The organism is Longitalea arenae (assembly GCF_016924755.1).
Taxonomy (GTDB): domain Bacteria; phylum Bacteroidota; class Bacteroidia; order Chitinophagales; family Chitinophagaceae; genus Niastella; species Niastella arenae.
Window position 1 is genome coordinate 1 of the sequence record NZ_JAFFJX010000001.1, and the last position, 922,746, is coordinate 922,746.

Genomic DNA, 922,746 nt, shown 5'->3' on the forward strand with positions numbered 1-922,746 from the left:
TAAAGAATGCCTATGATATGTATATGAAGCTCGCCGACATCTTCCGTTACTGCACCTGTAAAGAGCAGGCGTTTAAACGATTGGCCTTATGGTTCAATGAGGTTGAAGATGCAGGAATTGAATCTTTTAGAGCCGTGTACCGCTCCATTGAAACTCACTACGAAAGTATATTGAATTACTTTAATAACAGAAGTACCAACGCTTCTGCCGAATCCTTCAATGCAAAAATTAAAGCCTTTAGATCTTCTGCACGGGGAGTTCGGGACATTAATTTCTTCCTATTCAGACTCCAGAAAATCTATGCTTAACTACCTCATCCCCCAAAAATTTGACTTGACCCATAAAAAATCAATTCTCCTCAATTTTTGTGATCTAAATAATATAAAAAGGCAAAAATTGCCGATTTCAGGCCGGAAAATATGACTTTCCACATGCCGGTTTTAAAAAAACTGACAATTACACGTAGGAAACAGATATTTTAAAAATGATTATTTGTTGCCCTTTAAGGAACTTGCTTTATATCATAAAATCATTGTCCTTCTTCCTTCATTACTTATCTTGCCGCAAAGAGGTGTTATGGCTTTTTCTACCGATACATCCAATGTACTTTTTCAACTGGCTGTTCGGTTTGTGAATCAAACAAACCGCCACCTTTTCCTGACCGGAAAAGCGGGCACCGGCAAAACCACTTTTTTAAAATATATCCGCGATAATACCTTTAAAAAACTGGCCGTAGTGGCGCCTACCGGCGTGGCGGCCATCAATGCCGGCGGTGTCACCTTACACTCTTTTTTTCAGCTCCCTCATGGCTCTTTTATTCCCGTTCATCAAAGCGGCTGGAACAGCAACAGTTCCTTTAACACCCCGCATACCCTGTTGACCAACCTGCGGCTGAACAACGACAAAAAACGGCTGCTGCAGGAACTGGAACTACTCATCATCGACGAGGTGAGTATGTTGCGGGCCGATATTCTCGACGAGATCGATTGCATCCTGCGCCATGTAAGAAGAAAGCAGTGGGAGCCTTTCGGCGGCGTGCAGATGCTTTATATCGGCGACCTGTTTCAATTGCCTCCGGTAACTAAAAGCGAAGAATGGGATGTTTTACGGCAATATTACCGCAGTCCCTTCTTTTTTGAAGCGCAGGCCCTGCAGCAAAAACCACCCTTGTACCTGGAACTGAAAAAGATCTACCGCCAGCATGAACAGGAGTTTATCAGTGTGTTGAATAATATCCGGAACAATACAACGACCGACGAAGACCTGAACCTGCTGCATAAACACTACCTGCCCGGTTACGAAAGGGCAGAAAATGAAAATTACATCACCCTTACCACCCATAACGCGAGGGCGGATACGATCAACCAGCAACAGCTGAACAGGCTGCCTGGTGAATTGATCGAATTTCGCGCCGAAGTGAGCGGTGATTTCAATGAGCGGGCTTTTCCCGCCGACCAGCTATTGCCATTGAAAGCAGGCGCCCAGATCATGTTCATAAAGAATGATAAGGGTGAATCAAGAAGATTTTTCAATGGCAAAATTGCCACCGTGTCCCGTATTGCCGGTGAAGAAATATATGTCAGGCTGGAGGGCGATGAACATGAGATGCTGCTGGAAAAAGAAACCTGGCAGAACATCCGCTACCAGTATAATAATGAAGAAGATAAAATAGAAGAGGAGGAGGTGGGTTCTTTTAAACAGTATCCCATCCGGCTGGCCTGGGCCATCACCATTCACAAAAGCCAGGGCCTTACATTTGAAAAAGCGATCATCGATGCCGGGGCATCCTTTGCGCCCGGACAGGTATATGTTGCGCTTAGCCGCCTGACCTCCCTGAGCGGACTGGTACTTTATTCCCGCATTCATCCCGGCAGTATCAATACCGATGAACGGGTGCTTGCGTTCACCCGGCTTGAAAGAGAAGAAGACCAGTTGGCACAGGAATTACAGCGTGAGCAGGAAATATTCTTAACCCGCTCCCTGGTGTTAACTTTTGACTGGCTAAAGCTGGCCGAAGGAATGCAAATGCATTTTGAAGGGTACGAAAGCAGGCAAATCCCCGATAAAAACACCTGCGTGTTATGGGCCAAAGAGCTATTGGACGCCGTGTTAAAACAGCAGGAAATGGCCGATAAATTCACGCGGCAACTGGAGCAGTTGTTGCCCAGGGCCCCGGAGGACGGCTATCAGTTCCTTCAGCAACGGGTTATGGCAGGAAGCGCTTACTTTTTACAGGCTATGGATGTCATGGAAACTTCCATCAAAGACCATATAGCCGCTATTAAAGTAAAACCCAAGGCAAAAAAATATGTTTCTACCCTGCAGCAGCTGCTGCTGTTGCCACAGCGAAAAAAACAGCAATTACAACAGGCCCTGCAAATCATTGATGGATTGGTAAAAGGGGTTAAAGCAGCGGATCTGTTAGCGCAGGTAGAAGAAAATAAAAGATCGGAAAACATACAAACAATAGCAGAGGCGGAATCAAAACCTGTCAAAGCCCAAAGAGGCGAATCGAACCGCATAAGTCTGCAATTGTTTAAGGAAGGTAAGGATCTGAGGGAAATAGCAGCCATCCGGAATCTGGCCCCATCTACGATCGAAGGTCACCTGATACCGTTTATAAGCACCGGAGAGATTGATATTAAGGATATGGTGGCAGCCGATAAATTAGCTGTTATACTTCAGGCCGTAGAAGCATTGAATGGTGAGAACATTACGTTGACACCGCTCAAGGAAAAACTGGGTGATGCTTTTTCTTATACTGAAATAAAAGCGGCTTTATCGTACCGCGATTGGTTACAGGTGAGTAAAGCCGCAGATTAACGGTAATAATAATTTAGCTATGGCACAAACGGATCTGTCGCCCCAGGAAAAAAAAGTAGCCGATAAAGTGGTCATTCTTTCTAAAGAACTGATCATCCTGCTCATTGTTTTTACCGTTAGCCTCCTGCTGTTTTTGTTTATTGCTTACCGGGTTTTTTATCTCGATAAAACCGGCGCCGATGAAAGGGCCTTTGCTTTTGCTCATTCCCTGGTCAATGATAATATGACCCGGTTAATGGAGTTCATAACTTTCTTTGGTTCCCATTACTTTTTGATACCTGCCAATCTTCTTTTATGCTTTTATTTCCTGATCCGGAAAAGAGGACGGTACTCTATCAAGGTGAGCGCTATTGCGCTCAGCAGTGTGCTCATCATGCTGGGACTGAAATTATTATTTAACCGCCATCGCCCCCTGATCCCCTTACTGGAACCAGCGCGCGGACTGAGTTTTCCCAGCGGCCATGCTTTCATGAGCGTATGTTTTTATGGCTTGCTGATGATCATCATCTGGCGGGAAGAAAGGCCCAAACCGGTATTGAAATGGACACTATTAATCTTGGTGATCGCATTGCTCCTGGGCATAGGTTTTAGCCGCATCTATTTGCGGGTACACTATTTTACAGACGTGATCGCCGGCTTTTGCATTGGTTCAACCTGGTTATTTCTCAGCTCTTTCCTCATTGATCAGATCAGACCCACGGGTTTGAAAAAAGCATGAACAAGGCCGGGGATCAGGTTTTATTGATCACCGGTTTCGGAGCTACCTTGCGCGTCCAGCGGGAGATCTCGGTTTGATTGAATAAAAGGATCAGGATGCCATTCTGCAATCTGTAGCTGTTTGTACGCAACAGGTTTTCCAGGAATGCTTTTTCATTATAGCCAATGCAGGCCATTTTAGTAGTAACGATCCGCTGATTGAATTGCAGGGTAGAATCGGTAAAGTCAAAACTCCCGTTCATATTGTTGCAACCGGTATTACCGGTAAACCGCTTGGTTTCCAGGTTAAATTCCAGCCGGGGAATTTTACCGGTAGCTGTATCGGATGCCAGCACGGGTTGCAGAAACCACAATCCGCCCAGTTTGGTAGTATCCGGTTGCGACTGTGGCGCTTGTGCAATAGCAGTATCTTTTTTTTCGGCTTTTGTACTGTCGTAGGTGGGTAAATTATTGCCAGGGGAGCCATTACAAGACAGTACCCAAATGCTTAATAGTAAGGTAAACGGTCTCATATAACAGTTACCTTAAAAAATAATGCCACCCGGGATTGCTGATTTCGGGATTTTGAGATTTTGAGATTTGTTATGATGCAGCCTCAACTAAAATCTCAAAATCCAGAAATCCCAAAATCTCGAAATCAATTCAGTGAAGGATCTCTAAAAGTATTGCCCTGGCTCAGGTCGCCGGTTTCAAACCCTTTTTTAAACCAGTACATCCGCTGGGCAGAAGTGCCGTGGGTAAACGATTCAGGTACAACCCTTCCCTGGGCCTGTTTTTGCAGGCGATCGTCGCCAATGGCATTGGCCGCATTCAGGGCTTCCTCGATATCATTTTCTTCAAGAATGTTCTTCATACGCTGCGCATGATGCGCCCATACCCCGGCCAGGAAATCGGCCTGCAATTCCAGCTTTACGGAATATTTATTGTATTCTTCCTCACTTAACTGCTGCCTTAACCGATGCATTTTATCGCTGGTGCCATTCAGTTTTTGAATATGGTGGCCCACTTCATGCGCAACCACATAGGCCATGGCAAAATCGCCGGGTGCATGTAAATGGTTTTGCATATCTTCAAAGAAGGACAGGTCGATATATACTTTTTGATCGCCGGGGCAATAGAAAGGTCCGGTGGCTGATCCTGCCATTCCGCAGGCGCTTTGTACCGATTGTCTGAAAAGGACCAGGGTAGGTTCCACATATGATTCGCCCGATGCTGAGAATAATTTGTTCCACACATCTTCCGTATCCGCCAGCACTACTTTTATAAAGCTCGCTCTTTCATCATCCAGTTTCTGTTCTTCCGCACTCATTTCCTGGGCCGGCCCCTGTTGTGGCAGTGCCTGGGGAATTTCAGCAGCGTCTCCACCCAGAAACAGCTTCACTAAAAGGACAATAACGCCGATAATACCACCGCCTACAGCCAGACCGCCGCCTGAAAAGCCCCTGCGGTCTTCAACATTTGAGCTTTCGCGCCGTCCGATCCATTTCATAATAACTATTTTAAGATGCAAAAATAGGTAGCTGGCCTATCACAAAAAATTTTGTGCCTTCCTGCTTTGGGCGCTTATTTGAGGTGTTTCAATAACACGCGGAAGAGCTCATCGGGGTTGAATGGCTTTACGACAATATCGGTGAGTCCGGCACTTGCTACATCCTTTTCTACTTCGGCAGGCAAACTGGCGGTCAATGCAATGACCGGTAAGCTAAGGCCGCGGGCACGTAAGCGGCGGGTAGCCTCGAAGCCATCCATAACAGGCATGTTCAGGTCCATTAAAACAATGCGGTATTTGCCCGGCAGGATCTTCTCCAGTGCTTCTTCTCCATTCGTGGCTACTTCTACCACAGCGCCGCTGCGTTCAAGCAATGACTGCGCTACCATGATATTAAAAGGATTGTCTTCCACCACTAAAATGGAAACATCCTGTAATTGTTTTTCGGGAACAACCGTTTTATGGTCAGCTATATCAACACCTGCCGGTTCATCGCTGAGCGCAAAGGTCTGGGTAAAATAAAAAACAGACCCTTTTCCCGGCTCACTGCTCAGGTTCAATGTAACGCCCTGTAGCTCCAGGATGCGTTTGGTAATGGCCAATCCGAGGCCGGTTCCTCCATAACTACGGGAGGTGGATGAATCGGCCTGGGTAAACCGGTCAAAGATCAACTGCTGCTTTTCCGGTGCGATGCCAATACCGGTATCAGCAACCATAAAAGTCAGCGTTATCTTGTCTTCGGTTATTTTCTCTGCATGGATCGATAAATGCACAGAACCCACTTCGGTGAACTTGATGGCGTTTTGTACCAGGTTAAAGATCACCTGCGAGGTACGGGTAGGGTCGCCAATAATTTTCCGGGTGATCTGGCTATCGACCGCTGCATTTAAAGTGATCTTTTTTTCAACGGCCTTGCTGCCAAGGCCACCTGTAATATGCTGCGCAATACTGCCGATATCCATGGGGATCATTTCAAAATTCACCTTGCCGGCTTCAATCTTATTATAATCGAGAATATCGTTTACGATCGACAGCAGATTATTGGCAGAAAACAACAATACATTCAGGTTCTTTTCCTGGTCTTTGCGGGGTGTATTCCGCAACAAGATGTGCGCCATACCGATCACCACGTTCAATGGCGTTCGTATCTCGTGCGACATGGTGCTAAGGAATTCCGTTTTGGCGTTCAAGCCCTGCTTTGCTTCATTGGCCGCTTTGCGAAGCGCATAGGCAAAGCGGTGGGAGAGTACCAGCGATTGTAAAAAGAAGAATAAGACGTAGCCGGTAAATACGATCCACTTTTCAGTATGGAGCATCTGAAAATAATGCAGATTGATGATCAGGAACACCAACAACATAACACCACAGCTCATGAGTGCAAACACTGCGCCCACCCTTTTGTACTTAACAGCCCTGATGCAGGAATAAAATGCGAAGCCGATATACAGGAACATCACGACGAGGAATGGCACTATGCCTTTGGTAAAGATCCAGGGGGGCGTTACCAGGATAACCAATGCATAGAACAGGCAGATATACACCACCGCATCCACGATGAAGCGGTTTGCATCTTTCGGGTATACACTTTGAAAATAACGGGAGAACAGGGCTACACCGAGAATAAGACTTAAATATTCGAGACGAATGGTCAGAAACCAGCTCAGGTTGGGAAAAACGGAATGTAAGACATACAGGCTTGTACCAACCATACGGTAACTGTACACTATACAGAAAAGCGAAAAATAAAGAATGGCTTTATCGCGGCTGCCAAATGCATAAAACCCGAAAAAGAACAAGCCGCCCATGAGCAAACAGCCGGCCAGCAGCAGGTCATAGGCTTTGTCGCGCTGCAGGCTTAAAAAAAGTTTCCTGCTTTCGCCGATAACCGGTTGTTTGTAGGTACCGCCTTTCGTATGCCAGAAATTGGCAACCTGTAACAGCACATGCAATGTATCAGCAGCAGCAGGAAGATTGACAGTTTGCGTACTCCAGAAAGGAATGGCGTTTCGCGCAGATGTATCCGGCCGGCCATTGAATAACAGCAGTGAATCGTTAATGAACATCCTGTAGGAACAGTAAACATCCGGCATCAGCAATGCCAGTTGGGGCCGCTTTTCAGGCAATAGAATGGTGAGCGCATAGGTGGCATAGCCTTCCACGGGTAAGTGTTGGCCATGCAGCTGAACGGTATTCCAAAGCGAAGGATAGTTTATAAGATCTGGCGCCGTGGACAATGGATCACCCGGCTGCAATAAGCGATGCCAGTAAAACTGCCATTCACCGACTAAAGAGATCTGCTGGTCCTGTAAATTCACCGCACGAAGATCGAGCACACCGTTGCGGGCAGCTACTCTGCTCAATGGTTTATCCTTTGCCAGGCAAACAGGCAAACAGCCGTAGACAAGAAGGGCAGTCAACAAAAGCCATCTGACGTGTTTCATACAACCGGTTCGGGCATTTTCTACAGGGTGAGTTTACACAAACGCATCCTACCTGGAAAAATGATCGACAGGCAGACAAATTATCACATTCATGGGGATTAGAGAAATTATGGCCGGCTTTGTTGATTAAAATTAAATATGATCGAATATTTCTTAGGTAAAATCACTTAAAACGATAACCGCAGGACATATTCATAAATGCAAAAGAAAAGGGCTGCCTGCGGTGAGGACAGCCCTGAACTATTCTGATAAGAACTTTTATGATTTTTTAGGCTCCAGCAGTTTGAAGAACTGATCGAGCTGAGGCAGGATCACGATCCTTGTTCTGCGGTTAGCGGCACGGCCGGCAGGCGTATCGTTTGGCGCTACCGGTAAATATTCACCGCGGCCTGCAGCTGCGATATGCGCGGGGTTCAACCCGTATTGGTTTTGCAATACACGTACGACAGCAGTGGCGCGGTGCACGCTCAGATCCCAGTTGTCGAGCAGAACGCCTTTGGCAAATTTTACGTTATCGGTGTGGCCTTCCACCATGAATTCGATATCGGGTTGGTTCTGTAATACCTTGGCTACTTTACCGAGCACTTCAGTTGCTTTGGGTGTTATTACATAACTACCGCTGTTGAATAACAGTTTATCGGAGATGTCGATATATACCACACCTTTGTCAACTTTGATATTGATATCTTCATCGGCCAGGTTACCTATGGCGCCTTTCAGGTTCATCACCAGGGCCATATTTAAAGAATCCTTACGCGCCATAGAAGCTTGCAGGTCCTGGATATAGGCGTCTTTTGCACCAATGTTCTCCAGTGATTTCTTAATGCTTTCGGCCTGTGAAGATGAAATAACTGACAGGTCCTGCAGTTGTTTCAAAGCCTGCGTATTGTTCTCTTTTAAGAATTCGTTTTGTTTTTTGAGGCTGGCGATCTCATTTTCCAGGGCTGATTTGTTACGGGCGTATTCAGCTTTTGCGTCTTCGCAGCTTTTCAGGTCACCCTGCAGTTTCGTATAATTACCACTCAGCTCATTGTACTTTGCTACTTCACCTTTATATTTTTTTGAGCTGACACAGGAAAAAAGCAACAGCGAAGAAAGCCCTGTAAATAACACCTGTTTACATTTCATATTGTATGTTGTTTTAATTGTTACCCAGACCCTCACTATCCATTCACTTTCCGGCCACCCATAAGCAAGGATTGTGCCTGGCAGCCGCAAAGGTATTGATCAAAACAATTATCCCCCTTTCTTATTTAAATAAAGGCCGAATTTAAGATCGTTTTAATAAATTTTTTTACCTGACGCCGCTATTGCAGTCTGCGTTATAAGTATTTTTTTGGCCTCTGCAACCTTTGGGCGTGCAATACCAGTCATGTAAAGCTGCTTTAATAACTTCTGATGGCCGGTTAAACCGCGGCTCGAACAGCAAAAACGCGCAATACTAACGGAAGCTTATAGGCGTATATATCCTATCGTTCAACGCATTCATTCCGGAGGCGGATGACAAAATTGCCATTGAGGCCAGCTTTCATCCGAAAGCGCCGGTAAGCCTTTCAATATGCCTGACAGATGCGGAATGGTGAGCGCTCTAATGATCAGATTGTCATGCCATTGACCCTGAGCCGGGATATAAATGTAATTAATGATTATATAAGCCAAGCGGCACAAAAAATACCACTAAGTGGTATTGATTTGAATCAGGAATTATTGTCACTTTGTTAGCCCACATGGTTTCAGCCATTGCCTTTTCCTGAAGTAGTTTTCTTTAGAAATTTCATGTGGGTAACCCTGCTACGTCGCGCTGGCAGGGTTTTTTGTTGTTACCAGTTACCGGCGCCCGTTGCCAGGCGCCCGCTGAAATGTAAAAGTCTCCTATAAAAATCAGTGGTTTACAATTACGATGCTGCGTCAGCAATGATAACGTCTCCGATAATGAATGATTCCGAATTATAGGACGGGGCAACCGGAAACGGTAACCAAAATAATTAGTCCACAAATACTAAAATAATTAGTGTTGATAATATAATTTTCTCTACATTTGGCAATCGGTAAATTTGAAAGACTAAAAAAACAACCCATTATGGCAGATAATGAAAAAGCCAAAGCGCTAAAGCTTACTATAGATAAAATCGAGAAAGATTTTGGTAAGGGAAGTGTGATGATGATGAATGAGAAGTCGCAGGATCCCATTGAAGTGATCTCATCCGGCTCTATTGGCCTGGATACAGCCCTCGGAGTGGGCGGTTTACCAAAAGGCCGTATTGTTGAGATCTATGGACCTGAATCTTCCGGTAAAACAACCATCGCAATACATGTTATTGCGGAAGCACAGAAAAAAGGCGGCATGTGCGCCATCATCGATGCGGAACATGCTTTTGACAGCCTCTATGCTAAAAAACTCGGTGTAGACGTAGATAACCTGCTCATTTCGCAACCCGACTACGGTGAGCAAGCCCTTGAAATAGCCGACCGGCTGATCTTATCAGGCGCGCTCGATGTAGTAGTGATCGACTCGGTGGCTGCCCTGGTTCCAAAAGGCGAGCTGGAAGGTGAAATGGGTGACAGCAAAATGGGTTTACAAGCCCGTTTGATGTCACAAGCGCTGCGTAAGCTCACGGCCACTATTAATAAAACAAATACCATTTGCATTTTCATCAACCAGCTGCGCGAAAAGATCGGCGTTATGTTCGGTAACCCCGAAACCACTACTGGTGGTAACGCCCTGAAGTTCTACGCTTCGGTTCGACTGGATATTCGCCGTACCGCACAGATCAAGGACGGTGATGAAGCCATCGGGAACCGGGTTAAAGTAAAAGTGGTAAAAAATAAAGTAGCTCCTCCATTCCGCGCCGCAGAGTTTGATATCGTGTTCGGCGAAGGCATTTCAAAGACCGGTGAAATTCTCGATATGGGCGTGGAACTGGGTATCGTAAATAAAAGCGGAAGCTGGTTCAGCTATAACTCTGATAAACTCGGCCAGGGACGTGATGCGGTGAAGCAATTACTGATCGACAATCCTGAATTATCAAATGAAATTGAAACGAGGATCAGAGAAAAGATCAAAGAAATGCAACAATCGGCCTAATGTGAAAACCGGCTAAGAGGCTTTTCACATTTGCCCATTCAATTTGTTTCCAGGTTCAGTTGAATTTATATGGGTTAGTAAGTAGATCGTCCCGGCTTCACCGGGACGATTTTTTTTGCAAGAAACTATTAGGCTGAAATCTGATTTTCAACCCAGATCATTTCAAATTCGAAGGCCTAACAGATTTGAAACACCCCGTTTGCAATTGCAAACCATACCGTACAAATTTGAAACACCCCATTTGCAATTGCAAACCATACCGTACAAATTCAAAACACCCCGTTTGCAATTGCAAACCATACCGTACAAATTTGAAACACCCCGTTTGCAATTGCAAACCATACTGTACAAATTTGAAACACCCCGTTTGCAATTGCAAACCATACGGTACAAATTCAAAACACCCCATTTGCAATTGCAAACCATACCGTACAAATTCAAAACACCCTATTTGCAATTGCAAACAGCTCTACCCGGGAGATTTACCGGGTCTGTTCAATAAACGGTGTCAGTGCGATTTACGGTTGATTGATCCTGACTTCCAGGATAATAGCTAATGGTGCATAAACTTGTTTCTATCCATGTAGGGGCAGCCCAGGGCTCCATCACTCAGGGACGAAGGTGGTCGCATAGTGAAAGGCGTGTGTAATCTGGTGATATGGTCAGGACTGAGGAAAAGCGTTGGCCAAAACTGCAGTATTATGCTTCCCAGATATCGGGAAAGTACTTTTCCGGCGGGTAGATTTATGCGGAAGGTCCATAAAATAAAAAAGGGGTCTGAATAGAAATTCAACCCCGCTTTTAAAATCCAATATCCTATGAAAAACCGAGGTAAAAATAGTGGGGAATTCTGATATCTGCAATACCATTTTGTGGTAATAGTAAAAATACCAAGGTATTTGGGAGATTTAGTAGCTGTTTTTGCGTATAAATACAGACTTTATTTATGACTATAAAAGAAAGAAAATCAATAAAATACACAGGGTCATCTGCCTTACCGGCGATCCGCAGCCATACCGGTCAGGAAAGTTATTGACATTTTTGAAAATATGGGCGCAAAAGCTGCTAGCATCGGTTGAGCATAACCTGTATGATGCTTATGGCCTAGTTCTTCAACAGTTTTTCCTGGGTGATCAGGCCCGTCGTATGATTATTTATGCGTAGAAAATAAATGCCCTTTTCAAGTGTAGAAACATTAATGGTTTGTAATCCCTGCAAATTATTCATCCCGATCCTTTGTTTGCCGGTTGCGTCAAGCACCTGTACATCGAGCAGGGCTTCAGACCGTACTATTAATATATTATCTACCGGATTAGGATAAAAACGAAAAGAAATATCACCCGCTATCAATGCCTCTACCGCTTTCGAGAAAGCCAATTGCAAACCACTCTTACCCGAAAACCGAACCCTGTACAAACTGCGTCCCTTAGCCGGTGCATCATCTATCCATTCATTTTCGGGCTTAATGTCGCTTTGCTTCAATACCGCTACCACCTCATAACTGCGACCACCACTGCTTCTTTCGATAGTGGCAAACGTAAAGGTGGTATCTTCCGGCTGCTTCCAGTTTAAAACGACTTTAGCATTTTCACGAATGCTTACAGTAAGATCGGCAATATACGTGGAGGTATCAACAGGAAAATGATTGGCCAACGGTGATACCGTTGGTTCTTCCTGCGCTGTACATACGTGCACAAGCAGGCATAATAAATATACCAATACGCCTTTCTTCATGAACTTAATGGGTCAACTTTCAAGAACTTCACTATTAACAATTACTGTGCCCGAATGTGGAAAACGAAATTGCATGTAATAAAATTCAAGCAGAGCAGTTAAAGTTTTTCAAAAGTCAATTACCTTGTTCCCGATACATAAAACACAATCAAGAACACCAGTTTATGCTTAAAGTCAGAAAACTAAACGCCCGTAAACGAATTGCTTTGGTAGCACATGACAACAAGAAGAAAGACCTGATTGAATGGGCAGAGTTTAATAAGACTGTGTTGGCCCGGCACGAATTGATTGCTACCGGAACTACCGGTAAACTGCTTGAGAATGCCCTTGACCGTCCGGTAAAAGCCTTGCTCAGCGGGCCTTTGGGCGGCGATCAGCAGATAGGCGCCCTCATTGCCGGTGGCGATATAGACGTACTCATATTTTTTTGGGATCCCATGGAAGCACAACCCCACGATAGCGATGTAAAAGCTTTATTACGGGTAGCCATCGCCTGGAATTGTATTGTTGCCAACGACCGGGCTACAGCAGATTTTATTCTTACCTCACCGCTGATGATGGAAGAATATATGGTCAATATTCCCGATTACACAACCTACCTCAACCGGAAAATTTAACCTTGCTTTGGCGATCAGCCAACAACGCAACATTTATCCGATAAGTAAGATGACGTTTTGAGACAACGAAATATTGGTATTTGAGATTCAGTGATCCTGAGATTTTTTGTAACCCTGAATGTTGCCTAAATCCCAAAATGCCCAAATCTCAAAATCCCGAAATCAATTCAGGCCTGAACATTTAAAAGACGAAATCGTTTAATATAAATCCTGCTCTTTCCAAAGTACAACTTTAGAGAGGGCAAGGTGGTAAATTTGTACAGTTGGTTTTGTAGCTTTCCCTCAAAGCACGAAATTTACCAGTTCCTTACCTACATTATATTATGGCTTTTAAATTACATGCTCCATATCAACCAGCCGGCGACCAGCCGGAAGCTATCCGGCAGCTGGTGGCCGGACTGCAGGATGGTGAAAAGTATCAGACCCTGCTGGGGGTAACCGGCTCTGGTAAAACTTTTACCATCGCCAATGTTATTCAACAGGTGCAAAAACCCACCCTGGTGCTTACCCATAATAAAACCCTGGTGGCCCAGTTGTATGGGGAGTTCAAACAGTTCTTCCCGGAAAATGCAGTGGGCTATTTTGTTAGCTATTATGATTATTACCAGCCCGAGGCTTACATGCCCGTAAGCGATACCTATATTGAAAAGGACCTGAGTATCAACGAAGAATTGGACAAACTGCGCCTGCAGGCTACCACGGAACTGCTCAGTGGCCGCAGGGATATCATCGTAGTAGCGTCGGTAAGCTGTATCTATGGTATCGGTAACCCCGCCGAGTTTGAGAACGGCATTATCCGCATTCACCAGGGACAGGTCATTTCCCGCCAGGGTTTCCTGCATGCCCTCGTCAATTCACTGTACATGCGCAGCCAGGTGGATTTTAACCGCGGTAATTTCCGGGTGCAAGGCGATACCGTGGATATTAACCTGCCCTATGTTGATTTCGGGTACCGCATCACCTTCTTTGGCGATGAAATAGAAACCATCGAAAGCATTGATATAAAGACCAATAAGCGCATTGGGATGGTTGAGAATGCCGCCATTTTCCCGGCTAACCTCTACCTGGCGCCCAAGGATATGATACAGCAGATCCTGGCCGAGATCCAGGATGAATGCGCCGCCCAGGTGGCTTATTTTAAAAGTGTGGGCAAATTCATAGAAGCGCAGCGCCTTAGCGAACGGGTGAATTATGATGTGGAAATGATCCGCGAGCTGGGCTATTGTAATGGGGTAGAGAACTATTCCCGTTTCTTTGACCGCCGCTATCCCGGCACCCGGCCCTTCTGTTTGCTGGATTATTTCCCGAAAGATTTTCTATGCGTAATAGATGAAAGCCATCAAACGGTTCCACAGGTAAGTGGCATGTACGGTGGCGACAGAAGCCGTAAACTGGTACTGGTTGATTATGGTTTCCGCCTGCCATCAGCACTCGATAACCGGCCGCTGAACTTTCATGAATTTGAGTCTATGCTCAACCAAACCATCTTTGTTTCCGCCACTCCCGGCGATTACGAGCTGGAAAAGACCGATGGTATAGTCGTAGAACAGGTAGTAAGGCCTACCGGATTGCTGGATCCGCCCATCGAGATCCGCCCCAGCGTGAACCAGATCGATGACCTGCTCGACGAAATTGACAAACGCGTTAAAAAGGGCGACCGGGTACTGGTTACCACCCTCACCAAACGCATGGCGGAGGAAATGGACAAATACCTGCACCGCATCAATATAAAATCAAAATACATTCACAGTGAAGTAGATACGCTGGAACGTGTAGAGATATTACGTCAGCTGCGCCTGGGCGAAATTGATGTACTGGTAGGCGTAAACCTCCTGCGGGAAGGACTCGATCTGCCGGAAGTATCACTGGTAGCCATCCTCGATGCCGATAAAGAAGGTTTTCTGCGGAATGAGAAATCGCTGACCCAGACTGCCGGCCGCGCCGCCCGTAATGTTGACGGCCTCGTGATCTTTTATGCAGACAACATGACGGAAAGCATGCAGCGCACAATTGATGAAACCAACCGCCGCCGCGAAAAGCAGATCGCCCATAATACCCTGCATGGTATTGTGCCAAAGACAGTTAAAAAATCGCGTGACCAGGTGTTTGCCCAAACATCGGTGCTGGATATTAAAGGATATGATCCCGCGAATCCATATGCGATCGCGCCCAGTGAAGATCTGGTAACAACCGCAGCGGAAGAACAGGTCGTATATAAAACCATTCCACAAATGGAAAAAGCCATTGCCAAAACCAAAAAGGAAATGGAAAAAGCAGCGCGCGATCTCGATTTCATGGAAGCAGCCCGCTTACGCGATGAAATGTTCTCGCTGCAAAAACAATTGCAGGAAATGAAGGGCTAATATGCCGGTCAAAAAAAGAATGTATATAACACACTATTATCCACATTGCCCCGTTTTTATGACGTTCAAAACGAACCCCTAAACCCAATGTCTTTTTCAATGAAAAGCCGACGCATACAACGCCGTCTGTTTAACCTTTTCGCATTTGCCTGCCTGGCATTTGCCCTGTACCTGGTAGCTTTCGTAAAAGAGGAACCCCTGCAACAGGCAGATGCCGGTACTTCCCATATATCGCAGGTTGCCCATAAAGCACAGGCAGCTGCTTCTCATTGATCCAACAAAGACCATTAGGATATATAATAATTCTTCATAACCTTCCGGGGTGAAGAAGATTCCAATATTAGGTTAATTAGCCATCGGGATTATACCGGTATAACTATCGGGCCGATGGGCTAATTAACCAATTTTTTTAGCATCATAGTTCCTAACTTCGGGCATCGTGAAAATTAATCGGAGGAACTAATATGGAGAATCAATCACCTGATAAGAAAGTTTTTTTGCTCGATGCCATGGCACTTATTTTCCGTGCCTATTATGCACTTATCCGCAACCCGCGTATTACCTCAAAAGGGAAGAATACCAACGCCCAGTTTGGCTTTATCAATACCCTGCTCGACCTCATCAATAACCAGAAGCCTACCCATATGGCCGTTTGTTTTGATACGCAGGCGCCCACTGAACGGCATACCGAATTTACCGATTATAAAGCCAACCGCCAGGATGCGCCTGAAGACCTGCTGGCAGCCATTCCCGATATAAAAAAACTCATTCGCGGTTTCAACATCCCCGTGCTGGAAGTAGATGGTTACGAAGCAGACGATGTTATTGGCACCCTCAGCAAAAAAGGTGCAGCTGCCGGTTACCTCGTATATATGGTTACGCCTGACAAAGATTATGGCCAGCTCGTAGATGGCAATATTAAGATCTACAAACCCGGTTACCAGGGCAGCGAGGCCGAGATCCTCGGCGCAAAGGAAGTTTGTGAAAAGTGGAATATCAAAGAAGTGCACCAGGTAGTTGATATCCTGGGCTTAATGGGTGATGCCGTGGATAATATTCCCGGTATTGCAGGCGTAGGTGAAAAAACAGCAGCCAAACTGTTGAATGAATACGGCACGCTGGAGAATGTGCTGGAAAATGCCGATAAAATTAAAGGGGCTTTGGGCGAGAAAGTACGCAATGGAAAGAACGCTGCCATCCTTTCAAAAAAACTCGCTACCATCATCACCGATGTACCCATAGAATTTCATGAAGAAGATTTCCGGTTAAAAGAATGGAACCGCGACCTGCTGAAAGAGATCTTTATTGAACTGGAATTCAAGACCGTTGCCAAACGGGTGCTGGGCGAAGAACTTTCTATCGTTCCCGGCGCAGTGCCCCAGGGCGTTCAAACTGATCTGTTTGGCAATGCGGTAGAATCAGGAAAAACAAAGGCGGAAACCAAAGCATTAAAAACGGAAGAAGCGGCTACAGACGAAGAGCGCGCCATAGATGGCGAAATAATGCCTGCAGGCAGGAACATTCGCAATACCGCCCACCAGTACCGCACCTTGCAGGAAGAAGAGGCCATCACAAGCCTGGTAAAAGAATTGCTCGAAGAAAAAGAGATCTGTTTCGATACCGAAACAACCGGCATGGATGCCAACGATGTAGAGCTGGTAGGTATGAGTTTTTCGTTCAAACCCGGCGAAGCATATTATATTCCCTGTCCGCCCGACCAGGTTGCCACCCAAAAGATCTTGAAGCATTTTGAACCCGTCTTTAACAGGAAAGACGTACTGTGGATCGGACAGAACCTGAAATACGATATGCTGGTCTTGAAATGGTACGGTTATGAATTAAAGGGTGAAACCTTCGATACCATGCTCGCGCATTATGTTATTGAGCCCGATGGCAAGCGCAGTATGGATATGCTCAGCGCCCGCTTTCTCGGTTATGAGCCCGTGCATATAGAAGAACTGATCGGCAAAAAAGGCAAGAACCAGTTGAACATGCGCGATGTGCCGATTGAAAAGATCAGCGACTATGCCGCAGAAGACGCCGATATTACCTTACAGCTGAAACAGGTATTGACACCACTGCTGAAAAGCCGCGAAGTAGAAAAAGTATTTTACGAAGTAGAAAATCCATTGGCAAAAGTGTTGATGGACATGGAATATGAAGGTGTAAAAGTAGATGTGGATTTTCTGCGCGACTATTCAAAAGAGCTGGAGCGGGAAGCCGCCCTGGCGGAAGACCGTGTGTACGAACAGGCAGGCATAAAGTTCAATCTCGCTTCTCCCCGCCAGTTAGGCGAAGTGCTTTTTGAAAAGCTGAAGCTCGACCCGAAAGCCAGGAAAACCAAAACCGGTCAGTATGCCACCGGCGAGGATGTCTTGATGAAACTCGCGCATCAGAACAAGATCGTGGAAGATATTTTGGTGTTCCGCGAACTGACGAAACTTAAATCAACCTATGTAGATAGCCTGCCGGAGCTGATCAATCGAAAGACGGGCCGAGTGCACACCTCCTATGCACAGTCCGTTGCCGTAACAGGCCGCCTGGCCAGTAATAACCCGAATCTGCAGAACATCCCTATTCGTACAGAAAGGGGCCGCGAGATCCGTAAGGCCTTTATTCCCCGGGATAGTAACCGGGTGCTCATCTCTGCCGACTATTCGCAAATCGAATTACGCATTGTGGCCGGTATCAGCGGTGATCCCGCCATGTGCGAGGCCTTTAAAAAAGGAGTGGATATTCACACGGCCACTGCCGCCAAAGTATATGGTGTTGAAGAATCAGCCGTGACCAAGGAACAACGTTACAAGGCCAAGAGCGTGAACTTCGGTATCATATACGGCCAGGGCGCTTTTGGCCTGGCCGATAACCTGGGAATCAGCAGGACCGAAGCCAAGGAGATCATCGACAATTATAAAAAGCAGTTCTTCGGCATTCAGAAGTACATGGATGATACCATCAACTTCGCCCGGGAAAATGGCTTTGTACAAACCATCATGGGCCGTAAACGCTGGCTGCGGGATATTAATTCCAGCAATTTTACGGTTCGTGGTTTTGCCGAGCGAAATGCCATCAATTCGCCCATCCAGGGAACCGCAGCAGATATGATCAAACTGGCCATGGTCAGCATCTATCATGAATTCCGCAAACATAAATTTGAATCAAAAATGATCCTGCAGGTGCATGACGAGTTGGTTTTTGATGCAGTGAAAGAAGAAGTGGAGACCATCAAACCGATCATACTTGATTGTATGCGTAAGGCCCTGCCCCTGCCAAACGAAGTTCCTGTTGAAGCAGAAGTAGGCTCAGGCATCAACTGGCTCGAAGCGCATTAGATCTCTTAGGTGTGTACGTGTGCCATCAACCAGCTGGCGATGGCACACTTCTAAAAACGATACATTATGCAACTGCCCATCTTATCTTATGGCCATTCCGTTTTGAGAGAAAAATGCCAGGCGATTGAAGCCGGCTATCCCGGGCTTCAAAGCCTTATCGACAATATATGGGAAACCATGTACGGCGCCAATGGCTGCGGACTGGCAGCGCCACAGGTAAATGTTCCCGTACGTTTATTCCTGGTTGACAGTAAAACAACTTTCGATAAAATGACAGACGATGAAAGAAAAGAATTCTTTCATCCCGACGATACCGGCATCGTAGAAACATTTATAAATGCCACCATAGTTGACGAATCGGAAGAAACCTGGATCGATGAAGAGGGTTGCCTGAGTATACCGGCTCTTTCAGGCCGCGTAAATCGCGCCTGGAGCATTACCATGGAATATGTGAACCGGGCCTTTGAACCGCAAAAAAAGACCTTTTATGGCGCCACAGCCCGTATGATCCAACACGAATACGATCATACCGAAGGCATCCTATACCTTGACTACCTGAAACCGCTCACCCGCAAACTATTTCAGGGAAAACTGGAGAAAATAGCCAAAGGGCAGATCAGGGCAAAATACCCCATGAAGTTTGCCAGATGATTTACCGGTCTGCCAGCTGTTATGACTTCAGCATCGACGCCACTTTATTCCAGATATCTCCGGCAATGAGATCAGGCCTGCGATTGCCATCAACGATAAAAATATTTTCAACAGCGCTTAATTTCTCGAACGCTTCCATATACTTGGCCCGCACCAGCTGCAGGTTTTCGAGGGTTTCGAACAGCTCGATATTATCGCGGTTGCTATGCAGGCGCTGCATACTTATTTCGGGAGAAACATCGATAAAAATATTGACATCGGGCCGAAGGATCCCGGCGCTCATGGCGTTGGCCTGGATTACCCAGTCCATATTCATGTGTGCGCCCTGGTATGCATAGGAAGAAAAACAATAGCGGTCACAGATCACGGTGTATCCTTCTTCAAGTTTTTTGACGATACCATATGTCTCATTTAATAAATGATCCAGGCGGTCTGCTACGAACAATCCGGCAATAACGCGGTGATCCGCTTTGGCATTTCCTTTCAGAATATCTCTGATGAGTTTACCAATGGTATTATCCGTAGGCTCAAAAGTGCTGTATACTTTATGGCCCTGCCCGGCCAATTGTTCCATCAATAACTTCGTCTGGGTGCTTTTTCCGCTGCCATCGATCCCCTCCAGGGCAATAAAAAGGTTGTTCCGTTTTTTCATAACGCGCTCAAAAATACACGTAAAAGCCTATATGACAGTGGCGGAATAAGCGCCTTGTTAAAAAGTCATTAATTTATTATGGCAGAACCGTCCCTTTAACAGTTGTTTTGTCTAATATTTTGTCAAAGTGAAGATATTTCCCAAACCTTACCGAAAACTGCCGTCTAATGGTAGTAACTTAATAAAAGATTTCCCCGTTCTAAACTTTACTCAAACAATAAACTTCCCTATATGAAGATCTTTACACTGGTGGCGGTATTGCTGGGTAGCATGATCACGCACCTGGTGATGGCGCAGGAGAGCTGGCCCAAAACAGCTACGACTTCAGATGGAGCCATCATTAAACTGTATCAATGGCAACCCGATTCATTTGCCAATAATAATTTGAAGGCGCATGCTGCCATCTCGGTATTGGAAAGTGGTAAATCGGAGCCTGTTTTTGGCGTAGCCTGGTTAAAAGCCACTACTGCAACCACAGGTGCCCAGGTACAGGTTCAATCGATGTATATCACTAACATCAAACTCCCCGGGGAAAACAGTGACGATAAACTGGAAGAAATAGCCAATACCATGGAAGAAAAAGTTTCTTCCTGGAACATTTCATTCCCGCTCAGCGATCTGCAACAGTCCCTTGAGCTGAACAAACAGCAAACTGCCCTGGCCAGTCAGATCAACAACACACCACCAAAAGTCATTTACACCAATGTTCCATCCATTTTGGTTTCTATTGATGGCACGCCAAAACTTCAAACCAATAAGGAATGGGGCGTTGAAGCAGTGGTGAATACCCCTTTTGTGCTGGTGAAGAATCGCGACGACCGTTTTTACCTGTATGGCGGTAAACACTGGTATACGGCGCCTGCTGCTACAGGTCCTTATAAACTGATCACAAACATTCCTTCCAACCTCGGGAAGATCGAATCTGCGATCAAGGAAGCCGATAAAAAAAATCCGGCTGAAGGCAAAGAAACCGACGACAATACGATCTACAATATTGTGGTGACCACTGAACCCGCAGAATTGATCCAGTCGAAAGGGGAAGCTAATTTTGCGCCCCTGCCCCAAACCGGCTTGTTGTATGTGTCCAATTCGGAGAACGACATTTTTATGGACATCAACTCGCAACAGTATTATGTGTTGCTTTCGGGCCGCTGGTACCGTTCAAAAACCCTCAGCGGCAACTGGGAGTATGTTGCAGCCGACCAGCTACCGGCCGATTTTGCAAAGATCCCGAAAGGATCGCCTAAAGATAATGTGCTGGCCAGTGTAGCCGGAACAGAAGAAGCCAATGACGCCATTGCCGATGCGCAGGTGCCGCAGACCGCAAAAGTAGAACGCAATAAAGTAAGGGCCGATGTGGAATACGATGGCGACCCTGCCTGGGAAGCGATAGAAGGAACTGACATGTATTATGCCACCAATTCACCGGTGTCGGTGATCCGCTGGAGAGGCAGGTACTATTCTGTTGATAACGGGATCTGGTTCGAATCGGGCAATGCAGTTGGCCCCTGGACGGTTTGTATAAACCGCCCTTATGCGGTAGCACTTATTCCGCCCCGTTACCCGGTGTACTATATGAAATATGTTTACATCTATGATGTAACGCCCGACTATGTATACATGGGTTATACACCCGGTTATCTGAATGCTTATGTTTACGGACCAACCGTTGTATATGGAACCGGTTATTATTACCGCCCCTGGTATGGTCATTATTATTATCCGCGTCCCTACACCTGGGGATTCGGCATCCGTTACAATCCCTGGTTTGGCTGGGGCTTCGGCGTTGGATTCGGTTATGACTGGTTCAATGTTAGCATAGGTTTTGGCAATCCCTGGGGTTATTGGGGTTATGGCGGCTGGTGGGGACCACGGGTGTATCGCCCCTGCTATTATGGGCCTTCTTACCATTACCGCGGCGGATATTATGGCTATAACAGCTACCGATCGTACCGCCAATACAACAATGTAACTGTGGTAAACAACTATTATGTTAACAACAATATTTATCGCAACAGAAGCGGCATAGTAACCAGGAACAACCCGCGCAGCTACGAGCCATATCGCAATAGCCGCTATGGGGGCAACCGTTCAGATTTTGCCAATAACCGGCGCTTTGGCAATGATAACCGCGGAGGCGATAGAGATCAACGCTTTGATTTCAATAGAAGAAGCACCGATCAACAACGGAATGGCGCATTTGACCGCGACCGGTTCTCGAACCCCGAAAATCGTGTGAACAGGAACTGGAGCCGTACAGACGATAACAACAGAACCTGGAACCGGCCGGATAATAATAGCAGGACCACTACTCAGCCTCAACAAAATATCCGGGAACGGTTTAATTCACAATCATTTGGTACCAGAGACAGGGACAACGATAATGTTCGGCCCCGCCAATATAACCGGGCTGAGCAACTGGAAAACCGGCAACCAAGAAGTTTCGAACCAAGAAACTTCGACCAGAACCGGTCAATGCCCCAACGCAGTTATGAACCTTCTTCCGGCAACCGGGGTAATTTCGGCGGCAACAGGGGTTTTGAACCGCGCAGCCGCCCCAGTATGCCGCAAGGGAATATGTCGATGCCACGTGGCAACGGCGGCGGTGAAAGAGGGGCCGGCCCAAGATCTTTCAGCGGTGGTAACAGCGGTGGTGGCGAAAGGGGTGCCGGACCTAGATCCTTTAGCGGAGGCAACAACGGCGGTGGCCGCGGTTCATTTGGCGGCGGACGTCCGGAAAGAGGTAACTGACAGAACTTTATTTTTTTATATCGAGATCCTCCCGATGCCCGGGAGGATCTTTTTATTTACCAGCTAAAGTTGCAACGCTTGATAATTTCCTATAATACGGGTAGAATGATCTCATCTGCCTGCGGGAGGCATTGATTAGTAAATGATTGCTAAAGGTTTTTACCTAAACATTTCACTTTTACAGAAATATTTTTGATCTTTCGGCGTTCTTTTTACAGAAACTCGTTTCTGTAATTATACCCTTAATCTTATACTATGAAACGAATTTTGGCATGCTGCATCATTTGCTTTTTATTTATCGTCACCCTGTACGCGCAATACGACACTTCTCAATTTACGGGTGTGTGGATACTCCAGTCCGTTAAATTCAAAAGACCCGTTGATCTCAATAAAGATGGCTATCGTTCTTCAGATGCTTTCTGGGAATTTGATGAATGCAGAAAAGACCAGCAAATGGAATTGCTTCCTGATTACAATGCTAAAACCTATTACGGTAGCAACAGAACCGGCTGCACCAATGAAATAAAACAATACAAATGGAATCTCAAGGAAGAACTGGTTAAAGAAGTGAAATATGAATTGGGCAAAAGAGTGGTGGACGAAAGAAGGCCAACCGTGCTTAAGTTAAATGAAGCCACCGGCAACGATGCAAAAGTATTCGTGGTGATCGGCGTTGATGAAAATAACCTTACGCTGAAAGGACTGGTTAACACCGGAAAGAATTCAACCGAAGAAGCGATCATGATCTACCGCAAACGAAAAAAATAAGCAGAGTTACTGATATAAGGACCGCTATTGTAAACGGCTATCTGTGATGTACATAGATGGCCGTTTTTATTTGATATTGAAAGTATGCTGTAATTTCACAGTATTATGAAGCCTGTGATCATATACTGTTATGACGCTTATTGCAACTGGTGTTACGGATTCAGTCCGGTTATGGAACAAATTGCCAAAGACTTTACTGACAAGGCAGATTTCGAAGTGCTCTCGGGTGGTATGATCCTTCCTGAAACACCCAAACCCATCAGTGTGATGGCTGAGTATTTCCTGAATAATTGTAAAACAGTTTCATCGCTTACAGGTGCCGCATTTGGGGATGATTTTCTATGGCATATAAAGAACCCCGGGTTGAGCGACTGGTTTCCAAACTCTGAAAAGCCGGCCATTGCGTTGTGTATATTTAAAGAATTTCATCCCGGCCGGCAGGTCGCATTTGCAGCCGATCTGCAATATGCCTTACAATACGAAGGGCGAGACCTGTGCGACAACGAAGCCTACAGGCATTTACTGCAGAAATATGCAATACCAGCTGATGAATTTTATAGCCTGCTAAAAGATCCGGCATATAAGGAAAAAGCCTATCATGAATTCAGTGTGTGCCGGCAATTGCAGGTAACCGGTTACCCGGCAGTATTATTGCAGGTAAATGAATCGAAGTATATGATGCTGGCATCTGGTTATACAACGTATGATGTATTGCGGGAACGGATCCTGACTGCATTGCAGGGTTTACAGGCTTAACTACAAAAACAATCATATGATCGTTACAATAACAATGAATCCGGCGGTTGACAAAAGTACGGTTGTTGATAAACTGGTGCCGGAGAAAAAAATGCGTTGCGGCGAACTCATTGCAGAAGCGGGTGGTGGCGGTATTAACATCAGTAAAGCTATAAAAGAACTGGGAGGCACATCGCTGGCGGTGTTTCCTTCCGGCGGCATGAATGGCAAACTCATTGAAAACTATCTTACCGCGCGGCAGATCAATTTTAAAAGTATCCCTGTAAAACACGAGACCCGCGAGAACATTGTAGTACGCGAAACAACTACCAATTCACAATACCGTTTTGTTATGCCCGGCGCTTCGCTTTCAGAGGAAGAAGCCGAATCCTGCTTCGAGTTACTGCAGCAGTTGGAACCCCGGCCAAGTTGTATTGTGGCCAGCGGCAGCCTGCCTCCGGGTTTACCAGAAAACTTTTTCGGACAGTTGGCCAAAGTGGTGAAAAAGCTGAATGCCCGCTATATCATAGATACCTCTGGCCAACCTTTACAGCTGGCAGCCAAAGAAGGCGCGTACCTGTTAAAACCCAATTTAACCGAGTTATGTGCGCTGGTGGGTAAAGAACACCTGGAAGTAAATGAAGTGGATGATGCGGCCATGGAGGTCATTAAAGCGGGCCGTTGCGAGGTAATGGTGGTTTCCATGGGCCCTTCGGGCGCCCTGATGGTTAGCCGCGATGGCTGTGAACATGTTCCCACCCCCACTGTAAAAAAACAAAGCACCGTAGGAGCCGGCGATAGTATGGTGGCAGGGATGATATGGATGCTCGAACAAGGGAAATCCTTGTCAGAAGTGGTGCGCTTTGGCGTAGCCTGCGGAACCGCAGCAACCATGAACCCCGGCACGCAATTGTTCAGAAAAGAAGATGTGTTCCGCCTCTACGACTGGATAAATAAATATGCCGACAAATACAAAATGAAGCTGGATTGAATCGAATGGCAATAGGCAACCAGCCCTTAATAAGGGATTGTTAAGCCGAGACCGGCAAACAAAAAACTGTGAACTGTGAACTTTGAACTGTTTTTTGTTACCACCGGTTTTTCATTTTTGCCAAATGCTTCTAATTTGGCAAAAATTCCTTGCATGAAGAAGCTGACAGTTCTGGCCAGCGCCATTTTGAGCCTCTCCGCGGCCATTGCGCAAACGGCGCATATGGATTTTGAAAAATATTCACCCACCTCTACGCTGGTAGTGCCGGAGCATAAAGTAAGCCGCTCCCGTTTTCCGTTTATCGATGTGCACAACCACCAGCGCAGTATGTCAGCAGGCGATCTCAGGAACCTGGAAAAAGAAATGGATAAGCTGAATATGGCAGTGATGGTAAACCTCAGCGGCGATAATGGAAGCAGGCTTCAAAACAAGATCGACAATATCCGCTCAACCAGTCCAAAACGATTTATTGTTTTTGCGAATGTAAATTTTAATGGCGTCGGTGAACCGGGCTGGACGGAAAAAGCCGTAAAGCAACTGGAAGAAGATGTGAAGTATGGCGCCAATGGATTGAAAGTCTTTAAAAACCTCGGGCTTTCCGTAAAAGACAATACGGGCAAACGGGTATCTGTAGATGATCCGCGGCTCGATCCCATTTGGGCGAAATGTGGTGAATTAAAGATCCCGGTACTTATACATACTGCCGATCCCAAACCTTTCTGGGATCCGGAAGATGAGCACAACGAACGCTGGCTCGAGATCACGTCGCATCCCGCGCGCAAAAGAAGCGATACCGATCCGGCTCCCTGGGAAGTATTGATCGAAGAACAACACCGCATGTTTAAAAAACACCGGCGCACTACTTTTATCGCGGCCCATTTTGGCTGGTACCCCAATAACCTGCCGAAGCTGGGAAAATTGTTGGATGAAATGCCAAACGTAGTAGTAGAATTCGGCGCTGTGATCGCAGAGCTTGGCCGCCAGCCCCGGATGGCTCGTCAGTTCTTTGAGAAATACCAGGATCGCATCCTATTCGGGAAAGACAGCTGGGTGCCGGAAGAATATGCGACCTATTTCAGGGTGCTGGAAACAGAAGACGAGTATTTCCCTTACCATAAAAAATACCACGCTTTCTGGGCCATGTATGGCATGGGGCTTCCTGACGCCATTCTGAAGAAAATATATTATAAGAACGCCCTGCGGATCATTCCGAATATCGATAGTTCGCAGTTCCCTGATTAAAAGAAAGTAGACAATAGCAAGTGGCTGGCAGGAAATTATTCGTTCAATGTTCACTTCACTCGACTATAAACAAAATCCGACCCCATTTCCCTGCCATTTTTACTACCCTCTATGCGTGCGCGTAAAATGGATGCTGAGACCAGCTCATAAATTACCCGCTGCGGATAAACGTGTGCGGCATTCTCAAATACATAGCGGTTATTATTGTACGATATCAGCTTAAAAACAACGGGCTGATGATCATTCTGATCATGTACAACCGGCGTGTAAAAAATGGCATTGTCCTGGAAAGAAATGGTCACCTGTTCAAGTACCATGGTATCGCTGCCTTTGACCCGGAAGCTGCGGCCGGAAAGCAGGCTATCGTTCATTGTGTCCCATGCTTCGTATAAGGCGCCGCGTGGGGTATCCATTTTCCATAAACCGGATAAACCAAAGAGCGGTTTGAATTCTTTTCCCGACCAGGCGGCTTGTTGTGCAAATGACACATGCATACATGTTAGCAGCAGCCCGATAAAACAAATTGTTCTTCCCATAAATGCAGGGTTTTGAATGGTGTATTGAAGGTACAAAGGTTTGAACTATGGAGGCTTTTCATCCTGCCGCAATCCGGCTTCGTCCTGCTATTAGTTGATATTGATCAGTTTTCACATTGGCGCTTTTTTTGATAATGTATTTTTATAAAAACTAACAGTTATGAAAAAACTTGCCGTCACGGCTTCCGCCGTACTATTTGTCATCAATAGTTTTACTGCCAGTGCCCAATCACAGGATCAACAGAAGGCCTGGGCCGATTACATGACGCCTGGCGAGGTGCATAAGATGATGGCCAAATGGGATGGAAAATGGAAAGAAGATGTTACCTTCTGGATGCAGCCTGGTGCAGCACCCTCTAAAAGTACCGCAACCTGTGTAAATAAAATGGTGATGGGCGGCCGCTACCAGCAAAGCACCCACACCGGTAATATGATGGGCCAGCCGTTTGAGGGATTGGGCACACTGGGCTGGGACAATGCCCGGAAAATGCTCGTCAGCACCTGGATAGACAATATGGGAACCGGCATTATGTATATGGAAGGGCCCTGGGATAATGCTACCAAAACAGCCACGCTCAAAGGCAAAACTACCGACCCCATGACAGGCAAGGAAATGGATGTTAAACAAACTTTTTCGGTAGTGAACGACAACACCCAAAAAATGGAAATGTTTATGATGCAGGACGGCCAGGAATTCAAGACCATGGAGATCACCTTTACGCGGACCAAATAATTAGTTGAACATCGATCAACAAAACGTCCCGCCCTGTAAGGAGCGGGACGTTTTGTTGATGGTATATCTTTCCAGCCGGTCATGGTTCCGCGACTAACTATTCAACATCTCCTTCAGTTGCAGGTTCTTATTCCGCAGATCAATGCCCCCTTCTACGATCGACTTCAAATTGGCCAGGTAAAAGGTCCAGCCGGTTTTGCAGCCCACATGGAAATTTTGTTTTCCTGCATCATCGGTGGGTATGTCTTCCTGTACCAGCTCGACGATATGTTCGCCCTCTTCGTTCTTGATTCGAACGGTACAATTGCCCGCTTTGCCGAAGCTGAACTTAAAAAGGTCTTTGTTATTCGCCTCCAGCACCTGCCCGTATTCAACAGATGTGTCAGGATAACCATGCCATAGCCATTTATAGGTATCGCCTACAGTCACCTGCTCATCCCTGTCTTTTTCTTCGCCATTTTTCTGCTTATACTCACTCAGGCGAACAAACCAGCTTTCCATACCATTGCGGGTCGTCCACGCCCGGTATAAAGTTTCAACCGGTGCACTTACATTAATGCGTACAACAAACCGGCTCCAATCGATAGTTGACATATGAATTTGTTTTAATTTCTTTGCATCCGACTAACGCCACGCTCCAATAATTGCCCCCATCAAGACCAGTGCCACAACACTATAAAACCCATTAATAAATATCAACCGCCACGACTTGAATTCGAAAAGGCTATGGATCGCAATTGCGCAGAAGGTCCAGATGCCGGCCAGGAAACCCGCTGTGGCGCCCCAGGCAATATCGGCTTTGGGAGCACATTGGGCCGGACAATCTGCCGGCGTAGCCAGGAACATGGCAAGGTTAGCAGCCATCAATAAGGAGAAGATGAGGGTATACCCAAAGATCTTTCCCTTATTACCACCTTTCCTGATCTGTTCTTCCGTAAAATTATTGTCCTTCATCCATGCCTTCCCAAATAAACCCGGCGAATACCATATGCCCCCAACAACAAATGAAGAGATCCCGGCAACCAGAACAGCCCACCAGTTAATTACAGGCATTATCATAAGCATATCATTTTTGAAAAACACTGTTAGCGGCTAAGCAGGGATTGATCGTATAACCTTTTTCTCATGGCTGATAAATACTTAGCCCTAACAGGTTTTTAAGGTTATTTCAAATCTATTTGCTAATTTTTACGCCCGCAACTAAAAAGGAATCAGGCTGGAAAAGCAGGCGATAAATAGTACTAATAAGCCGATCAAAAAAACAACAGGCGCCGACCGGTTAAACGATATCGGTTTCAGGGTGATCCTTATCCCTGCCTTTGGTGTGGTTATTCCTTTGGTCACCGGCATGATCAATCAACAGGAATTCTCGCCATGGAAAGTTAAACTCAGTATTCTTTTTACGATCGGTATTGCCTTTCTGATCTGGGAAGGGAACCGCTTTTTGCTTTTCACTTTACGCAGTTATTTCGACTGGTTCAATAAACCGGTCCGTAAAATTGCCGTGCTTGTGCTATCGGTGTCGTTCTATACGATACCCATCAGCGCTTTGCTGCTGGTGATCTGGTATCAGATCTTTAATGATGGAAAAGTGAATTGGGATACCATCACCACCACCACCCTTGTTATCATGATCTGCGTGCTGTTCATCACGCATATTTATGAAACCGTTTTTTTGGTGCGTGAAGCGGAAACTGAAAAACTAAAAAAAGAACAGCTGGAAAGGGCCCGGGCAGAAGCGGAATTGGAAGCGCTCAAAAACCAGATAGACCCGCATTTCATCTTCAATTCGCTCAACGCCTTGTCGCACCTTATTGAAAAAGATCCGCCGAAAGCACGGCGCTTCAATGATAACCTGGCCGATGTTTATCGTTATATACTTCAAAACAAAGCCCGTGAATTGGTGCTGCTTCATGAAGAAATGCTATTTTTAAACGACTATTTTTCTTTGCTGAAGATCCGCTTTGAACAGGCGGTGCAATTACAGGTGAATATCAACCCGGCACTGTTTGAACAATACCTTATCCCACCCATTTCGTTGCAGATTTTGGTAGAGAATGCCATTAAGCACAATGAATTCTCAGATGCCATTCCTTTGGTAATTACCATCGACATGCAAAACGATGAATTGATCATCCACAACCAGGTGCGGAAAAAAATATTAAGAAAAACGTCTTCGCGTATTGGTTTATATAACCTGGGCGAACGTTATAAACTAACCACCAGCAAAGAGATCAGTGTGATGGAGTCAGGGAGTGATTTCACCGTATCGCTACCGGTGCTAAAAATTGCATAATCCTGAAACCTGAGTTCCGGCCAGCCTGGCCAGCGGCCAACTGGCTGAACACAATAAATAATTTTCAAATGAAATGTGTCATTATTGAAGATGAGAAACCGGCAGCGGAAAAACTGCTGAGTTTACTGGCCTTAACAGATCAACCGGTAACGGTTGAGGTGGTGCTGGGCAGTGTGCAGGAAGCTATTGAGTGGTTGCGGGAACATGCCAGCCCGGAATTGATCTTTATGGATATTGAGCTCAGTGATGGCCTGTCGTTTAAGATCTTTGAACACATAAATATTGAATGTCCCGTTATTTTTATCACAGCTTATGACGAATACTGGCAGGAAGCGTTTGAGTATAACAGTATCGATTATCTGCTGAAGCCGGTAAAACCAGAAAAGCTGGAAGCGGCCCTTAACAAGTACCAAAAGCTGAAACAGCATTTTACGGCCAACTACCAGGCGCTGGCCAACTGGCCGCTGGCACAGCCCCAGGGCGGTTATAAAAAGCGGTTCCTGGTAAAACGGGGAACCGATTATATCAGTATTAAAACGGAAGAGATAGCTTACTTCTATGCCACGCATAAGCTGGTTTGCATGGTTGATAGCGCCGGACAGAAATTTATCATGGATCAATCGCTGGCCGATATTGAGACCCAGGTGGATCCAGCCGTTTTTTACCGGGTTAACCGAAAATACCTGGTGAATATGAGCGCCATCAAACGGATCAAGACCTATCCCAAAAGCAAGCTCTTGCTGGAAGTAACGCCGCTGGTGACGGAAGATATTATTATCAGCCAGGAAAATGCCGCCGCCTTTAAGCAATGGATGGGGCAGTGAGGCAATGTGCTGATTTGCTGATGTGCTAATGTGCTAATGTGCTAATGTGCTGATTTGCTAATGTGCTGATGAAATACAGGGAATACAAAGGGTTAGCCAGTTAAAATAGTGAGAGGCCCATTGACGATTGACCATTCACCAATAAAAAACCCCGATAATATGAAACTACCGGGGTACATCCTATAACGTGTGCATCAAAGCCATTAATTATTGCTACCGCCGCCGCGGTTGCCGCCACCACCCCCACCGCGTTGCGGACGGGTTGTGGGCTCTATTTCATCTTTCCACTTCTTGTATTGATCTTCGGTAAAGATTTTTTTGAGCTTTTCATCGCGTTCACCGGCCAGTTTCATCATTTTCTCGCGGATCGCTTCCCGGTCAGGGGCGCCACCGCCTGCCCGCATTTCTTCAAATACCTTTTGCTGAGCTCTGAAATAGTCTATAAAGGCGCTGTCGCTTTTAGTGGTCTGCTCTGAGTTTAGTTTGAGATCGGTCAGTTTTTCTTTGACCATCTTTAATCTTTCTTCAGGAGTACGGCGGAAACCGCCCCCGCCGCCCTGGGCATGTACGGCTAAAACACCGGTTATGGCAATCGCCAGCAATAAGGTCGCTTTTTTCATGCTATGAGATTTAGTTTAATGTAATCGTATAATTGATTGGATGCCGCTTCGGGTAAAAACCTGCGCAGTTGAAAAAATTATTGGCCTGAATGCAAAAAAGCAGGAAAAGTGCCCAATTGGCCAAAATGCCGCCCCATGCGGCTGTTCAGGCCGGCTATTGCCCTAAAATAATCGCCCGGCGGCCGGAATCCCGGGTCTGTCAGGCCCACCGCCTATCTTTCAGCGTATTTTGGAACAGCGTTTGCCAAATTCAGATTATCTTGCAACTCCTTAAAAAATTTGTATTGATATGGAATACGCTAAAATTGTTGCTGTAACGGGTTTACCAGGATTATTCGAATTGGTGAGCAGTAAATCTGATGGCGCTATTGTACGGTCACTGGAAGACAAAAGCACAAAATTTGTTTCAAGCAGGGTGCATAACTTTTCTCATCTTGAAAGCATTGAAGTATATACAGTTCGGGACAATGTAAACCTGGTAGATATTTTCACTGCCATGGATCAGAGCGGTGAAAAAACACCTGATGAAAAAGACAATGCAGCTGTTAAAAAGTATTTCGAGAAAGTATATCCCGACCTCGATTTCGACCGCGTATACTCCAGCGATATGAAGAAAATGGTGAAGTGGTTTGGCGTACTGAAATCTAATAATATTGAGATCAAACTAAGAGAAGCGGCTCCTGAGGAAGAACAGGTAGAAGAAGCAGTTGTAGTGGAAGAAACTGCGGCTGCCGCAAAAGATGAAAAGCCTAAAGCTGCTAAAAAGGAAAAAGAGGCAGCAGGCGAAGAAGAAAAGAAAGAAGCGGCTCCCAAGAAAAAAGCAGCGCCCAAAGCCAAAAAAGAGGAAGGCGAAAGCGACGGTGAAGAAAAGAAAGAAGCTGCTGCCAAGAAAAAAGCAGCCCCTAAAGCCAAAAAGGAAGAGGGTGATGCTCCTGAAGAAGCACCAGCTAAAAAGAAAGCGGCTCCTAAAAAAGACGCCAAAAAGTAATTTAGCAAACTTTAATAAACTAAAGCTACAGGCTGCTGGTTTTATTACCTGAAGTTTGTAGCTTTCTTATTTTAAAAAAGTGATCCAATGAATTATACTGCAGACATAAAAAAATTGCCCCGGCACTTTTTACCGGCAGATTTTACCGTAACTACCTGGGACAATCTTGAACCTTATTTTAAAAATTTACTCGACAGGCCCATTCAGTCAAAAGCTGACCTGGAAAAATGGCTGCACGATATGAGTGAGCTGGAAGCGGTGGTAAGCGAAGACGCCTGCTGGCGCCAGATCAAAATGACCTGCGATACCGAGAACAAGGCGCTGGAAGAGGCATTTGTATTTTTTGTAACAGAAATACAACCCAAAATTCAGCCCTATGCTGATAAACTGAATAAAAAACTGGTTGAAAGCCCCTTTGTAACGGAGCTTGATCAGAAAAAATATTTTACCTACCTGCGCAGTGTTCGAAAAAGCATCGAGCTGTTCCGGGAAGAAAATATTCCCCTGCAATCTGAACTGGCTGTACTGGCGCAGCAGTTTGGGACCATTGCCGGTAAAATGACGGTTGAAGTAAACGGTAAGGAATACACCTTGCAACAGGCTTCCAAATTCCTTGAAAGCCATGACCGCAACTTGCGCGAAAGCGTTTACCGTAAAATAAACGAACGCAGACTGCAGGATAAAGAAGCACTCAACGACCTGTATACGCAGTTGATCCGCAAAAGACACCAGGTAGCGATCAATGCCGGCTTTGAAAACTATCGTGATTATAAATTCAAAGAGCTGGGCCGCTTCGATTATACAAAAGAAGACTGCTTCCAGTTTCATGAAGCGGTTAAACAACATATTCTGCCGCTGGTAAATGTGATCAACGAACGGAAAAAGAAAAAACTGAACCTGCCTACTTTACGCCCCTGGGATTCGGAAGCAGAGCCGGAAGGCGTTCAGCCACTCAACCCGTTCAGTTCAGGCAATGAATTATTGGAAAAAAGCATTCAGTGTTTTGACCGGGTGCATCCCTTCTTTGCCAATTGCCTGCGCAAAATGGGTGAAATGAAACACCTCGACCTCGATAGCCGGAAGGGTAAAGCACCAGGCGGCTATAATTGCCCGCTGGCTGAAACAGGCGCCCCGTTTATTTTTATGAATGCGGCCGGACAAATGAGCGATGTTACTACCATGGTGCACGAAGGCGGCCACGCGGTACATTCGTTTCTCGCCCATCCATTGGAGTTAACCTCTTTTAAAGAATACCCTATGGAGATTGCCGAGGTGGCCAGCATGACGATGGAATTATTCAGCATGGATGCCTGGGATGTTTTCTTCGATAAAGAAGAGGATCTCATCCGGGCAAAAGAGCACCAGCTGGAAAGAGTGATCACCATCTTCCCATGGATTGCCACCATTGATAAATTCCAACACTGGGTATATGAGAATCCCAACCATACCGTGGAAGAAAGAGCAGCAAAATGGATGGAGATCCTGAATGAATTCTCAAGCCCTGTAATTGACTTTGACGGGCTTTCGGAATACCGAACTTATGCGTGGCAGCGACAGCTACACCTGTTTGAAGTTCCCTTGTACTATATTGAATATGGAATTGCCCAATTAGGCGCCATTGGTTTGTGGATGCAATTCAGGAAAGACAAAACAGCTGCCATAAACAACTATGTAAATGCCTTGCAACTGGGAGGTACCCGAACATTGCCGGAACTGTACAGTGCAGCCGGACTTGTATTTAATTTTTCGCCGGATTACATTAAGCAGTTAATGCAATTTGTAAAGGCCGAGATGGACAAACTAAACGTTCATCCCTAGCCGGAAAAAAAATACCCAGTTCATGGTATGCGAAATATTAATTCATTCTATTATATTTGTAACACTAAATGTATATTGATAAGGTAGTTACGCTACCCGACATCATAAAATAGCTACTAATCAGAGCCTTAACCAAAAGTCCCGGTGTTTCTACATCGGGGCTTTGTTTTTTGAGGCATTTAACGATTTGTTAAAACTGTCTATCCCGCCACAATTAAACCGCCCCAACGTTTCGTTTCATCTAAGCAAAATTGATTAAGCTTTGATATTTAGTAAATGCTTTTGATTGTCCTGTAATCAGCCGGGTTAGTTGTTGCAAAAATTTATTAAGTCCGGTTAGGTAATACCGCGATACACGCTGATCAGCCGATACACCGTTACCGGACAACCGGAGATCTGAACTTAATGACGGCGGTCAATTTTTTAACGGCATTCCTTACACAGACCCGTTACCACCATCTGGTATTCATGTGGCAAAAAGCCAACGGGCAATTTAACTTCAGGAACCGTTACATCGGCGAGGCAAATGGTTTTGCCGCATATGGAGCAAATAAAGTGCACATGATTATCGTGGTGATGGCCTTCGCTGCAATCATCTTTGCAAAGCGCGTATAATACCGAATTATCAGGAGTGGGTATAGAGTGGATGATGCCTTTTTCCAGAAAGGTTTGCAGGGTACGATAGACTGTAACGCGGTCGAATTTTTCACCGGTCTTCTTCTCAATATCGCCATGCGCAAGCGCCCCGTTGCTCATTAGGAACAGTTCCAGGATCCGCTTACGGCTACCGGTCACACTCAATTGATTTTTGCGAAGTATTTCGTCTATCTGCGCTTCCATCATTAAAAACATTAAACATCGCAGTATTTAACTGCCGAACATATTGTTAGAAAATCGTTCCTGCGTATTTCTTTCCTTCAACAACCGCTTTATATCTGTTTTCAATTCTTCTATTTCGTCTTTTTTTAACCCGTCATATATTTTCCGCACGCGCCCGGTACGGTCGACCAGTGCAAAAAACTGCGTATGCAGGAACTGGTCATTGAGGTTTTGCAGGTTGTTCTTTGGATCATCGAGCAAATAGCTGTTGCGGGCGGCCTGGTACAGGCTGTCTTTTCTGCCTGTTACAAAAACCCATTTTTGTGTATTCACTTTCATACTGTCGGCATACCATTTTAACCGCGCCGGATTATCGGTATCAGGGTCTACGGTGTGCGACAGGATCATGAAACCGGGCTCGTCTTTATAGGCATCGTAGACCTTTTTCATATTAGTGTTCAGCATGGGGCAAATACTGGGACAGGTGGTAAAAAAATACTCTGCCACATACACCTTGCCTTCCATATGGCGCTCGGTCACCAACTGCCCATCCTGATTGGTAAAGCTGAAAGGTTGAACCCGATTCACCACCGGCAACTTCACTTCGCCATAACCCGGTATTACCTGGGTAAGAGCCACATAAAAAGCGATTACCAAAACCACAAAAAAGCCAATATAAAAGATCAGTTTCCGGCGCATATCATCTATAATTTTTCAGGCAACAAAGGTACGGCTACCCGTTTCGCTGTCAATGAATTTATTTTATAACGAATCTTTTTGCAACAAAGTTGCATGTGATTCGATTTACTTCTTATCTTCGGGCCATGAATTTTAGAGTAAACTGGGATGCGATGGGTGTGGCGGCTTCTCTGGCCTGCGCTATCCATTGTGCTATCTTGCCCCTTGTGTTAACCAGTTTGCCTGTTTTAGGCATAAACATCATTGAAAATGAAGCTTTTGAATATTTTATGATCCTGCTGGCCATGGGCATCGGCATCTATTCCCTGCGCCATGGTTATAAAAAGCATCATCACAGCACCGTTCCCATCATCATTTTCGCCCTGGGTATTACCGGCCTGATCGCCAAGCAAATATGGCATCAATACCAGTTGTGGATCCTGCCCTTTGCCGTATTGATGATCGTAACCGCTCATTTAATGAACTTCAGGGCCTGCCGGGTGCATAACCACGCCCATGAGGACGATTGCGATCACTAAAGGTCCGGCTCCTCCTCATTTGATCCCTTCGGCCCCTTTTCTGCCTGCTGGCTTCCGTTGCCCGTTCACCGGGTTTATCCTTCACGGTCTAAAGATTTTCAAAATAAGAAACAATTGCAGCAGGCATTTGTTATTTTTGTAATCAACTTAAAAGAAGGAAGTATCATGATCAAAACAGGAAATCCTGTCATTAGTATTTATACTGAAATGACGCCTAACCCGGAAACCATGAAGTTTGTGGCCAATAAGTTATTGTACCCGGGCAAAAGCATCGATTTTCCGGATGTGGAAAATGCCAAGCCTTCGCCGCTGGCTACCGAACTCTTTGGTTTCCCCTTTATAAAAGCAGTATTTATTGCCAGCAACTTTGTAACGCTTACAAAAACGGCTGAAACCGAATGGAATGATGTCATTCCTACCATTCGTCAGTTCTTAAAAGAATACCTGGAAGAAAATAAAGTGGTGATCAATGAAGAAGAGATCGCTACCATTAAACAGGAAAGCACCAATATAGTGGCTGCTGATGACGATGATGTGGTTAAGCGGATCAAAGAATTGCTGGAGAACTATGTAAAACCGGCTGTAGAAATGGATGGCGGCGCCATTCAGTTCAAAAGCTATAGCGACGGTGTTGTAAACCTCATGTTGCAGGGTTCCTGCAGTGGTTGCCCATCATCGATGATCACTTTAAAAGCAGGTATCGAAGGCATGATGAAGCGGATGATCCCTGAAGTTAAAGAGGTAGTGGCAGAAGCAGAATAATTTATTCTGTTAACATATTTAACGTGTATTTTAAACCTTCCCCAAAAGGGAAGGTCTTTTTTTGTACATAGGTGAAGTCAGAGATTGTGATTGAGAAGGACCTTTGATCGGGGTTGACCGTTTTTCGATTAAACCATTATCCGCTGAAATCGTCAAACAAGAACTACAGCAGTACTAATCGTACCGCCCCGGGTTTTACCCCCTTATCTGAACAGCTAAAATTTTAATGGCATTGATTTGTTTTAACCAGCAGCGTTTTTTCGATGCCGCCGGTTGAAAGGGCAAGTTATGTCATAACCCAAAAACAACTATTTATTTAACTAAAATCAAGATTTATGAAAGTACAGATCCTGTTTATTACTACTGCAGCAGCGGCTATGATCACCACCGTTTCAAAAGCACAGCTTGGCCTGGGCGCTAGCACTTCAGCCACCCTGCGGTCTGCTACCAGTATTAATACCAGTGGTGCGGGCGCAGCCCTTCACCAAACCCGTACCGCTGTTCAAAGCAGTTCGCAACAAACAGTGAACACAACAAGATCAGTGACAGCGAATACAGTGGCTGCAACCAAAAAAGGCGTAGCCAATACTACTCAGAATAACGCCGTGCACGTAAATGCCGGCGCTACTGTACAAGGCAATTCAGGCACATCAGCAGCTGCCCTAACGAGTGATAATGCCGTAGGTGTAGCTGCAGGCACTGATAAAGCCGTTTCAGTAAACGCCGCAGCCAATAGCCAGGCAACAGAAACCGTGAGTAGTGCTGCCGTTGAAAAAGTTCAACATACAAAAGAGAGCGCCCTTACAAAAACCCGGCAAACCGCCGGTAAAGTAAGATCAACTACCGCCAACACAGCGAGTGTTGTAAAAGAAACAGCTTCCAATACCTCAGTATCATCTTCTACAGCAGTGAGCAATGAGACTTCGGTAAATACCAGCAAGCAATAATTGCCCTATTGATAACGAAACCTTCCCGGTACGGTACCGGGAGGGTTTATTACCTCCGCACTTGAATTCGTGTTATGAAAAAACTAACTACCCTTCTTTTGCTGGCGCTTCTTACTATAACACTACAGGCGCAGCAGGCAGATTCGATTACGACCAAAAAGAAAATAACACTTACAACCGGGGTTTCTTTTAATTCAGGCCTTAATTATTATGGCCGAACCGACAGCCTGAAAAGCCGGGGTATTTATCCGTTTGTTGGCATTACTTTTCGCAGTGGATTGTACCTTTTCTCCAATTTCATTTTTGTTAATAATGCAGCAGCCACCACTTATGCGGCCACCACGGTTGAAGCCGGCTATAAATTCAAAAACAAAAAAGAAAATTTCAGGGGGAATATCTTCGGATCCCGCTTTTTTTATAATTCCGATATAAGTCTGGTGCAATCGGTGCTAAAGGGACAAGCGGGCTTTAACCTGATCCAAACCAATAAAATTCTTGGTATATACGGCGGCGCCGATGCAAAATTCAGTGATAAAACTGATCTTGGCCTGTATGCCGGGATCGATCATTCCTTCCGCATCGACTCTGTTGGCAAGAGAGGCGTGATCGTGATCGCTCCTGCTGCCTACAGCTATTTTGGTACCCAGCGGTTTACCAAAACATGGCTGCAACAAAAAAGATTCCTGTTCTTACCGGTTGGCGAACAAACAGTAACTGCCAGCAGCAGCCGTTTCAGCCTTTTGTCGTATGAGCTAAGCTGTCCGGTCATTTATGGCATCGGCAACATGAACATCATTATAACACCTGCATATGTTCTTCCGCAAAATGTAATTGCAGCCAATGGCCAGTCTGTGCAGGAAGCCGGTAACCTGTTTTACACTACTGCAACGGTTCGCTTCGATCTTTAAACATGCCTTTTTATAAGCCCAACTTGGCGGTGTAGCAGGAATGCAGTAAATTCAATAAAACAGCGGGTTTATGACCGTACTGTATATTTTGGGCGCATTGGTGGTAGTGACGGTGCTACTGTTGATCATCGCCCTGTTTTTACCAAACGGGTACTTTATAGAGAAATCAGCCATCATAAAAAAGCCATGTGATTTTGTAATGGATAAAGTGGCTGACTTCCAAAATCATATTCTGTGGAACTCATGGCATCCAAAGGGTGCCGGCAAAGACAACTCCATTACGGGACTTGCGAAAAGACCCGGGCACAAATATTCATGGAAAGGAACTAAGATCGGCACAGGCAGCCTCACCCTGCGCGATATTGATGACAGGCATATTCACTTTGATCTTGAATTTATAAAACCGGTAAGAACCATCGCCCGTGATAACTGGCTTTTTGAAGAATGGGGCTCCGATGAAACCAAAGTAACCTGGCAGAATTTCGGAGCGCTGCCATACCCCGTAGGCCGTTTAATAGGGTATATGCTGCATAAAAACCTAGACGCCCAGATCAGCGAAGGATTGAAGAACCTTAAAAAGTTTTGTGAACTGTACGACGGCACTATTGCGGTACGGCATTTTTAAAGATCTTTATGGCCATCGTTGGGAATAACCGCATCAGATGTAAGGCCATCCATTCCTGTGATAATGGCCGCCCCACAAATTTTTCAAATTTTCCCTTTTGAACAGCGCGTATTATTTGTTGAGCCGTTTTATCAGCCGGAAATCCATGTCCAATATTCTTACCCAGCTCATTCAACTTCCCGCCCGTAGCAGTAACCGCATTTAAAGAAACCTGGGTACGGATATAACCCGGCAGGATCAGGGTGACCTTGATATTATCCTTCCATACCTCGGCCCGTAAACAATCAAAAAAGCCATGCAGGGCATGTTTGGCAGCGGCATATGCCGAACGCATGGGCGTTCCTATTTTTCCCATTACACTGCTGATCACCACAAACTGGCCGGTTTTGCGCTGCTGCATGTGCGGCAATAATAACCTGGTGAGTTCTATATAGCTGAAATAATCCACTTCCATTACCTTCCGCTGCACGGCAGGCAGGGTGTCTTTTACCGTAGACCGCTGGCTGATGCCGCCGTTATGGATCATAATATCGATCTGTGAAAATGCGGCAATGGCTTCTTCTACCTTTGGGGGGAAAGAAGCTGCAGCTTCCAGATCGAGCGGCAGCACATAGATATTGGCTGTGCCAGCCTGTTGCTGCACCCGTTTCAATTCCTCGGCACGCCGGGCCGAAATAATGATCCTGGCCCCCTGTTTCGCCAGTTCATAGGTAAGCGCTTCGCCAATGCCCGAAGAGGCGCCGGTGATCCAAACGGTCTTATTGGTAAAATAACTCAATGGATAAAATTTTAATGGCCAAAGATCGGAAACCGCCATCAAAGTGCAGAAAATGCCCGCTGGTAATTATAGGGCAATAGAACTATCTTGCGCTTTTTTACAGCATGACATACGAAGAAATTGTAAAGCAATTTGTCGACGGTATGCGCAATACCACGCTGCCCGAATACATCGCTGTATTTGCAGGAATAGCAAGCGTATGGTTCTCCCGCATTGAGAACATCTGGGTATATCCCGTGGGACTCATCAGTACCGTCATTTATATATTTCTGAGTGTGGAGGGCAGCCTGTATGGCGAAGCGAGCGTTAACCTCTACTACACCATCATGAGCATTTACGGCTGGATCCTGTGGCTGAAAAAAGACAAGCAGCATCATTACGTGGTAACTGTACAATTTTCAACCCGCCGTGAATGGATGCAACAGCTGCTGTTCTTTGCCTTTTTTTATATTGCCATCTTCAGCGCACTGACCTGGCTTAAGCATGCATTTTATTCGGCCACCATTCCCTGGGCCGATGCCTTCGCTTCCGCAACCGCATTCACGGGCATGTGGCTTATGGCCAAAAAGAAGGTTGAAAGCTGGTACTGGTGGATCGCGACCAATATCGCCTCCATTCCATTATATTTTGTGAAGCAATATGTGTTTACCAGTGTCTTTTATTTTGTTCTGTTTATAATGGCCGTATTCGGATTGCTGGAATGGAAAAAACGCGCCAGGAATTTGAAGTTAAAATAGGGGGAATGAAAAAGATAGTTGTCATAGGTCCGGAATCAACGGGGAAAAGTACCTTGAGTGAACAGCTGGCCGCATATTATAAGACCAGTTGGGTGCCTGAATATGCCCGGGAATATCTGCTGCAGTATGGGACTAACTATACCTATGATGACCTGCTCACCATTGCCAAAGGCCAGTTGGCACTGGAAGAAAGCTATATCGAAAAAGCGAAAGCGTCAAAACTGCTTTTTATTGACACAGATCAGTATGTAATGAAAGTATGGTGTGAATTTGTATTTGGCAAGTGCCATCCCTGGATACTTGATCAGATTACAAAAAGGAAATATGATTTATACCTTTTATGCAATATTGATCTGCCCTGGACAAAGGATGCTTTACGCGAGTATCCCGACCTTGAACCGCGCAAACAGTTATATAGTATTTACAAGACTATTCTCTCGAATCAATCTGTACCCTGGGTGGAGATCTCAGGGAATTATGATGAACGGTTACAAAAAGGCATTCAGGCGGTGAATGATTTATTTCTGAAGTAGAACAGTTTTTATAGTTGCTATGTTGTTGTAGTAGGCAAAACGCGCTGCAATGGATCATCGATTGTTATTTTACATCGGGTGGTTTATAATAAGTATTGTACAAGCTGTCAATACTGAACTATTCGATGATGAAGCTTATTACTGGGTGTATAGTCGTTTTTTAGATTGGGGCTATTTCGATCATCCACCAATGATCGCAGCATTGGTTAAAGCAGGATATGCTATTTTTCCCAATGAACTGGGTGTTCGCATCTTTATCATATTGCTGAACACCGCCACCATTTTTTTCGTTCAGCAACTTACTTACAAAAAAGACGATCGCCTTTTTTATGCGATCGCCTTATCCATTGCCGCTGCCCAGATCGGCGGCATGCTGGCGGTTCCTGATACGCCTTTATTATTTTTTGTGGTATTGTTTTTCTGGCTCTACCAGCAATTTTTGCAAAAGACCAACCTGGCAAATGCGCTGCTCCTGGGCTTTTGCATGGCCTGTATGTTATACAGCAAGTATCATGGTGTGCTGGTGATCGCACTGGTTCTTCTGTCGAACCTGAAATTATTTGCCAATAAATATACCTGGCTGGCCGGGGCCATTTCCCTGCTGTTGTTTGCGCCGCATTTGTACTGGCAGTACCAGCATGATTTTCCGTCGGTACAATATCATCTTTTCGAAAGAAATGCATCCAGTTACCGGTTCGCTTTTACCACGGAATATATAGTGGCACAAATTGCTTTTGCCGGACCGGTCATCGGCTGGTTCCTGCTTTGGGCGGCATTCCGCTACCGGCCCCTTACTTATCTTGAAAAGGCCATGCAGTATTCGCTGATCGGGATCTATATAATATTTCTTATAAGTACCTATAAAGGGCGGGTAGAAGCCAACTGGACCGTAGCAGCCTTCATCCCCTTAATGGTCTTAAGCCACCGGTACCTGGTGCAGCATTACCAATGGCAGAAATGGTTGTACCGAAGCCTTCCGATTACCTTATTATTAGTTCTGTTTATACGTCTCTATTTAATGTGGTGGTTCCCGCCTGTTTCCTGGATAAAGCGGAACGAGTTCCATGGAAACCGTACATGGACAAACGAAATACGTCAACAGGCCGGCAGCTTACCGGTTGTATTTATTGATACGTATCAGCGTGCTTCCAAGTACTGGTTTTACACAGGCTTGCCTGCTTTTTCGTTGAACTCCGCCTATTACCGCCGGAATAATTTTAATATGTGGGCCGTGGAAGATTCACTGATCGGCAGGGAAGTGTATATGGATGTGCCGGATGATAATGATTATTTCCGCAGGCTCTTCAAACCACATGGATGGCCTTTTCCGAAGGATGGTGTACAAACACATTTCTATTCTTTTTCGCGGGTATTGTTCACCGACATGAAATGCACCAATCTCGAAAAACGCCTTATCGAGATCAGTACAAAACTGAGTGTTCCGGAACATTACAAGGCTTATTTCCAACAAGCCGCTTATTGTGAAACGCCTATCTGGCTGGTGCTTTACGAAAACGGCGACGTGAAAACGATTATTAATACCGGCACTACAGTAAAAAACCTGCAGAGCAGCGCCCATACACTTCAGGTTAAGGTTCCCTCAGACATTGGGAATGCGGAATATACAGCCCGGCTCTGCATCGGATCGGTTTTGCCCGGTTTCCCCACCATCAACAGCACTGAATTTGAATTGTGCGTGTTATGATCATTGCAATATCCGTTGAATATCGGGGTCGTTCTGCAGAAAAGCCATTTGCTTCATTACCCAGGGATAGCGGTTGGCAACATAGCGGGATAATGGTTTTACCGTGTACTTTTTGGGATTGGGCATACACGAGGCGATCATGGCGGCCTCCTGGCGAGTGAGCTTTTTTGCCGGCTTCTTAAAATATTTTTGAGCGGCGGCTTCAATGCCAAATATACCCGGACCCATTTCTGAAACGTTGAGGTACATTTCCATGATTCGGTTCTTCCCCCACATCAGTTCTATCATAAAGGTGAAATATACTTCCATGCCTTTGCGAAACCAGCTGCGGCCCTGCCACAAAAACACATTTTTAGCTACCTGCTGGCTGATGGTGGAAGCACCTTTAATGCGGTTCGGTTTCTTTTTATTGTACTCCATCGCCTTGTTAATACTTTTCCAGTCGAAACCATTGTGATCGGGGAAGAGCTGGTCTTCAGCAGCAATAAAAGACAAACGTGCATAAGATGAAACTTCTTTCATCTGCACATAATCCCTTTTCAAACCATTTCCGGAAAATAAGCTACCCAACTGGGTTAGGGTAAAAGGCGGGTCGACCCACTTTAAGAGAAGAATATAAAATAACTGTAATAGAAAAAGAAAGAGCAAAGTCCTCTTGATGATGCGCCAGATGCGAAGGGCTTTTTCTTTCGTTTTAGTTGACATGAGTAGGGAACAGCTTTGGCCTGCAAGATACAATTTTGATTATTGATCCCTAACGTCATTACCCGGTGGGATATTTTCTCATGGGGAATTTTTCACATATACCACTTTATATTTTCCACCCGCTTTATCGGCCCTGTTCTGAAAGTAGGTGATGGCAAAGCCGGTAGCTGCCACTCCGGCGGCAATGGTCAACGGAACTACTTTATTATTGGCAGAAACGGATTCTTTGCGGTATGCAGTATTCACGAGTTCCAGGAAGATAAACCCCAGTCCACCCACTTTCATGAGTGCAGGCAATGTCACCTGGGCAAAACCCTTTTTCCGGCCCCAGGTATATTGACGGGTAAATTGAAACTTTTTAATCTCCCGGTAATCTAGCCCGATCGTATAAGCCATGGTATCGAGCGTAGTACCAAAATCGGTCGCTTTCAATTGCCGCTCCTGTTGTTGAATAATGATGGAATCGTGCCGGATCTCTTTTATATAACCATTTATGGTAAAGCCGTTGTGGGTTACGGCGGAAATGAAAGCGCCGGGATAGTAGGTCTTTAAAGTGCGGTTATTATGTTTTTTGAGAACGATAAAATCCGAGGGCTGCGATAAGGTCACTTCTGCTAATGATACCAGTAGTATTAAAAGTAAAGCTTGTTTCATTCGGTAACAAGTTACAGAGGGCCTTTTTGTTATTTCACTAATGATTTGTTAAACCGCGCCAGCGCTTTAATTGATCTTATCAGAAAGGAAATAGGTTCCATAAAAAAGGGCTATTCCGAATCCCGCGAGAATGACCCCAGAAATTTTATTGATCAGGGAAATGTTATGAAGCGTTAGCTTGTTGCGTAATTTACCTGCCAGCATTACTTTTAATATATCAGCGGCAATATTAACGGCAAGGCAAACGGAAAATATAAGCAGTCGCTGGTTAAAGGTATATTTTGAAAAAGCGGTTGCGGTACCCAGCCAGAAAATAAACACGCTGGGATTTAAGGTATTTAAAAAAAAGCCGCTGGAAAGGATCTTGAGGATTTCAAACTTTCCAAATTTCAGGGCATTGCCATCGGCATCGGTGCGAAGGGTCACTTTTTTAAAGAAAAGATAATAGATCCCTACAGCTACGAGGAAGCCGCTGCCGATATAACCGATCACGTTTTTATACTCCAGCAGTTCTGATACAAAGGCCGAAAAGGCATTACTTATTACGACCAGAATGATATCACTCAACCATACTCCCGCTACAAAACATAACCCGCCGGTATGGCCATTATTTAAACTTTGCTTTATGATGGTAAATATTACAGGCCCAACAGAGAGAGCAAGAATACATCCCAGCGTTAACCCACTTATTATGGCTTGCCACATGCTTAGATCCTTATAAATATTCCGGTTTATATACGTGAACGCAAGGTAGGAAAACAAATTGCATATAAAGAGAGGATTGTTGATTCAGGGACCTGGATCATACCATTAGCCATGACCATATGGATCATCAAATAGTACCCGTTTCAACGAACCTGCTCCAGTCTTCGAACATCTTGCCTTTCATTACGCGTGGAAATTTATGTTGACCACCGATCTTTCCTTTGAGGTGCATAAACTCCATAAATTTTGAAACAGGTAATACGTTCAGGTATACTTCCTTCAGTGCACTGTTCCTTTCTACTGCGTAATCGTCGTTCAGTACCTTCAGGCAGTTGTCTATTTTCTGGCGAAGTAATTCTTTATCTACGGCATCATCGCAGGCGATCCACCATTCATGTGCAAAGAACAAACCATGAGGTACACCAGCTACGGTGTATTCGGGAATATTCAAATTCATTTCCTCACTGGCCAGCTTAATGGCTTTGTTCATGTTATCAACACTCAGGTGTTCGCCAACCAGACTTAAAAAGTGTTTGGTGCGGCCTGTAATGATTATTTCACAACGTTCTTTATCAACAAACCGGACCGTGTCGCCAATCAAATAGCGCCAGGCGCCGGCGGTAGTGCTAAGGAGGATCGCATAGTCTTTCCCTTCTTCAACCTGGTGGATCATCAGCGCTTCGGGATTTGCTACCAGGTTACCATCTGCGTCGAAATTGTCGTTATTGAAAGGTACAAACTCGAAGAAGATATGATCGTTCAGGGCCAGCCGCATGCCTTTGGAGGTTTGGCGGTCCTGGTAAGCGATAAACCCTTCCGAAGCGAGATAGGTCTCAATAAATGTAAGCGGTTTGGCCACCAGTTTATTGAATCCTTTTTTATATGGTTCAAATGAAACGCCGCCGTGAACGAAAAATGCCAGGTTTGGCCACATATCGTGAATGGAATTGAGCTGGTACCGCTCAATGATCTTTTCCATACACATTTGTATCCAGGCCGGTACTCCTACCACAAAACCAATGTCCCAGTTGGGCGCTTCTTCAACAATGGCTTCAATCTTACTGTTCCAGTCGCGGGTACGGGCAATTTTTTTACCTGGCTTATAGAAGGGAGAAAACCAGAAAGGCACTTTTTTGGCGGTAATGCCGCTGAGGTCGCCGGCATAGTAACCGGGGCCTTTTTGCAGGTCGGTGCTGCCGCCCAGCATTAACCAGCCTTTACCAATACTTTTAACAGGAATATCGTGATAGGTGCGTAGAGAAAGTAATTGCTTGATCATCACGATGCGGTTGCCACGCATCAGGTCATTGGTGATGGGTATATATTTACTGGCAGATTCGGAAGTTCCCGAACTGAGGGCGAAATATTTGATCTTTCCAGGCCAGCAGATGTCCCTTTTCCCTTCCAGTGTTTTATGCCACCATTCAGTATAAATCTTGTTATAATCATAGGTAGGGACCAGCTGCTGGAATTTTTTCCCAGCGTGTTTACTCAATAGGATCTCGTCGAACCGGTATTTTTGACCGAATTCGGTAAACCGGGCTTTCTTCAGCAATTTCTTTAGCACCTTGATCTGCTGCCGCCTTGGTGACTTCTCAGGCAAACGCAACGCTCTGGCAACGGACCTGGGTAAAGAGATATCAATTAGGGCCATTAATTAGTTGCCCGTTTGGTCAGGCATAACCAAAATTAAAGGTTTTTAGCATGATATATTGCACATTTTGCAAAGATTAGGCTGTACGGTAAACGGAAAATTAAAAAACAGCCGCTCAGACTGACATTACTCCATCACAATCACATAACCCCGTTGATCTTTTGAATGACTTCCAACAATGGTATATGTTCCACCGGCATGGATAAACGGTTTCAACCAGCTGGGGCAGGACTTCAATTGCTCTATGATCTGCCGGAAAGAACAGGAAGCGCCTTCACAAAAGATCCATTCCCGCGCCTCTTCGGGCTTAGCGGTGATCGAATAATCCGGGAAAGAGGAAAGTACTGAACGAACTTCCTTGGCGCTTTTTTCATCTCCTGCCAGGAAAAAACGCGGTTTGCCCTCATATTTGACCGACCGTTCCTGGTGCTCCCTGCTCACAAAGGTTAGGGCTGCGCGTAACCAGATCACCGCCTCCAGCAAGCCGGTATAGAACCAGGCCAGTTCGCCATGAAAATGTTTCTGTACGAATTGCACCATAGCCTTATAAAAAAGCCGCACGTATTTATTGTCTTTTCGGGTGCTTTCTCCTTTGAAATGTATAATGGTACAATCGGGCAAATAGTAATTATGATAACCGGTTTGCTGTAGGCGGTAACTGAGGTCAATATCTTCGCCATACATAAAGAACTGCTCATCAAAGCCCCCGGTTTTGTGGAGCAGCGATTGTTTCACCATTAAAAATGCACCGGACAAAATATCCACCTTGTTTACCTGCTGGTTACTCAGGTGTCCCATGTAATAGCGCGCAAAAATTTTAGAACCAGGGAACCAGCGCGTTAAGCCGCTCATTTTGCAAAAAGACACCCATAAAGAAGGAAAGCCCCGCTTGGATTCTTTCAGGAACTGCCCCATACCATCGATCATCTGAACGCCGAGGGCGCCGGCATCCGTTGTAGTTTCCATAAATGTGATGCATTTCGTAAAAGCGTCTTCCGGCAAAATGGTATCAGGGTTCAGGAAGAGAATATATTTTCCAGTGGCTTTTTGCAGCGCCTGGTTATTGGCCTTTGAAAAACCCAAATTCACTGAATTCTTTATGAACTGTACAAAGGGAAAGCGGTGTTGGAGGTATTCGATGCTTCCGTCTGTTGAATTATTGTCTACAACCAAAACCTCCACATTGCGCTCGCCGGTGGCTACCCGCATTTCGCCGATAGCTTTCCGCACCGAGCATAGGCACTGTTCGAGAAAGTATTTCACATTATAGTTAACTATAATAACAGACAGCAGCATACTGCAAAATAGGATAGAAATCATTAAGAGTTGCAGGTTCCAGGATTCAGGTTTCAAGTTACTGCCTGGCGGTTACCCGGTAACAACCTGCTACTTGTAACCTGCACCCGGTATCCCTATCTTTGCGCCATGTTAAAAGAAACTTTAATAAACGCCACAGAAGCGGGCGCCAAGGTGCTGCAGCATTATTTTAATTCTACCACCTTGCTGATCAGCAATAAAGAAGGTGTAAACAACCTGGTGACCGAAGCTGACCATGCTTCCGAGAAAGCCATTCTCGAAACGATCAAACAGCAGTTCCCCGATCATTATATTATGAGTGAGGAAGCGGGCGAGATCATTATGGACAGCGAGTACAAATGGATCATCGACCCCATTGATGGCACGGTGAACTTTGCCCATGGTATTCCCATTTGCTGCGTTTCTATTGGCCTCGAGCACAATGGCACCATGATCATGGGCGCTGTGCTGAACCCGTTTATAAAAGAATATTATTTTGCCGAGAAGGGAAAAGGTGCTTCGCTGAACGGCGAACCCATTCATGTTAGCGTTCAGAGCGATCTCATGAAATCCTGCCTCGTGACCGGTTTCCCCTATACATATATCAATCAGCCCAATGGTCCGCTGGAAGCATTTTCCCGCTTCATCCGCGCCGGCATTCCTGTACGCCGCCTGGGTTCAGCGGCTATGGACCTTTGCTGGGTGGCCGCCGGCCGTTTCGACGGTTTTTATGAACATAAGCTACAGGCATGGGACAGCGCTGCAGGTTTCCTGATCGTGGAAGAAGCCGGTGGTAAAGTGACCGATTTCGAAGGCAAGTATTATTCGCCTTATCAACCGCATATCGCCGCTTCCAATGGAAAAATACATGACGATATGTTAAAATGGGTGAACGATAAAGCGTAATCAGGCGCTTTCGGCCTGCCGAATAATTCAATAACTTTATTGGTCTTAATACCTGCCTGCCCCGTTACAGGAAGTTTCTGATCAGCGTGGCAGGTATTGCTATTTATTTCAATAGATAATTTCATATCAGCACCATGAGCGAAAGCAGAACAGAAGTAAGTTCACTGGGTGAATTCGGGTTAATTCAACATTTGACCAGAAATATAGAACTTCAGAACGCTTCTTCCATTGTTGGCGTGGGCGACGATGCCGCCATCATCGATCATTTTGGAAAACAAACCGTTATCACCACCGACCTCCTGATCGAAGGCATTCATTTCGACCTGATGTACACCCCCCTGAAACACCTGGGCTATAAAAGTGTGGTGGTTAACATAAGTGATATCTATGCCATGAACGCCACGCCTACCCAGATCACGGTAAGCATCGGGTTCAGCAACCGCTTCAGCGTGGAGGCGATCAGTGAGTTCTATGAGGGCATTTATGCCGCCTGTGAAAAATATGGAGTCGACCTGATCGGCGGCGACACCAGTTCTTCCCAAAAGGGCTTTGTGATCTCTGTGACTGCCATTGGTGAAGTAACACCGGGGAAATATGTAAGAAGGAATACTGCCCAGAAAGGCGATCTGATCTGCTGCAGCGGTGACCTGGGTGCCGCCTATGTGGGTTTACTGTTCCTGGAACGCGAAAAACAGATCTACCTCGAACATCCGCAGGTACAACCCGACCTGGAAGGGGAAAGTTATGTCATTGGCCGCTTGTTAAAGCCAGAAGCCCGGAAAGACATTATCGAGTTCCTGGAAACCCAGAATATTGTGCCCACGGCCATGATGGACGTCAGCGACGGCCTCAGTTCTGAAATCCTGCACATTTGTGAACAAAGTCAGCTTGGTTGCGTATTGTATGAGGAAAAATTGCCCATTGCAGAAGAAATGCGCAAGGCAGCCTTTAAATTTGAAATAGACCCCACCGCCTGTGCATTGAGCGGGGGCGAAGACTATGAATTACTGTTCACGATGTCACAATCAGATTATGAAAAGATCGTTTTAAATGAACAGATCAGTGTGATCGGTTACATGACCGATGCAGCTGATGGCTTGAAAATCAATACCAAAGGCGGTCAAACGCATTCCATTACTGCGCAGGGATGGAACGCCTTCAAAAAATAAACCGGTGATAGCATGATGCAGAAGATCTCGTATGTAGGCTTTATTGTAGCAATTACCTGCCTTATTGGTTGTTCTGCATCCCGGCAATCCTATAATCCCCAGCGCACCTTTACCAAAAAACAATTAGAAAAGGATTACAAGGTCTTTCGTGGTGTGCTGGAAGAGTCACACCCCAGCCTGTACTGGTTTACTTCGAAAGACAGCATGGATCGTTATTTCGATGAAGGCTTTCACCGCCTCACCGATTCCATGACCGAATTGCAATTCCGCAATGTGCTTTCCTATGTGGTAAGCAAGATCCATTGCGGGCATACGGCGGTCAGATATTCGAAACAATATGGCAGGTACATCGATACAGCCAAATTAAAGATGTTCCCGCTGAGCTTTAAGGTATGGGGCGATTCAATGGCCATAACGGCAAATATCAACAGAAAAGACTCCATCCTGAAATACGGTACCCTGGTTACCGCCATCGATGGCTATAGTGTGCGCAAGCTTACCGATACTTTCCTGAATTATATTTCGGGCGATGGCAACAGCATCAATGGCAAATACCAAAGCCTTAGCAATAGCGGTGCTTTTGGAAGCCTGTACCGGAATTTAATTGGCTTAAAAGACCAGATACAGGTTACCTATCTCGATAGCACCGGCACTGAACAGACTGTTAGCGTGCCGGTATTCGATCCGTCGGTAAAAGATGACGATACATCGGCGAAGCTTGATAAATCGGGTCAGGCACTCAAAGCTTCCAAAGAGAACCCGCGCCATTTTACCTGGAAGGCGCGGTACGTACAGATCGATACCACGCTGTCGAGCGCATACATGACGGTTCATACCTTTGCCCGGGGAAATAAATTAAGGTCATTTTTCCGCCAGGCTTTCCGGGAGCTGGACCGGCGTAAGATCCAGCACCTGGTGGTAGACGTTCGTACGAACGGTGGCGGCGATGCAGGTATTTCTACCTTGTTGACCCGCTACCTGGCCGATAAGAAATTCAAGCTGGCCGATTCCTTATATGCGATTCGCAGAAGCAGTAAATATCGTAAATACATTTCCTGGCAGCCCTTTTACTGGTCGCTCATGCAGTTTGTAACGCATAAGGAGAAAGACGGGCGCTATCATTTCGGGTACTTTGAGCGCCATTATTTCCGCCCCAAAAAGCGGCATCATTTCAATGGCAATATTTACCTGGTTACCGGTGGCAACTCTTTTTCGGCCACCACGCTGTTTGTGAAAGCGCTGCAAGGCCAGCAGAATGTGAAAGTGATCGGGGAAGAAACGGGTGGAGGCGCTTATGGCAATTCAGCCTGGATGATCCCCGATGTAACCCTGCCTAATACGAAAGTGCGTTTCCGGCTCCCTAAGTTCAGACTGGTGATGGATAAAAACCTTGTGCAGGAGGGCCGTGGTATCATCCCCGATATCCAGGTGTCGCCGACGCGCGAGACCATTCTCCGGGGCATCGACCCCAAAGCGGCTGTCATTCGCCGGATGATCATGCACAAGAACAAGATCGGGATCGTTCAGCAATAAACCCGTTGCAATTCGAGGTCATTATCAAACACTACAAAATCAGTGCGATAGCCCTTTTCTATCTTACCCAACTTTTTACCGGCAAGCAATTGGGCCGGATAAGCAGCTGCCATCCGCAAGGCTTCTTCCAGTTCAATACCGGCATGAGCAACCGCATTTTTTACACACTGCAGCATGGTAAGCGCCGAACCTGATAAAGTACCATCGGGCAATGCATACCGGTCGCCCCGGAACAGGTGCTGGTATTCACCGGTGGTGGTTTCCGCAACAGCATCGGTAATAAAGAACAGGCGTTGGTTCAGCATCTTTTTTGCGATCTGCACAGCTGCATAATCCACATGTACGCCATCGCATACAATACTGCTCATTACCTGCGGGTGATTCATAATAGCACCCACCATACCCGGTTCCCGGTGTTGTAATGGGCTCATGGCGTTATATAAGTGTGTGGCTGCTGGTATGCCTTTATTAAATGCATCCATCGCCTGCTGATAGGTAGCATTGCTATGCCCGGCTGATACAATGATGTTGTGTTTCATCAACAGCTCAATAACAGCGGCATCGCACTGTTCCGGCGCCAGGGTCATCATTTTAAAGATGCCTTCGCCTTTTTGCAATAACATGTTCACCTCTTCAATGGAAGGCTTTTTTACACAGGCTTCGAGGTGCGCACCTCTTTTTACCGGATTGATGTATGGACCCTCGAGGTGCAGGCCAAGCAGGCCCTTGCCCCCCTCGTTCCAATAAGCCCGAACCACTTCAAAACCCTGCAGGAATTTTTCAATGCGGTTGGTGGCCATGGTGATCATAAAATGGGTACAGCCGCCAAAGAGACAATACTCATAAGTTGCCTTCAGTGATTCTACGCTTAATTCCTGGGAGAAGAGTTTTCCATGGCCGCCGTAGATCTGCAGATCAACGAAGGCCGGCGCCAGGGTAAACCCTTTCAGGTCTTCTATACGGTAGTGGGAAGGAATCTCATCTGCGTTCACCAGTGCCAGGATCACATCATTATCCGTTAATACCGCTTTGTTTTCTTCTATGAGATGGCCTGTGAAAATTTTTCCATTCGTGTATGCTGTAGACATGCTTTGCTTTGTTCAGTTTGGTTGGTGAAACATATAACTGTGCCGCACTTTTAAATTGCCGCATACCTCGTTATTATGCTATGATAAACCGGTCGGCATCTTTCAGGAAGGGCAGTTTATTCCTTACCTCTTCCAGTGCTGCTTTTTCCAGGGTGATGGTGAAAACATCTTCGGCTTCGGCTTTGGTATACAACACGGTTCCCAGGGCATCTACGATCATGCTATCCCCGCTGTAATAGATGCCATTGCCATCGTTGCCTACGCGGTTCACGCCAATCACGTAACACTGGTTTTCGATGGCCCTTGCCTGCAATAATGTTTTCCAGGCATGATTCCGTTTTTCGGGCCAGTTGGCCACATAGATCAATACGTCATATTCGGGCATACTTTCTGTAACTGATGAACCCGCTTCCTGTGGGGGCGCTACCGGGAAATCATGCGCTTCCATTTCCGAAGCTACCAGGTCGGCCAGGGAGGAGGCCGCCGGTTTTTGCCTGCTCCATACCGGGAAACGCAGGTCATAACATATAAGCAGGTTGATCTTCCAGCCTTTTACGGAAGCGATCAATCGTTTATTGCCCGGCGAATAAAACTGGTCTTCCTGAGCATAGCCAAACAAATGGCGTTTGTCATAAAAGCCATATTGCCCGTTAGGCAACATCCATATAAGCCGGTTATAGTAATTGCCTGCATCTTCAATGATCAAACTACCGGTGAGGATGATCTTTTTTTCGGCTGCCAGTTTTTTCATCCAGGTCACCGTAGGACCATCCATTGTCTCGGCCAGCTTTTCCGGCTGCATACTAAAGCCGGTGCTGAACATTTCCGGCAGTATCACCACTTCTGTGCGCTGTTGCAACTGTTTTATTTTTTCTTCGAACATTTGCAGATTGGCGGTCTTGTCTTCCCAATGCAAATCGCTTTGTATAGTTGTAATGGTAAGCGTTGACATGATATTAAATTAGTGGATCAAAGGTAATCATTGTGCCTATCGCCAACAGGGTTATTTTTGTGTTTATGAGAAGCGCATCTGTTCATGAATTAAAGCAGGAGTTAGTGACCCTGCCGGTGGAAGCACTGACTGACCTTTGCCTGCGGCTGGCAAAATATAAAAAGGAAAATAAGGAGCTGTTGACCTACCTGCTCTTCGAAGCGCACGATGAGGCTGGTTATGTAGAATCGGTTAAGAAGGAAGTAGATGAACAATTTGCCCAGGTCAACTACAGCAATTTGTATTTTGTAAAGAAGACGCTGCGAAAGATCCTAAAGAATATTAATACGCATATCCGGTACACAGGATCTTCACAGGTCACCATCGATCTGCTGATCTATTTTTGTCAATCCATTAAAGCCTCCGGCATTCCCATTGAAAAGAATCCCATCATTGCCAATTTGTATAAGGGGCAGCTGCAGAAGATCAATAAAACGCTGTCGAACCTGCATGAAGACCTGCAATATGATTATTCAAAGGCAGTGGCTGCGCTCGAGCTATGACCCCTGCCGTATTTCACAATTCGTTATGATCTATAGAAGGTTTCCTCCCGTATATAATAGGTGCATTCACGCGGCATTAACAAAATCTTCGATTTTGATATACAACTAAGCGATCTCTTTCGTTATCTTATTTAATAGCAATCGGAGTTGTTGGTTATTGACCGCCTGATGTGGTGCGTAATTTGTATAATAACTTATGTAATGCTAATACAATGAATATTTCAATCCGGCCTGAGCAACCGGCCGACATAGATGAAATTCATGAGCTCAATACATTGGTGTTTGGGCAGGAAAATGAAGCCAGATTGGTTGATCAGGTTCGCCAGAGTCCCCACTTCATTCCTGAATTATCATTGGTTGCATATTCAGATAATGAATTAATCGGATATATTTTATTTTCCCAGATAACGATCACAAATGGCGACTACCGGCATCAAAGTCTGGGTTTAACCTCTATGGTAGTGCATCCTGCCTGGCAAAAAAGAGGTATCGGCTCAAAGATGATCGCTGCTGGTTTGCAAAAAGCTACAGCGCTGGATTATACCGACGTTTTTGTTTTCGGGCATGAACATTATTTTCCAAAATTTGGATTTGTTCCCGCTGCCCGTTGGGGTATCAGACCTCCTTTTGATGCACCTGCCGAAGTGTTTATGGCATTAGAATTAATCCCCAACGCATTATGCAATGTGTCGGGGATCGTTGAATTTCCAATAGAGTTTTCTGTAATGTAATTTCCTCTCTTGCTGCAACAGGTATGACACACTTTGTTTGCCTGTTTGCCGAAAGTGTGCCACACCTTTGTTTCTTTATTATTGCAGCTTATATCTTACCGACAATCCATGCGATAACCCGGTGAACGGAGTGATCGAGAGATTCGGATTTTTGATCAATTTGGTTTTGTGCAGCTTTGGTACCAGTATGCCGGTCAAGGTACCCTGGGTTAAACCCAGCAGGATATCTGACGGAAAGTGTAAGCCACCGCGGTGACGCCACCAGGCTGTTGCGCCGGTAGCTGCACCTGCCAGTCCATACCATACCCATTTTGCTTTGGAGTGTGGATGGTAGTCGGCCCATACCTGGGCGAAGAAGAAGGTAGATGTGGCCACCAGAGCTACGTGCCCTGCATAAAATGAATTTTTGCCACCGCCTCTTGTACGATAATCCAATGGCGTTTCTTCATGGTAAACATAAGGCCGGTACCTGTTGGTGAAGTAGGTTGACCCGGTATACAATAAGCCGGTTATCGACATGGCTTCGAGGTACAGGAATGATAGCTTTGCAATATCTTTTCTCATTGCTTTATCGAATAAGAAAAATACAGGCACAGGCATCGATCCGTAGAAGGGGAGATAGCTGATATCATCCACTTTCTTATTGTATGGCCGTATACCTCTGCGGTCAAAACGATTTACATCTGACCTGTTCAGGGCAAGAACAGTTTCTTCATCTGTTGGATCTTTGCTATAGATCTTGGTGAATGCATATAACGACCATAAAGTTCCGGTGGCGGTCACCGGTATATCGGCGGCCCAGTTCATTTTGTAAACCTCTTTCGGTTTCTCATTTACGTTTATTTCCGGCTGTTGTAAGGGAACTGTATCGACACGTAGGCTTGCAGAATCGTTCTGGGCACATACTGATGCGAATACAAAAAGGAAAGCCGGAACTACTGCATATACTTTCTTCATAGCTATCCCTTTTGTGTTTGTATATTGTTTACTATTACATTTTTGCAATGTTTATGCCATGGGGAATAGTGGGGAACGGCGCTGTCCTTGCTCCGGCACCGGTTATAAAAAGCGAAGAAAACCAATTAATTGAAAAAGCCCGGATGATCCTGCTATGCTAGCAGATCATCCGGGCATCTATTTTTTATTGGATAAAAGTTAGGTTGGGTGCAGGCAATGCAGCTGTGCCTTACTGCTTATCAGCAGGCGCCGGTTCTTCGGTGAAGTATTGCTTCTCTGATAATGAATGCACCAGCTCCGCTACCAGTGCGGTCCAACCGGTTTGATGGCTGGCGCCCAGTCCGGCCCCGGTTTCACCATGAAAATACTCATAGAACAATACCAGGTCTGCATTTTCGGAACGTTGATAGAACCAACTGTAGGCGCCATGTGCCGGCCGCTTGCCATGCTGGTTGGGCTGGAACAGTGTGATCAGCCTGCGCGTCAACTCTTCGGCCACCTGTATCAAATTCATTTTATTGCCTGAACCGATCGGACATTCGACCTCCAGCTCATTGCCATAAAATTCTCCAAAGTGGCGGATAGATTGAATGATGATATAATTGATGGGCATCCACAACGGGCCGCGCCAGTTTGAATTTCCACCAAACATATCCGAAGTAGAATCCCCGGGTTCATATTGGATCTTGTATTCTATGCCGCGGATATTGACAGAGAATGGATTCTTCTCGTGGTATTTCGACAAAGCGCGTATGCCCCAGGGTGATAGGAACTGCGTTTCATCCAATAACCGTTGCAAGAGGAATACCAGCCGTTCTTTGGGTACCAGCGATAACAAAATGGTTTTGCCGTCACTTCGTTCTTCGTTTGGCCAGAACCGGTTGTTCTTCTTCCGGTAATTTTCAAACCAGGTGATCCGTTTTCTGAAATCATCCAGTTTATCGAGCATTCTTTTTTCGATGGTCGACACTGCAAACAAGGAGGTCAAACCTACTATGGAAAAGATGCGTAAATGCAGGGGTTCAGAACCGGCTATGGATAATGTATCATAAAAGAATTTATCTTCCTGGTTCCACATGCCCTGTTCATTCAACGCCTCGGCAATCATCACAAAATGCTCAAAGAATTTGGTGGCTGTGTCTTCGAATGAGATATCGTGCATGGCGATCTCCAGCGCCATGTCCATCATATTCAGCGCATACATGCCCATCCAGCTCGTTCCATCTGCCTGCTCCAGTTCCATATCGTTATGCACAAGATGGCTGCGATTGAATACACCGATGTTATCCAGGCCAAGGAATCCGCCCTGGAACATGTTGTTTCCATTCGAATCCTTGCGGTTTATCCACCAGGTAAAGTTGATGATAAGCTTTTGGAAAATGCGTTTCAGGAAAGGAATGTCGCCTTTGCCGGTCTGCAATTTTTCAATGCGATAGACTTCCATGGCCGCCCATGCCTGCACGGGCGGGTTCACATCACTGAAGTTCCATTCATAGGCCGGTAACTGCCCGTCGGGTTTCATATACCATTCGCGCATGATGAGCGTGAGCTGGTGTTTGGCAAATACGGGGTCAACCATGGCCATGGGAATACACTGAAAAGCCAGGTCCCAGGCCGCATACCAGGGATATTCCCATTTGTCGGGCATGCAAATGATATCCTGGTTCTTGAGGTGTTTCCAGTCGTGGTTCCTGCCATGTAAGCGGGATGTGCTTGGCGGCGTTATTCCGTCGCTGGTAGTGAGCCAGCGTTCCACATCAAAATGATAGTATTGTTTGCTCCACAATAAACCGGCCAGCGCCCGCCGTTGGATCTTTGCGAGGCCGGGCACTTTTGTATTGGCCAGCACCCTGGCATAGAAATCATCGGCTTCCTGCTTACGCAATTTAAAGATGTCTTCAAAGCCGGGCGCAAAAGGATTCTCTATTGGCTTATGGCTTAAGCGGAGGTAAACGGTTTCGGAGCGGCCGCCGTGAATGCGTAATTTATAAACAGGCGCAAACTTGGTTCCCGATTTCTTTTGACGCAGGGCGCTTATATTTTCGCCTTTGATGATGGCATCATGAAACGCATCTTTAGTGAATGGCGACAAATTGGGTTTGCCGTTCACTTTTTCAAAATTCGTTTCATTTTCGGTGAAGAGAATATCATTCGGCTGTTGAAAATATAAATAGTAAGTTCCGAGCCGGTGATGATTTGCCTTTACCACATTTTTATTGCGCCAGGTAATGGAAGGTTTTTTCTTGGATGTATCATGGCTCCAGCGGTTGTAAAACCAGAGGGTAGGCAAAAGCGTTATTTCCGCCGATTTGGTATGATGGTTATGAATATTGATCCTGATGCTGATATCCCGCGAATTGTGTTTCGCATAGGTTACGTGTACATCAAAATATTCATTGTTATTAAAAATACCTGTATCGAGAATTTCATATTCGGGCTCGGTGCGGGAGCGTTGCCTGTTCACCGACAACAGATCGTCGTATGGAAATTTCTGTTGTGGATATTTGTACAAATACTCCATGTAATAATGGGTTGGCAAATTGTCGAGGTAGTAATAGAGCTCTTTTACATCCTCGCCATGATTGCCTTCGTAGTTGCCCAGTCCAAACAGGCGTTCTTTCAAAATAGGATCTTTTCCATTCCAGACGGTAATGGCAAAACACAGGTTTTGAAAGAAATCGGAAATCCCTGCTATCCCATCTTCACCCCATCTATATGCACGAAAGCGCGCCTGGTCATGGGTAAAATAATTCCAGGCATCGTTATTCTGACTAAAATCTTCGCGAACAGTTCCCCACTGTCTTTCACTTAAATACGGTCCCCATTGCTCCAAAGGAATCTTCCTCGTGGAATTAACCGCAAGTCGTTGATGTTCTGCACTCATGATCCGGTTTTGTGCTTTATTAGTTAATACGCTGGCAAGCGACCGGCGGTAAGCATCAATTATTTAATAATGGTCGAAAATACCATTATGAAGTTAGTGTATAGGGGTCATTAAATAAAAGATTAGGCCCCTGTTTATGGCAGGAAATTAATAAATTTTATATAGGATATGGGGTTATTAAATATAGGTTAATAATAAGAATCCATTAATTAATCCTTTCCTTTCTCAAGATTTAAAAAGGGCTTAACCAGATCGATAGGCACCGGGAATATGGTGGTTGAATTATTTTCAGTAGCGATCTCCCGCAGGGTTTGCAGGTATCTCAGCGTAAGGGCGCTGGGCTGATCGCTCAAAATGCGGGCCGCATCTGCCAGCCGTTGCGATGCCTGGAACTCACCTTCTGCTGCAATGACCTTCGATCGGCGTTCGCGTTCCGCTTCTGCCTGCCTGGCCATGGCACGCTGCATTTCCTGGGGCAGGTCAATTTGTTTTACTTCCACATTCGACACTTTAATGCCCCAGGGTTCGGTATGGGTATCGATGATCTGCTGTAGTTTCTGGTTTATTTTTTCCCGCTGCGACAAAAGATCATCCAGTTCTGATTGTCCCAACACACTGCGCAGCGTAGTTTGAGAGAATTGGGAAGTGGCCACCAGGTAATTCTCTACTTCAACAATGGCCTTTTGGGGTTGCAGTACCCGGAAGTACACCACGGCATTTACTTTTATGGAAACATTGTCTTCTGTAATGATATCCTGTGGCGGAACATCCATTACGACCGTGCGCAGGCTTACTTTCACCATTTTATCAATCACCGGTATTAATAGAATGAGCCCCGGCCCGCGTACCGAAACGAGGCGGCCCAATCTGAAGACAACGCCCCGCTCGTATTCACGCAGAATGCGAATGGCGCTGGATAACACAAAGATCAGGAACAGCACTAAAACAATGGCCGAAGCGGAGAAAGGTAATGTGTTCATATTATAACGCGTTTATACTGATGATTCATTATAGGGTTCTACCTGCAGGGTCCAATTCAACATGCCGGTCACGATCACCTTTTTTCCTTCAGGGATAAAACCACTTGCTGAGATCGCTTTCCAGATCTCACCATGCATGCGTACGGTGCCGGCAGGATTCAATTCACTTAATGACTGACCTACTTCACCTATCATAGCTTCCAGGCCCATGGCTGGTTTTGCACGCTGGGCCTTTAATCCCATACCTATGACAAAGAGAAAAAAGAGTGCACTTACCCCAACCGCCGTTAGAATCACGCTCCACGACAGATCAGCCACGGCCCAGGTTTCATCGGTTCGAATGAGCATCATGGAGCCGAGCAGTAGCGATATCACGCCACCTATGCCTAAGAGGCCATGACTCACGATTTTTATTTCGAGCAGAAAAAGGATAACGCCAAAAACGATCAGCGCCAGGCCGGCATAATTCACGGGCAAGGTATGCATGGTGTAGAGCGCGAGGATGATAGAAATGCCGCCAATGATACCAGGGAAAATAGCACCCGGACTGTATAATTCAAAAATGAGCCCGTACAACCCGAGCAGGAATAAGATATAAGCTACATTGGGATCACTGAGTATGTTCAGCATCTTTTCGCCCCAGCCCATTTCGAGTGAACGGGTAGTTGCATTTTTTGTATGAAGTGTAACAGTACCGGAACTAACGGTAATGGTTCGGCCATCAATATTGCTCAGCAACTCCTGCTCGCTGGAAGCGATCAGATTAATGACATTATATTCCAACGCTTCCGACTCTGTTAGTGATACGCTGTTCTTAACGGCCTCTGCAGCCCAGGCTGCATTGCGCGCCCGTTTGGCGGCAATGGATTTGATAAAAGCGATAGCATCGTTGGTAGCTTTGGCGCTCATGATCGTATCCATTTCACCATGGCTGCTTACCGGGTGAGCAGCGCCAATATTGGTACCGGGCGCCATGGCGGCAATATGAGCCGCCATTGTGATAAACACACCAGCCGATCCTGCATGGGCACCGCCGGGTGATACATATACAACAATGGGTACCGGCGATTGCAGGATGTCGCTTACAATGGCCCGCGTACTTTTCAATAATCCACCCGGCGTATTTAAATGAATGAGCAAACAGCTGGCCTGTTCTTTCTGCGCCACGTCGATGGCGCGATGGATAAAATCTGCCGAAGCCGGGTTAATGGTAGCATCGATTTTTATGGAAAGTACTTTTTGCGCATACAATGGCCATGGACTTAAAATAAGCAACAGATAATATAGTAATATGCGCCTCATAAACTCATTGCTTTTGTTGCACGTGAAGCTACAGCTTGGAAGCATCAGTTCTTATAACTGCTCAGTATTGTATAAAGTGCGGATAAAATGGGGGAGCCAGTCTATCGTAATTTACTAAAAATGGGCGGGAATAGCAATTTTAAAGTCGGGACCTGAAATTACATAAAACCAAATATGAAAAGCTGAATGCTTCATGTTTGCGTTCTGCCATTATCCTATCTGGAACGCCCATCCGAGCAGTAAGCAGATCAATACAATGATGGGGGAGGGAATGCGGGTGAAATTCAGCAGCAGCCAGGTTCCCAGGATGACGCCAAGGTTTATGATACTAACGGTTCGGAAACCGATCACTGAAATATCGCGCATCATATAAATGGTACCAGCCACCATAATACCAACGACCACGGCATTGATGCCTTCCAATGCCCGGTATACGATTACGTAGCGCTGCAGGTTATGCCAGATGGGAAAAAAGAATAAGACCAGCAGGGCGCTTGGCAAAAAGATCGCAATGGAGCCAATTAAACAACCAAGTAGCTGCCAGAGGGTGCCTTTATCTTTCATGGCCATGCCGCCCATAAAAGAAGAAATGGAAAATACAGGTCCGGGTATGGCACGGACGATACCCGCGCCAGTGTAAAAATCATCACGCTCGATGCTGATCACATTGCCTTTCTTATTCAGGTTCTTTCGGATAACGACTGGCGACTTGGGACGTTCAACATATTGTTCGTACATCATGGGAATGAGTACCTGTCCGCCACCGAAGACCAGGCTCCCGAAGCGGTAGGTATTTTCAAACAGGTTCAGGGGGCGACGATTGGGCCAGTCATTTTTTCTGGCTAATTCACTCACCACCCCGGCCAGTAAAAAGATGATGGCGAATAACCAGATATTCCCCCATTTTATTTTTTTTACCGGTTGCGCTTTTTCGGGAATACGTTTATCACTCAGATTGGTAACAAAGCCCCCGGCTATTAACAAGATGGGAAAGATCCACGGCGATTTGAACAGAAAGTAGGTGGTGATAGTACTTATCACCATAATAATACGGGTTATATTATTATGTATGGCCAGTTTGAAAGAGCGGGTGGCGGCAAAAGCGAGAAAACCGACCGCCATGGGTTGAATAAATTTAAAGATGCCATTGCTCATGGACTTACTGTCGAAAAATTCGAGCAGAAAGGAAAACGCGCCCATCAGGATACAGGCAGGTGAGATCCAGATAAGCAATGTCAGGATGGCCAGTGGAATGCCGCCCCTTTTATAACCGATGAGGGTTAGCACTTGTGTAGAAGAAGCGCCGGGCAGCAGCTGACAAAAAGAATTATATTCCAGCAGTTCCTGTTCCGTCACATCATGCCGGCGATGAACGAAGGTCTTCATCACCATACCAAAATGACCTTGTGGTCCGCCAAAGGCAGAAACACTATGGATAAAGACCGCTTTCAAAAAAGGTATATGGCGAAGAAGGATCATTCAGTTGTATTCAAATCCCGGAAATTTCACAATTTAGGCAAACTGCCTCATTCGACGAGTTATAAGGATGGTTTCCAGCGCGATCGCGGCTCAAAATAATTCCAGCAGAGAGCCGAAAGCCGGCGCGTCAGCACCCAGGCTTCATTGGTGTTATCCCAGCTCTGGTCTTTCAGGTTTTTCGTTTCCACTGAGAATATATATGGACCATGCGGCGCCATCACCAATAATATTTCACTGCGCGATGCATTTACACAACCATTTTTGGAAGCCACAAATATGTACGGTGGAATCTCCGCAATGGCTTGTTCATCATTATAATTTCTGCCCAGCAGGCGGATCATTTTTTCGCTGGCTTGTTTGCTGATCACTTCACCGCGGTAGATCTTTTCCATCAGGGTACCCATTTCACGCGGCGTTGTTTGTCCCCACCCGTATTGTTGCCGGTTGGTTTCGCGGCCGGGCGTTCTTGAGTTTACTCTGGTGTATTTCATTCCCAGGGAATCGAGTATTTCATTGATACGCGTACCGGTGCCGGCCAGGCTTTGCAGCCACAGGCTGGCGGTATTGTCGCTGGTGGTAAGCATCAGCATAAGCACTTTATGCAATCCTATTTTCTCACCGTTCTTAAATGAACCCAGAATATCTTCACCAGCATAGTAGAGTGAATCTTTGTATTCAAGTTGCTGGTGATAGTCGAGCTGACCTTTGGCTATTTTATCCTGAATACCTATTAAGATAGGCACCTTCACCATGCTGGCAGTCGGAAATAACGTATCGGCGTTGAACTGGGCAATTTTTCCGGTACGCAAGTTTTTTACATATACGCCAATGTCGCCGTGAAGATCCTTCACCAGGTGCCGGATCTTTTGCTGCAATTTGTGATCGATCGGTTGGGCTGATAAGGAAATAAAAATCACCAGGAGCCATGAAGATATAATAATTTTTTTCATAATATAAACAGGTTCAAAATTTTTCTCATGCGTTCGTTTTCAGGGTATGCAGTTCAAGACCGGCAGGATCTCAAAATTGTAAACGGACAAGTGCCTTAGTGGATTTCTAATCGATAGAACCGTCTATAAACCAACTACGTTTATATGTTATCGATAGTAGTTATTTCTTTCTATTTCTTCGAGCACTTTATCAGGTACGAGGTAGCGGATTGATTTTCCCTGCCGGATATTATTGCGGATATGGGTGGCTGATATCTGCAACAGGGGCGCATCGAGAATCGTAATATTTCCTGCTGCAAAATTATTGATGACTTCATGACCTGGCCGCCGGTAGACAAAGATCGGGCAGTGCTGCAGGATGAATTCATAGTTTTTCCATTTGGAAAGGTTTTCAAAGCTGTCGCTGCCCATTATGATGGCGAACTGGTGGGTGGGATATTTTTCCTGTAAGTACGCCAGTGTATTTACTGTATAGGAAGGTTGCGGCAGGCGGAATTCGATATCGCTGGCTTTCAATTTCGGTTCTGGTTCTATGGCCAGTTGAACGAGGTTAAGACGGTTGTAGGAATTGAGTAAACTGGACGATTGTTTAAATGGATTTTGGGGAGAAACCACCAGCCAGATCTGATCGAGATCGGTATGTTGCAACATGTAATTCGCAATGATCAAATGACCATGATGAATAGGATTGAATGAGCCGAAATAGAGTCCAACTTTCATAGTGCTAATAATTCCCCGCTTTTAAAGTTCCTGAATTAATTGGGCGTTGCGATAATAATTTCTGCAAAGAAACAGATTCATTGCCTTAGAAAACGGGATTCGTTTTTATGAAGTCGGGATTATGAACGGGATTATTTCTTATGAAAGGAGGGAGGCTTTCGATGGAATCAAGGCGGTGGCCATGACAGGGAAAATTGCTTGTAGCCAGCGGCAAAAGAGAGAAGGAAAAATTGGAATATACAAGTCGTCTGGCGAATGAACACCGGCAGTATTGCTGATTGAACGGAGGGCTGATAATCAGCTGGAAGGTAAACAGAGAAGCTTTAAAGGAACAGGATTGGTTTAGGGTCATCCCAGTTCTTCTACAAAAATATTATCGGCCTCATTTAATCGCAAGCTCAGGTTATAACCAGCTACAATAATTGAGATGGGATCGCCGAGCGGAGCAACCTGTTCTACCTTAACCAATTCCCCCGGTACACAACCCATTTCCATGAGTTTTAAAAAGAGGTCATTATTCTCAAAAGAAAGTATCCGGGCAACGGTTCCTGTTTCTATTTCTGATAATCGTTTCATAATTCTATAGACAACAAATGTAGCTTTGTATTAATTAATGACAGTTACGAATTTCGAAAAATGCATAATCTTAACATTCCTCCCATTCAATTTCATTTCTTAGCGACTGTATCTTTTTCTCAACGTACCCTTGTTAAGGAAGTTATCCGCGATCTCTTCAGGAAGGAGAAGACCAAACTGGAACAACTGCGATACATATTCTGTTCAGATGAATACCTATTAGAGATCAATAAACAGCACCTGCAGCACAACTATTTTACCGACATCATCACGTTTGATCTATCCGAAAAACCAAATGCTGTTATCGGCGAAATATATATAAGTGTTGATAGGGTTAAGGATAATGCTCAAACGTATAAGGTCCCTGTCAAGCAGGAACTTTTAAGAGTGATCTTTCATGGCGCCCTGCATTTATGTGGTTATAAGGACAAAACCAAAAAGGAAGAAGAGCTCATGCGGAAGGCGGAGGACAAATATCTACAGTACTACAGCTCGAAAGCAAATAATTGATAAGCCAGATAACAGGGACTTGAGTGAGGCTGGCCGTTCCGGCCGGATTAATTGAAACACAAAAATCAGCACACCACTCGAAACGTGTTAGCTCATCATTTGGCATGTAAGCAGTCCGCATTCCACTAGCTACCAGGCTGTTGGTAAAGGGTTTAAGTTGCTGGTTCAACATCTTGCCTGTCTGACCGGTCGAGCCTCCCCGGCTTATTATTTATTTTGATTTTTTCGGACAGCGAGGGGTCACCCATCAATGGTTGCAATATGGAAATTGAACAGTATGAACGCTTACAAGATGTTTAATACGAACGGCGGACAAGCGACCAATGTTCAACCGTTGCAGGCAGGAACCACGTTGAATGCCTCTGTCCTCTCCATTTCCAGCCAACTTCCTTATCGTAGCTTATGCGACTTCCCCAGCTTGCCCTACAAAATGATCTAATCTACCGGTGCAAGGCCAGAAGCTGCGGTGCGCCAGACCGCATGATACATCTCCCTGCGTCTCATGGATACTGGCCGCTTTCGGATAGCAAATAATACAGGAATACCTTTCCCCTATTGATTGATCTGCCCAATGCACCGGGTTACTTTCCGTGTATTTATACATAAAATTGTACAGTTGTAGCTATCTGTAGGCCGCCATTTCCACAGTATGTTCCACGTGGAACGATGGACTCAACACGATTAGGTAAACGGCTTTACTGAATTTCGATGATCCTATGGCTTGAATAGTACTCTAATAAAAATACCCTCATAAATCCCCGATTAGCGAATTGAACCGAAAGCGCCTCCTCAGCCCAAGTGAAACAAAGAAGTCAGTGCACTTTAAGGTAACTGCACATGAGATTAAGTCTCTTCCGTTGGCCGGAAGCAGTATAGATAGCCGGTACTCGCTGGACTCACTAGCCTTCCAGGGAATGTTAATGCTTACTCCCTAAGCGAAATAACCTTTGACTATGAGTCTTGGCTGCGCTACGTGCATGGGGATATCAAGATAGAGATTAACGGGAGGTAGGCAAACCGGGGAAGATATTCCGAGAAGTTGGCTCCATGTAAATGGATATGGTGAATTGGGGAACTTAGGAAGATAGGTGAACCCTCGTGAAAAGGCATACCGCAGCTTAGCCCCAGTGCGGCAATATGAGTTGGAAACCTGAAAGGTGCCTAATCCTTAGGAAAAGTATACTCCTAACCAGCCCCGCTATAGAGATTAGGTGATTCGGGAACAGGGGAAAGTAGGTTAAAATCCCCTGGTAAAGGGGTTAGCCTCCAGTGCGTAAATATGACGGAAATCTGGAAGGGTAGCTTAACCCTCGTGAAAGGTATACACTAATCAGCCCTGCCCGAGGGACTTGGTGATTTTAAACTTGGTAAGGTGGGTTTGACCTCTGAAAAAGCATACTGTAGGTTACACCCAGTGCGGGAATATGACTTGGAAACCTGGAAAGGTGCTCAATCCGTGGGAAAGGTATACTCCTAACCAGCTTCGCTAAAGAGATAAGGAGATTCGGGAACATGGGAAAGTAGGTTAAATCTCTGGGAAAGGGGGGTTAGCCTCCAGAGCGTGAATATTGATGGAAACCTGGAAAGGTTGCTTAACCCTCGTGAAAGGTATACACCAATCAGCCCCGCTAAAAGGAATGGTGATTTGGTACCTGAGAAGGCAGGTTAAACCTCTCGAAAAGGTATACCGTAGATTAGCCTCAAGTGAAGGAAGATGATTGGAACCTGCGAGAGCCAGCCTTAACCCTCTCGAAAAGGTATACTCCTAACAGCGCGGCTGAAGGGATATGGTGACTTGGTACCTGAGAAGGCAGATTAAAACTCTGGAAAAGGCATAACGATTAGCCTCTAGTGAGAGAAGATGATTTGAACACCTGGAAAGGTAGGCTTAACCGTCAGGGAAAAGTATACTCCAAATCAGCTTCCGCAAAATGGTCAAAGTGTTTTAGAAAGTTATTGAGCCAGCCCAAACGCGCTGAGAAAGGTTCATACCAGGTTTACCCCTGCTACAGGCTTTAAGTGGATGGAAAACTTGAATTCTGGACGTCTGTTGTAAAGTGAGTTCAATCTTTTTCAAAAGCATTCTGACTGTATCCGCCCCAGGCTCCTTTCTCTTTCAACTCCAAGAATAGGAAGAAGCCTCTATCCCTTGGTCCACTTAAAGAACTCGATCCCTGCCAGGAAACCAAAACCTTTGGCTAACAGCCTTTACGGGGCTTTGTGCACCAGGATAACCGCTGAACAGTCAAGTTGTAGGAGGTAAATTAAAGAATAATTACTCCAAGGCAGTCCCCGGTTAAGAGAAAGCGATTGGAGACACATGGACTTAGAGTATCCTCGAGGAAAGAGATAGCCAGGAATCAAAGTGATTTGGAAGCTCAGGCAGATAGGGCAATCCGTCCTGGCAGAACCTGCAGGAAAGGCCTATCTGAGGGTTTAGATAATTTATAAGCTAGCCAGATAGCTAAACCCGATTGAAAGGTATATCCCAAGCTCACCCGGGCTAAAAGGTTGAAGTGTTTACAACTTTAGGGCGCCAGGCCACGTTATGGAGTATGAGGTAGGTAAGCCAAACCAGCCACAATTGAATAAGCACACAGTTTACCCCTGATCCTTAGAATTTTGCCACCGCCAAAACAACGTTGGATATTAGAAAAGCTTTGAAGGGGAGTAGAGAAGGGCACAATTCCCGCAAAGAATGACAAAATATCTATCAAACACATAACTAGCAAACTGAGCAGTACAATATCCCTTAATCTTACTGAACCAAACGCCACCCATAAGGTTCAGTTCATTTAACCGCATAACGCTAACACGAAATCTTCTTATTTACCATAAACCGAGATTGCCACGAATGATCGTAGCTCCTTAATAAAGACGTCTCTTTAATCAAGTGCATCATACTCCTACAATCTCGCGAAGTGAACACATATAGGGCAAATACCTGGTAAAAGAGATTCAACATCGCGGCACGCTTAAGCAGATTGGAACACTCATGGTTCCACGTGGAACATTCAGTTTCCAGAGATGCGGGTCTCACAACCGGGTCAGATCAAACAGATGAGACAATAACGGTAAGAAGGATTATTCCATTAAAGATCTGATTCGGCTAAGCAAATTATTCGGGTGTTGCTTTATAACATCAAAATAAAGGGGAAAGGCATTAAACTAGCCAGGTTCAAACGTTGTAAATAAACACAAGTCGTCTCACATTCTCCCAATATGCAACCGGATTTGTTCGATTTGCCCACCGGACATTCCTAAACCCGAAAACATCTGATTCTTGAAAGGTGGATAGACTGCCTATAGTTTAATGACTCAACAACCTCGACCATTGGATTAACACAATTATTAAATCAACTTGCCTACCAGGATCCGACAAAAACCCATCCATTTGAGCTCTGCACCTGGAAGGAACTTATACGACACACCGGTCCGAAGTTTCCACTCATCAGGAAGCTGCCAACATTCAATTCCTTCGCTCAACCTTCAACAAATTCACAACTGTTTGAAGCCTTCATTCACCAATTGAACCCAGCCACTCAGCTTAACGACAAAATAGACCTGGTCCATGGGACAACAAATAATTTTAATGAGGTACACCTATTTTCATGACGCACCGACAGTTCGATGCAGTAACCCATGTGTTTGATGGTGGGTACCGCCAGATTCATGAGCTAACCAATCGATCTGGTAATGTAAACCATCAGGATTATACCCTATGTGATTAGGTTAATGACAACCCACTGAGGTAATTACAACTTCAATAAGATTTATGACAGCTCCCATCAAACCGATGACCAACCTGAACGGTTAGGAACCTCCGTCATTGGGTTGGTCAGACGCCCCGGTTAAAGTAAATCACAAGTCCACTCACATTACTGACAGCACCGGCCAAAGAAAAGCCTCCGCCTTCCGAAGCATAATATTTCCCCCGCCCGGACGAATGACTTTCCAAAAGGCAACCCATTTCTATCAGCAGAACGATCTTCCAGCTGTCATGCTTACTTTCACTCCTTATTTACCCTTACCATAACTTTTCTCTTTTTACCCCTTCCCGTCCTTCCTTTAATTTTGCACCATGTTTCCAGAATACGATATTATAGTTGTAGGGGCAGGTCATGCGGGTTGCGAAGCAGCCGCAGCAGCCGCCAACCTTGGTTCAAAGGTTCTGCTAGTAACCATGAATATGCAAACCATCGCCCAAATGAGTTGTAACCCGGCCATGGGTGGTATTGCTAAAGGACAGATCGTGCGTGAGATCGATGCCATGGGCGGATACTCCGGCATCGTCACTGACACAAGCATGATCCAGTTTCGCATGCTCAACCTTTCCAAAGGCCCGGCCATGTGGAGCCCCCGCGCACAAAATGACCGTATGTTATTTGCCGCCACCTGGAGAGAATTATTAGAACGGACTCCTAATGTTGACTTCTATCAGGATATGGTTCGCTCCCTGATCATTAAAGATGGCCGTGCCTGTGGTGTCGTTACCGGCCTCGGTCATGAAATAAGATCCAAAGCAGTTGTTCTTACTAACGGTACCTTCCTGAATGGTATCATTCACATCGGCGAAAAGCAATTCGGCGGCGGCCGCGTAGCTGAAAAAGCAGCCACCGGTATCACCGAACAACTGGTTGAACTCGGCTTTGAAAGTGACCGCCTTAAAACCGGTACACCTCCCCGCATCGATGGTCGCAGCCTCGACTATTCAAAAATGGAAGAACAAAAAGGCGACGATGAGATCGTAGGTTTCTCTTTCACCGATACTAAAAAACCGGTCGAACAAAGAAGCTGCTGGATCACTTATACCAGCCAGAAAGTACATGATATTTTAAAAACTGGTTTCGACAGGAGTCCTATGTATGCCGGTAGAATTGAAGGAACCGGTCCAAGATATTGCCCCAGCATTGAAGACAAGATCAACCGCTTTGCTGAACGCGAAAGACACCAGCTTTTTGTGGAACCCGAGGGCTGGAACACGGTTGAGATCTATGTCAATGGCTTTTCCACTTCCCTTCCCGAAGAAGTACAGATCGCTGCATTGCGGCAGGTAGCGGGATTTGAAAACGTTCGCGTCTTTCGCCCCGGTTATGCCATCGAATACGACTATTTTCCACCAACACAATTAACTCACTCGCTGGAAACAAAACTGATCCAAAATCTATTTTTCGCCGGACAGATCAACGGTACCACCGGCTACGAAGAAGCCGCCTGCCAGGGTTTGATGGCAGGCATCAATGCGCATCAAAAAGCCAAGGAATTAGACGCGGTGGTTTTGAAAAGAAGTGATGCCTATATCGGGGTGCTTATCGATGATCTTATCAGCAAAGGAACCGAAGAACCTTACCGCATGTTCACCAGCCGCGCCGAATTCAGAACCATCCTTCGCCAGGATAACGCGGATCTTCGGCTGACCGAATTAAGCTACCGGCTTGGCCTCGCCTCCCAGGAGAGAATGGACAAAGTGATCAGCAAAAAAGAAGGTGTTGAAAAAATAAAAGATATTCTTAAAGATATTTCGCTGGAGCCAGGTGAAGCAGATTCCTTCCTGGCTGAAAATAATTCTGCTCCATTACCCCAAAAACAAAAAGCCCTCCAGGTTTTGTTGCGTCCGAATATCACCCTCGAAGCCATGATCAAGGGTCTGCCAAAAATCAAACAGGCGCTCACCGGTTTTACTGAAGAGGTCATTGAACAAGCCGACATCCAGATCAAATACAATGTATATATAGAAAAAGAAAAAGAACTCGTAAAACGAATGAATCAACTGGAAGATCTGTTGATCCCGGATAATTTCGATTACGATCGCATCAATTCTCTATCGGCTGAAGCTATGCAGAAATTCAAAAAGATCAAACCGCGTACGCTGGGTCAGGCCAGCCGGATCAGTGGAGTAAATCCAAGCGATGTGCAAATATTAATGGTATATATGGGAAGATAATTTTCCACGTTATGTGGCGGAAATCTTTCTCTGCCTCCGGCTCTTAAAGATTTCCGCTACACTTTGCGTTTCGCCAGATGTATTCTGTAAGATCCTCTTTCTATTAGCAACAAAAAATATATTAACGATAAAATGAATAAGTTCGAGGAATAACATAGCTTCTATTTACACTAAATAATTAAAATATACCTGCTTCTTTCTTCTCACACCTTCATGTAATATACTTTTTTTCCAGCGCTTACTGAAAACAGGAATTGCCAATAAAAAGTAAAGATTATACTAAACCTGTGAATAGGGGAGTGGTTCTAAAAACACCCTTCGGATATTCGAAACCGTGTTTGCGTATTGCGGATCCGATGAAACCCGCTTCCAATCTGCATCTGCCCCAAATGCCGCCCAGTTCTTATCCCGCTCTTCCATATTCCTGAAGGTGATCATATACGTTAGGCATGGAAGATTGGGCCCCGCAATAGCTTCACCAAAAAATACTGGCGTTAGCTTTGTTTTATAAAAGATAGGGAACTCTTCATCGTTAAACATCTTGATCTTTCTTTTAACGGCATCTTCATTGTAACCTTCATAAGTTCTCAATTCGAAAATGCGTTGTTCTTTGGCGGGAACTTTCATGACAGGCAATCCATCAAATGCAATCAATAAAGAAGTATTGAAACGATTGTAAACCGGCTTGTCTGCCGGCATCTTATCCCAGCTGGCGCTGTTCTGCCGGTAGTCATTATCTGCCTTTACTTTCTCATTGATGCTAGTGTAATCCTCAAACGAAGGATAAGCAATAAGCACATATACTTTTGGCGGCTCGGTTTTACCGGTTTCCTTAAAAACGCCTACGTGCTTTACGCCGAATTTATTAAAAGCAGGGATCAGTGCTTTTTCCAGGTAAGTATGTAAAGCACTCTGACTTCCACCAAAATGGATCTCATACTCACGCCACTCATATAATTCCTTTTTAGCTGCCTTACCAGGGAAGCCGAAAGCGAGGTTGCCGGCAGCTAATGCTGAAGTAGTCGTGGCTGCCAGTTGGATAAAGTTTCTACGTTTCATAAATGCGAAGCAATTGTTGACTTATTCAAAAATGATGAGATTCACGATCTCTTCCAGGAAATGTTTATCAGCCTCATCAAATGCGCCTAACTCTGCACTGTCTACATCCAACACTCCCATCACTTTGTTATCACGAATGATCGGTACCACAATCTCTGACCGTGACCTGCTGCTGCAGGCAATATGACCCGGGAACTTTTCTACATCGGGCACAATGATCGTTTGGGCTTTTTCCCAACTTGTTCCGCAAACCCCTCTGCCTTTCCTGATGCGGGTACAGGCTACCGGTCCCTGGAATGGCGCCAACACCAACTGGTTTTCTTTCACCAGGTAAAAACCAACCCATAGCCAGCCGAACTGTTCCATCAGCGCTGCTACGATATTGGCCAGGTTCGCCACCAGGTCGGGCTCGCCTTCGATCAATGCTTTTATTTGGGGGATTACCGACTGGTATTTTTCTTCTTTTGTGCCCTGCACAATGCTCAAATCTTCTGCCATGCCGCAAATATCGTTTTTTTGCTATTTCATAAAAACCTTTCCGGTCAAAAACACCGAACCTAACAGCCGTTGTTACGAAATAGCCGGTTATTCATAGGTTATTCACATGATAATTCACAGATTTCCGAACTATTTGCCTCACTATCAATAGCAATCCCTCCAGATACAAGCTGGCAGTAGGTATTTTGCAATCGCCAACTGCCCGTTGCAAACTGAAACAAGGGAGTGTAAGAATCCGTTAAGATGATGCTTTATAAACCATACTGCGCGCTGATTTCCAGCATTCTATCAATTGGCTTCTTGGCCGCAATGCGCAAATCCTCATTCATCAGGATCTCCGGTGTCTCATATTCCATGCACAGGTACAACTTTTCCAAGGTGTTGAGTTTCATGTGTGGACAGTCATTGCAGGCACAGCTGTTATTGGGCGGCGCCGGAATGAAGGTCTTATCCGGTGAAGCCTTTTGCATCTGGTGCAGAATACCGGTTTCAGTGGCAACAATGAATTCCTTAGCGTCGCTTTGCTGGGTGTATTTCAGCAAACCGGTGGTGGAACCGATATAATCGGCCAGCCGTAAAACCGCTTCTTCACATTCCGGGTGGGCAATGAATTTGGCGTTCGGGTGGCGGGTTTTCAGTTTGGTGATCTTTTCCAGGCTGAAGATCTCATGTACCATACAGGCCCCATTCCACAAAACCATATCGCGGCCCGTTTTTTTCACCAGGTATGAACCCAGGTTTTTGTCGGGCGCAAAAATGATCTTTTGATCGCGGGGCACACTTTCAACGATCTTTTCCGCATTGCTGGAAGTCACAATGATATCGCTCAGGGCCTTGATCTCGGCCGTACAATTGATGTAAGAGATCACGATATGGTCGGGGTGCTGCTCTTTGAACTTTCTGAACAGGTCGGCCGGGGCACTGTCGGCCAGTGAACAACCCGCATTCAGGTCGGGCAGCAGGACTTTTTTACTGGGATTCAGGATCTTCGCCGTTTCGGCCATGAAATGCACACCGGCAAAAACAATGATATCAGCATCGGTTTTTTCTGCTTTCTGCGCCAAACCCAAACTATCCCCGATATAATCAGCCACATCCTGAATATCGGGCTCCTGGTAATAGTGCGCGAGCAGGATGGCATTTTTTTCTTTTTTCAAACGTTCAATTTCATGAAACAAATCCAGGGTGGGATCAATGTCAATGTCGAGGAACCCGGCCTTCGCCACATTTTTTCTCGCATTAGCTACGTGGATATCTTCCATAGTATTTATATTAATTCTATTTTTTTATAAATAACCTATTATTATTACGGCTGTGGATTCGTGGATAAAATGAAAGCCGCGAAATTTGGTAAAGTTACAACAACCTGGTTATCCACGTTTTTCCACTTTCTATCAACATTAAACAATTGTTACGGGGCAAGGGTTCTACGCAGTTTTCCACTCTGGTGGAATAAAAAGCGCCGGGAAAAATAGAACGGTGTCGGAACATAAAAAGTCTGTGAATGGAGGTCTAATAACTAAGGGTTTGTATACAGCGGGGTCTAGGGAAAACTATTCACCGAAACTTATAGGCCAAGTATCCACTAAAATCGATGTGCAAAAACCGGGGTTACCCACATAATTTCCGGGTTATGCCCTTTTGATGTTAGCACTGTTTTCACGACACTGTTCCACGGAAAGATTGCCAGCAGTACGCAGCTGTAATATCTGAAGTGTCGTTCACCTTAATTCAGTGGTTGTTCACATCCCTGTGAACTGTTAAAACCTTTACTCGATGCTGGTTTTGAGTGGTTTTCCACAGTTTGTTCATAAACTTTTTTCTCCTATTTTTGCCATCCTTATAAAAAGAGGTATACCTATAATATGTCAGTTATTCAAACCATCCGCGACAAAGCTGCGTGGATCATTATCGCAGCGATTGCGTTAGCCCTTATCGCCTTTATCGTACAGGATGCCCTGCAAGGAGGAGGCGGAGGTTTGTTCCGCGGTAACAATACGACCCTTGGAAAAGTAAATGGTACCAGTATCGACGTGCGCGACTTTGAGCAACGCTACAAAATGGCCGAAGAAAACTACCGTGCGCAGAACTACCCCGTAAATGACCAGCTGCGTAACCAGATCCGTGAAAGCCTGTGGAACGAATTCGTTGAGGACGCGTTGATGGCCGACGAATACAAAAAGCTGGGCATTACCGTATCTGACAAAGAAGTGGGTGATCTATTATATGGTGCTAACCCACCCCAAATGTTAAGACAACAATTTACCGATTCAACCGGTGTATATAATGCACAAATGGCTTACCAGGCCATCCGCTCGCTGAAAAAAAATACGCCCCAGTACAACAGCTTTTGGGGTGAATTTGTTCCGGCCCTCGAAAAGAGCCGTCAGCGCGAAAAATTTACTTCCCTGCTCGGAAAAAGCATGTACGTTCCCAAGTGGCTGCTCGAAAAGAACAATGCTGAAAACAGCCAGCGTGCTTCTATCTCCTATGTAAATGTTCCGTATTCTTCTATTCCTGATTCCACCATCAAGTTAACTGACGAGGACATCAAAGAATATGTTGAAAAACATAAAGAGCTGTATAAACAGGAAAATGAACGCAGCCTGATGTATGTGACTTTCGATGCTGCTCCCAGCAGTGCCGACAGCCAGGCTGTATATAATAATGTAGCCGCACAAAAAGATGCACTGGCTGCAGCCGCCACACCGGCCGACATTCAAAATGTACTGGCCACCAACTCCAGCGAAACGCCGTTCTTCGATGGGTATGTATTGAGCAGCCGCATGCAAATGTCAAATGCCGATACCCTTCGCCGGTTGGCCGATGGCCAGGTGTTTGGTCCTTACCTCGACGGCCCTAACTATACCCTGGCTAAAATGGTTGGCCGCCGCAATATGCCCGACAGCGTTAAATGCCGTCATATATTGATAAAGATCGCCGATCAGCAGGGTCAAACAAGAACCGACAGTGCTGCAAAAAAACTGATCGACAGCATTGAAACTGCTATCAAAGGCGGCGCCAGCTTCGACAGCATGGTAGTTAAATACAGTGATGATGCCGGAAGTAAAGACAAACAGGGTGAATATGAATTCACTTCCATGCAGTTCTCTAACCTGAGCAAGGAATTTGCTGAAGTGATCTTCTATGGCAATCCCGGCGATAAAAAAGTTGTAAAAGTAGAAAACGCTTCCTATAGCGGTTACCATTATATAGAAGTACTGAGCCAGAAGAAATTTGAAACTGCCTATAAGATTGCTTACCTGAGCCGCCCGGTTGTTCCAAGCGATGAAACCGTAAACAGCGCAAGCGGCATGGCAGCACAGTTTGCAGCGGAAAGCCGTTCACTGAAAGCATTTGATGAAAATGCTACCAAAAGAAAACTGAATAAATTCCCGAGCGACGTTAAAGAAAGTGATTTCATGATCATGGGATTGGGTGAATCACGCGAACTGATCCGCTGGGCATTTAACGATGCTAAAAAAGGCGATGTGGCCGAGCATCCATTCCTGGTAGGTGATAAATATGTAGTACCGGCCGTTACAGCTGTTTCGGAAAAAGGAACTATGTCTGTTGAAAAAGCCCGTCCATTGGTTGAGTATAAAGTCCGTAATATTAAGAAAGCAGAAAACATTATCAAAAAGATCGGCAATGCTTCAACCCTGGAAGCTGTAGCACAAGCTACCGGCCAGCAGGTAATGAAAGCCGATAGTATTGTTTTCAACAGCAGCTTTATACCAAATGTTGGTAACGAGTTGAAAGTGTTGGGTGCCGCCTTTAATAAAGAATACCAGACAAAAGTTTCTCCGCCCATCAAAGGTGAAATTGGTGTATTCGTGATCAAAGTAGACAATGTTTCTGCTGTTCCTAATCCGAACTTCGATGCCAAAGCACAACAAGCCGCAATGCAACAGCAAATGGGTACGATGATCGGTTACAGAGCGATTGAAATAATGAAGAAATCGGCCAATATCAAGGATAACAGGATCAAGTTTTTTTAGTTAATAACTTGACTTTCTAAGTTAAAAATTAATAATGTCGATGGGGTTGATAAGGAAACTTATCAGCCCCATTTGCTTTTTTACGCAGAAAAATCCTCTATCTTATTGATATGTAATATAGTCAGGGCTATTTTATCAACGAATAATCCGCGATTTTATCGGGGCAGGCGCTGCCCAGTTTTCAACTTTCCGTATTAACTTTGCTCCTGTTCAGTGAAAACGGAGTATTATGAGTGAAGAAATTGTAAATAAGGTCGCACAAAGCCAATTGGTCACCGTTGACCTTGAAACTTATTATCCTACCGAAGATTTCGCGGTCTTCGACCTGAAACCGCATTTGTTCATGGAACTGATCCTGAAGGAGAAAGAGTTTCGTACCGCCTTACAAAATTTCGATTGGAGTATTTACCAGAATAAAGTAGTAGCAGTTACCTGTACAGCAGATGCCATCATTCCCATGTGGGCTTACATGCTGGTTGGTTCATACCTGCAGCCGGTTGCCACAAACATTATTTTTGGCGATGAAAATACAGCCCGGCAACAACTTTTTGTGCAACGCATAGAAGCCATTGATACCGCACCATTCGTTGATAAAAGAATTGTTGTAAAAGGATGTGGCGATATCCCCATTGGTGAGTTTGCCTACCTGGCCATCACCAAAAAATTGATGCCGGTAGCCAAAAGCATAATGTATGGCGAGCCCTGCAGTACTGTTCCTATCTTTAAAAGAAAATAATTAACGAAGCCGTCTTGATCATATCGGGGCGGCTTTTTTTAATCTGACTTATTGCCTGCCTGCTTGCCGGGGTGTGCCACACTTATCCCGCACATCTTAAACACCGGTATTTGTGCCAGATTTACTCAGGCCACGATCATTCTGACTCTGGCACACTTGATTCTACTAAAGAAACTAAAACCGTCAACATGGACGTAGAAATATTAGCGCGTATACAATTCGCCTTTACCATTGCCTTTCACTATATCTATCCGCCTTTAAGTATTGGTCTTGGTTTATTGCTCGTGATCTTTGAAGGTCTCTATCTTAAAACGGGTAATAAAATGTATGAGCAGATCACCCGTTTCTGGATCAGAATCTTTGCGCTCATCTTCGGTATTGGAGTTGCTACCGGCATTATAATGGAATTTGAATTCGGCACCAACTGGGCTACCTATTCAAAATACGTGGGGGATATCTTTGGCAGCGCCCTGGCAGCCGAAGGTATTTTTGCTTTTGCGCTGGAATCGGGCTTTTTGGGAATACTTATTTTCGGCTGGAACCGCGTAAGCTCCAAAGTACATTTCTTTTCAACCCTGATGGTGTTCCTCGGTTCCATGTTCTCGGCCATCTGGATCGTGGTGGCCAACTCCTGGCAACAAACGCCCGCAGGTTATCATATTGTGGGAAAAGACCTGGAGGCGCGCGCCGAGATCACCGATTTCTGGGCCATGGTATTCAATCCATCCAGCGTGGATAGGCTCATACATGTATGGATAGCGGCTTTTCTGGCCGGTATTTTCCTCGTGCTGAGTGTTAATGCCTGGTATATTTTGAAGAACAAACACCTCGAAATTGCCAAACCCTCTTTTAAAATAGCACTGGTTGCAGGAACTGTATTTTCACTGCTGCAGCTCTTTGCAGGTCACCGCAGCGCCGATGTAGTGTATAAACACCAGCCGGCCAAACTCGCTGCGCTTGAAGGACATTATGATTCCATGGCGGTGGCCGATATGTTCTTACTGGGCTATGTTAATAACAAAACACAAGAAGTAACCGGGATAAAGATACCCGGCGGACTATCGTTTTTGACGCAGGGTGATTTTAATAAACCGGTGAAAGGCCTGAATGCTTTCAAACCTGATGAAAGACCTACCCAGGTAAATGCTATATTCCAGTTCTATCACATCATGGTGGCCATCGGCATGTTCCTGATCGCCCTCACCGTATATGCATCGTGGTTGAGCTATAGAAAAAAATTATTCGAAAAGCGATGGCTGATGTGGGTTTTTGTATGGGCGGTGCTGGCGCCGCAGATCGCCAATCAAACCGGCTGGTTTGCCGCTGAAATGGGCCGCCAGCCTTGGGTGGTGTATGGATTGCTGAGAACTTCCGATGCCCTGTCGAAAACCGTGACGGCCAACCAGATCATATTTTCCCTTGTATTGTTCACGGTCGTGTATATGTTATTATTTGTGCTGTTCCTTTATTTATTGAACAAGAAAATTGTGCATGGACCGGTTGATCATGGTACAAAAGAAGATATTGAGGAAGGCAGAAAAAGAGATAACCCCATCATGGACCACCATCAGTAAATTTCTGATTTTTCGATGGCGCGATTTCGTGATTTAAACGCAAAATCTTAAACCCAAAATCTCAAAATCAATTGTACACGCTGCATAAACTATAACAATGGAAACATTCTTAGGTATCGATTATAACGTTTGGTGGTATCTGGTTTTTGGCGCGGTGATCAGTGGTTATGCTATTCTCGACGGCTTCGACCTGGGCGCCGGCGCTTTACACCTCCTGTTAAATAAAGAACTCAGCCGGCGGATTGCATTGAATGCGATCGGTCCTGTATGGGATGGCAACGAAGTGTGGCTGGTGATCGGCGGGGGCGCTTTGTTTGCCGGTTTCCCCGTGGCCTATGCCGCTATTTTCTCCGCTTTTTATGTTCCCTTCATGATCTTTCTCGTGGGTCTCATCTTTCGCGGTGTGGCTATCGAATTCAGAAGTAAGGAACCCGGTAAATTATGGCGTAAGACCTGGGATGTAGTGTATTGCGTAGCTTCTATCACTATATCGTTATCGCTCGGACTGATGCTGGGGAATGTAGCCCTGGGCATTTCTTTGAATGAACAAAAGGAATTCAATGGCGACTGGTTATCGTTCTTCAATTTCTTTTCTATCATGGTGGCCATTACAACCCTGGCCCTGTTCATGATGCATGGCGCTATTTACCTGGTGATGAAAACAGAGAACAGGTTATATACCAAATTGTATATCCTGGCCCGCCAGTTCATCATCTTTTTTGTATTAAGTTTTGTGATCACTACTTTATACACCTTATTATATATTCCACATCTGGGTGATTTTTTCAGAGCGCATCCATCTTCATTTATTATTCCTGTATTGATGGTACTGGCGATTGCCAATATTCCCCGGCAATTGAAAATTGGTAAATACCGTTTTGCCTTTATAAGTTCAGCCGTTACCATTGCCTTACTGTTGATAATGGTGGCCCTGGAAGTATTTCCTTATTTGTTGTATTCGAGAGATAATCCGGCTAACAGTATTACCGTGCACAATGCGGCGGCATCGGCTAAGACCATGAAGATCTTATTGATCATTGCTTTAATAGGCACGCCGTTAGTGGCTACCTATACCTCCTTTGTATTCTGGACCTTTAAGGGCAAAGTAAAGCTGGACGAAACAAGCTACTGATCGGTTGCTGATTTCTGATTTTGAGATTTTATTTAATCGCAGGCTTCGCGATCATCTTCGATCCTCGTATTTTACCGATATCTCAAATGCATTATAGCGATTTCTGATTTCTTGATTTCGGGATTTTATTTAATCGCAGGCTTCGCGATCATCTTCGATCCTCGTATTTTACCAACATCTCAAATGCATTATAGCGATTGCTGATTTCTGATTTTGAGATTTAGAGATTTAAAATCCCAAAATCTCTAAATCCCAAAATCGCAAATCTCGAAATCAGAAATCTCTAAATTCTTCTTCCTACCCGTTCGAGCAGGGCTTTTGTTTTTTTGATGCCTTCTTCTTCACTTAATTTTTCGCCTTCATATTCAATGCCCATATAACCTTTGAAGCCGGCGTCTTTTACCACTTTCAGCATTTTCACATAGTCTGTTTCAATGCAGTTGCCCTGTTCATCAAAATCATGGGCTTTGGCGCTTACGCCTTTGGCAAAGGGCATCATCTCGGCAACTCCTTTATAGCGGTCGTATTCTTCTATACATTTCGCGCCCCATAACGCGCCGCCTTCCCGTTTGATACAGAAATTACCAAAATCGGGCAGCGTGCCTACGTTTTTCCGGTTAACGCCTTTCATTACATTGGCCAGCCACTCACCATTGGAGGTATAACCACCATGATTTTCTACAATGACATTGATGCCGGTTTTGGCGGCATATTCGCCCAATTGGCTTAAGCCTTCAATCGCGGCTTTTTGTACCTCTTCGGCGCTGCCTTGTCCGTACGCATTTACCCGGATGGTGGTACAGCCCAGGAATTTGGCAGCATCCACCCACTTGTAATGATTTTCCACGGCCTGCTTTCTTTTGGCAGCATCCAGGTCGCCCAGGTCACCTTCACCATCGCACATGATCAGGTGATTTTTAACCCCATTGTCTTTACAGCGTTTCAATAGCTCTGCCAGGTATTTTTCATCTTTTGCCTTGTCTTTGAAAAACTGGTTCACATATTCCACCACGCTGATGCCAAAAGTATTTTTGGCCATTCCTGGAAAATCGAGGTTGTCCATTTCTTTTGCCCATAACTTTTTATGCAACGACCATTGGGCAAGGGAAATCGTAAAAAATAATGGTTTGGTAGCTGGTTCAATATCCTCCTGGTCAGGAGAAATAAAAGATAAACCTGCGGAAGCAGCGCCATAACTGGCTGCCAGTCCGCCAATTTGTTTTAAGAAATGTCGGCGATTCGAGGGCATGTATACAAATTTTGCTGTTAAGTGGCTGAATTTACAACTTGCCAGTAATATATGGAGGGTCTAATTGTTAAAACCAACCTCTTTTTCGGAAAAAATACAACATCCAGAGGGGGATCAGCAGCATTAAGCCCACGGCAATAAAAAATCCCCAACGGTTATGGATGTAGGGAATGATATCGAAGTTCATTCCGAAGATACCGCCGATCACGGTTGCAGGCGCCAGTAAACAGGTCACAATGGCCATTACCTTCATGACCTCATTCATGCGCAGGTTCACATTATTTAAATAGAGATCCTGCATACTCATAATTATATCGCGGTAGTTCTCACTGAGATCATAGGCTTGTACAATATGATCATATACGTCTTTATAATACTTGGTATGGCGGTCTTCGAGTAATTCACTTTCACTGCGGATAATGCCATTCAGCAGATCGCGTACCGGCGCAAAATTCCTTTTTAATACGATCAGTTCTTTGCGCAGCTGGTTAATGCGGGCCAGCGAGCGGGTATTGCTGCTGCGGACCACTTCCTCTTCCACGATCTCAATTTGCTCCCCGACCTTCTCCATGACGATAAAATAGTTGTCTACGATCATATCGAGCAGCGAATAACACAGGTAATCGGCACCGCGTTGCCTTATTTTGGCATTGTTGATCTTGAGCCTTGTTCTGATAGGCGGGAAAACATCGCGGCTGGCATCTTCCTGGAAGGAAAGCACAAAATTTTTACCCAGGATTATACTGATCTGTTCCGTTTCTACTGATTTTTTCTGCTCGTTGAAATATAACATGTTTAACAGGCAGAAGAGAATATTATCCACTTCATCCATCTTCGGACGTTGGTTAATACTCAGGATATCCTCTATCACCAGCGGGTGAATGCCATAACCATTGCAAATGGTTTCCACATCATTTTTGCGGAGGCCGTCAATATTGATCCAACTCACGTAATCATTATCCTGGCAATGCAAACACTCCAATGCGCTTTCCACCCCATATTCCTGGATGGAGCTGGCATTGTATTCATGTACAAATATTTTTACCTCCTTTGCTTCTTCGCGCTGGGGAATGACGGTAGGATTCACCTGCAAAATTTCTTTGGTTCGGTCGGTACCGAACAAAGAAGGTAACATCAGATAACGCAGGTACTTCTGTGGACTCATAAAACAAAAATGACTAAAAAAACTGAAAAACAATAGCGGCAGCCAGGTAAGTGGCTGAAAATACCTTGTTTAACTGTCAATAATCCTGCCAGTGAAAAGCAGTCAAAACAGTCAAAAGAGTCAAATCAGTCAAATTAGTAAAACGCGTCACAAGAGTATGCCTGATCTGGCTTATTCTACGGAACTGATAGCGAGGTCGGCGCCGAGGGTATTGCCTTCTATTTTTAATAATACCGGTGATGCCGCATTGTTGAGAATCCAGAGTTTGGTAGAACCATTGGGGTTTTCGAGATAGTATGCATCTACCAATTTGCCATCGAGTTTTAGTTGCTGCTGTTCTCCGGGTTTTTTAACCGTAAATGTTTGCTGATCGAATGTTATTTTGTTTTCCTTTTGCAGGCTTTGCCATTGTGCTTTTGAGAACAGCAATACAGTTTGATCGTCTGCCATGTCCTCGGTAGCGCCCGGTGAAGGCTGGCCCCAATAACCACGGGTACCGCTTTCCAGTGATTTATTCCGCATGACCCAGGTACCGCTGCCATAACCATCCACATTCCAACCCAGTTTTACATAATCTGCCGTCATTGAATCGATGGAGAAAGACACGGTAAAGTTCTGGCCATTTATCCCGGCCGAGTAACCGAGTTTGGTACCCTGTTTAATGGCCGGTACATATTTTTCCTGCGCCTGTGATGAGATCACTGCTACGAGCAAGCTAAGGCCCAATACGATTTTTTTCATATAAAAAGGTTTTGAGTGAATTTACGGAAAAACGTGAAACGCTCAACGCCCAACGCTGAATGCTTAACGCCAAAACGCTCAACACGCACGGCCCAACGCTCAACACCACTCGCCGAACGCCTGACGCCAAAAACGCCCAACGCTATTTCAGGGCCTGGCTCCGCTCGTGATAATTCAACGTGACAGGTTTTGAACGTATAAAGCGGAATGTGGCAGGGACATAGCCCCCTTTAGGAAGCCGGGATGCTAATAAAAAAAACGGAGTGCAAGATGCAGCTCCGTTCTTTTGCTGCCATTGGCAGCCAGGTTATATTATTATTAATAAAAACGTGTGGCCTATTTTTTTTGTCGCGCGGTACCTGTCAAACACCTGATACTTACAGCTTCTCGTACAATGCGCGCAGTTTTTCACGGGTCATGATCTTTTCCCAATCTTTACCCAGTGCATTTTCCCAGAGGGGTTTCATGCCCAGCGACACATTGATCATGGTATCGAACTGTTCGTCGGTTAAGCCTTTACAAATTCCAACGGGAATATCGATCTTATTCTTTTCAACCATTCTTTTGAATTCAGCTACACCTTCGGGATAGTAAGGTTCCAGGTGGTTCATCACGATACAATTGCCAACACCATGTTTGGTACCCAGTAAATAGCTTAATCCATAACTCACTGCATGGGCAACGCCTACCTGTGAATAAGCGATGCTCATACCGCCGGCATAGGAAGCCATCATCAGTTTATCGTCGCATTCTTCGTCCCACTTGTCTTTATCGAGGAATATATACTGGCAAAGATTCAATGCTTTTTCACCATATGATTTGCTGAACTCATTCAGGTAAGTGCCCTGCAAACTTTCTATGCAATGGATATAACAATCCATACCCGTATAAAAACGCTGGTTAACGGGTGCATTGGCTATTAATTCAGGATCCAGAACGATCTGGTCGAAAGGGGTGAAGTCAGAATTCATACCCAGTTTGCGGGTAGGGCCGGTTAATACCGTTGTTCGCGAAACTTCGGCTCCGGTTCCACTGAGGGTAGGAATGCCGGCTTTATATACGCCGGGGAATTTTACCAGGTCCCAGCCCTGGTAATCGGCTGAAGAACCGGGGTTATTCATCATCAAAGAAACGGCCTTGGCCAGGTCGAGGGTAGAACCGCCGCCAATACCAATAATACCGCTCACCGTTCCAAACTCATCTTTTAATTGTTTAGCGAGTTTATCTACCTGGGTGGTTTTTGGTTCGTAGGTAACATCGGCAAAAATGATCTTGTCTTTACCGCGCAGGGGAATACGGTTCACCAACGGTTTGCCGTCGCCGGTAGCGGCGCCTTTTTCAAAAAAATGATCTACTAAAAAGATCATCGGCGCATCGCCTTTTCTATGTGGAGCTAAAATTTCATCGAGCTGGTTAAAACTGCCTCGGCCATAAATAACAAAGCTGACCATTTTAAAGTTTCTGAACTTCATATGCTTACGCTAAACGATTTTTAAAAGATACTGTGATTTAGCCGTGCGAAGGTCGGAATCAATTGGCAATAGGCAATTGACAATTACCAAAATTTTCCCGCCGGAACGGCTAATGGCCGGTAGCAGGTAGCTAACAGGCCGTTATTATGGAACGCCCGGTATAAGCAGAATATTGCCGGTGACAGCCAGCGACCTGGCGAATTCGCTTTCTTCACTCGGCACAAACCACTCGCTATTTCCAGGCCGAACGCAATGGCCAGCATTTCGCCGTAGTAACCAGGGCGCCACCTTTTTCGCTGAAAAATTGGATCCCGTTTGCGGCGGGATCAGGAAACAGCTGGGCTGTTAACACCGTGGCGCCTTCATTGGCAAATACCTCTACAATACTTTTGTCGAAAAGTATGTGTAAGCGCAATCTGCCATCTTGCAAGGGCACCCGGGCCGCCGCGTAATGTACGGCAGCAAACTGCTTATTGAACGAGGTGTCGCCAGCTTTTGACCGGTCAATGTAGAGTCTTTGCAGGTCCACATCGTAGCCAATCACCAGTGATCTTCCGCCATCGGCAGCCAGCCGGATGCCACAAATGTCGTTTTTGGCAGGCACCAGTTCTGCCTCCAGTTCAATCACCTGGCCTTTGGCGGGAAAAACCATCTGCCCCGAAAGGGGCTGATTTTTCCATTCAATGAGCTGTCCGCGTAAGGCCTGCAATTTTCTCACCGGTTCCTGCAGCAGCGACCAGGTATTGCCGGTTTTTTTTAGTTGCAAAGAGCGGGGCAGTGAAAAAGCGCTTCGCCAGGGAGAAGTAGGGATCGATTCGCCGTATTTCCAGCTGTTTGCCCAGCCTATGAGAACCGGATCATGACCGGCAGGTAAATTATTATAAGTGATACCGGCATAAAAATCGGGTCCATAATCAGGGCGCAGGATAGTGTCGGCTGGGGTTTCGTTGAGAAAACGGGTGCCGTCGAATTCACCCACGAAGTATTGCATGGTGTACTGTTGCGAATTGATGAGCACCCATTTGCTTTTGCCGGCTTGCCCGGCAATGGGTACCTGTAAGAGATCGGGGCATTCCCAAATGCCATTGGTATCGCCGGCCGGACCGAAATCGCTCAAATGCGACCAGGACTTCAGGTCGGCAGAACTATGGAACTGAACTATATGTTCTTGCGGCAAAACAGTGGCCATGATCCATTTTTTAGTAGGTACATGCCAGAACACTTTGGGGTCGCGAAAATCTTTTTTATTCAGGTCGAGCACCGGATTGCCTTCATATTTTGTCCAGCTATGGCCATCATCCAGGCTATAGGCCAGATGCTGGTTTTGCAGGTAGTCGTCGCGTTTTGACGTATCGCGAATGATATGGGCTGTATAAATGGCAACCAGGGGAATTTGACCCGCTTTTTTCCGGAAGCCGCTGGTATTGTTCTTATCCACTACACAACTGCCGGAAAAGATCATGTTTTTATCATCTTCCGCAATGGCAACTGGAAGATGTTGCCAGTGCACCAGGTCTGAACTAACGGCATGTCCCCAACTCATATGTCCCCAGGTATTTCCCATCGGATTATATTGATAGAACAAATGGTATTCGCCTTTGTGATATACAAGGCCATTGGGATCGTTCATCCAGTTTTGCCGGGGTGTAAAATGAAATTGCGGCCTGTAGGGTTCTTTGTAACCTGGCTGCTGCGCCAGCAGGGTAAAAGGCATTAAGCCGGTCAACAGTACCATTAAGGGTTTCATAAGCAATCGTGTTTTGGTATATATGTGTTGGGCTTCTTTAAATCTAATTATTTTTTTTTCGATATACAGGAAAGAAAGGCCTTTTGTAACTTAAGTTTGAAAAAGTAAAACTTATCAATGAAAATAGCGTTAGCCCAAACAAGACCGGCCCGCGGCGATATGCCATATAATATCACCCGGCATACACAGTTTATTGAACAGGCCGCGGCAAATGGGGCCGGGCTGATTGTTTTCCCCGAATTATCGCTGACGGGGTATGAACCTTCATTATGCAAACAACTGGCAACGGATGCAACAGATAGCCGCCTTGCCATTTTTCAACAACTCAGCAATGAGAAGCAGTTGATCATTGGTGCCGGACTGCCCACGAAAGGTGAGCAAGGGATTCACATTAGTATGGTATTATTTCAACCAGGCCATCCGCCGCAGGTAAATTCAAAAATGTATTTGCATGCTGATGAAGATCCCTTCTTTATTCCCGGCATTAATTTGCCCGGTTTAATTATCAACAATACTCATATTGCTTTGGCCATTTGTTATGAGATATCTGTTCCCGAACATGCAGAAAAAGCCGGCAATACCGGCGCAGATCTTTACCTCGCCAGTGTGGCTAAAACCGCTAAAGGTGTTGAAAAGGCAGCAGCGCGATTAAGCGAAGTGGCGCATACTTACGGGATGACGGTTTTAATGGTGAATAGTGTGGGTATATGCGAAGATGGTGAATGCGCTGGTAATTCAGCGGTATGGGACGAAAAGGGCTCTCAAATTGCCCGGTTAGAAAACGACAGCGAAGGCATTTTGCTATATGATACGGTTACACAAGCGGCGACGACAGTGACCGTAATGAATCAGCAAAGCTGACACTTCACCTACATAGATAAAATCTATCACTTTATAGAATAATCCTATAAAAATCTATAAGATTTTTTCGGCAATTTCGCGGTCCAAACCAACGCCCCCTTGCGGGCATCGATTGCTTCCCAGCCAAATAAAACTTAATGCAGAACGCTTAGTGCGGAATGCAAACCCACGTTATAGCGGTGGTATACATTTTTATTGAGCCCGGTGGGCGGTTGCCCCTGGTAGTTGAGGATTAATCAAAAATTGTAAAAAATCAATTCAAAATATGAGTAATAAAGTGTTGTCAATTGGAACCCAGTTCCCAGCATTTAAGAAGAAAGCGGTAGTATCTATTGAGAAAGGCAAAGAGTTTATCGATATCACCAATGAGTACGCTACTGCAAAAGGTAAATGGACAGTAATGTTCTGGTGGCCCAAAGATTTCACTTTCGTGTGTCCTACGGAGATTGCAGAATTCAACAAAAAACACAGTGAGTTCACCGACAGGGATGCTATTTTGATCGGTGCTTCAACCGATTCAGAATTTGTGCATGCTGCCTGGAGAAGGGATCACGCTGACCTGCGCGATCTGAAATTCCCCATGCTGGCCGATACTTCAAAATCACTGGCAGAAGAACTGGGTATTTTAGATAACGACGAGAAGATCGCTTACCGCGCTACCTTCATCATCGACCCACAGGGCATTGTGCGTTGGGTAAGTGTGTATGACCTGAATGTAGGCCGTAATGTACAGGAAGTGGTTCGGGTGCTGGATGCTTTGCAAACAGACGAACTTTGCCCCTGTAACTGGCAGAAAGGTCAGGAAACCCTGACTACGCAATTAAGCATGAACTGATTTTTCAGCGTATTTGCTAAACGCAATGGGGCCGGCTAAACGGATGCGATGTTTGGCCGGTCCCTTACTTTAAAACAAAAGGAAAAATATGAGCCAGGTAGTAATACAGAATGAGACCTTCACCAATATGTTGAATGATCTGCAAATACCCGACTATAGTCCTTCTGCTACTGCGCAACAACTGTTGCAGGTAGAATCGAAATATATCAAGGATCTGAAGATCAATGTGAGCAATGTGCTGAACAATACGCAATACCTGAACAAAAAGGAAGCGTTGTTGCTGGCATATTCCGTAGCCGTGAATGAAAAGTTTGATCTGCTGAAAGAAGCATTCCGTGCACAGGCCCAGGAAGCAGGTGCTACAGAAGCTGAACTGGCCGAGATCGTTTCGTGCACATCCCTGATGAACGCAAACAATATTTTCTACCGGTTCCGTCACTTCACGAAGAAAGATTATTATACCAATACCCCGGCTGGTATCAAAATGAGCATCATGATGAACCCGGTGCTGGGCAAAGAATTCTTTGAACTGGTAAGCCTGGTGATCTCATCGATCAATGGGTGTGAAATGTGCATTACTTCCCATGAGCAGTCAATCTTACAACATGGAGGTTCTGAAAGCCGCATCCTCGAAGGGGTAAAGCTCGGCGCCATTATCAAGTCGTTGATCACGGTGTTGGCTTAAAGAGAGGGATAGAGGCATAAAGGCAATAGGCAGCAGGGAAAGGCAAAGAGGGAATATCGATCATTCAGGAAATGAGTTTATAAAAAAAGCGCCCGGATCATCCGGGCGCTTTATAATTTAGGCTAGGCTACCAATGCCGCGGCGCCAAATACGCCGGCGCTGTCGCCCAGGCTCGGTTTTAAAATTTGCACATCGATGCGGTTATTGAAGATGAATTTTTTCAGCGCTTCCACCCCGGATGTGTAAATGCTGTCGATATTTCCGACCCCGCCACCTACTACAATGACATCGGGATCGAGCATATTGGTAATAACGGAAACGGCCTTTCCAAAAAAATGGTTCAGCCGGTCGATCGTCTTAACAGCAGCCGCATCATTACCCTGCAGGGCATGCGCCAGGATATCCTTTAAGGAAAGCATCGACCCGGTAATACTTTTATAATACCGCTGCAGACCTGGGCCCGACAATACCGTTTCCACGCAACCGGTCTTGCCGCAATAACAGGCACCGCCGGATTCATCGAGAAAATTATGGCCCCATTCACCACCAATGCCGTGTTTACCATTCCAAACCTGTCCATTCATCACAATACCACCGCCAACACCGGTTCCCATAATGATGCCGAATACCATCCGGGCATCGGGTGCTTTTTCTTTTACCACCCCCCAATGCGTTTCAGCGAGGGCAAAACAATTGGCGTCATTGGCCAGCACACAGGGAAGTCCCAGTTTTGCTTCCAGGTCTTTTTGCAGGGGCTGACCGTTCAGGGCCGTGCTGTTGCAATTTTTCATGGTTTGCAGGATCGGGTCCAGCACACCGGGTGTGCCCAGCCCGATCCGGGTTGGTTCCAAACCCGATTGCTGCTTCATCATTTGAACCAGTTTATCTATCTGGCCAACGATGTGATCGTATCCTTTATGGCCTTCTGTATCGATGCGGGTCCTGAGAATAGGCTTGGGATTATCCAGGGAAGGAACGATCGCGCCTTCAATCTTGGTTCCGCCCAGGTCAATGCCCCATAATGGTTGCGTCATGTTGTAGGTTAAATTTAGTTAGAAGGTGTGGCACACTTTCTCTTGCTTAATATGCGAAGTGCCAGACCTCTATAATCATTTTAGCAGCCTTGCCGCTCTTTCGAGGTCTTCCGGGGTGTCTATTTCAACACCCATATATTCCGTTACTACCATTTTCAATGGTATGCCATTTTCAAGGTAGCGGAGGCATTCGATTTTTTCAGCGGCTTCCAGCGGGGTCATCGGCCAGGTAGTAAAGCTCATCAGCGCTTCTTTACGGAAAGCATATACACCAATATGTTCATAATAGGTGATCACCGCTTCATTATTGCGGGGATAAGGAATGATACTTCTGCTGAAGAAGAGGGAGTTCATGTTTTTATCAACCGCCACTTTCACATAATTGGGATCGGCAATGAATTGTGGTTCTTTCAATACCTGCATCAATGATGCCACCTGAACCTTTTGGCCGGCCTCCCCTTCAAATACCTTTAATAGTTTTTGCAGCGGTTCTTTTTTTACAAATGGCTCATCGCCCTGTACATTCACCACGATATCTGTTTCGATATCAGCGACTGCTTCGGCTATGCGGTCACTGCCGCTTTCATGCTGCTGACGGCTCATGCAGGCCTTGCCGCCGTTAGAAACGATTTCATTATAAATAATTTCACTATCAGTGACCACCCATACTTCATCAAACAAACCGGTGGCTACCGTATTGTCATAGGTGTGCCGGATAACTGTCTTATTCCCGAGTAACTGCATCAATTTGGCAGGAAACCGGGTTGCCGCATAGCGGGCCGGGATCATTGCAATTTTTTTCATCGGAATAAAGATAATTAGTTTATGGTTTATGGTCTATGGTTTGTTGTTTGTGATTCTTTTATTGCAGGGGGGTGCCTATAAATAATGAGTTTGTGGTTTATGGGTTGTGGTTTGTGGTTCTTTTATTGCAGCAGCCCGCCATTACTCGGGCGGTCCGAATCTTAAGCAACCACAAACGACAAACTACAAACCACAAACCCGTTCAATAGTCTGTTTTCACATTCTTATTGAAGGGTAACTTAAGTTGATAGGAAAGACTTTCATCTGTTTTGTCATCTAAGACATCGAGCCCGTACTTTAGTTGTTTCGGGTCGGTATAGGCAAAAGTGCCAAAGAGGCGGTCCCATAAGGAAAAGATATTCGCGTAGTTGGTATCTGTGTAGGGACGTTTATAATGGTGGTGCACCTTGTGCATATTGGGCGATACAAAGATCCAGCTGATGGGTTTATCGAGCCAGAGAGGCACCCGGATATTGGCGTGGTTGAAATGTGTAAAAATGGCCGACATACTCCGGTACAGGAAATACATGCCGATGGAAAGCCCGATCAAATACACCCCAATGATCGTAAAACATTCCCGGAAGATCCATTCGCCAGGATGATGCCGCGTGCCGGTGGTAACATCTACCTTGGTATCGCTGTGATGGATCATATGGAACTTCCACATGAATTTGACCTTATGCATCATATAGTGCGGTGCATACTGCGCAAAGAAGTCCATAAACAGCAGCGCCAAAATAATATCGACCCATAGCGGCAGCTCGATGATATTCAATAAGCCAAAATCATGGTCGGTAACCCATTTACAGGCTACGATCGTAATAGCCCCTAAAATGATATTGAGTATAACGGTGGTTGCCAGAAAGACGAGGTTTACCGCGGCATGTTTATATCGTTTCCAGGAAAATGTAAAGAGGGGATAGTAGCCTTCGATCAGCCAGAAAAAGATCATTCCGCCCATCAGGATGGCCATCCGTTGCCAGGGGGCAATATTCTCCCAAAATTGCATGAAAGCGTCCATGGCAGACATCGTTTTGTACCATCAATTTACATAGAAAATCCCGCTTGCGGCGCCGGTGAAATTTTTCAACAGCCTGTTTTAACGCTTCCCGCGCATATATAAATTTTAGCCATCGTATAACTAATTAAATACTTGGAAAAATGAATGGATCAGCCCTTTTTGTTTTTTTCAGAAGTATTTTATCCATTTTTTCGGACCGAAAGCTTTCTGCAGGTACCCGTCAACATTTTTCAGGACCATTTTACTTTTTTTCATATCATCTAATTCTTAAAATGGCTCAGCTAAAAAGTTTTCAGGCCATGGAAAATTTAGATCGTCACAAAAAACACTTTGTTACCGGGTTAATTTTTTTCCGGCTCAGAAAATCCTTTTTTGATCATGTGACCGCATTAAATGGGTCACAAAAAAATTTTTGCCGTCAAAAACCTATAAATTGGGCCAGAAAAAATGTTTTGAGGCCTGTAGTGAAATTAAATGGCTGGCAAAAAACTTTTAAGGCAACGCTACTTTTTCGCCGACCGGTTTAATTATTAATCGATCCAGAAAAAAAGTTTTAGGGTAGCGCGGTCTTTTAAATGATGCATTAATTTTTTGCCATGCTAAAAAGAAAAACCCGGCCATTCGCCGGGTTCTTGCTGTATGTAATAATAACAATATATAAAAATAGCGATCAGGTGTTCAACATTAATGGCATCACCAACATAAGTAATTCTTCATTCTCCTCCTGGTCTCCTGGTCTTATGATACCAGCTTTGGTAGAAGTGGATAACTCGACGGTTACATCTTCTGTATCGGTAGCACCCAGCATTTCGATCAGGAATTTGGCATTAAAGGCGATCTGCAGATCTTCTCCATTGTACTGACATTTCATGCGCTCATTACCCTCAAATGAAAAGTCAATATCCTGGGCCGTTAACTGCAACTGGCTGCCGCTAATGCTCAATACCACCTGGTTGGTACTTTTATTACTGAAGATACCCACCCGGCGTAAAGCACCCTGAAAATCGGTGCGGTTAACCGTTAATTTATAAGGATTATCAGAAGGAATAACTACTTTATAATCGGGGAAGCGAGCATCGATGAGCCGGCAGCTTAACTGTGTTGTACCATGGGTTACAAACAGGTGATTGCTGTTATAACTGATGGTAAGCTCATCTTCATTTACCGGCATGGCCGCCTTTAACAAGGTAAGCGGTTTTTTCGGAACGATCAGTGAATCGGTTTTCGGACAGCTAACATCTACGCGTTTATACCGCACCAGCCGGTGGGCATCGGTGGCAACGAATTGAAGTCCTTTTTTATCCATTTCAAAAAATACCCCGGTCATCGCGGGACGCAGGTCATCGTTACTAACGGCAAAAAGCGTTTTGTTGATAGCGGTTACCAGAGCAGCCGAGGTAATAGTAAACGAATTCGTATCATCGGCTACCGGATCTTTCGGGAAGTTATCGGGGTTTTCACCCATTACTTTATACTTACCGTTATCGCTGGTTATTTCAACCGCATAATTCTTGTCGATATTAAAAGTAAGTGGTTGCTCGGGAATGTTCTTTAAAGAATCCATCAGTATTTTAGCGGGAATACAAACACGGCCGCTTTCTTTCGCCTCTACTTCCAGTTGAATTTTCATTACCGTTTCCAGATCGGTGGCTACAACCGACAGTTGATTTTTTTGTACATCAAACAAAAAATCTTCCAGGATCGGCAGCACCGTATTGGCATTGATCACCCCACTAATCTGTTGTAATTGTTTCAATAAAGCCGAAGATGAAACGATAAACTTCATATAACTGATTAAGATTTGAGCAAATATAGGGTTCTGACTGAATAAATTACCCGCTTTTTTTAAAACACGAAATCCACAAATATCCTAACTTGCCTGCCAACGGTATCGAAAAACCGGTCCCTGAAATGTGTATCTGGTGCTGGTTTCAATGGTACCGCTTTTCAAACCGTAGAGAATTATCAGGCAGGCTGCTGCGACCGTTTTGCCACAAAACGGGAAATGTCAGGAGGAATGTAACAGCCGTGTGGTTAAGGCAGTTTTCCCATATAATACTTATACTTATAATGGTGATGCTTTCGTTAAAGCAGAACGCCCTATGCAAAACGCTGAAGGCTAAAGGCGGAAGGTAAGGCCACAGCGAAAAACGCCTTCCTTCGGGTGGCCGCCGTAAAATGCGGAATGCCGCATTAAGCCTTAAACCTTAAGCTTTTAGCGTTATACAGTAACCTTAAAAACAATAAAACCTTATATGTTCGACAAGCTTTTCGGACGTGGTAGAAAGAAACCGGAGAACCCGGATATCTCTTTTGGCCGCTATTCCGATAATAACAAAACGGTAGAAAAAGTGCGCCGTTGGACCGATGCCGACAACCTCTTTAAACAACAGTCCTATTCAGATAGTATTGCGGCATTTTTTGATTACCTGGCCGACGATAAAAAGGGCAATGTGATCCTGAACCGAAATAATGACGGCGGCACCTTCCAGCTTTACCAGGGATCCAAGATCGTTCGCGGCGAATTTGACAGGGAAAGTTTAAAGGCTGAAATAACCCTGGCCAGGATGCCGCAACCCAGCGTGCCCGTTATGCGCCGGCTCCTCGAAATGAATTTTACCCTTTACTACAGCCGCTATGCCCTCGACAACGACCGCTTGTGTATGCGTTTCGACAGTGACATAAAAGCCGCCAATCCCAATAAACTCTATTATGGGCTGAAAGAACTGGCCATCAAAGCGGATAAACTCGACGACCTGCTGGTACAGGAATTTGCCGCCCTGCAAACCGTAGATACGGAACATATTATTCCCCTTCCTGAAGCAGAGAAAGAAGTGAAATACAATTTCATGATGAACTGGATCAGGGAAACACTTGATTATATTGTCACTTTAGACGCCGATAAGTTCTCAGGCGGCATTGCGTACCTGCTCTTATCACTGGCATTCCGCATCGATTACCTGATCTGTCCGGATGGTAAACTGCTGAACGAACTGGAAAAGATCGTAGAGATCTATTACCGCAAAGATGAAAAGCAAACCACTGAGCGTAACCTGGGCATGATCGAAGGCTTTAAGAAACTGGCCGCCAAGACCAAAGAGGAAGTATATCCCTTCCTGTTCCGCTCCAAACATACATTCGCGATCGTTGTTCCGCAGCACCACCAAACGGTAGTAGATGCCATCAACGGCGCGGCGCAGAATGTGGTCTGGTACCGCGATAATAATTATCCGAACATTGCCAATAATGTAATGGAGTACGCGCTTTCTTTCAGCCAGTATTCCTACAGTTTACCCAAACCGCTGAGCGACCTGATCTTATTATATATGCAGATCAACTATCGGGCATATTTCGAAGCGCTTGGGTTTAGCGTACCGTATTACGATGCACAGCAGAATCAATTTAACCCCGAAGCTATTCGCGAAAGGATTGAAGAGATCATAAGCGCCTGGCAACCCAAATATCCCAAGCTGTTGTTCAGGATGGATACCCTGAAATTCAACAGCCTGGTAAGCTTCAACAGCAGCTTTAGTACGGAGATCACTTTCCTAAATTTCGATTCAAACTAATTCTACTTTAGGTGTGCCTCACTTTCGCTGGCCTCAGGCCGACATATGACAGACCTAAGGGTATAAAAAATATACAATGGTTCAGGATATAATAGGGCAGTTTCATCCCGCCATCATTCAAATAGCTACACAAACCGGTACCGGAACCGGCTTTTATGTAAAGGAATATGATGTGATCGTAACCAATGATCACGTGGTGCAGGACAATGCCGAAGTAACAATCGCCGGAAAATCATTCGACAAGACATTATCTCGTGTATGGTATACCGACCGCAAACACGACCTGGCTTTTTTACAAAGTCCGGCCAATGTCGACATCCCCGCCATCCGCCTCGGCACTTATGAAGCGCTGAAAGACGGTGATGAGGTGGTTGCCATCGGTCACCCTTATGGGTTTAATTACTCTGCTACGCAGGGGGTGATCTCGAAAGTTGACCGCATTCGCGACGGCCTTAAATTCATTCAGATAGATGCTGCTATCAATCCCGGTAACAGCGGTGGCCCGCTGGTAAATACGAGTGGCGAGGTCATTGGTGTAAACTCCTTCAAGGTACAGGGTGGCGATAACCTGGGTTTCGCCTTACCGGTAAATTACCTGCGCCAGGCCCTGCAGTTATATGCACCGCATAAAGGGGTGAGCAGCACCCGCTGCCATAGTTGCGACTACCTGGTCTTACCTGAGAATATTGATTCAGAAAAATACTGTCCAGCCTGTGGCACCGAGGTTAAATTGCCTCAAATGCCCGAGCAGGAAGTAGTGCCTACTGGCGCTGCCAAGACCATTGAAGATATTTTAAAGGAGCTGGGAAAAGACATTAAGCTGGCCCGCGATGGCGTGAACCGTTGGGAAGTGCGGGAAGGCAGTGCCAAGATCAAGATCAGTTACAATGCCGAAAACTTCTTTGTGGTAGGCGATGCTTATTTATGCCAGCTGCCACAGGATGCGCTGAAAATAAAACCGCTTTACCAGTTCCTGTTGCAGGAAAACTATCGTACGAACAGCCTGGTGTTGAGCTGCCAGAACCAGAACATTGTGCTGTCGTGCATTATGTATGACCTGGATATTACCCGGGAAGGAGGCGTAAAGGTATTCGACAACCTGTTCAAAAAGGCAGATTTTTACGATGATCTGCTGAAGAATGAGTATGGGTGTTTAGATAGGATAGAAGAATGATCTTATAGATCACAAACTAAGTGTTACAGGTTACCAGTTACCAGTTACCAGTACCGGTTACCGTTTACCAGTTACCAGGCAATACAAGTTGAAGTTAGCATACAATAATAAAACCCGGCAACTGGAAACTGGCAACCGGTAACTTTTGAATTGCCGGCTGACCATTGACCATTCACCATTGACCATTCACCATGCTCCAGCGAAAGCAACAATTAACTAAAGAACAAGCATTACAAAAGCTCCGGCATTATTGTGCCTACCAGGAGCGCTGTCATGCGGAGGCGAAAGAAAAGCTGTATTCATTTGGCTTACGCAAGCAAATGGTAGAAGAATCGCTCGCGCAGTTGATCGAAGAAGATTATCTGAACGAAGAGCGGTTTGCCATTCAATTTGCCGGCGGAAAGTTTCGCATGAAGCAATGGGGCCGCGTAAAGATCATTCATGCCCTGAAGCAAAAGCAGGTAAGTACTTATTGTATAAATAGGGCCATGAAAGAAATAGATGCGGCAGACTATGAGAAAACCCTGCACAAGCTGGCCGAACAAAAATGGAAATCGGTGACCGGCCAAGGTGTGAACCTGTTCGTAAAAATGGCCAAAACCACCGACTTCCTCTTGCAGAAAGGCTATGAACCGGAACTTATTAAACAGGTAATTGCCCGATTAAAGGAATAACAAAAGAGAAAGACAGTGATGAAAGTATGCAATAGTGCGTAGCGGGCACAGATTCTCCCCTGGTTATTTAGTACCGCCTGCTGCTTTATCCCAGCTGTCTGTACTTCTTTTCTTAATGGTAAAATAAAAGCTGCTTCCCTCACCAGGCGTCGACTCAACCCAGATACGGCCATTATGCAATTCAGCTATCTTTTTACAATGCGCCAGGCCAATGCCGGTGCCCTCATATTCATTTTTCGTGTGTAGGCGCTGGAAGATAATGAAAATGCGGTCCCAGTACTTTTCATCAATACCAATCCCATTGTCACTCACCATGAACTGCCAGTGATCTTCTTTAGGTGTTGCGGCTATCCTGATAAGGGCTGGTTCGCCCGGTTTTCTGAATTTAATAGAGTTGCTGATCAGGTTTTGAAAAAGTTGTTTCATTTCGGTGGCATAACCCGAAATAACGGGAAGCGGATCAACATGAATTACCGCCTGGCTTTCCTGGATAGCAATAGTAAGGTCGCTCAACACTTCCTGCACTACCTGGTTGCAGTTGATCGGTTCCAAAATGCGTTCACGGCCCAGGCGGGAATAATCCAGCAGGTCCTGCACCAGGCGCCGCATCCGGTCAGAAGCATCTGTGATGTAGTTAATATACTTTGCTACATTTTCATCGGTATGATCTTTATAGTGCCGCTTCAGCAGCTCTACAAAACCTGAAACGGTGCGCAGCGGTTCCTGCAGGTCGTGAGATGCCACATAGGCAAATTGTTCCAGCTCAATGTTCTTGCGTTTAAGGTCCTCCGCATATTCTTTTTGCCTTTGTTCCGCCTCCTTTCGTTCGGTAATGTCGCGGATGAACGCACAAAAGAAATCCTTGTCCTGCTGGCGCATTGGGATTATTGTTAGTTCAACAGGAAATTCTTTGCCCTGGCGGTTCAGCGCTGTTACTTCTATAAGTTGGTTCAAGACCTTATGCTGGCCGGTGGATAAATACCGTTTCATTCCGGCTTCGTGTAAAGCACGGTATTGAATTGGAATAATGGTCTCAGACAAACGGCTGCCTTTTACCTCGCTTTCCTTCCAGCCAAATGTTTTTTCAGCCTGCGGATTCCATACGGTGATGCAGCCCTCCGTGTCAATACATACAATGGCATCGAGGGCAGAGTTCATAATGAGCCGCGTGGTTTCTTCGCTCGATCGCAGGATGGCTTCCGCTTTTTTTCTTTCCGTTACATCGGTGATAAAGGCAACAGCCATTTTTTTATCGCCCAGTTTATAATAACCTAAACTGATCTCTACCTGGAAGGTGCGGCCGTTCTTATCGCGGGCGAAAAGGTCTTTTCCCAGCCCCATGGGCCGGGCTTTGGGCGCTTTGAAGTACTGCTGGCGGTATTGCCGGTGAATATCTTTTAAGGGTTCGGGAATGAGTATTTCAATGGACTGGCCGCTCAGTTCTTCCTTGCTATACCCAAATAATTTTTCGGCATTGGGATTTACCAGGATAATATCGCCGTTTTCATCGGTTACAAGAATACTGATAGTAGCATGTTCAAATAGAGATTTGAAAGCTTTTTCGTTTTCCAGCAATATTTCATTGGGATCTTTCATAGCAACGATCGAACTGCGGTTAAGCATTTTCCGGAAAATACCGGCTTAATATTTTTTGGATCATCTCCGGTTGTAATGGTTTATTTTCAAAGCCGGCGATCTCAATGTTCTCCTGGGCTGCTTTTTCATCGTCAGGGTTTAAAGAGGTGGTAAGCATGACCATCACGATATTCGCCTTTTGATGAGAAGGCAGTTTTTCATAATGTTGCAGGAACTCCCAGCCATCCATACCGGGCATGTTGATATCCAGGAAGATCAGGTCGGGCCGGGGATGTTCTTTGCCATTGCCGAAGGAACCTGTACCGGTTAAGTATTCCAAAGCTTCAGTTCCACTGGAGACAACCTCTACGTGATGGGCGCAATTCATTTCTTCAACCAGTAATTTGTTTAAGAAATTGGTGGGTTCATCATCATCGATGAACAGAATGCACATTAGCTTTTGTTTCATGTAATAGTTAGCTGTTGATTCAATTAAAGCGAAACAAACTGACGGGTACTTCTCAGCATATTCAGAACCTAACCAATACATTACATTGTTGCGCGGGAAAATCTCCACTGCATGGGGTTTAGGACTGGTTCCCAACCCTCATGTATAAGTAAAAATAAGCATATTTCGGCTAAGAAACACGGTTTTGTGCGCTCGCAGGTAAAAAAGAAAACCCCGCAAAATGCAATGGTCAATGGTGAATGGTCAATGGCTCGCGGCATTTAAGTATCACATGACCGGCACCTGCTAACGCAAGACCGGTGGTGGACGAGCATTCGCCGCACAGCCATTTTTGTTTTGACTACACACCTTGCCATTTTGTCTATTTTATGCGGTTATTAGCACCTTATCAAGATAGGAAGTTGGCGCCGGCCTGCATTAGCTGGTGGCTTCTTTTAATTGCAGACTCGATTTTTTGATATCGGCTGTAACGTCGTGAATGATCCTGAATTCATCGGTAAGCGATTTCACTTCCAGCAGCAATCTGCGGGTGTCGGTATCTGTTAATCCCTGTTGTAATTCTTTCTGGCGATTCAACATGAGCGTGGTCACCCGCTTATCGATCTGCTGCCAGTTCGCGGGCCTCGCCGATTCACCGGAAATTTCTTCCCCACTTATAAGCGCTTTGGCAGCGTTCAATTCCGTTTCAATATAATTGATCACCGGTATAAAATCTTTGGTGGCATTGATGGCTGCGAACTGCTGACCGAAATGCGAAAGCGTGGCTATATGGGAAGTAAGCAGGTGGTTAAACACCACAAACTGATGAACCAGGGTCATATTCTTTTGTTGCCATTTTGGCTCGGCCAGCATGCGGGTAAAAGCATCTGATAAATTACCCAGGGCAACAAATGCTTCTTTACGGCTTACGCGGTATTCTGTAGGTAATACCGGTTTGCCCATAAAATTGGCGACTACGGTCTTAAACCAGGCGGTGTTCTTCTCAATAGCGGTGGCAATATAACCGGAGATCTGTTCGTGCTCCCAAACCGGCACCAGCAGTAAATTGGCAATAAAGGCAATGGCCGAGCCAATACTGGTATCGAGCAGGCGGTCGGTAAGCACATTCTTGATGGGGGTATTATAAAGCAACTGAAAGATGAGCAGCACATAAGGCGTCATAAATATAACGCTAAGCATATAATTGGTTCGCAACAGGCTATAGGTTCCCAGCGCCAGCAGCAGCATGATCACGAATAGCACCGTTTTATCTTTTATAAAGTAGAGAATGATCAATCCGGCCACGGCCCCGGCGATGGTCCCGAACAACCTTTCGAAATTCCGTTTTTTAGTGAGGCTGTAGTTGGGTTTTAAGATTACAATGATGGTAAGTAATATCCAGTAGTTGTGCCCCACCTGCAGGTATTGTGAAATAATATAGCCGGCCAGCGTGGCCAGGCTTACCCGCAGAGAATGCCTGAAATAGTTTGATTGAAGGCTCAGGTTATCGGTAAGCACTTTGAAGCTGAAGTCCTGCCGCTGTACAAACTTATCGTAGTCATCGGGTTCAGTAACCGTAGCAGCCTTATGGCGGTAGGAAGTATATAAATGCAGACTGTGAATGCGGTTGGCTATATCTTCTATATTGCTCAGGATATTCCGCAGGGCAATAAAGTATTCCAGGGTCTCGGGCGTTCTTTTTTTATTCCGCATTTCAATATAATAGCGGCGCGTTTCTTTGATGGCATTGGCCAGGGTACTGGTCTCGCGAGACCGGCGGCCGCTTTTTACGGCAATACTGATGTCGTCGAGTTCGGCAGCCAGGAGCATTATAAGTTCCCGGTAGCGGCTCAAGATCTCGGTATCGGCAAATTTTTCGTGCAGTTCCTTGTAGTCGTCGTGGTAGGTGGTTATTATCTTTTCGAACAGATCTACCAGGCTTCTGAAAAGGATCAGCAGGGTGCGGCCGGTATTGGTAGATTCCTTTACGATATAACGGCTTTTAAATAATAGTTCGCGCACCAGTTCCTGTTCCTGGTGAACGATTACCTGCTGCTCGATCATTTGCCGGTAGGCTTTATCGAAGTCGGATGTATTGTCATAAAAGAGCGCGCGAATGCGAACGTAATTGGCGGTAGCCGCTATACATTCGCCCAGGGCTTGCTGCGCCAGGCGATAAGGGGCGAACCGGTGAAGCAATAAACTTAAACCCGTATACCATAAGCCGCCCAGTAAAATGTAGGCTGCCTGAATAAGCACATCCCTGCCCTGGCCAGGATGCCCGATCTGCAATACCATGATCAGCAGGGCCGACACTCCGATGGAAATAGCACGGCTGCCATATACCCCGATCATAGAAAAAACAAAACAAAAAACGGTGATGAGAATACCCAGCATAACAGGGTAGGAGGCGGCCAAACTGGTCAAAGAAGCTACTACCACCAGAAACAACAGGCAAATGAGCATTCCATTGCGGCGGTGGTGAATGGGGCCGGGATTGTCAGTGCCGCTTACACACATGGCACCAAGCGATACTGCCACACCATGGGCCAGCATATCGAAAAAACTGAAAACGACCGCAGGCAGGATCACCCCTGCGGTAATACGTACCCCGGAACTTAAATAGTAACTGTACAGAAAGCTTTTATACTTCTTCAGATAGTCCATGGTTGATTAAAGTACGTATTTTTTAACGGGTGTAATGGGCAAAAAGTTGAAATTAAACGATCTGGTAATGGCAATAGTATACGCTTCTCTTTTAAACACATAGCCGCCCGAATTGATTTTTGATAAATTCTTGGGTCCCTTTTAAAAGTTAGTACAGGCCTGATGCTTTTTTAAACTGCAAAGTTGTAACTTTAAAACGCCAGGATCATCCGCATGACGCGGACACTGCTCTCCCCAACAATTTTTTATCAGTATATACCTGCTATAATTTTTAAAGCAAATCCGTACGCTTCCATATATACATTGCTGCAAACGTATGTTCGTATGTTACCCACCTTATTCGCTAAATCCTTTCCCTTATATGTACAACATATGCCACGTTTTTGCATGTGTGCGAAAAAATTGGTGCATTTTTTTATGGTTTTAGACGGTAGCAAACTGGCATTATTATTTTAGCCAATTTAAAAACGTAAGCGTACATCATTTTTTAAGACCCTTCCCAGACCTGCCCAGATAACAACCTAACCACTCCCTCCTGACCGTGCAAGCCAGATTCGGATATTGATGACATATATAACGGTAATGTAGCAGGCCCTCACCAACTATGAAAATGAAAATCATTTGGTCATGTTTAAAATTCAAAACTATGGAGCTGGAAGAACCTGTTTTAAAAATTCTACGCAAGAAGTACCAACCCTCTTCATTCATTGAAACGCATTGCAATCACTACGACCTGGCATTTAAAACCGACAGAGAGGGGGATGCCATTGTATTGCTGCTTGGCCGGAAGGATAATACCGGCCAGATCAAAGGCGAACGCTTTACAAGGCGGCTCCGGCAAATGTCAGATGGCAGGATTGTGAAAGAGTATTGGGAACACAAGGGCAAAGCAAGCTGAGCAGGATGGGCCTTATTTTAGAAAGGCAAATTCTACACGATCCGTACCCTTCCTTTTATTTAAAAGCCATGATGTTTTAATTGTAGGATCCACATCTCATTTTATTTCAACCACTCATAAAAACTACCACCAGTTAGTTTTCTTTTATTCAACAACGGCCCATTCTTTGTACGGATAGTGACAACATGTTATCCGTATAAACGCATTCTGCTATATAAGCCAGGGGCGTTCCTTTTGAAAAATAATATACAATGAAATTCTGTTTTGGCCTGTTTATGCTGGTTATTGTAGCCTGCAAAGTTCCTGCACCAGCACCCTTACCCGAAACAACCGATAGTGGTTTTTCCCGCGATACCCCATTTACAACAACTGTTATTGAAAGCGAGGAACAGGACACGCCTACGTCCTTTGTTCCGGGTTATTATACCGGAATAATACCCTGTGCCGATTGCCGTAATATCAGTCGCAGGGCGCTTTTTTTAGCGGATTTTAGCTTTCATTTGAAAGATGAATTCCTTGGAAAAGAGGCCGCTCCAGTGGAGATCGAAGGTCGCTGGTTAACCACTAACGATCAGTTGCAATTGCTGGTGAACAATGTGGTTATGAAGCGATTTGCGGTGACCAGTAAAGGCTTACATGAATTAAGTAATAGCGGCGCCCCGCTGGCGTTGTACCAAAACAGTTATCTTAACCGGAAGATGATCGGCGCTGATAATATAGCCTGGATGGAAAAGAAGGCGGAAGGCATTGATTTTTTTGCCCTGGGGAATGAACCCTTCTGGTTAATGGAGATGGATAAAGAAAAAGACATCAGCTTTTTACAGGTAGATAGTAGTCAACCTGCCGTATTTCCCTATGTGGAGGCGCAGCAACAAAACGGGCAATATATTATCAACACTTTACGCGGTACCGATTCCCTGGAAATAGCTATTACTCCACAATTCTGCAGCGACGGCATGAGCGATAACTGGTATGAATACAAGGTGGCGTTGAAGTATAATGGCAAAGCTTACAGTGGCTGTGGCGTGAGGTTGAATGGGTTGCCAGGCCCCAAGGCCCCTTAGTGACTTATAAACTGCATATGTAGTTGTTACAACGGCCGGCTTTCGCCGGGGTCTTCCCGTTCATGCAAATGCGCCACATCTTTAAGAATGGTCATTTCATCTTCAGGCGTTGGATCACCCCCACGTAAGGAACGGTAATATGCCTGGCCGGCTGCTATGGCCGCTTCGCGGTCATCGCCTGCCAGGGCTGCATCATATTTATCTCTTAGCAGTTTTAATGCATCGCTTTTATTTAAATAGCCAACGGAGATGAAAATAATAAGCAGCAATCCAAACGACAGAAACAATATTTTCTCTGTAAGGCTCATCCGTGCGGGTTGTTTTGATAAAGGTACTGGGTAAAAAGAAAGGGCCGACTAAAAATCGTTAGTCGGCCCTCACACACTTTTTATTAGCTGTTAATATTCACTTGCTTTAGAAGCATCCACCTGTTCAACACTGTCTTCGGCATTGGCCGGCCGCATTTTGGTCCAGTCGGGTAATGAATCGGTGACCACACCGTCTGGTTTCACAAAGGCCATCCTGCTATCGAGCCCGAGGGTTTTGTCTTTTACACAACTTGCATAAAATAATGCCCAAACGGGTAAGGCCAACGAAGAACCCTGGCCCACTGCCGTGCTGCTGAAGCGAATGAAACGGTCATCGCATCCCGTCCATACCCCACACAATAATTGGGGTGTATAACCCATAAACCAGGCATCACTGTTATCGTTGGTGGTACCTGTTTTACCGGCAACATTCGAAATGTTTATGCCGTAGCTGGCAGCGCGCCGGCCGGTACCGAATTTCATAACGCCCTGCATCATGTTAATAACGTTATAAGAGGTCACTGCGCTGATCACTTCTTTGCGTTCGGCCGTAAATGATTGCAAAATGTTACCATTCTTATCTTCAATACGGGTGATATACATTGGTTTTACCGAAAAACCGCCGGAGGGGAACATGCTGTATGCATGCATCATTTCATACAGCGAAGTTTCACCACTACCCAGGCAAATGGCTGGTACCGGTTCAATATTTGTTTGCACGCCAACATTCTTCAGGAATTCAACAAAGCGTACGGCTGCATCATTGCCCTTATTGCCTAATTGCTTCATGATATAGGCGGTAGCACAGTTGCGCGATTGGGCCAGGGCCTCTGCCATGGGCACGGTTTGATTAGAGCAGGAAGCGGTTGTGGCGGGTACATTCCCAAATCCTTCAAAATGCTGCTGTACATCTTCCACCGGCGTGTTGGGGGTAAAGCCACCGTTCTCAATGGCCAGTCCATACAATAAGGGTTTGATCGTACTGCCTACCTGGCGTTTGGTATTGAGGTTTACGTGATCGAATTTAAATGTCTTGAAATCGATACCGCCCACCCATGCTTTAATGGCGCCGGTTTGCGGATCCATGGCCATGAAACCGGCCTGCAAGATGGCGCGGCTATATTTAATACTGTCATAAGGCGTCATTACCGTATCAATCTCCCGCTTTTCGTTCCACGCAAAAACGCTCATGTCGGTTTTTACAAAAAATGATTTGCGGATCTCATCATCACTGATGCCTTCTTTTTTCATGTTCTTCCAGCGATCGCTTTGTTTCATCGCTGCTTCCAGCACATTTTCATGTTCCTTCCATACGGCGCCGCTCTTAACGTTCTTTTGCGCCACCAGTATCTTCTGCATCTTGCTGATGTGTTTGGCCACGGCTTCTTCAGCATACTGTTGCATGCGGGGATTGATGGTGGTATAAATTTTCAATCCATCTTTATATAAATTATAAGGCTTGCCTGTAGCGGGGTTCTCATGCTCTTTGCACCATTTCTTTAATTCTTCGCCCAAAACGCCGCGGAAATAAGGCGCCAGGCCGGTATTTTCGTTCAGTTTTCTATAATTCAATTTAATCGGCTCTTTACCCAATGCAGCGGCTTCTGCAGGAGTGAGGTAGCCATTGCGAACCATTTGCTGCAGCACCACATTCCTTCTTTCTTTTGATCTTTCAGGGTGCTTACGCGGATTGTATATCTGGTTGCCTTTTAACATACCCACAAGTACAGCTGCTTCTGAAGTAGAAAGCTCACCTGGCGCTTTTTGAAAAAATGTATAGGCTGCATTCCTGATGCCATACACATTATCGCTGAAGGCAACGGTATTTAAATACAGGGTTATGATCTCTTCCTTTGAAAAATTGCGTTCGAGTTTAACCGCAATGATAGCTTCCTTCAGCTTTTGCGTCATGCGGGTGAAAATACTGCTCGTACTCCAGTCTTCGGTAAAGAGGTTCTTGGCCGTTTGCATCGTGATGGTACTGGCGCCACCGCTGGTTCCAAATGATGCCAGCGACCGCATCAGCGACCGTCCGTCGATGCCATTGTGTTTAAAAAAACGTTCATCCTCGGTGGCCACGAGGGCATTCATCACCTGTGGACTGATCTCCTTATATTCAACATTAATACGGTCTTCGATCAGGTATTTACCAATGAGGCTGCCGTCTTCGGCATATACCTGGCTGGCAATAAGCGCAGTGGGATTTGATAACTCTTTAATGGAAGGCATTTTGCCCAATAAACCGATGTTGGCAGAAACAATAAGCAGAACACCTAATAGCAGTCCGCTGAAAAAGACCCACCAGAAGATTTTTATTCCTTTTTTCATAGATCAGAGATTAATAATTGGCCGGCACTGGTTGAATGTTAAAAAAGCTAATATATGGTACAGCGATAAAAATAGTAATAAGCCCTATTATTTTCAAATTATACCATTCAGCAGGAGGCATTGGCTGATGGAATTAACATTTATAATAAACGAAAACCGGCAGGCTGCTTCCTGTAGAAGAGCGACCTGCCGGCTGCATATTTATAACCAATCTTTTAGCTATGGTTCTTTGGCGGTGTGCGTCCCTGACTTTTTTTGCGTTTAAGCGTTTACCGTTTTTTGTCTCGATGACATCAGCGCTTTGTTTTTTACAGCAGCAGATGCATCCGTCGCCGATCCTTGTTCTTTGCGGTATTTAGCCAGGTTTATCAGCAATACGCTTAAGAGGATCACTGCCAGCCCGGCTATTTGTAGAATGGTCATGTGTTCACCGGCGAAAAAGACGCCTAAGAGAACAGCCACTACCGGGTTTACATAAGCATAGGTACTTACCTGTGTGGCGGGGCGCACCTGCAATAACCATACATAAGCACTGAAGCCTGCCAGTGAACCCATGGTGATGAGGTATATCAGCGAAAACCAGGAACTGGCTGTAACTTCCTGCAATTGAAAGCCACTCCACTCGTCATTTAGAAAGCTACCGGGCAAAAACGCCAAACCCGCCGCCAGCATTTGCCAGGCCGTATTAACGGTTGCTGAAGTAGATGTTGATTTGTACTTGCTATATAGTGAACCGCCGGCCCAGCTCATGGCGCCGATGATCAGTACGATCAAACCGATGACCTCATGGCCTTTACCTGCGCCCAGGGCTTTGCTGGCCTGTTCGCTGAACAGGAGGATCACGCCAATAAATCCTACGATCAATCCGATGATCGTGGGGCGGCTGGTAAGGTTCTCCTTCCATTTGGGTTTATCCAGCACAACGAACCAGATGGGGGCCGATGAAACGAGTACGGCTACCAGTGAGCTGGCGAGTGACTGTTCGGCCCAGATAACGGCGCCATTGCCAATGAATAACATCAGAAAGCCGCTGACCAAGGCCGGTTTTATGTGCGACCAGTTAAATAACTTTTCTCCCCGTAAAGCGCCCCAGCCCAGTAATAATCCACCCGCAATAATGAAACGGATAGCACCCAGGATAAAAGGCGGAAAATGTTCAATGGCGCGTTGTATGAAAAAATACGTTGAGCCCCACACGAGGTATACCGTGGCAAAGGCAATTACGACCATTACAGGAGAAGCGTTTTTCTTTGCAGGAATCGACATACACTTAAATTTTAGGAATCACCAATTGTTGTTGCTCTTTCACGGTTTCCAGCACGATGGTTGTCTTCGTGGATGCTATGTTAGGGATCTTTTGCAGCTGGTTGCGCATAAGGGTCATCAGCGAGGAAGAATCAGCGGTACGAACTTTAATTAGGTAACAATCTTCACCGGCAATATGATGTACTTCCTGCACTTCAGGAATAGCCGCTAATGCCTGGGCGGTATTGCTGCTGCAGGTAAAACCTTCCGAAGAACGGATAAAAATAAATGCCAGCAATTTTTGCTGAATAGTGGCTGGATTGATCTGGGTCGTGTACCCCTGGATCACTTTTTTCTGCTCCAGCTTTTTTACCCGCTCTAACACGGCAGAAGGAGCCATGTTTAATTCGCGGGCCAGATCGGCATTTGAAATGCGGGCATTGGCCTGCATGCGATCAAGGATCTGTAAGTCGGTATTATCTAAAACAACATCCATTCCGATGAATTTTCTGTAAAAGTAGTGTATTTCTGAATAAAATTCTGACAACACGAATGTTTTAAGAAATTTATCGTAAATTTGCTCGGTGTTACCGAATATTTGTCGGCAAAAGGTTGTTATTAACTGAGTTACAAATGATTATGGAATAACGGGCGTTAATAAGCGCATACGAAGGGATTTGTGTGTCGGCGGTTTTCGGTGGCGTTTTACGTTATCAGTAAAGATGTGGCCATGAAAAAAGGGAAAGTCATCTGTTGCAGGATGACTTTTTGTTTTATAAAATATTCCTAATTCTGCTTCATGCAGTTGCGGCAGATACGTTTTATAGTAAACATTTCGTTATATTGAACACTTCCTGAGGCGGAATTCGATTTTCTGCAGCTTTTGTAACTTTACAGATTAAAATTGAATTTATGTCACTGTTTAACACGAATAAGAATAAAGACAAAAAGAAAGGCAACCCTGCTACAGGCAAACAATCTCCCATTCCCAGCAAAGGAAAAAGTAACAGTAAAGGCGCTGCTAAATCAACAAGGGTGGCCGGTCGTGCCCAGCGCGGTTCCTAATTAATTTTCACATATGGTTATCAATGTACCCGGCTTCCTGGGGCCTAAGGGTTAATGCATTTATCTTGAACCTTTTCTGGTAAATGTGAAAAAGTACGGTTTTATGGCCTGGCAAACGAGGGCCATTCCGGCATAGTTGTTGGGAAATTACCGTATTCATTACATTTAAAAGGAGGGTTCAATAATGAAAGCCAAAAAGCATGCAACGAGAACCGAGGAGTTTGAAATGGTGGTAGATGAAATTCCGTTTTTTGTAAAAGCCACTTCATTTCAAACCTACACAAGCGAAACACAATACCGGGTAAGTGTAAATGGAAGTCCTGTGTACATTTTTGGATGGCATCCGGTACAGAAACGATTAACTGCCATTGACCGGGGTGCTGCCGCTTATACGATTCCGCCACATGTAGCTGAAGCTATTGGCGACCAGATCCATCACCGAATGGCAGCCTGAACGAAAATTATAATTAAAAAAACAATTGAAGTCCCGATTTAAGATCGGGGCTTTTTTTATTGCAGGAATTAATTAACTTTCCGAATAATATATTACTCCGGAATATAACGGTATGGGGTATAGTACAATCTTTCTGCAACCGGGTATATTCCAAAGAGCCGCATCCGAATTAGACCCTTCGACTGAAACGGTTGTTATTTCAATCTATTAGTAAAATACAATTATGCAAACATAATTGACATTTAATCTATGCAGTCCTATATTAACCATCTTCTTTCGGATATTGCCGAAGCGTGCCGGGAAGAACAAACTTACTCAGCTGCATCGGGTGAAAATGATCTGGAAGCCATTGAGCGCTATTTTGAGGAAGTAGAACGCTGGCTGGAAAATGAACCTGAGCATGATTTCAGCTACTATTGCGGTTTGCAGAAAGAGCAATTTCCCCCGGTGGAAAAATTAACTCCGGTGCAAATGGAGGCCCTGAGCCTGGCTTTTGAAAAGTTGTTATTCACCTGGAATATTGGGGTAGAAATGCCCGATAAATTACCCATTCCCCAAAAATACAGCCTGCTGATCAGTGTGCTCGAGAAGAAAGTAGCCATTGTAGAAAACGGTTTCGAGACCATTGAATTCTGCTCATACGACCCGCCTTCCTGCCCCTTTAATGAATGGTGCACCTGTAAAGAACTGGGGCTTAAAGACCACTACGATGATGATGATGGAGAAGATGACTGTTAAAAAATTGTGTAGTAACATTTTTAGAAAATGACAATGGTAAACATACCTTTGATGACGACAATAAGAAAATATTAATTATGGATATCAGCGGCAAAATTGTGCAATTTTTACCGGTTCAATCTGGCCAGGGAAAAAACGGAACCTGGAAAAAGCAGGAGTTTATCCTGGAAACCGGCGACACTTATCCTAAAAAAGTATGTATCGCTGTGTGGGGCGATAAAATAGATATGGGAAGTTTTAAACCCGGCGATCTGGTGGATGTTTCCTTTGATGTGGAAAGCCGCGAATATAATGGCCGTTGGTACACGGATGTAAAAGCCTGGAAAATGGTTGCTAAAAAAGCGGGTGGCGCAGTGCCCGATAATAACGGTTATAATAACAATCTGCCCGGAACATTTGAAACAACGACTTCGGCCGGCGACGACGATCTGCCATTTTAAATTATCGTTATAAAAGATCAGCGGAGACAGTTCAATAACTATCTCCGCTTTTTTTATACTGAGAACCGTCCTTGCTGATTACTGAATAACGAGGTTGTATTTCTTAGCCTGTTGCCTGATTATTTTTTCAATTTCACTTTCTAGTGTCGGCTCATGGCCCTTTGTTGTGCTGCGTGTTTTTTCAGTGGCAATAAAAGCCTCTCTTTTTGCTGAAACCGTGGCGATCTCTTTTTGAATGGCCGTGCGTTCCTGGCTTTTCGTTGTTACGATCTGTTTTATTTCAGCACGGCTTTTTGTTTTCAACGAATCGGGCAGGGTAGCCAGTTCCACTTTCTCCAGAATGGCCGGGTCGCTCTGACTGGCATCCACCAGGTCCCAACTGGAATTATTATACAATTGTTTTTTCCCTTTTACAGCAACCCGTTTGGCCGCCGCCGATTTATTCATGCTGTAATTCAGGTTGTCAACCTCAGCCTGTTTTGAAGAAGCTTCTTTTCCTGAACGGCCATAGCCAATATAAGTACTGTTCAACCGGTTGTTCAACGCAAACAATTCATTGTCGTACGGAGTAGGAATATCAACCATTTCTGCGTTCTGATTGATATTGGTAAAGCTGCCGCCGCCACACTCACCACCGAGGTTCCAGTGTTCGCGAATGCCCTGGTTTCTGTCGCCACAATAAATGGTGTTAATGATCACCCCTTTCTTTTTGGCTTCTGCACAGGCTTTTGTATAAGAGATATCGCCCTGTAAAAAATCTTCATTACCGGCAATAAAGATCACTTTATAGTTATCCGGATTGCTGTCCCACTCGAGGTTCGTGAGGGACGTATACATTACATGCCCGCAGTATTCATCGCCGCCATTGGTGGTTAACCTGAACAAATTGCGTGAAACTTCATCGAGGTCCTTCGTGAAATAATTGATCTGTTTCACATAACCGGTGCGTGCATCATTGGCGGGCCGGCCATATTCATACAAGGCAAGTTCAATCTCGGGGGCAGCATCATTACAGGTGGCTTTTCCCAATACGCTGACCATATTCCATAATTGGGCCTTTGCCTGGCCAATAAGTCCGTCCATGCTATTGCTTACATCCAGCAAGACGGCAACCTGTATTTTCTTAGGGGCAAAAGCCGTTGGCGACCTTGTAACTTCAACCGGTTTTTTAGAGTACATGAAAGTCGTGGCGCCCAAAATCAACAGGCAGCTGCCAAACAGCTTGTTCAGGGTGTTCATAAAGAGTTGTTTTATACAGGATGCGTTCTCATTTTCATTTGCATAAGTGGAAGGTGAGCAGCCGGCTGTTTTTAGATTATTTTAACAAATGCAGCTGAACGGTGGAGCGCCTGTGATATTGGGTAGTTTGCTTACTTTAGCGGGGTGACTGATATACACAAAATAGCTTTCAAGAATACGCTGAAACTGGCTGCTCAACAACTCATTGAGCAACGTATAGCGGCTGCCAAAACCATTATTGATAATGCCCAGGAAGCGGCGAATAATGAGGATAAAAGTTCTGCAGGAGATAAATACGAAACAGCGAGGGCGATGAACCAGCTGGAAAAAGAGATGCATTCAAAACAACTGGCCCAGCAATTAAAGGAATTGGCTTTGTTGCATGAGGTTAAGACAGATATTGTTTATACCGCGGCTGTTACAGGCGCTTGTATCGAATGCAAGGATCTGATCTTTTTCCTTGGAGCCGGTTTAGGCAAACAAATAATAGATGGCAGGCCGGTGATCTTTCTTTCACCCATGGCCCCGCTGGCAAAGCTGCTGCTTAACAAAAGGGCAGGCGACCGTTTTGTTTTTAATGGAAATGAAACTGTCATAGAAACCGTTTATTGAGTTGTGGCACAGTTCTCTTGCATTATATGGGAAGTGCGCATTCTACACATCTTTCCCGGGTAATCTTTTTCCTTTTATATTGCGGTCAAATTCATTTGTAAATAATGGCAACAACTAAGATTACAGTCAACAGCAATGGTTCATTACGGGTAGAAGGTGATTTTGAGATCGTAGATAAAAATGGAAATGTGTACGACCTCGGCGGCCGCGAAGTAATTTCAATTTGCCGTTGTGGTATGTCGCAAAATAAACCATTTTGCGATGGTTCTCATAAAGGTCATTTCGAACATGAAGCGGTAGCTTTTAGTTTACCACCGAAAAAAATGTAGGAGATCTGTTTTGAAACAGGAAGGTGAAAGTGCATGTAAGGACACTACTTCAAAAGCCATGCACGGCTAGTCTGCGCTCGTACTAACCTGTTTCAACTCTTCAAAAATACCGGTCTGGCGGTTTTTGCGTACGTTATCCCAGTTAAAATACCGGCCATTCATGGCAACATACACGCCGGGTGGCAGGGATTGAACAAAGGCCAGCGCGCTGCCCAGGTTAAACAGACCGTCGGAGCTACCGAATTTAATAGGGATCATGGCGCCGGTCAACACGATGGTCTTGCCGGTAACTTTTTTGGCCAGTACACGGGCGGTCTCAGCCATGGTATCTGTGCCGTGCGTAATAACGATCTTATCTTCATTGCATAACTGGCATTCTTCTGCAATATAGTTGCGGTGTTCAGCAGTCATTTCAAGGCTATCGATCATCATGAGGGTCTTGATGTTAACTGCCAGGCGGCTTCTTCCCAATGTAAGCAGTTCATTCATGTGGGTGTCCTTAAAATACAACTCCCCGTTCAGCTCATTGTATTCCTTATCGAAAGTACCCCCAGTAATTAAGATGCGGATTGCCATGTTGCCTTGATTGATGATACAAAGATATTAGGTATAATCAACTATAACCCTATTAAAACCAGTGATTCACAAGAAATTGAATATGTAAATCTTCGTTCGAGAATCCTTAAAAAACATTCACCGTTACGGTAAAAGCCGTGGATATTATTTAATGGGATGCTTCATTCGAAAATGTTATAATCGGCCGGAAATCGCAGGTTTTTACCGGTTTTCAAGCTTCGTGGTTATTTTTGCTGCACCCAAATACATTCTGGATGAAGATTCTAATCGTTGAGGACGAGGCTGCATTGGCAAGTATGCTTAATAAGGGACTGAAAGAGGCTGGAAATGAGGTTACAGTGGCGCCGGATGGGCTGATTGGTCATGAAATGGCGACGAAGAACCAGTTCGACGTGATCATTCTCGACATTATGCTGCCAGGCCTGAATGGCATGCAATTATGCAAACAATTGCGCCGTCAGCAGATCGACACCCCCATCCTGATGCTGACTGCCCTTGGCACAACAGAGAACATTGTGGCCGGCCTCGACAGTGGCGCCGATGACTACCTGGTAAAACCATTTCATTTTGCCGAGCTGGAAGCACGCATCAGAACATTGGTGCGGCGAAAGACCCCGGGCAATAATGGCCAGAGTGATCTGCTGCAAATAGGAAATCTTACGCTGAATACCAGTACCCGCGCGGCCACTTTAAATGGCGAACCGGTGAACCTTACCGCTACTGAGTACCGCCTGCTCGAATTTATGTTATTGAATCGCGGACGGGTACTGACCCGCATGGAGCTGCTCGAAAATGTGTGGGGAATAGATTTTAACATGAGCACCAATGTAGTGGATGTTTATGTGAATTACCTGCGCAAGAAAATAGATTCCAATCCTTCGCAGAAACTGATCCATACCATGATAGGCATGGGTTACATTCTTAAAGAAGATAAAAAAAGCTAATACCGTTGAAGATCCAAACACAAACCGCATTGCTTTTTACCGTGCTCACCGCCTTGCTGATCCTTTTCCTGAGCTTTACCACCTATTATTTCGTAAGCCGGTTTGCATCTAACGATTTCCTTAAACGCCTTGAACTGCGGGTAAGGGTAGCTGCCAAGCTGCGTTTTGAACAGAATAAAGTATCTACGGCCACTTACCATGAATTGCGGCGCCAGTACCTCGAGGTGCTGCCCAAAGAACAGGAATACCTGCTCACCTGGGATTCAGCTGCCAATACCATTGAACCTAAAGTGACCGGACTGCCGCAATCATTTTACTGGCGCGTAATAGAAGGGCAGGGGAAGACCATATACATAGAAAAGAACAAGGTGCATTATGCAGGTATCTTATATCATGACGATGGCAAAAAATACCTGGTGATAAAATCAGCCGTAAACGAATATGCGAACCGGTTATTATATACCCTGGCCCGGGCGAAGGTAGCCACCTTTATCGTGGGGGTCTTACTGGTATTCACCGTGGGCATTTTCTTCAGCCGTAAAACCTTTCAACCATTGCGCCAGCTGATCATGAAAGTGCAGGACATCAGTGCACATAACCTGCACCTGCGGCTGGAAACGAATAAGGGAAAGGATGAAATGACGGAGCTGGCGCATACATTCAATACCATGCTCGACCGCCTTCAAACGGCTTTTGAAACCCAGAACAATTTTGTAAGCAACGCGTCGCATGAATTACGCACACCGCTTACCACTATTATGGGCGAAGCCGACATTGCGCTGAAAAAAGCCCGCACCAACGAAGAATACCGGCAAAGCTTACAGGTGATCCTGAACGAAGCGGGTAAACTCGATCACCTTACCAGCAGCCTGCTCGCGCTTGCCCAAAGCGGTTTCGATGGCAAGAAACAACGCCGCAGCCTGGTTAGAATGGATGAATTATTATGTGAAGTAAAACAGGCAGTAGATGAGCTGGATCCCAAAAACCAGGTTCAATTACATTTTGGCGAACTGCCCCTCAACGAACAGGAGCTTTCAGTGGAAGGCAATTACCATTTATTGAAACTGGCCGTTACCAATATTGTCATGAACGCCTGTAAGTATAGCAATGACCGCCCCGTACAACTTTCCCTGCAGGCTGTAAAGCAAAAGATCAGGATAGGAATAGTAGACCAGGGCATTGGTATTCCCGCCTCTGAACTTAAATATGTGTTCGATCCTTTTTACCGGGCCTCCAATACAAACCGTTTCGAGGGTTATGGCATCGGACTGCCCCTGGCACGTAATATAGTACGGCTGCATAAGGGTGAGTTGGTAATAAAGTCGGAAGAAGGAAGGGGAACCACTGTGGAGATCATGCTAAATGCAGGGAGCTAATATTTTCTAATCCGATTCTTATTTCCTTTTTAATGCATTCTTAAGTACCTCTTAGGAGCTTCTAATACTATTGTGCAAGCTTTGTATCTGTAAACTTCATTGTTAATTTAATGATTACAGTATGCGCAATGTATTGGTACCCACCGATTTCTCACCTGCCTCATTTGATCTTGCAGAAAAGGCCATTCATACCATGGGCGAGCAGGTTTTAAATATCACCATGTTCCACGCTTTTCAGATGCCTTTTTTTGTGAACGACCTGATAAGAAAACAGCGGCAGCCATACCATGATCTGTTAACAGATGCTTTCAGAAACAACTGCAAACAATTGAAACAGCAATATCCAAAGCAGGTGAACAGCATTGTTTTCAAACATTTATATGGAAACACACCGGCTGTGTTCAGAAATTTCGTAGATGCAAATGATATTGATCTTATTGTATATCCCGATCAATATGACTTCAGGCAGGTGCATCCCGATAGTGTAAACCCCGACCTCATGTTCAAAAAAAGCCGGGTTCCTCTCTTAAGACAATTCAAGTCAAAACGCCGCATTGTTACCCTGCCCGAAATAACAGCAGTAGAAGAAGAAGCAATCGCGCTGTTGAAATTGCTGAATGCAACAAGTTGATCTAAGAACAACGACCACATGCTGCGGGGAACACAATTATTATAATGACTGGCTAAATAACAACTGTAGTTTAATTCAGAACGCTAAATGAACATTTGATGTTACTAAAAAAGAATATACCGATTGGCTATGTGTTTGGAAAAGTTAAGGTAGAACTGATCTTTATACTGTTGTATAGTTTGTCTATTGCCATTATACATGAACTGTTCCTGGTGGTGCCCATCAGTATACCATTGGCGGTGCCGGCTATATTAGGTACGGTCATTTCATTACTGCTGGGTTTCAGAAGTAACCAGGCATATGATCGCTGGTGGGAGGCACGGCAAGTATGGGGCGCCATTGTGAACGATTCGCGTACCCTTGCACGGCAGATACTCAGTTTTACTGAAAGTCAATATGAAGAAGATGAAGTGCATCAACTGCGGCAACGCATGATCCGCAGGCAGATCGCGTGGAATTACGCCCTGGGACAAAGCCTTCGCCGTTTGAATGCAACGGCCGGACTGGAGAAATTCCTCAGCCGTAAAGACCTGGAACATTGCAGCCGCTTCAGTAATGTACCTATGGCTTTGATCGATCAGCAGGCGCGTGACATGCGCCGTGCCCTGGAAGAGGGGTATATAAACCGTTACCAGCAGATCGAGATCGACCGTACCCTCACCCGTTTTTGCGATAACATGGGAAAATGTGAACGCATAAAGAATACCGTATTCCCGGCTACATATAGTTTATATATCCATTTTTCATTGATGTTATTTATCAGCATGCTTCCTTTTGGCGTGATCGATTATTTCGGTTTCCTGGAAGTGCCTTTGGTAGTAGCCATCAGCGCTTGTTTCTTACTGATAGAAAAGATGGCGATCCACTTACAGGATCCATTTGAGAATAAACCAACTGATACCCCGATGACGGCCATTGCAAGGACGATAGAAAAAGATCTGAAGCAACTGCTGCACGATCAGGATCTGCCCGAAGACAAGCGCCAGGAGAATTATTATTATATAATGTAAGCTGAGAGTAAAATTGAGTTTGTTGTTTTGTAAAAAAAGAAAATATTCATCGATGTTTTTTTGTTATCAATATTCTTACTAGCTTTGCTCTATGATTCGCACTACCTCATATTTACTGTCATTATCACTCAGTTGCTATAGCAACGAGCTGAAGGGCAGTTATGTTCCTGCGAATAAGAGTTAAGAAATAATTACACTTATATACGCATAAGCCCTTCAGGTAAACACTTGAAGGGCTTTTTGTTTTTAGCCCCTTAGCCCAATGGGAGAGGCTGCTGTCTTAGAAACAGTATAGTGTGAGTTCGAGTCTCACAGGGGCTACTGCTATGCCTGGCCGTGTGGTTTCAACAGGAAGGAGAGTAGGCAGATATTGGTTTGCTGCGGCATCCTGCTAAGATGTTTCTCATTTAACGATGGGATGAAGGTTCGATTCCTTTGCTCTCCGCAAGAAATGCTGCATCCGCAACTGGCGGATACAGCGTAAAACAAATTGATATTTCATGGGGCGTCGGTAACGATGGCGGCGTTACACCAGACTGTAAATCTGGTACATCCGAAACACAGGGAGTTCGAATCTCTCACGCCCTACTTTTTAAATGATGCTAATAGTAGCTTATTACTTGCGGAACATCGCTTTGCTGAAGCTGCTTGAGTAATCAACAAAAAGGCGATTACAACTATCGTTAAATCGCCAGGCAGTTTATTTCAGCGTATGGATATGGCCTATTTAAGCAACTGCTTTCTATTAGCCATGCATTATTTTGTAAAGCGGGTGCTTTGTGACCTGCCGGTTTTATGATCTATCAGTTTGAGAATATAAGCCCCTTGAGAGAGCTTGCTTACGTTCAGCCTCACCTGGCTGCCGGCTTCCTGTAACCTTTCTTTTTTTATAACCATACCGGCCATGTTAAGCAGCACCAACTCTTTATCAAGAAGATCATTGCCGGGTGCTTTGACGAATACATAATCGCGGGCAGGGTTGGGGGAAGCAAGTATTTGATCTGGGGAAGCACTGGTCTTTATACTGATGATCCTGGAATACAGGGCTGCATTACCGGGTACAACTGCTTTGATACGGTAATGCTGTATTTCATTGGTGACCTCGTTATCAGTGAACTGGTAGATAACGGATGCTGCACCGGAAGTCGTTTTATGCGGGATCTTCGCAATGGTCTTAAAATTATTTCCTCCGGTGTTCTTTTCAATGTCAAAGTGATCGGCGGAAGCACTGGTAGTTTCCCATTCTATCATGTTTCCATGAGCGTTTTTCCAGCCGCGGCAGGATAAGATCTTCAGAGGAAGAACAATGGCAATACTTTCTGCAATGCCGGCATCGGGAGCGCCGCCCAAGGGAACCGCCTGGCCAAAGAAGTCTTTATGAATGCCCGTGTGCTGGCCGAAATTGATGGCCGTAGCCGTTGGTTGCAGGTTGTAATCCCATAACAAAGGATTGCCTGAAGAACTGATGTCTGTGAACAATGCCAGGGCGGGATTGAGATGTTGTTCTGTAGCATCCAGGGTATAACCAAGGCTGCCCCCGTTCATGTGGAACAGGTTATTTTGGTGGATGAGCTGAGGTCCGTTAAAGGGCTGTGTTACCGGATCGGTAATGTTGGAAGAAGTTTTGATCCAGAAAATATTGTTCTTCATGGTGAGCACATTCGCAACCGAAGGTGTTGACATAATGCCTATTAGGTTCCTGATATCTGCAATGCGGGGCGCATGGGTTTCTACAATATTGTTATTGAAGAATTCCAGATTGCGAACATCGAGGCTATATACATGGCTAGAGTTGATCCAGAATACATGGCCATTGTTGACTAATAAATTGTAACCAACAAGATTATTGAGCGCTTGTCCGCCAGAACCGCTGCCGAATTCCATAAATCCCAGGTTTTCACTGGCGGTATTGTATAATATCTTGTTGTTGCATACCGGGCCATACATTTCGATGGCACCGCCATCGATCTGGTAATCATAGCTGTTGCTCCAGCAATCATGAATTTGATTGTGGGTGATGGTATTATCTGAACCGCCAACCATTATGCCCATGGCGCCGAAATCATCCCACATGATATCGGGTGTATTGAGGATCATCCGCAAATTGCGGATGGAGCAATCGGTGATTGTATTATGACTTCCGCCATCGATACATACGCCCGAGCCTAAGCGCGATATGGTAAGGTTTTTAATAAGGTTATTCGAACCGTTATTGCCAGCTCCCTTATAGATGTACACCCCATAACCAACATTGGCGGTTACATGGTGGTCGGTTTCAGGAATAGTAACGTCTGTAAGTTCAAAACCATCAATCACTATATGATTCACCTGGTTCAGCCGGATGATAACGCGGTTGTAGACCAGGGGCTCGGTGTTATTGACCATGTTGTATTGGAAAACGGGGGCATGACCTGTGCCATAGGGCATGAACACGATAGGAGCGCCGGCGCTGCCAGAGCTGTTGATAGAAAGTGTGCCCGTGTATTGCTGTCCACGTTTGAAAAAAACGGTGTCACCAGGGGAGAAGTAATTAATGGCCCAGGGAATATCATCAATAGATCTCCAGGGATTTGTAAATGTTCCCTGGTTGGCACCAGCGGAAGAGGGGTCTACAAAATAATTTGTAGCAGAGGCGGTCATACTGACTGCTACAAATAAACAGACAAGGGTACAGGATATTACGGATTTCATCGCATTTTGAACGTAGATGCGACACTTAATAACAAAATATCAGAAAGAGGAAATCGCGAAATAAGGGAAAACAAGTATCCTGATACACAGGTGTACACATAGGTGGCTGTCGGGGCTGTAGATATTGTTGGAACACGAAAAAAGCGTCATGAACGGCCCTGGAAGCCGGGCTTTGTGGAGGCCTGGAGAGATGGAATTGCGATACCTATCAATTCTAAAAACCGCTGATGATTTTTATAGATTAAATAAAAAAGCCTCTGATTGTCATCAGAGGCCTTCGTGGTGTGGGGCGGGATCGAACCGCCGACACAAGGATTTTCAATCCTTTTCCGCCGCGGCGGATACCGCACCCGGTAGATTTAAATATGTGGCCACATAAAGTTTTACTTCTTCTCTTCCTCTTCCGGTATTTAAAAATTTTTCTCTTGTCCTGGCTTCCTGTTTACTTGAATATTGTTCTGTTCGAATAAGCGTCCAGGGTCTGTATCGAAGAGTAAATCCAGAAGATTCAGTGACATTATGTTCGTGAAGGCGTCTTTCGACGTTGTTGGAATAGCCAACGTACGTTTTTCCTGAGGAAACAGAATAGAGGATGTATACGAAATACATTAAATAAAAAAGCCTCTGATTGTCATCAGAGGCCTTCGTGGTGTGGGGCGGGATCGAACCGCCGACACAAGGATTTTCAGTCCTTTGCTCTACCGACTGAGCTACCGCACCATTTATTTTCAGTCCTTTTCCGCCGCTGGCGGATACCGCACTGTTTCGATTTTCATTCCTTTTTCGCCGTGGCGGATACCGCACTATTAAATCGGGCAGCAAAAATAGGGGATATTCCTAACAAAATGGCAAAAACTTGTAAAAGAAATTCCTTTTCCGCCATTTATTTTACAAAAAAAAGCAACCGCCCGCTGGCGGCTGCTATCGGCTTATTCATTATTCATGCCCTTATTGCAGTTTCTTTATTGTTGATTTGTCTTAACTGTTCAAACTATATCACTTCCACAGGAATTTGTTTTCCGGCAGCACTGTCAGGTTCTAATTCCAGTATCAGCTGTTTTATTTCAGGTGTTGGCGCGGTAAGATTTTCCTCGCCCTGGGGCGCTGTTTTTATAGTTTCCGGATCGGCCCTGGTCTGCGGAGCCAGGTCAACCTCGCTATCTGTGATCAGGTCTGATTCAGCCGCCTTTTCAAAAAGAGGATCATCGATCCAGTGGCTATCGTCGAGGGTATTTGAAGCAGACGTTTTATGCTCAGCGATATCAGTAGGTAAGACCTTGGTTTTATTATCCCTGTCTTCCGTGTCAATGGGCGAAACGGCTCCATTGCTCTGGTTGAAGGATAATGCGTTGCTGACTGCTTGCTCCTTATTCATCACACCATACACGCCCACCAGCAACAGGCATGAAATGCCCATAAGTACGATGGTTTTCATCAGGATTAAATTTACCGTTCAGGGGTTATATTAAATAACTCAATCCTAAACGGGGATTACATAGCTCAAAGTATTAAATAGTAGCTAAATATGCCTTTTATTTCGATTAAATGCCGCCAATGTTCGATGAATGGTCATTGCCTGGGCAGGCCATAAAATAAAAAATGTATGCTACCGCTATGAACGGGCATACATTTCAATATGATTAAGACAGCACTGTTCTACATGCCGTACTGGGCCAGGAATTTGATCCGCATGATCTTCAACTGTTCCCAGGTAAAACTGTGCTCCGACAGTTCTTCCAAAGCCACCTGCAGCGACGAGGTTTCGCAGCCTTTGAAATACTCAATGATTTCTTCCTGCTCATTCTCGTCCAACATTTCTGCAATGGCGTAATCAAGGTTCAGCTTGGTGCCGCTGGCTGCAATGGTTTCCATTTCTTCCAGCATTTCATCCATGCGCCATCCTTTGTTCTTGGCAATTACTTCCAGCGGGATCTTTTTATCTGTCTGCTGAATGATATATACTTTATTGCCGCTCTTGTTTACCACACTCTTCATCACAAAATCATCGGGACGCACAATGTTGTTCTCGGCAACATAGCGGGCTACCAGTTCTATAAAGGGTTTGCCATAACGAATGGCTTTGCCTTTACTTACACCCTGGCATTTTTCCAGTTCTTCCAGTGTAGTAGGATACAGGGTTGCCATATCCTGCAATGAGGTTTCGAGAAAGATCACGAATGGGGGCAGCGATTTCCGTTTGGCCTCTTTCTGACGAAGTTCTTTCAGCATTTCAAACAGCTTTTCATCAGCTGCTGCGCCGGTGGCTGCTTCGGATCCTTCATCATCATCGGCATTGGCCTCTTCGTACAAATTGTTCAATACGATCTTGAACGATTTGGGCTTTTTGCCAAAGGCATCGCCGGCCTTCGTTATTTTCAGTACACCGTAATCTTCAATATCCTTGCTCAACAAATTTTCGAGCAACATTTGCCTGATCAGCGAATTCCAGTAATGGTCTGGCTGATCATTGCCAATGCCGAACTCAGCAAGGCCTTCATGGCGGTACATGGCGATATTGGGCGTTAACCGTCCAATTATAATATTCACCACATAGTCAGAGGCAAAACGTTCGTCCAGCGCTTTGATCACTTTCAATACCTTCACCACATTGTCTTTGGCTTCTACCTGCTCTTTGGGATGTAAGCAGTTATCGCATTGTCCGCAATTCTTCTCTGTATATTCTTCCCCAAAATAGCTCATGAGGATCTTCCGGCGGCATACGCCGCTTTCGGCGTAGGCTACGGTTTCGCTGATAAGCTGTGCGCCCACCTCACGTTCGCTGAGGGGCTTGTCGCGCATCAAATGCTCAAGCTTCGATACGTCTTTATGGGAATAATACAGGATACATTTTCCCTCCAGGCCATCACGGCCGGCACGGCCGGTTTCCTGGTAATAATTCTCGATGCTTTTTGGAATATTGAAGTGAATTACAAAACGGATATCCGGTTTGTCGATTCCCATTCCAAAGGCGATCGTCGCCACGATCACCTGAACATCTTCATTCAGGAAAAGGTCCTGGCGCTCTGCACGCAGCTTGCTGTCGAGACCGGCGTGATAAGCAACGGCTTTAATGCCATTGGCCATCAGCATGTCGGCCAGCTCTTCGGTGGTCTTGCGGTTCAATGTATAAATGATACCGCTTTTGCCTTTCATTTGTACAATGAAACGCACTATATTTTTGATAGTTTGATCTTTCTTGATCTTGGGCTGTATTTCGTAATACAGGTTGGGGCGGTTAAAAGAAGAAATGAAGATCTCCGGTTCTTTCAATCCCAGGTTCTTGATGATATCGCTTTGCACTTTAGGCGTAGCGGTGGCAGTTAATGCAATAACGGGTATATCCGGATTGATCTGCGTCATCATCTCCCGCAATCTTCTGTATTCAGGGCGGAAATCATGTCCCCACTCCGAAATACAATGCGCTTCGTCAACAGCAAAAAAAGAAAGTTTCAGATCAGAGAAGAATTCCAGGTTTTCCTGCTTGGTGAGGGTCTCGGGCGCAACATATAACATTTTGGTGCGACCGCTCAGCAGATCATCATGTACTTCGCGAATTTCTTTTTTTGTTAAGGTGGAGTTAAGAAAATGCGCTACATCATCTTTGCTGCTATAACTGCGTACCAGGTCGACCTGGTTTTTCATCAACGCAATCAATGGGCTGATAATGATCGCCACACCCTCGCTGATGATGGCTGGCAGCTGATAACACAAGCTTTTACCACCACCGGTAGGCTTTATTACAAACGTATCTTTTCCTGATAATAAACTTTTAATGATGGCTTCCTGGTTGCCTTTAAATGAGTCGAATCCAAATTGCTCCTGGAGAGCTTGATGTAAAGAAGCGCTGGAAATAGTAGAAGAAGAGTTTGCTGCTTTTTTCTTTGCTACTGAATTGTCTTTCTGAACTTTTGCCGTTTTTGACGGTATTTTTTTAGATGTGGTTGACATTGCTCAAAGTGTTTCCTTCGCACAGATTGTTTCAGAATTTAATTACCTGCCTGCTTATTGCCGTGTTGAAACAGCAATAATGGTTAAAGTTGCCCTTTAGCAAATCGTCAGTTGAATGGGTTTAAATCAGGCCATTAGGATAAAGATGTAACAGGCATCTTGTAAAGGGATGCGAATTTAATTCATTTTTGTTGTTATGCCAACCTTTTAATGCCCAATTCATCATATTTAAAAACCTGTTTAAGTGTTATACAGCCTGCATTTTGGCCGGTGCTTATAGTAAACCAGGGCAACACATAAACTGCCTGACTGAATAAACGTAAAATTGTTAATGTTTGTATAAGCTTCTGATAAATAATGTCTCTTGCGTTAGTGATCAGCGGATCGAAAGTTGATGGTAAGCCTTTCTTAACTATTTTAACAAACGTATGTTACTTGAAAAGGCATAAAGCTTTGTGTAATTAACATTTTCAAGTAGGTTTGCGCCTTAATATGTCTACAGTGTCTGCCATTGATATTAAATCTGTTGCGCTTCGAACCATAGGGTTGGAAGCGGAGGCGATTGCATCGTTGCAAACCATGGTGAACGACGATTTCGAGAAGGCTGTGAAAGCTATCTATGAAACTAAGGGGCGATTGGTGATCAGTGGCATTGGAAAGAGCGCTTTGATTGCGCAGAAGCTGGTAGCTACATTAAACTCCACCGGTACACCAGCTGTTTTTCTACATGCAGCCGATGCCATCCATGGCGACCTGGGTATGATCCAGCAGGAAGACGTTGTAATGATCATCAGCAAAAGTGGCGAAAGCCCTGAAATAAAAGTTTTGGTGCCGCTGGTCAGGAATTTCGGGAATATTCTGATCGGTATGGTAGGTAATACCGCATCCTTTCTGGCACGCCAGTCGGGCATCGTATTAAACACCACCGTGTCGCAGGAGGCTTGTCCAAACAACCTGGCCCCTACATCCAGCACGACGGCTCAATTGGTAATGGGCGATGCCATTGCGGTGTCCCTGATGGAATTGAAAGGCTTTACTTCTGAAGATTTTGCCCGCTTCCATCCCGGTGGCACGCTTGGTAAAAAATTGTACCTGCATGTTTCCGACCTTTATGTAAACAACGAAAAACCCCATGTGGCAGCTTCGGCCTCTTTGAAAGAGGTGATTGTCGAGATCTCAAAAAAGCGACTGGGCACAACAGCCGTAACTGATGATAACAATCGCCTGCTGGGCATCATTACCGACGGTGACCTGCGGCGTATGCTCGAAAAGAACATCCCGCTGGACAGTGTAACTGCCAAAGAAATAATGACGCTTAATCCGAAAACGATCACCGCCGATGCGCTGGCTGTAGAAGCACTTGATCGTTTGCGCAAGTTTGATATTAACCAGCTGGTGGTTGTTACCGGCGATGGAGCATACCTCGGGTTTATCCATTTGCATGACCTGATCAGGGAAGGGCTCATTTAGAATAGTAATTTAGCCAGATTGTAACTTTATCGATAATATTGTCAATCTTTCGTTATCGAAAGCGTTGGTCACATCAAGCATTAAACGAACATCACTCCTGGCTTAGCCGAAGGATAATTTTTAGAAAATGAACAAACATACTTACGTAGCTATTATGGCGGGTGGAATAGGCAGTCGTTTCTGGCCTATGAGCCGTACAAATTACCCAAAACAGTTCCTGGATATACTGAATACCGGTAAAACACTGATCCAGGCTACGTATGACCGGTTTGCTGCCTTTATTCCGGCTGAAAATATTTATGTAGTTACCTCCAATGAGTATATTAACATTGTAAAAAAGCAATTGCCCCAATTGCCATTACAAAATATCCTGGGCGAGCCTTCCCGCAAGAATACAGCGCCCTGTATTGCTTATATCTCCTATAAACTGCATGAGCTCGATCCGCAGGCCTCACTTATTATAGCCCCGTCTGATCACCTGATCCTTGATCCGGTGGCCTTTAATAAGGTTTGTTTTGAAGCGCTGGGTTTTGTGGGCGAACATAACGCGCTGGTAACCCTGGGTATAAAGCCAACTTATCCCAATACAGGTTATGGCTACATTCAGTATGAACAACAGGCCGTAAGCGACAATGTTTATAAAGTAAAGACCTTCACGGAAAAGCCTAACCTGGAACTGGCAAAGACCTTTATTGCCAGCGGTGAGTTTCTCTGGAATGCCGGCATATTCGTATGGCAGGTAAAAAACATTATCGCTGCCTTTGAAAAATACCTGCCTGAAATGTACGATGTGTTTGAAGCGGAAAGAGCCTCTTTCAATACCACCGAAGAAATTCCGGCATTACAACGCGTGTACCCCCTTTGCACGAATATTTCGATCGATTTTGGCATCATGGAAAAGGCCGACAACGTATATGTTATTCCCTCCTCCTTTGGCTGGAGCGACCTGGGAAGCTGGAACAGCGCCTGGGAAAACCTCGGCAAAGACGAAATGAACAATGCTTTGGGTGGCGGGAATGTTATTGTCTTTGATACGCAGGGCTGTATGATCCATACGCCGGAAAACAAGCTCGTATTGTTGCAGGGAATGGAAGATTTCATTGTCGTAGATACGAATGATGTGCTGCTGATCTGCAAAAGAGAAAAAGAACAGGACATTAAAGAGTATGTTTCCGAGGTGAAAAGGAATAAGGGAGATAAGTTTCTTTAATAATAATGTGCTAATTTGAAATTGAAAATGCAGCGTTTGAATGCATCTTCAAATTAATATGGTTACACTCAATAATATTCTTTTTCTCGATATTGAAACCGTTCCGCAATACGATTGCTACGATAAAATGCCTGCTGAATGGAAGGCGCTGTGGGATCTGAAAGCGGCCTACCTGATCCGCAATAAAGAAGAAGAAACGATAGAAACCATTTACAACCGCGCCGGCATATATTCCGAATTTGGTAAAATAGTTTGTATCAGCTGTGGCATTATCCAGGGCTATCATCCTGCTAAAAAGCTGATCATAAAATCTTTTTGTGGCGAAGATGAGAAAGAAGTGTTGTTGCAGTTTGCCGACATGCTCAAACGCTGGGCTACTGATGCCAATAAATGTTTATGCGCCCACAATGGTAAAGAATTCGACTTCCCATTCCTTTGCAGGCGAATGATCATCCATAATATTCCTTTACCCGCCATTCTCAATACGCGTGGTAAAAAGCCCTGGGAAATAAACCACCTCGATACCATGGATCTGTGGCGTTTCGGGGATTATAAGACATTTACGTCGCTGAACCTGCTTGCCTGTACCCTGGGCATTCCCACACCTAAAGATGATATTGATGGCAGCATGGTATGGCAGGTGTACTGGAAAGAAAAGGATCTGGCGCGCATTGTTAACTATTGTCAGAAAGACGTGGTCACGGTAGCCCAGGTTTACCTGCGAATGACCGGTGAAGAGCTGATCACTGCCGACAATATCGAGATCAAGCAATAATACATTAATAGCGAGCCATTTTTCAACCCATAAAGTGAAGCGGTATGGACATTGAATCTCTGCGCGAATACTGTTTATCAAAACCCGCTGTTGAAGAAACTTTTCCCTTCGGACCAGATACCCTGGTATATAAAGTGGGTGGTAAGATCTTTCTCATATGCAGCCTGGATTCAGACACATTACAGTTTAACGTTAAATGTGATCCTGAAAAAGCAATAGAATTGCGCGAGCGGTACGACTGCGTTCAACCGGGCTATCATATGAATAAAAAGCATTGGAATACAATTGTGGTTGATGGAAGCGTATCCAATGCGCTGCTTAAGGAATGGATCGATGATTCTTTCGATCTTATTGTCGGCAGCCTGCCGGCCAAAGCCCGTGAGCAGGTTAAGGGAAAGCAATAATTTTTGCCACCAGTTTAAATTTTCACATTGAGCCATCTTCAAATAAGATCCAAGTTACCTGCAGTAGGAACTACCATTTTTACCGTCATGAGCGGTTTGGCCACCGAATATAAAGCCGTAAACCTGGGCCAGGGATTTCCCGATTTTCCCATGAGCGCTGAATTGACCGCCCTGGTAAGCGAGGCCATGAGCAATGGATATAACCAATATTCGCCCATGCCCGGCTGGATGCCGTTGCGGGAGGCCATTGCTGAAAAAATTGATTTTTTATACAATAGCTCCATTAATCCTGATACCGAAATAACTGTTACACCGGGCGGAACCTATGCCCTTTATACAGCACTTACTACCGTTTTACAAGCCGGCGATGAGGTCATTGTTTTTGAGCCTGGTTATGATAGTTATATTCCTAATATCATTGTGAACGGTGCTATTCCGGTTCGCATCGATCTGCAATTTCCGGAGTATAAGATCAACTGGGAAAAGGTGCGTCAGCAGATCACCCCTAAAACGAGGATGATCCTGTTGAACTCACCGCACAATCCAACAGGGGCTGTGCTGCGGGAAGAAGACATTCAGCAGTTGCGCAAGCTGGTGCAGAATACAAATATTATTATTGTTTCTGATGAGGTATATGAGCATATCGTTTTTGATAATGTAAAACACCAGTCCATTTTGAGATATCCTGATCTGGCCCAACGCAGTTTTGTATGCTTTTCATTCGGAAAACTGTACCATTGCACCGGCTGGAAACTGGGATATTGCATTGCCCCGGAGCCTTTCACCAGTGAATTCCGCAAAGTACACCAGTTCAATTGCTTTAGCTGCCATACCCCTTCCCAGGTTGCACTCGCCACCTTTCTCGGGAATAAAGACGCTTATTTATCACTTGGCTCCTTTTTTCAGCAAAAGCGCGACTATTTTCTGCAACTGATGAAAAACACGCGGTTCACCATGCTGGATAGTAAGGGCAGTTACTTTATCTGCGCTCAGTATGACCGTATCAGCGATGAAAGTGATAAGGAATTTGCCATCCGCATTACAAAAGAGTTCGGGGTCGCAGTTATACCGGTTTCTGCCTTTTACCAGGATGGGACCGATAACAAGGTGGTTCGCTTTTGTTTTGGCAAAAAAGAAGAAACCCTAGAAATGGCCGCGGAACGGTTAAGCCGTATATAAATTCCCCCTCAATTTTGCACGCATGTAGCCGTCTGTTTTTTATATTAGCTATATGATCTCGCTGATACCAATGCTGCAGGAACATGCCAGTCAGGTACTGGAAATATATGGCTATGGCATTGCTTCCGGAATGGCTACCTTCGAAACAGCGGTGCCCGACTGGAACGGCTTTGACAAAAAATACCTGCCGCACTCGAGATTGGTGGCCGTTATTGATCATGAAGTGGCAGGCTGGGCTGCCCTGGCGCCCGTTTCAACCAGGTCTTGTTACAGCGGCGTGGCAGAAGTAAGTGTGTATGTTCATCAGCAGCACCAGCGAAAAGGGATCGGCAGAACCTTACTGGTTGAACTGATCAATGCCAGCGAACGCAATGGCATATGGTCTTTATTAAGTGTGATCCATGAAGAGAACCGGGCGAGTATTCATCTGCATGAACAGTGTGGTTTCCGCTATATAGGATATCGCGAGCGCATTGCACAACTGCATGGCGTTTGGCGATCGACCGTTATGCTCGAAAAACGAAGTAAACTGGTAGGACTATAACAAGGCTCAAATTAAAATCGGCTTAAAGGAAAAATATATTAGCCTTTCGCTCATTACATCTCCTTTCAATCTGACACTATCTGGTAACCATTGCAATTGCCTTTTAAGGTTTTCATAACAAACCTTTTATACAGTATGGCGTCATATATATGTGTATGATAGCTGATAGCCTGGAATTGTTATTTGGTCGTTAACGGAGTCGTTGGTTCAAACGCAGCAAGTGAAATACACGTATAAAATCTACTATTCTAGAGAATAATGCCATTTACGATAGCATAAAGTAATTATCAGGACGGTTTATTTTTCATGGATTGGACAAAACAGAAGGGGCTTTTTCGCGAGCCCTTTTTTATTTTAAGATCATTTGATCTCAAATCTCGAAATCTCAAAATCGAAAATCTCGAAATAATTATTTCAGTAGTTGATATGCAATAAAGCTAATGATATAGGCCAGGCCTGTCATATATATCAATTGGATCAGGGGCCACTTCCAGCTACGGGTTTCCCTTTTAACAATAGCGAGTGTGCTCATACATTGCATGGCAAAAGCATAAAAGATCATGAGGGAAATACCGGTTGCCAGGGTATACACCTTGGTTCCATCGGGCCAAACAGCTGCATGCATTTTCTCCATCAGCGTGGTCTCATCTGCATCATCGCCCCCTTCAACACTATACAATGTGGCCATAGTGCCTACAAAAACCTCCCGGGCGGCAAAAGATGTGATCAGTGCAATCCCAATTTTCCAGTCGTAGCCCAGCGGTTCAATCACCGGCTCTATACTACGGCCCAGGATACCTGCATAGGAGTTTTGTAAAAGCTCAGTATTCTTCAGGCGGGTAAGCTCAGCTTCCTGTTCCGGATGTTGTTGTATCTGCTGTGCATAACGCGCTTCCACATTATTCATTTTGTCTTTGGGACCATAAGTGCTCAATGCCCATAAGATCAAACTGATGACCATGATCACCTTACCGGCATCAAACACAAAGATCTTGGCCTTACTCACCATGGTTACCAGCACGTTCTTCCAGCGTGGGGCGCGGTAAACGGGCAGCTCCAAAATGAAAAAGCTTTTCTCCTTAATGTTAATAAAGAAACGGGCAATGTATGAAACCAGCATCGACATGAGGGGGCCCAGCAAATACAATCCCATCATCACCAGCCCCTGCAGGCCCAAAAAGCCCAGGAACATTTTTTTAGGAATTACCAGTCCGATCAAGATGGTATAAACCGGCAGGCGGGCGCTGCAGCTCATTAAAGGGGTAACCAGTATGGTAAGTAGTCTTTCCTTTTTATTTTCAATATTGCGGGCGCTCATGATCGCAGGTACGGCACAGGCGAACCCACTGATCATAGGCATTACACTTTTACCGTTCAATCCTACCTTACGCATCAGCTTATCTGTCAAAAAGCTGATGCGGGCCATGTAACCGGTATCTTCCAGTATGGTGACCAAACCAAAAAGGATCATGATCTGCGGAATGAATACCAGGATCCCGCCCAATCCGGCCCAGAGACCGTTTATTAACAGATCAGAAAACCAGCCGGCCGGTATTACTTTACTCAACCAACCGCTTACTTCCCCAAAGCCCCAGTCGATAATATTCATGGGATATTCTGCCAGCCAGAACACACTTTGAAATAAAAGGAATAATACAGCCAGTAAAATAAGATAGCCCCAACGCCGGTGCAGGAATACATTATCCAGCTTTTCGGTGAACAGGGTTTTTTTCAGGGGCGATGGTTCAGAAACCGATTGTTTAAGAATGGCGCCAATCCGTTGATACCGTTGTAAAATTTCTTCTGCCTGCGTTTTCGTATGGTTAAAGTTGTTAACCTGTTCAATGGATTCTATTTTATCCTGCAGGCCGCTGTTAAGCGAGAACGATTCATGGTTGATGAGGTAATGAATGGCTTTGTAGTCGCTCAAATGGGGGATCAACTCTTTTACACTGCCAATGGCGGCAGGAGCGAGGGCTTCATTATTGATAAAGTCGCGCACCGGTGCTTTGTAAAGCTCCAGCGCCGTTTGTTCAATCGCTTTCTTTAAAGCCTGAATTCCCTTGTTCTTACGCGGGTTAATGGGAATTACCGGTACGCCCAGCTCTCTCTCCAGTTCGGCCACATCTATCTGAATGTCTTTGTGGCGGGCGATATCCATCATCGTTAAACCCACTACCACCGGAATTTTCAGGTCTATGATCTGGGAAGCAAATAGGAGATTCCGCTTCAGGTTGCTGGCATCTGCAATTAATACTACCATTTCGGGAGGCACCACATCTTTGTCCTGTTGCATCAAGACACGGTAAGCTACCCACTCATCTTCCCGACGCGGGTACAAGCTGTACGTACCCGGCAGGTCAATAATAGAGGCGCTTAGGTCATCTGACAATTGACAGGTACCTACTTTTTTGTCTACCGTTACACCCGGAAAGTTGCCAACTTTCTGGTTCAGGCCGGTTAAAACATTGAACAGGGAGCTTTTGCCGCTGTTTGGATTTCCTACTAATGCAATATGTATCGTCTTCACCATTACTAAAATACCCTTTTACCTAAGCAAAAGGGTTTGAACAAGAGCGCAAATTTACCGATTTCACCGGGCCGGCATTTACGATATGAGTAAAATATTAAAGCAATAAGGTGAACCACCCATCCGCAACTGACGGATGAACGGCCCACCTTATACACTTTGAGCGGTCTTTTGTTCAATTATTCCAGCACCATCACAAACCCGTCATGGGCGGCCATGGTAATTGTTTCTTTTTTTCCGGGCGTAAGGGTTATTATTTGCTGATCAATGTAGCTGTTGCCCTTGCTGTTTATCAGGCGGGTCGCTTTTTTCGCTTTGAAAACACCCGGGTCAAGGGTCAGCGTTTTTTCACCGGCCGCTCCGTTAATGCCTGCGATATACCATTTGCTGCCCGATTTCCGGGCAATGGCGACAAACTGGCCGGGAAAGCCATCGATGAATTTCACGTCATCCCAGCCGGTAGGCAGTTTTCGCAGGAAATCTTTCACATGCACCGGCATCTGTGCCATTCCTTCCGGAATTTCGGCAAAATGCTGTGCGCCCGACAGGAACAAAACGGATAAAGCCAGTTCAAAAGCAGGAGTTGTTTGCCGGTTGATCCGCGGAATTTTATAAAGACTCATCGGTGTGAAATCCATGGGGTCGAACGCATTGCGGGTAAATGGCAGCATGGCCGCGTGGGTGGGTTCTTCGTTGGCATCTTTCTGGCCGAAGGTAATGTATTCGAAACCCCTGATGGCTTCTGCGCTCATCAAATTAGGCCAGGTCCGCTGCCATCCGCGCGGCAGGGTGGCCCCGTGAAAATTTACCATTAACTGGTGTGCGGCGGCATCCTGCAAAATGTCGATGTAGTACCGGATCATCGACTGACCGTCACCGCCAAAAAAGTCGATCTTGGTGCCGGCAACGCCCATTTTCTGCAGTCTGCTGAATTCCTTTACCCGGTCTTCATGTGTTAGCAATTTATTACGGGGATGGTAAGGCGTTGTGTTCCAGCTTCCGGCCGAATTATACCATAACCAGATGCCCACATTTTTCTGTTTGGCATAATTGACGAGGAGCTGCATGCTATCATAGCCAATCTTTGTATCCCAGTCGGCATCAATTAAGCAGTACTGCCAGTTCATATCAGCCGCATAATCAATAAAGCGTTTTTGTACTGCATAAACGGTTGAATCGTCTTTCAGCAAAGCCCAGCTCCAGGCCGATTTGCCTGCTTTGGCAAATGAATAGTTTTGATGGGAGGCCACGGGTTTGGCCAGGTCGGTGCCCAGCGTTGACTCAATAATGGTAGCCAGGCTGCCAATGGTTATTACACGCCAGGGCGAATACCAGGGCAGCATCGCCTGAGGTTTTAATCCACCACCCGGAAATACTTCGCGCGCATCGGGAAAAGCTATGCGATAATTGCTGCTTGCAGAATCATTATCCAGTTTGGTGGCGCACCAGCTTCCATCCAGATCTGCCTCGGTGATCAGCAGCCAGTGACCGGCCGATTGAAACAAAGCGGGATATACCCAGCCTGCTTTCAGGGGTGACGGCGTGCCTGCCTTTATCTCTTTCTCATAAAATTCTTCGTAACAGGGATTCACTTTTTCCCAGCCGGTTTTGGCTACACTCATTGGCTGCAGCCATCCCTTAGCGGCTGCCGGTAAGTGAAAGGAGGTATATTCGGTATCTACTTTTTTAGCTTCGGCCTTAGTGCCGGGAAAATAATAACGGAAGGCGACACCATCGTTACTCACCTGCCAGATAATATCCATTAGCCCGCCGGCTGCATTTTTGTAATGGATCACCTGCCGGTTGGCGCTGTACCGGATGTTCTGGCGTTTGCCGCTAACGAGCTGGTATGTATCGTTAACCATAGAAACAGGCGCAACGCTGGTTTGGGTAAGGGCTTTTGAGAAATCGCCATCGGCACATACAAGCCCCAGCTGCGAAGGCTCCAGTACCATGCTGTTTTTATATTGAACCGAATAGGTGGGCTTGCCTTCCGCATCGAGGCGGCAGCTAACCTGTATTGTTTTGTCGGGACTGGCAATCTTTACTTCTGAAGATTGGGCGAGGGAAAAGCTGCAGGCAATATAAATGGCCATGCACAAGGCAACCAGTTTTTTCATGTGGCAATGTCGTTAAGGTAAAATGATGGATCAGACAATCGAAAATAAGGAATTAATGGAATAAATGTATACATGACATTATCCAATATGCTGGCCGGTTCTTTACGGCAGCTGGTGTCGCGTTTGCCTGGCATGGGAAGGAACCTTAGCAGGGCTTGCCGGTTACACTACTTTATTTACCAGCTGTTTGCCCGCTTCAAAATCATTGATATTTTGTAATGTCGTTTGTGCGATCTGGGTAAGGGCTTCATCGGTGAAGAATCCCTGGTGGCTTGTGACCAATACATTGGGGAAGCTCATTAAGCGCATAATATCGTCATCCTGGATGATCTCTTCTGACAGGTTATGAAAAAAGAGCTTTTCTTCCTGTTCATATACATCGATGCCCAGGTACCGGATCTGTCCCGTTTTTAAGGCCTGGATCACGGCGCCGGTATCTATGAGGGCGCCACGGCTGGTATTGATGAGCATAACCCCCGTTTTCATCATAACTATTGTATCCGCATTGATGATATGCCGCGTTTGCTCGGTAAGCGGGCAATGCAGGGAAATGATATCGCATTGCGGCAATAGTTTGACCAACGGCAGGTATTCAATGCCTTTTGCTTCCAGTGTTCTATTTGCTACCAGGTCAAATGCCAGTACCCGGCAGCCGAAGCCTTTCATGATCTCACAAAATACCTCGCCGATTTTACCCGTGCCTATCACGCCGATGGTTTTTCCATACAGATCAAAGCCGGTCAGTTTTTCCAGGGAAAAATTGCCTTCGCGTACGCGGTTATAGGCCTTATGGGTTTTCCGGTTCAGCGTACAGATAAGCGCCACTGCATGTTCGGCCACGGCATGGGGCGAATAGGCGGGTACCCGCACCACGCTGATCTGATGCGCTGCTGCTGCGGCCAGGTCAACATTATTATAACCCGCCGACCGCATCGCAATAAGCCGGATGCCAGCCTCCGCCAGTCCTTTTATCACAGCGGCATTCAGCGTGTCGTTCACAAAGGCACAAACAGCCTTACAGCCGGTTGCCAGGGTAATTGTGTGTTCGTTTAACGGCGCTTCCAGGAATAACAACTCGTGGCCGGTATTATAGCGCGTGAAATATTCGCGGTCGTATGATTGGGTGGAGAAGAAGGCGATTTTCATAGCAGCAAAAATACAAGAGCTTTGCCAGTTGCTGGTTATCGGTCTTTCCAGTTACCAGTTACCGGTTCCCAGTCGCCGGTCTTTCCAGTTCCCAGTCGCCGGTCTTTCCAGTTACCAGCTACCGGTTTCCAGTCGCCGGTCTTTCCAGTTCCCAATCGCCGTTTCCCAGTTGCCGGTTCCCGGTTCCCGATCAACAGTCATCACTGCCAGCCCTCACCGTTTTCCCCGCGCCCCGCAGGTTTTGTGCGGTGGCAATAACTACCTAACATTCATTAGGGGTTCAATTATTTTTTATACGTTTTATTTCATCTCCCAAACTTCGGCCAATACTTATCTTTGCCGTCCTTCGGCGCCAAAGCTGCCAGGGAACCTTAAAAACTTATAGGATATGTTCAACAAACGGGTAAAAGTTAAAGATCTGCTGGCCAGTGAGGCTACCGGTCAGGAAGTAACAGTAATGGGTTGGGTACGTACTTTTCGTAACAACCAGTTTATAGCACTGAACGACGGCAGTACGAATAATAATCTGCAGATAGTAGTTGAGCTGGGCATGTTGGACGAAAATACCCTCAAACGCATCACTACCGGCGCTTCTTTAAAAGTGACCGGAGAAGCCGTACCTTCCTTGGGCAAGGGCCAGAAAATGGAGATCAAAGCCAGGTCGCTTGAAATATTAGGCGATAGCGATGCAGAGAAATTCCCCCTGCAACCTAAAAAACACAGTCTCGAGTTCTTACGCGAGATCGCCCACCTGCGTTTTCGTACCAATACGTTTGGCGCCGTATTCCGGGTGCGCCATGCACTGGCTTTTGCCATTCACCAGTTCTTTAACGAAAAGGGTTTTGTATACATTCATACCCCCATCGTTACCGCCAGCGATGCAGAAGGCGCTGGTGAAATGTTCCGCGTAACCACCCTGCCGTTCGACAATCCGCCCCGCAACGAAGATGGTTCTATAAACTTTAAAGAAGATTTCTTTGGCCGCAGCACCAACCTGACCGTGAGCGGTCAGCTGGAAGGGGAACTTGCTGCCATGGCCTTTAGTGAGATCTATACATTCGGGCCCACTTTCCGGGCTGAAAACTCCAATACCGCGCGCCACCTCGCCGAGTTCTGGATGATAGAGCCAGAAATGGCCTTTTACGATCTAGAAGACAATATGAACCTGGCAGAAGAGTTCATTAAATACATCATCCGGTATGCTATGGAACATAATCGCGAAGACCTGGATTTCCTGGCCCAACGCCTGGCTGAAGAAGAAAAAGCTCTGCCGCAGGACAAACGCAGCGAAATGGGCCTCATAGAAAAGCTGGAGTTTGTAATGAACAATAATTTCGAGCGCATCACTTATACGGAGGCCATCGATATCTTACTCAACTCACCCGCGTACAAGAAGAAGAAATTCCAGTACGAAGTGAAATGGGGCATCGATATGCAAAGTGAGCATGAGCGTTACCTGGTAGAAAAGCATTTTAAGAAACCGGTGATCGTTACCAACTATCCCAAAGAGATCAAGGCATTTTACATGCGCCAGAACGACGATGGTAAAACCGTAGCCGCTATGGATATCCTGGCGCCGGGTATTGGTGAAATAGTAGGCGGCTCACAAAGGGAGGAACGCCTGGAAAGACTTACTGAACGAATGAAGGAAATGCATATCCCTGTTGAAGAAATGTGGTGGTACCTCGATACCCGCCGTTTCGGTTCTGTTCCACATGCGGGGTTTGGACTGGGTTTCGAACGCATGGTATTGTTTGTGACCGGCATGACCAATATCCGCGATGTGATCGCTTTCCCAAGAACGCCCAAGAACGCTGAGTTCTAAGATCTTCGCCAGCTATAAAAAAACGGTGGTCCCTGATTTTTCAGAGACCACCGTTTTGCTTTGGGATCTATTCATGGATAGAAACGATGGGTATATGTGCATGGTCGATCAATTCACGGCTTTGACTCTTATGAAATAACCGGTCGAGGAAACGGTGCTTCTTGGGAATGACCATTACCAGGTCGAGGTTATTATGTTCGGCAAAGACATTAATAGTTTCTACCACATCTTTACCGGTCAATGGAACATAAATGGGTTTAACATCATCGAGCGTTGCGTCGAGATAAGTTGTATCCAGAGTATGTTCGGCCAACTCCCGTTCTTCATCTTCTTTATCCTGCACATTTAAAACATACAGGTCTGCCCCGAACTCCTTAACTATATTCCTGATATAGGTTACCGGTATTGTTTGAACTACATTTTCAAAATCACAGGCAAGTCCGATCTTTTTAATACCATGGTAAGTAGTACCGGGAGGTACCACAATGACGGGGCATTTTAACTGGCGCATGGCAGTTATTGTCGTGCTGCCCATGATCATTCGTTCGAGACCTGTAGCGCCGTGGCTGCCCATAACAACGGCCAGAGGCTCTACCGATCGGCAGAGCTGTTCCAGTTCTTCAACGGTTTCGCCCAGCCGCGCTTCCGAATATACCTGAATGCTGCCCGAAGTAGTGGTTACCAGGTTTCGTTTTATCTCTTCCAGCCGCTCTTCAGCGGTGCGTTTCATTTCTTCAACAGATACAGTGTTTACAGGTGCGGTAGGCACGTCTGTAAAAGTCACCGGTACATTGTACACATGCAGTAACACTATACCCGCATTAATGGCCTGTGCCATGTCAACCGCATAATTGAGCGCATTGACAGAGACAGACGAAAAATCGGTAGGAACTACCAGTGTTTTCATGCTTTTTCTTTTTTGATGATTAAATGTACTATCGCTCTCTCACTATAATCCTGACCTCAGTCAGTCAGCTCTCTGACTTACAACATTATATATGGAAAAATTGTGCCACTGCATCTTATAATCAAACCAAATAGTTATGGCTGAAATTAACATCCCCGGTGCAACCGGAGACAAACCCGGTGTGCGCAGAAGTAGAAAATTAAGCACCAAGGTTGACTTAACTCCCATGGTTGACCTTGGTTTTTTGCTCATTACTTTTTTCATTTTTACCACTACCATGTCTGACCCGCGGGTAACGGACCTGATCATGCCAAAAGACAGCAAAGACTCAATGAATGTGGGTTTAAGTAATGCGCTCACGGTTATACCGCTTAAAGACAATAAAGTATTTTATTATCATGGCGAATTAGGCGATGCGCTTACAAACAACACTTATGGCATTACCAATTATTCGGTACGTGAAGGCCTGGGGGAAATCGTAAGGAACAAACAGGCCGCACTCGACCGGGTAAAACCCGGTAACCGCAAGGAGCTTTTATTAATGATAAAACCAACACCTGAATCGAATTATGAAAACCTGGTCAATGTGTTGGATGAAGTATTGATCAACGGAGTAAAACGTTATGCCATTATGGATATCTCACCGTACGAACAGGAGCTGGCCGTTAATAAAAGTTCCAAAAACTAAGTGCGCCCCGCTTCGTTTGTCGGGGTCGGCTAACTGTGACAGACGTACCTGAAGTACTTACAGCTTTTGCCAGAAATTATACCTTAAATTTTGTGGGGGATATACTGTTTTGTAAATTGTATGTCCTGCCGCGTTTGAGGTAATTCATTGTAAACCGAATTAATTAATTTTTATGGCAATACCTGTAGTTAATCTCGCCGATTTTTTATCAGGCGACCCGCAGCTGAAGCAAGCATTCGTTAATCAACTGGGTAAAGCGTATGAAGACGTTGGTTTTGTAGCAGTAAAAAATCATGGTATTCCCGATGAGCTGATAGCCGATCTGTACAAGTATGTGCAACAGTTTTTCGCCCTGCCGGCCGATGCTAAAAAGAAATATGAAATACCCGGTCTGGCCGGTCAGCGTGGGTATACGTCCTTCGGTAAAGAACATGCCAAAGGCAGTGATGCACCGGATCTGAAAGAGTTCTTTCAGTTCGGCCAGATCGTTGACGATAATGACCCCATTAAAAGTGAATATCCCGATAATGTACAGGTGGGTGATGTACCGGAGTTCAATGCCACTTTTACCAGAGCCTACCGGGCATTTGAAAAATCGGGTAAGGCTTTATTACAGGCCATCGCCTTGTACCTGGGTCTTGATGAGCATTATTTCGACAACTACATACATAATGGTAATTCCATTTTGCGGGCGATCCACTATCCGCCCATTACAGAGGAGCCAAAATCAGCCATCCGCGCCGAACAACATGAAGATATCAATTTAATCACCTTACTGGTAGGTGCATCGGCAGATGGCTTGCAGATCCTCACCAAACAAAATGAATGGGTGCCGGTAACCTCCCTGCCCGAACAGATCGTGGTGAATGTGGGCGATATGTTGCAACGCCTTACCAATAATAAACTGAAATCTACTACGCACAGGGTCGTAAATCCCCCAAGGGAAATGTGGAATACTTCGAGATATTCCATTCCTTTCTTCCTGCATCCGAAAAGCGATATGAGCTTAGCTTGTCTTGATAGTTGTATCGATGACAAACATCCGAAGTCTTTTCCGGATGCTACTGCCGGTGAATATCTCGATGAACGATTAAGGGAAATTGGTCTGAAAAAATAAATATCTGATTAAGAGCCCCGTACATCGGGGCTTTTTATTTAACCCCTGCTTAACAGATTGCTGATTATTTTAGTCTCATGAAAATTAGTTATTCAAACAGGCGCCGGAATAATTAAAACATAAGCTTTTTCGTTAATAATACATCACTTTAAACACCTATCAAATGAAAAGAACTGTACGCTATAACTTGTTACTGCTTTCGCTGGCTATACTCATAGCCACGTGGGGTATGTCGCAAACCACCCTTGCCCCCGATCAGAATCCCGATTACATGGTGAGCCAGGCAAAATATGTAAGCATGGCTGATTCAATCAACAGCTGGCACGGCACTACTCCCCAGGAAACATATAAAGCCATTGACTGGATGGCCGACAGGCAGGCCGCCCGGGAGCAACGCCGCGCTTTCAGGCGCGAATTGCGTATGGAAAGAGCCCGCAACGGTTACGGCTGGTACTATAACGAGTATGGCTATAACTACCCTGGTTATTCGCGTGGTTATGGTTACTACTACCCGGTATATTCCCGTAATTATGGCTATTACTATCACCCCTATCGCGTTTACCGCCCCGGTTGGAACCGTAATTACTGGAATCTCGTGCCGCTGGCCGCAACAGCCGCAACAGTAGGCTGGTTATTGACCCGGTAATATATTCCGCCCGTGTAATTGTATGAACGGAATGCGCAATCCCCTGTAAATTGCACGCCGAAAAAAAATCAACTCAATAAATAGTCAATCTTCCCTTTTAAAATAAGCAAAATGAAAAGAGTTTATCTGGCCGTTATGGCCCTGGTTGTAGCCGGTATGAGTTTGTCCTGTTCACATAAAGTTACCCGTATTGACCCACAGGAACAGGTTGACCTCAGCGGCCGCTGGAACAATACCGATTCGCGCCTGGTAGCAGAACAAATGATAGAGACCGTGTTAAGAGAAAGATGGTTAGGCGATCACCAGGAAGCGCATGGCGGACAAAAACCGGTAGTTATCGTTGGCTTCGTTACCAATAAAAGCCATGAGCATATCGAGGCTGAAACCTTTGTGAAGGATGTAGAGCAATCTTTTATTAAATCAGGCAGAGTGCGTTTGGTACAGGGCGGTAAAAAAAGAGATGAGCTGCGTGCTGAAAAAGCCGACCAGCAGACCAATGCTTCTGCTTCAAGCATGAAAAAGTTTGGCCTTGAACAAGGCGCCGATTATATTCTGCAAGGTTCTATCAACTCCATCGTTGATTCTCAAAAACGCAAGAAAGTAGTTTACTACCAGATCGATCTGGAGCTCACCAACATTCAAAGCAATGAAGTGGTATGGATAGGGGATAAGAAGATTGCCAAATTTGTGAAAAACTAATTGACTTCAACAGCAGATAACCTGCAATTATCACCGGCATGGTTTTATCAGTAAAACATATGATAAGAGCATTGGCCATTGTATGTCCAATGCTCTTGTTAAACTCCTGCGCAACCTACAATAATCGCATTGGCAGTTATTACGATCAGGTGGTAAATAACCAGTTCGATAAAGCTTATCAGTCCATTGATCAGAACAAACTGCTGCTGCGTAAACGCAACCGCCTGCTCTACCTTTTCGAAAAAGGTAAAATGGCCCATCTGCTGAAACAATATGATAGCAGCAACCTGTTCTTTAACGAAGCGGATCTTTTCATCGAAGATGCCCGCACTTCGGTACAGGATATAGCGCTCGGCACCCTGCTGAACCCCATGATGGAAACCTACAAAGGCGAAGATTTTGAGAAGTTCATGGTGCATTATTACAAGTCGCTGAATTACCTGGGACTTGGGCAGAGCAATGAAGCGCTGGTAGAAGCCCGGCGGATCTCCCTGCGCAGTTATGCGCAGCAGGATAAGACCGGCAATAAAGACAACCGGTATTCAGATGATGCTTTTTCGCTCATGCTGCAAGGCATCATATATGAGCAGAGCGGCGATATGAACAATGCTTTTATCGCTTACCGGAATGCAGTGGATATATTTTTAAAGAATGATAATAACTGGTATGGCGTTCACCTGCCTGAGCAATTGAAACAGGATCTACTACGTACCGCGGCGGCCAATGGTTTTTTAGATGAAGTGCAGCGCTATTCAAAGCTGCTGAATACTTCTTTACAAGCTGCGGCCAATGCCGGGGGCGGTGAATTGGTGCTCTTCTGGGAAAATGGCCTGGCCCCTGTTAAGCAGGAGCAGAATTTCTTCTTTTCCCTCACCAAGGACGCGGTCGGTAATTTTATGTTCACCGACGCTACCGGCTCACTGCAAGTGCCCTTTATTTTAAATAGCAGCCTTAAGAAGGATGATATTAAAGCATCCGACATCCGCTCTTTGCGGGTTGCTTTTCCAAAATACCTCGAGCAACCGGTTTATTATACCCAGGGTACGGTCACTGTTAATAATGCGCAGTTCCAGTTTGAAAAAGCGGAGAATATCAATGACCTTGCTTTTGCCACGCTGAAAGAACGGTTCTTGAAAGATATGGCTAAAACCCTGAGCCGGCTGGCCATTAAAAAGCTGGCAGAAGCAGCGGCGCGGCCGAAAAAAGACGATAAGAACAAGAATGAAAAAGAAGCCATGGCGGCGGCTATACAGGTCTTCAATTTCGTTTCAGAAAAAGCCGATACCCGCAACTGGCAGAGTTTGCCGCACACAATATTATATACCAGGATACCACTGAAGCCCGGCACGAATGAGTTGAAAATAAATTTCACCGGCCAGGATCAGCAAACCAGGTCGCTCGATCTGAAAGTCGAGGGGAATGGGCGCCTGCAGGTGCAAAATGTGTGCACCCTTCGTTAATTTACTGAAAATCAATATTGGAGCGGATAAACGGCCTTTAAAAGGCGGTTTATCCGCTCTCGTTTTTAATTAGGACTGATAGAAGAATCAACAAGGCCTGATGAGGACTTAACAAGCGGCTGACCAGGAGCTGGCAGGGGCACACTTCCTGTGAAGCTCCTTTACGATCGATGTGAGGTCCCCCCTGTTATGTCCACGTAAGATCAGCTTATTGCCCCGGTTGCAGCTTCCGGACCGGCCGCGGTTGCGATTCGATAGTCCCCTGATTTATTTGAGAATTAAGCTTTCTGATCGAGACTTTTGCCCATTTATCCGCATTTTTCTGCCATTCATCCAATCATTATTATTTTGCCGCAGACAGTTTAGTATGTAACTGATTGTAAATCAGTAATCACTGGTTAAGCTGATTAGCATTGAATGGATATTACCATAATTAAGTTGGTACTATGTGTTGCATAGTACTAAAATCCTCCCTATATTTGTATTGTGAAAGGGAAATAAACCCGGCTTCACAAACAGCCATGCCAATCGCAATTATTATAGCCATGTTTCTCGCCCTTTTTACGCTGGGTATCGACAGCAGCCACCAGAAGGGCAGTCCGGCCGAAGTGGTGATCTTCGGTGGTAAACCATATAACTGGGCAGATAAAAAAGGCAACGGAAAGAGGGTAGTATTGATGGCCGAAGAAAAGGATAATGCGATAACCATTAAAGGGCAACGGCCGGCCATGCCCCTGGAGCATATTTTTCAATTATCAGGTTTATACCAGATCATTAAAGCAGAGCCCATGATAGTCATTAACAATTCAAATAACAGCAACATAAAACAGGCCATCTGCCTGTCAGAAAAAGAATAGCCATGAATATCGAGAACACCCAAAGTCAGATGCGGAAAGGGATCCTGGAGTTTTGCATTCTCTCAATCATTCGCCGCGGGGAAGCTTACCCGAGTGATATTGTGGATGAAATGAGAGGTGCCAATCTCCAGATCCTGGAGGGTACCCTTTACCCTTTGTTAACCCGGTTAAAGAATGCAGAAATGCTCACCTACCGATGGGTTGAGAGTAATTCGGGCCCTCCCCGCAAATACTTTTCCCTTACACCCAAAGGCGAAGAGTTCTTTAAAGAACTGGAAACAACCTGGAATGAGCTGGCCAATGCTGTAAATACGCTGGCCAGTAAACGCGAATCGCTGACCTCATCAGTCAATTCGAATAACACAACAGAAAGTTCCACATATCCAAGCGAAACAACCCAACCCAACACTTAAAACTTCAACCAACAAACACTACACACCATGAAAAAGGTTATAAATATAAATTTCCAGGGCAGGGTGATTCCTATAGAGGAGACTGCTTTTGAAATATTAAAGCAATACATCGATAGCTTGCGAAGGTATTTTGCAAATGAGGAAGGCCGTGATGAAATTATCAATGACATCGAAAGCCGTATTGCCGAACTGTTTTCAGAAAGATTGAAGAAAGATGTTACCTGCATTACCGATGAAGATGTGCACGCCGTGATGACCAGCATGGGCCGCCCGGAAGACTTTGAAGCCGAGACAGGTACAAACATTAACGGCGGCAGCCAGCCCACCGGAGCCAGCGCCGGCCAGCAGCAAAGTTCTTCTCAACAGTCACAAACCAGCCAGGGACCTAATTATGTTACCCGCGGCCGCCTGGTACGTAATGCAGATGATAAAATAATTGCCGGTGTATGTAGCGGTTTGGCCAATTACTTCAATATTGATCCCGTGATCATGCGCATCATTTTCGTGGTGTTGCTTTTCACAGGAGGAACCGGGGTGCTTGTTTACCTCATCTTATGGGTGGCCGTTCCATCCCAGTCTATACAATCAAATATTACAAAAAGATTATACAGGAGCAGCGATGATAAGGTAATTGCAGGTGTGTGTGGTGGTTTGGCTGCTTATTTCAATATCAGCACCTGGGTGCCGCGCCTGATCTTCGCATTGCCGCTGATCATCGGGTTATTGTCTGGCCCTTTTAACTGGTGGTGGGGTGATATAGATTTCTGGATCGGTCCACGCGTGGTGACCGGCTCCTTAGGCAGCACTTTGTTTGTGAGTTATATTGTTTTGTGGATTGCAGTGCCTATTGCCGTTACCGCCGCCGAAAAATTGGAAATGCGGGGGGAGCGGGTCGATCTGAACTCTATTCGTGATACCGTAAAAGAAGACCTGGAGAGTTTCAGATCAAGAGCGCAGAACTGGGGAAACGAAGTTAAACAAACTGCCCAGCAATTTGGCGACCGTGCCAGGCAATTCAGCCAGAGTGAAAGGGTGAAGACCTTTACAACGGAAGCGTCTACCACGGCCCGAAGTGCCGGCAGCGGTATCGCTCATATCATTGGCGTATTATTCAAAGCTTTCTTCCTGTTTGTTGTTGGTATTGTGGCCCTGGCCCTGTTCGGTGCTTTGATGGGATTGCTTTTCGGGGGCGTGCCCGTGATGTCCTTCAAAGAATTCCTGCTCGAAGGGTTCTGGCAGAATTCACTGGCCTGGGTATCTGTAATATTATTCCTGGGTGTGCCGGTAGTAGCATTGATCACCTGGCTCATCCGCCGCATCATGGGTGTGCGTTCTAAAAATCATTACCTCGGGTATGTATTCGGCACTTTATGGTTTGTTGGTATTGTAAGCGCCGCCATGCTTACCGGTTCGGTGATCCGCAGTTTTAAGTCGAGGAATTTTGTTGAAGAGAATGTGGCTCTTATGCAACCTGCCAACAATAAACTGTACCTGGATGTGACTACCAGTAATATCAACTACCGCTATTACAGCAATGACTGGTTCGACTGGGATGGCGATGCTCCTTTATTCGGCGCCAATCTCGACAGCATTATGCTCAATACCGTTCGCATTGATGTAGTGAAAAGTAATGACAACAATTTTCAGCTGACAAAAGTTAAATTCAGCCGCGGCAAGAACCCGGTGGTGGCGAGGAACATTGCAGAAAAGATCAATTTTCAAACGTATCAGCTGGACAGCGTTTTATACCTGCCCAAAGGATTTTCCATCAGTAAAAATGAACGTTGGCGCAATCAGCAGGTATTGCTGATCTTACAGGTACCGGTTGGTAAAAGATTCTTCCTTGACAAAAGCATTTCAAGATACGACTGGTTTGAAGTGCGTTATAATCACCGCGGTGGTTTCGATATTGAAGATAACTGGGACCGCACCTATTGGGTGGAAGCAGGTAAAGAATATATCATGACGCCCGATGGCCCCAAGCAAGTGGATAAGCTCGACCCGGAAGCCCTACAAAGAGGAGAATATAAAGAGCGGGAAAACCGCAGCGATGAAGACAATGTAGAGGAGCGTATAAAGAGAGAAGAGAGAAGGGACCGCCGTAACCGGAGAAACGATGATAACCCGGTTGTGGACACTACCAGTGGTTATCGTTACCGCAGGCAGGCTCCTGAAAAGAAAGCTGATTCTACGCCAGTTAAGAACGCCGCTTCGTCCAGCGCGAGCGCTGCTATGAATGAAGAAGAACCGGCCACTTTGTTTTCGACACGGTTCGCCAGTTATAAAGTAAATGCCTGAGAGCACCAGCCATGAAAAAGATACAATAGACCTCCCCGCCGCCCTGTTATCCGGTAGCCGGAAGCAGGCGGGGTTGAAGTTGGAACAACAGGGGCCCTTTTGAGGGCCCTTTTTATTTAAGGGCAGAAGGCACAAAGGCACAAAGGCAACCAGCCATAAAGGCAAAAACGCATGAAGGCAATGAGCGGCAACGAAGAAGCCGGGCCAGGCATAAAACCACAAAGGCAACGAGGCATAAAAGCGCAGGGGCAAGGCAGCGAGGCCACAGGAATGGCAAAGTAAAAAAGCCGGCCAGGCAAAAAGGGGAAAAGGCCCTGGATCCGGCCATCTCGTCGCCTTATCGCTTTTATACCCCCTCGAGGGTTTTCTCGTTGCCTTGTTGCTTTATTCCGCTATGCCTTTCCTCTAAGCCTTATTCCCTTATTTTTGCGGCCTAACAAAAACTACATAAACTGTATGAAGAACACGCCTTTTACGCAGAAGCACATTGCCCTTGGGGCTAAAATGGCTGAATTTGCCGGGTACAATATGCCCATCTCCTATAGTGGTATCAATGATGAACATGCTGCTGTTAGAAACAATGCCGGCGTTTTTGACGTAAGCCATATGGGCGAGTTCATTCTGAAAGGAGAACATGCATTGGACCTTATTCAACGCGTCACCTCCAACGATGCTTCCAAATTAACCGCCGGCAAAGCCCAGTACAGCTGTTTGCCCAATGAAGAGGGTGGTATTGTAGACGATCTGCTGGTGTATTGCATCGAGGAAAATAAAGTGTATATGCTGGTGGTAAATGCCAGCAACATAGAAAAAGACTGGAACTGGATCTCCCGGTTCAACGACAAAAACGTGGAGATGCATAACATCTCCGATAAAACCTGCCTGCTGGCCATCCAGGGCCCTAACGCTACCAAATTGCTGCAACCGCTTACCGATATAGATATACTTAATTTAAAATACTACACATTCGCCAAAGGCAAATTTGCCGGCGTTGATAACGTATTGATCAGCGCTACCGGTTATACCGGCGCCGGCGGGGTGGAAATCTATTTTGAAGACAAGGATGGCAGTGCTGAAAAGGTATGGGATGCCATCTTTAACCTGGGAGCACCGCAGGGTTTAAAACCCATTGGTTTGGGCGCCCGCGATACCTTAAGGCTTGAAATGGGTTTCTGCCTGTATGGAAACGACATTGATGATACCACTTCGCCATTGGAAGCGGGCCTGGGCTGGATCACCAAGTTCACGAAGGATTTTACGGCCCGTGCCATTCTGGAAAAACAAAAGGCGGCCGGTATTACCCGTAAACTGGTTGGCTTCGAAATGGTTGACAAAGGTATTCCCCGCCACCACTACGACATTAAAGATGCCTCGGGCAATAAAATAGGATTTGTTACCTCCGGCACCCAGGCGCCCAGTTTGCAAAAAGCCATCGGCATGGGTTATGTTGATCTTAACCATGCTGCCCTGGATTCGGAGATTTTCATCGGCGTGCGGGACAAACTGTTGAAAGCAAAAGTGGTGAAGTTTCCCTTTGTTTAAATCGAATAAGGGGTACCTGGTTACTTCTTAATCAGCCCAAAGCCAGTTACAAGTTACAGGTAGCAGGTTATAGCCACTCAATACGCTGACATATTACAGGGTTCCCGAATATGGGTTCTTGTAAGATGTAACCTGAAACCTGTAACCAGTATTCATACACTTGGCGTACTTCTTGCTGCAAGGAGGGCAGGTTTTTTAAATATGTACGTCCCTATATGCCTATTATCCATTTAACAACCTTTATTGCCGCACCTATTGAAAGGGTTTTTGATCTGAGCCGTAGCATAGAACTGCATAAGAAATCAATGGCCAATTACCGCGAACAGGCTGTAGCCGGAACCGTCATGGGACTGATAAACCTCAATGAAACGGTGACCTGGAAAGCCAAACACCTGATGAAGACCAGGGTGTTGCAGGTGCAGATCACTTCCATGGAAAGACCATTCTCCTTTACCGACGAAATGAAAAAAGGCGATTTTAAAAAGATGAAGCATGAACATCATTTCAAGGCAATAGAGAACGGCACACTGATGATCGATATCTTCAACTATGAAGCGCCTTATGGTGGATTGGGCAAATTTATTGGCGGTATTTACCTCACGGGCTATCTCGAGAAACTGTTGGAACAACGGAACCAGTTGATCAAAGAATATGCTGAAAGCAACAAATGGCAACACGTGCTCGACAAAACCCAATAGCCCGGGAAATAACAACAGACAGTAGGCAAACGATCGACCGCCGATAAATAAGAAAGCGTTTGCAAATGAAGCATTCTATACCCGTAAAATTTTGCCAATTGCCAATTGTCCATTGCCAATTGATTTAAGTATTTTTGCGGTTTAATTTAACTATGTCAAACAGCAAACCGACTCTATACACATCTCCGTCTCCTGCCTTACTTGATCTTTACGATATCAACCATACAATAGTAGTGATCATTGATGTCTTTCGCGCCACATCAACCATTGCTACCGCCCTGTATAATGGCGCCAAATGTATTATCCCTGTCGACAGCGTAGCCAAGTGTATTGAACTGGGCAGGAAAATTGAAGCGATCACGGCGGGGGAGCGGGATGGTAAAATTGCCGAGGGCCTGGAATATGGCAATTCACCCTTTGAATATTCCAAAGAATTTATCGGTGGTAAAACCCTGGTGTTAACCACTACCAATGGCACTAAATTATTGCATATGGCATTGGAGCGCGGCGCCGGCCATATCATCACCGGTTCTTTTCCCAACCTGTCGGCCGTGTGTGATTATCTGATACAGCAACAGCAACCGGTATTACTGGGTTGCGCCGCCTGGAAAGACAGGGTGAATATGGAAGATATGTTATTCGCCGGGGCGGTGATTCACCAGGTTAAAGATCATTTTACCATCAACTGCGACAGTTCAGGTATTGCGGAGACGTTGTACCGCAACGCAAAAAGCGACATGTACGGCTTCATAAAAGAAAAAAACGCAACCCATTACCAGCGGCTAACTAATTTCGGGCTGGAGAAAGATATCCGGTATTGCCTTACGCCGGATATCGCGAATGTGCTGCCTTTTTATGAAGAAGGCAAACTGGTGGTGCATAATTCAATAGAGCAATAAGCAGTAGATAAGAGGCTATGCCTGCCAGCTTCGGCTTGCAAGGCCCGCTTAAGCCGGCAGGCAAAAAGAAGCGGAAATTGTAGAATTGAAGATTTTAGCTTTCCTTTAATAAACTAATTCAGATCCCTGTGCGTTATTTGCACAGGGATCTCTTTTTCAGCACTTCTGGTTCATCGTTCTCTTTACTATAAAAAAATGGAAAGCGGCTGTATATAGCTGTTGATAAATGCTGGTTCACTTAACCTTCATGGTTATTCGTTTGTTAACGGACTATAGCAGGCTTTGCTGGTCTTCTTTTGCTTCGTTTCATTGTTGATGGAACATGCAACGTCAATGAGAATACGGCAGCTGTATAAAACGGCCTCGCTTATAAGAGTAAGCCCTTACCTGTGGTATGCCTTTATTGATCTTTAGCAATAAATTATACACAGCTATAATGGCCGCATTGCGCAGCTGCGGAGTTGCTGTTTATGGCTATTGGTGAACCATGCCATAAAAAATATGCCTTAAAAGCAACCGGTTGATTATTATGTAAATAATTTTTTATAATATTTGTGGAAGCAAATTCAAAATAGGCTGGAATCGAATTTGCATATTCCTCAAAAAGCCTGGTTGTAGATCATATCATTTAAAGGTGCCGCAGCGAAGAGAAAAGAACAAGGAGGACCTGGCCGGCAAGAAAAAGTAGCCCATGAGCCCTGAATATATGCAATCGGGGTTAAAATAGTGACAGAAAAGCGGGATCAAACCCAAAAATTTTTGCTTTTTGTAAATTTGGCGTATTATTGTGTTTGGAATAGGGCTGATAAGTCATACCCGATACTCACAAAGCTCATCAGTTAATCTCATTCCACGCATATAAACTCATTTCAATTTTCAAACGTTTTTTCAACGAACAAAGTTTGCTCGTCTGATTAAGGTGTTAACTCACAAGTTATTTTATGTATGACATTTTGCAATTGAACGACATGCTCGTTCCAGAACTGTTAGATATTGCTGAACAGTTAAAAATACCCAACGCAAAAAAATTAGACAAACAGGAACTAGTATATAAAATCCTCGATAAGCAGGCTGTGATGGCAAGTGCAGTAAAGAATGGAACAGCTGATGATAAAGGTAAACGTAAAAGAGTAGTAAAAACAACTACTGCTAACGCAACAGAAGAAGCTGATGTGGTAAGTGGTGATGAGAAACCAGTACGTAAAGAGATGAAGAAGGAAGCGCCCAAAAAGAAAATGATTGAAAAATCAGCTCCGGCAAAGAAAGGGCGCAAGAAACCAGAGCCGGAAGAAGAGGAAGAAGTTACCCCCATATTACCGGTAATGAATGATGATAACGATGAAGATGATATTCCGGTAATTACAGGAAGGGATGACGAAGATGATGAAGAAGATAACAACACCATGATCGCCCATGACCACGAGCGCATCGCAGAACCACAACCTTCCGTAGAACAGCAGCAAAAATCATATCCCCATCGCCGCGAATCTGCTTTTAATATTGAGTTTGACGGCGTTATTATGGCAGAAGGGGTTTTAGAAATGATGCCCGACGGATATGGCTTCCTCCGCTCTTCAGATTACAACTACCTGTCTTCCCCCGATGATATTTATGTTTCTCCTTCTCAGATAAAATTATTTGGCTTAAAGACCGGCGACACCATCTTCGGCGCTGTTCGTCCGCCAAAAGAAGGTGAGAAATATTTCGCCTTGTTGAAAGTAGAAACGATCAACGGTAAACAACCCGAAGAAGTGCGTGACCGGGTTCCTTTCGATTACCTCACGCCATTGTTCCCTTACGAAAAGCTGAACCTGTTCACCCAATCGAATCAATACAGCACCCGTATCATGGACATATTCACGCCCATTGGTAAGGGACAACGCGGATTGATCGTGGCTCAGCCTAAAACCGGTAAAACCGTATTGCTGAAAGAAGTGGCGAACGCCATTGCCGCCAATCACCCCGAATGTTATTTGATGGTGGTGTTGGTAGATGAGCGTCCGGAAGAGGTTACCGATATGGAACGCAGCGTACGTGCTGAAGTAATTGCTTCTACCTTCGACGAACCCGCAGAGAAACACGTTAAAGTATCTACCATTGCCCTGCAAAAGGCCAAGCGCCTGGTAGAGTGCGGACATGATGTAGTTATTCTGTTAGACTCCATCACCCGCCTTGCCCGCGCCCATAATACGGTAGCGCCCGCCTCAGGTAAAGTATTATCTGGTGGTGTGGAAGCGAACGCGATGCAAAAACCCAAACAATTCTTTGGTGCTGCCCGTAAAATTGAAAATGGCGGCTCCCTGACCATAATAGCCACTGCCCTGATCGATACCGGTTCCAAAATGGATGAGGTGATCTTTGAAGAGTTCAAAGGTACCGGTAACATGGAGTTACAGCTCGACCGCCGCCTGGCCAACAAGCGCGTATTCCCTGCCATTGACCTGGTAGCATCTTCTACCCGCCGTGATGATCTCTTGCTGGAGCGCGATGTATTACAAAGGATGAACCTCCTGCGCGTGTATCTTACCGATATGAATACGGAAGAAGCCATGAACGAATTGCTGAAACGGATGCGCGGTACAAAAGACAACTATGAATTTTTAGCAAGCATGAACGGTTAATACCGTCAGGCACTACAAATAAATAAAAGCCATCTCTCTAAAGGGGATGGCTTTTCTGATTTATAGCTTTGTTAAACCAGGGCGTCGATCTTTTTTGCCAGCTGGTGGTCTTTATCAGTAACCACATCGCCGGCGCTGTGCGTGCTTAACCAAACTTCCACCTGGTTCCATACGTTGGTCCATAAAGGATGGTGGTCCATTTTTTCTGCCTCCAGCGCTACCCGGGTCATAAAGGCAAATGCTTCGGAGAAATTTTTGAATTCAAACTTCCGGTAGAGTTTGTTGTTTTCTTCTTTCCACATATAAGCAAGTTTTAAAGCTGTTACAGGTTACAAGTAGCAGGTTACAGGGGACCTTATTGCAGCATGTTAAGCATTGCAGGGGTGCCCGAAAATTGAGCCTTGTAACCTGAACCCCCTAAGTTGTAACCGACAATTGTTTTAATTATCAAATTAGCACATCAGCACATCAGCAATTATGACATTAGAATATCAGGTGCCCTTTATTCTTGATCTTCTCATTGGTAAGCTCCATCACCAGTTGAACACCGGAGATGGTTTTAACGGAATTTAATATTTGCTGGAAGAGTGCATCAGGCACAGTATCGCCTTTCATCAGCCATAAAAAATCAAGGTGCCTGAATTCGGGCAGCAGGTATTCGCCGTCGTACTGGTTGTTATATAAATAGTGTACCAGGCTGCCCAGTGGTTCACGGTATTCAAACACAGAGAAATAATAGTGTCGCTTTTTTTTATGCAGCTGGATCTCTATATCGTTGTTGATGCGAAAATCAAAATGCAGTAAATGATTCAGGTGCCAGCAGAACTGGTAACTTTTCAGGGGTGCTACAATACCAATCAAACGGGTATTGTCGAAAAAATCATTGGCCAGATCATCCAGGTCGAGCTTAAGTTTCATGCCATTATATTGCCATAAAGGTATAAAACTTAGAATTCAACGGAGCCTTCTTTCAATTCTTCGCCTCTTTTATACTTCACGGTTGTTTTATCGCCCTTATGGAATTTCGATAAAGCCTGCATGTAGCTTTCCAGGTTATTGGTGTCATAGGTACCCAATTGTATAATTATGTCCCCGGTTTGAATGCCTGCTTTTTGGGCCGGCCGCCCATCGCTTACACCGTCTACGCGCACACCGCTGCCTGAAAACGTATAATCGGGCATGATGCCAAGAGTAACATTGAAACGGGCCGACGTAGTGGTGGCCGGTTCACGCGTTTTTTGAAAAGCCAGTTTGCCTTTGGTATTGGTTTGGGCTACCAGGCTTTCAATGTATTTGATAATGAACAGTTCCCCGGTGTAATTGATCTTGTTAGGATCGTCGGTGGGTTTATGGTAATCGCTGTGCAAACCCGTAAAGAAGAATAGCACCGGAATATTCTTTAAGTAAAACGAAGTGTGATCACTTGGGCCCACGCCACTGGAGTCATATTTAGGTGTAAAGTACTTCTGTTTGCTTAAGGCGGTAAATACGCCGGGCCAGCTGGGAGAGGTGCCATAGCCGCCAATGGTGATCGTTTTATTGCTATCGTTCAACCTGCCTACCATATCCATATTCACCATATAGTTCACCGTTTGCAGGCTCACAGTAGGATGTTCGGTAAAATATTTTGAACCGAACAGGCCCAGCTCTTCGCCGGAGAAGGCGATAAACAGATAGTTGTTGTTTTTATTCTTTGACAACTTCAGCAGCCTGGCCAGTTCAATAAGCGCGGCGGTTCCGCTGGCATTATCGTCGGCGCCGTTGTGGATCTGCTTTTCACCGCTGCGCAGCATACTGTTGCCATCTTCACCATAACCAAGGTGATCATAATGTGCGCCAAAAATGATCGTGGTGGGCGCGCCGTTATTGATCATGCCAATGACATTATTGCCCGTTCTTTTTTTATCGCTGATAACTGTTTTTAACCTTATATCGAGTGTTGCCGATTCATCGGCCAGATATTGCTTGCCGGCCTTCGGTGTTAAATAAACAACCGGTATAGAAAGTGGACGGGAATTGTCTTTAGCGTCGAATTGCAGGTTATCGGCTATGCCCGAGCTGTTATATACAAACAAGGCTGTAGCGCCTTTTTCAGCAGCTTTGCCCGCAATGGTTTTTATAGCTGTCGCAAGATCAAAATGCGGGTTATCCTTATTCTCTTCAATAAGATCTTTCAGGTCATTGAACCAGGGTACACCCTGTTCCTTCACCGCAGGCGATACAGCTGCCGTAAGGCTTGCTTCCGGACAAAACACAAAAGGAAAATATTCGTCGTTCAGTTTAAGCTCGCGGTCATTAATGAATAGTAAGGTAGAAGGGTTGATCTGTTTGCCGTCATAAATCTCAAAAGGCTGCAGCCAGCCCTGTTCGCCTTTAGGTTCCAGACCGGCCTTCTTAAACTCATTGCTGATGTATTCGCTTGCCAGTTTTTCGCCGTTAGTGCCCGCCCGTCTGCCTTCCAGCTTATCATCCGACAGGTACGAGATATGTGCCTGCAGGTTGGTAATCATAACTTTATCGGCTTTTTTCAACTTCTGACCTACAGAAGACTGGGAGGCGAATAATAGAATGATCAATAAACGCAAAAAAAGGTTCATTGTAGTTATTTTTCAGGCTTAGGTGCTAACAAAGTTATAATTAGACAAAGCCTGTACCAATAATTGTTTATCAAAAATCAGGGCAATTTTAAAGGAGGCAAAATGATCGAAAGTCAGGGCTCATCCATCTTAGAGCGCGCGGGCAGGTCAGAAAATAATACTATTTTAACACATCTTTCAAGGTGTGTTCCAGCTATTTGCTTTTAATTGGCTTCTTGATCAGGATCACTATTTATTGGTGATTTTAGGCAGTAAGTAAACAAATTATTTTATCAGCTGTTTATAAAAGCCTGTTAACCGGTTATTTCCGACATCGCGATGCAAACGCGCGCCATATTAATTTTGTTTAAGATCGTTTTTTTCTTTATAAGCTCACCTTTTTTCCTTTACTTTTGCAGATTGCCCTTTTTTGAACAGATGGCAGTTCGCAGTGGGCAGTTTGCAGTTTCGTTGAATTTTTTGACAGCCTGATTATTATAATATAAACCTGTAAAATTTTAAGGGTTGTAACTGCCAACTGGAAACTGCCAACTTGAAATTCAGACTGCTAATATCTAATCAGAGATTTGGAAATTAAAACAAAGCATGGCACTACCTCATCTTATTAAATATGTGTACACCAATGGAACTGATGAAGTGATCCGTAGGGGAAAGAAGATACACGCCATCGGATATGTAGAACTGGTGGACTATGATGAACTCCTTGATTCTGTAACCTTCCGGGTTAAAGATGATAGTTATACAACTTATTACAAAGTAAACATACAGAAGTTTAAGGACTCGCGAACCCTGTCGGTTCGTTGCGCCTGCCCTTATAACCTCGGTGATATTTGCCGCCACGAAGCGGCAGCGCTTATTCAACTGCAGGAAATGTTGGATAAGAATATGCTGAAGACTGAGAAGGTGGACTACGATCAGAAGCATACCGTATTGAAGATGAAATTCATCGATTTGAAAACATTACGGTTGCTGTGTTCACCGGAAACCTATACGGAAGCCGAAAAATACCTGCGCACCCAACGTGCAGATATTGAATATGCACAGGATGAAGTAGTGAAAGCTACTGTAACCATCGATGGTACGCCCTGGAAAGTAGTGATCCGTAAGAACGAAGAAAGAAATTTTGATACCAGTTGTAATTATGAAGATCGCCTGCATCCGCTCTGTTTGCCCAAGGTGATCGTATTTCTACAATTGCTGAATGCTTATGGACCTTTTTATTTCGACAGCATCCGCAACTGGGATAAAGAGAAAAATAAATTACTCGAAGCCTATGGTTATACACTCAGCGATAACCTTGATGGCAAGTTTGAATTTACTTATAAAGACGGCAAACCTTTTTTGCGGGTGCTGGATCCTTCCATTAAACGCATAGCACCGCAGGATGCCGCCCGCTCAAAACCGAAACCGGTAGTGACCGAAGTGCCTGATGCGGCTGAAACTGTAGCGGTAGAAGAACCGGAAAAAACAAGCACGTTTACGCAACGCCTGGGCGTGGTGTTTAATTTCAATTATGAAAGTTATCCAGGCTTTTCCATTGATGCTATCAGCGGGGAAATAAATGAAGAAGCCACCCAGTTCGCCGGCAAGGTAGAAAAGCTCGATCTCTCCAAGTTCATTAACCTGGAGGTATATGCCGAGAACGACCGGCAAATGATTCCCCAGCTGCGGAAGATGCAGGATGTGGAAGTAACCAAGTACCTTAACCGCAATTCACCCTTTAGCGGAATATGGGAGAATATCATTCACCATGAGGAAGATGACCTGCCTGAAGAGACCAAGGCGCTTATGGTGGAATACCTGCATCCCAAGCTGAAAAAACTGTTTGCAGATATTGCTGCAAACCCATTCGTGTTCTATCTGAACGGTAAAAAGGTTTTCAAAACGGAGAACCTGCACACCGCTGGCATTGTAACCGACTTTATTTCTCCATACTTTAAAATAATTGCCGGTAAGAACAGCTATGAGATCGAATGCTGGGTAAAGCTGAACGGACAACACGTAAACATCAGCGAGAACGGCATCAATAGCAGTTTGCTTTTCTTCTATAATGACAACCTGTTTTTGTGGGATAAACCGGAAGATGTTGGCCTGGTAACGCAGTTCCATGGAAAAGGAAAGCTCGTGTATTCGAAAACCGACTGGCCCGAGCAATTGCGCAAAATGGTATTGCCTCTTACGAAAGATTACCATGTTGAGTTTGACACGTCGCTGGTAAGTGAGGTTAAAGACGGCGATCCTGAAAAACGCGTGGTATTACAGGAAAAAGGCGATTACCTGGTATTTCAACCGCTGTTCTCTTACAAAGGATTTGAAACGAAACCCGGTGGTAAAGACGAGCTGGTGATCCCTGATACCGAAAGAGTGGTGATCGTTCACCGGAATAAAGAAAAAGAGTTACAGTTCATCAAGAAGCTGGAAAACCTGCACTCAGGATTTATCAGACCGGAAGGCGGCCAGCAGCTGGCGCTGAAAGGCAGTGATGTATTAAAGAATAACTGGTTCTTTTTGTTTGTTGACGCCATGAAGGAATTGAAGATCCCGGTATATGGATTTGACGCGCTGAAGAACTTCCGCTTCAATACTGCCCGTCCGCAAACAAAAATTCATATCAGCAGCAATACCGACTGGTTCGATGCGCGGGTTGATATTGTGTTTGGCGATCAAAAAGTGACCATCGCCGATGTAAAGAAAGCACTGGCCAACCGGCAGCAGTTCGTGCAACTGAACGATGGAACGCTGGGTATTCTTCCCGAAGAATGGATCAAAAAATATTCACTGCTGTTCAGGGTAGGGGAAGGCAAGCAAAACCAATTGCGCCTGTCGAAATACCACATGAGCGTTATTGACGAGCTGTACGATAACCGCAGTGAAGAAGAGCTGGTACTAAAGCTTGAAGAGAAATATGAACAATTAAAAAGTTTCAACAAGATAAAAGAGATACCGCTTCCTGAACACCTGCAAAATGTATTGCGGCCATACCAGGAACACGGGTATCACTGGCTGCATTACCTCAGCGAAATAGGCTGGGGCGGTATCCTGGCTGACGATATGGGTTTGGGTAAAACCGTACAGGCTTTATCGTACCTGAATTATTACAGAACCAGCCAGGGCAAATTAAGGGCGTTGGTGGTTTGTCCAACCACACTGATGTTCAACTGGGAAAATGAGATCAAGAAGTTTACGCCTTCGCTTACCTATTACATACATCATGGTGGGGAAAGAACAAGAGGCAAGGAACAGTTCATGAGCGCCGAGATCATCATTACCACTTACGGCACTTTACGCAGCGATATAAAATTATTAGTGGAAATTCCATTTGATTATGTGGTGCTCGATGAATCGCAGGCGATCAAAAATCCCAGCAGTAAGGTTACCAAGGCAGCCTGCCTGTTACAGTCCAAGAACAGGATCTGTTTGAGCGGTACCCCCTTGCAGAATAATACATTCGATATTTTCGCGCAGATGAACTTTCTGAACCCGGGGATGCTCGGCAGCGTTGAATTCTTCCGCCAGGAATTTGCGATACCGATCGATAAATTCGGTGAGGCCGATCGTAAAGACCATTTGCGTAAATTATTATATCCTTTCATTTTGCGCCGTACCAAGGAGCAGGTAGCAAAAGACCTGCCCGATAAAATTGAGACGATCCTGTTCTGCGAAATGGAATCGGAGCAACAGGCCATCTATGATGCCTATCGCAATGATTTCCGCGACAAGATCATGGGCACCATCGAACAGCAGGGGATCCAACGCTCCCAGTTGACCATCCTGCAAGGTTTGATGAAACTGCGGCAGATCTGTGATTCACCCGCCATTTTGAATGAAGCGGAAAAGTTTCCAAACCATTCCATAAAACTGGAAGAGCTTGGCCGCGAGATCACGGAAAATATCAGTAACCACAAAGCGCTGGTGTTCTCCCAGTTCCTGGGTATGCTGGCCCTCATCAAGGAAAAATTGAAAGAGCTGGAAGTTGATTATGAGTATTTCGACGGAAGTACTTCTGCTATTGACCGCGAGCGGGCTATTCAACGTTTCCAGAACGATGATAACTGCCGTGTATTCCTGATCTCCTTAAAAGCCGGTGGTGTGGGTTTGAACCTGACGGCTGCCGATTATGTATACATCGTTGATCCATGGTGGAACCCCGCCGTTGAACAGCAGGCGATTGACCGCACGCATCGTATCGGCCAAACGAAGAATATCTTTGCCTATCGCATGATCTGTAAAGACACCATTGAAGACAAGATCCTGCAGCTGCAGGATAAAAAGCGACTGTTAGCCAAGGACCTCATCACAGACGATGAAGGCTTTGTTAAATCGCTTACCCGAGAGGATGTGGAATATCTGTTCAGTTAATAAAGTCCTGGTTTACATTACTTAAGTAAAGATGTGTTACCAGGAATAAACGAAGTGCCACGATTTGCATTGAAAATGTGCTGATCGTGGCATTTTTTAATAAACAGGCGCCACTAACTTATCCAGAGGATGAACTTTTCAGGACGATCTTTGTTTGCACAAGTTTGCCTGCAGGGTGGCGTCTAAAAGTTTATATTGTAATATCAAACCCATACATGAAAAAGTTTTTTACCCTGATCACTTTAGCGTTCGTATTTGCATCCGCTGGGTATGCCCAAAATGTTTCGGGTAGCATTCAGGGAAAATTATACGATAGTGTTTTCGTTGACAATCTGGTAGATGCTACCGTTACCGTGCTTCATGCTACTGATACAACTGTTGTGTCGTATACCCTGGCCGATACCAGGGGGGAATTCAGGATCAAAAACCTCGCTGCCGGTAACTATCGTTTAATGATCAGCTATCAGGGCTATACTCCAAAATACATAAAATTCAGTATTACAAGCGAAGCACCCAATGTACAGTTAGGGACTGTTTACATGAGTAAGAAAGAGAACATGCTGCAGGAAGTGATCGTTGAGGCGCCGCCAATAGTAGTAAAAAAAGATACAGTTGAATTCAAGGCCGATGCCTTTAAAACAAAGCCCAATTCTACAGCCGAAGACCTGTTAAAAAAATTACCGGGTGTGCAGGTAGATAAAGACGGCAATGTAAAAGCGCAGGGCGAAGATGTGCAGAAAGTATATGTTGATGGAAAGGAATTTTTTGGTACCGATCCTAAAATGGCGACCAAGAATATTACTGCCGATATGATCGAATCGGTACAGGTGTTTGATGATATGAGCGACCAGGCGAAATTCACCCGGATAGACGATGGCAGCCGGTCAAAAACGATCAACATTAAATTGAAGAAAGACAAACGCAAAGGGTATTTCGGCCGCTTTTCAGTGGGCGCCGGCGACAATGAGCGCTACCAGGCCAGCGCTATGTTCAACCGCTTCGATAACGATCGCCGTATATCAGTACTGGCCGGGTCGAACAACCTGAACAGGTCTACTTTTTCCTTTAACGACATTGTTGGCACAATGGGTGGTTTTGGTTCACGCGGGGGCGGCGGCGCTGGTGGCGGTGGCTTTGGTGGTGGAGGTGGTGGCTTTGGCGGCGGCAGTGGTGGCCGTGGTGGCGGTGGGCGCGGATTTGGTGGTTTTGGCGGTGGCGGTGGCTTCGGCAGCGGCAATAACGGTATTACCAAAGCTACCAATGCCGGAATTAACTACAGCGATAAATGGGGCAGTAAAGTGGATGTGACCGGCAGCTATTTCTTTTCAACCAGTGATAACCGGAAAGAACAGCAAAGCCTTACCGAACAAACGATAGACGGCGACTCCGTTATCTTTCAGCATGAGGATATCTTTTCAAACGCAAGAAACGAGAATCACCGGTTCAATCTGCGATTTGAATATTATATCGACTCCATGAACTCCCTCTTGTATACCCCGAACCTGGTCTTACAGCACTCCGATTCATATTCATACGATACCTTGTTTACCCGTTCTATAAACACCGTTGATTTTCTGGCCAATGAAGGCACAAACATAAATTCGAATGTGCGCGACGGTATTAACCTGAATAATAACTTGTTGTATCGCCGCCGGTTTCGTAAGCCGGGCCGTACGTTAACCGTTGGCCTGAACAACAGCATCAGTAACAGTGATGGAAATGGCACCACGGAATCACCTTTTCGCTCCTATGATGCACAGGGCAATTTAACTAGCATAATCAATCAGAATTTCAGGTCGTCTCAGAAGACCAGATCAATGAATAACGTGCTTAGTACTTCTTATACTGAACCGATTGGCAGCAATAAGTTAATAGAACTTAACTATGCGTATACCAACCGGCATAGCACCAGCGACCGCGATGCCTATGATTTCAATACCGGTTCGCTTAAATATGATATCGTTAACAAAGCCCAGACCAATTATTTTGAAAATGATTTCATTGCCCATCGGGGGGGCGCCAACTTCCGCGTACAAAATAAAATGTACAGCTGGCAAATTGGTGCAGCCGTTGAGCATTCCGAACTGAATAATTATAACGATCGCGCCCAGTATGGCGACACTACGATAAAACAAACATACACCAACCTCTTTCCTACAGCCAATTTCAGCTACCAGTTCAGCCGCTCAAAGAACTTACGCTTGTATTACCGGGGCCGTACCAATCAGCCATCCGTAAATCAATTGCAGGAGGTTCCTGATGCATCGAATATTTTATCAGTAACGAACGGGAATCCGTCCCTGCGGCAGGAGTTTACGCATAACGTAAACCTTAATTACAATACTTTTGATGCGGTGAGCTTTAAATTCCTGTCGATTAACATCAATTTCAGCAATACGCATAATAAGATTGCCAACAGCATCGATTCCCTGCGTCCTGAAATAAGGGAGAAGTATGAGGGATACGACACTTTCCCTTCAGCATCGCAATACATTGTACCGGTTAACCTGAACGGGTCATACAACACCTCTTCATTTATAACATTTGGTTTGCCTTTGCAGGGAAAACTGAAAGGAAGCAGCCTGAATTTCAATAACTCTGTCGTGTATAACCGCGATGTGAATATCCTGTTCCAGAAGCAAAACGTTACCAATACTTTTACAGTTACCCAAACAGCCGGTATCAACCTGAATATTAAAGATGCCCTGATCATGGGCTTAAATGCCAGTGTTGCCTATAATAAGGCTACCTACTCGCAGTTATCAAAACAAAATAATGAATACTTTACCCAAACATATTCAGCCGACATCAGCTATACTTTCCTCAAGAGCCTGGTACTGTCAACCGATTTTGATTACTACATCAATACCGGCCGGGCCGATGGCTTCAACCAAAGCATTCCTTTATGGAATAGCAGCCTGGCCTATCAGCTGTTTAAAAAGAAGAATGGGGAGTTAAAATTCTCGGTGAACGACCTGTTGAACCAGAACCAAAGTATTTCCCGTACCGTAACGGATGGTAAGGTACAGGATACCCGCGTAAATGTATTGCGCCGGTACTTTATGCTCACCTTTACTTATAACCTTAACCGGGCTGGTGCCGGTCAGCAGCAACGCCAGGGCGGTCCCAGGTTACCGCGCAATATAGAACGCCAAATAGAGCGGAATAATAACGGGGGCGGCGGTATCATAATGCCCGGCTCACGGCAATGATGGCTGCGGCTAAAAAATTGCGGCTGAGCTGTGCCACACTTTTAAAGTGTGGCACAGCTGTTTAAGCCGAAGCCATAAAAAAATCCCCTCCCGGTTTGTCGGGAAGGGACTAGCACATACTTACATTGTGGTTTCAGAGGTAATGCTATGCGTTATAATAAATTGTAACTGGTTCTTAATGGAGCTTTCTTCTTACGGGAGCAGGGCTGCTGATGGGTGAATTGCCCAGCATAACAACTGCTAACAAAGTTTTAACAAAACGAACGATGTTGGAAGAAGGGCGGTAGATGGTCTTGTGAATTTTCGCACGGTGTACATCATAGTACATTGGATTCTTTTTCATTGGTCTTGAATTGTTAAGAATTAATAGAATAAGCCGACTAGTGTAACGGGCAAAGCGACTTTTTATTGTGCAGTGTAATTTAAAAATTATCCGGTAAAATAGCCCGGCAGCATATCCCAGATTCTTAGCGGACTGCTGGTAAACCCTTATTACTTGTAGCAGAAACATTAACCTTCATTAACATTAAACCAACCCTGCTTAACCTTCATTGCCGGCGCCTCAGAATATTTTCGTAGCCACCTTGAATTGCGAAAATATATTCTGTATGAAACATGGCTACCTACTGATCCTCACCTGCTTTTTATTTTCATTATCATGGGCACAACAAAAGGGCACAGTAAAAGGCCTTGTCTATGATACCCTGTCGAAGCAGCCGGTTTTGGCTGCTACGGTTACCTTATTACAGCGAAAAGATTCTTCCCTGGTATCTTTCACGATGTCGGATAGTAAAGGGCAGTTTGAGATCACCGGCTTGCTCAATGGTGAATACCGCTTATTGATCACCCATGTAAGCTACCATAATACCAGCAGGCTGTTCGCCATCGACGATTCGCATAGAGTCGTTAGCCTGGGCAATATCATCATGAATGATGTTAGCCGGGTACTGCAGGAAGTGACCGTTCAGGCAGAAGCGCCGCCGGTAACTCTATTGGATGATACAGTACAATATAATGCCGGTTCTTTTAAGACTGTGCCGAATGCTACCGTTGAACAATTGCTGAAGAAAATGCCGGGCATTAAAGTGGAAAAAGACGGAACCGTAAAAGCGCAGGGCCAGGAAGTAAAAAAGGTGTTGGTTGATGGCAAAGAGTTCTTTGGCAAGGATCCGAAAATAGCCACACGCAACCTGCCGGCCGATGCCGTAGAGAAAGTACAGGTATATGACAAAATGAGTGATCAGGCGCAGTTAACGGGTTTTGATGATGGCAATAGCGAAAAGACGATTAACCTGAAATTAAAGAAAGACAAGAATAAGGGGATGTTCGGTAAAGTGACGGCCGGCGGCGGTACCAATGACAGGTATGAGGGCAGGTTCAATGTAAATTCATTTAAGGGCGCCCGCCAGTTCTCCGTGATCGGTATGGGCAACAATACAAATGCAGAAGGGTTCTCATTTATAGATATGCTGAGCTTTAATAATGGCATGGGCAATATGCAACAGGCCGGCGGGGGCGGATTGCAGCTTAGTCTGAGGAACGATGGTGCCAACAACCAGGATGATAACAATGGCATAAAGACTATTTGGGGTGGTGGTTTAAATTACAATGATCTCATTGGTAATAAGACCCAGTTCACCAGCAACTATTTTTATAACCGGTATAATCCCAATACCGAAAGTCATATTCAGCGCTTATACTTTTTGCCTGATTCATCGTACCATTATAATCAGAATGCCTTTACAAAAAATCTAAATAACAGTCATAAGCTAAACCTGGGTGCTGATATTCAACTAGATTCTTTTCATTCCATAAAAATCTCTCCTTCCCTGGGATATCAGCAAACAAGTAATTCATCGGTGAGCGATTATGATAGCTGGTCGCTTACCCAGATCCCGGGCAGCAGCGGTTTCAGTAACAACGAAACAAGCAGCAAGGGCTATAATTTTCAAAACGATCTGTTATTCCGTAAAAAATTCCGCCGTGCGGGCAGAACAATTTCCCTGAGCTTACAGAACAGCCTGAACGCGAGCGATGGAGACGGCAGGTTACAATCTATAAACACCTACCGGAACACCAGGGGTACAGTAATAAGAACAGACTCTATCAGCCAGCACAATACCAACAGCAGCGATCTAAACAGTTATACGGCCCGCCTGGTATATACAGAACCGGTTTTTAAAAGATCATTGTTAGAATTAAGTCTGGCTTCGAGCAATAGCAAAAGCACTGCGCAAAAAACGACTTATGATTATGATCCCATTAGTGGTAAGTTCAACAAACTGAACGACCTGCTTACCAATAATTATAAAAATGAGTATGGTTATTATTCAGCAGGTTTGCGTTGGCGTTTGCAGCAAAGGAAATTCAATGCATCGGTTGGGGTGAACTGGCAGCAGGCTGAGCTGGAAGGGAATAGTATCACCAAGAGTATGGATTCTCTTATCAACAAAACATTTCATAACCTTTTGCCCAACGCCAGGCTACAATACAATTTTACTAAATTCCGTAACCTGCGGTTAAATTATACCACCAGCACCAAACAACCTACGGTTTCCCAATTGCAACCGGTTCCCGATAACAGCGACCCGTTGAATATTAAAGCGGGTAATGCCGGCTTGCAACAGGAGCTAACGCATTCGGTGCAGTTGAATTATTTTTCAGTGAATCCATTCAGGAACCGCAACCTCTTTGCTTTTCTCAACCTGCGCAGAACGGATAATAAGATCGTTGATGCCGATACGATCGATTCCCTTGGGGTAAAAACCACGCGGCCGGTGAATGTCAATGGGGCCTATGATCTTTCCGGTTCAATACACCTGGGTTTACCGCTGCGTTTCCTGAAAGGCACAGTGAATATGAGTACCAATGGTAACTGTACCAAATACAGCACATTCATCAACGATGCTGAAAACATGATCAGCACCATAACGATGGGTCCGGAGCTCCGGTTAGATATCAATGCAACAGAAAAGCTCGATCTTTCCTTGTCTGCCGGCGTGAATTATTACCGCACGCAATATGGCTTACAGCGATCGCTGAATACGGAGTATTTAAACCAGCAATACCGTGCTGAGATCAACTGGCAACTGCCGAGGCGCTTTTTCTTCAATACCGAATTTACATATGCCATCAACAGCCAGCGGGCCAGTGGGTTTAACACAAAAGTGCCGCTATGGAATGCATTTATCAGCAAACAGTTCCTGCGCTTTAACCGCGGAGAAATTAAGCTATCGGCTTTCGACCTGTTAAAGCAGAATATTGGCGTAAGCCGTAGTTCCAGTCAGAATTATATCGAAGACAAACGGGTAACCAACCTGCAACGTTACTTCCTGCTGAGTGTTACTTATAGTTTAACAAAGAATGGCTTACACGGCCGCGATGAAGATGGCGGTGGTATACGTATCATTAAAAGATAGCATACAAGCTGGTTTTCATACATGAACAGCGGCAGGCGGGCATGGTAGCAAAATTGCATAGGTTAAACATTGAAAATTCAAACAGTACTACCATGTCGAAAAAAAGCGCAACGCTGGCAGCGCCGGCAGTGAATATACAAGGTATGGGTTCAATACCACATGAAAACGGTGTTTTCTTCCGGGTTTGGGCTCCGCACGCCAAAAAAGTATTTGTTACCGGCGATTTCAATAACTGGTCGAAGAAGAAACACCCGATGACCCATGAAGGCAATGGTTATTGGGGCCTGAATATTCAGGACGCTGTGGTTAGCAATCAATATAAATACATCATACAAACTCAGAAGGACGAGCTCCTGTACCGCAATGATCCCTATGCCCGCGAAGTAACCAATTCGGCGGGCAATTCTATTATTACCGATCCGCATTTTGAATGGACCGACCACGATTTCCAGATGCCTGCCTGGAATGAGCTGGTGATCTATGAAATGCATATAGGCACTTTCAATGTAAAAGAAGACGGTAAGCCAGGCACTTTTGAAACGGCCAGGCAAAGATTGGGTTATTTAAAAGCCCTGGGCATAAATGCCATTGAAATTATGCCGACCACAGAATTCCCCGGTGGTTTTTCCTGGGGATATAATTTATCACACCCATTTGCGATTGAATCGGATTATGGTGGCATAAAGGGTTTTAAAGAACTGATAAACGCAGCGCATGAGCTGGGCATTGCTGTTATACTGGATGTCGTATACAATCACTTTGGTCCTTCAGACCTGGACCTGTGGCAGTTTGATGGCTGGAGTGAGAACGGTCTTGGCGGCATTTACTTCTACCAGGACTGGCGGGCGGAAACGCCCTGGGGGCATACCCGGCCGGATTATGGCCGGCCAGAAGTAAGGCAATACCTGCGTGACAATGCTTTAATGTGGCTCGAAGATTATCACATCGATGGCTTGCGTACCGATGCGCTGTTATTTGTTCGCAATGTACATGGTAAAAATCTGCCCGAAGCCGACCTGCCCGAAGGCTGGACCCTCATGCGATGGATCAATGAAGAAGTGAAAGCACGGTATCCGTGGAAGATCATGATCGCAGAAGACCTGCAAAACAATGAATGGATCACCAAAAAAGAAGAAGAAGGCGGAGAAGGCTTTAATACCCAATGGGATCCGGGATTTACATTTAATGTGCGGGGTGTATTGAAAGTACCAGACGATGCACACCGCGACATGAACCATATTGAATACGCCATCATGCACAATTTCAATGGCGATGCTTTACAAAGGGTGATCTATACCGAATCACACGATGATGTGGCTAATGGAAAGTCGCGTGTGCCGGAAGAGATAGATCCGGAAGATCCACAAGGTTGGTTTGCTAAAAAACGATCGGTGCTGGGCGCTGTACTGATATTTACCTGCGCCGGCATTCCCATGATATTCCAGGGCCAGGAGTTTGTTGAAGATGAACAATTTGATGATACCAAACCGCTCGACTGGTCAAAGTTCTCCAGTTTCAAGGGAATAGCCCGTTTATATCGCGATTGCATCCGCTTGCGGCGTAACATCGACGGCTTAACCAAAGGCCTTACCGGGCAACATACAAAGATCATTCATGTAAATCATGAAGAGAAAGTAATTGCCTTCCATCGCTGGTATGATGGCGGTCCGAAAGACAGTACCATTGTAGTGTTGAATTTTGCGAATAAAGAACACAAAGACTATGTGATCGGTGTGCCGGAAGAAGGCGTTTGGAAAGTGCGTTTTAACAGCGATTGGAAAGGGTATGACGAATCGTTTACTGATACGCCAGCGCTGGAAGCCGAAACATTTGAAAGTAAGCGCGATGGTCAGGAGTTCAGTGCTGCGATCAACCTTGGACCGTATAATGCATTGGTGCTGTCGCGCGACTAAGGTAACAATTTAATAAAGAAGGGCCGGATAGACATCCAGCCCCGTATTAATCCAATATCCTATGAAAAACCGAAATGAAAGTACTACGATAAAAGCATAAAATCTATGACGGCCATCACAGAAATGCTTGTTTAAATAATTATTGATTTGCGATAAGTTTTTCATCGTTTATAGGGAATTGATAACCTACAACCTGTTAGAAATATAAAGGGCCGGATAGACATCCAGCCCTGTGTTAATCCAATATCCTATGAAAAACCACTATGAAAGTAGAATGATTTTTTCACTTAATCTATGATGGCCATCACCATGTTTCATGATTGTGGGCAAGTGCTAAAGCAAAGAAGTTATGGCTAAGCGATGCACATTAATTTCCAATGTGCATAACCCTTTTACCACCCCCATCACGTTGCATTTCGGCCATTGTTTTTTCCCGTTCTTTATTGAATTCCTCTGCTGTAAGTTTCTTCCCCTTTTTGGGTTCTTTAATGGCTGCCAGATCGGCTTTTGCGGAAATTTCAATAGCCCTGAAGATGGTGTTGTTATTGATATCGATCTGTAAGATCAGGCCAGGTAGCTGGCCTTCATAATCAGGCCCCGCAGGTACAGGAATAGCAGTTGTGAACCAAACACTCACCTGGCTGGTGTCGGGAATTTCTTTTCGGGTCATAACGCCGTTCTCCATCGAGATCATACTTCGTTTGCTGACCCGTGAGGTCGTTGCCTGCTGGCAGGTGTAACCCAGTATATTACGCGATTCGCCGCTTAATTTCCAGTGTAGTTTGCGAATGCTGTCCGTAACCAGGTATAGTTTTGTGGCAAACTCCTTTTGTTCCACTTTGCGGCCTTCCATAAAATTGCACCACGTAATATCATCATCACCCATGCCGAACGCACGGATCTGAATGCCGTTTTCATTACCGGCGAAATCATTCAAGGTATTGTCTTCCAGCGGCCGGCGCAGGAGCTGGTTGTTACCGAAAAGCACTTCCAGCTTAATAACATGGGCACGTGGCGGCGGCGGGGTATGTTCCGCTCCTCCCGGTGCAGCCGCTACCCTAAGCTGCATTTGACGGGTAAACTCATACACTACACGGCCGCTTTGTTGCTGTGCCTGCGACTGTATGGCCAGAAAAAAGCCAGCCAGGAAATATATTGTTTTCATATACATTTATTTGTTTCAAAACTAGCGCAGTCAGTAAAGGCAGCAGGTTAAAACACCTTGGTTTAATGTTAATTAAGGTTAAAAAGATTCAACGGGTGCACAGTAAACGGCTACTTTTGTAACATATGAACAGGCGCCGCTTGTATTTACCGGTTGTTTTAATGTTACTGGCTATAATAGCTGTAACAGGTTTCCAGGTTTACTGGCTGGTAAAAACATTCCGGGAAGAAAAACAAGACCTTGTTTTTCGCACCAATGTATTTTTCCGTGAAGCGGTGCAGCGTGTAAGGGTGGAAAAGCTGAAGTTGGATTCCAATTTCAATACGAATTTTCATTTCAGGGTGCCGCATCGGAGCGCAATTGGAATGATGGACGTAATGCGGAAAAGGATGTTGGATACTTCGCGCAGTAAAGACAGGGTGCGGGTATTGGTTACGCAGAAAAATGCGCAGTTTGTACGCGAGGGTTTGCCCGCCGATTCCATTGAGGAAATTCATGTCTTCAGAGATGGACCGGGCCAGGGACTTGTAAAGGTATTAAGCCGGGTCGATTCGCTGCAAGACAGCATCAGCATAAAAGAATTAACGGCTGGTTATGCGCAGATCCTCAAAGAAGAAAGGATTTCCATCCCCTTTTCCATAAGCAGCCATAAAGCTAAACTTGCAATAAACGATACGCTGTATCCTCCGCCACCCTTCGAAACGGAGAATACGATCACTATTGGTTTCAATAAGCCGGTAACCTACCGCCTGGAGATTTCGAACACAACTGCGTTTGTATTACGGAAGATCTGGTCGCAGATCCTGATCTCCTTATTGCTGGTAGGGCTTACGGTCTTTTCGTTTACGCTGTTGCTAAGGAGCCTGGTTCAACAACGAAAGCTCACCCAGATAAAGAACGATTTCATAAGCAATATTACGCATGAGCTGAAAACGCCTATTGCTACGGTAAGTGTGGCCATCGAAGCTTTACGGAATTTTGATGCATTACAGGATCCCGGGAAAACAAAAGAATACCTGGCCATTTCTTCGAACGAGTTACAGCGCTTATCATTCCTTGTTGATAAAGTATTGAAACTGTCGATGTTTGAAAAGCACCAGGTTGAGTTAAAGGAAGAAACCGTTGATCTGGCTGTGTTGATCAGGGAAGTAGTTAATTCCATGAAACTGCAATTTGAAAAGTACAAAGCGCAGGTAAACCTGCAGTTGCAGGGAAATCATTTTGAAGTGGAAGCAGACCGGCTGCATATTACCAGTGTGCTCTTTAATTTACTCGACAATGCTTTGAAGTATAGCAGGGATGATCCCTCCATACAGATTGAGCTAAAGGATGAGAACGACCGCATTCAGCTCTATGTTACTGACAATGGCATTGGTATTCCTGCAGAATATCATAAAAAGATATTCGATAAGTTTTTCCGCGTGCCTGCTGGTAATACCCATAATGTAAAAGGCTATGGGTTGGGATTGAGCTATGTAGCGTATGTTATTCAGCGGCATGCCGGTAGTATTGATGTGGAAAGTAAACCCGGTGTTGGAAGCCGGTTCATTATAAAACTGCCTGCAGCTTCATGAATAAGACCAAGGTGCTTTATGTAGAAGATGAATTGTTCCTGGGTAAAATTGTAAAGGAGAGCCTGGAAAGCCGTCACTACGAGGTGGTGATGGAAAGCGACGGCACGAATGTATTGCCTGTTTTCAGGCAACTGAACCCGGATGTATGCGTGCTGGATGTTATGCTGCCGCATAAGGACGGATTCACCATTGCCAGCGAGATACGCGAGCTAAATCCTACGGTACCTATTATTTTTCTCACCGCCAAAACGCAAACCGACGACCTGGTAAAAGGGTTCTCGATCGGGGGCAATGATTATATTCGCAAACCCTTCAGCATGGAGGAATTGATCGTGCGCATTGAAAATGCATTGCGCATCAGGCAGCAAGGGGTGCCTGTCACCAATGCGAAAGACATCTTACAAATTGGCAAATACAGCTTTCATGTAACCCGGCAGGTGCTGTCGGGTTACCATGAAGTGCGAAAACTATCTTTCCGCGAAAGTGAATTGCTGAAAATCTTATACGAGAACCGCGACCGGATCATTGACCGCAAAGACATTCTGAATCTGCTCTGGGGCAATGATTCCTTTTTTAACTCGCGCAACCTCGATGTTTACATCACTAAATTGCGCAGTTATCTGAAAGAAGATGATCTGCTGGAAATAATTACCATCAAAGGAGTAGGATACCGCTTTGTGACCGGATGAAAGGAGTGAATGAGTCAAAGGGGTCAAATGAGTCAAAGAAGTCAAATAAGTCAGATAGTCAAATACATACGACATTTGACTGACTCATTTGACGTTTTGATTATTTGAATGCTAAGATCAATTTAATTTGATGGTCTTGATCTGCTGTGGTTTTTTTAAGCGTTGCATGAACCACATGATGGTGAAACTGGGGATGAAGTCAAGCCCCGGCATCAGCTCTTCCACAAAGTTGAACAATCCGCCAAAGGCGCCTTTCCAACCACCAAAAGTGCGGTAGAAAATGAGCGCAGAAATGGGCGCCCAAATGATATCACCAAATTCACCTAAGAAGGGAATGGTGTATGTTGCGTAACCAATGATATCCATCAGTACGCAAAATATCAATGAGGTCGAAGTTTGCTGTTTGTTCATTTCCTGAATTTACGACAATTAAGACAAATAATGGGTCGCAGAAGTTGTAAGAATATTACGGGTTGGTTGTTAAAATTTAGCCAAGGAGCTTGCGGCCATTGACTTCCGGTTTCCTGCCTCCGGCTTCCGTGTTGTTACACCAATAACATGCGCTTTTTCAGTACAGCTTCTATTTCTTCCAGTTTGAAAGGTTTGGAGATATAATCATTCATGCCTGATTCAATGCATTTTTCTTTATCGCCCTGCATGGCATCGGCAGTGAGTGCAATCACCGGAATGAGGCTGTGCGGCTCAGGCAATTGCCTGATGAGGCGGGTGGTGGTGAAGCCATCCATTTCGGGCATGTTTACATCCATAAAGATCAGCTGCGGGTCCTGTTCCTGTAACAGTTCCAGCGCCTGTTTGCCATTGGTAGCTTTAATAACGGCAAATCCCATTTTCCCCAGCACCTCTGTGATCAGCATCATGTTGATGGGTTCATCTTCCACCACCATGATCGTGGCGGCGCCGGTTATTTTTTCAATCGTAGGAATAGCATTTATCTTAGCCGGTTGTTGTTTCCCGGTAGTGAACATAGCCGAAAGCATTGCATATAGCTCATAGAGTTTAACGGGTTTTGATAAGAAACTATGGATGCCCAATTCTTCTGCCTGCCGCTGTACCATATTTTTTTCCATCGAAGAAAGCATCATGATCACTGGCTGTGCAAAATTGCTTGGCATATTCCTGATCTCCTGCACCAGCTGTATACCATCCATTTCGGGCATGTGGTGATCGGTAAGAATAAGATCCAGTGGCTCTGCCTGCTGGCGGATCCGTTGCAGGATGGTCAATGCCTCCTGTCCGCTGGAAGCTGTTTCACACGCAATGCCAAAATACCGGAAGATCTCCTGCATCAGCCAGCGGTTGCTTGCATTGTCATCGATGACCAGCACTTTTTGCAAAGGTGGCCGGTAAACACTTGTAATCTGCGGTTCTATATTTACAATTTGCAGCGGTAAGCGCAGGGTGAATGTACTGCCACTGCCGGCTTCACTCTCTACCTGTAAGCTGCCATCCATCAGCTCGGCTAAACTTTTTGAAATAGTGAGGCCTAAGCCGGTACCACCATATTTGCGGGTGGTTGAAGAGTCGGCCTGCGTAAAGCTGTCGAATATTTTTACCAGTTTTTCTTGCGAGATGCCAATCCCCGTATCGCGTACCGACAAATGAATATCAATAAACTTTTTGTTGTCCTTTACGTAAACGTTGCCAGCTTTTTTAAGCGACACGAATATTTCGCCCTGCTGGGTAAATTTAATGGCATTGCCCAGGAGGTTCACGAAGATCTGGCGGATCCGAACGGGGTCGCCACTAACCCGGCTGGGCAATAATGGATCGATATGACAAACCATTTCCAGCTTTTTTTCAAAAGCCTTTACCGTGAGCATATCGATGGTCTCTTCCACCAGTTCATCTATTCTGAAGCTGGTATTATCGATATGCAGTTTACCGGCTTCCAGTTTTGAGAAATCGAGAATGTCGTTGATAATATCAAGCAGGCCGTAAGCCGATTTCTTTACGTTCTCCAGGTAATCCCGTTGACTGTGTTGCAAGTTTGTGGTAAGCACAAGATCGGTAAAACCAATGATGCCATTCATAGGCGTACGCAGTTCATGACTCATATTGGCCATGAATTCGCTTTTGGCCTGGTTGGCTGTTTCGGCCATGTCTTTCGCCATCACCAGTTCCTGCTCCATTTGCTTACGCTCGATGGCCGCGGCCAGGGTGGCGGCAAATGATTGCAGAATGCTGAATTCGGTGATCGTCCAGTCGCGTTCCTGCGTGCAATCGCTGAACGCTACAAAGCCCCAGAAATAATGCATGGTGAACACAGGCAGTACTGCAGCTGTTTTAACACCTCTTTCTTCGTAAAAAGACCGTAGTTCAGCATCCTGCATATGCCTCACATGGCTGCAATATATTTCCTCGTTGATGAGGGTTTGAAATAGCGGCGATCTGATGTTTATCTCTTTGTTCTGAAAATCAGGCGTACGGTAGATCAGTTCATCGCCGGCACTTTCCCATTGCCACAACCTGCTGGTATACCATTTATCTTCTGTTAGTATGTATTCATTTTTGTAAACGTTCAGGTTATCGACCTGCATTTTCATGCCCAGCAACTGAATCGCTTCGCCAATGGCCTGATCGAGGTTATTATTACTTATGAGCAAATGCGTTGCTTCGGCCACTGCCTGCAGCAACTGGTCTTTGCGGCGCAGGTTTTCTTCTACCTTTTTCAGCGGGGTAATATTATGTACAAACCCTAACACGCCCCATACATTGCCATCTGCATCTTTCAGCGGTACTTTTACCGTGCTCATCGTATTCAGCTGGCCATTGGAAAAATTCGGTTCTTCGGGAATGTAGATCACTTTGCCGGAACGCACCACTTCATCGTCATCGGCCCAGAAACCGCGTATCCCGCGGGAAGGATCTCCTTTAACATATTCAACGGGAAAGCCAACTTCGAGGTCGTCTTTGCCAATAATTTCCTTGGGCGTTTTACGCAGGGAGTCGGCGCAGGCCTGGTTGATCAGCAGGAAGCGGTGGTTAGGATCTTTGATGAATATCCAGTCGGGCGTAGAATTGATAATGGTGCGCAACAGTTCTTCAGACTGCTTAACATCCGACAGCAGCTGCTCGCGTTCTGCCTCGGCTTTCTTTTGTTCGGTAATGTTACGGGAAGTAGTGATGATCTTCACAACCTGCTTGTTTTCCTTCACCGGTTTTAAGATGCTTTCGAGCCAGATATATTCCTTGTTTTTGGTTTGAATGCGGTAGCGCAAGGTGAGGTTATCGATCCTGTTCATGGCCACACTGCCTTTATGCGGGGTAAAGGCAAACACATCATCCGGGTGAACGAATTCCGTTATGGAATGGCCTTCCATTTCTTCGCGATAATATCCCAGGGCTTTTTCAACCGATGGAGATACATATTGAAAGATACCTTCGGGACTGCTTACCGAAATTATATCTTCGGCATGTTCTGCCAGCAGGCGGAATTTCTGTTCACTGTTTTGCAGCGCCTGTTCGGCAATTACTTTTTCGGTAACATTTACGCCAATGCCCTGGATCTCCGAAACCCCATCCTCATTCTGCAAGGCAATGAATTCCCAGTCGGTCCACTGAAAACTGTTCGTTTGTTTGATAGATTTTTTGATCAGCAGCTTGAAAACTGTGCCCGGGTTTAACCAGCATTGGTCGGCTACTTCCTGGCAGCGGTGCAGGTCTTTGGGATGAATGGTCGTATAAAAGGGAACACCCAGTACTTCACTTTCAGTATAGCCGAAGACTTTCAAGAATTGCGGATTGGCATACGTAAAGTTTCCGTTGCGGTCTATACGGATAACATAGTTTGTTTGTGAATTAAGGATGGAAGAGAGGTATTTCTTCTCGCGCAGCAGGGCATTCCGGGCCGTTTGCAGGGCTTCAAAGTTCTTTCTGTTGCTGCGCAACAGCGGATCGATCACCAGGAAAATAAGGCAAATGAGGGCAACGATGAGCGAAATGAATTTACCGGTATTGATAGTTGACGACGCTTCTATTCTTTCTGTTACCAGTTCCGTGTACCGCTGCACTACCTGGTTCATCAGCGCAAAGAACTTTCTTTCGCTGTACAAGATCTGTTGTTTATACAGGGAGCCATTGATGGCCAGCAGCTCACTATCAGCCTGCTGCACTTCCTGCGCTACAGCAACAATAGCCTTAAAATGAGTTTGGGCATTGGTAAGGTCGCGGGTGATTTCCAGGAGGTCGGCGGTAACCGGTTCATCCTTTACGATCTTTATTTTATTGCGTAAAAGCTGGTTGCAAACGAGAAAAGAGTCGGTAGCTTGTTTAAGTTGTTCCCGGATGTTTTGTTGTTCCGGTTCGGGCAGGCGGCTGTTGGTAAGAAGCAATACGTCCTTGGTAATGATCTGGCCAAAAGTTTGTTGCTGCCCGCTTATGTTCACCAGTTTTACCATTTGTTCATTCTGTTTCGACGACAGATGAATCATGTAATAACCGAAGAAATTAAACAGCAGCACAGCGGCAAGCAGCACGACAGCAATTCTGACCAGTTTTCGAACAGGACTCTTCATGGATTTAAAGGATACAAACCTACCCAATATATAACTGATAAATATAGTTTGTATTGAACATCAACCCTTGTTTTTTATCATAAATAAGGGTAATTCTTCATGATTTTATGCTTTGGGTACGGCCGCTGGCCAGGATGAACAAATAAAGTGGTAAGAAAGTGTTACAGGTTTCAGGTTACAGGGAAATTCATTGCCGCTTTCAGTATCCCGGAAAACAGCCATAAACCGCAAACTGAAAGCAAAAAGCTTGCACTTTGAAATTGAAGCCCCGGCAACCGGAAACGGCTGACAGCGAGCACCTCAAACCTGTAACCTGCACCCTGGAACCGTTCCTTAGGTGGTAATATGTTACACTTTAAAGTGATTCTACCTAATAGTCTATCACTTGCTCCTCGATATACGCCGGTAATTCGCGCCATTCGTACTGTTGGTTGCGCAATTGCGGTTCAAAACCCGCTTCGCGAATAGCGTTTTGTATGCTTTTGTAGGTAAATCGGTGCGGTGCACCAGCAGCGCTTACCACATTTTCTTCCAACATAATACTGCCGAAATCATTAGCGCCGGCATGCAAACAAATTTGGGCGGTTTGTTTACCAACAGTGAGCCAGGAAGCCTGGATATTCTTCACGTTGGGCAGCATGATCCGGCTAATGGCGATCATGCGAATATATTCATCGGGCGTGGTAAGATTATGTACACCGCGGATCCTGGTAAGCAGGGTATCCACATCCTGGAAGGTCCAGGGAATGAAGGCCAGGAAACCTTTAGCTTCGGCTGGTTTTTTAGCCTGTACCTCCCTGATCTTCACCAGGTGCTCAAAACGTTCGCGCAGTGTTTCCACATGCCCGAACATCATGGTGCCCGAGGTGGTAATGTTCAGTTTATGGGCTTCATGCATTATATCGAGCCACTCCTGCGAGCCGCATTTTCCTTTGGAGATGAGGCGGCGTACGCGATCGACCAGGATCTCGGCGCCGGCGCCCGGCAGGCTGTCCATACCCGCTTCTTTTAAAGCGGTCAAAACTTCGCGGTGGGTCGATTTTTCGAGTTTGGTAATATGGGCAATTTCAGGGGGGCCTAAAGTATGCAGCTTAATGCTCGGGTACAGCTGTTTTAATTGTTTGAACAGGTCAACATAAAACTGTAAACCCAGTTCGGGGTGATGGCCACCCTGCAGCAATAACTGATCGCCACCCCAGCGGATGGTTTCTTCAATTTTCTTCTTATAGGTAGCAAGATCGGTGATATAAGCATCCTTGTGGCCGGGTATGCGAAAGAAGTTACAGAACTTACAATTGGCAATACATACGTTAGTGGTATTTACGTTACGATCTATTTGCCAGGTAACTTTTCCATGGGGAACTTGTTTTTTACGCAACTCATTGGCTACAAACATCAGTTCTGTCAATGGGGCTTGTTCAAACAGGTACATTCCTTCCTCGACGGTCAGCATATCAAAATTCAGGGCCTTGGCGTAGAGCTCATCCAGATGCATAAAAATTTATTGTAGCAACAAAAGTACTAAACGATCGGTTCAGAACGAATCGTATATCTGCAAATAGGAAGGATGTTTATACACCCCTATTCGTAATTGAGCAGTTGGTAACGACCATTTATGTGTTTTTATTCCAATGGTTTACCAATTTCACATAATTATTTTATCTTACTAACTGCATTCAAACATTTGACAATGCAGGCCGAAAACGGATATAGCCAGAAAAGCCGGAAATGCGAAGAGCCGAATCAATGGGTGTTTTTCGGCGATTGGCCTTCCAAAGCTATTGGGCCGGCTGGCCAGTATCGGCACCGAGCAACATTTATTAAACCTGCTTCCATGCGATTGTTGACCATACCCTTGTTACTACTGCTATTGATCTCAGTCAGGTTTGCCAGGGCCCAGGAAGAGTTTATTCCGCCCCCGGCCAAACTGATTGCCAAATTCCCCTTCAGATTACTTACCGGCGGCATTATTACTATCAAAGCCCAGCTGAGCAATTTTCCCGATACGCTTAATTTCATCCTGGATACAGGCAGTGGTGGTATTTCGCTTGATTCTTCCACCGCTGATTATTTAAAACTGGAAACGAGGTTAAGCGACCGCACCATTCGCGGTATTGCGGGCGTACGGCGGGTATTTTTCGCCTACCGGCAACAACTTCATCTGCCGGGTTTGACTGTAGAGAACCTTGATTTTCATATTAATGATTATGATGTTTTGACCAGCGCCTATGGGGAGAAAATAGACGGCATCATCGGATTGAGCTTTTTATCGAGGTACATTGTGGGCGTTGATTATGACAGCCTGAAGATCTCTGTATACACCAAAGGCACGATCAAATACCCGCGGGGCGGCTTTTTACTGAAGCCCCTGATCAATACGATCCCAATAATGCAATCTACCATCCGCGACAACCGGCAGCTGACCTCAAGGTTCTATTTTGATACCGGCGCCGGCATGTGCCTGCTGCTGTCGGCCGACTTCGTGAGCGACAGCAATTTTGTAAAACCCAAGCGTAAATGGTATGCCACCCAGGCAGAAGGATTGGGTGGAAAAGCCCCTATGAAACAGGGAGTTATAAAACAAATGCAGGTGGGGCCCTATAAATTCAAAAATGTGCCTACCTATATATTTGACGATGAGTTCAATGTGACGGCTTACCCCTCGTTGGCCGGACTGATCGGAAACGACCTGTTGCGCCGGTTCAACCTGATCATCAATTATGAAAAAAAGGATATTTATATGACGCCCAATACCCATTATAAAGAGGCGTTTGATTATTCCTACACCGGTTTGGGCATGTATGTGGTAGATGGGGAGATCCAGGTGGTGGATATTATGCCTGAGTCGCCCGCCGAGCAGGCCGGGTTCAAACCAGGGGATGTGATCATGGCGGTTGCCAATAACTTCAGTAACAATATTCAAACCTATAAAAATCTGATGCAAACCCCGGGTGAGCGGCTTAAGATCCTGGTTTTGCGGAAGGAAGGGCCGGTGGTGCTTACCATGAAGGTCAAAAACATTCTCACGGGGCGCTAAACTGCTTTTATCAAATCACTTTCAACCAAATACCTCAACTTGTCGTTAATTTGTAGCCAGAGGCAGGCAAACCTGTAAGCTGCACCATAGCATTTGCAGTTGGTTCAAGCGCTCCCGGATAAAGGGGCCAGGCACTCCAGGCCGGGTAATCTGGAAATGTGGACCTGTCAGGTGAACTTTAATGACTAATGAAGCACGCCTCCGTCCACCTTACAGGTCTGGCCCAATTTTAAAAGCAAAAACGGCATATGATACAATTTGAAAAATTCACGCTTTCGAATGGTTTACGGGTTATAGTACATGAAGATCATTCCACTCCCATGGCAGTATTGAATGTTATGTACGACGTAGGGGCCAAAGATGAAGATCCAAATAAAACGGGTTTTGCGCATTTGTTCGAGCACCTGATGTTCGGTGGCTCGGGGAATATCGACGATTTTGAAACGCCCCTGCAAATGGCGGGCGGCGAAAACAATGCCTACACCAGCAACGATGTAACCAACTATTATATTCAGCTGCCGGCCGAAAACCTGGAAACAGCATTCTGGCTGGAAAGTGACCGCATGTTGTCGCTGGCCTTCAGTGAAAAGAGCCTGGAGGTACAACGCAAAGTGGTTATTGAAGAATTCAAAGAGCATTATATTAACAAACCCTACGGTGATGTATGGTTTAAGTTGCGTGAAATGGCCTATAAGCAACATCCTTACCGCTGGATGACGATCGGCAAAGAATTATCGCATATTGAAAATGCCCGCCTGCAGGATGTAAAGAATTTCTTTTTTAAACATTATCGCCCCGTAAACGCCATTTTGGTGGTGGCGGGTCATGTGAAGACCGATAAGGTACGGCAGCTGGCTGAAAAATGGTTTGGCGATATCCCTTCCGGTGATAAATACATTCGGCAGATCCCTAACGAGCCGGTGCAAAATGAAGCGCGCGTTATGGAGGTGAAAGCCAATGTACCGTTGGATGCCCTTTATAAGGTATGGCATATGGATGACCGCCTCGATCATGGGTATTATGTAGCTGACCTTATTACCGAAGTGTTGGGCGGTGGCGGTTCTTCCCGCCTGTACCAGAAGCTGGTAAAAGAAAAGCAGCTGTTCAGCCAAATAGAATGTTATCATTTTGGAACGGTTGACAGAGGTTTGCTGGCGGTTGAAGGAAAGCTGGTAAAAGGCGTAAAAATGGAGGACGCAGAAAAGGCCATTAATGAAGAAATTGAAAAGCTGAAAGCGGGCGGCATCAGCGAAAAAGAGCTCACCAAAATAAAGAACAAGACCGAAGCTACGCTTGCATTTGAAGACATGAGCGTGCTTACCCGGGCCAACAACCTGGCTTTCTATGAATTGCTGGGCGATGTAAACCTCTTTAACGCCGACAGGGATAAATATTTCTCAGTAACCGGAGATGATATTTTAAAATACAGTCAGAAAATATTCAATCCCAATAACAGCAGTACGCTGAAATATTATAGTGAGAATTAATTGAAGATTAAAAAGACGACTAAACGAATTATGCTTAATAGAACCATCGCTCCGAAAATAATAGATCCGGTTGCATTTGATATACAATTGCCGGCCTGTAAAAAACATACGCTCACCAATGGTGTAGAAGTGTATGCGGTTGATCTGGGAAATGAAGATACCTTAATGGTGAATTGGGTTTTTTATGCCGGTAACTGGTGGGAAAAGAAAAAGGCTGTGGCGGCTGCTACCAATTTCCTCATCAAGAACGGCACCAGTAAGCGCAATGCTTTTGAAATAAATGAACATTTCGAGTATTATGGCGCATACCTTAACCGCACCTGTTATAATGAAACGGCAGAGCTGACCCTGCACACTTTAGGCAAACATATCAATGAATTATTGCCTGTAGTAGCAGAACTTGTACAGGACTCCATTTTTCCGCAGGAGGAAATGAACATTTATGTGCAGAATGCGCAGCAGCGCTTAAAGGTGAACCTGCAGAAATGCGAGTTTGTGGCCGGCCGCCTGATCGATGCCTATTTGTTTGGTGAAAATCACCCGTATGGAAAGTATATGGAGCTGGATGATTATGCAGCCGTACAGCGCGAAGACGTGGTCAATTTCTATAACAATTACTATAAGGAGGGCCGCTGTGTAATTTTTGTAGCGGGAAAACTGCCTAAAGATATTATAGAAACACTGGAAAAATATTTTGGTAACCTGCCATTAAAGCCGCGTTCTGCCAGCTTCGCAGCAACTGTTCAACATCCATTACAGCCGGCAACGCAGAAAAAATATGAGATCCTGAATGATCCCAATGGTGTGCAGAGTGCGATTCGTATTGCCCGCCCTTTTCCCAACCGCCTGCACCCCGATTTTCAGAAAGTGCTGGTGTTGAACAATGTGCTCGGCGGCTTCTTTGGTTCCCGCTTAATGGGCAATATCCGCGAAGAAAAAGGCTATACATATGGTATATATAGTTACCTGTTGAATTTCACCAGCGAAAGCGGCTGGATGGTGAGTACCGAAGCCGGCCGCGACGTAACGGCAGATACCGTGAAGGAAATTTATTATGAAATGGAGTCATTGCGGGAAGAGCTGATAGACGACGAAGAATTAATGATGACGCGCAATTCGATGATCGGCAGCATCCTGGGCGACCTGGATGGCCCCTTCCAAGTGATAGGGCGCTGGAAGAATATGATCCTGAACAATGTGGAGGAAGGCTATTTTGAGCGGGGTGTGCAGATCATCAAGAATATAACGGCCAAAGAGCTGCAGGAACTGGCGAATAAGTACCTGGTGAAGGAGGAATTTTATGAACTGGTGGTCGTTTAGGCAATGTAGCTTTTCATAGATCGAGAGGCGGTGAGAGATTGAGCGATTTCGGGGTTTAGAGATTCTGCGATTAATTGGAGCGTTTAAATCTGAGCAGATCGCAAATCGATAAATCTCAAAATCAGAAATGGTCATACTTTCTTTGGGCCGCATCATCAAATCAACCTCACCCGATTTATACACAAAATCTCTATTCTCATGAATTTTCTGATGCGTATCGTTGTAACCTCCATTGTTGCATTTGGATTATCGTATATTTTAAATGGGGTGCAAATAGATGCGTTCACAACGGCTATCGTGCTGGCGATCGTACTGGCAATTTTGAATGCCATTATAAAGCCCATTCTTATTTTGATCACCTTTCCCATTACCGTTGTCACGTTAGGGCTTTTTTTATTTGTCATCAATGCCCTGATCATCTTGCTGGCGGATAAGTTCATCAAAGGCTTCCATGTTGACGGGTTCTGGTGGGCGCTCTTGTTCAGCCTGCTGCTGTCGATTGTTACCTCGCTGTTATATAAAGAAAAAAGCGATGAAAAAGAATAGACGCCGCCCTCCGCGGATATTCGATTTGCGTTAACTTCATGGTACACTATTTTATTACCGTATTGTATGCACTTCGATAGCAAAGATTTGACGCACGATCAACTGGTTCATTTTTATAAGAGCCTGTTATTGCCCCGGATGATCGAAGAAAAGATGCTCGTGTTGTTGCGGCAGGGTAAAATTTCAAAATGGTTTAGTGGAATAGGGCAGGAGGCCATTGCCGTGGGTGTTACCCAGGCATTGGAAGAAGACGAGTGGATCTTGCCCCTGCATCGCAACCTGGGCGTATTTACCAGCCGGCATATGCCGCTGCATAAACTGTTAATGCAATGGCAGGGCAATCAAAGCGGGTATAGTAAAGGGCGCGAACGCAGCTTTCACTTTGGAAATGCACAGCATTATATTTGTGGCATGATCTCGCACCTGGGTCCGCAGTTAGGGATTGCAGATGGTATTGCCCTGGCCAATAAACTTCGCAAAGAGAATAAAGTAGTGGTAGTGTTTACCGGCGAAGGCGGAACCAGTGAAGGCGATTTTCATGAAGCCGTGAATGTAGCTGCGGTGTGGGACTTGCCCGTGATCTTTGTGATAGAAAATAATGGCTATGCACTCAGCACGCCCGTGCATGAGCAATACCGCTGCGAAGCGCTGGTAGAAAAAGCCCGTGGTTATGGTATTGACGGGGTAAAGATCGACGGCAATAATTTACTGAGCGTTTATGATACCATTAAAGGTGTAAAGAAATACTGCCTTGAAAACAGCCGGCCTTATATGGTTGAATGCGCCACCTTTCGCATGCGCGGCCATGAAGAAGCGAGCGGCACCAAATATGTTCCCCAGTATTTGTTTGAAGTATGGGAAATGAAAGATCCCATCAAGAACTTCGAAAAATTCCTGCTGTCGAAACAAGTGCTTACCCAGGAAGTGATCGATAGCATTCATCAGGATCTGAAAGATTATATTGACGTAGAATGCACTATAGGCTTTAATGCCAAGCCTATGATCATTGATACCGGAAAGGAATTGCAGGATGTATATGCGCCTTCCGAAATAAAGATCAGGGAACCGGAAGGACCTGTTTCTAACCATCGTTTTATTGACGCCATTAAAGACGGGCTGCGGCAAAGCATGCAGCGGCATGATAACCTGGTATTGATGGGACAGGATATTGCAGAATATGGTGGCGTATTTAAGATAACAGAAGGCTTTTTAGATGAGTTTGGAAAAGACCGGGTGCGCAATACGCCCTTGTGCGAAAGTGCTATTATCGGCGCAGCGTTGGGCCTTAGCCTGCAGGGATTCAGAAGTATGATAGAAATGCAGTTTGCCGATTTTGTAACCATGGGTTTCACGCAAATTGTAAATAACCTGGCCAAGATCCATTACCGCTGGGGGCAGCCGGCGAATGTGGTCATTCGCATGCCCTGTGGCGCGGGGGTAGGGGCGGGACCATTCCACTCACAAACCAATGAAGCCTGGTTCGTGCATACGCCGGGTCTGAAAGTTGTGTATCCATCAACGCCAGCAGACGCAAAGGGACTGTTGATAGCAGCTATCAATGATCCCAACCCCGTATTGTTCTTTGAGCATAAGGCGCTGTACAGAAGCGTAAGTGGCGATGTGCCCGATGGGTATTTTGAAACGGAAATAGGCAAAGCCCGGCATGTACGTTCGGGTGACGATATAAGTATTATAACGTATGGACAAGGCGTTATTTGGGCAGAAGACTATGCGGCCGCACATCCTGAAGTTTCAATAGATATATTAGACCTTCGCAGTTTGTTACCGCTCGATTATGAAGCCATCAGGGCAGCGGTTAGCCGAACCGGCCGGGTGCTGGTCTTGCATGAGGATACATTGACCGGTGGTATAGGCGGTGAAATAGCAGCCTGGATAGGGGAGCATTGTTTTGAATTGCTCGATGCGCCGGTATTGCGCTGCGCATCCCTTGATACACCCATTCCGTTTAACCTGGAACTCGAGAACAATTTCCTTGCGAAGTCGAGGTTGCCGGAAGCAGTGAAAAGGTTGTTAAGTTATTAATGTATTGTATGAGTTTGGTGAGCAACGCAACTCACTCCCCCGGATAATACTTCCGCTCCATGTTCTTCATTACATCGTCCTTATAAAACAAAACATCTTTAAAAATGCCTTTGGTGTACATTTCGGCCTGATCGCCGAAATGCTTGGAGGCGGGATTGCCGCTTTCACCGCCCGTCAATAATGATTTCGCCTTTATCTTTTTGCCAAATTCAATGGCGCATACAAAGCTGTTGCCATTGTAGCCATATCTTTTTTTGTTGCCAGCATTGTACCGGCTAACAAACGATGGCAAACAACCCCAGGTAGAGGCTGCCATACCCACGGGCAGGCTTGGCTTGTTATCGTCATAAGTTTCCTGCAGTTTGCCGGTCAACCGCTGGTACCGGTTGATGGTTCCCCAGCTGGTTTTCCACGTGCCATACCTGCCAGTCAATTCATTAACGACAGATAACAAGGTGCCGGCCAACTCTGAGATCGATGCCGTGCTTGCATATTCATGCACACGGGTAACCATATCCACTTCTTTACCATTCACCCGAACCTGGTTGATCAATGTCTGTAATTTTTGGATCCACTCAATGGCCAATGTGGTGGCGACGGAATTGACGCCTGCCTTCAAGTCCCAATTCTTAAGCACGCTTATGGGTTCCACCAGCTTTATATAAATAGAATCGTTCTTTGAAAGGTCTTTTTCATAACCGTTTACCAGCGCTGGTATCAAATCTTCAAAAGCTGCCAGTGTAGTATTGTAACCTGCAGCGATCATTGAATCGATCGTAAACTTTTTTGCTTTTTCCAGCAAACGGGCAGCTGTTATTCCGCGAAAGTTTTCCGGTTCGGTAGCCATATACCGGGGATAATCTCCTTTTTTCGGACTGCTGCTGCCTGCAGCATTATATGGCGTTGAATTACAGTTTTGAATGAATCCGCTTGCCGGGTTGTAAAGGTGAATGGTTTGATCCAGCCGGTGGAATCCCTGCCAGACAGACGCGCGTGAACTGCCATCCACCGGCTTCGACCAGTCGAGCGTTGTATCGCGGCGGGGAATAAAATTGCCATGCCAGTAGGCAATATTCCCTTTGTCGTCGGCAAACACCGTATTGTTCGATGCGTTCGACAATAACTCCATACTCTTTTTAAATGACTCGAAGCCGGTTGCTTTCGTGCGTTGCCAGGATTGGATCAAGGCTTTCATCGACCGGTTCACTGCTTTTACACTGAGCCATTGACCGTCGCGGCTGCCCATGACCGGACCGTGATGCGTATACCAGGTATTGATGGTTTTTGTTTTTATGCTGTCGCCATCTTTATAATTCAAGGTGATTGCACGTTGCATTACCGGTATGTTCCTTTTATCATACTCGTACATTAGCTTTCCGTCTTTATTGAGCGTCTTTAATGCATAGAGGTCGGCTACGTCTGAATAACCGGAGGTATGCATCCAGCCGCAATGCTCGTTAAAACCCTGGTACACGAAGAGCTGTCCCCAGGTAACGGCTCCATATGCATTCAGCCCTTCTTCGCTGATCACATGTACTTCGGGCCGGAGATAAAAACTTACATGCGGATTGATATATAAAATGGCATTGCCCGATGCTGTACGGGCGGGGGCCAGCGCAAAGCCATTGGAACCGGTGGCTTCTTCCTCTTCTATTCTTTTGGTGAATACCGTAGCCGTTGTATCACTGGTATAGAACTTTTTCAATTCGTCGATCGAGAGGCCGCCACTTTGGATGGCTGCAATGCTGCCGTCGGTCCACATTAAATGGAACCAGGGCTCAAAGCGGCGAAGCAAGGCGGGTTTTACCGTTGGATGTTTATACAGGTAATAATTGATGCCATCGGCAAACGCATTGAGAAGTTTTTTTAACGAATCCGGACTGCGGATATAATCTCTTTTCGCTCCGACTGAATCGATCAGCAGGCGCGTGTACAGGTCGTTATACAACGCTTTTTCGCCCTGCACTTCGGCGCTTCTGCCTAAGATATCGATGTAATTATTTTCTACTCTTTTGAAATCGTCTTCGCACTGTGCATACAGTAAGCCAAAAACGCAGTCGGCGTCGGTTTTGCCATAGATATGGGGAATGCCCCATTTGTCGCGGATAATAGTCACCTGTTTTGCCTGTTGCTGCCAGCGCGTAATTTCTTCCTGCGTAAATTGTTGCTGGGCCAGCAATGATATTGGAAATAACAAGAGTAGAATCAGCTTCATGGGGGTAAAGTTAGTAACCAATTCGCAATAGACAACTGGCAATTGACAAGTTATACAGTGGTAAAAATTCCAGTTCCCGGTTGTCGGGTACTGCGCCGGCGCGTAGCTGCGTTTTAACTCCCGGCAACCGGCACCTGGTAACCGGTAACTCTATTTCTCTGTAACCTGAAACTTTTAAGCTGAACTCGACTTACTTATTATACGCCGGCCCATACAACGCCACCCCGCTCCTCACTCCGGTATGTTTGCCGTTTTCCACCACTAACTGCCCGTTCACCAACACATAATGAAAGCCGGTTGAATACTGGTGCGGCTTATCGAAGGTGGCATGATCGCTTACCGTTTTGTCATCAAAGATCACAATGTCTGCAGCCATACCTTCTTTCAGGAGTCCACGGTCTTTAAGCTGAAATTTTTGTGCGGCCAGTGAGGTCATTCGCCGGATGGCTTCTTCCAGCGTGATCACTTTTTCTTCCCGCACATATTTACCCAAAACGCGGGCATTAGTGCCATAGCCTCTTGGATGCGGCATGCCTTTACCAGGTACAGGAACGCCGGCATCTGCCCCGGTCATGCAAAACGGGTAGCGCATTATGTATTTCACATCTTCTTCATTCATGCTGTGGTACACCATCTGTGCGCCGCCTTTTTCCACCATATCCATAATGGTTTCGGCTTCCTGCGCCGCTTTTGATTTGCGCCCGATCAGTTTGTTGATCTCGGTAATGCTTTTGCCGTTATAGCTGCTGTCGGCCGAATAATTGGCCACCACACAATAACTGTAATTTTTGAATTTGTAATTACGAAGCTGGTCGAGCATTTCTTTTTTGATCTGCGCCCTTATTCGGGGGTTATGCAAGCGGGCGATCAAAGAATCATTACCACCGGCAAAGGCCCAGTCGGGCAGGCGTACGCCCAGGTTGGTACTGCTGGCCGTGTAAGGATATTGATCAATGGTCACATCCCAGCCTTCCTGCCGCGCCTGCTGAACAAGTCCTAAGGTAATATGGCTGGTGCCCCAATTGGCCTTACCACCGATCTTAAAATGCGAGATCTGCACGGGAATGTTTGCCGACCGGCCGATATTGATGGCTTCATTAATGGCATCAACCGCCTTGCTTTCTTCATTGCGAATATGCGACGCGTAGATGCCATTGTATTTGGATGCTGCTTTTGCGAGTGCTACCACTTCCTCGGTGTTGGCAAAAGTGCCGGGAATATAAATAAGGCCGGTGCTGATGCCCACTGCACCCTGTTTCATGGCTTCTTCTACCAGCGATTCCATTTGTTGTTGTTCAGCTGCAGTCGGTAAGCGGTTATCGCGCTGCATCACCTGCTGGCGAACAGTGTTATGTCCCATTAAAGAAGCTACGTTGATGGAAGGATGTAAGCTGTCGATACGATAAAAAAACTCTTTGAGGTTGGAAGAAGAGCCGCCGCAATTGCCCGTAATAACAGTGGTTACGCCATCGTATATATAATTATCGGCTGTGGGCCATTGAAAAATACCGCCTTCAATATGTCCGTGCACATCAATGAACCCCGGGGCAATGATCATTTTGTTGGCATCAATGATCTTTGGGGCAGCGTAATCGGTAAGCTTTCCAACGGCCAGGATCTTGCCGCCCGCAACAGCTACATCGCCATAAAACCAGGAGTTGCCCGTACCGTCGATAATGCGGCCGTTTCTAATAAGTATATCGCAGTTGGTTTGGCCGGTGCCAGCGATGCCTGCCAGCAGGAATAAGGCCGTTAGTAATTTTCTCATAGTCGTTTAAAATTAGGCAACCATTTTTACATTTTTCATTGCGTTTTTTTGCGGGGCGCTCATGATAAAAAATCTCTATAACCGCCTGATCCATTGAGCCATGAATGCGGATGAATCGTTGTATTGCACCCTCACGGGCATTCGGATACAAGCAGTACTGTTGACAAATTTCCACAGCATAATGGCCGCTGAAAGCCGCGCCCAACGGGGGCTGGAATGATTATTTAAGATATTGTGAGAAATGGATTCTTATGAAAAAGACCAATTACTTTTTTCACATGCTGTTCGCGTTGAGCATGTGCGGCTTAATGTATTGTGCAAATGACGGAGCATCCAAAGACGACGGCGTATCGAAAGATGCGCAGGGCTATGATAGTACCACGGCCCATGATCAGCAAAGTTCAGATTCAGCCAGTTCGGTACATCATGTAGATCCGGCCAACGCTTATCCGCAACCTCCGGTTACAGGTTCTAACCAGGATAACAGCCGTACCAAAGATTCTGGCAAAATAAAAGATACGCCCAACAGGCCAGGTTATTAATTCCTGGGAAGTTTAAGCGTCGGCATATACAGCTGGTCGCGGAGCCGCCCCCGGCGGAACATTCGAGCGCGGTCAGCTGCAAATAATCAATGTTTTATTTTGGTTGGTTTTGTATCTGTACAAAAAAAGAAGGGGCCTTATGGCTCCTTCTTTTTTCTATAGTTGAATAAGTGATTAATCAAGCGATTTCAGCCATTTAACCAGGTCGTCCCTGGTTTTACCAGTCTTTTCCTGCATACGGCCCAGCCATTCGTCATCTTTGCCTTCTTCATACTTAATATCATCGTCAGTTAAGTTGCCAAAGGCTTGCTTGATCTTTCCTTTCCACTTATTCCAGTTGCCTTTAATTTCTAATCTGTCCATAACTGTCTTTTTTAATAACAGTTAAAATCTTGTGCCACCATTAATCTGTTGTGGCGCCTTTTTCCCCAACAAACCATTGCTCTTTATTCCTGAACAACACATTAAAGGTGGTCAATGAACCATAGATACGGGTAATGTATTGCTGCAGGTTCACTTTGTCTTCGTCGCTCAATTGTTTATGCGCATTGATCTGCTGTTCCAGCACCCGCAGGCGGTCGCGCAGCATCACGATCTTGTGAAAGAACACATCGATGGGAATGTCTTTTCCTTTCTGGGTTTTATCGGCCGGTTGCAATATCATGGTGCCGCCTTTCCAGCGATCGCCCAATGGAACGATCTCCTGGAAGCCGCCCCATAAGCGCAATATCTTTAAAAGTGATCGTTCTACATCACTGTGCGTTTCTATTTCTGCGGTAACATTTTCAGGAATTATCTCTTCGAGATGACTATCATTTTTATCAATCTCTTTAATGCCATGATGAATAAAAGAAATGAGGTAGGTTGCGTATCTGATACCTACAATTACACCGGGGCCGTGTTGCCGGTGTTGTAAACGGGTTCCGATGCCGAGGTTCAATTGATCCATATCATACATTTTCAATCTGAAATATACAATGAGTTTTTCATTAATATATTTATCGTGTAGGTAAAGTATGTCACTTATTTCCGGCAAAGCTCATAAAGTATACACGTTACAGCATCTTTAACTGTAACGGTTGCCGATCTTACTTTACCGTTAGCGGTGGTATGGCCATTCTGCAGTGTGCTTCATTAATAATTCATGGCCTGGTAAACAAGCACTTTATACAGGTTGCCAAGATTGCCCCAACTCGTAGGCCAGATGTTGCGGTAAAGTAATCCGATCAGTTTTTCTTTGGGATCTACCCAATAGGTAGTGGAAAACATACCACCCCATTCGAAAGTGCCTTCCTGTGTGGGCAATACAGCGCTGCCTTTTTCAGTCGTTATACCGAAGCCCAGTCCGAACTTGTTGGGACCGCGGCTGATATCGCCGATCTGATTCATCGTCATCATGCGAACACTGTTATGGCTGAGCAAGCGTTTGCCATTGTATTCACCGCCGTTCAATAGCATTTGCAGAAAAATGGCATAATCATAAATGGTAGAGGACAGGCCGGCGCCGCCTGAATAGTATGTGCCTTTCATATTGGGGTAATCGCGGAACATTTCATTTACCACGTTCACTCTTTCATTCATTTTTACCAGCTTTTTGGTGGCGCTGTCTTCGGTATACAGCATGACCAGCCGTTTTTGTTTGTCGGCCGGCAAATAAAAGTAAGTGTCCTTCATGCCTAAAGGCTCAAAAATGCGTTTGTGAAAAAAATCCTTCAGGCTCATGCCCGATACCACTTCTACCAGGTAACCCAATACATCAGTATTCAAACCATAGGTGAACTTTTCTCCGGGCTGATGAAAAAGCGGAAGCGTGCCGAGGATCTTCATTTTCTCGGCGAGGATATAGTTAGGAACTCCAATTCCGCCAACTACGCCAGCCTTGGCATAAATAGCTTTCGCTTCTGCAGAACCGATCTGTGCATACCCTAGTCCACTGGTATGTGTAAGCAGATCGCGAATGGTGATCTCGCGTTTGGCGGGAACGGTCGTATAGGTAGTGTCTGCTTTATTATATTTATCGATCACCCTGGGGTTTTTAAACTCGGGGATGAAGTTTGAAATAGGATCGTCCAGCATGAATTTTCCTTCTTCATATAACATCATCACGGCTACGCTGGTAATAGCTTTAGTTTGAGAGGCAATGCGGAAGATGCCATCTTTGGGTAGCGGCGCTTTGGTATCAATGTCGTTGTAGCCAAAATTTTTATAATATACGATCTTGCCTTCATGCACGATCATCGCCACGGCTCCGTTAATTCTTCCCTTGTCAACATACTCCTGTAATGCAGTATCAATGCGCGCCAACCGCTTCGATGAAAATCCACTGGCTTCAGGGCTCGTTGCCATACTCAAAACAGGATGGCCAGAGTGGTTAACGGAATTGGAATGATTCGACTGGCAAAAACCAATGGTAATACCAAGCAGGATAACTGAAATTGTGCTGGCGAGCTTTCTCATGGTTACATGAAATATTTAGAATGGAAGATAATACTATAATTGAAAAAAAATCAAGGCATGGAAAACTTACCGGTTGCCGGATCGCCGGAAAGCAGTTAGGTGTTTCATGGTTCAGACGACCGGGAAATAGGGTCACCGGTTACCAGATAACAATACATGTTTTTGAAGTTACCGGGTAATACAGGCTTACTGCAGCGCCATTGAGGTAACAGTGTGCCCATTGTCATCCTCTGTGACGGAATAAGCGTTTTGAAAACCGGCAAGCGGTAACTGGTGACCGGTTAGTCTTCCTTTCTCAACTCGCCCATAATTTGCTTCAACTTCGTGTATTTTTCAAAGCTCTGCTTAATATAAGATTGCAGTTCGTAGTCAGTAGCGGTTTCTATAAATACGAGATCGGGGCGGTAGCGTTTCATGAAGGTATCCAACTCGGCGCCGCGCAGCCCCGTAAGGCGCACCACCAATGGCCGGCTGAATCGGTGATCAATGAACTTTTCTTTTTCTTCCAGGATCAACCGGTCCCTGAATGCCGCCATACGCCGGTTCTTGCGGAAGTTAAATACGTCTATTAGCTGGTCAAGGTCAACACCCACGGCTGCATTTTGGGTGGTGGGGGTAACGATGCCGAGGCCGGGCTTTTTATAATTGAATGCTTTAGCGTATTCTTCGCGGTTGGCAAGAGAATCGAGATGGTAATTCCGCTGCTTTACCATAATGGGTTTTAGTTCAGTAACATTTACATGCAGGGAAATTTCAAAGTTCTGCTGATTGGGGATCCCTGCTACGGGATATTTGGGCGTGCCTTTGCCGAGGTAAGAGAACCAGATGGAGTCGGTATCCCTTACATACAGCGAATACCGGCCCAGCGAATCGGTGCTCGTTCCTGTGCCGCCTGTGCTCATTACACTCACCGATGCCAACGGGATCTGTTGTGTCATATCGAATACTTTCCCTTTAACCTGTATTTGTACCTGGCAAAGGGTGGTAAACGAACAGGAAACCAGTAAAATCAGAATTATGTACCGTTTTAAGATCAAGCTGGTGTAATTAAGATTGTGATATTACTGCAAGAAAATGACATATATACAAACCGGCCAATTTTAACGGCGATTTTGCAGTTCGCGGATCAGTTTCTCAACAATGAGGGGATAATGCTCATGTTCCAGTGCATGGATCTTTTCGGCCAGTGTGTCGGCATTGTCGTTTTCATCGACAGTGCAGCGTGCCTGGAAGATGAGTTTCCCGTGGTCGTACAATTCATCAACATAATGAATGCTGATACCACTTTCCTTGTCTTTGGCAGCGATCACTGCTTCATGAACAAAGCGGCCATACATACCTTTACCGCCATACTTGGGCAACAGGGCGGGATGTATGTTAATAATACGTTGGGAATACGCCTGGATCAATGCAAGGGGAACTTTCCATAAAAAGCCTGCGAGTACAATAAAATTTACATTATGTTGTTTTATTTCGTCGACGTAGGCATTGCCGCGAAAGAACTGTTCCTTCTCTATTAATAAAGTGGGAATATTTTCTCTTTGTGCAATTGATAATACGCCAGCGCCTGGTTTGTTGCAAACAATTAATGCTATTTTAATTTGGGATTGTTGCCGGAAATGATCAATGAGCTTTTGCGCATTCGTTCCTGTACCCGATGCAAAGATGGCAACGTTAATAGTCTGCATATTATTAATATCTACGTTTAAGTTCTTATTCGGGGAGTTATCATTATCTGTTGACCTGTTACCGATTAGTTTCATCCGTTGAAGGATCTTCTTTTCATACTTCCAGAAAAAATTGAATTGTCCGAAAGGAATGGAGAAGAGAAGAATTAGTACCTGGTAGCCGAAGAGCAGGATACCGATCTTAATGGCCCAGTACCAAAAAGAGGATGCGTTCAGCTGTAACCATATAGTCACCTGCCTCGTTAACCAGGCGGTGGTTGTGCCGGTAACAGCAAAAACACACAGTATTAAAAATAACTGGGTGCCAGATACGTTCCATTTTTGTTTCAGCCGTTGAAACATGAACGCAAAAGTGCAGGAAAAATTTGGGGTGAAGAAAAGTCAATTTACCTGTGTTGAAATAGTTAGTTGTCACATTGACAAAAGCATGACATTTCTGACTGAACCGTTTTAACAGAGGGGGTAAAATCGGCTGAAACCCGCGCCCAGCCTGCATTAAAAAAATTTTAAACAGGTTGTGATTTTGTTAATTTCCTGACTTATTTTTGCACCCAATTCGGGAAATTTTTCCACATAATTTCATCATATCCAACAATATGATTGATCATAGAGCAAACGTTAAGCGAACCCTCTTCAGTGCATTGTTCTTTTTACTATTGTCGTTCGGAAATAAGATTTTAGCCCAGGATGGTAGAGCAATATTCCAGGATAACTGTGCTTCTTGTCACGCTGTGTTCAAAGATCTTACCGGCCCGGCATTAGGTGGAGTAACAACACGTGGCCCCTGGACTGATCGTAAAAAACTTTACGACTGGGTTCATAATCCGGCTAAGTTTATGGCTTCTGATCCCTATACCCAAGGGTTGAAGCAAAAGTATGGCGGTACGGTAATGACGCCGTTTCCATCATTGTCAGAAAAAGAGATCGATGCCGTAATTGATTACGTAGAGAAAACATTCAAAGCCGGCCCGCCCACTGCCTCAACAGGCACACCACAGGGAGCATCAGGTGCCCAGGTGATGGGTGAAAGTGATAACTCGATCCTGTATGGCGTACTCACTCTGATCCTTGCCATTGTTGCATTGATCATGTTGCAGGTGAACAGCAATCTTAAAAAGCTGGCCGACGACAGAGAGGGTGTTCCTTCTTACGAGCCGATCCCATTCTATCGCAACAAATCTTACATCACTATCTTAACGCTGATCCTTTTCGTAGTTGGCGGATATTATATAGTGAAAGGTGCTATCGGTTTAGGCCGCAGTACAAACTATCAACCAGAACAACCGATCTACTACTCACATAAGGTACACGCAGGTCAAAACCAGATCAGCTGTTTGTATTGCCACGGTGGTGCTATGGAAGGTAAACATGCCAACATTCCTTCGGTGAATGTTTGTATGAACTGTCACATGACCATCAGTGAATATACTGGCAGCGCCGGTAAACTGTTCCGCGAAGATGGTACTGAAGTGAACGGAACTGCAGAAATTCAAAAGATCTATGCAGCTGCCGGCTGGAACCCCGCTACCAAAACATACAGCGGTAAAGGTTCAGAAGTTCAGTGGATCAAAATTCACAACCTGCCTGATCACGTATATTTCAGCCACGCGCAACACGTGAATGCTGGTAAGGTACAATGTCAAACCTGCCACGGCGACATTCAGAAAATGGATGAAGTAAAACAAATTGCCGACCTGAGCATGGGCTGGTGTATCAACTGTCACCGCACGACTAAAGTTAACTTTGGCGGTAAGGGCGAAGAAGGCAATAAGTTCTACAGCATCTATAAAAAATATCACGACGAGATCAAAGAAGGCAAGAGAGATAGTGTAACAGTGAATGATATCGGTGGATTAGAGTGTCAAAAATGTCACTACTAATAGCAATGTGCTAATGTGCCGATTTGCTAATGTGCTGATGAGTTTCTTAACCCGTTTAGATGTAATATTTGATCATGCAGCCGTATAAAATTCTGATGGTTACATTATCAAATTATTGAATTATCAAATTTTCAAATCAAAAGATAAATGGCTAATAAAAAGTACTGGCAGAGTTTCGGAGAGCTCAATAACAGTGAGGCCTATGAAAAGACGATTTCGAACGAATTCAAGGAAGAATTGCCGTTTGAAAGTGCAGATAAAAAAGGATTGGAAACCAGTCCTGCCTCCCGTAGAGACTTTTTGAAATATCTTGGTTTTAGTACAGCGGCCGCAATCGCCGCAGCCAGTTGCGAAACTAAGGTTAGAAAGGCGATCCCCTATGTAAATAAGCCGCAGGATATGGTGCCTGGCGTTGCTGATTACTATGCTACTACTTATGTGAGTGGCGGTGAAGCAATTCCGGTTGTAGCCAAAGTGCGCGACGGACGTCCCATTAAATTAGAAGGTAATACCCTTTCCACTTTCACTAAAGGTGGTTCTTCAGCCCGGATGCAGGCTTCGGTGCTCGATCTGTATGATACAGCCCGTTTACGCCATCCGATGGCAAACAACTCAGCTACGAGTTACGAAGTAATTGACCGCGATATCAAGGGCGCTTTAGCCGCCATCGGCGGTGGTCAGCTGGTATTATTAACTTCTACCATCAATTCGCCTTCTACCAAACAGGTTATCGCAGAATTCTTAGCAAAATACCCCAACAGCAAGCACGTTCAGTTCGATGCCGTTTCTTACAGCGGGATGTTACTGGCCAACGAAGCTACTTTTGGCAAACGTGCTATCCCTTCTTACAATTTCGAAAATGCACAAACTATAGTGAGCCTTGGCGCTGACTTCCTGTGTACCTGGTTGAGCCCTGTTGAATTCCAGCATGGCTACAGCAAGAACCGTAAGGTTACGGAGACGAAGTTAGACATGAGCAAACACTACCAGTTCGAAAGCATGATGAGCACCACCGGTGCTGCTGCCGACGAGCGTTTTGTACACCGCCCTTCTGAGGCAGGTATCGTGGCAGCTGCTTTATTAAGCGCTGTGAACGGCCAGGGTGCTGCAGGCGTTACTGGCAAATTGAAAGCAGGAATTGAAAAAGCGGCTAAAGACCTGGTTGCCAACAGGGGCAAAGGCCTGGTGATAAGCGGCAGCAACAATACACAGGTTCAGATCATTGTAAACGCCATCAACGAAGCCATCGGTGCCTACGGTTCTACCATCAGCTGGGCGGCCCCCATTCTGATGCACCAGGGTGTTGACAGCGAAATGGTTGCCCTGGTTCAGGATATGGAAGCCGGCCGGGTAGGAGCCCTGCTGATCTATGGCGCCAATCCTGCTTACGAATATTTCGACGCAGAACGTTTCAAGAAAGGGTTGAAAGCCGTTAAACTGTCTGTTTCTTTTAACGACAGAAGAGACGAAACAACTCAATTGTGTAAATATGTATTACCGGCTCCTCACTTCCTCGAAAGCTGGGGTGATGCTGAACCGAAAGCCGGTCATGTGAGCCTGATACAGCCTACTATCAATCCGCTGTTCGAGTCAAGACCTTTTGAACAGTCATTGTTGAACTGGGCGGGCAATAACACCCGTTGGGATGTTTACCTGAAGAACTTCTGGATCGCAAAATTAGGCAGCCAGAACACATTCAATAAAGCATTGCAGGACGGTGTAATTGAAACCCCTGCTGCAGATACGGGCGCTGGCGGCTTCAATGGTGCTGCAGTAGCCCAGGCAGTTTCCGCGGCCAACGCCATGAAAAAGAACAGTGAGTATGAAGTGGTGATCTATCAAAAAGTGGGTGTTGGTGATGGTAAACAAGCGAACAACCCCTGGTTGCTCGAACTGCCCGATCCTATCACGCGCGTAAGCTGGGATAACTATGCGATCGTATCGCCCGTAGTGGCCAAAAAACTGTTTGGCATCGATCTGAACGACAGAGGATCTGCCGATGACTACGAGGTTAATGTAAAGAAGCCTGTTATCAAGGTTAAAGTTCGTGGTAAAGAAGTAGAACTTCCTATTATAGTAGTTCCGGGTACACAGGAAAATACCATTGCGATCGCCGTTGGTTACGGCCGCGATAAAGGTGTGGGCCGCGCTGTAATGGCTGCTGATGGCGGTACTTTAGGTAAGAACGCCTATCCGTTTTTGAACTTCAACGGTGCAACCTTTGAATGGAGTGGAATGGCTGAAGTGTCCAAAACCGGCGATTTTTACAAAGTTGCCCAGGCACAAACACATAACAGCTACGAAGGCCGCCATTCTGTTATCCGTGAAGTATCGCTGGATGAATATAAAAAAGAACCTGCGATCGTTCGCAACGAAAGAGCTGCTGAACTGAAGAATTTCGGCGGTCTCGAGAAATTTGAGAAAGAGGGCACCCTTTATCCCGTGTACGAGCGTCCGGGCATCAAATGGGGCATGAGCATCGACCTGAACAGCTGTTTCGGTTGCGGTGCCTGTGTGGTAGCCTGTCATATCGAGAACAACGTTCCAATCGTAGGTAAACATGAGGTAATGCGTTACCACGATATGCACTGGTTGCGTATCGACCGTTACTTCAGTGGTAATCCCGATGATGCGGAAAGCATTCAAACGGTATTCCAGCCGATGCTGTGCCAGCACTGCGACAACGCGCCTTGCGAAAACGTATGTCCGGTGGCTGCTACGCACCACAGTGCTGAAGGTATCAACATGATGGCTTACAACCGCTGTATCGGTACCCGTTATTGCGCCAATAACTGTCCTTATAAAGTACGTCGTTTCAACTGGGCCGATTATACCGGCGCCGACAGCTTCCAAAACAACCAACAACCGCTGGTTGATGAAGGAAACCTCGACGATGTAGTGCTGATGATGAACGATGATCTTACCCGTATGGTGCTGAACCCCGATGTTACGGTTCGCAGCCGCGGTGTAATGGAAAAATGTTCATTCTGCGTACAAAGAGCACAAGCTGGTAAACTGGAAGCTAAAAAAGCAAACCGTCCTTTACAGGATAGCGATTTCCAGACTGCCTGTCAGCAGGCATGTTCAGCTGATGCTATCGTGTTCGGTAATGTGAACAATACAGATAGCGCGATCTTCAAAACACGGAAAGAGAACGATAACCGTATTTACTTCGCGCTGGAAGAAATTCACACTATGCCGAATGTGAACTATCTGGCCAAAGTGAGAAATTCACATGAGATCAGCAATGGCGGTGTACTGGGAACCAGTGTTAGTGGTTCAACCCATACCCCTGCCGTTGAACATGGCGCAGAACATAAGTAAGTTAGAGGTTAAAAAAGAGTTTGAAAGGTGAACCACTCACCACAGACATATAAATTTCCCGGCTAACATTTTTCCGGCCGAAGGCAGGAAGGTAATAGCTAAAAGCATATAACATGGCATTATTAAGATACGAATCGCAAGTAAGACCTCCGCTGGTAGAAAATGATAAGAATTATCACCAGGTAACGGAAGATATTGTGCGTCCTATTGAAGCAAACCCAACCCGCCTCTGGTGGATCGGTTTTCTTATCTCAGTTGGTTTGTTACTTTTTGGTGTGTATTCAATTTACCGGGAGGTAACCTATGGGGTAGGTCAGTGGAACCTGAACAAAACAATCGGTTGGGGCTGGGATATCACCAACTTCGTATGGTGGGTGGGTATCGGTCACGCCGGTACACTGATCTCGGCGATCCTCTTGCTGTTCCGCCAGGGATGGAGAACAGGGGTGAACCGCGCCGCTGAAGCGATGACCATCTTTGCGGTAATGTGCGCCGGTCAGTTCCCGATCTGGCACATGGGTCGCGTTTGGATGGCCTTCTTCGTACTTCCTTATGCCAATACCCGCGGTCCGTTATGGGTAAACTTTAACTCACCGCTGTTGTGGGACGTATTCGCGATCTCTACATATTTCACTGTATCATTATTGTTCTGGTATTCTGGTTTGATCCCTGACCTCGCTACCGTACGTGACCGCGCCCGGTTGAAATGGCGTAAATTTATGTATGGTCTGCTGTCATTCGGGTGGACTGGTTCTACCAAACACTGGCAACGCCATGAAAGTTTATCACTGGTACTGGCTGGTATGAGTACCCCCCTGGTATTATCAGTGCACACGGTGGTATCTTTCGACTTCGCCACTTCCGTTATTCCAGGCTGGCACACCACCATCTTCCCGCCTTACTTCGTTGCGGGTGCCATCTTCTCGGGCTTTGCGATGGTGCAAACCCTGCTGTTGATCAGCCGTAAGGTGCTGAACCTCGAAGAATATATCACTATCGAGCACATCGAGGTGATGAACAAAGTAATCGTATTGACCGGTTCTATTGTAGGTGTTGCCTACCTGACCGAGTTGTTCATATCATGGTATGGTCAAAACCCGAATGAAGGCTGGGCATTCGCTCAAAACAGGTTGAACCTGTTCAGCCCTTATGGCTGGAGCTACTGGCTGATGATGGGATGTAACGTGATCTCTCCGCAGATCTTCTGGTTCCGGAAACTGCGCCGCAACCTGGTCGTTACCTTCTTCATGTCGGTGATCGTAAACATCGGTATGTGGTTCGAACGTTTTGTGATCATTGTTACTTCTATCTACCGCGATTACCTGCCCAGTAGCTGGAGTACTTACTATGCACCTACTATCTGGGAAATCGGTTTCTACCTGGGTACCTTCGGTTTGTTCTTCACCTGCTACTTCCTGTTCTCGAAATTCTTCCCCGTAATTGCGGTGGCTGAGATCAAGCACATCCTGAAGAAATCAGGTGAAAGCTACAAGAAGAATATGTATCATATTGAAAAGGAAAGTACTGAGCATTTCTATAATGAGGTTCATCACGACCATCATTAATAGTTACGATAGAAAGGAAATATAGAATTACAGAAATCCGAAATAAGAACTATCAAAATCTTTATATGGCTGTTAAAAAATTTGTTGTTGGTTGTTTTGATGATGAGGGGCCGTTATTTGATGCCGTTAAAAAAGTACGCAAATCAGGTTATAAACTGCATGATGTGTATACCCCATTTCCCATCCACGGCTTAGACAAAGCCATGGGATTAAGGGATACCAGCCTGCACACAGCCGGATTCTTATACGCCATTTTTGGTACTACTTCCATGTTATCATTCATGACATGGGTATTTACTGCAGACTTTCCGTTGAACGTTGGTGGTAAACCGCATTTCGCATTACCAGCGTGGATACCTATCACTTTTGAGTTTACCGTATTGTGCTCCTGCGTGGGTATGGTGATCACTTTCATGTACCTGTGCCAGTTAGCACCTTTTGTAAAAAAGCATCACTTCCACCTGCGTGCTACCGATGATAAGTTTGTAATGGTTATTGAGTTAACCAGTAAGACAAACGAAAGTGAAGTTAGTTCATTCCTTACCGGTCTTGGCGCCACAGAAGTGAATGTACAGAATGCCGAAACCGGCTGGTGGTTAGGCAGATACGATAAAGAACAAAAATTGTTTGTTGAAGGTCAAAGCGAAACTGTTTCTGCATAATATCTGAATACTTAAAGATGAAAAAATTATCAATTATTTCTGTTTTAGTGATGGCTGTGATAGTTTGGAGTTGCAGTGACGTACGTAGAAGTCCGGGCCGCGTGTATATGCCTGATATGGGTTATAGCCGGGCCATCGAAACCTATGCGCCTATAGATACACTCGCGAAGCAGGGTATTAATTATAACCGCATGCCGGTAGTTGGTACTATCAAACGCAACGAATTACTGCCTTTCCCACTGCTGGCAGATAAAGCTGGCGACACTGCCAACTACATTGCATCTATGCAGATCGCTAATCCTTTACCAGCGTTGAATGCCGTTCAGATGAAAGAAGCAGAACGTTTATATCTTGTTAACTGCGGTATTTGCCATGGTACTGCGCTTGATGGTAATGGCCCCCTGTACAATGGTGGCAATGGACCGTACGCAGCAGCTCCTGCCAAACTGGTTGGCCAGGCCAAATATGAAAATATGCCTGAAGGCCAGATGATGTATTCTGTTACTTATGGCAGAGGGCAGATGGGAAGTTATGCTTCTCAGCTGAGCACTACACAACGCTGGATGATCATTCACTATGTGAAATCAAAACAAGGTGGTGGCAAGCAGCAAGCTGCAGCGGCAACCCCGGCTCAACCGGCTGATTCTGCTGCCGCTGTAAAAGATCCGGGTACTGGTCCGGGCACAGGCGCTCAACCCGTTGCTGATACAACAAAAAAATAACTGATACGAACACAGAACATATAAATTACTGATAATGGCTATTAAAGAAGTTTTCGCCATCCCCGCACGATACAGAACCTGGTCTTTGGCTTTGATGGGAGTCGGCATTTTATCTGTTATCATCGGTTTTTTCTTATACGGAACCGGTGAACATCCGGCAAGATTTTGGGCTACCATGTTGCAGAACAGCGTATTCTTTTTGCTGGTAACCAACGCTGCCATGTTTTTCCTTTGCGCCACTACCCTGGCTATGGGGGGCTGGCAACTGACTTTCGGACGGGTTACAGAAGCCATTTCTGTTGCAGTTATTCCTTTGGGTATTATAGCCTTTATAGTATTAATATGCCTGGTCACTGTTGACCCCCATGTTTATCACTGGCTGCACCCACACGGTGATAAGATCCTGGAAGGCAAATCAGCCTTTTTGAATAAAGGATTTTTCATTACCTGGACCATCCTTACCATTGGTTTGTGGATCGTACTGGGTTATAAAATGCGCCAGTTATCCCGGGAAACCGACAATGCGCCCCTGGGTGATCCTGAAACTGGCCGCAGATATATCTTCAAAAATACCGTTTGGGCTGCCATCTTCATCGTATGGTTTGCGTTGACAGTAATGTCTGTTACGCCCTGGTTCTGGTTAATGAGTATTGATGCACACTGGTATTCTACCATGTATAGCTGGTATACTTTCGCCAGTACTTTTGTGAGCGGTATGGCCCTCATCACCCTGTTTGTGGTGTTCCTCAAAAACCAGGGTTACCTGGAGTTTGCCAACGAAGAACATATCCATGACCTCGGTAAATTCATGTTCGCTTTCTCAATCTTCTGGACATACCTGTGGTTTGCACAATACATGCTTATCTGGTATGCAAACATTCCTGAAGAAACTGTTTATTTCAAATCGCGCGTAACCAGCAAGAACCACAGTGGTCCGTACACTGGCCTGTACTGGTTTATGTTCTGTATAAACTTCCTGGCTCCTTTATTAATATTAATGCGCCGGGGATCAAAAAGAAACTATACTACGGTTACGTTTATGGCGATCCTGATCATATTCGGTCACTGGTTGGATTTCTATCAAATGATCCACGCCAGCCTGTTCCCTGATCATGTTACCCTGAACCTGTTCGATTTTGGTGTGGCTGCCGGCTTTGTAGGGCTGATACTGTATGCAGTAGGAAATGCTTTGACAAAAGCGCCGCTGGTTGCCAAAAATCATCCGTTCATCAAAGAAAGTATTATCCATCATACCTAACCGGCAACACAGGTGTGATACTTATAAAACAACGAACTTAGTTTCGATAGTATAAAAATTATTGAAAGATCATGACAACTACCGGATTATTTTTGTTAGCTATTCTGGCGCTTGGGTTTCTGATAACATTTCAGATAGCCAAGGCGAGTGAGTATGTCTCCGTATTAAAAGGAGAAAAAAAGTCCTTCGAACAAAATAACAAGATCAATGGCTTCCTGATGGTAGTGTTCCTGGTGCTGGGTCTGATCGGGGTATACTGGTGCAACAAAGCGTTGTATCATAAAACACTGATGCCCTATCCTTCAGCTTCCGAGCACGGCGAGAACATCGATACCATGCTGAAGATTACATTGCTCATTACCGGTATTGTGTTTTTCATTACGCAGATCTTATTATTCTGGTTCGCTTATAAATACCAATACAGCGATAAAAGAAGAGCTTTCTATTATCCCCATAACAACAAACTGGAAGTTTTATGGACAACCGTTCCTGCTATTGCCCTGTGTACCCTGGTAGGTTTCGGTTTGTATTACTGGTTCAAGATCACCGGCGAAGCGCCTGCTAACGCAATGCAGGTAGAGATCACCGGCCGCCAGTTTGGTTGGATCTATCGCTATCCCGGCAAGGACAATGTGTTTGGTAAGAAATATTTCCGCATGATCGATGAAGCCGATGGCAATATCCTCGGCATGCTGTGGAAAGATTCTACCATGGAAACGCCCAATGGTGTTCAGAACCTGAAAGCCGACCCCACCGGATATGATGATATTATTCAAACATCGGCTATGTACCTGATCAAAGATCAACCGGTGAAACTCATCATCAATTCACGCGATGTGATCCATGACGTGGGTCTGCCTCATTTCCGCATGAAAATGGATGCCGTTCCAGGTACGCCAACAACTATGTGGTTTACTCCTAAGTATACTACAGAGGAAATGAAAAAAATTACCAATAATCCCAATTTTGAATATGAGATTGCCTGCGATCAAATGTGTGGTAACGGCCACTATTCAATGAAAGGGCTTATTAAAGTAGTAACCCGCGATGAGTTTGTTTTATGGCGGGCGAAACAACAGCCTGGTTACAAGGCGCCTACAAAAGCGGGTGATCCTGCGATCACTGAACCTGGTGCGCAACCTGCACCTGCTGCACAGCCGGCAGATACTGCAGCTGCAGGAGCTGGTGCGGTAGTACCCAAAGGAAACCTGGTAGCAGCACATAAATAGGTCAAATTCGAAACAGATTAATTACGACTTACAAAAAAAGATACAATGAGTCACGGTCACGCAGAAGTAATAACAACGCATGAAGTGCATCACGATGAGCATGGCGCGCATCATCACCACCAGTCGTTCATTACAAAATATATATTCAGCCAGGATCATAAGATCATTGCAAAGCAATTCCTGATCACTGGTATGATCTGGGCGATCATCGGTGGTTTGATGTCGGTGCTGTTCCGTTTGCAATTGGGATATCCCGACCAGACTTTCCCCTGGCTGGAAGATATTCTGGGCAACTGGGCCAGAGGTGGAAAGATCACCCCTGAGAATTATTATGCCCTGGTGACCATGCACGGTACCATCCTGGTGTTCTTCGTATTAACAGGTGGTTTGAGCGGTACATTCGCCAACTTCCTCATCCCTCTGCAATGCGGCGCCCGTGATATGGCTTCTCCCATGATGAACATGCTGTCGTACTGGTTCTTCTTCGGCGGTAGCATCGTTATGTTGTCTTCCCTGTTCATTCAAACCGGTCCGTTCAGCGGTGGTTGGACTGCCTACCCGCCATTGAGCGCCCTGGGTGATGCTTCACCTGGTTCTAAAACCGGTATGGACCTGTGGATCACCGCTATGGCCATGTTCGTGGTATCTTCCTTACTCGGTGGTTTGAACTACGTTTCTACTGTATTGAACCTGCGTACCAAAGGTATGAGCATGACCCGTTTGCCGTTGACCATCTGGGCCCTGTTCTTTACTGCGGTTTTAGGTATCTTATCTTTCCCTGTATTATTATCAGGTTTCATCCTGTTGCTGTTCGATCGTCACGCCGGCACCAGCTTCTACCTGTCAGATATTTATATTGCCGCTACTAACCAGGCATTACCTAATGAAGGTGGTAGCGCTATCCTGTACCAGCACCTGTTCTGGTTCCTGGGTCACCCCGAGGTATACATCATCCTGTTGCCTGCGATGGGTATGGCCTCTGAGATCTTATCAGTGAACTCGCGCAAACCGATCTTTGGTTATATGGCCATGGTGGGCTCCCTGTTCGCCATCACCATCCTTGCCTTCCTGGTTTGGGCGCACCACATGTTCGTAACCGGTTTGAATCCATTCCTGGGCTCGGTATTCGTACTGTTGACTCTGTTGATCGCGGTACCCTCTGCCATCAAAGTGTTCAACTGGTTAACTACCATCTGGAAAGCAAATATCAAGTTTACCCCGGGTATGCTGTTCGCATTGGGTTTTGTGAGCCTATTCATCTCTGGTGGTTTAACAGGTATCTTCCTGGGTAACTCTACATTGGATATTCACCTGCACGATACTTATTTTGTGATCGCGCACTTCCATATAGTAATGGGTGTATCGGCCTTTTTCGGAATGTTCGCCGGTATTTACCACTGGTTCCCCAAAATGTATGGCCGTTTTATGAATAATACCATGGCATACATCCACTTCTGGGGAACGCTGATTGGCGCTTACCTGATCTTCTGGCCAATGCACTACGAAGGTCTGGCTGGTATGCCCCGCCGTTACCTCGATTACAGCAACTGGTCTTCATTCAACCAGTTCGCTGATCTGAACAGGTTCATTTCTACAGTGGCAATGATCGTATTCGCATTGCAGCTGCTGTTCGTGTTCAACTTCTTCTACTCCATTTGGAAGGGTAGAAAAGTGACCACCCTGAATCCATGGGATGCTACCACCCTGGAGTGGACTACCCCCATCCACCCCGGCCACGGTAACTGGGAAGGTGAAATACCTGAAGTTCATCGCTGGGCTTATGACTATAGCAAGGATGGACGCGATTTCATTCCTCAAACCGAGCCGATCGGACCGAATGAATCGAAGCACTAATGGGAGCATATGCTAATTAGCTGATTTGCTAATGTGCCAATGACTACAAGTGATCGATCACTTAAATTATTAACAATAGATGCAGCAGATAACCGTGAAGCAACAGAGTTCTTTAAATATAGCCGGTAAGGTAAAGGATTATATGATGCTGATTAAGTTCAGCCTCAGCTTCATGGTCGTATTCTCTGCTGTTATCAGTTACCTGCTGGCGCCGAAAGTTGTTGAATACGACTGGCTGCATATTATCCTCTTGTTTATAGGTGGCCTGCTGGTAACCGGCAGCGCCAATGCTGTAAACCAGGTAGTAGAAAAAGATACCGATGCGATGATGTTGCGCACTTCCAAAAGGCCTGTGGCCGCCGGAAGAATGCAACCGGCTGAAGCCTGGGCATTTGCCATCATTGCTGTTGCCGCCGGATTATTCATCCTGGGCTATTTCTTTAACTGGCTTTCTGCCGGGCTGGCCCTGTTCAGCTGGTTTGTGTACGCCTATATGTATACGCCCTTAAAGAAAGTGAGCGCAGTATCAGTATTGTTAGGTGCTGTACCAGGTGCTTTGCCCTGTTTAATTGGCTGGGCCGCAGGACAGGATGAGCTAAGCGCAGGCGGTTGGGTGCTTTTTGCCATCCAGTTTTTCTGGCAGTTCCCGCACTTCTGGGCAATAGCCTGGATCGCGCACAAGGATTACTCGAATGCCGGTTTTAAACTGATGCCATCTGTGGAAGGCCCCACGAAGTATTCCGCCGTTCAATCGATCATCTACTCATTGGTATTGATTCCGGTTGGAACACTGCCTTACCTGGTTGGAATGAGTGGCATGATCAGCTTTTGGATCGTATTGGCCGCTAACCTCTACATGCTTTGGCAAAGCATCAGGTTGTATCGTGAAATGGAAAAGAAGGCAGCGCGCCGGGTAATGTTTACAAGTTATATCTATCTGCCGGTGGTTCTTTTGGCGCTTTTGGCAGATAAACTAGGCTAGTTGAAAAATTGATGAGGCAGGAAGGGCCGATTCATAATGACGAAACATAAAATTTAAAAACAGTGATGACCGAAGCAGTGAGTACGCAACGAAAAAAAATACATCCCCACAAATTCACCTTGTGGATAGGCATAGGCAGCATCATTATGATGTTTGCCGGTTTAACCAGTGCCTATATTGTAAAAGGCAGTATGGCTGGTTTTACCACCGTGCAAATGCCGCAGCTCTTTTATTATTCAACAGCTGTTATGCTGATCAGCAGCTTTACTATGCAATGGGGCCTGAAATCGTTCAAGGAACGCAGTATGCAACAGTACCGCCGCTTGTTAACGGTTACAATGATATTGGGGTTGGCCTTTATTGCCATGCAGCTGATCGGGTTTTCGCAGTTGTGGGAAGCCGGCACCAAAATGAAAGGATCAACCGGCGCAGGCCAGTTCTTATATGTTATTTTCGGATTGCACGCGGTGCACGTATTGGGTGGCATCATTGCATTGATCGTGATGTTCATTAAGGCATTCAGCGCGCGCATCAGGAATTATAATTCAGTACCGGTAGAAGTAATGAGCACCTACTGGCATTTTGTAGACCTGTTATGGGTTTATTTATTCGTGTTCTTTTTGTTTAAATTATAATTGCAGAACTACTAATACTAAAATAGCAACATGGCACAAGTAGCAACGGCTAATCAAAGCATGTGGTCAGGAGGAAAGAGTCCATTTAAAGTGGAGTATGGAAAGCTGATGATGTGGTATTTTTTGATGAGTGATGCTTTTACTTTTGGCGCATTCTTGATTTCGTACGGTACCATCCGGTTTTCAACCAATTCATGGCCCGATCCCAACCACGTGTTCAGGTCTTTCCCCGTCATTGGTGAAATGAATATTCCCCTGGCATTCGTGAGCTTGATGACCTTTATTCTGATCATGAGTTCGGTAACCATGGTACTGGCTGTAGGCGCTGGCCATGAAATGGATAGAAAAGGCGTATTGAAATGGTTAGGCTGGACCATCCTCGGTGGTGCTGCTTTCCTGGGTTGCCAGGCATGGGAGTGGACGCACCTTTATCACCAGGGCGCCTGGTGGGGTTCTAATCCGTTCCCGAATATCGACGGTACGCAAGCTTCTACCAACTTCACCAATTTCTTCTTTACCATCACCGGTTTCCACGGTTTTCACGTATTGTCGGGTGTTGTGATCAACATCATCATGTTCATCATGACCTGGAAAGGGGTGTTTGACAGAAGAGGCCATTACCTGATGATCGAGAAAGCTGGTCTCTACTGGCACTTCGTTGACCTGGTATGGGTATTTGTATTTACCTGTTTTTACCTGTTCTAGTTGATGGATTCAACTTCAGGACGTACATTGTAGACAGTTTATTGATTTACATATAATATTGTGATTATGGCAAACGCACATGCAGCAGAACATCACCACCCTCACGACGAGCAGCATACTTTCGACAGAAAAGCGATCTGGAGAACTTTCCGCATCCTTCTATACATAACTTTATTTGAGCTTGTACTGGCTATCGGCTATTACTCTATGTCGTTCTCAAATCCCGAGCTGGTAAAGTACATGCTCAATGGGGTATTCATCGTGCTTACATTGGCCAAGGCATTTTTCATTATTGCTGAATTCATGCACTTGCGTCATGAGATCAGGAATATGATCCTCACCATTTCTATTCCTGCGCTGCTGTTCATCTGGTTCATTACCGCCTTTTTGTGGGATGGAAATTCTTACAAGAACCTGCGTAATACCTACGACAGACATTATTTAGACCACAGCAAGGAAAAAGCCCCGGCGCCAAAACCGCATGGTCATGGTGAAGAAAAGCATGACGGCGGAACCCAGGAGCCTGGTAAGTTACATTAATCGACTTTACTGCTAAATGTGATATAAAAAAGAACCATCGCTGCTTCAGCGGTGGTTCTTTGCTTTTGGCAGAACCGGTTAATGGACAAGCAATTATAAACCATCCTTGAAGCGGGCACGAAAAGGCTTCAAATGGGAAATACATAAATGTGTTATATTCAAATAAAAAGCTGCATGGCATTGCCTCGTGCGGTAACTTTGCGCAGCAAAAGAAAAGATCGTGAGTCAGAAAGCATTATTAGGACTGTGTATAGCAATCATATTGCCGCTTCTCAGCTACTTTATTGTAAAGGGTGTAAGCCGCGATGCCATTCATATGCCGCCGCGTTACTATCCCGACGATATCGTTGAAACGGTTAAGAACGGTAAAAAAGTAAGCGATACCATCTGGCACCAGGTGGCCGATATCAGGCTTACAAATCAGCTGGGTGATTCTGTATCACTACATGACCTGCGTGGTAAGATTGTAGTAGCCGATTACTTCTTCACCCATTGTCCTTCCATTTGCCCCTTTCTTACTAAGAATATGAAGGGCCTGCAGGACGCCCTGAAGATGAAAGATGTAAGGAAAAGGATCGACACTTCATTTGTTCATTTTGTATCGTTCAGTGTAGATCCAGAAAGGGATTCGGTGGCCGCTTTAAAAAGATACGCCGATCATTTTGGCGTAAACCCCGATGTATGGTGGATGCTCACCGGACCTAAAAAAGCCATCTATGATTTTGCACTGAACGAGGTTAAGCTTGGTCTCCAGGATGGAGAAGGGGTTGATTCGAACTTTATTCATACCTCCAAATTTGTGGTGCTCGACAAAAAAGGCGTTATCAGGGGTTATTATGATGGCCTTGATACGGCCGCTTTATCAAAGCTGGCAGAAGATATCACCCTGTTGATGCTGGAAAAAGACAAGAACGAGTCTTCGCCGGTTTTAGCCCAGTTAAAGGGACTGTGGCCTATTTATATTGCCGTTATTGTGGCGGTAATATTATTTGTATGGATCACCCGCAAACCTGCTAAAGAACCCAAATTTTCATAGTATGCTTCCTCCTGTTCTGGCAAAAAATGATAAAAAAGCCAATTGGCTCATCCTTATATTTTCTTTGGTAGTATTCGTTGCTGTATCCGCACTGAGCCGCATAAAGCTGGATGTTGACCTGGGCTTCGATGTGCATGTGTTTGCCAAGTTGAATGCGATCCTAAATTCGATGGTAAGCCTGTTGTTACTGGCTGGATTAATGGTCGTCAGGCAGGGAAAATACCTGCTGCATAAGCGTATTATGATCACCGCATTGGTATTATCAGTTATTTTCCTGGTATCCTATATCTGCCATCACTTACTCGCCGGCGATACCCGCTTTGGTGATATAGACCATGACGGGCTCGTTACAGAAGCAGAGAAAGCATTGGTTGGTTCCAAAAGAACCTTTTACTACATTATACTTGGCACTCATATTCCGTTAGCAGGGATTATTCTTCCTTTTATATTATATACCGCTTACAGAGCGTTAATAGGTGAATGGGGTAAACACGTTAAACTGGCCCGCATTACCTGGCCCGTATGGTTATACGTTTCGGTAACCGGCGTATTGGTGTATTTGATGATCAGTCCGTATTACTAGAACTTGTATTAACGGGCTATTAAGAAAGCGATGCCGGGCTCAGCGATATTAGTAATTCACCATTGACCATTCACTATGCAAAACGCATTCACAACATTAAGGATCGTGCATATTGCCTTACTCAGTGGTATGGCTGCCTTTAATATTGTTTCGCTGATCCTGGTGAAGCAAGGTTTTCCTGCCATGGACGAATCGGTACAAAGGGCCTTCCAGGTTGTTTGTATTTTGATCTCTACTGTATGCCTGGCGGCCGGCTTTCAGCTGTTTAAGAAAAAAATGATGGCCGCGCGTAACAGCATTGAATCAGGAGAGAAGAGGATGGCTTTATATAAAACAGCCTGTATTTTGTGGTGGGCAATGATAGAAGCGCCGGGTATACTGGCTGGTATTGGTTTTATCATGACCAGCAACTATGCCTTCTTTGCATTGGCCCTTTTTCATTTATTGGTCATCCTGATCTTCACCCCGCGCAAAGCAAATATCATTGTGTTGCTGAATCTTAATAGTGAAGAGGTGAAAAGGTTGGAAGGGGTAAGTTAAGTTGCCCGGTGGATAAAGTTTATAAATTATTGAGTTGTTGAGTTAAGAAAGGCGCGTAGAAGAGTTGCGGGTAGGGAAAAGAGGCAGTGCTGCCAAAAATTAGTGAGTTATGAAAATAAACCCGGTCAGCCATTCACCACTAGCCTCGATTATGCGAGGTTCCCGATTGACGATAAGAAATTCTATATAATGAAGCAATTAGTTTGTATCACACCGGGCCAGTTGGCCTACCAGGATGGTCAGCCACCAGTGGTTAAAGAAAATCAATCCCTGCTTAGGATAAAGCGCATAGGCATTTGTGGCACCGACCTGCATGCGTATGAAGGCACGCAGCCTTTTTTCAACTATCCCCGCATTTTGGGCCATGAACTGGCTGCTGAATACGTATCGGGCGATGCACCAGGTTTTACCCCGGGTGAAGCCGTTACCATTATTCCATACTTTAATTGTGGAAAATGTATTGCCTGCCGAAGTGGTAAACCCAATTGCTGCACAAGCATCAATGTATGCGGTGTGCATGTTGACGGCGGTATGCGCGAATACCTCGTAGTTCCGTCTTATTCTTTACTGCATGGTGATGGATTGAGCTATGATGAGCTGGCGCTGGTTGAACCGCTGGCGATCGGCGCGCATGGCGTACGCCGGGCGGCTGTGCGACCGGGTGAATATGTGCTGGTGATCGGCGCCGGACCTATTGGTCTGGGCATTATGGAATTTGCCCGCATTGCAGGTGCACATGTCATTGCCATGGACATTAATGAACAGCGGCTAAACTTCTGCCGCGAAAAATTGCAGGTGGCCTTTACCATCAATGCTGCAACCGAAGATGTGATGAAACGTTTGCAGGAAATAACCGGCAATGATATGCCTACTGTGGTCATTGATGCCACCGGAAGTTTGAAGGCCATCAATAATGCTTTTCAGTATATGGCGCATGGCGCCCGTTATGTACTGGTGGGTTTGCAAAAGAATGAGATCAGCTTTTCACATCCTGAATTCCATAAGCGCGAAGCTACATTAATGAGCAGCCGCAATGCTACCAAAGAAGATTTTGACCTGGTAATGCAAAGCATGAAGAAAGGATTGGTAAACCCAGCTACTTATATCACGCACCGGGTCTTGTTCGATAATGTAAAAACTGAATTTGCCAGCTGGCTGAAGCCGGAAACGGGTGTTATTAAGGCGATGATTGAATTGTAAAAAATGGCATAAAGGCAACGGGGTTAGTTTGTGGTTTGTGGTTTGTAGTTTGACGTTTCATGATGGCCCTTGCTGATCGCTATGGACGTCTTCTGTTGACCGTTGACAATTCAGGATTTAACTGGCGAGGTCATTGTTATTGGTCGATTCCCGAAGGGCGACTGTTAATTTGCGACTCACCACTGTCCATCACCGGTTTACGGGTTGCGGTTACAGCTCCGTAGACGGATCCCAGAACAGTTTCTTGAAATCAACTACCACGTCATTTTTAACTTTCACGCCTTCTTTCTTCAATTGTTCTTCCATTTTCGAAGGCGGGTTGAAATGATGTTTACCGGTTAACATGCCATTGCGGTTCACCACCCGGTGGGCGGGCACTTTGGGTTTGGCGGAACCAGCGGCATGCATAGCCCAGCCTACCATGCGGGCCGATAATTTGGTGCCGAGGCAGGAAGCAATAGCGCCATAGGAGGTAACGCGTCCTTTGGGTATCTGACGGGCCACTTCAAAAACCAGCTCAAAAAATGAATGATCCTTCTGGCCGGAAGGATTTACCGTGGTCAGTTTTTCCCTGACGGGCTTACTGTTTTTTTTGCGAGGTGCCATCTTGTTTCTGTTGATCGAGCAACTGAGTTTTGCGCGGCTCGGGAACATTCACATATTCAAACGGGCAGTGCCGGCATCCATTTCCACAACAATAGCCTCTTTCGAGGTGGTATTGAGCCGTAAGCACGATATACCCCTGTTCGTTATAATAGAAATCAACTCCTTCGGTCAGCTTCTTCTTCAAGCAATAAGATTTTTAAAGCACTTTCCTTATCCGGCAGCGGCGTGGCCGGCAGCATGAACTGTAAATAATGTACCCTGTTGCTCTGTGCAATGTCGAGGCTTTCGTAATGCGTTTTAATTTGCAATACTTCGCTTACCGGTCCATTCGCATATACATTGTCAATATCCTCGATCAGTGGCAGGTCATACAGCTCGATCACCCATTTGGTGAACCGGTACAAACTGGGCGAATCGGTTTTCAGGTGCACATAACCACCCGGTTTCATTATTTGTTGATACAGCCGCAGGAATTTGGGGTGGGTCAATCTTTTCCTGGCTTTGGAAGTCCTTAGCTGCGGATCAGGGAAGGTGAGCCATATTTCTGATACTTCTCCCGGTTCGAAATAAGTGCCAATGCGGTCGATCTGGGTGCGCAGGAAACCAACATTGCCCAGGTTCTCCTGCAGGGCTTTTTTGGCGCCCACCCAAATGCGGTTGCCTTTGAGGTCTACGCCCAGGAAATTGCGCTGGGGAAACAAGCGGCCCAAACCCACGGCATACTCTCCCTTGCCACAGGCCAGTTCAAGCGTGATTGGGTTGCTGTTATGGAAAAAGTTCTTCCAGTTGCCCGGCATGTTCTCGGGGTATTGCAACACATTGGGGAATGTGCTTACTTCTGCAAAACGTTGTAATTTTTTCTGACCCATGAAGCGGCAAAAATAGGCGAGAAAAATGAATGGAAAAAAGACCGGATGGGTAAGGGCTGGAAAGCGGATAAAAAGGGGGATACTGATCGGGAAGGAAAACCGCCAGCTGGAATGCGTAATGGGCTGGAAAGACGGTTAGGAATCCGGAAAGAAAGCGCCAGCTGGAATGCGGAATGGGCTGCGAAGAGGGTTACGGATGACGAATGAAATGCCGCCCGAAAAGAGGGATACTGATCGGAAGGAAAGCGCCAGCCAAAATACGGAAGTGTCAAAAAGGGGGTTACTGATCCGAATGAAAGAGCCAAATGCAGAAGGTGTTTAGCAGCTAAAAACGACAGGCATGCATTAAAACAACAAAGCTTTCCCGGTTCACCGGAAAGGCCCTGATTCGCTGTAGAGGGAGGATTCGAACCTCCACGGGGCAGTTAGCCATGGCGCAATTCTGTGGTGGTCAACCCCAGTCGGCCTAATTGCTTAAGCCGGCATTACACCACGTTTATCCCGAACTCCCCACCCCCGAGACAAGAGGGCATGTCTGCCAAAGTTCCATCACTCCACAAGATAAAAACGTGTAAAAAGCTGCTGTAGGAGGAGGATTCGAACCTCCACGGGGTAGTTAGCCACGCTAAGAGCGTAATTTGTCCTTCCTGGCGAACCAGTATTCCCCACCCTCGAGACAAGAGGGCATGTCTGCCAAAGTTCCATCACCCCACAGTATATTTCGCTGTTTAAAGAGCTATTTCATAGCAATATTAAAGAAATAGGCAGTATTGTTGTAAATTATTCAAGAAAAATTTTGAAAGTTTCGACAATATATAAATATTTGCACACTTAGTTGAAATTTGTAAAAAAACGATTGCAAAAATGGCAGCTAAATTGAATTTAGATAAACTGGACCTGCAGATAATCCACGAAATGATGGACAATGCAGAAATTTCCTATGCAGATCTGGGTAAGAAGCTTTTCGTTTCCGGAGGTACCATCCATGTACGTATAAAAAAATTGCAGGAAGCGGGTATTGTCAAAGGTACAAAATTAAATGTGGACCTAAAAGCGCTCGGATACGACGTCATTGCGTTTATTGGCATATATCTTGAGAAAAGCTCCCTGTATGATTCCGTAGCCAAAGAACTGCAGCGCATCCCCGAAATTGTACGGTTAAATTATACAACAGGTAATTACAGCATGTTTGCTGAAATAGTATGTAAAGATATTAATCAATTACGGTTTGTGTTACACGATGAATTACAGAAGATAAAAGGAATTGAACGAACCGAAACGTTCATTTCCCTTGAAGAAAGCTTCAGCCGTAATGTGCAGGTTTTTACGCAGTAGGCGCTATTTTCAGTATGCATTTATACACAACGGTTTGTCTGTAGCGTTATATAATGTATTTTTTCAACAAATATCTTTACCTCTTATGAAAAAAATTGTCCTGTTTGGTTTGGCCACAATACTTGCGCTCACGGTAACCGTTGGTTGTAAAAAGAAAAAAGATGATGGCGGTAATAACAGATGTGGAGAATCAGAAATAAAAGTAACCACCATTCCTGCTAACGGAACTATTGATCCCCCGGCTCCTGGTACTTCTTTTCCTTTGGTTGTAAATGTTGAGGCCATGCCTGTAAGCGGCGCTTCCATAACCGTTTCTGCAAGGACTGAAGGAGGTAATACAACACCTTATTTTACGACTACACTCGATAATGCTTTAGCTTCAAACAGTTTTACTATTAATAATACACCTGCGGGTACAACCTGTATTGTAGATGTTTTGGTGACCTCTAAGACCTGCAATACCAATCAATGGAAAGGTAGCTACCGCTATTCTGCAAAATAAGGAAGATAAATACAGTTACCGGTTACCTGGTACCAGTTACCGGGGAAATATAATTACAAGGAACGCAGTCTGCAAAAACGGATCACTTAAAGCGGTAGCGAGCCCGCAATAAATGGCCGGGCAACAGGTAACCGGTAACTGGAACCTTACTATTCCTTCACCTGTAAGGCATCGCGCAAGCCATTGCCAAGCATATTAAATGCCAGCACCAATATCATAATGGCAAATCCGGGCGCGAGCGCCAGCATCGGGTTATGTGTAATAATGAAATTGTAGTTCTCTTTGATCATAAGTCCCCAGCTGGGTTGTGGTGGCTGAACGCCAACCCCCAGGAAGCTCAAACCTGCTTCAATAACGATCGCTGAGGCAAAATTTGAAGCCGCTACTACCATCACCGGGCCCATTACATTGGGCAGTACATGCCGCGTAATGATCCGGGTATGTGAAAAGCCGAGCGCTTTGGCCGCTTCTACATATTCAAGCTCCCGTACGCTCAGCACCTGCCCACGAATGATCCGCGCCACACTTACCCACATGGTTAATCCTATTGCAACAAACACCTGCCAAAAACCTTTGCCCAATATTAATGTGATGGCAAAAACAAGCAAGAGGGTGGGAATGCTCCAAATAACGTTAATGAACCACATAATGGCATCATCGGTGCGGCCCCTGAAATAACCGGCCAGCGCACCCAGCAATACGCCAATACTTAATGAAATAAGCACGGTCACCAGACCAACGCCCAGACTTACCCGAACGCCTACCAGCAAGCGGCTGAGAATATCGCGGCCATATTTGTCGGTTCCCAGGTGGAACTTTTTAGTAATGACCTTGAAGGGGCCGGAAGCTGCGCCTTCCTGCCACCGCGTTTGATACAGCGGTAAGGCAACTCTTTCTGTAATACCTTCATCAATATATTGCTGAATGATGATACTGTCTTTCTGCTGTTGAATACTTTGAATAGGTATATACTGGTATTTGTCTTCCTCACCAAAGAGCAGGCGGGTGGCAAAAGATGCAGATCGTATTTTTCTTTCCCGGGGTAACTGAAGGAATAATTGGGTGTAACCTGGTTTTTGACCGCCTATTTCCACCACCATTCTGTTGGCATTGGGCGAGCCATCCGGCGCTATCAGGTAAGCAAATAGAGCTACCAGAATAGCCAGAACAATAATGGTGATACCAATCAGTGCGCCTTTGTTTCGCTTAAGTCGCCGCCAGGTGGTTCTTGTGGTGGCAGAGTTCATTATGTTACAGGTTAGAGGTTGCAGGCTACAGGGAGCTTTGAAACTGGCAACCTGTAACCGGGAACGTCATCTAATTTAAAATAGGTTACTTTTTAATTCTTCTTCCCTTCCAATCGTAATGCCCGAATTTTCCCAACCAGCCTGCAATGATCGTATAACCAATATGCAGGGGTTGTAAAAAAGGAAAGTACTTCATTAACTTTTGCTGACCAAAAAAGATGGCTACGGAATTTACAAAAGGAAATTCGATCAACACCTTAGCCAGTAAGAACAGCAGTACCAGAAAAGCCCAGGTGCTTTTCCAGAAGGCAGCAATGGCTCCTGCGAGAAAACATACATTCAGCAGGTATACGAGCAGCAAGACCCAGAAGATGCGTTTATCGTCGTACCGGTCGGCCTTACTGGCCCATCGAATGCGCTGATGAAAGAATTGCTTCCAGTTGGCAGCAGGTTCTGTAGTTACTATTGCGTACCGGTTTTTCAGGTAATATACCTGCTGCGGATACTGTTTGAATATTTTATGCATCAGCAGCATATCGTCGCCCGAAGCAATGGCGTCGATATTGTTAAAACCACCCACTTCGTAAAATGCCGCTCTTTCATAAGCGAGGTTGGCGCCATTACACATGCTGTGAAACCGTTTATACACCGATGCGGCGGTAATACCCTGCAGGGTTAAAAAATCAAGGGATTGGAAAACCGATAGTAAAGAGTGCTTGTGGTAAAAGGTCACCGGCGCTGCAATGAATTTGGCTGCATTCATTTCGTAGAAGGATGCCATGGTCTGCAGCCAGCGGGCATCAAAACGGCAATCGGCATCGGTAGTTACGATCAATTGCCCGGTCGCTGTACGAATGCCGGTTTCAATGGCTTTTTTCTTGTAGGAAGCTACCGGGCTTCTGTCTTCCAAATAATCCTGTAGTTGAAGTGCTTTCAGCTGCAGCTCATCAAAACGATGCTCCTGTAATAAAGCCCAGGTATTGTCGGTTGAATGATCGTCGATGATGATGACCTCGTACAGCGATTTCGGATATCGCTGATCCTGTAATGATTGTAACAACTGAGGAATATTCTTTTCTTCATTGCGGGCGGCAATGATCACCGAGATGAAAACAGCGGCCGGCCTTTCAGGTAATACAAATTCCGGAAGTTTATTCCATGCACTATGATAATACGCTATCAGCACTGCATATACTACCATCAGCAAAAAGAACAGGAAAAAGAAAAGCGGCATCATTCAATTGGATTTGGAAATAGATTTTAAGATTGTATTAATTGCAGGATCTGATACGCATGTTTTTCCTGTAATACCTGGTGGCCTGTCTGAATTATATGCAACGTACAGAAAGATTCAATACCCTTGCGAAATTTTTCTCCCCGTTCATGCCTGATGATGCGGTCGTATTGCCCGTACAATAAGCGAACAGGCAGCTGATGGGTTTTAATTAGCTTTTTTATGTATGCAAGATCGGGTTTAATAGCACGCATGCCCGTCCAGCGTTCATATAATAATCTGCGCACGCGGGTATCGTGAATATAATAGCGGGTGAACTTCAACACACTTTGATTGATCAGTTGCAGCCGGTTACCTGCCTGTAACAAAGAGAAGAACCAGGCAGGATGTTTCATGGTAAAGGCGAACAGGCGGTTACCAATAAAAGTTTGGGTAGCGAGCCAGTACCAGAAATTCACTTTCAATCCATCCGGCGCCAGCAAGACCAGCTTCTCAATTTTACCGGGAATAAGTTGCAACAATTGCAAGGCAACGCGGCCGCCCATACTGTAACCAAGCAGGGTTAAGCGGGTTTTTTCTGAACCATGTTTTACCAGCAATGCTTGGGTGATGGCTACAAGATCTGCGGTTGAAAACAGCAGCCCCTCATGCCATTGGGTCTCTCCATGGAAGGGCAGGTCGATAGCTATTACGGTGTATGCAGCAGACAGCGCTTTTTCCAGGAACAGAAAGGATTCTTTTGATTCGCCATAGCCATGCAAACAAAGGACGATCTTCTCCCCGGCGCCAAACCAGCAGTAATGTATTTGCGATGACCGGTATGGAAGAAAGGCCTTTTGCATGAGGCTCGAAATTAGTTACAATATAGGGATTAATGAACAACCCGGTTCCCGCCGTACCGCATAAAGTATCAGATCGTTTGTGCGATCAGGATATGTACTTTAGATGCCTGGCCCAGGTTTTCGTAAATGTATTGTTCAGCCAACGCAAGAAGGACATGTGGAAATAAAAGTTTTTTCTCAATAGCAAAAAGTCCTTTTGGAGAAAAACACCGCTTTCTTCCTGAGAAATACCCCGTTTTTATGAAAGCTCCTGATATGGTTTTAATATAATTGGTGCCTGCATAAACACAGACAGGAGCACAAAACAAGAACTCTTTTCGCGAGAAAAAACTTATTTCAATAAACCATTTCTTTTTCTGAAAGAAAAACAACTTCCTTCATGCAAAGCGTACCCGTTTCAAGAAAGGAAACTATCAATACTAAAGAATTTCCTCTTTTACCAAAGAAACCGTTGCCTGCATGAAACCAGCATGGCGTTCCATGAAAATGATTGCGTCCTCAACAGAATAGAACTTTTTTCAAGAGAAAAAGCCTTTTATTACCATGTAAACTTGTGCATATTTCAGCGGTTGTTTTTTGTTAGTTTATTCATTTTCAATCGTTTGCTCTTACGATAAAATAAAAATAAACTAGTAGCTGCCCAACGGAGCCCGCAGGAGCGCCGGCTGCACCTCATAAATTTAACCGGCATCAAATTTTGTGGGCTAAAAAATTGTTTAAATGGCCGGAAATTGCTAGATTTGGATAGTTGTATAAACAACTATATGTCAAACAACCAATTCAAGAGAGGCGAATTATACAGCTTTATCACAGGAAAGGCATCAACTGCTATAGCCCGGCGCTTGCAAAAGAAGTTTAACGCGGCCAACCTTAACTTAACCATTGAACAATGGAGCGTGTTATATCATTTATGGAAACAGGATGGCATCAGTCAGCAGGAATTAGGCAATGCTTCATTCAGGGATAAACCCAGCATTACCCGCCTGGTAGATAACCTGGAAAAACTGCAGTTGGTGAAAAGAGTATCGTCTGAATCGGACCGCAGGATGAACCTGATCTATTTGACCAAACAGGCACAGAAGCTGCAGGAGCAAACCATGGAGCTGGCCAATGAAACCCTCAATGAAGCGCTGGAAGGGGTATCACCAGACAGGATAGACGTATGCCGGGAAGTGCTACAGATCGTATATGATAACCTCAAGTAACATACGCAGGGGGTAATAAACAGAAGTAGGACCGCGAGCCTACTATTCATTTACTACCAGCTACCGGCTTTTCAAACGATTGCAACAATATTTTACCCAACATAAACACAGTTATATGAGCACCACCACACAACAAAATAATATACTCAAAGGTGGCGAATGGCTGATAAAAGAAAGCTCTCCCTTTGAGACCTTCATCCCCGAAGATTTTTCCGAAGAACAGCAGATGGTTAAAGATATGTGCGCTTCTTTCCTCGACGCAGAGGTTTTACCCATTCTCGAGCGCATCGATAAACTGGAACCGGGTCTCATGCCCTCCCTGGTAACCAAAGCCGGCGAACAGGGTTTACTGGGCGCCTCCATACCAGAACAGTACGGCGGACTGGGTAAAGATTTCATTACTTCCAACCTGGTAAGTGAAGCGCTGGGCGGCGGCTTTTCTTTCTCTGTGGCGGTTTCTGCGCATATGGGTATTGGCACCTTGCCTATCCTGTACTTTGGCAATGAGCAGCAAAAAGAAAAATATATTCCAAAACTCGCTACCGGTGAATGGAAAGGCGCTTATGGCCTCACAGAACCGAATAGCGGCAGTGATGCCCTGGGCGCTAAAACAACAGCGAAGCTCAGCGACGATGGAAAATATTATCTCCTGAACGGACAAAAATGCTGGATCACCAATGGCGGTTTTGCCGATGTGTATACCGTTTTTGCCAAGATCGACGGCGATAAATTCTCTGCTTTTATAGTTGAACGAGGATTCGAAGGCTTTACCCAGGGCGCCGAAGAGCATAAAATGGGTATTAAAGGTTCGTCAACCGTTCAGTTATATTTCCAGGACTGCAAAGTGCCGGTAGAAAACCTCTTGGGCGAGGTTGGCAGAGGCCATGTCATTGCCTTCAATATTCTGAACATTGGCCGCCTCAAATTAGCTGCTGCCGCATTGGGCGGCGCCAAGCGGGCTACTTCCACCACGATCCAATATGCGAATACCCGCGAACAGTTTAAAACACCGATCGCTTCTTTTGGCGCTATCAAAAATAAACTGGCTGAAATGGCCATTGCCATGTGGGTATGCGAAAGCGCCCTGTATCGTACGGCCAAATGGGTCGACGACAAAGAGCATGAATTGCTGTCGGCCGGCAAACCATTCAGCGAAGCTGTGCTGGGCGGCGCTGAAGAGTATGCTATTGAATGCGCCATGTTAAAAGTATTTGGCAGCGAAATGCTCGACCTTGTAGTAGATGAAGGCGTACAGATCCATGGCGGTAACGGGTACAGCGATGAATATGTTATTTCGAAAGCATACCGCGACAGCCGCATCAACAGGATCTATGAAGGAACCAATGAGATCAACCGTCTGCTGACCGTTGATATGGTGCTGAAACGCGCCATGAAAGGGCGTTTAGACCTGATGACGGCCGCCATGAATGTGCAAAAGGAGTTAATGAGCATTCCTGATTTTGGCAGTGGGGCTGATGAAGAAGCGTTTGCCAAAGAGAAAAAGATAATTGCCAATTTTAAAAAGGCGATCCTCTTAACGGCCGGTGCTGCCGTGCAAAAGCTGATGATGAAGATTGAACACGAACAGGAGATCTTAATGCATATCGCCGATATGGCCATTCAGACCTTCGTGGCTGAAAGCGCCCTGTTACGCGTAATGAAACTGGCTGAACGCAAAGGCGAATCAGCGGTTGCCTATGAACTGGATATCACCAGGACCTGGTTGTACGATGCCGCCGACATTATTAACAAGCATGGTAAAAACGCTATCAATGCTTTCGCCGACGGCGACGAGCAACGGATGATGTTACTGGGATTAAAACGCTTTACAAAGGTTGAACCTTTTAACAGCAAGGAGGCCAAACGCCGTATTGCTGCAAAGCTTACCGGTGAAAACAGGTATCCGCTTTAATATATTCTCGGGACGGCACATCGAAAACCTTTTGCCAATGGGCAGAAGGTTTTTTTTATGCTTTTCCACCCTCTTCGTCTGAATTAAAAGCAGCACGGGCCAGTAAGAGAAAACCGGCTGTAGACATCAGTATAAAACAGGTATGGGATACTTTATCAATATAACCTGTACGGGTTACCATGATCACTAAAGAGGTAATTACAGCCAAAAGACACACGATAAACAAACTGTTGACTAAGGGTACGATACGCATAGGTTGAATTTTTACGCAATATTCAGTTTGAATATAATATCTGCCATGCATTTTTTCTAGCTTTTGTCAAAAATCAGTTTGGTTTTGTAAATATTCTAAGGGTTTGTACCAATTATTACAGGTTTTTAAAACCAAAATTTGGTTGTGTAAGGTTCAGCCCCAGCAGTTTGCAAAAGGCAGCCGGTAATACGGTCCCTCGCTGTTTTTCGGTTATTTTTGCCGCCATGAAATGGCAACAACTCTACAGTACCAAAAGAAGCGGTTCTGAGCATAAAACGGCTTATAGCGATGCCATCCGTACTTCCTTTCTGCGCGATTATGACCGGCTGATATTTTCATCGGCTTTCAGGCGGCTCCAAAACAAGACCCAGGTCTTCCCCCTGCCCGGGCCTGTGTTTGTGCATAATCGCTTAACGCATAGCCTTGAAGTGGCTTCTGTAGGCCGTTCGCTGGGCAAAGCCGTAGGGGATGCCATCGCTCAGAAGTATCGTGATGAGGATGACAATTTCAGGGAGTTTTACAAATACGAATTGCCTTCCGTAATTGCAGCCGGTTGCCTGGCCCACGATATTGGCAACCCGCCATTCGGGCATTCGGGGGAAGACGCCATTCGAACTTTTTTCCGGAACCTTCAGGGATCAGAAAAACAGCAGTTTTCCGAGCTGCTGAGCGAGAACCAGCAACGGGATTTTCTTTTTTTCGAGGGAAATGCCAATGCTTTCAGAACCCTTACCCATAGCTTTAATGAGAAAACACCGGGTGGTTTCCGCTTAACCTATACCACGCTGGCCTCCATTATCAAATACCCGGCTGATTCCCTCAACGGATTTAATAAACAACGGCTGGTAACAAAAAAGTCGGGCTTCTTTGATTCGGAAATTGAAACCTACAGGCATATTGCCGGGGACCTGGGCATTCCCCAGCTGGATGCTTCCAAAAATATTTATGCCCGTCACCCTTTCGTGTACCTGGTAGAAGCGGCTGATGATATCTGTTACCGCATCATTGATTTTGAAGATGCGCACCGGCTGAATATCATTTCCATAGATACCATTAAAGAGCTGTTCCTGGCCTTCTTCAATAATGAAGAAGGGTACGATGCCCGCGAACGCGTTGAGCAGGTGTTCAATGATATTAACGATCACAACCAAAGGGTGCAGTTCCTGCGCGCGAAACTGATCAACCTGTTGTTGAATCGGGTAACCACCGTGTTCATGCAAAATGAAGAGGCTTTATTACAGGGAACTTTGCAACATGCATTGATCGATTATTTGCCTGAAACAGAAAAGCAATTGATAAAAACCATTGATGCGTTCTCCATTGAACATATTTACAACCACCGGTCGGTAGTGGAAATTGAAATTGCGGGGTATAATGTCATTGGAGGCCTGCTGCAGGAGTTTTTTGCCGCCGTGATCAATCCCGGGTCGGCCAAATCGCAGAAGCTGTTGCAGCTGATCTCGCAGCAATTTGTAATTACGGGCGATCCCAAAAAACTGTATAACGACATTCAATCGGTGGTTGATTTCATTGCGGGCATGACCGATCTCTATGCCGTAGATGTATACCGCAAGATCACCGGCATTGCTTTTCCGCAGATACGCTAACTAATGCATTATTAAATCGGCTGAACATTCAATTGTGCAAGGGGGCGGCCGAAAACTTTTCTTAGCTTTACCAAAACCAATTATATGTCAACAAGACGTGAATTTATCAGCAATATCGGAAAAGCGATGGTTGCCGGCGGATTGGTTACCTTAGCAGAAAAAGGGGATTCCGCTATGATCGAAAATAAGTTCATACATCACGTTTATTTCTGGTTAAAGAATGCCGGTAGCAAGGAAGATCGCGCCAAACTGATCGAAGGTCTTCAAAAATTATCTAAAGTAAAGACCATTAAGACCTTTCATATTGGCCAACCGGCAGATACCAACCGCGAGGTCATTGACCGTTCCTATGCTATTTCCTGGTTTACCATGTTTGACAATGCAGCTGATCAGCAAAGCTACCAGGTAGATCCTATTCACCTGAAATTTGTTGAAGATTACTCACACTTATGGAGCAAGGTGATCGTATATGACTCTGTAGATGCCAAATGATAATACCTTTTGCTTCTTAATTTTCTTGCATGAACGGATATCTATTGAGGGAGCAGGCCTTTACTGCGGGTGAAGATACATTCGTTGAATGTATGATCGATGAAAGCAATTACGGCGTTGTATTTGAGGACGATACCGATACCGGTTATTTTTATGCCGTCGATGTAGAGCCGGGCACGGGAAAGCTGACCATCCTCGATGCCTTGCATATTTACAATGCAGAAGAAGTGCCTGATGAACAACGGAAGGGAACTATCCGGATCATCTGGTCAAAAGACTGGCAGCGGTGCGCACTCATCATAGACAGCTATTGCCATGCTGTATTTGATTTCAAGAATCATGGTGGCTATAACCGCAATGAATTTCCACCGCCCAATGCTATCTGGACAAAAGGCGAAAGAACGCTGACCAATGAAATGATCACAGCTTTTTTTAGTTGATGGGCCTGCCCCGTTATTTTGTAATCGGCGCTTTCTTATAAGCGTTGGCGGCGTTTCCTGACTGGTTGAGCTGCCGGGAGGCTAATGACTTTGTTTCCGTCACCATTTGCCACATGGTGGTGAAATCGCCCTCTGCTTGCAGGTCTTTAATAAGGCGGTATAAACGTTGTTGTAGTTTTTCGCCTGACCATCTTTTGGCGTAACCCGGTAATTTAAATTCCCAGATGTCGATAAACTCCCAGGGATGAAAATATAAACACAGGTAACCGTCCTTGCGCAGCGATTGAATGGCCAGGTATTTAAAAAAGCTGTAGGGCATATTCTTAAAAGCCAGCCAAAACAACGGTATGCGCATGCGTGGACTTACCGTGGCCGGTATACGCAACATATTCTTATCATAATACACCGTTCTGGGCAGGGAAAGATCATTATATCGACCCGGTATCCAGGTGGGATTTACCGAAGAATCGTAGCTGTAGCCGGCTTCAATAACATGCTCCATCGGCACTTTTTTCAATCGCGGCATTCTTAAGCCGTATACAGGCTGGCCGGTAATACTTTCCAGGGTAAGCCTGCTTTGTAAAAGGTCTTCGGTTTTATAATGGGAATGATAGAAAGTATGAGATGCTACTTCATGTTTGTGCACCAGTTGCTGTATGCTGGCGGGATACCAGCTGGCAAAATTGGCGGTAGTAAAAAAAGTACAGGATACGTCTGCGCCGCTGATCACGGGCATGGTAGCTTCCAGCCCTTTGAAGCCGGTTTCCATTTGTTCTTCCAGGGTGAGGTTTTGACCATACTCCAAAGGCATATCAAATTCCTCAACGTCAAAACTCATCAATATGTATCGCTGACGGCTCATGGATGTTAGATTCTTTTACTATGTAAACAGGTCGGTGTTTGTTTTGCATGAACAGCTTGCCCAGGTAAATACCAATAATGCCCAGGATCATTAGTTGCAGGCCGCCGAAAAATATAATGGTAACTATCACGGAGGTCCAACCGGAGATGGTATAACCGAAGTAATAGCTATACAGCGCATATGGGATATACAGTGTAGACAATGCTGCAAATGTAAAACCAATATAGGTGGCTGCATATAATGGCCTTATACTGAATGAGGTTATACCCTGTAAGGCAAACCGGATCATTTTTTTGGAAGTGTATTTCGAGGCGCCTGATTTACGCTGGTCGGGTTGGTATTCAACCGGCAGTTGCTTAAACCCGGCCCATTTTACGAGCCCTCGGAAGAAGGGTTCAAACTCTTCAAGGCTCTTTAGCACATTTACTACGTTCCGGTTCATTAACCTGAAATCGGCAGTTCCTTTTTCGAGCTGTATATCGCTGAGCCAGTTCAGCACCCGGTAAAAAAGGTTCGAGGTGGCTCTTTTTAAGAAAGGCAGGTTTTTATCTTCCTTACGAACAGTATATACAACATCATATCCTGCTGTCCATTTTTCGAGCAGGAGCGGAATCAAATGAGGTGGGTGTTGCATATCGCCATCCATGGTAATTACACAGTCCCCATCGGCTTTGTCTAACCCCGCCTTGATAGCGGCCTGGTGGCCGAAATTGCGTGAAAATGAAATGTACCGGATATTTTCATCCTGTGCAGCCAGCTTTTTGACCTCGGGCAAGGTATTGTCACTGCTGCCATCATCCACAAAAAGAAGGTTATACCGGTAAGGCAGCTCTGTAAATATGCGCTTAACGGTTTTGGCCATGATGGCTACATTATCCCTTTCATTATGTACCGGAACAATGATAGTTACGAGTTTAGTCATGCTGTCATTGTTTTAAATGGGTAAATAATAGGGAACAGTACATCTGGATCTGTTGAGAACCAATTATTTGAACCAAATAAGCAGTGGTAAACATAAGAAGATGGCAGGGCAATAGCATACCCGGCTTGCAAGATCATAACTGGCAAGCTTTCGTCCCTACACCTGATTTGTGCGTCTGGCTTCGATGTTAACATCTCAATAACTATATATCAAAACGCTCTTTTTGCTTTTTCCCCTATGTATTAAGGCAAAAATATATCCAAATCAGGCAAAAAGAAGCCAAAATATTAAGCTGCCGGTATATTATAAACCGTATTCTGCTGAAAGTTAAATGATTATTGTATCCGGCTGGCGGCGGCTTCATCAACAAACCAGTGTAATTCGCCGCTGGCAGGCTGAATGAGCTGAGAAGGAAACTGGTCTGCGTTTGGGGCTCCTTTTAATACTTCATACAGGGCATTTGCTTTGTTCGCCCCGAAGGTGATGAAGGCTATTTTACGGGCCCTGTTTACAAGCGGGGCTGTTAAAGTGATGCGGTGCATTTGCTGGGCTTCGAGGTAGAATGATTGAACCCAGGCTTGTTTTTCGTGTATGACTGGGGTATGGGGGAACAACGATAAGGTATGCCCATCGTCGCCCATGCCATTCAGCACCAGGTCGAAGCTGGGGCCATCGTCCTTAAAATATTCGTGCAACAGGTCTTCATAGGCTTTTGCCGAACCGGCCGGAGGCAGATCTGTGTTCATAATATGCACCTGCTCGCGTACTACGGGTACCTTGTTCAGCAAATGTTCAAAGGTCATTTTTGCATTGTTGCGGCTATCGGTGAAGGGCACGGCCCGCTCATCGCCCCAGAAAATATGCATTTTGCTCCAGTCGATACGTTCCCTGAAAGGACTGGCCGCCAGTAATTCATACAATTGTTTGGGTGAATTACCACCAGTTACCACCCAGGTGAAACGCTCCCGTTGCTGCAGGGTGCTTTCAATAGTTTGGGTGATCCACTCGGCGAGGGCGGCACTTAGTTCTTGGGGAGACTTGTATATATGGAGCATGTTGAATTCTAAATTCTGGTTCTGATTATTTATTCCAGCTTTCGGTATAAAGGAAATGTTGCCGGTTACCAGTTACCGGTAACCGGCGACTGGTAACTGGTGACTGTTTTATACGCCCGCCTGAACTCCCTGGTGGGCTACCGGTAAAGAGATCCAGTTGCGGCCATCGCGGGCGATGAGTGCTTCTGCATCTTCGGGTCCCCAGCTGTCGGGCGAATAATTTGGAAAATCAACCGGTGTTCTGCTTTCCCAGGCTTCCTGGATGGGCATCACTACTTTCCAGGCGGCTTCTACCTGGTCGCTGCGCATGAACAGGGTAGCGTTGCCTTCCATAACGTCGAGCAACAGGGTTTCATATGCTTCGGGATCATCATCCCCATAAGTGTCTTTATAATTGAAGATCATATCAACCGGGTTCAGGGTCATCGTTTGCCCCGGGCGTTTAGCCTGGAAGCGTAAGCGGATATCCATTTGCGGTTGAATGCTGATGGTAAGCCTGTTGGGCCGCCACGTTAAAGCCGCTTCCGGTGGAAAGGCAAAATTGGGCGCCTGTTTGAACTGGATGGTGATGATGGTTGACTTTTCATGTAAGCGTTTGCCGGTACGCACATAAAAAGGCACATCCTGCCAGCGCCAGTTATCGATGTAGAATTTCACCGCCGCAAAAGTATCCGTAGGTGAATTGGGGTTAATTTTTTCTTCATTGCGATACCCCGGTACTTTTTTCCCCTGCATCCAGCCGTCTGAATACTGACCTCTTACCGCATATTTATGTACTTCTTCTTTAGTGTATTTGCGAATCGCGTTCAATACATCTACTTTTTTATTACGGATCTCATTCGCATCAAACGATACGGGCGCTTCCATAGCGATCATACACAGCAGCTGCAGAATATGGTTCTGCACCATATCGCGTAGGGCGCCGGAACGTTCATAATAATCGCCGCGGTTTTCAAGGCCAACGGTCTCGGCCGCGGTTATTTGAATGTGATCGATGTAATTCCTGTTCCAGATGGGTTCAAACAGGGCATTGGCAAAACGCAGCGCCAGGATGTTTTGAACCGTTTCTTTACCCAGGTAGTGATCGATGCGATAGATCTGCGTTTCATCGAACATTGAAGTGAGCAGCTCATTTAATTCATGAGCGCTCTTGAGGTCATGACCGAATGGCTTTTCAACCACGATGCGGGTGCATTTGGTATCATGACATATATTTAACGGCCCCAGTTTGCTGGCGATCTGCGGCACCAGGTGCGGGGCTACCGACATATAAAAAATAACGTTGGGATGCTCGCCGAATTCCTGTTCTTTTTGTTTTACGATGTCGGCAATTTTTTGATAATCGGCATCATTGCCTACATCCATGGGCAGGTAGGAGATGTGTTTTTGAAATTCCTGCCATTTACCGTTCTGATCGCCTTTGCGGCGGGAGAACTGTTGAATGCCATCTTGCAAATGTTTCCTGAAGCTATCGTCGGTATAGGCCGTTCTGCCGATGCCAACGATGTGGAATTTCTCAGGCATCCAGTTATCGATGAACAGGTTGTATAAAGCGGGAGAAAGTTTACGCTGATTTAAATCGCCACTGCCACCAAAAATGAATAGCAATGAGGCCGGCGGACATTTATGGTTTGTCATATTCTGAATTAAAATAGCTTTTTTACGTTCCTTCAATCTGCCCTTCGGGCGTCATGAATTTCTTAACGCGATCCCAATCTGCACAATTAGATCTTAGCCCACTCGGTATGGAAGCTTCCTTCCTGGTCGATACGTTGGTAAGTGTGCGCGCCAAAATAGTCGCGTTGCGCCTGCAGCAGGTTAATGGGCAGTTGTTTGCTACGATATGAATCAAAATAGCTCAGCGCACTCATTAAAGCTCCGGCTGGTATGCTATGCTGAATAGCCAGCGCAGCTACTGCCCTGATACCGGCGGCTTTGGCCTGTAATATTTTGGCTATCTCAGCATCTAATAACAAATTTGACAACTGAGGGTTCAGTGCAAAGGCGTTTCCAAAAAGCTCGAGCAGTACAGATCGAATGATACAGCCGCCGCGCCAAACACTTACCACCTGCGGCATGGGGATCTGCATATCCAGGTCTGTGCCCGCTTTATGCAGTAATGCCAGGCCCTGCGCGTAGCTGATAATGGTCGCAAATACCAGGGCATCCTGTACCTGTTTGATAAATTGTTCTTTGGGTAACCCTATTAAACCGGTATTGGCAGCAGGATACAGTGCGGAAGCCTGTACCCGTTCTGCTTTTATGGCCGATAAATTACGCATGGTAACTGCCATATCGATGGTAGGAATGGCTACACCCAGGTCCATGGCGTCCTGAGAGGTCCATTTGCCGGTGCCTTTAGCCCCCGCTTTGTCAAGAATCATATCAACGAGGCGGTTGGGCGTTTTATCGTCGGACTGTAAAAATATGTCGGCTGTAATTTCAATGAGAAAGGAGCGCAGTTCGCCTTTGTTCCAGTTATCAAAAATAGCGTGCAGTTCATCATTTGTTAAACCCAGGCCGCGGTGCAGGAGATCATAACACTCGCTGATCAGCTGCATGATGGCATATTCAATACCATTGTGCACCATTTTAACGTAGTGGCCCGCAGCGCCTTTGCCCAGGTGGGCAACGCAGGGAACAGCATCAACCTTGGCGGCAACGGCTTCGAGCATGGGTTGAACATGCGGATAAGCTTCAGGATCGCCTCCGGGCATGATGCTGGGGCCGGTACGGGCGCCCTGTTCACCACCTGAAACGCCGATGCCCATGAAATGAATGCCTTTTTGCTGCAGATAAGCCACCCGTCTTAAGGTATCGGTATAATGACTGTTACCACCGTCGATAATGATATCGCCTTGCTGCACCAGGGGCAAGAGGCTTTCAATGACATCATCAACCGGTTTTCCGGCGGGAACAAGCATCATGATCTTACGGGGAACGGCCAGCTGATTGATCATATCCTGTAAGGAAACAACGCCTTTTACTGTAGTACCCGCGGTGGCGGCTGATTCCAGGGCTGAAGTCTTCTGGTTGTCTTTGTCGAACCCGATCACTTTAAAACCATGGTCGGCCATATTGAGCAGAAAATTCCGGCCCATAACGCCTAAGCCAATCATGCCAAAGTCAAATAGTTGTGCACTCATATCAGATAGATAAGGTTGCAAAAGTAGTCAAATTGCAAATAGGCGGGAGGGGATCGGGAAAAATGAAAATTATCAAATTATTTCAGGGGATCGCAAAGCGCAGGCCGGAAAGGCAAACCTTATAGGAGAAATCATTTGCTTTTATCTAACGTAAACGTTTCCGTAGATCCCTTTATAAAAAGCCGTTAGAGCAGGTATACCCCTGGAAGCCCATATATTATGAGAAATGAGCTTAGGGCTGGAAAAGAATAAGCCCGGTTTGTCTATAGCTTCTATGTATACAAACCGGGCCCGAAAAAGTTGCTAACTGTAAAAGCCGGATGAGATATAAATTACAGCTAAACGATGTTCTGAATTATTTACCGGTTTGCTGCTGCGCAGGAGGCGGCGTCTTCTTTTCTTCTTTCTTTTCTTCTTTGGGCGCCATTGCTTCGGGGTGCGGACTTCCATTATGGCAGGTCATACATCCCACCGGTGGAATAGGGTGTTGATCGTCTTTTTTGTACTTAAAGAATTTCCTGTTAATGCGGTCGGTCATCCGCATCATATCGCGGGTGATGTTTTTCTCTCCTTTTTCATCGCTGGCGAAATCGAGCTTGCGGGCATTCTCTTTCTGCGGAGCGTGACAAAAATTACATTTTACCCCCAGGGAGCGATTGAACTGATGCATTACGCTGTCCAGCTCCTCGTGACTGATATTTTTGGGCAGGATCTTGAGGTTTTTGTAGGAGGGATCGGCGGGGGCGCTGGCTGCAATGCCTAATACTACCAGGGCAACCAATGTGCCGGCAACCGTAAATTTCTTTTTGAAAAACATAGCAGTTGATGTTTTAGCTAGTGAAATGGGGTTAAAGACAGAAATACAAGATACTGGATTCGGTTTAAATGAAAGCACCGGGTTTAAGATCGGAAGTAAAGATCATGAAGTAAGCGTTAAGAAATTCGCGAACTTCTTACTTTCTGCTTCGTGCCCTCTTGCTTCCTGGTACTAATACCAGGCTGTTTGTTCCGGTTCATGGGCTATCTTCATGATCATTTGATGTTTTTGTTCAGTAAAACCTGCGTTAAAATAAATTAACGTAGGCATGAGCCGTTTTAAACATTGTAATTCAGTGTGAATAGAGTATCTTTGTGATCATATTTGAGTGATAATAGCATATGGTAAGTGAACGATATATCTCGCTACGCATTTCTGCTAATAGTTGTTAGTCTTCCTTTACTCCCTGCTTTACCTCAGATCCATTTTAATTTTTTTAACCAATTTTAGTTAGTAGTATGAACATTTACGTGTCTAATTTAAGTTTCAACGTAACAGATGATGATTTGGAAGGCTTTTTTGCTGAATACGGCGAAGTAAGTTCTGCCCGCGTAATTACCGATAAGTTCACTGGCAAAAGCCGTGGATTTGGATTTGTTGAAATGCCTAATGATGAAGCTGCCAGAAAAGCTATTGCTGAGCTGGATGGTGGTAGAGTTGAAGGCAGGGAGATCAAAGTTGCCGAAGCTCGTCCCCGTGAAGAGCGTGGTGGCAACGAAAAGCGTTCTTTTAGCCGCAACAACAGCTACAATAATCGTTATTAATCCTGTTAGGTTAAAATACCGATCCTCCCGATGCATCGGGAGGATTTTTTATTTTATAGAGTGCATTAAATAAGTTGAAACAAATTTTTTCTAAAAACAATAATTCGTTTTTAGCAATAGGTTTGAACCGGTGCAGCCATGGAGAAAGTAAGGGTGGTTCCCTCATTGTGCTGGTTGTAGATGCTGATATTGCCGCCTAGTTGCCGGGCAGCCTGTACCACATGCGAAAACCCATTCGACACAGTACTGTAGAAATAACTGCCATTATTACGAACCCGAATATGCACTCCTTCTTTATTACAAACCGCCTCCACCCGGATGCATACATTTTCTGTACCATTAATGGCACCGCTTAACAGGTTGCCCAGCACATAGGCCAGCAGATCTTCATCGGCCTGAAGTTGGAATGTTTGGTCGACGTCATTAATAATAAAACTCTTTTTACCGGTTACAAGTGGTAAAAGGCCTACCATTAGTTGATCAATCAGGCGGTGAAGAGGAACAGGTTGTGTTACTACGGTTTGAGTGGATGGTATTGGGTGAGGTAATTGTATCAGGCTCTTCATACAAAGGGATTTTAATTACACAAAAAATTGTTCACAGGGTACCATTACATTAAAAATAGTCGTACAGATCGAAAATGTTTCAGAACCTTAACCAAGACTTCGTATAAAAATGCGCAGCAAATTAATGACTAAAAATGTGAAAAAGACAATTGAGGATATCTTCTTGCCAATTTCTTAGCATAAATCAAGTGAACATCCTACATGATTACATGTAGTGCGTTTTTTCCAGTTGAAAATTTATAACACCCGCCTGCTTATAAAGATTAGCGGCAAATAGTTGCAAAACGTATAGCATTATTTTGATGCAAGCGCTTGTACGTAACGCGCATTTTGTATTGCCCAGGTTTGTGCCGTATTATTAAAGTATACGAATGCCTGCTTCACTTGTTTAGCTTTTTTTATAGCCGTGGTCACTTTTTCCAGGAAGCTTTCCTCATAGGCAGAGTAATACAGATCAGGCACGCCATGAAAGCGGTAATAGACAAGATCCGTATTTGTAATTACATCATCAGGTAAGAGCGGGTGACTGATGCTGCAAAAGCAAATGCGATGCTTTGAAAGCACATCATACACCCGGGGCTGCCACCAGCTGGCATGGCGAAACTCAACTACATTAATAAATGAAGCACTGAGGGCCGCTACGATCTTTTGTAACAGGTCTTCTGTAAAGGTCATTTGCGCAGGTAACTGAAATAAAACACAGGCTAATTTTTCCTGCAATCCTTTCTGTGTGGTGTTATAAAAATCGTTCAGCAAAGAAATGCTATCATGGAATTTTTTGTAATGGGTAATGAGGCGCGGCGCTTTAACTGCAAAAGAAAAATGTGAAGGTGTTTTTTGATACCAGTTTTGCAAAAATGAAAATTGAGGGAAGCGGTAAAAAGTTACGTTCAGCTCCAGCGTATTAAAATGCTGGCAATAATAGTCGAGCCATAAACGCTGCGGCATTCCCTTTGGGTAAAATACCTCTTTCCATTCTTTGTAATGGAAACCTGAACAACCGATATGCCACTGAAGGGTAGGCATTTGTTTACATGTTATATTTCCTAATACTTAAATTTTCATACCAGAACTGCCTGTATATGGCAGCCGGCATTCCGCCAACCGCCGTATGACATCAATGCATGAGCCGGATGAACGCAGGCTATGCTTGCCAGTTAAATCTGTCTTTTGAATTTGCAGGCCCATTGCTTATAACCATTCTTTTTTCTTATTTTACAAAACAATCGGCCTGTTCTCAAACATTCAGTACAAACAGCGTTATGAATTTACTTGGTAATATCATCTGGCTTTTACTTGGCGGGCTGGCGGCTGCGCTTGGCTATGTAGTGGGTGGATTTGTATTATGTATTTCTATTGTCGGTTTACCTTGGGGTTTACAATGCTTTAAATTGGCCGGGGTTGTTTTATGGCCCTTTGGCAAAATCATTGTTCCCAAGGAAGGTGGAAGCGGTTGCCTGTCGTTTTTTTGCAATATTATCTGGCTACTCTGTGGTGGATTATATACCTCGCTGGTGCACCTGTTCTTTGCAGCCATTTTATTTATCACTATTATAGGAATTCCCTTTGCGCGCCAACATCTGAAATTGGTAGAACTTTCCCTCTTACCCTTCAGCAGGAATGTGGTGTAATGCCATTGTTAATTCATTTCTAAAAACCGGAAATTGGTCAATAAGAAAGGAACTGCATTCGTTCCTATTGGTTCATGAAACGTTTAAGCAGAGAATTGAACCGTATTTTTACGATTCATGTCAATTGCATGGCTTGATACCGGTGGGGCATATATCATGCTTAATTAGCGATTGTAATTGCCTGACTGTAAAATGAAATAAAAAAGTCATACGTCAAAACAGCGCCGGGCATTGTTTTTGCGCTAAAAAGCCGCTTAACAAAACCGGCATCTAAACATATATGTTTACACACAGGGATTGGGGCATTGCTTTTTCACTTATGGCCATATTAATTGTGGCGGTAATTGTATTGAGCAGTTTGAACCTTTCTTTGCCCGGCGAAAAGGCACCCCAGGCAAAAAAGGATTCTACTGTTATTATTCCCCGCCGGTTCGGACTGGCCCTGGATTCTTTTAATGTAACTGAAAGTGTGATCCAGAAAAATGAGTACCTGGCCTCTATTCTCGAATTATATAATATCGATAAAAGTACCATTGCGAAACTGCAGGAGAAATCGAAATACGTATACGATGTACGTAAAATGAGAGCCGGCTCGCAATACACTGTTTTTTCTACAAAAGATACCTTGAATAAGGTTTGTTATTTCGTATACCAGCCTAACGCCATTGATTATGTTCTATACGACCTGCGCGATTCAGTATCGGTAGTAACCGGTAAACGCCAGGTTACCGCCCGGCTTGAAACAGCTTCGGGTATCATTAATGGATCCTTATATGAAACCTTTCAAAAGTCAGGCACCGATCCCGCACTGGCGATGAAACTGGCCGACATGTACGCTTATACTGTCGATTTCTATGCTATTCATGATGGCGATTACTTTAAAGTATTGTACGAACAGCGCTATATAAAGGATGAACCTGTTGAAACCGGCGCAATACAATCTGCTGTTTTCTCCCACAATGGCGAAAAGTTCTATGCCTTTTATTATCGGCCCGATACAACAGATGCCGGTGACTACTATGATGAAAAGGGAAGAAGCTTGCGCAAATCCTTTTTAAAAGCGCCTATAAAATTCAGCCACATTACTTCCGGATATTCATTGAGACGTTTTCATCCGGTGCAGAAAAGATGGAAGACCCACCTAGGTACTGATTATGCCGCACCGCAAGGAACACCCATTATTGCTACCGGCGATGGAATGGTCATAGAGTCTGACTATACCGGCAACAATGGGAATTACGTAAAGATAAAACACGACGATACCTATATGACCCAATACCTGCATATGAGCAAGCAGGCTGTACGGGCCGGACAAAGCGTGCGCCAGGGCCAGATCATTGGCTATGTGGGCAGCACCGGGCTGGCTACAGGTCCACATGTATGTTATCGTTTCTGGAAGAATGGAAAACAGGTGAATCCACTGCAACAGACATTTCCGCCATCGGTACCATTGCCTGATTCTGTGATGAGCAGGTTCAATGAATATGTATCGAAGCAACAGCAACAATTGAACACCGTCAATATGGGCGTTGTTCAGAATTTGTCAATGAACTGATCCAGATCCATATATCTTCTTTCTTACTTCTAATTTATTGAATTGATTAACAGGTCTGCCAACCTGCAAGCCGTAATCTGGCACAAGCTTTGAAAACCAGTAGGGCAATAAATACCTTCAAACATGAAAAAATATGTTTTAGCCCTTGGTTTTCTCTGTATCATGGCCGCCGGCGTACAGGCCCAAAGAGTTACTCCCGGGATAAAAGGTGGATTGAATATTTCGGATGTATCTGGTATGAATGGTGATAATCGGTTGAGTGGTCATTTCGGCTTCTTAATAAATAGCAAGTTCAATGCCCGGTGGGCTATTCAACCTGAAATACTGTATTCGGGTCAGGGCCAGCAATACATGGTTGGCAATGAAGAATATACCCTGGCGCTGAGTTATATCCAGGTTCCTGTTATGATCCAGTTTTACCCGGTAAGACATTTCTATGTTGAGTTTGGTCCGCAACTAGGGTTTATGTTGTCAGCGAATGCAAAAAATGATGGCGACAAAGTAGAAGTGGACGAGTATTATAAAAAGGTAGAAGCTGGAATCTCGTTTGGCGCCGGTTTCCAGGTAACCAATATGTTGGGCTTTTTTGGCCGCTACAATGCCGGCCTGTCTGACATCACCAAGAATGATAACCGGGATTATTTTAACCGGGTAGGTCAGCTGGGGGTCTATGTGCTGCTTAAGTAATTTGACATACATCAATATGCCGCATTATAAAGTGAGTACTTTCATAATGCGGCATTTTCGTTTTTATATGAACTGAATTTTACGCTATTGCTTCACTGCATGGTTGAACAGGGCGGGCACATCAATGGCCATTGTATTCGCTTCCTGTAATGCCACCTGTTGATTAAAGGAAACTGCATCATCATCGTTGAACATCACCACTTCCGTTTTTTGTGCTATGCTTTTGTCATGGGTGATCTCATAGATCACCTGTTTTACAAAAGGTACAGGCACCCAGTCTTTGAACGTTAAAGGCACACCAAATTCATCGCGGTAATAATGTATGCCATAATGATCCTTGTATAATTTTTCAGGCGGCCGCAGAAAATAAACCTTGTTGATCCCCGGCCTGTAATTTTTTTCGATATAGGTTCTCACCACCTGGTATTCTTTTACAACCGGCTTCAGAAAATTATAGCGGAAATTATAAAAACCAAAACCTGCAAATACGATCATGGCGCCAACCGCAAACGCGTTCTTCCAGCTGCTGTTTTTGATCCATTCAATGATCATATTACTTAGCATTAACATCACTGCCAGGTTCAATGCCAGCATAGACCTGTAAGAAGAGTAATTTTCAACCGTTGCCATCACCGGCAGGTAGATCAACATAAGTAATGCAAATGTGCCAGCGATATAAATGACCTTACTAATGACCGGCTTATTACGATGGGTGAGGAAGGAATACAGTACCCACACTGCTATGGCCAGGATGTAAAATACCTGCGAAATAATGCTGCTCAGATTGAACAGGAAATTAAAGCTGAAGGCCTGTGCGGTAGGCACGCCCACGAAGAATGAGATCTTCTTCAAAATGTTAAAGGTTAAATTGGCCCGCTCGGGTTCATCAATGCCTTCGATCTTCAAATGCAATTTATACAACAGGTAATACACTGCTACAACTACCAGGAAGCCAACAACCCCGCTAATGATAAAGCGGTCGGGTTTTTCAAAGCGCCTGCTGTTGAAATGAAGGAAGAAGGGGATCAGGAACATGCCAATGCCAATCTGGTAAATGAAGAGCGAGATAACCCCTAACAGCAGGATCAGTAATTGCATGGGAATGGGTATGGCCAGGTAGCGTTTGTGTTTTCTCAATTGCGCATAGAACAAATGCCCGCTTAAAAGGCCTGCTATGAATGTCAGGCAAATTTCAAAACAGGTACCGCCCCATCCGTTGGCAATGGCCACCGAAAGGCTGCACGCGATGTATACTGCGCTTATGAGCACCAGCCGGTTATCTATTAAATTGAAGCGCGCCCATTGAATGGCCACCCGTACGTACACATAAAGGGCCAGCGCCCATCCTGCTACAGAAAGGATACGGTATAATCTCACTGCGTCAATGGTATTAATAGAAGTGAATGCTTTATCCATTAACAGCCCGCCGATCACCCGGCCATGGGTGAACCAGATATTGTATGTAGCGCCTTTTTCATTATACCATAATTGGTGAAAATCGTCGAGGTAAGCGTAATTGACCTGGAACAATGGAAAAAATATTACCAGTAATACCAATACCGGTAAGCCATAAAGTACTAGCTTATTATTCACAGTGACATATATTTAATAAAACATGGGGCCTGCCAAACAGCGGGCTTGCATTCGATCCCCGAAAAATAAGGCGTTTTATTTAATCCACCTTTCAAAAAATTCCCAGGTGCGCAACATTTGATCTATGCGCTGCCGGTTGTCGCCGCTGCGGGTAATTTCATGCGATGCATTGGGATGCCGTACATATTCAACCGGGCGGCCTAATACTTTCAGGCTGCGGTACATCATTTCACTTTCTACAAAGCCGGTGCGCCGGTCATTATCGCCGTGAAAGATGATATATGGCGTCTTTATGTTGTGAACATAGGTAATAGGCGATTCCCGTTCGAGATTGGCTTTTGCAGCCGGTTCCCAGGGATAACCGCCAAAATAATTTGGCACCAGCCGCCAGGCATTGCCTTCGCCAAAGAAAGTGTTGAGATCATATACACCGCGTTGCGAACAGGCTGCTTTGAACCGGTGGTCATGGGCGATGATCCAGGCCACCAGGTAACCAGCGTAAGAGCCACCGGTAATGGCCAGTTTTGAAGTATCGGCCCAGCCTTCGGCTACCGTTTTATCTAAAGCCGTTAAAACGTCGCTGGAAGGGCCTTTGCCCCAATCGTTGATATTGGCGCGCAAAAAGCTTTCGCCATAACCGCCGCTGCCACGCGGATTGCAATACACAACGCCATACCCTTTATTGCAGAAGAATTGGTATTCGTGCCACATGCTGCTTTCACCAGGGCCCCACATGGCAGATGGCCCACCATGTATTTCGAGCAACAAAGGATATTTTTTTCCCGGCTGGTAATGGGCCGGTTTCATCACCCAATACTCGATCGTCATTCCCTTATCGTTGGTAAAGGTTTTCTTTTCGGGGAAGGAGAGTTCTTTGCTTCGCACCCAAAAATCATTGAAGTCGCTGATGCGGCGCGCGTTCTTTGCATTGGCATCTGCCAGGTATAATTCAAAAGGATTGGCCACTTCGGTCTTAACAAAAACCAGTTTGTTATTAACCACATCAAAACTGCTGATGCCCGAATTATAATCAGTTAATTGTTCAACCTGTTTGGTCTTTATATTCACCTGGTACAGTGGAAAGCCGCCATTGCTCGGTGCGTTGAAGTAGAGGTATTTTTCATCGGTGCTCCAGGTAAAATTTCCCTTTGTACGGTCGAAGGGTATAATGATCATATCTTTTTCAGTGCCATTCAGCGGCATAATGGCCAGCTTGGGAACCGTAACCCATGATTCTTCAGCGATCTGAAAAGCAAGCCATTTACCGGATGGAGAAATGGCAGGAGCAGAGTAAGCCATATTTTCTTTGCCTAGCAACTTACGCAGACCACTACCATCGGCATTGGCTATATAGAGCTCATTTTCCTGCGAGCGGTTGGGATGTTGTAATGAATCTATATGTGCCGATAAAACAAGTTGTTTGCCGTCGGGCGTAAACTCGGCAGAATTGAAAGAATAGAATCCAGGCGTCACCAGTTTGGGTGTATCGCCGGCGTGCGTACCGGTAACGAAGAAGTGAACAAAGCCGAGCTCGGCATTAATGTTAAGCTCATCCTGGAAATTGAGTTTATTGATGACCCGTGCTTTTTTATCAACCACATTGTTGTTGAGGTAGGCCCTTACTTCCTCCAGGGTGCCATCAGGATTGGCTTTTGCTGTCGCGGGTTTCAACTGTTCATTATTATTGAAGCCTGGTTTCTCAATAGGCCAGTTGGGTATTTTTTTATGGGGATTCAGGATGGAATCTTTTAACAGGTCGGCCAGGGGAATATAAGTAGCAAACAGGAGCTGTTTTCCATCGGGACTCCATTTGGGTGCCGTGGCGCCGTATTTATATTTGGTGAGCTGTATTGCTTCACCCCCATCAAGGGAAAGCAGGAATAGCTGGTTCTTACCGTCTACCGTGCGGCTAAAGGCCAGTTGTTTGCCATCGGGGCTCCAAGCCGGCTGCGATGCATTTTCTTTGCCGGTGGTCATTTGCCGCGGCGCTGTATTACCATCGGTTGGCACCATCCATACCTGGGTAACATATTTATAATCCAATTTACTTTCTCCATCATTTTCAATAGCTGTAACCGTAAAAGCTGCTTTACTGCCGTCGGGTGAAAGGGTAACACTGCCGATGGATCTGATTTTCAGCATATCTGTAACAGTAACAGGCTGTTTGTTTTGTCCTGCCACCCCGAGGGTGATGAACAGGCAAATACAAACCATAAGTCTTTGCATGTTAGGCGGTTTTAGGTGTTGAATGTACGAATTCAGCAAGATATCCGCACCTAAACCGGGCATTGTATGATCAACGGTCAGCGTATTGTCATATTAACAATTCCCGCAATCAATAAAGCTTGTTCCTTGTTGGTTATTCCGATAATTTTGCATTAATTATATAACTATGAGTGAAATAACAGCGCCAGCGCTTACACCAAAAGATTTTGCCACCGACCAGGAGGTACGTTGGTGTCCTGGCTGTGGGGATTATTCCATTTTGGCACAGGTGCAAAAGATCATGCCGGGTTTGGGAATTCCCAAAGAGAACATTGTGATCATTTCTGGTATCGGCTGCAGCAGCCGCTTCCCTTATTATATGAATACCTATGGTATGCACTCGATCCATGGCCGGGCTACCGCCATTGCCAGTGGATTAAAAGCAACCCGTCCCGAATTGAGTGTATGGATCGTTACCGGTGATGGGGATGGTTTGAGTATCGGAGGTAACCATACCATTCACCTCCTGCGCCGCAATTTCGATGTGAATGTGATGTTGTTCAATAACCAGATCTACGGATTAACCAAAGGCCAGTATTCTCCGACTTCGGAAGAAAATAAAGTAACGAAGTCAACGCCATACGGCAGTATCGACCATCCGTTCAATCCCCTGGCATTGGCCATGGGCGCCGATGCAACTTTTATTGCCCGCAGTATGGACCGTGATCCCAAACATTTGCAGGAAGCATTGATCAGAAGCCACAAACATAAAGGCGCTTCTTTTCTCGAGATCTATCAGAACTGTAACATCTTTAACGATGGAGCTTTTGAGGTCTTCACAGAAAAAGCAAGCAAACCGGATAACACCCTTTTCCTGGAACATGGCAAACCGTTGGTCTTTGGCGCCAAACAGGATAAAGGCATCAAGCTCGATGGGTTCAAGCCGGTGATCGTTGACCTGAATGAAGGAGCATCTACCGCTGACCTCTGGGTGCATGATGAAAGGGATTTCTACAAAGCGCAGATCCTGGTCAGGATGTTCGATGATCCACGGGTAGAAGGACATTTGCCACGTCCGTTTGGCGTGTTCTATGAAACCGACCGGGCATGTTATGAAGACGTAATGCAATTGCAGATCGAAGATGTAATGGCGAAGGGTAAAGGAAACCTTGACAAACTGTTAAGGGGCAAAGAAACCTGGACCATTGCTTAGTCAATAACCTGTAATACCAGCGCGATTTACATTCAGTAATGAATAGGATCTTTTCGCGCTGGTTTTTCTTTTTCTGCCGGAAAATAATACCAGTACCCTGACCACCTACTATGAAAGAAACATTACCCTTGCAGCATTCAAGACATAATAAGCAGGATGCTAATATTGAATCTGTTCAGATCATGCGGGGTTTTGCTGCACTGTTGGTAGTATTGTTGCACATTTCTATCAAAGGTGCACAGTATGGGAACGATGCCTTAAAAGGATTTACCATCGGCGAGGCAGGGGTCGACCTGTTCTTTATCATTTCAGGGTATATCATGTGCGTATCAACGATTGGGCGTGAGATGAATTTTGGCCAGTTTATGATGCACAGGGTGAGAAGGATCCTTCCGCTGTACTGGCTTACGACCACTATCGGGCTGATCATTTTTCTTTATAGACCCGAGATCATCAATACTTCGGGCGGTGAAACCAGCATCTGGGCCTCCTATACTTTAATTCCCAACGGCAAAAGGTATCTCAATTCAAACGGGTGGACACTCAGTTATGAGTTTGTTTTTTATATACTGTTTGGCTTGCTTATTCACAGGGGCACGTATAAAGCCATGCAATTATCTTCCGTTTTATTGGTGATCATGGCAGCTGCCGGGCTGCTCTTCGCTTACCCCGGCCATACCTTCCATTTTTTGACCAGCAACCTCTTCCTGGAGTTTGTGTACGGCATGGGCATTTTTTATTTGTTCAATAAAAAGATCATCAGACCCAATACCGCCATGGGCCTGGTCCTTTGTATCCTGGGCGTTTTACTGCTGGTGGCAGAAATGTACTTTCATGTGCCCGGTCAGCAGGAGAGCAGGGCCTGGCTTTGGGGTATTCCCATGCTGATGGTATTTACCGGCTTTTTAAACCTGGAAGGGTTTATTAAAGGAAGTAGATCGCGTATAAAGAAGTTGTTGCTCGAAGCAGGAAATTCATCTTATTCTTTATACCTCTTCCATCCATTTACATTAAGCGGAACCGCCATGTGCCTGAAACGGCTAGGCATTGCGTATAACCCATACCTGTTCGCCTTCATTTTGTTTACCGTTACTGTAACAGCCGGCTACCTGGTATATATTTATATAGAAAGGCCATTGGTGGCAGTTAGTAAGCAGTTTCTTGCAAAAAAATCGCCTTCAAAGCGCGAGGCATAAGCTTTAGAAAGAAAGCTGTGCTTTATGGAAATATGACTGTATCCTCTATGCTAAGTTAGGTGCATAATTTGTAGAGCAGTGGTCTATTAAAAAAAGGAGCCAGCGATGGATATCGCCGGCCTGTGCTTACCTCTGAAACCACAAAAAGAAAGAAGTTAGCAATATATTGATCTATAAATTTTAATGAAGACGGGGTTCAATGGATGATGGACAGCCTGGATATATAGCGAAGGAGATTGCATCAGGCATAAGGTTGATCAACCTCAGATACCCGGGACTATCCCCTTTTTACGAAAAGTGAATGAAATATTGGCTGCTGATACAGGAGTAAAAGCAGTTAGTTTCAGTTATTGGTACAATCTTTTCTTTTGCAGTTTCTGATCACAATTGCGGCAACACGGTAACAGAGATAATTAAAAAGGGTGGCGGACAATATTTAGTACGAACAAATCTATATCCGTACCTAGAAATATAAGTTCAGTATTTATTTGGAAATTGGAGGGTTAACGGAAATTGGATGGTTGGAAAACGGGAGATTGGATTACTTACTGATTGCGCTGCCGGTGAGAATATTAATTCAGCACATAGCGCGGTAAAAATAAAGACAGTTTTGTTAAAAATCAATATTTTTTTTAAAATTTTTTAATGTCTGAGCCACATATCCAATTTCTTAAGTTGGATCAAACCATAATTAAAAAATCCATCCTCCTTATTTGAAGTCGGCTGCTTCCATTTCTTTTTCGGCTGCCTTTAAAAGGCTTGTCTTTTTATATTCATACCACCACTTCGGCGCTGTTTTCTTCATCAGTGTGTCAATATTCCGCATGCCGAACAAATTCCAGGCGCCCTTTAGCTTGCCACCGATGGAAGATTGCAATGCTCTTAAGCTCATGGCAAAGCCGCTATCGAGGTATTCCATATGATGCCAGTAACCGGCAGGCATGAAAAGTGTGTCGCCATGGTTAAGGATCACTTCGTAACCTTTCGCCAGCTTCAATGCGGGGAATTGGGTATAGTCGGGCCGTCCATTCTGGTTATAGTTAGAAAAATCCGCAAGGCTTAACACTTCGAATGGCTTCCTGTATAACTTATGCTGTTCTTCGAATGGGAAGAGTAACACTTTTTTGCGTCCAACGAACTGGGTATGCAGAATGTGCGACATGTCGATATCGAAGTGCATATGGGTAATGCTGGTAGCGCCACCCACAAACAACATGGGATATTTTTTTACAAAGCCTTTCATCAGGTGATCGGGCCAGGTAAAATCCTCGGTCAGCTGCGGGGCATGATCGAATATGTTGAAAAGGAAAATACGCCATCCGGCCGGCCCCTTACTGATCATATCAACGTATTCGCCAAATGTTTTGTAATCATCGGCGGTGTTGATGGGGGTATAGGCATCACTTTTAATGTTGTTGTACAGTCCTACTTTCTTACTACCCACTATTTCCTTAAAATAAGCCCAGTTCCACTTTGTAAACGCCGGCCATTCCCTGGCCAGGTCGGTAATAACTACTGGTTTCAGTGGCAGATAGTAACGCTGCTGAAAATCTTCGGCGCTGATAGAGTCAACGCGGTCAACAGGTTGTAATTGCATGAAATAAGTTTGCGCAAATTTAATATTAAATTCATGTACACTGTATAAAGAAGTTCCTAATACATAAGCGGCTTTAACATTTATATAAATAATGACATGTGTAACCCCGGGCGCATATTTTGCCGTTATGGTTATGTGTCTAACGTTAAAAACTATAATTTGCCGTTATGTTGTTACATCTTCATCCTGAAAATCCACAACCGCGAAACATTTCAACCATCGTAAATGTTTTGTCGAAAGGCGGAATAATTATTTATCCTACTGATACTATATATGGATTGGGCTGTGATATTTTTCAGCATAAGGCCATCGAGCGTATTTGTCGCATTAAAAACATCGACCCGCAAAAAGCGCAACTGTCGTTTGTTTGTTACGATCTGAGTGACCTGAGTCGTTATACAAAAAGCATCAGCACACCCATGTACCGCATGTTAAAACATTATTTGCCGGGTCCGTATACCTTTATTTTACCCGCCAGCAGGGAAGTACCTAAAATTTTGCAAAGCAAAAAAAATACGATCGGTTTACGCATTCCCGATAACCTGGTCGCACGAACTATTGTAAAAGAACTGGGGCATCCGATATTAAGCACTACATTGCCGGGAAACATGGTAGAAGAATATACCGATCCTGAGCTCATGCACGATAATTTTGAAAAGCTGGTAGATGTGGTGGCAGATGGCGGCATTGGAGGTATGGTGCCTTCTACCGTTGTCGATTGTACCGGTGACGAGCCTGTTCTAATTCGGCAGGGAGCGGGTGAATGGGAAAGCAATGTGATAATGTGATAATTTGATAACCAAATACACCACAGGGCGCCGGTAAGCCCGACCTCAGGAATAATCCGAAGCTCAACAACAGTCCCAACCTCAAAAAAATAAAAGAAACGTTTACAATAATATGACTGCTACGAAAAGTGAATATCAGAAATTCTTTCCCGACCATTTTACCCTGGAAACACCGCGGGTGCTGTTGCGTTTGATGACGCCGCAGGACATAGATCTGTTACTGCCGCTCACCAAAGACAAAGAGATATGGAAGTATTTTACCCATGACCTCAGCCAGGAGCAGGAGCTGAGCCGATGGATGCAGCAACTGTTGCGTGAGCGCGAGCAGGAAGTAAGAATGCCCTTTGTTGTTATTGACAAACATTCCAATGAAGTGTGCGGCTGTACCAGCTACCTGAATATTTCCTTTTATGACAAAAGGCTTGAAGTAGGAAGTACCTGGCTCGGCACTTCGTTTATAGGAACCGGCGTGAACCGCCAGGCAAAATTCGCCCTGTTTTCCTTTGCATTTGAAGTGATGAAGATAGAGCGGGTGGAAATAAAGACAGATAACCTGAATGAGCGGTCCAAAGCCGCCTTGTTAAAAGTGGGCATGAAACCTGAAGGCGTTTTACGCAGTCACATGCTGATGCACGACAACCGGCGGCGCGATTCCATTTACTTCAGTATTTTAAGAAATGAGTGGGAAGAAAGAAAATTGCATTTTTTTCCCGAAATGCTCTAGTCATTGTTACATATCCAGTTCCAGCTGGTTGGAGGTGCATTGGAAGGAGCGGCGATGATAGGGCGTTAAGCCAAAGGCACCGATCGCCCTCCGGTGTTCCGGCGTGCCATAGCCTTTGTTGGTGATCCATTTGTATTCCGGGAATTCATTGTGCAGGTTTCGCATAAAGTCGTCGCGATAGGTTTTCGCCAGAATGCTGGCGGCCGCAATAGACGCATAAGACGCATCGCCCTGCACAATACATTGGTGCGGCACGCGCTTGTATTTGGTGAACCGGTTGCCGTCGATGATGAGGAATTGCGCTTTTTTCTGCAGTTTGCCAATGGCCAGGTGCATGGCCTTGAAGGAAGCGTTCAGAATGTTGATGCGGTCAATTTCTTCATGATCTACCATGGCAACCTGGTAGCAAATGGCATTTTTTTCAATAAAACTTCTTAATTCATACCGGTCCTCTTCATTCACCTGCTTCGAATCATTCAGCTTTTCGTGGTAAAATCCCTCGGGCAGAATAACAGCAGCGGCAAACACGGGTCCGGCCAAACATCCCCGGCCAGCCTCATCGCAGCCAGCCTCAACAAGTTCAGTTTGGTAAAATACTTTAAGCAATTGGTTTTATTTGGCTCAAAAATAAGGCATGCCTGTATTTAAATTTTATTTACCAACTTTGTTTTTTTACACATCACATTCCCATTATGGAAATAAACGCAATAAATCAGCTGTTCCCCGCTTTTGAAAAAGAATTGCAACGTGAGATCCAGGAGCAGGGCGAGATCCGTTATTATAAAACGGAGGAGCCATTGATGCGTACAGGCCAGTATTTCCGTTCAACCATGCTGATCCTGAACGGGCTGGTTAAAATCTACCGGGAAGACGATGATGGTAATGAGTTTTTCATGTACTATCTGCAACCCGGTCAGGCATGCGCATTGTCGATGGTGTGCGCAGCGGAGCATAAACGAAGTGCCATAATGGCAAAGGCGGTAAAAGACACTGAAATAATTGCCATTCCATTGCATTTTATGGAGGAATGGATGGGTAAGTACAAAAGCTGGAATCATTTTGTTATCGGAACCTACCGCGCGCGCTTTGAAGAATTGTTAAGCACCATTGATCACATCGCTTTCCGCGGCATGGATGAGCGGTTGGAGTTCTACCTCAAAAAACACCAGGATACCATGCGCACGAACCTGATCACCATTAATCACCAGGAAATTGCCAATGAACTGAATTCTTCCCGCGAGGTGGTTTCAAGGCTGCTGAAAAAAATGGAACAATTCGGCAAGGTAAAACTGCACAGGAACGCTATTGAAATTATTCAATTGTAACCGGGTTGTTTTAAAGACTGTTGAAAATTTATTCCGGTTGTGTTAATACAGCTTAATAAATAGGCCGAAAGCTTAGAAAATCAATCTCCCTGCGGAAATGGTATTAGTCTATCCGGTATGACTACAATCAGGCTTACTGTGACCTTCGTCACCTTTGGCATTTTTATTTTAACGCACCTTCATGAAATGGTCACATGATCCAGTATGCCAATACCCGGTTAACTGCACATGATCATTAAAACCTGTTTGTTTTGATTATCGAATGTTTACTTACATGGAAATAGCCGGTTATTTAGCAGCCGTTTTTATTGGCGTATCGTTAGGCTTAATTGGGGCCGGGGGATCCATACTTACTGTACCGGTTTTTGTGTACCTCCTGCATGTGCATCCGGTACTGGCCACTACTTATTCCTTATTTGTAGTAGGAAGCTGCAGCCTCATCGGCAGTGTGCGTGCCTATGCGAAAAAACTGATCGACTTTCATGTAGTACTTTCTTTCGGTTTGCCTTCCCTGTTGTCTGTTTTCCTGGTACGTCACTTTCTGTTGCCGGCCATTCCCGATCATTTATTTTCCATTGGTGAACTGAATATTGACAAAGCTGTTTTTTTAATGCTGCTCTTTGCCCTGTTAATGCTGGCAGCTGCCATATCAATGATCCGCTCGGCGGTTAAACCGCCTGTGTCGCCCGGGCGTAAAGAAAGAACGGGCTGGTTATTAGTGCAGGGATTGTTTGTTGGCGCCATTACCGGTTTGCTGGGCGCAGGCGGCGGGTTTTTGATCATTCCGGCCCTGGTGCTCATCAGCCGCCTGCCTATGAAGATAGCGGTTGGCTCATCATTGACCATTATGGCGATCAGTTCTTTCTTTGGCTTTTTCAGTACCCTGCCGCACTATACCATTCACTGGATGCAGTTACTGGTATTTACCGGTATTGCTATAGCCGGCATTTTTGCAGGGTCTGCTTTAAGCGAGAAAATTCCCGGGCAGCACTTAAAGAAGGGATTTGGCTGGTTTGTGCTGGCGATAGGACTGTTTATTTTGGTACATGAATTATTCTTTCCGTAAGAATTCTGTATACCATTAGGTTGCTCTGTGATAAAAGTCATACTCTATTAAAACCATATAACAGAAATTGCGTTGATCATTTAAACAGCATTGATATGAAGATAGAACAAATTTATACCGGTTGTCTGGCGCAGGGTGCATATTATATAGAAAGTGAAGGCGAAGCTGTGGTAATAGACCCGTTGCGGGAAATAGAACCATATGTACAAAAAGCTGCACGTAACGGCGCTACCATAAAGTATGTTTTTGAAACTCACTTTCATGCTGATTTTGTGTCGGGTCACCTTGATCTGGCAAAAGCTACCGGAGCCACCATTGTGTATGGACCCACAGCTACACCCTCATTCAATGCGCATATAGCGCAGGATGGTGAGGTTTTTAAATTGGGGAAACTAAGTTTTACGGTGCTGCATACGCCGGGCCATACGATGGAAAGCAGCTGTTACCTGCTAAAGGATGAAGCGGGTAAAGAAGTTGCCCTCTTCAGTGGCGACACCTTGTTCATAGGAGATGTTGGCCGTCCTGATCTGGCACAAAAAGCCAATCATATTACGCAGGAAGATCTGGCCGGTCTGTTATATGATTCATTGCGCAGTAAGATCATGCCATTGCCTGATTCGGTAATTGTTTACCCGGCCCATGGCGCCGGCAGCGCCTGTGGCAAGAACATGAGTAAAGAAACTACTGATACCTTAGGTCATCAGAAAGCAACCAATTATGCGTTGCGCGCCGATATGAGCAGGTCAGCATTCATTCAGGAAGTTACTGCCGGCTTAACCGCCCCGCCGCAATATTTCCCGCTGAACGTGCAATTGAACAAACAGGGATATGAAAGTATTACGGAAGTAATAAAAAAAGGAACACATCCATTGGGTGTAGAGGCATTTGAGGCCGCTGCCAATGAAACCAATGCGCTTATCCTGGATACCCGCGATCCGCAGCAATTTGCAAAGGGTTTTATTCCCAATTCAATCAATATTGGCATCGATGGCAATTTCGCACCCTGGGTAGGGGCGCTTATTCCTGATATAAAACAGGCGATATTAATAGTGGCAGAACCCGGCCGACAGGAAGAAGTAGTTACCCGCCTGGCCCGTGTAGGTTATGATAATGCCATTGGTTACCTGGCAGGGGGTATCAATGCATGGCAAAAAGCCGGTAAAGAAATTGATACCATTACTTCCATCAGTGCCCAGGAACTCGCAACCGTTTATGAAGCCAATCCCGATATAAATGTGTTGGATGTACGTAAAAAAAGCGAGTACGATGCAGAGCATGTTAAAGGCGCCATCAATGCCAGCCTCGATTTTATAAACGATAGTATGCACCAGGTAGATAAAAACAAAACGGGTTATGTTCATTGTGCAGGCGGCTACCGCTCAATGATCTTTATTTCTATTTTAAAAGCCAGGGGCTTTGATAACTTAATAGATATAAAAGGCGGTTTCAAAGCCATCAAAGAATCGGGCAGGTTTCCGGTAACGGATTATGTTTGTCCGACCACTATGCTTTAATGTGAACTAATAACGTGAAATTTCGCTAACTTATAGCTGTGTGATTTATGTCGCACAGCTTTTTTTATGAAAGCACCATATTTACAAAAATTAGTCATCATGCAATTCTGGGAATGGATAAAAGAACCCTGGCCCTGGTATGTGGCAGGTCCGTTGATCGGGCTGGTAGTGCCGCTGCTGTTGATCATGGGTAATAAAGCATTCGGTGTATCTTCTTCATTGCGGCATATTTGCGCGGCCTGCATTCCGGCTGATATTCCATTTTTCAAATACAACTGGCGCAAAGAAAGCTGGAACCTGTTTTTTGTAGCAGGTATTTTGTTGGGAGCCATTATTGCTGCCAATTGGTTAGATCGTGGTGAACCCATTGCTGTAAACCCCCGACTGCAAACCGAATTGGAAGAGTATAATATTCGTAATTATTCCTCCCTGGTCCCATTGGATCTGTTTAACTGGCCTTCTTTATTTACGGTTCGTGGGTTTATATTAATGGTTGCAGGCGGGTTCCTTGTAGGATTTGGTACCCGTTACGCCGGCGGTTGTACTTCGGGTCATGCCATTATGGGCCTTTCGAACCTCCAATGGCCATCCCTGGTGGCTACCTGTTGTTTCATGGCCGGTGGTTTTGTCACCGCCAATCTCCTGATCCCAATCGTATTGAACCTGTAAAACCTGCTGCATGGAAACGAAAGACATTGTAACGAAATCTACAATAAAAGAAACGAATACCGATTTTGAAGTACGTTCATTAGATACCATTTGTATCAATGAATCGCAGATGCAACATCCGTGGTGGCATTCGATAAAATACCTGGTGGCGGGATCTTTGTTTGGAATAGTGTTGGTAAAAGCAGAAGTAATATCGTGGTTCCGCATCCAGGAAATGTTCCGCCTGCAAAGTTTTCATATGTATGGGGTCATTGGAACTGCTGTGGCAACAGGGATCAGTTCTGTATGGCTGATCAAAAAGTTCAAAGTAAAAACTATGTATGGTGAGCCTATTGAATTGCATCCCAAGCAATTCAATAAAGGACAAATCTATGGCGGACTGTTATTTGGTGCGGGCTGGGCATTAACCGGGGCCTGTCCGGGGCCGCTGTATGCCTTAATTGGAACAGGCGCCACAGTGATCATCGTTACCTTATTAAGCGCTATAGCAGGCACCTGGGTATACGGGCTGCTGCGCGAAAAATTGCCACATTAATTTGGGGGCTTATATATAGAATAAGTATCTTTAATCAGGATTTAATGTTCTTCCTGAAACAGACCAACCGAGCGGAGATCCCTTCTAATACGGCTTTGCATTAGTGAACCTCATCCAGTCAATTATTATACTGCAAGAACTCCTGTAGAACCCAGCCGTCTCCTATCTACTGAATAACCATTATTGGGGATTTTAACATTAGGGAATTATTATTTGTACCAACGCCAGGGATGTTGCGATGCATTGGCCTACTCCATGAATGCGTTGAATCTATGTTGCATGCCGGCAGTTTACCGGCCCATACTTCCTTACCTGTATACATATTGGTTTACCATGTTAACTACACTTTAATAAGTAGTTGAGTTCTTACTATTTCATCTTCTATCACCAAAAATGGCTGTATATGCAAACCAACAATTTAAATGCTGAATCGCGCCGCGACTTTTTGGGAAAACTCGCCGCTGGTGCAGCTGCTTTGGGTACCGTTTCTTTAACGCCTTTTCAGGTGCAGGCAGCACCTGAACATCCGGAACATGAATTTGCCGATGTAGAAGCCTGGTTCAATAAAATAAAAGGGAAACATCGCATTGTATTCGATGCTACACAACCTCATGAATTAATGCCATTTGCATGGCCAAAAGTCTTTTTGCTTACCAATGCCGCTACCGGAACGCCTGAAAAAGACTGCAGTGTGGTAGTGGTGCTGCGGCATGATGCTATCCCTTATGCACTGCAGAGTGATCTGTGGGCTAAATACAAGATGGGTGAATTGTTCAAAGCACATGATCCTGTCACCAAAGAACCGGCAACCCAAAATCCATTTTGGAAACCCAAGGAAGATTATAAAATACCAGGTATTGGAGCTGTGCCCATTGCTATTAACCAGTTACAGGACAATGGCGTTATGTTCTGCGTGTGCAATATGGCAATAACTGTTTACAGTGCAGTAGCGGCAGAAGCGATGAATATGGATGCCGAAACCGTTAAGAAAGAATGGCTGGCCGGTGTGTTGCCCAATATCCAGGTAGTTCCTTCGGGCGTATGGGCCCTGGGCCGTGCACAGGAAAAAGGCTGTACCTATTGCTTTGCCGGTTAATGAATACGCTCGTTAACGTACTTCATATTTCTTAAACCCCTCATTTACCAGGTTATATGCTGCATATCGGGTGATCATGTTGCCCGGTATGCACATTGACCGACATCTGTTGCTTGCTATTATGAACCGTAAACTGGTAATTGGGATCCTGGCGATCGGTGTTCCTTCCCTTGTTTGGCTGAATGTTTATCAGCGCAAACCGGGAAGTATACAACAAAAAGCCATAGTGGCCGCGGCAGACGAACCGGAAATGCCCTGGCAGGCCCCCGATACGGCCACAATACCCCACGACGCAGCAGGTGATCAAATACGTTATGGCCGTGATCTTATTGCTCGCACCGCTTTTTACCTGGGACCCAAGGGGAAGGTAGCCCAGATCTCCAATGGCATGAATTGCCAGAATTGCCACCTCGCCGCAGGCACTAAACCCTGGGGAAATAATTATGGCGCTGTTTCGGCCACCTATCCCAAATACCGCGACCGCAGCGGTTCGGTTGAAACTATTGAAAAGCGGGTAAACGATTGCCTCGAAAGAAGCCTCAATGGCAAGACCCTGGATAGTAATAGTCGCGAAATGCGGGCCATTGTAGCTTATATGCACTGGTTAGGCACGAATGTACCGAAAGGCAAAAAGCCACTGGGCTCCGGTATCACTGCCTTGAAAAATCTCGACCGCCCGGCTGATCCCGCTAAGGGAAAAATGGTATTTATTGACAAATGCCAGCTTTGTCATGGCGCCAATGGAGCTGGTAAACCCGATACTGTTACAGGTATCGGTTATCTCTATCCGCCGCTGTGGGGGCCTGATAGTTATAATATCGGCGCCGGCCTGTACCGGTTATCTAGAATGGCCGGTTATGTAAAGGACAATATGCCATTTGGTGTTTCGCACGGTCAATCGCAGTTGTCGGAAGAGCAGGCCTGGGATGTGGCTGCCTTTATAAATGCCCAGCCCCACCCGTATAAAGACCTTTCGATGGACTGGCCGAAAAAGCAAACCAAACCCATTGATTATCCTTTTGGACCCTATGCAGACAGTTTTTCAGAACAACAGCATAAGTTCGGTCCTTTTGATCCTATTCAACGGTCGCTGAAAACGGAACCGAAATAAAAATCAACCATCCTCTTTAAATTTAAAACCGCCCGTATGTATAAGTATAGTTTATTAATAGTTGTTTTTGCGTTTTTACCTGCTTGCATCCTGGCGCAAAATGCCAAGAACAGAGCTGCATCAAACAAAAATAAAGCTGCTGACCTGGCGGCTTACAAAGTGATTTTTGATATTACCAGTGGAGATACGGCTGCCCATAAAACGGTTATCAGGCAGCTTAAGGGCATTTCCCAGGCCCGGCCCGACGCCCAGCTGGAAGTAGCTATTTATAGCGATGCCCTTGGCATGGTGATGAAAGACCAATCGACCATCGCCGATGCCATCCTGGAATTGAGCAGTAACAACAGGGCCAGATTTAAAGTTTGTGCGGCTACCATGAAGCGGAATAATGTTGATAAAAGCCAGCTTGTAGCCGGCGTTGACGTTGTTCCTGATGCCATTTATGAGATTGTGGCCAGGCAACACGAAGGCTGGGGATATATTAAAGTAGCGCAGTAACCCAATGTGCTAATTTGCTAATGTGCTGATGTGCTGATGGAATACAGGATACAGAGGGCTGGAGGCAGACCAATGTGCTAATTTGCTGATGTGCTGATGTGCTGATGGAATACAGAGGGCGGAAGGCGGAAGGGCCGGGCGGCGAGGCGCAAGATCGATCATTAATCTCAACCTTCTTGAGCCTGTATTCCATTATTAAATTATCGAATTATCACATTATCACATTGACTACCTTTGCGGCGCAATGAATACCATATCTCTTGAACAACGTGCCAACAAGGCAGTCGCGAACTGGATATTTTTAGGGGTGATCATGTTATTGGTGCAGGTGGTATTGGGCGGCGTCACCCGCCTCACCGGTTCCGGGCTTTCCATCACCGAATGGAATGTGGTCACCGGCGCATTGCCTCCGCTGAATGAACAACAATGGCAGCTGGAATTCAATAAATACCAGCAAACGCCCCAATACCGGTTATTGAATACCGGCTTCACCCTCACTGATTTCAAATTCATTTTTTTCTGGGAGTGGTTTCACCGCCTTTGGGCCCGGTTGATCGCCGTGGCATTTGTCGTGGGATTTGTATACCTGCTGGCAAAAAAATATATTAAAAAAGACATGGTGAGCCCCCTCCTGATCCTTTTTTTGTTCGGCGCTTTACAGGGTGCAATCGGCTGGATCATGGTAGCCAGCGGCCTTACCGGTGACGCCGTATACGTTCGTCCAACCCGCCTGGCCATGCACTTTGTTTTTGCCCTTGCGCTGATCGCTTATGCTTTCTGGCTGGGTTTGCGCATAAAGATCCCGGCTCAAAAAAGAGCAAACCATCCATCGCTCTACCGTTGGTCATGGGCACTTACCATTTTACTTTTCGTGCAATTGGTCTTCGGCGCTTTAATGGCCGGTCATAAGGCTGCTACTGCTGCGCCTACCTGGCCAACCATCAACGGCAGTTGGGTGCCCGATGGTTTGCTGAAAGAAAAGCCGGTAATGCTTAATTTTTTCGAAAATAAGATCACTATTCATTTCGTTCACCGGGGACTGGCATACGCGTTATTAATTTTAATAATAATTTATTCTGTTAAAGTTTTCCAGGTAAAACCGGTAAGCGTCCTCTTCGGCCAGGCCCGGCGCTGGCCGCTCATACTGGTGATCATACAGGTTTTATTGGGTATTTTTTCAGTGTTAACCAGTACCGGCATAATTCCCAATCGCTGGGGAACCTTCGAGTGGATGGCACAATTACATCAGATTACGGGAATGTTGTTGGTGCTTAGCCTGGTCGCCATGTTATTTCTCACCCGGCAGCCATCTTTTAAGCAACCTTCATAATCTTGGCACTGTCTTTTCGTTTTATAGTAAATTGGGGATGAGACCGGTTTACCTGGTTCCTGCGTCCAACACCATTCTAATGCCCGGGTCTGTATGAAACTTTTTTTGAAAGGATTATATCATTCTTTTCCAGTTCAGTTGGTTATGCTGCACTTCAAGAAATTTCAGGTGCTGCTGATCTTCTGGTTCGTATTGTTCAGTACGGTGAACGGCACTTTTATGAAGGCCTTCGGCGCCGATTCCCTGTACCTGGCCCCCGAATACCTGGGTAATGTAAGTATGGTGGCTGCCCTTTTTGTGGGTATGGCCATTGGCGTATTTATAATGAGCTGGAACATTACCACTTTTATCTTATTCAGCCGTCATTTCCGGTTTTTAGCCACCACCTCAAATCCTTTTTTGAAGTACTGCATCAATAATGGGGTCATACCACTGGTTTTTCTCATCTTTTATTTCATAAAGGCAGTGGTATTTGAGCGTTATAAAGAGTTGATGTCCTTTGGCGAAATCGCCCTGCTGGTAGTGGGCTTTGTGATCGGATTGATCGTGATCGTGGTAGTTTCCCTGTTCTATTTTTTCAGGGCCGATAAAAATATCATCCGCCGCCTTACACCGGTGATCAGTAATCCGCAATTATTCAAGGCGCAGTTTAAAAAAGACGAAACAAGGCTCAATCACAGCCGGCTGATAAAAGTGGAATGGTACCTGAGTGCCCTGTTCAAACTCAAAAAAGTGCGTGACGTATCACATTACAGCCGGGAGTTTATAGAAACGATCTTTAGCCGCCATCACTTTGCTGCGGTGGTTTCCATTTTTCTTGCCTTTATTGGGCTAATTCTCCTGGGATTTTGGTTAGATAACCCCTTGTTCCAGCTGCCCGCCGCTGCAGGCATTACCTTGTTTTTCGCCATATTGATCGCCGTTTCAGGCGCTTTTTCGTATTTCCTGCAAAGCTGGAGCATTCCTTTTCTGATCGTATTATTCCTCATAACAAACCTCTTATACCGCTACGAAATAATTGATCCCAGCAATAAGGCGTATGGATTAAATTATAAGAACAAAGAGCAACGCCCATTATATACAGCCGAAACATTGCTGTCGTTGTGTTCGCCTGAGCGCATGCAGCACGATAAAAAGCAAATGATCTCCATCCTGGAGAATTGGAAAAAGAAACAAACCGAAGCAAAGCCATTGATGTTTGTGATCACAACCAGTGGCGGTGGTAACCGCAGCGCTACGTTTACGATGAATGTGCTGCAGCACCTCGATAGTTTAACCAATGGCGAATTGATGAATAAAACGGTGCTCATTACCGGTGCTTCGGGGGGTATGCTGGGCGCTTCCTATTTCCGGGAACTAAGCAGGGCCCGGGCAGCAGGGCAACCCATTAATCTGCAGAATAAACAATACCTCAACGATATTTCAAATGACCTGCTGAATCCGTTATTTACTTCGTTTGTGGCCCGCGATCTGGCGGCGCCGGCACAGCGGTTCAAGGTTGGTCCGTATGAATATATCAAAGACCGCGGGTATGCATTTGAGCAGAAGCTGAATGCCAATACGCGCGGCATGCTGAACAAGCAACTGAAAGACTGGTACGACGATGAAAGAAATGCGCGCATACCCCTGATGTTGTTCAATTCTGTAGTAACGCGTGATGGCCGTAAGATGATTGTGAGCACTCAACCCATGAGCTTTTTAATGCGGCCGGCATATGATAGCATCCACGTGATGGAAGCCGAGCCCGATGCAGTAGACTACCAGGCCCTTTTCGCCAAACAGGACCCGCTGAACCTGCGGATGCTTACTGCCCTGCGAATGAATGCTACTTTTCCTTACGTATTACCCAATGTATGGCTGCCCAGCGACCCGGTGATAGATGTAATGGATGCAGGGATCCGCGATAATTATGGCCAGGAAACGGCGCTTCGGTTCATCCAGGTGTTTCAGCAATGGATCCGGGCGAACACGGCCGGAGTGGTGTTGATCACTATCCGCGACCGGAAGACGGGCGGCTGGGAACATCCGTATGAATCAACCAATATTACCGAACTCGCCACCAAGCCCATGTTGCTGCTGGAATACAACTGGTATAAAATGCAGGAATATAACCAGAATGACCTCATGGGACTGGCTCATTCGATGATGGGCAATTACTTTTACAATGTTTGCTTTCAATACATTCCCGAAAAGCAGGATGCACGGGCTGCCTTGAATTTTCATTTGACGAAAAGTGAAAAGAAGGATATTGCGAATGCACTTGGCAGCTCGGGCAACCAACGAACATTTGCCTTCTTTAAACAGTTGATAAGCAGTTCACATGCTCTTACGATACGTTAGCCGCGTGTATCAGCTTAAAAAATTGTGGTAATACCCTGATGTGTAATTGCCGTTGACAAACCCAGGGCTCGCCATCGATATGAATAGGCGCTTCTGCAGGGTTGCTGATAAACAATTCATCCGTTTGAAAATAAATGACAGGCGAATTCATCGAGTTTTCGATGCGTTTGATCCTGCCGGCCAGCACCTGCCGCAGTACCGTTAAAAGCAGTAATGGTTTGGCGATCTTTTTTACGATCACCACGTCCAGTAATCCATCGCTTAGGATGGCTTGCGGGGCAATAGTGAAATTATTGCCGAACTGGTTGCTGTTGGCAACGCTCAGGAAATAAGCCTCGGTAGTGAATTCGAGCTTATTGGCAATGATGCGGAAGGGGTATGGCCTGGCGCTAAAAAAATGACGCGTGGTAAGCGAGGCATAAGTGCCTAAACCGCGTTTGGGCTGATCGGCAAATTCATGCGCCACCTGGGCATCAAAACCCAGTCCGCACAGCATACAGGCGAAATCGTCATTTACCATAAAACCGTCCGTCAAAATGGCTTTGCCGGTAAAAACAACTTCCAGGGCTTTCGCGCTGGCTTTGGGAATGCCGGCTGCCAGTGCCAGTCCATTACCTGAACCCATAGGTATGATACCGAACTGTACAGCGGTTGCAGCCAGGGCATTTACCACCTGGTTCACGGTTCCATCCCCGCCGCAGATCACCACATCTGTTACCTGTTCTGCTAAGATTTTTTCTTTTACAAGGTCATAATTACCATCGGCGGCGGTGGGTAATATTTCAAAGGGGATCTGGCGTTTTTGGGTCTCACGGGCAATCAACTCTTTCAAAGAAGATTTTCCTTTGGTACCGGAAATAGGATTTATGAGATATATGATCTTTCGCTGCATGTTACAAGGTTACAAAAGGCAAAGATAATAGCCCCGGTGGTCATGACAGGTTTTTGTGTATGCAAACCGGTCCCTTTCCGTTTTATGTTTTTATTATCTCAGGCGACAGGCCTTCTTTCTTTTCCTGATATACACCAATTTCGACAAACAACCATTTTACCAGCCGAACGCCATAGTTGCCATTTTTTATCCGATTGCCGAAAAGCCGTTGGGTTCATCTAATTTAAAAAGATGGCTGGGCAATAATTAAGTTGCTTTGCCTTCAGAAGTTCCATTCTAAATAAAAAAGTACAGCCATGAAAAAGTTACTGATAACAAGCTGCCTGGTGTTCGTAGGAATGGCCGGGCCCGCAGCTGCGCAACAGGCCAGCCGTCCCATATTAACGGATAATATGAACTCTTTGACCATGAATTCACGTAACATGAACAGGGTACCTATTAGGGTAATGCGTGATTTTTTGAAAAGAGACCAATCGGCTAAAGAGGCCGATTGGACGGAAGTTGAAACCGGCTTTGTAGTGAAGTACATGGACAAAAAGAACAGCCATTGCCGAACAGTGTACAATCAGCGGGGCGTTTATGTTTACACGATCAAGCAGTATGGAGAAAATAACCTGCCGCGCGATGTAAGGGATGTCGTAAAAAGGCAGTATTACGATTATTCGATCACCCTGGTTGAAGAAGTCCATCAGCCGCTAAAGCCTGTTGCGTACATCGTTCATCTTGAAGATGACCATAGCTTCAAGCATGTACAGGTCAGTGATGGCGAAATGGAAGTAACGCAGGAGTACAGAAAGACGCTTTAAGATCAGTTGTCAGAACAGGTAGAGGGTTATAAAGATCAGCATGTAGCTGCAAGCTGCAGGCAACAGGCTTCCGGTTCATATACATAAAACGTATGCGGTGTGGCCTGTCGCTTGCAGCTTGTGGCATTTTAAAACATGCATTCATTTATCGTTTTATCTTACGAATGCCAGCTGCCAAACGGGCCATGATTCCTGTTGATGGCGCCAGGTAGTGCTTTTGCTGGTAAACAGCAGGGCAGACAGCGGCCGGCCATTGGGCTGTTGTTGAGAAATATAGACCAAACTGATACTGCTATTCGCATAGCTTTTTTCAAACTGTAATAATTCCTTTACTGGTATCTTCATGCCTGCGCGCGGACCGTTGGCATCGCCGAATTTCCACTCTTTGATAATGTTTCCTTTATCATCCTTAATAGCAATAGATCTGGCCTTGCCTTTGTCGGCACAGCTGTAATAATAGATCACCAGCTCATCGTTCATGTTTGCTTTGTCTAATGGAAGATTTTGTAAAGTGAACTGGCGGCCCGATTGCTCCAGGATCAATTTATTATTCAGATAGATCTGGAAGCCTTCGCCGCCTGCTTTTGCCGTGAATGCCTGTAAAAGGAGAATTGTAACTGTAAAGACCGCTGTGTATGCGGTTTTAATTAAGCTGCGTTGCATAAATGACAGTTTTAGGTTAAGAAAATGGGTGACGTAATTCCTGTAACAAAGCAAATCAATGTAGCCGGCTGTACAGTATTTGTTTGACGAGGCGGGAAGAATCCTTGATGTAACGCAGGTTTGAGGCCGGCGGGCTTTTATGGGTGCCTGTTCAGCCAGTAAAATTTATGCTCTCTCCAATATAATTAATCAGTAAGCGTTTATGCACCGGAATTGAAAAGCGTTGGGTATACATGATGAAGTTTACGTATACACATGGTTTTCCATAACTCCCAATTAACATAACCTTAACCGTAAATAAGTAACCTGGTGAAACATTTTGCAAATGCTGTACAGGAGCGGATCAGGCGCAAAAGGGACCTGTAAAAATTTTATTGAACTAGTCAAGCGTAGGAACGAAGCTTATCATGTGAAGGGCAGCAATACCATTTTAATATAAATCCCTCTGTAAGCAAATAAATTGCGAGGGATTGTTTAACCCATGTAAAAGTATAGCAATGAAAAAATTAATGATCGCCACAAGTATTTCCTTCGTGGTATTATCGGGCTTCGCCTACTCACAGGATACGGGCCAGGCACTGGTTGCCGCTAAAATTAGTTCGTCAAAATCACCGGCCAAAGCGCCAAACCATTATTTGAATGACATCAACGTAAAGGCTATGCGTGATTTTGTAAGCCGTTATGGCGATGTGCATGATGCTGTATGGCATAGCAACAAAGACAGCTATGTAGCGGTGTTCATCCGCGACAGTGTGCAACACCGCGTTGTATACAACAGCCGCGGTGACCTTAGTTTTACGATGAAGTATTATGAAGAGAACCGGATGCCGCGCAATATACGCGGCCAGGTAAAAAGTGTTTACTACGACTATAAGATTCATGTTATACAGGAAATACAGGTACCCGAGTATCCCATCGCATATATCGTGAACCTGCAGGATGAAAAGAAGTGGATGAAAGTGAAACTCTGCCAGGGCGAAATGCAGGTCCTGGAAGAGTTCGACAGGAGCAAATAAAACAAACCTTATTACTGCCAATAAGTTGTCAATACAGAGAACAAAAACGATCGTTAGTCTTTAACATACCGTTTGTAAACGACGGAAGCTGTTATCCATCTATTACTGTATAAAACAAATGGAGGAAACAGTATATGAAAAAGATCTTTACGCTTGCCGCTATCCTGTTCACTGTAACAGCTTTTGCCGCCGATCCTTACCCCAATGATAGTAAAATGACTATTCGCAGTAATAGCAACCAGTTCATCCAGGTATTTATCGATGGTAAACAGTATAACATCAATCAGAATGGTTTTGTGATGGATAATATCCGTTCGGGCCGTCACCGCATTGAAGTGTACAAAGTAGATAATTACGGAATGTTCAGGAGACGTCCACAAAGGGTTTACAGCAATGTTATGATGGTTAAACCCTGGGAAATGCTGACCATTAACATCAATCGCAATGAAAGGGTATTTGTTGATACCCGCTTCGACCGGAATGACCGTCGTGACAGAGATTATGGACGCGACAGGGACTATGGGCGGGACCGCGATTATGGCCGTGACTACGACCGGGATGGCAGATACAAACGCTAAACTCTATACCACGTGATAATGGCCCCACTACAGGGGCCATTTTTTTTTTGCCTTATTGTTCAACCGTGTCACGGATTAAAACCATGGCAGTGTTCATTAATATGTTTTCCCTTTAACAGTCCCTTAGTAAACAACCTGCATAGAAAGCCATCTATTACTGTATAAAACAATGGAGGAAACAGTATATGAAAAAGATCTTTACACTTATCGCTGTATTGTTCAGTATTACCACTTTTGCTGCTCCTGGTCCTAAAACTTCTAAAATAGCGGTCTCTAATAACTATCGTGCAATGAAGATGCAGATCAAGATCGATGGTACCCTGTACAACCTGGATAATACCTTTGTTATGGATAATATTCGCCCAGGTAATCACAGCATCACTATTTACAAGACCGAAAGCATAGGCTTCAGAAAAAGGACAGAAGTAATGTACAACAGCACCATGATGGTTTCACCTGCACAATTGATCAATCTGGATATCAACCGGAACGGTAAGGTGGTAGTTAGATCATCTGCAACCGAGAGATACGACCGGAATGATCGTTATGACAGGAACGACAGAAATAACAATCGAAGAGACAACAGATGGTAAACAGTAATAAAGCGAAACAAAAAAAATGGCTGGTCACTAATTGGTGGCCAGCCATTTTGATATAGTAAAGGGTGAGTATAGGAAGAAAGACATGCAGGATCAAAGCATTGAGCCCATCAGCACATTGTTTATAGTGGCTGTATGCCCAGCACTTCTGTCATAAAGCGTTCTGTTTCTCTTTTAACACCGGCGATATCATTCGACCTGATAGAAGAACCAATAACGTGGTCACCGGTATTAGGCATGGCCACTTCCCGTTTTTTATCGGCCGGCGTACCCAGCTGGGCAAACATTTCTTTAATAGCGCTTACTTTCACGGTGCTATCCTGGTGCACCTGGTCTTTATAGTAATACAAGGTAAGCGTAGGCTGTTTCACCCGTTCAAATGTTTTTTTATGCATGCTTGTTTCCAGCAGTTCTTCCAGGTTAACTGCCGCTTCAATACGATAATGATAGGTCCAGTATTTACGATACGCTTCCCGTTTATCTTCTGAATCGAGGTATTTTGAACCGGTTACCAGTCTGGCTATTTGTAAACCCCATGGATTATTCAAGATCCAGGCGGTAGGATCGTTGATGGCAATATTGGGCGACATCAGAATTAACGCATGTACTTCGGGGTATTCTGCCGCCAGCTTCAGGGCCAGGGTGCCGCCGGTGGAAGTACCAACGAGGATGACTTTATTGCCCAGTTGTTTACCAATAGCATAAGCCTGTTTGGCCGTTTCCCAGTAATTATCGGCGGTTAAATTCACCATGGGTTCGGTGGTATCTATGCCATGCTCAGCCAGCCGGGATAAATACAAGTTGCAACCGAATTTTTTGGCCAGGTCGCGGTGAACCGGGTCGCCTTCGCCCTGGGAGGCGGTAAAGCCGTGCAGGTATACCAGGGCATACTCCGTCTTATTTTTCAGGGAATCATTTGCCCATACAACCCGGGCCTCATTATCGGGTTTTATTTTGTGGGCCGCTTCCTGCTGCTGAATATAATTCACCAGGGCTGCAGGTTCAGCCGGAACGGCCGGCATAACGTTGGAATAAACGGGGGTTGAAGGGTTTGGCCCCAGCAGGTAGACAATGATCAGGATCGCCGGAATAAGCAGGGCCCATTTTATTTTACGCATACCGTAAATTTGGTGTTGAAATTAACAGCTTTTTATTTCCTGTAAAAGCATTGGTAGTAATTAAATGGGTTTTTTATGAATTCGGATACCGGCAAGTATATCATGCTTATTGGGGGCGCCGTGGTGGTAATAGGGTGTATCATCTATTTCTTTCACGACAAACTGCATTGGATCGGCCACCTGCCGGGCGATATCCGTATTGAAAAAGAGAATTTCCGCATTTATTTTCCCATCACCACCATGATCCTGTTTAGTGTTCTGATAACGGTTATCCTAAGTATCATTCGCAGGTTCTTTTAAACCAACAGCCGTCAGCGTATAGGTTTGGCTCAGTGGTTATTAAGGGCAAGCCCCTGCGCCGGCCGCAATCTGACTTTCTAACTTGTAAGCTGGCCGGTTTTTATATGGATTACTTTTTACATATGAGGCCGTGCACCGGTTATTGGCGGCATTGCCAGGGCATAATCAGGTGACTGCTACCTGGTTAGCTGGGCGCGATGATCTAAGAGGTTCTTTTCTCAGGGTTTATAGGTGTTATTGAGCCCATATAAACCTTTATAAACGTTAATTAATTATACATAAAGTTTCTCCTTTTGCTTGCCCCGCCCGGTGATTTAGCGTACCTTTGCGCCTCGTTTGCCATTGCTATTTATAAAGCATTTTAAGGCATTCATTATTAAGAATTTAAAAAAGCAATTCCGTTCAGGAAAAAGGAATTTATGAATATCAGAAACATCGCCATTATTGCCCACGTAGACCACGGAAAAACTACCCTGGTAGACAAGATCTTACACGCTACCAAAGTGTTTCGTGACAACCAGGAAACTGGTGATCTGATCATGGACAGTAATGATCTGGAAAGAGAAAGAGGTATCACCATCTTCAGCAAGAACGCAGCGGTAACATACAAAGACGTAAAAATTAATGTGATCGATACCCCTGGCCACGCCGACTTTGGTGGTGAAGTAGAACGTGTACTGAAAATGGCCGATGGTGTGTGTTTGCTGGTAGATGCCTTTGAAGGGCCTATGCCGCAAACCCGCTTTGTATTACAAAAAGCGTTGCAACTGAATTTGCGGCCCATTGTGATCATCAATAAAGTGGATAAGCCAAACTGCCGTCCCGATGAAGTGCATGATGCCGTATTCGAATTATTTTTCAACCTCGATGCTACCGAGGAACAGCTTGATTTCCCTACCTATTACGGTAGCGGCAGAAACGGCTGGTTCAACGATTCATTAACACCATGCGATAATATCAACCCTTTGCTGGATGGTATTTTGAAACATGTACCACCCCCAAAAGTAAGCGAAGGCACCCTGCAAATGCAGATCACTTCTCTTGATTACTCCTCTTTCCTTGGCCGTATTGCGGTGGGCAGAGTATCGCGCGGCGTTATAAAAGAAGGTCAGCCCATTTCCCTGGTACAGGGTGATGGCAGCATAAAAAAGACCCGTGTAAAAGAACTGTATGTGTTTGAAGGCATGGGCAAGAAAAAAGTAACTGAAGTAGTGGCCGGCGACCTGTGCGCCGTAGTTGGTATTGAAGGATTCAATATTGGCGATACCATTGCTGACTTCGAAAATCCTGAAGCATTACCGGTTATCAGTGTTGATGAGCCTACCATGAACATGTTGTTTTCCATCAACAACTCACCTTTCTATGGTAAAGATGGAAAGTTCGTTACCAGCCGTCACCTGCGCGACCGCCTGATGAAAGAAACAGAAAAGAACCTGGCATTAAGAGTGGTAGATAGTGATGGCGGCGATGCCTTCGTGGTATACGGCCGTGGTATCCTGCACCTGGGCGTATTGATCGAGACCATGCGCCGGGAAGGATACGAGTTAACTGTGGGTCAGCCCCAGGTAATTGTGAAAGAGATCAATGGAAAGAAAAGCGAGCCGTACGAAATACTGGTAGTGGATGTACCGCAGGAATTTGCTTCAAAAGTAATTGACCTGGTAACCCGACGTAAGGGCGAAATGCTGGTGATGGAAACCAAGGGTGAAATGCAACACCTGGAGTTCGAGATCCCTTCACGTGGTTTGATCGGTTTACGTACGCAAATGCTTACCAATACACAAGGTGAAGCCGTAATGGCGCACCGCTTCAGCGAATACAAACCCTGGAAAGGTGTGATCCCCGGCCGCAACAACGGTGTATTACTGGCAAAAGAAAACGGAACGGCCACCGGTTATTCTCTCGATAAACTGCAGGACAGAGGTTCATTCTTTATCGATCCAGGTGAAGAGATCTATGCCGGTCAGATCATTGGGGAGCATATTAAACCAGGCGACCTGGTAGTTCAAATTACCGAAGGAAAAAAGCTCACCAACATGCGCGCCAGTGGTAGCGATGCAGCCACCAACATTGCGCCGAAGATCCAGCTCACCCTCGAAGAATGTATGGAATACATTCAACACGATGAGTGTATTGAGGTTACGCCGAACTTCATTCGTATGCGTAAGACCATACTCAATGAAGAGGAAAGAAAGAAACAGGCTAAGTCAATGAAGGCAGAAGCATAATTGACTTTTTAAGACTTATATCAGGGATCACCCGCCGGTGGTCCCTTTTTTATTTGATACAGAAAATAAAATTGCTATTTTGTAGGCCACCGAACCGTTCATCTTATGAAAAGGTCTACCCTCGTAACTATATGGCTTACCCTGGCCTTTCTAGTGATCTCCTTCATACAAACAATCCCTTACATCAAACTGCTGTTAAAGAATGATGTTTCCGGCGATTACGCTACCATCTTCAATTTAACCAGGACAGCCCTGGGTGCTTTGATAGAACTGGCTATTTTCATCCTGGGAATAATGGCCCTGGCCAGCACAGATCTGAAATTACGTGATCGCACATATGCGCTTTTCCGGTATATATATGTGGCAGGAGCCGTAGCGAATTATCCGTTGGTGATCTATTCGCGGATCACCTATGCCAAATATCTGTACACCGCCAACTGGCACACCTTTATAACCGTGTTCGTTGATCTTTGGGGCATCATGCTGTTGGTGTTACTGATCAATAACAAACCTGAAAAACAGGTAACACAGGTGAATTTGCAGGAGTACGATATGGTGGCATTCACTACTACCGGTCACCGGTTTTTACACTATATACTCGATGCTCTGTTTTTACTTCCTATAACACTGTCGGTGTTGCAATGGATGTATTCAGCGCACGAGGATGCCTGGCTGATACAACTGCTTTACGGTGGGAGTTATCTTTTGTATTGTTTTTTCTCGGAAGTCGTTTTCGGGCAAACCTTTGGAAAAATGATCACGAGCTCATGTGTGGTGAGCGACGGTGCGCCATTAACGCCCGGGCGCATTTTCCTGCGCACGCTGGCCCGCCTGATCCCCTTCAATAGTATTTCATTCCTGTTCGGGGCCAACTGGCATGACCGGGCTTCCTCCACCGCCGTGGTATATATCGACAGCTGGGAAAAAGCTTTTGCTGAATTGCCGGAGACAGCAGCAGCCAGTAGGTGACATCACAATAAATTCAATCAACCGAATTGCTTAAAAAGGCAGCTATTTATACAAGCGTTAATCCATTATGCTATGAATAAACAAAAGAAAAAGATCGCCTGGTGTGTACTTGGAATTATAGTCCTTCAGGAAACTTTAAAGTTCAAATATTACAGTCACTTAATAAGCGGCGACATTCATTTAACGGATGCATCCAGTGTATTGAACCTGGCAGGCGTAATGACCGCCTTATTGTTAAATTGTTTTGTGCTGGTTTTGGCTATCAGATCATTAAGTAACATTGATGCAGCTGCGAAAGATCGCGCGTATGCCATACTCAGATTTCTATTTGTTATGAAGGTGATCATGATATTTCCTGTGACTGTGTTACGAACAGTGATCTTTTCGGCACGCATGAGCGGCATCGGCCAGATCTTACTCTTTTATTTTCGCAATCTGGCAGAGATAGCCCTGGCTGTATTGCTGATCATATATAAACCGGAAAAGCGGGTTGAAAAGGTGAATTTACAGGAGTACGATTATGTAACATTTACCTCAGCCGGACATCGCTTTGCTCATTACCTGTTAGACATGTTGTTTCTGGCGCCTTTCTGGTTGTTCATGCTCCAGAATATATTGTTTGCACGTGTGTTTTGGCAAAATGAATATGCCGTTCATTACGTGGAACTGGCGATGCAGATCATGATGTTCACAAGTTATTTAGCCTATTGTTTTATCTCGGAAGCTATCTTTCGGCAAACTTTGGGAAAAATGGCCACCGGGTCAGCAGTTGTCAGTGACGGGGTAAGCTTATCGACCGGCAGGATCTTCCTGCGAACGCTGGCCCGCCTGATTCCTTTCGATAGCCTTTCCTTCTTGTTTGGCGCCAAATGGCACGACCGCGCTTCCTCCACCGCTGTAGTATACATCGATAGCTGGGAGAAAGCTTTTGCTGACAACCCCAGCCGACAATAGCGACTGCCTGATTGTTTAAGGGATCTGGTAACAGTTCATTCAGATGGTTAAACAAACTGAATGAATTCCCGGACTGGCAGCATGGCTTATAGAAGCTGCCAGCACTGCCCTGGTATTATTGGCGTACGTCGCCGGGTGTTGATAAGTGGGTGGCGGAATTCATTTTCGTCGTATTTTTGCATGGTAATTGAAATGCCATGACAAGAGGATGCCTGATATTATTCCTGTTTTTCATACTGTTAAGTATACTGCCCGCCGATCTGCAGGCGCAGTGCTCTATTTGCACCAAAACCGCCCAGCAACTGGGCGAAAAGCCTGCCAAGGCCCTCAATGCCGGCATTATCTACCTGGGCCTCACTCCACTGTTGATCATGGGTTATATTGGTTACCGGTGGTGGAGAAATAATCAATAAGCACACTTCTTATTACCGAACTGACTTCTTTCCCTGAAGGTATTGCAGCCTCGCGGATGCATTAAACTACATGTTGCGCTTCACATATTTATGGTTCGTGGGCGGGAAGAGCCAGTCAACGGCCCGGTGCCATTTAACAGCCGTGTATTTTCTTTTAATGATCACCGGCACCTGGCCGAGATCGAGTTGGGAGAAATTGTGCAGCATTTCTTCGAAATTATAGCCCTTGAACTGTTGTTCGGCTATCCATTCCAGAATGAAGGGATTCCAATCTTCCTTATTCCGCCAGTAGTGGGCGATCCAGGGAGTGGCGTCACCAAGGGTATAGGTGTGATGCAGGGCCAGCGACAGCGAGTATTGTTCTACCAGCCTGAAAGGCACACCATCTGCGCACATTTCATCGCAGATCTGCAGCGCGAGGTCAATGTCTTTTCCGTTCTTGTTATTGGGACTCGCAACCACACCGGCATTCCACATATGGTCGGTAGGTTTCATTTCTATGTTAGCGTATGTCTTTCCTTTCAGGGCACGCCAGGTCCTTTTGCTGGTTTTATCGGTAAGGGTTGATAAAGCTCCCTCGTCTTCATGCATGTACGCTTTTCCGCCCAGTAGTTCGGCCTTTAGGGTAGAGATGTTATTGTAGAGGAAGGTATCTGTATCGCAATATATGACCGGTTGGCCTGCATACATATTGGCTATATGCTGAATGGCTTTTATTTTAACACGCCAGAAGAAATCCTGCGGTCCTTTCCATTCTTTTATTTTCTCAGGGGTAACCGGAATAATGTTCGCATGATCGGATAAGTGTTTATAGAACGGTGCCGCATCTGTGATAACGTTGATCGACTTTATTTCATTAGGCTGTTGCAGGAACGACATGGCTGAAAATGCAGCCTGCAAATGATTCGAAAAACGATTCCCAAAAGTGCAATACAAAATATGCATAACTTGATCGAACGGATTTTTAATAGAACCTGGTTATAAACGAATAAACATTGGTGATATTTTCCTGTTGAATAGCCGCCAGCAAATCCTCTTTCCGAATGTCTTTCATGCGATGCTTCTGTAAGAGATAATACGCTTTATCAGCCAGCAGCCTGAATTTCTTTTCTGTTGCCTGCACATGTTTAAGGCCGGTGCCAATAGCTTCAAACAGTTCGTGAACGCCCTGTTTTTGCGAGGCTATGGTCTTTATGACCGGAATATCAATTGCTACCGCATGGAAAGCCGGCTGCAACATTAATTTCAGGTTTCTGTAAAACGTATCTGCATCGGGCCTGTCGGCTTTATTCACTACAAAAATATCGGCAATTTCCATAAGGCCGGCTTTCATGGTTTGCACTTCATCGCCAGCTTCAGGCACCAGCACTACTACGGTAAGATCGGCCAGTCCGGCAATTTCAACTTCACTTTGCCCTACGCCAACGGTTTCAATGACGATAAAATCGAAAGGGGCGGCTTTTAATACTTCGGTCAGCTCGATGATCTTGGGATGCAGTCCGCCCAGAGAGCCCCTGGTGGCCAGGGAGCGGATAAACACATTCGGATGGCTGTACCATTCGCTCATCCGGATGCGGTCGCCCAGCAGGGCGCCCATATTGAAAGGGGAGGATGGATCAACACATAAGACGGCTACCTTTTTTTGGGCTGTTACCAGTTCGCCGATGAGGGCGTCGGTAAGGGTGCTTTTGCCTGCCCCCGGTGGACCCGTAATGCCAATGATCTGTGTATGTTCATTAATTGGCAATGTGGCCAGGAAACGGTCAAAACCCGGCACTTCATTTTCAACCAGTGATAAACACCGGGAAATGGCTTTTGGTGATCCAGCTTGTATTTGTTCCAGCAACTGCTGCCAGTTGACGGAGGCCTGCATGTGCATGTTCTATAGCGTATTACAAATATTGAGCGATGCCTGTATTGCACCAGATCGAATTGGTTTCTATAGCTTCCTGTACCACCGCATCATTCTTCAAAACACTGGTACGGTCATACTCTTTGTGGTAGAGATGGTATACAATTCCCTGCAATTTAAAGTACACGCGCTTTATACCCCTGTTATATAACCGAATAACCAGTTCAGTATCTTCCCGGCCCCAGCCGGTGATGGCTTCATTATAGCCATTCACCAGGATAAGGTCATCGCGCCAGAAGGACATATTGCAGCCCCTTAAATTATACAGGCCCTTCTCTTTTTTGAACAGTTCAATAAAATGGGCTATAGCCGGGGCATGCAGGGCATTGAGCTTATTTCGCACACCTTTATCGAATAAAGAGATCTGTTGGTTTTTGCTTTTCAGGATCCGCTTCGACAATTCTTCGCTGAGCAGGACGCGGCTGCCGCCAATGAAATGACCGGGACGGGCTGCTGTTAGATGATCTTTAACAAACGATGGATGCAGAATGAGATCGCCGTCAATTTGAATGAGGTAATCGCGGGTTGCGCTGGCAATCGCTTTGTTCCGGATCTGGCCTAGTTTGAAACCTTCATCAGGATGCCATACATGATGTAAGGGAACCGGAAAATCTGCCTGAAACCTGCTTATTAGTTCCCGGGTTGGTTGCTTTGAACCATCATCGGCAATAATTACTTCATCAGGCAACAGCACCTGGCGTTTAACGCTTAGCAGGGTTTGTTCCAATGCCTCCGGCCAGTTGTAGGTGGAAATAAGTAATGTGCTCGATGGTGTTGGTTTCATCTGTTACGATCGTTTAAGGGTGATGGGCTTCAGCTATTTCTTTTCCTGCTGCAACTGCCATATTTTGGTATACTTCATAAAAGCACCATATGCATGGAAAGCTGCAACAATAAATCCATGTCCGCCATCTAAAAAACCGCGCTTAAAGATATATGCCTGCAAAAAGGTGGCCAGTGGTCCGAAGATGATCTTGCCCCAGCTTACCTTTTTTCCTTTTTTGAAATTCAGTTCAGCGCCCAGGTTGGTGTACTTGTTTGCCTTGGCAACATGTTCCTGGATGGTAAAATACGTATAATGCAGCAAATGGCCTTTTAGCCGGTGTTGAGACAGACCCGGCGATAACAGCAGGGTTTCATGTACCAGCTCATCATTCCAGCGCACTTTGCTTTTCGGAAATAACCTGATCTTGTAATCGGGATACTCAACACCATGCCGTAAAAATTTACCGTAATAATAATTCAGGCGGGTAAAATCGTACATGCCCTGCAAGCCCTGGTTTTTAGCGGTGCGTATACTTGCTTTCAGTTCATCATCCAACGCTTCATCGGCGTCTAAGGAAAGGATATATTCGTGGCTGGCCAGTTGAATGCCGAGATTTTTTTGCGGACCGAATCCCAGCCAGGCCTGTTGTTTTACAATGGCCCCGTGTTGCCGGCAGATAGCAACCGTATCATCTGTTGAAAAAGAATCTACGACGATGATTTCGTCGGCTACCGTTTGCAGTGATGCCAGGCAGCGTTGAATATTCCGGGCTTCGTTATGTGTGATGATTACTGCTGTAATCGAATTCATTGAATTTTTTTTTATATGGGCGTCGGTTCTACCGATACTGGATTACCGCAAGATCTTATAATTTTTGTAATCGAAGAGGCGCCTGCCGGTTGCTTTCTCTATATAATACAGGATACGGTTCTTAAAGGAAAAGCGTTTGCGGCTGATATCCATTTCAACTTTCCAGTTCTGTTTTTTGATCCTTTCCTGCATGACCGCCGGATGGGTTTCGGTATATTTTGCCAGGGAATCGAATTCATTGTTGAAATCCCAGAAGTCTGACCCGGTGAGGAACTGTTCCCACTCTTCATCGGTACGCCAGAATTTTCCAAGGTTCTTTTGCTTCTGCAGCATTTGCTTGGGGCTTTTTACCCAGCCATAATGAAAAATATGGGCGTCGATCAATTTCACATTCAGCTTACGGCCATCTTTGCGGAAGCCCTGGGCGTCTTTATAGGAATGAATGGTTTTATCATTGCGGATGATGCGGATCTCCCGGTTATACCAGCGGCGGCTATCACCCACATAATCATACGTACCGTAAAAATGGGTGTATTTGAACAGCAGCCCTTCCACCTCTTTTTGATCTTTATATTTCCGGGCAGCATCCAGAATGGCCGGATAATATTTTTCATGCACCACCTCATCGGCCTGAATGTAAAATGCCCAGTCGGCATCCGGCGAAATCTGTGCAAGCGCTTTATCGGTCTCTACGGCCAATACCTGTCCGCCTTTACGCAGCGCCGGGTCCCACACTGAATGTACAATACGGATCTTGTCAGAAGCAATGGATTGAATGAGCCCAAGTGTATCATCTTCACTGTCACCAATACTCACGATCATTTCATCTACAAGTGGTAATACAGAACGTATAGCTTCCGTTACGGGATAATCATTAATTACTGCATTTCGTATAATAATAAATCCCGAAATTTTCATAACTTTTATTTAAATACATTGTTATTTAGGAATGCAATATGCCCTGCAAATGTAGCTGAATGTGGAATATATTTTACAGGTTTAAAAACATTGTGTTAGATTGCAAAACGTGTATTTATTATGACTAATTTCATTCCGATTTTCCCCTTGAGCATTGTAGTTTTTCCGGGTGAAAAGGTGCATCTCCACATTTTTGAACCCCGCTATAAGCAATTGATTACTGAATGTTTCGAAGGCAAGAAGTCTTTTGGCATCCCTTCTGTTGTAAATAACCGCCTGCAGGAATTGGGCACCCTGGTGCAGGTCAGCGACATTGTTCAAACATACGAAAATGGGGAAATGGACATTAAAACCGAAGGTTTGCGCATTTTCCGCATCCTGGAGGTGATAAAACAGGTTCCGGATAAATTATATAGCGGCGCCATTGTGAATTATCCCGAAAATGATGATGCCGGCAGCCGCGATCTGATGCAAAAAGTGGTGAGCGGGGTAAAACAAATGCATCGTCTGCTGAATATTTCAAAAGATTTCAAAAAGCCCGAAGAAGAATTAAAAACCTATGACGTAGGGCATCATGCCGGTTTGTCGCTCGAGGAAGAATATGAACTGCTGGGGCTCATGAAAGAACTGCAAAGGCAGGAATATATGAAAAGGCATTTGCAGAAAGTATTGCCCATGTTGCTGGAAATGGAGCAGCTGAAGGAAAAAGTAAAATTGAACGGTCACTTCAGAAATCTGTCAGCCTTTGATTTCGATATCGATAAGTAAATTTTTCGTCTGCGCCCGAAAGCGCCTGTCCCGTTTCCATAGTGTTTGCGGCGATGGAGTGGCGCACCCGAATCATTCTGCAATCTTTTTTGGCAAAAAGAAAAAAATCGCATTTCTTCATCCGGTATTTGATCCAGGAAAACGTTAAAATACATTCAGTTTGGCAACAACGTTATGCTTTGATTTCGGCAATACCCGGTTGAAATGTGCTGTTTTTGAGAACAGGGAACTACAAAAAGTACTGGTACTTGAAAATGATAGCAATGACACCATTAAACAGCTGATCGAGCAATATAAACCTGCCAAATCAATTCTTTCTTCTGTTGTAAATCACAATCCCGGCCTCGAACAGTTGCTGGCTGCGGCTTCCCGCTTCCATAAATTATCGCATCAGTCGAAGATCCCCATTACAACACCGGTGGGTAAACCCCAGGATATCGGGGCCGACCGCCTGGCGCTGATGGTGGCCGCCGTTGACCTTTTTCCCGATCATAACAACCTGATCATCGGATTGGGCAGCGCTATCACCTACAACTTCGTTAATAAATACAAAGAATTTCTGGGCGGGGGAATTTCGCCCGGAATGGAAATGCGGTTCAAGTCGCTGAAACTTTTTACGGCCAAACTGCCCCTGGTTGAAAAAGACTGGAACCTGCCCCTGATAGGGTATGATACCCGTACGAATATACTCAGCGGCGTAATCCTGGGAATGGCCAAAGAGATCGATGGCATGATAGATGCCTACGCAGAACGCTATGGGAACTTTAACGTGGTGTTAACCGGGGGCGATGCGCCCTATTTTGTGTATCATTTGAAAAACAGGATATTTGCAGACCCTGACCTTATTTTCAAGGGCCTTTTTGCTATCAGCGAACACAATAATGTGTGACAGAACCAGGTGATAGCCCGTTATATATGCGAAGAACCATCAGGACATATCATTTTCTCACCGCAGCCCTGTTAATGGGTTGTTTTTTTGTGTTTGCTGCCTGTGAAAATGACCAGGCTGTGGTAGACCAGCTTTTCAAAAAGAAAATAGCTGTTGAAGAAGCTAAAGATGTGGAAAGCTACATGAGCCAGTCGGGCATTACGAAGGCCAAACTCACTTCGCCCTATATGCTACGGGTGCAGGCCGATTCTCCCTACCTGGAGTTTCCGCGCACATTACATGTTGATTTTTATGACGACAGTACCGTTATAGAAAGTACGCTCGATGCCCGCTATGCCAAATATGTGGAATATGATCACAAAGTGTTGTTGCGCGACAGTGTGCTGGTGCAAAGTATCAAGAATGGCGATACGCTGCGTACGCAGGAGTTGTGGTGGGATCAGGACAAGCAGGAATTTTATACCGATAAGCCGGCCCATGTATACCAGCGTGATAAGATAATTTTTGCTAAAAACGGTTTGCGGGCCGCACAAAATCTCACCTCCTACACTTTCTATAGCAGCTCGGGCCCCATGCTCGTGCCCAGCAATGGCCTGCCGGAATAAGTAAGTTCATAGAACCCGCACCAGCCATTCACCATCAGCTACGAGTTGATAAACGATTGCCCCTGCCTATTGATCGTTGCTCCATTTTCCCTTTCTATTGCCGATTGATTTACCTGCTACAACCCTTACATTTGAAGTCTAAACAAAACTATATGGAATATAGAAGACTTGGACGATCAGGATTACAGTTGAGTGTTCTTTCCTTTGGCAGCTGGGTAACTTTTCACAAACAAATTGACGATAGTATAGCAGATGCATTGATGGGAATTTCATACGATGCGGGTATTAATTTTTTTGATAATGCGGAAGGTTACGCAGGCGGCGAAAGTGAGAAAATGATGGGGCGGGTATTGAAGAAAAAGAATTGGGACCGCAGTTCCTACGTGGTTTCATCTAAAGTATTTTTTGGTACCCGCGGCAAGGCTGCGAAACCCAATCAAACGGGGCTCAGCAGAAAGCATATGGTGGAAGCCTGCCATGAGGCGCTGGAAAGGCTGCAGCTCGATTACCTGGACCTTTATTTCTGTCATCGTCCCGACCCTGCCGTGCCTATTGAAGAAGTGGTATGGACGATGCACAATCTTATACAGCAGGGAAAGATCCTGTATTGGGGAACCAGTCAGTGGAGTGGCGCCGAGATCATGGAAGCGCACCGGGTGGCGCAACAGTATTGCCTGATCGGCCCTGCTATGGAGCAACCCCAGTACAATATGTTCGAACGCTATAAAATGGAAATGGATTATCTGCCGGTATTTCAAAATGTGGGTTTGGGAACTACCATCTGGAGCCCGCTGGCTGCCGGCTTTTTAACCGGTAAGTATAATGACGGTATACCGGAAGAGTCGCGCCTGGCCATTGCAGGCTTTGGCTGGTTGAAGGAGAGATGGATCCAGGATGAAAAAATAAAAAAGGTAAAACAGCTGGCAGTGTTGGCAAAACAATTAAACGTTTCTTTAGCGGCACTGGCCATTGCCTGGACTATCAAGAACCCACATGTAACTACCGCCATTCTGGGTGCTACCAAAGCTGAACAGTTGCGGGAGAACCTGAAAGCAATGACTGTGCTGCCTTTGTTAACGGCCCAGGTGATGGATGAAATTGAGAACATACTGCAGAACAAGCCTTATATGGATCTTGCCTGATGACAACTATAATATTTGTAATACTAACAATAATAAACGGTGTCATTGCTTAAGCTGTACACTTAAGCATAGTAATGATATTTGTGCTACCAACATTTAACCCGCCTTGTAAGGGGCGGGTTTTTTTATTGGTTGCATGTAGCAGACGGTATAACATTGGCGGAATGTCGTGATTGTGGTTGCTGATCGTGTAGATACATGGGTTATGATCAAAGGCAATTATTCTTTAATACAATTTTTAATGGCAACGTTAATGCCTGGGCTAATTGTGATTACAGGTTTGGTAAATGGATCATTTAAGTAATTGATGCCATAGGCCTGGGGTAACGTGTTTGTACATACTGGTAATTTCATCAACTAACGGTGACATGTACGTATGGATGGCCCTTAGTAATAATGCTATTGTGTTGTATTTGACGGTTGAATATCTTTGATACATAAAGTCAGCAATGCGCACACATCGTTGCCTTAAGAAAGCCTTTAACTATGAAAACTGAACCGAACCTGTTCCTGTTAGCCGAACATACTATGGCTGATTTCTTTTTGCACGCTGCCCTTGATTCTTTTATAATTTATTCCCCATTTATTAAGAAAATTAAAGCAGACGGTGTTATACATCAGGCTGCTGTTGCCAGGAGCCATTTTCATTAAAGTCAGTGGAACATTCGATTACTGTTTTCAGCATACATAATGATATTTTTTTCAAAAGTCTCTAATAGGGGTTAAATAGTGCATAGGGCAAAAGGCCGCCCTTTTTCAAGGGCGGCAAATTTTTAAATTAGCCGGGAAGTCAATGATACGGTACCCCCTGAACAGATGAATGTTATTAAATAAGAAAACCGGCTTAGAGAAGCCGGTTCATACCCTGATATTATTAAATGAGAACTAAGTGACTGAAGTTATAACCTAAGCTCCGCTTTTACATCCTTTCTTCCATATTGCTCCTGGAACCAGGTTATAGAAAATGGCATGCAGTCAACCAGAACTTGTATAAACACCATTGAAACGATAATACGTTTCATTTATTATGTGATTTGAATTAAAATTTTCAGCTTACTTCAAAAAACCGTGAATAATGTTCCTGCGCTGATGGGGCGCGGGTTCCAGCGGTTTTAGATGGCTGGTAAACCTTTATGGTGCGGATCATTTGAGCTTGCCTGGTTACTATGCAAACTTGCACACCGCTGAAATGGGGCGGGCACTAACAGCTCGAATTCATTGGTTGCGTATAAAATGATCAACCAATCAGGTTCGCTCAGGGCCACTAAAATTTAAGATCCGGGTGGCGAATGCCCGCCGGGGCGCGAGGTGCTTAGCGTTCAATTGATATAAATAACCTTACAGTTGTTAGTGTAACCATATTAGCAACAGGCGCATTAAAATAGTCAGCCTGCTCTATCCTTTTTAAACGCCGGGAACCGCTCTGCCGGTTTTTGCAAGGCCTGCTTTTGTTATTTAATTGTTATTGGAAAAAATTGGTCGCGCCTTTTTTCACACGCGCATCGCTTGCAGTGAATTCCATCCATCTGCTTTTAAATCAATCTGCTAATGGTAGTTTTTCTCAAACATTCGTATCGGTGCACCGTTGCCGTTTTGCAACGGTGTGTAGAAAATCACTGTCCTGAAATTACTTAAACGTTTGTTTAATTTAAACGTTTGTTTAATTTTGGGTCCCCAAAAGAAAGATCTTATATGTCACTCACGGAAAAAGTAGATAAAAGGACACACATCCTCTCGGTTGCAGAGCAACTGTTTGCAGAAAATGGATTTGATGGGACTTCTGTGCGGGATATTGCGCAACTCGCTAACGTTAATCTTGCCATGATCTCTTATTACTTCGGATCAAAAGAAAAGTTACTGGAAGCATTGATCGAAGACAGGGCCGGCTACACGCTGGGTATACTGGAAGAATTAAGTAAGGATCAAACCCTTACTCCCTGGGACAAAATAGACCGTGTGGTTGAGTTTTATGTGGATAAGATAATGAACAATTACCGGTTCCATTGCATCATGTCGCAGCAATACAATCACAGCCGGTCAACGGAAATAAAAGAGCTCATTATCAATATCAAGCTGCGAAACCTGGAGCAGATAAAAAAGGTGATCACCGATGGGCAGAAGAAGAAAGTATTTCGTAAGGTGGATATAGAATTTACCATGGCGAGTATGTTTGGCACCCTTACCCAGATCGTGAACTCAAAAACCTTGTATTGCCGCCTGATGAAAGTCGATGAAACAGATGAACCGAGTTTTCGCAAAAAGATCGCTCCGCGGTTAAAAACACATTTGAAACAAATGATGCGGGCGCACCTGGACATTAAAAATGAAGAATAACATTTAATATATAGATCGCATGAACTTGAAAAAGAAAATAGTTTCGGGATTAGCCTTATTACTGAGCATTTTTTCCGCCGGTGCGCAAAGCCGGACGATCAGTTTGGAAGAAGCGGTTAAGCTGGGCGTGCAGAATAGCAAACAACTGAAGCTGTCGCAAAATAAGATCGAGCAGGCGGTCTCCCAACTGGAGCAGGCCAAAGATGAATCATTGCCCACCGCCAAAGTAAGCGCAGGTTATAGTCATGCCCTGATGTTACAGCGGAATTTTGCCCTGCCTTCGGCAGACGGTTCAGATCCCAAGAGCATAAAGTTTCCCTTTGATAACACCTTGTACCAGGCAACCGTGAGCATTAACCAGCCCATCTTCGCCGGCCATCGTTTTCGCTATGCACGTGAATCGGCCAACCTGCTGATCCAAAGCAGTAAGCTGAATGCAGAAAGCGACAGGGATGAAATTGTATACAATGTTATCAATGCCTATATCAACTTCTATAAGATCCAGCAGAACCAGAAAATAGTAGCGCAAAACCTGGAAGATGTGGATCAGAAATTGACAGAGATAAAGAAGTTTGAAAGCCAGGGCTTGGCAACCAGGAACGATGTATTGCGCTTTCAGCTGCAAAAGTCAAACATACAATTGCAACAGATTGAATTAGATAATACCCGCAAAGTGGTGAATTATAACCTGAATATCTTGCTGGGTCTGCCAGATAGTACAACCATACAGGTACAGGACGTAGTTTATAAGCTGGACATCACAGAAAGACCGGAAGTTTATATGAAGCAGGCCCTGCAAGATAGAAAGGAATTCGGTTCGCTGAATTATCAGAACAAACTGGCCGAAGTGAATATCAAAAAGGTGCACGATGAAAAATTGCCTACGGTAGGCGTTGGCGGTAACCTGTATTACATTAACCCTACAAAAGCGTTGTTTCCCAAAGGATCTACCTACCTGGCGCCTTTTGTTGTAGGCGTAAATGCAAGCTGGGACATTACCGGTTTCTTCAAGAACAAGAACAGATTATCAGAGGCCAACTTACAAAAGCAGGAAGTAGCTGCGAGCCGCGATATTCTTACCGACCGCGTGAAAATGGATGTGAATAAATCCTATACCCAATACCAACAGGCTTTGGAAAAAATAAAATTATTGAACGACGCGGTGGTTCAGGCCACGGAAAACGAACGGATAACCGAATCGAAGTTCAAGAACAACCTGGCTACCACTACTGACCGGATAGATGCACAAACCCTGTTGTATGAATCACGGTTGAACCTCGAGCTGGCCAAAGCCGATGCTACCGCCGCTTATTATACCCTTTTGAAAACAACCGGACATATTCAACCCTAACCATTTAAAAAAGCATTAAAGAGATATTGTATGAGCGAAGCAAAAAAGAGTAAAGGAAAAAAGATCATTTTCCCGATCATTTTGGGGCTGGTATTAGTTGGCGCCCTGGCCTTTACGGCCAAAGAATATTTTTATGGTAAGAGCCATGAAGAAACAGACAATGCACAAATAGATGCCGATATCAGTCCGGTAGTGACCAGGGTCAGCGGCTATGTCAAAGAGATCCGTTTTACCGATAACCAGTTTGTAAAAGCAGGGGATACCCTGGTAGTGCTGGACGACCGCGATTTCCAGATCAAGCTGAAGCAGGCCGAAGCTGCGCTGGCCGTGGCCAAACAATCGGTGAATGTATCACAATACGCAGTAGCCGAAGCCAGAACCGGCATTGCCACTGCACAGGCAAATATTAAAACAGCCGAAGTACGCGTGTGGAAAGCAAACGAAGACTTTAAACGCTATCAGGCCCTTTACGAAGATCATGCCATCACCAAGGCGCAGTTTGATGCGGCCAAAGCCGAGAAAGATGCGGCAGAAGCTGCTCTGCATGCTGCAGAAACACAGGTTCCGGTGATCACTGAAAAAGTAAGCACCAACCGTCAGCAGGTACAGGCCACTGCCTCGAACATCGGCTTGCGCGAGGCAGATATCGATTATGCCAAATTGCAGTTAAGCTATACAGTTATTACAGCTCCTACGGATGGTATCGTTTCCAAAAAAACCATTCAACCGGGCCAATTGGTACAGGCTGGTCAGTCCCTCTTTTCAATCGTCAACGACAATGGATTGTATTTGACCGCGAATTTTAAAGAAACGCAAATTGAAAATATCAAAGTCGGCCAGACGGTGCATATCAATGTAGATGCATTTGCCGGTCATCCGATAAACGGTACGGTGGAATCATTTGCAGGTGCAACCGGCGCCAAATTCTCATTACTGCCGCCCGATAATGCTACCGGCAACTTCGTAAAAGTGGTACAACGCATACCGGTTCGGATTAAGCTCGAAAAAGCAGATACGGAATTTGTAAGCCGTTTGCGCCCGGGCATGAGTGCCAAAGTGGTGGTGGATACCAGGAAATCATAAAAGTGGAAGGCTCAATGCTGAAGCCGGAGGTTAAAACGCCGCTATAATTGCCGGTATTCAATGTTACGTTAAACATTAGGCTTTCAGCATGCCGCCGCGGCTTAGTTTCATAAAAGCCCTTTGAAGGAGGGCATAGCGGCTGGACTGAGCAAGCCTTCCGTGTTAAGCATATTAAAATATTAAGAATGGCAGAACAAGGATTTAGGAAATGGATCATTACCATTACCGTGATCATGGCTTCTTTGCTGGAGTTGATTGACACCACCATTGTGAATGTGGCCCTGCCCGATATTATGGGCAACCTGGGTGCTACCCTGGAAGATGCCGGCTGGCTGGTGACCGGTTATGCCGTGGCCAACGTAATTGTATTGCCCATGTCGGGCTGGTTGGGTGATCGCTTTGGCAGAAAGAATTATTTTCTGGCCTCCATCCTCATCTTCACAGTGGCTTCTTATTTGTGCGGACAAGCAGGCACACTCACCGAACTGATCCTGTACAGGTTGCTGCAAGGCCTGGCCGGTGGCGGCTTATTGTCTACCGCGCAGGCCATTTTGATGGAGACCTGGCCCCGCGAGGAAATAGGAATGGCAACAGCCCTGTTTGGTTTAGGTGCAGTTGTAGGACCTACACTCGGCCCTACCATCGGGGGCTATATTGTTGACAATACCAACTGGCGGTATATCTTCTATGTAAATATTCCGGTAGGCGCAATTGCCGCATTTCTCGTATCGATGTTTGTGCGGGAGTCGCCTATGTTTGCGAAGGGAAAACCGATCGACTGGTGGGGTATCCTTTTGCTGGCGATTGGCGTGGGTAGTTTACAGGTAGTGCTGGAGAAAGGGGAAACCGAAGACTGGTTTGAAACACCTTATATCACCGTGCTTACGATCACGACCATCATGGCGGTAATTGGTTTTATCTGGCGCGAGTTAAGTACCGATCACCCGGTAGTGGATTTTCGTATCCTGAAGAACCGGAGCTTTGCAATAGGTACCATTACTTCATTCGCCCTCGGATTCGCTTTATACGGATCAGTGTTTATATTCCCCGTATTTTGTCAGAACCTCTTACATTTTACCGCCCTGCAAACCGGGCTGATCTTATTACCTGGTGGACTGGCTACCATTTTAATGATGCCCTTTGTAGGCGCCATGCTGAAGCGCGGTGTTCCGGCCCAGTATATGGCTACCGGCGGATTCTTTTTGTTCTTTGTATTCTGCTGGATGTTATCAAACAGTACCCTCGAATCAGGCACCGGCGATTTCTTCTGGCCTCTGATCATCCGGGGTATCGGAATGGCCATTCTCTTTGTTCCATTGACCACATTGGCGGTACAGGGGCTTCAGGGCAAACAAATAGGGCAGGGAACCGGCTTGAACAATATGATGCGGCAGTTAGGCGGTTCTTTCGGCGTGGCCATTTTAACCACGCTTATCCACGTTAAGTCGGCCGAGGTGCGCACAGCGCTTTTGGGTAACACCAATCCCTTTAATCCCGCTTATGTGCAACGTAAGGAAGGCCTGGTGCAGTTGTTAATGGGCAAGGGATATTCTTTACTGGAAGCGCAGCAGGCCAGCGATCGCATGATGGAAGGAAATATTATCAGACAAACCATGCTGGTGACATATGACCATATGTACATGCTGATCGGGATCTTTGTACTCTTGGCTATACCGGTGATCTATTTGCAGAAGTTCAAGAAGAAGCCGGTGATCGTTGCAGATGCACATTAACAGGCCGTTAATAACTTAAGAAGTTTATAAGGGTGGGTTCCGTACCGGGGCTCACCTTCTTTTTTGCAATGAAACCGGGCCTGAAGCCAGGCGATGACACAGGTATAAAAAGAAACAATCCCGGAGGTATTCCGGGACTGTTTAAAAAGTTTGTACTAAACCTTACCAAGAAGGAACAGGGTTCATCAGGAGGTACAAATTTTAAATCATTTTCAAAGGATGCCTGGATTAAGCGGATCTGGATTTTTGTTTGTCTCGATTGAATGATTCAGGAACTGTACGGTTTTCAGGAACATTGGTTTTACTGGTCTTTCTTTGGATCTTGGATCTCCCGCTTGCAACGGGATTGGTCTTTCAGGATCTTGGTCGGTTTTTCTTGGATTGTTGGATCAGGTTTTTTGTTTGGATATTGGTGTTCTTGTAATCAATCAAACTTGACGATTACAAACATATTGTTAAAATAGTTGAATTGCAAGCGAACAAACGCTTGATTTATACATTTCAGAAATTACCTGTGAAATAGTAAAACTACGTATTGTTGCAGGTGCTTGTACTTTAAGTTTCAATTTGACACTGAATTAGAATAAATTGTAAGTCGCATTACGAATTGATTCACCGAAAAAACAACAACACTATGCAGTTCAAGGGAAGGAAAGTACTCATTACAGGTGGTTCTCGAGGCATAGGGAAAGCGATTGCTATGCGTTTAGCAGCCGATGGCGCCGAAATTGCCATCGTAGGCAAAACGGTTGAACCTCATCCCAAACTGGAAGGAACCATTTATTCTGCAGCGGAAGAGATCACAAAAGCCGGCGCCGGCAAGGTGGTTCCTATTCAGGGCGATATTCGCTCTGAAGAAAGTATTGAGCAGGCAGTAAAAACAACTGTGGAGCAGTTGGGCGGTTTGGATATCCTGGTCAATAATGCCAGCGCCATAAACCTGTTGCCAACAGAACAAATGGAGCCAAAACGCTGGGACCTGATGCATGATATAAATGTCCGTGGCACCTTTTTTATGAGTAAGGCCTGTTTACCCGCCTTGAAACAAAGTAGTAATGCGCATATCTTGAATTTGTCGCCCCCGTTGAATTTAAATCCCGAATGGTTTGGCCGCTTCCTGGCCTATACCATCAGTAAGTATGGCATGAGTATGATCGTGTTGGGACTGGCTGAAGAATTAAAGCCGCACCGGATAGGCGTAAATGCCCTGTGGCCCAAAACTACCATTGCCACCGCCGCCATTCAGAATATTGTAGGGGGCGATGTGATGGTGCAAAGAAGCCGCAAGCCGGAAATAGTAGCTGATGCCGCTTATTATATCCTGCAACGGCCGGCTGCCGAATGTACCGGTAATTTCTTTATTGATGAAGACATTCTGATGCAGCATGGTATCAGCAATTTCGACCACTATGCCGTGAATCCCGGCGGAAAGCTAATGCCCGATCTCTTTCTGTAAAAGCAGAAAAAACGTCCCGGCATATCGGGACGTTTCGGAAGTACTAGTTATGGGCAAAAAGAATGGGCGGAAAAGATGCCTAAAAAAATAACCGAAATAACAGGAACGAACGCCTGCTGCTTCGGTTATTTTTAAAACTCATCTATAATGAAAGTGAGCACTGTGTCAGTGCTTATTCTCCGGTCTTTTCGGGCCGCATTTGCGGGAACAGTAGTACGTCCTGGATGCTGGGCTGATTGGTCATCAGCATGACCAGGCGGTCGATGCCAATACCAATGCCTGATGTAGGCGGCATACCGTATTCAAGTGCACGCAGAAAATCGTTGTCGATATACATAGCTTCATCATCACCGCGTTTCAATAATTCAGCCTGCTCTTCAAAACGCTCGCGCTGGTCGATGGGGTCATTCAGCTCACTGTAAGCATTGGCGATCTCTTTGCCATTTACCATCAGTTCAAAGCGTTCTACCAGTCCGGCTTTGCTGCGGTGTTTTTTGGTAAGCGGGCTCATTTCAATAGGATAATCGATGATAAATGTTGGTTGCACATAATGCTCCTCGCATTTTGAACCGAAGAGCTCATCGATCAGTTTTCCTTTGCCCATACTCGCTTCGGTATGGATGTGCAGTTGTTTGCATACTTCTCTTAAACCTGCTTCATCCAAGTTGCTTACGTCGATGCCTGTATGTTCTTTAATGGCATCATAGATACTAATGCGTTTAAAGGGTGCTTTGAAGTTTATTTCTTTATTTCCAACTTTAACGGTGGTAGTGCCGTGTAAGGCCAGGGCTATTTTTTCGAACAGTTGTTCGGTGATCTCCATCATCCAGAAATAATCTTTGTAGGCAGTGTACCATTCGAGGACGGTAAACTCAGGATTATGGGTGCGGTCCATACCTTCATTGCGGAAGTTGCGGCTGAACTCATATACCCAGTCGAACCCGCCTACGATCAGGCGTTTCAGGTACAGCTCATTGGCTATACGCAAATAAAATGGCACGTCCAGCGCATTGTGATGCGTCACAAAAGGGCGGGCGGCTGCACCGCCGGGAATGGATTGCAATACCGGTGTATCCACTTCCAGGGCGCCCTGGGCATTTAAGAAGTCCCGGATGGTATTGATCAGCTGGCTGCGTTTCAGGAAGGTGTCCTTTACCTGCGGGTTGATGATGAGGTCAACATAACGCTGGCGGTAACGGAATTCCGGATCGGTTACTGCGTCGAAGGTTTCACCTTCTTTTTCCTTAACGATCGGTAATGGTTTCAACGATTTGGTAAGGAAGGTAAGTTCGGTAACATGCACAGAGGTTTCACCGGTCTTGGTGGTGAAAACATATCCTTTCACCCCAATAATGTCGCCGATATCGGTAAGGTGTTTCCAGATTTTATCATACAGCGTTTTGTCGTCACCGGAACTGATATCGTCGCGTTTTATATACAACTGAATGCTGCCGCTGCTATCCTGTAATTTGGCAAAAGAAGCTTTACCCATGTCGCGGATGCTCATGATACGGCCAGCCAGGCATACATCGGCAAAGTCGGCTTTGTTCTCTTCACCCTTGTAATTTGCCTTTATGTGGGCTGCAGTAGTGTTAACGGGGTACAATGGGGCGGGGTAAGGATCGATACCCAGCTTTTGTAATTCCTGTAATTTTTCGCGTCGGATAATTTCCTGTTCAGACAAATGTTGTGTGCTCATATAATTGCAAATGCGGGTGCAAAGGTACTTGTTACCAGGCACACAACCAACCGGGGTGGTAAGTTGCAGGTTTCAGGCTTCAAGGCCCCAGAAATGCACCAGCCGTTGTATATGGGGTGTCCCTGGAAACTGCAACTTGTAAGCTGTAACATCAATCCAGCGCCAGCAGCACCTGCCAGGCCTCCCGTACTTTGCCTTCGTTGAGCAGTTTTTGGGCATACATATGCAATTCGGCTTCCATATCGGCCGGATTGAGTGAGTAGTATTGAAAAATATTTTTCAGCTGCACATCGTCGAATGCAGGATCAATGACCGGCATTTCATGCACATTGCCCAACTGGGCCAGGTTATTACCGGTAAGTATCCGGCTGTTCCTGATGGGTGCCGGCAGGGCATCGATACCAATGCCCAATTGGGTATTGGGTTTTTCTACCTGGAAAAGATTGGTTTCATCTACCCGGCAATACCAGTCGCCACCCAGGCGGGCCACATGATGTAATTTCCGCTGATCGATCTGTTTGTTTTCGTTCAAAATGTCATCGGCAATATGCAAACGCAGCACTTCACAAATGACGAGGTTGCCCGCACCGCCCTCGGTGCCCAGGGCTTTTATTTCCTGCACCCGGCATTCCATTTTTACCTTGCTTTCTTTTACCATGGGCGGTTTTACCAGGGTAGCGGGTTCGGCCGTAAAACCGGCTTTTACAAATTCATTCACTTCTTTAGGGAACTCGCAACTCGACAGGCTGGCCTGGTGTACCATATCGTAATCTACAATGTGGATCACCACTTCGGGCACTTCCATTACATTTTGCAGGGTGTGTTTAGTAGTATTATCGCGTACCCGGCGCGATGGCGAAAAGATCACGATCGGCGGGTTAGAAGAGAAAAGATTAAAAAAGCTGAATGGGCTCAGGTTCACTGCACCTGCTTTATCCACCGTGCTGGCAAAGCAGATGGGCCGCGGCGCTATGGCGTGCTGCAGGTAATTCTGGCGCTGAACCGTTGTAAGATCTTTTAAATCGATGATCATGAAATACAAATATGCTTATGTGGTGATTTGCTAATAAATATAGTGTACCGGATTTTACAGGGCCTTCTTTCTCGCCAGAATAGAATAATCATCCTCTTCGGCAACGATCGTATTGCTGAGTATGCCCAGCCCGTCTATTTCCATTTCCACCACATCGCCGGCCTGCAGCCATTGTTCCTGGTAGTCAGGATCGTTCAGTTTACCGGTTCCATTCAATTCCAGGAAACAACCGGTACCTACAGTGCCGCTGCCAATGACATCGCCGGGATAGAGATCAACGCCATAAGACGCCCTCTCAATGATCTCGGCAAAGGTCCAGTTCATGTCTTTCATATTACCATCGCTCACCTGTTTGCCATTCACACGGCATTGCATCCGAAGGTTATAGTTCGTACCGGTGTGGCCTTCCGGGGCCGGCACTTCATATTGTTGCAATTCATCTAAAGTTACCAGCCAGGGACCGATCACGGTAGAAAAATCTTTTCCTTTGGCGGGCCCGAGGTTCAGTAGCATTTCTTCCATTTGCAGGCGGCGGGCGCTCATATCGTTCATGATCATTAATCCGCCAATGTAATCATCAGCCTCCTCTGCCCTGATGTTGCGGCCGTGTTTGCAAACGACAATGGCGACTTCCAGTTCAAAGTCGAGCTTTTCAAAATGATCGGGCATACATTGAATGTTACCCGGTCCCTGAATGCTGTGATGATTGGTAAAATAGAAGATGGGGTATTGATCAAATTCAGGGATCATAGGAGCTTTCCGGTTACGGCGGGCCGCCTCCACGTGTTGCCTGAAAGCATAGCCATCGCGGCAGGATGTTGGGAAAGGAACCGGCGCCAGGATAGTGGCGCTGTCATACGCAAAGCCTTTGCTTTTTGGAATTTTACCTTCCCTGATCATCATTTCTCCGCCCAGCGCCATAGAACAGGCATCATCCCAATAACTAAGGAACATACTCATATTCTGAGGCAGATCGGGGTGTAAAACTTCGGCATCGTATAATAACCCGTCTACCAGTATGGCTACACGGTCGTGACCTTCGCTGAGATAAGAAACAAGTTTCATGTGGCAGTATTTTTAGAGCATGCAATGTAGTAGAAAAGTTGATAAAAAGGGCAAGTGGCAAGTGGCGAGTGGAAAGTGGCCAGCCTTGCAGGAATATGCGGTATAAAAAATTATTGCCCGGTTTCATTTGTTTGTAACTTTTGCCCATGAAACAATTGGTGTTAGTAATGGTATTGTTGGCAGTCGCTTGTGTTGGATGGGCACAAGCCAAAACGGATAAATGGCTTGAACAGTTGATCCGGCAGCAGGCCTCCCCCTTTTTAAAGGATATTCTGAACCAACCCGACACCTTCCATTACCAGCTTATATATACAAAGATTGACCGCGATAAAAAGAACAAGCCGCATTTTACCAATTACTTTTTCCGGGTGAACCGCAACGAATACTTTAACCCGGCTTCCATGGTTAAACTGCCTACCGCCTTATTAGCCCTGGAGAAGATAAATACATTGAGCAGCTATGGGGTGAACAAATACACCACCATGATCACCGACAGCGCTTACCGCCGGCAAACCAAAGTGCGATATGACAGCAGTGCGGCCAACTACCTGCCATCTGTAGCTCATTATGTGAAAAAGATCTTCCTGGTGAGCGATAACGATGCCTATAACCGCCTGTATGAATTTGTAGGCCAGCAACGGTTGAATGAACGATTGTGGCAGATGGGCTACCGGGATACGCGCATCACCCGCCGGTTTGTGGCCATGAACGAGGATGAGAACCGGCATACCAATCCGATTCGTTTTGTGCAGGGCGATAGTGTGTTATATGCACAGTTGCCTGCCTTCAGCCCTGTGCCCTTTAATTTTAAGAAGAAGATAGCCATTGGCCGGGCGCACTATAACAGGAACGACAGTTTAATAAATGCACCCTTTGACTTTACTACCCATAATAATTTTCCACTCGAAGATATGCAGCAGGTATTGCAGGCAGCTTTATTCCCCGATGCAGTACCTGCGGAAAAGCGGTTTCAGTTACAGCCCGATGATTACAGGTTCCTGCACCGTTATATGAGCCAATTACCTTCTGAAAGCGATTATCCACGTTATGACACAACCGAGTTCTTCGACAGTTATACCAAGTTCTTTATGTTCAAGGCATGGCGCAGCAAGATCCCGCCTTACATAAGGGTATTTAATAAAACCGGCTGGTCCTATGGCTTCCTCACCGACGTTGCCTATATCGTTGACTTCAAGAACAAGGTCGAATTCATGCTGAGCGGCAACATCTATGTAAATAGTGATGGGGTGTTGAACGACGACAAATATGAATATGAACAAACCGGCTATCCTTTTTTTAAAGAAGTTGGCAATATTATTTATCAGTATGAGCTCGGCAGGAAAAGAAAACATGTGCCCGACCTGAGCGCCTTTCAATTTGATTACAGTAATTAAAATATAATGGTGAAGAAGAGCACGCTTTCGCTGGTAATTATACTATTACAACTAACTGGTTTTTTCGCAGCAGCACAAACGGAGCAGAACAGCTGGGTGCGCATTAATTTGTTGGGCTATCAACCCGGTAGTCTGAAGGTAGCCGTGTGGTGCAGTAAAGGAAAAAACGCCATAACTGATTTTACCGTTGTTGACGTAGCCAGCGGGAAAACAGTGTTTACAGGAAAAGCCGGCAAGGCATTTGGCGCCTATGGCCCTTTTAGCCAGACCTGCCGCCTGAACTTCACAGCTTTTTCCCGGCCTGGCCGGTATGTCATCAGGGCAGGCGGTGCTTCTTCACCGGAATTTACCATCGGGAACGATGTGTATAAAGGCAGTGCTGATTTCTGTTTGCGGTATATGCGCCAGCAACGCAGTGGATATAATCCCTTTTTGAAAGATAGTTGTCATACCCATGATGGCTATACCTTGTATGGGCCCATGCCAGATAGCACCCGTATTGATGCCAGCGGTGGCTGGCACGACGCCTCTGACTACCTGCAATATGTAACTACCTCGGCCAATGCCACCTGGCATTTGCTGGCCGCCGGCCGCGACTTCCCCCAGGTATTTGGCGATGGCCACCTGGCAAACGGGTTGCCGGGAAAAAATATGCAGGCCGATGTGCTCGATGAAGCCCGCTGGGGCCTGAACTGGTTATTGAAAATGCATCCGCAGAAAGACTGGTTGTTTAACCAGATCGCCGACGACCGCGATCACCAGGGCATGCGTATACCGCGGCAGGACAGTTTTTATGGCCGAGGGTATGAACGGCCGGTCTATTTCTGTACAGGACAGCCCCAGGGTTTTGGCAAGTATAAGAACCGGTCGACCGGGGTAGCATCTACTGCCGGAAAATTTGCGAGTGCGTTTGCTTTGGGCGCTGTGCTTTTCGGCGATACGCTTTTAGAAAGCAGGGCGCTTTCGGCTTGGGCGCTGGGCCAGGCAAAGCCAGGCGTTTGCCAAACGGCACCCGGGCGTTCGCCTTATTTTTATGAGGAGGATAACTGGACAGACGACATGGAGCTGGCAGGCGCTTCTATCTATTCAATGAATGCTGCCAATAAAAAGCATCTATCGGCTGCTTACAAATATGCCAAAGCGGAGACCATTACACCCTGGCTGGGCAAAGATACGGCCCGGCATTACCAGTGGTACCCCTTTATCAATGTGGGCCATTATGAGCTGGCCAGGCAATTGGGCGGCCAAGAAAAAGCAGCGTTAACCGGCTATTATAAGCAGGGGATCGAACTGGTTTGGCGAAAAGCTAAACAGAATGCATTTTATCGGGGAATTCCGTTTATCTGGTGCAGCAACAATTTAACAACATCCTTTGCCATCCAATGTTATTGGTACCGCCAGCTTAGCGGCGATGCCCTCTACAGCGAACTGGAGCAGGCTAATTTTGACTGGCTCTTTGGCTGTAACCCCTGGGGAACGAGTATGGTTTATGGTTTGCCGGCCTGGGGCGATACGCCCGTGGATCCGCATTCTGCTTTCACGCATTTGGGTAAATATCCCATTGATGGCGGATTGGTGGATGGACCTGTTTATGGAAATATTTATAAAAATCTTATAGGCATTACTTTGAATGAACCTGATGAATATGCTGCCTTTCAAAGCGACCTGGTTGTATATCATGATGATTATGGAGACTATTCGACCAATGAACCTACCATGGATGGAACGGCTTCGCTTATCTATTTGCTGGCTGCCAAAGAAGCCGGTGGGCAGAAAAACGCCAAAAGCGCTTCACTAAAGCCGTTCACTTATGAGCAGGGTGCGATTATCCGGGGCGATTCCGGTAAAAAAAAACTGGCGCTGGTCTTTACCGGCGATGAATATGGTGATGGCGCCGAATATATTGCGCGATTGCTGCAAGAGCAAAGAATAAAAGCTTCGTTTTTCTTTACCGGGCGGTTTTATCGTAACCCGGATCATAAACAAGTGATCGGTTTGTTGAAAAAACAGGGGCATTACCTGGGGCCTCACTCCGATGAACACCTGCTGTATAACGACTGGCGCCGGCGTGACAGTTTACTTGTCACGAAAGAAGAATTCAACAGCGATCTGAACCGAAATTATATTGCCATGCAGGCTTATGGCATTAACCGGAAAGATGCATCCGTCTTTTTGCCGCCTTTTGAGTGGTATAATGATTCTATAGCTGCCTGGTCGAAGCAACAGGGCATACAACTGGTAAATTTTACACCTGGTACCTACAGCAATGCCGATTACACAACGCCTGATATGAAGAATTATCGCAGCAGCGCTTCGATATTAGATTCAATTATAAACTATGAGCGGCGAAATGCTACCGGCCTGAATGGTTTTATTTTATTACTGCATATAGGCACAGCTCCTGTACGTACAGATAAATTTTATCACCAGTTGCCCCAATTGATCCATTACCTGCGTCAAAAGAGATATGTGTTGACTACTGTCAATGAGTTAATAAAGTAATGCTGGTTTATATTACAATCTTCCCGTGTTCCTGCTTCATTTATTAAATAAATGATCTATCCCTGAAATATTTTTTCTTTTTCATTGAACCTTTTTAGCGCAAAGAGGTTGTTATAAGCGGTGCACCAACTTTTCCTACTAAACGGTACCCTGGCAAGTAATTAACCAAGAAAGGATTTGATCTAAAAGCGATTACCAATGGAAAAGGTAACCAAACCACGCTATGCGAAAAGTGGCGATGATGCCATCTTTCATCAATTGCGGCAGGATGTGAGTAATCTTGTACAGCAATTGGAACCGAAACGACGGGGCAATATTTTGCTAAAAGCTGTTTTGTTCCCCGCCCTGTATTTTTTTGTCTACTTAAGTATCCTGGTTGCTGGAAAGCAGCTCGCCGTATTTTACTCCGCGTATTTCTTATTAGGTGTTATCCTGGTCATGATATTTTTAAATATTATTCATGATGCAGTGCATGGCACCATCTTTAACAGCAGGAAATTAAATCAGTGGTACGTTTACCTGTTCGATCTCATGGGCGCGAACAGTTATGTATGGCGTCAGCGGCATATCCGATTCCATCATAATTATCCTAATGTGAATGGATGGGATACAGATATTGAACAAAGTAAGCTGGCCCGGATCTTTCCCACAGGCAATGCCTTGCATATTCACCGGTATCAGCACATTTACCTGCCTTTGCTGTATCCCTTATACCTGTTTAACTGGCTGCTGGTACGGGATTTTAAGGACTTCTTTAATAAGCGAAAGACCATCTGGAAATTGATCAGTATACCGACTATTGAATATATAAAGCTGTTTGTATTCAAGGCAGTTTTTCTGTTTTATCTTATTGTATTGCCTAAATTGGTATTGCATGTTCCCTGGACACAGGTGATTGCCGGCTTTGTGATCATGCTGTTTACCGCCAGTGTATTTTCACTGATGGTGCTGTTAAGTCCGCACGCAAATACCAGTTCAGCGTTTCCATTGCCCGATGAGAAAAACAGCCTGCCCCATAACTGGATGATGCATATGTTATATACCACGAATGATATTTCCAATGACAACTGGTTCATCCGGTTTTTCATGGGTTGTTTCAACTATCATGTGGCGCATCATCTTTTCCCGAATGTGAATCATATATATTATCCTGAAGTAACCGGATTGTTAAAAAAATATGCGGAAAAATACGAGCTGCCGTACCGGCAGTATTCGCTAGGGGTGTCACTGGGTAAACATTACCGGTTGTTGAAAGAGAATGGGGCAACGGACAATATTTTTGAAGAAACTATGTAATTTTGCCATCAACTACCGGGTTATGAAATTTGAGAAGATACACAATAAGGGTCAAGCGAGATTGTTTCAGAACCAATACCTTGAGATGCTCACCAAAACACATCCCCTGGTTATTTGGGGTATGTACATACCGGTGATCATTTACATGCTTTATTACAGCCATGACCATCATGGTTTTTCTCCTTTACGTATTACCCTTACATTTATAGGAGCGCTGCTCTTTTGGACCTTCTTTGAATATATTGCCCACCGTTTCCTGTACCATTGGGTAAGTGAAAATCCACGGGTGCAAAAGTTTGTGTACACAATGCATGGTAATCACCATCATTACCCGCGCGACAAACAACGGTTATTTCTGCCGCCGGTTCCCAGTATTATCATGGCTTCTGCTATATTTTCGTTGATGTACCTGGTTATGGGAACCAATGTATTTATGTTCTTCCCCGGCTTTATTCTCGGCTACTTATTATACGGCAGTATGCATTATGCCATTCATGCCTGGAACCCGCCTTTTAAATGGATGAAACCCCTATGGCGCAACCACCACCTGCATCATTATAAAGACGAGAATAAGGGCTATGGCGTTAGCACCACGATCTGGGACAGGGTTTTTGGAACCATGTTCGATCTTAAAAAAGAAAAAGAAGATAAAGAGAAGGTAAAGGACCTCATGTTTAAAAGTTAACCAGTTAACGGGATAAGCAGTTAACTGGTCAGCCCGTTAACTGAATATATACCTGTAAGTACGGTGTATTTTGTCCTGTTTGGCGCCGGTGGCTTCATGCAGGGCAATCATTTTGTCGTTGAAATCGCCCACCCAGGCCAACTCCACGCCGGTAATGGTATTCCGGGGCAATACCTCCAGTTGTAAACAGCGGATAAGCGCCGATTCAATACCATGGTTCTGAAATCTTTTTTTGCAACCCATGATAATGATCCGGAGCCGGTCAACGGTTTTTGTTTTCGAATACCAGAAGAATTTTAGTTTACCCCAGAGGTTCAGTTTGCCATGCACGTGTTTTAATACCTGGTTTACATCGGGTAAACAAAGTACGACGGCGATAGGCTCGTTCTTATAATAGGCGAACCAGATGATGCGCTCATCCATAATAGCCTTCATTTGCCGGAAAGATTCTTTTATGGTGCCCATTTCAATGGGGGTGAAGTTCTCAAAGTCGCTCCAGGCGTCATTGTAGATCTCCCTGAAATCGGCAGCAAATTGATCGAACCGTGATTTATGGAAATGCCGGAATTCGTAGCCGGGTTTCTTCATTACCCAGTCGGCAATGCGGGTGAAGCGTTCGGGTAATGGAGTGGTGGCGTCTAAAAAATTGGTAAACTGGTCATACAGTTTTGTAAAGCCGTATGCTTCAAAAAAGTCTTTGTAGTAGGAAGGGTTATAGTTCATCCCCAGGCTTGGGGGCTTAAAGCCATGGATCAGCAATCCCCAATATTTGTCATTTTCCCCAAAATTAATAGGGCCGTCCATTGCTTGCATGCCTTTGCTTTTCAGCCAGGATTTGGCTGTATCGAGCAACAGGAAAGCCGCTTTTTCGTCGCGGATGCACTCAAAAAAGCCTACCCCGCCGGTTGGCTGCGGGTTCTTATGTGCCTTTTCATAATTTATAAAGGCGGCTATCCTGCCAATCACCTGACCGTTTTTATCGGTCAGCAGCCAGCGGTTACAAATGCCATGCGAAAAAAAAACATTATGGGAAGGGTCAAAAACGGCTTCCACATCACTGTCCAATGGGCAAATCCAGTTCGGATCGTCTTTATATAGTCTTTTTGGCAGGTCAATAAACGCACGTGCCTGCTTCGAATTGGCTACCTCTATCAGGTTCATGTAGCGAACTTAGGAATTATTCACCATTTATCGTCATCCGGAATATTCTCCGGCGGTTTGAATTGTGCCCGCAGTTTTAATTTCTGCAGCTGCCTTTCTATGATAAGGCCGGCAATCAACTGCCCCGCATCCTGACCGGCCTGTCTTTCAAGGGTCTCTTTCAGGGTTTTTTCTGAAATATCTATCCGGTACAAGATGTTGATAAGCCGTGCAAAATCAGTTTGTATCAACTGGTTTACCGCTGCTGACAGGGCATCGGTAAGCTGCTGCTTATCATTTGTGAGAGGAAGGTTAAAATCGCCACTCAACTGATCCTGTATAAAGGGAATATTTTCTTCAGATAATGGCATAATTATGTAAATAAATTTATTGCATATTAAAAAAATATCCAGTGCAACTACAGCGAAAGTCACCCGAATAAATATTTACCGGCCGCTAATTTCTTCTGCCCCCAAATGACTATTTTTACAAAGGGATGCACCAGGAGCGAATGGTGAATTCCAGTAACAAAGACCCTCACTTCATTGTACATTTTAACCTTATTCTCCGGATATGCGTTGGAGTGCTGGGATAATTGCATGCTTACTGTTTCTGAGTACCTGTGTTCAGGCACAGCGTACGCGTTATGGTACCGTTAAAGGTACGGTGACAGATTCATTAACCCGCCGTTCGCTTGAATCCACTTCAGTAGCTGTTTATCTTAGCTCAGATTCTTCATTAGTTAATTATGCTTTAACCACCCGCAAGGGCGAATTTACTGTTAATAATATCCCATTAAATACCCATTGTACCATCGTCATTACGCACCGGGGATACGATGTTTTTTCCCGGTTAATAAAGCTGACTGCCGATAAGAAAGAGCTACTGCTTGATACCATCTTACTGGTAAAGGCATTTAACGAATTAAAAGCGGTTACCGTTACAGCCTTACGCCCGCCGGTGTCAGTAAAACCCGATACGCTTGAGTTCAATGTTTCTTCCTTTAAGACGATGCCGAATGCAATGGTTGAAGACCTGTTAAAACAATTGCCGGGCGTTGATGTAGATAAAGATGGTAATGTTACCATCAATGGGAAGAAGGTGTCGAAAATCATGGTAGATGGAAGGGAATTCTTTGGTGGTGATCCGAAAATCGCGCTCAAGAACCTGCCTAAAGATATCATTGATAAACTGCAGGTAGTAGATAATAAAAGCAGGGAGGCACGCTTTAATAAGACCAGCAATGGCAACGAAGACCTGGCGATAAATCTTACGTTGCGCAAAGAGGCGCAAAAAGGCTGGTTTGGCAGGGTGAGCGCGGGTTATGGCACCAATGAAAGGTATGAGGGCTCGGCTATGGTTAACTTTTTTAATGGAGCCAAACAATTCAGTCTTATCGGCAATGCCAACAATACCAACCGCGGCAGTATTTCAGGGGAGGGTTTTGATATTTCGAATAGCCGCAGTACCCTCGATGGGGGCGGGGGCGGCCTGACCCGGGCCGCTTCGGGTGGTTTGAACTTCAGTGAAAGTATTGGCCAGCAGCTCAAATTGAATGGCAGCTATTTTTATAACAACAGTCACACCGATAACATTTCAAAAACACAAAGGGAAAACAGGTTACCGGATACTACTTTTTTCTACAATGCCGATAACAACAGCACAAATGATTACGGCAATCACCGGCTTTCTCTCAATGCCAGTTACACCATCGATACACTGACTGAAATTCACATTAATTCGTATGTGAACACGAACACAAGTGATGCCGTGAACAGCAAAGTAGCGGCATCAAGGGGGAAGGGCAGCCAATTGATCAATACCAGTGAGAACACGTTCAGCACAACCGGCGATGGAAAAAATATCAGCACCGAGTTTTTCCTAAGTCATCGTTTCAGGAAACAGGGGCGTGGGCTTACACTGGGTTTAACGTACAATTATAACGATCAGGTATCTGTCGATGATAATATCGGACAAAACGATTTTTATAAAAATGGCATCCTCGATAGCATAGATGTGGTGAATCAACGCAGCAATATGACCAACAAGGGTACAGGCGTAACATTTACAGCTACCTATGCCGAGCCGCTGACCGAATACATCAATGCTATAGTCAGATATAATTACGCACGCAACAATAGTTTTTCAGACAAGAACACCAACCGGTTCAATTCAGTAACCGGAAAATATGACCTGGAAGACACGGCTTTTACCAATGCCTTTCGTAACATCAATGAAACGCATACGCCTGACCTGAGTATTACATTCAATAAAAACGAGTACCGGGCATCCATCGGGTCGGGGATCCAGTTCATGAAGCAGGATAATTACACGATCACCAGCGGCGAATTATTGCAACAGCAGTATATAAACATCACACCCTCTGCAAACATTGGGTATAACTTTAGCAAAACCGGCAACGTGGCTATTTTCTACAATGGCCGCAGCCAGCAGCCCTCTATACAACAATTGCAACCGGTACCTGATAACAGCAACCCATTATATGTACAGTTGGGTAATCCCGATCTGCGTCCCTCTTTTTACCATAACGTAAATGTGCAGGTGCGTGAATCAAAAGGAAATAATTACTGGTTTACCGGTTTAAGCCTCAACACGACCCAAAACCAGATCATTTATCAGAACTGGTTCGATGATGTAGGTAAACAATACAGCCAGCCGGTGAATGTAAATGGCAATTTGGGTATGTCGGGCAACCTGCAATACAGCCTCACCCTCAAAAAAAGAGATATGCTGCTTCGAATGAACCTGGGCAGCAATGGATACTTTAACCGGAATAATACATTTGTCAACCGCGTAAGCATCACTTCCAATGCCTATAGTTTCTCGCAGTCAATCGGGCTGAATTTTACTTATAAACAACAGTTGAGCGTAATGCCATCCTTTAATATCCGGTTTAATAAAACAAGCTATTCATCAGAATCCGTGCAGGCTGCCTCGTTCAATACCAAAACATTCGGTTTAAGCGCCTTCTGGAATGAACCAAAATGGCTGATCCTGGAAAACAACCTGCAATACAGCTATAACAGCCAGATCGCCCCTGGATTTAACAAAAGCGTTACCATGTGGAGTGCTGCTGTGAATTGCCAGTTATTTAAAAAGCAGCAGGCTATTGTACGGCTGGCCGTATATGATATTTTACGGCAGAATGCAGGCGTATCGCGCAGCATTACCCAAACATATATTGAAGACCGGCAAACGGAGGTATTGCAGCAATACTTCCTGCTTTCGTTTATTTATAATCTGAGAAAGTTTAATACGAGATAAGTCAAATTAGTCAGTAGTCAAAGCAGTCATATGGCTAGTCTTATGTGACTCCTTTGACTCTTTTGACTCTTGTGACTCCTTTGACCCATTTGGCTCTCTTGACCCCTTTTGACCCATTTGATTTGTTAGAATTTCTCTACCACGCCGAGCCCGAATAAAGCAAAATCATATTTAACGGGATCATCAGGGTCGAGTGTACGGAGGTGGCTGGTTAATTCAAGCGCTGCCTGCCAGTCGATCTGTTTTCTGGGCAAGAGGTTAAAGCGTTTCGCTACCCGGGCCACATGTAAGTCGATAGGGCAAATAAGTTGCGCAGGCCTTATCGTTTTCCAGATACCGAAATCAACACCGCTATTGTCCTGCCTCACCATCCAGCGTAAGAACATATTCAGCCGCTTGCACGTTGAATTCTTTTCAGGCGTTGCTATGTGTTTGCGGGTGCGGGCAGGTACATCTTGCAGGGAAAAAAAGTAATGGTGGAAACCCGCCAATCCGTTTTCAATGCTGGTATCGTTTTTCTGCATGCCGCGCGTAAATGCAGTTTCGAGGCTGGTATATTTGGAATAATGGAACTTTAAGAATTCTACGAAGTATAGCAGATCCGTGGTGTTGAACGTGCGGTGTTTGAAGGACAGCAGTTTTTTCAGGTCGTTCTCGTGATGCTGTAAAACGAACTGATGCGGCGCCATATCCATCGCCTGCATCAGTTCCTGCGATTTTTTAATGATAATGGTGCGGTTACCCCAGGCAAAGATGGCCGCAAAAAAACCGGCGATCTCTATGTCGGGTTTTTGGGAAAATAGATGTGGTATGGAAACAGGATCATCTTTAATGAACGAAGGCTGATTATATTCCTCCGTTTTGCGGTTTAAAAAATCCTTCAAAGATGGCTGCTTCATTGTATTTCATTATTGAAAAATCTGCGATTATCCTATAGCCGCTTTAAGATCATCTATAAGGTCCTCTGCATCTTCGATGCCAACGCTCAACCGGATCAGCGAATCACTCAATCCGTTCTTTAATCGCTCTTCGCGGGGTATAGAAGCGTGGGTCATGGTAGCCGGATGATTGATCAGCGATTCCACGCCGCCCAGGCTTTCAGCCAGGGAAAATACTTTGGTTGATGATAGTAAAGTCATGGCTGTTTCAACACTGTCGTCCTGTAATGTAAAACTGATCATGCCGCCAAATCCACGCATTTGTTTTTTGGCAACGGTATACCCGGGATGATCATCGAAACCACACCAGTAAACATGTCCTACTTTTGGATGATTGCGCAGGAAATGGGCTATTTTTTCACCATTCTCACAATGCCTTTGCATGCGTACATGCAGTGTTTTTATACCACGTAATACCAGGAAGCAATCCATGGGGCCGGGCACGGCACCGCAGCTTTTTTGAATGAAGTACAACTGGTCGCGGAGCGCCTGATCATTCATCACCAGCGCGCCCTGGATAACATCACTGTGGCCGCCCAGGTACTTGGTAGCCGAGTGCATAACGATATCTGCACCCAGGTCAAGCGGATTTTGCAGATAAGGAGAAGCGAAGGTATTGTCGACACACAACAATATGTTATTGGCTTTGGCAATCGCCGCTACGGCTGCAATGTCAACAATATTGATCAGTGGATTGGTAGGCGTTTCTGTCCAGATAAGTTTTGTGTTCTTATTTACATATGATTGAATGTTTTCAGCCTGCTGCATGTTAATATAATGAAAGCGAATGCCGAATTTTTCGAACACCCTGGTGAAAAGCCGGTAAGTACCGCCATACATATCGTTGGCGGCAATAACTTCGTCACCAGGCTGTAACAATTTCAGAACGGCATCAGTAGCTGCCACGCCACTGCTGAAGGCGAGCCCGTATTTTCCATTTTCAATAACAGCCAGGGCTTCTTCGAGTGCGAACCGCGTAGGGTTCTGGGAGCGGGCATATTCAAACCCTTTATGCTTACCGGGTGCGGCTTGCACAAAAGTGGAAGTCTGGTAAATGGGGGTCATTATAGCTCCGGTTGATGGATCAGGTTCAGCGCCGGCATGAATGCATTTTGTTCCTGGTTTCATCTGTAGTTTTTTTATTGTTATTTGGCCGAAGTATATAGCTGATCTGTAAATGCTTTAATGTATGGCCATTGATATGGTGCAAAGATGCGGAATTAAAACCAGCTCTGCTTCGCCGTACTTCCTCAAAAAAAGCCGTTCCACGGCCTGTTGTACGGCTTTTATCCGTTTGTTCATTCCTTATTTCCAGTTTAACAGAAGCTTAACCTGAAAGTTGAAATTCCCTGTAACATTTTGCAAATGCTGTATGGGCGTGCATTTGCGGCGACTGCTTTAAATGCGTACCTGATACAAATGTGCGAAAATGTTCGTAGTTCTTGTCATGAAGCCTCCGCCGGTACTAATTATCTTGACTTCGCCTCTTATCCGCTATACTTTTGGTTCATCAATCAAGCTTAAAAGTATACGCCATGAAAAAAGTGATAGCCATTGTATTCGCCGCGCTGGTTACAGGAAGCGCCTTCGCATTCGATCCTTTTGATCCGAACGAGAAAGTTTTAAAAGCATTTAATGAAACCTTTACCGGTGTACAGGAGGTACGCTGGGAAGAATTCCCCAAGTATTATGCAGTTAGCTTTGTAAGCGGCGGCATTCGGGCAAAGGTGAACTACGACAAAGATGGGAATATGATCAGCTCCATTCGTTACTACAATCCGCAATTGCTTCCACTATATATCCTTAATAAGATCAATAAAGAAAATCCCCGCAAAAAAATGTTTGGGGTAACTGAAGTTACACACGGTGGTTTAATCGCTTATTATATCAAGCTGGAAGATAAGACGCATTGGTATACGCTGAAGGTGGATGTTGACGGCAACAGCCAGTTAACTGAAAAATACAGAAAAGTATAAACGGTTTTCAATCACCCTGAGGGCCTGGCCCGGTCACACAAGCCAAAGCTCCCGGGGTGTTTTTATAAATTTCAGCACAGTAACTGTCCGGCTACAAGGTAGCGCCAGTCATAATTATCAGCCGCATGGGCCTCAAGCGGCTGAATTTTTTTATGTAAGGCCTGTTCTTTGAGGATCCCCTGTTTAAACAGCTTTCGCTTCGCTTCGATAATATATTCCTGCAAGCGGGCATCGTGCATCCATTGCTGCTGGGGTGGTTCAAATCCTATCTTATCTGTTCGCCAGGCGAGGCCGGCCGGCAGTTTTTCTTCCATGCCTTTCCGTAACAACCATTTGGTATAACCATCCCTGATCTTGAAACTGGCCGGTAAGGAAAACAGGTGCTGTACAAGCTCATGTTGCAGAAAGGGCAGCCGCACTTCTATGCCAAAAGCCATCGCATTTCTGTCGGCATACCGTAACAATTCTTCCAGTCCGTTAACAAAGGTGTTGTAATAAAGAATATTATTGAGATCGTCAAAATGGGCAATATCGTAATACGATTCGCCGTACTCGTTAATGAATGCCGGGTCAAGATCGGGCGCCTGCTGCTGCTGGCGGGCCCTTTGGCGTCGCAGGAACCAGCCCGCATACCCGGGCATGGCCGCTGCCAGTTTATTTTTTACGCCCCAGGGAGCGGTTATGCCACGCGCACGGGCATAACGCAATTCATGCTGAAGGTTCTTCCTGTTCTCCCTGAACAATTGCTGCCAGTACCAGTGATAATATTTATGATATCCCGCGAGTATTTCATCGGCGCCCTGGCCGTCGAGTAAAACGGGAACCTGCTGTTGGCGCGCCAATTCATACACATAGTATTGTGCCGCAACGCTGGCCGATTGGAATGGCTCTTCCTGGTGGTAACATATTTTTTCAAAATCATGGATCACCCCGTCGGCATTGGGTTGAACGGTATAATTTTCTGCACCGTAATGGCCGGCTACTTTTCTGATCCAGGCTGATTCGTCATGTTTGAATCCGGGAAATATGGCCGAGAATGTTTTGTATATCCCCGGCGCTATGGATTGAATGCCGGCGAGCACCGAGGAACTGTCGAGGCCACCGCTTAATGAGGTGCCAATGGGAACATCGCTCCGCAATCTTCTTTGTACCGACAGGCAGAACAATTCATTGAACTGCGTTATTGCCTGCTGGTCGGTCATTGATTCATTCCTGAAATCAACGTCAATGTTCCAGTACAGCGACCGGCTTAAATGGCGCCCGGGTAGATGGTATTGAAGATATGAACGGGCAGGCAGTTTATTAATACCCATATAAAAGGTCTCTTCGCCATTAGCCGGGTTTTGCGTATACCCCAGGGTGAAATAGTTGAAAAGCATTTTTTCATTGATCTGCTTTTCAATACCAGCCGCCCAAAGGGCTTTCATTTCACTGGCAAACATAAATTGGTCGCCATCGAAATAATAATAAAATGGTTTTTCTCCGAAACGGTCGCGGGCCGCAAACAGGCTTTGTTCCTGCTCATCCCAAATGGCAAAAGCAAACATGCCATCGAAATATTGCAGGCAGTTTGCCTTGTAACAATCATAAGCTGCCAATATCACTTCCGTGTCAGACTGGCTTTGAAACTTATATCCTTTTTGCTGTAAGCAACTTCTTATTTCAGGGTAATTGTAAACTTCTCCATTGTGAACGATCGTGTACCGGTTCAGATAATGCATGGGTTGTGCGCCGGCAGGCCCCAGGTCGATAATAGATAAACGGCGATGGCCAAAGCCGGTAGTATGGTTGGCATTGATCCAGCTGGCTTCACCGTCGGGACCGCGATGGGCGAGCGCCCCGGTCATTTTCTTCAGGTGTTGAACGGATAACAGCTCTTTCTGATCGGTTATAATACCAGCAATGCCACACATAAGAACAAGATAAGACTATTTCTGATTTTCGATGTTTCAGGATTTGAGCTATTTCAGTTGAACTACCGATTAACCGCAAAGTCCCGAGATATAGAAACGTCAAAATCCTGCATTTCTTACCAGGTGATAGGCAGATTTGCCCTTACACTGTCCCATTCCATGACCAACTGCATGCCTTTATCGGCCTTTTCAAATTCCATGGTAAACAGCTCATAGGGGAAACGTGTTTTTACAACCGGGATGGTAAATTTATATTCGTCTTTGGCAGTGTCGATCTTCAGGCCCCAGGTGTACAGATCGCTGTTCAGTATAACCGTCCAGTTATTTGGCTGGGGAATGCAATAGATAACATAACGGCCTTTCTGTACTTTTTTTTCAGTGATCACCACATCCCTGAAGAATTCGATCTCTGAGGCTTCGTTAGCGCCCAGGCGCCAGGGGGAACCATATTGAATGATGTCGCCAAATATAGTACGATGATTTTTTTGCGGCCTGCTGTAAATAACGCGGGCGACCAGCGGTTCGGTTACACTGCCCGACATTTTCAGTTTGGGATAATCAACCGGATAATAGGCCATATCCATGGGAGATTTATCCAATCCAGGCTGCGGATCCTTTTCAACAGGTTTATTGGTAGTTACATTCGGGTTAATGGTTACGGTGTTATCGCTTGAGCCAGCATGCTGATCACAACCCGCCACAATAGCTAAAATCCATACTAAACAGCAAAGCTTGGAAAACTGCCTGGTTTGAAACATGATGTTATTTTATAAAGGTGATCGGCAAAGTGGCTTTTACATTGTCCCAGGCCATGATCATATTGGCTCCGGAATCGGTTTTATCGAAAAGCAATGTAAAGGCCTCGATGGGTTCCTGTTGTTTTTCCAGTTTTACCTCCGTGCGCAACACATCCTTTTTGTCGTCGTACTGAAAAGCGCCCCAAATATCGGTTTCTCTGTTAAAGATCAGCGTCCATTTATCCTGATAGGGGATGGCATACAGGCTGTACCTGCCCTTTTTAAGGCGGGCATTATCAATTTTTACATCTTTATACAGTTCAATTTCAGTGCATTCGTTGGCGCCCAGCCGCCAGATCTGTCCATATTCGATGAGGTCGCCAAATACGCTGCGGCCGTTTTTTTGCGGCCTGCTGTATAAAACCCGCGCTAACAACGGTTCTGTGGCTTTATTCTGGATCTTTAAAATTGGAAAATTAACCGGAAAATAACTCACGTCCATCGGCGATTTGTCCAATGCCGGCGCTTTGAACTGGGCATCTACGGTTGCGGAGATCATGGTTAATCCAATAAACAAAACCACCAACTGCTTCATCTTCGTAATATTTTAGGTGTAAGACGGCATCATACACGTAATGCGTTGTATGGCCACCGGCCTCCAGCGCAAGCGTTTGTAATTAATCGGCAAAAATAAAAGTTAACAGGATTCGCTGCTAACACTTTGTACTCATTAAACGATCGGGAAAGAAAAATTCCTTCGGCGTGAATAAGTTTTTAAAAGATTTTAACCCCTGCTTTACATTTTTTCTAATGTATTCAAGGTGAAGCGATGCAGGGCGGGAAAGAAATCTGCATAGTACTGCTGCAGCTTGTGATAATTGTCTTCAAATAATTTAAAAGCTGTTTGGCTATCTGTTAAATATTGCGACCGGTGTACCACGCCGGCAAAACTGCGCTCTATGCCCGACCGGTTGCGATAATTATAGAGCCAGTTATATTGCTTCATATAGGGGAATACCTGCTTGAAAGGTTCGGGAAATACATCCCGGTATTTATCCAGCGACAGATATACCTGTTGAGAGAATTCCTGTAAGGAATCGTCGGTAAATTGCTGCCAGTCGTTGGCCAGAAAATGATCATAGCTTACGTCAATAAAAGCAGCGCTATATAAACGGTAATATGGTTTGAAGATGATCTTCGCCTCTCTTGTAGCCGGATGTTCATCAGTAAAAGAATCAATGGCGCGGTGCAGTAAAATTCCCTTCCGTACATCATCCGGAAACTGGTTCACCTGCTTTCCTTTTACAAAATCACCCAACAGGTTGCCGGCCAAAATGGCTGGTTGGTTGAAAGATAAATATGCGTGCGCCAGGTAGTTCAAAGGCTATGATTTGTTAGTATGACAATATAATGTTTTACGGCGGGTTTACGCAGAAAAAACAGAAAAAAGAACAAATAATATCCAGCATTTTCAGGCTGCCTCGTTTCCACAATTCCATTTTAACGATCGGTTAACCTGGTTTTATGAATTTTTTAAACTTTCACATACAACCCTTTGCCAGCTTCAGTTTGGCTCAAGTTTGTAACAATCGTGATCCGGTTTTGTTTAATGTGTTTGAACGATGCACGCCATTAGTCATAATTTTCGTGGCCGAAGTGTAACCTCTTTTACTTTTGTGTCGACTAATCAATAAAGCAACAGCATTAGTCACTTAAAAAGTATAGCCATGAAAAAGTTTTTAGCTTCGTTTATAGCAGCATGTAAGCCCCGTTGCTCAATAAATGAGTCCCCGAAAACATAATTTAAAAAAGATCCTTCCAGTACCTGTAACAATTGTAGGAAAGCTGCTACATATAATTCATACCTCTTAAAACAATAATTTAAAAAATTAAGATCAACCGGGCTGGCGTCCATATAGCCAGGATGCATCATATTGCCTGGTATCAATTAAATCAAAAGCAAACATTAGCATCATGAAAAACAAAATTCTCCTAGGCGTATTTATTTTTATAACCGCCATCAGCAGTGCATTTGCCAACGGTAATGAAGAAGTAAGTGACAAAATCCTTAAGTCATTCCAAAAAGATTTCGCTGGTGCACAGCATGTGCAATGGGTTAGTGCAAAAGATTACGTAAAAGTCACTTTTACATTGAATGAGCAGGTTGTGTATGCCTATTATTCGCAGGAAGGCCAGTTGTTGGGTGTAACCCGTAATATACTTTCCAGCCAGCTGCCCATGAATCTGCTTACCGATGTTAAGAAAAATTACAGTAAATACTGGATCACCGATCTTTTTGAAATAGCCAATAATAATGAGAATGTGTATTACCTCACCCTCGAGAACAGTGATCACAAGGTAATATTGAAGTCGAATGGCAATTTCGGCTGGGACACTTTTAAAAAGGAAAAGAAACAAGTTGATAACTAAGGTTTTTCTTATAGTTGGTTTTAGTTGGAAAGAAAAGGCTCCTGATTTTTCAGGGGCCTTAATTGTTGGTAGCCGGTTTTTTGGCCTAAGTTTCCTGGAATTCAAGTTCCAGGTATATAGGACTGTTTGTGGCCAGGGTTAAATTACAGACCGTGAAGCCGAACCTTATAAGCTGTAACCTGTTCCCGGTTTGCCTTTTGCCAATTGTCCCTTGTCTATTGCCAATTGATTCCTGATTCCCTACCTTTGCCGCCACAAAAAAACTACCATGAGCAAAGGTCCCATTTCGCAATTCATACAGCATCATTACCGGCATTTCAATGCAGCTGCGCTGGTAGATGCTGCTAAAGGATATGAAACCCATTTACTGGAAGGTGGAAAAATGATGGTTACGCTGGCTGGTGCTATGAGCACGGCTGAACTGGGTGTTTCATTGGCCGAAATGATCCGTCAGGATAAAGTGCATATTATCAGCTGCACCGGCGCCAACCTCGAGGAAGATATCATGAACCTGGTGGCTCATGACCATTATAAACGTATTCCCAATTACCGCGACCTTACCCCGCAGCAGGAATGGGAATTACTGGAGCAGGGCTTGAACCGCGTTACCGATACCTGCATACCAGAAGAAGAGGCTTTTCGCAGTATTCAGCATAATATAGTTAAACTGTGGAAAGATGCCGATGCCAATGGTGAGCGTTATTTTCCGCATGAGTTCATGTATAAACTCTTATTGAGTAAGGTAATGGAAAAAAATTACCAGATCAATACGAAAGACAGCTGGATGATCGCAGCTGCCGAAAAGAACCTGCCCATTGTGGTGGGCGGCTGGGAAGACAGCACGCTGGGTAATATTTTCGCTTCCTATGTAATTAAAAATGAGATCAAGGCTAGTACCATGAAGAGTGGTATTGAGTATATGGTATGGCTGGCCGACTGGTACCGGAACAACAGTGCGGGTAAGGGCGTAGGCTTCTTCCAGATCGGGGGTGGCATTGCCGGTGATTTCCCCATCTGCGTGGTGCCAATGATGTACCAGGACCTGGAATGGCATGATGTTCCTTTCTGGAACTATTTCTGCCAGATCTCCGACTCTACCACATCCTACGGTTCGTATTCCGGCGCGGTTCCCAATGAAAAGATCACCTGGGGTAAACTGGATATCAATACCCCTAAATACATCGTGGAAAGTGACGCTACCATTGTAGCGCCGCTGATTTTCGCCTATGTATTAGGTTGGTAAAATAACTTACTGGTCAATGGGGCCTCCCCTCGGGGAGGCTTTTTTATTTGTACTGCAAACTCGCCAAATATAGCCGAAATAGCAAATAACACTGACGTGGCGCGGGATAAGGCATTTGCAAAAACGGCCCCGCAATAGCAGAGCCGTTTTTAGAAATTTATCGAAGACTTAAGCTTGCGTAATTCCAAAAATCGCAAAATCGCAAAATCTCAAAATCTCAAAATCCCAAAATCCAAAATCGCCTAAACGCAGGCTATTTTGTTAACCCTTGTCTGGTGACGGCCGCCTTCAAATGGGGTGGCGATAAAGATCTCCAGCATTTGTTTGGCATATTCCAGCGACACAAAACGGGCAGGAATACAAATCACGTTGGCATCATTATGCTGGCGGATCAACCTGGCTACTTCTGTTTCAAACGACAAACCGGCCCGGATGCCCTGGTGTTTATTGGCGGTGATACAAACCCCGTTAGCGCTTCCGCATAGTAAAATACCAAATGCCGCTTCACCTTTTTCAACTGATTCGGCAACGGGATGCGCATAATCGGGATAATCAACCGATTTATTGACATCAACGCCTTTGTCGCTAACCTGATAGCCTTTTTCCGTTAACCATTTTACAATAGCTTCTTTATACTCAAATCCGGCATGATCGCTACCGATAGCTATTGGTTTTGAGAGATCGAACATATATTGTTTATATTAACTATTTATACGGTTATCTATAGCTTTTATTGCCAGTTATCCTCTTCTTCCTGTTCCTTTTTGTACACGCGTTTAGAAACGATGATGCTTAATTCATATAAGAACACCAGCGGTAAAAATACGATCATCTGGCTGGTCCAGTCAGGCGAAGGGGTAATGATCGCCGCTATCATCAGGATCGCTACATAGGCGTATTTGCGGTAGGTGCTAAGGAACTGCGGTGTAATTAAGCCCACTTTTGTCAAAACATAAGACAGCACGGGCAGTTCAAACGCAATACCGCAGCCCAGGATGATATTCACCAGGTTATCGATGTAATCGCCCAGCGCAGGTTTGTATTCATACAGCTGCGATTTACCCAGGGTAAAATTGGCCAGAAAATTAAAAGTAAAGGGGCCCAGCACAAAATAACCAAAGGCGGCTCCCAGGAAGAAACAGAGGCTAACAAAGAAGATAGCGTTGCGGGAGTATTTCAATTCCTTGGGTGATAAGGCCGGTTTTACGAACTTCCAGAACTCCCAGAAAATGTAAGGAAAGGCAAATATGAACCCGCCGATGATGCCAATTTGAATGGCCGACATAAAGGGTCCGCTAACCGTATTACCCAGTAATTTATACCCGGGTGGAATAGGGGGCATACAAAGCGCATCTCCGATATGCAGGAAATGGCTGAAGTCGCATAGTACCCGGTACGACACGAAATTATTGCGTACAGGTCCCATTACCACATTATCAAATACCCAGTCGATATTGATAAAAATTACTATTGCCGCCACTAATATGGCCAGCACAGACCGCATGATGTGCCAGCGTAGTTCCTCGAGATGATCGATAAAGGTCATCTCGCTATCATTACTCCTTCTTTCTAAAAAGGTCATCGCCATAGGATCGCATAAGTTCTGAAAAATAGTAAAAGCGGGGCAAATTTAAGGCTTATCAAATTGGAATCAACAGAAAGCTTGTTAAGGGACTGAAATGATCAGTGGAAAGGCAGGGTGCTTGGAAATGATTTACTTGTGAAATTTAAGATAAACGGAGGGCAGATTCCCGGTTTGCAGGAGGCAGCTGGCGGACTTGTTTTGTTTGCCGGCCGTTGTTGGATCGTATTACTTGAGGATCTTGAGACGGACCATTTCAATACGGGTATCGCTCACATTCAGGATCTCGAATTCATAATTGCCGATGATGATGCGTTCTTTCAACCGGGGGATGGTTTCGTGCTGGTGAATGATAAAACCCGAAAGGGTCTCGGAATCGTTTTCAGGGAACTCGAGCTTGTATTTTTCTACAAGATAGTCCAGCTCAAGGCGGCCCGACAAAATATATTCATCTTCCGAGATCATTTTCTCTTCAAACTCTTCCACATCGTATTCGTCCTTGATTTCCCCAAAGATCTCTTCCAGCAGGTCCTCCATGGTAACGATACCGGCGGTTCCGCCAAATTCATCAACAACCCAGGCAATACTTTTGCGTTCGCGGGTAAATTTATTGATGAGGTCGGTGGCGCTCATACTTTCGGGGATGGCCGGAATAGGCAGCAGGATCTCTTTGATATGGTCAGGTTGTTTGAACAGATCGAGCTGATGAATATAACCGAGTATCTGATCAATATTTCCACCATATACAATAAGTTTGCTCAGCTTGGTTGCAATAAACTTTTTGCGGGCATCCTCCACCGTCATATTCAGCTCTATTGCTTCAATTTCTTTACGGGGCACCAGGCACTCCCGTACCTTGATCTTAGGTAATGACAGGGCGTTTTCGAACAGTTCCGTGTTCATTTCGGCGCTATCACTGTTATTCTCGTTGGTTTGCTGAAAAAAGTGATCGAGGTCGCTGCGCGAGAAAGGTTCCTTGCGTTTGTCGATGCGCATGTCAAAGATCACATTCAAAATGAAGATCGACAGCTTCACGAAGGCGGCGGCTATCCAGTAAAATAAGGAGTCGAACAAACCCAGCAGGCCAATACGGGCTGAAAAGGAAAGCAGGGAGTCGCTTTTAGCCTTGAAAATGGCTTTGGGAATACACTCGCCCAACAGGATGATTATTAGCCAGGAGAGAATGATCTCGACGATCAGCCGGAAAAAGGTTATGAATGAACGACTGGAAAAATCCATTTTGTACCAGTTGAGAACCTCATTCCAGAACTCAGACCCTAATAATATGACGATGGTGAGAAAAAAGCTGAATCCTACTACATTGGTGCCTATAAAACGGGAGGGATTGTCGAACAGGTTGGATAACAATATACCACTGCTGGCGCCCTGCTTCTTTTTCAATTCTATATTCAGCCGGTTAGCTGAGGTAAAAGCTACCTCAATACCAGCAAAATAGGCGACCAACAAAAAGGCTATGCCAATGCAAATGCCTATAATGGTAAGAAAATCCATAGTTCGGGTACGAAAATATAAAAAAAGGGTCAGCTTTCAAGGAACTGCTGAACTACTTGCTGCGCCTGCTGGCAGGCCCGCTCGAGGTTGTCGTTCAGAATTATTGCCGTAAAGTGATGTTTAAACGATATTTCGTACGAGGCCTTATTGATCCTTTGCTGCAGGCTTTCTTCTGTTTCGGTACCCCTGGAACTCAACCGGCGCTTCAATTCATCTACAGAAGGGGGATCTACAAAGATCGACAGGGTAGTATCGGGGAACTGTTGTTGTACGTGAATGGCGCCTTTTACATCAATGTCCAGTACGGGTACCTGTTGATTGTTCCAAATGCGTTCCAGCTCCGATTTCAGTGTTCCATATTTCTTGCCTTCATACACCATTTCCCACTCTACAAACTCATTGTGCTGGATCTTTTGGTTAAATTCTTCTTCAGCCATAAAATAATAATCCTTCCCTTCTGTTTCGTTTTCGCGTCTTTTACGGGTAGCCGCAGATATTGAAAAAGCCAGCTGCGGAAATTTCTTCAATAAGAAATGGGTGATGGAGGTTTTACCCGCGCCGGAAGGAGCGGTAATGATTATTATCTTATTTTTTGGTTGAAACATGAACGGTTTGTGGTTTGTCGTTTGTGGTTTGTGGTTTGCGGCGGCCGTTGGCTCCGTCCGTTTAAACTTCACCGGTTTTTATATTCGTTTTATATCTGCTCCCAGCTGTTGCAGGCGTTTGTCGATATACTGGTAACCGCGGTCTATCTGTTCAATATTCTGGATCACGCTTTTTCCGTCGGCACTGAGGGCGGCAATCAGCAGCGATACCCCGGCCCTGATATCGGGGCTGCTCATTTGAATGCCCCGCAGGTTTTGTTCCCGGCCCAGGCCAATTACGGCGGCGCGGTGCGGATCGCAGAGAATGATCTGAGCGCCCATATCAATCAGTTTATCTACAAAGAACAATCGGCTTTCGAACATTTTTTGATGGATCAGCACACTGCCACGGGCCTGGGTGGCAACAACCAGCACAATGCTCAGCAGGTCTGGCGTAAAACCGGGCCATGGATGATCGTAAATGGTGAGCACCGAACCATCGAGGAAGGTTTGAATTTCATATACTTCCTGGGCGGGCACATGAATATCGTCGCCTTCAAATTGCAGTTGTATGCCCAGCTGCCTGAATTTTTCCGGTATAATGCCAAGGTGTTCGATGCCGGCATTTTTGATGGTTATATCGCTTTGCGTCATCGCCGCCAGTCCAATAAAAGAGCCGATCTCGATCATATCTGGCAACATCCGGTGTTCGGTTCCATGTAATGACTGTACGCCTTCTATGTTGAGCAGGTTGCTGCCGATACCGCTGATCTTTGCACCCATGCGGTTAAGCATTTTGCACAACTGCTGTATATAGGGTTCGCAGGCGGCGTTATAGATGGTGGTAGTGCCTTTGGCCATGACGGCAGCCATAATGATGTTGGCGGTTCCGGTTACCGAAGGTTCATCGAGCATCAGGTAAGTGCCTTTCAGGTTTGGCGCTTGCAGTTCAAAAAAGCCGTCTTCGGGCAGGTAGTTGAATGAGGCGCCCAGTTTTTCGAATCCGATGATATGAGTATCGAGCCGGCGGCGGCCTATTTTATCGCCACCAGGTTTGGGAATATAGGCTTTTCTGAAGCGGGCCAGCATGGGGCCGGCAAGCATAACGGAGCCTCGCAGGCGACCGCTTTTCTGTTTATAGGCGTCGCTGCGCAGGTAATCTATGTTCACATCATCGGCCTGAAAGATGCAGGTATCGCGTTGCGGGCGTTCGATCTTTACATTCATTTCGCCCAGCAATTCAATAAGCAGGTTTACATCTAAGATGTCGGGTATATTGGTTATGGTAATTTTCTCGGGTGAAAGCAATACGGCACTGATGATCTGCAGTGCTTCATTCTTTGCGCCCTGTGGAACAATTTCACCTTTTAATTTTTTGCCGCCGATGACTTCAAAAGAATTCATAGATACTTATGCTTGTTTTTGTTACCCTGGGGTGGCCTGGGAGTATTAAGGTGCAAATATAAAACCCCGACAATAGCTTTTACTGTCGGGGTTTTATTTATTCTTTATTTTACTGTCTTCCCGCCTACTGGCAGGAGCCCTGAATTTCAAATTTCTAGTTTTGAGATTTAGCGATTTTGAGATTTCATTTAGGTTCTGCGCTTAAACAAATCTCAACGTCCCGAAATCTCAAAATTTCTTCTCTGTATTCTACAACCAAGATCTCCCAATTGAACTTCTGGCTTACGTTGTTTATTTGTATCTCTTTTTGAACTTGCCGCCCCGGTCGTTGCGGTTATCACGTCCGCCGCCGCCATCGCGGTTATCGCGCCCGCCCCGGCCCTGGAATTTCTGGCCTCTTTTATTGCGGTAATCGCCATAACCACCACGGTCACGATCCCGTTCACGGCTTTCATTGGGGCGATGCTGCCGTACATACGGCGTATTGGTAAAGGTGAGCTGCCCATCTGTAATATTGGTGAGCTCGCCCTGAATGGCGTCGTCGTGCACTGTTTCCTTATGCCAGTTATTATAGGCCAGCTTCATATAATAGGCAATAGCGTTGGCAAAGCCCTGTCTTTTTTCGCTTACGTCTTCTTTCAACGCTTTATTGATAACCAGCTCAAGGTTTTTGCCCAGGTGAGAAAATTTGGGATAGCGCTTGGGATAGGGCAGCGGTCCTGGTCTTGATTTTAAGGTCTCCCTTGTGGGAATGGGATAGGGCGAATCAACCGCCAGTTTAAAATCAGAGATGAGGAACAGGTGATCCCATAGTTTATGTCTGAAATCTTCCACATTTTTCAGGTGAGGGTTCAGAAAGCCCATCAGTTCTATCACCGCGTAGGCATTGCGTTGACGGGTTTCCTGGTCTTCAATCGTCAGCAGGTACTCGATCATTTTTTGAATATGCCTTCCATATTCACGCATTACCAGGTGGTTCCTGGTAGTGTTATATTCCATTTCTTTAATACTATTCATTCTATAAATATAAAGTAAACAAAAGTAACAAAGTAAGTTAACAAAAAGAAAAGGCCTTTGTTAAGGCCTTTTCTATAAAGGATTGGTTTTTCCACAGGTTAATTATTTAGCCATGCCGCCAACGTTTGTAAAGGGTTGGAGAGGCACGGATTGATAATGGTAGAAATTATTTATCCGGTTTAATAGATAAGCACCTGAAATGTTAATGGTGAAAAAGATTTTTCTGGCTGCAAATGAAACCTTACTGGATAGATTAGCTTACAAGTCAATTCATAGATACAGGAAAATACGGGAAAGGTTTTTTTAAAATTGGAAGAACTTGGAGCATTTTCACCAAATTATCGAATAATGTTGTATTTACCAACGGGTTAGTTCGATATTTTTTAAACCGGTACAAAATAGAGTCCCGTATTTTTAAAAACGGTTATATGATTTAACATTTGACACCTGTGGCTGGTTTAATTTGCATTTAGCCGGGCTCCCCAGCCATTCGGGCGTCAAAAACTATTAAAATCGGTGTACTTTTGCGGTTCAAAATATAAAAAACTGATAATCAAAATAAAATGAGGCAATCCACAATAACTATTGATGTAGCGCTGGACGAAAAAAATATTCCTGATCAAATATTATGGAAAGCTACCGACAGCACCGCCAACCAGGCCCAGAAGGCCAGGGCCATGATGCTGGCTTTTTGGGATGCAGCCGATAAATCGGCTTTGCGTATGGACCTGTGGACGAAGGATATGATGGTCGACGAAATGGCTGATTTTTATTATCAAACCATGATGACCATGGCCGATAGCTTCAACCGGGCTACCCATCAAACCGAACTGGTTGATATGATGAAGAACTTTGCCAGGGATTTTTATAACCGTTTTCGCGAAATTCAACTGAAGGAAAATAAATTATAACCCCAAATAGCCGCTGTATGAGTTTAGAACAAAAGATAACGGCCGAGCTGAAAACAGCTATGCTGGCCAAAGATGAAAAAGCGTTGCGTAGTTTGCGTGCCATTAAAGCCGCCATCCTGCTGGCCAAAACATCAGAGGGGGCAGCCGGCGAGATCAAGGAAGAAGAGGAGATCAAATTATTGCAAAAGCTGGTAAAACAACGCAAGGATTCACTGGAGATCTATCAGCAGCAGAACCGTTCAGATCTGGCACAAAAAGAGCAGGAAGAAATTGAGGTGATCGAGAAATTCTTGCCCAGGCAGTTAAGCGGTGAGGAACTGAAGGCTGCGGTTGTCGGCATTATTGCCCAAACCGGCGCCAGTTCACCAGCTGATATGGGTAAGGTAATGGGCGTAGCCACGAAACAACTGGCAGGTAAAGCCGATGGCAAGGCCATTAGTGCGGTTGTGAAGGAACTGCTGGCTAAGTAGAAGCAGCATACAGGAAGCCGGAAGTCAGCGGCCGGAAGCTGAAGGCCTGGAAGTCAGACATTAGATTCAGCCTCAAACATCACACTTCTGGCTTCAGACATCAGAATTATGATCATAGATATATTAGTTCTAATATTTCTGGTTATGGCCGTTATCAAAGGATTGCGGCGTGGACTTATTGTTGCAGTATTCTCCATTTTTGCGTTTATTGCAGGCATAGCGGCTGCCATGAAATTATCAGTTGTTGTAGCAGATTATTTAAAAGATTCCGTTAATATATCTGCGAAGTGGTTGCCATTTATTTCATTTGCAGTGGTTTTTATAGGGGTGGTGATCTTGGTGCGGTGGGCAGCCAGCTTACTGGAATCAACGGTTGAAATGGCTATGATGGGGTGGGCAAACAAAATAGGGGGGATTATTTTGTACACTATTTTGTATATGTTTACACTCAGTGTAGTCTTGTTCTTTGTGCAAAAAGTAAAGCTTATCAGTGATGAATCCTTGGCCAGTTCGGTTACCTGGCCCTGGTTACAGCCCTTAGGCCCCTGGGTGATAGATGGCTTTGGGAAACTGATACCTGCTTTTAAGAATATGTTCACTGAGCTAAGCGAGTTTTTCGACGGCCTGGCCAGGCGGAAGGCGTGAGCTGCAAAAACGTGAAAAAATCAGTAGCTTACATTAAAATTGAAATTGGAAAAACTGCAAGGATGGATTATTTGCAGTAAAACGTTTATTTTAGCGATTAATTGACTGACTTGAACAGACATAGCTGATGAATTATACGATCAAACAAGTGGATAAATTCAAGTATATTGAAGAAGGCGAAGGCGAACCGCTAATACTTTTGCATGGATTATTCGGTGCCCTCAGCAACTTTGGTGATTTGATCAATTACTTCAAGAACCATAATAAAGTAGTGGTTCCCATTCTCCCATTGCTTGATATGGACCTCTTGCATACATCAGTAGGAGGGCTGCAGAAGTTTGTACATAAGTTTATTGAATACCACGATTTTCAGAATGTACACCTGTTGGGTAATTCGCTGGGTGGTCATGTTGCGATTTTGCATGTGCTGAAACAACCCGAGCGCATTAAATCGCTCATTTTGACCGGCAGCTCTGGTTTGTTTGAGAACGGTATGGGTGACACTTATCCCAAACGCGGTGATTACGACTATATAAAAAAGAAAACGGAGTTAACCTTTTACGACCCCAAGATCGCTACCAAAGAACTGGTAGATGAGGTGTACGAAATTGTAAATAACCGTTTGAAAGCCATAAAAATAATTGCACTGGCGAAAAGCGCCATCCGCAATAATCTGGGCGAGGATATCAATCAAATCAAACAACCCACGTTATTGATCTGGGGTAATAATGATGCCATTACCCCGCCGTTTGTAGGCCGGGAGTTTCATCGGTTAATTCCAAACAGCGAACTGCATTTTATCGACAAATGCGGACATGCGCCGATGATGGAAGTGCCTGATGAGTTCAATCGGATACTCCATAAATTTTTGACAAAATTGAATGAGCCTGCAGCGGTTGCCTAATTACAGTCGTCATAAATGATTATATTTGGTTAAGGTAATTACCTGGCAATTTAATAAGGGTTACACCTATTGAATTAATTATTTGGTTTGGTTTTGGTACAAACCGGTTACAGGTTTTTATCGTATAACACTATATTAGGTAGGTAAACTCTGATCAGTTGCTTAACAAAGAATTAATATCAGGCACGATTCCCACACTCAATTTGAGTGATACGGTTATTCAGGCGATGGACCTGATGTCGGAGTTCCATGTTATGCAACTGCCCGTAGTAAAAGAAGAAAAATACCTTGGCCTGGTATTTGAAGACGACCTGATGAACAGCGACGAACGCGCAACACTCCAATCTCTTGATACTCACTTTTCAAAGGTAGCCGTACACGCCAATACCCATTTTATTGAGGCGGTACAAATGTTGAATGATTATAATCTTTCCCTGGTACCGGTTGTAGACAAGGAAAATGAATTTATCGGCTCTATTGCCGCCATTGACCTGTTAAAAGAATTGGGCAAAACCACAGGAGCGAGTGAGCCCGGCGGGTTGATCGTGCTGGAAATGGAACAACGGAATTTCTCATTTTCCGAACTCAGCAAACTGGTTGAGACCAATGATGCCCAAATAACCCAGTTAAATAGTTATTGGGATAATAACACCAGTTCCTTTTTTGTAGCCATAAAAATCAATAAATTCGAGATTTCCGATATTGTTGCTACATTTCAACGATACGAGTACAATGTGAAATATTATTTTGGGGAAGAGCTATACGAGAACGAACTGCGGAACAATTACGACCACTTGATGAATTATCTGAATATTTAGCACAACATCCGGGATCGGCCAGTTTTATTTTTTAAAATTTTTGTAAACACAAGCAACTGCTTGCCGGGGCATGTGAATGGGAAAGAAATTTTACTGCATATTAGCGAATATGTTGTGTTGCATGGCACTGGTGTATGCCCAACCCTCCCCTGTGGATTCTTTGCAATCCACCAGTTATGTTACATCAGAGTATAGTAACAATTACTCCACACCTTTTGTTGTAGGCGAAATAATAATTGAAGGAAATAAAAGAACGAAGCCTTATATCATTACCCGCGAGCTGCCCTTTAAGCCAGGTGACTCCATTTACCTGCCCGACCTGGTAAAAGCATTCGAGATCTCACGCCAGCAGTTGATGAACACTACACTGTTCAATGAAGTGATCGTTTCCTTGAAAGCCTTTCGGGGCTATGTGGTCGATATCAACATACAGGTAAAAGAACGTTGGTACATTTTCCCCATTCCCTACCTGAAACCGGTTGACCGTAATTTAAATGAATGGGCAAAACAGGGCTATGGGCTCGACCGCGTTAACTATGGATTTAAATTCACCTACAATAACTTTACCGGCAGGAACGACAAACTAAAACTCTGGCTGATCACCGGCTATACGCAGCAAATACAATTTCAATACGATCAGCCTTATGCCGATAAAACCCTGAAACATGGTTACCGGCTCGGTTTTTCGTATTCGTTTAACCGGGAGATCAATTATGCAACGATCGACAATCAGCAGCGCTTTGTCGATTCCCTGAATGACGGGATAAAACAATGGTCGGGCCATATTGATTATACTTACCGTCCGGGTTTGCGAACCGTGCATTCTGTGTCTTTGTCGTATACCCATCAGTCGGTAGACGCGCGGATAAACGAGTTGAACCCTAAATACTACGGCTATCAGCGCAATCAGATCAGCTTCCCCGAATTATCCTACAGCGTAAGTTATGTGAATGTCGATTACAAGCCTTTCCCGCTTACCGGTTTGCTGGCGGAAGGTAGCATCACCAAAAGGGGGTTTAACAAGGAAATGAACATGTGGCAGGTGGTAGGAAAAGCCACCAAAGGATTTCAATTGAGCAAAAAAGATTTCTTCAGCTGGCAGTTGCTGGGTACCCTGCGCTTCCCCTTCAGCCAGCCTTATATAAACCAGCGGATGTTTGGTTACGGCGATATGTACCTGCGCGGGCTGGAAGATTATGTAATCGATGGGTCGGCCGGCTTTTTATCGCGGCAGAGTTTCCGGCATCAGTTCCTGAAGTTCAGTGTACCAACCTATATAAAATCAAAATCGCACGATCGGATCCCATTCCGTGTTTATGCCCGGGTATTTGGTGATGCAGGGTATGCTTATAATAAGAACTTTACCCAGAACTCCCTCACGAACCGCATACTGTATACGTATGGTGCAGGGGTAGATATCGTTACATTCTATGACTTCATTCTGCGGCTCGACTACAGCTTCAACCAATTAGGACAAAACGGATTATTTTTACACATTAAGAACGATTTTTAAACGACAGGTAAATTTTAACCGTATAGTATGAAGGTAGCTATTTATAGCCGGGTTATTGATGATGACCAGTATGTCAAAGTGCAGCAATTGCTCGATGAGCTGGCCAAAGAGAATATTCAGCCGGTTATATACAAACCTTTCTATGAGATGATCCAGAGCTCGGTTCGTTTTTCCGATAAGACCACCGTTTTCTCCGACTCGAGCGACCTCACAGAAGCCATCGACTTTTTAATAAGCCTGGGTGGCGATGGTACTTTGCTTGATACTGTTACCCTGGTTCGCAATAAGAACATCCCGATCCTGGGGATCAACTTTGGCCGGCTCGGTTTTTTGGCCAGCATCGGCAGTAAAGAATTGCACATTGCGGTACAATCACTGGTCAAGCGCACAATACTAATCGACAAGCGATCGTTAATTCATTTGGATGCCAGTAAACCGTTATTCGGCGATGTTCCATACGGATTAAATGAATTTGCTATTCATAAAACGGATACATCACCCATGATAAAGATTCACACATACCTCAATGGTGAATTTTTAAATACATACTGGGCTGATGGCGTGATCGTAGCAACACCAACCGGTTCAACCGGGTATTCGTTAAGCTGTAATGGTCCCGTGGTTTTTCCTGAATCCTCCAGTTTCGTTATTACCCCCGTAGCCCCACATAACCTGAATGTTCGGCCCATTATAGTGCCCGATGATAATATTATTTCATTTGAAATAGAAGGGCGTACCGATCATTTCATTTGCGCACTCGACTCGCGCAAAGAACTCGTAGATAAAAAAGTACAACTGGCAGTGCGTCGCGAATCCTTTACCCTGAGCCTCGTACGGTTAAATGAAAATAATTTCTTGCAAACCCTGCGTAACAAATTATCATGGGGTTTGGATACCAGGAATTGACTTTTTAATACAAAAGAAAATAACCGGTGATTCCGGTTCTTAATGTTTAAATTGCGAATTATGAAGAAATTGGTTGTAACAGCACTCCTGTTTAATGCCGTACTATGTGTGCAAAAGGTTACTGCCCAATATGAAAGTATTGTTCAGCAAGGTGAGTTTGGGATATCAGCGGGAGCCGCGCATTATTTTGGCGACCTCAATACAAGAGCAAAACTCAACAGGCCTAAACCTGCCTTCGGGGTGTTCTTTCGTAAACAATTCGGCAACTATACAGCATTACGTGTAGCCGCACATTACGCCCGCATTGGCTATTCTGATATTTATAACACCCAAAATGAATATCAGCGCAGACGCAACCTGAGCTTCAACTCCAATATCTTCGAGCTCACACTGCAGGGCGATTTCAACTTCTTTAAATTTGTTCCGGCAGATCCATATTATAACTGGACCCCATATATAACGCTGGGCGCCGGTATCTTCAGCTATGATCCGTTTGCTTACCTGAATGGCGATAAATATTTTCTGCGTCCGCTCGGAACAGAAGGCCAGGGTACCGCGGCTTATCCCGACCGGAAGCCCTACAACACGATGGCCATGTGTTTCCCCATTGGCGTGGGCGTAAAGTATGCGCTGAACGAGCGCATGAACCTGGGCTTTGAAGTGGTTTACCGCTATACCACTACCGATTACCTCGATGATGTGAGTAAGACCTATGTAGGTTCTGATAAGTTTCCGCCATTGCCCGACGGCACACCCTCTGCAGCTCAGTTATTACAGGACCGTTCTTACGAAACGGGCGATATCATTGGCATCGAAGGCCGGCAACGGGGTTATTCCAGACAAAGGGATGCCTACGTGCTGGCTGAACTTACTTTGTCGTTCAACCTTACTTCATATCGTTGTCCAACTGCAAATTAGTTATGGTTTATTGTTTTCAGTTCATGGTTCTTTAAGTGCAGTTGCCCGTACATGCATTATATAACCACTGATTGACAGATAGTTACAAAATATAGTATTGAAATAAACAAACAGCCCGAATAACATTCGGGCTGTTTGCATTCAGGCGTTTAACGACAAACCATAATCCACAAACCATAAACTTGTTTTTCGTACCTTTGTGCCCTTCAAAAAAAGGGTATGCAAAGCCTAAGGGAGCAAATTAACCTTCAACGACTTCCTCGCCATATAGCAATTATTATGGACGGGAATGGCCGCTGGGCAAAAGAAAAGGGGCAGGACCGCCTCTATGGCCATTTTCATGGCGTGGAAAGCGTGCGTAATATCGTAGAGGGTTGCGCCGAACTGGGTGTTGAGTACCTTACCCTGTACGCATTTTCTACCGAGAACTGGGACCGCCCGCAATATGAGGTTACCGGCCTCATAGAACTATTGGTAGAAACCATTCGCAAGGAAACCGAAACACTGAATAAGAACAACATCAAACTGCATGTGATAGGCGATGTAAAAATGTTGCCCGAATATGCACAAAAGGAACTGAACGAATCGCTGCAGATAACCAGCCAGAACACGGGGTTGAACCTGGTAATGGCCCTCAGTTACAGCAGCCGTTGGGAACTGGTACAGGCCGTACAGCATATTGCCGAAGATGTAAAGGCCGGCAAGATCGATCCTGCGGCCATCACCCAAAATACCCTGCAACAATACCTGGCTACCAGTAATTTTCCTGATCCCGAATTAATGATTCGCACCAGCGGGGAATACCGCATCAGTAACTTTTTATTATACCAATTAGCTTATGCAGAATTGTATTTCACTAATGTTCGCTGGCCCGACTTCCGGAAGGAGAACCTGTATGAAGCCATCCTCGACTTTCAAAGGCGTGAAAGACGGTTTGGAAAAACCGGTGAGCAGGTACAAAAGGAACAAATAAACGGATAATTACGAATTGGTCATGAAGATTTTATGAATCCGTCGATTAGTGTTCTTTTTAACAAACCCTTTTAATAAATCCCCCTTAATTTGCTCCACTTTAAACTCCCCGGAATGCAGCGTTCGCGTACTTTAGGTATTTTTTTACTGGTATTTGCATGTTTTACAGTCGGCTCACTACATGCCCAGGTAGTTACCGATACCGTTCCTACGTCTATTGATCCGGAATTAGAGAATATTCTCAACTCAAAATCTGCTAAAGAATATATTATAGGTGGTATTACAGTTACCGGTACCAAACGGTACGATCAACAGCTGCTTATTTCCATTGCGGGCATCAATGTGGGCGATAAAGTAATGATACCGGGGGGCGATAATTTCAGCAAGGCGCTTAATAATTTATGGAACCAGCACCTGTTCTCCAATGCACAGATCTACTTTACCAAACTTGAAGGAAACAAATTATATATAGAAATACAGGTTTTTGAAAGACCTGCGCTTTCCAAATACAATATTATAGGTGTACGTAAAGCCGACCAGGATGAGCTAAAGCCTAAAACAGGACTCATCACCGGCCGGGTGGTAACCGAGAACACCAAGCGCACAGCAGAGGAAGCCATTAAAAAATATTATACCGAAAAAGGGTTTCAAAGTGCACAGGTTCGTATTGAGGAAGTGCAGGATCCTGCTTTACCCAATTCTATTATATTGAACCTGTATGTAGAAAAAGGGCATAAAGTACGTATTGACAACGTTAGCTTTTTTGGAAATAACGAGGTAAGAGAACAAAGGCTGAAAAAGCAATTGAAGGGTACCAAGGAAATGACCAAGATCACGTTGTTTCCTACCAGGGATTCCAGCTCATACGGTGAAACTAAACAACCCTCTTTTAAGGAATACCTGAGCCAGGCCGGCTTTTTGTCGCTTACCCGCACCAAGGAATTCCTCGATCCTTATTTCCGCTTTAAATTGTTCAGCTCGGCCAAATTCAACGCCAAGAAATACGAAGAAGATAAAGAGAAAGTACTGGAATATTACAATTCCCTCGGTTACCGCGACGCGGCCATCGTTAGCGATACCCAGTATTATAATAAGAAGGGAAATCTGAAACTGGACATCAAAGTAGATGAGGGGCATCGTTATTATTTCGGTAACGTTACCTGGAAAGGAAATACCAAATATTCCGATTCAGTGCTTACCATGTTATTAGGTATTTCCAAAGGAGATATTTATAACCTGGAGATCCTGAACAAAAAACTGGGTAAACAAATGTCGCAGGAAGGCGGTGATATCAGCAGCCTGTATATGGATGATGGTTATCTCTTCTTCCGCATTGAGCCGGTAGAAACTGCGGTATATAATGATACCATCGATTTCGAGATCCGATTACAGGAGGGTCCGCAGGCTACTATTAAGAACGTTACCATTTCGGGCAACGAAAAAACAAAAGAGCATGTTATCCGTCGCGAGTTGCGTACCCTGCCAGGGGAAAAGTTCAGCCGTCAGGACCTGATCCGTTCCCAGCGTGAAATTGCGCAGCTGAATTTCTTTAACCAGGAAAAGATCGGCATTAACCCGGTTCCCAATCCTGAAGACGGAACAGTGGATATACATTATACGGTTGAAGAAAAATCTTCTGACCAGCTGGAGCTGAGCGCCGGTTGGGGTGGTGGTATCGGTTTAACCGGTACGCTGGGGGTTTCCTTCAATAACTTCTCTATTAAAAATATATTCAACAAAAAGGCATGGGATCCTTTACCTACCGGTGATGGACAAAAACTGAGCATGCGTGTGCAATCGAACGGCCGTGCTTATCAGTCGTACAACTTCTCGTTCACCGAGCCCTGGTTAGGTGGCAAGAAAAGGAATTCATTGACCTTTAGCTTATATAAGAGCGTATTCCGTACCGGCGGTATCGACGCCAGCGGAAGATATTTCTTCAGCGATACGAACAGGCTGAAGAACTTCGGCGCCAGCATTTCAATGGGTAAACAGTTGAAATGGCCCGATGACTTCTTTACCCTGGTATATTCTATCAGCTATACACAGTATAAGCTTACGAATTACCGTTTATTCACGGCTGATTTCAACAACGGTACATCCAACAACCTGAGTGTGAAGGTTGCGTTGAACCGGAACTCTGCCGGTCCCAACCCTATCTTCCCCACCAGCGGTTCTAACTTTTTGCTGAGCGGACAGTTTACGCCACCCTACTCATTATTCAGACCGAATATTACCGACCAGGACAGTTATAAATTGCCTGAGTTCCATAAATGGCGATTAAATGCCGAATGGTTCATACCGATCGGTCGTCCCATGGGGGCCGATAAAAGCCGTCAGTTTGTATTGCGCGCAGCTGCCAAGTATGGCTTTATGGGCCGTTACAGCAACAAGCTGAACTATTCACCGTTTGAACGCTTCCAGGTAGGTGATGCCGGTCTGGCAAACGGTAGCTTCATCCTGGGTTACGATATCATTGCACATCGCGGTTATCCCGTGTATGAATATTCTGATCCCAAGATCAATCCTGATCAGCAGAACGCCAGTCAGTTCTTTACCATTTTCAATAAATATACCCTCGAATTGCGGTATCCCTTCACTACCAACCCAAGCAGCACGATATTTGGTATGGTGTGGTTTGAAGCAGCCAATGGGTGGTATGACTATAAAACATACGATCCTTTCCGCCTGCGTAGAAGTGCCGGTGTGGGTATGCGTTTCTTCCTGCCGATGTTCGGCTTGTTAGGATTTGACTATGGTGTAGGCTTTGACCGCATTACTCAGGGAGGCCGCTTACGCGATGCGACCCGCTTTACCTTTATGTTAGGGTACGAACCTGAATAAACCAACCGGCATAGCCTAATGGCACGGGGGAAGGAGACAAAAATCAGGGAGCAGTTCGCGTATAAGGTAAGATCGGCAGTTATTGACCATTGACCATTCACGATAAAACCTTAAGGAGGAATTTACCATGAAAAAGATATTTGCTATTGCCTGTCTTATAATGCTGGCATTTGCCTCACAGGCCCAGCGTTATGCGATCGTTGACACTAAATATATTCTGGACAAATTACCGGAGTATAAAGAAGCCCAGAAAAAGCTGGATCAGTTCAGCGAACAGTGGCAAAAAGAAGTGGACGGCAAACAAAGCGCACTCGATAAAATGTATAAAGATTTTGAGGCTGAACAGGTGATGTTGAGCCCCGAATTAAAGAAAAAACGCGAAGATGAATTGTTTGTAAGAGAAAAGGAAGTGCGCGACCTGCAGCGCAAACGCTTTGGTTTTGAAGGCGATCTGTTTAAAAAGCGGCAGGAACTGGTGAAACCCATACAGGACAAGGTTTACAATGCAATTCAGAAGCTGGCGGTTAACCGTTCACTCGACTTTATTTTAGATAAAAGTGAAGGAATTACCGTTATCTTTGCCGACCCCAAACTGGACCGTAGCGAGGATATATTAAAGGAGCTGGGCGTTAAATAAAACATAAGACAAAAAGGGGAAAGCAACCAACATCAGGTTTTTTTCAACTTAAATCAAAATAACCGTTCACCCGAAAGCAACCGATCATGGGCTCAGGGTGTGTAAACAAAATTGAAATCAATGAAAAAGTTTTTTTCCGTAACGTTGTTCGCCCTGTGCCTGGTAGCGGCTGGTGAAGTAAATGCACAATCTTCTAATAAAATAGGGTATATCAGTTCGCAGGAACTGGTGAGCGTAATGCCCGAAACAAGAAAAGCCGACACTGCGCTGCAGGAATTCCGCAACGCCCTGGTGCAAAATTACAGCGACAAGCAGAATGCATTTTATGCAGCTGTTGAGAAATACAACAAAGACTCTGCTACCTTAACCACTTCCGTTAAATCGGTTAAAAGAAATGAGTTAGCTAAAATGGGTCAGGAGCTGAACAGCGAAGAAGAGCGCATTCAGCAGCAATTGCAACAACGTCAGCAGGAATTGCTGGGTCCCATTAACAAAAAGGCTTATGATGCAGTGCAGGCTGTAGCCAAAGAAGGTGGTTACGGTTATATTTTTGAAAAGGAAGCCCTGCTGGTAGCTCCTCCTGGTGATGATATTCTGCCGCTGGTTGCCAAAAAGCTGAATATCAAATTGCCAACACCTGGCACAGCTCCTGCTGCCGCACCAAAGACCGGCGCCAAACCATAAAGAATTGACAAGTTGAAAATATCAGCCCCGTTTGCAGCCGGCAAACGGGGTTTTTTTATTGCCCAGGCACATGCCCCGGCCGGACAACCCCCGCCATTACCAGCATTCCGCAGGCACAATATTCCCCCTTTAGGAGGTATATTTGTATTATGGTTACTACTCAGCCAATTGGCATATTCGATTCAGGATATGGTGGTTTAACGGTAATGAAGGAGATCGTACGAAAGCTGCCCCAATACGATTATATCTACCTGGGCGATAATGCGCGGGCTCCCTATGGCAACCGTTCTTTTGAAACGGTATACCGGTACACCTTGCAATGTGTGGAGTGGTTCTTCCAAAAAGGTTGTCCATTAGTCATACTGGCCTGTAATACGGCCTCGGCAAAAGCATTACGTACTATTCAGCAGAATGATCTGCCCCAACTGGCTCCTTCTAACCGCGTGTTAGGCGTTATCAGGCCTACCACAGAGATCATCGGCAATTTTACCAGGTCGCGCAAGATAGGCGTACTGGCCACCAACGGTACCGTGCAATCGGGTTCTTATCTCATCGAGATAGAAAAATTCTTCCCCGATATTACCGTTTACCAGGAAGCCTGCCCCATGTGGGTGCCCATTGTTGAGAACAATGAACATACCCAGCCGGGGGCTGATTATTTTGTAAAAAAGCATGTACAGCAGATCATGCTGGCAAACAAGGAAATTGATACCCTGCTGCTGGCCTGCACCCATTATCCGTTGTTGCGCGATAAGATCACGCAGTTTTTGCCGGCAGGTGTAAGCGTGGTATCGCAGGGAGAAATTGTAGCCAACAGCCTGGGGGATTACCTGAAACGCCATACTGAGCTGGAGATCCGTTGCAGCAAGAACGGCCACCGGGCCTTTTATACAACCGATTCAACCGAAGACTTTGATAACCACGCCAGTATATTTTTTGGACAAGCCATACATTCCAGTCATGTTGACCTGGATAGTAATATACCCGTAGCGGATCATATTTAATGAAACATTTTTGTGCATACCGTTTCATACTTAAGTGATCATTCCATACCTTTGCGGTCCTTTCATCCGCTTATGGCGGGGCGGGTATGGTGACCCGTCTGCGAAAACTGGAACCTGATCCGCTTCTCCCGGATCATATTTCAAACATCGCCTGCGCAATTTGCTTTGGCGAGAAACAAGTGTAAAAAAGAAATTAAATATGAAACGTACATTTCAGCCGCACCGCCGTCGTCGTAAAACCGTTCATGGTTTCCGTAAACGTATGCAGGATGCCAATGGCCGTAAAGTACTGGCCAGTCGTCGCAAAAAAGGTCGTAAGAAACTGACTGTTTCCGACGAAAGAAAATTAAAATAAACCTGTTTACCACGCCGCTGGCAATGGGTAACAGTTTAAATATGTAATAGTCCCGGTTACACCGGGGCTATTTTTGTTTTTGGGCTATCCTGATGGTGAAAAAGTTTACGCTAAAAAAAGAGGAAAGGCTGAAGCGCCGCAAGATCATTGAGCAGTTGTTCAGTGAAGGCCGTGCTGTGGCTGCTTTTCCCATCAGGGTGCAATATAAACTGGTTGACCAGCTGTTAACGGTTCCCCTCCAGGCCGGCTTTAGTGTCAGTAGCCGGAACTTCAAAAAGGCAGTAGACCGCAACCGCATAAAGCGACTGATGCGGGAAGCGTATCGCCTGCAAAAAGCGCCCCTGGAACAGGCTTTGCAAACAAAGCAGCAACAACTGGCGTTATTCCTGATCTATACCGGCAAAGAACTGCCGGAATTCACTGTGGTAAAAGAAAAGGTGGAGGTGGTGCTGAAAAAGCTGTTGCAAACGGTAACTGCCATGTAGTTATATACAAGCCGGGAATTATTAATCAATTGAGAAATGAAAGTATTGCTTCGTATTTTGGGTTTTCCGTTCATTGCATTGATCAAACTGTATCAATGGATCATTTCTCCGATCCTGGGGCCTAAATGCCGCTTCACACCCACCTGTTCACAATATGCAATTGAAGCCCTTAAAAAGCACGGCATATTTAAAGGACTATGGCTTACGGTTAAACGGTTAAGCCGCTGTCATCCCTGGGGCGGGCATGGGTATGATCCGGTGCCTTGAAGAAATGCAGTAAGATGTATGGGAACCGGAATTTCGAGCTTCGCATTTCCATAAAAGCGAAGTATGAAGTAAGAAATATGAAGAACCTGTATTTCGTGCTTTGTGTTTCATATCCAAACTATTAAAGGTTTCGGAATTCGGACCTTCTTACTTCCTACCTCATACCTCTTACTTCGATCCTCCTACTTTTTCATGCGTTCTATCAGTTCATTCAGCGACTCTCTTTTTTGTTTCGCCGTAAAGAATTTGTAGATCTCGGGGGCTTTGCCATCCTTATCTACATCTACCGAGTAAGGAATATTTTTGTATGGGTTGATCAACTGCGCATTTGTGTTAGTAGTAAGCTTCTTGATGGTCTTGGGTACTATGAAATAGGTCTTTTTTTCATCACTGGCATTTTGCCCGTTGATCAGCTGCTGGGTACTGTCGATAATATGTTCCAATTGTTCAGTACTGATAGATTTGGGTGCACCGCCATCGCCAAAATTCACCAGGTTGCCAATAAGGGTATCGGTTTTTATGTTCAGGATATACACTCCGCCATCAGGCACTTCGTAGGTTTGATCGCCTTCGGGGCTTTTTACGGTAATGCCCTTGTCCTTTTCGGTTAGAACGAGATCAGCTTCGTTGTGTTGGGTTCCGGGAGTAAGGGTAATGGTTTTAGTGGCTTCATCAACCTGGATTTTTCCGCTCGACATCACTTTCACTTTCTTTTGAACGCCGGGAGAGCAGGCGGCAAAGCATGCCATGGCAATCATCGTACTTAACAAGGTACATTTCATTGGGCTATATTTTGAAAGGTTAAAAAAAAGAATCCCGGTAAAACCGGGATTGGCTATAGTTGGTAAGCGTAATTATTTGGCTGCTTTTGTGAAATTTTCAGCTACTTTTTCCCAATTGATCACGTTCCAGATAGCGTTCATGTATTCGGGACGGCGATTTTGGTATTTCAGGTAGTAAGCATGTTCCCAAACGTCAACCCCTAAAATGGGTGTACCCTTTACTTCGGCTACATCCATCAGCGGATTATCCTGGTTAGGGGTAGAAGTGATCTGGAGCGTACCATTGTTGATGATCAGCCATGCCCAGCCGCTGCCGAAACGCGTAGCACCGGCCGTATTGAATTTTTCCTTGAAGCTTTCAAAAGAACCGAAAACGTCGTTAATAGCTGCTGCCAGCGCGCCGGTAGGCTGTCCGCCAGCGTTGGGAGCCAGTAATTCCCAGAAGAAAGAGTGGTTCCAGTGGCCGCCACCATTATTGCGAACGGCCGGGCTGATAGTGCCTGCAGCTTTTACCAGTTCTTCCAGCGATTTATTTTCATGGGGGGTACCCGCAATAGCTTTGTTCAGGTTATCTACGTAAGCCTGGTGATGTTTGCCATGGTGGATCTGCATCGTCTGTGCGTCAATATGCGGTTCCAGTGCATCGGGTGCATAAGGAAGCGCCGGTAGTGTAAATGCCATAACACTAAAATTTTAATTGTTGAAGATTTATGGTTGTTCTTTCAAACGGTAACAAAAGTACAGGTCAATGGTTGATTAACCAATTCATTCTCTTTACGAAACGGAAAATTTTGCGGCTGACTATGGCAATTTTATAGTATTTTAGGAAACCAGTGGGCCCTGCAAATCCTTATCAAATCAATCAATATGTTGAATACCATTACAACAAAAAAATTGATGCTGTTTTCTGCAACCATACTATTCAGCGCTTTTTCAGGGGCATTTGAGCCCGAACAGGGAAAAGACAACATACTTACCGCAGCTGAGAAAAAAGCAGGCTGGGTGCTGCTGTTTAATGGCCAAAATACCGATGGTTGGCGCGGTTATAATAATAAACCCTTCGATAGCTGGCAAGTAATAAACGGGCAGTTGTATTGTAAAGTAAAAGACGTTACTCAACGGGCCGACCTCATCACGGTTGATCAATATGATAATTTTGAACTTTCGATAGATTGGAAGGTCGATAAGGGCGCTAACAGCGGCATTATTTACCGAGTAGAAGAAAGCAGCAGCCCCAGCCATGAAACCGGTCCTGAATACCAGTTAATAGATGATGAAGGATATGCCCAAAAACTGGAAGCATGGCAAAAGAGCGGTGCAGATTATGCCATGTATCCTCCCTCGGAAATAGCCGCAAAACCAGCCGGTGAATTAAACCACACTACCATACTTGTAAATGGAGCCCATGTAGAACATTGGCTGAATGGGAAGAAAGTTGTAGATTATGAATTATGGACCCCCGCCTGGCAAAAGTTGAAAGCGGAGGGGAAATGGAAGGACGCAAAAGCGTATGGCCTTGCCAAAAAAGGACATATCGCTTTACAGGACCATGGTGGCGGTATCTGGTTCAAGAATGTTAAGCTCAGGAAACTACACTAACGGTTCGCTACCTGCCTTGTAAGCATAATGTACCAGCATGAATGAGAAAGTGTCACATAGAAATGATCACAGTGATGAGCATGCACTAGAACTGCTCTTCGCCGATATTTTTAAAAAACACGAATACCGGTTACATAGCCTGGTGTTCAAGCTTACCCGTTCGAACCAGTATGCCAGGGATATCATCCAGGAAGTGTTTATAAAACTCTGGGAACACCGGCACCATATTAACTCCATTCATAATGTAGAAGCCTGGTTATACCGTTTGACCGAAAATAAAGTGATCGATTTTCTACGGAAAGTGGCCGCCGACAACCGGCTGAAAGACGCCATATGGAAAAATCAGCCCGATGAATTGAATGAAACCGAAGACAAGGTAGCCGCAAGGGAGTATAACCAGATCATACAAAAAGCCATAGAACAGTTACCACCCCAGCGCAAATTGATCTATTATCTGAATCGCGAAAAAGGCCTTAATTACCAGGAGATAGCGGATCACCTGGCCATCTCAAAACATACGGTGAAGAACCAGTTATCAACGGCCCTGCAATTTATAAGGCTGTTCCTGCTCAAAAGCGCCCGGTTCTTTTTACTTCTTTTTTAAAAAATATCCATTCCGGATAGGAACCTTCCCAGGTTGCTTCGTCTATCATGTATAGGAACAACCATTCTCCAATGGAAGAGAGGATAAAATATTTATTCAGGCAATACCTGAACAATACCTGTACGAGAAAAGAATTCGAGGAGTTCTTTTCCTATATCAACGAAGCTTCCCATAATGAACTGATAAGGGAATTGATCCAGCAAGCATATGAAGAAACCCGGCCTGCCAACCCTTCCCTTACCTATGTAGATGAAAGCGGTAATCTTGTTATACCTGAGCCTGCCTGGGAAGAAAAGCCTTCTGCCAGAATGTGGTCAATAAGAAAAAAGCGGGTATTCGCTGGCATGGTTGCCGGCCTGCTTGTATTACTGGCAGGTATTCTTTGGTTAGTTTTCCAACCGTCCCAACCAGCCACCGATAACGACAAACCGGTATTGGCTAAAAAAATAACCAGCCGGTCAGAATATAAATACATGCTCTTGCCCGATAGTACCCAGGTATGGTTGAATGCAGCGAGCACGCTGGAATATCCCAAACTGTTTGCTGCCGGCAAAAGAGAAGTGTTCCTTACTGGCGAAGCCTATTTTGATGTGAAGCATGCTGATAAAATACCATTTCTCATCCATACCGGCAACGTAACTACCTCCGTGCTTGGTACGGCATTCAATATAAAAGCATATCCGGGCCGGGAAAATATCATTGTTTCAGTAAGCCGAGGCAGGGTGCGGGTACATTATGGCAGCAAAGAGGTGGCCATACTTACCCAGGGGCAACAGGTGAGAGTAGGCAACGTGAATAAAACGGTAATTCAAAAGAAATTGCCGGTTCATGAAGTGGCGCCCTGGCAACAGGGGAACCTTGTGTATGATGATGAAACCATCAGCGACATCGTGGCCGATCTGGAAAGGATCTATGATGTGCATATTCGTTTGGACAACGAAGCGCTGGCAAGGGAAAGAATATCTACATCGTTCCGCCGCGAGATTGGCATCGAACCGGCACTCCAGGTGTTGTGTAATTTAACCGACACCAGATTACAGCTCATAAACAACGTGTATGTGATCAAATAAAACATAAATACCAAAACTAAACTGTCATGCATACTACCAACTATACACCTCCATAGTAATGTAAACAAAGAACCGCCCCAGTTGCGACCTGGAAGCGGTTCCGAATGTTTAAAATAATCCCGTTCAAAGAATTACTTAAAACAATTCAAAGCTATGAATTTGTATGTAAAAACGTACAGGCATAGTACGTCATTCATTGCTATTGGATACCATCACCGGTATTCGCTTTCGAGAAACAAAGCATTGATTATGAGAATTTCTATCCTGGCTATATTACTCACCTTCAGCGGATTGCTGATGGCCCGGCCGGGCAGTGCACAGGACCTGAACAAGATCATGATCTCTATCGACCTGAAGAACGTAACGCTAAAGCAGGCTTTCAAAAAAATTGAATCGCTCACCCAATTAGCCTTTACTTACCGCACCGTTGATGTAGCCGCTTATGAGCGGATCAATTATTCGGCTACCAACACTTCTGTAACGGTCGTACTGCAGGATCTGTTGGAACATACTGGTTTAAAATACGACCAGGTGAACAGCAATATCATTATAAAAAAGGCCGGGAACAACGTGCAATCTGATGAAATATTTACTCCGGAAGCAATTTCTTTTGATGGGGGTATACGAGGCCGGATAAGCGATGAAACCGGTGCGCCTTTGCCCAATGCTTCCATTGTGCTGCTGGGCACCGACAAAGGTACTGCTGCAGATACCAAAGGAGAATTTACAATAACAGGCATAAAAGCGGGCAGCTATCGCCTGCAGGTATCAGCGATCGGTTTTCAAACGATTATAAGGGATGTAACAGTAAGGGATAATGCAGTGGCCGAGGTGAACATCGGTTTGGTCTCAGGCAATAACAAGCTCGATGAAGTGGTAGTGACCGCCCTCGGCATCAAACGCGAAAAAAGATCATTGGGTTATTCAACACAGGAGATCAGGGGTGAAGACCTGTCGAATACCCGGCAAACAAATGTGTTGAATGCCTTGCGCGGCAAAGTGGCCGGCGTTCAGATCAATAGTGGCGGCGGCGCGCCGGGACAGGGAACGCGGATCATAATCAGGGGTATTAAATCGCTGGCACCAAATAAAAACAATCAGCCGCTATTTGTAATTGACGGGATCCTGATCGATAACAGCACCACTGCCATCAACGATGCAGGTTCCTTACGCGGGTTATCGAATCGTGCTTCCGATATCAATCCCGACGATATTGAATCTATGTCGATCCTCAAAGGCGGAGCTGCAACTGCTTTATATGGTCAGGCCGGTTCAAACGGCGTGGTGGTGATCACCACTAAAACCGCCAAAGCCGGTAAAATGCGTGTGAACTTCACAACTACCTATGGCATTGACGAAGTGAATAAATTTCCGGAAGTACAAAGGAAATTCAGCCAGGGTTATGTAGGCGCTACCTCTTTCGTACCGGAATACGATCCAAAAAGCTTCTGGCCCAGTTGGGGACCAACTGTTGAAGAGGCTAAAGCGATCGATCCTACGCATCCTGATCAGATCTACCATCATTATAAACAGGGTTTCAAAACCGGCAACCAGTTCCGTACCAGCATTAATATGTCGGGTGGTACCGATAAAGCCCTGCTCACTTCTTCGGTTTCCTATTTCAAACAGAATGGGGTGCTGCCTAATTCTGATTATAAGAACGTCTCTGCCCGCCTGAGCGGTCAGTTCAAGTTCAGTGATAAATTAAGGTTCAGCCCGGGCCTTTACTTTATTAACTCAGGCGGTTACCGCGTAAACGCCGACCGCTATAATGAAAGTTTAACCTACTGGTCGCCGCGGTGGAATGTAATGGATTATATAAAACCGGATGGTACACAAAATGCATACGGCAATGATAACCCGGTATATGGTACTGCCACCAATAAATTCAAAGACAATGTTAACCGGATCATTGGAAATTTAGCCCTTACTTACTCACCATTTACATGGCTCGATGTAGATTATAAATTCGGCATGGATTACTATGCTGATTTTCGCCGCCATGCAGCGCCTGGTCCTAAAGGCCTGATCGGTGAACAGGTATTTGGCGATAACAGCCTGGGTTTTGTACATGAGTACCGCATCGGCAATCGCATACTGAACTCAAATGTGATGGCCAGTTTCAAACATGAATGGTTCGGGAAGCTGAATACGGTGCTGCGGATAGGGAATGAAGTGCGCGATCGAAAATCCAGCCGTTTAACTGCAAGTGGCACCGAGCTGGATATACCGGATATGCTAACATTGAATAACGCTAAAGTGCGTACCAACAGCCAGGCCGAAGAACGATACCGGATCGTAAGCGCCTATGGGGATCTTACCCTGGGCTGGAATAATTACCTGTTCCTGAACCTTACAGGCCGTAATGAATGGTCATCTACCTTGCCGGTAGCCAATAACTCCTTCTTTTATCCTTCGGTAAGTTTATCATATGTTTTCTCGGATCATTTTTCACTGCCTGGCTGGATAAATTTCGGAAAAGCACGGGTATCGGTTGCGGAAGTAGGTAAGGATACCGACCCCTATGAGCTCAGCAGGTACTACAATTCTACCACACTTACCTCGAGCGGCCAGATCATGTGGACACGCAGTGACCAGGTAGGTGACTCTTTGCTGAAACCTGAAAGAACCTCAACGGTAGAAGCAGGTGTTGAATTGAAATTATTCAACCGCATCGGCATCGACTTCAGCTGGTATAAACTAAACAGCCGCGACCAGATCATTCCGGTTAGTTTATCGCCCACCACTGGCTTTACCAGCTATATTATCAATGCCGGTGAAATTGAAAACAAAGGGATCGAATTGGTGCTTACCGGTACAGCAGTTAAAACAAAAAATTTCAGCTGGGATCTTACCCTGAATTATACACGCAACAGGAACAAGGTAGTTGGCATTCGTGAGGGGCTTACTGAAATTGTGGTAGGGTCGCATTTTGGTTATTCAAGTTCCAATGCCACCCTGAAATATGTGCCCGGTTCAGCTGTTGGCAATATGTATGGCACCTCTTACCAGCGGTATTATGGTTCTAAAACAGATGATGGAGTGACCGTTGATAAAAGCCTGCCGGTGGTAATTGCTACCTCAGGCAGCAATGCCGGCTTCCCGGTAAGAGATACCCGGCAGCGTTTGCTTGGTAATTCGCAACCCGACTGGATCGGCGGCATCACCAACACACTTAGCTGGAAAAATATCTCCCTGTCATTTTTGTGGGAGACCCAACAGGGGCAGGACAGGTATAACCAGTTAGGCAATTTCATGAGTGCTTTTGGTATTGCCAAATACACCGAGAACAGAACCGAGACCATTGTTTTCGACGGCGTATTGGCGAATGGTTCTCCCAATACCCAGGCCGTTTATCTGGGCATGGGTAAAGTAAATGGCACGGGCCGTGATTATGGCCAGGGCTTTTACCGGAATGTGCATCGTGGTGTTACAGAAAATTTTATAGAGGATGCCAGCTGGGTACGTTTGCGGAATGTAAATCTCAGTTATGCGGTGCCTGCAAAGTTTTTTAAAGGAACACCCATTCAGGGCGCTTCAGTTACCTTCACGGGGAATAATCTTTTATTGTTTACCAATTACACCGGCTATGATCCTGAAACCAGCAGTTCCAGTGTAGAAAGCAATGCAGATGGCTTTACCGGTTTTACATACCCGGCGCTGCGCTCATACCTGTTTAGTGTAAACATCAACTTTTAAATTGGAGTAACATGAGAAGCCTAATATATATTGCGAGTTTTTCTCTATTCGTTGTATCAATAACATCCTGTAAAAAATACCTCGACGTAAATACCAATCCCAATCAGCCAAACAGGGCAACTATCAATGGCTTACTTACCCGGGTAACAGAGAATACCGCATTGAATGTTTACCGGGTATCAACCAATATCACTTCTTATTACGTCCAATACCTGGCTTCGTCAAACACCGCTTCGCCATTGGATACCTATGATGATGTCGATGGCAGCACCACCTGGACAAATCTGTATGATAACATGACCGATATCTATGACCTGGAAAAGGTAGCAGCCGACAGAGGCGCTATACAATACCGGGGAGTAGCTAAGGTCTTAATGGCCATGAACCTGCAGTATGTTCACAGTCTCTGGGGCGATGCACCGTATTCAAAAGCATTTAACCTGTCGACCTTAACGCCGGCCTATGACAATGCGCAAAGTTTATTTCAAAGTTGTTTGCAGTTGCTCGATGAAGGTATTACTTTATTGAATGAACAAAATCCGCCTTACCCTATACCGGGTGAAAGCGGTAGCAGCAGAAGCCCTGACCTTATCCACAAAGGCAATGCACAGGCCTGGATCCGTACGGCCCATGCATTAAAGGCGCGCTTATTGAACCAATTGAGCAAAACCAATCAATACAACACGAACGTTATTTTCGGCGAACTGGCTGCTGCCTATACTTCAAATGACCACGACGCTTTTGTCAGCACCTGGGATGTGCGCAATCCATGGAACCAGGTTGCTGTAAACAACAGGAACCTCTTGCTCGATGGCTGGTTATCGGAGCAGTTCATCGATGCTATGAATGGAAAGACCTATGGGGTTTTTGATCCCAGGCTTCCATTGATGACAGACACTACCAAGTATGGCGATTACAGGGGTACACCCAACGGCAAAGGCCGTTCCGGTTCGGGTGTGAGCTTTGAAGAGACCTATATCAATTTAACAGGGTTCTATTCCAGTTCCAATTCACCGGTGTTTATAATTACTTATGATGAGTTGAAATTCATTGAAGCCGAAGCAGCTTTCAGGGCTAACAATAAACCAAGGGCCTATGCTGCTTACCTGGAAGGCATCAATGCCAATATGAATAAAATGAAGGTGGCCGCTGCCAACCGGGATGCTTATGTTAATCATGCATCCGTATCAGTTGGCGAAACAAATCTTACGCTTGACCATATATTCAAGGAGAAATATAAAGCGCTCTTCCTGAACCCTGAAAGCTGGAACGATGCCCGGCGGTATAATTATCAGTATAAAGATTTCACGCTGCCTTTGAATGCAGTAGCGGGTAATTTTATCCGCCGCATGGTATATCCCAGTGTTGAAACCAGCCGAAATGGCGCCAATGTACCTCCCGGTATAACGGATGTAACCCAGCGCTTCTGGTGGGACCTATAAAATTGTGCAGTAAGTAATATACGCTCAGACAGTCACCTATACAAGGCTCCAGGGCCGCATGAGCAACATGAGAAAATCAAGTTGACCGTTAGTTCCGGTTTAAGCCGGCGTCCGGGAGCAGAAAGGATATAAGCTTATTCTTTTCATGCTTCCGGATTTTTTATAAAAAGTCCTTACCTGAATAGGACTTCCTGCTGAATGTTTCGTCTATTAAGTATATACATCACCCATATAATACCAAACCAAAACTTAGTTCCTATGTACATGACAACCTTTAGGCCTCCCTGGCAATCGCTCCTGAAGCAAAAGATGCTGATCATGAGAATTGCTGTGTTGGCCATGAGCCTGGCTGTTAGCGGACTGCTGATGGCCCGGCCAGGCAAGGCGCAGGATCTGAATAAGATCATAATATCCATTAACCTTAAGAACGCCACCTTAAAGCAGGCTTTTAAAAAAATAGAAACGCTTACCCAGCTGGCTTTTACCTACCGTACTGCAGATGTAGCCGAAGTTCAAAACATCAATTATGCAGCCAGCAACGCTTCTGTATCCAGCATTTTGAACGATCTGTTGCAGCATACCGGTTTAAAGTACAATCAGGTTAATAATAACATAGTTATTAAAAAGATCAAAAAAAACGATACCTATGCTGAAATCACCATTGGCGATGACTTGCTTTTCGATGGAGGGATACGTGGAAGAGTAACGGATGAAAGCGGTGCACCGCTTGCGAATGCCTCTGTATTCGTGGTTGGAACAGATAAAGGAACAGCCGCAAATGCCAATGGGGAATTTGTCATAAGCGGTTTAAAAGCGGGAAAATACCAGCTGCAGGTATCTGCCGTGGGCTTTACAACGCAGCTTAGAGATATTACTGTAAAAGACAACGAATCGTTAGATCTAACGGTGGCCCTTAAAAGCGGTACAGGTAAACTGGAAGAGGTTATTGTTACCGCATTGGGTATTACCCGTAAGGAAAGATCAGTTGGTTATTCAACGCAGGAAATAAAAGGCGACAATCTCACGATTGCCAAAGAACAGAATGTAATTGGCAGTCTGGGCGGAAAGATTGCCGGTGTACAGCTTACCGGATCATCAGGCGCCAGTATGGGCGGCACCCAGAAAATTCAGATTCGCGGAACGAATTTTTTAACTGGCGGTGGGGAGCCATTGATAGTCGTTGATAATACGCCTGTTTCCAATACAAATTATGCAGGAAGGAACGGCCGCGACTATGGTAACCTGGCCCAGGACATCAATCCTGATGATATTGAGTCGATCAATGTATTGAAAGGGCCGGCGGCATCAGCGCTCTATGGTTTACGTGGGCAATTCGGCGTTATATTGATCACTACACGTAAAGGAAAGAATACCCAAAAACCTGTGGTGAATTTCAGCTCTGCCTTTTCAGTAGAAAAGGCAGGCAATTTTATGCCATTACAGGATATTTACGGGGCCGGATCAAGCTTGAACTTTCCAACAATAAATATCAATGGGGTTGCTACCAAATATGTAGACGGTGAGTGGGATGAAAGCTGGGGGCCCAAAATGGATGGCACGCCCGTAAGGCATCAGTACAGCTTTTATCCCGGTGATCCTGATTTTGGAAAAGAAACGCCTTTTGTGCCGCAACCAGACAATATCAAAGATTATTTTGAAACCGGGCATACCTGGAACAACAGTATATCCTTTGCGGGGGGCAATCAAAATACCTCCTTCCGCTTGTCATATAACAATACCGATATCAAAGGCATTGAACCGAATACCTGGTTAAAAAGAAACAACCTGTCTTTTAACGGGTCATTGAGCGTTACGCCCAAGCTGGTAATAAGCACCAGTTTGAATTACGCCAATAATAAAGGTCAGCGACCGGCGCAGGGCTATCAAAGCCTGGGTTCGCGCAACATGTACCAATGGTTTCAGCGCAATTTGGATATGAATAAATTAAAGCAATATAAATACGCCGATGGCACTTTTTACCATTGGAATGTAGGTGCTCCCAATAGCCAGGGGGTTTATACCGGCCGAACAAGTCCTATAGACTGGAACAATCCTTATTTCGATGCCTATGAAAACACTTCGCACGATGCCCGCGACAGATTATTTGGCAATGTGGGGGTATCCTATACGATACTGCCAGGTTTGAAGGTGAACGGTTTTATCCGTCAGGATGGGTTTGTGCAAAACCTCGATGGCAGGAATGCAGAAGGTGGTCGCGGCGTTCCGTCATTCTGGATCGGTAAGTACGAATCAAAAGAAATGAATTATGAATTTCTCGCCCAGTATAATAAAGAAATTGGCCGCTTTTCTTTAGCAGCCAATCTGGGTGGAAATATAATGACACAACGTTACAGCTATTTGCGGGAAGAGACCGTTGGTGGATTTGTTTCTCCCGGCTTTTATAATATTGCCAATTCGCTCGACCGGCCCCGCGTAAGCAATGTATTACGGAGAAAAGAAGTGAGAAGCGCCTATGGCGCCGTTACCCTGGGCTATAATAATATATATTTTATTGACGCCAGCCTGCGAAGAGATATTTCATCGGCGCTTCCTGAAAATAACAATGCGTATTTGTACCCATCGGTTTCCGCCAGTGTTGTATTTAGTGAGTTGTTGAAACTGGCGCCCGTCTCCTATGGTAAATTAAGGGCCAGCTTCGCCCAGGCAGGTTCAGATATAGATATTTATCAAACCACCAATGCATTTGCATTGCGCGAACCCTATGGTACCAATTTTCCCATGTACGTTCCCGATACTTTGAAGAACCCCGACCTCAAACCTTCTTTAGGTACCGCTTATGAAGCCGGTTTGGATATGCGGTTCTTACAGGACCGCGTTGGCTTTAGCTTTACCTGGTATTACCAGCAAAACGAAAATGCGGTCATGAACCTCGATGTGTCGGGTGTAAGCGGGTACTCAAAATACGTGATCAACGCAGGTAATATTCAGAACAAGGGCTTTGAACTAACAATTAGCGGTACACCGCTTAAGATGGCCAACCTGAACTGGACAAGCAGCTTTAATATTGCCAGGAATACCAATAAGATCAAGGAATTATATCCTGGTATCAATTCCCTGATCCTCGATCAGAACCGCTATGCAAGTGTGGATATGTTCCTGCAGGCCAATGTAAACGAATCGTTTGGTTCGCTGGTAGGAAATGCCTATATGAGAGATTCGGCCACAGGAAAGATCTTGCTCGACGCTGCCAATATGCCCATGTACGTTACCAATCACAATTTTGGAACCGTACTGCCTCGCTTTACCGGCGGCTGGCAAAATACCATTACCTGGAAGAACTTTGATCTGAGCGCTGTAATTGATTTTCAAAGCGGCGGACAATTCTTCAGCTGGACAAAAATGCTGGCTGTGAAGAGTGGACAAGCGGCAGAAACGGCTGTTATGAATGAAAATGGCAAAAACATTCGGGATCCCCTGCCAGATGGTGGTGGCATAAAAGTGACCGGTATATCAAATGCTTCCAAACAGGAGGTAACTGCCTTTGTGAACGCCAGGAGTTATTACCGCAATGTAGTCGGCACCAGGATCTATGAAGAGTGGCTTTTTGATGCTTCGTATGTAAGAATGCGTGAGATCAGGCTGGGTTACACTTTTACCAAAGCAAATCTGGCCAAACTGCCGGTAAAAAGCATCAATGTCGCCTTTATTACCCGGAACCCGTTTATGATCTGGCAAAAGGCGCCGAAAGGATTGAACCCGGCAGAGCTCGCAACCGGCGCTTCCTCTTTAAACTGGCTGGAGACCGGTCAGCTGGCTACCACCCGTTCATTTGGTGTAAACCTGAATGTTTCCTTCTAAAAAAAAGATCATGAAAAAATTATTTTTTATAATAGTGGCTGCTACTGTGCTGGCAATGGCAACTGGTTGTACGAAATTCAGCGATGATATCAACGTTGATCCCAGTGTGCCAACCCGGGCGTCCAATGCACAATTGTTAACCTATGCGCTTAACCAGTTGCCCGCGATCATCGAGGCGCCTACCGGACTTTTATACGTTCAGCACTGGTCTGAAAAACCTTATACCGATGCCTCGCGTTATTCGGTGGTGAATTTTGATTTTTATTCTATTTATACCGAGGCGCTGGAAAATCTACAAACGATATTGAACACGCAGCAATTCAATATCATTGAAGGTTCTGCCAATAATCAAAAAGCAGTCGCGCGGATCGTACGGGCATATTTATTCTGGCATATGACCGATCGCTGGGGCGATATTCCGTATTTCAATGCATTGAAGGGAAAGGAAAATTTTTCTCCTGCCTATGATCGCCAGAAAGATATTTATTATGATCTAATGAAGGAACTGAAAGAGGCAGCCGCGCAGATTGACAATGGCAATGCCGTTACCGGCGATATATTATACGGCGGTAATATGCAGAACTGGAAACGTTTTGCCAATTCCATGCGCTTACTAATGGCCCTTCGCTTATCGAAAGCGGATGCGGAAAAAGGAAAACTGGAATTCTCAGAAGCACTGAACGGCGGTGTATTTACCGATAACAGTCAGAACGCTGTATATGTACATCTGGCAGAAGCAGCCAATCAGAATTACTGGTATTATGTGGTGAATGTGCAGAACCGCCCATGGTATTGGGCCAGCAAGACCCTGGTCGATTACATGAAGCCTTTGAATGACCCGCGACTTAAGATCTATGCCGATGTAAATGGCAGTGGCGATTATAACGGAGTACCTTATGGCCTCGATGGCAATGCTGTAAGCGCAATACCCAATGCCTCCGTTTCATTTATCGGCGTGCATGTACGCACCCAGAATGCTCCTACCTATATAACTACCTATGCCCAGGTTTTACTGGCTATTGCCGAAGCCAATAAGTTGGGATGGTTATCAGGGGGTGATGCAGATGCACAGGCTAAATATACCGCTGCTATCGAAGCATCCATACGGCAATGGAACAGGGTCAGCTTTCAGGCGTACAGAGACAATACCGACAAACAGGTGGAAAGAGTTCCTTATTCTGCCACCGATAAAGGTGATACCACCGGGTTGGCGGCCTACCTGGCTCAACCCGAAGTGGTATACAATGGCGCTGACGCATTACGAAAAATCGCTTACCAGCGCTGGCTGCATTTATATATGAATGGTTACGAAGCCTGGGCTGAATGGAGAAGAACTGGATATCCTGTGTTAACACCGGCTCCCAACAATGGAGGCATTCCGATTCCCCGGCGGCAGGCATATCCGTTAAAAGAACAAAATATCAATGGCGAAAATTACCGCACTGCGATTTCTTCACAGCCGCAGTTAAGTGGTAAAGATGATCTGAACGGACGTGTATGGTGGGATCAATAGGGCAGAACGTATAAGGAACAAGGCCAGGACTGCCTTGTTCCTTATACCTCGCGCTCATCGTTTGCTTCGGAAAAAACTTTTCATCAGTTCGGCGCATTTTTCTTTCAAAATACCTTTGGTTACTTCCGTTTTCGGATGAAAGGGCCAATTGGGTTCTGTGATGCGTTTATGTCCGTTCTTTTCATCATCGGCGCCCCAGATGATCCTGCTGATCTTGCTCCAATAGAGGGCTCCGGCACACATGAGGCAGGGTTCTACAGTAATGTATATCGATGCGTCGGGCAAATATTTACTGCCCAGGAAATTGAAAGCTGAGGTCAGCGCAATGATCTCCGCATGTGCGGTAGGATCGTTTAACCGCTCTACCTGGTTATGCCCGCGGGCAATAATGCGGTTATTCATTACCACTACCGCACCCACCGGTACTTCCCCATCGTCAAAAGCCCGCTGCGCCTCCTTCAGCGCCTGCTGCATATAATGTTCGTCGTTCATCGTGCTACTTTTAATTAGATCGTTTGTTCTCCGCTGCCCGACGAAGGTACAGAATGGTATGCAGAAGATCCATGGTGTAATTGATAGCCCCTTTACAAATAGCCAGCAAGCCCTGCAGGCGCTGAAATTTAAGAATGGTAACCGGCATTTAAGATTGGAATTTTGAGATTTGTTATCTTAGATAATAATCACCTAACGATTGTGATATGACAACATCGTTTGCACAGGTAATGATCTTTTTGGGCTTGGGCATTGGTATCATTATTCTGCTTACCGCCGTATTCAGGGTCCACGCTTTTTTTGCGCTGCTGATCGCCTGTTTTGTGGTTGGACTGGGCGTACAAATGCCGGTAGCCGCGATCATCAATGTAACCAAGCAGGGGTTTGGCCATATCATGCAATCGCTGGGATTTATTATTGTATTAGGCACCACCCTTGGCGTTGTGCTGGAGCATACAGGAAGCACAAAAGTAATGGCCACCTATATATTGAAAAGGATCGGAGAGAAACATGCGCCGCTGGCCATGAGCATTACCGGCTTTATCGTGGGGCTTCCCATCTTTTGCGATTCAGGATATATTGTACTGAGCGGATTGAACAAATCCCTGTGCAGGCGAACGGGTATTTCTGTCGTCATCATGTCGGTTTCCCTGGCGACGGGTTTGTATTCGGTGCACTGTTTAATTCCGCCCCATCCGGGCGCAGCATCTGCTGCTACCACCATCGGGGTTGATTTTGGCAGGCTCATCCTGGTAGGTATGGCCGTAGCAGTTCCAGCCACGCTCGTAGGTTATGGTTGGGCACGTTATGCGGGAAGGAAGTTTAACAATGAAGAACCCGGCCAGGCGCCGGTGGTGGATCTTAGTTTGCCAACCCCTTCTGTGTTATTATCATTTTTACCTGTAATTGTGCCCATACTTTTAATTGGCATAAAATCATTTATTGGCATCGATGCAAATAAGCCGGTACCTGACTGGGCGGGTTTGTTCATGGTGGTCGGCGATCCGGTAATAGCATTGGCCATTGGTATTATAATGGCATTGTTAGCAGTGAGAAGCTGGAAGAAAAGTACAGTGAGTAACCTGCTGCAGGAAGCGGTGGAAAAAGCCGGTGGCATACTGGTAATTATTGGTGCCGGTGGTGCCTTTGGGGCTATTCTGGCCGCAACCCAGGTAGGGCAGCATGTGAGTAAGGTGGTAAACCTGCAGGCGCTGGGCATTTTTTTTCCGTTCCTGTTAACCGCCGTTTTGAAAACTGCCCAGGGCTCTTCTACAGTAGCTATTATCACGGCAGCTTCTATTGTTCAGCCGTTATTACCTGCGTTGGGGCTCGATTCAGAGATGGGTAAATTGCTGGCGGTATTGTCCATGGGCGGAGGTTCAATGATGCTTTCTCATGCCAATGATGCCTATTTTTGGGTAATTGCCCGGTTCTCTGGTTTAGATATGCGGCCCATGTTACAGGTATACACAGTGGCTTCGCTGTTTATGGGCCTGATAACTTTGTTGATGGTGTTTATTTTATCGCTTTTCCTGCTTTAGTGCTGCTATGGTACAAACTGATTCGGGTACTGGTTACACAACGTATGGGCAATATCGTTATAAAAAATCGAAATAGTTTTTGGCCGGAGTGCTAACTCAAAAAATACTATACCGGCCAATTTTGAACCTCTAATGATTAATCAACCTGCCTGTAAACGTTATGTTGCTCACCGTCAGGGAACAATTTGTAATTTTTAATTGTGTGTTTAATACGACAACCTAAAGACAAGCCACCACTTTCTCCCGGTCTGCTCCCGGCCAGCGCCAGGACTTCTTCGGGATTTCTTCGGGATTTCCCAAAGAAAACCGGGTGTTGCCATTGGAGCGCCCCGAAGAAGTCCCGAAGAATTTGAGGTAAAAGCCAGCGCATCCCTGGAGCCATAAATGACGCGCCCAAAAATGGAAACAAGTAAATGTGGTAGTCGAAAGGTTTCCACTGGGTATAGGGTAGCAACTGATATAATTGGAAAAGAATTACAAGAACGGATTGTATATAAAGAGCGCAGAACTGCCGGGGCAAATGCCTGGATCCTTATTTATTTTATGTTGTGTAAACAGGAGATCGAAATTCGAGGATAACAGGTAATTAAAGAACAAGCTGGCTACCTGCATTTGGAAAATGATTCTTTAGCCTCGCTGCTAAAAGGGAATAGTTGGAAAATGAGAGAAAAAGAGCTTGAAATAATTTGGAAAACCAAAAGAATTGGATAGCTTAGTGGTGAGAGAGGCATGTTGGTTGCCGTTACGACTTTCATACAACTTACACACTTCACCAGTTACACATTAATCATTTATTGGTTCGGTTGCAAATTCGGAAACACCGTTATTGTAGTAAACTAAAATTGCTTACTGGTAATATTACCGTTTCATTCATTTAGCAGTTTTTTGTCTTTAACTGCCCTTAAACGTTTTTTAAAAAGCGGAAGGCAGCTGTATGCTAAAAATAATTTGCGATGATTTACTATATCCGTACACTATGCATGTGGGTGAAATTTTGTTAACCAGCTTTAAATTGTAAGTATGCGAACCTGTAATCACCAATTGCAGTGGTGTAATCAACCACTGCGTTTAACTGAAGAAGAAATGAAGGATCCATTATTGGTGCTCAAAGATTTTTTCGAATGTTATCATTTAAATGATACCCGCGATCTTTTATGGAAGTGGACCGTCGAGGTGTTAACAAGCCCGGGTAGCATTTCCAGTGAGCCTCTTGAAAGAAGCAACCATATATATTTTTATGAAAAGCTTGAAACGCTTCTGGAGGCATGTTATCTTATAAAAAATCAAAACCCTGAGCAAACACAGGAGTTGCCGTTTGAAGTATCGCCTGTGTAGGCATCGGGAAACAGGGTATGAATTCATTTAATCACAATCCAGGTTCCAAATCACAATATTAGGTGCTTCTTATATGCCTTAGCTGGTATTATAATCCGGTTTACAGCTAAACAGCCGGTATGCACTGTTTTTTTTGTAACTTATTACCGTTAACCAGCAATCCTGATTTTTGTGATTTGGAATTTTTTAAAGCTGAAGCTGTGCTATAGATCTGTCATTTGAATTTTGAGCATTGCGTGTTGACACTTTAATTTGTTTTTGTAATTGTAAACATATGAACCCAGAAATGCTTACCCGGAAATTGCAGGGCTTGCGGGACTTTTACGATAGCGGGGCCACCCGAACCCTTGCGTTCCGTAAACAACAATTGCAATTGCTGAAAACAGCGATATTAAAGAATGAACAAGCTTTATATGATGCTTTACACAAAGACCTTAAAAAAAGTGTGGAAGAAAGCTGGGTTACCGAATTGGGTGTGGTGGTCACAGAAATAAATAATGCGTTGCGCAAACTGGGGCGTTGGATGCAACCTGAAAAGGTAAAAACCAATCTCGTTAACCTGCCTTCATCCAGTTATATTTTGCGTGAACCGTTGGGGGTTGTGTTCATCATTAGTCCATGGAATTATCCATTTCAGTTGCTTTTTACACCATTGGTAGGGGCACTGGCCGCAGGCAATTGTGTTGTATTAAAACCATCGGAACTGGCGCCTGCCACCGCTGAAATAATGCGCCATATTATCAGGGAAATATATTCAGAAGATCATGTTTTATATATTGAGGGCGACGGGAGCCAGGTGGTGCCGGCAATGATGAACAATTTCAGGTTTGATCATGTGTTTTATACTGGCAGCACACAGGTTGGTAAAAGTATTTATCAAATGGCGGCTGCGCAATTGACGCCAGTGACGCTGGAACTGGGAGGTAAAAGTCCCTGCATAGTGGAAAGTGACGCCAATATTAAAGTGGCAGCACGCCGCATTGCCCTCACTAAATTTTCCAATGCTGGCCAGATGTGCATTGCACCCGATTATATCCTGGTGCATGCCACGATAAAAAATGAACTGGTTAAAGCGTTAAAAGATGCCATTAACTCTTTTTATACCAATAACCCCGCAAGCTGCTACAATTACGGGAAAATAATCAATGAGCGTCAGCTTAACCGGCTTACCGCTTATTTAAGCCAGGGAACGATTGTGTTTGGTGGGCGTTTTGATATCAGCCAATTATATATTGAGCCTACCATCCTGGAAAATGTTTCAACCGATACTCCACTTATGAAAGAGGAAATTTTTGGCCCGTTATTACCCGTACTCTCTTTTAATACCTTTGATGAAGCAAAAGCCATTATTCAAAACAATCCTGATCCTTTGTCGTTTTACATATATACCTCCGATGTAAAAAAGGAAAAGGAATGGTTAGGGTCAGTTGCTTTTGGTAGTGGCTGTGTTAATAATTCAAGCTGGCATTTTACCAATCATTATTTGCCTTTTGGGGGGCGTGGAAACAGCGGCATAGGAAAGTATCATGGCAAATTCAGTTTTGATCTGTTCAGCAATACAAAGGCAGTGATGAAAACACCCACCTGGTTTGATCCGGCGATCAAGTATCCGCCATTTAAAGGACGCTTGAACTTGTTTAAATGGATCATAAAATAGGACATATTGAACAGGCTGGTCAAATTTGTTTATGGCTCGGTACCGATATAGTATTAATTAAAAGTTATGACTGGCAAACAAAGAATATTAAAAGTGGTGTATCCATTATGGATCGCTTTTACCAAATTGATAGGTAAGAATATGAAAATTATAACGAATTCTAAGAATGTAGCTCCTGTTGAATCAATTTATGATCTCAGCGTTTCATTGAATAATGGCAGTAGCCTGCCCTTGCAGACTTACAAAGGAAAAAAACTATTACTGGTGAATACCGCCAGCGATTGCGGTTATACCAATCAGTACGAGGATCTGCAGAAATTGTATCAGCGGTTTAATGATCAGTTGGTGGTGATCGCCTTTCCAGCCAATGATTTCAAAGAGCAGGAAAAAGGCAGCGACGCTGAAATTGCTCAATTTTGTAAGGTGAATTTTGGTGTTAGCTTTCCGCTGGCAAAAAAAACGGTGGTGGTTAAATCAAAGGAGCAGAATGAGATATTCAAGTGGCTTTCCAGTAAATCGAAGAACGGATGGAATGAGCAACCGCCCAGCTGGAATTTTTCAAAATATTTGATCAATGAGCAGGGAATGCTAACCCATTATTTCGATCCTTCTATATCACCACTGAGTGAGGAAGTTATAGAGGCCGTGAGCAGTAGGCAATAAGTGGTTGGCAATGGAAGGCGTGCCACATTTCCTGTTTGCTGCAGTACCTGTGGCACACCATTATGCTTAATGTCATTTAATGAATCTTATCGCAAAGGGATACCTGTAAAACTCGCCGTTGTTGGCTTTCAGGCCGGCAACAACGGCTAAGATCAGGGCTGCCACGTTAATGGCTAGCAGGATCATTCCAATGCCAAATCCTCCGCCGACCAGGGAAAATGGGCTGCGCATAAAATGTCCAAACCCAAAGGCGGTACCAATAACCCCGGCCAGGATAACAAAAGCTATCAAATTTATGATGAGAATAGTCAGCTGAAAATTTAAGGCTTCTTTGCCATAGGGTTCAATTTCAGGTAACTCATTCTTTTTTATTTGCCAAACAATCAATGGCCCCAGGATATTTCCTAATCCAAAAAATAATCCGGCTAATGCAGAAATGTGGCAGAGCATTGACCAGGTGCGTATATTTTGTTCGCGGGTGTTCGTATTGGTGTTCATGATGGTTGTTTATGGTAGTAAGAGATTAAGAAATGTCACCGATTTTACACAAGGATATCTGTCGAATGATAAAGAGAAATATTACATACTTACTGCAAAATGTCTGGCCGGTCTAACAGCGATGCCACTCCCGTGATCATGGTACACACCCGGTAATAAAAGCTTTTATTCACTTTGTCGAAGGTATCGCCGGGGCGATGATAATCCGCATGGTCTTCAACGCCAAAATACAGGTAAGGGATCTGGTTCTGATGAAATGGAAAATGGTCCGATTGGTTCGTCCAGTCGTGCATTCCTGCCTTTTCGCCATCGTGCCCAAATAGAACATTTACCGGGCTGTAGGGCCGAATACTATCCACATATTTTTTTAAAAACGGATAATGTCTGGTGCCGGAAGCATAGATCTCGTTACTGTCATTGCGGCTTACCATATCCATATTCACATTTGCCGCCATAGCCGATATTGGAACGGGGGCATGTGTAATAAAATATTTTGAACCCAGTAATCCTTTTTCTTCTGCATCGAAAGCAACAAAAAGTATAGAGTGTTTGGGCGGATATTGTTTGAAATACCTGGCCATGGCCAGCAGGGCAGCGGTGCCCGACGCATTATCATCGGCACCGTAATAAATATTGCCATTCCTCGTGCCCAGGTGATCATAATGAGCCGTAATGACGATGTAGTTATTTTCAAATTGATGCCCTTTTATAAGGCCGATAATATTATTTCCCTGGTGGCCATCATTGCCAACCGGAAAGGATTGCAGATAGGTATTACTGACCTTGCCAATTTGAAGGGAGTCAAACACGTTCACAATGTAGTCACGAGCCAGTTGGTTGCCTGGCGTTCCTGTTTCACGGCCGGCCATTTTCGCTGAGGATAAATAAGCAAGGTAGTTGATGAGACTGGCGCTGTCGATATTGATCAGCACATTGGCCTTGCCGGCATTTTTCTTTTTATGCTCGCCGCCGGCAGGGCAACCCGTCAAGACAATAGCGCTGGCAACGGTTACCATGCAGGCAGTGGCAGCCATGGCTAATTTTTTCACCCAGGATAAGAAAAGGTTTAGCATATATGCTGAATTATATAGTACATGCTTAACAGGCGCAGGCAGGCAACTGGTCTTCCGATAAAGGTATGACCTGTCTTTCGGGAGTAAGACCGGCAAATTTCTCTTTCACTTCGTTCAGGATCTCATCAACTTCCCGCAATGTTTTCACGGTTACGAGCCGGGTACGGTATTCTTTAACATGGGATAATCCCTTCAGATAATTGGAATAATGTCGCCGCATTTCAAGAATACCGAGTACCTCACCCTTCCATTCAACCGATTTATGGGCATGGGTACGGCAAACTTCCACGCGCTCCTCCACAGTAGGAAGCTCCAGGAGGGTGCCGGTTTGCAAAAAATGTTTGATCTCCCGGAAGATCCACGGATAACCAATGGCTGCCCGCCCGATCATAACACCATCTACACCATAGCGGTTCTTGTAATCGAGCGCTTTTTGCGGAGAATCGATATCTCCATTACCAAATATGGGTATATGAATGCGAGGATTATTTTTTACAGCAGCGATCAGGGCCCAATCCGCTTCTCCTTTATACAACTGAGCGCGGGTGCGGCCATGAATGGTGAGGGCTTTTATTCCTGCGTCCTGCAGGCGTTCGGCCACTTCTTCAATGTTTTTGCTGTTATCGTCCCAGCCCAGCCGCGTTTTTACCGTTACCGGCAGCGTAGTTGATCTTACCACAGCAGTTGTTAACCGCACCATGGCATCAATGTCTTTGAGAACGGCAGCGCCGGCGCCCTTGCTCACCACCTTTTTTACCGGGCAGCCGAAATTGATATCTACCAGATCGGGTTGAACGGTATCTACAATCTTAGCACTCAGGGCCATAGCTTCTTCATCGCCGCCAAAGATCTGGATACCAAAGGGCCGTTCAAATTCGTTGAAGTCAAGTTTTTGTTTGCTTTTGATAGCATCACGGATCAATCCTTCGCTGGAAATGAATTCGCTGTACATCAGATCGGCGCCGTTCTGTTTACAAACAAAACGGAATGGTGGGTCGCTAACATCCTCCATGGGTGCCAGAAGCAGTGGGAAATCGGGAAGCGAGATGTTAGCGATTTGAACCATGATCGTTTTTGTCAAATATTTGAAGTCTGCCTGTAACAGACTGGTTTATAATTTAAAACCAGATCACAGCGTTTATAATACGCTGTTCTGGTCAATGCTTTGCGCATCATTTATCCTTATCTTGCAACTTTTACAAGGATTTGCGCGGCAGCAAATTTACACACTAATCTTTGTTTATACCAGCCTATGAGAGGTCATTTACGTATAAAATCACCCCTGTCACAATTGGGATTGTTCCTCGGGATCTTTGGTTTGGCGTACATTTTAATCGGGGTAATATCCCTGATCATTTACCAGGCCAGTGGTATCAGTGTTACTTCCCTGGAAAACGTAAACTGGAAGGACCCTCACATTATGAGCGTTACCAAATGGGTGCAGGCCATTTCCTCGATCCTGTTGTTCGTGCTTCCTGCATTTTTATACGCAAGAATTACATTTACAGGGAATTACGGTCATTTCCTGGGCCTCAGGAAGGCCGAAAAGGCAAACATGTACATCCTGGCCGTCGTGGCTATTTTGCTGGCCATGCCTTTTGTATTCTGGTTAGGTAAACTCAATGAAGCCATTCCTTTACCAGAGTCGTTGACCCGACTGGAGCAGCAGGCTGCCATGCAAATGGCCGCTTTTCTGAAGGTGAACAGTACCGTCGATATCCTGGTAAATGTATTTATCATCGCCTTGTTGCCGGCGATTGGGGAAGAATTGTGTTTCAGGGGCGCACTGCAACGGATACTGATCCATGCCACCCGCAATGCCTGGGTTGGAATTATCATAACAGCCGTATTATTTTCGTCGCTTCATATGCAGTTCATGGGATTTTTGCCAAGGATGTTCCTCGGCATCCTTCTGGGCGCATTTTACTGGTACAGTGGCAGTATTTATACAAGTATGATCGCTCATTTCGTAAATAATGCGGTGCAGGTGATAGCGGCTTCCTATGCGCCGAAGTATATTGACAAAAATCCTGAAACGCCGGTTCTGGCAGCTATTGTGAGTGGCATTGTTGTTTGGGCCATCCTTTGGTATTTTCAAAAACAATCTACAGTTACTTATTCCAAAGAGTATAATATCGATGAGCTGACGCCTACCAATCAGTTCATGGCTTAAAAAACTATTTGCTTTCGCCTATGGCGCTCAATGTAAACACATTAAAGACCCGGTCGCTTACTGCAGTAGTATTCGTGGCAGTGATGCTTTTAGGCTTATTATGGAACCACTGGAGTTTTTTTATATTATTCAGCATTATTCATTTTGGTTGCTGGACGGAGTTCCAGAAACTGGTAGGATCAATTGATCCTGACTATACGACAATTACGCCTTTTCATAAATATGGCGTGAAATTGGCAGGCTGGTGCATCATGTTGTATTTCACCAATGACCGGTTTCAGCTTTTCGGAATTCCATTGCATGAAATAGGCTGGTTCCTTGGTTTATTGTTCATTTTCATTCTGCCCATCATTGAATTATTATTTGCGCGGGAAATAAAACCCAGGAACATCGGTTATTCGGCCATAGGTTTGCTGTATATTTCTTTATCCTGGGGTTTAATGATGGACCTTCGCACATCATTTATCCCGCCCGATAAGGATAATATCCTCTTGTCGCTCGACAATTGGGGAAAAGTGATCCCCTGCGGCCTTATTTTCTCCATCTGGATAAACGATACCATGGCCTACATTGTAGGTTCATTAATAGGCAAAACACCCTTTTCAAAGATATCGCCCAAGAAAACCTGGGAAGGAACTGTAGGTGGTGCTATACTATGCGTGGTGGTGATTGCGTTACTGGGTTACTTTGTTCCACCTGCCAATGGCTATTTTGTAATACACTGGATTGCCATTGCCGCTATTGCTGCTATCGTGGGTACGGTTGGGGATCTGGCGGAAAGCAAGTTGAAACGGATGGCCAATGTGAAAGACAGTGGGCATATAATGCCGGGGCACGGCGGGTTTTTAGACCGGTTCGACTCATTACTGTTAGCAATTCCATTTGTTTGGTTATATATTCAACTGGTACTCAAATGAAACACCAACTACTGATCATTATCCTGTTAACCACCCTGTTAAGCTGTACCGCCGCACCTGATGACAAACCGGTGCCCATGCTGGCATTTAATGCCGGTATGATCAGCAAGAAATTATACAAAGGCCAGATACAAGCGGGTAAGCGATGGAAAGATAAAAGGGGCGAGAACATCGTGATACTCACCCAAACCGGCGTTTACTGGTCGAGTGTGCATGACGCTACCCGCGGGGCGCGTTTATATGCATATCATTTTGTAAAAACGGCCGACAATTCTTTCACCGAAGTATGGAAGATCAGCGAAGTGGTGAATGAATGCGCCTGGGATGTGCGGTGTAATTTTTTCAACAATTCTTTAACCGTGACGGATCTCGATGGCGATGACATTGCGGAAGTAGGCTTTGCCCTCGCAAAGGGCTGCAGATCGGAACCGGGCCCGGATGAAAAGAAACTGGTGTTTTATGAAGGAAAAGAGCTTTACCTGATAAAAGGAACCACAACAGTGGTAAAAGGATCGCAACAACTGGGCGGCGAAAAAGAAGTGGAAAAGAAGTTTGACGATGCGCCGGAAGCTTTCCGGGAATTTGCCAACAAACAATGGAATAAATTTGGCGTTGCCCATACCGCCAAATAAAGAAATAAGCTTGGTGCGATACTATTTTGTAATTTTAACCCCTCAAAATTTTTAAATGACCATTCATAGAGAAGGCTACAGGAGTATATTGATCAGCGCGATATTGTTTGCGGTAATAAACCTGGCATCATTTTCATTCATCAGCGCCTACTTTGCCTGGATCAGCTGGCTGATATTTATTGTTACGTTGGGCTTGTTGTTGTTCATGATCTCTTTTTTCCGGGTTCCCCGCCGCAAGTTGATGCTGGGCAGCAACCTGATCATTGCTCCTGCCGATGGCAAGGTAGTGGTTATTGAAGAAGTATATGATGAAGAGTATTTCAAGGATAAAAGATTGCAGGTTTCTATATTTATGAGTCCGGCAAACGTGCACCAGAACCGTAACCCGGTTACCGGTGAAGTGGTTTATAACCAGTATCATAAAGGCAAATACCTGGTTGCATGGCATCCTAAATCATCAACCGAAAATGAGCGGCACTCTGTGGTGATCCGCCATCCGAAAGGCGAGATCCTCGTAAAACAGATTGCCGGCGCACTGGCCAAACGTATTGTAAACTATCTGAGCGTAGGACAAAAGGTTGAACAATGTGGTGAATTGGGATTCATTAAATTCGGCAGCCGCGTAGACCTGTTGCTACCGCTGGATGCCAAGATCAGTGTAAAGTTGAACGAAGTGGTGAAAGGCGGTGTAACCGTACTCGGCTCATTATAACGTGAGGTGCCGGCCAGCCGAGCTGGCAAACGGGCAACCGATACGGGCGCAATCAGTAACACAAAATATTAAACAAGGTGAGCTTCTTATCAAGGCTCACCTTTTCATTTATAGTGTGCCAGCTTTACCGGTGGCAAATTTCATCTTAAAATATATTCTCCAGCTCTTTCAGTGAATAAACCGTATAGGTGGGCTGTATGGAAGGGGCAATGTTCAAATGATTCATGTACACCTGGTCGATGCCGGCGTTAATGGCGCCCTGGATATCTACTTCTACATTATCACCGATCATGATGCTTGTTTCGGGTAATGCTTTTGTTTTTTCAAATGCATAATGGAATATTTCTTTGTTCGGTTTTATATAACTGCTTCCTTCTGATGTGATCACTTCGCCGAAAAAGCTGTGGATACCCGCATTTCTTAATTTGTAATGCTGTGTTTGTTCAAACCCGTTAGTGATGAGGTGCAGCTTATATCCCTTACCGGTTAAATATGTTAATATTTCTACAGTGTGCGGAAACAATGTTTTGCGCGTGGGTAAAAGGTCGAGGAAACGTTTTGCCATATCCATGGCCAGGTTCTGGTCGCCTATTTTAAAATCGAGCAGGGTGAGCCACATACGCTTCCAGCGCAGGTCGTCTATTTTGATAAATCCTTTTCTGAACCGGTCCCACAGTTTTTCATTGTGCAGAAAATAACCTTTGTAGAACAATTCGAAGCTATGAACACCTTTTGAGGACAGGTCATAGGAGTGATAGAGGTCTTCAAGGGTTTGGCGACTATTGGTTTCGAAATCCCACAAAGTATGGTCGAGGTCAAAAAAGATGTGCTGGTACTTCATGACGCAAGTTACGAAATCGTGTCGTTTTCACCTGATGCAGCAGACCGCTCTATACATCTGGCAAACGCTCTATGTACCAGCTAATAGTGCTTTGTGCTGACCTGTTTTGTAATTAATTTAGCAATTATGAATGTTATAATTACCGGTGCTTCAAGAGGATTAGGCAAAGCAATTGCCCATGTATTTGCACAGAACGGCCATGATCTGGTACTTACTTCCCGTAGTGAAGTGGCTTTGTATAATGCAGTGCAGGAACTGATGACCATGTATCCGGATGTTAAGGTAAAAGCCAAAGCATTCGATCTTTCGGTAAAAGGGCAGGCGATTGAATTTGGCCAATGGATCTTGAGTCTGGACCTTTCCATTGATGTACTGGTTAATAATGCCGGTTTATTCGATCCTGGCAGCGTGCACAATGAGCCTGATGGTACGCTGGAGCATATGCTGGCGGTGAACCTGTACAGCGCCTATCATGTGACCCGGTCGGTGATCAATCGCATGATTGAACAAAAAGGCGGACATATCTTCAACATGTGTTCCATTGCTTCACTGAAAGCTTACCCGAATGGAGGCGCATACAGCATCAGTAAATATGCCCTGGCCGGCTTTTCAACCAACCTGCGGGAAGAAATGAAACCGCATGGTATCAAAGTCACTGCAGTTTATCCCGGCGCTGCCTATACCGATTCCTGGGAGGGCAGCGGTGTAAGCCGCAAACGCATTATGGAAGCGAATGATATTGCGAAAATGGTTTATATGGCTGCTCAATTATCGCCACAGGCCTGTGTGGAAGAGATCGTACTGCGTCCTCAGCTGGGCGACCTGTAATTCAATTGGTAATCACAATTGACAATCGGCAAAGATCAATAGACTGTTGGCGCTTAGTTGTTTAGGATTGATGATCCCAATTTGACTGTACAGGCAATGACTTTTTTTAATGCCTTTACCATTCAACCTTGTCTATTGCCTGTTGTCCTTTGCCTATTGGTTTAACTGTCCTTTAACGCTTAGATGTTGAGCGGCCTAAACCGGCAAAATTTATATTTGTTACAGTCATAATCATTGCTGATCCTAAAATAGCAAGCATCAGGAAATATCTACATATCATTTTATTAACGCTGTTTTGCTGTCTGGCCCCGGGGCTGTTGAAGGCGCAGGTAAGATTTTATACGCTGGTCAGCGAGTCAACCATTTCGGTACGCCAGACCTTCCAGGTGCAGTATATTGTTGAAGGGGCCAGTAACATCCGCCAGTTTAAAGTACCCCGGTTTAAGGATTTTGAAGTAGCGGAAGAGTTTGATTACAATTCATCGCATTTGGGCCGCGGCCTCGATACTTATTCCAAAATTATAGTGCTGTTATCTACCCGGAAAGGAAAGTTCACGATTCCCGGCGCTACGGCTATCATCCATGGAAAGCCCATGCATTCCAATTCTGTAAAGATCGCGGTAAAACCAGGTGTTCCTGGTATGAACAATATCGATCCTGATGATATTGACACGGAAGAAGAATCTGTATTACATCCAGGTGAGGACATAAAAGATAAAATAGAAAAGAATTTATTCCTGCGCGTTGAGACCAGCAAAACGTCCTGTTATGTTGGTGAACCATTGATGGTGGTTTATAAAGCCTACTCGCGCCTGAATGCCAATTCACAGGTAGTGAAACGGCCCTCTTTGACCGGCTTTAGTGTAATGGAAATGGTGGATGCCTATGATGGCCGGCCGGATATTGAGAGGTTGAATGGCCGTTCGTATTATACGAACCTGGTGCGCAAAGTACAATTGTTCCCGTTGCAGGAAGGTACTTATACCCTTGACCCGGCTGAGATTGAAAGTGTTATTCACTTTATAAAGACCGATGAGCCGATGGGCAAAAAAGGCGGGTCATGGTCGGGCCGCAATAGCCGGCCCATGTTCCCGACGGCTATCAATCATCGCACTATCTTGCGTACGGAGCCTAAAAAAATTACCGTAAAGCCTTTGCCTACGGCCCATCAGCCCGCTGATTTCTCAGGCGCGGTTGGTCAGTACACCCTTATGGTTACTGTACCCGATGCTCCCATACACGCGGGTGACCTGGTAAAAATACAGGTAACTATCAGCGGTAGTGGTAATCTTTCACTGCTTACACCGCCAGCCATTAAATGGCCTAAGGGCGTAGATACGGCAGAACCTGCTGTAAAGGAAAATGTAAACAAATATGTTTTTCCGTTAAGTGGTTCCAAAAGTTTTGAATATTCCTTCGCTGCTCCCGATACCGGGGATTATGTTATTCCTGCTGTACACCTGCCGTATTATGATCCCGTTGAGAACAGGTATAAGACCGCTTCCAGCGATTCTATTACACTGCATGTATTACCGGGATTGCCGAAATCAGATACCGGTCGTGTTGCTTCTGCTGATCCCGTTTCTGCAATTAAACCACATTATTTCTGGTTTGCCGGTATTGTACTGGTTATTATTGCCAGTATTGTATACCAGGTTGTTTCTTTACAAAGGGCGAAAAAGAAAGCAATGATACAGGCAGCCGCGGCTCCCGTGCAGGAGCCCCCTTCTGCTGAAAAAATGGTGCACGAATTAACGGCGGGCGCCAAACAGGCTTTGCAAAACCAGCAGCAACAGGCCTTTTACCGGGAAGTACAGAATGCACTTTGGAAGGTTGTGGCCAATAACTGGCAGGTATTGCCTTCCCGAATGAACAAGTACCACATCACTCAATTGTTGATAGAAAAGAATGTAGCGGTGGAAACGAGCCGCCAGTTTTCGGCTATACTTGATGAATGTGAATGGGCGCTGTACACGCCGGGGCAGTCTGTAAGCAGTATGGAAGCCCTGTTAGACAAAACGGAGCAGCTTTTAAAAGAATTGCTGGCTGTTAAAGCCTGATTTGACCGGCAGCCTCCGAAGTACTCAATGGTTAAGTTTGTTACTTACACTTTTATTTTTTTTGGCCCTTGCCAATTACTACTCCGTGTATTTATAACCAACACCCCGTACAGAATGAAAATAACGGGGATTACGGCTGTCGTGTTCAAAATATTTACGAAAATTCAATATGAAGTTATCGATGGTGCGGGTGGTTGGGTATACGTTGTACCCCCATACGGTTTGTAAGATCTTTTCCCTGGGCACCACATCATTTTTGTTTTCGAACAAGAGCTTCAGCAGCATGGCTTCTTTTTTACTGAGTTGAATGCGTTCCCCTTCTTTGGTGACTGCTTCCTGCGCATTAAAATCAATAGTGTGCCCGCCAAACTGGTAAGTATCACCCACCGTGTCCTTGTCCTGCATCTTTTTATTCTTTTCAATCAGCTTCTGCACGCGCAGTAACAACTCTTCGAGGTTAAAGGGTTTGGTGAGGTAATCATCGGCGCCTTTCTTTAAGCCAAGTACCCTGTCTGAGCTCGTGTTTTTCGCGCTGAGGATCAAAATAGGCACCTGATTGTTTTGAACGCGGATGGTTTCGGTTATGCTGATGCCATCAACGTCGGGGAGCATTACGTCGAGTATGATGAGATCAAAGTATTCGCTGTGTATTTTTTGCAGGGCTTCACTGCCGGTAAAGGCGGAAGTAATTTCATACCCTTCCAGTTCAAGGTTCAGCTTGAGCGCTTCATGCAGGTTTTCTTCGTCTTCAACCAGTAATATCGATGGTTTATTGTTCATGGGTATGTTTTACAGTAAAACTTACCATAAAATTACTGCCTCTGGGTAAATTATCAGTCACCTTGATCTGTCCATTATGATCTTCTACAATCTTTTTACAAAGGTAGAGTCCCAGGCCGGTGCCCTTGGTGGTGCGGGTGGTTTCATTGCCTATGCGGTAGAACTTTTCGAAGATCTGTTTTTTCTCATTGCCTGGTATGCCGGGCCCTTCATCAATGACCTGGAAGAGGATGGTCCTGTTCTTTTGAAGCAGCTTGATAGTAATGGGCGCTTCTTTGGGTGAATATTTGATGGCATTTTCAATGAGGTTGTTCACCAGTATCTGTAACAGTAAGGGGTCACCGTTAATGTCGATTTCGGATTCTACTTCACATTGCCAGGGACGGTCGGGGAACCGGTTCCTGAATTCGCTGACGGCGGTCTTTACCAGGTCGCTCAATTCAAGTTCTTCTTTTGCCATGCGGTATCGGCCGCCTTCCAGCTGGGATGATACCAGGATATTGCTTACCAGGGTATTCAGCCGGTTCGTTTCCTGCAGGGTGGCCTGCAGCATTTTTAGTTTTTTTTCGTCTGACAGGGAATACTTGAGCAGGGTTTCGAGGTTAAGCTTGGCCACCGCAATAGGCGTTTTCAATTCATGCGTAATGGCCATCATAAAGTTCTCCTGCTGATATTGTAATCGTATTTGTCGCCGTACGGCCTGGTAAACAAATATGGAAGCTATTAATATTACGATCAGAAATGTAGCGCCTTCGCCAATGTATTGAACGTCTTTTATATGTTCTTCGTCGGCAATTGCCTGGTATTTAATTTGGAAGGCCGGATCATCGAGTTTAAGCTCGCTGAACTTATACTGGGCCATGCGGTCGTTCTGTTTTTCGAGGGCAATGAACCACCATACCAGCGCTACTATTATGTAAGCCAGCAGAAGCCAGTAAACAATACTGGCAATGGCGAGACGCTTTTTAGTAAATATGTCCATGAGCCAACATATGATTGCCTAAAGTACTTTTTCAAGGCGGATCCCTACATTCATAACGTTCTTCAAAGGGTCTTCCCGCATGATGTTTTCCAGCTTGAAGCGGTAAATGCCTGCGCTTAGCCTTTCGGGAGAATTCGGGGGAGTGATCATGATACGGTGTTCGAAAATATCGTCCATACCACTGGCCAGCCAGCCTTTGTCGTCGGTTGCCAGTTGCAGGTTAAGCGGCTGGTTATTGATAACCCCCTTGGGGCTTTCGGTATGAACATTGATCCAGATATTCTTATAGCGATAGGCGTCGGTATGCCGGATCACAATATAAATATTGAACCGGGCCGTGGTGTCTTTGGGTTCTATATTGAATGCTATTTCGGGTTTATAGCTACTGGCCCAGGATTGCCGGGGAATGGTGGCGTGCTTTTCAAAAACATCTACAGTACCACAACCCGGGAGAACGAGGTACGAAGTAAGGAGGAGGAAGAAGTAAGAAATAAACTTGCTCTTATTCAAGGGACACTGTTTTTACAAAGATAAGGATCAGGTTATAAGGGTGCAAGCGCTCGGGGCCGCAGGTGTAAGGCTCAGGTTAGAGGTGAAAAGCGCAAGGCTGAAGGCACAAGGCTTGCATGATAGCGGGTATTCCTTGTACCTTGGGCGCTTGTACCTTTAAAGAACGTTCAGTACCTGTTCTTTTGCTTTTTCCAGCTCATCTTTCATAAGTACCACGCACTTTTGAATGGATGAATCGTAAGCTTTGGCGCCGGTGGTATTGATCTCCCGGCCGATCTCCTGCAGTACAAATGATAGTTTCTTGCCTTTACTGTCTTCCGGCTCACTTAAAATGTTCTTGAAATATTCACAGTGGGTCTTTAAACGCACCTGTTCTTCGCTGAGGTCGATCTTTTCGATGTAGTAGATCAGTTCCTGTTCCAGGCGGTTCGGATCGTAGTTCTCTTTCCCCACATTTTCTTCCAGCACTTTGGTCAATCCTTCCCTGATCTTTTGTTTGCGCAAAGGTTCCAGGGTAGCAATGATCTCCTGTTGTTTTTGAATATTGCTTATGCGCAACAGCAGGTCGCCTTCCATGATCTTGCCTTCTTCTAGGCGGTGCGTGGTGAGGTTCTCTATTGCCGCTTCAATGACCTTCTGGAAATGGTCCCATTCTTCGTCGGTCAGGGTTTCACCGGTAGGGGTGATCACCTCCGGTAATTTGATAAGGGTGCTTAAGATATGTGAGGGATCGAGGTTCAATGCCTGTGATAGTTCTGCAATCGGCTGATAATAGGCTTTTGCCAGGTCGGTGTTTATGCTTACCGGTTTTGCAGCGCCGCTTTCCTTGAGGCTGATCGTACAATCTATGGTTCCGCGGCCCAGTTTTTTAGATAACAGTGTTCTTATATCAAATTCGAAAGGCTTCAAAAAAGCCGGTATTTTTAATGAGAGTTCAAATTGTTTTCCATTCAGCGATTTAATGTCAACCAGGAAGGTCTTATCTCCCACGGTTTGTTCACTTCGTCCAAAGCCGGTCATTGATTTCAACATAACGTACCTTTTTTTAGCAAGGTAATGAATAAGTTGCAAGTAAAGCCACAAGATTCAGGGGCCTGGGCGCCCCTGAATCTTGCGGTAAAGCATGCGCCTTTATCCAAATAAGCGGGTATAGATGTCGTTTTTATTCATTTCGCGCATGTCGCCTGGTAATAATCCTTCCAGACTGATTCCACCAATGCGGTAACGGATCAAACGCAGGGTAGGGAAGCCGGTTTGAGCAGTCATTTTTCTAACCTGCCGGTTTTTACCTTCTGTTAATACCAGTTTGATCCAGCTGGTTGGAATGTCTTTCCGGAATCGAATGGGTGGATGGCGATCCGGAACAGGCGGTGTGTTAGTGAAACGCGTTGCTTTACAAGGCCGGGTCTTATATTTCTTACCGTCGATGGTTATTGAAACCCCCGATCGCAATTCCTGCAATGCTTGTTCATGTATATCACCATCCACCTGTACCCAGTATTCCCTTTCGTGTGCAAAAGATGGATTTAACAGCCGGTGATTCAATGAGGCATCATTGGTAAGCAGAAGCAATCCTTCACTATCGTAATCTAAACGGCCAACAGCATATACATCAGTTGGCACGTTAAAGAATGTTTTCAATGTTTGCTTTCCTTCTTCAGAAGTGAACTGCGATAGTACCTGGTATGGTTTGTAGATAATGAAATAGCGATGCATACAAAAGAAAATCTCCCGGTGAGCCGGGAGATTCATTATGTGGATGGGTTAGTAAGTACCGGGAAATAAATTTCCCTCCACAATATTAAAAATAATTTTTTCTATCTAAAAAAATTTTCTAATAAATTTTATTCACATTTTTTTTATGTAATGGGGAAAAGCGAAGCCGTAATTCATCGTTAAGTGCAATGCTGAGTACAAATTTATAACCTCTTCATGTTATCTGCAATGCTACTCACTGTTTTTTCATTCGCTGAAACATGCATGTACAGCGGGTTCTATGCAATGCGTTGTGAAAGAGATATTATAACACGTAATCAATTGCAGGTTTGATGAACAACATGACTAAACATACATCGCAGTAAAAAAATCCATTGATGAAGCCGGTAAGCGTCCTTCTTTTTTTGGCAAAAAGATGATGGAAAAGGATAAATACTGCCGGCAATGGCTGTTCTGAATGATGTAACCGGTTGTTGAAGCGGGTATGAAGTACCCGGATGAGTAATAAACGGATGGTGTTATAGAAAATTCACGATGACAATGATTACCTGAACCGGTAATATATCAGAAAACATGAAACTGATGGGAATAATTACCCGATCGGTGTGCGTAACGTGCGTTACTTTTGCCAAAATTCATTGGATATGAAATTTCCTGCTCCCGTTTCGGTAAAATGGATAGCCAATTTGATAGGCGCTGAGCTTACAGGCAATACAGAAGGAATAGCTACAGGTATAAATGAGATCCATAAAGTAGAACCCGGTGACCTGGTATTTGTAGATCATCCCAAATATTACGATAAGTGTTTGCAATCTGCAGCCACTTTTATCATTATCAACCAGAAAACAGATTGTCCTGCAGGAAAAGCATTGCTGATCGTTGACAAACCTTTCGATGCGTATCAAACCATTGTACGACATTTCCGGCCTTTCAAACCTGCCGATAAACCGGTGAGCGACTCGGCTACTATTGGTGAAGGAACCTATATTGCGCCCAACGTTTATATCGGGCACGAAGTAATTATTGGCAGGGATTGTTTCATCGGTCCCAATGTTACCATATTAGACCACTGTGTTATAGGCGATAACGTGATCATACAATCGGGTACGGTAATAGGATCAGACGCTTTTTACTACAATACCAGGAAGGACCGTGAGGTTTGGTATAAGAAGATGGAAAGCTGTGGCCGGGTGATCATTGAAAATGATGTGGAGATCGGTGCAGGTTGTACCATCGACCGGGGGGTATCGCACGATACCCGCATAGGCCGGGGCAGTAAACTCGATAATATGGTTCATATTGGTCATGATACTGTTTTGGGCACAAACTGTTTACTGGCTGCACAGGTGGGCATAGCGGGCGCCACAACGCTTGGCAATGGGGTTATTTTGTGGGGGCAGGTTGGGGTTTCCAAAACACTTACCATTGGTGATAATGCGGTACTGCTTGCCCAAAGCGGGGTGCCTTCATCCCTGGAAGGTGGTAAGGTATATTTTGGAACGCCGGCTGAGGATGCTGTTGCCAAAAAAAGAGAGCTGGTGTGGGTGAAGCGGATACCTGAGATCTGGGAAAAAATCAAAGCACTCAAATAGTGATCTGTAATTTTTGATTTCGAGATCTTGAGATTTGGTGATTTGTTCCAATTCGAACAGTCCGGTAAATCGCAAAATCGCAAAATCTCAAAATCTCGAAATCCCTGAAACGCCTGCTTAGTCATTTAAATTTGGAGAGAAACTCATCCTTCTTACGCATAGAAACCTCTATCATAGTCCCATCTTCCATTTCAATGGTTCCTCCTCTGCCCCGGTTATATTTTTTTATAAAAGAGTGATTGATGATATAGGATTGGTGTATCCGGGAAAAGGTTTCAACGGGTAGGATGTCTTCAAATTCTTTTAATGTACGTGACACCATTATCTTTTGCTGATCGTGCATATATACAAATGTGTAGCTGCCTCTTGCTTCCAGCCAAACCAGTTCATTGATGTTTACAAAGACCAACCCGTCGAGCGTAGGCAACGCTACTTTTTGCAAAACAGGTTTGCTTACCGACAGGTTGAACAGCAACGTATCAATTTTCGTGGTAATATTTTTTGTCTTAATACGTTCGGCAGCTTTCTGCACCGCTGCCTGAAGCTCTTTTATATTAACTGGTTTCAATAAATAATCAAGGGCCGAATATTTAATGGCATTGATGGCGTAATTATCGAAGGCTGTAACAAATATTATTTCAAAATTAACCGGCGAGAGGTTATTCAGCAGTTCAAAAGCATTGCCAAATGGCATTTCAATATCGAGAAATACCAGGTCGGGTTGCGTATGCAGGATCAGGGCCTGCCCGGTACGGATATTTTCAGCCTGGCCGATCAGTTCTATGAGCGGGCAGTATTTCGTTAAGAGCTGTTTAAGCGCCTCGATATTATTGGGTTCATCGTCAATAATGATGGTGCGTATCATTTTTTCACAGGTTTTAAAGTAATGGTATGGGGAAAACGTATGGTAACGCTAGTGCCTGTGGCCTGGCCGTTTTCATTGGTCAGATCGTTTATTTCAATGGTTATGGGATCAGTTAACTGACGATTTAAAATGTTTATTCTTTCTGCGGTCAGCGTCATACCTTTTGATTGATACTCAACATGCATTTGTGATCTATAGGCCTGGGCTTTTTTACGTCCGATGCCATTGTCCTGAATAATACATACAAAGCCGTCGTTGCTTTTCAGGAAGCTGATATCTATGCGCCCGGCCCCGTTTTCCTTATATCTGATGCCATGCCGGATGCTGTTCTCAATATAGGGTTGCAAGATCATTGTGGGAATATGAACCATATCGGCATCTATCCCGGGATCTGTTTCAATGGTATAATGGAATGAGTGCCCAAAGCGCATCATTTCCAGCTCGAGGTATCGCTTCAGGTATTTTATTTCGTTAGTAATGGAGATCGTGCTTTTTTCTGAATTATCGAGCGTTTGCCTGATCAAATGGGCGAACTCCGACAGGTACCAGTTTGATGACTCCAGGTCGTTTGTTATTATAAAATTCTGAATACTGTTTAGGCAGTTAAATATAAAATGCGGGTTCATTTGCGCCCGTAATGCCATTTGTTCCAGTTCATTCAGTTTTTGCTGTATGGAAGTTCTTTCCTGTTCTTCCCTGCGCAGGATGCTGAAGCGCCAGGCAACCAGCATCCAGGTGATCAGCACCGCAGCCGCAATGACCAGAACCTGGAAGGGCAGTGTTTGCCAGAATGGGGCTTCTATTATAAAGGCAATTTTTACGGGATTGCTGATAATGCCTTTCTTATTTACGGCGATCAACTCAAACTCGTACCTGCCGGGTGGGATGGAAGGATACTCGAGCATGGTTTGAACCGTGGAATCCCAGTTATTCGTTAAACCCTTCAGCCGGTAGCGGTACCAGATACTGCCGCCTGATTTAAAGGAAATGCCGGCATAGGAGATCTTTAAGCTGTTTTCGAGGTAACTGAGCTTGTAACTGTCCTGCAGTGGCTGCGCTTTATTCCCTACTGAAATCTCGAGGATGCGCAAATTGCATTTGGAGAAATCGGCTACTTTGGTTTCGTCGAACCAGGTAAGCCCGGCAGGAGAACCCACATAAATAGTATTACCGTCAACATATATGGCATTTATAATGTCGGTGGGCAAGCCGTCGGAAGTACTGTAGGTGGTAACAGGATATGGGGTCTGACTGATATTAATTTTGTTGAGTCCTTTGTCGGTGCCTACCCACAGGAAATTATTATTTACGAACAGGGTTCTGCAGATATTACTTGAAAGACCTTCCTGGGTAGTGATCTGGTTGATCACCCGGCCATCTTTCATGCAAACGACACCGGCGCCATAAGTAGCAATCCAAAGCCGTCCGTCGGTTGATCTGGCAAAATAACTGATCCGTTGGCGTAATGGTGCACATTCATCGCCCAGGTAGCGAACCTGTTTGGTTTTTGTTACAATGTATAATCCGTTTATGGTTCCTATATAATAATCGTTATAATAACAGCAAACGCTGGTTGTACGATTGTTCCAGATGGTGTCCCTTACTTCCAGTTTATCCGGATCAACCAGTACGGTCCTTTTAGCGGTACCTACCAACAACAAGCCATTTTCCAGCTCGTCGATTGATTTTAATGCATAAGTGCGGGAGCAGCTTTCGATCCCTTTAGGCGTTTTGTTTATCAATAGTCCATCAGAGCCAATTAACAGGGTGCCTTTTTTTGTTCGTTTGAGGCAGGTTACCCGGTTGCTTGAATTGGCGTTAGAAGATCGTTCAAACTCGGGATTCAGGTTCAGGGTATCTATGCCGCTTCCCTGCCTAACATACACCCGGCCGAACGCGGCGCCAGCATATAACCTGTCATTTACTTTTGTGAGCGAAAAGATCTCTGAGTTCCGGTTCTCCCGAAAGTAATAGGTTTTAAATGCCCGGGATGCCAGTTTATAAACACCTTCCCCCAGGGTAGCGAACCAGATATTCTTTTCTCTGTCGATCAGGCAGTGGCTGATCTTTTTATCTTTCAGAAATCGTTCCTCATAATGATCGAATGTGGTGGTGTCTACCATCCACGCACCGCTCCATGTATTAGTAAACAACAAATTATCAACGTTCCTGGTATAATCCTCGCTTGTGAATTTTAAACGGAGCCGGGCCTCTTGCAGTTTTGGGTGCCATGCCACTGGGCGGGCAAGCGTACTGCAGGGTACTTTATTCATCTTTCCGTCGCTAACGATAAAGCACTGGGTGTTTACGTTCAGTTGAAAACCCCTGCCCAGCGGGTTAGGCCTAAGAAAAACGCGGTTTCCCTCTAAACTCGCGTTATATACTTTAACGTCGTTGCGGGGAGAAATGATGATGACCCCATTATCTGTTACAAACCCAATTTCCTGTTCTGAGCTTTCATGAAATATACTGATAACAGATGTGAGGTGGATCTTTTTAAGCAGCGGGTCGTTTTCCTGGTTATATATTTTTCCGTTATAATAATAGCAGACGTTATTTTTAAAGGGAGCCATCCAGATCCTTCCTTTTGAGTCGGCAAACAGTTTTATAATTTCTGTTTCGGGCAAGCCGTCGCTGGTAGTAAAGTTCTTAAAATTGGTGCCATCAAAGCGGCTGATGCCGGCTTCTGTGGCAAACCAGATGAAGCCTTGATTATCCTGGCAAAGGTCATACACGGTAGAGCCCGCCAGCCCGTCCTTTACATCATAATGAATGAAACTATTTTCCTGGGCAAAAGAGGTATGAACAGTTAATAAACCGGCGACTATCAAAAGGCATGCGATAAAGCGTTTGATGATCACAGCGTGTGTAAGTGCTATGATGGCAAGGGTCCCCATAAGCGAAAGGTTTTCCGATAGCCGGCTCTCTTTTCAGCGGCTATCGGAATTCCGTTTGAAGGTATCAAAAAAAGGTATTAGGCGGGTATTTTAAAATGCAAAGGTTTTATTAAAGAGCGGTAGATATAATGTTACTGATATATGTAATCGTAAGGAAGCAGTTCGGCCAGTTTTTTCCAGGCCCAGTAACCGGTATTAATAACATCGTATTGCTCGTAGAAGTAGCCGTTCTTTTCAATCACAAAGCCATTGGCCACGTCCAGTACCGTTATCTGAAAGCGTGTATTGGCCGGTAATTTATATTCTTCCAGGAATTGTTTATCGGGGCGAACCCTTTCATAGCTGATGCGGTACTGGCCTGACCAGCCGATCTCCACATCACCACTATCGGCCAGGTAGTCCTGCTCGTTGTAGAGGTCCGTTATAAATGTACCCTTTACACTTTGCGAGTCCTGATTCAGCTTTTCAACAATAAAACCCTCCTTTGTCAGGGTGCTATCGTAGAACGACCGCATAAAATGCAGGCGCGAGCCCAGGTATGTACGTGCCCGGTTCTTTTTCCATTGGGCTTTAACTTCTTCCGTACTATCCATTTCCTGGAATAATGGCGATCCGGTGTATTGGGTAATATTGCTGGAATAATCGTAGCTGAAAGAGTCGAGCTGGTACCTGATCTTATAGCCGAGAGAATAGTTGTTGATAATAAGATCTTCGCGAGCGGTGATCTTTAAGCGATTTCTTTTTTTGCTATAAAAAAAACGTAATACTTCGGGGTTCTGAATGGTGCACTGGCTGGCAAAGCCGGTATTGCCGATAAAGTTCTGGGTAAAGAATTTCCCGTATTTAGCTAATCCCTCCGGGTCTTCGGTGCTGGCCACTACGGCTACTTCTGATAAGGATTGATTTACTTTGGCCAGTTCCACGAGCATGGTATCGGCAGTAGCCTGGTTATCGGAAATACGAAATACTTTTTTTTCATATCCTGTATAGGTAACTACCATATCGTATCCGCCGTTCGGCAGGCGCATATAAAACAAACCCTGGTTATTGGATACAGTTCCCTGGGTGGTATTCTGACAATACGCTGAGGCGTTGGGCAATGGCTGTTTGGAGTCTGCGTCGATCACTTTCCCGATTATAGAAAATGATTTTTCCTGTGCTATTGAAATGGAATAACAGGTTACGGCTAACAACAGGACGATTAAATTTTTCATGCGATATCTAATATTGTTAAACTGGCCGCATGTAATTCGCCTTAAAAATTTTCATCGCGCTTTAAAATGAAATTGCTCAAAAATTTCTAAGGCTCATTTCATGCGATCTTTAATATTGTTAAACTGGCCGCATGGAATTCGCCTTAAAAATTTTCATCGCGCTTTAAAATGAAATTGCTCAAAAATTTCTAAGGCTCATTTCATGCGATATCTAATATTGTTACACTGGCCGCATGGAATTCGCCTGCGGCTGATTTCATGCGATCTTTAATTTTGAGGCCGGGCTTTTACGTTGACCCCTATGTGGTTTTTGCTAAACGGTTTGTTTACCCAGGTATAAACCGGCCTATGCAAACAGTTGCCCCCTTTACAACGTTTTACCGGCATTGAAAGTATTGAATGGGTTTTGATCGGCATACAGTTCCCGGGTTAAATTTATTTAACATATTAGCCTGTGCCGGCATGTATAACAAGTATTTTGCCAGTTATAGTGGTTGCAAATTGGCCAGGTACTGCTGGCAATCTTTCTGAATAGCTTTTTCCAGGGGGGTAAAGGAGAATCCGGGCAGCGCTTTTAAAATCTTGCTGTTATCGAAGTAGGTAATGCTTTGGGCCACGCGGGCGCTTTGACGGGTAAGCAATGGTCTTTTTCCTGAGAACATGGCTTTTAATTTTTCCATCCGCCAGGCAATGCTGCCCATCAGGGGAGTGGCTTCTTTGTGGGGATGTTTCTTGCCAAACCCATCGGCGATGGTATTCAATAATTGCTGAAAGGTCCAGTTATCGCCGTTCACAATAAATCGTTCGTGAGAATGGTCGCTTTCCATCAGCAATACCGTGGCTTTTGCCACATCGGTTACTGCTACAAAACCATTTATTCCTTTGGTGAACCAGGGAAATTCCTTGTAAACGCTTTTAAAGATTGCACAGCTCGACAGGTTCCAGTCGCCATAACCAATCACCGTGCTCGGGTTTACAATAACCATATCCAGCCCTTCTGCAGCGCCGCGCCATACCTCGAGCTCGGCGTGGTGTTTACTAATGGCATAGGTGGTGTGCCATTTACCCGGTTGCCATTTTTTTTCTTCTGTAATTGTTTCGCCGGTGGTAGTGCGGCCGATGGCTGCCACTGAACTGATGTGCACAAAACGCCGGATATTATTCTCCAGCGCGAGGTTCACCACGTTGGCCGTACCTTCTATATTGAGCTTATAGATCGCTTTTCTTTCGCTATCGCTGAACGATACTTTGGCGGCCGCATGAATAACTGCATCTATTCCTTTCATGGCGTCATCGAGCGATACTACATCGAGTATATCGCCGGCAACCCATTCCACTTTATCATTGATGTGTGCAGGAATAAAAAAAGGAGTTCCTTTACTATGCCGGATTGCCCGAACAGCATAGCCTTTTTCCACCAGTTCTTTTATGATGTATGCGCCTATAAAGCCGGAACCGCCTGTAACGAGTATTTTGGGTAACAAGTGTTATTATTAACAGGGCACGAAGATAACCTTTCTATAACAAAACGGGTCAGTAGAAACACATAATGCCTGTTCTAAAATGAACTATGAATTAATATTCATAATAACCTTTGCCGGTTTTCCGGCCAAGTTCCCCTTTTTCTACTCTTTCCTGCTGAATGGGGGAAGGTTGCAGCCGGGCCGGTTGGCCCAGCGCATCATATACCTGGCAGCTGACGGCATAATTGATATCATTGCCAATCAGGTCCATCAGGCGAAAAGGGCCCATTTTAAAACCAGACGCTTCGAGCAGGGTGTCGATGGTTTGAAAATCGGTTACTCCCTGTTCTGCCAGCCGCAGGGCTTCGAGGTAATAAGGCCGGGCCACGTGATTCACAATAAAACCCGGTGCGTCCTGGCAAAGCACGGGGGTTTTTTGCATTTGCCGGGCAGTTTCAACAATGGTATCGATGGTTTGCTGATTGCTGAAAGGTGTGGCAACAACTTCAACCAGTTTCATGATAGTGGCAGGGTTAAAGAAGTGCATGCCGGCCACCCGTTCAGGATTTCTTACCTGTTTGGCAATAGCTGTAACCGATAAAGAAGAAGTATTCGTAGCAAAGATTACGTCTGAGTGATTCACCTGGGCCAGTTGATTGAACAGGCCTGCTTTTATTTCGGGCTTTTCAACAATGGCTTCAATCACCAGGTCGGCCAGGCAGTCATTGATATCGGAAACAAACTGAATGCGACCCTGAATTGCCGTAGCCGCCTCTGCGGTGATCTTGTTTTTCTGAACCAGGCTTTGCAGGTTGCTTTCCATAGCCGCTCCGGCTTTTTCAAGCATGCCTTCATTTACATCATACAATATAACATGAAAGTTGTGCTGGGCCGCTGCCTGGGCAATACTGCTGCCCATGGTGCCTGCACCGCAAACGCAAATAGTTTCTATCATAGTCGTCAATCGTGAATCTGGCAATGGTGAATGGACTGCCGTGGTAAGACCGAATGACCGGTAACCACAACCCCTAAACTACAAACCATAAAACCTATTATGTGGCACTGGTGAATTGCCGCAGGAATCGCACATCGTTCTCACTGAAAAGCCGGATGTCATTGATACCATATTTAAGCAGGGCTGGCCGTTCGATACCCATGCCGAATGCAAAGCCGCTGTATTTTTCGGGGTCAATGTTACAATTCTCCAGCACTTTCGGGTGTACCATGCCGCAACCCAATATTTCGAGCCAGCCGGTGCGTTTGCACACAGCACAACCTTCGCCGCCGCATAACTGGCAGCTGATGTCCATTTCGGCACTGGGTTCGGTGAATGGGAAATAAGAAGGGCGGAAGCGCACTTTTACGTCCTTACCATACATCTCCTGCACAAAGAAATACAGGGTTTGTTTCAGGTCGGCAAAAGATACGTTCTCATCAATGTATAAACCCTCGATCTGATGGAAAAAGCAATGGCTGCGGGCGCTGATCGTTTCGTTGCGGTATACCCGGCCGGGGCATATAATGCGGATCGGTAACTGCTCTTTTTCCATAGCCCTGATCTGGGTGTTGCTGGTATGGGTGCGCAGCAGCCAATCGGGATTCTGTTGAATATAGAAAGTGTCCTGCATATCCCGCGCGGGATGATGTTCAGGAAGATTCAGGGCGGTAAAGTTGTGCCAGTCATCCTCAATTTCCGGCCCTTCGGCCACAGAGAAGCCCAGGCGGTTGAAAATGCTGATCACATGATTAAGGAAGAGGTTGATTGGATGGCGGGTGCCCAGGGGTAATGGATCACCTGGCAGGGTTACATCAATAGTTGCTGCCGTGGCGCCGCCCGATCCTTCCAGCTGCTGTTTCCATTGCTCGTATTTGGCTTCGGCCAGTTGTTTGAATTCGTTCAGGATCAAACCGAACTCTTTCTTTTTATCGGCCGGAACATTCCTCATTTCGGTGAACAGGTTCTTTACGATGCCCTTTGTTCCCAGGAATTTAATACGATAAGCTTCCAATGAATCAGCGCCGTTAGTTGGCTGGTTCTCAATTTCCTGCTTATAGGCTGCAATTTGCTGTAACAATTCATCCATGCGGCAAAGATAATAGTTCTTAGTTCAAAGTGCTGTTACCGGCCGCCAGTTTCCAGTTACCGGTTCTAAAGGATCAGTACAGGTGGCCGGTTTCCAGATGCGGGCCATCTGTCTCCCTGTAATCTGTAACAGCTGCCTTTTCATGTATCCGTTCAGCTTTTCCTTTTTTCCATTACCACCTTGTTTCTTATTCATTTATCTTGCATCGTATGTCGGATTCATTATATATAGGAGATTTTTTGCAGCCTGTTAACCGGTACATGCTATCGGAAGATGAAGGCTATAAAGATGGACAGATCGGCAAAAAGATCGTGGTGTATGAAGATGAGGAAATACCCGACCTGCGATCGGCAGATATTGTGCTGGTGGGATGCAATGAGACCAGGGGAAACTACCAGGTACAGCCCGGCCGCATCTCGGCTCCAGATGCCATCCGCCGCCAGTTTTATGCATTATATCAATGGCACTCCGACCTAAACCTGGTAGATATTGGTAATATCATTCCCGGCGCCGGATTGAACGACACCTATGCTGCACTGAAAACCGTGCTGGCCGAACTGACCGCTATCGGCAAAACGGTGGTGGTGCTGGGTGGTTCACACGATCTTACGCTGGCGCAATACCACTCCTACACGAGCAAACATCAGATCATAGAGGCCACCTGTGTAGATGCGCTCATTGACCTCAGCATGGAATCACGGAACCGTTCGGAGAATTTTCTAATGGAAATGCTTACCGGTGAACCGAATTTTATTAAACATTATAATCATATCGGTTTCCAGAGCTATTATGTACATCCGCATATGCTGGAAACCATGGATAAATTACGGTTCGACTGTTTTCGTGTAGGGCATGTGAAAGAGAATATCGAGGAAATGGAGCCGGTGATCCGCAATTCGCAGCTGTTCAGTTTTGATATTGCAGCCATTGCCCATGCATTTGCGCCCAGTAACCAGGTTACACCGAACGGACTAACGGGTGAAGAAGCCTGTGTGCTGATGCAGTATGCCGGCCTGAGCCCTACCATTAATACCATAGGTATTTACGGGTATGTGCCCGACCGGGACAGAGATGAGCTCACGGCCAAACAGATCAGCCATATGTTGTGGTACCTGGTGGATGGTTATAACCGCAGCCTGCGCGAAGCCCGGCTCGAAGAGAAAGATTCCTTCAATGAGTTTCATATGGCATTCGCTGAAATAGAAACGGTTTTCCTGCAAAGCAAAAAGACCGGCCGCTGGTGGATGCAGTTACCCGATAAAAAATACATTGCCTGTTCGTATAAGGATTACCTGGTGGCCAGCAGCAATGAGATCCCTGAACGGTGGATGAGGGCGCAGGAAAGGCAATGAATGCACATATGCTAATTGGCTGATGTGCCAATACGATAATGCCCGCTAATGCCGGAACGAGTAGTGATAAGATTTGATTATCGAATACAATTCCGGAAAATTTCACATTAAAAGGTATTAATACTAACCATTAACGCTACTGCTTGTCAAAATAATCTTTAAATTTCAGCATGAGCAAGAGCAGCAGATTCCCTTTTCACTTCAGTTCCATTTTACCTTCTATTCCTGTAAAGGGCTTTCGGCTGGTTGCTTACAGCCTCATGCTGTTACTGGCTTCCTGTTCAACCCAGCGCCAGATCGGCAAAGCCGCCAATACAGATCTGTTCCTTGATTCCAGTGTGCAACATGCACATGTAGGCATCAGCCTCTTCGATCCTTCCACTAAAAAATACCTGTATACCCATAACGCAAAAAAGTATTTTGTGCCCGCGTCTAATACCAAGCTCTTCAGCTGTTACGCTGCCCTGAAATACCTGGGCGACAGTTTGCCGGGCATTCAGTACTGGGAAAATGATACGGCGCTATATCTGGTGGGAACCGGCGATCCCAGCCTGCTGCATCCGGATTTTAAAAGGAATGCGGTCATCGATTTTCTGCAAAAGACAAATAAATCGATATATATAACAGACGTTAACTGGAAAGAGCATGCCCTGGGTGCGGGTTGGTCATGGAACGACTACAATGATAACTACATGGTTGAGCGCAGCGCTTTACCTGTGTATGGTAATATCATTCACTGGGTGCAGGAAATGAGCGATAATGGCGGCAGTGCCGCTTTGCCTGATCAGCCGGCAACGCCGTTTATTTATTCCCTGCCTGAAATTAACTGGAAAGTGCGCTTTAATGCGGGCGTTACCCGTAAGGCTTTTTTTGTACAGCGTAACCGCAATGAGAATGTGTTTGTGATCACTGAGGGAACCGAAAAAAAGAAAGAACAGGATGTGCCGTTCGTTACTCATGGCATTCAATCGGCCATTGAATTGCTGCCGGATACGGTTGGAAAACAGATCACATATTTGCCGGAGTTAAAACAACTGCCTGCCCGGCTGAACACGATCTTTTCACAGCCCACCGATTCGGTATTACAACCCATGATGTACCGCAGCGATAATTTTTTTGCTGAACAGGCGCTGTTAATGGTGAGCCAGATAAAATTGGGCGAAATGAACAACCGCAGGATAATAGATACCCTGCTTAAAACCGATCTCCGCGATCTGCCGCAATTGCCCCGTTGGGCCGATGGGAGTGGCTTGAGCCGGTATAACCTGTTTACACCCAACGACTTTGTGGTGCTTTTGCAGAAAATGGAGCAAGAGTTTGGCATGAAAAGGCTACAGGTGATACTACCTACCGGTGGTAAGGGTACTTTAGGTAATTTGTACAAACAAGATAGTAATTATATATTTGCCAAGACCGGTACCTTGTCGGGCGTTGTTGCATTGAGCGGATATATTTATACGAAGAAGAACAAGCTGCTGATTTTCTCGGTCCTTATCAATAATCACACAGGCAGCGCAGGAACCATCCGTAAAAGAGTTGAAGCATTCCTGAACGGCATCCGGAACCGGTATTAACAAAGTTTTTAAATTTTCTCTTTCACGCCCCAACCGTAGCGCTACCATACCCCGTATTATTACTAGCAACTGGCAATTGGCCATTAAACAAAGAGAAAATAAGCATTCAAAAGAAACAAGTCAGTTTATCAAGTTCGGCTACAGAATACCAAATAACATCGGCTTGATTGTCCACCAATGCTACTGATATAGAACTCATAAACGGTTGTATAAATAACAGCCGCAAGGCCCAGGAACGCTTGTATAAGAAGTTTTATGGACCGATGGCATCTATTTGCCTGCGATACACCCGGAACCAGGAAGATGCAATAGAAGTATTGCATAATGGCTTTTTGAAGGTCTTCAAAAACATCCATACTTATGATATGGGCAAGGCATCCTTGTATACCTGGGTGAGAACCATCATCATCAATTCAGCCATAGATTTTATCAGACAGCGCAGCAAATTCCATACGCACATTGAACTGGAAAAAGTAGACGAACCAGCCATTGATGCAGATGCGATACAACGAATGTCTTCCCATGAAGTTTTATTACTTGTACAGAAATTATCACCGGCTACCCAAACGGTGTTTAATCTGTATGTAGTTGAAGGATACAATCACCGGGAAATAGCTAACCTATTGGGAATTAGTGAGGGTACCAGCAAATGGCACCTGAGCGAAGCCCGTAAACAATTGCAAAAACTATTACAAACGTTGCAAGTGTAAATGAGATGAATTTTAAACATCCATACGAAAAACACTTAGCGGAAAAACTGGTGCAGCTTCCGCCACCTGACGACCCTGACCAAAACTGGCAGCATATGAAGGCGCTGCTCGACAAAAATATGCCCCGGGGTGGAGGCGGACCTGGCGGGCCATACCGCTGGTGGATCACGGGCACTGTATTGGTGGCCGTGGTAGTGGGAACATTTTTTGGCGGCAGACATCTGCTTACAAAGGAACAACCCAGCGATGCTGTTGCCGGTACTATAAAAACCGTTAACAATAAAAAAGCACCTTCCGTTGCGTTAACCGAAAAAAATAATGGCCGGCCAAACGGTTCACCTGCGGCTGACAATCCTGCTGGTTCAACCACCGGATCAAAGAAAAAATGGCCTGGAGCCGAATATGCATCCAGCTCCAGCAAGCCGGCCAATAACAGAGCCGCTGCTGACAACGGACAACAGGGCGCCGGCAACAATTCCGCTAAACAGCCAGCCAACCAGGCGCGGCACGATGTAGCCGTTACCAATAACACCGGTAAAAATGTAACTGTAGCTGAAAAGGCACGCGGCAGCGGAACTAATGAAACTGACAAGCGCTTGTTGCCAGGCAATAACAACAGCGCTGACCTCACAAAAAATTCACCCAACAATAATAACAAAACTTACCCCGATCGAAGAAATATCTACACTCCTGAAACGAATAGAAACGGTAGAAGAACTGGTAATGATGGTGTCAACAGAGATCGCCATGTAGCAAATGATAAAAGGGCCAGCCATCAGCGGGAATCATTGGAAAATAATGCGGTTGTATCAAATGCCAGTAATGAGGCTAAAAATAGAAAAGGGAAAACGCCGGTAAATAAACAAACGGCCGATCCAAGCTCCTTAAACACGCGTGCAAAAGCAGCAGCGAACCGGCAGGGGTATACGCCGCAGCTCACTTTACCTTCCCAGCCGGCCAGAGGTTTCGAATTAAAAGAGTCACCGGTTACTTATGACATTAATTATGCAGGTACCATAGTATCTCCTTCAGGTGTAGTGACCAGGGAATTTACATATTACACGCAGGCCGATCTCTTCCCCGAAACAGCGGCTAAAAAGAAATCCAACAACCGCAAATCGAGCCGGTCGCCGTATGCTCAAGAGGACAAAACATTTGCTGTTGGCTTATCATTGCCGCTGGGCTTTCCGGTTGGTGATCAGCAGGCCCTCGCTTACAACAGGAATGCCGGTGTAAATACCATCTCTGATTATATTCCGTCACCGCATTTTCAATATCATTTTAATAAAAAGACCTATGTGCAGGCCGGCTTTCAGTTTTCGGCCCCGCAGTTCATAAGGCCTGTATTATTATACCAGGACCGCAAACCTTACCAGATAGGGCCCAATATGGCGGAACAGATCACCTCCATCCATGCCCGTAAATTATATTATTTTAATCTGCCGATTACTGTATACCATAGCCCGCTCAGGAACTTCTATATGGGAACGGGATTACAATACTCATCCCTCTTAAGCGGGGTGGCGCATTACGAGAAAATATTGAGGCGTCCCAACCCCGTGGGACCAGCACAGCAGGAGATGATGAGCAACTATTTTACCCGGTTTAAGAATGATTCACTATCGAACCGGTTAAATGGCAATGAAGTGCGCCTGCTGCTCGATATGAGCTATTACTGGAGCCGGTTTACCGTAGGTTTACAGTACAGCCAGGCCTTCAATAATTATGTAAGCTTTCAGGTAACGCCTTCTTCCCCTTATACCTTTGATAAAAACAAAAGCCTCCAGTTCTACCTGCGGTACAATATCTGGGAAGACAAAAAAAGGAAGCTGTCAAAAACACAATCAGTATTATCGCTTAAATAATTGCTCGAGGTAATCTTTTTTGAATTCGATATATGTTGGATTGCCACCGGCTGTAACATTGGGCTGTGCGCATTTGAACAGGTCGGTGGTAAGGCCGCGCATTTCATCGAGGCTCAGGAGGGTATTCGGCTTGATAGCCTGTTGCCAGGCCAGTGAGCGGATGAGCTTCTCCCGGCGGGAGAATTTAAGGTCGCTGCTGAAATGTTTGAACTGTTCCAGTAAACTTTCTATGGCCAGTTTTTCGTTGCCTGCAGAAACATCGGCGGGTGTGCCCTGTATTACGAAAGCATTGGCGCCAAAAGGTTCAATAAGGTAACCCAACTGGTTCAGGTCGGCTGTTAATTCCTGCAGCAATACGGCATCTGAAGCGGATAATTGCAGGGTGACCGGGAATAAACTGCGTTGGGCAGCAATGCTTTTACCGCCGGCTGCTGCCGCAAAACGTTCGTACAGGATACGCTCATGCGCCAGTTGCTGATGAATGAGCATAAAACCCCTCGATGTAGGCGCTACTATCCAGGTTCCATGCAACTGGAACAGCAGGGCATTATCATCTATAGAGAGAGGTAAATGGCGGGCGGCGGGTGGGGAAAAGCCCTCAGCCATATCACCTTTCTTTTTTAATTGGTCGATCAAAGACTCGAACTTCTCTTCTCTTTGGCCAATGTTACCGGCTGAGTGCTGCGACGAGCTTCCCATTGCCGGTTGCCCATTGCCCATTGCCGATTGATCATTGCCTGGTTCAAAAAAATCTTTCCAGTGCCTGAGTTCCGATTTATCGGTGGGCTGAATAAAATGGGCCTGTCCTTTTTGCGTAAAATTTTTATAGAGATCAGAAGAGCGGGCGGCTTCCTGTTTGTCTTCCGTAAAGGGTTTATTTACGGCATCCAGTTGCTGAATGGTGGGATCAAGGTCAAACTCAAGTGTAGGCGTGATGCTGAACTGCGCCAGGGCATGTTTTACGGCAGCCTGCACAAAGGCATACACGATCTTTTCATCTTCGAACTTGATCTCCTGTTTGGTAGGATGCACATTGATATCAACCTGGGTGGGGTCAAGGTCAATGAACAGGGCATATAATGGAAAGCTATCCGCCGGGATCATTTCCCTGAAGGCGCTCATTACTGCATGGTTTAAATAAGCGCTGCGGATGAACCGGTTGTTTACAAAGAAATACTGGTCACCCCTGGTTTTTTTAGCGGTATCAGGTTTGCCCACAAACCCGTAAATGTTCAGGTAGTCGGTCTTTTCCTGTACGGTAACCAGCCGGGCATTGTAATGCTGGCCCAGCACCTGTACAATACGTTGTTTAAGGCTCCCTTTTTCGAGGTGGAATATTTGTTGTCCGCCACTGGTAAGCGAGAAAAAGATACCGGGAAAGGAGAGGGCCACACGCATGAACTCATCTACAATATGCCGCATTTCGGCGGCATTGCTTTTTAAAAAGTTGCGGCGGGCAGGCACATTGAAGAACAGGTTCTTCATGGCGATGCTGGTGCCATTGGCGGCGGCCACGGGCTCCTGTTTTTTCACCATACTGTTCTCTATTTCAATGCAGGTGCCTGTTTCGTCTTCGGCGCGTTTGGTTTTCAGCTCAACCTGGGCAACAGCGGCAATGGAAGCCAGGGCTTCGCCCCGGAAACCCATGGTGCGAATATGGAACAGATCGTCGATATTCCGGATCTTGGAGGTAGCATGGCGTTCGAAACACATGCGGGCATCGGTTTCGCTCATGCCTTTGCCGTTATCAATTACCTGAACCAGCGATTTACCGGCATCCTGGATAATTAATTTTATTTCAGTGGCGCCGGCATCAACAGCATTTTCCAGCAGCTCCTTTACGGCGCTGGCTGGCCGCTGGATCACTTCACCGGCCGCTATCTGATTGGCAATGTTATCTGGTAATAATTGAATGATATCCGCCAAAAGCTACTCCTGATTTTGAGTTGGCAAATGTAAGACTATTTGATTGCATATACCAGCACTCAAAAGCGTGCAAGAAAAGAAGGCGGGCGGGATAAAATGTTGCCGGCAAATTGAATGAAAATATATTCTAACGTGCAGTAAATACGAGGGTTACCGGGCTTTCACCAGCACAAAAACGCATGCAATATTAGAAGATTTTTAATGCTTCAAACCCCTTATTAACAGTAAATTTGATGTTCATTCTGCCTTATTAAAATCACTTCATGTACATGAGGAATATGTTAAAGACCTTCGGTTTTATTTTATTGGTTATTGTGGTTAACAGCCAGGTTCTAGCACAGCTATCATCCGGTAACCCAGCTGCCGATCATTGGGTCGACAGTGTTTTCAGATCCTTATCAAAATCACAAAAAATAGCCCAGTTGATGGTGGTGCGGGTATCATCTATCGAAGCTGGTGGCAAGATCAGATTTTATGATAAAGAAGTTGCCGAAGCTATTCAAAAATACAATATTGGCGGACTTTGTCTTTTTCAGGGTGGTCCCGTGAAGCAGGCCACGATTCTCAACTATCTGCAGGCGATTGCCAAAACGCCCTTACTGGTGACCATCGATGCAGAAAATGGTGTTGGTATGCGCATGGACAGTGTGCTGGGCCTTCCCCGCCAAATGATGATGGGCGCCGTGCAGGACCAGTCATTGATCTACGAATATGGCCGGGTGGTAGGCGAACAATGTAAACGTATAGGCATCCAGGTAAACTATGCACCCGTAGTAGATGTAAATAATAACCCCAATAACCCGGTGATCAACGACCGGTCTTTCGGAGAAGATAAATACAAGGTCGCTGAATATGGTATTGCATACATGAAGGGTATGCAGGATGTAGGGGTAATGGCTTGTGCAAAACATTTTCCAGGCCATGGCGATGTAGATGTTGACTCGCATCTTGATCTGCCTGTTATCAATAAATCAAGGAACCAGCTCGATTCACTCGAACTCTATCCTTTTAATCAAATTTTCAGGGCCGGTGTGGGCAGTGTAATGGTAGCGCATTTATCGGTGCCTGTAATTGACAATACGGAACACAGGCCTACTTCCATCTCATATAACAACGTAACACAACTGCTGCGCAAGGAGCTTAATTATAACGGCCTCACTTTTACCGATGCATTGGAAATGAAAGGCGTGGCTAAATACTTTCCCGATGGAGAGGCTTCGCGGGAAGCGTTGATCGCAGGTAACGATATGTTGTGTTTACCCGGCGATATTCCGGGAAGTATTAAGAAAATAAGAAAGGCCATCAGAAAAGGTAAGCTTAGCTGGCGCGATATCAATGACCGGGTAAGAAAAGTTCTATACGCTAAGTATCAGTATGGCCTGGCCGACTGGAAACCGGTTGATACAACGAACATCGTGGCTGACCTCAACAGCAAAGTAGCTACCATGCGCCGTTCAATTGCCAAAAATGCGCTGACCCTGTTGCGCAATGAGGAGCCTGCTATTTTCCCCCTGTTCAAAGGACGGAGCGTTGCTTATGTGGGTGTGGGCTTATCACAAGACAATGTTTTTGCTGAACATATGCGCAGGGATTACAATGCAGGTGTGTTTTATTTCGACTATAAAAAAGACAGTAGCGAGATAGCGCCCATGCTGGAGCAGATAAAAAAGGAATATGACATTGTGGTGATTGGTGTACACAAGATCTCGCGCTATCCGGCAAAAAATTTCGGGATCAGCAATGCGGCGATTGCATTGATAAACGGTTTACAGGCGCAGCAAAAAACGATCACTTTTGTATTTGGCAATCCTTATGCCATTAAGAACTTTTGCAGCTCACCGGTACTGGTGGCAGCTTATGATGATGACGATATTACGCAGGCTACCGCTTTCGACCTGCTGCATGGCCGTTTTCTGGCCAGCGGTAAATTGCCGGTAACGGTTTGTCCTTCTTTCAAATATGGCGATGGCGTTATAACAAGGAGATTATTACCGGCCATACCTGCCAGTCAGTTAGGTTTCAATCAGGCCAAACTGAATACTGCCATTGATTCTATCGTTAACGATGCTATTAAACAAAAAGCCATTCCGGGCGCGGTGGTACTGGTGGCTAAAGATGGAAAGATAGCTTACGAAAAAGCATTTGGCTATCTTACCTACGACAGTACAGCGCCGGTGTATCCTGAAACGATCTACGATCTGGCTTCTGTTACGAAGATCATGGCCACCACCTTATCGGTTATGAAATTATACGATGAAGGCAAACTCGAATTGCAGAAAACACTGGGTGATTACCTGCCTTTAGTGCGTGGCACCAATAAAGCGCCGTTGAAGTTGTGGGATATTTTATTACACCAGGCGGGACTGAAAGCCTTCATTCCTTTTTACCGCGAAACGCTGGATAATACAAACGGGAATCTGCCCCTTTCTGCCTTGTATAGAACATCGCCGGAAGAAAATTTCACGGTGCCGGTAGCTGCTAATCTATACATCCGCAACAATTGGGAAGATACCATGATGCGGCGCATACTAAAGAGTGAGCTGGGCCCGCAGGGGAAGTATATCTATAGCGACAATGATTATATTTTTCTGGGTAAGATAGTGGAAGCTGTGACAAAGATGCCGCTCGATCAGTATGTGAAGAAAACATTTTATGATAAACTGAATCTTTCGGTTACCGGATTTAATCCGGCATTTCGATTTCCGCTTGATTACATTGCACCTACAGAGCGGGAAAAAGAGTTCCGCAACCAATTAATTCACGGCTATGTACATGATCCCGGCGCCGCCATGTTTGGTGGTGTGGCCGGCCATGCCGGTTTGTTCAGCAATGCCTATGAAGTGGCGGTGCTGGCCCAGATGTTATTAAATGGAGGCGTATTGAACGGACAGAACTTTTTTAGCCGTTCCACTGTCGATTACTTCAATCAATATCATAGCGCTATCAGCCGCCGGGGATTGGGTTTCGACAAACCTGAAAAGGACAATGCTACCCGTACGGAACCTTATCCCTGCGCTTCTGCCTCGCCGTTAACCTTTGGGCATACCGGTTTTACAGGTACCTGTTTCTGGGTTGATCCCAGGAATAATTTAATATTCGTGTTTCTGAGTAACCGCGTAAACAGTCCGGATGTAAATAAGTTCTTGCGCATGAGCATAAGGCCCAAAGTACATGAAGCCATTTACCAGGCGCTGAAACCTTATTAGGTATTTCTGCGTTATATGAATATTGCCTGAATGTGTAAGGCGAAGGAAGAGGTAAGCATTTAGCGATTTAGATTTTTGGTTTGCACGGGTTCAAGCTTTGCATAAATCTTAAAATCTCAAAATCTCAAAATTTTAAATTACAGATTATGTCACCAGAAGTGTGGCTACGTGGGCCATTGGCCGGAATACCAGCATTGGTGCAACCTGTTGCCCATGCATTGATGCAGGCACAAGAGGAGATCCATGAAATGATGAAAGATTATCCCGATGCCTTGTTATGGCAAAGGCCTGCAGGGGTGGCTTCTCCCGGCTTTCATTTGAAGCATATACCAGGCGTGCTCGACCGTTTATTTAGCTATGCGGCTGGCAAAACGTTGACGCTGGAGCAACTGGCATACCTGAAAGCAGAAACGGAAACATCAGACAATGATACGGTCACTTCACTGTTGAACAAGCTGGATGCGCAGGTGACTGCTTCACTTGATGCATTAAGTTTGATTGACGAAACTTCATTAACCCAAGTAAGAGCGGTGGGCCGCCAGCAATTACCTTCCACCGTAATGGGTTTGTTATTTCATGCAGCTGAACACACGATGCGGCATACCGGCCAGCTGGTGGTAACGGTGCGGGTGGTAAGGCAAAAAGACCTGTAAGGTCTACGGGAAACGCCCTGCTTAGGCAAAGCGGGGGCAAGATCCTGCTGCGCACCTCACAGGTTCAATATGTTCCGCTGCACTATGTTTCACACCCGGATACTTGTTTGCGAGCACCAGCTCATATTCTTTCCTTCTTTTCAGAGTTTTGATCAGTTGGTGCAGTTCACAACTCTCATCGTTATATACCCGGTCCTGCGCCAGTACAACAGGCGCTCCGGCGTTCTTGTTTTGTTACATAAGAACAGGCTGTCGATCTCCTGCAGCAGTGATTCTGATCTGTATTTAAGCGTGAACGTTTTGAGAGGTCGAAGGCGTAAACTGAAGCCGAAGGCCTCAGCCTGTGATAGTAAGGGTGGCTAAGTAAAAGTTAATATTATTCGGGCCGGAGGTCATAAAACATGATGAAAAGCCCCAAAATGACAATGCCAGCGAATAGTTTATGTCATAGAAATGCCAGAAAATCAAATTACTGCAGAAATTAAAGAGGCAGCCGGATGGCTTTAATAATTTGAAAACCCTTGCCAGCACGGCATTTCCCTGAACGCGGGCTTTCCAATAACGCCAAACGCCGGGCAATAAAGTCAACATTCTGTCTTAACTTATCCTAATTTTGCAAATTAACTAGAACAACAGTCAAATGATTCGTAAAGAACAGGTCCTGCAGGATGTAGTGATCAAATTTGCCGGTGATTCCGGAGACGGGATGCAGTTAACCGGTACTCAGTTTACTAACAATACTGCATTGCTGGGCATAGACCTAGCCACTTTCCCTGATTTTCCGGCCGAAATACGTGCTCCCCAGGGTACCCTGCCTGGTGTGAGCGGTTACCAATTGCGCTTCTCGAGCGACCGGGTATTTACGCCCGGCGACGAATGTGATGTGCTGGTAGCTATGAACGCGGCCGCTTTAAAATCGAACCTGAAAGCCCTGAAGAAGGGTGGCAAGATAATAGCCAATACGGATGGTTTTGATGCCAAGAACCTGCGGCTGGCCAATTACCCTGATGGTGTAAACCCGCTGGAAGACGGCAGCCTTGAGAACTATGAGGTCATTAAAATGGATGTAACCAAAATGACCCGCGAGGCGCTGAAAGATATTACCATGGGCACGAAGGAAAAGGACCGTGCCAAGAATATGTTCGTGCTGGGTTTCCTGTACTGGATGTATAACCGCGATATGGAGAACACCATCCAGTTCCTGAAAGATAAGTTCAGTAAGAAAGCGGAGATCCTTGATAGTAATGTGAAAGCCTTACAGGCCGGTTATAATTTTGGGGATACAACGGAAACGTTTACCACCCGCTATAAAGTAGATAAAGCCCGGATGGATGCTGGTGAATACCGTTCTATCATGGGTAACCAGGCGGTAGCATATGGGTTGATCGCCGCTTCTCAAAAAAGCGGTTTGCAATTGTTCCTGGGTACTTATCCCATTACACCTGCCTCAGACATTTTACATGAATTAAGCCGCCATAAGAACTTCGGCATAAAAACGTTCCAGGCCGAAGATGAGATCGCTGGTATTGCTTCTGCCATTGGTGCTGCTTATGGCGGTTCTTTGGGAGTTACCACTACTTCGGGCCCCGGTATGGCGCTGAAAGGCGAAGCAATGGGCCTGGCCGTGATGTTGGAAATTCCTTTATTGATCATCGATGTGCAACGTGGCGGTCCTTCAACCGGTTTGCCAACTAAAACGGAACAAAGCGACCTGTTACAGGCTTATTATGGCCGTAACGGCGAATGTCCCATGCCGATCGTATCGGCCAGCACCCCCAGTGATTGTTTCAGTGCTGTATATGAGGCCGTGCGTATCGCCGTTCAGCATATGACGCCGGTGATCTTCCTGAGCGATGGTTATATTGCCAATGGTGCTGAGCCCTGGCGATTTCCCAAAAGCGATGATCTGCCCCCGATCCTGGTGAAATTTAAAACTGAGTTAGGGCACGGTGAAGAAAAGTTCCAACCATACCTGCGTGATGAAAAACTCGTGCGCCCCTGGGCTATACCTGGTATACCCGGATTGGAACACCGTATTGGCGGTCTGGAAAAACAAAACAATACCGGTAATGTGAGCTATGATCCCGAGAACCATCAGCTGATGGTAAAGATCAGGCAGGAAAAGGTTGATAAAATAGCTGATTATATTCCTGAGCAAACGCTTGACAGTGGTCCCGAGACAGGAAAGATACTGGTGCTTGGCTGGGGTAGTACTTATGGGGCTATTAAAAGTGCGGTGGCCGAAATGCAGCAACAGGGATATGCAGTAAGCCATGCGCATTTACGCTATGTACGTCCTTTCCCGAAAAACCTGGGCGCTATATTGAAGAACTTCGACCAGGTATTGATCCCCGAGATCAATAACGGGCAGCTGATCAAGATCATCCGCGACCAGTTTTTCGTTGATGCGAAAGGGTATAACAAGATCATGGGTGTACCTATTACCAAAACAGAGTTGGTAATGAAGTTACAGGAAATGCTGGGCCGGGTAAACTGATAATATAACTTCATTAAAAATAGAATCCTCCCGACAATGCCGGGAGGATTTTTTATATAAACAAAACAAGATTGGCACCGGGATCAATTAGCAATAGACATTAAGCAATAGGCAATTCCTTTCGCGCGATGTTAGTCTTTTTTCATCTTTGTATCTTCTCCGGCTTCCTTTTTAAGCTTCATATCCTCCGTCTTCAGCTTTGATTCATCTTCATCTGATTTTACTTTTACATCTCCATCCTTGATCTTCATTTCGCCATCTTCCATTTTAAACTTCTTATTCCCTTCTTTGATCTTAATTTCATCTCCATCGATCTTGATCTTCTTGTTGTCCAGTTTATATGTGCCATCTTCGGTTTTGACAATGTAACCGTTCACAACGTATCTGCCCTGACCATAAATGGTATCTCCGGTTGCCACGTTCACGTACAGGTCAACAGGTTCGTTGGTACTTTCAGAATAGGTCCTTTTCTTTTTTGGGTTATAGTACAGATCAACCGGTTGTCCTGTTTTCAGGTCAACATATTGTGTATTCGATTTGGGTGTGGTATCGGCTGCTGACTGTTCATTTGCCAGGGTATCTTCAGTAACATCACTTTGATTGTTAGCATCCTGGCAACTTACGATGATCAGGGCACTGGCTGTAATTGCTAATAATTGTTCAAACTTTTTCATACTAGGATTTACATGACTATAAGCAATTATTGTGCGCTCTTGAACAATGGTTTAATCAATATTAATTCTGGGGAAAAACGACAACATCTGTGGTTATGCATAGTATTCCCTAAATAAAGATCCCTTCCGGTTTGCGGAAGGGATCGGTATATGTAAACAAAACATGATTGACTATTGATTCCTCATAGTATCAATACCCATTCTTGTTGTTGTATCTCTGCCTGATCTGGCCTTTTGACCCGCATCTTTGATCTTCATCTTGCCTTGTTCCATTTTAAACTTTCTATCGCCTTCCTTGATCTTTATTTCATCTTTGCTGATCTTGATCCTGCTTTCATCCAGCTTGTAAGTGCCATCAGTACCTCTGATAAGATAATTGTTTACTATATACCTCCCGCGGCCATAGATAGTATCACGTGTTGCGGGGTTTACATAAAATTCAACCGGTTCATTGGTAGCAGCGGAATAGGTTCTTCTTGTTTTTGCATCATAATATAATTCAACCGGCTGCCCTGTGCGAAGGTCAATATATCTGTTGTTGGATGCATCTGTTCTGCCCATTTGTGCATCTGAGCGCCGCATCGAAGTATCAGATCTGCGCCAGCTTGTATCAGAACCCGATCTGCGCATAGATGTATCGGAGCCAGATCTGCGCCAGCCTGTATCGGATCCAGACCTGCGCCAGCTTGTATCAGATCCGGATCTGCGCATAGATGTATCGGAGCCAGACCTGCGCCAGCCTGTATCAGATCCTGACCTGCGCCAGCTCGTATCAGTTCTCCGCATGGATGTATCTGTTCTTTTAGGAACAGTATCAAGCGATGCTTCTTCTGCCACATTATTGAACGCGATAACGCTTTCATTATTGGCATCCTGGCAACCTGCAATGACCAACAACACACTGCCAGTGATAGCGATTAAATATTTTATCTGGTTCATATAATTTATTTCAAATATTAGACGCAATTTTTATGCGATGTTAAAATGGCAGGTTGTCACTAATGATGGGGAAAAACAGCAACAGCTTCGAGGCTGGAATTAAAGCTTCAATGCGTAGAGTTCCATGGCTGATTCCTTTCCTTTTAAGTCAACCAGGCCAAGACTGATCGGTTGCCAGTTCTTTAAATTGGTTTGTGCGTAAAAGTCTTTTGAAATGATCACTTTCTGGTTCAGTTCGCTGGTGGCCGAACGCAGGCGGGCGGCGGTGTTCATCGTATCGCCACTCATTGCCAGGTCTTTTTTTATGACACCTATTTCACCAATGGTTATTTCGCCGGTATGAATGCCTGCCCTGAATTCAGGTACAATGCCATATTGTTTTTTGAAATAGTTTCTGTTCCGCTGTAACATTCTTCTACAGTCAAGCAATGCCTGCAAACATTTTCGGTTGGCGTTTCGTTTCTTTACGATCCACGAAACCACTACTTCGTCGCCTACATATTGGTAGATCTGGCCATCGTTCTCCAGTAATGCTATGGAAATAAAATAAATGAAATCGCGAATGAACCTGAAATACTTTTTATGACCCAGCTGTTCAGCGATAGCAGTTGAATCAACCAGGTCGATGAACATAACGGTTCGTTTTTCAATCTTCGGCGTTATATAGCGGCCGGCGAGGATATCGAAGAATACGCCGGGGGAATATTTTTCATTGACTTCAATCAATAAAATGGTGATCAGAAAAACGACCAGCCAGCGGAAGATCTGACTAACAAACAGCGAGGTCTGAAAGATCCTGTAGTAAGAAATACCCAGCTCGGGCGTTAGCGTCTTTTTTTCAATTAACCAGATATAGGTGAAGTGCAGAATAAAATTAAGCAGAAAGGCGGCTGCTACCAGGATAACGCTTTTTATCAACAGGCCCAGCCATAAAGGAAGGTTCCTGATGAAATGCTTTAACTGGTAAATGAGCAAATAGGCCATGGCCAGGCAGATAAAAAAGATAAGGCCGAACCGCAATAGCAATACCACCCAGGCCTGCATGGCGAATGGCAGTTCTGCCTCGTCAATATGATCGCGGTAGAATCTGAACAAATACACTGCGGTATCTATAAGCGTCCACAACAGAGCGATCACCAGCACCTGTTTCGTGCGGTATTTGCTAATAAAGCCCTGCCTGACATTTATGTGCTCAAACGGTTCCATATTATCAGCTGTACGGCGAAACGTTCGAATTAATTACAGGTTGTTGCGGTTGATGTACCAGAATGGCGATCATAAAAGCAATAACTGAAATAAATAGTCCAATCATAAATACGGTGTATGCCAGCCTGATCAGTTTGTATTTACGGGCCAGCACAACGCCCAGTTGGTGAATATCCATGATCAATGAACTGTACAAATAATCCGGGTCGCGCATCATGGTATTCATGGCCCACTGGTATTCATTCACTTTCGTTTTATAAAAATTGCCAAAGAATAAAAGATTGGTTGACTTGTTAAGAATATCTTCCCGGCTGAAATTGCCCTGCGATACTTTAGGGCGGGTGGCCATTATAGCAATAATAATGGTAGCCAGGGAAGAAGCGAGAAAAATAAATGTGGGCAGCGTCAAATGCGTATCCACTTCAATACGGCGCACGAGCACAGAAAGAATAACTGATATTATAATGGCATTTACACTGATGAGGATACTGGCTTTTCCGTCGGCCATATTGCTCAGCTCCACATGATTTTCTGACGTTAGGCGTAACATGGTTTGTATGCCTCTCGATACCAGGGAGTTTTTACGTTTAGCAGCAGCTTCGGCATCTTCTCTACCGGGTACCAGCAAGGTTTCACTCACGTTCAAACCTTCGGTCTTGTTTATTTTCTTGTTCAGTCTTTTAATGTTCTTGTCTTTTCCTTTTTGCAATAAACCAATGCAATAAGTGGTGTAGAACTGGTGCTTTTCCAGCAGCTCAAGACTGTTCTTTTCCCAATCGAGCACCATGGTGTTCATATTGCGCAGCACCAATTCTTTCTTCATGGCTTTATTGGTCTGTTTGAAATCGGGCAAACCAAAATGATAGGTATCTGCATCGCAGATGATCATTTCCTGCAGTGTTTGTGGTGCTGGCGGAAAGCGGGTCATCCGGATGAGCGCGGCTATTTTGCTGATCAGTTCTTCATCATTTGCTTTATTACGCATGAATGCTTCCATCACGGCTACGCTTTTTTCCTCATGATCTGCCGGGTCGGTCATCAGGTGCCCGGTATCGTGAAACCAGGCAGCCAATGTTAGTTCAAGCAGCTCTTTATCGGGTATTTTGTAATGCGATGCGATTTCATATACCCGTTCTACTACTTTTTCGGTATGCTCTAAATTATGAAATACGAGGTTTGCATTATGGTGCTGTTTAAACAATTCCTTTACATAACTTTCTGCATCAATCAGAAGGGCGTTGTAGGTTGACATACCAACAGAATTAAAATGTTAAGTTCAATTTAGTGCCCAGGGTAAAATTCACCAGGCTTTCTTCACGCGATAAGGCAACAGTGGCAGATACAAGCACCATGTTATAAGGTACATAATAGAAGCCACCACCATAGGCATAATGCCATTTACGGCTGCTTTCCCCTTTTAACCAAACCCGGCCTATATCATTAAATGCGACCAAACCAACCTGGCCCGGAAAAACATATGATTTACTATCGAACAGCTTTACCCGAAATTCAAGACTGGCATACGCCAGGCCATGTCCGGCAAAGCGATTTTTCCTGAATCCCCGTAAATAATTATTTGCCCCCAGGGTCAAAGCCTGAAAATATTCGAGGCTGTCGCTGAAGATGCGGCCCGCACCGACTCTTAAAACGGTCACCCATCTTGCCGGAAAGCTCATGCTGGCATATACCTGCATATCTGATTCCAGTTTTGTCAATGGGTGGCTGTTATCGCTGAGTCCCTGTAAATGGGTGAAGGTGGTCAGCCAGCTGATGCCACGGGTAGGAAAGAGTTCGTCGTTCACATTGTTGATCCAAATGCCTGCTTTACCGCCTGCATAGGATTTTACCGAGTAAACTGCATTTGAATCCAATCCTATCAATGAGGGTTTGCCGAGAATATAATCTTTGTTATTCACCGGTTTATTCCAGTAGCGGTAATAGGATGGGCCTGCAAATACACTTAACACACCGGCCAGCTTTTTTCTGAACAGCACGTCTGCTTCCACGTTCTTGAACCGGGCCCTGTAGTACCGGATGGTTGAATCTTCGTTGATCTTCGTTTCATTACCAAAGCCAAAGAAATTATTCAAAGCAGGGTCTTTCAGTTCTGCATTGATGGCTAAATCTATTCTTGGAAATACATCGACAAACAATCCACGATACCTGAACTGATAAGCACGTTGTGCTGCTGCAAACAAGGCAGAAAAGCGTTGTTCGGATGAATATGGATTCTTACGCCAGCCATACCGGCGGTACCATAATCCGAAACCAAACATAAATCCATCATCGGCATTCCAGCCTAGGTTTATACGGGGAAAATGGAAGATATTGAACTTGTATTCGTCAAAGTCGTAATCGTTCACCTTTGTATCGGTGCTGAACCGGGGCTTGGTATTTTTGCCCCTGGTCAGAAAATTCTTTTCTGTGCTGAGGTCATATACATAGCTTTTCATATTGCCCTGTACGTTAAAAGTATCGGCCCCCTTACCACCAATGATTCTTAGAAACGACTTGCCGGGCTTATTGGCCGAAATGTCGAACTTGTCATTGCCCCGGAAACCGAATAACCTGATCTCTTTTGTTTGTTTCGGATCGAACAGGCGATCGTACATTACAAATCCGGAATCCTTTCCTTCATTCGTCAATACCTGCACGCGGAGGCTATCGCCCTGGTTATATACTTTGAACAATTCCGTTTTATTACTACCCAGTACGGTTACCTGCTTAGCCAGGAAATCATAATATTTCAGGGATTGTTTTTGCAGCAGGTTGCGGCGACTGATCAACTTGTCGATGGTTTTCTGGCCATTGATGGCATAGATCTCGGGTGGCATTTGTTTAACGGCCTTTACAATGGCTGTATCGGGCAATTGCTTTCTGAAAACGGTGGTTATGGAATCCCACTCTTTTCTGTCGAGATCGTTTAAGAACAACCGGTCAAAATCTTTTGAAACAACTGATAAGTGGTTTACATCGGGAATTCTATATTTCAAACCTTTTAAAAAGGGCAGCCGTTTGCGGGAAATATAGGTGATCAGCAGGCCATCTGCTTTAAAAAAGGCCTGGTCACGGTCTTTTGGAATAGGATAATACAATTTGCCGCGGCCGGTATCACGTACGCCCCATTTCCATTGGTCCATGTGGCGGTCCCAGTCGGCAATCAGGATGTCGAGCAGGCGTGCTTTCAGCACTTCTTTTTGTAATACACGTTTATCATTGTCTTCAATCAATTCGTTGAATACCTTGATGGAACTTTTGGTATCGGTTCCATCCCAAGAGGCGTCTTTTTCCTCCAGCATACAAACTTTATTGGCGAAAACGGTACGGTACTGGCCAAAGTCAAGATCATCGGGCACCAGGTAAAATGTAGGGCTTGGATGAGGGATCTTAAGCGATGTTGCCATGGAGGCAACAGCCAAGGGTGCATAGGGATGGGCTGCCGAGATCATATCCTGTACAATTTCAGAGGCCATGGTGTTGCGCAGGTTCTCGGGTAATGCCAGTTCCGGGTCTTTGTCGATGGTGCGTAAAGTCCATTGCTTTCCGTTCTTGTCTTCCAGCGTCAATGATTTGGTTTGTTTACCCCCACCCATACTTTTGATCGTAAAACCGCCGTGTTCTTCTTTGAGGCGGAATACTTTCAGGTTCACCGGGGTTGACCAAATGTTACGGTAATTGTTGCCCAGGATCAGCCGCTTTAATCTTGAAGCATCCTTGTACCGGTTACTTGCCGGGGAAACATGGTAATCGGTATAGGGCGGGATCTTTACTTTGGCAGTGTCTTCGGCCAGTTCAGGCAGCTTTGTGAGGTCGATGATGTTTTTCGAATAAGCCTCTCTTGCAATTGCCGAATCAACATTTACAGTATAGAATTTGGCACGTACATTTTTATTTTTTGAAACCTCAAGAACGGCAAAACCCAGTTCGGCTGCGGTGAACAACGAGTTCTTGCTGTCTTCTACCCGGCTGGTTTGACAACCCGATCCGCTCACAATATAATAGTGGTTGGTATCTTTGAGCAATTGCAGGCTATGGTCATGACCGGCTGCATAAATTACATTGGGATATAGTTTGGTTTCTGCCCGTATGCTATTCACCATATTTGTGTAGGTAGGATGGCTGATATCCTGCGGACTGCCGAAAACGCTTCGGCTGATAGGATAAATTGATCCTATAACAGGCAGGGGTATGTATAACTTTTTTCGCAGATCGGTGAAAGGAAAAATATGTTGCTTGATACCGAAGTAGCCGCCATGGATACCATTGCTCATAAAAGGGTGGTGGCAGGCCATGATTACAAGTTTACTCCTGTTCTTGTTCAGCAGTTCTGACAGCTGGATCTTGAACTCGCTTTCTGTTTTACACTCACAGTCCCATTCAATGCCGGGTTTTTCATGCGGGTGTAAGAACCACTGGCTGTCGAAAACGATCATTACCACATCATCGCTGATGGGCACCTCTACAGGGCCGGGACAACCTTCGCTGGGAACAAAGGCAACTTTGTTCTCTTTCATAAGGTTTACATAGGCTTCCTGGCGCAACAGGCTTTCCCAGCCATCTGCACTGCCATTGGCCCAGTCGTGGTTGCCGGGAACCATGTAAACCTGCGCCGGGGTATTGGCAGCTACTGCCATTTGCGAGTCGAGCACTGTTCTTGACAGTACATAGTCTACAGCTCCTTCATCGGGCAGGCCATGCCGGTATAAATTATCACCCAGGTAAACGATGGTGGTTTTTTTATCAGGGAACAAGTGATTTTTCACTGCTGAGGCAACAGGGTGTTTGCCATTGGCCAAAGCGCCGCCATCGCCAATTAAAATGATCCGTGCAGTCACTGAATCGTCGGTTTGGGCAAATAATACGTGGCTGGCAAATAGCATATATAGAGCAAACAGGTACTTCATGGTTTCACTTTCTTGTTATATTTAAAAAATAGGAGGTTTGCTACGCCGCGGTCAGCCGCTTCATTGGAGATGATCATGTCTCCTTCCGGCGTAAAAGTAATTCCTTCCGGTTGTTTGAAAAGAGCGGCATCAAGATGATATGTTTGTTTCACCTGGCCTTTACGGTCGGTTATTACCAGTAGTTTATTTACTGATGATACAATGAACAGTTCATTGGTAACAGGGTGAATGGCTGCGGCAGAGGGTTTAAATTTTATTTTTTTTTCTCCTATCATGTTGGCAATGGCCGTTACATTGATCGAAGAAGAGTCATCGAGCCGCTTATAAAGCAGGTTAAAATAATAAGCGGTAAGGGCTTTCTTTTTATCTGTTTCACAGTCCTTGCAGATCAGAATAAGTTTGAACAGCCGCGGGTCATAGTACAGGATCTCAAATTCATTACCTGAAGCCGGGAACTCCTGGTTCTGGGTGAGGATCTGGTTATGATCATCAAAAGTAAAAGCCGTTATATTACCATTGCTTTGCAACACATAAAACACTTTATCAACCATCACCAGGTCTTCATAATCGCCCTGGTTTGAAAATTTCCATTTCTGAATGGGTTTATTGCCTGTCAAAGGAATTTTGTACAACCAGCCGAATTCGTCGCCAATGGCAAATAGGCTCGTATCGCGTGCATAGAAGGCCACGCCCGAAATTTCGTCCAGCTCTACAGGTAATTTCAATAAGAAAGGTTTGTTCAGGTTGTAGCCATCAGGACTTTTAAACGCAGGATTGTTATCGGCTGACGTAGAACAGCGGCTAAAGAAAATAACAATGAACAGGCATATGATGCACAGGTGTCTGTAAAGCATAAAAAATCGAATGGCTCATAAGTTATATGTCAAAATCTGGTGCCATGGGCGGCCACTAATTGCATAACAATAGATGTTTTAGAATAGTGTAGAAATTCGTCTACAGTAGACCTTGTTGGCAGGAGAATAACTGATGGTTAATATGGTGCTTAAACTGGTTGCCTAAGCAGCAACATTCCTGGCTGTTCGCAAACAGAGCCATTGCTTATGAGCTTATCATCCCAATAATCTTTCAATTGACTTAGACTGGTAAACGCGTACCCTCTATTTGCTCTTCAATTTTTGAAAGTATTTGCAGGCTGGCTTAATGCCGCAAATGTCGCATTTGGGATTGCGGGCAACACAAATATAGCGGCCATGTAATATGAGCCAGTGATGAGCGATATGGATCAATTCGCGGGGAATGTGTTGAATGAGCTGTTTTTCAGTGGCCAATGGAGTTTTGGCCCCTATGGTTAATCCGATGCGGGCCGATACCCTGAAAACATGGGTGTCAACCGCCATATTCGGTTGCTGATCAACTACCGAGGTAATGACATTAGCGGTTTTCCTGCCTACGCCGGGCAGGGTCACCAGTTCTTCTACCGTCAGGGGAACCTGGCCATTGAACTGCTCCTGCAGCATTTTGGCCATCCCGATCAGATGTTTTGTTTTGTTGTTGGGGTATGAGATGCTCTTGATTAATGGGAACAGCTCATCAAAACTGGCTTTTGATAAACTGTTCGCATCCGGATATTTTTCAAAAATAGCCGGTGTAGTCATGTTAACCCGCTTGTCGGTACATTGTGCCGACAGGATCACCGCCACCAATAGCTGGTAGGGGTTATCATACAGCAATTCGGTTTCCGCATCGGGTGCATGATGCAAAAAATAGTCAATTACAAACTGGTAACGTTGTTTTCTGGTCATTCCTTCACGTAGAATGACTGCGAAATTAAGGGAGTGGATTAATGTAGCCCAATGATTATTACATTATTGTGAGCTACCGGTTCTGCCTGAAGCTTTAAGCAGTTGCAATAGCCGATTCGCGGGCGTATTGCAAAACGTTCATAATAACTTCTGTTCTGGGAGATTCAACGATCTTATCCAGGTTACGGGCAGAGGCTTTTAATACTTCTAATTTTTCGCGAAGCGTCCAGTCTTCCTCCAATGCAGCTTCGATAGCGGCATTCATTGCCGGCGAGGTTTCTTTGTACAAATAGCGTAAAAGGTCCTCCGGTGTAAAGAGAATAGTCATAGGCAAACCATTTATGTCCTTTAAAATTCCGAAAGAGTCAATTTCGGAGTCCGTCCGTGTTTAAAACGATATTTAGGTTTCTCTTATTGTGCAGGAAATTGGATGGGAGATTGCTAATTCGGTGGAAAGATAAAAAAAGACGGTGAATGATGCAATAGAAGGCATCAAAACAACTTATTCAGGTAATATGAACAAATCTTCATTGTCTTTCTTCATCCAGTATTTTTCGCGGGCATATTTTTCCAGCATCTCCGCATTCTGTTTCAGGTCGTCCAGCTCCTTTTGGGTGGTGTCGATCTGTTGAAGGTAGTAATCCCGGCTTTTTTCCAACTGCCTGAGTTCGTGGCGGTGTTTAAAGTGGGTGGTAATAATATCGCGGTCGTCAAAGAACAGCAACCATACCGAGAATACCAGCAGGGTGAGGAAGTACTTGTTCTTAAGCCAGGATGGTATGTTTTTGAAAAGTTTCAAGTTACAAGTTTCAGGTTACAAGGGCACAATGATCAGCGTCCCCGATTACGGCTTACAGGTCCCCAGGTTACAAGTTATTAGGAATGTTTTGATTCCCTGTAACTTGTAACCTGTAACCTGCAACTATTCGTTATTTTCCAAATTTAATTCTTCCGTTGGGATAAATAGCATTTCCTTCCAGCAATTCTTCAATACGGATCAGCTGGTTATACTTAGCCAGGCGGTCGGTACGGCTGGCCGAACCGGTCTTAATTTGTCCGCAGTTCAGGGCTACCGCCAGATCAGCGATGGTCGTGTCTTCGGTTTCACCACTGCGGTGACTCATAATAGACGTATAACCATTGGTTTGCGCCAGTTGAACGGCATTGATGGTCTCGGTTACGGTACCGATCTGGTTCACTTTGATGAGGATACTGTTGGCAATCCCTTTATTGATACCTTCCTGGAGGCGCTTTACATTCGTTACATACAGGTCGTCGCCTACCAGCTGGCATTTGCTGCCAATGCTTTCAGTATGTTTTTTCCAGCCATCCCAGTCATCTTCGGCCATACCGTCTTCAATAGAAACGATGGGGTATTTTTTCACCCAGTCTGCCCAATAAGCCACCATCTCATCGCTGCTGATGGTTTTGCCTGAGCTTTTATAGAACTTATACGTTTTTTTGGCTTCGTCGAACATCTCGGTGCTGGCTGCATCCATGGCAATGCCAATTTGTTCGCCTGGTTTGTAACCGGCAGCTTCAATGGCCTGCAATACGGTTTCGATGGCTTCTTCATTGCTCTGAATATCGGGAGCGAAACCACCTTCATCACCTACGTTGGTGCTATAGCCTTTCTTTTTCAACACCGTTTTCAGGTTATGGAAGATCTCAACACCCCAGCGCAGCCCTTCGCTGAAGGAAGGTGCACCGATGGGAACGATCATAAATTCCTGGAAATCAATTTTGTTATCGGCATGCGCACCACCGTTCAGGATGTTCATCAACGGCATGGGCAATACAGTGGCATTTACGCCGCCGAGGTAACGGAACAGGGGCAGGTTACTTTCCTGAGCTGCGGCTTTGGCAACGGCCATTGAAACAGCCAGGGTAGCATTGGCGCCCAGTTTTGCTTTATTTTCGGTACCGTCTATTTTGATGAGCAGGTCGTCGATGTAAGCTTGTTTCACTACTTCAATACCAATCAGTTGGTCGGCAATAACTTCGTTTACGTTCTTTACTGCCTGCAATACGCCTTTGCCCATATAGGTTTTTTTATCACCGTCGCGCAATTCAACCGCTTCGTGTTTGCCGGTAGAAGCGCCACTGGGAACGGCAGCTCTTCCTATAAATCCGTTGTCAGTAACAACATCTACTTCTACTGTGGGATTGCCGCGACTGTCTAAGATCTGGCGTGCATGAATGTCTGCAATGTAACTCATGATTGGTATTAGTTTTTTGAATTTAAATGCTCGGTTTTTCAATTGTCGGTCCCAAACGCATGCCGTCATTGGCGGAATGGTCGAAGGACGTGCAAAGAAACAAAGTTTGCGTTACAATCCCTGTGTTGCGGTTAAACTTCTGAATACATCTTCCAAACTTTGTCCGCCCGATTGCAGCGAAACGATGTTGAGGTTATGTTGCAGGGCAAGTTCCAGCAGTTGCCTTTTGGCTTCGGTAGCGTCATGGCAAAGCAGCTCCCATTCATAGGTGCTGATCTTGCTGGCCGATTGTATGCTGCTCAATCTTTCGAGCCAGGCGGCCTCCAGGGGTTCTTTGAAGGTTACCCGCAGCAGGTTATTGCTGTCGACCTGCTGGCGCAGATTGCTTAATTTATCGTTGGCCACCAGTTTGCCGCGGTTAATGATGATCACACGGTCGCAAATTGCTTCCACTTCCTGTAAGATGTGCGAAGAAAATAATACCGTTTTATTTTGCCCCAGCGATTTTATTACTTCCCTGATCTCAATGATCTGGTTGGGGTCTAAGCCGGTAGTAGGTTCATCAAGGATCAATACTTCGGGATCATGAATGAGGGCGGCTGCCAGCCCTACCCGCTGTTTATATCCTTTCGACAGCTGGCCGATCTTCTTTTTACTTTCCAGGCTCAATCCAACGGTCTGGATCACGCCTTCGATGCGTTCTTTTTTTGTTTTTGGGGATAGTTTATGCACATCTGCCACAAAATCGAGGTATTCACGAACATACTGATCGTAATACAGCGGATTGGCTTCGGGCAAATAGCCGATGGTGGTTTTGGCTTTCAACGGTTCCTGTTTCACTGGGATGCCCGATACAACAGCTTCACCTTCATCTGGCTGCAGATAGCCGGTGATGATCTTCATAGTCGTGGATTTACCGGCGCCATTGGGCCCCAAAAAGCCAACGATCTCCCCTTTATTTACAGTGAAGGTTATGTTATCGATCGCTTTTTGCTCACCATATAGTTTGGTAAGATTTTTTACTTCAATTGACATAGTATGAGTGCTAATACCGGTAGCGGCCAGGCAAATTGTAGCAAGCCGAAAGACCAGGCAGGTACAAATATAGGGCACATTGGCTAATTGGCTAATTGGCAAACAGCTATTTTGGAGTCGGCCGTGCCGTAATATAACAGCCATTTATTGTTGAAATGCACCAGGCCTTCTACAAAACAAACCCTGTTTACCTGTCCGCTCACTTCGTAGGGTTTATCTGGTTGAATGAACCAGCTTTCCATGCGTTGTACAACCTGGGTGGGGTCATTTTTATGTAGCAGGACCTGCGAAGCTGCATAGGTGCCTTCCGGTAAGCTGCTGTCGCCTATAGCAGGAATGTTACGGCTATTGTACAGGAGAAGAATGCCTTTGTCTGTTAGCATGGCCGGTGGGCCGGGTTCTACCAGGTCGCTGTCAAATTTTTTAGGTCTGGGGCCAAATACGGTTTTTATTTCGGGTATGTCCTTGGCGTAATGGCGCAGTGGAATAGTCGCTTTTTCTCCCGGTGAATATAAAACCGGTTCCCAATTCCGGAGGTCATTCGAAGTGGCTGCCCAAATGTTTACATCACCCCAATACATCCAGTATTTACCCTTGATCTTTTGGGCAATGATATTTCCATTTTCATATTTAGAAACGATGGCTCCTGACTTTGACCAGGTATTGAGGTATTTGCCATTAAAGGCCCTGGCAAATGCGGGCCCGTGTTTGGTCCATCGCAGCAAGTCTTTGGAAGAGGCCACCATTAAGCGCGCGGTTTTCCCGTCATAAGCGGTGTATGTCATAAAATAAGTGCCGCTGCTGTCCTGCACCACCCGTGGATCTTCACAGCCCCCTTCCCACTCATATTTTTGCTGTTCATCGGGCGCGGGGTAAAGAACCGGTTGGGCAAAACGGGTGAAATGCAGCCCGTCGGTGCTTTCGGCAAGTCCTATGCGGGAAGTGCCGGCAAATTTGCCAATAGCGTCTTCGGCGCGGTAGAGCAGGAATACTTTCCCGTCTTTTACAATGGCGGCAGGATTGAATACATCTTTTGCTTCCCATTTTATGGATCGCCTGCGCACAGGACAGATAAACGTTCCATTACCGGGTTGAAGGATGGGATTAACAGCGTCTGTTTTTACAAATGGCAGTAGCATCCAGCTGCTGTCTGCAGCCGATCTGGTGGTTGATAGATCCTGTTGTTTGGAGGCTGGTGGCTGGCAGGCGAGCAGGCAGCTCAATAAAACCAGCTGGCTGAATGCGATCGTAATTCTTATGGGCAGCGTTAGCATGAGCATCTTGTTATGGTGAAGGTGGCAAGGGTAGACCCGTATGTAATTTACGTTTTTCGCATGTATAAGCTGTCGGGCTAATTACCCGCTATTTCTTACACAATGGGTTCCATATCCGGCTTAGTTGTTTATATTTAAGAGAGTTCTTATTTAATGCGATTGTTTCTGGTCATAGCTACGCTATTGCTCTTTGCTGCTTACAGTAATCTGATCCAGTTAGCTGATCTAACTGAGGTGGCTACCTTTGTGTTGTGTGAGGAACCCGAACCGGAAGAAGACAAATCGGAAAAAGAGTACAAGAAATATAAGTTCGATAAACATTCCAACGCCTTCGACTGTCCGTTCCTGTTGACTTACCTCTCCAATCAAATAAAATACTTTCACAGATCGGGCCTTTGTCTCAAAGGCCATTGCGCACTTATTGACCAGCCTCCCGAAGTGTAAGTGGAACATACGCTCCTTTTTCTTCATCAATTGTTTCACTGCAATAATTAATTAGTGTTATTATGAAGCATTATAATTGGGAGTGGCGCCAGCCTGCTGCGCCGGGAAAAAATGTGCGCAGTGACAGCGGCCCCGCCATTTCACTTCCGCCAACCGTTGAACCAAAACCCACAAGAAAAACAATAACGGGATCTGAGGGGATATTCAGCCGCATTGCATTTTATATGAACCCATTCGATGGCCGGTATGAAGACCTGTTAGAAGGAAATAAAAAACTGAATATTGTTAAAGATCTCACGGCAGGGTTAATAGTTGCTATGGTAGCGATACCGCTGGCAATGGGCTTTGCCATGGCTTCCGGCCTGCGGCCAGAACAGGGAATTGTTGGCGGGGCGGTGGCCGGATTGCTGGGGGCATTGTTTGGCGGTTCAAAATACCAGGTATATGGCCCTACCGCTGCTTTTATTCCTGTGATCGGCGGCTTGATGGCTACTTATAATCACAGTTTCCTGGTGCTGGTATCTATTTTGGCAGGCGCATTACTGGCGGTCTGCGGGCTTGTTAAATTCGGCCGAATAGTAACCCTGGTGCCGCACTCTATTGTCGTAGGCTTTACGATTGGTATTTCCATTGTAATCGCATTTTCGCAGCTGGGGGAGATCTTCGGGTTTAAAGAGAGAGTGGGTTATGGTCTTTTGCAGCAGGTTCAAAAGACGATAGCCTACCTGCCAAATGCCAACTGGTACGCTTTTGCTCTGGCCGCATTCACATTTGCGTTGTGCAGAACCTTAATAAAGTTCTCCGCTTTTATTCCCGCTCCTTTGATCGCTTTGGGTATGGGATGGCTGGTCAGCTCCACATTGTGGAAGAGCGAGGGCCTTATTCTTATCAAGGATAAATATGGCGCTATACCAACCGATTTTTTAGTGATCACCACACCGCAATTACCCGCTATGACTGCGCAGGTAATGTATGACCTGGTGTATTATGTGCTGGCGGTATTCATCGTAGCGGCTATTGAAAGTTTATTATGTTCCCGGATGGCCGACAGGCTTGCAAACAATACCGGCATACCCTATAATCCCGATAAAGAATTATGGGGGCAGGGTATGGTGAATATGGTAACGCCTTTGTTCAATGGCTTTCCCCATACAGGCGCCCTGGCAAGAACCGCTGTAAATATTAAAGTGGGGGCTGTATCTCCCCTGGCAGGCATTGCGAAGTTCACTTTCAAGTTACTGATGGCGGCTTTCCTGGCCACTTACCTGGAGCAGGTACCGATGGCCTGCATTGGCGGCATTCTCTTCTATGTTGCCAACGGAATGGTGAAGAGAAAGGAGGTGCGTGAAGTGATCGGTTCCCGGAATCCCTATCATATTGGGCTGATGATCTATACAGCAGCAGCGGTACCATTGTGGGGTTTTATGCCCGCCGTCTTGTCTGCCATTGTAATCTTTGCACTTATGGTGCTCTTTCGGTTGGTAAAAAAGCCCGTGCAGCAGGAAGTGTCCAGGCCCGCGCAATTAACGGGGCTGCGCATAATGGGGCGCGTATAAACAAAAGAGTTCCACCGGGGGCGGAACTCTTCAGCGTTATCTGTTAATGGTGAGCACGATGTTTATAAACTATCGAACTCATACAAGGGATCAATATGGGTACCGGCCTTCATTTCAAAAACCGGTTTAATAATGCCGTCTTTTAAACCGTATACCCACCCGTGCAGGTCTGGCTGGTTATTTTCTTTCCAGGCACGTTGAATGATGGATGTTTTAGCCAGGTTATTTACCTGTTCACGAACATTCAGTTCTACGAGCCTGTCGATACGTTTTTCAGTCTCCTTAATTGCATCCAGTTCTTCGCGGTGCAGGCGGTATACGTCTTTGATATTGCGCAGCCACATATTCAATACAGGTTTGAAATCGCTTTGAGTAGTAGCTGCTTTAACGCCGCCACAGCCATAATGGCCGCAAACGATCACGTGTTTTACCTTAAGGTGATTGACAGCATAGTCGAGCACGCTCAGCAAATTCACATCTGTGTTCACCACCATATTGGCGACATTGCGGTGCACGAAGATCTCGCCTGGTTGTGTGCCTGTAATTTCATTGGCCGGTACGCGGCTGTCGCTACAACCGATCCATAAAAATTCAGGTGTTTGAATGTCGGCCAGCCGCCTGAAATATTCAGGATCTTCGCTGACTTTCTCTGATGCCCAGGCTTTATTCTCCAGTAATAATTTTTCGTATGATTGCATGATCGATCTTTTTGACTTAATAAAATTAAACAACCTTTTTTTAATGGCGTCGGTTGAAATCGAATTTCAGCACGCGGGTTGCAAATTACCGGCGTTGCATTATACTTCCGCCATCTCTTGTTCTGCAACTACAGGTTTCGGGTGTGCTACAATGTTAGTACCATTTCCTGTAAAACCCTGATCCCTGTGATTACTTTTTCTCAATTCAACCGAAATGCCTTTCAAAGGAGCGTGTTTTAAAAAGTCTTCAATAACCTCAATGATGTCGCGGTCAATAAAATCGGCCCTTGTTGCATCAATAAGCACTGATGAATTCTCCGGTACTTTTTCGAGCCGGTTCTTAATGATCGGTTTATTTAAAAAAGATACATCCTTACGTAAACGGAATAAATATCTGTTGGCGTCATTTACCACCAGTACTGCCGATTTGAAGTTACTGCGGATAACAAAGAACATACCTACAACGCAACCAACTAAAATACCTTTCAACAGGTCGGTAAGCAGGATGGCCACGATGGTAATGGCAAAGGGTAAGAACACATCCCATCCTTTTTTATAAAAGCTTATGAACAGCGAAGGCTTAGCCAGCTTGAAACCTGTATAGATCAGGATGGCTGCCAGTGCCGACAACGGTATAAGGTTAAGCAGGGAGGGGATGAAGGCTACAGATCCCAACAGGAAAAAACCATGGAAAATGGTAGACATTTTGGTTTTTGCGCCGGAATTGATATTGGCCGATGTACGCACCACCACAGAAGTAAGTGGTAAACCGCCAATAAAGCCTGATACCATATTACCAGCGCCCTGGGCCATCAATTCCCGGTTCGTTGGGGTAACGCGTTGATAGGGATCCAGGTCGTCTGCTGCTTCAATGTTCAATAAGGTTTCCAGACTGGCCACAATGGCAAGGGTTAATGCGGTAGTCCATACCACCGGATTCGTAATATGGCTGAAATCGGGAAATGTAAAGAACGACAGAAATCCTTCCACAGAATCAGCCACCGGAATTTTCACGAGGTGTGAATCTTTGATCACCAGGTCAGGCGCCGATGTTCTTAATGTTTCATTCAGGATAACAGCAACCACTACCACGATCAGCGGGGCCGGCATCAGTTGCAGGAACCTGGCTTTGGGAGCAACATATTTTTCCCAAACAACCATGATCACCAGCGAAACCAACCCAATAACGAGGGCTGCCGGTATTAAATGACTAAATGCCCCAAACAAGCTGCTGAAGGTGTTTTGGCCATCGGCCTGCTGAAAACTTTCATCCCCGGTATAGTCGGCGTCGTAGCCCACCAGGTGCGGGAGTTGTTTCAGGATCAGGATCAGCCCTATGGCCGCCAGCATCCCTTTAATTACACTGGAAGGAATATAATCACCGAGAATACCGGCTTTTATGATGCCTAAAATAATTTGAAAAACGCCGCCCAGCACAACGGCCAGCAGGAATGCTTCGAACACCTGCAGTTTGCCAATAGCTACTATTACAATGGCTGTTAAACCGGCTGCTGGTCCGCTCACACTCAGTTGCGACCCACTCAGGGCACCGATAACAATACCGCCCACCATACCGGCAATAATGCCCGAGAACAACGGAGCCCCCGATGCCAGGGCAATACCCAAACAGAGGGGGAGCGCTACAAGAAATACTACTACAGATGAAGGCAAATCATTTTTTAACGCGCCTGCGTATTGTTTTACTTTTTGAACCATATTTAATAACGTTTTATGAGAAGCACATGGCTTGCCCGGTTTGACAATAAGATACCCGGTTGAATTCAAGGATGCACCTGGAAACAAATGCTTTTAGCCAGATGTACATTTCATATCAACAAAGCAATCGTATTCCCGCATTGCAGGAAGAATAAAAAGGATGATCAGAAATGGGAAAATTGTCAGGCTTCCGGAGGAGGTGAAAAAGATTCCGGATGATAAATGCAGAGTTTTTCTGTTTCGTGAACCTTATGTTCATACAGCCAATTGATCCAATCGGGATTAACCGGACTGTGATGTGGATGTAAAAATTCTTCAGAGAAGGTTACCGGCGCATCGGGCGATTTTTCGTCGGGACCGGCAGGGTTGGTCTTGCAATCACCCCTGGTCTCTTCATCACCGTCTGCATCGATACAGGTGATGAGCGCTGCACTCGTTTCTTTCGACATATACAAAAAGTTGATACCGGTGATCCAGAGCAATAAAAGCATCATGACAATGGCCACGATCCTTTTCGCAACAGATACAGTATATTCTTTTTGTATTGCTTTATCCATGATAATGAGTAACGATGCAAAAATAAGGGTTCAATGCTCAGGTGACAAACGTTAAATTTCCTTAACAATTGCCATTTAGTCCACAAAAATTATGCAATAAATGCCAATAAACAAAACCGTTTATATATCTAAGTGCAAACTATATAAGGCCTGCCTGCACGAAATGTTTTACAAGCAGGCTTGAATATTGTTGACTATTAATATTCTTTATATTTCTTTGGAATTTTCCGGCAGGCGGTCGTATTCTCCCTTAAGGGCATAATAGCCGAAAATAACCATGCCAATAGCGATCGGGATAAATATGATAATAAATACAGCCCATTGAATCTTAGTGTCTAAAACCGGTTTTTTATTTATTTCTTCAGCAGCTGTTTTAATGAGGTAATAAATGGTAACAGGGCCCAGGATGATCCACACAATGCCCAGCCATCTTTTTAACTGATTCATGTTGTTCTTTTTAATATTATTTAATCGTTAACATCGGGGTCAATCCGGTTTGAAATATAAATAGCACCAATAAATAAACATACAGCGGCAACGATAATGGTATACCACAACCCCGATAATTTATCCGTCACATAAATGGTGGTCAGCAAAGTGGCAATAAACGGTGTTAAACCCCCGAACACGCCATTGCCGATATGGTAGGGAAGCGACATAGACGTGTACCGGATGCGGGTCGGGAAAAGCTCTACCAGGAAGGCGGCAATTGGACCATACACCATGGTCACATACAGTATTAACACGAAGATGAGCGCCACCAGCTTGCGGTAACTCGCCGTATCCAGTTTTTTGTCTTTATATTTTATTGACGTATGGGCAGCCCCGGCCAATGCTGCATTGGCAAACAGGGTATCTGCTTTTATTTCTTTAAATACAGCGCCGTCGCTGTAACGAACTTCCGAAGTAACCAGGCGAACCGAATCGGCCGGGTTTTTATCACTCACAACCGTTTTTTGTTCCAGTAACTTTCTATGTTCGGTCAGTTCGGTTTTCCCGCCTGGCTCGGTAAGGGCTATGAATTGTTTAAAAATGGGTTGATAGGTACAAATGGCCAGCAGCATGCCAATCAGCATGATCCATTTACGGCCTATTTTATCACTCCACCCGCCGAAGACCACAAAAAACGGCGTGGCCAGTAATATGCCCCAGATAAGGATGGTGCGCGACTGGTCGAAATCAATATTGCATACGTTTTCGAGGAAAGACTGTGCATAAAACTGGCCGGTGTACCAAACAACGCCCTGGCCCATGGTTGCGCCAAACAAAGCGAGCAAAACCATTTTCAGATTGGTCTTATTACCGAAGCTTTCTTTTAGCGGATTTACGGATGTTTTGCCTTCTGTTTTTAGTTTGGCGAAGAGCGGTGATTCGTTCATCCGTAAACGTATATATATAGATACGCCTACCAGTAATATAGATACCCAGAACGGGATGCGCCATCCCCAATCGTTAAAACGTTGAATGGAAGTGTTCAGGTCAGGCGCGAGGTAATGACGCGTAATTAATATTACTCCCAACGAAAGGAATAGGCCCAGGGTAGCGGTGGTTTGTATCCAGCTGGTATAATAACCACGTTTATTGGCCGGTGCATGCTCTGCCACATAGGTAGCGGCGCCGCCATATTCACCACCAAGTGCAAGGCCCTGCAATAAACGGAGCAGCAATACCAGCAGGGGCGCTGCAAAGCCGATCGTTGCATAACCTGGTACCAGGCCAATGGCGAATGTAGAACCGCCCATAAGGATCAGCGTCAGCAGGAAAGTGTATTTCCTGCCAATGAGATCACCTAAACGGCCAAATACCAATGCACCAAAAGGGCGAACAATGAACCCTGCTGCAAAGGTTGCCAGTGTAGACAGAAGGGCTGCTGTGGGATTTGTTTTTGGAAAGAACTGGCTTGCGATCACAGTGGCCAGGCTGCCGAAAATGTAAAAGTCATACCATTCAATTAAGGTTCCTACCGAAGAGGCAGCGATTACCTGCCAGATAGTTTTGGAGCTCGAAGCTTTGGTCATATGGGAAGCCGGTTTTCTCGTTGTTTAAGCTATAAATATAAGGCACAAGTTTCAAGGTACAAGGCACACGATAGAAGTTTCCGATTTCAATATTGATTGTGCAAACGAATGCATGATCAACTAACAAGTGTAAGGTGTTTCCATTCTTGTTGCTTGTCGCCATTTCTTCGTATTTTAACGGCCCAAAATAAAAAAGGGAGTTAAACTGATTGTTATGTCATATCCTTATCAGATAAGATCAGCAGACCAATACAAGGCCGCGTATGAAAAAAGCGTTAATGAGCCGGAGGAATTCTGGGGCGCTGTAGCTTCAACCTTTCACTGGAGAAAAAAATGGGATAAAGTACTGGAATGGGATTTTAAAAAGCCAACCATTAAGTGGTTTGCCGGCGGTAAACTGAATATAACCGAGAACTGTCTCGATCGGCACCTCGAAACGCTGGGCAATACGCCTGCTATCATATGGGAGTCGAATGATCCTGAAGAACATCACCGCATTTTAACCTACCGCGATCTGCACGCTAAAGTATGCCAGTTTGCCAATGTGCTTAAAAATAACGGCGTAAAAAAGGGCGATCGTGTTTGTATTTATATGGGCATGGTGCCTGAACTGGCTATTGCCGTACTTGCCTGTGCCCGCATTGGTGCCATTCATTCTGTCGTATTTGGCGGATTCAGCGCACAAAGCATTGCCGACCGCCTGCAGGATGCCAAAGCGGAATTTGTAGTTACCTGCGATGGCGCCTTCCGCGGTAATAAAGAAATTCCGTTGAAAAGTGTAATTGACGATGCCCTGGTACAATGCCCCTTTGTTAAACGGGTGATCGTATTGACCAGGACCCGCACGCCGGTATCTATGATCAAGGGCCGTGATGTGTGGTGGGAAGATGAGATCAGGATCGTTGAAACACAAGGCAACCCCGATTGTACCGCCGAAGAAATGGATGCGGAAGACATGTTGTTCATTTTATACACCTCCGGCTCAACCGGTAAACCGAAAGGCGTGGTACATACCTGCGGCGGCTACATGGTGTACACAAACTATAGTTTTGTAAACGCCTTCCAGTACCAGCCGGGTGACGTGCATTTTTGCACGGCTGATATCGGCTGGATAACCGGTCACAGCTATATCGTGTATGGCCCATTAAGTGCCGGCGCCACTTCCCTGATGTTTGAAGGCATTCCTACATGGCCCAATGCTGGCCGGTTTTGGGATATAGTAGACAAATACAAAGTAAATGTGCTGTATACCGCGCCAACCGCCATCCGGTCGCTGATGGGCTTCGGTCTGGATCCTGTAAAAGGGCATAGCCTTGATTCTTTGAAAGTGCTGGGTACCGTAGGTGAACCCATTAATGAAGAAGCATGGCATTGGTACGATGAACATATCGGTAAGAAAAGATGTCCGATCGTAGATACCTGGTGGCAAACGGAGACAGGAGGTATCCTCATTTCCAATTTGGCGGGTGTAACGCCAGCCAAGCCGGCGCATGCCACCCTGCCTTTACCGGGTATTCAGCCGGTACTGGTTGATGAGAATGGTAAAGAAATTACCGGCAATTCGGTGAGCGGCAACCTGTGTATTAAATTTCCCTGGCCCGGTATGCTGCGTACTACATATGGCGACCATGAACGTTGCCGCCTGAACTATTTCGCCACCTATGAAAATTTATATTTTACCGGTGATGGTTGCCTGCGCGATGAAGTGGGTAATTATCGTATTACCGGCCGGGTTGATGACGTACTGAACGTAAGCGGCCACCGCATTGGGACGGCTGAAGTGGAAAATGCCATTAACATGCACGCAGGTGTAGTGGAAAGCGCCGTGGTAGGTTATCCGCACGATATTAAAGGGCAGGGCATTTATGCGTTTGTGATCTACCAGGGAACGCATGGTGATGAAGAGTTGGCCCGCAAGGATATTACACAAACTGTTTCGCGCATCATAGGGGCCATTGCAAAACCGGATAAAATTCAATTCGTGAGCGGCCTGCCAAAAACCAGAAGCGGCAAGATCATGCGCAGGATCTTGCGAAAGATCGCAGAAGGCGAGATTGACAAACTGGGAGATACCACCACCTTGCTGGATCCTGGCGTGGTTGATGAAATTTCCAGGGGAAGATTGTAACAGAATGATAATTATATAATATTTTATGGCCCGTGCCGGCTCAGCCGGCACGGGCTTTTTAATTTATAGATGCCTGATCCTGCCCGGTTTATCCCAAATGGTGACTAATACAGACAAAATACCTTTTTACTGCTATTGCAGGTGCAACGCGTGAATGATACTTTTGTGCCTGCCATGAACCCTTATCAAAACACCACTTCATTGCCTGCCTGCAGATATGAAATGATCTTGCTCAGAGTCCCACAGACAATGCTTACATAATCTATTACCAAGAACCAATAAATAACAATTCGAACCTATGTTAAAAAATCAGCTCCTTGCACTAAGCACCTTATTCATGCTGGTGGCAGCCTGTTCAAAAAAAGATAAGAATGGGGATGATGCACCGCCCGCACATGCGAACGTAAAAGCCGTTCAGGATTATTTGTTGCAAACAGACAGTGTAAAAGCTTTTGGCCAGGCTTTTCAAGCAGTAACTTTTGCCGACGCTGATGTCAGCAGCGGCATAACTGTCTTTGCCCCGGTAAACAGCGCTGTTGTCAGCTATGATCGCAATGCCCGGGTAACAGAAGCGATGGTATTAACTTCAGATGAGGTAAAAGATCATATTGTAAAAGGTATTGTTAACAAGCCCGATCTTAGCCATGGCAAAAGGCTAACTGCCTTAAGTGGCAAAGAACTGGTAGTTACCATTGATGGTGATAAGATCATGATCAATGGAGTTGCGATATTGAGCATTAGTACAGACGCTTCCAAGCCTGCTATTTATACAGTGGCCAATGTGCTTTCTAAAAAGGTGGCCGCTGAAGACAGCTTTACCAGTAAAGCAGAAGCACAGGCATTCCTTGACACTGCATACACATATATAGGCAAATGGCATCACCAGCAAATCACTACCGACGCGGTATTAAGCGACGATGCAGTTTGTGGTAATTTAACCGCTCTCTGCGACCTGGATAATTTTAATATTACGGGGGTAAATGGTCATCTCATCTCTTTTTGGTACCCGGCTTATACATATATCACAAGGTTGAACCGGTTGATCCTGCATGTGCCTGCATTGAACCTGCCTTTGGCCGAATCAAATAACCTGATTGCACAGGCGAAGGGCTTGCGCGGCTTTCTGTACCTGCAGTTGGCAACCTACTATGGCGAGTTGCCATTACAAACGAGCCTAACAAACGAAAACCTGTCGCGCTCTTCATTGACGGAGACCTATACCTTTATTAAAAATGATCTCACGGAAGCGATGGGGCTGTTACCCGCCCGCTTTACAGGCGCCGATCATCGCCGCATCAGTGCAGATGCCTGCAAATTGTTACTGGCCAGGGTAGCCATGGCGCAGGGCGATTATATAAAAGCAAAACAATTGACCAGCGAATTGATCCAAAGCAATACTTACTCGCTGGTTGCTGCCAATACCATTTTTGTAAGTGATGAAAATGCAGAAACTATCTGGAATATACATCCCGGTATTAATGCGAATTATGCGTCGGTAATCAATGAAGGCGGAACAAAAAGTTTTATTCCGGCGCTGCGTTACGCGGAGGTTCTGCTGATCAACAGCGAAGCCCGGGTAAACCTGGGTGAGCTGGATGCAAATGGTATCAACCAGTTACTTGCTCGCCGCAATCAGCCAACTGTAACCTTTACAGACCAGAATCAGGCAAGGGAGCTTGTGCAATCAACCTGGAAGACGGAACTGTATCGCGAAGGGCAGCGTTTTGCCAAGCTGGTGAAGTGGGGCAGGGCTATGGAGGTACTGGCGGCCAAAGGTTTTAAGGAGCATAACAAATTAATGCCAATTCCTCAACCGCTGTTAGATACGAATCCGAATGTATATCAGAATCCTGGGTATTAACAGAGACTCACAAACTATTCATACGGATGGCCGGTCGCCTGACCGGCCATACTTTTTTATTGTAGAAGATTTGAAACAGGAATTAAAAGAGAAAACCCCACTGGCTGGAGATTGTGGGGTCTTCATAGAGACGGATACATTGACCGTTTTCTAAAGCCAATGTACTTGTATGGATTGTTATGTCTCACATGTTTGAATGCCGCCATGCGGGCGCCCACAATGCGGACTTACACTCATGCAATATACGCTTCAAATTGTAAACAGGTTGGTGAAGCCTGTTAATAAATATTAACAAGACAAATAAAGGTTCCCGAACGTTGCTGCATGCTGAAAAATACAGCATAAGTCAGTAATAGTACTAGTAGGTACTACGTAAAAATCCTTAACTGGTTTGCCAGGCATCACCTCCCTGAGGGCGAATGCGACATTGGTGTGGTAAAGAGAAGTGCGTTTATCGTTTTATGGTAACCCTGGAGCCAACCGGTAATATGTCATCCAGTTCGTCGAGGTCTTCATTTTTTAATGAAACACAACCATTGGTCCAATTGGTATAATCATCAACCACCAGGTTATCATTTGGCCAGGTGCCGTGAATAGCAATACCACCGCCGATCTTGGCACTGGCTGGTATCAAGCCCCTGGCTTTACGTTCTTTAAATTTGCTCCAGCTTTCCTGGGTGGGAAAGTCGAGCATCAGCATCTTATGCCATTTCTGATGAGGTTTTTTGTAGATGATCTTGAAGGTGCCTTCAGGCGTGCGGCGATCTCCTTCCATGAGTTTATCAGAAAGGTCCTTGCTGCCAAATACAACGGGATAAGTAGCATACCATCCTTCTGCATCAAATACCTGCAGCTCGTAATCGGATTTATCTACCACCACATATACGTCGCCTACCGGCTTCGTTCTGAATAAATTCTTTTTGACTACCCGCCGTTCAATGGTTTTAAAGGCCGCTAATCCTGTAACAGACATCATTATAAGGCCTGCAAAGAGCCACTTCAATTTCATAAGTAAACCTGGTTTTAAGCGTAAAGACCAAGCAAGTGATTAATGGGTTTAAAATTAAGAACAAAAAATGTTTAGTCTTTCAAATGTGGATAATGGAAGTAGTCCACATAAAAGAACGTTGCCGGCCCTGATTTATTTTTTTGGGAAAAGGCTTTAACAATTTTTTGCTCACCGATTCGAAACGCAAAAAAAATGCCATTGAAAACGAAGTGAACCCCTTTGATCGTTAAACATTCATAAAATAAATAAACCGGCATACTATGATACCGGTTTACATTCATGGCTATGTATATTATTACTGCTACCAGTTGCTTAAGCGTAATCCTAAATTGTAAGGTCTTTGATCAGGGCCTCTTTCAAACATGCTTTTAGCCGCGTATGATCCGTATAATTTTACTGGTCCCAGGTTCAATTCTCCAATGTACGACAGTTTCCAGGGGCGCAGGTCAAAATCATCGCGTTCTTTATGCTTGCCGTCGGTGTTGGTAACGGTTTTCTGCCGGCTCGAATAAAGGTACCCGCCGCTGGCGCCTACGCTTACGCCAAAACCTCTTTTACGGTGCGGGGTGAAATTGAAGTTCAGCATGAGAGGAACGGTTACATAATCGGCGGCCAGCTTATTTTTTTCGTAACTGCGAGAAAGGTCATAGGTTACTCTCGTAGGGTTGGTCGAAAATAAGATCGGTTCGCGGTAGCGATAATTATTCAGTTCAATACCTAAACCGTATTTAAGATTTACTACCCCTTTTATCATATTCAGCTTTTGCATGAATGCCCAGATGTTCACGTTCACCGATTTGCCGGTGCGCAATTTGAAATCATCTTTATCGAGGCCGGGGGCAAAACCATCATTTGAGTTTTGTATGGCGGCGCTTTTATAATCTGTTTGATCATTATAATTGGCGAAACCTAGGTCAACGATCCACCAGTTGGTGCTTATGCGCGAGGGTTTACCTTTGCGGTGGTATGTTTTTGCTTCGTTGTCTTTGTTTTTATCGCGATCCCGTTTTTTGATAATGATCATGCCGCCTACGCGAATGGTATCGCTGGTGGTTTCGGTGGAATCGGTTTGCGCCAGGCCGGTTACAGACATACTAATCCCGATCAGGAGTATAATTACCTGTTTCATTGTACTTGTTTTAACTATTTACTGGTATTATTGTAATGCTATTTCAAGGTTGGCAATGCGTATACCGCCTTTGCCATCGTTTTCGGGGTTGGTGACTTTGTCAACCACCCGTGATACTTTACGGAAGAAGCCGCGCAGCGGTGTTTTATTTATAGACGTATTCAATACATACGTTGTTGACTGATCAGTTTCTTCAATGGGTTTTTCTGTAAGGCTATTGACCGCTATTGGTTCACTGATCGTGCGTTTGATTATTCCCGTTTTTACGGCTGGCTGTTCATCCGTATTGTCGATAGCTACATCAACCGGTTTTGCCTGTAAGGCGATATCGATATTTTCAGGATCCTTCACCGGTTGCTGTGTGCTTACCTGTTGTACGTATGATGGTTGCTGAATGTTACTGCGATCAGGATTATTTTTTAAAATGCTCTTGGGTATCTCTTTATGTTCATCAGGTTGCATATTGGCCATAGTAGCAGGATCAATATCTTTTTCCTGCCCAAGCGGTCCCTGGTCGAATGCAATGGGCGTTGAGTCTGCAGATGAGATCTCACTGGCATTAGGCAGCATTACCTTCTTTGATGATTTCGTTCCTTGCTCGCTCCTGGCTATTTCGCTATTGTTAGGCCGGGTTGAGATATACCAGGCGAGGCTGCCCATAATCAATAAGGCAATGGCTGCTGCGGCCATTCGCCACCAGGGCATAAAAACTGCTTTTCGATCTTCTTTTTCCGACCGGTAGAGAAACGTTTTATCTGGAAAGCTGAGTGTTTTATCGGGCACCAGCTTCACCTGTTGTATCAATTCAAAATCAGCCTGGTATTGAGGATGTTTATATACGAATTGTTCCACCAGGTCTTTTTCTTCATTGCTTAATTCATCATCACCATACAGCACAAAAAATTCTTCATGGTTCTCCTCGTTCACCAATCCCCCGGCCGCGGAATTTTTAAACAGCTTTTCTTTCTCATCGAACACAATATGCTCTTCGGCCCGTAAAACAGATCGCTGTAACATCACCAGCTCTTCTTCAAGATCGGGGTTTTGTTGTACGAAGTTGTCTACCGCCATCCGGTCGGCTGCATTCAGCTCGTCATCTATATACATCACAAACCAGGCCTCATAGTTATCACGCGTGATACCTTCTCCCTGGCCGCCGCCATAGACCGCAAAATCATCGGTTCTGATATAATAACAGTTAAATGACATTTTCAGGTTTTACCAGATAGTTTTTTAATTGAATGCGGGCCCGGTGAAGATACACTTTTACCTGGCTTTCATTAAGGCCGGTAATTTGTCCGATCTCTTCATACGAATAGCCCTCATAATCTTTCAATAACACCAGTGCGCGTTGGGTTTCGTTTAGCCGGCTCAATGCTTCTTCCAGTATTTTCCGGGTATTGTACACCGGTTTATCGTACACCTGCGCTTCTTCTTTGAATTCATCGCGTAAATGTATCCGTTTGACTTTACGCAGATGATCTATCATTTGGTTGTATGCAACTGTAAACAGGTAACTTTTGCATTTGGCATTTTCTACATCCGATCTGTTCCGCCACATTTTTTCAAATGCCGCCTGAACAACATCCCGGGCATCCTCTTCATGGCGAAGGTTTTTAAGGATGAACCGGTATACGTTGTCCGCATACTCAGCTACGCATAAATTATATTCTTTTTCGGTCATAAGCAGAACCTGTCTGTTATACTGTTTGTGGTAGTGGTACGATCCAGCCGCTAAAAAAGTTACAATGAATTTCAATAAAAATAAAAAGAGGCCATTAAATGACCTCTTTTATATAAAAGTGTTGATCGTCATATTTAAAATTGGGCATTGGCCGCTATGGCCCGGCTGAGCGACTCCCAGATAATAAAATCGCTCTGGAACTGGTTGTTGTTATTATTGCTGTTACAGCATTCTTTGGTCGAAGGCAAACACTCCTGGTTAACCGGTTTTTTTGAAGTATGGGTTGTGGCAAAAACAAATATACCAGCCAAAGCCACCAATAGTATTAGGGTTGAACGGATAAAGTTTTTCTTCCACATAACGTATCGTTTTGTATTATAAGACGAAGTTATTGGGAATTTGTTACAGTTTTTAAAATAAAAAGTTAGAATTGATGGGTGGTCGTATTTGATTTTTAGCAAATGCGAAAATTAAGTAATACGATATGAACAGGTTATACTCTTGCTGTTTGAACAAGGACTGATCCGGGGTTGAAAAATAAATAGACGGGCGCGGAAAAACACCGGATGAAACGGTTAATAGGTTGCTGGTATCGGGCTATGGGTTTATGTTCATGATGCTGCATGATGCCTGGTCCTCGGCGATGTTAGCTGCCATTATCACATTATCGAATTATCACATTGACTATTATTACATTTGTGGCATTAAAAAAAACTACATGCTCCATGAATGAAAAATTAGTAAAACGCCTGGCCGCTGAACTGGCTGAGATCAGAGCTGCCGGTTTATTTAAAACAGAACGCATTATTGAATCGCCGCAAGGCGCCGAGATCACGGTGAATGGCAAAACGGTGCTTAATTTCTGTGCCAATAATTACCTGGGCCTGTCCTCGCATCCTAAAGTAATTGAAGCTGCTAAAAAATATGTCGACTTCCGGGGTTATGGCATGAGCAGTGTGCGGTTCATTTGCGGTACCCAGGATATTCATAAAGAACTGGAGGAAAAGATATCTGCCTTTTTGGGTACTGAAGACACTATCTTGTATGTAGCTGCCTTTGATGCCAATGGCGGGGTGTTTGAACCTTTGTATAACGAGCAGGATGCTATAATTTCCGATGAACTGAACCATGCCTCTATCATCGATGGGGTTCGTTTATGTAAAGCCCAGCGGTTCCGTTACAAGCATAACAATATGACCGACCTGGAAGAGAAACTGAAAGAATCGCAATCGGCCCGCAGCCGCATTATTGTTACCGATGGTTCCTTCAGTATGGATGGAACCATTGCCCAACTGGATGCCATTGTTGCGCTCGCCGAAAAATACGATGCCGCTATCATGATCGATGAAAGCCATTCAAGCGGCTTTTTAGGCAGAACCGGACGGGGTACACATGAGTACCGGGGTGTAATGGGTAAAATTGATATTATCACCGGAACCCTGGGTAAAGCCCTGGGCGGTGCATCAGGTGGTTTCACCAGCGGACGAAAAGAGGTGATCGACATGTTACGCCAGCGCTCGCGGCCTTATTTATTCTCCAATACCCTGGCGCCGGGCATTGTAGGCGCTTCCATTGCAGTGCTCGACCTGCTGAGCGAAACGACTGAACTGCGCGATAAGCTCGAATACAATACGAAATACTTCCGTAGTAAAATGACGGAAGCCGGCTTCGATATTAAACCCGGTGATCATCCCATAGTGCCTATAATGCTCTATGATGCGGTTGTAGCGCAAAATTTTGCTGCCCGCCTGCTGGAAGAAGGCATTTATGTGATCGGCTTCTTTTATCCCGTGGTGGCCAAAGGACAGGCCCGCATCAGGGTGCAACTGAGTGCTGCGCATGAACAACACCATCTGGATAAAGCCATTGCTGCTTTTGCCAAAATTGGTAAGGAACTGGGGGTACTGAATGGACAATTGGCCAACTGATCATTTAGCAGGTTAACGCGAAAATATGAGTCCGGGGATGCTTCGCCAGAGGCGTCCCCGGACTTTTTAATGGGGCCTGTTGTATGGTTGAAGTTTAAGTTTTATTTTGGCGGCAAATCCGTGTTCCTTATGGAAGACACCCAACAAACTGAGCAGCCCGGCTCGCAAGAATCAACCGCTCCGGCAGGATGTGCTAATTGCAACAATGTCAATGTAGTTCCTGGTTATTCTACTCCGCTTTGTGCCCATTGCCGGCAGGTATTTATCAAATCCCCCTTTCCGTTACCTGTTAAATTATTTGCTATTGGGGTAGGACTGGTTTTGGTCTTTGCCTTGTTCTCACTGCCGAAAAATCTATCATTGGGTATACATCTGGAAAGAGGAAAGCGATTTGAGGAAAAGAAGCAGTTTATGAGTGCACAACGGGAATTCAATGCGGTAGTAAAAACCGTACCCGATAATCTGGAAGCCAATATCCATTTGACGATAACAGCATTTTATAATCTGGATTTTGTAACGTTATATACAGCGATGGAAAAGATCTCCGGTAAGCGTTACGAAAATAATGAATTGCTGGGCCGCGTAAATGTGATAATAAAAGAGGCGGAAGATCTTATTCCCGATAGTTCACTTTCGAAAATCATCAGCAGCTACCCCGAGCAAAACGGCGGAGTGCCTGACTCAGCCTAGGTTAGTTACTTAAAGCAATATCCGGATAATTTGTATGGACGTCTTGCTTATACAAACTCCTTGTATGATAAGGCCGGTATAAAAGCTGTGACAGTGTGCTTAGGCGGTTGTTCAAGATAAACGTCTCCTGCCTGCCAGCCTTACAATTACAAGCGGCTGTTCAGCGGAAGCTGGGCAATTGGGACGAATCAATAAAAGCCTGCGAGCATATTCTGGACATCAACCGGGAGGCTTGCTATGCATATTCCTCTATGGCACGCACCCGTCTAAAGCAAAAAAAGAACCAATTGGGCTTAGAACTGGCGATGCAGGGGATGTCGATAGATAGTTCGGATGCATATAGCATGGCAACATTGGCTTTAGCCTGCCATATTAATAATTTGCCGGCAAAACGGGATGCATTGTTAAAGGCACTGCAGGCAAAAGGCGATTCAAGCGCTCTGCATTACCGGCAACGTGCTTTAGACATTATTGAACAAAAAGAATCACTCTGAAAACAAAAATATGTTTGTACCTGGATTTGTCATCAGCGCAGTAACCTTTCCTGGCGTCATCGTTCATGAAATGGCCCACCAGCTTTTTTGCCGGCTTTATAAAGTGCCTGTTTTCAAGGTGGTTTATTTTCAATTCGGCAACCCGGCGGGCTATGTTTTACATGAAGCGCCTGCCAGGAAATGGCAAAGCATCATGATCAGCATAGGACCATTCTTCCTGAATACAATTGTGGGTACTTTAATTGCCCTGCCGGCAGCACTGCCGGTATTTACATTTGATAATGGCAGTTTTATCGACTATTTATTGATTTATCTGGGTGTATCCATTGCCATGCATGCATTTCCCAGCACGGGCGACGCCAATTCCATCTGGCAGTCATTAAAAGAAAAAGACACCAATCTGTTGGTGAAACTGATAGGCTACCCGGTAGTTGGGTTAATTTATCTGGGTGCAGTGGGTAGTTTTTTCTGGCTCGACCTGTTATATGGCGTAGGTGTAGCCATTGGATTGCCTAAACTGATCATGTCGTTGTATCTTTAAACTGATTGAAAATGATTGAAGTCAAATAAGTCAAAGGGTTGCTTCACCCGTTTGACTTATTTGTATACATGGAAAGCAAAACGGCTACTTGGCCGCGATCATGCTTATTTCAACATTCACATTCCTTGGCAGCCCTTTTACGGCAACTGTTTCCCGGGCCGGGTAATTGCCGGTAAAAAATTTACCGTATACTTCATTAACGGCATTGAACAGCGACATATCGCTGAGAAAAATAGTGGTTTTTACAACGTGGCTGAAATCATAACCTGCCTGGGTGAGTACCGCATGCAGGTTTTTCATTACCTGCTCGGTTTCTCCGGCTACATCAGTAGCCTCTACAGTGCCTGTAGCGGGGTTAATGGGTACCTGGCCGGAGATAAATAATATATTGCCGGCCTGTACAGCCTGGCTATAAGGGCCAATAGGTGCTGGCGCCTGGTTGGTAGTGATTATGGTCTTTTGCATGATCCAAAGATAAATTAATAGACAAAAGGCAAAAAGGCAAAGAGGCAAAGAGGGCCAAAAAGGCAAAAAGGCAAAGAAGGCCAAAAGGCAACGAGGCATAAAGGCCATAGCGCCGGGTAAAATCCGGGAGGCTTTAGTGCTGTTATTAATTTAAAATTTGGCAGCCACTCACCACTGATCATTCACCATTGCCCGTTAACCATTCACCACGCCCATGCTATCGCCATGGGCGGGCAAGCATACTCTATTGACCGTTGACCATTCACCACGCACTTGCTATGCCACGGGGCGGGCAAGCATACTCCATTGCCGTTGACCATTCACCACGCCCTTGCTATCGCCAAGGGCGGGCAAGCATACTCCATTGCCCGTTGGCCATTCACCACGCCCTTGCCATGCCACGGGGCGGGCAAGCATACTCCATTGACCATTGCCCATTCAGGATAATAGGTTTTCTTTGCGGATAAATTCAGAAAGCCCATGACAGTGGCCATTTTAGCCGATGACGTATTAAAAGAGGAAATACTTGTCCGCAAACCGCCAGAGACCGTGAACCTGGTATGGGTCGATTCCATGCGCGCCCTCACGATCGTGGAAGCGGATATATACATTGACCTGTTATTTGAGCTGAATGCAGAAAGAACGCAGCATTTAAAAAGACTGTTGCCCAAACCGGTGCTGGTAAATGCAGTAAGCTGGTCTACAAAAAAGATCGGGGCTGATCTCATTCGAATTAATGCCTGGCCCGGACTGCTACAACGGACTGTAACCGAAATCGCCATTCCCTCCACGATGACGGAAGCGCATGTCAAAGACATTTTCGATCAGCTGCAATGGAAATATATCCTGGCGCCTGATATTCCGGGGATGATCACAGCGCGGGTATTGGCTGCCATTATCAATGAAGCTTATTATACATTGGAAGGAGAAGTGAGCACCCGCGAAGAGATAGATATTGCCATGAAGCTGGGTACAGGTTACCCATACGGACCCTTTGAATGGAGTAATAAGATAGGGTTATCCCGGGTTGCCGAACTGTTAACGGAGTTAAGCCTTGCTGATAAACGTTATACTCCGGCAGCTTTGTTGCTGCAGGAGGCGGGCAGTAGCAGTTGACCAATTAATAAGGTTGATAGTATTGAATCGGTAAACAGCATTGCGTTCATTCAAGCCAAATGGACATTAATCAGCATAAGCAGGAAGGTTTGCCGCCGCACCTTTGCCAATTGCCAGTGCCCATTGCAAATTGCCGATGCCGCCATTCAGATCAAACACACAAAACTTCTAACAAAACAAAAGAGCGACGAGAATCATGATCTTATGTATTGACACCGCTACTGACCAGGCCTGTGTATGTTTATCGAAAGAGGGTGAGGTGGTTAGTGTACTTGAAAATGATAACCAGAAGGACCATGCGGCCTGGATACAAACGGCAATAAACAGCTTACTACAAAAGCAGGGCGTAAGCATGCAGCACTTGCAGGCCGTGGCTGTTACCGCCGGACCCGGCTCCTATACGGGCTTGCGCGTAGGCATGGCTAGTGCAAAAGGCTTGTGTTTTGCTTTACAAATACCACTCATAACAATTAATACATTACAGGTAATGGCACACGCAGCCATCAACCAACTGGGTAATATTGTAGCGCAAATGTCGAAACCGCTGTGTTATTGCCCAATGATAGATGCCCGTCGCATGGAAGTATTCACCGCTGTGTATGATGAGTTCCTGCAGGAGATCATTGCACCTAAAGCCATGATACTTGATGAATTGTCCTTCACCGCTGAGTTGAATGAGCGTTCTTTGATATGCTTTGGAAATGGCAGCAATAAATGGAAAAATGTAAGCAGGTATCCTAACGTTCTGTTTATTGATGAAAAATTAGATATTGCTAAATCTCTTGCTAAATTGGCTTCCAGCTTGCATTTAAGCCAGAATTTTGCCAACTTGGCGTACGCTGAACCCGTTTATCTAAAAGAATTTTACACTTATATCAAAAAATGACCAAATGAAACTTTTATCCTCCTTTCATCCCTAGCATATCAATTTTCTTGTAAATTTGATCTTTAGCGTTATCCTATTAAATATTAAAAGCTCTGATGTGCACATGAACGTAACAACCAATTACTCCATGGTCTTAAATGCAGATGGTGGGGATGGTGAATCGGTAAAAGTTGACTTCCTGAACCTGAAAAAGGCAGCGATGATACTTCGCGCCTTGAACCACAAGCTGCGTCAACAGATCGTCAAACTGATCGATGAGAACAAACGTCTTACCGTGACGGAGATCTATGTACGTCTGCGGTTGGAACAGTCCGTTGCATCCCAACACCTCGCCATTTTACGTAGAGCAGGCATCGTGAAAACTGACCGCGATGGTAAATTTATTTACTATTCCGTCAACAGTTCACGGGTGGCTCACATAATGAAATGCGTGGACGACCTCAACATCTGATAAGACGGAGACGACACAAATTGTTTAAACGGTTAACCTGTAGCTATATTGGCTACGGGTTAACTTGTTATGGCGTACTTTTGCCTGAAATTCAGACTACATGTTTATTAAGCAATTGTACACCGGCTGCTTGAGTGAAGCAGCCTATTATATTGAAAGTGATGGAGTTGCAGCTATTGTGGACCCTCTCAGGGATATAGACAGTTACGTACAGCTCGCCACCGAACGGAATGCTGCCATCAAATATATCTTCGAAACCCATTTTCACGCCGATTTCGTAAGCGGCCACCTCGATCTGCAAAAGGCTACCGGGGCTCCCATTGTGTACGGGCCAAACACCGAAACAAATTTTCCCATTCACCTGGCTAAAGACGGAGAAAACTTTCCATTAGGTAAAGCTTCCATTGAAGTCATTCATACACCGGGACATACCATCGAAAGCACCTGCTACCTGCTTCGCGACGATACAGGTAAAGCACATGCGGTGTTTACCGGCGATACGCTGTTTGTGGGTGAAGTGGGCAGGCCCGACCTCAGCAGTGGCGACCTGGCCAAGGAAGAACTGGCTTCTTTGTTATATGATTCTTTAAACAATAAGCTAGCTACCCTGCCCGATGACGTTATCGTATACCCGGCCCATGGCCCTGGCAGTAACTGCGGCAAGAACCTGGGGCCTGGCACCAGCAGCACCATTGGTGAAGAAAAGCAGCATAACTACGCCCTGCAGCCCCAAGAGCGATCGGCGTTTATAAAGGCCGTTACAAGCGATCTGCCGGCTGCTCCTACTTATTTCCCCATCAATGCAAGGATCAATAAAGAAGGCTATGACAGCCTGGAAAAGATAATGGAGACAGCGCTAACACCTTTGAGCGTAGCTGATTTTAAAAAATGGATGGAAGGGGATGATACCATCATCCTTGATACCCGAAAAGCAGGTGATTTTACCAAACAGTTTGTACCAGGTTCTATAAGTGTTGGTCTCGAAGGCCGCTTTGCCGAATGGGCCGGTAGTTTGTTACCATTTGATAAACCCATCATCCTCGTAACGGAAGCCGGTGAAGAAAGAGAAAGTGTGATCCGGTTGGCCCGTGTAGGTTTTTCCCGAATACATGGTTACCTGGCCGGTGGCATAGAAGCCTGGCGCCAGGCCGGTGAAGAGATCGACCTGATCATTGATGTAGAAGTTGATGAGCTGGCAATGGACCTGCCTTATGACGATCACCTCGTGGCGGTTGACGTACGGCGCGAAGCTGAATTTGCCGACGGGCATGTACGCGGCGCAGTAAATATTCCCTTAAATGAAATGACCGATCCCGGCTCCATGGCCAATATTGAAGAACACCAGAACCTGTACCTGTACTGCGGCAGCGGTTATCGCAGTGTGATCGCAGCTTCCTTAATGAAACGGCAGGGCATCCATAACCTGCGCAATGTACTGGGAGGTTTTAATGCCATCCGGGTACAGGAAGGTATTGAGATCGTGAAAGATAGCAGCGTTTTAAATTAGTGAGACCAGTCAAATGTGTCAAAAGCAGTCAAAGGAGTCAAACAATTAGCCCGACCCAAGTTAGCAAACCAGGTAACGCTTATGGCTTCTTTGACTCTTTTTTTCTTATGACTTTTCTGACCTTCTGATCCTGTTACACATTCACTATATTATTCCTGATAGCAAAAAGAACAAGGCCAACCCTGCTTTTTACATTCAGCTTTTCAAACAAAGCATCGCGATAGCCATCGATCGTGCGGGCGCTGAGAAACATTTTTTCTGCTATTTCCTTATAAGTCATTTCAGTGCAAACCAGTTTCAGGAATTCTATCTCACGTACATTCAATGGAACAAGGCATTTCATGGGATCGCCCGGTTCTTCTAACTGGCTAACAGCACGAATAAGTTTGCCGGTGATCAGTTCCGAATAAAAGTATCCTTTGCGCATCAGGTGATCAAGGGCACGACGGAACTCAGATGGGTCAATGTCTTTCAGCACATAACCTTTAGCGCCATTCTTCATCATGCGAATTATAGAGCTCTCGTTATCGTACACAGAAAGCGCGAGGATCTTAATGCCCGGGTAATTACGTTTAAGCCACAGAGCTGTTTCATATCCATCCAGCTCGGGCCTGTTGATCTCGTTCAGCACGGCATCGGGCAAATACCTGGGTAGTAATCGTTTGATCAGATCTTTTCCATTACTGGCGTCAAATAGAATGGCATACGTTTCGAGCCCCCGGAGAAGATTGGCGAGTCCGTTGCGCAGCAGAATGTGGTCGTCTACAATCGCCACGCTGGCATTAGTTGTAAGCATAATGGTTAAGGGTTTTATGGTGAGGAAAGGGTAGGGTAAGACTACTGTAGTTCCTATTCGGGGGATACTGGTAAGGTTGATTAGTGTACCGGCTAAGTGGGTCTGGTGCTGCTTTTCCGGCCCTTATTCAAAATTAGGATTTTCATTTATATCCTGCAACCGTAATAGTTCATTTGGGCTTGCCCGTTATAGTTATTGTAATAACTTTAGGCAAGAAATTGATTTCGATTAAGTCTTTATTGATGGGGCGGCCAGCAACAGGGCCTTGCCTGTACATCAAACATGAATGTGTGAACACTGTTTGGTACGGTATAAGGGTCTGTTGCCGTTATAATGGGCAAAAGATAAACCGGTTTATTCAGGAATCTATGCTAATGAGGAGGTAGTATGTGTACTTATTCACCTATCCAAAGGCTTATGTATTCTTCTTTCCAGGCACGCTTCCAGCGGCGGTGACTCCATAACCACATATCCGGCTGCTGCCTGATCACCTTTTCCAGATAACGTGCATAACGCAGGGTGAGTTCACCCCGGTCAAGCGCACCCGGCTCCATTTCAGCCAATGTAAAATCAACTTTATAATAACCGCGGCGGGGCTTTTCAATATTGGCAAATACAACCGGTATATTACCAGCGCGGGCGCCGGTCTCCGGACCGGTAACAAAAGGGGTTGGTTTCCCAAAGAAGTTGAGCCAGAAGCTTTTCTCGGGATTTGCCGGCGCCTGATCGGCTACCAGGCCAATGCAGTATTGCCGGTTACGCCAGGGGATCATGGCTTTGCGCATATCGGTTGCAGGCAATAATACTGAACCTGATTTAGAACGAAGCTTTCTGAATAACCGGTCGAATATCTTGTTCTTGATAGGCATGTAAACGCCCAGGAAGGTGTAATGCATTTCTTTGGCGCCCGCCAGGTTGGCCCATTCCCAGTTAAAGGTATGGCCCAGATGGATCTGGCAGCTGCGGCCGGTTTTATACAGGTCGTTCAATACTTCCCAGTTGCCGCTCACCCGTTTTTGAATATAGGCATCACTGGCGGAAACCATTTTTAAGCTTTCAATGATCGAATCGATAAAATTGCGGTAGAAGCGTGACGCGATCTTTTTACGTTCAGCCAGTGTTTTTTCCGGAAACACCAACTCCAGGTTGCCGAGCACCACCTTCCGGCGATAGCCCAAAATGCGATATACGAGTACATGAAAGGCGTCGGACAAAACATACAACACGCGCAGGGGCAGTAAAGAAACGAGGTACAATAAACCGTAAACAATGTAATACATGGGCAGCAAAGATAGCGCTAAGTTGCCAGTTAGCGGTTTCCCAGGCCTCCCTTTATGCCTCGTTGCCTCTTTGCCTTTGTGCCTCTTTGCTTTGTCTATTGATTTATCCAGTTCTTCGATTCCTGCTCTACATGTTTCAGCTCTACCTTCACTTTGAACTTGTTGCGCAGGTGGCGCGCCAGGGCATCGGCTGCATAAACGCTGCGGTGCTGGCCCCCGGTGCATCCAAAACTTACGCTCAGGCTTTCGAAGCCACGGCGGATATAATCTTCGACAGAAATGTCTACAATGTCAAATACGCTGTTCAGGAACTCTGCCATGCGGGTTTGCTGCTCCAGGAAATCTTTTACCCCTTTATCACGGCCGGTTTGCGATTTAAAATGTTCCAGCCGGCCCGGGTTTAAAATACCCCGGCAGTCAAACACATAACCGCCCCCGTTGCCGGAAGGGTCGGCCGGTATGCCTTTCTTAAAAGAAAAACTTTGCACCTTTACCACCAGCGGCGTTTCCTCATCGGCGGTCAATGGTGTGAAGCGGTCGATGATCTCGTCACTTACACACACCTGTAACACCTTATTGAACTCCGGCACTGCAATGCCCAGGTTATGGTCGCTGATGAAGGCCCGCAGGTTCTTAAGCGCTTGCGGAATGCTGGTAAGGAACTGGGCTTTGCGCTCGAACAAGCCGCGGAAGCCATAAGCACCCAGCACCTGTAACAAGCGGATGAGCACATAGCCGTTATACTGGCTTTTGAACAGGTCGCGGTTAACCTGTTCGTTCATGATCTGTTCAAAAGAATCTATATAATCGTTCAGCAGCTTGTCCTTCCAGTCATCGGGCAGGTTGGCGCGTGCCTGCCAGATCATACTGGCCACATCGTATTGCGGGGCTCCCTGCATGCCACCCTGGTAATCGATAAAATGAACCGTATTATCCGGCGATACCAGGATGTTGCGGCTTTGGAAGTCGCGGAACATGAAGTATTTATACTCAGTGTGCGTAAGGTAGGTGCTCAATGCCTCGAAATCATCGATCAGCTTTTGTTTGTCGTATGGTTTACGCAATGCATCGAGGAAATAATATTTGAAGTACAGGAGGTCGGCCATAATCGCCTGTTTGCCAAATTCCTGGTTGGTGAGGCAGCGGGTATAATCGAGCCCTATATGGCCTTTTATCTGCAATAAAGCCAGCTGGTGCAGGCTCCTCTTAAAGAGATCATATATATTATCAGTAAAACCTTCTGCCTCAAGGCGGTTCAAAAGCGATACATCGCCCAGGTCTTCCTGCAGGTAAATGGTTTTATCTTCGCCCAGCGCAAAGATCTCCGGCACCGGAAGCCGCTGGTTATAAAAGTGTTGGGAGAAGTAAATAAAGGTTTCGTTTTCAGGCACGTTGTGGCCATGGGTGGCAATACAGGTCCCTTTTTTATCGTGGATCCGAAAATACCGTCTGTCTGACCCCGATTGTGGCAGGATCTCAATTCTTTCACAGGCTGAACCGCTCCACTCGGTGTACAGTTTATTGATTCCGTCGATGATTGATTGCATAGTGTTATATAGGTCAGTAAAAATAACGTAATAAACTCATGCCGGAATGCAAAAAAACGCAGTTAAATTTTCCCCACCGGCAATTGAGGATGAGAAGCAACAATTATCCCGGCCGGTACCAGCGCTGGGACCGGCCATCCCGGTTTTTAAATTGTACCTTAGCGCCTTTGGCAAACGAACCGCAACACCATGGAAGCGCTTTTGCGATACATCCGGTCACTAACGTCTTTTTCAACCGAAAACTGGGCATTGTTACAGCCTGCACTCACTCAAAAGACATTCCGGAAAAAAGAATTTTTGCTAAAGGAAGGAACCGTATGCCGTTCGCTTTTCTTTATCGTGAAAGGCTATTGCAAAAGCTATTATGAAATAGACGGTATTGTAAAGAACACCGGTTTTTTCTTCGAAAATGAAATAGCCACTAACGTAAGCAGTTTTGGCAGCGGGCAGAAAAGTGAATTCAATATTGCTGCCTGCGAGCCGCTAACCGCTATCATCATTGATAAAGAGAAACTTTTTGAGGCTGCAAAGAATTCAATTGAAATAGAAACCTTAGGCAGGCATTGCATCCGTTTATTTGCCACAAAGCAGGAGGAATTTGCCAATCTGTTCCAACTTTATACGCCGCAGGAACGCCTTGAATATATTGAGGCCCGGTATCCCGCCCTGCTGCAACGGGTGTCCCTCTCCCAGTTAGCCTCATTTCTCGGCGTAACAAGGGAAACATTAAGCCGCATCAGAAAACGGCGATCCCAGGTATGATTTTGTGACGATCGTCACAGGACAAAGTCCTGCCGCGGTCAGAATTTTGCAGAAACAATTCATTATGCAAATGCTTAAGAAGATCGATGAATCAACTAATGTTATTACCTGGTTTGAAATTCCGGTAACGGATATACACAGGGCAAAAACTTTTTATGAGACCATCCTCGATATTAGAATGATCAGGCGGACAGATGGCGATGATGAAGCTGTTTTCTTTCCGCATGATCCGAATGTGATACAGGCAACATCGGGCCGCGTAACCGGTGTGTTGTCGAAGACAGCCAGGAACAGGCCCTGTGATCACGGTACTATGATCTATATAAATGCAAGTCCCGACCTGCAAACGGTGGTTGATAAGGTAGAAAAAGCAGGTGGAAAGATCATTGTGCCCCGGATGGCTATTCCGGCAGGCTTTATTGCCGTTATCATCGATTCGGAAGGAAACAAAATTGGCTTACATGCCGAAAAGTGATGGCTTTTGCTGACGCCGGGCGCCCAGCGTCTATTAAGCAAATAATAATTCCGCCTGAGCCACAGAATCGGGTTTGCCCACATCAATAAAACGGGAACCGCTGTGGTCAAAGCCCTTGATGGTATGATTGGCGGCCAGTTCGAGGTAGGTATCTACAATAGAGAATTTGCCCTGATGCCGGATCAGTGATAAGAGCTTCTTACTTATCACATGAATGCCGCTGAATGCCCTGGGAAGATAAGTGGTAGCAGGCCGGGCGATCCTTTCTTCACCGGTTTTGGTATTGCGCCAGCCGCAGAGCGTATCGCTGCCATCGAATAGGAAGTACCGTGAGGTCATTCGATCTGTTATGGCAATGGTTGATAATGGCCGTTCTTGCTCATGAAACGCAATCACTTTTCCCAGGTCGAGATCGGTGAGGATATCAACATTGATCACAACAATGGTATCTGCTGTAAAAAGCGGTTCCGCTTTTTTGAGACCGCCGCCGGTTTCAAGCACCATATCGGTTTCATCGCTGATGCTTATATGGCTGCCCCAGCCTTTGTTTTGCTGCAAGGCGTCAACGATCTGATCGGCGAAATGATGCACATTCACTACCACATTGGTAATGCCGTATTGCTGCAGGAATTCAATATTACGTTGTAACAAACTTTTACCATTAACAACAGCCAGTGCTTTGGGATGTTTATCCGTCCATGGTTTAAACCGTGTGCCCAGTCCGGCGGCGAAGATCATGCCCTGCACTGCTCTCTTTCCACTGAAAGGGGCCTTGTCGGCAGAAATATGTTTGTTATCGGTCATCATCAGAAAAACACATTTTATGAGCTGCTTCGCTGTTCGTTCCTTTGCATTTCTTTCCTTTAGTTCTACAACACTATATTCTGCACGAGCGTGCTCTTGTACGGGTAATCGGTATTAAAATGTAATCCACGGCTTTCCTTGCGGAACTGGGCGCATTTGACGATCAGGTAACCAACGGTGATCATATTACGCAGTTCGCAGAGCTGGGGCGATACCGCTGTTGTTTGATACAGGGCCTCCGTTTCTTCCCATAACAGATCGAGGCGTTTAGCCGCCCGTTCCAACCTGATATTGGTTCGCACAATGCCCACATAATCACTCATCACCTGTTGCAGTTCTTTCAGGCTCTGGGTAATGAGGATCATTTCTTTCGGCTGGGTGGTTCCGGTAGCCTTCCAGTCGGGCACAAGCCCGGCTTCAACAGGAATATGCGCCTTTATCTTTTCTGCTGCATCCACAAAACACCGGTGTGCAAAAACCATCGCCTCCAGCAGGGAGTTGCTGGCCAGGCGATTGGCGCCATGTAAACCGGTGCTGGCGCATTCACCGGCAGCATATAAATGTTTTATCGAAGTGCGACCCCATTCATCGGTCTTAATGCCGCCACAACTATAATGAGCGGCAGGTGCTACGGGTATATACTGGGTGGCTACATCAATCCCAATAGACCGGCATTTTTCATAAATATTCGGAAAATGCTCAATGAACTTGTCGGTGGGAATATGGGTAACGTCGAGGTACACATGCTCGGTACCGGTGATCTTCATTTCACTATCAATGGCGCGGGCCACAATATCGCGCGGCGCCAGGTCTTTGCGGGCGTCGTACCGTTCCATGAACGCTTCACCGTTCTTGTTGCGCAGGATGCCGCCATCGCCCCGCACGGCTTCGGAGATCAAAAATGATTGCCCGCGTACACCCGGCTCATATAATGCCGTTGGATGAAACTGGATAAACTCCATGTTCTCGATACGGCCTTTGGCGCGGTACACCATGGCAATACCATCGCCTGTAGCAATATTGGGGTTGGTGGTAGAGCGGTAAACCTGGCCATTACCGCCGCTGGCCAGCACCGTTATTTTAGCCAGGATCTTTTCTATCTGGTTATTCTCCCGGTTCAGCACATACACCCCATAACATTCAATATGGGGCGTTGATTTGGTAACCAGGTAACCCAGATGGTGCTGCGTTAACAGATCAACTACAAAACAATGTTTTACGATCTCGATATTGGGAAAGCTGTGGGCTGCTTCCAGCAGGGCCCTTTCCATTTCTTTGCCGGTAATATCTTTATGATGTAAAATGCGGAATTCGCTGTGGCCGCCTTCCTTGCCGAGTTTATAATCGCCATCCGATTCCTTATCGAACCGGGCGCCCCACTCAATTAATTCCTGGATGCGGTCAACGCCTTCTTTCACCACAATTTCAACTACCTGTTTATTGCACAGGCCGTCGCCGGCGATCAGCGTGTCTTCAATATGTTTGTCGAAGCTGTCTTTTTCAAAATCAATAACGCCCGCAATGCCACCCTGGGCATATTTGGTATTGGTTTCATCAGCCTGCGTTTTCGTGATCACCAGTACTTTCTTATCTGGAAAACGTTGAGCAGCCTTGAGTGCGAAAGTCAATCCGGCAATACCGGAGCCGATAACAAGAAAATCAGTTTGCATATTATTGGGTTCCGAAACCTCAAACCTAGTTAAAAATGCTTATTAATCCAATGTAATGCCGCTTGCTTAATATTGTATCGTATAAGCGAATTTCTCGGGTGTTTCCAGCAACTCAAGCAGGTTGTACTTCATGGTCACTGTTTTTTTATCATCAGATAATTTGATGATGGGGTTATCGGTCTTTTTAGCAGCGCGCGGTAATTTGATGGTCGTAGTGTATAGGATCTCCATACCTGAGCTGGTCACCTGTTTTAACTGTGCCATTTCAGGACGTTCTTTAAACGCTTTGAATTTTTCAGCATTTACCTTTTTTTCGATAAAGCCATTTTTTATAGTAACATCATAAATGCTTGCGATATCGCTCATATCAGGGCTCTTGGGGGCTCCCTGATCTTCTTCACCGTCTTTTTTACCGAACATATTCTTCAATGCATTGCTCATACCTGCTCCGCTGCCGCCTTTACCCGCCATTAACTGTTGCAGGCTGTTCAGGTCTTTATAGGGGAAATTCATATCCATTTTAAAGATCTTTTCCTTGATATTCATCTGCATTTTCATTTTGGCATCTTTCAGCAACGCCTTTTGTTCTGCAGTAACATCTTTGGCCGAATCGAGCAAGGATCTGAATAGGATAGTGGTGTCGAGCACCCGGTCAAGCCCGTCTTTTTTCAATTCTTCTTCTCCGGCAAAGGTTTGCATCATTTCGATCAGCTGACCCATATCCATTTTGGTAACATAGGTGCCACTGCCATCTGCCTTGATCTCGATCTCTTCATTCACTTCGTAACAGCTGATAAAAAAAATGCTGATCGCTACAGTCAGGACATACTTAAAATACTTCTTCATTACGGGTTATTTTAGGCAAGTTAATCGTTTTCAGCCACTCCGGCCTGATACCAAACCGTAAAAGTTTGTGAGCGGCTTGGCTCCAGTATGAGCAGTCCCATTCCATTATTAAAACAGTCGGGCGCGCCACTGAGATTCTCAATGGCAATGCTTTTTCGGTCGGCCGGTGTGTAAACCTGTAAATAGGGGTAGGAATTGTTAGTGTAGAGGGCAACGAACGCATTGTTTGCCGGGTTCAGCAGTACAGCACAGGGCCGTTGTTCAATTGGTTTAACCACAAAACAGTTATCGATTAAGCGATCGCCAATGAGGGCCCCTTCATAGAAGCTGTTATCGGGGATCAGCTTTCCCGTAGGAATAAGGTCTTTGTCAAACGCTACCATGGTGTCGGCGCTGAGCTGCAATTCATAGCCGGTAACATCTCCGCCCAGTTGAAAATACGGGTGCCAGCCGTCTGCCAGAGGAATAGACAACATATCCATATTGAGGATCGTAGTCTCTATCTGTAATACCTGCTGCGGCAGCAGCGTATACCGCACTTCACACATATACTCATAGGGGTAACCCGGATCTTCGCGCCGGAAATGGTACCGCAGGGTAACATTCGCCTGCATATCGTCGGCAAAATCATTGGTTATTTTGAAAGGTCTGTTGTACAATAATCCGTGAATAGCATTGCCATCGCTGAATTTTCCGGGAAATTCAAAATCCTCGCCGTCGAAGCTGTATTTCCCGTTCCGCAAACGGCAAACGAATGGCGACAGTTTACTGCCTTTGTAGGAGATCGCCAGCTCCCGTTCCAATCGTTCGCGGGTAGCATAATTATCAATGATGTTCAGCTGCTCACCATTTACAGGGATCTCAAACCCGTGTAAGAGGGCGCCGTGTTCAGGCAGAATGGTGATGATTGTATTTGTTGCATTATCTTGCAGCCTGACCAATGACAACCCGTTTTGGGTACTGCGGGAAACACTAAAACTCATAGTTTCAATTTAGGTACAAAGAAAATTTTTTAAAATTAATTTATCTAACGATAGTAGCATGATCAAAAAACTGCAACAGGCTTTCCGGGAACGCTTTAACAAAGAACCGATGATCGTTGGTGCGCCGGGACGGGTGAACCTTATTGGCGAACATACCGATTATAATAATGGCTTTGTTTTACCCGGCGCCGTAGATAAAAAGATCTACGTGGCCATTGCCCCGAACGATACCGACACTATTAATGTTTACGCCAACCAGTTCAATGAATCATATTCATTTTCTATACATGTGACCGAACCACATAAGGGGTGGATGAACTATTTGCTGGGGGTCACTTATCATATTCAACAGCGCGGGAAAAAAGTGGGCGGGGTAGATGTGGTCATCGATGGAGATATTCCGGTAGGCGCCGGCATGAGCTCTTCGGCTGCTTTATGCTCAGGCTTCGGGTTTGCCCTGAATGAATTGTTCGGGCTTGCACTGAGCCGGATGGACCTGGCTTTTATCGGTCAGAAAACCGAACATACGTTTGTTGGTCTGCAATGCGGTATCATGGATCAATTCGCCAGTTTGCACGGCAAACAAGGTCATGTGATGAAGCTCGATTGCCGCAGCCTCGAATATGAATATATTCCGTTTGATTTTCCTGCTTATAAAATTGTGTTGGTGAACAGCATGGTGAGCCACTCACTGGCCAGCAGCGAATACAATGTTCGCCGCCAGCAATGTGAAGAAGGAATTGCCATTCTGAAAAAACACTATCCTGAGATCAGTTCCCTGCGGGATGTGGAACCGGCGCAGTTGCTGCAACACCAGCATGAATTACCGCCTGTTGTATTTGACCGTTGCTCTTATGTAGTGTATGAGAAAGAAAGGCTGCTTAAAGGTTGCGAGGCGCTGTCGAATAAAGATCTGACCACCTTTGGAAAAATGATGTTTGCTACCCATGAAGGGTTAAGCAAAAAGTATGCGGTTAGCTGTACCGAGCTGGACTTCCTGGTTGAATGCGCCCAGCATATTACCGGCGTGGCAGGCGCCCGGATGATGGGCGGCGGATTTGGCGGTTGTACGATCAATGTTGTACAGGCAGATGCCGTAGAAACCTTTACACAGAAGATCCAAGCGGCCTTTAACGGATTATTTAAAAAAACACCAGAGGTATATGTTACGCAAATTGAAGATGGCGTGAAGATAATCAGCTAATGTGAAAACCAGTTAGTGGGATAATAGCTGATGTGACAATGGAATACCAGATACAAACGGCTTAAAACAGAATGCTCAACGCAATAATTGGATTGCGCTGAGCATTCTGCGTTTTGCATTATACTTTAGATGTAAACCGGTACCAAACGCTTCTTTTGCGCCGGTTTGTTTGCTGTCTTTCCTGGCAATACTCCTATCTGAATTTCCGTCATATTTTTTTCAGGCTCAGCAAAGTTGATATTCCTGAACACCTCCCGGCATTCGTTGGATATAGGTATATTATGTTCGCCCAGCCTTTCCATGATCTGGGCATGACTGCCGGGCAATAATTCCCAGGGACCTTCATGCGGAAAAGTAATGGCTTTAAAAAAGCCCAGTTCCCGCACCTCGAATTTGGTGGATTGTATCACCTTCCTGATCGGAATAGCGATCTCCAGTGTGAATTCGGTATCGGGATTCCCATCCATTCCGTAATAGATCCAGTGCAGCGGGCCATTGATAAAGCTCTTACGGCCAGCCACTGCATATAATTCTGCCATAACCGGTCCAAACCGATGAAGTTCAGCAATAGTGGTTTTATGTATACTGCTCAAAACCCTTAACGGCGGAAAAGTTTTTATGTGCATACAAATTACTTTTAAAGTGAATAAATGACCACGCTGTACATGAATAGTAACGATTGGCAACGGATCTTAAGGACACAAAAAATATGAACCTGGATATTAGGGGTATGAAGTAAGAAGTAGCAGGTATGAAAACAATTTCTGATCGTACGATTTAGGGATTTTGTGATTTGCCCAGCCTTGAACTTTCCGATAAATCTCCAAATTTCAAAATCCCGAAATCTCAAAATCAAGAAATCCCCCAATCCCTGAATTCTTACCAGCACAACGATCTTACTTTTAGGCACTTAGCCCCACGCTACGGCAACGGCACTTCTCCCCATGCTTCCCATTCTTCCCTGGTAGGACCATAAACACCGGGCACTGTCAGGCCGGCCATGCGCATCAGTACCGTCATTTGCGCACGGTGGTGGGCCTGATGGATCAACAAGATCCAAAGCGAAAACCCGTTCTTCCAGGGATCGCCGTAGAGATTGTTCTCATCCGTAAGATCGCTGTCGTCCCAGTTGCTTATGATAACACCTACGAGTTGATCGGCGTATTTTTTATAATTTGTTACCAGCTCCTGTACAGTACTGTAGCCGGCATGTACTTCCTCAATGGGTAAACCCAGTTTGCCGGGCAGCTCTGTCACTGTCTCGGTAATGTGATTGGCGAGCCGGCCCAGGGTGCGGCCGCCGGGAATAGCCACCTGCAGCGATTCATCGGTAAGGCTTTTAAAGATCTTCAGCGTGGCTTCGGTCTCTTCTTTCCAACGGTCCAGAAAATCGTGAATGGTGCGTATCATTTGCTTATAATTTGAATGAAGATTATAAGACCAAAGTAACAGGCGGGGTGTGACAACAGTATGTCAGCAGGAGGGAAGAAAAACTGAAAAAAATTTGCTAAAAAGGCGGAAGGCGGGGCAGAACCCGGAAAGCCGCAGCCGGAAGGCAATCCTGAGTGACGGAAATTAGCGTTAGGCCTTTATTTTAGGCATTTACGGGCAGATAATGCTGCCTGATCTCTTCGGTGAGGTCTTTCATAATAGTGACCAAAGCTTCCGGGGTTTCAATGCTCACATAATGCGTGTACATCAACAGCCAGCGGCCAAAGTATTCGAGGTGAGCGGTAACGAAGAACATGCGCACAAAATCTTCTGTGACCTCTTCCCGCACAAAGCCGTAATAATATTTCTGATTGCCCAGGTAACGCGCGACGGTCTTATCGAACCGGATCACCACTTCCTGCAGTTCGGAACTGTTGATCATCGTTTCGAGGTATTCCCTCAAAGAAGGATGGGTATCAGGTTCAAACGTATTATCCAGAATTTGCAGTTGTTGTATGCGGCTAACCCGGAAATCGCGGTAATTATTGCGCAGCTTACACCAGCCGATCAGGTGCCAGGCCTGGCCATAATGGCATAAGCCGATAGGTTCTATGTTCCGCTCGGTCAATGCATCCTTACCCGACTGATAACGGATGCGGATCTCTCTTTTATCACCCAGCGCTTTTTGCAGGTCCATCAGGTAACGGCCTGCAGAGTCATCTGCCGGCAGGCGCGACAAAACCGCAATATTATCATTCAGCTGGTCCATATGCTCCTTGTCGGAACTGCGGAGCACCGCTTTGATCTTATACAGTGCGGCGTTGAAATGTTTTTTTATGGATTCATCTGCCAGGTGTTCGGTGAGTTTGGCGCCCATGAGCAGGGCGGAAGCTTCTTCCTGCGTGAACATGACCGGCGGCAGGCGGTACCCTTCCATAATGGTATAACCGCTACCGGCTTCGCCGATGACCGGCACGCCGCTTTCTTCCAATGCCTTAACATCGCGGTATACGGTACGCAAGCTGATGTTAAAACGATCGGCCACCTCCTGCGCAGTAACTCTTTTTTTACTTTGCAGGTGGGTTAAAATAGCGTGGAGTCTATCGATGCGGTTCAAGTTGGATTAATTTGTATGCTGTATGTATTAGATATGTTCAATCCCGAATCTGCAATCAGCAATGGTGTATCCTGTCTTTCGGGCCAGTTAGCACATTAACTGATCAGCAAATCAGCTAATTGGCTTTTCAACCCATGCGTTGTTTTCCTTCAACAAATTAATCAATTCTTCCACAGCAATGGCGCTGTCGACATTGCGTTTCACAATTTCTTTTCCTTTATATAAGGTGATCTTGCCCACACCGCTGCCTACATAGCCAAAATCGGCATCGGCCATTTCGCCGGGCCCATTCACAATACAACCCATGATAGCGATCTTGACACCTTTCAGGTGATGGGTCACCGAACGGATCTTTGCCGTGGTCTCCTGCAGATCGAACAGGGTTCTTCCGCACGATGGACAGGAAATATATTCCGTTTTTGAAATACGGGTACGCGTAGCCTGTAATATGGAGAACGAGGTATTGTTGATGAACTGGTGATTGTTCTTTGTTTCCAGGTAAGTACGGCCACTTACTTTCTGGTTCAGGAGCTTCGTTGGTTCATTCATCAGCCAGATGCCATCGCCCATACCATCGAGCAGCAGGGCGCCGCTGTCGGTTGAGAAATGGATCAGTTGTTCATCGATGGTAGTGTCATGGCTTTCTACGGCGAGGATCACCGGGCAGTTGATGCCCTGGTTCATCAGTTCAATAATATATCGCCGTACAGCGGGCATGGCATGCGGGTTGGAAGCATACAAACAGAGTACTACGGTACGATCTGTGCGGATCTTCTGTAAGAGTTCAAGCGATGCTGGTTCATCTACATCTGCGGCAACAAAGTTCAGGATGCCTGAATGATCGGTTCCTTTCAGGTATTCAGTAGATTGAAATAATGGATAATACTTTTCTTTGTCCGGCGCCTGTAACCAGGTATTAAAATCGCAGATCACTTTCAGGGTGCCCGGTAAGGCAAAGTCAAGTATTTTTTTACCGGTGTACAAATAATCTGCAGCGGCGTCGGCAATGGTGAATTTATCAGTTTCAGTATTGTACGTGTAGCCAATGGCCTGCAGGTCTTCATGATGAATAGCGGCCGCTTTCATAAAATCAGCCACGACCACAGGTACCTGTTTACCGCCGATATTGGAAACAGTATTTGTGTTTCGTCTTGTATATTCGAAAGGAGAATAGGGAATTTTGTTGATGGCCGGAATGATCGATGGTTTATGCGCTGTAGCCGATTGTCTGTTGGTATAGCGCTTAACCAGGTCACGGCAAACCGGAATCTCGAACTCGGGGTCTTCGGTGAGTGATACGCGAATGGTATCGCCCAGGCCATCTTCCAGCAAAGAACCAATGCCGATGGCTGATTTTATTCTTCCATCTTCGCCATCTCCGGCTTCTGTTACACCCAGGTGCAGGGGATAACATTCGCCAAACTCATCCATCATTACGTGCACCAGCAAGCGGTAAGCCTGCACCATTACCTGCGGATTGCTGGCTTTCATGCTCAATACAATATTATGATAGCTTTCATTACGGGCAATACGCAGGAATTCCATAGCGCTCTCTACCATGCCCATGGGCGTGTCGCCATAACGGCTCATGATACGATCGCTGAGCGAACCGTGATTGGTGCCTATACGCATGGCCGTGCCATACTCTTTGCAGATCTTTACCAGCGGGGTAAACCGTTCGCGGATGCGGTCGATCTCTTCGGCATATTCCGCATCGGTATAATCGATCTGTTCAAATTTCTTCTTATCAACATAGTTGCCCGGGTTCACCCGCACTTTTTCAATGATGCGGGCAGCGATCTCGGCAGCATTGGGGGTAAAATGAATATCTGCTACCAGCGGTGTTTTATAACCTCTGCGGTGCAGCTCATTTTTTATGTTCAGTAAATTCTCAGCTTCTTTTTTACTGGGGGCAGTGATGCGAACCAGCTCTGCGCCGGCTTCAATACAGCGGATACTTTGTTCAACCGTACCCATGGTATCCATGGTATCGGTGGTGGTCATCGTTTGCACACGGATAGGGTTGAAATTGCCGAGCAGCAGGTCCCCAATTCGTACTTCACGGGTTGCCAGTCGTTTATATTCGGTCAATGAGTCGCAGTAAAGCTGCATGTATTGTATTCTGATTTAGGTGATTGCCAGTTGATTAAGCGCTAATTGCCGGCAAAATTACGATAAAAGGCTTAACGCTCCGTCCGCCTGATACAGACACGCGCCTTAAGCAGGAACGCGGAAAAGTACAAATTGTAAAAGTTTAGGGCAGACGATCATCATGAATTATGCGCAGCCCGTTGGTATGAAAAGGCAAATGAGCAGAACCAGATGGCCGGAATACGATAACAGGTAGTACTTCTCTTTCCTGGGATGGGCTTACCAATCCTTCTCCGGCTGAGACACTGAGCGGGAGCGGTTTTGCTGGATCTTGCGTTGAACTTCCTGTTCTTTCTGTTCAAGCGATTTCAGGTATTGTTCAATTTTTCGCTTATCGAGCTTGTTCTGTGGCTTTTGTTTTTGTTGCTGTTTTTTCTGTTGCTGTTGCTGGTCCTGCGACTGGTTTTGTTTTCTCAGCTCCGACAATGCTTTTTGGAGGTTAAAGCGGGTATCCTCATCAGCGGGATCGAGCTTCAGTGCGGTCTTGTATGCTTCAATGCTTTCCTGCAGTTTTTTCTGTTTGGTGAGGGTAACGCCTTTGTTGTAATAGCCTTTTACCTTATAGCTGTTATCATTCGTGTTTTCCAGTAATTCCCCATATGATTTTTCCGCATCGGGCAAATTTCCTGTACGGTAACGGGCATTGGCCAGGTTGTAACGGGCCGTGGCGCTTTTAGGATTTTGCGCTACCGCTTTCTGGTAAGCAGGCAGGGCTTTATCGTATTGCCCTTCTTTATACAGTTTATTGCCTTCCCGGATAGCAGCGTTCTCCTGCTGTGCTTTCAGCCAAACAGGCGCGAGGAAGCATATTGACATCAGCGATATGTAAACCAGTTTTTTCAAGCTGCTTTAAATTTCCGTTCGGGTAAAAAGAATTCTATCAACAGGAATGCAAATGCAATGGCCAGAAACCATTGAAAATAGCTTTTGTAGTCCTTGAAGGCGTTATCATCCAATGAAGTGGCTTCAATAGTGCCTAACTGTTTGGTAATAGCGTCTACCGTAGCATCTACATCGTTCATTTTAACATATACGCCTTTGGTGGCGCCAGCCAGCTGCTGCAATACCTGCTCATTTAATTTGGAGATGACCGTATTGCCGGTTTCATCTTTTTTGTATTCACCGGTGGCAGGGTCCATAATAGGCGCACCCTGTGCCGAACCGATACCAATCGTATTGATCATAACACCATCTTCGGCCAGTTGTTTTGCCAGGGGAACCGCCTGCGGATCGTGGTCTTCACCATCGGTGATCAATACAATTGATTTGAATTTTCTTTCTTTACTATTGAAAGCCGAATTACCGGCGCGTAATGCTTCTGAAATGACAGTCCCTTGCGTTGGTACAACCTCGGGACCGGCCTGCTGAATATACATCCGGGCAGCGCCATGATCGGTTGTAAGCGGCATTTGTAAATAAGCCCTTCCCGCAAATAAGACCAGTCCTACCCGGTCGTTGGGCAACTGATCCATTAATTTGTACACGAGCTGGCGGGCCCTTTCGAGGCGGTTCGGCTTAATATCTTCGGCCAGCATGCTTTTACTTACATCCATGGCGATCACTATATCCACGCCTTTACGTTGAATATTATCCATGGCGCCGGGCTTTTGCAAATTGGCAGATGCTGCAATAATGGCCGCCAGGGCAAGGGCGAAGAACAGGAATTTCAGTAAAAAATTCGTGGGCGAATAATTAGCGATCAGCGCCTGCACCAGCCTTTGGTCCCCGATCTTTTTAACGGTATTTTTTTTCCATTGCAGGAGCTGTAAATACAATACAACCAGCAACGGGATAGTGGCCAGGGCGATGAGGTATTCGGTATGTTGGAACCTGAAATTCAAATGTGATAATTTGGCAATCAGCGAATGTGCTAATTGGGTTTTCAATGAATGCAAAATTTAAACCAAAATCGAATCCTGTTAAATTTAGGTATTATCGCGTTCAATTCTTCGTTAAAATACATCGTATAACTTACAATTCAGGGTATTGTAAAAAATAAGCCCGCCCGACAATCGACGGGCGAGCTTAGATTTATTTTTAGAAAGCCAATAATCAGCCTGTGTAAAATGTCTGCATTAGCACATCAGCACATTAGCAAATCAGCACATTGGCAAATCAGCACATTGGCAAATCAGCACATCGCTTATTTCTTCCCTTCGAAAAAGCCATACTCCTTCAGGATCGCTTTCAGCATGTTTATCCTGATGGATCCGAAATCGACGTTTTTGTCGGGCGATTCTACCTGCAGCACAAAAAAGTAAGGGTGTTTATTTTCTTCGATCCAGCCTATGAGCCAGCCAAGCTGATTGCCTTTGTCGGTCGTGTTCCAGCCCGTCTTATAGCTTAACCGGTAATTGGCATTGTTTTCCCACAGCATCATACCCCGTACCAAACGTTGGGTCCTTTTCTGAAAAGGCAATTGATCGAAGTATAATTTCTTTACCAGCCCTAATTGCTCATCGGCCGTTACTTTGGCACTGTTGTCGAGCCAGAAGGTATCGAGGTTATTATTTATTTTGAAGGTATCGCGTCTGCGTGCATACCCCAGGGTATCGAGCCAGTGCTGCATTTTCGGCTGGCCAATGCGCCGGGCCAGTTCCTGGTACCAGGGCGGACAGGAAATGCGGAAGGCATCCCACATGGTCATATCCCGGTTGCATTCGGTGCGCCCACGAACGACACTGTCCCACCTGATTACCGTATTTGTATCTGCTACCTTGCCTTCTTCCAATCCAATCAGGGAATTCACGATCTTAAAGGTTGAAGCAGGCGTATAAGCGCTGTCGCTAAAGCGCGGCAGGTTGTAAATGGTGAAACTGCCCTGTCCATTATCAAACAGGCCAAAGCAGCCGGTAACCTTATACTGGTCGAAATATTTTTTCAGATTATTGTCTATGGTAACATTATTGGGTGAGCAGGCAGCAAGGGCAACGGTGGCTATCAGGCCGGCGGAGATCCATTTAATCATAGTGGAAATTTGCGCAAAAGTAATAAGCTAATGTGATAATGTGATAATTAGCTAATGTGATAATGAAATACAGGGGCACGCTTCAAGACCCGTTTATTTCGGTGCTCCATATTTATTGATAAGCGCCAGCAGGACCCCGTTCGTCCAGCCGAAGCCATCCTGGCCGGGATATTCGCCGCCACCGGCTTCGAGGTTCAGGTCAACCACATTGTACTTCTCCATGAGCTTGCCGGTTCTTTTATATACATCGATATTCAGCCTGATCCAGCGTTCGGCAATTTCGCGGGCCAGCTCCCGTTGGCCACAGCGATCGAGCCCCCAGATGGTCATCCATTCCAGGGGCGCCCAGCCATTGGGCGCATCCCATTGCTGGCCTGTATTAAAGGGGGATGCTGTAATGCCACCGGCTTGCAAGAGCTTCGACCTTACCTGTTCGGCCGCCTGCCGCGCCAGCAAACTCATATAATCCAGGTTTTTGGTGAATACACAAAAAGGGTACATCCCGGCGGGGGTAACTACGCTAGAGGCCTTGCGCGTCTTGAAATTATAGTCAGTATAATATTTCAGTGTTTTGTTCCAGCAGTATTTATCAATGGCCATCCTTCTTCTTTCGGCTTTGCGGGTATAATCGGCACTTGCTTTGGCGTCATGGGCCATGAACTTGGCTTTTGCCAGTATCGTTTCCAACGCGTACAATAAACTGTTCAGATCAACAGGAACCATATCGGTAACATGGATCGTGCCCAGCGTTTTCTTATCCCTGAACCAGCGGCTGCTGAAATCGATACCGCTCTCTGCTGCCGCGCGCAGGTTAATGTACATAACCTGTTTATCCCTGCCTGATCTTTTCGCGGTTTCTACATCTTCTTTATAGCTTTCCTGGCGGGGAAAAGGATAGTCATCCCAATAGCGGTTAAGTACCGTACTGTCATTTACTTTTACTACCCGTTTGCTTGCCTGACCTGTTTTTAAGGTAGCGGCGCCATTCATCCAGAATTCATATTCCTTTTCCAGGGCGGGCATATACGTTAGGTAAACCGAATCGCCTTTTATTTCAGCGAGCAATTCAACCATTAAGGCAAAGAAAGGCGGTTGCGACCGGCTCAGGTAATAGGTTCTGTTGCCATTGGGAATGTGGCCGTAGATGTCGATCATCCAGGCAAAATTCTTTACCATGTTCTCGATCATTTCGCCTTCACCGCTGGCCCGAAGGCCCAGCATGGTAAAATAAGAATCCCAATAGTATATTTCCCTGAAGCGTCCGCCCGGAACAATATAGGGGTTGGGCAATGCCAGCAGGGAACTTCCGATTACAACCGTATCGGGATCGCGCCGTAATACACTCCAAAGGTTTTTGATGTGTTTGGTAACATCTTTCTCCTGCTGAATATAATTGAACTGGGGCGGCGCAGGCGGCATTTCGAAATTATCCTGCACAAACTGTTTCAGGTCGAATTTGGCCTGGCCCTTCTGTTGATGATAATCGGCAATAATGTTCTTCGGATTTCTTTTAGGTATGCAGTCAACGAAGGTTTTTCCATCGGGAAATACTTTGCTAAATTGTACATCGCGGAATAGATCGCCATAAATTTTATCAGGTGTGGCTGGCGGTTGTGCAATCGTATACACAAACTGAAAGCTAACCAGCAGGCACAGATACATTTTTTTCATCCTTACTACATTTAATTACCAGGGGTTGTTCAGGAATCAAATGTAATAAATAAAAAACCGTTCCGAAGAATCGGAACGGTGTATTGACTTCTATATGTACTCAAAGAAAGATTATTAACGTTAGCACAGGCAACCACCGTTATATACGGTGAGCGGCCATATTAAATTCCACTAATCACCCGCACCGTCTGTTTTAGCGCGTTGTACGGCATAGTTGCCGATGTTCTTTCCACATTCCAAACCCATTTCACAATCGGCCCGGTAATGAATGCCCGCAAGCATCCTCGACAGGGATGCTTCCCGGGCCATAGCGTCGTAGGCGCCTGCCCGCCCGGGAACCAGGTGCGAGAGCACCGTGGCTGCTGCGCCACTAAAGGTGGAATGCCCGGAGATGTATGACGGGAAATTAGGTAAACCGGTAAGTGTTTTTATCTTCGGGTTCATTTGTGAAGGGCGTGGGTTGAAATAAAAGAACTTGGCATCCCAGCATACGATCGCCGCATCCATCAACGCCATATTCAACAGGGCCATATTACGGGCCCAGCGTACTTCACTATAGTGCTGTTTGATAAAGTCCTCGGCTGCGATGGCATCCCAGTGACCGGGTGGGGTAGAGGTGCCTACACCATCGGCCCAGAAATGTACGATGCGGTAATTTTCCCGTGAATCATCATTTACGAGCTTCAGGATCTCATCGGTTTCTTCTTTCATTTTGGCGCTGCCCGTTAATGGTGGCGGGCCGGGGCGTAATGAAATAGCCGTTAAAGAGTCAAATAAAAAAGCCTTTACCTTGCCGAACATGGGTAACATGGGCGGCCGTTTAGGCAATTCCTGGCTGTACCAGGGCGTTTCGCCGCGGGCCATGCAATCGGTTTCGAATTTTGTCCAGTCGGCCTGGGTGCCGCCGGCTGCACCTGCGCGATCAGTACGGGCGCGGGCAACAAATTTTTGCGCCACTGCTTTGCCCAGTGCTTCCCCGGCTTCTATATCGCTGCGCACATTGGCGCCGGCAATGATACGGGCTCGTTTATGCTCTTCCGCTTTTTGCTGAATGAGATCCTGGTCGCCGGGAAATAACAGCTTTAACATTTCAACGGCAGCACCCACTACCACTGCATCTTCTGAAGGATAGGAAGGCAGATCTGTTTGCGGTACCAATGTATTAATGGTAGCATCTACTTTATAGGGCGCTGGCCGGTTGAATAATTTTTTGTAATAATGCGCTGCTACCAGGGCATCGTATTGAGCGGCGCTCACGTAAGCATAGGCCCGGGCGGCATAAGGTGGATTTGCAAATGGAAATTGCGGGTAGGCCAATGGGTTACTGGCGTTGGGAACCGGGTAAGTGCCGTCGTCGTTCTGATAGGGCGGCAGGTTGTGTTTGGCCACCAGTTCACGCAGGATCTCATTCCAGCGCAATACGGCGCCGGCACTCCAGTATTTAACGATATTTCTTTCGTTATCGGTCAATGATGCCTGCCAGCTTTTGATCTCATTCAGCTGGGCAATATACTCAGGCGTTGTGGTAGCAACAGGTGTTGATACCGGGAATTCATTGGCAGATGTAAGTAAAATGGGTTTCCAGCTCCCGGCGTCGAGATCGGTCTTATCCGGTTGCAGGGCTGGCAGATCGTCTGTACGGCCCGATTCATTTTTAGAACAGGCAAAAGGGATCATACCAGCTGTAACAAGCAATAACAGGATGGAAATATATAATGGTAGCTTTTTCATGGCTGTGATTGTTTGGGCGATGTGGTGGTTGGTTGCTTTTTGTTGAAGTTGATGATATAGAACAGTCCGCCATTTACGGTGGTGGCCTGTCCTACATTACGTCCGGCGATCACATAATTTCCCGAGGCTACGATGGAAAGGCCGCGCGGTATATTCAGTTCATATTTCATGTTCACCCCAAGCCTGGTGGCATTCATCCTGTTGCTGGGAAAGGGCATGTTGTTGCGCGTAATATCAAAACCACCCAGGGTGGTCCAGTTGTCGAGCACGGCCTCGGCGATCAGGTTGGCATAGCGGTACCCGGTACGCAGGTTGAACGATAAGGCATCGGGCATGGATACTTTATTGGTGTAATGCATTTCGGTAGTATAGTATGCATCCCGGTCAATTTTTATATTGTCGCGGAAGATGTAGGTGCCGGATGCGGTGACAAAGATCTTTCCCACCTGGTAATCGCCCATTACCCGTAACGAAAGGGATTTACTGCGAAGCCCAATGGAAAGCGGCAAAAAATCTGCTACATAATTGCTGAGCGGTGCCGAAACACCGGCAATACCATATGCGGTTAAATTGCCTTTGCCAATACTTTTTTCAATGGGCATCCATTTCACCCAAAGCGATCCATCCTGTATGCCTTCAACGCCATGCAGCGTTCCGGCCGAAGCTTTGGTTTTTATATAAGGAACAGCAAAGAGAATGTTCAGTTTATTACTGATGCCGTAATTACCCATTACGCTGAACATTTCTGTGGATACCCGGCCGAGGTTCAGGTTCTCCCGTTTACGGGTTCCTTCCCAATAGCTTTTCCAACTGCTATAGCCATACATGGGCCCCACACAGAAATTGTTTTTGGTCATCATGATGCCATCGATCTCTGTTTGGGCAGCAGCCGGAACCAAGGCAGCCAGGAGGATGAACAGCGCCAGGCAGCACTGAAAGCAGGCCTTCCAAAATTTTGTCATAAAGCGTTAGTTAAGTTAAGGGTGCCACACCACGCGGATGAAGTTCCGCCAGCGGTGGCAACCTGGAATTATTAAAATCTGAATGTGCAGCCAACATTTACCAGGTAATCGGCAAAAGCCGCATCGCCCTGCGCATATACCCCCGTTGCTTCGGTCCTTAATTTATCGGCAACGCTTTGCGTACGGTTGCGTTTAACCGCGAACGGAACATAGGCATAGAGGGTAGCTTTTTTGAACTGATAATTCAATCCCGGTTCTATAGAAATGATATAACCTGGCCGGCGGAAGCCCCGGCTGCCACCGATAAGGTCTTCGGAGGGCTGGCACTCTTCACGAACGCCTGCAGAAATGGTGAGTTGGTCAACGGTTACACTGGCGCCTGCACGGATCATAAACTGATCAGGCACACTCATGACGCTGGTGCCATATTTAATGGCGTCGGCCGAAGGTGTTCCGCCCCGGGCGGTAGATACCCCATTTTGTTCGCGCGGGTTGAAGAGGTAAAAGAAATTACCATATACGCCGAAGTGCCTGTTGAAATAATAGAAAGCATTTATTTCCGTAGTGAAGCCGGTACCGCCATCGCCTAACTGTATCGATTGATCGACGGGTCCTAACAGTCTTGTGGTATCATTTTTAACAAAGAAATCCTGGTAGCGGTAATCACCGGTGGGCAGCTTGAGGCCCAGGCCAATTTGGATATTTCCTTTAGGCATAAGCGTTGGGTCAAGCAGCCAGCGATAAGTCGAAATGCGAATATCGCCAATGCCGAATGAGCGGGTATAATGCCGGGCGCCTTCGCCGCCGTTATTGCCGCCGTGCTCATACATCGATGAGCGGGCATTGGAAATAATGGGCACATCGAGCGCCAGTGACCAGTATTTATTCAGATGGCGGGTAAGCGTAAGATTTAATGTATAGGAATAGTTGATCACTTCCGTGCCTTGTTCTGTGCGGTGTTTCTGTTCTTCGGTACCCACAAAATGGCGGAATGATTTAAAATAGCGGTTGCTTACAGCTAACATCCATTTGGATGCATCATGGCTGGCAGCCTGGTCGCGGGTGCAGAAGCCGCCGGTGCTCCTGATGGCCACGCAGCCCTGAGATTGTGCCTGGTGGCTGACGAATACGTATAGGAAAGCTAAAATTAAGATCCTCTTCATATGAGTTGTTTTGGTCTTTAAGTGTGTCACCCCTTCTATGGTGTCAAGAACAGCTGTGACACTCTTAGTTATTAATTATTTGCTGGCCAGTTGTTCTTTACGCATGCGGAGCTTTGACAGTACACAGTTGCCCACTTTCTCGCCCTGTTCCCGTGCTACAAATATGGAAGGGCGATAGTGAATGCCTCCGTAAAAGCGGCTCATGCCGGCTTCATCGGCGGCCTGCCTGGGCGACTCAAAATGCCGGTCGGTAAAACCCCAGGCGCGCTCGGTACTATCCCTGAAAGGGCTTTGTTTACCATAGATATGCTCCAGCACGGTGGCCGCAGCTGTTGAAATGATAGAGTGGCCGCTGGTATATTCCGGGAAAGGCGGCGTTTGCAGGTATGGTTTCCAGTTGGGATCAATATAATTGTTGATCACTGTTTCGGGGCGAACCAGGTTAAAAGTGTACTTGGCGTCCCAGCAGGCGATAAATGCGTCCATAACGGCAATAGCAACCGTTGTGTAAGCATACACTGTCTTATTGAAATCGGCTTTTTTATTCTGGCTGATGATGCCGGTAATGCCCATCCAGTGACCACCGGGCGTCATGGCTTTGGTGGCATACATCGTATGCCCAACCACATTTAACTTAAAACCATTGCAATCCCAGAAGCTGGCAATCGCTTTTTGTTCTTCGGTCAGGTTGAGACCTGTGTCCTGCACCTGTTTGGCCATTTTGTAAAATTCGCAGCCTGCGTCTTTACCAAAGGCGCAGGGAGGCGGAGGAGCATATTGGTTACAGCTGTCGAGAGCAATGGTGCGAATGGTGCGCCATTGCGGTTCTACGGCCTGAAAATAGCCCGGAGGTGTAGGTATCCATTTGCCCTCATCATTGGGCACGGTGTATTTGGCGGCAGACCGGGTTTGTGCGTAATTGTCTTTTTTACTCCAGGCCAGTACGGCTTTCGCGATGGCCACGCCATACTCTTCCGAGTGTTGCTTCATGTCGGCGGGCATGCCGTGCTCCTTTGCCAGAAGCTGCAGGGAGTCGACGATCTTATCCGTCTGATCTTTTGAAAAGGTCAGGGTTCTGCCTACCTCCATAAAGGCCATGAGGGCAGCGTATGGAAAGTCGATCTTTTTTCCGGTTGTTGGTGGAGGCGGATAGTCAAAATCTTTTAACTGGCCTTTCAGTGATCTGTAACTGCTATCGCCATGTGCAATGGCTTCAAAAGCCGCCAGGTGGGCATAGGCATAAATGCGGCTGGCTACCGGCGGCGAAAAAATATCGTAGGTTATAACGTCAGTGAGCTGGCCGGTGATCTTGCTGTACAGGACCGGGTTATGAAGTACCTGCTGGTAATTGGCAGCACGTTGTGTGCAGGAGCTGAGTCCTGCCACTAAAATGGCAAACAATAGTAAACGCATGATGAGCTTCGATTATTAATAAATCAAATGCATGAAAGCTGGCTATAACTTTCCCATAGAAAAAACAATAGCTGCTTTTTAACATTCGGGTGGCTGTGCGGGCGTGGTTATAAGCGGAGATACAGGCATGAACATGGCATAACCGGTGTACTGGTGTTGTTGCTGTACCAGGGCTTCCAGTTGCCAGTTATTTTGTTGTTCCCAGTATTCGGTTACCGGGTTTTTGATAGTGGCTGTTGGCGTTGAATGATTCGGATCATGTTGCTGCAGATCGTTCACCAGTTTGAAGAATTCATCGCGGGCATTTTGCAACCGCATCCTCTTTTCATTTGGCAGGCATAAGAGTACCAGTTCTCCTTTTTCTACTTTGCGTTTTACATACTTGTAGTGAATGCCGTTGAATTCAATTTCGCCATCGTACCGTTCAAAATCAGAGGAAATGTTCTGGTATGGCATGTTCAGCGGAATGCGGATTTCCAGGAGGCTGGCTTCATTATATTGCTGCCGGTCGAGCTGGGCTTCCAGGCGGGTATCAGCCCGGTGTTGCAGATAACCGGATAACAACCGGTATCCGAACCAGTTAAACAAAAAGATGAGAAGCAGCAATATGGCAGCAGCTCGTTTCATCCGCGATACAAAAGCTTTGAGTTACCACAAAATAAGACAATTCGGAGTAGGAAAATGCTGTTAGCCAAAATAATTTAGCTGGTTTTGGTTATGAAAGCAGTTGGTGCCTGTAAATAGAAGTACAGGCTACAGTGGCTTTGTAATCAACAAAGAGATAATAAATAAATGGACTATTTGACAATGAACCTGGATTTGGCTTACGTGCTATACTTCCTTGAGGTTGTGGTTTGGTTGTCCTTTGGTTGTGGTTTGGTTAGGGTAACCTTTTCTTTACCCCTTAGGTAATAAAAAGCAACTGAACAGGTAAAGGCAATATTACCCTAACCTGGATACAACCAAAAGCAGGGGAAAAGAAAAAGCCAGGCAGAGCTAATGAAAAGGAAAAGCGGGGGTTAAGCGAGGGTAAAGAAAACCTAAAGAATAGCTAAGCAGGAGGTAAAGAAGAGGTAACCAGGGGGTAAAGAAATTATTTTGCTGTTGTTGACAATCAAATGCTTGTGAAGCAAGGAGGTAAGCAGGCGGTAAAGAAGAGGTAAAGAACCGGCTCAGCCCGGAGTATAAAAAATGCGCTCCATACCATGGAACGCATTATAAAATATTGATTTACTAAAGTTTAGTTATTGAGCTTTACAAAGCCGCCATCGATAGGATAATCGCAACCGGTGATAAAAGACGCTTCGTTAGAGCAGAGATAAAGAGCCAGGTAACCGATCTCGTCGGGTTTGCCCATCCGGCCAATAGGCTGGGTCTTCGAGAGCTTTTCAAACATCTCGGCTTCTTTACCCGGATAGTTCTTGGCCAGGAACCCGTCAACAAAAGGAGTATGCACCCGCGCCGGCGAAATGCAATTGCACCGGATATTGTATTTGAGGTAATCCTTGGCAACGGACAATGTCATGCCTACAACAGCGCCCTTGGTCATAGAATAAGCGAACCGGTCGGGTATGCCCACCAGTGAGGCGATGGAGGCCATATTGATAATGGAGCCGCCATTTTGTTTCATATGGGGCAGTACCGAATGCAGGCAGTTGTAAACACCTTTCACATTCACATTCACCAGGCGGTCGAAGTCGGCTTCGGCCGTTGTTTCTGCCGTACCAATATGGGCAATACCGGCATTGTTAACGAGGATGTCGATAGAACCATTGGCCGCAATGCCGTTTACGATCTGTTGCACTTCGGCCTGCTTTGACACATCGCACTTAAAGAATTGTGCTTTGCCGCCTGCGGTTGTAATCTCATTTACGACATTGGTTGCGCCCTGTTCATCCATATCGAGTATGTTAACAGCAGCGCCTTGCTTTGCAAATACTGTGGCAATGGCTTTTCCTATACCGCTTCCGCCACCAGTGATGATGGCCTTTTTATTATCGAGTCGAAACATGCGTGCAAGTTAAGTTGATAAGTTAATACGTTGAAAAGTTGATAAAGGTGCCCTTTATCAGCTGTCAACTTTTACTGCATTTTAATTACTAGACTGTTTTTACTTTATACCCTTTCCAGCCGAAAAACAAGATCACTATGAAACAGAGCAAAGGAATGATATACCCGTTCTGAATATTCTGGGTAGCATCAGCTATACCGCCCATGGCAAGTGGTATCAATGCACCGCCTACGATCGACATAATGATGAGGCTTGAACCAATTTTGGTATCGGCGCCCAGGCCCTGAATGCCCAGGGAGAAGATGGTCGGGAACATGATCGACATAAAGAAGCCGACACCGATCAGGGCATATACCGTTATCATGCCGGTGCTAACAATGGCAATGGCCGATAATACAATATTTATGGCTGCATAGATGGCCAGTAATTTGTTCGGGCTTATATACTTCATAAAGAAGGTGCCTGCGAACCGGCCAACCATGAAGGCGATGCCATAACCCAAACCCAGGTAATTGGCCGCCATTTTTTCATCGATATGTGCCGCCTTTACTGCTATATTGATAAAGAAGCTGGTAACACAAACCTGTGCGCCTACATAAAAGAACTGCGCTACCACCGCCCATATGAGGTGTTTGTGGCGGAATGCCCTGGCGAAGCTGGATTGTTTACCACCTTCTTCTTCCTCTTTTATTTCAGGCAGCTTTGTAAACGCAAAGATCAACGCCACTGCCAGAATGATGATGCCTAAAATTAAGTATGGACCTTTTACGGTGGCTGCTTCACCCGCCAGGTACGCATCGAGGGCCTCAGGCGTCATGGCCGTTTTTTGCGCCTCTGTTAAATTAGTACCGGATAAAATGAATTTACCACCGATTATTGGCGCCAGTACAACTGCCAATCCATTGAATGACTGCGCCAGGTTCAACCGTTGCGTAGATGATTCCTTTGGTCCCAGTAATGCCGCATATGGGTTTGCAGCGGTTTCAAGGAATGTCAATCCACTCGCAATGATAAACAGGGCGCCCAGGAACAATGCGTATGCACGCGTGTTGGCTGCCGGTATAAATAATAAGGAACCAAGTCCGAATAACAACAAGCCCAACAAGATGCCTGATTTATATCCATACTTGCGCATAATAAACCCTGCAGGCAGCGCCATTACGAAGTAGGCAATAAATACAGAAAAGTCAACCAGGGATGATTGCAAGAAGTTTAAGGTAAATGCTTTTCTTAAATGCGGTATCAATACCGGGTCGAGATTGTGCACAAAGCCCCAAAAGAAAAACAGGCTGGTCACCAAAATAAAAGGGAACAAATATCCCTTAGCTTGTTCTGTTTTCAGGGAGGAACTACTGGATGATGTTGGTAGGGCCATGCAATCGGAAATTTAAAAAGCTTGTTTGGTTTGGAAAATATGCTAAGCCCCCGAACTGCAGGTTCAGGGGTTTTAAAATTAGGTCAATGAACGGTCAAGGTGGGTATAGCCACCATCCACATAAATGATCTGCCCGGTTGTGTGGCTCGAACGGTCGCTGAGCAGGAAGACGGTCATATCGGCGATCTCTTCCGATGTAGTAAACCGTTTTTCGAACGGTATTTTCGAAACGATCTGCGCCAGTTTCTCCTTGGGGTTGGGCAGGGTATTGATCCAGTTCTCATACAGCGGCGTCCATACTTCAGCAGGAATGACTGTATTCACCCGTATCGAGTAAGGTAATAACTCAACGGCCCATTCACGGGTCAATGCATTGATAGCGCCTTTAGAAGCGGCATAGCCCGAGGTATTGCCCTGGCCGGTATCTGCTACTTTTGAACCGATATTGATGATATTCCCTTTTGTTTCTTTCAGGTGAGGCAGGGCATAATGCGCCAGGTTGTAAAAATGGCTGAGGTTCTTCTGGAGCGACTGAACAAATTTTTCGGGTGAACCGCTTTCCAGGCCAACACCATCATTTACACCGGCATTATTGATAAGGCCGTCGATCCGGCCGAATGATTTAACCGTAAAATCGATCACTTCTTTACAGGCGGCCGCTTCTCCCAGTTCTACAGCAATATGGGCCGCTTTTCCTTTTGCTTTTATAATTTCATCTACTTTGGCCTGGTTGTCCTGTGCTTTTCTGCCAGCAATCACAACAATACCACCTTCTGCGGCAATTGCACTGCTAATGGCCGCACCAATCCCTTTGGCACCTCCGGTAACAATAAATACTTTGTTGGTGAGATGTAAATCCATGTTAGTTATAAATTATAGAATTGAATGGCGTTGAGGCCAAATACTTTTTCCCTGTCTTCCGCTGAAAAATTTTCCATGTATTTCTCCAGCAAACTTTTCCATTGTATGTAAATGCCGCTGAGCAACATCACCGGCCAGTCGCTGCCGAACAATAAACGGTTGGGGCCAAATGCTTCAAACACTACATCCAGGTACGGATAAAAATCAGCCGCACTCCATTCTTTCCAGTTGGCTTCGGTGAACAGGCCCGATAGTTTGCAGCACACGTTCGGAAAGCCGGCTATTTCTTTGATCTGTCTTTTCCATTCATCGATGTTCTTATGACGAATGTCGGGTTTGGCGCAATGATCGATCACGAAAGGCTGATCGGGAAATGCCCGCACAAAATCAATGGCCGGCTGCAACTGGTGATGAAAGATGAGAATATCGTACTTATAGTTGTATGCCTGCAATGCCGCAACACCGCGGCGAAAATTTGGCCTGGCCAGGAAATCGATCGGTTCGCCCTGCACTACATGACGATAGCCTTTGATGATGGGATACTGTGAAAAATATTGCAGGCGCTCCCGGATATTATCGGCCTGCAGATCGATCCAGCCGACGACCCCTTTGATAATGGGATGCGTTTTGGCCAGTTCCACCAGGAAATGCGTTTCCATTTCTGTTTGGGTGGCCTGTACCGCCACTACGCCGTCAACATTATTTCTTTTGGCAACCAGCGACAGGTGTTCGGGCAGATAATCCTGCTGTAAGGTCTTCATGGATTTATCAATCCAGTCGTAGGTTTTCTTATCGTATTTCCAGAAATGAACGTGTGAGTCGATCACGGCAACGGCCTGATCCGGATCACCTCCGTTGAAGTCCTCTTCAAAGGCAGCATCGTAATATTTCTTCAGGTTCATATGTAATGACTTTTACGTTTAGGAAAGACCAAAGATCTTGTCCATCAATATCCATTTTTCACCGGGTTTGGCCCAGGGAAGCGCCTGCTGGAATTTCCACATCAGCGTTTCCCATTCCTGCACTTTCGGATTGGCGGCATCCGCCTTTGCTTTTTCAGCAAAAGAGAACTGGTCATTGGCCTCGATGATCATGAACAGCCGGTTACCAGTGCGATAGATCTCCAGCACCGTTATACCACTGGATCGAATGCTCTCCACGATCTCAGGCCATATTTCATCATGATGACGCTCGTATTCTTTTATTAATTCCGGATCATCTTTCAGATCCAAGGCAAGACAATATCGCATGTGTATGGTTTGTGGTTTGTCGTTTGTGGTTTATAGTTCTGTTCCTCGAAAAGCCTTTACATCTTCAAGCTTCGCCAGCCGGCGGCGTTCAGTTAGTCATTGCGCCTTGGAACAACAACAAACTACAAACCAAAAACTACAAACAGTTTATTTATACGCCACGGCTACCTGTTTACTGCTGCCCAATCCATCGATACCCAGCTCAATAATATCGCCTGGTTTCAAATAAACCGGTTCGGGCTTTTGACCGAGGCCAACGCCGGCAGGTGTACCGGTGCTGATGATATCGCCCGGGAGCAGGGTCATAAACTGGCTCAGGTAGGAAATAAGAAAAGGTATTTTATAAATGAGGTTGCCGGAGTTGCCGTCCTGCATCTTCTTGCCGTTTACGTTCAGCCAAAGCCTTACGTTATTGATATCGGCAATTTCATCTTTGGTAACCAGCCAGGGACCCAGCGGCGCAAAGGTATCGCAGCTTTTGCCTTTCACCCACTGGCCATTGCGCTCCAACTGAAAAGCACGTTCGCTGTAATCATTGTGCAGCATATAACCTGCTATATAATCATTGGCATCTTTCTCTTCTACATAAGAAGCTTTTTTCCCGATCACTACCGCCAACTCTACTTCCCAATCGGTCTTTGTACTGTTCCTGGGGATCACCAATTGATCGTTGGGACCGCACATGGCTGTGGTGGATTTAAAGAATACCACCGGTTCGGTAGGCACTGCCATATTACTTTCCTTCGCATGGTCGATATAATTCAAACCAATACAAACGATCTTCGAAGGGCGGGCCAAAGGAGCGCCCAAACGCTCACTGGGATCAACTGCCGGACAAGTTGACTGGTTTGTTTTCAACCACGCAGCTAAACGGTTTATACCATCATTCGTGAAGAACTGCTCGGTATAATCTTCGCCAAAAGCGCTGGTGTCAATTCTTTTTCCATCGGGTAATTCAATACCAGGCTTTTCCTGTCCTGATTTTCCAAAACGTATAAGCTTCATTTTACCAGTATAATTTTTTGTTGGCCGAAACTATTTCATTTTCACTGCAAACCAAACGAAAAATTCCGGAATCGTTCCCGGAACTTTTGCATTTCCTTACGCCTTTTATGCAAGAAAACAGTAATTGGCTGGAAGTACATCATAATACTAACGGGCATTAGCATTTTTGACCTAACTTTAGGCCGATTTTTTGTAATGCTTGTTAATTATGAACTATACGCCAGTTAATAAAGTAAGGATCGTTACCGCTGCTTCCCTCTTTGATGGGCATGATGCTGCGATCAATATCATGCGGCGCATTTTGCAATCGAAAGGCGCCGAGATCATTCATTTGGGGCATAACCGGTCGGTAGCCGAGATCGTTGAATGTGCTATTGAGGAAGATGCGCAGGGCATTGCCATTACCAGCTACCAGGGAGGCCATGTGGAATTCTTTAAATACATGAAAGACCTGCTGGACGAGAATGGTTGCGGGCATATTAAAATATTCGGCGGTGGGGGCGGCACCATTTTACCGCAGGAAATTACGGAACTGCATAACTATGGCATCACCCGCATCTACAGTCCCGACGATGGCCGGAGGCTGGGATTGGAAGGCATGATCGAGGAGGTGATCCGGGAATGTGATTTTCCGGTAAATGGCGACCCCGCCCATTTTAAAAATGAATTAAAACTGGGCGAATGGAAAGATATCAGGAAGATCTCCCGGGCTATTTCCAACGCAGAAAATAAAGTGAATGGCCATGGCGTAAAGCCGGCTGCCAAAGCGAAGCCGGGGCTGCCTGTACTCGGCATTACCGGCACAGGCGGCGCCGGTAAATCATCTGTTACCGATGAGATCGTACGCCGCTACCTCAATGCATTTCCCGAAAAAACGATTGCTGTAATATCAGTTGATCCTTCCAAAAAGAAAACCGGCGGCGCTTTACTGGGCGACCGCATTCGCATGAATAGCATTCATTCGCCCCGCGCTTATATGCGTTCACTGGCTACCCGCGACAGCGATGTAGCATTAAGTGTGCATGTGCAGGATGCGATCGATGTTTGTAAAGAAGCTGCATTTGACCTCATCATCCTGGAATCGGCCGGCGTTGGACAAAGCGATGTAAGCATCCTGGACCATTGTGATGTGAGCCTCTATGTAATGACGCCTGAATATGGTGCAGCCTCCCAGCTGGAAAAGATCAACATGCTCGACTATGCTGATGTGATCGCAATTAACAAATTCGATAAAAGCGGCGCCCTCGATGCCCTGCATGATGTTCGCAAACAGTTTAAACGCAATCATGGATTATGGACGGCCAAAGATGAAGACCTGCCGGTGATCGGAACCATAGCGGCCCAGTTCAATGACGCAGGCATCAATGAACTGTTTGAAAAACTGATGGTCACTATTAGTACAAAAACAGGCGTTCAATTCGGAAATATAGATGTACATGCGCATGTTAAGGATACCACTACCAAATCGCAGATCATTCCGCCCAAACGGGTGCGCTACCTGTCGGAGATAGCTGACAACAACCGGGTGTATGATTCTTGGGTTCAGGAGCAATGCGCCCTCGCCTCGCAATTGTACCAGGTGCATGGTACGGTGAAGGGTGGATGTGCTTTATCAAAATCTGCCATGGATGAATTAATGGCCATTGAAAAGAACCTGAAGGAAAAGTTAGATCCCCGGTGCAGAAAACTGATTGAGGAATGGCCGGCACTGGCTGCCAAATACAAAGCCGACTTCTTCGAATACCAGGTACGCGATAAAGTATTTAAACAACCTATGACCACCCGTTCACTCAGTGGTACCAGGATCCCCAAAGTAGTATTGCCTAAGTACAAGGACTGGGGGGATATTTTAAAATGGCAGTTGCAGGAAAACATTCCGGGCGAGTATCCGTTTACGTCGGGCGTATTCCCCTTGAAGCGGGAAGGCGAAGACCCTACGAGAATGTTTGCAGGGGAAGGCGGACCCGAGCGAACCAATAAACGTTTTCACTATGTATCACTTGATCAGCCCGCACGCCGCTTGTCTACTGCCTTTGACAGTGTGACCCTCTACGGCGAAGACCCTGCGCACCGGCCGGATATTTATGGCAAGGTAGGGAACAGCGGAGTAAGTATTGCTACGGTTGACGATGCCAAGAAATTATACAGCGGTTTTGATCTCTGCGATCCGAAAACATCGGTGAGCATGACCATTAACGGTCCGGCCCCCATCATACTCGCATTTTTTATGAATGCAGCTATTGACCAGCAATGTGAAAAATGGATAGAAGCAAATGGGGAATGGGCCATGGTGAATGAAAAACTAGCGCAGCGGTTCCAGCATGTTACGAAACCTACTTATTACAATCCGGCTGCTCCCGAGCGATTGCCCGATGGTAATGATGGACTGGGTTTGAAATTATTGGGTGTATCCGGTGACGATGTATTACCGGCAGCGATTTACGAAAAAATAAAAGCGGAAGCACTGGCCCAGGTTCGCGGAACGGTTCAGGCCGATATCCTGAAAGAAGACCAGGCGCAAAACACCTGTATCTTCAGCACCGAGTTTGCCTTAAAGTTAATGGGCGATGTACAGGAATATTTTATCCGGCAAAAGGTGCGCAATTTTTACAGCGTAAGCATCAGCGGTTATCATATTGCAGAAGCAGGGGCAAATCCCATTACTCAACTGGCCTTTACACTGGCCAATGGTTTTACCTATGTAGAATATTACCTGAGCCGCGGGATGCATATTGATGAATTTGCACCCAACCTGTCGTTCTTCTTTAGTAATGGCATGGATGCTGAATACAGTGTGATCGGCCGCGTGGCGCGCCGCATCTGGGCTAAAGCCATGAAGTATAAATATAAAGGCAATGACCGCAGCCAGAAACTGAAATACCATATTCAAACCTCAGGGCGCAGCTTACATGCCCAGGAAATAGATTTCAATGATATCCGAACCACCCTGCAGGCCTTATACGCTATTTACGACAACTGTAACAGTTTACATACGAACGCGTATGACGAAGCCATCACCACGCCTACAGAAGAAAGCGTTCGCCGCGCCATGGCCATACAGCTGATCATCAACCGCGAACTGGGCAGCGCCAAAACAGAGAACTTCATCCAGGGCTCATTTTTAATTGAAGAAATGACCGACCTCGTAGAGGAAGCTGTGCTGGCAGAATTTGACCGTATCACCGAACGGGGCGGGGTATTGGGCGCCATGGAACGAATGTATCAACGCAATAAGATCCAGGAAGAAAGTTTGTATTACGAAAGCCTGAAGCACAGTGGTGAATTACCCATCATTGGGGTAAATGCTTTTCTGAATAAAAAAGGAAGTCCGACCGTATTACCAGGTGAGGTAATTCGCAGCACTACCGAAGAAAAGGAACAACAGATCCAGAACCTGCATGCCTTCTGGAAACGGAATGAAAGCAGGTCGGGCGAAATGTTGAACCGGTTAAAGAAAGTAGCCGTCAACAATGGAAATATTTTCGCGGAGCTGATGGAAACCGTTAAGTATTGTTCATTGGGGCAGATAACGCATGCCTTATTTGAGGTAGGAGGCCAATACAGAAGGTCAATGTAGTAATCCGATAGTTTGCAATCCCCGCTTGGGCGGGACCCTCGATCCCATACATTATACAATGCCACAGGTCTTTTGTTCAAAGACGGTGGCATTTTTGTTTCCTCCCATTTATCAAGCCGCAAAACCGTTCATCAGCCGAAAAGAAAACGGTGGTAAAGGAAATGTTAAGCCATAGGTAATCCATGTAACTATCCGCCGGAAAATGTTTCTAAACACTTCAAATAGATGTGTGGAATTGATATAAATGTAAATGTATGTTGAAGTATTTTCTATTAATGATCGGATTGTTGACGGGCGTATGGGGCTCCTTGCATGCACAGGACACCGTGGCTGCGCCTTTGCGGTGGGACCTGCAGGCCTGCCTGGATTATGCTAAGAAAAATAATATCACTATAAAGAACCTTCGCTGGGATGCCCGCTCCAGTGAGCAGGACCTGTTACAGGCAAGGGCAGCTAAATTGCCGAACCTCACCGCCTCGCTCTCCCAATCAGTAGTGAATAGTAACAATGCAAATCCCGTCGTGGGTGGATTTCAAACACAGGCCAATGCTTCGGGTAATTATGGGTTAAGTTCTTCATGGGTGATTTACAATGGCGGTTATCTGAACAATGATGTGAAGCAAAAGAATATATTACTCGAAAGCGCACAATTAAATGTTCAACAGGCGGAAAATGATATTACGCTTCAGATAACACAGGCTTACCTGAATATCTTACTGCAGAAAGAGAATATCGTTTATCTGCGGGAGCTCGTGAACACTTCCAAATCGCAATTGGCGCTGGGTAAACAGCGGTTCGACGCCGGCAGCCTGGCACGCAAGGACTACCTGCAGTTGGAAGCGACGCTGGCCAACGATGAGTATAACCTGGTAACGGCTACCAATGCGCATCGCACCAATTTAATAACGTTGAAGCAGATCCTGCAACTGCCTTCATCGGTGAACTTCGATGTGGTGCAGCCGGATACTTTGATAACTGATCAATCGCTTGTTTCCCTGCCGGAAGCTGTGCATGCAGCCGTGCAGTCGAGGCCGGAAGTAAAGGCGGGTGAGCTGGGCGTTCAATCGGCCGAGCTGGGATTGGAAAAATCGCGGGCCGGGGCATTGCCAACGGTGAGTTTGGGCGCCGGAATTTCGAGTGGCTTTTCCGATAACCAGGACCTTAAGTATTTCAACCAGCTGAATAATAATTTTTATCAACGGTTGGGCGTAACCGTATCGATACCCATTTTCGCTAACCGCATCAATAAAAGCAATATTGAGCGGTCAAAGATCCAAATTGAACAGGCCAAACTTTCGCTGCAGGGAACAAAGACCACGCTCGATCAGGCGGTTGAGCAGGCATATATAAATGCGATGAATGCGCAGGCCCAGTTAACGGCTGCCGCTTCACAATGGAAGACGATGCAGGAAAGTTTTCACATCACCAATGAGCAGCTAAAACTGGGCGCATTCAATACCGTTGATCTGCTCACCCAGAAGAACCTGTATGTACAGGCGCTGCAGGCATATGTTTCCGCCAAGTATAATAGTGTTCTGAATAAGAAAATATATGAGTTCTATGCAGGCGCGCCTGTTACCTTATAAATGAATAATCATTAAACGGATCTACAATGAAAGGAAAGAAATATAAATGGATCATCTGGACGCTGGTCATTCTTGCAGCCGGTGCCGGCATCTGGATCTGGAAATTTAAAGAGAAAGAGCAGCCCGTGGTCCTGGAAACGGAGCGGCCCCATTATGGTTCTATCGCTACCAGTGTTACCGCTACCGGAACGGTTCAACCCGTAGATACGGTTTCAGTAGGTACGCAGGTGTCTGGAACCATCAGCAAAGTCTATGTCGATTTCAATGATAAGGTGAAAAAGGGACAATTGATCGCAGAGATCGACAAAACCATTTTACAGGCACAGCGTGATCAGATCAGCGCCAGCCTGCGGCAGGCCAGGGCCAACCTCGATTTTCAGAAAAGCAATTATAACCGGCAAAAACAATTGCTGGATGTAGGTGCGATCAGCCGGGCGGAATATGAAACGGCCATGAATCAGTTCAATGTAGCCCAGGATAATGTGAACGGTATTGCCGCCCAGCTAAAAGCAGCGCAACAAAATCTGTACTATGCGAATATCTACTCGCCCATCGATGGAACCGTACTTACCCGTAATGTGAGTGTGGGACAAACCGTAGCCGCGAGTTTAAATACGCCAACCCTGTTTGTGATCGCTAAAGACCTTACGAAAATGCAGGTGCAGGCAGCGGTTGACGAAGCCGATATTGGCAATGTAAAGAATGGACAACGGGTAACATTTACGGTGGACGCATTTCCCGACAACGTGTTTGAAGGGCGGGTGAATGAAGTGCGGCTGCGCCCGAGCGTTTCTTCAAATGTGGTGACCTATTCCACCATCATTGATGCGCCGAATGCAGATATGAAATTAAAACCGGGCATGACGGCCAATATTACCGTGTTCACCCAGGAGATCCAAAACGCGATGTTGGTCTCCGCCAAAGCCACGCGCTTCAGGCCCGATTCAGGCCTGTATAAGCAATACACCATCGAGGGCGGTGCTGCCGGCCGTGGTCAAAGAAAAGGGGGCATGCGCATAGCGAGTGCTGCGCCTAACGATAACACCGGTGCAAGCCCTGACAAAAGAAGGGATTCGCTGCAAAACAGTGGACTGGCAAAAACAGCAATGGTATGGGTGAAGAAAGACAGTACCCTTGCCCGGCGCCGTATCCAGATCGGGCTGACGGATGATACCTATGTACAGGTATTGTCAGGCTTAAGCGTTGATGATGTGGTTGTGGCAGGTGTGCACCAGGATCAGCGAGCATCACAGGCGAGCTCAGGACAACCGAGAAGTCCGTTTATGCCGCAGCGAAGAGGTAGTGGCAATAGAAGTGGTGGCGGTAGATCGAGCTGACAGCAATGAAAGCCGGAAGTAAGAAGCAGCATGTAAAAATGATCAACAATGACAAACAAAATACTTTCAATACAGAATTTGAAACGGGAGTTCAGGATGGGCGCCGAAACGGTGCGTGCATTAAAAGGGGTTTCCTTCGATGTGGAACCAGGTGAGTTCGTAACGATCATGGGCAGCAGCGGATCGGGTAAAACAACCATGCTGAACATTCTCGGTTGTTTGGATAAACCCAGCGACGGCATTTATCTGCTCGACGGGGTTGATGTGGGTAAACTATCGCGCAATGAGCTGGCTGTATTGCGCAACCATAAGATCGGCTTTGTGTTTCAGGCCTACAACCTGCTGGCGCGTACCAGCGCCCTGGAGAATGTAGAGTTGCCTTTATTGTATAATGCAGCTATTTCATCAAGGCTGCGGCGGGAAAGAGCGGTAAAGGCTTTGCAGGCGGTAAAGCTGGGCGACCGCCTAGATCACCTGCCCAATCAATTATCCGGTGGGCAGCAGCAGCGGGTGGCCATTGCGCGGGCGCTGGTGAATGAACCGGTGATGATCCTGGCCGATGAAGCCACCGGTAACCTGGATACCCGCACTTCCTATGAGATCATGGCTTTGTTCCAGGAGCTGAATCAGCAACAGGGTAAAACGATCGTTTTTGTAACGCACGAACCGGATATCGCCGCTTTCAGCAGCAGAACAATAACCCTGAAAGACGGGAAAGTGATCAGGGATCACCGGAATTAAAATATCAGATCGGCAAAGGATATGCTGGCGGCATTACCGGTAAGCACCGATTATTAATTATGATTTGATGGCAACAATATAACAATGAAATTATTCAATCTCATACGAATTGCATGGAAAGCCCTGCAGCGGAACAAGCTGCGTGCTTTTTTAACCATGCTGGGCATCATCATAGGCGTTGCGGCTGTAATTGCTATGGTGGCGATCGGGCAGGGGTCGAAGCAAAGCATCCAGGACCAGCTCAGCAGCATGGGATCAAATATGATAACGATAAGACCGAGCAGTAATCAAACCGTAGGCGGCGGCGCCCGGTTGGATGCTTCGGGTTTACAATCGCTCACCCTGGAAGATATAAAGGCTATACAAAAACAGGCAACTTATATTACGGCTGTATCACCTGCCGTACAATCGAGAGGGCAGGTGATCAATGGAGCATCGAACTGGCCTACCACCATTCAGGGGGTTAGTCCGGATTATTTAAACATCCGCAACTGGCCGCTAAAAGATGGAATAGCCTTTACCCAGGAAGATGTGAATGCGGCCGATAAAGTATGTTTGATCGGTCAAACGGTCGTGGACAATATTTTCGCCGGGGAAGACCCCGTGGGCAAGATCATCCGCTTCAATAAAATTCCCTTCAAGGTCATTGGTGTATTAGCGGAAAAAGGGGAGAATGCCTTTGGGCAGGACCAGGACGATATTGTAATAGCGCCTTATACAACGGTACAAAAAAGGATCCTGGCCATTCCATACATCCAAAACATTTATGCCTCGGCCATTGATGAGAACAGCAGCGCCCAGGCCACTGCAGAGATCACCGGGATCCTGCGCGCTTCCCATAAATTAAAAGCAACCGATGAAGATGATTTTATGGTGCGTACGCAGGCTGAGCTCATTAACACATTCAGCTCTACCAGCCAGTTGTTAACGGTATTACTGGCAGCGATAGCCGGCATTTCCCTGGTCGTAGGTGGCATAGGCATTATGAACATCATGTATGTGTCGGTAACGGAACGCACCAAAGAGATCGGTTTACGCATGAGCATTGGTGCAAGGGGTATGGATATCCTTTTTCAATTCCTCATTGAAGCCATACTGATAAGCATCACCGGTGGGATAATAGGTGTTATTTTAGGCATCAGCGCTTCCAGGCTGGTCACTTTCTTTTTATCGTGGCCTACACTGGTATCACAATCCTCCATTATGTTGTCGTTCATGGTATGTGCCGTCACCGGCGTATTCTTCGGATACTACCCGGCGCAAAAAGCGTCAAGGCTCGATCCCATTGAAGCATTGAGATATGAGTAAGGCAGAACGCAAAGGCGGAACGTCAAAAGCAAAAGCGCTAAGCGCCAGATGCAGAACGTCAAACGCTGAACGCAATAAACGTAAAATATGAAATACGGAAGGGCCAAATTCAAAGAAATGAAACGCAAACCATGAAACGGAAAGCGCAGCATCCGCCAAAGCAGAGAAACGCAAGCCCGAAGCAGGGGACCTATGCGTTCTGGGTTTTCTTCCGTGCTTTTTTCTTTTTAGGTTTTGGCGGCGGGGCATACAGCACCTGGCAATTTTCACAATAGAAGGTGCGGCGTTTGGTTTTGCCCAGGGTCTTTTTAATAGCCGGTATATTACAGCGGGGGCAGGTCTTCCTGGTATGGATCAGCCAGTGTTTCTTCAGCACAAAAGCTTTTTTCCATTCCAGGAAATCATAACTGTAATTGCAGGCTTCCCTGACGAGTTCGGTCAGCTTGCGCGGTGGCAGCACGCCAATTGTATTTTCAGGATGAACGCGGATGCGGAACAGCACTTCATTTTTAATGATATTTCCCACGCCCGCAAAAACATTTTGATCCAGTAAAGCATCCACCACCAATTCGTTAGGCCGGGCCTTGAGTTTCTTTTTAGCTTTCTTTTCGTCCCAGGCCGGATTAAGCACATCGCCGCTCCAATCGTATACTGTATCGGCATCGGCTTCCAGTTCCCTGATGGCACAGGCATACAGGTAGAGATCGCCGTTACTGAAATGCAGGTGGAGCCGGGGTGTTTTTTTCGTTTGTTCGTTTATGCTGTAAGAGCCGAATAGCAGGAAGTGAACCCGGAGTGTTTTATTTGGCAAACAGATCAGAAAATGTTTGCCCCAGCTTTTAAAGTCGGTCACTTTTTGATTCACCAACGCCTCTTTATCTATTTTGCTGTTACCGGTGGCCGACAGGATCTTTTTCCCTACAAAAGATTGTACGGCTTCTTTAAGAATGACAATGCTGGGCCCTTCAGGCATAACTGATCGACTATTTATTACAGAATGTTTAACAGAATGAAAAAGAAGTGGTAGCTGTGTACCCAATTCCACAATCTGCTAGGTGGCCTTATCGCGGGTATTGCGGATAAGACCTATACCAGCAAAGAAAAAAATAGCGCCCAGTACTCCGTAGAGAATGATTTGCTTAATGTTATGTGTATTGGCGCCACCATTCATAAAGTTTACACCGGCCAGTATAAGTCCCACAATACCAAGCAGTGCAAGCACCATCCCTAAGACTCTTTTTTCCATATAAATGTTTTATTGTAATATGGCAAAGGCTGTGCCCGGCGCCGGGACTGTACTTTATTGATTTACATGGCCAAATTCCATTATATTTGCTATTATATAATTTTTATCTGCAGGAGATGCTCCGCAAACACCTAAATACCATTTCATCTTGCGCTTTACAGAATTCGGTTTTCACCCTGACTTATTAGAAGGCATCGAAGCCTCCAATTACGAGAATGCAACTCCGGTACAGGAGCAGGTTATACCTCCCATCCTGGCCGGAAAAGATATTATAGCCTCTGCACAGACCGGCACCGGTAAAACGGCTGCTTTTCTGCTTCCGCTGATCCACCGCCTGCTCAATCACCGGATCGAGGGGCAGGTGGGCGCCCTGGTCATTGTGCCTACCCGTGAGTTGGCAATACAAATTGCGCAGCACCTGGAGGGCCTTGCCTATTTTACCAACCTGAGTTCCATTGCTGTATATGGGGGCAACGATGGCAGTAACTTCATTACCGAGAAAAAAGCTTTGCAAACAGGTACCGATATCGTGATCTGCACGCCTGGCCGGATGATCGCCCACCTGAACATGGGATATGTGCAATTAAAACAATTGCAATTCCTGGTTCTGGACGAGGCCGACCGGATGCTTGATATGGGCTTTTCTGATGATATCAATAAGATCATTGCAGCCCTGCCTGCCAAAAGGCAAACCTTGTTGTTTTCGGCTACCATGCCCGAAAAGATCAGGCAGCTGGCCAGGAAGATCCTCACCAATCCGGCCGAGATCAATATTGCTATTTCAAAACCGCCGGAAAAGATCGTACAGAAAGCGTTTGTAGTGTACGAACCACAAAAGCTTCCCCTGTTGAAGGATATCCTTAAAAATGTTCCTTTCAAAAGCGCCCTGATCTTTTGCAGCCGGAAGCAAAGTGTAAAATCATTGGTGCGTGAATTGCAACGGGCCCGTTTTCAGATCGCTGAAATACATAGTGACCTGGAACAGGCGCAACGGGAAGATGTTTTGAACGGTTTTACCAGTGGGCGTATACCCATCTTGGTAGCTACCGATATCCTCAGCCGCGGGATCGACATCGATACCATTGACCTGGTCATAAACTATGATGTGCCCCGCGATGCAGAAGATTATGTACATCGCATCGGCCGTACGGCCCGGGCAGAAGCGGATGGTATGGCTTTTACCCTGGTAAGCCAGCCAGAACAGAATAAATTTGCCATCATTGAAAGACTGATCGGTAAGGAAGTTGAAAAAGCGGCAGTACCCCAGGAATTCGGCAGCACGCCTGAATACAAACCGCAACTTCGTTCAAAAAATAATGGCGGAAAAAGAAGGCATTTTCACCAGGGAAGACCTCAGGGGAATTCCAATAAGGGAAGACCGCGCGGGAATAAGGCGTAAATAAGCCATGAAGAGCAGACCCGGAGCCAACCGGGAATTATCCCGAAGTTAACCCGAAGCATCAGTTTCGCCAATAATTAGTTATTCAGTTATTCAACTTAATAACAACCGAACTAAACAGCCTTACGAAATTAGCAGGTTTTAAAATAATCTCAACTGCACGCCTTTTGACGCCTTTCTCGTTGGTGGTTGTGCTTTGCCCATCACCGTTCTTCCACCATAACGCCAGGATTCGTTGCGTTCCTTTTCTATAAGCTGCTCAAAATTGTTATTGGGAATGAAACCTTCTTCGGCTCTTTGAGCCAGTTCGGTTAATTTTTTGATGGCCTGCAGTTTATCGCTCTGGCCAATCTTTGCTTTTTGAACAGCAGTATGTAGAGTGCTGATGGTTTCATCATATACTTTGGTGGGAACAGGGAATGGATGGCCGTCTTTACCACCATGTGCAAACGCAAAACGGGCCGGGTCTTTGAACCGGGAGTTCGTGCCATGGATCACTTCGCTTACCAATGCCAGTGACTGCAGGGTACGGGGGCCCATACCTTCCAGCAATAACAGTTCTTCAAAATCAGCCGGCTTTTTTTCATGCGTCAACCACAGCATGGCGCCTAATCTTTTTAAGTCAACATCTTTGGCGCGTACGTCATGATGGGCTGGTAATACCAGGTGTTGAATTTCTGACAAGAGTTCGTTAGGAGATTCTTTTGACAGCGTCAATATACCGGAACGGGCAGGCGCTGCCTCTTTATCGACCAGGTTCAGGATATTATCAGTTTGTAAACCACAGATAGCAGTATGCGGTTCATTCACGAAGGATTGCAGCTGCTGCGAATGCCAGTGATAACGCCTGGCGGTACCTGTATCATCATTAAGGCCCTGTTGTATCACGGCCCATTGTCCTTCATTACTTACAATAAAACTATGCAGGTATAATTGGAAGCCATCCTGGATGGCGGTATTATCCACTTTAGCGCTCAATTTGCTGGCATGTACCAGCTGCCCGGCATCGAGGCCGGTCTGTTCACCGACGGCGACCAATTCATTAGGTACCTGGCGGGAATGTTTTCCTTTTCCGCCACAGATATAAATGCCCAGCTCTTTTGCATGTGGATTGATCGCTTTCTTCAACGCTCCTAATACTGAAGTGGTAATGCCTGAAGAATGCCAGTCCATACCCATTACAGCGCCGAGGCTTTGGAACCAGCAGGGATCGCTCATCCGCCTGATCCAGTCGGCTTTACCATATTCCATGAGCACCACTTCTGTAATGGCCAGGCCGAGTTTGGCCATGCGTTCGGCCAGCCAGGGCGGAACAGCGCCATAATGCAAAGGGAGATCAGCAGTGCCGGAGCGTTTCATGATGCTAACAAAGTTAGTAAAATTATGCTAAGAAAAAGGCAAGGAGGCAAGGAGGCAAGAAGGCAAAGGGCAAGAAGGCAAGGAGGAAAGAAGGCAAGAAGGCAATAGGCGCAAAAAGCGGCTCACAACTGACAACTCGATTGAGGACTCGCGACCGTCGACGACTCGCACTTATGAGACTGGTCATCGATTACTGATCGCCGGATGCCGGCTCACGAGTGCCTATCGCCGATTGGCGGTCGCCGGCTCATGATTGGGGATTGCCCATCGTTCGCGGCTCATGATCATCGGCTCATGGCGCTTATTGCCGGTCGCCGACTCATGGTCGGCTTGCGGCTATGACTCACGCTTCCCCTTTTAGGAAGTTAGGGGCGGCGGAGTTGGAGCTAGCGCAGGGGAGTGACCGGCGCCGGTCACTCCTTCATGGGTTATTTCCAATGCCCGGGATGCAGCCAGGCCCATTCGTTCCGGTTTCGGGTTTTCATCTGGTACCACAGCGATCGCAAACGCCTTGTAGCGAACGACTGTAACCAACAAGGATATTATATACCGGGGCTCTTTGATCTATACGGATCTTTCTACTGCAATAACCTGCGCTTGCTTTATCAACAAAAATTTGATGAATGATGTCTGCTACCAAAACTAATTGGTTGTATTTGGTGTTAGGCAACAATGTGTGTGAACAGCAGAATTATGCATGTAAAAGCATCTTTTGTTGTAGCGAAATAATACAAACAAACAATTGTAAGCAGCGTGGAAGCTATACCGGTGTTTTCATTTAATGATGAAACATTTAGTATTCTACCTGGTAAATAGAAATATTAGAACAACAAGTTATAACTCTGCCATGTTATGGCGCAACCGTTAAAAGTAATTTTTTACCGTTGGTGTATACAGCAGTAACATCCTGTAACACACTAATACTTTTGCCGACTAAACTGCAAATATTTTATTCATGAAAAAGTTGATTTTGTTAGCATTGCCTTTGTTGTTGTGTGCAGCTATAGCCAAAGCACAACAAGTTACCGGTAATGTTAAAGATGATCAGGGAAAGGCCTTGTCCGGAGCAACTGTAGCTATTAAGAAAGTAAAAGACTCTGGATTGGTGAAACTGGCAGCAACTAACACAGCCGGTCAATATTCATTCACAGGCATTAATGCCGGTAGTTATTTCGTAGCTGTTTCTTTCACTGGTTATACTGCCAAAACTTCTGCAGCTTTTGAAGTGAGTGGCACAGGTGATATAACTGTTCCTGATGTAGCGCTCACGAAAAGTTCAGGTCAGTTGAAAGAAGTGGTTGTCGCTGCCCGTAAGCCCATGGTGGAAGTAAAAGCCGATAAAACCATTTTAAATGTAGAAGGAACTATTAATTCAGTAGGCCAGGATGCCCTCGAACTGTTGCGCAAAGCACCCGGTGTAGTCGTTGATAAAGACGATAATCTTACCTTAAGTGGAAAAAGCGGCGTTCAGGTATATGTAGACGGGCGCCCTACACCGCTGACCGGAAAAGACCTGTCGGATTATCTGAAAACCCTGCAGTCTTCATCTGTTGAAGCCATCGAGATCATAACCAATCCTTCAGCGAAATACGAAGCAGCCGGGAATGCGGGGATCATCAATATCAGGCTTAAGAAAAATAAGTCCTTTGGTACCAACGGCTCGGTAAATGCAGGTTATAACCAGGGTATTACGCCTAAATACAACGGCGGGGTATCGTTAAACCATCGCAATAAGAACGTTAACCTCTTTGGCAATTACAGCTATAGCGATAATACCAACGAGAACAATATCTATTTGCGCCGTGAAGTGTTAGATACCTTGTTCGATCAAAGATCAAAGTTGAATATCGACAACCGGAGTCACAATTTCAAGGCAGGTATGGATTATTTCCTTAATAAAAGAAGTACGATCGGGATTATGACGAATGGCTCTTTCTCTGATATGGATCTTAATAACTACAGCCATACCGATATCTCTTATATCCCAACCAAACAGCTCGACAGGATACTGGTGGCCGATAATACCAATAAGAACACAAAAAATAACATCAATGGCAACCTGAATTACCGGTATGCCGATTCTTCCGGTCACGAACTGAATATCGATGCCGACTATGGCGCTTACCGGAATAAAAGCGATCAGTTTCAGCCGAACTTCTACTTCGATCCCGGCAACAACCCCAGCTATAATCGCATATATCATATGTATGCGCCAACAGACATTGATATATACAGCGCTAAAGCCGATTATGAGCAGAACTTTAAGAAAGGCCGCTTGGGGCTGGGCGGTAAAATATCTTTTGTTGAAAGCAACAATGATTTTGACCGCTACGATGTAGACGATGTGGTTTTAAGGAACAAAAGACTGGATACTTCACGCAGTAATGATTTTGTATATAAGGAAAACATCAATGCAGGCTATATCAATTATAACAGGCAGTTCAAAGGCTTTATGATCCAGGCGGGTCTGCGGGTTGAGCATACGCATGCTACGGGCCGTTCACAGGGTTTTGCCTGGAATGGCAGCGAGTATGTTGAATACGATTCCACCTTTACCCGCGATTATACCAACCTGTTTCCCAGCGCGGCCATCACATTCAATAAAAAGCCGATGAACCAGTTCAGCTTTACTTTCAGCCGGCGGATTGACAGGCCTAATTATCAAAACCTGAATCCTTTCGAATTCAAACTGGATGAATACACGTTCCAAAAAGGAAATACCGAGTTAAGGCCCCAGTACACCAACAGCTTTGGTATTACCCATACATATAAGTACCGGTTAAATACTACGCTGAACTATAGCCATGTAAAAGATATCTTCGCGCAACTGGTAGATGTAACTGAAAAATCAAAATCGTTTATCACGCAAAAGAACCTGGCAACCCAGGATATTATCAGCCTGAACGTCAGCTATCCGTTCCAGTATAAATGGTATAGCATTTTTGGAAACCTGAATGCTTACTATTCACATTATAAGGCTGATCTGGGTGTTGATCGGAAAGTTGACCTCGATGTATATGCCTTAACCTTCTTTGCACAACAAACTTTCCGTTTGGGCAAAGGCTGGACGGGCGAAATGAGTGGTTTTTATGCTTCTCCTTCCATCTGGCAGGGAACTATCAAGAGCAGCGAGATATGGAGTATCGATGGTGGATTATCAAAAACAGTATTGAAGGGCAATGGAACTTTCAAAGCATCTGTAAGCGATATCTTCAGAACCCTGAAGTGGAGGGGAACCAGCGATTTTGCCGGCCAGCGTACATTGGCCAGCGGTAACTTTGAAAGCCGTCAGCTGAAACTGAACTTCACTTACCGATTTGGTAACAGCCAGGTGAAAGCGGCCCGTCAACGTAAAACCGGCCTGGAAGAAGAAAATAAACGTGCGGCAGACAGCCAGGGTGGTGGTATCGGCGCCGGAAGTCCTAAATAAGTGTAGTCTCTATAATAGAAAGATCCTTCCCATAAGCGGGGAGGATTTTTTTATGCTTACCATTATCTTCCCTACTTTGCATGTATAGAAAAAAGCCGTTCACTATGCGTGTATTTGCAGGTTCCCTGTTATTTGCGATAACGATTTCAGCTTTTGTTTACAGTTGTGCGCATAACCCCTATGCCAAAACAAACAAACTGTATAAAAAGCAGGCAAAAAAGTATGCTAAAAACCTGCAGCCGGTACCTGCCACCATTTATCTTGATTCAGCTATCATGCCTGCATATGCAGTAGGTACAACCAATTTCGATCTGCGCCGGCCTAATTTTGTGATCATTCACCATACGGCACAGAACTCCTGCGAGCAAACGCTCAAAACGTTCACCCTGCAACGCACCAAGGTAAGCGCCCATTATGTGATCTGTAAAGACGGTACCATACATCATATGCTGAATGATTACCTGCGCGCCTGGCAGGCCGGTATCAGCAAGTGGGGCAATTTTACCGATATCAACAGCAGCAGCATTGGCATTGAACTGGATAACAATGGGAGCGAACCGTTTCCCGAAACACAGATCACCAGCCTTATTAAATTGCTGGATACCCTGAAGAAAAATTATGCCATTCCCACCCCGAATTTTATTGGTCACGCTGATATTGCCCCTGGAAGAAAAGTGGATCCCAGCGCTTACTTTCCCTGGCATACACTGGCGCAACGCGGCTTTGGTTTATGGTACGATACCACAGCCGTCGTAGTACCCGATCATTTCGATGCCCCGCAGGCATTGCGCATCATTGGGTATAATATCAAAGATACACTGGCAGCGATCCGCTCCTTTAAATTGCATTTTGTTCCCCAGGATACGGTTATGATCCGCACCCTAACATACGATGACAAAAAGATCCTGCTCGATCTGTCGCGCAGGTATCAATAATTAATGTAAGTCGCCAGCCGGTTCGTGATCGTCGTATTCATCGCGCAGTTTTTGCAATTCCTTTTTTAACTGGTTAACCAGCGACTGGTGTTGTGAAGAATTGATAAGGTTCTTTTGTTCCTGCGGATCCGTTTGCAGGTCGTATAGTTCCCATTCCTTTACCGTATAGAAATAGATGAGTTTATACCGCTCGCCGCGTATGCCCAGGTGGGGCAATACGGTATGATCCTGTGGGAATTCGTAGTAATGATAATATAAGTAGGGACGTTTAAGGTCAGTTTTTTTGCCTGTGATAAGCGGCACCAGACTTTTGCCCTGCATGTTCTCGGGTATGGGGCTACCTGTAATGTTTAGAATGGTAGGCGCAAAATCTATGTTCTGCACGAGGGCATTACTGGTAGTGGCAGGCTTTATATGGTGCGGCCAGCGCATCAGGAGGGGCGTTTGCATACTTACATCATACATGAACCGTTTGTCGAACCATCCGTTCTCTCCCAGATAAAATCCCTGGTCGCTGGTATACATAACAGCTGTGTTGTTAGCCAGGCCCGACCCATCGAGGTAATGCAGCAGCCGGCCTACATTTTCATCGATGGAAGCAACACAGGCCAGGTAATCCTGCATATACCATTGATATTTCAACTTTAACAGCTCGTTTCCGCGCGGGCGTGCCTGTTGTAATAATTTGCCGCGTTCAGCATAAATGGCTTTTATGTGGCTGCGATCGGGTTCTGCAATGCGGTTCATCGTAGCATGATAGTAAGCGATCTCCCCTTCGTCGGGTTTGTTTTCGGCATCGCCCTGTAAATAGGCGGGATCCACTTTCAGGTCACTGCATAGCTTCATATTACGCAAGATGCTCATGGTTTGCATTCGCCAGGCGCTGCCACGACCGGCTGTATCAGCGTATAAAGTGGCCGGTTCAGCAAATGTTTTGGTATGAAATTGTTCCAGGTATTTCAGGGAGGGGATGAAGTTCCTATGCGGCGCTTTATAATGCAACAATAAAACAAAAGGCTTGCTGTTCCTGCGTTGCTTCAGCCAGCTGATGGCTTCATCGGTGGTTACGTCAGTCGCATAGCCATTGATGGTAATAGTATCACCCTGCATATTGATAAAGCGGGGATCAAAGTACAGGCCTTGCCCGGGGAGTATTTTCCAATAATCAAAACCAGTGGGGTAGGAGTGCAAATGCCATTTGCCGATCAGCGCCGTTTCATAGCCTGCCTGTTGTAAGCGTTTGGGCAGGGTGAGCCTGCTGCTGTCGAAGCGGGTGTAATTATCCTTTACCCCATTTTTATGTGAATGCTGTCCGGTTAGTAAGGTAGCCCGGGCCGGACTGCAAATGGAATTGCCCACAAAACAACGCGTAAAACGAATGCCTTCCCTGGCTATGCGATCGATGGAAGGCGTTTGTAAAAGACTTTTATCATAAGCGCTTATTGCCTGCGCATCATGATCATCGCTCATGATATAGATGACATTCGGGCGTTGGGCAAAGCCATACAAGGAAAACATCATGCATAACAATGATAATAATTTCATAAGCAGCGCTTTTTGGGGGCGTCTAAGGCCAACGCCTGACACCGAACGCTGAAATACACTATTTGCTTGAAGCGTTCAGCACTTTGGCGTTTAGCCTGTTCTTATGAAGTTACTAAGATTGTACGCGAGATCCGTAATTTTAAAAGTGATTATTGCAGTTCTTCGCAGAAAAAGCCAGCCTGTTGCAGAGTTAGTTCTACGGAACGCGGGCTCAGCTCATGGGATTCAATGCGGAGGATCCTGTCCCGGTCATCGAGGTCAACATTCCAGCGGGTGATCCCCTGCAGGTTGTTGATATGCTTTGTTACAGCGGTGATCTGCTTTTTACGAAGATTGGTTTTAAAAACAAGCACTTCCATAACGTATAGGTTTACTTATTCTGATCTGCTTCTTCAGTGGTTTTGTTCCTGTCATAAAAGCGGCTGCCCCAGCCACCACAACGGTTTTTCCATTCTTCTTTGAATTTTTGTTTTTCTTCGGGTGTCATATGCTCCCATTTCGCCATCATATTCTGGCGGAAGCGGTTCTTAAATTGCTCTTTTTTATGGTGGAAGCCACCGAAACCACTGAACAATATTTTTGACAATACCAGTATGCCCAATGCCTGCCAGAAGCTAATGGTTTTTACACCCAGCACATTGGGTAATATGGCATTCCAGAGGCTCATTACTATAAAACTGAACAACATGACAAAAGCCGTACAGAATACCACGATCATAACAGCTTTGCCAAACCAGAATCTTCGTTTCATGTTACACGTTGTTTAATAATTTAATAATTCTTCTTTCAACGCTTGCAGCCGGCTGCGCAGGTGTAATACCGCGTAGCGTTTCCGGCTAAGCAGTGTATTCACCGTTTCGCCGGTTTGTTCGGCAATTTCCTTAAATGGTACTCCTTCCAGTTCATTCAAAATAAAGACCTGCTTTTGTTCTGCCGGTAATTCATTGAGCGCATTGTTCAATTCCTCCCAGAAAAGGGTTCGCAAATAATCTTTCTCAGGGTTGTCGCTGGCATCGAATAAAAATTCAGTCCAGTCGAGGCCGCTTTCTCCACTTTCTTCTTCCCCAAACAGGTCTTCCAGGGACTCCTGACGTTTTTTTCGTTGCCGGTCGATGATCTTATTTCGGGCTACGGTAAAAAGCCAGGCAGTCATTTGCTCAATAGGCTGCGTGTTACCAATAAACTGGTAAAACACATCCTGCAATATATCTTCCGCATCGGCTTCATTATTTACCCGTTTGCGGATAAAGCCCATGAGGCGTTTGCTATAGTCGGTAATGACCTGCGTTATATTGCGTTTCCTGTCTGCCGTCATGCCGGGTGCTATCGTCAGCGTCTCCTTCATGTATTATACCTTGGTAAGACGACCAGCGGATAGTTATATTTTAAAGATGGCGTAAAAAGTTGAAAAGTTGACTGATTAACGGATTCACCAGGCAAAAAATGCCATCAACTTATTAACTTGTTGACTCGTTAATTTGTCAATTTGATCTACTATGAAGTTTGGAAAACTGCCTGAAAGTGAACTAAATACAGTGGATTTTAACCTGCCCCCGGAGCCTGCAGGCAATCGAAAAATACTGGGTGGTGTAAAAAAGGATGCGGTGAAAGTTCATATTGGATGTCCGCTCTGGGGCGTGCCGGGCTGGATTGGCAAAATTTATCCGGCAAAAGCGCGGGAAAAAGACTTTTTGGCCAACTATGTACAGCATTTCAATGGCATTGAACTGAATGCCACACACTATAAGATCTACGATGAAGTTGCCATTGCCAAATGGGCTGAAAAAGCCGATGACCGGAATTTTATCTTCTGCCCGAAGCTCTTCCAGGGTATCACTCACCAGGGCGGTTTACGCGGTAAAGAAACTATGATCATGGAATTTCTGCAGGGGGTAAAAGCCTTTAAAGAACATCTGGGGCCGGTGTTCATTCAGTTAAGTGATTCGTTTGGCCCCGCCCGTAAAGAAGAGCTGTTCACTTTCCTGAGATCATTACCGCAGGAAGTGAGCTTCTTCCTGGAACTACGACATCCTGACTGGTTTTCCCGGGAAACGATACGCAAAGAGTTATTCAATACATTGTATCTGCTGAAAACAGGCGCTGTTATTACCGATACCGCCGGCCGAAGGGATTGCGTTCATATGCATCTGACCATACCAAAAGCATTCGTTCGTTTTGTGGCCAATAGCCTGCATCCCAGTGATTATACCCGGCTCGATGCCTGGATCGAGCGGATAATAAGCTGGATAGAGCAGGGCCTGCAGGAATTGTATTTCTTTGTACATATGGATGATGAACTGTATTCGCCGGAATTGATCACTTATCTTACTGATAAGCTGAATGCCGCCTGCAGCCTGCAATTACCACAACCGCGCTTCATTGAAGCGGAAGGACAAAGAGCCGGTTCACAAATAACTTTTTTTGATTAATGCAGCTGCGACCTGTAGGGTGCGGCATTTGAGCTATGCATTGCAGTTGGATCTTGAGCTCCTGACAGGCGGGCTTTTTTGAGGCGACCGGTCAGGTCGAATAAAACCTGATAATAATTCGGCCCCATGTAATGGTCTTACAGGTCTTCTATACTCAGCTCACTTCATACAATTCTTCCCACCGGGTGGTATATCGTTTACTGCGCAATTCCTGGCGCATTTTCCAGTTACGGGCAAGTCCTGAAGTGGCAAACTTCAGCACATCATCCCGCATACTGAAATTAATATTATCCATCATGTCCATTAAAAGCCGGTGGTATTTCTGTGGACCAGGCGTAAACAGATTGCCCTGGATGGATACATCGGGTTCCAGTCCGGCCAGCATCACGCCCGCTTTTTTGTATACTTTACCCTGTTCGTATAAAGATTCCACCAGCTGCACGGCGGGTTTAATTAATTCAGGCGTACTGCTGGTTGCTGCCGGCAGGGTAACATGTGAACTAACCGTAGCTCCCCGGCGAAAACTTACTTCATAATTCTGTTCCCGCGGAACAATGAATACACTGATGACTTTAGCAGCACTATGCTGCCGGCGCAGCTTTTCGGCTGCGCGGGAGGTATAGGTGGCGATCGCTTCTTTAATATCATTGAGATCGGTAACCGGTTGGCCAAACATGCGGGTGGTGGCGATCATCTTTTTATTCACCAGCGGTTTTTCCATTTCCCGGGAGGGCAGGCCATTTAATTCCCTGATCAGCCGGGCACCCACAATGCCGCCCAGGTTGGTATAAGCCCATTCTTCAGGCATAGTACTTAACTCCCATGCACTGGTAATGCCCAGATCGATCAACTTCTTTTCATAGGCCCAGCCAACGCCCCATACATTATTCACCCTGGTTTGTTTCATAGCTACAACCTGTTCTTCGCGGGTAGCCAGTACTTTTACGCATTGGGTGGCCGCCTTGTTCTTCTTGGCCAGGTAATTGGCCAGCTTGGCCAGCGTTTTGGTTGGAGCTACCCCGATGGATACAGAAATGCCGGTCCACTGTTCAACCGTTGTACGAATGTTCATGGCGGCATCATACAGATCATTCAATGGTATATCGCCGAGGTCTATAAAAGCCTCATCAACCGAATATACTTCTACCTTCGATGCATCTCCCAGTAAATGCCGCAATGTTTCCATCACGCGCCAGCTCATGTCGCCATAGAGGTTGTAATTGGAAGAGAAGGCAGCAATATCATGTTTCTGGATCAGCGGTTTCGCTTCGAAGTAAGGAACAGCCATGCCCACGCCGGCCGCTTTGGCTTCATCGCTTCGGGAAACGATACAACCGTCGTTATTGCTTAAAACAACTACCGGTTTTTGTTGCAGATCGGGTCTGAACAGGCGTTCGCAGGAGCAGTAGAAACTGTTGCAATCAACAATTGCTTTCATATCAGGTGATTTTTTCCATTTCTGCTAATACCAGGAAAAGGCGTTGTCAGGTTTGGAGAGACTGGCCTGTGAGGTGCAAATAAACTCACTAAATGTGCAAACTCCGTCGATGCACCTTACAGGCCAGCCTCTCCGAAAACACATAGGATGGCTTAATGGAATGGTTCAATCAGTTCTATGCTTATATAATAGCGGACATTTTTACAGGGAATGAATGCTGTATGTAACAACACCCCAAATGCCCAGCGAATCACAGGATGCATCTACTTCAATGGTGGCATGTTTGGGCGATTCAGCCAGCAGCCTTACTTTATTGAACGTTTTCTCGAGCCGCCGCACCAACATTTCACCATTTAATGAAGCTACCACCACTTTACCGCTTTCGGCTTTCACACTGCGGTCCACTATAATAATATCTCCGTCGAAGATACCAGCGCCAGTCATGGCGTCACCACGCATACGCATGAAGAATGTAGCCGGTTTATTATGGATCAACTGTTCGTTCAGATCAATGCCTCTTTCCATATAATCATCAGCCGCAGCGCCAAAGCCGGTTGCATCGGCGGTCTTAACATCCTGCTGTGAGAACTTTTTGGTTCCCCGGTACGATGTTCCATGAAAATAATCCCCCTCCATATAATTTAATTTTTGATGTACTAAATTATTTAGTAAATTTATACTAAATTTATGATCCAATAAAAAATGTTTTATGAACACCGGCTTAGTAAAAAACACGCCTTTTGACTGGAATGGCAGCAATCAGCGGGAGTACCGGCTGGTCATATATCCTGACGCCCCTGTATATGAAAAGATTATGGCGGAGAAACAGCGGTTTGTAATGAATTATGGCGTGGAAACGGCCGGTTCCTTCCCCTATATTATGGTAGCTGGTTTTTATGCCGGCGAAGGCATGGAGGAAACCCTGATCCGGTGGATCCAACGCATCTGCAGCCAGCATAATAGTTTTGAAATAACCCTAAATAATTACAGCGGTTTTCCACAACACAGCATCTGCCTGCGTATTCAAAATCCCCAACCACTACAGCAACTGGCCGCTCAACTGAAACAGCTGGATGGCCATGTGCAAACCATGGCAATAAATACATTTGAGCGTATACCGCATATAGCTGTGGCCAATGAGCTGCCCGAGCCCGTATATCAGCAGACAATGCCTGTTTATTCGCGCAAAACATTTCGGGCCCGCTTTATGGCTACTGAGCTGGTATTATTAGGCCGCGATCATCCCTATGCAGCCAGCAAAACAATCACCGTATTCCGCTTTTTACCCGCTAACCACAAATCATATAGTGAAGTAGCCTGATCATTAACAATCCAAACATCAGATTATGAAAATCAATATTCAGTCTATACCCGGTTGCAGAGTCAATGAATATATGTTGGTATTGAACCCGCATGAAGAGTTGAGGAACAAGATCGCGAAAGTGCGAACCGAGTTTAGCGAAACCTATAAAAATTCAGCTGCACTGATCAGCAAACCACATATTGCGCTCGTACGGTTTACACAGCTTGAAATGATGGAAGAACGGATCCTGAACCGGCTAAATGTGGTAGGTATGGGTTTTCCGCCTTTTAAAGTGTCATTAAAAGACTACGGCAGTTTCCCTTCACATACCTTGTTCATTAACGTAACTACTAAAGTTCCTGTTAATAACCTCGTTCGTGAAATACGCGCAGATCAGCGGCTCATGAAACTGGATAATGAACACAAGCCCTATTTCATAGATGAACCATATATTGTCATTGGCCGCAAATTATTGCCCTGGCAATACGAAAAAGGCTGGCTTGAATTTTCGCACCGCCAGTTTACCGGTTCTTTTATAGCCGATCATATGCTATTGTTGAAGCGCCGCCTGGGTGATAGATCGTGGCAGATCGGAAAACGTTTTGATTTTTTGAATTTACCCGTTACGACAAAACAAGGGGAGTTATTTGTATAGTCCATGCTTGTAGTGGTGTTGTTTCAGTCTTTCATTTAAAATTGACCACCTCCCGCCTTGTCCGGACAGTTATCGGGACGGGCGGGAGCGTCGTACGGGTATTGAATGGGAAGATCGCCCGGGAGGCGGGCGCGGTTAAGTGTAAAATTTAAATAGAAAGTAATGAAAGAGATAAAGCAGGATAGCTACCGGGTAACGCCGCGGAAAATGCAGGAGAGTGAGCAGTATAAAAAGGGCCGTGGCGCCCAGCTCAATACCAGGAACCGCTTTCTGAAAGACCAGCAGGTGCAGGAGCACGTGGAAGGAATTGATGACTGGAGCGAAAAACAGGAACCCACTCAGTATATTGAACAGGAAGCTAAAAGCCTGGTGAATAAAGTAACCAGTCCGGATGTAGGCATGTGGTATAGCATGAACCCATATACGGGCTGCGAACATGGCTGCATATATTGTTATGCCCGCAATACGCATGAATACTGGGGTTACAGCGCGGGCCTTGATTTTGAAAGAAAGATCATCGTAAAAACGAATGCGGCGCAGCTCCTGCGCAAGTTCCTGATGAATCCCAAATGGGAATGTGTTCCCATTAGTTTAAGCGGCAATACCGACTGCTACCAGCCGGCTGAACAAAAATACCGCTTAACCAGGTCATTACTGGAAGTGTGCAGGGAATTTAACCAGCCGGTAGGTATCATCAGTAAAAATGGCGGTATGGTGCGGGATATAGATGTTCTTAAAGAAATGGCTAAAAAGAAACTGGTTTCGGTACTGGTTACTATTACCTCATTGAATGAAGACCTTCGACGCGTAATGGAACCGCGGACCACTACCTCCATGCAACGGTTAAGGCTTATTCAGGAACTAAGCCAGGAAGGGATCCCGGTAGGCGTAATGATGGGGCCCATGATACCTGGTCTGAATGAACATGAAATGCAAAGGATCATGAAAGCAGCCAAAGAACATGGCGCTACGTCTACCGCTTATACCTTCGTTCGGCTGAATGGTTCCGTTAAGTTGTTGTTCCATGACTGGCTCTATAAAAATTTTCCTGACCGGGCCGACAAAGTATGGCATATGATAGAGCAAAGCCATAATGGCCAGGTGAATGATTCAAGATGGGGCGTACGGATGCGGGGGGAAGGCGATATTGCGGAGATCATAGCCCAGCAATATCGCAAATACGGTAAATTATATGGCATGAACACCGAAGATCTGGATGTGGATACGACCAGCTTCCGAAGACCAGGTGCTCAGGGAAGGTTATTTGATTGAGGGTTGAGCAGAACCCTGGGTCCCTTTCTTTATAATGACATTTTTAAGTACTTCTCTCGTGCGCACAATAGATTTGCAAAGGCTGGCTATTTCCCGGGCATTGTCCAATAAATTAAGTTTCGCAAGGGACTGTTCCAGTTCCTGAATTTTTCCTCTGTAATAATATTCCATTACTTCCACTGAATCGGCCATAATAGGTTGAAAAGATGCGGGGGCAATCTCCTTTGCCGGTAAAGGATTTGAATGGCTATTGAAGGATTGTTGCTGTCTCATGACATTAAAATTAAAAGTTATAAATGTTCAATTGGGCCGAATGCTCTCTATTGTGACTGGTTTCTCTACTGTTACCTGGAACGGGGGGATTGTTGCTCCAAAGTTCCTTTTTATCGGCCTGGCCGGCAAGCGTTAAAGTACCAAAAGATACAGGTAGTAGCCATCTTTAAATTAAGTAGTTCTACGGATTTTATGGCAGGCATTAACAAATACCTTTAGCCACCCGTTTAACCAAAATATTTATTATGGCAACCAACCTTAAAAAGTCCCTGTTGACTAACCCTTATGCAGTTTTATTTCTATTGGGAGCAATGTTCAGCGGCTCCTGTAAAGAGGACAAAGGAAAGGATCTTGTATGTATCAGCGTACCCGAAGACACGTCTGCCCTTGGCAGAAAAAATCATTTTATTCCGGTGATGAGCATTGACATTTATGAGAAGGATTTCAGGAACACCCGCGACAGTCTTAAAAGATCCTTTCCTGACCTGTTCATACCAGATAGCGAAACATTTAACAAAGCCTCGATCGTTGAGTTTTTTCAAAACCCCAAGGTAGTAGGGCTTAAATTCTATTATGGAATTAAACCTGGTCCTGAAAAGAAAAAAGCTTTGCGATTAATGATAGTAGGTGTTGATTCAGCAGGTAATAATGTATACATCAAGAATAAAAGAGGAGCCCTGGCAGCACAGGCTGATGATGATGATGGTGGTTTGGAATATGGTCAATGCAGTCCGCCCTGTGATGGACTGGAGCCTTAGAGCATGGAAAGATTATTACAAATTCAATGACAGTGATTTCCTCGTACAATGGATAGTACCGTACGTTTCATTTTAAGTTTAAGCATCGGCTTTGCTGTAATAATCGGGATAGTAAGATTTCGAAGGATAGCTCCATCTTACTATCCCTTCATTTATCGCGTAATTGTGGTATTGATCGTTGAAATACTAAACAGGATCCTCACTGAGACCGGGCATCCTGACGCATTCATACTTTTATTGAACATTTTTTCCTACATCGATTTCTTTCTGTTCCTTTGGTTATTTCATAATTGGGGTCTGTTCAACCGGAAGAGATCGACCTTTATTACAATTGCCAGTATTTTTTTCGTAATATGGTTGCTGGAAAATAGCCTGTTAACCGGCTTCTTCAAGCATAATTTATATTTTTTTATCCTATATGCATTCGCACTGATCTTTTTCAGCGTAAGTACATTTAACAAAATGGTGGTGCATGAGCGCAGCAGCATTTTCAGGAATCCTAAGTTTTGGATCAGTTTGGGAATAATCATTTTTTACACGTTCTTTATAGTTGTTGTTACGACCGGCTTATCTCTGTTTATGTATAATGTGAGCAAGGAGTTCAGGCGGGAATTGCAGGGAATAAGTGTTTATTCAAACTTGTTGGTTAATCTTTTGTATGCAGTAGCAGTAATATGGATCCCCAGGAAAAAGAACTTTACCAGTCTGTTTTGATAGTAGTTGGTGTAGTGGGTATAATCCTGATCTACTTTATTATAACCATTATACGCTATCAGCGCCGCAGCCTGAAACTGCATAAGGAAAAGATACAGGCTGAAATTGATACATTGGAGAAAGAACGCCGGCGTATAGCTTCTGATCTGCATGATGAATTAGGCCCCCTCTTATCTGCCGTTAAACTCCAGATCAACAGTCTCAATACTACCGACCCCGATGATGAGGAGATGATCCGCAAATCAAGCACGCACCTGGACAGCATTATTCGCAAAATGCGGGAGATATCGAACAACCTCATGCCCAATACACTGGTACGAAAAGGCCTTCAAAAAGCCATTACCGAGTTTATTGACAATAACCGGGATACGTATGGATTAGAAATAAGATTTATATGTGAGCAGGACATCCACCTCAATCAGCACAAGGAGATCAATATCTACCGTATAATACAGGAAATTCTGCACAACACCATAAAACACGCCCAGGCATCCCTGTTAATTATTAAAATGGTAACGGAGGGCAACCGTCTTTTGCTTATGACGGCCGACAATGGGAAAGGTTTTGATTATTTTGCCAAAGTAAAAGACAATCCGGGCCTTGGACTTCGTAACTTGCAGAGCAGGACCGAGGTAATGGGGGGTGAACTTACCTGTCAGTCTGAGCCAGGAAAAGGTACCACCTATACGATTGAAATTCCACTTTGACCAGAACCAGGTGTTTATATGAAAACATTGGGCAATATAAAGGTTGCTATTGCCGACGATCATGAAATTTTTCGCGACGGATTACGGGCAATGTTGCAGAAGCAACAGGACATTTTATTGGTGGCAGAAGCTGCCAATGGCAAAGAATTGATTGAACAGGTGATATCCCAGGAGCCGGATATTGTGATCAGTGACGTGAAGATGCCTGTTATGGATGGGGCTGCCGCTACCCGCCATCTTACTGAAAATTACCCGCACATAGGCATTATCGCCCTCACCATGTTCGATGAAGAAGATCTGATCATTGATATGCTCGAAGCCGGCGCCCGCGGTTACCTGTTAAAGAACGCCGATAAGAATGAGATCGTAGAAGCGATCAAGTCGGTGTATCAGCAACAGCCTTATTATTGCCGCCATACCTCTAACAAGCTGGCGCAAATGGTTGCCAAAAGCAAGTTCAATCCCTACAAGCAAAAACAGAAACCAGAGTTCAACGAACGCGAGATCGACATCATTGCCGATATATGTAATGGGCTCACCAGCAAACAGATTGCCGAAAAGATCTTCCTGAGTGTACGTACCGTGGAGGGGTTACGGTTAAAGATCATGGAAAAAATGGAAGTGAAGAATACCGCCGGAATCATCATCTATGCTATAAAAAATAACCTGTACAAGCCGGGCAATATATAAGCTTCCGGCTATAATAACCGTATTGATCAGCGCATCTTTGTCATTCCAATGGATCTCCCATGTATAACCGAAAATGACCCTGCGGTTACCGGCGGTGAAAAAATAATTTTAAAAAACTTTCCAAATTATTTGGTGTAATTGAAAAATTATTAACACCTTTGCATAAACAAATCAACAAACATGAATCGCAAACATAAAAATACAGAGGCACAATACGGTTGGAGTCCGGTGGGTGACTTTACTGTTTGCGGGGCGTGTTACGCTGAAGAATAAGTTGGATCAACTAATTCAATATAACACAGGCCCCGCAAGGAATTGCGGGGTTTTTTGTTTGCCGGCTGTTTAAAAAAACAACAGCGAAAGGCGAGTAATGCCCTGAAGGGATGGGTATGTAATGTTCAGATGCGTATAGGAGTTAGTTAATGCAATTACAAAAAATTTCTAAAAGCGTTTTTATGCAATTTATTGATACAAACATCTAAATCATTATAAAGAATTGATGCCGATACCGATGTTATACATACGACGAATGAAGATGGATAGTTCAAGACAATTTATCCAATGGAATACGTGTGCGAATGCGGAAGCAGTGGTATGCATTGATGGCGGTAGTGATAAGAAAGATATACGAATACGACCAGGTTGTGTTTAAGCGAAACTGTAATAACAGGTATCGAATAAAGAGCCCGGTCGACAAAAACGACCGGGCTTTTTTATTGGCCTTGCAAGAGGCTGAAAGTGTCATAATCATAAAACTTCAACCATGAAGAAAAAGGAAGGTAGATGATGAAATTATTAATGAGTGTATTTGTGATCAGGTTCATTGCTGCTTTATTCGACAATAAAGCGAAAGCGAATAGAAAGAACCTGCCAAAACAGGATGATCAAAGGGAAGCGCGGCATCCGGCAGCATTTCAGATTCGATAAAAATGATCAAAAAAGATACGAGGTTCAAAAAGGAGGGAAATAAGCGTCCGCCGGCGGGCGGATGCTTTTCCAAAAACATTCATTGACCATTAAACCTATGTACAGTCAGACCTTATGAAAACGGTAGCGGCGGTCATAACCGCTACCACATATAGGAGTATTCCGGTTGGTCGGATACCCCGTTTGGATCGGGGAGGCTCCAGGTTCGAGTCCTGGCTCCTATACAAAAGCAGTACAAGCGTTGATGGTTGCGTGCCTGACTTCCAATCAGGAGGACGGAGTTCGAATCTCTGGTGCTGCTCTCTATGGTTAGTTGGTGTAAAGGTTAACATCCCGGATTGTCGATCCGAAGATATGGGTTCGATTCCTTACTAACCGCAAAAAATGTTGAGTGGTGTAATGGTTAAGCATATCAGTCTTTGACACTGATGGTGTTGGTTCAAACCCAGCCTCAACAACAAATGGTGGCTGTAGCTTATTGGTAAAGTGTTCTACTGTGAATGGAAAGAACAGGGTTCGAATCCCGCAGCTCACCCGGTAATGGCTTATAGTTCAATGGAAGAACACTGTGCTACGAACGCAGGGACAGAGGTTCGACTCCTCTTAAGCCAGCAATAAATGGTCTGTTCGCCTAGTTGGTCAGGGCACTGGTCTTTCGAACCAGGTGCATGAGTTCGAGCCTCATACAGACTACCAGGTGCTTTGGCAGAGATGGTTCTACTGCATCCCGTTGAAGCCGGGATCATCGTGGTTCGATTCCACGGGGCACCACGCACAATACGGACTTAATGTAATGGCAGCATGTTAGTCTCCAAAACTGAGAGTCTTCGTTCGAGCCGGAGAGTCCGGCAAAAGAACAAGTTTGGTTTGAGCCAAAATTAAATTAAAAACTAAATCAACAGAATGGAGGTAAGCCATGGAACAGCGTCATTGGAGGCGGCTGGATGGTACTATGATCAAAAGACCCATTGAAGACGAAGTAAGAGCCGTACTGGTTCGCGAGAAGGAGATGGGCCACACGCTGAAAGTGTGTATTGGTACTGATAGCCAGGTTAAGGGTAAAGAAACAGAATTCGCTACGGTAATTGTGTTCATTCGCAAAGGAAAAGGTGGTTTCATGTATATACACAACGAAACCAGCCGGCAAAAGATGAACATTAAACAACGTATGCTGATGGAGGTTTCAAAAAGTATTGAGACAGCGTATGCACTGTGTCGCCTGTTTACTATTTATAATGTTGACATGGAAGTGCATGCCGACATCAATACCAACCCGAACTTCAAAAGTAATGATGCATTGAAAGAAGCCATGGGTTATATCATGGGAATGGGATTTGAGTTCAAAGCCAAACCACATGCCTTCGCAAGTTCATGTTGTGCGAATAAGGTGGTTCAGTAAATACAGGAATAAAAAATATTTATCACAGCTTTTAAAGCTTTAAAAATTAGTCATGAAGAAAGTATTAAGGTTCAGTAATTATTCAATATCTGAAACGGCGTGGAAACAGCGTAGTCAATTTCCCGCCGAAGTATTTCATGGTAAAATATTACTGACATGGCTAAAATGCAAAGGCATGAAAGAGCGCAGGCGCTCTTATTAAAGCAAGAAAGCGAACAAAAAATAAACGAAGTATTGCGCTTTTCGAAAAAGCGGTTTAAAAAATTCGAGGAGATCATTGAACTGTTATACACGGGTGAAGACCTTAGCCGGTTTTCTAATTCAGACGTGCGAATGCGTCGAGCAAACAGGAACCGGACAAAAAGTTACTGAAAAAAGCGCTTATATACCTTGACCGGTATTTGTTCAATCATTCAAAAACCGGAGAACTGATAGATTATGTGCGGGAAATGAAAAGAACAAATGCCGGTTACAATCTTAAGGGAAGAACATTACAATCGTTGCTGAAACAAAGTGATGAATGGCATAAGAGATCATCTTACTCCGGCGGGTTACAATATTGGCGCCCATGCGGTATTGAAGGGTACCGGTTTGAGAAGGAAGAGGGAGATATTGTCGTTGAGGAGCTGATATCTACAAAGGAGTTAATGAAAGAAGGGAGAACAATGAAACATTGTGTTGCTTCTTATGCGTATTTGTGTGTAAAGGGAAGAACAGCTATTTATTCATTCAGGAGATATACCACTGAACAAATGCAGGAAACATTGGCAACTATCGAAGTCAATATCGCAGCACAAAAAATTGTTCAGGCAAAAGGAAAGATGAATAAGCCGGTATCAAACGAAGTAAGGAAATGTATGGAGTTATGGGCCAAAAAGCGGCAGTTGTCGATAGGAGCTTATTTGTAAGCAAAGAAGATTAATTCTTATTAAAAATAAGAAAGAAAGAGCTTCCCCAACGGGAAGACTGGTATACACCTTTTGTAAACAAACCAGGTCTGTGTTTCAAAGAAGCACTACAGTGCAGACGTAGTAACTATCTGTATGCTGTTGTTGCAATGGGATATGCCAGCCATCAAATCTGTCGGCAGGGGTTCGATTCCCTTTCCCGCTCTGAAACGGGATAGTTCAGTGGCAGAATGACAGTATTTATCAATGTAGGTTCGAATCCTACATCCTTCAAAGCGAGGATTGGCGGAATGGTAAACGCAAAGCACTGAGGATGCTTAATTCAGGAAGTACACCGCTTCCCTAAAAATGGTGATTGCAACGTAAAGCCGGGTTATTGACCAGCGGTTCCGCCTTTGGCGCAACTGCAATCGGGTAAATGCCTTGCAGGTGATCAGGCATTGGTAGGGTTTATGCCACTTCGCTCAAAGAACTGTTTGTTGAAGATGCTACAACAAATATTACGATGAAGAACTGGCGTAACGAGCACTAATAAAAGTTACTTCCGCAATTACCGGGTGGAAAATAAGACCGGCTTTATTTAATTAACCCTTAAAAAAGTACCAATGAAAAATATTCGTGTAAACGCCTACCAGGTTGCGCTTGTGTTTAAACGCGGCGTATACCAGCGTATGCTGAAAGAAGGAAATTACTGGTTCTGGAAAAATGAAACAGTACATATTTACAATATAACGCAGCCATTCGTTGCGCCTGTTGAGCTGAACATCCTGTTGCAGGACCCTGCCCTGGCAGATGCCCTGCATGTAGTAGAGGTGAAGGACAATGAGATCGTTTTGCAGTACGAAAATGGATTACTGAAACAGGTATTGACTGCAGGCCGCTACACTTTCTGGAAAAGTCTGATGCAGTATGATTTCGTTCGGGCCGACATCAGTAAGATCGAGATCACTGAAAATATCGATCGTGCTGCTTTGCAGCATAAACTGGTGGCGCCTTATGTACGCTGCTTTAACATCGAGAACAACGAGCAGGGCGTATTGTATGTTGATGGTAAGTATGTGCAGACCCTGCAGGCGGGGGTCTATTTCTGGTGGAAAAATGGGATTGCTATTTTGATCAATAAACTGGATATGCGTCAGCAGCAGGCAGAAATAAACGGTCAGGAAATTCTGACCAAAGACAAAGCGGCGCTGCGCATAAATGCCTGGGCACAGTATAAGGTAACCGATATAGAAAAGGCCATGTTGCAGAACAAGGACTTCAGTTACCAGCTGTACATGATATTTCAGCTGGCGTTGCGCGAATATGTGGGCGCACTGCCATTTGACGAACTGTTGGAGAAGAAAGAAAGCATTACTCCTTTCATTCTGGAAACTGTAAAGGCAAGTACAGAAGCGCTGGGTGTGGAAGTAAGTGGCTTTGGTATCCGCGACATCATACTGCCTGGCGACGTGAAGGAGATCATGAACCAGGTATTGATCGCAGAAAAGAAGGCGCAGGCCAATATCATCATGCGGCGCGAAGAAACAGCCAGCACCCGGAGCCTGTTGAACACTGCCAAGCTGATGGAAGAAAATGCGATGCTGTGGAAATTGAAGGAAATGGAATACGTGGAAAAGATCGCCGATAAGATCAGTAATATCAGTGTGAACGGCAATGGTGTATTGATCGATCAGCTGAAGCAGATCCTGGTATCGCAGAAATAAAACAGCCTTTTTACAGACGCCCGACATAGATCTGTACATCAGTTAGGTACAGCAGTATCAGAAGTTGTATAGCCTTGAGAAGAAAGCAGTCCCCGGTTCGCGGGGCTGCTTTTATTTCCCTTCGATCAAACCGATAAGCTCAACCCAAAAGCATTAATGTATGGTGACACAAGTAGTTAATAAAATTGAGATAGAGCTGAAACAAACATTTGATGAATTATTCAAATGGTTTAACATTGATAATGAGCTTTTACATTATGCACCCGACAACACCGGATGGAGCATTCGTAAAATTCTGGAACATGTTTCACTGACAAACCATTATCTGTTAATGTTGATCAGAAAGGGAACAAAAAAAGCGTTGGAAAGATCAAAAAAACAAGAATTTTCAGGCATGTTGGCGGGCTATGACCTTGATTGGGAACGATTAAAACCAATCGGCCAGCACAGATCGTTTGCCTGGAGCCGGCCGGGTCATACGGAACCACGGGGCAGAATGCCGGTTGCCAAAATACGGTACGAGCTGGAACAACAATTGAAGCAATGCTGTATGCTTCTATCAACATTGCAGCATGGTGAAGGGGTGCTGCATAAAACTATGATGAGTGTAAATAATTTGGGTAAGATAGACGTTTACCATTATATATACTTTGTGGTTCAACATGCCAAAAGGCATATTACACAGATGGAAGCGGTTGAAATTGAGTTTAATCTTGGCGTAAGCTAATAAAACAAATTATGGCGAAGTTAAAAATATCAGGAAAAGAGTTACGGGCAATCGGTTATCCTGAAGGACCGGTGATAAGCATTGCCATGAACGTAATGGAGAAGAACTATAAGCATGAGAAAAAGGAGGATGTGATGGATCTATTGAGAAAAATATTAAGCGCTCCGGTAGAGTATGAGAACGATGCGGTATTGGGTTTAATAGCACAACAACTTATACCAAAGAAAATAGACGAACCGGGCGAAGTTATAGAATTGAATACAACAGGTATCCCATTTAATGTATTTGGCGGTGAGTTTATTGAAGAAGGCGCAATGCATCAGATGCAACAGGCGGCCCGTTTACCTATCAGCGTGGCCGGGGCATTAATGCCCGATGCGCATGCGGGCTATGGCCTGCCGATCGGTGGGGTACTGGCAACAGAAAATGCGGTAATACCTTATGGCGTTGGTGTTGATATCGGATGCCGTATGTGTTTAAGCGTATTCCCCATCAATCCCAAAGAATTGGTGCAAAGGGAACATTTCTTTACACGTGAGTTAAATGAAGCTACACTGTTTGGTAGCGGAGCTGTTTTTGAAGAAGCCGCCGATCATGAAGTAATGGAGCGGAAAGAATTTGATGAGCTGCCCTTGCTGAAAGGATTGCAAACAAGGGCCTGGAAGCAACTGGGATCGAGCGGATCTGGAAACCACTTTGCAGAATTTGGATTGGTTGAAGTAGCTGAGAAAGATGGCGTACTGGGCATCGATGCCGGATTGTACATTGGTTTATTAACCCATTCCGGTTCAAGGGCCTTAGGGGCCAATATCGCGAATCATTATACTAAGCTCGCAAGAGAAATGAGGCGATTGCCCGGTGACGCCGCCAACCTGGCCTGGCTGCAATTAGACGAACCGGAAGGCATTGAATACTGGATGGCTATGAACCTGGCCGGTGATTATGCATCTGCCTGTCATCATGTAATTCATAACAAGATTGCAAAGGCGATTGGTGAGAGGCCCATAACCATGGTTGAAAATCACCACAATTTTGCATGGAAGGAAATGATGGTGGATAATGATGGAAAAGTGAAGGAACTGATCGTTCACCGGAAAGGCGCCACCCCGGCAGGAAAAGATGTGCTGGGTATCATACCCGGATCCATGACCGCTCCCGGCTTTATTGTAAAAGGTAAAGGACAGGCGGCATCTGTTTCGTCTGCATCCCATGGCGCCGGTCGTAAAATGAGCCGTACCAAAGCTTTGAATTCCATTACACATAAAGAGCTGAAAGAACAGCTGCAGCGGGCAGGGGTGAAATTGCTGGGAGGCGGGCTGGATGAAGCACCACATGCCTACAAGGATATTGAGGTGGTGATGAAAAGCCAGTCGGCCCTGATTGATATAGTGGGTAAGTTCTCACCAAAGATTGTAAAAATGGATGGAACAGAACCAAAGAAATGGAAAATAAAAAACCAGGTGGACGGTGAATAATGATACATGTCCGAAGTAGCAGTACTTCGGCATTGTCATTTTATAACTCATCAAGTGTTCGATAATTTCTCGAAAACATAAGAAAGCGGGCTTTGCTCCAGGATCACGCGGTGCGATTGCCCGTTTTCTTCTTTCCATTTCACCAGCCGGATATTATCACCCTCAATTTCAATACCCGTAATATCTCCATCGGCAAAACAGCAGCAACCGGTATTGAAGTAGGAAGGGATCACCATCGTTTTGTGAAATTGCTTTCCGGCATATTCAGCTTTTCTTTTCTCAAGTTCTGCCTCTATGTTTTGAATGGCTGTAGTGTCTTTTTCCGTCCTTGCTTTTTCGAGTTGTTTGGTAAGCCGTTCTATATGGTCTAAGGAAGCAAATACCGGTTTATGAGTGTGGCCTGAAATGAACAGCAGGTCTTTTTGTGTAGCGCTCCATTCATACATCATGATATTGTGTTTATCAACAAGCTCAAAGGAGTCGGAGGTTGAGTTGACGCTGATCTCCAAAAAGCGTTGTAAAGGTGTCCAGATAGCAGCAACAAACCAGGTGCTGAAGGCATTGCCATCGCTTTTTTGATCGCCCTGATGGCCATGGGTACATAAAATAGAATACAGTCGGTTATTATAGGTAGTTGTAAGTAACAGCCCTTCATACACCACAAGCTTGTCACCAAAAACGGGTTTCAGATAACGGTTACGGGGAATGTCGAATTTCCATTGCAGGTCGTGGTTGCCAAAGACCCGGTAATATTTGTCCGCTTGCAAAAAGCGTAATTCAGCCTTAAAACCTGCCATGTTCTTTTCCATGACGATCTCAGGTTTGTTTTCCCATAGTTCTTCGCAATCACCCAGGTTAATAAGATGGAAAGCGTTGTTATAATAATAGTCAAGCGCATTCAGATAATTTTTTTCCGCCAGGCGATGATCATCGGCCCAGTCACCGGCGCCTTTGTGTTCATCAGATAGAATGATGAACCGGCCGCTGGAAAGGTCGAAGGGAACAATGATGCCGCAGCTCGATTTTTTATTCCTGATATTTTTAAGAAGCGCTGTTAATGAGGCAAATATCTTATCCTTTTGAGGTGACGTGGAAAGCCGTTCCGCCAGCCAGGTAACAGGTCTCTTGAATAAACGTTGCAACAGTTTTTTCATGCCCGAAAATCAGGTTTTTTTCAATTGCCTGAAATGTATTACTTTAGTAAGATAGCAATTCACAGTCATTTATAGATCAATACGGGTTAATAGTTTACCCAGGCAATATTAAAATGAGCCTGGTCCTCTCCGGAATCCTGCCCTGCTATTTCAAACAGGCAGTTTCGCCTAAATACAGGATTGCCTGCGAACAAAACATATGCAGCAATGAAACAACAACTTTCGTTTGCGACTCCCACCAATTTGCAACGCTGGTTCTGGGTATTATTGGCCATCAACTGCTTTTTTATTATCGCCTCCAAATGGTATATGCAGCCCCTCGCTACGAACGAAATAGTTCGCTTTGAACTGGCCAAGGAGCTTTCGGTGGCAGAAAGGATCATTCAGGAATGGGAAACACATGGTAAACTGAACCATGCCATCATTGGCATTTATATCGACTTTCTGTTTATTGTTCTATATACTTCGGGTTTGTCAGTGGCCTGTATTTATTTTGGCCGCTTAAGCGGCCATGAGATATTAATGCGGACTGGCAAGTTTTTTACCTACCTGTTAATAGTTGCAGGCATTTGTGATGTTGTTGAAAATATTGCCATGTTAAAAAGTTTGCAGGGAACAGCTACGCACTGGTCGGTATTGCTGGCTTACGACATGGCCACCACAAAATTTTCCATAGTGATCCTGTCGGTGTTGTATATAGCGGTTTGCGGGGTGTTCAGATTGCTACGGAAAATAACGTTATGACGTAACAATATTATACCTTGATATAGATCTTCTTCTTGTCCATTACATAAACGATCATCCAGTAAAAGGCGATCATACAAATGGCATAAAGCAAGGAACCATTTTTCAGGTTTGGCGAAATGGGTTTGCAAATGTGTTGGTAGAACCAGGGCAATGCACTGGTATACACTTTTTTTCCTTCCTCATCAATATGGTCAACCCAGCGAAAAAGTGCAATGACCCGTGGCAAAAATCCGCTTAGGAAGAATATAAAGAGGGCATTTTTTCCGAATACATCAAAAAAGCGGCTCCAGGCGCCTTTCGCTTCTTTAAACTCGATCAGGAATATACATAACGAAAGTACCAGGATGGCCAGCCCGGTCGTGTACAATACGTAGGAGCTTGTCCATATTTTTTTATTGATAGGGAAAACCATATCCCACACCAGGCCGGTAAAGATCAGTAAGCAACCGGCTACAAAGAGGTGCGACAGCATTTCGAAATTCTTTCCCTTTTGTTGAATATAAAAGCCCACGAAATAACCGAAGATGACCTGCACAATGGCCGTGAGCGTACTGGTAATTCCTTCCGGATCAAATGCCAAGCCTTCGCCACGATACATATGCGCATCGCCGAGAATGCTTTTGTCTACCTGCAGGCCAAAGTAACCGTTCAGGCTGTATGGGTCGGCCGGATTTCCGAAAAGCAAACAAAGCATCCAGTATGCCAGTAGGAGTACAACGGCAGCGACAAAAGCGCCTCGTATTTTAAAGAAGTAAATGATCAGGGAGGCGAAGAAATAACTTAAGGCAATACGTTGCAGTACTCCCATTATGCGGATGCCGATAATGTTATTGTTTGCATCTGTATATTCCCATGCTTTAAACACTAATTGCTCATCGTGCCACCGCACAAAGGGCGACCAGTTCAGAAAGAACCCAATGAGAAATATCAACAGGGTGCGGGTGATCACTTTTTTAAGGAAGGCCGCCGTTCCTGCTTCTTGTAACCGGGGCATTACAAATGCCAGGGCATTGCCGACAGCAAACAAAAAGAAAGGAAAAACCAGGTCGGTAGGGGTGCAACCATGCCAGGGCGCATGTGCCAGCGGTGCATAAAGGTTCGACCAGCTGCCGGGGTTATTTACCAGTATCATGAAAGCAACCGTAGCGCCCCGGAAAACATCAAGGGAATAGAAGCGTTTCTGCAATGAATTACATTTAAAAGGAAAGATAAGGAACCTGTTAACAGTAAACAATAGCTTGCCGGCAAAGCGGGCATTTCTGTAGCTGTAAACGGTGGGCGGTTTTCTGCAACAGGTGTTGGTCTTCGTGAACTACAATATTTAATCTTTTATAGGCGTTTTTTGGCATGAAAATATGAGTAAGCAGGGCTCGCAAACAGGAGATTTCCCTTGGTTAAAATTCCTTTGCAGATAATGCTTAACTGACGGAAATAACCGGTTTTCTGCGGTTTATTACTTATTTATTAGGTTAATAAATAATACCTGCTTTTACAGCTGTTGAAAAACTGTTTATTGAAATGATTAATTTACCTTGCGGCATTTGCTAGCAGGCAGGGTTAAAAAGTGTAGGGTTCCCGCTTTAATGTGGTTTTTCAATTATTGATAAATGATTGGGACTGAGAAAAAGGCATTTTTAGTTGAAAAATAAGGGTTTAAGTTTTTTTGCACATGTTTATACACATTAAAAAACACCTATATTTGCACCCGTTCAGGTAGCATTTGCAGGCTTTTGCCAATGGAAGTACCGAATGGTTAAAACTTCCATGCTTTAGAATAAAAACATGGAAAGAATTCCTGTGGACGAGCTAATTGTTACGCTAAATATATTTGAAAGTGGAAGGGTATAAAGAGTACTTCATCGAAGTGGCTCATTATGCCCTTTATTTTTGTGCCTACTGATGAGTTGATATGGTTTAAGTGGCTTTTAACCAATCAGTTATGGAAAAAGATTCTGTGACTGACGAGGCGAAGCTATGCACAGTTCCGGCGCTGTGTTTGCACCTTTTTCTTATCTAATTTCAATCACGTTTGCTTTTTTTTAGACCTGGTCTTTTAGTGCTTTATGGCTACAGCAACATCAAAAAAATGGTTTGCCATTTATACCCGGCCCCGCTGGGAGAAAAAGGTGCATAAGCTTTTGGAGGAAAAAGGCATTGAAAGTTATTGCCCGCTGAATAAGGTGCATCGCAAGTGGAGTGATCGCATCAAACTGGTTGATGAGCCGCTGTTCAAATCCTATGTGTTTGTAAAAGTGAATGAAGATGAAAAAACGCAGGTGCGTATGACAAGTGGCGTGGTGAACTTTATTTACTGGTTAGGAAAGCCGGCCATTATTAAAGAAAAGGAAATTCTGACGATTAAGAAATTTCTGAATGAGCATCACGATGTGGAGGTGCGTCCTGTTGATATCAAAGCCGGTAAAAAGGTAATGGTGCAAAGTGGAATTTTAATGGGTAAGGAAGGCACTGTTAAAAAGGTGTTGCACAAAACAGTAGAAGTTGTAATTGAAAGTATTGGGTTTGTTCTTTCGGCTTATATTGATAAATCAAAAATTGTAGTTCTTGAAAAATAGACCATTACCTAACCTCAATTCAATATGAAATACCTCCAGCTTGTAATATTTTCTTTTTGCGTTATAATGATCGCTACTTCTTGTAGTAACGTAAAGAACTTTCAATATTTGCAGGGATCTTTTGATACGGCACGCATAAGCAAAGTGCAGGTGCCTGAACCTGTAATACAAAAGGGTGATTTGCTCAACATTACTGTGTACAGTGATGACCCGTTGGCGACAGCGGCGGTAACCCGACAGGTTGGCGGAAGTGCTTCTCCGTTAACACTTTCGGCTGAAAGTAGTCCAAGTAATATATCAGCTAATGCGGCCGCTGGCTATCTCGTTGATCAAAAAGGCGATCTGCAGTTATATAAACTGGAAAGACTGCATGTAGAAGGAATGACCAAAGAGCAACTGGCCGATACGCTTGAATACTATTATACGAAGTTAGATCTGCTGAAGAACCCTTATGTGGAAGTTCGCTTTTTGAACTATAAAATTACGGTCATCGGGGAGGTTACCAGGCCTGGTCCGTTTACAGTTCCTACGGATAAGATCAGCGCATTTGAAGCAATCGGCCTTGCAGGCGACATTACCATTTCCGGGCGAAGGGATAATGTGCTTGTGATAAGGGAAATCAATGGTGTTCGAACCTTTGGCCGGCTCAATCTACAAGACCCTAATGTGTTTTTGTCTCCCTATTATTATCTGCAACAAAATGATATGGTGGTGGTAGAGCCCGGAAAGATCAAGGCAGCGGTGAACAATCAGAATACATTTCAATATGTATCATTGGGTGCTACCTTACTATCTATCACCGCAGTATTTATAAGCCTCTTTAGAAGATAACCTATGGCAGAAGAAATAAAATCGAATTTTCGACCTAAGCAGGCAATTAGCCCGCGAGAAATTATTTTCCGGTATATACGGTATTTGCCCTGGATAGTGATTTCTATTTCCCTGGCATTGGTGGGAGCTTATATAAAGCTGCGCTATTCAACACCTGTCTACAGCGTAGCCAGTAAACTTCTTGTAACCAGCCAGGCACCGTATGGTGGCAGAGATAAGTTTGATGACATTTTCAGCATGCAGGCGGCTAACAACAAGCTGAACGATGAAATAGAGATCATAAAGTCGCGGAGTATGGCCATGCGGGTAATACGTTCACTGGGTTTGCAGAAACAGGTTTATAATCAGGGAAAGATCCGCTCTTCGGTAGTTCATTCAGGAGACGTACCATTCAATTTCGATATTTTATCGCAAGTAGATTCAAGCAATGGATTTAATGTGCTGGTGACGTTCATTGGAAACAACCAGTTCCTGTTGGATGAAAAACCGCAAAAACACTACTTTGGTGAAACTATCACCTTCCCTACCTTCAGTTTTCGGATCACGCCGAACGGAAAAGATTACCGCACATTTGCAAGCCATGACTTTCTGGTGAGTTGGCAACCGGCTGAAAATCTGGCGCCCGGTTTAAGCGGCGGCATTAATGTGGTTCGTACAAATGAGATCACCAATGTTTTGAACCTGGCTTATGTAACAGAAAACCCAAAACAGGGTGTTGATATCGTAAACCAGTATATGAAAGAGTATCAGCAGGCCAGTCTTGAAGATAAAAAGCAGATTGCCGCCCAAACACTTTCGTTTATTGATGAACAACTCGATACGGTGTTCCAGGAATTAGGCGGAGTAGAAAAGAACTTACAGAAGTATCGGGAAAAGAATAAAGTAATTAAACCCGAAGTACAGGCCCAGCTGACGTTAAATGAGTCTTCAGAAAATTCAAAAGAGCAGGCTACGCTGGGGGTGAAGTTGAAAGTGATCGATTATTTGATTAATTACCTATCTGACAGTAAGAACCAGTTTAACATCATTCCTTCCACCTTGGGAATAGAGGAGCCAACGCTTTTACAACAAACGGCTCAATTCAACAAACTTCAGCTGGAAAGGGAAACTGCGTTAAAGAATGCAGGCCCCAATAACCCGCGCATCCTCACGATGGACGCCACTATTCAGAAGCTGCGGCTGGATATGGTTGAGACACTGAAGAATGTGAAGCAAACGCAGTCATTGATCATGGAGCAGTTGTCTGGCAAAAACCAGGAAACCAACCGGGTGATCACCTCCATTCCGTCAAAAGAAAAGCAAATGCTGGAGGTCACCCGCCAGCAAAGCATTTTACAGGAACTGTATCAGTACCTGCTGCAAAAAAAGCTGGAAACAGCCATTGCTTCTGCTTCAACGATCTCTAATATCAAGGTTATTGAATCGGCTATACAATCAGGAGTTCCAATAAGCCCGAATAAAAAAGCGATATACATCATCGCCCTTTTCATTGGCATTGCCATTCCTGTAGGCATTATATTTATTCGCGAATATCTTGACGACAAAGTGAAAAGTAAACATGATGTGCAGCAGAATACCGATGCCCCTATATTAGGCGAAATTGGCCATGCCGACCACGCCAATGCACTGGTGGTGACGCGTAACAACCGTAAAGTGATCGCAGAGCAATTCCGTATCGTGCGTTCTAACCTGCAATACATTTTACCAAAAGTTGACAAACCAGTATTGATCGTTACTTCTTCCTTCAGCGGAGAAGGGAAATCTTTTATCAGTACTAACCTCGGGGCTGTGCTGGCTTTGTCGGGCAAACGCACGGCCATCCTGGAATTTGACATCCGCAAGCCTAAAATTTTAAAAGGACTGGGGCTACATGAGCGAAAAGGCATTACCAATTATATAGTAGGCAGCCTGGATTTGGAGGAAGTGATCCATCCGGTTCCTGATACGGATAATTTATTTGTAATTCCGTGCGGACCGGTACCGCCTAATCCGGCCGAAATGTTGTTAAACGAAAAAGTGGACCAGTTGTTCACCGAGCTTAAAAAACGGTTCGATGCTATCATTATTGATACGGCGCCTGTTGGCCTGGTGAGTGATGCAATTACCCTTGGGCGTTATGCTGATTCTTCAGTATACATAGTGCGCCATGGCTATACAATAAAAAAGCAGATCCAGTTGATCGATGAACTGTACCGGAATAATAAACTTCCTCATTTGTCTATTATTATAAACGACATTCATACGCAGGGCGGATATGGTGGATACTATGGATATGGCGGCTACGGTTATGGTTATGGGTATGGATTTGGATTGAATGATGCCAATGGAGGTTATTTTGAGAACGGAGAATCGAAAACAAGTGGCTGGCGCAAGTGGCTGGGCGGAAAAAAGACTAAAAAAGCCAAGGGTTAACATGTTAATGACCCCATTGACTGCATTATAAAAAAATGGCATTGATCCGGTTTGCAATTATTGGTTGTGGAAGAATAGCACAGCGCCATGCTGAGCAGATCTGCAAAAGGGGCAAACTGGTAGCTGTTTGTGATGTTATTCATGAAAAAGCAAGCAGCATGGCCGAAATGTATGGCGCACGTGCCTACTATAACATAACGGACCTGCTTTTTAAGGAAAGCAACCTTGATATAATAGTTGTATGTACACCCAACGGGTTGCATGCACAGCATTCCATCCAGTCATTGCAGGCGGGTTTTCACGTTTTGTGTGAAAAGCCGATGGCGTTGCATGCAAAGGATGCAGCGGAAATGATAGCTGTGGCCAGGAAGAGTGGCCGGCAATTGTTTGTTGTAAAGCAGAACAGGTACAATCCACCGGTGGTTGCTGTTAAAAAGGCACTGGATGAGAATCGATTGGGAAAGGTGTTCAGCCTGCAATTGAACTGTTTCTGGAACCGGGATGCTTCTTATTATAAAAATTCCTGGAAAGGTACCCGGGAACTGGATGGCGGCACACTGTATACACAATTTAGTCATTTCATTGACCTGCTTTACTGGATGATTGGAGATATTAAAGAGGTGCATGCTGTTTTGGCGAATTATGCGCACCAGCAGATCATTGAATTTGAGGATACCGGTTCGGTATTGCTTCAGTTTGAGAATGGCGCTACAGGTACGATGAATTATACGGTGAACAGCTATAGTAAGAATATGGAAGGATCGCTTACGTTGTTTGCCGAGAAAGGAACTGTAAAGATCGGTGGGCAATACCTGAATGAGTTGGAATACCAGGATATCAAGGACTATCGTATTGATAACCTACCTGCAGGTAATATAGCCAATAACTATGGCACTTATGTAGGCTCAATGAGTAACCATGACAAGGTGTATGATAATGTACTGGACGTGTTACATGATCGTGCACCAATAACCACTCCGGCCGAAGAAGGCCTGAAAACTGTTGAAATAATAGAAAGGATATACCAGACAGCTACCCGTTTATGAATGAACCCGTTTTATTAAGAGCTCAATTGAGAGACGTTACCTTCGGCGCCAATGTGAAGGTAGTGGAACCGGTAAATTTATATGGATGCACGCTGAGCGATGATAGCTTTGTGGGGCCCTTTACGGAAATTCAACAAAACGTACTTATCGGGAAAAGAACACGGATACAATCTCATAGCTTTATTTGCGAAGGCGTAACAATCGGTGACGATTGCTTTATTGGCCACGGCGTTATGTTCATTAACGATCTGTTTAAGGAAGGGAGACCGGCAGGCGATAGGGCAAAATGGAAAACCACACATATTGAGAACCATGTTTCCATTGGTTCGAATGCGACCATACTGCCGGTGTTTATTTGTGAAGGAACTGTAATTGGAGCAGGAGCAGTTGTGACCAGGGACCTCACCAAAAAAGGGATTTATGCCGGCAACCCGGCGCGGCTGGTGCGTATACTATAATATTTAAGCAATTAAGATAATCTGATCAGAGTAAATGAGTAAGACTGCGAGTAATACCCCCCCTGAGCATTTTGATATTGTGCTGCAACCCCAAACCAGCTTTTTCAAGCTCAACCTGGCGGAAGTATGGCGATACCGGGATCTTATGTGGTTATTTGTACGCCGCGATTTTGTAGCTCAATACAAACAAACGATCCTGGGGCCTGTATGGCATGTAATTCAACCCCTGCTTACAACCTTAATGTTCCTTTTTCTGTTTGGAAAGGTGGCAAACATTCCTACAGATGGAATTGAACCAGTCTTATTCTACATGTCGGGAATAACCATCTGGAATTATTTCTCTGCCTGCCTTACTAATACCTCCAATACTTTTATCAGTAATGCTGCGATATTTGGAAAGGTATATTTTCCACGCCTGGTTATACCGCTTTCGGTTGTGATCTCGAATATTGTGCGTTTTGGAATTCAATTCGGCCTGTTGCTGGTATTTATGATCGTTTACGCTTTTAAAGGTGTTCCAATACATTTTAATTTATACTGGCTTTGTATTCCGATACTTGTTTTTGTAATGGCAGGAATCGGCCTGGGGCTGGGCATCATCATATCATCGCTTACTACGAAATATCGCGACCTATCCTTTTTACTCACTTTTGCGGTGCAATTGGGTATGTATATAACTCCGGTTGCCTATCCGCTCTCTTACCTGGAAAAGACAAAGTACAAGTGGCTGATCGATATTAATCCCCTGACATCTATAACCGAAGCATTCCGTTTTTGCCTGTTTGGTAAAGGCACTATTGAAATGCAGGGCGTTCTTTACAGTCTGGTATTTATGGTGCTTGTAATAGGTGTGGGTACGCTGGTATTCAACAGGGTGGAAAAGAACTTTATGGATACAGTTTAAATAAATGCGCACATGAGTGATATTGTAATAAAAGTAGAGGGGCTTTCGAAACAATACCGGTTGGGGCAGATCGGGACTGGCTCTTTAGCGCATGATATTAACCGGTTATGGTATAAGCTGCGAGGCAAGGAAGATCCATATTTAAAAGTAGGTGAGGAGAACGACCGTACCAAAAAAGCTGAAAGCGATTATGTATGGGCGTTGAGGGATGTTAATTTTGACATTAAACAAGGTGAAGTAGTAGGTATTATTGGCCGGAATGGTGCTGGTAAGTCCTCCCTGCTTAAAATATTAAGCCGCACAACCTCGCCTACAACCGGTCAAGTGAAATTAAAAGGTAGGATCGCCAGTTTACTGGAAGTGGGAACCGGTTTTCATCCCGAGTTATCAGGGCGGGAAAATATTTTCCTGAATGGTGCTATACTCGGCATGACGAAGTCGGAGATAAAAAGCAAATTTGATGAAATAGTTGCCTTTAGCGGAGTTGAAAGGTATATCGATACCCCTGTAAAAAGATATAGCAGTGGTATGTATGTGCGGCTGGCATTTGCAGTGGCTGCGCATTTGCAATCTGAAATTTTGATTGTTGATGAAGTGTTAGCGGTAGGGGATGCTGAGTTTCAGAAGAAATGTTTGGGCAAAATGAAAGATGTGAGTACCCAGCAGGGACGTACCGTGCTCTTTGTGAGTCATAACATGGGAGCTGTTCGGGGCTTATGCACCATGGGCATATTGATGCAACATGGTAAAGTAGAGCAACAGGGGCCAGTAAACAATGTAATTGCCAAATACCTCATAAATCCGTCTGCAGTATTTAATAATATTCTCAAGGATCCGAATGATAGTATAGTTATTGAAAGTGTTGCGTTCAAGAACTCGGCTGGAGAAAGCACACAGAATTATAAAATAGGTGATGATCTGATCCTGGAAATAAATTACTTCGCAAAAGATCGTTTTGAGCAACCCTATTTCTGGATCGGTGTGGAAAGCCAGTTTGGTTCTTTGTTCGGAGCCAACATGCTGATAGATGGCAAAAGGCCGGCAGAAGTGAACGGAAAAGGAACGATCGCATGCCGATTTAAAAATCTGCCTTTAATGCCACAAACATATTCCGTATGGATAGGTGCCAGAGCCAGTGATGGCAGGACGGGGCTTACCAAAGCGAAGGAGGTTGGGTTCTTCAATATTGTTAGCAACATCCAGGATCTGTCTGCCGCTGAAAGTGACCATGCTGAAATTCTTGCTAACGATTCTACGCCGGTGATCATAAACTATGAATGGCAAATGCCAGACGGCAAAACAATTCCAGTAAACTTATTTAATTAAATATTTAAAATGTTGAATAACAAATCGGTTCTGATAACCGGGGGTACGGGGTCATTCGGAAAAGCTTTCGTAAAGACCGTTCTGGAACGTTACCCCAATATCAAAAGGCTTGTTATATTTTCCAGGGATGAGCAGAAGCAATTCCAAATGGCACAGGAATATCCCCATGACAAATATCCTATGATCAGGTTTTTCATCGGGGATGTAAGGGATTTTGAAAGGGTGAAGCGAGCGCTTAATGGCATTGATATAGTTGTGCATGCAGCAGCTATGAAGCATGTGCCCATTGCCGAATACAACCCAAACGAGTGTATTCGCACCAATATTACAGGTGCTGAGAACATAATACATGCGTCGCTGGAATGCGGTGTAGAAAATGTGGTAGCCCTTTCAACAGATAAGGCGGCGGCCCCTATCAATTTGTACGGCGCGACTAAACTGGTATCTGATAAATTATTTATTGCAGCGAATAATATTCGCGGAAATCATAACATTAAATTCTCAGTTGTTCGATACGGAAATGTAATGGGTTCTAACGGTTCAGTTATTCCGTTTTTCCTGAATAAGAAAAAAACAGGCATATTACCTATTACCGACCCTGAAATGACGCGATTTAATATCTCATTGAAAGAAGGTGTGCAAATGGTGTTATTCGCATTGGAAAATGCCTGGGGTGGCGAGCTGTTTGTTCCAAAGATACCTTCCTATAGTATTATGGAAGTGGCGAAAGCAATAGGGCCGAACTGTGAGCATAAACATATTGGTGTAAGACCCGGTGAAAAGGTGCATGAAGAAATGATCACTGCTTCTGACTCATTGTTTACCTACGATATTGGCAAATATTACGTCATACTTCCTTTTACACACGACTGGTCGTTGGAAGAATACATTAAAAAGTTTAATGCTGTGAAAGTACCTGTAGGATTCAGGTATAATTCAGGTGAGAATACGGAGTGGCTTACTGCTGCCCAATTGAGATCATTAATTGTTGAACACGTTGATTCAAACTTTGTAGCATCATGAAGCCAATTCCTTACGGACGGCAGCACATAACAGAAAGTGATATTGAAGCGGTTATCACCACACTGACGTCGGATTTTTTAACCCAGGGGCCAACAATCGAGGAATTTGAAAAGGCATTCGCAAAATATATAGGCTGTCAATATGCAGTCGCGGTAAGCAATGGAACAGCGGCATTACACCTGGCTGCCATGGCTATGCAGGCAGGTGAAAATACGAACGTGATCACTTCGCCTATCACTTTTGCGGCATCGGCAAATTGCGTTAGGTATTGCGGCGGTAATGTGTTTTTTGCAGACATCGACGCCAATACGTTTTGTTTAGACATAGAGAAAGTGGAAGCGCTGATCCAGTCAAAACCGAAAGGTTTTTTCCATGGAATAATACCGGTTGACCTGGCCGGCTACCCGGTAAACCTCGAATCATTCAGGCAATTGGCCGATCAGCATGGATTATGGATCATTGAAGATTCCTGTCATGCGCCGGGTGGATACATCGTTGATTCAAAGGGTACGAAACAATATTGTGGCAATGGGATATACAGTGATCTTGCCATATTCTCTTTTCATCCGGTAAAACATATTGCCTGTGGTGAAGGAGGCATGATCACTACCAATAATGAAGCATTGTACAAAAAATTACTGCTTCTTCGCACACATGGTATTACAAAAGATGCTTCGCTCATGCATGAAAATCATGGCGGCTGGTATTATGAAATGCAGGAGTTGGGTTACAATTACCGTTTGACCGATTTTCAGGCAGCCCTTGGCCTCTCACAATTAAAAAGGGCTAACGAAGGACTTGAAAAAAGAAGATCCATCGCCTCCGTATACAATGAAGCGTTTAAGAACCGGTCCTTTATTAAAGGCCAATCAGGCGTAGTGGAAGGGCATGCCTATCATTTATATGTGATACGGACGGCAAAGAGAAAAGAGTTATATGATTTTCTCCGCGCAAGGAATATTTTCTGCCAGGTGCATTACATACCGGTACATACGCTCCCATACTATCAATCGCTGGGTTGGAAAAAAGGTGCATTCCCTGAAGCCGAGCAGTACTATCAGGAATGTTTGAGCTTACCCATGTATCCTACATTAAAGCCGGAAGAGCAGGAATTCGTAATCAACAGCGTAATTGAGTTTCATAAATAAGTACGTGTACACTGCCTTGAAAGATAGTAACCAAATACGTGTGGTGTTCCGTGCAGATGGTAATAGCAAAACAGGTCTTGGGCATATTTTTCGTTCATTGTCAATGATTGACATGCTGAAAAACGATTTTGAATGCGTGTTCATGATTAACAAACCTGATCCATCGCTTATTCGATTAATTGAAAGTTATTGCAAATTTGTACTGTTGAATGCGGCAACCATTGAAGAAGAGTTGAGCGTATTGGATGAAAAATTGCTCGCTAATGATATTGTAGTGACGGATGGATATCAGTTTGACGAAGTTTATCAGCAATTTCTTAAGGCAAAAGTAAGAAAGCTGGTCATGGTAGATGATATGGCAGACAAGCATTATTATGCTGACCTTATCATCAATCATGGTGATGCCTCAGTAAAAGATAAATACCGTAAAGAAAATTACACCAAAGTTTTAGCCGGTTTTCCCTATTCGATAATCCGGAAGGAATATCTACGTGCGGCGCAGGTTAAAAAAGTTATTACGAAGATTGATACTATTTTCATTTGCATGGGAGGCGCCGATCCATTCAATATAACGATTAAAGCCATTACCGCCTCTCTGCAATGTGATTTTATCAACCAGATAGTGGTGGTTACCGGCAGTGCTTACAGCAACAGGGATGAACTGAAAAAGACCCTCAATGCAGTTACAGATAAGAAAATTATACACGAAGAAAATATAGCAGCAAACCGCATGGTTGAGCTGATAAACATGAGTGAAATTGCCATTACCCCTGCCAGTTCCATTGCAATGGAGATCTGTTGTGTAAAAGCAGGCTTACTGAGCGGCACTGTCATCGATAACCAGGAAGCTATACTAAAACAACTTATAAGTGCAGGTTGTTGCCTTTCTTTAGGTGATTTTAATACCGCAACTGAACGGGATATAGCTGACCACCTCATGAAGCTGAATGACCGCCATCTGGTTACTTCCCTTGTACAGAAACAGGCGGTGGCAATCGATGGCGTTTCAGGTGAAAGAATATTGAATGAATTTAAAATGCTTGTGGCCTGATGGAGCTTCAGTTTGGAATATTGGCCAGTGGTAGGTTAGGGGCCATTTGTACCGAACGCTTATTGAAAACGAAGCGGATAAGTTTTGTGTTTACCGACAAATTTTCAACAGGTGTCATCGAGCTGTGTAATAAAGGAGGCATCCCTTTATTCGTGGGAAATCCCAGAAATGGTAAAGCGGCATCCTTTATTGAACAATTTAAGGTAGACGTATTACTATCCATCAACTATTTGTTTATCGTAGAAAAGGATATTATCAACCTGGCCAGGAAATATGCGATTAACCTGCACGGTTCTTTATTGCCTAAATACCGCGGGCGAACACCACATGTGTGGGCAATAATCAATAACGAAAAAGAAACTGGAATAACGGCTCACCTGATCACTGAAGGATGTGATGAAGGAGATATTGTTTTTCAGGAGAAGATCACAATAAATGACAGCGATACGGGCGCTACGCTGTTGGAGAAGTTCAACGAGCGGTATCCGGCGATCATTAGTAAAGTCATTGACATGATAGAAAATCATACTATCATGCCTGTAAAACAAAATAATGCCGAAGCGACTTACTTTGGCAAGCGCACGCCGTTAGATGGTGAAATAAACTGGAACTGGCAAAAGGAGCAGATCAATAACTGGGTACGCGCTCAGGCCAGGCCTTATCCCGGGGCGTTTACTTTTTATGAGAATACAAAAGTTATTATTCATAAGATTGAATACGTGAATACGGGTTTTCACCAAAACGATCAGAATGGTAAGATATTAAATGCAGACCAGCTAATCGTAAAAACTCCCAATGGAGCAGTGAGGCTTGTGGATTTTGAAAAGGAGAATCATATAATATTTAAAATTGGCAACGTATTTCATGCAGGACATTAAAATTGGCAATACGATAATCGGCGAAAGCCATAAGCCTTTTATTATCGCCGAAATGAGCGGTAACCATAATCAATCTCTCGATAAGGCCTTATCTATTATTGATGCTGCAGCCGCTACAGGCGCCCATGCAATAAAACTTCAAACATACACCGCAGATTCCCTGACAATAGACGTTTCGCACAACGAATTCTTTATTTCTGATCCTACGTCATTATGGAAAGGAAGAAACCTGTATGAGCTATACCAGGAAGCACATACGCCCTGGAATTGGCACAAAGCATTATTCGACCGCGCTAAAGAAAAGGGGATTATTTGTTTCAGCACTCCATTTGATGATGCGGCGGTAGATCTGCTGGAATCATTAGGTGCACCTGCTTATAAGATAGCTTCTTTCGAGAATAATCACCTGCCCCTGTTAAAGCGCGTTGCAAGAACAGGAAAGCCGGTTATAATGTCAACGGGTATTTCTACCCTGGCTGATATTGAAATAGCAGTAAAAACGCTAAAGGACAATGGTTGCCGTGACCTGGTGCTGTTAAAATGTACCAGCACGTACCCGGCAACCCCTGAAAATACCAATGTTGTTACGATCCCACATATGGCTGAGATGTTCAACTGTCATGTGGGGTTATCGGATCATACCCTCGGCATTGGGGTTTCCGTGGCTTCAGTTGCCCTGGGGGCGCGGGTGATAGAAAAACATTTTACCATTAGCAGGGCTGAAGGTGGTGTGGATTCTGCATTTTCGATGGAACCACAGGAATTCAAAATGCTTGTGGAGGAAACCGAGCGGGCATTTTTGGGATTGGGGAAAGTAACCTATGGCATCCTGGAGGATGAAAAGAAGAGCCTTACGTTTAAACGTTCTATTTATATAGTGGAAGATATGAAAGCCGGTGACACTTTTAGTAGCCATAATATCCGGATCATACGCCCGGGTTTAGGTATGGCGCCGCGCTATTTTGAAACTGTGTTAGGCAAATCGGTAAATAAAGATGTAAAAAAAGGAACTGCATTAACTTTTGATCTAATTGGATAATGAATAACTGTATAGCCATAATAACTGCCAGGGGCGGAAGCAAAAGAATTCCCCGGAAGAACATCAAGAACTTTTTGGGCAGCCCTATCATAAAATATTCCATCGATGCCGCCCGCTTTGCCGGTTGCTTCGATGAGGTAATGGTGTCTACCGATGATAAGGAGATTGCTGAAATTGCTTTATCACTGGGCGCCAACGTCCCATTTACGCGATCAAAAGAGAATTCGGGCGACTTTGCCACAACAGCTGATGTTATTTACGAAGTGTTGGATTCGTATAAAAAGCAGGGCCGCGAGTTTAAATATTGTTGCTGCATTTATCCAACTGCCCCGTTTGTTACAGCGGAAAAGCTAAGACTCGCATACGACAAATTAATTGAGAGCAATGCAGAATCTGTAGTACCAATAGTGCGGTTTGGATTTCCGATCATGAGATCATTTAAGATCGAGAATGGATTGGTTAAAATGAACTGGCCTGAGCACATGAATACCCGGTCTCAGGACCTGCCACCAGCATTTCATGATTGCGGACAGTTTTATTTTTTAAAGACTGAATCATTTTTGAAGAATAAAAAACTGTTTACCGATTTCACCGTACCTGTTGAAATGCCGGAATCGGAAGTACAGGACATAGACAATGAAGAAGATTGGAAGATAGCGGAGATCAAGTATAGCTTTTTGCTGGACAAGAAAAGATCAGAGCATGTTTAAAGCGCTGGTGATTGGGTGCGGAAATATTGGTGCGTTGTATGATTGGGATAATGATAAGATACTTACCCATGCAAAAGCTTTTCATAATCATGATCAGTTCAGTTTTTCGGTATTCGACCTGGATAAAGAATTGGCGAAGAGTGTTGGTGATAAATATGGTTGCGAAGTAATAGAGCGAATAGAAAAGGATACGCTGGCATCCTTTGATTGTGTTAGTGTTTGCACGCCTACAAGTACACATTATGACCTTCTGCAGCAAATATTGAGCCGCGAAATTAAACTGGTGATCTGTGAGAAGCCTGTAGCAAATGATAGCAGGCAATTATACAGGTTGAAGGAACTATACTATCAGGTCAACTCAAAAGTCATTGTCAACTACATCAGGAGATTTCAACCGGCATTCGCTTCCTTAAAGCAGTTTATTGCTGGTATTGCCGGGAAAGAATCGCTCACTAATATAGCTATAAGATACCAACGTGGCTTCTTAAATAATTGCGGGCATGCGTTGGATACAATTGATTTTCTACTGGGTGATCCGCTGGAGCTGGAGGGTATAAAGATAAACAACATGGTGTATGACCAGTTTCCTGATGATCCAACTCTGTCTATACAGGCTACGAGCAAGCAAAAAACCAATATTGTTATAACCGGCCTCAGTGATATAAAGTTTAGTTTTTTTGAAATAGATATTTATTTCGAATATCATTATATCGCTATTAAGAATGCAGGGGCTGTCATCCGGATATATAAAGCCGAAAAAGATGAAAGAAGGTTCCTGCCATTGCAAATGCAGGATGCGTATTCCCAGGACGATTGTTTGAAAGACTATATGAAACATGTAATTGAGCATGCATATAAATTGCTGAGCGGAAAAGAAACAACGGATAATTTTTCCGGATCGGTGGATCTGAATCTTCGAATGTTAAAATACCTCAACCAATAATTATGGCCAAGCTTGCGATCAACGGAGGCAAACCGGTACGTACAAAATTATTTCCAGCTTATAATACGATTGGCGAAGAAGAAAAACGCGCTGTAATGAAGGTGCTTGATAGCGGGAACCTCTCTCAATTCCTGGGTGCCTGGCACAAGGACTTTTATGGAGGGCCAACTGTTCAACAATTTGAAAAAGATTGGGCAAGTTTTTTCGGTAATAAATATGCAATCAGTGTAAACTCGAATACCAGTGGTTTATTTACCGCAATTGGCGCTTTGGGTATCAAGGCTGGCGACGAAGTGATCGTTTCTCCATACACCATGAGCGCGAGTGCACTGGCGCCAGTAATTTATGGCGCAGTTCCGGTGTTTGCCGATGTGGATTATAATAATTATGGGCTCGATCCAGAAAGTGTAGAAAGGTGTATAACACCGAGAACAAAAGCCATTTTGGTAGTGCATATTTTTGGTAATCCTGCACGTATGGATGAAATTATGGCTATTGCCAGAAAGCATAACCTGTATGTGATCGAGGATTGCGCACAAGCTCCCATGGCCACCTATAAGGATAAATATGTAGGCAGCATTGGAGATATTGGCATTTTCAGCTTAAATTATCATAAGCATATTCACACTGGTGAGGGTGGCATAGTTGTCACTAACAATGATCAGATCGCCGAACGGGTTTACTTAATAAGAAATCATGGCGAAAATATTGTAGAGCCAAAAGGCATTAAAGATGTGTACAATACATTCGGCTACAATTACCGGATGACAGAGATGGAAGCTGCTGTAGGCATTGAGCAATTGAAGAAGCTTCCGGCGCTGATAGAAGAAAGATTGAAGAATGCAGCCTATATGGCCACTGAATTTGGAAAAATTGAAGGCTTTACTCCCCCCCTTGTGGAAAGTAGCAGTAAGCATGTGTATTACCTTCAGGCTATTAAGTATAAAAAGGAAATCTTAGGCGTTGATCGCAACACATTTATAAATGCATTAAAGGCAGAGATACCTTCGGCTATATTACGCGAAGACACACCACTTATCAGCCCCGGGTATGTAAAGCCATTATATCTTCAACCACTCTATCAACAACGAGCTACCCATTGTTCGTTCAATTGTGAAAAGTACAAAGGCAGTGTTGATTATAGCAAAGGTATTTGCCCGAACGCTGAAAAGCTGCACTTCGATGAACTGTTCACCCATGAATATATGCGGCCGGGGATGAGCAAAAGTGATTTAGACGATGTGATAGCCGCATTTCGCAAAGTGGCTGAGAACATAAATGAATTAAAAGTTGCTGCCAGCGCTTAAAGGAAAAGGCTTGTTTGTTTTCAGCGATCCGGGGGGAGCTAAACCCGTATTGGCAATGGCCCATACCTTGAGATCACAGGGGCTGGTATCGCCAATAATTATTTCAGACCGGCAGTACGATTTTTTTGCTGATTTTGATGTAGAGGTAATGCCATATTGTGAAGGCGATGAATTAAAACAGGTTGCTTTATTCGAGCCCGATTTCATTTATACAGGAACTTCTTACACGTCTACCATTGAATTACGGTTCCTTGAACAGGCACGAGCTAAAAATATTTTTTCCTGTTCATTCGTCGACCATTACTCGAAATTGCTGGAGCGGTTTCAACTCAATGACAAGCTGGTTTTCCCCTCGTCAGTTGCTGTAATTGACGACACGGCTTTTGATAAAGCAATCCAAAGTGGACTGCCGGCCGAACTACTGGTTGTAACAGGAAACCCTTATCACCAATATATTTCTAAATGGCAACCATCGGTTGGTAAAAAGCAATTCTTTGAAGGGCTTGGATTGGATCCTGCAAAGAAAATGATCTTATATGCTCCTGATCCGCTCACCAATGTTGGTGGAAAAGAGAAGTACGGATGTGATGAAGTGATGGCGCTTGAGACAATACTTGATTGCCTTGGAGAAAATAAAAACAACATTCATATTATTGTAAAGCCTCATCCCAACCAGAACTTGAAATTGTTTGAAAAGTACACCGATCGCTCTTCAGTAACTGTCCTCACTTTCGTTCACTTAAACACGTTGATTTATTATTCGGATGTAGTTGTAAGTTTCTTTTCCAATATTTTAATTGAAGCAGGTTTGTTAGGTGCTAAAAGCTGCAGGCTGCTTATTAATTTTAAGGGTGATGACTATCTGAACGAATCCAGGTATAACAATATAAAAAAAGTGACCACTCATCTCGATTTAGTTAATTTATTAAATACACTATAATGTCTGAGAACAATCTCATCAAGCAAAAAGCAAATGATATTTATAACGAGGCTTTTAATCAGTATCATGATGATATAAGATCGGTGCTGTGTGCGAATCAGCAGCGGCAGTACCTGCGATTTGCTGAATTGTTGAAGTATGTCGATCATAATGATGCGTCGAAAGAGATCCTGGAAGTGGGTTGTGGATCTGCAGATTTGTATAAGTATTTAAACTTTAATGGTTACAGGGGAAAATACACTGGATACGATATCAACGAGAATCTGTTAAACCTGGCGAAAGCTAAATATGTAAACGTTAATGTAGAGTTGGTAGACATTTTGGAGAGCAAAGCAACCAGGAAATTTGATTATGTTCTTATGAGCGGTGTATTTAATGTGATGGTGGGACAGGATATGAATTGGATCAGGGCTTTTGTAACAAAAATGTTTGAGTTATGCACCAACCATATTGCATTCAACGCATTGTCTACATATGTCAACTTCAAGGATGATAAAATGTTTTATATAGATCCTTTTGAGATCGCGAGGTATTGCACTGAAAACCTTTCGAAGAGAGTCACTTTATTACACCATAATTTGCCTTATAATTATACCCTGGTAGTGTTCAAAGACCAGGATTTAAATACAACAATTGAAAAGTCGGAAGAATAATGAGCTTTGACGTTAATTTTGATGAATCGAAGCAAAACTGGGATAACTTTGCTGTAACCTCGCCTCATTATTCCATTTTCTTAAATAGTAAATTCCTGGATTCACTAAATAGCCCCTATAAGTGCATCACTGTATATGAGGACCATAAAATAGCAGCAGGCGCGGTTTTGTTTTTTGATGAAAGCGGACATCCACGGTTGAATAATATGGTGTATACGCAGTTTCAGGGGATGATACTTGCGGATCAGGGTGCCGCACCTGCCCATTCAAAATACCATTGGGAACTGGAGGTTATAAACTTTTTTATTGAAAGCCTGACAGCCAGGTTCAAACATTTTTTCTTATGCCAGTCGTGGAGGTTTGAAGATGCGAGGGCATTCCTATGGCATAATTACCACAGTCCGGATAAAGGCGTATTTAAATGTAATCTGCGATATACCGGGTTATTGCCTTTGAATGAATTGCATTCAGAGTCAGCTTATCTGGATGCTATCAGAAAATTGAGAAAAAGGGAATATCAAAAAGCGCAGAAAGCAGGATATACGATCCATGAATCGCAGGACATCCAGTTATTGAATCACCTGCACAACCTGACTTTTGAGCGTCAGGAAATTACTATCGGGGAAAGTGAACAGAAGCGATTAATGTCTATTGCGGAAGCGGCGATCAGTAACAGGTATGGTAAAATTTTGGTTTGCAGGAGTGCTGCGGGCGAAGTTACCAATGCTACCTTGTTTTTATATGACGCCAGGTGCGGTTATTATCTGATAGGAGCTAATGACCCTAACTTCAGAAATTCAGGCAGTTCGACTTTTCTGATGATCAAAAACATTTTTGATTGTAAAGAAATGGGGCTGGAATATGTAGATTTTGTAGGGATTAATTCACCCAACAGGGGCGATTTTAAAATAAGCTTCAACGCGGTTCCCAAATCATATTTTGAACTATCCATCTAAATAGCACGTACAAGCACTATTGTAGTTTATATGTTTGATTACAAAGGGTTGACAGATCAGGAGTTAAGAAGTTTATGTTCAAATAGCGACATTCCTTATTATGACCGCATATCTTCATTGCCATTTTGGACAACAGAGCTGTATGGCTTTGGCAAATGGTTAAGAAAATATGCTTTTTACCCGAAACGATTTCCCATTTTTTTATATTCAGACCATAGTGGTCCCAGTTTTACTAATGAAGTATTTGAATATGACCTGAACTTCAGGCATGCATATGCGATGCTTTTTCACACGCCTGAAGTAGTTGCGAAATGGAATAAGGCCTATACTCCCAAAGCATATACTTTATTCTCTCCATTTGTTTTTTGCAGGCGTAATTCAAATATAAAAGTAAGCCCTCAGGCCAAAGGTACATTGGCTTATCCCAGCCACACTTTACCAGATATTGATGATTTTTCTGATGTTGAGAAATATATCGCTGATTTGAAAGCGCTGCCACCGCAATATCATCCTATTGCGGTTTCACTTCACTACCATGATATTAATAAAGGAAGGCATAATATATTCATAAAGCATGGGCTTCCGGTATATACGGCGGGCACGCCATATGATTACAGGTTTGCTGACAGATATTATTCGATCCTTCGGAATTTTAAATATGCGACTTCAAATTTCATCGGATCGTATATTTTTTACTCAGTAGAGATGGGTATACCGTTTTTCTTTTACGGGGATGGTCCCGAATATAAAACGACATCGGTCAATAACCAGTCAAGCTTTAACATTAAAGAGATCAATAAGGCACATAACAGCAGCGAATATATTTATTCTCTCTTCAGTGGTGTTAGGGATACCATTACCGACGAACAAAGAAAATTTGTATTGCACCAGCTCGGCATAAATGAAGGCATAGGGAGAATTAAATTGTCTGCCCTGATGTATATGGCATTATTCCGGCAGTTTATAAACACAAGGATCAAAAGAAAGAAGTAGCAGCAGTGGTTGCAGTAATGCCGAATGATATACAGCCTCACTACATTATTTTCATAATCACGAAATAAAAAGTATAATTTGTTTAAGCGCGCCAGACAGGCATATTCCTATAGTAAGTTCTTGATTAAGAAACGTTTGTTTCCTGAAAGAATTTCAGACATGATCCTTGTGTCGAAAGGACTTATTGATACTCAATGGCTGTACAAATTAAAAACAGCTAACTATACAGAGTCTGAATTATGGGGAAAACCCGTCAGGATCACAGATTCGTTTTGGTATTTGCATTCTTTGAATGAGATCTTTGTAGAAGAGGTGTACAAGTTCAGGGCAGAAAACGATACGCCCTATATCCTGGATTGCGGATCCAATATCGGCTTAAGTGTGATCTATTTCAAAACACTATATCCCAAGGCCAGGATCGTAGCTTTCGAACCAGACAATCAGATTCATGGTTTATTACAATCTAATGTAAGCAGCTTTGCCTTGAATGATGTGGTGCTTGAGAATAAGGCCATCTGGACAAAAAATGCAGTTCTCGAATTTGCCTCCAATGGCGCTTTGGGTGGGCGGATCAATGAGAATGACGACATCTCAAATGTAAACCGGCCAACCATAAAAGTTACTGCCGTAAGACTGGCTGACTATCTGACAAAGCAGGTAGATTTTTTAAAGATCGATATTGAGGGCCCTGAAGTTGACGTGTTAAAAGATTGTGCTGATCTGCTCGGTAATGTGAAAAATTTGTTTGTGGAGTATCACAGCAGCCCGTCGAAAGAACAGGAGTTGGATGTCTTGTTGACCATTTTAAAGAAGGCGCAATTTAAAGTGTATATAAAAGAAGCATGGAACAATCTGCCACATCCTTTTTTACGGAGGGATTATGATCCATTTTACGACCTGCAATTAAACATTTTTGCTTACAGGCCATAAGCCACTGCCAACATACGTTACATGAACATCGCATTTACTATTTGTTCCAATAATTACCTGGCGCAGGCGAAAACCCTTGGCGATTCTATTAAAAAGTATCACCCGGAATATAAATTCGTCATTGCGCTCGTTGACCGGTTTTCAGACAAAATAGATTATAACTTTTTTCAACCGCATGAAGTTGTAAAGATCGAGGACGTTGGCGTGGTGGACCTTGAGACCATGGTATACACCTATACCATTATTGAATTGAATACAGCTGTAAAACCATCTGTATTCACCTATCTTTTTAAAAAGTATCCCGCTGCCCAAAATGTAATATATTTCGACCCGGATATCATGTTATATGATAGATTAACGGTTCTTGAAAATGGGTTGAAGGAGAATAATTTCGCTCTGACCCCCCATTTTTTCACCCCTATTTATGACGACAAGAAGCTGGCCGAGCCCGATATTTTGAATGCCGGTCTTTATAATCTCGGTTTTATTGCCATAAAAAGAAGTGCTGAGGGCGAAAAGATGCTTGACTGGTGGACCCGCAAACTAAAGAATGAATGTGTGGTTTCTTTTGACAGGGGCTTATTTGTTGATCAGCTTTGGATAAACTTCGTACCTATATATTTTGAAAACGTTTTGGTATTAAAGCACAGAGGCCACAACATAGCTTATTGGAACCTACATGAGCGGAAGGTATTCCAGGAAGATGGTAAGTATTACGTTAATGACAAGCAGAATCCATTGGTTTTTTTTCATTATAGCGGCTATACTTTTACCAAAACCAACGTACTTTCAAAATACCAGAACCGGTTTACGTTTGAAAGCCGGCCCGATGTAGTGCCATTATTTACAGAATATACAAAGCTGGTGCTGGAAAACAGGCACCAGGATTTTGCAGGCATTGCCTGCTATTTCGTTGAAGTAAAAAAAGAACGGGACAGGTTAATAAGGAAGCAGGACAATTTGATCAAAAGAGGACGGCGTTATCTCAAAAGAAAATGGAATACCTATAAGAACAGGTAACTTGAGTTACAACTTTATTGAAGAACACGTATAAATTCGTTTAAATGAATCACCACGACCTTGTAGCTGCTTTTAAGGGAATCATATATAGAAATGGGGAAGGATATCTGTTTAATAACAAAAAACTGTTATTTACAGCTGGCTCCCGCCCTGTGCGAAGGAAGTATATAAACTCAGAAAGCGACGTCGTAAGGAATGATGTGTTGCAAATAAATTATTTTGAACAAAATTTCAAGCCGGATAATGTTCTTTGGGATATTGGCGCACATAATGGCATTTACAGCATTTTTGCCGCCTCCGTAGCAAAAGGTAATGATCAGGTCTTTTCATTTGAGCCTGATAATGTAGCCCGTGAAATTCAGCTAAAGAACATTCGGCTGAATAAAATGCAAAATAGAATAACTGTTTTTGATATGGCGGTAAGTGACCATAACGGAACCTTGCATTTTCAAGCTTTGGGTGGCAATGCCAACTCGCATATCATTAAAGACGAGAACTATTCTGATAGCAATACTATAGAAGTAAAAACAAAAACGCTCGATACCCTTGCTCAGGAGTTGCCTTTACCTACTTATGTAAAGATTGATACTGAAGGAGCCGAAATAGATATTCTGCGGGCAGGTGAAATATTGTTGCGGAATAAAGACATTACTTTCATTTGCGAACTGCATCCTTTTGCCTGGAATAGCTTTAATGTTACTTATAATGACTTTTTAGAAATACTTAAGAAATATGATCGCCAGGTAAAACTTCTTGATCCAAGAAAAAAGTTGGAAGATTTACCCTACTATGGAACTGTAATCTTCTAGAATGTCCTAATTAAAGGAGCGCGTCGTTTACGATAGCAAACTTAAATTTTTCACACATTGAATATATTAATCGATGCAACCTGGATAGGTGGCATGTATGGTTCAAAGGTAATGCATGGTGGATTGCGGGTTACCAATGAGTTTTTGAAGCGATTGGGCAATTTTAAGCAGCATACCTTTTATTTAACCAATACCAATTACCTTGAAAAGAATATTAATACGCTAAAGAAATACGTTTCAAACGAAATTGGTACAGACAATGTAAAGGTGCAAGCCCGCGATATTAAACTGCTGAATAGCGCAAATTATACAAGATTGTATTCGAAGGTAAGCCGGTACGTGCCCATTCCTTATATATATCCTTTCGTTAGTTTAAATTTCCGGGGGAGTATTGATGTATATCATGCCCCGGTAGATCCAATACCAGGCATTATCAGGCATAATAAAAGAATAAAAAAGTTTTTTACCGCGCTTGATCTGATCCCATTGGTGCGGCCCGATTTATCGAACAATTTTTACGACTATACAAAGAAATTATACGACTCCCTCACCCCTGATATAAACATCCTCGCCATTTCGCAATCCACAAAAAATGATATCCTGAAATACAGGAATGACTTGCATCCTGATAAAATCAGGGTTACTTATCTGGGAGCAGATGAGAAATTGTTTTATAACATACCTGAAAAGGACCGGATACAAAAAGAATTGGCAAAAAGCAAGTTGCAGGGCAAAAAGTATGTACTCACAATCAATTCAATGGCCCGGTATAAAAATGTAGAGTTTATTTTGGACAATTATTTTGCATTCATTCGGGAACATGGCATTGAGGATCTGCATCTCGTCGTAATTGGTCAAAACCGCGAAACGAATTATAAGGAATACGTAGAAAATAAGTATGGTAAATACGACCGGGTGTTATTCTTTGATTATTTAGACGATGACGCACTGGTATATTTATACAATGGCGCTTTGGCATTTCTTTACATGTCGCATTACGAAGGTTTCGGCCTTCCCATTCTCGAGGCCATGCAATGTGGAACGCCCGTTATCTGTTCCAATACTTCGTCAATGCCCGAAGTAGCAGGTAACGCAGCATTACTGGCAAGTCCTAATGATAACGAAACATTCCAAAGATCATTGAATGAGGTCTATCATAATGCTGAATTGGCAAACAGGCTTAAGTTTGCCGGTCTCGAACAGGCGAAGAAATTTAGCTGGTCAAAATATGCCGAAGAGGTAGTGAGGGCATATGAAGAAATGTAGTTAAAAGTGGAGATTGATTGTTTACTAAAATTGACATTGAATTATTGTGAGTCGTATACTGGTAATAAGTCCTTCCGGTAAGCTTTATGGTAGCGAAAGCGTATTATTCGACTATCTTACAAATAGTCGTTTAAACCCGCATGTTTATGTTCCTGAAAACAGTGATCTACAAAAGAAGTTAACTGAAGCAGGCGGAAGTTATATTGTAAAAACGTACAATCCGGCCAAATTACCCGCATTTTACATAAAGTTATTTATTCATCTTTTGATGCGCAGGTACAAAAGTGTATATGTAAATGAAGCGGGGCATGTAAAATATATCTTACTTCTCGCAAAGTATTTTCACAAGGTGCGTTTCACAGTACATGTTCGCATGATAGAGGATACAGCTCCATACAGATGGAAAATGGCAAACAATCACCTGCCAGAAAACCTTAGGGTGGTGTCAATTTCGAACTATATCTCCAATTTACTTACATTCTCGAATCAAATGGTTCCTGACCCCTTTATTTTCAGTGACAGACATCACAATGTTATTTATGAGCAGGGAAAATCATTTAATGTCGGAATAATCGGACGCGTTACACTTACTAAGGGTATAGAACTATTACTACTGTTATTAGACGAAATAAGCCATCGAGGGGCTGGCGATACTTTCACATTCCATTTGTTCGGAGAGCTAAGTAAAGATCTGCCTTCCGCAGTAATTTCAAGACTACAGAATAACAGCAATGTGGTTTTACATGGTTATGTAAAAGGAACGGAAAACATTTATGACAAGTTACATGCTGTAATGCATTTGAGCAGGGTAGAAGCGCTTGGAAGGATCTTTTTTGAATCTGTTGACCACGGTTTACCTTTTATTGGGCTTAAAGCTGCCGGAATAGGTGAAATAGCAGATCTGTATCAATACAATGAATTGATGGTTAAATCGGGTACAGATATAGAGATTGCCAAAGGTCTGTTTGATGCCTTAACAGCACTGGTTAATAAATACCATGTGCATAAAGACTGCATCCTGAAGTTAAAAAGCAAAATGGCAGTAAATATGTCTGTGAAGGATTATAGCAGTAAGATAGACAAAATACTTAACGACCATTAGAATAATACTTTGCAAAGCGAACGAAAAATAAACGTAATAACGCAGTTGAGGGGAATCGCAGCTTTAGCGGTTTTTCTTTTTCATTTTGTATGCGTTTCCGGAGACTTTATTAACAGTAAGTTGGCGCATTCAATATTTTATTATGGGAAATATGGCGTTCAATTCTTTTTTGTTATATCGGGGTTCGTTATAACCTATTCAATGATTAAGGGCGGATATACGCTGGGCAAGGCATTTATTTTTTTTAAGAAGCGTATAATACGAGTAGAGCCGCCTTATTTGGTTGTATTATGCTTGACCGTTTGTCTATTGTATTTAAAGAGCTATTTGGGATTGGCAAAAGGTACAGAACAAATTCCCGGTATATCCCAGATACTCTTACATGTAGGATATTTGATCCCTTTTAGCAAGTATGAATGGCTTAGTATAGTTTTTTGGACACTTGCCATTGAGTTCCAGTTTTATTTGATTTTTTCAGTACTTTTTATAGCTTTTGCACATTCGGTTTGGCTACGTTCAATAGTGATAGCTTCTCTGATAGTCTTATACCTGTTTGAAACATCAGGTCAGAGTTTCTTTTATTGGTCCCCTATTTTTATGTTAGGCATTCTTCTGGCCTTTTACAAAGTGCAAAAACTAAAAGCCTGGGAGTTATTATTATATTCAATTGTACTAGGCGCTTTTATTTATTACAAACTTGGCTTTGTCAATCTTGTTTTTACAATTATTCCTTTTTTAATAATTTATTTGAACCCCGCGTTAAAAAGCCGGGTGCTTACCTTTTTCGGGGATATATCGTATTCTTTATACCTGATCCATACATTAATAGCATTTACCATCATTAATTTGTCATTTAGATTTGGTGTAGGAACGGGAGGTAGAATAGCTTTTGGATTTTTTGCGATCGCTTTAACCATTCTCGGAAGTTATTTACTCTATTTATTTGTAGAAAAGCCATTTAAAAAGCGTGCCTTAGAAATCTCTTATAAATCATAATTACAGCGGAGTTATGCCTGGTGTTTCAATTATTGTTTGTACATATAATCCTGTTGAGCACATATTTTCACGTTGCCTCGATGCCCTGACCAAAGCGATTTCGGTCAGGAAACCAGATGAGATTATAATAGTAGATAATAATTCAACAACACCTTTGGCAGAACAGGATTATATAAAACGATTTATTGACTTGCATGCGAATGTATCAATAGTCAATGAATCAAAGCAGGGACTTACGCCCGCCAGGTTAAAAGGCATCAGCCTGGCTACAAGTGACCTGCTCGTTTATGTAGACGATGATAACATAGTAGCACCCGACTTTATTGAAATGGGATTACAGGTAGCTGTAGATAACCCGCATATTGGGGCATGGAGTGGTCAGGTAAAACTTGAGTTTGAAAAAACGCCCGAACCCTGGACAAAAAAATATTGGGGATTGTTGGTTCATAGGGAATTCGATCGTGATTATTGGTCAAACCTGCCACATCTTGGCGAAACAATGCCTTGCGGAGCAGGATTATTTATCCGTAAAACCGTTGCCGATTATTATTACCAGATTCATAAAAGCGGTAAAAGAAATATTCAGCTAGACAGGGATGGCAAATCTTTATTCTCAGGCGGTGATAACGATATGGCGGCATGCGCCTGTGATCTCGGCCTGGGTGTTGGTCTTTTCCATAAAATTGTTGTGACGCATTACATTCCTCCGTTTAGGGTAGAAAAAGAATATCTTTTGCGGCTGGCAGAAGGTATAGCTGCATCGGCGGTTGTATTCAGATCCTTTAGAGGTGAATATGCGACTGAACCTTCAATGAAGAACAGGTTGGCGTATCATCTCAGGTGCATACTTAAAAATCCCATTGACAGAGCATTTTACCAGGCAGTCACAAGAGGGGAAAAAGCTGGATTGAAAATGATCCGAAATTAATCGTATTGCCTACAGGTCAGTACAAGTATTGGCGGCTCAATTGTTTTGGATACTAGCGTCTTATGCATATTTGCTTCTGTCTTTTATTACTTTTCTTAAAGAGGTTTATCAGATTGAGAATCTGATATCGATCGTTCAAAATGAGAATTCTTCATGTGGTAGAGAACCTTGATAAAGGGGCCGTCGAGAACTGGCTGGTAAATATATTTCTTGAAAGCAAAAAGGTGCGGCCAGATTGGGATTGGACTTTTTACTGCATTTTGGGGAGAAAGGGGCGGCTTGATGAAAGGGTGATCGCAGCGGGAGGTAAAATAGTTTACTCACCTTACTGGATCAGTGATAAGTTTAGTTTTTTAAAAGCTTTACGTAAAACACTAAAGGAAGGAAAGTTTGATATAATCCATTCACATCATGATTACCTAAGTGGTTTTTACCTTTGCGCCACGGCAGGTATTGATTTTAAAAGAAGGCTTCTTCATATCCATAATACCGACAAAGGCCTGCCAATAGGAAATGAGAGAATACAGAAACTCCTGTTGAAGCCCTTTCGCCGGTTAGCCATTTATTTCAGTGATTATATTGTTGGAATTTCAAAAGACACGTTGTCGGAATTCACATATAATAAGGGTTTAAAGAATAAGCGGTGTTCCGTATTATATTATGGGATCAATTTAAGTCCTTTCAAGGATACTGCTGACCGGTTATCGGTTTGCAAAGAAATTGGCATACCAGATGATGCAAAAATGCTCCTTTTTGTTGGGAGAATGAATACTCTTAAAAATCCAGTTTTTGTTATTGATATACTTGAGAGGCTTACTGAAATAAGAAAGGATGTCTACGCTGTGTTTATAGGGAAAGGAGAACAGGAGGAACTGGTTCTTCAGCGAACCAAAGAAAAGGGTTTACAGAACAAAGTTCGATTGATGGGCTGGCGCGATGATACAGCGATTATTATGAAAGCGGCAGATGTCTTTGTGTTTCCCCGCTTTGAATATCCAAAGGAGGGATTGGGCCTGGTTGTTGTTGAAGCGCAGGCTGCCGGTTTACCAATGGCATTATCAAATGGGATCGTACCTGATGCAATTGAAATTCCTGAACTGGCTTTTATAATTGACCTGGCAAACAATCCTGAAGAATGGGCAAAAAGAATAAACGAAGTTTTGACTCATGGAACATCAGTGAATAGAACGGAGGCTTATCATCGAATGAATAATTCAAAATTTGAGATCAGAAAAGCGACTGAAAATTTTATAGCATTATATGAGTCATGAGCTGCCTGTGAAATTAAAAGTACTTCATATTATAGATGGTTTTGGAACAGGAGGGGCGGAAACCTGGTTATTACAGGTTGCCAGGTATGCTCAGGCTCATCCTGAGCTTGGTCTTTCGGTCGATTTTCTCGCCACAGGAGGCGAACCTGCTGTTTTTGACGAAGAGGTCTTAAAGACAGGATCCAAGATTTTTTATCTCAAATATTCACTGGGCAAATTGTTCAGTTTTCGTAAATCGTTCACTGAAATATTAAAAAAGGAAAAGTATACGGCCATTCATGACCATCAGGATTTTGTATCAGGCTGGCATTTTTTATCAGCGATAGGCTTTTTACCTGCGGTAAGAATATCGCATCTTCATAATCCTTACAACTTTATTCGAAATTATGTAACAACACCTTCCCGTTGGTTCTCTTTTAGAATGGGAAGGTTGCTTATGGTTCTTTTGTGTACAGGTATTACCGGTACCTCTAATGCTGTGATGAACGAATACGGATATCATAAATGGCCGTATAGAAAAAAAAGAATTGATCCGGTTTATTGCGGCTTCGACGTCAATTTGTTTAAATATAATGGTGATGCAAAAGCCGGTTTATGTAAAGAGTTAGGCTGGAGTGAAGATACCAGGGTCGGCGTTTTTATTGGAAGAATAGATTCCGAAAATAACGATGTGAGCCGGAACCAGAAAAATCCGGCCTTCGCACTGGATGTTGCCAAGGAAGTTGTGCGGCAGAATAAGAACTGGAATTTCATATTTGCAGGGCTGAAAGGCGTGGTAGGATCACAAATGGAGGAAGAAGTAGAGAAGACAGGTTTATCAGGCCGAATAAAATTTTTAGGGGTCAGAAAGGATGTGCCTTCGCTATTATCTGCTTCAGATGTGCTCATTTTCCCGTCCTTGTGGGAAGGCTTGGGCATGATAGCGGTTGAGGCGCAGGCGACAGGCTTACCGGTGTTTGCATCTGATGCATTGCCCAGGGAAGCTATAATTATAAAAGAGCTGGTAAATACTGAATCATTGTCAAAATCAGTGACTGAATGGGCTCTAGAGTTACTCAATATTACCCAAAATGCAGGAAACAGGCCATCAGCCAACTCATTCATAAACGATTCACCATTTTCAATTCAAAATTCGGTGGCAAGAATGATATCAGCGTACGGGAAACGATATGCCGGGGATATAAAATAGCATCATGCAGATTGACAAAATATATATAAATACACATAGATACGATCTGAAATTTACAAGGATTTGTATAGCAAGTATCCGGTATTGGTATCCCGAAATAGCCATAAACCTGATCATCGATTACTCAAATGGGGCCACAGATACAAAAAAGATGCAGCGGAATTGGAATATCGGCATCCTGGAAACCGGAAAGCAGCGATATGGTTGGGGGTTTGGCAAATTCGAACCACTTTTTTTAAATAAGAAAGAAACATTTCTTGTTTTAGATTCTGATACTGTGCTTGCCGGGCCCGTGTTAGATAAATTATCCGGTATTGAGGCTGACTTTGTAGTTGATAAAGAAGTTCAGCCAGCTGAAAAGCTTAAGCATCTTTATTATGATCCAGAAGAGATCATAAAGCTTTATCCCAATTTCAGATACCCTGGATACAGTTTTAATTCAGGACAGTGGGTTGGTAATAGCAAAGTATTATCAAAGAATGATTTTGACAATTTAATTACCTGGAAGCCTTCTCCTAAACTAAGCTATCCCCAATTTTTTAAGCAAGCCGATCAGGGACTTTTCAATCTTATAATTCATCTAAAGGAGCAGGAAAAAAAAGTTTCCGTTGCCAGAATCCCTCTAATGATCTGGCCTGATGGTGGAGCTGCCGATTTCATCGACCTCGACGCAATAAAAAATAAAGAGCGCAAATTTCCATATGTAATTCACTGGGCAGGTATGAAGTTTAAGTCCATCAGCGAATATCCCAGAATGGATATTCTTTCTTTTTATGAAGAATATTTCTACCATAAGTACAGCGCTTTGGAAAAATATCTGGATAAAGCTCAGGATAAATACCTGGAGAAAGAAAAGAAGTTCTTATTTACATTCAAAAAGCTGCAAAAGCATTTTTAGCAAATGAGGTTCATCATTCCTAATTTTAGTTTGCCCGACAATTTTGCTGAAAATGTAGCAACTGCCTTGAGGACAATGGGGCATGAAGTGATTACTGCACCACAACCTGTTCGTGTATTTAACGATCGTGTCATGCACCTCATGCAGTTGGGATACGAAAAGTTCTTTCCCAATACGCTTACCCCCCAGGAGAAATGGCTTTTGAAAGTATACAAAAGTTTTAAACCTCATGTTGTACTGACACTTACCCAGTCATTGAATGAGGAGGTGTTGAATGCTTTAAAAAAAGAAGGGATTATTACTGTATGCTGGTGGGGCGACACGCCTGCCAATATGAGTAAACAGGGTTTGCTTTGTGATGGCTGGGATTTTATTTTCATTAAGGACAAATATGCTGCGTTCAAACTAAGGACTTTAGACTTGAATGCATTCTATCTGCCGGAAGCGATGAATCCGCAGTGGCATAAAAAAAACTTTACAAACATCGATAATTCGGTCCTTTTTGCAGGCAATACATACGACTACCGGCATTTTCTGATTAGTAAATTACTCAAGGCCGGAGTCAGGGACATCAAACTGTTTGGTAATAAGCCGCCGAGATGGGCTAAGCCGGAAGTGAAACAACTTTTCCTTAATAAATTTATTGTAAAAGAGGAGAAAAGTTTTTTCTTTGGCAGTAGTCTTGCCTGCATTAATTCAACCGCTATGTCGGAAGGTAATTCCCTCAATTGCAGGGCCTTTGAAATTGCAGGTGCAGGCGCACTGCAAATTATGGAATACCGTCCCGCTATTGAGGATTGTTTTGAGCCCGAAAAGGAAATAGTAACCTATTCTACATTCGAAGAGCTGTTATTTAAGATCGATTACTACAGGAAAAATGCAGATAGCGCATTGGAAATACGTGAAGCGGGCCGCAAAAGAGCATTGAATGAGCATACATACGAAAAACGCCTTACCACAATTATCAATACTATTAATAACTAGGATGAAATGCTTTTAAAGAGACGCTATTAGAATGCGGTATACATCATACATATGGTCGCTGGGGCAGTTGTTGATATTTACATTGTCGGTTGTATCAAATTGGTATGACCCACTGGTATATGGGTTGAGCATTCTTTCTGTTTTAATGGTGCTAGATAAACTGGGTAAGGGTATAGTGTTGCGTGAAATTATTGCTTTGCACGCTGTTTTTATCTGTTTGTTGATGCCATTGGTTGGATATCTGATATATAATCGAACGAATACGCTGGCATTGGTTTGGGTTAGATATATGCCCATTAATAAAGAAATCTATTTCAACTTTTGCCTGCCTGCAGTTTGTGGCTTCTGTATGTTGTTATGTTGGCCTTTAACCAGGGAAAATAAATCTGATTTTGGTGCTCCATTAAAAAAAATTATCGCCAATATCGGTAATCAGCTTGCAGGCAATCAACGAATTGGAATATACCTTCTTACTGTTGGCGTGATCACGAACACATTTGTTCACTATGTTCCTGCTTTTCTGCAATACGTTTTTACTTTAGTATACTTTTCTGCTTTTGCAGGTTTATTATATGTTTTTTTTGCCGGAAAGTTTGCCTATAGGAGAGTGATATTAATTGCGTTCGGTTTATTCATCATAGGAGTTGCATTGAGGAGTGGGATGTTTACGATTATCGCTTATATGGGTATGACGCTTTTTTCATTTTTCTTCATTGGAATGAAAGCCTCCATGCTAAGGAAAACGATTTATTTTCTGGCGGCATTTTTACTATTAGCGATCATTCAAAGCGTTAAGCCCGCGTATAGACATCAAATTAGCAGGAACCCAGATGGCAATAAAGCCCAGATATTCGCCAGCCTGGTAAAGAAGAGACTTAACAGTATGGACAACATTGTATCGCCTAATAACTATTTCTTTCTTTATTACAGGGCCAACCAGGGCTACAATGTTGGATTGGTGATGCGGAATATGCCTGACGCTACTCCCCACGACAATGGATCCTATTTGCTGGTAAAAATTGCCGCGGCGTTCGTACCAAGACTATTGTGGCCAACAAAACCAGAGGCTGGTGGTATAGCGAACATGAAATATTACGCGAATGTTACCATAGTTGGTTTTGCAACCGATGTGGGACCGCTGGGCGAAGCGTATGGCAGCTTTGGTGTTGTTGGCGGGGTTATTTATATGATGTTGCTTGGTTTATTCATTCGATTTGTTTACGGCCGGCTATTTCTAATAGCTCAAAAGTTGCCATTGATAATACTGTGGATACCGGTAATGTTTTATCAGGTTACCTATTCTTCAGAGAACGACACACTTCAAATCCTGAATTCCCTGATCAAATCGGCATTTTTTATTTTTCTATTATATAGGTTTTTACCAAAATTGTTCAGGCCTGACAAAAAGAATGTTGCTAATATCAGTTCAACAACAGGCGGGTATAGTAAGTTAAACACATCTCAAAACATATAAGCTTGAAGTCTGCCATTATTACCGGAATTACCGGTCAGGACGGAGCATACCTGACCCGGTTGCTGCTTGAAAAGGGATATAAGATCATTGGTCTTATAAGATCACATTATGGATCAAATTTGAGCAGGCTGAAGTATCTGAACGTTCTAGATAAGGTTGAACTGATAGAGTGCGATCAGAGCGACCTTTCTCAGGTGTTGAATATTATTTCTACCCATAAACCCAATGAAGTCTATAACCTGGCGGCGCAAAGTTCTGTTTCCCTTTCTTTTCAACAACCGATCGGGACAATAAACTTCAATATCCAGTCAGTATTAAATATGCTGGAAGCCATACGCCTGCTTGATCCATCTATCAGGTTTTATCAGGCTTCCACCAGCGAGATGTTTGGAAAAGTAAATAACCTGCCAATTACTGAAGATTCCATTGTGCATCCTTTAAGCCCCTATGCGATATCAAAAGTTACCGCCCATTATATATGTATAAATTACAGGGAATCATATAATTTATATACGAGCTGCGGAATTCTATTCAATCATGAATCTTATCTACGTGGTGAAAACTTCTTTGTTAAGAAGGTAATTAAAGGGGCGATTGATATTAAATACGGTAAACGGCACTTTCTTGAATTCGGAAACCTTGATATTAAACGGGATTTTGGCTGGTCAGAAAAATATGTCGAAGCGATGTGGTTATTGTTGCAGCAGGACAAGCCGGATGATTACATTATCAGTTCCGGCAAATCGATAACCTTGCGGGAGATCGTTCATTATGTTTTTGATAAGTTACAAATAGACAGAAACCGGATCAGGATCAATCCCGCATTCTTCAGGCCTACAGAAATAGAGGACATTTACGGTTCAAATAAAAAAGCACGTTCGGTGTTAAACTGGCAGTATAATTTGGATTTTTTCGAGGTATTGGATACTATCATAGAGGAAGAGTTTAAAAACTATGGCAAATAAGCAGATCCTGAAACCCAAGGTTGTATTCTTTCATAGAAAGCCGAGAAGTGTTGGCAACTACAGCGTTGAATTTATTTTTGAAGATGTTAGAAAACGGCTGAGTAATAAGATTGCTGCGGAGGTCGTAGTATCAAAGTACGAAAGTTCAGGGTTCTTAAAGCGGTTATATAACTGTTTGGAAGCCTGGCGCAAACAGGGCCCTGTGAATCATATTACCGGCGATGTAAACTATTTGGGCCTTTTTCTCAAGCGCAATACAACGATACAAACTATCCTTGACTGTGTTCATCTGAATACATCAGCAGGCATTAAATATAAGATACTAAAGCTGTTCTGGCTTTCCATACCAGAGAAACGGTCGAGGTATATCACTGCAATTTCAGAGTCAACGAAACAGGAGATATTGCGGCATCACTCATGTGATCCCGAAAAGATTGTAGTGATACCTGTTGCAATATCGCCCAATTTTAAACGTGCAGATAAGCCGTTTAATAAAGAGAAACCGGTGATCTTGCAGGTAGGTACCGCTCCCAATAAAAATATTCCTAACCTGATAGAGGCTTTGAAAGGATTACCTTGCATTTTGAATATTGTTGGTAAACAGAATGATGAATACGAAGGGCTGTTGAAAAAGTATAGCATAGAATATAAATATGAATGGGGACTTAGTGATGAGGAGATCATTCGACGCTATGAACAGGCAGATATTGTTAATCTCACTTCAACATACGAAGGTTTTGGCATGCCCATCCTGGAAGCACAGGCTGTAGGCAGGGCGGTTATAACAAGTAATTTATTTTCGATGCCTGAAGTGGCAGGGAATGCAGCTGTTATGGTAGATCCATTTAAAGTAGCCGAAATAAGAGAAGGCCTGCAAAAGATCATCCATGATGACTCTTTCAGAAATGAATTGGTCAAACGGGGCTTTGAAAATATTAAAAGATTCGATCCTGACGTTATTGCCGCGCAATACCTCGATCTGTATAAAAGAATTTTAGCTTAATATAGTTGTTAAAACTTCCATTGTTAACTGGAGTTCTAATAATTACTATAAAGACTGCTTTGAACTATGTGTGGAATAGCCGGTATAGTATCCTTTACCCGAAATATTGATCTGTCAACTACGGTTCGGCGAATGACCGATGCCATGTCGCACCGGGGACCAAATGCAGATGGTTTTTATACGAACGATACCATTGCCCTGGGTCACCGGCGGCTTTCTATCATCGATCTGTCTACAGCTGCCAATCAACCGATTGCTGATCACTCTGGCCGTTACCAGATCATCTTCAATGGTGAGATATACAATTTCCAGGACGTAAAGAAAATGCTTACAGGCTATCCGTTCAGCACAAACAGCGATACGGAGGTGTTGTTGGCGGCTTACAGCAAATGGGGGGTAGATTGTTTACCATATTTAAAAGGCATGTTTGCCTTTGCCATCTGGGACACGAGGGAACAGGTAATGTTCATTGCCAGGGACCGAATGGGTGTAAAACCGGTGTATTACTATGTGAACGATAGCGCCTTTCTATTTGCATCCGAGATCAGAGGTGTGCTGGCAAGTGGCCTAATGCCTGCCAGAGCAAATACATCAGCTATCCAGGAGTTTCTCAGCTATCAATCAGTAGGATTTCCGGAGTCAGCTATCCAGGGGATTCAGCAACTGGAAGCAGGTAGCTCAATCACAATCCGGAATCACAGGTATAGTATAAAAAAGTATTGGGATATTACCAGCAAGCCATCGGTCGAGTTTGACTTTGGTGACCGGTTAAAAGTGCAACAACAGGTTAGGCAATTGTTGCGGCAGGCTGTGGAAAGAAGGCTGGTAAGTGATGTGCCACTGGGAGCATTTTTGTCGGGTGGTATTGATTCCAGTGCTGTTGTTGGTTTAATGGCAGAGGTTGGCGCTTCCCGGCCTAATACATTTACTGTGGGTTTTGAGGAAAAGCAATTTGATGAATCAGGTTATGCTAATATCATTTCCCGCAAATTCAATACGCAGCATAACCAGGTATTACTAAAACCGGCTGTTTTTCTCGACGAATTGACTAATGCGCTGAACGCCATGGACACGCCCAGCGGTGACGGTGTAAATACTTATGTGGTTTCGAAGGCGATCAAACAGAGCGGTCTTACCGTTGCTTTATCTGGAGTGGGCGGTGATGAGCTATTTGCCGGTTACCCTTTTTTCAAGCAATACCTGCAACTGAAGAAATACGAATCGTTGTGGAAACCTTCTAAATTCCTGCGTAGGGGCGCGGCACTTGCCTTAGGTAACAGCAACAAAGCGCTCCGCATCAAACAATTACTGAACGCGCCTGCCTCATCTATCCGATACTTTTATCCTGAATTCAGGAGGATCATTTCCCCACAATTACTAACGTCACTAACCCGCTGGGAAAAAGGTCAGGCGACCTTACTTGAAAAGCAATTGAGCCTGTTGCCTCCTTCATTGGAGCAGTTCCCTTTACTAAGCCAGGTTTCCATAGCTGAGTATACAGGTTATACACAACATACATTATTAAAGGATACAGATCAGTTCAGTATGGCCGTATCCCTGGAAGCCAGGGAACCATTTTTTGACCACGATCTCATAGAATTCGTTCTGGCGATACCAGACCATATAAAATTCCCGGACTACCCCAAGCGATTACTGGTAGAATCGTTGCAAGGATTACTTCCTGATGATGTGGTTCACCGCAAAAAGCAGGGATTTCTGTTCCCATGGAGTGTTTGGATGAAAAAAGAACTTCGTTCTTTCTGTGAAAAGCACCTGCAACGCATTGCCCAAAGGGAGTTTATCAACGAAAAAAACCTGATGGCTTACTGGCAGCGATTTTTAAATAATGACAATACAGTAAGATGGATGGAGATCTGGTTATTTGTAATACTGGAGTACTGGCTGGAGAAAAATTCAATAGACTAATGAAACCTATTTTTTGTTCAGTTTTTTTGTTTGTTTACTGCATGCTCTTTATTGCGCCGGCAATGGCTCAAAGCCGGGAAGAGTTTAATGGTCCTTTGCCAGGATGGGCTGATGTAAAGAAGCAGTTTGGCGCCAGGGGAAATGGTAAGGACGATGATACCCGTGCCTTTCAGCGTGCCATAGATGACCTCAGGAACCCGGTGACAAATTTTAATACCGGTAAAGGCGGGTATATGGTACTGTATGTGCCCGCAGGAACCTATTGTATTTCGAATACGCTCGTACTGAGAGGAAAGATCGGGGTAAGTATTATTGGGGAGGATCCCAATAACACAGTGATCAAATGGACTGGCGCAGCGCAGGATACTATGCTGCTGGCCAATGGTTCGGCTTATTACCGGATATCCCGCCTAAGTTGGGACCCGAATGGTCGTAAAGACATGGAAGGAATTGGCATTCATTGGATCGAAACCTGGAATAACAACAAATCGAGAAGTTTTGCTTCAGTGAACATCGAACTTTCTGATAACTATTTTAAAACCGGTTTTAAAAATGCGATCAGTGGAGGAACTTATCAGCGGAAAGATGGTACCGGATCTAATGATTCCGAAGTTACCATTAAACGATGTACATTCGAAGGATGCACCGATGCAGGGATAAATATTCATGGATTCAATGCGCTGGATTATTGGATATGGGACTGCAAGTTCATTAAATGTTTTCATGGTGTGTATTGCGCCAATGGAAATTACCATGCATACAGGTCTTATTTTTCCGGCTCAACTTATTTCGATTTTAAGAATAATGGCGTTTTCTATTCTTCCGTACGCGGGTGCTTTTCTGAAAACTCTTTTGGTTTTTCTGTAGATGAAGGGTCAAGCTGTAATCCTTTTAAAAGAATATTTCAGAATAATACGGTATTGAACCTTGTGTATCACCCCATCGTTTTTTTACATACCGGAAAGATCACTTTGTGGAATAATAAGATTGGAAAGGTAAAGGACCTTAATAAAACTTATTCGGTTAAAACGGGCAGCTGGTGTAAGGGCATTTTTGAGATCATGTCGATGAACAACAATTATGAGCTGAAGGATCCCTTACTAATTGAGAACGGTTCACTTACAAAGTTCACATTGGGCGATACCTATATACCAAAAATTTCGGGTAGCGCCAACGATTTCATCAAAAGCATGGAACCATTGCCTGCTAAAAGAGCCAGAAAGATATTTTCTGTGCCGGCAGGCGCCAGCAGCAGAACCATCCAGGAACTTGTTGATCAGGCAGCTGCCTTGAAAGGCCAACGCCCGGTTATTTATTTCAGCACCGGTACTTATGCACTCGATAAAACGCTGGTAATTCCTGCCGGTACCGATATGCAACTCGTTGGCGATGGATTACTTTACGCATCTGTAATTACCCGTGCAACAAATAGTGATTTCAGTAAGCAACCACTGATACTCGTAAAAGGACCCAGCCAGGTTACCATAAAAGATCTGCAGATCGGCGAAGAATCGGATAGTAACCCGTCTTCGGCTGTAGCATTTGAGAATGTTGATCAACCGGCGTCACAGGCACACCTTGATCAACTGTATTCTCATGCAGATACCTCTCTGATCACCAACAGGCTCGATTATTTATACATAGAGAAAAACAATTCGTTTTTTTCCGATGGGAATGTACTCCGAGGGGGAACCCTTACCAAACAGGGGAAAGGTACTGCCCGTGTATCTTGCTTTGGCGGTCAGTTTGCCCGTTTATCGGTCAATGATGGCGCCAGGTTTATTGCAAAAGATTGCTGGTGGGAAGGAAAACCACGCATCCCGCTTGATATTAAAGGTTCCGGCGTAATAAGTATCGACGGTAGTATGCTTGCTCCCTGGGCCGCCGATAGTACACCTACCATTAAGGTCGGTGAATTTAATGGTAACATCAGTTTGCTGAATATGTACATCCAGGGATCGGTAAAAGTTGATCCGGGTAAATCAGCCCTTAATTTATTATTGTGGAATAATAATTTTTTCCACAAGCTTAGCCCACACGAGTATGTAAAATCTGGTACGGCAGCAAAGATCGCTTTATTGGGTTCTAACTCGCAATGCGTCGATGGCAGGGAAGCATGTCAAACCATCTATTCAATTCCTGACCAGATGTATCGGGTGAACAGCATCCCGGCATTCATAAATGATATAACTGCTTTTGATCGTAGCCAGAAGCCGCAATTATTCACTAATCTTCCCGCCGGGGTGAGCAATATATATATGTCGCGCGTAGCTATTGGTGCTGCCAGGCGTGGAGTTGTTTTCAGTAGATAAAAATTGTTGGCTGCCACCGTTTTAGCGTTCGCTTAACTATATATTAAATTCTGTTTCGACGCTTGAGTAACAGGAAGACCATTTTACTTTTTGCCGACTGGTATGAACCCGGCTACAAAGCCGGAGGCCCCATTCGTTCCTGTGTACATTTTGTACACCAGATGAAAGACAGGTATTCTATCTATGTGTTCACTACTGACAGGGATCTGAATGATACCAGCCCGTATATTAATATCCCATGTGATCAATGGCTGGAGATAGAAAAAAGCGTAAAAATATTTTATTGTTCTCCGCAAAAACTGGGTTGGACGCACATCCACAGGCAGATAAAAAGCATCTCGCCAGATTACATTTATCTCAACAGTATGTACTCTCGGCACTTTACCATATACCCCCTGATGATGCGGCGATTAGGCATCATCAAGAGCAGTTTAGTGTTGGCGCCCCGCGGCATGTTGAAAGAAAGTGCCCTGCAATTTAAATCGGCTAAAAAAAAGCTTTTTCTGTCTGCATTCCGTCGAATGGGTTTACATCGCTTTATCCATTTTCATGCTACCGATAAAACTGAGTTAGCTGATGTAAAAAAATATTTTGGACATAATGCCAAAGTAACGCTTGCTTCAAATTTTCCGGGAATGATCAATGATTATCCGGGCAGTATCAAAAAAACGAAGCATGAACTGTCGGTGATCTTCATTGGCAGGCTGCATCCGGTAAAAAACCTCGACTTTCTCTTGCGAGTGCTAAAAAATGTCATTGGTAATGTTTCACTCACTATTGTTGGTAATGCCGAGGACGAAAATTATGTAAATCATTGCAAGACTATTGTCAAAGGTTTTGGCCCGAATATCAAGGTGTACTTTGCCGGTGAAATACCTAATAATGAATTAGGCAGAATTATTAGTCAACACCATATTTTTGCGCTGCCAACGCAGGGCGAGAATTTTGGACATGCCATTTTCGAATCGCTTGCTGCAGGCAAGCCGGTATTGATAAGTGATCAAACGCCATGGAGAAACCTTTATACTGTACGGGCCGGCTGGGATATTTCATTACAGCAACCGGAGCAGTTCACAAAGGCTTTGCAGGAGGCGGTCTTATTTGATCAGAATGAATATGACGCCTTATCGCGGGGCGCCTGGGAATTTGTTCGGCGATTTGTACAACAATCAGAATTACAAACAGCATACAACAACATTTTTAGTTAAGATGTATATACTAGGGCTTAATGCATATCATGCGGATTCATCAGCAGCAATCTTTAAAGATGGAAAAATGATTGCTGCAACCGAGGAAGAAAGATTTCGGCGCCAGAAACACTGGGCTGGTTTCCCTTCCATGGCCATTCAATTTTGTTTGAAAGAGGCAGGCATTAGCCTTTCACAGGTAGATCATATTGCTATTGGCCGCGATCCATCGGCCAAAATGAATAAGAAGCTTTTATTCCTGTTGAAAAATCCGGGCGGAGGATTTAATGCAGTGCTCGACCGTTTAAAGAACGCCCGTAAAGTGGCATCGCTTGAAGAAGAGTTTGTACTACTAGACAAAACGGTTGATAAAGCAATTATCAAAAGCAGGATTCACCAGGTTGAGCACCACCGCAGTCACCTGGCTTCCGCGTTTTTTGCTTCACCTTTTGACGAAGCCGCCTTGTTATCAATCGATGGCTCGGGCGATTTTACTACTACCATGACCGGTATTGGACGGGGCAATCAGATTGAAGTGCTCGATTCGGTTGACTTTCCACATTCGGTGGGTTTGTTTTATACTGCCTTTACCCAGTTACTGGGTTTTCCGCACTATGGTGATGAATACAAGGTGATGGGCCTCGCACCCTACGGGCAACCAAAGTATGTTGACAAGCTTAAGGAAGTGTTGGTCTTCGGAAATGATGGATTATTTACTTTGGATTTGAAATATTTCCGTTCTGCGAAAAGCGGTATCGTTTCATACGGTGACGACCATATTCCTGTAGTGGCGCCGCTGTATTCGCCATTGATGGTGGAAAAATTCGGCGCCGTACGTAAAAAAGAAGAACCCCTGAGCCAGTATCACAAAGACCTGGCTGCCTCTGTACAACGTGTAACTGAAGAATTGATATTCCATATTCTCAATCATCTGCAAAAGCGTACGGGTTTAAACAGTGTTTGTATTGCCGGTGGAGTGGCACAGAATTCGGTGGCCAATGGTAAACTCACCCGCAATACCGGATTTAAGCAGGTGTACATTCCTTCAGCGGGGCACGATGCCGGTATATCTATGGGTTCTGCCCTGTATGTTTATAACCATATTTTAAAACAGCAACGGGCCGCTCCGGTTTGGTCGGCATATACCGGTAGCCGGTTCAGCAACGAAGAGATTGAGCAATACCTGCAAAGCCGCAATATTGCTTTTAAAAGATATTCTGATGCAGAGCTATACGATAAAGTGAGCGATCAATTGATCAATGCAGGTGTAGTGGGTTGGTTTAATGGCCGTGCCGAGTTTGGTCCACGCGCATTAGGCGCCCGTTCTATTTTGGCTGATCCGCGGCGCAGTGATGCCAAGGACCTCTTGAATGCAAAAATTAAGCGCCGGGAAAGCTTTCGCCCTTTTGCACCTTCCATTTTAAAGGAATATGTTGGTGAATATTTTGAAGTAACCGATGAAGTGCCATTTATGGAGAAGGTGTTCCCAATAAAGAAAGAGAAACATACCCTTATTCCGGCGGTAACGCATGCTGATGGTACCGGTCGCTTGCAAACGGTAGACAAGGCGGTAACTCCTCGTTACTATGAATTGATCGAGGCATTCCGTAAAAAAACAGGTGTACCTATTTTATTGAATACCTCTTTCAATGAAAATGAACCGATCGTGAACTCACCGCATGATGCGTTGGAATGTTACCTGCGTACGAATATGGATATGCTGGTGCTGGAGAATTGTGTTATTACGCGGAACGGTTCTATATGAAGATCTCAATAATCACGGCTACCTATAATAGTGCGGCTACCGTTAGGGATACTTTAAGCAGTGTCGCCGGCCAGCAATATCCAAACATAGAGCATATCATTGTTGATGGCTTATCAAAAGATAATACGCTGGAGATCATAAAGGAATTTACCCATGTGGCCAAAGTCATTTCTGAAAAAGACAATGGCATTTACGACGCCATGAACAAAGGAGTGAAACTGGCTACCGGAGATATTATTGGCATTTTAAACTCTGACGATTTTTATACCAGTCCTTTGATCTTATCAAAAGTCGCAGCGGCATTTGAAGATCCGGCTGTTGAGGCCGTATACGGCGATCTTCAATACGTAAATGCCACGAACGTAAACCTTGTAACGAGAACATGGAGATCCGGTAGCTATAAAAAAGAATACCTGTACTATGGCTGGATGCCGCCCCATCCAACATTTTTTGTGCGCCGCCAGGTGTATGATAAATGCGGATTGTTCAATACTACCTTGCGCTCTGCAGCAGATTATGAACTGATGTTGCGGGTATTATTAAAATATGATGTGCACGCTAAATATATAGCTGAAGTGCTGGTTAAAATGCGGGCGGGCGGTATGAGCAATGCATCGATAAAGAACCGGTTAAGGGCCAATAAAGAAGATGAAATGGCCTGGAAACTCAACGACCTAAAACCCTATTTCTTTACCATGTGGCTAAAGCCACTACGAAAAGTTTTACAATTTAACCCGATCAACATATGGCAAAAGTAGCATTGGTTACAGGGGTAACCGGGCAGGATGGTGCATACCTTACCGACCTGTTATTAAAAAAAGGATACATTGTTCACGGAATTAAGCGGAGAAGTTCTTTGTTCAATACAGAACGCATCGATCATTTGTACCAGGATCCCCATGAGCAAAATGTACGGTTTAAGCTTCATTATGGCGATCTGACCGATTCAACCAATCTCATTCGTATTATTCAGGAAACCCAACCTGACGAAATCTATAACCTCGCGGCGATGAGTCACGTGCATGTAAGCTTTGAAACGCCGGAATATACAGCAAATGCAGACGGTATAGGTACCCTGAGAATACTTGAGGCAGTACGTTTACTAGGGTTAACAAAAAAGACCAAAGTATACCAGGCTTCTACATCTGAGTTATATGGACTGGTGCAGGAGGTGCCTCAGTCAGAAAGGACGCCGTTTTATCCCCGCTCTCCTTATGCAGTGGCTAAATTATATGCATATTGGATCACAGTCAATTACCGGGAAGCATATAACATGTATGCGGTAAATGGTATTCTGTTCAACCACGAATCTCCTTTGCGTGGGGAAACATTTGTGACCAGAAAGATCACGCGTGGCGCAGCCAAGATAGCGCTGGGCTTGCAAGACAAAATTTATTTGGGTAACCTGGATGCTCAACGGGATTGGGGCCATGCCAAAGATTATGTTGAGGCAATGTGGTTGATATTACAGCAGGAAAAGCCTGAGGATTATGTGATTGCCACAGGTATTACTACGCCAGTTCGCGAGTTTGTACGAATGGCCTTTGCCGAACTTGGCATTGAGTTGGAGTTTAAAGGAAAGGACGAAAATGAAGTGGGTATCGTAAAAGCCTGCCACAATGCAGAATTTAAGGTTGAAATTGGAAAAGAAGTCATTGTTGTAGATAAAAAGTATTACCGGCCTACGGAAGTGGATCTGTTGATCGGTGATCCAACAAAAGCGCAACAACAGCTGGGATGGAAGCCTAAATACGATCTGCCTGCACTCGTTAAGGAAATGGTATCAAACGATGTCGAATTGTTCAAGAAAGAAAAATTACTGCAGCAGTCCGGCTATTACGTTCGTAATCAGTTTGAATAACGGCTGAAGCGAAATAAAGTAATTGTTATTTAACTCGTTCCAATTTTTTCTCGATCGATGGCACAAGGTTTATACAATACAGGGGGTTGATCAAAGAATTGAATGAATACGATGACAGTTGTAAACTGGTGATCTTTGCAGAGAATTTTTTCATTTTAATGCCCATTGATCAGTTAACGGAAGTAGACCGGTATATAGCCCATATCAATAACGACAACATTTACGAATCTTTATACCAGATACAGCCTGACCTGGTTTGGAAGTTACGGAACTTGCCCTTTTATAAATTCATCGCCATGAAGCATGGCTACATTAAAGCGGCAGCGAACGGCTTGAATAATATAAGGAGCGGACAGCAGTTAACAGACCCCTACCTGGGTTACACCCCAAGGAATTTAACGTGGCAGGCTGATATGGATAGCTTGAACCGGATAGGCAAACCAATAGATGTAAGTGTTGATAGTTGCATTTTCAAGACCTACAAAGAGATGGTACAGGAGCTGCAAATGAAAGGCCGACGTGTACTGATCATGATACCACCCGTATACAAAGAAGGACTACGGCTTTTACATAACCTGGAAGCGGAGCGGGCTGCTTTTCGGTCACTGGAAGGAAATGGCGTTTACTTTATTGATTATTCGAATTGTGCTTTATCTCAGGACAAAAGATTTTTCTATAATAACTCTCATGTGAACAGTATAGGAGCCGATTTGTTTACTCAATTGCTGATGCATGATATTGAAAGGATCTTATCGGTTTCTCCGCAAAAAAATGAAGCTGAGATCAATTAGATTATGAATAAGTCAGATAAAATATACATAGCGGGCCACCGTGGTATGGTTGGTTCTGCCATTGTTCGCAAGTTGCAAAAGGAAGGGTTTAATAATTTGCTATTGCGCACATCGGCTGAGCTTGACTTGCGTAATCAACTGGCCGTAAATGATTTCTTAAACCAGGAAAAACCGGATTATGTTTTTATAGCGGCTGCTAAAGTAGGGGGTATCCTGGCTAACAATACCTACCGGGCTGAGTTTATCTATGACAATATAATATTGCAGTCAAACATCATTCATGCTTCCTGGTTAAATGGTGTGAAGAAACTGATGTTCCTGGGATCATCCTGTATTTATCCAAAACTGGCGCCCCAGCCGCTAAAAGAAGAATACCTGCTTACCGGAGAACTGGAGGCCACGAATGAACCTTATGCCATCGCTAAGATTGCGGGAATAAAGATGTGCGATGCCTATCGTGCGCAGTACGGTTGTAATTTCATTTCTGTAATGCCTACGAACCTGTATGGGCCAAACGATAATTACAGCCTGGAAACCTCACATGTACTACCGGCGCTTATCAGGAAGTTTCATGAGGCAAAGCTGAACAATGAGCCCTCGGTTATCATGTGGGGCACCGGTACCCCACGGCGTGAATTTTTACATGCAGATGATCTGGCTGATGCCTGCTACTTCTTAATGCAAGAATTTAATGAGCCAGGCTTTGTGAATATTGGAACTGGCGAGGATATTATGATCAGGGATCTTGCTTTATTGGTTAAAGACATTGTAGGTTACAACGGCAATATTGAGCATGATCTGTCAAAGCCAGATGGAACACCACGTAAACTGATGGATGTACAAAAATTACATAAGCTGGGCTGGAAAGCACGTATAGACCTGCGGGAAGGGATTGAGAAAGTGTATCACGAGTTTTCGCAGCAATATGTTGCGGGCTCATAATTTTGTTTTCGGTATTCTAATTATAAGCTGCATGTTTTCTATTTTTAAAAAAAAGAAAAAAGTACCTGTAGATCTAAGTGCATTGGGAACGGATATGCATTCGCACTTATTACCCGGCATTGATGACGGCTCACCTGATACAGAAACCTCGTTGCAGCTCATTGCAGGTCTGCAGGAACTTGGATACCGAAAATTCATTACAACACCCCATGTTTTATGGGACATGTATAAAAATGATGCGAATACCATCGGAGCTGCATATCAGGAATTACAGCTGGCCCTGCAGGAAAACAACGCTGCTGTTCCTATAAAAGCAGCTGCTGAATATTTCCTGGATGAACATTTTGATGAATTGCTTGAAAGCAATACGCCATTACTTACCCTGCACGAGAATTGGGTACTGGTTGAGTTTTCCTTTGTGACTACCCCGCTGAACTTTAAAGAGAAACTGTTCACTATGCAAATGAAAGGATACCAGCCGGTACTGGCTCATCCTGAGCGATATTTGTATTTTACGAGCGATAAAAGATGGTACGACGAGTTAAAGAACGCCGGCTGCTATTTTCAATTAAATATATTGTCACTTACCGGCTATTACGGAAAAGCGTCTTTGCAACTGGCGCACTACCTGCTGAATAAACGTTATGTAAATTTGTTAGGTACTGATTGTCATCATTTTCGTCATCTCAATTCACTTCAATCGGCCGGCAATAATATTATGCAGCCAGTACAATCACTTCTTGACAGCGGATTACTCTTAAATCCCATGCTGTAAATGGTTGCTGGTCTCACTTACTCCCCACAAAGTGTTCTTTCGCGCCTTGGCTTTCTCTCTGCATTATTATGTACAACTCCCTGTAAATCTTTTCATTAAATTGCAGTTCTCAAAAACAAGCATTTTTGGTTTAAGCATTCTTTGAGAATGTTTAAACAATTTAACATTGCACTTTGTAGTTAACTGTATATGAATGCGTTTACCATAAAGGACCTGGAAAATCTTTCTGGTATCAAAGCCCATACGATTCGCATATGGGAGCAACGCTATTCCTTTCTTCGGCCGCAACGTACTTCTACAAATATCCGCTATTACACCAATGAAGAGTTGAAGATAGTGCTGAACATTGCGCTGCTTAATAAATACGGGTATAAAATTTCCCATATAGACAAGATGAGCTCCCAGGAAGTACGGGAAAAAATTGTGTCACTTTCTCATGCGCAGGCCCAGCAGGAGCGGCTGGTAAATGACCTGCTGCAATATATGATCGACCTCGACCTGGAGAAATTTGAAGATGTGCTGGATAATTACATTATGGCAAAAGGGATCGATAAAGCCATCAGCTTTCTTATTTTTCCCTTCCTCGATAAAATAGGTATTTTATGGCAGGCCAGCCATATTCACCCTTGCCAGGAGCATGTGGTTACCAATATCATCAGGCAAAAGCTGATCGTGGGTATCGAGAGCGTGGTGTCACATATAACCGTAAACAAAAAAGTGATCCTTTTTCTGCCGGAAGGTGAATACCATGAACTGGGCCTCCTATACACCTACTATCTGCTTAAAAGCCGGGGGGTACAGGTTATTTACCTCGGCGCCAATGTGCCCTGCCATGACCTGGAATTTATAACCGGTTGTAAACAACCCGATTACCTGTACACCCACCTCACCTGTATTGCCGGCAACTTCAATTTTGAAAAATTTCTTAACCAGATCAGGCAGCATGCTCCCAAAGTGCAGATCATTGTTTCAGGCCAGCTGGCCAACTGCAATCTCAAAAAGCTTCCCACCGGCGTTCTCCTCAAACGGTCCCTGCCCGAAGTTCTGGAATTTGTGGCCGTACTTTAGGTTTTTTACAATATGTTCTCCTTCGCCTGAATTTTAATTTCCTTAACAAATATTTGGGGCTTTAGATCGTCAACAGAATAGGGGACGATCCGTGGTACGGTGTCTTACCCTTCGTCTGGCTGCTTTTTCCACCATCCGGCGGTAAACGGCCAGGGGCGAAAAATCACTGTGGAAGCGCTTCAGGCTGGTTTAATATTTTATTATAGAATTATTAAGCGCCCGGATTTTTCCCTTAAGTGATTTATGTTTAAATTTACAGTGTAATTATTTAAACAACTTTTTTATGTCGACGGTGGAATTCAATCAAATGCTGGTGAACAATGCGGAGTTTTTAAAGCCGTTTGCAATAACGTTGACTAGAGACTCCGAGGCTGCGAAAGACCTGTTTCAGGAAACGCTGTTCCGTGCATTGGCGAATAAGGACAAGTATAGTGTAGGCACAAATATCAAGGCGTGGCTGTATACTATCATGCGCAATATCTTTATTAACAATTACCGGAGAAAAGTTAAACAGAATACGATCTTCGATAGCACCCCCAATGATTTTCTGATTAACCAGACCCAAAGTGTTGTTGCGAATAATGCCGAATCAAATTTGCGGTTAAAGGATATTCAGGAGGCGATCCATAACCTGCCCCAGATATTCAGGAACCCGTTCCTTTTATATTTCGATGGTTTCAAGTATCATGAAATTGCCGATATGCTCGGGGAGCCGTTGGGTACCATAAAAAGCCGTATTCACTTCGCGCGCAAGCTGTTAAAGAACCAGATTGAGCGGCATTAAACCTGCCCTGCTTCCATTTACGAGTAAGTGGGTAGGGGGTATTCTGTACCTGAAAAGAATTGTTGCCTTAAGTTGTATTCCATATAACTCCCTTTAAGCCTGGAATTCATTTATTCAATAGGTTTGATATAGCTGGCTGTTTTCGGTTGGCCTGTTAATGACATGATTTTAAATGGCATTCATGGTAACACCATGATTATTTAGCAATTTTGTACCATGAGCAAAGTAACTGACGTGATATTGGTAAATGAAAAGGATGAGCCGGTTGGAGTAATGGAGAAGATGGAAGCACATCGCAAAGCCATACTGCACCGTGCTTTCAGTATTTTTATTTTCAACAGCAAAGGAGAAATGCTGCTTCAGCAGCGGGCTATGGGCAAATACCATAGCGGTGGCTTATGGACCAATACCTGCTGCAGCCATCCATCGCCAGGCGAAGATACCCTGGAAGCGGCCACACGCCGCTTGCACGAAGAAATGGGTTTTACCACTATTCTTGAGAAAATATTTGATTTTGTATATCTGGCCGAATTCGAGCATGGCTTAACCGAGCACGAGTTTGACCATGTGTTTGTTGGCACCTATGAGGGCCGAATGTCGCCCGACCCCATGGAAGTAAAGGATTATTGTTATAAAAGCCTCGATGAAATTCAGGCTACACTCTTATCTCACCCCCAGAAATATACAGCCTGGTTTAATATAGCATTCCCGAAAGTGCAGCAATGGGCTGCCGAAAATCTGCTCAAAAAAGCAGTATAACCTGGTACCACAGCCGCAAGCGATTTTATAGCAACTTATTACATATTACAGGAACACCCTTAGTAGCCTGTAAACATATTGATCATTTTATCAATTGACCGTTTGTATCATTATCAACCTGGCTTTTGGAAAGGTATTTTTGGAATACAAGATCCAATAACCTTTGAAGGCAGGCTCCGTTTTTAAAACGGTATCTTATGAATGAAACAGTCATGTTTACCCGGAACCTCTGGAAGGTTATCATACGTCAATATCTATGAAGAATTAGTACGAACATCCTTTACAGGTGTCAAAATTACCTGGTCCTCCCGGCTTAAGTCGGGAGGATTTTTATTTATTGGAGATCAGAACCTTCAGTGCTCCGCCATTCAGGATATTACTGTTTTAATAACATAAAAGCAGGAATATCCAATGCCTCGGCCAACTGAGCCAGTGTATTGAGCGTAACATTCACCTCGCCGTTTTCCATTCTGCTTATTTCGGCATTGTCAATATTACATAGCGCATACAAATCGCGTTGACTTAGACCCTTTTCATTTCTGAAATGGCGCAGATTCACGCCGAAGGTTTTCAATATCTGGTGATTGGCAGCCAATGGTGTAGGTATTAAAAGGTTAAGATGGAATTTTTTTTTAATTTTTCGGCTGGGATATAGTACATCATATTAAAATATTTATTATCTTCGTTTAAGCATTATCAGGGGATTGCATCGGTAAGCCGCCTGTTTTAAAGGGCCCGCTTACATTTCAAAAAAGACTATTTCCTTCACCTTTATAACTTATTTGTTATGCGGTCCCTTAATCATCATCCTGATTGGCATAATCAACCTCTTCGGCTAAGTGAAGAAGAAGTAAAGAATCCCCGGCTGGCCATTGAGAACTTCTTTGAGAGCTATCATTTACAGGAAGTAAGGCAAACCCTGTGGAACTGGATGGTTGAAATAGTGAGCAGCAGCCGTAGTATTTCCCAGGAAGGTCAGCAACGGAATGACCATATTTATTTCTACGAAAAAATGGAAGCCCTTGTTGAAGCAGCCTTTCTTATAAACCAAAGAACAGATCTATGAAATTTTTTTGGCCCGTGTATCTTATGTTTTTAAATTCAAAATATTTTAATACTAAAGACGGTTTATATATGGCTAACTTTTAGATGTATGTTTAGGTTTGGGGGATTCCTTCGCCTTTTATGTACCAATCCGTACCCTATATTTCACTTCCTGCAAAAACATATTATTTATCCGTTACCTCGAAGGTCATAGAATAACTGCCTGAATAACCAGCATCATCTAATCCCTGTATAAGCACCACATAGGTTCCTTTGATATCTGACGTGTAAAATTCAACCGCAGCCTTACCATCGGCGTCCGTTTGTACATCAGGCGACCAGTATAAAAGATCTCTGAAATCGGGTAAACGGCTGCCAGCCTGTTGGTCAGTTTTATAAACAGGTGAGTAAAACTCACGCTTTAACTGCAGTCCTTCATAATCCAGGATCACCGCCCTGGTATCTAGTTTCAGGTCCTGCATATCGCCGTGGTAAGTAGTGAAATTTACAATACCCGGGTATATGAAATCACCTTTGATGTATTTGTTAGTGATCACTTCCAGCTTATTTACTTTCAATGGATCATAATTCATAAGAATAGTGTTATCTACCTTAACGCCATCCAGTAATATTAACGGGTCCGTTGGATAAAAATCGCGCGCGTCAAAATCGAATACTTTTAAATGCAGTTGACCGCCATACCGGCGTACCGCGACTTCCGGTACATATTCCCGCAAGACTTCTTCCATTGTGGTAAAGCGGGTATAGTCATCGAGGTTATACACTTTGTACGGGTTGCCATAAAAAGGCATCGTATCAATATCCGGTAATGCAAATCTGCTTAATTTATCTGCTGCGTAGGTATTCACTACCTGCATGCCTACGCTTTGCTCATTCAGCGTATTTTGCTTCGAGGCTGGTAATGAAAACGGAGGCAAGGGCACATCACTGTACTTTTCTGAAAACGGATTCAATACATCAACCCGGAAATTACTATCGGCTGCATCCGTTTGAATAATGATCTCATTTTGCCCATAATAATCCCTTACATCAAAATAGGCTTTACCGGATTCATTGAACTTGCAATTATAGAATTGCAGTTGAACACCGGGTATCGATAACCAGGCGCTCATCTCGCTAATGGGGGCAGGACCGGTAGCATGTTTAAGCTGACAACTGATAATATGGCCGTCAAACTCAGGCGCATATTCAAAGGCAGGACGGTTATCATTGAATACCTCGTCCCAACTAAATTTTCTAAAACCATGCACCAGCATCAGGTTATCTGCCGCTTCTTTTCCATCGGCCTCTGTAGATGAAAGATAGTAATCCGGTGATTCAACAAGACCCTTTAATTCAGTAGTGAGCCACAAATAAGAGAAAATAGAGTTGGAACTGATTGTTTGCAGTGAATCGAGGCGGTACACGGCCATAGACAGGTTGGCAGACGTGCCACTGCCTGCCTTGGATTGCTGTGTATTTATTTCAAGCGCTACCCGTTTGCGGGTTCCATATTGCGTGCTTTTGCTGGTGGCTGCAATGCTTAACTCCTGCGTAGGGCGCCTGAAGTACAAACGTTCGCATACAGCTTGTTGCCGGGCGTTGAAAATCGTAAAATTTGAAATACCTTCTGCCAGTTTGTTTTTATCGATCAAGAAGCTGGTCACTCCGTTAAGGGGTGATCCTTTTTCAGCCACCTGCATGAGCTCGTGGCTATGCACAAATAGAAATACAGGTTGTTCAGGTATATTTTTGCTGGTAACAATAACTTTGATTTTGTCGGCGCCTTCCTCGCGCAGCTCCATTACATAGCCCTGTTCGTAAGCAGCCGGTAACTCCTGGGTTAGCGTGCGGCCATCCGGCAGCGTGATCAAGGCTATATCCGCCGCTGCGCTGCCCGGTGTATACGTAAAATGTCCCATGCCAAATTTGAACGACTGAAACGAAAGCAGGGTATCCTTGTTGGCCGACAAAATAATGCCCTTGCAGTCAACACCTTTGCCATACGCATCTGTTACCTGGAAAGCTACTTTACTGGTAACGTCTTTAACGAGGTTGCCACCTTCGGGGAAAAATGCGGCATGGTAGCGGACGCCTGTATCTGCAGCCGGAGGGATCAACGTTTTTAAAGTATTTACAATGGTTATTGGCTTCTCAAAATACCTACTGGCCTGAAAATTTTTCATCCAGTTAGTATAGGCACGTAACTTATAATTGCCCGAATTAACAGACACCGGTAAAAAGAATGAACCGTTCCCTTTGCCTTTAGTAAGCGCAATTTTGGCTTGCATTACCGGTTTGTTGTCCCTGTCGAGGATTTCAACATAGGCGATCTTGCTCAATGCCGCAGGTTTATATAAGGAGCCATCAACATTATAGATCTTGAACCACATTAACTCACCAGCCAGGTAAAAATTTTTATCAGTATGCACAAATAGCTTCTCGGTCTGATGGCGGTTATTATACTGTTTAAAACTTTCAGGAATAGCCGCAAAAGCATCCTGGGCATTGGATCGCTTTACAGAAAGGATCGAAAAGCAGAGGATTAAAACGGTTACTTTTTCTATAGTATTGGCAGCTTTCATGTATGCAGTGCTTATAACAGCTCAGGAATATTATTATGGCCAGAAAGAAGGTTTAACATTAACGCCGCCGCGTAACCTGCAATCCACACAAGTTGGCGTAACGGCTAGGTATTTTACGATACCTGATGCATCGTATTCAACGGGCGAAACAGGCATGTACATGGAATAATATTTGGCAGAATCAACATGTACTACTTCTGTTTCGCACGGAAATACATATTGCCAGCCGGGCACTTCGTTGCGCCTGATCCAGATCCTTTTTTCCTGGCGATTGGCAATGCCAATAAACCCGATCACCGGTTCTTTGACATCTGTTAAACAACGTACATTGCCTTTGAGCTCAGCTGGCTGGCGTCCGAATATATTGCCCGTTTCTTCTGAATTCTTTCTCATCTTTTCCAGGAATTCGTATTCTTCCCTGTCAAGTGCATACTGTTTTACATACAGGCTATACAAAACACCCAGCTTCACCGTGTTTGCCGGAATATATACTAATGGCTTATGTATGCTGTCGATACTGAGCTTGGCTGATGAGCCCAGAATGAGGTTGGTGGAGTTTTCATTACTCCAGCAAATGAACCAACCTCTTTCCGGTGACATGTCGGGATAGCGCCATTGTATGCCTATGATCTGATGGGTGATTGGATCTTTTTTAAAGTCAAGGCTGGTATAATAGTAAGAACGATATTCCCAGGTTTCTTCGGTCGTCCAGCGATAATACCAGGTATTGTTGTTGGGGTCATGCGTATCTACGGAGATCTGCACGCCACCGGTATTATCCTGAACCCAGCTTACATTATCGATCAACGGGGCCGTCTTTACCTTCACATAATCTGAAGCATATTCTTTTGCTTCTCTTGTTTTAATATACAACCGGTATTGCTGTGCAGGATTGAGTGATTGCCAGTTATAGCTGTACAGGCCCTGGCCTTTTTCGGTGAGCACATAAGTGCTGTTATCGCGTCCCTGCAGCTCTACCCTGGCCAGGGTTTCATTAATGAGCCTGGCAGTATCGTCTAAAGGAACGGAGCGGGTAAGACGTATTTCAGCAGGCCCGTCGGCGCTGATATAACCTTCAATGACCAGGTAGCCGGTGGCCGGCGCTTTCACGGGCGGTTCATACCTGTTTTTACAGCACCACAACAGGATCGTTACACAGCAGTAAAAGATCTTTCTCATGTTTTATCATTTAAAATCGGATATTGAAATTCACGTACGGAATGGCATTTCCGAAGATTGACAGTTTATACCCGTTGATGGCGCCATTCTCTGATACATAATACACAGAGTATGGATTTCTTCTGCCTGTAAGGTTGTAGATACCTACCGTCCACGAATTATGTGTTTTCTGATGTACTTTATGGTTGCCTTCAATATTCATCGACAGATCAGTACGGAAATAGTCTGGAATGCGATAGGCATTGCGGTCGGCATACAAGGCACGCCATGAATTGGCGTAAAAAATGCGCCCGATCGGTAAGGTAATAGGCCGGCCGGTACTGTAGGTTACATTCATGGAAACGCTGAACCGGTGGCTGAACCGGTAATTACCCACCATGGTGATATCATGCGGTTTATCGTAACTGGCAGGATAATAGTCGCCATTATTGATCACCTCCCCGGCCGTAGAATCATTCATTCTGAGTAATATTCTCGACCAGGTGTAACTGATCCAGCCATTCAGTTTGCCATTTTGTTTCCGTACCAGCAATTCAACTCCATACGCTTTTCCCCTGGTGCTCATCACATCTGTTTCAATATGATCGTTCAAAAGCAGTTGGGCGCCGCTTTTAAAGTCCAGGTAATTCTTTATTTTCTTATAGTAAACCTCTGCTGAAGTTTCAATGGTATTGGATTTGAAATTTTTGTAGATGCCAAATGACAGCTGGTTACCGGTTTGCGGTTTTATGTTTGGATCGCTAAGCTTCCAGATATCGGTCGGCGAGATGGCTGTAGTGTTGGATAACATATGAATGTATTGCCGCAATGAATTATAGCCCGCTTTCAGTGACAAACTTTCGCTGAGGCTGAAACGGATCGCCAGCCGGTATTCAGGGCCGTGGTAGGTATGAATGAATTTATTTCTGTCATAGGTTCTTGTTTGCAGCAGATTATCTTCAGTGATGGGCAGGCCTGGTGAATATTTATTTATAGTTTTAGGTCCCACGAAATTGTAAAGCGAATAACGCAACCCCGCCTGCAGCGACAATGCATCGGTAATATTCCATTTCTCACTAAGGTAGGCAGCGCTTTCCAGCGCATGTTCGGCTTCCATTTCGTCTTTGATTATCCGCGATTGTTTGCTGTTCGGTTCATAGGTGCCGGGATTCAATAAATAATGAATACTACTAACACCAAAATCAACCGTATGATTGGCATTGATATACCAGTTGAGGTCTGATTTGAAATTGAACTGGTTGATGTCGAATTTCATTTTATAAGCAAACAAACTATCCTTATCGCTGCCGATACTGTAATCATAATGATCATAACCGCCGGTTAACACCATGGTGAGTTTATTGGAGAAAGTATGTTTCCATTTAATGGAAAGATTGCGATTGCTGTAACTATAGGTCGTATCGCTGTTTAAGTTGAACCGGTCTTTACTCATGTAAGCGGTTATGTATAAATTGTTCTTTTTGTTAAACTCGTGACTCATGTTCAGGTTTACATCATAAAAAGAAGCGCGGCTGTGCTTATATTCATCTGGTAAAAACTGCAGCAGCCAGTTGGCATAAGTGCCCCGGGCGCCCAGGATAAAAGAGGTCTTATCTTTTTTGATCGGTCCCTCGAGGGTAACACGGCTGGTAAGCAAGCCAATGCCTGCAATGCCTGCAAAGTTCTTCTTATTGCCTTCTCGGGTGCTGATATCGAGTACCGACGAAAGCCGTCCACCGTATTTTGCGGGAATACTGCTTTTATACAATTCTACTTCTTTTACAACTTCCGGATTGAATGCAGAGAAGAAACCAAAGAAATGTGTCGGGTTATAAATAGTAGCATCGTTGAACAGGATCAGGTTTTGATCGGCAGAACCACCCCTTACATTAAAACCAGTGCTTGCTTCACCTACTGTTTTCACCCCCGGCAGCATCAGTACGGCTTTTAAAATATCGGCTTCCCCGAATGCAGTGGGTACCTGTTTAATGGCTTTGATAGTTAAGCGGTTGGTACCGAGTTGAACGTTGCGCACATTGGCCAGCTTTTGCGCAGAAACGATCACTTCTTTCAGGGATGTAACCCGCTCATTCATGTCGATATCAAAATTACCCGTTGAATAAACCATTACCTGGCGGCGGGTATCTTTCATACCTATGCCCTGTATGGTTAGCAGATGGCGGCCTTTCGGCAAAGTGAGTGAGTAGTATCCATACTGGTCGGTAGCCACGCTCGTGGCAGCATTTGCGATCGAAATGATGGCGCCGGCAACCGGTTCGCCGGTCTTGACATTGCGTACATAGCCCGCCAGCGCTACGGAACCAGCACCGGGACTGTTATTCCTGGGACCGATCTCAAATAATTTATTTTCTATGGAAGCATCTATGCGGCTTTTCTTTTTATCGCCATAGGCAGCCACAGCGCCCTCTGTGCTATCGGTGCCTGACCCGGAAAAGAAGCCGGGCGGTAAACTCGTTTTTATGGTAGCTCCCCTGGTAAGCAATACATAAGTCTTTTTGGGCGGTATGGCGAAATGATATTCCGAATTGGCGAATACCAGCTCCAACACTTTTTGCAGGGATACATTGGACGCAGAGATGCTCACACGCAGACTATCAAATTGAGCAGGATCATAGTAAAAATGGTAGCCGGTTTGTGCTTCCAGTTCTGCTACCAGGCTATCGATAGAGGCATCTTTCAGATCGAGGCGAACGCTTTTGCCGCCGGGCTGGGCTTGCACGGAAATAGCAACCACTAAAAAGATCAGGTTACATACTATCAGCAGTAGCAGTTTTCTCATGTTACTTGTTTAACGAATCATAATAAGCAGTAGCTTTTACAATTGCTGTTTCAGGGCCTTTCCGGTACCTGATCCTGTTTTTGCGCAGGTACTGTTTTACCGCCGGCGCTTTATCTTTCAGCATGGCAAAAAGTCCTTTTTTATTTTTAATGTAATAGTACCTGCCATCTTTCTGTATGTAGATCATATCCAGGGAAATGAATTCCCGCTCCAGTTCATCCTTGATCGTTTCGTCAATAAATTTTTCCCTTTTCACCAGCACTTTTAACTGGCCGGTATATACTTCATCGTAAAACCCGGTGATCAAAGAAGCGCCGGATGTACTGTCGAGCCGAATAAAGTGATGGTTGAGCAGGGTGAACTCTTTTACCTTGGCTGAGATCAGCGCCACTCTCGTAAAACCGTTAAGGTGTTGAACAACTACCTGGTCTTTAAAGAGGTCGTATGCCATGGGAACATTGGTAAATTCCAGTTCATCATACACAAGCTTGCCTGTGGCCAGTTCTTTTTGCAGAAAGTAAGCATGGTTTTTTATTCTCACGGAGTAACCCAGGTGTTCGGTTCCGTTATACAGGCGCGATTGATTTGCAATAAAGGCGTTGTAAACATCACCGGCGTTTACAATGACGGGTGTTGCGTTGGAAGCAGTTATATTGTTCTGCGCCTGTGCAGGCTTCAGCAAAGCCGCAAAGCAAAATGCAAGAACAGGGTGTTTTACCATTAGCAGTTAGTTTAAGCTGAAATACTTCAGTTATACCAGTTCTTTAAAAAGCTGTACGCATTATTAAATCCGGTAAACTGTTCACCTTTTTTTCTGGTAGGCGCCTGTGGGTATTGGGTTTCCAAGTTAGGTAATGTCATGAATGTATAACCGCCTTTTATTGAAAATTAATTTGTACACAGCTTCATATTAGTGATTTTTAAATGATAGCTCATGCAACTGCTTCGGTTGCCAGAGGGAGTTACACCAGGCCCCAGTTTGAAAAGTTCACTGGTTGAGCGAATGGCAGGAGAGAAACCGCACGACCTGCCTGGCCATTCTGGCCGCTATTTGCCGAAAAATCTCATCAAACCAAAACGCTGCGCAGGTGTTTTAGAGGGGTAGGGATCAATTTTCGATCGATCTGGATTTCATTTTTTTCTTAATCTATTGAACGCCAGGGAGATAATTTTTGAAAAATATCTAATATTTTAGCCAGTTGCATGAAACCACCCGTAAAGCAAGTAAATTTGCACGCCGCCGGCGCGGCCCCAATCAAAGGAGAAGATTCATGAACAATTCTTTACAGCAGTTGGCTAAGGACCTGGAAGGCGAATTGTATTTCGATAAAACCATGCGGGTTCTTTATGCTACTGATGCCTCGGCCTATCGCGAAATGCCCCTGGCTGTAGCCATACCCCGGAATGTGGATGATATTAAAAAGCTCATCAGCTTTGCCCATACGCATAAAACCTCACTGATACCAAGAACAGCGGGAACCTCCTTGGCTGGCCAGGTAGTTGGGAATGGGATCGTGGTAGATGTTTCCAAAAACTTTACGCAGATACTTGAACTGAATGCGGCTGAAAAATGGGTGCGCGTTCAACCCGGCGTTATCCGCGATGAATTGAACCTGTTCCTTAAGCCGCATGGGCTGTATTTTGGTCCCGAAACCTCTACCGCCAACCGGGCCATGATCGGTGGTATGGTGGGCAATAACTCATGTGGTTCCAACTCGGTGGTTTATCGCAGCACGCGCGAACATTTGCTCGAAGTAAAAGCTTTGCTGAGCGATGGCTCCGAAGCGGTGTTTTCGTCCATGAGCATCGACGAATTCCATCAAAAATGTGAAGGTGATACCCTGGAAGGCAATATTTATAAAACGGTGCGCAGCCTGTTGAGCGACTACAACAACCAGGTTGAGATCAGGAAAGAATTTCCCAAGCAAAGCATTGAAAGACGTAATACAGGATATGCAGTGGATATGTTGCTGGAAATGGCGCCATTCACCGCAGGCGGTCCTGATTTTAATTTCTGCAGCCTCATCGCCGGCTCTGAAGGGACCCTGGCATTTATTACCGAAATAAAGCTGAATGTAGTGCCGCTGCCGCCGAAAGAGGTAGGCCTTTTATGCGTGCATTTCAATACGATCGATGAATCGCTGCGCGCCAATCTGATCGCATTGCAATACAGCCCCAGTGCCAGCGAGCTGATCGATCATTATATTCTTGAATGTACAAAAGATAATATCGAGCAAAGCAAGAACCGCTTTTTTGTGCAGGGCGACCCGGGCGCTATTCTCGTAATAGAATTTGCCAGAAATACGCGCGAAGAGGTCATTGAGATCGCCGGTAAGGTGGAAGCTGACATGCGCGCCGCCGGACTTGGTTATCATTTCCCATTACTGTTTGGCGCAGATACTAAAAAGATCTGGACCTTACGGAAAGCTGGTTTGGGATTGCTGGGCAATTTGCCGGGCGATGAAAAAGCCGTACCGGTTATTGAAGATACGGCGGTAGACGTGAATGACCTCCCGGCTTATATCCGCGACTTTAATGAAATACTGAAGAAATACGGCCTGTATTCTGTGCATTACGCGCATGCCGGTTCGGGTGAAATCCATTTGCGCCCTATCCTTAACTTAAAGACCGAGGAAGGCAATAAGTTATTCAGGACCATTGCCGAAGAAATTGCCACCCTGGTTAAAAAATATTCCGGTTCATTGAGTGGTGAACATGGCGATGGCCGGTTACGCGGTGAATTCATTCCGCAAATGGTGGGTGAAAAGAATTATCAGTTACTCAAGCAGATCAAGTATACCTGGGACCCGGAAAACATTTTCAACCCGAACAAGATCGTGGATACACCATCCATGAACAGTTACTTACGCTATACGCCCGGGCAAAAGACGCCGGCCTTCAATACGATCTTCCGGTACCATAATCAGGATGTATTGCAACATGCAGAACAATGTAACGGTTCAGGCGATTGCCGTAAAACGCATTTGTCGGGCGGAACCATGTGTCCTTCCTTTATGGCAACCCGTAACGAAAAAGATACGACCCGGGCAAGAGCGAATATCCTGCGTGAGTTCCTCACCCGTTCCGAAAAAGTGAACCGCTTCGATCATGAGGAGATCTATGAGGTCATGGACCTTTGCCTGAGCTGTAAGGGCTGTAAATCGGAATGTCCGTCGAATGTAGACGTGGCCAAACTGAAAGCCGAGTTCCTGCAGCATTATTACGATGCCAACGGCGTGCCTTTCCGGGCCAAACTGATTGCCGGTTTTTCCAGTTCGGCAAAACTGGGCGCCATTGCTCCGGGACTGTACAATTTTGCTGTGACCAACCCGGTCATTGGTAAAATGATAAAGAAGTTTTCAGGCTTCGCCGTTGAGCGTTCCATGCCCACAATGTATAAAACAACCTTGCTGAGCTGGTATAAGAAGAACGCCAAAAGCGCCACATCGCCCAATGGTAAAGGCGATAAAAAGGTCTATCTCTTCTGCGATGAATTCACCAATTACAATGATACCGAGATCGGCATCAAAGCGATCAGGTTATTGGAGAAGCTGGGTTATGAGGTTGTTATTCCTCATCATATTGAAAGTGGAAGAACCTGGCTGTCGAAGGGATTGTTGCGCAAGGCAAAAGAGATCGTAAATAAAAATATTGGATTGCTGTATCCGATCATTTCGGAAGAAACGCCGCTCATTGGAATTGAACCATCGGCCATTCTCACCTTCCGCGACGAATACATTGACCTGGCTACAGATGAGCACCTGGAAGCAGCGAGAGAACTGAGCAAACATGTATTTACGTTTGAAGAATTCATAGCCCGCGAAATAGAGAAAGGCGCCATTCGTAAAGAACAGTTCACCACAGAGAAAAAAGTGATACAGTTACATGGCCATTGCCAGCAAAAATCATTGTCTTCTACCAGTTATTCGGTAAAAGTGATGACATTGCCGGTAAACTATACGGTGCAAACCATCCCTTCCGGTTGTTGTGGTATGGCCGGTTCATTTGGTTTTGAAAAAGAGCATTATGACCTGTCAATGAAAATTGGCGAGCTGGTATTATTCCCCACTGTTCGCAAGCAAGCTGAAGATGTGATCATTGCTGCCCCGGGCACGAGTTGCCGCCACCAGGTAAAAGATGGTACGGGCCGCCATGCCTTACATCCGGTAGAAGTGCTTTTCGATGCACTTGTTTAAAGATCTATTTCAATGCTGATACTGAGACCATCCTGCTGCCAGGGTGGTTTTTTATTTCTCAACACTCAATTCTGTGGAAACCGGTGACTGGCTGCGGCCAGCCGCCATTGGTTTCTTCCGCCGTTTGTGGTGCCAATCGGTCGTTTGTCTAAGAATTCAAAGCATTTTGTTGATTTAAAGGTAATTTAGAAGAGAATTTCGGGGGTATGAATTACAATAAAAGCAATGTCAGGTTAGGAGTTTTATTTTGGCTGCTTTACTTTTTGTACGAGTGGATAGGGCAGGCTACCATCTCCAATGAATATTACCGTTATTTTATAAATGCCTGTGTTATTGTACCCATTGCCGCGCTGGCAACCTGGTTTACTACCCAAATTCTAATAAAGAAATTTCTGCTGAAGAAAAGGCTGGTGGAATTCCGTATCTGGTTTATAGTAAGCGTGATCGTGTTTACCCTTGCACGGCGCTCTTTCAATTATTTTTATACCTATCCTACTTTTTATAATACCCATTGGAATCAACCATTCCTGTTCCCGCCCAAGCTAATTATTGAAGCGGTTAATATCTACCTGATCGTAGCGCTGTATACCATGTTTTATTTTTTGCGGGCCTGGTACGAACAGCAACGGCTGGCGCAGGAACTGCAGCGCGATAAAGCGGTTGCTCAGCTGGAATTACTGAAGAACCAGGTACAACCACATTTTATTTTCAATACGCTGAATAATATTTATTCGCTGTCACTGAAAAACAGTCCGCGAACTTCTGACCTTATATACCGGTTGTCGTCTTTGTTAAGCTATATGTTATACGATAGCCGCCAGGAATTCATTCCGGTAAGCAAGGAGCTGGAATACATTCACAATTATATTGAGCTGGAAAAGATCCGGTATGGTGAGCGCCTGGATGTTTCCGTAAACTGTTTCGATTCCGTTGATCAGTTCACCATCCCGCCCTTGCTGATATTGCCGCTGGTAGAGAACAGTTTTAAACATGGTGTGAGCAATGATGTGGGCAATAGCTGGATCCGCGTCGACCTGTCGGTAAAAGATGACTGGCTTACCGTTAAAATAGAGAACAGCCGGGTGTCAGATACCCTGAACGGTCATGCTGTTTACAAAGGCATAGGCATGGAAAATGTGAAAAAGCGGCTGGAGATAATTTATCCCGACCGGCATGAATTTAAATGCATGAGCGAAGGCCAGTCGTTCCTTACAATCCTTAAAATTAAAAAACGCTGATGTGAAAATACAGTGCCTGATAGTTGATGACGAACCTCCTGCCCGGGAGCTGTTGGCATCCTATATAGAAAAAATGGATGATCTCGAGATCACCGGCCAGTGCGGTAATGCATTGGAAGCATTTGCCTTTATTCAAAAATACCCGGTCAATATACTTTTTCTCGATATTCAAATGCCGCGGATGAATGGCCTGGAACTTATTAAATCCCTGCAGGAGCGGCCGCGAATAATACTAACAACCGCCTACCGGGAGTTTGCGGTGGAAGGGTTTGAGCTAGATGTGCTTGATTACCTCGTAAAGCCGGTATCCTTTGAGCGTTTCCTGAAATCTATTTCAAAATATCACCAATATAATGTACTAAAGCAACCGGCTGCTGTTGACAATAAAGAAGAGGCCTTTGAGAAGGCCTATATGTATTTTAAAGTGAACAAGGAACTGGTGAAGATCTTTTTAAATGAGATCATCTACATCGAAAGCATTAAAGACTACGTAAAAATAGTAACGTCCGGCCGCAGTGTGATCACCTACCAACGCATTGGTTATATGGAAGAGAAGTTGCCGGAGAACAAGTTTGTGCGCATCCATAAATCGTATATCGTCTCAGTCGATAAAATTGTAAGCTATAATAACGAAGAAGTGAACGTGCAATCTATTTCATTGCCTATCGGCCGGAATTATAAGCAACAATTCCTTCGGGTGCTCAGTGTTTAAATAACAGCATAAATATTAATGGCGGGCAGGGTTTAGTCAATGCTTCCCTGCCCGCCATTTACTGGTCGCTTATTGTTAAAGAGTTATTCGCACAATTGTAGGGTCTCCGTTCCATTCGTACTGAACTGAATCAACCGCACTTTGTTGGCTTTGTTATAATGTAAGACCAGGGTGCCATAAGAGGTTTGATAAGCATCCCAGCTGGCGTCTTTCATTTTGGGATTACCTAATGTTTTGAATAAACTTCCGCGGGCCGCTCCCAGTAAGGGAACACTGAGTTTACCTTTAAAGCCTTCCTTGATCTCTATATAATCCCTGCCGGTATAAAACGAAATGCCTTTGTCTTTATAAAATACGCCTTCGCCGCATTTGGCGGTGTCGGTAGTCGTACTGCTGAAACAAGGCCATTTGCCTTTGATCTGGCCGGCAATGGTATTGGCTTTGAAACCATTTACTTTTCCATCCAGGATATCTACTTCAAATGGGGGGCAGGTAACGGTTGCTTTTAACTGAGCCATGGAAACAGCGGCCAGGCAAAGGAAAGCAAATAAAAAACAGATCTTTTTCATATTAGTGATTTTTTGAGGGGCGCGCAGCCTGCAGCTTACAGGGCGGCGCTCTCATATATACAAAATCCTTGCTAGAATTAACCGGTTGAATCAATTTATTTTACTTAAATTAGGATACTGTTAATATCAGACTGCCCGGATCGTGAATCCCGAAACAGGTGAACGGAAAATCTTCTTATCTATTTGTAAATCTGGCAGCTACCTTCTGTAAAAATCCGCGGCTTATTTAATCTGTATCGTTTATGCCGGGCCATTGAAAAGAACTGATTAGTCGCATACCCCCGATGCCCGTCCTTCAATGTACTAAATGATCAGTAAGTCAGACTGGTATTCATAAACAAAAAACAACTGCTATGAGACATGATGCAAAGCATGCGATTATTTTGCTGCTCTTATTTTCGATATGCCCACCGGTTTTATATTCCCAGGTTACTACCGCCACACTCAGCGGTATCGTTAAAGATCCCAAAGGCGCACCGCTGCCATCGGCAACAGTAGTAGTTGAATATGCCGATGCCGGTTTCAAACAGTCGCTGGCTACAAGAGCCGATGGCCGGTTTACGGTTCCGAACCTGCGGGTGGGTGGTCCATACAGGGTGACGGTCACCTTTATAAATTTTCAACAATCGGTTGTTGACAATGTATTCCTCGAGCTGGGGCAGGATAACTCCGTCAACATTCAGCTAAAGGAAAAAGCTGCCGAACTGCAGCAGATAACGGTCACGGGCAGGTCGGCCATCTTTGATAACAAAAAGACCGGCGCTTCCACGAATATCAACAGCCGACTGATCCGCGCCCTGCCTACCATTTCCCGTTCTGCCGATGATTATATCAGGCTTACCCCATCTGCCTCGTTCACTTATAATGGACTTTCTTTTGCCGGCCGTAATGGACAATACAATAATTTTTCCCTGGATGGCGCTGTTTTCAATAATCCATTCGGCTTGGATGCACCAACGCCCGGTGGGCAAACCAATGCCCAGCCCATTTCCCTGGACGCCATTGATCAGATCCAGGTGAATATAGCACCTTATGATGTTACTCAGGCGGGCTTCACGGGTGCAGGCATAAATACCGTTACCAGGTCAGGGAATAACAATTTTACAGGTACAGTATATGGCTTTTACCGGAACGAATCCCTAACCGGTTCAAAAACAGAAAAGAATAAACTGGTATTGCCCGATCTGAAACAATTGCAGGCCGGCTTTGCATTAGGCGGCCCCGTTATAAAAGACAAGTTGTTCTATTTTATAAGTTTTGAAACGGAACAGCGGAGCGATCAGGCCTCATCCTATGTAGCCCAAAACAGCACAAATGTTGGAAAGACCAATACCAGCAGGGTGCTGGAATCGGACCTGCAACAGGTGAGCTCCATCCTGCAATCAAAATTCAATTACCAAACAGGTCCCTATCAAAATTATACCCTCGACCAAACAAATTATAAATGGCTGATCAAGGCCGACTGGAACATAAACGCCAATCACCGCCTCTCATTCACTTATAATGGCCTCGATGCCAGTAAGGACAAACCGGCGCATCCCAGTGCCATTGGAAGGCGTGGGCCCGATTTTACAACCTTGCAATTCAGGAATTCAGGCTATGAAATGGTAAACAAACTGCAGTCATTTGGAGCAGAACTGAAATCGAATTTCCGCAGCGACTATGCCAATAAATTGCGGGTGGTGTACACTACCTTCCGCGACAAACGCAATCCATTTTCCTCACCGTTCCCTGTTATTAATATTACGAAGAATGGCGTGCGCTATATCATTGCAGGCCATGAACCGTTTTCAATCAATAACCGCCTGAACCAGGATGCATTCCAGGTGACCAATAATTTCAATATGTTTTTTGCCAACCACACGGTTACCGCAGGCGCTTCCTTTGAGTCATTCAAATTTGCCAACTCTTTTAATTTAACCGGCTATAATGCAACTCTCTTTTCAGAAGCCGATATTAGGACCTTTATCGATAGTGTGCCGGTCAGCGGAAATTACGTGTTTGGCGCTTACCCGCTTGATGTTGATGTGGCATACGCACGCAACCGGGGTATTGCCCAACAATGGACCTGGTACTATTTAACCGTAGGGCAGCTGTCTGCTTATTTGCAGGATGAATGGCAGGCAACTAATAATTTAAGGTTGACATTGGGTCTGCGGATGGATATACCTTTTTATTTCAACGCCAGCTACCGGAATCCTATTATGAATGCAGATGGCAGTTTTTCCGGCAAGTTTGATGAAGGAGAACCTACTTTACCTAACAGAGATAGCCTTATTTTATTCGACAAAGATGGCAGGCGGGTCAGCAACGGTCCCGGTAGGGATGTTGACAATACGAAGTTCCCAGAAAGAAAGCCCTTGTTCTCACCCCGCTTTGGCTTTAACTGGGATGTCATGGGCGATAAGACCATCCAGGTGCGTGGTGGATCAGGTTTGTTTACCGGCCGTTTCCCATTTGTGTGGCTCGGCAACCACATAGGCAATCCTTATAGCTTTTTCTACAATGTAACCGATCGTGATTTTAAGTGGCCCCAGGTATGGCGTTCAAACCTGGGAACCGATATTAGGATGCCGTTCGGCACCATATTTACCGTTGACCTCGCTTACACCAAAGATGTGAACGGCATGATGGTGCGGAACTATAAATTAGGTATACCCAGTGGTACTTTGAATTCGGGAACGGGCGACAGGCGCAGGATCTACCTGACAAGCGACCAGGGTACTGCGAATGCCTATGTATTTACCAATACCAGTGTAGGTTACCAGTTGAATGGAACTTTTCAGGCGCAGCAGTTTTTTGGAAACGGGTTATACGCCATGGTAGGGTATAACTATTTGACGGCAAAAGACGCCAGTTCCATTTCTGCAGAAATTTCGAGTGACGCTTTTGACAGAAATCCTATTCTCAATAATGCGAATGAGGCGGTTTTGTCGCGTTCGCTGTATGGCAATACGCATCGCATTGTGGCCGCCTTTTCAAAGAAGTTCACGTATACGGAACGGCTTGCTACTACGGTTTCCCTGTTTGGTTCCTGGAATTCAGGCAACCGCTTTGCGTATGTATATGGTGGAGATATCAATAACGATGGAACAGGTACCAACGACCTTTTGTATGTACCTACGGATGCAGAGATCGATAACATGCAATTTTCGCCCCTGATCGATGTGAACGGCAATGTGCAGGATGCGGCAGCACAACGTACTGCATTAAGGAATTATCTTGCCAACGATAAATACCTCAGTGAGCGCCGGGGCGAATACACGGAAAAGTATGGCGGAGAGAATCCATGGATAGGGCAGGTTGATCTGCGCATTCTGCAGGACCTTATTTTAAATCCCAAAAAGAAACCATCAACGCTGCAATTAAGTATCGATTTTGTAAACATCGGTAATTTGCTGAACAGCAATTGGGGCGTAGTGAAATATGCAACCACCTCGGGCTACTTCCAGCCATTGTCTGTAAGCTATAATAATAATTCGCCTGTTTATCAGTTCGATCCTTCATTAAGATCCACCTTCATTACCAGTCCCGATCTTCAATCGCGCTGGCAAATGCAGATTGGATTAAGGTATACTTTTTAACGACAAATGCGGAACGCTTAGCGTATGCGTGCCATGGTTCCGGCAGGGCACGTATCTTTTTCAGGCGTTGCCCGGTATTTTCTTCCTTACCAGTAATAACCATATTACGCCCGGCAAGGCAAAACAACCAAGCAGCAAGACCGGAATATGATCTATCGTGTCGGTGGATGCGGTTAATAACTGCATGCCAAGCGCCAGCAGGGACAGACCCAGGCCAGCGCCGATAAAGTAAGAAGTTGTGCAGATGCCCGCCGCCACACCTTGCTGGGCATCGGGAATATCCCGTATGGCCAGTGCCGTTAAGCTGGGATAACAAACCGACATGCCACTGCCGGTAACACAGGCAATTGATAAGAGGATCAACACCAGATTATGATCAAACAAAAGCGCGGCCATTAACAACAGGGCGCCGGTAAACATCAGGCACATACCCAGGATACCCGTTTGCAGTACCGTCATCCTTTTGAACAGGGCGGGTACCATATAACGCGATACCAGGAATGAACACAAACTGAAGGGAAACAACAGCAAACCGGCGCGTGCTGCGGTGAAATGCATATTATGCTGCAATACGAGGGTTAGCAGGAAGAGGTAGCTTAAGAAGAAAGCACCCAACAAAATGGTGATCACATTGCCGGTGAGGGTGCCCGTACCTTTAAAAATAGTAAAATCGATCAATGGCTGTTTCCGGCTGCGTTCGCGGCGCAGGAATAAGAACAAGGCGGCTGCGATCACTGCCATACATAAAAGTAACTGTTTATGATTTTTCGAGAAGTCAGGTAAATGGTGTACCACGTAGGAGATCAACACGATACTTATAGTAAGCAGCATGCTGGATACTATATCGGGAAATTGTTGATGCTTGTTCACAACATCTTTATCGATGAACCGGTAAGCCAGGATCAGGGCTACGGTGATCACCGGTACATTGATGAAGAAGATCCATTGCCAGCCCATATAGGTAGCCACAATGCCGCCCAGGGCCAGACCACAACCAGAACCAATGGCGGCAAAGGAACTGAAAATACTGATGGAGCGGTTACGTTCTGCCGGGTCTGTAAATGTATTTGTAATAATAGACAATGCCGAAGGCATTACCATGGCGGCAGCCAGCCCTTGCAATGCCCTGAATGCGGTGAGCAGGAGAAAATTTCCGGAAAGACCTGCTCCAAGGGAAGTAAATAAGAAAAGTCCGGCGCCTGCCATAAAAATGTTTTTCCGCCCAAGGGTATCGCAGAGTTTTCCACCAATGACCAGGAAGCCACCATAGAAAAGCACATACACGGTTTGCACCCATTGAATGGTTTCTGCATCTAACCGGAACTGCTGCTGCATTGAAGGAATGGCCAGGTTGAGAATCGCAATATCCAGCGCTTCAAAAAATATAGCCGTTGAAGCTACAATAAGTATGATCTGTTTTCTTCGCATCGGTACCCTGCATTGTTCTATGCAAAACTATTTATATGTTTATTTGTACGGTTAATAAATAATAAATTAGAACAAATGTTTACTTTTACCTTGCCAAATAGAACAAGTAAATAGATTTCTATACGTATGCCAGCAAAAAAAGAACAAGCGGCCACTGCTGCTATTACTCTGGATGATAAGGATATTGCAATACTCAGGTTGTTACAACAGAATGCTAAGTTAACGGTGCGCGAAATTGCGGCCAGTATTCACCTGAGCGCAACACCGGTGCACGAACGCATAAAACGCATGGAAGCCAACGGCGTTATTAAGCAATATGCCACCCTGGTCGACCATCGGAAAGTGCAAAAGGGCATTATGGTCATCTGTTATATTTCCCTGAAAGAGCATAATCGTAAGGTTGCAAAGGTTTTTATTGATGCGGTGACCGCTTTCCCGGAAGTGTTGGAGTGTTATAATATTTCCGGCCAGTTTGACTTTATGCTGAAGATAGTTTCAGAGAATATGGAAACCTATCATGACTTTTATTTACATAAACTAAGCATGATCAAGGGTATCAGCCATACCCAAAGCATTTTTGTAATGGGTATTCTGAAAGACACGCATCAACTGTTATAATGAAAAAGTCCTCCCAAAATAGGGGAGGACTTTTTATTCATCCACTTGCTGCTTCTTATTCATCGATGTCCGTAGCTGTAGCCAGTTCTTTCACCGCAGCCATATCCTGCTGAACGGATTTGATTTTGGCTTCAGCCAACTGGTAGGCATCCCTGCCCAGGAATACATGTAATGGTGGTTGCTTTTGCTCTGCAATTTCAATCATTACAGCCGCTGCCTTTACCGGATCACCGGGCTGGTTGTGATTGTAATCATTTTGATGTACCTGTTGTACCTCGCGCACCAGTTTGTAATCAGCGATCTCATTTTTGGGAACTGCCAGTGAAGCATCGAGGAACTCCGTTCTGAAATATCCGGGCGACACGATGGATACAGTAATGCCAAAGGGTTTTAATTCAGCTGCTAGTGATTCGGAGAATCCATGCATCGCAAACTTGGTAGCTATATAGCTGCCAAAGCCGGGGAACTCGCCGGTAAAACCGCCAATGGAAGCGATGTTAAAGAAGTGGCCGCTTTTTTGTTTGCGCATATAGGGAAGCACTTTGCGAATCACATGTAATACGCCAAAGACATTGATGTCGAAATTCTGCCGTACTTCTTCATCAGATAATTCTTCAAGGCTGCCAGTTAAGCCATAACCCGCATTATTTACTACTACGTCAATGGCGCCAAAATGTGCGATGGTGTCCCAAACCCCTTTTTCAACACTTTTTTCATTCTTCACATCAACAGCCAGGGGAAGGAAGCTGTCGCTGTTAACACCTACTGCTTTTTTAAGCTCTTCCAGGTTACGCGAGGTAGCGGCTACGCGGTATCCTTCCTGTAATAATTTTTTAACCAGGGCCAGGCCTAATCCTTTTGAAGCGCCTGTAACGAACCAGATCTTATTTTTCATTTTGAACCTGTTTAATTGTTTTGATTCTGTAATTTGTTAGTGTCGTTCATGAACTGATGATACAAAGTTATAGCTGCGCAGGCCCTGCATTATTACGGCTTTCAAACAGATAATTGTATAAATCAAACAATGTTTGTTAGCGTTAGAATGTTTGAATTGTACAGTGTCGCTGAATGCTGTTACAAACAAAAAAGCCCCCGGCTTTACCAGAGGGCTTCTATAGATATAAAAGTTATGAACTTAATTTCTGAACGCACTGGGTGTCATGCTGGTTTGTTTCTTGAAGAAATGATTGAAGTGCGCAGGTTCTTCAAAGCCCAGGCAATACCCGATCTCAGAAATATTCCAGTCGGTGTGCTTTAATAATACTTTCGCCTCACTGATAATACGGTCAAATATATGCTCGGTAGTGGTTTTGCCGGTAGTGAGGCGGATAGCGCGGTTAAGATGGTTCACATGTACAGCCAGTTGTTCGGCAAAATCGCGCGCTGAACGTAATGTAAAACGTTGGGTGGGCGATTCAATGGGAAACTGCCGTTCAAGTAATTCTGTAAATACAGCTGTGATGCGGGCATTGGCATCAGTATGCTGGTACAATGTTTCGGTTGGCTGCATCTTCAACGCATAATGGACCATCTCCATAATATAATTGCGTATCAGGTCGTATTTGTACACATAATCAGATCTTATTTCATCCGCCATTTTTTCGAAGATCTGGCTTACAAATGCGTCCTGTGTTTTGTCGAGCGAATAACTGGGTTTGTTATTACCCACAACAAACATGGGCAGGTCTTTGATGCCGCCGCGAATGCGTTCCGTGAAAAATTCTTCCCTGAAAATGCAGAAGTATCCTTTAGGGTTATCTGTTAAACACTCGAATGTATAAGGCACATTTGGGTTGAAAAAGATAAGTGTTGAACCGGATACTTCAATGCTTTTATCTGCATAATGATATACATAAGGGCCCTGCATGAGGGAGATCTTATAATAATCACGCCGCGTATAGGCAACCGGCGCTTTACCCGGGCCCACACAATCTTCTACTCTGAATACATTGAAATGCCCGATATCTTTTTTAAGATTTTCCGGTAACCAGTTCATCTTATGGCGGTAAAAATCTTCCAGCGTTTCCGTCTTTGCCATATACTAAGTTTAAAAATTGGATGGTGTCCTGATCCCCCGTTTCATTCCTTCACATTATAAAATTACAACAACCGCAATGCCATTCCTTTATAGGATTCAAACAAAAAATTGCAAAATTCAAACAATATAGCACCGTTTAGCAGACATTTCCCGAAAAAAAACGGGCGCCGTATTAAAAAGACGTGGGGAAGGAAGGCCGTTTACCCGGCCAGGAAGATCAGTTCTTAATCGCCTGCATCACTTCTTTAAGATATTTATTTTCATCAATAGTATTCACCCCCAGGCGAACGACGATCAGCTTTCTGGAAGGAATGATGAAAATATTTTGTCCGCCAAAACCGTCGGCAAAGAACATATCCGCCGGCGCGTCAGGGAACCATCGTTTGGCAGGATCTTTATCACCGATGCCATTCAGCCAGAACTGGTAACCATAACGCTGCTGTTTATTGGCGGCCGCTGGTTTAACCGTTTCGCGAACCCAGTTTTCCGGCAACAGCTGTTCCCCGTTCCATTGCCCATTATTGTAATATAATAAGCCAAACCGGGCGAAGTCGCGGGCAGTGGCATAACTATACGAGGAACCGATATACGTGCCGGAAGCATCGGGTTCCAGGCAGAGCGAATACATATTTATTTTATGGAACAAGGCCTGGTAGGGAAAGGCGGCATAGGCCGCATCGCCTACGGTATGGCGGATGATCCTGCTGAGAATATTGGCATTGCCACTGGAATAATTGAAAATGGTGCCAGGTTGAAATTTTAAAGGCAGGTTGGCGGTAAAAGCGGCCATGTCGCCCCGCTTGAACAACATGTCAGTAGCTTCACTCGGAGAACCATAATCCTCGGCGAAGTCCAGACCCGAAGTTTGTTGTAACAATTGCCGCAGGGTGATCTTTTCCTTATTGGTATTTTTCCATTCAGGCACAGGGGCCGGCGCATCAGGATTTAATTTTCCGGCTTTTGTGAGAACGCCTATAACGGCCGCAGTTAGGCTCTTACTCATTGACCAGCCGATCATCACAGAATTTTTATCAAAACCCGGGGCATACCGTTCACCTATTATTTTACCATCATACACCACCAGGAATGCCCGGGTAAAAGCGGGTTTCCCTTTTTTGGTGTTTGCCAGCATAACCCGGTCAATCGCCCTTTGCAAAGCGGCCGTATCAACACCGGCAGGTATGCTGTCTGCGATCTTATCCCCATACGGCCAGGGAATGCTGTCCCGGTTTTGCGCAGGGATAGCAGGTAGATTAAATTGTTGGTTTCTGATGGCCGTTTCCGTAAGATCATTTACCAGCGTACAGCCCACACCGGCTCTGTATATAGCTTTTCGCTTAGCAAGCCCCCAAACAGATCCTGTAACAGAAGAGTCCTCTTTGTTAACCGTAAAACTGCCCAATGAAACCGGGAAAAAAGCCAGTTCTTCCCGTAATACACTGGCCGGGTCACGATGCTGCAGGTAAACCGCAGAAGCCATGTTCTTGGCGCCAAAACCGCTGATAATGGGAAGCGCCCGCCAGGCATACCAGATGCCGAGAGCCAATAGCAACAACAACATCAGGCATAGGACGCGGAGTATCATTTTCTGCAGGCGCATGGAATCATTTTTCAAATAAATAATGAAAAATAGAGCATTATTGTTTTCCAACGGGAAAATTTTGTAGGGCACCTTAACCAGGCGTTCCGTTGCATTAAACTTATTATTTTTATCGCTAAAAGGCCTGCTTGCATATGAGAAAACTGCTGGTGTTATGGATGGTACTGTGCCTTGGGCATGTTCTATTTGCCCAGAATACGATCGGTATTCCAAATATTACAAACTACTTCCGGCAGGATTATAATGCCGGCCAGCAAAACTGGCATATAGCCCAGGACAGCCGCGGAATTATGTATTTCGCCAATAACTATGGGCTTCTGACCTTCGACGGTACTTTCTGGCGAACCTATCGCATTCCCAATGCCACCATTGTACGCTCCCTGGCCATTGATAAGAACGACAGGATATATGTAGGCGGACAGCAGGAGTTCGGTTATTTCTCTCCCGGTCAAGAAGGTGAACTCGTGTATACATCACTTAGTAAACAGTTGAAAGCAGACAATGATTTTGCCGACGTATGGACCATACAGATAGTACAGGATCGCATTTTTTTTCATGCCTACAGAAAGATCTTTGAATATGGGAATGGCACGGTTAAGACCTATAATAGTATGCACTGGCGGTTTTTAGGATATGCCAATAATCAGCTGCTGGCTTATGAATATGATCTTGGACTGGTATATTATAACAACGGTCAATGGTTGCCCCGCATAAGAACCGGAACCTTGCCTGCAGATATTCAGATAAGATCGGTGACAAACCTCGGCAACGACAGTCTGCTGCTCACTTCCATATCACATGGATTATTTATATTGAAAGGCGATGTTATCAAACCATTTGTTACCCCCGATATCAAAGCAATAGCCGCTCATAATATTTTTGGCGCCTGTCTCTTATCGCCCGATAAAATTGCATTGAACACCAACCTCGGTGGCTGTATCATCATTGACCGGAAAGGAAATTTCATTCAGCGGCTTTCCAAAAATGAAGGCATTCAAAATAATAATGTGCACAGCCTGTTTATAGATAAAGACCAGAACCTGTGGCTGGGCCTTGACAATGGTATCGACCTCGTCACCTATAATAATGCGATCAAAAATATCTTTCCCGAACCGGGTGACCACAGCACCGGGTACACGTCCATTATTCATAATAACCGTTTATACCTGGGCCTGACCACTGGATTGTTCAAAGCCGATCTTCCCCTTGCAGGCACAGATCTCAGTTATGCAAAAAGCGCTTTTTCCCTGGTTGAAAATTCAAAAGGCCAAGTATGGAATTTATCGAAGGTAAACGGAACCTTATTCATGGGACATACCCTGGGTGCTTTTGTGGTCAATGACAATAAGGCAACCGTTTTTGACAGCAAAAGCGGTTTCTGGATCTTTCTTCCTTTATACGACAGTGTTTCCAATTCGGTGATTCTGGCCGGGACCTATAACGGCATTAACTTTTATAATTACACGAACAAACGCATCATCAACCACAATGTGGCCGTTCGGTTTGAATCGGCCCGCTACGTGGTAAAGCATAAAAATATTATCTGGGCCATCCATCCTTATAAAGGATTATATATGGTCTCTTTCAATGCAATGAACCAGCCGGTGGTAGCCAACTATATTGATAAAAAGAAGATCTTATCCCAAAACCACAACCACCTGTACCGCATCGCCGGCCGCATGGTGTTAACTACCGACAATGGTATATTTGAATTCGATGATGCCATCAATGATTTTAAGCCATCGGCGTATTTCAGAAAACTTTTTGGGGATATACCTATAGATTATCTGAAAGATGATCAGGCAGGCAATATCTGGTTTTGTAGCCGCAAAAGGGTAGGAGTGGCTGAAAAGATAAACGGCAGTTACCGGCTCGTATATATTCCTGAACTGGATGACAGGATCATGAGCAATGGCTTTGAGCACATTAATATCATCGACAGCAGTAATGTACTGATAGCTGCAGAGAAAGGTTTCTTTCATCTGAATTATGCACAGTATAAAAAGACCCGGCATTTCTTTACCACGCTGATAAGACTGGTACAGGTGGCTGCTAAAAAAGAAGACCTTATCTACGGCGGTTATACAGGAACAACAGCATCGCTTTCTACGCCGTCCATTCCCTATGCTTCCAATTCGCTGCATTTTGAATGCAGTGCAATGATCTATGGGCAGCAGCAAAACATCACATATAGTTATTTTTTAGAGGGATTTGATTCAGGTTGGAGTGACTGGAACCGGAAAACAGAAAAAGAGTATACTAACCTTCCGCCCGGGAAGTATGTGTTTCACGTAAAAAGCAGGAACAATATCGAAAATGAATCACCGGTTGCCAGCTTTTCCTTCACGATCTTACCACCCTGGTATCGCAGTTGGTGGGCCTATTTATTATATGGAGCGGTGTCTTTTGCATTGTTGTACTGGTTTTATAAAAGGCAGCAGTGGAAATACCGGAAGCGCGAAGCGTTGAAATTGATGCAACAACAGCAACGTTATGCAGAGGAACAAAAGCAATTGCAAATGCAGCATGAGCTGCAAATGGGTAAACGGGAAAAAGAGATCATTCAATTAAAAAACGAAAAACTACAGGCTGATATCGAATATAAAAATTCGCAGCTAGCTTCCACGGCGATGAACCTGGTTCGAAAGATGGAGATCTTTTCAAAAATAAAAGACGACCTGAGCGGTTTTAAGAACAATGAAGAGTTCAGAGCCGGGTCAAAAGAGCTGCAAAAGATCATCCGACTCATCGACAGTGAACTGGATCTAACGCGGGAGTGGGAACAATTTACGGAACACTTCGACCAGGTGCACTCGAATTTTTTAAAAAAATTAAAAGAGCAATGGCCCGATCTTACACCCACCGAATTAAAACTGGCCGCCTACCTGCGCCTGAATTTAACTACCAAAGAGATCGCCCACCTGATGAGCATTTCCATCCGCGGTGTGGAAACCGGCCGCTACCGCCTGCGTAAAAAACTTGGCTTAACCAGCAATGATACCAGTTTATATGATTATTTAATGTCGATAGCCGGATAACAGCTGTTTTTTAGACATTTCTCCGCGGTCGCGTGGCCGGTTTTTGATCATCTATATACAACTTACTGATAGTCATTAATAATGTTTTCCATTGTAGAGGTTTTGACGTACCCCTGATTTTGGACCTCGCAGGGCTTTATTCGCATTTTTGCAGACATATAACCAAACTGCTGCCATATGCGTCAAAAACGATTGTCTTTGGTTATCCTGTCATGCCTGTTTATTCCCCATTTTCTATCTGCCCACACAGACAGTTTAACACCACTTGTTGCCAAAGGAGCCGGCAAGTGCAATTGCAATTTTTTACGACCCCAGCAATTCATCAGTAACACCCGTAGTATAAGCGACGTGTTCGCCCCCGCGTGTTTACGCAAGGGACAAAAGGTATATAGTATTATTTATGATATGAACGCTTTCTCTAACCTTAAAAATTGAAAACATGCAAAGCCTACTCAAAGCAGGTCTAGTGACCTTAACAGTTGGATTGCTGGTAACCGCTTGTAAAAAAACAGGCATTGATACCAACGATCAACAACAGGAAACAACCAATGCTACGGTAAATACCGAAGCGATCAACAGCACCTTTTCAGTGAACTGGAACAACCACGCCGATGGCGTGTACACAAGCTCCGCCGCTGCTGCCGATTTTGGCAATATCAGTGGGTGGAACGATACACGTACCTGGATCTCGGGAGGCACCTGCCGGATAAAATTGTTGAAAAATGCATTGTCCGGTGCAGGTGGTGTTATAGGTAATATCGACGTTTCAGATGGCAGCGCCTATGAACTGGATTATGATGTAAGATTTCACAGCCAGTTCGATTTTAGCCGCGGCGGTAAAATTGGTTTTGGCTTCCTCGTGGGTGATGGCAATACAGGCGGCGATCCCGGTTGGGATGGCAATGGCGGCAGCTTACGGCTAATGTGGTACCAGACAGATGCCGGCCGTGTGTTCTTTCAACCCTATATTTATTATAGAGACCAGCCTGGTCAGTATGGCGATACATTCGGAAAATCATATCCTTCAAGCGGCAGCCTGAATAAAGGACAAACATATCATGTACATCTGTATATCAAAAGTAATACAGGAAGTAATACAGATGGCCATGTGCAAATCGTGATCGACGGTACGGTTGTACTTGACCGCGCCATTCGTTGGACTACCAACGACTCCAAACGCCTGATCAGGCAAGTGAGCTTCCATACATTCCGAGGTGGCAGCCAAACCTATTGGCAATCGAGCACCGATGGCTACATTTATTATGATAACCTGTCTGTGCATAAAATAAGTTGATCCGTACGCTAACCATTGCTAAACTAGAAGGACCCAAAAAAGAAAGGGCCGGTTGCCGCCGGCCCATCTTTATTATTTGTAATTGCTTTAAGGAGTTACCTTGGTGAAAATTTCTATTACCCCGCTGGCACCCGCTTCCCCAAATTTTTTAACGGCATCATCACCCTTCCACACATGTATTGACCTGATCTGTTCGGGTTTTAACTGGCCCGCTTCATCGGTACTTACTGCTTTCCCGTTAATATAATACAATACGTTCGCAGGGATCTCTCTTTTACCGTCTTTCACCCTTCCTCCGATCACCACTTTATCTGTTGGAAGTGTTAAAGCGTCGCTTTTGGGATCGGTTGTCCTATAAATTATACCGGCTGCTGGTTTTTTAAGCTGTTGCTCTTTTGCCTTGGCAGGTGCAGGTGTAGTATCGGTCTTTGGTAAACGGGTAACGGGTTCTTTGTTCGATTTTGCAGGTGTAAGCGTAGTGGTTTTGGGCGTAAAAAGCGTAATAGGTGCTTCCGGAACGATCGGTGCAATGATACTGGTGGCTTTGCTTTCAATAGTTGAAATTGACATGGTTACAAGTACCAGCAAAGTAACCGGCAGCACCAGTAATTTTCGTACATGGCTGAATCGTGCCTTGTTTGTTGTTGTTAACATAAATAATCGACGTTTAATAGATGAATAATAGAATGCGTGTGTTGGGATGAGAAAATGTTTGCCGTAATGCGCCTGTAACAGGAGCTTTACAAATTCTTCCGCATTGTTGTTGCCTACAGCCTCTTTATCGGCAATAAACTCATGGATGGCCTTGAGCTCTTTTTGAATGAGCCAGTTAAATGGGTTCCACCAGAGAACGGCATTGATGATCTGACAAAAAAGAAGATCCAGGGTATGCTTCTGCTCTATGTGGGTGATCTCATGTTTAAAGATCTTCCGCCCATATTCTTCGTCGAGCGGTATTGATTCTTTCCAAAAAAGATTGTTTAGAAAAGAAAAAGGCGCATGTTCAAGATCAGTATAAATAACATCGACCTTGTTCATTGTAACGATCGCAGAACGCCGCTTCAACTGATATACTTTGAATATGTTGAAGGCAAACAACACCAGCAGCACCAGGCTGATGCCAGCGGCTGCATAAAAAATCATATCCTGCCAGGATATCGCTGAAGAGCCTGTACGCACAATTTGCGCTGAAATAAAGTCGAGTGTTTCCACAGCAACCGGCAGGTCCTTTTGCTCAATAGAAAACCAGTTGAAATGCAAACAGGGAATTACTACACTGCAGGCGATGCTGAGCAGCAGGTAGAACCGGTTATAATAATTGAAGTTCTTATTGCGCAGCGCCATCCAGTAATAACCCAGGAAGATGCCTGAAATAAAAACAGACTTCAATACATACAGCATGATCGTTTGGCTATTCATGGCCTTTCTTTTTAAGTTGCTTTAATAAGAATTCCAGGTCTTCGATCGACATCTCTTTCTTATCTACGAGAAAGGAAACAACGTTTTTATAGGAGCCCTGGAAGTAATTTTCGGCGATGGCTTTGATCCCACTGGCAGAATATTCTTCTTTTGATACCAGGGGGTAATAAAAATTATTGCGATTGGGATTCCTGACGCCTACAAACTTTTTCTCTACCAGGATCTTTAATAACGTACCTACGGTATTATAATGGGGTTTGGTATCGGCCAGGTGTTCCAAGATATCTTTCATGAAACCACCTTCACCCAGGCTCCACAGTGTTTGCATGATCTGCTCTTCGGCAGCCGTTAATTTTTTCATAGTTGAAGTTTTGCCTAAAGTCTTAGGCAATATTATGCCTAAACTTTTAGGCAGACAAAATTATTTTTCCAAAAACATGCAGTAAACTGAGAAGCAAATGATTAAGGAGCGGCAAATTGCGTGTCAGCTGAACATTTTTGTACCAATTCGCTCAATTTGTACACCCTTTTTCCGCCATGTGCTATGCACATAAAAGTTTACATTGCGGTTGCCAATAAAGCACCTTGCATATGAAAATCAGACAATATCTTCTTTCTCCTTTATTGTTTGTTTGCCTGCTGGCAAATACCTGTCTGCAGGCGCAGAACTGGAAGTTCCCTTATCAAAATTTTAATCTGTCTTTCGAAGAGCGGGTCAATGACCTGGTGAGCCGCATGACGCTGGAAGAGAAAGTATCGCAAATGCTCAATGCTTCACCCGCTATTCCGCGCCTCGATATTCCCGCTTATGACTGGTGGAATGAAACATTACATGGCGTTGCAAGAACGCCTTACAATGTAACGGTATATCCGCAGGCCATTGCTATGGCGGCCACCTTCGATACAGCGGCACTGTTTAAAATGGCCGATTTTTCTGCGCTGGAAGGACGGGTGATCTTCAATAAAGCAGTAGCAGCCGGAAAGACAAATGCGCGTTATCTGGGACTTACTTACTGGACACCGAACATCAATATATTTCGCGATCCGCGCTGGGGCCGGGGACAGGAAACCTATGGCGAAGACCCTTACCTTACCGCCCAGTTAGGCGATGCTTTTGTACGGGGCCTGCAAGGCAACGACCCCAAATACCTGAAAGCCGCAGCCTGCGCAAAACATTATGCGGTACACAGCGGCCCCGAACCCGAACGCCATGTGTTCAATGCCGATGTGAGTGCCTACGATCTGTGGGATACCTACCTGCCGGCTTTTAAAAAACTGGTAACAGATTCAAAGGTAGCAGGCGTCATGTGCGCCTATAACGCCTTCCGCAAACAACCCTGTTGCGCCAGCGACCTGCTGATGACAGATATCCTGCGCAATCAATGGAACTTTACAGGATATGTAACTTCCGATTGCTGGGCCATCGATGATTTCTTCAAAAATCATAAAACACATCCGGATGCAGCTTCCGCTTCTGCTGATGCGGTGTTCCATGGAACAGACCTTGACTGCGGCACAGACGCTTACAAAGCACTTGTGCAGGCGGTAAAAGAGCAAAAGATCACAGAACAGCAGATCGATGTTTCGGTAAAAAGGCTTTTCCTCATCCGGTTTCGGTTGGGCATGTTCGATCCGCCATCGATGGTAAAGTATGCACAAACCCCCACAAGCGCCCTCGAAGCAGCCGCTCACGCCAAACACGCATTGGATATGGCACATGAATCGATCGTATTACTGAAGAATCAAAACAATACATTACCATTGAAAAAGAGACTGCAAAAAATAGTTGTATTGGGGCCTAACGCCAATAACGTCATTTCTCCACTGGGTAATTATAATGGAACGCCGTCGAAACTGGTCACCATATTGCAGGGAATAAAAGACAAGGCCGGCGCTGCCACGCAGGTCGTATACGAAAAGGCAATCAATTTTACCAACAAAAATATACTTGACTACCGAGATATCAGCAAGTCCTGTTCTATAGAAGGAAAACAAGGGTTCAAAGCAAGCTACTACAACAACACGGAATTGAATGGAGAACCGGTTGCCACGCGGTTTGAACAAGGTATCGATCATAACTGGCAGGAAGGAGAAGCGGTGCTGGAAAATCTGAAAGCATACAGCTTTTCTGCCCGTTATGTTACCGATTATAAGGCAAGCACCGATGGCACGATCACTTTTGAGCTCGAAGCCGACGATGGACTGCGATTTATCATCAACGGAAAAACGGTTGTAAACTCCTGGACTAGAAAGCCACGGGACATTGCATCCTATACACTCACTACACAAAAAGATTCTGTTTATCACCTGGTGGTGGAATACTGGCAGGGCGAAGGCAAGGCCACCATGAAAATGAGTACAGGTCAACCTACCGTAACTGATTTCGATGCATTGATCAAAAAGATCGGTGATGCAGATGTTTTCATCGTTGCTGGTGGTATTTCACCTCAATTGGAAGGAGAAGAAATGAAAGTAAGTGATCCTGGCTTCCGCGGTGGTGATAGAACCACTATTCAACTGCCGGCTATACAAACAGAACTGATGAAAGCATTACACGCAACCGGCAAACCTGTTGTATTTGTAATGATGACGGGCAGCGCCATTGCCACACCCTGGGAATCGGCGAACCTCCCGGCAATTGTAAATGCCTGGTATGGCGGTCAGTCTGCCGGCACTGCCCTTGCAGATGTGTTGTTCGGGGATTATAATCCATCGGGCCGCTTACCGGTTACTTTTTACCGAAGCGATAATGATCTGCCGGCATTTGAAGAATACTCTATGAAGAACAGGACCTACCGGTACTTTACCGGCAAACCATTATATGGTTTTGGGTATGGACTTAGTTATACCACATTCCGCTATGATCAATTAACGGTACCGGCAGCTGTTGAAAGTGGAAAAGCGGTCAAAGTCACCGTGCGGGTTACCAATACAGGTAAGAAAGCAGGTGATGAAGTGGTTCAATTGTACCTGGTAAATCAGAATCCTTCCCTGCTTACCCCCTTGAAATCATTAAAAGGCTTTCATCGAATCACTGTAAAACCAGGGGAAATGAAGCTGGTTCATTTCACTTTATCGCCTGAGGATCTTACCTATGTAGATGCTACCGGAAAGCGTTTGCCCTTACACGGAAAAATACAATTAGCGGTTGGCGGTAGCCAGCCCGATGAACCCAATGCAACCAGCGGGAATATTGTTAAAAAAGCAGTTATGATAAAGTAGTAAGGTGGGTTAACCAGTTGAACAGTTGCTGCCGCTTTATGCGGTAGAAGTATTGCGTATTAACGAAGAATTACTTTCTTTGTAATTACTCAATTTGACGGCTATGGACCCAAAACGGATGCTGAAAGAACATGTAGCGAAGATCGCTGCATTAACCGATGCCGAATTCGACAATTTCTTTGCCCGCTTCGAGTTACAATCCTTTAAGAAAGGCCAGACCATTATTTCAGCCGGTGACAGAGTAAACCATGAATACTTTGTATTGAGTGGTTGCCTCAAAACCTTTTATATTAATGATGATATAAAAATGTACATTCTTCAGTTTGCCATGCCAACCTGGTGGGCGTCTGATTATAATGCATTATATAGTGGCGCCAAAGCGGCTGTTAGTGTTGATTGTGTAACAGATGCAGAAGTGCTTCGCCTGTCAAATGCCAACAGGGAAGAGATATGCAGCCAGGTGCACCAGGTAGAACATTTTTTTCGGTGGCGAACGAACAAAGGGTATGTGGCTTCGCAGAAAAGACTGCTGAGCATGATGAATAACGACGTGAAACATCGCTATGAAGAGCTGATGGCCCAGTATCCCGAGCTGTATAATATTGTTCCGAAACAGTTGATTGCCGCTTATTTGGGCGTTTCCCGCGAAACCCTCAGCCGCCTCTACAACTCCTGAAATGTGATGTCCATCACAAATTGTGGATAGTGATGTAGATCACGCAATCACCCTCCCGATCCATCGCATCTTTGTGTCGTAAACAAAAACACACAAAGAAATGAAACATCAAAAATTCGAGATCGCCGTTGCTCAGAGCAATATCGATTGGACCGGCCGGAAAGTTACCGGCGCACATTTCGGAACCATTGCCGTAAAAGAAGGCACCCTTTCAGTAAATGATGGTAAATTAAGCGGTGGTCAGTTTGTGGTTGATACCACTTCCATTAAGATCCTGGATATTGATGATCCTGCCACCAATGCCCAGTTCGCCGGCCACCTGGCTTCAGATGATTTTTTTTCCATCGAGCAATATCCCGAAGCGCGTTTTGAAATTACTTCCGTCAACGACAACCATGTTGAAGGTGATCTCACCATCAAAGGCATTACCCATCCGGTGGGCTTTGATGCGAGTGTGCATATTGTCGGCAATACTTTATACGCTTTCGGGAAAATAATTATTGACCGCACCAAATACGGCATCAGGTTCCGCTCTGGTAATTTCTTCACCAATCTGGGCGATACCCTTATCTATAATGATTTCGACCTGAAAGTAAACATCACCGCTATTGCTGCTTAGCAGCCATCTTAAAAAACATTTTATGCCATTCGTAAAAATTGAAGTGACGCGTGAAGGCGTCACCCGCGAACAAAAGCGGCAACTCATCCAAGGAATAACCGATGTGATCACCAGTGTATTGAACAAAGACCCACAGCTTACCCATATATCCATAGCAGAAGTGGAAACAGACAATTGGGGCTATGCGGGGGAACAGGTATCGGTATTGCGTGAACAGGGTATAACCGCTGATAAAAAATAAAACCATGAAAAAACAAACTATAATAATTACCGGCGCCTCTTCCGGTATCGGGAAAGAAGTAGCCAGGTACTTTCTGAAAAGAGGTGATAATGTTGTGATCAATTCTACCACCCGTGGTAAACTGGAACAGGCTTACCAGGAACTGGGTGCAGGGCCTAACCTGGCCATGGTGGCCGGTGATGTAAGCAACAAAAGTACGGGTGAGCAACTGATGGCAACAGCTGTAGAAAAGTTTGGCTCCGCCGATGTGCTAGTAAACAATGCCGGCATCTTTGAAACCAGGCCTTTTCTGGAAGTAGATGAAGCTTATCTCGATCGCTTTTTAAGCACCAACCTGAAAGGAACCTTTTTTACCACACAGGCGGTACTGCCGCAGATGCTGAAACAACAGGATGGAGTAGTGGTCAATATCGGCACGCCACTCGTGCACCGGTCTTTAGGCGGTGTGCCCATTACAGCGCCCATGTCGAGCAAAGGCGCTATTCATTCACTCACCCTGCAGCTGGCAGCCGAATTCGGCAAACAGAATATTCGCGTAAATACTGTTGCACCAGGAACTATACGCACGCCTATGCATGGCGGCAATGCCGATACAATGGCGGGTTTGCACCTGGTAAACCGGGTAGGCGAAGCAGAAGATGTAGCTGAAATGGTGTACACGATCGCGAAGAGCAATTTCATCAATGGCGCCATCATCAACGTAGATGGAGGCCTGGCCGCCGGTCATCATTTGAATTGAGATGATAATAATGTTATTAATAGCTTTGTTGTCTTGTCATGTGCAGGACAACAAAGCACAAAAAACAAGCAATATGCGCACGCAGCAGATACAGGAAACGGATTCAGCAGCAATCGCCCATGCACTATCAGCATATTACTTTCAAGGGATCTATGAAGGCGATCTGGATAAACTGCACAAAGTGTATCATCCGGGCACCTTGCTTTTTGGCGATGTGAAAGGACAACCATATGCCAAAACCCTGGCCTCTTACCTGGATGGTGTTCAGCAACGGCAAAGCCCAAAAGATTCCGGAAAGCCATTTAAGACAGAGATTCTGGCTATAAAAGTGGTTAATTCCATAGCCATTGCAGAAGTGACTGTACAAATGTATGCGTTCCTTTATCACGAATTTTTGTCCTTTCACAAGATCGATGGGCAATGGCGCATCGTCAATAAAATGATCAGTGACGTAAACAAATAAACGAAACACCATGTGGTACAACACAAAAGCAACAGAACTCCTGGGCATTGAATATCCGATATTACAAGGTCCTTTCGGCGGTGGGCTTTCTTCGGTAGAATTGGTAGCCACAGTATCAAATGCGGGCGGGCTGGGTGGTTATGGCGCGTATACCTTAAGTCCGCAGGAAATTTATGACCTGAACAAACAAATTACAGCAGCTACCGACAAACCCTATAATTTGAACCTGTGGGTGTCTGATACAGATACTTTAAATGGCACAGTCACTGATGATCATTATGCACAGGTCAGCCGCTTGTTCAAACCTTATTTCGATGAGGTTGGTATTCCGCTGCCCGAGAAGCCGGCGCCATTTGCGTCACGCTTTCAAAACCAGTTACAGGTTATCTTGGATATACGTCCACGCGTCTTCAGTTTTATGTTCGGTACGCTGCCGCCCACTGTGTTGGAGCAATTTCATAAGCTCGGTATAAAAACAATTGGCGCAGCCACTACCCTTGATGAAGCGATTGCCTTGGAAGAGACCGGTGTAGATATGATCATTGCATCTGGATTTGAAGCGGGTGGCCATAGGCCATCCTTTTTGGCTTCGGCCGAAACATCCACTACCGGAACTTTTGTGTTGGTGCAGTTAATAAAAGAAAAGGTAAAAACGCCGATTATTGCCGCAGGTGGTATCGCCAACGGCCGCGGAATAGCGGCTGCATTAACGTTAGGCGCAGATGCCGTGCAGGTGGGAACCGCTTTTCTGGCTACTGATGAATCAAACGCCTTGCCCATACACCGGCAGATGCTGTTCTCGCCCCAGGCGAGGTATACGACCCTGTCAAGGGCTTTTACCGGCCGCTTAGGCCGTGGTATTACCAGCAGGATCGCCAAAGATGTAGCCGGAAAAGAGCACCAGTTCTTACCATTTCCGCTACAGACCACCTTTATGTCATCACTAAGAAAAGCAGCACTCGATCAGCAAAAATGGGACATGGTCTTATTTTGGGGCGGACAAATTGCACCTTTGCTGAAACATAGAAAAGCAAAGCAACTGTTGCAGTCATTGATAGAAGAGACAGGCGCCTACTTTATGGCAAATAGTTCATCGTGAAATAGCGGTGGCTGAAAAAAAACATGAAAATATATTTGACCCTTACCTTACGTCATACCCTACATTTGTTTTCATCAATCAGTAAGCAGTGGAACAGTACTCCGTAAAAAAGCTGGCAGCGCTGGCAGGGGTGAGTGTCCGGACACTCCACCTCTATGACCAGATCGGTTTGCTAAAGCCTTCTGTGCGCACAGAAAAAAATTACCGCTTATATGGGCAGGCCGAGTTATTGAGATTGCAACAGATCCTTTTTTATAAAGAGCTGGATCTGCCGCTCAAAGAAATTGCCGACATCCTGGATGATCCTGCATTTGATCCGGTAAAGGCCCTGGAAAACCATAAAGCTGCTTTACAACAAAAGCATCAGCGGATAACCACCTTATTGGTTACGATTGACAAAACGATTGATCAACTAAAAAACGAAACCATGTTACAACCCGAGGAATTATATGAAGGCTTTCCACCAGAAACAGTCGAAAGCTGGCAACGGCTGGCTGTAGAGAAATGGGGCGATGCTGTAGAACGCTCCAGGAAGCATTTGTTGCAGAAAACGAAACAGGAATTTAAAGCGCTGCAGCACGCAGCAAGCCTTAACTGGCAAAAGCTGTTCTCGATGCGTCATGAAGATCCCGCCAATGAGCAGACTCAAAAGGAAATAGCGGTACATTACGAACTGATAAGGGAATTCTGGGGTACGGCTGGTATAACCGATAAGCAGGCGGCTGCCTATGCCGGTTTAGGCGACCTCTATATAGCAGATGAAAGATATACGATGATAGAGGGAAAACCCCAGCCGGAATTTGCGCAGTTTATGCAGCAGGCAATGAAGTTTTTTGCAGAAAGATTATAGAAGTAACTCAGACACCATTCATGAAAACAAGCCCCGCTCACCCGCGGGGTTTATTTTTTATTGTGCACTTGAATAACTTCGGATAAGCCTAAGCTGTAACATATTAATTTCCATTAATTTGAATTTGCGGTCAATTCGACATGTGAATAACAAAATGCGTCCGCCAATTTGTACTAAAAAAATTGGCAAATTTATGAACCTCCTTATATGACGATATCAAATTAGAATGTATTTTAGCGACCCGTTTCCACGAATTACAGGCAGACAGAAAGACTTTTTCAATAAAAAACAAAATCAACCAATCTTATGGCCAAAGAAACCATTGCAAAGGAAAATCCGGTTACAGACGCATTAAAGAAATTGAAGGAAGAGGAAGCGGAACTGATGGGTAAATTAAAACCTGTTCAGGAAGCGATCAGCGCCCTTGAAAAGATCCTTGACAAATCAAGCAAGAAAGCTGCCAAGCCTTCGAAAGAAGCAGCCGGTGAGAATTTATTTGCTGAAGAAGGCGCCACTGAAGCAGCCGAAACTCCTGAAGCACTTAACTAAAGACATTAAAGCGGAACAGTTGAAATGTAACAGACGCTTTAAGATTGCAGGGTATTTTACCCTGCAATTTTTTTTAATTGAATATACGGCTACTCCTGTAAGTAACACCTGCTACATATAAAAAAGCGCCAACCCCATTCACAAGCTAAACCAGGATCCGGCGGGTTCGCCAGCTTAATCTGCCCTGGTAATTACTGCTAATTATTTCCTCACTCCTGACATAAGGCTGTCATAAGCCGGTTTTAAATTTGTAACCCGCAGGACAGCTGCTTTTCCGTATACAAATCTTATGCATTAAATAAAGATGAGATGCAAGAAATAGAAGTATTCTATCCTAAAAGCGTCGCAGACTGGCGAAAATGGTTGCAGAAAAATCACCTTTCGAAACAGGCTGTATGGCTTGTTTTTTACACCAAAAGCTCAAAAAGGAAATCAATTACCTGGAGCGATGCAGTTGATGTTGCCCTTTGCTTCGGTTGGATAGACAGTAAGAAGATCAAAATAGATGAAGAAACATCACACCAGTTTTTCAGCAGGCGAAAACCAGGAAGCACCTGGTCAAAGATCAATAAAGAAAAAGTGCAGCGCTTGATCGACAAGGGGCTTATGTCGGAAGCAGGGCACCAAAGCATTGAAGTGGCAAAGCAAAATGGTTCATGGACGATCTTAGACATCGTTGAAGAGCTGAAAATACCCAAAGATCTGGAGCAGGCGTTTCAAAAACACAAAGGTTCGAAAGACTATTTTCAAAGTTTAAGTAAGTCTTCAAGAAAAGCGATGTTGCAATGGCTTGTGCTTGCCAAACGTCCCGAGACGCGGCAAAAGCGGATAGACGAAATTGCCACCCTGGCAAGCCAGAAAAAGAAGCCCAAACAATTCTGAGATTTCTACTACATAAGTTGTATCGCTGCAATTACCAGATCCGGTGCTGTAATATTAAACTTTTCCAGTTACAAGAATAAACAGTTGGCTCAGTTACAAGTTTTGTGGATTGAAAAGAAGAGCTCGAAGCTGTTGCATGAAAAGGTAATTTTTTGCCAGGTGCGATCACACCCAAAAACAAAAACCCCGCATAAATCTCTTTACACGGGGTTTCAAACTTTCGTTACTTCAAATGAACATGTGAGAGTGGTCTCGCCCAGAATCGAACTGGGATATCAAGTTCCGGAGACTTGCGTACTATCCATTGTACTACGAGACCAATATTTTTTTAAGAACTCCGCCTTCCCATTGCCCATTGCCCATTGCCCATTGCCCATTGCCCATTGCCCATTGCCCATTGCCCATTGCCCATTGCCCATTGCCCATTGCCCGACGGGCGGCAAATTTACATTAAAATTGCCAAATCTCCTCAGCCCTGATAATTAATGCGATATTAAGGAAAAAAACTCCCCAGATTGCCTTTTGACCACAGTTCCCACTGGAAATTCAGGCGCCTGCAGGTTGACGGCATCGGAACTGCTAAGTTCCCGAAACACAAGCACTGTTCCCGGTAGCGCGGGCCGATGTTATTCCACAAGACTGGTGTCCATGCCGCAAACACCTATTTTTTGAACTTACTGGGTTTATGTTGCTCCTTTTCCGTAACCACATGATGTAAGGTCTCATATTGCAGCCCCGACGGCGTAGCCTGCACCTGCATCACACAGCCATAACTGATCTTAAAAGCGCCAAATGAATCAACCAGCGGCGTTTGCGTAATATGCGCCAAAATACTCCTGATCACGCCTCCATGCGTCACGATCGCCACAGGCTTGGGCCCCTCAACGATCCGCTTGAAACATTGCGTAACGCGGCTATGCATCTGGATATAACTTTCTCCCCCCGGTATACACACATTTACAAAGTCTTTCATCCAGGGATCGATCACCTCAGCCGGAATGGCATCCCAATGTATGCCCTCCCATTCCCCACAGGCCAATTCCATCAGGTCTGGTTCCAAATTAATAGCATGATTGGGAAATAAATAGCTGGCCAGTTTATGGCAGCGGATGAGCGGACTGCTATACACCTGCTCAATGTTGTCAGGCAGCGCATGCTGGATCTGCGCAGCTTCTTCCTTAAAACTTTCAGTTACATCGATGTCCAATTGCCCATAACAAAGGCCTTTTTCAATGAGTGGGGTGGTATGACGTATAAGGTAAATTGACATGGAAGCAAGTTAATAAGTTTGAAAGTTAACAGGTTGACTAGTTAACCACCAATAAAATACCAGGAAATTTTCCTTTGCAATACCCTTGCCAACTCAATGTGTTACCCAGTAAACAGGGTAAGGCAAACGCCTTACTCCATGCCGCCGGCGGGGCCACCTGCTCTATGCGCTCGTTCTGTCAATCAGATCATATAGCGGAAAATAATGATCATGCTTAGATAAAAACACAGCTCGCTCACCTGCTGAATGGCGCCGAGGCAATCGCCCGTATAACCACCGATCCATTTTTTAAAATACCTGGCCAAACTGAACGCGGCATACACAACAGGTACAATTGCCAGCAGAAAATGCCAGCTCATAAACGCAAATGGTATCAATGTTGTGATGGCAGGTATCACTAGGTCAGGTACCGTTGGTTTGCGGGTGGCCACCGGCTTCGATTTACTGCCATCGGGATCGGTTACATAATCATAAAAACGCATAACCAGTACGGGCATGAACCGGCTTAAGGAGTGGGCGGCGACCAGGGTCAATAAAAAATACCGGTAATTGTAGAAGATATTCAGGGAAGGCGCCTGCAGATCGGGGGTGAACTTAGGCAGCTCTTTTAATAAGAGGAATTTGCAAAAAAGCACGGCCATCATACCAATGACACCATAGGAACCCAGCCGGCTGTCTTTCATGATCAGCAGGATCTTTTCTTTGGTCCAGCCCCCGCCAAATGCATCACATACATCTGCAAATCCATCTTCATGAAATGCTCCGGTTGTTAATATACCGGCAATGATAGAAGCTGCAATCGCAATATCTTCACTGATATATTTATTAAATACAAGAAATGTAAACCCGCTGATAGCGGCTACCATCCAGCCGACCAGGGGGAAATATTTTACCGATCGTTCCAGGTATTCAGCTGAATGATCGGTAAAGCGCGGTACAGGCAACCGCGTCAAAAACATCATGGCCGTAAAAAATATCCGCAACTCTTTTTTCATGATTGCTTTTTAATGCTGAAGCGTTCTGCGCTTCGCGTTCGTTCAGCGCTACGCAAATGGTATCTGTCCGCCTTTTGGGCAATTCCCGTTGAGCGTTCGTTCAGCGCTATGCGTATTGCGCCTCTCCGCCTTTGGATAATTACCCCTTGGCGTTAAGCGTGCCTTTGGCGGATTAAGCGTTCCGAAAATCTTCAGCCGTGCCCACCTTAAGCTTCACTATTGCTCACACCCGCGCTTTCAAAACTCGCCATCTCATTCAGGAAATTTACCGCTGATCGTATCATCGGCATAGCCAATGCGGCACCGGTTCCTTCGCCTAAGCGCATTCCCAGGTTTAACAATGGAGTAACACCCAGGTGCCGGAGGATCCTTTCATGTCCTGCTTCCTGACTGGTATGCGCAAAAATACAATGATCTGTCAGGTTCTTCCAGCCAGGTACCATAACGGGTTGTTTCTCCCATTCAAAAATGGCATTGGCTATCAGCAAAGCAGCTGTGGCAATAAAACCATCAACTACCACGATCATTCGTTGTTGCACGGCTTGCAGGTAGGCGCCGGCCATCATGGCGATCTCAAATCCGCCTATCCGCGCCAGCAACTCCATGGGTTGGTCGCTTAACGCATCTAATGTTTGTTTTTTATACACCTGTTGCAATGTATCGATCTTTTTCTGCAGCTGCGCATCGTTCAGGCCGGCGCCTCTGCCCGTGAATGCCTCTACGGGTAGTTTTGTGATTGCGCTCATGATCAGCGTAGCCGATGAGGTATTACCGATGCCCATTTCGCCAAATCCTATACAATTGCAACCCGCCGCCGCTACCTCTTGCACAATGGTCCTCCCTTTTTCAATGGCCTGCTTTGCTTCTGTCATACGCATGGCCGGCTCCTCCAGGTAATTCCGGGTACCATTGCCGATCTTCGCATGTATAAGATCAACAGCGCTCGGGGAAAAATCAAAGTTTACGCCTGCATCTACAACCTTTAAGGTGAGCTGGTGCTGACGGCAGAATACATTGATCGCGGCGCCGCCATTTACAAAGTTCAATACCATCTGGGCAGTCACTTCCTGCGGATAAGCATTCACCAAACCGGTTTTTGCAATGCCGTGATCTCCTGCAAATACAATGATGTGGGGATCGTTGATCACCGGTTTTGTCGTTTCCTGGATCAGGCCAGCCTGCAGCGCAATTTCTTCCAGCCTGCCCAATGCGCCCAGCGGTTTCGTTTTATAGTCGATGAGATGTTGTAGAGCCTGTTTCAATGTTTGCGCTTGTGTAGCTGACATATGTTAAGTTGTACTCGTGAATGGTCAATTGTTCGGCAACAGGTCACAGAAATAAAATCCATACTCCGAAGCCTGGTTCATGGGGTTGCAGCTGTCCTGGGCGTTTTGGGGCGCCTGGTAAGTGCGATACACGATATCGCCTTTGGTAAAGGGTACCGGGTTTTTAAAGATGGGCCCATCAAATACAAAAGAATGGTATTCTCCGTTTTCACCACATACATCTACATCGGCCGGCAGATCGCGTACAAAAGATTCGTCGATCAGGCGGCCACAAAAACTTTTGTCAAGGAATTTTGTGTTCACACATACGATGATAGCCTTAAAACCAGCATCCAGAAATTCGTGCATCAGTTGGCTAGTAGGAATTTTCCATAAGGGAAACACACATTGTATATCCATGGCTGCCAGCTTTTCCTCCCGGTACCGTTTCAGGTCCTCGAGGAAAATGTCCCCAAATACCGCATGACTGTAGCCCTGGTTCTTCAGGGCCGTCACTTGATGCAGCATGGCCTGTTCATACTCCTGCATACCTGGTTGCTCGGGCAGTTCAATGGTTTGTAAGGGAAGTCCTATAGATGCGGCCTGTGCTTCCAGCAATGAACGCCGTACACCGTGCATGGATATGCGGTCATGCGCTGCATTCACACTGGTTAGCAGGCAATCAACCTGGTAGCGATTATCCTGCTGTATATAATGTAAACACAGCGAAGAATCTTTGCCTCCGCTCCAATTCATATACCCCCTGACCCCCTGAAGGGGAGAAAGAGGGCTTCCTGTGTTGCTGGATGATTTATTATTCATTGTATTATCAATAGATACCGGTTCATGATGACAATTACCCAAAAGCCGTTTATTGCTGCCCTTCATGGGCTCGGGGTATTCTGCCTTTAATTACAAGCGGCAAACCACTCACCATAAAGATCACTTTATCCGCCTTCTGCGCAATATACTGGTTCATCCAGCCTTGCAGATCGGTAAATTTTCTGCCAATCTCCGTGTCGGCATGCATGCCCATACCCAGTTCATTGCTGATGATGATAAAGGTATTGTTGGTCGTGTCGAGCTGATCGATTTCCGCCTTGCATAAGTTCAGGCTGGCCTCCACATCGTACTTGGTATCGGTAAAGAAATTGGTCAGCCATAAAGTAACACAGTCCATCACAACCACTCTGCCCGATAATGACAAACCGCTGATATTTTTTTCTTCTTCAATACTCATCCACCGTTCATCTCTTTCTGCCTGGTGACGTTGTATGCGTTTTTCAAAATTGTCATCCCAGTGCCGCGCCGTGGCCAGGTAAATCGGATTGTTGCTTAACTGCAGCGCCAGCTCCTGTGCATAGCGGCTTTTGCCACTGCGGGCGCCACCGGTAATGAATATTAAACCGGGCGCGCTTTCATCTTGTACCATTCGTAAAATATTTCTCGGTAAATAAAGTGTATCGTTGTTTCAATTCCAGCAGGCAATGGCGGCAAAGGCAGTCTGAATACCGTTCTTCGATAAATGATTTTTCTTCTGCAGTGAATGTAATACCATAACACTGGCAATGCATTACATCACCTACTTTACATTCAAAGGGCGCCTGGCAGCGGGGACAGGTTTTTTGCTCATGTTTACACATAGGCCAGTGTTGATTGATGTAACGGTTTGTATTTATGTTCTAAATGCGCAGGCACATTGAACAGGCCAGGGTGGAACAAGGCTGCCAGCAATTCAATACCATCGGTTAAGGTGCCGGCACTCGGCTGGGTGAACAGGTCGTAGTCTGCAAGAAATACCGCATTGTTCCGCACAGCCGTTAACTGCGCCCATTCTTTCTTTGCGGTAAGCAAATTGATCTCTTCTGCAGTACGGCTGATCGTAAAACCGCAGGGCGCGATCACCAGTACTTCCGGATCATATTTCACGATCTTTTCCCAGGGCGTAACAATGCTGTCGCCACCCGGGTTCGACAACATATCAATTCCACCGGCATAGGCCACCTGGTAAGGGATCCAGTGACCGCAATTGTACACCGGGGCCATCCATTCCATGATCATCACCCGCTTAGGGGCTGCTTTATGGTACCGTAAACCATCGATGATGGCGTCTATTCTTTTTTGTAAAGCGGCAAGATAGGCATAGGCTGCTTCTTCATTGCCCATCGCGGTAGCAATGGTAATGGCTGTATTGAACACATCATGCAGGTTGTTTGGCGTAAGCGCAATGAGCTGGGGCTGCTTTGCCAATTTAGCTACCGCTGCAGCCGTGCAGGCCGTATCGATCTGGCAAACTTCACAAACATCCTGGGTAAAAATAAGATCGGGTGCAATGGCCTGAAGCGCCGCTTCGTCTACATAATACAGGCTCTTGCCCTGGGCCTTGGAAGCAGAGAATATTTTATCGATCTCCATGCTGCTGTAGTGATGTCCTTCAAGCACACAGCGTACCACTTTTTGTTTTTCTGCCAGTGCCTGCTGCGGGCATTCGAAAGTGATACCCTGCAAACGGTGTTGCAAACCCATGTCATAGATCATTTGGGTGGCGGCGGGAAGAAAGGAACTTGCTATCATGGAGGAAATTTGAATGAGTTAATATTTTGATACAAGTTAAAGAGCTCGGGAAACCAGTAAGGGTCACAAATTGCAAGTTACAAGTTGCACGTTCCAGGGTCTTCTGATAAAGCCTTGCAACCTGTAACTTGTAACCTGAAACCTGGAACCCAGGATGACCTGAAGCCATTAGACGGAAGGTTGCAATGAGGTATATCTCTTTTGTAACCACTCAAAGGCCCCGAACAGAACGGCGCTGTAAAAGACCGTACCCGCCAGAAATCGCCATTCATAGGGAATGGCAGAGATCAATCGTTGCGTATACAGCGAAACAGTAAATTTCTCTTCAACGATGCAGGAGCCAAGATCACTTACCAGCCAATGGATGAGGCCGGCAACAATGACTGCCATAACAATTCTGGTAACAGTTATGTCGCGAATGATCAGTTTACCGGCAATGGCCATCAGCGCAAAAGAAGTATAGGTCCATACCCAGCCATTATACAACAAACCATCGCGGTATTGAGCATCGGAAAAAATAGTGAATGTGAGCACTACATCGCTTATGAACAGCGTCAATAATGGGAAAACAATTGGTTTTATATAGCCCTGGAAATACGCCCCGCCAAACAAGGCCATGGCGCCCACAGGCGTTAATACAGTGAGCGGTCCCCAGCCAAGGAAGGATGCCAGGCGCAAAGCGGCCGTTACCACAATGAAAAGCAACAATGCCGCATAACGTGGACTGATTTGTTTTATTGACATGCTATCGTGTTTTAACAGATTAAAGAATGTATATGCTGAAAATCCTTCCGGAAACCCGGAAGGACCTTCTTGTTTATTTTACCAGTTAAAAATGACGCCACTCGTAAACATAAATGGCATGGAATTATATCCGCGGATATCGAAAAACCGTTGATCGGTGATATTGCGGGCATCTGCAAATACTTTTATGTATTTCGGCAGCTTATATTCTGCATAAGCGCCCAATAGGAAATAATCATCCAACACCAGGTCGGGCAGCTGGTATCCGCCCACATCATAACGTTTGCTTACATATTTTCCGTTCGCGCTTATGTACAAGCCATTATTGAACTGGTAACCCGCTGTTATGTTAAAGTTATGTTTGGGCCTTCTAAGCAAATAGCGGTAGGCTGTATCTTTAAATGTTTCCCGGCTCTGGATCTCTTCTTTCGGATCGAAATAGGTATAGTTCAGCGTTATCGTCAATGCCTGTACCGGTTTTAGGCTGGCTTCCAGTTCCAGGCCCTGTACCTGTTGTTTCGCTGCATTGAAATATTTATAGTTGATATAATCGAAGTCGATACCATCCTTGATGTGGCGGTCAAAATACACTACCCTAACAGTGCTGCTGTGCCTGGTATATTGAGCGCCTGCTTCATAGGTGGTCGAACGTTCTGGTTCCAATGTCGACAATCCATAAGATGAATACAACTGGTAAAGGGTAGGCGCTTTGAAAGCGGTGGCAATACTTCCGAATACCCTGAATTGTTTGCTGAAATTATAGGATGGATTAAAGGTATATGTATAATTACTGCCATAGCGCGAATGTACATTCATGCGGCCGCCCAGCTCAACGTTCAGCTTCTCATTAGGCGCATTATAAAATAAAGAAGAATATAACGAAGCCTGGCTATGCGATGTATCATTGAAGTTATCAGGGTATGCGCCATATGCACTGATAGATAGCGTTTGGCTGTTCATACTGCTGAACCGGTAATCGGCTCCCTGCAACCAGGTAAAGCCACTGCCAAGGCTGATATTCGCATAGGCTTCTAAAAAATGCGACCGGCCGTAATAGTCAAACGTAGCAAATGTCGTGAAACCAGGCACATCGCTGCTGTCGTTCAATTGACTCCGGGTAAAATCACTGTAAGCATAATAGCCGGTAATATTCACATTGTTCCTGTGATAATTAAATCCACCACCGGTGATCAGATTTTTGTTTTTCACGGTATAATCCCTGTCATCAACGAAGGCGCCGTCATCTATATCTGTTTTGTTGCGGCTGTACTGAATATATCCTTTGAACAGGAGGTTGGCCGTTGCCTCAAATTGCATGGAAGCACTGGCTACATCGGAATTGAAACCATCCTTATCGAAACCTTTATTATGGGTGCTGTCATACGCTGTTGAAAACCCGTCGGAATGCAGTTTGCTATACTTCGCGCTATACAATATTTTTCCGGCTTTACCATAGAACTGTGCATTGCCCCTGAGCGTGCCGTAATTGCCCGCACTAACCGTTGCCTTTACATTTACCGGCTTGTTAACGTTCTGCTTAACGGTAATAATATTGATAACACCGGCAACGGCGTCGCTGCCATACATGGTAGACTGTGCTCCGCGTGCTATTTCAATACGCTCGACATCATTCAGCGACAGCAGGTTCAGGTCAAATTCATTGCCTGAAAGCGATGGATCATATACGGGTATACCATCCAGCAGGATCAGTGTTCTGCCCGATGCGGCGCCGCGTACATACACGCTTTGGTTGGTGCCAATATTGTTCAGGGAACCATTTACCGAAACGCCCGCCTGTTCATTTAATAACTGGCCTACGGTTCGTCCGCTGCTTTTTTCAAGCTGCTCTTTAGTGATAACGGTAATAACCTTGCCGGTGGTGGATTGCTTTTGCGCCAGTTTGTTGGCCGTGACAATTACTTCTCCCAGTTGTTTTGTGCTGGTGCTGTCCTGTGCGTATGCCTGGTAACCAAGGATCAGGACGGAAAACGTGAGTAACCTTTTTAACATGGTCATAGTTTTGTGTTGATTAACTATGAACCTTCGGAATAATGAAATACGAACAGAAATGAAATGGTCTTATGTAGTAAAGACTGATTTCATCCCGGCTTTTCACCCGAAAGCTCGTTGATGTAAAATGGCAACTGGCAGGTCTTCTGGCTTGTTCTCTGCTGAATGCCTTCCCATTGATTACGCTTGATGCCTCAACAGTGGCGTGGGTATTCAGCAATTGTTAACCGTGAACAGGTAACGGGCAGCAGCTAATGCAGCTATTGACCATTGACCATCACTATTCACGATAATGAACTTACAGCTACGGGGATAGCACCGGATTCGCACCGGTTTCCCTTTTCATCCCGACCTTTATCGTCGGAAACCAATTACGCGGCAAAAATAGGTGCTGTTCCTGTTCTGCCAATAAAATTTTTCAGCAGGGCTGTGGAAAGAAAGTTGAGCTGGTTCTAAACGCGCAAGCAAAACATTGACGGCTTACAGCTTATATTGAAATGAAATGCCGCCAAAATAGTTAATACCTGGGGCGGCATTATAATACCGGCCGCCGGCAGCATTAATATCATTGCCCAGGCTATAGGTCACATCAAAAACGTTGTCAACCCCGGCAAACAGGTCCATTATGATCGTCTTGCCTAAAGGCCTGCGCCAGCCTGTGCGGCCTCCTGCCAGGTTATAGGAAGTGGCCATATCTGTATTCGCATCGTTCAAGGCAATGGGATCCCGGTAAAACCAGGTAAGATTTATATACCAGCCGGGGCTCGTAGTAAGATCTATACCTGCCGCTATGGAATGGGCAGGAACTCCTGGCAGTTTGTTGCCTGAAAAATCGTTCGCCACCACTTTGTAATCCTGGTAACGGAACCGGTGCCAGGTATGGCTGGCCCATAACCGTGCACTATTTACAAAGCGGTTGCTGTTGGGCAATAACTGGTAACTGGCCTGTGATTCAATGCCGCGTTGGCGGGTGCTGCCTGCATTTTCGAAATAATCTGCGCCGCTGGCATCGCGGCGCTGCACTATGGCATTTTGTAACTGGTAATAGAATGCATTTACTTCTACGTATAAACGTTGCTGTAACCAGCTGCTTTTAACACCTGCTTCATAATTCAATCCATGCTCGGCCTGCAGGCCGGTATTAATGATGCTGGTAGAGGGCAGTATTTCAGCCGTTCCGGGCGGCGAAAAACCACGGGATATACTCGCATACATAAGCAGGCCCGGAATGATCTTTTTTGAGATGGCAAGCCGCGGCGCCCATTCGCTATTGAAACTGGCGCTCAGTTTACCGGTCTCCGGGCCGGTTAAGCGGGTAATGGTGATAGAAGATTTATTGATGCTAAGGCCTGCACTTACCGACCAGTCGCCCGGTAAACGCAGATCACCCTGTACAAAACCCGAATAAATATAATTGTCTATATCATCATCGGTTTGCACGGTATCGGGTTGCCCGCCTGCATTACCGAATGTTTTGGTGTTAAAGAAGCCGCGTTGCCCTTCCCCGCCAAAGGAAAGCTGAAGGCTGCTGCTTTGCCACTGCCTGTTGAGCGTAAAAACGGTACGGCCGCCAAAATGGGGTTCGCTTCTTCTTTCATAATTGCGGATGGCCGGGTTTTTTATGTTGGAAAAAGCGCCATAAACTACCGATGTGTTCTGAAAGTTTTCGGTAAACCGGTATTGATGGGTAATACCTGCGAGGAATGTTTTCTGGTAAATAGCGGCCCCGGCGTCCTGGGCACCGGGAAAAGCGCCTGCTGCCGGCCGGGCCGATTTCGGATTCGCGTTAAATTGAGCAGCTGTTAATCCACCTGGTGTTTGGTAGTACAGGTCGCCGTACATTACCGAAGCAGCCAGTTGTTGTTTATCGCTGGCTTTGTACCGGGTTTCCCAGGTAGCTACATCGCGCCGCATCCGGCTTTGATCGCGGTAACCATCGCTGGTTAAACGGGCATAGCCAAATGTATTGTTATGATCACCGTCGCCCAGTGTTACCTGCGCATTGATGTTTTGTAAATTATAGCTGCCGGTTGTATAATGCAGGTTTATGCCTGCCGCTTTGTTGTCGGCCTGGCTGTTGATCAGCACCGCACCGCCGGTACCTGCTCCATACAAACTGCTGGCCGGTCCCTTGAGCACTTCTATGGAATTTACATTGAAATAGCTGAGCTGATTGAGGTAAGTATTGCCGCCCGGATCTGTGAACGGGATACCGTTCCAGTATACTTTTACATTTCGAACCCCGAAAGGCGAGCGCAGTGTACTGCCGCGTATGTTTAACCGGTAGCTGCCGGGTGATCTTTCTTCCATATGCACGCCGGGCGTGGCATTCAGGGCAGGTAAAAAACTGGTATTGTTGTATCGCTCCAGCTGCGCTGCATTAATTACATTAACGGCGGCTGATACTTCTTTCAACTGGCGGTGTTGTTCATAGGCTTTCACTACCACCTCCTGCAAGGTACGCGTGGTATCCTGTGAATGATGCTGCTGTGCCTGCAGTGATACACTGGCTAGAGCTGTTAAAAAGATAAGGACCCAGTTTTTCATTTGCTATGCGTGAATTAACCCTAAAGGTAAATGCAAATATTAATTAACTTTCATTAATGAAGTCGTCCCGCTTAAATTTATTCGATCTCACAATGATCGTCGTCAGCCTGGTAATAGGCATGGGCATTTTTCGTACCCCGGTAAATGTAGCCCGGCAGGCGGGCTCGGCAGATATGTTTTTCATTGCCTGGATCATGGGCGGACTGGTGGCCTTATGCGGGGCATTGACCTATGCCGAAATTGGTTCAAGGTATCCGGTTACCGGCGGCTATTACAAGATCTTTTCCTATTGCTACCATCCTTCTGTAGCCTTTGCCATCAATTGTATTATCCTGGTGTCAAATGCCGCTTCCCTGGCCGGGGTGGCGCTGATAGGGTCAGAATACCTGGCGAATGTATTATTCAAAGACCATTCCAGCATCGATTCCCTCAAGCTCCTTATTTCTACGATAGCGGTGATCCTTTTTTATGGCGTGAACCTGATGGGCCTTAAAATGAGTGCCCAAACCCAGAATGTGCTCACGGTGATCAAGATCGGGGTGGTGGTATTTTTGATCAGTGCCTTGTTCACCGGCGACTATGCCGCTGCGGTTACCCCAGCCAGTTCGGAAACGCCCGGTCTCATGAGCACATTAAAAGCTTTTGGCGCCTGCCTGGTAGCAGTGAGTTTTACATATGGCGGCTACCAACAAACGATAAATTTCGGCGGGGAGGTTCAAAATCCGTCAAAAATTTTACCAAAAGGGATAATTTTTGGCATTGCTATAATAATGTTGCTGTATATTACAATTAATTACACCTATTATAAGGTGATAGGTTTTGGGAATTTAAAAGAAGCAGAATCCATTGCTGCTATTCTTGCCGGTAAATTGTTTGGAGAGAGGGGATTCACCATTCTATCGGTATTGTTGTTCCTGTCTGTGCTTGCCTATGTAAATGTATTGTTGATGAGTAATCCGCGTGTTATGTATGCAATGAGTGATGAGGGCGTATTGCCGGCAATATTTAAAAAAGTAAGCACCAAAAGAAACGTAATAGTTGTTTCGCTCAGTGCCTTTACGACCTTGTGCCTGATCACCCTTTTTTATGGCAAAACCTTTGATGAGATCCTCGATCACACCATATTTTTGGATTCCATAGGCATGGCCACTTCCGCTGGCACTATTTTTATTTTACGTAAAAGAGCTGTGGGAGACGATATAAAAAATAGTTACCGAATGAAGTTGTATCCATTGCTGCCGTTGATCTTTATTGCATCGTACCTCTTTGTGGGCACCAGTATTGCGATCAATACGCCAAAGGCGGCGTGGGTAAGCGCTTTGGTCTTCGCCGTTTTCTTTATACTGTATTTTGTGTTACGTTTATTCAAGAAATCTCCTCAACCAAACTAAGTTACATGAACGACCTTTCGTACATTTTAAATGAATTAGGTGAAGATCGGGAGCAATATTTCCGTGCTATCTCTCCGCCCATAATGCAAACCAGCAATTTCGCATTTAAAAAGGTGGACGATCTGCGTAAGGTGTTTGAGGACGAGTTCAGTACATACCTGTATAGCCGCGGCTTAAACCCAACCGTTGATATCCTGCGCCAGAAGCTGGCTGCTTTGGATGAGGCCGAGGACTGCCTCGTCTTTAACAGCGGCGCTTCGGCCATCTTCGCTTCTGTTTTTTCGAATGTGCAAGCAGGTGACCATATCGTTTCAGTGCGCAATCCCTATACCTGGGCGCAAAGAATGTTCGATAATATCCTGCCCCGCTTTGGCATTACCACTACTTATGTCGACGGCACCCACATAGAAAATTTTGAAAGGGCCATTCTTCCCAATACCAGGATCATTTACCTGGAATCGCCCAACAGCTGGGATTTTGCTTTGCAGGACCTGCGGGCTGTTGCCGAACTGGCCAGGGCAGAAAATATTATAACTATTTGTGATAACAGCTACTGCACACCCCTGTACCAAAAGCCGGTGGCCATGGGTATTGATATGGTCTTGCAATCGGCCACAAAATATATAGGCGGCCATAGCGATGTGGTGGCCGGCGTATTAACAGGCACCCGCCAGATGATGAAAAAGATCTTCGACAATGAGCTGCTGAACATGGGTAATGGCATTACGCCCTTCAATGCATGGCTGCTCATTCGCGGCCTGCGTACGCTGCCCATTCGCCTTGAACGCATTTCCAGCACCACTGCCAAAGTGGTAGAATACCTGAAAAAACACCCCCAGGTAGAAGAAGTGATCTTTCCCTTCGATCCCTCGTTTCCGCAATATGAACTGGCCCGCGAACAAATGAGCGGGGCCTGTGGCCTGTTCACCCTTGTAATGAAGGCAGAAAAAATGCAACAGATTGTAACCTTCTGCGAATCCCTGCGACATATTCTAATGGCTGTAAGCTGGGGTGGTCATGAAAGCCTGGCCATTCCCCGCTGCGCTTCCATAAAACCAGAGCATTTCGATGCCGGTAACCGGGCGCACAAGATGATCCGGTTCTATGTAGGTCTGGAAGACCCCGATTACCTGATCGCCGATTATGAGCAGGCTTTTGCAAAAAGCCGGTAGTTTAGCCCGGCTTTAGCATACCTGGTTCCAGGCCCGGGAGTAACGTGAATAATTGGTGTTGGCGCCACCTCATCAATGAGCCGGTGTTGCGGTAAAACCGTATGTTGAAGAACAGTTCCTCAGCATCCGGAATGCTGTGTTTACAGGTTTCTATACATGCGTTTATTCATTTTTTTAACTGACCGTTTATCAAAAACAAGCTGGTTCGCCTGTCATTACAATTACTTTTGGAAAATGAAACTCCTATTATTTATTCCTCTTTTTATATGCTGCCTTTCATCGGGCGCATGGGCGCAGGATAACTGGGATTTGCGGCGTTGTGTAGAATATGCCCTGGCCAACAATATTGCTGTGCAGCAATCAACGGTTCAGGCCGGGGTGGCTGAAATAAGTGAAAAACAAACCAGGTGGTCGCAATACCCCAGCGCCGATTTCAGCACCAATACCGGCCTGCAATGGGGCCGCTCCATTGACCCTACCACCAACCAGTTTACCAGTAACCAGTTATTATACCAGGGATATAATTTTAGTGCAGGCGTCACTGTTTTTAACTGGCATCGTATTAAGAATAATATTATTTCGGCCAGCCTGAATACCGATGCTGCTAAAATGGATGTGGAGCGCATTAAAAATGAAGTGTCGCTGAATGTGGCCACTTATTACTTACAGGTGTTACTGGCAAGGCAACAAATAAAAATTGCCAGTGTGCAAATGCAGCAGACAAAAGACCAGCTGGAAGTGGCGCGCAAAAGAGTGGCTGCCGGTGCTGCGCCCGAGCTGGATGCGCTTACCCTTGAAGGACAGTACGCCACCGACAGCGCCAACTATATCTCTGCCCGCGCCACTGCCGATCAGAACCTGCTGCAATTGAAACAGGTATTGAATATAGATGCCGGTAAACTCTTTGATATCACTACACCTCCGGTAGAAGAAATTCCGGTGGAGCCTATTTTGCAATTACAACCCGAAACGGTTTTCCAGATCGCCCTGCAAAATCAGCCGGCGCAAAAAGTAAATCAATTGCGTTTGCGCTCGCTGGAAGCTGCCTTGCGCGCCAGCCGGGCGGCCATGTACCCAACTATTTCGGTGGGCGGTACACTGGGTACTAACTTCTCCAGCGCCGACAAAAAAGTAACCGGTTTTACGTTAAACGGCTACTCACCGAATGGCGATGTGGTGCGTTTATCTGGTGCAGAATACCCGGTATTTACACCGAATGTGCAGGTAGCCCAGGGTAAAAAATCCTTTGGTGAACGCTGGGATGGCTGGGGTACACAAATAAACAATAACTTCCGCCAAAGCCTGGGCCTGAGTATAACGGTGCCCATTATCAGTGGCGGTACTGCCCGCTTTAATTACCAGCGATCAAAACTGGATATTAAAAATGCCGAACTTACCAAAGCGCTGGCCGATCAAACCCTGAAGAACGATATTTATAAAGCTTATTACAGCGCATCGGCTGCCCTTGAAAAATTCAATGCAACCAAACTAACCCTCGACGTTACACAACGATCCTTTGACATTGCTAAAAAAAGGAACGAGCTGGGTTTACTCAGTACATTCGATCTCATTATCAGTCAGGCCAATTTAACCCGTGCTAAATTTGATATGGCTTCCGCCCAGTTTGATTATGTTTTTAAAATGAAGGTGCTGGAGTTTTATAAAGGGCAGGGCATCAAATTATAAATTGCCGGCAGGGTAAGGTGTGCCACACTTATCGCTGGCTTTGTTAAACGAAAGGTGGCACACTTTATAATAGTTCATGAGATTCTAAACCGCGACAACCAATCATTATGAAGAAGAAAAAATTATTGTGGATCATTCTTGGCCTTGGGGTACTGGTGATCATGCTGGTAGGCCTTAAAAGCGCTGGTGTTATAGGTAAAGAAGAAGGTTTGAAAGTGGCCACTGAAAAAGTGCAACTCCGCAATATAACCGAAACCGTAAATGCCAGTGGTAAAGTGTTTCCTGAAATAGAAGTTAAGGTAAGTCCTGATATTTCCGGCGAAATTGTAGAACTGCAGGTGAAGGAAGGCGATAGTGTTCGTAAGGGGCAGATCCTGGCAAAGATCTATGCAGATATTTATTCTACCCAGCGTAACCAGGCTGCAGCAGAAGTGAACCGCCAGCAGGCATTGGTAGATAACAGCAAGGCACAGCTGGAAAGCCTTGAGTCTGCGCTGCAACTGGCGAAAAGAACTTTTGAACGGCAAAAGCAGCTGAAAGCAGACAAGATAATTTCTGAAGCAGAGTTTGAGCAGGCCCAAAACTCCCTGCAAACGGCACAGGCAAATTACAATGCCGCTTTACAGAACATTCGCAGCGGCGAAGCCGGTATCGCCAGTACAAGGGCTACGCTTGAAAGAGCGAATAAAGACCTCAGCCGTACGGCCGTTTTATCACCCATGAGTGGTGTAGTATCTTTGCTGAATGTAAAAGCCGGTGAAAGGGTGGTAGGTAATTCTATGATGGCGGGTACTGAAATGATGCGCATCGCCGATATGAGCATTATTGAAGTACAGGTAGAAGTGGGCGAGAATGATATCCCTAAAGTAAAAATGGGCGATTCCGCCCTCGTGGAAGTAGACGCCTATAACAACCGGAAATTCAAAGGCATTGTGACCCAGATCGCCAGCAGTAATACTACTGCCAGCACAACGGCTGGTGCCACATCAAACGACGTCACCAATTATAAAGTGCATATCAGGTTGCTGCGTGAATCATATCAGGATCTGCTCGATCCCGAAAGGCCGCGGCGTTTTCCTTTCCGCCCCGGAATGAATGCCAGCGCCGATATTCAAACCCGCACAAAAAGCAATGTACTCGCAGCCGCTATCAACGCCGTTAGCACCCGCGAAAAAGGGACTGACAAAGTAGTAGGTGAAAACAAGGATAAAGATCAAAAAGAGGGGAACAATGCAGATGATGAAAGCAAATCAACCGATGCCGATCTCGATGAAGTCGTGTTCGTATTGAAACCAGACGGTACTGTAAGAAAAGCAGTGGTGAAAACCGGTATCCAGGACATCAACTATATTGAAGTTACCGAAGGACTGAAAGCAGGGGATGAAATAGTGGTGGCGCCTTATAATGTCATCAGCAAAACATTGAAAGAAGGCACTAAAGTTAAAGTGGTGCCGAAGGATAAATTATTTGAGGTGAAGAAATAAAAAGGCAACGAGGCATAAAGGCAAAATGATACTGGTCTGTTTTAGAGACTTTTATCCTGATGCCTCTATGCCTTTGTGCCTTTATGCCTATTTTTGGGCAAACAAAAAATTACATGCAACTGGGAATTATTGGCAGTGGCAGCTGGGCTACGGCATTGGCAAAAATTTTTACCGACAATAAACAAGTGTTAAACTGGTGTGTACGATCGCAGGAAATTGTAAAACATATCCAACACCGGCACCATAATCCGGGCTATTTAAGTTCGGTTTATTTTGATACCAATTTGCTGAACCTTCATACTGATATAGCTGCAACCGTTGCAGCCAGTGATTGCATCCTCATCGCCGTTCCGTCGGCCTATGTAACGGCTTCGCTTAAAGAACTTCCCGCGAATGCATTTGAAAACAAAAAAGTGATCTCGGCCGTAAAAGGTATCCTGCCGGATAATAATCTTTTATTGAACGATTACCTGAAAGAAAAATTCAACCTGCCTTTATCGGATTACTTCACGGTAATGGGACCCTGTCACGCTGAAGAAGTGGCTTCCGAAAAACTCTCTTACCTTACTTTTTCCGGCATAGATGTAATGATGGCAGAAAAAATTGCCGCCTGTTTTACGACTGAATATCTCAATACCATTGTTAACAGTGATGTGTATGGTGTGCAATATGCGGCCGTGCTGAAAAACATTTATGCCCTTGGCGCCGGCATAGCGCATGGCCTGGAATACGGTGATAACTTTTTAAGCGTACTGATCGCGAATTGCGCCGATGAAATGGCTGGCTTTTTAAAGAAGATAGGCATCAAACATATTGAAGTAGGCGTACATGAAGGCGAAGATCCCATAACACACCGGCAAACGCAAAATTATGCGGCATCTGTTTACCTGGGCGATCTGCTGGTGACCTGTTATTCATTGCATAGCCGTAACCGTACCTTTGGCAATATGATCGGTAAAGGATATTCCGTGCGGGCCACACAACTTGAAATGAACATGGTGGCCGAAGGGTATAACGCCAGCAAATGTATTTACCTGGTGAATAAGCAAATAGGGGCCGAAATGCCCATAGCGGAAACCGTTTACCGCATTTTATGGGAAAATGTTAAACCGCGTGAAGGCTTTAATCTTGTAGAAAAAAGCCTGGTCTAACCAACAATTACCCGCGGCCCTTGTAATAAAAACAGCATTGCTGCGACACATAAGAAATGCGCTAACCGAAAACTCCGGTTTTTGATTAACACGTTAGCAAATCATCACATTAGCTAATTGGATTTTATGCCTTTCTCATTAGGAACATATGGAGTTACTGCCCTGCTGGTGTTGGCCGGTATTGTTGCCGTCAATGAAGTGATCAAACACTTCAAAAAAGACCATTCTTCGGTCTGATACTGCATAAGCAATTAATTGCCAAATACTTAGGCCCCGAAAAACCGGGGCTTTTTTGGTATTGTATTTCCCTGAAAATCATAGCATTACAGGGCTTTCTTCGGGATTTCTTCGGGCCTTCCCAATGAGAACACCCGGTTTTCCCTGGGATATCCCGAAGAAATCCCGAAGCCGCCCTGGCGCAGACCCGGCTCAGACCCGGAGAATAGGGCGGCCTGGCTGTTGCCTAACATGAGGGGCTACATGTGGGACCGCAGCGCAGAGCGTAAAAGGCGGCTGCGTTCATTTTAACCGGCCGGCCGGTGCCTGGTAAGGGTAATTAGGCGCCCTGGATATTCGCGGGTGTAAGCATGAAGTAACCGGTATTTGTTCCCCCTTTAGGGGATTTGGGGGGCGAACAATTCCGCCGCAATACCATCAGCAAAGAGTTTTCCTTCCCGGGTCAATTGCAAATGTTCATCCTGCAAACGCATTTTACCGGTAGCAATGAAGGTCTGGCTCTCTTTAACCAGCTGCTGGGCCGCTTTTTCCCCAAACCGGCCGGCAACCCAATTCACATGCAGTCCTTCTACGGTGCGCAGGGAGGTCATTATATATTCGTTTAACCGTTGGGTATCTGTAAGCGTTTCTATTTCAAAAGGCAGCTTATTTTCCTTTAGCGATTGAATATACAGCGCGTTGTTGGCGATATTCCATTGGCGCGATTCGCCATTGAAAGAATGGGCCGAGGGGCCCAGGCCCAGGTAAGCAGCGCCCTGCCAGTAAGCGCTGTTATGGCGGCTGCGCTGGCCGGGCAAGGCAAAGTTCGAGATCTCATAATGTTCATAACCGGCGGCCTGCATCCAATCCATTAACAAGAGGAACTGCCGCGCCTGGTCATCTGAATTCACATCTGTTGTTTTGTGTTTGTTGATCATAGAGGCCAGGGCGGTGCCGGGTTCTACGGTCAATGCATAACAGGATACATGCGGAATGCCCAGGGAAATAGCCTGTTGTACATTATGGTGCCATTTGTCATCGGGCAGGGTAGGTGTGCCGTAAATAAGGTCAATGGTAATATTGGGAAAGTATCTCTTAGCCAATTGCAAATTGTCAATTGCCTGTTGTGCAGTATGCGCCCGGTTCATCCATTGCAGGTCCTCTTCAAAAAAAGACTGTACGCCTATGCTTAACCGGTTGATACCAGCTTCTTGCCAATCGCGGAGCTTTGGTTCTGAAATATCGTCGGGATTGGCTTCCAGCGTGATCTCGGCATCGGTGGCTACCTGAAAATGCTGCCGCAGGCTTTGCAAAATGCGCATAAGCTCTTCGATGGTAAGCAGGGAAGGGGTTCCGCCGCCAAAATAAATGGTGTTCACCGTTTCGCCGCCCGCAGGCAGATAAAACTGCTGCAGGCCGATCTCTTTCAATAAAGCCTCTACAAATTCGTTCTTTAACCGCAATGAGGTGGAGAAGTGAAAATTACAGTAATGACAGGCCTGCCTGCAAAACGGGATATGTAAATAAATGCCTGCCATCGTATTCCGTATTTTTGATCGAATATTACAGTTTAATTAATTGGGGACGCTCCGGATGGCAAAGATAGTGTCGTATAACCAGTGTTTTGACGCTTCTGGAAGAAGTTGGCAGTTGGCAATTGGCGGTTGGCGCTGCTTATTGAAAATGGGCAACTGCGCACGGCCAACTGTTTTTCGTACAGGTGCTGCACTGGTAATATGCCTCCTCTGTCCCTTTTTACTGCAGGCGCAATTTCGCTTGCAAATAAAAGGGGTCGACAAAGATTCGGTGTTCATTTATTCGACCCTGCGGTTGCAATCTGAATTTAAGAATGGAGGCCTGGCCCAGGAGTATATCAATAAACTTCCCGCCTTGCTGCAAACAAAAGGTTATCCGGCCGCCTCAGTAGATTCCGTATATGCTGATTCCACCGGCGCGGTTTGCACCCTGTATGTAGGCGAGCCATTTCAATGGGCAAGGGTTGAGGTTGATTCAGCAGGCAGGAAATTACTCGATGCCATCAACTGGCGCCCGGGCGGTAAAAATAAACAGGCCATCAGCTTCGACCAGGTGCAGTCGGCACAGCAGAAACTGCTCGATTACCTCGAGAACAACGGCTACCCGTTTGCCAAAATAAATATCGACAGCATTACGATCGTAAACCAGCAATGGGAAGCCCGCCTGCGCATCGATAAAGGTCCGCTGTATAAGATAGACAGCATCCGCAACATGGGAACCGCGCGGATCTCTGCCAGCTTTTTGCAGCGCTACCTCGGCATTATGAATGGCAGTATTTACAAAAAAGAACGCCTGCAGGCCGTCAGCAAAAAACTCAACGACCTGGCTTATGTGCAGGAGCAGCAGCCCTGGAACCTGACCATGCTGGGAACGGGTTCCATATTAAATGTTTACCTGGCGCCCAAACGCAGCAGCCAGATCAATGTATTGGTTGGCTTATTGCCTGCGAGCACCCAAACGGTGAATAATAAACTGCAGGTGACGGGGGAAGCCAATATCAATCTGCGGAATTCCCTGGGTAATGGCGAAAGCATTGGCATTACCTGGCAACAGATCCAGGTGAAATCGCCCCGGCTCGATCTGTCGTTCCAGCAACCTTATTTGTTTGGTTCGCCATTTGGGGTGAATGCCAGTTTCAATTTGTTCAAGAAGGACTCCTCTTTCGTGAATATAAATATGATGCTGGGCGCGCAGTATACCATTTCCTCGAGCCAGGGCGGCAGTGTATTCATTCAGAGTTTTCAAACCAATGTATTAACCGTAGATACCCAGTACATAAAGACCTTCCGGACCCTGCCCGAGCAGGCAGATATCCGCTCTGTGAACCTGGGCGTGAATTACGAGTGGTATACAACCGATTACCGGTTCAACCCCCGTTCGGGCAATGAATGGCTGCTGACTGTGGCCGCAGGTTCTAAAACCATCAAAAAGAATACGGTCATAGTAGGGTTGAAAGACGACAGCGATCCTGATTTTGATTTCAACAGCCTTTACGATACCGTACAATTGAACAGTTACCAGTTCAGGCTGAAAGGTTCCCTGGCGCATTATTTTAAATTAACCCGGGCTTCTACCCTGAAAACGGCCGTCAATGGCGGATGGTTTCAAAGCCCGGCCATCTTCAGGAACGAATTATTTCAGATAGGTGGATATAAATTATTGCGTGGTTTTGATGAAGAAAGCATTTTTGCATCTCAATACGCCATTGGCACTGTGGAATACCGGTACCTGGTAGGGCGTAATTCGTATTTGTCGTATTTTATCGATGGCGGCTGGTCGAAGAATGCAGCCGTTTACACCCGGTCGAGTAACTATTACTGGGGTACGGGCTTTGGGATGGCCTTTGAGACCAGGGCTGGTATTTTCAATTTGTCGTACGCTGTGGGTAAAAGGGATGATGTTAAATTCAACATGCGGCAATCAAAGATCCATATTGGGTACGTTAACTATTTTTGAGCTATTAAATTCTTTTCAGTCAATGCCGGCACTACAATATTTTTGCAAACCCAAATGTTCCCTGTGAAGAAACTGATACTATTCGCTTTTTGTTGCTGCTTATTCCTGGTGTCGTCGCTTGCGCAAGGCGGAAAGGATACTATTCCTCATGTGCGGGAACATCGTGACTCCGTTATTAAAAAGCGCGATACGCCGGGCGTTAAAAAAGATACAGCCGCGAAAATAGTGGCCGATACCACGGTGGCGGTTGCGCCAAAACCCGATTCGCTAGATAGTGCCAGGCCGGCCAGATCAACCATTGTTCCATCCCGCAGCGATTCGGTTATACCCGTAGCTTCTGTTTTAAAAGAACCTGCCCTGCCTGAGCCCAAGCCCAGCCTGCCCGGTTTCCAGAATGTTTTACGCAACCATCCTTACTTCAATTTTTATGGCCGTGCAGTGAAGATCACCGAGCAGTTAAAGAAGGAGAGCCGCGATGAAAGTATGTTTTATTTTCTGTGCGCCCTCCTGTTCTATTTCGGCTTTATTCGCATTGCATTCATGAAGTACCTCGATAACCTAAACACCCTGTTCTTCCGGGTTACCATGCGGCAGCAGCAGATCCGCGACCAGGTGCTGCAATCGCCATTGCCATCTTTATTGCTGAATATATTATTCATTATCTCCACCGGACTGTTCCTGAGTTTTGTGGCCGATTATCATAATATAGTGCCGGGCATGAACCGGTGGCTATTGTTGTTCTATTGCTGTTTATTGCTGACGGCGATCTATCTGGGTAAGTTCATTATCCTTAAAATGATCGGCTGGATGTTCAATATCAGGATGGCCACCGATACCTATATCTTTATTGTTTTCCTGGTAAACAAGATGATGGGCATTTATTTGCTGCCTGCCCTGCTGTTTATGGCCTTTGCCAAGGGGCCTTTTTTAACGGTACTAATTACTTTGACTTATTGTTTTATCGTTATATTATTTATTTATCGGTTTATAATAGCGTATAGGCCAGTAAGAAATGAGATTAAACTCTCAAGATTCCATTTTTTTATTTACCTTTGCGCCTTCGAAATAGCACCCCTTTTATTGATTTACAAGGTGTTATTGATTTTTGTGGAAAGAAGTTATTAACTTTGCAAATCCATACGTAGCTAATATGGTTAAAAACGGGGCTAAAAACGTAGCAATGGCTACTCAAACCATTAAAAAAATCCTGATTACTCAACCCAGGCCGGAGACCGATAAATCGCCGTACTTTGAACTTGCCAGAAAGTACAGCGTTGAGTTGGAGTTCCAGCCCTTTATCCGTCTTGAGGGTATTCCTGCCAAAGAGTTCCGTAAACAAAAGATAGAAATCGCGAATTATACAGCTGTTATTTTCACCAGTCGAAACGCTATTGACCATTTCTTCCGCATTTGCGAGGAAATGAAGATCAGCATTTCGCAAGACACAAAGTATTTCTGTATCACAGAAGCGGTTGCCCTGTATTTGCAAAAGTTTATCCTTTACCGCAAGCGCAAGGTGTTCTATGGAGCCGATGGCACCAACAAGAGCATGTTTGATGTAATTAACAAACATAAGGAGAACGAAAAGTTCCTGTATCCCTGCTCTGAGAACCAACAGGATAATGAGATCGTAAGCTGGCTGAAAGCAAACAATTGCGAATTTGCAACGCCCTTCATGTACCGCACCATCAGCAATGATGTGAAGGACCTGCTTACAAAGACTGAATACGACATTATCTGCTTTTTCACCCCCAGTGGTGTAAAGAGCCTGTTCGATAATCTTCCTACTTATCAACAAAACGGCACCCGCATCGGCGCTTTCGGAAGTAATACTTCCCGCGCGGTGGAAGAGGCCGGATTAACCCTCGACATTAAAGCGCCGCAACCCCAGGCCCCTTCGATGGTGGCTGCCCTGGAACAGTACCTGGCGGCCAATGCCAAGAAGAAATAAGATAATTATAATTGTTGCTTCCTGTTTGTTCAACTGGCTCTGATCTTAAGGTTCAGTCCCTGCATGCATAGCCATACCAATTAGCACACCAGCTGGTAGCAGAATTGTACCGAACCGGTAGCTGGATGGGTATCTGCTATTCATTATCACATTATCTGATTATCACATTATCACATTGCATTCCCCCGGCTTATAATTTGCATTTGTTCCCGCCCCGGCCCGCAACGGATCTGGCGGTAAGCGTTCAGCATAGACTTTAAGCATTAGACATTAAGCATTAGGCGTTCAGTGTTTTGCGCTGAGCGTAAAGTACCTGAAACCTTCTACCTTTATATCATGGCACAACATACCAATAAGCTCGCCCAGGAAACAAGTCCATACTTGTTGCAGCATGCCCATAACCCGGTGAACTGGTTCCCCTGGGGAGATGAAGCGATCAATAAGGCCAAGGCCGAGGATAAACCATTGCTCGTAAGTATTGGCTATGCAGCCTGCCACTGGTGCCATGTTATGGAAAAGGAAAGTTTTGAAGACGAAGAAACGGCTGCGATCATGAATGAGCATTTTGTGAACATCAAGATCGACCGGGAAGAGCGGCCTGATCTCGACCATATATATATGGACGCCGTACAGGCCATGACCGGCAGCGGCGGCTGGCCCCTGAACATTTTTTTGACCCCCGATGGCCGCCCCTTTTACGGCGGCACTTATTTCCCGCCAAAGGCCATCTACAACCGGCCTTCCTGGAAAGATGTACTCGTGGGGGTTGCAGGCGCCTGGAGTGAAAAAAGGAATGAAATAGATGCCCAGGCCACCAATCTTACCGGTCATATTACCCAAAGCAATTCCTTTGGCCAGCAGGCGGTGGAAGGCGATATTGATTGGGCGGAACTTTTTTCCCGGGAAAAGGCCGATACCATGTTCAACAATATCATGAATACGGCCGACCGGCAGGAGGGTGGATTTGGGAATGCCCCAAAATTTCCCCAAACCTTCACTATTGGGTACCTGCTGCGCTACTATCACCTTACGGGCAATGAGCAGGCATTGGCGCAGGCCTGCCTGAGCCTCGATAAAATGATACAAGGTGGCTTGTACGATCACCTGGGCGGCGGCTTCGCCAGGTATTCAACCGACCGGGAATGGCTGGTGCCGCACTTTGAAAAAATGTTGTATGATAATGCCCTGCTGGTGTCGGTGCTCTGCGATGCATGGCAGTTAACGCAAAAGCCGCTGTACAGGCAGGCGGTAGAAGAAACCCTGGCCTTTGTACAAAGGGAAATGTACTCGCTTGAAAAAGGGTTCTATTCAGCCCTTGATGCCGATAGCGAAGGCGTGGAAGGGAAGTTCTATGTGTGGTCCAGGGCCGAGGTAGAAGAAGTATTGGGGTCCGATGCCGCCCTGTTCTGCGCATTTTACGATGTAACGGAGGAAGGCAACTGGGAACATACGAATATCCTGAACATCCGTACACCGCTGCAACAGTTCGCCGCTGAGAACAATATTTCTGAACAAAGGCTGCAGGAAATGCTGCAGCGATGCCGGGAAAAGCTCTTGGAGCGGCGCGGAGGCCGCGTTCGGCCCCTGCTCGATGACAAGGTGCTGCTGGGCTGGAATGCGCTCATGAACAGCGCCTATAGTAAGGCGTACAGTGCTTTTGGCGATCCGCAATACGAACAGGTAGCCCGGGAGAATATGGATTTTATCTGGGACAGGTTTTCCCAAAACGGGTTAAACTTTTTTCATACATATAAAAAAGAAATTGCAAGATACCCAGCCTTTTTGGACGATTATGCGTACTTAATTCAGGCGCTGATCCACTTGCAGGAAATTACGGGGAATTCCGACTATCTGTATAAGGCAAAATCACTAATAGAATGGGTAATAGAGCAGTTCAGCGAGGATGATACCGGCTTTTTCTTTTATACCAACAAGGCTCAGGAAGATGTAATTGTGCGTAAAAAAGAAGTGTACGATGGGGCGATTCCCTCAGGGAATGCAATAATGGCTTTTAATTTGCAGTATGTAGGTGTTGTTTTTGACATTACCGTTTGGAAAGAAAGGGCCATTAAAATGTGTGCAGCGCTGCAACAGGCTGTTCACCGCTATCCTGGATCATTTGGCGTATGGGCGACCATGATACTTTCTAATGTGGGGGGAATTGCAGAAATAGCTATTGTTGGAAATGAAGTCGAAGCCGTCAGACGCGCGCTTTTACGGAATTTTATCCCATTCCGGGTGCTTCAGTCTGCCCCGGCCGCAAATAACGATTTCCCCTTACTAACGAATAAACCAGCATCCCCTGAAACGCAGATCTACTTATGTAAAAACTACCAGTGTAGCGCGCCTGTAAATAATGTGAGCGACCTGATCCGTCTTCTGAAAAATGTGTAAAAATTTAAAAATTTGGCGATACAATAATCCAATTTCCGGTATCGTTTACATGTAAGCTTATATCACGTAATTGCAGTTTTAAAAAATAAATTCTATTCTTGTGATGAAGTCGGTAAAACATTATTTTTGCCCAATACCCTTTAATATTATGAAAATGAAGAACCTATCCGCCTTAACAGCACTGGTGGCCATGATCGCTGCCGGTTGTGGCAAAATAGGCAAATCCTCGAAAGGCGTTCCCAATGATGGCCAGTTGCATGGCGTGTCAGCGGCGGCGAAATACAGTATGACCAGGCCTCCTGGCATGGTGTACGTCCCACCAGGCACATTCCATATGGGGCCCAGCGATGAGGATGTTAACTATGCCTATACTGCCCGTAACAAACAGATCTCCATTAATGGCTTCTGGATGGATGCGACCGAGATCACAAACAACGAGTATCGCCAGTTTGTGCAATGGGTACGCGACTCTATCGGCGCCACCCTGCTTCAATATGGTAAAGAAGTAGATGGTACTTTCCAGGTTGACTGGAAAAAGGCCAAGACCATTAAATGGGATGATAAATCAACTATCGAAAAGATCGACCAGTTGATCCTCTCGCCTGAAAACCGCGTTTTCGGCAAAAAAGAGATCGATCCTTCTAAATTAATATACCATTCAGAGATCTTTGAGCTGAAAGAAGCTGCCAAAAGAGAAAATGCCGGCAGGCCCCGCTCTCAGTTCATCGTAAAGAAGAATGTGCCTATTTATCCTGATACCCTGGTTTGGATCCGTGATTTCAGTTATTCTTATAACGAACCCATGACCAAGCGGTATTTCGTTCACCCCGCCTTCGGCAACTACCCTGTAGTAGGTGTGAACTGGAAACAGGCCAGTGCCTTCTGCGAATGGAGAACCCACTACCTGAATTCTTACCTGGAATCTAAAAAGAGACCTACCGAGTCAGATTTCCGTTTACCAACAGAAGCAGAATGGGAATACGCTGCCCGTGGCGGCCGTTCTCAGTCAATGTTCCCCTGGGGTAACTATTATCTGAGAAACAGAAAAGGTTGCTTACTGGCCAACTTCAAACCTGGCCGCGGTAACTACCCTGAAGATGGCGCTTTCTATACTGCCCGCGCCGATGCTTACTGGCCTAACGACTTCGGCCTGTATTGCATGTCGGGTAACGTATCAGAGTGGACTTCTTCTCTGTACTACGAAGGTTCTTACAACTTCCAACACGATATGAATCCTGACATTCGTTTCGATGCCCATGATGATGCACCTCCCCGTATGAAACGTAAGGTGATCCGTGGCGGCAGCTGGAAAGATGTAGGGTTCTTCCTTCAAACGAGCACCCGTAGTTATGAATACATGGATACGGCTAAGTCTTACATCGGCTTCCGCTGTGTAATTGATTTACCGGCTATGCAGAAGAAACGTTAAAAATTATTTAAGCGTAAAATTTTTTAACGGCTAATCCGTTTTATTGGAGATTGATTTAACAACAAATCAAACTGGTATTTTATTCTCACAACCCTATTGAAAACCCGTTTTCTAAAAATTAAAAATTAAAGTTATGGCTGGAGTTTCTAAATCTACTGAAAGACTGGTAAACGTAATCGTATGTATGGGTGCTGCTGTCGTTATTTTCGGTGCCTGGCAAAAAATTACGCACCAGCCCCTCGCTGATTTCTTCTTAACGGCAGGTCTGATCACGGAAGCAGTAATTTTCGTTGTATATGCATTCTTACCCCCTCCCGGATCTGAAATGCATGCTATCGCTGAAGCATTACCCAAATTAGCCGGCGGCGCCTCTTCTTCAGGCAACCCTGCTATCGCTAAAATGGATGAAATGTTCCACGAAGCAGACATTACCCCTGCTAATCTGAGCCGTTTGAGCGAAGGATTCAAAAAATTAGGTTCTACTGTTAATAATATAGCTGATGTTTCTGATGTAGTGAAAACTACCAGCGACTACACTGCAAAAACTAAAGAAGTTACACAGGCACTGGATCAAATGAAGAATGTTTACCAGGGCGCTGCTTCTACAGTTTCCAGCTTCAATTCAGCTGCTGACAGCACTAAACAGTTCCATGAGCAAGTACAGGTTCTGACCAAGAACTTAGGTTCTCTGAACGCTATTTACGAACTGGAATTACAGGATACAAACAACCACCTGAAAGCTATGAACAGCTTCTACGGTAACCTGGTGCAGGCTTCTCAAACCATGCAAGGTAGCGTAGACGATGCTAAGAAAGCGCACGAACAGATCTCTAAACTGGCAGGTAACCTGAGCCACCTGAATACCATTTATGGTAACATGCTCACTGCCATGCAGGGTCGTTAATCAGGCGGTAGTCCATATCCTGTTACCCGTGAATACAATCAGAATTAGTGAAACAAATTGTTTAAACTAGAAAAACCTAACCCATGGCTTTACCTAAAGAGCCTAGGCAGAAGATGATCAATATGATGTACCTGGTGCTGACAGCCCTGCTGGCACTGAACGTATCATCTGAGATCCTCAACGCCTTCGTAACTGTAAACAGCAGTATTGCAAAATCGAACGATTTAATTAGTGATAAAAACAAACTGACTTACGAGTCGTTTGCCGCCAAATTAAAAGATCCTCAAACCGCTGCACAGGCTGAAGCCTGGGCGCCTAAGGCCGAGGAAGCTAAAAAAATATCTGCCGACCTGTACAATTATATTGAACAGCTGAAAGCAGAAATGGAAAAAGAAGCCGGTACCCATGAAAGCCATGGCGTAAAGGAGATCAATGCTGATAACCTGGACGCTGCCACCCGCTTAATGGACCAAAAAGGAAAAGGCAAGGAATTATATGGCAAACTGGCTGATTACAAAAAACAACTGATCGGCCTGTTAGGTAATGATGAAAAGGTTTCTTTCTATCAGAAATCACTGCCTATCGATCTGAATGTGCCCAAGTCTAAGACTGGTAATAAATACGGCAATGATGTAAATGGCTGGACGCAAAGCTACTTCCACATGACGCCTGCTATTGCCGCCCTGACCATCCTGAGCAAATTCCAGAACGACGTTAAAAATTCTGAAGCCCAGATCGTTGACTATTTACACTCAAAAATTGGTGAAGTAAAAATAGTTTACAACAAATTCCAGGCGATTGCCCAGGCAAACACTTCTTATGCTATGCCTGGCGATCACATCGAGATCACTGCAGGTGTTGGTGCTTTCAGTGAAGCAGCGAAACCAAGGATCTCTATCAATGGCCAGTCTATGCCGTTGACATCTGAAGGTACTGCTCTGTATAAGACTACTGCCAGCGGCACCGGCGAACATTCAGTGAATGTTGCCATCGAATTCAACAAACCCGATGGTACCGTTGAAAAAGTGAACAAAGTGGTTAAATATACCGTAGGTGTTCCTTCAGGAGCTTCCGTGTTCCTCGAAAAAATGAACGTACTGTATATTGGTGTTGATAACCCGCTCACCATCTCTGGTGGTAGCGTAGGTGCTGAAAAAACAAGAGTAAGCTTTGCCGATGGTTCTATTACGAAAGCAGGTGGCGACCGCTACATTGCTAAACCAAGCAGACCCGGCATGTCGAAAATTGTTGTAAATGCAAATGGTAAGAACTTCGAGTTCCCCATGCGCTTAAAATACCTGCCTCCGCCAACCGGTTTTGTGGGTGCTAAAAAAGGCGGAAGCATTTCTTCAGCTGAATTTAAAGCAATTGGCGCTGTAATTGCTAAACTGGAAGACAGCGATTTCGAAGCTCCATTCAGAGTATTGAGCTACAGATTAGGTGCTGTAGGTGGTCCTATCCAGCTGTACACAGAAGCCGTAAACGAAGGCAACCGCTGGAGTGGTCAGGCTGCCAGCCTTGTACAAAGGTCTGGTCCTGGTACCAGGATTTTCATCGACGCCCTTACGGTTGTAGGACCTGATGGCCGTAAACGCGAGATCCCGGGCATGCAATTCAGCCTTAAGTAAAAACATTATATAAAAACAGGGAACAAATGAAGAACCGTATCATAAAATTGTGTTTGTTGCTGGTTGCGCTGACTTTTACTGCAGAAGCAGTAGATGCTCAGACTAGAAAGAAACCTGTCCGGAAAGCCGCTAAGCGGACTACCGCCAAGAAGAGTACTGCCAACCGCAGCAGGAACCAACCTACTGCCGCAGTAGCTGCTCCTCCTGTAGATACCGCAAAACCAGTGCCCGTTGAGGCTAAATTGGACATTCCGCCGATCAAAAAATCGCTGCGTAATGACAACGCCATCGAACGCAACCTGGTAAAAGACCGGATTCCTTTAGCATACGAACACATACGGGAAGATGATGCCGTGTATATGCAACGGGTATGGCGTGAAATAGATGTACACGAAAAAATGAACCTGCCTTTCGTTTATAAAGCAGAAGGCGACCTGGGCAACCAACGGTTCATTTACATCCTGCTGAACGCTATTAAAAACGACAGTATCACTGCCTTCTCTCCCGAAGATGACCGGTTTACCACTCCTTTGCCTTTCGGCGAGATCGTTAAAGGCCTGGTAGGTGTTCCCAAAGTGATCTCTGTTCCTGACTTAAGGAATGACCCCGACGGTTCTAAAGGTTTGATGCGTGATACCACCATCGTTGATGAATTCAATCCTGATAAAATAGAAAGATTCTGGATCAAGGAAGACTGGGTATTCGATAAAGAATCTTCGCGTATGCAGGTGCGTATCCTTGGGATCGCCCCGCTGAAGACCATTACCAATGATGATGGCTCTTTCCGCGATGTAACCCCCATCTTCTGGATCTATTATCCCGATCTGAGACCCATCTTTGCTAAACACGAGGTGTACAATGGTAAAAACTTTGGCGCCCGGATGAGTTGGGAAGAGTTGTTCGAAAGCCGCATGTTTGCGAGCCGTATTATCAAATCTACGGTTAACAACCCCAACGATGAGTTCATCAAATCGTACGTGAAAGATCCTATTCTCGCCCTGTTAGAAGGCGAAAACATGAAGGAGCGGATCTTCAACTACGAGCAGGACCTTTGGTCATACTAAGAATTAGTAATATAACTATAACTAAAAAGGGTATCGTAAAAATACGGTACCCTTTTTAGTTTGTTCTTTTAAACGGCTGTAATACATTTCTATTAACAACTCGCTGTATAAACATTATATCAATAATTTTTTTAAAAATACCCACATGTAGGTATTGTTTTATGACGGCGATTCACTATTTTTACAATGGTTTTTCATAGGATATTGGATTTTAAAAACGGGGCTGGATGTCTATCCGGGCCCCTTTTTCTTTTTATACCCTTCTCTAATGGGTCGTATAACCGAAGCTACCCACTTACCATGATCACTTCCAGTAAAACAATCGATTGCATGAGCATGCAAACGCATCGTTTACAGTCCCGTTAGGGTTGGCAGAGTGGATGGGGTTCATGGGTTGAGAGAATTGATAAACCGGAATACGGTTAACTGAGTTGATAACCCGATAAAGAAAGCGGGTTGGGACCGGGGTGATAAGTTGATGGATTGATAAACCGGAATACGGGTAACTGAGTTGATAACCGGTAAAGAAAGCGGGTTGGGAGCCGGGTTGATAATTGGAGGGTTGATAACCGGAATACGGGTACTGAGTTGATAACCCGGTAAAGAAAGCGGGTTGGGAGCCGGGTGATAAGTGAAGGGTAGATAAACCTGACGGAGCGATAATGAACTTTGAACTGTGAACTGAGAACATGGTTCAGTCTTCCACTTTAAGCATTTGGCGTTCCGCCTTCCGGCTTCAGCGTATCAAAATGATTTTTTATAAGCGTTGCTTTGGCCGTACCAACAGCGGCCGATAATTCTTCAAGGCTTAATTCCCTGATCCGTTTTACCGATTTGAATTCCTTCAGTAATTGTTCCGCCGTGTTCCTGCCTATGCCTTTAATTTGTTCCAGCTCATTCTTAAACGTGCCCTGGCTGCGCTTTTTGCGGTGAAAGGTAATACCAAAGCGGTGCACTTCATCGCGGATGGAACGGATCAGTTTCAGGCTATCGCTGTTATACGGCAGCTTCACCGATTCACTATCGCCCGGGAAAAAGATCTCCTCTTCGTTTTTGGCCAGGCCTACCACTGTCATTTGTCCCTGTAAGCCCAATTCGCTTATGCCTTCGAGTGCCGCCCCCAGCTGGCCTTTGCCTCCATCGATGATCACCAGTTGCGGAAAAGGCTGCTGTTCCAGCTGTAAGCGTTTATAGCGCCGGGTAACAACTTCTTTCATGGTGGCAAAATCATTGATGCCCTGCACCGTTTTTACATTGAAATGCCGGTAATCTTTTTTGCTGGGCACGCCATCCTTAAAACATACCATGGCCGAGACGGGGTAACTGCCCTGGAAGTTGGAGTTATCAAAACATTCAATATGAAGGGGCACTGACGGCAGCTGCAGATCGCGCTGCAATTGCTCCAGCACTTTATGTTTAACGGAGTCGTCTTTGCCATCGAGCTTCAGCATCTTTCGTTGGCGGATCTCTTCCTTGAAATAGTTCACATTCATGGCTGCCATATCGAGCAGCTTCTTTTTATCGCCGGCCTTTGGTACAGTGACCACAATTTCCGGTTCATCATATTCTATTTCAAATGGAACAATGATCTCGGGCGACAGGCTGTTGAAGGTGGTGCGCAACTGCGCAATGGCAAACGATAATATTTCTTCAATGGGCTCATCGAGGTGGGTTTCCCATTGCGAAGTATGGGTTTGCACAATGGTGCCGTTCTGCATCATCAGGTAGGTAACATAGGCCGTATCGCCATCGCGGAGAATCGAAAACACATCGGCATTGCCCAGGTGGCGGCTTACGATCACTGAGCGGGCCTGGTATTGTTCGAGGTGTTCGATCTTCTTACGCAGTAATTCGGCTTTTTCAAAAGCCAGGTTCTCGGCGGCCTCCCGCATTTCTTTTTTAAAATGTTGGATCACCGGGCCGAGATTTCCTTTCAGGATATTTCGCAATTGCTGTAGACCCTCCGCATAGTTCTCTTCTGTTTGCAGGCTTTCACAGGGCCCTTTGCAATTGCCCAGGTGGTATTCAAGACATACTTTGAACTTGCCTTTGGCAATATTGGCGGGGGTAAGGTTCAGCTTGCAGGTGCGCAGCTGGATATTCGCCTTTACAAAATCGAGCAATTCGCGCACTTTGGCTACCGAGGTGAAGGGGCCCAGGTATTCAGAGCCGTCACCGATCTTGCGGCGCGTGAGAAACACCCGTGGAAAATTTTCTTTTTTGATAACGATATAGGGATAGGTCTTATCATCTTTGAGATTGATGTTAAAACGCGGCTGAAACTGTTTTATGAGCGAATTCTCGAGCAGGAAGGCATCTTGTTCACTCGGTACAATGGTGAACTCTATGCGCTTTATACGCTGAACCAGCTCATGGGTCTTATAGGAGGTGAAGGTTTTGGTAAAATAGGAGCTTACCCGCTTGCGGAGGTTCTTGGCCTTGCCCACATAGAGCAGGGTATCCCCCGAATCGAAATATTTGTAGATACCGGGCTCAACCGGTAATGTAGGTGCAATAAGTTGAAATTCCTGTGAAGTCATAAACGTCTACTACTATTCATTAACCGCCGCGTATTTGTAACAAGCCGATAATTCAGTTGGCAATTTACGGTTTGCAGTTGCCCACTGCCCACTGCCCACTGCGAACTGCGAACCGCTCACCGCCTACTCGCCAAAATGCTGCGGGTCCCAGATCACTTTTTCCATAGAAGTAACAGGCGGCCCGTTCTTTGGTTGGCGTATGGTCAGGATATAAAAATAGGCCTGCATTTTCCAGGTCAGCTTTTGCGAAATGGCGGTATCGCCGCTGTTGTACTCCCTTTCCATATAAATGCGGTGCACCTGGTCATTGGCCAGGCTTGGCTTCAGGTAAACCATCACGTTCTGTAAGCTGCCGGCAGGCTGTTTGGGCGAATAAATGAAATTCAGCATCTGGGTGGTTTCATCCATCAGGGAGTTTTCGGTGAAATGCTTCTGGAAGGAAGCAGAATCCAGCTCGGGCACCAGGAACTGGTTGGCCAGCTTATGGAATTCGGGCAACTGGATATAGCTTGAATCTTTTTTACCCCCGATGTTCACTTTACGCACAATACCGCCGGAAAAAGAATCTACCCGGCTGATATCCATTTTTATGAAATCGGCTACCGGTAAATATTCGGTGCTGGCCAGGGAGTCCCGGATCGACGGATCACTGGCTGCGGGTTGTTTGGGTTTTTGTTTACAGGCTACGGCCAGGATTAACAGGGCCGGAATTAACAAGAATATCCGCTTCATCGGGTAAAATTACGAATTGCTGATTGTTGATCTTTGATTTCTGATGTTGAGATTACCTGATTTCCTTTGATTTGAATTTCGCGCTAAATCTCAAAATCTCAAAATCTCAAAATCTCAAAAACTCAAAATCTCAAAATCTCAAAATCTCGAAAACTCAAAATCTCAAAATCTCAAAATCTCGAAATCAGAAATCTCGAAATCAGAAATCAGAGGTCCCGAAATCTCAAAAACGCAAAGTGGATCACCTTTGCCGGTGACCCACCTTGCTGAAGTTATGAAACTTCTCTTAGCGGATAGTTTTGGTTACGCCTATCTTGATACCGTATTTAAACAGGTGCTCGCGGATAGGGTATTCTTTGATATAACTCGACAGTAATTGATATCGTACTTGCGGACCAACCTGCCATTTCAGGTCGCCGGTCTTATATGAGATAAATGCTTCCGTACTGGTATTCACATTCCATTTTCTTACCAGGCTTGGTTCGGTGGCATATTTATAATCGGCCGTAATAAGGTACGTGTTCCGGTTCAGTAAATAAGTAGGTTGAATGGTTCCGCCAATACCTACCTGGATCTTATCATTACCCAGCAGGTTTATTTCAAGCCCGATGGGCGCCGATAACTGGAAGTACTGGTTATGTAAATTCTCCACCGCATCACCACCAAAATTGCGGTAGCGGGTATAGGAGGTGAGCTGACCCGTAACTATACCATAATTCGAGTTTAATGCAAAAGTGGCCGGTTCATAGGCATAAGAGCTATACGCCTGAATATCATAGCGGATGTAGTTGAACTGCAATCCTGCCTTCAAAGTAAAGGTCTTATTCAGGGTATAGAGGATGTTTGAACCCACTTCAAAACCAAGGGCTGGTTTATGGTTCACCAGTTTTTCCGGATCACCGGTTATAATGGGTGCTAGTGGCAGTGTTTTCACATCAGAAGGATAGTTACGTCCTTTTAACGTGCGGTAATTCATCGTAGGCGAGAAGGTCAGCTGCCAGCTATGCCTTTTTTGTTTGGGCACGGCCAGTTCATACACGGCATGATGCGACAGCCAGTTGATGCGCTTCTTATCTTCCCGGTCGTCTTCAGTAATGGCGGCCAGCTTCGATGCATCCATCGCGATAGCGCCTGCTAAAGAGGCCTGGGCCGGAACCCGGGCCAGGGGCAATGCCGCCGTTGGCTGGGCGTTGCTTTCAATAAGCTCTTCTGCAGCGGTCTGTTCGGTTTGCGATAACTTTTTAGCCTGCCAGTCGTGCAGGTTATATACCATCGCTGCGTTGCTGTTCACAACGGGATGGAGGCTGGCTACATCGGGCGTTGCCGTAACAGCAGTAATCACCGGCTGTTCTATCCTCGTCACCGTAGCCTCGTTATAATCGGGATTGAGAATAAAATTCCCTTGTTTGGTATTGTCGTTGGTAGCGCTTTGTTTGGGGTTGCCAAATGGAACGATAACTGCCTTTGTATTTGCGGTCGATGTTGAATTGTCTGTTGATGTATTGGCGGTTGTAGAAGCGTTATTGCCAGAAATAGCCCTGTTGGCTGTTGATGGGGTGATAAATTCAATGAAAGTATAATAGCCAACGGCAGAAAGGAAAAGAATCAAACTAAACCAATACCACTTTCTGTTGGGGTGCAGTGAACGGTGAATACCCTGCCACACCTTGTCAGAAGGATACATTTTATACTGGTCAGCTTTTTCTTTCAGCAGTTCTTCAATATCCTCGTTATAAAAACCTCGCTCCATATCATTAGTGTTTGTACGGGATGTTTTTCATAGGGTTAAATATATCGGTACAAGTGATGTTTTGGTCTATCTCCCTGCTGCTACACCTAACCAATTGATCTTTTCTTTGGGCCGCATAATGATTTTCTTCTTCACGAGAATGTCTTCAAGCATTTGTTTGGCCCGGGTATATTGCGAACGGCTGGTACTTTCTTCTATATCCAGCATGTCGGCAATTTCTTTGTGCGAATAACCTTCGATAGCATAGAGGTTAAGTACCGTACGGTACCCGATAGGCAGTATACGAATACATTCTACCACCTGTTTTGCCTGAACTATCGAGGGCACTGACTCTTCGCGCACCTGGATGCTGGTTGCATGAATGATATCGACGCTTTCGTTGAACTTCTTGTTCTTTTTGAGATGGTTGATACAGGTATGAACTATGATCCGCCGTATCCAACCCTCAAATGCTCCTTTGTTCTGGAAGGTGTGTATCTGCGAAAACACCTTGATAAATCCTTCCTGTAACATGTCTTCAGCATCTTCCCGGTGGTGGGCGAACCTGTAACAAACAGACAACATCTTTGGACTGTACCGGTTGTACAGTTCCCGCTGGGCAGTTGTGTCGTTACGTAAACAGCCTTGTAAAATGGCGTCGTCGGTCATATTAACCGTTTGGTTGCCCTGTAATTTAGACAAAATTTTGATGTAATTGCTGCGCTATTTATAAAAAATTACCGCATTCCGGGATGAATTTTAATCTCCGCCTGCCCGCCTCAGAAGCCGTGTTACACCGGTTGTCGCCTGGTTTGTTATGAATTTCACCTGATTATACATAAAAAGCGCTTTGCGGCTCGATGATCGGCCTCTAAGGTGCATTTCCTGTCTTGCTGATCCGGCTGAATGATCGCCGCTCGCAGGCCGCCTAAAGCGGGACTTGCAGGTTTGTATAACACCTGTTCACGACATGAATGTTGAAACCATCGTTCGTTCAGGTTCGGATACCAGTTTGCGTTATATGCGGTGGCGTAAGTTTTGCTGCTGTATACACCATACCGGTTTTAGTGATCGTGCCACATACATTTTTGGAACCCGCTACTTCTCTCCGCAACACCACATGATCATACAGTTGCTCTTTTCGCGAAAAATATTCTACTAAATAAACTTGAAGTATGGCAAACGAGTTGGAACGGCATACAGCTGATGCCGCAGTGATAGATGTACATAATGGCGACGGACATGCAGCGCATCCTCAATCCTTCTGGACTAAATACATTTTTAGCCAGGACCATAAAATGATCGCCCGGCAGTTCCTGATCACGGGCATGGTATGGGCGATCATCGGGGCTGCCTTTTCAGTACTGTTCAGGATACAGCTTGCTTATTCGGGCGAAGAATATCCTGTATTGGAAGCCCTTTTCGGCCGTTGGGCCACCGGCGGGGCCATTACTGCAGAGTTTTATTATGCACTGGTGACCATGCATGGCACCATCATGATCTTTTTTGTATTGACGGCCGGACTGAGCGGCACCTTTGCGAATCTGCTGATCCCACTACAGTGTGGGGCCCGCGATATGGCCTCGCCATTACTGAACATGCTTTCTTATTGGTTCTTTTTTGCGGCCAGCGTCGTAATGCTCAGCTCATTATTTCTACAAACCGGCCCAGCCAGCGGAGGATGGACGGCCTATCCGCCACTAAGTGCACTGGGGGATGCACAGCCCGGATCGAAAAAAGGGATGGATTACTGGCTCATCTCCCTTGCCTTGTTCGTAGTGAGCACCCTGCTGGGCGGTGTCAATTATATTACAACGATCCTGAACCTGCGTACAAAAGGGATGACCATGACCCGCTTACCGTTGACGGTCTGGGCCCTGTTCTTCACCGCTGTATTGGGTTTACTGGCCTTCCCCGTATTGTTATCTGCTTTTATATTATTGCTATTCGACCGGCATGGGGGCACCAGTTTTTACCTCGATGATATTTTTCTGAGTACCACCAACCAGGCATTGCCAAACGAAGATGGGAACGCCATTTTATACCAGCACCTGTTCTGGTTCCTGGGGCATCCTGAAGTGTATATTGTTATTCTCCCGGCCATGGGCATTGCCTCCGAAGTGATCAGTGTCAATGCACGGAAACCCATTTTTGGTTATACCGCCATGGTAGGCTCACTGTTTGCCATTGCCATCTTATCGTTTTTGGTATGGGCGCATCACATGTTCGTTTCCGGTATGAACCCCTTCCTGGGGTCGGTATTTGTGCTGTTAACCCTGCTGATAGCCATCCCCTCGGCGATAAAGGTATTTAACTGGCTGGCCACATTATGGCGGGGCAATATCCGTTTTACGCCGGCAATGCTCTTTGCCATCGGGTTTGTGAGTATGTTCATTTCCGGCGGCCTTACCGGCATCTGGCTGGGAAACTCTACTATCGACATCCACGTACATGACACCTACTTCGTCATTGCGCATTTTCACCTGGTAATGGGAGTTGCTGCCATGTTCGGTATGTTTGCCGGCATCTACCATTGGTTTCCCAAAATGTATGGCCGGCATATGAACGCAACCTTATCTTATCTGCACTTTTGGATCACATTAGTAGGCGCCTATTGCATTTTCTGGCCTATGCATTACCTCGGACTGGCAGGTGTGCCGCGGCGTTATTTTGATTATAGCCAATGGGAGTCTTTCAATCATTTCGACGGAGTAAACAAGTTCATCACCATTGCATCGATGATCGTTTTTGCCATACAGCTGCTTTTTGTATTCAACTTCTTTTATTCCATCTTCAAGGGCAGAAAGGTAAATACCAAAAATCCCTGGGAGGCCACTACGCTTGAGTGGACCACCCCCATTCTGCCGCCGCATGGCAACTGGGAAGACGAGATCCCGGAAGTGCATCGCTGGGCATATGATTATGACAAAGACGAAAGGTCGTTTATACCACAAACCGAGCCGGTTCGGGCAAGTGAGGTCGAAGGGAAGAAGGAGGTTGATAAGTTGAAAGGCTAGCGGCTAATGGCTAGTGGTAAATAGAGGGTGGGTAGTGGCTGGTAGCTGTGGCCGGTAGGGCTCTTATTGAAGCTGGCGGTAAGTAGCTAGGGCTGGTAAGGCTTTTATTTCCAGGCTCATAACAGATCGCCTGCTTCGCTATTGCGAAATCTATGATAATGTTTTTCTCCCTGGCCATTTACCACTAACCACGCGCCATTCCCTACGCGCCCTACCAGCCATTTTCTACTTGCCCCGCTTAAATCAAAACTTCCCCGGTCATTTCTGCAGGGATAGGCAGATTCATCATCGTAAGAATAGTAGGGGCAATATCGCCCAGTTTACCGGGTTTAATGCTTCCCTTAAAGTTTTTATCAATAATGAACAAAGGCACCAGGTTCAGGGTATGTGCTGTATTGGGTGTGCCATCTTCATTGATGAGGTAATCAGCGTTACCATGGTCGGCAGTTAAGAAGACCGTATAACCATGTTCCAGGGCTGCGGTAACAACACGCTCAACGCATTGGTCAACTGTTTCAACCGCTTTGACCGCAGCAGAGAAAACACCGGTATGGCCTACCATATCGGCATTCGCATAGTTCAGGCAAATGAAATCAGCAGATTCCTTTTCAATTTCAGGAACAATGGCATCCGTTACTTCAACGGCGCTCATCTCCGGCTTCAGATCGTAGGTAGCTACTTTCGGGGAAGGGATCAGTAAACGGCGTTCGCCTTCAAAAGGCGTTTCACGGCCGCCGCTAAAAAAGAAAGATACGTGCGGATATTTTTCGGTTTCGGCTATGCGTATTTGTTTTTTACCATTATTGGCCAGTATTTCACCAAGTGTATTGTTCAGGTTGTCGTTCTCGAAAACCACACCTACATTGTTGAAGGTTTTATCATACTCCGTCATGGTAGTATAGTTCAACGACAATTTTTTCATGCCGAAATCGGGCATATCGGTTTGAGAAAGCACCTGGGTGATCTCGCGGCAACGGTCGGTACGGAAATTAAAGCAGATCACTGCATCACCTTCCTGGATAGTAGCCAGTGGTTTTTGATCGGCGCCGACAATGACCGTTGGTTTTATGAATTCATCGGTCACGTTCGCAGCATATGATTGTTCAATGGCTTTCAGGGCATCGCTTGCTTTTTCGCCTATGCCATTGACCAGGGTGTCGTAGGCAAGTTTAACGCGTTCCCACCGTTTATCGCGGTCCATGGCATAATACCGGCCGCTTACAGAGGCAATTTTACCGGTAGTTTCGTTCAGGTGGCGTTGTAAGTCGGTCACATAACCCAGGCCGCTTTTAGGATCGGTATCGCGGCCGTCGGTAAAAGCATGGATAAACAGATCCTGCACGCCTTCTTTGGCGCATAAAGTTACCAGTGCTTTCAGGTGATTGGTATGTGAGTGCACACCGCCATCGCTCACCAAACCGATCAGGTGCAGCGGTTTTTTATTGTCTTTGCTGTAGCGGATGGCTTTTAACAATACTTCATTTTTGAAGAAGGAACCATCGCGCACAGCTACATTGATGCGTTGCAATTCCTGGTAAACGATGCGGCCGGCGCCCAGGTTCAGGTGACCTACCTCGCTGTTTCCCATTTGTCCATCGGGTAAACCAACCAGTTCGCCGCAGGTAGTTAAGGTAGTATTAGGATATTTCGCGTACAAAGAGCTTACAAAGGGCGTATTCGCATTCTGAATTGCATCTGAAGATTTAACCTTTCCAAGGCCCCAACCGTCCATGATGACTAATATGGTCTTATTAGCTTGCATATAAAGTAGTGATTATGTTTGGTTTGTTACAGAAAGCTGCAAAGGTAATGCAATGCTGCGGTAGTACTAATTTTTGGCAGCATTCTTACTTTGGCATATTTTTAGCGAATTTAGCGGTGAAAAGTAAAAATTGCACATTTATGAAAAAGTATCTGGGATTTGCGATGGTAGCCATTTCGCTGGTCCTGGTGTCATTTTCACCCCTTTATTCTATCGACGACGTAGTAGCTGCTATGAAGACTGGTAATGCCACCCAATTATCGAAGTATTTCGATTCGCGAGTGGACCTGTCATTACCGGGAAAAAGCGACAATTACAGCAAAAGCCAGGCTGAAATGATCTTAAAAGACTTTTTTGCCAACAACACTGTAAAGAACTTCGTAGTGAAACATAAAGGGGAGCAAAATGGCTCCCAGTTCTGCATTGGTTTACTGCAAACCAAAAATGGCAACTTCCGCACAAAATTCTTTATGAAGCAAAAGGGCGACCAGCAGGTTGTTCAGGAGCTTGGTTTTGAGATCATGGAATAACCGCCGGGAACAGGCAACAGACAATCAATAACCATCAGGCAAGGGAAAAACGGCTTTTATAGTTCAGGTGCCAGGTAAACCTGGTGCCTAAGTGATTTTTTGCCGGTTGCTTATTGCCGCTTGGCAATTGATTACCTTTGTAGCATGTTTACATTCAATGAACAGCTTCATCATCTGATTGCGTCTGCCCTGCAGGAAGATACCGGCGATGGCGATCATTCCACGCTGTCAGTGATCCCGGCAGATGCAAAAGGTAAAGCTGTGTTAAAGATCAAGCAGTCTGGCACCATGGCCGGCATGCAGGTGGCCGAAGCTGTTTTCAGGTATAAAGAACCGTCGGCCCGGTTTATCGCTTTTAAAAAAGACGGCGATCATATGGAAGCCGGTGAAAATGCTTTTGAGGTCATTGCTTCCATTCATACCATTCTCCAATGCGAACGGCTGGTGCTGAACTGTATGCAGCGGATGAGCGGCATTGCGACACTTACCCGTGCGTATACCGACCGGCTGAAAGGGTATGCGACCCGTTTACTGGACACCCGTAAAACAACACCCGGTTTTCGCCTGCTGGAAAAAGAGGCGGTGCGCATCGGGGGCGGTCATAATCACCGCATGGGTTTGTATGATATGATCATGCTGAAGGATAATCATATTGATTACTGTGGCGGCCTGGAAAAAGCGATTGAAAGAGCACATACGTATGTGAAGCAGGTTAAACCGGGCTTAAAGATCGAAGTAGAGACCCGCAGCCTCGAGGATGTAAAAAAGGTGGTGGCGTTTGGAAAGGTCGACCGCATTATGCTGGATAATTTCACCCCGGAAATGCTGTCGCAGGCCTTGAAAATAATAAACAATCACTTTGAGACTGAAGCCAGTGGTGGAATTACCCTCGATAATATTACCGATTACGCCGCCACTGGTGTTGATTACGTAAGTGTAGGCGCACTCATTCACCAGGCGGTAAGCCTTGATCTGAGCCTGAAAGCAGTGATCGTTTGATGAACACAAAAGCTGGAACTACCAATGAGTAAGAAAAACAAACCAGATAGTAAAGGTTTTGTCTATAGTACAGATCCCGATTTCAAGTTTGAAGAAGAGCAGGAAGCCGTGCATACCCTAACGCCCGAACAACAGAAATTGCGGGTATGGTTAGATACCAAACAACGCGCCGGGAAAGCGGTAACCCTGATCACCGGTTTTATTGGTACCACAGAAGATTTGGAAGACCTGGGTAAAAAGCTGAAGAATTATTGCGGCACCGGCGGTTCGGCCAAAGATGGTGAAATAATCATCCAGGGCGATCAGCGCGAGAAGGTAATGCAGTGGTTGCTGAAGAATGGGTATAAGAATAGTAAGAAAGCGGGCTGAGTCAACAGGCAATAAGCAATGGACAATTGACAATATCGTAAACCCTAATCCCTACACATGTTCGAGATTTTTCTTTTTTATTTAGGTGTGATCTTCACGCTGATCATGCTTATGTTATTCGGCTTTTTGGTAATGTATATGGTGATCTCCTTAAAATTGCTAAGGGTCAATAATAAAGAAGATAATATAAATAAAAAGCAAAGTGCACAAAGATCATTATTGCTGTCTGTCTCAGGTATGGTACTCCTGTTTTTTCTATGGATGATGATTATATTTTAAGTTAAGTTTTTAGGCTTTATATCATGCAAAAAGGATCGCCACATTTCTATTGTCGCGATCCTTTTGCCTATTGTCAATTCCCTTTTGTCTATTGTCTATTGCCTATTGATTACTGTCCGGCCGCTGAACTATACGATTTCTTATCGCCCCACATGTTCAGCAATTCAATGCTCGCGATCTTGAAATCTCCACTTAAACTAACATAGAGGCCAATGATATCCTGCTGGTTCAGCGGGTAATTATCAATGCTTTCAAAGCGCACATTGTATTGGTTTACCAGATTCGTGTAAACAGACCCGGTAGGCCATACCTGGGTGCCCCGGTTGCTGATATTGATGAGGTTGAACTTCACGCCACCATGACGCTGGCATTTTTTAGCAATAACATCCGGTTGTTCATTGCTTTCGATGAACATATCAACCCCGATGATCTTTTCATTTTCGATCTCTTTCGACTCCAGCATGGTGTTTCGTTCGAGCTTCAAAGGAGTGGGCGTTCCCGGTTTATTCGCTAATAACTCCTTGGCATTTAACTCGGGCTTTTTACCAAAATTGCTGATAATGGCTTCCGCAAACTGGGTGGTATTCAGGCTCGGTTTGCTTTTATCGCCGAAATCACCGGTGTGAATACCCTGCTCGAGCGTATACAGCAACGCGTTTTCAATTACAGCCGCATTTTCAGTAAGTCCCAGGTGACGAAGCATGGCAAAGCCGCTCAATAATAAGGCAGTGGGGTTCGCAATGTTCTTACCCGCAATATCAGGCGCTGTACCATGCACCGCTTCGAATATACAAATATGGTCGCCGATATTGGCGCTGGGCGCAAACCCCAATCCACCTACCAGGCCGGCGCAGAGGTCAGACACGATATCACCCTGCAGATTGGTCAATACCACTACATCAAATGTATCCGGGCGGGTAACCAGTTTCATACAAAGGTCGTCAACGATGATATCGTCTGCTTTCAGATCAGGATATTCCTTAGCTACTTCATAAAAGCATTCCAGGAACAGGCCATCGGTAATTTTCATGATGTTGGCCTTGTGACCACAAGTAATACGGCGGGCTTTCTTCTGGCGTGCCATTTCGAATGCATAACGGATCACCTGCATGCTTCCGGGGCGGGTAATAAAGCGCCGGCTCAATGCCACGTCATGCGTAAGCATGTGCTCTATACCACCGTAAGTATCTTCAATATTCTCACGTACCACTGTAATGTCGATGGGAATGCCGGCCTTGGAGAAAACGGTATCAACGCCGTGGAGGGTTTGAAATACGCGTTTATTGGCATAGGTATTCCAGGTTTTGCGGGCAGTAACGTTCACACTTTTAACCCCTTTGCCTTTAGGCGTTTCCATGGGTCCTTTGAACAATATGCCAAGCCGCTCGATGGTTTGCTGGGCTTCGGGCGTCATGCCGTTTGAAAAACCTTTATCGAATACCCATTTGCCCATATCTACCATTTCGTATTCAAGGGGCACCTTGTTGGCATCAAAAATTTTTAAAACGGCACTCATGATCTCGGGTCCTATGCCGTCGCCTTTAGCCACTGCAATTTTCATGTGTATTTAGTTTTTGTTTTTTATAAATAAAGCCACATGTAACTGGTCGCAATAACTAATAAATTATTACAGGTTAAGAATGAATTGGTTATCGCTAAAATTCCATGTTAGATCGATAAATTTTCGTCGATGTGAATAAATCCGGGGCAAAATTAGCTATAAACCCCACAATTCATATTAAAACGTGAATAATTGCTATGGCTGGCTTTTATTTTTGATTATCTTTAAATTCCAAACTGTTAGCGTAATGGTCTCAAAGATTTCCGAAGGCATAGAAATAAGTGTCGAAACGTTTTACCAGCCCGATTATTCCAACCCTGTATCGGGTGAGTATATGTTTGCCTATCGGATAACCATCGAAAACCACAATAATTTTCCGGTTAAGCTGCATCGCCGCCACTGGTATATTATCGATAGCAATGGCACCAACCGCGAGGTGGAAGGAGAAGGTGTGGTAGGTGTGCAACCCACGCTGCAGCCCGGTGAACGCTATCAATATGTAAGTGGTTGCAACCTGCGCAGCGAAATGGGTAAAATGCATGGCACCTACCTGATGGAGAACCTGCTGAACAAAACCTCCTTCGATGTGAACATTCCCGTTTTCGAAATGATCGTTCCGTTTAAAATGAATTAGCTAAAAAGGCATAGAGGCATAAAGGAACAGCCGCTCCGCATAGAATGATCAGATTTAAATAATAAAAAAAGGCATCCGGATCGTCCGGATGCCTTTTGCTTTTTATAAACTATTTGTATTTTTTGAAGCAAATTGAATAGTGAGCCGTAAAGTTCAATCTGCCTTTATGCCTTGTTGCCTCGTTGCCCTCTCCTAACGAACTCCATGCATCATTCTCTTCAACAGGGGCGTTAATGCATACAATAATGCCGCAGCGGCGCCGCAGAGAATTACAAACACCATGAAGAATTCGTACAGGTTGTGGATCGTAAATCCGGCGAAAGTGGGATAGGTAACAGGGATCTTTTTCTCAGCTAAAAATGCCAGTTGCTCGCCGGTCGGCTGAACGGTCTTGTCTAAGATGCCCTGTAAATTGATGCCTTTCTCGGCAGCCGTTTGATATTTATCGCCGGTAGGCGGCAACAAAGCGCCGAGGGTACCGGTCAATGCATACCCCGCCGCGTTGCCCAGGAACCAAACGCCCATTAATAAAGAACCAAAACGTTTGGGAGCCAGTTTGGCCACGAGTGACAAGCCAATGGGCGATAAACACAATTCACCCCAGGTATGCAGCAGGTATAAAATGATCAGCCAGATGATGCCGATCTTGTCTGAGGTTTCCAGTCCCTTTACCTGCGTCGCAATAATGAAATAACCCAGGCCGATCAGCAACAGACCAATGGACTGCTTTACCGTTGAAATAGGTTCCAGGCCGCGGCGCTGCAATTTCAGCCACATGATGCTGAAAGGAATGGCGAACACCACCACAAACACCCCATTGAATATTTGCACCATACTTGGAGGCATCGCCCAGCCAAGAATGCGGGTATCGGTTTGTTTATCGGCAATAAAGGTGAGCGAGGAGCCGCTTTGTTCAAAAGCCGACCAGAAGAAGATCACAAAAAAGGCCACTACATATAATACCAGGATGCGCTGGGTTTCAACCCGGGTAAGCGATTTATCGGTTAAGATAAATATGGCCAGGCTTAAACCGGCTGCATAAATGAAGGGATACACATATGTTTTGATCGGCGAAAGGCCCAGGGCTTTGAAATAAGCGCCAATGGTTGATCCGCCATCGGTGCTTGCCAAAGGATATTTTATGCTATCCCATGATAAATATTGAATAGAAAAATAAAAGATCACCAGCAGGCCGAAAAGCAGGATCACCGACTGCCTGCTGAATTTAGCGTGCGTGGCTTCGCCTTCATGAACGACGTTTTTGTCGGGTCTGGCGCCAATAGGTTCACCGGTTGGCGTAACCACATATTTATTTTTCAGGAAGAAAAAGATAATGGTGCCGAGCATCATGGCAATACTGGCTGCCAGGAATCCCCATTTAAAGGCAGTGAGGTCACGGATCACTTTCTCCGTGCCATCGGCTTGTTTAACGGTATGCACCACGTCGCCCACGAGCGGACAAATAAACTGGCCGAGGATAGCGCCGAGGTTAATACCCATATAAAATATAGTGAAGGCCGAATCGAGCTTGCTCTTTTCATTTTTAGGGTAGAGCTGGCCTACCATAGAAGAGATATTCGGTTTAAAAAAGCCGTTCCCGAATATTTGTAAACCGAGCGATGTCCACATCAGGGTTTTGGCCATCTCGAGATTCGAATCAAAAACACTGGCGCTGGTAAAAAGAACCAACTGCCCAATGGCCAGAACAGCGCCGCCTAATAGTATACAGTTCCGGTTGCCCAGGTATTTGTCGGAAATATAACCGCCCAGCATGGGGGTCAGGTAACAGAGGCCCAGATAGCCGCCATAAATAATGGAGGCGCTTTCTTCACCCATCAACAGGGCCTGCGATAAAAATAAGGCAAGCACGGTGCGCATGCCGTAAAAGTTGAACCGTTCCCACATTTCAGTGGCAAACAGTACTCCCAGGCCTTTGGGATGCCCTTTCGACGGAGGGGTTGCTTCGGTAGTGATTACTTCGGGGGTTATTGTACCGGTTTGAGCCATACAGTCATGTAATTTTTGTTTTTGAAATCAAGCAATTCGTTAGTGCAGTATTTAACGGCCCAAAATAGTGATAAATTCCATACTGCTAAAATGAGAATATCTTATAGCTATGCCAATTTTAATGTTTTGATCCGCTTTTCAGACCTGAAGATCCGTATTAACACCGCGGGTATACTTCCGTTATGTTGGGGTGTGGTTGTCGTTTGGTTGCGGTTTGGTTAGCTTTAGGTCTTCTTTACCCTTTACGTAATAAAAGAGAAATAAAAAGGTAAAGGCAATATCAAGCTAACATAACGGTCACCAGGAGAAAAGGCAAGCGGGGGGTAACCAGGGGTAAAGAAAAGGAGGTGTTGAGGTAACCGGGAGGTAAAGAAAAGGTAACTAGAGGTAACCAAAAGGTAAAGCCGAGGTAAAGAAAAGGTAAACAATAGGTAACCAAAGAGCAAAACGCTTGTGGCAGCGCATTGTTTTTCAAACATTTATATTGGTTGCCGCCTGTCTCTGGCGCTTTAATTCATAACGTTTTGAAAACCAGTGTACCAATACGGCTAAAAACGCCCGGCAAGCCTCAAAAGCCCTGGCCGCCCCTATTGTAGGTGAAAGAATTAAAATTCATTAATCCCCCCCGAATACCGAAATTCGCCGCGGCAAAACTACTTCACTTTTTAATCATGAATATTTTACTCTTAGGCTCTGGTGGCCGGGAACATGCCCTGGCCTGGAAACTTGCACAAAGTAAACAATGTGATCAGCTGTTTATTGCGCCGGGAAATGCCGGCACATCGCAGTACGGCACGAATGTAAATGTATCGATCACCGATTTTGGCGCTATCAAACAATTGGTGCTCGACAAAGGAATTTCCTTACTGGTGGTGGGTCCTGAAGAACCACTGGTGAAAGGCGTAACCGACTTTTTTAAGAAAGACGAACAGCTGCAGCAGGTTACGGTGATCGGTCCATCCCAATATGGCGCCCAGCTCGAAGGCAGCAAGGCCTTTGCGAAAAAATTCATGATCCGGCATGGCATTCCAACCGCTGCTTACCGCGAGTTTGATGAAACTAACTATGAAGAAGGAATACCCTATTTACAGCAACATGCCCTACCCATTGTATTGAAAGCCGATGGCCTGGCCGCCGGTAAGGGCGTGCTTATTTGCCAGTCGCATATTGAAGCGGTTGCCGAATATGAACTGATGCTGCAGCACAGCAAGTTTGGCGATGCCAGCAAGAAAGTGGTGATAGAAGAGTTCCTGAATGGTATCGAGCTCAGCGTATTTGTTCTTACCAATGGTAAAGAGTATGTGATCCTGCCCGAAGCCAAGGATTACAAACGGATCGGGATGGGCGATACCGGGCTGAACACCGGTGGAATGGGCGCTGTAAGCCCGGTCCCATTTGCTGATGCTACTTTCATGAAAAAGGTAGAGGAAAGAGTGATACAACCAACAGTTCGCGGTTTGGAAAAGGAGAACATCGATTATACGGGCTTCATCTTTTTTGGCCTGATCAAAGTAGGGGATGAGCCTTATGTTATTGAATACAATTGCCGCATGGGTGATCCTGAAACCGAAGTGGTGATGCCCAGGTTGAAAACCGACCTGGTGGAACTCTTTATGGCCGCCGGTAATGGTACGCTTGGCAACATAAAAATAGAACAGGACAAACGGTACGCCTGTACCGTAATGGCTGTAAGCGGTGGTTATCCCGGCAATTATGAAAAAGGATTTGTTATTGAAGGATTAAATAAACCGCTGCCTGCCGACAGCCTGGTCTTTCATGCAGGTACTGCAGAGAAAGATGGTAATGTGGTAACCAGTGGCGGCCGGGTACTGGCGGTAACTTCTTATGGTAATACAGTGAGCTCAGCCGTCGTAAAATCCAAAGAAGTGCTGAACCAGCTGTCCTTCGACGGGATGTATTACCGCCAGGATATCGGCTTCGAATTTGAATAGATATGCGAAACGCTCCTTTAAGCTTTAGGCATTTACCGTTCGGCATTTCCAGGAATGCATAAAATCGTTTAGATGCAAAAACAAGTACACTACAGTGATTATCTGCAATTAGAGAAAATACTCAATGCACAAACATTAGAAAGCGATCTGCTGCAACAGCATGCCCATGATGAAATGTTGTTCATCATCATTCACCAGGCATACGAGCTGTGGTTTAAGCAATTGCTGTACGAAATTGAATCGGTGGCGGGTATCATGCAAAACCCGGTTAATGACAATTCACCCGAATTGCAAACCGTGGTGCATCGGTTAAACCGCATGGTCACTATCTTAAAAGTAGCGGTGCACCAGATCGATATTATGGAAACCATGACCCCCATGGATTTTCTCGATTTCAGGGATATGTTGCGCCCCGCTTCAGGTTTTCAAAGCTGGCAGTTCAAGCTGGTAGAAGCTAAGCTGGGCCTCAAATACCAGCATCGCCATGGCCAGGAATACTATATTTCGCAGTTAAGACAGGAACAGATCGATCTTATCAGGAAAGTAGAAAGCGAAAAGTCGTTTATTGAACTGCTGAACGCCTGGCTCGAACGCATGCCCTTTTTTGAAGAAACAGATAACTGGAGGAATTTCAAGGCTGTGACAACCGTGCCGGCGATGGAAGAATGGGAGGGTGGCCGGTCACCTTTCTGGACCGATTACCGCAATATTTATTCCGGCGGGCTGGCCGAAGCGGAACAAGGCAACCTGCAGTATTTTGATTCGGTATTTTCCGATGCCGCGGGTAAAAGCGAAGAGCGGCAGTTATCGCCGCGGGCCAGCCGGGCGGCCCTCTTCATCATGTTGTACAGGGGCTACCCTATACTGCAGCTTCCTTTTCAGCTGCTGAATGCCTTGCTTGAAATTGACGAACAGCTGAGCACCTGGCGGTATCGCCACATGAACATGGTGCACCGCATGATCGGTACACGCATCGGTACCGGCGGCAGCACCGGCCGCGATTACCTGAAAGGCGCCCTGGACAAACACTATATTTTCGTTGAAATAGCCCGCCTTACCAGTTTCCTGATCGAAAGAAAGAAATTGCCGGTGTTGAGTGCCGAGATGGAAAAGCGACTGGGATTTGTGGGTTAAGCGATTATGAATCGTTTATTGCCCGGCGTGGTCATGGCAGGAAGGCGGAAGCAGGCAACGACAAAATGCAGCCGATCCGGGTATTAGTACGCAAAATGGCTGCATGTGATTTATACGGCGACAGTAAGTAAGTTGGTGAAAAAAGTGGTCGGTAACCCAGGGTGGTTTTTCAGAAAAATGAGATCGTCAACCGGCATCAAAAACAGCTTTCAAACTATTTAAACCAGAGCCAACAATTAACGTTTCTGTATAACGTTAGTTCAATAACTTTTCCCGCGTTTTTGTGCGGTACAACCAAGGTAGAAAATGCAGGATAAGATATAACACAGAATAGCAATACACAGCCTTCCGCGCCGGAACTGTAGCGGAAAGCAGTAACAACGATAAGCGAATTTTGTACCAGAAAAAAAATACTTGATCCTGTAAAGGTTGTGCTTTGTTAATTCGAATTATTTGCTTCAATTTTGCATGCATTACATTCAATCCAAAATCTGACCTTCTAAATGGGCTTATTCAACTTTTTCACCCAGGAGATTGCCATCGATCTGGGCACTGCCAATACCCTAATCATACATAATGACGAAGTAGTGGTGAATGAACCGAGTATTGTTGCGCTTGACCGAAATAACCCCAAAACGGTACTTGCAGTAGGGAAACGGGCTTTGATGATGCATGAAAAGACCCATGAGAGCATCCGCACGGTGCGCCCCCTGAAGGACGGAGTAATCGCCGACTTTAACGCTGCTGAATTAATGATCCGGGAAATGATCAAAATGATCTATCCCAAAAAACCTTTGTTCCCCCCAAGCTGGCGGATGATGATCTGTATCCCCTCAAGCATTACCGAGGTAGAAAAAAGAGCGGTACGTGACAGTGCCGAGCAAGCCGGCGCCAAGGAAGTTTACCTGTTGCACGAGCCCATGGCAGCAGCCCTTGGAATTGGAATTGATGTAGAGGAGCCGGTTGGTAACATGATCATTGACATTGGCGGTGGTACAACGGGAATTACCGTGATCGCCCTGGCCGGTATTGTTTGTGATCAGAGTATCCGTATTGCCGGTGATGAATTCACTGCCGATATTATGGAGGCCCTTCGCCGCTACCATAGCCTGTTGATCGGTGAACGTACTGCCGAGCAGATAAAAATAAACATCGGTGCGGCAATGAAAGACCTGGATAACCCACCGGATGATATTCCTGTAAACGGTCGTGACCTGGTAACCGGTATTCCCAAACAGATCATGGTCAGCTACCAGGAAATAGCCGAAGCGCTCGATAAAAGCATTTTTAAGATCGAAGAAGCGATCCTGAAAGCGCTCGAAATGACCCCGCCCGAGCTGGCTGCTGATATTTACAGACGCGGTTTATACCTTACCGGCGGCGGAGCCTTGCTGCGCGGACTGGATAAACGCTTAAGCCAAAAAATTAAATTGCCTGTGCATGTGGCTGATGATCCGTTAAAAAGCGTTGTGCGCGGAACCGGCCTGGCGCTGAAAAATTATGATCGCTATCCGTTTGTGATGCGGTAGTTGGTCCTGATACTTTCAACATTGCAAAAATCCTGTTTGAAGAAGCCAACAGGATTTTGAATTTTCTAAATTTTCTGCAGGTGCGTAATATTTTTCTCTTCATCAGGAGGTACTTCAATTTTGTATTCTTCGTGGTGCTGCAGATTGCGGCCCTGTACATCCTTTTTCACTATAATAAATTCCATGAGGCTGTTTTTTCAGGGGTTGCCAATGAATTAACCGGCAGCATCGGTGGCAAATACAACAACGTTACCTATTACTTTCACCTGAAAAAGACGAACGACGCACTCGCCAAAGAGAACGAGGAACTGCGTAACAAGCTGCTTACCAACTTCGAAAGTCCCGATACAACCCAGAAATTAGTACAGGATACGGTTCCCTTCGACACGCTGGGGCATTTTCGCAAATACCTGTACCGCAGCGCCCGGGTTGTTAACAATACCGTTAGCCTGCCCAATAACACCCTTACCATCAACAGGGGCGAAAAACAGGGCATTCATAAAAATATGGGCGTTATCAGTCCCTCCGGCGTGGTAGGGGTGGTGATCAATACCAGCAGCAATTATGCAGTGGTAATGAGCCTCTTACACCGCCAATCAAAAGTATATGCCAGTCTTAAGAAAACCGGCGAGACCGGCCAGGTATTCTGGGATGGTAATAGTCCGTTATATATTACCCTGAAGAACATACCTAAAAGCGCCCAGGTGGCTAAAGGCGATTCGGTGGTTACCAGCCAATATGCTTCTTACCGTTTTCCACAGGGTATATTAGTTGGCACTGTAATGGATGTAGTTGACGACAAAACCAGCAGCTTTTATACATTACGGTTAAAACCGGCTACCAATTTCTTTAATGTGCAGTATGTTACGGTGATTGAAAATCTGTTGAAGGACGAGCAGGCCAAGCTGGAAGAAGAAACCAATAAAATTAACCAATGAGCGACCTGGTACGTAATACGATTCGGTTTGTTTTGTTTATTCTGGTGCAGTATTATGTATTGTTCCAGATACGCCCCCTGCACGAGTTTGTAGTACCGTACATATATTACCTGTATGTGCTCTGGCTGCCCTTTAGCCTGGGCAGAATGAGCCTGATGCTCGTGAGCTTTTTGTTTGGCCTTACCCTGGACTATTTCACCCAAACCCCCGGTTTGCATGCTGCCGCCTGCACCCTGATCGCCTATCTGCGCGGTTTTGTGGTAAATATTCTGATACCCCAGGAAGGCGCTGAACAGAACTACAGATCGCCATCCCCGGTAAGTATGGGATGGGCCCCGTATGCGATCTATGTGGTTGTTTTAACGCTGCTGCATCATGCCTATCTCGTATTACTTGAATGGCTGCAATTTGGATCATTCCTGTTCTTCCTGGGAAAAGTGTTGGCAACATCTGGCGTCAGTTTGATGTTAATACTTATTACCGAGCTGCTTTTCTTCCGGAAAGAGAAATTCCGGACGAACACGGCCTAGGCCTGGCGCCCCGCGGCCCAAAAAAGATTTAACTTCGTTTACAATAAATTATTCATTTTTTCTTTGGTAATTAGTGCTGTAATGTACTTTAAGTCCTATGTCTGTATTTAATCAGTCAAGAAGTAATATAATTCGCCTGATATTCCTTGGACTCTTCCTCATTATCGTAGTTCAGTTATTTAATCTTCAGATCATTCAGGGCAAATACAAGCAACTGGCTATGGATAATGCGGTGTTTGCCAAGGTAAAATATCCTGACCGGGGTATCATTTATGACCGGAAGAACCGGCCTATATTAAATAACACCATCATGTATGACCTGGTGGTAGTACCTAATGAGGCGCGAAAAACTGATACATTCGGTTTGTGTGAGATCCTCGGTATCGATACCGCAGAATTTAAAAAACGGATCCTGGAGGCACGTATAAAGAACGGGCCTTACCGTCCTTCCATTTTTGAAGACCTGTTGGAACCGCAATTACAGGCCCGTCTGGATGAGAATATCTGGAAATTCCCGGGTTTTGCCCTGGTAGAACGTCCGGTTCGGGTATACCCCTTCAATGCAGCTGCCCATATTATGGGATACATCGGGGAGGCAGACTCCAATATCATCAAACGCTCGGGCGGTTTTTACCATATGGGCGACTATGTGGGCCGTAACGGTATGGAAGCCTATTATGAAAGAGTGCTGATGGGCCAGCGCGGCGTTGAGTTCCTGCTGAAAGACAACAAGAACCGCCTGGTGGGAAATTATGAAAAAGGCCGCTTTGATACGCCCGCGATCCGGGGCCGTAACCTGCATACCTATATCGACATTGAGCTGCAGCAGCTCGCTGAGAAACTGATCAGCGGCAAAGTAGGCTCCGTGGTAGCGCTTGATCCTAAAACCGGGGGCATCCTGGCCATGGCTTCAGGTCCTAATTTCGATCCGAATGCGTTAACGGGGCCAGACAAACAAACGAACTACACGAAAATGGTGCTCGATGTTTCGGCGCCTTTGTTGAACCGGGCCATCAAAGGACAGTATCCGCCAGGCTCAACCTATAAACCCCTGGGTGCATTGATCGCATTGGATGAAGGCGTCATCAGCCCATCAAGTGGTATAGGATGTACCGGCGCTTATTATGGTTGTAACCGGGTCGTTCGTTGTACAGAACACTGGCAGGGGCACTCTGCTAATTTGCGGCTGTCCATTGCCTGGTCCTGCAACTCCTTCTTTTCAGACGTTTTCAGAAGAACCCTCGATAACCCGGCCTATCACAGTTCGCGTGCGGGGCTTGTAAAGTGGACGGAATACATGCGGGCTTTCGGTATGGGGCATCGCATCGGGGTCGACCTGCCCAGTGAAGACGGCGGCAATGTGCCCGACACCACCCAATATGATAAAGAATACCGGCGCTCCTGGAACTCCTGTACCATGGTTACCATCGGTATCGGGCAGGATAAATTGACCGTTACGCCTTTACAGATGGCCAACACCATGGCTATCATCGCGAACAAAGGATTTTATTACATACCGCATTTTGTAAAGAATATTGAAAACGAAACAGAGAAAGACACCGTATTGAACAAATTCCGGCAAAAACATGAGGTACTGACCCATATTCCCGATGATGTATATGAGATCGTGCAGGATGGCATGCAGGATGTGGTGGAGAACGGTACGGCGAAGGTCGCCCGCATTCCGGGAATTAATATCTGCGCCAAAACAGGTACTGCCGAAAACAAACGCGGCCTTGATGGAAAAGTGATCCAGTTAAAAGATAACTCCATGTTCGTATGTTTCGCCCCGCGCGAAGATCCCAAGATCTGTGTGGCGGTGGTAGTGGAGAATGCGGGCTACGGCGCCACCTGGGCAGCACCTATCGGATCATTGATCGTGGAAAAATACCTTACCGATTCTCTCAGAACGGAACGTATGGCCGAAGTGAAACGCATTTCGGAGGCCAACATTATGCCCGACTTTTTGCCCCGGGTACAATTCATAACGGATTCCACAAGAGCCTGGAAATGGTTTAACCTGACCAAAGACAGCGCTTATATAAGAAAGTATATGCCAACGCATAACGGGATAAGAAGAACGGCTCCTTTGCCGGCTTCCAATGTGGTGACATCTGTAAGGGATCAGATGATCAATAAGAATTTATATGCAAAACGATCAACGACCGATAAAAATAATCCATGAACAACCAGCGTAATCCTACCATCTCAAAAGGGGTTGATACAACCCTGATCTGGCTGTATTTGCTCCTGGTTGCGATCGGGTTGCTGAGTATCTTCTCCGTGACCTATCACGAAGGAGATGATGTGCTGCGCAGCTTTTTGAACTTTAAAACAGATTACAGCAAGCAGCTGATCTTTTTTGCAGTATCCCTGCTTATTGGCTTATTCATCCTGCTCACCGACAGTAAATTCTTTACTGCTACAGCCAATATCTGGTATGCATTCGGCATCCTGCTACTGCTATTGGTGTTTCCTTTTCATACGAATGTACACGGTACGGAATCTATTATCCGTTTGGGCGGCTTCAATTTACAGCCTGCGGAGCTGGCGAAATTATTTGTGTGCCTGGCGCTGGCAAAATACCTGTCGCGCGTAGAAACGGATTTTAATAAAACAAGCTCGCACCTGATGGCAGCGGGCATTATCTTTTTACCGGCACTGATCACGATCGCACAAAAGGAGACCGGGCTTGCCCTGGTATTCCTAGCTTTCTTCCTGGTGATGTTCCGGGAAGGATTACCCGCCGGTTACCTGATCGTTGGTTTTTCGCTGGCTGTGCTGGTAGTAGCTACCTTGTTATTGGATAAGAACGTACTGGCGATCATCTTAACGGCCATTGCCATTCTTACCATCTATTTTGGCTGGCGTTTTACCAGGCAACGCCGCGAACTGGTGATCATTGTGGCCGTGGTATGGGCCTGCTGCGTGGGCGTACAACGCTTTGCCGTTCCTTTCATATTTACCAAGGTGTTACAGAAGCACCAGGTTGAACGCATCTTCTCGCTTATCGGCCGGGAGAACCCCTATGCGAAGTTGAATACGGTAGAAGGCGACGAAGCGCCGGTGGCTGTGAAAAAGGACACGGACTATAACGTGCGGCAAAGCAAGATCGCCATTGGTAGTGGTGGCTTTGCAGGCCGCGGGTTCTTGAAAGGAACGCAGACCCGGTTTGATTTTGTACCCGAACAACGTACCGACTTTATCTTCTGTACCATCGGCGAAGGCTTCGGCTTTATAGGCTGTGTGGCCGTGCTGGGCATTTATATCTTTTTATTATTGCGGATCGTAAATATGGCCGAACGGCAACGAAGTGTGTTCAGCCGCTGTTATGCATATGGCGTGGCTTCCGTTTTCTTCTTCCATATTGCGATCAACATTTGTATGACCATTGGTCTGGCCCCGGTGATCGGTATTCCGTTACCATTCATAAGTTATGGCGGTACTTCGCTGATCTCATTTTCTACGATGTTGTTCATTCTGGTGCGGCTGGATGCAGACCGGCAGATGGTGTTGAGATAATTAGCTAATGGAACGCAAGCCATATGTTTTCAAACAAACAAGAACATGAAAGTTATTCCCCTGAGCGAAGGCACCTTTACGATAGATAAAACAAAACAATTTGTTCCTTTCGATACTGGTAAAGATGATCTGCAGGAAAGGCCGGTAGGCAGCCTGCTGGTAGAAATTCAGCCATTTGTGGTTGTTACTTCAGAAGATGTGTTGCTGCTGGATACGGGCCTGGGTTTCACCAATGCGCAGGGCCGCTTACAATTGCATCAGAATTTAATGGATAATGGCATCAATCCCGGTGAGGTGACGAAAGTGCTGATGACGCATTTGCATAAAGATCATGCCGGCGGCGTGGCCATGGGATCGGGGTCTGAGCGAACGCTCAGCTTTCCGCAGGCCCGTTATTATATTCAGAAAAAGGAAATGGAGTATGTATATGAGAAAGGGTTCCCTTCTTATATACCTGAAGAGCTGGATATTCTGAAAAATGCATCGCAGGTAGAATGGCTCGATGGCAACGGGGTTATTGATGGGTACATAAAATATGAAATAACCGGAGCACATAGCAAGTTCCACCAGGTATACTGGATCGTTGATGGCGGTGAAACGGTATTCTTTGGCGGCGATGATGCACCTCAGCTACAACAAATGCGCAGCCGCTTCATTGCCAAATATGATTATGATGGAAAAAAATGTATGGAGCTGCGCCAGCAGTGGTGGGAGCAAGGGGAACAGGAGAAATGGATGTTCCTTTTCTATCATGATGTGCAAAATCCTGTGTGGGAGTTTTAAGTCAATTGGCAATGGGCAATAGGCAATAGACAATACCGCAATGGGCAATAGGCAATTGGCAATGGGCAATGGGCAATAGGCAATTGGCAATGGGCAATACAGCAATAGGCAACATGCAATAGGCAATGGGCAACTCGGCAATGGGCAATAGGCGATTGGCAAACGGCAATACAGCAATGGGCAACATGCAATAGGCAACATGCAATGGGCAATAGGCAATTGGCAAACGGCAATAGACAAAAAAGGCCTGCCCTGGAAAGAGCCGGCCATTGCTAACCTATGAAAAACACCTAGTTTGATTTCTTACTGCCGCAAAGATTTCCGGTTCTCCATGCGTTGCATCCTGCGTTCCATCAGTTCTTTTTGCAGCACGGTGCCGAATTCTTTTTCAGCTTTAAAGAATGTATTTACTTTTTCAGAGGACAGGGCCTTGCTAAATTCCCCATTGTACCTCTTACGGATATTCAATAGTTTTTCTTCTGTAGGAATTTCTCCTTCCTTATTCTGACGCGCATCTATCCTTGTTTTCCGGATCTCGTTCATATACTGGTTGTATATGGGCCAAAACCGCTGCGCTTCATCGGTGCTGAGGTTTAGTTTTTTAGTGAGATACGCGATCTTCAATGCCTCAATACGGCCACCGGCGCCTCTTTCCTTGTCATCATCCTGTGCAGAGGATGAAACCGACACGCCCAACGCAATCAGTATTATGAGTATAAATTTTTTCATGGTTTAGTTAGTTTGAATGTCTTTTACCGTGCTGTATTTCTCAAGATATTGCTGCAGATCTTCATCCGTTACATCGGCCAGCATATCTTTCATATCACTGGCATCCATTTCGTCGGCAGCTATAGTAGCCGCTATCACTGTTTCTGAGGGGGCAGGGGGCTGGTTCTCGAGATAATTTTCCAGCATTTCCTCGCTGATATTATCGAGCTGGGCAGCCACAGCACGCCCGGCTTTATCTGATGTTTTATTACTGTTGTTCAGATACAATAAACCTGCAGTAAGGATCAGGCCGCCTACTATTGCGGCTGCAGCATACCGTAATACCCGGCGCGGAAAGCTCATAGCTACAACCTTGCTTGTTTGCTGCGCTTTAACCGCTTTTAATACCTGCCCGGGCAGTTGTTCAAAATAACCTGCAGGAACTTCATATACCTGTATCCTGTTTAAACCTTTCATCAGGGGCGACAGGTTCTCCAATTCTCCATTCACAAATTCAATGGCCTGTGCGCCGGCTGCTGCATTCTCACCCAGCTCGTCGAAATAACCGGCCGGTGTGCTGAAAGGCATTTGTTTACCAATTTGGCTCAGTAAAGGCGATAATAGTTCCAGCTCATCATTTGCATTATCGGTAGCGCTTGCTTTAAAGCGGATTTCTTCTTCCTTTACGCGTTGCAGCATCGTATTGGCGAAGCCTTCAAAATATCCGTCGGGCGTCTGGTAAGGATTGTTGTTAGCGGCTTGCAAAGCAGGTGAAAGGCTTATTTCTTCTTCCTTTACGCGTTGCAGCATCGTATTGGCGAAGCCTTCAAAATATCCTTCGGGCGCCTGGTAAGGATTGTTGTTAGCGGCTTGCAAAGCAGGTGAAAGGCTTATTTCTTCTTCCTTTACGCGTTGCAGCATCGTATTGGCGAAGCCTTCAAAATATCCTTCGGGCGCCTGGTAAGGATTGTTGTTAGCGGTTTGCAAAGCAGGTGAAAGAGTTATTTCTTCTTCCTTTACGCGTTGCAGCATCACATTGGCGAAGCCTTCAAAATATCCTTCGGGCACCTGGTAAGGATTGATCGATTGTGGTAAAACAGGGCTATTGGCTGCTGCCCTGGCCAGTTGTAAGAGCTGGTCAGCCAGCCCTTCAAAGTACCCGGCAGGTACTGCATAAGGAGGCTGGTGGCTGATCTCAGCAACGACCGGGCTGATCTCCCTCAATTCTTTCAATATGATATTCCTGCTTTCCATTTTGCACCAACTGAGACGTATTTTGTTAATTAAAGTTTAATGATTCAGGATGTAATCCTCAATTTTTTTAACGGCATGGTGATACGAGGCTTTCAGCGCGCCCTCCGAGGTTTCCAGCACCTGGCTCATTTCCTCGTAAGGCATTTCGTCGTAGTACCGCAGGCTAAATACAACTCTTTGCTTTTCAGGTAATTGTTGAATGGCCAATTGCAGTTTCCACTCCAGTTTATTAGGATCGAAATGCCTGTCGGCCTTGATCTTGTTTTCCAGTCCGCTTTCCACATCGCTGAGCGAAACAGCACTCTTTTTTTTCTGTTGCTCCAGGTACGTAAGGCACTCATTGGTAGCAATGCGGTACAGCCATGTATATAACTGGGAATCTTCGCGGAAGTTCTCCAGTCCATTCCATACTCTTATAAATACATTTTGTAATACATCGTTCGCATCTTCATGTTCCACTACCATGCGCCGGATATGCCAGTATAGTCTTTCCTGGTATTTTCGGATAATGGCCGTATAGGCCTTTTCTTTAGTGGCCGGATCGCGGAATTGCATCAGCAATTCGCTGTCTTGCGTGGTCACCGCCATAGGTTAGCTGTTTTCTGTGAATAAATATTGGAACCCCTTGAAAGGTCTTAGTTTAAACGTTCTAACAAATATATTATGATACGGTATAAATCAGTGTTTTAGCCAACATATTACAATGGATTTATGTGTGTAGCCTTAAAAGGGTAAAACCCATGAAGCGGCGACCGCCTATTTGAAATACGAACCTTAATTATTAGCATTGTAATGAAGGACCAGCGGGTCTTTCCTTTAAAACAGCCAACCATTCTTATGCGTGCGCAAAAAAACGGGACCTTTTCTTTTTTTAGAGGCCTTATCGGGGTGCTTGCAGGCGCCTCCTTAATTATTTTCCTGATCACTGCTACTGTATGTTCGCTCTTTGGCTATTCATTATGGAGCTGGATAAATGTACTGCGTTTTATCATTGGCGGTGGTATTGCGTTTGTAGGAGCCTGCTACTTTTTCCTGATCAAAAGCTTAGTGAGATCAGGCTTCAAGAAATAGAACCTATTCGCATGCATTCAGTCAAACCCGAATTTCCTGACCCGACAACTTATTAAATGGACAAGCCCCAATCTATTCAGCCAGATGCTGTACACAAAGATGCTGAAACGGCCTATCGGCAATTTATAAAACAGATCCTGCGCCATTCAGGTGGTTTACAAAGCGAAAGCGAGCATGGAAAGATCTTTTCCTTCGAAACTTATTTGCGAGAGAAAGGGATAAGTGCAGAACTGGTTTCGGCATATTGTACCCATCTTAAAACATCAGACTTTGCGGAGAAATTTGCTGCAGAAACTAATAAGCCCGGCAGGATCTATCTGAATAATATCCGGGTTTTACTCACTTTCTTTTTGATCTCCTGGGTGCCTGGCATCCTGCTGTATTTGCTGGTAGCCGCTTTTCTTTTCACCTTTGCAATCTCGATCTGGAGTTATAAACCCTTCTTATATTTTGCATTGTCGGGTCCTGTACTGGCCGCCGTGGTGTTGATACCTCAATACATGCGCGCAAAGAAACAAAAGAGGTCAGGCACCAAATCGCCTCCTTATGTGATCAGGTACTTTGACAATGATGAGCTTAGTTTTGCCAAATCGAAAAGCAGGTTGTTTGTGGAGAAATAGGCAACGAGGCAATATAAATTGGGAATACACGATATTCTAATAGAAAATGGTGAATGATGAAGTCTATTCACCATTCACCATTGACCATTTACGTTGCAATTAGCCTTTGCGGGCAATTACTTTATGTGCTGCTTCAACGATGTTCTGTGTATCGAGACCGTATTTTTTCAGCAATTGGGTAGGTGTGCCGCTTTCACCAAAAGTATCATTGGTACCAATGTACTCAATGGGAATGGGGAAGCTTTTGGCTGCTGTTTGTGCAATGGCGTCACCCAAGCCGCCAATGATATTATGTTCTTCCACAGTTACCGCGCAGCGGGTTTTGCGGATCGACTTCAATATAGCTTCGGTATCGAGCGGTTTAATGGTGTGAATGTTCACCACTTCAACGCTGAGGCCTTTGTCTTCCAGAATGCGGCCGGCTTCAATGGCTTTCCATACCATGTGGCCGCAGGCGAAAATGGAAACGTCTTTTCCTTCGCTGAAGAACTGGGCTTTACCTATTTCAAATTTTTGATCGGCTGCGGTAAAAATGGGCCAGGAAGGACGGCCAAAACGCAGGTACACGGGACCAACATATTCAGCAATGGCCATGGTAGCTGCTTTGGTCTGGTTGTAATCGCATGGTACGATCACGGTCATGCCGGGCAGCATTTTCATTAAACCAATATCTTCCAGTATCTGGTGGGTAGCACCATCTTCACCTAAAGTTAATCCAGCGTGTGAAGCGCAGATCTTTACATTTTTGCCGGAATAGGCAATTGACTGACGGATCTGGTCGTATACACGGCCGGTTGAGAAGTTGGCAAAAGTGGTAGTATAAGGAATTTTTCCTCCAATCGTTAAGCCGGCTGCAATACCCATCATGTTCGCTTCGGCAATACCTACCTGAACGTAGCGCTCGGGAAATTCCTTCATGAACTGGTTCAGTTTCATAGAACCAGCCAGGTCGGCTGTTAAGGCTACTACATTCGGGTTCTTACGGGCTGCTTCCACAATACCATCGCCAAAACCACTGCGGGTATCTTTTTGTCCGGTTACCTGTATTTCTTTCAGCATGTTAAAAATTTGGTGGTGCAAAGTAAGGTAAAAAAACGCAAATGGCGCTCCATCAATCATAGCTCAAATGGAGGTTGCTGTTCGGTTGCGTATTAATTCAGATCAGCAGGTTTGCTTTGGTAAAAGCTGGCATCTGCCTTTAGTCGCTGCTCCCATTTCCAGGCGGTCGTCATCATATCTTCCAGCGAATATTTGGTATCCCAGCCCAGCGTTTGACGGGCATGGTCGTTATTGGCGTAAATGGCCACTACATCACCGGGGCGGCGGGGCCCAATGACATAATTCAGTTTAACATTGCTTACTTTTTCAAAAGCCTTGATGGCTTCGAGCACCGATACGCCATTGCCGCTTCCCAGGTTAAATACTTCACAACGCTGGGTGCCTCTTCCTTCCTGTAAATATTTTATAGAAAGCGTATGGGCATGGGCAATATCACTTACATGTATATAATCGCGAATGCAGGAGCCGTCGCGGGTGGGGTAATCATCGCCATGCACCTGCATTACCGGAATTTTGCCAATAGCCGTTTGGGTAATTACCGGCACCAGGTTAGCTGGTTTGCCTATGGGCAGCTCACCAATGAGGATAGAAGGGTGGGCGCCTACGGGGTTAAAATAGCGCAGCAGAATGCATTTGGTCGGATTGGCTTTTGAGAATTCATTGATGATCTGTTCGCCCATTTGTTTTGTGTATCCATACGGTGATTCAGCCGGTTTGGGCGGCGTGGATTCTGTGACAGGGATCTTATCAGGATTACCGTATACTGTACAGGAGGAAGAAAAAACAAAATGGGGAATATTGAATTCGGCCACACATTTCAGCAGGTTGATCAGCGAAAACATGTTGTTCTCGAAATACATCAGGGGTTGCTCTACCGATTCGCCCACAGCTTTATAGGCTGCGAAATGAATGATGCCGGTTATATCGGTATTCTCCTGGAAAATAGCATAGGTATCATCAAAATCGCATAAGTCTACCTTATAGTTCTTTACTTTCTTGCCGGTAATTTTTTCAATACCTTCTAAAATGCGGGGTGTTGACCGGGAATTATCATCGACGGAAACTACTTCAAAGCCATTTTCTATCAGGTCGACTATGGTATGGGATCCAATATAACCACATCCGCCTGTAACCAGAATTTTGCTCATTGTATCGTTTTATTTTAGATCGTGAATGTGTAAATCAATTGGCAATCAGCAATGGGCAACTAACAATGGCGTCTTGCTTTCCGTGTCTCAACAATATATTACCTCGCTGGTTAATAACTTTCGTCTATTGCCTTTTGTCTATTGCTTATTGGTTGTCTTTCAGCACATTCATAAGATATTGTCCGTATCCGCTTTTCAGCAGGGGTTGGGCTACGGTGATCAGTTGTTCTTTTGTAACAAATCCTTTCCGGTAAGCGATCTCTTCGATACAAGCGATTTTTATGCCTTGCCGCTGTTCAATTACCTGTACAAACTGGGATGCCTGCATCAGGGAATCAAAAGTGCCCGTATCTAACCAGGCGGTACCCCGGTCGAGAATGGAAACTTTTAATTTTCCCCTGCGAAGATATTCTTTATTTACATCTGTAATTTCATATTCGCCGCGCGCACTGGGTTTCAGGTCCCGCGCAATGGCTACCACGTCATTATCATAAAAATATAATCCGGGTACGGCATAGCTGCTCTTGGGATTGGCAGGTTTTTCTTCTATGGAAATGACCTTATTGTTCTTATCAAATTCAACAACGCCGTATCGTTCAGGATCGCTGACATGGTAAGCATATACTATACCGCCATCCGGGTTATTATTTTTGGACAGTTGTTCGCCCAGGCCTACGCCGTAGAAGATATTATCACCAAGTACAAGCGCCACACTGTCATTTCCAATGAAATCGGCGCCAATGACGAATGCCTGTGCCAGTCCATTGGGAACTGCCTGTTCGGCATAGGTAAAGCGCAGTCCCAGCTGTGAGCCGTCATTCAATAGTCTTTTGAACTGAGGAAGATCATGCGGCGTGGAAATAATGAGAATGTCGCGGATGCCTGCCAGCATTAAGGTAGACAGTGGATAATAGATCATGGGTTTGTCATAGATAGGCATGATCTGTTTACTGATAGCATAAGTTATTGGGTGCAATCGTGTGCCCGAGCCTCCGGCTAAGATGATTCCTTTCATGTCACCAATTATTTAAAGGTCGTATGGGTGCGATAAATCATGCCAAAGTAATAAGAAACGGTTGGAATATCAAAACCAATGTAGAAAGTAGGGGCTTGAACCGGATGTTTCATATGCAAATCCTGTTCAGTTAAGAACATGGCGAAACAAGGCTGAGAAGTAAGAGGTACGACGACAGCGGAAGAGGAATTAATATATATGAAGCAGGAAGTATGAAGTTCGGTTTGTTCCTATTTCATACTTCCTGCTTCGAACTTCGGTATATTAATGCGCAGCCGGATTAATGAATTTCAGGATAAAATATACAAGGGCAGCAAATAAACCACTGACCGGAATGGTAAGGATCCATGCCCACAGCAGGTTGATAGAAATGCCCCAACGCACTGCAGACAAGCGTTTTGTCATTCCGACACCCATAATGGAACCTGCGATGGTGTGGGTGGTGCTTACGGGAATCCCCAGGCCCTGGGAAACACCATATAAGGTTACTGCGCCGGCTGTTTCAGCGGCCACACCTTCGAGCGGTGTTACTTTCGTGATCTTGGTACCCATTGTTTTAACGATTCGCCAGCCACCCATCATGGTGCCCAGGGCTATACATAAATAGCAGGTAATGGGTATCCATTGCGGTACGTGGCCATAAGTGCTTTTTCCATTTGCATCTACTTTTTCCACGATGAGGGCCCAATCGGGTATGGGCACTCCGTTTTTAACGCACCAGGCGCCAAATACCACCATGGAAGCGGTAATAATACCGATCACTTTTTGTGAATCGCTGCCACCATGCCCAAGGCTGAATGCCGCAGATGAAACCAGCTGAAAACGCCGGAACCATTTATCTGCATGGTAGGGATTGGCCTTGCGGCAAAGGTTTACAATGAGCACAGTTATCAGGAAGGCGATGAACATGCCGATAAAGGGCGCCAGTACAATAAATTTGATGGTATCAAAAATCACCTTCTGGTTAATCACATCGAAGCTGCCGGCATGGGCCACTGCAGCACCTGCAAAACCGCCGATGAGCGTATGCGATGAGCTCGATGGGATACCAAACCACCAGGTGAGCAGGTTCCAGCCAATAGCGGCAATAAGGCCCGCAAAGATCACATATAAATTAATGGAATCGCTGTGTACGGTTTTGGCAACTGTGTTGGCCACTTTCAGATCGAAGATCCAGAAGGCTACAAAGTTGAAAACGGCTGCCCAAACAACCGCCTGAAAGGGGGTCAGCACTTTAGTTGAAACAACGGTAGCTATGGAGTTGGCAGCGTCATGAAAACCATTGATCAAATCGAAAGTCAGTCCGAGTACAATAATAATAACTAATAATGTAAACATTGCGGCAGCGGTTAGGTAAAAAACAGGTCCTGTCTGTTACGCGTATTTAATAATGATAGATTCGATCACGTTACCGGCATCTTCGCATTTATCGGTTACAATTTCCATAACCTGGTAAATTTCCCGCTTTTTGATAACCTCTTTTGCATCGGGTTCGGTCTCAAATAACCGGTCGATGCTTAGATCAAAAATATCGTCGGCCTGGTTTTCAATGCTGTTTACTTTCACGAGGGCATCGGTGATCTGGCGCATATCGCGCATATCACGCAGCTGCAGTACCGCATTTTTAATTTGCTCGCAACCCTGGTCAATGAGATCGGCCATTTTTTGAATACCCTGGTCGTTGGGATTTACTTTATAGAAGTTGATCTTTTTGGCAGAAGCGAAAATGTAGTCGGCTATATCATCCAGGGCGCTTGCCAGGTAGTGGATGTCTTCGCGGTCGAAGGGTGTAATGAAATTTCTGCCGAGCTCGGTAAAGATCTTGTGTGTGTAGTCGTCGTTTACATGCTCCAGGTCCTCAATTTGGGCAATCAGTGCAGCCCTTTTATCGAAGTCCGGTTCTGTAACTACTTCCTTCATCACCTTACCCATTTTAGCCACAGTTTGGGCAACCTGTTCAAATAAGGAGTAGAATATCCTATCCTTCGGCATGAAAATCTTCATTATAGAGTTTAAGCCCATTACCTAAAATTTGTCGCAAAAATAGAACTAATACCATAGGATAAAAAAAAGGGCAGCTCGGTAATAATTACTTAACACAAAGATAATATTGGCCGCCAGAACTGATCCTGATTGTTTAAGGAATTGATTACCAAATGCTAACTAATCAATTGATTCCCTAATGGCTACAGTTAGTGACGTAAGGGTGCTTTATTTCTGATTTTCTTAATAAAAATATTATACCAATATTATCCTGTTTACCTTATGCCGGTGGCCCTGGTTTTGAAGAAATATTCATAAAATAATAATTGCTTAATATTGCTCCCCCAAAAAACCGGTATAATGTCTTTTGCTTGTTTACAGTTATCTTCTGTTTCCCGTAGGCTTTTCATTCTGCTGTTTTTCCTTGCTGGTTCGGGTGTGTTGCAAGCCCAGTTCCTGACACAAATGATAGATACCAGTACCAATGTTGGCAAGGGCATTTTACAGATGTACAAGAAATTCGATCGCATTTACTTTACCGGTTATATGCAGCCCCAGTTCCAGGTTGCCCAGGAAAAAGGCGTTGACAGCTGGAATGGAGGCGACTTTGCGCCAAAATCCAACAGCAGGTTCATGCTCAGGCGGGGCCGGGTGCGCCTGGATTATGTGCGAATGAATAGTAATGATGAGATATCGCTCTACTTTGCGTTCCAGTTCGATGGCACTGAACGTGGCGTGGTTATCCGTGATTTTTGGGGGCGGGTATTTGAAAACAAGTGGCATGTACTTAATCTCACGACTGGTATGTTTGCCCGGCCTTTTGGGTATGAAGTAAATTTGAGCTCCGGCGACCGCGAAACACCTGAGCGTGGCCGCATGTCGCAGATCCTGATGAGGAATGAACGTGACCTGGGCGCCATGATTTCATTTGAACCACGCCGCAAAGACCATCCTTTGCGCAACCTGAAAATAGATGCCGGCGTTTTCAATGGCCAGGGCCTTACTGCCAGCAGCGAATACGATTCGTATAAAGATTTTATAGCCCGCGCTGCCTGGCGGCCTTACCCGCTTACCAAAGAATTTTTTATTTCCGGCGGACTTTCTTATTTAAACGGCGGGCTCTTCCAAAACACAAAATATACCTACGAAATAGCCAATGGTAACAATGGTAAACACTTCCTGGTGGATTCGGCTGATGACAATATTGGCCGTAAATCGCCCCGGCAGTATTATGGGGCCGATATACAATTGAAGTGGAAGCAGAATAACGGCGGCTCTACCGAACTGCGGGCTGAGTATTGGCGGGGTACACAAACAGGTTCAGCCGGAACCAGCGAAACGCCAACGGCTTTATTGAACGAGCCTTATTATGTGCGGCAGTTTGATGGGGCATTTATTTATTTACTGCAGAATTTCACCAAACATCACCAGGTGGGTGTTAAATACGATTGGTATGATCCGAATACCGAAGTGGAGGGTAAAGAAATTGGTGAGGGAGGTAATAACTTAAATGCTACAGATATAAAATTTTCTACGGTCACTGTCGGCTATAATTATATCATCAATGAAAATGTGCGCCTGATGTTATGGTACGATATCATCAAAAATGAATCGACTTCTGTCACTGATTACACAGGCGATAAAAAGGACAATATCTTCACGGCAAGGCTTCAATTCAAGTTTTAAAGAGCGCCTAACCAGCTACTTAGCGGGTATTTCCCATCATTATTGTGCCAGTTTTTAAGCAATAAGGTGAATCTCAACGATTTAATATTCGGTTAACATTCGCGAAACCTTAGCGTAATGTTCCCTTAACATTAGGGCGTTCAGGAGGGGCTAAATAAGGGTCAGTTAATAATTCCTTAACACAGGAGTAACATAGCGATAACACCCCCGGGATACTTTTGCGGCAAATAAAACTGTTTTTCGTGAGCAAAAAGTTCTTGTATACCCTGATAGCCCTGTTTGTAACAATCTCAACTTTTGCCCAAACCGCTACAACAACGGGAAAGATCTCCGGTAAAGTTGTTGACGCAGAAAATGGTACACCATTAGTAGGCGCTTCGGTTGTTCTGGCAGGTGATAATAAAAAAGGTATATACACCGATGTGGAAGGCCGTTTCTTTGTAACGGTTCCAAGAAATAAAAAATATACACTTATTATAAGTAGCGTAGGATATGCCGATAAAGAGGTAAGTGATATTGAAGTAACCGGTGCCGACAATGCAACGGTAAACGTTTCTCTGGAAAGAAAGGGAAAACAGTTACAGAATGTAGAGGTAAAGGCCAGCATACGTAAAGAGAATCTTTCCTCCTTATATCTAACGCAAAAGAACAGCTCCTCCATTTCAGATGGGATCTCAGCGGAAGTGATAAAGAAATCTCCAGACAGGAATACCGGTGAAGTGTTAAAACGCGTAAGCGGCGCTTCTGTACAGGATAACAAATTTGTGGTGATCCGTGGTTTGAACGAACGCTACAACGTATCGATGCTTAATAATTCTGTACTTCCCAGTACAGAGGCCGATAAAAAAGCATTCTCTTTTGACATTATCCCTTCTTCAGTCGTAGATAACCTGGTAGTATATAAATCGCCTACGCCCGATTTACCTGGTGATTTTGCCGGTGGCGCCATTAAGGTGATCACCAAAGATTACCCCTCGCGTAAACTGAGTGAACTGTCATTGAATATCAGCTATAACTCATTAACTACCGGTAAGAATTTTTACAGGAGCTATCCTAAAGGCAAATATGATCAGCTGGGCTTTTTTGATGACAGCCGCCTGATGCCTGGTCCCTATTACCGTAACCGTTTTGGTTTTATCTCAAATCCCAGTGATTTCAAAAATGAGGTAACCAAGATGTTCCCGAATACTTATGGATATGAAGCTGCTTACAGAAGCGCGCCTGCCATTAGCGCTTCTTACACCGGTGGTAACACGGCTGTATTAAAAAATAACAATAAACTCGGCTATATATATTCTATTGGTTACAGTAATGGCCGGGCAGTTTCTGAAAGAGAGCGCACTGACTATATTTTTGACGCAGATAAAAAATTACGGTACGATTACAACACCAATAATTACGACGAGAAGAACAGCCTGACGGCGCTGCTGAACCTTACTTATTCTTATGGTAAAAGTAAAATATCATTAAAGAACCTGTTTAACAACAGCTTCGTAAAGAGCACCGGTCTTCGCAACGGACCCAGCTATGAAATTGATCCGGACGGTTTACCGTTCTATACAAGGGCTGCCAATAGTGAAGCTTCGGGAGCTGGTTTGGCAAATTCTGTTGCGGAAGGTTTACACAGGCTGGGCAAAGATTGGACGATCGACTGGAATGCTTCTTTTGCCTATACTTATAAGAACCAGCCCGATCAGCGTATTCTTTCCTTCCGTACCGATCAGGGAAATGAAAATGATTACTATTTAGTATTAAGTACTGAGAATTCACCTGAGATCAGGAATGCGGGGCGGGTGTATTCTTTCCTGGGAGAATATATTTATGGTGCTTCTGCCAATGCCACTAAACAATTTAACTGGTTAGGGCAAACGCAGAAACTGAAGTTTGGAACCATGAATTATTATCGCGACAGAAGTGTAGATGTGTATGCCATGGGATATGCTGTACTGGATGCTAACCGGTTAGTGATCAACCAGGACAAAGAGACCAGCTTTAATACCATTTTCAGCCCTGAAAATGTAGAGAACCTGAACCTCACCGTGGCCAATATTGAAAGTAACTCAACGGAGTATGAAGGAAATGCCACATTGAACGCTGGTTATGTAATGCTGGACAATAAATTCTCTGATAAGTTTAAATTGACCTGGGGCGCCAGAATTGAAAAATACCGCCAGGAGCTGTCTGCAAGGAACAAGCTAACGCAGGTATATGATAATACCGATGTATTACCTTCTTTGTTGTTCACCTATGCTTTAAATAATAAAACAAATATCCGTTTGGCAGGTTCCCAGTCTGTGAACAGACCAGAATTCAGAGAGCTGGCAGATTACGGTACCTACGATTATGATAACTACGTTGTGGTGCGTGGTAATCCCAACCTGGAAAGAAGCCTGAATACCAATGCCGATCTTCGGTACGAGTGGTTTCCTGCTGCAGGTGAGATCATGAGCGCCAGCGTATTTTATAAACACTTTGATAAACCTATCGAACAAACGAACCAGGGGAATGATGTTCTATCATATGTAAATGCCGACCATGCTGTTACCTATGGTGCCGAAATTGAGATCCGTAAAAAGCTCGATTTCATTGGCAGCGGAATTTTTGAACAGCTTACTTTTTATACCAATGCAGCCTATATCAAAGGTTCGGTTCAATTCAACGGTCTTGATATCAGCAGCCCGATGCAGGGACAATCGCCTTACCTGGTGAACGGCGGTATAAATTATACAGCACCCAATGACGGTTTTTCTGTGAACTTCCTGTATAACAGGATCGGGCCCCGTTTGCGTTACCGCTCTCAGAATGGTGCAGCGCTCGACATTTATGAAAGGCCGAGAGATGTGCTTGACTTCCAGGTTAGCAAAAAATTAATGAACAATAAGCTGGAAGCAAAGCTTTCTGTAAGCGATATCCTGGCCCAGCCATTTGCCTGGTATTATAAATATGAAGTAAATCCTTCCAGCACTGGCTATAAGGCTTCTACCGATAAGATCATGAACAGTATTAAATATGGTACCACAGCTGTGTTATCGTTGCGCTACAACTTTGGCAAATAATGATTTGGTAAACTGCGGTTAACTATTCGGTAACACAGCGCGAATACTTTCGTCAAACATTTCAAAATAACTAATGAATCAATCATTACCAGTTCTATAAAAATCAGTAGCTGGTGATTGGTGGGATTCCTTCGACCCTAGTCAAAAATTTTAAAAAAAAGTCTTCAGATGAAAAAACTAGCAACAATTTACTTGTTGGGGATTGTTATGCTCGGCGCCTGCAGCAAGAGCGATGACAAGGATGACCCAGGTGGTGGCGGTGGTGGAAACAACACTGGTACAGAAATACGCGGTACCATTACTTCTGACCTGCATTGGACAAAAGATAAAACATACCGTTTACGTGGTTATGTATACGTAGCAAGCGGTGTTACTCTCACTATTGATCCTGGAACTAAAATAGTTTCAAATAAAGACTCTGCAGCCGTTCTGGTAGTTTACCGCGGCGCAAAGATCATGGCCCAGGGTACTGCTGCTGAACCGATCGTATTTACTTCAAATGAAGCTAATCCGCAGCCGGGTGACTTCGGTGGTATCGTATTGGTAGGCCAGGCCACCGGTAACGGTAACCACTCTGTCATTGAAGGTGGTGTTGATGCTGCTTTCAGCGCATTCGGTGGTTCTAATGACGCTGATAACTCTGGCGTATTGAAATACGTTCGTATTGAATATGCTGGTAAAGCGGTTAACCCCGGTGACGAAGTGAATGGTTTGTCTTTATACGGCGTAGGTTCTGGTACTACGATCGATTATGTACAGATCGTACGCGGTTTGGATGACGCCTTTGAGTTCTTTGGCGGAACCGTAAACTGCAAACACCTCATCGCTTACAACTGCGCAGACGATGATTTTGATATGGACGACGGATACCGCGGTAAAATTCAATTCGCGATCTCTGTTAAAGATCCCAAATTCACTGATGCCAAAGGTACCAGCGGCGACGTATCTAACAACTTCGAGGTTGATAACGTAAACCCAAGCAATGGTTTCTTACTGTCAAGAGCGCCCATTACCTTCCCGGTGATGTCGAATTTCACTTTGATTGGCCCCAATGGCGCAACCGGTACTTCTGCTGATTTTGGCTGGAGCATGCGCTGGAGAAGAGGCAGCAAGTTCATCCTTGCCAACTCAATCGCCCTGGGTGGTCAAAAAGGCCTCCGTTTACAGGAAGATTCAACAATTGCATACTTTGCAAGAGGTGCAAGTGCTTTTTATAACAGCTTTATCAGTTCTGTTGCCAGCAACCCTGTTGATGTAGAGCTTGGTAAAACCATACCTGGTGTTACATACGATAACGCTTCTATAACCGACCGGATCAAAACAAACTACAAATCAACCGTGTTGGCAACAGCAGGTGATATGAAGCTCACTGATCCTTTCAACAATACAGCACCCAATCTGAAACCTGCTACCGGTTCTGCCGCTTTATCAGGTGCACTGTTTGACTTTGGTACTTTAGGCGATGCCTGGTTTGAAAAAGTTAGTTACAGAGGTGCTTTAGATGGCACTATTGACTGGACTGCCAACTGGGCTGTTTGGAATAAGTAATTTAATTATTTTGATAGATTTTGAAGAACTGCCTTGTTTACTCAGGGCAGTTTTTCTTTTTGAGGCCGGGCCCGGCCTTTATTTATTCTTTTGAGGCGTGTATACGTACGTTACTTCATAGGGGGCCTGCTTTAGCTCAGGCAGTAATTGTCCAACCATCAGATCTTCTTTTTGCGGACTCGGCTCGCAAATGGTATATTTCTGTCCATTGTAGATGATCGGTTTGCCATAAGGCTTATTGAACTGTACCGCTATTGTTACGTGTTTTGGGTAAGAGAGCACGATCATCGGCAGATCGTAGATCTCCTTTACGAGACAATAAAACAAGGCTACACGGTCCTCACAATCGCTTTGATCGTAGAGCAGCGTTTGTTCAGGCGATAATCTTTTTTCGCCCCCATAGATCTCCGTATCAGGTTCAAACAGGAATGCATACCGGGTAAACCGCAAGAGGTAATCAACGCCATTTTTAACATTCATCCGCTTTACTTTTTTCTTCAGCAAAGGGATCAGACTGTAATAGGTTTCTTTGCTCAGGGGAATATTCAGATACAGCGCATAATCTACCACCGGGTAATTGGTGAACAGCGTTTGGATCTGCGTATTGAGTTTGATCTTGAAAGAGTATTCCAGATCATTATAGCTGTAGCGGAGGTCCTTTTCTTTGTAGTCAGATGGTCTGAATTCGGGCAGGCGGGTGATCTTATACGAAAAGTTGCTCCCCTTTTCGGGAACGGGCAGATCGATCACTGCAAACCGGTTCTTTTGAAAGTCAATATTATTGCCATAATCATGATAGTTCAAACAAACATATTGTTTGCCATCGACTGTACGGGTAGGAATATTGTAGATATTCTCATCACAACGGATATAGAACAACAGATAATTGCCAGAAGTAGCCAGCATGGCATCATAGCCACACCGGGTTAAGAAATACCATTTATACAAGGTATAGCGGTGGTAATCGTTTGCTTTAGGACTTATTAGTTGGGCCGTTTTCCTGATGAGCTGGTAAAATAACCAGTCATCGGGCCTGAGTTTGTTTTTGTAGGCCAGCAGCGCGTTAATTACAGGATCGTAATCAACACTTTCAAGGCTTTGGTAAAAGCTTGTAATGGCTGCCGCTGTTGACAGATCGGATGATTGAGGAATGGTGCTTTTATCAAAATCAAAGCCGATAGGTTCGCCGCAAAAATCAAATTGAACGGCCTGCCCCAGGCCGGCGATGGGGCCGGTGGTGAAGGATACCAGGAAGATCAGTATGGTCGCAAATCTTTTCACGGGATCAATTTCCACTATTAATATACGAAAACTTAACAATCAGGTAATATTAAATCTCAAATGCGAATTGTATGCCTGGGTTTTGTTTTACCATTTGGTAACACTGCTGTAACAGCTGGCTAATAGTGTTGGGGTAACTTGCCGGGGATTCCATTTTTCAATATCGTTCATGCCATTAACAGATGCTGTTATGGCAAGCCACGCCGTGCCAGCGGAACGGACCGCTTTTGTCAGGGCTTATGTTAGTAAAATATTGAATGAATATTTATAAAAGAATTAATAGGTATGATAGAAATAATTAAATGTAATTGGGTATTTTTTGGATAAATGTAAGAAGAAAGTAAAATTCTCTAAAAAATTATGAATTTTTACGTGGCCGGAAGTATCTTTAAGCATCTTATCCTCGCCAGAAAGCGATTTCAGATCATCCTGCCTGAAATAATTATCAATAAAATACTAAGATTCTCTATAAAGTGAGAGTTTTATTTCTCTCATGTGACTGACGCCGTTCGATTTCTATCGTGACGGCTTTTTTTTTAACCCACCTGTTCGCATGCAAAAAGTGCCACCCTTAATGAAAGAAGTGGCACAAGAAACGGAAGAAAGATTTTGACTAATTGAAGATCAGATCGGGATAAGGTATATCCAACTGAGATCTCAGATCAGTGCAGCGGTACATCAGTATATTGATTATGGCTTCCGTTGAATACCGGTATTGTACCGAGGGCGTTGCGGGATCGTTCACCCAGTTATTGAAGGTGCCGGTAAAATCATCATCCAGTTTGTCGAGGGTAGTAATGCCTATTTTTTTAAGCGCAGCGGCATTACATTGTTGTTCGTACTGCCCCTGAATTGGAATGGCGATCATTTTTTTCTTCAGGTACAAAGCCTCGGCGGGGGTCTCAAAACCGGCGCCGCACACGATACCAAAACAGCTGATCAGGCTGCGGTTGAAATCTTTTGCATCCACAGGGCGGAAATTCATGTGCTCAACGGTATAAGGCTTTACTGCCTGGCGGGAGAATACTTCGAACCGGTGATCTTTGAAAGGCTTTAACAGATCGATCAATTGTTTATCGCAGTAGGAAGGGAGGTACACGGTTATATGTCCTTTATTGCTCACTTCGGCTTTTAGTATCTCTTCTTTAATGACCGGAGAGAAGATAAAGTCGTCGTAGCTTTCAAAATGCAGCCCGATATAATTGGTGGCCCGGGCATAATTCTGCAGGATCCATTCACCGGCTTTGCTGGGCTTTTCAGGCCTTGGTGTTTTATTAGAAACAAAGCTGGCCTGGTGACCAAAATTTACTGAGGGCACTTTCTTACGGGCACAGGCCAGGGAGGTAATGCATTCAAAATCGTTGATCACCAGGTCGTATTTTTCAACCGGCAGGTCCCGCACTTCTTTCATGACCCGTAAAGGGGCTATCCGGCGAACGATCTTCCAGTAATCGAGGCTGCCGTCGCAGGTATAAAAAAGGCTTAGGCCTTTACTTCTGTATTTAATCGGGGCGTTCAGCGGTAAGGTGCTGTTGGCGCCACTTAAGAAAATATCAACGGTGCCGAACTTCTGTAAATAAGGTAAGAGTTCCATGGCACGACTAATATGTCCATTGCCGGTAGCCTGTATGGCGTAAAATATCTTCATGTTTTATTGCTCTTTTCCACCGTGTATGCGCTTCGATGGTTATAGATTTATATTGCTAATGAATTAATATAAAAACTGATCTCGTCTGTTAGCACATTTACTTTTGCCGGGATATCGATCGCCGTTTGAGGGAAATCCTTTTCGTTATATTCGAAGATCTTCCATTCATTGTGCTGGTATTCGAGGGCGGTCAAATGCTCGACCCAGTCGCCTGAGTTAAGATAGGTAACCTTGCCTTTTTCGGTTTCGATCACTCTTTTCTGGGGCTGGTGGATATGACCGCAGATCACATAATCGTATTTCTTTTCAATGGCCAGCTCGGCTGCAATATTTTCAAAGTCATCGATCTTAGCCATTTTGTTTACGCCGGCCATTACCTTTTTTGAGATCGACAGTTTTTCACGGCCAAATGCTTTCAGTACAAAGTTCACAAGGCGGTTGAACAGGATCAGGGCGCCATAACCGTTGCTGCCCAGCTTGGCCAGCACTTTGGCGCCGCCTTTGGTGGTGTTGTCAAATACATCACCATGAAATATCCAGTGCATTTTATTGTCTATCTCGAGCACCAGTTTATCGGTAAGGGTTAAATGGCTTAACTGGAAATCGCTGTAGCGCCGCAGTAATTCATCATGATTTCCGGTAATATAAAAAACGCGGGTGCCCCTCATGATCAGGTTTAGCACCTCTTTGATCACTGCCATATGTGAAGCCGGGAAATAACGTTTGGAGAACTGCCACCCATCAATGATGTCGCCGTTGAGGATAAGAATATTCGGCAGGATACTTTTCAGGTATGCAACCAGCTCTTTTGCACGACATCCGTATGTACCGAGGTGTACATCAGATATAACTACTACGTCTACTGCGCGTTTTTCCATTGAGTTTGGGTTTATCAAAATTCACACATCTATATGACCTCAGTGTTATAGCATTATTAAGCCGCCGTTAGGCTTGTGTAAAGGAATTGTTACCGGTTGCAACCCCGCAGGAAATTCCGGGCTAAGGATAGACGTAATCATTTGTTCACACTGTCGTAAGAATGCGGTAATATCATCGCTGTATCTTAGTGTCCGTTTTATTGCTGTGTGTTATACATAAATAACAATCGTAGCAGTTTCTTAATGTTGACCGGCGGAGCTTTTTTAAGTTTCGCCCTTTTTTTGCCCGAAATGCATTCAGGGTAAACGGAGACGGGCATTCAGCGTTAGGCGTTACCCCTTTATTTCCTTACTTTACGATTGAATCGTTTTCATCGCCATTATTCAAAACTGCTCCGTTTGCCAACAAAAACGACCGTTGCCGCCCGTTTTACAACAAAACAGCTCACTGTTGCATTATATACAGCAGCAGTAGCATTCTTAACGTACGCATGCATTTTTGCCTACCGCAAAGCCTTTACGGTAGCCACTTTTGACGGATTGGCCTTCTGGGGAATAAAATATCAAACCTTACTTATCATTAGCCAGGGGCTGGGTTATATGGCCAGCAAATTTTACGGTATTAAATTCATTGCTGAGCTTAAACGGCTGGGCCGTTGGAAAACGAGTGCTGCGCTCATTGGCATAGCCTGGCTTTGTTTGCTGCTTTTTGCATTGTCGCCGGCACCCTGGGGAATGCTGTTCCTGTTTGGGAACGGCTTCATGTTGGGCTTTATGTGGGGAATTATTTTCAGTTATGCCGAAGGGCGGCGTGCAACCGATTTTATAGGCGCTGCCATGGCCATCAGTTTTGTATTTGCCGGGGGCTTCAGCCGGTCGGTAGCCGTGTGGTTGCGCGATAGCTGGCAGCTGCCGGAGCAATGGCTGGGTTTTGCCACGGGCCTGGTGTTTGCCCTGCCGCTGGTCGTTTTTATGTACCTGTTAGAACGCGTACCGCCGCCAGATGCCCAGGATATCCAGGAAAGAAGCATCCGCCTGCCCATGACAAGGCATGACCGCAAAAACTTTTTACGGCTGTTTGGCGGCGGTGTGGTGGCGGTAGTGATCACCTATCTGTTCCTGAGCATCATGCGCGATATACGCGACAATTTTATGGCGAATATGTGGAATGAACTGGGTTATGGTCAAAAGCCGGCCATTTTCACCAAAACCGAAACCATTACCTCTGTAATAGTGCTGGTGGTAATGAGCCTGCTGGTGATTGTGAGAAAAAATATAAAGGCGTTCCGTTTAATTCACTGGGTGATCGTTGCCGGATTCTTAATTGCCGGTATTGCCTCTGCGCTTTTTTTAGCTGGTACCGTTTCCGGCGCTTTATGGATGCAACTGGCAGGGCTTGGCTTGTATATGGGATATATTCCGTTCAACTGCATTTATTTTGAACGATTGATCGCCACGTTTAAGATAGCAGGTAATGTTGGGTTTCTTATTTATATAGCCGATGCCTGGGGATACCTGGGAAGCATGTCGGTAATGTTGACCAAAGAGCTGGCTGGTTTACAGCTGACCTGGACGGAGTTCTACCCAACTACTGTTGTTATATTTTCTGGTGTAGGTGTGCTGGCTACCCTGTTTTCCCTGGTATATTTTAACCGGAAATACAGCGAAAAGGAAAAATTGAATGGTGGATCCTAAAAGAAAATGTTGAAGCAGGCAGTTTTGAACTGACCACTTCAACATTCTTTGAGCATTTAGTATTCGTTATTGAATGATGAGCTGTTGAACAGACTCTTCTGCTGTGCTTTTATTAAGTGCGCGGATCATATAGACACCTTTTTCGAACTCATTACCGGCATTGATCTTACCGGTAAGGGCATTGTTGAAAAGGTAGCGTTTTAATAATTGTCCACTTACCGAATAAACACTCACTTCCCAGTTGCCACGTTTGGTATTGTTAAAAAGAACACTGGTTAGGCCCTTGGCCGGATTAGGAAATATTTTGATCTGTCCATTGGTTTTAGCTGTGAGCCGAACTGCCTGAACAGGTGAGTATTTCGCCGTGCCGTTGGCTTCTATTTGTTTGATCCTGAATAAAAGGGTCTTGCCGTTATCTGTTGGTTGAACCGGGTACGAATAACTATAGGAGCCGGTTTGCGAACCGGACGCTGGAGTAAACCGAGCAACGCTTCCAAAAAATTTCCCATCACTACTTTTCTGTAATTCATAATTGAGGTTGTTTTTTTCTTTTTTTGTGATCCATTTAATGTCAATAGCAGATTCATTTAGCCTGTTTGCTGAAAAAGAGATGATATCTGCTGCCAGCGTAACCTGGGGGCAATAAGTATATACGATCTGAAAATTCACTGCATCCTGTGCAGAACCGTCCAGAATATTGTTTATACTGCCTTGGGCTGCGGAATAGGTTGATGTTGTGTAATCGAACATAACATTCCCTGCTCCCATGAAATCAGCCGTATTATAAACAGTATACGCTATGTTTTGTTGGTTCATAACGTACAAAGGGCCCTGTGAAGTATAATCAGGTCCGGCACCCGGAATACCATCTGAGCCAGCGAGGGAGTAATATCCGTATTGTTTCTGGTAAGAATTTGTTAAAGGTGATAATAAAGACGTACTGCTGACCTCATCATCCCGAAAAACCCGCACTCTGTAGTTACTTACCGCATTGGATTCACCGTTCTCCAGGCTGAAATTATATACCAGGGTAACCTTGGTTAAGATCTTCACTTCAGTCAATGTTCCCAGCGCAGGGTTGAATTTTGGAAATGTGAACGAATACATGGAATTTCCCAGTGCATTCACTGTAGTATCATAGGTTAGCGTATTAGTGGGGTTGGTGCATTGCGCCTGGCCCCAATAGGCCATCAGTAAAAGAACGGATAGGGCAGCCGTTTGTTTCAGATTTTTCATGGTCTCGGATATTGGATATTGGATAGTGTGCTGCAAAGTAACGGCGCCTTGGGTAGTCTAAGCGCTCCAAAGAAGGAAAAATCGCGGCAATTAAAGAATTCTATTTATTAAAGGGTAGGGTTACAATTAACGCTGATAGAGTTAATAAAGCGGGCGGCGTCTTAGCGTTCCGTATACCGGCATTGCAGCACCCTGACTGTCAGTCGCGCTTTGACTCAACCGTAAAGCCGATGGTAGTGCCCACATCGGGGGTGCTGCGCACGTGAATACTTTGTCCATGCGCCTCAATAATATGTTTACAGATGGCCAGGCCGAGGCCGGTTCCGCCCTTATCGCGGCTGCGGGCGGTGTCGGTACGGTAAAAGCGTTCAAAAATGCGGGGCAGGTGTTCTTCCTCTATGCCGATACCATCGTCGCTGATCTCCACCAGCACATGCTGATCGTCGGTATCGTAAATGCTGGCTGTTATATGGCCATGGTGTTTACCGTATTTGGTGGCATTTTCAACAAGGTTGATCAATACCTGTTTGATCTTTTCTTTATCGGCAAATACGGTGATCGGCGCTTCACAGCCTTTTTTGATGAGCGTGCGAATATTCTTTGCCTGGGTCTTGATAGAAAGGGAGTCGTATATTTCGCGAATAAGGTCCTGGATCACAAAGTTTTGTTTGGCCAGTAATTGTTCGCCTCTTTCGAGCCGGGATATTTCATCCAGGTCATTCATGAGGTTCACCAGGCGGTCGACGTTTTTAGCCGTGTTTTCCAGAAATCTTTTACGAATGGCTTCTTCTTCCATGGCGCCACCGAGCAGGGTATCTACATAACCCTGGATGGCAAATATGGGTGTTTTGAACTCGTGGGCCAGGTTCTGCAAAAATTCTTTGCGGTAGGCTTCGTTCTGACGTAATAATTCTATTTCCCGCATGCGGCGTTCACCCCATTCTTCCACATCGGCCCGCACTTCATCGATGCTTTTTTGCGGCAGGATGTATTTGAAATACATCTCTTCTTTTTTGGTCGCTTTGGTTTGATAAATAAGCTTATAGATGAGTTTGATCTTGCGATAGATGAACCTTTCCATGGTGACCAGTATCAACCAGTAACCGCCGGCAAAGATTACAATGAGCGACGCAAGCCCGATCTGCCAGTTAAGGGTGAGAATAAGTATGCCAATGGCTATAGGAATAGCTAATATACCTGCTGTGAATGCAGCTAACTGCCGGGGTGTAAGGTTTTTTGCTGAAGACATAGGAAAACCAATCTGCTGATTTGCTAAGGTACTGATTAGCTAATACTCTTCTGGCCCCGTGCTTTTGGCACTGGCGGTGCAATCATGTTTGTAATAAGCAAATTAGCTAATTATCTCATTATCACATGGTGAATTTATACCCAACCCCTTTAACGGTAGTGATACAATCAATGCCGAGTTTTTGGCGGATCTTTCTGATATGAACGTCGATGGTACGGTCGCCCACGATTACATCATTGCCCCAGATCTGGTTCAGGATCTCATTGCGCAGGAAAACCCGGCCGGGTTTTGATGCCAGCAAGTATAACAATTCAAATTCCTTTTTGGCTAATACTACGGCCTTGCTGTCGACCTTGGCTTCAAATTTCACCGGATCAATTTCCAGGTTGTCGATCTTGATAACTTTCTCTTCCGGCTCTTTGTTGATGCGGCGGAAGATGGCGTGAATGCGGCTGACCAGGATCTTTGGACTGACGGGTTTGCTGATATAGTCATCGGCGCCGGTTTCCAGGCCTTTTACGTGTGAGCTTTCATCGCTGAGGGCGGTGAGGAAAACAATGACCGTATCTTTAAAGGCTGGCTGCGCGCGTAGGATTTCGCACACTTCAACCCCGTTTTTGCGGGGCATCATTATATCGAGGATAATGAGGTCGGGCTGACTTGATTTCGCTTTTTGAATGGCATCATCCCCATTATTAGCTGTTACTATCTCGTATCCTTCTTTGGTAAGATTGTACCGGATAATTTCCACTATATCAGGCTCGTCGTCTGCAATCAGGATCTTGCCTTTAGCATTCATTAACAAAAATTTTGGCAAACCTACTTGAAATGGGGCTTTCCTGTAAATGATAATATTGAGTTCACAATTTCTTAATATATGAGCGTGGGTAACATGATGATTAACAAGTTGCCGGGGAAATAAGTTCACAGTTTGGTAATGTAGAAAGGCTGTTGCAGACAGCTTAGGGCGCGGCGGGCACTAAGCTAAAAGCTGACAGTATGGTTTATGGCGGTCCCCATAATCGTGGTGAATAGCGCCGCCACAAGCTTTAAGCTACGAAATTTGGAAGCTGCAGGCCAGGGGGCCAAAGGTGTGAGGTAAATGAAATTGGAAGTTAGAATTTGCAGAAAGGTAACTGGTAACCGGCAACTGGCAACTGGTAACCGGCAACTGGCGACCGGTAACCGGCAACTGGTAACCGGCAACTGGTAACCGGTAACAGGTACCCGGCAACCTGCTTTTGACTTTCTTTTACTACCTTACGCCTGTAATTTAAGTTTTATAAATTAGGGCAAAATGCCGGGGGAAAGAATACGGGGCAGAGACAAGATGGCGGGCAGCGAATGCCGGCCGTTTAGGTGATAAATTCAAACTGTCAATACAACCCTTTGGTCATATTTTTGCTCTACTCCATACAGATGTGCAGCATATGAGGATACATATACATTTTATTGTTATCTGTTTGTTGATCTGGCAATCGGGCCTGACGCAGAATTCTTTTCCTATAAAAGTGCCTATGGAACGTGAGTTATGGCACGGAAATATCGATAAGCAACAAAAAAAGATCAATCAGTTAAATAACCAGGGCAAAATTGCGGCTGATACTACCATCAGCCTGCATGTGATGGATGCGCTTACCCGTGGCGTGGATGAATTGCAGAACCAGATCGAACTCGATTCTACCATAAATAATAATAGCAAGATCAAATACCTGCGCAGCATCGACTTTCTCTTGCAGGGTTATCTTGCGAATTTGAACCGACGTGATTTTCCCGCTTCTCTGGCGCCGGCCCTCATCAAAGCTTTTGACCAGTGTATGACGCTGGATAAACAACGAAAAAGTTTCGCACACGTCATAGACGCCAGTCATTATGGTGTAGCAAAGATCCTCGTTGATGCGCTGAGCAAGTATTTGAATGATAACCCCGGTATGGGTGGTTCGCGCCTTACATTGAAGCGGAAATATCTGACCATGCATCCGGACCAGATCATGCCTGAACTGGCCAAAAACCCGAATGCTTATTTTGCCGACAGCTTAATCAAAGTGGCCCTTAGTTATGATGTAGCACGCGTGTACGATTACGCGCAGGCCAATAATGCCCTGGGTGACCGCATCAGGCATCACAGCGATTCTGCAGTACAATTAGTAGCGCGCATCGCAACCAGCAAAAGCGGTCAGCTGTATTTTCCTTTTCTCGACAACCTCATGCGCGGTAAAATTTCCCTGCAGTCCATCGACAGCGTTAAAGGGAACGACCTCAGTTATTTCAAGCTGCTGGTGAAAACCAGGATAGAATATGTACAACGCTCTTTACCGCCATACAACGATACCGCCAATCAGATGCAGGCCCTTACGGAAATGATGGCCCGCAAAGCAAGAGAATATTTCATTCGCGAAATAAATGCCCTGCACAGCGTATCGAACCCCAATGTGCGTTTCCGCCGCCTCGATGGTTTGACGGCGCAGGAGTTATATTACCTGGCTGTATTGGGCGAAGATGAAATTTATACTTCCAGCTATGTGAATGGTGTGTATCCCCGCATTTTTCAACGTATGGCCAACCCGCGGAGCGACAGCCTGATCATGAGCGTGCATGGCGACTATTTCAGAAAGTTCATTAAAATGGCTGCTGGTTACAATGAGCTGGATGATTTTCTGAACAGAATGGATAAGCAGAATGCAGAGACCATGATGAAAGCATTTGTGATCGGATTGGAAAAACCGCGTAAGACGAATGATCTCGAAGATGCGGTTGATGTGGCTGATTCCTACAGCAGCATCATGGATAAGAACAAAGAGCTGGCTGCTTTTATCCTGAATGAAGTGAATGTGAGCTATACAAAGAATGTGCAGGAGAATAACAAAAGAGGACAGGTGATCTATAACCTGTTGCGCATTTTGTTTGAATCGGCTGATACCACCAAGAAAGTTGATCTAAGCGCTTTACTGGGCATTCCTTCTATTTATGGTAAGGACTACAGTAATTTAACCGACGATAGCGGCCGCGTTGTTCAACAGGTATTCTTTTATGGCGATGAAGATAAGGACGGTCAGAATTCCTATATAAACTTCATGGCTATGTTTCGTGGCCGGCCGGGATGGCGCATTGATGAAAGGAGACCAGAATGGGTAACCATCACGTCAACCAAAGGCAAACCCGTTTACATCTTTGCCAACAAGCCATTGTATGGTGAAGACGATCCGGATGATAAAGCGCAGAATAAACTGATCGAATATCTGCAGCAACGCAATTTGACGCCAACTGTTGTGGTGCACCGTGGGCATAGCTATCACCTGCAAACCACCTTGCATAAACTGCCGGCCAGTGCCCGCATAGTAGTGCTGGGTTCCTGCGGTGGTTACAATAACCTGAATGAAGTGCTTACGGCATGTCCTGATGCGCATATCATTTCGTCTAAGCAGGTAGGCACAAAAACCGTTAATGAACCCATCATCCAGGCGATCAACGACCGATTGCTGATGGGAAAGGATATCGACTGGATAAGTATGTGGCGTGAATTAAAGACCAGGAAATTTGCTACCGGCGATGCCAAGGAGAAGTTTGACGATTATATTCCTCCATATAAAAACCTGGGCGCCATTTTCATTAAAGCATACCGTAAAGCAATGGGAGAATAATTAGTTAGTGGTTCCACAGACCTACATTAATGAGCTGTTAAATCTATTATGGAAGGTTGTCATAAAGGATAACAACAAGCCACAAACTGCAAACCACAAACTAATATTGCCTATTTTTGCAAACTTGATATGGCAGGAAAAAGCACGGGGAAGATCATATTTGATTTTAGTTTACTGAAGCGGGTATTTCAGTATGCCAGGCCCTATAAAGCGAAATTCATTCTTTCGGTTATAATGGCTATCCTGCTGGCCGTTGTTTCTCCCGTACGTCCCTGGCTGATCCAGGTCACCATTAATGATTACGTTCACCAGGGTGTTACCGGTGATGCTGCCGTAAAGATCTCCATGGAACAAGTGATCATCTGGATCACCATCATTCAGATAGGCCTTTTGCTGCTGGAAACTGCTTTCCGTTTCTATTTCTCTTATTTAACGGCCTGGCTGGGTCAAACAGTAGTGAAAGACCTGCGCGTGAATGTATATCGCAAAATACTGCGGTTGAACCTGTCGCAGTTCGATACAACACCAATAGGTACCTTAACTACCCGAACTATTAATGATATTGAAGCAATCAACGATATTTTTTCCGACGGACTGATCCCCATCATTGCCGATCTGTTGTCGATCATTGCGGTACTGGTATTCATGTTTGCGGTTGACTGGCGGCTTACCCTGATCAGTTTGGCTTCTTTCCCCATTTTACTGGTGGCGACCTGGTTATTCAAGGAGAGTGTAAACAAATCGTTCATAAGAGTGCGTAACGCCGTGGCGCATCTCAATGCGTTTGTACAGGAGCATATTACCGGTATGGCCATTGTGCAGGCTTTTGCTGCAGAAGATAAAGAGTTCAATAAGTTCAAGACCATAAATAAGGAGCACCGGAATGCCAACATCAATGCGATTTTCGCGTATTCGGTATTCTTTCCGGTAGTGGAAATTGTATTGGCGGTAGGTACCGGTTTAATGGTCTGGTGGGCTGCTACACATGCGCTGGATATTTATAAGGTAGACGAAGAGGCGGGCCGGCTGTTGATCGGTAAAATGTTTTCTTTCTTCCTTTGTTTGAACCTGCTTTTCCGCCCGTTGCGGGTGATTGCCGATAAGTTCAATGTATTACAAATGGGTATGGTGGCCAGCGACCGGGTGTTCAAAGTGCTTGATAACGAGGATGTGATAAAAACGGAAGGCAGTTATGAGCCGGCCCTGGTGAAAGGCAAGATCAGTTTTGAAAATGTGTCTTTTGCTTATGTGGGCGACCGGTATGTTTTGAAGGATATTTCATTTAATGTGAATCCGGGCGATACCATTGCCATCGTAGGACATACCGGAAGTGGTAAAACATCTATTATCAGTCTGTTGAACCGGTTATATCATATTCAGCATGGCGCTATTAAAATAGACGACGTAAAAATTGAAGAATACAAACTGGAGGCCCTGCGCAAAAGTGTAGGGGTGGTTTTGCAGGATGTGTTCCTGTTTTCGGGGTCGGTGATGGATAATATCACCCTGCGGAATCCGGCGATCTCAAAAGAACAGGTGATAGCGGCTGCCAAAATGATCGATATGCACGATTTTATTATGCAGCTGCCGGGCGGATATGATTATAATGTAATGGAAAGGGGGGGCAGCCTGTCGTTGGGTCAGCGCCAGCTTTTATCATTTATCAGGGCATTGCTCTACAATCCTTCCATATTAATACTTGACGAGGCCACCTCATCGGTGGATACTGAAAGCGAACTACTTATACAAAGGGCCATTGATAAGCTCATCGCCGGCCGAACCTCTATTGTTATTGCACACCGCTTGTCTACCATCCGTAAAGCCAGCAAGATCATTGTCTTGGATAAAGGGGAGATCAAAGAAATGGGTACCCATGACGAACTTATCGCCCGCCAGGGTTTCTATTATAAATTGCACCAGATGCAATTTGACAAGCACATTCCTGTGCCTTAGGCTAAATTCCGCAACATTGAAATTCAGCCTGCCAGCCGGTACATTTATGCATATTATTTAATTTCATATGACCGGGTATTCAAAAAACATTTGTTTTTTAGTACTTCAGTGGGCGCTTCAAAAGCCAATTAACCATTATACGGCTCCCAAACTATACATATAATTATGTATAATATAATACGCAAAGCCGGGCTTAATACTATAGAATAAATACTTTGATTATCCGTGCGTTTTTGACTTGCGCCTGCTTATCTTTGCGCAAAATTTAAAAACAGGTATGCTGGTCAGAAGCGTCAAATCCTTATTGGTAGCGGTTTTCAGCCTGAGTTTATTGATTTCTCCTCTTTTACTGGTAGCCCAACATGGCGGGAAAGAACCCGGCAGGGAAGCTCATGGAGGCACCGAAGAGAAAGAAACCCTGAATCCTGCCAAACTTATTATTGAACACGTTTCTGATGGTCATGAATATCATTTTATGACTATTGGCAATCATCCGGTTTCTATTCCCTTACCGGTGATATTATATTCTCCTGAAAAAGGTCTTTCTGCCTTTATGTCTTCTGCTTTCCATCATGGAAAAGAAGCTCATGAAGGATATGTTTTAATAACTGAAGAATATCTGAAAGAGCACAAAGACCTGGAGGAAATGAAAGATGATCAGGGTAAACCTCTTTTGAAGAATGACAAGATCTATGCACTGGATGCGAATGGTGTTCCCGACCTCAATGCCAAAGTGTATGATTTTTCGTTAACACGCAATGCAACTCAAATGCTGATATCAGTTATATTACTGGTATTATTAATGACCAGCATTGCCAGGAAATACAAAAAAGGCGTTGGGCAAACCAGTGCTCCCAAAGGTTTTCAGAATGCTGTTGAGCCCATCATCACTTTCGTAAGAGATGATGTAGGTAAAGCCAACCTGGGCCACAAGTATGAAAAGTATATGCCCCTGTTGCTGACTGTTTTCTTCTTTATACTTATTAATAACCTCATTGGTTTGATCCCCGGATCTGCGAATGTGACCGGTAATATTTCCTTTACTGCGATGCTAGGTTTGATCTCTTTTGTTGTGATCCTGTTCAGCACCAATAAACATTTCTGGGCCCATATCTTTAATCCGCCAGTACCAGGTGGTGTAAAGCCCATTCTGATACCAGTGGAGATCCTGGGTATTTTCACCAAGCCCTTCGCATTGATCATTCGTCTTTTCGCCAATATGATCTCTGGTCACGTAATCATATTAGCGTTCATTTGTTTGATATTCATTTTCGGCGCCATGAATACAGCGCTGGGATGGGGAACATCACCTTTCTTCATTCTGCTGGCGGTGTTTATTTATGTAATTGAGATCCTGGTGGCTTTCCTGCAGGCGTATATTTTCGCCAATTTAACAGCGGTATTTATCGGGCAGGCATTTGAGGGCGGACATGAGCATCATGATGCACATGGACATGATGAACCGGCAGTAATTTAAACTAAAGGCTTTTTTAATAATAAACACAAGTATCATGAATTTGATGACTATTCTGTTGGAAGTTCAGCCCGGTTATGGTGCAATTGGCGCTAGCCTTGCTGCGATTGGTGCCGGTATCGGTATCGGTCAGATCGGTAAAGGCGCTGTTGAATCAATTGCCCGTCAACCAGAAGCTACCAACGACATTCGTGCTACCATGATCCTGGCTGCGGCCCTCGTAGAAGGTGTTGCCCTTCTGGCTGCTGTGGCCGGTCTGCTGGCTGTATTCCGCTAGTAGGTTTGCACGTAAAAACAGTACTGCATTCAATGCAAAGGGCGGCGAATGCAGTATTTTTCTCTGAAAAGCAATACAATACCATAAATATTAATTTAAAATGGAATTACTTACCCCGGATTTAGGCTTATTGGTGTGGAACTTCATCGCATTTTTGATCCTTTTGATCATTCTGAGAAAATTTGCCTGGAAGCCTATTTTGAAATCACTGAAAGAGCGTGAAACCGGCATTGCCGATTCACTGGCTACAGCTGAACGGGTAAAAGCTGAAATGGCGCAACTGAAAAGTGAGAACGAAGCATTGCTGGCCAAAGCCCGTGAAGAAAGAGCCCAATTGCTGAAAGAGGCACGTGACACGAAGGACAGGATCATTGCTGAAGCGAAAGAGCAGGCTAAGGTAGAAGCCAACAAGATCATTGCTGATGCCAACGCGGCTATTCAACAGCAGAAAATGGCTGCTTTAACCGATGTTAAGAACCAGGTCGGTTCGCTGGTGATCGAAGTTGCAGAGAAAGTATTGCGTCGCGAGCTGACAGACAAATCACAGCAGGAGAAGTACATCAGGCAACTGGCTGAAGAAGTGAAGCTCAATTAATTAGCTAATGTGATAATTCGATAATGTGATAATGAAAACAAATCACATTACGATTTTCACTGTTGATTGTAAAAAGATATAATTATAGCGTAATGTGCTGATTGTTGATAGGCCGGCTGATAGGCAATTATCACATTATCACATTATCAAATTATCAAATTGACAAAATGCCCAATCCACGTTTAGCGGCGCGTTATGCAAAAAGTTTGATCGACCTGGCTAATGAAAAGAACCAGTTAGAATCAGTATATAATGATATGCTGTTTTTGCAAACGCTTTGCAAGGAAAGTCGCGACTTTTTAGTGCTGCTGCGTAGCCCGGTTGTAAAAGCCGATAAAAAAGGCGCTATCGTTGAAGCGGTGACCAAAGGCAAGGTAAGTGAACTTACTGCCAGTTTTAACCGCTTACTGATCAACAAAGGCCGTGAGTCGAACCTCCCTGAGGTTATTGTATCCTTTATTGATCAGTATAAAGAGCAAAAAGGTATTCATACGATAAAGCTTACAACAGCTGTTCCTGTTACCGAGGATGTGAAAAAACAGATCATCGGTCAGATACAAAAGCAAACCAGCCTGAATAACATTGATCTGAAAGCAACGGTTGATGAAGATATCATTGGCGGTTTTGTGCTGGAAATAGGCGATACGCTGGTAGACGCCAGCATTGCGTATGATCTGAATAAGATCAAATCGCAGTTCATGAATAATGATTTTATTTATAAGATAAGATAAAGTGAATGGTTGATGGTGAATGGGCAATTTGACCCCGCCATACGGTTCACAATAAACACACACAAAAAAACTATAAAAGGTTATATATGGTAGAGATAAAACCCGATGAGATATCTGCGATATTGCGTCAGCAATTGAGCAACTTTAACGCAGCTGCCGATCTGGAGGAAGTGGGTACTGTATTGCAGGTAGGTGACGGTATCGCCCGCGTATACGGTTTGAATAACGTACGTTCTGGTGAGCTGGTTGAGTTTGAGAATGGGGTACGTGCAATTGCCCTGAACCTCGAAGAAGATAACGTGGGTGTGGTATTGATGGGTGAAAGCGGTGACATTAAAGAAGGTGCAAAAGTACGCCGTACCGGCAAGATCGCTTCTATTAACGTAGGCGAAGGCATGCTGGGCCGCGTGGTAAATACATTGGGTGAACCCATCGATGGTAAAGGTCCCATCGCCGGCGACAGATATGAAATGCCCCTGGAGCGTAAAGCCCCTGGTGTAATTTATCGCGAGCCGGTAAAAGAACCGCTGCAAACAGGTTTGAAGGCGATCGACGCCATGATCCCCATTGGCCGCGGACAACGTGAGCTGATCATCGGCGACCGCCAGACTGGTAAAACAGCCATCGCTGTTGATACCATCATTAACCAGAAAGAGTTTTACGCTGCCGGCAAACCGGTGTACTGTATATATGTTGCCATTGGTCAGAAAGCATCAACCATTGCCGGTGTGATGAAGACCCTGGAAGACAATGGTGCTATGGCTTATACAACGATCGTAGCTGCCTCAGCATCTGATCCGGCTCCTTTACAGTTCTATGCGCCATTTGCCGGAGCTGCCATTGGTGAGTTCTTCCGCGATACCGGACGGCCAGCCCTGATCATTTATGATGATCTGTCGAAACAAGCCGTAGCTTACCGCGAGGTATCACTGTTGCTTCGTCGTCCGCCCGGCCGTGAGGCTTATCCTGGTGACGTATTCTACCTGCACAGCCGTTTGCTCGAGCGCGCGGCGAAGGTGATCAATGATGATTCCGTGGCAAAGAACATGAACGACCTGCCCGATTCAATAAAACACCTGGTAAAAGGTGGTGGTTCACTCACTGCCTTACCGATCATCGAAACACAAGCCGGTGACGTATCTGCTTACATCCCGACAAACGTGATCTCTATTACCGATGGCCAGATATTCCTGGAGTCGAACCTGTTCAACGCAGGTATTCGTCCGGCCATTAACGTAGGTATCTCAGTAAGCCGCGTGGGTGGTAATGCGCAGATCAAATCGATGAAAAAAGTAGCGGGTACCTTGAAGCTCGACCAGGCCCTGTACCGTGAAATGGAGGCCTTCTCTAAATTCGGTGGTGACCTGGATGCTGCTACCAAGCTGGTACTTGACAAAGGCGCCCGTAACGTGGAGATCCTGAAGCAAACGCAATACACACCATTCCCTGTAGAAAAACAGGTAGCGATCATTTACCTGGGTACACAAGGTTTGCTGCGTGAAGTGCCTGTTAAGAAGATGAAAGAGTTTGAAGAGCACTTCCTGATGGAAATGGAGAACAAACATCCTGAAGTACTCGCGGAATTTAAAAAAGGTAATTTACCTGATGATGGTATTAAGAAAATGGTGAATCTGACCAATACCCTCATCCCTCAGTACAAATCATAACATAATAGTTAAATGATATGTTATAGGCCATCCGCCCAGGCGGATGGCTTTTTTTATGGATATAAGCCAAACGTAGAGCATCAGACGTATGATGCCGAATGCTGCAAGTATAAGGCAGAACGTTGAAAGCATGGCGGCCTAACTGCTTTGGGGGGTAATAAACTGCTGTGAGGTTGGATAAGTGGTTGGTTGCCGATGGCCAATTGTTAATTGTCAATTCATTGCCGCATTTTCCCGGTGTAAAAAAAATCCCAAAAAAGTAATATTACTATTGCACAATCAAAATTCAGTTTAGATATTTGTACCCGATCAGTGTAGCTGATCAAATCTCCCCAATCTCCTTTAGGAACCGTACCTGTTACTTCTAATTATTTATTTCCCCAATGTTCCGTGAAAACTATTGATCCTTTTTTACCAATGCTCCTGTGAATTACGTTATTCCGGTCCCTTAAAAATGTAGCTGTGCAAGCATGTACCTTTTGAAACACTTTCTCAACATCTGCATGTTTGTCTTCTTTTACTAATACAAGGGACTCGCAATAGCGCCGATAACGGCCATGCAAACACTAATTTATTTTATTCTTTATAGTTGCATATAACAAAGGAGTTGCCGGTAGTCAACCATTGCGTTTATTAAATGTAGTCTAATGAATGGTGCTTATGGCAACGGGTGGTGTAAATGCCAGGCTGGGTTCACCCAACCAAAGGCTAAGTGAGTTACGTATCAAAATAGGAGGTAGGTGCTATAAGATGCACAAAAGTTAACGAGTAGGTTGTAAATCAATAGGATAGAAGGGCGGTATGAGCCGCGTGTGTTGCTTAAGTGCCGATTGATAGAACGATCTATATTGAAATTGTGTAATAAGTGTTATGTAGGTATAAAAGTACCCTGATGGACGTGTCCCTTAGGAAAGAGATTTAAGAGTTTATTTTAAAGGGTACGATCAACAACACCGTCCCGTTTCTACGGGATGGTTTTTTAAGCAAGCAGTAACGATCCTTCCTATCTGAATACCGCAACCGAATTTCAATCATCTTACGACAAGTCCACCAACTAAAAGACAAACCCGAAAAGGGCAATGAACATATTATAAGCAAGAAGCGTCATAGTGCAGAAGAGGAGAAGCTGGATTAGAATGAAACCATAGCCTTGGTGTTTCGCGCTAATACAAAGATTTTTTTAAAGGGTACGATCAACAACACCGTCCCGTTTCTACGGGATGGTTTTTAAAAACACCCGGCTTATAATTCGGATCAGCAAAGAACAGAAGCAAATAAACTGTATATAAAGATTTTATTTTAAAGGGTACGATCAAGAACGCCCTCCTGTCTCTACAGGAGGGTTTTTTATTGGCAGAAATTTTCGGGAGTTGTAAAAGAAGGAGTCCGAAAGCGGCTTTCACTGAAAGCCACTTTCGGACTCCTTTGCATTATGCTATTCCGGAACTAGCTTATTTCTTTATCATTTTTTGCTGGTAGATCTGTTCACTGCCAGATCTTACATCCAGTACGTAAATGCCTTTGGCAAGTCCGGCGGGGATGCGGATCGCAATAGAGTGACTGCCGATGCTTAATTGTTCTACGGTTGAATATACTTCGCGGCCATAGAAATCAAGCAGGCGGATACGAACGGTTTCAGCGGTCTTTAATTTCACCTGAACGTTGATATCACGGTCAAATGGATTGGGAACCGCTTCAATATCCAGGTCTTTCACATTCAGGCGAACGATGCCCGAGTAAGACGAGTTACCATCTTTTTGGATCACCTTCAGACGATAATAACGGGTCGTAGAGAAGGTGTGTTCGTTATCAGTGTAAGTATACGAGTTGGCACTGTTGGCGTTTGTTTTAGCAATCACTTTGCCGGTTGTAGTAAATGCAGATCCGTTCTCAGAATACTCTACTTCATAGTAGTTCACAGCTGCATCCCCGTTCATGGTCCAGTTCAATACAGATTTTTCACCGGCCAGGCTGCCTTTGAATTTCAGGTTCACTAAGGGCAATACTCCATCTGAATAGAAGCAGGTAGGAGTTTGTCCGATATTGGTAGGATCGCTTGAGTTTACAAACATCACGTTACCATCGGCATCAAGTAACGAGATCCTCGACTGGTTACAAACCTGTTTGTTAGGTTCTGTTTCTACCCGGAAGGTAACCACGGCAGAGTTTACGCCAAGTGGTAAAACAATGCCGGGATCTTGGCCTGGAGAGTTTACCAGGCGGCCACCGGAAACGGCGAAAGGCATTACGCCACCTACATCAGGCACGGGAATACCATTCATTCTGGTGGTACCTGGCAGGTAGATAGTGGATGGGGGAATATAATCGTACATATATACACCGGCTGCATTGATATTACCCAGGTTGGTTACAGTGATAACATATTCAACGGTATCACCGCCATTCACCACCGGGCTGCCATTGATATTGCGGTAGGTCTTATCGGCAATAATAGAGCTGGCCAGTACTGGGAAACCGCAGGTTGTGTAATCACCGCTTACATATACGTTGTTCGTGCCTGAATTGATCCTGGTGGCTTGCATGGTTTCCAGGTCTAACCTCCACACACTTCTATATTGACCACCGATATACACTGTTCCCTCAGTAGTGATCGCTATTGACTGAGATGTCATTTCAGTGGCTGAAGGGCCACCCATGAATGTGACCCTGCCCATATATGTAGCCACCCTAGTATTGGGATTGATCTTATACATGTTACTGGAGTTACAGATGAGGTATAATTTACCCGACCCATCTGCAAACAAGTCTCCACCCTCTTCATCGAGGATACGTTTGTTTCCGTTGGTGGCATGATTGGTCAACGCCCCGAGATTCGTTATAGTTGGTACATCAGAGGCGTTAAAAGAAATTCTGTATAACCTTTCACCATTGGCAGTAAGTGCATACAAAAAGCCATCTGAACCCATACCCATACGGTTCACCCTGTACGAATTGTCGCTGTTATAAGGTACAAACGTAACGCTGCTATATCTTCTGGCCACAATATTGCTGGGGTTACTCATATCAATATAACTCAGGCGCTGGTCAACGTCGTTATTAACAAAGTAAATCCTTTGTTTTGTTCTGTCATAGGCAATGGCGGCGCAATTGTCGAGTAATTGTGCTGCTATCGTCGTGGTGGAACCTACCGGCAGGGCCTCAAATCTTTGGCCGGTTGGGCCATTGTAGATGGCTGTATTATTGGCGCCGCTGGTACCATTATTAATATCTAATTCCCTTAACCAGCTCCATTCTCTCTGTGATGTAGTATTACCAGCAGAAGTATAATCTGCATTGTAAGTGGTCGTTTCATACACCTTATTGCAACCGGCATCTTCATCGATATTGGTAAATACCGTGTTGGTCGCCTGGATGGTGGAAACGCTGTTTTGCGTAGCGTCGATGGTGGCATTGTTGAAAATACTGCCACCGTTGGCACTTACCCGTACACGAAAGGTAATAATACACTGAGAATTGGGCGCCAGAATACCTGCACCATACGAGGGTGATCTTACAGGACTGCCATTGCCCGAAAAAGGCATAACAGCACCCGTTTTGTCGGTAACCAGGGTGCCGTTCATCCTGGTTGAACCAGCGATGTACGATACCCCTGCCGGTACGTTGTCATACAGTCTACACGCGATGTAATTCTGGGTAGACGTATTGGTGATGTACATAGTATAGATCAGCTCATCACCTTGTTCTGCTGTAGTACCGTCTCCACCTGTAGTGAAGTTCTCTACAGTTTTAAAGAAAGTAAGTTGTGCCTGAACACCTGACTTAATGCTGAACAGCATTAAGAAAAAGAGCATTGCTCTCAAAGGGTAGAATTTTAAGTTCATAGGTTCCGGATTTACACATGAAAGTTTTCGAATTAAATTCATCATAATTATGAAACAGGCCTCGTTCTGCTTCGATAATTATAACCTTATAAACAAATTGTATTTACGTTTTTAAATAGTTTATTCTTTTAATTGCATTGGCCAAATGTTTTTAAATTATCTATAGTTAATGTATCCGTTGTCTTAATGTTTAGATTCAGTTATCTGTTCTTTTAAATAGTATACGAAAACACGAATGTTTCTCAGCCAATAATTCTATTAAGCTGGCATTATATCCGGTAAAACTTTGTTCAAAAAGGAAAGCGTTAGAAAGTGTAGCGGTTTGGGCTATACAGGAAATTGTTTCCCGTACCATGGGATATGATGGTACCTGCAGTGCATGATTACGGGTTAGGGTAATCGGGCAGCAAAATGCATCCAAAAGAATAGATGCGTGTAAAGGAGTTTCGATCCTTTTCATAGTTTTCAAGACGGATATAACATTTAAAGGCGATAGTTAGCGCTTTTTCGCCAATCGTACAACGCAAAACCCCTATCGATATTTTACAGGGAAATACTTACGCGCATCGATTACATTATAGTATAAATATTTACATTTTAAAAGATTATGATGATCAGCGCCAAACAAATTTCAGATTAACGCATGCTTTATTGAAAATCACTTAATGTGTTTAAAATCAAATTGCTATGGCAAAAAAGTTCGTTTTTCCTGTTTCTGGACAAATGTGGAAAATTTTCTAAAAATAATTTCGTTTATGATATAAACTGGTTTACGTTTGAGTACAAATCAAACCCATGCCACCGCTTTTACCGCTACTCGTTTTACTCTTATCCTTTCTGGCCGCTTCAGCCCAAACTACCATTTCAGGAAAAGTAAAAGACCAAAAAGGCCGCCCTGTTCAGGGAGCCAGTATTACCATAAAAGATACCTATGATGGAGCCACTACCGATTCCCTTGGTGTTTACCGTTTTAACACAAGCGAACGGGGCGCACAAACTTTATTGGCTACTTCCATTGGTTTTAAGCTGCAGGAACAAAAGATTACTATTTCCGGCACTGCCATACAACTGGATATTGTCTTAAAGCAGGAACCGAATGAATTGACCGCTGTTACCATCACTGCCGGTTCTTTTGAGGCCAGCGATACGAAACGAACTACTGTCTTGAATCCAATAGACATTGTAACCACAGCCAGTGCCAATGCGGATGTTACCGGCGCCATAAAAACATTACCGGGCGCCCAGCAGGTAGGGGAGAGTGAAGGTCTATTTGTGCGCGGAGGTACTGCCCAGGAAACAAAAGTATTTATAGACGGCACCCTGGTAAATAATTTCTTTTTCAGCAGTGTGCCTGATATAGCACAACGTGGCCGCTTTTCCCCTTTTTTCTTTAAAGGAACCGTCTTCAGCGCAGGCGGCTACTCAGCACTATACGGCCAGGCGCTTTCATCTGCGCTTATCCTTGAATCGGTTGACCTGCCCGATCAATCTTCCGCCAGTGCGGGCGTTTCTACGGTTGGGCTGAATGCGGGCTTTCAGCAATTGTCAAAAGACAAAAATGCCAGCTGGGGCGTCAATTACAGTTATGTAAACCTGATTGCCTCTTTCGCAGCTATTAAACAAAGACCCGATAATTTTAAAATTCCGGAGTTCCATAATGGAGAAGTAAATTTCCGTATCAAGACCTCCAAAACCGGGATGCTGAAATTTTACGGTTATTTTAATTTTAACCAGTTGGGTGTGCGCCGGCCCGATATTGATTCCACTGACCTGAAGAATGCGTTTAAGCTTACTAACTTCAATGTATATGGAAATCTGTCCTGGAGAGAAAAGCTCAGCAAAAAATGGCATTTATACATGGGCGCTTCGTACAGCACCAATACCGACAAGATCCGAAATGAACTGCAGGATCAATTCAATACACCGATGGATCTTTCCTTTGAACCATACGACACCAAGAACTTTCAATTAAAGGCGAACAGTGATCTTGCTCAGATCAAGACCGTGCTCGAAAGACGCCTGTATGGCTTAAGCGCATTTCGCTTTGGTGGGGAATATATGTACTTTACCGATAAAAATACTTTTTCAAACGAGTACACTACCAACGGTATTTCAACTGCCGACGACCATTTTAAGGCTGCTTTTGCCGAAGCCGACCTGTACATAACCAATGACCTGGCAGCCAAACTGGGTAGCCGTTTCGAGCACAGTTCGTTGCTCGAAAAAACAAACCTGGTTCCCCGGGTATCACTGGCATATAAAGTGGGCAATAAAGGCCAGGCATCGCTGGCCTATGGTATATTTTATCAAAAACCTGAAAAAGATTATTTTCTGCGCGGTTATGCTTATAACGATCTCGTATACACAAAGGCAACGCATTACATTGCCAACTACCAAAAAGTAAGCAAAGAGTACACCCTGCGTATTGAAGGTTTTTACAAAAAATACCAGGATCTCATAAAGACCTACGGCAACAGTAACAATGGTATTATTGACAGCATCGGTAATGGCGGTTTTGGCGACGCGAAAGGAATCGAGCTGTTCTGGCGGGATCGCAAAACGTTTAAGGAAGTTGATTACTGGATATCCTATTCCTACCTCGATACGAAACGTGATTACCTGAATTATCCCTACGCTATTCAACCCAATTTTGCTGCCAACCATACCGCCAGCCTGGTATTGAAGAAATTTGTAACCAAATGGAAGACCCAGTTCAACGGTTCTTACACTTTTGCCACAGGCCGGCCTTATTACAATATCAGATATAGCAATAGTACAGGCAAATACCATATTGCCGACCAGGGAAAAACCATTGCCTACAATAATCTCAGTTTTAGTGTCAATTACCTGCCAACTCTTGGAAATACCAAATCGAAAAAGTTTATAGTATGGGTTTTTTCTGTGAATAATGTATTAGGCAGCGACCAGGTATTTGGTTATAACTACTCATACAATGGCCTGAGAAAAGACCCTGTTCTGCCTACATCCCGGCGGTTCTTTTTCCTGGGTTGTTTCCTCAGTTTCGGTGTTGACAGAAGCGACGATGTGATCAACAGTAATTTATAACGCGAAAAATAAAATCAACCATCATGAAGAAAATCTTTTTTGTACTCCTGTCGCTTGCTCTAGTAACGCAGGGACTTGCTCAAATCGAAAAGTTTACAAAAGCAATGACCGCTACCATTACAAAAATGGATTCGGCTAAAACGGCAGATGATATGCTGGCCGCATCGGCAGCGTTTGAACGTATTGCTGATGCAGAAAAAAATCAATGGCTGCCCTATTACTATGCATCTTTGAGCCAGGTGATTTATGCGTTTATGAAGAACGACATGAGCAATAACGACGCTTATGCAGGTAAAGCAGAACAGTTACTGAACAAAGCCGATGGCCTGCAACCAAATAATTCTGAAATAAGCTGTGTAAAATCGATGATCGCTACCTTACGCATGCTGGTGAATCCGCAACAACGCTGGCAACAATATGGCGCTATCGTTCAGCAGGAACTGGACAATGCAAAAAAACAGGATCCTTCTAACCCAAGGCCTTATTATTTACAGGGGCAGAATTTGCGCAATACACCAGAACAATTTGGCGGAGGCTGCAACAGTGCGAAGCCTGTGCTGGAAGAAGCCAGGAAAAAGTTTGAAGCATTCAAGCCTGCATCAAACATAGCACCCAATTGGGGTAAAGATCAGGTAGAAAAAACGATGGCTAGCTGCAAATAAGCGGAAGGTCCACGCGTTAATTTATTAAATGCGTGGACCATTTTGTAATGTATGATCTCTCAAGGGTACCATTGTTTTTATAAAAGGTACAATCAATAAGGTTGAAAGTGATTGCAATGGAGTTTAAAGATCTGGATCCAATATTACATTCCCAGCTGCGGTTGGCAGTTGTTTCGCTTCTCATCAGTGAGAAGGAGGCTGAGTTTACTTTTATTCGTGAAACCACCAATGCAACGGCCGGCAACCTGAGCGTGCAGATCAATAAACTAAAAGAGGCCGGCTATATTGAGGTTGTAAAACAGTTCAAAGACAATTACCCGCAGACCATGTGTAAAATTACACCTGCCGGTGTAGCTGCTTTTGAGGAGTACGTCAGGAATTTACAAAGCTACCTGGGGGTAAAAAAATAAAATAGCCCCTGCCCAATCTAAGGCAGGGGCATATACCTGTGAATGTGTAATTATTCTTTAATCAGCTTTACCATCATCCGCTCTTTGCTGTTCACCGTAACATCGAGCGTATAGGCGCCGGGTTGCAGATTGCTGCTTCCTTCCATTATAAAACTATGTGCGCCTGCATCGGCTTTTGACGTTTTATTCATCACGATAGCGCCATGGGCATTTAAGATCTTAAGGGCAACATAACTGCTTTCATTCAACTGCGTGGTTACCGCAATGTCATTTTTAGCCGGGTTAGGCGTAACACTTACCATTTTAACGCTGGGAGTGTTCAAAACGCGCACTACCAGTAACCTGCTGGTGGCTACCTTGCCTTCGTTATTTACCTGTTTCAGGCGATAGTAAAGATCTTTTTTAAGCGCCGTATTCCTGCCTACTTCATCATTGAAGGAGTAGATCTTCCTTTCGGTTGATTTGCCCTGGGCTTTCACGGTTCCTGCAGTTTGCCACTTGCGGCCATCAATGCTTCTTTCAATTTCGAACCGGTTGCTGTTAAACTCATAACCGGTTGCCCATTTCAGTAACACCTGACCGCCATCATTATAAAGCCCGGCAAAATCATTCAGACTTACCGATTCATCAGGGAAGCTTAGCTTGACGGTAGCATCTTGTGAGCATAAGCGGCCATAACCATTGTCACATACTTTGTAGGTGAAGGTGGTTGAATGACCTGTAAAATCCGGGTTGGGTGTAAAGGTAAAGCTGCCATCACCTCGCAATTCAACTTTGCCATCGGGTGAACTGGCTATAAGATAGGCGTTGATATGGTCACTGTCTGCATCACGGTCATTCATAGTAACCATACCAGTGGCGGTATGATCGGGGAATCCGCTTATATGATCATTTACGGCTACCGGCGAGCTATTGCATCCTTCTGCATAGTGCAGGGCAGCCGAAACCGCAAACTGGTCAATGGCAATGCGGGCACTGCCACCCGTGCCCTGGTAGTTCAGGTACACTTTGTAAATGCCCGGCTGCAAATGCGTAAAAGTTTTGTCGTAGTTGTATAGTGAACCAGTATTAAGCGGTGAGCAGCCAAGGCTGTCCAGTTGTTTTACAACAATATTGTTAGGATCGGTTAAAAAAATTTTCACCCAACGGCGGGTGCCTTTTTCAAAGGCCTGGTCGAATTTATAGCTAAAAGAAATTTTGATCTGATCGGTTACATCCAGTACGGGTGTATATATACCGGTACGTTGTTGGGCTGAAATGGATGATCCTGGAACAAGCCAGCCATCTTTTTGCGTGTCTAACCCGGTAATATCCAGGTCAGGTAATGTCCAGCAGCGGTTTTGCAGGTATCCTTTTAATTGCGAGAGCGCAACCCCGTTCCTGGAATCGAAGTTTTCGGTAACCTGGGCCCTGGTGGCGGTACCCAGCAGGCAGGTTACAACCAATAGGCATAATATGCACTTCATTTTTAAAGTTTCAGCGATTAATAAATAAATACGCCGGTGATGGATCCAAAGATCCCTCAAGGGCATTCAAAGGCAAATGCATTATTAAAGGATACAAACCGATCTGGGGGTGGGTGTTACGAATTATGTGGAGATTACGTAGGAATTGGAAGTACTTATACGAAAAGGGCAGATGCCTTGAAGATATAAAGCTGTGACTTTTTAAGCTGAACTTTTGCTATCATTCATATAGTCAGCGGCTTATGTAGGTTTTTGGAATTTCTTTGCAGGAAGAAAAATTGTGTCCTGCGTAATACGGAATTATCAGAGGATGTAGAGGAACCTTACAAATGTAACTAACGGTTTTGTCTTTTGCAAGAAGGGTTTCATAAAAAAAATATTTTGGTTAAATCGATCTTAATAATGGCATTCACTCATAATAATTTTCAGGCCCGAACCATTTCGGGTTGTAATTTGTACATTTTAAAAGGATATGTCTGCGATCATAAAGGTTAATAGTTTAAGTAAGGAATATCGCGAGGTGAAAGCCGTGAATGATATTTCATTCACCGTGAACAGGGGCGATATCTACGGTTTCCTGGGACAGAACGGCGCTGGTAAATCAACCACCATCCGCATGCTGCTCACGCTCATAACACCAACAGCCGGAACCATTGAACTGTTTGGGAAGAATTTATATTCTCATCGCAAAGAAGTGCTGCAGCAAATAGGGGCTGTTATTGAAAAGCCTGATCTGTATAAATACCTTACGGGGCATGAGAACCTTCGCCTGTTTGCAAAAATGAGCGGTGTAGCGGTCACTGAAAAGAAATTAAAAGACCAATTGGAGCAGGTAGGGCTTACTGAGCGGGCGCACAGTAAAGTGCGTACCTACTCGCAGGGCATGAAACAGCGTTTGGGAATTGCCATTGCGCTCATCCATGATCCGCAACTGATCATACTGGATGAGCCAACGAACGGCCTGGATCCGCAGGGCATAGCCGATATCCGTAACCTCATATTACATCTGAGCCGTCATCAGGGCAAAACCATACTGGTGTCATCGCACTTGTTGCATGAGATTGAATTGATAGCGAACCGCATGCTCATCATTGACCGGGGCAAAAAAATAATGGAAGGAACGGTTGCTGAATTGGTAGACCCCGCCCGCACCATCGTGCAGTTGGAAGTCACTAATCCGCAGCAGGTGGTAAGCTGGTTGCAAAGCAGCCGTTGGAGCGCCTGCCTGCAGGAACAGCATCATAATATTATTCTGCTGCAAATGAATAAACCGCAGGTGCCTGAACTAACGTCCGAACTGGTAAATGCCGGCGCTAATATTATGGCATTACAGCCACAGAATTCCCTGGAAACTTATTTTCTGTCATTAACAACCGAAAACCGGCATGTGGACACTTTTACAAATTGAGTTATTCAAGATATTTAAACGGCCCCGTACCTACATTGCTTTCATTGCCATTGCTGCGATTGTCATTTTGATCCAACTGGCATTATACCTCGATGGGTATACGTATATCGGTTTCCTGTTACAAAGCATTGAGCGGTTCAATGTAGAAGGGAAGATCCTGAACGGGTACTTTGTATGTTATTTCATTTTGCAAACCCTGCTTATTCATGTGCCTTTGCTGATCGCGCTGGTTGGCGGTGATATGATCGCAGGCGAAGCCAATATGGGCACCTTGCGCTTACTGATCAGCAAACCCATTAGCCGCAGTACTTTGCTGGTGAGTAAATTTCTGGCTGCAACCATTTACACCTTGCTGCTATTGATTTGGATGGCCTTTTTGTCGCTGCTTCTTTCCCTGCTGGTCTTTGGTTCGGGCGACCTGATGGTATTTCAAAGCCAGGTGATCATTCATATCCCGCAGTCGGATGTGTTCTGGCGTTATCTGGCAGCCTTTGCTTTTGCCGCCATTGCCATGACCACTGTAGCCGCCCTGTCATTTTTCTTGTCGCTGTTCGCCGAGAACTCCATTGGTCCCATCGTTGCAGCAATGAGCATTGTGATCGTGTGTACCATTCTTACGACAATGGACCTGCCTTTGTTCTTATCTATGAAGCCATACTTGTTCACTTCACATATGCTGGGCTGGAAAGGTTTTTTTGATATTCAGGCAACCACTGGCAATAGTGCGGTGCCGGGCAGCATTCAGAACCTGCCTGGTATCCTTCGTTCTGCAATCATACTAATGGTGCATATAGTTGGTTTTGTAAGTGCTGCAGTAGTGATCTTCAGAAGGAAGGACGTTTTATCATGACGATTTAGAAGTAAGAAATAACAGGTGAGAATTATGAGTTAACAGATAGTTTTAATGGCCGAAATTCGGGATCTTCCTTCTTCGTATTTCTTACTTTCGACTTCGTATCAGTCTGCCAGCGTAAAATGAAAGGTGCTGCCTTTGCCGGCTTCCGATTCAACCCAGATGGTGCCGCCATGCAACTCTACAATTTTTTTGCAATGCGCCAGGCCAATGCCCGATCCTTCATACACCGAACGGTTGTGCAGGCGTTGAAAAATAATAAATATGCGTTGCTGGTATTGTTTCTCAATACCGATGCCATTATCGCGGAATGCAAAATGCCAATGGCCGTTTTCTTTAGTAGTTGATATCTCAATACGTGGCGCAATCCCCGGTTTCTGGAATTTGATGGAATTGCTGATCAGGTTTTGAAAGAGGAGTTTCAATTCAGTCCGGAAAGCATTTACCAGCGGCAGATTGCCTGTGGTGATCTCCGCTTTGTTCTCTTTGATCACCTTATTCAGATCGGCCAGTACTTCGGCCAGTGCTACATTGCAGTCAACCGGCTCAAACTGCTTTTCCCGGCCGATGCGTGAATAATCAAGCAGGTCTTTGATCAATGTTTTCATTCGGTCAGATGCCTGGATCACATAATCGATATACCGGTCGGCATTTTGATCGATCTTGCCATGGTATTGTTTGCGAAGTAATTCTACAAAGCTCGATGTGGTACGCAAAGGTTCCTGCAGATCGTGGGAGGCCACATAGGCGAATTGTTCCAGTTCCTTGTTTTTGATTTCTAACTCCGCTGTACGTTGCTGTACTTTTTTCTCCAGGGTAATATTCGCTTCTCTGATCTCCTTCTCCAGGCGTTTCTTTTCAGAAATATCGCGAATGGCAGTTGTTATAAGTACCCCTTCTTCTGTTTCCAGCGGACTTATACTTAATTCTACCGGAAATTCTTCTCCGTTCTTTCGACGCCCTAATAGCTCAAGGCCAACACCTGTGGAGCGAACGCCGGGATTATCATAAAAGAGTTTTTGATTTTCGAGCGGGCCGGTTCGAAACCGTTCCGGTAATAACAACTCTACATTACAACCGATGAGTTCATTTTTATTATACCCAAAGATATTTTCACATTGATTATTCACCAGGTGAATGATCCCTTTCTCACTCACAATTACAATAGCATCGGGCGCTGACTCCAACAGTCCTTTGAACTTCTGCTGTGCCTGTTCAATAACACTGATGCTACGGGCTAGTTCTTCTGCCATGGTGTTGAAATTATTAGCCAGTATGCCGATCTCATCTTTTGAAAATGCTTTTGCCTTGCGGGTAAAATCATTTTTGGCAACCGCCTTGGCCGATTGAAGGATCTCATTCAATCCTTTTTGGATATTGCGGCTTACGATTATGGCCAATGTTAAACCGGTTACTTCAACGGTAAGGGCAATGGCAAACAATAATTTCAGCACCAGGTTTTCCAGCCAGCGCGAACCTTCGCCCAATACATAAGAGAATTCATCTTCCAGCTTGGTAAGACGGGCGTTCAACGGGTCTACCGCCTGAATGATCTTGTTGATATTTTCCTGCGAAGGATTGCCGGAGTTGATCTCTTTATGCAATTGTTCGCCGATGGGAATGAATTCAGCTACCAGCGGATCGGCTGCAGTCCATGCCTTGATGGCTTTATTGATATAGGAAATTCTGTTGAACCGGGTGAACAGGGTGATCATACCGTCTACATCGTCTTTATGATTTCGACCTTCGATAAAACCCTGGCGCGCGGTATCCATGTTCGGATTTTTCTTGCTTAATTCAACCAAAGTTTTATGATCACCCCTGGGCACCTTCATAAATTCCTTGAATTTCTCGTAATCGGCCTCGTCATGTGTACGGCTGTAGCGCAGCAATTGATACATAGCGTCTTTTTGCGCTTTTGACCAAAGTCCTTCACCGCTTACATATGCCCTTACCGATGAAAGCGTATGAATGGAAAAAACCAGCGCCCCCAGTTCGATCGCTATCAGGGTAGCCATGATGCCTACCGTGAAATATAACTTTTTGGCAATGGATACGTTTTTAAACCACTTGAAAAGCGAAACACCTTTCATCTGAAATTATTTAGTTAAACCCGCCAGGGGGGCTGTTATGGCGAAATAAATTTGAAACCACCTGCAGCGTACCAGCGCAGGAATGATCACAGGTAACTTTGCCTGCCTTTTGATTGGTTGAACCTTAGTCTGGGAATACCTATTTTGCTACTAAACGGGCCGGGGGCAGTGAAGCAGCTGCCAATGTGTGGAAGATAGTAAAATTTCAAGGATTGTAAGCGGCCGGATAAAAAATAAAGCCTGAAAGAAATACACCTATTGTACTTCTTTCAGGCTGAATTATTTTTAGTTCGGCTTAGAAACCGTACTTGGTTACTCCCGGTATGGGAACGGGATAATACCCTTCGTCATTAGGTAATACAGGCGGCATGGCATTGAAGTCATATGTTTTAGGTTGCAGGTCTAAACCCGAGTTCAATGCTTTATCCCATTCTACCACCTGGCCGCTATAGGTAGCCATACGGCCGAGGATCGAGCTCATGGTACTTTTGGCTCCCATTTCTGCATCGGCGAATTTGAATTCACCTTTCGCAATAGCCGCAAACAACTCATCGTGTTCGGTTTGGTAGGGATTGTTCTCGTTCTGTTTATCAAACTGAAACAATACTTTTCCCTTATAATCGGTAATATTGGCGTCACCGCACTGGATCTTTCCTTTGGTGCCGATCAGCAGCTCGTCAACTTTACTCATCGTGCCGGGTATATGGCGGCACTGACTGTTCAATACCGAACCATCGGCGTAGGTAAATTCTACATAATGGTGATCAAATATTTCACCATGCTCTTTTCCCTTACGAACCTGGCGGCCACCCATACCCTGCGCCTTAACGGGATACCCTTCTTTGAACCAGTTCACCACATCGATATTATGAATATGCTGTTCGCAGATATGGTCGCCACATAACCATACAAAATAGTACCAGTTACGCATCTGGTATTCCATTTCGGTTTGTGCATACTGGCGTTTACGTACCCACACGCCATCGTTATTCCACCAGGCTTGCGCCGAGGTAATATCACCTATAAGTTTTTTGCGTTTAAATAACTCGCGGTAGGAATTCTGATAGTGACGTTGCAAACCAACTACTACATTTAATTTTTTCTGTTTGGCTGCTTCGGCGGCTTCCAGCACTTTTTTTACACCAGCCGGGTCGGTCGCGACCGGCTTTTCCATAAATACATGTTTGTTTTGTTTAATGGCCTCTTCGAAGTGAAGCGGACGGAAGCCGGGCGGAGTTGCCAGGATGACAACATCGGCAAGAGGAATGGCTTTCAGATAGGCATCAAAGCCTGAAAATTTTCTTTCTTCGGGAACGTCAATGCGTTCGGTAAGATTAATACCTGGATTATTTTTGGCGGATTCTGGTGAGGTTAACCGTTTAAAGCTGCGGTCGAGATTATCCCGAAATGCATCGGCCATGGCCACCAGCTTAACGTTTTGTTTACTCAATAAGGCCTGCATGGCAGCGCCGGTACCACGGCCGCCGCAACCGATCAAGGCTACTTTTATGGTATCATCTGCCCCCGAAAAAAAATTGGCTCTTGAGATCAATGGTGCTGCAAGTATTCCTCCGGCCAGCCAGGTAGATTGTTTTACGAAACGGCGGCGCGAAGCGGCAAGGTTGTTAGATTGTTCAGTGCTCATTGGCATCAGTTTTAGTATAACAAAATCAGGAACCCTATACTATATTGACCGGTAACGCAGGTTACTCATGGCAATATTTTTTATAAAATGCTTCTGCTTCTTCAGCAGTAGGCGCTTTTAGCGGACGAACCACGCGAAAGCCAACGGCCATGGCATCGGTTAACCACCATTTGCTTTTGGGCATCTGGGGATCGCGTTTATTCCAGGAAGGATCGGATGGCAGGCGGCTGGCACAACGCAGAGCATCCGGTTTATCAAGATAACCACCGCCACGAACGGCACGCGGATAAGTGACCGTTGGCGCTACCGTAGGATTATGCGCCGTATCACCCAGCGCTGTAAAATAATCTTCCCGGAATTCGTCCAGCGTCCATTCACTTACATTTCCAAGCATATCATATAAGCCCCAGGCATTCGGTTTCTTCTGCCCGGTTTTCTGGTATTTTTTATTGCTGTTATCAGCGAACCAGGCATAGTCTTTCAACTGCTTTACGTCATTGCCAAAGTAATAGGCGCTGGTACTGCCGGCCCTGCAGGCGTATTCCCATTCAGCTTCGGTGGGCAGGCGGTAAAAAACGCCTGTCTTTTTATACAACCAGCGGCAGTACATCATAGCCGTATATTGCGACATGCTGTTAACCGGAAATCCACCCTGCTTGCCCATGCCCCAGCTGAGGTCAATATATTGTGGTGTAGGGCGGGTAACAGCATCTACTTCAGAATCACGCGGGGTGTTTTCATCGTTAAAGAACAAAAGGAATTCATCATAGGTCACTTCTTTAGCGCCCATCCAGAAAGCATCGAGGCTGATCTTTTTGGCAGGTCCTTCTGTTGGCTTGCGGCCTGCTTCGGCAGCCGGACTACCCATAACAAAGCTACCAGCCTGTACAGGTACCATGTTAAACTGTACGGTACTGCCCGGTATGCTCTGGTCATAAGGTATGAATTCGGTTGAAGTACTCGTTTGCGCTATGGCGCTGGCAATCGAAAACAAAAAAGAAATTACAAATACTGATTTCACAAGGCTGTTTTTGGTGAGAAGGTGAAAATTAAGAAATTAAAACACTTGATTACATCCTTACCCGATTTAGTTTTTAGAAAACGTTTGCACCGGGCCCAAACCGCATACCTCCGATGCATGACGTTAACAGCCTGTGTTTGGTTGCAATAACTAACTATATTCCATAAACAAAAATGCTTAATAAGTTTAGCATTATGCAAACCGGATCTGGTCATTCTATATATAAAATACCCGTTATTTGTTGCAGCCTATACTCTCTTATAAGTCGTTCAACGCTGCCTGTACCCTAAACCAGCAGGTGGTTCTTTATTTTTTGTTTTATCCGCCATCAGGTTGGTGGCTTAATATTATTATACATAATTTTAGAAAAACGGCACTATATGAAAAGACGATCCTTTCTGCAACAAACGGCTCTGGCTGGCGCTTCCTTATTAACTGCTTCAGGCGTACATGCTGCTGCTACACCCCACTACCCCGAACATTTACCTGTTGCAGAGAAGCCTTTTAATTTGAATTATGCTTTTCACGATGGTATGTTCAAGAACCATGGCGGCAATGATATCATTGACCAGATAAAATTCGGCTATGACCATGGTTTTCGTTCCATTGAAGATAATGGTATGATGAAACGCGCAGCAGAACAACAAAAGAAAATAGGCGACACTTTACAAAAGCTGGGTATGAGCATGGGTGTATTTGTGATCACATCAGATAACTGGCACTGGAATACCACCCTCACCACGGGCAAACAGGAATGGATAGATAAAATGCTCAATGATTGCAAAACCGCGGTGGAAGTGGCTAAACGCTGCGGCGCCAGATGGATGACGGTTGTGCCGGGCAATTTTGACAGATCCCTGCCTTTTGATTACCAGACAGCCAATGTAATTACCGCCTTGCGTAAAGCGAGCGCCATACTCGAGCCACATGGCCTGGTAATGGTGCTGGAAATGTTAAGCGATAACCCCGACCTCTTCCTGCGACATTCTGCCCAGGCCTACATGATCTGTAAAGCGGTGAACAGCCCTTCCTGCAAAATGCTGTTTGATATGTACCATATGCAACGCAATGAAGGAGACATCATTAATAACCTCAATAAATCCTGGGACGAGATCGGTTACCTGCAAATAGGCGATAATCCTGGCAGAAAGGAACCCGGTACCGGCGAAATGAACTACAGGAATATTTTCAAGCACATTCATAGCAAAGGATTTAAAGGCATTTTGGGCATGGAACATGGAAATTTCCAACAGGGAAAAGAGGGCGAACTGGCTTTGATCAGGGCGTATCGTGAGGCGGACAGTTTTCTGTAAGGCTTCGTTAAAAATGGTAGCGCCAGGTGGGCTTGTGTTAATTTTGCAGCATGAACAGGCTGATGAAAAAAATATTTGTTCCCGGCAGTTTACTGGTATTTCTCTTATTGCCGGCTATTGTAGGCCAGGCACAGGATGCCAATGAGCTCATAAAAAAAGTGAAAGATAAACTGGCGCTTGTAAAGGACTACCAGGCGGAAGGGGTCATGAAGACCGATGTATCGTTCATGAAAGTGCCCGAGTCGAAGGTAACCATCTATTATAAGAAACCCGACAAGTTCAAGATCAAAAAGCAGGATGGTATTTCTATAGTGCCCAAAGGCGGCGGCAATATAAATCTGGCGGCCTTATTTGAAGGCGATAACTACACGGCTGTTCCGGCCGGTAAGGGAAACATAAATGGCGCACCCGTTGCTATTGTGAAGCTATTGCCATTGGACGAAAAAAGTGATGTGGTGGTTTCCACCCTCTATATCGATGAAAAAGATGCCCTGGTCAAAAAAGCTGTTATTACTACCCGGGAAAACGGGACCTATGAAATGGAAATGCAATACGGTAAATATACCAACCGCGGCCTGCCGGATGTAATTACTTTTCTCTTTGCAACCAAAGATTATAAACTTCCTAAAGGACTTGCTTTTGATTACGATGCCGGCGAGCAACAACAAAAAACGAATACAGGAAGTGGAAATCAAAAGGGGAAGATCCAGATCTCTTATACCAGCTATATTATCAATAAGGGCATAGGTAATGAAATATTTAAGTAACGTTAGTTAGTACCAATAACATGGATGTTTCCCAACTGTATTGACCCGCATCAGGTAGTTTAATTTTTTTTTAATGTCAGTTTCATGATAATCAACCTGTTGATTAATAGGTATAACTCATTATTACCGGGTAGAAGAAATAATATATTCAATGCATGCGTTATATATGCGCACTTTAAATGTGAAGAGTACACCTGAAAACTGAAAACATGTCTTTATTTCTGCGATTAAGCAATTTACCTGCCGGTTATTTATTTTCTTACAGAACCATCACTGTTGTATTGCAGAATACAGCACCCCTGGTTATGAAAGAGAATGATCGCAACAGTAATACTTACTAAAAATATATTGTTTGGCGGCTCCGCATGGAACTGGCGGATCTGTAGGGGCATGATCTTACATCATAGCTGTACGAAACATCTTGCTTAGACCTTAACTTATGGTTGTCTTGCTCTGATGTGTATCTTCCTGAACCTTAACCTATGCTGTGCATAGACCAGTTACTGAACTGGCTAACGCATTTCCTAAACCTTGGCCTATGCTTTTGCCGATGGTAGTTGCAATGACTGGCAACTTATTTTGTAAACCTTAGCTTATGTGAGATAGTTGTCTGCCCCCGGCAGACAGGCTTACAAGGCCAATCTATTTCGTAAACCTTAGCCTACTTGTCCTATCTAAATAAAAGATCCTCCCGATGATACAGGAGGATCTTTGTTTATATGCTCAATGCTGTTTATTCGTTCGTATTGTCTTCCTCTATTTTTTCGTCTTCTACATTCGCCAGGATAGCCGGGGTCACTTTCTTCACAGGATTGCGGTGGCTTTCTATATACCCGCTGCGGCGGTTAATGATATCGATACATTCAAAGATCGCCGTAAGGAAAGAAGAATGATCGGCTTTGTTCTTACCGGCAATATCGAAAGCGGTACCGTGATCGGGCGATGTACGAACCGCAGGTAAACCGGCAGTATAGTTTACGCCTTCACCAATAGCCAGCGATTTAAAAGGGATCAAACCCTGATCGTGGTACATAGCCAGCACCGCATCAAACTTTTCATATTGCCTGCGGGCAAAAAATCCATCGGCGCTGTAGGGCCCCATGGCCAGCATGAAATGACGCGCATCCTTAATGGCTGGTTTAATGATCTCTTCTTCTTCCCGGCCAATCAATCCTTCATCGCCGGCATGGGGGTTGAGGCCCAGCACAGCCACTTTGGGTTTATCGATGCCAAAATCTTTTATCAGCGAATTGTTGATAATGCTGAGTTTCGAAAGAATGTTGTCACGCGTAACATATTTGGCGGCTTCGCCTACTGGTACATGTTCACTCAGCAACCCTACCCTGAAATTACCGGCCACCATTAGCATGGCAACGTCCTGTACACCAAAAACATGTTTCAGGTAGGGCGTATGACCGGTATAATTGAATTCGTTGCTATGGGTATTTTTCTTATGGATCGGCGCCGTAACCAACCCATGGATTTTGCCCTCTTTCAGTGCCTGTACCGCCGTAGTGAGGGATTTAATAGCGTATTTGCCGCCTACATCAGAAAGCTGTCCGGGGGTAATGCCCACTTCTTCTTCCCAGCAATTAAAAATGTTGATCTGTTTAAAGTTTACGCGGTTCAGTTCCTTAATGCTCTGGTAGCTGAAGTTGATATCGGGTACCGATTTGCGATAAAAATTGATCACCTTATTCGAAGCGAAAATAACGGGCGTACAAAGCTCGAGCAGGCGGTGATCGTTCAGGGTCTTGATGATCAGTTCTGCCCCAATACCGTTCAGATCGCCGATCGAAATGCCTATTATGGGTTTTTGTTGTTGTACGTTCATTGTGAGTTTACTATTGAAGCGGCTAATTTACGATATAATGTTCAACGTGTAATGTTTAAGCTTCTGCCAGGGGCATTTGGCCGGCAACAGGTCCGGTTTATATGGTTTCCCTGCAAGCCGCCGCAGCTGGCCGTACATTCAACGGCTATCTTAAACAACTGGTCGAAACGCCTAAATGCTGCACTTCCAACGCACTCGACCTTAAACTTATCATGCAATATAAAGAAAAACAATTATTAAGGTATAGCTATTTATATATATACTATATATAACTAATATAATGTTTGTTATATTTGATGTAATTAATCAATCCTGCTTATGAAAACGCACCTCGTATTAGTTTGTCTTCTTATACTATCCTGTGGACCTCCGCTGGCGGCCGCAGCCTCAGCTCCCTGTTTATTCTTCCCTATGTCCGTTTCGTTTGATTAAATCCGTTTATATGCCAATCCGTATTCATGAAATATTACCAATGCTGCTGTTAGCAACTACAAGCCTTTGGGTAAATGCACAGATCTCAGCGCCTGTTATCAGAGGAAAGTTCGGCGTGGATGCCGATGTGCAGAACAATTGGTTCAACAATGCCGGTTACACCCTGGCCGGCAATGATGACTGGTTCTTCCGAAATGGGACAACTGCCACCAGCACCTTCGTGATAGATACAGCAGGTGCCGCCGCCATCCTCGCGCAGTATGGGATGGGCATCGGGCTTACGACCCCTTTTTTCCGAAAGATGCGATATCCATCATTTAGCCTGGTAGACGGTTCCAAAACCATGATCGATGCCATCTTTGTGCGGGATTACCATGGTGCTGATACGACCGCTTTTTCTTTAGGCTCCAATAAAAATGGTATGAGCCCGGCCGAGTGGGGCTGTGGCTACCAGCCGGTACCGAATAAAAATGATATCCTCGATGCTTATGTTCATATCAGGAGGGAAGGCCCTACAGCATCGCTCGCCGATACCTTGTGGATGTTTGGCGGGCTGGCGCTGGAAGCGACCAATGGCAACCGGTATTTCGATTTTGAACTATACCAGTCGGATATATTGTATACCCGCAGTACCAATTCATTTACCGGTTATGGGCCCGATGGGGGACACACGTCCTGGAAGTTTGATGCAGCGGGAAAAGTAACGCAGGTGGGCGATATCATCTTTTCGGCTGATTATGGCAGTTCCGAGCTGAGCTCCATTGAGGCGCGTATTTGGGTAGAAGCAGCTGCCCGGAGTATAACGCCTGCGGCATTTAACTGGACTGCCGATTTTGAGCCGTCCAGCAGCAATCCCGCATTTGGCTACGCAGCCATCAGGCCTAAGACGGCTGTCCCTTTTTATTTTGGTACCACCAATTCTACCGAATCCTGGGCAGGTCCATTCGCCATTGTAAGAGCAAACAACAGTGTACAGTCAAATTACGAGCGAAACCAGTTTATGGAATTTGGGGTAAACCTCACAGTTTTGGGGCTCAATCCCCAATCACTCATGGGAGTAACAGACTGCGGATTCCCTTTTAGTAAGTTGCTGGTGAAAACCCGTTCTTCTACTTCTTTTAGTGCAGAGTTAAAAGACTTCATCGGACCGTATGATCTTTTTTTACCACCCCGCGCACTAGCCGTGCCTGATATACCCCTGTTTTGCGGTGCAACCGGCATCAGCCAGTTAGCAGTAACCAATCCGTATGCTACCTCCAGCTACACCTGGACGACCGATACCGGGCATATTGTCGGAAGCAGTACCGGTACATCAATCACCGTAGATGAGCCCGGTACCTATGTTGTTACACAAACCCTTGAAAATGGTTGTCCTGCCTATGCTACAGACACGATCGTGATCCTGTTGGATCCGGCCTGTGCGGTACTCACCAGTAATGATGTGATTCTTACCGGAGCGCTTAAAAACAGCATGGCGCAATTGAACTGGTCTGTTCAGCATAACCGCGAGATCCGATTATTTACCCTTGAAAAAAGCACTGATGGAATACATTTTACACTGGTAGCTACAGCTAACCCTTTACAGTTGCAGGCAACCTATGCGACATATAAAACCATCGATAATGTTCATGGCCTGAATCATCCTTACGTTTATTACCGGTTAAAGCTTTCCTTAAAGAATGGAATGGTAGTTTACAGCAAAGTGCTGCCTTTGGCAGTGACCCCTATCAGCAATGATAACATCAGCTTGCAGCCTAACCCTGTCAGGGATCATTTACAGATCAATATTTATTCGACCGCCGACCGCGACGTACAGGTACTTATTTATAACACTACCGGACAACTGATGCGAACAATGAACAGCCGGGTGAAAAAAGGTTATGCCGCACTTACCGTGAGTGATCTCTGTGACTGGCCGAAAGGTGTATATGCGATAAAACTTGTGTCAGGCAAAGACTCCTTTGTAAACAGGATGATCCTGGTGAAATAATAACATTTCTATGACAGCTTGTAGCTCTTAGTACAGACTGCTTTTTTGTAGGTATGCTACATTGCATACATTACTGTATTATTGAATCTCAATTGGATAAGGGTTTATTTTAGGACAGCCTCACCAATAATTTTTTGAAAGAGACGTTTAAAGAGTGCCAAGAATCCGTATTTATGAAAAACACCCTACTGGCTGTGTTGATCACAACAGTGTGTTATGATCATATACATGCACAACGTATAACTCCGCAGGTTGTTAGTAATGCTGTTAGTCCCGGTTCCTTAGCCGATGGTGCTGCCTCAACAGATAAGCTTAGCAGTGATATTTTTTCCACACATAAGCTGGTGGATGGAGTGCTTACAATGAATAAACTGGCTGATGATATCAGTCATTCAGAAACAATTTTAGATGATGTTGTCATGACCGGCAGCCAGCAACGATCACCCAATATATTGTCGCGATCCAGTGTTGTCAGCGAACTATGGTCCCATGCCTGGCAAAGGCAGACGCTGTTATTACCCATTCAAATTGTACAAAAACCCCGGCCTGTTAATACCAAAAGGACCGGCTGAAACATATAAAGGTTGAACTAAGGTTTAAGTTTCATGCGGATCAAAGAGGTCCGGTAGTAATTCATTCATGAATGATGCAGCCCCACCTCTTTAAATAACATTGCTAAAAGCGCTGCTGTTTCCTGCAACTTTGCATCGGATGCAAATAACGTGTTGCCGATCTGGCTTTGCCAATTGCCTGTTGATTTTCGTACTTTTGCCCTGTGTATACACTAAAAAAATCGCTGGGACAGCATTTTCTGAAGGATGAGAATGTGTGTCGTAAAATTGTAGAGGCGTTACAGGAGCATCCATTTCAGCGGCTGTTGGAAGTGGGACCCGGTGGCGGTGCGCTGACCAAATATTTGATTACGCTTCCCGATATTGATTTTAAATGCGTTGAACTCGACGAGGAGAAAGTGATCTGGCTACTGCAACAGTATCCTGCGCTACAGTCAAAGATCATTCACCAGGATTTTTTGACGATTGCTCAGCCGTTCAGCGAACCATTTACCCTGGTAGGCAATTTTCCGTACAATATTTCTTCCCAGATATTATTTAAGGTGTTGGAGTGGAAGGCCACTGTGCAAACGGTGATCGGGATGTTCCAGAAGGAAGTAGCGCAACGGGTGGTGGCCAAAGAAGGAAATAAGGTTTATGGCATTTTGAGCGTATTGGTACAGGCCTTTTTTGAAGTAGAATATTTGTTTGAAGTACATGAGAATGCTTTCAATCCACCGCCAAAAGTGAAAAGCGCGGTGATCAGGTTAACACCTAAACAAACAGTGCCCGACATGAAAAGTGAGCGGCAGTTTTTCGTATTGGTGAAAACCGCTTTTAACCAGCGACGCAAAACGCTTCGCAATGCAGTGAAAAGTTTATATACACCTGAAGCATTGAAAGATCCCATTTTCGACAAAAGGGCCGAACAATTGACGGTGGATGATTTTGCACGGCTTACTTTTACCATGAAATAAATTGATTATTACCTCCTATACCGGAAAAGCAGGAAGATGAAGAATGTTATTATTACCGCCAGAGTGCACGACTGGCTTATAGAACAGTTACAGAAAAAAGGATTTACGATACAATATGTGCCAACGGTTACTTATGAAGAACTGTTAAACACCATTCCCGAAGCAGAAGGCCTGATCATTACCACCCGGATAAAAATAGATAAAGCGATACTCGACCGGGCCGCCCGTTTAAAATGGATCGGCCGGCTGGGCAGTGGTATGGAATTGATAGATGTAGCCTATGCTGAAAGCAAAGGCATCAAATGTGTAAGCAGTCCGGAAGGCAATCGCAATGCCGTTGCAGAGCATGCCCTGGGCATGTTGCTGAACCTGATGAACAAAATGAGCAGCAGTATGCAGGAGATCAGGGAAGGCAAATGGATCCGCGACGCCAACCGGGGCATCGAACTTACCGGTAAAACAGTTGGTATCATTGGTTACGGTAATACGGGTAGCGCTTTTGCCCGGCTGTTGGCGCCCTTTGACGTTACAGTACTGGCACATGATAAATTCAAATTTGATTTTGCAAAAGGCTTTATACGGGAGGCAAATCCCGGGCAGATCGCCCGCTATGCAGATGTGATAAGTATGCACCTGCCATTGACCGATGAAACTTTCCATTACGCCAATGACGCCTTTTTCAACGCGCTTGAACGCAAGCCGTTTTTCCTGAATACTTCCCGCGGAAAGGTGCAGGAGACCGGCGCCATCATCAGGGCTTTGCAAAACGGTAAAATTGCCGGGGCCGGACTGGATGTGCTGGAAAATGAAAAGCTGGAGACCTATTCGGAAACCGAAAAAGAGGAACTGGACTGGCTTTTACACCAGCCCAATGTGCTTATAACACCCCATACTGCCGGGTACAGTCACGAAGCCTTTTTTAAAATGGCCAGTGTGGTATTAGAGAAACTTGGTATATGATGTTGTATTTCTAATGGAAATCTAATGCTGCAGCGCAAGTGGTGGCTGCTGCCAGGTTTTATTAAAGAAACGGCTGCTTGAAAACCGGTGAAAGCGGCGTAAAGACCTAAAAACACAGTTCATTAACTAATTATTACAACCGGTTAAGCCGCTGCCTGTTACCAATCACCGTGGAGGCTTGAATTTCCTGGTAAAAAATCGAAGCGGGTAACTTAATCATTCTGAAAAAAACTTTATTTTTGTTTTACAACAGTAGTGCAACGCTTCAGCCCTGAGGCGTTGTTCTTTTTTTCTGTTTATAGTAGAAGCCAATTATATCTGGTTAAAATAAGGAGGTTTTTATGACTAGTGTTCTATACGTTACAAAAGAAACGCTTGAGCAAATGAAAGAGGAGCTGCTGCGTATGCGTACAGTCGATCGTCCGGCTGCGGCCAGGGCTATTGCAGAAGCGCGGGAAAAAGGTGATTTGAAGGAAAATGCTGAATACGATGCCGCCAAGGAAGCCCAGGGCATACTGGAAGCTAAGATCAAAAAGCTGGAAAGCGATATTGCCAGCGTTCGTATACTTGATACCGAAAACGTAGATACCAGCAAAGTGTCTATACTTACCAAAGTTACCATCCTTAATCTGGCTAATAAGAAAAGGATTACCTACACGATCGTTTCTGAAAAAGAAGCTGATCTCAAACAAGGAAAGATCTCCGTGACCTCCCCCATCGGCCAGGGCCTGCTTGGCAAAGTTGTTGGCGACGTGGCAGAAGTTCAGGTTCCTGCCGGTTTGCTCAAATTTAAGATTGAAGAGATCACCGTTTAACTACGGCTGCGTTCTTCCCGATTCCCGGATACTTTTTATTACAATTTTCATAAGGCTGGGTTGCGAATTGCTTCATTTATATTACATATAAATTGCCGGGCATATGACTATTTTTTCGAAGATCATTGCTGGTGAAATACCGGCTTATAAGATTGCAGAAGACGAACAGTTTTTTGCATTCCTTGATATTTTTCCATTGGTAGAAGGCCATGTGTTGGTGATACCAAAACTGGAAATTGATAAATTTTTCGATGTGCCGGATGACTACCTGAGCCGCATGCTCGTATTTTCGAAACCCATTGCAAAGGCCATTGAGAAGGTATTTCCGTGCAACCGCTGTGGATTGGCCGTAGTAGGTCTGGAAGTCCCTCATGCGCATTTGCACCTGGTGCCTATTAACGGTATCAATGACCTGAATTTTACCCGCGGCAAGCTCAAGCTCTCCCCAGAGCAGCTGAAAGCGGCGCAGGAGAAGATCGTAAATGCCATGGGCAATAAGTAGAAAGCACCGGTTACACAAAATTGCCGATCAGACGGCCAACCACAATAAATTGCAAAGAGTCCCTCAACCAAGGGGCTCTTTGTATTTTTGGATGGAACCCTGCGCATGAGCAAGCGGCATGTTACAATTAGTAGGAGGTCTGAATGAAAGGGGCAATTGCCCACTGCCCATTGCCAACTGCCAGCTGCCAGCAGCGTGTTACTATTAGTAGGAGGTTTGAGTTATCAGGTAAACTGCCCATTGCCAACTGCCCACTGCCAGCAGCGTGTTACCATTAGTAGGAGGTCTGAATTACAAGGTAAACTGCCAATTGCCCACTGCAAATTGCCAACTGCCCCCTGCCTACTGCTTATTGGTTATTCTGCCCGGGTTTTTGGCAATAAAATCTTCCCAGCCCTTTAACTTCTTGCCGGTGGTTTTCAGGAGGGAATTATCCTGAAAATGATGGCAAACCGCTACTGCCAGCGCATCGGAAGCATCCAGGTATTTAATTTCCGTATTATGCTGAATGGAAAGTATGCGCTGCAGCATTTGCCATACCTGCTCTTTGGCTGCATTCCCATTACCTGTAATGGACTGCTTTATCTTTTTCGGGGAATATTCAAATACTTCCACGCCCGCGTTCATGGCGGCGGCAATAGCCACCCCCTGGGCCCGGCCCAGTTTAAGCATACTTTGTACGTTCTTTCCAAAAAAAGGCGCTTCAATGGCAAAGCTGCCAGGTTTATATTGCCGGATAAGATCGCTCACTTTTTGGTGAATAAGCTGCAGGCGTTCATAATTATCTTTTCGCGCGTTCAGCTTCAGTGTACTCATCTCCAGCATTTTTAATTTTTGCGACGATACCACTATAATGCTGTACCCCATGAACAAGGTGCCGGGATCAATACCAAGAATTATTTTTGAAGGTGTTTGCAAGGAGCGTGGGGATTGGATTACTTTGTGATCATTTTTGGTGACGTTGAACAAAAATATCAAAATTATTCTCAACTATGTGATCGGGCCGCTGGTGTTTTGCCTGCTGGCATGGTCAATTTACCAGCAATTACTAAAGCAGAGCAACTGGAAAGCTTCCTTACAACATGCCTGGCAGGCATTAACTGGCGCCGAGTACTGGAAATTGTTACTAACTATTGCGCTTATGTTTGCCAACTGGGGCCTGGAAACCCGTAAATGGCAGCTGGTAGTCGGGCGGGTACAGCATCTAACCTTCTTGCAGTCAGCCAAAGCAGTATTCACCGGAACGACTTTAGGATTTTTCACCCCTAACCGGATAGGGGAGTATATGGGCCGAATATTATATCTTGATGAAGGCAAGCGAATAAAAGCATTTTCGCTTACTATTGTGTGCAGTATGGGGCAGCTGCTGGTGACCTGGTGGGCAGGAATTGGCGGAATTTTATATTTACAGACCTATGGGAATACAGAATTGCTTCATACGTTTGCAGGGCTTTGGATGAAAATAGTGTTGTACAGTGCTATCGCAGGAGCTGTAATTTTAACACTATTTTATTTTCGTTTGGCGGGCCTGGTAAGATGGTTTGAAAAGATCCCACGTTTACAAAAGCCTGTGTCTTATATACGGGTTTTAGATAGTCTTAACGCAACCATCTTATTTCGGATATTGTCTTTATCTGTGCTTAGGTACAGCGTTTTTATGGGGCAATATTACCTGCTGTTCGATGTGTTTGATGTGCATGTAACTGCTGCCCAGGTTGTGGGTTCTGTAAGTGTTATTTTCCTGGTTTTATCGATAGTACCAACCATTGCGGTGATCACAGAACTGGGGGTTCGATGGAGAGTCGGCATTGAAGTGGTACAACTTTTTGATAACAATATTACTGGAATACTGGCAACCTCCCTGGCCATATGGATTATTAACCTGGTGATACCAGCTTTAATAGGGAGTTTGTTAATTTTGGGCATCAAATTATTTAATAGTAGAAAATAATACACTGGCCCGCACGTCAACCTTATTAAATGGATTAATTGATAGCGTTACATGAAATTAAACCGACCACTTGTTTTTCTCCTGTTTGTCATCATGTACTTTCCGCTGAAAGCCGGGGATGGCTTTTGCAACATCCGTAATTCGGCCTTTTCCAATGGTGAAATGATCACCCTGAAAGTATTTTATACGGTGGTGGGCGCCTACTTTGGGGCGGGAGAAGCTACCTTTAATACCACCCTGGAAAAAATGGCCGGAAAACCGGTATATCATATTGTTGGTGATGGTAAAACCTATAGCTTTTACGATAACTTCTTCAAGGTTCGGGATAAATACGAAACTTATATAGATACGGCTACTCTACAGCCATACCGGTTCATTCGAAACGTATACGAAGGGGGCTATAAAAAATACGAGAACGTAACATTTAATAAAACTACCAACTCCGCCGTAACCAACCAGGGCGTTTATAAAGTACCTGAATGTGTACAGGATGTATTGAGTGCCGTTTATTACTCGCGGAATATTGATTTTAACAAATACAAGGTCGGCGACAGGATCAATTTTTCCATGTTCCTCGATAATGAAGTATATGAAATGTATATCCGGTACCTGGGAAAAGAAACCATCAAAACCAAGTATGGAAAGTTCAAAGCTATAAAATTCAAACCGCTCCTGATCAAAGGGACTATTTTTGAAGGTGGTGAGAAAATGACGGTTTGGGTGAGCGATGATAGAAATCATATTCCGGTACGTATCGAAAGCCCGATTTCAGTGGGCAGTGTAAAGATCGATATGATCAGCTACCGCAACCTGCGCTATCCGCTCACTTCCCTGGTAAGCCTGTAGGTGATAATAGCCCGGAGATACTTCTATTTGTATCAAGCAATTAATTGACTTTCAATAAGTAATGGCTTTATTTTCTCAGCTGCCCTGTTCCCAATTCTTTAAAATGCGCTTGAAAATCCGGCAGCTTGACTGGCTGGCGGCCTCTCGAAAATAAGCAGAATCATTCCTGCAGGCAGTCCTATGAAATGAAGTTGAAGAGCATTTGGCTGCCTCATTCCTTCGGTTCACTGACTACTCTCTGACACCTGAAATTGTAAATGCAAGCTTTTGACCGACGGCTGTTCAGGTTGCCGGCTTTTGTATATGCCAGCGCCGGGCCATTACACTTACAAGGTCCGAAATTGAAAATCAATCGAACCTTATTTTTAAGCTGGTACGTAACGGGGCCTGGCTGATTTGGGCCTCGCCTGAGAAATTAGTCTCTGCCCTTTGTTACCGCCGCCATTGGCAAATGCCCAATTGCCGAACGCGATAGGCAAAATCTGAAACTGGCCATTTTGCGATCCAGGATCTCTGAATCTTCCCAAAACCGAAAAAATTGAGTTTTTGATAAAATCTCTGAAAATGAGTAAAACCCAAGAAATATGGTTGAATTTATATATTAATAAATCATCATTCGTTTTGCGCCGGAAAAGCTGGTTTTTAACTAAAACGTCAAAAGCGTCTAATCCGTCAAAAGCGACAACAGATTTTTTCTTCGTTTAACCCAGGCATTTATCATTGTTTAGACAATAACGGTAACCTGGACCATTAGCCGAATGATTTAATCGGTTAAAAATCTTTCGCTGCGTTTACAAGGCATAGAATGGCTGAAATGCAACGGCATTTGAGGAACAACATTCACTTCACGTAATACCGTACAGCAATAGAACCATCAACGCCCCACGCGTCACTGAAAGCACTGTTTACTTGTTCAAGCTTGCAACACGTTAGAGCGTTACAGTTCCGCTAACTTAAACAGCTCCTTATGCCTCACACCTCTGTCGGTTTGTTGTAATGAGCAGCATTCATGAACCGGATCGTGTTCAAAAAATAAAATGTAATTTCTTTCAACAGCTTCTGTAAGAAATTGTTTCTTCTCCTGCAGCGTAGTGAGCGGGAACATATCATAGGCCATTACATACGGAATGGGCAGATGCGCTACAGCAGGCAACAAATCGGCTGCATATACAACGGTATGCCCTTTATAACTGATCTGTGGTAACATCATTGCTTCTGTATGTCCATACACAAATCGAACTTTCATCGACTCAGAGAATTCCACACCATCGGTTGGTTCAACAAATTTCAATTGTCCACTTTCCTGTATAGGCAAAATGTTTTCTTTTAGAAATGAAGCTTTCTCACGATCATTAGGCTGGGTAGCCGCTTCCCAATGCCGTAAATTGCTCCAGTAAGTTGCATTTTTAAAAGCAGGGATCAATTTATCGCCCGACCGGATGATGCTTCCTCCGCAATGATCAAAATGCAGGTGGGTAAGGAAAACATCGGTGATGTCATCGGCATGAAAGCCATATTTCGCGAGTGACTTGTTTAGCGAATCCTCCCCATTCAGGTAATAATGACGCATGAATTTATCATCCTGTTTATCACCTATGCCATTATCAATCAAAATCAACCGGTTCTCTTCCTGTATGAGCATACTCCGCATAGCCCAGTTACAAAGGTTGTTGTCATCGGCAGGATTTAACTTATTCCAGATCGATTTAGGTACTACACCAAACATGGCCCCGCCATCTAATCGAAAGTATCCGGTATTGATTGAGTAAAGTTGCATTTGGAAGATTTTGTCAATAAGTTATTAAATTAGTCAATGGTCAATGATGAATACAATAAAGGCTCAATGTTTAACGCTATACGTAAAACAAAAGAACTTTCGGCGTGGGCGCAGCACTTAAACAATGCCACGGGGAAGCGGGCCTTTGGTTAATTTGGCATTCACCTGAGGCGTTCTGTTTCAAGTGTAAGCTTTTTAGCCTTTCGCATGGTTAATCCCAGCCATAAAAATCCCAGCATAAAAAATACCATCAGGGCCAGCACCGAATTACGCATGCCGCCAAACTTAATGGTCCGTTCTTCTATATAAGCAAACGTGAACATGCCCATTACGAGCGCAATTTTTTCGGTAACATCATAAAAACTAAAGAAAGAAGCCGTGTCCTTTGTATCAGGCATCAGGTTCGAATAGGTTGAACGGCTCAGCGATTGAATACCGCCCATGACCAGTCCCACAATCGCGCCCAGGATATAAAACTGAATATCAGTATATGTAAAGTAAGCCCCGATACAGGCGCCTATCCAAACCAATACGACAGCCATCAGGGTTTGAATATTGCCAAAGCGTTCCGAAGCTCGTGAAATGACAATGGCGCCGGGAATAGCCACCAGCTGAATGATCATGATGGTAATGATAAGTTTATCGGTAGGCAGGTGCAGCTCTTTGGCGCCAAATTGGGTAGCCGCAAGAAAAACGGTTTGTATACCAGCGCTGTACCAGAAGAATGACACCAGGAACAGTTTAAGTACCGGCATATGCTTCAACTGGCCCCAAACCTTCTTCAATTCAAGAAATCCATTCGTAAATACATTTTTCCGTTCATGCCGTTCCTTCACTGTGCTGATGGGCAGGTGCCGGAATGGGATCTGTGCAAAGCCGAACCACCACAAACCCACCAGCACAAAAGAAACACGAGCCGGCATATAATCCATTTCATAAGGGGTAGCAAACCCGAACGATTTGGGAAAGAATACCACAATAAAACATAGGATTTGCAGAATAACACTACCTATATAACCCCAGGTATAACCACGGGCGCTGATGCGGTCGCGCAGGCGATGCGGCACCAGGTCGGGCAGAAAGGAATTATAGAACACCAGGCTGGCCCAGAAACCGATACAGGAAATGACCATGCAGAAGATACCGATATCGAGGCTTCGGGCGCTTAATGTGGTGCTTCCGTCGGCATTTGGTTGTGGTGCAAAGAAATAAAGCAGCGAACAGAAGATGGCTCCCAGGGTGCAAAAAAAGCGCATGAAGTTGCGCTTGTTGCCGCGATAGTCGGCGATAGAAGTAAGTATCGGTGAAATGAAGGCAACAATTATAAAAGCCGATCCCAGGGCATAATTGTACAATGCTGTATTAACATACTTTCTGCCCAGGAATTCCACTTCATTATCCGGTAACCTGTTTTTCGTGATGGCTTCAAAGTATGCGGGGAATATCGTGGAAGTAATGACCAGGTTATAGGCTGAGTTAGCCCAGTCATACAGACACCAGGCGTTGATTACTTTTCTGGGGGCTATCTGCATAAGCAAAGCTTTGTAATGGTTTAAGGTTTATGAGGAAAAGGTCTGCATTTTCAAGAGATACCAGATGCCGGTTATCAGTTGCCAGGCCTGCATGCCAGGCGATATATATGCAATCAGCGACTCCAAAATTTTGCCGGCAAACTGGCATCCGGCAACTGGTGACTGCGTTTAACTTCCAATTACACCAGTATAAAATAAGATCAATAATACTAAACCCACAATGATCCGGTACCAGCCAAATAACCGGAAGCCATATTTCTGCAAAAAGCCAATAAAGAACCGGATGGCCAGTATGGCAACCACAAACGCAATACCGCAACCCAGTAATAAAGTGCTTAGGTTATCGGTATTCAGCAATTCCGGCTGTTCTTTATACATATCGTAGAGGCTCTTTACCGTTGCCGCCAGCATGGTAGGCACGGCCAGGAAAAAAGAGAATTCAGCCGCCAGCCGCCTGCTTAATTTCTGTTGCATGCCGCCAATAATGGTTGCGGCGCTTCTGCTTAAACCGGGAAAAACAATTGACAAGACCTGGTAGCACCCGATGATAAATGCAGTTTTGTTGCTTATTTGTTCTTCTTTGTCGATCGCAGGTTTTTGAAACCATTTATCAACAAAGAGCAGCACAATGCCACCCAGTAACATGATCAGGGCAATGATCATGGGTTTCTCCAGCATGGCATCGATATGTTTTTTGAACAGGGCGCCAAAGGCCAGGGCAGGAATGATGGCAATAAGGAGCTTTATATAAAATGAGATCTTTTTAAAGTCAAAGAATTTGCGCCAATAAAGCACAACCACCGATAAAATCGCTCCAAACTGGATCACAACCTCAAACAGTTTCGCAAAATCGCCATGATCTCCCATGATGGCAGACGCAATTGCCATATGGCCGGTTGACGAAATTGGCAGGAACTCAGTAAGACCTTCGATAATTGCTATAATAATTGCGTGTAGCGTATTCATTAGTTGGATTATTGATCAATTTTACGTTGACGAGTCGGCAAATTAACGTGTTGATGGGTTAACAGCTGATTAAAATGGTTATAAAATAAAAGAAGCGATACTACGGAGCATCGCCTTATAACGTAAATCGGTTAACTAATTATTACCAACCATCAACTGGCCTTCGGCTTCTTGAAAATGGCATAAACTTCAATACCAAGCCCCAGCAAGATCAAAATCGGGGCAATGGTAATGCGGCGAACACTATACACTTCATTTTCTTTGAAAACGTTGGGATCCTCACTTTTACCACCCGCCATCAGAATAATGCCAAGGGCTACCAGGATAATGCCTGCGATCATCCATTTATAGTTGTCTTTGGTGAACAGGCTGGTAGCAGGAGCGGTTTGTTTTTTTGTTTCCTTCATTGGGCCAATTATTAGGTGCGCAATATAGCTAATTTTAACGCTCAACGCTTAGGGCGAAAGCTTTAAGCAGATTTTCCAGATTCCAGGTTCCCAAATAAGCCCGGGCTCAAAGTCCGGCGCCTGACCTTCTGCTTTCTGCTTTGTCGTTCAGCTTTCCGCGTTTTGCGTTTAATACAGGTCGTCTAGTTTCATTTTCAGGTATTTTACCACGCTGCGATAAGTACTGAAAAGGGTAATGCTGATACCCAGTACGATCAGGAAAACGAACAGAATGGTCACTTTACTATTGTCACGCAGGTCACGCAGATAAGGCAGGAAATACTCCGACAACAACATTAACCCATAAATAAGGAAAATAGCCACCAGGGCGGCAATGGCGCCGTTCAGGACGGCCCGCATGTTCAAAGGCCGCGCAATAAACCCGCGGGTAGCGCCCACCATTTGCATGGTTTTTATCAGGAAACGGTTGCTATACATAGCCAGCCGGATGGTATTATCAATAAGTATAATGGAAAGAATACAGAACAGGGCGGCCAGGGAGGCAAACACGATCAGTCCGGCCCGAACCGAAGAACCCATCTTCTCAACCACGAAAGCCGGGTATTTTACACTTTCAATCACCAGTTGCCGTTGCTCGAGGTCAGCCTTGATAGCGGCAATCGTATCTTTCTGCACATACGCGTTCTTCAGGTTGAAATCGATGGAGGCAGGCAGCGGGTTTTCATCCAGCAATTCCTGGAAATCGGTCTCGCCTTTTTCCATCCACTGCTTTTTGGCGGTCTCTTTGTCAATAAATTCAACGGTCTTGGTGTAGGGGCGCGATTTGATGTATTGCATCAGGGAATCCACATCTGCCTGGGTAGCGCTTCTGCGCAGGTACACCTGCAGTTTAATGTCTTCTTTCAGTTCTTCGGTATAACGGCTGGCATTCAGTAGCAGCCACCCGAAAACACCTACAAAAAAGAGTACAATGGTAACCCCTAAAATGGCCATGAAGTAAGATGGTTTGGAACGCTTGGCCGATGCTTTTCCGAATTGCGCCATGAAATATTAGTTTTTGAAGGGATAATAATGCCTCTAAAAGAGCGGCAAAAATAACGGTTTTATCCCGGTAAAACGGTTATTATCCGTATTTTTGACATCCTTCTTAACGATTGAACTGATATAAAAATTTCAGTGGTGAATTACTTTTTAACGTTTCCTCAACGTTTGATTGTCAATAAGAACGGCATCAAAGTATAGAAGCACCGGCCCGGTGAGGCAAAAAGAAGGCAACCCGAAAATACGGCAAAAAGGCAGAGAAAGCGTCGTGGCAACATTGCATTAAGAAGGCCAGAGGACCCGCAACCGGCGGCCCAAATACGCAGAACCATCAACCTTGAAACTATAAACTAAGAACTAAGGAATAAGATATGGAATACAACTTCAGGGATATTGAAAAAAAATGGCAGGCACAATGGAATGCATCAGGCGCCTATAAAGTGAGCAATGATTCCCCGAAACCAAAATTTTATGTACTGGATATGTTCCCCTACCCAAGTGGGGCCGGCTTGCATGTGGGCCATCCGCTGGGTTATATAGCCAGCGATATTTACAGCCGGTTTAAACGGTTGAAAGGCTTCAACGTATTGCATCCCATGGGTTACGATGCGTTTGGCTTACCTGCTGAACAATACGCCATCGATCATGGTGTGCATCCGGCTGTAAGTACCGACCAGAATATTAAAACCTTCCGCCGTCAGCTTGATAATATCGGGTTTTGTTACGACTGGGACCGGGAGATCCGGACCAGCGACCCGTCTTACTATAAATGGACACAGTGGATATTCCTGCAATTGTTCAATAGCTGGTACAACCGCAAGGAAAAAAAGGCCGTTCCCATCGACAGCCTGATAAAGATCTTTGAAAAGGAAGGAAATGCCGGTTATGAGATCCCGCACGACAAATACCAGATCGCCAAAACCGGCAAACGGGTATTCACCGCAGCAGAATGGGCTTCCTTCACCGAGAAAGAACAGCAGGAGATCTTAATGGAATACCGCCTCGCCTATTGCGGCTACGGCGAAGTGAACTGGTGCGAAGCGCTGGGAACCGTGCTGGCCAATGACGAAGTGATCAATGGCGTGAGCGAAAGAGGCGGCTATCCGGTGGTAAAAAAGAAATTAAGGCAATGGTATTTGCGCATCACCGAATATGCCGACCGCCTGCTGGAAGGGCTTGACCGCATCGATTTCAGCGAATCGATGAAGGAAATGCAAACCAACTGGATCGGTAAAAGCTATGGCGCCGAGATCAGCTTTAGCCTGAAAGGCCATAACGATTCCAAACTGACTGTATACACTACCAGGCCTGATACTATCTTCGGAGTCGATTTTATGGTAATAGCGCCGGAGCATGAGCTGATAGAATCAATTACCACCCCTGACCACAAACAAGCGGTCGAAGACTATATTACATATGTAAAAAGCCGCAGTGAGCGCGAGCGGATGGCCGAGAAAAAGATCACCGGCATCTTTACCGGCGCTTATGCATTGAACCCATTTAATGGCCGTGAGATCCCGGTATGGATCAGTGAGTATGTGCTCGCGGGTTACGGAACCGGCGCCATCATGGCGGTTCCCTGTGGTGACGAACGTGACCATAAGTTCGCCCAGCATTTCAATATTCCCATTACCAATATCATTGGCAGTGCTTACGACGGCACTGAAGCCAATCCAACGAAGGATGCCAAACTGGAAAACTCTGATTTTCTGAATGGCATGGTAATGCGCAATGCCATGGAAGTAGTGATCAAAAAAGTGGAAGAAATGGGCATTGGCGTGCGCAAGGTCAATTATAAAATGCGCGATGCAGCTTTCAGCAGGCAACGGTATTGGGGCGAACCATTTCCCATTACCTGGAAAAATGGTATTGCATATCCATTGTCAGAAAGTGAGTTGCCACTGGAACTACCTCATGTAGATAGTTATAAACCAGGTCCGGAAGGAGAGGGGCCATTGGCCAATATCGGGGAATGGACATCACGTGACCTGGAAACGAATACAATGCCTGGTTACGCCGGCAGCAGCTGGTATTTTCTGCGGTATATGGATCCGGGCAACAATACTGAATTCTGCAGCCGTAAGGCCAGCGATTACTGGGGCCAGGTAGACCTGTACATCGGTGGTACCGAACATGCTGTTGGGCATTTGTTATACAGCCGTATGTGGACAAAAGCCCTGTACGATCTTGGTTTTATTGGCCATGATGAACCCTATAAAAAACTGGTGAACCAGGGAATGATCCAGGGCAGCAGCCGGTTTGTGTACAGGATCCACGGCGCCAACAAATTTGTATCATTCGGCCTTAAAGACCAATATTCAACCGATGCCATTCATGTAGATGTAAATATTGTAGATGGTGTGGAGCTGGATATGGAGGAATTTAAAAAGTGGCGGACAGAATATGCAACTGCTGAATTCATTCTGGAAGACGGCAAATACATTTGCGGAACCGAGGTAGAGAAAATGAGTAAGCGCCTGTACAATACCGTTAACCCCGATGATGTGGTGAATAAATACGGCGCTGATACTTTCCGCATGTATGAAATGTTCCTGGGGCCGGTTGAGCAAAGCAAACCCTGGGAAACAAAAGGTATCGAGGGGGTGCATCGTTTTCTGAAAAAGCTGTGGCGCTTGTTTTATGACGATGTGAAAGGAAAAGTATGGACCGATGAAAAAGCAACACCGGCTGAATTGAAAGTCCTGCACAAGACCATTAAGAAGATTGAAGAAGATACGGAGCGCTTCTCTTTTAATACAAGCGTGAGCGGATTCATGGTCTGTGTAAATGAATTGATCGAATTGAAATGCCATAAAAAAGAGATCCTCGAAAATTTACTGATCCTGCTTGCACCGTATGCACCGCATATCAGCGAAGAATTGTGGCATTTACTGGGCAATAACAGCTGCATTCTGGATGCTGCCTTTCCGAAACTGAACGAAAGCTACCTGGTAGAGAGCAGCAAAGAATATCCGATCTCTGTGAATGGAAAGTTGCGAACCACTATTGTGATTGCGCTTGATGCATCACAATCTGATGTAGAGAAGATCGTGTTGGATAATGAGGTCATTCAAAAATGGATGGAAGGCAAACCCCACAAAAGGATCATTTACGTGAAGGGCAAGATGGTCAACGTAGTCGTTTAATCATCGGTAATCACAAAACAGAAATTAATGGCCCCGGTATATCAATATCCCGGGGCTTTTCTTTTTTGTCAATTGTCAATTGCTTATTGCCTCTTGCCTGTTGCCAATTGCCTATTGATCCTGCCTGTGCTTTCCTTTATGCTTCTGTTTAATAAATCTGATCAGTGCGCTGCTGTTCTCGCTACTTTCCAAACGCGCTTCGAAACGTTTGCCATCAATAATACAAACCATTAACGAGGTATTGGGCGGGATGGTTCCCAGGTTTTCGGCTACCATTACCATCTCATTGTCTTCAGGCAGATCTGCTACCGACAGCTTAAGTGAATATGGTTTGTGATTCAACCGCACATGTTCAAAAACCATTTTATCGTTCAGGAATACGGCAATGGAATCACCATCTACCACCGCATTGTCATAGAAACGTAGCTCAATACTGTCGCCGGTAACAGGGATAACCGTTGCCAGTTTCTTTTCGCGGCTGGAGTATTTTTGTTGCGCCGTAGTAGCCGGAACAGGCGCCGGTTTTTTCTTATCTACAATGGGAGGCGCAGTAACGGCTGCAACACGGTCTTCTTTCGGTACCGGTTTAACGGTAGTGCTTTCAAGGGTGCTTTCCTTTTCTTCAGTCACTTCGTTGCTTACAAAATGCATCCGGGCAATGCTATCAATGATCTGCGGATCATTGGCGCCATAGATATAATTCTCTAACACAAAATCCCATTCATCATGAAAGCCGGAAGAAGGTATTTTTTGCAGCGCTACGGTGCCGGTAGGTTTGTCTTTGTTATCCCTTTCGGTGCTTTCACCATCGAGGCGCATCGTCTTTTCACCCGGACAATTAAAATCAGCCACCGATAGCAAAGCTTCTTTATCACCACCGAAAATTTTGCCCGATAGGCGGTCTTCTAAAACGGCATCATCCCACCACACAACACTGTTGTTATTGGGATCAAAATAGCCTTTTACCGCATACCGAATGTAATTGTTGCGCGAAGTATAATAATACGATGTGCCCAGCAGGCTGTCTCCCTTTTTAATGAGTTTCAGTTCGGTATGAGCCGAACCGATCTTGCCTTTCCAGGCGCCGGTTATGGTTTGAGCTTGTGTTGAAAAGAAAAAGAAACCACAAAACAGCAGGCCCGGTAACAGGATGATATGTATTTTCAAGGCGATTGATTTTGCAGATGAAAGTGTACAACGCCCTATACAGGGCAATATTTTGCTCAATTTTTCATTTAACGTTCCACTAGCATTTCGCTTCTTCGCTGACTTTGAACCATTTCTGTAGCTCCGCCAATGCCGCTTATTAAACTAATGTTTTCCGGTAGCTGATTTATTAGGAAATTAGCAATATGGCACATCCAAATTCAGCGTTGATCGAAGGGCTGCGCAAAGCAGCAGCCGGGCTGGTAAATGGCAATTATTATGCCTGGGGACATCATGGCGCCTGTAATTGCGGACATTTATTGCAGGCAACCACTCAATTAACAAAGGAAGAGATTGTTACGTATGCACATACCGGTATAGGTGAGTGGACAGAACTGGCGCAGGAAAGCTGCCCGGTTACCGATGCACCTGTTAATTTATTACTCACAAAGCTGCAGCAACTGGGATTAACACCTACGGACATCCATAACATTGAGTACCTCGAAGATCGCGAAGTATTAAACCGGTTACCCGGGGGCTTTAGATGGCTGAAACGAAATGTTCGTGCAGATGTGGTCCTGTACTTTGAAACTATGGCCAATATGCTGGAGGAAAAATTGATCAGTAATATTGAGATCAATTACAGCGAGCTGCTGTCACGGCAAGAAGTGATGGTTTCCCATGTATCGGAATAAAGGATCTTATATCACTTTTTCGCGTCATCCTGGTCACCTGTTTCCATAAACTCATTCCGGTCTCTTTTGTAATTCATCAGAATGGCGTATGACACAATAGTGACTGCCAGTATTAAATAAAATATGATCATCCACGTATCCATACCCTGCATTGTTTTAATATAAGTAGTCAGAAATTATGCCATTTTATAATTTGTGTTAAAAAGTTAAGCGCCGCTAGGTGTTTGTTTGTATCGGAGCAGTCGCTATTGATTGATTATTAAGGATATGATCGTATATTAGCATACAGCGTTCCTGTTAAAATTTAATTTCATCAGAAGTCCTGATATTAGCGTATTATAATTATCATCTCTTGCAGCCAACCAGTTTCGAAAATATTATTCGTAAATACCAGTTTAGTTTTCACCGCGTTGTCGATTTCGTGCCGGAAACGGACCGCTTATTGCCGATGGATTTTACGCAGCAGAACAGGGAGCTGACGCCCGAAATACTGGGCAATGAACAGGTTTTCAGTGAATATATCCGGCAAAAATTGCGATCTGCCAACTCCCGGTATGGAATAGGTGGCTACGCTGAGCACAGAACCATTTATAGTATAAGTTCGGTGTTCGACGGTCAAAAAGCCGGTGAGGAACCACGCCGCCTGCATCTGGGTGTTGATATCTGGGGACCAGCCGGCACACCGGTATATGCCTTCATGGGCGGTATGGTGCACAGTTTTGCTTTCAACGACCAGTTCGGCGATTATGGAGCAACGTTAATTCTGCTGCATCAATTAGATGGCTTACCATTTTATACATTGTATGGTCATCTGAGTTTGCGTGATATTCAATCCCTTTCATCGGGCCAGTATGTTTCTCTCGGCGAAACCATTGGCCACTTTGGCGAATTGCATGAAAACGGCCACTGGCCGCCACATCTTCATTGTCAGATCATACTTGATATGGAACTGAAAGAAGGTGATTACCCCGGCGTTTGTAAATACTCAGAAAGAGAAAAGTATTTAGCCAATTGTCCTGATCCCGACCTTATTCTTCAATTGAACAGGTATATAAAATGACAGGGGAAAGCAGGCATTTATAGCAATAATCGGGTTGATGCATCCCATTGACCTTGGCAATTTTGTGTTTCAAATATGCAGTATGAAATTCAAAATTGTGCCTTTATCAAAAGAGTATGCCGCCCGCATCAGGTCAACCGGAAAAGATGCATTTGATCATCCTGTTATTGAACAGATCGCAACAGGATCAGGACCCTGCAGGGTATCATTGAAGCCATTCAGAAAAGGCATCGACAAAAGACTGTTGATCAGCCATAGCCCATTTGAAATTGATAATGCCTATAACCAGCCCGGCCCGGTATTTATCAATAAAGAAGAAGTGGAGGAATATGCAGACATACATCGTTTTCCGCCGGAGATAAAAGCGAACAAAAAGAGTTTCCCCTTGTCCCTTATAGGATACAGTAGCGATCAGCAAATGATCTTTACGCAATTGGTGGGAGATTGCGATGTTGACGAACTGATAACGCGCATATTTATTCAAAGGCCTGAAGTGGCGTTCCTCCATGCCCGTAATGCGCAGGCATGCTGTTACATCTGTAAAATAGAACGTGTTGATGAATAAAGCGCTTGCGCTTAGAGCATCGCTTTCACCAGCTCTTCCCATTCCTTTTCGAGGGTATAACCCGGCATGCGCTTACCAGCTTTGGTATACCAGTAATTGGCATTCCATACATCGCCTTCCTTACGATGCAGGTAGGCGTGGATCCAGGCGGCTGATTTATCCGGCAGGTCCTGTATTAAAGTATGTGCATGCTCCCAATCGCCCCTGGCATCGTGCCATAACGATTGCAGGTACACGTTGCTGTTGGCGGGTGGTGTGCCGGTAGTAAGGCTTTGCTGAAAGATTTCGAAATTCATGGGCAAATTTAGCCTTAATAACTTGTTTTACTGAACCTTTTTATGAATGATGAATTGAGACTTTGAACTATGAACTTTTTAATAGTTTGAACGCATGGGTCCATTGATTTTCCAGAAAACCCGGAATGCACCACAGCATACATAGGGGTTCTATGGCACGGGCTGCAGTGGCTTTGCCCATATCGGCTGTTTCCCAGCCGAAAGCGGTTAAAATATCGGTGACGGTCTTTTTTGCTTTTTCATCATTGCCACAAATGAACATGGTGGGCGGTCCTCCTTTCACGGCCGGTTTATACATTTGCGCATTACCTACGCTGTTAAACGCTTTTACCATTCTGGCATGTGGTATCAGCTTTTGCAGCTTTTCCAGCAGTGATTCATTCAGATCGGTAAAATAGGAGAGTACGCCGTCCCTCGGCGGAGTTGCAGCTATGGGGTTGGTGGCATCGATCAGTATTTTGTTATTGAAGTGCGAAGTGCCGGAAAGTTTGATGGCCGATTCTGCAGCTGAGCCGGCGACTGCCAGCACCAGGATGTCGCCAAATTGGGCAGTAACGCCAAATGTGGCGCATTGTCCTTTGGGATTGTCTTTTTTCCACTTCTTTATTTCCTCCTTGCCGGGATTGCGGGTACCCAGCATAACTTCATGCCCCTCCGATAAAAAGGCGGTGCCCAGTTTCTGGCCAACGGAGCCGGAGCCAATAATGCCAATTTTCATGAGTCAGCTTGTTTAATGGTTATATATGAGTGTACTGTTGCTATTAAGTTAGTGAATTTTGTGTTTGCCTGATTAACTCGCTTACATTTGCGTAGTTTTACAAAGACGCCCAAATAATGGCTAATCCGAACTTAAATAACAACAGAGAGTCGCTCAGTGCGGCGGATAAAGAGTTTGAGAACAATATCCGGCCCCGGGAAATAAATGATTTTTCAGGGCAGGGACAGATCATTGATAATTTGACTGTATTTATCAAAGCTGCTAAAATGCGCGACGAAGCGCTGGATCATATCCTGTTCCATGGCCCGCCGGGTTTGGGTAAAACCACCCTCAGCCGCATTGTGGCCAATGAACTGGGCGTAAATATCAAGGAAACCAGCGGACCGGTCATTGAAAAGCCCGGCGACCTTGCCGGCCTGCTCACGAACCTGGAGCCGCGGGATGTTTTGTTTATTGATGAGATCCACCGCCTGAGTACGGTTGTGGAAGAATACCTGTACGCAGCCATGGAGGATTACCGCATCGATATTATGATCGATAGCGGCCCCAATGCCCGCAGCATTCAACTTACGCTGAATCCCTTTACCTTAATTGGCGCTACCACCCGGAGTGGCTTGCTCACAGCTCCCTTGTTATCGCGTTTTGCCATTAAACAACGCCTCGAGTATTATACGGCTGAAACATTGCAGAAGATCATACAGCGTTCAGCCGGCATTTTAGGCACCCGAATAACCTCTGATGCGGCCGGAGAGATTGCCCGGCGCAGTCGCGGTACGCCGCGTATCGCCAATGGCCTCTTGCGCCGCATGCGTGATTTTGCGCAGGTGCTTGGGAATGGTGTTATTGACCTGGGCATAACACAACATGGTCTGAAAGCATTGAACGTAGACGAGCATGGACTGGATGAAATGGATAACCGGATCCTGCTCACCATTATAGATAAATTCAAGGGTGGACCCGTTGGTATAACCACCATTGCCACGGCAGTAGGAGAAGAAACCGGTACACTGGAAGAAGTGTATGAGCCTTTCCTGATCCAGGAAGGTTTTATTAAACGCACACCCCGCGGGCGCGAGGCCACCCAAAAAGCATATGCTCATTTGGGCAGAAAAGCACCCGGCGCCGGAGGAGCGAATTTATTGTTTGAATAGCTGCAAGGCAACGAGGCTCGATAGACAGTAGTTAAAGACAAAGAGAGTGGTTTAAAGGTCCCTGAACTCGGCGCGATCAGCCTTACATCATACCATCGACGATTCACGCAAAAAAATAAAAAACGCTGTGTACGACTACACAGCGTTTGTATTAATAACGGTATATGTAAAACTGTAAACTGTATTGCACTAGGCCACCGGTACTACCAGGCGGAAACCATTACCGTGAATGTTCACGATCTCAATGCTATCGTCATCTTTCAGGTATTTACGCAATTTGGCGATATACACATCCATACTGCGGCCATTGAAATAGGTATCGCTGCCCCAGATCTTTTTGAGGGCCTGCTCACGGGGTAAAAGGTCGTTCATATGCTCGCAGAGCATTTTCAGCAACTCATTCTCCTTGGGCGATAAAGTCTGTGTTTTACCACTATGGCTCAGTTCACGTAATTTGGGATTGAAGTGATATTCGCCCAGGTCGTATTCTTTATTCTCCTGTTCTTTATTTGTTTCTTCATTCCTTTTCAGAATGGCTTTTATTTTCAGCAACAATACCTCGCTGTCGAATGGCTTGGTTATGTAATCATCGGCGCCCAGCTTGTAACCCTGAATGATATCTTCTTTCATGGTTTTGGCGCTGAGGAAGAATAATGGAATGTCGGGATCCACATCACGGATCTCTTCTGCCAGGGTGAAGCCATCCATATGTGGCATCATGATGTCCAGCAGGCAAAGATCAAATCTTTCGCGTTGAAAAGCGGCAAGGCCAAGGCGACCGTCACGTTCCAGCGTCACATCAAAATCATTCAATTCCAGGTAATTCTTCAACACCATTCCAAGGTTCTGGTCGTCCTCGCATAATAAAATTTTGGGTTTCTTTCCTTCCATTGTGATGTAGATTTAGTTCGATAGTGTAAATAAAGTTAAATCATTTGCTATAACCGGCAATAGCCGTGTAATTTTTTGTTAATAATCCCTCTTAACAGGTTGAATGGCAAATAAACCGTATGAACAGTTATTTGGTTAATTTTACACCATTAATTAAGGTCATATGCGATTGACAACTGATAACAAATTCAAGAAGCTTATTGTCATTGGTGACAGAGTACTGATCCGCCCCGCAAAGCCAAATGAACGTACCGAAACCGGCTTGTACCTGCCGCCCGGTGTAGGGGAGCGGGAAAAAGTGCAGCAGGGTTATGTTATAAAAACAGGCCCCGGTTATGCCATTCCCTTACCGGTAGAGGATGAATCCTGGAAGAGCAGCGAAGAGCAGGTTAAATATGTTCCCTTACAGGCAAAAGAAGGAGATCTCGCAATCTTTTTATTAAGCGGGGCTACGGAAGTGCTGTATGAAAATGAGAAGTATTACATCGTTCCGCAAAGCGCGATCCTGATGCTGGAAAGAGAAGAGGAGATCTGATTAGCTAATATGCTAATTAGCTGATGTGCTAATCAAAGACCAGGAGGATCTGGTTACGAAAGAGCCATGCTTACGTATGGCTCTTTTTATTGCCGGCAGCCTGTTGGTTTACAGTACCGGTAACCCGAACCGCTGGCGGGCATCGGGTGGCCGACACTTTCAAAATATTTGCTTTCAATGTTTTATGCCGATTTCTCCTGCCCATCATACGTTCAGGAAAAACTTAATTTGAAACCTGCCGGCACTTGCCTATTCCGGGTAAACATGTATCTTTCTGCCATAAAATTCAAGTATGCCTAATAAAGACGCGTTTGTTCAGTTAGTAAAGGAGAACTATACTTTTAAAGGAGAATCTTTTCGCATAGGTACCGCTGTGTTGGATGGTGAAGTGGCAACAGAAGCAGCTATAAGCATTCCATTGAGAACCATGAACCGGCATGGCCTTATCGCCGGGGCTACCGGTACCGGTAAAACCAAAACTTTGCAGTTGATTGCAGAAGCATTGAGCGACGCCAGCGTGCCCGTATTACTGATGGATATCAAGGGCGACCTGAGTGGTATAGCGGCTGCCGGCTCAGAAAATAACAATATTAAAGAACGCTTGCTGAAGATCGGCGGTGTATATAAACCTGCCGCTTTTCCGGTAGAGTTGATGACGCTGAGCAATGAAAACGGTGTTCGCCTGCGGGCTACTGTAAGCGAGTTCGGCCCCATCTTATTGTCCAAGATCCTCGATCTCAACAATACCCAGGAAGGCATCGTTTCGTTGATCTTCAAGTATTGCGATGATCATAAAATGCCGTTGCTCGATCTGAAAGATTTTACCAAGGTAATTCAATACATAAGCAATGAGGGCAAGAAAGAAATAGAACAGGCTTACGGAAAGATTGCTACCAGTAGTACCGGCACCATATTGCGTAAGGTGATTGAATTGCAACAACAGGGCGCTGATCTTTTCTTTGGCGAACCTTCTTTTGAGATAGACGATCTCATGCGCATTGCAGATGATGGCCGTGGTATTATAAGTGTATTGCGGGTAACAGACATGCAGAACCGGCCCAAGTTGTTTTCAACGTTTATGTTGCAGATGCTGGCCGAGTTATATGCTACCCTGCCTGAAGCCGGGGATATAGACAAGCCCAAACTGGTGCTGTTCATTGATGAAGCGCACCTGGTTTTTCAGGAAGCAACAGATGCCCTGTTACAGCAAATTGAAACGGTCATTAAACTCATCCGGTCAAAAGGAGTAGGTATTTTCTTTTGTACCCAGAACCCGCAGGATGTTCCCGCCGCCATCTTAAGTCAACTGGGTTTGAAGGTGCAGCATGCCCTGCGTGCTTTTACTGCGGCTGATAGAAAGACCATAAAACAGGCTGCTGAAAACTATCCCGAGACGGAATATTATAAAACCGATGAGTTGCTTACACAATTGGGTATAGGCGAGGCCCTTGTTACCGCCCTGAATGAAAAGGGTATCCCAACGCCGCTGGTGCATACCATGCTTGTGCCGCCCCGTTCGCGTATGGATGTATTATCTGATACAGAAATAACGAATCTGGTCAATCAATCGAAACTGGTAAAAAAATATGCCGACACCGACGACCGCGAAAGCGCCTGCGAAATATTGACGGCTAAGTTAGAAGAAGCAGCCCAGCGTACGGCGCAACAGGAGGAGGAAAAGAAAGCGGCCAAAACTTCCAGGGCATCTCAAAAAGAAGAAAAGTCAACGCTCGAAAAAGTATTGGAAAGTCCGGTCACCAAACAAATAGGACGCACAGCCGCGAATGTCATAACCCGCAGTTTATTAGGTGCATTGGGTTTGGGCGGAAAAAGTTCATCCCGCAAAAGATCTGGCAGTTGGTTCTAGTACAGCTGATTGGCAGCGATCAAGTTTAGTCTTTTAAAAAGCTAATGGCGCAGATAGGCGCTAACCACCTAAGAAATGATTTAGTCGTGCCACGGCCGCGAGCCATGGCACGATTCTTTTTTAAGAAGGCTTTATCATACCTTCTTTATCAATATAAAGTTTGTTTTCTGTTTGCAGGAAGTCGAGCACTTTATACAACTTCTCTCTTTTAATGCCGGGAAACTGCTGCGGCAGCAGCTCACTGGCTACCGGTTGCCGGTTAATGATGGTAAAAATTAATTGGGAGATCTCTTTAAACTCATGGTCAGTTAAGCCATGGCTTTTTTGTTGTAAACAAAGATCGCAAATGCCGCAAGGCCTGCTATGCTGGTCGCCGAAATACGCGGCAATATATTGGCTTCGGCAGGTTTTGCCACCATGAATATATTTTATCATTTTGCCGATGCGTTCTATAAATTGTCGCTTTCTTTTTTCATAATGGGTCATATCAATACGAAGCGTGGCTGCTCTTACCCGGTTCATCATCAGGTATAACTGCGGGCTGTCTTTTCGGGGTATATATTCTATGATGGCATTGGCATGCAGTCTTTTCAGATCGAGTATAACGGCAGCTTCTTCCTGGCGCAGCAACCAGGCGACGCTTTTTTCATGAATATTCACCGGCATATCGAAAATGCCTTCGTATGTACGTAGGAGTGTTTTTATCAGTGGTTCCAGTTGGGGATGATCTTTTTCAAACTGGTATAACCAGTTTTTATTGGTGATGAACTGTACGCGGGCCGGTAAAAAGATCTGTTCTGCATAGGATAACCAGCCTTCCTGCTCCAGCGCCTTGATCGCATAAATGGCAAGGTGAACATCCAGTTGAAATTTCCTGATAAAATCAGTGAAGTCGAAATTGTAATAATTGCCTTCGCCGGAGCCGGATGGTATTTGCAGGTAATTCATCAATGCTTCATATACCTGGCGGATATCTTCCAGCGAAGGGAAGCGGATCTCAGGCAGCAGTTGCAGCTCATCCAGTTCTTTGTTGTCGTACAACAAAACGGCGTATGATTTTTTTTCATCGCGGCCGGCACGTCCTGCTTCCTGGTAATAATTTTCCAGGCAATCGGGTACGTCGGCATGAATGACTACCCGCACATCGGGTTTATCTATGCCCATGCCGAAAGCATTGGTGCAAACGATGGTACGCACAGAGTTATTGATCCAGTCGGCCTGTTTGCGCATACGCACTTCCTGCTGCAAGCCGGCATGATAAAAATCTGCTTTGATGCCATGCATGTTCAGCAGGTCACTGAATTCTTTGGTACGCTTGCGGGTTTTACAGTAAACGATACTGCTGCCATTTACTTTTTGCAGTATCTCCGTGATCTTATTGATCTTTGAATCAACCGGGAACACGCTGTATGATAAATTCGGCCGTTCAAACGAGCGGCTGAATAGCTGATGGTCTTTAAACTGCAGTTTATCGCAGATATCTTTTTGTACAACCGGGGTGGCGGATGCGGTGAGCGCCAGAACAGGAATGCCTGGCAGCTCTTCGCGCAGGGCGGCAATGCGCAGGTAAGGCGGCCTGAAATCATAGCCCCATTGGGAGATGCAATGCGCTTCATCTACGGCAATAAGATTTATATCAAGGGCAGGCAGATATTCCTGGAATAAATTGGTTTCTAACCGTTCCGGTGAAACGTATAGGAACTTGCAATTGCTGTTGGTAGCCAGTTTCAGGATCTGGATCACCTCTTTACGGGCCATACCCGAATAAATAGCAAAGGCCGTAATGCCTTTTTTACGCAGGTTATCTACCTGGTCTTTCATCAGTGCGATCAACGGGCTCACGACCAGGCATAAGCCCTTCTGCGCCATGGCGGGCACCTGAAAGCAAACCGATTTCCCACCCCCGGTAGGCATCAGGGCAAGGGTATCTTTGCCTGCCAGCACAGATCGTACAATCTCCTCCTGCAATGGGCGGAACTTGCTGTAGCCCCAGTATTGTTTTAGTATGTGGTGGATGTTCATTCGTTATTGTCGTGTAACGCTAAGCCACCTTCTTAACAAACAACCTCACAGAATTGATCGCCAGCACCACATCACTCAGGCCCATGACCAGGGCGCCGAAAGTGGGTGTCAGCAATCCAAATGCAGCTACGGGAATAGCAATGATATTATAAATAAAGGCCCAGAAAAGATTTTGTTTGACGGTGAGAAAAGTATGACGGCCCAGTCCCAGGGCGAGGGGCAGATTTTTAATACCGCTGTTCATTAGCACAACATCAGCTGTTTGTACGGCTATTTGGGATGCTTCACTCAGGGAAATACCAATGGTGGCTTTTGCCAGCGCCGGTGCATCATTGATGCCATCGCCCACCATGGCGGTTGGTCCCTGCAAACTGAGGTCCTCTATTACAGCAAGTTTCTCTTCCGGCTTTTTTTCTGCGATCACTTCGTCAATCCCCAACAAATTAGCCAGCTGACGGCATTTGTTCAGCCGGTCGCCGCTTAACAAAACGGTGCGGATACCGCGGTGGCGCAGGTATTGTACGATGGAAATGGCTTCCGGGCGCACTTCATCTTTTACGTCTATCCAGCCCAGCAGCTGGCCGTTCTTAAGAATATAAACGTTATGCGAATCATCGGTGGTGAGGGTCATCGCCGTTTCAAAAGAACCGGCAACATACCGGTCGCCGGAAGCGGTGATGCCGATCATGCCCAGGCCTTTTTTCTCTTCCAGTTTTACCCAGCGGATGGCATCTTTTCGTTTCCAGCTGGTGGTTATACACTGCGCAATGGGATGATTGGAATATTTTTCCAGCGAGAAGCTTATTTGTTTGAATTCATCGGCACTGATATCCGCTGAAACGACTTCATAATTTGAAAGTTCGAACCGGCCTGTTGTTAAGGTGCCTGTTTTATCGAACACTACCTGTTTAATGGTCCGGAATAATTCAAGGCTTTTGGCATTGCGGAAAAGAACCCCGTTCCTGGCCGCTCTTCCGAGTCCGACCGCAATTGCAGCGGGTGTGGCCAATCCCATGGCGCAGGGGCAGGCAATAACCAGGATGGCTATGCTACGCATGAGGGCCATAGTGAAATCGTGGAGCACCAGGTAATTTATGATAAAGGCCACTACAGCTATACCCAGCACAAGCGGTACAAAGATGGCGCTTATCTTATCGGCCAGTTGTTGTACCGGCGGCTTTTCGCTTTGCGCCTGTTTAACCAGGTTGATGATATTAGACAGCACGGAATCTTTCGCTTCCGAAACGACCTGGGCTTTTACAATGCCATCAATGATGATACTGCCGCCGATCAGTTTGTCTTTTCCCTTTTTGGTAATGGGCAGGCTTTCCCCCGTGATGATGGATTCATTAACGGTAGCATCGCCGGTCAGTATCTTACAATCAGCCGGCACCTGTTCTCCACTTTTGATAAGGATGAGATCACCGCTGCGTAACTGGGTATTTTCTATCGGGAATATGATCTCCTGGTGGTTTTCATCAAAGGCGATCATATTGGCCATCACTTGCTGGGATCGGGCCAGGCTGTTCAATGCCCGCTGGGTAGATTGTATGGAGGCGTCTTCCAGGTAATTACCCAGGAATACCAGGGTAATGATAGAGGCAGTGGTCTCAAAGAACAGGTATTGAGGGCCCAGGTTCAACAGGGCCCCTGTAAGGCTGTAAACGAATGCGGCGGTTGCGCCGATGGCTACCAACACATTCATATTGGGCATGCGGTTACGGATGCTTTTTATAGCACTCCGGCCAAAGAAGTTAATGCCTACGACAAATACGGGTAAACAAAGGGCCAGCTGAACCCAGGGGCTCATGAGCCAGTGCAAATGAACCCAATCGAACATATGCAGCATCAGCGGCAGGGTAAACAGCAAACAGAACAGGAAGCGCTGTTTGTGCGAAGTAAATAACCTTTTGCCGGCTTTAACAGGCTGCGATCCGTCGTTCTGGACATTATAACCCAGCGATTCTATGCCTTTGATGATCTGTTGTTCATTTTTGCCATTGATCTCAAAGCTCACTTCCCCCCCGATCAGGTTCACCTTCACGTTTTCCATGCCTTCGCTGGTGAGGTATTGCTGCACGGTCAGCGCGCAATTTGAACAGGTCATTCCGTCTACTTTCCAATTCACTTTTTTCATGTACATCCATGGGGTTGAGTGTTTGCAAATTTACCGCTCCGTACGTAATTCTACCCGGCATAAAAGCATTAATATGTCCACCGGGTTGCAATTTTTCGTTAAAGTCAAAGCAGTCAAAGAAGTCAAATGAGTCAAATGGGACAAAATAGTCAAATGAGTAAAAACAGTCAAATGGGTCATGAGTTTTTCTGTCTTGCCCGACTTTTCTGATCTTTGCGCCTTATGCAGTTGCAATCTACACTAGATACTATCAGGCAAACAGCACGCCGGTTTTGGGAACTTGTTGATGGGCGTAAGGTCATTGCCTTTTATGGCGATATGGGCGCCGGTAAAACGACCCTTATTCACGCCCTCTGTGATGAAAAAGGGGTAACAAGCACCGTGGGCAGTCCCACCTTCTCTATAATCAATGAATACCGCTATCCGGGCGGCAGGCTTTATCATATCGACCTGTACCGCCTGAAGGATGAAGAAGAAGCCGTGCGGGCGGGGGTAGAGGATTGCCTCTATTCCGGCGATATCTGCCTGGTGGAATGGCCCGGCCGTGCAGAAGCGATTTTGCCCGACAATACAGCCAGGGTAGCGATCGAAGTAGTGGACAAGGATACACGAAATATTACGATTTTGGAAAATGAAAGGCAGGATAAGAGCTAGCAGCTAAGCAGCATAAACATCGAGGAAAAACTTTGGCACTGGACGAAAAAACAGCTGCTACCTGTGGCCTGTTTCTTACAATATATTCCTGTTATCGGGCAGACTTCCAATCCCGGGCCTCCACTTATCGCACAGACTTCCAATTAAATTTGTAAATTGTGGCCCCGATAATGGGGGTAAAATCATTTACTTGCTACATGTCCCAGCAAAAGCCGATTATCAGCACTTCATTTAGTTACGAGACACTGCAGGAAACTCTGGATATTAAACCCAAAGGGGCACAGTTGCATATTGGCATTCCCAAGGAGACCGCATTCCAGGAAAACCGGATTGCACTCACGCCCGATGCAGTAGGGGTACTGGTCAGCAACGGACATGAAGTAGTAATTGAGCACAATGCAGGCGAGGCGGCGCATTTTCGCGATCGCGATTACAGTGAGGCCGGCGCCAGGATCGTTTATGATAAAGCGGCTGTATATAAGGCCCCCATTCTGGTAAAAAGCGCTCCCGTGGTGGAAGAAGACCTGCCCCACCTGCAGCTGAACCAGGTTATTATTTCCCCCATCCATTTGTCGGCCATGAAGGCGGAATTCCTGCAGAAAATGATGGAAAAGCGCATTACCGCCATCTCATTCGAAAACCTGAAAGACGATAGCGATAGTTTACCCATCGTACGCAGCATGAGCGAAATAGCAGGCAGTGCCGTTATGCTTATTGCCGCCCAATACCTCAGTTCGGCCAACCATGGCAAAGGTGTGCTGCTGGGTGGTATCTCCGGCATTCCGCCTACCAAGGTTATTATCCTGGGGGCCGGTATCGTAGGTGAATTTGCCGCCCGTGCCGCCCTGGCATTGGGCGCTTCGGTAAAAGTATTCGACAACAGCGTATACCGGTTGAAACGGTTACAGAACAATATCGGCCAGCGTATGTGGACCTCCGTGCTGGAGCCGCGCATCCTGGCCAAACAATTGAAAACATGTGAAGTGGCAGTGGGCGCCCTCAGTTCGCAAAGCGGCCGCACACCCGTAGTGGTTAGCGAGGAGATGATAAGCAATATGCGCCCCGGCAGTGTGATCATCGATGTTAGTATCGACCGCGGCGGTTGCTTCGAGACCTCAGAGATCACCAGTCATGAACAACCGATATTTATGAAGTACGGGGTTATACATTACTGCGTACCCAATATCCCATCGGGTTTTGCCCGAACCGCTTCACAGGCTATCAGTAACGTATTAATGCCTTTATTACTCGAAGCCGGCGAAGAAGGCGGTTTCGAAAACCTCGTATGGCATAAAGTACATCTGAGAAGTGGAATATACCTGTTCAAAGGCGCCCTCACGAATTTTCATTTAAGTCAGCGATTCGACTTAAAATATACCGATCTCAACCTGCTGATCGCAAGCCAGCGCTAATGGTTGCATGCTTTTAAAATATTTTTAATTGTAATGCATAACAATAATATCGGCATTTGAACGATAACGGCCTCCTGTATTATCAAGTGTTGGTTTTACACTAAATATTGATTATTTCCGTTATTAAGTGCGCCAGACATTTGACTTTAACGAGTTTCCTATTATTTTTGTATATCCCCCAATTAACAATTGCCAGCCTTTTAATTGACAAGAAAACGTGGATTTTCGTAATAAATGAGCGTTTTTCACGTTTTCTATGGCCTAAAAGTTGCTAATTGGATTCAAATACCTGTTATGAAGACAAGGCCCTATTTGTTGGTAGTACTCTGCATGTTGGTTAATGAAATGACCTCTTATGCCCAATCTCAGATCTCCCCGATTCCGGGTTGGGATATGGATGAAAAGAGCGGCAGTTATATCTTTAAACCGGGAAAAACAGCCGGTGATACCAAAGAATTTGTATACGAGATAATGCCCGTTGATAAAGGCGAAGGCCAAACCATTGAAGATTGGTTCAGCAGCGCTATCGATAAAGATGTAAAGGAATCTGGCTTCATATTACCTGCAGGCGGCAAGAAAAATATCACCACTAATCAATCTATCTTTTCATTCTCTACAGAGCTTACTGATAAAAAAGGCAAAGCCTTATATGTAACGTATATTGCTTACCAGTTAGGCAGCGGCGAAAACCGCCTGGCCCGCATAACAAGCTCTCCCGATGTTAAATATTATGCAGCGCATATGCGTCCTGTAGCCGATCATATCGGCCAGCTCGCAAAACATGATGCTTCTGTAACGGTATCGAACAAACAAACAAAAGGAAATCACCCGCACAATAAACAGGATGCCAAAACCGCTGCCGCGCAACATGCAGCGATCGTTGAAAATGGCCTGAGATCACAGGAAATAAATGGTATTCTCATTCACCTCGATTATACCACCAATGCCGAGGGCAAAATGGTGCGTAACTATAAGCCATACCTGGTATTGAACGATGGTAGCATTTATGGCGACCCGGTATTGAGCCCTTATAGCCTTGATGTTGCACAGTCAAAACAAAAAGAACCGCAAAAATGGGGCACCTGGAAACTGAAGAACAACATATTCACGGTAGAGTGGACAGCCACCAGGGAAACGGAAAAATGGTTCAAGAACTGGTTCTGGGCAACGCCCGCGCAACGCGAAGAAAAACTGGACGGCTCTTTCATGACTGTAAACGGTGTTGAGAATGGCAGTGTAAAAAGTGCCGAGAATGCCTTAGCTTCCAAAAATATCGTCTTCAATAAAGATGGCCAGTTCGCATTAACTACCGGCAATAACGGCAATGCAGCTGTGCCCGCTTCTGAGTTCAGCAAAAAAAATGAAGCAGGTACGTATACACTCAATGACTATTCCATGGAGTTGCGTTTCAATAACGGAACCGTTATTCGCCGCGTCTTCTATTTTTACCTGCAGGGCAGCACCCACTTTGGAATAGGTAATGCTGCATATGCACCAAAACAATCAGCTGAATCTCCTGCTTCTGCCAGTAATTAAGCGTTTCTAACGGGCTGGCAGGCATTTCCAGGAAAGGGTATTTCCGGGTTATCCGGTACCGTTGGCAGGCAGGGTAAATCCCGATTATTTACAGGCGCCTATACATGTTTAAAACTTTGGTATGGAAAAGTTTTGAACATGTGAGAAAGTTTTCGGCTACACGAACCGTCTTTCATTTCTGTGGCCCGAAAATTGACTGACCATTTCCTGTAAATAGCCTACTATGAAAAATACGCTCCTGGTTATTGTCCTGATCATGGGTTTGGGTATTCCCGCAACGCTTGCTCAAACTTCAGTTCAGCCTATGTTAGGCTGGAAGATGGAGGAAAACAAAGGACGCTATATCTTTAAGCCTACCGCTGTCTTCAGTGATGAAAATAAAGAATTCTCCTACGAGGTAATGCCACTTGAAAAGGCCGATGGCCGCAGCTTCGATGAGTGGTTCTCGGGTTCTATTGAAAAGAATATGCACGGTTCAGGCTTTTCTGCACCTAAAAGCAAAGACAAAAAGAACATTAGTTACAGCACGCTTTCTTCTTATTCAGGCAAGGTCAGCGATAAGAACGGCAAAGTATGGTATGTAGCTTATATGGCTTACCGCACCAATACCCAGCAGTTCAGGCTGGCCAAACTCTTCAGCTCACCCGATATCAGGTACTATACCAATTGTATGAAAACGGCGGCCATGCATTTTGGAAAAATGGCCAAACAGGAAGGCGCTTTTGAAACAAATGGCCTCACTGACGTGGCCAAAAGCAATACGGCGCCCTTATTACCGCCGGTAGTAGCCCCGACTGCGGTTGAAAAAACCCCAGCTCCGCGCAATACAATTGCCAGTGCCGATAATGTGAGCGGACCCGTAAAAGGGCTTAAGGCTACGGAAATAAAAGGCATTGTTGTTAACCTGGAACATAGTTATGGGGTGGGAGGCAACGTGATCAGCGAATACACGCCTTATCTTTTATTGAATGATGGCAGCATTTACAGCAACCCGGTCGCAAGTCCCTATGAATTCAATGTAGCGGTCTCAAAACAGCGGGAGCCCAAGAAATGGGGCACCTGGAAATTAAGCGGCAATGCGATCTCCGTTAACTGGCCGGCCAGAAATAAATCGGAAAGATGGGAGAAGAACTGGTTCTGGGCAAGACCCGCAGCGGGCAACGAAAAAATTGAAGGGGCTTTTACCAATATTGCCAGCATGGGTAATTCTGTGATGGGGGGCAATGTAAGAACCGTTTCCAGCAAGAATATTTTGTTTAATACTTTCGGCCGCTTTGCACTGACCAGTGTGGGCGTAGGCGCCAATTATACCGATTACAGCATTGCTACTTCCGCTTACTCTAAGAAAGATGAAGCCGGTTCATATATTTTGAACGGATATTCTATCGAGTTCCGGTTCAATAATGGCACTACCATGCGCCGCGCCTTTTATTTCTACCCCAAGGACAAAGCCCATTTCGGCATCGGCAATCATGTGTATGTGCAGAAGCGGTAACTACCGGTTCTTATAATCCATTATACTAAGTTTCTCCTGGCAAAAGGAATACTCCTGTTCGTCGTTTGAACTTACAATGATGAGACGGTTATTACCGTAATTATTGATGAGCTGGTGATAGAGGCCGATACCGGCGGCATCTAGATTGGTGCAGGGTTCATCGAGCAGTACGCAGGGCACATTGCTGAAAATGGCCTGTGCCAGCTTTACGCGCTGTTTCATGCCACTTGAATAAAAGCGGATCTGTTTATCAGCGGCGGCCGTTAAGCCAATAATTTGGATGATATCGCTAATGCGGATAGCTGGCAGGAAGGGTTTGAACTGCTGATGGAACTGCAGGAATTCCGTAAGGGTCATTTCTTCAATAAGCTCGAGATACGGCGCTGCTATGGAGATATATTGAAAAGCCTTATCTATGTCAATTTCCCGCACAGCTTCGCCAGACTGCTGCGGTTTGCCAGCAATCGTGGGTTGCTGGTTGTCGATTGCCAATTGGCCTTGTGCAGCCGAGGTATCGGGGTCGACATTGCCGATTGCCCATTGCCAATTGCCGATGGTGTATCTCGCTTTGCCCTCACTCATCATCATGGCGCCACCGATCACCTGTAGCAAAGTAGATTTACCCGATCCGTTGGGACCGGTTATGGCATAGGCGGTGCCTGATATAAATTCCTGGGAAATGTTACGGAAGATCCAGTCGCGGTTAAAGCGTTTGCCTGCATTAATCAGCGATATCTTCATCCACACTATTTTTTGAATAGCGTTTAATGATGCCGCGGCCGCTTTCGCGAATGAAGGTTACAATTTCATCCCGTTCGTCGGTTGCAGGGAATTCTTCTTCCAGGTGTTCGAGCGCCTGGCTGGTGTTCAACCCTTTGTTATAAATGACCCGGTAAATATCCAGGATGTGATTGATCTTATCTACTGTGAATCCGCGTCTTTTTAAGCCAACTGAATTCACACCGGCATAGCTCAATGGCTGGCGGCCGGCTTTGATATAGGGGGGAATATCTTTACCTACTAAAGATCCGCCGCTAACAAAAGCATGCGATCCTACTTTCGTGAACTGGTGCACAGCGCACATACCGCCCAGGATAACCCAATCGCCCAGCATAACGTGACCCGCTACCTGTGAGTTATTACTAAGGATCACATTGTTGCCAATGATACAATCATGGGCAACGTGGCTGTAAGCCATGATCATACAGTTTTTACCTACCTGGGTCTTCCACCGGTCCTTGGTGCCGCGGTGAATGGTTACAAACTCGCGAATGGTCGTATTATCACCAATTTCAGTGATCGTATCTTCCCCTTCAAATTTCAGATCCTGCGGCATGGCAGAGATCACAGCTCCCGGGAAAATGCGGCAGTTCTTGCCGATGCGGGCGCCTTCCATGATGGTCACATTACTGCCAATCCAGGTACCTTCTCCAATTTCCACGTTCTGGTGAATCACGGTGAAAGGATCAACCTTTACATTAGTAGCTAACTTGGCGTTGGGATGTATATATGTATGCGGATGGATCATTTTATTAACATTCTTAAGGGTGGTAGCAGGATATTCATTCATAGGCGTTACAGACATCCCATCCCCTGTGGGATTTTGCTGGTGATCATCACCTGAACTGTGTTTATGGATGGATTGACGTTTGATGTTAATTAATCTGCTAAAATAGACAAAACTAGCTCAATAAACCCCTACGGCAAGATATATTTTATTGTTCATTGCTCTTTTCAGGAGTAATAACCAATTATTTATCGCTTTACCAGTTGCGCCATGAGGTCGGCTTCGGTTGCAATCTTGTTGCCAACATATACCGTTCCCCGCATTTCGCAAATACCGCGCCGTATAGGAGCCATTAACTCCATTTTAAGTATCATAGTATCTCCCGGAACAACTTTTTGCTTGAATTTACAATTATCGATCTTCAAAAAGTAGGTATCGTACTCTCCGGGGGGCATGGCATTGATACAAAGGATGCCTCCGGTTTGGGCCAGGGCTTCCACCTGCAGTACACCAGGCATCACGGGATTGCCGGGAAAATGACCTGCAAAAAATGGTTCATTGTAGGTCACATTCTTAATACCAACAATATGTTTATCGGTAAGTTCAATGATCTTGTCAACTAACAGGAAAGGAAAGCGATGCGGCAGCGTTTTTTCAATCTGCTGCAGGCTGTACACCGGCGGTAAGTTAGGGTCGTACACCGGAACATCCTTTACATGTTTATTTTTTTTTATATACTGTTTGATCTTACGGGCAAAGTCAACGTTGGTGCTGTGACCAGGTCTGTTCGCAATGATATGGGCCTTGATGGGATAACCGATCAATGCCAGATCACCTACCACATCCAGGGTTTTATGACGGGCTGGTTCATTCGGAAAACGCAGTTCCAGGTTGTTCAGGTAGCCTTCATTCTTCACTTCAATTTTCTTGCGGCCGAACACTTTCGCCAGGCGGTCCATCTCTTCCTGGGTAACAGGTTTATCAACCACCACGATCGCGTTATTGATATCTCCTCCCTTGATAAGATTATGCTCCAGCAGCATTTCAAGCTCGTGCAGGAAGCAGAAAGTACGGCAGGGGGCGATTTCCTCTTTAAAATCACGCATGGTCTTTAAACCTGCATGCTGGGTGCCCAAAACCGGACTGTTAAAATCTATCAGGGTAGTTACTTTGTAATCGGTAGCGGGAAGGGCCGTCATTTCAACCCTTTTCTTTTCATCGTAATGGGTGATATTGGTATCGATGCTATACCAGGCTTTGGCAGCATCCTGTTCCAGTACCCCGGCCTCTTCAATGATCTCTACAAAGGGAGCTGAACTACCGTCAGCGATCGGAATTTCAGGTCCGTTCAATTCAATCAGGCAATTATCTACTCCCATACCAACCAGTGCAGCCAGAATATGCTCCACGGTACATACCTTGGCATCGCCTTCCTGCAGTGTTGTACCACGGGAAGTGTCAGTAACCAGGTCACAATCGGCCTTGATCACTGGTTGTCCGGGCAGGTCGATGCGTTGAAACTGAAAACCAAAACCGGGATTAGCTGGTTTCAGGGTCATATCCACATTAATGCCTGTATGTAATCCGGTACCGGAAATACTTACAGCCGACTGCAGGGTATGTTGTTTATCGGGATTAAAATTATTGTTCATTCCTGTTTTTTATAAAGAGTGGCGCAAAGATAGGGATTAAGCGAAGAAGAAAAGGTACTGAAGATGACCTACTTACAATTCCGTGGAGAAATTCAGGTCAATGTTGTCGCTTTTTGCCGGGAATGGCGGAAGCTTTGCTCTTTACCATAAAGCTATTCTCTTTATAATCATGACTTTAATCAAGGTGGTAACTAAAAAGGGCCGACGGCGTTTAAACCATCAACCCTTTATAATTTGTTACTGGTTTCAGGGTACAGGCGGCAGGTATTTCTCTGTATTTTTCTCACCTGCAAATGGATCTTGTAACCCCTGCCTGCTAATTTATTCAGAGACTTTCTCGGTCAATAATTGCTTCACCAACTGTTCCAACTCTTTGATCCTTTTCTCCAGCTCCGGCAGTTTACGGCTGACCGCCTGGCTGCGCAGGGCACTGGTATATTCAAAGGCCGGACTACCGGTTACTGCTGCATTAGGCGTTTTTATCGATTTGCTTACGCCGCTCTGTGCATTGATCCTGCTGCCATCGGCAATCTGAATATGGCCAACAATGCCTGCCTGTCCACCGATCATTACATTGTTACCGATCTTGGTGCTGCCGCTTACACCGGCCTGCGCGGCGATCACGGTATTATTTCCCACCTCCACATTGTGCGCTACCTGTATCAGGTTGTCGAGCTTGGCGCCCGATTTAATGATCGTAGAGCCAATGGTTGCCCGGTCGATGGTAGCATTAGCGCCGATCTCTACAAAATCTTCCACCACCACATTCCCGATCTGCGGTACTTTTTTAAAGCTGCCATCAGCCTGGGGCGCAAAACCAAAACCATCACTGCCGATCACCGTGCCGGCATGGATGGTTACATTTTTGCCAATCACACAGTCGTGGTAAATTTTTACGCCGGGATGTACAATCGAATTATCGTCGATCTTTACATTATCGCCCAGGAATACATTCGGGAAGATCTTCACATTATTTCCCAATACCACGTTCTCGCCGAGATAAGCAAATGCGCCGATAAAAACCTGTTGGCCGATCCTGGCCGATTTGCTCATATAAGCAGGTTCCTGGATACCCGTTAATTTCTGGGTAGCCATCTCCTGGTATTTGGTAAGCAGGGTTGCAAAAGCAGAATAGGCATCAGCCACCCTGATAAGCGTTGCTGCAACAGGCTCTTTCAATTCCTGCGAAGCATTGATGATAACCAGGGAAGCTTTTGTACGGTACAGGTATTCTTCGTATTTGGGGTTGGCTAAGAAAGAAAGCTGTCCGGCCTGCGCCTCTTCAATTTTTCCAAATGAATGCACCAACGCCTCGGGATTTCCCTCTACTTTGCCATTGATGATCATAGCTATTTGTGCTGCGGTAAATTGCATAGAATAGTCGTTAGGTCAAGTAAGTCAAATATGTAAAAACTCTTATGTAAATCAAAATATATAGTCGCCAAAGCTACACCATATTGAAAAAAATTGCATTTGATGGAGGTGCGCCGCCAGTATGCTGTAACATACTGGTCAATACAACTGTTTACAATTGTAGTAACAAATGTAATATTTTTTCACAGGGCTTGCTAATGCCTGATGTATCAATGCATTATCAACTTTTGATATATCTGTTACCGTTCCATCCTTAAATAAGATCTGAATGCGTTCTTCCGTAGGGTCGTAGGTGGTATTTTCTGCTTCCCCGGTAAAGATCAGATATTCACAATCGGCCTCACCGATACTCAATTGCTGGCAAATGTTATTCCGCAAAGAATTAATCCAATCCTGATCAAAAGGCGCTGCCTGTAATTTAACTTTTAGTAAACGGCGTTCGATCAAACAACGGCAGAGAGTGCTAAGTACCGTGTCAGGATGGAAGACCCAGTTCTTGATCGTGGCGAGTACATCAAAGTCGTCGAGCAAACAAAAGGCAGACAGATGTTGCTCAATAAAGGAGGTGCTGGTGGCGTTTTTCAGGAAGAAATCAAATGTTGCAGAAGCGGCATTTACGGTTATACCCTGCCCGATCAGCGCTTTCGCCCGCTGAACGATCTTCACCAGCGTTTTTTCAGCGCCCAGTACGGTTTTATGTAAATAAACCTGCCAGTACATAAGGCGGCGGGCGACCAGGAACTTTTCTATACTGTAAATGCCTTTTTCTTCCACCATCAGGTCACCATTATTCACGGCAAGCATTTTTAAAATGCGGTCGTAGCCGATAACACCTTCCGAAACGCCGGTATAAAAACTATCGCGGGTAAGATAATCCATTCTGTCAACATCGAGCTGGCCGCTGATGAGCTGGTGCAGGAATGGCTTGGTATAATTATTGGTAAAAATGTCGATGGCTTTGTGCAATTGACCCTTCATTTGTTCATTGAGCACCCGCATGAGCAGGATACTGATCGTTTCGTGATGCGTGTTATTGATCAGCACATTTTCAAGGGCGTGTGAGAAAGGCCCGTGGCCAATATCGTGTAAAAGGATTGCAATTTTAGCAGCCGTTTCTTCTTCAGGAGTAATATCCACTCCTTTATTTTTCAATTCAGTCAGGGCATTACACATCAGGTGGTAAGCACCCAGGGAGTGATGCAGGCGGGTATGTACAGCGCCGGGATAAACCAGTTGAGCAAATGCCATTTGATGAATGCGGCGCAAACGCTGGTACCAGGGATGCGAAATCACCTCAAATACGAGCGGATCATCAATGGTAATAAAGCCGTAAACGGGGTCATTGATGATCTTTCTGATGCGGTTTGTCATTCGCTGCCTGCTTTTTTGTTAAAATTGCTGCCAAAAGCAGCGGGCAAAAGTACAAAGCCTGACGGGATAAATTAAATTTGGTTAGCTTGGTGACGGAAGACGGAAGCCTGAAGGCTGAAGCCAGAAGTGGGAGGCCTGGGGTGAGAAGAAAACTTAAAACTTAGAACTTAAAACTTTAAAATGCCATTAGGAAAAATACTTTGGGTCGACGATGAAATAGAAAGTTTACAATCACAAATACTGTTTTTACAAAATAAGGGGTACGATGTAACTGCGCTCACCAATGGATTCGATGCAGTGGATTTTGTAAAGGAGAATCCCCTGGATGTAGTATTACTCGACGAGACCATGCCGGGCATTACCGGCCTGGAAACCCTTTCCAAAATAAAAGAGATCAATTCGCAGATCCCGGTCGTGATGATCACTAAAAATGAGACCGAGAACCTGATGGATGATGCCATCGGCAGCCAGATCACCGATTACCTCATAAAACCGGTGAATCCCAACCAGGTGCTCTTGAGCCTTAAAAAGATCATCGATAACAAAAGGCTGGTGGCAGAAAAAACGACCACGGCTTACCAGCAGCAGTTCCGCAATCTTTTCATGGCGCTGAACAGCAATCCTGATTACAACGAATGGATGGACATTTACAAGAAGCTCGTGTACTGGGAGCTGGAAATGGAAAAAAGCGACAGCCCCGAAATGCAGGAAGTGTTTCAAACCCAAAAGAATGAAGCCAACACCGAATTCTTTAAGTTCGTTTCAAAAAATTATGCACGCTGGGTAAATCCCAAAAGCGATGACGGGCCGGTAATGTCGCACAACCTCATTAAATTCAAAGTGCTGCCACATATCGAGAAAGGAACGCCCACCTTTTTCATATTGATCGATAACCTGCGCTTCGATCAGTGGCGGGCCATTCAACCCATCTTTGCCGAAAGTTTTCGCATACTGGAAGAAGACAGCTTTTACAGCATTCTGCCCACGGCCACGCAATATGCCCGCAATGCGATCTTCAGCGGACTGCTGCCTATAGATATTGAGAAGCATTTTCCCCAGCAATGGAAAAATGATGATGAAGAAGGCGGAAAGAACTTACATGAAGAAGAGTTTTTCCGGGCCATGTTAAAACGGCTGCGCCGCGATGACATCAGGTTCTCCTATACCAAGATCCTGAACAACCAGGCGGGCCAGGACCTCGTGAATAATATGCATAACCTGCTCGGGAACGATCTCAATGTGATTGTTTACAACTTCGTTGATATGCTCAGCCATGCCCGTACTGAAATGGAAGTGCTGAAAGAGCTGGCCGGTGATGAAACCAGCTATCGCAGCGTGACCAGGAGCTGGTTCGAGCATTCCCCCCTGCACCAGGCCCTGAAGAAAATTGCCGATAAAAAGATCAATCTTATTCTGGCAACCGACCATGGCACCGTGCGGGTGAAAACGCCTGCCAAGGTCATTGGCGACAAACAAACCACCACCAACCTGCGGTATAAACACGGCCGCAACCTCAATTATGAACCCAAAGACGTGCTGGCTTTCCGCGACCCTAAAGAAGCAGGTTTGCCGGTGCCTACCGTAAATTCATCCTACATTTTTGCCCGGGAAGATATGTATCTCTGCTATCCCAATAATTACAATTATTATGTGAACTATTATCGCAACACTTTTCAACATGGCGGCGTTAGTTTGGAGGAAATGATAGTGCCGATCATTAAGATGACCAACAAGTAGGGATTGATAAAAGAGCCTTTTAACGCTCAAAAAAGGCGTTTTTACCGCTTTTGGGGTGAGAACGAATAATTCTCAACGTTTTGTGTGGAAAAGTTGTGTGCTTGATTCAAAGCACTAAAATTGTGAATAGTAACTTTGCGAATATTTTAAGTCATCTACATCCAGACTATGAAATTTACACAGTCGACATTAGACAAGATTGAAGCGATTCTCGATGAGGCGGAATATGTGCTGCGCTATGAGCGGGGTAATTTTCAAAGCGGATATTGCATTTTGGAACAAAAGAAAGTAGTCGTACTCAATAAATTCCTTCAGCTCGAAGGCCGTATCAGCACATTGATCGATCTTATTCCGCAACTCAATGTAAATGCAGACCAGTTCTCGCCGGAAGTGCGTAAAACCTATGAAGAGGTGCTGGAAAGACATGCATTGGTGCAGGCGGAGAACAAGAAGTAAAAGGCGGGAAACGCTTCTGATCTTGAGATACAGCGATGTTGCGATTCAACAAGCGGTAGGCATTGCCAAATCTCAAGATCGCGAAATCCCGAAATCGCTAAATTTCTTCCGTATTTTTACCGCGTGAGCTATCCTTCATTAACCATTACTTTTTTAGGGACAGGAACCAGTGCCGGCGTACCCATGATCGCCTGCGAATGCCCTGTTTGCACATCCTCCGACAAAAAAGACAACCGGCTGCGCGCCAGTATCATGGTGCAATCTGAAAAAACTACCCTGGTAGTTGATTCCGGTCCGGATTTCCGCTACCAGATGCTGCGCGCCCGCGTAAAACACCTGGATGCTATTGTTTATACCCATGCCCATAAAGACCATGTGGCCGGACTAGACGATGTGCGGGCATTTAATTTCTTCTCGCAGCAACCGATGCAGGTATTCGCCAGTGATATGACCCAGGAAGTGATCATCCGCGAATTTCCCTATGCATTTTATGAATCGAAATACCCCGGCGTACCGGATATTCAATTGAACACGATCGGACTGGAACCTTTTATGGCAGGTGATATTCCGGTTACCCCCATTTTGGTATGGCATCTGAAAATGCCGGTGCTGGGTTTCCGCTTTGGCCGCTTTACCTATATCACCGATGCCAACCGGATTGAAGAACATGAACTGGAAAAAATAAAGGGCACAGAAGTGCTTGTGTTGAACGCGCTGCGAAAAGAAAAACACATTTCACACTACTCCCTCAGTGAAAGCATTGAAGTAGCCAAGCATTTGCAGGTGTCACAATGTTATCTTACCCATATCAGCCACCAGATGGGATTGCACGCCGAAGTTGAGACGGAGCTGCCTAATGGCATTCACCTGGCTTATGATGGTTTGGTCATTAAGGTTTGATATCGGCTATGGCAATGGCTAGTAGCCAGTAGGGCTTCAACGGAAACCCACCGCTTACTTTTTTACCGCGGTTTCCCACTTGCCATTTCAAATGCCGGCGTTTGCGGCCGGTATCCCGACAATCGAAACTTCGTCGGCACTCGCCACTCCTCACTCGCTTTAATCAACTCGTCAGGTGCCGCCGGCTATACCTCGAGATCATTTCATACAATTCCCCCGGTTTAAAGGGCTTTGCCAGATAATCGGTCATTCCAAATTCGCGGGTCCTTTGCAGGATATCAGCCGATGCAGAAGCCGTTAATGCAATAATGGGAATGGCTTCATTAAAATTCCGGATGTGCTGGGTGGCATTATATCCGTCCATAACCGGCATTTGCAGATCCATAAGCACAATATCATAGTTGGTATTGCGAAGTTTATTCACCGCAATAGCGCCGTTCTCAGCAATGTCTACTGCGCCATTCCAGTTGTTGATCATCTTTTTGGCAACCATGACATTGAACTCCACATCTTCAACCAGCAAGACTTTGATGCCCGACAGATCATTCTTGCCACTGATGGGTTGTGCGGATGGTTGGTCAGCTTTTCCCGTCTTAAAATGGATGGTGAAGGAGAAGGTAGAGCCCCGTCCTGCTTCACTGTTCACGTAGATATCGCTGTTATGCAAAGCGGCCAGCCGTTTCACAATGGCCAGTCCCAGGCCCGAGCCGCCAAATTCGCGGGTTATATCAGCATTTGCCTGCGTGAACCGGTCGAATATAAGCGCATGTTTTTCTCTTTCGATGCCAACGCCGGTATCTGTTACAGAAAATAAAACGGCCGCTTCATTTGGCTGTACTTTTTGAGCAGATAACTGTATGGTGATAACACCGTTCCGGGTAAATTTCACGGCATTGGAAACAAGGTTATGGAGGATCTGGCCAAGCCGCACTTCATCACCCAGTACACAAGCCGGCAGGGCATTATCAATGACCATATGGATGGTGTTGCCCCTTTCAGCGGCGCGGATCTGATGCGCTGTTTTAATGTTCTCTGCAAGCTGTTGCAAACAGATTTTCTTTTCTGCCAGCACGATCTTTCCTTCTTCTATTTTCGCAAAATCAAGAATATCGTTGATCAGGCGCAGCAGGTTTTCGGCTGAAACGTTCAATGCTTTCAGGTTCTCGAGCTGGCTGGGCAGCAGCTGATCCTGCAACAGCAGGTGGGCGATGCCGATGATGGCATTCAGGGGCGTACGGATCTCATGGCTCATGACCGACAGAAAATCGCTTTTGGCGCGGGAGCCGTCTTCCGCCTGATCTTTTGCCCTGATCAGCTCAGCTTCGGTCTCTTTTCTTTTCTGAATTTGTTTTTCCAGGTAAGCTATGATATTGGTAAGCCCGTTTTCCTCTCTTTCAATAATGGCCGCTGCCTGCGGCTCATGCGCAATGATGGCATTTTTCAATTGCTGCACCGACTGGCTGTAAATATTGTTCTGCAATTGCAGGTTATGTAAGATGTCCTGGTATTCCTTCTCACATGCCTGAAAGGCATGTTCCGTATTCTTCTGTTCGCCTTCAAAATTTTTATACGACTGATCAACCAATTGCAGGAATTGCTGCATGGCCGGGTCGTACCGGTGTTGGGCCGACAGGGTCTGGATCTGCTTCTCCAATAAATGATGCAACTTCATAAGGGTGAAAGGGGGTAAGAAGGTCTGCGAAAACCATATATGTAACGTTTATGGGGTCAAATACTTATATTTATTGATAAAAAAGTAAGTGTTTTTTTATCTACATGTTCAAAAACGCGAAGGATAAGAGAACACCTGGTGAAAGCTCATAATTAGCAGCAGTAGCAAATTGATCATTGAACTGCTCAATATTGATCTATGGAAAGCAACTGGAAAGATTATTTCACTTTCACCAGGAAAGAACGTATTGGCATTTACCTCCTCCTCGCAGGCATCGGCATTTGCAGTGTAATGCCCCGCTTCTGCAAAACAGCGGCTATTGACCGGGAACTAACAGCAGAGGCATTTGCCCTGCAAAAGGCCCATGATTCATCATCGCTGCATGCAGACCTGGCAGGCCTTTCAGCAAATGATCACCAGCAAATAGCACACAATGATATTCATTACGAACGTGTAGGCGGCGCGCAGCCGGTGGCTGGGCTTTTTCCCTTCGATCCTAATACGCTCGACCCTGCCGGTTGGAAGAGGCTCGGCGTCAGTGACCGCACGGCCAACACCATTCAGCGGTACCGGGCGAAAGGCGGGCGTTTCAAAAATGCCGCTGACCTGCAAAAAGTGTATGGCTTGAAGGAAGCGGATTGTAAACGTTTGATGCCCTACGTAAGGATAACGGCGCCTGCCATTACCACTGTTGCTGACAAACCGGTGGTGAAATTTACAAAAACGCCTCCGCCGCTGATTGATATCAACCGGGCGGACACCACGGCTTTTATTTCTCTACCGGGCATTGGCAGCAAGCTCGCCAGCCGCATGGTACATTTGCGCGAAAAGCTGGGTGGTTTTTATGCAGTACAGCAGGTAGCCGAGACCTTTGGATTGCCTGATTCTACTTTTCAATTGATAAAACCCCGCTTAGCCTGTTCCCCTGTCTTGTTGCAAAAAATCAATGTCAATACGGCCGATGAACAAACCCTGAAGCAGCACCCCTATATTAGATGGCAGATCGCCAGGGCCATTGTACAATACCGGCAGCAGCATGGCCTGTTCCAATCCCCCGAAGACCTGCAGCGAATTGTACTGATCACGCCCGAGCTTTATCAAAAGATGGCAGCATATCTGGCGGTGGAGTAGGCCCAATAAATCAGGAACGGGGAGTATCAGGCGAAGTGTAAGTGAATGGTTGTTAAAATATTTATCTTTCCTAAAAAAATACTAACATTTGTTAGTGTTGTGAAAAAAAGCTTTTATATTGCAGAGGCCTTTAACGATTCTTGCCAGTTAATTCAGGTAAATTTAAGTATGAATTTTCAAACCTCTGAGCTTACAGATCAGGTTGCACAGTCAACCCGGGATTTTGCCCTGCAGCACATAAAACCATATGTGATGGAGTGGGATGAATCCCAGGAGTTTCCCATGCATGTTTTTAAAGAGATGGGAAAACTCGGCTTAATGGGCGTACTTGTTCCTGAGAACTACGGCGGCGCCGGCTTATCCTATTATGAATATGTAGCCATCATACAGGAGATTGCCAAGGTATGTGGTTCTATCGGGTTAAGCCTGGCGGCGCACAATTCCCTCTGTACCGGTCATCTGTTGCATTTCGGTAATGAGGAGCAGAAGAAAAAATATTTGCCAAAACTCGCTACCGGCGAGTGGCTGGGAGCCTGGGGTTTAACGGAGCCGAACACAGGAAGTGATGCTGCCAATATGAAAACGACCGCAGTGAAAGACGGCGATCATTGGATCCTGAATGGCACCAAGTGCTGGATCACCCATGGCAAAAGTGCCGATGTGGCTGTGGTAATTGCCCGCACAGGGGAACCACGCGCAAAAAACAATGCGACTGCATTTGTGGTGGAAAGAAGTACGGCCGGTTTTAAAGCCGGTAAGAAGGAAAATAAATTGGGTATGCGCGCCAGCGAAACCGCCGAAATGATCTTTGATAATTGCCGCATTCCCGATGCCAACCGGCTGGGGAGTTTTGGCGACGGATTCAAACAATCGTTGAAGGTGCTCGATGGAGGCCGCATATCTATAGCCGCCCTGGCGCTGGGTATTGCCAAGGGGGCATATGAAGCATCAGTGCAATATGCCAAGGAGCGCCACCAGTTCGATCAGCCTATTGCTGGTTTTCAGGGCATTTCATTTAAGCTGGCCGATATGGCCACTGAAATTGCCGCTGCCGAATTGCTGACCCTGCAGGCATGTGATCTGAAGATGCGGGGAGAAACCATGAGTAAGGAAGCTGCCATGGCAAAATATTATGCCAGTGAGGTAGCGGTGAAAGTGGCTACCGATGCAGTGCAGATCTTCGGCGGTTATGGTTATACGAAGGATTTTCCTGTAGAGAAATTTTACCGCGATAGTAAATTATGCACCATCGGCGAAGGCACGTCTGAAATTCAAAAGATCGTCATCGCCCGTGAGGTGTTAAGAGCTTAATAGTTGAATACTGCTCAAGGTTGCTTGTCATGACAGTCCCCCGATCAATGTCGGGGGATTTTTTTTTATGCAGGCATCAGGGCATGATATCATCATCGTCCTTGGGGCCGTATTTATCGAACAGTTTGTCGATAGCGCCGCCAAAGATGGGGAATTTTTCTTTTGCAAAGTTCTTGATGATCTCAACGGCTTTATAAGCCTGCTGCTCGGTCAATCCTTCCGCCATTAACTTATTGATCAGTTCCTGCATATAGCAATGTTTTAGAAATTAATGGTAATAAAAAACGTCAGTTTGATGGCTGACGTTTTTTTATTAGGTGTACATTTTCTGATGTTGATGATTCCCTTTAGCTCAACTCTTAGGAGCTGGGGAAGTTTACGCCACTTTCAACAAGCTCATCTTGCTCTTGTCGAAATTCTTTTGCGCATATTCCAGGTTCAGGTGGAAAACGGTTTGTTTGCTCGATGGCAATTCAAACATGGCATCGGTCAGGATGCTTTCGCAAATGCTGCGTAAGCCACGGGCGCCGAGTTTGTATTCAACGGCCTTATCAACCATGAAGTTCAACACATCATCGTCGATGGTCAGCTGAATATTTTCCAGCTCAAATAATTTGCGGTATTGTTTGATCAACGCGTTCTTGGGTTCTGTTAAAATAGAACGCAGCGTAGATTTATCGAGCGGGTTCAGGTGCGTTACTACCGGCAAACGGCCCAGTAACTCGGGGATCAGGCCGAACGATTTCAGATCAGTTGCATTAATGTATTGCAGCAGGTTCTTTTTCATATGTTCCTGCAGCTCTTTATTTACATTAAAGCCAATAGAGTTGGTGTTCACCCGGCGGGCGATCACTTTATCGATGCCGTCAAACGCACCGCCGCAAATAAAGAGGATATTTTGCGTATTGATCTTGATCAGCTTTTGTTCGGGGTGTTTACGGCCGCCCTGGGGGGGAACCAGTACATCGGTACCTTCCAGCAGCTTCAGTAATCCCTGTTGAACGCCTTCGCCACTTACATCGCGGGTAATGGATGGGTTATCGCCTTTACGGGCAATTTTATCAATTTCATCGATATAAACGATGCCTCTTTCGGCAGCGGCTACGTCATAATTACATACCTGCAACAAGCGGGTTAAAATGCTTTCTACGTCTTCCCCTACATAACCGGCTTCGGTAAACACGGTAGCGTCCACGATGGCGAACGGTACATTCAGTAAGCGGGCAATGGTTTTGGCCAGCAGCGTTTTACCGGTACCGGTTTCACCTACCATTACTATATTGCTTTTTTCAATATCTACCTCGTTGTCCGACGGTTTTTGCTGAAGACGTTTATAGTGATTGTAAACGGCTACTGCTAATACTTTTTTAGCTTCATCCTGACCGATCACATATTCATCCAGAAAACGTTTTACCTCAACAGGTTTCTTTACGTTCAGTTTGAAGGAAGTAGAAGGCGGTGTGCTTTCATGGCGGATCATCAGTTCCTGTTCAATGATCTCGCGTGCATGCTCAACGCAATTTTCACAAATATGTCCTTCCTGCCCGGCAATAAGAATCTTTACTTCATCGCGGCTGCGTCCGCAAAAAGAACAGTGTAGTGTTGTTTTAGCCATGTCGTTGTATAAAATCGCTTACAAAGGTATCTAAATGCACATCCAAAACCCAATAAAAAATCCCAAACTCCTTTTAAAGAAAATTAGTATATGGAATTTGGGACTTTTAAAGGTTAACCTGTATTTATAACTTTTCAACTTGCTGATCTACAATGCCATATTCAATGGCTTCTTTAGCATCCATCCAATAGTCGCGATCGAAATCTTTCATGATCTGCTCAAATTTCTTACCGCAGTTTTCTGCAAGTATCCGGGCGCCCATTTCCTTGGTCTTTTTGGTTTGTTTGGCCTGAATTTCCAGGTCAGCACTTACGCCCTGCATATAGCCGCCCAAACTGGGTTGGTGGATCATTACTTCACCATGCGGGAAGATATAACGTTTACCTTTAGCACCTGCGCTCAGCAAAATAGAACCCATGGATGCCGCCAGTCCCATACAAATAGTGCTAACAGGGCTTTTTAACATGCGCATGGTATCATAAATGACCATACCGCTGGTAACCACGCCACCCGGACTGTTAATAAAGAATTTGATCTCTTCGCCGGGTTTATCTGCATCGAGCAGTAAGAGGCGGGTTACAATGTCCTTGGCTGATTTATCTTCTACAACGCCCCACAGATACACAGCTCTTTTTTCAAAAAAGAACTTTTCCATTTTCTTGGCCAGTACACCGAAATCCTGTGGCTTTTCTTCTTTTCCGTTTTCCTTTGGTTCATCTTCATCGTCCATGCGAAATGGCTGAAACAAGTGATTAGAATATATCTGCATGATAATTTATTTGAATTCGTTTAAATAGTAATTGAAAGCAATAACAATTAGTCTTTCTTCTCTTTACGCGGGTTGATCAGTAACACTTCGTCAACGAGGCCATATTCTTTGGCTTCTTCTGAAGTTAACCAGTAGTCGCGGTCGCAATCTTTTTCAACCTGCTTAACGGTTTTCCCGGTATGGAAGGAAATCGCATCGTACAGATTCTTTTTGATCTTTTTGATCTCGGCTACAGTGATCTCGATATCGCTGGCCTGACCGCCAATGGCGCCGCTCGGCTGGTGCATCATCACCCGGCTATGCTTCAGGGCAGTACGTTTGCCTTTTGTTCCTGCACAAAGCAATACAGCAGCCATAGAAGCAGCCATGCCGATGCAAATGGTAGAAACATCGGGTGTGATATAGTTCATAGTATCATATACGCCCAAACCCGAATACACGCTGCCGCCAGGAGAATTAATGTACATCTGGATGTCGCGCGTACGATCGGTGCTTTCCAGGAACAACATCTGTGCCGTTACGATATTGGCCACTTCGTCATTGATCGGATAGCCCAGGAAGATGATCCGGTCCATCATCAACCGGCTGTAAACATCCATGACTGCAATATTCATGGGACGTTCTTCAATAATATTGGGAGTGAGGTTGGTAACCTGGTGCTGTTGGTAACTGTGCAGGGTATTGCTTGAAATACCTCTGTGGTGTACCGCGTATTTTTCAAATTCTTTTCCAAGATTCATAGTACTTTTCTGTTATTTGAGTTGGCAATTTAAGTCTTTGTGACAAACCAAATACCGTGCTACATAAAAAAACAGCCAATTTGGCCTAATATCTTCATAAACAATCCTTTTTGGTCTGCAATACAGGCAGTCGCCCTGGCAGAAAAGGCCCTTTCGGGGGCCTGCTGGTCCTAACAGCTAATACCACGTAAAAACGGATCTTCCGCCTGCTGCCAGCTAACCAGACAAATTTGATACCCAGTATAGTGTAAAGCTTAACCAAACAGTCATTAGCTTCATTTTAACCGGGTCAATAAGTGCAGAATCAACATTTAAAAGCGCTCATCGGTTGAAAGTGTCAGAATGGTGCAAACGAACAACTGTTTGTAGTGCCTAATGTTAAATGCCGCTTTTAGTCCACTCGATTGGTAGAAAAAATTTTTGATATCCGCCTTTCTGTGTTATCTTTGACCTACAAATTGAGTAGACTTAATATGTTTCGCTCCCACGCCATACAAATAATGTATATCTCCTGTTGCAACAAATACTGTTGTTGTTAAGCCCCGCTACTCGCTTGTCCATCAAGTTCACTTGCTTTCCAGGTTCCAGATTAATGAATGAATGAAATTGAATGATAATCCATATGAGCTCAACATTACAGGCACACCTGTCAGAATTAACCCACAAATCAGATAGACTAAATATTCACGAATTTATAAAATTGCTGACGGAACAGTTTCCGGGCCAGGTTACTTTTTCAACCAGCTTCAGTTATGAAGACCAGGTAATTGCCCATGAGGTCCTGAACCACCAGCTGCCGGTAAGCATTTTTACCTTAGACACCGGGCGGTTATTTGCAGAAACTTACTCTGTTTGGAACAATACCAACGAAAAATATCACACCCAGATAACAGCATACTATCCCGATTATCGCTTACTGGAAGAGTTTGTGACCGATAAGGGCCCCAATGCTTTTTATGAATCGGTAGATAATCGTAAACAATGCTGCTTTATCCGCAAGGTAGAGCCCCTGAAAAGGGCCCTGGCCGGCAATGCCGTCTGGATCACCGGGCTGCGTGCAGAACATTCACCCGACAGAAAAGACCTCAGTGTGATCGAGTGGGACGAAACCAACCAGGTCATTAAATACAATCCGATCCTGCACTGGACCACAGAGCAGGTGAAAAAATACATCGATGAAAACAATGTGCCTTACAATCCGCTGCATGACCGTGGTTTTGTAAGCATTGGATGCGCACCCTGTACACGAGCCATCCGGCCCGGCGAAGATTTCAGAGCCGGCCGCTGGTGGTGGGAAGATGCGGCCAAAAAGGAATGTGGCCTGCATATTCATAAATAATTATTAACTGAATTCCTGAAAACAGAAATATGAGTAAGTATAGTTTAGATTATTTAGATCATTTGGAATCGGAAGCTATTCATATCTTCCGCGAAGTAGCAGGGCAATTTGAAAGACCGGCTTTATTATTTTCCGGTGGTAAGGATTCTATTACCCTGGTGCAACTGGCACTGAAAGCATTTCGCCCTGGAAAATTTCCCTTCCCATTGGTGCATATCGATACCGGCCACAACTTCCCCGAAGCGCTGGCATACCGCGATGAACTGGCAAAAAAGATCGGTGAAAAATTGATCGTACGGAACGTAGAAGATACCATTAAAGCAAAACACCTTACTGAACCCAAAGGCAAGTTTGCCAGCCGCAACGCTTTGCAAACCTACACCCTGCTCGATACCATCGAGGAGTTCAAGTTTGATGCCTGCATTGGTGGCGCCCGCCGCGATGAAGAGAAAGCAAGAGCTAAAGAACGCATATTTTCTGTACGGGATGAATTCGGTCAATGGGACCCCAAACTGCAAAGGCCCGAACTCTGGAATACCTATAATGGCAGGATCAACAAAGGCGAGAACGTTCGCGTGTTCCCCATCAGTAACTGGACCGAACTGGACGTTTGGAATTATATCCGCCGCGAAAAAATAGAACTGCCCTCTATTTATTTCTCACACGAGCGCGATGTGATCGATCACGAAGGGCAACTGGTTGCTGTAAGTGATTTTATCAAGCTCGATCCTACCGATAAAGTGTTACGGAAAAAAGTGCGTTACCGTACGGTAGGGGATATGACCTGCACCGCAGCTGTAGAATCGCATGCATCGAACATCGATGATATCATAAGCGAGATCACTGCTACGAAGACCAGTGAACGTGGTGAAACCCGTATCGATGATAAAGTATCGGAAGCAGCGATGGAAGACAGAAAGAAGAACGGCTATTTCTAATTTCTGATTTCTTGATTTCGGGATTTACGATTTCAAATCCCATAATCACTAAATCCCAAAATCTCAAAATTACTTACAATGGATTTACTCAGATTTATAACCGCAGGCAGTGTAGATGATGGCAAAAGCACATTGATCGGCCGTTTATTATACGATAGCAAAAGCATTATGATCGACCAGCTGGCTGCTATTGAAAAACAAAGTAAAAACAAAGAGCAGGGAGAAATTGATCTGGCCCTGTTAACAGATGGTCTGCGTGCCGAACGCGAGCAGGGTATTACCATCGATGTGGCGTATAAATATTTTTCTACGCCCAAACGCAAATTCATTATTGCCGACGCACCTGGTCATATTCAATATACGCGCAACATGGTCACCGGCGCTTCTACCGCCGACCTGGCCATTATCTTAATAGATGCCCGTAACGGCGTGGTGGAACAGACCCGCCGCCATTCGATCATCACTTCTTTATTGAATATTCCGCATGTGGTGGTGGCCATCAATAAAATGGACCTGGTTGATTATTCGCAGGATGTTTACAACAATATCGTGATCGATTATGCCGAGGTGGCAAAATCACTGGGACTGAAAGATGTAACCTATATTCCCATCAGTGCCGCATTTGGTGATAACATCGTTGAAAAATCACCGAAGATGAGCTGGTTTGAAGGTTCTTCTTTGCTGCAATTCCTGGAATCGGTAGAAGTAGAAAAAGATATTAATCTCACCAACCCGCGTTTCCCGGTACAATATGTTATTCGTCCGCAAACCGACGATCTGCACGATTACCGTGGTTATGCAGGAAAGGTGATCAGTGGCATTTACCGTAAAGGCGACGCCATTACCGTGCTTCCTTCCGGACAAACCAGTACGATCAGGGCCATTGAGCACAATGGGAAAGAAGTAGATGAAGTATTTGCACCGCAAAGCGCCATCCTTCACCTGGAAGATGATATCGATATCAGCCGCGGCGATGTTATTGCAAAAAGCGATGACCTGCCCAAAACAACCCAGGAACTGGATGTGCTGTTATGCTGGATGGATAATAAACCCCTGGTAACCGGTAATAAATATTTATTGCAGATCAACAGCCGCGTAGTAAGAAGCGTGGTGAAAGAGATTGAATACAAGCTGGATGTAAACACCCTGCAGAAAACAGATGCAACATCAGCTGTATTGAACGATGTAATAAAAGTAAAAATAAAAACAGCTTCGCCTGTTCCGTACGATTCCTACAGCGAATTGCGCGAGAACGGTGGTGCTATCCTGATAGACGAAACAAGCCATGTAACAGTAGGGGCCTGTATGATTCAATAGTTGAGCAGTAACCAGATTGTTTAACCTTGAACAATGAATAGTATGAGTACGAGTGAGTTTATACAGCATTTATTTACGCAGCATAAAAAAGTGGATCGGTCATTTCCCGATAAGGAATTGGCAGAACAGTTCATTGATCAGGTTTTTAACTTCTTGTTTTTGCCTAATAAAAAACATCAGCAGGTAAGTGATCTCGAAAGAGAGCTCAATTTATTAAAGAGCCACCTGTCGAGCCTCGCATACGATGTGGTGCATAAGGAAGAAAAAGCAGTGCATATTACGGAAACCTTCTTTGCTGCTATTCCTGCCCTGTATGCAAAGCTGATAAAAGATGCTGAGGCCCTGTTGCAGTTTGATCCTGCCGCCCGTTCTGTTGAAGAAGTGCTGGTGGCTTATCCGGGGTTTTATGCAACTGCTGTTTATCGCTTATCGCACCAGTTATGGGAGCAGGGCGTAGAAATACTGCCCAGGTTGTTCACCGAATATGCGCATAGCAAAACAGGGGTTGATATTCATCCCGGCGCCCGCATTGGGGAAGCTTTTTGCATTGACCATGGAACCGGCATAGTGATCGGTGAAACAACAGAGATCGGTAACAACGTGAAAATATATCAGGGTGTAACCCTGGGCGCATTAAGCGTATCGAAAGATAATGTGGCAAAACGTCACCCGACCATTGAAGATAATGTGACCATTTATTCAGGCGCTACTATTTTAGGTGGTACCACGATCATAGGAAAGGAAAGTATCATTGGTGGTAATGTTTGGCTAACGTACAGCGTGCCCTCATTCTCGGTGGTGTATCATAAAAGTGAAGTAAAGGTGCGGGATAAAAATCCATTTCCTGAACCATTGAATTTTGTCATTTAAAACAAGCTGTGCCACCCGTCTGAAGGATGGCGCTCCTGGCAACACAAAACAGATTAATATGATTACGGAAGAAAAACAGGTTTCAACAAATAATATAAACCACAACCAAAACAACCAGAGAATGAGAGCCGGTAATATTCTGGAAACGATCGGCCAAACGCCGCATGTTAAGATCAACAGGCTGTATGGCGATAGTCATGAGGTCTGGATCAAGCTGGAACGCAACAATCCGGGCAACAGCATTAAAGATCGTATTGCATTATCAATGATCGAAGATGCAGAAAAAAAGGGTATTCTGAATAAAGACAGTGTGATCATTGAACCTACATCGGGTAATACCGGTATCGGCTTGGCAATGGTAGCAGCGGTAAAAGGATACAAATTGATCCTGGTGATGCCGGAGTCGATGAGTGTGGAAAGAAGACAACTGATGGAATTGTACGGCGCCACCTTTGAATTGACGCCGCGGGAGAAAGGCATGAAAGGCGCTATTGAAAAAGCAAAAGAGCTGGTTGAAAAAACACCCAACGCCTGGATGCCGCAACAATTCGATAATGCAGCAAACGTAAAAGTACACCGGGAAACAACTGCAAAAGAAATCCTCGACAGCTTTCCTGACGGCATCGATTACCTGATCACCGGCGTGGGAACAGGCGGACATATCACCGGTGTTGCTGAAGTGCTGAAAGAAAAATTTCCTAACCTGAAAGTATTTGCCGTAGAGCCTGAGCTGTCTGCTGTCATCAGCGGTGGCGCTCCCGGTCCGCATCCTTTACAAGGCCTGGGCGCTGGTTTTATTCCTTCTATCCTGAATACAAAATTGCTCGATGGCACCGTACAGGTAGGAAAAGACGAGTCTTTCGTATATGCCCAAAGGCTGGCTAAAGAAGAAGGGATCCTGGCCGGTATTTCAACCGGTGCGGCGCTGGCTGCAGTAGCAAAAAAATTAGCCGAGATCCCTAAAGGCGCCCGGGTATTGACCTTCAATTATGATACCGGGGAGCGGTATTTATCAATTGATGGCTTATATAAATAGTATAAGGTAGATGCAAACGAACCAGACATATGGTAAAGTAATATTGGCTGCTGCCGGTCCCGGTGATCCGGAACTGGTAACGGTTAAAACGGTGCGTTACCTGCAGCAGGCAGAAGTCGTGTTGGCCGATCGCCTGGTAAGCGAGGTACTGTTACAGGAATATGTGAACAGCCAGGCCGAGATCGTTTTTGTAGGTAAGCAATGCAGCCGCGGTTCAAGCACCCCGCAGTATACGATCAATGAACTGATGGTGCACTATGCTTTGCAGGGCAAGCTGGTCGTGCGGTTAAAGGGCGGCGATGTATCTATATTCTCGAACATCCTCGATGAACTGCAAACCCTGGTACAGCACAATATACCTTACGAAATTATCCCGGGTGTTACTGCTGCGCTTGGTGCTGCGGCATATGCAGGCATTCCGTTAACGGCCAGGGGATTCACCACCTCAGTTCGCTTTTTGACCAGTTATAAGCTGGATATTGTTACAGACACTTACTGGAAAGAGCTGGCGCAAACGAACGATACCCTGGTGTTTTATATGTCGTCTGAAACATTGGATCATGTAGTGGACAACCTGGTTAAGAATAAGATCAGCAGTGATAAATTACTGGCAGTTATAGAGCAGGCTACCACGCCTTTGCAACATGTGCACGTAACCAATCTATATAAATACGATGACCAGCTTCGGGGAAAGACATTTGTTTCCCCATCGCTGGTGATCATTGGAAAAGTAGTGGCATTGCACGAACAGTTCAAGTGGATCGCGAACAGCAATAGTGCAGCCCATTATTTCAAACCCCTGGCAAAACTGATTACAACAACATCCGATTCTGAAAATGCGGAAAAAGTAAATAAACATGTTAGCAGAGCATAAATTGAAATTGTTACAGGATTTAGTAAGGTCTTCTACCAAAGAAGAACTGGTTTGGATGAATGGATTCCTGGCCGGCGTGTTAATGAATTGTCACGACCAGTCCTCATTGGCATCAACAACAGCGTCCGCTGCAGCACCTGCAACAGCCGCCGCACCTGTTGCTGCACCCGCTGAAAGCAAACCATCCGTATCGAAGATCACCATCGCTTATGGTACTGAAACCGGTAACTCAAAAAAGCTGGCTACCGACCTGGCTGCTAAAGCGAAGAAAAGTGGTATTCAGGCCAAAGTAGTAAGCCTTGATCAATATCGCCTGAATGACCTGGCCAAAGAAGAATACTTCTTTACCATTATCAGCACCCAGGGCGAAGGCGAACCGCCTGCTACTGCAAAGAAATTTTATGACCACATTCATCAGAATGGTTTTAAGTTGAATCAATTGAAGTTCGGGGTGCTCGCATTGGGCGATACATCGTATCCCCTGTTCTGCAAGGCCGGCGAAGACGTAGACCAACAGTTACAAAAGCTGGGCGGACAACGCATCGCTCCATTGATCAAATGCGATACCGATTACCAGGGTGATGCAGAAGGCTGGTTCTCCCAGGTACTGCATTCATTAACGACCACTACCAGCAGCAATGGTACTGCGAGTGTGGGCACCGTAGTGGCCAAAAAGCCAACCGGAAAAAAAGTATATACCGGTAATATCATTACCAATGTAAATCTGAACGACAGGGGCTCTAACAAAGCCACTCATCATATTGAGATAGTAGCAGACGAGCTGGAATACCAGCCCGGTGATTCCATCGGAATAGTTCCGGAAAATGCACCGGCTGCGGTAGATGCTATTATTGGCCTCACCGGTATCGATCCTAAAAAGACATTGCCTTTCCGCAATGAAACACATACTGTTCTTGAGTTATTGAAGAAAAAACTCAACATCGCTTATTTACCTGAGCGCGTGGTGAAGCAGTATGCAGCCATTGTTAAACAGGATATTCCCGAAACAAAGATCAGTTTACTCGACCTGTTGAAGATCTACCCGGTTAATAATGCCGCCCAGTTCGAGGATGTGATCGCGATTCTGGAGCCTATCACACCGCGCCTGTATTCCATTTCTTCTTCGCCCGAAGCGCATAGCGGTGAAGTGCATGTGACCGTAGCCCGCGATAATTTCAAAGTGAATGGCGAAGTAAAACATGGCCTCTGCTCTAATTTCCTGGCCGATCTGCCTGTTGACAGCGCGCTGGAATTTTATGTGCATAAGAACAATCAATTCCGTTTGCCGGCGCCTAATAAAGATGTGATCATGATCGGACCCGGTACAGGTATTGCGCCATTCAGATCATTCATTGCAGAACGCGATGCTACAGGTGCTACCGGCCGTAACTGGCTGTTCTTCGGCGACCAGCACTTTACAACCGACTTCCTGTATCAGACAGAAATTCAGAACTGGATCCAAACAGGCGTTTTGACGAAAGTGAACGTAGCCTTTTCAAGGGACCAGAAATCAAAAATATATGTACAGCATAAAATGCTCGAGAACGCCAGGGCATTTTATGAATGGTTACAGAATGGCGCTTATGTATACATCTGCGGCGCGAAAGAGCCCATGAGCGTGGATGTTGAAAACACCCTGTTACAGATCATTGAACGTTTTGGCAGTAAAACAAGCGCCCAGGCTGTTGAATATCTGAACAAGCTGAAAGAAGAAGGAAGGTTCCTAAAGGATGTATATTAGTTCGCTGGTATTAGCAGCATTAAATATTTTGAAATAAACGAATTGTAATAGCGCAGGAGGCCGGGCCGGTAAAGCCCTGAAACCTGCAACTTGAAACCTGGAACATCAAAATGAGTACAAACGATAATAAGAATTTATCTTCTACCGAGAGAATAAAAATGGCCAGTGATGGCCTGCGCGGTACCTTAAAACAGAGCCTGCATGATGAGTTAACGGGCGCCCTGCGCGAAGACGACCAGGCGCTGGTGAAATTTCATGGCATGTATCAGCAGGATGATCGCGACCGCCGCGAAGAGCGCAGTGCCAAAAAACTCGAATGGCTGTATTCCTATATGCTCCGGTTGCGTTTGCCCGGTGGTTTCATCAACAGTGAGCAATGGATCGGCATGCATAATATTGCCGGTGAACATGCGACTGGTGTTATAAAGATCACCACCCGTCAAACCATCCAGCTGCATGGGATCTTAAAATCGCATGTAAAGCCAACCATCCAGGCTTTTAACACCATACACCTCGATTCTATTTCTGCCTGCGGCGATGTGAACCGGAATGTGATTTGCGCGGCTCATCCCAAGTTCTCGCCGCTACATGAGGAGATCTTCGCTTATGCCGGTAAAATAAGTCAGCTCGGTTTGCCGAAAACGAAAGCTTATTATGAAATATGGCTCGATGAAAAGCCATTGCACGATACCAAAGAAAAGGAAGAGGTAGAAAAAGATCCGTTATACCAGGATCGTTACCTGCCCCGTAAATTCAAAGTGGCGATCGCTATTCCACCAAACAATGATGTGGATGTATTTGCCAATGACCTGGGCCTGATAGCGATCGTAGAGAACAATAAATTGATCGGATTCAATATAGCAGCCGGCGGTGGCCTGGGGGCTACGCATGGCAACGCACAAACCTACCCGCGGCTCGCATCCATGCTCGGTTTTGTACGCGGTGAAGAGAACACCCTGAAAGCGGTGCTGGAAGTGATCACTATTCAGCGCGACTATGGTAACCGCAGCGACCGTAAGCTGTCGAGGTTAAAATATACCATCGACAAAATGGGCGTGGAAGCATTTAAAGCAGAACTGGAAAAACGTTGTGGTTTCAAACTCGAAGAACCAAAGCCGTATACCTTTACCAGGAGGCATGATGATTATGGCTGGCATAAGAACCACGAAGGCAAATGGTATTATACCGTATTCGTGGAGAATGGCCGGGTGCTCGACGATGAGAAGATCGCTTTAAAGACAGCATTGCTGGAGGTGGCCAAAACGGGTAAAGCCAATTTCCGTTTCACCTGTAACCAGAACGTGATCGTGAGTGATATCGCCCAGAAGGATAAAAAAGTGGTTGAAAAGATCTTGCAGGACTTTGGCGTGATCGCGCATACCGACAACGCGGGTGCCGTACGCAAAAGCGCCATTGCTTGCGTGGCCTTCAATACCTGTCCGCTGGCATTGGCCGAAGCACAGCGTTATATGCCAACGCTCATCACTAAAATTGAGCCTATCCTGGCAAAACACGGGCTGGAAAATGATGAAATATCTATGCGCATGACCGGTTGCCCGAATGGTTGTGGAAGGCCCTATGCCGCTGAGATCGGTTTTGTTGGCACTGCGTATGGCCGTTATAACTTACATTTGGGGGGTGACCGTGAAGGTTTCCGTTTAAATAAAAAGTACAAAGAAAACATAGACGAACCTGCAATTTTGAAGGAGCTTGATGAGCTGTTCGAAAAATACAGCAAGAATAAACAGGCTGGCGAAACCTTTGGCGATTTTGCAGTTCGCGAAAAGTTGGTAACGATTTAAATATAATGCTGACGGGCATGTCAACAGAACAAAAGATACCGGTAAAACAAACAACTGTCGCTTCTGCCGACCAGGGCAATCTTTTATTTCCTGTTTTTCTTAAACTGGAAGATCTGAAAGTATTGCTGGTAGGCGGTGGTAAAGTAGGGTTGGAGAAATTATCAGCCCTGCTGGGCAATTCACCTGCCGCTCCGGTCACTGTTGTCGCTAAAAGCATTTCAGATGAGGTCCGCAAGCTGGCAAAACATCATCCCAACGTTACCCTGCATGAGCGCGCTTTCCAGGAAACAGACCTGGAGAACAAAGACCTGGTGGTGATTGCGGTAAACGAAAAGGAGTCAAGCCTCGCCATCCGGGCGGCAGCCAAGGAAAAGAAAATCCTCGTGAACGTGGCCGACACACCGGAGCAATGCGATTTTTACCTGAGCTCGATCGTGCAGAAAGGCAACCTGAAGATCGCTATTTCAACCAATGGAAAATCGCCAACAGCTGCCAAGCGGATCAAGGAAGTATTGAACCATGCGTTGCCAAACGAGCTCGACGACATGATCAATAACCTGCATGCCGTCAGGAACAAGCTCAATGGCAATTTTGAATATAAGGTCAAAAAGCTGAATGAGCTTACACGCATACTGGTTGAAAAGGATAATGTAGAAAGGGAAAGACGCTGGCGTAAGATTGCTACTTATTCCCTGATCGCTTTCGGCCTCATGCTGATCGGCCATTTTATATTCTCCTATTTGCCTTTCCAGCGCATAGCCGATGATACGGTAAGATGGTATCAGCACCTGGATAAGAATTTCCACTGGATGTTACTGGCCGGATTCCTGGCGCAACTGGTAGATGGTGCATTGGGGATGGGCTATGGAGTAACCAGCGCGACGATCCTTTTATCGGCAGGGGTGAGCCCCGCTGCGATGAGTGGCAGTATTCACACCGCAGAAATGTTTGCGAGCGGTGCTTCGGGGTACAGCCACTATAAATTTGGCAACGTAAACAAGAAACTCTTTAAGGCATTGGTGATCCCCGGCGTATTGGGAGCCGTGCTGGGAGCTTATTTATTGTATAAGTTGACCAACATCGGGTTGAATGCAGATTATGTAAGGCCGGTGGTTGCCTGTTATACCATGCTGCTGGGTTTACGTATACTTTGGAATGCATTTAAGAACGAGAAGATAAAAAAGAAATTCAAACATTATGGCTGGCTGGCCGGCATCGGCGGTTTCCTCGATTCATTCGGCGGCGGCGGATGGGGCCCTATTGTAACTACTACATTGATCACCAAAGGCCGCAGCCCGCGCTTTGTAATAGGTTCTGTTAGTTTAACAGAGTTCTTTGTTACATTGGCCAGCGCATTTACATTTTTTACGCTAATGGGTCTCGAGCACTGGCAGGTGATCGTTGCGTTGGTGATAGGCGGTTTACTGGCTGCACCGCTGGCTGCGAAACTGGCTGGCAGGTTACCCCGTAAAACCTCCCTGATCTTATTAGGGTTATTGGTAATATTCTGGAGCCTTAGGATCATCGTAAAGATCTTTTAATCAATCTATCCAGGACATCCCGGTAAAATATTCACCGGGATTTTAAATATTCTATTAGTCCATTAAAATAATGGACTATATTTGTGCGCGATTTCGCCCGGTTGGATATTAGCCGGGTTTTTCAATAGCATTTTAGTCTATTAAATTAATAGGCTTTACGTCAAAACTAAACGAATGAATATGAAGATTGCAACTTCATCAGGCCGGCTATCTTTATCTCAAATGCTCTACAGCAGCCTTTTTGCACGATCCCGGAAGTTCAAAAAATTAAAATATGGCGTATTAACGTTAACGGCCCTCCTGCTTGGCTCCTTCTCTTATTCGCAGGCAGTGGCCCTTATTGAGATCTCGGGAACGGTTATCAACCAGGAAAAAAATGAGCCATTGCCCGATGTAAGTGTGCAGATCAAAGGATCGGTAACAGGTACGATAACGGACAATGCGGGCAGTTTTATATTACGCACAAAACAGAAGTTACCCTTTACCCTGGTCTTTTCTTCAGTAGGATTTAAGCCCCAGGAGTTGGAAGTTAAAAGCCTGGGCTCCAAATTACAGGTAGCCATGGTTACCCAAACGGTGCTGGGCAACGAAGTGGTAGTAACCGCATCACGGGTGCCTGAAAGCATCCTGAAATCACCGGTAGCCATTGAAAAGCTGGATATCAGGGCGATTCGCGAAACGCCGGCGCCCAATTTTTACGATGCGCTTGAAAACGTGAAGGGCGTGCAAATGACCACTTCCAGCTTAACATTTAAAGTGCCGAATACCCGTGGTTTTAATATTCCGAATAATTTCCGCTTTATGCAGCTGGTGGATGGGGTAGATATGCAGGCGGCCACCCTGGGTGTGCCCCTGGGGAACGCCATTGGTCCCACCGAGCTCGATATCCAGAGCGTTGAAATTACGCCCGGCGCAGCCTCTGCTTTGTACGGTATGAATGCCATTAACGGGATGGCCAACCTGCTTACCAAAAATCCCTTTAATTCCCAGGGTTTGAGCGTTTATCACAAAACCGGCGTTAACCATGTTGACAATATTGATCACAGTGCGGCCATCCTAACGGAATCGGCCATTCGCTACGCCAAAGCATTTAATAATAAGTTTGCGTTCAAAGTGAATTTGGGTTATATGCAGGGGATCGACTGGCGCTCCAATACCCGCCTCGATCAAAATCCGAATAGCCTGAAAAGTGCGAACCCTAATTTTCCTTCCCTCGACGGAGCCAGTAATGTTGCATTCGACGGGTGGAACAAATATGGTGACGATGCACTCGCAGGTAGTAATACTTCTTCTATCAGCGGGCTCACCATCGATGGCAAACCCAACCAAACCTTGCGGGTAGTGCGCACAGGATATTGGGAAACTGATCTGGTAAGCCCTAAAGTGAGTAACCTGAAAATTGATGCCGCTGCGCATTACCGCATTACAGAAAATGCCGAGTTGTCTTACTCCTATCGTTTCGGACAAATGGACGGCGTATTTCAGCGGGGTAATAAGATCCGCCTCGATAATGTGAAAGTGCAGAATCACCACCTGGAACTGAAAGGCACCAACTATGTGGTTCGCAGTTATGTATCCATAGAGAACACCGGTGATTCATACAATGTAAAACCATTGGCCGATAACCTCGACCTGGCCAGCGGTGGTTCCAGCAGCGCCTGGGCTGCCAAATACAAGAACGCGCTTGCAGAATATGCAAACAACAATGGCGGCCTCACCTCGGCGAACCTGGCAGCTGCCAATCAATTCGCCCGCGAAAAGGCCGATGCCGGCCGTGTTGAGCCCGGCACACCGGAATTTGATCAGTTGAAGAATACGATCATCAGGATCAACAACTGGGATATTCGATCAGGCACGATTCCCGATGCGCCCGTCACCGGTGGGGCGGCCCTGATACAAAAAAGCCGCATGTACCATACCGAAGGCCAATGGGATCTGTCGAAATATGTGAAGGTGATCGATCTGCTGGTGGGTGGAGATGCGCGAATTTATGAAGTCATTCCCGATGGAAATAATTTCGTGGATTTCAGCCGGCCTATTGAAGAAAGGAACAAACCCGTGATGGTTGATGGCAAGGTACCAGATAGCAATGATTTCGGCAGCAATGTATATTATAAAAAATTCGGCGGCTTTGCACAGGTGACCAAGACCTTCTTCAAGGAGAAATTGAAATTGTTTGGTTCCTTACGGTATGATTACAATCCGGAATTTGATCCCAAATTCACGCCCCGTTTAGCGGCAGTTTATACGGCCAATCAGCGGCATAATTTCCGCTTCACCTATCAGCAGGGATTCCGTTTCCCGGCGCTGTTCGAAGCATTGTCTTACGTAAATAACGGCCGGGTAAAACGCGTGGGCAGCTTATCCTATATCAACGATGGATTGGGCTATCTGGAGAATAGCTATACCCAGGCTTCGGTCATCAATTTTAATGCAGCGGTAAGTGCGGCTGGCAATACCGATGCGGCTGCATTAGCGAATCGTGACCTGCTGGTAGTAGCCAACCTGCCCAAGGCGCGTCCGGAAAGGATCACATCCTTCGAGATCGGTTATAAGAGTATTCTCTTCAATAACAAACTGATCATTGATGTGGATGCTTATACCAACCAATACGACGGTTTCCTGGGACAGGTGCAGGTTTATGTGCCCAAGGGCGAAACAGTAGGTTCCGATGCGGCGGTGATCGCGATGCTCGACCGTAACCGCGATGCAACTACGGCGAGTGGCGGCAATGCGGCCAGCCAGGGGCAGGACCGTTACCGCGTGTATACGAATGCCAAGAATATTTATTACAACTATGGTTCCGCGTTGGGCATTACTTATAATTTCTATAAGAAATATACCATTGCCGGGAATGTGAATTTCAATCAAATGAAATCGAACAAGACCGATGATATTTTCGTAACAGGCTTCAATACGCCAAAATGGACCACCAATCTTTCCTTTGGTAATCGCGAAGTAATTAAGAATGTTGGGTTTAATATCGTGTGGAGATGGCAGGATGCTTTCCTGTGGGAAAGCCCGCTCGTAACCGGCACTATTGCCTCATATAATACGATCGATGCGCAGGTGACCTACCGCATACCGAAAGTAAATGCAAGCATCAAAGCCGGCGGCGCCAACCTGTTTAACAAGCGCTATATTCAATATGCCGGCGGACCAACCATCGGTGGTTTATATTATGTGGCTTTTACTGTTGATGGCTTGTTGAAGTAGTTACAGCATTTTGTTTCATTAGGGTGACTGGTACTTAGGTCACCCTATTTTATGGCAGAAATTCTTCCTTTATCATACATAATACCCTGGATGTTACTACAAGTTTGCCAAACAATTACAAGTGTTTTTCACGGTTTTTGAATAAGTGATTTTGTTTTTAAGGATGCAAAAGAATCGTTTTAAGCGGCAGCTCTGTGTCTGACAACAAAAAACGGGGCTGCGCAAGCAGCCCCGAAGCAATCCTGTGTTCAGGACAATGTGATATGTAAGGTTATTGAATAACCCTTGAAACAACTGGCGAGTTGGCCGTTTGCCGGTTAAAGCCAATGGCCACAACGCGGAACCAGTAGCGCTTATCGGAACTCAGGTCCTTGAATGTATAAACACTCTCTGAACTGAATTCACTACTCCAAATGGTGTTCAAGCCTGGTGGCTCGGTGGTGTACTGGTGGGCATAACTTTTCGCGCCTGTTACACTTTTAGCGCGGATGGTAGCTTCACCGGATGGACCTAGTTCAACCTCCAATTTATCGATTGAAGGGGGCAGCGTACTGCCGCGGCTTTCATTAGTAGCGTCGAAACCGCTGTTAAAGATCAGGGTTCTGTCGCCTTTGCTGGTTGCTGTTACATAGTCAGCCAACTCCTGCAGTAAAGCCAGAATGATCGCCTTCTTATCGTTCTTAATAGACACCATCTCCTTGTCCCGTCCTTCAGCGTTGGACAGCGCTGCCTGGAACTCTGGCAAGAGTTTTTTTAGTTCTGCCAGCGCGGCTGGAGGATTTGGGAAGACGGTGTTGTTTTCCATTTTTTCAATAACGCGTTGACCTATTGTCATAAGGTCGTTTTGGCGTTTCTTGAATTTTGCAACTATGCGTGCCATGATTGACAAGTTTTAAAGATTAAAAAATGGGTGAATTACGCTACTGACAGAACCTGTAACCGGTTAAGTTATTTCAAGGTCCGGGCTATATAAAGTTTGCCTTTGCCACCGTGTTCCGGTAGAAGAACTTTGGCGTAACCGCTAAAGCTGTTTGACTAATAGTCATTGAACGTGGGTGGATCAGGGCCGGGTGGAAATATGTATTGGCCAATACATAAGGAACTGAATCGCCTGGTTGCAACTTCTTTTACTGTTGGATCCTTGGGTTAAGTCAAGCAATTTCGTTTACCGGTTTAACGTAACTGATCTTTTAACCTTCTACGTAGTGAACAGTAATTTCGGTTATTCGTTTAGGTGTCATTCTTCCATACAAATATAACAGCACCTCGAGGCGAAATCCAAATTCATACCTCGTTATCGGCGTTTACCGCGCAATCCGCGTATTTCGCGTAATCCGCGCTAACCGCGTTTATCGCGGTAGAATTAAAGCCCCTTGCGGGTAGTTTGCGACAGGCTTTTTTTGTCAGAATTGAGATATGTCAAGGCATGCTAACGGCATTTTTATAAACAGCTACAGCAAGAGGTGCTGGAACCGGTAATTTTGCAATTGCAAAGGTAGTGTCTAATTGTTTGTGTAAATAAAATATAAGTAACTGTATTAGAGAGATTAATCCCCGGGCTGGTGAGCGAAGTGAGGCGGAGCGTAGCGGAGCCGAACGAAGCGAAGCCAGCCCGGGAGCGGCGGCCACGATGGCCCCCGCTTTTTTATTACCTTTAAATACAGTTTATGGACAATCAGCAATCAAACTTACCCAAGGACTTTTTCAAACAGTTCAAAAGCAAGGAAGACTTTCAATCGTTTTTCAGTGAGCTATACAAGCAAGGAGTGGAAGAAATGCTCAAAGCAGAGCTGGATGAGCATCTGGGCTATGAAAAACACAGTAAAGATGGGCATAACAGTGGCAACAGTCGTAACGGCACCTACACAAAAAAGGTCAAAACTGAGTCTCTTGGCGACCTGGTATTAAATATTCCCCGTGATCGTAACAGTGAGTTCACTCCCCAATTGATTCCTAAAGGTTCGCGCATGAGCGAAAAGCTGGAAGAGTCCATTATTGGCATGTACAGCCGGGGTATGACAACTTCCGACATCTCCCGGCAGGTCAGAGAAGTCTATGGAGTGGAAGTAAGTGAGGGAACGATTTCCAACGTTACCAACCGTATCATTGAACATGTAAAAGAATGGCAAAACCGGCCTTTGGAATCGGTTTATTTTACTGTTTGGATGGATGGCATTGTGTTAAAAGTAAGGCACAATAATAAATACATAAACAAGTGTGTTTATTTAGTAATCGGCTTAAAAAATGATGGGTATAGAGAGGTGCTGGGTATGTGGATGGCAGAAACAGAATCTGCGTCGTTTTGGCTATCGGTGTTAACTGATCTGAAAGCCCGGGGTGTAGAAGATATATTAATTGCCTGCACAGATAACCTCAAAGGCTTTACAGACGCTATTAAAGGGGCTTTTCCTAATGCAGTAACCCAGTTATGCATTGTTCATCAAATCCGTAATAGCTGTAAGTATGTGGTTTATAAAGATCGTAAAGCCTTTTGTGATGATCTTAGAAAAATTTATACTGCAGTAAACCGAGATCACGCTGCTGATGCGCTGGAAGAATTTGACAAAAATTGGGGAACAAAATACAAACATGCTGTCCAATCGTGGCGCACTAACTGGGATAACCTGACTAATTATTTTGATTTTCCCCTGGAAATTAGAAAAATCATTTATACCACCAATACTATTGAAAACCTCAATCGGGGAATCCGGAAGTACACCAAAACAAAGGTCCAGTTTCCTGATGAATCGTCAGCTTTGAAAGCCGTTTACCTGGCTATTACAAACATTGAAGCAAAATGGAGTTCCCCTATGCAAAATTGGGGGTTCATTCAACATCAATTCTTAACTATCTTTGAAAATAGATGCCGCATATAATACAGTTACTTCTCACTTACACAAAATATTAGACACTCTCGGATAAAAAGAAAACAGGCTATTTTTGAAGTGTATTGTGGCCGGTTGCACATGGAGACGTGTCGGTAATTAAAAAGCCTTCTAACGGGAAACAAGTGGTTTCGTTAGAAGGCTTTTTAATTACTCCTTGTTGCTTGTGTAATGAAATATTTTATTTAATTCTGAAATTAGGTGGGATATCGCGTAATGCTCTGCGGGCATCCTCTTCGTCGAGCTCATTGATTTTACAAAATTCTTTTACACTCACATACCGGTTTTCTGCTTTGCCTAACAGCTGTCGGGTGACTTTTAACAGTTCCTGGGCCGTCCGAATAGGTATATCAAGCAACTGGGCCACCTGGTTGGCATGAATCACAAACTGGTAGCCATCGTTCCGGCTGTACATCGGTTCGCCAAGCGGCCATTCGTCGAACCATTCCTGTCCTCTCTGAGTTAGAATGGCTATAGTTTCAGCTGTGAGGTATTCCAACCCGTTTACAACAGCCCATACTTTTTTAGAAGGTTTTAGCCTGGCGGCAGATTTTAAAGCCTTTTTTTTATTTTTTTCTGCAATTGCCCTGGCTTCAGGGGTGTTGAACATGTCTTCTACTTTCATGGTAAAAGTTTTGGTTAGTGTAGAAATAACATTACCTGGTTTTACCAATCAGAGCGGCGTTTGCATAGAGGCAGGAAGTGCTGGGCAGACCATAAGATATAAATATACTGACTAATCGATTTATGATGAAGGATTTTACAAATAATAAAGCATGGCCTTAAGCCATGCTTTTATCCGTATAGTAATTGTCTCCGTCCCTTACAGGCTGATCTTCACGCCGCCATTCATGATAAATCCTTCTACCGGTGCATAAATGTCTCTGAATACAGGATTGTCGATAGTGCCTGTATAGATCGTATCAAATCTCGACTGCCGGGTGTCGGTGAAATTTTCAAAATTGATGTACAGAGAAAATCTTTCCCAAACCCTTTCGGCCATAAAACCGGTTATCCAGTACGATTTTCCAAAGCTGCCATCATTCAATCGTTGCCTGCTGAAATAATATCCTTCCAGTCCTAATTTCCATTTTTCGTCTTTCTCATACATCAGTACATTGTTCAACCGGTGGCGCGCGGTCAATGGCATCCATTCCATTTTATTATCGAAATGCGTATTTGCATCCGTATACGTATAACCGATAAACAATTTGAGATCACCATAGATCAATCGCAGGTTAGTTTCCATACCCCTGGTATCGAGGTGGCCGCCTGAGTTGGTAAATGTTGAAGCGCCGCCCGCCCCAACACTAATGACCAATGGATTATTTAACCGGGTATAAAAGAACAAATGATTCAGGCTGATGCCAAGCTGGCCGATACTCGTGCGGTAATTGATATCCCAGTTGCCACCGGTCGACCGTTCATTTTTTGATTGATCGGTGGCTATTGGCAACAGGTTCTTAAAATGCATCCGTTCTGCTTCTTCCGTAAAAATGGTAGGGGTTTTATAACCATAACCGCCGCCGATCCGGGTCGTAAGATTCGGCAATAGTTTGATCATCGCTGATATTCTGGGTAACAATTCAAAACCATATTCATTTACATAATCACCCCGCAGGCCGGTTTCCAACACGAGCTTATCTGAAACCGTCCAGGCATTTTGCACGAACATGCCGAAGGTATTGTAATGATAATCGCGCGATGGGTTCGGGTTGTGCTCCACTTCATCCAGGTCATCTGTCAATACATTGGCGCCTATCACCCAGTCGGCTTTTTCACCTTTTCTGTTCCAGGTGAGCTCAGAAAAAGAAGATTGTTGCAGCGCATCGAACCGGTAACCCGGAATGGTGATCACCCGGTCGAAACGGCTATAACTGTTCTTGAGCTGCAGGGTGCTGTGCTCATTCAACCGGTGCGCAATACCGAATTGGGTAATGATGCGGTCGGTATTGTTCTTTTCAAAAAAACCGCTGTCGCCGTTTTTGATATAGTTCATGCTGCCCCCCGTACGGTCTTCGGTGATATAGGTTATCCCTGCATCCGCCGTCGTCTTTTTCCCATAGAGGAATAAGCGCGGATTGATCGTATAGCGTTCATATTTGGGTATGGCAGTGAAACCGATGTCTGCCGGGTCATAGGCCTTATTACTATTGCGGGATGCAAAAACGGTAAGGCCCGCTTTGCCATATCGTTCACTGTAGAATCCGCTTAGATCAAGTCCGCCGGCAGAGGTGCCGTTGGCCATAAAATTCAACGACCGTTTTTCACCGGGTGTTTTTGATACCAGGTTTACCAGTCCGGCAATAGCGCCGCCGCCGTATAAAGTAGATGCCGATCCTTTAATCACCTCCACCTGTTTCAGATCGAGGGGTGCAATTTGCAGAATGGAAAGGCCGCCGGAGAAACCTGCATACAGCGGATAACCATCGCGCAGCATTTGCGTATAGCGGCCGTCCAAGCCCTGGATGCGGATGCCGGCATTGAAAGAAGTAGCCGAGGTCTGCTGTGTTTGAATGCCGGTGCTTTCTGTCAGCAGCATCCTGATATCGCCGGGTTTCATATTGGCTTTTTCAGCGAGCTCTTCACCGGAAATAACCTCCACCCGCGTAGGAATATTGGCAATGGTCCGGCTGATGCGGGTGGCCGTTACAACCACTTCCTCTTCATGTTCTTCTTCCTCCTGCTCCAGCTCAATATCAACGATGGCTGAATCGGTCAATGGAAAGGTATAACTAATAGTTCTTTCTTCGAATCCCACAAATGTGATGAGGAAGCTTTGTTTGCCGGCACTGATGCCGGTCATAGCGGCCACGCCATTGCTATCGGCCGCAACGGATCTGTTCTGTTCTTTCCAAAAAACGGTAGCTCCGGGGAGCGGCGTTTTTTCTTCACCGCCCAGGATCCTTGCTTTAAATGTATACTGTGCCTGTGCTGCAATAGTAAGGCAGCACAGGATAATGCCTGTCAATAGGTACTTCATTTTCCTGTAGTGATAATGATTAATAAAAATGGGAACCGGTCAATATCAGCTGCAGCGGGGCGGTTGAAAAAGCGAAGGATGATAGGTAGACAATTGTGCTACATAGAAATGGTAGTACGTAGTTCTTACCGCATATTCGGGCAGCGTTATGCTTACCGGTGAAATGGTCTCGATGGCATGGCTACAGGTGCCACAGGCAAAAAAGGGCGAACAATTGCCTTTTTCTTCGTTATCCGCCGGGTGCGGTTTATGTAAGGCGCTGTTTTTAGTATTACAATCATCTGCCATACAACAGGGAATGATAGTTCCCGTCATAGTAACGATCAGTAATAATAAAACCAGGCATTTTTTCACGGCTCAAAGATAGTATTTATTGCTTGTAACGGAGAAGCGGGGTATAAGCCGGTTCTTTCAGCAGCAATGCTGATTTTCTACAAAATTCATCGCTAGCTTTATACAATGAGCACCCATGCTACCATTCGCCGGTTGACCGAATTCCTGGGACTGAAAAGAAACGTTGTATATCTTTTTGGCCTTACGGTGTTAATGATCACCGGTGAAAAGCTGTGGGATCGCTTCCTGCCCAAATACCTGGAGGGTATTGGCGCTACGACACTTATCATCGGCGCCCTCGGTTTCCTGCAAAACCTGCTGAACGCATTCTGGTCATTGCCCGGCGGCTACCTGGCCGACAGGCTGGGGCACCGAAGGTCCTTCCTGCTTTTTAATCTGATGGCCATTACCGGTTACCTGGTTGCTATTTTCTTTACCAACTGGATAGCCGTGTTCATCGGTATCATTTTCTTTTCAGCCTGGAGCGCCGTATCGCTGCCGGCAAGCATGTCGCTGATAGCCGCTTCCCTGGGAAATAATAAAACGGCCATGGGCATTTCAATGCATGCCATTATCAGGCGTATTCCGATGGCCGTTGGGCCGGTCATGGGCGGCGTATTAATTACATCGTATGGACTCATCGCGGGCATCAGGGCTGCTTTTATTGTTTCAATTATCTTTTGTTTACTCGGCATGGTGCTGCAGTTATTTTTAAAGGATACTGTTAACCGTTCTTACCAGGCCATTCAACCGCTGGTATTGTGGCGGCAGTTGGATCCCCGCCTGAAGAACCTGCTGGTATCAGATATACTTATTCGCTTTTGTGAACAGATACCCTATGTTTTTGTGGTTATCTGGTGTCTCGATGTAAAAAAGATCTCCGCGGAGCAATTCGGATGGCTTACCGCCATTGAAATGATAACGGCCGCCCTCATCTATATTCCCGTCGCCAGTCTTTCCGACAGAACCGAAAGAAAGCCGTTTGTAGTGATCACTTTTATATTCTTTACGATCTTCCCGGTGATCCTGTTCTTCAGTAATAGCTTTGCAGCGCTTATTGTTGCTTTCATCGTGCGCGGATTGAAAGAGTTTGGTGAACCCACCCGCAAGGCGATCATCCTGGATCTTTGTCCGGCCAACGCCAAAGCAAGGGCTTATGGCCTTTATTATTTTGTGCGCGATGTCATCGTTTCCTTTGCCGCTTTTCTCGGCGGTTTTATCTGGACAATAGGACCGGCATTCAATTTCTTTACCGCGGCCGCTTTTGGCGCGATTGGCACCCTGGTTTTTGTAGTTTATGGCAAAGGCAGCAATGTCAGGCAGTAAAAGGCTGTACAGATAACAATAACACTATTATGCAGGCGGGTAAGATCTGTAAAAGCTCTTTTGTATTTTTATAAAAAATACGAATAAGGCAATGATAGTACCGGTAAAGAATAGCGACTTTACAATCGTTCATGAGATCATTAATGACGGGGCTTCGGCATACAAAGGTATTATTCCGGCAGATAGGTGGCACGAGCCTTATATGTCTGTAGAAGAGTTGCAGGCCCAGATCAACGATGGTGTAAAGTTCTGGTGTTATCTCGACGACGGAAAAATGATCGCTGTCATGGGCATCCAGGATAAGGGAGATGTTACTTTAATAAGGCATGCCTATGTTCGTACCACTGCCAGAAATAAAGGTATTGGCGGCAAGCTGCTTCAACACCTGGCTTCCATGGTATCAACACCCATATTGATTGGCACCTGGGCAGATGCAGACTGGGCCATCGGCTTCTATAAAAAACATGGTTACCGGCTGGTGTCATTTGATGAAAAAGAGCAATTGCTCCGCAAATACTGGAACATTCCCCTCCGGCAGATCGATACTTCGGTTGTGTTGGCAAGCGCCGATTGGCCAGGCGCTTAAAGGCATAATCATCTAATCTTTCAGCCATTTTTTCAACACCTCGCCAATCTTCTGCACTTCCACCATAAACCCGTCATGCCCATAGGCTGAATCAATTTCCACCAGGGTGCAATCGGGCAGGTGTCGCTGCATATGGCGCTGTTCTTCGAGCGGACAAAGTATATCGCTGGAAATACCGATCAGTAAAGTTGGTTGTTTTATCGTCTTCAGCACAGCTTCTGCATTACCGCCGCGGCCGCGGCCAATATGATGAGTGTCCAGGGCCTTGGTAAGCAGCCAGTAACTGTAGGCATTAAAACGCTTCACCAGTTTATCGCCCTGGTAATTGATATAGGAAGCTGCGCGGTAGTCGTCCAGCTTTTCAGTATCTGTATCGGTTTGTTTTTGCACCATAATGCCATAGTTGCGGTAAGTAAGCATTCCGATGGCGCGGGCGGCTTTTAAACCTTTCTGCCCGGCTTCGGGCGAATCCTGCTGCCAGCTGCAGTCGGCCTCAATGGCGAGCCGCTGGGTGGCATGTACCGCAATGCCCCAGGCGCTTTCGGTGGGCGAGGTAGCCAGCAGGAAGAGGTTTTTGATGACGGCTGGTTCAAGCAGGCTCCATTCCATGGCCTGGTAACCGCCCATGCTGCCACCCATCAGCAGGTGAATGGAGGCGATGCCCAGGTGCCGGCGCAGCAGGATGTGGGCATTTACCATATCGCGGATGGTGATCAGGGGAAATTCATGGCACCAGGGTTTTCCGCGTAGGGGGTTGATACTCAAAGGCCCTGTAGTGCCGTAGCAGGAGCCGAGAATGTTGGCGCAAACAATAAAGTACTTTTCGGGGTTAATTACACAGCCGGTACCAACCACTCCTTTCCACCAGTCGGCGGCATCGGAGTTGGCAGTAAGTGCATGACATACCCAGATCACGTTGTTTTTTTCGGCATTTAAGGTTCCATAAGTATGATATGCAATGGTTAATGAAGGCAGTTCTTGCCCGTTTTCGAGTTTGAAAGGTTGATTATATTCAAATTGCTTCATTGGCCCCTGGCTATAATTAAGGGTGCAAAGTAAATGCCTGCATGAATTACATTTGCAAAAATCTTTACCATGATAAAAATTGAATTGGAAAGGGTCGAAGGTGACTATGGATTTGAAGCGAAAGATGCCAATGGTCATACCGTACGTTTAGACACCAGCCCGGAGGGCGGAGGCACTAATTTTGGCGTTCGCCCGATGCAAATGCTATTGATGGGCCTCGGCGGGTGCAGCGGTATAGATATCGTAAATATCCTAAAAAAGCAGCGCCAGACCATTGAAGGTTTTAGCATGAAGATAGAAGGGGAGCGGGAAGCCGGTAAAGAACCCTCTATCTGGAAAAATGTTACCATTGTTTTTGAGCTCACCGGAAATATCGATCCCGATAAGGCCCGCCGCGCCTGCGAGCTGTCGATGGATAAATACTGCTCAGTAGCCGAAACCCTGCGCCGCGCAGGCGGAGACTTGAAATGGGAGCTGCGGGTGAACCAGGGGCAGAAGGCATAACAAAGGCATAAAGGCATAAACCGAAAGAGGCAAAGAGGCATAAAGACGCACAAGTACAAGGCAAAACAACAGGTAACTGGTAACCGGTAACTGGTAACAGGTAACCGGCAACCGGTAACTGGCAACCGGTAACTGGCAACCGGTAACTGGTAACCGGTAACTGGTAACTGGTAACTGGTAACAGGTAACCGGTAACCGGTAACTGGCAACCGGTAACTGGCAACTGGTAACTGGTAACCGGTAACTAAGGGAAAGCCAACAATAAACTGTAAACAATAAACCATAAACATTTTCATGCATCCCATAACCAAAGCAATACGCATTCATACCGACCGTACCAACGAAATGGAACATTCTTCGCCCATGTTCCTTACCAGCAGTTTCTGCTTCGATAATGCCGAAGATATGCGGGCTGCCTTTGCCGATGAGACCGACGATAATATTTACAGCCGTTTCAGCAATCCGACCGTACAGGAGTTTATCGACAGAATGTGTGCTCTCGAAGGCGCGGAGGCGGGTTATGCCACGGCATCGGGTATGAGCGCCATCTTTGCTTCGTTCATGGCATTGCTGAAAAAAGGCGATCACCTGCTCTCCTGTAATGCGATCTTCGGCAGCACCCATACCGTGATCACCAAATACCTGCCTAAATTCGGCATCGAATATACCTATGTGCCGGCCGATAAACCTGAGGAATGGGAAAAAGCCATCAGGCCTAACACCAAAATGATCTACGTTGAAACGCCTACCAATCCAGGGCTCGAGATCGTAGACCTGGAAGCCGTGTCGGCCATCGCCAAAAAGCATGATCTTATTTTGAATGTCGACAATTGTTTTGCCACCCCGGTGAACCAGCGGCCCATTGATTTTGGCGCCGACCTGGTAGTGCATTCCGCCACCAAATGGATCGATGGGCAGGGCCGTGTACTCGGTGGCGTTATTGTAGGCAAAAAATCACTGATCCACGATATCTATTTATTCTGCCGCAGCACCGGTCCCGCCTTATCGGCCTTTAACGCCTGGGTATTGAGCAAGAGCCTGGAAACCCTCGATGTTCGGATGGAAAGGCATGGCAACAATGCATTGCAACTGGCTAAAGCACTGGAAGGACATCCCAAGATCAAATCGGTAAAATATCCTTTTCTGAGCAGTCATCCCCAGCACCGTATTGCTTTGAAGCAAATGAAGAACGGCGGCGGCATTGTATGTTTTGAGCTGACAGGCGGTTTACAAAGCGGCCGCAAATTTCTTGATAATTTGAAAATGTTATCGCTCACCGCCAACCTGGGCGATACCAAAAGTATTGCTTCACACCCAGCCAGTACCACCCATGCCAAACTCACCGAAGAAGAAAGACTGGCCGTAAATATTACGCCCGGTTTAATCAGGATCTCGGTTGGACTGGAACATGCAGAAGATATAATTAACGATGTTCGCCAGGCATTGGAAAACTGTTAATGCAGGTTTGCCGCACTTTCAAACTGTGGCACCGTTCTTATGCCGCAGTGACGATAATCATCGTTTTGAATGCCTGTCATCATAGCATCTTTTATTTTAGAAGAGTAACTTTATTACTGATTCTTTTTCATAATAAAAAGTTTTAAAAATTGAGCTGGTAAACGGGTTGGTTCTCCAACCCGTTTGTATTTTATGAAGAGGCAGGAAAATTGTATCTTATAGGAAAAAGGATATGAACCGCGAGGCGCTGGAAAAAGTGATTGTGAAATATCTCAACAGTATAAAAAACCATAGCGATCGCCTGCCTGGTTCTTTTGATCATGAAGATATCCATGACCTCCGCGTCGATTACAAAAAAGCAAGAGCATTTCTGCGCCTCCTTCAGTTGGAAAAAGATGCCGGCGATCTTGGCATGCCGGCTAAATTGCGATCGCTGTACCATCATTGTGGTAAAGTAAGAGACCTGCAATTATTCCTCATCGAGCTGCAGGCATTACCCGTTGCCGCCTTTTTACCGGTTTGCATCAGTCAATGGAAGCAGCAACTGTTTACCTATAAAGAAGAAACCGTTCGGGCCATTGAAGCAATGGATTTTAAAAAAATAAGGAATACCCTGTTAAAGAAATTGCCTCGCCAGCTGCAGGAGCAAACCATCATTCAGTTTGCACATGAAAAAATTGCGGCTGTGCATATCGTACTCCTGGCGGCCGATCATGAAGATGATCTGCATACCACTCGCAAGCAAATAAAGGATCTCATCTACAATATCCGCATCTTCGAGGGCGACTGGGGCATTCCCTTCCCGGTCAGTGGCTGGAAAAGTGAAAAAAGTTTGAGCAATATGGCTTCCCGCCTGGGTGACTTCAATGATCGCTGCATAGCGCTTTCGCTTTTGCAATCGGGTTATAGCGCCAACTGCCATGAAAAAGAGAAACTGGCTTTACAGGAATTACAGGCAGGCTGGCAGCAGAATAAAGAGACCAGGCAACAACAATTACTGCAGCAGGTGCATTTGCTGCAATTGGAGCATAGATTCTGAGATATTGAATCGCCTGCGGATATCTGTAGGATTAGAGACAAGACGATCTGTTACAAATTATAAGTTACAGGTTACAGGTTACTGGTTCCAGGGTGAAACCAATTCATGTGTTCCCTTGTAACTTGTAACCTGGAACGTATTTCAGCCAATTGCAGCAGTCATCATCAACAACCCGCAAACTGGTAACTGGTAACCGGTAACTGGTAACCGTCAAGCCAGCACCTTCTCCATTTGCATACTCCTCGATCCCTTGATCAAAAAATACGTATCGTTAAAGGATTGATCCTGGAACCAGCTGGCTGCCTCGGCCGAATTGTTCATTGTAATGAACGGATGATCGATCTTCAAAAAATCACCACCCACCAGTACAACCGCTTTCCAATGATGTTGTTTAATGAGCTCAATAATGGCCTCATGCTCCTGCAGGCTTTCCTGGCCTAATTCGGCCATGCCGCCCAGCATCAGCACTTTATTGCTGGCCTGAATGCCGGCAAAATTCTCGATGGCGGCCTTCATGCTGGTAGGGTTGGCATTATAGGCATCCAGGATGAATTTATTGCCATTTTTCTCTATCAGCTGCGAGCGGCTGTTCGATGGAGTATAGTTTTCGATCGCGCTTTTTATCTTTTCATCCGGCACTTTAAAGAACTTACCGGCAGTTACTGCTACCAGTACATTGGGTAAATTATAAGCGCCCACCAGTTGCGTTTTAATGACGGGCAGCTCAGCGCCTTTGGTAATGGCAACGGTTAAAAAGGGTTCGCTTTGTTCAACCGTGCCGCTGATATCCGCTGCTGCGGATGTACCGTATTTAATAACCCTGCCTATGCCTTTGCTCATGCTTTGCAGATAGTCATAATCCCACATCACGAAAGCAGTTCCATCATGGGCGCGCAGGAAATCGTAGAGTTCGCCTTTTCCTTTACGTACGCCTTCAATGCTGCCAAATCCTTCGAGGTGCGCTTTGCCGCAGTTGGTAATAATTCCATGCGTGGGCAGTGTGTACTCGCAGTAGCTGGCAATTTCACGCAGGTGATTGGCTCCCATTTCGATCACGGCCATTTCAGCGTCGCTTTTAACCGATAAGATCGTGAGGGGAATACCGATATGATTGTTCAGGTTGCCCTGGGTAGTATAGGTCTTGTAACCGGCTGATAACACGGCATGCACCAGTTCCTTGGTAGTGGTCTTACCATTGCTGCCGGTAATGGCAATAAAGGGAATATCGAACTGCTGGCGATGGTATTTGGCCAATTGCTGCAGGGTGGTGAGCACATCCTCTACAACAATGATCCGGCTGTCGGCATTGGCCGGCGCTTCGTCTACAACGGCATAGGCCGATCCGGCTGCCAGGGCGGCCTCGGCAAATTGATTACCGTTGAAATTGGGACCTTTCAGGGCAAAGAATATATCGCCTGCCTGAAGCTTGCGGGTATCGGTTTGTACCGAAGGATATTTCCTGTATATATCGTAAAGTTCTTCAATCGTCATATAGCAAATTTAAGTGACAACGCCTGCCCCACAAACAGGGAGTTTATAGTTTATGGTTTATGGTTTATGGTTTGTGGTTTATGGTTTGTGGTTTATGGTTTGTGGTTTATGGTTTGTGGTTTATGGTTTGTGGTTTATGGTTTGTGGTTTATGGTTTATGGTTTATGGTTTGTGGTTTGTGGTTTATGGTTTCTTTTAATGCAGAAGGCGCTGCATCATTCGGCATCCTGAATGCGCAAGCGAGTTGCAAAGCGCGGCAGCAACAACAAACTACAAACCACAAACCACAAACCCCTATATCGCGGCAGCAACAACAAACTACAAACCACAAACCACAAACCCCTATATCGCGGCAACGATAAACATTAAACCATAAACTAAAAAACCCCTCGATGCATCGAGGGGTTTTTTAAAGAATTTGAAAGTAACCTTATCGTTTTCTGGTATTCTGGCGTCTTGAGGGGTAATTGATACCGGTTTTGCGGCCATTACCTTCGGGGCTACCCAGGCGATCCATTGCGCAACGGAAACCTACAGTAGAGCTTCCCTGATCTTCTTCCAGGTAGCGGCGTGTACCGGGGCTTAACCAGTAAGGACGGTCATTCCAGCTACCACCTTTAATTACTCTTGATTTATCGCTGATCAGCGTGCTAACACCATAACCACGGCCGGTCTTCAGGTTTTCCTGAACATCGGTAGTACCGTAAGCAACACCAGTGATGAGGGAGTCACCATCGAGGTAGTTGATCACATTACCTTTTTGATAGTTGCGGCGGTTTTTGCTTTCTTCATCTGTTACGAATACTGTCTTAACGCGGCCTACACTGTCTTTTTCAAATTCACCGTCTTTATTGCGGTAAACGTTTTGGTAGCGGTTACCACGGTAAGGAGATACGTCATCGGCATCGGTGGGTGACAGCGGACGATAAACGTCGCCAGTCCACTCGCTCACGTTACCCGACATATTATATAAACCGAATGAGTTAGGATAGAAAGAAGTAACCGGGGCAGTATACACAGCGCGGTCGTTCAAACCACCGGCCACACCCATGTTATCACCGTTACCGCGTTTGAAGTTGGCCAGGAAGGTACCTTGCCATGCGCCGCGGCGGCTGTCGCGTAAACCGTTCACGTTTTGTGTCCAGGCGTACACTTGTTTGTTGGTGATCAACTCCTCACCACGTTTGCCTTCTTTGCGGCTGGGGTTGGGGTTTTGACCAACCAGACCCATCGCTGCATATTCCCACTCAGCTTCTGTCGGCAGGCGGTAGTTCGGTAACAGGATACCGTCTTCGAAAGTAACCTGTGTTCTGGGCGTACCGTTCGGGTTCTTTAAAGGATTCTTTTTAGAACGAACCTGGTTGCCGGGGGTAGGTGTCGTTAAGCCAAGCAGGTATGCTTTGGTATTGAACGACTCAGGACCTTGGCCCTGCAGGTTTTTCAGCGCGGTCTTGTTGATAAAGCCTTTGTCATACAAAGCTTTTTCGTTTACGCGGTCACTGCGCCACAAACAAAAGTCATGCGCCTGTCTCCAGGTTACACCCACAACAGGGTAGTAGTTATAAGAGGGGTGGCGAAAGTAGTATTCAACCAAAGGCTCGTTGTAAGCCAGCTCGCTGCGCCATACCAGGGTATCGGGCAATGCAGCTGCTCTTACATCTTTATATTCATCTCCATCAAAAACCGTATTTACCCAGTACAAATATTCACGATAGTGAATATTGGCAACCTCGGTACGGTCGATGTAGAACGAGTTTACAGTTTTACGGGTAGGAATGTTATTCCAGTCGCCCATAACATCTTCTTCAGTGGCCCCCATAGTGAAGGTACCACCCTGAACAAATACCAGTCCTGGACCGGTACGTTGTTCTTTCTCCCGGGATACCTGGTATCCACCCATGTTTTTGTCATTGTAATTCCAACCGGTAACGTCAGATTTCTCCTTCTTGTTGGACTTACACGCAGTAACTGCGGCTGCGCAGGATAATACGATAAATAGGTTTTTCAAATTCATTTTGATGACTTTTGCCTTTAGTTCAATTTGGTTAAACGCTATTAAGTTGCAAATATTGTACGGCTTTTATATTGCTTTTCCACAAACCGGGGAAGGACGGCGAATATACCTGTTTTTAGTAAAACAACCTGTATTACAGGCTGTTTCAGCTTCGTTAATTTCTTGAAAGGGGACCGCACTTTTAGCTGCGTATTCCCACATTCAATAATTGAGCCGGGCCGGCAGGAAAGCGGATTATTTTTTTGCCACCTGCGTCTTTCCCACATTACCATGGTTCAAAATAAACTATTTTTGAACGGATGCGTAGCAAACCTGTTATCCGCCTTATGAGAACAGGCATATTGATCATGTACTGTACGGTTGTGATGAATATGCCCGTACTGCCCCAACGATCATATACGGCCAATTCGGTGCTGGCGATGGGTAATTGGCATAAAATAAGTACAGCTTCGCCCGGCATCTACAGGATCGACCTGCCTTTTCTCCATTCCATCGGCATAAATACCGCCAACCTGCCTTCTTCCAGCATCAGGTTATACGGCAACGGCGGACAAATGCTTCCTGAAAAACCGCTCAATACCGTGCCTGATGACCTGGTCGAAAATGCCATCTGGGTAGAAGACGGCGGCGACGGTCTGTTCAACGGCTCTGATTATCTGTTGTTCTACGCCCCCGGCGCCCATGCCTGGATCAAAGATTCAGCCAACAAAAGCTTTCGGCATCAAAGGAATATATATAGCGACACTGCTTATTATTACCTTACCATCCGGCCTAACGGTAAAAGAGTAACCACCCTCAATACAACGGCCACGCCCAATACAACGATCACCCAGGCCACCCAACGCTGGTTTTATGAACTGGATACAGTGAATTTCCTCAGCAGCGGCCGCCAATGGTATGGGGAAGAATTCTCCGGCAATACCGGAAGAACCCTTAGCCGCACGTACATGGTGAACCTGCCCAATATGCTGCCCCAGCCGGCTGCCATCACCGCTGCCGGTGTTGCCCGTTCCTTCGGAACCACCAGCCGCTTTACCGTAACGGTTAATAATCAGCAGGCCATGCAGGTAGTGATGCCTGCCACCGGCAATGGCGCTTACGATGCATTTGCGATGGCGGCGCAGTCATCGGGAACCTTCAGCACCACGCATTCGCCGCTGGCTGTAAGGTTCGACTATACGCCCGGAAGCCCGGGCAGCCAGGGCTGGCTCGACTGGTTCGAAATTCTGGCCCGTGTTGACCTGTCGATGACCGGTAATGACCAGCTGCTCTTTTGCGACTGGAACAGTGTAGGCCCGGGGAACAACGGCCAGTTCATCATTAAAAATGCGCCGGCGGGTATCCAGGTCTGGGATGTCACCAATGCATTGGAACCGGTTCGTATGCAGGGCAGTTTACAGGGTAGCGAATGGCGCTTTGTAAATGATTGCAGCCGCCTGCGCGAATACATTGCATTCGGCCAATCCGGTTTTTTAACTCCGGTGGCGGCTGGCGCCGTCCCCAATCAGAATTTACATGGGGCGGCTATACCCCAATACATCATCATCACCCATCCCAGCCTGCTGGGGCAGGCCAACCGGCTCGCCCAATATCACCAGCAGCGCGATAACCTCAGCAGCCTGGTGGTAACTGTAAACCAGGTGTACAACGAATTCTCTTCCGGTTCACCCGATCCGGCCGCGCTGCGCGATATGGTAAAAATGTTTTACGACCGCGCCGGTGGCGATTCTGCCAAAGCACCCCAATACCTGCTGCTGTTTGGCGACGCTTCCTTCGATTACCGGGCCCGCATCAGCAACAATACCAACCTGGTTCCGGCCTGGGAAAGCCTCGTATCACTCGATCCTTTAGCCACTTACACCTCCGACGATTTTTTCGGCCTGCTGAACGATGGGGATGATATCAATGGAAGCGGTACTTATCTGCTGGATCTGGGCATTGGCCGCATTCCGGCAAAAAACGAACGGGAGGCGCAGGCCATTGTTGATAAGATCATCGCCTACAACGATGTAAAAAGCCTGGGCCCCTGGCGCAATGAATGCACTTTCGTGGCCGATGATGAAGATAATAACCTGCACCTGCAGGATGCCGAGATCATGACCCGGGCGGTAAATGCCGCGGCTCCACAGCAAAATATCGAAAAACTTTACCTGGACGCCTTCCCACAGGAAAGCAATTCGGCAGGCAGCCGTTACCCGGCCGTGAACCAGGCCATCAGTAATAAGATCTTCAATGGAACCCTCGTATGGAACTATACCGGCCATGGCGGCTACCGGCGGCTGGCAGAAGAAGTGGTGCTTGACCAGGACATGATCAATGGTTTTAACAATGCCGCCAAACTGCCTTTATTTGTTACCGCCACCTGCGATGTGGCGCCCTTCGACAATCCCCTGGTAAGCTCCATAGGCGAGAACCTGCTCTTACGCGAAAAGACGGGCGCCATTGCCCTTATGACCACCACCCGCCTGGTATTCGCATTCAGTAACCGGATAATGAATGAAAATTATCTGAGAACGGCTTTTCAGAAAAAGCCCGATAGCAGTTACCGCACCCTGGGTGAAGCAGTTCGCCAGGCCAAGAATGTGACCTATAACTATTTGACCGATGTGGTGAACAACCGTAAATTCACCCTCCTGGGCGACCCTGCGCTAAGTCTTGCCTTCCCCGCTTACCAGGTGAAGACCACCTCGGTAAACGGACAGCCGGTCAGCAGTACACCAGATACGCTCAAAGCGCTGTCGGAATACACGATCAGCGGAACGGTGGTAGACAAAACCGGCAACCTGCTGAACGATTTCAATGGAACGATCTATCCCACCATTTTCGATAAAGTACAACCGGTAAATACCCTCGGCAATGATGCAGGCAGTGTGCCGGTACCCATCCAGGTACAGAAGAATATCCTGTTTAAGGGTAAGGCCACAGTGAACAATGGCCGCTTTTCTTTCAGTTTTATTGTGCCCAAAGACATCAGCTACCAATATGGGTATGGCAGGGTCAGTTATTATACCGATAATGGCAGCAAAGATGGCAATGGGGTATTGACCAACCTGGTCATTGGCGGTTCAGGCAATGGCGTAAGCGATCTGGAGGGGCCCGCCATAAAGGCCTATTTAAACGATGAAAAGTTTGTGAATGGCAGCATTACCAATGAACGGCCGGTCTTATTGGTTAAGCTGGCCGATTCATCGGGTATCAATATCCTGGGTACCGGCATAGGCCATAACCTGGTGGCCATACTTGATAATGATCAAAAAAATGAATATGTGTTGAATGAGTTCTATGAAAGTGATCTCAATAATTACCGGCAGGGAACGGTGCGTTTTCAGCTGCCGGCATTAGCACCCGGTATGCATAGCCTAAGCATAAAAGCCTGGGATGTAGCGAATAACTCTGGGGAGGCCACGCTTGACTTCAGGGTGGTTAACCAGCAGCAGTTTGCCCTGGATCATGTATTGAATTATCCCAACCCCTTCACCACGCAAACCACCTTTTGGTTTGAGCATAACAGGCCTGGGGAAGAATTAGTTATACAGATCCAGGTATATACGATTACAGGAAAGCTGGTAAAAACATTGCGGAAAACAATATTTTCGCCCGGAAACCGTTCGAGTGACGTGGAATGGAATGGCAGGGATGAATATGGTGATAAAATCGGTCGGGGAGTGTATCTTTACCGCTTAAGGGTACAAACAGCTGACGGAAAAGCAGCGGAAAAGCTCGAAAAGTTGTTTATATTATAGTCCCAATTTTTGAACATTATATTAGCCATCTATCGACAGGAGATTTACCCAAAACCATTATTGTTCCGCATCAACACGCTTTGATACAAAAGCAAGGGTAATTTTCATTATACCAAACTGCTATAGAGAAGAAGGTTGGAGCGGTCTGATCCTTAAAGACAATTCAAAAAATGAAACGAAACATCTTGAAACTAACTGTAGGTATGGGCCTGCTGTTGGGTGGAATTTCCGTAAAAGCACAAACTGATTCGATTAACGTGGTAACCACGGCCGTACCTTTTTTACGGATATCTCCGGATGCCCGTGCCGGTGGTATGGGTGATTTAGGTGTGGCTACATCGGCTGATGCAAATTCCCCGTTCTGGAACCTGGCAAAAGTACCTTTTGCCCAGAAGAATTTCAGCATAGGGTTAACATATACGCCCTGGTTAAAAGACCTCGGACTGAATGATGTGTACCTGCTGGCATTAAGTGGTTATTATAAACTCGATGAAGAGGCTGCCCTGGCCGGATCTGTTCGGTATTTCAGCCTGGGTAATATTCAGTTCACCGATGGAAGCGGTAACGATTTCGGCTCGGGCCGTCCCCGCGAATTTGGTGTTGACTTCGGTTATACACGCAAATTATCTGATAAAATAGGCCTGGGTGTTGCCTTGCGCTATATCCATTCGAACCTGGCCGGTAACCTGGCCCAAACGGGCACCACCTATAAACCTGGTAATGCGATCGCCGGTGACCTGTCTTTCTTTTATACAGGGATAGGCGAAGATGGCAGTGGCTGGAATTTCGGCGCTACCGTCACCAACCTGGGTACCAAGATCGGTTATACGAACGATGCAACCCAGAAAGATTATATTCCTGCCAACTTCAGCCTGGGTACTACCTACACCAAAGCTTTTGATGAAGCCAATAAGATCACTTTCGGCGTAGACCTGCACAAACTGCTGGTGCCTACACCGCCAAAATGGACAGGCAATTCAAGCGAAGATTCGGCACTGGTAGCTGGTTATAGAAATAAATCGGTCGTGAACAGCTGGTTCAGCTCATTCAACGATGCGCCCAACGGATTTAAAGAAGAAATAAAAGAGTTCCAGGTATCACTGGGTGCTGAATATGCCTACAATGATCAGTTCTTTTTCCGCGCCGGTTATTTTTATGAAGATAAAACCAAGGGCAACCGTAAATACTTTACTGTTGGTTTAGGTGTTAAATACAATGTGTTTGGTTTGAACTTCTCTTACCTCGTGCCTTCCGGTTCAGGTGTTAACCGCAACCCATTGTCAAACACCCTGCGTTTTGGTCTCATCTTCGATCTGGATGATATCGGAACCATGGAATAATTTGATAATTAGCTGATTTGCTGATTAGCTGATTTGCTAATGTGCTAATACAACATAGAATTGAATATATTTGAAGCGTTCCGGCGTAGCCGGAACGCTTTTTTTTCATTAGCACATCAGCACATCAGCAAATTATCACATTATGCGTATTGGTTTCGGCATAGATTTTCATCAGTTGGTTGAAGGCAGGGATCTTTGGATAGGCGGTGTTAAGATCCCGCATCACAAAGGCTCGCTGGGGCACAGCGATGCCGATGTATTGTTACACGCTATCTGCGATGCGCTGCTGGGCGCCCTGGCGCTGGGCGATATCGGCATGCATTTCCCCAATACAGATCCGGCGTATAAGGGTATCGACAGCAAAATACTGCTGCAAAGAACGTATGAATTAATTAAGGCGCGCAATTACCGGGTGGTCAATGTAGATTCCTCCATTTGCCTTGAAGCTCCCAAGATCAAAAAATATTCAGATCAAATGCGCAGTATTATTGCCGGTATCCTTGAGATCACCGGGCAGGAAGTATCGGTAAAAGCCACTACCACCGAAACGATGGGTTTTGTGGGCCGCGAAGAAGGCCTGGTGGCGTATGCAACGGTGCTGTTGGAACCAGTTAAAGTAATTTGATAATTCGATAATTTGATAATGTGATAATTGAATACAGGTTTTGTGGGTGCTGGCGCGTGAAGTGTGGCTATGAAAATAAGGCCCGCCATTGAGGCATTATCGAATTATCACATTATCACATTATCACATTATCACATTATTTTTGCGGCATGTCAAAAGTAAAAGTCAGGATCATTAACCAGTCAAATAATCCCTTGCCCGAATATGCCACGGAAGATGCTGCCGGTATGGATATACGCGCTTTCCTGGAGGCGCCCATCGTTCTCAATCCCCTGGAACGGTTTTTAGTGCCTACCGGTTTATTCATTGAACTGCCCAGGGGCTATGAAGCACAGATCCGCCCCCGCAGTGGACTGGCCATCAAACAGGGACTAACCTGCTTGAACAGTCCGGGTACCATCGATGCCGACTATCGCGGCGAGGTAAAAATTATTCTGATAAATTTATCACAGGAAGCCCAAACCATTCACCCCGGCGATCGTGTTGCTCAAATGGTTGTACACGAAGTAGAACGTGTAAAATGGAAACCTGTTAAATCAATTTCGGTAACAAAACGTCATGATGGCGGCTTTGGTCATACCGGTAAATCATAATACATGAAATATTTTGTAGGCATTGGAATTATTGCCCTGGTCACGGCTGCAACCACCAGTTGCCGGTCAACGAAAACAATTCAAACGGCAATTGCGAAAAAAGATACCGCCCAGGTAATTCCGGTAGTTGATCACCGCGCTGATTCCATGCTGTATATTAAACAAGTTTGGGATAACATTCATAAGAATACCATCGATTTTCAGACCTTCTCCGCCAAGATCAAGGTCGACTTTGAAGGCAGTGATGGCAAGAAGAACGATTTCAACGCATTTGTGCGCATCAAAAAAGACAGCATTATGTGGATCAACATCAATGCGGCCCTGGGCTTCGATGCCTTCCGGGTATTGGTGACGCCCGACAGCGTGAAAGTGATCAACAAGCTCAATAAAACTGTACAATTAAGGTCGGTAGAATCGCTGCAGGAAGTAACCAAAATGCCCATGTCGTTCAGCGACCTGCAAAATCTGATCATCGGCAATCCGATTTTTCTCGATAGTAATATAAATTCGTATAAGAAAGACGAACGGTCCATTTCGCTCATCAGCCTGGGCACGCTGTTCAAGCACCTGCTTACCGTGAACCGGGAAGATTATACCCTGCAGCAGAGCAAGCTCGACGATGTGGATGCCATCAGGGCCCGTACGGCTTATCTTAGCTACGGCAATTACCAGAGTAAGAACAATATTCGTTTTTCAACCTATCGTAAAATTACGGTATCGGAAAAATCGAAGCTGGATATAGTAATGGAATTCAAACAATTTGACTTTAACGTCGATTTAAGTTTTCCTTTTACGATCCCGAAAAATTATAAACGCAAATAAGCGTTATATTATACAGTACTTTCAACCCTATAGAAACCGGCCCAAGAGACCAATGCCCTGCCCAAACCTGTTAACACTTAAAAATCTTTCAGTATGCTGAAAAGGATGTTTACCTGTTTTTTGGCCATGGCAGTTTCCCTTGCCCTGTATGCGCAACAACAACCCGGCAGCAGTGACGAACTGAAAAAAAAGCAGGCGGAGATCCAGCGTGAAATTGATGAATTGAGAAACACGCTGAAAACTACGAAGAAGAATACCAAGGCGGGCTTGTTGCAGCTGACCATGGTGCAGAAGAAACTGCGCTTGCGGGAACAGGCTATCAACAACATCAATCAGCAGATCAATATTATCGAGGGCACCATTTCCAAATCGAAAAATGAGATCGAGCGCTATAAGCAGGAGCTGGATACGCTTAAACAGCAATATGCCAAAAGCATCGTGTATGCGTATAAGAACCGCAGCAACTACGATTTCCTGAACTTTATATTTTCCGCCTCCAGCTTTAACGATGCCTTGCGCCGGGTACAATACCTGCGCGCTTACCGCCTCTACCGCGAAGAGCAGGCCGCTACGATCAAGAACACCCAGCAGGTACTGCATGATAAAATAGCCAGCCTCGAGAGCACCCGTAAAGAAAAGGATGCCGTACTGCAAAAGCAGGAAAAGCAGAAAGTAGAGCTGGAAGACGAGAAAAAAGAGAAGAATGAGATTCTGAGCAAATTGAAAGCCCGTGAAAAGGAGATCTCCAAAGAGCTCACCGCCAAACAAAGGGCCGATAAAAAATTAAAATCAGCTATCAAATCTGCCATTGACCGCGAGATCAGGCTTGCCCGCGAAAAAGCGCTGGCGGAAGCAAAAGCCCGTGAAGCAGCAGAGGCGGCTGAAAATGCAAAGAAGGTTGCAGCGGCAGAAGCAGCGCGAAAAGCAGCAGCCGAGAAAGCAGAAAGGGAAAAAGCAGGAAACGCAGCTTCCCCGGCCACATCCCCGGCCGCTACCGCGCCTATAGCGAAAGCAGAACCTAAAAAAGAAGCCCCCAAAAAACCTGCCTCGGAGAGTGTACTGGAATCAACGCCGGAAGGATTCCGCATCAGCGGCAGCTTCGAAAGCAATAAGGGCCGCTTGCCCTGGCCGGTGGAAAAAGGCAATGTGAAGATCCACTTCGGCACCTATTCCATTGAAGGAACGAAACTGCGTGGGAACAATCCCGGTATAACCCTGGCCACCGAACCGGGCGCTGTAGTAAGAGCGGTGTTTGAGGGAGAAGTGTCGCGCATTTTCGACATCGATGGCAACTGGAGTGTGCTTGTTCGTCATGGTAAATACTTCACTGTATATAGTAACCTGTCATCTGTAAGCGTCTCAAAAGATCAGAAAATAGCCGGTGGCACCATGCTGGGCCGCGCTGCTGCCAATGATGAGGGCAATGGCGAGATCGAATTCCTGCTGATGCAGGAGAACCGGAACCTCGATCCCGAAAGCTGGATCCGCAGAAGGTAAAATAATCAATCAGCAATTGGCAATATGCCATTGGCAAGCTGCGTTTCAGGTTTTGCCTATTGCCTATTTTAAACCAATTTTCAATATGCACTAAGCCATTGGCAGGGCCTGCCGAAAACCGGCTTCCGGGCTTCACAGATTTGCCTCTTGCTCATTGTCTATTGCTTATTGATAAAACTCAGCCCCTATGCCAAAATGGATGGTTCCGTGCTTTATAGCATTGTTGATGGCAAGTGCCCTGTCTGCTCAAACGGGCAGCGAGTCATTAAAACAGCAGCAGCTCGAGCTCCAGCAGGAGATCGAGGAATTGAAGAATACACTCAAGGATTCCAGGAAGCAGTCCCGCGCAAGTATCAGGCAACTGGAGCTGGTAAAGGAAAAACTCAGGCTGCGCGAAAAAGCCATTCACAATATCAACAGGCAGGTGAGTATGCTGGAAGGCAATATCGGCAAATCGAAAAAAGAGATCGACAGCCTGCGGAACCGGCTCGATACCATGAAAGCGCAATATGCACGCAATATTGTATATGCCTACAAGATGCGCAACAATTACGCCTTCCTCAATTTTATCTTCTCAGCTCCTACTTTCAATGATGCCTTAAAACGGGTACATTATTTCCGCTCATACCATACGTATTGTGAAGAACAGGTGGTGGCTATTAAGAAAACCCAACAGCTTTTAAGCGGAAAGATCAACGGACTGGAATTGGTGCGCCGGGAAAAGGATGCGGCCATGCAAAAGCAGGAAAAGCAAATGGAAGCGCTGGAAGAAGAGAAGCGCGAGAAGAATGAAGTGGTTAAAACCCTTAAAAGCCGCGAGAAGGAAATTGCCAAAGAGCTGGCTGCCAAGAAGAAGGCCGATAGCAAATTAAGAAGCGAGATCCAGCGCATCATTATGCGCGAAATGCGCGATGAAGATAATAAAGCCAATGCAACGGTGGCCCGCACACCGCGAAACAAAAGTTCAGAGAGCAAAAAAGTGGTAAAGAACAGTGTGCTGGCGAATACGCCGGAAGGTATCCGCATCAGCGGCAGTTTTGAAAAGAATAAAGGCAAATTACCCTGGCCTGTTGAAAAAGCGCTGGTGAAATTACATTTTGGCCCTAATCACATCGACGGTAGCACCGTTATTACTTATAACCCGGGGCTGACACTGGAAACGGAAAAAAGCGCTTCGGTAAAAGCCATTTTCGAAGGCGATGTAACGGCTGTATTTCCCGTAGAAGGTACCTGGACTGTAATGGTTCGCCACGGTAAATACTTTACGGTTTATGGTAGTTTGTCTTCGGTAAACGTTTCCAGAAATCAAAAAGTGAGCGGCGGCCAGTTGCTGGGTACTGCAGCTACCAACGACAATGGCTATGGGGAGCTTGAATTTATATTGATGCTGGAAAGAAAGAATATTGATCCCGCCAAATGGATCAGGAAACGATAACTTAATTAGCTAATTAGCTAATGTGCTAATTAGCTGATTAAATACAACATTAATAACATTAGCACATCAGCACATCAGCTAATTGTTCTTTTATACCCGGCTGGTTATATTTTGCAGAAAACGATTGTACAAGGCTTCATACCGGGGTACAATGGTCTCTATATCGTACAAACGCGCATGCGCAGCGGCTTTCGTTTTAAATTTCTCTAATTTATTTTCATCCGATAACAACTCAACGGCGCGCTGGCTCATGGTATTTACATCGCCCACATCGGCCAGGTAACCGGTTTCTCCTTCCACATTGATCTCGGGCAAACCACCTGCATTACTCGAGATCACCGGTACGCCGGCTGCCATTGCTTCCAGCGCCGCCAGCCCAAAGCTTTCATAATCGGAAGGCAGCATGAACAGGTCGGAAATAGCCAGTACCTCTTCAATTTGTTCCTGCCGGCCTACAAAACGGGTTTCATCATAAATACCCAGTTCTCGGGCCAGGCTTTCAGCCGCCGGACGTTCAGGTCCGTCACCTACGAACAATAATTTGCTGGGTACTTTTTTGTTCAATTCAGCAAATACGCGTACCACATCGTTTACGCGTTTCAGCTTCCTGAAGTTGGACGCATGTAATACTACTTTTTCATTATGCGGCGCGATCACGCGGCGAAAAGCATCGATGGGTTTTTTACGAAAGCGTTTTACATCTACAAAGTTCTGAATGACCTTGATCTCTTTTTCGATCTTGAAATTGCGGTAGGTCTCATCGCGCAGGTTCTGCGAAACGGCAGTGATGGCATCGCTTTCATTGATGGAAAAAGTGACTACCGGCGCAAAGGTCTTATCCTTACCTACCAGGGTTATATCAGTGCCATGCAGGGTCGTGATCACCGGTATGATCTTACCTTGTTTTTCGAGGATCTTTTTAGCCATATACGCAGCCGAGGCATGGGGAATGGCATAATGCACATGCAGGAGGTCGATATTATTATTTACAATAACGTCAACCATGGTGCTCGACAAAGCCGTTTCATAAGGCGGATAATCGAACAGGGGATAGGTGGGCACCCGAACCTCGTGATAAAAAATATTGGCATTAAATTCACTCAGTCGTACCGGTTGCTGATAGGTAATAAAATGAACCTGATGTCCTTTATCAGCCAGGGCCTTTCCCAATTCCGTTGCTAAAACCCCACTTCCACCAAACGTAGGATAGCATACAATTCCAATGCGCATACAGCGGTATAAATTAAGTGTGTGAAGGTAAAAATAAAACAATCATATAGGTCATATAAGTCAAATTGGTCAAATAAGTTTAACACCTTCATCCCTCTATTAGCCGTTTTCATTCATTCACTTATATGACTGATTGGCTATTTTGACTGATATTAGCGTAAAATAACGCACATGAGGATCAAATTGTTTACGCTGCTTTTAATTATGTCCGTTTCGGGTTATGCCCGGAACGAGGACTCCGTAAAAATACGGGCTATAGCCAATGAAATCCTGCTGCATGGCAAAGCCTATGAAAATTTGCGGGTTCTTACGAAACAAATAGGGGCCCGGCTTACGGGTTCGCCACAAACCTATAAGGCAGAAGCCTGGGGGCAGAAAGCCCTGCAACAGGCGGGCGCCGACCGGGTGATCACCCAGTCATGCCTGGTGCCGCACTGGATCCGCGGTGGCAAAGAGGAAGCATGGATAGTGGGTAAAAAAAATCAGCCGCTCGATATCCTGGCCCTGGGCAATTCCATGGGCACTGGCGCCAAAGGCATTCAGGCGCCCGTGCTGCTCGTGAACTCTTTTGAAGAGCTGGAACAAAAGAAGGCTTCGGTAAAAGGAAAGATTGTTTTCTATAATTATAAATTCAACGATACTTATGTAAGGACCTTTGAAGCTTACCGCGATGCAGTTGGTTACCGGGCACAAGGCCCCGGCCAGGCAGCCCGGTATGGCGCTGTAGGTGTATTGATCCGCTCGATGAGCCATGCGGCTGATAACAACCCGCATACAGGTTCTACCCGTTATAACGATTCATTCCCCAAGATCCCTGCGGCTGCCCTGGGCCTGCAGGATGCCGACCGCCTGGCAGCCTTGCTGGAAAAAGAACCGGCAACTGTTTTTCTGAAAACAAACGGTAAAATGCTGCCGGATACCGTAGCGCATAATATTATCGGTGAGATCACCGGCAGTGAATTTCCCGAGCAGATCATTACCGTTGGCGGTCACCTCGACTCCTGGGACCCTGCCGAGGGTGCGCATGATGATGGTAGTGGCTGCGTGCAGTCAATAGAAGTGATCCGCGTGCTCAAAGCCATTGGTTATAAACCAAAACGTACCATCAGGGCTGTATTATTCGCAAATGAAGAGAATGGCTTGCGCGGTGGAAGTAAGTATGCCGAAGAAGCCCGCACAAAAAAAGAGAAACATATTTTTGCGCTGGAAAGCGATGCCGGTGGTTTTACGCCGCGTGGTTTTGGCGTTACCATGTCGCCTGAGCTGCTGAACAAATTGCGCAGCTGGCTGCCTTTACTGGAACCCTATGGCATTACCGAGATCAGTAATGGCGGTGGCGGTTCAGATATAGGCCCGCTGAACCGGGAACTGGGAACCCCGCTGGCCGGCCTTCAACCCGATTCACAACGATACTTTGATATTCATCATGCCCGCAGTGATGTATTTGAAACCGTTAATAAACGGGAACTGGAGCTGGGCGCTGTATCTATGGCCGCATTGATCTATCTTGTGGATAAATATGGTTTGTAAGCGCCAAACGCCGAAGGCTTAAGGCCAAACGCCTGCCTCCGAATTTCGAGCCGATTGGAGTTTACTCGGGAAGCTGCTATTACGGCAATAGCGTTAAGCCTTCGGCGTTAAGCATTCAGCCTTGAGCATATTCATTTTATGAGAAAGATAATTTATATAGTAGTTGCCTTACTATTAACGGGAGCCGGCATACTGATCTACTGGAAGTATTTTTACGTATTCGGCGAAGGGGTAAAATCCGGCCATCTGAATTACGTGGTCTTGAAAGGCGATCTGTTCAAGACCTATGAAGGTAAACTGATCCAGGAAGGCATCCGGTCACGTACAGCCGGCAGCATACAATCCTATGAGTTCGAGTTTTCAGTCGTTAACAAAGGCATTGCTGAAAAGCTGATGGCCAACAGCGGCAAATGGTTCGATCTGCATTACAGGGAATTTCATAATGTTGTTCCCTGGCGGGGCAATACGACATATATTGTTGACAGCATTCTTTCCATGCGCGAAGCACGTTAGACTAAGTTTTAAGTAAAAAGTTATAAGTAATAAGTTTTAAGTGCGGAGTGACCGGAAAAAAGGCAGTCTGCTTGAATGTGAAAACAAAAAACAATAAACTATAAACCATAAACTATTCCGAAAGCATGCAGAAAATGGTTGGCCGCTTGTGTAGATCAGGAACTTTGTTCTTCCACTGCGCCAGTGTTTTGGTTTGAATGAATTCGCCAGGAGCGGTAAGATCTGCAGCAATGCACAGGCGGGTACCCGGTTTTGCGGTTTTGATCAATATTTCCAGTAACTGGTTATTCCGGTAAGGCGTTTCAATAAAGATCTGCGTACAATTCTTCCTGGCCGACTCCACTTCCAGGTCTTTAATGGCCTTGCTGCGCTGCGCAGCATCGATGGGTAAATAACCTACAAACTGAAATTGTTGTCCATTCATGCCACTGGCCATTAAGGCCAGTAAAATACTGCTGGGGCCTACCAGTGGTTTAATGGTAGCGCCGGCGGCATGCGCCGCTTCCGTCAACACCTGGCCCGGGTCAGCTACGCCCGGGCAGCCGGCTTCACTGATGATGCCAATGGTCTTGTTCTCCTTTACATGTTTATTGAAGGTGGAAAGCGTAGCCAGGTTATTGGTCTTATCGATCAGCACCCAGGTGTAGTTATCGATCACCATTTCTTTCCAGATGCTTTTTAAATAGCGGCGGGCGCTGCGTTCATTCTCCACAAAAAATACCTGGCACTGGCTCACTGCCTCCCGCACATATGCCGGAATGGTTTGTGTAGCGGACTCCTCTAAAACAGAGGGGATCAGATATATAATGCTTGTTGAAGACAAAGAAACTATTTGTAGTTAAGAATGGGTTACAAGTTACAAGCGTACAGGTTACAGGGATGTTCACTTTCCGGTTTGCTATCATAGGACCCCGGATACAGGCCATGACACCTGGAACCGGTAACTAATGTACCCCGATTTTATCATCCCGGTGATACAAACTGATCGTGGCTGCCACAACAGCATAGGCGGGAGCTAATACCCAACCCAGAAAGGGGATGAGATGCATCAGGTAAAACACCAGCCCATTGCCAATGGCCAGTCCTTTATGTTTGCCAATAAAAGCAATGCTTTCTGAAGGGGACAGCTTGTGGCGTTCGCAACTGTAATCCAGCATCGAAAAGCCATAGTAATAACATTCCACCAGCAGGGTGGTCACCGGTACTATCCAGCCAACGACCGGGATAAAAGAAAGGATCAGTAAGGAAATGGTATACACCGACTGCCAAAGCGCATTGCGAAATGCCAGTTTTATTCCCCGTAGAATATCGGCCATCAGCTGTTTAAAGCTGAAAGGAAAGTCTTTGCCTTCCATGATCGATTCGGTCTTTTCACTCAGGTAAGCAAAAACCGGCGACCCGATGATGAGGAAAAGATATTTGAAAAGGGAAAAATAGAACAACATCATGATGAGCCGGATCATGATCTCACCCATCAGGAAGAGAAAACTCAGGATCTGGCTGCGTTGCTGATTGAGCCATCTGTCGATGCCTAACCAGTGCATAAAGGAAGAAACCACCTGGTTGGAAGAGATCCAGAAAAGGATAAACCCCGCTACAAATAACAAGGTATAAATGATCCCCGGCACTACGATCCATTTCCAGAGCCGGTGCTCTTTGATAAAGCGATGCGCCCTGGCATATGACTGAATGGCTGTAACGATTTCTTTCAGCAAGTTTTATAAATTTGAATTTTTCCTATAGTATTGTTGGGCGGGCTCAAACTTAGTAAATATTTCAATTAGGGCGTAGAATGTGAATCGGTAATCACAAAATTTTGAGTATAATACATGCTAATGTTGTTATAATTGTCAATAAACCGGGGTAGATGAAAAAACTGGATAAGGATTTCTATAATCGTGCCGATGTGGTGAAGATAGCAAAAGAATTGATCGGCAAAGTGTTGGTTACCCAATTTGGCGAAGTTATAACGTCGGGCCGTATTGTAGAAACTGAAGCATATGCAGGCGCCATTGACAGGGCTTCACATGCTTTTGGCGGCAGAAGGACGAACAGAACGGAAGTAATGTATCAGCCTGGCGGAACCGCTTACGTGTACCTCTGTTATGGCATCCATCATTTATTCAATGTGGTCACTAACCAGAAAGACGTTCCGCATGCGATCCTGATCCGGGCCCTTGACCCGCTGCAAGGCTTAAACACTATGTTGCAAAGGACCGGCAAGAAAAAAGCCGATTATACCCTTACCAAAGGCCCCGGCAATGTCTCCAAAGCATTGGGCATTCATACCGGTCATACCGGCTGGAATTTGCTGGACGATGAGATATTCATTGCTTCGGATGATTTTTCGCTAAATAAAAAAGATATTATTGCTACCCCCCGAATTGGGGTTGACTATGCAGGGGAAGACGCGAAACTGCCTTACCGCTTTATTTTGAGAGACAACCCATATGTGAGCGGAAAAAAAATAAACCATACCTTATCTGTCTAAATTGAGCATGAAACCAATGACCAAACAACTGCGCAACCAATTGGCCCTGGGGGCCGGCCTGATCTTATTCCTGATCCTGTTTTTTGTAAATCCTTTTCATTTCGATACCAAAGCGGCCAGGGTGCTGGCTGTTGCTGTTTTAATGATCACCTGGTGGGTGTCGGAAGCCCTGCCCATGCCGGTGGTGGCGCTGATCCCCCTCGTATTATTTCCATTATTGAATATCATGCCCATTAAAGAAGTGTCGGCGGGTTATGCCGACTCGAATATCTTTCTGTTCATGGGTGGATTTATGATCGGCCTGGCCATTGAAAAATGGAACCTGCACAAACGCATTGCCCTCACGATTGTGAACATTACCGGTACCAGCGGCAACCGCATTGTGCTGGGCTTTATTCTGGCCACGGGTTTATTGAGTATGTGGTTGAGCAATACCGCTACAACCATGATGATGTATCCCATTGCCGCCTCGGTGATCGCTGTCATTAAAGAAAATCATAAAGGCAATGCCCGGCTCGATAACCTGGCCATATGTATTATGCTGGCCATTGCCTACGCCAGTAATTTCGGTGGCATAGCAACCATTGTAGGCACACCGCCCAATGTTGCCTTTGTAAGTTTCATTAAAGAAAAATACAATTATGCGGTACAGTTTGCCGACTGGATGCTGATCTGTACCCCGCTTTCCCTGTTACTGTTATTCTCGCTGTATTTTTTAATGACAAAATGGTTATACCCCAGCCGCCTGGGCAGCGACGGCGCCACAAAGGAGCTTATAAAATATGAACTGCAGCAACTTGGCCCGCTGACGGCTTCTGAAAAAAGAGTACTGACCATTTTCGTTTCCACGGCCCTGTTATGGATCACCAAAGACCTGATCAACCGGCTCAACGTAGTTAAACTCGATGATACTATGATCGCAATGGCGGGCGCCCTTGCTTTATTCATCTGCCCTGCCGGTGATGGCAGCAAAGAAGGCAGCAGGCGAAAGATCCTCGAATGGGCCGATACATCTAAAATGGCCTGGGGCATCTTGTTGTTATTTGGCGGTGGCATTGCGCTGGCCGGGGCCCTTGAAAAGGCAGGGCTGATAAAACAACTGGGGCAATGGATCGCCGGGTTTTCGGGCAGTGGCGGACTGATGCTGGTGTTCGTAATTGCGTTGGTATCCTTATTCGTGAGCGAAGTAATGAGCAATATTGCGCAGGTGATCGTATTCTCCCCGGTGATCGGCGGTATTGCCGATGCCATGCAAATTAATCCGATCCTGCTGGGATTACCTATGTGCCTGGGCGCCAGTTGTGCGAGTATGATGCCCATGGGTACGCCGCCCAATGCCATCGTATTTGCCAGCGGTCATATTAAATTCAACCAGATGGTAAAAGCAGGATTTGTAATGAATGTGATCGCGGTCATTCTGATCACCTTGTTTTGCTGGTACCTCGTGCCGTTCTTGATGAATTTGTAGTTATTTACGCGTTACGGTTAAAAATGCGGGCAGGGTATGCCTTTACTGCCCGGCGGACGTTTAATAAAGATGAGCGAGATCTCGATACCGCCACGGCTTTGTGAAGCTGCTTTCAGGCTCGAGATATTGACATCGTAGGAAGCTCCCAGCCGGAAACCGCCGAATTCGAGACCCAGGTAAGGAATGAGAGCGTCGTTAACGTTATTGAAACGGGTCCATACACCTGCATAGAAATTGGTGGGGTTTTCTTCATCGTCATTCATATTGAAACCAACAGCACCGCCCGCTACAATATTGGTAGCGCCTGCCTGCCGGCTGAACAATGAACTTACGTATACGGTGCGCGTATTGTTCGCTACGGGTATTGCGCCGCCAGCGTGCACGGTCAAACGGGGATTTAACGTATAAAAGATATCACCGGTGAAGGATTCTTTTGGCTTATTGAGGTGATAACCGGCAACACCGAGGTAATAGTTGTTATAGCCGTCGGTGGAACCATTGAAGAGGGCGCCTACGGAAACATCAAAATAACTGAGGTTGATCTGGCGGTCGTTTACAGATTCCCCGCTGGGGTTCGTCCAGCCCCCGAACTGATCCAGTTCATCTTCGAAATGCAGTTTGGTTCCATCAAGCCTTTTGGTATTATAGGTTCCCTGGAAGCCGACGCCTATTGAATTCAGTCCATCTTCATCGATGCCTTTGTGGTAAGAGGTGGAGATGGATAACAAATTAGTGGATAGGATACCGTTAGCTGTTTTATCTGTCATTGCCAGCACACCAACACCCCAGGTATCGAGCTCGGAGATGCGGCTGCGCAAAATGGGTGCGTCGAAAGATGCTGTGGAAGTAACAAATGCCTTACTGATTGCGGGCCATTGATCGCGGTAATTGCCGGCTATGCGGAAATCGCCATTGAATTTACCGGTCAAAGCAGGGTTCAGTGTAAGGGGAGAAACGAAGAACTGTGAAAAATTGGGGTCTTGTGCTGCAGCTGTCTTCAGCAGGGTGCAAGCTAAGATGGCTATATAAAATTTCCTCATCCGCATAGGTTTCGAGTCTTATAACAAAATACGAAAAAAAACGACATGTCTCAATTAATATGAGCACAATCAACCATTAATTTTTCGCACGGGATGTGCCTGCACAAAAAAAGAATTCTCTAAAGTATAAACCCCTATCACATCTGCACTTTGGTACCGAAAGCGAGATCGCCGGCATCACCCAGCCCCGGAACGATATATCCCTTGGCGGTAAGCTCCTCATCGATGGCGCCGCACCAGATCTTTACATTGGGTTCACTGCGCTGTACATATTCAATGCCCACGGTGCAGGCAATGGCCACCACCACATGAATTTCACTCGGGTGCCCTTCATCGCGCAGGTATTGAATGGTTTTTACCAGGGAAGAACCGGTGGCAAGCATGGGATCTGAAATGATCACCACCCGGTTTTCGAGCTCGGGACAGGAAACATAATCCAGGCTGATCTCGAAGCTGCCATCGAGCTGGTGCTTGCGGTAGGCGGATATGAATGCATTGTCGGCTTTGTCAAAATAATTCAGCAAACCCTGGTGCAGGGGTAAGCCCGCCCGCAAAATGGTGGCCAGTACCGGCTGTTCGCGCAGCACTTTACATTGGGAGATGCCCAGGGGTGTTTGTACTTCTTTCTCAATATAAGGAAGGCGGCGGCTGATCTCATAAGCGGCTATTTCACCGATCCGTTCCAGATTACGCCTGAACCGCATGCGGTCCTGCTGGATCTGAACATCCCGGATCTCACTGATCCACTCACAAACCAGTGAACATTCATTGCTGAGGTTAATAACCATTTATAAGAGTTTTGGATTTTGGGTGGCGATAGCTGAAATTTGACGGGCAAATCTATTCCAAATATTCTTTTTTAATAACAGAAATCTACCAAACGCTATGATATATCGGGCAATTGGCATAATGAGCGGCAGTTCACTCGACGGATTGGATATCGCTTTCGTTGAATTTCACGAAAGTGCAGGTAAATGGCAGTATGAAATAAAGGCGGCTGATTGCTACCCCTATTCCGAAGAATGGGTGAAAAAGCTGAAAGGTGCTATTCACCTTAACGCATTGGATTATCATCTTTTGCACACCGAATACGGGCATTATATCGGGGAACAGGTGAATGCCTTCATAAACCACCACAACCTGCAATACCAGGTGCAGCTGATCGCTTCGCACGGGCATACCACCTTTCATGCCCCGGCCAAAAAAATGACCGGGCAATTGGGCGATGGCGCCGCTATAGCGGCGGTTACCGGTATAAATGTGGTAAGCGATCTGCGGGCCATGGATATTGCCCTTGGCGGCCAGGGCGCTCCCATTGTGCCCATCGGCGAGAAATTACTGCTGGGTGATTATGCGTTTTTCCTCAACCTGGGCGGAATTGCCAATATTTCCTACAACCACCCCGAAAAATATATCGCATTTGATGTTTGTCCGGCCAACCGGGTCATGAACATGCTGGCGCACGATGCGGGCAAAGCTTTCGACGAAGGCGGACAAATTGCCGCTTCCGGAAAATTACAGGAAGGGTTGTTCACCATGCTGAACGACCAGGAGTATTACAGTATGCCTTATCCCAAATCGCTGGCCAATGATTTTGGCACCGATGTCTTGTATCCATTGATAAAAAGCAGCGGCGTATCCACCCGCGATGCGATGCGCACCATGGTTGAACATATTGCCTACCAGATCAGCAAACCTGTTTTGGAGATACTTGAGAAAATGCCCCCGGTCAATGGTTCTGCCGGTTTGAAACTGCTGGCTACCGGCGGCGGCGCCCACAATGGTTTTTTGATGGAACGTTTACAGGCCGTATTACAGCCTGCCGGCGTGGAAGTGGAGATGACGCATAAAATACTGATCGATTTTAAAGAGGCCCTTATTATGGCGCTGATAGGCGTTCTGCGCTGGCGCGAAGAGTATAATGTGCTGGCTTCGGTTACCGGCGCTTCCCGCAGCAGCATTGGCGGTGCGGTTTGGATAGGGCAGGAGGCGTGAGAACAATGTGCTGATTTGCTAATGTGCTGATGTGCTAATGTGATAATGTGATAATTCGATAATGTGATAATTCGATAATTTATTGATGTAAGCATCGGAAACGATGACTGGCTTCAGCTGAATGTAAAGCCTGGTAACCAGCAACCGGTAACCGGCAACTGGTAACCGGCAACCGGTAACTGGTACCCGGCAACCGGTAACCGGCAACCGGTAACTGGTATCCGGCAACCGGCAACTGGTACCTGGTAACCGGTAACCGGCAACCGGTAACTGGTACCCGGCAACCGGTAACCGGTAACTGGTAACAAAGAAGTATATTAGCTTACCGATGTTTTCATCGATCAAAAACCTTATCATGACCAGGAACCTTACTTTATCCTTTAAACTTCTCCTGCTGCTATTGACGAGCAGCTCCGCCTGGGCGCAGCCTGCTGCCCTTGAAAAAAAATACTTTAAAATTCTGCAGAAGACTTTCGATGAGCAACAAGCCTACAACACTGTATGGTTTGTTGAACAGCGCTGGCGCCTGGCCGGCAATAGTGGTTTCAATGAAAGTATTTACCATGTAGAAAAAATACTGCAACAGGCGGGATTTAAAAAAGAGACCAGCGGCGAAGCAACGGGAACGCTTACCTATCGCATTGAGAAAAGACCCATGAAGCGCCTGACCTGGGAACCCATTGACGCCAGTTTGTATATCGTGGGCGAAAAAGAACCGCTGCTGCAGTTCAAGACCAATCGCAATATGATCGCCATGTATTCGGCATCTACACCGGCGGAAGGCGTAACCGCCGAACTGGTGTATGCCGGCAATGGTGCTGCCAAAGAGCTGGAAGGCGCAGCGGTGAAGGGCAAAATTGTAATGGCAGAAACCGGTATTGGCAGTGTATATAATAATGCCATCAAAAACGGGGCGCTGGGAGCGCTGGCCTATTCCATGCCGGCTTATAACCAACCGGCAAAATACACCCACTCCATTCAATTCCAGGGCATCGGTTATACAGATTCCATCAATCAGAAATGGGGCATTTTGTTATCCTATGCGGCCAAGGAAAAGCTGAAAGCGGCGCTGGCAAAAGGGCCTGTTACGGTAAAAGTGGTGGTGAAAACCCGGATATATGCTTCAGAAGAATTGACCCTGGTAGCCAATGTGCGTGGCCGGAGCCGTCCCGACGAACGCTTTGTATTCAGCGCACATGTGCAGGAGCCGGGCGCCAATGATAATGCGTCAGGTGTAGGGGCGCTGGCTGAAATGGCCCGTACCACAGCTGCATTGGTGCAGAAACGCAAACTAAAACCCGAACGCACCCTTACTTTTTTGTGGGGCGATGAGATCGTTTCCACGCGCCGTTATATCGAGGACGATTCCATCAGGGCCACTGGTATAAAGTGGGGGTTGAGCCTGGATATGGTAGGCGAAGACATTCAAAAGACCGGCGGCAGTTTCCTGATTGAAAAAATGCCCGATCCTTCGGCTATCTGGACCCGTGGCAATGAAAAGCACAGCGAATGGGGCGGCAGCCCGATGAAGGAATCGGAGATGTTCCCGCATTATTTTAACGACCTGCTGTTGAACAGGTGTTTATTTGAGGCAGCGGGCACCGGCTGGGTGGTAAAAACCAATCCGTTTGAGGGTGGCAGTGATCATACCCCTTTTCTGGCCGCAAAAATCCCCGGTTTACTCATGTGGCATTTTACCGATGTATTCTATCATACCGATGCCGACCGCCTCGACATGGTATCGCCGGTTGAAATGAAACATGTTGCCAAAAGCGCGCTGGCTACTGCTTACCTGCTTACGACGGCTAACGACAAGACCGCAGCGGCCCTGATCAAAGACCTTACGCGCAACGCCTTAGAACGCCTGCAAACCGAATTTCACCTCAGTAAAAAAGCGGTTGAAGCAGGTGGTGATAAAACCAAAGAGCAGCATATCCTGGAAGTGTGGGGCGACTGGTATCTGAAAGCCCTGGCTACGGCGATAGACATTCCGGCCGGAGACCCAGGTTGGCGGGTTTTGCATGCCATTGAAAAAGGACAGCAATTGGTTAAGGAGCATACCGCGTCTTATATTTCGAGGCTGTAGCGGATGAGTTGATAGAGTTGATATAACGGATAATGTTTACCGGAGTTATTAGGTTGTTGAGTTGTTCAGTTGTTGAGTTATTGAGTGAATAAGTGGTGTAAGATGGATAAAAGCAGTGGAAAAAAAGGTTTCGCTAACTGCCAACTGCAAACTGTGAACTTTGAACTGTGAACTGCCATTCACAAAAAAAGCACCCCGGAAAACCGGAATGCTCTTTTCTAAATTACTATTGATAGTTGAATGACTGGACGCTGTTCTTTATTTCAGTTTGTTTACTACTGTTTCTTCAACATAAGTATGGCTTCTGTTGATAGTATATACTTCAGTAGTATTGTTCTTTTTAGATTTAACAGATACGTTCAGGGCAGTATCACCGAATTCTTCCGTTTTCAACATGAACTTTTTAGTGATGTTGGCGCCTTTGAATTTATCGGTATACAGCACATTACCTGATTCATCGCGGAAAGTTACAGTGAACTCATCATCTTCAGTATTGGTCAGGTTCAGCTCAAATACGGGCTGGTTTTCCATGTTTCCGATGAATCTTAATTCTGTATTATGTTGTTTTTTACCTCCGTCGTTAGCCAGTGTTACCGTTGAAGAACCTACGGTTAAAGTGATTAATGTGATAAGGGCGATTGCATAATTAACTGCTTTCATAGTTGTAATGTTTATATGTATTGCTTTATTACGTTGGTTGTATGGGACAATCGCGGAGGCAGGCAAAACGTAGAATTTCAAGATGTGGGCAACGTAGTTTTACGAGTTGTACACCCTTTTGGTGTGTTCGTTGCGTTTCGTAATGCAAACATACATCAGGTTTCACCAGCACGGAAATCAACTAAAGGCCTTTTTTAGGATGGGTAAGGCCCCATTGGAAAGTTAAAACCCGCTGTGGGAGCGGGTTTTGAGATGATCAGGTCATGATGTCCAACCGTTATTCACGTGTTGTAATACTTATTTTTTCTGCATCTTTATTTTCCGGTTACCACTGCCTATAACATACATACCAGGTTGTAAATGAGATACATCAATCTTTAAAGAGTTGTTCATGGCAGGTGCTGAGCGATATAAGCAGTTTCCATACAGATCTGTAATGGTTACCAGTTCACCGGCCATCATACCGGTTACCTGTATAACATTTGTAAATGGATTTGGATAACACTGGATGGTTGTAGGGGTCCGCTGCTCAAAAGAAAGGGTTGTAGTATAACGTATATCCCCCGATGCTGTTGTCATTTTTAACCGGTAGAATGACTTGCCGGCTAAAGGATGTGCATCTATGAAGTTATATAAAGCAGTAACCTTGTTCATTTGCGTTACACCCGGTACGAGTTCCCATGTTCTTTCATTGGCCGATCGTTCAACGGCTACCGACGTAGTTCCTTCGATAGCATTTGCTTTCCAGGATAGTTTGGCCGATTGGTTTGATCCATTCGTTACCAGGAGCTGAATTGTCCGGGCCGGCAGTATGGAAGGGTCGAGGTAATAAACGGTGATGCTGATATGATCGATCCGCGCAGCGGGCAGTAAGCCCACTATGCCAAGTATTTCTGCAGAAATGGCCACGCCAAAGTTGGTGCTGTTAATATCTGCGGGTGTCCAGGTGGTGCCCATAGGGCATTCGTATTGCCATAAGTTGAAATAGCATCAAGATCCTCGGACCATATGGTATTTTGCGCCATATTGGTACCGGTAATCGATCCGTTCTTGATAATGCGCACACTATGATCTGTTACACTGGTAAGATTGAGCAGCAGGTTGGTTGCACTTTTTTCTACATGTACTTCGATGCCGCAAATAGCCGCTGCCGTGGGAATGGAAAATCCGAAATTGGTGGCTTGCAGGTAATCTGTTTGTCCGCTCAGCAGGCTAAGGATCGACGAAGCGGTAGAGCGGTTGTTGTCATTCGTTAGAATGTTCGAAGGATTGCTGAATGAATAGTCGCTTCCGGGAAATGAGGTGCTTGCAGAGGCGCCCGGACTATTAGGGCCTGAAGCAGTACATTGGGCTTGCGTAAAAACATTGATGAAAAGAGCACAAAGCGTTAGCATGGCAATCTTGTTGCCGCTGGGTACGGTTAATGGATACATGATTAATAGGGTTAATGATAATTGAATGCCTGCACGCACATCCGGTCCAGCTTCACCAGGCATATATAAAAACACCGGATGCATACAGGAGAACCACTATTGCTTATCAAAAAAGCACCTATTAAGTGATATGTGTATTTATTTCTAAGTGTTAATTATTATATGAGTAGAAAATACATATGTGTTTTAAATGCCCAGCACGCTTTTCAATTTCGCATAACCGGTTTTGCTAACCGGCACCTGTGCCCCGGTCTTTAGTTGCGCCAGAAAATTTTCTTTTTCATAGGGGTCGATCCGCGTAACCAGCTGAACGTTCACTATATAAGAGCGGTGGGTGCGTACAAACTGTTGGGTATTCAATACCTTTTCAAAATGCCCCATGGTCTTGTTCTTGAGAAAGGCGCCTTCTTTGGTGTGGATCTTAACATAATCGTCTGCTGCTTCCAGGTAATGTACATCGTCGATGGGAATGATCTTTATCTTATTGCCGGTCTTAACAACGATCCGCTGGCTTTGCTGGGGCCCCTGGGCGGCTGTTTCCAGCAGTTCACGGGTATTGCCGGTTGAACTGGCTGCATCCCGTTCCTGTAACCGTTCAATGGCCTTATCAAAACGTTCCTGGCTGAAGGGCTTCAGCAGGTAATCTACCGCATGGCTTTCAAAGGCTTTAATGGCATACTCATCAAAGGCAGTGGTAAAGATCACGGCCGGCGGTTGTTCTACCAGTTCCAGCATTTCGAACCCATTGATCTTCGGCATTTGTATATCGAGGAAGATCACATCGGGTTGGTGCTGCATAATGGCTTTGATGCCTTCGAAGCCATCATTGCATTCCTGTACTACGCTGATGGAAGTATGTTGTTGCAGGTATTCCTTTACAACCATCCGGGCAAGGGGCTCATCATCTACAATAATGGCTTTTTTCATCTCGGGTCTTTTTTATAAGAATTCAGTTATTCAATACAAAGTTCGTGATCAGCTACACTGCCTGCGGAATTTTTATAACAGTGGTAAACTGGTTATCGATATGGTTTGTGCTCAGCAGATCGTTGCGGGCAAACAGCAGGTATAAACGCCGCTGTACGGAACGCAGCCCGAATCCGGTTCCCAGTTTGGGCGATGATGTTTCCGGGTCGAAGGGATTTTCAATGGAAACAACCAGGTAATTGTTCTCCCGCCTGGCGCTTATTGTTATGGTTACCGGTTCGGTGGTATCATAGAGGCCGAACTTAATGGCATTTTCGACCAATGGTTGCAAAAGCATGCTCGGCAATTGCAGTTTGCGGGTGCTTTCATCACTATATACCGCCGTGTTCAGGCGGTGGCCGAAACGCACTTTCTCGATGTCGAGGTATAACTGCAAATGTTGTAATTCGTCATCCAGGCTTATCCACTGGTGATCTTCTTTCTTTAATGTGCCTCGCAAAAATTCAGAGAGCTGTTGTATCATTTTACGCGCCTGCGCCGGTTGAATGGTTATTAAGGCGCTGATCGAGTTCAGGCTGTTGAATAGAAAATGCGGTTGTAATTGCTGGCGTAACTTATACAATTCTGCTTCCCGCGCCAGTTTCTCCGCGTCTGTTTTCCGGTGTTCACTGTCTTTTTGTTCATCCAGTGTATAATACAGTTCACTGACCAGGGCCATACAGAGGGTGATCAATAAAGCAATATCGAACCGGATGGGCATGAATTTGTCGAGGAATTGCAGGTATTCGGTCTCATTGGGATAAATGTTGATCATGGCATATTTCACGATAGCGCTCCAGATCCCTGCTTTGGCAGCGCAAACAATGATCACATAAATATACTTTCCTCTCTTGGGCCGGTAATACCGGAGGTTATTAATAACAATGATGGTTACCGATGCCAGCAATACATTACTCACCAGGCTGTCCATGGCAGATACATACCAGGCAAATCCCCAGTCATGTAGGATCTTCACCTGCATAAGCGACCAGGCAAGCCAGGCTGCTGCAAACAGGAGCTTATTTTTTAAAGTACCTAATGGAGATGCTGCCACTGTGTATATTTTTTTGTATGCTGTCTTGCGTTATGCGTTTCGCGCATGTATCGCCTTCGGCGGATGCTGCGTTTCGCGTTATAGTAACTGCAAATATTTGTGCGTATTGTTCGATTGGATGTGAGCGGCTTTTTTATGCACCAGCTCTATGTATGTACCGGCGTTATCGGTTTCCTGGATGCGCGAATACAATTCGGCGCCATCGATCAGGGCTGATATTTTATACAGCTCACAAACATTTATAAACTGCCAGGTGACCAGTTTTTGTTGCTGGTTCAGGAACATTTCCTGCTCCTGTTCTCCAATGGCTTTTGCTTTAGCAAACGCTTCCTGCTCATCGGCAGCCTGTACCAGTCGCAGCTGCTCGTCAAACTGTGCCGTGTGGTCACCTTCGCCACAAACGATCCTGTACACTATTTTAGCCAGAAACCAGTTCATACAATTATTTTTTAATGGTTGGGTGAAACTTTTGTATCAATAGCTTTTTATTTCAATACCGCCGAATAAAGTAGTGCCGTTCAGCACGATCACTTTGTCTTCGTCATAGCTGGTTTGGGGCGGGCGTTTATCTTCTATGCCGCCAAATACGGCAACCATTGTTTCGGAACGTATCTGCCAGTGGGGGGGAACGATCAGTTTGGCGCCGCCAAAGATTTGTACCATTTCAATCACGATCGAGCCGTTGAAATCGGCATGGGTCAGATTGATCTCTGCACCGCCAAAGATGGATACGATATCGCCGCCCTTGAAGTTCTTCGAATAAACCATTTTTTTAACGTTACCGAAGATCGTCACTACATCGAGCCAGTTATCAGGACTTCTTCTCTTCCGGTCAACAGCGGGTGTGATGGTTGTTTCCTGGTTTTCCATTCGCGTAATATCTTCTGCGGCAGATGCTTCCAGTTCAGGCTCTGCTGGGCGTCCCCGTTCCCATTGCTGCAGGTATTGTTCTTTCTCGCTGTCGTTCAAAGCCCTGAACTTTTCCCAGCGTTCATGCCACTGGCGGTGACGGCGGGGAGCCAGGATGATAATAAAGCCTACGGCTATAATAAGCACCGGCCAGATAAACATGTATATATTGGTATTGGGCCAGATCTGTTGCAGTAAGAATACCGAACCTACGCCGCAGATCACCACCCAGCCCGGGTCACGAAAGGCATTGCCGGCGCCGGCCAGTAAACCGAAGGCAACGATGATCATGGGCCAGGTAAAGAACCAGGTGGGAAAAGGCACTCCCAATGCTCTCAGGAGAAGCAGGGTGCCAATACACAGTAAGAGCAGGCCGGCCAGCACACTACCGCTTTTTTTCCGCCTTTTCAGGAACTGTTTCCGGTGGGCTCTTCTGAAGGCTTTCCGCTGTTCCCTGAGAGTATTGTCGCGCATCGATTAATAATTTTACACAAAGCTATTTCCCGGCGCACAGGGAGACAAGCGCCGGCCGCCAGACGGGAGGTAGAAGTCGGTAAAAGCGGATTTTTTACCGGTAAAAATGGCGGGTTGCTGGTTGCCGGTTACGGGTTGCCGGTTTCAGGTTACAGGTTACAGGTTTCAGGTTACAGGTTTCAGGGGCAGTTACCGGTTGCCGGTTCCAGGTTACAGGTTTCAGGTTTCAGGGGCAGTTACCGGTTGCCAGTTACCGGTTGCCGGTTACCAGTTGCCGGTTACCGGTTTCCGGTTACCAGTTACCGGTCGCCGGTCACCAGTGGCTGAACAATGGTCGCTGTCGCCCGTACCGGCGCCGCTGTATTCCATTATCGAATTATCACATTATCACATTATCACATTGTCACATTACTTCATTAATGTTGCGGGATAACTTGCTCCTGATGCGGCTGAGCGTTTCCAGGGTCATGCCGAGGTAAGAGGCAATGAATTTCAACGGCACCCGGTTCAGCAGGTCGCTTTTAGTGGCGATAAAATGTTTGTATTTGCTGGTCGCTTCCATTAAGCGGGCAATGAAAGCTCTTTCTTCTGCATCGCGATAGTATTTCTCGAGGATCTTGCGGCCTACAATATTCGCTTCGGGAAAATGATCATACAGGTATTGCAGGTCTTCGATGTTCAATGCAAAGAGTTCGCAATCTTCCAGGGCCTGGATATTCTCGCGTGCGGGTTGCTGTAAGCCAAAACTGGTTATGCAGGTAGCCAGTTCTTGTTCCCTGGAGATCCAGGTAGTGATCTCTTTCAAACCTTCTTTCACATAACTGCGAAGAATCCCCTTTTTGATCAGATAAATGCTGGAGCAGGTGCTGCCGGCGGTAACAAGCAATTCGCCTTTGGATAACTGGCTGCGGGACACTCTTTGATTCATGAAAGCTTGCGCTTCCGGACTAACAGGGTATATAGTTTTTACAAAATTAGTAAATGGCGATTCGGGAATTGCAGTTTTGGTTAACCATTGCTCTACTTCATGCGACGGGTTTACTGTTGATGTAGTCATCTCTAAGGTTTTTTGGTTCTGAATTGGTGTACGGTAAAAACCTTCTTGGCTTCAGAGGTAAGGCGCAGTATAGGTAAAGGGATAGCCTATTAAAGATAATAAAGATTTTTAGTTTATCAGGAATTATAATATGAGACATGCGGGAGGCATTTCATTTAAACTGTAATCCAGTTGGTTAGGCTGAAAAATAAAAATTTGGCCATGTAAGTTTGTTTAAATAATTTGTAATAAATTTAAACAAGTGGACCTGTTCTCTATTTCTCAGCTGCAACAGTTCTCGGGCATCAAGGCGCACACGATCCGGATCTGGGAGCAACGGTACAATGCGCTGAAGCCCGGCCGCAGTGAAGGGAACACCCGGTATTACAGCGGAGATCAGTTAAGACGGCTGTTGAACATTGTAAGCCTTTTGCATACAGATATGAAAATATCGGAGCTGTGCGCCCTTTCTGACGAAAAGTTGAACCGGTTAATAGAAAAGCAGGCTACCTTTGCACAACCCGCTCATCCTGAATTTGAATTTTATATAGCGCAGATCAACGCGGCTGCTCTGGAATACAATGAGCTGCGTTTTGACAAGGTGTTTTCCAATGCTTTGCTGCGTTATGGATTGAAGGATACTTACATACATATTATTTATCCTTCACTCGACCGCCTTAGCCTGATGTGGTCGGCCAGTATGCTCGCTCCGGCGCAGGAACACTTCATCACCGGACTGTTTCGTCAAAAGTTCCTGGCCGCCACCGATGCCCTGCCTGTTCCGACGGCCGCCACCGCAGCCAAAGACGCCTGGCTGCTTTTCCTGCCTGAGGATGAATGGCATGAACTCGGCCTGCTGCTGGCGAATTACCTCCTGCGGCTCGCGGGGAAAAAAGTATTCTATCTGGGACCTAATCTTCCGTACGATTCTCTTGTAGCTGCTGTGAAAGCGGTAAAGCCATCCAATCTCTTGTATTTCCTGGTCAGGAAAAATGATCCGGAAATCGACCAGGAACTGCTGACCCGTATCAGCCAGCAGTTTCACCACATTCATATTTATACGGCCTGCGATGTAGCGCGCGCTGCTGATCTTAAAAAGCCGAAGAATTGTACCCTGCTCCATGCAGTGGACGATCTCGTGGCTGTTTGGGAAAAGTAGTGTTTAAAAAAAATGCCTAAAATTTAAACGATCCTGATGCGAATTGGTATCATAGGCGCAGGCTTTGCGGGGCTGAGTGCTGCCTGTTATTTATCGGCTGCCGGGCACGAAGTGCATGTCTTTGAAAAAAATGCCGAAGCCGGTGGCCGGGCCAGGCAGTTACGCACAGCCAACGGCTTTATATTCGATATGGGACCCAGTTGGTACTGGATGCCCGCTGTATTTGAAAAGTTCTTTAATGACTTTGGCTACCGCGTAAGCGATCTGTACCAGCTGCAGCTGCTCGATCCTGCATTCGAGATCGTATTCGAAAAAAAAGAAACCATCGTAATTCCCGGCACCAGTGACGATCTTCATAACCTGTTTGAATCTATACAACCGGGCGGCGCACGGGCCCTGGCCCGGTTCCTGGCAGAAGGGGAACAGAAATACCGCTTTGGTATGGAACAGCTGGTATATAAGCCGGCCCTCTCAATAACCGAATACCTCTCGGCGAAACTGATCTGGAGAAGCCTGCAGGTAGATGTATTCCTTCCTTTTAGTAAACATGTCAGAAAATTCTTTACCGATCCGCGCCTGATCGCATTGATGGAATTCCCCGTTTTGTTCCTGGGCGCCAAACCGGCGCAAACGCCCGCCCTGTACAGCCTGATGAACTATGCCGGTTTGCAGTTAGGAACCTGGTACCCCCAGGGGGGCTTTGGTAAGGTGATCGAAGCTATGCAGTTTATAGCCGAACAAAATGGTGTGACCTTCCATTTCAATACAAATGTTGAAAAGATCATTTCAACAACAAACCGGGTAAGCGGATTACAGGTGAATGGAAACTATTTTCCTTGTGACGGACTTATCGCAGCGGCTGATTATCATCATGTAGAAGAAAAGCTGTTGGCGGATGGCGAAAGGAATTATAACGGTAAGTACTGGAATAATAAAGTAATGGCGCCTTCCTGCCTGATCTTTTACCTGGGCATTGATAAAAAGCTGGCCCGCCTGAAACACCATACCCTGTTCTTTGACGAACGCCTGGATGATCATGCCGACCAGATCTACAAAGACCCTCAATGGCCCGACAAACCTTTGTTCTATGTTTGTTGTCCATCAAAAACAGATGACAGCGTAGCGCCGCCGGGGCATGAGAACCTCTTCCTGCTAATGCCTGTCGCCGCCGGATTGCAGGACAATGAATACACCCGCGAGAAGTATTATTCCATAATGATGAACAGGCTCGAAGCATTTGCCGGCGAATCCATTCACGATCATATTGTATACAGGCGAAGCTATTGTATAAAGAATTTTATAAGCGATTACAATGCTTATAAAGGCAATGCCTATGGGTTGGCAAATACCCTGTCACAAACCGCTGTTCTTAAACCGAAGATCAGGAACAAGCAGTTGAAGAATCTTTTTTATGCCGGGCAGTTGACCGTACCCGGACCGGGCGTGCCACCTTCCATTATTTCAGGTAAAATAGCCGCAGGTCTATTAGATAAACACCTAACAAAAAAGACGCATGAAATATTTGTTTGACAAGGTTTCGATAACATGCAGCAGGCTGACGACGAAAACCTATAGCACCAGTTTTTCATTGGGCATTCTTTTTCTGGGCAGGCGTATCCGAAATCCCATTTATGCTATTTATGGTTTTGTGCGCTTTGCCGATGAAATTGTCGACAGCTTTCATGGCTATAACAAAAAAGAGCTGTTGGCTGCTTTCAGAAAGGATGCCAACACGGCCTTGCAGGATGGCATATCGCTGAATCCTATTTTAAATGCATTCCAGGCGGTAGTACATCAATATGGGATCGATAAAAAATGGATCGATATTTTTCTCGACAGCATGGAGATGGACCTCTACTATCAAACGTATACTGAAGAAAGCTATAAAAAATATATACTGGGGTCTGCTGAAGCGGTAGGTTTAATGTGCCTGCATGTTTTTACCAACGGCGATCCCGGGTCTTACGAGAAACTAAGTCCCTACGCTATGAGATTAGGGGCAGCTTTTCAAAAGGTAAATTTCCTGCGCGATGTGCAGGCAGATAACCTGCAGCTTGGCCGCACCTATTTCCCCTCCGTTAATCTGCGTAATTTCTCAAAGGCCGATAAAGAGAAGATCGAAGGGGAAATAGAAGAGGATTTTTTAGAAGCATTGAAAGGCATAAAGATGTTGCCGGCATCTTCCAAAAAAGGGGTGTACCTTGCATATTACTACTATTGGGTGCTATTCAAGAAAATTAAACGGTTACCCGCTGAAAAGATCCTCCATGAACGCATCCGTATCCCCAATTATCAGAAACTGGTATTAATGGTAAAATCGAATGTGAAATACCAGTTGAACATTATTTAAGAGCATAATAATAAGTGAATATGGTAGTAGTGAATATCCTGATCGTATTGTTTGCATTTGCAGGTATGGAAATGGTAGCCTGGTTTACGCACAAGTATATTATGCATGGGCTGGGCTGGTTTTTGCATAAAGATCATCATCGTAAGGAATCGGAGGGCTTTTTTGAGCATAACGATTTCTTCTTTTTGATCTTTGCCTTACCGGGCATCGCTGGTTTATACTGGGGTATGCAAAACAATTATAACTGGGCATTCTGGGTAGGATTGGGCATTACACTTTATGGCCTGGCATATTTCCTGGTGCATGATGTTTTTATTCATCAGCGCTTTAAAATATTCCGGAATACCAACAATGCATATTTCAGGGCCATACGCCGGGCACATAAAGTGCATCATAAACATTTGGATAAAGAAGAAGGGGAGTGCTTTGGCATGTTGTGGGTGCCTTTCAAATATTTTAAAAAGACTGTACAGGGACAATAATATGCAAGCTACTTACCTGATGATAAATTTTTTTTCTGCCATTGTCCCGTTCCTGTTCTCATTTTATCCGGCTATCAGGTTCGATAAACAGTTCCGGGCATTTTTTGCTGGCAATCTCATTGCTTCCGTTTGTTTTATTGCCTGGGATATATTATTTACTGCCTGGAAGGTTTGGGGCTTCAATGAACAGTATACGCTGGGGTATGAACTGTTTAACCTGCCGGGCGAAGAAATACTGTTTTTTGTTTGTATCCCTTTTGCCTGCGTGTTCACCTATCATTGTTTCAACACATTCTATACCATTCGCTGGCCGGCGAAAATAGAACGGATCCTCGTTATCGTGCTTGCATGCCTGTTACTGGCCGGCGGCCTCGCGTTCATCAACAAAGCGTATACAGCAGCTGCGTTTATCAGCACATCACTGCTCCTGCTGGCTTTGGAATTTGTATTCAAAGTACAATGGCTGCCAGGATTTCTCACCATTTACCCATTATTGCTTATTCCTTTTTTAGTGGTCAACGGAATACTTACAGGCACCGGCCTCGAACAGCCTGTGGTGTGGTACAATAATGCCGAGAACGTAAGCATCCGGGTGCTTACCATTCCGGTAGAGGATTTTGTATATGCACTGGAATTGATGTTATTTAATCTCTTCTTCTACGAAAAGTTTAAACGGGTATTCAGTGCGCGGGCTGCATCAGCTGAAATGCGTCCCCATCAAACAAGCCCAGGTCGCTGAGTTTAAGATGCGGGATCACCAGTAACGCCATAAACGATAATGTCATAAAGGGCGAAGAAAGGGTAGCGCCCAGCCCTTTGGCCATAGCGTCAATGTCGGTATAGGACCTTGCGACGGCATATCCGTCCTCAGCGCTCATGAGGCCGGCAACGGGTAAGGGCAATACCTGCGAAGCTCCGCCACCCACGCAACTTACGCCGCCCTCTTGTTCTATCACCAGGTTAACTGCCTGGCAAAGACTTTCATCGTCTACGCCTACTGCTACAATATTGTGACTGTCATGCGCCACCGAGGAGGCAATAGCGCCTTGTTGTAACCCGGTGTTCTTTATAAAAGCCAATGCCACCACTGCATCGGTGTAGCGGTTCACTACAGCAATTTTTAGCATATCCCTGCCAGTATCACTTACCATTAAGCCATCACTTGTTTTAGGCGGCATCATCAGTTTATTGGTGATCAGTTGTCCATCCAGCGCTTCAATCACCGGCACATTGGTTTCACCTTTCCAGGGCAGTTGGAAATCAGATACCGTTTTACGCTGGCAATGAAAATTATTGATGTGACCTGATGCCTGCGACGGTATGCGGGAGATCCCGTTCTCTGCCACCAGCTGTCCGTTGATATAGGTTTGCAGAACCTGGAACTGCTTCAGGTCACTGGTCACTATAAAATCGGCAGCATCACCTGTGCGCAGTAAACCTACAGGGAGCTTATAATGTAAAACGGGGTTTACGCAGGCAGCCTGCAGCACGTTGAAAATATCAATGCCTTTGGCTACGGCGCGGGCACAGAGCTCATTGATGTGACCGGCTACGAGGCTATCTGGGTGTTTATCATCACTGCCAAACATCATTTCTTGCGGGTGATCATTCAATAGGGGGATCAACGCATCAAAGTTGCGGGCGGCGCTGCCTTCGCGGATGATGATCTTCATTCCGTATTTCAGTTTATCCAATGCTTCCTCCGCGGTAAAACATTCGTGATCGGTGCTGATGATCACCTGCCCCTGCTCACCGGCTTCAATATACGCACGCGCCTGCTCGCCGCGTAATCCGGGTGCATGTCCATCAATGGGTTTACCGGCCAGGCGGGCAGCTGCTATTTTTTTCATCACCACCGGATCTTTATACAAAACGCCCGGGAAATTCATCATTTCACTTAAATATGGTATTTCCGCTTTTTGTAATAATGCGGTCACTTCGCTGGTATCGAGGTCAGCGCCTGCTGTTTCAAACCCCGTGGCGGGTACGCAACTGGGGGCGCCAAAGAAGAATTTGAACGGAACGCTGTTGCCATTTTCGATCATATATTCAACCCCTTTCATGCCGCATACATTGGCAATTTCATGCGGGTCGCTGATCGTGGCTACGGTACCATGCACTACGGCCAGCCGGGCAAACTGGCGCGGAACCAGCATGGAACTTTCAATATGCACGTGGCTGTCGATAAAACCGGGCAGTATATATGGCAGCGATGTGTCCCTGTTATCCAGGGACCTTATCGAAGCGATCTTTCCATTCTCTACCGATACAGCAGCCGGGTATATTTTTTTCTGCAATATGTCTACGAATTGTCCGGTTACAACGAATTGCATGCTTTTTGTTTAAGAAAGTGAAATTATCGATTTTAAAAAGATATGAAGCCGTTTGTAATAATTTCGGGTCTTATTCCACTAATTTTAAAGCGTTCCTCAGCAGGAAGCCTTACATTTAATAGGACTATTAATTAATCAACCATTTTACCTAACAAAATAGAAGAAAAATGAGATCCCTCCGAGTAGTATTGATGGCAGCCAGTGTGCTGTCGATGGTATCAGTACAAGCACAAACTGCCGACGAAATCATCAATAAACATATTGAAGCGCTGGGTGGTAAAGACAAAGTGGCTGGCATTAAGACCCTGTACACCGAATATGATATGGAAGTTATGGGTCAGCAGGCTCCGGGTATTACCTGGCTTGTAAATGGCAAAGCCTTCAAGAATGAAGTGAATTTCGGCGGCCAGAAGATCATTCAGGTAGTTACCGATAAAGACGGCTGGGCCCAGAACCCGATGATGGGACAGGCCACCCCGGTAGCAATGCCTGCCGACCAGGTGAAAATAAGCCAGGCAAACCTGGACCCCGGCGGTCCTTTATTCAATTATGCCGCCAAAGGATATACGGTTGAGCTGGCAGGCAAAGAAAATGTAAATGGTAAGGAAGCATATAAACTTACTGCAAAAGGCAAGGACACCGCCACTGTAAGCACATTCTGGATCGATCCTTCCACCTGGTATATCGTAAAAAGCACCTCAAAGAGCAATATGAACGGTGCCGAAATGGAGACCAGCCTCACTTTCTCCAACTACAAGAAAACGGATTATGGCTTTGTAACACCTTATAATATGGAGATGTCGATGCCGCAGGGCTTTACCCTGAATATTGTCAGCAAGAAAGTGGAGGTGAATAAGGAAATTGATATGAAGCTGTTCGAGATGCCGAAACAATAGCTTTAACTTTTTGTTAGCACTTTATTAATTGTTGCCACAGATGCCATCCTTGCACTGCAATGCTGGTGTCGGTGGCATTTTTTTATGTTTGGGATAACCAGGGAAGCCTCAAATAAGTTTGTAAGTAAGCGTTGTTTCTTTAATTTGATGCTTTAATCGGGTTATATGGAAATGATAAAAAGAAGTTTCTGCATAGTTATTTTACTGGTTGTGACCGGAACGGTGTCTGCGCAACAGGCGATCATTAATACAGTGGGCAAAGATCCGTTTGTGGGCAAGACCACAGAAGTCGTCTACAAAGCAAAAGAAGGTACATGGACCTTCCAGGGATTTAATAATACGGTCATCAAGACCACCTACAAGCCGGCCGACTATAACAGAACCGAACAGGTATCGGATGCTGTTATTGCCAAACCAGCTGCAGTAACTACCAAAATAACAAACGCCATATCCCAAACGGTAGAATTTGAGAACCTCACCAGTGTTGTTGTACAACGCGAAAAGCTCTATTACAAAACCGGTAAAGAAGTGAAAGTTAAATCAGCTGCTTATTTCAACCAGGGCGATACGCGGGGATTTCGCTTTCAGCTTTTTGAGAACGAACAGATCTTTGGCGGTGGGGAACGCGCATTACCGATGAACCGCCGGGGTTACCGTGTGAATTTATACAACACCCCGGTGTATGGGTATGGACTAGGGGCCGAAAACCTCAGTTTCTCTGTTCCCTTCTTCATTTCTTCAGCTGGTTATGCGCTGTTTTTTGATAATCCCTCCAAAGGATATGTTGATATCGGGTTAACCGATAAGAATGTACTGGAAGCCGGTTTCACCAGCGGGGAACTTACTTATTATGTTGTATTTGGCAAGAGCCTCGACGAGATAATGAACAATTACACGGCCATCACCGGCCGCCAGCCGTTGCCACCCCGTTGGGTCTTCGGGAATTTTGTATCTCGTTTTGGCTATCGCAGTGAAGAACAGGTAAAGCAGGTAGTTGCTAAAATGAAACAGGATCATTTTCCCATGGATGGGCTGGTGTTCGACCTGTTCTGGTTTGGCGATGCTGTAAAGGGCACCCTCGGTAACTTCGATTGGGTGAATACCCAGAAATGGCCGAACCCCAAACAAATGCTCACCGACTTCAGAACAAAGGATAATTTGAAATCGGTCCTGATCACCGAACCATATATTTTACAGAATACAAAAACCTATGCAGAGGCAGTTCCTTTCCTGGCAACCGGCGCTAATGGCAGTGCCATGATGATCCCTGATCTTTATTTCGGTACCGGTGGGCTCATTGATATTTTTCGTAAGCAGTCGCAGGACTGGATCTGGAAACAATACAAGAAACAAATAGGCAATGGCGTGAGTGGCTGGTGGCTCGATCTGGCTGAACCGGAAAAACATCCGTCCGGGATGATGCACAACCTGAAGGATTATGGTGTTGCCCGGCCTATGGGTGCCGATGAAGTGCATAACGTGTATGGACATTATTTCAGCAAAATGTTCTTTGAAAAATATGCGGCTGACGTAAGCGATCAGCGCCTGTTCTTATTGAACCGGTCAGGATTTGCCGGCAGCCAGCGCTATGGGGTATTTCCCTGGACCGGTGATGTGGCGCGCAGCTGGTCGGGGCTGAAAGCGCAGCCGCTGGTATTACTGGGCATGAGCCTGAGCGGATTACCCTACACGCATTCTGATGCCGGTGGTTTTGCTGCAGCGGAACAGGCTGACCCTGAACTATACACGCGCTGGTTACAGTTTGCTGCATTTACGCCCTTGTTCCGGCCGCATGGTACAGCACTGGAAGACCTTGATAAAAGCATCAAGAGCATTCCTTCAGAACCCTGTTTTTGGGATGAGCCCTATAAGAGCATTGTACGTAATTATATTAAGCTCCGTTACCAGTTACTGCCTTATAATTATTCCCTGAGTTACGATCAGGCGGTATTGGGCAAACCATTGATGCGGCCGCTGTATTATTACAGTTTTGCCGACAGCAGCGCTTTGCGGGCAGATGACCAGTATTTCTGGGGCGATAATATACTGGTAGCACCGGTTACCAGCCAGGGAGCAAACTCGCGCATGTTGTATTTGCCGGCCGGTAAATGGTACAGCCTGCTTAATAATTCGGTTACCGATGGCGGTAAAATGATCAGTCAGCCGGCTGATATAAAACAGATCCCGGTATTTGTTAAAGAAGGCAGCTTTCTTCCCCTTTGGGTCACAAAGGATACTGTTAAGTCAACGGAAACATATAACAGTAAAGACATCACGATCCGGTATTATCCTTCTGCCAATGCATCAACGTATGTGTGGTATGATGATGATGGCATCAGCACCCGGACGCTCGAGAAAGCCGATTATGAGCTGGTGACTTTCAAAGGCGTCACTGCCGGTAATAAAGTGACCATTGATATTACTACCAATAATCCCAATCAATACAGCAAGAAATTTAAACGCAAGTTCAATATAGAGTTGCCGGTTGGCTTAGGCGCTGGTGCCCTGGTAAATGGAAAACCGGCAGCTGCTGTGGGCAAACAGCAGGACCCGTTCCAACAGTTGACAAATGAATTTGTAACGGTTGAGTTTACGGGTAAGCCGCTGAAAGTGGAGCTTACTTTACGTTGATGAGTGATAGTGTTTGCTGTTTAATGGGTTGTTCAATAATGATGGGCTAAAAAAAGCGGTTTGGTCAAAAGACCAAACCGCAACAAGTAACAGGATAGTAAACTATGCTATCAAAAAGATGAGCAGGTAAATTACCAACTGCATAATGAGTGTAAAGACGATCGTCTTTTTCATAAGGGATGGATTTACGCCTGTACAAAAGCATGCCGCGTGCCAAAGTGCATTTATCAGTATAGGAGATATACGTACCGTATTTAACTCATTCACCACCCGCTTTGACTATCAAGCTGTAGAGAAAAAGTTATTTATTCACATTCCGGCATGGGCCTGGCGTTAACTTGCCAGGGTTATCGCTTTTAAGTTGTTAACTATTTAACAGTCTACGCTATTCATGTTTATCGAGCAGGTCGGGGCGCCGTTCCCTGGTGCGTTGCAGGGATTGTTCATAACGCCAGTCATCTACTTTCTTGGGATCGCCGCTCAGTAGAATGTCAGGTACTTTCCAGCCCCTGAAATCGGCAGGGCGGGTATACACGGGAGGTGCTAACAGGTTATCCTGGAAAGAATCCATGAGGGCAGAGGTCTCATCATTGAGAACGCCGGGCAATAAGCGGCCAATGGCATCCACAACAATCGCTGCAGCCAGTTCACCGCCGCTTAATACATAGTCGCCGATGGAAATTTCACGCGTAACAAAATGTTCGCGAATGCGCTCATCAATACCTTTGTAGTGGCCACAAATGATGATGATATTTTCTTTCAGCGACAATTGGTTGGCTATCGACTGATTGAACCGTTCTCCATCGGGCGTCATAAAAATAATTTCATCGTATTTCCGGTCTTTCGACAGCGATTCAATGGCATTGGCAAGGGGTTCGCACATCATGACCATGCCGGCGCCACCACCGTACTGGTAATCATCTACCTGTCCGTATTCATTCACGGCCCATTGCCGCAAATGGTGCACTTCTACCTGCAGCAAACCCTTGTCGCGGGCTCTTTTCATGATTGAATGAGAAAATGGGCTTTCGAGCAGTTCGGGCAGAACGGTGATGATATCAATACGCATGGTGCAAAGATAGAAGAGCAATGTGATAATCTGATAATTTGCTAATATGCAAATGAAATACAGCTCGAAGCACAAGCTTCAGATATAAGCTATTGCAATTAAAATCTCACCCTTCAGCAGGCTGGGCAGTTAATCCATAAACTCATCCAGGTCCCTTCTGTCTTTTTTGGTAGGCCGGCCAATTTTACTGAGGCGTTTACCGGTATGAAAGCTGGAAGCCTGGAATTGGAGCCGTTCCAATTCTTCAGCGGGTGTAATGTCAATATAATATTTGATCGCTTCGCTATAGGCGACGCGGTTGTGCAGCAGGCCCGCAACTTTGATCCGCCAGCGGCGGGCTTCTGTTTTCACTTCGTATTCATCGCCTACATGCACCTGCTTGGCGGCTTTTGCCTGAACGCCATCGTATTTCACCTTTCCCGTGTCGCAGGCGGCAGCGGCCATTGTACGTGTTTTAAATAAACGGATCGACCACAGGTATTTATCCAGCCGGAGTTTTTCTGTTTTTTCTGTACTCATAATTCACTGTTTCTCTCTTTCCAAAGATAAAAAATTGATGCGTAACGGGCAAGGAGCGTAGTTAGTGGTAAGTGGCGTGGGAAAGACAGGGGAATAGGTGCGAGGTGAGTAGTAAGTGGTGAGTGGCTGGTGGGAAACAAAAAAAGCGTAGAAAAAAAGTAGCGAATGGCGAGTAGGAAGCCCTCCTTGTCATTCGCTACTAACTACCAGCTTTTAAGAAGCAAAATATTTATGAAAATAAGGGATCGTTTCAATGCCCTTATAGAAATTCACGAGATCAAATTTTTCATTAGGGGAATGCAGGTTATCGCTATCCAGGCCAAACCCCATGAACACTATTTTCACCCCCAGTTCTTTTTCCAGGATGGAACAGATCGGAATACTGCCGCCGCCGCGAACCGGGATGGGCTTTTTGCCAAAAGTGGTTTCAATGGCCTGTGCCGCTGCCCGGTAAGCTTTCGAATCGATGGGTGTCATATAGGGCTCACCACCGTGCAGGTTATACGCTTCTACGGTAACGCCTGCAGGCGCTATTTTCCGGAAATACTGCAATAACATCTCTGTTATTTTTTCTGACGACTGGTTGGGAACCAGCCTTGCGGAGATCTTTGCATAGGCTTTGGAAGGCAATACGGTTTTGGCGCCTTCGCCGGTATAACCGCCCCAGATGCCGTTCAGTTCGAGCGTTGGGCGGATGCCGGTACGTTCGTTGGTGGTATATCCTTTTTCGCCCCACAGCTCTTTTAGGCCCAGGTCGTTCTTGTATTCCGTTTCATCAAAAGGCGCTTCCGCCATTAGTTTTCTTTCGGCGGTGGTTGATTCCACCACATCGTCATAGAAACCCGGAATGGTGATATGATTGTTCTCGTCGTGGCAGGAGGCGATCATTTTTGCCAGCATGGTAATGGGATTGGCTACCGCACCGCCGTATACGCCGCTGTGCAGGTCGCGGTTGGCGCCCGTAACCTCCACCTGGATATAGGCCAGTCCACGCACCCCAATATCAATGGAAGGTGTATCCATGCTGATCATAGAACTGTCGCTGATGAGGATCACATCGCATTTCAGGAGGTCTTTGTGCGCTGCCACGAAATCGGCCAGGTTGGGTGAGCCTACTTCTTCTTCACCTTCTATGAGGAACTTGATATTGTTCTGCAATGAATTGGTCTTATGTAAGATCTCGAGGGCTTTTACATGCATATAGAACTGCCCTTTGTCATCGGCAGAACCACGCGCGTAAATCCGGCCATCTTTTATCACCGGTTCAAATGGACCGCTGTGCCAGAGTTCGAGCGGATCGGGCGGTTGCACATCATAGTGCCCATATACCAGCACTGTAGGTTTGGAAGGATCAACGATCTTTTCAGCGAATACAGCAGGATGTCCGGCCGTTTCCAACAACTGCGCTTTATCGGCGCCAGCTTCGAGCAAGCGCTGCCTTACTTTTTCAGCACATTTTCTCATATCTTCCTTATGGGCGCTATTGGCGCTTACAGAAGGAATACGTAACAATTCCAGTAATTCATCCAGGAAGCGATCCTTGTTCTTTTCCTGGTAATCTTTCCAGGCTTGCATAATCATGAGTTTATTTAGTAATAAATGTGATTTGGGAACAGTGAGCGAATATATGTTTTTATTGGCTAGTGGTAAGTGGTAAATGGCTGGTAGAGCCTTTTATCCGACAATCACGATTAATAGCTTTCTTCAGGTTGGGCTGGAACCTTCCTGTTTGTCTTTCCTACTCGCCACTCGCCACTTACTATTCGGTTTTACAAAGAATGCTTTTTATCCTTCAACACATTTTCCAGCGTCCAGGCTACCTGCTTTTCAAAAGGACGCTTGCGAACGGAGCATTCGTCGCGGGTGCAAATGCTGCATGAAAAATCAAGGCAGGGATCGGTATGTACGAAGAGTTCAAATACGGTTCCGAATTCCCGTTTGATCAGCAGCCCCAGCTCTTCCACTTCTTTATGGGCTTCCACCACATTCAGGTACCAGGGCACGGTGAGGTGACAATCAATATGAAATTGTCCGCCATATTTGATCACACGCAGGTTATGCAGGTCGATCCAGTTCTTGCGGCGGTTGGCATTTAAAACGGCCAGCATTTTCTGCAGCAGTTCTTTATCGGCTTCATCCATGATGCCCGCGAGGGAATGACGCAAAATGCGGTAGCCGGTATACATGATGATAAATGCAAGAATGATGGCGATCACACCATCCAGCCACGTGAGATGGGTCAGTCGTATCAAAACGAGGCCAATGATAATGCCCAGGGTAGAGTAGGTGTCGGACTGCAGGTGTTTGCCGCTGGCTACCAGGGCAAGAGAATTGTTTTTCTTTCCTTTACGGATGCTTATATATCCTACTACAAAGTTGATGACGGCTGTAAGGGCTACCAGTATGATGCCGCGATCGAGTTGTTGCAATTCCCGCGGATAAACAAAATGGAGAACAGATTCATAAATGATCACCAGGGCAGCTACTATAATCAGTGTGCCTTCAACGGCGGCGCTCAGGAATTCGGCCTTGCCATGACCGTAGGGATGGTTTTCGTCGCGCGGTTTGGCTGCAACCCACAAGCTGTACAAACCAATAAATCCGGCAATCACATTTACGGTGCTTTCCAGCGCATCGGTTAAGATGGCCACAGAGCGGGTCAGCCAGTAGGCCACCATTTTAATGATGAACAGCAGTACGGCTACTGTTACCACCCATTTCTGTACCCGTAAATTTTCCCTGCCTGACTGCATGCAAGTTATTTGGGGCGAAGGTAGCAAAGCCAGATCGTATAAAGCAAGGCGGGGTGGCTCACATAAAACTTTAACCCCCAACCAATTTTACGGGATATTTAAAAAAATTCGAATCCCGGCGCAAAATTGTTAGATTTTCTTTAATTGCCTGCGCTATTATTAACCTGTCAAACGGGTCTCTATGGTGAAAATCAAGATTTCTTAGTGTGTGAATGTGATCAAAGGCGATTGGCAATACAACGATCTCCGTAACTGGTAACTGGGAAAAATTTCTTTACGAGCAACGATGATTGGGTACGTGCCTGCAACCTGTAGCCTGCAACGCTTCTTAGGCCGTTTGTGGTTGTTGTTTGGCAGCTTTTTTCTTGCCTATTAACCGCTTAATGCCGCGGTATACGCGGAAGTAAAATTCTTTATTGAACAATTGCGAATCGTGCAGGGCTTTGTAAATAAGGAACATGCCAATAGGCAAGAGCACAGCGGTGGCCAGCCACATACCGGCAGCAGGCTGTAACACATCTTCTTTCACAAACTTTTTACCGAAGTTGTTGAGCAGGAAGAAGATCACAAAGAAGATCACCGCAAACACGACCGGCGTTCCGATACCACCTTTGCGTACAATAGATCCCAATGGTGCACCGATCAGGAACAGGACGAGCACTGCAATGGACATGGTGATCTTTTCGTGGTAAGTCATCATGGTCATGCGCAGTTCCTTACGCTTGCCATCATAATCCCATGACGGTCCCTCAATGGTCGACTTAACCGAGTTGGCGTAAGATATGCTCTGGTCTACCACCGTTTGTTTAACCGCAGAAAGCACTTTATCGTTCTTCGACATCTTTGCACTATCGGGCAACAGATCTATGAAGCGGGCGCCTTTTTTAACGGGCGGCACTTTTACATCGATCCAGCCGGTGTCGAGGTATTTCGAAAACATAAAATAGCCCTGCAGCTCCCTGATATCACGGTCTTTGAACTTAGCCAGGCTTCTTGAGATGGAATCTACATTCTTGCTCAGCTGCCGGGTACTTAACATCTCATAGCGGTCCTTATAGGTGCTGTCGGGCGTTTGAATGAGGGCCAGGGAGCTGAGGTCGAGTACTTTTTTATATTCTTTAAAACCCAGCCTGATGAAATCGGTGTTATGGGCATAACGGTTACCCCTTTCTTCGTAACGCCAGCCGTTGAAGAGAATAAACTCCAGGAAGCGTTTGTCGGAAGAAAGCCGCATAATGCCTTTTTCCGCGGCTACAATATTGTCCTGGGGGCCGGTGCTGGATTCATAAATGATCACATTGTGTAAAATGGAGTCATTTTCTTTTTTAGAAACTTTGATGGCGTAATCAGGAATAGTGGTATAGAATACGCCTTCTTTGAGGTCGAATGCCGGTTTCTTATTTACGAGGTCGTAGTGCAGGGTCTTCATGCGCAGGTTGGCTACCGGTATAACATAGTTGTTAAAGAGGAAAGCCATACCCGATAACAGGGCGGCCACAACGGTGAGGGGCAGCATAAAACGCAACAGGCCGATGCCTGCCGATTTGATGGCCACCAGTTCGAAGGTTTCGCCCAGGTTACCAAAGGTCATGATAGAGGACAACAGGATGGCCAGTGGCAGGGCCAGGGGAACCAGGGTTGCGCTCAGGTATACCACCAGGCGAAGCATGGTAAAAACATCAATGCCCTTGCCCACAAAGTCATCGATCCACAGCCAGAAGAACTGTAGGATCAATACGAAGAGAGTAAGGAAAAAGGTTGCGATGAAAGGACCGATAAATGATCGCAAAACCAGTATGTCTAACTTTTTTATCACGGGCGCTTGGTTCTTAGGTTCTTGTTTCTGATTGGCGGCCGCAAAGCACATTTGTTACTTGCAAACCGCCACTTACCTTTACTGCATGGACGCCGCAAAAATACAGCTTTCAGCAGAGGAATTATCGTTGGTGCAAAATGCCGGCTGGCTTTTAACAAAGAATACGATTATAGAGAAAGTTTATGCTTTATTCGGGGAAATTGCGCAGGAAGTGCAGGGTGATCCTACGGGCCTGGCCGCGTTGGGAATAGAAAACGTATTGGTTCCATCAGCCAAGATCTCGAAAGGCGAAAATTATAAGGGACTGCCCTGGGTGGTACTGGATTTTCCGCGATCATTTGACCGCCAGCATACATTTGCGATCCGCACGATGTTCTGGTGGGGACATTTTTTCAGTGTGACCCTGCATTTGAAAGGGCGGTATAAAGATCAATTCCAGCAAAAGCTGATCGTTAATTTACCATTATTGACCGCACAGCAGTTTTATCTCTGTGTAAGTGAAGATGAATGGCGTTATGAATTTGAAGAAGACAATTACAAGCCTCTCACCCAGTTGGATTCTTCCGCTATAGAAAAAATCCTGCTGGCTAATGATTTCTGCAAGCTATCCGCTAAAATTTCACTTCCTCAGTGGAATGAATCAAAAGCATTAATTCTTGGCCTTTACAAAACGATCGTTAAAACCATTGGGCATTAATTGCCGAGCCGGTGAAACAGGTCTTTAACCTGGTAACCCCATAACTGGCTCTGGTCTTTAACCTCACCTTTATCTGCAAAATCTTTGATCACTAGGATGGTCTGATTCGTTACTTCTGATTTCTCAATTCTGAATTCAAAATATTCATCTTTGGGTGCATGCAACCAATGAAACCTGATAAATTTTTCTTCTTCGCTTTCCATTACTTCGGCTTTATCAGTAGTTCCGTTCCAGGAAAAACTGAAAACGTTATCTCTTTCGTCTACTTTATCAGCGAACCATTCCTGCAAACCTGCAGGCGTACTTAAGAATTCGTATAAAATGGAAGGAGAACATCTTACCGGATACTCTAACGTAAATATTTGTTTCTTACTCATCTAACCCTAATATTGATCTTTTTTGAAAATACCAATGGTGCAAGTATAGAAAATTAATGCTACCCCCAAAATTTTTTTTTGGCAAAATCAGGTAAAAAGTGCTAAAAATGAATAAATAAGCAAAAAATTTTCATATATCTGACTACCAGCAGGTTACGAATAATTTTGAGGGAGATAAGAGAATTGGGTATATTAGGTGATGAGATTTTTCTCAGATTTTTAATAACAAAATGCTTGTTCATATAACAAATACGACAGGTATTTCGTTTTTTCTAAACCATTGACCGTTACTTAAACCTAAAAAACCCTTTAAAATGTCCTACCTATGAGTATGCGGCAGCTCAAGATCACGAAATCAATTACGAATCGTGAATCTCAGAGCCTTGAAAAATACTTGCAGGAAATCGGAAAAGTTGAATTGATCAGTCCCGAAGAAGAGGTAAAACTCGCGGGTTTGATCAAGCAAGGAAACCAGGCAGCCCTTGACAAACTAACAAAAGCGAATCTGAGATTCGTTGTATCCGTAGCCAAGCAGTATCAAAATCAAGGCCTCTCATTACCAGACCTCATCAATGAGGGTAATTTGGGTCTCATTAAAGCAGCGCAGCGTTTTGATGAAACCCGTGGTTTTAAATTTATTTCCTACGCCGTGTGGTGGATCCGCCAAAGCATTCTTCAGGCATTAGCCGAACAATCGCGTATTGTAAGGCTTCCTTTAAACAAAGTAGGGTTAACAAACAAGATCCAGAAGGCTTTTTCGCAGCTGGAACAGGAGTTTGAACGTGAACCCTCGCCCGAAGAACTGGCAGAACTGCTGGAACTTGAAACCGATGAGGTTTCTGCCACCCTGGGCATTGCGGCCAGGCACGTAAGCATGGATACGCCACTGTCTGAAGGGGAAGACAATACCCTGATAGATGTGCTGGAGAATCACAATGCTGAAAGGGCAGAGACCAACATCGAGCACAAAGAATCCCTTAAGCAGGAAATTGAGCGCTCCATGAAAATGCTCACCGAGCGGCAGAAAGAAGTGATCTGCTATTTCTTTGGTTTAGGTGTCGATCATCCCATGAGCCTGGAAGATATCGGCGAGAAATTCAATCTCACCCGCGAGCGGGTACGCCAGATCAAGGACAAAGCAATTACCAAACTGCGCACCAATTCACGTTCCAAGGCCCTCCGGGGATTTTTGGGCGTTTAACCTTAAAAACTGATAACCGGCAAAAGAAACTTTACACAACAAAATTTACTTCCTGTAAATTTGCAGTCCATTAAGTGAATATAACTTGACGGTATATTCACTTTTTTGCTTTTATTAGCATTTGGTAGATGTGCCAGGTTTCGCCTGCAAGGACAGGCCAGGCGGGGCACAGCTTGTCAGGATTCTGAATGCAAAAAACAGGAAGTTATGTTTGAAAATCTTACCGACCGGCTGGAGTCGGCCTTAAAACAGATAAAAGGCGAAGGCCGGATCACCGAACTCAATATTGCTGCCACCGTTAAAGACATTCGCCGCGCCCTGGTGGATGCCGACGTAAACTATAAAATTGCCAAGGAATTTACCGACCGGGTGAAAGATAAAGCCCTGGGAGAAAAAGTATTAACTGCAGTTAGCCCCGGCCAGCTGATGGTAAAGATCGTGAAAGACGAACTGGTTGACCTCATGGGCGGCAGCGAAAGCGAATTCAACGCCAAAGGCAATCCGGCCGTGATTCTCATCGCCGGTTTACAGGGTTCCGGTAAGACCACTTTCAGCGCCAAACTGGCCAACTTCCTGAAATCCAGAAGCCGCCTGTCACCCATGCTGGTGGCTGCCGATATTTACCGCCCTGCGGCCATCGATCAGCTGAAAGTACTGGGCGAGCAGATCCAGGTGGATGTATACAGCGAACCGGAAAACAAAAATGCGGTGCAGATCGCATCCAACGCCATCAAAGAAGCCCGCAGCAGGAATAAAAATGTGGTCATCATCGATACCGCCGGCCGCCTGGCCATCGATGAAACTATGATGACCGAGGTAGCCAATGTAAAATCAGCCGTTAATCCGCAGGAGATCCTGTTTGTGGTTGATTCCATGACCGGACAGGATGCAGTGAACACGGCAAAAGCGTTTAATGATCGGCTTGACTTTACCGGCGTGGTATTGACAAAGTTAGATGGCGATACCCGCGGTGGTGCTGCCCTCTCGATCAAATACACAGTACAAAAACCCATTAAGTTTGTAAGCAGCGGCGAAAAGCTCGATACGCTCGACGTGTTCTACCCTGAGCGTATGGCCCAGCGTATCCTGGGCATGGGTGATATTACTACCCTCGTTGAAAAAGCACAGCAACAGTTCGACGAAGAACAGGCGCGTAAACTCGAAAAGAAGATCCGCAAGAACCAGTTCAACTTTGAAGATTTCAAACAACAACTGGAACAGATAAAAAAGATGGGTAATATCAAAGACCTGCTGGGCATGATACCCGGAGTTGGAAAAGCCATCAAGGACATCGATATCAGCGACGATGCGTTCAAAGGCATTGAGGCAATGATCAACTCCATGACCCCCGAAGAGCGCAATGATCCGGATCTGATCAACATGAGCCGTAAGCAACGAATTGCCAAAGGCGCCGGTAAAGATATTGGCGAAGTGAACGCATTTCTGAAGCAGTTTGACCAGATGAAACAGATGATGAAAATGATGAATAAGATGCCGATGGGAAGAATGGGAATGAAGAGATAAATGGCTCAGTTTCAGAAAATTTATCCACTTGAATTATTAAATTTGGAAAAATCAGTTCGATTGTTATTTTTGCAATCGTTATAATGGAAAGTAACCCTATTTGTTCACGCATTTAAATTTCTATTTAAGATGCCAGTTAAAATCAGACTGCAACGCCATGGGTCTAAAAAAAGACCTTTTTATTTCATCGTAGTGGCCGATGCACGCTCTCCGCGTGATGGTAAGTTCATCCAGAAGTTAGGTACTTACAACCCTCTTACAGTTCCTGCAACTATTCAGTTAGATCGCCAGAAAGCCCTCGATTGGCTGCATAAAGGCGCTCAACCTACTGACACCGTGCGCAGAATTCTGTCTTACAAAGGTGTACTGTACCTGAAACATTTGTTGCGTGGTGTAAAACTGGGTCTATTCGACGAAGCTACCGCTATGGAGAAATTCCAGAAGTGGCATGCTGAGCACGAGGTTCAGGTTAAAAAACGCCAGGAATCAAATGCTAAGGATAGAAGACCACGCAGACCAGGTGGAGCTGGTGCACCTCCAGTGCGGAAAGGCAGAGGAGAATAATCCTAACGCAGTATAGCTAGCTGTCAACTTGTTAAATCCTTCCGGTGTTCCGGAAGGATTTTTTTCTTTTATACCCTTTGTTATTCCTGTATACGGTTTTGCAAGGCATAAGCTGAGGCGGTGATCGGCAAATATGTGGGTGAAGGATATTGCCCATTGCGCATTTGCCAATTGCCCGTTGCTATTGCCCATTGTTCATTGAAAAGCTACCTTTGCCAGGCATATGACGAACTATCACAGCATTGGAAAAATAGTGGCCACATTTGGCGTGAAAGGAGAAGTGGTGCTGCACCACCAACTGGGTAAAAAGACCTCGTTAAAAGGCCTTGAAACCATTTTTATAGAGGAAAAGAAAGAGGAGATGCTGCCTTATTTCCTGGAAGGCGCCCGCATTAAAAATGATGAGGAATTGTTCCTGAAATTCGAAGGCATAGATACCAAAGAAGCGGCTCACCGCCTGATGCAGAAAAGGGTATGGCTGCCGCAGGAGGAATTTGAAAAATATGTTTCCAAGTCGGCCCCCATTATGCTGCTGGGCTTTCATATCATCAATGAAGGAACCGACCTGGGTGAAATACTCGAAATTATTGAACAACCGCATCAGATCCTTTGCCGGATAGATCATAAGGGCAAGGAGGCGCTCATTCCCGTGCATGAAGATTTCCTGTTGAAGATCGATCAAAAGAACAAACAGGTGCATGTTGAGCTGCCAGAGGGGCTGCTTGACATATACTCATAATGTGCTAATGTGCTGATCTGCTAATGTGCTAATGTCAGTGAGGCCAGGCTGAAGTTAAAGAGCGATTTCGACAATGGAAGGAAATTCGCAACCCAAGCATTAGCATATTATCACATTAGCAAATTAGCTAATTATTTTTTCAATCTGCACAAAATGCCTTTGATGATGGGCAATGATGAAACCGAACACATCACCCATTTTCAGTTTTATAAATGGCGCAATGGAAACAGGTATGCGCAGGCGACCAATATCTACCTGTTGGGCTTTTTTCAACAATTCAAGTAACCATATTTCCTGCTGTTCAAACTCCGCTAAAGCCTTCGCCGCATCGATCGTGGGCAGGGGATCATGCGCCTTAAAGGTTTTCATTTTATTGGGAATGCTGCCATCGGGTTTTGGCCGCATACTTTTAGTGAAATATCCGCCCAGCCAGCCTGGAGTAAAGTAACCCGCAGCTTCAGTGTTCGAATTCGCGATGGCCTGTTCCACCTTCGGCAGATAATAACGGCCGTAGGTGTTCAGATGTTCCAGGACCTGCGCTACGCTCCAACGGCCGGGCGCTGGTTGCTGTGTGAGCCGGCTCAGCGGCAATTGTTTCAAATAAGCCAGCCTGAGCAAGATCTGCCGAGTATCGGCCTGTAAGGTCTCAAGCAGGGAAGAAGCCAGTACTTTTTTCATTGATCTGATGGTTTGGGATACAAAGCTACCCGCTGCCAAATTCAAAAAAGTTGGTGGGGACCAAGATTTAATAAATAAGGCAAAAGGGAGCAAGAAAGGCATAGAGGCAAAAAGGCACAAACGCACAAAGGCAAAAGCACAAGGCGAAAGGCAAAAAGGCACAAGGCAAAATTTTCGGCGGCGCAAGATCAATTATTAATTGCAAAATTCGCGAGCTATTGACCATTCACCATTGACCATTCACCATTCCCCACCTATTCAATACGAACCGTAGCCATCAGTTTGCTGAAAGTGGTGGCATCCATACCTAAATAAGAGGCCAGGTATTTATGGGGTATCAGCTGCAATACGTGCGGACTGCGTTTCAACAGTGTTTTGAACTTTTCTTCGGCGCTGAACGTTTGTAATTCTACCTGCCGCTCCAGTACACCTTTGAGGGCAAAGGCCGTAAAACTGGCCAGCAGTTTTTCAACATTCCGGTATTTGTCCACCAACTGCTGCATCTGGGTATGTGTTGTGCGCATGAGGGTGCTGCTGGTAAGGGTTTCGAGGAAATAACGCGAAGGGGTTTGGGTGAGAAAGGAATCTGCAATGCCGGAAAAAGAATAGGGGTAAGTGAACACCAGGGTGGCTTCATGGGTGGCATCGATATAAAAGATACGTTGTACGCCATTCAACACAAAATACACATGGCGTTCGGTTTCACCGGCAGCCGTCAGAATCGTCTTTCTTTTGTAATGGTGTAACTGCCAGATGCCAGCCATTTCATCCCATTCTGCATCGCTCAGCGGATGCATGCTGAATAAATGTTTCTTTAAGTGTTGGAGGCCTTCTTCCAATCTTGCGTGTTTTGAGTAAAATTAAATATTATCAAACAATGGGGCGGTTACCGGTTGACATTTACCAGTTTCTCTGGCCGTATCCAAAATTCCCTTAAACAGTAGGGAGAATGCTGAACCGTAAGGGCCCGGAACCCGGAAACCGGTGACCGGGAACATTTTACCATTCCCCAATTTCACTAACTTGTGTATTGAATGAACAGTCCTCAGAGAATAATAGCGCATTTCGACCTGGATGCATTCTTCGTTTCTGTAGAGTGCCTCAATAATCCTGCTTTGAAGGGAAAGCCACTGATCGTGGGTGGACGGGAGCGGGGGGTAGTGGCTGCCTGTAGTTATGAGGCCCGTAAATTCGGGATCCATTCCGCCATGCCCATGAAAACAGCGCTGCGCTTATGTCCGCACGCTACCGTAGTAGGTGGCAGCCGCGGCGAATACAGCCGCTATTCCCGTTGGGTGACGGAGATCATTGCCGCCAAAGCGCCGCTGTTCGAAAAAGCCTCCATTGATGAGTTCTACCTCGACCTAACCGGAATGGATAAGTATTTCAACCCCTATCAATGGACGATCGACCTGCGGCAGGAGATCATTGATAAAACGGGTTTACCCATTTCATTCGGACTGGCGGGCAATAAAATGGTGGCCAAGATCGCTACCGATGAGGCCAAGCCGAATGGTTATCTGCACATTGCTTTTGGCCGCGAGAAAGAATTCCTGGCGCCTTTAAGAGTGAACAAGATCCCTGGCGTGGGTGAACATATGTACCAGGCCCTGCGCGATCTGGGCATCGAGACCATCGACCACCTGGCGGCACAGCCCATAGAGCTGCTCGAGAACCGTTTTGGGAAATATGGCGCTGATCTCTGGAATAAAGCCCATGGCATTCACCACGGCGCTGTAGTGCCTTACCATGAGGCAAAATCGATCTCTACGGAAAGTACATTCGAAGAAAATGTACTCGATACGGAAAGGCTGCTCAACGAACTGGTGGGTATGACAGAAAAAGTGGCGTATGAATTGAGGCAGGACAATAAAATGGCCGGTTGTATTGCAGTAAAAATACGTTATCCCGATTTCGAAACTACTTCGCGTCAAACCACCATTGCCTACACCTTCTACGATGATGAGCTTATTCCCAAGGCTAAAGACCTGTTCCACAAGCTCTATCGTAAAGGGCAGCCGGTGCGCTTACTGGGTGTGCGGCTGAGCGAACTCACCGATGAAGCGGTGCAAACGAATTTGTTCAGTAATGTTGAAAAAAAGACCGAGCTTTATAAGGCTATCGACGATGTGAAGAACCGGTTCGGCAGCAAATCGTTGACCAAGGCTACCGGTAAAAAATAAGATTTAACCAGTATTTAATCAGCCTGGTTTTTAATGCTATATACCCAACAGGACCCCTTTTTTGATCCGGAAAACAAAAAATCAGGCATCAGTCTACTTTATGAGTAGGGATTTGTATCTTCGTACCCCCGCAATATAGGGTAACAATCATTTTATCAACCTTAAAATACTTAGTATATGAGTTTAAGATTAGGCGACATCGCCCCTAACTTCCAGGCTAAGACTACCGCCGGCGATATTGACTTCTATGAATACCTTGGTGATGGCTGGGGCATCCTGTTTTCCCATCCTGCTGATTATACCCCTGTTTGTACGACTGAATTAGGCAAAACGGCTTTATTGCAGGAAGAATTCGCCAAACGCAATGTAAAAGTGCTGGCAGTTAGTGTTGATCCGCTCGATAAACACATCGGCTGGGTTAATGATATCAATGAGACCCAGAATTGCAATGTTGGTTTCCCGATCATTGCCGACGAAGACAGAAATGTGGCTACCCTGTACGATATGATCCATCCCAATGCTTCTGAAACCTTTACCGTTCGTTCACTGTTCGTAATAGGGCCCGATAAAAAGGTGAAACTGATGATCACCTATCCGGCTTCTACCGGAAGAAACTTCTATGAAGTTTTACGTGTAGTTGACTCACTGCAGCTGACTGCTAATTACAGCGTGGCTACACCCGCCGACTGGAAACATGGTGAGGACGTGATCGTGGTTCCGGCCGTTTCTACTGATGACGCTATCAAGAAATTCCCTAAAGGCGTGAAAGTGATCAAGCCTTACCTGCGTTATACGCCTCAGCCCAATCAATAAGATTGATAAAAGAATCACTGTTATATGCATGATCCCGCTCCGGTATATCTGGTACGGGATCTTTGCTTTATGGCTGTTTACGCGGATTGTACTTTTCCCTGAAGATCCTGTCGGTATTGGCGTTGATAAAAGCGGTGCTTTTTTTGAAATCGGATCTTATGTTGGGGGTGAGATAATTTATCCAGGCTGGATCCTTGTCCTGCCTGAAATAGGCATATAGCGCCAGGGCATAACCCCATTCCCGTTGTTTAAGATAACCCAGCGTATGATGGCCCCGGGCACTGAAATTCTTTATTTCCCGGAATGCACAGTTGGCATTGAATACGCCGATGCCGAATATTACAGTAGCCAGATCGGTTAAGGATTCGTCATTGAAAGGAACGCGTTTTTCGCCCAGCAGTTTGATGTGGGCAAACTCATGCGCAATGGTTGCCACCAGCTTTTCAGGATCTTTTAGATTAGTACTTTCTACAAAGACATCAAAAGCGCCCGCATCATTTTTCCCGAAGTACAAGCCTGCGGTGAGCTGCTCGGTACTGCTTTCATCGGGTATAGTAAATACGCTGAAGCCATAATCGCTTTTTATTTCCTGGATACTTTCATTATATAGCTCGAGGTTGATATTGTTCAGATCTATTTCCATTTGCCGGGCAACGATATGGGCAGTTTGTTCAAAGGAATCTTTCGAACCGTCATAGGCGATGGGAAAATGTTCGGCTGTTGGCAAAAGCATTGACTTGGTGAGGATATTATTTTGGCCGAATTCCTGCACGAGCCAAACAAAGGCCTGCTCCATCCAAAGCCGTGTATCGGTATCTATTGGGCATTCAGGTGGTTTCTTTGAAAATAAGCCGAACATAGCACCCGGAATTTATGATCTTAAAGTTACATATATCCTTTTGCCCGGGCAAATCTTCCGTCACCCTCTAACTATGATCCATAAACTATTCAAATGTTTTATCTTCCATAAAAATTTCGGTCACATGAAAAAACTACTGCTTTTCTTACTGCTCTGTAATCCGGTGATCCTGCTGGCGCAACGAACGATCCTGCACTGCGGTAAATTGATAGATGTTACCAAAGGGCAGGTAATGAATGAATACTCTGTTATTGTAGAAGGGAACAAGATCGTGGATGTAGTGGCGGGTTATGCCAAAGCTTCCGGTGCGGATAAAATAATTGATCTGAAGAACCGCACGGTATTGCCGGGCTTGATTGACTGCCACGTGCATGTGGAACATGAAACCAGTCCCACCAGGTACCAGGAAACCTTCACCTATAACCCGGCTGATTATGCTTTTCAATCGGTGGTTTTTGCAGAGCGCACCTTAATGGCCGGTTTCACCACGGTGCGCGACCTGGGTGGCAGCGGCGTGAATATTTCGCTGCGCAATGCGATCGATAAAAAGTGGATCAAAGGCCCCCGTGTATATACAGCCGGTAAGTCAATTGCCACTACCGGCGGACATGCCGATCCTACCAATGGGTACAGGAGGGACCTGATGGGGGATCCTGGTCCGGCTGCAGGCGTCGTTAATGGGCCCGATGAATGCCGTAAGGCCGTAAGGCAACGCTATAAAGAAGGCAGCGATGTTATTAAGATCACGGCATCGGGCGGGGTATTGAGTGTAGCTAAAAGCGGCGAGAATCCACAGTTCACGGAAGAGGAAATAAAAGCCATTGTAGAAACAGCGCATGATTATGGGTATAAGGTGGCTGCCCATTGCCATGGCGCCGAAGCGATGAAAAGAGCGGTGAAAGCCGGGGTGAACAGTATTGAGCATGGCACCTTCATGGATGATGAAGTAATGCAGTTAATGAAACAGCACGGCACTTATTATGTTCCGACAATAACTGCCGGCCGATCCGTTGGTGATTCAGCCAAAAAGCCGGGATATTATCCGGCCCTGGTAACGCCCAAGGCATTGGCGATCGGTCCGAAGATCCAAAGCACCTTTGCAAAAGCGTATAAGGCCGGCGTAAAGATCGCTTTCGGTACAGATGCCGGTGTTTATGCGCATGGTAAGAACTGGCTTGAATTTGTGTATATGGTGGAGTCAGGGATGCCGGCCATGGAAGCCATTCAGTCAGCGACGGTGGCGGCGGCGGAACTGGTTGGAGTTGCTGATAAGATCGGTAGTATCGAGAAGGGTAAATTAGCGGATATCATTGCTCTTGACGGTGATCCGGTAAAAGATATTCAGGCGGTTGGGCGGGTGGTTTTCGTAATGAAGGATGGTATAGTTTATAAATAGTTATTGAGTTCAAAAGTTATTAAGTTATTGGGCTGAGGTATTTACTTACAACCTCAATAACTTAATAACTGAATAACTTAAGCGTTTTTACGCAATTGTTGAAGCAAAGCCCGCATATCCTTCGGCATTTCGGCTTGCAGATCGTGCTTATTACCCTGCATATCGGTAAAACACAGGCGTTGGGCGTGCAGGCCGGTGCGGGCAAGAATGGGCCGTTCTTCTTCCTCGTTCTTCGAGAGTTTATAATTGCGTTTAAAAGAAGAGATCTTTACAGGAATTCCATCACCATACAATTCATCACAAACCAATGGATGACCAACATATTGCATGTGTACCCTGATCTGGTGCGTACGGCCGGTATGAATGCGGAACTGAACCAGCGAGAACTTACCGAATTCTTCCAGCACTTCATAATCGGTTACGGCAGGTTTTCCATTCTTGTGAATGAGCATGACCCCTCTTTTAACGGTGCTTTCCCTGATAGCGGCATCGATGGTCTTTTGTTTTTCGGGCAGGGTGCCGGTAACAATGCCCTGGTAATATTTTTCTACTGCTCTTTCTTCAAATGCCTGTGACAGGAATTTATGCGTTTCTGCTTCCTTGGCAAATACAATAATGCCACTGGTCTCCCGGTCGAGGCGGTGAACAGTGAAGATCTGCTCGTATCTCTGCAGCAAGATCTCTTTCAGCGAAATTTCTTTTCCTTCCCGGTCGGGAATGCTGAGCAGGCCCGGCGGTTTATTGATCACGATAAAATAGTCGTTCTCGAAAATGATCTCCGGTGATACTTTAACCACGAGTAAGGTTTTTGTTTTTTGTATAAGAGGCGTTCAGGTATTTTAACAGGCGTACTTCTTTCTCTGTTAAAAAGCGCCACTTGCCTCTGTCTACATTCTTCTTGGTGAGGTTCGCATACATTACACGGTCAAGGTTGCGCACATCGTAACCCATGTGTTTGAAGATGCGGCGAACGATGCGATTGCGGCCACTGTGGATCTCGATACCGATCACGCTTTTATCTTTTGGATCGGCATACGCGAGTGAATCCGGTGCAATAAAACCATCTTCCAGGGTGATGCCGTTCAGGATGGTATCGAAATCTTTTTTTACGAGGGGTTTATCGAGCTTTACTTCGTAGATCTTTTTTATTTCGTAACTGGGGTGTGATAACTTCTGCGCCAACTCACCATCGTTGGTGAGTAACAATACCCCTGTCGTATTTCTATCTAGGCGGCCGATAGGGTATACCCGTTCTTCGGTGGCATTGCGTATGATGTCTAAAACCGTTTTCCTGCCCTGGGGGTCTTCGGTAGTGGTGATATAGTCTTTCGGTTTATTGATCAGGATGTAGACCAGGTTCCTGCGGAGGAAGAGCTTTTTGCCATTCACTTTGATATCGTCTTTATCAGAAACTTTATGACCGGGCTCTACGATCTTTTCTCCGTTTACGATCACTTTGCCCGCCTTCACCAGTTCAGCTGCATCGCGCCGTGAACAGATACCGGCATGGGCAATGAATTTGTTCAGGGGCATTGAACCGGTTTCCGGTTTCGTGGTTTGTGGTTTATGGTTAGTGGTTTGTGGTTGGGTTCCCGGGCGTTCTGCTTTCTCAAATTTTGCTTTCGGCTTTTGGTCTTCCATTCGCTCCTTGCCTTTCTCAAAGCCTCTTTGCCTTTTTGCCTCAATGCCTTTCTCCTTGCCTTTATGCCTTGCTGCTTCTGTGCCTTTCTCAATGCCTCGTTGCCTTGTTACCTCGCTGCCTTTATGCCTTGCTGCCTCTGTGCCGCTCTCAATGCCTCGTTGCTTTTTTGCCTCTGTGCCGCTCTGCTTGCCTTTCTCTATACCTTTATGCCTTTTTGCCTCTGTGCCTCGCTTAAAGTCCTCTCTGCCTCTTTCCGACTGGTAACCACCTGCCTGACCCTGGGCTCTCGCCTCCCGGGCTTCATGTTTTTTCTTCTCGAAATATTCTTTGGTTTCCTGGCGGACCTTTTTCTTTTCCTGCCGGATGCGTTCTTTCTTTTTGGCGCCGCTGTCGCCTTTGTCCATAAATTTCTTGAATCCTTGTGCCATGTGTAGTAGTTTGCTGTTTTTCAACAGTAGTGAGCGGCAAAGGTACAAAATAAAAAACTCTCCCCGGTTTCGGCCAGGGAGAGAGCTTTATCAATAAGCATTTTGCCTTTATGATTGAACAGGCTTTGGCTGCCTGTGGTGTTTATGCTGTTGCTTTTGTTCTTCCAGCTTCTTCAACTGTTCTTCTGTGAGAATTGATTTCAGGCTTTCGTGTTGCTGTTGTTTGAATTGTTTCAGTTCTGCCTTTTTCTGCTCTTCGGTAAGCTTTTGATCAGCACGCACAGCCTTCATCTTCTGCACCATTTCTTCGCGGTTCTTTTTTAAAGCGCTTACCTGTTCTTCGGTCAGGTTCAGCTCCTTCTGCATTCTTTCAATGCGGTTGTGTTTATCCTGGCGGAACTTTCGGCCATGATGCTTCATCTTTTTCATTTCGGCCTTTTGCTCAGCCGTTAACACCTTATTTACTTTTTCGTGGTGCTCTTTGCGAATGGTGGCCATTTTACCTTTCCACTCGGTAACGGTTATCTTGTCCTCACTCTTTTTAAGATCAGCCATCTGTTGTTTGTAATCTTCGTTGATGGACTTCATGGCTGATTTTTGCTCGTCGGTGAGGTTGAGTTTTGCCATCATATCGCCGCGGTGATGACGCATTTTAGAACGATCGGGAGCACTATTTATCGATTGATCCTGCGCACTGGCGCCAAGCGCTACAAATGTGGCTAACGCTATTCCTACAATTGCTTTTTTCATACTTATTTCTTTTACTGTTTAGATGCCGGTTCGGTTTATCACCTTCGGCAGGCTTTGTTAAAATCGTATAACAGTATCATAGACTCCTGCCGGGAGGGCAGGTTTAATGCATGTATGAAAATCTTCGTAGGTGGGCGTATTCAAGGATGAGTGGTACGTTCACAAGTTCTTAACTTATTAAGTTCCTTATTGAGTTCATGAGTTATTAAGTTAAATACAGTCGCGAGGCTGAATAACTGAACAACTGAACAACTGATAACTGAATACAATTAAATCTGATCTTTATTAGCCAGTTGTCCACAAGCTGCATCAATATCCTTACCACGGCTGCGGCGAAGACGGGCGTTTACCCGGTTCCGTTCGAGGTAGCTCATGAATTGTTGAACCGTTTCTTCCTCGGGCTTTTCGAAGCGGGCGGCATCAATGGGATTGTATTCAATGATATTCACAAGATCAGCAGGCACCTGGCGATAGATCCTGATCAGTTCATCGGCATCCTTCAAACTATCGTTAAAGTTCCTGAAGAGAATGTATTCGAAGGTGATCTCGTTCTCTGTTTTCTGATAAAAATAGTTCAGGGCTTCGATCAGCGCTTTGAGGTTATTGGTCTCGTTAATAGGCATGATCTCATTGCGCTTTTTATCGTTCGCGGCATGTAATGATAACGCCAGTTTGAACCGCACTTTATCATCGCCCAGTTGTTTGATCATTTTGGCCACACCGGCGGTAGAAACGGTGATGCGGCGTGGGCTCATGCCCAATCCATCCGGAGATGTAATGCGCTCGATAGCCCGCAATACGTTCTTGTAATTGAGCAGAGGTTCGCCCATGCCCATGAACACGATATTGCTAAGCTTTTTATTATACACCCGTTCGCACTGTTGATTGATCAGCACTACTTCGTCATAGATCTCATCAAATTCCAGATTGCGTTTGCGCTCCATATACCCGGTTGCGCAGAATTTGCAGCTGAGGGAACAGCCGATCTGGGAAGAAACGCAGGCTGTTTTGCGTTCATCGGTAGGGATCAGCACCCCTTCCACCAAGTGGCCGTCCTGGGTACGGAAACGCGATTTGACAGTGCCATCGGCAGAATATTGCGTGGCGTCTACTGCTAAAGCCGGCAAAGAAAAATTATCGGCCAGTTTTGCCCGCAGCTCCTTACTCAGGTTGGTCATAGCCTCAAAAGAATGGGCCTGTTTCAGCCAAAGCCATTCATACACCTGTTTGGCGCGGAATTTCTTCTCGCCCAGGGTTTCAAAATATTGTTCCAGCTCACTGAGGCTCAACTGCCTGATATTCTTATTCGCCGTTTTTAACATCCTGCAAAGGTACAACGGCTTGGGCGGATTAGCTAATGTATGCACCCGGCGCCAGGGCTATACCTTAGCAAGATATTGTTAAAAGTTTAGGCCTTAACCGGTTGTAAGAACACGTACGTTTTATAGCTACTTTGCCATCTGAATTGTTTAAATAAACAAAATTCTTGTGCAGGGCCTGCATTTAACTACTTTACAATTACTTTGCGAACGCGAAATACATGCTCAAACAAAAAACTATATGAAAAAAGTATATGTCATCGATGCGGTAAGAACACCTATTGGAAAGTATGGTGGCGCATTAAGTACGATCCGGCCCGACGATCTGCTGGCCCATGTGATTAAATCTATATTACAACGCAATACCAACATAGATGTAAATGCTATTGAAGATGTTATTGCCGGCGATGCCAACCAGGCCGGGGAAGATAATCGCAATGTAGCCCGGATGGCGGCCCTGCTGGCTGGTTTGCCGGTGACCGTGCCGGGTAATACCGTGAACCGCCTATGCGCCTCTGGTTTGCAAGCCGTTATGGACGCTGCCCGGGCCATTATGTGCGGCGATGGTGAGCTGCTGATCGCCGGGGGCGTGGAAAGCATGACCCGGGCGCCCTTTGTTCAGTTGAAATCTTCCGGCGCCTGGAACCGAACGCCCGAAGTGGTTGATTCGACCATTGGCTGGCGCTTTCCGAATAAAAAACTCACCGATAAATATTATCCCTATTCCATGGGTGAAACCGCCGAGAACGTGGCCAAACAATGGAAGATCAGCCGTCAGGCCCAGGATGAATTTGCTCTGCAAAGCCAGGAAAAATACTTTGCTGCGCTGGATAAAGGCAGATGGAAAGAAGAGATCAGTGGCGTAGAGATCTTTGGTGGTAAGGAAGAAAAAATATTGCTTGAAAAGGATGAGCCGCCACGGATCACCTCACTCGAAAAACTGAGTACCCTGCGGCCGGCTTTTATAAAGGATGGAACTGTAACGGCCGGCAATTCATCGGGCATCAATGATGGCGCTGCCGCCATGCTGCTGGCCAGTGAAGAAGCGGTAGAAAAATACAATCTGCAGCCTATGGCGCGCATCGTATCCATGGCGGTAGCGGGCGTCGATCCGGCGATCATGGGCATTGGCCCGGTTCCTGCCAGCCAGAAGGCCTTGCAACGGGCCGGTATTACCGTGAATGAGCTTGACCTGGTTGAATTGAATGAAGCGTTTGCCGCTCAATCCATTGCGTGTATGCAGGACCTGCAGCTGGATGCTAAAAAAGTAAATGTTAACGGCGGTTCTATTGCTATTGGCCACCCATTGGGTTGCAGCGGCGTACGGATCTCGGCCACCTTACTGCATGAAATGAAAAAGCGGGGCGCGGGTTATGGACTGGCTACCATGTGTGTGGGCGTAGGGCAGGGGGCCGCTATCGTTTATGCGGGCGTTTAGGGATTTAACATATTTTACTTGCAAGGGAATTACGAATTTCTACTTTTACCATTCAATATTAATACCCTTATGCGAAAATTTCTACTTGTCCTTGGTTTACTAAGCACCCTGTTTGTAAACGCCCAAACAAAAAGGCCAGCTGCTAAAAAGAAGGAAACAAAAAAAGAAGAGAAGCCTGTTAAGAAAGTGGTTCCGGTTGAAAAAGCGGTTGAAGTTGTTCAGGATATAGAAGTGGTTGAAGAGCCTAAAGTTGAAAGTATATCAATCGAAAGTGTAAAAGAAGAAGGCATTGTTGAATCGGTGATGGCGCCGGTGATGGAAGAAGTGAAAAGGGAAGAGACTAAAACAGGAACTACTTCCAATAACTCCACCAATGTAGTTGATGGCGAACCGTTTTATATATATACCAGCTACCGCGAAAAGAACCTGATCATTGCTCATACGGGCGCCGATTATGAGAACAAGCGGTATGCCCTGCTGGAGTTTTTCTCCAAGAAAAAGATCACGCCGTTCATTTTCGAGAACATTTCCAGTTTTTATGATAGCGACCTGTCGCAGGTAAAGCTGAATTCTAAACATGGCGTTATCAATACCAAAGGCCAGATCATCATTCCCTGCATTTATGATGAAATGAGCACTATGACCATCGATGGCATGGTGTATTATGTAGTGAACAAAGGCGGCCGGGATGGCGTGATCAATGCGCAGAATGAAACCGTGATCCCATTTGAGTATGATAATCTCAGGAAGTCATACAATTCTTCCATGCACCTGGAGATCTCGAAAGGTGGTAAGTATGGCCTGATGAATTTTGTATCCCGCAAAATGGTGATCCCGGCCATCTATGATCGTATTGATGTATTGTCGAACAACCTGGTACAGGTACGTAAAGGAAACCAGTATACGCTCTTTAACCTCAGTGGCGAACAGGTATTTTCCAACTGGTACACGCAGTTGGATATTTATATCGACGGCGATTATGCTTTGGTTGAGCTCAATGGTAAAAAAGGCGTGATCAGCATTGCAGAAAAAAAGATCATACCGCTCGACTACGATGTAATGACCCGCCTGCGCAGTGGTTATTCTTCTTCCAAAGTATTTTTCATAACGGCCAAAGGCGGCAAGTATGGCATTATGGGGAATGATGGAAAAGTAGTGTTGCCATTGCAGTATACCATGATCACCAGTACCGGCTATGACCTGGTAACAGTAACAAAAGCTAATAAAAAAGGATTGTTATCAACCGAAGGTGCCTCTGTGCTTCCGGTTGAGTATGATGAGATCATTGATGCCGACCGGTATTTACTGGTAAAGAAAGCCGGCAAGTGGGGAGTAGTGAACCGTTCGGGTGTTTTTATTCTGCCGGTAGAATATGATGCCCTCACACGTATGTATACATCGGATACTTATAACACGCCTTACCTGCTGGCCACTAAGAACGGCAAAAAAGGAGTGATAGATGCCATAACCGGTAAACCCCGCATTGATTTTGTATACGACGACCTCATCGGTTACCGCAAATACAGTTACAGTTCAACCGAGACTTTCAACAACAGCATCATTGCCGTAAAGAATGGCAAGTATGGGATGGTGGAAATAAATGGTACTGTGCTGCTGCCTTTCAATTATGACGACCTGCAATACATGAACTCATTTTTGGTAATAGCGGGTAAGGGTGGTAAATACGGCGTAGTGGATATCTACAATAATAACAATGTCGTACTGCCTTTTGAATACCAGTTTGTGAATTGCAAGAACAGCACCGTTATAGCGTATAAAGACAGTTATGAAAAATACCGGGTGAGCGGTAATAAGATCACCAAAGATGGTAAATAGCGAAATGGCCAATAATGCTTGCCTAGGCGCCAATGACAAGCGCCGGCATGGTCAATGCGCATAAATACTTAGTTTGCAGGTTCAATACACTCGTATGAACCTGCAAACTGCTTTAATGCAACTAGAGAAACATATCCAGGTAGTTCCTGCCCGGTTTAAACAACTGCCAGCCGAAACTATTCTTAAAAAGCCGGCACCTGGAAAATGGTCGAAACAGGAAATACTGGGCCATCTCATCGATTCGGCTATAAATAATCTGAAGCGTTTTACCGATAGCCAATATTCTTCCCAGCCTTACATGGTTGTCCGTTATAACCAGGATGCGTTGGTGCTTATCAATCGCTACCAGCAATCTCCGGCAGAACATCTGTTGCAATTATGGCAATTGTTGAACAGGCAGGTGTTAACTGTACTAAATAACATACCTGCCGATAAAATTGCCTATACGGTGATCACGCCATCGGGCGAAGCCAAAAACCTGGAATGGCTGGCGATCGATTATGTTGAGCATATGGAGCACCACCTGCGGCAGATCTTCGATTGAACGTTATACGAGCCGGTACAACAGTTTCCGCACCATCCGGTAATTGGTGAACAGCGACAGCGCTATTAGAAAGAGGGCGGTGGCTAATACCGTCCAGTGCAGCACCGCCGAAAGCTCGGGCCGGTCGAACATGGCAAAATGATGAAAGGCCCATTGCATGCCTTCGGCGAGGGCCAGCGCCACTAATACGACCAGGATGTATACGGGAATAAATTGCTTCGAAACATTTTTGCTGAGCCAGTTGGGCGAATACCCCATTAATAGTAATAATTGCAGGTTGTCTTTACTGCGCGCGATCATCAGCTGCAGGTAAAAAGAGAACAGCATCAGCGCCAGGATCACCACCAGCAGCCCGAATATGCCCAGTCCGCTAAAAATGCCCTGCAGTACCTGTTTAACCCGGCCGAATTTTGTTTTATCCTTATTGACTTTATACTGTTTCTGCTGCAGATAATTGAGAAAATCGGGGTTATTGGCGTCGTTGGTCTTTATGTACAGCCGCGATGCGCGCACGCTCGTTGTGTTACCAAATTTGTTATTGGCCCAGTCGAGGAAGTTTTTGGGAACAATAATAGAGTTCACGCGGTCGCTCAGGGCTACGATAGAACCGCGGAAAGTTTGCTGCAGGCCATTGGGGCCGTAACAGGTTATATACACTACCACCTGCGATGCCGTGGCTTCGGACAATTGCGGTAATCCATAACCCGGTGCAAATACATTATATATTTCCAGGAAATCGGAGGAGAAAACGATCGGGATATAATCCTGCCCTTCCTGCCAGCTAAAATTGGGTGGAACGGTGTCAATAAAGTTATTGTCCAGCGACTCCAGGAACATATCGGTGCTGAAGGGAATAATATCACCAGCGCTCAGCTGTACCCGGAAGCGGTTGGCTACTAAGGGCGAAACACCCTGGATAAATGGCTGGGCACTGATCTCCTTAATGTCATTTTCATTGAAGAGGTTTTTTTCCAGTTGCCCCATCGTTTCATTGGTAATGGTCTTGGAGATGGAGATGAAGTCATAACCTTCCTTACGTTTGGTTTCACCGCCCAGTAACTGCTGAATGTTGATGAACATTTGAATGGAGCATAACAACAGCAGTACGCCAATGCCTAAGCCAATATAGGAGAACCAGCGCGAACTGGTGTTGGTGCCTGTTTGCAATAAAGAGCGGATGGGTTTGAAAGATGCTGCCACTGTTAAAAATTACAGGTGAAACAATCGGGTGTACGGGAAATAGTCTATGCGCTCGAGGTCGGCAAAAATGATGGCCGCATTGCGCAGTTTGGCTTCCTCGAGCATCAGCTGCATGGCGTTCTGCGAATTCTTATCATCGAGGTGACTGAATGGTTCATCGAGCAGTAAGAAATCGAAGGGCTGCATCAGTGCGCGGATAATGGCCACCCGCTGTTGTTCGCCATAGGAGCAGATACGGCTTTTTGCCTGAAGTTTGTTGCCAATACCCAGGCGTTCTGCCATTTCTTTGATCTTTTCGGCAGGATGGAAAGGGTTCAGCTGCCTTTTCAGTTCAATATTTTCAAAGACCGATTGCTCGGGAAACAAACGCAGGTCCTGGAATACAATGCTTACATGATCTTTGCGGTAGCTGGCGAAGTCTTCCGCAGTATACAGCCTGAGGGGACGGTTATTATATAGAATATTTCCACTGTACTCGTTGCGCAGGCCATACAGGAAATGCATGAGCGAAGATTTGCCGCTGCCGGAAGGCGCCACGATCTTGACATACTCGCCTTTGGTAAAGCTCAGGTCTTTGCGCCAAACTTCAGAACCGCTGCGCTGGCTTTCGTCGAAATAAACCGGTAAGAGTTGCTGTAATTGAAGTTGCATGGTTGCCGGAAATAATTGCTTGATCATGAAACAAGCCTGCCCTGGTTTTTTATTCCGGTGAGCAGGCTTGTATGCAGGTGTGCCACACTTAGGCTTCTGTTGCCAGGAAGCGTGACACACCTAAAAATTGTTTACTAATGCAATGCAGGTTCAAGCGCAGCCACGCTTAATGCTGCGGGATCGCTGTATTTTAACATGGCCTGGTCATCATATTGCTTGCTGCCCTTGTTCAGTTCTTTTGAAATGGCATCCAGGTATTTGTTCAGTTGTTTCAAACTGTTGGTGCTTTTATCAACCAGGTTTATTTCAGCTTCGCCTTCAAAAGCACCATTCTTCAGGCCGCCACTGGTCATATATACATCCTGCCACATGTTTACCGACAGGTCCATCGCCACCCTGGCGCTGCTGTCGGAAATGATGGGAGCGGTGTTCTTCAGGATTTGCTGTATATTGATATAACCACCGAACACCTTGCCACTGATGCGGCTGGTGAAAGGGAACTGGTTATTGCCGCCTTTTAAATAACCGTTCACCTGCTCGGGGGAGTTGCCGGCAGCGAACCATTCGTTGTTCAGCTGAAAATGTACTTTGCTGGTTATGGCGGGTGAGATCGCCTGCACTTTTGTTTGCAGAATGCCGAACAGTTTGTCGAATGCCGGCTTTTCATTCACCGAAGTGGCGAACAAGATATTGGCATTAGGCATTTCGTTCTTGAGGGTAACAGGATCACCAGTCTCCGGATCGGTAAATGTAGTTTCAGTGGGTTTGATCTCGAAATCGCTTACTGATAACAGTACATCCCCTTTATTGGCTTTTACAAATTCCGCGGTGCTGAAGCCTTCGTTGCCCAGGAAACCATTCACTATACCGTCGACACCCATCAGTTTCAGCAGGTCGATCAAACCCTGGGGCGGATATTTAAAAGCAAATACAGCCACTACATTTTTGGAAGGAATGCGGTTGATCATCGCTTCACTTACTTTGCCGCCGGCATATTTTTCCATCAGGGCCTTCATGTCTTTATTATAGAAGGCTTTTGATCTCAGGGTGATCTTGCCATTCTCGAAGTTCAGCGCAGCGCCGTACGCATTGCCTTCGAACAGCACATTCATTTTAAGCACGGATAATAACCCCCCCAGGCTATTAGCATATGATTCGGCATTTACCCAGTAATGAAGATCGCCGCTTTCTTTTCTCACCGCAGCAAAGCGGTCGTCACCCACCAGGTTGTTCTTGGCCGGCAGATCGAACAACTGCACGGCAAATTGTTGTAAGCTATCTGTGGGGAAAGAGTATGGTTGGCTTTCTTCGCTGCTCAGATATTTGGCGCCTGCATCGGGTATGGGTGCATCCATAATGTATACAAAGCGGTTGTTGGTGAACGCAACCAGGCTTTTACTGCTGTAAGTGATCACACTCACATCACCGCTTTTAACCGCTTTTTTGCTGTTCTGGTTCAGTTTAGCGGCAAATGCTTCAAAGGCAGCAGCGTCTTTTACGCCCCCTTCAAATGCCATATAGCCCCCTTTGCCTTCTTTTTTAACGAAAAAGGCCAGTTCATTTTTCAGGTCGATGCCGGAGCTGGTGGGATCGTTCAATAATTTTCTGCTCAAAGAATCGGTTTGCTCAGCGTATAATTTTTTAAACCATTCGCTTTGTTGAATTTCCTGCCAGCTCACTTTGGATGTTAATGAACTGGTATTTAAAACGATCGCAAACGAAGCATCTTTAGGAATGGCGATGCCCGATTTGTTGTTTTTACAGGATACGATGCTGATCATGGCTACAGCCAGCAGAAAAATGGATAACAGGTTACGTTGCATATCATCGGTTTGGTTAAAATAGAGCTCAAATAAACAATTTATTGGTAAGGTCTGCAAGTGGCAGGGTCTCCTGGGCGCCCGTTTTCAGGTTTTTAACGACCCCTGTATTACTTTGTATCTCCTGACTACCAATAATTACAACAAAACCAATATTTTTCTTTTCTGCGTAGTTGAACTGTTTGTTCATTTTGGCAGCTTCGTGGTACAATTCACAACGAACGCCCTGTTTCCGCAGGTTTTGCATGGTGGCGAAAGCGGTTTTGCTTTCTTCGGCGCCGAGGTTAAAAAATAAGACCTGGGTGCCGGTGTACACCCCTTCGGGGAACAGTTTCAGCTCTTCCATCACATCGTAAATACGGTCTACCCCAAAGCTGATGCCTACGCCGGGGATATTCGGCACGCCAAAAAGACCGGTGAGGTCATCGTAGCGGCCGCCGCCGCCGATACTGCCGATCTTTACGGTGGCAGGGGCTTTGGCTTCGAAAATGATACCGGTGTAATAGTTGAGGCCGCGGGCAAGCGTGAAGTCAATCACCAGATTGTCGATGGCCGATTGCCGGTTGACGGTTTCCAGCTCTTCAATTCCCTTTCTGCCAATTTCCAGGTGACCCAGCAATGCGCTGATCTGTTCCAGTTTATCTTCGTTGGAACCGGTGATGGCCAGGTATTTTTCAATGGTGTCGATCTGTTCGTTGTTCAATCCTCGCTGAGCCAGTTCTTCTTTTACTTTATCGAGGCCTATTTTATCGAGTTTGTCGATGGCGACTGTAATGTCGATCATTTTCTCTGCACCTCCGCAGAACGCTGCCAGGGCGGCCAGCAGCTTGCGGCTATTGATGCGCAGTTCAAAACCAGTTACACCCAGTTGCGTGAAAACATCATTATAAATATTTGCCAGTTCCACCTCATTCAACAGCGCGTTACTGCCCACGATATCGGCATCGCATTGGTAGAATTCCCGGTAACGGCCTTTCTGGGGCCGGTCGGCCCGCCATACCGGTTGGATCTGGTAGCGCTTGAACGGAAAGGTGAGCTGGCCATGGTTCATAGCCACATAGCGGGCAAACGGAATGGTGAGATCGTATTTGAGCGCCCGTTCTGTTAAACCTTTAACATTTTTTCCTTCCAGCACTTTTTCAAAATCTGCGCGGGCCTGTTGGTGTTTATCAGGATTGTCGAGCCCGTTATTCAATATCTTAAAGATCAGTTTATCGCCTTCCTCGCCATACTTGCCCATGAGGGTGTCGAGGTTTTCCATGGCCGGTGTCTCCAGCGGCTGAAAACCATACAGTTCAAAAACACTGCGGATCGTATTGAAAATATATTGCCGTTTGCGAACCACTTCTGGTCCGAAATCTCTTGTACCCTGTGGTAAACCTGGTTTAGCCATTATGCTGTTTTGGAAATTTTAGTTGAATGAAGGTTGTGATTTAAAGTCCTACTTTGAAAGCGGACGTTCATTGTTGAGAATGCGATATTTCTCCACGATCTTATCGCATGCCTGGTCGATCATGGCAAATACTTCATGGTAGCCGGGTTCGGTACCATACCAGGGATCGGGCACGTCCATATTTTTTCCGGGATGCAGTTCGTTCATCAGCAGATCCACTTTGCTGGCATCGAAGTTTTTACCGGCAATGCGTTGCATTTCCTCTATTACATCCTCTGCCATGGCGTAGATCTTGTCGTACTGTTTGAAGTCGGCGGCCGTAAAGCGGCGGGCGCGCTGGTGGCTGATGTCGATCCCGTTCAACAGGGCTACTTTCTGCGACAAGCGATGCGGTGCTTCGCCCACGTGATAGCCATTGGTGCCGGCGCTGTCGATCGTCCACGCCAATCCTTGCTGCTGCACTTTCTGCTGTAAAATGCCTTCGGCCAGCGGGCTCCTGCATATATTACCCAAACAAACCATTAAGATTTTCATCTGCGCTGTATTATTTAACCATCCGCAGTAATGGGATGGATGTTCAATAGCCGGCAAAGATAACTGATAGTTTCTGCTTTACTGGCAGTGGAAGGAGGGCGGATTAGAACAGGATTAGAAAGGGCAGGCCAGGGCCAGTTTATGGAAATCATCTTGATTTGCATCCTATTTTTTGAATAAAGTCATGAAAACCGGGATTTTCGTAACGTGTTTATTTCTTATCTTGCCCGGACCCTAAATATGTTAAAATGGCATCGGAACTAGAAGACAAAAAACAAAGGGCATATGTCAACAGGCGGTCGATCATGGATCTTGGAATGGGTATCATTTATGCCGGCATGGGAGGGGCGATGATGTTTGCAGAGCGGGTAGGGTTGGGGGATGTTTTCCCTTCGCCGTTTTCCTATATTTTCGGTGGAATATGTTTGTTGTATGGCGGGTTCAGGATCTACCGCGGCATAAAAAGAAATTATTACCGATAAGGTGCAGCACTAACGCAGTAGGCTACCGGCCTTTATAAAATTGTTAATAGGTTTATAACTGGCAGAACCGATTAAAATTTAATTAAATGACCAGGTTAATGAGCGGTGTTGCCAGCTATAAAAAAATAAAGAAGATATTAAGATGAAATGGTTAGGGTATGTTAGATCGGTTTTACGGGGCGTATTCTTGTTAGGTGGTATTAATATGATGGTAACTGCATGCAGTTCACCCGCCACCAAACCCCAGGAAACTACAGTCAGCGGCACCATCCACATCAGCGTGGATGAAAGTTTCAGACCGGTGATCGACTCACAGATCCAGGTTTTCGAATCCCAACATCCTGATGCACACATAATGGTTCAATACAAGCCGGAGGCTGAATGCCTGCGGGACCTGAATGTTGACAGTATCCGCATGGTGATCGTAACAAGACCATTGACAGAAGCAGAGGAAACAACACTTACCAAAAAGCTGCAGTTCAGGCCCAGTTACGGCCCGCTTGCTTTCGACGCCATTGCGGTGATCGTGAACAACCAGGTAAAAGATACTTTATTTACCATGCAGGATATCCGGTCTATGGCGAAAGGCACCAGCGGGTACAAATACAAGGTTTTGCTCGATGGAAAAACGGCTACCAGCACCGTGCGCTTTGTAGTGGATTCGCTGTTGAAGGGGGAGCCGCTGTCGTCGAATGTGGTGGCAGCGCAAAATTCGGAAGGCGTGATCGATTATGTTTCTAAGAACCAGGATGCCATTGGTTTGCTGGGAGTTAGCTGGATCGGTAATAAAGATGATACCACTCAGCTCAGTTTCCTGAAAAAAGTTAAAATTGCACAAATTGAGTGCCGCGGATGTAATGGCACATATGTTGATCCTGTACAATATAATATTGCGTACGACAGGTACCCCATGATCAGGCCCCTGTATTTCATTTTAAAGGAGAATTTTGATGGGCTTGGCAACGGTTTTGCAAACTTTCTTATCTACGAGAAAGGGCAAAAAATATTTAATCGGGCATACTTATTGCCTGCGAGAATGAGCTTCGTAGAGCGGAAAATGCAGATAAGTGAATAAACAAACAGCGGATTCCTAATACATTATAAAACTTTAAAAAAATAGCGACTTACAATGAGCAAGCGATTCATCAGTTTTGTAACCATGGTTGTACTGGGTAGCAATGTGCTATTTGCCCAGAGTGTGGATCAGGGGAGGAAGTTTTTCTATTACGAAAGATACAAGAGCGCCAGGGAAAATTTTGAGAAGGTGCTGGCATCGAATCCGAATAATATTGAAGCAACATACTGGTTGGGACAAACCATGCTCGAGCAAAAAGATTCTACCGCAGCCAAGAATCTCTATCAAAAGGCACTGCAGCAAAATGGCAATGCTCCGCTGATCCTGGTGGGCATGGGCGAAATAGAGCTGCGCGAAGGCAAAACCAATGATGCCCGCCAGCGTTTTGAGACCGCCATTTCCTTAACCAAAGGAAAAGACGTGGAGGTATTCAATGCCATTGGCCGTGCGAACGTAGATGCCAAGCTGGGCGATGCTACTTATGCTATCGAAAAACTCAATCAGGCTACACAGGTAAAGAACTTTAAAAATCCCGAGACCTATATTATCATGGGAGATGCTTACCGTAAACTGATCGATGGCGGTAATGCGGTTACTTCTTACCAAAAAGCCCTGAGTTTAGATCCCAAATATGCAGCAGCCAAACATAAGATCGCTAAAGTGTATCTTACGCAGCGCAATACCGAGCTCTTCACCCAGAATTTCGAAGAAGCCATCAAACTCGATCCGGCATATGCCCCCACTTACTATGAACTGTTCTACTACTGGTATTTCAAAGATGTAAATAAAGCGGCTCCTTACCTCGATAGCTATATCGCTAATTTCGACCAGGGCCCTGAAATTGAATACCTGAGAACCGACTTCCTTTTCGCTTCCGGTAAATTTAATGAGGCAAAGGACAAAGCATTGGGTTTGATCAGTCAGTATGGTGAGAAGGTAGAGCCCCGGATGTATAAAATGGTGGCTTATGCCTGCGATACCCTTCAGGACATGACCTGTGCGAATAAATATATTACCGAGTATTTTGCGAAACAAAGTCCGGATGCGATCCTGCCCGCCGACTATGAAGAGCTGGCCAATATCAATAGCAAAACACCGGGTCAGGAAGCACAGGCTTTCGAAAACCTGAAAAAAGCAGTTGATTTAGACACAGTTGCAGAGAACAAAGTAAAATATATCACCAAAGGTGCTGCCCTGGCCAAGAAAAGCGGCGACCGCTTACAGGAAGCCAACTGGCTGGGCGAAGCTTACAAGCTGAAAAAAGAGCCTACCCAAACCGATCTGTATAACTGGGGTATGGCCAATTACCAGGCAGCCAATTATGCTACTGCCGACAGCATTTTCTGTAATCTGTACCAGACAAAGTACCCTGATCAGATCTACGGTTACCTTTGGTGCGCCCGTACCGTTCAGGCCAGCGATACCACCATGCAGTCAGAAAGATTTGCACCTGCCCAGGAAAAGCTGGCAGAAATGGCCATGAAGCTGGATTCTACAAAATATAAAGCACAGGCGATTGGCGCATGGGCTGCGTTGACCTCATATTATAATGATGTTAAAAAAGACGCTAAAACAGCATTGAGCTATGTTGACCGTATACTGGCCAGCGACCCTGCTAACCAGTTTGCAAACCAGGTGAAGCCTATTTTGCAAAAAGCAACCAAGCCGGCACCGGCCACTGCACCGAAGAAATCAAGCGGCACCACCAGCAGCAAATCCGGCGGCGCAGCTACCAAGAAGAAATAAGGGTTAACAAACGGTAAACTAACAGTTAATCGTATCATATTCAGTCCCCTGCCGGCAAAAAAGCGGCGGGGGATTTTTATTTTAATCCATTAAGAAGTTGAAAATATAAAACCCTGTCTTATTTTTGCGCCTAAACCAAAACGGGTTATGAATATGTACCTGTTACAAGTCTCCAATACCGCCGTTGCCCACGATCCCGACAGTTCCTTCTGGTATCTTCCTATTGCTATTCAATTAATTTTCGCAATTGTTTTTGTAGCTGGTATGATGGGCGTTACCCACTGGCTGGGCCCCAAACGTAATACAGCCGACAAGCTGGAAACTTTTACCAGCGGTATTAAAAGCCATGGCGATGCGCGTCAGCCGATGGCCATTAAATACTTCCTGGTGGCGATCTTATTTGTGTTGTTCGATGTGGAAGTGATCTTTTTCTATCCTTACGCAGTGAACTTTAAAGAGCTGGGCTGGAGTGGATTCGGAGCCGTATTGATGTTCATTACATTTTTTCTGTGCGGCTTTATATACATTATCAAGAAAGGAGCGTTAAAGTGGGAAGACTAAAACTAATTAGCTAATGTGCTAATGTGATAATGTGCTAATGCTTTTGCGCGGCCTTCGGGAACATTAAGGATGTGCTGGGTGTTATACTGTAGCGAGTAATTATCAAATTAGCCAATTATCAAATTATCAAATTAAGTTATGGCACGTCCTGTTCAATATAATATTTACGGTCAAACCGATGTGAAACTGGTAAAGGAAGGTCCTGAAGGTTATATGGGTGAGGGTTTCTTTTCAACCAGCCTCGATAAGGTGGTTGGACTGGCCCGGAAGAACTCCATCTGGCCGCTGCCTTTCGCTACCTCTTGTTGCGGGATTGAGTTTATGGCTACCATGGGCGCTCACTACGACCTGGCCCGCTTTGGTTCAGAGCGCGTGGGTTTTTCACCCCGACAGTGTGATCTGTTGATGGTGATGGGCACCATTGCCAAAAAGATGGCGCCGGTTGTAAAACAGGTATATTTGCAGATGGCAGAGCCCCGTTGGGTACTGGCCATGGGTGCCTGTGCCAGCAGCGGCGGCATTTTCGATACCTACAGCGTTTTGCAGGGTATTGACCAGATCATTCCCGTAGATGTGTACGTACCTGGTTGTCCTCCCCGGCCTGAAGCAGTCATTGATGGCATCATGAAAATTCAGGAGCTGATCGGAAACGAGAGCTTGCGCAGAAGGAACAGCGATAAGTACAAACAATTAATGGAAAGTTACGGAATACAATAGTCAATCCCGACTAAAGGTCGGGGCGGGTTGTGCTGATTAGCTGATTTGCTAATGGGCTAATTGGTTACCGTAATTGTCATTTGAACCATAAAAATAAATGCTCCGCTGATAGCGGAGATGGAGATATGGCATTAACGAACGAATATATCAAACAGCGGTTAACTGAAAAGTTTGGTGAGCAGGTTCAGCAATTTCAGGAGCCTTATGGCATGCTTACTTTCGAAGCGCCTAAAGAATTAAACCTGAAAGTGCTTCAGTTCCTGTACGATGAAGCGGATCTGGCATTTCAATTCCTCACCGATCTGCAGGCGGTTCATTATCCAGATAATAAAGGACGTGAGCTGGCGGTTGTTTATCACCTGCACAGCCTTACCAACAATGTACGCATCCGGTTCAAGGTGTTCACTGATATTACAAGCCCTGATGTGTTCAGTGCCACTGCGTTATTTTCAGCGGCCAACTGGATGGAAAGAGAGACCTATGATTTTTACGGGGTGAACTTTATAGGCCATCCTAACCTGAAGCGGATCCTGAATGTGGATGAAATGGATTATTTCCCGATGCGCAAAGAGTATCCGCTGGAAGAACAAACCCGTATTGACAAGGACGACGATATGTTCGGACGCTAACATTACAATTTATGAGTGATCAGCATATAAAATTACCCGAAGGCTCCATTGAGAAACAGACCACAACCCTGAACTTAGGGCCTACGCACCCGGCTACCCATGGTGTATTTCAGAATATCCTGGAACTGGATGGTGAGCGCATCATCTCAGCCGAACAAACGATAGGTTATATTCACCGTGCGTTTGAAAAGATCGCGGAGCGCCGGCCCCTGTACCAGATCACTCCGCTGACCGACCGTCTGAATTACTGCTCAGCGCCCATTAACAACATGGGCTGGCATATCACCTGCGAGAAATTATTAGGGGTGCAAACCCCCAAGCGGGTCGACTATCTGCGTGTTATTATTATGGAACTGGCGCGTATAGCCGATCACCTTATTTGTAACTCCATTGTTGGGGTTGATACCGGTGCATTCACCGGCTTTTTGTATGTGATGCAATACCGCGAGCTGATCTATGAAATCTATGAAGAGGTGTGTGGTTCACGGCTTACGACCAATATTGGCCGGATAGGCGGTTTTGAAAGGAATTTCAACAATACCGCATTTGAGAAGATCGAGAAATTCCTGCGCGAATATCCCAAAGTGCTGAAAGAATTTGAGAACCTGTTCAACCGCAACCGCATATTTATGGAACGTACCATCGGGTGCGGACCGATCACTGCCGAAAGAGCGCTGAATTATGGTTTTACCGGTCCGAACCTGCGGGCGGCCGGTGTTGATTACGATGTTCGGGTGCATACGCCATACAGCAGCTACGAAGAATTTGACTTTGATATACCGGTGGGCAGCACCGGCGACTGTTATGATCGTTTCCTGGTGCGTAACCAGGAGATGTGGCAATCGCTGCGCATCATTGAACAGGCCATGAAGAAGGTGAAAGAGTTCAAAGGAAAAGAAGCCGAGGTATTCCACGCCGATATCCCGGAATTTTATCTGCCCGAGAAGAAGGACGTATATACGAAAATGGAAGCGCTGATCTGGCACTTCAAGATCATCATGGGTGAAATTGACATGCCGGCCGGTGAAGTGTATCAATCGGTAGAAGGCGCCAATGGCGAATTAGGATTTTACCTGATCACAGATGGCGGCCGTACGCCATACCGCCTGCACTTCCGTCGTCCATGTTTTGTTTATTACCAGGCGTACGAAGAAATCTCAAAAGGTGCGATGCTGAGTGATGCGATCATTACCCTGAGTAGTTTGAACCTGATCGCCGGGGAGATGGACGCATAGAGCAATGTGCTAATGTGCTAATGTGCTAATTGGCTAATGTGCTAATGGAAACAATAAACGATCTGCTAATTAGCTAATCGCGACTACAGCCGACAGGTTGTGCTAATTACTAAAACAAAAATATTTCAATAACAGTGGCTCAATTTTCTGCAGAGAAATTAAATAAGGTAAACGAGATCATAGCACGCTATCCGGCGGGAAAGCAAAAAAGTGCCTTGATACCCGTATTGCATCTTGCCCAGGAAGAGTTTGGAGGCTGGTTGAGTGCAGAGACCATGGATTATGTGGCTTCTTTACTCAAATTAGAACCCATCGAAGTGTATGAGGTAGCTACTTTTTACTCCATGTACAACCTGAAGCCGGTAGGTAAATATGTGTTTGAAGTTTGCCAAACCGGACCATGCATGTTGAATGGCAGCGACGATATTATTGAATATATAAAGAACAAGCTGGGCATTAAAGTAGGGGAAACTACAGCCGATGGTTTGTTTACCCTGAAAACAGTAGAATGCCTGGGCGCCTGCGGTTATGCTCCCATGATGCAATTGGGCAAACATTACCGCGAGCACCTGACGAAGGAGAAGATAGATGCTATTATACTGGAATGTGAAAGGAACGCTGTGACGAATAATTAATATTTGAAGTTCATTAAAAGTAGCGAGCTGTTACAGGTTGCAAGTTACAGGTTGCAGGGAAATCCCTGAAACCTGAAACCTGGAACTTGAAACGGTTCTTCTGATAAATATGGGAAGAAAACTATTATTAGAAAAAGCGCATGTTCAGGGGATCCGCACCTACGAGGTGTACCGTCGTGAAGGCGGCTATCGCAGTGTAGAAAAAGCGCTCAAAAACATGAGTCCCGACCAGGTTACGGAAGAAGTAAAGAAAAGTGGTTTGCGTGGCCGTGGTGGCGCTGGTTTCCCTGCCGGTATGAAATGGAGCTTTCTGGCCAAGCCAGAAGGTGTTCCCCGTTACCTGGTATGTAATGCAGATGAATCGGAGCCCGGGACCTTCAAGGATCGATACCTGATGGAATTCATTCCGCACCTGCTGGTGGAAGGTTTGATCGTAGCTTCCTATGCGCTGGGTTCTAACAGAACATTTATTTACATCCGCGGTGAATATGCGTGGATCGTTGATATACTGGAACAGGCCATTGCCGAAGCCAAACACAATGGCTGGTTGGGAAAGAATATTCTCGGCACCGGCTTCGACCTGGAAATATATGTACAGCGCGGCGCCGGCGCTTATATCTGCGGGGAAGAAACAGCCCTGCTGGAGTCACTGGAAGGTAAAAGAGGTAATCCGAGGATCAAACCGCCATTCCCTGCCGTAAAGGGTTTGTGGGACTGCCCTACCGTGGTGAACAACGTGGAAACGCTGGCCGCTGTAGTGCCTATTATCAATATGGGCGGCGATGAATATGCGAAGATCGGTGTTGGTAAATCAACCGGTACCAAGCTTATTTCCGCTTGCGGTAATATCAACAAACCGGGCGTGTATGAAATAGATATGACCATTTCGGTGGAAGAGTTCATATACAGCGATGAGTATTGCGGCGGTATTGCGCATGGCAAACGCCTGAAAGCCTGTATCCCGGGCGGTTCTTCAGTGCCCATTCTGCCTGCTAACCTCTTGTTGAAGACAGCGAAAGGGGAACAGCGTATGATGAACTATGAGAGCCTGGCGGATGGTGGTTTTGCCACCGGCACCATGATGGGATCGGGTGGTTTTATTGTGCTCGATGAAGACCAGTGCGTGGTGCGTCATACATTGACCCTGGCGCGTTTCTATCGCCATGAAAGCTGCGGACAATGTTCGCCCTGCCGCGAAGGAACAGGCTGGATGGAAAAGATCCTGAAGAATATTGAATACGGAAAGGGCAAGAAGAGCGATATCGATCTGTTATGGGATATTCAACGTAAGATAGAAGGGAATACGATTTGTCCGTTAGGCGATGCCGCGGCCTGGCCGGTAGCAGCAGCCATTCGTCATTTCAGAGATGAATTCGAATGGCATGTGCAGTACCCGAATGCAGCACAGAACAGGAATTATGGTTTGGCGCATTATGCCGATCCGTTGCCTGTACTGGCAGCACCTAAGGCGTAAACGAAATAAATTTAAAAACTAAATAGTCCGCCAGTAGGCGGATTTGGGGTGAATATGGCTGATCAACCTAAATTATTTAAAGTAACCATCGATAACATCACCATTGAGGTGGAGGCGGGAACAAGTATCCTGAATGCAGCCCGCATGATCGGGGGAGAAGTAGCGCCGCCTGCCATGTGTTATTACAGCAAGCTGAAAGGCAGTGGTGGAAAATGCCGTACCTGCCTGGTAGAAGTAGCAGCAGGCTCAACGGCCGATCCGCGCCCGATGCCAAAGCTGGTGGCCAGTTGCCGTACCAATGTGATGGATGGCATGGTGGTGAAAAATATTACCAGCGAACGGGTGCAGGATGCCAGGAAAGGGGTAGTGGAACTGCTGCTCATCAACCATCCGCTCGATTGTCCGATCTGCGACCAGGCCGGTGAATGCCATTTGCAGGACCTGAGCTATGAACATGGCGCAGAAGATACCCGCTATGAATTCCCCCGCCGTCAATTTGAAAAACATAACCTGGGGCCTTATATACAACTGCACATGACGCGTTGCATCCTGTGTTACCGTTGTGTATTTACCGCCGACCAGTTGACCAATAAACGCGTTCACGGTGTATTAGACCGGGGCGACCACGCTGAGATCGCTACTTACATTGAGAAATCGCTGGATAATGATTTTATCGGTAACGTCATTGACGTTTGTCCGGTAGGTGCATTGACCGATAAGACCTTCCGGTTCAAGAACCGCGTTTGGTTCCTGAAGCCGGTAGATGCGCACCGCGATTGTCCCAAATGTTCAGGTAAAGTAACATTATGGCACCGCGGCGATGAAGTGTTCCGCGTTACCGGCCGTAAAGATCAGTGGGGCGAGGTGCAGGACTGGATCTGTAATGAATGCCGTTTTGAAAAAAAGAAAACAAGCGATTGGGTGATCGAAGGTCCTACCAAGGTAAGCCGCCATTCTGTGATCAGCGCGAACCATTATGTGGGAACCGTGAAGCCACAGGAAGCCTTACCGGAAGTGTTGGGCGGCCGTCAGCCCCGACTGTTGATGGATATCCATTCGGTAAGTGAAGTGAATAAACCGAATGTCGACCTGTCGAAGATCCCGGGCCCGGCGCACTCGAACGACTTCAAAGAGGGAAAAGGGTAAACCCGGGTGACCCAGGTGGCAGGAGAGAGGGACGTAAGAAGTAAGAAACGAATTTTGAGGTTTGGCAATAAGGTGTGTTTACTCACCATTGACCATTCACCATTGACGATAATAAACAACAAAAATGCATTCTGCTTTATTAGCTATTGACTTGTTTTTAGTGATCGAGAAACTGGTACTCATTGTAGGCATCGTTTCTATATCATTGGTGATCGCCATGTATGAAACCTATGCTGAACGTAAAGTAGCTGCTTTTATCCAGGATCGCCGCGGTCCTAACCGGGCCGGTCCTTTCGGCATCTTACAACCGCTGGCCGACGGGTTAAAGCTGTTCATGAAGGAGGAGATCATTCCCAATACATCGAACCGCTTCCTGTTCATTCTGGGTCCCTGTTTAGCCATGCTGGCGGCCATGATGACCTCAGCGGTGATCCCCTGGGGGGGTACGCTGAATGTGTTTGGCCGCGAAGTGAATTTGCAGATCGCAGATATTAACATTGGTATCTTATATGTGTTTGGCGTTGTGAGCATGGGTGTATATGGTATTATGATCGGAGGCTGGGCTTCCAATAACAAGTTCTCGCTGATGGCCGCCCTGCGCGGCGCCTCACAGGTGATCAGTTATGAGCTGCCCATGGGTTTGTCGCTGATCGCGTTATTAATGCTGACCGGTTCTTTGAAAATGAGTGAGATCGTTGGGCAGCAGCTCGATAGCTGGTACAATGTATTATACCAGCCGCTGGGATTCTTTATATTCCTGGTATGTGCGTTTGCCGAATGTAACCGTACACCCTTCGATCTGCCTGAAGCAGAAAATGAATTGAACTTTGGTTACCACCAGGAATATTCTTCCATGAAACTGGGTTTTTACCTGTTTGCTGAATACATCAACATGTTCATCAGCAGTGTGGTAATGGTTACCTTGTTCTGGGGTGGTTATGATATTCCGTTCATCAATGATACAAGCCTCAGCGGTATGGGCAATTGGCTGGTACTGTTGCAGGGATTGTCATTGTTCATTAAAGTGGCCATCTTCATCTTCGTGTTCATGTGGGTGCGCTGGACCATCCCGCGCTTCCGTTATGACCAGCTGATGAACCTGGGCTGGAAAGGATTGATCCCGCTCAGCCTGGTAAATATGGTAGTTACCGCAGCAATCGTATTATTGAAGGCCAATGGTTGGAAATTTTAAGTGCAGGGATTTAATTGAAGTATTGAAGAAAGAAAAATACTTTTGCGGTTTTAGTAGTGAGCAAGTTTTAGAAGATAAGTTAACTAATTATAAATGCAAGCATTAACAAGCAGAGCCAAAGCGGTTGATCGTAGACCCATGACATTTGTAGAGAAGCTCTACATGTGGAATATCCTCAAAGGGATGATGATCACCTTAAGGCACTTATTCAAAAAGAAAGCGACCATTAGTTATCCGGAGCAGAAACGTCCGTTCAGCCCCGTCTTCCGTGGTTTGCATATCCTGAACCGCGATGAAGAAGGCCGTGAACGTTGTACTGCCTGTGGGCTGTGTGCATTGGCTTGTCCGGCCGAAGCCATTACCATGGAAGCAGCAGAGCGTTTACCGGGAGAGGAGCATCTGTACCGCGAAGAGAAGTATGCCGCCAAATATGAGATCAATATGCTGCGGTGTATCTTCTGCGGACTTTGTGAAGAAGCCTGTCCTAAAGACGCTGTGTATCTGAGTGAGACCTTTGCGCCTTCCAATTATCAGCGTAAAGGGTTTATATATGGGAAGCAGGATCTGTTGATCCCGAACCCCAAGGAAAATCCCGGCGAATACTGGAAAGCGGTGGGTAACCGGAAAGCAAACAAAGAACAGAGCAATTAACACCAACTAGCTGCAATGGATATATCACAAGTATTATTTTATGCTTTAAGTGCAATGGCACTGGGCAGCGCCATTATGGTCGTTATCAGTCGTAACCCGGTACACAGCGTATTGTGGCTCATCATTACATTCTTTGCTATTTCAGGCCATTATATTTTAATGAATGCCCAGTTCCTGGGTATTGTGAACCTGATCGTGTATGCAGGCGCCATCATGGTATTGTTCCTGTTCGTGATCATGTTGATGAACCTGAATGCCGAAACAGAACCACAGAAAAATAAATGGCTCAAGCTGGCCGGTGTGGTAGCGGGCGGATGCCTGCTGCTGGTACTGGTGGCTGCATTAAAACAAGCCGAGGTAAAGGGAAAAGTGGCGATGCTCGAAACAGGTGATATCGGGTTGATCAGGAACCTGGGTAAAGCCCTGTTCACCGATTTCGTAGTGCCATTTGAGATCAGCAGTATCCTCTTCCTGAGCGCCATGGTTGGTGCTGTGGTTATCGGTAAGAAATAAAAACTACTGAAGCTATGCGCGTATATGCGTTAAGTGTTCAGTTTAATAAAGTGATCTATGTTAATTGAAAGATATATCTACCTGGCTATTGCCCTTTTTTGTATCGGTATCGTAGGAGTGCTTGCACGCCGCAATGCCATCATCATTTTCATGTGCATCGAGCTTATGTTGAATGCGGTGAACCTGCTGCTGGTGGCTTTTTCCAAAATGCATCATGCAGCTGCCGTGGCCAAGGGGTCTACAGCCGGTATTGAAGGACAGCTATTCGTTTTTTTCATCATGGTAGTGGCGGCAGCCGAGGTAAGTGTGGGCCTGGCCATTATCGTTATGATGTACCGCAATACGCATTCGGTGGATGTAAATTTTTTAAACAGGTTAAAACACTAATACGCAAAACGCTCAACGCTTCAGCCGGCACCGAGGTGCCAGCGTGATAGCGGAAATACCGGATTCCGGAAACCAGCGTTCGGCGTTTAGCATTCAGCCTTCAGCTTAAAAATATGAACGTGTTACAATTAGTTTGGTTGGTTCCCTTTTTTCCACTGGTTGGTTTTCTGGTCAATGGATTGCTCAGAAAACAACTTCCCAAATCGTTGGTCAGCATTATTGGCAGCGGTATGGTACTGGCCTCGTTTATTGTGAGTGTGCTGCTGTTTTCCGAGGTAAAACAAGGGAACACCGCTGTGGTCAACCTGTTTGATTTTATTAGTGTCGACACTTTAAAAATTCCTTTCGCTTTTCAGATAGACCAGCTTTCTTCCCTCTTCCTGTTGATCATAACCGGTGTGGGTTTCCTCATACATGTGTATTCCGCCGCGTATATGCATGAAGAACGGGAAGAGCATTTTGGCCGCTATTTCTGTTACCTGAACCTCTTCGTGTTTTCCATGTTGCTGCTCGTACTGGGCGCCAACTACCTGATCATGTTCATCGGTTGGGAAGGCGTTGGTTTATGTTCTTACCTGCTCATCGGTTATTGGTTCAAGAACACAGAATATACCAATGCCGCCAAGAAGGCCTTTATCATGAACCGTATCGGTGACCTCGGCTTTCTGATCGCTATCTTCTGGATCATTGCAAAGCTGGGTACCGTAACATATACTACAACTGATGGCGCCGGAGTGTTTGATCTGTATGAAAAATTAACAAGAACCGATGTGATCGGTATAACGCTTTTACTGTTTGTAGGGGCTACCGGTAAAAGTGCCCAGATCCCTTTATATACTTGGCTGCCCGATGCGATGGCGGGTCCCACCCCGGTATCAGCGCTGATCCATGCGGCCACGATGGTAACAGCCGGTATCTATATGATCGCGCGCAGCAATGTATTATACACCATGGCGCCCGAGACCCAAAGCGTGGTAGCGGCTATCGGTTTGGCCACTGCCTTGTTTGCGGCCACTATTGCCATTAAACAAAACGATATTAAAAAAGTACTGGCTTACAGTACGGTGAGCCAGCTGGGTTATATGTTCCTGGGCCTCGGTGTAGGCGCTTACACCGGTGCCGTATTCCATGTAATGACACATGCCTTCTTCAAGGCCCTCTTGTTCCTGGGGGCAGGTTCGGTGATCCATGCCATGCACCATGAGCAGGATATCCGCCGCATGGGTGGACTGGCTAAGAAATTACCCATTACCCATCTCACCTTCCTGATCGGCTGTATTGCCATTGCCGGTATTCCGCCCTTCAGTGGTTTCTTCTCCAAAGATGAAATATTAGCAGCCGCTTATTCAAAAGACCATATTTATTATTACCTGGGTATTGCCGGCGCTATGATGACGGCCTTCTATATGTTCCGTTTATATGCAACTACTTTCCTGGGTAGATTCCGCGGAACGGAAGAGCAAAAGCATCACCTGCATGAAAGCCCTGCGGCGATGACCATTCCTTTGATCGTGCTGGCCATCCTGAGCGTTGCCGGTGGATTTATCGGCGTGCCTGAGGTGATCAAACCCGGCGCACACTGGCTGGAACATTTCCTGGCCCCGGTATTTGAACCTTCTGCCCGCATCAAAGGCGAAGTGCATCACCTCGATCACAATACAGAATATATGCTGATGGGACTGTCTGTTGGCCTGGCGGTGATCGCCATTCTGGTTGCGCTTTTCCGCTACAGCAAAAAGCCCGAAGTGCATGAGCCTGCCGGTTTCGGCAAAGTGCTGGCCGACAAATGGTACATCGATGAGTTATATGGCTTCGTTATAGTTAAACCAGTGAACTGGCTGGCTAAATGGCTGAACAGCTTTTTTGAAAAGAAATTTATCGATGGACTGGTAAATGGCGTTGGCCGCCTGGTGAATTATTCGAGCCGCCAGGTTCGCCTGCTGCAAAGCGGCTTCGTGGGCAACTATGTGCTGTTAATGGTACTGAGTATGCTGGCGTTGTTTGTAGTGACATTCTTTATAAAGAAGTAAACATTAGCACGGAGCGATTGAATCCATAAATCAAGAAATCAGAAATCAAGAAATTATAATGATACCTGTTCTGCTGATAGTTATTCCGTTGGTGAGTGGTTTGCTGGCTTTCCTGATCAAACAGGAAAAGAGCGTAAAAGTATGGTCGTTAGTAACATCCCTTATTACAATGGTTGTTGCCATACTCGGTATAGCGGTATTGCACAAACCAGAATACCTGCAAACCAATGTTGCCTGGTTACCAAACCTGAACAGTAACTTTTCGCTTACCATGGATGGGATGAGCAAGCTGCTGTGCCTGCTCACCGGTATTGCCTATCCCGGAATATTTATCGCAACCTGGAATTCAACGTACAAAAATCCGCATCAGTTCTATGCATTGATGTTGTTGATGCAAACCGGTCTGTTAGGAGTGTTCGTTGCATCGGATGCATTATTGTTCTACTTCTTCTGGGAACTGGCGCTCATTCCGGCTTATTTCCTTTGTTCCATCTGGGGCGGCGAAAGAAGAGTGGCTGTTACCTTTAAATTCTTTATTTATACGTTTGTAGGTTCATTGTTGATGCTCATTGGCATTATCTGGGTGTATTTGCACACACCGGATCATTCTTTTGCCATGACCTCATTTTACAAGGTGAACCTGCCTGGTAATACACAGGGCTGGTTGTTCTGGTTATTCTTCCTGGCCTTTGCCATTAAAATACCACTGTGGCCTTTTCATACCTGGCAGCCCGACACTTACGAACAATCGCCTACGGCCGTTACCATGGTGTTGAGTGGCATCATGGTGAAGATGGGTGTGTTTGGTGTTCTGCGCTGGCTGGCGCCGGTATTACCGGTCGGCCTTTGGGGCTATGGCGATCCCGCCGCTACCATGTGTGTGATCGGAATGATCTATGCGTCGTTTGTTGCCATGCAGCAGGATGACCTCAAACGCCTGGTGGCCTATTCTTCCATTGCCCACATGGGGTTGATGGGACTGGCCATCTTTGTTACTTCTTCTATAGGCATCCAGGGCGTGATGATCCAAATGTTCAATCACGGCATCAATATCATTGGCATGTGGATCGTGGTAGAACTGATCGAACGTCAGTTCGGTACCCGCAAAATGAGTGAGCTAGGCGGGCTGGCGCAAAAGGCGCCCGGACTGGCCATTATGCTGGTGGTAGTTGCCCTGGCCAATGTAGCCCTGCCATTGACCAATGCCTTTATTGGTGAGTTCATGATGTTCAATGGCGTATTCAGCTCCAAAGCGTCTAACTATCATTACATCTTTATGGTGGTTGGCGGTATCAGCATCATTCTGTCGGCTATATATACTTTAAATATGATCCAGAAAGTATTTTATGGCAACACCAGCAGCTTAACTGCCAATGCCCGCGACATCCGGGTAAATGAGAAGTTTGTGCTGGCTGTATTACTGATAGGCATCGTGATAATGGGTGTTTATCCAAAACCAATGATCGAAGCTACCAAACATGCGGTAGATGCCATTTATTCAAAGATGTTTATCAAATTACCATAAGCGAACGTATAGAATTGAATTATGAATGCAATTGTAATTTCGGCTGTTCTGGGTGTAGTGATGATGTTTTGTGGCGTGTTCACGAATAGTAAACCTGCTGTGCGCACTGTAGCTGTTATTGGCCTGTTAGGGTTGATAATCGCCAACGTGCTCGATATGGGCGGCTATCATTTTTTTAATGTGAACGTGAGAGGCATGCTGGCCTTCGACGTTTTTGGCCTGCTGTTCAATACCATTGCCTTTGCCGCCACCTGGATCTACTTTCTGCTCTCGGGCCGCGATATGGAGCGCGTGGGCGTGAACCTCGCTGAATATTTTGCATTGATATTCTTTGTGCTTTGTGGTATTGCCATTGTATCGGCATTCAATTCCCTGCTGATGCTGTTCCTCGGTATTGAGATCATATCTATTCCTTTATACATTTTAACCGGTAGCGACAAACGCAACCTGAAAAGCAATGAAGCGGCGCTGAAATACTTCCTCATGGGTTCTTTCTCTACCGGTATCATGCTGATGGGTATTACGCTTTTGTATGGCGTAAAAGGAAGTTTTAATATGGATGTGATCCGTGCCGGCAGTTCTACTTTAACACCCATGCTGGCCGCCGGTTTGCTGCTGCTGTTATTCGCCATGTCGTTCAAAGTATCGGCTGTGCCCTTCCACTTCTGGACGCCCGATGCATACGATGGATCACCTACCGTGTTCACTTCCTTCATGGCAACCATTGTTAAGGTGGCCGGTTTTATTGCCTTCATCCGTTTGTTCGAAGGCTGTTTCGGCGAAATGCATAAGCAATGGCAATTGCTGGCCGCTATCATTACGGCCGCAACCCTGTTCATCGGTAACATTACCGCGGTTTTCCAGCAAAGCGTAAAAAGAATGCTGTCCTACTCCAGTATTGCACAGGCCGGCTTTATGCTCTTTGCCCTGGTGGCCATGAACAATACCGCCAAGGAAGGGTTGATTTTCTATGCCGCTGCCTATAGCCTGGCTACCATTGGCATTTTTGCTGTGCTGCTGAAAATGAAGGATTACACTTTTGAAGGCTTTAACGGACTGGCCAAGCGCCAACCGGTACTGGCTGCCACCAATACGATCTTCCTGTTATCACTGGCAGGGATACCCGCTACGGCTGGTTTCTGGGCCAAATTCTATATGTTATCTGCTGCTATTGATAACGGTAATGTAATGTGGCTTGTGATCGTTGGGGTGCTCTGTGCCGCCATCAGCGTCTATTATTATTTCCGGGTTATCCAGGCCATGTATTTTAAAGACGGAGAGCCGCAGGAAATTGAGACCTCCCGCAGTTTTAAAGGGCTGCTGATCGTAATTGCAGCGGCTGTGGTTTTGCTGGGCATCTTCCCGCACTGGCTTATCAACCAGTTGTATTCATTCTTTTATTTGTAGGATAGTAAAGATCTATACTGAATTTATAAAATGTGCTTTTTAATTGTGCCATCCGCCAGCTGGCGGATGGCACAACTCTTTTTACCTTTCATCAATCTTCTGGCTGGCACGCCGTAATATTTCTTACATTGGGCATACCAATTCAGCATGACACTTCGCGATACACTTTCGCTGTCTTTCCGTACGGTGCGCAGCAACCGGTTACGTACGGGTATTACAGTGGCCATTATAGCCCTGGGCATCACAGCGCTCATAGGTATCAATACCGCCATTGTAGCCATCCGGCAAAAATTCCTGGAAAGCTTTTCCTCCATGGGCGCCACCGGTTTTACCATCCGGTACCAGGAGCCCCGCCGCAACTTCAATAACGATGAAATAAAAAAAGAAAAACGGGGCGCCAGGAAAGAGAAGAAATCGAACATGGGCAAGGTGATCACCGAAAACCAGGCGGAAGCGTTTAAAGAAGCCTATCATTTCCCGGCCATGGTGAGCACGAATATCATGGGCGACCGCAATGCCATCATTGCTTATAAAAACCAGAAGTCGAACCCCAACGTATGGGTGGTGGGCGGCGATGAGAATTACACCAGTTTAAACGGCTTTTCCGTTTTTTATGGCCGCGACCTGAATGCACTTGATATTCAAAGCAGCCGGAATGTATGTTTGATCGGGAAAGACGTAGCTACCCGCTTTTTTGGCGAAAGCTTTGAACGGCCCATTGATAAGATCATTCGCATTAATAATATTCCATTCCGCGTTGTGGGAACCCTGAAGCCCAAGGGATCTACTTTTGGGCGCAGCCTCGATAATATTGTCATCACTTCTTATACGAACGTTCGCCGGTATTTCAACAACAATCCCAACGCCTCCTTCAATATACAGGTGAAGGTACCCGATATTAAATACATGGATGGGGCCATTGGCGAAGCCACCGGCACCTTCCGCACCATTCGCAAACTAACGGTCACCGAAAGTGATAATTTCATGATCGACAAAAGCGACAGTTTTGCCGAAATGCTTATCCGCAACCTGAGCTTTATAACCGTGGCCGCCCTGCTGATAGGGGTGATCACCCTGGTGGGCGCCGCCATTGGATTGATGAACATCATGCTGGTGGCAGTAACCGAAAGAACTAAAGAGATCGGACTGGTAAAAGCCATTGGCGGCAAGCGAAAAAATGTGCGGTATCAATTCCTGTATGAATCTATCATCATCAGTTTGCTGGGCGCTGCCTTCGGCATTGTGCTGGGCATTATCTTAGGCAATATCGTTGGCGTATTGCTGAGCACCAGTTTTGTAGTTCCCTGGGATTGGGTATTTACCGGTGTTATTATTTGCTCAATGGTTGGTTTGCTGGCCGGACTGTATCCTGCTATTAAAGCCGCCCGCCTGAACCCGATTGAAGCGTTGCGGTATGAATAAACCCCCAGCCAAAGGCTACCATTTAAAACTATAAATGCTATGCGAAGAGTTTTTCCCGTACCGTCACAAACTCTTACATGGGGTGAGAAATAAGCGGAGATAATTGAGAATCAGCATAAAAAAAGTCCGAAAGCATGGCCCTGGGGCTCGCTTTCGGACTTTCTGTTAGATCCTTGTTTGCTTCCTGCCGCCAGCTGGCGGGGTGGGGGCTATCTCGGATTCAATACACGGTCAATACGCTCGCTCAGGTCCTGTAAATGGTAGCGGCTCATTCTGTCGGTATAGGCCGGAATGGCGGCTGCAATTTCCGCTTTCAGGGTACGCAGGGTACCACGGGCCACGGAAATGATATCGGTCTTCTTTACGTCTACCGAGGGGCCAAAGCTGATAGTGATACCGCCACCACCGCCGCCGCCGGCAGCAGGCGTAATGGTGCTCAACGCGCTCAGCCTTTCAACAAAGGACTTTTGCAGGTTCCGGCGGTAATTATCGATAGGCGCGCGGGCGGGCAGCTCACTCCAGATACCTTTTTTCAGGTCGTTCATAAACTCGTCGATATGGTAGGCGTTCGCATCACGGTTGGTAGAAGTGATGAGGCGCTGTAAACGCGTGGAATTTAAGAGAGCACCCAGCCAGGTGTCCTGCAGGCCGCTGATCTTGTCTTCAACAGGAGAAGATACTTTCTCGAGAATTGACTTACTCAACAGCCAGGTAGGCGTGGTGAACAGGTTCTTCTGCAGGAAGGCCAGGGCTTCTTTCTGCACGGTTTTCGGTACCACCGTATAAACGGCACCATCCTGATCGGTGGTTTTCAGATCGGTATAAACACCGCCAATATGGGTAACGGCATGGCCAATATACCGGCTGAAGGTGTTATATACTTCATCATACACCGCATCGAGGCTCTTATAGTTCTCACCCTTTTCGTTCAGCCATTTAGGCAATTGCGGAATGATCCATTTCAGGTTTTTGATGCCATATTCATTAGCCTTCATGTTATCGTCGCCCAGGCTTTCCGTCTGTGCGCGGGGGTCAACGCCATCGGCATGTAAAAAGCGCAGGCGTTTGTTGGCGTAACGGCTTTTCACCCAGTCATTCAAAATGTCTTTTTCTTCCTCTTCGGTTTTGCCGGGCAGCAGCTTATAGCCCCATTCGATAGACCAGAGGTCGTATTCACCAATGCGGGGGTATAAACCGGCAATGCCTATTTTGTCTTCGGGTTGTGCCACATAGTTAAAGCGGGCGTAATCCATAATGGAAGAGGTATGGCCATGCGCTTCTACCCAGGCTTTGTCGCGCAGTTTTTCAACCGGCGTGGCGGCTGAAGCGCCCATATTATGGGGTAAACCAAGGGTATGGCCCACCTCATGTGATGATACAAAGCGAATGAGGTCACCCATGAGCGAATCTTCGAAATGGGCTGTGCGGGCGCGGGGGTCGCTGGGCGAAGCCTGGATCAGGTACCAGTTGCGCAGTAATGACATTACATTGTGGTACCAGTCGATATGTGATTCCAGGATCTCGCCGCTGCGGGGATCATGCACGTGCGGGCCGCGGGCATTGGGGATCTCGGAGGGTTTATAAACCACCGCAGAGTAGCGGGCGTCTTCGAGGCTCCAGGTGCTGTCTTCCTGTGGGGTAGGGGCCCTCCGGGCCATGATGGCGTTCTTGAAACCGGCCTTTTCAAAAGCCTTCTGCCAGTCGTTTACGCCCAGGATCAGGTAAGGGATCCATTTTTCAGGCGTGTTCGGATCGATATAGAAAATGATGGGTTTTTTAGGTTCCACCAGTTCGCCTCTTTTGTATTTCTCCAGGTCTTCATCTTTCGGTTCCAGCCGCCAGCGGGTGATGAGGCTGATATCTTTAACGCCTTGCGGATCGGCGTCAAAATCAGTGTATTCAGTAGTGAAATAGGCTACGCGGTCATCATAAAAGCGGGGCCGCATGGGCACTTTGGGCAACAGAACGAGTGAGCTATTGAGCTCGAAAGTAGCGTTACCAGCGGGTGCTACCGGCATGCCGGGGAAAGGACTGGGCGCCGGTGTTTTGTTATAAGTCTTTACCGTTTTGATCTCGGTATTGATGGGGAAGGTCTTGATATCGGAGATATAAGATTTATCAAGCTGCACCCCGCCGATGCGAAGCGATGATTTGAAGTAAGATGCAAAGAACAGGATGTCGTTATCGCTGTTGATGAAATCTGTTACATCAATTACAAAGCCTGTGCTGTCATTAGAGAAAGCTTTAATGTCAAAAGCGGCGGCAATAGGCTGAATATTGCTGTTCTGTACCGACTTGTACATGGGTTTGGAAGAATCCTTGGCATATACAGAGTAGGAAATATTGCGCAGGAAGATCTTGTGGTTGGGGCCTTTTTCAAAGCGGATCACATTTTCATTGATCTCATCACCCGCATAGCCAAAGAAACCAGCACGGGTATTGATGGGCGCTTTTGAAATACGGTTCACCACCAGTACGTCCCTGCCCAATAAAGAATCGGCCAGTTCGAAATACCATTTGTCTTCCACTTTGTGCACGGTGAAAAGACCTTTGCGGGTATTTGCTTTGGCGGTGATCACTTCTTTAAAAGGTTTGGGGCCGGTTTGCGGCGGCTTCGGGGCTGCAGGGGCCTGACGTTTTGCGGTATCGGCTGCAGGAGCAGGGGTGCCAGATCTTTTTTGTTGTGCCAATGACATTACACTACAACATCCCAGTAACACCAGAAAGGAAAAACACTTTTTCATCATTAATAGTAATTGTTTTTTTTGGGGCTCAGACGAATTTTAATGGATACTTAATTTCATGGCCGGTGCTTCAGAAAATCGGTATTACGCTGTCCATCTGAATGATTAAACCATTGCGAAAATTGAATGGATGAAGGTAGGAAAAACATAATGTGTGACGATGCTGGCGAGTTACCGCTGATCAAAAAAGTATTATATGGTGTTCTTATAGACAATCGGCAATAGGCAATAAACAATAGACAATAAGTAATAGGAAATGGACAAATGACAATGAACAGCAAAAAAGCCTGGTATGGGCATAGCGGCAGGTAACGGAAAACAGGTAAGCTGTTAAACAGGAATCTTTTGCAAATTGCCGCCTGCTTATTGGCCATTGGTTCAGGCGCTTGTTTTGTTTCTAATTATGACATATATTGTTGCCGTTCTATTCAATCAAATCGCCTGTTTTTTAGGCGATCAGTTAAGAAATTTCTTAACTTGTGAACCTTATCAAAATTTTTCTTGATCTTTTTGATCAAGTGAAATGACTTTTTCCTTAGAATTGTGAGCCCATTTAGAATCTACTGATAGCTTAAAATTTATAAAACACTAAAAAAACACAATCATGGCTGAAACAAGACCCGTTGCGACTGCAACCGCAGCGAAGAGTAGTACATCCGTTCAACCAAAGAAAAGATCCAATGCCATTTCATGGGTAGCCCCTGTTGTTTGTATCATTGCCGGTTATGTTATCTGGCGTTTTCTCCTCGGAGATCCTAACAACTTTACTCAACCAGATCCAGCCGGTGGATTTTGGCCTCATCATAAAGGACCTAAAGGAGGTTTGGTGAGAATGTATGAAGGTGGTATTATCGTGCCTCTGCTGATCGCAACTTTCTTAGTTGTAATTACCTTCGTTATTGAGCGTTTGATGACCATTCTGAAAGCTACCGGTACTGGTAACATTGCAGAATTCATTCGCAAAGTACAATATCACCTGGCTAACAAAAACGTTGACCAGGCTATTTCTGAGTGCGATCGTCAAAAAGGAAGCGTTGGTAATGTGATGAAAGCCGGTCTGCGCAAGTACAAAGAAATGATCTCTAATACTGAGCTGGATACTGAGCAAAAAGTATTAGCTATCCAGAAAGAAGTAGAAGAAGCAACTGCCCTTGAGCTGCCTATGCTGGAAAAGAACCTGGTGTTCCTGTCTACCATCGCCTCAGTGGCAACCCTGTTGGGTCTGTTGGGAACGGTATTGGGTATGATCACTTCATTTGCTGCCCTGGCTTCTGATGGTGGTGGTGGTGCTGCCGCTGAGTTATCAAGAGGTATCTCTGAGGCCCTGTATAACACGGCCCTGGGTATCGGTACTTCAGCGATCGCGATCATCATGTATAACATCTTTACTACAAAGATCGACTCTATTACTTATGGTATCGATGAGTCTGGTTTCACCCTGACCCAAAGCTTTGCATCTCTGTATAAATAAGGCGGCATCCCCAAAATGGGGAAGCTGTTTTTTTTGAAAAAATGCATGTGATGCATATGGAAATTGGAAGGAAGTGAATCTTATACCAGAATCTGAAATTATTATAATATGCCTAAAGTAAAAATGCCGCGAAAGAGTACCGCTGTGGACATGACCGCGATGTGTGATGTGGCATTCCTGCTGCTTTCTTTCTTCATCCTGACCACCAAATTCAAATCACCTGATGCAGTGGAAGTTGTAACACCTAATTCGGTGTCTACCAAACCTGTGGAGGCCAAGAATGTAGTGCAGGTCATCATGGACAAAGAAGGGAAAGTTTTCTTCTCTGTTGGTGATGAAAGCGTGGATGAAAAAGCGCAGATCATTGACATGATCAATGAGGGGAAGAGCCTTAACCTGACCGAGCAGGAGAAAGCTGCTTTTACAAAGTCCGGTTCCTATGTGGGCGTTCCTTTTGCCATGTTGAAGTCGTTCCTGCAGTTGTCACCCGACCAGTTGAAAAACTATAAGGCCCCGGGAATCCCTACAGATACGGCCAACAACGAATTGAGTGTTTGGATGAATGCTGCCACCCGTGCTTTCTCAGGAGCTAAAATGGCCCTGATGGTAAAAGGTGACAACAATGCAAAATATCCTTCATTCAAAGGGGTTATCGATGCATTCAAAAAGAATGAGATCTTTAAGTTCTCGATGGTCACTAACCCTGAGGGAGTTCCTGAAGGAACAGCGCTTTCTCAAAAGAGAGCGACTGGTGCAAAAGAGGAATAAGAGCGAATTAAATTCTTAACTTAAAAAAAGTGCGAAATGGCAGAAATGGATACCTCCTCCGGAGGAGGACATAAAAAAGGCCCAGGCGTAAAGAAAGGGAAAAAACTTTCTACGCGTGTTGACCTTACGCCGATGGTGGATCTGGGATTCCTGCTGATAACGTTCTTCATATTCACCACTACCATGAGCCAGCCCACTGCTATGAAGCTTTTCCTGCCGAAAGACACGGAAAAGCCCGAAGAGCAGAATAAGATCAAGGCCTCTGGTGCTTTGTCTATCATGCTGGGTAGAGGAAATGGAGTATATTATTATGAAGGCGAGTTGGCGCCAGACGGTTCCAACTTTAAATCAAGCAACTTTAAAGATATCCGTCAGGTTATCATCAATAAAAAGAAATCTACCAACCCGCAGGATTTTGTAGTGGTTATAAAACCCGGCCCCGAGGCTACCTACAAAAACACCGTAGACATGCTTGATGAAATGACCATCAATGATGTTAAGCGTTATGCGATGGTAGATATTTTCCAGACGGAAATTGATTTAATGAGAGCTACTGAACAAAGTGGCGGCGTTAAATAAGTTGCTTTATGGAATTTTATATTCTGTGCATCTAATTACAAAGATTTTTTAATATGGAAGTCAATAAAATATTAAGCGCTGATGTTCTTGACATCATCTTCGAGGGCCGGAATAAGGACTACGGTGCTTATGAACTGCGCAAGACCTATAACAGGCGATTGATCACATCGCTGCTTATAGTAGGTGCGCTTTGTCTTCTGATGTTTATAGGATACCTCGTATCCTCTTTACTGGAGACAAAGACGGATACCGATAAGGTGGTTGTTCAGGACGTGCAGCTCGAAGAAATAAAACAGGAAGAGAAAAGGGAAGAGCCGCCACCACCGCCTCCCCCAAAACCACCAGAGCCACCGAAAGTGGAAATGGCTAAGTTCACACCTCCCAAGATCGTAAAAGACGAAGAGGTTAAAGAAGAGGAGAAACCACCAGAAGTAGAAAAGCTGGAAGAGACCAAGATCGGTACTATGAACCAGGAAGGTCAGAAAGATGAAGGTATTGTGGCTCCTCCGGTTGACGATGCCGGTAAAGGAGTGGTGGAAGCTCCCAAGAAAGATGAAGAAGACTGGGATAAAACCTTTACCAAGGTGGAAATTGAGTCGGAGTATCCCGGTGGAGCTGCAGCATGGCAGCGCTACCTGAACAGGAACCTCCGCTATCCCCAGGAAGCTATTGATAACGAAGTGCAAGGTGCTGTAGTGGTACAGTTCATTGTGGACAAAGAAGGTAATGTGAGTGATGTCGAAGCCATCAGCGGACCCAACGAATTACGCGGTGAAGCTGTTCGGGTAATCAAGAAAAGCGGTAAATGGACACCAGCTGTACAGAACGGACGCCAGGTAAAATCGTACAAGAAGCAACCGATCGTTTTCCGTCTCGAATCGGAAGGATAAGCTAACCTAGCTTTATGTAAAATATTTAAGTCCTCTCTTAACCGGGAGGACTTTTTGTTTTTAAGGCAAACGCTCTGATGTGATAATATGATAATTGGATAATGTGATAATGAATACATCTCTTCATTTGTGATTGCTAACTAAATGGCAACTTCAAAGCAATGCAATGGCGGGGCTACTTAATCTGCGAACATGCACATATGCATTCCTTAACCATCGTAGCTGATCATCAATTAACCCAGTGGTTTTAATTATCAAATTATCAAATTATCGAATTATCACATTATCACATTGCATGGTGTTGAGATCAAAACAAACATGCAAGCCAAAACCTTTATGGAAACGACTATGGCCTGCATCTTAGTGAAAAAGTATAGCCATGGAAAGTTCAACCATTCTAACCGCAGACGTACTCGATATTATTTTTGAGGGACGGAACAAGGACTACGGTGCTTACCAGCTGCGACGTACCTATAGTAAACGGCTATTGGTGTCCGTTGCTGTTATGTTAGCGGTCATTTTGTTATTGAGTATTGGATTTGTTTTCGCCGGTGGAAAGAAAGAAAAGTTAACCACCGTTATCCTGCCACCCGATATAGAACTCAAAAAAATCCAGGAAGAGCGGGCTGCTGAGCCACCACCGCCGCCGCCGCCACCCAAAATGCCAGAGCCGCCTAAACTGGAAATGGCAAAATTCACGCCGCCCAAAATTGTACGCGATGAAGAAGTAAAAGAAGATGAGAAACCACCTGAAATGAGCAAACTGGAAGATACGAAGATCGGCACCATGAACCAGGAAGGATTGCAGGATGATGGCATTGTAGCGCCGCCTGTAGACGATGGCGATAGAGGCGTGGTAGTGGCCCCGAAGAAAGAAGAAGAAGACTGGAATAAAACTTTTACCAAGGTGGAGATCCCATCAGAATATCCCGGAGGGCCGGCCGCATGGCAACGTTTTTTGAACAGGAACCTTCACTTTTCGCAGGAGGCTATGGATAATATGGTACAAGGCACGGTAGTGGTAAAATTCATTGTGGATACAGAAGGTAATGTCAGTGATGTGGAAGCCATCAGCGGGCCTGAAGAACACCGCCCAGAAGCGATACGGGTTATCAGAAAAAGTGGTAAGTGGACACCGGCCATACAAAATGGCCGCCAGGTGAAATCGTATAAGCAGCAGCCGATCACTTTCCGTTTTGAACCGGAAGGATAGACGAACCCGCTTTCGAAAATTATTTAAGTCCTCTCCATTAACGAGTGGACTTTTTTATTTTTAAAGCAACCGTTCTAATGTGATAATTTGATAATTAGAAAATGTGATAATGAAATACAATTCTTCATTTGTAACCACCTATTAACATCAGCTGCAGAATATCGCAAATGCTGAATTACCTAATCGCCCAACATTCACATATTGCAAGAGCTCATTTAAATATCGTGGCATCATCAATTAACCGATGTGGTTTTAATTATCAAATTATCGAATTATCACATTATCACATTGCATGGTGTTGAGATCAAAACAAACATGCAAGCCAAAACATTTATGGAAACGACCAAGGCCTGCATCTAATTAATAAAGTATAGCCATGGAAACTTCTACCATTCTAACCGCAGATGTGCTCGATATTTTATTCGATGGACGTAATAAGGATTATGGTGCTTATGAATTACGGCGTACGTATAACAAGCGCCTGGCAGTGTCCATTACTGTTATGTTATCGGCTACAGCCATGTTGTTTGTCGGCTTTGCCTTTGCCGGTAAAAAAACAACGGTCGCAAAAGAGTTTATCATTGGACCTGACGTTGTACTGGAATCCGCCCCTCCGGTAGAAAAGCCGGTTGCATTGCCTCCGCCACCGGTCAAACAAACGCCTCCCCCTGTACAAGTACAAACAATTAAAGTGACGCCGCCCCGGATCGTTCCGGATGCGCAGGTGCCAGAGACCGAAATGCCACCGGTGGAAGCGCAGGCCCTTGTAAGAATCGGCACAGAGACCAGGGACGGTGTGCCGGGTGATGATCTGGTAATTGCCCCGCCCGCGGATGGAGCCGGTAAAGGCATTATCGAAGTGCCCAAAAAAGAAGTTGAAGCGGGTGATGGTATTTTAATGAAAGTGGAAATTGAATCGGAGTATCCCGGGGGCACAGCAGCCTGGCAGCGTTTTCTGTACAAGAATCTGCGTTATCCCCAGGAGGCCGTAGATCAGCAGATCCATGGATTTGTAACAGTACAGTTCATTGTTGACAAGGAAGGTAATGTGAGCAATGTAGAAGCAGTGAGCGGCCCGGAAGCATTACGGGCCGAAGCGGTACGGGTGATCAAAAAAAGCGGCAAATGGACGCCTGCCATTCAAAATGGCAATAAGGTGAAATCGTACAAAAGGCAGCCGATCGGGTTCAGGCTGGCAGAGGAATAGCAGTAACTGTTTTCTAAATGGGTCGCTGTTTTTAAGGTGTCACGGTCCGGAGCCAGTCGAAGGATCCCGTGGCGCCTTTTTGTTTTCAAGATTCCGCATGCTGATACGGCGAACCTGATTATCAGGTAAAACTGTGAACTGTGGCTGTGAACGCTGAACTCTTTCCTTTTATCGTATTTTTGCCCTCTTTTTAAACAGGATATTCAGTTATGCAGGGAAAATCAATCGGCTGGGAAGATACCATCGTAGCGCTGGCGACAGCGCCGGGGATCGGCGCTATTGGCGTAATACGCCTGAGCGGGCGGCAGGCCTTCGACATTATCAATGCTTTGTTCCCTTCCAAAGACCTTACCCAACAGGCTTCCCATACCCTGCATGTCGGCTATTTGAAAGAAGATGGCAAGGTGCTGGATGAGGTGGTTGTATCGCTGTATAAAGGCCCCAGATCGTACACCGGCGAAGATGTGGTAGAAATATCAGGCCATGGTTCTCCCTATGTTTTACAGCAGATAATACAGGCCTGCGTGAACCAGGGAGCCCGGCTGGCCAAACCGGGAGAATTTACCCAGCGGGCTTTTTTAAACGGCAAGCTCGACCTGGCGCAGGCAGAGGCGGTGGCCGATCTTATCGCCAGTAATACGGAAGCATCCCGTAAGACAGCCCTGCATAATATCCGGGGAGGCTTTTCCGAACGCCTGAAGAACCTGCGTGAGCGGCTGATCATGTTTTCGGCGCTTATAGAATTGGAGCTCGACTTCTCCCAGGAAGATGTTGAGTTTGCCGACAGAACCCAGTTGTTCGACCTGTTGACCGAAGCACAGCGAACGACGCAGCAGCTGGCGAATAGTTTTCAGTTGGGCAATGTGATCAAGAACGGGGTAAGTGTAGCGATCATCGGAAAACCGAATGCCGGCAAATCGACCCTGCTCAATACGCTCCTCAACGAAAACCGCGCCATCGTCAGCGACATAGCCGGCACCACCCGCGACACCATTGAAGAAGTGCTGAACATCGATGGCATCCTGTTCCGCCTCATTGATACCGCCGGCATCCGGGAGCATACGCACGATGTAATAGAAAGCATCGGTATGGAAAAGGCGCTGGCCAAAATGCAACAGGCCGATGTAGTGATCTACCTGTTCGACGTAAACGAAGTGACCGTTGATGAATTGCAGTCCGTCGTTAATGAACTGAACCAGAAAAAAAGAAAATACATACTGGTCGGTAATAAATCGGATGTATTAGGGGAGGCCAGCCTGCGCGATACATTCAGCGCTATCCCAGGCATCATCTTCATTTCCGCCAAAGCGAACCAGCATACGGAAGTACTAAAAGAAAAGCTGGTAGACCTCGTGCTGCAGGGCAAGGTGCAGGCCGACGATACCATCATTACGAATGCCCGCCACTACCATGCTTTGCAGGAAGTATTGCAATCGCTCATCGATATCCGAAATGGCTTAGAGAACAAAATCCCCGGCGACCTGGTAGCGCTCGACATCCGCCGCTGCCTGCATTACCTGGGCGAGATCACGGGTGAGATCACCACGGAGGATCAGCTTGATTATATCTTTAGTAAGTTTTGTATTGGGAAGTAGGCGTTTCTTTTACTTTTCCTTGCCTTCATCAGCTGTATGTGTAGCAATCCGTCAATATTGGCTTTATTAACCGGCTTTTATTGCTGCGCCTTGTAAATATTCAGGTGAAGAGATCCCAGAGTGGAAGAAAAGGCTGCTAACCTGCTGTACTTTATAAAGAACCATTCCTTTTCTGATGGTAATAAACGTATAGCCGCTTTTCTGTTTGTGTGGTTCCTTGTAAAGAATTACATTTTATACAGATTGGATGGCTCGAAGCGAATAGCTGATAATGCACTGGTCGCACTTACCTTAATGATTGCAGAAAGTAAGCCAGATGAAAAGGATATGATGATAAGGGTGGTAGTGAATCTTATAAACTTAAGGAATTAAGGCAATGGGGGGTAATGGTTGCCGTCGCCGCTTGAATTAGCTGTTCATCAAGGTAAATTTCAAAACACATATTAGATCGGCCACTATTTCTGAATTTCATAATTTAATTGTCTGTGATGATTGGCGCATACTTCCACTAATTGAAAATCGCGAAAATAGTGATCAAACAACTGCAAATTGATCACAGAGAAGTAACAGCATAATCCTGTATTAAATCCAGGTGATCGCCAAGGCTAAAAGTTCCATTTATCATAGTATCAAATGGAAGGTGGATCTTTTTCAAACTAATCCTCGAAGCTTCCTGGGGACTCAGAGGAGTAAAAGCTGAGCCAGGCTCATCAAACAAAAACCAATCGCCTTGTATCGCTTTACATTGCGAGCAATGGTTGCTCCAATATTTACCACCAACTGTCTTTGAATACCCCAATTTATAATTGGGATACTGTTCAGTCAATATATGTAGTAAACTTCCCGAAATAATCTTGATATTTTGGAACAATGTAAAAAAATCATGCTTATCCCATATTTGCTTATTCTCCTCATCATTAAAACCTTTTTCATAGAAACTATTAGCTCCGATCGCAATTACCTGATTATTGTGATTACATTTCCAGCAAATTCTGGCTGTAAGTGCTATTACCAGGTCACGAGGCAATATTAGATCTACATCATTAACCGGGAGCCATTTTTCGAAGTGAGTTAGTTCTGAATATTTAGTATCTGGAACATACCAGGTTTTAAGTTCCGGGTTCCAAAAGGCTCCCCTGGCCTTTGCCAGATCTTTTTCAGAGTAAGGAACATTTAAATTCAATGGCATAAAGAGGATATTTTATGACCAATAAAGTATATCTAATTTAAGGAAAAATAGAGCTCAATGATTCGAAAACTCGGTTGTTAGAAGGCGATGGTGCTGCGGTGGTTATTAAAAATGATGGAACTACTGCGTTTTTTCTTCTTCCCAAATTATGTTATATTCGTTTTCCCCAAAAAAATCTTATCACACAAATTGAAAAAAAACCATATGAAATTTAGACTGCTAATATCGTTTCTACTGCTTACCGCAAGCGTTGCTGTATCAGGCCAGGAAAAGCAATCTGCCAAATCTGATAACCAACATTCGGCTGCTGCTGAAAAAGGACTTATCAAGGTATCCGTCATGTATCCTTTTGCAGAAGGCAAAAAATTCAATATGGAGTATTATGAAACTAAGCACATGCCGATGGTAGCAAAATATCTGGGCTCAAATCTGGTAAAATACACCATTGAAAAAGGACTTGCCAGCGGCATTCCCAACCAACCATTGGCTTATATGGCCATTGGAACATTTTACGTAAAGAATATTGATGACTATAAAGCGGCCATTGGTCCCAATAGAGATGCGATAAGGGCCGACTTTGCGAATTATACGGACATCACTCCAGTAATTTTAATCAGCGAGGTGGTTAGGTAAGTTCTTCAGCCAATCGGTAAGTTCTCTCAGAGCTGCTTTCTGTAACGGTCAATAGCATTTTGACCGTTACGGGATTTCCTACATTTTTTGTTTATTGTTCTAAAAGCCAGTATTTTAACTACGGCAAATGAACGATGATGCCAATCATTTCGCTTGTAAAACAAGAAAGCATTGCGGAATGTATAGTATTGCGTGATGATTTGCAGTTTATTTGTTTAAATTTAGTATTCCAGTCCATTTGATCTCCCGAACAATTCTTATCCATCCATGAACCCTATCCGTCACATTACAAATAAACAACAAGAACAGTAAGCGGCTGAAGCATTTCACTTATTGAATATGGTAGATGTTCAAGATAACATTATTTTGGCGTTCAGGCAGGGCGATATGGCTGCTTTCGACACCATATACCTGAAGTTTAGGAAGCCGATCATTACATTCTGTAAATACATGGTTCCGGTTGACGATGCCCAGGACATAACATCAGATGTATTTGTAAAACTCTGGAGATCACGGGAGCAATGGGACAGCATTATAAATGTAAAAGCTTTCCTGTATACTTCCGCCAAAAACGCCTGTCTTGATTTTTTGAAAACGCAGAAGCGGAAAGCACTTCGGGAAAAAACTGCAGCCAGTATGCTGGAACAGGAGCAAAAACTAGTCCTCAAAGCTGAGATTGAATCGGATCTTATTTCCCTGATTAAAGCGGAAATAGACAGTCTTCCCCAAAACTGCCGGTCAGTTTTCATGATGTCTTATTTTGACGGTTATGAAAATGCGGAAATAGCGCAGAAACTAAATATCAGCGACAAAACCGTAAGAAATTTGAAATCCACCGCCTTAAATACTATTAAAAAGAACCTTCAGAACAAAGGTTTGCAGCTAAGTACCCTTCTTTTATGGATCCAGGTTATAAAGCGCTTGTCCTAGCCTGGTTTGTCTCGGTTATTAAGCCACCATTAATTATTTTTTATTTTTTCGGGACAAATGCAACACCGGTGTCGTCATAATTGTGAAAAGCTTGTGTAGGAAGGTAGATGTGAAACATTTTAATGCGGCTAATATAATGATCTATGGCAGACATTGCATTGCTGATCAAGAAATATTTAAAGGATGACCTTGATGGGAATGAAAAACAAGAGTTGGAATCCTGGAAAAATGAATCTGAAATCAACCAGCAGATCTTTGACGAATTAATTGATGATCATTATTTGATAAGCGCGGTTGCGGATGCTTATAAAATTGATTCGGACATCGTTGCCCGGCAAAAAATGCATGGGCTGATTACCGAAGAACCGCAATTGCCGGTAGAGGCTGAAGCTGAACCAGAAAAGACGATGATCAGATCATTATGGCCCAAGCTTGCTGCCGCTGCTGCGGTTATTTTGATCCTTCTTTCAATAGCCATATTTTCTAAACAAGACCGCGAACCAGGCCCTCATGTGACCGGTAAACAAAAGGCAGAACCTGACATTGCACCAGGCGGCAGTAAAGCCACCCTGCAGCTTGCAGACGGCAGAACGATTGTTCTGGATAACACAGCTATGGGCCAGTTGGCTCGCCAAGGCGCCACACAGATCATGAGTAAAGACGGTCAGCTCGTGTATGCTCCCGGCGAGGAAGACGGCAAAAATGAGGTGTTATATAATACAGTGTCGACCGCAAAAGGGCAAACCTATCCTTTATTATTAAGCGATAACTCAAGGATATGGTTAAATGCTGAGTCATCCATCCGTTTTCCCGTATCCTTTACCGGTAATGAGCGGAAGGTAGAAGTTACCGGCGAGGTATATTTTGAAATCGCGCACAATGCAGCCAAGCCATTTATTGCCACAGTCAACGGAGTAAACATTCAGGTATTAGGAACAAAGTTCAATGTGAATGCCTATAAAGATGAAGAAGCTATTAAAACAACACTAATAGAGGGTTCGGTTAGGGTTATCAACGGTATGCAAAGAAAGCAGATCAGGCCGGGGCAACAGGCGCAGGTGATTGCCAATGAAATAACGGTCACCGATGATGTGAACGTTGATAAAATAACCGCCTGGCAGCAGGGATATTTCCGGTTTTCAGAAGATAAACTTTCGGAAGCAATGAAAAATGTTGCCCGTTGGTATAATGTGGAAGTAGTGTATGAGGGCGGGGCAGCCAATGTGGAATTAACCGGCGATATCAACCGCAGCTCCAATCTTTCAAGCGTTGTGAAACTTTTGGCTGCTATGGATGTGAACGCAAGAATTGAAGGAAGAAAATTGATCCTGAAAGCGCAATAAGCAATCTATATAAGGCCGGGAAACGTAAAAAAATGCATAATTGAGGATATAATATATCAATAATCCTAAAAGATGTGCGCACCATACTGTAATCATGCCTTATCCGGCTTCCTACAGCCGTCTGACGCTTGCAAACCACTTGAAAGCATTAACCATCCAACCTGGCCTACGAGTTAACCTTATGTCATTAAACATAAAACAACGGCATCCCGCTGGCGGGCGGGACGCCGGTAAGATAGGTTAACTGAAACGAGTGTGCATTTTTATTAACCTAACAAACTAAAGTTATGCAAGATTTTGTTGCTTGCAAAGAGCCGGTTATTGCCGGCGCTGAACCAAAACCATTTCTGCTAAAAAGAATCCGAAAAATTGTATTGGTTATGAAGATAACCGCCATTTTATTGCTGGCTGCTTCATTGCAGGTTTCTGCCACAGGTTGGGGACAGGAGAAAATAAGCCTTTCTTTTAACGATGCACCGCTTGAACAGGTGTTTAGATCCATTACTGCTCAAACAGGGGTAGCCTTTCTTTACAGGCCGCAATATGTAAAGAATAAGAAGGTAACTATTCAGGTCACAAATGCCAATCTGAAAACGGTTTTGGATATATGCCTGAAGAATCAGCAGTTGACGTATGAGTTTATTGAAAAGAATGTGGCGATACGGCCGGTCAGGAAAATAGAAGAAAAGCCTGTCACAATAGTAGAAGCTACAAATGAGAATCCCCCATTGATTGATGTGCGGGGCCGGGTGGTTAATGAAAAGGGCGATCCGGTGGAGGGGGTGACGGTTGCTGTAAAGGGCGGCGCTCAAAGAGCTATTACTGATAAGAATGGGGAATTTTCTCTTAATACTGTTGATCAGAATGCAACGCTTGTTTTTACCCATGTAAGTTTAGAAACGTTTGAATTAAAGGTGAGTGGGAAAACGGAGTTGGCAATAAGTTTAAAAACGAAGGTTAGTGCACTTGGAGATGTAACTGTCACTGTTAATACCGGGTACGAAAAAATTCCAAAAGAAAGAGCCACTGGATCTTTCGAGCTTGTTAACAACGAACAAATAAACAGACGTATTGGTGTAGACATACTGAGTCGTCTGGATGGAGTGACGACCGGCGTACTGTTTGATCGTCGAAGCATGCAGGCCAATGCTACTGCTGTTGAGCCAGGTAATATACTCATTCGTGGATTAAGTACGCTAACAGGCTCCATCAAAACTCCGCTCATTATCGTCAATAATTTTCCATATGCCGGCGATATCAACAATATTAATCCAAACGATATAGAGAACATAACCATTTTAAAAGACGCAGCCGCTGCCTCCATTTGGGGTGCACGGGCGGGAAACGGTGTCATCGTAATCACTACTAAGCAAGGCCAATTTAATCAACCGGCAGCCATTACTTTTACTTCAAATTTAAATTTTATTGAAAAGCCGGACTTATTTAAGTATCCGGCAATGTCGTCGTCTGATTTTATCGACGTAGAGCATTATTTATTTGATAAAGGATTTTATAACGGCGATCTCAATGATCAGTCAAGTTATCCCGCTATGTCTCCCGTGGTTGAAATACTTTCACAACAAAAGTTCGGACAAATTTCGGTCCAGGAAGCCGCGGCAAAGATAGCGGAGTTAAGGCAACACGACGTTAGGCATGATTTCAATAAGTTCATTTATCGTAATGCAATTAATCAACAACATGCGCTTAATATCAAGGGCGGAACCGACAAAATTAAGTATTCCTTTCTAGGAGGCTATGATAAATACGCTAGCAATCTGAGAGGAGATGAAGGAGAGAGAATAACATTCCGTACCGATAATACGTTAACGCTTGTTAAAAATCTGGAAATCCAGATAGGAGTTTCTTTTACTGACAATAGCACAAAAAATAACAGTCTTGGTAATTTTGGAAGTAATAACTACGATTACCGGATTTTTAATGGTAAACGTAGCTTGTATCCTTATGCCAGGTTTGCGGATGCAAATGGCCTTCCGCTTAGAATTGCTCGCGAATACCGAACAGGTTTTATTGATACGGCCGGGAACGGAACACTTCTCGACTGGAGTTATTTTCCGCTTGATGAACTACGCAATGCAGACAACACAGTAAAGCAAAGAGATGTAGTTATTAACTTAGGGGTAAATTATAAGCTTGCAGATTTTCTTCGTTTTCAGGTGAACTATCAGTTTCAAAATACAGATGGAATTGGCCGGAACTTTTATAGCGAGAGAACATTTTTTACCAGGGATTTGATTAACAAATTCTCCCAGGTGGGAGGCGGCGCTGTTACGTATCCTATACCCATCGGCGGCATCTTGGATTTAAATTATTTCGGGATATCCTCAAAATACGGTAGAGCGCAAATTTCTTTTGATAAACATTTTTCATCATCTCATAAAATAGCCGCAATCCTTGGCGGTGAAATTTCCGAAAGAAGTCTATCAAGTAATAATGAACGTGCCTATGGCTTTAATGAAAATACTTTATCATATGTAGATGTTGATTATGTTACAGAATATCCATGGTATGCCAACATGGGCAGCGGTAACATTCCGCAGCAAAAGGATTATGGCCTTAAAACTGATCGATTTGTATCCTTGTTCGGTAATGCGGCTTATACTTTTAAAAGTAAGTATACGGTTTCAACGAGTGCGAGAAGGGATGCAACTAATTTATTCGGCGTAAATACAAATGATAAATGGAAACCGTTGTATACTATTGGTGCCGCATGGGCTATCTCGGAAGAAAACTTCTATAAGATGAAGTACATACCTTACTTACGATTAAGAACATCATTCGGGTATCAAGGAAATGTCAATAATACTCTTTCTCCCTCTGCAATTATATCAGCAGAACCGGCCAGCTCGAACTTCAATGTTAATCTTCCTTACACAAGTATTGTATCACCCGGCAATCCTGATTTGACATGGGAGTCTATAGGCCAGTTAAATATAGCCGCTGACTTTCGGGGCTTCAATAATCGCATTTCCGGAAGTATTGAGTTTTATAAAAAGAAATCCAACAATCTCATTTACAATTACCTTATTGACGAAACAACTGGAGTTACGAGTGTTCAAAAGAATAGTGCCGGCCTAAAAACGAGTGGGTTTGAAATAATGTTAAATTCTCTTAACGTCGATGGACCACTTAAATGGTTTACGGAAGTCGGTTTCACGTATGTCAATACAAAAATTACCCAATACTATTTGAATGATAAACTGAGGACAACAGCTGGATTGATGGGTTCTTCCACAATTATTACATCTGTAAAGGGTAGATCACCTTACGGTATGTATAGCTATCCTTTTGCTGGATTAGATCCTGCGAACGGCGATCCACAGGGATTCCTGGGTGGGTCTACAACAAAAGACTATCGCGCAATTTTTAATCAATCTATTGATACGGCTAACCTCGTTTATCACGGTTCAGCCATTCCAACCAATTTTGGATTTCTAAATAACCGATTTTCATATAAAGGGTTCGCACTTCTTGTAAGCCTGAGCTACCGGTTGGGATATTTTTTTAGAAAAAGTACTATTTCTTATTTTGCTCTATACAGAACTGGAACTGCACATGCTGACTATGTGAACCGATGGCAAAAAGCTGGTGACGAAAAAGTGACGACAATACCATCCCTGATTTATCCCGTATCGAATTCCCGCAGAGATGATTTTTATGCCCGTTCATCTGTTAATGTTTTAAAAGCCGATAACATCAGATTGGAATGCATTAGATTAAGCTACGATATTAAGCACTCGAAAAAACGGATACTATTTAAAAGTATCCAGGTATTTGCCAATGTAGAAAATATCGGGATTATTTGGAGGGCAAACAAAGACGGTTTGGATCCTGACTATCAGCAGGGTGGTGCCACTTTCCCACCGCCTAAACGTACAGCCCTTGGGTTAACATGTAGCTTATAGGTTGTAACCGTCATAAGACAAATTTCTTACAGTAAAGCAACCATTATGACAGACTATATCAAAATATGTATTTTGTTCAGCAATATTTATGTAACGAATAAAAATGTGGTGAGACGGCTATTGCTATTTTCGTTAACTATTGCAGTTTATGTTTTTTGTACTGGATGCAAAAAATATTTAGATAAGAAGTCAGACCAAAGTCTCTCTGTACCTTCAGGATTAGCCGATTTGCAGGGTATGCTGGATGAGCCCAGATTGAATACAGCCATGGACCTTATAAATACGGGCACTGATGAGTACTATGTAACTCCAGATGATTGGGCATCTGAAACAGAGCTCAACATGAATGCATATTTGTGGGATGGCAATGTTAATGATCTCGAAGATTGGCGCCGTCAGTATATAACAATATTTACAGCTAATACTGCATTAGACAACTTACAAAATGTATCAACAACGGGAAAGGATGATATCGCGGATAATGTTAAGGGTACTGCCTTATTTCTTCGAGCGCATAGTTTTTATCAACTTACTCAGTTATTTGCGCTGCAATATGACGGCAATACTGCAGCACAGGATTTGGGAATACCACTACGATTAAATTCAAATTTTAATGTACCCAGTGTACGCTCTACAGTAGAGCAGACTTACGCCCGCATTATTCAGGATTTGGAGGACGCTTTGCCCTTGTTGCCAGTTGTGCCGGTAGTTAAGACCCGTCCCTCCAAACCGGCGTGTTTTGCTTTATTAGCTAGAGCCTATCTTCAAATGGGTGATTTTACGAGGGCAAAAGAAAACGCGGAGAAATGCCTCAATTTACATAATGAGCTGCTAGATTTCAATAATCAACAAGAAGTAGACAGCTTGTCGACTATGCCTATTAGCCGATTTAACAAAGAAGTAATTTTTTTCACAAACACCGGCGCATGTTTGAACGCAAGTACCAAAGCTAAAATAGATTCCAATTTGTATAAATCTTACCATAATGATGATTTAAGAAAAAAAGTGTTCTTTAGCGACAACGGTGACCATACATACCGATTTATCGGTTCTTATAACGGCGGCGCAGAAGAATTATTTAATGGCTTGGCTAGTGATGAAGTGTTGTTGATCAAGGCCGAGTGTGATGCCCGATTGGGAAATATAGATGCTGCGATGACGGCTTTGAATTTGCTGCTTGAAAAACGCTGGCGAGCAACAACGTTTATTCCATTTTCCGCCTCCAGTGCAACTGATGCTTTACAGAAAGTGTTAGCAGAAAGAAAAAAAGAATTGATTTATCGAGGCACAAGATGGCCCGACATAAAACGATTGAACAAAGAGCCTTCATTTGCCCTCACCTTGAATCGTAATCTTAACGGCCAGGTCTACGAATTGAAGCCTAACGATAAGCGGTTTGCTTTGTTGATTCCACAAGAGATAATTCAGTTAACCACCATGCCGCAAAACGAGCGTTAAGTGCTAGAGCCTTATCAAACAATAATTAATAAATAATATAAAATGAAGTCTAATAGAATCTTTATAAATGGTGTTTTAGTATTCTTACATGTGCATTGGTTCTTATTTAGTATTGCTCAGTCCCAAGTAGCAAATACGGATAACTGGCCGTATCCTTTGGTACAGGTTCTGGATTGGAGTAAAAGAGGAATTATAAATGGTGATGACTTTTATGCCAATACAAAAGACCAAATCATTAGGCAAATAGGCGAAGTAGAATTTAATAAACTGGAAAAGCACGACGATGTATATGGTTGGCCCCAATCCCTCAGAAAAAATTTGTTTGACAGGACGGATACAGCGGCGCAAAAAAAAGTGGATGCGAATTTTGAAAAACTTAAGGTTTATAAGATTGTAACGTATACTCATATTTTTGAAGGAAAGAATTGGGGAAAGTATGTCATCCTGAAGGCGCCGTACAAAGAAAATTCTTTTTTGGATAGTCCAGGTAAGTGGGAAGCTATCTATTTTGTTATGAAAGAAGAATATGCTAAGGAAATACGGTAAAATACCGGCTGGCAGTATAGACGTAAAGGATGCGCTGCGGCCCTGAGTTTTACCTTGTAAAAGGGCTGACTCATACTTTGAGGCAGCCCTTTTTGAAGTCATTCTTTTTAACTAGAATTGTTTCTTTTCCAGGTTAGCAGATTCTGCCTGATCACTTAAGCTGCCGTTACCATTTGCATCTGCAGCAGGGAAATATGTGTTGTTGAATTCATCTTCAGTAATGGTACCGTTTGCATCATCAACTCTGAACCACCAAATGGTAGTATTTGTTGAATGCGTACCCGGGCTGCTACTTTGAACGGCATAGTTAGAGAAACTGTTTTCAGCGCCAGAGCCATCATAAACAATATAACGAATAGCAAATTTGGGTGAAAAAGCGCTAAAGCCAATTGCTAAAACGACGGCGGATAAAGCCAGCAAATTACGTTTCATAATTAAAAATTTAAAGTTAATAGATTTGTTACCTACTCTTTTAAAGGTTTTCGGTATTCCCTTCCCAATATTCAAGCGATTGGGTTTCGCCTTCCTGCTTTTGCCGGCCGGGCGCTGGCAGAATTATTGCGCAATTAGTTGTATACTGTGCGTTGGTCTCCAGATCTTAAATGTGTGTTGCTGGTATTGAATAACCGTAGTAATATTCCTCCGGCGGAAATCAGTGATACTGTCACAATTACCATCCACTTTTGAGGCCGGGATATATGATTAAATATGCCACCAAAATCGTGTGGATTATGAGGGTAGCGTAACATTGTTATCCCAGCAAACACTGCTAATAGAATAAACGATATAAAGCCGGCTGTCCTCGTAATAGGGAAGAACAAAAGTGTTAACGTTATTGCTTCAATCACTATTATTATCCATGCAATAGTCGTGGTATCGACTGTATAAAATCCCAACATGCCTTTCAAGTTGCTTAATTCTGTTATGCTGCTTATTAGTGTATACGCTGAGAACAGTATTATGACAAATGCTATGATATCTTCCAAAAAGAATCGTTTCTGAAAACCGGCGACATATAAAGTTTTATTTTTCATATCCATATTGTTAATTGTCACATTTCCTTTATGGAAAGCACATATTTGGCGTCTTGAAAATTTTTCTGTATTCGAATTCAAAAGGTGATATTAAATAGCCATGACGCATTTAATGTCAACACCCTCCATCTTGTCATTAGTAAGTTAGGCCTGTAGCAGATCATTCATGTGGAACACAACAGTGCGGGAAAGCCGCTTCAAATCATCAACCTCATATTCTTGGTTTCTTTGTATAAGCAAGTTAAGTACTAGTTCTGAAACTTTGCGGATATGTTGCTATCCTAAAAATGTAAACTGTTCTATTTTTTATAGCCTATTGTTGTAGTAGACTAAACTGCAAATGCTTAGGATTACAACTGATTCTTTTTTTCAATCAGATTTTTTTTTACCCATTCTTCGGGGCCGATAGTATATACCTTTTTAAAGCTCCTGGTGAAGTTATTATGATACTCCTGGTAACCACATTCGATGGCAGCTTCCTTTACCGTCATGCCGGAAAGCAGCATATTACCAGCTTCTTCCATACACTTTTTTAACTTATAATGTTGTATGGTTGCACCAGTTAAATGCTTAAAAATGGGTAACACTTTATACCTGTTAACTCGAAATTTCGCAGCCAGTTCTGTAGCACTGAGCTTATTCAGTGGGTTTGCATCGATGAATTCCTTTATTGAAATGGCTGCATCATTGATGGATGATTGTTTACTGATCATATTAGGTAAGGTTTACTTTCACACTGGTTATTGCGTTCGATCAAAGATAGTCTATTTATAAGATAGACTAATGAGGGCTGTGCTAGTTGTAAAAGATCTTCCGTAAGTATGCGGTTTGTCACTAGTTATTGTAGCGACCAATTCAGGGCCAAATTTCTTAAATTGTTACCATGCGTTATAAACTTATCTCTCACTTCATGCCAGGTAAGTGTAAGGTAACCGTATTGTCATACAAGGGATAACAGATTATTACGTGGCACCTTTATTTAAAAACAGAATTTATTTTAGTAACCAGGATAGCGGAGGTTGCCTGGTTAAACTTCATGAACCCCTTCAATAAGGGGCGAACGAACCATGTTGCCTCCTAAATTAAAGCCATCAATCAATTAACCGCCTGTTCGGTGCCAGGCCTGTTACAAACTTGTTAAACAAAGCTCATACCTCACATTTAAATTCACTTTTTCCAAAATACCCCTATCTTTGTACTGTAATAATAATTGTTACAGTATGAACAATGGCCGGTTTGCCACCGCTTTGCACATTTTAACGCTCCTTCATATCAAAAAGGATGAGTTGCTGTCCTCCGAATACATCGCCGGCAGCATAAACGTAAATCCTGTAATAGTGCGTAAGGAGATCAGCAACCTGCGGGAACATGGCTTTATTGAAAGTAAAGAAGGGAAAGGGGGCGGTTATTATTTGGGTAAACCTGCTTCGCAGATCCGTTTATCAGATATATATAGATCGGTCAACGATTCGCCCATCCTGGGCAGGTCAAATGATCCCAACCCTGATTGCATTGTGGGCAAACAGATTAACAGCCACCTCAAAGAACTGTATACAAAAGCAGATGAAGCGTTCTTAAAACAATTGGCGAAAAATACAGTGGCTGATTTCAGCCAAAAATTCCTGTAAATTTTTTTTATCTATAACTGTAACAAATGTAATTACAGTTGAATCATAAATCTTAAATACAAAAAAATGAAAGTAGCATTGATTGGAGCCACCGGTTTTGTTGGTTCTGCCATTTTAAATGAATTGACGCAAAGAGGTCACCAGGTGACAGCTCTTGTCCGCAATCCGGAAGCAGTTAAGCAAGATCACCATGTGATTGCTAAAAAAGTAAATGCATTACATGCCAACGAAGTGGCTGCTGCTGTAAAAGGACATGATGTGGTGATCAGCGCCTATAATGCCGGTTGGACGAACCCCAACTTATACAATGAATTTCTACAGGGTTCTGATGCTATTCAGCAAGGTGTAAAAAACGCCGGTGTGAAACGACTATTGATCATCGGCGGCGCGGGAAGTTTGTATGTGGCTGATGGTGTACAAAAAGTTGACTCTCCCGGTTTTCCCGAGGAATGGAAACCCGGCGCATTGGCAGCCAGAGACTATCTGAACATAATTAAAAAAGAACAGGAGCTTGATTGGACATTCTTAAGCCCGGCCATTGAAATGCATCCTGGTACTTCTGGTGTAAGAAAAGGGAAATACCGTACGGGATTGGATAATCCTGTCTATAATGATCAAGGAAGAAGTGTTATTTCTGTTGAAGATGTGGCGGTTGCTGTTGTAGATGAGGTAGAGGCGCCTAAATTTATCCGTAAGCGGTTTACAGTTGCTTACTAATTCATCATCCATAATAGAAGTGAAAATATGAAAGTCTCCTTCCTGCAAGTCGACACTGCCTGTATGGTTATCGACATTAACGGATTTGTCATAGTCACCGATCCTGCGTTCGATGTGAAAGGAACTGTTTACGAAGGTCCGAGAACGCTCTATAAAACCGGTTCGCCGAGCCTGCAACCCGGGGATATAGGTCCCGTAGACCTCGTGCTGTTAAGCCACGATCAGCATAAAGACAATCTTGATAATGCCGGCCGCGCATTCATCAAAACGGTAAAGCAGGTAATATCTACTCCTGGAGCTGTGGAACGATTGGCGCAGAACAATGTAACAGGACTTCATGAGTGGGAAAGTATCGATGTCCCAACCGATAAAGTGCCCGGCCTGCGCATCACCGCTACACCCTGCCAGCATGCGCCTACACAGGAACAAACAAAAATATCCGGCCATGTCATTGGGTTTATAATCGAATGGGAAGGCCAGCAAAAAGGCGCTCTTTATGTATCCGGAGATACCGTATATTTTGACGGCATCGAAGAGATCGCAAAAAGATTTAAAGTACACACTGCCATATTGCATGTGGGCAAGGCTGGTTTTCCGGAAATCAATTATATGCCCCTGACCTTTACCACTGAAATGGCAATTAAAACAGCGCGGTTGCTGAAGGTAGAAAAATTTATTCCCACGCACTTTGAAGGCTGGAAACATTTTAATGAAGGAGCTGAATATCTATATGATCAGATAATTCATTCAGATCTCAAGGAAAAACTGCTCTGGCTGCAGCCCGGCTCGCCGGCTGTGATTGAGATCTAAGTAAAAGAGGCAACCCTCTGTTGGAAAATAAAAGCCATCTTGAATTAAGCAGGATGGCTTTCTTTTTATGTTCCGGCCAGGTTGGTATATATGGGCATTCTTTCCAATACCCGCTTGCTATTCATTTCGTTTTCGAAGCATATGGTCCAAACACTACTTTCACAGGCATTGACGGTATACTGTCATCGAGAATAATAACATAATAGGATGCGCCACCCGGCAAGACCCTTACGAGTATGTGTCCCTGCTGGCTTTTATATGCGCGATCGATGAGCGGACCGATCACATGCCTGTTTGCATCGAGCATATTGGTAGCAAACAGGTCGCGTGGCCCCGGGTAAATGTATGTATTGGTCATCCGGATCAATACTTCATGTCCAGGGTGATCAGCCGACCAGGATTGACCGATCCAAACACGGGGTTTGAATGTTCTTACCTGAAATTCATTTACTGCATCGCGGTTGCCATGATGATCCATGGTAGCAACATCCACTTCTCCAATCGCTTTGGCCATGGGCGTTTCTACGTCACGCAACGGGTTATCACCGGGGAAAACATTGCCGGGATTGTCGCCGCCCGTATAATAGGTGAAAGGTCCATAATGAATGGTCAACGCAAGGCTCAGGCTGTTCTCATCCGGCCAGCTGCTGCGGTCGGCTGGATCTATAGCTGGAAAATGCGGTACAACGGCAGAATCTTTACCTGTCCAGATCCATTGGTTGGCTTTCACGTTTTGTACATAAAAAGAAGGAAATGCGTTGGCATCATGTACTAACCGGATCTGCCGCCTGCTTCCCGCTTTCAGTGCAGCAACCTTCATTCCCGCTTCTTGTTTGGCTGCAAGAAAGCTAAAGTAGTTTCCCATGGTATGACCAAATGATATTTCGCCACCGCCGTACTGTCCGGCCTGTTTTTTCATCTCATACGGATAGTTATAATCCGGGTAACCGCGATCGATCAAGATGCCTACGGGCAGTAGTTCTGCAACACCGGTAATGCCGGTCAGCCTGAATTTGCCAGAGGCGGCCAAAGGTGCCGCCGGATACCAGGCGCCAAAATGATCATCATGAAAATGAGTGATCAACGCATAATCAATCACGGCTTTATTTTTCTTCGGGGACGCCTGCTGAATATAGCGTACGATCCATTCATACGGCTTGTACGAATCATCTGGTTTCAGCTGGGAATTCCGGGGAGTAAAGGTGCGGCTGTCCAACGGCGATATTTCACCGGCGTCTACCAGCATGGTAGTACCATCGGGCAAGATATAAAAAGCGGCGCTGCCCCTGCCTGTATTTATATGGTGCAGGTCGAGATATCCCTTTTGCCAGTTAGGTAATGGCTGTCCGGTTAGGGGTACTTGTGAAAATAGCCCTGCACCCATCAGGGTGCAGGGAAAAAGCAGATATAGTATCTTTTTCATATTGTGTTATTGCAATAACCACATTTTGGTGTTCAGGTCATCGGTATTACCCTGCCTTTCGACGGCCGCTGCCCGGTTGGCGGTGTTAAGGGATTGTTCCGACAAAGGATAAATATAACGGACAGGTACTTTGTTATTGTTTAAATTGGAAGGCCCGGGTGTAATGGCAGGCATACCTGTCCTGCGCCAGTCGAACCAGGCTTCCAGGCCATTAAAGTATAATGCGATCCATTTTTGTAAAGCGATCCTGGCCAATTTGTCGGCATCGGTGCCTGAATAAACTACCGTGGGCTGCGTAAGATAGCCTGCCGGCATGGCGATATTTAGTCCATAAGCAGCAGGTACTACCGATTGCCAGTAATTGAAATTGGCCGTTATGCCATTATTGTAATAGGTTGCTGCATCTCCGGTAGTTATTAATCCCTTCTGACGGGCTTCCGCCAAAATGAACTGAAGCTCTGCATAAGTCATTAGCAATCCCTGGGCAGCAGCAGGGTCGGGGGGCGCCTGTCCTGCGTCATTGCAAACCAGGCAGGCAAATGTATAACCTACTCTTGATACGCCTTGTACGCCGCCGTTATAAGCCAGCGCATCTACATCACTGAGTCCATTAGGTATTCCTTTGATCTCCGGTGTACCGGCAGCTACGGAGTTTTGCGTAGGCCTGCCGAAGATCTTCATGCGCGGGTCGTTCAGTTGGGTGAGCCGGTCGGTAAATGTTTTACTGATCCTGAATTCATCGAAACTGCCTACGCGACTTCCATAAATAGGCCATTGATTGGGAGCCGCCGCAAGATATTTAAGCACCGCGTTATCATTGTTGCTTTCAAAAACCGGGTTGCTGATGGTATTACCAACAATGGCCTGCATGTCGGCAGCTACATTTTTTTTGGCAGATATACGCATGAGCGCCCGCAGGCGCAATGCATTGGCCAGTTTTCTCCATTTTAATAAAGCAGCAGCACCGCCTCCATATAAGAGGTCGCCTTTGAAGTTGCTGCCATCTGCACTGGCCAACAGCTCATTGGCTTTTTTCAGGTCGGCCAGTATGCCTGAATAAATATCTTCTTGTTTATCATACGCGGGTTGATAAACACCCGCTGTTTTCGCCTGGCCCGCCTCCTTGTATGGAACATCGCCATAAGCGTCTGTAACCAAAGAGAACATCCACGATTTTAACACCAGGCTTACACCATAATAAGGATTGCTTTCATCATTCCCAATAAGGATTAAAATATTCTGGATGTTACGGTAATTACTGTACACCGTGTTCCAGATATCATTCCTTTCGTTCCAGCCATACCGGTCTTCATTTACGAACTGTATCTTGGCATGGTGCTGCACTACAATGTTTCCAATGCTCCAGGCTTCATTTACCTGGCGGTCCATCATACTTTTAATGATGCCACTTAATAACACGTCGGGTGTTACAATGGTAGGATTATTATTATTGGTATTGATCTCTTCAAAATTTTTTTTACATCCGGTAGTTAACCCGATCATAAGCACTACGAGGATAATATTGACGAGTTTCATAATAGTTTCTTTAAGAGTAACACATCAAAATTTAAAAGAAAGGTTAACGCCATAACTGCGGGTAGAAGGTATGCTCATATACTCGATGCCCGGCAGCGCCGTGCCACCTGCATAAGACATGTTCTCAGGATCAATATGCGGTACATTGTCCCAAAGCAGCAGGTTGCGGCCCACCAGGGAAATAACAGCGCCATGGATGGGTGTTTTGCCGAATATTTTGCGCGGGATGGTATAGCCGATCTGTACTTCACGCAACTTAACAAAAGATGCATCATACATTACCCCTTCTGCTATGCTGCGGCCGTTTGTCCATGCCGTATGCCATTCGCGCACCGCCACCTTTCTTGTGTTAGGGCTGAAACTGCCATCCGGGTTCTGGATCACGCCTGCGCCAATAACGCCATTGCCTGGTTTCGCAAGATCGTATCCGTCGGCACGGCCCTCGAGCGTTTCTTTAATAATGCCGCCTTCGCGGCCAACGGTCTGGGTTTCTGAATACAGCCTTCCGCCCTGCCGGATATCGAACAGGAAGCTAAACCTGAAACCATTATACTGCAGGGTATTGCCAATGCCCATTAACCAGTCGGGATTATAATTGCCCAGGTGGATCCTGTTGGTGGTAGGTATCGGGCGTCCTTTATCGGCTGAAAAAACCATTTGCCCGGTGTACTGGCCTGTGGGGTCATAATACGGTGCATTCTGATCGGTACTTTGTACCCTGGCAAAACCAATCCCATACAGGTCACCCATTCTTTCGCCTACTCTTGCTTCCACACTTACGCGGCGGGAAGCCATTACATAATTGGTAAGGTCATCACTTAGCTCGAGCACTTTGCTGCGGTTGGCCGAAAAGTTGATATAGGTGTCCCACAAAAATTTTCTCGATTTAACCGGTGAAGCGGTAAGCATTACTTCCACCCCATTATTCCTGATCAGACCTGCATTGATCTTGCGGGATTCATACCCACTAGTGTTAGATAAAGGAATATTCAGGATCTGGTTCCTGGTACGGCTCTGGTAATAAGTTACATCAAGCCCTATACGGTTGTTCAGCAAGCGGATCTCGACACCGCCCTCATAAGCAGAGCTGATCTCGGGTTTTAAATTAAGATTGGCCAGGCTGTTGGTTTCGCTATAGATCTGTACCGCGCCAAAGGGATCGCTGCGGTTGTAGGTTTGGGTAAATGCAAAAGGATCGGTATCATTCCCTACCTGGGCAAGGCTCGCACGCAGCTTTAAAAAGCTGATCGCCTGGGGCATGGTGACCATCTCGCTCACCACGGCGCTTAACGCAACGGAGGTATAGAAATAAGAGTTGTCTTCTTTTCCAAAGGATTTTAATTCATTCGGAAGCGTTAAGGCACTGCTCCAATCGTTACGGCCGGTGACATCAAGGAACAATGAGTTCTTGTAGGATACGCCGGCAGAACCGTACAAACTATTGATCCGTTTGCCCACATTGTTCTGCTCTGTCACCAATGCGATGCGCGAATTATTCATGCTATAGATCTTCGGAACATTCAATTGGCCGGCCACTGATTCATTAAAACGGGAGGTCTGCCGCATTTGGTTGCCGCCAAAAGTAGCGTTCAGGGCAAAATCGGTGTTAAGATGTTTGTTGAATGTAAAAAGGAAATCGGAGTTCCGCTCTTCATTCACAATATTCGTTTCGCGGTACTGGCCAAAAGGAAAGCGCTGCGTGCTGAAAGCTCTTTTGTATTCACGGCGTTCATTGCTCCAGTCAGTGGCGGTGCGAAGCTGCAGGCTCAGCCAGCTGGTAAAATCATATTTCAGCACCACATTACCGATGATGCGGTCGTAGTACTGGCCGTTGGTATTTTCGTATACAGTAAGATATGGATTGTCGTGGTAGTTATAGTTCCATCCATATTGTTGTACATTATCGAGCCCCTGTTGCCATAGGCGTTTCATGTGACCCAGGTTCACGGAAGCGGGCAACCAGCAATTGAACAGGTACATAATACTTTCCGTACCGTAACTGATCGAAGGCCGGTTATCGCTTTCACTCTTGATATAGCTTACGAAGGCTTTGGCTGAAAACTTACTGGTGAGATTGTATCCGCCCGAAAAGGAGACCGTATTTCTTTTCAGATCAGTATTGGGTACAATGCCTTTTTGATCGAGGTTGGTATAACTAAGCCTGAAGTCACCATCCTTGTTTCCGCCGGTGAGGGCTACATTATTGGTAAAGGTATGACCGGTTTGCAGAAATTTTTTAAGGTTATCCTTTTCCGGTTCCCAAAGCGTGGGCGTAATAACACTTCCTGCAGGTGCATTCATGTCACCACCGGTAAAGGGGATTGACTGCCCGTTCAGTGTTCTGGGCGAATTATATTGCGGGTAGAGTTGTCCGTTAAATGCTGGTCCCCAGCCTTCATCTGTTCCGTCGGCAAGCCCGGCACCTCGTCCATCCACGAAAGCAAAGTCACCGCCGCTACCATTACCCTGGCCATATTTGGTCTGGTATTCAGGCAGCTTCAGCGGCGTTTCCATGGTATAGTTACTGTTTATTTCTACGCCTATGCCTCTTTCCCTTTTCCCGCTTTTTGTTTTAACCAGTATAACGCCATTGGCAGCCCTTGACCCATATAAGGCGGCAGCTGCAGGCCCTTTCAGCACACTGATACTTTCGATATCATCGGCATTTAAAAAACTGGCGCCATTGCCATAATCCACCTCAAGGTTATTGCGGCCAGAGCCTCCGGTAATGGAATTGTTGATGGGCACACCATCTACCACATAGAGCGGCTGGTTTTTATTAAGGTCTACCGAACGTTCACCGCGTATGGATACCCGTGCAGAACCGCCGATGCCCGATGGACTTCCGACCACCGTTACACCGGCCACTTTGCCTGCGAGCTGATTCACTACATTCGTTTCGCGGGCCACCGTTAGGTCTTCGCCTTTTACTTCCTGTAAAGCATACCCCAGCCGCTTTTTTTCTTTTTTGATACCCAGGGCTGTGATCACCACTTCCCGCAAGCCGTTGTCAGCATGTTCCATTTCAATATGTATGTCATTGGCTGAACCCACGGTAACAACCTGCGAAATATAACCCACATGGCTGAGCTCCAAACGGTCACCTTCCTGCACCTCTACCGAAAACCGGCCGTCTTTATCGGTACTTGTAGCTTTGCCCGAGGGCCGTACTATGATGGTAACACCGGGCAGGGGATTCCGGGTGGATGCGTCGACTATGCTACCGGTCAATTCTTTTCTTACTGATGATCTCTTTGATGCAAGCGTGGGCGCATTTTCAGTTCTGAAGGCAATGTTGGAACCAATCACATTATACAGGAGGCCGCCCTGTATCTGCAGATCGGCCAGCGCCTGTTTGAGGGGAATGTTTTTCCATTGCACTTCTTTCAGCTCCACTTTTCCCAGTTGAAGCTTGTCATAGGAAAAGGGGGTATTGCATTGCTTTTGCAGGGCGGTCAAGACCGCTGCCAGGTTGGTGTTCTTTGCTTCCAGCCTGACGGTGGTGCCCAGCAGGTCTGCCTGCTGGCCTGCCGCCATAGTGCCGAGGAAACAGGAGAATGCCAGTGCCGTCAGCTGCTTCCGGCCTGCATTCCAAAATGTAGTACATTTGTGCATACGCTAATTTTTGTGAACGTTTGTTTACAAATCCCTCCCGTGCCAGCGGGAGGTTTTTTATAACAGAAAAAAGATCTATTGTTTAACTACCTGAATGGTATCTTGCCCGATCCGGTACTGTAATCTGTAAATGAATGCCAGGTTGCTAAGTGCAGCTTCCAGGTTATTACCCGGCACTACCGCCGAAAGCTGCTGCTGATCATCATGATTGTTTTGTAAATGGATCGTTTTACCGTAATGTGCACCAATGCGGTTCAAGGCATCGTTCAAAGAGATATCCTGCAATACGATATTGTCGCTTATAAATGCATTGGCATCTGTTATATTCACCGCCTGCACGTTTGCTTCCCCTTGCACTCCGTTATAGCAAAGCATATTACCAGGTGTTAATAACGTGGTGATCGACTTATGACGGGCATCTGCATAATTAGTACTTACACTGCCTTCTATCAGCGATATGCGGGTAATTTGCTCTTTCTCATATGCTTCTACATTAAAGCGAGTGCCCAGTACCGTGATCTTTACCTTCCCGGCCTGCACGGTGAAAGGATGCAGGCTGTCTTTCGATACGTCAAAAAAGGCTTCTCCCATCAGTTGCAGCTGCCGCGTACCCTTTGCAATATCAGCTGCATATTTCAAAACGGCGCCTTTTGAAAGCCATACTGTTGAACGATCGGGCAGTTGAAGGCTGATCTTGCCGGCTTTGTTATTATAAACGGTTTTCCAAACCTTTGCAGCTGTCGTTTTATGTTGCCGCTGACTAATACCGAACCAGGACGCGGTTAACAGGAAGGTGAGTACCGAAGCTGCAACGGCAATCTTTTTCCATTGGCCTGTCAGCAATACTGTCCTGGCTTTGGGCTTTATCTGTGAACGTACAAGCTGCCAGAGATAAGCAGTATCAGTAGTACTCATTACAACGCTGGCGTTTTTCCAATCATCATCCAACTGCCGGGAAAAAAGATCCGGCTTTATTTGTTGCAGGTATCGTTGTACATATTCCGCTTCTTCAGGACTACACTTTCCATCGATCCAACGACGCAACAGATCCTTATTGATATTCTCCATACATAATGGTTCGCTGCCTATAACACACCAAAAGCGTATTTCAGTACTACTGGGAAAATTGTGATTAAAATTGAATTAACAATCTGGTAATAGAGATCATGATAACAGAAGGGGGTACTAACCTGTAATTTTGATTGGCCAAAAGCGTATGAATAGGGAAAATCTGTATAAAGAGCAACTGTTTACTGAAGTGTTCCATGCTTCAAAAGATAAACTGTACGCCTTCCTCAGGGAATATACAGATGATACCCATTTTGCAGAAGACATCATGCAAGTCTGCTATATTAAAGTTTGGGAAAACATCGACAGGTGGAATAATGCAGACAGGCTATTGCCTCTCATTAAAACCATCGCGCGCAATCTCCTGCTGAATGCCATTCGCAATAAAGCACAATTACCAGTGGAATGGTTGGAAAAACATGGTGTGGATCTTCGTCAATGTTATCAGCCAGATCATGACCAGGTAAAACGTTCACTGAGTTCGCTGGATACCGTGATCAACCAACTGCCTGACCGGTGCAGAAAAGTATTTTTATTGCATCGTGAAAGCGGACTGAGCTATGATGAAATTGCCGCCAGGCTGTCAATCTCAGTGCATACAGTGCGTAATCATATGAGTAAGGCCATTCAACTCCTGAAAACCCATCTGCAAAAGAGCTGACAGGAGCGTTATCGGCATGTAGCGGCATGGGGAAAAGCAAAAGCCATCCTTACCAGGGCAAGAATGGCTTGTTATAATTTTAGTTAGCAGCGATGCAGTTATTAATTTGTAGTAGCCGTTGATTGCAGCAGTTTAAATAACTCATCCAGTTTGGGTGATAAAATGATATCGGTTCTTCTGTTTAATGCTCTTCCTTCCCGTGTACCATTGCTTTCCACCGGATCAAACTGGCTATGACCTGAAGCGATCACTCTTTCGGGGCTCACACTATAATCGATCGTAAGGATCCGCACAATTGATGCCGCTCTTGCCAGGCTAAGGTCCCAGTTGTCCTGGTATTTTCCCCGGATAGGAATGGAATCGGTATGACCTTCGATATTCACGGTGATGTCTGGGTTCACGTTAAGCACTTCTGCCAGTTTGTTCAGCGCCTCCTTTCCTTTGGGGTTCACTACGGCGCTGCCCGAAGGGAACAATAAGTTCTCCTGCAGGCTCACATATACTTTACCGTTCTTAGTGGCTACGGTAAGCTCATTCGATTTAAAACCGGTAAGGGCGTCAGCCATCTTTTTCCTGATCTCTTCAATGGCATTTTTCTGTTGATCCATCAATGCCTGCAATTGTTCCAGTTTTTGTTGCTGGCTCTGCAATTCCTGCTTGTTCTTGTTCAGCAAAGATTGTTTGCTCGAGGCGTCTTTGCTCAAACTGGCTATCTCCTTTTCCAGTGCCTGCAAGGCCCGGCCTTTCGCCGTAATGGTATCCTGCTGATCAGCTACCTGCTTTTTTAATTGTGCAATGTTACCCTGCAGATCACTCACTTTCCGCGCAAGCATAGCGCTGTCATTTCTGACAGATTGCAGCTCCAACTGCGAGGTCTTAAACTTTTTGGATGAAACACAACTACTTAAACTTAAGAGAACCAGGCTGGCGGCAGTTAGCCGCGTAATAGTAATTTTTCTATTCATATAATATTTAATGTGCATTTATTTTTGCAGGCTTAAATGTCAAATCCCGGGCCAATAAACGCATCTCTTACGCTTAAATATGTGTGATAAGGTATTAAAATGTGGTTAGAATGGTAGCAGGTCTTAAGGAACTACTCCTTCAATATTTGTCTCGTAATCGTTTTGCCATTGAGTAATAGCTTCAAGGTATACAGGCCGGCAGGAATAGCTGCCATCGCGTACATAGGCATCATGTTGCGCATTCAGGTTAATAGTCCCTGGCGGATTCGGATCACTGCCAATGCTGCTGGGGCAGAGGCTGGCGCTGCTTTCCGTAATACAGAAATCATTGAACCGCACCTGTTCATCGCGCAGCACATCATCTTTACCACGATACACGCCCCATTTTCCGCGATTATAATCTGCGCCTGAACGCCACATGTCGAGACTGTTGTTGGTATATGAAAGCAGAACGGCGCCATCGCTTACGCGGGTTAAGGTGATCTCAAATGTTCCGGCGCTGCCTTCACTGCTCCTGTATTTCACATAAGCTTCCACCCAGTTGCCTTTGAATGGGGCCAGCTCTGCTTCTTTAACAGTCCCTAAGCTGCCGCTTCCTTCTCCGGAGCTATGAATGATCTGTATTTTTTGCGGATTACCAGCCCTGGGCGTAATCGTGATCAATGGCGCTCCTGCATCACCCTCAATGGCCTTTATTTGAAAAATATGTGTGAACCGGCTGCTCGGGATAAAACCGGCATCCAGTTTAAACTTCCAGCGATAGTAGGCGGTTTGTCCCTGGGTATGCTGCATATCGGCAGGCGAGCCGGAGCCACCTTTAATTTCCATACGCACGCGGTCATCATTTGTACAACGGTCATCATCTGCATCGGCATGACTGTGAAATACAAATACATATTTTCCCAGTGTATTGTCAAATGCCTGCGTAACATGCGGGCCAAAAGAAGTATGTCTGCAATCGGGATTTTCATTCCCGAATCCTTTTGATTCAATGAGGTCATAGGCTGAACCGGAGCCGGTTGCGCTTAAGGTCACCTGCGCCTGCAATGAAGCATTTGAAAGCAGGAGCAGCAAGTTTGCGGCTATTGCAGGTATAAATTGTAAAGGTTTCATGTTGAACAAGGCTTTAAGTGTAATAAAAAGAATATCAACAGGCAGATCATCCGGCGGATCCGTCTGGTATCATACGATAAGCGGGTTCCCCTTCGCGGCACCCGGTATTAATATTTGGATGTGCACATCCCGGGAAGTGCCGGGAATGTAAGAATGGAAAGAAGAAGGGAAAGCCGTTGATGAAAACGTCGATAGCTGTTAAGGAGATGAATATATCTTTTCGATATACTCAAATGTGTGTTGATCTTTCATATAGCAATCGTGTTGGTTAGAAGAAGGTTACTATGAAGTAACTACATTCTTTCACCGGCTGCGTGAAGATGATTAGCCGAATAATAAACTATTTTAGCATCGATGAGCTTATGACAGTAACGTATATGTATAACGTTGATACAATTGTTATTTTGTGTAATGATATACCTGATCCTCATCTTCGTCATAGATCTATCCGCCGATACCATTTTCTTCATCATATTCTTGTTCTTTCATTTTAAATATTGAAGTGTGATTTTTAACGCCTGGCCCGTTCTTTCCACAGGCTAAAGCCAGAAGATCAAATGCAATCGATTGCGTATGCAGCATGCGTATTAATTAGGAATTTAATCTTATCTTTTCTTTAAGTTTACACAGATTTGATCCAGCGTTTTTATCTGTTACTATTTTTGAGGCTTGCTATAAATGGACCACTACTGCACATATACCGATGAGGCACTGATTGAACTCCTGCGAAAAAACGATCATAAAGCGTTTGCGGAACTTTATGAACGTTATTGGGATAAGCTGTTTTTTTTAGCCGGAAAAAAATTAGATGATCTGTACGAGGCAGAACATATTGTTCAGGACATTTTCCTCGATCTATGGAATCGCAGAACTGAACTGGATATACACGAATCCCTCGGCGGCTACCTTGTGGTAGCTGTTAAATACCGGATCATCAATGCGCAGGCAAAGCGATATAAGCAGTCTGTCAGGCAGAAAGAAAATGCTGGATCCCTGCCTCAGCATGACAACAGTACAGAGCACTGGCTTACCCTCCGCGAATTACAGGATAGCCTGCATCATCAACTTGCCCGCCTGCCTGAAAAGTGCGCACTCGCCTTTTCTCTTCGTGACGATGGTCTTTCTTACAAACAGATCGCTGCCGAAATGAATATTTCAGAAAAGACGGTAGAAATGCATATCAGCCGCGCATTTAAAGCCTTACGCACCAGTTTGGGCAGTTTTATTAACATGCTTATTCTCATGCTCTCCTGCCTCTTTTAGCACACACTTAAAAAAAACCTTTTTTCTCATACAGGGTATCGCTTCTTTATATTGACCTTGTTAGAAAGCTGTTTCTCTCAATGGACGATCAGGAAAAACAAAACCGGTACGATGAGCTGGCGCAAAAGCTGCTCAATGGTACTATTACTGCTGCTGAAAAGCAGGAATACCTCGACTGGCTGAACCGGGAAGAGGAAGCATTGAACATTCCGGCCGATCTTGCCAGCAACCGCCCGGCACTAAAGAACAGGATCTTTGAAACACTGCAATCTTCGATACAGGCGCAGGACCTGGAACTAACCGCGCGCAGCATGGAAAAGGGCAGGCGGCGGAATTTGTTTCGCTATGCAGCTGCCGCGGCTATTGTATTCATTGTAACCGGCTTTGTGATATATTACTTTAACATCAACAAAAAAAGTACTGCGCCTCAGCCAATGGTGACTAAAATGCAACCGGTTGCCACCGATGTTTTGCCCGGTCGTGATGGCGCCATGCTTACCCTTGCGAATGGACAGCAACTGCTGCTCGACAGTTTGGGAAACGGTGTAATTGCCATACAAGGAAAAACCAATATAAAAATTCAAAATGGTCAGTTGGTATATGATGTGATGCAGGCTGGCAGCGAAATGCTGTATAATACCATGTCAACACCCAAAGGCCGGCAATACCAAATGCTTTTGCCCGATGGCTCCCGGGTATGGATGAATGCTGCTTCTTCCATTACCTATCCCGTAGCATTCATCGGAAAAGAAAGGAATGTTACCATTACCGGTGAAGTGTACATCGAGGTTGCCAAAAACAAGGAAAAGCCCTTCATTGTAAACGTCGATGGAAAAGCAAGTGTCCAGGCACTGGGAACAAGCTTCAACATTAATGCTTATGCCGATGAGCCAGGTATTAAAACGACTTTACTGGAAGGAAAGGTGAAGATCGTGAAACATGAAAGGGTCAACGGTAAAGAAAATTCCATACTGCTTGATCCGGGACAGCAGGCTGTAGATATCGCGCATGCACCATTGACCATTCGCCATTCGCCCGACCTCGAAGAAGTGATGGCCTGGAAGAACGGCCGCTTCGAATTTATTGGCAACAGCATTCAATCGGTCATGGGGCAACTATCGCGTTGGTATGATGTAGACATTGTTTATGAAGGCGCCCTTCCTGAAGCCAATTTTGTAGGAGCGATTGCCCGCACGGAAAAACTCTCACGGGTTTTACAAATGCTGGAACTGACCAATGTACTACGGTTTAAAATTGAAAAGAAGACCGCTACCGGCGAAGCCGCTCAGATCATCGTCACACGCAAATGACCAAACCATCATCATCGACCTTAAACTATGAATAAAGATTGATTGACCGCAAAAAAAGCCGGGCTCTGTTGGAGCAGGTCCCGGCGGAAGGGGTTAATCAATTCATCCTTGCAAGACTACTATTTCTTAACCCAAACATTGCAAATGTATGCAATTGAGATTGCTATGTACTGCCCCGGCAGGTGCTATTTTCCGAGTTCCGCGAAAGGAACGATTTCTGAACCTCAATACGCTGTTAATGATGAAGTTGACGGTTGTTTTTTTACTGGCCGCCTGTTTGCAGGTAAGCGCCCACTCCTACGCACAGCGGGTGACCTTGCAGGCTAAAAATGCCAGCATAGAAGATGTGTTTAAACAAATACGGAAGCAAACCGGCTATGTTTTTCTGTATACGACCCAAATGTTGGCCAATACAAGGCAGGTAAATATAGATGTTAAGAATGCACCTGTTGAACAGGTGCTGAACCTTTGTTTCGATAAGCAGCCTGTTACCTATACATTGATGGATAAAACCATTATTGTAAAACAGCAGGAAAAGACGCCAGTTAATATACCGGCTCCCGAGCGGGTGCGCACAGAGATCAGAGGCCGTGTGACCAATGAATCGGGGCAGCCGCTGGCTGGTGTAAGCATCACCATTAAAGGCGAAAGCGGCGGCATTACTACCGATAATAACGGCGTATTCAGGATCGAGACAAGCAAAACCAATATAATCCTGGTGGTTTCATCAGTAGGGTATACCACACGTGAAATAAAAGTACAGGGTAACGAAACGAATCTGCAGATCCAGCTGGCGTTAGCCACCAATAATATGGAAGAGTTTGTAGTGGTAGGATATGGAACCAAAAAGAAAGTGAGTGTTACCGGTTCTTATTCGGTGCTTGATATGAAAACGAAGGAAAACACGCCTACTACCAATGCCAGCCAGGCATTACATGGTGTGTCGGGCGTATGGTTAAACCAGGCTGGTGGTAAACCCGGCCAGGATGTTGGTACTATCCGTATCCGTGGCGTGGGAACACTTAACAACAACGATCCGCTGGTGCTGGTGGATGGTATTGAGTACAACATCAATGAGATCAACCCTAATTTCATTGAAAGCATGACCGTGTTGAAAGATGCGTCGGCTGCTATTTATGGTTCACGGGCTGCCAATGGCGTTATATTGATCACCACTAAAACCGGAAGGAAAGGTAAAATGGAGATCAATTACAACTACAGCTATGGTATTCAAAAACCCACTTTTTTACCAGATGTATTGTGGGATCCCATTCAATACATGGAGTTAAAGAACCAGGCCCTGATCAATGAAGGCAAATCGCCGGCAGCAGTTGATTATTCGCCTGCACAGATCGAGGAATATAAAAATGGAATGGCCACCGATCCATATACCTATCCGCACTTGAACTGGTTCGATTATGTAATGAAGAATGGAAGCATGCATCAGCACAACCTGCGCTTCAGCGGTGGTTCTGATAAAGTGACCTATAACTTTGCTGTTGGTTATATGGACCACGACGGTATTCTGGTGACTGCCAACCATGCCAACCGGTACACGCTTAACCTGAATGTGAGCGCCCAGGTCACCAACCGGTTAAAAGTAGGAACGAATTTGATCGGCAATCTGAGAACTTTTACCCAGCCTGCTTTCGCCGGCTCTGATGCTACCAGTTATTATTTCACCCGGTTAACGCGGGTACTGCCCATTATGACACCTTACCTGCCCGATGGCCGTTATGGTAATATGGTGTTTGCTACCCCTGGTCGCAATACCATTGAGAATCCTATCATGCTGTTGAAAGAAGGCAGTAACTACAATGCACCGCAACGGATCCTGGCAAAGGTTTTTGCCGAATATAAACTGCCCTTCAATCTTACGTACAATTTCAATTTGGGGGTTGACAAACTGGATGGTTATTCCCGGTCATTTGTGCCGCTCCTGATCAGTTACAATCCCAAGACCGGTGCGCCCAATAACTATAATATTAACCCGGCCAGTAATAACTATGATGAGAATAACCGGAACCTGACCGTATACCATACCTTGAACTGGGATAAAGCGATCGGTGATCACCACCTGTCGGCCATGGCGGGCCAAAGCTATAACCGCTTTGATAACAGCTGGTTTAACGGCCACGCCGAAGGATATTTTGATAATGCCCTTACCGACCTCAATGCCGGCACCACCAACCTCACCACCGATGGCAGGGTAACCAAAGATGTATTGATCTCTTACTTTGGCCGCCTCGGTTATACCTATAAGGAGAAATACATACTCGAAGGTATCATCCGGTACGATGGTTCATCGCGCTTTGCAGATGGTCATCGGTGGGGAGCATTTCCTTCCCTGTCTGCCGGCTGGCGTATCGATAAAGAAAATTTCTTTGATCTGCCCTTTGTTGACTTGCTGAAATTGCGCGCTTCCTGGGGCGAACTGGGTAATCAGGCAGTAGACCTCTACAGTTATCTGAATACGGTAAGCGTAGGCAGCGCTTATTCCTTTAATAATACCATTTCTCCGGCAGCAGCTATTAACAGATATAACGATCCCCATCTTTCATGGGAAACAACCACAACCTATAACGGCGGTATCGATGCGGAATTCCTGAAAGGCAAACTTTCCGCTTCTGTGGATGTGTTCAAGCGTCGTACTTCGGGCATTTTGCGGCCGGTACTGATCCCTGACCAGGTGGGCGGCCTTGCAGGTCCTGTTCAGAACGTAGGTGTAGTAGATAATACCGGTTTTGAAATTGCATTAGGCCATCGCAATAAGATCGGCGACATCAGTTATGAGGTGAACGGATCGTTGAGCTATGTAAAGAATGAAGTGGTGAGCCTGCGCGGACAAAGCATCATCGGCACCAGGCGTATTACCAAAGAAGGCCACCCGATCGATGCCTATTACCTCTATGAAGCGGCTGGCATCTTCCAGAGCCAGGATGAAATCGCTAACAGCGCCAAAGTAAGCGGTAATGAAAAACCTGGTTATCTTAAATACAATGATATTGTAAAGGATAACAAGATAGATGGCAACGACCGCGTAATTACCGGCAGTTCCATTCCTAAATACAATTATAGCTTCAATGTCAATGTAAGTTATAAGAATTTTACGCTTGCTTCTTTTTGGCAGGGCGTGCAGGGCATCGACCTGTATCCAACTGTAAACCTGGCTACGCCTTTCAATAATGGCGCAGGGGTAACCAAAGAGTGGGCTACCGACTCGTGGACACCAGATAACCGCAATGCACGGCTGCCGATCGTGACCACCCCAACCGGCGGCTTCGAAAACTACCAGCCTTCTACTTTCTGGCTGAAAGACGGTTCTTATATGCGTTTGAAGAATATTCAGCTGAGATATAACCTGCCCGCCAGGATCGCATCGATGCTGGCCATGAGCAGGCTTACCCTGTTTGTAAACGGTGAGAACCTGGTCACATTTACCAAGTTCAAAGATTTTGATCCGGAAAAAAGCCCTACGGGAGATTCTTTCTATGAATACCCGTCACTCAAAACATACAGTTTTGGCCTTAATGTCAACTTTTAATCGTCATTGAAACAGATTCAGATGAAAAAAATATTCTTTCTCTTTATAGCAGGTTATCTGTTGGCTGGTTGTTCCAAGAGAGAACTCGAAACATATCCTAACAACAGTTATACAGAAGCTACTTACTGGACGTCGGAAAAAAATGCCATGGCTGCCTTAAGCGGCTGTTACCAGGTATTGACCTTTAACGGGATGTTTGGGTATGCAACACCTTTGTGGGAAGAAACAGCCACACCCAATGCCTACAACTACGACAATTCCGCCGGCTTTGGCTGGATCGCTTTGGGCACACATAATCCGGCCAATGCTACTACGGGCAATATTATTCCCGGGATCATTGCTCAGCGATGGGCTGACTGTTACCGGGGTATTGGCCGCGTGAATACCCTCCTGGCGCGTATTGACCAGGTGCCCATGGGCGATGCACTGAAGAACAGGGCGAAGGCAGAAGCTAAATTTCTCCGCGGGCTGTTCTATTCCCTGCTGGCAACCTATTATGGCGATGCACCCCTGATCCTGGATCCGCCAGATCTCACAGTCCATGCTTCACTGCCCCGCACACCCAGGGTTGAAGTGGTGCAACAGGTAATTAAAGACCTGGACGATGCAGCTGCCGTTCTGCCGGTGAAATTCACCGGCAATGATATTGGCCGCGCAACCAAAGGCGCTGCCCTGGCTTTGAAAGCCCGTGTGCTGTTGTTCGAAGCGAGCCCGCTCGTGAATACCAATAATGACGTAAGCAAATGGGCAACTGCTGCGGCCGCTGCCAAAGCCGTGATAGATCTGCCCGGTACAGGCTACAACCTGTTTCCGAATTATCGCACATTGTTTTTGCCGGCCAATGAAAACAGCGTTGAGACCGTTTTTGATGTTCAGTATTCTATAACTACCCTTGGCCTGGGAAGCTCTTTTGACCTGGTGAACCGGCAATACAATACCAATGCGCCGCTGCGCAGCATCATCGATGCCTATGATATGAAAGACGGACTGCCACCGGCCCAATCGCCATTGTATAACCCGGCCACGCCCTATAAAGATCGTGATCCCCGCATGTACCAGACAATAGTATATCCCGGCGATACCTATATTGGCAAAGTTACCACGGCGTCTGAACCTTTTAAACAAACCGGTTACGGGGTAAAGAAATACAGTATTTACGATACCGCAGCCACTACCAACCTGATCAACCAGGCCGGCCGCTCAGAGATCAATTACATGTTGATCCGCTACGCCGATGTATTGCTCATGTATGCAGAAGCGCAGAATGAAGCGGTTGGTCCCGATGCCTCCGTGTACAACGCGGTAAACCGGATCCGTGAGCGTGCAGGACTCTCGCCTCACCAGATACCTGCCGGTAAAACAAAAGAAGAAATGCGCGAGATCATCCGGCATGAGCGCAGAATAGAGTTTGCTTTTGAAGGATTCTATTATACCGATATCCGCCGCTGGAAAATTGCAGAGAACGTACTGCCCGGCGCTGTATACAATTCGCAGAACCAGCCGCTGGTTACCCGCAGCTTCAATAAGGAGCGCGATTACTGGTGGCCGGTGTCACAGGTGCAGCGTGATCTCAATCCGAACCTCGAGCAAACAAAGAACTATTAATATGTCATTACGAATTGGCGGACCATGGATGCCAAAACTGTATTCGTATTGTCGTCCATGGATCCGCCGATCCGTACTCTAAATGCATACTAACTTGAATCAGCTTCTTCCCTCCATGAAAAAGATCATCAGCCTCGGCATTTTATCTGCCATACTCTCTGTAGCCTGTGCAAAGAAAGGAAATGGTGAACCGGTAACACCACCGGTTACCCAACCCGATCCACCGGCCTCTGTGGCAGATTGTAAAAAATGTATGGTATTGTCTGAACAGGCGCAGCAGCGGGTAGCCATTGCAGATGTTCCATCGAAGAAAATTTTCTGGCAGTGGACACCGCAATCCTCCAATGTGCAGGCGGCGCATTATGCCTGGTTCAGCAATATCAGCGATGCCAAGATCGTGTATAATGGCCAATACATTTTAACCACGGCGTCAGGCGGTGGGGTAGCCCTGATCCGGATTGCCGATAAAAAAACGGTGTGGTATGCTTATGCAGGCGGAAACACCCATTCAGCAGAATTGCTGCCCGACGGCAATATTGTAAGCGCTTCCAGCACCGGTAATTTCCTGATGCTCTTTAAAGTTGACACGCTTCATTTCCCAGAGAACGTATACACCAAAAAGCTCACCATAGATTTTGGTCACAATGTCGTTTGGGACCATAAGAACCAGTTGTTGTGGACAGCCGCAGGCCATGAGCTGAAATCTTTTCGCTACAATTTCAATTGCGCCCAGCCCGACCTGGAACCGGTTGAAACGTTGCCGCTGCCCGGGAAGGAAGCCCATGACCTCTTCCCGGTGTACAACGAAGATGCTTTATGGCTTACCAATACGACCAATGTTTATAAATTCACATTGGCCGATAAAAAACTTACACAGGCAGATGTGATACAGGCCAATATCAAGAGTGTATCATCTGGGCCGGCGGATTTCCCGCTTATTATCATTCGCCCTAAGGTATCGTGGTGGACAGATGAAGTGATTGATGCCAAAGGCAACGGTATTTTTTATGAGGCCGGCTTAAAAATCTATAAAGCCCGTTGGGTGCTGCCGAATAATTTCAGCTATCCGGCTGGTCATGAGATCAGGCAATGCAAGTAGCTTTTGTCGTTTTTGACAGAGAAAGGCGCCACCTTAACGGGTCCGGCGCCTTTTTCAATTGGAATGCATTGATTATTACTTCGTCATGGCCCGCAATGCCAAAACTTTTGAAAAAAAACTAATTTCTCTTAAGTTGTGGCCTAATAAACGCGGTACATAGTATGAAGAAGATCCTGATCATTTTTGCGCATCCGGTGCTGGAAAAGTCCCGCGTGCATAAAACACTCCTTAAATATATACCCCAGGTAGACGAAATAACCGTCAATGACCTTTATGAAAATTACCCCGACTTTGATATAGATGTTAAAAGAGAGCAGCAATTGCTGCTGGCACATGATATTATCATTTGGCAGCATCCGCTGTACTGGTACAGCGCGCCGGCATTGTTAAAACAGTGGCAGGACCTGGTGCTGCAGCATGGCTGGGCTTACGGGAAAACCGGTGTTGCATTGAGTGGAAAAAAGATCTTCAATGTCATTTCTTCCGGTGGCGGTACAGGCGCTTACCAGCATGAAGGCTACCAGCATTGTACTATTAATGATGTGTTGCGGCCCTATGAACGAACAGCTGAATTGTGCAGGATGACCTACTGGCCGCCTTTCTGGGTGGCCGGAACGCATAAAATGGACCTGCCGCAGATAAAAGAGTATGGCGAGCGCTACAAACAGCTCCTGCTCCGGTTGAGAGAAGATAAAATCAATGAAGATACAATGATGCAGGTTTCCCGTTTAAACGACCTGGTCGACATTTCGCAAAGCAATCTCGCATAATATGGATCACTCATTTTTCACAACGGCATTGGTGTTTCTGGCAGCAGCCGTTCTGTTCGTACCCCTGGCAAAGAAGTCGGGCCTGGGTTCTGTTCTGGGTTATTTGATAGCAGGTGTAATTATCGGTCCGTATGCATTGGGATTTGTGGGGCAGGAAGGACAGGATATTATGCATTTTGCTGAGTTCGGCGTGGTAATGATGTTGTTCTTAATTGGATTGGAACTGGAGCCCGAATTATTATGGAAGCTCCGGAAATCGATCTTGGGACTGGGCGGGCTACAGGTAATACTAACCACGTTGGTTATTGCCGGCATTGCCCTGCTTTTTCATTTTGCATGGCAGCAGGCGCTGGCGCTGGGTATGATCCTGTCATTATCGTCAACGGCCATTGTGCTGCAAACACTTTCAGAAAAAGGATTGATGAAAACGGCTGCCGGACAAAGCGCTTTTTCCGTATTGCTCTTCCAGGATATAGCCGTGATCCCGATGCTCGGTCTTTTCCCTTTGCTGGCCACCTTGCAGGCAGGGCAGAGCGGGGCCGCTGATACGCATGCAGTAACAAACTGGGTGGAAGGTCAACCCGCCTGGTTGCATACAGTGATCGTGCTGGGTTCCATTGCTGCCGTCATTGCTGTAGGAAGAGTTGCTGTGCGGCCCCTGCTGCGGATCGTTGCCAAAACAAAAATGCGGGAAATTTTCACTGCATCGGCCCTGCTGATCATCGTAGGTATTGCCGTTCTGATGACGCAGATCGGCTTGAGCCCTGCGTTAGGGGCGTTTTTGGCGGGTGTGGTACTGGCCAATAGTGAATACAAACATGAGCTGGAAAGCGATATAGAACCATTTAAAGGCCTGTTGCTGGGTGTGTTTTTCATGGCCGTAGGCGCTTCCATAGATTTTAACCTGGTCAGTCAGCAATTCCGGGAGATCCTGCTCTGGGTATGTATATTGATCGCCGTTAAAGTAATTGTACTGTTGCTGCTGGGAAAATTTTTCAAGGTGAGCACCGAACAGAATTTTATTTTTTCCTTCAGCCTCACGCAGGTAGGTGAATTTGCCTTTGTATTGTTCTCGTTTTCCCTGCAACAGGGAATTCTATCGGCCCAAACTACCAGTATAATGACTGCAGTGGTGGCCATCAGTATGGCGCTCACGCCGCTGATCATCCTGCTCAATGAAAAACTCATCCTGCCAAGGGTAGGCACCGATGAGCTGGAAGAAAGGCAGGCCGACGAAATTGATGAAAAGAACCCCGTTATCATTGCCGGTTTCGGTCATTTCGGAAGTGTGATCGGGCGCTTTCTGCGGGCGAATAAGATCCCTGCTACCTACCTTGACCTCGACAGTGACCGGGTAGATGCATTGCGCAATCTCGGATTCAAAGTGTTTTACGGTGATGCCTCCCGCGACGACCTGCTGCGGGCAGCAGGCGCCCAGCAGGCGAAGATCATTATCATAGCGATCAATAGCCCCGAAAAGCGGCTGGAGATGATTGAGACCGTAAAGAAACATTTTCCCCACCTGCACATGCTGGTGCGGGCTTCCGACAGGTATGATGCATACGATCTTATGAACGCCGGTATGTTGCATATCTACCGCGAAACACTCGACACCAGCCTGCGGGTAGGAGTAGATGTAATGACGCTGATGGGATATCGAAAATATACGGCGAAACGCCTGGCCAAGAATTTTCTCAAATACGATGAAGCCAATCTGAAACGTTTGTCGGCCATCCGTAATCCCGAGGATTATGTGGTGGAAGCCAGAAAACACATCGAAGAAATAGAAGCAACGATCCAGTCTGACCGGCAGAACCTGTTGAACGAGGCAGATATTTCCTGGGACCCCGATACCTTGAGAGAAGAAGCACGTACACTCCAAAATGGCGATGCGGCATCATAGGAGTTTGTAACAAGTGATATCAAACCAGATAACCAGAACCGTCCGGCATAGCTGCGACGGTTCTTTTTATGCCACTTTGTTATCATTTGGAAAATTATCAGGATGGTTCAGGATGCTTAATAAAATACTGCTCGATACCTTGAGCGCGTAATTAACGTAACTATAAACGCTGCTATATGATAAAGTGCTTACATGCGCGGGCTGCATTGTATATACCCCATGCCCATCTCAAATCTTTATTCGTATTTTTCACCTTTATTATTTCTCTTTCCTCATTTGCCCAAAACAGCATTCCCATTTCCGGTACGGTTGAAGATAAATCAGGACCACTGGAGGGTGTTAATGTGGCCATTCAGGGAACAACTACCGGCACATTGACCGATAAAAATGGAAAATTTTCACTGGTGGTGCTTGACAGGAACGCTTCACTGGTATTTTCCTTTATCGGTTATGTTACCCGCACCATTCCGGTGGGCGGTTCCACCAACTTCAATATTACCCTGGAAGCCCAGGACAAATCGTTGAACGAAGTGGTGGTCATCGGTTATGGTACTGCCAGAAAGAAAGACCTTACCGGCGCCACTGCTTCTGTAAGCGGGGCTGAGATCGCTAAAATTCCGGTAACCTCGGCAGCACAGGCTATCACCGGTAAAATCGCCGGTGTGAATGTAGTGACCCAAAGTGGTGCGCCTGGCGCCAATATCAACATTACCGTACGCGGTGGAACCTCCATCACCCAGGGCAATACACCGCTTTATATAGTAGATGGCTTTCAAATGGATGATGGTTTGCGGAATATCGACATGAACGACATTGAGACCATCGACGTGATGAAAGACGCTTCTGCCACTGCCATCTATGGTGCCCGCGGTTCAAACGGTGTTATTCTGGTTACCACCAAATCCGGTAAAAGCGGAAAGACCCAGGTTACGTATAATGGCTATCTAAGTTTTGAAAAACTGGCCAACAGACTCGACCTCCTAAACCCCGAACAATATGTCGATTACCAATACGAATTGCAAATGCTGGCCGGCCGGCCCGATAAATGGGCCAAGAACTTTGGCGGCAATATAAACGATCCCAATTTTTATACCGGCGCCGCAGATTATATTCATAACACCTACGGTTCAACACCTGGTATCGACTGGCAGGATCTCGTTTTTGGCGGCACTGCCTTATTGAAAAGCCATGGCGTAACCATCAGCGGCGGTAATGAAAAAACAAAACTCCTGCTCAATGTGAACCATGTTGGCCAGGAAGGTATTTTGGCTAAACATGGTTTCAACCGGACCAATGTACGCGCCAAGATCAACCACAAGGTTTCGGACCGCATTCGTGTAGACTTCAATACCAACTATAATAATATGAAGCTGGAGGGCGGTGGTTCAATGGCCGGGCAGCTGAAACTGAGCATTCTGCAACCGGTGACCGGCGGCATACGTTTTACCGATGAGCAACTGATAAACACCGATGTAGCAGAAGATATGCAGGCCGACGATTCACAATATGACATTTACAATCCGATCATAACGAACGATGCAGTAACGCAAACAAAATATACCCGTCAATACACAACCAATGCGGGCATCGACATCGATATCCTGAAAGACCTCACCTGGCGTACTGCGGGTAGCTACCAGTGGCAGCAGGTGCGTGACGATTATTGGGACGATGGCCGTACAAAAACATCACAAACCTATAACGGGCCCTGGGGCAGCCGTGATAACAGTGAAAAATTTTCCTGGCAAATCACCAATACGCTGAACTGGAAAAAATATATAGGCGAGCATAGTTTGAATGTGATGGTAGGCCAGGAAACTTACTACAGCGAGTCTATTAACCTGGATAATACCTATTCAGATTTTCCGGATAATAATTTCGGGCTGAACAATGTGGGCATGGCAGGCCGTCTGTATTCCAAATCATCCGGAAAGAACCGCTTTGGATTGGTATCGGTGTTTGGACGTGTTATGTATAGTTATGCCGACAAATATCTGATCACCGCAACCATGCGTGGCGACGGTGTTTCGAGATTTGCCCCCGGCCGTCAATGGGGCGCATTGCCTTCAGTATCGGCAGCCTGGCGGATCTCACAGGAAGAATTCATGAAAGGCAATACCTTCTTCGATCAGTTAAAACTGCGCGTGGGTTATGGTACTACCGGTAATTGTAACATTGATGATTATATGTATGTAACCGGATACGGCGGTGGTTTTTATGCCATCAACCGGCAGGAAATTAATACGCTGGTGCCCGGAAGCAAACTGGCCAATGAGAACCTGGTTTGGGAAAAAACAAATTCCTTTAACGCGGGCCTCGATATGGCTATCTTCAACAACCGCGTTAACCTGACGGCTGAATTTTATAACAACCAGTCGAATAACTTATTGATGGAAGCCAATATTCCTACATCAACCGGTTATTCTACCCAGTTCCAGAACATTGGTTCCATCCGCAACCGCGGGGTTGAGTTTATCCTGAATACCCAAAACATCCGCAATAAGGATCTTCAATGGACGACCAGTTTGAACATTTCTTTCAACAGGTCCAAAGTGCTGCACTTGAATGGTGCGGAGAAATTACCACCTGCTGACATGTTCATTACGCAGGTTGGCAAGTCATTGGGACAATTTTACGGGTACCAGTATGATGGTATCTATACTACCGATGATTTTATTCAAAATGCAAACGGCACCTATACTTTGAAAGATGGGGTGGCACGTCCGAAAGGAAGCAATGCCGCTAATATTAAACCGGGCGATGTAAAATACAAAACAACCAAAGGAGAGGTGGATGGTAAGGGCAATCCGGTTTGGAGCACCGAAGACAGGGTTATTTTGGGAAGAGGTGAACCTACCTTCACCGGTGGTATCACAAACACGGTCACTTATAAAGGGTTTGATCTGAACGTTTTCATGAACTTCGTTTCAGGGAACAAAATATTCAATGCCAATAGCCGCCGCTTTTTAGGCCCCTACCTGCCTAATCAAACATCACTGGCGCCCATGGCCAGTCGCTTCAGGTTGATCGATCCTGCCACCGGCAAAGAAACAACCGATCTGCAACGCCTGGCCGAATTGAATCCCAATCAATATGCATCAGATGCGATGTGGAGCCTGCATTCGGATAATAACAAAGCGATCACCGATCCCATTGATTATTACCTGGAAGATGGTTCATTCCTCCGGTTGAACACCATTACCCTCGGTTATTCCCTGCCGAGGGAAATATTGAAAAAAGCGGGCATAAGCCAAACCCGGGTATATGCAACGCTGAACAATATTCACACATTTACCAGCTATACCGGTTATGATCCGGAGGTATCAAATTCAGATAATCCACAGCGCAAAGGCCTTGATGATTCTGCCTATCCCCGCTCAAAAAGTTTTGTTATTGGTTTGAATGTAACCTTCTGATCGTAACCTAAAAACGAATTGCAATGAAAAATATCATATATAAGATATCAATAGTAGCTTTAACAGCGCTTAGCCTCAGCTCCTGTAAGAAATGGCTCACCATGCCATCGGAATCCAAGTTCGATAGCGAAAGTACTTTCCAGACCGTTGATAAAGCCGAGATGGTCGTACTGGGCATCTATGGCCTTAGCTTCAACCGGGAAATATATTATCAGTTCGGTATGGGTACCGATGAATGTATTTCAACCGAGGGTGAAACAAACTCGAAGAACAGGTTCGCTAACTATGTGTATTCGCCTGATATCACACCTACCGATACCTATACGGCCATGTACAGGGCCATTGAATATGCCAATGTTTGTATCAAGAACCTGAGTGCCATGCAGGGCGCTACAGACGCTGAACAAAAAAAGATCGACATGTTGCTGGGGGAATCGTATGCATTGCGGGCCATGAGTTTTCTGAATGTGGTTCGCTTCTTTGGCGATGTTCCGTACCCTACTATTCCGGTACAGGATGCAGGCACATTTACTTCTTCGCGCGTTAGCCGCGATACCATTTATGATGGTTGTGTGGCCGATCTGCAAAAAGCCATCGAGCTCTTACCCTGGAAAAGTGAAGGCATGATACCGACTCCTGAGCGCTTCAGCAAAAATGCAGCGTATGGCATTTTGGCCCGGGTCGCCTTGTATGCAGCAGGTTATTCCTTGCGCTGGGATCTGAGCTCTTATTCCCCTGGTTCTGTCAGGCTGGCGCAGCAGTCTAATACCACCCGCATTCGCGAACTGTATCAAATTGCATCTGATGCCTGCCAAGCCATCATGCAAAAAGGAGAGAACGGACTGTTGGATAAATATGAAACTGTGTTTCGTGATCTAGTAAATGGCAGGTATAATAAAGAATCGATGCTTGAATATGGCCAGTATGGTACCAATGTGAACGGCTCTGCCATCGGCTATACAAATGGTATGGCTGCTCATACCAATTCCAGGTATGGTAAAGCGGAACCCTTAATGGCTGCGATGCCTACCTTGTTATTCGACTTTGAAGACGGTGATCTGCGCCGGGATGTATCTATTTGTACCTATGGTATTACAGCCACTAATAAGCGCCAGATGAATCCTTATGGCAGTAACCGCATCGGTAAATTCCGCGTTACCTGGAAAAAAGATGCCGGAACCGCTATCAACAAACGCGATATTAACTGGCCCTGGCTGCGGTATTCTGATGTATTGTTGATGTATGCCGAAGCGCAGAACGAATTGAACAACGGTCCAACCGGTGCAGCCAAAGCCGCCTTTGAGCAGGTGCGGAAGCGTGGTTATGGCGGTGATGCCAGCAAAATAGGGATTACCCCGTCTACCTACCAGGAGTTTCGCGATGCCATTATCAAAGAACGTAAGCTGGAACTGGCATTTGAAGGCTGGCGCAGAACCGACCTGGTGCGCTGGGGCATTCAATTCGAAGCATTAACGAAAGCAAAACAAAACCTGATCGATATGGCTAACAAAACAGGTAACTACGCCAATATCGACCGGTTCAGGGCCTACAAGCTCGACTCTGCTTCTGCATGGGAAGATCCTGTCGTAGGCATTCCTTTCATTGGCTATAAGGCAGCCCCCACTGCTGCCGAAAAAGCCCAGTTAACAGCAAACGGTTACACCCTGCTTGAAATGCATAGCAATGTAGCGCCCCATGGCGGTCAGGCCCTGGCAGCAACCCAGCCCTGGGTGATAGCCATCTTCAGAGGACTTGAAAAAAATAAAGTAGAATTATTACCCTTGAATACAACCACCATCGATAACAATCCCGGTTTGGCCGGGCAGCAGCATCCGATGTATTAAAGGTTTTGTACCCTCCCGTCTCAATGAAACATTGTTCCCGCCCAACAGGGCGGGATTTTTTTTTAGTTACTTATAACCAACCCGAGCGGCGGAAGAAATAATACACGATCACGCACACACAAACGGTAAACAGCACTACCAAGGGATAACCGTAGGTCCATTCCAGCTCCGGCATAACTTTAAAGTTCATGCCATAAAAACCGGCCACCATGGTGGGCACTGCAATGATCGCCGCCCAGCCCGCAAACTTCCGCGATGTATCGTTTTGTGAAATGGAGATCAGTGAGAAATTGGCATCCAATGCAGTATTTAATAATTCGCGGGTATTATCAACCATTTCGTTTATGCGCAGTGCATGGTCGTAGATATCACGAAAATAAGGTTGTGTTTCGGGAGAAATGAATTTGATATCAAATCGCATGAGGCGGTTGCAGATATCGATGAGCGGCGATACGGCGCGTTTCACTTCCAGCAGGTCTTTCTTCAACATATAAATTTGTTCGGTGGTCTCGCGGCTGGGGTTTTCTTTGAATACTTTGTCTTCGATGCTTTCCAGCGATAGTTCCAGTTCCTGTACCACCGGGAAATACCGGTCTACGATAAAGTCCATAATAGCATATAATACAAAGCCCTGGCCTTTGCTCAACAATTCAGGCATGGCTTCACAACGGTGCCGTACATCTGTATACGTTACCGAGGAACCATGCCGTACAACCACAATAAAATTGGACCCGACAAAAAAATGGGTCTCACCAAAGTGAATGGGACCATGGGATACCATTTGTACGGTTCGAAGAACGATGAACAGCGAATCGCCATACAATTCTATTTTGGGCCGTTGATGGGCGCGGTGCGCATCTTCCACCGCCAAGTCGTGCAATCCGAATTCATCCTGTACCTGTGCCAGTAATTCTTCGGAGGGTTCATACAGGCCTATCCATACGAACTGGTTGTTATCTTTTAATATTTCATGAATATCCTTGAGCTCTACATCGGCAACACGGTGGCCGCCTGCATAGGCAGCACAATTGACAATCTCTTTCATGCGGGCAATTTTTTCAGGTTGGCTATAAGCAATGCTCCTGAAAGTTCGTGAAAATAACATAAACGGCCTTACAGCAAAAAGCCCCCGGGCTGGCCAAAGGGCTTTTTTGAAAAGATGTCAATTGAAGATTATGCGTTATTCGAGGCTTATGCCATCCTGCTTTTTTTTCTTCGTGTCAGCCACATGGCAACCAGGGAAATGACGATCACTTTTACCGCCACCCGGGTGACCAGTTTTTTGCGATTGTATTTCCATTCGGCCCCCCAACCGGCTTCAGCAAAAAAATTGGGTATTATACCATGCCGCAGGTCTTCTACAATGCCCTGTACTACATCAACCCGGTCGGCCAGCATTAACATCATCCAGTGCGCCGCCTGGCCTTCACTGTATTTAAATGCCTGTTTGCGAATAAGTCCGCTTAAGCCGGCGGGTGGGGTAGAAGTGCCGAAAACCCGGCTAAGGCCTGGCCGTTCATTAGAATGATAGATCTCGATATTAACAGGTTGCTGGGGCGCCTTTTCATAATGAATGCGTTCATGGTCGGCGCCTGTCCGGTGTTTCATCGGATAGGTTGGATCGTTTTCAGGATCAGCATCCATACCCCATCCGGGAATGTTTTTGGGTTCATTGGCTATTTTTCGATCCATTTCAGGATTTATCATGTTTTCCATAACACACTTTTTAAATAGAAACTGCAGATGGAGGTATCAGCAGCGGTTTTATAATATTATCGAGTTTGGCAGAGAACATCCGATATGCATCGGATACATATTCGAGCGGGAACCTATGTGATATCAGGCCTTTCGGATTCAGGCGGCCAGCCATCACGTGGTCGATCAGTTTTGGAAGCAGGCGTTTAACGGAAGCCTGGTTGGCGCGGATGGTAATGCCTTTATTCATCACGCTGCCGATAGGCACCAGGTTCCACGGTGGCCCATACACGCCAATAATAGAAACAATACCGCCTTTTTTTACCGAATTGATGGCCCAGTGAAGCGCAGTTGCGTTGCCGGCCTGTAATAATAATTGTTTGCCGGTGATGTTCTGCATTTTGCTTCCGGTAGCATCGCAGCCTACGGCATCAATACATACATCGGCGCCCAGCCAGTCGGTGGTCTTTTTTATAAAGAGCACCGGGTCGTCCATTTCTTTAAAATTATATGCTTCACAATAAGCATATTGCCGGGCAAATTCCAGCCGGTATTCCAGGTGATCGATAATGATAACGCGTCCGGCCCCAAAAAGCCAGGCGCAGCGGGCCGACATGATGCCCACGGGACCTGCGCCAAAAACGACAACCGTATCTCCTTTTTGAATACCGCCCATTTCTGCGGCCTGATAACCGGTAGGTGTTACATCGGTAAGCATGACAGCATCTTCGATATCCATGCCAGACGGAATGACCATCGGGCCTACATCGGCATAGGGTACCCGAACAAATTCCGCCTGCCCGCCATCATATCCGCCGCCGATATGCGCATAACCGAAAAAGCCGCTGGAGGCCGTTGCTTCCGGGTTCGACTCGTGGCAATTGCCATATAATTCCTGTTTACAGAACGGGCAGGTACCACAGGCAATATTAAAGGGAACCAGCACATGGTCGCCCACTTTTAATTTTTGAACACCCGATCCAACTTCCTCTACAATGCCGGTAAATTCATGCCCGAAGGTCATACCTACCCTTGTATCGGGAACCATACCATGATACAAATGCAGGTCTGAACCGCAGATCAGGGAACGGGTCACTCGCACGATAGCATCAAAAGGATGCTCAATAACAGGTTCAGGCCGGTGGCGGTCAGCACGTATCCTGAACGGCCCCCTGAAGTTCATTGCTAACATAAAGGTTCGTTTAATAATGAGTAATTTTAGTTACACTGCTACAAGGAAGAATGCGTGAAGGTGGTGTTCATATCCAGGCCAAAATAAACATGCCAGCTTATGCAAACCCTTTCTTTCCATTGGCATAGCGCTGATAGAAGGGGGGTGAGAAAATATGTCCGCACAATTAAAATAACGACATCAGTGTTTACACCTCCGATACCGAACTCGATACCAATAAGATATGCGCAAAAATGCTATGTGTCTGCCGACTCCCTGCAGCAGGACGATGCTATTGGAAGGATCATTTTACCATAAACCCTCTAAATAAAAGCGGCCGAGCCGCGAAAAGCCGGGCTTATACAATAAAATTTGCCGCCGGCGTTTCTATAAATTGTATAGTTTAGCTACACAATTGGTTGTTAAATCAATAATTATGAAACGCCTTTTTGTATTACTGAGCGCTCCTTTCTTTTTTATAGCCTGTAATCAGTTGACCGGTGCGGGCGAAGCCAATACCGCTGATACAGCCACTGGCGGGAAGAACAACGTTATTGCCTGCCCGCCGGATACAAAGCTCGATATTGCCAAAATCGAAGCGATCACCGGCCGCAAAGGCGTTGAAAAAAATGGTGAGTACAAGATCACTGTTCCGCAGAATGATCTTAATATGATGGTCGACGGGTTTAAGATCATTCCACCGATGGGATTGTCGAGCTGGGTGGCATTTACCCCTTGTGGCGACAGTGTGATGGCGATGGGCGATCTTGTACTTACAGAGATCGATCTCAAATGGTTGCAGCAGGAAGTGATCAACCAGGGATTTAGTATTACGGCTATCCATAACCATTTTGTGCGCAACCGGCCCAATGTTATGTATATGCATATTGACCGTACAGCCGATCTAACAACGGTAGCCACTGGTATTAAAGCGATCCTCAATAAAATAAACGAGGTGCGGGGCGGCAATCCGCAGGAGGCCAGGGCCGACAGTGTGAAAAATACTCTTGATATGGCTGCACTGGATGGTATACTGGGACATAAAGGAGAATTGAATAAAGGCGTATATAAATATACCATTGCACGGCCTGATGTGCAGTTGGTAGAACACGGCATACCAGTTAGCAGCTTTATGGGATTCAATACCTGGGCTGCCTGGCAGGGCACCATGGATAGAGCCGCAGTCGCCGGCGATTTTGCCATGCTGGAAAATGAAGTGGCGCCGGTGATCAAACAATTGACCATACATGGCTTGGAGGTTGTATCTGTGCACAATCACATGGTACATGAAGAACCCCGCATATTCTTCCTGCATTACTGGGGCGTTGGCGACGCCAGGCAAATGGCAAAAGGTTTGAGGTCTGCCCTCGATGAAACCGGGAAAGGCGCTGCTCATTAATTACATACAAAGCCGCATTTATATTGTTTTCCGGTCAGTTACGCTGAATTTCGGATATTTGCAGCTACTCCACCTCTGGAAGTATATTAGCTTTCCCGCTGATTTTTGCGCCAGCCAACATGAAATAAACCTGTATCATCACCATACCCCAACTGATTCATAAAAGCCATGGCATGGAAAGCCATGTCTTTTTAACTTATATAATATGGAAGTCTTTATTATCCTGCTGCTGATCCTGTTAAATGGAATTTTCTCCATGAGTGAAATTGCCCTGGTCTCGTCGCGGAAATTTAAACTGGAGCATGCCGCAAAAAAGGGAAATACAAACGCCCGGAAAGCGCTGGAACTCGCAAATAACCCCAATACCTTTTTATCAGCGGTTCAAATTGGTATTACACTGATTGGTATTCTTACCGGTATTTTCAGCGGCGAGCGGATCCAGGATGAACTGCGGGCTTCCATTGAAAAAGTTAGCTGGCTGCAGCCCTATTCGGAAAGCGTTTCAGTAGCCATTATCGTGATCATCGTTACTTTCTTTTCCATTGTATTTGGCGAACTCATCCCCAAAAGGGTAGGACTGATGTTCCCGGAAACAATTGCTTCGATTGTGGCTACTCCCATGACCATCATTTCGATCATTACCAAACCATTCATCTGGCTGCTTACCAAAACAAATGATCTCTTCCTGGGCATCTTTGGTTTGATGAACCGGAAAGAAGCAATTGTGAGTGAAGAAGAGATAAAAGCGATGGTCATGGAAAGTGCGGAGAGCGGTGAAATTCAGCAGATCGAACAAACCATTGTGCACCGTGTATTTGCATTGGGCGATAGAAAAGTAAGTGAGTTAATGACCCACCGCGGCGATCTTTTATGCTTTGATCTTACAGACGACCTGAACACCATTAAGGCAAAAGCGCAATCAGAAGCGCATTCCGTGTACCCGGTATATAAACAAACAAATGACAACCTGGTGGGGGTGGTATCAGTGAAAGATATTTTTCCAAAGGATTTCAGCACGACGGCTTTTGACCTGGCTGATTTTTTGCGGCTGCCGGTGATGGTGCCTGAAACAGCGCCTGCCTATAAAGTATTGGAAAGGTTTAAGGAAAGCAAGATCCACTATGCTTTTGTGCTCGATGAATACGGAACGGTAAATGGTATGGTGAGCATGGATGATATTCTCGACGCCCTCATTGGTGATGTTACGGAATATAATCAGCACGAATACCAGATCGTACAAAGAGACGAGAATAGCTGGCTGGCCGATGGCGGTTATCCCTTCTTCGAATTCCTGAATTATTTCAAGATGCAGCACCTTGAGCTGGAAGAAGGTGAATATAATACGATTGCCGGTTTGATCCTGCACACTACCGGTTATATTCCCAAAACCGGGGAACTGATCACCTGGAATGATTTTGAATTTGAGATCATGGACCTCGATGGACCGAAGATCGACAAGATCCTGATCAGGAGAAAGTAAGTTGTTGATGAGTGAAAGGGCTGAGGAACTGAAAAGTTAACTTCAATTATAAGGTTGATAAAGGCAGGAAACGGAAAAATAAAGGAGCAGAGCCAGGGAGCGATGAAAGAAGGAAGGCTTTGATTGGCAATTGCAGATGGCGCTTGCCCATTGGCTTTCCAACCGTTTCAGATTTAACAGGTTAACCGCTAAGTTTCCCCTGAACACAAAAATTTATTTTTATAATACGTGAAACGCCGTAGTTTAGCTCCGTTGTTTTTTCGAATGCTAAACTTATTTACCTGTAATTTTAACGCTTAAAAAACCCTTGTCATCCCAACCTGCATACAATGAGATTGAATTACTGAAGCTGGTGGCTGAGGGTAATAAAAATGCCTTTACAGAGATCTACAATAATTACCGCCATAAAATTTACTCCATTGCATACGAGTTAACGGATTCCACGGGCGTAGCAGAAGAAATCGTACAGGATGTGTTTCTCAAAGTTTGGGTGAAAAGAGATACGCTTCCCGAAGTGACCCATTTCAGGGCTTACCTGTTCACCATCACCCGCAATTATGTGTTCACTGCGTTGAAACGCATTGCCCGCAAAGAATCCATAGAAGTAAATGCTATGGAGGGAACACCCTTCTATCATCACGATACGGAAGACCGGGTGCTTAACAAGGAATACACCCGGATCCTGCAGGCTGCCATCGACCGCCTGCCCGAACAACAAAAACAGGTGTACAACCTCATCAAAAAAGAAGGACTGAAAAGAGAAGAAGCCGCCGCCGCGCTTCAATTGTCGGCCGAGACCGTAAAATCACACCTGGCGCAGGCGATGCGCAGCATCCGCACCTATTGTCTCACCCGCCTCGACGTGTCTATTGCTTTGATCATTCTCATCCGCCACTACTAAAAGATTCCGATTTCTGATTTCCGATTTCTGATTTCGGGATTTATTGAATTCCGATTTCTTGATTTCGCGATTTCCTGATTTCTGATTTCTTGTTTCTGGGCCCGATTTCTGATTTCGGCATCTCGTGAATTCTTAAGGAATCGAAAAGTTCGACCATGAATAAATCCCAAAATCCCAAAATCTCAAAATCCCAAAATCTCCATATCCAGAAATCTAAAAATCAGCGCATTGACGCTTTCAATTTCCCGGAAAGCCTAAAATTGAGCAAATCCCAAAACCCCCGGAATCAGAAATCTTAAAAAAAATTTTGCCCCCCACTCACCCAAACAGCTTTGTACAGCAGTCTCTATTGTAGTAGAACCTAATGTGCAAAAACTTTCAAAAGAACTAAGTATCGTTTATGGCTTCATCGCTGGAATATTTACTGAACAGGTATGCGAACAAGACCTGTACACCGGAGGAAAAAGAGGAACTAATGCGCTTGTTGCAGGAGAGCGGTAACGACGAAGCCGTGCAGTTACTGATCGAAAAAATGATAACGGAACGACCAGTAAAACACCAGATGCCTGATACCACCGCCCAGGCCATCTTACAATCGATCTTCGAAGCCGATGAAACGCCGGTTGTTACCATGGAAACCACACCGGTACGCCGTTTGCCTTTTGCCCGCATCGCAGCGGCGGCCGTGATCCTTTTACTGGTAAGCACCGCAGGTTGGTTGTGGCTGTCTCGTACCTCAAATACGCCATTGGCGACAACCGATCAATTGATAAAAAATGACGTAGCGCCCGGTGGCAATAAAGCCCTGTTGACCCTTGGTAATGGCGCTACCATTGTGCTCGATAACCAGGAGAACGGGATCCTTGCCCGTGAAGGCAATGCCAATGTGGTAAAGCTGAAGAATGGTCAACTGAAATACGAGAAGGCAGCGGAACAATCAAATGCTGCCGCTGAGAATGGCAACGCCGCCCTCGCTTATAATACGCTGAGCACCCCTAAAGGCGGTGAATACAGAATTGTATTACCCGATGGAAGTAAAGTATGGCTGAATGCCGCTTCCTCTATTACTTATCCAACTGCATTCAATGCGAAGGAAAGAAAAGTGCAGGTTACCGGTGAAGCTTATTTTGAAGTAGCCAAACAGGTAACAGCTAAAGATGGAAAGCGGGTGCCATTCCTTGTAGATATCCGCTCGGCGCGTGGCCATCTGGGACAGGTGCAGGTATTGGGAACTCATTTTAACATAAATGCGTATGATGATGAAGAAGCAGTTAAAACCACCCTCCTCGAAGGAAAGGTTAAGATCGTTAAAGCTACAGCCGCAACCCATGAAACTACCGCAAAAGGCAACAAGGCCCAGGCAGAAGGTGCTTCGGCTGTCTTAAATCCCGGCGAGCAGGCAACCATTCGTGGCAGCCAGGCAAATAAGCGCGATAACGATGGTGTGCAGGTGAAGCCGGTAAATGTAAATGATGTAATGGCCTGGAAGAACGGCATGTTCCATTTCGAAAAGGCCGAGATCCAAACCGTAATGCGGCAGCTCTCGCGCTGGTACGATGTTGAAGTAGTGTATAAAACGGATCTCCGGGAGAACGATCCTTTGTTCTTCGAAGTATCGCGCCATACAAATCTGTCAGATGTATTGAAAGTACTTAACCTGGCAGGCGGCGCCCGGTTCACCATCGAAGGCAAAAAGATCATTGTACAGTAAACCTATAGCTATTACAACAACCCTAAACTGTATTTATTCAACATTTAAACTGATTTATATGAAAAACCTGTAACAATTAAAACAACCAAACCCTGACCCGGCGCTATAGCATTTCAATGCCGGGTACCCATCCGTAGTTCGATTACCCTAATTTAAACAGTCAAATTATCCATGA

At 45.3% G+C, this 922,746-nt stretch carries 792 protein-coding genes, 13 tRNA genes and 1 riboswitch; of the genes, 475 read left to right on the top strand and 330 right to left on the bottom strand.

The genetic code is table 11. From position 1 onward, the window contains the following. The 3 genes from JT717_RS00005 to JT717_RS00015 form a co-directional block, all read left to right on the top strand. On the top strand, positions 1-308 hold a 308-nt coding region (locus JT717_RS00005), incomplete at its 5' end, for a transposase (protein ID WP_205507948.1). A 268-nt stretch (positions 309-576) separates the two neighbouring features. Next, positions 577-2,823 (top strand): helix-turn-helix domain-containing protein, encoded by a 2,247-nt coding sequence (locus tag JT717_RS28715; protein ID WP_205507949.1) that lies wholly within the window; start codon positions 577-579, stop codon positions 2,821-2,823. Positions 2,824-2,842: 19 nt separating this feature from the next. Continuing rightward, on the top strand, positions 2,843-3,541 hold the full coding sequence (locus JT717_RS00015; RefSeq protein WP_205507951.1) for a phosphatase PAP2 family protein: 699 nt from the start codon (positions 2,843-2,845) through the stop codon (positions 3,539-3,541). Positions 3,542-3,554: 13 nt separating this feature from the next. On the opposite strand, the gene JT717_RS00020 is transcribed toward JT717_RS00015, so the two are convergent. From JT717_RS00020 to JT717_RS00035, 4 genes are all read right to left on the bottom strand, one after another. Beyond that, positions 3,555-4,052 (bottom strand): META domain-containing protein, encoded by a 498-nt coding sequence (locus JT717_RS00020; RefSeq protein WP_205507953.1) that lies wholly within the window; start codon positions 4,050-4,052, stop codon positions 3,555-3,557. A gap of 125 nt (positions 4,053-4,177) precedes the next feature. Beyond that, the gene (gene ypfJ, locus JT717_RS00025; protein ID WP_205507955.1) at positions 4,178-5,029 is read right to left on the bottom strand and encodes a KPN_02809 family neutral zinc metallopeptidase; all 852 of its coding nucleotides are present in this window, start codon (positions 5,027-5,029) and stop codon (positions 4,178-4,180) included. A gap of 74 nt (positions 5,030-5,103) precedes the next feature. After that, entirely contained in the window at positions 5,104-7,470 is a 2,367-nt protein-coding gene (locus JT717_RS00030) for an ATP-binding protein (RefSeq protein ID WP_205507957.1), read from the bottom strand. Positions 7,471-7,728: 258 nt separating this feature from the next. Further along, complete coding sequence (locus tag JT717_RS00035; protein ID WP_205507958.1) at positions 7,729-8,598, bottom strand: OmpA/MotB family protein; 870 nt, start codon at positions 8,596-8,598, stop codon at positions 7,729-7,731. 952 nt (positions 8,599-9,550) lie between these two features. Here JT717_RS00035 and recA point away from each other — a divergent pair. After that, entirely contained in the window at positions 9,551-10,555 is a 1,005-nt protein-coding gene (gene recA / locus JT717_RS00040) for a recombinase RecA (RefSeq protein ID WP_205507959.1), read from the top strand. Between the two features lie 1,104 nt (positions 10,556-11,659). Here the strand turns inward: recA and JT717_RS00045 are convergent. Continuing rightward, on the bottom strand, positions 11,660-12,289 hold the full coding sequence (locus JT717_RS00045; RefSeq protein ID WP_205507960.1) for a T9SS type A sorting domain-containing protein: 630 nt from the start codon (positions 12,287-12,289) through the stop codon (positions 11,660-11,662). A 164-nt stretch (positions 12,290-12,453) separates the two neighbouring features. On the opposite strand from JT717_RS00045, the gene JT717_RS00050 reads away from it, so the two are divergent. The 5 genes from JT717_RS00050 (at position 12,454) to def (ending at position 19,252) form a co-directional block, all read left to right on the top strand. After that, the gene (locus tag JT717_RS00050) at positions 12,454-12,906 is read left to right on the top strand and encodes a methylglyoxal synthase (RefSeq protein WP_205507961.1); all 453 of its coding nucleotides are present in this window, start codon (positions 12,454-12,456) and stop codon (positions 12,904-12,906) included. Between the two features lie 323 nt (positions 12,907-13,229). Further along, the gene (gene uvrB / locus JT717_RS00055) at positions 13,230-15,269 is read left to right on the top strand and encodes an excinuclease ABC subunit UvrB (RefSeq protein WP_205507962.1); all 2,040 of its coding nucleotides are present in this window, start codon (positions 13,230-13,232) and stop codon (positions 15,267-15,269) included. 99 nt (positions 15,270-15,368) lie between these two features. After that, a complete protein-coding gene (locus tag JT717_RS00060; protein ID WP_205507963.1) occupies positions 15,369-15,542 on the top strand; it encodes a hypothetical protein in 174 nt (57 codons plus the stop codon). A 191-nt stretch (positions 15,543-15,733) separates the two neighbouring features. Continuing rightward, positions 15,734-18,601 carry a DNA polymerase I gene (gene polA / locus JT717_RS00065; RefSeq protein WP_205507964.1) on the top strand — a complete coding sequence of 956 codons (2,868 nt, stop codon included), beginning with the start codon at positions 15,734-15,736 and terminating at the stop codon, positions 18,599-18,601. 66 nt (positions 18,602-18,667) lie between these two features. Next, positions 18,668-19,252: a peptide deformylase gene (def, locus tag JT717_RS00070; protein WP_205507965.1), complete on the top strand. Its 585-nt coding sequence runs from the start codon at positions 18,668-18,670 to the stop codon at positions 19,250-19,252. A gap of 19 nt (positions 19,253-19,271) precedes the next feature. On the opposite strand, the gene tmk is transcribed toward def, so the two are convergent. After that, positions 19,272-19,904 (bottom strand): dTMP kinase, encoded by a 633-nt coding sequence (tmk, locus tag JT717_RS00075; protein WP_205507967.1) that lies wholly within the window; start codon positions 19,902-19,904, stop codon positions 19,272-19,274. Positions 19,905-20,135: 231 nt separating this feature from the next. Here tmk and JT717_RS00080 point away from each other — a divergent pair, with 231 nt between their 5' ends. The 5 genes from JT717_RS00080 (at position 20,136) to JT717_RS00100 (ending at position 26,391) form a co-directional block, all read left to right on the top strand. After that, positions 20,136-22,655, top strand: coding sequence for a hypothetical protein (locus tag JT717_RS00080; RefSeq protein WP_205507968.1), 2,520 nt, complete (start codon positions 20,136-20,138; stop codon positions 22,653-22,655). A gap of 255 nt (positions 22,656-22,910) precedes the next feature. Further along, a complete protein-coding gene (locus JT717_RS00085; RefSeq protein WP_205507971.1) occupies positions 22,911-23,423 on the top strand; it encodes a hypothetical protein in 513 nt (170 codons plus the stop codon). Positions 23,424-23,528: 105 nt separating this feature from the next. Then, positions 23,529-24,179: a DsbA family protein gene (locus tag JT717_RS00090; protein WP_205507973.1), complete on the top strand. Its 651-nt coding sequence runs from the start codon at positions 23,529-23,531 to the stop codon at positions 24,177-24,179. A gap of 16 nt (positions 24,180-24,195) precedes the next feature. After that, positions 24,196-25,149, top strand: a complete 954-nt coding sequence (locus tag JT717_RS00095; RefSeq protein ID WP_205507974.1) for a 1-phosphofructokinase family hexose kinase — start codon at positions 24,196-24,198, stop codon at positions 25,147-25,149. 153 nt (positions 25,150-25,302) lie between these two features. After that, positions 25,303-26,391, top strand: coding sequence for an amidohydrolase family protein (locus tag JT717_RS00100; protein WP_205507976.1), 1,089 nt, complete (start codon positions 25,303-25,305; stop codon positions 26,389-26,391). Positions 26,392-26,441: 50 nt separating this feature from the next. On the opposite strand, the gene JT717_RS00105 is transcribed toward JT717_RS00100, so the two are convergent. Then, a complete protein-coding gene (locus JT717_RS00105) occupies positions 26,442-26,927 on the bottom strand; it encodes a DUF6265 family protein (protein WP_205507978.1) in 486 nt (161 codons plus the stop codon). Positions 26,928-27,087: 160 nt separating this feature from the next. Here JT717_RS00105 and JT717_RS00110 point away from each other — a divergent pair, with 160 nt between their 5' ends. Next, entirely contained in the window at positions 27,088-27,660 is a 573-nt protein-coding gene (locus JT717_RS00110; RefSeq protein ID WP_205507980.1) for a DUF1579 domain-containing protein, read from the top strand. A 93-nt stretch (positions 27,661-27,753) separates the two neighbouring features. On the opposite strand, the gene JT717_RS00115 is transcribed toward JT717_RS00110, so the two are convergent. Then, the gene (locus JT717_RS00115) at positions 27,754-28,254 is read right to left on the bottom strand and encodes an SRPBCC family protein (RefSeq protein WP_205507982.1); all 501 of its coding nucleotides are present in this window, start codon (positions 28,252-28,254) and stop codon (positions 27,754-27,756) included. 30 nt (positions 28,255-28,284) lie between these two features. Beyond that, entirely contained in the window at positions 28,285-28,719 is a 435-nt protein-coding gene (locus JT717_RS00120) for a DUF1761 domain-containing protein (RefSeq protein WP_205507984.1), read from the bottom strand. Between the two features lie 241 nt (positions 28,720-28,960). On the opposite strand from JT717_RS00120, the gene JT717_RS00125 reads away from it, so the two are divergent. Next, positions 28,961-29,956, top strand: a complete 996-nt coding sequence (locus tag JT717_RS00125) for a sensor histidine kinase (protein WP_369411676.1) — start codon at positions 28,961-28,963, stop codon at positions 29,954-29,956. 68 nt (positions 29,957-30,024) lie between these two features. Then, positions 30,025-30,780 (top strand): LytR/AlgR family response regulator transcription factor, encoded by a 756-nt coding sequence (locus tag JT717_RS00130; protein ID WP_205507986.1) that lies wholly within the window; start codon positions 30,025-30,027, stop codon positions 30,778-30,780. Positions 30,781-30,983: 203 nt separating this feature from the next. Here the strand turns inward: JT717_RS00130 and JT717_RS00135 are convergent, their stop codons facing one another. Further along, positions 30,984-31,400 (bottom strand): hypothetical protein, encoded by a 417-nt coding sequence (locus tag JT717_RS00135; RefSeq protein WP_205507988.1) that lies wholly within the window; start codon positions 31,398-31,400, stop codon positions 30,984-30,986. A gap of 289 nt (positions 31,401-31,689) precedes the next feature. On the opposite strand from JT717_RS00135, the gene JT717_RS00140 reads away from it, so the two are divergent. Both JT717_RS00140 and JT717_RS00145 read left to right on the top strand, forming a co-directional pair. After that, positions 31,690-32,388 (top strand): DUF5606 family protein, encoded by a 699-nt coding sequence (locus tag JT717_RS00140; protein ID WP_205507989.1) that lies wholly within the window; start codon positions 31,690-31,692, stop codon positions 32,386-32,388. An 87-nt stretch (positions 32,389-32,475) separates the two neighbouring features. Continuing rightward, complete coding sequence (locus tag JT717_RS00145) at positions 32,476-34,206, top strand: M3 family oligoendopeptidase (protein ID WP_205507990.1); 1,731 nt, start codon at positions 32,476-32,478, stop codon at positions 34,204-34,206. Between the two features lie 423 nt (positions 34,207-34,629). Here JT717_RS00145 and JT717_RS00150 read toward each other — a convergent pair whose 3' ends face one another. Together JT717_RS00150 and JT717_RS00155 are read right to left on the bottom strand one after the other, a co-directional pair. Further along, positions 34,630-35,058 (bottom strand): Fur family transcriptional regulator, encoded by a 429-nt coding sequence (locus JT717_RS00150; RefSeq protein WP_240347763.1) that lies wholly within the window; start codon positions 35,056-35,058, stop codon positions 34,630-34,632. 15 nt (positions 35,059-35,073) lie between these two features. Then, entirely contained in the window at positions 35,074-35,724 is a 651-nt protein-coding gene (locus tag JT717_RS00155) for an SCO family protein (RefSeq protein WP_205507991.1), read from the bottom strand. Positions 35,725-35,849: 125 nt separating this feature from the next. On the opposite strand from JT717_RS00155, the gene JT717_RS00160 reads away from it, so the two are divergent. The 5 genes from JT717_RS00160 (at position 35,850) to JT717_RS00180 (ending at position 39,484) form a co-directional block, all read left to right on the top strand. Beyond that, the gene (locus tag JT717_RS00160; protein WP_205507992.1) at positions 35,850-36,242 is read left to right on the top strand and encodes a MerC domain-containing protein; all 393 of its coding nucleotides are present in this window, start codon (positions 35,850-35,852) and stop codon (positions 36,240-36,242) included. 165 nt (positions 36,243-36,407) lie between these two features. After that, positions 36,408-37,004 (top strand): NifU family protein, encoded by a 597-nt coding sequence (locus JT717_RS00165; RefSeq protein WP_205507993.1) that lies wholly within the window; start codon positions 36,408-36,410, stop codon positions 37,002-37,004. A 335-nt stretch (positions 37,005-37,339) separates the two neighbouring features. Then, positions 37,340-37,951 (top strand): hypothetical protein, encoded by a 612-nt coding sequence (locus JT717_RS00170; protein WP_205507994.1) that lies wholly within the window; start codon positions 37,340-37,342, stop codon positions 37,949-37,951. Positions 37,952-38,025: 74 nt separating this feature from the next. Then, complete coding sequence (locus tag JT717_RS00175) at positions 38,026-38,859, top strand: hypothetical protein (protein WP_205507996.1); 834 nt, start codon at positions 38,026-38,028, stop codon at positions 38,857-38,859. A gap of 70 nt (positions 38,860-38,929) precedes the next feature. After that, on the top strand, positions 38,930-39,484 hold the full coding sequence (locus JT717_RS00180; RefSeq protein ID WP_205507997.1) for an SRPBCC family protein: 555 nt from the start codon (positions 38,930-38,932) through the stop codon (positions 39,482-39,484). On the opposite strand, the gene JT717_RS00185 is transcribed toward JT717_RS00180, so the two are convergent. Continuing rightward, a complete protein-coding gene (locus JT717_RS00185; protein WP_205507999.1) occupies positions 39,462-40,262 on the bottom strand; it encodes an SDR family oxidoreductase in 801 nt (266 codons plus the stop codon). The genes JT717_RS00180 and JT717_RS00185 overlap by 23 nt on opposite strands. Positions 40,263-40,366: 104 nt before the next feature. Between JT717_RS00185 and pnuC the strand changes: the two genes are divergently transcribed. The 3 genes from pnuC to JT717_RS00200 are packed head-to-tail and all read left to right on the top strand — an operon-like array spanning position 40,367 to position 43,237. Beyond that, positions 40,367-40,999 carry a nicotinamide riboside transporter PnuC gene (pnuC, locus tag JT717_RS00190; protein WP_205508000.1) on the top strand — a complete coding sequence of 211 codons (633 nt, stop codon included), beginning with the start codon at positions 40,367-40,369 and terminating at the stop codon, positions 40,997-40,999. Positions 41,000-41,004: 5 nt separating this feature from the next. Next, positions 41,005-41,532, top strand: a complete 528-nt coding sequence (locus JT717_RS00195; protein ID WP_205508001.1) for an AAA family ATPase — start codon at positions 41,005-41,007, stop codon at positions 41,530-41,532. Between the two features lie 49 nt (positions 41,533-41,581). After that, the gene (locus JT717_RS00200) at positions 41,582-43,237 is read left to right on the top strand and encodes an ArnT family glycosyltransferase (RefSeq protein WP_205508002.1); all 1,656 of its coding nucleotides are present in this window, start codon (positions 41,582-41,584) and stop codon (positions 43,235-43,237) included. Here the strand turns inward: JT717_RS00200 and mtgA are convergent, their stop codons facing one another. The 5 genes from mtgA to JT717_RS00225 form a co-directional block, all read right to left on the bottom strand. After that, a complete protein-coding gene (gene mtgA / locus JT717_RS00205) occupies positions 43,238-43,942 on the bottom strand; it encodes a monofunctional biosynthetic peptidoglycan transglycosylase (RefSeq protein ID WP_205508003.1) in 705 nt (234 codons plus the stop codon). It lies immediately after the preceding gene. 78 nt (positions 43,943-44,020) lie between these two features. Further along, positions 44,021-44,596: a hypothetical protein gene (locus JT717_RS00210; RefSeq protein WP_205508004.1), complete on the bottom strand. Its 576-nt coding sequence runs from the start codon at positions 44,594-44,596 to the stop codon at positions 44,021-44,023. A 66-nt stretch (positions 44,597-44,662) separates the two neighbouring features. Further along, positions 44,663-45,301: a LysE family translocator gene (locus JT717_RS00215; protein WP_205508005.1), complete on the bottom strand. Its 639-nt coding sequence runs from the start codon at positions 45,299-45,301 to the stop codon at positions 44,663-44,665. 127 nt (positions 45,302-45,428) lie between these two features. Beyond that, the gene (locus tag JT717_RS00220; protein WP_205508006.1) at positions 45,429-46,955 is read right to left on the bottom strand and encodes a GH3 family acyl-acid amido synthetase; all 1,527 of its coding nucleotides are present in this window, start codon (positions 46,953-46,955) and stop codon (positions 45,429-45,431) included. 126 nt (positions 46,956-47,081) lie between these two features. Then, the gene (locus tag JT717_RS00225; protein ID WP_205508007.1) at positions 47,082-48,251 is read right to left on the bottom strand and encodes a glycosyltransferase family 2 protein; all 1,170 of its coding nucleotides are present in this window, start codon (positions 48,249-48,251) and stop codon (positions 47,082-47,084) included. 129 nt (positions 48,252-48,380) lie between these two features. On the opposite strand from JT717_RS00225, the gene JT717_RS00230 reads away from it, so the two are divergent. From JT717_RS00230 to JT717_RS00240, 3 genes are all read left to right on the top strand, one after another. Beyond that, positions 48,381-49,157 (top strand): inositol monophosphatase family protein, encoded by a 777-nt coding sequence (locus JT717_RS00230; protein WP_205508009.1) that lies wholly within the window; start codon positions 48,381-48,383, stop codon positions 49,155-49,157. Positions 49,158-49,291: 134 nt separating this feature from the next. Beyond that, positions 49,292-50,326 carry a thiamine-phosphate kinase gene (gene thiL / locus JT717_RS00235; protein WP_205508010.1) on the top strand — a complete coding sequence of 345 codons (1,035 nt, stop codon included), beginning with the start codon at positions 49,292-49,294 and terminating at the stop codon, positions 50,324-50,326. A gap of 12 nt (positions 50,327-50,338) precedes the next feature. Then, positions 50,339-51,859 carry a S41 family peptidase gene (locus tag JT717_RS00240; RefSeq protein WP_205508011.1) on the top strand — a complete coding sequence of 507 codons (1,521 nt, stop codon included), beginning with the start codon at positions 50,339-50,341 and terminating at the stop codon, positions 51,857-51,859. Here JT717_RS00240 and nagA read toward each other — a convergent pair. Together nagA and JT717_RS00250 are read right to left on the bottom strand one after the other, a co-directional pair. Further along, complete coding sequence (nagA, locus tag JT717_RS00245; protein ID WP_205508012.1) at positions 51,850-52,947, bottom strand: N-acetylglucosamine-6-phosphate deacetylase; 1,098 nt, start codon at positions 52,945-52,947, stop codon at positions 51,850-51,852. The two genes, JT717_RS00240 and nagA, sit on opposite strands and share 10 nt — an antisense overlap. 73 nt (positions 52,948-53,020) lie before the next feature. Beyond that, positions 53,021-53,899, bottom strand: a complete 879-nt coding sequence (locus JT717_RS00250; RefSeq protein WP_205508013.1) for a nitrilase family protein — start codon at positions 53,897-53,899, stop codon at positions 53,021-53,023. A 65-nt stretch (positions 53,900-53,964) separates the two neighbouring features. Here JT717_RS00250 and JT717_RS00255 point away from each other — a divergent pair, with 65 nt between their 5' ends. Both JT717_RS00255 and JT717_RS00260 read left to right on the top strand, forming a co-directional pair. Further along, on the top strand, positions 53,965-54,441 hold the full coding sequence (locus JT717_RS00255; protein ID WP_205508014.1) for a hypothetical protein: 477 nt from the start codon (positions 53,965-53,967) through the stop codon (positions 54,439-54,441). Positions 54,442-54,611: 170 nt separating this feature from the next. After that, entirely contained in the window at positions 54,612-55,172 is a 561-nt protein-coding gene (locus JT717_RS00260; protein WP_205508015.1) for a GNAT family N-acetyltransferase, read from the top strand. Positions 55,173-55,250: 78 nt separating this feature from the next. Here JT717_RS00260 and JT717_RS00265 read toward each other — a convergent pair whose 3' ends face one another. From JT717_RS00265 to JT717_RS00300, 8 genes are all read right to left on the bottom strand, one after another. Continuing rightward, the gene (locus JT717_RS00265) at positions 55,251-56,129 is read right to left on the bottom strand and encodes a phosphatase PAP2 family protein (protein ID WP_205508016.1); all 879 of its coding nucleotides are present in this window, start codon (positions 56,127-56,129) and stop codon (positions 55,251-55,253) included. A 229-nt stretch (positions 56,130-56,358) separates the two neighbouring features. After that, on the bottom strand, positions 56,359-59,013 hold the full coding sequence (locus tag JT717_RS00270) for an MGH1-like glycoside hydrolase domain-containing protein (RefSeq protein ID WP_205508019.1): 2,655 nt from the start codon (positions 59,011-59,013) through the stop codon (positions 56,359-56,361). Positions 59,014-59,222: 209 nt separating this feature from the next. Continuing rightward, on the bottom strand, positions 59,223-59,993 hold the full coding sequence (locus tag JT717_RS00275; RefSeq protein WP_205508021.1) for a slipin family protein: 771 nt from the start codon (positions 59,991-59,993) through the stop codon (positions 59,223-59,225). 12 nt (positions 59,994-60,005) lie between these two features. Further along, positions 60,006-61,295 (bottom strand): NfeD family protein, encoded by a 1,290-nt coding sequence (locus JT717_RS00280; protein WP_205508024.1) that lies wholly within the window; start codon positions 61,293-61,295, stop codon positions 60,006-60,008. 210 nt (positions 61,296-61,505) lie between these two features. Continuing rightward, on the bottom strand, positions 61,506-62,774 hold the full coding sequence (locus JT717_RS00285) for a chromate transporter (protein ID WP_205508027.1): 1,269 nt from the start codon (positions 62,772-62,774) through the stop codon (positions 61,506-61,508). Positions 62,775-62,833: 59 nt separating this feature from the next. Beyond that, positions 62,834-63,724, bottom strand: coding sequence for a serine hydrolase (locus JT717_RS00290; RefSeq protein ID WP_205508028.1), 891 nt, complete (start codon positions 63,722-63,724; stop codon positions 62,834-62,836). A gap of 147 nt (positions 63,725-63,871) precedes the next feature. After that, positions 63,872-64,444, bottom strand: a complete 573-nt coding sequence (gene nadD / locus JT717_RS00295) for a nicotinate (nicotinamide) nucleotide adenylyltransferase (protein ID WP_205508030.1) — start codon at positions 64,442-64,444, stop codon at positions 63,872-63,874. 348 nt (positions 64,445-64,792) lie between these two features. Beyond that, positions 64,793-65,020, bottom strand: a complete 228-nt coding sequence (locus JT717_RS00300; protein ID WP_205508031.1) for a FeoA family protein — start codon at positions 65,018-65,020, stop codon at positions 64,793-64,795. A gap of 60 nt (positions 65,021-65,080) precedes the next feature. Between JT717_RS00300 and ybeY the strand changes: the two genes are divergently transcribed. Next, the gene (ybeY, locus tag JT717_RS00305) at positions 65,081-65,530 is read left to right on the top strand and encodes an rRNA maturation RNase YbeY (RefSeq protein ID WP_205508032.1); all 450 of its coding nucleotides are present in this window, start codon (positions 65,081-65,083) and stop codon (positions 65,528-65,530) included. Positions 65,531-69,611: 4,081 nt separating this feature from the next. Next, positions 69,612-71,474, top strand: coding sequence for a tRNA uridine-5-carboxymethylaminomethyl(34) synthesis enzyme MnmG (mnmG, locus tag JT717_RS00310; protein WP_205508034.1), 1,863 nt, complete (start codon positions 69,612-69,614; stop codon positions 71,472-71,474). Positions 71,475-71,753: 279 nt separating this feature from the next. Here the strand turns inward: mnmG and JT717_RS00315 are convergent, their stop codons facing one another. The 3 genes from JT717_RS00315 to nadA form a co-directional block, all read right to left on the bottom strand. Next, positions 71,754-72,533 carry an NIPSNAP family protein gene (locus tag JT717_RS00315; RefSeq protein ID WP_205508036.1) on the bottom strand — a complete coding sequence of 260 codons (780 nt, stop codon included), beginning with the start codon at positions 72,531-72,533 and terminating at the stop codon, positions 71,754-71,756. Between the two features lie 21 nt (positions 72,534-72,554). Beyond that, positions 72,555-73,031: a free L-methionine (R)-S-oxide reductase MsrC gene (locus tag JT717_RS00320; RefSeq protein ID WP_205508037.1), complete on the bottom strand. Its 477-nt coding sequence runs from the start codon at positions 73,029-73,031 to the stop codon at positions 72,555-72,557. Between the two features lie 251 nt (positions 73,032-73,282). Then, positions 73,283-74,293, bottom strand: coding sequence for a quinolinate synthase NadA (gene nadA, locus JT717_RS00325; protein WP_205508040.1), 1,011 nt, complete (start codon positions 74,291-74,293; stop codon positions 73,283-73,285). Positions 74,294-74,896: 603 nt separating this feature from the next. On the opposite strand from nadA, the gene JT717_RS00330 reads away from it, so the two are divergent. The 4 genes from JT717_RS00330 (at position 74,897) to cydB (ending at position 80,474) form a co-directional block, all read left to right on the top strand. After that, on the top strand, positions 74,897-77,032 hold the full coding sequence (locus tag JT717_RS00330) for a peptidylprolyl isomerase (protein ID WP_205508042.1): 2,136 nt from the start codon (positions 74,897-74,899) through the stop codon (positions 77,030-77,032). A gap of 229 nt (positions 77,033-77,261) precedes the next feature. After that, positions 77,262-77,768, top strand: coding sequence for a DUF2480 family protein (locus JT717_RS00335; protein ID WP_205508045.1), 507 nt, complete (start codon positions 77,262-77,264; stop codon positions 77,766-77,768). A 188-nt stretch (positions 77,769-77,956) separates the two neighbouring features. Continuing rightward, positions 77,957-79,342 (top strand): cytochrome ubiquinol oxidase subunit I, encoded by a 1,386-nt coding sequence (locus JT717_RS00340; RefSeq protein WP_205508047.1) that lies wholly within the window; start codon positions 77,957-77,959, stop codon positions 79,340-79,342. A 97-nt stretch (positions 79,343-79,439) separates the two neighbouring features. After that, positions 79,440-80,474 (top strand): cytochrome d ubiquinol oxidase subunit II, encoded by a 1,035-nt coding sequence (cydB, locus tag JT717_RS00345; RefSeq protein WP_205508048.1) that lies wholly within the window; start codon positions 79,440-79,442, stop codon positions 80,472-80,474. Between the two features lie 283 nt (positions 80,475-80,757). On the opposite strand, the gene JT717_RS00350 is transcribed toward cydB, so the two are convergent. The 5 genes from JT717_RS00350 to JT717_RS00370 form a co-directional block, all read right to left on the bottom strand. After that, positions 80,758-81,723, bottom strand: a complete 966-nt coding sequence (locus tag JT717_RS00350) for a sugar phosphate isomerase/epimerase family protein (protein ID WP_205508049.1) — start codon at positions 81,721-81,723, stop codon at positions 80,758-80,760. 67 nt (positions 81,724-81,790) lie between these two features. Beyond that, the gene (gene corA / locus JT717_RS00355) at positions 81,791-82,888 is read right to left on the bottom strand and encodes a magnesium/cobalt transporter CorA (RefSeq protein ID WP_205508051.1); all 1,098 of its coding nucleotides are present in this window, start codon (positions 82,886-82,888) and stop codon (positions 81,791-81,793) included. A 171-nt stretch (positions 82,889-83,059) separates the two neighbouring features. Next, positions 83,060-83,629: a hypothetical protein gene (locus JT717_RS00360; RefSeq protein WP_205508053.1), complete on the bottom strand. Its 570-nt coding sequence runs from the start codon at positions 83,627-83,629 to the stop codon at positions 83,060-83,062. Between the two features lie 377 nt (positions 83,630-84,006). Beyond that, positions 84,007-85,101 carry an iron-containing alcohol dehydrogenase family protein gene (locus tag JT717_RS00365; RefSeq protein WP_205508055.1) on the bottom strand — a complete coding sequence of 365 codons (1,095 nt, stop codon included), beginning with the start codon at positions 85,099-85,101 and terminating at the stop codon, positions 84,007-84,009. Positions 85,102-85,333: 232 nt separating this feature from the next. Next, a complete protein-coding gene (locus tag JT717_RS00370; RefSeq protein ID WP_205508057.1) occupies positions 85,334-86,848 on the bottom strand; it encodes a glycoside hydrolase family 32 protein in 1,515 nt (504 codons plus the stop codon). Between the two features lie 117 nt (positions 86,849-86,965). Between JT717_RS00370 and JT717_RS00375 the strand changes: the two genes are divergently transcribed. The 3 genes from JT717_RS00375 (at position 86,966) to JT717_RS00385 (ending at position 89,229) form a co-directional block, all read left to right on the top strand. Next, positions 86,966-87,709, top strand: coding sequence for a carbon-nitrogen hydrolase family protein (locus JT717_RS00375; protein ID WP_205508059.1), 744 nt, complete (start codon positions 86,966-86,968; stop codon positions 87,707-87,709). Between the two features lie 265 nt (positions 87,710-87,974). Continuing rightward, positions 87,975-88,544, top strand: a complete 570-nt coding sequence (locus JT717_RS00380) for a peroxiredoxin (protein ID WP_205508062.1) — start codon at positions 87,975-87,977, stop codon at positions 88,542-88,544. 88 nt (positions 88,545-88,632) lie between these two features. Next, positions 88,633-89,229, top strand: coding sequence for a carboxymuconolactone decarboxylase family protein (locus tag JT717_RS00385; protein WP_205508065.1), 597 nt, complete (start codon positions 88,633-88,635; stop codon positions 89,227-89,229). A 122-nt stretch (positions 89,230-89,351) separates the two neighbouring features. On the opposite strand, the gene JT717_RS00390 is transcribed toward JT717_RS00385, so the two are convergent. The 3 genes from JT717_RS00390 to JT717_RS00400 all read right to left on the bottom strand — a co-directional run bounded on the left by JT717_RS00390 (position 89,352) and on the right by JT717_RS00400 (position 92,088). Beyond that, complete coding sequence (locus JT717_RS00390; RefSeq protein ID WP_205508069.1) at positions 89,352-90,263, bottom strand: ROK family protein; 912 nt, start codon at positions 90,261-90,263, stop codon at positions 89,352-89,354. Between the two features lie 75 nt (positions 90,264-90,338). Further along, the gene (gene kdsB / locus JT717_RS00395) at positions 90,339-91,067 is read right to left on the bottom strand and encodes a 3-deoxy-manno-octulosonate cytidylyltransferase (RefSeq protein WP_205508072.1); all 729 of its coding nucleotides are present in this window, start codon (positions 91,065-91,067) and stop codon (positions 90,339-90,341) included. A gap of 202 nt (positions 91,068-91,269) precedes the next feature. Further along, positions 91,270-92,088 (bottom strand): sterol desaturase family protein, encoded by an 819-nt coding sequence (locus JT717_RS00400; RefSeq protein ID WP_205508075.1) that lies wholly within the window; start codon positions 92,086-92,088, stop codon positions 91,270-91,272. Positions 92,089-92,228: 140 nt separating this feature from the next. Here JT717_RS00400 and JT717_RS00405 point away from each other — a divergent pair, with 140 nt between their 5' ends. Next, a complete protein-coding gene (locus JT717_RS00405; protein WP_205508078.1) occupies positions 92,229-92,615 on the top strand; it encodes a hypothetical protein in 387 nt (128 codons plus the stop codon). 143 nt (positions 92,616-92,758) lie between these two features. On the opposite strand, the gene dnaN is transcribed toward JT717_RS00405, so the two are convergent. Next, complete coding sequence (gene dnaN, locus JT717_RS00410; protein WP_205508080.1) at positions 92,759-93,874, bottom strand: DNA polymerase III subunit beta; 1,116 nt, start codon at positions 93,872-93,874, stop codon at positions 92,759-92,761. A gap of 469 nt (positions 93,875-94,343) precedes the next feature. Here dnaN and JT717_RS00415 point away from each other — a divergent pair, with 469 nt between their 5' ends. The 3 genes from JT717_RS00415 (at position 94,344) to JT717_RS00425 (ending at position 97,505) form a co-directional block, all read left to right on the top strand. Beyond that, positions 94,344-95,657: a type III secretion system chaperone family protein gene (locus JT717_RS00415; RefSeq protein WP_205508083.1), complete on the top strand. Its 1,314-nt coding sequence runs from the start codon at positions 94,344-94,346 to the stop codon at positions 95,655-95,657. 76 nt (positions 95,658-95,733) lie between these two features. Next, positions 95,734-96,831 (top strand): trypsin-like peptidase domain-containing protein, encoded by a 1,098-nt coding sequence (locus tag JT717_RS00420; RefSeq protein WP_205508084.1) that lies wholly within the window; start codon positions 95,734-95,736, stop codon positions 96,829-96,831. Positions 96,832-97,022: 191 nt separating this feature from the next. After that, complete coding sequence (locus JT717_RS00425; protein WP_205508087.1) at positions 97,023-97,505, top strand: regulatory protein RecX; 483 nt, start codon at positions 97,023-97,025, stop codon at positions 97,503-97,505. A 63-nt stretch (positions 97,506-97,568) separates the two neighbouring features. Here the strand turns inward: JT717_RS00425 and JT717_RS00430 are convergent, their stop codons facing one another. From JT717_RS00430 to JT717_RS00440, 3 genes are all read right to left on the bottom strand, one after another. Further along, positions 97,569-99,128 carry a PAS domain S-box protein gene (locus JT717_RS00430; RefSeq protein ID WP_205508090.1) on the bottom strand — a complete coding sequence of 520 codons (1,560 nt, stop codon included), beginning with the start codon at positions 99,126-99,128 and terminating at the stop codon, positions 97,569-97,571. Then, complete coding sequence (locus JT717_RS00435; RefSeq protein WP_205508092.1) at positions 99,121-99,549, bottom strand: response regulator; 429 nt, start codon at positions 99,547-99,549, stop codon at positions 99,121-99,123. Before JT717_RS00435 ends, JT717_RS00430 begins: the two co-directional genes overlap by 8 nt. Positions 99,550-99,966: 417 nt before the next feature. Further along, the gene (locus JT717_RS00440; protein WP_205508094.1) at positions 99,967-102,195 is read right to left on the bottom strand and encodes an FUSC family protein; all 2,229 of its coding nucleotides are present in this window, start codon (positions 102,193-102,195) and stop codon (positions 99,967-99,969) included. Between the two features lie 646 nt (positions 102,196-102,841). Here JT717_RS00440 and JT717_RS00445 point away from each other — a divergent pair. Then, on the top strand, positions 102,842-103,093 hold the full coding sequence (locus tag JT717_RS00445) for a hypothetical protein (RefSeq protein ID WP_205508097.1): 252 nt from the start codon (positions 102,842-102,844) through the stop codon (positions 103,091-103,093). Positions 103,094-103,344: 251 nt separating this feature from the next. Then, entirely contained in the window at positions 103,345-104,157 is an 813-nt protein-coding gene (locus tag JT717_RS00450) for a copper resistance protein NlpE N-terminal domain-containing protein (protein ID WP_205508100.1), read from the top strand. Positions 104,158-104,183: 26 nt separating this feature from the next. On the opposite strand, the gene JT717_RS00455 is transcribed toward JT717_RS00450, so the two are convergent. The 4 genes from JT717_RS00455 to JT717_RS00470 form a co-directional block, all read right to left on the bottom strand. Continuing rightward, the gene (locus tag JT717_RS00455; protein ID WP_205508103.1) at positions 104,184-104,465 is read right to left on the bottom strand and encodes a hypothetical protein; all 282 of its coding nucleotides are present in this window, start codon (positions 104,463-104,465) and stop codon (positions 104,184-104,186) included. Positions 104,466-104,555: 90 nt separating this feature from the next. Beyond that, positions 104,556-106,793 (bottom strand): transglycosylase domain-containing protein, encoded by a 2,238-nt coding sequence (locus JT717_RS00460; RefSeq protein ID WP_205508106.1) that lies wholly within the window; start codon positions 106,791-106,793, stop codon positions 104,556-104,558. Positions 106,794-107,054: 261 nt separating this feature from the next. Beyond that, the gene (locus JT717_RS00465) at positions 107,055-108,059 is read right to left on the bottom strand and encodes an EamA family transporter (protein ID WP_205508107.1); all 1,005 of its coding nucleotides are present in this window, start codon (positions 108,057-108,059) and stop codon (positions 107,055-107,057) included. Between the two features lie 4 nt (positions 108,060-108,063). Beyond that, the gene (locus JT717_RS00470; protein WP_205508109.1) at positions 108,064-108,534 is read right to left on the bottom strand and encodes an Lrp/AsnC family transcriptional regulator; all 471 of its coding nucleotides are present in this window, start codon (positions 108,532-108,534) and stop codon (positions 108,064-108,066) included. A 416-nt stretch (positions 108,535-108,950) separates the two neighbouring features. Between JT717_RS00470 and JT717_RS00475 the strand changes: the two genes are divergently transcribed. The 4 genes from JT717_RS00475 to JT717_RS00490 all read left to right on the top strand — a co-directional run bounded on the left by JT717_RS00475 (position 108,951) and on the right by JT717_RS00490 (position 110,735). Beyond that, a complete protein-coding gene (locus JT717_RS00475; RefSeq protein ID WP_205508111.1) occupies positions 108,951-109,103 on the top strand; it encodes a hypothetical protein in 153 nt (50 codons plus the stop codon). A gap of 184 nt (positions 109,104-109,287) precedes the next feature. Next, positions 109,288-109,557, top strand: coding sequence for a hypothetical protein (locus JT717_RS00480; RefSeq protein ID WP_205508113.1), 270 nt, complete (start codon positions 109,288-109,290; stop codon positions 109,555-109,557). Positions 109,558-109,806: 249 nt separating this feature from the next. Beyond that, complete coding sequence (locus tag JT717_RS00485) at positions 109,807-110,295, top strand: hypothetical protein (RefSeq protein ID WP_205508114.1); 489 nt, start codon at positions 109,807-109,809, stop codon at positions 110,293-110,295. A 77-nt stretch (positions 110,296-110,372) separates the two neighbouring features. Continuing rightward, on the top strand, positions 110,373-110,735 hold the full coding sequence (locus JT717_RS00490; protein ID WP_205508116.1) for a DUF3127 domain-containing protein: 363 nt from the start codon (positions 110,373-110,375) through the stop codon (positions 110,733-110,735). Between the two features lie 78 nt (positions 110,736-110,813). On the opposite strand, the gene JT717_RS00495 is transcribed toward JT717_RS00490, so the two are convergent. Further along, positions 110,814-111,974: a vWA domain-containing protein gene (locus JT717_RS00495; RefSeq protein ID WP_205508119.1), complete on the bottom strand. Its 1,161-nt coding sequence runs from the start codon at positions 111,972-111,974 to the stop codon at positions 110,814-110,816. 144 nt (positions 111,975-112,118) lie between these two features. Between JT717_RS00495 and JT717_RS00500 the strand changes: the two genes are divergently transcribed. Next, positions 112,119-112,586: a hypothetical protein gene (locus tag JT717_RS00500; RefSeq protein WP_205508121.1), complete on the top strand. Its 468-nt coding sequence runs from the start codon at positions 112,119-112,121 to the stop codon at positions 112,584-112,586. Between the two features lie 104 nt (positions 112,587-112,690). Then, positions 112,691-112,915, top strand: coding sequence for a CDGSH iron-sulfur domain-containing protein (locus JT717_RS00505; RefSeq protein ID WP_205508123.1), 225 nt, complete (start codon positions 112,691-112,693; stop codon positions 112,913-112,915). A 66-nt stretch (positions 112,916-112,981) separates the two neighbouring features. Here the strand turns inward: JT717_RS00505 and JT717_RS00510 are convergent, their stop codons facing one another. Next, positions 112,982-113,491, bottom strand: a complete 510-nt coding sequence (locus JT717_RS00510; RefSeq protein WP_205508126.1) for an asparaginase domain-containing protein — start codon at positions 113,489-113,491, stop codon at positions 112,982-112,984. A 254-nt stretch (positions 113,492-113,745) separates the two neighbouring features. On the opposite strand from JT717_RS00510, the gene JT717_RS00515 reads away from it, so the two are divergent. The 7 genes from JT717_RS00515 (at position 113,746) to JT717_RS00545 (ending at position 118,040) form a co-directional block, all read left to right on the top strand. Next, a complete protein-coding gene (locus tag JT717_RS00515) occupies positions 113,746-114,435 on the top strand; it encodes a response regulator transcription factor (RefSeq protein ID WP_205508129.1) in 690 nt (229 codons plus the stop codon). Between the two features lie 5 nt (positions 114,436-114,440). After that, a complete protein-coding gene (locus JT717_RS00520; RefSeq protein ID WP_205508132.1) occupies positions 114,441-115,811 on the top strand; it encodes a HAMP domain-containing sensor histidine kinase in 1,371 nt (456 codons plus the stop codon). A gap of 121 nt (positions 115,812-115,932) precedes the next feature. Beyond that, positions 115,933-116,442: an adenine nucleotide alpha hydrolase family protein gene (locus JT717_RS00525; RefSeq protein WP_205508134.1), complete on the top strand. Its 510-nt coding sequence runs from the start codon at positions 115,933-115,935 to the stop codon at positions 116,440-116,442. Between the two features lie 98 nt (positions 116,443-116,540). Beyond that, positions 116,541-117,452 carry a bestrophin family protein gene (locus JT717_RS00530; protein ID WP_205508136.1) on the top strand — a complete coding sequence of 304 codons (912 nt, stop codon included), beginning with the start codon at positions 116,541-116,543 and terminating at the stop codon, positions 117,450-117,452. A 248-nt stretch (positions 117,453-117,700) separates the two neighbouring features. After that, positions 117,701-117,773: transfer RNA gene (locus tag JT717_RS00535), tRNA-Leu, on the top strand. Positions 117,774-117,806: 33 nt separating this feature from the next. Beyond that, positions 117,807-117,897: transfer RNA gene (locus JT717_RS00540), tRNA-Ser, on the top strand. A gap of 57 nt (positions 117,898-117,954) precedes the next feature. Then, positions 117,955-118,040: transfer RNA gene (locus tag JT717_RS00545), tRNA-Tyr, on the top strand. 168 nt (positions 118,041-118,208) lie between these two features. Here JT717_RS00545 and JT717_RS00550 read toward each other — a convergent pair. The 6 genes from JT717_RS00550 to recQ all read right to left on the bottom strand — a co-directional run bounded on the left by JT717_RS00550 (position 118,209) and on the right by recQ (position 124,091). After that, positions 118,209-120,143 (bottom strand): right-handed parallel beta-helix repeat-containing protein, encoded by a 1,935-nt coding sequence (locus JT717_RS00550; protein ID WP_205508138.1) that lies wholly within the window; start codon positions 120,141-120,143, stop codon positions 118,209-118,211. Positions 120,144-120,423: 280 nt separating this feature from the next. Beyond that, positions 120,424-120,494: transfer RNA gene (locus JT717_RS00555), tRNA-Phe, on the bottom strand. Next, on the bottom strand, positions 120,462-120,752 hold the full coding sequence (locus JT717_RS28740) for a GIY-YIG nuclease family protein (RefSeq protein ID WP_205508141.1): 291 nt from the start codon (positions 120,750-120,752) through the stop codon (positions 120,462-120,464). Before JT717_RS28740 ends, JT717_RS00555 begins: the two co-directional genes overlap by 33 nt. Before the next feature lie 38 nt (positions 120,753-120,790). Continuing rightward, positions 120,791-120,863: transfer RNA gene (locus JT717_RS00565), tRNA-Phe, on the bottom strand. Positions 120,864-121,134: 271 nt separating this feature from the next. Further along, entirely contained in the window at positions 121,135-121,578 is a 444-nt protein-coding gene (locus JT717_RS00570; RefSeq protein ID WP_205508142.1) for a hypothetical protein, read from the bottom strand. A gap of 221 nt (positions 121,579-121,799) precedes the next feature. Then, complete coding sequence (gene recQ, locus JT717_RS00575; protein ID WP_205508144.1) at positions 121,800-124,091, bottom strand: DNA helicase RecQ; 2,292 nt, start codon at positions 124,089-124,091, stop codon at positions 121,800-121,802. A gap of 492 nt (positions 124,092-124,583) precedes the next feature. Between recQ and JT717_RS00580 the strand changes: the two genes are divergently transcribed. The 6 genes from JT717_RS00580 to JT717_RS00605 all read left to right on the top strand — a co-directional run bounded on the left by JT717_RS00580 (position 124,584) and on the right by JT717_RS00605 (position 129,673). Further along, positions 124,584-125,561 (top strand): KpsF/GutQ family sugar-phosphate isomerase, encoded by a 978-nt coding sequence (locus JT717_RS00580; protein ID WP_205508146.1) that lies wholly within the window; start codon positions 124,584-124,586, stop codon positions 125,559-125,561. Positions 125,562-125,688: 127 nt separating this feature from the next. Next, positions 125,689-126,771 carry a mannose-1-phosphate guanylyltransferase gene (locus JT717_RS00585; RefSeq protein WP_205508148.1) on the top strand — a complete coding sequence of 361 codons (1,083 nt, stop codon included), beginning with the start codon at positions 125,689-125,691 and terminating at the stop codon, positions 126,769-126,771. A gap of 40 nt (positions 126,772-126,811) precedes the next feature. Beyond that, the gene (locus JT717_RS00590) at positions 126,812-127,546 is read left to right on the top strand and encodes a 3'-5' exonuclease (protein ID WP_240347764.1); all 735 of its coding nucleotides are present in this window, start codon (positions 126,812-126,814) and stop codon (positions 127,544-127,546) included. Between the two features lie 44 nt (positions 127,547-127,590). Further along, positions 127,591-127,950 carry an MmcQ/YjbR family DNA-binding protein gene (locus JT717_RS00595; RefSeq protein ID WP_205508150.1) on the top strand — a complete coding sequence of 120 codons (360 nt, stop codon included), beginning with the start codon at positions 127,591-127,593 and terminating at the stop codon, positions 127,948-127,950. Between the two features lie 27 nt (positions 127,951-127,977). After that, positions 127,978-129,129, top strand: coding sequence for a methionine aminotransferase (locus tag JT717_RS00600; RefSeq protein WP_205508152.1), 1,152 nt, complete (start codon positions 127,978-127,980; stop codon positions 129,127-129,129). A gap of 52 nt (positions 129,130-129,181) precedes the next feature. Then, entirely contained in the window at positions 129,182-129,673 is a 492-nt protein-coding gene (locus JT717_RS00605; protein ID WP_205508155.1) for a GNAT family N-acetyltransferase, read from the top strand. 409 nt (positions 129,674-130,082) lie between these two features. On the opposite strand, the gene feoB is transcribed toward JT717_RS00605, so the two are convergent. The 3 genes from feoB to JT717_RS00620 form a co-directional block, all read right to left on the bottom strand. Then, positions 130,083-132,206 carry a ferrous iron transport protein B gene (gene feoB, locus JT717_RS00610; RefSeq protein ID WP_205508157.1) on the bottom strand — a complete coding sequence of 708 codons (2,124 nt, stop codon included), beginning with the start codon at positions 132,204-132,206 and terminating at the stop codon, positions 130,083-130,085. Positions 132,207-132,382: 176 nt separating this feature from the next. Further along, on the bottom strand, positions 132,383-134,323 hold the full coding sequence (locus JT717_RS00615; protein ID WP_205508158.1) for a glycoside hydrolase family 97 protein: 1,941 nt from the start codon (positions 134,321-134,323) through the stop codon (positions 132,383-132,385). Positions 134,324-134,485: 162 nt separating this feature from the next. Beyond that, complete coding sequence (locus JT717_RS00620; protein ID WP_205508160.1) at positions 134,486-135,469, bottom strand: 2-hydroxyacid dehydrogenase; 984 nt, start codon at positions 135,467-135,469, stop codon at positions 134,486-134,488. A 388-nt stretch (positions 135,470-135,857) separates the two neighbouring features. On the opposite strand from JT717_RS00620, the gene asnS reads away from it, so the two are divergent. Further along, positions 135,858-137,294 (top strand): asparagine--tRNA ligase, encoded by a 1,437-nt coding sequence (gene asnS, locus JT717_RS00625; protein WP_205508162.1) that lies wholly within the window; start codon positions 135,858-135,860, stop codon positions 137,292-137,294. A gap of 67 nt (positions 137,295-137,361) precedes the next feature. On the opposite strand, the gene JT717_RS00630 is transcribed toward asnS, so the two are convergent. Beyond that, positions 137,362-138,201, bottom strand: coding sequence for a universal stress protein (locus tag JT717_RS00630; RefSeq protein WP_205508163.1), 840 nt, complete (start codon positions 138,199-138,201; stop codon positions 137,362-137,364). A gap of 136 nt (positions 138,202-138,337) precedes the next feature. Here JT717_RS00630 and JT717_RS00635 point away from each other — a divergent pair, with 136 nt between their 5' ends. From JT717_RS00635 to rho, 12 genes are all read left to right on the top strand, one after another. Further along, entirely contained in the window at positions 138,338-138,889 is a 552-nt protein-coding gene (locus JT717_RS00635) for an ExbD/TolR family protein (protein WP_205508165.1), read from the top strand. A 172-nt stretch (positions 138,890-139,061) separates the two neighbouring features. Continuing rightward, positions 139,062-140,006 carry an isopenicillin N synthase family dioxygenase gene (locus JT717_RS00640; RefSeq protein WP_205508166.1) on the top strand — a complete coding sequence of 315 codons (945 nt, stop codon included), beginning with the start codon at positions 139,062-139,064 and terminating at the stop codon, positions 140,004-140,006. 163 nt (positions 140,007-140,169) lie between these two features. After that, positions 140,170-140,652, top strand: a complete 483-nt coding sequence (locus tag JT717_RS00645; protein WP_205508169.1) for a hypothetical protein — start codon at positions 140,170-140,172, stop codon at positions 140,650-140,652. 111 nt (positions 140,653-140,763) lie between these two features. Next, a complete protein-coding gene (locus tag JT717_RS00650; protein WP_205508170.1) occupies positions 140,764-141,351 on the top strand; it encodes a penicillin-binding protein activator LpoB in 588 nt (195 codons plus the stop codon). Between the two features lie 59 nt (positions 141,352-141,410). Beyond that, on the top strand, positions 141,411-142,811 hold the full coding sequence (locus JT717_RS00655) for a COG3014 family protein (RefSeq protein ID WP_240347765.1): 1,401 nt from the start codon (positions 141,411-141,413) through the stop codon (positions 142,809-142,811). Positions 142,812-143,356: 545 nt separating this feature from the next. Then, positions 143,357-143,668, top strand: coding sequence for a hypothetical protein (locus JT717_RS00660; protein WP_205508172.1), 312 nt, complete (start codon positions 143,357-143,359; stop codon positions 143,666-143,668). A gap of 2 nt (positions 143,669-143,670) precedes the next feature. Further along, positions 143,671-144,081, top strand: coding sequence for a PadR family transcriptional regulator (locus JT717_RS00665; RefSeq protein WP_205508173.1), 411 nt, complete (start codon positions 143,671-143,673; stop codon positions 144,079-144,081). 27 nt (positions 144,082-144,108) lie between these two features. Continuing rightward, positions 144,109-146,379: a PspC domain-containing protein gene (locus JT717_RS00670; RefSeq protein ID WP_205508175.1), complete on the top strand. Its 2,271-nt coding sequence runs from the start codon at positions 144,109-144,111 to the stop codon at positions 146,377-146,379. A 456-nt stretch (positions 146,380-146,835) separates the two neighbouring features. Continuing rightward, on the top strand, positions 146,836-147,921 hold the full coding sequence (gcvT, locus tag JT717_RS00675; RefSeq protein WP_205508177.1) for a glycine cleavage system aminomethyltransferase GcvT: 1,086 nt from the start codon (positions 146,836-146,838) through the stop codon (positions 147,919-147,921). Between the two features lie 215 nt (positions 147,922-148,136). Then, a complete protein-coding gene (locus JT717_RS00680) occupies positions 148,137-148,619 on the top strand; it encodes an SRPBCC family protein (protein WP_205508179.1) in 483 nt (160 codons plus the stop codon). Between the two features lie 152 nt (positions 148,620-148,771). Continuing rightward, entirely contained in the window at positions 148,772-149,518 is a 747-nt protein-coding gene (locus JT717_RS00685) for a 2-phosphosulfolactate phosphatase (protein WP_205508180.1), read from the top strand. A gap of 941 nt (positions 149,519-150,459) precedes the next feature. Beyond that, positions 150,460-152,139 carry a transcription termination factor Rho gene (gene rho / locus JT717_RS00690; RefSeq protein ID WP_205508181.1) on the top strand — a complete coding sequence of 560 codons (1,680 nt, stop codon included), beginning with the start codon at positions 150,460-150,462 and terminating at the stop codon, positions 152,137-152,139. Positions 152,140-152,210: 71 nt separating this feature from the next. Here the strand turns inward: rho and JT717_RS00695 are convergent, their stop codons facing one another. The 3 genes from JT717_RS00695 to JT717_RS00705 form a co-directional block, all read right to left on the bottom strand. After that, positions 152,211-152,441, bottom strand: coding sequence for a 4a-hydroxytetrahydrobiopterin dehydratase (locus JT717_RS00695; protein ID WP_205508184.1), 231 nt, complete (start codon positions 152,439-152,441; stop codon positions 152,211-152,213). Positions 152,442-152,622: 181 nt separating this feature from the next. Next, positions 152,623-153,057 (bottom strand): IPExxxVDY family protein, encoded by a 435-nt coding sequence (locus JT717_RS00700; RefSeq protein ID WP_205508185.1) that lies wholly within the window; start codon positions 153,055-153,057, stop codon positions 152,623-152,625. Between the two features lie 29 nt (positions 153,058-153,086). Beyond that, a complete protein-coding gene (locus JT717_RS00705) occupies positions 153,087-154,736 on the bottom strand; it encodes a M28 family peptidase (protein WP_205508186.1) in 1,650 nt (549 codons plus the stop codon). A 585-nt stretch (positions 154,737-155,321) separates the two neighbouring features. Between JT717_RS00705 and JT717_RS00710 the strand changes: the two genes are divergently transcribed. Next, the gene (locus tag JT717_RS00710) at positions 155,322-159,095 is read left to right on the top strand and encodes a DEAD/DEAH box helicase (RefSeq protein ID WP_205508187.1); all 3,774 of its coding nucleotides are present in this window, start codon (positions 155,322-155,324) and stop codon (positions 159,093-159,095) included. A gap of 215 nt (positions 159,096-159,310) precedes the next feature. Continuing rightward, positions 159,311-162,307 carry an outer membrane beta-barrel family protein gene (locus JT717_RS00715; protein WP_205508188.1) on the top strand — a complete coding sequence of 999 codons (2,997 nt, stop codon included), beginning with the start codon at positions 159,311-159,313 and terminating at the stop codon, positions 162,305-162,307. A 175-nt stretch (positions 162,308-162,482) separates the two neighbouring features. Here the strand turns inward: JT717_RS00715 and JT717_RS00720 are convergent, their stop codons facing one another. Further along, positions 162,483-162,650 (bottom strand): hypothetical protein, encoded by a 168-nt coding sequence (locus tag JT717_RS00720; protein ID WP_205508190.1) that lies wholly within the window; start codon positions 162,648-162,650, stop codon positions 162,483-162,485. A 265-nt stretch (positions 162,651-162,915) separates the two neighbouring features. On the opposite strand from JT717_RS00720, the gene JT717_RS00725 reads away from it, so the two are divergent. Both JT717_RS00725 and JT717_RS00730 read left to right on the top strand, forming a co-directional pair. Beyond that, positions 162,916-165,726 (top strand): TonB-dependent receptor, encoded by a 2,811-nt coding sequence (locus JT717_RS00725; protein WP_205508191.1) that lies wholly within the window; start codon positions 162,916-162,918, stop codon positions 165,724-165,726. Positions 165,727-165,818: 92 nt separating this feature from the next. Next, positions 165,819-167,639, top strand: a complete 1,821-nt coding sequence (locus JT717_RS00730; protein ID WP_205508192.1) for an alpha-amylase family glycosyl hydrolase — start codon at positions 165,819-165,821, stop codon at positions 167,637-167,639. 367 nt (positions 167,640-168,006) lie between these two features. On the opposite strand, the gene JT717_RS00735 is transcribed toward JT717_RS00730, so the two are convergent. Next, on the bottom strand, positions 168,007-168,804 hold the full coding sequence (locus JT717_RS00735; protein WP_205508193.1) for a GLPGLI family protein: 798 nt from the start codon (positions 168,802-168,804) through the stop codon (positions 168,007-168,009). 125 nt (positions 168,805-168,929) lie between these two features. Between JT717_RS00735 and JT717_RS00740 the strand changes: the two genes are divergently transcribed. Continuing rightward, positions 168,930-170,378: a sensor histidine kinase gene (locus JT717_RS00740; protein ID WP_205508194.1), complete on the top strand. Its 1,449-nt coding sequence runs from the start codon at positions 168,930-168,932 to the stop codon at positions 170,376-170,378. Next, complete coding sequence (locus tag JT717_RS00745) at positions 170,375-171,067, top strand: response regulator transcription factor (protein ID WP_205508195.1); 693 nt, start codon at positions 170,375-170,377, stop codon at positions 171,065-171,067. Before JT717_RS00740 ends, JT717_RS00745 begins: the two co-directional genes overlap by 4 nt. A 117-nt stretch (positions 171,068-171,184) precedes the next feature. Here the strand turns inward: JT717_RS00745 and JT717_RS00750 are convergent, their stop codons facing one another. From JT717_RS00750 to mqnC, 3 genes are all read right to left on the bottom strand, one after another. After that, positions 171,185-171,478, bottom strand: a complete 294-nt coding sequence (locus JT717_RS00750) for a hypothetical protein (RefSeq protein WP_205508196.1) — start codon at positions 171,476-171,478, stop codon at positions 171,185-171,187. A 134-nt stretch (positions 171,479-171,612) separates the two neighbouring features. After that, entirely contained in the window at positions 171,613-175,602 is a 3,990-nt protein-coding gene (locus JT717_RS00755) for a response regulator (RefSeq protein WP_205508198.1), read from the bottom strand. A gap of 370 nt (positions 175,603-175,972) precedes the next feature. Beyond that, positions 175,973-177,097: a cyclic dehypoxanthinyl futalosine synthase gene (mqnC, locus tag JT717_RS00760; RefSeq protein WP_205508200.1), complete on the bottom strand. Its 1,125-nt coding sequence runs from the start codon at positions 177,095-177,097 to the stop codon at positions 175,973-175,975. Between the two features lie 339 nt (positions 177,098-177,436). Here mqnC and JT717_RS00765 point away from each other — a divergent pair, with 339 nt between their 5' ends. From JT717_RS00765 to JT717_RS00785, 5 genes are all read left to right on the top strand, one after another. Then, positions 177,437-178,639, top strand: a complete 1,203-nt coding sequence (locus JT717_RS00765) for an aspartyl protease family protein (protein WP_205508202.1) — start codon at positions 177,437-177,439, stop codon at positions 178,637-178,639. Between the two features lie 248 nt (positions 178,640-178,887). After that, on the top strand, positions 178,888-180,126 hold the full coding sequence (locus tag JT717_RS00770) for a M16 family metallopeptidase (RefSeq protein ID WP_205508204.1): 1,239 nt from the start codon (positions 178,888-178,890) through the stop codon (positions 180,124-180,126). A 30-nt stretch (positions 180,127-180,156) separates the two neighbouring features. Next, positions 180,157-181,446 (top strand): M16 family metallopeptidase, encoded by a 1,290-nt coding sequence (locus tag JT717_RS00775; protein WP_205508206.1) that lies wholly within the window; start codon positions 180,157-180,159, stop codon positions 181,444-181,446. A 198-nt stretch (positions 181,447-181,644) separates the two neighbouring features. After that, positions 181,645-181,992 carry a phage holin family protein gene (locus tag JT717_RS00780; RefSeq protein WP_205508208.1) on the top strand — a complete coding sequence of 116 codons (348 nt, stop codon included), beginning with the start codon at positions 181,645-181,647 and terminating at the stop codon, positions 181,990-181,992. Positions 181,993-182,058: 66 nt separating this feature from the next. After that, complete coding sequence (locus JT717_RS00785) at positions 182,059-184,035, top strand: alpha-ketoacid dehydrogenase subunit alpha/beta (protein ID WP_205508209.1); 1,977 nt, start codon at positions 182,059-182,061, stop codon at positions 184,033-184,035. Positions 184,036-184,066: 31 nt separating this feature from the next. Here JT717_RS00785 and JT717_RS00790 read toward each other — a convergent pair whose 3' ends face one another. Then, on the bottom strand, positions 184,067-186,250 hold the full coding sequence (locus JT717_RS00790) for a penicillin acylase family protein (RefSeq protein ID WP_205508211.1): 2,184 nt from the start codon (positions 186,248-186,250) through the stop codon (positions 184,067-184,069). A gap of 190 nt (positions 186,251-186,440) precedes the next feature. After that, positions 186,441-188,018, bottom strand: a complete 1,578-nt coding sequence (locus JT717_RS00795; protein ID WP_205508213.1) for an N-acyl-D-amino-acid deacylase family protein — start codon at positions 188,016-188,018, stop codon at positions 186,441-186,443. Positions 188,019-188,269: 251 nt separating this feature from the next. Here JT717_RS00795 and JT717_RS00800 point away from each other — a divergent pair, with 251 nt between their 5' ends. After that, a complete protein-coding gene (locus JT717_RS00800) occupies positions 188,270-188,560 on the top strand; it encodes a hypothetical protein (RefSeq protein ID WP_205508215.1) in 291 nt (96 codons plus the stop codon). 174 nt (positions 188,561-188,734) lie between these two features. Here JT717_RS00800 and JT717_RS00805 read toward each other — a convergent pair whose 3' ends face one another. From JT717_RS00805 to purN, 5 genes are all read right to left on the bottom strand, one after another. Beyond that, a complete protein-coding gene (locus JT717_RS00805) occupies positions 188,735-188,923 on the bottom strand; it encodes a CsbD family protein (RefSeq protein ID WP_205508217.1) in 189 nt (62 codons plus the stop codon). Between the two features lie 40 nt (positions 188,924-188,963). Beyond that, positions 188,964-189,509 (bottom strand): DUF8685 domain-containing protein, encoded by a 546-nt coding sequence (locus JT717_RS00810; protein ID WP_205508219.1) that lies wholly within the window; start codon positions 189,507-189,509, stop codon positions 188,964-188,966. 185 nt (positions 189,510-189,694) lie between these two features. After that, positions 189,695-191,017 carry a serine hydrolase domain-containing protein gene (locus JT717_RS00815; protein ID WP_205508220.1) on the bottom strand — a complete coding sequence of 441 codons (1,323 nt, stop codon included), beginning with the start codon at positions 191,015-191,017 and terminating at the stop codon, positions 189,695-189,697. 281 nt (positions 191,018-191,298) lie between these two features. After that, entirely contained in the window at positions 191,299-191,955 is a 657-nt protein-coding gene (locus tag JT717_RS00820) for a hypothetical protein (protein WP_205508222.1), read from the bottom strand. Between the two features lie 162 nt (positions 191,956-192,117). After that, on the bottom strand, positions 192,118-193,047 hold the full coding sequence (purN, locus tag JT717_RS28310) for a phosphoribosylglycinamide formyltransferase (protein WP_240347766.1): 930 nt from the start codon (positions 193,045-193,047) through the stop codon (positions 192,118-192,120). A gap of 254 nt (positions 193,048-193,301) precedes the next feature. Here purN and JT717_RS00830 point away from each other — a divergent pair, with 254 nt between their 5' ends. The 16 genes from JT717_RS00830 to JT717_RS00905 all read left to right on the top strand — a co-directional run bounded on the left by JT717_RS00830 (position 193,302) and on the right by JT717_RS00905 (position 211,420). Beyond that, a complete protein-coding gene (locus tag JT717_RS00830) occupies positions 193,302-194,585 on the top strand; it encodes a c-type cytochrome (RefSeq protein WP_205508223.1) in 1,284 nt (427 codons plus the stop codon). Positions 194,586-194,732: 147 nt separating this feature from the next. Then, complete coding sequence (locus tag JT717_RS00835) at positions 194,733-197,909, top strand: TAT-variant-translocated molybdopterin oxidoreductase (RefSeq protein ID WP_205508224.1); 3,177 nt, start codon at positions 194,733-194,735, stop codon at positions 197,907-197,909. Between the two features lie 113 nt (positions 197,910-198,022). Further along, on the top strand, positions 198,023-199,474 hold the full coding sequence (gene nrfD, locus JT717_RS00840; protein ID WP_205508225.1) for an NrfD/PsrC family molybdoenzyme membrane anchor subunit: 1,452 nt from the start codon (positions 198,023-198,025) through the stop codon (positions 199,472-199,474). Positions 199,475-199,539: 65 nt separating this feature from the next. After that, the gene (locus JT717_RS00845; protein ID WP_205508226.1) at positions 199,540-200,136 is read left to right on the top strand and encodes a DUF3341 domain-containing protein; all 597 of its coding nucleotides are present in this window, start codon (positions 199,540-199,542) and stop codon (positions 200,134-200,136) included. Positions 200,137-200,153: 17 nt separating this feature from the next. Beyond that, positions 200,154-200,858 (top strand): c-type cytochrome, encoded by a 705-nt coding sequence (locus JT717_RS00850; RefSeq protein ID WP_205508227.1) that lies wholly within the window; start codon positions 200,154-200,156, stop codon positions 200,856-200,858. A gap of 34 nt (positions 200,859-200,892) precedes the next feature. Beyond that, a complete protein-coding gene (locus tag JT717_RS00855; protein ID WP_205508228.1) occupies positions 200,893-202,116 on the top strand; it encodes a quinol:cytochrome C oxidoreductase in 1,224 nt (407 codons plus the stop codon). A 71-nt stretch (positions 202,117-202,187) separates the two neighbouring features. Further along, complete coding sequence (locus JT717_RS00860) at positions 202,188-203,345, top strand: cytochrome c oxidase subunit II (protein WP_205508230.1); 1,158 nt, start codon at positions 202,188-202,190, stop codon at positions 203,343-203,345. 45 nt (positions 203,346-203,390) lie between these two features. Further along, positions 203,391-205,199 carry a cytochrome c oxidase subunit I gene (locus JT717_RS00865; protein ID WP_205508232.1) on the top strand — a complete coding sequence of 603 codons (1,809 nt, stop codon included), beginning with the start codon at positions 203,391-203,393 and terminating at the stop codon, positions 205,197-205,199. 79 nt (positions 205,200-205,278) lie between these two features. Next, on the top strand, positions 205,279-206,181 hold the full coding sequence (gene cyoE, locus JT717_RS00870; RefSeq protein WP_205508234.1) for a heme o synthase: 903 nt from the start codon (positions 205,279-205,281) through the stop codon (positions 206,179-206,181). 65 nt (positions 206,182-206,246) lie between these two features. Further along, positions 206,247-206,816, top strand: a complete 570-nt coding sequence (locus JT717_RS00875) for a cytochrome c oxidase subunit 3 (protein ID WP_205508236.1) — start codon at positions 206,247-206,249, stop codon at positions 206,814-206,816. 30 nt (positions 206,817-206,846) lie between these two features. Beyond that, positions 206,847-207,521: a cytochrome c oxidase subunit 3 gene (locus JT717_RS00880; RefSeq protein WP_205508237.1), complete on the top strand. Its 675-nt coding sequence runs from the start codon at positions 206,847-206,849 to the stop codon at positions 207,519-207,521. Positions 207,522-207,587: 66 nt separating this feature from the next. Next, on the top strand, positions 207,588-208,061 hold the full coding sequence (locus JT717_RS00885) for a cytochrome C oxidase subunit IV family protein (RefSeq protein ID WP_205508239.1): 474 nt from the start codon (positions 207,588-207,590) through the stop codon (positions 208,059-208,061). Positions 208,062-208,281: 220 nt separating this feature from the next. Then, a complete protein-coding gene (locus JT717_RS00890) occupies positions 208,282-209,097 on the top strand; it encodes an SCO family protein (protein WP_205508240.1) in 816 nt (271 codons plus the stop codon). A 1-nt stretch (position 209,098) separates the two neighbouring features. Further along, positions 209,099-209,680 carry a DUF420 domain-containing protein gene (locus JT717_RS00895; RefSeq protein ID WP_205508241.1) on the top strand — a complete coding sequence of 194 codons (582 nt, stop codon included), beginning with the start codon at positions 209,099-209,101 and terminating at the stop codon, positions 209,678-209,680. Positions 209,681-209,755: 75 nt separating this feature from the next. Next, on the top strand, positions 209,756-210,220 hold the full coding sequence (locus JT717_RS00900) for a hypothetical protein (RefSeq protein WP_205508242.1): 465 nt from the start codon (positions 209,756-209,758) through the stop codon (positions 210,218-210,220). 189 nt (positions 210,221-210,409) lie between these two features. Beyond that, complete coding sequence (locus JT717_RS00905; protein ID WP_205508243.1) at positions 210,410-211,420, top strand: zinc-binding alcohol dehydrogenase family protein; 1,011 nt, start codon at positions 210,410-210,412, stop codon at positions 211,418-211,420. Between the two features lie 210 nt (positions 211,421-211,630). Here JT717_RS00905 and JT717_RS00910 read toward each other — a convergent pair whose 3' ends face one another. Genes JT717_RS00910 through trmB form a run of 3 tightly spaced genes read right to left on the bottom strand, consistent with a single transcriptional unit; the run spans position 211,631 to position 212,895 of the window. Beyond that, positions 211,631-212,026 carry an MGMT family protein gene (locus JT717_RS00910; RefSeq protein WP_205508244.1) on the bottom strand — a complete coding sequence of 132 codons (396 nt, stop codon included), beginning with the start codon at positions 212,024-212,026 and terminating at the stop codon, positions 211,631-211,633. After that, positions 212,001-212,210, bottom strand: a complete 210-nt coding sequence (locus tag JT717_RS00915) for a C1orf53 family protein (RefSeq protein ID WP_205508245.1) — start codon at positions 212,208-212,210, stop codon at positions 212,001-212,003. Before JT717_RS00915 ends, JT717_RS00910 begins: the two co-directional genes overlap by 26 nt. Beyond that, the gene (gene trmB, locus JT717_RS00920; protein WP_205508247.1) at positions 212,182-212,895 is read right to left on the bottom strand and encodes a tRNA (guanosine(46)-N7)-methyltransferase TrmB; all 714 of its coding nucleotides are present in this window, start codon (positions 212,893-212,895) and stop codon (positions 212,182-212,184) included. Before trmB ends, JT717_RS00915 begins: the two co-directional genes overlap by 29 nt. Positions 212,896-213,759: 864 nt before the next feature. On the opposite strand from trmB, the gene JT717_RS00925 reads away from it, so the two are divergent. Next, the gene (locus JT717_RS00925) at positions 213,760-214,230 is read left to right on the top strand and encodes an Lrp/AsnC ligand binding domain-containing protein (RefSeq protein ID WP_205508249.1); all 471 of its coding nucleotides are present in this window, start codon (positions 213,760-213,762) and stop codon (positions 214,228-214,230) included. A gap of 85 nt (positions 214,231-214,315) precedes the next feature. Then, a complete protein-coding gene (locus JT717_RS00930; RefSeq protein WP_205508251.1) occupies positions 214,316-214,732 on the top strand; it encodes a hypothetical protein in 417 nt (138 codons plus the stop codon). A gap of 149 nt (positions 214,733-214,881) precedes the next feature. Here the strand turns inward: JT717_RS00930 and JT717_RS00935 are convergent, their stop codons facing one another. The 3 genes from JT717_RS00935 to JT717_RS00945 form a co-directional block, all read right to left on the bottom strand. Continuing rightward, positions 214,882-215,979 carry an ABC transporter permease gene (locus JT717_RS00935; protein WP_205508253.1) on the bottom strand — a complete coding sequence of 366 codons (1,098 nt, stop codon included), beginning with the start codon at positions 215,977-215,979 and terminating at the stop codon, positions 214,882-214,884. An 85-nt stretch (positions 215,980-216,064) separates the two neighbouring features. After that, a complete protein-coding gene (locus JT717_RS00940; RefSeq protein WP_205508254.1) occupies positions 216,065-217,216 on the bottom strand; it encodes a glycosyltransferase in 1,152 nt (383 codons plus the stop codon). A gap of 23 nt (positions 217,217-217,239) precedes the next feature. Next, complete coding sequence (locus JT717_RS00945; RefSeq protein WP_205508256.1) at positions 217,240-218,055, bottom strand: alpha/beta fold hydrolase; 816 nt, start codon at positions 218,053-218,055, stop codon at positions 217,240-217,242. Positions 218,056-218,819: 764 nt separating this feature from the next. Between JT717_RS00945 and JT717_RS00950 the strand changes: the two genes are divergently transcribed. Continuing rightward, complete coding sequence (locus tag JT717_RS00950) at positions 218,820-219,260, top strand: MarR family winged helix-turn-helix transcriptional regulator (RefSeq protein WP_205508258.1); 441 nt, start codon at positions 218,820-218,822, stop codon at positions 219,258-219,260. Between the two features lie 115 nt (positions 219,261-219,375). Further along, positions 219,376-221,172, top strand: coding sequence for an acyl-CoA dehydrogenase FadE (locus JT717_RS00955; RefSeq protein ID WP_205508260.1), 1,797 nt, complete (start codon positions 219,376-219,378; stop codon positions 221,170-221,172). Between the two features lie 55 nt (positions 221,173-221,227). Here the strand turns inward: JT717_RS00955 and JT717_RS00960 are convergent, their stop codons facing one another. Then, positions 221,228-221,425, bottom strand: a complete 198-nt coding sequence (locus JT717_RS00960) for a hypothetical protein (protein ID WP_205508261.1) — start codon at positions 221,423-221,425, stop codon at positions 221,228-221,230. Between the two features lie 224 nt (positions 221,426-221,649). Between JT717_RS00960 and JT717_RS00965 the strand changes: the two genes are divergently transcribed. The 3 genes from JT717_RS00965 (at position 221,650) to JT717_RS00975 (ending at position 223,964) form a co-directional block, all read left to right on the top strand. Next, positions 221,650-223,032 (top strand): deoxyguanosinetriphosphate triphosphohydrolase, encoded by a 1,383-nt coding sequence (locus tag JT717_RS00965; protein ID WP_205508262.1) that lies wholly within the window; start codon positions 221,650-221,652, stop codon positions 223,030-223,032. Positions 223,033-223,116: 84 nt separating this feature from the next. Beyond that, on the top strand, positions 223,117-223,524 hold the full coding sequence (locus JT717_RS00970; protein WP_205508263.1) for a Dabb family protein: 408 nt from the start codon (positions 223,117-223,119) through the stop codon (positions 223,522-223,524). A 29-nt stretch (positions 223,525-223,553) separates the two neighbouring features. Further along, the gene (locus JT717_RS00975; RefSeq protein ID WP_205508264.1) at positions 223,554-223,964 is read left to right on the top strand and encodes a DUF2251 domain-containing protein; all 411 of its coding nucleotides are present in this window, start codon (positions 223,554-223,556) and stop codon (positions 223,962-223,964) included. Between the two features lie 13 nt (positions 223,965-223,977). Here JT717_RS00975 and JT717_RS00980 read toward each other — a convergent pair whose 3' ends face one another. From JT717_RS00980 to JT717_RS01005, 6 genes are all read right to left on the bottom strand, one after another. Then, positions 223,978-224,826, bottom strand: coding sequence for a polysaccharide deacetylase family protein (locus JT717_RS00980; RefSeq protein WP_205508265.1), 849 nt, complete (start codon positions 224,824-224,826; stop codon positions 223,978-223,980). Continuing rightward, complete coding sequence (locus JT717_RS00985) at positions 224,792-225,748, bottom strand: glycosyltransferase family 2 protein (protein WP_205508266.1); 957 nt, start codon at positions 225,746-225,748, stop codon at positions 224,792-224,794. The genes JT717_RS00980 and JT717_RS00985 overlap by 35 nt, the downstream gene beginning before the upstream one ends. Positions 225,749-226,083: 335 nt before the next feature. After that, the gene (pgl, locus tag JT717_RS00990; RefSeq protein WP_205508267.1) at positions 226,084-226,803 is read right to left on the bottom strand and encodes a 6-phosphogluconolactonase; all 720 of its coding nucleotides are present in this window, start codon (positions 226,801-226,803) and stop codon (positions 226,084-226,086) included. 108 nt (positions 226,804-226,911) lie between these two features. Continuing rightward, positions 226,912-228,441, bottom strand: coding sequence for a glucose-6-phosphate dehydrogenase (zwf, locus tag JT717_RS00995; protein ID WP_205508269.1), 1,530 nt, complete (start codon positions 228,439-228,441; stop codon positions 226,912-226,914). An 86-nt stretch (positions 228,442-228,527) separates the two neighbouring features. After that, complete coding sequence (gene gnd, locus JT717_RS01000; protein ID WP_205508270.1) at positions 228,528-229,949, bottom strand: NADP-dependent phosphogluconate dehydrogenase; 1,422 nt, start codon at positions 229,947-229,949, stop codon at positions 228,528-228,530. Positions 229,950-230,304: 355 nt separating this feature from the next. Then, positions 230,305-230,766: a c-type cytochrome gene (locus JT717_RS01005; protein WP_205508271.1), complete on the bottom strand. Its 462-nt coding sequence runs from the start codon at positions 230,764-230,766 to the stop codon at positions 230,305-230,307. A gap of 458 nt (positions 230,767-231,224) precedes the next feature. On the opposite strand from JT717_RS01005, the gene rbp reads away from it, so the two are divergent. Then, entirely contained in the window at positions 231,225-231,530 is a 306-nt protein-coding gene (rbp, locus tag JT717_RS01010; RefSeq protein ID WP_205508272.1) for an RNA-binding regulator, read from the top strand. 110 nt (positions 231,531-231,640) lie between these two features. Here the strand turns inward: rbp and JT717_RS01015 are convergent, their stop codons facing one another. After that, the gene (locus JT717_RS01015) at positions 231,641-232,096 is read right to left on the bottom strand and encodes a sensor histidine kinase (RefSeq protein WP_205508273.1); all 456 of its coding nucleotides are present in this window, start codon (positions 232,094-232,096) and stop codon (positions 231,641-231,643) included. 294 nt (positions 232,097-232,390) lie between these two features. After that, entirely contained in the window at positions 232,391-233,122 is a 732-nt protein-coding gene (locus JT717_RS01020; protein WP_205508274.1) for a DUF72 domain-containing protein, read from the bottom strand. A 236-nt stretch (positions 233,123-233,358) separates the two neighbouring features. On the opposite strand from JT717_RS01020, the gene JT717_RS01025 reads away from it, so the two are divergent. From JT717_RS01025 to JT717_RS01035, 3 genes are all read left to right on the top strand, one after another. Continuing rightward, positions 233,359-233,727, top strand: a complete 369-nt coding sequence (locus JT717_RS01025) for a YccF domain-containing protein (RefSeq protein WP_205508277.1) — start codon at positions 233,359-233,361, stop codon at positions 233,725-233,727. Between the two features lie 280 nt (positions 233,728-234,007). After that, positions 234,008-235,282 carry a M23 family metallopeptidase gene (locus JT717_RS01030; protein ID WP_205508279.1) on the top strand — a complete coding sequence of 425 codons (1,275 nt, stop codon included), beginning with the start codon at positions 234,008-234,010 and terminating at the stop codon, positions 235,280-235,282. A 123-nt stretch (positions 235,283-235,405) separates the two neighbouring features. Next, positions 235,406-235,969, top strand: coding sequence for a porin family protein (locus tag JT717_RS01035; protein WP_205508280.1), 564 nt, complete (start codon positions 235,406-235,408; stop codon positions 235,967-235,969). An 84-nt stretch (positions 235,970-236,053) separates the two neighbouring features. On the opposite strand, the gene JT717_RS01040 is transcribed toward JT717_RS01035, so the two are convergent. Together JT717_RS01040 and JT717_RS01045 are read right to left on the bottom strand one after the other, a co-directional pair. Further along, positions 236,054-237,562, bottom strand: coding sequence for a hypothetical protein (locus tag JT717_RS01040; protein ID WP_205508281.1), 1,509 nt, complete (start codon positions 237,560-237,562; stop codon positions 236,054-236,056). A 75-nt stretch (positions 237,563-237,637) separates the two neighbouring features. Beyond that, the gene (locus JT717_RS01045; protein WP_205508282.1) at positions 237,638-239,788 is read right to left on the bottom strand and encodes a S9 family peptidase; all 2,151 of its coding nucleotides are present in this window, start codon (positions 239,786-239,788) and stop codon (positions 237,638-237,640) included. Between the two features lie 166 nt (positions 239,789-239,954). Here JT717_RS01045 and JT717_RS01050 point away from each other — a divergent pair, with 166 nt between their 5' ends. Both JT717_RS01050 and JT717_RS01055 read left to right on the top strand, forming a co-directional pair. After that, positions 239,955-240,980: a 2-oxoacid:ferredoxin oxidoreductase subunit beta gene (locus JT717_RS01050; RefSeq protein WP_205508283.1), complete on the top strand. Its 1,026-nt coding sequence runs from the start codon at positions 239,955-239,957 to the stop codon at positions 240,978-240,980. Between the two features lie 110 nt (positions 240,981-241,090). Then, a complete protein-coding gene (locus JT717_RS01055) occupies positions 241,091-242,176 on the top strand; it encodes an acyltransferase family protein (protein ID WP_205508284.1) in 1,086 nt (361 codons plus the stop codon). Between the two features lie 709 nt (positions 242,177-242,885). Here JT717_RS01055 and JT717_RS01060 read toward each other — a convergent pair. Next, on the bottom strand, positions 242,886-243,773 hold the full coding sequence (locus tag JT717_RS01060) for a cupin-like domain-containing protein (RefSeq protein ID WP_205508286.1): 888 nt from the start codon (positions 243,771-243,773) through the stop codon (positions 242,886-242,888). 167 nt (positions 243,774-243,940) lie between these two features. Between JT717_RS01060 and JT717_RS01065 the strand changes: the two genes are divergently transcribed. Both JT717_RS01065 and JT717_RS01070 read left to right on the top strand, forming a co-directional pair. Further along, positions 243,941-244,561 (top strand): L-threonylcarbamoyladenylate synthase, encoded by a 621-nt coding sequence (locus tag JT717_RS01065; RefSeq protein ID WP_205508288.1) that lies wholly within the window; start codon positions 243,941-243,943, stop codon positions 244,559-244,561. Between the two features lie 112 nt (positions 244,562-244,673). Beyond that, complete coding sequence (locus tag JT717_RS01070) at positions 244,674-245,285, top strand: GNAT family N-acetyltransferase (protein WP_205508289.1); 612 nt, start codon at positions 244,674-244,676, stop codon at positions 245,283-245,285. Between the two features lie 6 nt (positions 245,286-245,291). On the opposite strand, the gene rnhB is transcribed toward JT717_RS01070, so the two are convergent. Then, positions 245,292-245,891 carry a ribonuclease HII gene (gene rnhB / locus JT717_RS01075; protein ID WP_205508290.1) on the bottom strand — a complete coding sequence of 200 codons (600 nt, stop codon included), beginning with the start codon at positions 245,889-245,891 and terminating at the stop codon, positions 245,292-245,294. An 86-nt stretch (positions 245,892-245,977) separates the two neighbouring features. Between rnhB and JT717_RS01080 the strand changes: the two genes are divergently transcribed. The 10 genes from JT717_RS01080 (at position 245,978) to JT717_RS01125 (ending at position 256,769) form a co-directional block, all read left to right on the top strand. Next, on the top strand, positions 245,978-246,610 hold the full coding sequence (locus tag JT717_RS01080; protein ID WP_205508291.1) for a Crp/Fnr family transcriptional regulator: 633 nt from the start codon (positions 245,978-245,980) through the stop codon (positions 246,608-246,610). A gap of 274 nt (positions 246,611-246,884) precedes the next feature. Continuing rightward, complete coding sequence (locus JT717_RS01085; RefSeq protein WP_205508292.1) at positions 246,885-247,676, top strand: sulfite exporter TauE/SafE family protein; 792 nt, start codon at positions 246,885-246,887, stop codon at positions 247,674-247,676. A 95-nt stretch (positions 247,677-247,771) separates the two neighbouring features. After that, positions 247,772-249,190, top strand: coding sequence for an MBL fold metallo-hydrolase (locus JT717_RS01090; protein ID WP_205508293.1), 1,419 nt, complete (start codon positions 247,772-247,774; stop codon positions 249,188-249,190). A gap of 99 nt (positions 249,191-249,289) precedes the next feature. Then, complete coding sequence (locus JT717_RS01095) at positions 249,290-249,859, top strand: YeeE/YedE family protein (protein ID WP_205508294.1); 570 nt, start codon at positions 249,290-249,292, stop codon at positions 249,857-249,859. 10 nt (positions 249,860-249,869) lie between these two features. Further along, on the top strand, positions 249,870-250,394 hold the full coding sequence (locus JT717_RS01100) for a DUF6691 family protein (RefSeq protein WP_205508295.1): 525 nt from the start codon (positions 249,870-249,872) through the stop codon (positions 250,392-250,394). A gap of 403 nt (positions 250,395-250,797) precedes the next feature. Next, positions 250,798-251,490 (top strand): twin-arginine translocation signal domain-containing protein, encoded by a 693-nt coding sequence (locus JT717_RS01105; protein ID WP_205508297.1) that lies wholly within the window; start codon positions 250,798-250,800, stop codon positions 251,488-251,490. A gap of 121 nt (positions 251,491-251,611) precedes the next feature. Beyond that, positions 251,612-252,601, top strand: a complete 990-nt coding sequence (locus JT717_RS01110) for a c-type cytochrome (protein ID WP_205508299.1) — start codon at positions 251,612-251,614, stop codon at positions 252,599-252,601. Between the two features lie 36 nt (positions 252,602-252,637). After that, positions 252,638-253,099, top strand: a complete 462-nt coding sequence (locus tag JT717_RS01115; protein WP_205508301.1) for a DsrE family protein — start codon at positions 252,638-252,640, stop codon at positions 253,097-253,099. A 244-nt stretch (positions 253,100-253,343) separates the two neighbouring features. Then, positions 253,344-254,429, top strand: coding sequence for a COX15/CtaA family protein (locus tag JT717_RS01120; protein WP_205508303.1), 1,086 nt, complete (start codon positions 253,344-253,346; stop codon positions 254,427-254,429). A 93-nt stretch (positions 254,430-254,522) separates the two neighbouring features. Then, positions 254,523-256,769, top strand: a complete 2,247-nt coding sequence (locus tag JT717_RS01125; protein WP_205508305.1) for a patatin-like phospholipase family protein — start codon at positions 254,523-254,525, stop codon at positions 256,767-256,769. Here the strand turns inward: JT717_RS01125 and JT717_RS01130 are convergent. Further along, on the bottom strand, positions 256,756-257,661 hold the full coding sequence (locus JT717_RS01130) for a diacylglycerol/lipid kinase family protein (RefSeq protein ID WP_205508306.1): 906 nt from the start codon (positions 257,659-257,661) through the stop codon (positions 256,756-256,758). The genes JT717_RS01125 and JT717_RS01130 overlap by 14 nt on opposite strands. A 296-nt stretch (positions 257,662-257,957) precedes the next feature. On the opposite strand from JT717_RS01130, the gene JT717_RS01135 reads away from it, so the two are divergent. Next, positions 257,958-258,467, top strand: coding sequence for a hypothetical protein (locus JT717_RS01135; RefSeq protein WP_205508307.1), 510 nt, complete (start codon positions 257,958-257,960; stop codon positions 258,465-258,467). A gap of 153 nt (positions 258,468-258,620) precedes the next feature. On the opposite strand, the gene JT717_RS01140 is transcribed toward JT717_RS01135, so the two are convergent. Then, positions 258,621-259,130 carry a hypothetical protein gene (locus JT717_RS01140; RefSeq protein WP_205508308.1) on the bottom strand — a complete coding sequence of 170 codons (510 nt, stop codon included), beginning with the start codon at positions 259,128-259,130 and terminating at the stop codon, positions 258,621-258,623. Between the two features lie 497 nt (positions 259,131-259,627). Between JT717_RS01140 and JT717_RS01145 the strand changes: the two genes are divergently transcribed. The 3 genes from JT717_RS01145 to JT717_RS01155 all read left to right on the top strand — a co-directional run bounded on the left by JT717_RS01145 (position 259,628) and on the right by JT717_RS01155 (position 261,317). Beyond that, entirely contained in the window at positions 259,628-260,146 is a 519-nt protein-coding gene (locus JT717_RS01145) for a hypothetical protein (RefSeq protein WP_205508309.1), read from the top strand. Between the two features lie 134 nt (positions 260,147-260,280). Further along, the gene (locus JT717_RS01150; protein ID WP_205508310.1) at positions 260,281-260,724 is read left to right on the top strand and encodes a DUF8447 domain-containing protein; all 444 of its coding nucleotides are present in this window, start codon (positions 260,281-260,283) and stop codon (positions 260,722-260,724) included. 185 nt (positions 260,725-260,909) lie between these two features. Continuing rightward, positions 260,910-261,317 (top strand): DUF8447 domain-containing protein, encoded by a 408-nt coding sequence (locus tag JT717_RS01155; RefSeq protein WP_205508311.1) that lies wholly within the window; start codon positions 260,910-260,912, stop codon positions 261,315-261,317. A 128-nt stretch (positions 261,318-261,445) separates the two neighbouring features. On the opposite strand, the gene JT717_RS01160 is transcribed toward JT717_RS01155, so the two are convergent. Then, positions 261,446-262,441 carry an alpha/beta hydrolase gene (locus JT717_RS01160; RefSeq protein WP_205508313.1) on the bottom strand — a complete coding sequence of 332 codons (996 nt, stop codon included), beginning with the start codon at positions 262,439-262,441 and terminating at the stop codon, positions 261,446-261,448. A gap of 75 nt (positions 262,442-262,516) precedes the next feature. On the opposite strand from JT717_RS01160, the gene JT717_RS01165 reads away from it, so the two are divergent. The 5 genes from JT717_RS01165 to JT717_RS01185 all read left to right on the top strand — a co-directional run bounded on the left by JT717_RS01165 (position 262,517) and on the right by JT717_RS01185 (position 267,305). Beyond that, positions 262,517-262,741: a DUF2905 domain-containing protein gene (locus JT717_RS01165; RefSeq protein ID WP_205508315.1), complete on the top strand. Its 225-nt coding sequence runs from the start codon at positions 262,517-262,519 to the stop codon at positions 262,739-262,741. A gap of 419 nt (positions 262,742-263,160) precedes the next feature. After that, on the top strand, positions 263,161-264,969 hold the full coding sequence (gene typA, locus JT717_RS01170; protein WP_205508317.1) for a translational GTPase TypA: 1,809 nt from the start codon (positions 263,161-263,163) through the stop codon (positions 264,967-264,969). Positions 264,970-265,074: 105 nt separating this feature from the next. Continuing rightward, entirely contained in the window at positions 265,075-265,938 is an 864-nt protein-coding gene (locus JT717_RS01175) for an RDD family protein (RefSeq protein ID WP_205508319.1), read from the top strand. Between the two features lie 72 nt (positions 265,939-266,010). Next, positions 266,011-266,892: an RDD family protein gene (locus JT717_RS01180; protein ID WP_205508321.1), complete on the top strand. Its 882-nt coding sequence runs from the start codon at positions 266,011-266,013 to the stop codon at positions 266,890-266,892. Between the two features lie 197 nt (positions 266,893-267,089). Next, the gene (locus JT717_RS01185; RefSeq protein ID WP_205508323.1) at positions 267,090-267,305 is read left to right on the top strand and encodes a hypothetical protein; all 216 of its coding nucleotides are present in this window, start codon (positions 267,090-267,092) and stop codon (positions 267,303-267,305) included. 66 nt (positions 267,306-267,371) lie between these two features. On the opposite strand, the gene JT717_RS01190 is transcribed toward JT717_RS01185, so the two are convergent. The 5 genes from JT717_RS01190 to JT717_RS01210 are packed head-to-tail and all read right to left on the bottom strand — an operon-like array spanning position 267,372 to position 271,711. Then, on the bottom strand, positions 267,372-268,250 hold the full coding sequence (locus tag JT717_RS01190; RefSeq protein ID WP_205508325.1) for a hypothetical protein: 879 nt from the start codon (positions 268,248-268,250) through the stop codon (positions 267,372-267,374). 19 nt (positions 268,251-268,269) lie between these two features. Next, positions 268,270-269,178: a methylmalonyl Co-A mutase-associated GTPase MeaB gene (gene meaB / locus JT717_RS01195; RefSeq protein WP_205508326.1), complete on the bottom strand. Its 909-nt coding sequence runs from the start codon at positions 269,176-269,178 to the stop codon at positions 268,270-268,272. 19 nt (positions 269,179-269,197) lie between these two features. Beyond that, positions 269,198-270,001 (bottom strand): glycosyltransferase family 2 protein, encoded by an 804-nt coding sequence (locus JT717_RS01200; protein WP_205508327.1) that lies wholly within the window; start codon positions 269,999-270,001, stop codon positions 269,198-269,200. 33 nt (positions 270,002-270,034) lie between these two features. Beyond that, a complete protein-coding gene (locus JT717_RS01205) occupies positions 270,035-270,793 on the bottom strand; it encodes a glycosyltransferase family 2 protein (protein ID WP_205508328.1) in 759 nt (252 codons plus the stop codon). A 42-nt stretch (positions 270,794-270,835) separates the two neighbouring features. Then, a complete protein-coding gene (locus tag JT717_RS01210; RefSeq protein ID WP_205508329.1) occupies positions 270,836-271,711 on the bottom strand; it encodes a glycosyltransferase family protein in 876 nt (291 codons plus the stop codon). A gap of 120 nt (positions 271,712-271,831) precedes the next feature. Here JT717_RS01210 and JT717_RS01215 point away from each other — a divergent pair, with 120 nt between their 5' ends. From JT717_RS01215 to JT717_RS01255, 9 genes are all read left to right on the top strand, one after another. Next, the gene (locus JT717_RS01215; protein ID WP_205508330.1) at positions 271,832-272,479 is read left to right on the top strand and encodes an LON peptidase substrate-binding domain-containing protein; all 648 of its coding nucleotides are present in this window, start codon (positions 271,832-271,834) and stop codon (positions 272,477-272,479) included. Positions 272,480-272,639: 160 nt separating this feature from the next. After that, positions 272,640-273,368: a type III pantothenate kinase gene (locus tag JT717_RS01220; protein ID WP_205508332.1), complete on the top strand. Its 729-nt coding sequence runs from the start codon at positions 272,640-272,642 to the stop codon at positions 273,366-273,368. Between the two features lie 26 nt (positions 273,369-273,394). Further along, on the top strand, positions 273,395-273,973 hold the full coding sequence (gene lptC, locus JT717_RS01225) for an LPS export ABC transporter periplasmic protein LptC (RefSeq protein ID WP_205508333.1): 579 nt from the start codon (positions 273,395-273,397) through the stop codon (positions 273,971-273,973). A 152-nt stretch (positions 273,974-274,125) separates the two neighbouring features. After that, positions 274,126-275,115, top strand: a complete 990-nt coding sequence (locus JT717_RS01230; protein ID WP_205508335.1) for a potassium channel beta subunit family protein — start codon at positions 274,126-274,128, stop codon at positions 275,113-275,115. 1,692 nt (positions 275,116-276,807) lie between these two features. Further along, positions 276,808-277,449 (top strand): TetR/AcrR family transcriptional regulator, encoded by a 642-nt coding sequence (locus JT717_RS01235; RefSeq protein ID WP_205508337.1) that lies wholly within the window; start codon positions 276,808-276,810, stop codon positions 277,447-277,449. 19 nt (positions 277,450-277,468) lie between these two features. Next, positions 277,469-278,800 carry a TolC family protein gene (locus JT717_RS01240; RefSeq protein WP_205508339.1) on the top strand — a complete coding sequence of 444 codons (1,332 nt, stop codon included), beginning with the start codon at positions 277,469-277,471 and terminating at the stop codon, positions 278,798-278,800. 30 nt (positions 278,801-278,830) lie between these two features. Continuing rightward, entirely contained in the window at positions 278,831-279,883 is a 1,053-nt protein-coding gene (locus JT717_RS01245) for an HlyD family secretion protein (RefSeq protein WP_205508340.1), read from the top strand. Between the two features lie 185 nt (positions 279,884-280,068). Beyond that, entirely contained in the window at positions 280,069-281,616 is a 1,548-nt protein-coding gene (locus JT717_RS01250; protein ID WP_205508341.1) for a DHA2 family efflux MFS transporter permease subunit, read from the top strand. Positions 281,617-282,250: 634 nt separating this feature from the next. Continuing rightward, positions 282,251-283,072 (top strand): SDR family oxidoreductase, encoded by an 822-nt coding sequence (locus JT717_RS01255; RefSeq protein ID WP_205508342.1) that lies wholly within the window; start codon positions 282,251-282,253, stop codon positions 283,070-283,072. A gap of 172 nt (positions 283,073-283,244) precedes the next feature. On the opposite strand, the gene lysS is transcribed toward JT717_RS01255, so the two are convergent. From lysS to JT717_RS01270, 3 genes are all read right to left on the bottom strand, one after another. Then, complete coding sequence (gene lysS / locus JT717_RS01260) at positions 283,245-284,771, bottom strand: lysine--tRNA ligase (RefSeq protein ID WP_205508343.1); 1,527 nt, start codon at positions 284,769-284,771, stop codon at positions 283,245-283,247. A 151-nt stretch (positions 284,772-284,922) separates the two neighbouring features. After that, the gene (locus JT717_RS01265) at positions 284,923-285,804 is read right to left on the bottom strand and encodes a flavin reductase family protein (protein ID WP_205508344.1); all 882 of its coding nucleotides are present in this window, start codon (positions 285,802-285,804) and stop codon (positions 284,923-284,925) included. Positions 285,805-285,858: 54 nt separating this feature from the next. Continuing rightward, positions 285,859-286,869, bottom strand: coding sequence for a fumarylacetoacetate hydrolase family protein (locus JT717_RS01270; protein WP_205508345.1), 1,011 nt, complete (start codon positions 286,867-286,869; stop codon positions 285,859-285,861). A gap of 146 nt (positions 286,870-287,015) precedes the next feature. Between JT717_RS01270 and JT717_RS01275 the strand changes: the two genes are divergently transcribed. The 4 genes from JT717_RS01275 to JT717_RS01290 all read left to right on the top strand — a co-directional run bounded on the left by JT717_RS01275 (position 287,016) and on the right by JT717_RS01290 (position 292,746). Further along, positions 287,016-288,263 (top strand): serine hydrolase, encoded by a 1,248-nt coding sequence (locus JT717_RS01275; RefSeq protein WP_205508347.1) that lies wholly within the window; start codon positions 287,016-287,018, stop codon positions 288,261-288,263. A gap of 6 nt (positions 288,264-288,269) precedes the next feature. After that, positions 288,270-290,765, top strand: a complete 2,496-nt coding sequence (locus JT717_RS01280) for a bifunctional glycoside hydrolase family 9 protein/polysaccharide deacetylase (RefSeq protein WP_205508349.1) — start codon at positions 288,270-288,272, stop codon at positions 290,763-290,765. 198 nt (positions 290,766-290,963) lie between these two features. Further along, positions 290,964-292,061: a fatty acid desaturase family protein gene (locus JT717_RS01285; RefSeq protein ID WP_205508351.1), complete on the top strand. Its 1,098-nt coding sequence runs from the start codon at positions 290,964-290,966 to the stop codon at positions 292,059-292,061. Positions 292,062-292,146: 85 nt separating this feature from the next. Continuing rightward, on the top strand, positions 292,147-292,746 hold the full coding sequence (locus JT717_RS01290; RefSeq protein ID WP_240347767.1) for a sterol desaturase family protein: 600 nt from the start codon (positions 292,147-292,149) through the stop codon (positions 292,744-292,746). Positions 292,747-292,782: 36 nt separating this feature from the next. Here JT717_RS01290 and JT717_RS01295 read toward each other — a convergent pair whose 3' ends face one another. Genes JT717_RS01295 through JT717_RS01305 form a run of 3 tightly spaced genes read right to left on the bottom strand, consistent with a single transcriptional unit; the run spans position 292,783 to position 294,487 of the window. Beyond that, positions 292,783-293,907, bottom strand: coding sequence for a GNAT family N-acetyltransferase (locus tag JT717_RS01295; RefSeq protein WP_205508355.1), 1,125 nt, complete (start codon positions 293,905-293,907; stop codon positions 292,783-292,785). A gap of 20 nt (positions 293,908-293,927) precedes the next feature. Further along, entirely contained in the window at positions 293,928-294,257 is a 330-nt protein-coding gene (locus JT717_RS01300) for a hypothetical protein (protein WP_205508357.1), read from the bottom strand. Positions 294,258-294,316: 59 nt separating this feature from the next. Beyond that, positions 294,317-294,487, bottom strand: coding sequence for a hypothetical protein (locus tag JT717_RS01305; RefSeq protein ID WP_205508359.1), 171 nt, complete (start codon positions 294,485-294,487; stop codon positions 294,317-294,319). A gap of 65 nt (positions 294,488-294,552) precedes the next feature. Here JT717_RS01305 and JT717_RS01310 point away from each other — a divergent pair, with 65 nt between their 5' ends. Continuing rightward, positions 294,553-297,171 (top strand): outer membrane beta-barrel protein, encoded by a 2,619-nt coding sequence (locus tag JT717_RS01310; RefSeq protein WP_205508361.1) that lies wholly within the window; start codon positions 294,553-294,555, stop codon positions 297,169-297,171. 125 nt (positions 297,172-297,296) lie between these two features. Here the strand turns inward: JT717_RS01310 and JT717_RS01315 are convergent, their stop codons facing one another. Then, a complete protein-coding gene (locus JT717_RS01315) occupies positions 297,297-298,070 on the bottom strand; it encodes a TIGR02757 family protein (RefSeq protein WP_205508363.1) in 774 nt (257 codons plus the stop codon). A 27-nt stretch (positions 298,071-298,097) separates the two neighbouring features. After that, a complete protein-coding gene (locus tag JT717_RS01320) occupies positions 298,098-299,237 on the bottom strand; it encodes a cystathionine gamma-synthase (protein WP_205508365.1) in 1,140 nt (379 codons plus the stop codon). A gap of 407 nt (positions 299,238-299,644) precedes the next feature. Here JT717_RS01320 and JT717_RS01325 point away from each other — a divergent pair, with 407 nt between their 5' ends. After that, complete coding sequence (locus JT717_RS01325; protein WP_205508367.1) at positions 299,645-300,085, top strand: hypothetical protein; 441 nt, start codon at positions 299,645-299,647, stop codon at positions 300,083-300,085. Positions 300,086-300,156: 71 nt separating this feature from the next. On the opposite strand, the gene asnB (JT717_RS01330) is transcribed toward JT717_RS01325, so the two are convergent. From asnB (JT717_RS01330) to JT717_RS01345, 4 genes are all read right to left on the bottom strand, one after another. Next, complete coding sequence (gene asnB, locus JT717_RS01330; protein WP_205508369.1) at positions 300,157-301,998, bottom strand: asparagine synthase (glutamine-hydrolyzing); 1,842 nt, start codon at positions 301,996-301,998, stop codon at positions 300,157-300,159. 116 nt (positions 301,999-302,114) lie between these two features. Further along, on the bottom strand, positions 302,115-302,756 hold the full coding sequence (locus JT717_RS01335; protein WP_205508370.1) for a DUF2911 domain-containing protein: 642 nt from the start codon (positions 302,754-302,756) through the stop codon (positions 302,115-302,117). 4 nt (positions 302,757-302,760) lie between these two features. Continuing rightward, entirely contained in the window at positions 302,761-303,330 is a 570-nt protein-coding gene (locus JT717_RS01340; RefSeq protein ID WP_205508371.1) for a DUF2911 domain-containing protein, read from the bottom strand. Positions 303,331-303,531: 201 nt separating this feature from the next. Continuing rightward, a complete protein-coding gene (locus JT717_RS01345; RefSeq protein WP_205508372.1) occupies positions 303,532-304,116 on the bottom strand; it encodes an acyl carrier protein phosphodiesterase in 585 nt (194 codons plus the stop codon). Between the two features lie 593 nt (positions 304,117-304,709). Here JT717_RS01345 and JT717_RS01350 point away from each other — a divergent pair. Together JT717_RS01350 and JT717_RS01355 are read left to right on the top strand one after the other, a co-directional pair. Further along, positions 304,710-305,165, top strand: coding sequence for a hypothetical protein (locus JT717_RS01350; RefSeq protein ID WP_205508373.1), 456 nt, complete (start codon positions 304,710-304,712; stop codon positions 305,163-305,165). Between the two features lie 268 nt (positions 305,166-305,433). Continuing rightward, a complete protein-coding gene (locus JT717_RS01355) occupies positions 305,434-306,408 on the top strand; it encodes a deoxyhypusine synthase family protein (RefSeq protein WP_205508374.1) in 975 nt (324 codons plus the stop codon). A gap of 242 nt (positions 306,409-306,650) precedes the next feature. On the opposite strand, the gene rpiB is transcribed toward JT717_RS01355, so the two are convergent. The 6 genes from rpiB to JT717_RS01385 form a co-directional block, all read right to left on the bottom strand. Beyond that, positions 306,651-307,097 (bottom strand): ribose 5-phosphate isomerase B, encoded by a 447-nt coding sequence (gene rpiB, locus JT717_RS01360; protein ID WP_205508375.1) that lies wholly within the window; start codon positions 307,095-307,097, stop codon positions 306,651-306,653. A gap of 41 nt (positions 307,098-307,138) precedes the next feature. Beyond that, positions 307,139-307,990: a twin-arginine translocase subunit TatC gene (gene tatC / locus JT717_RS01365; protein WP_240347769.1), complete on the bottom strand. Its 852-nt coding sequence runs from the start codon at positions 307,988-307,990 to the stop codon at positions 307,139-307,141. A gap of 228 nt (positions 307,991-308,218) precedes the next feature. Then, a complete protein-coding gene (locus tag JT717_RS01370) occupies positions 308,219-309,502 on the bottom strand; it encodes a hemolysin family protein (protein ID WP_205508378.1) in 1,284 nt (427 codons plus the stop codon). A 29-nt stretch (positions 309,503-309,531) separates the two neighbouring features. Next, on the bottom strand, positions 309,532-310,107 hold the full coding sequence (gene gmk / locus JT717_RS01375) for a guanylate kinase (RefSeq protein ID WP_205508382.1): 576 nt from the start codon (positions 310,105-310,107) through the stop codon (positions 309,532-309,534). 78 nt (positions 310,108-310,185) lie between these two features. After that, on the bottom strand, positions 310,186-311,490 hold the full coding sequence (gene murA, locus JT717_RS01380) for a UDP-N-acetylglucosamine 1-carboxyvinyltransferase (RefSeq protein ID WP_205508383.1): 1,305 nt from the start codon (positions 311,488-311,490) through the stop codon (positions 310,186-310,188). 291 nt (positions 311,491-311,781) lie between these two features. Continuing rightward, positions 311,782-312,507 (bottom strand): DUF4290 domain-containing protein, encoded by a 726-nt coding sequence (locus JT717_RS01385; RefSeq protein WP_240347770.1) that lies wholly within the window; start codon positions 312,505-312,507, stop codon positions 311,782-311,784. A 563-nt stretch (positions 312,508-313,070) separates the two neighbouring features. Here JT717_RS01385 and gldC point away from each other — a divergent pair. The 16 genes from gldC to yidD all read left to right on the top strand — a co-directional run bounded on the left by gldC (position 313,071) and on the right by yidD (position 326,840). Further along, complete coding sequence (gldC, locus tag JT717_RS01390; protein WP_205508384.1) at positions 313,071-313,418, top strand: gliding motility protein GldC; 348 nt, start codon at positions 313,071-313,073, stop codon at positions 313,416-313,418. A 17-nt stretch (positions 313,419-313,435) separates the two neighbouring features. Then, positions 313,436-313,888, top strand: a complete 453-nt coding sequence (locus JT717_RS01395) for a GatB/YqeY domain-containing protein (RefSeq protein ID WP_205508385.1) — start codon at positions 313,436-313,438, stop codon at positions 313,886-313,888. Positions 313,889-313,996: 108 nt separating this feature from the next. Next, positions 313,997-314,533: a CvpA family protein gene (locus JT717_RS01400; protein ID WP_205508388.1), complete on the top strand. Its 537-nt coding sequence runs from the start codon at positions 313,997-313,999 to the stop codon at positions 314,531-314,533. 127 nt (positions 314,534-314,660) lie between these two features. Beyond that, positions 314,661-315,437, top strand: a complete 777-nt coding sequence (locus JT717_RS01405; RefSeq protein WP_205508390.1) for an alpha/beta fold hydrolase — start codon at positions 314,661-314,663, stop codon at positions 315,435-315,437. A 158-nt stretch (positions 315,438-315,595) separates the two neighbouring features. Then, the gene (locus tag JT717_RS01410) at positions 315,596-316,255 is read left to right on the top strand and encodes a CBS domain-containing protein (RefSeq protein ID WP_205508392.1); all 660 of its coding nucleotides are present in this window, start codon (positions 315,596-315,598) and stop codon (positions 316,253-316,255) included. A gap of 121 nt (positions 316,256-316,376) precedes the next feature. Then, complete coding sequence (locus tag JT717_RS01415) at positions 316,377-317,768, top strand: POTRA domain-containing protein (protein ID WP_205508393.1); 1,392 nt, start codon at positions 316,377-316,379, stop codon at positions 317,766-317,768. A gap of 27 nt (positions 317,769-317,795) precedes the next feature. Continuing rightward, positions 317,796-318,674, top strand: coding sequence for an NAD kinase (locus JT717_RS01420; protein WP_205508394.1), 879 nt, complete (start codon positions 317,796-317,798; stop codon positions 318,672-318,674). Positions 318,675-318,734: 60 nt separating this feature from the next. After that, the gene (gene porG, locus JT717_RS01425) at positions 318,735-319,592 is read left to right on the top strand and encodes a type IX secretion system protein PorG (protein WP_205508395.1); all 858 of its coding nucleotides are present in this window, start codon (positions 318,735-318,737) and stop codon (positions 319,590-319,592) included. Positions 319,593-319,811: 219 nt separating this feature from the next. Then, positions 319,812-320,573 carry an undecaprenyl pyrophosphate synthase gene (gene uppS / locus JT717_RS01430; protein ID WP_205508396.1) on the top strand — a complete coding sequence of 254 codons (762 nt, stop codon included), beginning with the start codon at positions 319,812-319,814 and terminating at the stop codon, positions 320,571-320,573. A gap of 105 nt (positions 320,574-320,678) precedes the next feature. After that, positions 320,679-323,408 carry a BamA/OMP85 family outer membrane protein gene (locus tag JT717_RS01435; RefSeq protein WP_205508397.1) on the top strand — a complete coding sequence of 910 codons (2,730 nt, stop codon included), beginning with the start codon at positions 320,679-320,681 and terminating at the stop codon, positions 323,406-323,408. Positions 323,409-323,535: 127 nt separating this feature from the next. Next, complete coding sequence (locus JT717_RS01440; RefSeq protein WP_205508398.1) at positions 323,536-324,045, top strand: OmpH/Skp family outer membrane protein; 510 nt, start codon at positions 323,536-323,538, stop codon at positions 324,043-324,045. A gap of 120 nt (positions 324,046-324,165) precedes the next feature. Next, positions 324,166-324,729: an OmpH/Skp family outer membrane protein gene (locus tag JT717_RS01445; protein WP_205508400.1), complete on the top strand. Its 564-nt coding sequence runs from the start codon at positions 324,166-324,168 to the stop codon at positions 324,727-324,729. 149 nt (positions 324,730-324,878) lie between these two features. Continuing rightward, positions 324,879-325,733, top strand: a complete 855-nt coding sequence (gene murI / locus JT717_RS01450) for a glutamate racemase (RefSeq protein ID WP_205508402.1) — start codon at positions 324,879-324,881, stop codon at positions 325,731-325,733. Positions 325,734-325,932: 199 nt separating this feature from the next. Next, positions 325,933-326,088 carry a 50S ribosomal protein L34 gene (rpmH, locus tag JT717_RS01455; protein WP_014222732.1) on the top strand — a complete coding sequence of 52 codons (156 nt, stop codon included), beginning with the start codon at positions 325,933-325,935 and terminating at the stop codon, positions 326,086-326,088. 92 nt (positions 326,089-326,180) lie between these two features. Further along, positions 326,181-326,573, top strand: coding sequence for a ribonuclease P protein component (locus JT717_RS01460; protein ID WP_205508403.1), 393 nt, complete (start codon positions 326,181-326,183; stop codon positions 326,571-326,573). A 36-nt stretch (positions 326,574-326,609) separates the two neighbouring features. Further along, positions 326,610-326,840: a membrane protein insertion efficiency factor YidD gene (gene yidD / locus JT717_RS01465; protein WP_205508404.1), complete on the top strand. Its 231-nt coding sequence runs from the start codon at positions 326,610-326,612 to the stop codon at positions 326,838-326,840. 182 nt (positions 326,841-327,022) lie between these two features. Here the strand turns inward: yidD and JT717_RS01470 are convergent, their stop codons facing one another. Both JT717_RS01470 and JT717_RS01475 read right to left on the bottom strand, forming a co-directional pair. Continuing rightward, on the bottom strand, positions 327,023-327,622 hold the full coding sequence (locus JT717_RS01470) for a hypothetical protein (protein WP_205508405.1): 600 nt from the start codon (positions 327,620-327,622) through the stop codon (positions 327,023-327,025). Positions 327,623-327,694: 72 nt separating this feature from the next. Beyond that, on the bottom strand, positions 327,695-328,303 hold the full coding sequence (locus JT717_RS01475; RefSeq protein ID WP_205508407.1) for a superoxide dismutase: 609 nt from the start codon (positions 328,301-328,303) through the stop codon (positions 327,695-327,697). A 186-nt stretch (positions 328,304-328,489) separates the two neighbouring features. Here JT717_RS01475 and JT717_RS01480 point away from each other — a divergent pair, with 186 nt between their 5' ends. From JT717_RS01480 to JT717_RS01510, 7 genes are all read left to right on the top strand, one after another. Then, positions 328,490-329,221: a 3-keto-disaccharide hydrolase gene (locus tag JT717_RS01480; RefSeq protein ID WP_240347772.1), complete on the top strand. Its 732-nt coding sequence runs from the start codon at positions 328,490-328,492 to the stop codon at positions 329,219-329,221. Between the two features lie 37 nt (positions 329,222-329,258). After that, on the top strand, positions 329,259-329,825 hold the full coding sequence (locus tag JT717_RS01485; RefSeq protein WP_205508409.1) for an RNA polymerase sigma factor: 567 nt from the start codon (positions 329,259-329,261) through the stop codon (positions 329,823-329,825). A gap of 71 nt (positions 329,826-329,896) precedes the next feature. Continuing rightward, entirely contained in the window at positions 329,897-330,895 is a 999-nt protein-coding gene (locus JT717_RS01490) for a FecR family protein (RefSeq protein WP_205508411.1), read from the top strand. A 249-nt stretch (positions 330,896-331,144) separates the two neighbouring features. Next, the gene (locus JT717_RS01495) at positions 331,145-334,594 is read left to right on the top strand and encodes a SusC/RagA family TonB-linked outer membrane protein (RefSeq protein WP_205508413.1); all 3,450 of its coding nucleotides are present in this window, start codon (positions 331,145-331,147) and stop codon (positions 334,592-334,594) included. Between the two features lie 11 nt (positions 334,595-334,605). Continuing rightward, positions 334,606-336,036, top strand: a complete 1,431-nt coding sequence (locus tag JT717_RS01500) for a SusD/RagB family nutrient-binding outer membrane lipoprotein (protein ID WP_205508415.1) — start codon at positions 334,606-334,608, stop codon at positions 336,034-336,036. A 264-nt stretch (positions 336,037-336,300) separates the two neighbouring features. Further along, positions 336,301-339,855, top strand: coding sequence for a SusC/RagA family TonB-linked outer membrane protein (locus tag JT717_RS01505; RefSeq protein ID WP_240347773.1), 3,555 nt, complete (start codon positions 336,301-336,303; stop codon positions 339,853-339,855). Positions 339,856-339,865: 10 nt separating this feature from the next. Next, positions 339,866-341,368 carry a SusD/RagB family nutrient-binding outer membrane lipoprotein gene (locus tag JT717_RS01510; RefSeq protein ID WP_205508417.1) on the top strand — a complete coding sequence of 501 codons (1,503 nt, stop codon included), beginning with the start codon at positions 339,866-339,868 and terminating at the stop codon, positions 341,366-341,368. Between the two features lie 54 nt (positions 341,369-341,422). Here the strand turns inward: JT717_RS01510 and JT717_RS01515 are convergent, their stop codons facing one another. Next, the gene (locus JT717_RS01515; RefSeq protein ID WP_205508418.1) at positions 341,423-341,860 is read right to left on the bottom strand and encodes a nucleoside deaminase; all 438 of its coding nucleotides are present in this window, start codon (positions 341,858-341,860) and stop codon (positions 341,423-341,425) included. A 206-nt stretch (positions 341,861-342,066) separates the two neighbouring features. Between JT717_RS01515 and JT717_RS01520 the strand changes: the two genes are divergently transcribed. From JT717_RS01520 to JT717_RS01535, 4 genes are all read left to right on the top strand, one after another. Beyond that, positions 342,067-343,401, top strand: a complete 1,335-nt coding sequence (locus JT717_RS01520; RefSeq protein ID WP_205508419.1) for a GntP family permease — start codon at positions 342,067-342,069, stop codon at positions 343,399-343,401. 1,020 nt (positions 343,402-344,421) lie between these two features. Continuing rightward, on the top strand, positions 344,422-344,736 hold the full coding sequence (locus tag JT717_RS01525) for a hypothetical protein (RefSeq protein ID WP_205508420.1): 315 nt from the start codon (positions 344,422-344,424) through the stop codon (positions 344,734-344,736). Positions 344,737-345,010: 274 nt separating this feature from the next. Continuing rightward, positions 345,011-346,393, top strand: a complete 1,383-nt coding sequence (locus JT717_RS01530; protein ID WP_205508421.1) for an aldehyde dehydrogenase — start codon at positions 345,011-345,013, stop codon at positions 346,391-346,393. Positions 346,394-346,459: 66 nt separating this feature from the next. After that, positions 346,460-347,056 carry a glutathione peroxidase gene (locus JT717_RS01535; protein WP_205508422.1) on the top strand — a complete coding sequence of 199 codons (597 nt, stop codon included), beginning with the start codon at positions 346,460-346,462 and terminating at the stop codon, positions 347,054-347,056. Between the two features lie 72 nt (positions 347,057-347,128). Here JT717_RS01535 and JT717_RS01540 read toward each other — a convergent pair whose 3' ends face one another. The 3 genes from JT717_RS01540 to dusB form a co-directional block, all read right to left on the bottom strand. Further along, complete coding sequence (locus JT717_RS01540; protein ID WP_205508423.1) at positions 347,129-347,554, bottom strand: DUF4870 domain-containing protein; 426 nt, start codon at positions 347,552-347,554, stop codon at positions 347,129-347,131. 89 nt (positions 347,555-347,643) lie between these two features. Beyond that, positions 347,644-348,627 (bottom strand): M28 family peptidase, encoded by a 984-nt coding sequence (locus JT717_RS01545; protein ID WP_205508424.1) that lies wholly within the window; start codon positions 348,625-348,627, stop codon positions 347,644-347,646. Between the two features lie 25 nt (positions 348,628-348,652). Further along, complete coding sequence (gene dusB, locus JT717_RS01550) at positions 348,653-349,693, bottom strand: tRNA dihydrouridine synthase DusB (protein WP_205508425.1); 1,041 nt, start codon at positions 349,691-349,693, stop codon at positions 348,653-348,655. Between the two features lie 186 nt (positions 349,694-349,879). On the opposite strand from dusB, the gene JT717_RS01555 reads away from it, so the two are divergent. From JT717_RS01555 to JT717_RS01570, 4 genes are read left to right on the top strand one after another with little or no spacing between them, the layout of a single operon-like run. Continuing rightward, positions 349,880-350,800 (top strand): CPBP family intramembrane glutamic endopeptidase, encoded by a 921-nt coding sequence (locus JT717_RS01555; RefSeq protein WP_205508426.1) that lies wholly within the window; start codon positions 349,880-349,882, stop codon positions 350,798-350,800. Positions 350,801-350,820: 20 nt separating this feature from the next. After that, entirely contained in the window at positions 350,821-351,717 is an 897-nt protein-coding gene (locus JT717_RS01560; RefSeq protein ID WP_205508427.1) for a phosphatidate cytidylyltransferase, read from the top strand. Further along, positions 351,714-352,349 carry a M949_RS01915 family surface polysaccharide biosynthesis protein gene (locus JT717_RS01565; protein ID WP_205508428.1) on the top strand — a complete coding sequence of 212 codons (636 nt, stop codon included), beginning with the start codon at positions 351,714-351,716 and terminating at the stop codon, positions 352,347-352,349. The genes JT717_RS01560 and JT717_RS01565 overlap by 4 nt, the downstream gene beginning before the upstream one ends. 55 nt (positions 352,350-352,404) lie before the next feature. Then, complete coding sequence (locus JT717_RS01570) at positions 352,405-353,061, top strand: phosphatidylserine decarboxylase family protein (RefSeq protein WP_205508429.1); 657 nt, start codon at positions 352,405-352,407, stop codon at positions 353,059-353,061. Positions 353,062-353,206: 145 nt separating this feature from the next. Here JT717_RS01570 and JT717_RS01575 read toward each other — a convergent pair whose 3' ends face one another. After that, positions 353,207-353,902 carry a YjjG family noncanonical pyrimidine nucleotidase gene (locus tag JT717_RS01575; RefSeq protein ID WP_205508430.1) on the bottom strand — a complete coding sequence of 232 codons (696 nt, stop codon included), beginning with the start codon at positions 353,900-353,902 and terminating at the stop codon, positions 353,207-353,209. 126 nt (positions 353,903-354,028) lie between these two features. Here JT717_RS01575 and JT717_RS01580 point away from each other — a divergent pair, with 126 nt between their 5' ends. Together JT717_RS01580 and JT717_RS01585 are read left to right on the top strand one after the other, a co-directional pair. Further along, positions 354,029-354,730: an SDR family oxidoreductase gene (locus tag JT717_RS01580; protein ID WP_205508431.1), complete on the top strand. Its 702-nt coding sequence runs from the start codon at positions 354,029-354,031 to the stop codon at positions 354,728-354,730. A gap of 317 nt (positions 354,731-355,047) precedes the next feature. Beyond that, complete coding sequence (locus tag JT717_RS01585) at positions 355,048-356,790, top strand: BatD family protein (RefSeq protein ID WP_205508432.1); 1,743 nt, start codon at positions 355,048-355,050, stop codon at positions 356,788-356,790. 78 nt (positions 356,791-356,868) lie between these two features. Here the strand turns inward: JT717_RS01585 and JT717_RS01590 are convergent, their stop codons facing one another. The 5 genes from JT717_RS01590 to JT717_RS01610 all read right to left on the bottom strand — a co-directional run bounded on the left by JT717_RS01590 (position 356,869) and on the right by JT717_RS01610 (position 360,778). Further along, positions 356,869-357,570 (bottom strand): response regulator transcription factor, encoded by a 702-nt coding sequence (locus JT717_RS01590; RefSeq protein ID WP_205508433.1) that lies wholly within the window; start codon positions 357,568-357,570, stop codon positions 356,869-356,871. After that, the gene (locus JT717_RS01595) at positions 357,560-358,552 is read right to left on the bottom strand and encodes a sensor histidine kinase (protein ID WP_205508434.1); all 993 of its coding nucleotides are present in this window, start codon (positions 358,550-358,552) and stop codon (positions 357,560-357,562) included. The genes JT717_RS01590 and JT717_RS01595 overlap by 11 nt, the downstream gene beginning before the upstream one ends. Before the next feature lie 18 nt (positions 358,553-358,570). Further along, complete coding sequence (locus JT717_RS01600) at positions 358,571-359,062, bottom strand: gliding motility lipoprotein GldH (protein ID WP_205508435.1); 492 nt, start codon at positions 359,060-359,062, stop codon at positions 358,571-358,573. Positions 359,063-359,218: 156 nt separating this feature from the next. Then, positions 359,219-360,094, bottom strand: a complete 876-nt coding sequence (locus JT717_RS01605) for a YicC/YloC family endoribonuclease (RefSeq protein ID WP_205508436.1) — start codon at positions 360,092-360,094, stop codon at positions 359,219-359,221. A 99-nt stretch (positions 360,095-360,193) separates the two neighbouring features. Beyond that, on the bottom strand, positions 360,194-360,778 hold the full coding sequence (locus tag JT717_RS01610; RefSeq protein ID WP_205508437.1) for a pseudouridine synthase: 585 nt from the start codon (positions 360,776-360,778) through the stop codon (positions 360,194-360,196). Positions 360,779-361,422: 644 nt separating this feature from the next. Between JT717_RS01610 and JT717_RS01615 the strand changes: the two genes are divergently transcribed. Further along, positions 361,423-362,370: a UDP-3-O-(3-hydroxymyristoyl)glucosamine N-acyltransferase gene (locus tag JT717_RS01615; RefSeq protein ID WP_205508438.1), complete on the top strand. Its 948-nt coding sequence runs from the start codon at positions 361,423-361,425 to the stop codon at positions 362,368-362,370. 121 nt (positions 362,371-362,491) lie between these two features. Here JT717_RS01615 and JT717_RS01620 read toward each other — a convergent pair whose 3' ends face one another. The 6 genes from JT717_RS01620 to pheS form a co-directional block, all read right to left on the bottom strand. Next, positions 362,492-363,235, bottom strand: coding sequence for a LytR/AlgR family response regulator transcription factor (locus JT717_RS01620; RefSeq protein ID WP_205508439.1), 744 nt, complete (start codon positions 363,233-363,235; stop codon positions 362,492-362,494). Further along, positions 363,232-366,132 carry a sensor histidine kinase gene (locus JT717_RS01625; protein ID WP_205508440.1) on the bottom strand — a complete coding sequence of 967 codons (2,901 nt, stop codon included), beginning with the start codon at positions 366,130-366,132 and terminating at the stop codon, positions 363,232-363,234. The genes JT717_RS01620 and JT717_RS01625 overlap by 4 nt, the downstream gene beginning before the upstream one ends. A gap of 131 nt (positions 366,133-366,263) precedes the next feature. Then, positions 366,264-367,346 (bottom strand): carboxypeptidase-like regulatory domain-containing protein, encoded by a 1,083-nt coding sequence (locus tag JT717_RS01630; RefSeq protein ID WP_205508441.1) that lies wholly within the window; start codon positions 367,344-367,346, stop codon positions 366,264-366,266. 485 nt (positions 367,347-367,831) lie between these two features. Further along, positions 367,832-368,830 (bottom strand): NAD-dependent epimerase/dehydratase family protein, encoded by a 999-nt coding sequence (locus JT717_RS01635; RefSeq protein WP_205508442.1) that lies wholly within the window; start codon positions 368,828-368,830, stop codon positions 367,832-367,834. A gap of 91 nt (positions 368,831-368,921) precedes the next feature. After that, positions 368,922-369,764: a 3-hydroxyacyl-CoA dehydrogenase NAD-binding domain-containing protein gene (locus JT717_RS01640; RefSeq protein ID WP_205508443.1), complete on the bottom strand. Its 843-nt coding sequence runs from the start codon at positions 369,762-369,764 to the stop codon at positions 368,922-368,924. 97 nt (positions 369,765-369,861) lie between these two features. Further along, positions 369,862-370,893 carry a phenylalanine--tRNA ligase subunit alpha gene (pheS, locus tag JT717_RS01645; RefSeq protein ID WP_205508444.1) on the bottom strand — a complete coding sequence of 344 codons (1,032 nt, stop codon included), beginning with the start codon at positions 370,891-370,893 and terminating at the stop codon, positions 369,862-369,864. Positions 370,894-371,102: 209 nt separating this feature from the next. Here pheS and JT717_RS01650 point away from each other — a divergent pair, with 209 nt between their 5' ends. From JT717_RS01650 to JT717_RS01665, 4 genes are all read left to right on the top strand, one after another. Then, entirely contained in the window at positions 371,103-372,245 is a 1,143-nt protein-coding gene (locus tag JT717_RS01650) for a formimidoylglutamase (RefSeq protein WP_205508445.1), read from the top strand. A gap of 170 nt (positions 372,246-372,415) precedes the next feature. Then, positions 372,416-373,819 carry a D-alanyl-D-alanine carboxypeptidase/D-alanyl-D-alanine endopeptidase gene (gene dacB / locus JT717_RS01655; protein WP_205508446.1) on the top strand — a complete coding sequence of 468 codons (1,404 nt, stop codon included), beginning with the start codon at positions 372,416-372,418 and terminating at the stop codon, positions 373,817-373,819. A gap of 167 nt (positions 373,820-373,986) precedes the next feature. Beyond that, the gene (locus JT717_RS01660; protein ID WP_205508447.1) at positions 373,987-374,529 is read left to right on the top strand and encodes an RNA polymerase sigma factor; all 543 of its coding nucleotides are present in this window, start codon (positions 373,987-373,989) and stop codon (positions 374,527-374,529) included. Positions 374,530-374,534: 5 nt separating this feature from the next. Further along, positions 374,535-376,394: a hypothetical protein gene (locus JT717_RS01665; protein ID WP_205508448.1), complete on the top strand. Its 1,860-nt coding sequence runs from the start codon at positions 374,535-374,537 to the stop codon at positions 376,392-376,394. On the opposite strand, the gene mutL is transcribed toward JT717_RS01665, so the two are convergent. Next, entirely contained in the window at positions 376,380-378,320 is a 1,941-nt protein-coding gene (gene mutL / locus JT717_RS01670) for a DNA mismatch repair endonuclease MutL (protein ID WP_205508449.1), read from the bottom strand. The two genes, JT717_RS01665 and mutL, sit on opposite strands and share 15 nt — an antisense overlap. 269 nt (positions 378,321-378,589) lie before the next feature. On the opposite strand from mutL, the gene JT717_RS01675 reads away from it, so the two are divergent. From JT717_RS01675 to JT717_RS01685, 3 genes are all read left to right on the top strand, one after another. Further along, entirely contained in the window at positions 378,590-381,526 is a 2,937-nt protein-coding gene (locus tag JT717_RS01675; protein WP_240347774.1) for a serine hydrolase domain-containing protein, read from the top strand. Between the two features lie 146 nt (positions 381,527-381,672). Continuing rightward, positions 381,673-382,179, top strand: coding sequence for a DinB family protein (locus tag JT717_RS01680; RefSeq protein WP_205508451.1), 507 nt, complete (start codon positions 381,673-381,675; stop codon positions 382,177-382,179). 640 nt (positions 382,180-382,819) lie between these two features. Next, positions 382,820-384,676, top strand: coding sequence for a 2-oxoacid:acceptor oxidoreductase subunit alpha (locus tag JT717_RS01685; protein WP_205508452.1), 1,857 nt, complete (start codon positions 382,820-382,822; stop codon positions 384,674-384,676). A gap of 131 nt (positions 384,677-384,807) precedes the next feature. On the opposite strand, the gene JT717_RS01690 is transcribed toward JT717_RS01685, so the two are convergent. The 12 genes from JT717_RS01690 to JT717_RS01745 form a co-directional block, all read right to left on the bottom strand. Then, complete coding sequence (locus JT717_RS01690) at positions 384,808-385,350, bottom strand: hypothetical protein (RefSeq protein WP_205508453.1); 543 nt, start codon at positions 385,348-385,350, stop codon at positions 384,808-384,810. Positions 385,351-385,521: 171 nt separating this feature from the next. Beyond that, positions 385,522-386,289 carry a hypothetical protein gene (locus JT717_RS01695; protein WP_205508454.1) on the bottom strand — a complete coding sequence of 256 codons (768 nt, stop codon included), beginning with the start codon at positions 386,287-386,289 and terminating at the stop codon, positions 385,522-385,524. Between the two features lie 99 nt (positions 386,290-386,388). Then, positions 386,389-387,495 carry an adenylate/guanylate cyclase domain-containing protein gene (locus JT717_RS01700; protein ID WP_205508455.1) on the bottom strand — a complete coding sequence of 369 codons (1,107 nt, stop codon included), beginning with the start codon at positions 387,493-387,495 and terminating at the stop codon, positions 386,389-386,391. 4 nt (positions 387,496-387,499) lie between these two features. Continuing rightward, on the bottom strand, positions 387,500-388,747 hold the full coding sequence (locus JT717_RS01705; RefSeq protein ID WP_205508456.1) for a Pycsar system effector family protein: 1,248 nt from the start codon (positions 388,745-388,747) through the stop codon (positions 387,500-387,502). Between the two features lie 10 nt (positions 388,748-388,757). Further along, positions 388,758-392,399: a BamA/TamA family outer membrane protein gene (locus tag JT717_RS01710; protein WP_205508457.1), complete on the bottom strand. Its 3,642-nt coding sequence runs from the start codon at positions 392,397-392,399 to the stop codon at positions 388,758-388,760. Next, complete coding sequence (locus JT717_RS01715; protein WP_205508458.1) at positions 392,396-393,253, bottom strand: SdiA-regulated domain-containing protein; 858 nt, start codon at positions 393,251-393,253, stop codon at positions 392,396-392,398. Before JT717_RS01715 ends, JT717_RS01710 begins: the two co-directional genes overlap by 4 nt. A gap of 264 nt (positions 393,254-393,517) precedes the next feature. Further along, a complete protein-coding gene (gene nth / locus JT717_RS01720) occupies positions 393,518-394,162 on the bottom strand; it encodes an endonuclease III (protein WP_205508459.1) in 645 nt (214 codons plus the stop codon). A gap of 94 nt (positions 394,163-394,256) precedes the next feature. Next, complete coding sequence (locus JT717_RS01725; protein ID WP_205508460.1) at positions 394,257-394,490, bottom strand: hypothetical protein; 234 nt, start codon at positions 394,488-394,490, stop codon at positions 394,257-394,259. A gap of 174 nt (positions 394,491-394,664) precedes the next feature. Then, positions 394,665-394,961 carry an FtsB family cell division protein gene (locus JT717_RS01730; RefSeq protein WP_205508461.1) on the bottom strand — a complete coding sequence of 99 codons (297 nt, stop codon included), beginning with the start codon at positions 394,959-394,961 and terminating at the stop codon, positions 394,665-394,667. 130 nt (positions 394,962-395,091) lie between these two features. Beyond that, positions 395,092-396,381: a phosphopyruvate hydratase gene (gene eno / locus JT717_RS01735; RefSeq protein WP_205508462.1), complete on the bottom strand. Its 1,290-nt coding sequence runs from the start codon at positions 396,379-396,381 to the stop codon at positions 395,092-395,094. A gap of 111 nt (positions 396,382-396,492) precedes the next feature. Further along, the gene (gene gldA / locus JT717_RS01740) at positions 396,493-397,416 is read right to left on the bottom strand and encodes a gliding motility-associated ABC transporter ATP-binding subunit GldA (protein WP_205508463.1); all 924 of its coding nucleotides are present in this window, start codon (positions 397,414-397,416) and stop codon (positions 396,493-396,495) included. A gap of 83 nt (positions 397,417-397,499) precedes the next feature. Beyond that, a complete protein-coding gene (locus tag JT717_RS01745; protein ID WP_205508464.1) occupies positions 397,500-398,690 on the bottom strand; it encodes a glycoside hydrolase family 130 protein in 1,191 nt (396 codons plus the stop codon). Between the two features lie 153 nt (positions 398,691-398,843). Between JT717_RS01745 and JT717_RS01750 the strand changes: the two genes are divergently transcribed. Together JT717_RS01750 and JT717_RS01755 are read left to right on the top strand one after the other, a co-directional pair. After that, positions 398,844-399,134: a hypothetical protein gene (locus tag JT717_RS01750; protein WP_205508465.1), complete on the top strand. Its 291-nt coding sequence runs from the start codon at positions 398,844-398,846 to the stop codon at positions 399,132-399,134. A gap of 62 nt (positions 399,135-399,196) precedes the next feature. Then, positions 399,197-400,690, top strand: a complete 1,494-nt coding sequence (locus JT717_RS01755) for a SulP family inorganic anion transporter (protein WP_205508466.1) — start codon at positions 399,197-399,199, stop codon at positions 400,688-400,690. Between the two features lie 62 nt (positions 400,691-400,752). On the opposite strand, the gene JT717_RS01760 is transcribed toward JT717_RS01755, so the two are convergent. The 5 genes from JT717_RS01760 to JT717_RS01780 form a co-directional block, all read right to left on the bottom strand. Continuing rightward, entirely contained in the window at positions 400,753-401,388 is a 636-nt protein-coding gene (locus JT717_RS01760; protein WP_205508467.1) for a carbonic anhydrase, read from the bottom strand. Positions 401,389-401,487: 99 nt separating this feature from the next. Beyond that, the gene (locus tag JT717_RS01765) at positions 401,488-403,104 is read right to left on the bottom strand and encodes a SulP family inorganic anion transporter (RefSeq protein WP_205508468.1); all 1,617 of its coding nucleotides are present in this window, start codon (positions 403,102-403,104) and stop codon (positions 401,488-401,490) included. Between the two features lie 182 nt (positions 403,105-403,286). Continuing rightward, complete coding sequence (locus tag JT717_RS01770; RefSeq protein WP_205508469.1) at positions 403,287-403,661, bottom strand: hypothetical protein; 375 nt, start codon at positions 403,659-403,661, stop codon at positions 403,287-403,289. Positions 403,662-403,868: 207 nt separating this feature from the next. After that, complete coding sequence (locus JT717_RS01775; protein WP_205508470.1) at positions 403,869-404,108, bottom strand: DUF6814 family protein; 240 nt, start codon at positions 404,106-404,108, stop codon at positions 403,869-403,871. Positions 404,109-404,128: 20 nt separating this feature from the next. Beyond that, on the bottom strand, positions 404,129-405,679 hold the full coding sequence (locus tag JT717_RS01780) for an MFS transporter (RefSeq protein ID WP_205508471.1): 1,551 nt from the start codon (positions 405,677-405,679) through the stop codon (positions 404,129-404,131). 214 nt (positions 405,680-405,893) lie between these two features. Here JT717_RS01780 and acs point away from each other — a divergent pair, with 214 nt between their 5' ends. Then, complete coding sequence (acs, locus tag JT717_RS01785) at positions 405,894-407,807, top strand: acetate--CoA ligase (protein ID WP_205508472.1); 1,914 nt, start codon at positions 405,894-405,896, stop codon at positions 407,805-407,807. A 298-nt stretch (positions 407,808-408,105) separates the two neighbouring features. After that, positions 408,106-409,668, top strand: a complete 1,563-nt coding sequence (locus JT717_RS01790; RefSeq protein ID WP_205508473.1) for a RagB/SusD family nutrient uptake outer membrane protein — start codon at positions 408,106-408,108, stop codon at positions 409,666-409,668. A gap of 451 nt (positions 409,669-410,119) precedes the next feature. Here the strand turns inward: JT717_RS01790 and JT717_RS01795 are convergent, their stop codons facing one another. The 5 genes from JT717_RS01795 to JT717_RS01815 form a co-directional block, all read right to left on the bottom strand. After that, positions 410,120-410,677: a L,D-transpeptidase family protein gene (locus JT717_RS01795; protein WP_205508474.1), complete on the bottom strand. Its 558-nt coding sequence runs from the start codon at positions 410,675-410,677 to the stop codon at positions 410,120-410,122. 301 nt (positions 410,678-410,978) lie between these two features. Then, positions 410,979-411,806 (bottom strand): outer membrane beta-barrel protein, encoded by an 828-nt coding sequence (locus JT717_RS01800; protein WP_205508475.1) that lies wholly within the window; start codon positions 411,804-411,806, stop codon positions 410,979-410,981. A gap of 27 nt (positions 411,807-411,833) precedes the next feature. Beyond that, the gene (locus tag JT717_RS01805) at positions 411,834-413,015 is read right to left on the bottom strand and encodes an anti-sigma factor (RefSeq protein WP_205508476.1); all 1,182 of its coding nucleotides are present in this window, start codon (positions 413,013-413,015) and stop codon (positions 411,834-411,836) included. Next, on the bottom strand, positions 413,005-413,490 hold the full coding sequence (locus JT717_RS01810; RefSeq protein WP_205508477.1) for an RNA polymerase sigma factor: 486 nt from the start codon (positions 413,488-413,490) through the stop codon (positions 413,005-413,007). Before JT717_RS01810 ends, JT717_RS01805 begins: the two co-directional genes overlap by 11 nt. A 134-nt stretch (positions 413,491-413,624) precedes the next feature. Next, a complete protein-coding gene (locus JT717_RS01815) occupies positions 413,625-413,849 on the bottom strand; it encodes a hypothetical protein (RefSeq protein WP_205508478.1) in 225 nt (74 codons plus the stop codon). A 366-nt stretch (positions 413,850-414,215) separates the two neighbouring features. On the opposite strand from JT717_RS01815, the gene kbl reads away from it, so the two are divergent. The 4 genes from kbl (at position 414,216) to JT717_RS01835 (ending at position 417,143) form a co-directional block, all read left to right on the top strand. Continuing rightward, entirely contained in the window at positions 414,216-415,418 is a 1,203-nt protein-coding gene (kbl, locus tag JT717_RS01820; protein WP_205508479.1) for a glycine C-acetyltransferase, read from the top strand. Between the two features lie 129 nt (positions 415,419-415,547). Beyond that, positions 415,548-416,108, top strand: coding sequence for a hypothetical protein (locus JT717_RS01825; RefSeq protein ID WP_205508480.1), 561 nt, complete (start codon positions 415,548-415,550; stop codon positions 416,106-416,108). 107 nt (positions 416,109-416,215) lie between these two features. Then, positions 416,216-416,602, top strand: a complete 387-nt coding sequence (locus tag JT717_RS01830; protein WP_205508481.1) for a tetratricopeptide repeat protein — start codon at positions 416,216-416,218, stop codon at positions 416,600-416,602. Positions 416,603-416,612: 10 nt separating this feature from the next. Then, positions 416,613-417,143 (top strand): DUF3267 domain-containing protein, encoded by a 531-nt coding sequence (locus tag JT717_RS01835; RefSeq protein WP_205508482.1) that lies wholly within the window; start codon positions 416,613-416,615, stop codon positions 417,141-417,143. 84 nt (positions 417,144-417,227) lie between these two features. On the opposite strand, the gene JT717_RS01840 is transcribed toward JT717_RS01835, so the two are convergent. Both JT717_RS01840 and JT717_RS01845 read right to left on the bottom strand, forming a co-directional pair. Beyond that, complete coding sequence (locus JT717_RS01840) at positions 417,228-417,608, bottom strand: RidA family protein (protein WP_205508483.1); 381 nt, start codon at positions 417,606-417,608, stop codon at positions 417,228-417,230. A gap of 276 nt (positions 417,609-417,884) precedes the next feature. Further along, the gene (locus JT717_RS01845) at positions 417,885-418,046 is read right to left on the bottom strand and encodes a hypothetical protein (RefSeq protein WP_205508484.1); all 162 of its coding nucleotides are present in this window, start codon (positions 418,044-418,046) and stop codon (positions 417,885-417,887) included. A 42-nt stretch (positions 418,047-418,088) separates the two neighbouring features. Between JT717_RS01845 and JT717_RS01850 the strand changes: the two genes are divergently transcribed. The 4 genes from JT717_RS01850 (at position 418,089) to JT717_RS01865 (ending at position 421,568) form a co-directional block, all read left to right on the top strand. After that, positions 418,089-418,724 carry a 3-hydroxyacyl-CoA dehydrogenase family protein gene (locus tag JT717_RS01850; RefSeq protein WP_205508485.1) on the top strand — a complete coding sequence of 212 codons (636 nt, stop codon included), beginning with the start codon at positions 418,089-418,091 and terminating at the stop codon, positions 418,722-418,724. 196 nt (positions 418,725-418,920) lie between these two features. After that, positions 418,921-419,610, top strand: coding sequence for a tRNA (adenosine(37)-N6)-threonylcarbamoyltransferase complex dimerization subunit type 1 TsaB (gene tsaB, locus JT717_RS01855; RefSeq protein ID WP_205508486.1), 690 nt, complete (start codon positions 418,921-418,923; stop codon positions 419,608-419,610). A gap of 103 nt (positions 419,611-419,713) precedes the next feature. After that, positions 419,714-420,061, top strand: a complete 348-nt coding sequence (locus JT717_RS01860) for an ArsR/SmtB family transcription factor (RefSeq protein ID WP_014222809.1) — start codon at positions 419,714-419,716, stop codon at positions 420,059-420,061. A 100-nt stretch (positions 420,062-420,161) separates the two neighbouring features. After that, positions 420,162-421,568: an MBL fold metallo-hydrolase gene (locus JT717_RS01865; protein ID WP_205508487.1), complete on the top strand. Its 1,407-nt coding sequence runs from the start codon at positions 420,162-420,164 to the stop codon at positions 421,566-421,568. Positions 421,569-421,701: 133 nt separating this feature from the next. Here the strand turns inward: JT717_RS01865 and JT717_RS01870 are convergent, their stop codons facing one another. The 3 genes from JT717_RS01870 to JT717_RS01880 all read right to left on the bottom strand — a co-directional run bounded on the left by JT717_RS01870 (position 421,702) and on the right by JT717_RS01880 (position 425,191). Continuing rightward, complete coding sequence (locus tag JT717_RS01870; protein WP_205508488.1) at positions 421,702-422,364, bottom strand: response regulator transcription factor; 663 nt, start codon at positions 422,362-422,364, stop codon at positions 421,702-421,704. A gap of 395 nt (positions 422,365-422,759) precedes the next feature. Continuing rightward, complete coding sequence (locus JT717_RS01875) at positions 422,760-423,644, bottom strand: lysophospholipid acyltransferase family protein (protein WP_205508489.1); 885 nt, start codon at positions 423,642-423,644, stop codon at positions 422,760-422,762. A gap of 95 nt (positions 423,645-423,739) precedes the next feature. Further along, on the bottom strand, positions 423,740-425,191 hold the full coding sequence (locus JT717_RS01880; protein WP_205508490.1) for a RapZ C-terminal domain-containing protein: 1,452 nt from the start codon (positions 425,189-425,191) through the stop codon (positions 423,740-423,742). Positions 425,192-425,380: 189 nt separating this feature from the next. On the opposite strand from JT717_RS01880, the gene JT717_RS01885 reads away from it, so the two are divergent. Together JT717_RS01885 and JT717_RS01890 are read left to right on the top strand one after the other, a co-directional pair. Continuing rightward, complete coding sequence (locus JT717_RS01885; RefSeq protein ID WP_205508491.1) at positions 425,381-425,953, top strand: Crp/Fnr family transcriptional regulator; 573 nt, start codon at positions 425,381-425,383, stop codon at positions 425,951-425,953. A gap of 64 nt (positions 425,954-426,017) precedes the next feature. Beyond that, positions 426,018-426,428: a VOC family protein gene (locus JT717_RS01890; protein ID WP_205508492.1), complete on the top strand. Its 411-nt coding sequence runs from the start codon at positions 426,018-426,020 to the stop codon at positions 426,426-426,428. 33 nt (positions 426,429-426,461) lie between these two features. On the opposite strand, the gene JT717_RS01895 is transcribed toward JT717_RS01890, so the two are convergent. The 4 genes from JT717_RS01895 to JT717_RS01910 form a co-directional block, all read right to left on the bottom strand. Further along, a complete protein-coding gene (locus tag JT717_RS01895; protein ID WP_240347775.1) occupies positions 426,462-427,235 on the bottom strand; it encodes a nucleotidyltransferase family protein in 774 nt (257 codons plus the stop codon). A gap of 62 nt (positions 427,236-427,297) precedes the next feature. Further along, a complete protein-coding gene (nadB, locus tag JT717_RS01900; protein WP_205508493.1) occupies positions 427,298-428,902 on the bottom strand; it encodes an L-aspartate oxidase in 1,605 nt (534 codons plus the stop codon). Between the two features lie 66 nt (positions 428,903-428,968). Continuing rightward, complete coding sequence (locus JT717_RS01905) at positions 428,969-429,748, bottom strand: hypothetical protein (RefSeq protein ID WP_205508494.1); 780 nt, start codon at positions 429,746-429,748, stop codon at positions 428,969-428,971. A gap of 20 nt (positions 429,749-429,768) precedes the next feature. Then, positions 429,769-430,731: an aldose 1-epimerase gene (locus tag JT717_RS01910; RefSeq protein WP_205508495.1), complete on the bottom strand. Its 963-nt coding sequence runs from the start codon at positions 430,729-430,731 to the stop codon at positions 429,769-429,771. A gap of 58 nt (positions 430,732-430,789) precedes the next feature. On the opposite strand from JT717_RS01910, the gene galK reads away from it, so the two are divergent. Then, positions 430,790-431,935, top strand: coding sequence for a galactokinase (gene galK / locus JT717_RS01915; protein WP_205508496.1), 1,146 nt, complete (start codon positions 430,790-430,792; stop codon positions 431,933-431,935). A gap of 125 nt (positions 431,936-432,060) precedes the next feature. Here the strand turns inward: galK and JT717_RS01920 are convergent, their stop codons facing one another. From JT717_RS01920 to JT717_RS02010, 19 genes are all read right to left on the bottom strand, one after another. After that, a complete protein-coding gene (locus JT717_RS01920) occupies positions 432,061-432,561 on the bottom strand; it encodes a GyrI-like domain-containing protein (protein WP_205508497.1) in 501 nt (166 codons plus the stop codon). Positions 432,562-432,856: 295 nt separating this feature from the next. Next, positions 432,857-433,345: a DinB family protein gene (locus JT717_RS01925; RefSeq protein WP_205508498.1), complete on the bottom strand. Its 489-nt coding sequence runs from the start codon at positions 433,343-433,345 to the stop codon at positions 432,857-432,859. Between the two features lie 184 nt (positions 433,346-433,529). Continuing rightward, positions 433,530-434,483 carry a helix-turn-helix transcriptional regulator gene (locus tag JT717_RS01930; protein ID WP_205508499.1) on the bottom strand — a complete coding sequence of 318 codons (954 nt, stop codon included), beginning with the start codon at positions 434,481-434,483 and terminating at the stop codon, positions 433,530-433,532. A gap of 111 nt (positions 434,484-434,594) precedes the next feature. Continuing rightward, positions 434,595-436,595, bottom strand: coding sequence for a (E)-4-hydroxy-3-methylbut-2-enyl-diphosphate synthase (ispG, locus tag JT717_RS01935; protein WP_205508500.1), 2,001 nt, complete (start codon positions 436,593-436,595; stop codon positions 434,595-434,597). Between the two features lie 258 nt (positions 436,596-436,853). Then, positions 436,854-437,450 carry a tetratricopeptide repeat protein gene (locus JT717_RS01940; RefSeq protein WP_205508501.1) on the bottom strand — a complete coding sequence of 199 codons (597 nt, stop codon included), beginning with the start codon at positions 437,448-437,450 and terminating at the stop codon, positions 436,854-436,856. Between the two features lie 23 nt (positions 437,451-437,473). Further along, positions 437,474-438,520 (bottom strand): VWA domain-containing protein, encoded by a 1,047-nt coding sequence (locus JT717_RS01945; RefSeq protein ID WP_240347776.1) that lies wholly within the window; start codon positions 438,518-438,520, stop codon positions 437,474-437,476. Between the two features lie 257 nt (positions 438,521-438,777). Further along, positions 438,778-439,602: a penicillin-binding transpeptidase domain-containing protein gene (locus JT717_RS01950; protein WP_205508502.1), complete on the bottom strand. Its 825-nt coding sequence runs from the start codon at positions 439,600-439,602 to the stop codon at positions 438,778-438,780. 93 nt (positions 439,603-439,695) lie between these two features. Continuing rightward, positions 439,696-441,273 (bottom strand): alpha,alpha-trehalase TreF, encoded by a 1,578-nt coding sequence (gene treF, locus JT717_RS01955; RefSeq protein ID WP_205508503.1) that lies wholly within the window; start codon positions 441,271-441,273, stop codon positions 439,696-439,698. A gap of 171 nt (positions 441,274-441,444) precedes the next feature. Next, positions 441,445-443,004, bottom strand: a complete 1,560-nt coding sequence (locus tag JT717_RS01960) for a vanadium-dependent haloperoxidase (protein ID WP_205508504.1) — start codon at positions 443,002-443,004, stop codon at positions 441,445-441,447. Then, positions 443,001-443,966 carry a hypothetical protein gene (locus JT717_RS01965; protein ID WP_205508505.1) on the bottom strand — a complete coding sequence of 322 codons (966 nt, stop codon included), beginning with the start codon at positions 443,964-443,966 and terminating at the stop codon, positions 443,001-443,003. Before JT717_RS01965 ends, JT717_RS01960 begins: the two co-directional genes overlap by 4 nt. Before the next feature lie 71 nt (positions 443,967-444,037). Further along, positions 444,038-445,129: a hypothetical protein gene (locus tag JT717_RS01970; protein ID WP_205508506.1), complete on the bottom strand. Its 1,092-nt coding sequence runs from the start codon at positions 445,127-445,129 to the stop codon at positions 444,038-444,040. A gap of 75 nt (positions 445,130-445,204) precedes the next feature. Next, positions 445,205-446,542, bottom strand: coding sequence for a vanadium-dependent haloperoxidase (locus tag JT717_RS01975; protein WP_205508507.1), 1,338 nt, complete (start codon positions 446,540-446,542; stop codon positions 445,205-445,207). A gap of 78 nt (positions 446,543-446,620) precedes the next feature. Further along, positions 446,621-447,169 (bottom strand): hypothetical protein, encoded by a 549-nt coding sequence (locus JT717_RS01980; RefSeq protein WP_205508508.1) that lies wholly within the window; start codon positions 447,167-447,169, stop codon positions 446,621-446,623. A gap of 613 nt (positions 447,170-447,782) precedes the next feature. Beyond that, positions 447,783-448,553, bottom strand: coding sequence for an SDR family NAD(P)-dependent oxidoreductase (locus JT717_RS01985; RefSeq protein WP_205508509.1), 771 nt, complete (start codon positions 448,551-448,553; stop codon positions 447,783-447,785). A gap of 88 nt (positions 448,554-448,641) precedes the next feature. After that, positions 448,642-449,928, bottom strand: a complete 1,287-nt coding sequence (fucP, locus tag JT717_RS01990; protein WP_205508510.1) for an L-fucose:H+ symporter permease — start codon at positions 449,926-449,928, stop codon at positions 448,642-448,644. A 78-nt stretch (positions 449,929-450,006) separates the two neighbouring features. Next, positions 450,007-450,789, bottom strand: a complete 783-nt coding sequence (locus JT717_RS01995; RefSeq protein WP_205508511.1) for an SDR family oxidoreductase — start codon at positions 450,787-450,789, stop codon at positions 450,007-450,009. Between the two features lie 5 nt (positions 450,790-450,794). Beyond that, positions 450,795-451,691: an amidohydrolase family protein gene (locus tag JT717_RS02000; RefSeq protein ID WP_205508512.1), complete on the bottom strand. Its 897-nt coding sequence runs from the start codon at positions 451,689-451,691 to the stop codon at positions 450,795-450,797. A gap of 18 nt (positions 451,692-451,709) precedes the next feature. Further along, a complete protein-coding gene (locus tag JT717_RS02005) occupies positions 451,710-452,039 on the bottom strand; it encodes an L-rhamnose mutarotase (RefSeq protein ID WP_205508513.1) in 330 nt (109 codons plus the stop codon). Between the two features lie 147 nt (positions 452,040-452,186). Continuing rightward, the gene (locus tag JT717_RS02010; RefSeq protein WP_205508514.1) at positions 452,187-453,044 is read right to left on the bottom strand and encodes a fumarylacetoacetate hydrolase family protein; all 858 of its coding nucleotides are present in this window, start codon (positions 453,042-453,044) and stop codon (positions 452,187-452,189) included. A 208-nt stretch (positions 453,045-453,252) separates the two neighbouring features. Between JT717_RS02010 and JT717_RS02015 the strand changes: the two genes are divergently transcribed. The 5 genes from JT717_RS02015 (at position 453,253) to JT717_RS02035 (ending at position 461,593) form a co-directional block, all read left to right on the top strand. After that, positions 453,253-456,621: a methylmalonyl-CoA mutase family protein gene (locus tag JT717_RS02015; protein WP_205508515.1), complete on the top strand. Its 3,369-nt coding sequence runs from the start codon at positions 453,253-453,255 to the stop codon at positions 456,619-456,621. Positions 456,622-456,875: 254 nt separating this feature from the next. Continuing rightward, positions 456,876-458,207 carry a TolC family protein gene (locus tag JT717_RS02020; protein ID WP_205508516.1) on the top strand — a complete coding sequence of 444 codons (1,332 nt, stop codon included), beginning with the start codon at positions 456,876-456,878 and terminating at the stop codon, positions 458,205-458,207. Positions 458,208-458,233: 26 nt separating this feature from the next. Further along, positions 458,234-459,544, top strand: a complete 1,311-nt coding sequence (locus tag JT717_RS02025) for an efflux RND transporter periplasmic adaptor subunit (protein WP_205508517.1) — start codon at positions 458,234-458,236, stop codon at positions 459,542-459,544. Between the two features lie 48 nt (positions 459,545-459,592). Then, the gene (locus tag JT717_RS02030; RefSeq protein WP_240347777.1) at positions 459,593-460,285 is read left to right on the top strand and encodes an ABC transporter ATP-binding protein; all 693 of its coding nucleotides are present in this window, start codon (positions 459,593-459,595) and stop codon (positions 460,283-460,285) included. An 84-nt stretch (positions 460,286-460,369) separates the two neighbouring features. Continuing rightward, positions 460,370-461,593 carry an ABC transporter permease gene (locus JT717_RS02035; RefSeq protein ID WP_205508518.1) on the top strand — a complete coding sequence of 408 codons (1,224 nt, stop codon included), beginning with the start codon at positions 460,370-460,372 and terminating at the stop codon, positions 461,591-461,593. A gap of 190 nt (positions 461,594-461,783) precedes the next feature. On the opposite strand, the gene JT717_RS02040 is transcribed toward JT717_RS02035, so the two are convergent. Together JT717_RS02040 and JT717_RS02045 are read right to left on the bottom strand one after the other, a co-directional pair. Then, on the bottom strand, positions 461,784-462,566 hold the full coding sequence (locus tag JT717_RS02040; RefSeq protein WP_205508519.1) for a DNA-formamidopyrimidine glycosylase family protein: 783 nt from the start codon (positions 462,564-462,566) through the stop codon (positions 461,784-461,786). Positions 462,567-462,644: 78 nt separating this feature from the next. After that, positions 462,645-462,839 carry a hypothetical protein gene (locus JT717_RS02045; RefSeq protein WP_205508520.1) on the bottom strand — a complete coding sequence of 65 codons (195 nt, stop codon included), beginning with the start codon at positions 462,837-462,839 and terminating at the stop codon, positions 462,645-462,647. Between the two features lie 148 nt (positions 462,840-462,987). Here JT717_RS02045 and JT717_RS02050 point away from each other — a divergent pair, with 148 nt between their 5' ends. Further along, complete coding sequence (locus JT717_RS02050) at positions 462,988-464,238, top strand: DEAD/DEAH box helicase (RefSeq protein WP_205508521.1); 1,251 nt, start codon at positions 462,988-462,990, stop codon at positions 464,236-464,238. A 141-nt stretch (positions 464,239-464,379) separates the two neighbouring features. On the opposite strand, the gene JT717_RS02055 is transcribed toward JT717_RS02050, so the two are convergent. Beyond that, complete coding sequence (locus tag JT717_RS02055) at positions 464,380-465,597, bottom strand: DUF763 domain-containing protein (RefSeq protein ID WP_205508522.1); 1,218 nt, start codon at positions 465,595-465,597, stop codon at positions 464,380-464,382. A gap of 955 nt (positions 465,598-466,552) precedes the next feature. Here JT717_RS02055 and JT717_RS02060 point away from each other — a divergent pair. Both JT717_RS02060 and JT717_RS02065 read left to right on the top strand, forming a co-directional pair. Continuing rightward, positions 466,553-469,027, top strand: a complete 2,475-nt coding sequence (locus JT717_RS02060; protein ID WP_205508523.1) for an outer membrane beta-barrel protein — start codon at positions 466,553-466,555, stop codon at positions 469,025-469,027. A 104-nt stretch (positions 469,028-469,131) separates the two neighbouring features. Then, positions 469,132-469,962, top strand: a complete 831-nt coding sequence (locus JT717_RS02065; protein ID WP_205508524.1) for an N-acetylmuramoyl-L-alanine amidase — start codon at positions 469,132-469,134, stop codon at positions 469,960-469,962. Here JT717_RS02065 and JT717_RS02070 read toward each other — a convergent pair whose 3' ends face one another. From JT717_RS02070 to JT717_RS02085, 4 genes are all read right to left on the bottom strand, one after another. Further along, on the bottom strand, positions 469,963-471,507 hold the full coding sequence (locus JT717_RS02070) for a sulfatase family protein (protein WP_205508525.1): 1,545 nt from the start codon (positions 471,505-471,507) through the stop codon (positions 469,963-469,965). It lies immediately after the preceding gene. A gap of 149 nt (positions 471,508-471,656) precedes the next feature. After that, entirely contained in the window at positions 471,657-471,866 is a 210-nt protein-coding gene (locus JT717_RS02075) for a hypothetical protein (protein WP_205508526.1), read from the bottom strand. An 11-nt stretch (positions 471,867-471,877) separates the two neighbouring features. Beyond that, complete coding sequence (locus JT717_RS02080; protein ID WP_205508527.1) at positions 471,878-472,258, bottom strand: hypothetical protein; 381 nt, start codon at positions 472,256-472,258, stop codon at positions 471,878-471,880. Positions 472,259-472,270: 12 nt separating this feature from the next. Continuing rightward, on the bottom strand, positions 472,271-472,852 hold the full coding sequence (locus tag JT717_RS02085) for an RNA polymerase sigma factor (RefSeq protein WP_205508528.1): 582 nt from the start codon (positions 472,850-472,852) through the stop codon (positions 472,271-472,273). Positions 472,853-473,003: 151 nt separating this feature from the next. Between JT717_RS02085 and JT717_RS02090 the strand changes: the two genes are divergently transcribed. Beyond that, a complete protein-coding gene (locus JT717_RS02090) occupies positions 473,004-473,936 on the top strand; it encodes a DUF72 domain-containing protein (RefSeq protein WP_205508529.1) in 933 nt (310 codons plus the stop codon). Positions 473,937-474,090: 154 nt separating this feature from the next. Here JT717_RS02090 and JT717_RS02095 read toward each other — a convergent pair whose 3' ends face one another. Further along, entirely contained in the window at positions 474,091-475,374 is a 1,284-nt protein-coding gene (locus JT717_RS02095; RefSeq protein WP_205508530.1) for a Y-family DNA polymerase, read from the bottom strand. A 201-nt stretch (positions 475,375-475,575) separates the two neighbouring features. Next, the gene (locus JT717_RS02100; protein ID WP_205508531.1) at positions 475,576-476,010 is read right to left on the bottom strand and encodes a LexA family protein; all 435 of its coding nucleotides are present in this window, start codon (positions 476,008-476,010) and stop codon (positions 475,576-475,578) included. A 73-nt stretch (positions 476,011-476,083) separates the two neighbouring features. Here JT717_RS02100 and JT717_RS02105 point away from each other — a divergent pair, with 73 nt between their 5' ends. The 3 genes from JT717_RS02105 (at position 476,084) to JT717_RS02115 (ending at position 478,604) form a co-directional block, all read left to right on the top strand. After that, positions 476,084-476,695, top strand: coding sequence for a 2'-5' RNA ligase family protein (locus JT717_RS02105; protein ID WP_205508532.1), 612 nt, complete (start codon positions 476,084-476,086; stop codon positions 476,693-476,695). A 25-nt stretch (positions 476,696-476,720) separates the two neighbouring features. After that, the gene (locus JT717_RS02110; protein ID WP_205508533.1) at positions 476,721-477,332 is read left to right on the top strand and encodes a 2'-5' RNA ligase family protein; all 612 of its coding nucleotides are present in this window, start codon (positions 476,721-476,723) and stop codon (positions 477,330-477,332) included. 162 nt (positions 477,333-477,494) lie between these two features. Then, on the top strand, positions 477,495-478,604 hold the full coding sequence (locus JT717_RS02115) for a PA0069 family radical SAM protein (RefSeq protein ID WP_240347778.1): 1,110 nt from the start codon (positions 477,495-477,497) through the stop codon (positions 478,602-478,604). On the opposite strand, the gene JT717_RS02120 is transcribed toward JT717_RS02115, so the two are convergent. Continuing rightward, on the bottom strand, positions 478,593-478,877 hold the full coding sequence (locus JT717_RS02120) for a hypothetical protein (RefSeq protein WP_205508534.1): 285 nt from the start codon (positions 478,875-478,877) through the stop codon (positions 478,593-478,595). The two genes, JT717_RS02115 and JT717_RS02120, sit on opposite strands and share 12 nt — an antisense overlap. A 245-nt stretch (positions 478,878-479,122) precedes the next feature. Here JT717_RS02120 and JT717_RS02125 point away from each other — a divergent pair, with 245 nt between their 5' ends. The 17 genes from JT717_RS02125 to JT717_RS02205 all read left to right on the top strand — a co-directional run bounded on the left by JT717_RS02125 (position 479,123) and on the right by JT717_RS02205 (position 488,888). Continuing rightward, positions 479,123-479,635, top strand: a complete 513-nt coding sequence (locus JT717_RS02125; RefSeq protein WP_205508535.1) for a hypothetical protein — start codon at positions 479,123-479,125, stop codon at positions 479,633-479,635. A gap of 674 nt (positions 479,636-480,309) precedes the next feature. Beyond that, on the top strand, positions 480,310-481,056 hold the full coding sequence (locus tag JT717_RS02130) for a sensor histidine kinase (RefSeq protein ID WP_205508536.1): 747 nt from the start codon (positions 480,310-480,312) through the stop codon (positions 481,054-481,056). Positions 481,057-481,074: 18 nt separating this feature from the next. After that, positions 481,075-481,746 carry a response regulator transcription factor gene (locus JT717_RS02135; RefSeq protein ID WP_205508537.1) on the top strand — a complete coding sequence of 224 codons (672 nt, stop codon included), beginning with the start codon at positions 481,075-481,077 and terminating at the stop codon, positions 481,744-481,746. A 783-nt stretch (positions 481,747-482,529) separates the two neighbouring features. After that, entirely contained in the window at positions 482,530-482,673 is a 144-nt protein-coding gene (locus JT717_RS02140) for a hypothetical protein (protein ID WP_205508538.1), read from the top strand. 151 nt (positions 482,674-482,824) lie between these two features. After that, positions 482,825-482,897 (top strand) — tRNA-Pro (locus JT717_RS02145). A gap of 5 nt (positions 482,898-482,902) precedes the next feature. Beyond that, positions 482,903-482,974 (top strand) — tRNA-Gly (locus JT717_RS02150). Between the two features lie 6 nt (positions 482,975-482,980). Continuing rightward, positions 482,981-483,051: transfer RNA gene (locus JT717_RS02155), tRNA-Asp, on the top strand. Positions 483,052-483,058: 7 nt separating this feature from the next. Beyond that, positions 483,059-483,131: transfer RNA gene (locus JT717_RS02160), tRNA-Gln, on the top strand. Positions 483,132-483,214: 83 nt separating this feature from the next. Further along, positions 483,215-483,285: transfer RNA gene (locus tag JT717_RS02165), tRNA-Arg, on the top strand. Positions 483,286-483,293: 8 nt separating this feature from the next. Continuing rightward, positions 483,294-483,369 (top strand) — tRNA-Glu (locus JT717_RS02170). Then, positions 483,370-483,444 (top strand) — tRNA-Phe (locus tag JT717_RS02175). Positions 483,445-483,589: 145 nt separating this feature from the next. Beyond that, entirely contained in the window at positions 483,590-484,072 is a 483-nt protein-coding gene (locus tag JT717_RS02180; RefSeq protein WP_205508539.1) for a ribonuclease H-like YkuK family protein, read from the top strand. A gap of 156 nt (positions 484,073-484,228) precedes the next feature. Next, positions 484,229-484,444, top strand: coding sequence for a hypothetical protein (locus tag JT717_RS02185; RefSeq protein ID WP_205508540.1), 216 nt, complete (start codon positions 484,229-484,231; stop codon positions 484,442-484,444). A 77-nt stretch (positions 484,445-484,521) separates the two neighbouring features. Next, the gene (locus JT717_RS02190; protein ID WP_205508541.1) at positions 484,522-484,980 is read left to right on the top strand and encodes a PcfJ domain-containing protein; all 459 of its coding nucleotides are present in this window, start codon (positions 484,522-484,524) and stop codon (positions 484,978-484,980) included. A 605-nt stretch (positions 484,981-485,585) separates the two neighbouring features. Beyond that, positions 485,586-486,686 carry a slipin family protein gene (locus tag JT717_RS02195; protein ID WP_205508542.1) on the top strand — a complete coding sequence of 367 codons (1,101 nt, stop codon included), beginning with the start codon at positions 485,586-485,588 and terminating at the stop codon, positions 486,684-486,686. A gap of 160 nt (positions 486,687-486,846) precedes the next feature. Next, positions 486,847-487,413, top strand: coding sequence for a DinB family protein (locus tag JT717_RS02200; protein WP_205508543.1), 567 nt, complete (start codon positions 486,847-486,849; stop codon positions 487,411-487,413). 11 nt (positions 487,414-487,424) lie between these two features. Then, positions 487,425-488,888, top strand: a complete 1,464-nt coding sequence (locus JT717_RS02205) for an RtcB family protein (RefSeq protein ID WP_205508544.1) — start codon at positions 487,425-487,427, stop codon at positions 488,886-488,888. 50 nt (positions 488,889-488,938) lie between these two features. Here the strand turns inward: JT717_RS02205 and JT717_RS02210 are convergent, their stop codons facing one another. Further along, positions 488,939-490,042, bottom strand: a complete 1,104-nt coding sequence (locus JT717_RS02210) for a metallophosphoesterase (RefSeq protein WP_205508545.1) — start codon at positions 490,040-490,042, stop codon at positions 488,939-488,941. 207 nt (positions 490,043-490,249) lie between these two features. Between JT717_RS02210 and JT717_RS02215 the strand changes: the two genes are divergently transcribed. Beyond that, positions 490,250-490,786 carry a hypothetical protein gene (locus JT717_RS02215; RefSeq protein WP_205508546.1) on the top strand — a complete coding sequence of 179 codons (537 nt, stop codon included), beginning with the start codon at positions 490,250-490,252 and terminating at the stop codon, positions 490,784-490,786. Between the two features lie 10 nt (positions 490,787-490,796). On the opposite strand, the gene JT717_RS02220 is transcribed toward JT717_RS02215, so the two are convergent. Further along, positions 490,797-491,975 carry an acyltransferase family protein gene (locus JT717_RS02220; protein ID WP_205508547.1) on the bottom strand — a complete coding sequence of 393 codons (1,179 nt, stop codon included), beginning with the start codon at positions 491,973-491,975 and terminating at the stop codon, positions 490,797-490,799. Between the two features lie 877 nt (positions 491,976-492,852). Here JT717_RS02220 and JT717_RS02225 point away from each other — a divergent pair. From JT717_RS02225 to idi, 45 genes are all read left to right on the top strand, one after another. Then, a complete protein-coding gene (locus tag JT717_RS02225) occupies positions 492,853-493,362 on the top strand; it encodes a UpxY family transcription antiterminator (protein ID WP_205508548.1) in 510 nt (169 codons plus the stop codon). 24 nt (positions 493,363-493,386) lie between these two features. After that, positions 493,387-494,193, top strand: coding sequence for a polysaccharide biosynthesis/export family protein (locus JT717_RS02230; RefSeq protein WP_205508549.1), 807 nt, complete (start codon positions 493,387-493,389; stop codon positions 494,191-494,193). Between the two features lie 3 nt (positions 494,194-494,196). Beyond that, entirely contained in the window at positions 494,197-496,605 is a 2,409-nt protein-coding gene (locus tag JT717_RS02235; RefSeq protein WP_369411677.1) for a GumC family protein, read from the top strand. 35 nt (positions 496,606-496,640) lie between these two features. Then, the gene (locus JT717_RS02240; RefSeq protein ID WP_205508551.1) at positions 496,641-497,651 is read left to right on the top strand and encodes a Gfo/Idh/MocA family protein; all 1,011 of its coding nucleotides are present in this window, start codon (positions 496,641-496,643) and stop codon (positions 497,649-497,651) included. After that, positions 497,648-498,109 carry an acyltransferase gene (locus JT717_RS28540; RefSeq protein WP_205508552.1) on the top strand — a complete coding sequence of 154 codons (462 nt, stop codon included), beginning with the start codon at positions 497,648-497,650 and terminating at the stop codon, positions 498,107-498,109. The genes JT717_RS02240 and JT717_RS28540 overlap by 4 nt, the downstream gene beginning before the upstream one ends. Before the next feature lie 34 nt (positions 498,110-498,143). Next, a complete protein-coding gene (locus JT717_RS02250) occupies positions 498,144-499,013 on the top strand; it encodes an ABC transporter permease (protein ID WP_205508553.1) in 870 nt (289 codons plus the stop codon). Positions 499,014-499,025: 12 nt separating this feature from the next. Further along, positions 499,026-500,339 (top strand): ABC transporter ATP-binding protein, encoded by a 1,314-nt coding sequence (locus tag JT717_RS02255; protein WP_205508554.1) that lies wholly within the window; start codon positions 499,026-499,028, stop codon positions 500,337-500,339. A 9-nt stretch (positions 500,340-500,348) separates the two neighbouring features. After that, positions 500,349-501,362 carry a UDP-N-acetylglucosamine 4,6-dehydratase (inverting) gene (pseB, locus tag JT717_RS02260; protein ID WP_205508555.1) on the top strand — a complete coding sequence of 338 codons (1,014 nt, stop codon included), beginning with the start codon at positions 500,349-500,351 and terminating at the stop codon, positions 501,360-501,362. Further along, entirely contained in the window at positions 501,359-502,510 is a 1,152-nt protein-coding gene (gene pseC / locus JT717_RS02265; protein WP_205508556.1) for a UDP-4-amino-4,6-dideoxy-N-acetyl-beta-L-altrosamine transaminase, read from the top strand. Before pseB ends, pseC begins: the two co-directional genes overlap by 4 nt. 43 nt (positions 502,511-502,553) lie before the next feature. Further along, positions 502,554-503,561, top strand: a complete 1,008-nt coding sequence (gene pseG, locus JT717_RS02270; RefSeq protein ID WP_369411686.1) for a UDP-2,4-diacetamido-2,4,6-trideoxy-beta-L-altropyranose hydrolase — start codon at positions 502,554-502,556, stop codon at positions 503,559-503,561. Next, positions 503,561-504,439 (top strand): methionyl-tRNA formyltransferase, encoded by an 879-nt coding sequence (locus tag JT717_RS02275; protein WP_205508558.1) that lies wholly within the window; start codon positions 503,561-503,563, stop codon positions 504,437-504,439. Before pseG ends, JT717_RS02275 begins: the two co-directional genes overlap by 1 nt. Then, the gene (gene pseI / locus JT717_RS02280; RefSeq protein ID WP_205508559.1) at positions 504,426-505,478 is read left to right on the top strand and encodes a pseudaminic acid synthase; all 1,053 of its coding nucleotides are present in this window, start codon (positions 504,426-504,428) and stop codon (positions 505,476-505,478) included. The genes JT717_RS02275 and pseI overlap by 14 nt, the downstream gene beginning before the upstream one ends. Further along, positions 505,478-506,188, top strand: coding sequence for a pseudaminic acid cytidylyltransferase (pseF, locus tag JT717_RS02285; protein ID WP_205508560.1), 711 nt, complete (start codon positions 505,478-505,480; stop codon positions 506,186-506,188). The genes pseI and pseF overlap by 1 nt, the downstream gene beginning before the upstream one ends. Then, positions 506,181-507,131 (top strand): Gfo/Idh/MocA family protein, encoded by a 951-nt coding sequence (locus JT717_RS02290; RefSeq protein WP_205508561.1) that lies wholly within the window; start codon positions 506,181-506,183, stop codon positions 507,129-507,131. Before pseF ends, JT717_RS02290 begins: the two co-directional genes overlap by 8 nt. A gap of 2 nt (positions 507,132-507,133) precedes the next feature. Next, positions 507,134-508,438: a DegT/DnrJ/EryC1/StrS family aminotransferase gene (locus JT717_RS02295; RefSeq protein WP_205508562.1), complete on the top strand. Its 1,305-nt coding sequence runs from the start codon at positions 507,134-507,136 to the stop codon at positions 508,436-508,438. Further along, positions 508,422-509,378: a CDP-glycerol glycerophosphotransferase family protein gene (locus tag JT717_RS02300; protein ID WP_205508563.1), complete on the top strand. Its 957-nt coding sequence runs from the start codon at positions 508,422-508,424 to the stop codon at positions 509,376-509,378. Before JT717_RS02295 ends, JT717_RS02300 begins: the two co-directional genes overlap by 17 nt. Further along, positions 509,378-510,031, top strand: a complete 654-nt coding sequence (locus JT717_RS02305) for a class I SAM-dependent methyltransferase (protein ID WP_205508564.1) — start codon at positions 509,378-509,380, stop codon at positions 510,029-510,031. Before JT717_RS02300 ends, JT717_RS02305 begins: the two co-directional genes overlap by 1 nt. Next, a complete protein-coding gene (locus JT717_RS02310; protein WP_205508565.1) occupies positions 510,031-510,987 on the top strand; it encodes a GNAT family N-acetyltransferase in 957 nt (318 codons plus the stop codon). Before JT717_RS02305 ends, JT717_RS02310 begins: the two co-directional genes overlap by 1 nt. A gap of 30 nt (positions 510,988-511,017) precedes the next feature. Next, positions 511,018-511,980, top strand: coding sequence for a hypothetical protein (locus JT717_RS02315; RefSeq protein ID WP_205508566.1), 963 nt, complete (start codon positions 511,018-511,020; stop codon positions 511,978-511,980). Positions 511,981-512,139: 159 nt separating this feature from the next. Beyond that, positions 512,140-512,910: an FkbM family methyltransferase gene (locus JT717_RS02320; protein WP_205508567.1), complete on the top strand. Its 771-nt coding sequence runs from the start codon at positions 512,140-512,142 to the stop codon at positions 512,908-512,910. A gap of 21 nt (positions 512,911-512,931) precedes the next feature. After that, entirely contained in the window at positions 512,932-513,930 is a 999-nt protein-coding gene (locus tag JT717_RS02325) for a glycosyltransferase family protein (protein ID WP_205508568.1), read from the top strand. A 44-nt stretch (positions 513,931-513,974) separates the two neighbouring features. After that, on the top strand, positions 513,975-514,739 hold the full coding sequence (locus JT717_RS02330; RefSeq protein ID WP_205508569.1) for an FkbM family methyltransferase: 765 nt from the start codon (positions 513,975-513,977) through the stop codon (positions 514,737-514,739). A gap of 57 nt (positions 514,740-514,796) precedes the next feature. Then, the gene (locus JT717_RS02335; protein WP_205508570.1) at positions 514,797-516,005 is read left to right on the top strand and encodes a glycosyltransferase family 4 protein; all 1,209 of its coding nucleotides are present in this window, start codon (positions 514,797-514,799) and stop codon (positions 516,003-516,005) included. A 46-nt stretch (positions 516,006-516,051) separates the two neighbouring features. After that, positions 516,052-517,107: a glycosyltransferase gene (locus tag JT717_RS28745; RefSeq protein WP_205508571.1), complete on the top strand. Its 1,056-nt coding sequence runs from the start codon at positions 516,052-516,054 to the stop codon at positions 517,105-517,107. 45 nt (positions 517,108-517,152) lie between these two features. Beyond that, a complete protein-coding gene (locus JT717_RS02345; protein WP_205508572.1) occupies positions 517,153-518,103 on the top strand; it encodes an acyltransferase family protein in 951 nt (316 codons plus the stop codon). Between the two features lie 13 nt (positions 518,104-518,116). Beyond that, positions 518,117-519,031, top strand: a complete 915-nt coding sequence (locus tag JT717_RS02350) for a glycosyltransferase (RefSeq protein ID WP_205508573.1) — start codon at positions 518,117-518,119, stop codon at positions 519,029-519,031. A 140-nt stretch (positions 519,032-519,171) separates the two neighbouring features. Beyond that, entirely contained in the window at positions 519,172-520,302 is a 1,131-nt protein-coding gene (locus JT717_RS02355; RefSeq protein WP_205508574.1) for a glycosyltransferase, read from the top strand. After that, on the top strand, positions 520,292-521,491 hold the full coding sequence (locus JT717_RS02360) for a glycosyltransferase (protein WP_205508575.1): 1,200 nt from the start codon (positions 520,292-520,294) through the stop codon (positions 521,489-521,491). Before JT717_RS02355 ends, JT717_RS02360 begins: the two co-directional genes overlap by 11 nt. 4 nt (positions 521,492-521,495) lie before the next feature. Continuing rightward, positions 521,496-522,389: a hypothetical protein gene (locus JT717_RS02365; protein WP_205508576.1), complete on the top strand. Its 894-nt coding sequence runs from the start codon at positions 521,496-521,498 to the stop codon at positions 522,387-522,389. A gap of 3 nt (positions 522,390-522,392) precedes the next feature. Beyond that, on the top strand, positions 522,393-523,373 hold the full coding sequence (locus tag JT717_RS02370) for a CgeB family protein (protein ID WP_205508577.1): 981 nt from the start codon (positions 522,393-522,395) through the stop codon (positions 523,371-523,373). Between the two features lie 31 nt (positions 523,374-523,404). After that, entirely contained in the window at positions 523,405-524,847 is a 1,443-nt protein-coding gene (locus JT717_RS02375) for a hypothetical protein (RefSeq protein WP_205508578.1), read from the top strand. Between the two features lie 2 nt (positions 524,848-524,849). Further along, positions 524,850-525,812, top strand: a complete 963-nt coding sequence (locus tag JT717_RS02380; RefSeq protein WP_205508579.1) for a GDP-mannose 4,6-dehydratase — start codon at positions 524,850-524,852, stop codon at positions 525,810-525,812. After that, on the top strand, positions 525,802-526,815 hold the full coding sequence (locus JT717_RS02385) for a glycosyltransferase family 4 protein (protein ID WP_205508580.1): 1,014 nt from the start codon (positions 525,802-525,804) through the stop codon (positions 526,813-526,815). Before JT717_RS02380 ends, JT717_RS02385 begins: the two co-directional genes overlap by 11 nt. A gap of 66 nt (positions 526,816-526,881) precedes the next feature. Further along, positions 526,882-528,741: an asparagine synthase (glutamine-hydrolyzing) gene (asnB, locus tag JT717_RS02390; protein WP_205508581.1), complete on the top strand. Its 1,860-nt coding sequence runs from the start codon at positions 526,882-526,884 to the stop codon at positions 528,739-528,741. Beyond that, entirely contained in the window at positions 528,741-531,053 is a 2,313-nt protein-coding gene (locus JT717_RS02395; RefSeq protein ID WP_205508582.1) for a glycosyl hydrolase family 28-related protein, read from the top strand. The genes asnB (JT717_RS02390) and JT717_RS02395 overlap by 1 nt, the downstream gene beginning before the upstream one ends. A gap of 62 nt (positions 531,054-531,115) precedes the next feature. Beyond that, the gene (locus tag JT717_RS02400; RefSeq protein ID WP_205508583.1) at positions 531,116-532,261 is read left to right on the top strand and encodes a glycosyltransferase; all 1,146 of its coding nucleotides are present in this window, start codon (positions 531,116-531,118) and stop codon (positions 532,259-532,261) included. Between the two features lies 1 nt (position 532,262). Then, positions 532,263-534,005 carry a carbamoyltransferase family protein gene (locus JT717_RS02405; RefSeq protein WP_205508584.1) on the top strand — a complete coding sequence of 581 codons (1,743 nt, stop codon included), beginning with the start codon at positions 532,263-532,265 and terminating at the stop codon, positions 534,003-534,005. Further along, positions 534,002-534,763: a glycosyltransferase family 2 protein gene (locus tag JT717_RS02410; RefSeq protein ID WP_205508585.1), complete on the top strand. Its 762-nt coding sequence runs from the start codon at positions 534,002-534,004 to the stop codon at positions 534,761-534,763. The genes JT717_RS02405 and JT717_RS02410 overlap by 4 nt, the downstream gene beginning before the upstream one ends. After that, on the top strand, positions 534,751-535,866 hold the full coding sequence (gene gmd, locus JT717_RS02415; RefSeq protein ID WP_205508586.1) for a GDP-mannose 4,6-dehydratase: 1,116 nt from the start codon (positions 534,751-534,753) through the stop codon (positions 535,864-535,866). Before JT717_RS02410 ends, gmd begins: the two co-directional genes overlap by 13 nt. A gap of 86 nt (positions 535,867-535,952) precedes the next feature. Next, positions 535,953-536,657 (top strand): hypothetical protein, encoded by a 705-nt coding sequence (locus JT717_RS02420; protein ID WP_205508587.1) that lies wholly within the window; start codon positions 535,953-535,955, stop codon positions 536,655-536,657. 3 nt (positions 536,658-536,660) lie between these two features. After that, entirely contained in the window at positions 536,661-537,599 is a 939-nt protein-coding gene (gene fcl / locus JT717_RS02425) for a GDP-L-fucose synthase (protein ID WP_205508588.1), read from the top strand. 31 nt (positions 537,600-537,630) lie between these two features. After that, positions 537,631-538,374: a tyrosine-protein phosphatase gene (locus tag JT717_RS02430; RefSeq protein WP_205508589.1), complete on the top strand. Its 744-nt coding sequence runs from the start codon at positions 537,631-537,633 to the stop codon at positions 538,372-538,374. 189 nt (positions 538,375-538,563) lie between these two features. Then, positions 538,564-539,442: a MerR family transcriptional regulator gene (locus JT717_RS02435; protein WP_205508590.1), complete on the top strand. Its 879-nt coding sequence runs from the start codon at positions 538,564-538,566 to the stop codon at positions 539,440-539,442. Between the two features lie 283 nt (positions 539,443-539,725). Next, a complete protein-coding gene (locus JT717_RS02440) occupies positions 539,726-540,226 on the top strand; it encodes an RNA polymerase sigma factor (RefSeq protein WP_205508591.1) in 501 nt (166 codons plus the stop codon). 216 nt (positions 540,227-540,442) lie between these two features. Next, a complete protein-coding gene (gene idi, locus JT717_RS02445; protein ID WP_205508592.1) occupies positions 540,443-540,985 on the top strand; it encodes an isopentenyl-diphosphate Delta-isomerase in 543 nt (180 codons plus the stop codon). Positions 540,986-541,361: 376 nt separating this feature from the next. On the opposite strand, the gene JT717_RS02450 is transcribed toward idi, so the two are convergent. After that, positions 541,362-541,544: a helix-turn-helix domain-containing protein gene (locus tag JT717_RS02450; protein ID WP_369411687.1), complete on the bottom strand. Its 183-nt coding sequence runs from the start codon at positions 541,542-541,544 to the stop codon at positions 541,362-541,364. 228 nt (positions 541,545-541,772) lie between these two features. On the opposite strand from JT717_RS02450, the gene JT717_RS02455 reads away from it, so the two are divergent. Beyond that, on the top strand, positions 541,773-542,051 hold the full coding sequence (locus JT717_RS02455) for a hypothetical protein (RefSeq protein ID WP_205508594.1): 279 nt from the start codon (positions 541,773-541,775) through the stop codon (positions 542,049-542,051). Between the two features lie 163 nt (positions 542,052-542,214). On the opposite strand, the gene JT717_RS02460 is transcribed toward JT717_RS02455, so the two are convergent. From JT717_RS02460 to JT717_RS02475, 4 genes are read right to left on the bottom strand one after another with little or no spacing between them, the layout of a single operon-like run. Next, positions 542,215-544,614 (bottom strand): hypothetical protein, encoded by a 2,400-nt coding sequence (locus tag JT717_RS02460; protein WP_205508595.1) that lies wholly within the window; start codon positions 544,612-544,614, stop codon positions 542,215-542,217. A gap of 33 nt (positions 544,615-544,647) precedes the next feature. Continuing rightward, a complete protein-coding gene (locus JT717_RS02465; protein WP_205508596.1) occupies positions 544,648-545,793 on the bottom strand; it encodes a DUF4249 domain-containing protein in 1,146 nt (381 codons plus the stop codon). 10 nt (positions 545,794-545,803) lie between these two features. Continuing rightward, a complete protein-coding gene (locus tag JT717_RS02470) occupies positions 545,804-548,572 on the bottom strand; it encodes a TonB-dependent receptor (protein WP_205508597.1) in 2,769 nt (922 codons plus the stop codon). A 1-nt stretch (position 548,573) separates the two neighbouring features. Continuing rightward, positions 548,574-549,293, bottom strand: a complete 720-nt coding sequence (locus JT717_RS02475; protein ID WP_205508598.1) for a hypothetical protein — start codon at positions 549,291-549,293, stop codon at positions 548,574-548,576. A gap of 550 nt (positions 549,294-549,843) precedes the next feature. Here JT717_RS02475 and JT717_RS02480 point away from each other — a divergent pair. From JT717_RS02480 to JT717_RS02490, 3 genes are all read left to right on the top strand, one after another. Next, positions 549,844-552,768, top strand: coding sequence for an FAD-binding and (Fe-S)-binding domain-containing protein (locus tag JT717_RS02480; RefSeq protein WP_205508599.1), 2,925 nt, complete (start codon positions 549,844-549,846; stop codon positions 552,766-552,768). A 206-nt stretch (positions 552,769-552,974) separates the two neighbouring features. Further along, entirely contained in the window at positions 552,975-554,006 is a 1,032-nt protein-coding gene (locus JT717_RS02485; RefSeq protein WP_205508600.1) for a sensor histidine kinase, read from the top strand. Between the two features lies 1 nt (position 554,007). Next, positions 554,008-554,718, top strand: coding sequence for a LytR/AlgR family response regulator transcription factor (locus tag JT717_RS02490; protein ID WP_205508601.1), 711 nt, complete (start codon positions 554,008-554,010; stop codon positions 554,716-554,718). An 83-nt stretch (positions 554,719-554,801) separates the two neighbouring features. Here JT717_RS02490 and JT717_RS02495 read toward each other — a convergent pair whose 3' ends face one another. Then, positions 554,802-555,287 (bottom strand): hypothetical protein, encoded by a 486-nt coding sequence (locus JT717_RS02495; RefSeq protein ID WP_205508602.1) that lies wholly within the window; start codon positions 555,285-555,287, stop codon positions 554,802-554,804. A 353-nt stretch (positions 555,288-555,640) separates the two neighbouring features. On the opposite strand from JT717_RS02495, the gene JT717_RS02500 reads away from it, so the two are divergent. After that, positions 555,641-558,871 carry a TonB-dependent receptor gene (locus JT717_RS02500; RefSeq protein ID WP_205508603.1) on the top strand — a complete coding sequence of 1,077 codons (3,231 nt, stop codon included), beginning with the start codon at positions 555,641-555,643 and terminating at the stop codon, positions 558,869-558,871. Positions 558,872-558,931: 60 nt separating this feature from the next. Here JT717_RS02500 and JT717_RS02505 read toward each other — a convergent pair whose 3' ends face one another. After that, positions 558,932-560,299 (bottom strand): MFS transporter, encoded by a 1,368-nt coding sequence (locus JT717_RS02505; RefSeq protein WP_205508604.1) that lies wholly within the window; start codon positions 560,297-560,299, stop codon positions 558,932-558,934. 126 nt (positions 560,300-560,425) lie between these two features. On the opposite strand from JT717_RS02505, the gene JT717_RS02510 reads away from it, so the two are divergent. After that, positions 560,426-560,917: an Lrp/AsnC family transcriptional regulator gene (locus JT717_RS02510; protein ID WP_240347781.1), complete on the top strand. Its 492-nt coding sequence runs from the start codon at positions 560,426-560,428 to the stop codon at positions 560,915-560,917. 55 nt (positions 560,918-560,972) lie between these two features. Here JT717_RS02510 and JT717_RS02515 read toward each other — a convergent pair whose 3' ends face one another. From JT717_RS02515 to JT717_RS02525, 3 genes are all read right to left on the bottom strand, one after another. Then, positions 560,973-561,812, bottom strand: coding sequence for an oxidoreductase (locus JT717_RS02515; RefSeq protein ID WP_205508605.1), 840 nt, complete (start codon positions 561,810-561,812; stop codon positions 560,973-560,975). Between the two features lie 240 nt (positions 561,813-562,052). After that, entirely contained in the window at positions 562,053-562,955 is a 903-nt protein-coding gene (locus JT717_RS02520) for an AraC family transcriptional regulator (RefSeq protein WP_205508606.1), read from the bottom strand. Positions 562,956-563,172: 217 nt separating this feature from the next. Beyond that, positions 563,173-564,555: a serine hydrolase domain-containing protein gene (locus tag JT717_RS02525; RefSeq protein WP_205508607.1), complete on the bottom strand. Its 1,383-nt coding sequence runs from the start codon at positions 564,553-564,555 to the stop codon at positions 563,173-563,175. Positions 564,556-564,689: 134 nt separating this feature from the next. Here JT717_RS02525 and JT717_RS02530 point away from each other — a divergent pair, with 134 nt between their 5' ends. Both JT717_RS02530 and JT717_RS02535 read left to right on the top strand, forming a co-directional pair. Continuing rightward, a complete protein-coding gene (locus tag JT717_RS02530; protein ID WP_205508608.1) occupies positions 564,690-567,593 on the top strand; it encodes a triple tyrosine motif-containing protein in 2,904 nt (967 codons plus the stop codon). Positions 567,594-568,032: 439 nt separating this feature from the next. Continuing rightward, entirely contained in the window at positions 568,033-568,887 is an 855-nt protein-coding gene (locus JT717_RS02535; RefSeq protein WP_205508609.1) for a polysaccharide lyase, read from the top strand. 87 nt (positions 568,888-568,974) lie between these two features. On the opposite strand, the gene JT717_RS02540 is transcribed toward JT717_RS02535, so the two are convergent. After that, positions 568,975-570,306, bottom strand: coding sequence for a M56 family metallopeptidase (locus tag JT717_RS02540; protein WP_205508610.1), 1,332 nt, complete (start codon positions 570,304-570,306; stop codon positions 568,975-568,977). Continuing rightward, positions 570,299-570,667 carry a BlaI/MecI/CopY family transcriptional regulator gene (locus JT717_RS02545; protein ID WP_205508611.1) on the bottom strand — a complete coding sequence of 123 codons (369 nt, stop codon included), beginning with the start codon at positions 570,665-570,667 and terminating at the stop codon, positions 570,299-570,301. Before JT717_RS02545 ends, JT717_RS02540 begins: the two co-directional genes overlap by 8 nt. Before the next feature lie 230 nt (positions 570,668-570,897). On the opposite strand from JT717_RS02545, the gene JT717_RS02550 reads away from it, so the two are divergent. The 10 genes from JT717_RS02550 to JT717_RS02595 all read left to right on the top strand — a co-directional run bounded on the left by JT717_RS02550 (position 570,898) and on the right by JT717_RS02595 (position 579,646). After that, positions 570,898-573,528, top strand: coding sequence for a glycoside hydrolase family 3 C-terminal domain-containing protein (locus JT717_RS02550; RefSeq protein WP_205508612.1), 2,631 nt, complete (start codon positions 570,898-570,900; stop codon positions 573,526-573,528). Between the two features lie 103 nt (positions 573,529-573,631). Further along, positions 573,632-574,204, top strand: coding sequence for a Crp/Fnr family transcriptional regulator (locus tag JT717_RS02555; RefSeq protein ID WP_205508613.1), 573 nt, complete (start codon positions 573,632-573,634; stop codon positions 574,202-574,204). Between the two features lie 100 nt (positions 574,205-574,304). Continuing rightward, complete coding sequence (locus JT717_RS02560; RefSeq protein ID WP_205508614.1) at positions 574,305-574,823, top strand: YceI family protein; 519 nt, start codon at positions 574,305-574,307, stop codon at positions 574,821-574,823. A 22-nt stretch (positions 574,824-574,845) separates the two neighbouring features. Further along, a complete protein-coding gene (locus JT717_RS02565; RefSeq protein WP_205508615.1) occupies positions 574,846-575,064 on the top strand; it encodes a tautomerase family protein in 219 nt (72 codons plus the stop codon). Positions 575,065-575,068: 4 nt separating this feature from the next. Further along, on the top strand, positions 575,069-575,803 hold the full coding sequence (locus JT717_RS02570; RefSeq protein WP_205508616.1) for an SDR family NAD(P)-dependent oxidoreductase: 735 nt from the start codon (positions 575,069-575,071) through the stop codon (positions 575,801-575,803). 73 nt (positions 575,804-575,876) lie between these two features. Beyond that, positions 575,877-576,266, top strand: coding sequence for a nuclear transport factor 2 family protein (locus JT717_RS02575; RefSeq protein WP_240347782.1), 390 nt, complete (start codon positions 575,877-575,879; stop codon positions 576,264-576,266). A gap of 10 nt (positions 576,267-576,276) precedes the next feature. Beyond that, the gene (locus tag JT717_RS02580) at positions 576,277-577,365 is read left to right on the top strand and encodes an NAD(P)H-dependent flavin oxidoreductase (RefSeq protein WP_205508618.1); all 1,089 of its coding nucleotides are present in this window, start codon (positions 576,277-576,279) and stop codon (positions 577,363-577,365) included. Positions 577,366-577,453: 88 nt separating this feature from the next. Next, positions 577,454-578,215, top strand: coding sequence for a MerR family transcriptional regulator (locus JT717_RS28750; RefSeq protein WP_205508619.1), 762 nt, complete (start codon positions 577,454-577,456; stop codon positions 578,213-578,215). Between the two features lie 306 nt (positions 578,216-578,521). Further along, the gene (locus JT717_RS02590; RefSeq protein WP_205508620.1) at positions 578,522-578,764 is read left to right on the top strand and encodes a hypothetical protein; all 243 of its coding nucleotides are present in this window, start codon (positions 578,522-578,524) and stop codon (positions 578,762-578,764) included. A 309-nt stretch (positions 578,765-579,073) separates the two neighbouring features. After that, positions 579,074-579,646 carry a YdeI/OmpD-associated family protein gene (locus JT717_RS02595; protein ID WP_205508621.1) on the top strand — a complete coding sequence of 191 codons (573 nt, stop codon included), beginning with the start codon at positions 579,074-579,076 and terminating at the stop codon, positions 579,644-579,646. Between the two features lie 247 nt (positions 579,647-579,893). Here the strand turns inward: JT717_RS02595 and JT717_RS02600 are convergent. The 11 genes from JT717_RS02600 to JT717_RS02650 form a co-directional block, all read right to left on the bottom strand. Beyond that, a tRNA-Arg gene (locus JT717_RS02600) sits at positions 579,894-579,965 on the bottom strand. Positions 579,966-580,307: 342 nt separating this feature from the next. Beyond that, positions 580,308-580,916 (bottom strand): alpha-ribazole phosphatase, encoded by a 609-nt coding sequence (gene cobC / locus JT717_RS02605; RefSeq protein ID WP_205508622.1) that lies wholly within the window; start codon positions 580,914-580,916, stop codon positions 580,308-580,310. Positions 580,917-581,098: 182 nt separating this feature from the next. Next, a complete protein-coding gene (locus tag JT717_RS02610; protein WP_205508623.1) occupies positions 581,099-581,911 on the bottom strand; it encodes an adenosylcobinamide-GDP ribazoletransferase in 813 nt (270 codons plus the stop codon). A gap of 206 nt (positions 581,912-582,117) precedes the next feature. Further along, on the bottom strand, positions 582,118-583,197 hold the full coding sequence (gene cobT, locus JT717_RS02615) for a nicotinate-nucleotide--dimethylbenzimidazole phosphoribosyltransferase (RefSeq protein ID WP_205508624.1): 1,080 nt from the start codon (positions 583,195-583,197) through the stop codon (positions 582,118-582,120). Positions 583,198-583,221: 24 nt separating this feature from the next. Continuing rightward, positions 583,222-584,064 carry a Dph6-related ATP pyrophosphatase gene (locus JT717_RS02620; protein WP_240347783.1) on the bottom strand — a complete coding sequence of 281 codons (843 nt, stop codon included), beginning with the start codon at positions 584,062-584,064 and terminating at the stop codon, positions 583,222-583,224. Then, complete coding sequence (locus JT717_RS02625; RefSeq protein ID WP_205508625.1) at positions 584,048-584,608, bottom strand: bifunctional adenosylcobinamide kinase/adenosylcobinamide-phosphate guanylyltransferase; 561 nt, start codon at positions 584,606-584,608, stop codon at positions 584,048-584,050. Before JT717_RS02625 ends, JT717_RS02620 begins: the two co-directional genes overlap by 17 nt. Next, on the bottom strand, positions 584,595-584,819 hold the full coding sequence (locus JT717_RS02630; protein ID WP_205508626.1) for a cysteine-rich CWC family protein: 225 nt from the start codon (positions 584,817-584,819) through the stop codon (positions 584,595-584,597). The genes JT717_RS02625 and JT717_RS02630 overlap by 14 nt, the downstream gene beginning before the upstream one ends. Further along, a complete protein-coding gene (locus JT717_RS02635; protein ID WP_205508627.1) occupies positions 584,812-585,750 on the bottom strand; it encodes an ABC transporter substrate-binding protein in 939 nt (312 codons plus the stop codon). The genes JT717_RS02630 and JT717_RS02635 overlap by 8 nt, the downstream gene beginning before the upstream one ends. Before the next feature lie 168 nt (positions 585,751-585,918). Then, a complete protein-coding gene (locus JT717_RS02640; RefSeq protein WP_205508628.1) occupies positions 585,919-586,494 on the bottom strand; it encodes a DUF6580 family putative transport protein in 576 nt (191 codons plus the stop codon). A 78-nt stretch (positions 586,495-586,572) separates the two neighbouring features. Continuing rightward, on the bottom strand, positions 586,573-588,504 hold the full coding sequence (locus JT717_RS02645) for a TonB-dependent receptor plug domain-containing protein (RefSeq protein WP_205508629.1): 1,932 nt from the start codon (positions 588,502-588,504) through the stop codon (positions 586,573-586,575). Between the two features lie 119 nt (positions 588,505-588,623). Beyond that, positions 588,624-588,891, bottom strand: a riboswitch (cobalamin riboswitch). 93 nt (positions 588,892-588,984) lie between these two features. Continuing rightward, positions 588,985-591,051 carry a TonB-dependent receptor family protein gene (locus JT717_RS02650; RefSeq protein WP_205508630.1) on the bottom strand — a complete coding sequence of 689 codons (2,067 nt, stop codon included), beginning with the start codon at positions 591,049-591,051 and terminating at the stop codon, positions 588,985-588,987. Positions 591,052-591,107: 56 nt separating this feature from the next. Between JT717_RS02650 and JT717_RS02655 the strand changes: the two genes are divergently transcribed. The 5 genes from JT717_RS02655 (at position 591,108) to JT717_RS02675 (ending at position 597,935) form a co-directional block, all read left to right on the top strand. Continuing rightward, positions 591,108-592,442, top strand: coding sequence for an APC family permease (locus tag JT717_RS02655; RefSeq protein ID WP_205508631.1), 1,335 nt, complete (start codon positions 591,108-591,110; stop codon positions 592,440-592,442). Positions 592,443-592,447: 5 nt separating this feature from the next. Next, positions 592,448-593,614, top strand: a complete 1,167-nt coding sequence (locus tag JT717_RS02660; RefSeq protein WP_205508632.1) for a trans-sulfuration enzyme family protein — start codon at positions 592,448-592,450, stop codon at positions 593,612-593,614. A gap of 234 nt (positions 593,615-593,848) precedes the next feature. Next, a complete protein-coding gene (locus tag JT717_RS02665) occupies positions 593,849-595,300 on the top strand; it encodes a TolC family protein (RefSeq protein WP_205508633.1) in 1,452 nt (483 codons plus the stop codon). A gap of 107 nt (positions 595,301-595,407) precedes the next feature. After that, positions 595,408-596,784, top strand: a complete 1,377-nt coding sequence (locus JT717_RS02670) for an efflux RND transporter periplasmic adaptor subunit (protein WP_205508634.1) — start codon at positions 595,408-595,410, stop codon at positions 596,782-596,784. 113 nt (positions 596,785-596,897) lie between these two features. Beyond that, on the top strand, positions 596,898-597,935 hold the full coding sequence (locus tag JT717_RS02675) for an NAD(P)H-dependent glycerol-3-phosphate dehydrogenase (protein ID WP_205508635.1): 1,038 nt from the start codon (positions 596,898-596,900) through the stop codon (positions 597,933-597,935). 614 nt (positions 597,936-598,549) lie between these two features. Here JT717_RS02675 and hemW read toward each other — a convergent pair. Beyond that, positions 598,550-599,689: a radical SAM family heme chaperone HemW gene (hemW, locus tag JT717_RS02680; protein ID WP_205508636.1), complete on the bottom strand. Its 1,140-nt coding sequence runs from the start codon at positions 599,687-599,689 to the stop codon at positions 598,550-598,552. Positions 599,690-599,744: 55 nt separating this feature from the next. Here hemW and JT717_RS02685 point away from each other — a divergent pair, with 55 nt between their 5' ends. The 8 genes from JT717_RS02685 to porN all read left to right on the top strand — a co-directional run bounded on the left by JT717_RS02685 (position 599,745) and on the right by porN (position 611,013). Next, a complete protein-coding gene (locus JT717_RS02685; protein ID WP_205508637.1) occupies positions 599,745-601,643 on the top strand; it encodes a BamA/TamA family outer membrane protein in 1,899 nt (632 codons plus the stop codon). A gap of 63 nt (positions 601,644-601,706) precedes the next feature. Continuing rightward, positions 601,707-602,768 (top strand): DUF4271 domain-containing protein, encoded by a 1,062-nt coding sequence (locus tag JT717_RS02690; protein WP_205508638.1) that lies wholly within the window; start codon positions 601,707-601,709, stop codon positions 602,766-602,768. Between the two features lie 55 nt (positions 602,769-602,823). Beyond that, positions 602,824-603,594, top strand: coding sequence for a uroporphyrinogen-III synthase (locus JT717_RS02695; RefSeq protein WP_240347784.1), 771 nt, complete (start codon positions 602,824-602,826; stop codon positions 603,592-603,594). Positions 603,595-603,930: 336 nt separating this feature from the next. Continuing rightward, a complete protein-coding gene (locus tag JT717_RS02700; RefSeq protein WP_205508640.1) occupies positions 603,931-605,988 on the top strand; it encodes a thioredoxin domain-containing protein in 2,058 nt (685 codons plus the stop codon). Between the two features lie 154 nt (positions 605,989-606,142). Beyond that, positions 606,143-607,417 carry a T9SS ring complex lipoprotein PorK/GldK gene (porK, locus tag JT717_RS02705; RefSeq protein ID WP_240347785.1) on the top strand — a complete coding sequence of 425 codons (1,275 nt, stop codon included), beginning with the start codon at positions 606,143-606,145 and terminating at the stop codon, positions 607,415-607,417. A 133-nt stretch (positions 607,418-607,550) separates the two neighbouring features. After that, positions 607,551-608,321, top strand: a complete 771-nt coding sequence (gene porL / locus JT717_RS02710; RefSeq protein ID WP_205508642.1) for a type IX secretion system motor protein PorL/GldL — start codon at positions 607,551-607,553, stop codon at positions 608,319-608,321. An 83-nt stretch (positions 608,322-608,404) separates the two neighbouring features. Beyond that, the gene (porM, locus tag JT717_RS02715) at positions 608,405-609,949 is read left to right on the top strand and encodes a type IX secretion system motor protein PorM/GldM (protein WP_205508643.1); all 1,545 of its coding nucleotides are present in this window, start codon (positions 608,405-608,407) and stop codon (positions 609,947-609,949) included. Positions 609,950-609,975: 26 nt separating this feature from the next. Next, a complete protein-coding gene (gene porN, locus JT717_RS02720) occupies positions 609,976-611,013 on the top strand; it encodes a type IX secretion system ring subunit PorN/GldN (RefSeq protein ID WP_205508644.1) in 1,038 nt (345 codons plus the stop codon). A 707-nt stretch (positions 611,014-611,720) separates the two neighbouring features. Here the strand turns inward: porN and uvrC are convergent. The 4 genes from uvrC to JT717_RS02740 all read right to left on the bottom strand — a co-directional run bounded on the left by uvrC (position 611,721) and on the right by JT717_RS02740 (position 616,716). Beyond that, positions 611,721-613,553, bottom strand: a complete 1,833-nt coding sequence (uvrC, locus tag JT717_RS02725) for an excinuclease ABC subunit UvrC (RefSeq protein WP_205508645.1) — start codon at positions 613,551-613,553, stop codon at positions 611,721-611,723. Between the two features lie 123 nt (positions 613,554-613,676). Further along, a complete protein-coding gene (locus JT717_RS02730) occupies positions 613,677-614,285 on the bottom strand; it encodes a hypothetical protein (protein ID WP_205508646.1) in 609 nt (202 codons plus the stop codon). A 286-nt stretch (positions 614,286-614,571) separates the two neighbouring features. Further along, the gene (locus JT717_RS02735; RefSeq protein ID WP_205508647.1) at positions 614,572-616,035 is read right to left on the bottom strand and encodes a hypothetical protein; all 1,464 of its coding nucleotides are present in this window, start codon (positions 616,033-616,035) and stop codon (positions 614,572-614,574) included. Positions 616,036-616,101: 66 nt separating this feature from the next. Next, the gene (locus tag JT717_RS02740; RefSeq protein WP_240347786.1) at positions 616,102-616,716 is read right to left on the bottom strand and encodes an RNA polymerase sigma factor; all 615 of its coding nucleotides are present in this window, start codon (positions 616,714-616,716) and stop codon (positions 616,102-616,104) included. 473 nt (positions 616,717-617,189) lie between these two features. Between JT717_RS02740 and JT717_RS02745 the strand changes: the two genes are divergently transcribed. After that, positions 617,190-619,031, top strand: a complete 1,842-nt coding sequence (locus tag JT717_RS02745) for a cytochrome c oxidase subunit I (RefSeq protein ID WP_205508648.1) — start codon at positions 617,190-617,192, stop codon at positions 619,029-619,031. A gap of 238 nt (positions 619,032-619,269) precedes the next feature. Here JT717_RS02745 and gpmI read toward each other — a convergent pair whose 3' ends face one another. Next, the gene (gene gpmI / locus JT717_RS02750) at positions 619,270-620,793 is read right to left on the bottom strand and encodes a 2,3-bisphosphoglycerate-independent phosphoglycerate mutase (protein ID WP_205508649.1); all 1,524 of its coding nucleotides are present in this window, start codon (positions 620,791-620,793) and stop codon (positions 619,270-619,272) included. 140 nt (positions 620,794-620,933) lie between these two features. On the opposite strand from gpmI, the gene JT717_RS02755 reads away from it, so the two are divergent. The 3 genes from JT717_RS02755 to JT717_RS02765 all read left to right on the top strand — a co-directional run bounded on the left by JT717_RS02755 (position 620,934) and on the right by JT717_RS02765 (position 622,691). Next, on the top strand, positions 620,934-621,323 hold the full coding sequence (locus JT717_RS02755; RefSeq protein WP_205508650.1) for a DUF4783 domain-containing protein: 390 nt from the start codon (positions 620,934-620,936) through the stop codon (positions 621,321-621,323). A 144-nt stretch (positions 621,324-621,467) separates the two neighbouring features. After that, entirely contained in the window at positions 621,468-622,322 is an 855-nt protein-coding gene (nadC, locus tag JT717_RS02760) for a carboxylating nicotinate-nucleotide diphosphorylase (RefSeq protein ID WP_205508651.1), read from the top strand. Positions 622,323-622,346: 24 nt separating this feature from the next. Then, on the top strand, positions 622,347-622,691 hold the full coding sequence (locus JT717_RS02765; protein WP_205508652.1) for a translation initiation factor: 345 nt from the start codon (positions 622,347-622,349) through the stop codon (positions 622,689-622,691). A 388-nt stretch (positions 622,692-623,079) separates the two neighbouring features. Here the strand turns inward: JT717_RS02765 and JT717_RS02770 are convergent, their stop codons facing one another. Beyond that, positions 623,080-624,531 (bottom strand): NADP-dependent isocitrate dehydrogenase, encoded by a 1,452-nt coding sequence (locus JT717_RS02770; RefSeq protein WP_205508653.1) that lies wholly within the window; start codon positions 624,529-624,531, stop codon positions 623,080-623,082. Between the two features lie 247 nt (positions 624,532-624,778). Here JT717_RS02770 and apaG point away from each other — a divergent pair, with 247 nt between their 5' ends. Beyond that, the gene (gene apaG, locus JT717_RS02775; protein ID WP_081170573.1) at positions 624,779-625,165 is read left to right on the top strand and encodes a Co2+/Mg2+ efflux facilitator ApaG/CorD; all 387 of its coding nucleotides are present in this window, start codon (positions 624,779-624,781) and stop codon (positions 625,163-625,165) included. Between the two features lie 192 nt (positions 625,166-625,357). On the opposite strand, the gene JT717_RS02780 is transcribed toward apaG, so the two are convergent. Then, positions 625,358-627,172, bottom strand: a complete 1,815-nt coding sequence (locus tag JT717_RS02780) for a peptide MFS transporter (RefSeq protein WP_205508654.1) — start codon at positions 627,170-627,172, stop codon at positions 625,358-625,360. A gap of 671 nt (positions 627,173-627,843) precedes the next feature. Here JT717_RS02780 and purD point away from each other — a divergent pair. From purD to JT717_RS02820, 8 genes are all read left to right on the top strand, one after another. After that, positions 627,844-629,124, top strand: a complete 1,281-nt coding sequence (gene purD / locus JT717_RS02785) for a phosphoribosylamine--glycine ligase (protein WP_205508655.1) — start codon at positions 627,844-627,846, stop codon at positions 629,122-629,124. A gap of 72 nt (positions 629,125-629,196) precedes the next feature. Next, complete coding sequence (locus JT717_RS02790) at positions 629,197-630,258, top strand: tryptophan 2,3-dioxygenase family protein (protein WP_205508656.1); 1,062 nt, start codon at positions 629,197-629,199, stop codon at positions 630,256-630,258. A gap of 503 nt (positions 630,259-630,761) precedes the next feature. Next, positions 630,762-631,787: a rod shape-determining protein gene (locus JT717_RS02795; RefSeq protein WP_014223005.1), complete on the top strand. Its 1,026-nt coding sequence runs from the start codon at positions 630,762-630,764 to the stop codon at positions 631,785-631,787. A gap of 80 nt (positions 631,788-631,867) precedes the next feature. Continuing rightward, a complete protein-coding gene (mreC, locus tag JT717_RS02800) occupies positions 631,868-632,725 on the top strand; it encodes a rod shape-determining protein MreC (protein WP_205508657.1) in 858 nt (285 codons plus the stop codon). After that, a complete protein-coding gene (locus tag JT717_RS02805) occupies positions 632,722-633,255 on the top strand; it encodes a rod shape-determining protein MreD (protein WP_205508658.1) in 534 nt (177 codons plus the stop codon). Before mreC ends, JT717_RS02805 begins: the two co-directional genes overlap by 4 nt. A 97-nt stretch (positions 633,256-633,352) precedes the next feature. Next, positions 633,353-635,440, top strand: coding sequence for a penicillin-binding protein 2 (gene mrdA / locus JT717_RS02810; protein ID WP_205508659.1), 2,088 nt, complete (start codon positions 633,353-633,355; stop codon positions 635,438-635,440). Beyond that, on the top strand, positions 635,437-636,777 hold the full coding sequence (gene rodA / locus JT717_RS02815) for a rod shape-determining protein RodA (protein ID WP_205508660.1): 1,341 nt from the start codon (positions 635,437-635,439) through the stop codon (positions 636,775-636,777). The genes mrdA and rodA overlap by 4 nt, the downstream gene beginning before the upstream one ends. A 45-nt stretch (positions 636,778-636,822) precedes the next feature. Further along, positions 636,823-637,560, top strand: coding sequence for an MBL fold metallo-hydrolase (locus tag JT717_RS02820; RefSeq protein ID WP_205508661.1), 738 nt, complete (start codon positions 636,823-636,825; stop codon positions 637,558-637,560). A gap of 303 nt (positions 637,561-637,863) precedes the next feature. Here JT717_RS02820 and JT717_RS02825 read toward each other — a convergent pair whose 3' ends face one another. Genes JT717_RS02825 through JT717_RS02835 form a run of 3 tightly spaced genes read right to left on the bottom strand, consistent with a single transcriptional unit; the run spans position 637,864 to position 640,110 of the window. Continuing rightward, complete coding sequence (locus JT717_RS02825) at positions 637,864-638,289, bottom strand: hypothetical protein (protein ID WP_205508662.1); 426 nt, start codon at positions 638,287-638,289, stop codon at positions 637,864-637,866. Positions 638,290-638,292: 3 nt separating this feature from the next. After that, entirely contained in the window at positions 638,293-639,522 is a 1,230-nt protein-coding gene (locus JT717_RS02830) for a hypothetical protein (RefSeq protein ID WP_205508663.1), read from the bottom strand. A 36-nt stretch (positions 639,523-639,558) separates the two neighbouring features. Beyond that, on the bottom strand, positions 639,559-640,110 hold the full coding sequence (locus JT717_RS02835; protein WP_205508664.1) for an RNA polymerase sigma factor: 552 nt from the start codon (positions 640,108-640,110) through the stop codon (positions 639,559-639,561). Between the two features lie 249 nt (positions 640,111-640,359). Between JT717_RS02835 and JT717_RS02840 the strand changes: the two genes are divergently transcribed. Both JT717_RS02840 and JT717_RS02845 read left to right on the top strand, forming a co-directional pair. Then, a complete protein-coding gene (locus tag JT717_RS02840; protein ID WP_205508665.1) occupies positions 640,360-640,593 on the top strand; it encodes a hypothetical protein in 234 nt (77 codons plus the stop codon). A 56-nt stretch (positions 640,594-640,649) separates the two neighbouring features. Beyond that, positions 640,650-641,213 (top strand): hypothetical protein, encoded by a 564-nt coding sequence (locus tag JT717_RS02845; protein WP_205508666.1) that lies wholly within the window; start codon positions 640,650-640,652, stop codon positions 641,211-641,213. 99 nt (positions 641,214-641,312) lie between these two features. Here the strand turns inward: JT717_RS02845 and JT717_RS02850 are convergent, their stop codons facing one another. The 5 genes from JT717_RS02850 to JT717_RS02870 form a co-directional block, all read right to left on the bottom strand. Further along, complete coding sequence (locus tag JT717_RS02850) at positions 641,313-642,272, bottom strand: transketolase family protein (RefSeq protein WP_205508667.1); 960 nt, start codon at positions 642,270-642,272, stop codon at positions 641,313-641,315. A 92-nt stretch (positions 642,273-642,364) separates the two neighbouring features. Further along, the gene (gene galE, locus JT717_RS02855; RefSeq protein WP_205508668.1) at positions 642,365-643,420 is read right to left on the bottom strand and encodes a UDP-glucose 4-epimerase GalE; all 1,056 of its coding nucleotides are present in this window, start codon (positions 643,418-643,420) and stop codon (positions 642,365-642,367) included. A gap of 145 nt (positions 643,421-643,565) precedes the next feature. Continuing rightward, positions 643,566-644,435, bottom strand: coding sequence for a glucose-1-phosphate thymidylyltransferase RfbA (rfbA, locus tag JT717_RS02860; RefSeq protein ID WP_205508669.1), 870 nt, complete (start codon positions 644,433-644,435; stop codon positions 643,566-643,568). A 264-nt stretch (positions 644,436-644,699) separates the two neighbouring features. Continuing rightward, complete coding sequence (locus JT717_RS02865; protein WP_205508670.1) at positions 644,700-645,773, bottom strand: inorganic phosphate transporter; 1,074 nt, start codon at positions 645,771-645,773, stop codon at positions 644,700-644,702. A gap of 36 nt (positions 645,774-645,809) precedes the next feature. Next, complete coding sequence (locus tag JT717_RS02870; protein ID WP_240347787.1) at positions 645,810-646,439, bottom strand: DUF47 domain-containing protein; 630 nt, start codon at positions 646,437-646,439, stop codon at positions 645,810-645,812. A gap of 339 nt (positions 646,440-646,778) precedes the next feature. On the opposite strand from JT717_RS02870, the gene JT717_RS02875 reads away from it, so the two are divergent. The 3 genes from JT717_RS02875 to JT717_RS02885 all read left to right on the top strand — a co-directional run bounded on the left by JT717_RS02875 (position 646,779) and on the right by JT717_RS02885 (position 652,708). Beyond that, complete coding sequence (locus JT717_RS02875) at positions 646,779-648,104, top strand: porin (protein WP_205508672.1); 1,326 nt, start codon at positions 646,779-646,781, stop codon at positions 648,102-648,104. A 242-nt stretch (positions 648,105-648,346) separates the two neighbouring features. After that, on the top strand, positions 648,347-651,160 hold the full coding sequence (locus JT717_RS02880) for a TonB-dependent receptor (protein WP_205508673.1): 2,814 nt from the start codon (positions 648,347-648,349) through the stop codon (positions 651,158-651,160). 168 nt (positions 651,161-651,328) lie between these two features. Further along, positions 651,329-652,708: a beta-helix domain-containing protein gene (locus JT717_RS02885; RefSeq protein ID WP_205508674.1), complete on the top strand. Its 1,380-nt coding sequence runs from the start codon at positions 651,329-651,331 to the stop codon at positions 652,706-652,708. A 78-nt stretch (positions 652,709-652,786) separates the two neighbouring features. Here JT717_RS02885 and JT717_RS02890 read toward each other — a convergent pair whose 3' ends face one another. From JT717_RS02890 to JT717_RS02900, 3 genes are all read right to left on the bottom strand, one after another. After that, the gene (locus JT717_RS02890) at positions 652,787-653,989 is read right to left on the bottom strand and encodes a hypothetical protein (protein ID WP_369411678.1); all 1,203 of its coding nucleotides are present in this window, start codon (positions 653,987-653,989) and stop codon (positions 652,787-652,789) included. A gap of 613 nt (positions 653,990-654,602) precedes the next feature. Continuing rightward, positions 654,603-655,637, bottom strand: coding sequence for a glycosyltransferase family protein (locus JT717_RS02895; RefSeq protein WP_205508675.1), 1,035 nt, complete (start codon positions 655,635-655,637; stop codon positions 654,603-654,605). Between the two features lie 47 nt (positions 655,638-655,684). Next, the gene (locus JT717_RS02900) at positions 655,685-656,515 is read right to left on the bottom strand and encodes a UDP-2,3-diacylglucosamine diphosphatase (RefSeq protein WP_205508676.1); all 831 of its coding nucleotides are present in this window, start codon (positions 656,513-656,515) and stop codon (positions 655,685-655,687) included. Positions 656,516-656,914: 399 nt separating this feature from the next. Between JT717_RS02900 and JT717_RS02905 the strand changes: the two genes are divergently transcribed. Continuing rightward, complete coding sequence (locus tag JT717_RS02905; RefSeq protein WP_205508677.1) at positions 656,915-658,210, top strand: DUF5690 family protein; 1,296 nt, start codon at positions 656,915-656,917, stop codon at positions 658,208-658,210. Positions 658,211-658,276: 66 nt separating this feature from the next. On the opposite strand, the gene JT717_RS02910 is transcribed toward JT717_RS02905, so the two are convergent. The 3 genes from JT717_RS02910 to JT717_RS02920 all read right to left on the bottom strand — a co-directional run bounded on the left by JT717_RS02910 (position 658,277) and on the right by JT717_RS02920 (position 661,494). After that, positions 658,277-659,446 (bottom strand): choice-of-anchor E domain-containing protein, encoded by a 1,170-nt coding sequence (locus JT717_RS02910; protein WP_205508678.1) that lies wholly within the window; start codon positions 659,444-659,446, stop codon positions 658,277-658,279. Positions 659,447-659,645: 199 nt separating this feature from the next. Next, positions 659,646-660,695: a sensor histidine kinase gene (locus JT717_RS02915; protein WP_205508679.1), complete on the bottom strand. Its 1,050-nt coding sequence runs from the start codon at positions 660,693-660,695 to the stop codon at positions 659,646-659,648. Positions 660,696-660,816: 121 nt separating this feature from the next. Beyond that, positions 660,817-661,494: a response regulator gene (locus JT717_RS02920; protein WP_205508680.1), complete on the bottom strand. Its 678-nt coding sequence runs from the start codon at positions 661,492-661,494 to the stop codon at positions 660,817-660,819. Between the two features lie 718 nt (positions 661,495-662,212). On the opposite strand from JT717_RS02920, the gene JT717_RS02925 reads away from it, so the two are divergent. From JT717_RS02925 to atpA, 7 genes are all read left to right on the top strand, one after another. Further along, positions 662,213-664,336 (top strand): hypothetical protein, encoded by a 2,124-nt coding sequence (locus JT717_RS02925; protein WP_205508681.1) that lies wholly within the window; start codon positions 662,213-662,215, stop codon positions 664,334-664,336. A gap of 129 nt (positions 664,337-664,465) precedes the next feature. Next, positions 664,466-666,289 carry an ABC transporter ATP-binding protein gene (locus tag JT717_RS02930; protein ID WP_205508682.1) on the top strand — a complete coding sequence of 608 codons (1,824 nt, stop codon included), beginning with the start codon at positions 664,466-664,468 and terminating at the stop codon, positions 666,287-666,289. A gap of 277 nt (positions 666,290-666,566) precedes the next feature. Continuing rightward, positions 666,567-667,766 carry a F0F1 ATP synthase subunit A gene (gene atpB / locus JT717_RS02935; protein ID WP_205508683.1) on the top strand — a complete coding sequence of 400 codons (1,200 nt, stop codon included), beginning with the start codon at positions 666,567-666,569 and terminating at the stop codon, positions 667,764-667,766. 34 nt (positions 667,767-667,800) lie between these two features. Beyond that, positions 667,801-668,040, top strand: coding sequence for an ATP synthase F0 subunit C (gene atpE, locus JT717_RS02940; protein ID WP_014223036.1), 240 nt, complete (start codon positions 667,801-667,803; stop codon positions 668,038-668,040). Between the two features lie 100 nt (positions 668,041-668,140). Beyond that, a complete protein-coding gene (gene atpF / locus JT717_RS02945) occupies positions 668,141-668,635 on the top strand; it encodes a F0F1 ATP synthase subunit B (RefSeq protein WP_205508684.1) in 495 nt (164 codons plus the stop codon). Between the two features lie 167 nt (positions 668,636-668,802). Beyond that, on the top strand, positions 668,803-669,366 hold the full coding sequence (atpH, locus tag JT717_RS02950; protein WP_205508685.1) for an ATP synthase F1 subunit delta: 564 nt from the start codon (positions 668,803-668,805) through the stop codon (positions 669,364-669,366). Between the two features lie 86 nt (positions 669,367-669,452). Further along, positions 669,453-671,033, top strand: coding sequence for a F0F1 ATP synthase subunit alpha (gene atpA, locus JT717_RS02955; RefSeq protein ID WP_205508686.1), 1,581 nt, complete (start codon positions 669,453-669,455; stop codon positions 671,031-671,033). Between the two features lie 1,451 nt (positions 671,034-672,484). Here the strand turns inward: atpA and JT717_RS02960 are convergent. Continuing rightward, positions 672,485-674,875, bottom strand: a complete 2,391-nt coding sequence (locus JT717_RS02960; protein ID WP_205508687.1) for a T9SS type A sorting domain-containing protein — start codon at positions 674,873-674,875, stop codon at positions 672,485-672,487. Positions 674,876-675,670: 795 nt separating this feature from the next. On the opposite strand from JT717_RS02960, the gene JT717_RS02965 reads away from it, so the two are divergent. From JT717_RS02965 to JT717_RS02975, 3 genes are all read left to right on the top strand, one after another. After that, positions 675,671-677,941, top strand: a complete 2,271-nt coding sequence (locus JT717_RS02965) for a TonB-dependent receptor (RefSeq protein WP_205508688.1) — start codon at positions 675,671-675,673, stop codon at positions 677,939-677,941. 23 nt (positions 677,942-677,964) lie between these two features. Continuing rightward, positions 677,965-678,603: a hypothetical protein gene (locus JT717_RS02970; RefSeq protein WP_205508689.1), complete on the top strand. Its 639-nt coding sequence runs from the start codon at positions 677,965-677,967 to the stop codon at positions 678,601-678,603. Positions 678,604-678,719: 116 nt separating this feature from the next. Then, the gene (locus tag JT717_RS02975) at positions 678,720-679,013 is read left to right on the top strand and encodes a winged helix-turn-helix domain-containing protein (RefSeq protein WP_205508690.1); all 294 of its coding nucleotides are present in this window, start codon (positions 678,720-678,722) and stop codon (positions 679,011-679,013) included. 50 nt (positions 679,014-679,063) lie between these two features. Here the strand turns inward: JT717_RS02975 and JT717_RS02980 are convergent, their stop codons facing one another. Then, complete coding sequence (locus JT717_RS02980) at positions 679,064-680,479, bottom strand: Ig-like domain-containing protein (RefSeq protein ID WP_205508691.1); 1,416 nt, start codon at positions 680,477-680,479, stop codon at positions 679,064-679,066. A gap of 472 nt (positions 680,480-680,951) precedes the next feature. Here JT717_RS02980 and JT717_RS02985 point away from each other — a divergent pair, with 472 nt between their 5' ends. Next, positions 680,952-681,887, top strand: coding sequence for an ABC transporter ATP-binding protein (locus tag JT717_RS02985; RefSeq protein ID WP_205508692.1), 936 nt, complete (start codon positions 680,952-680,954; stop codon positions 681,885-681,887). Next, the gene (locus JT717_RS02990) at positions 681,865-682,737 is read left to right on the top strand and encodes an ABC transporter permease (RefSeq protein ID WP_205508693.1); all 873 of its coding nucleotides are present in this window, start codon (positions 681,865-681,867) and stop codon (positions 682,735-682,737) included. Before JT717_RS02985 ends, JT717_RS02990 begins: the two co-directional genes overlap by 23 nt. A 107-nt stretch (positions 682,738-682,844) precedes the next feature. Here the strand turns inward: JT717_RS02990 and JT717_RS02995 are convergent, their stop codons facing one another. From JT717_RS02995 to JT717_RS03005, 3 genes are all read right to left on the bottom strand, one after another. Next, positions 682,845-684,833 (bottom strand): sensor histidine kinase, encoded by a 1,989-nt coding sequence (locus tag JT717_RS02995; RefSeq protein WP_205508694.1) that lies wholly within the window; start codon positions 684,831-684,833, stop codon positions 682,845-682,847. A 295-nt stretch (positions 684,834-685,128) separates the two neighbouring features. Beyond that, positions 685,129-686,478, bottom strand: coding sequence for a Gfo/Idh/MocA family protein (locus JT717_RS03000; RefSeq protein WP_205508695.1), 1,350 nt, complete (start codon positions 686,476-686,478; stop codon positions 685,129-685,131). Between the two features lie 61 nt (positions 686,479-686,539). After that, positions 686,540-687,499 (bottom strand): formylglycine-generating enzyme family protein, encoded by a 960-nt coding sequence (locus tag JT717_RS03005; RefSeq protein WP_205508696.1) that lies wholly within the window; start codon positions 687,497-687,499, stop codon positions 686,540-686,542. Positions 687,500-687,879: 380 nt separating this feature from the next. Between JT717_RS03005 and JT717_RS03010 the strand changes: the two genes are divergently transcribed. From JT717_RS03010 to JT717_RS28555, 3 genes are all read left to right on the top strand, one after another. After that, complete coding sequence (locus tag JT717_RS03010) at positions 687,880-688,812, top strand: hydroxypyruvate isomerase family protein (RefSeq protein ID WP_205508697.1); 933 nt, start codon at positions 687,880-687,882, stop codon at positions 688,810-688,812. A gap of 50 nt (positions 688,813-688,862) precedes the next feature. Beyond that, positions 688,863-689,579 carry a LolA family protein gene (locus JT717_RS03015; RefSeq protein ID WP_205508698.1) on the top strand — a complete coding sequence of 239 codons (717 nt, stop codon included), beginning with the start codon at positions 688,863-688,865 and terminating at the stop codon, positions 689,577-689,579. A gap of 209 nt (positions 689,580-689,788) precedes the next feature. Continuing rightward, entirely contained in the window at positions 689,789-689,920 is a 132-nt protein-coding gene (locus tag JT717_RS28555) for a hypothetical protein (RefSeq protein WP_255552907.1), read from the top strand. Positions 689,921-690,312: 392 nt separating this feature from the next. Here the strand turns inward: JT717_RS28555 and pdxA are convergent, their stop codons facing one another. Then, positions 690,313-691,413, bottom strand: coding sequence for a 4-hydroxythreonine-4-phosphate dehydrogenase PdxA (gene pdxA, locus JT717_RS03020; protein ID WP_205508699.1), 1,101 nt, complete (start codon positions 691,411-691,413; stop codon positions 690,313-690,315). A 442-nt stretch (positions 691,414-691,855) separates the two neighbouring features. Here pdxA and JT717_RS03025 point away from each other — a divergent pair, with 442 nt between their 5' ends. The 6 genes from JT717_RS03025 (at position 691,856) to JT717_RS03050 (ending at position 697,640) form a co-directional block, all read left to right on the top strand. Further along, positions 691,856-693,835: a T9SS type A sorting domain-containing protein gene (locus tag JT717_RS03025; protein ID WP_205508700.1), complete on the top strand. Its 1,980-nt coding sequence runs from the start codon at positions 691,856-691,858 to the stop codon at positions 693,833-693,835. Between the two features lie 173 nt (positions 693,836-694,008). Further along, positions 694,009-694,407, top strand: coding sequence for a hypothetical protein (locus JT717_RS03030; protein WP_205508701.1), 399 nt, complete (start codon positions 694,009-694,011; stop codon positions 694,405-694,407). A 203-nt stretch (positions 694,408-694,610) separates the two neighbouring features. Further along, entirely contained in the window at positions 694,611-695,363 is a 753-nt protein-coding gene (gene rsmA, locus JT717_RS03035; RefSeq protein ID WP_205508702.1) for a 16S rRNA (adenine(1518)-N(6)/adenine(1519)-N(6))-dimethyltransferase RsmA, read from the top strand. Positions 695,364-695,399: 36 nt separating this feature from the next. Beyond that, positions 695,400-696,323 carry an NAD(P)-dependent oxidoreductase gene (locus JT717_RS03040; protein ID WP_205508703.1) on the top strand — a complete coding sequence of 308 codons (924 nt, stop codon included), beginning with the start codon at positions 695,400-695,402 and terminating at the stop codon, positions 696,321-696,323. A gap of 341 nt (positions 696,324-696,664) precedes the next feature. Continuing rightward, positions 696,665-697,138 carry a transcription elongation factor GreA gene (greA, locus tag JT717_RS03045; protein WP_205508704.1) on the top strand — a complete coding sequence of 158 codons (474 nt, stop codon included), beginning with the start codon at positions 696,665-696,667 and terminating at the stop codon, positions 697,136-697,138. Between the two features lie 103 nt (positions 697,139-697,241). Next, on the top strand, positions 697,242-697,640 hold the full coding sequence (locus JT717_RS03050; RefSeq protein ID WP_205508705.1) for an HIT family protein: 399 nt from the start codon (positions 697,242-697,244) through the stop codon (positions 697,638-697,640). A gap of 342 nt (positions 697,641-697,982) precedes the next feature. On the opposite strand, the gene ruvC is transcribed toward JT717_RS03050, so the two are convergent. Further along, positions 697,983-698,618 (bottom strand): crossover junction endodeoxyribonuclease RuvC, encoded by a 636-nt coding sequence (gene ruvC, locus JT717_RS03055; RefSeq protein ID WP_369411679.1) that lies wholly within the window; start codon positions 698,616-698,618, stop codon positions 697,983-697,985. A 31-nt stretch (positions 698,619-698,649) separates the two neighbouring features. On the opposite strand from ruvC, the gene JT717_RS03060 reads away from it, so the two are divergent. After that, positions 698,650-699,591, top strand: coding sequence for a lysylphosphatidylglycerol synthase domain-containing protein (locus tag JT717_RS03060; RefSeq protein WP_369411688.1), 942 nt, complete (start codon positions 698,650-698,652; stop codon positions 699,589-699,591). 51 nt (positions 699,592-699,642) lie between these two features. Then, a complete protein-coding gene (locus JT717_RS03065) occupies positions 699,643-700,437 on the top strand; it encodes a DUF3108 domain-containing protein (protein ID WP_205508708.1) in 795 nt (264 codons plus the stop codon). A 937-nt stretch (positions 700,438-701,374) separates the two neighbouring features. Here the strand turns inward: JT717_RS03065 and JT717_RS03070 are convergent. The 5 genes from JT717_RS03070 to JT717_RS03090 all read right to left on the bottom strand — a co-directional run bounded on the left by JT717_RS03070 (position 701,375) and on the right by JT717_RS03090 (position 706,163). Continuing rightward, positions 701,375-702,214, bottom strand: a complete 840-nt coding sequence (locus tag JT717_RS03070; protein ID WP_205508709.1) for an MBL fold metallo-hydrolase — start codon at positions 702,212-702,214, stop codon at positions 701,375-701,377. Between the two features lie 161 nt (positions 702,215-702,375). Then, positions 702,376-703,746: an MFS transporter gene (locus tag JT717_RS03075; RefSeq protein ID WP_205508710.1), complete on the bottom strand. Its 1,371-nt coding sequence runs from the start codon at positions 703,744-703,746 to the stop codon at positions 702,376-702,378. Between the two features lie 168 nt (positions 703,747-703,914). Further along, positions 703,915-704,712 (bottom strand): undecaprenyl-diphosphate phosphatase, encoded by a 798-nt coding sequence (locus JT717_RS03080; RefSeq protein WP_205508711.1) that lies wholly within the window; start codon positions 704,710-704,712, stop codon positions 703,915-703,917. A 152-nt stretch (positions 704,713-704,864) separates the two neighbouring features. After that, positions 704,865-705,119 (bottom strand): DUF3098 domain-containing protein, encoded by a 255-nt coding sequence (locus JT717_RS03085; RefSeq protein WP_205508712.1) that lies wholly within the window; start codon positions 705,117-705,119, stop codon positions 704,865-704,867. Between the two features lie 168 nt (positions 705,120-705,287). Further along, entirely contained in the window at positions 705,288-706,163 is an 876-nt protein-coding gene (locus tag JT717_RS03090; protein WP_205508713.1) for a cell division protein FtsX, read from the bottom strand. Between the two features lie 368 nt (positions 706,164-706,531). On the opposite strand from JT717_RS03090, the gene leuS reads away from it, so the two are divergent. Then, positions 706,532-709,306, top strand: a complete 2,775-nt coding sequence (gene leuS, locus JT717_RS03095; protein ID WP_205508714.1) for a leucine--tRNA ligase — start codon at positions 706,532-706,534, stop codon at positions 709,304-709,306. Positions 709,307-709,417: 111 nt separating this feature from the next. Here leuS and JT717_RS03100 read toward each other — a convergent pair whose 3' ends face one another. After that, complete coding sequence (locus JT717_RS03100; protein WP_205508715.1) at positions 709,418-710,473, bottom strand: hypothetical protein; 1,056 nt, start codon at positions 710,471-710,473, stop codon at positions 709,418-709,420. A 185-nt stretch (positions 710,474-710,658) separates the two neighbouring features. Here JT717_RS03100 and JT717_RS03105 point away from each other — a divergent pair, with 185 nt between their 5' ends. After that, on the top strand, positions 710,659-711,147 hold the full coding sequence (locus tag JT717_RS03105; protein WP_205508716.1) for a hypothetical protein: 489 nt from the start codon (positions 710,659-710,661) through the stop codon (positions 711,145-711,147). A gap of 11 nt (positions 711,148-711,158) precedes the next feature. On the opposite strand, the gene JT717_RS28560 is transcribed toward JT717_RS03105, so the two are convergent. After that, on the bottom strand, positions 711,159-711,290 hold the full coding sequence (locus JT717_RS28560; RefSeq protein WP_255552908.1) for a hypothetical protein: 132 nt from the start codon (positions 711,288-711,290) through the stop codon (positions 711,159-711,161). 209 nt (positions 711,291-711,499) lie between these two features. Between JT717_RS28560 and JT717_RS03110 the strand changes: the two genes are divergently transcribed. Further along, positions 711,500-712,207: a peptidoglycan DD-metalloendopeptidase family protein gene (locus JT717_RS03110; RefSeq protein ID WP_205508717.1), complete on the top strand. Its 708-nt coding sequence runs from the start codon at positions 711,500-711,502 to the stop codon at positions 712,205-712,207. An 82-nt stretch (positions 712,208-712,289) separates the two neighbouring features. After that, complete coding sequence (locus tag JT717_RS03115) at positions 712,290-712,772, top strand: DUF1203 domain-containing protein (RefSeq protein ID WP_205508718.1); 483 nt, start codon at positions 712,290-712,292, stop codon at positions 712,770-712,772. A gap of 11 nt (positions 712,773-712,783) precedes the next feature. Here JT717_RS03115 and JT717_RS03120 read toward each other — a convergent pair whose 3' ends face one another. After that, positions 712,784-713,068, bottom strand: coding sequence for a hypothetical protein (locus tag JT717_RS03120; protein WP_205508719.1), 285 nt, complete (start codon positions 713,066-713,068; stop codon positions 712,784-712,786). A gap of 67 nt (positions 713,069-713,135) precedes the next feature. Next, positions 713,136-713,786, bottom strand: coding sequence for an NADPH-dependent F420 reductase (locus JT717_RS03125; RefSeq protein ID WP_205508720.1), 651 nt, complete (start codon positions 713,784-713,786; stop codon positions 713,136-713,138). A gap of 116 nt (positions 713,787-713,902) precedes the next feature. On the opposite strand from JT717_RS03125, the gene ruvB reads away from it, so the two are divergent. Continuing rightward, a complete protein-coding gene (ruvB, locus tag JT717_RS03130; RefSeq protein ID WP_205508721.1) occupies positions 713,903-714,937 on the top strand; it encodes a Holliday junction branch migration DNA helicase RuvB in 1,035 nt (344 codons plus the stop codon). A 189-nt stretch (positions 714,938-715,126) separates the two neighbouring features. Here ruvB and JT717_RS03135 read toward each other — a convergent pair whose 3' ends face one another. Next, positions 715,127-715,828, bottom strand: coding sequence for a response regulator transcription factor (locus JT717_RS03135; protein ID WP_205508722.1), 702 nt, complete (start codon positions 715,826-715,828; stop codon positions 715,127-715,129). Between the two features lie 163 nt (positions 715,829-715,991). Between JT717_RS03135 and JT717_RS03140 the strand changes: the two genes are divergently transcribed. Continuing rightward, positions 715,992-716,363 (top strand): co-chaperone GroES, encoded by a 372-nt coding sequence (locus JT717_RS03140; protein WP_205508723.1) that lies wholly within the window; start codon positions 715,992-715,994, stop codon positions 716,361-716,363. 292 nt (positions 716,364-716,655) lie between these two features. Continuing rightward, the gene (locus tag JT717_RS03145) at positions 716,656-718,230 is read left to right on the top strand and encodes a helicase HerA-like domain-containing protein (protein ID WP_205508724.1); all 1,575 of its coding nucleotides are present in this window, start codon (positions 716,656-716,658) and stop codon (positions 718,228-718,230) included. A 120-nt stretch (positions 718,231-718,350) separates the two neighbouring features. On the opposite strand, the gene JT717_RS03150 is transcribed toward JT717_RS03145, so the two are convergent. Further along, on the bottom strand, positions 718,351-720,252 hold the full coding sequence (locus tag JT717_RS03150; protein WP_205508725.1) for a RecQ family ATP-dependent DNA helicase: 1,902 nt from the start codon (positions 720,250-720,252) through the stop codon (positions 718,351-718,353). Between the two features lie 19 nt (positions 720,253-720,271). Next, positions 720,272-722,389: a heavy metal translocating P-type ATPase gene (locus JT717_RS03155; RefSeq protein WP_205508726.1), complete on the bottom strand. Its 2,118-nt coding sequence runs from the start codon at positions 722,387-722,389 to the stop codon at positions 720,272-720,274. A 222-nt stretch (positions 722,390-722,611) separates the two neighbouring features. Here JT717_RS03155 and tsaE point away from each other — a divergent pair, with 222 nt between their 5' ends. From tsaE to JT717_RS03175, 4 genes are all read left to right on the top strand, one after another. Beyond that, positions 722,612-723,043 carry a tRNA (adenosine(37)-N6)-threonylcarbamoyltransferase complex ATPase subunit type 1 TsaE gene (tsaE, locus tag JT717_RS03160; protein ID WP_205508727.1) on the top strand — a complete coding sequence of 144 codons (432 nt, stop codon included), beginning with the start codon at positions 722,612-722,614 and terminating at the stop codon, positions 723,041-723,043. 197 nt (positions 723,044-723,240) lie between these two features. After that, on the top strand, positions 723,241-724,455 hold the full coding sequence (locus JT717_RS03165) for an alanine dehydrogenase (RefSeq protein ID WP_205508728.1): 1,215 nt from the start codon (positions 723,241-723,243) through the stop codon (positions 724,453-724,455). Between the two features lie 294 nt (positions 724,456-724,749). After that, positions 724,750-725,991 carry a hypothetical protein gene (locus JT717_RS03170; RefSeq protein ID WP_205508729.1) on the top strand — a complete coding sequence of 414 codons (1,242 nt, stop codon included), beginning with the start codon at positions 724,750-724,752 and terminating at the stop codon, positions 725,989-725,991. Positions 725,992-726,214: 223 nt separating this feature from the next. Further along, positions 726,215-727,486, top strand: coding sequence for a hypothetical protein (locus JT717_RS03175; RefSeq protein WP_205508730.1), 1,272 nt, complete (start codon positions 726,215-726,217; stop codon positions 727,484-727,486). On the opposite strand, the gene JT717_RS03180 is transcribed toward JT717_RS03175, so the two are convergent. The 5 genes from JT717_RS03180 to JT717_RS03200 form a co-directional block, all read right to left on the bottom strand. Next, the gene (locus tag JT717_RS03180) at positions 727,487-728,227 is read right to left on the bottom strand and encodes an ABC transporter ATP-binding protein (protein WP_205508731.1); all 741 of its coding nucleotides are present in this window, start codon (positions 728,225-728,227) and stop codon (positions 727,487-727,489) included. Next, positions 728,208-729,071 carry an acyl-ACP--UDP-N-acetylglucosamine O-acyltransferase gene (gene lpxA, locus JT717_RS03185; protein ID WP_240347788.1) on the bottom strand — a complete coding sequence of 288 codons (864 nt, stop codon included), beginning with the start codon at positions 729,069-729,071 and terminating at the stop codon, positions 728,208-728,210. The genes JT717_RS03180 and lpxA overlap by 20 nt, the downstream gene beginning before the upstream one ends. A 170-nt stretch (positions 729,072-729,241) precedes the next feature. Then, the gene (locus tag JT717_RS03190; protein ID WP_205508732.1) at positions 729,242-730,645 is read right to left on the bottom strand and encodes a bifunctional UDP-3-O-[3-hydroxymyristoyl] N-acetylglucosamine deacetylase/3-hydroxyacyl-ACP dehydratase; all 1,404 of its coding nucleotides are present in this window, start codon (positions 730,643-730,645) and stop codon (positions 729,242-729,244) included. A gap of 321 nt (positions 730,646-730,966) precedes the next feature. Further along, complete coding sequence (gene lpxD / locus JT717_RS03195; RefSeq protein WP_205508733.1) at positions 730,967-732,019, bottom strand: UDP-3-O-(3-hydroxymyristoyl)glucosamine N-acyltransferase; 1,053 nt, start codon at positions 732,017-732,019, stop codon at positions 730,967-730,969. Positions 732,020-732,157: 138 nt separating this feature from the next. Next, positions 732,158-733,390, bottom strand: a complete 1,233-nt coding sequence (locus tag JT717_RS03200; RefSeq protein WP_205508734.1) for an HD domain-containing protein — start codon at positions 733,388-733,390, stop codon at positions 732,158-732,160. A 180-nt stretch (positions 733,391-733,570) separates the two neighbouring features. Here JT717_RS03200 and porX point away from each other — a divergent pair, with 180 nt between their 5' ends. The 3 genes from porX (at position 733,571) to JT717_RS03215 (ending at position 736,483) form a co-directional block, all read left to right on the top strand. Beyond that, positions 733,571-735,127, top strand: coding sequence for a T9SS response regulator signal transducer PorX (gene porX / locus JT717_RS03205; RefSeq protein ID WP_205508735.1), 1,557 nt, complete (start codon positions 733,571-733,573; stop codon positions 735,125-735,127). 168 nt (positions 735,128-735,295) lie between these two features. Further along, complete coding sequence (locus tag JT717_RS03210) at positions 735,296-735,583, top strand: hypothetical protein (protein ID WP_205508736.1); 288 nt, start codon at positions 735,296-735,298, stop codon at positions 735,581-735,583. Positions 735,584-735,706: 123 nt separating this feature from the next. Next, entirely contained in the window at positions 735,707-736,483 is a 777-nt protein-coding gene (locus tag JT717_RS03215) for an MBL fold metallo-hydrolase (RefSeq protein ID WP_205508737.1), read from the top strand. 163 nt (positions 736,484-736,646) lie between these two features. On the opposite strand, the gene JT717_RS03220 is transcribed toward JT717_RS03215, so the two are convergent. Continuing rightward, positions 736,647-738,155: an ATP-binding protein gene (locus JT717_RS03220; protein WP_205508738.1), complete on the bottom strand. Its 1,509-nt coding sequence runs from the start codon at positions 738,153-738,155 to the stop codon at positions 736,647-736,649. Between the two features lie 198 nt (positions 738,156-738,353). Between JT717_RS03220 and JT717_RS03225 the strand changes: the two genes are divergently transcribed. Together JT717_RS03225 and JT717_RS03230 are read left to right on the top strand one after the other, a co-directional pair. Beyond that, entirely contained in the window at positions 738,354-739,286 is a 933-nt protein-coding gene (locus tag JT717_RS03225) for a ComEA family DNA-binding protein (RefSeq protein ID WP_205508739.1), read from the top strand. 168 nt (positions 739,287-739,454) lie between these two features. Continuing rightward, a complete protein-coding gene (locus tag JT717_RS03230; protein WP_205508740.1) occupies positions 739,455-740,597 on the top strand; it encodes an acyl-CoA dehydrogenase in 1,143 nt (380 codons plus the stop codon). A gap of 76 nt (positions 740,598-740,673) precedes the next feature. Here JT717_RS03230 and JT717_RS03235 read toward each other — a convergent pair whose 3' ends face one another. From JT717_RS03235 to JT717_RS03250, 4 genes are all read right to left on the bottom strand, one after another. Continuing rightward, a complete protein-coding gene (locus tag JT717_RS03235; protein ID WP_205508741.1) occupies positions 740,674-740,847 on the bottom strand; it encodes a hypothetical protein in 174 nt (57 codons plus the stop codon). 126 nt (positions 740,848-740,973) lie between these two features. Further along, complete coding sequence (gene clpX, locus JT717_RS03240; RefSeq protein ID WP_205508742.1) at positions 740,974-742,212, bottom strand: ATP-dependent Clp protease ATP-binding subunit ClpX; 1,239 nt, start codon at positions 742,210-742,212, stop codon at positions 740,974-740,976. Positions 742,213-742,336: 124 nt separating this feature from the next. Continuing rightward, on the bottom strand, positions 742,337-742,981 hold the full coding sequence (locus JT717_RS03245; protein WP_205508743.1) for a ClpP family protease: 645 nt from the start codon (positions 742,979-742,981) through the stop codon (positions 742,337-742,339). 47 nt (positions 742,982-743,028) lie between these two features. Further along, a complete protein-coding gene (locus JT717_RS03250) occupies positions 743,029-743,721 on the bottom strand; it encodes a ClpP family protease (protein ID WP_240347789.1) in 693 nt (230 codons plus the stop codon). A 622-nt stretch (positions 743,722-744,343) separates the two neighbouring features. On the opposite strand from JT717_RS03250, the gene JT717_RS03255 reads away from it, so the two are divergent. From JT717_RS03255 to JT717_RS03300, 10 genes are all read left to right on the top strand, one after another. After that, positions 744,344-745,060 carry a phosphoadenylyl-sulfate reductase gene (locus tag JT717_RS03255; RefSeq protein WP_205508744.1) on the top strand — a complete coding sequence of 239 codons (717 nt, stop codon included), beginning with the start codon at positions 744,344-744,346 and terminating at the stop codon, positions 745,058-745,060. 29 nt (positions 745,061-745,089) lie between these two features. Continuing rightward, positions 745,090-745,998 carry a sulfate adenylyltransferase subunit CysD gene (cysD, locus tag JT717_RS03260; RefSeq protein WP_205508745.1) on the top strand — a complete coding sequence of 303 codons (909 nt, stop codon included), beginning with the start codon at positions 745,090-745,092 and terminating at the stop codon, positions 745,996-745,998. A gap of 78 nt (positions 745,999-746,076) precedes the next feature. Beyond that, positions 746,077-747,315 (top strand): sulfate adenylyltransferase subunit 1, encoded by a 1,239-nt coding sequence (locus JT717_RS03265; RefSeq protein WP_205508746.1) that lies wholly within the window; start codon positions 746,077-746,079, stop codon positions 747,313-747,315. A gap of 33 nt (positions 747,316-747,348) precedes the next feature. Next, positions 747,349-748,185 (top strand): serine O-acetyltransferase EpsC, encoded by an 837-nt coding sequence (gene epsC / locus JT717_RS03270; RefSeq protein WP_369411680.1) that lies wholly within the window; start codon positions 747,349-747,351, stop codon positions 748,183-748,185. A 58-nt stretch (positions 748,186-748,243) separates the two neighbouring features. After that, positions 748,244-749,221, top strand: coding sequence for a cysteine synthase A (gene cysK / locus JT717_RS03275; RefSeq protein WP_240347790.1), 978 nt, complete (start codon positions 748,244-748,246; stop codon positions 749,219-749,221). Positions 749,222-749,231: 10 nt separating this feature from the next. Then, positions 749,232-750,095 (top strand): uroporphyrinogen-III C-methyltransferase, encoded by an 864-nt coding sequence (gene cobA, locus JT717_RS03280; RefSeq protein WP_205508747.1) that lies wholly within the window; start codon positions 749,232-749,234, stop codon positions 750,093-750,095. After that, a complete protein-coding gene (locus tag JT717_RS03285) occupies positions 750,079-751,836 on the top strand; it encodes a diflavin oxidoreductase (protein ID WP_205508748.1) in 1,758 nt (585 codons plus the stop codon). Before cobA ends, JT717_RS03285 begins: the two co-directional genes overlap by 17 nt. A 110-nt stretch (positions 751,837-751,946) precedes the next feature. Continuing rightward, entirely contained in the window at positions 751,947-753,638 is a 1,692-nt protein-coding gene (cysI, locus tag JT717_RS03290) for an assimilatory sulfite reductase (NADPH) hemoprotein subunit (protein WP_205508749.1), read from the top strand. A 17-nt stretch (positions 753,639-753,655) separates the two neighbouring features. Continuing rightward, positions 753,656-755,179 carry a TSUP family transporter gene (locus JT717_RS03295; protein ID WP_205508750.1) on the top strand — a complete coding sequence of 508 codons (1,524 nt, stop codon included), beginning with the start codon at positions 753,656-753,658 and terminating at the stop codon, positions 755,177-755,179. Positions 755,180-755,359: 180 nt separating this feature from the next. Further along, positions 755,360-758,395, top strand: coding sequence for a TonB-dependent receptor (locus tag JT717_RS03300; RefSeq protein ID WP_240347791.1), 3,036 nt, complete (start codon positions 755,360-755,362; stop codon positions 758,393-758,395). Positions 758,396-758,666: 271 nt separating this feature from the next. Here the strand turns inward: JT717_RS03300 and JT717_RS03305 are convergent, their stop codons facing one another. Beyond that, positions 758,667-759,275 carry a fibronectin type III domain-containing protein gene (locus tag JT717_RS03305; RefSeq protein ID WP_205508751.1) on the bottom strand — a complete coding sequence of 203 codons (609 nt, stop codon included), beginning with the start codon at positions 759,273-759,275 and terminating at the stop codon, positions 758,667-758,669. Between the two features lie 787 nt (positions 759,276-760,062). On the opposite strand from JT717_RS03305, the gene JT717_RS03310 reads away from it, so the two are divergent. Continuing rightward, positions 760,063-761,271, top strand: a complete 1,209-nt coding sequence (locus tag JT717_RS03310; protein WP_205508752.1) for an IS256 family transposase — start codon at positions 760,063-760,065, stop codon at positions 761,269-761,271. A 190-nt stretch (positions 761,272-761,461) separates the two neighbouring features. Here JT717_RS03310 and JT717_RS03315 read toward each other — a convergent pair whose 3' ends face one another. From JT717_RS03315 to JT717_RS03325, 3 genes are all read right to left on the bottom strand, one after another. Then, positions 761,462-761,905, bottom strand: a complete 444-nt coding sequence (locus JT717_RS03315) for a hypothetical protein (protein ID WP_205508753.1) — start codon at positions 761,903-761,905, stop codon at positions 761,462-761,464. A 198-nt stretch (positions 761,906-762,103) separates the two neighbouring features. After that, positions 762,104-764,263, bottom strand: a complete 2,160-nt coding sequence (locus JT717_RS03320; protein ID WP_205508754.1) for a TonB-dependent receptor — start codon at positions 764,261-764,263, stop codon at positions 762,104-762,106. A gap of 45 nt (positions 764,264-764,308) precedes the next feature. Next, complete coding sequence (locus JT717_RS03325; protein WP_205508755.1) at positions 764,309-764,617, bottom strand: hypothetical protein; 309 nt, start codon at positions 764,615-764,617, stop codon at positions 764,309-764,311. 105 nt (positions 764,618-764,722) lie between these two features. Between JT717_RS03325 and JT717_RS03330 the strand changes: the two genes are divergently transcribed. Both JT717_RS03330 and JT717_RS03335 read left to right on the top strand, forming a co-directional pair. Further along, positions 764,723-765,922: an MFS transporter gene (locus JT717_RS03330; RefSeq protein ID WP_205508756.1), complete on the top strand. Its 1,200-nt coding sequence runs from the start codon at positions 764,723-764,725 to the stop codon at positions 765,920-765,922. Between the two features lie 91 nt (positions 765,923-766,013). Beyond that, positions 766,014-766,508 carry a GNAT family N-acetyltransferase gene (locus JT717_RS03335; RefSeq protein ID WP_205508757.1) on the top strand — a complete coding sequence of 165 codons (495 nt, stop codon included), beginning with the start codon at positions 766,014-766,016 and terminating at the stop codon, positions 766,506-766,508. A 12-nt stretch (positions 766,509-766,520) separates the two neighbouring features. On the opposite strand, the gene metX is transcribed toward JT717_RS03335, so the two are convergent. Next, positions 766,521-767,534, bottom strand: a complete 1,014-nt coding sequence (gene metX, locus JT717_RS03340; RefSeq protein ID WP_205508758.1) for a homoserine O-acetyltransferase MetX — start codon at positions 767,532-767,534, stop codon at positions 766,521-766,523. Between the two features lie 69 nt (positions 767,535-767,603). On the opposite strand from metX, the gene JT717_RS03345 reads away from it, so the two are divergent. The 3 genes from JT717_RS03345 to JT717_RS03355 all read left to right on the top strand — a co-directional run bounded on the left by JT717_RS03345 (position 767,604) and on the right by JT717_RS03355 (position 770,535). Further along, on the top strand, positions 767,604-768,038 hold the full coding sequence (locus JT717_RS03345) for an OsmC family protein (protein ID WP_205508759.1): 435 nt from the start codon (positions 767,604-767,606) through the stop codon (positions 768,036-768,038). Between the two features lie 294 nt (positions 768,039-768,332). Beyond that, complete coding sequence (locus tag JT717_RS03350; protein WP_205508760.1) at positions 768,333-769,496, top strand: O-succinylhomoserine sulfhydrylase; 1,164 nt, start codon at positions 768,333-768,335, stop codon at positions 769,494-769,496. Between the two features lie 232 nt (positions 769,497-769,728). Further along, positions 769,729-770,535, top strand: coding sequence for a CHAD domain-containing protein (locus JT717_RS03355; RefSeq protein ID WP_205508761.1), 807 nt, complete (start codon positions 769,729-769,731; stop codon positions 770,533-770,535). Between the two features lie 210 nt (positions 770,536-770,745). On the opposite strand, the gene JT717_RS03360 is transcribed toward JT717_RS03355, so the two are convergent. Then, positions 770,746-772,026, bottom strand: a complete 1,281-nt coding sequence (locus tag JT717_RS03360) for a UDP-N-acetylmuramoyl-tripeptide--D-alanyl-D-alanine ligase (protein ID WP_205508762.1) — start codon at positions 772,024-772,026, stop codon at positions 770,746-770,748. 59 nt (positions 772,027-772,085) lie between these two features. On the opposite strand from JT717_RS03360, the gene JT717_RS03365 reads away from it, so the two are divergent. Next, entirely contained in the window at positions 772,086-772,388 is a 303-nt protein-coding gene (locus JT717_RS03365; protein WP_205508763.1) for a hypothetical protein, read from the top strand. Between the two features lie 68 nt (positions 772,389-772,456). Here the strand turns inward: JT717_RS03365 and JT717_RS03370 are convergent, their stop codons facing one another. Then, entirely contained in the window at positions 772,457-774,040 is a 1,584-nt protein-coding gene (locus JT717_RS03370) for an SUMF1/EgtB/PvdO family nonheme iron enzyme (RefSeq protein WP_205508764.1), read from the bottom strand. Between the two features lie 326 nt (positions 774,041-774,366). On the opposite strand from JT717_RS03370, the gene porU reads away from it, so the two are divergent. From porU to JT717_RS03405, 7 genes are all read left to right on the top strand, one after another. Further along, positions 774,367-777,783 carry a type IX secretion system sortase PorU gene (gene porU / locus JT717_RS03375; protein ID WP_205508765.1) on the top strand — a complete coding sequence of 1,139 codons (3,417 nt, stop codon included), beginning with the start codon at positions 774,367-774,369 and terminating at the stop codon, positions 777,781-777,783. A 170-nt stretch (positions 777,784-777,953) separates the two neighbouring features. Continuing rightward, entirely contained in the window at positions 777,954-779,123 is a 1,170-nt protein-coding gene (gene porV, locus JT717_RS03380; protein WP_205508766.1) for a type IX secretion system outer membrane channel protein PorV, read from the top strand. 142 nt (positions 779,124-779,265) lie between these two features. Further along, positions 779,266-779,748 carry a 2-C-methyl-D-erythritol 2,4-cyclodiphosphate synthase gene (gene ispF / locus JT717_RS03385; protein WP_240347792.1) on the top strand — a complete coding sequence of 161 codons (483 nt, stop codon included), beginning with the start codon at positions 779,266-779,268 and terminating at the stop codon, positions 779,746-779,748. Positions 779,749-779,897: 149 nt separating this feature from the next. Continuing rightward, the gene (gene dut / locus JT717_RS03390; protein ID WP_205508767.1) at positions 779,898-780,341 is read left to right on the top strand and encodes a dUTP diphosphatase; all 444 of its coding nucleotides are present in this window, start codon (positions 779,898-779,900) and stop codon (positions 780,339-780,341) included. Positions 780,342-780,344: 3 nt separating this feature from the next. Next, a complete protein-coding gene (gene lolB1 / locus JT717_RS03395) occupies positions 780,345-781,163 on the top strand; it encodes a lipoprotein insertase outer membrane protein LolB1 (RefSeq protein WP_205508768.1) in 819 nt (272 codons plus the stop codon). A gap of 93 nt (positions 781,164-781,256) precedes the next feature. Beyond that, positions 781,257-782,660 (top strand): murein hydrolase activator EnvC family protein, encoded by a 1,404-nt coding sequence (locus JT717_RS03400; protein WP_205508769.1) that lies wholly within the window; start codon positions 781,257-781,259, stop codon positions 782,658-782,660. 187 nt (positions 782,661-782,847) lie between these two features. Further along, positions 782,848-784,095, top strand: a complete 1,248-nt coding sequence (locus JT717_RS03405; RefSeq protein WP_205508770.1) for a murein hydrolase activator EnvC family protein — start codon at positions 782,848-782,850, stop codon at positions 784,093-784,095. Positions 784,096-784,185: 90 nt separating this feature from the next. Here JT717_RS03405 and bshA read toward each other — a convergent pair whose 3' ends face one another. After that, on the bottom strand, positions 784,186-785,325 hold the full coding sequence (gene bshA, locus JT717_RS03410; protein ID WP_205508771.1) for an N-acetyl-alpha-D-glucosaminyl L-malate synthase BshA: 1,140 nt from the start codon (positions 785,323-785,325) through the stop codon (positions 784,186-784,188). Positions 785,326-785,496: 171 nt separating this feature from the next. Here bshA and JT717_RS03415 point away from each other — a divergent pair, with 171 nt between their 5' ends. Next, the gene (locus tag JT717_RS03415) at positions 785,497-786,855 is read left to right on the top strand and encodes a M28 family peptidase (protein ID WP_205508772.1); all 1,359 of its coding nucleotides are present in this window, start codon (positions 785,497-785,499) and stop codon (positions 786,853-786,855) included. Positions 786,856-786,993: 138 nt separating this feature from the next. Beyond that, positions 786,994-787,368 carry a hypothetical protein gene (locus JT717_RS03420; RefSeq protein WP_205508773.1) on the top strand — a complete coding sequence of 125 codons (375 nt, stop codon included), beginning with the start codon at positions 786,994-786,996 and terminating at the stop codon, positions 787,366-787,368. A gap of 112 nt (positions 787,369-787,480) precedes the next feature. Here the strand turns inward: JT717_RS03420 and JT717_RS03425 are convergent, their stop codons facing one another. Beyond that, positions 787,481-788,191 carry an SAM-dependent methyltransferase gene (locus tag JT717_RS03425; protein ID WP_205508774.1) on the bottom strand — a complete coding sequence of 237 codons (711 nt, stop codon included), beginning with the start codon at positions 788,189-788,191 and terminating at the stop codon, positions 787,481-787,483. A gap of 121 nt (positions 788,192-788,312) precedes the next feature. After that, positions 788,313-789,083 carry an EI24 domain-containing protein gene (locus tag JT717_RS03430; protein WP_205508775.1) on the bottom strand — a complete coding sequence of 257 codons (771 nt, stop codon included), beginning with the start codon at positions 789,081-789,083 and terminating at the stop codon, positions 788,313-788,315. 152 nt (positions 789,084-789,235) lie between these two features. On the opposite strand from JT717_RS03430, the gene JT717_RS03435 reads away from it, so the two are divergent. Both JT717_RS03435 and JT717_RS03440 read left to right on the top strand, forming a co-directional pair. Then, on the top strand, positions 789,236-789,859 hold the full coding sequence (locus JT717_RS03435) for a DNA-3-methyladenine glycosylase (protein WP_205508776.1): 624 nt from the start codon (positions 789,236-789,238) through the stop codon (positions 789,857-789,859). 16 nt (positions 789,860-789,875) lie between these two features. Then, positions 789,876-791,327 (top strand): SLC13 family permease, encoded by a 1,452-nt coding sequence (locus tag JT717_RS03440; RefSeq protein ID WP_205508777.1) that lies wholly within the window; start codon positions 789,876-789,878, stop codon positions 791,325-791,327. Positions 791,328-791,344: 17 nt separating this feature from the next. On the opposite strand, the gene JT717_RS03445 is transcribed toward JT717_RS03440, so the two are convergent. Both JT717_RS03445 and upp read right to left on the bottom strand, forming a co-directional pair. Further along, positions 791,345-792,367 (bottom strand): PorP/SprF family type IX secretion system membrane protein, encoded by a 1,023-nt coding sequence (locus JT717_RS03445; protein WP_240347793.1) that lies wholly within the window; start codon positions 792,365-792,367, stop codon positions 791,345-791,347. Positions 792,368-792,504: 137 nt separating this feature from the next. Continuing rightward, positions 792,505-793,155, bottom strand: a complete 651-nt coding sequence (upp, locus tag JT717_RS03450) for a uracil phosphoribosyltransferase (RefSeq protein WP_205508779.1) — start codon at positions 793,153-793,155, stop codon at positions 792,505-792,507. A 97-nt stretch (positions 793,156-793,252) separates the two neighbouring features. On the opposite strand from upp, the gene JT717_RS03455 reads away from it, so the two are divergent. Next, on the top strand, positions 793,253-794,362 hold the full coding sequence (locus JT717_RS03455) for an anhydro-N-acetylmuramic acid kinase (protein ID WP_205508780.1): 1,110 nt from the start codon (positions 793,253-793,255) through the stop codon (positions 794,360-794,362). An 18-nt stretch (positions 794,363-794,380) separates the two neighbouring features. Here JT717_RS03455 and JT717_RS03460 read toward each other — a convergent pair whose 3' ends face one another. Beyond that, positions 794,381-794,719, bottom strand: a complete 339-nt coding sequence (locus JT717_RS03460; protein ID WP_205508781.1) for a hypothetical protein — start codon at positions 794,717-794,719, stop codon at positions 794,381-794,383. Between JT717_RS03460 and JT717_RS03465 the strand changes: the two genes are divergently transcribed. Next, positions 794,718-796,448, top strand: coding sequence for a M28 family peptidase (locus tag JT717_RS03465; protein WP_205508782.1), 1,731 nt, complete (start codon positions 794,718-794,720; stop codon positions 796,446-796,448). The genes JT717_RS03460 and JT717_RS03465 overlap by 2 nt on opposite strands. A 258-nt stretch (positions 796,449-796,706) precedes the next feature. Here JT717_RS03465 and JT717_RS03470 read toward each other — a convergent pair whose 3' ends face one another. The 8 genes from JT717_RS03470 to JT717_RS03505 all read right to left on the bottom strand — a co-directional run bounded on the left by JT717_RS03470 (position 796,707) and on the right by JT717_RS03505 (position 803,001). Continuing rightward, positions 796,707-797,108, bottom strand: coding sequence for a hypothetical protein (locus JT717_RS03470; RefSeq protein ID WP_205508783.1), 402 nt, complete (start codon positions 797,106-797,108; stop codon positions 796,707-796,709). A gap of 297 nt (positions 797,109-797,405) precedes the next feature. Next, on the bottom strand, positions 797,406-798,065 hold the full coding sequence (locus JT717_RS03475; RefSeq protein WP_205508784.1) for a T9SS type A sorting domain-containing protein: 660 nt from the start codon (positions 798,063-798,065) through the stop codon (positions 797,406-797,408). Then, a complete protein-coding gene (locus JT717_RS03480) occupies positions 797,987-798,541 on the bottom strand; it encodes a hypothetical protein (RefSeq protein WP_205508785.1) in 555 nt (184 codons plus the stop codon). Before JT717_RS03480 ends, JT717_RS03475 begins: the two co-directional genes overlap by 79 nt. A gap of 186 nt (positions 798,542-798,727) precedes the next feature. Further along, a complete protein-coding gene (locus JT717_RS03485; RefSeq protein ID WP_205508786.1) occupies positions 798,728-799,468 on the bottom strand; it encodes a LytR/AlgR family response regulator transcription factor in 741 nt (246 codons plus the stop codon). A 52-nt stretch (positions 799,469-799,520) separates the two neighbouring features. Next, complete coding sequence (locus JT717_RS03490) at positions 799,521-800,561, bottom strand: sensor histidine kinase (RefSeq protein ID WP_205508787.1); 1,041 nt, start codon at positions 800,559-800,561, stop codon at positions 799,521-799,523. 78 nt (positions 800,562-800,639) lie between these two features. Further along, the gene (locus JT717_RS03495; protein WP_205508788.1) at positions 800,640-800,999 is read right to left on the bottom strand and encodes a DUF4288 domain-containing protein; all 360 of its coding nucleotides are present in this window, start codon (positions 800,997-800,999) and stop codon (positions 800,640-800,642) included. A gap of 36 nt (positions 801,000-801,035) precedes the next feature. After that, entirely contained in the window at positions 801,036-801,944 is a 909-nt protein-coding gene (locus tag JT717_RS03500) for a LiaF transmembrane domain-containing protein (RefSeq protein ID WP_205508789.1), read from the bottom strand. Between the two features lie 403 nt (positions 801,945-802,347). Beyond that, entirely contained in the window at positions 802,348-803,001 is a 654-nt protein-coding gene (locus tag JT717_RS03505) for a Crp/Fnr family transcriptional regulator (protein ID WP_205508790.1), read from the bottom strand. A 241-nt stretch (positions 803,002-803,242) separates the two neighbouring features. On the opposite strand from JT717_RS03505, the gene JT717_RS03510 reads away from it, so the two are divergent. From JT717_RS03510 to JT717_RS03530, 5 genes are read left to right on the top strand one after another with little or no spacing between them, the layout of a single operon-like run. Beyond that, positions 803,243-804,139: a MerR family transcriptional regulator gene (locus JT717_RS03510; RefSeq protein ID WP_205508791.1), complete on the top strand. Its 897-nt coding sequence runs from the start codon at positions 803,243-803,245 to the stop codon at positions 804,137-804,139. 36 nt (positions 804,140-804,175) lie between these two features. After that, positions 804,176-805,669 (top strand): bifunctional phytoene desaturase/3,4-desaturase, encoded by a 1,494-nt coding sequence (gene crtID / locus JT717_RS03515; protein ID WP_240347794.1) that lies wholly within the window; start codon positions 804,176-804,178, stop codon positions 805,667-805,669. Beyond that, complete coding sequence (locus JT717_RS03520) at positions 805,653-806,489, top strand: phytoene/squalene synthase family protein (RefSeq protein WP_205508792.1); 837 nt, start codon at positions 805,653-805,655, stop codon at positions 806,487-806,489. The genes crtID and JT717_RS03520 overlap by 17 nt, the downstream gene beginning before the upstream one ends. Positions 806,490-806,509: 20 nt before the next feature. Further along, positions 806,510-806,971 (top strand): sterol desaturase family protein, encoded by a 462-nt coding sequence (locus JT717_RS03525; RefSeq protein WP_205508793.1) that lies wholly within the window; start codon positions 806,510-806,512, stop codon positions 806,969-806,971. 19 nt (positions 806,972-806,990) lie between these two features. Next, positions 806,991-807,710 carry a lycopene cyclase domain-containing protein gene (locus JT717_RS03530; protein WP_205508794.1) on the top strand — a complete coding sequence of 240 codons (720 nt, stop codon included), beginning with the start codon at positions 806,991-806,993 and terminating at the stop codon, positions 807,708-807,710. Here the strand turns inward: JT717_RS03530 and ade are convergent. Next, positions 807,652-809,304: an adenine deaminase gene (gene ade / locus JT717_RS03535; RefSeq protein WP_205508795.1), complete on the bottom strand. Its 1,653-nt coding sequence runs from the start codon at positions 809,302-809,304 to the stop codon at positions 807,652-807,654. The two genes, JT717_RS03530 and ade, sit on opposite strands and share 59 nt — an antisense overlap. A gap of 167 nt (positions 809,305-809,471) precedes the next feature. Here ade and JT717_RS03540 point away from each other — a divergent pair, with 167 nt between their 5' ends. Together JT717_RS03540 and JT717_RS03545 are read left to right on the top strand one after the other, a co-directional pair. Beyond that, the gene (locus JT717_RS03540; RefSeq protein ID WP_205508796.1) at positions 809,472-810,200 is read left to right on the top strand and encodes an outer membrane lipoprotein-sorting protein; all 729 of its coding nucleotides are present in this window, start codon (positions 809,472-809,474) and stop codon (positions 810,198-810,200) included. 165 nt (positions 810,201-810,365) lie between these two features. Continuing rightward, positions 810,366-812,831, top strand: coding sequence for a TIM-barrel domain-containing protein (locus JT717_RS03545; protein WP_205508797.1), 2,466 nt, complete (start codon positions 810,366-810,368; stop codon positions 812,829-812,831). A 385-nt stretch (positions 812,832-813,216) separates the two neighbouring features. Here the strand turns inward: JT717_RS03545 and trmD are convergent, their stop codons facing one another. The 6 genes from trmD to JT717_RS03570 form a co-directional block, all read right to left on the bottom strand. Beyond that, positions 813,217-813,900: a tRNA (guanosine(37)-N1)-methyltransferase TrmD gene (gene trmD / locus JT717_RS03550; protein WP_205508798.1), complete on the bottom strand. Its 684-nt coding sequence runs from the start codon at positions 813,898-813,900 to the stop codon at positions 813,217-813,219. Positions 813,901-814,029: 129 nt separating this feature from the next. Further along, positions 814,030-814,419 carry an RNA-binding S4 domain-containing protein gene (locus tag JT717_RS03555; protein WP_205508799.1) on the bottom strand — a complete coding sequence of 130 codons (390 nt, stop codon included), beginning with the start codon at positions 814,417-814,419 and terminating at the stop codon, positions 814,030-814,032. 213 nt (positions 814,420-814,632) lie between these two features. Then, the gene (locus JT717_RS03560) at positions 814,633-815,994 is read right to left on the bottom strand and encodes a dipeptidase (protein WP_205508800.1); all 1,362 of its coding nucleotides are present in this window, start codon (positions 815,992-815,994) and stop codon (positions 814,633-814,635) included. A 194-nt stretch (positions 815,995-816,188) separates the two neighbouring features. Beyond that, the gene (locus JT717_RS03565) at positions 816,189-817,172 is read right to left on the bottom strand and encodes a cation diffusion facilitator family transporter (protein WP_205508801.1); all 984 of its coding nucleotides are present in this window, start codon (positions 817,170-817,172) and stop codon (positions 816,189-816,191) included. 70 nt (positions 817,173-817,242) lie between these two features. Continuing rightward, on the bottom strand, positions 817,243-817,416 hold the full coding sequence (locus tag JT717_RS28755) for a PIN domain-containing protein (protein ID WP_369411689.1): 174 nt from the start codon (positions 817,414-817,416) through the stop codon (positions 817,243-817,245). 84 nt (positions 817,417-817,500) lie between these two features. After that, positions 817,501-818,988, bottom strand: coding sequence for an LptF/LptG family permease (locus JT717_RS03570; protein WP_205508802.1), 1,488 nt, complete (start codon positions 818,986-818,988; stop codon positions 817,501-817,503). Positions 818,989-819,073: 85 nt separating this feature from the next. On the opposite strand from JT717_RS03570, the gene JT717_RS03575 reads away from it, so the two are divergent. Beyond that, positions 819,074-819,685, top strand: a complete 612-nt coding sequence (locus JT717_RS03575) for a hypothetical protein (RefSeq protein ID WP_205508803.1) — start codon at positions 819,074-819,076, stop codon at positions 819,683-819,685. On the opposite strand, the gene JT717_RS03580 is transcribed toward JT717_RS03575, so the two are convergent. Next, the gene (locus JT717_RS03580; protein ID WP_205508804.1) at positions 819,682-820,062 is read right to left on the bottom strand and encodes an START-like domain-containing protein; all 381 of its coding nucleotides are present in this window, start codon (positions 820,060-820,062) and stop codon (positions 819,682-819,684) included. The genes JT717_RS03575 and JT717_RS03580 overlap by 4 nt on opposite strands. 325 nt (positions 820,063-820,387) lie before the next feature. Between JT717_RS03580 and JT717_RS03585 the strand changes: the two genes are divergently transcribed. The 4 genes from JT717_RS03585 (at position 820,388) to rimM (ending at position 824,090) form a co-directional block, all read left to right on the top strand. Next, entirely contained in the window at positions 820,388-821,263 is an 876-nt protein-coding gene (locus JT717_RS03585; protein WP_208025475.1) for a sigma-70 family RNA polymerase sigma factor, read from the top strand. A 207-nt stretch (positions 821,264-821,470) separates the two neighbouring features. Then, the gene (gene ffh / locus JT717_RS03590) at positions 821,471-822,787 is read left to right on the top strand and encodes a signal recognition particle protein (RefSeq protein ID WP_205508805.1); all 1,317 of its coding nucleotides are present in this window, start codon (positions 821,471-821,473) and stop codon (positions 822,785-822,787) included. Positions 822,788-822,916: 129 nt separating this feature from the next. Beyond that, a complete protein-coding gene (gene rpsP, locus JT717_RS28720) occupies positions 822,917-823,351 on the top strand; it encodes a 30S ribosomal protein S16 (RefSeq protein WP_205508806.1) in 435 nt (144 codons plus the stop codon). A 223-nt stretch (positions 823,352-823,574) separates the two neighbouring features. Beyond that, complete coding sequence (rimM, locus tag JT717_RS03600) at positions 823,575-824,090, top strand: ribosome maturation factor RimM (RefSeq protein ID WP_205508807.1); 516 nt, start codon at positions 823,575-823,577, stop codon at positions 824,088-824,090. 123 nt (positions 824,091-824,213) lie between these two features. Here rimM and JT717_RS03605 read toward each other — a convergent pair whose 3' ends face one another. Further along, positions 824,214-824,768 (bottom strand): DinB family protein, encoded by a 555-nt coding sequence (locus JT717_RS03605; RefSeq protein ID WP_205508808.1) that lies wholly within the window; start codon positions 824,766-824,768, stop codon positions 824,214-824,216. A gap of 254 nt (positions 824,769-825,022) precedes the next feature. Continuing rightward, the gene (locus JT717_RS03610; protein ID WP_205508809.1) at positions 825,023-825,607 is read right to left on the bottom strand and encodes a Crp/Fnr family transcriptional regulator; all 585 of its coding nucleotides are present in this window, start codon (positions 825,605-825,607) and stop codon (positions 825,023-825,025) included. Between the two features lie 195 nt (positions 825,608-825,802). Between JT717_RS03610 and dinB the strand changes: the two genes are divergently transcribed. Then, positions 825,803-826,951, top strand: a complete 1,149-nt coding sequence (gene dinB / locus JT717_RS03615) for a DNA polymerase IV (RefSeq protein ID WP_205508810.1) — start codon at positions 825,803-825,805, stop codon at positions 826,949-826,951. A 177-nt stretch (positions 826,952-827,128) separates the two neighbouring features. Further along, the gene (locus JT717_RS03620) at positions 827,129-827,764 is read left to right on the top strand and encodes a peroxiredoxin (RefSeq protein WP_205508811.1); all 636 of its coding nucleotides are present in this window, start codon (positions 827,129-827,131) and stop codon (positions 827,762-827,764) included. Positions 827,765-827,831: 67 nt separating this feature from the next. Here the strand turns inward: JT717_RS03620 and JT717_RS03625 are convergent, their stop codons facing one another. Continuing rightward, positions 827,832-828,623 carry a hypothetical protein gene (locus JT717_RS03625; protein ID WP_205508812.1) on the bottom strand — a complete coding sequence of 264 codons (792 nt, stop codon included), beginning with the start codon at positions 828,621-828,623 and terminating at the stop codon, positions 827,832-827,834. A gap of 124 nt (positions 828,624-828,747) precedes the next feature. Here JT717_RS03625 and JT717_RS03630 point away from each other — a divergent pair, with 124 nt between their 5' ends. Beyond that, the gene (locus JT717_RS03630; protein WP_205508813.1) at positions 828,748-830,019 is read left to right on the top strand and encodes a metal-dependent hydrolase family protein; all 1,272 of its coding nucleotides are present in this window, start codon (positions 828,748-828,750) and stop codon (positions 830,017-830,019) included. A gap of 77 nt (positions 830,020-830,096) precedes the next feature. Here JT717_RS03630 and JT717_RS03635 read toward each other — a convergent pair whose 3' ends face one another. From JT717_RS03635 to rlmN, 4 genes are all read right to left on the bottom strand, one after another. Next, positions 830,097-830,816 carry an RluA family pseudouridine synthase gene (locus tag JT717_RS03635; protein ID WP_205508814.1) on the bottom strand — a complete coding sequence of 240 codons (720 nt, stop codon included), beginning with the start codon at positions 830,814-830,816 and terminating at the stop codon, positions 830,097-830,099. Next, positions 830,809-832,089, bottom strand: coding sequence for a pseudouridine synthase (locus tag JT717_RS03640; RefSeq protein ID WP_240347795.1), 1,281 nt, complete (start codon positions 832,087-832,089; stop codon positions 830,809-830,811). Before JT717_RS03640 ends, JT717_RS03635 begins: the two co-directional genes overlap by 8 nt. A gap of 108 nt (positions 832,090-832,197) precedes the next feature. Then, the gene (locus tag JT717_RS03645; protein WP_205508815.1) at positions 832,198-832,839 is read right to left on the bottom strand and encodes a Spy/CpxP family protein refolding chaperone; all 642 of its coding nucleotides are present in this window, start codon (positions 832,837-832,839) and stop codon (positions 832,198-832,200) included. A gap of 269 nt (positions 832,840-833,108) precedes the next feature. After that, positions 833,109-834,161, bottom strand: a complete 1,053-nt coding sequence (gene rlmN, locus JT717_RS03650) for a dual-specificity RNA methyltransferase RlmN (RefSeq protein WP_205508816.1) — start codon at positions 834,159-834,161, stop codon at positions 833,109-833,111. A 238-nt stretch (positions 834,162-834,399) separates the two neighbouring features. On the opposite strand from rlmN, the gene JT717_RS03655 reads away from it, so the two are divergent. The 3 genes from JT717_RS03655 (at position 834,400) to JT717_RS03665 (ending at position 837,976) form a co-directional block, all read left to right on the top strand. Next, complete coding sequence (locus JT717_RS03655; RefSeq protein ID WP_205508817.1) at positions 834,400-835,596, top strand: thiolase family protein; 1,197 nt, start codon at positions 834,400-834,402, stop codon at positions 835,594-835,596. A 69-nt stretch (positions 835,597-835,665) separates the two neighbouring features. Continuing rightward, entirely contained in the window at positions 835,666-837,432 is a 1,767-nt protein-coding gene (locus JT717_RS03660) for a WG repeat-containing protein (RefSeq protein WP_205508818.1), read from the top strand. Between the two features lie 115 nt (positions 837,433-837,547). Continuing rightward, a complete protein-coding gene (locus JT717_RS03665; protein WP_205508819.1) occupies positions 837,548-837,976 on the top strand; it encodes a DinB family protein in 429 nt (142 codons plus the stop codon). A gap of 3 nt (positions 837,977-837,979) precedes the next feature. Here the strand turns inward: JT717_RS03665 and JT717_RS03670 are convergent, their stop codons facing one another. The 5 genes from JT717_RS03670 to JT717_RS03690 all read right to left on the bottom strand — a co-directional run bounded on the left by JT717_RS03670 (position 837,980) and on the right by JT717_RS03690 (position 843,574). After that, positions 837,980-839,176: a transporter gene (locus JT717_RS03670; protein ID WP_205508820.1), complete on the bottom strand. Its 1,197-nt coding sequence runs from the start codon at positions 839,174-839,176 to the stop codon at positions 837,980-837,982. Between the two features lie 9 nt (positions 839,177-839,185). Further along, positions 839,186-839,854 (bottom strand): ATP-binding cassette domain-containing protein, encoded by a 669-nt coding sequence (locus JT717_RS03675; protein ID WP_240347796.1) that lies wholly within the window; start codon positions 839,852-839,854, stop codon positions 839,186-839,188. 107 nt (positions 839,855-839,961) lie between these two features. Further along, positions 839,962-841,650 (bottom strand): DUF4836 family protein, encoded by a 1,689-nt coding sequence (locus JT717_RS03680; RefSeq protein ID WP_205508821.1) that lies wholly within the window; start codon positions 841,648-841,650, stop codon positions 839,962-839,964. Positions 841,651-841,675: 25 nt separating this feature from the next. Further along, a complete protein-coding gene (gene hisS, locus JT717_RS03685) occupies positions 841,676-843,040 on the bottom strand; it encodes a histidine--tRNA ligase (protein ID WP_205508822.1) in 1,365 nt (454 codons plus the stop codon). Positions 843,041-843,088: 48 nt separating this feature from the next. Then, positions 843,089-843,574 (bottom strand): low molecular weight protein-tyrosine-phosphatase, encoded by a 486-nt coding sequence (locus JT717_RS03690; protein WP_240347797.1) that lies wholly within the window; start codon positions 843,572-843,574, stop codon positions 843,089-843,091. Between the two features lie 248 nt (positions 843,575-843,822). On the opposite strand from JT717_RS03690, the gene JT717_RS03695 reads away from it, so the two are divergent. The 18 genes from JT717_RS03695 (at position 843,823) to JT717_RS03780 (ending at position 862,401) form a co-directional block, all read left to right on the top strand. Continuing rightward, positions 843,823-844,056, top strand: a complete 234-nt coding sequence (locus JT717_RS03695; protein ID WP_205508823.1) for a hypothetical protein — start codon at positions 843,823-843,825, stop codon at positions 844,054-844,056. A 142-nt stretch (positions 844,057-844,198) separates the two neighbouring features. Then, positions 844,199-845,131, top strand: a complete 933-nt coding sequence (locus JT717_RS03700) for a PstS family phosphate ABC transporter substrate-binding protein (RefSeq protein WP_205508824.1) — start codon at positions 844,199-844,201, stop codon at positions 845,129-845,131. Between the two features lie 54 nt (positions 845,132-845,185). Beyond that, the gene (locus JT717_RS03705; RefSeq protein WP_205508825.1) at positions 845,186-846,877 is read left to right on the top strand and encodes a tetratricopeptide repeat protein; all 1,692 of its coding nucleotides are present in this window, start codon (positions 845,186-845,188) and stop codon (positions 846,875-846,877) included. A 153-nt stretch (positions 846,878-847,030) separates the two neighbouring features. Next, positions 847,031-847,438: an NADH-quinone oxidoreductase subunit A gene (locus JT717_RS03710; protein ID WP_205508826.1), complete on the top strand. Its 408-nt coding sequence runs from the start codon at positions 847,031-847,033 to the stop codon at positions 847,436-847,438. 138 nt (positions 847,439-847,576) lie between these two features. Continuing rightward, on the top strand, positions 847,577-848,155 hold the full coding sequence (locus JT717_RS03715; protein ID WP_205508827.1) for an NADH-quinone oxidoreductase subunit B: 579 nt from the start codon (positions 847,577-847,579) through the stop codon (positions 848,153-848,155). 125 nt (positions 848,156-848,280) lie between these two features. Beyond that, a complete protein-coding gene (locus tag JT717_RS03720) occupies positions 848,281-848,784 on the top strand; it encodes an NADH-quinone oxidoreductase subunit C (RefSeq protein WP_205508828.1) in 504 nt (167 codons plus the stop codon). 11 nt (positions 848,785-848,795) lie between these two features. After that, a complete protein-coding gene (locus JT717_RS03725; RefSeq protein ID WP_205508829.1) occupies positions 848,796-850,019 on the top strand; it encodes an NADH-quinone oxidoreductase subunit D in 1,224 nt (407 codons plus the stop codon). A 134-nt stretch (positions 850,020-850,153) separates the two neighbouring features. Beyond that, entirely contained in the window at positions 850,154-850,654 is a 501-nt protein-coding gene (locus JT717_RS03730) for an NADH-quinone oxidoreductase subunit NuoE family protein (protein ID WP_205508830.1), read from the top strand. A gap of 109 nt (positions 850,655-850,763) precedes the next feature. Further along, positions 850,764-852,128: an NADH-quinone oxidoreductase subunit NuoF gene (gene nuoF / locus JT717_RS03735; RefSeq protein ID WP_205508831.1), complete on the top strand. Its 1,365-nt coding sequence runs from the start codon at positions 850,764-850,766 to the stop codon at positions 852,126-852,128. A 54-nt stretch (positions 852,129-852,182) separates the two neighbouring features. Beyond that, positions 852,183-853,274, top strand: a complete 1,092-nt coding sequence (locus JT717_RS03740; RefSeq protein ID WP_205508832.1) for an NADH-quinone oxidoreductase subunit G — start codon at positions 852,183-852,185, stop codon at positions 853,272-853,274. Between the two features lie 124 nt (positions 853,275-853,398). Further along, the gene (gene nuoH / locus JT717_RS03745; protein ID WP_205508833.1) at positions 853,399-854,466 is read left to right on the top strand and encodes an NADH-quinone oxidoreductase subunit NuoH; all 1,068 of its coding nucleotides are present in this window, start codon (positions 853,399-853,401) and stop codon (positions 854,464-854,466) included. A 93-nt stretch (positions 854,467-854,559) separates the two neighbouring features. Then, on the top strand, positions 854,560-855,117 hold the full coding sequence (gene nuoI, locus JT717_RS03750; RefSeq protein ID WP_205508834.1) for an NADH-quinone oxidoreductase subunit NuoI: 558 nt from the start codon (positions 854,560-854,562) through the stop codon (positions 855,115-855,117). Between the two features lie 15 nt (positions 855,118-855,132). Continuing rightward, positions 855,133-855,630: an NADH-quinone oxidoreductase subunit J family protein gene (locus JT717_RS03755; protein ID WP_205508835.1), complete on the top strand. Its 498-nt coding sequence runs from the start codon at positions 855,133-855,135 to the stop codon at positions 855,628-855,630. Positions 855,631-855,687: 57 nt separating this feature from the next. After that, positions 855,688-856,017: an NADH-quinone oxidoreductase subunit NuoK gene (nuoK, locus tag JT717_RS03760; RefSeq protein ID WP_205508836.1), complete on the top strand. Its 330-nt coding sequence runs from the start codon at positions 855,688-855,690 to the stop codon at positions 856,015-856,017. 113 nt (positions 856,018-856,130) lie between these two features. After that, positions 856,131-858,047, top strand: coding sequence for an NADH-quinone oxidoreductase subunit L (nuoL, locus tag JT717_RS03765; RefSeq protein ID WP_205508837.1), 1,917 nt, complete (start codon positions 856,131-856,133; stop codon positions 858,045-858,047). A 58-nt stretch (positions 858,048-858,105) separates the two neighbouring features. Continuing rightward, entirely contained in the window at positions 858,106-859,572 is a 1,467-nt protein-coding gene (locus JT717_RS03770; RefSeq protein ID WP_205508838.1) for a complex I subunit 4 family protein, read from the top strand. 21 nt (positions 859,573-859,593) lie between these two features. Continuing rightward, a complete protein-coding gene (locus JT717_RS03775) occupies positions 859,594-860,979 on the top strand; it encodes an NADH-quinone oxidoreductase subunit N (RefSeq protein ID WP_205508839.1) in 1,386 nt (461 codons plus the stop codon). A 147-nt stretch (positions 860,980-861,126) separates the two neighbouring features. After that, on the top strand, positions 861,127-862,401 hold the full coding sequence (locus JT717_RS03780; RefSeq protein ID WP_205508840.1) for an ABC transporter permease: 1,275 nt from the start codon (positions 861,127-861,129) through the stop codon (positions 862,399-862,401). Between the two features lie 209 nt (positions 862,402-862,610). Here the strand turns inward: JT717_RS03780 and JT717_RS03785 are convergent, their stop codons facing one another. Continuing rightward, positions 862,611-865,148: a zinc-dependent metalloprotease gene (locus JT717_RS03785; RefSeq protein WP_240347798.1), complete on the bottom strand. Its 2,538-nt coding sequence runs from the start codon at positions 865,146-865,148 to the stop codon at positions 862,611-862,613. Between the two features lie 601 nt (positions 865,149-865,749). Here JT717_RS03785 and JT717_RS03790 point away from each other — a divergent pair. The 8 genes from JT717_RS03790 to JT717_RS03825 all read left to right on the top strand — a co-directional run bounded on the left by JT717_RS03790 (position 865,750) and on the right by JT717_RS03825 (position 873,240). After that, a complete protein-coding gene (locus JT717_RS03790) occupies positions 865,750-866,616 on the top strand; it encodes a MotA/TolQ/ExbB proton channel family protein (protein ID WP_205508841.1) in 867 nt (288 codons plus the stop codon). A 108-nt stretch (positions 866,617-866,724) separates the two neighbouring features. Then, a complete protein-coding gene (locus JT717_RS03795) occupies positions 866,725-867,384 on the top strand; it encodes an ExbD/TolR family protein (RefSeq protein WP_205508842.1) in 660 nt (219 codons plus the stop codon). Positions 867,385-867,420: 36 nt separating this feature from the next. Then, complete coding sequence (locus JT717_RS03800; protein WP_205508843.1) at positions 867,421-867,963, top strand: ExbD/TolR family protein; 543 nt, start codon at positions 867,421-867,423, stop codon at positions 867,961-867,963. A gap of 53 nt (positions 867,964-868,016) precedes the next feature. Then, positions 868,017-868,853, top strand: coding sequence for an energy transducer TonB (locus tag JT717_RS03805; RefSeq protein WP_205508844.1), 837 nt, complete (start codon positions 868,017-868,019; stop codon positions 868,851-868,853). Between the two features lie 379 nt (positions 868,854-869,232). Continuing rightward, positions 869,233-870,066: an energy transducer TonB gene (locus JT717_RS03810; protein WP_205508845.1), complete on the top strand. Its 834-nt coding sequence runs from the start codon at positions 869,233-869,235 to the stop codon at positions 870,064-870,066. A gap of 376 nt (positions 870,067-870,442) precedes the next feature. Then, positions 870,443-871,273 carry an energy transducer TonB gene (locus JT717_RS03815; protein ID WP_205508846.1) on the top strand — a complete coding sequence of 277 codons (831 nt, stop codon included), beginning with the start codon at positions 870,443-870,445 and terminating at the stop codon, positions 871,271-871,273. Positions 871,274-871,482: 209 nt separating this feature from the next. Next, entirely contained in the window at positions 871,483-872,868 is a 1,386-nt protein-coding gene (gene mnmE, locus JT717_RS03820) for a tRNA uridine-5-carboxymethylaminomethyl(34) synthesis GTPase MnmE (protein ID WP_205508847.1), read from the top strand. Between the two features lie 120 nt (positions 872,869-872,988). After that, entirely contained in the window at positions 872,989-873,240 is a 252-nt protein-coding gene (locus JT717_RS03825) for a Fic family protein (protein ID WP_369411681.1), read from the top strand. A 181-nt stretch (positions 873,241-873,421) separates the two neighbouring features. Here the strand turns inward: JT717_RS03825 and JT717_RS03830 are convergent, their stop codons facing one another. Then, positions 873,422-874,057, bottom strand: coding sequence for a DUF5710 domain-containing protein (locus JT717_RS03830; RefSeq protein ID WP_205508848.1), 636 nt, complete (start codon positions 874,055-874,057; stop codon positions 873,422-873,424). Positions 874,058-874,261: 204 nt separating this feature from the next. Between JT717_RS03830 and JT717_RS03835 the strand changes: the two genes are divergently transcribed. From JT717_RS03835 to JT717_RS03860, 6 genes are all read left to right on the top strand, one after another. Next, a complete protein-coding gene (locus JT717_RS03835) occupies positions 874,262-874,690 on the top strand; it encodes an EthD family reductase (RefSeq protein ID WP_205508849.1) in 429 nt (142 codons plus the stop codon). Positions 874,691-875,029: 339 nt separating this feature from the next. Next, the gene (locus JT717_RS03840; protein ID WP_205508850.1) at positions 875,030-875,620 is read left to right on the top strand and encodes an RNA polymerase sigma factor; all 591 of its coding nucleotides are present in this window, start codon (positions 875,030-875,032) and stop codon (positions 875,618-875,620) included. A gap of 143 nt (positions 875,621-875,763) precedes the next feature. Then, positions 875,764-876,963, top strand: a complete 1,200-nt coding sequence (locus JT717_RS03845) for a FecR family protein (RefSeq protein ID WP_205508851.1) — start codon at positions 875,764-875,766, stop codon at positions 876,961-876,963. A gap of 287 nt (positions 876,964-877,250) precedes the next feature. After that, positions 877,251-880,886 carry a SusC/RagA family TonB-linked outer membrane protein gene (locus JT717_RS03850; protein WP_205508852.1) on the top strand — a complete coding sequence of 1,212 codons (3,636 nt, stop codon included), beginning with the start codon at positions 877,251-877,253 and terminating at the stop codon, positions 880,884-880,886. Between the two features lie 45 nt (positions 880,887-880,931). Beyond that, positions 880,932-882,344: a RagB/SusD family nutrient uptake outer membrane protein gene (locus tag JT717_RS03855; RefSeq protein WP_205508853.1), complete on the top strand. Its 1,413-nt coding sequence runs from the start codon at positions 880,932-880,934 to the stop codon at positions 882,342-882,344. A 42-nt stretch (positions 882,345-882,386) separates the two neighbouring features. Next, complete coding sequence (locus JT717_RS03860) at positions 882,387-882,890, top strand: hypothetical protein (protein ID WP_205508854.1); 504 nt, start codon at positions 882,387-882,389, stop codon at positions 882,888-882,890. A gap of 111 nt (positions 882,891-883,001) precedes the next feature. Here JT717_RS03860 and JT717_RS03865 read toward each other — a convergent pair whose 3' ends face one another. From JT717_RS03865 to JT717_RS03870, 3 genes are all read right to left on the bottom strand, one after another. Then, positions 883,002-883,322, bottom strand: a complete 321-nt coding sequence (locus JT717_RS03865; protein WP_205508855.1) for a hypothetical protein — start codon at positions 883,320-883,322, stop codon at positions 883,002-883,004. Positions 883,323-883,456: 134 nt separating this feature from the next. Then, positions 883,457-883,930, bottom strand: a complete 474-nt coding sequence (locus JT717_RS28760; RefSeq protein WP_369411690.1) for a MauE/DoxX family redox-associated membrane protein — start codon at positions 883,928-883,930, stop codon at positions 883,457-883,459. Positions 883,931-884,274: 344 nt separating this feature from the next. Continuing rightward, entirely contained in the window at positions 884,275-884,637 is a 363-nt protein-coding gene (locus JT717_RS03870; RefSeq protein ID WP_205508856.1) for a helix-turn-helix domain-containing protein, read from the bottom strand. A 507-nt stretch (positions 884,638-885,144) separates the two neighbouring features. On the opposite strand from JT717_RS03870, the gene JT717_RS03875 reads away from it, so the two are divergent. The 3 genes from JT717_RS03875 (at position 885,145) to JT717_RS03885 (ending at position 887,079) form a co-directional block, all read left to right on the top strand. Beyond that, a complete protein-coding gene (locus JT717_RS03875; protein ID WP_205508857.1) occupies positions 885,145-885,552 on the top strand; it encodes an Rrf2 family transcriptional regulator in 408 nt (135 codons plus the stop codon). Between the two features lie 66 nt (positions 885,553-885,618). Further along, entirely contained in the window at positions 885,619-886,269 is a 651-nt protein-coding gene (locus tag JT717_RS03880) for an NAD(P)-dependent oxidoreductase (protein WP_205508858.1), read from the top strand. Positions 886,270-886,296: 27 nt separating this feature from the next. After that, a complete protein-coding gene (locus tag JT717_RS03885; RefSeq protein WP_205508859.1) occupies positions 886,297-887,079 on the top strand; it encodes an MBL fold metallo-hydrolase in 783 nt (260 codons plus the stop codon). Positions 887,080-887,200: 121 nt separating this feature from the next. Here JT717_RS03885 and JT717_RS03890 read toward each other — a convergent pair whose 3' ends face one another. From JT717_RS03890 to JT717_RS03905, 4 genes are all read right to left on the bottom strand, one after another. Further along, complete coding sequence (locus tag JT717_RS03890; protein ID WP_205508860.1) at positions 887,201-888,502, bottom strand: ComEC/Rec2 family competence protein; 1,302 nt, start codon at positions 888,500-888,502, stop codon at positions 887,201-887,203. A gap of 6 nt (positions 888,503-888,508) precedes the next feature. After that, positions 888,509-890,038, bottom strand: coding sequence for a SusD/RagB family nutrient-binding outer membrane lipoprotein (locus tag JT717_RS03895; protein ID WP_205508861.1), 1,530 nt, complete (start codon positions 890,036-890,038; stop codon positions 888,509-888,511). 24 nt (positions 890,039-890,062) lie between these two features. Continuing rightward, complete coding sequence (locus JT717_RS03900; protein ID WP_240347799.1) at positions 890,063-893,653, bottom strand: SusC/RagA family TonB-linked outer membrane protein; 3,591 nt, start codon at positions 893,651-893,653, stop codon at positions 890,063-890,065. A gap of 75 nt (positions 893,654-893,728) precedes the next feature. Further along, positions 893,729-894,721, bottom strand: a complete 993-nt coding sequence (locus tag JT717_RS03905) for a FecR family protein (RefSeq protein ID WP_205508862.1) — start codon at positions 894,719-894,721, stop codon at positions 893,729-893,731. Positions 894,722-894,869: 148 nt separating this feature from the next. Here JT717_RS03905 and JT717_RS03910 point away from each other — a divergent pair, with 148 nt between their 5' ends. Next, complete coding sequence (locus tag JT717_RS03910) at positions 894,870-895,382, top strand: RNA polymerase sigma factor (protein ID WP_205508863.1); 513 nt, start codon at positions 894,870-894,872, stop codon at positions 895,380-895,382. A gap of 101 nt (positions 895,383-895,483) precedes the next feature. Here JT717_RS03910 and JT717_RS03915 read toward each other — a convergent pair whose 3' ends face one another. The 3 genes from JT717_RS03915 to JT717_RS03925 all read right to left on the bottom strand — a co-directional run bounded on the left by JT717_RS03915 (position 895,484) and on the right by JT717_RS03925 (position 898,042). After that, positions 895,484-896,347: an OmpA/MotB family protein gene (locus tag JT717_RS03915; RefSeq protein ID WP_205508864.1), complete on the bottom strand. Its 864-nt coding sequence runs from the start codon at positions 896,345-896,347 to the stop codon at positions 895,484-895,486. 123 nt (positions 896,348-896,470) lie between these two features. Then, positions 896,471-897,460 carry a hypothetical protein gene (locus JT717_RS03920; RefSeq protein ID WP_205508865.1) on the bottom strand — a complete coding sequence of 330 codons (990 nt, stop codon included), beginning with the start codon at positions 897,458-897,460 and terminating at the stop codon, positions 896,471-896,473. Positions 897,461-897,904: 444 nt separating this feature from the next. Further along, positions 897,905-898,042 carry a hypothetical protein gene (locus JT717_RS03925; protein ID WP_205508866.1) on the bottom strand — a complete coding sequence of 46 codons (138 nt, stop codon included), beginning with the start codon at positions 898,040-898,042 and terminating at the stop codon, positions 897,905-897,907. Positions 898,043-898,138: 96 nt separating this feature from the next. Here JT717_RS03925 and JT717_RS03930 point away from each other — a divergent pair, with 96 nt between their 5' ends. The 9 genes from JT717_RS03930 to JT717_RS03970 all read left to right on the top strand — a co-directional run bounded on the left by JT717_RS03930 (position 898,139) and on the right by JT717_RS03970 (position 914,214). Beyond that, positions 898,139-898,723 carry an RNA polymerase sigma factor gene (locus JT717_RS03930; RefSeq protein WP_205508867.1) on the top strand — a complete coding sequence of 195 codons (585 nt, stop codon included), beginning with the start codon at positions 898,139-898,141 and terminating at the stop codon, positions 898,721-898,723. A gap of 80 nt (positions 898,724-898,803) precedes the next feature. Then, complete coding sequence (locus JT717_RS03935; RefSeq protein WP_205508868.1) at positions 898,804-900,033, top strand: FecR family protein; 1,230 nt, start codon at positions 898,804-898,806, stop codon at positions 900,031-900,033. 238 nt (positions 900,034-900,271) lie between these two features. Next, the gene (locus tag JT717_RS03940; RefSeq protein ID WP_205508869.1) at positions 900,272-903,577 is read left to right on the top strand and encodes a TonB-dependent receptor; all 3,306 of its coding nucleotides are present in this window, start codon (positions 900,272-900,274) and stop codon (positions 903,575-903,577) included. A gap of 21 nt (positions 903,578-903,598) precedes the next feature. Beyond that, complete coding sequence (locus tag JT717_RS03945; RefSeq protein ID WP_205508870.1) at positions 903,599-905,182, top strand: RagB/SusD family nutrient uptake outer membrane protein; 1,584 nt, start codon at positions 903,599-903,601, stop codon at positions 905,180-905,182. Between the two features lie 115 nt (positions 905,183-905,297). Further along, positions 905,298-906,281 (top strand): DUF6528 family protein, encoded by a 984-nt coding sequence (locus JT717_RS03950; RefSeq protein ID WP_205508871.1) that lies wholly within the window; start codon positions 905,298-905,300, stop codon positions 906,279-906,281. A gap of 161 nt (positions 906,282-906,442) precedes the next feature. Next, positions 906,443-907,051 carry an NAD(P)H-dependent oxidoreductase gene (locus JT717_RS03955; RefSeq protein WP_205508872.1) on the top strand — a complete coding sequence of 203 codons (609 nt, stop codon included), beginning with the start codon at positions 906,443-906,445 and terminating at the stop codon, positions 907,049-907,051. 1 nt (position 907,052) lies between these two features. Further along, positions 907,053-908,954: a monovalent cation:proton antiporter-2 (CPA2) family protein gene (locus JT717_RS03960; RefSeq protein ID WP_205508873.1), complete on the top strand. Its 1,902-nt coding sequence runs from the start codon at positions 907,053-907,055 to the stop codon at positions 908,952-908,954. Positions 908,955-909,130: 176 nt separating this feature from the next. Beyond that, complete coding sequence (locus JT717_RS03965; protein WP_205508874.1) at positions 909,131-912,370, top strand: SusC/RagA family TonB-linked outer membrane protein; 3,240 nt, start codon at positions 909,131-909,133, stop codon at positions 912,368-912,370. Positions 912,371-912,393: 23 nt separating this feature from the next. Beyond that, positions 912,394-914,214, top strand: a complete 1,821-nt coding sequence (locus JT717_RS03970; RefSeq protein WP_205508875.1) for a RagB/SusD family nutrient uptake outer membrane protein — start codon at positions 912,394-912,396, stop codon at positions 914,212-914,214. Between the two features lie 70 nt (positions 914,215-914,284). Here JT717_RS03970 and corA (JT717_RS03975) read toward each other — a convergent pair whose 3' ends face one another. The 3 genes from corA (JT717_RS03975) to JT717_RS03985 all read right to left on the bottom strand — a co-directional run bounded on the left by corA (JT717_RS03975) (position 914,285) and on the right by JT717_RS03985 (position 917,101). After that, complete coding sequence (corA, locus tag JT717_RS03975; RefSeq protein ID WP_205508876.1) at positions 914,285-915,259, bottom strand: magnesium/cobalt transporter CorA; 975 nt, start codon at positions 915,257-915,259, stop codon at positions 914,285-914,287. Between the two features lie 146 nt (positions 915,260-915,405). Continuing rightward, positions 915,406-915,930, bottom strand: a complete 525-nt coding sequence (locus tag JT717_RS03980; RefSeq protein ID WP_240347800.1) for a hypothetical protein — start codon at positions 915,928-915,930, stop codon at positions 915,406-915,408. 10 nt (positions 915,931-915,940) lie between these two features. Further along, on the bottom strand, positions 915,941-917,101 hold the full coding sequence (locus JT717_RS03985) for a zinc-dependent alcohol dehydrogenase (RefSeq protein ID WP_205508877.1): 1,161 nt from the start codon (positions 917,099-917,101) through the stop codon (positions 915,941-915,943). A 415-nt stretch (positions 917,102-917,516) separates the two neighbouring features. Here JT717_RS03985 and JT717_RS03990 point away from each other — a divergent pair, with 415 nt between their 5' ends. From JT717_RS03990 to JT717_RS04005, 4 genes are all read left to right on the top strand, one after another. Continuing rightward, positions 917,517-918,479 carry a DUF1259 domain-containing protein gene (locus JT717_RS03990; RefSeq protein ID WP_205508878.1) on the top strand — a complete coding sequence of 321 codons (963 nt, stop codon included), beginning with the start codon at positions 917,517-917,519 and terminating at the stop codon, positions 918,477-918,479. A gap of 205 nt (positions 918,480-918,684) precedes the next feature. Continuing rightward, entirely contained in the window at positions 918,685-919,959 is a 1,275-nt protein-coding gene (locus tag JT717_RS03995; protein WP_205508879.1) for a hemolysin family protein, read from the top strand. A gap of 307 nt (positions 919,960-920,266) precedes the next feature. Beyond that, entirely contained in the window at positions 920,267-920,860 is a 594-nt protein-coding gene (locus JT717_RS04000; RefSeq protein ID WP_205508880.1) for an RNA polymerase sigma factor, read from the top strand. Between the two features lie 400 nt (positions 920,861-921,260). Beyond that, entirely contained in the window at positions 921,261-922,571 is a 1,311-nt protein-coding gene (locus tag JT717_RS04005) for a FecR family protein (protein ID WP_205508881.1), read from the top strand. The last annotated feature ends 175 nt before the right edge of the window (positions 922,572-922,746 follow it).

Bases quoted from the DNA above. Each gene is read 5' to 3' on its own strand.
- JT717_RS01370 (WP_205508378.1), bottom strand. From the start codon at position 309,502: ATGGATTTTCTTACCATTATAGGCATTTGCATTGGCATAGCCTTTTTG.
- JT717_RS03775 (WP_205508839.1), top strand. From the start codon at position 859,594: ATGAATGCAATTGTAATTTCGGCTGTTCTGGGTGTAGTGATGATGTTT.
- JT717_RS04005 (WP_205508881.1), top strand. From the start codon at position 921,261: ATGGCTTCATCGCTGGAATATTTACTGAACAGGTATGCGAACAAGACC.
- JT717_RS03345 (WP_205508759.1), top strand. From the start codon at position 767,604: ATGATAAAAATTGAATTGGAAAGGGTCGAAGGTGACTATGGATTTGAA.
- ruvB (WP_205508721.1), top strand. From the start codon at position 713,903: ATGGCTAATCCGAACTTAAATAACAACAGAGAGTCGCTCAGTGCGGCG.
- JT717_RS01795 (WP_205508474.1), bottom strand. From the start codon at position 410,677: ATGAAATTGAAGTGGCTCTTTGCAGGCCTTATAATGATGTCTGTTACA.
- JT717_RS28555 (WP_255552907.1), top strand. From the start codon at position 689,789: ATGTCTTTATTTCTGCGATTAAGCAATTTACCTGCCGGTTATTTATTT.
- JT717_RS02240 (WP_205508551.1), top strand. From the start codon at position 496,641: ATGGCATTGATCCGGTTTGCAATTATTGGTTGTGGAAGAATAGCACAG.
- JT717_RS00195 (WP_205508001.1), top strand. From the start codon at position 41,005: ATGAAAAAGATAGTTGTCATAGGTCCGGAATCAACGGGGAAAAGTACC.
- JT717_RS00105 (WP_205507978.1), bottom strand. From the start codon at position 26,927: ATGGGAAGAACAATTTGTTTTATCGGGCTGCTGCTAACATGTATGCAT.
- JT717_RS02595 (WP_205508621.1), top strand. From the start codon at position 579,074: ATGCAAGAAATAGAAGTATTCTATCCTAAAAGCGTCGCAGACTGGCGA.
- JT717_RS02530 (WP_205508608.1), top strand. From the start codon at position 564,690: ATGAGAAAACTGCTGGTGTTATGGATGGTACTGTGCCTTGGGCATGTT.
- JT717_RS03180 (WP_205508731.1), bottom strand. From the start codon at position 728,227: ATGAAGATATCGCTGATTAATGCAGGCAAACGCTTTAACCGCGACTGG.
- leuS (WP_205508714.1), top strand. From the start codon at position 706,532: ATGGAATACAACTTCAGGGATATTGAAAAAAAATGGCAGGCACAATGG.
- JT717_RS01525 (WP_205508420.1), top strand. From the start codon at position 344,422: ATGCGAACCTGTAATCACCAATTGCAGTGGTGTAATCAACCACTGCGT.
- JT717_RS00370 (WP_205508057.1), bottom strand. From the start codon at position 86,848: ATGAAACCCTTAATGGTACTGTTGACCGGCTTAATGCCTTTTACCCTG.
- recQ (WP_205508144.1), bottom strand. From the start codon at position 124,091: ATGTCAACCACATCTAAAAAAATACCGTCAAAAACGGCAAAAGTTCAG.
- JT717_RS00670 (WP_205508175.1), top strand. From the start codon at position 144,109: ATGAAAAAGGTTATAAATATAAATTTCCAGGGCAGGGTGATTCCTATA.
- JT717_RS28560 (WP_255552908.1), bottom strand. From the start codon at position 711,290: ATGGATACGTGGATGATCATATTTTATTTAATACTGGCAGTCACTATT.
- JT717_RS02110 (WP_205508533.1), top strand. From the start codon at position 476,721: ATGAAAATCAATATTCAGTCTATACCCGGTTGCAGAGTCAATGAATAT.
- JT717_RS02190 (WP_205508541.1), top strand. From the start codon at position 484,522: ATGAAAAGAACAAATGCCGGTTACAATCTTAAGGGAAGAACATTACAA.
- JT717_RS01575 (WP_205508430.1), bottom strand. From the start codon at position 353,902: ATGAAGTACCAGCACATCTTTTTTGACCTCGACCATACTTTGTGGGAT.
- JT717_RS01470 (WP_205508405.1), bottom strand. From the start codon at position 327,622: ATGAAATGTACCTTGTTAAGTACGATGATTGCCATGGCATGCTTTGCC.
- JT717_RS01255 (WP_205508342.1), top strand. From the start codon at position 282,251: ATGCAGTTCAAGGGAAGGAAAGTACTCATTACAGGTGGTTCTCGAGGC.
- JT717_RS02995 (WP_205508694.1), bottom strand. From the start codon at position 684,833: ATGAAAGGTGTTTCGCTTTTCAAGTGGTTTAAAAACGTATCCATTGCC.
- JT717_RS02250 (WP_205508553.1), top strand. From the start codon at position 498,144: ATGAGTAAGACTGCGAGTAATACCCCCCCTGAGCATTTTGATATTGTG.
- JT717_RS01130 (WP_205508306.1), bottom strand. From the start codon at position 257,661: ATGCAGCGAAAGATCATATATCTCATAAATCCTATTTCCGGTACCAAA.
- JT717_RS00605 (WP_205508155.1), top strand. From the start codon at position 129,182: ATGATCTCGCTGATACCAATGCTGCAGGAACATGCCAGTCAGGTACTG.
- JT717_RS00475 (WP_205508111.1), top strand. From the start codon at position 108,951: ATGTCACTGTTTAACACGAATAAGAATAAAGACAAAAAGAAAGGCAAC.
- JT717_RS01890 (WP_205508492.1), top strand. From the start codon at position 426,018: ATGCAAATGCTTAAGAAGATCGATGAATCAACTAATGTTATTACCTGG.
- JT717_RS02795 (WP_014223005.1), top strand. From the start codon at position 630,762: ATGGGCTTATTCAACTTTTTCACCCAGGAGATTGCCATCGATCTGGGC.
- JT717_RS03580 (WP_205508804.1), bottom strand. From the start codon at position 820,062: ATGAGTAAGAAACAAATATTTACGTTAGAGTATCCGGTAAGATGTTCT.
- tatC (WP_240347769.1), bottom strand. From the start codon at position 307,990: ATGACCTTTTTAGAAAGAAGGAGTAATGATAGCGAGATGACCTTTATC.
- JT717_RS00695 (WP_205508184.1), bottom strand. From the start codon at position 152,441: ATGTGGAAAGAAGAAAACAACAAACTCTACCGGAAGTTTGAATTCAAA.
- JT717_RS01480 (WP_240347772.1), top strand. From the start codon at position 328,490: ATGTTGAATACCATTACAACAAAAAAATTGATGCTGTTTTCTGCAACC.
- JT717_RS00015 (WP_205507951.1), top strand. From the start codon at position 2,843: ATGGCACAAACGGATCTGTCGCCCCAGGAAAAAAAAGTAGCCGATAAA.
- JT717_RS03505 (WP_205508790.1), bottom strand. From the start codon at position 803,001: ATGACTACATCAACAGTAAACCCGTCGCATGAAGTAGAGCAATGGTTA.
- cysK (WP_240347790.1), top strand. From the start codon at position 748,244: ATGATTACGGAAGAAAAACAGGTTTCAACAAATAATATAAACCACAAC.
- JT717_RS01515 (WP_205508418.1), bottom strand. From the start codon at position 341,860: ATGAACGACGAACATTATATGCAGCAGGCGCTGAAGGAGGCGCAGCGG.
- JT717_RS03445 (WP_240347793.1), bottom strand. From the start codon at position 792,367: ATGAGGAAATTTTATATAGCCATCTTAGCTTGCACCCTGCTGAAGACA.
- JT717_RS02235 (WP_369411677.1), top strand. From the start codon at position 494,197: ATGGCAGAAGAAATAAAATCGAATTTTCGACCTAAGCAGGCAATTAGC.
- JT717_RS02545 (WP_205508611.1), bottom strand. From the start codon at position 570,667: ATGAAAAAATTAACGGCTGCCGAAGAGCAGATCATGCAAACACTGTGG.
- JT717_RS02480 (WP_205508599.1), top strand. From the start codon at position 549,844: ATGAACAATTCTTTACAGCAGTTGGCTAAGGACCTGGAAGGCGAATTG.
- JT717_RS02060 (WP_205508523.1), top strand. From the start codon at position 466,553: ATGAAAAAGTTGATTTTGTTAGCATTGCCTTTGTTGTTGTGTGCAGCT.
- JT717_RS01440 (WP_205508398.1), top strand. From the start codon at position 323,536: ATGAAAAAGATATTTGCTATTGCCTGTCTTATAATGCTGGCATTTGCC.
- tsaE (WP_205508727.1), top strand. From the start codon at position 722,612: ATGCAGTTGCAATCTACACTAGATACTATCAGGCAAACAGCACGCCGG.
- JT717_RS03315 (WP_205508753.1), bottom strand. From the start codon at position 761,905: ATGAAAGTAGAAGACATGTTCAACACCCCTGAAGCCAGGGCAATTGCA.
- nuoI (WP_205508834.1), top strand. From the start codon at position 854,560: ATGCAAGCATTAACAAGCAGAGCCAAAGCGGTTGATCGTAGACCCATG.
- JT717_RS02205 (WP_205508544.1), top strand. From the start codon at position 487,425: ATGGCGAAGTTAAAAATATCAGGAAAAGAGTTACGGGCAATCGGTTAT.
- rpiB (WP_205508375.1), bottom strand. From the start codon at position 307,097: ATGTTCGATCTCTCAAAACCAATAGCTATCGGTAGCGATCATGCCGGA.
- murI (WP_205508402.1), top strand. From the start codon at position 324,879: ATGGTTACTACTCAGCCAATTGGCATATTCGATTCAGGATATGGTGGT.
- bshA (WP_205508771.1), bottom strand. From the start codon at position 785,325: ATGCGCATTGGAATTGTATGCTATCCTACGTTTGGTGGAAGTGGGGTT.
- JT717_RS01605 (WP_205508436.1), bottom strand. From the start codon at position 360,094: ATGTTGAAATCAATGACCGGCTTTGGACGAAGTGAACAAACCGTGGGA.
- JT717_RS02550 (WP_205508612.1), top strand. From the start codon at position 570,898: ATGAAAATCAGACAATATCTTCTTTCTCCTTTATTGTTTGTTTGCCTG.
- nuoH (WP_205508833.1), top strand. From the start codon at position 853,399: ATGCATTCTGCTTTATTAGCTATTGACTTGTTTTTAGTGATCGAGAAA.
- JT717_RS01065 (WP_205508288.1), top strand. From the start codon at position 243,941: ATGTTGTTACATCTTCATCCTGAAAATCCACAACCGCGAAACATTTCA.
- JT717_RS01095 (WP_205508294.1), top strand. From the start codon at position 249,290: ATGCAATTCTGGGAATGGATAAAAGAACCCTGGCCCTGGTATGTGGCA.
- JT717_RS00160 (WP_205507992.1), top strand. From the start codon at position 35,850: ATGAATTTTAGAGTAAACTGGGATGCGATGGGTGTGGCGGCTTCTCTG.
- JT717_RS00155 (WP_205507991.1), bottom strand. From the start codon at position 35,724: ATGCGCCGGAAACTGATCTTTTATATTGGCTTTTTTGTGGTTTTGGTA.
- corA (WP_205508051.1), bottom strand. From the start codon at position 82,888: ATGAGTCCACAGAAGTACCTGCGTTATCTGATGTTACCTTCTTTGTTC.
- JT717_RS03070 (WP_205508709.1), bottom strand. From the start codon at position 702,214: ATGCAACTTTACTCAATCAATACCGGATACTTTCGATTAGATGGCGGG.
- JT717_RS00180 (WP_205507997.1), top strand. From the start codon at position 38,930: ATGACCGTACTGTATATTTTGGGCGCATTGGTGGTAGTGACGGTGCTA.
- JT717_RS00615 (WP_205508158.1), bottom strand. From the start codon at position 134,323: ATGAAAAAACTGGTTGCCTTGTGCATGGCCATTTATATTGCCTGCAGC.
- JT717_RS03030 (WP_205508701.1), top strand. From the start codon at position 694,009: ATGAAAAACACCCTACTGGCTGTGTTGATCACAACAGTGTGTTATGAT.
- JT717_RS00415 (WP_205508083.1), top strand. From the start codon at position 94,344: ATGTTCGACAAGCTTTTCGGACGTGGTAGAAAGAAACCGGAGAACCCG.
- JT717_RS02255 (WP_205508554.1), top strand. From the start codon at position 499,026: ATGAGTGATATTGTAATAAAAGTAGAGGGGCTTTCGAAACAATACCGG.
- uvrC (WP_205508645.1), bottom strand. From the start codon at position 613,553: ATGACTTCACAGGAATTTCAACTTATTGCACCTACATTACCGGTTGAG.
- JT717_RS01885 (WP_205508491.1), top strand. From the start codon at position 425,381: ATGGAAGCGCTTTTGCGATACATCCGGTCACTAACGTCTTTTTCAACC.
- atpF (WP_205508684.1), top strand. From the start codon at position 668,141: ATGGAATTACTTACCCCGGATTTAGGCTTATTGGTGTGGAACTTCATC.
- JT717_RS00120 (WP_205507984.1), bottom strand. From the start codon at position 28,719: ATGATAATGCCTGTAATTAACTGGTGGGCTGTTCTGGTTGCCGGGATC.
- JT717_RS01970 (WP_205508506.1), bottom strand. From the start codon at position 445,129: ATGAAGAGGATCTTAATTTTAGCTTTCCTATACGTATTCGTCAGCCAC.
- nrfD (WP_205508225.1), top strand. From the start codon at position 198,023: ATGGCATTATTAAGATACGAATCGCAAGTAAGACCTCCGCTGGTAGAA.
- JT717_RS02985 (WP_205508692.1), top strand. From the start codon at position 680,952: ATGTCTGCGATCATAAAGGTTAATAGTTTAAGTAAGGAATATCGCGAG.
- clpX (WP_205508742.1), bottom strand. From the start codon at position 742,212: ATGGCTAAAACAACACTACACTGTTCTTTTTGCGGACGCAGCCGCGAT.
- JT717_RS03875 (WP_205508857.1), top strand. From the start codon at position 885,145: ATGAACAATGGCCGGTTTGCCACCGCTTTGCACATTTTAACGCTCCTT.
- JT717_RS00440 (WP_205508094.1), bottom strand. From the start codon at position 102,195: ATGGACTATCTGAAGAAGTATAAAAGCTTTCTGTACAGTTACTATTTA.
- gcvT (WP_205508177.1), top strand. From the start codon at position 146,836: ATGAAGAACACGCCTTTTACGCAGAAGCACATTGCCCTTGGGGCTAAA.
- JT717_RS01630 (WP_205508441.1), bottom strand. From the start codon at position 367,346: ATGAAAAATTTAATCGTCCTGTTGTTAGCCGTAACCTGTTATTCCATT.
- JT717_RS00490 (WP_205508116.1), top strand. From the start codon at position 110,373: ATGGATATCAGCGGCAAAATTGTGCAATTTTTACCGGTTCAATCTGGC.
- JT717_RS02505 (WP_205508604.1), bottom strand. From the start codon at position 560,299: ATGCGAAGAAAACAGATCATACTTATTGTAGCTTCAACGGCTATATTT.
- nadD (WP_205508030.1), bottom strand. From the start codon at position 64,444: ATGAAAGTTGGACTCTATTTCGGCTCATTCAATCCTATTCATCATGGT.
- polA (WP_205507964.1), top strand. From the start codon at position 15,734: ATGGAGAATCAATCACCTGATAAGAAAGTTTTTTTGCTCGATGCCATG.
- crtID (WP_240347794.1), top strand. From the start codon at position 804,176: ATGCGAATTGGTATCATAGGCGCAGGCTTTGCGGGGCTGAGTGCTGCC.
- JT717_RS02895 (WP_205508675.1), bottom strand. From the start codon at position 655,637: ATGAAGATATTTTACGCCATACAGGCTACCGGCAATGGACATATTAGT.
- JT717_RS00885 (WP_205508239.1), top strand. From the start codon at position 207,588: ATGGCAAACGCACATGCAGCAGAACATCACCACCCTCACGACGAGCAG.
- JT717_RS00635 (WP_205508165.1), top strand. From the start codon at position 138,338: ATGGCTGAAATTAACATCCCCGGTGCAACCGGAGACAAACCCGGTGTG.
- JT717_RS02515 (WP_205508605.1), bottom strand. From the start codon at position 561,812: ATGAAAAATAAGATCTGGTTCGTTACAGGCGCTTCAAAAGGATTAGGC.
- JT717_RS03925 (WP_205508866.1), bottom strand. From the start codon at position 898,042: ATGCTGCATACGCAATCGATTGCATTTGATCTTCTGGCTTTAGCCTGT.
- JT717_RS00665 (WP_205508173.1), top strand. From the start codon at position 143,671: ATGAATATCGAGAACACCCAAAGTCAGATGCGGAAAGGGATCCTGGAG.
- JT717_RS00705 (WP_205508186.1), bottom strand. From the start codon at position 154,736: ATGAACCTTTTTTTGCGTTTATTGATCATTCTATTATTCGCCTCCCAG.
- JT717_RS02965 (WP_205508688.1), top strand. From the start codon at position 675,671: ATGCCACCGCTTTTACCGCTACTCGTTTTACTCTTATCCTTTCTGGCC.
- JT717_RS03250 (WP_240347789.1), bottom strand. From the start codon at position 743,721: ATGAATCTTGGAAAAGAATTTGAAAAATACGCGGTACACCACAGAGGT.
- JT717_RS00655 (WP_240347765.1), top strand. From the start codon at position 141,411: ATGATAAGAGCATTGGCCATTGTATGTCCAATGCTCTTGTTAAACTCC.
- JT717_RS02975 (WP_205508690.1), top strand. From the start codon at position 678,720: ATGGAGTTTAAAGATCTGGATCCAATATTACATTCCCAGCTGCGGTTG.
- JT717_RS02040 (WP_205508519.1), bottom strand. From the start codon at position 462,566: ATGCCTGAAGGGCCCAGCATTGTCATTCTTAAAGAAGCCGTACAATCT.
- JT717_RS00905 (WP_205508243.1), top strand. From the start codon at position 210,410: ATGAAGCAATTAGTTTGTATCACACCGGGCCAGTTGGCCTACCAGGAT.
- JT717_RS00510 (WP_205508126.1), bottom strand. From the start codon at position 113,491: ATGGCAATCCGCATCTTAATTACTGGGGGTACTTTCGATAAGGAATAC.
- JT717_RS03740 (WP_205508832.1), top strand. From the start codon at position 852,183: ATGGCTGATCAACCTAAATTATTTAAAGTAACCATCGATAACATCACC.
- JT717_RS03335 (WP_205508757.1), top strand. From the start codon at position 766,014: ATGATAGTACCGGTAAAGAATAGCGACTTTACAATCGTTCATGAGATC.
- JT717_RS01085 (WP_205508292.1), top strand. From the start codon at position 246,885: ATGGAAATAGCCGGTTATTTAGCAGCCGTTTTTATTGGCGTATCGTTA.
- JT717_RS03895 (WP_205508861.1), bottom strand. From the start codon at position 890,038: ATGAAACTCGTCAATATTATCCTCGTAGTGCTTATGATCGGGTTAACT.
- JT717_RS02590 (WP_205508620.1), top strand. From the start codon at position 578,522: ATGGCCAAAGAAACCATTGCAAAGGAAAATCCGGTTACAGACGCATTA.
- JT717_RS03715 (WP_205508827.1), top strand. From the start codon at position 847,577: ATGGCACGTCCTGTTCAATATAATATTTACGGTCAAACCGATGTGAAA.
- JT717_RS01280 (WP_205508349.1), top strand. From the start codon at position 288,270: ATGGTGAAGAAGAGCACGCTTTCGCTGGTAATTATACTATTACAACTA.
- JT717_RS02230 (WP_205508549.1), top strand. From the start codon at position 493,387: ATGAAATACCTCCAGCTTGTAATATTTTCTTTTTGCGTTATAATGATC.
- JT717_RS03655 (WP_205508817.1), top strand. From the start codon at position 834,400: ATGAAAAAAGTATATGTCATCGATGCGGTAAGAACACCTATTGGAAAG.
- JT717_RS00220 (WP_205508006.1), bottom strand. From the start codon at position 46,955: ATGGCCCTAATTGATATCTCTTTACCCAGGTCCGTTGCCAGAGCGTTG.
- JT717_RS00900 (WP_205508242.1), top strand. From the start codon at position 209,756: ATGCAAAACGCATTCACAACATTAAGGATCGTGCATATTGCCTTACTC.
- JT717_RS01030 (WP_205508279.1), top strand. From the start codon at position 234,008: ATGTTTACACACAGGGATTGGGGCATTGCTTTTTCACTTATGGCCATA.
- JT717_RS01840 (WP_205508483.1), bottom strand. From the start codon at position 417,608: ATGCAAAAGACCATAATCACTACCAACCAGGCGCCAGCACCTATTGGC.
- cydB (WP_205508048.1), top strand. From the start codon at position 79,440: ATGGAAACATTCTTAGGTATCGATTATAACGTTTGGTGGTATCTGGTT.
- atpH (WP_205508685.1), top strand. From the start codon at position 668,803: ATGCCCAATCCACGTTTAGCGGCGCGTTATGCAAAAAGTTTGATCGAC.
- asnS (WP_205508162.1), top strand. From the start codon at position 135,858: ATGTTCAACAAACGGGTAAAAGTTAAAGATCTGCTGGCCAGTGAGGCT.
- dinB (WP_205508810.1), top strand. From the start codon at position 825,803: ATGAACAGTCCTCAGAGAATAATAGCGCATTTCGACCTGGATGCATTC.
- JT717_RS00080 (WP_205507968.1), top strand. From the start codon at position 20,136: ATGAAGATCTTTACACTGGTGGCGGTATTGCTGGGTAGCATGATCACG.
- JT717_RS02355 (WP_205508574.1), top strand. From the start codon at position 519,172: ATGAGAATTCTTCATGTGGTAGAGAACCTTGATAAAGGGGCCGTCGAG.
- JT717_RS03530 (WP_205508794.1), top strand. From the start codon at position 806,991: ATGATAAATTTTTTTTCTGCCATTGTCCCGTTCCTGTTCTCATTTTAT.
- JT717_RS01805 (WP_205508476.1), bottom strand. From the start codon at position 413,015: ATGTCATTTAACTGTTATTATATCAGAACCGATGATTTTGCGGTCTAT.
- JT717_RS00225 (WP_205508007.1), bottom strand. From the start codon at position 48,251: ATGCTGCTGTCTGTTATTATAGTTAACTATAATGTGAAATACTTTCTC.
- JT717_RS00115 (WP_205507982.1), bottom strand. From the start codon at position 28,254: ATGTCAACTATCGATTGGAGCCGGTTTGTTGTACGCATTAATGTAAGT.
- JT717_RS03465 (WP_205508782.1), top strand. From the start codon at position 794,718: ATGACCAGGAACCTTACTTTATCCTTTAAACTTCTCCTGCTGCTATTG.
- dut (WP_205508767.1), top strand. From the start codon at position 779,898: ATGTCAAAAGTAAAAGTCAGGATCATTAACCAGTCAAATAATCCCTTG.
- JT717_RS01070 (WP_205508289.1), top strand. From the start codon at position 244,674: ATGACTGCTACGAAAAGTGAATATCAGAAATTCTTTCCCGACCATTTT.
- JT717_RS00700 (WP_205508185.1), bottom strand. From the start codon at position 153,057: ATGAAACTTAAGCTCGACCTGGATGATCTGGCCAATGATTTTTTCGAC.
- JT717_RS02370 (WP_205508577.1), top strand. From the start codon at position 522,393: ATGAGGTTCATCATTCCTAATTTTAGTTTGCCCGACAATTTTGCTGAA.
- JT717_RS00385 (WP_205508065.1), top strand. From the start codon at position 88,633: ATGAGCCAGGTAGTAATACAGAATGAGACCTTCACCAATATGTTGAAT.
- JT717_RS02970 (WP_205508689.1), top strand. From the start codon at position 677,965: ATGAAGAAAATCTTTTTTGTACTCCTGTCGCTTGCTCTAGTAACGCAG.
- JT717_RS00750 (WP_205508196.1), bottom strand. From the start codon at position 171,478: ATGAACAAACAGCAAACTTCGACCTCATTGATATTTTGCGTACTGATG.
- JT717_RS03460 (WP_205508781.1), bottom strand. From the start codon at position 794,719: ATGATAAGGTTTTTGATCGATGAAAACATCGGTAAGCTAATATACTTC.
- JT717_RS00835 (WP_205508224.1), top strand. From the start codon at position 194,733: ATGGCTAATAAAAAGTACTGGCAGAGTTTCGGAGAGCTCAATAACAGT.
- JT717_RS01570 (WP_205508429.1), top strand. From the start codon at position 352,405: ATGACCATTCATAGAGAAGGCTACAGGAGTATATTGATCAGCGCGATA.
- JT717_RS00925 (WP_205508249.1), top strand. From the start codon at position 213,760: ATGGCAGCTAAATTGAATTTAGATAAACTGGACCTGCAGATAATCCAC.
- JT717_RS01925 (WP_205508498.1), bottom strand. From the start codon at position 433,345: ATGATACGCACCATTCACGATTTTCTGGACCGTTGGAAAGAAGAGACC.
- JT717_RS01240 (WP_205508339.1), top strand. From the start codon at position 277,469: ATGAACTTGAAAAAGAAAATAGTTTCGGGATTAGCCTTATTACTGAGC.
- JT717_RS00400 (WP_205508075.1), bottom strand. From the start codon at position 92,088: ATGGACGCTTTCATGCAATTTTGGGAGAATATTGCCCCCTGGCAACGG.
- JT717_RS03780 (WP_205508840.1), top strand. From the start codon at position 861,127: ATGACACTTCGCGATACACTTTCGCTGTCTTTCCGTACGGTGCGCAGC.
- asnB (WP_205508581.1), top strand. From the start codon at position 526,882: ATGTGTGGAATAGCCGGTATAGTATCCTTTACCCGAAATATTGATCTG.
- JT717_RS03080 (WP_205508711.1), bottom strand. From the start codon at position 704,712: ATGAATACGCTACACGCAATTATTATAGCAATTATCGAAGGTCTTACT.
- JT717_RS01055 (WP_205508284.1), top strand. From the start codon at position 241,091: ATGAAAGAAACATTACCCTTGCAGCATTCAAGACATAATAAGCAGGAT.
- JT717_RS00030 (WP_205507957.1), bottom strand. From the start codon at position 7,470: ATGAAACACGTCAGATGGCTTTTGTTGACTGCCCTTCTTGTCTACGGC.
- JT717_RS00640 (WP_205508166.1), top strand. From the start codon at position 139,062: ATGGCAATACCTGTAGTTAATCTCGCCGATTTTTTATCAGGCGACCCG.
- JT717_RS03725 (WP_205508829.1), top strand. From the start codon at position 848,796: ATGAGTGATCAGCATATAAAATTACCCGAAGGCTCCATTGAGAAACAG.
- JT717_RS01230 (WP_205508335.1), top strand. From the start codon at position 274,126: ATGGAATATAGAAGACTTGGACGATCAGGATTACAGTTGAGTGTTCTT.
- idi (WP_205508592.1), top strand. From the start codon at position 540,443: ATGAGCAAAGTAACTGACGTGATATTGGTAAATGAAAAGGATGAGCCG.
- JT717_RS00485 (WP_205508114.1), top strand. From the start codon at position 109,807: ATGCAGTCCTATATTAACCATCTTCTTTCGGATATTGCCGAAGCGTGC.
- JT717_RS02465 (WP_205508596.1), bottom strand. From the start codon at position 545,793: ATGAGAAAGATCTTTTACTGCTGTGTAACGATCCTGTTGTGGTGCTGT.
- JT717_RS02100 (WP_205508531.1), bottom strand. From the start codon at position 476,010: ATGGAGGGGGATTATTTTCATGGAACATCGTACCGGGGAACCAAAAAG.
- JT717_RS01595 (WP_205508434.1), bottom strand. From the start codon at position 358,552: ATGGACATATTTACTAAAAAGCGTCTCGCCATTGCCAGTATTGTTTAC.
- JT717_RS01815 (WP_205508478.1), bottom strand. From the start codon at position 413,849: ATGTGGAAGAAAAACTTTATCCGTTCAACCCTAATACTATTGGTGGCT.
- JT717_RS01300 (WP_205508357.1), bottom strand. From the start codon at position 294,257: ATGCCATTATCTGAAGAAAATATTCCCTTTATACAGGATCAGTTGAGT.
- JT717_RS02045 (WP_205508520.1), bottom strand. From the start codon at position 462,839: ATGGAAAAAAGAGTCTTAGGGATGGTGCTTGCACTGCTTGGTATTGTG.
- JT717_RS03040 (WP_205508703.1), top strand. From the start codon at position 695,400: ATGAAGAATGTTATTATTACCGCCAGAGTGCACGACTGGCTTATAGAA.
- JT717_RS00710 (WP_205508187.1), top strand. From the start codon at position 155,322: ATGGCACTACCTCATCTTATTAAATATGTGTACACCAATGGAACTGAT.
- JT717_RS00335 (WP_205508045.1), top strand. From the start codon at position 77,262: ATGAGTGAAGAAATTGTAAATAAGGTCGCACAAAGCCAATTGGTCACC.
- JT717_RS01475 (WP_205508407.1), bottom strand. From the start codon at position 328,303: ATGGCATTTACACTACCGGCGCTTCCTTATGCACCCGATGCACTGGAA.
- JT717_RS01510 (WP_205508417.1), top strand. From the start codon at position 339,866: ATGAAAAAATTATTTTTTATAATAGTGGCTGCTACTGTGCTGGCAATG.
- JT717_RS03860 (WP_205508854.1), top strand. From the start codon at position 882,387: ATGAAGTCTAATAGAATCTTTATAAATGGTGTTTTAGTATTCTTACAT.
- JT717_RS00805 (WP_205508217.1), bottom strand. From the start codon at position 188,923: ATGGACAGATTAGAAATTAAAGGCAACTGGAATAAGTGGAAAGGAAAG.
- JT717_RS01965 (WP_205508505.1), bottom strand. From the start codon at position 443,966: ATGACAAAATTTTGGAAGGCCTGCTTTCAGTGCTGCCTGGCGCTGTTC.
- JT717_RS03885 (WP_205508859.1), top strand. From the start codon at position 886,297: ATGAAAGTCTCCTTCCTGCAAGTCGACACTGCCTGTATGGTTATCGAC.
- JT717_RS00150 (WP_240347763.1), bottom strand. From the start codon at position 35,058: ATGTTTTTAATGATGGAAGCGCAGATAGACGAAATACTTCGCAAAAAT.
- JT717_RS02900 (WP_205508676.1), bottom strand. From the start codon at position 656,515: ATGGAAAAACGCGCAGTAGACGTAGTAGTTATATCTGATGTACACCTC.
- JT717_RS02575 (WP_240347782.1), top strand. From the start codon at position 575,877: ATGCGCACGCAGCAGATACAGGAAACGGATTCAGCAGCAATCGCCCAT.
- JT717_RS00280 (WP_205508024.1), bottom strand. From the start codon at position 61,295: ATGAGGCGCATATTACTATATTATCTGTTGCTTATTTTAAGTCCATGG.
- JT717_RS00620 (WP_205508160.1), bottom strand. From the start codon at position 135,469: ATGAAAATCGCCTTCTTCTCCACCCAATCATACGACCGCGAATATTTC.
- JT717_RS03480 (WP_205508785.1), bottom strand. From the start codon at position 798,541: ATGTATCCATTAACCGTACCCAGCGGCAACAAGATTGCCATGCTAACG.
- JT717_RS03330 (WP_205508756.1), top strand. From the start codon at position 764,723: ATGAGCACCCATGCTACCATTCGCCGGTTGACCGAATTCCTGGGACTG.
- JT717_RS01080 (WP_205508291.1), top strand. From the start codon at position 245,978: ATGGAAATAAACGCAATAAATCAGCTGTTCCCCGCTTTTGAAAAAGAA.
- JT717_RS01940 (WP_205508501.1), bottom strand. From the start codon at position 437,450: ATGTCAATATGCTTCCTCGCGCCTGTTTGGCTGAAAGCACAGCAGGAG.
- JT717_RS00730 (WP_205508192.1), top strand. From the start codon at position 165,819: ATGTCGAAAAAAAGCGCAACGCTGGCAGCGCCGGCAGTGAATATACAA.
- JT717_RS01675 (WP_240347774.1), top strand. From the start codon at position 378,590: ATGAGGAATATGTTAAAGACCTTCGGTTTTATTTTATTGGTTATTGTG.
- JT717_RS00470 (WP_205508109.1), bottom strand. From the start codon at position 108,534: ATGGATGTTGTTTTAGATAATACCGACTTACAGATCCTTGATCGCATG.
- JT717_RS02925 (WP_205508681.1), top strand. From the start codon at position 662,213: ATGGAACGTGAGTTATGGCACGGAAATATCGATAAGCAACAAAAAAAG.
- JT717_RS02835 (WP_205508664.1), bottom strand. From the start codon at position 640,110: ATGGCGGTGACCACGCAAGACAGCGAATTGCTGATGCAATTCCGCGAT.
- JT717_RS02875 (WP_205508672.1), top strand. From the start codon at position 646,779: ATGTCTTTTGCTTGTTTACAGTTATCTTCTGTTTCCCGTAGGCTTTTC.
- JT717_RS01285 (WP_205508351.1), top strand. From the start codon at position 290,964: ATGGAAAAGGTAACCAAACCACGCTATGCGAAAAGTGGCGATGATGCC.
- JT717_RS03540 (WP_205508796.1), top strand. From the start codon at position 809,472: ATGAGATCCCTCCGAGTAGTATTGATGGCAGCCAGTGTGCTGTCGATG.
- JT717_RS02695 (WP_240347784.1), top strand. From the start codon at position 602,824: ATGGCTACTCAAACCATTAAAAAAATCCTGATTACTCAACCCAGGCCG.
- JT717_RS00505 (WP_205508123.1), top strand. From the start codon at position 112,691: ATGGCAACAACTAAGATTACAGTCAACAGCAATGGTTCATTACGGGTA.
- JT717_RS00630 (WP_205508163.1), bottom strand. From the start codon at position 138,201: ATGAAAACACTGGTAGTTCCTACCGATTTTTCGTCTGTCTCTGTCAAT.
- JT717_RS03350 (WP_205508760.1), top strand. From the start codon at position 768,333: ATGCATCCCATAACCAAAGCAATACGCATTCATACCGACCGTACCAAC.
- kdsB (WP_205508072.1), bottom strand. From the start codon at position 91,067: ATGAAAAAAATTGCAATGATCCCGGCCCGCTATGCGGCAACCCGGTTT.
- JT717_RS02580 (WP_205508618.1), top strand. From the start codon at position 576,277: ATGTGGTACAACACAAAAGCAACAGAACTCCTGGGCATTGAATATCCG.
- JT717_RS02290 (WP_205508561.1), top strand. From the start codon at position 506,181: ATGTTTAAAGCGCTGGTGATTGGGTGCGGAAATATTGGTGCGTTGTAT.
- JT717_RS00720 (WP_205508190.1), bottom strand. From the start codon at position 162,650: ATGAAAAAGAATCCAATGTACTATGATGTACACCGTGCGAAAATTCAC.
- JT717_RS01415 (WP_205508393.1), top strand. From the start codon at position 316,377: ATGGCACTGGTGTATGCCCAACCCTCCCCTGTGGATTCTTTGCAATCC.
- JT717_RS00200 (WP_205508002.1), top strand. From the start codon at position 41,582: ATGGATCATCGATTGTTATTTTACATCGGGTGGTTTATAATAAGTATT.
- JT717_RS01275 (WP_205508347.1), top strand. From the start codon at position 287,016: ATGAAACAATTGGTGTTAGTAATGGTATTGTTGGCAGTCGCTTGTGTT.
- JT717_RS00135 (WP_205507988.1), bottom strand. From the start codon at position 31,400: ATGAAAAAAGCGACCTTATTGCTGGCGATTGCCATAACCGGTGTTTTA.
- JT717_RS03170 (WP_205508729.1), top strand. From the start codon at position 724,750: ATGAAGACAAGGCCCTATTTGTTGGTAGTACTCTGCATGTTGGTTAAT.
- lptC (WP_205508333.1), top strand. From the start codon at position 273,395: ATGCGAAGAACCATCAGGACATATCATTTTCTCACCGCAGCCCTGTTA.
- JT717_RS01165 (WP_205508315.1), top strand. From the start codon at position 262,517: ATGAATTCGGATACCGGCAAGTATATCATGCTTATTGGGGGCGCCGTG.
- JT717_RS03230 (WP_205508740.1), top strand. From the start codon at position 739,455: ATGAATTTTCAAACCTCTGAGCTTACAGATCAGGTTGCACAGTCAACC.
- JT717_RS02930 (WP_205508682.1), top strand. From the start codon at position 664,466: ATGGCAGGAAAAAGCACGGGGAAGATCATATTTGATTTTAGTTTACTG.
- JT717_RS02075 (WP_205508526.1), bottom strand. From the start codon at position 471,866: ATGGAAGTGCTTGTTTTTAAAACCAATCTTCGTAAAAAGCAGATCACC.
- JT717_RS00275 (WP_205508021.1), bottom strand. From the start codon at position 59,993: ATGAACACATTACCTTTCTCCGCTTCGGCCATTGTTTTAGTGCTGTTC.
- JT717_RS02475 (WP_205508598.1), bottom strand. From the start codon at position 549,293: ATGGTAAAACACCCTGTTCTTGCATTTTGCTTTGCGGCTTTGCTGAAG.
- JT717_RS02185 (WP_205508540.1), top strand. From the start codon at position 484,229: ATGGCTAAAATGCAAAGGCATGAAAGAGCGCAGGCGCTCTTATTAAAG.
- JT717_RS02020 (WP_205508516.1), top strand. From the start codon at position 456,876: ATGTTGAAGTATTTTCTATTAATGATCGGATTGTTGACGGGCGTATGG.
- tmk (WP_205507967.1), bottom strand. From the start codon at position 19,904: ATGAAAAAACGGAACAACCTTTTTATTGCCCTGGAGGGGATCGATGGC.
- JT717_RS03690 (WP_240347797.1), bottom strand. From the start codon at position 843,574: ATGAAAATCTTAATGGTTTGTTTGGGTAATATATGCAGGAGCCCGCTG.
- JT717_RS00550 (WP_205508138.1), bottom strand. From the start codon at position 120,143: ATGAAATCCGTAATATCCTGTACCCTTGTCTGTTTATTTGTAGCAGTC.
- atpB (WP_205508683.1), top strand. From the start codon at position 666,567: ATGCTGGTCAGAAGCGTCAAATCCTTATTGGTAGCGGTTTTCAGCCTG.
- JT717_RS03560 (WP_205508800.1), bottom strand. From the start codon at position 815,994: ATGCAAGCCTGGAAAGATTACCAGGAAAAGAACAAGGATCGCTTCCTG.
- galK (WP_205508496.1), top strand. From the start codon at position 430,790: ATGATCAAAAAACTGCAACAGGCTTTCCGGGAACGCTTTAACAAAGAA.
- JT717_RS03810 (WP_205508845.1), top strand. From the start codon at position 869,233: ATGGAAAGTTCAACCATTCTAACCGCAGACGTACTCGATATTATTTTT.
- JT717_RS00365 (WP_205508055.1), bottom strand. From the start codon at position 85,101: ATGAAGTTCAGAAACTTTAAAATGGTCAGCTTTGTTATTTATGGCCGA.
- JT717_RS03500 (WP_205508789.1), bottom strand. From the start codon at position 801,944: ATGCGCGACAATACTCTCAGGGAACAGCGGAAAGCCTTCAGAAGAGCC.
- nagA (WP_205508012.1), bottom strand. From the start codon at position 52,947: ATGTCTACAGCATACACGAATGGAAAAATTTTCACAGGCCATCTCATA.
- JT717_RS00970 (WP_205508263.1), top strand. From the start codon at position 223,117: ATGTCAACAAGACGTGAATTTATCAGCAATATCGGAAAAGCGATGGTT.
- JT717_RS03850 (WP_205508852.1), top strand. From the start codon at position 877,251: ATGCAAGATTTTGTTGCTTGCAAAGAGCCGGTTATTGCCGGCGCTGAA.
- JT717_RS01880 (WP_205508490.1), bottom strand. From the start codon at position 425,191: ATGCAATCAATCATCGACGGAATCAATAAACTGTACACCGAGTGGAGC.
- JT717_RS03165 (WP_205508728.1), top strand. From the start codon at position 723,241: ATGTCCCAGCAAAAGCCGATTATCAGCACTTCATTTAGTTACGAGACA.
- JT717_RS00425 (WP_205508087.1), top strand. From the start codon at position 97,023: ATGCTCCAGCGAAAGCAACAATTAACTAAAGAACAAGCATTACAAAAG.
- JT717_RS03475 (WP_205508784.1), bottom strand. From the start codon at position 798,065: ATGGGCACCACCTGGACACCCGCAGATATTAACAGCACCAACTTTGGC.
- JT717_RS02135 (WP_205508537.1), top strand. From the start codon at position 481,075: ATGAAAACATTGGGCAATATAAAGGTTGCTATTGCCGACGATCATGAA.
- JT717_RS01190 (WP_205508325.1), bottom strand. From the start codon at position 268,250: ATGCATATTTTGTATTGCACTTTTGGGAATCGTTTTTCGAATCATTTG.
- JT717_RS02820 (WP_205508661.1), top strand. From the start codon at position 636,823: ATGAAAGTTATTCCCCTGAGCGAAGGCACCTTTACGATAGATAAAACA.
- JT717_RS00095 (WP_205507974.1), top strand. From the start codon at position 24,196: ATGATCGTTACAATAACAATGAATCCGGCGGTTGACAAAAGTACGGTT.
- nadA (WP_205508040.1), bottom strand. From the start codon at position 74,293: ATGGAAGATATCCACGTAGCTAATGCGAGAAAAAATGTGGCGAAGGCC.
- JT717_RS02195 (WP_205508542.1), top strand. From the start codon at position 485,586: ATGAAAAATATTCGTGTAAACGCCTACCAGGTTGCGCTTGTGTTTAAA.
- JT717_RS00050 (WP_205507961.1), top strand. From the start codon at position 12,454: ATGCTTAAAGTCAGAAAACTAAACGCCCGTAAACGAATTGCTTTGGTA.
- JT717_RS00340 (WP_205508047.1), top strand. From the start codon at position 77,957: ATGGACGTAGAAATATTAGCGCGTATACAATTCGCCTTTACCATTGCC.
- JT717_RS02120 (WP_205508534.1), bottom strand. From the start codon at position 478,877: ATGAGACAGCAACAATCCTTCAATAGCCATTCAAATCCTTTACCGGCA.
- JT717_RS01335 (WP_205508370.1), bottom strand. From the start codon at position 302,756: ATGTTTCAAACCAGGCAGTTTTCCAAGCTTTGCTGTTTAGTATGGATT.
- upp (WP_205508779.1), bottom strand. From the start codon at position 793,155: ATGGTTATTAACCTCAGCAATGAATGTTCACTGGTTTGTGAGTGGATC.
- JT717_RS03175 (WP_205508730.1), top strand. From the start codon at position 726,215: ATGAAAAATACGCTCCTGGTTATTGTCCTGATCATGGGTTTGGGTATT.
- JT717_RS00145 (WP_205507990.1), top strand. From the start codon at position 32,476: ATGAATTATACTGCAGACATAAAAAAATTGCCCCGGCACTTTTTACCG.
- JT717_RS02180 (WP_205508539.1), top strand. From the start codon at position 483,590: ATGGAACAGCGTCATTGGAGGCGGCTGGATGGTACTATGATCAAAAGA.
- JT717_RS01960 (WP_205508504.1), bottom strand. From the start codon at position 443,004: ATGAAAAAGCTACCATTATATATTTCCATCCTGTTATTGCTTGTTACA.
- JT717_RS02115 (WP_240347778.1), top strand. From the start codon at position 477,495: ATGAAAGAGATAAAGCAGGATAGCTACCGGGTAACGCCGCGGAAAATG.
- JT717_RS01245 (WP_205508340.1), top strand. From the start codon at position 278,831: ATGAGCGAAGCAAAAAAGAGTAAAGGAAAAAAGATCATTTTCCCGATC.
- JT717_RS01715 (WP_205508458.1), bottom strand. From the start codon at position 393,253: ATGCTTTACAGACACCTGTGCATCATATGCCTGTTCATTGTTATTTTC.
- JT717_RS28760 (WP_369411690.1), bottom strand. From the start codon at position 883,930: ATGGATATGAAAAATAAAACTTTATATGTCGCCGGTTTTCAGAAACGA.
- JT717_RS03910 (WP_205508863.1), top strand. From the start codon at position 894,870: ATGAATAGGGAAAATCTGTATAAAGAGCAACTGTTTACTGAAGTGTTC.
- JT717_RS01760 (WP_205508467.1), bottom strand. From the start codon at position 401,388: ATGCAATCATACGAAAAATTATTACTGGAGAATAAAGCCTGGGCATCA.
- JT717_RS03365 (WP_205508763.1), top strand. From the start codon at position 772,086: ATGGTTTATGGTTTGTGGTTTATGGTTTGTGGTTTATGGTTTGTGGTT.
- JT717_RS03770 (WP_205508838.1), top strand. From the start codon at position 858,106: ATGATACCTGTTCTGCTGATAGTTATTCCGTTGGTGAGTGGTTTGCTG.
- JT717_RS00855 (WP_205508228.1), top strand. From the start codon at position 200,893: ATGGCTATTAAAGAAGTTTTCGCCATCCCCGCACGATACAGAACCTGG.
- JT717_RS03010 (WP_205508697.1), top strand. From the start codon at position 687,880: ATGAAAAGACGATCCTTTCTGCAACAAACGGCTCTGGCTGGCGCTTCC.
- JT717_RS03090 (WP_205508713.1), bottom strand. From the start codon at position 706,163: ATGGCGCAATTCGGAAAAGCATCGGCCAAGCGTTCCAAACCATCTTAC.
- JT717_RS03255 (WP_205508744.1), top strand. From the start codon at position 744,344: ATGAGCTCAACATTACAGGCACACCTGTCAGAATTAACCCACAAATCA.
- JT717_RS02535 (WP_205508609.1), top strand. From the start codon at position 568,033: ATGCAAAGCCTACTCAAAGCAGGTCTAGTGACCTTAACAGTTGGATTG.
- JT717_RS01685 (WP_205508452.1), top strand. From the start codon at position 382,820: ATGATTCGTAAAGAACAGGTCCTGCAGGATGTAGTGATCAAATTTGCC.
- JT717_RS00515 (WP_205508129.1), top strand. From the start codon at position 113,746: ATGAAGATTCTAATCGTTGAGGACGAGGCTGCATTGGCAAGTATGCTT.
- JT717_RS01150 (WP_205508310.1), top strand. From the start codon at position 260,281: ATGAAAAAGATCTTTACGCTTGCCGCTATCCTGTTCACTGTAACAGCT.
- JT717_RS00880 (WP_205508237.1), top strand. From the start codon at position 206,847: ATGGCACAAGTAGCAACGGCTAATCAAAGCATGTGGTCAGGAGGAAAG.
- acs (WP_205508472.1), top strand. From the start codon at position 405,894: ATGTCATATCCTTATCAGATAAGATCAGCAGACCAATACAAGGCCGCG.
- JT717_RS01250 (WP_205508341.1), top strand. From the start codon at position 280,069: ATGGCAGAACAAGGATTTAGGAAATGGATCATTACCATTACCGTGATC.
- pheS (WP_205508444.1), bottom strand. From the start codon at position 370,893: ATGGATGAATTGTTACAGCAAATTGCAGCCTATAAGCAGGAAATTGAG.
- JT717_RS03845 (WP_205508851.1), top strand. From the start codon at position 875,764: ATGGCAGACATTGCATTGCTGATCAAGAAATATTTAAAGGATGACCTT.
- corA (WP_205508876.1), bottom strand. From the start codon at position 915,259: ATGAAAGAGATTGTCAATTGTGCTGCCTATGCAGGCGGCCACCGTGTT.
- JT717_RS03565 (WP_205508801.1), bottom strand. From the start codon at position 817,172: ATGCAGTCAGGCAGGGAAAATTTACGGGTACAGAAATGGGTGGTAACA.
- JT717_RS00170 (WP_205507994.1), top strand. From the start codon at position 37,340: ATGAAAGTACAGATCCTGTTTATTACTACTGCAGCAGCGGCTATGATC.
- pseF (WP_205508560.1), top strand. From the start codon at position 505,478: ATGAATAACTGTATAGCCATAATAACTGCCAGGGGCGGAAGCAAAAGA.
- pseI (WP_205508559.1), top strand. From the start codon at position 504,426: ATGCAGGACATTAAAATTGGCAATACGATAATCGGCGAAAGCCATAAG.
- JT717_RS00210 (WP_205508004.1), bottom strand. From the start codon at position 44,596: ATGAAACAAGCTTTACTTTTAATACTACTGGTATCATTAGCAGAAGTG.
- JT717_RS02025 (WP_205508517.1), top strand. From the start codon at position 458,234: ATGAAAGGAAAGAAATATAAATGGATCATCTGGACGCTGGTCATTCTT.
- JT717_RS00445 (WP_205508097.1), top strand. From the start codon at position 102,842: ATGGAGCTGGAAGAACCTGTTTTAAAAATTCTACGCAAGAAGTACCAA.
- JT717_RS00830 (WP_205508223.1), top strand. From the start codon at position 193,302: ATGATTGATCATAGAGCAAACGTTAAGCGAACCCTCTTCAGTGCATTG.
- dnaN (WP_205508080.1), bottom strand. From the start codon at position 93,874: ATGAAGTTTATCGTTTCATCTTCGGCTTTATTGAAACAATTACAACAG.
- JT717_RS01980 (WP_205508508.1), bottom strand. From the start codon at position 447,169: ATGAAACGAGCTGCTGCCATATTGCTGCTTCTCATCTTTTTGTTTAAC.
- JT717_RS01500 (WP_205508415.1), top strand. From the start codon at position 334,606: ATGAGAAGCCTAATATATATTGCGAGTTTTTCTCTATTCGTTGTATCA.
- JT717_RS00680 (WP_205508179.1), top strand. From the start codon at position 148,137: ATGCCTATTATCCATTTAACAACCTTTATTGCCGCACCTATTGAAAGG.
- JT717_RS01295 (WP_205508355.1), bottom strand. From the start codon at position 293,907: ATGAACCTGATAGAGGTAGCCAATTCGAAGCAGGCACGTGCGTTTATT.
- JT717_RS00480 (WP_205508113.1), top strand. From the start codon at position 109,288: ATGAAAGCCAAAAAGCATGCAACGAGAACCGAGGAGTTTGAAATGGTG.
- JT717_RS01395 (WP_205508385.1), top strand. From the start codon at position 313,436: ATGAGTTTAGAACAAAAGATAACGGCCGAGCTGAAAACAGCTATGCTG.
- JT717_RS02845 (WP_205508666.1), top strand. From the start codon at position 640,650: ATGGACAAGCCCCAATCTATTCAGCCAGATGCTGTACACAAAGATGCT.
- JT717_RS03115 (WP_205508718.1), top strand. From the start codon at position 712,290: ATGAAATTCAAAATTGTGCCTTTATCAAAAGAGTATGCCGCCCGCATC.
- purN (WP_240347766.1), bottom strand. From the start codon at position 193,047: ATGTTTCAACGGCTGAAACAAAAATGGAACGTATCTGGCACCCAGTTA.
- rbp (WP_205508272.1), top strand. From the start codon at position 231,225: ATGAACATTTACGTGTCTAATTTAAGTTTCAACGTAACAGATGATGAT.
- cysI (WP_205508749.1), top strand. From the start codon at position 751,947: ATGAGTACAAACGATAATAAGAATTTATCTTCTACCGAGAGAATAAAA.
- JT717_RS03835 (WP_205508849.1), top strand. From the start codon at position 874,262: ATGAAATTTAGACTGCTAATATCGTTTCTACTGCTTACCGCAAGCGTT.
- yidD (WP_205508404.1), top strand. From the start codon at position 326,610: ATGAAAGTATTGCTTCGTATTTTGGGTTTTCCGTTCATTGCATTGATC.
- JT717_RS03695 (WP_205508823.1), top strand. From the start codon at position 843,823: ATGGCATCGGAACTAGAAGACAAAAAACAAAGGGCATATGTCAACAGG.
- JT717_RS01710 (WP_205508457.1), bottom strand. From the start codon at position 392,399: ATGAAGTACCTGTTTGCTCTATATATGCTATTTGCCAGCCACGTATTA.
- JT717_RS02485 (WP_205508600.1), top strand. From the start codon at position 552,975: ATGAATTACAATAAAAGCAATGTCAGGTTAGGAGTTTTATTTTGGCTG.
- JT717_RS03075 (WP_205508710.1), bottom strand. From the start codon at position 703,746: ATGCAGATAGCCCCCAGAAAAGTAATCAACGCCTGGTGTCTGTATGAC.
- eno (WP_205508462.1), bottom strand. From the start codon at position 396,381: ATGAGTTACATTGCAGACATTCATGCACGCCAGATCTTAGACAGTCGC.
- JT717_RS02395 (WP_205508582.1), top strand. From the start codon at position 528,741: ATGAAACCTATTTTTTGTTCAGTTTTTTTGTTTGTTTACTGCATGCTC.
- JT717_RS00590 (WP_240347764.1), top strand. From the start codon at position 126,812: ATGCATCTTCAAATTAATATGGTTACACTCAATAATATTCTTTTTCTC.
- gpmI (WP_205508649.1), bottom strand. From the start codon at position 620,793: ATGCAAGCTAATAAGACCATATTAGTCATCATGGACGGTTGGGGCCTT.
- JT717_RS01060 (WP_205508286.1), bottom strand. From the start codon at position 243,773: ATGCAATTACAACCTGTTGACCGCGTTGACTCTATCAGCGCCGAAGAT.
- JT717_RS00375 (WP_205508059.1), top strand. From the start codon at position 86,966: ATGAAAATAGCGTTAGCCCAAACAAGACCGGCCCGCGGCGATATGCCA.
- JT717_RS01905 (WP_205508494.1), bottom strand. From the start codon at position 429,748: ATGAAGAAGTATTTTAAGTATGTCCTGACTGTAGCGATCAGCATTTTT.
- gmd (WP_205508586.1), top strand. From the start codon at position 534,751: ATGGCAAAAGTAGCATTGGTTACAGGGGTAACCGGGCAGGATGGTGCA.
- JT717_RS03320 (WP_205508754.1), bottom strand. From the start codon at position 764,263: ATGAAGTACCTATTGACAGGCATTATCCTGTGCTGCCTTACTATTGCA.
- JT717_RS03620 (WP_205508811.1), top strand. From the start codon at position 827,129: ATGAGTTTAAGATTAGGCGACATCGCCCCTAACTTCCAGGCTAAGACT.
- JT717_RS00455 (WP_205508103.1), bottom strand. From the start codon at position 104,465: ATGAGCCTTACAGAGAAAATATTGTTTCTGTCGTTTGGATTGCTGCTT.
- JT717_RS00435 (WP_205508092.1), bottom strand. From the start codon at position 99,549: ATGAAACAAAAGCTAATGTGCATTCTGTTCATCGATGATGATGAACCC.
- JT717_RS00845 (WP_205508226.1), top strand. From the start codon at position 199,540: ATGGCTGTTAAAAAATTTGTTGTTGGTTGTTTTGATGATGAGGGGCCG.
- JT717_RS02310 (WP_205508565.1), top strand. From the start codon at position 510,031: ATGAGCTTTGACGTTAATTTTGATGAATCGAAGCAAAACTGGGATAAC.
- JT717_RS00645 (WP_205508169.1), top strand. From the start codon at position 140,170: ATGAAAAGAACTGTACGCTATAACTTGTTACTGCTTTCGCTGGCTATA.
- JT717_RS02755 (WP_205508650.1), top strand. From the start codon at position 620,934: ATGAAAAAGTATCTGGGATTTGCGATGGTAGCCATTTCGCTGGTCCTG.
- nadB (WP_205508493.1), bottom strand. From the start codon at position 428,902: ATGCAAACTGATTTTCTTGTTATCGGCTCCGGTATTGCCGGATTGACT.
- JT717_RS03680 (WP_205508821.1), bottom strand. From the start codon at position 841,650: ATGCAACGTAACCTGTTATCCATTTTTCTGCTGGCTGTAGCCATGATC.
- JT717_RS01340 (WP_205508371.1), bottom strand. From the start codon at position 303,330: ATGAAGCAGTTGGTGGTTTTGTTTATTGGATTAACCATGATCTCCGCA.
- JT717_RS03640 (WP_240347795.1), bottom strand. From the start codon at position 832,089: ATGGCACAAGGATTCAAGAAATTTATGGACAAAGGCGACAGCGGCGCC.
- JT717_RS00045 (WP_205507960.1), bottom strand. From the start codon at position 12,289: ATGAAGAAAGGCGTATTGGTATATTTATTATGCCTGCTTGTGCACGTA.
- JT717_RS02610 (WP_205508623.1), bottom strand. From the start codon at position 581,911: ATGAAAAAAGAGTTGCGGATATTTTTTACGGCCATGATGTTTTTGACG.
- atpE (WP_014223036.1), top strand. From the start codon at position 667,801: ATGAATTTGATGACTATTCTGTTGGAAGTTCAGCCCGGTTATGGTGCA.
- ade (WP_205508795.1), bottom strand. From the start codon at position 809,304: ATGCAATTCGTTGTAACCGGACAATTCGTAGACATATTGCAGAAAAAA.
- JT717_RS02885 (WP_205508674.1), top strand. From the start codon at position 651,329: ATGAAAAAACTAGCAACAATTTACTTGTTGGGGATTGTTATGCTCGGC.
- JT717_RS00405 (WP_205508078.1), top strand. From the start codon at position 92,229: ATGAATGGATCAGCCCTTTTTGTTTTTTTCAGAAGTATTTTATCCATT.
- porL (WP_205508642.1), top strand. From the start codon at position 607,551: ATGGCTGGAGTTTCTAAATCTACTGAAAGACTGGTAAACGTAATCGTA.
- nth (WP_205508459.1), bottom strand. From the start codon at position 394,162: ATGACCAGAAAACAACGTTACCAGTTTGTAATTGACTATTTTTTGCAT.
- uppS (WP_205508396.1), top strand. From the start codon at position 319,812: ATGCAAAGCCTAAGGGAGCAAATTAACCTTCAACGACTTCCTCGCCAT.
- JT717_RS01385 (WP_240347770.1), bottom strand. From the start codon at position 312,507: ATGAATAGTATTAAAGAAATGGAATATAACACTACCAGGAACCACCTG.
- JT717_RS03945 (WP_205508870.1), top strand. From the start codon at position 903,599: ATGAAAAAAATATTCTTTCTCTTTATAGCAGGTTATCTGTTGGCTGGT.
- porK (WP_240347785.1), top strand. From the start codon at position 606,143: ATGAAGAACCTATCCGCCTTAACAGCACTGGTGGCCATGATCGCTGCC.
- JT717_RS03980 (WP_240347800.1), bottom strand. From the start codon at position 915,930: ATGGAAAACATGATAAATCCTGAAATGGATCGAAAAATAGCCAATGAA.
- JT717_RS02990 (WP_205508693.1), top strand. From the start codon at position 681,865: ATGTGGACACTTTTACAAATTGAGTTATTCAAGATATTTAAACGGCCC.
- JT717_RS01020 (WP_205508274.1), bottom strand. From the start codon at position 233,122: ATGCCTACCCTTCAGTGGCATATCGGTTGTTCAGGTTTCCATTACAAA.
- JT717_RS01445 (WP_205508400.1), top strand. From the start codon at position 324,166: ATGAAAAAGTTTTTTTCCGTAACGTTGTTCGCCCTGTGCCTGGTAGCG.
- JT717_RS01975 (WP_205508507.1), bottom strand. From the start codon at position 446,542: ATGCGTTTACTATTGTTTGCCATTTTAGTGGCAGGACTCAGCTCCTGC.
- JT717_RS00595 (WP_205508150.1), top strand. From the start codon at position 127,591: ATGGACATTGAATCTCTGCGCGAATACTGTTTATCAAAACCCGCTGTT.
- JT717_RS02105 (WP_205508532.1), top strand. From the start codon at position 476,084: ATGAACACCGGCTTAGTAAAAAACACGCCTTTTGACTGGAATGGCAGC.
- JT717_RS00965 (WP_205508262.1), top strand. From the start codon at position 221,650: ATGAAATGGCAACAACTCTACAGTACCAAAAGAAGCGGTTCTGAGCAT.
- dacB (WP_205508446.1), top strand. From the start codon at position 372,416: ATGAGCAAGAGCAGCAGATTCCCTTTTCACTTCAGTTCCATTTTACCT.
- JT717_RS00930 (WP_205508251.1), top strand. From the start codon at position 214,316: ATGAAAAAAATTGTCCTGTTTGGTTTGGCCACAATACTTGCGCTCACG.
- JT717_RS02685 (WP_205508637.1), top strand. From the start codon at position 599,745: ATGGCAAAGATAGTGTCGTATAACCAGTGTTTTGACGCTTCTGGAAGA.
- lolB1 (WP_205508768.1), top strand. From the start codon at position 780,345: ATGAAATATTTTGTAGGCATTGGAATTATTGCCCTGGTCACGGCTGCA.
- JT717_RS03190 (WP_205508732.1), bottom strand. From the start codon at position 730,645: ATGAACAATAATTTTAATCCCGATAAACAACATACCCTGCAGTCGGCT.
- JT717_RS01100 (WP_205508295.1), top strand. From the start codon at position 249,870: ATGGAAACGAAAGACATTGTAACGAAATCTACAATAAAAGAAACGAAT.
- JT717_RS02030 (WP_240347777.1), top strand. From the start codon at position 459,593: ATGACAAACAAAATACTTTCAATACAGAATTTGAAACGGGAGTTCAGG.
- JT717_RS02770 (WP_205508653.1), bottom strand. From the start codon at position 624,531: ATGAAAATTGCAGTGGCTAAAGGCGACGGCATAGGACCCGAGATCATG.
- JT717_RS00130 (WP_205507986.1), top strand. From the start codon at position 30,025: ATGAAATGTGTCATTATTGAAGATGAGAAACCGGCAGCGGAAAAACTG.
- JT717_RS02790 (WP_205508656.1), top strand. From the start codon at position 629,197: ATGCAAAAACAAGTACACTACAGTGATTATCTGCAATTAGAGAAAATA.
- pseC (WP_205508556.1), top strand. From the start codon at position 501,359: ATGAAGCCAATTCCTTACGGACGGCAGCACATAACAGAAAGTGATATT.
- JT717_RS00250 (WP_205508013.1), bottom strand. From the start codon at position 53,899: ATGTCAACGCTTACCATTACAACTATACAAAGCGATTTGCATTGGGAA.
- JT717_RS03085 (WP_205508712.1), bottom strand. From the start codon at position 705,119: ATGAAGGAAACAAAAAAACAAACCGCTCCTGCTACCAGCCTGTTCACC.
- JT717_RS02295 (WP_205508562.1), top strand. From the start codon at position 507,134: ATGGCCAAGCTTGCGATCAACGGAGGCAAACCGGTACGTACAAAATTA.
- JT717_RS03105 (WP_205508716.1), top strand. From the start codon at position 710,659: ATGGCACATCCAAATTCAGCGTTGATCGAAGGGCTGCGCAAAGCAGCA.
- JT717_RS00775 (WP_205508206.1), top strand. From the start codon at position 180,157: ATGCTTAATAGAACCATCGCTCCGAAAATAATAGATCCGGTTGCATTT.
- JT717_RS03155 (WP_205508726.1), bottom strand. From the start codon at position 722,389: ATGAAAAAAGTGAATTGGAAAGTAGACGGAATGACCTGTTCAAATTGC.
- uvrB (WP_205507962.1), top strand. From the start codon at position 13,230: ATGGCTTTTAAATTACATGCTCCATATCAACCAGCCGGCGACCAGCCG.
- JT717_RS01825 (WP_205508480.1), top strand. From the start codon at position 415,548: ATGGAAGACACCCAACAAACTGAGCAGCCCGGCTCGCAAGAATCAACC.
- JT717_RS00525 (WP_205508134.1), top strand. From the start codon at position 115,933: ATGCGCAATGTATTGGTACCCACCGATTTCTCACCTGCCTCATTTGAT.
- JT717_RS02090 (WP_205508529.1), top strand. From the start codon at position 473,004: ATGAAGTTTGGAAAACTGCCTGAAAGTGAACTAAATACAGTGGATTTT.
- JT717_RS02410 (WP_205508585.1), top strand. From the start codon at position 534,002: ATGAAGATCTCAATAATCACGGCTACCTATAATAGTGCGGCTACCGTT.
- asnB (WP_205508369.1), bottom strand. From the start codon at position 301,998: ATGTGTGGCATTGCTGGTATTATAACCGATCAGAAAGAGCTGTTATCC.
- JT717_RS01265 (WP_205508344.1), bottom strand. From the start codon at position 285,804: ATGATCATCGATTTAAAAGATCTTACAACGGTTCAGCGCCAGAATTAC.
- JT717_RS03785 (WP_240347798.1), bottom strand. From the start codon at position 865,148: ATGATGAAAAAGTGTTTTTCCTTTCTGGTGTTACTGGGATGTTGTAGT.
- JT717_RS02980 (WP_205508691.1), bottom strand. From the start codon at position 680,479: ATGAAGTGCATATTATGCCTATTGGTTGTAACCTGCCTGCTGGGTACC.
- JT717_RS01765 (WP_205508468.1), bottom strand. From the start codon at position 403,104: ATGGTTCAAAAAGTAAAACAATACGCAGGCGCGTTAAAAAATGATTTG.
- JT717_RS01110 (WP_205508299.1), top strand. From the start codon at position 251,612: ATGAACCGTAAACTGGTAATTGGGATCCTGGCGATCGGTGTTCCTTCC.
- JT717_RS00255 (WP_205508014.1), top strand. From the start codon at position 53,965: ATGAGAAGCGCATCTGTTCATGAATTAAAGCAGGAGTTAGTGACCCTG.
- JT717_RS01745 (WP_205508464.1), bottom strand. From the start codon at position 398,690: ATGCTAACGCTGCCCATAAGAATTACGATCGCATTCAGCCAGCTGGTT.
- JT717_RS00860 (WP_205508230.1), top strand. From the start codon at position 202,188: ATGACAACTACCGGATTATTTTTGTTAGCTATTCTGGCGCTTGGGTTT.
- porM (WP_205508643.1), top strand. From the start codon at position 608,405: ATGGCTTTACCTAAAGAGCCTAGGCAGAAGATGATCAATATGATGTAC.
- JT717_RS01755 (WP_205508466.1), top strand. From the start codon at position 399,197: ATGAAGCATTATAATTGGGAGTGGCGCCAGCCTGCTGCGCCGGGAAAA.
- JT717_RS02850 (WP_205508667.1), bottom strand. From the start codon at position 642,272: ATGCTGAAAGAAATACAGGTAACCGGACAAAAAGATACCCGCAGTGGT.
- JT717_RS01875 (WP_205508489.1), bottom strand. From the start codon at position 423,644: ATGTATTACATTGTTTACGGTTTATTGTACCTCGTTTCTTTACTGCCC.
- JT717_RS01610 (WP_205508437.1), bottom strand. From the start codon at position 360,778: ATGCATCGCTATTTCATTATCTACAAACCATACCAGGTACTATCGCAG.
- JT717_RS01505 (WP_240347773.1), top strand. From the start codon at position 336,301: ATGACAACCTTTAGGCCTCCCTGGCAATCGCTCCTGAAGCAAAAGATG.
- JT717_RS00865 (WP_205508232.1), top strand. From the start codon at position 203,391: ATGAGTCACGGTCACGCAGAAGTAATAACAACGCATGAAGTGCATCAC.
- JT717_RS00585 (WP_205508148.1), top strand. From the start codon at position 125,689: ATGAACAAACATACTTACGTAGCTATTATGGCGGGTGGAATAGGCAGT.
- JT717_RS03905 (WP_205508862.1), bottom strand. From the start codon at position 894,721: ATGGAGAATATCAATAAGGATCTGTTGCGTCGTTGGATCGATGGAAAG.
- JT717_RS01700 (WP_205508455.1), bottom strand. From the start codon at position 387,495: ATGGAACCGTTTGAGCACATAAATGTCAGGCAGGGCTTTATTAGCAAA.
- JT717_RS03310 (WP_205508752.1), top strand. From the start codon at position 760,063: ATGGACAATCAGCAATCAAACTTACCCAAGGACTTTTTCAAACAGTTC.
- JT717_RS01050 (WP_205508283.1), top strand. From the start codon at position 239,955: ATGAGTGAAATAACAGCGCCAGCGCTTACACCAAAAGATTTTGCCACC.
- JT717_RS03965 (WP_205508874.1), top strand. From the start codon at position 909,131: ATGATAAAGTGCTTACATGCGCGGGCTGCATTGTATATACCCCATGCC.
- JT717_RS01775 (WP_205508470.1), bottom strand. From the start codon at position 404,108: ATGAATCAGTTAAAAAGATGGCTGGGCATTGTGTGGATCATCCTGGGC.
- JT717_RS01590 (WP_205508433.1), bottom strand. From the start codon at position 357,570: ATGAACAATAAACCATCGATATTACTGGTTGAAGACGAAGAAAACCTG.
- JT717_RS02315 (WP_205508566.1), top strand. From the start codon at position 511,018: ATGTTTGATTACAAAGGGTTGACAGATCAGGAGTTAAGAAGTTTATGT.
- JT717_RS02825 (WP_205508662.1), bottom strand. From the start codon at position 638,289: ATGAAAAAATTTATACTCATAATACTGATTGCGTTGGGCGTGTCGGTT.
- JT717_RS01860 (WP_014222809.1), top strand. From the start codon at position 419,714: ATGAACGTAACAACCAATTACTCCATGGTCTTAAATGCAGATGGTGGG.
- JT717_RS03630 (WP_205508813.1), top strand. From the start codon at position 828,748: ATGAAAAAACTACTGCTTTTCTTACTGCTCTGTAATCCGGTGATCCTG.
- JT717_RS02650 (WP_205508630.1), bottom strand. From the start codon at position 591,051: ATGAAAAACTGGGTCCTTATCTTTTTAACAGCTCTAGCCAGTGTATCA.
- JT717_RS03520 (WP_205508792.1), top strand. From the start codon at position 805,653: ATGAAATATTTGTTTGACAAGGTTTCGATAACATGCAGCAGGCTGACG.
- JT717_RS00390 (WP_205508069.1), bottom strand. From the start codon at position 90,263: ATGACGCAACCATTATGGGGCATTGACCTGGGCGGAACCAAGATTGAA.
- JT717_RS03285 (WP_205508748.1), top strand. From the start codon at position 750,079: ATGTTAGCAGAGCATAAATTGAAATTGTTACAGGATTTAGTAAGGTCT.
- JT717_RS01155 (WP_205508311.1), top strand. From the start codon at position 260,910: ATGAAAAAGATCTTTACACTTATCGCTGTATTGTTCAGTATTACCACT.
- tsaB (WP_205508486.1), top strand. From the start codon at position 418,921: ATGATCTTATGTATTGACACCGCTACTGACCAGGCCTGTGTATGTTTA.
- JT717_RS28715 (WP_205507949.1), top strand. From the start codon at position 577: ATGGCTTTTTCTACCGATACATCCAATGTACTTTTTCAACTGGCTGTT.
- JT717_RS01135 (WP_205508307.1), top strand. From the start codon at position 257,958: ATGAAAAAGTTACTGATAACAAGCTGCCTGGTGTTCGTAGGAATGGCC.
- treF (WP_205508503.1), bottom strand. From the start codon at position 441,273: ATGAAAAAAATGTATCTGTGCCTGCTGGTTAGCTTTCAGTTTGTGTAT.
- JT717_RS02655 (WP_205508631.1), top strand. From the start codon at position 591,108: ATGAAGTCGTCCCGCTTAAATTTATTCGATCTCACAATGATCGTCGTC.
- JT717_RS01350 (WP_205508373.1), top strand. From the start codon at position 304,710: ATGAAAAACAAAATTCTCCTAGGCGTATTTATTTTTATAACCGCCATC.
- JT717_RS01680 (WP_205508451.1), top strand. From the start codon at position 381,673: ATGTCACCAGAAGTGTGGCTACGTGGGCCATTGGCCGGAATACCAGCA.
- purD (WP_205508655.1), top strand. From the start codon at position 627,844: ATGAATATTTTACTCTTAGGCTCTGGTGGCCGGGAACATGCCCTGGCC.
- JT717_RS01105 (WP_205508297.1), top strand. From the start codon at position 250,798: ATGCAAACCAACAATTTAAATGCTGAATCGCGCCGCGACTTTTTGGGA.
- JT717_RS03950 (WP_205508871.1), top strand. From the start codon at position 905,298: ATGAAAAAGATCATCAGCCTCGGCATTTTATCTGCCATACTCTCTGTA.
- greA (WP_205508704.1), top strand. From the start codon at position 696,665: ATGACTAGTGTTCTATACGTTACAAAAGAAACGCTTGAGCAAATGAAA.
- JT717_RS03625 (WP_205508812.1), bottom strand. From the start codon at position 828,623: ATGTTCGGCTTATTTTCAAAGAAACCACCTGAATGCCCAATAGATACC.
- JT717_RS02540 (WP_205508610.1), bottom strand. From the start codon at position 570,306: ATGAATAGCCAAACGATCATGCTGTATGTATTGAAGTCTGTTTTTATT.
- JT717_RS01205 (WP_205508328.1), bottom strand. From the start codon at position 270,793: ATGAATTCGATTACAGCAGTAATCATCACACATAACGAAGCCCGGAAT.
- JT717_RS28540 (WP_205508552.1), top strand. From the start codon at position 497,648: ATGAATGAACCCGTTTTATTAAGAGCTCAATTGAGAGACGTTACCTTC.
- cobC (WP_205508622.1), bottom strand. From the start codon at position 580,916: ATGTCAATTTACCTTATACGTCATACCACCCCACTCATTGAAAAAGGC.
- JT717_RS03435 (WP_205508776.1), top strand. From the start codon at position 789,236: ATGAAAAAACTGGATAAGGATTTCTATAATCGTGCCGATGTGGTGAAG.
- JT717_RS02225 (WP_205508548.1), top strand. From the start codon at position 492,853: ATGGCTACAGCAACATCAAAAAAATGGTTTGCCATTTATACCCGGCCC.
- JT717_RS03470 (WP_205508783.1), bottom strand. From the start codon at position 797,108: ATGAAAGCAGTTAATTATGCAATCGCCCTTATCACATTAATCACTTTA.
- JT717_RS03050 (WP_205508705.1), top strand. From the start codon at position 697,242: ATGACTATTTTTTCGAAGATCATTGCTGGTGAAATACCGGCTTATAAG.
- JT717_RS01625 (WP_205508440.1), bottom strand. From the start codon at position 366,132: ATGGGGACCCTTGCCATCATAGCACTTACACACGCTGTGATCATCAAA.
- JT717_RS01895 (WP_240347775.1), bottom strand. From the start codon at position 427,235: ATGATGACCGATAACAAACATATTTCTGCCGACAAGGCCCCTTTCAGT.
- JT717_RS02510 (WP_240347781.1), top strand. From the start codon at position 560,426: ATGCCAGCAAAAAAAGAACAAGCGGCCACTGCTGCTATTACTCTGGAT.
- JT717_RS01985 (WP_205508509.1), bottom strand. From the start codon at position 448,553: ATGTTTCGACTCGATAATAAAAAGGCCATCATCACTGGTGGCGGAAGC.
- JT717_RS03225 (WP_205508739.1), top strand. From the start codon at position 738,354: ATGGAAAGCAACTGGAAAGATTATTTCACTTTCACCAGGAAAGAACGT.
- JT717_RS01520 (WP_205508419.1), top strand. From the start codon at position 342,067: ATGACAACATCGTTTGCACAGGTAATGATCTTTTTGGGCTTGGGCATT.
- JT717_RS01005 (WP_205508271.1), bottom strand. From the start codon at position 230,766: ATGTTTTTCAAAAAGAAATTTACGGTTGCCGGCACATTGGTTGCCCTG.
- JT717_RS01725 (WP_205508460.1), bottom strand. From the start codon at position 394,490: ATGACTATTCTCTTTACACCGGAGGACCTTTTACGCTATTTGTACAAA.
- JT717_RS02865 (WP_205508670.1), bottom strand. From the start codon at position 645,773: ATGTTTACATTATTAGTTATTATTATTGTACTCGGACTGACTTTCGAT.
- JT717_RS01400 (WP_205508388.1), top strand. From the start codon at position 313,997: ATGATCATAGATATATTAGTTCTAATATTTCTGGTTATGGCCGTTATC.
- JT717_RS03705 (WP_205508825.1), top strand. From the start codon at position 845,186: ATGAGCAAGCGATTCATCAGTTTTGTAACCATGGTTGTACTGGGTAGC.
- JT717_RS01435 (WP_205508397.1), top strand. From the start codon at position 320,679: ATGCAGCGTTCGCGTACTTTAGGTATTTTTTTACTGGTATTTGCATGT.
- JT717_RS01320 (WP_205508365.1), bottom strand. From the start codon at position 299,237: ATGAAACCAGGAACAAAATGCATTCATGCCGGCGCTGAACCTGATCCA.
- JT717_RS02385 (WP_205508580.1), top strand. From the start codon at position 525,802: ATGGCAAATAAGCAGATCCTGAAACCCAAGGTTGTATTCTTTCATAGA.
- nuoF (WP_205508831.1), top strand. From the start codon at position 850,764: ATGGGAAGAAAACTATTATTAGAAAAAGCGCATGTTCAGGGGATCCGC.
- JT717_RS03440 (WP_205508777.1), top strand. From the start codon at position 789,876: ATGACCAAACAACTGCGCAACCAATTGGCCCTGGGGGCCGGCCTGATC.
- JT717_RS01185 (WP_205508323.1), top strand. From the start codon at position 267,090: ATGACAAGAGGATGCCTGATATTATTCCTGTTTTTCATACTGTTAAGT.
- JT717_RS00740 (WP_205508194.1), top strand. From the start codon at position 168,930: ATGAACAGGCGCCGCTTGTATTTACCGGTTGTTTTAATGTTACTGGCT.
- JT717_RS01115 (WP_205508301.1), top strand. From the start codon at position 252,638: ATGTATAAGTATAGTTTATTAATAGTTGTTTTTGCGTTTTTACCTGCT.
- JT717_RS03200 (WP_205508734.1), bottom strand. From the start codon at position 733,390: ATGACAAACCGCATCAGAAAGATCATCAATGACCCCGTTTACGGCTTT.
- JT717_RS02305 (WP_205508564.1), top strand. From the start codon at position 509,378: ATGTCTGAGAACAATCTCATCAAGCAAAAAGCAAATGATATTTATAAC.
- def (WP_205507965.1), top strand. From the start codon at position 18,668: ATGCAACTGCCCATCTTATCTTATGGCCATTCCGTTTTGAGAGAAAAA.
- JT717_RS00495 (WP_205508119.1), bottom strand. From the start codon at position 111,974: ATGAACACCCTGAACAAGCTGTTTGGCAGCTGCCTGTTGATTTTGGGC.
- JT717_RS00320 (WP_205508037.1), bottom strand. From the start codon at position 73,031: ATGGCAGAAGATTTGAGCATTGTGCAGGGCACAAAAGAAGAAAAATAC.
- JT717_RS01695 (WP_205508454.1), bottom strand. From the start codon at position 386,289: ATGAACCAGATAAAATATTTAATCGCTATCACTGGCAGTGTGTTGTTG.
- JT717_RS00270 (WP_205508019.1), bottom strand. From the start codon at position 59,013: ATGAGTGCAGAACATCAACGACTTGCGGTTAATTCCACGAGGAAGATT.
- JT717_RS00745 (WP_205508195.1), top strand. From the start codon at position 170,375: ATGAATAAGACCAAGGTGCTTTATGTAGAAGATGAATTGTTCCTGGGT.
- JT717_RS00715 (WP_205508188.1), top strand. From the start codon at position 159,311: ATGAAAAAGTTTTTTACCCTGATCACTTTAGCGTTCGTATTTGCATCC.
- JT717_RS01405 (WP_205508390.1), top strand. From the start codon at position 314,661: ATGAATTATACGATCAAACAAGTGGATAAATTCAAGTATATTGAAGAA.
- JT717_RS03995 (WP_205508879.1), top strand. From the start codon at position 918,685: ATGGAAGTCTTTATTATCCTGCTGCTGATCCTGTTAAATGGAATTTTC.
- JT717_RS01560 (WP_205508427.1), top strand. From the start codon at position 350,821: ATGGCGCTCAATGTAAACACATTAAAGACCCGGTCGCTTACTGCAGTA.
- JT717_RS02620 (WP_240347783.1), bottom strand. From the start codon at position 584,064: ATGAAGGGCAGCAATAAACGGCTTTTGGGTAATTGTCATCATGAACCG.
- JT717_RS03355 (WP_205508761.1), top strand. From the start codon at position 769,729: ATGAACCGCGAGGCGCTGGAAAAAGTGATTGTGAAATATCTCAACAGT.
- lpxA (WP_240347788.1), bottom strand. From the start codon at position 729,071: ATGTCTGTAACGCCTATGAATGAATATCCTGCTACCACCCTTAAGAAT.
- cyoE (WP_205508234.1), top strand. From the start codon at position 205,279: ATGCAGCAGATAACCGTGAAGCAACAGAGTTCTTTAAATATAGCCGGT.
- JT717_RS03645 (WP_205508815.1), bottom strand. From the start codon at position 832,839: ATGAAAAAAGCAATTGTAGGAATAGCGTTAGCCACATTTGTAGCGCTT.
- thiL (WP_205508010.1), top strand. From the start codon at position 49,292: ATGAGCGAAAGCAGAACAGAAGTAAGTTCACTGGGTGAATTCGGGTTA.
- JT717_RS00950 (WP_205508258.1), top strand. From the start codon at position 218,820: ATGTCAAACAACCAATTCAAGAGAGGCGAATTATACAGCTTTATCACA.
- JT717_RS02005 (WP_205508513.1), bottom strand. From the start codon at position 452,039: ATGCGATATTGTCTTGCCTTGGATCTGAAAGATGATCCGGAATTAATA.
- JT717_RS00035 (WP_205507958.1), bottom strand. From the start codon at position 8,598: ATGAAATGTAAACAGGTGTTATTTACAGGGCTTTCTTCGCTGTTGCTT.
- JT717_RS03755 (WP_205508835.1), top strand. From the start codon at position 855,133: ATGGATATATCACAAGTATTATTTTATGCTTTAAGTGCAATGGCACTG.
- hemW (WP_205508636.1), bottom strand. From the start codon at position 599,689: ATGGCAGGCATTTATTTACATATCCCGTTTTGCAGGCAGGCCTGTCAT.
- mnmE (WP_205508847.1), top strand. From the start codon at position 871,483: ATGCAGGGAAAATCAATCGGCTGGGAAGATACCATCGTAGCGCTGGCG.
- JT717_RS02210 (WP_205508545.1), bottom strand. From the start codon at position 490,042: ATGAAAAAACTGTTGCAACGTTTATTCAAGAGACCTGTTACCTGGCTG.
- JT717_RS02565 (WP_205508615.1), top strand. From the start codon at position 574,846: ATGCCATTCGTAAAAATTGAAGTGACGCGTGAAGGCGTCACCCGCGAA.
- JT717_RS02630 (WP_205508626.1), bottom strand. From the start codon at position 584,819: ATGTGTAAACATGAGCAAAAAACCTGTCCCCGCTGCCAGGCGCCCTTT.
- rpmH (WP_014222732.1), top strand. From the start codon at position 325,933: ATGAAACGTACATTTCAGCCGCACCGCCGTCGTCGTAAAACCGTTCAT.
- JT717_RS00090 (WP_205507973.1), top strand. From the start codon at position 23,529: ATGAAGCCTGTGATCATATACTGTTATGACGCTTATTGCAACTGGTGT.
- JT717_RS01910 (WP_205508495.1), bottom strand. From the start codon at position 430,731: ATGAGTTTTAGTGTTTCCCGCAGTACCCAAAACGGGTTGTCATTGGTC.
- trmB (WP_205508247.1), bottom strand. From the start codon at position 212,895: ATGGGTCAGAAAAAATTACAACGTTTTGCAGAAGTAAGCACATTCCCC.
- JT717_RS03805 (WP_205508844.1), top strand. From the start codon at position 868,017: ATGGAAGTCAATAAAATATTAAGCGCTGATGTTCTTGACATCATCTTC.
- JT717_RS02495 (WP_205508602.1), bottom strand. From the start codon at position 555,287: ATGAAAAAGATCTGTTTTTTATTTGCTTTCCTTTGCCTGGCCGCTGTT.
- zwf (WP_205508269.1), bottom strand. From the start codon at position 228,441: ATGACAAACCATAAATGTCCGCCGGCCTCATTGCTATTCATTTTTGGT.
- JT717_RS00770 (WP_205508204.1), top strand. From the start codon at position 178,888: ATGATACAATTTGAAAAATTCACGCTTTCGAATGGTTTACGGGTTATA.
- JT717_RS00020 (WP_205507953.1), bottom strand. From the start codon at position 4,052: ATGAGACCGTTTACCTTACTATTAAGCATTTGGGTACTGTCTTGTAAT.
- ypfJ (WP_205507955.1), bottom strand. From the start codon at position 5,029: ATGAAATGGATCGGACGGCGCGAAAGCTCAAATGTTGAAGACCGCAGG.
- JT717_RS02010 (WP_205508514.1), bottom strand. From the start codon at position 453,044: ATGAAGCTTATACGTTTTGGAAAATCAGGACAGGAAAAGCCTGGTATT.
- rho (WP_205508181.1), top strand. From the start codon at position 150,460: ATGTATGACATTTTGCAATTGAACGACATGCTCGTTCCAGAACTGTTA.
- JT717_RS01800 (WP_205508475.1), bottom strand. From the start codon at position 411,806: ATGAAACAGGTAATTATACTCCTGATCGGGATTAGTATGTCTGTAACC.
- JT717_RS02920 (WP_205508680.1), bottom strand. From the start codon at position 661,494: ATGAATGCTAAAGGCAAGATCCTGATTGCAGACGACGAGCCTGATATA.
- JT717_RS03295 (WP_205508750.1), top strand. From the start codon at position 753,656: ATGTCAACAGAACAAAAGATACCGGTAAAACAAACAACTGTCGCTTCT.
- JT717_RS00985 (WP_205508266.1), bottom strand. From the start codon at position 225,748: ATGACTAAACTCGTAACTATCATTGTTCCGGTACATAATGAAAGGGAT.
- JT717_RS03545 (WP_205508797.1), top strand. From the start codon at position 810,366: ATGGAAATGATAAAAAGAAGTTTCTGCATAGTTATTTTACTGGTTGTG.
- JT717_RS00085 (WP_205507971.1), top strand. From the start codon at position 22,911: ATGAAACGAATTTTGGCATGCTGCATCATTTGCTTTTTATTTATCGTC.
- JT717_RS03015 (WP_205508698.1), top strand. From the start codon at position 688,863: ATGAACAGGCTGATGAAAAAAATATTTGTTCCCGGCAGTTTACTGGTA.
- JT717_RS03665 (WP_205508819.1), top strand. From the start codon at position 837,548: ATGCAACTAGAGAAACATATCCAGGTAGTTCCTGCCCGGTTTAAACAA.
- JT717_RS01845 (WP_205508484.1), bottom strand. From the start codon at position 418,046: ATGGGCAATGGTCAATGGAGTATGCTTGCCCGCCCCGTGGCATGGCAA.
- JT717_RS00780 (WP_205508208.1), top strand. From the start codon at position 181,645: ATGAATTTTCTGATGCGTATCGTTGTAACCTCCATTGTTGCATTTGGA.
- JT717_RS03265 (WP_205508746.1), top strand. From the start codon at position 746,077: ATGGATTTACTCAGATTTATAACCGCAGGCAGTGTAGATGATGGCAAA.
- JT717_RS00580 (WP_205508146.1), top strand. From the start codon at position 124,584: ATGTCTACAGTGTCTGCCATTGATATTAAATCTGTTGCGCTTCGAACC.
- JT717_RS02375 (WP_205508578.1), top strand. From the start codon at position 523,405: ATGCGGTATACATCATACATATGGTCGCTGGGGCAGTTGTTGATATTT.
- JT717_RS01495 (WP_205508413.1), top strand. From the start codon at position 331,145: ATGAGAATTTCTATCCTGGCTATATTACTCACCTTCAGCGGATTGCTG.
- dusB (WP_205508425.1), bottom strand. From the start codon at position 349,693: ATGGTTCAAATCGCTAACATCTCGCTTCCCGATTTCCCACTGCTTCTG.
- JT717_RS03935 (WP_205508868.1), top strand. From the start codon at position 898,804: ATGGACGATCAGGAAAAACAAAACCGGTACGATGAGCTGGCGCAAAAG.
- JT717_RS02730 (WP_205508646.1), bottom strand. From the start codon at position 614,285: ATGAAGCGGATATTCTTGTTAATTCCGGCCCTGTTAATCCTGGCCGTA.
- JT717_RS02635 (WP_205508627.1), bottom strand. From the start codon at position 585,750: ATGATAGCAAGTTCCTTTCTTCCCGCCGCCACCCAAATGATCTATGAC.
- JT717_RS00315 (WP_205508036.1), bottom strand. From the start codon at position 72,533: ATGAAACGTAGAAACTTTATCCAACTGGCAGCCACGACTACTTCAGCA.
- JT717_RS03150 (WP_205508725.1), bottom strand. From the start codon at position 720,252: ATGAACATCCACCACATACTAAAACAATACTGGGGCTACAGCAAGTTC.
- JT717_RS00945 (WP_205508256.1), bottom strand. From the start codon at position 218,055: ATGCAAAAGGCCTTTCTTCCATACCGGTCATCGCAAATACATTACTGC.
- JT717_RS01290 (WP_240347767.1), top strand. From the start codon at position 292,147: ATGCTCACCAAAACACATCCCCTGGTTATTTGGGGTATGTACATACCG.
- JT717_RS01530 (WP_205508421.1), top strand. From the start codon at position 345,011: ATGAACCCAGAAATGCTTACCCGGAAATTGCAGGGCTTGCGGGACTTT.
- ispF (WP_240347792.1), top strand. From the start codon at position 779,266: ATGCGTATTGGTTTCGGCATAGATTTTCATCAGTTGGTTGAAGGCAGG.
- JT717_RS01620 (WP_205508439.1), bottom strand. From the start codon at position 363,235: ATGATACGCACCATCATTATTGACGATGAACCCAATAATATCGAGGCG.
- JT717_RS01540 (WP_205508423.1), bottom strand. From the start codon at position 347,554: ATGAACACCAATACGAACACCCGCGAACAAAATATACGCACCTGGTCA.
- JT717_RS02670 (WP_205508634.1), top strand. From the start codon at position 595,408: ATGAAGAAGAAAAAATTATTGTGGATCATTCTTGGCCTTGGGGTACTG.
- JT717_RS02645 (WP_205508629.1), bottom strand. From the start codon at position 588,504: ATGTTAAAAAGGTTACTCACGTTTTCCGTCCTGATCCTTGGTTACCAG.
- nuoK (WP_205508836.1), top strand. From the start codon at position 855,688: ATGTTAATTGAAAGATATATCTACCTGGCTATTGCCCTTTTTTGTATC.
- JT717_RS01180 (WP_205508321.1), top strand. From the start codon at position 266,011: ATGAATAAACAAAAGAAAAAGATCGCCTGGTGTGTACTTGGAATTATA.
- JT717_RS02915 (WP_205508679.1), bottom strand. From the start codon at position 660,695: ATGTCTTCAGCAAAAAACCTTACACCCCGGCAGTTAGCTGCATTCACA.
- JT717_RS00940 (WP_205508254.1), bottom strand. From the start codon at position 217,216: ATGATGCCGCTTTTCTTTTTCCTGTTCTTTTTGCTGATGGTAGTATAT.
- JT717_RS00290 (WP_205508028.1), bottom strand. From the start codon at position 63,724: ATGAAAAAAATTATTATATCTTCATGGCTCCTGGTGATTTTTATTTCC.
- JT717_RS00300 (WP_205508031.1), bottom strand. From the start codon at position 65,020: ATGAAACGATTATCAGAAATAGAAACAGGAACCGTTGCCCGGATACTT.
- JT717_RS03890 (WP_205508860.1), bottom strand. From the start codon at position 888,502: ATGAAAAAGATACTATATCTGCTTTTTCCCTGCACCCTGATGGGTGCA.
- fucP (WP_205508510.1), bottom strand. From the start codon at position 449,928: ATGGCCCTACCAACATCATCCAGTAGTTCCTCCCTGAAAACAGAACAA.
- JT717_RS01160 (WP_205508313.1), bottom strand. From the start codon at position 262,441: ATGCGTAAAATAAAATGGGCCCTGCTTATTCCGGCGATCCTGATCATT.
- nuoL (WP_205508837.1), top strand. From the start codon at position 856,131: ATGAACGTGTTACAATTAGTTTGGTTGGTTCCCTTTTTTCCACTGGTT.
- JT717_RS03370 (WP_205508764.1), bottom strand. From the start codon at position 774,040: ATGAATTTGAAAAACCTATTTATCGTATTATCCTGCGCAGCCGCAGTT.
- JT717_RS02780 (WP_205508654.1), bottom strand. From the start codon at position 627,172: ATGGCTCAAACCGGTACAATAACCCCCGAAGTAATCACTACCGAAGCA.
- JT717_RS03245 (WP_205508743.1), bottom strand. From the start codon at position 742,981: ATGCAGATATATTCTAATCACTTGTTTCAGCCATTTCGCATGGACGAT.
- JT717_RS03210 (WP_205508736.1), top strand. From the start codon at position 735,296: ATGAAATTTACACAGTCGACATTAGACAAGATTGAAGCGATTCTCGAT.
- JT717_RS01175 (WP_205508319.1), top strand. From the start codon at position 265,075: ATGAAAAGGTCTACCCTCGTAACTATATGGCTTACCCTGGCCTTTCTA.
- JT717_RS02625 (WP_205508625.1), bottom strand. From the start codon at position 584,608: ATGGTACAAGATGAAAGCGCGCCCGGTTTAATATTCATTACCGGTGGC.
- JT717_RS01770 (WP_205508469.1), bottom strand. From the start codon at position 403,661: ATGGATAAAGCAATACAAAAAGAATATACTGTATCTGTTGCGAAAAGG.
- JT717_RS00960 (WP_205508261.1), bottom strand. From the start codon at position 221,425: ATGCGTATCGTACCCTTAGTCAACAGTTTGTTTATCGTGTGTCTTTTG.
- JT717_RS00765 (WP_205508202.1), top strand. From the start codon at position 177,437: ATGCGATTGTTGACCATACCCTTGTTACTACTGCTATTGATCTCAGTC.
- apaG (WP_081170573.1), top strand. From the start codon at position 624,779: ATGGTCTCAAAGATTTCCGAAGGCATAGAAATAAGTGTCGAAACGTTT.
- JT717_RS02640 (WP_205508628.1), bottom strand. From the start codon at position 586,494: ATGTCAATAAAACAAATCAGTCCACGTTATGCGGCATTGTTGCTTTTC.
- gldA (WP_205508463.1), bottom strand. From the start codon at position 397,416: ATGTCAATTGAAGTAAAAAATCTTACCAAACTATATGGTGAGCAAAAA.
- JT717_RS01200 (WP_205508327.1), bottom strand. From the start codon at position 270,001: ATGAAACCAACACCATCGAGCACATTACTTATTTCCACCTACAACTGG.
- JT717_RS00450 (WP_205508100.1), top strand. From the start codon at position 103,345: ATGAAATTCTGTTTTGGCCTGTTTATGCTGGTTATTGTAGCCTGCAAA.
- JT717_RS00230 (WP_205508009.1), top strand. From the start codon at position 48,381: ATGTTAAAAGAAACTTTAATAAACGCCACAGAAGCGGGCGCCAAGGTG.
- JT717_RS01565 (WP_205508428.1), top strand. From the start codon at position 351,714: ATGAAACACCAACTACTGATCATTATCCTGTTAACCACCCTGTTAAGC.
- JT717_RS00980 (WP_205508265.1), bottom strand. From the start codon at position 224,826: ATGAGCCGTCAGCGATACATATTGATGAGTTTTGACGTTGAGGAATTT.
- JT717_RS01535 (WP_205508422.1), top strand. From the start codon at position 346,460: ATGACTGGCAAACAAAGAATATTAAAAGTGGTGTATCCATTATGGATC.
- JT717_RS02870 (WP_240347787.1), bottom strand. From the start codon at position 646,439: ATGAAGATTTTCATGCCGAAGGATAGGATATTCTACTCCTTATTTGAA.
- JT717_RS02070 (WP_205508525.1), bottom strand. From the start codon at position 471,507: ATGAAATTATTATCATTGTTATGCATGATGTTTTCCTTGTATGGCTTT.
- gnd (WP_205508270.1), bottom strand. From the start codon at position 229,949: ATGAGTGCACAACTATTTGACTTTGGCATGATTGGCTTAGGCGTTATG.
- JT717_RS01995 (WP_205508511.1), bottom strand. From the start codon at position 450,789: ATGGATTTACATCTCACCAACAAAGTATTTATTGTTACCGGAGGTGCC.
- JT717_RS01580 (WP_205508431.1), top strand. From the start codon at position 354,029: ATGAATGTTATAATTACCGGTGCTTCAAGAGGATTAGGCAAAGCAATT.
- JT717_RS00955 (WP_205508260.1), top strand. From the start codon at position 219,376: ATGAGCACCACCACACAACAAAATAATATACTCAAAGGTGGCGAATGG.
- JT717_RS00800 (WP_205508215.1), top strand. From the start codon at position 188,270: ATGAAAAAGACCAATTACTTTTTTCACATGCTGTTCGCGTTGAGCATG.
- JT717_RS01780 (WP_205508471.1), bottom strand. From the start codon at position 405,679: ATGACCAAAGCTTCGAGCTCCAAAACTATCTGGCAGGTAATCGCTGCC.
- JT717_RS02095 (WP_205508530.1), bottom strand. From the start codon at position 475,374: ATGAAAGCAATTGTTGATTGCAACAGTTTCTACTGCTCCTGCGAACGC.
- mnmG (WP_205508034.1), top strand. From the start codon at position 69,612: ATGTTTCCAGAATACGATATTATAGTTGTAGGGGCAGGTCATGCGGGT.
- JT717_RS02000 (WP_205508512.1), bottom strand. From the start codon at position 451,691: ATGAACCTGAAGAAATATTACGATGCTGCCTTTGAAGAGGACTTCAAC.
- JT717_RS00755 (WP_205508198.1), bottom strand. From the start codon at position 175,602: ATGAAGAGTCCTGTTCGAAAACTGGTCAGAATTGCTGTCGTGCTGCTT.
- JT717_RS01490 (WP_205508411.1), top strand. From the start codon at position 329,897: ATGGAAGAGAGGATAAAATATTTATTCAGGCAATACCTGAACAATACC.
- JT717_RS02830 (WP_205508663.1), bottom strand. From the start codon at position 639,522: ATGGAAAGCAGGAATATCATATTGAAAGAATTGAGGGAGATCAGCCCG.
- JT717_RS02570 (WP_205508616.1), top strand. From the start codon at position 575,069: ATGAAAAAACAAACTATAATAATTACCGGCGCCTCTTCCGGTATCGGG.
- JT717_RS03970 (WP_205508875.1), top strand. From the start codon at position 912,394: ATGAAAAATATCATATATAAGATATCAATAGTAGCTTTAACAGCGCTT.
- JT717_RS02125 (WP_205508535.1), top strand. From the start codon at position 479,123: ATGGCAACCAACCTTAAAAAGTCCCTGTTGACTAACCCTTATGCAGTT.
- JT717_RS03985 (WP_205508877.1), bottom strand. From the start codon at position 917,101: ATGTTAGCAATGAACTTCAGGGGGCCGTTCAGGATACGTGCTGACCGC.
- JT717_RS00790 (WP_205508211.1), bottom strand. From the start codon at position 186,250: ATGAAGCTGATTCTACTCTTGTTATTTCCAATATCATTGCTGGCCCAG.
- JT717_RS03880 (WP_205508858.1), top strand. From the start codon at position 885,619: ATGAAAGTAGCATTGATTGGAGCCACCGGTTTTGTTGGTTCTGCCATT.
- JT717_RS02455 (WP_205508594.1), top strand. From the start codon at position 541,773: ATGCGGTCCCTTAATCATCATCCTGATTGGCATAATCAACCTCTTCGG.
- JT717_RS01810 (WP_205508477.1), bottom strand. From the start codon at position 413,490: ATGACCGAAAAAGAATATAATTTATGCGTAGCTGAGTATGCGGACAAC.
- mtgA (WP_205508003.1), bottom strand. From the start codon at position 43,942: ATGTCAACTAAAACGAAAGAAAAAGCCCTTCGCATCTGGCGCATCATC.
- JT717_RS02405 (WP_205508584.1), top strand. From the start codon at position 532,263: ATGTATATACTAGGGCTTAATGCATATCATGCGGATTCATCAGCAGCA.
- JT717_RS02765 (WP_205508652.1), top strand. From the start codon at position 622,347: ATGAGTAAGAAAAACAAACCAGATAGTAAAGGTTTTGTCTATAGTACA.
- ybeY (WP_205508032.1), top strand. From the start codon at position 65,081: ATGCATAATCTTAACATTCCTCCCATTCAATTTCATTTCTTAGCGACT.
- JT717_RS03025 (WP_205508700.1), top strand. From the start codon at position 691,856: ATGCCAATCCGTATTCATGAAATATTACCAATGCTGCTGTTAGCAACT.
- JT717_RS03575 (WP_205508803.1), top strand. From the start codon at position 819,074: ATGGACGCCGCAAAAATACAGCTTTCAGCAGAGGAATTATCGTTGGTG.
- JT717_RS03455 (WP_205508780.1), top strand. From the start codon at position 793,253: ATGATATATCGGGCAATTGGCATAATGAGCGGCAGTTCACTCGACGGA.
- JT717_RS00285 (WP_205508027.1), bottom strand. From the start codon at position 62,774: ATGATCCTTCTTCGCCATATACCTTTTTTGAAAGCGGTCTTTATCCAT.
- JT717_RS03960 (WP_205508873.1), top strand. From the start codon at position 907,053: ATGGATCACTCATTTTTCACAACGGCATTGGTGTTTCTGGCAGCAGCC.
- JT717_RS03235 (WP_205508741.1), bottom strand. From the start codon at position 740,847: ATGCAGGAACTGATCAATAAGTTAATGGCGGAAGGATTGACCGAGCAG.
- mqnC (WP_205508200.1), bottom strand. From the start codon at position 177,097: ATGCATCTGGATGAGCTCTACGCCAAGGCCCTGAATTTTGATATGCTG.
- JT717_RS03360 (WP_205508762.1), bottom strand. From the start codon at position 772,026: ATGACGATTGAAGAACTTTACGATATATACAGGAAATATCCTTCGGTA.
- JT717_RS03815 (WP_205508846.1), top strand. From the start codon at position 870,443: ATGGAAACTTCTACCATTCTAACCGCAGATGTGCTCGATATTTTATTC.
- JT717_RS03135 (WP_205508722.1), bottom strand. From the start codon at position 715,828: ATGGAAGGAAAGAAACCCAAAATTTTATTATGCGAGGACGACCAGAAC.
- metX (WP_205508758.1), bottom strand. From the start codon at position 767,534: ATGAAGCAATTTGAATATAATCAACCTTTCAAACTCGAAAACGGGCAA.
- JT717_RS03495 (WP_205508788.1), bottom strand. From the start codon at position 800,999: ATGAACTGGTTTCTGGCTAAAATAGTGTACAGGATCGTTTGTGGCGAA.
- porN (WP_205508644.1), top strand. From the start codon at position 609,976: ATGAAGAACCGTATCATAAAATTGTGTTTGTTGCTGGTTGCGCTGACT.
- JT717_RS03940 (WP_205508869.1), top strand. From the start codon at position 900,272: ATGATGAAGTTGACGGTTGTTTTTTTACTGGCCGCCTGTTTGCAGGTA.
- JT717_RS02675 (WP_205508635.1), top strand. From the start codon at position 596,898: ATGCAACTGGGAATTATTGGCAGTGGCAGCTGGGCTACGGCATTGGCA.
- JT717_RS01870 (WP_205508488.1), bottom strand. From the start codon at position 422,364: ATGCTTACAACTAATGCCAGCGTGGCGATTGTAGACGACCACATTCTG.
- JT717_RS01920 (WP_205508497.1), bottom strand. From the start codon at position 432,561: ATGCACATAAAAACTTTTCCGCCGTTAAGGGTTTTGAGCAGTATACAT.
- JT717_RS28740 (WP_205508141.1), bottom strand. From the start codon at position 120,752: ATGTATTTCGTATACATCCTCTATTCTGTTTCCTCAGGAAAAACGTAC.
- JT717_RS00240 (WP_205508011.1), top strand. From the start codon at position 50,339: ATGATGCAGAAGATCTCGTATGTAGGCTTTATTGTAGCAATTACCTGC.
- JT717_RS02665 (WP_205508633.1), top strand. From the start codon at position 593,849: ATGAAACTCCTATTATTTATTCCTCTTTTTATATGCTGCCTTTCATCG.
- JT717_RS00465 (WP_205508107.1), bottom strand. From the start codon at position 108,059: ATGTCGATTCCTGCAAAGAAAAACGCTTCTCCTGTAATGGTCGTAATT.
- JT717_RS02065 (WP_205508524.1), top strand. From the start codon at position 469,132: ATGCGTGTATTTGCAGGTTCCCTGTTATTTGCGATAACGATTTCAGCT.
- JT717_RS03585 (WP_208025475.1), top strand. From the start codon at position 820,388: ATGAGTATGCGGCAGCTCAAGATCACGAAATCAATTACGAATCGTGAA.
- JT717_RS03140 (WP_205508723.1), top strand. From the start codon at position 715,992: ATGCGATTGACAACTGATAACAAATTCAAGAAGCTTATTGTCATTGGT.
- JT717_RS00215 (WP_205508005.1), bottom strand. From the start codon at position 45,301: ATGTGGCAAGCCATAATAAGTGGGTTAACGCTGGGATGTATTCTTGCT.
- JT717_RS03795 (WP_205508842.1), top strand. From the start codon at position 866,725: ATGCCTAAAGTAAAAATGCCGCGAAAGAGTACCGCTGTGGACATGACC.
- JT717_RS03120 (WP_205508719.1), bottom strand. From the start codon at position 713,068: ATGAATTTCGAAATCTTTCAGCAAAGCCTTACTACCGGCACACCACCC.
- fcl (WP_205508588.1), top strand. From the start codon at position 536,661: ATGAATAAGTCAGATAAAATATACATAGCGGGCCACCGTGGTATGGTT.
- JT717_RS01090 (WP_205508293.1), top strand. From the start codon at position 247,772: ATGAAGATAGAACAAATTTATACCGGTTGTCTGGCGCAGGGTGCATAT.
- JT717_RS02555 (WP_205508613.1), top strand. From the start codon at position 573,632: ATGGACCCAAAACGGATGCTGAAAGAACATGTAGCGAAGATCGCTGCA.
- JT717_RS03415 (WP_205508772.1), top strand. From the start codon at position 785,497: ATGAGGATCAAATTGTTTACGCTGCTTTTAATTATGTCCGTTTCGGGT.
- JT717_RS00530 (WP_205508136.1), top strand. From the start codon at position 116,541: ATGTTACTAAAAAAGAATATACCGATTGGCTATGTGTTTGGAAAAGTT.
- porV (WP_205508766.1), top strand. From the start codon at position 777,954: ATGAAACGAAACATCTTGAAACTAACTGTAGGTATGGGCCTGCTGTTG.
- porX (WP_205508735.1), top strand. From the start codon at position 733,571: ATGCCATTAGGAAAAATACTTTGGGTCGACGATGAAATAGAAAGTTTA.
- JT717_RS00265 (WP_205508016.1), bottom strand. From the start codon at position 56,129: ATGAAGAAAGTATATGCAGTAGTTCCGGCTTTCCTTTTTGTATTCGCA.
- JT717_RS02360 (WP_205508575.1), top strand. From the start codon at position 520,292: ATGAGTCATGAGCTGCCTGTGAAATTAAAAGTACTTCATATTATAGAT.
- JT717_RS02745 (WP_205508648.1), top strand. From the start codon at position 617,190: ATGGCAAACGAGTTGGAACGGCATACAGCTGATGCCGCAGTGATAGAT.
- JT717_RS01790 (WP_205508473.1), top strand. From the start codon at position 408,106: ATGTTAAAAAATCAGCTCCTTGCACTAAGCACCTTATTCATGCTGGTG.
- JT717_RS03830 (WP_205508848.1), bottom strand. From the start codon at position 874,057: ATGCCATTGAATTTAAATGTTCCTTACTCTGAAAAAGATCTGGCAAAG.
- JT717_RS00650 (WP_205508170.1), top strand. From the start codon at position 140,764: ATGAAAAGAGTTTATCTGGCCGTTATGGCCCTGGTTGTAGCCGGTATG.
- JT717_RS02435 (WP_205508590.1), top strand. From the start codon at position 538,564: ATGAATGCGTTTACCATAAAGGACCTGGAAAATCTTTCTGGTATCAAA.
- JT717_RS03485 (WP_205508786.1), bottom strand. From the start codon at position 799,468: ATGAAAAAAGCCATTATTGTAGATGATGAGCCCCTTGCCCGGATGGTT.
- JT717_RS02430 (WP_205508589.1), top strand. From the start codon at position 537,631: ATGTTTTCTATTTTTAAAAAAAAGAAAAAAGTACCTGTAGATCTAAGT.
- JT717_RS00140 (WP_205507989.1), top strand. From the start codon at position 31,690: ATGGAATACGCTAAAATTGTTGCTGTAACGGGTTTACCAGGATTATTC.
- JT717_RS01640 (WP_205508443.1), bottom strand. From the start codon at position 369,764: ATGATAGAAACTATTTGCGTTTGCGGTGCAGGCACCATGGGCAGCAGT.
- atpA (WP_205508686.1), top strand. From the start codon at position 669,453: ATGGTAGAGATAAAACCCGATGAGATATCTGCGATATTGCGTCAGCAA.
- murA (WP_205508383.1), bottom strand. From the start codon at position 311,490: ATGAATTCTTTTGAAGTCATCGGCGGCAAAAAATTAAAAGGTGAAATT.
- recA (WP_205507959.1), top strand. From the start codon at position 9,551: ATGGCAGATAATGAAAAAGCCAAAGCGCTAAAGCTTACTATAGATAAA.
- JT717_RS02460 (WP_205508595.1), bottom strand. From the start codon at position 544,614: ATGAAAGCTGCCAATACTATAGAAAAAGTAACCGTTTTAATCCTCTGC.
- JT717_RS01850 (WP_205508485.1), top strand. From the start codon at position 418,089: ATGACAGTGGCCATTTTAGCCGATGACGTATTAAAAGAGGAAATACTT.
- pdxA (WP_205508699.1), bottom strand. From the start codon at position 691,413: ATGAACGTACAACAACAAAAACCCATAATAGGCATTTCGATCGGCGAT.
- JT717_RS02325 (WP_205508568.1), top strand. From the start codon at position 512,932: ATGAACATCGCATTTACTATTTGTTCCAATAATTACCTGGCGCAGGCG.
- JT717_RS01045 (WP_205508282.1), bottom strand. From the start codon at position 239,788: ATGCAAAGACTTATGGTTTGTATTTGCCTGTTCATCACCCTCGGGGTG.
- trmD (WP_205508798.1), bottom strand. From the start codon at position 813,900: ATGCGTATTGATATCATCACCGTTCTGCCCGAACTGCTCGAAAGCCCA.
- JT717_RS01035 (WP_205508280.1), top strand. From the start codon at position 235,406: ATGAAAAAATATGTTTTAGCCCTTGGTTTTCTCTGTATCATGGCCGCC.
- JT717_RS02085 (WP_205508528.1), bottom strand. From the start codon at position 472,852: ATGAAGGAGACGCTGACGATAGCACCCGGCATGACGGCAGACAGGAAA.
- kbl (WP_205508479.1), top strand. From the start codon at position 414,216: ATGAATGAAAAATTAGTAAAACGCCTGGCCGCTGAACTGGCTGAGATC.
- JT717_RS03710 (WP_205508826.1), top strand. From the start codon at position 847,031: ATGTACCTGTTACAAGTCTCCAATACCGCCGTTGCCCACGATCCCGAC.
- rpsP (WP_205508806.1), top strand. From the start codon at position 822,917: ATGCCAGTTAAAATCAGACTGCAACGCCATGGGTCTAAAAAAAGACCT.
- JT717_RS01460 (WP_205508403.1), top strand. From the start codon at position 326,181: ATGGTGAAAAAGTTTACGCTAAAAAAAGAGGAAAGGCTGAAGCGCCGC.
- JT717_RS02520 (WP_205508606.1), bottom strand. From the start codon at position 562,955: ATGGCAAAGACGGAAACGCTGGAAGATTTTTACCGCCATAAGATGAAC.
- JT717_RS03300 (WP_240347791.1), top strand. From the start codon at position 755,360: ATGAAGATTGCAACTTCATCAGGCCGGCTATCTTTATCTCAAATGCTC.
- JT717_RS03065 (WP_205508708.1), top strand. From the start codon at position 699,643: ATGAAATTAAACCGACCACTTGTTTTTCTCCTGTTTGTCATCATGTAC.
- JT717_RS03990 (WP_205508878.1), top strand. From the start codon at position 917,517: ATGAAACGCCTTTTTGTATTACTGAGCGCTCCTTTCTTTTTTATAGCC.
- JT717_RS03920 (WP_205508865.1), bottom strand. From the start codon at position 897,460: ATGAAACCTTTACAATTTATACCTGCAATAGCCGCAAACTTGCTGCTC.
- JT717_RS02960 (WP_205508687.1), bottom strand. From the start codon at position 674,875: ATGAACTTAAAATTCTACCCTTTGAGAGCAATGCTCTTTTTCTTAATG.
- rimM (WP_205508807.1), top strand. From the start codon at position 823,575: ATGACGAACTATCACAGCATTGGAAAAATAGTGGCCACATTTGGCGTG.
- JT717_RS00420 (WP_205508084.1), top strand. From the start codon at position 95,734: ATGGTTCAGGATATAATAGGGCAGTTTCATCCCGCCATCATTCAAATA.
- JT717_RS01305 (WP_205508359.1), bottom strand. From the start codon at position 294,487: ATGCAATTATCCCAGCACTCCAACGCATATCCGGAGAATAAGGTTAAA.
- JT717_RS00685 (WP_205508180.1), top strand. From the start codon at position 148,772: ATGTCAAACAGCAAACCGACTCTATACACATCTCCGTCTCCTGCCTTA.
- JT717_RS00460 (WP_205508106.1), bottom strand. From the start codon at position 106,793: ATGAAAAAAGGAATAAAAATCTTCTGGTGGGTCTTTTTCAGCGGACTG.
- JT717_RS00060 (WP_205507963.1), top strand. From the start codon at position 15,369: ATGAAAAGCCGACGCATACAACGCCGTCTGTTTAACCTTTTCGCATTT.
- JT717_RS01215 (WP_205508330.1), top strand. From the start codon at position 271,832: ATGACTAATTTCATTCCGATTTTCCCCTTGAGCATTGTAGTTTTTCCG.
- JT717_RS01545 (WP_205508424.1), bottom strand. From the start codon at position 348,627: ATGCTAAACCTTTTCTTATCCTGGGTGAAAAAATTAGCCATGGCTGCC.
- typA (WP_205508317.1), top strand. From the start codon at position 263,161: ATGAATATCAGAAACATCGCCATTATTGCCCACGTAGACCACGGAAAA.
- lysS (WP_205508343.1), bottom strand. From the start codon at position 284,771: ATGAGCACACAACATTTGTCTGAACAGGAAATTATCCGACGCGAAAAA.
- JT717_RS00725 (WP_205508191.1), top strand. From the start codon at position 162,916: ATGAAACATGGCTACCTACTGATCCTCACCTGCTTTTTATTTTCATTA.
- JT717_RS01485 (WP_205508409.1), top strand. From the start codon at position 329,259: ATGAATGAGAAAGTGTCACATAGAAATGATCACAGTGATGAGCATGCA.
- JT717_RS01950 (WP_205508502.1), bottom strand. From the start codon at position 439,602: ATGATTAAATGGATCTCCGCCGGCCTGATAGCCACCGTTGCCCTTGCT.
- JT717_RS02035 (WP_205508518.1), top strand. From the start codon at position 460,370: ATGAAATTATTCAATCTCATACGAATTGCATGGAAAGCCCTGCAGCGG.
- JT717_RS01835 (WP_205508482.1), top strand. From the start codon at position 416,613: ATGTTTGTACCTGGATTTGTCATCAGCGCAGTAACCTTTCCTGGCGTC.
- JT717_RS00795 (WP_205508213.1), bottom strand. From the start codon at position 188,018: ATGAGAAAATTACTAACGGCCTTATTCCTGCTGGCAGGCATCGCTGGC.
- cysD (WP_205508745.1), top strand. From the start codon at position 745,090: ATGAGTAAGTATAGTTTAGATTATTTAGATCATTTGGAATCGGAAGCT.
- JT717_RS03720 (WP_205508828.1), top strand. From the start codon at position 848,281: ATGGCATTAACGAACGAATATATCAAACAGCGGTTAACTGAAAAGTTT.
- galE (WP_205508668.1), bottom strand. From the start codon at position 643,420: ATGAGCAAAATTCTGGTTACAGGCGGATGTGGTTATATTGGATCCCAT.
- JT717_RS03700 (WP_205508824.1), top strand. From the start codon at position 844,199: ATGAAATGGTTAGGGTATGTTAGATCGGTTTTACGGGGCGTATTCTTG.
- JT717_RS03125 (WP_205508720.1), bottom strand. From the start codon at position 713,786: ATGAAAATTGGCATTATTGGCTCCGGCTCCGTTGGCCAGAAACTGGGC.
- JT717_RS02500 (WP_205508603.1), top strand. From the start codon at position 555,641: ATGAGACATGATGCAAAGCATGCGATTATTTTGCTGCTCTTATTTTCG.
- JT717_RS01615 (WP_205508438.1), top strand. From the start codon at position 361,423: ATGAAATTTCCTGCTCCCGTTTCGGTAAAATGGATAGCCAATTTGATA.
- JT717_RS00910 (WP_205508244.1), bottom strand. From the start codon at position 212,026: ATGGCACCTCGCAAAAAAAACAGTAAGCCCGTCAGGGAAAAACTGACC.
- JT717_RS01355 (WP_205508374.1), top strand. From the start codon at position 305,434: ATGAGCAAAGGTCCCATTTCGCAATTCATACAGCATCATTACCGGCAT.
- JT717_RS03900 (WP_240347799.1), bottom strand. From the start codon at position 893,653: ATGCACAAATGTACTACATTTTGGAATGCAGGCCGGAAGCAGCTGACG.
- JT717_RS02470 (WP_205508597.1), bottom strand. From the start codon at position 548,572: ATGAGAAAACTGCTACTGCTGATAGTATGTAACCTGATCTTTTTAGTG.
- JT717_RS00175 (WP_205507996.1), top strand. From the start codon at position 38,026: ATGAAAAAACTAACTACCCTTCTTTTGCTGGCGCTTCTTACTATAACA.
- JT717_RS01325 (WP_205508367.1), top strand. From the start codon at position 299,645: ATGAAAAAAGTGATAGCCATTGTATTCGCCGCGCTGGTTACAGGAAGC.
- JT717_RS02735 (WP_205508647.1), bottom strand. From the start codon at position 616,035: ATGGAGCGAGGTTTTTATAACGAGGATATTGAAGAACTGCTGAAAGAA.
- JT717_RS00810 (WP_205508219.1), bottom strand. From the start codon at position 189,509: ATGGATCAATTGAACCTCGGCATCGGAACCCGTTTACAACACCGGCAA.
- feoB (WP_205508157.1), bottom strand. From the start codon at position 132,206: ATGGTGAAGACGATACATATTGCATTAGTAGGAAATCCAAACAGCGGC.
- JT717_RS00935 (WP_205508253.1), bottom strand. From the start codon at position 215,979: ATGAACTCTGCCACCACAAGAACCACCTGGCGGCGACTTAAGCGAAAC.
- JT717_RS02525 (WP_205508607.1), bottom strand. From the start codon at position 564,555: ATGCGCCTGCAGAAAATGATACTCCGCGTCCTATGCCTGATGTTGTTG.
- JT717_RS00350 (WP_205508049.1), bottom strand. From the start codon at position 81,723: ATGCCCTCGAATCGCCGACATTTCTTAAAACAAATTGGCGGACTGGCA.
- JT717_RS02365 (WP_205508576.1), top strand. From the start codon at position 521,496: ATGCAGATTGACAAAATATATATAAATACACATAGATACGATCTGAAA.
- JT717_RS00430 (WP_205508090.1), bottom strand. From the start codon at position 99,128: ATGCTTAACCGCAGTTCGATCGTTGCTATGAAAGATCCCAATGAAATA.
- JT717_RS02350 (WP_205508573.1), top strand. From the start codon at position 518,117: ATGCCTGGTGTTTCAATTATTGTTTGTACATATAATCCTGTTGAGCAC.
- JT717_RS01025 (WP_205508277.1), top strand. From the start codon at position 233,359: ATGAATTTACTTGGTAATATCATCTGGCTTTTACTTGGCGGGCTGGCG.
- cobT (WP_205508624.1), bottom strand. From the start codon at position 583,197: ATGTCAGCTACACAAGCGCAAACATTGAAACAGGCTCTACAACATCTC.
- JT717_RS02660 (WP_205508632.1), top strand. From the start codon at position 592,448: ATGAACGACCTTTCGTACATTTTAAATGAATTAGGTGAAGATCGGGAG.
- JT717_RS03915 (WP_205508864.1), bottom strand. From the start codon at position 896,347: ATGAATAGAAAAATTACTATTACGCGGCTAACTGCCGCCAGCCTGGTT.
- pseB (WP_205508555.1), top strand. From the start codon at position 500,349: ATGTTGAATAACAAATCGGTTCTGATAACCGGGGGTACGGGGTCATTC.
- JT717_RS00815 (WP_205508220.1), bottom strand. From the start codon at position 191,017: ATGAGAAAGCTCGCCAGCACAATTTCAGTTATCCTGCTTGGTATTACC.
- JT717_RS02840 (WP_205508665.1), top strand. From the start codon at position 640,360: ATGCGTGCGCAAAAAAACGGGACCTTTTCTTTTTTTAGAGGCCTTATC.
- JT717_RS02080 (WP_205508527.1), bottom strand. From the start codon at position 472,258: ATGAAACGAAGATTCTGGTTTGGCAAAGCTGTTATGATCGTGGTATTC.
- JT717_RS02015 (WP_205508515.1), top strand. From the start codon at position 453,253: ATGAACTATACGCCAGTTAATAAAGTAAGGATCGTTACCGCTGCTTCC.
- JT717_RS01120 (WP_205508303.1), top strand. From the start codon at position 253,344: ATGAATACCATATCTCTTGAACAACGTGCCAACAAGGCAGTCGCGAAC.
- JT717_RS02320 (WP_205508567.1), top strand. From the start codon at position 512,140: ATGATCCTTGTGTCGAAAGGACTTATTGATACTCAATGGCTGTACAAA.
- rodA (WP_205508660.1), top strand. From the start codon at position 635,437: ATGAACAACCAGCGTAATCCTACCATCTCAAAAGGGGTTGATACAACC.
- ffh (WP_205508805.1), top strand. From the start codon at position 821,471: ATGTTTGAAAATCTTACCGACCGGCTGGAGTCGGCCTTAAAACAGATA.
- JT717_RS03525 (WP_205508793.1), top strand. From the start codon at position 806,510: ATGGTAGTAGTGAATATCCTGATCGTATTGTTTGCATTTGCAGGTATG.
- porG (WP_205508395.1), top strand. From the start codon at position 318,735: ATGAAGAAATTGGTTGTAACAGCACTCCTGTTTAATGCCGTACTATGT.
- JT717_RS03605 (WP_205508808.1), bottom strand. From the start codon at position 824,768: ATGAAAAAAGTACTGGCTTCTTCCCTGCTTGAGACCTTACAGGCCGAT.
- JT717_RS02200 (WP_205508543.1), top strand. From the start codon at position 486,847: ATGGTGACACAAGTAGTTAATAAAATTGAGATAGAGCTGAAACAAACA.
- JT717_RS03660 (WP_205508818.1), top strand. From the start codon at position 835,666: ATGCGAAAATTTCTACTTGTCCTTGGTTTACTAAGCACCCTGTTTGTA.
- JT717_RS01650 (WP_205508445.1), top strand. From the start codon at position 371,103: ATGTCGGATTCATTATATATAGGAGATTTTTTGCAGCCTGTTAACCGG.
- JT717_RS01145 (WP_205508309.1), top strand. From the start codon at position 259,628: ATGAAAAAATTAATGATCGCCACAAGTATTTCCTTCGTGGTATTATCG.
- JT717_RS02215 (WP_205508546.1), top strand. From the start codon at position 490,250: ATGAAACAACAACTTTCGTTTGCGACTCCCACCAATTTGCAACGCTGG.
- JT717_RS03000 (WP_205508695.1), bottom strand. From the start codon at position 686,478: ATGAGCACTGAACAATCTAACAACCTTGCCGCTTCGCGCCGCCGTTTC.
- JT717_RS00165 (WP_205507993.1), top strand. From the start codon at position 36,408: ATGATCAAAACAGGAAATCCTGTCATTAGTATTTATACTGAAATGACG.
- lpxD (WP_205508733.1), bottom strand. From the start codon at position 732,019: ATGCAATTTACCGCAGCACAAATAGCTATGATCATCAATGGCAAAGTA.
- JT717_RS02275 (WP_205508558.1), top strand. From the start codon at position 503,561: ATGGAGCTTCAGTTTGGAATATTGGCCAGTGGTAGGTTAGGGGCCATT.
- JT717_RS01665 (WP_205508448.1), top strand. From the start codon at position 374,535: ATGAATTTTAAACATCCATACGAAAAACACTTAGCGGAAAAACTGGTG.
- JT717_RS01270 (WP_205508345.1), bottom strand. From the start codon at position 286,869: ATGAAACTTGTTTCTTATCTCAGCGAAGGTCACGACCGTGTAGCCATA.
- hisS (WP_205508822.1), bottom strand. From the start codon at position 843,040: ATGGCTAAACCAGGTTTACCACAGGGTACAAGAGATTTCGGACCAGAA.
- JT717_RS02560 (WP_205508614.1), top strand. From the start codon at position 574,305: ATGAAACATCAAAAATTCGAGATCGCCGTTGCTCAGAGCAATATCGAT.
- JT717_RS02805 (WP_205508658.1), top strand. From the start codon at position 632,722: ATGAGCGACCTGGTACGTAATACGATTCGGTTTGTTTTGTTTATTCTG.
- JT717_RS02055 (WP_205508522.1), bottom strand. From the start codon at position 465,597: ATGAAACGCTCCGGCACTGCTGATCTCCCTTTGCATTATGGCGCTGTT.
- JT717_RS00570 (WP_205508142.1), bottom strand. From the start codon at position 121,578: ATGAAAACCATCGTACTTATGGGCATTTCATGCCTGTTGCTGGTGGGC.
- JT717_RS03555 (WP_205508799.1), bottom strand. From the start codon at position 814,419: ATGAGTACAGAAAAAACAGAAAAACTCCGGCTGGATAAATACCTGTGG.
- JT717_RS02440 (WP_205508591.1), top strand. From the start codon at position 539,726: ATGTCGACGGTGGAATTCAATCAAATGCTGGTGAACAATGCGGAGTTT.
- JT717_RS02700 (WP_205508640.1), top strand. From the start codon at position 603,931: ATGGCACAACATACCAATAAGCTCGCCCAGGAAACAAGTCCATACTTG.
- porU (WP_205508765.1), top strand. From the start codon at position 774,367: ATGAGAACAGGCATATTGATCATGTACTGTACGGTTGTGATGAATATG.
- JT717_RS03145 (WP_205508724.1), top strand. From the start codon at position 716,656: ATGCCTAATAAAGACGCGTTTGTTCAGTTAGTAAAGGAGAACTATACT.
- JT717_RS03870 (WP_205508856.1), bottom strand. From the start codon at position 884,637: ATGATCAGTAAACAATCATCCATCAATGATGCAGCCATTTCAATAAAG.
- JT717_RS01420 (WP_205508394.1), top strand. From the start codon at position 317,796: ATGAAGGTAGCTATTTATAGCCGGGTTATTGATGATGACCAGTATGTC.
- rfbA (WP_205508669.1), bottom strand. From the start codon at position 644,435: ATGAAAGGAATCATCTTAGCCGGAGGCTCGGGCACACGATTGCACCCA.
- JT717_RS02330 (WP_205508569.1), top strand. From the start codon at position 513,975: ATGAATCACCACGACCTTGTAGCTGCTTTTAAGGGAATCATATATAGA.
- JT717_RS03865 (WP_205508855.1), bottom strand. From the start codon at position 883,322: ATGAAACGTAATTTGCTGGCTTTATCCGCCGTCGTTTTAGCAATTGGC.
- JT717_RS01555 (WP_205508426.1), top strand. From the start codon at position 349,880: ATGAGAGGTCATTTACGTATAAAATCACCCCTGTCACAATTGGGATTG.
- pgl (WP_205508267.1), bottom strand. From the start codon at position 226,803: ATGCTCCATATATACAAGTCTCCCCAAGAACTAAGTGCCGCCCTCGCC.
- meaB (WP_205508326.1), bottom strand. From the start codon at position 269,178: ATGCAGGCCTCCGTCAACTGGCAGCAGTTGCTGGAACAAATACAAGCT.
- nadC (WP_205508651.1), top strand. From the start codon at position 621,468: ATGTTTACATTCAATGAACAGCTTCATCATCTGATTGCGTCTGCCCTG.
- JT717_RS00850 (WP_205508227.1), top strand. From the start codon at position 200,154: ATGAAAAAATTATCAATTATTTCTGTTTTAGTGATGGCTGTGATAGTT.
- JT717_RS01315 (WP_205508363.1), bottom strand. From the start codon at position 298,070: ATGAAGCAGCCATCTTTGAAGGATTTTTTAAACCGCAAAACGGAGGAA.
- rlmN (WP_205508816.1), bottom strand. From the start codon at position 834,161: ATGTTAAAAACGGCGAATAAGAATATCAGGCAGTTGAGCCTCAGTGAG.
- JT717_RS00875 (WP_205508236.1), top strand. From the start codon at position 206,247: ATGACCGAAGCAGTGAGTACGCAACGAAAAAAAATACATCCCCACAAA.
- mrdA (WP_205508659.1), top strand. From the start codon at position 633,353: ATGTCTGTATTTAATCAGTCAAGAAGTAATATAATTCGCCTGATATTC.
- JT717_RS00330 (WP_205508042.1), top strand. From the start codon at position 74,897: ATGTCAGTTATTCAAACCATCCGCGACAAAGCTGCGTGGATCATTATC.
- JT717_RS02130 (WP_205508536.1), top strand. From the start codon at position 480,310: ATGGATCCCCAGGAAAAAGAACTTTACCAGTCTGTTTTGATAGTAGTT.
- cobA (WP_205508747.1), top strand. From the start codon at position 749,232: ATGCAAACGAACCAGACATATGGTAAAGTAATATTGGCTGCTGCCGGT.
- JT717_RS03800 (WP_205508843.1), top strand. From the start codon at position 867,421: ATGGCAGAAATGGATACCTCCTCCGGAGGAGGACATAAAAAAGGCCCA.
- JT717_RS03400 (WP_205508769.1), top strand. From the start codon at position 781,257: ATGCTGAAAAGGATGTTTACCTGTTTTTTGGCCATGGCAGTTTCCCTT.
- JT717_RS01140 (WP_205508308.1), bottom strand. From the start codon at position 259,130: ATGCAACGCAGCTTAATTAAAACCGCATACACAGCGGTCTTTACAGTT.
- JT717_RS03420 (WP_205508773.1), top strand. From the start codon at position 786,994: ATGAGAAAGATAATTTATATAGTAGTTGCCTTACTATTAACGGGAGCC.
- JT717_RS03840 (WP_205508850.1), top strand. From the start codon at position 875,030: ATGGTAGATGTTCAAGATAACATTATTTTGGCGTTCAGGCAGGGCGAT.
- JT717_RS00110 (WP_205507980.1), top strand. From the start codon at position 27,088: ATGAAAAAACTTGCCGTCACGGCTTCCGCCGTACTATTTGTCATCAAT.
- JT717_RS02910 (WP_205508678.1), bottom strand. From the start codon at position 659,446: ATGAAAAATCTGAAACAAACGGCTGCCCTATCCGTTCTTTTACTGATG.
- JT717_RS00380 (WP_205508062.1), top strand. From the start codon at position 87,975: ATGAGTAATAAAGTGTTGTCAATTGGAACCCAGTTCCCAGCATTTAAG.
- JT717_RS03305 (WP_205508751.1), bottom strand. From the start codon at position 759,275: ATGGCACGCATAGTTGCAAAATTCAAGAAACGCCAAAACGACCTTATG.
- JT717_RS00735 (WP_205508193.1), bottom strand. From the start codon at position 168,804: ATGAAAACAATATATTTCCTGGCTGGCTTTTTTCTGGCCATACAGTCG.
- JT717_RS01125 (WP_205508305.1), top strand. From the start codon at position 254,523: ATGAAACTTTTTTTGAAAGGATTATATCATTCTTTTCCAGTTCAGTTG.
- JT717_RS01235 (WP_205508337.1), top strand. From the start codon at position 276,808: ATGTCACTCACGGAAAAAGTAGATAAAAGGACACACATCCTCTCGGTT.
- JT717_RS03955 (WP_205508872.1), top strand. From the start codon at position 906,443: ATGAAGAAGATCCTGATCATTTTTGCGCATCCGGTGCTGGAAAAGTCC.
- JT717_RS00820 (WP_205508222.1), bottom strand. From the start codon at position 191,955: ATGACACAACAGATCCCGTTGGCATCGGTGAGTGTAATGAGCACAGGC.
- JT717_RS03930 (WP_205508867.1), top strand. From the start codon at position 898,139: ATGGACCACTACTGCACATATACCGATGAGGCACTGATTGAACTCCTG.
- JT717_RS01865 (WP_205508487.1), top strand. From the start codon at position 420,162: ATGTTTATTAAGCAATTGTACACCGGCTGCTTGAGTGAAGCAGCCTAT.
- JT717_RS01210 (WP_205508329.1), bottom strand. From the start codon at position 271,711: ATGAAAATTTCGGGATTTATTATTATACGAAATGCAGTAATTAATGAT.
- JT717_RS01750 (WP_205508465.1), top strand. From the start codon at position 398,844: ATGCGATTGTTTCTGGTCATAGCTACGCTATTGCTCTTTGCTGCTTAC.
- ispG (WP_205508500.1), bottom strand. From the start codon at position 436,595: ATGCAGCTTTACTGCGACTCATTGACCGAATATAAACGACTGGCAACC.
- JT717_RS03220 (WP_205508738.1), bottom strand. From the start codon at position 738,155: ATGAAGTTGCATCATTTATTGGAGAAGCAGATCCAGACCCTGTCGGCC.
- gldC (WP_205508384.1), top strand. From the start codon at position 313,071: ATGAGGCAATCCACAATAACTATTGATGTAGCGCTGGACGAAAAAAAT.
- pnuC (WP_205508000.1), top strand. From the start codon at position 40,367: ATGACATACGAAGAAATTGTAAAGCAATTTGTCGACGGTATGCGCAAT.
- JT717_RS02140 (WP_205508538.1), top strand. From the start codon at position 482,530: ATGATGAAATTATTAATGAGTGTATTTGTGATCAGGTTCATTGCTGCT.
- JT717_RS00360 (WP_205508053.1), bottom strand. From the start codon at position 83,629: ATGAAAAAAATCGTATTGGGCCTTAGCTTGCTCGTAGCAGTGATCTCA.
- JT717_RS00660 (WP_205508172.1), top strand. From the start codon at position 143,357: ATGTTTCTCGCCCTTTTTACGCTGGGTATCGACAGCAGCCACCAGAAG.
- JT717_RS00100 (WP_205507976.1), top strand. From the start codon at position 25,303: ATGAAGAAGCTGACAGTTCTGGCCAGCGCCATTTTGAGCCTCTCCGCG.
- gmk (WP_205508382.1), bottom strand. From the start codon at position 310,107: ATGTTTCAACCAAAAAATAAGATAATAATCATTACCGCTCCTTCCGGC.
- JT717_RS03675 (WP_240347796.1), bottom strand. From the start codon at position 839,854: ATGATCAAGCAATTATTTCCGGCAACCATGCAACTTCAATTACAGCAA.
- JT717_RS00975 (WP_205508264.1), top strand. From the start codon at position 223,554: ATGAACGGATATCTATTGAGGGAGCAGGCCTTTACTGCGGGTGAAGAT.
- JT717_RS03790 (WP_205508841.1), top strand. From the start codon at position 865,750: ATGGCTGAAACAAGACCCGTTGCGACTGCAACCGCAGCGAAGAGTAGT.
- epsC (WP_369411680.1), top strand. From the start codon at position 747,349: ATGAATAGTATGAGTACGAGTGAGTTTATACAGCATTTATTTACGCAG.
- JT717_RS03405 (WP_205508770.1), top strand. From the start codon at position 782,848: ATGCCAAAATGGATGGTTCCGTGCTTTATAGCATTGTTGATGGCAAGT.
- JT717_RS01015 (WP_205508273.1), bottom strand. From the start codon at position 232,096: ATGAAGAGCCTGATACAATTACCTCACCCAATACCATCCACTCAAACC.
- JT717_RS03855 (WP_205508853.1), top strand. From the start codon at position 880,932: ATGACAGACTATATCAAAATATGTATTTTGTTCAGCAATATTTATGTA.
- JT717_RS00785 (WP_205508209.1), top strand. From the start codon at position 182,059: ATGCACTTCGATAGCAAAGATTTGACGCACGATCAACTGGTTCATTTT.
- JT717_RS00895 (WP_205508241.1), top strand. From the start codon at position 209,099: ATGCTTCCTCCTGTTCTGGCAAAAAATGATAAAAAAGCCAATTGGCTC.
- JT717_RS01705 (WP_205508456.1), bottom strand. From the start codon at position 388,747: ATGTCAACCTACAACGCCCTTCTGATTGATGCAGAAAGTTATGTAAAG.
- JT717_RS01690 (WP_205508453.1), bottom strand. From the start codon at position 385,350: ATGAAAAAGTTTGAACAATTATTAGCAATTACAGCCAGTGCCCTGATC.